The following is an 895,409-nucleotide window of genomic DNA, read 5'->3' as shown; positions in this document are numbered from 1 at the left end:
TGCAGGCCGAATACAAGGCGCTGGAAGATGCCCCCGGCGGACAGGCTGTTCCGTGGTCCGGCGCCACCGGCGTGAGCGGCACGGTCGTTGCCGCAACGCCCTATCAGGTCGGCACGCAGAACTGCCGCCAGTATACCCAGACCGTAAGTGTCGATGGCCGTTCGCTCGTTGCGCGCGGGGCCGCCTGCCGCAATCCCAACGGCACCTGGACGCCGCTCACCTGACTCTCACAAAAAATTGATGCCGGGCAACCATTTGAGCGAGGTCAAACGCCCGCGTCAAATTGCCGTGTATTGCCTTTTGTCAGTTGGAAACCAACGGGCATTCGGGTAATTGAGCGGCATGCTATTCTGGATCATTGTCTCCTGCGTCACCGCGCTTCTGGCGGTCGCCCTCCTCGCGCCGCTGCTGCGCCGCTCCGCAACGGCTGGCGGCGAGCACGCCCATGACGTGGAGGTCTATCGCGATCAGATGGCGGAGGTCCACCGCGACGCCGCCGCAGGCCTGATCTCTGCGGAAGAGGCCGAGAATGCGCGCGCCGAAATCGGTCGCCGGCTGCTGTCATCTGCCGACAAGGCCAGCAAGGAGACGGGCGTCGCTGCCAAGGCGAGCCGCCATCCGCTGGCGCAGGCCTTCATCATCCTCGTTCTTCCTGCCATCGGCATCGGCCTCTATCTCCATGCCGGCAGCCCCGGTGTGCCTGATGCGCCGCTGGCCGCGCGCCTTGCCAATCCCGGCAACGACGTCGCTCTTCTGCTCGCCAAGGCGGAAAATCATCTGATCCAGAACCCCGATGACGGGGCAGGCTGGGATCTCGTCGCTCCCATCTATCTGCGCAACCGCCGGCCCGCCGATGCGGCCAATGCCTATCGTCAGGCCATCCGCATTCGCGGCGAAAGCGCCGAGCGGCTTTCCGGTCTCGGCGAATCCATCGTCTCGTCCAATCAGGGGCTGATCAATTCCGAAGCGACCGACGCATTCCGCAAGGCCCTGAGCCTCGACAAGAACGACGCCCGCTCGGAATTCTATCTCGCCTTTGCACTGGAGCAGGAAGGGCGCGGCATGGAGGCGCTGGCGGCGTTCCAGTCTCTTGCCAAGACCTCGCCTCCGGATGCCCCGTGGCAGCCTATCGTTGCGCAGCACATCGCCACGCTTCAGAAGGGGCCGGCCGAGACGAAGCCCAATCCCGATGCGCCGGGTAATCCCACCGCTGCCGATGTTGCGGCTGCCCAGGACATGAACGCCGGCGACCGCCAGCAGATGATCGGGAACATGGTGGCGGGTCTCGACGAAAAGCTGAAAAGCAATCCGAACAATTTCGAAGGCTGGATGCGTCTGGTGCGCTCCTATGCCATGCTGAAGCAGGCCGACAAGGCGAGCGATGCGCTCGCCCGCGCGCTGAAGGCGTTCCCGGCTGAAGGGGAGCAGGGCAAGCAGCTTGTCGCGCTCGCCACCCAGCTAGGCATCAAGGCCCCGGAGGCAAAACCATGACCCGCAAACAGAAGCGCCTCGCGATCATTTCCGGCGGCGTCGGCTTCATCGTGATTGCCGTCCTGCTCATCATGTTCGCCTTCAGCCAGTCGGTGTCCTATTTCTACGTGCCCGGCGATCTGCAGAAGGCTGACGTCAAGCCCGGAACCCGCATCCGCCTCGGCGGGCTGGTGAAGACCGGATCCTGGGTGCGCGGCGAGGGGACGACATCGACGTTCGAGGTGACGGACACGATTTCGACCGTCAAGGTGACCTATACCGGCATTCTGCCCGATCTGTTCCGCGAGGGGCAGGGCGTGGTGGCGGAAGGATCTTTCGTTTCCGGCAATCCGGTCTTCGTGGCCGATACGGTGCTCGCCAAGCATGACGAGACCTACATGCCCAAGGATGTGGCGGACCGGCTGAAGGCGCAGGGCGTCCAGCTGAGCGGCAAGGAGAAGATCCAGTGATCATCGAATTCGGCCTTTATGCGCTCGTCCTGTCGCTGGCCACCGCCATTGTTCTCTCTGTCCTGCCGATCCTCGGCGCTCGGCGCGGTGACGCGAACCTGATGGCGGTCGCGCCTGTGGCGGCGCTGGCGCAGTTCGCTCTGGTGACAATCGCCTTCGGCATCCTGATGCATGCGCATCTCGTCTCGGATTTCTCCGTCGTCAATGTCTGGCAGAATTCGCATTCGCTGATCCCGACGCTCTACAAGGTCTCGGGCGTCTGGGGGAACCACGAAGGCTCGATGATGCTGTGGCTCTTCATCCTGTCGCTGTTCACCGCGCTCGTCGCCATCTTCGGCGGCAATCTGCCGGCGACGCTGAAGGCCAATGTCCTCGCCGTTCAGGGCTGGATTTCCTCGGCCTTCATCCTCTTCATCGTGCTCACCTCCAACCCGTTCCTGCGCATCTCCCCGCCGCCGCCGGAAGGCCGCGATCTGAACCCGGTTCTGCAGGATGTCGGCCTCGCCATCCATCCGCCGCTGCTCTATCTCGGCTATGTCGGCTTCTCTGTCTGCTTCTCCTTCGCGGTTGCCGCGCTGATGGAAGGCCGCATCGATGCCGCCTGGGCGCGCTGGGTGCGCCCCTGGGCGCTGGCCGCCTGGACCTTCCTCACCGCCGGCATCGCCATGGGCTCCTACTGGGCCTATTACGAACTCGGCTGGGGCGGCTGGTGGTTCTGGGATCCGGTCGAAAACGCCTCCTTCATGCCCTGGCTTGCCGGCACGGCGCTGCTGCATTCCGCCCTGGTCATGGAAAAGCGCGAGGCACTGAAAATCTGGACGGTGCTTCTGGCGATCCTGACCTTCTCGCTTTCGCTGCTCGGCACCTTCCTCGTCCGCTCGGGCGTTCTCACCTCCGTCCACGCCTTCGCCAGCGACCCCTCGCGTGGCGTGTTCATCCTCGCCATTCTGGTGATCTTCATCGGCGGTGCATTGACGCTCTTTGCTCTGCGCGCCGGGAGCCTGACAGCCGGCGGCCTGTTTGCACCTGTGTCGCGTGAAGGCGCGCTGGTGCTGAACAACCTGATCCTGACGGTCTCGACCGCCACCGTCCTCATCGGTACGCTCTATCCGATGGCGCTGGAATCGCTGACGGGCGAGAAAATTTCCGTCGGCGCGCCGTTCTTCAACCTGACCTTCGGCCTCTTGATGCTGCCGCTTCTCCTGGCTGTCCCCTTCGGTCCGCTGCTCGCGTGGAAGCGCGCCGACCTGCTCGGTGCTGCCCAACGACTCTTCTTCGCCGTTGCAGCCGGTTTCATCATCGCGATCGCCATCTGGTATTTCGAAAACGGCGGCCCTGTTCTCGCCGTGCTCGGCATGGCGCTCGCCTTCTACCTCATGGTGGGCGCGCTGACCGATCTGTGGCTGCGCGGCGGTTTTGGCAAGGTTCCATTCTCGACCGCGCTGCGCCGCTTGACCGGCCTGCCGCGCTCGGCCATCGGCACGGGTTTTGCCCATTTCGGCCTCGGCGTCAGCGTGCTTGGCATCATCGCCGTCAGTTCCTTCCAGACCGAGAACGTTCTGGAAATGAAGCCTGGCCAGACGGTCGAGGCGGGCGGCTATGTGCTCAAGTTCGAGGGCATGCAGCGCGGGCAGGGGCCGAACTTCACGGAAGATCGCGGCAGCTTCAGCCTCTCGAAGGCCGATTCATCGCTCGGCACGATTTCCTCGTCCAAGCGTGTCTACATGGCCCGCCAGATGCCGACGACCGAGGCCGGCATCCGCACCTTCGGCGTCAGCCAGTTCTATGTCGCGCTGGGCGATGTGATGCCGGACGGCGGGATTGTCGTGCGCGTTTGGTGGAAGCCCTTCATCGTCTGCATCTGGTTCGGTGCGCTGATCATGATGTTCGGCGGCTTCATCTCGCTCTCCGACCGGCGCCTGCGTGTCGGCGCGCCGGCGCGGCGGGCCAGGAAGGTTGCAGCGCCCGCCTTGGAGGCAGCGGAATGATCCGCCGGCTCGTCCTCGCGCTGTTTCTTCTGTTTTCTGCGATGCCCGCCCATGCGGTCAATCCGGACGAGGTTCTGGCCGATCCTCAGCTCGAGGCCCGCGCGCGCGAAATCTCCTCTCATTTGCGCTGCCTCGTCTGCCAGAATCAGTCCATCGACGATTCCAACGCCGAACTGGCGCGCGATCTCCGTCTCCTCGTGCGCGAGCGGCTGAAGGCCGGTGCCTCCGATCAGCAGGTCTATGACTATCTGGTCTCGCGCTACGGCGAGTTCGTGCTGCTGAAGCCGCGCCTGTCCGAACATACGCTGCTTCTGTGGGGCGCGCCGGCTGTGCTCGCCCTGATCGGCATCATGGCCCTTGGCCTCGTTGCCGTATCCCGCAATACGAAGCGAAAAGCGGTTGCTTTGACCGATGAAGAAAAGGCGCGCGTTGAAGCACTTCTCAAAGAATAACTATGCTTCACTTATGATTTTTCTGAAACATTACGAAAAATTCATTCCTTAGCCACTTCACAGTAAGGTCTTCTGGTCTATCTCTTTGTCATCAACTGATCAGGTTCGCGATAGATGAACCTGACAACTGAAAAAGGGTGGTAGATCCAATGTCTTCTTCGAATTCCAATCGTGGCCTGTCCTACAAGACGATCCTCAAGTCGACGGCGGTTGCCGGCGTTGCGGTCGTCCTTCTCTCCTCGGGTCTGCCGGCGCGCGTGACTGGCGCATTTGCCGAGCCCGTCCGCATCGAAGCCCCCCAGATGACGGGTTTCGCGCCCATCGTGAAAGCCGTTTCTCCCGCCGTCGTCTCGGTCCGTGTCGAGTCCCGCGTCCAGCAGGTTTCTGATGACGCCAGCGGCTTCAACTTCGATTTCGGCCCCGGCTTCGACCAGCTTCCCGACAACAGCCCGCTGAAGCGCTTCTTCAAGCAGTTCGGCGGCCCGGATGGCCAGGGTCCCGGCAAGCAGCAGGGTCAGAAGAAGCCCGGCGACAAGGGCCCGCTGCGCCCGGTTGCTCAGGGCTCCGGCTTCTTCATTTCTGAAGACGGCTATATCGTCACCAACAACCACGTCGTCAATGACGGTAGCGCCTACGTCGTTGTCATGAACGACGGCACGGAACTGCCTGCCAAGCTCGTCGGCACTGACCCGCGCACCGACCTCGCTGTCCTGAAGGTCGAGGCCAAGGACCGCAAGTTCACCTACGTCAAGTGGGCCGACGACGCCAAGGCGAATGTCGGCGACTGGGTCGTAGCTGTCGGTAACCCGTTCGGCCTCGGTGGCACCGTCACCGCCGGCATCATTTCGGCCATGGGCCGCGACATCAACTCAGGCCCCTATGACGACTTCATCCAGATCGATGCAGCCGTCAACCGTGGTAACTCGGGCGGCCCGACCTTCAACCTGAATGGCGAAGTCGTCGGCATCAACACCGCGATCTTCTCTCCCTCGGGCGGCAGCATCGGTATTGCATTCGATATCCCGGCCTCCACGGCGCAGACGGTCGTCTCCGAACTGATCAAGTCCGGCAAGATTGATCGCGGCTGGCTTGGCGTGCAGATCCAGCCTGTCTCCAAGGACATCGCTGAATCGCTCGGCCTGGCACAGGCCCAGGGTGCGCTGGTCATCCAGCCGCAGGAAGACAGCCCGGGTCTCAAGGCGGGCATCAAGAAGGGTGACGTCGTCACCGCCGTCAACGGCGAGCCGGTCAAGGATGCCCGCGATCTCGCCAAGCGCATCGGCGGCATGCGTCCGGGCACCAAGGCCGACATCACGATCTGGCGCGACGGCAAGTCCCAGACGCTGCAGCTGACGGTGGGCACGCTGCCGCCGGAACAGAAGATGGCGGCCAAGGACGACAAGAGCCAGCAGGATCAGGGCGAGCAGAAGCAGACCTCGCTGGAATCCCTCGGCATCACCGTCGGTCCGAGCGATGACGGCAAGGGTGTGCAGATCCTCTCCGTCGATCCGAACTCGGCAGCCGCCGACGCCGGCATCAAGCAGGGCGACCGCATCGCGGCCGTCAACAACAAGGACGTCAGCTCCGGCAAGGACATCGCCAGCCAGCTCGACGCTGCCAAGAAGGAAGGCCGCTCGAAGGCGCTCTTCCAGGTCGAGACCGACAACGGCAGCCGCTTCGTGGCCCTGCCGACCGACAAGGGTTGATCCCCCTTTAGGTGCTCATGAACGGGCGGCGCTGGAGAAATCCGGCGCCGCGCGCCTCATGTCGCCATTTTCCGCTGGAGAGGCTATCATCATGCGTATGAAGATTCTGATTGTTGAAGATGACCTGGAGGCCGCGGCCTACCTTTCGAAAGCCTTTCGCGAGACGGGCATCGTGGCCGATCATGCAAGCGACGGCGAAAGCGGTCTCTTCATGGCTTCGGAAAATTCCTATGACGTTCTGGTGGTCGATCGCATGCTGCCGCGCCGCGACGGCATTTCATTGATCACGGAACTGCGCGCACGCGGCAAGGACATGCCGGTGCTGATCCTTTCGGCCCTCGGCCAGGTCGATGACCGCGTCGAAGGCCTGCGGGCCGGCGGCGACGACTATCTGCCGAAGCCTTACGCCTTCTCCGAGCTTCTCGCCCGTGTTGAAGTGCTGGGCCGCCGCAAGGGTGCGCCCGACAAGGACATGGTCTACCGCGTCGGCGATCTCGAACTTGACCGGCTTGCCCATGAGGTGAAGCGCGGCGGCAAGGAAATCCTGCTGCAGCCTCGCGAGTTTCGCTTGCTGGAATATCTCATGAAGAATGCCGGGCAGGTCGTCACTCGCACCATGCTGCTTGAAAACGTCTGGGACTATCACTTCGATCCGCAGACCAACGTCATCGACGTTCACGTTTCCCGCCTTCGCTCGAAGATCGAGCGCGACACCGAGCGGCCGCTTCTGAAGACGGTGCGCGGCGCGGGCTACATGATCAAGGATGAAGCGTAAGCCCCATGCTTCATCAGCTTCGAATCCTGATGAAGAGCACGGCTGTCAGGCTTTCGGCTCTTTACATCCTCCTTTTCGCCTTTTGCGCCGCCTTCCTCGTGATCTATGTCGCGGGCATGTCGGCGAACTTTCTGCGTGAGCAGACGCAGAATGCGATTGCGGCGGAAGTAGAGGAAATCAGCCACATCTATGAAGTGGGCGGATTGAATGGTCTGGTGAAGACGCTGGAGCGCCGCTCTCGGCAGCCCGGCGCAAACCTTTATGTCATTGCAGGCCCCTCGGGCGACTTCCTCGCCGGCAACGTTGCCGCGATCCAGCCGGGCATCATGGGTGATCCGGGCTGGACGGACACGCCCTTCCGCTATGAACGCTTCGGGGATGAAAACAAGGACAAGTCCAAACTCCAGCCGCATATGGCGCTCGCAAATGTCTTCGTGCTGCCCAATGGCCTTCGTGTCCTCGTTGGACGCGACCTCGGCGAGCCGGAGCATTTCAAGGTGCTCGTCCGTCAGGCGCTGGTGGTGGCGCTGGGTGTCATGGGCATCGGCGCGCTCGTCATCTGGTTCTTCATCGGCCGCAACGCGCTGAACCGCATTGCCCGCATGTCGGATGCCAGCGCCAAGATCATGGCCGGTGATCTCTCGCAACGCCTGCCCGTCGTCGGCTCGGGCGACGAGTTCGATCGCATGTCGACCTCGCTCAACAGCATGCTCGGCCGCATCGAGAAGCTGAACGAGGGGTTGAAGCAGGTCTCCGACAATATCGCGCATGACCTGAAAACGCCGCTCACCCGCATCCGCAACAAGGCGACCGACGGTCTGGCGCATTCGACGAACGAAGACGAATATCGCCAGTCGCTGGAAGGCATCATTGCCGAATCGGATCAGCTGATCCGCACGTTCAACGCACTCCTGATGATTTCGCGCGTCGAGGCTGGCTCCTCGACCGCGGAGATGAACGACATCGACCTGAGCGCGATTGCCGCCGACAGTGCAGAGCTCTACGAGCCGGTGCTTGAGGAGGCGGGGCTGACGCTCAAGATGGAGATCGCCTCCGGAATTCATATACACGGTAACCGCGAACTGGTCGGTCAGGCGCTCTTCAATCTTTTGGACAACGCGGTCAAGTATGCCGGCGATGTCACGGGAAGCGCGATCACGGTTTCGCTTGCCAGACAGGGCGACAAGGCGCTGCTGACGGTCGCTGACGAAGGGCCGGGCATTCCGGCGCATCGTTACGAGGACGCCGTTCAGCGCTTCGTCCGCATCGACGAAAGCCGCACTAAGCCGGGCACGGGTCTGGGTCTCTCGATGGTGGAGGCCGTTGCCGCGCTCCACGGCGGCTCGCTTGAACTTGCATCCACAAAAGACGAGACTGCGGAAAACAAGGGACTCACCGTCAGGATGCTGTTCCCGCTGAATGCCGCCTGATCCGCTATCTCCGGCCTTCGGGCGCGGGAGGATGCGCAATGTCGAGGCCTGCAACGCTTGCCGAATTCCTGTTGGCGAGCCCGATCGAACCGCCTAACAAGACAGCCGCCAGGGAGGCGCTGCAGGCGCTGCGCGAGGCGGGGCGCGAATGCGAGCGCCTGAAGGTGCTCGCCGCTTCCGAGGGCGCGCTGCACGATTTCACCGTGGCCGTTCTGTCACTTTCCCCCTATCTCGCCGAGATAGCCCGCATCGCGCCGCCGCTTCTGGATGTGGCCCTGTTCGGCGATATCGCGGTGGAAATCCAGGCCGAAATCCGCGCCGCCCGCGATTGCTGGTCTGCCGCGGAAGAGGGTGGTACGAGCGCCGAAACGGCTTTGATGAACCGCCTGCGTCTCGCCAAGCGCAAGGTGTCCTTCCTTCTCGCCTTCGCCGATCTCGCCCGCTATTTCGAAGCGCCCGAGACCACTCGCTGGCTCAGCCGTCTGGCGGACGCCTGCCTCTCCTCGGCAGTCGACTTCCTGCTCCTTTCCCTCGACGAGCAGGGCAAGCTCAAGCTTGCCCATCCCGAAAATCCGTCGCAGGGCTCCGGCCTCATCGTGCTCGGCATGGGCAAGCTCGGCGCGTCGGAGCTGAACTACTCCTCCGACATCGATGTCGTCGTTTTCTTTGAGCCCGACCGTGGCATCGTCACCGATCCCGACGAGGCGTCCGAGGCGTTCGCCCGGCTCTGCCGCCGGCTGGTGCGGATCATGCAGGAGCGGACTGCCTACGGCTATGTTTTCCGCATCGACTTGCGGCTGCGCCCCGATCCAGGCTCCACGCCGCTTGCGATCCCGGTCGAAGCCGCCCTGATCTATTACGAGGGCAGGGGACAGAACTGGGAGCGCGCCGCCTTCATCAAGGCGCGACCCGTCGCCGGCGATGTTCCGGCGGGCGAGGGCTTTCTGAAGGAACTGATACCCTTCATTTTCCGCAAATATCTCGACTATGCGGCGATCGCCGACATCCATTCAATCAAGCGGCAGATCCATCTGCACAAGGGCTTCGACGAGATCGCGGTCAAGGGTCACAACGTCAAGCTCGGGCGCGGTGGCATCCGCGAAATCGAATTCTTCGCCCAGACGCAGCAATTGATCGCAGGCGGCCGCATGCCGGAGCTGCGGTCTCGTCGCACGGACGATGCGCTCGCCGGCCTTGCCCGCGCCAACTGGATCGGCGTGGAGACGGCAGAGACGCTGACCTCGGCCTACTGGTTCCTGCGCGATGTCGAGCACCGCATCCAGATGGTGCATGACGAGCAGACCCACATCCTGCCCGACAAGGAAGCCGAACTGAAACGCATCGCGCTGATGATGGGGTTCAGGGACGTGAAGTCCTTCTCGACCCGTCTCGTCTCGGTGCTCCGCACGGTCGAGGATCGTTACGCCAAGCTCTTCGAACAGGCGGCGGAACTCTCGGGCAGCTCGGGCAATCTCGTCTTCACCGGCACGAAAGATGATCCCGACACGCTGAAGACACTGGAAGGCCTCGGCTTCCAGCGCCCCGCGGATATCTCCCGCGTCATTCGCACCTGGCATTCGGGCCGCTACCGCGCCACGCATTCCGTGGAAGCGCGCGAGCGGCTGACGGAGATGATGCCGAAGCTTCTGGCCGCCTTCGGAGCAAGCTCGCGCGCCGATGATGCGCTGATGCATTTCGACCGTTTCATGGCCGGTCTGCCTGCCGGCATCCAGCTTTTCTCCCTCCTTGGCAACAATCCCCCGCTTCTCGACCTGCTCGTCATGATCATGGCCGCCGCACCCCGGCTGGCTGGCATCATCGCGGCGCGCCCGCATGTCTTCGACGGTATGCTCGATCCGACGCTGCTGACCCGCGTTCCCGAGCGCGCCTATCTCGCCGAGCGGCTGGGGCAGGCGCTGGCCACAGCGCGCAATTTCGAAGACGTGCTGGACGGCTTGCGCATCTTTGCGGCCGAACAGCGCTTCCTCATCGGCATTCGCCTTTTGACTGGTGCCATCACAGGCCCGCGTGCCGCCGCTGCATTCTCCGATCTGGCCGAACTCACGCTGGAGCGTGCGCTTGTTGCTGTCGAGACGGAGATTGCGGCCTCGCATGGTCGCTTCCCCGGCGGTCGCACCGCCATCATCGGCATGGGCAAACTGGGCAGCCGCGAACTCACGGCCGGCTCCGATGTCGATCTCATCCTCCTCTATGACTACGATGGTGAAGCGGCCGAATCCGATGGGCCGAAGCCGCTGGACGCCAATCGCTATTTTGGACGCCTGACACAGCGGCTGATCGCGGCACTCTCGGCACCTACCGCCGAAGGCGTGCTCTACGAAGTGGATATGCGCCTGCGCCCATCCGGCAACAAGGGGCCGGTCGCCACGCGCATCAACGCGTTTGCCCGTTATCAGCGCGAGGAGGCCTGGACCTGGGAGCATATGGCGCTGACGCGCGCCCGACCGATCGCGGGCGACGAGAGCCTGATGCAGGAGGCACAGGCTATTATCGGCGAGATTGTCGCGATGAAACGCGATCGTGCCAAGATCGCCAAGGACGTGGCCGAAATGCGTGCCCTGATCGATCAGGAAAAGCCGCCATCCGGCGCCTTCGATTTCAAGCTGATCCCCGGCGGCCTGATCGACATGGAATTCATCGCACAGTTTCTGACGATGATGGCGGAGGGTGGCATCGAAGCCGGAACGCCAACGGGCGAGGTGCTGCAGCGGCTTGGTCCGCAGGCGCTGTCTCAGGACGATATGGAGACTGTCGCGACGACCTTCGCGCTTTTAAGCAATCTCTCTCAGGTCATCCGTCTTTGCATCGACGGCGGGTTCGAGCCGAAGGATGCGCCGGGCGGTCTGGTGGACCTCGTTTGCCGGGTCGCGAATGCGCCCGACATCAAGTTTCTGGAAGCGGATATGAAGGCCAGGACCCGTGCGGTGCGCAAGGCCTTCCAGATGTTGATGAAGGCCTCAAGCTGAGATCTTCACCGGCTCCAGTGCCGGTTCCACGACAGGCTCGGCAGCGGGCGTCGGGATGCGCAGCGAAATCGTCGTGCCACGGCCTTCGCGCGAGAACACGCGAATGCGGCCGCCATGGAGCGTGATGAGGGACTTGGAAATCGCAAGCCCCAGACCCGAGCCGCCCTGGCTCTTGGCATACTGGCTCTGCACCTGCTCGAAGGGCTGGCCGATCTTCTTGAGCGCATCGCGCGGAATGCCGATCCCGGTGTCGCTGATCGATACCGTGACCGCTCCATCATGCATGCGGGCGCGAAGGGATACCGTGCCGCCATGCCCGGTGAACTTGACGGCATTGGAAAGAAGGTTGAGCAGGACCTGCTTGATCGCCCGGCGGTCTGCAGGAAGGACGAGACCGGCGCTCACTTCGCGATCGATATGGATCGCCTTGCATTCGGCGGTGACCGCCATGCAGCGCACGGCTTCTTCTATCAGGGGGGCGAGATCGACCGGCTCGCGCTCGATCTTGATATGCCCGGCCTCGATCTTCGACATGTCGAGAATGTCGTTGATGACGTTCAGCAGATGCTTGCCGCTGTCGAAGATGTCCTGCGCATATTCATCGTATTTCTCCGAGCCGAGCGGACCGAACATGTGGTTCAGCAGCATTTCGGAAAAGCCGAGGATGGCGTTGAGCGGCGTGCGCAGCTCATGCGACATGTTGGCGAGGAATTCGGACTTTGCCCGGTTGGCGGCCTCGGCGCGTTCCTTTTCCGAGACATAATTCTCGTTGGCGAGCGAGAGCTCCGCCTTCTGTTTCTCGAGAATTTTGCGCGAGGCGTAGAGGTCGCCGATCGTGACCATCTGCCGGCGTTCGGATTCGCGCAGGCGCTCCTGATGGCGCTTGAGCACCGTGATGTCGGTGCCGACCGAAACGAGGCCGCCGTCGCGGGTGCGGCGTTCGTTGATCTGCAGCCATCGGCCATCGGCAAGCTGCACTTCCGAGGTCTGCGAGCAGACGCCGGCCTGGTCCGGGTCCGCGATGCGGCGCACGATGACGGGGCGGGCGGCGGCGGCATTGACGGTGGCGCGTTCGGTGCCCGGCACGAGCACCTTTTCCGGCAGGCCATAAGCCTGCTGGTAATGGCTGTTGCACATCACGAGACGATCGTTCTTGTCCCAGAGCACGAAGGCCTCGGAAGTCGACTCGATGGCGTCTGCGAGACGCTGATCTGCTTCCGCATAGCGCTCGGCCAGGCGATGCTGCTCGCTTACGTCCATGGCGATGCCGATCAGGCGATCGCGGCCCGAAGCGGTGCGGATCATCTGGGCGCGGGCGCGCATCCAGACGTAATGGCCATCGGCATGGCGCATGCGGAAGACGCGGTCGACCTGCTTGGACTCACCGCGAATGATCGAGCGGGCGAGCGAATAGACGCTGCCATCGTCCGGATGCATGAGGCGTGCGGCATCGCCAAAGCTTAGTACCGCTGCTGCCGGCGGCAGGCCCAGCATCTCATACATGGAGCGGGACCAGAACAGCGTGCGGTTCTGCATGTCGAAATCCCAGAGCCCGCAGCGGCCGCGCGATAGCGCGGTCTCGACGCGCATATTCGATTCGACGAAGACCTGATCTGCGTCGCGGGTGCGCTTCACCTGCGAATAATAGGCAATCAGGATGACCAGGAGGATCGAGGTAATGCCGGCAAACAGGGTGACATTCAGCGAAACCTCGTCGCGCCAGCGCTCGTCCACATCGGCCATGGAGTTGGCCACGAGAATATAGCCGGCATCCTCTGGCAGGGCGGCGATCGCCATGTAGTGATCCTGTCCGCCGACTGCCGTGTGGAAGGTGCCCGCCCGATCGCCAAAGGCGCTCGTCATGCGCGCGTCCGGCGCGATTGAGGAGAGCGAGCGGCCGACAAACGCAGCACCGGCCGGCGATGCCGCAAAGACCTGGCCGGAACGCTGCACCAGCAGAACGAAGCCGGCATCGGGCAGCCGTTCCTGCGGAAGGTAGCGCTTCAGGAGTGCCTCGGCCTCCGGCCGCCTTGCGGAAACGAAGTAATCGGCATGTTCTGCAAGCGCGGCAGAGGCTGCAGCAACGGACAGAATGGTGGCCTGGCGCACGGCGCCTTCCAGCCGGTCACGCTCAAGATAGATGCCCATGACTCGGGAAGCCGCAACGACGATCAGGAAAGCCACGATGAGAACCGGGATGGACCGCTTCAGGATCGGCTCCAGCCGGCCGCTTGTCCGCCCGGCCGAAAACGGGCTGCGGCCCGGCGCGCGGTCGGAAGTACGTCCGGGAATGTAACCCGGAGCATGACCCGGCATATCACCGCGAACATGGCTCCGAACATGGAAAGAGTGCCGCATTGCACCCACCCCCGGAAACTTCAAACGCAGCCGACCATCGGCTACGCTTCCCCGTTGCGCGTCCGCCATAATTTCCCCGTTCCTGTGCTTGAACATCCACCTCATGCCCGCATCGCATGAGACCGCCGGATGTCACTCGTCCCTGCCTATGCCGGAGCCAATTTCCGGTCTTCAATTGCAGGTGATTCGGGCCGCCGTGCCCGAAGTGATTCTAGTGAATCAAAGCTGATTCCCCTTGTCCAGCAGAAATCGTAACTCTTTTTTAACCATATGAAATTGCGCGTAATTTCTTGTTGAGTTCGTGGACTTTTTCAGCCCGGAGCTTGCGTGAATGTTGCGTTGCACGCGCAGGATTCAAAACGCCCGCAAATCACTTTTTGCGGGCGTCTGGATTATGCACCGGTTTTTGCGGGACTTAGGCGTCCTGCAGCATGCGCTCTGCGATATCGCGTACATCGACGGAAAGGCTGGCTGAGGAATCGATCTTCGCCAGCGCGCGCTTTGCGTATTCGGCGCGCTGCGGTTCCAGCATGCGCCAGGAGCGCATGGAGGTCAGAAGTCGCGACGCAAGCTGCGGGTTGCGCGTGTCGATGTCGAGAACCTGATCGGCGAGGAAGGCGAAGCCCGCGCCATCCGCACGGGCAAAGCCCGAGAGATTGGAAAACGCAAACGTGCCGATCAGCGCGCGCACGCGGTTCGGGTTACCGGCATTGAAGCGCGGACTTTCCATCAGAGACTTGACACGGTCCAGCGCATCCGGCCCCGGCGTCGTCGCCTGGATGGCGAACCACTTGTCCAGCACCAGCGGATTGCCTTCGAAGCGCTTGGCGAATGCCTCCAGAGCCTCCGCCGTTTCCGCGCTATCCGGATAGTGATGCGCCAGCACCGTCAGCGCATGGCTGAGGTCTGTCATGTTGTCGGCCTTGTCAAAGGTCTCGCGCGCAAGCGTGGGATCGTTGTCGGCGAAGGAGAGATAGGTCAGTGCCGTGTTGCGCAGCGCACGCTTGCCGGCACTCGCCGCATCGGGCTTGAACGGTGCCGACGACGACATCGTCTCGAACAGGTTCGCGAAGATCTTCCGCCCTGTCAGTCCTATGGCGTTGAGCAGGCTGAGGCGTGCAACGAGATTGGCATCTGGATCGTTATTCGCGCCGATCTCGCGGGCGAGGTCGCTTTCGCTCGGCAGTGCTAGCGCCTGCGCCCGGAAGGCGGGTTCAAGATCTTCGTCTGCCGCTGCAGCAAGCAGCGCGGCAATGAAGGCGGGATTGAAGGTCGGAGCGTCGCCCTTGCGCAGCGCTTTGACCGCACCCGTCAGCTCCGGCAGCGCCAGACTGTTCAGTGCTTGCCATCGGGCGAAGAGATCGCGATCGTGTACGGCGATCTGCGTGAGATCTTCCGTCGTCAGCGTGTAATCCACGTTGATCGGCGCGGAGAAGCCGCGGTTGAGCGACAGAACCGGACGCGCCGGAATATTCGTGAAGGTGAAGGTCTGGCTGCGCTCGGTCAGATGCAGCACGTCTTCCGTGACATCCCCCCCGGTGACACCGTCCAGTTCCGCCTCGTTTCCGTTCGGCAGAATGAGGCCGAATTTCAGCGGAATATGCATCGGCTCCTTGCGCGCCTGACCCGGCGTCGGCGGCACGATCTGTTCCAGCGAGACACTGAACTCCTGCTGGTCTGCGTCATACTCGGTCGAAACGCTGACAAGCGGCGTTCCGGCCTGATGATACCAGCGCGAAAACTGGCCCAGATCGCGCTCGGAAACGTCCTCGAAGCATTTGACGAAATCTTCGATCGTCGCGGCCTTGCCGTCGTGCCGCTCGAAATAGAGGTCCATGCCCTGCTTGAACGTCTCGCGGCCGAGAATGGTCGCGATCATGCGGGTGACTTCCGAGCCCTTCTCGTAGACGGTCGAGGTGTAGAAGTTGTTGATTTCCTTGTAGCGCGTCGGCCGCACCGGATGGGCAAGCGGCCCGGCATCTTCCGGGAACTGCTCGGACTTCAGATGCCGAACTTCGGTAATGCGCTTGACAGCGCGCGAGCGCTGGTCGGCGGAGAACTCGTGGTCGCGATAGACGGTGAGGCCTTCCTTGAGGCAGAGCTGGAACCAGTCGCGGCAGGTGATGCGGTTGCCGGTCCAGTTGTGGAAATATTCATGCGCAATGATCGCTTCGATATTGGCGAAGTCGGCATCGGTGGCCGTTTCCGGATCGGCGAGAACATACTTGTCGTTGAAGATGTTGAGGCCCTTGTTCTCCATGGCCCCCATGTTGAAATCGGAGACCGCGACAATCATGAAGATATCCAGATCGTATTCACGACCGAACACCTCTTCATCCCAGTGCATCGAGCGCTTCAACGCATCCATCGCATAGGCCGCGCGCGGCTCCTTGCCATGCTCGACATAGATTTTCAGCGCGACTTCGCGGCCGGACATGGTCGTGAACGTATCCTCGACGACGCCGAGATCGCCGGCGACCAACGCGAAGAGATAGGACGGCTTGGGGTGCGGATCGAACCAGGAGGCAAAGTGCTTGCCTTCGCCATAGCCGGCCTTGCCGATGCAATTGCCGTTGGACAGCATGACAGGGCAGGTCGCCTTGTCGGCGATGATATGGACCGTGTAGACGCCCAGCGCATCGGGCCGGTCATAGGCATAGGTGATGCGGCGGAAGCCTTCGGCCTCGCACTGCGTGCAATAGACGCCATTGGAGCGATAGAGCCCCATCAGCTGTGTATTGTTGGCCGGCGCCAGCATCGTCTCCACCGTGATCTCGAAGGCGATTTCTTCGGGGAGGCCGTCGATGACCAGATGCCTGCCTGTCTCTTCGTAGCGGTCTCGCGCCAATTCGATCCCATCGAGCAGTAGCGATGTCATGACCAGCTCGTCGCCGTCCAGGATCAGCGGCGCATCCGTGGCCGCGCCAGGGCGGCGATGGAAGAGGGACCGCGCGGTGACCTTGGTCTCCAGCGGATGTAACTCGAATGTCAGGTCGATGCGCTCGAGGATGAAGTCTGTGGGCTTGTAGTCCGCCAGAGTGAAAACCTGGCCCGTTTCAGTGCGCATGAAATGTCCCGAGTGCGGCGGATACTTGCCGTGTCCCCATACCGGCCTGGAAATCCGCAAATCCACGCCCGCAGTTTGTCTTTCCTGCAGGCGGGAAAGACATTCCTCAGTGCAATTTTGACAGCCAATTCTGAAGGATTGCTAAAGTTTGTTGCGAATTGACGATGCTGAAGTGCGTTTCTTGCGGCACAACTGACGTCTCGCCGACTTTGTTGAATGTCTTGATGGCTTGCTCGAGCTTCGCAGCGTCAATCACTTCATCGTCGCTCCCGACGATTGCAAGATAGGGAGCGCGCACGTTTCCGAGGTCAGAACCGTCGGGTGAGGGGAGTTGCAGGGATTTTACAAAGCGCCATGTGTAGTCGCTGGTGACCGAAAACCCGAGCGGACCCTCCCAGACAGCCTGCGGGACAGCGTATTGCACGGCGACTTCCCGATCCGACCAGTGAATACCAATGGCGTTTTGCAACTTCAAAGCCGCGACCCGCCACTTCAGCGGTAAGGCCCATCCGCCAAAGTCTGCTTTGTTTGCCTCAAAATCCTGTGAAAGAACTGGCGCCAGCAGCAGCAGGCCTGCCAGCTTGATCTGGCCGGGCGCTGCCGCAAACCGCGCCGCCACGGCCGCGCCGGCTGAATGACCGCCAATGACAACCACATCGCCCTGCGCGGAGGTTGCCCGGACAAGATCGGCCAGATCATCCGTCGGCTGGCCCACATAGGCGACATCGCCACGATGCAAAGGATTTTGTCCATGGCCCCGCATGTCGAAGGTGAACACATCGGCAAGACCCAGACGTGTGGCAAGCGTGGTGGCCAGCGCAGTGAACTGCAGATCGTCCCAGGTCTCTGCATGGACGAGATAAAGCTTGATCCGAGTAGGCTGTTTGCTGTGATAGTGCCGGTAACCGATGAGGGAGCGGTCTCTCGCCTCGAAATTCTCGACACGGGGAATAGAGGCGTTCTCGCCGGCGGTTGGCACAGGCATCTCGATGACCGCAGTCTTACGCAGCTCCTCGGGCTCGCGGGGCCTGTTCATCGCAACTAGGCTCTGGATCGCAAACAGAGCAAAGAAGGCGACCGCCAGCAGTGCCAGACTGAACCAACCGAGCGCCTTCATCGGCATTTCCTCCCGAAATTTTAGGTGGGCGCTTATTTTCGGTGTTCAGAATACAAGCATATTCTTTCGATTTCTCTCGCGATTTCGGCATGACCGACGCCTAAAACCTGCTACATTTGGGCGGTCATCATCGCGTTTGTGCCAAATCGGCACGGTCCGCCCTTCGGCTGCCAATTCCCGGAAATGAAATGCAAAGCTCAGCTGCCAACCCCATTAGGGGGATTGTGCTCAAAATCCTCTCCGTGCTCGTCTTTCTGGTGATGTCGACCTGCATCAAGATGGCAGGCGACGGCATGGCGACCGGCGAAATCACCTTCTACCGATCCTTCTTCGCGATCTTTCCGATTCTCGGCTATCTGGCATGGAGAGGGGAGTTGAAGACCGCCTTCCAGACGAAGAGCATCTGGGGACAGATCACGCGAGGTTTTGTCGGCGTGGTCTCGATGACCTTCAGCTTCTACGGGCTGGTGCGCCTGCCGCTACCGGACGCCATCGCCATCAACTATGCCATGCCACTCTTCTCGGTGATCTTCGCGGCCATTTTCCTGAAAGAGGTGCTGCGCATCTATCGCATCACCGCGGTCATCATCGGCCTGACGGGTGTGCTCATCATTTCGTGGCCAAAGCTCACGCTTATCGAGCATGCGGGTTCGTCGGAAGCGGCTTTCGGTGCGATGGCACTGATCGCTTCGGCCACTCTGGGTGCTGTCGCAATGCTGCTGGTGCGTCGTCTCGTGCAGACAGAGAAGAGCTCGACGATCGTGCTCTATTTCTCGCTGACGGCGTCCGTCTTTTCGCTTTTCTCGATCCCGCTGGGCTGGCCACCGATGACGATGGAGCAGCAGCTGTTGCTCATGATCGCGGGGTTCTGCGGCGGGCTTGCGCAGATCCTGATGACGGAAAGCTATCGCTATGCCGAGGTCTCGACGATCGCTCCCTTCGAATACACGTCGATCGTGTTCGGGCTGATCGTATCCTATTTTCTGTTTGGAGATGTGCCTGAGCCGATGATGCTTGTCGGAACCGCCATCGTCATCTGCGCTGGCATCTTCATCATCTATCGCGAAAGTCGCCTCGGACTCGAGCGCAAGGCGATGCGAAAGCTCGTCACGCCACAGGGGTGACGAGCTTCAGGATCAGACGCGACCGGATACGCGTGCGCGTCGGCGCTCGGTGCGCTCGCGGTAGTCGCTGGCGGCCGAAACGGCGAGCTTGACCGACTTGATCGTGCCGGCAAGGTTCTGAAGGGGGTTATAGCGCATCGCGGGCTCCTTACTTCTGGATGAAATCGCTGAACAGCGCCATCGGCTTGGCAGGGTTTGCGTAGCCGCGTGCGGTCAACTGTTCGTTCGTGGCGATCTGAAAACGGCGATAGGCAGACTGGCCCGGGGTGCGGGACATCTTGCGTAGCGTTTCAAACCCCGAATGGGTAGAGCGGAAGGTAGCGTGCATGGCCTTGGTTCCTTAAAAATCGATTCCTCCCAAGACACGAAGGCAATATCGCAATGCAGCATGATTTTTGCAATGCGGTAGAGCGGGCAACTGCCATGCACAATGCGCATGGCTTCCGACACATTGCTGTCAAATAAGGCGGGAGTCGCCCTAATTCTTAAGGTCGATCAGGCATTTGCCTGTTTCATACGCTGCTCGAAGGCGAGCAGGTCAGCCCAGGCCAAGCGCTTGCTGAGAGGCGCGGTCATCAGATCCTGTGGATGCAGCATGGCCACGGCCTGCGTTGGTGGTGTGCCGATCTCGAACCATTGGCCGCGCAGAGCGTGGATCGCCTCGGTCGATCCGGTAAAGAATCGCGTGGTGAAGTTGCCCAGCATGACAACGAAGCGGGGCTTGGCGAGCGCGATGAGTCGCATGGCAAACGGCCGGCAGATTTCGGCTTCGGCCGGTGTCGGGGGCCGTCCGCCTGGCGGGCGCCACGGAACGGTATGCGCCAGCGTCGTCTGGGCAACATCGATGCCGATCGCGCCGAACATCTTTGCCAGCAGCTCGCCATGCGCACTCGAGAAGGGAATACCCTCACGGTCGTCCTCCGCCGAAGGCGTTGCGCCAAAGACGAGGATCGGCAAGGCGCCGGCCTCGCTCGGGAAGACGCTGTTGCGTGCGCTGGCCCTGAGATTGCAGCCCTCGAAGGAATCGATGGCCTGTTTCAGTTCGGCAAGATTGGTAGCAGCCTCTGCCGCACGACGAGCCATCTCGATGGCTTCCTCACCGGGGATGGCAACCGCGGTCGCAGAGACGGGGCGTGGCGCGGGCTTTGCTGCGGCGGCGCTCTGTCGCTCACTTGGTCGCTGGGCGCGCTCCTGTGGAGCCGCAGTTTGTGCCGGCACCCGTATGGCAGCGGATGCCGCAAACTCGGCAAAGCGATCGATCCCCTCATCTTCCAGCAGGAACTCCACCCCCGCATCCGCATGAAAATGCAGAAGCGCGGCCAGTTCTCCGGCATTGAGCTGTGAGACTTCGATCATGTCTCCTCTTTAAAGGATGGCGAGGGAACCGGCAAACGCTGATCCACAGGGGCGGCGGTCACGAGACCCAGTCGACGATATCGTCGCGCTCGCCAATCAGCGCCAGGCCATGGGCGATCGACAGCAACTCGCCGCCCCCCTGAATCCGCTCCACACCAAAGCGGCGGCTGAACAGATTACGCACGGCGGGCACGAAGGACGTGCCGCCGGTGAGAAACACCGCGCCGACTTCGCTTTCCGGCATGTTCGCTTCCGCCAGCGTTTCGTCCAGCGCCTTTTCCATGAGCGCGATATCCGGTGCGATCCAGGTCTCGAAATCCGAACGCTTGACCACGCGGTCGCCCGAGCGCCCCAGCGGCTCGAAATGGAACTCGGCCTCTTCCTGCGAGGACAGCGCAAATTTCGTCTTCGAAATTGCCTGATAAAGCGGATAGCCCTCGTCATGCTCGATGAGATCGACGAAGAGTTCCAGTTGATCAGGGTCTTCCGCCTGCCGCACCAGCGACTTGAGGTCCTGGAAATCGCGCAGGGTCTTGAAGATGGACAACTGGTTCCAGCGCCCGAAATTCGCATAATAGTTCGACGGGATTTCCAGCCGCTTGCCGAAGTTGCGGAAATAGCCGCCCTTGCCGATCTGCGGGCTCACGACGTTATCGATGATGCGGAAGTCGAACATGTCGCCGGCAATGCCGACGCCGCCATGGGCGATCGGCTGCGCCTTCACCTTGCCGGCAATCTTCTCGAAGCGGATGATCGAATAGTCGGTCGTGCCGCCGCCGAAATCGGCAACGAGGACATTCGTATCCTGCGCGAGATTCTGGGCGAAGTAGAAGGCCGCCGCCACCGGCTCCATAACGAACTGCACATCCGGGAAACCGAAACGGGCCAGTGCCGTGCGGTAACGCTCCATGGCGAGTTCCGCATCCGCATTCATGCCCGCAAAGCGCACCGGACGGCCGGCGACGATCCGCGTCACATCGGACGGCCAGCCTTCTCCCGAATAGGCCATCATGCGGCGGGTGAAGATTTCCAGCAGGTCTTCGAACGAGTGCCGGCGCGCATGCACGATGGTCGACTGGAAAAGCGGGCTCGCCGCAAATGTCTTGATCGATTGCAGGAAGCGGCATTCGCCCGGATTCTCGATGAAGCTGCTGATGGCAGCGGCGCCAGCTTCCACTTTCAGCGCAAGCCCGCCCAGGTCCTTGTCCTTCATGAAGGAGAGGCAGGTGCGCAGGCTTTCCGTCACCTCCGCGTTGCTGGTGAAGCTCAGCGACCGGGTCGTATCGCCAGCCTTGGCGGCCAGCACGGTGTTGGTCGTGCCGAAATCGAAGCCGAGGGCGGTCATGGCAAATCCTTGTCCGGCCGCGGGGAGGGCGCAGCCTGTGTTTAGGGATGGAAGGCAAATGGCAGGGCGCGCCTGATCGCATGGCGACCGAGCGAAATCAAGGCGTGCTCAATGAAGTTTTTGAGAAATTACATCCGTCGCCCGGCGACGATCGCGCCAATGCCCAGAAGCGCGAGGATTGCGCCATAGAGCATCCATTGCGGCTGCGCGATCATGAAGCTGGAGGCCGGGTAGGGGAAATAGCCGCTTCCCTGACCGATCCAGACCACACCAAACAGGACGGCGAGAATGCCGATGCCGACGAGTACGATACGTTTCATGGCGGTGGTCTCCACTTGGGCTTTAAAGGATCAAATCGACTTCGCCGCGCCGCCATCGCAGCGCACCAGCGTGCCGGTGACATAGCTGGCTGGTACGGAGCAGAGGAACGCCCCGACGCTTGCAAACTCTTCCACCGTCCCAAGCCGCCCTGCCGGGATCGACTTGACCGAAGCCTCACGCACCTCTTCCAGCGTCTTGCCGCTCCGCTTGGCGTTCGCACCGTCGAGTTCGTCAATCCGGTCGGTATGGATCCGGCCCGGCAGCAGCAGGTTCGCCGTCACGCCGGCGCCGGCAATCTCCGCCGAGAGCGTCTTGTTCCAGCCGACGAGTGCGGAGCGCAGCGTGTTGGAAAGCGCGAGATTGGCAATCGGCTCGAATACGCCGGAAGACGCAACAGTCAGCACACGGCCCCAACCGCGCGCCTTCATCTGCGGTACGATGAGATTGGTGAGCGTAATCACGCTGACCACCATCGACTGGAAATAGGTGTTGAGGTTGTCCGCCGTCAGCACGTCCTGCGCCGTGCCAGGCACAGGGCCGCCAGTGTTGTTAACGAGGATATCGACGCCGCCGAGCAGACGTTCTGCTTCGGCGGCGATAAAGGCCGGGAAGCCGCTGTCGGCGATATCGGCCTCAACGTACTGCGCCTTGCCCTTGCCTTCGGCATTGATAGCCGCGCAATTGGCCGCCAGCTTTTCGGCGCTGCGGCCGCACAGGAGAACATCCGCACCCTCCCGTGCCAGCGCCACGGCAATACCCAGCCCCAGGCCGCGCGACGACGCAAGCACCAGCGCGCGCTTGCCGGAAATACCCAGATCCATGATGTCTCTCCTTTTATTTCCCTCGACTTATAGTCTGATCGACTCGATCCGCAAAGCCGCGATCACGAGCCATTCGGGCTTCATCCTGCACGATTTTTCCTTGCCATTTAATTGACGTTAACGTAAACGTAAGTGGATAAATCGTTTGTAATTTCGCACATGCAAGAATTGCAAAGGATTTGACGCATCCACGCTCGACAAGGCCTAAAGCCTTTGTCAAAAAGCCTGACCATTTTTAATCGTCGGGCCGTGCGTGGGGCGAACTTAGACATCTGCGGCTTGCTAGAGGAGAGAGCGATGAGCGGAGAGACAGAACTTCCGGAACGCGAGTCGATGGAATTCGACGTCGTGATCGTTGGCGCAGGTCCGGCCGGTCTTTCCGCCGCGATCCGCCTGAAACAGGTCAATCCGGAGCTTTCCGTCGTCGTGCTCGAAAAGGGCGCTGAAGTCGGCGCGCATATCCTCTCGGGCGCGGTCGTCGATCCAATCGGCATCGACGCGCTGCTGCCCGGCTGGCGCGAGGAGGAGGGCCATCCCTTCAAGACCGAGGTCAAGGCCGACCATTTCCTGCTGCTCGGCCCTGCCGGGTCGCTCCGCCTGCCGAACATTCTGATGCCGCCGCTGATGAACAATCACGGCAACTACATCGTCTCGCTCGGCAATGTCTGCCGCTGGCTGGCCACGAAGGCCGAAGAACTCGGCGTTGAAATCTATCCCGGCTTTGCCGCCGCCGAAGTGCTCTATAACGAAGCCGGCGCCGTCATCGGGGTGGCCACCGGCGACATGGGGATCGAGAAGAATGGCGAGCCGGGCCCGAACTATGCGCGCGGCATGGCGCTGCTTGGCAAATATGTGCTGATTTCCGAAGGCGTGCGTGGCTCGATTGCCAAGCAGCTGATCGCGAAATTCGATCTCTCCAAGGATCGCGAGCCGCAGAAATTCGGCATCGGCATCAAGGAACTCTGGGAGGTCAAGCCCGAGAACCACAAGCAGGGTCTCGTGCAGCACTCCTTCGGTTGGCCGCTCGGCATGAAGACCGGCGGCGGCTCGTTCCTCTATCATCTCGAAGACAACCTCGTCGCGGTCGGCTTCGTGGTGCATCTGAACTACAAGAACCCCTATCTCTTCCCCTTCGAAGAGTTCCAGCGCTTCAAGACGCATCCGGCGATCCGTGGCACGTTCGAGGGCGGCAAGCGCATCTCCTATGGTGCGCGCGCCATCACCGAAGGCGGCTGGCAGTCCGTGCCGAAGCTCTCCTTCCCCGGCGGCGCGTTGATCGGCTGTTCGGCAGGCTTCGTCAACGTGCCGCGCATCAAGGGCAGCCACAATGCCGTGCTTTCGGGCATGCTCGCCGCCGACAAGGTCGCCGCCGCGATTGCCGCAGGCCGCGCCAATGACGAGCCGGTCGAGATCGAAAACGAATGGCGCGATACGGCCATCGGCAAGGATCTGAAGCGAGTGCGCAATGTCAAGCCGCTCTGGTCCAAGTTCGGCACCGCCATCGGCGTTGGGCTGGGCGGTCTCGACATGTGGACCAACCAGCTCTTCGGCTTCTCCTTCTTCGGCACGCTGAAGCACGGCAAGACGGACGCGGCCTCGCTCGAACCCGCCTCGCAGCACAAGCCGATCGACTATCCGAAGCCGGATGGCGTGCTCACCTTCGACCGCCTCTCATCGGTGTTCCTGTCCAACACCAACCATGAGGAAGACCAGCCGGTCCATCTCAAGGTCAAGGACATGGCGCTGCAGAAGGCTTCGGAACTCGGTGTCTATGCCGGCCCGTCCTCGCGCTACTGTCCTGCCGGCGTTTACGAATGGGTCGAGAAGGACGGCGAGCAGACCTATGTCATCAACGCCCAGAACTGCGTCCACTGCAAGACCTGCGACATCAAGGACCCCAACCAGAACATCAACTGGGTGCCGCCGCAGGGTGGTGAGGGCCCTGTTTATCCGAATATGTGAGACTTTTCCTCTCCCCTTGTGGGAGAGGAAGCAAAATCAGCATCTTAGCGGTAGCCAAGTGCTAGATTTTGCAGGTGAGGGGTCCCGATTTTGGCCGCAGCATTTGCCGCATGGACCCCTCACCAAGCCTGCCACGCCAATCGCTTGTCGCTCTTGGGGCAGGCTATCCTCTCCCACAGGGGCAGAGGACGGGGCGTTATCCCCTGGTCGTCATCATCCGCGCCGTCTTTTCCATCCGCCAAGAGACCGCGAAGATCGCCAGGCCGATCAGGCCCAGGAACATACCGACATAGCCGGTTGCGGGATAGCCTAAGCCGAGTGTGACGACGAGGCCGCCGAGCCAGGCGCCGAGCGCGTTGGCGACATTGAAGGCCGAGTGCATGGAGGCGGCGGCGAGCGCCTGACCTTCCGCCGCCACATCCATGAGGCGCGTCTGTACGGCCGGGCCGGGCGCAAACGTGCAGCCGGTGAAGAAGACGCAGAGGCAGAGCATGTAAGGGTTTGCGGCCGTGAGGCTGAAGAGCAACATGATGGCCATATTGAAGATCAGCATGCCGCCGATCGTCCCCATGATGGAGAGATCGGCAAGTCGGGAGCCGACAATATTACCGACATTCATGCCAAGCCCGAAAATGCCCATGATCACGGGAATCCAGGCTGGTGACATCATCGCAACTTCGAGTGCCGTCGGTGCCACATAACTGAACACCGCGAACATGCCTCCGAAGCCGGTGGCGGCTATCAGCAGCGTCAGCCAGACCTGCGGTCGCGTGAAGGCGACAAGCTCACGCTTCATGCTCGCACCTTCTGCCACGGTATCGCGCGGCAGGTAGATGGCGCAGAGTACCACGGTGACGAGCCCGATCATGCCGACACCGCCGAAGACAACGCGCCAGTTCAACAACTGGCCGAAGAAGGACATGATGGGCGTGCCGGCAAGTGTCGCGACCGTCAGGCCCAACATCATCCAGCCGACGGCACGCGCTCGCATGTTCAGTGGCACCAGCGAGGCGGAAACCAGCGAGGCAACACCGAAATAAGCACCGTGCGGTAAGCCGGTCAAAAAGCGCAGGAGGGTGAAGCTCTCGAAAGTCGGGGCAAATGCGCTCATGATATTGCCAGCCGCAAACACGCCCATCAGGCCCAGCAGCAGGTTCCGCCGCGAGAGCTTTGCCGCGAGCATGGCGATGATCGGCGCGCCGACGACAACGCCCAGCGCATAGGCGCTGATCACGTAACCGGCTTGCGGCGCTGTCACATGGAAGCTCGAGGCGATATCCGGCAACACGCCCATGACGGCGAATTCGCCCGTGCCGATGCCGAAGCCTCCGACGGCGAGCGCAAAAATGACAAGCGCGACTTCAAAGCGGGTGTAGGGGCGGGGCGCAGCCCCTTCGGCTGCAGGCATGCAATCAGCGCAGACGGAATCGCTCAAAACGCGGTCTCTCGAATCAATATCGACGCGACGCGCGAAATGCGCGGCATCGAACACGGGGGATGTGAGGTGTCACAATCGAACGCAATGGTTCGACTGCATTAGGCGTAACAGAAGAGCTGAGGCACGTAAAGCAAATATTGCATTGCAGCAATTTGCCTGGCGTTCAGATGGAGCGCATGATCCCGCCGTCAACCCGCAGGTTCTGCCCCGTGATATAGCCGCCACCCTCCGAAGCGAGGAAGGCGACGGTCGCAGCGATTTCGTCCATGGAGCCATAGCGGCCCATGGGGATCTTGTCGCGGCGCTCCTGCTTTTCCGGCAGGCTGTCGATATAGCCGGGCAGGATATTGTTCATGCGGATATTGTCGCTCGCATATTTGTCGGCAAAGAGCTTGGTGAAGGCTGCAAGCCCTGCGCGGAAAACGCCGGATGTTGGGAACTGCGCATCCGGCTCGAAGGCCCAGGCGGTCGAGATGTTGACGATCGCGCCGCCGCCCTGTGCCTGCATATGCGGTGTGACGAGCCGGGTCGGGCGGATAACGTTCAGCAGGTAATAATCCATCCCGAGATGCCAGTCCTCGTCCGAAATATCGAGGACCGGCCCTTTCGGACCGTGACCGGCGCTGTTGACGAGCACATCGATGCGGCCGAAGCGCTCCAGCGACAGGTCGACAAACCGCTTGATGTCGTCGTTTGAGAGATTGGAGCCGGTGACGCCCAATCCGCCAAGCTCGGCGGCCAGCGCCTCGCCCTTGCCGGAGGAGGAGAGGATCGCGACCTTGTAGCCATCGGCCGCCAGTTTCCGGGCCGCCGCTGCGCCCATGCCGCTGCCGCCCGCAGTAATCAGGGCCACTTTCGAACCGGTCATCGCAATCCTCCATCAAGACGCGCAGGATATGTCCGGCGCGTCTCGTTGTATACGCGGCTTCAGGCTGGTTTAGAACCCCGCCAGCACCAGCTTTCCCTTGGTTCTGTTCGTCTCGACAAGCGCATGCGCCTTTTTGAGATTGGCAGCATTGATCGTCCCCAGCACGTCCGTCAGCGTCGTGCGGATGGAGCCGGCTTCGATCAGGCCCGCCACCTCGTTGAGCAATTGATGCTGCCGTTGGATGTCTTCGGTCTGGTAGAGCGGGCGCGTGAACATCATTTCCCAATGGACGGAGATAGCCTTGGACTTGAAGGGCATGATGTTGAAGCTCGCCGGATCGTCGATCAGCGCATAGCGTCCCTGCGGCGCCATCAGCGCAGCAACATCGGCGACATAGCTGTCAGACTGGTTGGTCGAGAAGACGAAGCCCGGCTGGCCGGTCTTCAGGGCTCCGACTTGCGCCGCCAGAGGCTGGGTGTGATCCACGACGTGATGCGCGCCCAGCGTCTTCACCCAGTCCATCGTTTCCGGTCGCGACGCTGTGGCGATCACCGTGAGATCTGTGAGCGCGCGGGCCAGCTGGATTGTCATGGACCCCACACCGCCGGCGCCGCCGATGACGAGCAGGGCGTTCGCGGCACCCGGCACGGCATCACGAACCTTCAGCCGATCAAACAGCGCCTCATAGGCGGTGATTGTCGTGAGGGGCAGGGCCGCCGCTTCCTCGAAACTCAGATTGCCGGGCATCCTGCCGACAATGCGTTCATCCACCAACTGGAATTCCGCGTTCGAGCCAGACCGGTTAATCGCGCCGGCGTAGTAGACCCGGTCGCCAGGCTTGAAGAGCTTGGCCTCCGGCCCCGCCTTCACGACAACGCCGGCCGCATCCCAGCCGAGCACGAAGGGTTGCCCATTTTGCGGCGTGCGATGAGCCCGGACCTTGACGTCAACGGGATTGACCGAGACGGCTTTGACTTCGACCAGTATGTCGCGTCCTACGGGCTCCGGCACTGGCAGTTCGAGATCAATCAGCGAGTTTTCATGCGAAATCGGCAAAGGTTGTGAGTAGGCAACGGCACGCATAGGTCTTCTCCTGTATTTGAAAGACAGGAGCTATTAAGGTACTAAAGAACAAACCTGCAAGAATGCACATTTTTGGCCAGTAGTACCAAAAAGGATACTGTGAATGTCCCGCCCCAGAGCCAAGCTCGTCAAGGATTTCCCTGGCTGCGCCGTCGAGGCGGCGCTGAGTTTCATCGACGGAAAGTGGAAAGGCGTGCTGCTTTTCCATCTTCTGTCGGGCACACAGCGCTTCAATGAGCTGCGCCGCAAGCTGCCCTCGGTGACGCAGCGCATGCTGACCCGGCAGTTGCGCGAGCTTGAGGAGGCAGGCCTGGTTCGCCGAACAGTTCATCCCGTCGTACCACCGCATGTCGATTACGATCTGACGCCGCTGGGCCGTAGTATGGAGCCGGTGATCCGGGCACTGGCCATCTGGGGCCAGACCTATGTTTTCTGCGGACGGGACGGCGCGCATGTCGTGCCGCCGGAAGACCAGACGGAACTTCAGGGGGCTGCTCTGCGTTACTTCGCCAATACGGCATGAAAAACCGGCTCCTTTCGGAGCCGGACGTTAGCATATGGAAATGGAAGGTCTCTCAGCCGCCAAAAAGGGAGGCGAGGAAGGACTTCTTGCCGCCTGTCGGAGCGTCGCTGCCGAGGCTTTCGACGACGACAATCGTGTGCACATCACCGCGCTTGTAGTACTTCAGGAAGCTGTAATAGTCCTTGAAAGCGATACATCCGGCGGAGTCACCCGGGCGGCGGCGGAGATAGGTATGCGTCAGGATACCGTCGCGCCCGAACATGCGGCTGCGGTCCTGCGGCGTCATGCGAAGGGCCGGCACACCATGGAAGGGGCTTTCGCGCATGGAAAGCTTGTAGGTGTTCGGCGGCGTCGGACCCTTGGTCTTGACGTTCTTGTACTTCGGATTGTCGCGATACTGGCCTAGACCGGAATGCGCCTCGAACTTGGTGCCGTCCGGCATGTAGACTGTTTTTGCGGTGATGTCGTAGATGGCAACGCCGGCCTGCATCTTCGGCGCGGTCGCCTTGCGCGGCAGGCCAATGTCTTCGTTATCCGTCTTCGTGTTTGCATAAGCGAGCACCTGCTTGGGTGCTTCGGTCTTCGCCGTAGCTGGCGGCGCCGGCGGCTTCGGCCAGCCTTCGGGGCGGGCCATTGGCAGCGGCGCGTCGAAATCGGGCTCCTGCATCACGACCTTGAAGCGGCTTTCGGCGCTATCGGGCGTCACAAGGCTGGCAACCTGCTGGTCGGCCTGCGGCTTCTGCGGGATGGACGCGGTGGCAACAGCCGGCTCGGCCTCGGTCTGCGGTGCTGCGGTGGGCGTCGGAACGCTTGCGAGACGCAGCATGTTCTGCATGTCCGCTTGCGCAAAGACCTCTGCCTTCTTCGGCAGAACCGGAACATCTACGGAGGCGACTGCCTCGCGCGGCGGCACGGTGAAGGACTTGGCGGCGTGGGTCACGACGGCGTCGGCCACGAAAGGATAGAGACGCGACGACTTCTCTGTGCGAATATTGCGGGCTTCGATCTGAGCCTGCGTGGGCGGCAGCGGATCCGTCAGCGTGAGGCGGATCTTGCTTGTTTCTGCAGGCGCATTGTGCGTGGATGTAACGGTGGCGAATGCAATCAACAGCGCTGTCGCGCCCGTTGCCGCAATAGCCGCTCCCTGGGACATGCTCAATCCGGTAGCCTTCGTCGCTTTCGCCTGTCGCGGACGAGCGTGAGCCCCGAACCTGCCGGCGATATCTGCCACATTTGCCATTAAACTCGGCTCCACTCGTTACGCAGACCCGCATTGAGGCAACGGAAGCCTCGCGGGGAACTGATGAGCCCAGTGTGACAAACTATGGTAACCAAATGGTTTACGAGGCCTTCTGAATTGTAACTACGCCTAAAAGAAACGCCTAAAGATAGGACGTTATTGGCCTTTTTACGGCGCGAGTCAACAGAAGTGGCTGTTCGCGTTCCTGTGTGGTTACCGGCTCCGGGTCGAAATACCAAAATGCAAAAACCGCGCCAGGGTGTCCGACGCGGTTATGAATATGCGAGAGCTTGCTTGCGCGAAGCATTCTGTCCCTGGTCGGGCTTCTTGTTCTTGTCATAAACTGTGGTGGCGATCACGTCGCGATCCGATCTACTTCGGATCAGTGCATGGTCATCCATTCGCGGGCTTCGCGGAGTGCCTGAGCGAGCTGCATCTTGGTCATCGCGGTGGAGAGATCGGCGCGCAGCGAGGCGGCGCGGTCGGAGCCCTTGATGGCGGCAATGTTCAGCCATTTGTGAGCGGCCACCAGATCGACATCGCAACCACGACCGGCGGCATACATCAGACCCATTTCGCAAAACACGTCCGCGCGGGTTTCGCAGCCCATCGTCGACGTCTCGTTCATTTCAAATCGTGCCATTGTATTAATCCCTGTGCCTGTTTCTTTGTTGTTTTTGTTTGTTTCTTTAATCCCTGTTTTCCCTTGCGGGTCACCCTGCTGGCCCCGCCCGTCTTGTTGCGGACTGGGGCCTGCCTGGTGCATCTGGCCGGGTTGTTTCCCGTGCTCGTCTTGTGGCTTCACTATCCCACGAGCCCTTCAACACCCGCTTAAAAGGCATCCTTAATTGGACGAAAACAAAGTTCAAATGATTGGTAAACTTGGCTTTTTGTTAAACATCAGAAGCCTTGCGATGCCGGGCTTTTGCGATAAATTTTACGGATTATTCAATCTGCGATTTCAACCAAACGCTAACCAAGCAAAACGAAGACCTTTTTCTTCGCCGCCGGCCTGCCGCCGAAACGACATGAAAATCCGGTTTACCTTTACGTGCGCGTAAAGTAATGTGTGTCTGTCTGCGGGCCTTGATAGGGGCTTGGCAGACGCTGGTTTTCATAGGAGCATGGCAAATGCCTGCCCGGCAGAGGATGCGGGCACGGCCGCGACGCCTTGGAGGAGGTCTCTGAATGATGAAATTGATTTCGGCAGCAATCGTGATTTCGGCTTTTGCCGCACCGGCTTTCGCAGCCGAGCCTATTGAGGGCACATGGAAGCGTTCGAACGGCACGCTCATCCAGTATTCCGGCTCGGGCGACAAATTCTGCGGCACCGTGCTGAACAACGAATACAAGGGCAAGTCCATCGGCTGCATGTCCGGTAAGGGCGCCGACTACAAGGGCACCGTCAATAAGCTTGACGAAGGCAAGACCTATTCCGGCAAGGCCCATGTCGAGGGCAAGACGATGACGCTTTCGGGTTGCGCGCTCGGCGGCCTCATCTGCAAGAGCGAGAGCCTGGCTCGGCAATAACCGGTAAACGCCCGGTGAAAGGTTTGCGAAGGGCCCGGCGGCGACGTCGGGCTTTTTTGCATGTTGAGTTCGCTGTTTCGTGTTCACCAATCTGAATGGTGGCTGAATAGCCGTCTCAGCCCGCGTTCAGTCCGAGCTTGCTACAACCGGATCACACAATGAGAGTGGATCGGGAGTGGCAGATATGGACGGGCAGGTCAGACGCATGGTGATCATCGCTTTGGTCGGGATGGTCTTTGGCCTGTCGACATCGGCGGTCATCACGTCGGCCTCCGGCAGCAATGTCCGCTTCTATCACGGTCCTGAAGTCGCCTGCGTGCTGAACGCCGATCCACTCTGCGGCGGCGTGAAGTAGTCGTCCTTGAGGCGCGCCGCGGCTGTCGATTGCTTGTTACACTGTTCAGTCTATAATGGGACATGGACAAGCGAATCTTCCCCACCCGACCCCTTCCTTTCATTTCTCCCGATCCGTACGAGCCGCAGGTTTTTGATGACCCTGCAGCAGCCGTCGATGCGCTGAAGGCGCTTTATGAGCGCAACACCGCTTTTCTTAGCGACGCCTTCAAGGCGATTGCCAGTGGCGTGACGCCCGGCGCGCGCTTCCGGGCATTTTACCCGCAGGTCTCCATTGAGACGTCGAGCTTTGGCCATGTGGACTCGCGTCTCTCCTACGGCCATGTGACGGCGCCCGGCGTCTATACGACGACGATCACCCGTCCTGAACTCTTCCGCCACTATCTGAAAGTCCAGCTAGAACTGCTGATGAAGAACCACGGCGTGCCCGTCGTGGTTTCGGAATCGACGACGCCGATTCCCCTGCATTTCGCCTTCGGCGAGGGCGCCCATGTCGAGGCGAATTTCGTTGAGGGTGCGGAAGTCCAGTTGCGCGACCTCTTCGATACGCCCGATCTCAACACGACCGACGACGAGATCGCCAACGGCGAGTATGAACCGGCACCCGGCGAGCCAAGCCCGCTTGCTCCTTTTACCGCCCAGCGCATCGACTATTCGCTGGCGCGGCTGAGCCACTACACCGCGACCGGGGCCACGCATTTCCAGAATTTCGTCCTCTTCACGAACTACCAGTTCTATATCGACGAATTCTGCAAATGGGCGCGCGAGCAGATGGCCGGCGGCGGCAACGGCTACAGCGCTTTTGTCGAGCCCGGCAACATGATCACCTATCCGGGTGAGACTGAGCCCAGCGAAGGTGGCGCTCCCCGCCTGCCGCAGATGCCGGCCTATCACCTGAAGAAGAAGGGCCATGCCGGCATCACCATGGTCAATATCGGCGTCGGCCCGTCCAACGCCAAGACGATTACAGACCATATCGCCGTGCTGCGCCCGCATGCCTGGCTGATGCTCGGCCACTGCGCCGGCTTGCGCAACTCCCAGCGTCTCGGCGACTACGTTCTGGCGCATGCCTATATGCGCGAAGACCATGTGCTCGACGACGACCTGCCGGTCTGGGTGCCGATCCCGGCGCTGTCGGAAGTGCAGGTGGCGCTCGAAGAGGCCGTCGAGGAAGTCACCGGCTACAGTGGTTACGAGCTGAAGCGCATCATGCGCACCGGCACGGTCGCCACCATCGACAACCGCAACTGGGAACTGCGCGACCAGCGCGGCCCGGTGAAGCGCCTGAGCCAGGCGCGCGCCATTGCGCTCGACATGGAATCGGCGACCATCGCCGCCAATGGCTTCCGCTTCCGCGTGCCGTACGGAACGCTGCTCTGCATTTCCGACAAGCCGCTCCACGGCGAGTTGAAACTACCCGGCATGGCGACTGCCTTCTACCGAACGCAGGTCAACCAGCATCTCCAGATCGGCATCCGCGCCGTCCAGAAAATGGCCGAAATGCCCTCGGAAAAGCTCCACTCGCGCAAGCTCAGAAGCTTCTTCGAGACGGCGTTCCAGTAAGCCTTCTGGCGGGGCGAGGGGCTGCGTCGATGGAGCTTGCTGAGCTTGGCGACCGCATCTGCATCCTCGGCCCGTCCAATAGCGGCAAGTCGACGCTGGCCAATGCCATAGCCCGCAAGCGCGATCTGCCGGCTGTTCATCTCGACCAGCTTTATCATATGCCCGGCACCGACTGGGTGCCGCGCCCGCGCGAGGAATTCTTCGCGTTGCATGACGAGGCGATTGCCGGCGAGCGCTGGGTGATGGACGGGAACTACTCCGCCTGCATGCCGCAACGCTTCGCCCGCGCCACCGGCGTCATCCTCCTCGAAATCTCGACCGCGCTCAGCCTCGCTCGCTATTTTCGCCGAACGCTCTTTCAGAGTGACCGGATCGGAAGTCTGTCTGGCGGTCGGGACAGCATCAAATGGATGATGATCCGACACATTGCGGTCGTGACACCGAGGAACCGGGAACGGAATCGCAGGACATTCGCCGATGTCGGCCTGCCCAAGATCCATCTACCCTCGGCCGCGGCAATCGAAGCGGTGTATAAAGAATGGAACCTTCAGCGATAGATCTGTTTGATTTCGGCGGGAGCCGAATATTCAGGCCCGTTCATCCGTAGTACAATCGGATGTCAGGCCCTACAGATCGCGTTCGGGCGCAAAAGGCATCCGCCCAGCAGAGGTTGCAGTGTCAGACGTATATTCTATCGCCTGTACCTAAACCGTTGTCGGTCATTTGCGACCTTGCTTTCGAAACAGCAAGCCTGCGCCGTGCCCTGCTCTGACAGAAAGAGGCGCCGGCTTGCGAACTCAGGATTGGAACCCCGGATGTACCGCTTCATCGTGACCAGCAGATACTCTTCCATGCTTCTCGCCCTTGGCGTCCTCTGGGCCGCCAGTTCCGCCGCCCAGGCGGCCGCAGACTGCCAGCCTGTCTTCGACGCCTATGAAGCGCAGATGAAGGTGCCCGCGATGAAGAAGACAGTGAAGACGCCAGGCATGAAGGACCCGGCTGAACTGATCTTGACGCAGGATGCGCTTTACGGCCGTGTCGGTGCCGCGGATACTTGGGACAAGACTCCCTTGAGCCCTGCAGTTCGTGCGATGATGAAGGAGAAGACAGCCTCGCCCAAGACCATCACCGATTGCAGCAAGCTCGGGGCCCAGCAGATGGACGGTGTCGCGGTAACGGCTTACGAAATTTCGCCCACTGCGGCGACCGGCAACCTGCCCGGCGAGAAGCTGACGGTTCTCATCGATGACAAGAGCGGCCTGCCGGTCTCCGAAACAGCGCTCAAGGCCGGTACGGAGGCGAAGATCGTCTACGAAGGCGTCACCGCGCCCATGCCGTGAGCGACGCGGCCCGGACGTCCGGCCAACAGGATTTGCCGACATCGCCAGTCTTGATGAGGTTTCATGCTCTCACGCTGGCCTTGGTTGCGCCGCCAGTGGCTGGCGCGCATCCGATATCGCGCGCTTCTGACGGATCAATAGATGACTGGGCCGGCGGTGCTGTCCTTCAGCCGTCGCCCGATGCGAGGCCGCCGAGAAAACTCGACAGAAGCGCATTCAGCGCCATCCGCTCGTCCGACGATAGCGGGCCGACAATCCGGTGCTGGTTCTCCACATGCGCCGTCACGGCCTCATCGATCAACCTCAACCCCTCCGGCGTCAGCGCCACGATCATGCTGCGGCGGTCTTCGGGGTTGGGTTCTCGGGAGACAAGACCTGCCTTTTCCAACTGGTCGATACGGTTCGTCACCGTTCCGGACGTGATCATCATGCTGTCCATCAGCGCGCCGGGTGAGAGTGCATAAGGCGCGCCGTGCCGCCGAAGGGTCGCGAGAACATCGAAGCCGGCGCTGTTTAGACCGAAGCGGCCGAAGACCTTTTCCTGCTCCCGCACGATCTTTTCGCGCAGCCGCCCCAGCCGACCGATGAGGGCCATGGGCGCGACATCCAGATCCGGCCGCTCCCGGTTCCATTGCGCCACGATCCTGTCGATGTCATCCGGGGTCTTTTCACTCATGCAGAAAACGTCACCACGAATTTATCTTGACGTCAAGATTTATCCATTTATCTTGAGGTCAAGATAAATGGAGGCTTTCATGCCCGCCGTCGCCCTCTCCGACATTCTGTTGACTGCGCTTGCACCGCTGATTTGGGGCAGCACCTATATCGTCACGACCACCTTTTTGCCCGGTCTCGATCCGCTCTTCGTTTCGGCGCTCCGAGCCTTGCCGGCCGGCATTCTGTTGCTGGTGCTGACACGGCAATTGCCAACCGGCATCTGGTGGCTACGCGCTTTCGTCCTCGGCGCGCTCAATTTCTCGATCTTCTGGTGGATGCTCTTCATCACGGCCTATCGTCTGCCGGGCGGGGTGGCCGCGACCGTTGGCGCGGTCCAGCCTTTCATCATCGTCTTCCTCGCCCGCGCGCTCGTCGGCACGCCGATCCGCGCTGTCTCCGTTCTTGCTGCTCTCGGTGGGGCGCTGGGCGTCGCGATCCTGATCCTGAAACCAGGCGCGGCCCTCGACCCGCTCGGCGTGGTGGCCGGGCTGTTCGGCGCGCTTTCCATGGCGTTTGGCACGGTGCTCACCCGTCGCTGGCAGCCGCCAGTGCCGCTCTTGACCTTCACCGCATGGCAGTTGAGCGCCGGCGGCATTCTCCTGCTGCCGGTCGTCTTTCTGCATATCCATGATCTGTTGACACTGACCGCCGCCAATCTCGGGGCCGTCGCTTATCTAAGCTTCATCGGCGCGGGTCTCACCTATGCGCTCTGGTTCCGCGGCATCGCGAAGCTCGACCCCAACCGCGTTTCGCAACTGGCCTTCCTCAGCCCCGTCGCCGCCGTCACCCTCGGCCTGATCTTCCGCCATGAAATGCTGACGCCCTTCCAGTGGGCCGGCATGGCGCTGATCTTTTGCAGCATCATGCTCGGCCAACGGGGAGGGCGCGCAGCAAAAGCGAGGCCGGGAATTTAGCCGACCTGATTTTCCTGGATCACGATGACCTTCGTGCCGGTCGGCACGCGGTCGTAAAGATCAATGACGTCATAGTTCAGCATGCGAATGCAGCCGGACGACATGGCGTAGCCGATGGATTCCGGCTGGTTGGTGCCGTGGATGCGGAAATGCAGGTCGTTGCCGCCGCGATAGAGGTAGAGGGCGCGCGCGCCAAGCGGATTGTTAGGGCCGCCCGACATGCCGCCGGCGAGCTTGGCGTATTTGCCGGGGTCGCGCTTGATCATGTTGGCGGTCGGTGTCCAGGTCGGCCATTCGGCCTTGCGGCCGACATAGGCATTGCCGCGCAGCTGCAGGCCTTCGCGGCCGACGCTGACGGCGTAGCGGATCGCCTTGTTGTTGCCGAGGATGAAGTAGAGCCGCCGTGCCGGCGTGTCGACGATCACCGTGCCGGGCTTCTCGCTTGAAGGATAGTCGATTTCCGCACGGCGCAGTTCCGGCTTGATCTTGTCGAGCGGCATGCCCGGCAGCGGATGCTCTTCCTGCGGCTTCGGGCCATAATTCGCGGCCTGCTGGGCGTTCTGCGTGGTGCAGCCGGCAAGGGCTGCGGAAAAGCCGAGAAGAAGGCTGCGACGGGTGATCGGCATGGATTTTCCTTCGGGGGAGGGAGAGGATTCGGTGCCGCAGAATTACCTTAATTATGGTAAACCGAAGGTTAACGGCGGCGTTTAACCGAGCCGCCGGAGAACCCTCGGCAGCGCATCTTCAAACAGGGAGAGATCGGCTTCAGGCCCGACGCTGACACGGATGCAGCGATTGAGCGGCGCAACGCCCGGCAGCCGGATGAACACCCCTTCCTCCATCAAACCATCCACGATGGCGCGCGAATAGGGGCCGTCGCGGCCGGTATCGATGGCAACGAAATTCGTGGCCGAAGGCAGCGGCGAGAGCTGGTTTGCGCGGGCGATATCGGCTATCCGATCGCGCGCCGACTTGACGCGGGTGAGCGTTGCTTCGAGATAATCCCTATCGGCAAGCGCAGCCATGGCAGCTGCAATCGCAATCCGGTTCATGCCGAAATGGTTGCGGATCTTGTCGAAGGCGTTGGCATTCTCCGGCGTCGAGATCGCATAGCCGACCCGCGAACCCGCCATGCCATAGGCCTTGGAGAAGGTGCGCGTGCGGATGACATTCGGCAGGTCGATCAGGCTCTCGATGGACGGAATGGAGCCGGCAGGTGCTGTCTCGCCATAGGCCTCGTCGAGGATCAGCAGCGCCGTTTCCGGCAGCGCCTTCGCGAACGCGACGATCTTCTCCGCGCTGTGCCAGCTGCCCATCGGGTTGTCCGGGTTGGCTACATAGACCAGCGGCGCGTTCTCGCGCTTCACGGCATCGAGTAACCCTTCCAGATCCTCGTGGTCGTTCTTGTAGGGCACGGCGACCAGACGGCCGCCAAAGCCTGCGACCTGGAAATTGAAGGTCGGATAGCCACCGAGCGAGGTGACCACCGGGGTTCCTGGCAGCACGATCATGCGCACGATGAGACCGAGCAACCCGTCGATACCACCGCCGACATTGAGGTGATTGGGAGTGACGCCGAGATGGGCTGCAAGTGCCACTCGCAGATCATAATTCTCCGGGTCGGCATATTGCCACGTCTCGCGCGCGGCCTGTTCCATTGCAGCGATCGCCTTCGGCGAGGGGCCAAAGCCGTTCTCGTTCGCGCCGATGCGCGCCTTCACCTTCAGGCCGCGGCTTCGTTCGATGGCCTCGGGACCGATAAAAGGGATGGTGGTGGGCAGCGAATTGATGAGCGGCGTGAAACGGCTGAAACTGGACATGCGACGAAAATGCTCCCTGAAGGCGTTGCGCTAGAATAGGGAGAAACGCATCGTCGGCAAGGGCTACTTGGTTTTGAAATAGTCCGAGCGGATCATCTTGTGGATGAGGTGTTCGTCGATCTGCGCGATGAACTTCACGCCCACCTTCCGGTCCTTGCGATAGATCTCGGCACAGCCGATGCGGTTGGGAAAACCCTCGATCATCAGATAGTAATGCTTGGGCAGACCGATGCAGTGGCTGAGTTCCAGACCGGCGCCTGCAACCGATATGTCCACCACTTTCGCCTGGCGCTCGTAAAGCCCGGTCAGGCCGCGCCCGATGGTCACGATTCGTGCGTTCTGCCGCACCTTGTAATGCTCGAATTTCCGGTCGTAGACGCCGGATTGAACGTCGGACATGTAGGTGGATTTGTCGAGCATCGGAGGGACCTGTCTTTCGGTTCCCCCACTCTGGCGCAGATCCCTTCCATCGGACTGAAGGAAATCGTTAAGACTTGATCGATCGCCAAATCATTTCAGGGTTCAGTTGCTGAGTTCGAACGCCGCGTTGCGGCGCAGGATCATTTCTAGAAAATCATCTGCCAGCAGCATGTTGAACTTCAAAGACACAGATTCCAGCGTCCGCTTGACCAGCGTGCAGCCCATCTCGTCGTGAAGGCCGTTGATGATGATGAAGAAATGGCTCGGCACCATCAGGTCGGGTTCGACCTTCAGCTTGGCGCCGCTCACCGATACATCCTTCATCATGCACAGCGCTTCGCTGGACTTGAAGTGATGGCCGATCATAATGAGCCGCGTCGGCAGGTTGACCGGAAATCGTTCGTAGTCGAACTCGGCTCCCGGCCGGTGCGGTTCAGTCCCGTTAAAATGCAGGCCCATGCTTGGCCCCCATATCGACTGTTAAACCTGATTGCAGAATAACGTAGACCTCTCGCCGGAAGCTTAATGCGTTCCGTCAAGTTTTAGGCTTTTCCAGATTTGGGAGCGTCCTGCGGTCGCAATGTCACGCAAATTGCCGCCTGTAGGCTGCAGGGCTGATGCCAAGCCGGGTGCGGAAGTGATGGCGCAGGTTTGCTGCGCTCCCATAGCCCGCGACTCTGGCGACCTCTTCGAGGTCGCCCCGCGCGTCCGCCTCCAGCAGCCGTTGCGCTTCACGTAGCCTTGTCATGGCGATCCACTCGCCCGGCGATACGCCGGCGGCCTCTTCGAACCGGCGCTGGAAACTACGCAGGCTCATGCCGGCGCGCTTGGCCAGCATTGTGAGCGGCAGGTCGCTCCCAATATTCTCCCGCATCCAGTCGAAGAGCGGGCTCAGCCGCTCTTTCTGGTGATCGCGGGCAACCGGGCCGGGAATGAACTGCGCCTGTCCGCCCTCGCGATGCGGTGGCACGACAAGCCGCCGCGCGACACTGTTGGCCGCCTCCGTCCCGAAATCCCGCCGCACGACATGCAGGCAGAGATCGATCCCCGCGGCGCTGCCGGCGGCGGTGAGGACCGAGCCGTTGTCGACATAGAGCACCGACGGATCGAGGTCGATGTCCGGAAAGCGTGCAGTGATCGAGGCAGCATAGCGCCAATGAGTCGTCGCTTTCAGTCCCGACAGAAGGCCGGCCTGCGCCAGCACCGTGATACCCGAACAGAGCGACATGACGCGCGCGCCACGCTGGTTCGCATCACGCAAGGCCTGAAGAAGTTCTTCCGGCGCTAAGGCATCGATCGCGCGCCAGCCGGGAACCACGATGAGATCTGCTTCGCCAAGATGATCAAGCCCGCCACTGGCCATGACGGTCAACCCGCCGGCTGCCCGCAATGGGCCGTCTTCGACAGCCACGACCTGATAGCGATACCAGCCGGGACCCATTTCCGGACGCGGCAGGCCGAAAACCTCATAGGCCACGCCGAATTCAAAGGTACAGAGCCCGTCATAGGCGAGCACGGCGACACGCGGGCCATGGGTGGGCGAAATGTGGTCTGGCATGATTTCGACGATAGTTGTCATTCACGCCAATTTCAAGCGGAGCGAACCTTTTGTATCAATCGTTCGCAACGGAAGCAGAACAAGAGGAGCCAACATATGCCAAGCCCGGTCGCCGAGATTCCCGCAGCCGCTAGTTCAGATGCAGAACGCCACTTTGCCGCCAAGTTCACCTTTGAGACGGATTGCTGGGATGTTCATGCCTCGCAGCAGGCTGGGCTAAGCGACTTCGTTCTTCTCGATGTCCGGTCCCCAGATCTTTACCGCAAGGGGCATCTGCCGGGTGCCTTGAACCTGCCGCACGGCAAGATGACCGCCAACCGCATGGCTGAATGGTCGCAGGACACGCTCTTTGTCGTCTACTGCGCCGGCCCTCATTGCAACGGTGCGGACCGGGCCGCTCTTCGCCTCGCACGCCTTGGCCGCCCGGTAAAGATCATGATCGGCGGCATAACCGGCTGGGCCGACGAGGGTTTTGAATTCAGAACGGAATTGGACTGAAACGGCTTTCCAATGCCACACACTCCGGCTAGTTTCGCGCGCGACAGGGTGAAGCGTGGAGATTATGACGTGTCCGAACGGCTGGTGATCATCGGGGGAGGGCAGGCGGCATTCGCCTGCGCGGCAAAGCTGAGGGCGCTGAACGACATGCGTCCGATCACCATCGTTTCCCGCGAAGACGCCTATCCTTATCAGCGGCCACCGCTGTCGAAGAAGTATCTGTTGGGTGAGATGTCGCTTGATCGGTTGATGTTCCGCACCACGGAATGGTTTGCCGAAAACGCCGTCGATGTTGTGACAGGCGTCAGCGCCGTGTCGCTCGACCGCGCGGGCAAACAGGTCACTCTCTCAAATGGCGAAAGCCTTGACTATGGTCAGGCGGTGTTTGCCACGGGCTCAACCCCGCGCAGCCTGCCCGAATCCATGACGCAAGGGCTCGGCGGCATCTTCACAATCCGCAGCTTCGCCGATGCCGACCGATTGCGCCCCCATATGGTGGCCGGAAAGCGGCTGCTCGTCGTCGGCGGCGGTTATATTGGCCTGGAGGCAGCCTCCGTTGCGCGGCATCTCGGACTCGAGGTGACCGTCATCGAGGCGGCGGAGCGCATTCTTGCACGCGTGGCATCTCCGGCAACCGCTGACATCTTTCGGGCGATCCACCGCCATCATGGCGTCGAGATTATCGAAAGCGTTGGACTTGCCGCATTAGTGGGCGAGGCGGGCCATGTAACCGGCGCCGAACTCTCGGATGGCCGCCGCCTGGAGATCGATCTGGTCATTGCCGGAATAGGTGCCTTTGCCGAGGATGGCGTGGCACGCGCTGCTGGAATCGCCTGCGGCAACGGTATTTCGGTGGACGAATTCGGCCGCACCTCCGACCCGAACGTCTACGCGATGGGCGATTGCGCCGAACAGGACTGGAAAGGCCGGCCAATCCGCCTGGAATCGGTCCAGAACGCCGTTGACCAGGCAGAAAATATCGCGCTCAACCTGACCGGAGCAAATGAACCCTATCGCCCGAAGCCATGGTTCTGGTCCGATCAATACGATGTCAAGCTGCAGATTGCCGGCTTTAATGCCGGTTATGACGAAACGATCGCCCGTCCCGGCGCGCGCGAGGGCGCGTCTTCCGTCTGGTATTTCGCTTCCGGCGATCTCATCGCCGTGGATGCCGTCAATGATGCCAAGGCTTACGTGGTGGCCAAGAAGCTGCTGGACAGCGGCAGGCCTGCACGCGTGCGAGACGCGGTCTCCGACCTCGGGGTTGATATCAAGTCATTGATTTAGCGGACTTCTACCAACGCAGTTCATGGGAATAACTGTTCCAGAGCTCCAGCAGGCTGGACGCGTGGGATCTCGAAACATTCGGCCTTCCTGGACAGCGAAGTTGATGGTGCGTTCCTGGCGTTGTTTAATTCAAAATTGATTGCGTATCGCCCGGTCAAATAGGCTTTTGCAATTCATTTCATATAAATATTCATATATATTACGCAAGCAAAAGGGGGCGATAGTTTCGCCCCCTGGTGTTTTTTTCAACCTATGCACCCCAAAATTATCAGGGATTTTGGTGAGTTGCTTAGAACGAACGTTCGAAGCGGAGGAAGCCCGAGGAGGTTTTCGTGCTGGTATACTTGCCTTCGGCGAGGACTGCGAAGCCGTTGGCGACGTTCCAGCCCAGATCGCCGACAACGTTCCAGGTCTTCGGCGTGAAGGAGTAGGAGTAGTCAACTGCAGCAAAGATCTGCGAGGTCAGGTTGACCTTGCCACCAGCTACCATGCTGAAGCCCTGAGCCGGAGCGTACTGGCTGTTCGCGCTAGCCGAGTATACACCGATCAAGCGAAGCGTAACCGGGTTGAAGATCGCCTGAACATAGCCCTTCGCGCCAAAAGCCTTGGCTGCAATGTCGTAGTTAACAGCGATCGCGCCCGAGAAGGGATCCTTGTCGATGTTACCATAGCGTACGCCAGCGTTCAGACCGGCGGTCTTGCCAGCAACGTTCGACCAGTCATCAACGCCAGCAGAATATGTAAGGGCACCCGACTTGCCGTAGACGGCAGCGTAGGACGTCGTGATACCCTTGTGGTTGCCGCCGTCATCGGTCAGACCACCGGCAACGATGTTACGGTGCAGGTAGGTATCGAAGTTACCGACTTCGAAACCGAACGCGCCAGCGTCAACACCAGCGTAGAATGCGGTGGTGAACCCGTTGTAAGTCGTACCCGTGCTGACGCCGCTACCCGCAACCGAGCCGCTATTGCCCGTGATGCGAATGAACGAATAAACAGTACCGACTTCAGTCGAGTTCTTCGCATTGACTTCGATACGACCATAAGAGCCCGTATTCGACGACCAGTGATAGCCCGCATTTGTCGGCGTGCCGGCGGCCTGCGTTGTCAGAAGGGCGGGGTTGTTGGAGTAGTTCAACTGCCAGCGAACGCTGCCGTTGATCTTGAGGCATGTTTCGGTGCCGGGAATGTAGAAGTAGCCGGTACCGAATGCGTCACAAACTTTTACGTATTCCATCGGCTCCGGAGCGGCAGCAACGATAGCATCAGCAGCCTGGGCACCGGAAACAACTGCGAACGCAGCCGCCGTCCCAAGGAGGAGACCCTTGATATTCATCTGAATGACCCCATTCAAAGAGTGTTAGGTAACGTCAACTAGCCCGTCCCCGAAGAGAGGCGGCCTTCATCGACATTCTGGAGAAAAGCGTCGCACGCATACAAAGTGCTGCGATCATCTTTTTGCCGGCCAGCCTTCGGGCTATCCCGGATATGAAATGGAGGCCCGGCGAACCGGACCTCCACAGAAAAACCCTTGCGGATTAGAAGCTGCGCTGTACGCGCAGGAAGCCAGACGAAACCTTGGCGCTGGTGTACTTGCCTTCCACGAGGAGGTCGAAGCCCTTGGCAACGTTCCAACCCAGGTCGCCGGCAACCTGCCAGGTCTTCGGCGTGAAGGAGTAGGAGTAGTCAACAGCTGCAAAGAACTGCGGGGTAAGCTGAACCTTGCCGCCAGCTACGATGCTGAAGCCCTGAGCCGGAGCGTACTGGCTGTTTGCCTTAGCCGAGTAGACGCCGATCAAGCGCAGCGTAACCGGGTTGAAGATCGCCTGAACATAGCCCTTCGCGCCAAAAGCCTTGGCTGCGATATCGTAGTTTACATCGATAGCGCCCGAGAAGGGATCCTTGGCGATGTCGCCATAGCGAACGCCAGCGATCAGACCAGCGGTCTTGCCAGCAACGTTCGACCAGTCGTCAACGCCAACTGCCCAGGTGATCGCACCCGACTTGCCGTAGACGGCAGCGTAGGACGTCGTCATGCCCTTGTGGTTGCCGCCGTCATCCGTCAAGCCGCCAGCAACGATGTTGCGGTGCACGTAGGTGTCGTGCGAACCGACTTCAAAGCCGAATGCGCCAGCGTCAACACCAGCGTAGAAGGCTGCGTTGAAGCCGTTATACGTGTTGCCGGTGCTTACGCCCGAGCCGGAAACGAAACCGTTGTTGCCCTGAATGCGGAGCCAGGAGTAAACGGTGCCAACTTCGGTCGAGTTCTTGGCGTCGATTTCAACCTTGCCGTAGCCGCTGTTGAACGAAGACCACTTGTAGCCGGGGTTCGTCTGCGTAGCGCCGAAGAGCGGTGCGTTGGAGTAGTTCAGCTGCCAACGAACCTGACCCGAGATCTTCAGGCAGGTTTCGGTGCCGGGGATGTAGAAATAGCCCGTGCCGAAAGCGTCGCAAACCTTGACGTATTCCATGGGTTCCGGAGCTGCAGCGACGATTGCGTCAGCGGCCTGTGCGCCGGATACAACTGCGAAGGCAGTTGCGGAGCCGAGAAGAAGGCTCTTGATGTTCATTTTTGACCTCCAGTCAATTGTTCAAATTGGGAGCGAGTTAACTGCAAGGCAGTTTCCCTGCCCGTTCCCAAACCAAAAGAAGAGCGGCGACTTCCGCCTCGCTTCCGGATTTGAAAATACAAAACCGTTTCGATGGCGCAATCATCAACTGCGTCCCGAGGCATCGTTTCCCCTCGCTTCATGAAACGTTGTTGCGCAAAAGACACGAATTGGACCGACGCAGCGGCAATTCGTTACCGATGAATTAACAAAAGTTCTTTTGGATCAAAAGCTTGTGGTGCGGAATTTAAGATTTTATCAATCTTTTGGATGCGTTCGGAAGGCATGGAGATCCCGTTTTGAAACGGGTTTGGCGCACCCAGCCTGGGTCTTGTGACGAGTTGCAGGGTTGCAGAAAACGGTCCCTGAGCAACTTTTGGGAGCTATCCGGCGCGAGATGCGCAGTGAGTCCCTCCGGCGATTCTCTTAACGCCTGGAATCGTTTTCGCCCGATCTCCTGTGCACAGCAGATCATCGCAATATGTTTTTGATGAAGTTTGCTGTTGATTCAACGCAGCCTTTTCTTTATCAGCCGCTTCGTGGTTGGAGAGGTGGCCGAGTGGTCGAAGGCGCTCCCCTGCTAAGGGAGTATACCTCATAAGGGTATCGAGGGTTCGAATCCCTTCCTCTCCGCCACTGAAACTCTTGTACATACCGAAGAGATAGGTAACAGATTGTCCCCAAGACTTGGGTGACAACCTCTTGCCGAGCGGGTTGTCGATTGTTCGCAGCGGTCAAGACGCCCGGAATGTTCATATTTGACTGGAGGTCAAAAATGAACATCAAGAGCGTTCTTCTCGGCTCCTCAACCGCCTTCGCAGTTGTTTCCGGCGCACAGGCCTCTGATGCAATGATTGCTGCAGCTCCGGAACCCATGGAATACGTCAATGTTTGCGACGCTTTCGGCACCGGCTACTTTATATTTCCGGCACCGAAGCATGCCTGCGTATCGGCGGTCTCGTTCGCTGGCAGGTCGGTTGCGGCAATAACCCGCTGATGCTGGGTTCCACGAGTCCTGGCTACAAGTGGTCTTCCTGCAACGGCTCGCTCTACCGCCTCAGCATCGCCGCCAAGAACTCGACTGAGGTCGGCACATTCTACTCCTTCGTCCAGATCCGCGGTTGCAACGGTTCCGTCGCTGATAACGGCATCAACACCGGAACCAATGACAACGGAAAAATCGCCTGCTTCCAATGCGGGCATCGATTCTGGCGCTTATGGAATGGAAGTCGGTTCATACGACCGCTGCTGGACCCGCTTCTTCGGCTACGGCGGCTTCCTCCGCTTCGAGCGCACATTCTAATCAATGCTCCTTGGTATAAGTCGGACGGCTTTTTGTTCGGAACAAGACTGCCTGGGGGGGCGTGCGAGCGGCTCCTAGTTGCAAAAATGTTGCACCTGCTTCGTTTATTCTGTGTCTGTTTTGTGTCACGAGTTTGCAGAGGTTGCCACGCTTGGTCGAATAAGTTACCTCATTTGGTCATTAACCAACCTTATGAGGGGATATCATGAAGATTAAGGGCCTGCTTTTCGGCTCCGCCGCAGCTCTCGCCGCGGTTTCTGGTGTAAACGCTGCTGACGCCATCGTTGCCGCGGCTCCGGAACCTATGGAATACGTAAAGGTTTGCGACGCATTCGGCACCGGCTACTTCTACATCCCCGGCACGGAAACCTGCCTCAAGATCAGCGGCATGGTTCGCTATGACGTGGGCTATAGCAGCAACTCCGGTCTGTTCGGCGCTGGTCCGATTAACCAGAACTACAAGTGGACCACCTATTCCAACGGTGTGAACGCGAACAGCTCGACGCAGGCTCGTCTGACCGTTGAAGCCAAGAACAGCACCGACGTCGGCACTGTTTACTCCTGGCTGCAGTATCGTGGCATTGCAGGTTCTGTAGCGGGCACGGGCGTCAGCACCGGCAACACCTACAACGCAACCGCTGCCTGGTTCCATGCAGGCATCGACGCTGGCGCGACCGGCTTTGAAGTCGGTTACAATGAAACCGCATGGGTTCGCTTCTTCAACTATGGCGGCTTCACCGATTGGGGTGGTCTGTACCTCTATGCAGTTCGCTCCTATGCCGTTGCTCAGGGTAAGGTTGGCGCCTTCTCCTACATTGCAGGCGCCGAAGACCTGACCAACACGGGCGGCAAGACCGCTGGCATTCTGGCAGCCGGCAAGGGCACTTTCGGCAATTACGAAGCAGCTCTGGGCTTCAACTACGATGTTGCTGACCGTTCGTGGGCTGGGCAGGGTTACGTCAGTGCGACGATTGACCCGGTTATGCTGAAGTTGATGGGTACGTATTCGCAGACGTCGACCAGCGCTTATGCTCTTTCAACGGTTCGTGGCGTAAGCTATAGCGGCTTCACGCTGCTTGCTGGCGCACGCGTCAACATCTCTCCGAAGCTGTTCGCGGCCGTCGATTACTCCTATGCCTTCACTCCGCGCTATCAGTTGGTTGTCGGCAACATTGGCTATAACGTTGCCAAGGGCTTCGATGTCCTGGTCGAAGGCCGTTATGACAGCGACCGCGTAGCCGGTGGCTTCCTGCGCTTCGAGCGTAACTTCTAATCATCAAGACATGCGCGGAACCTCAACGGTTCCGCGCTCATTTCACGGGGCCGGGCGCACAGCGTTCCGGCCCTTTGTCGTTTGCGGCTGCCTCGGTCGGTAGCGCCAAGGCACCGGCCGGCTGAATCGCATTCGGCCAACATGCTTGCCTTTGCTTCCCGCCGCCATTATCTCCTGAAACAGGCACAGGCGGGATCGGATCATGAACAGCGGCTTCTTCAATATTCACCGTCACGGTTTCGTCCGCGTGGCCGTCGCCACGCCTGCGGTTGTTCTGGCGGACCCGATGGCCAATGCGAAAGCCACGATCTCGATGGCCCGCGACGCTGACGCGCAGGGCGCATCGCTCGTGCTCTTTCCGGAACTTGGCATTTCAGCCTATTCCATCGACGATCTGCTCCAGCAATCAGTGCTCCAGAAGGCGGTGCACGATTCGCTTGCCTTCATCGCCGAGGCGAGCCGTAATATGGCATGCGTGCTTTTTGTCGGCGCGCCGCTCGCTGCAGGCGGACGCCTCTACAATACGGCCATCGCCATCCATGGCGGCCGGTTCCTTGCTGCATATCCCAAGACCTACCTGCCGAATTACCGCGAATTTTATGAGAAGCGGCACTTCGCTTCCGGCGGCGGCGCCGTTCCGGCGGAGATTCGAATCGCGGGAGAGCTGGTTCCCTTTGGTACGGATATCGTGATCGCGGCGGAAGATATGGCAGGTCTCGTCCTGCATGCCGAGATTTGCGAGGATGTGTGGACTCCTGTACCGCCGAGCACCTATGCGGCGATGGCCGGCGCGACGGTGCTGGTGAACCTTTCCGCCAGCAACATCACGATCGGCAAGGCAGAGGAACGTCACGCGCTCTGCCGCGTGCAATCCTCGCGCTGCCTTGCGGCCTATCTCTATTCGGCGGCAGGTGCCGGCGAATCGACGACGGATCTGGCCTGGGACGGGCAGGGCGCCATCTATGAATGCGGCCGCCTGCTCGCGGAAGCCGAACGCTTCGCACCAACCCCGCAGACAATTTTCGCCGATATCGATCTCGGGCTCATCGAGACCGAACGGCAGCGTCAGGTGACCTTCGGCGATTGCGCCGACCAGTCGGTGCGGGGCCGGACCTTCCGCAGGGTGTCCTTCCGTCTGCAGCCCGACATGAAGAGCGATCTGGGCCTCATGCGCGCCGTGCCGCGCTTTCCTTACGTGCCCGATGATGCCGCGCGTCTCGCGGAACTCTGCTACGAAGCCTATAACATCCAGTCGCATGGCCTCGTGCAGCGCCTCAAGGCCTCCGGTGTCCGCAAGGTCGTCATCGGTGTTTCTGGCGGGCTCGATTCGACCCAGGCGCTCCTCGTCGCCGCCCATGCCTTCGACCGTCTCGGTTTCCCGCGCACCGACATCCTTGCCTACACGCTGCCGTCGTTTGCCACGAGCGCGAAGACCAAGGAGAGCGCCTGGGCGCTGATGCGGGCGCTGGGTGTGACGGCACAGGAAATCGACCTCACCGATGCGAGCATGGCCATGCTGCTCGACATCGGCCATCCTTACGCCAAGGGCGAGAAGGTCTATGACATCACCTTCGAGAACGTGCAGGCCGGCGCGCGCACCTCGGTGCTTTTCCGCCTGGCCAACATGCATGGCGGAATCGTGCTCGGAACGGGTGACCTTTCCGAGCTGGGGCTTGGCTGGTGCACCTATGGCGTCGGCGATCAGATGTCGCACTACAATGTGAATGCGTCGGTGTCGAAGACCCTCATCCAGCATCTCATCCGGTGGGTCGCCGATACCGGCACCTTCGGCGAGGAGGCGAAGGCCGTGCTTCATGCGATTCTGGCGACCGAAATCTCGCCCGAACTGGTTCCTGGTGACGACAACAAGGGCGAGCCGGCGCAGAAAACGGAAGATTTCGTCGGTCCCTACGCCTTGCAGGACTTCAACCTGTACTTCACCACGCGCTACGGCTTCGCGCCTTCCAAGATCGCCTTCCTCGCCCACCATGCTTGGCGGGAGGCTGCCATGGGCATGTGGCCGCCGATGACGCCGGACAACAAACGTGTGAGCTACGATCTGGAGACGATTGCGAAATGGTTGCGCGTCTTCGTGCGTCGCTTCTTCGCCACCAGCCAGTTCAAGCGCTCAGCCGCGCCGAATGGTCCGAAAGTGTCTTCCGGCGGTTCGCTCTCGCCGCGTGGCGACTGGCGCGCGCCCTCGGATGGGAACGCCAACGTCTGGCTGCAGGAACTCGAGGCAAATTTGCCGCCAGACCTATCCACGAAGCGCTGACTCGGTCCGGCGGAGAATGACCCCGTTAAAGGGCGTACACGACCTGCTTAGACGCGGGCGTAAATGTCTTCGATCCGCTGGATGTCGTCCTCGGCGATATAGCTGCCGGTCCTGACCTCGATGAGTTCCAGCGGCACCTTGCCTTCGTTGGCAATGCGGTGGACCACGCCGACCGGCACGTAAACCGACTCATTTTCCGTCACCAGCCGCGTGTGATCGCCGATGGTGATCGTCGCCGTGCCACTAACCACGACCCAATGTTCCGCCCGGTGCATGTGTTTCTGAAGCGACAGCATGCCGCCGCAATCGACCGTGATGTGCTTGACCGCGTATCGCGCACCGTCGACGACGCTGTCGACCGTGCCCCAGGGCCGATGGCTGCGGCGGTGGCCGTCGGCCTGCGGGATCGCTCGGGCTTTCATTTCGTCCACCAGCTTCTTGACGTCCTGCACCTTGTTTTTGGGCACGACCATGACGGCATCGCGTGTCGACACCGCGATCAGGTCTTCAACGCCCACCAGCGTTGTGTAGATGCCCTCCGAGTGGATCAGGCAGCCTGACGAATTCAGGGCCATGCCCTCGCCATAGATGACATTGTCCTTGTCGTCACGGTCGAGCACTTCCCAGATCGCATCCCAGGAGCCGACATCCGACCAGCGGAAATGTCCGGTCACAACCGCCATCTCCTTCGTCTTCTCGATGACGGCATAATCGATGGAGTTCTTCGGCGAGCGCTCGAAGCTCTCCTGATCCAGCCGTACGAAGCCCAGATCGTGCGTGGCCTTCGCAACCGATTCTTCCGCAGCCTCGAGAATGGCCGGCGCATGCTTGCGAAACTCCGCAATCATCACATCCGAGCGGAAGAGGAAGTTGCCGGAGTTCCAGAGATAGCCCTTGCGCAGATAGTCCAATGCGGTTTCGGCATTCGGCTTCTCCACAAATGCGTCGACGAGGGCCAGATCCGGATTGCCCCCTATGGGCGTTCCGGGGCGGATGTAGCCATAGCTGGTGCGCGGTTCGGTCGGCTTCAGGCCAAAGACGACGATCTTGCCGTCACGTGCGGCTGTCGCACCAAGCTCTACGGATTTTGTGAACAGGTCGTCGTCCAGAACCATGTGATCTGCCGCGAGCGCCAGCACCAGCGATCCGGCGGCTCTTCGCTCGGCCATCACCGCAGCCACAGCCACGGCTGCCGCGCTGTCGCGGCGTGCCGGTTCCAGCACCACGGTTGCCGGGTGCCCGGCTGCTTCTGCCTGACGGCGAGAAAAGAAGCGGAATGCGTCATTGGTGATGACGATCGGCGCGTCGTAGACTTTTGGGTCACCCACTCGGCGCAACGTTTCCTGATAGCTGGAAAATTCACCAGTCAGCGGCTGGAACTGCTTGGGCAGATCATCGCGGGATACCGGCCAGAGCCGCGCGCCTGCGCCGCCTGCAAGAAGGATGGGGATGATCTTCTGGGAATTCGTCAAAACATCTCTCCGATAACCGACCGCAGAAGGCGATCAACTGTCTTCCGGCGGCGCCGGGTATGCGCAAAAACCGCCCTCGAACGGCGGCAACCTACAGGAGATGCCTCGGCGGGAAAACCCGGACAGGCTGGAAAACCTTGAAGCGTGGTTTACGCTGCCCGGTTGAGAAACGTTGCGATGGCGTCCGCTGTTCCATCGAGGTGAAGCAAGGGCGCGTGGCCTTGATCAGGAACAACAAGCACCTCCATGTCGGGGTTCCTGTCTCGCATCCGCTGAAGAATGTCCCCCGTGAGCAGAACGGAGTTCTCGCCCCGGATCGTCATCAGCGGATTGGCCCGAAACAGGTCGAACTGTTCCCATAGTTCGGGCAGCGGCTGGCTGAGATCAAGGGCGGCCATGCCCGCCGCTATCGCCGGATCGTGGTCGGGCTCGAAACGGCCGTCCGTTTCCCGCATGTTCGCTTGAGCAAATTCCAGCCAGTCCTGATCCGTGAGCTTGGGAAACGCCGGTGCGTGAACGTACTTCAGCGCTGCGGCGGCCTCGGCAAGCGTCGCAAAGCTGCTGCGGTGTCCAAGATAGGACTGAATATGCCTCAAGCCCTCCATGCCGATTGCCGGCCCGACATCGTTCAGGACGACCGGCCCCAGCAATTGCGGCTGAACCGCCGCGAGCACATGAAGGATCAGCCCGCCGCGCGAGGTGCCGATGAAGGCGGCGCGATCAATACCCAGCGCCGAAAGCACCGTCATCACGTCACCGGCCTCATGCGGAACGGTGTAGCGCGAGGGATCGCTGTCTCGCTCAGAACCGCCGCGGCCGCGCGTGTCGATCGTCACCACACGGCGCGGCGTCTGCGCATCGGTCGAAAGCATGAGCGCCAGCTGATGAAAATCGCGGCCATTGCGCGTGAGCCCGGCAAGGCAGACCACCGGCAGCCGGTCCAACGCGCCATTTGCATCCCGTCCGTATTCCCGCGCGTAGAGCGTCAATCCATCCGGCGAGGGGATGTGATGTTCGAGATAGTGTGTTGTCATGTCATGGCTCCTCCCGACCGCGGTAACTCAGCTGAGCTTCGCTGACACGAGACGATTGATGCTGACACCCTGTTCTGCCGCCTGGATCGCAAGGTTTCGATGCTGCTCCGGCGGAATTCGGACCTGAAACTTGCCGCTATATTCCTTTTCAGCCAGCGGAGTAGGGACGTGCTCACCGCTGGCAAGCATATCCTCCACGACCCCCTTGACCAGCTTGGTCAGGCCTTTCAGCGCCGCAGCCTGATCGGATGCCACATAAGACATGCTCGGGAACTCTGCGCAAAGCGCCACGTATTCCCGGTCCTCTTCTGACCATGTAATGCGGTATGTGTAATGCAGGTGATTAACCACGGTCGCCTCCGTCCAATTTCCTGATAGCCGCCAGCACTTGTCTGACCTGATAGGCTTTCGCCTTGCCATTCTTCCCCTTCTGAATATTCACGCGGGGATCGCCCATCCAAGGCGTTTTATAGACATTGTGGCTCGTGCCTTTCTGCCGGGGCGGCCCGAAAAAGTGCTCGCAGACTGAAGATAGCACGGAGAACCTTACGTCCCGCGGTGCCTGCTCCATCTCCTGAACGATCTTGTCGATCTGCTTCATGAAGGAACACTAGTATCATTAGTGATACTGCGGCAAGCGGTTTCGTTTATCCACCCGCCGTCAAATCCGCCTTGATATTCGCCCCCAGCCCGAGCTGAAGCTGATAGGCCTCGAAATTCTCCATGACGCGCATCACATAGTCGCGCGTTTCCGGGTAGGGGATCGATTCGATCCAGTTGAGGACGAATTCGAGGTCTTTGCCGCGCGGATCGCCGAAGCGGGCGAGCCATTCGCGCACCTTGCCCGGCCCGGCATTGTAGGCGGCGAAGGTAAGCACATAGGAGCCCGCCTGTCGCTTGATCTGGTTGTCCAGATATTGCGTGCCGAGAATGGCGTTATAGGCGGAATCCGCGGTGAGCTTTTCCGGCGCATAGGCGAGGCCGAGCTGTGAGGCCATGTCTTTCGCAGTGCCCGGCAGGATCTGCATGAGGCCAACCGCGCGGGCCGCCGAGACTGCCTTGGCGTTGAAGCCGCTCTCCTGCCGTGCAATCGCATAGGCCAGCGCAAGCTGTCGCCCGGTGAGACCGGCCGTATCCGGGATTGCGCCAAGCGGATAGGCCAGCGCCGCGTCATCGCCACCCTTCGCATAGGCCTTCTTGCCGATATCGAGCGCCAATGCGCTGTCCTGATCGCGCTTTGCTTTCTCCGCCAGGATTGTCAGAACGTCCGGATCATCGATCTGGTCGGCAAGACCGCGATAGAGACGCTTGGCGGCGGTGGGATAGTTCTCCTTCTGCAGCAGGTCGATCGCTCGCACGCTCTCCTGGCCGGCAAAGAGTAGCCTTTCAGAGGGTGTCGGCTGGCTCTTCTCGCTGTCAGCCTCCGGCAGGCGCACGGAAATCTCCGTCGCTGCGATCAGCCCATAGAAGGAGTGGTCATACTCGGCCGCATCGGCAAAATAGGTTTTCCCGTCACCACCTGCGGCTCTGTCGGCGCGGCCGAGCCAGTAGAGGGCGCGCGAGGCCGTCTGCGGCGTGGTCGCTCCCTCAAGCAGCTTCTCGAAATGCGCTTTGGCGAGTTTGCCATCCTTCAGCCCGACCAGCGCATACCAGCCGGCATGAAATTCGGCATCCGCCATGGCGGCAGGCGAAGCCGCAACATGGGCAGCGGCGAGATCATAGGCCGCCTTGAACTTGCTTTCCTCGAAAAGGCCGCGGCTGACGATCCGCTGCTCGTGCCACCATTCGTCCGAATTGACGCGATCGGAAGCGGCCGGCGGCAGCCTTTGCAGGAGCGCGGCAGCCCCGTCGAAATCGTTTGCCTGCTCCTTTTGCAGGACGTTGGCAAAGAGCAGCGCACTGTCGCCCTTGAAGCCGGTCTCTGCCGCTTTCAGGAGTTGAGGTGCCTTCGGGCTCTGTTTGATCGCCGCAACCCATGCATCGTAAAGCGGCTGCGCATTGCCGAGCTTGGCAAAGCGCGCTGCCTGTTTCATCCGGTCGCGGTAAAGCAGATAGGCCATCCGCGCCTTGTGGTCGGCAGGGGTGAGCATGTCGGGGAAACGTGTAAGGACCTCGCCTTCCAGCCAGGTGTTGAGTGCATTCGTTGCCCAGAGATTGGCGATGATTCCCCTGGCCCGATCAGCCTCCCCAACATTCTTCAGCGCGCGGGCGAAGAGCAGGCTCCCTTCCGGCGTCTGCGGCTGACGCAGGCGGAAGGCGGCAAAGATCGCGTCGTCGCTGGGGCGCTCACGGTAGAGCGCGCGTTCAAACTGGCGATCCAGGTCGGCGAGGCCTGGCCAGCCGGATAGTTCTTCGCGCGCCGAGAGATATTCCGCGCTGGAAACGCCGGACAGCCCCGACGTGACGATGGCATAGGTCAGCGCCTTGCGCTCGATGCCGTCGCGCGGCACAAGGTCGTCGCGCGCGTTGAGAGCCGCCTGTGTGTCATTGCGCTTAAGCGCTTCCACACCCAGCGCAAAGGCACCCTGCGAGGCGGCGATAATGGCCTTTTGCGGCGTCTTGTCGGAGGAGGAGGTCGCATCCTTGTCTGCGCCCATCAGCGTCGGCGTTGCCACGCTGTAAAGCAGCACCGGGCCCATCGCCTCCCACCCGGCAATGGGTGCGAGGACGGCCAGAGCTATGGCGATGGGTGCGGTCACTTTCGTCATGCGTCTCGATGGGTCTTCCGTCACAATATACGGTTCGCGCGTTGCATAAAGCTTGTCCCGGTTACGATTTTCGTTCTTCCAAGGCGTCACAAACTCCTCTAAGAAACGCGATCGGGAACAAGGTCTGAAGCTCGAAGCAGAAAGCGCCTGACCAAGAACAATAATCAGGATTGCGGCTAAAGCTTGTGGGCCGCCTAGTGAGGTAATACCGCATGTTCAAGGGATCAATGCCCGCGCTCGTCACACCCTTCACGCCCGAGGGGAAGATCGACGAAAAAGCCTTTGCTGAACATGTGGACTGGCAGATCAAGGAAGGTTCGAGCGGCCTCGTGCCGGTCGGCACGACCGGTGAGTCTCCGACGCTGTCCCATGCCGAACACAAGCGTGTCGTCGAACTCTGCATCGAGGTTGCGGCCAAGCGCGTGCCGATCATTGCCGGCGCGGGCTCCAACAACACGGTCGAGGCGATCGATCTCGCGCGCCATGCCGAAAAGGCAGGGGCCGATGCCGTGCTCGTCGTCACGCCCTATTACAACAAGCCGACGCAGAAGGGCCTGATCGCGCATTATTCGGCGATTGCCGAGGCGATCACGCTGCCGATCATCATCTACAACATTCCAGGCCGTTCCGTCATCGACATGAGCGTGGACACGATGGCAGCACTCGCCAAGGCCCACAAGAACATCGTCGGCGTCAAGGACGCCACCGGCAAGATCGAGCGCGTCTCCGAACAGCGCATGGCCTGCGGCAAGGATTTCATCCAGTTGTCTGGCGAAGACGCAACGGCGCTCGGCTTCAACGCCCATGGCGGCGTCGGCTGCATTTCGGTCACGGCCAATGTGGCGCCGCGCCTCTGCGCCGAGTTCCAGGCCCTCACGCTGAAGGGCGATTATGCCGCAGCGCTCGAATATCAGGACCGCCTGATGCCGCTTCATAAGGCCATCTTCCTTGAACCGGGCGTCGCAGGCTCTAAATATGCATTGTCGCGTCTCGGCCGCATGGGTGAAACGGTTCGCTCTCCGCTGGTCGGGATCGAGGCATCCACCAAGGCTGCCCTTGATGCGGCGCTGAAACATGCAGGATTGTTGAACTGATGGCACCCAAGGGTAGCGAACGCGTAGTGAAGAAGGTCGTTGCGGAAAACCGCAAGGCCCGCTTCAACTATGAGATTCTCGATACCTATGAAGCCGGCCTCGTGCTGACGGGCACGGAGGTCAAGTCGTTGCGTGACGGCAAGGCCAACATTGCGGAATCCTACGCTTCCGACGAGGACGGGGAAATCTGGCTGATCAATTCCTATCTGCCGGAATATCTGCAGGGCAATCGCTTCAATCACGACACCCGTCGTCGCCGGAAACTGCTTCTGTCAAGGCGCGAGATTCATCGCCTGCGTATTGGCGTCAACCGCGAGGGCATGACGCTCGTGCCGTTGAAAATCTACTTCAACGAGAAGGGCAGGGCCAAGATGGAATTGGCGCTTGCCAAGGGCAAGAAGCTGCACGACAAGCGCGAGACCGAGAAAGAGCGCGACTGGAACCGCCAGAAGGGGCGGCTCCTCAAGGATCGCGGTTGAGCTTCAGGCTTCGCCGATTTGGAACCTGTTTGGCCGCAAAGCAACTCCAGCGAAATTGGAAACCGGTTTCGCATCCGGAATTTCGTAGAGCAAAGAGACGGTTCGATTCAGCGTTTCGATGAAACTCCGAAACGATCTAGAACTGCCTGTAAAACTGCGAATGCACCGGCGCATTTTCATTTTCAAGCGCCTGATCCGCAAGCGCCATCTCAGATTTCATCGCATCGCGGAGCGCGCGCAGGCGCCGGATTTCGGCGGCCTCGATATCGTCCTTGCGGCGGTTGCGCGGCTCGGGGAAATGCCGAGAGGCTTCGCCTGCCAGCAACACGTCCGGGTTTGTGACGACAGTAGAAACGTCGAACTGTTCAACGGTCTGCTTGAGCAGGTCCGGGAGAGGCGTGCGGTGGGATGGCGTGTCTGACATGAGTTAACCGGAACGATCTTGATCGTCGGAGCTTGGCAGATCGACCTTGCGAAACTGCCAAGTCTCAAGGTTAAGCATCCCTTACTTCAGTCTTCCACCTCTTCGGCCACAGGCTCGTGGACGCGCGCCTGACGCTCCGACGGGTCGCGTCCGACCTCTGCCTTCAGCGAATTCAGATCGATGAAGTGATCGGCCTGACGGCGAAGGTCATCGGCAATCATCGGCGGCTGTGTTGCCATGGTGGAGACAACTGAGACCTTGCGGCCGCGGCGCTGCAGCGCTTCGACAAGGGTCGTGAAATCGCCGTCACCCGAGAAAATAACCAGGTGGTCCACCGTTTCGCACTGTTCCATCGCATCGATGGCCAGTTCGATATCCATGTTGCCCTTGATCTTACGGCGACCAAGGGAATCGGTAAACTCCTTCGCCGGCTTGGTGACGACACGGTAGCCGTTGTAATCCAGCCAGTCGATCAGCGGACGGATGGAGGAATATTCCTGGTCCTCGATCAGAGCCGTGTAATAATAGGCGCGCAGCAGATAGCCGCGTTTCTGGAAGGCCTTGAGGAGCTTACGATAATCGACATCGAAACCCAGTGACTTTGACGCCGCATACAAATTCGCGCCATCGATGAAAAGTGCAATTTTTTCTCTGGGGTCGAACATCGATCCATCCCTGCTCTCTACCGTCTTTTTAAGAAACGGCTAATATTATAAACCGAAACCGTCAACAGGCGAGTTCGGTTTCGCACCCTTATTATCTGGTGGTGTGCGGGGCTTCAAGCAACCGCATATCCGTAGATTTACCAATGAATTGCAACCAAATTAGGCTACATTTGATGCAATAACTTGTGTAATACCAAGGATCATTGATTAGAACCCATTTGATGGCATGGAAACGGACATCCGGGTAGGAGAAACCGGAGAGCGATGCAAAAGCATCGGTCGAGGATTTCGACGCCCTCCGGTGGCCGATTTCCATGCCACCCGCCCGCAGGATTGCGATTGCAATCCTGCAAACGGATAAAGCTGCTCGCCAGTGCAATCGCTTTGCTTTCAGCAAAGCGGCCTGGCGAGTGGGGCCGGTCGATTTTGGCTTCCGGACGTTGTCGCAAATCCTCGCCGGACCTTGTGGTCCGACTGCGGTTTTCTCCTAGCCGGAAGTCAAAATCGATCCGGTCAAATGGGTTCTAATCAATGATCCTTGGTATAAGCGCTGAGCCAGGCAAAAAGTTCCATGCTGAGGAAAAACTTGAACTAGCGACGCTTTGGCTGTATCGAGACCGCAATCCCTTAAGGAAACGAATTCACGAAGGACAGGCAATGGCCCGCGTCACAGTAGAAGATTGCATTGATAAAGTCGACAACCGCTTTGAGCTTGTTCTGCTCGCCAGCCATCGCGCTCGCCAGATCTCGCAGGGTGCCGGCATCACGATTGATCGCGACAACGACAAGAACCCGGTCGTGGCGCTGCGCGAAATCGCTGACGAGACGCTTTCTCCGGAAGATCTGAAGGAAGACCTCATCCATTCGCTTCAGAAGCATGTCGAAGTGGATGAGCCCGAGCCCGACGCGGCTTCGCTCGCTGAGGCTGCTGCAACCGGTAGCGTTCTGGAAGAAGACGATCTTCCCGACGCGCTCACCTTTGACCGCATGACGGAAGAAGAACTGCTCGCCGGCATCGAAGGTCTTGTGCCGCCGGAAAAAAGCGACGATTATTGATTTTGCCACATTTTAGTCGCTGACAAGCCTATGACTTCGATGCGACATTTGGATGCGCCGGTCCTTGTCTGGAGCGGCGCATTTGCGATTCCGGGGAGACGGGCTTCATGATGCGACAATACGAGCTTGTTGAGCGGGTTCAGCAATACAAGCCGGATGTCAACGAAGCCCTTCTCAACAAGGCCTATGTCTATGCCATGCAGAAACATGGCATGCAGAAGCGTGCCAGCGGCGATCCCTATTTCTCTCATCCGCTCGAAGTCGCCGCCATCCTCACCGACATGCATCTGGACGAATCGACCATTGCGGTCGCGCTCCTGCATGACACGATCGAGGACACGACGGCGACACGTGCCGAGATCGACGAAATCTTCGGCAAGGATATCGGCCGCCTCGTCGAGGGCCTGACCAAGATCAAGAAGCTGGAACTCGTCTCGCAGAAGGCCAAGCAGGCGGAAAACCTGCGCAAGCTGCTGCTGGCGATATCGGATGACCTGCGCGTTCTTCTCGTCAAGCTCGCCGACCGGCTGCACAATATGCGCACGCTCGACGTCATGCGCGACGAGAAGCGCCGCCGCATTTCCGAAGAGACTATGGAAATTTATGCGCCGCTTGCCGGTCGCATGGGGATGCAGGGCGTTCGCGACGAGCTGGAAGAACTCTCCTTCCGCCATCTCAATCCGGAAGCCTGGGATACGGTCACGAAGCGGCTTGCGGGCCTGTCTGCCAGCAATGAAGGCCTGATCGAGAACATCGAACGGGAACTGATGGAGCTTCTCTCCCAGAACGGCCTGACCAAGGCCGTGGTCAAGGGACGGCAGAAGAAGCCGTACTCTGTCTTTCGCAAGATGCAGTCGAAGTCGCTCTCCTTCGAGCAGCTCTCCGACGTCTACGGCTTTCGCATCCTCGTCGAGGACATTCCCTCCTGCTACCGCGCGCTCGGCATCGTCCACACCCGCTGGCGCGTCGTGCCCGGCCGGTTCAAGGACTATATCTCAACGCCGAAGCAGAACGATTACCGCTCGATCCACACGACCATTGTCGGGCCGTCTCGCCAGCGAATCGAACTGCAGATCCGCACGCTGCGCATGAACGAAATCGCCGAATACGGCATCGCAGCGCATTCCATTTACAAGGACGGCCAGAGCGGGCAGGCCGAGGACACGCTGGCGCGCGAATCGAACGCCTATTCCTGGCTGCGTCAGACCATCGAGGCGCTGTCCGAAGGCGACAACCCGGAAGAATTCCTTGAGCACACCAAGCTCGAACTCTTCCAGGACCAGGTCTTCTGTTTCACCCCCAAGGGCAAGCTCATCGCATTGCCGCGCGGCGCCACGCCCATCGACTTCGCCTATGCCGTTCACACCAATGTCGGCGACACCTGCGTCGGCGCCAAGATCAACGGCCGTATCATGCCTGTGGTGACGCGGCTCGCCAATGGTGATGAAGTCGAGATCATCCGCTCCGGTGTCCAAGTGCCGCCGGCAGCGTGGGAAGAGATCGTCGTGACCGGCAAGGCGCGCTCGGCTATCCGTCGCGCCACGCGGCTCGCCATCCGCAAGCAATATGCCGGCCTGGGCTATCGCATCCTGGAGCGCACCTTCGACCGCGCCGGCAAGGTCTTCTCCCGCGATGTATTGAAGGCCTCGCTCTTCCGCCTCGGCCACAAGGAGGCGGAAGACGCGATTGCCGCCGTCGGGCGAGGGGAGCTGTCGTCGCTCGACGTACTTCGCGCCGTCTACCCGGACTATCAGGACGAGCGCGTCACGGTGAAGCAGAATTCCGATGACGGCTGGTTCGCCATGAACTCCGCCTCCGGCATGATCTTCAAGGTGCCCGGCCAGCAGAAGACGCCATCGGGCGAGCCTATGCCCTTCCGTGGCCTCTCGAACGACATCCAGGTGCATTTCGCCACCGGCGGCGCAGTTCCCGGCGACCGCATTGTCGGCATTCTCGACGGTGAGAAGAGTCTTGCCATCTACCCGATCCAGTCGCCCGGCCTGCAGCAGTTCGAGGACGAGCCTGAGCGCTGGATCGACGTGCGCTGGGATCTCGACCTCGCCAACAAGTCGCGCTTCAACGCCCGCATCATGATCAGCGCCATCAACGAGCCTGGAACGCTGGCCACGATTGCCCAGAATGTCGCCACGACTGACGTGAATATCGCCACGCTCACCATGACGCGTGTTGCAGCCGACTTCACGGAAATGCAGCTCGAACTCGAGGTGTGGGATCTGCGCCAGCTCAACCAGCTGATTACCCAGCTGAAAGAGCTTCAGTGCGTTGCAACAGTGAAGCGATTGTTCGAGTAATCGCCTCCAAGAAATTGAAAATAAAAGGTTAAAATTTCGGCATGCGTCTCGCGCATGGCTGCCAAGGCAAGCTTGCGCTTGTTGATGTTGCGATGCAGCATTATCTTCATGTTCGTAAACAGATGTTGATCAAGAAGGACTTGAAAAGATGTTCGGCTCGCTGAAAAAAGTGGCTCGTGCGCTCCGCATTCCCACGGAGCAGGAGCGTGAAATGGCTTATCTCAATGGCGCGAAGGATCGTTATGATCTCGAGTTTCGCATGCGCCAGATCGATCGTGGCGAATTCCGCCGTGGTCAGTTCTGAGGTCTGAAAAGCCTCGAAGGTCGTCTCCCTTGCGCCGGGTGCGCTTGGGACGTGCCCCCAAATCGGGAAAGATGAAGAAGCAGGGTGCGGGTTCCGCGCCCTTTTTTGTTTCTGCCGTCCAGCGAGATCGCGACGGGCCGCTGCTTGTAACCGAGGCAGATTGTCTTCCCCATTGTGCTGGAAAACGCCAGGTCTTATATCGTTGCCATGAAACACAAGACCGCCGATCTCGCATTTGAGTCGTCCGAAAGCCCGCCGCGCAAGCGAATGAGCTTCGGCCGGGCGATGCGCTACCAGATGCTGAAATTCATGCGCATCCGCGCCACGCCGCAGGCGATCGGCATTGGTGTCGGAACGGGAATCTTCTCGGCCTTTCTGCCACTGGTTGGTGTGCACATGGCGCTCGCGGCGGCACTCGCCTGGATTTTCGGCGGCAACATGATTGCGGCCGTGGCCTGCACCGTGCTGGTTGGCAATCCCTTTACCTATCCCTTCATCTGGGCCGCAACCTGGGAGACCGGGCAGATGATTCTCGGCGCCAAGGCGAAGTCGATGGGCACTATCCACCTCCATGAACTCGTGCACAGGCTGTCGCTCAGCGAGCTTTGGGCGCCGATCCTCAAGCCGCTGCTGATCGGATCTATTCCCCTTGGCCTCGCCGGCGGCCTCATCGGCTATTTCATCATGGTGCAGGCGGTGACCATCTTCCGCGCCAGACGGCAGGCGCGGCTCAACGCACGTTGACGGACATGGCTGGAGGCAGAGACGCATGATCATCGGCATTGGCAGCGATCTCATCGACATCCGCCGCGTCGAAAAGTCCATCGAACGCTTCGGGGACCGTTTCACACATCGCTGCTTCACCGAGGTCGAGCGGGCCAAGTCCGACCGCCGCAAGGAGCGTGCCGCCTCCTATGCCAAACGGTTCGCCGCCAAGGAGGCATGCTCCAAGGCATTGGGTACGGGGCTCGCCCAGGGCGTCTTCTGGCGCGACATGGGCGTCGTCAACCTTCCGAGCGGCAAGCCCACTATGGCGCTCACCAATGGTGCTGCCGAACGGCTCGCGGCCATCACGCCGGCAGGCCATTATGCGGTCGTTCACCTGACCATCACGGACGATTTTCCGTTAGCTCAAGCATTTGTAATCCTGGAAGCCCTTCCTTTGCCGCAATCCTGATGCGACTGAGCCTGCAGAACTTGCGCAAACGCTTGGTTTCAAGACGCTTGCCGCCCGGTTCAGAAGTGGTTAGACAATCCCGACGCGCTGTCACGCAACGTTTAACGTGCGGGACGGCCGCACTGCATCGCCGGAGAAAGGCGCTACAAGGAAATGAGCAACGTGTCTGAGAAAGTCAAACCCGAGAATTCCTTCTGGGAAACGGTCAAGGTCGTCATCCAGGCGCTGATTCTGGCCGGCCTCATCCGCACCGTGCTTGTCCAGCCCTTCACCATTCCGTCTGGCTCCATGATGCCGACCCTGCTCGTGGGCGACTATATCTTCGTCAACAAGTTCGCCTACGGCTATTCGAAATACTCGCTGCCCTTCTCGCCGGATCTGTTCAACGGCCGCATCTTCGGGTCCGATCCGAAGCGCGGCGACATCGTCGTCTTCCGCTTCCCGCCGAACCCCTCAATCGATTACATCAAGCGCTGCGTCGGCCTGCCGGGCGACCGCATCCAGATGAAGAGCGGCGTTCTCTACGTCAACGGTCAGGCCGTGCCGAAGGTGGCCGACGGTTCGTTCAATTCCGATTATGCCAAGGATCCGGGCCAGAACATTCCCGTCTTCCGTGAGACGCTCCCCAATGGCGTGACCTATGACACGCTGGACGAGAGCCCCGATACGCTGGGTGACAACACGCGCGAATTCATCGTCCCGCCGGGCCACTATTTCATGATGGGCGACAACCGCGACAACTCCGCCGACAGCCGCTTCGACGTCGGCTATGTGCCGGCCGAGAACCTCGTGGGCAAGGCGTCGATGATCTTCTTCTCGCTTGGCAATGACACAGCCTTCTCCGAAATCTGGAAGTGGCCCACCAACATGCGCTGGAACCGTCTGTTCAAGGGCGTCGATTGATGACGCTGAGGCCGGAGGAGCGCGCCGCGCTGGAGAAGGTGATCGGGCATGAGTTCCGGGCCAAGGACAGGCTCGAACGCGCCGTGACCCATTCGAGCGCCCGTACATCCAAGGGCACGAACTATGAACGGCTGGAATTCCTCGGCGATCGCGTTCTTGGCCTTTGCGTCGCCGAACTCCTTTTCACGAGCTTCACCGACGCGGATGAGGGCGAGCTTTCCGTCCGTCTCAATCAGCTCGTCTCGGCCGCCACCTGCGCCGAAGTGGCAGACAGTCTTGAACTGCACAAATATATCCGCACCGGCGCCGACGTGAAGAAGGTGACCGGCAGCCGCATGCTGAACGTGCGCGCCGATGTCGTTGAAAGCCTGATTGCCGCGCTCTATCTTGACGGCGGCCTGGAAGTGGCGCGCCGTTTCGTGCTCGCCAACTGGACCGAGCGCGCCACCAAGGCGGGCGCCGCCAAGCGCGACGCCAAGACCGAGCTGCAGGAATGGGCGCATGCCCGCTTCCAGGTCACGCCGGTCTACAAGATCGTCGATCGCTCCGGCCCCGACCATGAACCGCGCTTCACCGTCGTGGTTGAAGTCAAGGGCGTGGCGCCCGAGACCGGCATCGAACGCTCCAAGCGCACGGCCGAACAGGTCGCCGCGACGAAACTTCTGGAACGCGAAGGCGTCTGGAAGTAAGAAGCTTTATATTCTCAAAAACTGGATACTCGTGATGACTGACCTTGAGGCGGGCCAACCCGCTGAAACCCATTCCGGCTTCGTGGCGCTGATCGGCGCGACCAATGCGGGGAAGTCGACGCTGGTCAACCGCCTCGTCGGTGCCAAGGTGTCGATCGTCAGCCATAAGGTGCAGACGACGCGCGCCATCGTGCGCGGCATCGCCATTCATGACAATGCCCAGATCGTCTTCATGGACACGCCCGGCATCTTCAAACCGCGCCGCCGGCTCGACCGTGCCATGGTCACGACCGCCTGGGGCGGGGCGAAGGACGCCGACTATATCCTGCTGATCGTGGACAGCGAACGCGGTCTCAAGGGCGATGTCGAGACCATTCTGGAAGGCCTCAAGGAGGTCAAGCAGCCGAAGCTGCTGGCGCTCAACAAGATCGACCGCGTCAAACACGAAGACCTGTTGAAGCTTGCCGCCGACGCCAACGAGAAGATCGCCTTCGAGCGAACCTTCATGATCTCGGCCACGACCGGCTCAGGCTGCGACGACCTGCTCGACTATCTCGCCAAGGAACTGCCGGCGGGTCCATGGTATTATCCGGAAGACCAGATATCGGATCTCCCGATGCGCCAGCTCGCCGCCGAAATCACCCGCGAGAAACTGTTCCTGCGCCTCCATCAGGAACTTCCCTATTCCTCGCATGTCGAGACCGAAAAGTGGGAAGAGCGCAAGGACGGTTCGGTGCGCATCGAACAGGTCATCTATGTCGAGCGCGACAGCCAGAAGAAGATCACGCTGGGCAAGGGCGGTGAGGCCATCAAGTCCATCTCGACCGCCGCCCGCAAGGAAATCTCCGCCATCCTGGAACAGCCGGTGCATCTTTTCCTGTTCGTCAAGGTCCGCGAGAACTGGTCGGACGACCCGGAACGCTATCGCGAGATGGGGCTGGATTTTTCGAAGTAGGAACTACGGGGCTTCACGCCCCGTGACACGCCTTGAACTTCTTCCCCGAGCCGCAGGGACAGGGATCGTTTCGGCCGACCCGTCCCGGCTTACCCCTGTCTTCCCGATCCCAATAGAACCAGCGCCCGTCGATTTTCCGGAAGATCGAGACCTCGCTGGCGGCGGCTTCTTGCCCATTCTGGCGCACACGGAAGGTGAAGCCCACCTTGCCGATCTCGTCGCCCTCAAGCCCCGCTTCGCGGCCGGTGATGGTCAGTCCCAGCCACTCCGTATCCGCGCCTGAACGTTCCGCCTCTCGGCGATCGAACGCCTTGGCGGCTGGCCCGGCGCAGGTTTCTTCGATGTAGGCGAACTTCCGTGTCGCATAGGCCGTATAGCGCGAGCGCATCAGCGCCTCTGCTGTCGGTGCAGGCTTGCCGGCAAGGATGGGGCCGCAGCAGGCGAGGATGAGTTTGCCGGAACCGCACGGGCAGGGTTGCATCGGAATGGCCTTTCTGAAGAGCAGGCCACTCTCATAGATCAGGAGATCGGCCTCTCCAAGTCCGCCGCCTCAGTTCATCAGAAAAGCCAGCCGCGCATCGGTGCGCGCCGGGGTGATCTCCAGAATTTCGACGCTGACGACGCCTTCGGCCACGAACGGGTCTTCTTCCAGGCGCGCCTCCAGCGCCGCGCGCTCGACCCCATCGGCAACCACCGCGCCGCCCAGCCCCGGCTGCAGGCTGCCGACGGTCAGGAATACCCCGTCTTCAAAGCCGCGTCTGATCCAGTCGTTATGCGCCTGCATGAGGCTGGCTGCTGCGGCGCGGTTCTCCGCGAATTTCAGCGTGACAACGAACATCAATGAACTCCGTTTTCAGGGATGGAAAGCGTATCGAGCCAGTCGCGCATGCGGTCGGCTTCGTCTCGAATATAGATCTCGTCGCGAAAAGCAGTGGCGAGCGCCGCCACGCCCTGGCTCATCGCCAACAAGTGCATGGCGTGGCAGTCGGCATCCTGCGTCAAGCCAAGCGCGGTGAACTGCCCGGCCAGCCATTCTCGGAAGAGCGTAAAGAGCTTCGCCGCGTCGGCCTTCGCGGCGTGGTCAAGCTTGGACAACTCTGCGCAGAGCGTGCCGACGGGGCAGCCATGGGCCATGATGTCCGTTCGGTTGCGGATGAGGATTTCGATGAAGCTGACAATCCGCGCCTTGGGATCCGCGCCATCTTTTTCCCAGGCATCAAGCATCGCCCTGGTCTTGTCGAGGCGGCGCTGAATCACCGCGTCGAGAATCTCGTCCTTCGTCTTGAAATGATAATAGAAATTGCCCCGCGAGATGGAAACGGCTTCCGCAATATCTGCAAAGGACGTCGCATCGAAGCCGCGCCGGTAAAAGAGATCGTCGGCGGCTGCAACGATGTGGTCATGGGTGGATGGTTGAGGCATGAAGGCGGTTTCCGGAAGGGCCTTTAAATTAGGACAAATGACCTAATTCAACAATTAGGGCAATTGTCCTAAATCGTCAAGCGGGCCACGTCAGAGGGGCGCTGGCTGCTTGACTCGCCGCCGCCAACGCGAGACGATTCTACGCAAGACGGAGGACAGGGCATGGCGACCGACAAGGACTTCGAACGCATCGCACTGTCGTTGCCCGGAACCGAAGCGCGGCCGCATGTGGATCGGACGGCCTACCGGGTCCGCCGCATCTACGCCACGCTGGCGCCAGATCGACAGTCCGCGAACCTCATGTATGGCCCAAGCGACCAGAAGCGCTTTTGCGCGGCGCGGCCGGATGCATTCTTTCCTTTGCCGAACAAGTGGGGAGAGAAGGGCGCGACGACAATCATTCTGAGCGCCGTTTCAGAGGACGAGCTGCGCGAAGCGCTCGATCGCGCCTGGGAGCTGCATCAATAGGCGAATTACTTGATTATCGGATATTCATGCAATCAAATTAAAGGGCGACGGCGGCACTCCTCTGCCGCCGTCGCTGGGTCGTCCAGGGGCATCAGTGTACGACGCCGACGACCACATAGGTCTGCGGATCCACGATGACGCGTTCCTTGTTCACGATCGCATAGGAATATGCCGGGCTCTCCGGAACCGGGGACAGGACGACTTCGCGGGGCAGTCTCGTGCCGACGCGGACCTCGTCGCGGATGATCACCGGCTCGGCCGTCGGAACGGGACGGTCGCGCACATAGGTGACAACTTCGCGCGGCGGCGGGTTGAGCGCCGTGCCCGCAATCGCGCCCACGACGCCGCCGACGGCTGCGCCCACCGGTCCGCCGACCACTGCGCCAGTCACAGCACCACCGGCCGCGCCGGTCACCGTGCCGTCATTGGCCAGAACAGGCGTGGCTGCAAGAGGAGCCACGATCGTACAAAGGATCAACAGGGACTTTTTCATCGGTCTATCCTTTCGGGTTGTTTCCGATACGGCTAATGAACGTCCCCCACAGGCTCTTGTTCCGCATTTTGTTGATGCTCGCCTGTGAATAGGGGCAATTCGGATTGGCTTTTCGGCGCCCCCATCCCTAAATCGTGCCTCGTATACGCCCATGCCCGCATGCCTCTAGGAGACCTTCATGTCGCAAGCCGAAGCTCAGGTTGCTGCCCGTATTTCCCTTGTCATTGCCGCCGAGATCAACGCCCGGCCGGACCAGGTGAAGGCCGCTGTCGGCCTGCTGGACGAGGGTGCAACGGTCCCCTTCATCGCCCGCTACCGCAAGGAAGTGACCGGCGGGCTCGACGACACCCAGCTTCGAACGCTCGCCGAACGGCTCACCTATCTGCGCGAGATGGAAGCCCGCCGCGCGGCGATTGCCGATTCGATCACGTCGCAGGGCAAGATGACCGATGCGCTCGCCACATCTCTCGCCAAGGCGATGACGAAGGCCGAGCTTGAGGACATCTATCTCCCCTATAAGCCCAAGCGCCGCACCAAGGCCGAGATCGCCCGCGAACGCGGCCTGCAGCCGCTCGCCGACGCCATCTGGGCGGACCGCCGTGCAGATCCGCAGGCGCTTGCAGCCAGCTACATCAAGGACGATGTGCCGGATGTGAAGGCAGCGCTCGAAGGTGCGCGCGATATCGTCGCGGAAACGATGAGCGAGAATGCAGCGCTTGTCGGCCGGCTCCGCAATCACATGAGAGAAAAGTCCTTCCTCCGCGCCCGTGTCGTCACCGGCAAGGAAGAGGCGGGCGCCAAGTTCTCCGACTATTTCACCCACGATGAGCGCTGGGCCAATGTTCCGTCGCACCGTGCACTGGCCATGCTGCGCGGCTGGAACGAGGAAGTGCTGACACTCTCCATCGATGTTGATGCTGACGACACATCGCCCGTGAAGCCCGCCCACCGGATGATCGCCGCCGAGTTCGGCATCGGGTCTGGGGGTCCGGCTGATCAATGGCTGATGGAGGTCGCGGGCTGGTGCTGGCGCGTCAAGCTCTCCTCGTCGCTTTCGCTCGACCTGATGCGCGACTTGCGCGAACGCGCCGAAGAAGAGGCGATCCGCGTCTTCGCCCGCAATCTGAAGGACCTGCTGCTCGCAGCCCCCGCCGGCGGCAAGGCCACGCTCGGCCTCGACCCCGGCATCCGCACCGGCGTCAAGGTTGCCGCCGTGGATGCGACCGGCAAGCTCTTGGAGACCGCGACCGTCTATCCCTTCCAGCCGCGCAACGACATATCCGGTGCGATGGCGACGCTGGCCGGTCTCATCCGCAAGCACAAGATCGAGCTGATCGCCATCGGCAACGGTACGGCGAGCCGCGAGACGGAGAAGCTGGCGGCGGAAGTCATCGCCAGCCTGCAGGGCGTGAAGCCGCCGCAGAAGGTTGTCGTGTCCGAAGCCGGTGCATCGGTCTATTCGGCCTCCGAGACCGCGGCGAAGGAATTTCCAGGCCTCGACGTGTCGCTACGTGGTGCCGTCTCCATCGCCCGCCGTCTTCAGGACCCGCTGGCGGAACTGGTGAAGATCGAGCCCAAGTCCATCGGCGTCGGACAGTATCAGCACGATGTCGACCAGTCACGGCTCGCCCGCTCGCTGGACGCCGTGGTGGAAGACGCGGTGAACGCCGTCGGCGTCGATCTCAACACCGCCTCCGTGCCGTTGCTCGCCCGCGTCTCCGGCCTCGGCCCCTCGATTGCCGAAGCCATCGTGGTCCACCGCAATGAGGTCGGCGCGTTCAGAAGCCGCAAGGAATTGCTCAAGGTCTCGCGCCTCGGCCAGCGCACCTTCGAACAATGCGCCGGCTTCCTGCGCATTCCGGGTGGCGACGAGCCGCTGGATGCGTCCTCCGTTCACCCGGAAGCCTATGGCGTCGCCAAGAAGATCGTCGCCGCCTGCGGCCGGGATGTCCGCGCGCTGATGGGCGATAGCGCCGCGCTCCAGAAGCTTGATCCAAAGCTCTTCGTCGACGATCGCTTCGGCCTGCCCACCGTCAAGGACATCCTAGCCGAGCTGGAGAAGCCCGGCCGCGACCCGCGCCCCGAGTTCAAGACCGCCACCTTTGCCGACGGTGTCGAGGAAATGACAGACCTGAAGGTCGGCATGTTGCTGGAAGGCACGGTGACGAATGTCGCTGCCTTCGGGGCATTCGTCGATATCGGGGTCCACCAGGATGGCCTTGTGCACGTCTCGCAACTGGCGGACCGTTTCGTGAAGGACCCCAACGAGGTCGTGAAGGTCGGCGATGTCGTGAAGGTGCGGGTGACGGAAGTGGACGTGAAGCGCAAGCGCATCGGACTGACCATGCGCAAGGATGGAGGCGGCGAGCGCGATGCAAGGCCGACGCAGCGTGACGACCGCATTGCACGCCCCGGCAATCGCCCGATGAGTGCAGGCCCGAAGCCTGATAATGCGGCGCAAGGGCAGGGCGCGCTGGCCGCCAAGCTGGCCGAGGCCATGCGCCGCAAATGAGCCCCAAACAGAAACCGCGTCGCAATCCCCGACACCTTGCGACGCGTGGGCAAGCTCGGATTCAAATGCCGCCGCCTGTTTGTCCCGTGGCGTCTGCGTGCTGAAAAGTCTTTTTGCGCAATCGGTCGAGGTTGTCAGGAAAAGGCGGAAAGCGCGTTTGCAGAAAAGGCAAACGAAAACAAATTTTGCGATCAGTCCCAGCTGAACCCCTTGTTCTGCATGTAGACGTTGCGCGGGTGCTTGCACCAGTCGAGCCCGAAATCGTCGGCGCCGTAGTCGTCCCAGCTCACGCGGAACGGCACCATGCAGGCGCCTTCGTTGCTGAACCAGTCCATATCGATACCTTCGCCCGGACCAACCCGGAGGCCGTTCTTCAGCCAGTTATCGCTCCACTGGCCGTTCTGATAGGTGTAGAAGCCATTGATCGAATAGCCCGTCGCCCGGTTGTGGAGACGGAATGCATAATCGCTGGCATGCGCAATCGACACGGAAGCCGCCAGAGCGGCCGCCGCCAGGAGTACGGCAGACTTCATGTTTCAAGCTCCGTAAGCGGTTTCAGTTGTCCAGACCCCAACCGCGACAGGTCCTGTATCTGCCACAGAAACCGCTGAGTGTGGGCGACCATTTTTGGGACTATGGGCGAAAACGTTCAGGCAGAAACCATTGCCATCGTTTCGGCATAGGCCTCGTCGATGCGCCACAGCTTGTCCGCTTGATAGGCTACGTACTCGGCGAGGAAACCCGGCGACACCCAAAGGGGCGAAGCGCCGCGCCGCCCGAGCCAGCCAACGCTTCCGCTATCTTCTGCCACGGCCATTTTCCGCGACAGATGCGTTTTGGTGACGCGCAGCGCAGCGGCGATTTCGTCCAGCGACGTGAGACCGGTCACGATCCGGTCGTCCTTCGGCGCGAAATCCGAAATCGTCGAGATCATCTTGTCCATCACCAGTCCGCCGTCGTTCATCCAGGTGAACAGCGAGAATGTCCCGTCCGGATTGGTTGAGCGCTTCGACTCGAGGATACGATCGGTGATCCGCGGATGCAATTTTGCGATCAGGCGAGGCGAGTGGGCAAACGTCGCCGACCGGGTTCCGCCATCCAGAGCATCCAGCGTTTTCATATGGATAGACACCCAAATGCCGAGCAGACCGATCGTCTCCTCTGTTAGCTTCAACGGGCGCAACCGTTTGTCCTCGGCTGCGGCGAAGGTGTGGATGAGCCCGTACTTGTCCATCTCCCTGATAAAGTCATGTGCCGTATTCCGGCTGGCCACTCGGTGGCTCTGCACCGCCTGGAGAAATCTCGAGAGGTTCATTGTCCCATCCGGGCTCCGAAACATCATCGATGCGCCCAGCTGAGCCAGAAGATAACGCTGGTGCGTGCCGAATATGCTGGCCCCGCGCGGCGAAACACGACCAAGCGCGAGGAAGGAGCCAGCCTGCTGCCGAAGAACCGGAAGGATATGCGGGTGGGCCGAAATGGTTTGAGTGGTCAGCATCAATGCCAACCTGAGCAGGGTGTAGCGAGAAAAATGCAACTCATAATGATATAGTCGCCTGATAGATGGAGCTGGACATATATATTCTCTGCCTCATCGCAAGCTTTTGATCAAGTGGAGAGAAATTTGTCATTTCCCGCTGGCACACTGTTGAAACTTCGGCCGTCTTCATATTGCATTGCAACATGGGTCGCGAATCCGGGGCGAATGCGGTTTTCAGGGGTAGTGGATGTTTCAATATGATCTCGTCGTTGTCGGCAGCGGGCCCGCCGGCCGTCGCGCCGCCATTCAGGCTGCCAAGCTCGAGAAGAAGGTTCTCGTCATTGAGAAGGGAACCCGCGTCGGCGGCGTCTCGGTCCACACCGGCACGATCCCGTCCAAGACGATGCGCGAGACGGCGCTCAATCTGAGCGGCTGGCGCGAGCGCGGGTTTTATGGCCGCTCCTACCGGGTCAAGCAGGAGATCAGCGCGGACGACCTGCGCCGCCGGCTGCTCATCACGCTCGACCACGAAGTCGATGTGCTGGAACACCAGTTTGCTCGAAACCGCGTCCAGCAGATGCGCGGCAGGGCAAGTTTCGTCGATCGCAATACGCTGGAAATCGTCAAGGAAGACGGTGAGCAGCTGCGTGTGACGACCGCCTCGGTCCTTCTCGCCGTCGGCACGCGCCCTTTCCGCCCGGATTACATTCCCTTTGACCATGACCGCATCATCGACAGCGACGAGATCCTGGAGATCAAGCAGGTTCCCCGCTCCATGATCGTCATCGGTGCCGGCGTTATCGGCGTCGAATATGCGACGATCTTCTCGGCGCTTGACACCAACGTCACGCTGATCGAACCGCGCGATACGATGCTCGATTTCATCGACAAGGAAATCCTGCAGGACTTTACCTATCAGCTCCGCGATCGCAACATGAAGCTCCTGTTCGGCCAGCCGGTCGACAAGATCGAGAAGGATGAAGGTGGCAAGTGTCGTGTGACGCTCAAGACCGGCCGCACGCTGACCGCCGACATGGTCCTCTTCGCCGCCGGCCGCATGGGCGCGACCGATACGCTCAATCTTCCCGCGATCGGAATCGAGCCGGACAGTCGCGGCCGCATCAAGGTCGATCCAGAGACCTTCCAGACTTCCGTTCCCGGCATCTACGCCGCCGGCGACGTCGTCGGCTTCCCCTCGCTCGCCTCGACTTCGATGGAACAGGGTCGCATCGCCGCCCGCCACGCGGTCGGCGCACCCGCCAACGAGCCGCCGCATTTCTTCCCCTATGGCATCTATGCCGTGCCGGAAATCTCCACCTGCGGGCTGACGGAAGAAGAAGTCCAGCAGCGCAACATCCCCTACGAATGCGGCATCGCCCATTTCCGCGAGACCTCCCGCGGCCACATCATGGGCCTCGATACGGGCATGCTGAAGATGATCTTCTCGCTCAAGACCCGCCGCCTGCTCGGCGCCCATATCGTCGGCGAGGGCGCAACGGAGCTGATCCATATCGGCCAGGCCGTGCTGAACCTGAAGGGCACGGTGGAATATTTCGTCGAGAACACGTTCAACTATCCAACCCTCGCCGAAGCCTACAAGATCGCCGGGCTGGACGCCTGGAACCGGATGGGCGAGGCGAAGAAGGACACTGAGGTGGTGCCGCAGCCGGTGGGGTGACTTCCCCCCCGCCGCCCACCCCGCTATAACCGCCCCATGCAATGGACCGACGAAGCCGTTATCCTGGGAACCCGCAAGCATGGAGAGAACTCCGTGATTGCGGAGGTGATGACGCGGGCGCGGGGGCGGCATATGGGGATCGTGCGCTCCGGGCGGTCGAAAGCCATGCAGCCGGTGCTCCAACCGGGTAATCTGGTCGAGGTCACGTGGCGGGCCCGCCTGGAGGAACATCTGGGCGAGTTCAGGCTGGAACCCGTCAGGAGCCGCGCGGCGGCGCTGATGGAAAGTGCGGTTTCGATTTATGGCGTACAGGCGATGGCAGCTCTCTTGCGCCTCCTGCCCGAGCGCGATCCGCATCCGCATCTCTTCGACGCGCTGAACGTCATTCTCGATCACTTCGACGATCCGCTCGACGCCTGCGAACTCTATATCCGTTTCGAACTGGCGGTGCTGAACGATCTCGGCTTCGGCCTTGATCTCGCCGAATGCGCAGCAACCGGCACGCGGACCGATCTGGCCTATGTTTCGCCGAAATCCGGCCGGGCAGTCAGCCGCGCAGCCGGCGAGCCCTATGCCGGGCGCATGCTGCGTCTGCCCGCCTTTCTCGGCGAGGAGAGCCGCAAGGCAGCGAATGCCGACAGTCTTGTCGACGCTTTTGGCCTGACCGCCTACTTCCTCGAACGCCATGTCTACGAACCGCGCGGCCTGAAAATGACCGAGGCCCGTGATGGTCTTCGCGAGGCCGCGCTGAAGGTTCTGCGCCACGCCCAAGAAAAGGAAATTTCCGCATGACCGAGACTGAACGCGCCTTCGCGCCCGTGCCGCTTGCCGAGGCTGCGAAGCTGAGCGGGCTTGAGACCCTGCAGAAGATACTCTCAGGCGAATTTCCGGCTGCACCGATTGCCCGGACACTGAACTTTGCGATGTCTTCTGCCGAAGAGGGCCGCGTCGAATTCCGGGGCGTGCCAACGGCTGATCACCTGAACCCGATGGGGGCCGTGCATGGCGGCTGGACGGCCACGATCCTCGATTCGGCGCTCGGCTGCGTCGTCATGTCCATGCTGAAGCCGGGTGAGGGCTACACGACCGCCGAGTTCAAGGTGAATATCGTGCGCCCCCTGACCGCCGGCATGGGCGAAGTCGTCTGCGAGGCGCGCATTCTCCATCGCGGGCGCACGCTTGCCACGGCGGAGGGCTATCTCCGCGACACGAACGGCAAATTGCTTGCGCATGGGACGGAGACCTGCGCCATCTTTCCAATCGAGAACATGATGCGATAAGAAGAGGGTACGCCACCCGCACCGGCTGGCCGCAACGGGCATGATGTCCGGAGGAATTCGATGTACGAAGTGATTGCCCTGGTTCTTGCCCTGGTTGCTGTCATCCTGCTGAGACGGGCGGAAACCCGCATATCGAAGCTCGAAAACAGGGTGAAGGATCTGGAAGCGCGGCCAATCGGTATCGCTGCGGCGGCGGTCGCAACAGAAGCGCCGGGACTGGTGGAAACGCACGAGACGGCAAGCGCGCCGCCGGTCGTGGATGTCGAACCGACGGAGATGCTGGAGCCCACCGAACCGGTCGAGATGGCCGTGCATGTGTCGAAGGACATGTTGCCGGAACCAGCCGTCTCCGAGCCCTCGCCGCAAAAGCCGCAGCAGAGCCTTGAAAGCATGATTGGCGCGCGCTGGCCCGTTTGGGTCGGTGGCCTGGCGCTGGCGCTCGGCGGCATTTTCATGGTCAAGTATTCGATCGAGCAGGGTCTTGTAAGCCCCGCCGTGCGCCTGACCATGGCCAGCCTTTTCGGTCTCGTACTGCTGGCGCTCGGCGAATGGGTGCGCCGCCGCCAGAGCCCTCTCGATCTCCCTGCGCTCAAGCACGCGCTTGTGCCCGGCGCGCTGACGGCGGCCGGTTCCGTAACACTCTTCGGCGCGATCTATGCGGCCTATGGATTTTACGACTATCTCGGCCCGACGCCCGCCTTCGCACTGCTTGCGATCGTTGCGCTGGTGACTGTCGGACTTTCGCTCCTGCATGGGCAGGCGTTGGCGGGCCTCGGCCTGCTTGCGGCCATGATCACGCCGGCCCTCGTCGGCAGCGACGATCCCAGTGCCTGGGGCCTCTTCACCTATCTGACGATCGCCTGGTTCGCGACCATGGCTGCCGCGCGCATCCGTCGCTGGAATGCCGTACCGGCGCTCGCCAACACCATGATGATGCTCTGGTATCTCGTCTTCATGGCGCATGTGCCGCCCTTCGGCGTATGGGCCATGGTGCTCTCCGTGGCTGCCATGATGGCGGGTCTCGCACTGCTCTGGCCGGCGGGCGATGGCGAGGCGGAGGAGATCGAAGTACCGGTCGAAGTGTCGGACGAAGCCGATGGCACCCAGAAGCCGAGGCCCTCCGCGTTCCGTATCTGGCGCAGCGAAGCGCTGCCGCACGTGCCGCATCGCTGGGTGCGGGTCACGGGCGTGCTGGCCGCGCTCGCTGCCGGTGCCGGGCTCGTGGTGTTCGGCGGCCTCGATGGCATTTCGACCATGGAAATGATCGAGTTCGGCGTGCTCTGCACCGCCATCGCGGCCGTCGGCGCATGGCGCTCCTCCGGCTTCCTCTTTGCGCTTGGCGGTCTTGTCGCGGCGCTCCTCGGCAGCCTCAACGCAGCCACCGGCGATGCCTTCAGCGGGATGGGCCTGCTGGCAAGCGGCGAGATGCCGCCGGTCGCGGTTCTGGGTGACAGCCTCGTCGGTCCGCTGCTCGGTATCGGCCTCGGCTTTGCCGCGCTCGGTGTTCTTGCGCTCCATCGTCACGCCCGCTCCGCGCCCGCCTATGCGGTCCTGTGGTCCTGGCTGATGTTGATCGTGCCGCTGACACTCGCCATGCTGAGTTTCCTCGAATTCGGCAACTTCACGCTTGACCTGAAACATGGCGGCGTCGGCATCGGTTACGCGGTACTTTTCCTCGCGATTGCCCAATGGATCGAAAAGCGCATGGACGCGCCGCGCTGGCGCGATGCCGTCATCGGCGCTCTCGTCACCGGCTCTTATCTGAGCGTCGTGCTTGCGCTTCACGCGCTGGCACATACGGTCGTCACGACCATCCTCGTCGCTGTCGCCGGCTTTGCCTATCTCTACGCCTCGCGCATCAAGCCCTGGCCCGCGCTCACCTGGATGATGGGCCTTGCCGGCGTCGTGGTGCTGGCTCGCATCGCCTGGCAGCCGAGCCTTGTTGGCGACATGACGCTGTCGAAGACGCCGTTCTTCAACCAGCTGCTGCCGGGCTATGGCATTCCGGCAATTCTGGCAGGCCTCGGCGCCTACATGATCAAGGACGGCCCCTCGATCCGCGCTCGCAATTTCCTGCAGGCGCTGGCGAGCTTGCTCGGCCTGATGACGGTGGCGATCCTGACGCGCCATGCGCTGAACGGCGGGTCGCTCGCCGGCAACGAACCGACGCTCAGCGAACAGGCCATCTACACGCTGATCGCGGTGGGCGGCTCCGCCGTGCTGATGACGCTCGACATGAAGAGCCCGTCGCCGGTCTTCCGCTGGGGCTCGATGATCGTCGGCACGATCTCGCTACTCTCTGCGCTCTTCGCGCATCTGATCACGCTGAATCCGTATTTCACCGGCGAACTCACAGGCGAATGGCCCTTCTTCAACCTGTTGCTGCTCGGCTACCTCCTGCCGGCGCTCGGCTATTTCGGATTGGCCTATTATGCGCGCGGCAAGCGCCCCGAGCCCTATGTCTACGGGCTCGCGACAGGCGGCGCCGTCATGGCTTTTGCTTGGGTCACGCTCTCGGTCCGCCGCTTCTGGCAGGGACCGGGGCTGGCTGACTGGAAGGGTTTCGACCAGGCCGAAATGTATACCTATTCCGTCGTCTGGTTGATTCTCGGCGTCGGGCTTCTGGTCGCCGGCTCGCGCTTCCAGGCAAAGAGCCTGCGGCTCGCCTCCGCCGTTCTGGTCTTCGCCTCGGTGCTCAAGGTCTTCCTCATCGACATGTCGAACCTCGAAGGCATCTTCCGCGCGGCCTCCTTCATCGGCCTCGGCGCAGTGCTGATCGGCATCGGGCTTTTCTATCAGAAAGTGCTCAGGACGATCGAGAAGCCGGCGGCAGGAAACGGGTTGTCAGACGAAGCACCGGGCGATACCTCTTCCTGACACCCATCAGGAGAGACCATGTCCAGCCTTGCCGATGCCTTCAAGCCGCATGAGAAGCTTGCGGCCCAACTGATTCCCCACGCTTGCGGTACCGACGACGGCTCGCATGACATCGCTCATATCCTGCGCGTCTTCCGCAACGCCTTGCGCATCCACGCGGAAGAAGGCGGCAATGGTGCGGTTCTGGCGGCGGCCGTGCTGCTGCATGATTGCGTGTCGGTGGAGAAGAACTCGCCACTGCGCGCCCAGGCTTCGCGTTTGGCTGCTGAAAAGGCATCAGGCATTCTCGCAGGTCTTGGCTGGCAGGCCGACGATGTCGCCGCGGTCGCGCATGCCATCACCACGCATTCCTTCTCCGCCGGCATCACCCCGGAGACGATAGAGGCGAAGATATTGCAGGATGCCGACCGGCTGGATGCCATCGGCGCCATAGGTGTGGCGCGATGCTTCTATATCGGCGGACGGATGAATTCCGGCCTCCACGATGTCGCCGATCCGCGCGCCGAAACGCGCGAGCTTGATGACAAGCGCTTTGCCATCGACCATTTCCCGATCAAGCTCTTCAAGCTGGCCGAAGGCTTCCAGACCCTTACCGGCCGCCGCATGGCCGCCGAGCGGCACGATCGGCTTGTCGCCTTCTACAACGACTTCCTCGAGGAGATCGCCTGATGCGTATCGAAAGCATGCATGTCTATCCGGTGAAGAGCATGCGCGGCATTCCGGTCGAGCGCACCATCCTGACCGCATCCGGGCTGCTGGGCGACCGCCGCTTCATGGTGGTGGACCCGGACGGACAGTTCATCACGCAGCGAGAATGCGCAGCACTGGCGCAGATCCAGGCGCTGCCGCAGGCGGGCTATCTGATGCTGCGCAAGGGAGACGAGGAAGCGATTGTCGCCATCCCGACCGGCCCGCGCATGAAGGTCGCCGTCTGGCGCTCCATCGTCGATGCCGCCGTGGCCGCCGACAGCGTCAATGCGACGCTTTCGCGCTGGATCGGCCGCGACGCCAAACTCGTCTTTGCCGATGCCCAGGCCGAGCGCATCGCCAATCCTGAATGGGCAGGCGACGACGTGCCCATGGGTTTTGCCGATGGCTATCCGGTCCTCGTCACGACGACCGGCTCACTTGCCGCCTTGAATCGTTATCTCAGCGAACAAGGCCAAACGACTGTCGGCATGGAGCGTTTTCGTCCCAACATCGTCATCGATTGCGATGAGGCATGGGCGGAGGACGGCTGGGCGGCGATCGAGATCGGCGGCGTCCGGCTCGATATCGTCAAGCCCTGCGAGCGCTGCGTCATCACCACGCAGGATCAGATGACGGGCGAACAGGGCAGGGGCGACCCGCTGCCGGCGGTGCGGCATCTGCATTTCTCCACCGATCGCCGGGCGCCGGGCCCGATCTTCGGCTGGAACGCCGTTCCACGCGGTCAGGTTGAACTGCATGCGGGCGATCCAGTCAAGGTCGTCGAAAGCCGTAAGGAAATATGGCCGTTCAAGGTGCGGTGAATCGTTTCATCTTTTGCGGGCCACGCAACAAGGCCCGCAAACCGCTCGCGACTGCGAAAGAAGACGCAAATCCGGTGTGCGTCGCAATAAACCAGTATGGCATTTTGGAGATTCAGATTTCTTCAATTATGGCATCCGGAACGAATTTTGTCTTGAAACCGCAATATCCGCAGATGGAAAAAATTTAATTCTAAATTTGTCGAGGGACCCGTTGACGAATGCGGGGCTCGCTCCTACCTTCTGCCCACGCAAATCGGAGTGGTTCGGATGAACCCGTAAACGACTTGCGGGCTGTGCCTCAAGAGGCCAGCAGAGCCGTTCGGAGGAATGTATGGTGTTTGACAACAACGTTCGTGAAGTTCTCTCCTGGCGTGTATCCCGCGTGACGATGATCTCTGGCGCCAAATGTCGCCAGCTTTGCCGAATGTGACCCGGGCCGCCCCGGATCGTCAGCAATTCAGTTCGCAAATGAAGACTTGAGATCAAGCAGCTTTCTGCTGCGGGAGAATACCTATGAACAAGCAGGTTATTGAACACGCCGGTATTCCGGTGGGGATCGTGATTCCCGATGGTGACGCGATGAAGTTCATCGCCGTCAAATTCCCTGTCATCGATCTGGATGGCGCCCGCTATCGCGACGCCGAAGAGGCGCGCCGGGCCATCCGTCGCCATATCGAGAAGAGCCCCGCGACCTATATGTAAGCGGAAGGCAATTCCGATCGTGTCACGCACGAATGCTGAAAAAGGCCGGTCGCCCGAAAGGACGGTCGGCCTTTTGATTTGGATGCCGGGGTCCTGATTGGCAATTTTTGACAATGGATGTAGAATGCTCTTGCAGCAACCATGCGAGGTCTTGCCATGCCCACGATGAACGTATCGCTCACCCCGGAATTCGTCCGCTTCATCGAAGGCGAGGTGGAAAGCGGCGCCTATGCATCCGCCAGCGAAGTCGTGCGGGATGCGCTGCGGCTGTTGCAGACCGGGCGGGAGGAGAGGGCGGCGCGCCTTGAGCGGCTTCGCCAGGAGATCGCGCGTGGAGAGGATGATTTCGCCCATGGCCGCGTTTCGGTCGGTTCCGCACAGGAGATACTTTCCCAGCTTCTTGATCGGACTTGAAGCATGCCTCTCCTGCTGACCGATACGGCCAAGCAAGATATCCGAACGATCCTGAACAGTACGCTTGACGATTTCGGCCAAGTTCAAGCGCAAAGATATGCTGCCCTCATGGACCGATTGTTCGCCCTGATCGAGGAGGCTCCCGAGAGACCCGGCTCGCGGGCTCGTAACAATGTACGGACGGGTTTGCGTTCGATTAACATGTCGGCCCTCTCGGAGAGGCGCCATGGCGCTTCGCACGTCGTCTACTATAGAACCGAATATGGAGACGGAGCCCCAAGGGTAATTGTCATCCGCATCCTCCACGAGCGCATGGACCCGGACCTCCATCTCGGCAGCACGCCGTAGGTTCTATTCCCCGAAAGCAAACACGAACGGCTTCTCTCCGACAAACTCCGCCCCGCGCCCAATCCCCCGCACGGCCTCGATCAGCCGCCCCTCGCGCTGCAGAAGTGCATCGGCGATTTCGATCAGCCGCGTGTTCGGGCTTGCCTGCGGCGACGCCGCCCGCAGGTCGCGGGCAAGCTCCGCGTCATCCAGATCGGGCCGCACGGCAAGTGCCGCAATCAGCGCCGCCGCCGGCGAACGCGACACGCCATACCAGCAATGGATAAGTAGCGGCGCAGACTTGTCCCAGCCGCGCGCGAAGTCGATGATCGCCGCGACATGCTCCTCCTGCGGATGCACCAGCCCCCGCGCCGGGTTCGCGACGTCGTTGACGCCGAGCTTCAGGTGTCGCGCCGCATCAATCACACCGGGGCGGTGGAAGTGCTGGTTTTCGGCGAGCAGCGAGATCATCTCCCGCGCCTTCATCTTCACCGCGATCTCGGCGATGCGCGAGAGGGGAGAGACGGCGATCACTGGCATGAAAGGTCGCTCCTCACTTGCCCCTCATCGCGCAGATCGCCTCGAAGCGCGCGGCAAACAGCGCCTGCGCCTCCATGGCGGGAAGGGGGTCGAGGATCAGCATGTCGGCAGTGATGTCGCGCGGCTGCCCGAAGAACTTGCGCGCTTCCTCCGAGGTGAAGCCGGCGAGAACCGTTGCCTCGAAAAAGGCCGAGACCGTGTCCGCCTTCTTGATTGCGGTTTTCAGCGATCGCGGGGTCTCCGCTGGCAGGCCGAATGCGATATGGATCGCGCTCTCCAGTCGCTTCTCCACCACCTTGTAGCCGCCACCGACCACCGCCTTGAAGGGCGAAATCATGTCGCCGATCACATATTCCGGTGCGTCGTGCAAAAGCGCTGTCAGCAGCTCGTCGGCGCTGGCATTCCTGTTCTGCCGGTGAAAGATCGCCTCGACACAGAGAGAGTGCTGCGCCACCGAAAAGGCATGCGCGCCACGCGTTTGACCGTTCCAGCGTGCCACGCGGGCCAGCCCATGGGCAATATCGATGAGCTCAACGTCAAGCGGAGACGGATCAAGCAGATCGAGCCTGCGGCCAGAAAGCATGCGCTGCCAGGCGCGAACATCCTTCTCCGTGGCCAAGGCTCAATCCTCGCTCTCGGCCGTGATGAATTCGAGACCAGACCATGCGGGAAGCGCAACTGTCACCGGCGTTTCGCCGGCAAGGATCGACACGCCTGCGGCCATGGCGGCGCCGGCGCGGTCGATGCGGATGATGGCAAGACCTTGATCGCCTGCGACCGTGCCGAGAGCCCCGATCGTCTTGCCGCCCGTGCGAATTTCCGTGCCCGTCTCGGGAAGTGCTGCACCGGCCGAAACCGTCACCAGCCGCCGCCGCGCCGTCGAGCGATGCTGCATGCGCGACACGACTTCCTGGCCGACATAACAGCCCTTTTTGAAGGATACGCCGCCGGACTTGTCGAGGAGTATATCGTGCGGGAAGGCATCCTGCAGCGCGAAGTCAGAACCCGCTTCGGGAACCCCGGCCTGCGCCCGCAACGCGTCATAGCCACCGGCAGAGCCCTGGCCGCCGGGCAGGCGATAAAGGTCTATACCGGCCTTGGCGAAGCGGATGTCCTTTGCAGACCCTTCCGGCCGCGGCTCACCCCAGGCGACCGTCGCACCTGTCTCTTCGCGTTTGGCGATCTCGACCTTGGCGCGCAGCTTGTACATGGTGAGACGCTTGTTCAGCGCATCGATCGCGTCGGCGTCCGTCTCGATGAGAAACCCGGTCTCCGACTTCGAGATCATGAAGAAGAACATGATCTTGCCCTGCGGCGTCAGCAGGGCGCCGGGCGCTGCGGCCCCCGGCTCCAGTGTGTCGAGATCGGTGGTGATCAGTCCCTGCAGGAAGTCTGAGGCATCCGGTCCGGAGACCACAAGCCAGCCTCGGGTCGCAAGGAATGCGTGGGCCATGATCAGTTGCCTGACGTGAACTGCTTCAGCTTGCCGTCAGCGGCAATGCCGACGCGGTAGAAATTATAGCTGCCATATTCCTGCATGTCGGCGAAGTCGCCGGCGGTCACCAGACGCATCAGATCGACCTTCTCGGCCTGCGTCAGCGTCTTGATGTCCTTCTGGGTAAAATAGGGCCAGAGATACATATCGTTCGCCGTTCCGGCGCCGACATGGGCATAGCCCGTAGACAGCACGTCGAGCATGATGGAAAGCACTTCCAGCCCGTCGCCGTCGCCAGACATGTCCTTCAGCGCGGACTCAGGATCGGCATTGGCATTGTCGGGGCCAAGATCGGCCTGGTTTGCCTTGAGAAGTGCTGCGACCTTCTTCACATCGCCTGCGGTTGCCGCGTCGATAATCTCCTGGCGGGTCTTCTGCACGGCGGCAGGCGCCTTGGTGATATCGAAGGAGATTTCAACTGGCGCCTTCGCCTTCGCCGCATCCGAAGGGGCATTCGTCGTGGCTGCAGGCTTGTTGTCGGTGGCAGCAGGCGCAGTCGGGGCAGGGGCCGTTGCAGCCGGAGCAGACGCTGCCGGCGGCGTCGCTTGTGCGGCCGGCAGATCGCTCAGCGCATAGGCCGGTGCGCCGATCGCAAGCCAGGCCGGCACGAGTGCGACCGAGAGAGAAGACTTGAGAAAACGGGAATAACGTGTGCGACCGGATGCGATCTGCATGGGGAATGTCCTATCTGAGCTTGGCCATCTGGGAGAGGAAGGCCCTAACGTTTACCGCCGGATTGTTTCTGCTCTATTGCAGGATGCGCTCGGGCGAAAACTCGCCGGCAAGCATCCGCTCGCGCAAGTTCTCCAGCATGGCTTCGGCCCCGGCTTCGCCATGGATGCGCACCGTTTCGCGCATCGCTAGCGCAATGGCTGCATCGGCGATGATTTCCGGCTCGATGCCGTCTGCCATGCCATCAGCCCAGGCTTCGTTCTGATACTCGAGCGCTGCCTGCATTTTTTCATGGACGATCATGTCGTCAAGTTCGGAAAGGCTTTGTTCCATTTCGCAGTCCCTGGCGGAAGGGGTTATTCCTTACCGCTCTCTTAACAACATTAGCAGCCTTTTTCCAATACGACACGGCTTGCCACGAAAAGGGGTGAATAATTCGTTAATTTCCGTAACGCGTCGCTATTTCCGTCGCGAGTGTTGCTCCTTCGTTACGGTAGCGCTCGGCCGTTGTTCGCAATTGCGCACTGCAGGTTGTCTGAATGGCGGAAAAAGTACGATATCCGCGATTGAAGGCTGCGGTGAGCTTTTCCCGCCGCGCGGCCTCGTCCTTCGCGTCGCTGTCGAGCAATTGTCCCATCATCGCCTTCCATTGCGGCTCGCCGTCGCGTTCGCAGAGGTTGCGGATGAAATCGAGGCTACCGAGGATTTCCGCAAGCTGCACGAGCTTGTCGTCATAGGGCGCCTGCTTGAAGGCGGGAGCCGGTTCCTGCTTTTCGGTCTTTATCTGCTGCACCGAGCCCGCCGCAAGAAGGCAGACTGGCTGAAACACAGCAACAAGGGCGATGGCGAAAGAAAAGAACCGCTTCATGAGGCCATCTACAACGCCGAATCATCGATTATTGCAAGTTAATTCTCGAATGTTGCGGCAGTCGAACGCCACACTTCCAGCCGTTGAATACAATCGGCGACACTCTCCGGCACCGCGATGGATGCGATCTCCGCTGCAGAGTACCAGCCTGCCTCCAGCGCGTCGTCCAGCGCCCTGACGCTGCCGCGCTCCGGGCAGTCCACCAGAAAGACCGAGAGGAAATAGCCGCCGCCGCTTTTGCCGGGAAGGTCATATGTTGCAAACAGGCGCGGGTTCTCACCCTTCAAACCAGTTTCCTCTTCCAGTTCCCGCAGCGCCGTTTCATCCGGGCTTTCGCCAGGCTCGGCGCGTCCGCCCGGAAAGGCAAACAGGTCTTGCGCCGGAGGATGGGCGCGGCGGATCAGGAGATAGCGATTGCCATCGATGACGATTGCGGAGGCGGCGGGTTTCAATTGCGTGGTCATGGCTCCTATATTGGAGGTTACGAAGGCAGGGATGCAAGAGCATGTGTGGACGCTATGCGCTGTTGGCAACGGCAGATGAGGTGCTGGAGTTTTTCTCCATCGCGCTAATCGAGGATTTCCCGGCCCGCTTCAACATAGCCCCCACCCAGCCGATTCTCATCGTCATCGAAGGGGAGACCGGTGCGCCCGGCTCCAACATGCCCAGGCGCAAGGCCATGCTCGCCCGCTGGGGCTTCATGCCCGGCTGGGTCAAGGACCCGCGCGAATTTCCGCTTCTGGTCAACGCGCGGTCCGAAACGGCCATCGACAAGGCCTCCTTTCGCGCCGCCATGCGTCATCGCCGCATCCTGATCCCGGCCTCCGGCTTCTATGAATGGCATCGCCCGGACAAGGGATCGAAACAGAAGTCACAGGCCTATTGGGTGCGCCCCAAAAACGGAAAGATCGTCGCCTTCGCCGGCCTGATGGAGACATGGGCCTCCGCCGATGGCTCCGAGGTTGACACCGCCTGCATCCTGACCGCCCCTGCTAACCCGTCCTTCGCGCCGATCCACGACCGCATGCCGGTTGTCATTCCGCCGGAGGAATTTGCGCGCTGGCTCGACTGCAAGACCCAGGAGCCTCGCGATGTCGCTGGCCTCATGGTCAGTCCCCCTGAAGAGCTGTTCGAGGCGATACCCGTCTCCGATCGGGTCAACAAGGTGGCCAATACCGGTCCGGAGATACAGGACAGGGTCGAACCCGGCGCAGATGTGGCGCAACCAAAGCCTCCAAAAGCGAAGGCCGCCAGACGCGAAAGCGACGGCGGCCAGATGGATTTGTTCTAAAATTCAGACGTCCCCCGGCGACAGCCGCGAGGCGAAAGTCAGGCGACCTTGCCGGCCGTCTTGGCGGGCTCTACGCCCTTCTTCTTCGGGTCGTTGGCGCACATCAATGCGGCGGCCAGAACGGCCTTGAGGCCGACCGGCTTGTATTGATCGACCAGATTGATGTTGACGTTGCTCGCGGCCTTGTCAGCCATGGTTGTTTCCTTTGCCCCATTTGGACGTGTTGTTATTGTGAACGTGTCGATATGTTGCGCGCCCTGTCGCCGCAAATTGCGGCGGAAAGACGGCATGTATTCTACGTCAGTTTTCACTTAAGTAAACTGATCGAAATCAAAGCTACATTTCGATCCCGGCGGCAGCTTGACGGAATGAAGGCAAGCGGCAATAAAAGGCGCCATGAAAACGGTTCGCTGCATCATCTGCGGAAAGATTATCGACTAGCGCCTCGCTGGTCCGGCCGTTTTCGTCTCTCGAAAGAAAAGAGCTCAAAACGCCCGGCCAGCCGGGTCGCTCATCTTATTTTTGCCTTTCGGGAGAAGGACATGGCGGATACGCCGACTTTGAAATTCTACAACACGCTCGCCCGCGAAAAGCAGGTTTTCGAGCCCATCGATGCTCAAAACGTGCGGCTCTATGTCTGCGGCCCGACCGTTTACGATTATGCCCATATCGGCAATGCGCGTCCGGCCATCGTCTTCGACGTGCTCTTCCGGCTGCTGCGCCATGTCTATGGGGAAAACCATGTGACTTACGTCCGCAACATCACGGACGTGGACGACAAGATCAACGCGCGGGCGCTCCGCGACTTCCCCGATCTCTCCCTGAACGAGGCGATTCGCCGCGTCACCGAGAAGACCGAGACGCAATATGTTGCCGATGTCGCGACCCTCGGCTGCATCAATCCGACGGTTCAGCCGCGCGCGACAGAGAATATCGGCGGCATGATCGCAATCGCCCAGTCGCTTATCGACCGCGGCCATGCCTATGTCGCAACGGGCGCGGAGGGCAGGGAAGTGCTCTTTTCGGTTCCCTCGATGGAAGCCTATGGCGAGCTGTCCAAACGCAAGCTTGAAGACCAGCAGGCGGGCGCGCGCATTGCGGTGGAAGCGCACAAGAAGAGCCCGGCCGACTTCGTGCTCTGGAAGGAGAGCGCCGCCGACCAGCCCGGCTGGGACGCGACATACACCGTCGATGGCGAAACCGTCTCGATCTACGGCCGCCCCGGCTGGCATATCGAATGCTCCGCCATGTCCGACCGCTTTCTGTGGGAGGAGATCAAGGACGGCCTGTCGCCCAAGGCCAAGGCGCGCCCGCACCAGTTCGACATCCACGGCGGCGGCCTCGACCTCATCTTCCCCCACCACGAAAACGAAATCGCCCAATCCTGCTGCGCCTTCGACACCGGCGTGATGGCCAATATATGGATGCATAACGGCTTCCTGCAGGTCGAGGGCAGGAAGATGTCCAAGTCCGAGGGCAATTTCGTCACCATCAACGAATTGCTGGAAACGGAAAAGTTCGCCGGCCGGAAATGGCCGGGCGAGGTGCTGCGTCTGGCGATGCTGATGACGCATTATCGCGAGCCGATCGATTTCAGTGTGAAGCGGCTGGAGGAGGCGGAAGCCCTGCTCCGGAAGTGGCCCACCGGGCAGGAGCCGCAAGGCGACGCTCATCCCTCCGTTCTCGACGCGCTGTCCGATGACCTGAACACCGTCGCGGCCGTGCAGGCGCTCCACGCCTTGGCGAGTGCCAACGCGCCGGAATTTGGCGCAAGTGCTGCCCTTCTGGGCGTCCTGCCGAAGAAGGTGAGCGTGTCGGACGCGCTTGCCGAAAGCGTCGAAGCCCTCGTCCAGCTTCGGCTGGAAATGCTGAAGGCGAAGAACTTCACTGAGGCCGACCGCCTGCGCGATCAACTGGCGTCTCAAGGCATTCAGCTAAAGGATTCGAAAGATTCAGCAACCGGGGAGCGGGTGACGACATGGGAAGTGAAGCGCTGATTTGCTAAGGTGGCACATTTGGCATATGCTTGGCATATGCCAAATGCTTCGAAGGAGCCGGACATGGGAATGGTCAAGCACGCGAAAGTCTTCAAGAACGGCCGCAACCGGGCGATCCGCATTCCGGTCGAATTCGAGTTTCCCGGTGACGATGTGACGATAACCAAGCAGGGCCGGAGGATCATCATTGAGCCGGTTGAGCCCAGGATGGATTTGCTGGAGTGGTTGAAGACAATCGAGCCCTGGGACGAGGAGTTTCCCGATATCGATGAAGGGCTGCCTCCACCAGATGATGTCGAGCTATGAGCAATGCAGTTTTCATGCTCGATACAAACATGATTTCCGATTTGATCCGCAACCCCGAAGGGGCCGTTCAGCGGAAAGTGGAAAAGTTGGGCGTATATGCCGTTTGCGTCAGCTCTATTGTCGCGTCGGAACTGCGGTTTGGATATTACAAGCGCGGGTCAGATCGTCTGGAGCGGCTCGTGGAAGGAGTGCTTCGCCTGGTCGCTGTTTTGCCCTACGACGATAAGGCGTCGGTTCATTACGCTGATATCCGGCAGGCCCTGCAGGCGCGAGGCAGTGTGATCGGGCCAAATGATCTCTTTATCGCTGCTCATGCCCGCGCTCTCGGCCTGACATTGGTGACCGACAACCTCCGCGAATTCTCCCGCGTCGAAGGCTTGAAAATCGAAAACTGGCTGGAAAGGACCGACAATGACTGAGACCACCCATTCCGGCGGCTGCCAATGCGGGGCGGTGCGGTTCAGCGCCGGCCATCTCGGGCGGCCGTCGATCTGCCATTGCCGCATGTGCCAGAAGGCCTTCGGCTCGTTCTTCGGGGCCTTCGTGACCGCCGATCAGGCGCATCTGACCTGGACGCGCGGCCAGCCGACCTGGTTCCGTTCGTCGAAACAGGTGCATCGCGGCTTCTGCGAGAAATGCGGCACGCCGCTCGTCTATCGCCACCCGGAAGGGATCGAGCTTGCGATCGGGGCGTTCGACCATCCGGAACTTTTCGAGCCGCAGATCCAGGTCAATCATTCAAAGCGCCTGCCGTGGATCGACCGCCTCTTCGACAAGCCGCCGTTCGAAAGCCCCGGCATGACCGAATTCTTCGCCAGCATCGAAAACTGGCAGCATCCCGATCACGACACGGAAAAATGGCCCGAGGACTGACCGATGGCCCCTCCCCAACCCTCCCCACAAGGGGGAGGGGGAGTGACTGCTGTGCCCACCTGCCTTGCGTGGCGCGAGGCGGTGCCACAGATCGTCTCCCCCCTTGTGGGGGAGATGGCCGGCAGGCCAGAGGGGGTTTTCGCCCGAACAACGGAGGAAGTCATGCCTGACACGATCCATACCGGCGGCTGCCAGTGCGGCGCGATCCGCTTTCGCGTCGAGGGCGACCTGAAGGACGCCTCGATCTGCCATTGCCGCATGTGCCAGAAGGCCTTCGGCGGCTTCTATGCGCCGCTCGCCTCCGTGCGCGGCCTGAATTTCCGCTGGACGCGCGGTCAGCCTAAACATTTCCAGTCGTCGAGCGTGGTCCAGCGCGGCTTCTGCGAGGCCTGCGGCACGCCGCTGACCTATGAGGCCCCGGACGGCATGGCCATAGCCATCGGCGCTTTCGATGAGCCCGAACGCATCGTGCCCACCTTGCAATACGGCACGGAGGCGAAGATTTCCTATGTCGATCACCTGCCCGAACTGCCCGGCCATCCGACGGACGACGACCTGTCGAACGCCCCCTTCCTCGCCGATCTGAAATCGTTCCAGCATCCCGATCATGATACGGATGCGTGGCCGGAGGGGCGGTCATGAGCCTTTCCGGCGGCTGTCAGTGTGGCGCGGTGCGCTACCATGTCCGGGGCGTTCTTGAGGGCGCGCATCTCTGCCATTGCCGCATGTGCCAGAAGGCCGCCGGAAACTATTTCATGCCGCTGGCCAGTTCTGCCGAAACGGAATTTGCCGTCACGCGCGGCGAACCGGCGTGGTTTCAATCATCCGGGCCGGTGAAACGCGGCTTCTGCCAGCGCTGCGGCACGCCGCTCTTCTTCAAGACCATCGGCTCCGACACGATTGCGGTCACATTGGGCTCGCTCGACGACCCGTCCGCGGTAGAACCTGAAAGCAACGACGGTGTTGAATCCCGCGTTCGCTTCTTTTCTGCCCTCACGCAAAAGCCGGAGCGGTTAAGCGACCGGTCGGATCTCGAATGCGGACTGGAAACGATCCGCCTCAGCAACCATCAGCATCCCGATCACGATACCGACCAATGGCCTTCAAAGGATACGGCATGACCACCTTCCGCACCCTCTACCCCGAAATCACCCCCTTCGAGACCGGCTTTCTCGACACTGGCGATGGCCACAAGGTCTATTGGGAACGCGTCGGCACCAAGGGCGGCAAGCCAGCCGTGTTTCTTCATGGCGGGCCGGGCGGCGGCTGTGGGCCGAGCCATCGGCGGCTCTTTGACCCGGCGCTCTACGATGTGATCCTCTTCGACCAACGCGGCTGCGGGCGTTCCGCCCCGCATGCCAGCATCGACAACAACACGACCTGGCATCTCGTCGCCGATATCGAGCGGCTGCGGAGCGATATCATGGGCGTTGATCAATGGCTCGTCTTCGGCGGTTCCTGGGGCTCGACGCTGGCGCTGGCCTATGCGGAAACGCATCCGGCCCATGTCAGCGAACTGGTTGTGCGCGGCATCTACACGCTGACCAAGGCCGAGCTCGACTGGTATTACCAGTTCGGCGTCTCGGAAATGTTTCCCGACAAGTGGGAGCGCTTCCTCGCCCCGATCCCGGAAGACGAGCGCCACGAGATGATGGCCGCCTATCGCCGCCGGCTGACCGGGACCAACCGCGAGGAGCAAGTCAAGGCAGCACTCGCCTGGAGCACCTGGGAAGGCCAGACGATCACGCTTCTGCCCGAACCCTCGACATCCGATGCCTTCGCCGACCCGGATTTCGCGCTCGCCTTCGCCCGCATCGAAAACCACTATTTCGTCCATGCCGGCTGGCTCACAGAGGGGCAGCTGCTCAACGATGCGCATAAGCTTCAAGACATTCCCGGCACCATCGTCCACGGCCGCTACGACATGCCGTGCCCGGCGAAATATGCCTGGGCGCTGCACAAGGGCTGGCCGAAGGCGGAGTTCTACCTGATCGAGGGGGCAGGGCACGCCTATTCCGAACCTGGCATTCTCGACCGCCTGATCCGCGCTACTGACAAATATGCAGGAAAAGAGTAAGGAGCCCCGAAATTCGGGAAATGACCATGGCAAAAGAACGCATCTATCTCTTCGACACGACCCTTCGCGACGGGCAGCAGACGCCCGGCGTCGATTTTTCCGTCGAGGACAAGATTGCGATTGCCAACATGCTGGACGCCTTCGGGATGGATTATGTCGAGGGCGGTTATCCGGGCGCGAACCCGACCGACACGGCCTTCTTTTCGAAGAAGCGCACCGGCCGCGCCGGCTTCGTCGCTTTCGGCATGACCAAGCGCGCCGGCGTCTCCGTCTCCAACGATCCGGGCCTCAACGAACTCCTGCGCGCCAAGTCGGACCACATCTGTTTTGTGGGGAAAAGCTGGGACTATCACGTCAAGGTCGCGCTCGGCTGCACGAATGAGGAGAACCTTGAGAGCATCGACCTGTCGGTCAAGGCGGCCATCGACGCCGGCAAGGGCGCGATGATCGATTGCGAGCACTTCTTCGACGGCTACAAGGCGAACCCGGCCTACGCGCTGGCCTGCGCCAAGACCGCTTACGAGGCCGGCGCGCGCTGGATCGTGCTCTGCGACACCAATGGCGGGACGCAGCCTTCGGAAATCCGCGAGATCGTTGCGGCGGTGATCGCGGCCGGCGTGCCCGGCGACAGGCTCGGTATCCATGCGCATAACGACACCGGGCAGGCGGTGGCCAATTCGCTCGCGGCGGTCGAGGCAGGCGTGCGTCAGATCCAGGGCACGCTGAACGGCATCGGCGAGCGCTGCGGCAATGCCAATCTCGTGACCATTATCCCGACGCTGGTGCTGAAGCCCGCCTATAACGAGTGCTTCGAGACCGGCATCGACCGCGAGGCGCTGCAGGGCCTGACCAAGCTCAGCCACGATTTCGATGAACTGCTGAACCGCTCGCCCGAAACGCAGGCGCCCTACGTCGGCTCCTCCGCCTTCGCCACCAAGGCCGGCATCCATGCCTCGGCGCTTCTGAAGGACCCGCGCACCTACGAACATGTCGAGCCCGAAACCGTCGGCAATCTGCGCAAGGTCATGGTCTCCGACCAGGGCGGCAAGTCGAACTTCATCAATGCGCTGAAGCGCCGCGGCATCGACGTCGGCAAGGACGATCCGCGCCTCGACACGCTGATCACCATCGTCAAGGAGCGAGAGGCGACCGGCTATGCCTATGAGGGCGCGGATGCGAGCTTCGAACTGCTGGCGCGGCGCACGCTCGGCTCCGTGCCGGATTTCTTCCGCGTTGAAAGCTTCCGCGTCATGGTCGAACGCCGCTTCGACGCCAATGGCCAGCTGAAGACCGTGTCGGAAGCCGTGGTGAAGACGGTGATCGACGGCGAAACGGTCATGTCGGTCGCCGAAGGCCACGGCCCCGTCAATGCGCTCGACATTGCTATCCGCAAGGATCTCGGCCGCTACCAGCCCGAAATCGCCGATCTCGAACTCGTGGACTACAAGGTCCGCATCCTCAACGGCGGCACCGAAGCCATCACCCGCGTCCTCATCGAATCCTCAGACGACACCGGCGCGCGCTGGTGGACCGTCGGCGTGTCTGACAACATCATCGACGCCTCGTTCCAGGCGCTGATGGATAGTATTGTCTACAAGCTGATGAAGAACCGGGAACTGGCGGGGAAGGTGGCGGCGGAGTGATGCCTTTTCCCCTTGGGGAGAAGGTGTCCCGAAGGGCAGGGTGAGGGAGCGGTGCAACGCTACTGGCCCGGCGTGGAAGGATAGCTCAAGCCCCAGGGAAGGTTGATGCCGTTCGCCTTCAGGCCCTTCACATATTCCCCGACCTGCTCAGGCGCAAACCATTGCACACTCGCCAGATAGCGACCCGAATCCAAGGGTATTTGGAGTTTGAACGGTTGTTTTGGCCAATAGATATCGAGAACGGGATAATTGCCCTTTCCGACAAACTGGACCGTCGAGTGCGTCGCCGAAACGGGCGAACGTTCCTGTTCCGCCTTGCCCGCGCGACAGGTGTCTTGAACGATCTCGGTCCCTTCGAGATAGACGTCTGTCGTTGTGCGTCCAGCCGCCGCCACGCCTCCTATAAGCAGTCCTCCCGCCAGAGGAAGGAGGAGAACATAGGGGCTGGTCCCCTTTGGGGCTCGGAGAAGCACGGCAAGCAGTAGCATGAGCCCGAACAGCGGACCGATCCAGAAATTGGCAAGCGCTATCGTTAAACAGGAATCGCCAGCGCGCTCGCTAGCATAAAGGATGGTATGCATTGTGATTCCGCTCGATGCGAGATTTTGAGCTTAACTCTATACGCTTGATCCGGCGTAACAAATCCCTCTTCTCTACCATTACGGGAATTTAATTATATTCGGTCCGGAAACCCGCATAGCGTTGCGACATGGTAGCCGCGGAGGGCCGGAACCTTGGATAAGATCAGTGACGATCAATCGATCATTTGGGTTCCCGGTAGGCGGACACTCACCAAGACAACGGATATTCCACCCGTCGCGGTCAATCTACCTGCAGTTTACGGAGTGTCGGGTTCCGGCAGGGCGCGATGGATGATGACGCTACCGGCCAACATCATGCTCATTTTAATTTTCGTTTTGGGTGTGCCGACTTGGCCCTCATTGCTGACGTCCGAGAAACTGGGGCCTATTGGCGGTCCATTCCTGTTCATTGGGTTTATTGTCTTCCTTTGCGCCACGATCCTGTCTGCCTATTCCCTTTTGTGGAATATGCATTGTGCCAGCACTCATCCCTCTGACGTGCTGACGATTACTCGACAGGGCATTCTCGATATGCGGGTCTCCGACAGCGTTATCGAATGGCGCGATATTACGCGCACGCCCGTGATCCAGGTAAACCGTGGGGTCACTTCGGTCGCACTTTACATGCGTCCTGAATTCGAGGGCGTTTTGAAGGGACCGCAGGCACTCCGTCGACTGATCATTCCGCGGGCAAAAGTAACCCTCATCACGATTGAAATCACCTCGCTTTCCGGTGACAGAGAGGCCCTGGTTGAGGTGATCCTGCTGTTAGCAAAACAAGCCAACCAGCAACTTAAGACCGCTTAAAGTTTCACCTCACTTCGGCACCGCCCGATAAAGCCCGCCCGGCTCGTCATCCGCGATCATCCAGAGCGACCCGTCCGGCGCCTCTTCGATATCGCGCAGCCTGAACCCGACATCCCAGCGCTCTTTCGGCGTAGCTCCACCTTTGCCGTCAAACGCGATGCGCGACAGCGTCATGCTGCCGAGCCCGCCGGCAAGCGCCGAGCCGGTCCAGTCCTTGAACAAGGTTCCGCGATAGAAGACGAGGTCGCTGGGGGCGATGACGGGGGTCCAGTAAATGACGGGTTTCTGCAGATCCGGGCGCGTGTCTGGGCTGGGGATCGGCACGCCGTTGTAGTTCGTCGAATAGGAGACCAACGGCCAGCCATAGTTTTTCCCCGGCTCGATCAGATTCAATTCATCGCCGCCGCGGGGGCCATGCTCCAGACCCCAGAGCCGGCCATCGGGCGAGAAGGCAAGCCCGTAGGGGTTGCGGTGACCCAGTGTCCAGATTTCGGCGGGGTAGGGGTTCTTGTCCGGGAAGGTATAGCGCCAGACGACGGGCGCTTTCTTCGCGGCTTCCGTGTCTCGCGGCGGCGCGATCACCGGCACGGTTTTCGCGCCCTCTTTGTCCGCAAACGGATTGCCGGGCGCGGCCTTGCCATCCAGCGTCAGACGCAGCACCTTGCCGAGCGCCAGATCCATATCCTGCGCCGGCGTCATGCGCTGCCGATCGCCGACCGCCAGAAACAGGTATTTCCCGTCCGGCGAGAAGGCGACCGCGCCGCCAAACTGTCCGCCATGTCCCTTCGGCATTTCGCGCCAGATGACATTCAGGTCCTTCAACGCCGGCGTGTCGCCCTCAGCGAGCGTGGCGCGGGCCAGCGCCAGACTGGAGCCACCATCGCCCGGCTCGGAATAGGTGAGATAAACGCCGCGATCCTTCTCGAAGGTCGGCGAGATATAAACGCCAAGCAGACCGCCCTGACCCTCATAGACCACCTTCGGCACGCCGGCGACCGCGACCTTCTGCCCCTTCTGCGTCGCGATCCAGAGCTTGCCCGGCTTTTCCGTCACCAGCATGCGCCCATCCTGCAGGAAGGCGATCTTCCATGGATAGTCGAATTGCGCGATCTTTGAGAGCGTGAAGGGGGCTTCGGCGGTTTCCTTGACGGTCGCTGCGTTGACCTGTGCCATGGCAGGGGAGAGTGCGGCTGAGGCGGCAAGCGCCGTCAGGGTGAGCGCTGCGGCGGTCCTTGTCGTCTTCATGGCATCCTCCGGTGATTCCTCGTCCGCATATGGGACCGAACGCCGCCGGTTTCCACCCCTGCACCACATCCGGAGGCATGACACTTCACAAGAATGAATTGGTCGATTGCGATCCATCCGAATAGAAAAAGTAAACCCCCACTTATATTCGAGCGCTTCGCATGTCTTCCTCCCCCGCCTCCGGTGTCCAGTCCGGCGACAGCCCACGCGGCTTTGCCTTTGCCCTTGCCGCCTATTTCCTCTGGGGCTTCCTGCCGCTCTTCATGAAGGCGATTGCCCATATTCCGGCGCCGGAAATCATTGCGCATCGCATCATCTGGTCCATCCCGGTGGCGGGTGCCGTGCTGATCGCGACGGGCCGAACGTCCGATCTGAAGGTGGCGCTGAAGTCGCCGCGGACGCTGGCCATGGCGGCCCTGACTGCCTCCATCATCACGATCAACTGGGGCATCTACGTCTGGTCGATTGCGGCGGGCAGGGCGCTGGAATCGGCGCTAGGTTATTACATCAACCCGCTTTTCTCGGTCTTCCTCGGCGCGGTGCTCCTGCGCGAGAAGCTTTCGACGTCGCAATGGGTGGCCATTGGCCTCGCTGTCTGCGCCGTTGCGATCCTGACGGTCGAGGCCGGTGGTCTGCCCTGGGTGTCGCTCGGGCTTGCCATCTCGTGGGGCTTTTACGCCTTCTTCCGCAAGACGCTGCCAGTCGGCCCCAATCAGGGCTTCCTGCTGGAGGTCATGCTGCTCTCGGTCCCAGCCATTGCCTATATCGGCTATGTCGAGACAAGCGGGAGCGGCCATTTCGGCGATACCGGCTATGTTGACGTGCTCTGGCTGCTCGCCTGCGGCCTGATCACTGCCGTGCCGCTGATCCTTTACGCCAACGGTGCGAAGCTCTTGCGCCTGTCGACCATCGGCATCATGCAATATATCGCGCCGACCATGATCTTCATCATCGCCGTCTTCGTCTTCAAGGAACCGTTCGGCCTGTCCCAGCTCGTCGCCTTTGCCTTCATCTGGGCAGCACTTCTCGTCTTCACCTGGCCGATGCTGCGGGCGCTTCTTGTTGGGCGCAAGCCCGCAAAACAGGCCTGATTCCATGCCTGTTCAGGAATTGCCCATCCATGAAGTCGCGGCTCTCGTCGGCGCATTGCTCTGGGCGGTCACCGGCATTCTCGCCACTGTCCCGGTCAATCATCTCGGCGCCTATACCTTTTCGCGTTACCGCATGACGGCCGTGCTGGTCATGCTGGCCATCTATCTGTCGGCGACCGGCAAATGGCACTGGCTGGAGGGCTGGCAGCTCGCGCCCGTCCTGCTGTCCGGCCTCGCCGGGATTTTCATCGGCGATGTCGTGCTCTTTGCCACACTCGCCCGAATGGGCCCGCGCCGCACCTCCATCCTCTTCGCCATGCATGCCCCGCTCTCGATCCTGCTTGGCTGGCTCTTCCTCGGCGAGGCACTGACCCCGCTGGCGCTCACGGGTGCCTGCGTCGCCTTCGCCGGTGTGCTTCTGGCCATCGTCTTCGGCAAGCGCCGCGCGCAACTGCATCATTGGGAAAGCATCAAGGGGCCGCTCTGGCAGGGCGTGGCGCTCGGTCTTCTCGCCGCGGTCGGGCAGGCGGCGGGCTCCATCATGGCACGTCCGGTCATGGAAACAGGCATCGACCCGTTCCTCGTTTCATTTTATCGCGTCGGCATCTCCATCATCGCCTTCAACCTGTTCCGCCTCGCGCCGTTGGAGATGATCGTGCCGAAGGGCCCGCTGACGCCGAAGATCGCCGCCTACACCGCGCTTGTCGGCTTCGTCGGCATGATGCTGGGCATGACGCTCATCCTCTATGCACTGGCCGGCGGCAAGGTCGGCATTGTCTCGACGCTCGCCGCCACCGCACCCGCGCTGCAGCTTCCGCTCATCTGGCTGAAGACGAGGGAAGCGCCCGCACCCGGCGCGTGGGTGGGCGCCTTCCTGGTGGTCATCGGCAGCGCACTGATCTTCAGCCGGTGACGCCCGGCACATCCTTCAGGTCGAACCAGACTGGAATGCCGCGTTCGCGTGCAATTCGGACATCATTGTCCGCACCCTTGGAGTCACCCGGAAGCCGCAGCACGCCGTCGCAAAGCTGTAACAGGCGATGTGCCGTCGGATGGAAGATTTCCTCGTAGAGCGCATCGCCGATCGCTGCTCCGCCGGCAGCGCGCCAGACGGGAAGGGCAACCCATTCTCCAATCATCGGAATGTGCCCGGCCTTGAACAGCGCATAAGATGGCGCTTCCAGCCGCTTCAGGTTTTCCGCCATTTTCTGCGGGTCGTCTCCGGTTCCGGAACGGTAGGGGCCGGCAATCAGGATCAACATGTCTTACTCCTCAAACTCGCTTCACGATAATTCCTGAAATAAATTGAAATTTCGTCTTTTCAGGAATAAAGACGATAAATCGTGATAATTCGTGAAGAGTCAAGAGCGATGCTGACGAGTGAAAGAAAACACCTCATCCTCGAAACGATCCGCCGTGATGGTCGCCTCATCGCCAAGAGCTTCGCGTCGGACCTGTCGCTGTCGGAAGATACGATCCGCAAGGACCTGCGGGAAATGGCGGCGGAGGGGCTTCTGGCACGCGTTCACGGCGGCGCATTGCCGCTTTCCGGCCCGCTGCCGGATTTTGCGGCGCGTTCGGGGCTCGCACATGCCGAAAAGCGCGGGTTGGGACGCGCCGCCGCCGGCCTCGTGCAACCCGGTAGCACTGTCTTTTTCGATGGCGGTACAACGAATGCCGAACTGATCCGGGCGCTGCCGGAGACGATCGCCTTCACGGCCATCACTCACAGCCCGACCATTGCCGCCGAGTTCGAACGGCTGAAGAATGTCGAAGTCAACCTGATTGGCGGCCGGCTCTACCGCCATTCCATGGTGGCGGTTGGCACGGAGGCAGCCTTGGCCATCGGCCTCATCCGGCCTGATCTCTTCTTCCTCGGCGCAACAGCAGCGAATGCCGCCGCCGGATTTTCCACCGGCGATGCGGAGGAGGCGGCCATCAAGCGCCTGATTGCACGGCAGTCCCGCGAAGTTTGGGTTCTTTTGACCGCCGGCAAGTTGGGCCAGCAATCCCCTGTTACCATTATGCCGCTGGGGGATGCGACGGGCGTGATTGTCGTCGATTCAACACCTGCCGTCGATCTGGAAATGTTTCATGCGATGGGTGTTTCCGTGAGGATCGCAAACCCTCTCTGAACCACACTGACAGGCAACAGGAGAGCCATACGGACGGTCACGCCGACCCAAGGGATGTCGCGGCAATATGCCCGGATGCTAGCGAGCATAGCACAATGATGCGCGGCAAAGCTGTTGACAAAGGGCCGTAGTATGATGAAGGTTGCCAGAAGATTTTATGCATTTCGATTGACGAGTTTCGGATATTCTAAAGGCATTCGTTATGAATCATGCCGTGGTGGAGAAATTCTTCCCCGAGAGCCGGGCTGGGGGATATACAAGAGTTGATGGATCCGTCGAGTTTTACCAGCGCATAAATTCGATCGTTTCGGAAGACTCAGTTGTACTTGACATTGGTGCCGGGCGCGGCGTGGCGCATGTGGATGGCCCAGGCTCTTACATAAGGAGACTGATGAGTTTCCGTGGCCGATGCAAGAAAGTCATCGGGATCGACGTGGATGATGCCGTACTCGGCAACCCGTCTCTGGATGAAGCCCATGTCATCGAGAAGAATGCCTTTCCTTTGCCAGACAGCAGCGTCGATCTCGCCTTCGCGGATTGGGTCCTTGAGCATATAGGGGATGTCTCGGCTTTCAGCGCCGAAGTGGAGCGCGTCATCAGGCCCGGCGGCTGGTTTTGCGCGCGGACACCCAACAAATGGGGCTACATCAGCATCGCTTCGCGATTGATACCTGAAGCTTTGCATGCCCGGGTTTTGAAACGGGCGCAGCCGAACCGCAAGACGGAAGATGTGTTTCCGACATTCTACAGACTGAATACGCGAAACGACATCGGCAACGCCTTCACCGCGGACCGCTGGGACGTGGTGACCTATACATACGATTCCGAGCCGGCCTATTTCGGAAACAATACTCTGCTATGGCGCCTGGCTCTCTTCATGTTTCGCCTGACGCCTCCGGGAATGGGCTCCGTCGTCATGCTCTTCGCGCGAAAACGCGAAGCCGCATCATGATCTTATAACCGGCAAGGTGAGGCAGGGGCAGCTATCTCACATCTTCCCTATAATCGCCTGATCAGCCCCGTTCCCCGTGCCCGCCGCCAGAATGGCAGGCACGATATCTTCGGCCTTGTCGATCACCAGCGGCTGCACGAGATGGCTCGTGTGGATGAACCCCTGGCCGCGCATGTGGTTGATGAGCGAAAGCATCGGGTCCCAGAAGCCGTTGATGTTGGCGAAGACCATCGGCTTGCGGTGGCGGCCGAGCTGCGCCCAGGTCATGATCTCCACGATCTCTTCCAGCGTGCCGATGCCGCCGGGCAGCGTGACGAATGCGTCGGCCTCCTCGAACATGCGGTGCTTACGCTGGTGCATGTCGTTTGTCACAATCACCTCGGTGAGTGAGGTGAGTTCGTGCTTGGAGGCTTCCTTGTCCATCAGGAATTCGGGAATGATTCCAAGCACTTTGCCGCCATTCGACATGACGCCGGAAGCAACCGCCCCCATGATGCCGCGCATGCCGCCGCCATAGACGAGCCGCAGGCCGTTTTCGGCAATCGCCCCGCCGAGCTTGCGCCCTGCTTCCATGTGGGAGGGATCGCGTCCCGGCTGCGAGCCGCAATAAACGCAGATGTTTCGAATCTGATGCCCGTTTTGTGTCATGCCCGGACCATGGCCTTTTGGCCTTGCGCCCGTCAAGAACGCACCGTGCCGTTAACCGGATTTCGTTGAAATACCTTGTGAAACTGAGGAGAAGAGTTTAGCTCTTCTGTGATGGGGATATGCTGCCCGCAACGTCGGCGCAGGCGCTCGTTTGGAGACAGAAATGCAGAACAATCGCGCCATCTGGCTCGCGGTCCTGGTGCTCGCGATCGCATCGGCGGTCATGATCTTTTTCATCCTGCCTCAGCTGAACGGCGGCAAGAACGTGGTGAGCGACGCGGCGAAGACTGCGACCGATACCGCCAAGTCTGCGGCAGGCAGCGCGACCGAAACGGCCACCAAGCCCACGGGAAACGCTTCGGGCGCGGAACTTCTTCAGAAGATGAACCGGCTGAAGGCCGATGCGAGCGCGGCATCCGAAAGCCTGCGCGCCCTCTACGCCAATGGCAAGGTGCCGACGGACGCGGAACTTGCGGACGCCAAGGCGAAGCTGCAGGCGGCACTTCAGGCGATTGCCGATTTCAAGGCGCCGGAAGGGGCCGACGCGACCGTTGGCGGTCTTGTCACCGGGCTGTCTGCCAGCGCAACCAAGGCGCTCTCCGCGCTGAAGACCATGCCCGAAGATGCGGGCAAGGCCGCAGACGCGGCCGCCCAGATTGCCGCCTTGTTCAGCGACAAGACGGCTCGGAACGGCGCAGCGCCTGCCGCACCCGCGGCTAGTGCACCGGCAAAGCCGGATGCCATTGAAGCGACGCTTCCGAATTTCGACGTGCTGCGCGTCGAGAAGGACGGTTCGACCGTGATTGCCGGCGGCGCATCGCCCAAGGCCAGGGTGGAGGTCCTTGATGGCGACAAGGTCATCGGTTCGGCCGTTGCCGGCCCGAGCGGCGATTTCGCCATTGCCCTCGACAAACCGCTGGAGCCCGGCGACCACTCTCTGGTCCTGAAGGCAACCGGTGCCGACGGCAAGGCCGTCGTTTCAGCAGAAATCGCGACCGTTGCGGTTCCGAACGGCAAGGACGGCAAGTTGCTCGCCATGGTCACCAAGCCGGGCGAGGCTAGCCGTATTCTGACCAAGCCGGACGGAGCAACGCAAGTTGCTCAAGCGTCAGCCCCTGCGGCTCCGGCCGCCGCGACGCAAGATGTGGCCACCAATGCAGCGGCCACGACACTTCCGCCTCTGCCCGATGCATCCAAGACACTGGCAAACAGCGCGCCGACCGTGCCCGCCGGACAGCAGCCTGCGCCGACCGCTGCCGACGCATCGCAGAAGCCCGCCGAAGCCGCCGCCATCCGCATCGACGCGGTCGAGATCGAGGGCGACAAGATTTTTGTCGCCGGCACGACGCGCCCGAACACGACGGTTCAGGTCTTTGCCGACGACAAGCTGATCGAGACGACGAAGTCCTCCGACAGCGGTCATTTCGAAGCCGAGAACACGATGCCGCTTTCCACCGGCAACCACATCATCCGCGCCGATCTCATGGATCAGACGGGTTCGAAGGTCGTGGTCCGTGCCTCCGTGCCGTTCAACCGTCCGGCCGGCGATCAGGTCTCTGTTGTTGCCGACACCACCAAGCCCGCCGCAGCCGGCAATGCGACGGCGGCGTCACAGCCCGTGGTCGCCCAGCTGGAACAGCTGCGCGAGGAGGCGGCCAAGGCGATCGTGCTGCTGAAGGGACTGTTTGCCGATGGCAAGACGCCGGCCAAGGATCAGCTGGCCGCTGCCCGTTCCGCCACCCAGTTTGCGCTGAAGGCGCTGGCTGATTTCAAACCTGCGGCTGACGCCGGCGCCGACGTTGCAGCCCTTGCCGCCAAGGTCGGGAAGTCGGCAGCCGATGCGCTGAAGCTGCTGCAGGCCGCCGGCGACGACCCCAAGGCTGTCGGTTCTGCCATCGCCTCGATCGAGGCGGCCGCGCGCGATGCCATGCCCGATGTCGCAAAGCCTGCCGCGCCCGCTGCCGCACCGCCGGCTCCCGCCCCGCCGACCGCCGCAGCGCCCGCACCAGCCGGGCAGACGCAGCAGGCCGCCAATGCGCCCGCCGCAGCTGCGCCCTCGGCAGAGGCACCGAAATCGATCGAGCAGGCCCCGCTCAAGGAGAGCAAGGACAGCGTCATCATCCGAAAGGGTGACACGCTCTGGCAGATTTCCCGCCGTGTCTACGGTCGCGGCGTGCGCTACACGACGATCTATCTCGCCAATCAGGAAATGATCGACAACCCCAACCGCATTGCCCCTGGTCAGGTCTTCGGCGTGCCGGGCAAGGTCACGCAGTCCGACGAGGAGGCTGAGAAGGCCAACCGCGAGCTTCGCAAGAAGCACTAATTGTAGGGCGGCCTGATTTATCTCGCCCTGCGGGATTGCGGGCAGCAATGGTTAATCTTATTTGAGAGGCGCGGCTTCCGGGGATGGAAGCCGCGCCTTTCGCATCTTGAAACACAAAAATCTTCTACAGGGCAGGGCGCTGCATGGCAGGCGAACAGAAAACCGTTTCGGCGGATGACAGCAATCCGCTGGGGACACTTCGCAATCTCTGGCCCTACATGTGGCCGTCCGAGCGGCCTGACCTGAAGATGCGCGTCGTCTGGGCAACCGTCTTCCTCATCGTCTCCAAGGCGGTGCTGATCATGGTGCCCTACCTGTTCAAATGGACGACGGATGCGCTGAACGGCAAGAATTCGGCACCGAACATTCTGCCCGAGATCCTGCTCGGCGCGGTCATGCTGGTTCTGGCCTACAATTTGTTCCGTCTTGTGCAGGCCGGCCTCAACCAGCTGCGCGATGCTCTCTTTGCCAGCGTCGGCCAATATGCCGTGCGTCAGCTTGCCTACCGCACCTTCGTCCACATGCACCAGCTATCGCTGCGCTTCCATCTGGAGCGTCGCACGGGTGGTCTCTCGCGCATCATCGAGCGCGGCACGAAGGGCATCGAGACGATCGTCCGCTTCACCATCCTCAACTCGATCCCGACGCTGATCGAGTTCCTGCTGACGGCGATCATCTTCTGGTGGGGCTACGGCTTCTCTTACCTCTTCGTGACCGCGATGACGGTCTGGTGCTATATCTGGTTCACCGTGCGGGCGAGCGACTGGCGCATCGCCATCCGTCGCACGATGAACAATTCCGATACCGAGGCGAATACGAAGGCGATCGACTCGCTCCTGAACTTCGAAACCGTCAAGTATTTCGGCAATGAAGAGATGGAGGCCAAGCGTTTCGACGCCTCCATGGAACGCTACGAGAAGGCGGCGACGGAAGTCTGGACCTCCCTCGGCTGGCTGAACTTCGGCCAGGCCGTCATCTTCGGCGTGGGCACGGCGGTCATGATGGTGATGTCGGCGATTTCGGTGAAGAACGGCACGCATACGCTCGGCGATTTCGTCTTCATCAATGCCATGCTGATGCAGCTCTCCGTGCCGCTCAACTTCATTGGCTTCGTCTACCGCGAAATCCGTCAGGGCCTGACGGATATCGAGCAGATGTTCGAACTGCTCGACGTGAAGGCCGAAGTGGTGGACAAGCCGGGCGCGGTAGACCTGAAAATCCAGAATGGCGAGATCGAGTTCGATAACGTCCACTTTGCCTACGATCCGCAGCGCCCGATCCTGAAGGGCATTTCCTTCAAGGTGCCGGCGGGCAAAACAATCGCCGTCGTCGGACCTTCGGGAGCAGGCAAGTCCACGATCTCGCGGCTTCTCTATCGCTTCTATGACGTCCAGGGCGGTTCGGTGAAGATCGATGGGCAGGATGTGCGCGATGTCACCCAAACCTCGCTGCGCGCCGTCATTGGCATGGTGCCGCAGGACACCGTGCTCTTCAATGACACGATCGCCTATAACATCCGCTATGGCCGCCCTTCCGCCACCGAGGCAGAGGTCGAGCAGGCTGCGGAAATCGCCCAGGTAGGCAATTTCATCCGCTCGCTGCCGGAAGGCTTCAAGACGATGGTCGGCGAGCGCGGCCTGAAGCTCTCGGGTGGCGAGAAACAGCGCGTGGCGATCGCCCGCACGATCCTGAAGAGCCCGCCAATCCTGATGCTGGACGAGGCGACGTCCGCACTCGATACCGGCACCGAGCAGGAAATCCAGGCGGCCCTTGACGAGGTGGCCAAGAACCGCACGACGCTCATCATCGCGCATCGTCTCTCGACCGTCATCAACGCCGACGAGATCATCGTCTTGAAGGATGGAGAGATTGCCGAGCGCGGAACGCATGCGGAGCTTCTGGAACAGAAGGGCCTCTACGAACGCATGTGGAACCGTCAGCGCGAGGCGGTTCAGGCCGAAGCAAAGCTCAAGGAAGTGCGGGAAAGCGACGATCTGGGCATCGTCATCCGCAAGGAACCGGCGCGCTGAATGGGGGCCGGTCCTTAGAGCAATTCCGAGCCGAAAGTGGAAACCGGTTTCGCGTCCGGAATTGCGGAAAACAAGGAGATAGAGCATTTCAGCGTTTCTGTGAAACGCTGAAATGCTCTAACGTCAGAGGGTCGTAAACGCAACTGCGAGACCTGCAACGACCAAGGCGCAAAGAAGCGCGACCATTATAATTGTTCCGGTCGTTGATGACGTCGGCGGGACCATGGATTCCATATCCTGGTCGAGATGGGCATCCTGTGCCATCCGGCGGATTTCCAGATTTTCCTCCTGGCGGTTCATGGGAGCCTCCTTGCTTGAAGTCTGAGATTTGGCATGCTGTCGCGAACGGCTGTACCTGTTGCTTGCAACGCCTATATCCGCTCGAAGGTTCCGAAAGCGGGGCATAGCAAGGCCGTTGGACGCGCTGGCAGTTGCCCTTTTGGGCCGATAGGGCTAATCAAAACCGCGACATACTCGAGAAGGTGAGACCCATGAACTTGTTCGACACGATCCGCAGAACGATCGTCCCGGTGCATAAGGAAGGCTATCCCTTCGTCATCGCCTTCTTCGTGGTTTCGCTGATCCTTGGCTGGATCTGGGAGCCGCTTTTCTGGGTCGGTCTCGTGCTCACGCTCTGGTGCGCCTATTTCTTCCGCGATCCGGAACGCGTCACGCCGCAGGACGAGGATCTGGTGATCTCGCCGGCTGATGGCCGCGTCTCCTCCATCGGCATGTATTCCCCGCCGGCGGAACTCGGCCTCGGCGCCGAACCGCGCCTGCGCATCACGGTTTTCATGAACGTCTTCAACTGCCATGTGAACCGCGCACCGATGCGCGGCCGCATCCGCGAGATCGTCTATCGCGAGGGCGAGTTTCTCAATGCCGAACTCGACAAGGCAAGCGATGACAACGAGCGCAACAGCCTGATCATCGAAACAAAACATGGCGATCTCGGCGTGGTGCAGATCGCCGGTCTCGTCGCGCGCCGCATTCTCTGCTGGTCGACACCGGGCGAAAATCTTGAGGCTGGCGAACGCTTCGGCCTTATCCGCTTTGGTTCGCGTCTTGATGTCTTCCTGCCGGAAGGGGCTGTTGCCCGCGTCTCGCTCGGTCAGACGGCGATTGCGGGTGAAACGGTTCTTGCCGAATTCGGCTCGGGCCGTGGCCCCGTCGTCAGCCGCCGGACGTAAGGACCAAGCGATGGCCGAGCAAGCGCCGGACGTGAACACGCCCAAGAAGTCGGACGCCGCCCGCGGCCCGCGGCTGAAGGAAATCCCGCTGCGCCTGATGGTGCCGAACCTGATCACGGTTCTCGCCATCTGCGCGGGCCTCACCGGCATTCGCTATGCCATCGAATTCCGCTACGAACTCGCTGTGCAGATGGTGCTGGTGGCGGCCTTCCTCGACGGCATCGATGGCCGCATCGCGCGCATGATGAAGGCGACATCGAAATTCGGTGCGCAAATGGATTCGCTTGCCGACATCATCAATTTCGGCGTGGCGCCCGCAATGGTGCTCTACATCTTCGTGCTCGATCAGGCCCGCTCGCTCGGCTGGATCGCCGCGCTGATCTACACCATCGCAGCAGGCCTGCGCCTCGCGCGCTTCAACGTCATGACCGACAACGACGTCAAGGCGCCCTGGCAGTCGTCCTATTTCGTCGGCGTGCCGGCGCCTGCCGGCGCCTTCCTCGTGCTTTTGCCGGTCTATCTCAGCTTCCTCGGCGTTGCGCCGAACAACACCATGGCGCTGTTTTCCGCTGCCTATACGCTGCTGATCGCCGCACTGCTGATCAGCCGTGTTCCGGTCTGGTCCGGCAAGTCCGGCAGCCGGGTGCCGCGCAACTACATGATGCCCATCATCCTCGGCGTCGTGCTGCTGGTGGCGACGCTGAGCGTCTACCCCTGGCAGACGCTATCTGCGGCTGTTGTCGCCTACCTCCTGAGCCTGCCCTTCGGTGCCCGCGCCTGGCAGAGAAAATATGGCGACGGCGCATTTTCCGCGCCGGAAGAAGGCGACATTCACGCCTATTATCCGCAGGATGATCACAAGGAGTGAGGGGGTAACCTCACTTTACCAACATCGACCCCGTCTCCACATACCGCTGATGCCACGACAGCGCCTCCGACAGGATGTTCGGCGCATGCAGCCCATAGGCGGTCTTCAACGCCCGCGCATAATAATCCTCCAGCATCGGCCGATAGGCCGGATGTGCGCAATTTGCGATGATGACCTTGGCGCGCTGCTTGGGGCTTAAGCCCCGCAAATCCGCAAGCCCCTGTTCGGTCACGATGACATGAACGTCCTGCGTGATATGGTCCACATGCGAGGCCTGCGGCACGATGGCCGAGATCGCGCCTTTCTTGGCGGTCGAATGTGTCATGAAGATCGAGAGATAGGCGTTGCGGGCGAAGTCGCCGGAGCCGCCGATGCCGTTCTGGATGCGCGAGCCCATGACATGGGTCGAGTTCACGTTTCCATAGATATCGGCCTCGATCAGCCCATTCATTGCGATGCAGCCGAGCCGGCGCACGAGTTCCGGATGATTGGAGATTTCCTGCGGGCGCAGGATCAGCTTGTGACGGTAGCGCTCCGCCTCGTTATTCAGCCGCTCGGCAGCCTCCGGGCTCAGCGAAAAGGCGGTGGCCGAGGCCATGCGCAGCTTGCCGGCGTCGAGCATGTCGAGCATGCCGTCCTGGATCACTTCGGTGAACGACGTGAGGTTCTCGTAAGGGGCATCGATCAGGCCGGCGAGCACGGCATTGGTGACGTTGCCGACACCGGATTGCAGCGGCAGCAGGTTCTTCGTAAGCCGCCCCATCTTCACTTCATGGGCGAAGAATTCGAGGAGATGACCGGCAATTGCCTTTGCCACGTCGTCCGGGGGCGAGAAGGGCGCGTTGCGGTCGGGCGCGTCCGTTTCGACAATGCCGATGATCTTCTCGCGATCGACGCGGAAATGCGGCTGGCCGATGCGGTCGTCGGGACGCACCAACGGGATCGGCACCCGATGCGGCGGCAGCGCCGTGCCGTAATAGATGTCGTGCATCCCGTTCAGCGCCTCGCTCTGCCAGCGATTGACTTCCAGGATGATCTTGTCGGCACGGTCGAGCCAGGTCTTGTTGTTGCCGATGGAGGAGGAGGGGATGAGCGCGCCTTCCGCTGTGATGCCCGAGACTTCGATCAGCGCGATATCGAGATTGCCGAGAAAGCCTTCCCAGACGAGCGGTGCAACCTGGCTGAGATGGATGTCGAAATAATCCATCTGGCCCTTGTTGATCTTATCGCGGGCCACCGGATCGGAATTGTAGGGCAGGCGGAACTCGATGGCGTCGGCCTTGGCAAGCGCCCCGTCCAGCTCCGGACCCGTGGAGGCCCCGCTCCAGACCTTGATCTTGAAGGGATTGCCAGCGGCGTGCGCAGCCTCGATGCGCTTGGCGAGCGCCAGCGGCACGCTCTTCGGATAGCCCGAGCCGGTGAACCCGCTCATGCCCACCGTTGCCCCAGATGGAATGAGGGCAGCCGCATCATCTGCGCTCATGATGAGGTTGGAGAGGGTCGTATCCTGAATTCGGCCTTTGGATGACATGCATGCTCCTTGTCAAGCGCGCCGCGGCGCATGAGGAATCGCTAGTTCGCTGCGCCTGCTAAGAGCGCGTCAGGACAAGGAAAAATCGATTTTGGCGCTTTATGTCTTTGACTTAACGCAAGTGCGAAAGGAAAACGGCGGGCTCCATGCCTTCGATGGGATGACGGCCGGGGATTGGGCGGCCGCCTGCTTGTGTCATGGCCGGGTGGGCTTTGACGAAACGACGAGCCGCTACGGCCGCGCCCATCAATCCGGCATGTGATATGTCAGGAAGCGCTGCTCTCGCACCGAAAAGAGCCGGCCCGTTTCGGTCATGGCGGGGTCCACTAGCGGCAGGATCGCCTTGGCGACCTCGGATGGATGCGGCAGCGTATCCGGATCTTCGCCCGGCATGGCCTGCGCCCGCATGGCCGTGCGGGTGGCACCCGGATCGACGGCGTTGACGCGCAGCGTGAAGTTCTCCTGCTCGCCGGCCCATGTGCGAGCCAGCGCTTCCACGGCCGCCTTGGAGGCAGAGTAGGGACCCCAGAACGGGCGGCACTTGTGAGCAGCGCCCGAGGAGAGGATAACAGCGCGGCCGGCATCCGACTTCGTCAGCAGCGGCTCGACAGAGCGGATGAGCCGCCACGTTGCCGTGACGTTCAGCAGCATGACCTTCTCGAACACCTTCGCCTCGACATGGCCGATGGGCGAGATGACGCCTAGGATACCGGCATTGGCGACCAGCACGTCAAGCTTGCCCCAGCGGTCATGGATCGCCTGGCCGAGTGCATCGATGGCACCCATGTCGGCGAGATCGAAGGGAACGAGCGTAGCGCTCTCGCCCGTTTCCCGCTTGATGGCATCGTCCAGCTCTTCGAGCCCGCCGGTGGTGCGGGCGCAGGCGATCACATGCGCGCCGGCTTTTGCCAGCTCGATGGCCGTGAAATAGCCGATCCCGCGCGATGCGCCGGTGACGAGCGCCACGCGGCCTTGCAGAATTCCCCCCATGGTCCCCGTCCTCAACCGTTGCTGGCCAGCAGCGAGAGGCTGCGGATCTTGGAATCGACTTCCTGGTCCATCAGGCGTGTCGGATATTCGCCGGTGAAGCAGGCGTCGCAGAACTGCGGACATTCGCCATTGCGCTGCGGCTCGCGCACCGCGCGGTAAAGCCCGTCAATGGTGAGGAAGCCCAGCGAATCCACCTTGATGAAATCCGCCATGTCCTCGATCGACATGCGCGAGGCGAGCAGCTTTGCCTTTTCCGGCGTATCGACGCCGTAGAAGCAGGGCGACATGGTCGGCGGTGAGGCAATGCGCATATGCACTTCCTTGGCGCCGGCATCGCGAACGAGCTGCACGATCTTCTGCGAGGTCGTGCCGCGCACGATACTGTCGTCGACCAGCACGACGCGCTTGCCTTCAATCATCTTGCGGTTCGGATTGTGCTTCAGCTTGACGCCCATGTGGCGGATCGACTGCGACGGCTGGATGAAGGTCCGGCCGACATAGTGATTGCGGATGATGCCAAGCTCGAAAGGAATGCCGGACGCCTGCGCAAAGCCGATGGCCGCCGGCACGCCGGAATCCGGCACAGGGACCACGATATCGGCGTCGCAGGGGCTTTCCAGCGCCAGTTCCTCGCCGATCCTCTTGCGCACATCATAGACGTTGCGGCCTTCGAGATTCGAATCCGGACGGGCGAAGTAGACATATTCGAAGATGCAGAAGCGGGTCGGCACCGGCGCGAAGGGGAAGTGGCTTTCAATGCCCTTGCCGGTAATGACAACAACTTCGCCAGCCTTGATGTCCCGCACATAGCGCGCGCCGATAATGTCGAGCGCGCAGGTCTCGGAGGCGAGGATATAGGAGCCGTCGAGATCGCCGAGCACGAGCGGGCGGATGCCGAGCGGATCGCGCGCGCCGATGAGCTTCTTTTCAGAGAGGCCAACAAGCGAATAGGCGCCTTCCACCTGCTTCAGCGCATCGATGAAGCGATCGAGGAAGTCCTTGCCTTCGCTCATGGCGATGAGATGCAGGAAAGTCTCGGTGTCCGAAGTCGAGGAGAAGATCGCGCCGCGCTTCTGCAGCGCCTTCTGCACGGTGAGCGCATTTGTCAGATTGCCGTTATGGGCAATGGCAAAGCCGCCGCCTTCGTATTCGGCATAAAAGGGCTGGACGTTGCGCATGCCGCCGCCACCGGTCGTGGCGTAGCGTGTGTGGCCAATGGCGCGCGAACCGGGGAGGCGCTCGAGCACGGACGTCTTGGTGAACGTGTCGCCGATCAGGCCGGCATGGCGTTCCACATAGAACTGCTTGCCGTCATAGGAGACGATGCCTGCTGCTTCCTGGCCGCGATGCTGGAGGGCATGCAGGCCGAGTGTGCAGAGCGAGGCGGCCTCCGACTTGCCGAAAATGCCGAATACACCGCATTCGTCACGGAAAGCATCGGCTTCCGGGCTGTCGTCGTCTGCCATGGCCTCATGTTCAAGATGGTTCATTCTCTTTGCTCCTCGGCAAAATCATTTGCGGCCCCGTTCGGGGGCCGCAGGCAGATTTATCCGTTCGTGCCGTTTGTTCGCGGCGCCTTTGTTGTGTCAGGCGCCTTTTTTGCATCGGGCGTCTTGGTCGTTTCGGGCGACTTGGTCGCATCCGGCGCCTTCGGGTTGGCCGGCGCTGCGTTGTCCGGTGCGGTGCCATCGTCCGCCGCGTCGTCCGGCGCTTCTTCCGTACCCTTCTGGGGCATCACACCCTTCAGGCGCTCAAGCAGCGTCGCATCGATATTGTCGGGCAGCATGGCGATCAGCCGGTTGCCCAGATTGTCGATCAGAGGCTTCGACTTGGCATTCGAGATCCAGTCTGGCCGCTTGGTCGGCTCGACGAGCCAATTGAAGAACATCATCGCGACAACGACGATCAGCACGCCGCGGGCCGCCCCGAAGAGGAAGCCTAGCGTGCGGTCCAGCGCGCCGATGCGGCTGTCGATGATGAAGTCTGCAATCTTCATCGTGATATAGGAAAGCAGGATGAGCGCGACAAGGAAGACCACACCAGCAGAACCAGCGAATGCCACGGTCTTGGAGCTGGTATATTGCTGCGCATAGGGCAGCACGAAGGGATAGAGCTTGTAGGCGGCATAGGCCGAACCCGCCCAGCTGGCGACCGAAAGCACCTCGCGGGAGAAGCCGCGCACCATGGCAAGGACAGCCGAGAAAAGCGCCACGCCAAGCACGATGCCGTCGAGAAGCGTAATGGGCATTGAGTGTCACTCCAACTTTCAAGAACCACGGACCTTCGCCATGCCGTGGCCCGTTTCCCCATGAGACCGCTTCCGGCGGCCTTATTCTTCGTCCTGGTTCTGCCTGGCCTTCAGCTTCGAGCCCGCGATGCGCGCCACGAGATCCGGCAGGCTTTCGATTTCCGTCCACTGGCCGCCCGCACCCTTGAGTGCGTCGCCAGAGACCGGCAGGACGGCCTTCGTAAATCCCAACTTCTCGGCTTCTTTGAGGCGCTGCGCGGCCTGCGCAACGGGTCTCACGGCACCGGAGAGGCTGACTTCGCCGAAATAGACGCAATCGGGCGGAAGGGCAATACCGGCAAGCGAGGAAACCAGTGCGGAAGCCACAGCTAGATCGGCTGCGGGCTCCGAAATCCGATATCCGCCTGCGACATTGAGGTAGACGTCGTGCTGCCCGAGCCGCACGCCGCAATGCGCCTCCAGCACCGCGAGTATCATCGAGAGCCGCGCCGAGTCCCAGCCGACCACAGCACGTCGTGCAGTGCCGAGCGACGTCGGCGCAACCAGCGCCTGAATTTCCACCAGAACGGGACGGGTGCCTTCCATGCCGGCAAAGACCGCCGCGCCCGGCGATTTGGAGTTTCGCTCGCTCAGGAAAAGCGCCGACGGATTGGAAACCTCGCGCAAACCCTTGTCGGACATTTCGAAGACGCCGATCTCGTCGGTCGGCCCGAAGCGGTTCTTCACCGTGCGCAGAATGCGGTAGTCATGCCCGCGATCGCCCTCGAAATAGAGAACCGCATCGACCATGTGTTCGACCACACGGGGGCCGGCGATCTGGCCGTCCTTCGTGACATGGCCGACGAGAACGACGGCAGCACCCGTCTGCTTGGCAAAGCGAATCATCGCCTGCGCGCCGACCCGCACCTGCGTCACCGTGCCGGGGGCCGAATCGGCGGTGTCCGACCAGAGCGTCTGGATCGAATCGATGATGGCAAGATCCGGCCGCTTGCCGCTGTCGGCGAGCGTCGCCAGAATGTCCTCGACATTGGTTTCGGCGGCGAGCAGCACGTCGGTGGTCTCCGCCCCGAGCCGCTGTGCGCGCAGCCGGATCTGCGCCACCGCCTCTTCGCCCGAGACATAGATGACCTTCTGGCCCTTGCGTGACAGGGCCGCCGCAGCCTGCATCAGCACGGTCGACTTGCCGATCCCAGGATCTCCGCCGACGAGCACCGCAGAGCCGCGTACGAAGCCGCCGCCGGTCACGCGGTCAAGCTCGGAAATACCGGTCTGGATGCGCGGTGCTTCCTCGATCTCGCCGGAGAGCGCGGTCAGCGCCACGGCGCGGCCCTTCTTCGGTACCTTGCCGGGGCCACCACCGATGCCGCCCGTCGGGTCGTCCTCGATGATCGTATTCCACTCGCCACAGCCATCGCATTTGCCGGCCCAGCGCGAGTGAACCGTGCCGCAATTCTGGCAGACGAATTGTGCGCGTGCTTTAGCCATTTGCTGGACTCACCCCGGAACAAAAAGAGAATCAAGGGCTCTATCTAGCGATCCTGCACCGCCGCCGCAATCGCCGCGCGGTTTTTTCGCCATGACCGATCCTGAGCAAGACTGGTACTCACTGCCGCGTGCGACCCGCGTTCAGTCGGTGCCGGGTTGAACGGTGCGGCGATTTCTCGGAAGCGGTAGCGTTGCAGATTGCCGAGGCGGGCGGATTTACTTGAATTTGCCGAAGACGGGTTTCTTGGCCGACCGACCAAAAGATGGGGTGGGGGCCGGCGTTGTTTCGGCTTCTTCCACGACATTACGGGCGTCGTAGAGATCGACGCGCTGCTTGCGCACAAGGTCGGTCGGTATCCGGGGCCCAGTAAAGCGAACGCCATAAAGGTCGCCCCTGTGCCAGACCTTTTCGCATTCGACCTTGAAGCCGTCCAGCTCGACGAACAGCGTGAAATTTGTGGGGACGATCCAGCCAAGGCTGAACTCGACCTTCGCCCCGGATTCGCTCAGGTCGCGAACAATGCAGGGAACCGCGCTGTGCTCCTGGTTGAATGCCGCATGGGCACCCTTGAACACACGCGTCCGGCGGGCGCGTTCTACGGCCTCCTCCGATTGCGGATCGTGTGTGTTCTCGTCAGGTGTCATCGTCAAACCATTTCGCGCAACGGTTCGTCTTCGAAATCGCGTGACCATTTAGATATCACGAACATATTGAAAAACGGTTTCGACGCGCTCGTTGGCCGGAATATCGCTAATGTTAATCGGAGCTTACATGATGGCAGCGAGATTTTTTAGCCGACCTGAAATGTTTGCGGAGCTTGCTTTCAACCACCGATATAGGCGCGCTGATAGCGATTGCCGAGACTCGTCAGCAGTTCATAGCCGATGGTTCCGGCTGCACGGGCTGCATCGTCCAGCGGAATATGGGCGCCGAAAAGCTCGATATAGTCGCCGGCGCGGATTTCGGTTTCCGGCACATCGGTGACGTCGAAGATGGTGAGGTCCATGGTGACGCGCCCGGCAACCGGAACGCGGCGGCCGGCAACGAAGCCGAAGCCGCCTTCCTGAATCGTCTGGCGCAGCGGTACGCCGGAGCCGGAGAGCGCCCGATGATAGCCGTCGGCATAGCCGGTCGAAACGATGGCGAGACGGCTGTCGCGGGTCAGCACATGCGACGCGCCATAGGAGACAGGCTCGCCCGCCTTTGCATGGCGGATCTGCAGGATGCGCGTTTCAGCCGTCACAACAGGTAGCGATGGGTTCTTCACGCCATCCACCGCCTCGCCGCCATAGATGGCGATGCCCGGACGCGTGACATCGAAGTGATATTCCGGCCCAAGATGGATACCGGGCGAATTGGCGAGGCTTGAATCAACGCCTTCATAGGCTTTCGCAAGCGCTTGAAATGACTGGAGCTGCTTGCGGTTCAACGGATGTGACGGATCGCTGGCACAGGCCAGATGGCTCATCAGTAGAACCGGCGAGAAGCTGGCCGGCCGGGTGGGATCGTCTGCCAGCGCCAAAGCTTCTTCCACCGACAGGCCCAGCCTGTTCATGCCGGTATCGACCATCAGCGCGCAGGGCCGCTCCTCATCGAAGGCAACGGCATTCGACCAGCAGGCGATCTGCTCTTCCGAAACGAGGACGGGCACGAGATCATGACTGAAGAATTGCGCTTCGACCCCTGGCCATACGCCTGCGAGCACGAAGATGCGAGCTTCCGGCGCAAACTGCCGCGCCAGCATGCCCTCGTCGGGCGTGGCGACAAACATGTCGCGGCAGCCCGCATCGTAAAGGGCAGGGACCACCGCTTCTATGCCAAGCCCGTATCCATCGCCCTTCACGGCAGCGCCCGTGCGTGCCTTGCCGGAGGCTTTCTGCAGCATCCGCCAATTCTCGGTCAACGCGCCGAGATCGATCGTCAGGCGCGAAGGGGCGGCCTCGAAAGGCGTGAAAATCAGGTCGTCGTCAAGTTCGTCATCCATGCCGCATGGTCTACCCCCTCGCATGTGCGAAGGCAATCACGCCGGGGTGTACGTGGCGGTATAAAATTCCGCGATGGCCTTGCAATTCGGCAATCTCTACCAAGCCGCCCGCCCATGCGCATTTTCTTCAAGACGCGGCCGCAGCGCGTCGCTATCGTCGGGCCATGAACGATGCCCATGAGATAGAAGGTTCATCCGGACCGCTGGAAAGCCGTGACCGCGCGCGCTTCTGGCGTGCCGAGGCTTTGGATGGGCTCGAATGCCTCTCCGCCACCTTCCGGACGCTCCAGTTCGCGCCGCACACGCATGAAACCTTCTGCATCGGCGTCATCGAGGCGGGCGTCCAGAAGTCGCGCATTCGCGGCTCCTCCATCAGCGCGGGGGCCGGCACGATCTATCTGATCAACCCGGACGTCATTCACGAGGGCCGGCCGGATGAGGACGGCTATCGCTACCGCATGATGTATCCGAGCGTGGAGGCGCTGCGCGCCGTGGCCGAGGATGCAGCCGAACGCCATTTGCCGAAGAGCTTCACCTTTCCGGATGAAACGGTTGTGGCGCCCCAGCTGGCTGCCGCCTTCCTGTCGCTTCATCGGCAGATCGAGGCGGGCTGGGCACGGTTGGAACTCGAATCGCATTTCCAGAGCCTGATGCTGAACCTCATGAATGTTTTTGCAGGCGAAGCGATCGAAGTCTCCTCTTTGCGGGCGGGAAATGCGGTCCGGCAGGCGCGTGATCTTCTCGATGCCTGCTATCGCGACGACGTCGGCCTGACAGAGGTGGCCAATGCGGTGGGTCTTTCGCGCGCCCATCTCATCCGCGCCTTCAAGAAGGAGTTCGGCATGCCGCCGCATGGCTGGCTGACGGACCGCCGCATTCGCGCGGCGCGAACACTGCTCGAAAAGGGCGCGCCGATTGCCGATACCGCGTTTGATTGCGGCTTTGCCGATCAGGCGCATCTGACGCGTCAGTTCAAGGCCCGCACCGGTGTCACGCCCGCCGTTTACCGCAACGCGCATCTGGATCAGTGATCGGCGGCCCGGTTTTCTCTCCGAGCACTTTCCTTCAAGAGCGCCGGGTGCCGAGACGCTAAAGCTTCTGTCGCAATGACGGAGGCATGATGAGACAGACGTGGTTTGATGATTTTCGCGGCGGGGCACTTGCCACGCTCCCCTTGACGATCGCGGTCGCGCCCATCGGCATGATCTTTGGCGTGGGCGCTGCAGCCAAAGGGCTCTCGGTGGCCGAAGCCGGGCTGATGAGCGCGCTGGTCTTTGCCGGCGGTTCGCAATTCGTGGCGCTTGATCTCTGGCGGCAACCGGCCCCCTGGCTGGCCCTTGGTCTCGCGGCGCTTCTCGTCAACATCCGCCATGTACTCCTTTCCATGTCGCTCGGCGGCAAGCTTCAGGCTTTTCCGGTCTGGCTTCGCTATCTCGCCATGCTGATGCTCGCCGACGAAGTCTGGGCCATGGCCGAAAAGCGCGCCATGGCGGCAACGCTGACGCCCGCCTGGTATGCCGGCATTGCCGTTCCCTTCTACCTCACCTGGCTGTTATCGACGTTTGTCGGTGTCCTTGCGGGTTCGGCCATCGGAGACCCGCGTGCGCTGGGTCTCGATTTCGCCTTCACCGCCGTCTTCATCGCCCTCGTCACCGGCTTCTGGAAGGGGCGCGAGACGGGATTGATCCTTGCCGCAAGCGGGCTTGCGGCCATTCTCGTTCACCGTTTGGTACCCGGCGCCTGGTACATCGCCGCCGGTGCCGCTGCCGGGATTGCTGCGGCCGCCGTGCAGGAATTCCTGTGGCCGGAGGAGCTGCCGGCATGACGCTCGATCCTTCAGCATTCGCCGCCATTCTGGCCATGGCCTGCGCCACCGTCTTCACGCGGCTGTCGGGCCTTTATCTGATGGGCCGCCTGCGGCTCGGCCCGCGCGGAAGCAAGCTTCTGGGGGCTGTCCCGCCCGCCGTTCTCATGGCGCTTGTCGCGCCGGTCGCGCTTGCGACAGGCCTCCCGGAGACTGCCGCCGCCGCCGTGACCGCGCTCGCCGCCCTTCGACTGCCGCTTCTGGCCGCAACCGCGCTCGGCGTTGCCACGGCGGCCCTTATGCGGTTTTTCCTATGAAGGGTCACACCGGCAACCGCCCCTGCAGGGCGGGTGCGGTTACAGCATGCCGAGGAACTGTTTGAGTTCCGCCGTCTGTGGATTGGAAAAAACATCTTCCGGCGGGCCGATTTCGTGAACGCGGCCCTGATGCATGAAGACCACGCGGGAGCAGACATCGCGGGCGAATTTCATCTCATGCGTCACCATGACCAGCGTCATACCTTCGGCGGCAAGTTCGCGCACCACGGCCAGCACTTCCTGCACAAGTTCCGGGTCGAGCGCCGAGGTGATCTCGTCGCAGAGCAGCGCTATCGGCTCCATGGCCAGCGCACGGGCAATGGCTACGCGCTGCTGCTGTCCGCCCGACAGCTCGTCAGGATAGGCATCGAACTTGTGTCCAAGGCCGACACGGTCGAGCATCTTGCGGGCCATCGCCTCCGCCTGATCCTTCGCGGTCTTCTTCACCACGGTCTGCGAAACCATGACATTGCCGCCGACGGTCAGATGAGGAAACAGGTTGAACTGCTGGAAGATCATGCCGACCTTTAAGCGAAGCGCCCGCAGGTGCAGCTCGTCCGGCAGCAATTGCGCGCCGGCAACCGCAATCGAACCGGCATTGATCGTTTCAAGCCCGTTGATGCAGCGGAGCAGGGTGGATTTGCCAGAGCCGCTCTTGCCGATGATGGCGATGACTTCGCCCGGCTCGATATTCAGGTTGATGCCCTTCAGGACCTCGTTGTCGCCGAAGGCTTTTCGGACTTCAGTGATTTCGATGAGCGACATTCAGTTTCCTTTCGAGCACCTGGGCGCTCTTCGACAGCGGCCAGCACAGGGCGAAATAGATGAGCGCCACGAAGCCATAGACCGTGAAAGGCTGGAAGGTGGCATTTGTGACGATGGTTCCGGCCTTGGAGAGTTCGACAAAGCCGATGATGGAGGTGAGCGCGGTTCCCTTGACGACCTGCACCGAGAAGCCGACGGTCGGCGGCACGGCGATGCGGATCGCCTGCGGCAGGATGATGTAGCGCATCTGCTGGAAGTAGCCCATGCCGAGGCTCGACGAGGCTTCCCATTGGCCCTTGGCAATGGCATCGACGCAGCCACGCCAGATTTCCATGAGGAAGGCGGCACTCCAGAAGATCAGCGCGAGACCCGCCGCGAGCCACGCCGGCACATTGATGCCGAAGAGGCCAAGGCCGAAAAAGGCGAGGAAGAGCTGCATCAGCAGCGGCGTGCCCTGAAAGAGCTCCACGTAATAGCGCGCGAAGACGCGGGCCGCCGAGACCTTGCCGATCCGCATGAAGAGCAGGATGACGCCGAGCAAGCCGCCGCCGATGAAGGAGACGAGCGAAAGCACGACCGTCCAGCGCGCGGCCAGAAGCAGGTTGCGGACGATGTCCCAGGTGGAAAAGTCGCTCATGCGCGCCTCCGTCTCGGGAAGATGATCGTGCCGATGCCGCGCATGGCGGCGCGCAGCAGGATCGCGAGCGTCAGATAGATGAGCGTCGTCAGGAAATAGGCCTCAAACGCGCGGAAGGTGCGCGACTGGATGAAGTTCGACGCGAAGGTCAGGTCTTCCGCCGCAATCTGCGAGACGACCGCCGAGCCGAGCATCACGATGATGACCTGCGAGGAAAGGGCCGGCCAGATGCGCTGCAGCGACGGAACGAGGATGACGTGCCGGAAGGTCTGGATGGGTGACATGGCAAGGCTGGCGCCTGCCTCGAACTGCCCGCGCGGCGTCGCCTGAATGCCGGCGCGGATGATCTCGGCGCTATAGGCCCCGAGATTGATCACCATGGCGATATTGGCCGCCACCAGCTCGTTCATGTGAACGCCGATGGAGGGCAGGCCGAAAAAGATGAAGAAGAGCTGGATCATGAATGGCGTGTTGCGGATCAGCTCCACATAGCCGCCGATTACGGGCTTCAGCCAGTTTGGCCCGAGCGCCCGCGCCCAGGCGCAGAACGTGCCGAGCGTCACGCCCACAAGCCCGCCGACAACCGTCAGTTCGACCGTGATCGCCAGCCCCTTGAGGATCACGCCCGCATAGTCGGGGATCCATGAAAAATCGAAATGGTAGGCCAAGCCTCACCTCGCGCCAGCTCAAGGCCGGGTATCAGAATGGAATAGAAGAGATGCGGGCCGGCCCGGGAGGAAATCAGGAGGAGGCCGGCCCGCAGCACCGATCAGAGATCGGCAGGAAGGGGTGCGTTCAGCCACTTCTCGGAAATCTTGCCGAGCGAACCGTCTTTTTTGGCCTCTGCGATGATCGCATTGAGCTTTTCGAGAAGCGCCGGCTCGTCCTTGTTGAGACCGACGAAGCAGGGTGAGTTCTTGATCAGGAACTTCATTTCCGGCTTCTTCGGCGGGTTCTTCGCGATGATGGCGGCGGCGACCACGTTGCCGGTGGCAACCGCATCGACCTGACCGGACAGGAAGGCCGAGATCGTGCCGTTGTTGTCCTCGTAGCGCTTGATCGTCGCATCGGCCGGGGCGACCTTGGTCAGTTCCAGATCTTCGACGGCGCCGCGCGTGACGGCAATCGTCTTGCCCGAGAGATCAGCGGCCGACTTGATGGCGGCATCGGCCGGCGCAAACACGCCGTTGAAGAACGGTGCGTAGGCCGAAGTGAAGTCGATGACCTTCTCGCGGTCCGGGTTCTTGCCGAGGCTCGAAATGACCAGATCGACCTTCTTCGTCTGCAGGTAGGGAATGCGGTTGGCGCTGGTCACCGGTACGAGTTCGACCTTGACCCCGAGCTTGTCGGCAATCAGCTTCGCCATGTCGATGTCATAGCCCTGCGGCGTCATGTCTGCACCGACGCTGCCGAAAGGCGGGAAATCCTGCGGGACAGCCACCTTGATCGTACCGCTCTTGGTGATGTCGGCCAGTGCGTCGGCCTGCGCTGCGCCCGCAAATGCCGCGGTTGCAGCCATAGCGGCAGTTGCGATGGCGATGAATTGTCTTCTGAGCATGGTCACGTCCTTTTTGTGATATGACCATTGTCAAGCAAACCTCGTGCCACGATCGATGAAGGCGATAGGAGAGGGACTGCGAAAGCGAAGGCTGACAATTGAATGGATTTTGCCGAAATATGAAGCAAATGCTGCATGGCGCTTGTGCAGACAAGGCAACAAAGGGGCGACGCGCCGAGGGGACGGAAACGCCAAATCCCAATCTCCCAAAGAGGAGTGTTGCCTGCTCGGCGCGACACAATCGCTTCAGCAGAAGATACCTGGCCAATCGAGGAGTGCGGGCAGATGGCTGTCCTGAGCGCATCGTCCACGGGCTATCGACCCCATTGCACAGGATCGGCGTTCTCCCCCTTATGTTCAAAGGGTCATCTGATCGATCCTCGTTTCATTCCGGTGGGATCAAGCATCTGGAATGGTTCCAGAGTTCATCTCAATCAAAGGCGCAACATGGCCATGCATCCCAGGCGAAATCGCGTAACGCCCTTCGGCAGGATCGAGGCCGTTCCCGCTCGCGGTCAACTCATGGGCAATCGCGGCGATCTGCATGACGGTCACGGCGCAATCGCCCGCGACTGGAAGGTGAAGCGCTGGATTGCCTGCCGTCTCACCCATCCGCGCGGCATTCTCGCGACCTTCGATACGCCGGGACGCTACACACCACTCTTCTTTGCCGACGAGCCGACCGCGCTCGCCGCCGGCCATCGCCCCTGCGCCGAATGCCGGCGCGAGGATTACGAGGCCTATCGGGAGGGATGGACGCTTGCCTTCGCAGAGCGGCCGTCTGCCGACGCGATGGATAACGCGCTTCATGCCGCCCGGCTTTCGGCAAACGGTGGCAAGATCACCTTCGAGGCCCGGTTGGGAGACCTGCCCGATGGGGTTATGGTGACGCTGCCGGATGCACCCAAGGCGCCGTCTCTACTTTGGCAGGGACGCCTGCATCCATGGACCCACGAAGCCTATGATGCGCCCATGCCGGCGGCCGCGGGCGCGGCCTGCCGCGTCCTGACGCCGATGCCGTCCGTCGCGGTTCTTCAGGTTCTACGCGCGTCCAAGACCTTGCCCTGGCCGGGCTTTGCCGGGCCGCGCTTTTGAGCGGTCGGGGTATCGCGGTGCTCATTCGTAAAAACGTCACAGGCTAAGCCTAGGACCGGCTCAACTGCGCGGCGAGGGTGGATTCGTCGGCGCTTGTCAAATGCTCCCGGCGGAAAGGATCGTCTCTATGGAGAAGACTGCGGCAACGGTGATCGAAGGCGCAACACTGGTCCTCGGCGACCGCCTCGAAAGGGCAAGCCTGCGCTTCGAAGACGGCCTCATCACTGCCATTGACGGTCCGCGCGACGGGGCCACGGTCTTTGACGGTCGCGGCCATCTCCTCGGTCCCGCCTTCATCGATATCCATGGCGACGCCTTCGAACGCCAGTTGATGCCGCGTCCGGGCACGATGTTTCCAGTCGATGCGGCGCTGCTCGAAACCGACCGGCAGCTTGCGTCCAACGGCATCGCCACGACCTATCATGCGCTGACACTCAGCTGGGAGCCTGGCCTGCGCTCGATCGAAATGGGCCGCGCGGTCTTCGAAGCGCTGACGAGGCTGCAGCCGCGCCTGCTGGTCGAAAACCGGCTGCAATTGCGCTGGGAGAGCTTCTGTTTCGAGGCGGTGGACTTTATCCGCGACGCGTTGCAGGGCGAACTCACACCGGCCATCGCCTTCAACGATCACACCTCCATGGCCATGCTGCATCCGTCCGTCACCATGCAGGAGCGGCCGTTCGAGTTCTCGCCGGACTTTCCGGTGGTGGATATGCAGAACCCGGCCTTTGTCGAGAAGATGGGCGAGCGGGCCAAGCGCGCCAAGATGTCGAGCGAGGCCATGGTCGCGATGATCGCCTCCATCTGGGAGCGCCGCCCAGAGGTTCCGGCCGTCATTGAGAAGGTTGCCGCGCTCGGCCGCGCTGTCAACGCACCCATGCTCTCCCACGACGACAGCCAGATCGAAACGCGCGACCATTTCCGCGGGCAGGGCGCCCGCATCAGCGAATTCCCGATGAACCACCGTGTCGCCCGCGCCGCACGCGAAGCGGGTGACTTCATTGTCTTCGGGGCACCGAATGCGGCCCGCGGCGGCAGTCATCTGGGCAGTTCGCCGCGCGTGGCCGAGATGGTGCGCGAAGGTCTCTGCGACATACTGGCCTCGGACTATTATTACCCCGCCATGCTGATCGGCCTAGCAAGGCTGGTCGCCGATGGCGTCGGCGCGGTGGAAACACTCTGGCCGCTCGTCTCGGGAAATCCTTCAAAGGCACTCGGCCTCAAGGATCGCGGCGAAATCGCGGTGGGCAAGCGCGCTGATCTCGTACTCGTCGACTGGCCGGAGGAGGGGACGCCCGTTGTGCGCCGGACCTGGGTCGCCGGACGCACGGCTTACGCTGCAACGCCGGCTGGTTGACCGACTTTCATGAGAAAGGCGGAGTCCTTCCGGACTCCGCCTTGAATTTCCGTTCGGCTCAATGCTCTTCGTATTGCAGGAAGCTCGAGTCCGCGAGGTCGGTGAAGCGGGTATATTCGGCCTGGAAGGCGAGCTTCACCGTGCCGGTCGGTCCGTGACGCTGCTTGGCGATAATGACATCGGCCGTGCCCTTGACCTTGTCCATCAGTGCTTCCCATTCCGGGTACTTGGGGTCGCCGATATCGCGCGGCTCCTGGTTCTTCACGTAATATTCCTCGCGGAACACGAAGAGCACCACGTCAGCGTCCTGCTCGATCGAGCCTGACTCGCGAAGGTCGGAGAGCTGGGGGCGCTTGTCGTCGCGGCTTTCGACCTGACGGGAGAGCTGGGAGAGCGCGATAATCGGAACGTTGAGTTCCTTGCCGAGCGCCTTGAGGCCCGTCGTGATCTCGGTGATTTCCTGCACGCGGTTCTCGCCCGACTTCTTCGCCCCCGTCATGAGCTGAATATAGTCGACCACCAGAACGTCGAGCCCGCGCTGGCGCTTGAGGCGGCGCGCGCGCGCGGCAAGCTGCGCAATGGAGATACCACCGGTCTGGTCGATGAAGAGCGGCACTTTCTGCATCATCTGGGAGCAGGCGACCAGCTTTTCGAAATCGGCTTCGGTGATGTCGCCGCGGCGGATCTTCGAGGACGAGACTTCCGTCTGCTCGGAGATGATACGGGTGGCGAGCTGCTCGGCCGACATTTCGAGCGAGTAGAAGCCGACGACGCCTCCATTCTTCGCCTTGAACGAACCGTCCGGCATCACTTCAGGCTCATAGGATGCGGCAATGTTATAGGCGATGTTGGTGGCAAGCGAGGTCTTGCCCATGCCCGGACGTCCGGCAAGCACGATCAAGTCCGAGCGCTGCAACCCGCCCATCTTGCTATCGAGAGAGACGATGCCGGTCGAAATGCCCGACAGATGCCCATCGCGCTCGAAGGCGGCCCCGGCCATGTCGATCGCCAGAGCAACGGCATCATTGAATGACTGGAACCCGCCATCGTAGCGGCCATTTTCGGCGAGTTCGAACAGGCGGCGTTCGGTGTCCTCGATCTGCTTTTGCGGCGGCATGTCGAGCGGTGCGTCATAGGCGATATTGACGACTTCCTCGCCGATACCGATCAGCGCTCGGCGCAGCGCCAGGTCGTAGATCGCCCGGCCATAGTCTTCCGCGTTGATGATCGACACGGCCTCGACGGCGAGACGCGCCACATATTGCGCAACCGTCATGTCGCCGACGCGGTCGTCGGCGGAAAGGAAGGTCTTGATGGTGACGGGATTGGCCGTCTTGCCCATGCGGATGATATCGCCGGCGACCTCGAAGATCTTGCGGTGCAGCCCTTCGTAGAAATGGGCGGGCTTCAGGAAATCCGAGACGCGATAGAACGCGTCGTTGTTCATGAGGATGGCGCCCAGCAGCGCCTGCTCGGCCTCAACGTTATTCGGGGCCTCGCGGTACTGCGGCTCGCCCGGTTTCACCATTTCCAGCTTGCGCGCGGCTTCGTTCATCGTCTGCATCCAATGTCTGTCATGCGGAATCTTTATCTCTTACGCCGTCTTCGCGGCCGAGTCGCGACTATAGTTGATTCCCACAGCGCCCGCGAAGATGGGTGGAAAAGCCGCAAATTCGCATTGACTGTGTTCAAGGAGGCGCGCGCTGGCGGATCGCAGGGTGGAAACCTGGCAATTCGGCAGATACATCTATCGGCGTGGGGCGACGGAGTGTTAATCAGTTGTCCCTACAATGAGCTTCAAGTTTGATCGCGAACATCCCATTTTCCGCCGAGAGGTTTGACGTGCCGTCGAGAGAGCCGGATGATGTTTTCAAGATCCTGGTGTCGGAACTTGCCTACACCATCATGCCTTCGGTGGTGATGTGCCTGACCGTCACCGTCCTTGGCCTGTTTGCCTATAGCAGTATCGGAAACCTCCAGATTCTGCTGGCCGTGGGCCTGGGGACCGCCGTGTCGATCTCCAAGATTTTCGTCATGCGTGCCCACAAGCGCTTCAATGCGAAGCAGCAGGCTTCGATGATCGAAGCAGTCAGATGGGAGCGCATTCACGCGCTTCACACGTTCATCCTCGCCGGATCCGTTTGCTGGCTCGGTTCGCTGATGTTCTTCTATCGCGACCTTTCTGTGCAGATTCTGGCGACCGCGCTACTTTACGGGTATTGCGCAGGCGTTGCCAGCCGCGTCTCGGTTCGACCCTATATAGCCGCCTCAGCGATCGTCATCGCGGCCGTTCCGCCTACAATCCTGGCGGCGCTCCAGGGCGACATTGCGCATCTGATCCTGGCGACGATTTTTACGGTTTTCATCGGTGCGGCCATGCAAAGCGTCTGGCATGTCTATCGTGTGGCCAAGCGGGAAATCTCGCTGCGACTTGAAATCGAACTTCAGGCGCGCCGTGACCCGCTGACCGGGCTTGGGAACCGTCTCGCATTGGCCGAGGCGTTTCAGGCTTTGAGGCGCGAAGACCATGTGCTGATCTGTGTCCATTGCTTCGACCTCGACGGCTTCAAGACTGTCAATGATCGCTTCGGCCACGCCATTGGCGATGAACTGCTGTCCGCGATCGGGACACGACTGCTGGACCTTGCTGGTCAGGGCAAGATTCCGGTTCGCATCGGCGGGGATGAGTTTGTCATGCTTCAGTCGGTGCCCAATCACCCGGAAGATGCGGAATTGCTTGCCGCACGAATACTCGACGCCCTCAACATGCCCTATGTGATCTCCGGCAAGCCGATCACGATCGGCGTCAGCCTGGGCTACACGGTCGAACGCTCCGAGACCGCTGATCTCGGCACCATGATGCGCCTCGCAGACGCTGCCTCCTACCGCGTCAAGCGGCAGGGAGGCGGATTTGACCGGGAGGTTCCGCAGATGCACAACCTGAGCGCCTCGTCGTCTGCGGCTTAAGCAGCCGAGACTTCGACACGGCTGCTGCGGCCGAACACATAAACCGCCATCGCGACTCCAAGGACCTGCAGCAATGCGCCAGCGGCCTCGGTCAACGTTGGCAGACGCTGCTCGTAGATCAGCCCGAAGGCCACCCCGAAGACGGTTTCCGCGATGATCAGTTGTGATGTGAGCGCGAGGGGCACGTGTCTGGACGCATAGACCCAGCACCAGGTCGCAATCCAGGACGCCGCAAGTCCCATCGAAATCGACCAGGCTGCGAAGTTGACGATCTCTCCGGTGGAGGCGGTCGCGAACAGGCCATAGGAGATGGTCGGAAGCAGAAGCAGCGCCGACAGCGCCGACCCCACCCCTTGAATGCCCGTCCAGTGCAGCCCGTCGGGCGCATCCGGCCGGCGCATGATCGCCGCGTTGCCGATGCCGTAGCCGATCCAGACGACGAGCGCGACGGTCGCCCAGAGCACGCCGTTGATCACGGAGGGGCCGGCGGTATCGACATTTGCAAGCGTCGAAGCATTGGCAACGACGAGACCCACGACGATGAGCCCGAGCGGAAGAGCCAGCGCCCGCCAGGGCAGGGTGTTCTCGCGCGCATTCGCGATGATCGGCAGCAATACCGGCATCAATCCGGTGATCAGCGGTGGAATGACCGCGCCTGCATCTTTCACCGCAAACGAGACCAGCAGGAAATAGCCGGCATAGCCGAAGCTGCCGAGCAGGATGCCGTAGATCCAAAGACGCACCGGCAGGCCTGTCGGCCTGAACCTCCGATTGAGCATCAACAGAATGCAGGTCACACCAAACACCCCGTAGCGCGTGGCGGCGAGATCGAAGGCGGAAAAGGGCATGACCGCGCGCGGGGCGACAAAGGTAAGACCCCAGAGCGCACAGGTCGTCAGGCCCGCGAGAATGCCGAGATACATGATGGCTCCGGAAAATGGAAAATGGCGCGAACGCCGGATTGACAGGGGTTCTATAGGGCGGTTCGCCGAATATTGCTATTCCATTTGCGTCGCCGGAACAAAATCAGTGCTTTGCCCCTTTTCTTGCGCGGCAACGCTCATATAGACGGGACAGGCCGGATCAGTGCAGAGGGGGCAGGCTCATGACACCGAAGATCAGACGCGTTGTCTATGTCGCCTCCTATGAGTTCTTCGCCGTCCTCTCGGTCGGCTTCGCGCTTTCCGTTCTGCTGGGCAAGCCGTTTCTCGACACGGGCAGCTTCGCTATCATGACGTCGCTCATCGCTGTCGGCTGGAATTATGCCTACACGACCGGTTTCGAATGGTGGGAAGCACACCAGACAGTCAAAGGCCGCTCGAAACGTCGCCGCGCCGCCCACGCGATCGGCTTTGAGGTCGGCCTGCTGGCACTCTTCATCCCCTTCATGAGCTGGTGGCTGGCAATCCCGCTCACGCAAGCGCTCGTCTACCAGATTTCCTTCGCGATTTATTTCCTCTGCTACACCTACGTTTTCAACCTCGCCTTCGACTCGATCTTCGGCCTGCCGCAATCCGCGCAGTGAGCAAGGAAAAAGCCCCGCCGGTAACCGGCGAGGCGGGAGGGTTGAAGAACAGCCGGCTCTATTCGGCCGCCAGCTTCATGTCGGTCTGTTCGGACGCGATCAGCGCGCGCTCGGTGTCCACCATATAGTCACGCGTCATCGGCAGTGCGTCGCGGCGCTTGACGAGCTGGAACTGGAAGACATTGAGATCGAGGAAGCGGAAGGCGGCCTCCGACGAGGCGAGGTAGAATTCCCACATGCGGCAGAACTCTTCATCATAGAGCCGGGTGGCATCGTCCCAGTGGGCGACGAAGCGGTTGCGCCAGTGCTTGAGCGTCTCGGCATAGTGATAGCGCAGGATCTCGATATCCGCGAGCATCAGGCCGGATCGTTCGATGGCCGGAAGCACTTCCGACATCGATGGAATGTAGCCGCCGGGGAAGATGTACTTCTCGATGAACGGATTGGTCGCCGAAGGCGGTGAAGCCTGGCCGATCGTATGCATCAGCATCACGCCGTCATCGTTGAGGAGGGCGGCCGCCTTCTCGAAATACTCGTTGAAGCCCTTCTTCCCGACATGCTCGAACATGCCGACCGAGACGATACGGTCGAATTTGCGGTCGAGATGGCGATAGTCCTTCAGCAGGAATTCCGCTCGGCCCGAAAGGCCGTTGGCCACCGCGCGCTTGTTGGCGATTGCCAGCTGTTCGTCGGACAGCGTCACGCCCGTCACCTTCGCGCCAAAGGTGCTTGCGAGATAAAGCCCCATGCCGCCCCAGCCGCAGCCGATATCGAGCGTCGAAAGGTCAGGCCGGTTGAAGTTGAGCTTGGAGGCGATATGCCGCTTCTTGGCGAACTGCGCCTCCTCCAGTGTCGTTTCCGGCGTGGAGAAATAGGCGCAGGAATATTGCCGGTCGTCATCGAGGAAGAGATCATAGAGCGCGCCGGAGAGATCATAGTGGTGCTGCACATTCTTCCGCGCCCGCATGAAATTGTTGCCGCGTCCGACAACGGCGCCGAAATTCCGCATCGAGAGTGCAAGCTTCGCGAACGAGTTCTTCGTCTCCACGCTGCCCGGCATGTTGGACAGCGTGACCTTCAGGAAGTCGTAAATCGTGCCTTCCAGCATCTGGAGCGAGCCCTGCATGTAGCATTCGCCCAGCCTCAGCGCCGGGTCGAGCAGCAGCAGGTTTTCGGTCGCTGCGTCCGTCAGGCGGGCATGGACCGGCGTGCCGGTTCCGTCGCCATAGCGGTAGGTCTTGCCGTCCGCCGCCGTGATGGAAAGATTGCCCTGAACTATGGATCGGGAAAGAAATCTGTCTAGAAATCGATACATGCTTGCCTCCGCGCGGATAGCGGGGCGGCGAAGGGTCGAACGGTCTCGCCAGAGTCCCGCTTTAGAAACCATGATCCTTGGCTGGACGGCCGCGTCGAACGACCGCAATACCGGTCCGCGCAGGTCCGTCCTTTTGCAACGGGGTCGACCGCTGTAGCGCTGGAGGGGAGTTGTCTGCCGGACGGCAGACGCCTGACCGAGGAGCGGGAACCGCTCTCACCAGCGCGGATCAGATTTACGCAATCCCAAACATGTTCACCGGTATTGATACTAAGGATTACAAACTTTCCGACGCGAATCAACCGAATTTCTTAACAGGTGATTAAATTCGCGCCTTTCCGTCCGAATGCCTGAAAGGCAGGCGGTCGGGCGGCCTCCAAACGCAGAAAGGCCCGGGTGGTTCCACCCGGGCCTCGCAAAACCTCGAAGGAGAAAACGATTATGCGTTTTCGTCTTCGTCTTCGTATTCAGCTTCCGGGTTGAAGAAGTCTTCCGGACGCAGCGCATCTTCGTCGACGCCGTAGATGGCTTCAGCCGAGGTGAGGTCTTCACCCTTGGACTGACGCTCGGCTTCTTCAGCCGAACGGGCAACGTTCAGCTCGATCGAAACGGTCACTTCCGCATGCAGATGCAGTTCGACCTTGTGCAGGCCGATGGCCTTGATCGGGTTGTTCAGTTCGACCTGGTTGCGGGCGATCGTGAAGCCTTCGTTGCCGAGGATTTCAACGATGTCGCGGGCAGCGACCGAGCCATACATCTGGCCGGTTTCGCCAGCCGAACGGACGACGATGAAGGACTTGCCGTCGAGCGATTCAGCAACCTTCTGGGCTTCCGACTTGCGCTCGAGGTTGCGGGCTTCGAGCGTTGCGCGCTCGGATTCGAAACGGGCCTTGTTGGCAGCGTTGGCGCGCAGCGCCTTGCCGAGCGGCAGCAGGTAGTTACGGGCGTAGCCGTCGCGAACCTTTACGGTTTCGCCCATCTGGCCGAGCTTGGTGACGCGCTCAAGAAGAATGACTTCCATGATGATGTTCCTTTCAGGTGTTCGAGGTGTCAGTTGAATTCTTGTCTGCGGGTTTGCCGGCCACGGGCGTCAGCGCGATGGCGCGGCGGGTATCAAGCATGCCGACGATCACGAAGATGATCGCGGTCAGCGAAATGGTCAGATAGGTCAGGATCAGCGCCGGCAACCGCCAGCTCTTCCCACGGCTCTTCAGATGGAAAGCGGCGAGGCCTGCCAGCAGAAAACCGCCCGCGAAGGCGCCGGAAATTGAGGCGCCTGAAACGATCAGAAAATTGCTATGCGCCGCCATGCCGGCAATCAGAATCGCCAAGCCAAGACCGAACGCGTAAATGCTTTCACGATTCATGCGCAGCGCGGACGGCATGTCCTCGCGCGGACGTAGCGCCTGCGTGGTGGTGCGCACGATGATTGCGGAGAAATAATAGGCGGCGAAGATTGTGATGACCGACATGACCGCCTGATTGAGCGGCAGCAGATAGTAATAGAAGGCCGTGACCTGCGCGAGGACAGCCGCATCCATATTGAAGGTTGGGTCCTGCGCGCTCAGCGCCTTTATCGCGGCACCCATAATGTCAGAGGCGGTACCGCGGCCGTAGCCGGTCGCGAGAAGCGTGAAGCTGACGGCAAAGGCCACGAGTGTGCACAGTCGCATCATCATGTCCGCCAGCGGATACCAGGCCATCACATTGGAAGGGCCACCAAGTTCTTCGGCAGGACGCGCAAAATTTGCCAGCCGTGACATGAAAGCGGCCGGGAACTGGGGAAGTACAAGGATGGAAAACGCAAACAGCGGAGAAACTGAGAAAGATAGGATCAGAAAGCTTGCGACCAGCGCTGAGAGTGCAGCAACAAAACCGAAACCCAGACCCGCAATGAAGACCGGCATGCCGGCGAGAATGAGGAAAACGATGGACGCGGACAGATGCGACGTCGCCGCCAGCACCAGCAGCGCTGACGTCAATCCGGCGAGTGCGCCGATCGCGATCGATTTCAAATCCAGGTTCATCTTCATCTCGCTGTCCTGCCGTTGGGGTTCCGCTGGCAGTTAGGGACCGGGCTTGCGCCATTCAATCCCAACATGGGTTTTCAGTCGTTCCGATCCGTGCCCATCACGGAAGGGATCGGCGGAGGCTCTTTCGAAGCCTCCGCCGGTATTCACTCTGGCTTAGGCCAGAACGTAGGGCAGCAGGCCGAGGAAGCGGGCGCGCTTAATGGCCTTGGCCAGCTCGCGCTGCTTCTTCTGCGAAACAGCCGTGATGCGGGACGGAACGATCTTGCCGCGCTCGGAAATGTAGCGCTGCAGGAGACGAACGTCCTTGTAGTCGATCTTCGGAGCGTTCGCGCCGGAGAAGGGGCACGTCTTGCGACGGCGGTGGAACGGGCGACGTGCCGGGGAAGATGCATCAGCCATGGTCATATCTCCTTATGCACGGTCTTCGCGCGGACGGCGCGGACGGTCGTCGCGGTCACCGCGATCGCGGTTGAAGCCGCCTTCGCGCGGGCCACGGTCCGGACGGTCGCCATCGCGGCGCGGACGGTCGTCACGGTCGCGCTTCTGCATCATGGCAGACGGGCCTTCTTCGTGTGCTTCGACCGAAACGGTCATGTAACGAAGAACGTCTTCCGAGATGCGCATCTGGCGTTCCATTTCCTGGATCGCTGCAGCCGGAGCCGTGATGTCCATCAGGACGTAGTGAGCCTTGCGGTTCTTCTTGATGCGGTAGGTGAGGGACTTGAGGCCCCAGTTCTCGACCCGGCCGACCTTGCCACCGTTTGCTTCGATCACGCCCTTGTAGTTTTCTACAAGGCCGTCGACCTGCTGCGGGGTAACGTCCTGGCGGGCAAGGAATACATGTTCGTAAAGTGCCATTGTATTTTGCCTTTCTTGCGTTTCGATCAAAACCCGGGCATGGCGCCAAGCCTCAACGACTGTTCAGTGGCCCTTTTGACAAGGGCGGCAAGAAAAGCGTTTTGTCTCATACGGTCGAGAGCGGAGACACGGGAGGCCGGAAAGCTTTTGCTTCCATGTCGGACGAAAACGTCCGGACCCTCCGTTCAGCCACCAGCCATAAGACCGGGTTAAACGATCAAGGGCGGCTTATACGCATTTCGCTGCGGATTGCAAGGGCCAACGGGATGTCGCCGGCGCCGTCGTCCAGCAAAACAACCCCGCGCGTAATGCCATACGGTGCAAAGCGTCCGATCCGAACTTGCAAGGTCGCCTCCAAAGTCGGACAATGTTGGGATTGTAACTTAAGTATATATGGAATGATTAATGTATTTTTCATGCCGCCGGTATAGAGCTTTAAATGGGCTGGCTCTCGTGGGGGGATGCCGGTCCGACTTATGAGGTTGCATCAGGGGGTAAGATTGCAGCTGACGCCTGGAAAATATGTCCGAGACTGGCGAAACTGGATCGCTCCCGCCGCCATTGCGGGAACTCTGGTCATTGCGCTTTTTCTGGCTTTTCTCGTACTCATGGTTCTGCGGGCCATGGGCGACAAGGCCAACGAGATCGACGATTCACGTGCGGCCAGTGCAGCGCAGACCGCCGTCCTCTCGTTTCGCCGTCGCCTTTCGGGCACGCTGGAAGACAATGCGGTCTGGCACGAGGCCTTTGTCGCGCTCCAATCGGACAAGCGCAAGGAATGGGCGTGGACCAACTGGGGCGCCATATCGGCCGATTACCAACTCTATGACGGCGTTGTGGTCACTGATCCGGATGGCCGGGTGATCGTGGCCTATTTTCGCGGCGCCGAATTCGATCCCGTCAAGACATTCGGCGAGGCGTTCGTCAGACAGGCGATTTTGGCGACCGTGCCGGATCGGCTCCCCGTGATGAACTTCTATCGCCTGAACGGCAGCATTGCGCTTGTGGGGTCGCGGGCGTTGCAGCCGGACCGCAACATGCCGCCAGGCGGACGCTTTGACGCGGTATCGATGTTCAAGGTTGTCACGCCGTCCATGATCGAGACGGTGGCTTCGGACTATTTCCTCCCCAATCTTCATCTGGTTAAAGATAAGCCCGCAGATCAACTGAGTTTGCCGCTAGCCGCAAGCGATGGCCAGCCACTGGCCTATCTGGCCTGGCCGGGGAGAAATCTGGGAACACGTCTTTTCGATGAGGTGCGGCCGACCTTGACGGGCGCAATGGTCGCGCTCGGCATATTGCTGGCGACGGCTGTTCTTGCAGGTTACGCGGAACTTTTGGCGCTGAGGCGCTTTGCGGCTGCCGCCGATCGCGAAGCGACGCGCGATCCGCTTAGCGGACTGCTCAATCGCAATGGCATGATCCGCGCCCTTCAGGCCCATCTGGACGGCGTGGAGGGAACGGCCGGCCTGACCTTGCACCTGATCGATCTGGACGGCTTCAAGGCGGTCAACGACACCTGGGGCCACCTGGTCGGAGACGAGTTGATTGCTGCCGTTGCGGCGCGACTGGTCGCCTGCAATGAGGGGCTCGTGTTTGCTGCGCGCTTTGGCGGTGACGAGTTTGCGCTCGCCAGCCGACCTGGAACGGATCCGGCAGAGGTGGCGGAAGCAGCCTTGGGCGTACTGAAAGATCCCTTTGTCGTCGCCGGACATACGACAGAAGTGGGAGCCAGCATCGGATACGCGACCCATGTTCGCGATATGGACGCCTTCGAATTGATCCGGCGTGCCGATATGGCGCTCTATGGGGCGAAAGAGGCAGGCCGGGGCCGCTGCATCGCCTATGGCGCAGACATGGACCGGGACCGCGAAGCTCTGGGCGAACTTGAAGAGCAATTGCGCCGGTCGCTCGACACGGATGCGCTTTCCGTTGCCTTCCAACCTGTCGTAGCGGCCGCAACTGGCGCAATTGTGGGTGTGGAGGCGCTGGCGCGCTGGAAAACCCCACAGGGACCTGTCTCGCCGGATGTCTTCATTCCTCTGGCGGAAAAATCGGGCTTGATCTTCAGGTTGGGACGGAAAGTCCTTGAGCGGTCGATCCGCTTCGCTGCCGACCGGCCGGGTGTCGACATCGCCGTCAATGTGTCGCCGACTCAGCTTTGTGCGCCTGACTTCGCCGATGGCATTGTCGAGGTTATTGAGCGGGAGAAATTCGATCCGCGCCGCCTAATCCTCGAGGTGACGGAAGGTGTGCTCTTCGACAGCCCGGTGCAGGCGCGCCGCTCCATCGATGCGCTTCGCGCAAAGGGCATCCGCTTCGCGCTGGATGATTTCGGTACCGGCTATGCCAGCATCGGCACCCTCAACCATTTCAGCTTCGATAGACTGAAGCTCGACCGCTCGCTGGTGCAGGCGCTTGACAGCGAGAGGGGCAGGGCGCTCCTCAATGCGACCGTATCGCTGGCTGATGCGCTGGGAATTCCGGTCATCGTGGAAGGTGTCGAGACAGCAGAACAGGCCGCCTATCTGCGTCAGCTTGGCTGCGGCTACCTGCAGGGCTACTATTTCGGCCGGCCGATGAGCGATGCCGACTTTGATAGCCTGCCCACGCGTTTGGCGCGGGCAGGCTGAAGCAAGACTTGACGGAGTGCTGCCCTTATTCCGCAGGAAGGGCCACCGTCTGGCGGGGCTTGCGGCGCGTGAACTTTCGCGAAATCCATTCGACCTGCGTGAAGATCACGGGCGTGATGAACAGCGTCAGCACCTGAGAGATCAGGAGCCCGCCGACCACGGCAACGCCGAGCGGCTGGCGCAGTTCCGAGCCGGGGCCGGAGCCCAGCGCAACCGGGACCGCGGCCAGAAGCGCGCAGAAGGTCGTCATCATGATCGGGCGGAAACGCCGGACGGCCGCGATATGCATCGCCTCGCCGGGGTCCATGCCATCGTCTCGCATCAATGTCAGCGCCACGTCGATCATCATGATCGCGTTCTTCTTCACGATGCCGATCAGCATCAGCAGGCCGATGAGGGCAACGATGGAGAAGTCCAGACCCCAGAGCTTCAGTGCCAGCAGCGCCCCCAGTGCAGCAGAGGGCAGGCCTGACAGGATCGTCAGCGGATGAATGAAGCTCTCGTAGAGCACACCCAGAACCACATAGATGGTCAGGATGGCCGTCACAATCAGAAGGCCGGTGTTGCCGGTGGACTGCGCGAAGATCTGAGCCGTGCCCGCGAGTTCCGTCGTGACCGTCTCCGGCATGCCGATTTCGCGGCGAAGTTCGTTGAGCCGGTTGGTCGAGGCGCCGAGAGAGACGCCCTGCGGCAGGTTGAACGACAGTGTGACGGCCGTGAGCTGTCCTGTCTGGTTGACGGTGACCGGGCCCGCGGTGCGGGTGATCGTGGCAATACTCGACAGCGGAACCTGGGTGCCCGTGTTCGTCGGGATCAGCAGCGCGCCGAGATCGGTTTCGTCCCACTGCCGGCTCTGGTCGAGTTCCAGGATGACGTTGTAGCTGTTGCCCGTCGTCTGGATCTGCGTGACGTCCAGTGTGCCGAAGGCCGCCTCGAGGATGTTGCGGATCGAGGCCGAGCTGATGCCGAGCGCATTGGCGCGGTCATTGTCGATCTTGATGTTGGCCTGCAGCGCGTTGTTCTGCAGGTCTGTTGCAACGTCGATATAGTGGGCGCTGTCTGCCGCCATGGCCGCCTGTAGCTTGGTAGACCATTGGCGCGTATCATCCGCGTTGAGCGACTTGAGCACGACCTGATACTGGCTCTGCGTGCTACGTCCGCCAAAGCGCAGGCTCTGCACAGGCACAATGAAGGTCTTGAGACCCGCAACCTGCGAAAGGGCGCGGCGCATTTGCGCAAGCGTCTCTTCGAGAGGCGGGCGCTGGTCGCGATCCTTGAGCTGAACGAACATGTTGCCGGAGTTGAAGGTAGAGCCGCCGGGACCGCCGCCGAGCGATGAGGTCACATGCAAAACGGCGGGATTTTCCGACATGACGGCTGCGGCCTGCTGCTGCAGTTTCACCATCGCATCATAGGAGATATCCTGACGCGCCTGGGTCGAGACTGTCAGAAGCCCGTTATCCTCGCTCGGGAAGAAGCTGCGCGGCAGCGTGGCGAATAGCCAGCCCGAACCGGCGAAGGAGAGAAGGAAGACGATCGTGATGATGCCCTTGTGGTTAAGGCACCAGCCGACCGATCGGCCATAGCCGTCATTGATCCGGTCAAACAGCGTCTTCTTGTCGCCATGGTGATGCCCGCTGTCGGGCAGACGCGCCGTCAGCATGGGCGTGACCGTCAGCGAGACCACGGCGGAAGCCAAGATGGACAGCGACACCACGACGCCGAATTCGTTGAGCACGCGTCCCACGACTCCGCCCATGAGCAGGATCGGCAGGAACACGGCGACGAGCGAGAGCGACATCGAGATGATCGTCGCCGTCACTTCGCTACTGCCCTTGATCGCCGCCTCGAACGGGCTCATGCCCTCTTCGACGTAACGCACGATATTCTCGAGCATGACGATCGCGTCGTCCACCACGAGACCCACGGCAAGCGTGAGGCCCAGCAGCGAAATGTTGTCGATCGAAAGATTCAGCCAGTACATGAAGCCGAAGGTCGCGACGATCGAAAGCGGCACGGCGAGCGCCGGGATCATCGTCGCCCAGAAGCGGCGCAGGAACAGGTAGATGACCAGAACGACGAGCCCGATGGTGATCGCCAGCGTCTTCTGGACGTCCCACACCGCTTCGCGGATCGAGTTGGAGGCGTCGTTGACGACCTTCAGATGCATGCCGGCCGGCAGGTTTGCCTCCAGCTGCGGGATCTGTGCATTCACGCGGTCCACGACATCGACAGTGTTGGCGTCCGGCTGGCGATAGACGGCGACCGCAATCGTCGGCTGGCCGTCAAGCCAGCTTCCCTGCTGCTTGTTTTCGATACTGTCCTGCACATCGGCCACATCTCCGAGCCGAACGAAGCGTCCGCCCGGTGTTGCAATGATCAGCGTGCGGAATTGATCGGCATTGGTGCGCTGCGTATCCGCGTTGACGGCGAGCGCCTGCGAGGAATTCTGCAGCGTGCCGAGCGGTGTCTGGTCGTTGGCTTGTTTAAGCGCAGTGGCAACCTGCGTCAGGCTCAGTCCGCGTGCGGCCAGCTTGTTCGGGTCGGCCTCGACGCGCACGGCATAGGTCTTGGAGCCGAAGACCTGTGCCTGCGCCACACCATCCACTGTGGAAAGGGCAGGTGAGAGCACGTTCTGCGCGATGTCATCCATCTGGGTCACAGGCGCGGTGTCTGAGGTCAGCGCCAGAAAGATGATCGGGCTGTCGGCCGGGTTGACCTTGCGGTAGCTCGGCGTGCTGGTCAGGTTGGAGGGCAGGGCGCGCTGCGAGCGCGCAATGGCTGCCTGCACGTCGGCCGCGGCGGCATCGATATTGCGCGTGAGGACGAATTGCAGCGTGATGCGGGTACTTCCGAGCGACGAGCTTGCCGTGATCGAATCGATACCGGCAATCGTCTGGAACTGTTTGATCAGCGGCGTGGCGACGGCCGCCGCCATCGTGTCGGGCGAGGCGCCGGCGAGCTGCGCCGAAACGCTGATCGTCGGGAAGTCGGCCTGCGGCAGGGCTGCAACGGGCAATTGCCGGAAGGCGCCGATGCCGGCCATCAGGACGCCAACGATCAGGAGGATCGTCGCGACGGGGCGGCGGATGAAGATCTCTGAAAGGTTCACGATCAGTCCGCCTTCTGGTTCTGGGCCAGATCGGCCGCCGAAGCACTCTTGTCGGCCGCGCTCGACTGCTTGTCCTTGTTCTTGCCGCCCGCGCCCTTGGGCTTCTCGCCAGCGGGCTTGGCAGTGCCGTCGTCGATCTTGACGGTCGCGCCCGCCGTCAGCGACTGCTGGCCTTCGATGACGACCTTGTCACCGGCTTTCAGGCCTTCCGAGACGCCAGCGGTACCATCCGAACGGAAAGCCACTTTGACGGGGCGGGTCTGCACCTTGCTGTCGTCGCCGATGACATAGGCGACCATGCCGGTCTGCTGCGGCGCAATCGCGACATTGGGAACCAGCACAAGATCGTGCACAATGCCGACCGTGGCCCGTGCGCTCACGGATTCACCCGGCCAGAACACCTTGGATGAGTTGTCGATCATCGCCCAGAGCCGGAACGTGCCGGAGGTCTGGTCGACGGCGTTGTCGATGAAGGAAACCGGAACCGAGACAGATTGCGTCCCGTCGCTGGCATTGGTCGGACGAACGGAAACCGACAGTTCGTTCTTGGACAGCGCCTCGCGGGCGACACGCAGGTCTGCTTCGGAGAGCGTGAACACCGCATAGACATTCTTGTTGTCGACGATGGTCCCGACAGCGGTGCCGGCGGCGACATAGGCCCCCTTGGAGACCGAGATCACGCCGAGCTTGCCATCGTAAGGCGCAACGATCTGCGCGTTCGAAAGCGCCACCTTGTCTGCCTGTATCTGGGCACTGTCGAGCGCCATGGCGGCCTGGGCCTGCTGAACGGCGGCTGTGGCGTTATCGGTTGTCTGCTGCGTCGAGGCACCCTTCTCGCCGAGGCTCATGGCGCGATCGAGCGTGATCTTGGCGTTGTCGTAGATCGACTTGTCCTTGGCAAGCGACGCCTGGTCCTTGGCCAGCGTCGCCTCCAGTGAGCGCGTATCGTAGGTGACAAGAACGTCGCCTGTCTTCACTTCGGCGCCGTTCTGAACCTTCACATCCGTCACGACGCCCGCGATCGGGCTTGCAAGCGACGTCGTATCGCGCGCAACGATGAACCCGAAACTGTTACGCAGTACGGGAAGGTCGCCGCTCTTCGCCTCCACGACCTTGACCGTGACCGGACCGCCACCGCCGCCGCGTTTGCCGGATTGGCCCTTGCCCTTGCCGGCATCGCCGGATTTTGCCGCCGCATCACCGGGCTTGCCAGCCGCATCGGCCGACTTGTCCGTCTCCGTCGACTTCGGTTGCGGAATATAGGCCGCAACTTGAGGAGGCAGATACGGAACAAGCTCGGCGCGATAGTAGTAACCCGCGCCTCCCAAGCAACAAAGAATGATCAGGATGGTCCAAAATATGCGCATCGGAAAACCGCCTCGTGGGAAAATCGTTTGACTTTGTCATATAATTGCGTGAGCGCGCACTGTCACCTAACAATGCTGTAATAATGATGACAGGACTGATGAAAGACTGGCCTTAAAGTCCCATGATCGTGAGCATCACGAATGTCGCGAAGAGTACGAAATGCGTCATTCCTTCGATGGCGTTGGTCTCGCCATCCGAAAAGTTGATGGCAGCCACGACAATCGTGATCGCGACCATCACGGTTTGCGGCATCGTCATCGCCATTTCGAAGGGTTGGCCCGTGTAGAGCGCCAGTGCTTCCATCACCGGCACGGTCAGGATCACGGTGGAGAGCGACGCACCCATGGCGATGTTGACGACGACCTGCATCCGGTTGCCGAGAGCGGCGCGCAGCGCAGTCAGGATTTCCGGCGCTGCCGAGATCGCGGCCACCGTGACGGCGACCAGGCCGACCGGTGCGCCGGAATTCTTCAGGCCAGCGCTCATGAAAGGGTTCATCACTTCGGCGAGCAGGCCAATCAGCACGACGCCGCCAGCCACGATGAGCCCGGAGACCATGACGGAGCCGCCTTCGTCCTCACGCTCGGCTGCCTTCGCGCGTTCGCCGCGGGGATATGTATAGGAGAAGAAGTAGCTGTGGCGGCCGACCTGCATGCGCAGAAACAGCGTGTAGAGCACGGCCATGACGCCGATTGTGAAGAAGGAATAGACCATACGCCTGTCGTGCGGAATGAATTCCGGAACGATCATCGAAATCCCCATGGCCGTCAGGATCATCACGGCATAGGTGCGCCCGGAATCGTCATTATAGGATTGCTCGCCGTGCCGGAGCCCGCCCAGCAATGCCGCAAGACCGATCAGGCCGTTGATATCAAGCATGACGGCGGAATAGATTGTGTCGCGCACCAGCGTGGGCGAGGCATCTTCCGCCTGCATGACGATGCCGAGGATGACCACCTCGACCAGCACGGCCGACAGCGTCAGCACCATGGAACCGTAAGGGTCCTTGACCTTGCCGGCGATCACTTCCGCATGATGGGCGACGCGCGTCGAAACCATGACGATCAGGAGGACGACTCCGCCTGTCAGGGCCAGCGCAAGCGCCTGTCCCCCGGCCAGCAATTCGTGCTCGCCGAAGAGCAGCGCGATCAGCCCTATCAATGCCAGCCCGATTCGCCATTCGTCCCTGAGCATGTCTGCCATCTGATTCCCCGTCCGTCGTCCCCGGCCGCTAGATAGCATGCCGTCCATGTGGCGGCAAAAACGGGCCGGGGGATGCGAACCCTTGCAACGGGCGAAACGGTTAACAGTTCCTGATGACAATGAAACTGCAAGCTGTTATTCATTTTTCAGAATGTGCCGGTGAGCTCACGGGGGAGAGTTGCTGATGGGTCTTTTCGATGGTCTCGGTTCGGTCCTGGGCGATGTCCTGAGCGGCAAGCCTGTCAACCTGATGTCGATTGCCGAGCAGGTTTTCGCCAATGCCGGCGGGGTTAACGGCATTCTGTCCCAATTGCAGGCGGCGGGCCTGGGCGACCAGGTCTCCTCCTGGATCGGCACCGGCTCCAACCTTCCCGTATCAGCCGATCAGATCAAATCCGCGCTCTCGTCGGAACAGATGGCTTCTCTTGCCAATGCGCTCGGTATCGACATCGGAAATCTGCCGCAATTGCTTGCTGAACATCTTCCCAAGGCGGTCGATCAGGCAAGCCCGAACGGAGTTCTGCCGTCCTGATATTGGAAAATACCGGACGGTGGGTGGAAGACCTCTCAATCAACCAGTGGAACAGGCGATCATGTCTTACAAACTTATAATCACTGCAGCAGGCGTTCTTCTCGCAGGTGTTGCGTTCTCCTCGTCGGCGAACGCCATGAGCATGAAAGAATGCGGCGCCAAGTATCAGGCTGCCAAGGCAGACGGATCTGCCAAGGACATGAAGTGGAACGACTACCGCGCGAAGTTCTGCGGCGCCGACGCGGCCGCCGAAGACAAGAAGGACGACGATGCGGTCGCCAAGACCACGGCCGACAAGGAGCCGCCGGCTCCGACGACCGCCGCTCCGAAGGGCGTCAAGTTCCCGGCCGCCGTCGACAAGAAGTATGCCTCCGAAACCCCCGGCAAGCAGCGCCTCCACACCTGCGCCGACAGCTACCACGCCAACAAGGATGCCGGCACGCTCGGCGACCTGAAGTGGATCCAGAAGGGCGGCGGTTTCTGGAGCCTCTGCAACACGGCCCTGAAGGGCAAAGGCTGATTTTCAGTCAATCTTAAAAACGAAGAAAAGGCGGCCGTTGGTCGCCTTTTCGCGTTTTGGGACCACATTCGGGATTGGCGCGGTTCTCGCGGATCGCCAGCATGAAAATAGACGCAATCTTCTTCGTCGACAGGGCCGCATCCGGCGGTATCGTCCTTGACGAAAGTCAGCCGGCCATTGTGCGTCATTCACGCACGGTCGGCTCTCATGCAACGAATTTGACCATCGATTCCACGCAGCAGGACAGGTGCCTGTGTCGTCGGAAATCTCTTGAGCGAGACGGGCGCGATCTCACATGCATCTCTTGCTGAAGCTTCAGCGATTGGCGGCGGCAGTGCGGGGCAACGGTCTGCGGGCCGAATGGTTGGACATGTTGGCAGAGGTGACATCTGCCGACGGATGGCAACGGGAGCCCGTTTCTCCGGGTGTGGTTCAGCCGGGCAACCATCCCGATGGCGTGGCGGTCGTGCCGCCGAAGGACAAGCTGCCGCGGTTGGTCGAAGATCGACTCAAGGCCATCCGGTGACGAGCGAGTGAGCCAACGCCTTTTGGGCTTCTGCCCCCAGTCAGGGAGAACGAGGACATGAATCAGATTGCAACCTTTGTCGGCACCGTGCCGGACTTTTACGAGCGGGGCCTCGGCCCCGTCATGTTTGAGCCCTATGCTCGGAGAATGGCGCAGAGGGTCGCCGACCTGAACCCGGGTAGGGTGCTGGAAACGGCGGCTGGAACGGGGATGGTCACGCGCGCTATGCTGCGGCTCCTGCCGCACGATGTCCGCATGACGGCCACGGATATCAGTCAGGACATGCTCGACTGCGCCGCGCGCCAGATCGGCAACCATGAACGGGTGACGTTTCAGCAAGCCGATGCGCAGGCGCTGGCCGCACCCGATGGAGCATTCGACTGCGCGGTCTGCCAGTTCGGCGTGATGTTCTACCCCGACAAGGATCTCAGCTACCGCGAAATCTTCCGGGTGCTCAGGCCCGGCGGCCGCTACATGTTCAGCTTCTGGGATGGTCTGGAGTTCAACCCCTTCGCGCGCGTCCGCACGGACTATATGAAGTCGGTGCTCGGCGAGGCGATGCCGCCCCATATGATGGCGCCATTCAGCTATTCCTTCGATGCGGCCAAAACCTCTCTGCTGGCAGCCGGTTTCGAGGAGATCGAGGCGTCCGTGGTGTGCCTGGAGACGCAGATTGCCGATCCGGACCAGTTTGCCCGCGGCCATGTCGAGGGCTCGTCCGCCGCTCGTGTTTTCGAAGAAACCGGCAATGACAAGGCCAACGCCGTGCGCGAGTTGGCCGACCGCTTTCGCCGGGAACTCGGAGACGCACCCTGCCGCACGACGCTTCAGGCGATCTTCATATCGGCGCGCAAGCCGGACGCGGCGCGTTGATCGCCGAAGTTGCGGGCCAATGATTGAAGAGACTGCCGGCCTCTAACAATGCCGGCAGCCGCTGTCGTCGGAGGCTATCATATCGGCAGCGTCCAGGTCCGGTGAATGTGCTGGATGTCTTTCAGCGCCGCGTCGGAAAGCGTCACATCCTTCGCGCCGATATCCGTCTTCAGCTGCTCCATCGTCGTCGCGCCGATGATGACAGAGGCCATGAACGGACGCGTTAGGCAGAAGGCCAGCGCCATCTGCGCCGGGTCGAGGCCGTGCTTGCGGGCAAGCTCGACATAGGCGCGCACGGCTGCGTCTTCAAAACCGCCGAAACGGCCGCCGAGATCGGCGTTGATCGTGGCGCGCGAACCGGCCGGACGTTTGCCTTCGAGATACTTGCCAGTCAGCAGTCCGGCCGCCAGCGGCGAATAGGCCATCAGGCCGACCTGCTCGTGATGGCTCACTTCGGCGAGATCGGTGTCGAACTTGCGGTCGAGCAGATTATATTCGTTCTGGATCGAGACCATGCGCGGCAGGCCGTGCTGGTCAGCAAGATGCTGATACTTCATGACGCCCCAGGAGGTCTCGTTCGAGACGCCCCAATAGCGGATCTTCCCGGCCTTCTTCGCCTTGTCGAGTGCTTCCAGCGCCTCCAGCAATTCCGCAGTCGCCTGCGCCGTATCCTGCTTCGAAGGTGTGAAGGACCAGTTGGCGCGGAAACCGTAGGTGCCGCGGTTCGGCCAGTGCAGCTGGTAGAGATCGATATGATCGGTGCCAAGGCGCGTCAGGCTGAGGTCCAGGGCCTTTTCGATTTCGCCCGCACTGATCGGCACGCCGCCACGGATGTAGGTGCGTCCACGGCCGGAAATCTTGGTGGCGAGGATCACCTTGTCGCGCTTGCCGCTCTTTTTGAACCACGAGCCGATGAACTTCTCCGTGTCGCCCTGCGTTTCCGCGCCAACCGGCGTCGTGGGATAAAGCTCGGCCGTGTCGAAGAAGTTCACGCCCTGCTCGAAGGCATAATCCATCTGCTCATGGGCTTCGGCTTCCGTGTTCTGCGTGCCCCAGGTCATGGTGCCGAGGCAGATTTCGGAAACGTTGAGGTCGCTTGCGCCGAGTTGATTGTATTTCATGGGGGAGGGCCTTCTTGGAAATGATGCGGCGCAATGTACGGCGCTTTGCAAAATCGGCAAGATGTGCGGCGCACAAAAAGTCGGAGGGCCATAACGCCATCTTCACGCTTTGATCTTAGCCTCCCGCAACCGGAAGCTTTGAGACACTGCGGGATCGGACATGCTCATCCTCATACGCCTGGTCTTTTCGGCGGGCCTCGCTTTGGTGGCAGCCTCGCTGGCACTCTATTATTCAGACCGGGAAGCACAGCTTGCCAACGACCTGTTGGCGCATGGCGTTTTTGTGAAGGCTGCGGTCAAGGAACTGCGCGAGGACGATTGCCGCAGCAGGCACAGAAGGCAGCAGCTTTGCGGCGCAAGGGTTGACTACAGCTTCATGGACAGGATGGGCGCCGCGCATGATGGCGCGGGGCATATCGGCGGAGCCGAGCTTGCGCCGCTGGTCGCGGGATCCACCGAATATCACCCAACGCCGTCGCTTCAAATGATCGTCAAATTCGATCGCACGCCGGTGCCCGGTGCAGCGGTGGACATCCTCTACCGCGAGAATGACCCTTCGACCAACTATCTCAGGAGCACCGTCATCAACTGGACTCGACAGGACCCGTTGGTGCTGACTTTCGTCGCGGCATTGTTCTTTTTCTTCATCTATTACTGGACCGGTTTCCTGGCGTCTGTGTTTCTCGGCGTGCCGCGCGAACGTTGGCTCGTCTGGCTCGAAAAAGACCTCGGGTCGCGCAAACGGAACATCGAATTCCTGGACTGAAAACCCGCGAGACTTGACTTGAGACCCAAGAATGTGAATGGAGAAGCCAGAAAACACAAGAATTCAGGGAAACATCCATGGCACTCGCATTCACCTTTCCGGGGCAGGGCAGCCAGGCCGTCGGCATGGGCAAGGATCTCGCCGACACCTTTCCCGAGGCCCGTGCAGTCTTTCAGGAAGTCGACGATGCGCTCGGCGAGAAGCTCTCCGACATCATGTGGAACGGTCCGGAAGAAACGCTGACGCTCACCGCCAACGCCCAGCCGGCGCTGATGGCCGTGTCCATGGCCGCCGTCCGCGTCATGGAAGCGCGCGGCCTCGTGCTGAAGGACAAGGTTGCTTTCGTCGCTGGCCATTCGCTCGGCGAATATTCCGCACTTTGCGCCGCCGGCATGTTCTCGATTGCCGACACCGCGCGCCTCCTGCGTATTCGCGGCAATGCGATGCAGGCCGCCGTGCCCGCAGGCAAGGGCGCCATGGCCGCCATTATCGGCCTCGAACATGCCGATGTCGAAGCCACCTGCGCGGAAGCCTCGGCGCTCGGCCCGGTCCAGATCGCCAATGACAATGGCGGCGGCCAGCTGGTCATTTCCGGCGAAAAAGCCGCTGTTGAAAAGGCCGCCGAGATCGCGACCGCCAAGGGAGCCAAGCGCGCGCTGATGCTCTCCGTCTCCGCCCCCTTCCACTCCGCGCTGATGGCGCCGGCGGCGGACGCCATGCGCGAGGCGCTGGCAAAGGTCGAGAAGCACAATCCGAACATTCCGCTGATCGCCAATGTCCGTGCTGCCCCGGTCGCTGACGCGACGATCATCGCCGACCTTCTGGTCGAGCAGGTGACGGGTCAGGTCCGCTGGCGCGAGACGGTCGAGTGGTTCGGCAAGAACGACGTGATGACGCTTTATGAAATCGGCTCCGGCAAGGTGCTCACGGGTCTTGCCCGCCGCATCGACAAGGCCGTGACCGGCATTGCCGTCAACTCGGCTGAAGATATTGAAAAGACGCTGGAAGCGCTGCTGGCATAATCACCGGCTCTAATGGGGTTTGAAAACATGTTCGATCTGTCTGGCCGCAAGGCTCTCGTCACCGGCGCATCCGGCGGCATCGGCGAGGAAATCGCCCGCATCCTGCACAGCCAGGGCGCTATCGTCGGCCTCCACGGCACGCGCGCCGAAAAGCTCGAAGAACTCGCCAACGAGCTTGGCGAACGTACCTTCGTCTTCCCGGCCAATCTCTCCGACCGTGCCGCCGTCAAGGCGCTGGGCGAGAAGGCCGAAGCCGATCTCGGCGGCGTCGACATCCTTGTCAACAATGCCGGCATCACCAAGGACGGCCTCTTCGTACGCATGAGCGACGACGATTGGGATGCGGTTCTGGAAGTGAACCTGACGGCCGTCTTCCGCCTGACGCGCGAGCTGACGCATCCGATGATGCGCCGCCGCTTCGGCCGGATCGTCAACATCACCTCCGTGGTTGGTGTCACCGGCAATCCGGGCCAGGCAAACTATTGCGCCTCGAAGGCCGGCATGATTGGCTTCTCCAAGTCTCTGGCGCAGGAAATCGCGACCCGCAACGTCACGGTCAACTGCGTGGCGCCCGGCTTCATCGAAAGCGCCATGACCCACAAGCTCAATGACAAGCAGAAGGACGCCATCATGGGCGCGATCCCGATGCGCCGCATGGGCACAGGCGCCGAAGTTGCGTCTGCCGTCGCTTACCTTGCCTCCAACGAGGCCGGTTACGTCACGGGCCAGACGATCCACGTCAACGGCGGCATGGCGATGATCTGAGGCGCAAGCCTCATCTTTGGGCTCAACCGCTCCGGCATTTGATTGTTGAGAGCATTGAACCAGAACTTTTATGGCTTTGCGGCGGACTTAAACCGTGTTAAGCGGGCCATGACTGAACGCAATTGCCCGGTTGCAGGCGGCTTGAACGCTTGGACGGGCAGTCATCAAATGCCTTTCGTGGCAAACGCTGCGGATGGTTCAACAGGGTAGGAGTGCCGAAAGGCATTCTTGTAGTAGACAATAGGGTCGAGGTACCGACATGAGCGATATCGCAGAACGCGTGAAGAAAATTGTTGTTGATCATCTTGGCGTTGACGCCGACAAGGTTGTTGAAGGCGCAAGCTTCATCGACGATCTGGGCGCGGACTCCCTCGACACGGTCGAGCTGGTCATGGCTTTCGAAGAAGAATTCGGCATTGAAATCCCGGACGACGCTGCTGACTCGATCCTGACGGTCGGCGACGCTGTCAAGTTCATCGAAAAGGCTCAGGGCTGATTTCAGCCTGACGTCACAGGGTGACATGGGGCGGGCTTTCCGGCCCGCTTCAGGTCCGGTTTTTCCGGACCTTTTTTAATGTAAAAACAGTGATCCCGGTCATTGCAAGGAGCTGAAGCCGCAAGGCAGAGCCGGTAATGCGACCGGGTGTTGGGCGTGGTAAGCCGGACAAGGCAACCGCTGCCGATCATGGGGAGCATGCGGGCGATGAGACGAGTTGTAATCACCGGTCTTGGCATGGTGACGCCGCTGGGTTGCGGCGTTGACGAGACCTGGAAGAACCTTCTGGCTGGCAAGAGCGGCGCTCGCAAGGTGACCGAATTCGAGGTCGAGGACCTGCCGGCGAAGATCGCATGCCGCATTCCCTTTGGCGACGGCACCAACGGCACCTACAATGCCGACGACTGGATGGAGCCGAAGGAACAGCGCAAGGTCGATCCCTTTATCGTCTACGCGGTGGCTGCCGCCGACATGGCGCTTGCCGACGCCGACTGGCATCCCAAGACCGATGACGATCAATGCGCCACCGGCGTTCTCATCGGCTCGGGCATTGGCGGCATCGAGGGCATCGTGGAAGCGGGCCTGACGCTCCGCGACAAGGGCCCCCGCCGCATATCGCCCTTCTTCATTCCTGGCCGCCTGATCAACCTGGCTTCCGGTCATGTTTCCATCAAGCACAAGCTGCGCGGCCCGAACCACGCCGTCGTCACCGCCTGCTCGACCGGCGCGCACGCCATCGGCGATGCTTCGCGCCTCATCGCTCTGGGTGACGCCGACGTCATGGTTGCCGGCGGCACGGAAAGCCCGGTCAGCCGCATTTCGCTTGCCGGCTTTGCTGCTTGCAAGGCGCTCTCCACCCAGCACAACGACAATCCCGAAAAGGCTTCCCGACCTTACGACCGCGACCGCGACGGTTTCGTCATGGGCGAGGGCGCCGGCGTCGTCGTTCTGGAGGAGCTGGAACATGCCAAGGCGCGCGGCGCCAAGATCTATGCCGAAGTCGTCGGCTATGGACTTTCCGGCGATGCCTTCCACATCACGGCACCGTCGGAAGACGGCGACGGCGCATTCCGCTGCATGACCATGGCGCTGAAGCGCGCTGGTCTGACGCCCGCCGATATCGACTATATCAACGCGCATGGCACCTCGACCATGGCCGACACGATCGAGCTTGGCGCGGTCGAGCGCCTGCTGGGCAACAATGCCTCGAAGGTTTCCATGTCCTCGACCAAGTCCGCCACCGGCCACCTTCTGGGTGCCGCAGGCGCGATCGAGGCGATCTTCGCGACGCTGTCGATCCGCGACAATATCGTGCCACCGACGCTGAACCTGGACAATCCGGATGTGGAAACGCCGGTAGACCTCGTGCCGCACAAGGCCCGCGCCCGCAAGGTTGATGTTGCACTGTCGAACTCCTTCGGCTTTGGTGGCACCAATGCCTCGCTCGTGCTGAAGCGCTACGCAGACTGAGGCTCCGCATACGGCCCGCGCCCCCGCGCCGGTCGCCCATCTTCGATAGCGAGAGCTGGGGGACGGTACCGTCCATACCCAGCTTTCGCCGCATTGAACGGCCATGAGGACATGATGGTGCTCATGAACATATTCGAGGAATGCCCGTGAACGATATCGACCCGAGAAGCGAGCGCCCGGTAAGCGAGCGCCCGGAAATCGAGCGCCCGGAAACCGAGCGAAAGCCCGGCGACGAGCAGCGCCCAACCCATCCGGTCGATCCCCATCCGGACGCGGACACGGCCGCTGCAGAGGCCGCAACGCCCGCGACCCCGGAGCCGGTCAAGGCAGAGCCCGTCGAGCCCGCACTCCACGTCCCGGAAACGCCGGCGGCCATCCCGAGCCCCGTGTCGATCAACCCCGCTGAACTTGGTCCGATCGCTCCCACACCGGTCGCGCAGGCGGCGGTTGCCAGCGAAGTGCCCGGACACACGGCGTCTTCGGGACATGCCGAAGAACCGGCCGTCCCGCCCGTTGAAAGCGTTTCGCCCGTGCAACGCGACGTCATGGAGGTTGCCGGCCAGGTTCCCGCGCAAGGGGCCGCAGAGCCTCTTTCTCAGCCCGAGCTGGAAGCATCGACACAACGCGCACCGCTACACGCCGCGCCACATCCCGCTCCCCCGCCAAGCCAGGGTCCAATCATCATCCCCGTCTCTGCCAAGGAGGCGCTGCGACCGACCCCCGTTCCCGCGCCGCCGCCGAAGCTGAAGAAGTCGCGCGGGTCGCGCAGTCAGGTCGTCGTCTTCCTCAACTTCCTGATGACCGTCCTCGTTTTTCTGACGATCGCTCTGGCGGGCGCGATCTACTACGGTCTGTCGACCTTCTCCGAACAGGGGCCCTCCACCGTCAACTCCAATTTCATCGTCAAGCCGGGCTGGGGTCTTGGCGACATCTCGCGCGGTCTCGAGGCATCCAACCTCATTTCCGACGCCCGTGTCTTCCAGTATGTAACGAAGAGCTTCCTGCGCGATCGCACGCTGAAGGCCGGCGAATACGAGATCAAGGCCGGTGCCTCGATGAAGGAAATCGTCGAGCTGATGGAATCGGGCAAGTCGATCCTCTACTCCGTCACCCTGCCGGAAGGCCTGACGGTGCAGCAGATATTCGATCGCCTGCGCGCCGACACGGTTCTCGAAGGCGACCTGCCGGCGAAGATGCCGGACGAAGGGACGCTTCGCCCCGACACCTACAAGTTTACCCGTGGCGCCAAGCGCGCCGAGATCGTCGCGCAGATGAAGGCGGCACAGTCGAAGCTGGTCGACGACATCTGGGCCCGCCGCTCGCCCGAGCTTTTCCTGAAAACGAAGGAACAATTCGTGACGCTGGCCTCCATCGTCGAGAAGGAAACGGGCAAGGCGGACGAGCGCACGCTGGTCGCCTCCGTTTTCCTCAACCGGCTTGAAAAGAAGATGCGCCTGCAATCCGACCCGACCATCATCTACGGCATCTTTGGCGGGGCTGGTAAACCGTCGGATCGTCCGATCTACCAGTCGGACCTGAAGAAGATGACGCCCTATAATACCTATGTCATCGACGGCCTGCCGCCGGGTCCGATCTGCAATCCCGGCCGTGCGGCGCTGGAAGCGGTCGCAAACCCGTCCAAGACCAGCAACCTCTACTTCGTCGCCGATGGCACGGGCGGCCATGTCTTTGCCGCGACGCTGGAAGAGCATAACGCCAATGTCAAGAAGTGGCGGCAGGTCGAGGACCAGCAGACGAGTCCCACGGGCACGGATGCAGGCGCAACGGCCCCTGCAGCGGCCCCGCAACAGTAGACATGCCGCGCAGGCCTCGATCTGGCCCTTCCGCACGGCATGCATCCGAACAAACACTTGAAGCTGATGGCGCGAATCTGAAAGATTGTGCCACGACTTCGCACGGACTTGGGGGCAGGGGCCTGATGGCATTGCAATCGATGACGGGATTTGCCCGTTCGGAAGGCGAGAGCGGCCGCTTTCGCTGGGTCTGGGAACTGCGCTCCGTCAACGGTAAGGGGCTCGACCTGCGCTTTCGTCTGCCGCAGGGCCTCGAGGCGCCGGAGGCCGACTGCCGCGCCACCGCAGGCGCCGTCTTCACCCGCGGCAACGTCCAGATCGCCCTGAACCTTTCCACACTCGACGAGCGGCTGGAAGCCGTCATCAATGAGGAGGCGCTTGCCGCACTTCTGGCGCTCAAGACGCGCCTGGGCGACGCCATCGATCCCGCACCGCTGACACTCTCGGCCCTGCTCGGCATGCGCGGCATCATCGATTTCCGCGAACCTGCCGAAGCGCCGGAAGCGGTGGAGGCACGCGCCGCAGCCCTGCTCGCCAGCTTCCGCGACGCCGTGGAAGCCTTGCGTATGATGCGCGAGCACGAGGGCGCTGCCCTTGCCGACGTGCTGCTCGGCCATGTGGCGAAGATCGAGGACCTGGCGCTGAAGGTCGAGGCCGACCCGTCACGCCAGCCCACTGAAATTGCCAGGCGATTGCAGGCACAGGTCGAGGCGCTGCTCTCCACCACGCAATCGCTCGACCGCGACCGGCTGCATGCCGAAGCCGCGCTGATCGCCACCAAGGCGGACCTGCGCGAAGAGATCGACCGGCTGAAGGCGCATGTCATCGCTGCCCGTGAACTGATTACCGAGGGCGGGCCGATAGGCCGCAAGCTCGACTTCCTGGCGCAGGAATTCAATCGTGAATCCAACACCATCTGCTCGAAATCCAATGCCGCGAGCGTGACGGCGCACGGACTGGAACTGAAGGTCGTGATCGACCAGTTCCGCGAGCAGGTCCAGAATCTGGAGTAGACCATGGCCGGCAACGCCAATCAGAAGACCATCGAACGGCGCGGCCTCATGGTGGTGATTTCCTCGCCGTCGGGCGCCGGCAAATCCACGATCTCGCGCAATCTGCTCGAGACGGACCGTAACCTCTCGCTTTCCGTCTCCGTGACGACGCGCGCCAAGCGCGGCAGCGAGATCGAGGGCATCCACTATCACTTCAAGAGCCAGCGCGATTTCGAACTGATGCGCGACGGCGAAGCCCTCCTCGAATGGGCCGCCGTCCACGGCAACTATTACGGCACGCCCCGCGCCGAGGTCGAAAAGGCCATGGCGGAGGGCCGCGACATGCTCTTCGACATCGACTGGCAGGGCGCCCAGCAGCTCCAGGACAAGATGCGCGGCGACGTCGTCTCCATCTTCATCCTCCCACCCTCCATCGCCGAACTCCGCGCCCGCCTTCACCGCCGCGCGGAGGACAGCGAAGACGTCATTGCGACACGGCTCGCCAACGCCAAGGCGGAGATCGAGCACTGGCACGAGTATGACTATGTGGTGGTCAACGACGATCTGGAGCGCGCGTTTGGTGCGGTGAAGGCGATTGTCGAGGCGGAGCGGCTGCGGCGCGATCGTCGGCCGGGGTTGTTCGGGTTTGTGTCGGGGTTGTTGGGGGAGTGAGGGGCTAATTTATGTTTACAACATAAAACCCAAGGTTGACATTGTTGAGCCGGTTTTGGATATCCAAAATTGGATACGTAGGCAAGCTACAGCACGGCCTCATGAAAATTCGAGATTACAATGGCAGATAATTCACAGCAGATACTTGATGATGTATTGCATCAACAGCGTCAGGAGCTGATCCCCGAGGTTTCGGAGCAGGATTATTTTGAAGTATTTTGCGCGGAGCAAATACTAAAAGATTTTGATTTGTCCTACGATGAAATAGAAAATGGTATCGTCGACGGAGAGCACGATGGCGGGGTTGATTCGATTTATGCTTTTGTAAATGGAGAGCTTATCTACGAAGATTTTGACACATCTCCATTTAAAAAGGATGTCCAGATTGAGCTGCATATCATTCAGTCAAAGACGTCTGGCGGGTTTAGTGAAGTTCCGGTAAACAAGCTGATTTCCCTTTCGAGGCATTTACTGCGACTAGACGCCGATTACGCTCAATTTAGTCAATACAACGACGCGGTTAAGGCAGCTATCGATAACTTTAGGATTGCCTATCGTAGTTTGGCGTCTCGATTTCCGGGTCTCAAGATTTGTTACTATTATGCTTCGAAAAAAGCCGACGCTCACGTTCATGACAATCTAAAACTGAAAGCGGACGAGTTGAAGAAGGTTGCTGAGGAACTGTTTCAGGGTTCCGATGTTTTGGTCGAATTTCTCGGCGCGCGGAGGCTGCTTGAATTGGCTCGGCGACGGCCAAAGACGACCTACGAGCTTAGGGTTAGCAAGAGCCTTAGTGCTGTAAATGGTCACGTAGTGCTGACTACACTCAGCGAGTATAATAAATTCCTGCGTGCTGGGGGAGACAAGGTCAAGGCTGAGCTATTTGAGTCTAACGTCCGCGACTTTCAGGGGGATACCGAAGTCAACGCGGAAATCGGCAATACTCTTAGGAATGAGAAAGCCGTCGAATTTTGGTGGATGAATAACGGTGTGACTATTTTGGCCAGCAGAGCAACACTGAATGGAGATACTGTTACTATAGAAAATCCTCAGATTGTGAACGGTCTTCAGACATCTACACAGATTGCTCGCCATTTTGACACGCATTTCGGTGATGATCATCGGAACGTGATGGTGAAGATCGTCTCGGCAGACGACGAAGAAACCAGAGATAAAATTATTAAGGCGACAAACAGCCAAAATGCTGTCCAGCCCGCAACATTGCGCGCGACCGATAAAGTACAAAGAGATATCGAGGAGACGCTGAAATCGGCGGGCTTATACTATGATAGGCGCAAGAATTTTTACAAGAACGAAGGAAAACCTGCTGATAAAATAATCAGTATACCTCTTATGGCTCAGGCTGTTATGTCTATAGTACTCGGTCGGCCGGATACAGCTCGGGCTAGACCTTCGTCCCTCATTAAGGATAACACAGTCTATTCTCAGGTGTTTTCGGAAAATCATCCGATATCAATGTACACGCATGCAGCGGCCTTAATCCGAAATGTTGATAAGGTTCTCAAAGTTCGTTCTGAAATGACCGCGCGCGATCGTTCCAATCTGCGTTTCTACATACTCCATTGGTTGAGCTGTATGGCAGTGGGAAAGGTTCCCGTAAGTACAAACGATCTTTCAAATCTCGACATTAAATCGGTAAGTGACTCCGACGTTGAAGCCGCGTCCGACGAGGTTTGGAAAATTTACGATATCTTGGGCAAGAGTGATCAGATTGCAAAAGGTCCGGAGTTACGGCGATTAGCACTGGAAGGACTTAAAGAAAGACTCCACGGACAGATCAGATAGTCAGTTACACGAAAATTTCGGCTCATGGGAAATCTGATGCGAGGCAGGGGGTAGTATTGAGGCCGCTGTAGCGCAAGCGTGTTGCCGCTCAAAAAACCTTCACCCAGCCACCGCCTTCCTTGGCCTCCCGCCCTTCGCTCCATTCGCTCGCGCCGATACCGTCTTCGCTTCCGACTTGACCTGTCCCGCTCGCCGCGCGAGCTCCTTCTTCATCCACTCCCGCGTTCCGAAAATCCCGGCGACCAAGGCAGGTACATAGAGGTCCACTTCGAGCGCGGGCCAATAGAGGTCCAGGCCCAAACCTTCGACTTCAATAGGGGCTAGGTCCCCAGCGCTTGCACCTTGCAGGTCCTGCACGAGATGAATGGGGAAGGCGTAGGTGCAGCCGTTGACAAGGTCGATGACGACCCGTCCGCTTTCGCGATCATAGCGGGCGGCTTGCGCGCGCATTTCCGTCTCCAGCACCGCGCGTCCGCGCGCCTCCGCGGCGTCAAATTCGGTGTCAGTCGGTTTGCCCATGAACACGCTCCCATTCCTGCAAAAAGTGACTACGGCATGTGCTCACTTCATCGACCAGCCGCCGAAGGTCCGAGCGCTTGATGCCGATGGTCCAGACGACCTCTGGTTCGCCATCCGAGCCCAAAAGGTTGATCTTGGCTTGCCCCGGTCCGGTTATATGCACATGCGCCGGTTCATGATCGGCGGTGTAGATGACGAACCGGAAGCCATGCGCGCGATGAACAACAATCATAAATAACCCATCCGTTGGGTTTTGCAAGAACGCGGCGGATATAATGAATTTCAGCTTAGAGTAGAAAATTCTACTCCGCAACGATACACGCGAACCCTCAGATGCGAGCTGCTGTTGGGAAGCCGCGATCCCGCCCGCTCCAACCAAAGTCCTGTTGCACAACCGTCATCTGCGGCTCATATGGTTGGACTGATATTCTTTTGGAGCAGGGCGGACCCATGAGCAGATTGCATTCTGAAAACCATCTCGTCTCACGCATCGGCTGGCTCCGCGCCGCTGTGCTTGGGGCCAATGATGGGATCGTGTCGACGGCGAGCCTGATCATGGGGGTGGCATCCGCTTCCGGGGCACGTTCGGAAATTCTGGTGGCCGGCGTGGCCGGGCTTGTGGCGGGTGCGATGTCGATGGCCGCCGGGGAATATGTTTCGGTCAGCTCGCAGTCCGATACCGAAAGCGCCGATCTCGCGCGTGAGCGCAAGGAGCTGGAGACCCAGCCGGCGGCGGAGCTTGACGAACTGGCGCAGATTTATGTCGATCGCGGGCTGACGCCTGATCTGGCAAAGCAGGTCGCGCAGCAGCTGACCGCGCATGATGCTCTGGGCTCCCATGCGCGCGATGAACTCGGCATTGTCGAGCATCTTGCTGCGAAGCCGGTCGAGGCGGCGCTGACCTCGGCGGCCACCTTTGCCGTCGGTGCTGCCCTGCCGCTCCTGATGGTTTTCATCGCGCCGCAGGCAAGCCTTGTCTATGTCGTCGCCATCGCCTCGCTTCTCTTCCTCGCTCTTCTGGGTGCCGTCGGGGCGAAGGCGGGGGGCGCCGGTATCGTCAAGGCGACCGCGCGCGTGACCTTCTGGGGTGCGCTCGCGATGGCGCTGACGGCGGGTATCGGCAAACTGGTAGGCGTCGCCGTCTGACCGGCTGAGCGAGGCTTCCTCCCGATCCTGGGGCCGGCAATCTCTCTGGCCTGCGTTTGATCCAGAACAAGGCCGCCCGCTGCCCGATCTCCAGAGTGAGTGACTGGCCCTTGTTTTGGGCGATGCCTCTGGAGGGGCCGTCATGAACCACACGAACGAAGATCGCGTGAAGATCGCGTTGCTGGCGATCGCGGCCACCGGGCTCGTGCTCGGCCTTATCCTCCTTCTTTCGGGACAGGAGAACGTCGCGCGGCTCATCTGGGCCGCGGCGACCGCGCCCATCCTCGTTGCGCTTCTGGTGCAGATCGTCCGCAGCCTGCTTCGGAGAGAACTCGGGCTGGATATCGTCGCAGCGCTGTCGATGAGCGCGGCTCTCGCCTTTGGCGAGGCGCTGGCGGCCGTCATCGTTGCGCTCATGTATACGGGCGGCTCGTTTCTGGAGAGCTTTGCCGAAGGGCGAGCCCGGCGCGAGATGCATGCGCTGCTGGCGAGAGTGCCCAGAATGGCGACGCGCTACGTCGACGGCGGGCTGAAAGAGGTTTCCGTTGACGATGTCCTGCCGGGCGATCTGCTCTTGATCCGGCAGGGCGATGTCGTGCCGGTCGATGGCACGGTGGCCTCGCCGCATGCGGTTCTGAACATGTCGGCGCTGACGGGCGAGTCGCTGCCGGTGCCTGCATCGCGGGATGATGCGGTCCTCAGCGGCGCGACGAATGCGGGTGACGCGTTCGACCTCGTGGCGACGCGCGAGGCGCGCGACAGCACCTATGCCGGCATCGTCCGGCTGGTGGAGAATGCACAGGCCTCCAAGGCGCCGATGTCGCGTCTCGCCGACCAATGGTCAGTCGGCTTCCTGGTACTGACGCTCTTGATTGCAGGAGCCGCCTGGTGGCTTACCGGCGATCCCATCCGTGCGGTGGCGGTGTTGGTCGTCGCAACACCCTGTCCCTTGATTCTGGCGGTGCCTGTGGCGCTGGTCGCGGGCCTTTCGCGGGCAGCGCATTTCGGCGTACTCATCAAGGGCGCCCGCCCGCTCGAAAACATGGCGCGCATCCAGACGATCATTCTCGACAAGACCGGCACGTTGACCGATGGCCGGCCGCAGATTGCCTCGGTGCTTTGCGCGGAAGGCGAGACGGAGGACGAGATCGTGCGGCTCGCGGCCTCGCTGGATCAGGCCTCGAAACATCCGATCGCGCAGGCCATCGTGACGGCAGCGCGTCAGCGCGGTCTTGAGCTGGCGCTTCCCTCCGACACGCGGGAGTTTCCGGGAGACGGCGTGAGCGGCAATGTTGGCGGCACTCCGGCTGTGGTGGGCGGCTACAGCTTCGTCGCAAGGCATGCGGAGGCCGCGCGCCTGCCGCTTCCAGAGGCGGAAGCTGGCTCCGTCATCGTTGCCGTCGCCGTGGCGGGCCGGATCGCCGGCTACATCGTCATGGCTGATCCCGTGCGCGAGGAGGTGGTCGAGATGTTGGCCGGGCTGCGGCGCGAAGGCGTGCAGCGTATTCTCCTGGCGACCGGAGACCGTGCGGCGGTGGCCGAACGCATTGCCGGGGGCCTGGGGCTCGATGGCATCCATTCCGGCCTGACGCCGGACCAGAAGGTGCTGGTCGTGCTCACGGAGCGCAAGAACGGCGCCGTGATGATGGTCGGCGATGGCGTCAACGACGCGCCGGCGCTCGCTGCCGCCGATGTCGGCGTGGCCATGGGGGCGCGGGGGGCTGCGGCTTCTGCGGAAACCGCCGATGTGGTCCTTCTGGTCGACCGGATCGAGCGGCTGCGCTCCGGCATCGAGATTGCCCGGCATTCGCGGCGCATTGCCATGGAAAGCGTGGTGGTGGGGATCGGCCTGTCCGTGCTGGCCATGATCGCGGCAGCCTTCGGCTATCTTCAGCCGGTCGAAGGCGCGCTACTGCAAGAGGCCATCGACGTCGCAGTGATCCTGAACGCACTGCGTGCGCTGCGCATCACCCCCTCCGTCGTCTGACGGATCAGACCAGATTGGCCAGCCGGCAGAATTCTTCCACAGAAAGCGTTTCCGCCCGCCGCTGCGGGTCAATGCCGGCCTGCAACAGCAGCGCCTCGCCGCCAAGGCTCTTCAGACTCTGGCGCAGCATCTTGCGCCGCTGGCCGAAAGCGGCCTCGGTGACGCGGCCGAGTTTCTTCGCATCGCAGTCGATGGGGTTTTCGCGCGGCGTCAGGTGGACCACGGTCGAGGTGACTTTCGGCGGCGGTGAGAAGGCCTGCGGGGGGACATCGAATTCCATATGCGCCTTCGTGCGCCAACCGGCAAGCACGGCAAGCCGTCCGTAATGGTCGTCATCGGGTCCGGCAGTAATGCGTTCGCCCACTTCCTTCTGGAACATCAGCGTCAACGACTGCCAGAAGGGCGGCCAGACGGGCGGCAACAGCCAGTTGAGAAGCAGTTGCGTTCCGACATTGTAGGGGAGGTTGGCGATGATCGCGACCGGGCCATCATTGGGCGCGAGGCTCGCAAAATCCGTTTTCAACGCATCGCCGCTAATGACCTCCAGTTTCCCGGGGTAATGCGCGGAAATCTCGGCCAATGCCGGCAGGCAGCGCTCGTCACGCTCCACGGCAATGACCTTCTTCGCATTCAGCGAGAGAATTGCGCGCGTCAGGCCTCCCGGACCGGGACCGACCTCGAAGACGGTCAGGTCATCCAGCTTGCCTGCGGTGCGGGCGATCTTCTGCGTCAGGTTCAGATCGAAGAGAAAGTTCTGGCCGAGCGACTTCTTCGCATCCAGCCCATGCGCTGCAATCACATCGGAGAGTTTTGGCAGGCCGTCTATCGTCGCCATGTCAGGCAGCCCTCTCAGCCATGTCTGCGGCCATCTTCAGAGCCGCGATCAGGCTGTCCGGCTTCGCCTTGCCAGTCCCGGCAATGGAAAAGGCCGTCCCGTGGTCCGGCGAGGTGCGAATGAAGGGCAGGCCCAGCGTCACGTTCACGCCGTCGTCGAAGGCGAGCGTCTTGGCGGGAATCAGCGCCTGGTCGTGATACATGCAGATCGCCACGTCATAAGTCGCGCGGGCCGCCGCGTGGAACATCGTGTCCGCCGGCAGGGGTCCAAAGGCGTCGATGCCCTCGGCGCGAAGCCTTTCAATCGCCGGGCGGACGATGGCGTCGTCTTCCCTGCCCAGCGCTCCACCTTCACCGGCATGGGGATTGAGGCCGGAGACGGCCAGACGCGGTGATGCGATGCCGAAGCGGACGGTGAGGTCGCGCGCGGTAATCCGCGCCGTCTCAACGATCAGGTCCTCGGTGAGTTCCTCGGCAATTTTGATCAGCGGAATGTGGATGGTCACCGGCACGGTACGGAGCGCGGGGCTGGCGATCATCATCACCGGGCGAGGGGCTCTGCCCCCCGGCTCCGCGGCGAGATCGGCAAGATATTCCGTATGTCCGGGAAAACGAAAGCCGGCCGAGTATAGGACCGACTTGGCAATCGGGCAGGTGACGACCGCGCTCGTCCGGCCTGCGCGCGTCTCCTCGACAGCGCGCCGGATCGCCTCAATGGTCGAGGCGGCGTTGGCGCCGTCAGGGGAACCAGGAGTGACTGCCGCATCGCCGGGGATGGACAATACGGGAAGCGCGGCGTCGAAGGCTGAGTTGACCGTTTCCGCTGTCGCTTCCGCGATCGGGATATCAAGGCCGAGCGAGCGCGCGCGCGCCGAAAGCGCGTCACGATCGCCCAGATAGAGGAAGGGTGTAAGACCATGCTCGCCACGCTTCGTCCACGCCATCAGCGCGATATCGGGGCCAATGCCAGCCGGATCGCCCTGGCTGAGCGCAAGCGGTTTCCGTGGCATCGGCTGGTCCTTGCCCGTCACTTCATGACGACATTGGCTTTGGCGCGGAGCTCTTCCAGAAACTTCTTGGCGTTTGGATCGACTTCGTTCTGCTTGCCGGGCTTCTTGAGGTCCTCTTCACGGAACACGGCCGCTGCTGCGGCGTCGTCGCTCACCTCACGCTTCGAGCAGATGGCGATGAATTCCGCGCCGCGCGGTGTGACCTGCGCCGCCGTGGTGCCACCCATGGGAGCCTTCTTGATCAGCTCCTTCCAGTTGTCGGGAAGCTCGGGCTCCAGGAAGCGTCCGAGATCCTTGACGGAAACGTCGTGCATGGTTGCAGCAAAAGCCAGTGCCTGATCACAACCTGGAAATTTCTTGCGCGAGGCCTCTGCCTCGGCTTTGCGCTTGCCGGCAATATTCTTCTTGGCTTCCGGAACGACGAAGATGATCTGCTTGAGAATATATTCATTCACCTTCGGGCGGTTGGCGCCGCTTTTTGCAATGCGCGCGCCGATGTCGCCGGCGGTCATCTTGTTGCTGTCGCCGAAGCGGGCCTGCACCGCGCGCGGCCAGCTCATCGAAATGGCGATGAAGGATTTGAAGTGATCGACGGTCACGCCGGCCTGCTTCATGATGGTGTTGAGCTGTTCGAGCGATAGCTTGTTGTTGGCGGCGAAACGCGCATAAGCGGCATCGACCTCCTCGTTGCTCACAGATGTGCCTGTCGAAAGAACACCAATCCGTTCAACGGCTTCGTCGATGAGCTGCTGCTTGGCCAGACTGTTCAGGTTTCCCTTGGCGCGCTGCAGGCGCAGAAAGCTCACACGCTTTGCAACATCACCGCTGCTGATCGGGGTGCCATTGACAACGGCGACGACCGTTGTGCTTGCGGCTTGCGCAGTCATCATCTGCGGCGCAACTGCCGGTGCGACGATGGTCATTCCAAAGGAGATCGAAAGCGCGGCGACGGCCGCCTTGAAGCTCAACATTTCAAAATTCCTTCCAGGGCAAGTCATAACTCACCGATGACTTGCCGCTGCATAACATGATGCTGCAAGTCATTCAAACTGCCGCAGTGGATAGATTGGATTTTGGGCGAAGTCGCGGCGCGCCAGGGCCCAAATCAGAAGGACGAACTGGTAGCATCGCCCACACGAACGTCGCCAAGCGTCCGGAAGGTCAGTCGGGCGCCGACTGCCCAGTCGCTGCCGGAGTTGTTCGAGGTATCGCGGGTCGAGGTGAAGCCGATCGCGAAAATGGTGCATTCATCTTCGTAGCTGAGGCCAACCGTGCTCGAGTTCAGATAACGCTTGCGCAGATCGTAGCTGACCGTTCCATAAAGCTTCCAGTAGTCCTTGAACTTGACGCTGTTGGTCAGAATGATCTGCTCTCGATTTTCCGCTGCGCCGTATTCAGGTTGCGCGCCAATCCGCGAATAGGTTGCCGCGACATTGTAGAACTTGGACGAATAGCTCAGCGTGGAATCAAGCCGTGCGACCTGGAAGTTTTCCTTCTTCAGGCGCAGGCTCTCAGTCAGGCCCAGGCCAAAAGGCGTCTGCACGTTGATCATGCCGACATAGTCGGAGGCCTTCTTGTCGAGACCCGAATTCCACCCGGCGTAGACAAGGTCGGTCTGCGCGAAGGAATTGCGCCCGGCCACCTGGAAAGACTCGCCGGCAATCGCGTTGACAGAATAGCCGCTGTCGAACGTGCCTTTATAGCGAATGCCAAGATTGGCGCGCGTTCCGCCCTCGATCCGGTCGTAGCCGGCAAACTTGTCGCGATCGAAGAGGTTCGTCGCATCGAACACGAAACTTTGCGAATCCTCGTTTGGCAGGCGGCCGGCCATCTGCTCGTCGGGTCGGATGAAAATCTGTCCAACCGGCTCGATGATGTGCTGGCTGCCTGGCATGGTAATCAGGAACGGATAGCTGACTTCTGTTCCCGCCGTGATCATGGAGCGTGTTGCCGCGACGCCCGAGTAGAAGCTGCCAGCATAGGTATAGGTCGCGCTTGATGGCGCTTTCATGCCGATCTGGAACGCATCCGCGCGGGCTGCCAGAACGGGCGTCACCACAAGGCCGCCGTCGCTCACGAACCGGCGACGCCATTGTGCGTCGGCGCTGAGCCGGCTGGTTTCGCCGCGTACGCCCGGAAAACGGGTCGTCGTACCGGCTGTATAGGCTGCGAGACCGCGATGCGTCAGATTGGTGAAGTTGAGGTTGTAGCTCAGCTCCCCTCCGGCGACAGGCTTGTCCAGGACCGCATTGTAATCGAGAACCGGATGGACAAAGGCCTGCTGATACTCCGCCGTATTCTTCGGGTCAGCATCCTGCACATCGAAATAATAGGAGCGGACGTCAAAATAGTTCCGCTTGCCCAAACCGGTGAGGTAGATCTGGTTTGTAAATGTCGAACTGTTGAGACCCTTCAGGCTATAGGTTCGCGAGAAGTTGTTGTCGGTCTGCGCCATCACATCCCAGCCGAATGTCCAGCGGGGGTTGATCTGGAAGTTGCCGGTGCTGCGGACCATGCCGCGCTGTGTTCGCAACGAGTCGCTCGTTCCCGCGGCAAAGACTTTCGCCTTCATCTGGCTGATGCCCGCCATCTGCAAGGTATGCGTTCCGTTGTCGAAACGCTGCCGCAGTTCACCGGTGAGCAGCAGGCCCTGAGTAGAGTATACGGTCGGACTGAAGGTGAAATCGGTGCTCGGATTGATCACATAGTAATAGGGGACCGTCGCGCCGAAGCCGAGATTCTGTGCCGAGCTGAAGGTCGGGAAGAGGAAGCCCGACTTGCGCTTCACGGTATGGTCCGGCACTTCGATGAACGGCAGATAGGCGATCGGCATGCCGAAGAGTTCAAGCCGCGTGCCTTCCAGACGAACAGTATGTGTTTCGCCGTTCTCGATGACCTTGCGGGCCTTCACCTGCCAGAGCGGCGCCTTTTCCGGCTGGTCGGCGCAGGGCTTGCAGGCCGTATAGACACCATTCTGCAGCACGAACACGGTCGAGTTGACGCGCTGGCCGCTTTCCGCAGCGATATGGGTGTCGTCCGTCGTCTCGATACGCAGGGAGTTGATGAAGCCCTGGCCGAAATCGTCCGTGACGTCCATCTTGTCGGCGTAGATCTTGTTGCCGTCCGGCTCGACCACTTCGATCTTGCCGTCGGCGATCAGGCGCCCGGAAGCCTGGTCGTAGGTGACATTGTCGGCCACCAGCTTGTGGCCCTTGTAATTGATCTTCACAGCGCCGGATGCCGTGACCTTCTTGTGGTCGCGGTCATAGACGAGCTGGTTGGAGGACAGGTAGAGCCTTGTTGCGTCGTCGCTCTGCTGATCCGGCAGCGGCAGGACTTCCTGCGCCACCGAGGAATCAAAGGCAGCAAAAAACGCGCATGCTGCCACGCCTGCAAGCAAGGCAGTTCTCACGGTCGAAACGATCGCGCCATTCATTACAGCCACTAGCCATCCTCTTGATGGAGCAGGATGGTTGCACCGATAGCCAAAGCCACAATGGCCGGTATCCAGGCCGCAACGAACGGAGGTACTACACCGCTGCTACCAAATGCCTTTGCAAGCATCGTCACCACATAAAGCATGAAGCCGGAAAGGATTCCACCCAGAATCAATCCCGGCGATTGCGAAAGCCGGCTGAATTTTAACGAAACGGTGCCGGCAATCATCACCATGGCGATCAGGAAGAGCGGCATGGAGAGAAGTGAGTGATACTGCGTCTTGAGCGCGTTCGTGGAAATGCCAAGGGCCGTGTTCGCCGCGATCTTGCGCGGAAGATCAAAGAAACCAACGGTTTCCGGCTGGGAAAGCTGCTCCTGAACGAACTCGCGTTTCAAATTGGTTTCCAATTGTACTGTCGTGATACGCTTCGGCGGTTCGCCCGGCCGAGTCTCCAAAACGTTGTTAAGCTGCCAGTAACCACGTTCCAAGATCGCTTTGTCGGCATCCTGCCTCAAAACGATATTTCCCTGTGGATCGAAGTGGAAAATCACCACCCCGGCCAACGCCGTTCCATTCTCGCCGACACTTCGGGCTCCGATAATCGCGTCGTCGTTCCTGGTGATCTGCCGTAGCCACGGAACGCTCGCAGATTGAGACGAGGATGAGACACCTGCGCGCGCCTCCACGCTCGATGCAGTCAGCATACCGTAAGCAGCCAGCGGGTTGAGCACCGTCGTGACAAGGAGCCCCGCGATCATCGCGCCGAAGATAAAGGGTGCCATGAACTGCCATACCGAAATACCCGCGGCGCGGGTAACCACCAGCTCGTATTTCCTGTTCAGCGCAACAAGTGTGATGATGGATGAGAACAGCACGACGAAGGGTGCCGTCTGCTGCAGGAGCAGCGGCAGCCGAAGAAGCGTGATCCAGAAGGCGTCAGTCAGATGTGACTGCGACGAATCGGGGATCTTGCTGGAGTTCTCGCTGAAGTCGACGAGAAAGATGATGGCCGCCACGCCGAGGAAAAACCATCCCAGCGTCTTCATGTAGCGCCCGAAGAAATAGCGACCGAGTGTCCAGGGGATCGACATGGATCAACGGCCTCCACCGGCTCTTGCGCCGCCAAAACGCATCCTGCCCAATCCGCCAGTAATCCACGCAGGCAGCCGGAGGGCGCGGGCGCTGAGAACAAGCGCCATCGTACCGGCGATGATTGCCAATGGAACCGCGTATAGAAGCGGAATGAAGATTGGCGCCTCGGCGATCTGGTTCGACATATAATAGGAAAGCCAGCGCAGAACGAAAGCAATCGCGAGTGAGGAAATTACGGGGTGCAATCGAATTTCGCGCTGCGTACGTGCTCGGCCCGCGATCGCAAAGGCGATCAAGCCGTAGACCAGCGGGAAACTCCATTCCGTCAGTCGCCGATGCAGTTCAGCCGTGTATTCGCCCCGGTAGGCTTTCACATCGGGGTCCTTCTCGTCCGGATGGAAAAGGAAGGGCAGGTCGCGGTCGATGGAGCGCAACGTCATGCCGCCGCGCGATTTTGTCAGCTGTGACAGGTCAAAGGCATAGGAAAGGAATTTCACGACAGAGATGTCGCCGTTTGCGGTGCGCCTGTCCACTTCGCCGTCATGCATGACGAGGGTGGTTCCCGTGTCGTCGATCGCGCCTTCCTTGGCATAGTAGACGAGTTCCGAATCGGGGTCTCTGTAGTCGGCAACGAAGATGCCGCTCAGCGTGCGTCCATGCAGACGCTTCGAGATCTGCAGATACAGTCCGTCATCGATCTTGCGGAACGTCTTTTCTTCGATGACGGAGGAAAGAAGGTCGGCATAGACCGCGGCAATCATCTTGCGCGCCTGAACGCGCACGATCGGCTCGACCAGATTGTCGACAGCAAAGGAAACGGCACAGGCGCCGAGCGCGACAATGAAAACCGGCCGCAACAGGCGACGGCGCGGCATCCCGGCCGCGTCGATGACCGCGAATTCCGAATCGGCGTTCATCGCCGAAAATGTCTGCGCCACTCCGATCACGAGGCCGAAAGGAATGACCATGGGGATGATTGTGGGAAGGATCAGGCCCGCCAGCTGAAAGAAGGACGAGATCGACTGCCCGCTATCGGTGACCAGATTGACGCGTGCCAGAACCTGAACGATCCATATCACGGCGAGCACCGGCAGGATCGAGGCGACCGCCATCTTCACCACACGCAGGGCTATATAACGTTCAATGAGCGTCATGCATTCTCTAGGCTCTGGGCTGTCCAGATCCGTTTTATGGACCCGGTGCAGCGGTTATCGTCAAATAGGTCCCCAAAGCCCTGATGTACACCCTCGTCGACCTCCTTGTGCCTGATCGCGAATGTGACAGACTCGCTTTAGCATGACGAGTGTGGCGAAAATAGAGGCAAACAGATTGCCTTACCATAGCGAGAAGCCCTATGCGGCACTCCTTTTGTCCGACGCGTTCCGCTCGTTCCAGCCGAAAAACGCTGCAAGCAACTCGAACACGATGATCGCGGAAAGCCAGGCAAGGACGGCGTCCGAAAGAAAATGGCGGCCGAAGAATACGCGCAGCAGAGCCGTGACGATCGAAAGTGTCAGGACCGGCCAGAACACGAAGCGGCGTGCATGCGGCGGGATGAGCGCAAGCAGGCAGAATAGCCAGCCTGCGCTGGCCGCCTCTCCGGAAATGAACGAGCAGTTCGACGTGCATGCGCCGGAAAAATCGCCAGCCGGAACGAAGGGAAGCGAACCGGAAAAGATGGAGGTGTCTGCGGGCCTCGGCCGGCCGGAATAGGCCTTGAGAATCAGATTGACGACAAGGCCGGTATCGATGATCCAGGCGCCAAGCGCCAAAAGCCGGTTCCTTCGGCTGATTTCCGGCCAGTCGAGCCTCCTGTCAATTGCCGGGACGAGAAGAGAGGCGGCAAGCGCAATTGCTGCAACGACCGGCAGATAAAGAAGTACGGTGCGGATAAACGCGAAGAGTGGAATTTCTCCCAGCGCAAAAATGCCGCACTGGCCCGCCACGCCGCCCGGCGCGCAAGCCGTCGTCGAATAGAAAAGCCGGGAGAAGCCGATATCGGCTGCCGGAAAAAGACAGAAGAACAAGAGAAGGGCAACCCAGCAGCCGGCAAGGATCCAGAAGCTTCTGAAGGGGCGATCCTGTTGCATGGTGCAGCATTCCTTTCGAGACGGTGGCTGTCTATCAACGCGCCTCTGATCGATCAAGCACCATCGTCTCTTGCAATTGTCCGCCGAACCGTGATGAAACGAACCATCATGAGAATTAGGCTTCCAGGAGGCGCATGTGGCCGGCGAAATCGACATCAAGGTGAAAAGGTCTGCGGACGTGAAGGGCGGTACGGTCATCGTCCTCAAGGCGAAGGACGCCGCCGCAACAGCGGGAACGCCCGAAATCGTGCCGATTGATATACTGGAGCGTGCCGAAAAGGCTTCGGATTTCAAGGCCGCGCGACTGTCCACCTGCGTCATACTTGCTCCGCATGGCTCGACTGCCGACAAGCTGATCGTGCTCGGTATGGGCGATCCGGAGAGCCTGTCGGAAAACGAGTGGCTCAATGCCGGCGGCGCTGCCGCTGCCGCATTCGGCAAGGCTGCCGATGTCACGATCTTTCTCGATATGCCGGACGCATCACCCGATGCGCAGATGCTTGCGCAATTCGTTCTGGGCATCCGTCTTCGCGCCTATAAATTCGACCGCTACAAGGTCGCGACGAAGAAGTCGGAAGACGAGGGCGCGGATCCGGCCAAGGTGAAGGTGACGGTGGTGGCCGCCTCGGCAGCCGATGCGAAGAAGGCGCTTGCGGCTTCGGAGGCCATCGCCGGCGGCGTGGTGTTGGCGCGCGATCTCGTCAACGAGCCCGCAAATATTCTCGGTCCGCTGGAATTCACGGAACATGCAGTCGCGCTCGGCAAGCTTGGCGTCAGCGTGGAGGTGCTGAACGAGAAGGATATGAAAAAGCTCGGTATGGGCGCGCTTCTTGCAGTAGGGCAGGGGTCTGTGCGACCGCCGCGTCTCGTCGTCATGCAGTGGCAGGGCGGCAAAGCCGGCGAACAGCCCGTCGCTTTCGTCGGCAAGGGCGTCGTCTTCGACACCGGCGGCATCTCGATCAAGCCGGCCGGCGGCATGGAAGAGATGAAGGGCGACATGGGCGGTGCGGCTGCCGTGACCGGACTCATGCATGTGCTGGCGGCACGCAAGGCGAAGGTCAATGCCGTCGGCATTATCGGGCTCGTTGAAAACATGCCGGATGGAAATGCCTATCGCCCGGGCGACGTCGTTACCTCCATGTCGGGCCAGACGATCGAAGTTTTGAACACCGACGCAGAAGGCCGTCTCGTCCTTTCAGATGCGCTGCACTACTGCAACGATCGCTTCAAGCCCAGGCTGATGATCAATCTGGCGACGCTGACGGGCGCGATCGGCGTGGCGCTGGGGCCGCATCACGCGGGCCTTTTCTGCAACGACGATGCATTGGCGACAGCCTTGACGGATGCCGGGCTGAAGACGGCGGAAAAGCTGTGGCGCATGCCGCTGGGCAAGGACTACGACAAGATGATCGACAGCAAGATCGCCGACATGAAGAACACCGGTGGCCGGCAGGCTGGCGCCATAACGGCCGCACAGTTCCTCAAGCGATTCGTCGGGGCCACGCCCTGGGCGCATCTCGATATCGCCTCCACGGCGATGGGTGCGCCGTCCACCGAGGTCAACGCCTCGTGGGGTTCGGGCTTCGGTGTCAGGCTTCTGAACGCCTTCGTTGCCGACAATCACGAGGGCTGACCGCTGGCGGAGATCCTCTTCTATCACCTGACCGAATCGAAGCTGGAGGAGGCGCTGCCGCCTCTGGTCGAGAAGTCGGTCGCGCGCGGCTGGAGGGTAGTTCTCCAGTTCGCCGCGGAGCAGGTGCGTGACCAGATCGACGGACATCTCTGGACATGGCGGGAACACAGTTTCCTGCCCCACGGCGTCGACGGCGGCGAATTCGACGCGCGCCAGCCGATCCTGCTGACGACGGGTGAGGAGAATGCCAATGGCGCCAACATCCGGTTTCTTTGTGCCGGAGCAGAGCTTCAGGATGTGAACGGCTACGATCGCGTTGTCGTGATGTTCGACGGGCACGACAACGCGCAGCTGGATCGCGCACGCGGCCAGTGGCGCCTCTTCTCTGGGCACGACCATCAACTGACCTACTGGCAGCAGAACGGCACCGGCGGGTGGGAGCGCAAGGCCTGAAGGCCGGGCCGACCTTGCCTAGCTACCCGTTAGCGTGATCGTATTCGACACCCGCGGTCTGTTGATGCCGGTACGCGAATACGTATAGCTGCTCAGTCCCGTGACAGGCTTGAGGAGGGATGCGAAGGGCGTGGTGAGGCTGTAGGTTGCCTGCGCCACGATCATCTGCACGCCACTCTGGAGAATGGTCTTGGAAACGGTGATCGGCGGCTTGCTGCCGACGGCCCAGGACGAAGCGTTGTAGCCGCGCGACCAGGCGACTGTGGTATTCAGGGATGCATCCACGTTAAGAGCCGCAACGACGATCGTCAGCGACCCGTTCGGAAATGGCTGGATGATGGTCGACGTGCCCGAGAGGATCGCGTCGAGATTGCTGGTGGTCCAGCTTCCCTGCTGGGCGGTCAGGTCGGTCGTCGTTGAAGAGATCTGGCTCATCCGGCGATCGACCATCAAGGCTTGGCCGAAGTCTTCGGATGCGGCGATAAGAACGATGATGATCGGCAGGATGAGCGCGAATTCGACGGCCGAGATGCCGCTTCGGTCGGCTTGAAGTCTGCGCAGGCGGGTCTTGCAGCGGAGGGTGAAGTAACGAAGCCCGCGCATCAGGTCGGCTCGTTCTTGAAGAGGGCGGCGGCTCCCAGAATGTAGGTGCCGTCCTTCAGCGTCGAGCCCGCGAAGTTATAGAGCGGCAGGATAGGCATCCAGGGCAAGTACACGTGAATGAGGACGTAATTGCCGCTTGTGCCGGTATTGTACTGTTCCGTAACGGTCAGCACGCCATTCGTCGTCGGCGGTGTGTTGTGAATGGACGCCATGTCCGTGACAACGCTGGCGACGACAAGCACTTTCGACGAGCAACCGAAAGAAAGCGCCAGATTGGCGCAGAGATCGTTCTTGAAGCTGGTAATCGTCCAGGCATTGGTCGTGGAGTAGCCCGTTCGAACCTTGCGCGCCGTTTTGGTCAGTGCGCCATCCAGGCCGGTCTCGATGAAGAACATCAGTGAAATCTGGATGATCACGAAGATCAGCGTGAAGAATGGCAGCACCAGCAGCGCGAACTCGACGGCGGCAGCACCCTCTCGGTCGCCCCGGAAGGCGGGCCACAACGCGCTCAGGCGACCCATCATTGCGTCAGTCTCACCGAGCTGAGATAGCTGTTGAAAATGGTCGATAGTCCGCTCGCGATGTCCGTCTTGTCACTTGCCGAGATGAAGAGTTGGCTGGAACTGGCGCAATCGGTGAGCGCATATTGCAGATAGTCTCGTCGCGGTGTGCTACCGGAGACACCGGACCTGATAACGCCGCCCCAGTTGGAATACCAGTTGGCGCTGTTCATGCTCATGCCAAGCGTCGCGTTGTAACCCCAGTCGTATGTGATCGCGAGATATTCCGTATCCAGCACCCCGATCGTCACCCCGTTCGCCTTGAGCGGGCTGCACCAGGCCGGGTTCATCGGCGCGACATAGGTCTGAGTCGTCGAACTTGTCAGAACCCACGGGCGGCTCGATTGCGCGCCGTCGGTCAGAATCAGAACCAGCTTGAGCGGCTTGGCCGCAGACGACCCGTCGCCCGCCGTGCCGACGAGTTTCGTCAGCGTGGTGAGCATATTGTTGAAATAGGTCACTGGCTGCGAGGTGGCGCTTGTCAGCCCGTAGCTGTCGTCGGTCAGCGCCTTCTTCAGGGTGGTCGTCGAGGACGTCTGCGGAACCGCCGTATAGAGATTGTCGCCGAAATAGTAGAGGCCGGCGGTGATGTGCGGCGTCGTCGCATTGGACGCCGCAATCATGTCGACGACCTGTCCCGTCGCCGTGAGGGCGACGTCGGTCCGCAGCGTGATGGGCGTGCTGCTCGTCGCGTTATAGGCCTTCACCAGGTCGAAGATATTGTAGAATATCTGATAGTTATACCGAAAATAGTTGCCGTCGAAATCGTGGCACGCGAATTCGCACTTGGTGTAACTCCTGAAGAACGTTGCGGGGTCCGAATAGGAGTTGTTGTAAAGCAGGTTGAGGAATGTCGTTCGGTCAGCCTGCGATGCGGGTAGCAGCATCGATGCGGACTTGTCCAGAACGATATAGACCTGCAGATAGGAACTCGACGGGCCCTTCGCCACGGATTTGGCGGCCACCGCCACGGTCTTCAGCCCCGTCAACCGCATGAACACGGTCGGGACCGTTGCATTCAGTGTGGCAGAAACGACGTGGTTCGTGGTGTCCACGCTGATGTTGTTGATCGTATAGGCGGTAGATGTCAGGTTGGCGTCAGCGGAAATCCAGTCGGTGATCTTCTGCTGCAGCTGCTGGTTCGTGACAACGCTGGAGTCCTTGACGGCCGCAATCAGCGCGGCGTCCAGGTCGGCCTGCATTTTTGTCTGGGTATTGTAGGTGCGCGCGAGGTCTATCCCTGTTCCTACGGCCAGGATGACAGGCGTTACGACCAGCGCAAAGGTAAGACCGATATTGCCGGCGCGGGCTTTCGCCAGTTGCCGGAAAGCTCTCCGGAAATAATTCCTGCGGGGGCGTTTGGGTCCGATCATCCGGTCATGCACTCAAGAACAAGGTTTATCAGTCTCTTCTGTAGTCTATTGAGGTTTCGGCTTGATTAAGCTCCTGGCCCGGCATTTCGCGCCAGCGCCTGCGGAATCCTCAGAGAGTACGGGGTGCGTCATATTGTCGATTGCCGCATTCCTGGCCCCTGCAACCGTGCAGTTGTCATGTTGCATCCCCATATGAGCTTAAAGACACCCTGACCAGAAAAGGATGCGGATCATGTCTGAGCTCATCGTTATTGGCTACAATACCCAGGAACAGGCCGAAACCGCGCGCGAGGCGCTGTATAAGCTCGCGAAGGAATATCTCATCGAAGTCGAAGACGCCGTGGTCGCGACGGCGGAACAGGATGGCCAGATCAAGCTGCACCAGATGGTGAACCTCTGGGCCATGGGCGCTTCCGGCGGTGCCTTCTGGGGTCTGCTGGCCGGCCTCGTCTTTCTCAATCCGCTGGTGGGTGTTGCGGCTGGCGCCGGTGCCGGGGCTCTTGCGGGCGCGCTTTCCGACTATGGCATCAACGACGGCTTTATGAAGGACGTCTCTGCCATTCTGCAGCCGGGGCAGGCGGCACTGTTCGTCTCGGCCAAGCGCGCAACATCGGACCGCGTGGTTGAAGAAATGAGCAAACATGGCGGTCGCATTCTGCGCACCAATCTCGATCGCACTCAGGAGCAGGCGCTGCGCGACGCATTCGCCAATGCCCGCCAGGAGGTCTTGTCCAAGGATGCGCCCGTTGCCGCAACGGAAAAGGCCGGCGATCAGCCGGCCTGAGACAGACAGTCGAATGAAGTTTGCGGGCGGGCCACGATGGTCCGCCTTGCCAGCTTTTAGGGCCGCGCCGAAGCGACGAGCCCACCCTGCGGAACCCGGCTGCGGCTGTAGCGCAGCGTCACCACGCTGTAGCCTTCATCTTCCAGCCGCGCCAGCAGCAGCGGCAGCATCGCGACCGTGCGAGCATGAATGTCGTGCATCAGGATGATGCCCTTGCGCTGGTGGTGGATGACCGCCATCGTCCTCTCGAGAACCGCATTCGGGCTGCTCTTGAAATAGTCCTTGGAGTCGATGTTCACGTCCATGACCACGGTGCCGCGGCTGGCGAGCGCCGAGCGGATCTTTCGTGTGTCGGCAAGGTAGGGGAATCGGAAGAAGCCGACCGGTGCGTCCACTGCGTCGCTGACCGCATGCTCGCCCTTGTCGATCTCGGCCATGGCCGTCTCGAAATTGAGCGCGGCAAGATTCCTGTGGCTAAACGTGTGGCTGCCGATGGAGTGACCGCGGCGGATGACGTCGCGGGCGATTTCCGGGTGGCTGCGGGCCATCTGCCCGATCATCATGAAACTTGCCTTCACGCTGAACCGGTCCAGCACGTCGAGGATCTGTTCCGTCTTGCCGGGCATCGGACCGTCGTCGAAGGTCAGGATCAGTTCCTTGTCCTGCAGCCGAATGTCTGAGATCGATCCGACCGAGAGGGTGCGCCCGGCCAGGCCTCCGCCGGAAAAGATGCTTCTCGATCGGGTGGGCGATTCAGGCTTCATCCAGGCCGTTGGCTCCATCTTCACAGGGTCGTTCGCGCCGAGATGCCGTTGTTCCTTTGCCGCCGGGGCATAGGAGGATTTGAGCGTCGGCGCGCCCTCCGTCCCCGGCTTCGTCGTGTTGCAGCCGGCCAGCATGAGGCAGGACAGGGCGGCGGCAAGTAAGGACTTAATCTGCATGAAAGAATCGCTCGGGAGAAATCGGAGAAACTATGCGCAATCTTTCTGCGATGATGGTTAATCATTCGTTGCGGGCAGGTCGGGAATACGGAATATTGCGCGAAATTCGATATGTACGGAGGGGCCATGATCGCGCGCATTTTCATCCTGATGCTGGGGCTGCTGATGGCGCCCGCCTGTTTTGCAGCGAGCTTCGACTGTGCGAAGGCGCAAAGCGAGGATGAGGTTGCCATTTGCGGCAATCCCGAGCTTTCCCATCGGGACATGATTGCCGATGAAATGTATCGGAAGGCCGTAGACCTGGCGGGCGCGAAGGCGGCGAAGCCCGTTGCGCGGGACGGACTTCAGGAACGTGCGACCTGCGGCGGCGACACCGCCTGTATCGCCAGGGCGCAGCAGGGCCTGGTCGACGCTCTCGCCGAACTGATCGACAGCAATAGCGGCGCAACGGAAGCGGGTTCCAAAATAACCTATGGCAGCCGCCTCGGCATGCAGGTGACCGTGACCAGCGTGAGGGGTATCGGAACCAGCCGCGCGGTCATCGAGGTTGAGCACACGCGCGAAGATGCAACAACCTTCTGCCGCGAATATGTCCAGAAGGTCACCCCGAAATGCATCGAGGATGAGCTTGCCGTAGAGATCGGCGGCGAGCTTTCGGCAAACTGCCAGTCCGGTGAATTTGAGACGCTGACGGGTGACGAACTCATCTTCAAGGGCGTCAACAAGACGGAAGACATGGCCGATTACGTCATTGCCGTGAAGGACACCGGCGAGGTCCTCGATGGCTCATCCGCCAGCGGCTATCCGGTCGTTCTCGAACAGTTCCTGGCGCTCTGCCCGAACAGGCGCTGATCACGCCCCGCCGATCTCTTCCAGCTCGGTCGAGAGCGCCAGCCATTCCTCTTCGCTGGCCTCCAGCTTCTTCTGCGCATTCGCCCGCGCGGTCGTCAGGTCTGCCGCTCGCGCCGAGTTCTTCACATAGATGTCCGGGTCCGAAAGCTCGGTGTCGATGCCTTGAATCAATCTCTCAATGCGGTCGATCAAGCTCTGGATTTCATCGATCTTTTTCTTCAGCGCAATGGGGTTCGAGCGCTTTTGCATGGCCGGCTTTTCGGCCTGCGCGGCAGAGGCACTCCCGCTGTCCTTCTTCTGCGAGGCCTTGCCGGCAGACACGACGAGATCGCGATACTCTTCCAGGTCGCCCTCGAAGACCTTCACCGTGCCGTCGCGCACCAGCCACAGCCGGTCCACCGTCGCCTCGATCAGGTGACGGTCATGCGAGATCAGGATGACGGCGCCGGTGTAATCGTTCAGCGCCTCGATGAGCGCGCGGCGGCTGTCGATGTCGAGATGGTTCGTCGGCTCGTCGAGGATGAGCAGGTTCGGCGCATGAAAGGCCGATAGACCCATGAGGAGCCGCGCCTTCTCGCCACCGGAAAGGTCCTTGGCGGACGTATCCATCTTCTCCGTCGGCAGTCCCATCTGCGCGACGCGCGAGCGCACCTTGGCTTCCGGCTCGAGTGGCATCAGCTTGCGCACGTGATCGACCGCGCTCTGTTCCGGAACGAGATCATCGAGTTGGTGCTGGGCAAAGAAACCGATCTTCAGGTTCGGTGCGAGCGTTACCCGCCCGGCCTCGGCCTTCAACCGGCCGGAGATGAACTTGGCGAAGGTGGATTTGCCGTTGCCGTTCGAGCCGAGCAGCGCGATGCGGTCGTCGGTGTCGATGCGCAGGTTCAGGTTCTTCAGGATCGGTTTGCCCGGCTCGTAACCCACCGCACCCTTCTCGATATGCACAATGGGCGAGGCGGCTTCCTTTTCCGGATCGGGAAACCTGAAGCCCGCCACATGCTCATGCACGACGGCGGCGACCGTGCCCATGCGCTCCAGCGCCTTGACGCGGCTCTGCGCCTGCTTGGCCTTGGTCGCCTTTGCCTTGAAACGGTCTATGAAGCTCTGCAGATGCTTGCGCGCCGCCTCGTTCTTGGCCCGCGCCTTCATCTGCAATTCTTCGGCCTCGGCCTTCTGCCGTTCAAACTGGTCGTAGGGGCCGCGATAGAAGGTTAGCTTCTTCTGGTCGAGATGCACGATGGAGTTGACCGCCGAGTTCAGAAGATCGCGGTCGTGGCTGATGATGATGACGGTGTGCGGATAGCGCTTGATATAGTCCTCAAGCCAGAGCGTGCCTTCAAGGTCGAGATAGTTGGTCGGTTCATCGAGCAGCAGCAGGTCGGGTTCAGAGAAAAGCACAGCCGCCAGCGCCACGCGCATGCGCCAGCCGCCCGAAAAGCTCTTGGCCGGCCGCTTCTGTGCCTCGTCGTCAAAGCCGAGACCGGCGAGAATGGAGGCCGCGCGCGCTTCCGCCGAATAGGCGTCAATATCGGCAAGCCGCACCTGGATCTCGGCGATGCGATGGGGGTCGGTCGCCGTCTCCGCCTCTTTCAGAAGCGCCGCGCGCTCCTTGTCCGCCGCCATGACGATTTCGATCAGCGCGTCATCCGTCCCCGGCGCTTCCTGCGCCACCTGTCCGATCCGCGCGCCCTTCGGATAATTGACGGTGCCGGCCTCGGGCGACATGTCGCCCGTGATGATCTTGAACAGCGTCGATTTCCCCGCACCGTTGCGCCCGACAAGCCCCGCCTTGAAACCGGAAGGCAGGGTGAGCGACGCATCGTCAATGAGAAGACGCCCGGCAATGCGGGCCGTGAGACCGGAAATCGTAATCATGATGGCGGGTTTAATGGCCGAGCTTGGCGGGGATGGCAAGGGGGAAGGCCGTTGAAGAGTGGACAAAAGCGGGTAACGTCATGAGTTGGAAGCACGAGTCGGTGCTGGATCGCGAGCGGGGAGATTCATGGACATTTACGCACTCGGCGCCGCCCTCATCGCAGGCTTCGTCTACGGCATCACGCCAGGGCCCGGCGTGCTCGCCGTCTTCGGTATCGGCGCGGATCAGGGCCGGCGCTCGGCGGCGTCGTTTCTCACCGGCCATCTGGTCGGCGATATCCTCTGGCTGACGCTCGCGCTGATCTCCATCGTCGGGGCTACAGTCATCGGATCGACCGTCTTCGATATCCTCGGTCTGATCAGCGGTGCCTATCTCTTCTGGCTCGGCTGGCGCGCTGTCACGGTCAAGCGCCGGTCGGAGGAGGAGATGAGCGCCGCGCGCATCCGCCGACCCCTGTTGCACGGGCTGACTTTCGGACTCACCAATCCGAAATCCTATCCGGTCGCGGTGGCAACGCTGACAGCGCTACTCTCCGCCAAGGCAGGCCTCCTGACCTTCGCGATGCTGCCCGCGCTGGTCGTGGCCATTTCGGTGGGCGGTCTGCTCGCCTATGTCGTGCTGACCGGCATTGTCGGCATCTCGACCATACGCCGGCTCTATCGCCGCCACGAAGTGTGGGTCACGCGGCTGAGCGGCATCATGTTCATCGGCTTCGCCGTTCATGCCGTGATGCATGCCGTGCCGGGGCTGATGGGCGGGCGGAAGGCGTGAGCCGAAGACGCTCCTCTGAATTTGCGGTGAGCATTCCGGGAAGGTACAAGGTCTGGGCGAACCGTCAGCCTTCGAATTTCGTGACCAGCAAATCCTGCGCGCCATGCAACACTCGCAAGACCACGATACGGTCCGGCAGCGAGCGATAGTAGATGCAGCGTTGCCGGTGCGGCAGGCCACGCAAGCCGGGAAGAATATAGTCGCGCGGGGACCCGGTAAAATCGACCTCGGCAATCCACGCTATCTTTCGGGTCATATCTGCCAGAAATGCATTGGCTTCTCGTGGGCTCGATTGCGCAATGAATTCCTTGATCTCCGAGAGATCCCGGAGTGCCAGCGGTGCAAGGATCAGCCGTTTCTTAGCTGTCATGCCGGTGTTGCATCACGGTCCTGAGCAGGTCGTCCGCTCCTGTGAATTCTATACCCTTTCCGTCCGCAATCTCGCCGTCTGCAGCGCCAATCTGTTCGCGGAGCTTTCGCATCTCGGCCTCATAATCCGCCAGCATCCTGATCCCCGCGCGGACCACCTCGGTCTCGGTGGAAAATCGCCCGCTCTTCACCAGATCGGCGATCATGCCATCATAGGTGTCGCCGAGCGAGAAAGTCTTTGCACGCGCCATGTCGATCCTCGTCTCCGTGAACGATATTGGGATATCCAATACTTTTACAATATTCGCCTCGCTATTTCCAGCGCCGCCCTTCCTCCGTGCGGTGATAATAGATGAGGTCAAGAGCAAGAGACGGCTTGCCGAGCGTCGTCAGTATCATGTGTGCCTGACCGCGATGATGGGTCTGATGGTTGAAGATATGCGCCAGTGCCGGACCGAGCTTCTGCGTCACCGATTGCGGTGAGGTCATGGGCGTATAGGTGAAGTCGCCGTTGATGGCGTCCTCACTCAGGGTGCCCACCCAGCGGATGATCCGGTCGTCTTCATCCTTTCGGGCTGCATCCAAGGGTCCGAATTCGGCGAAGAGGTTTTCGTTCAGAAGGGTGGGCACAGACCCTTCGCCGCTGAACCGATGCAGCCAGATGAGGTCTGCGACCAGCAGATGATTGAGCGTCGCCATCAGCGATCCGAAGAATGCGCCGGTCGGCCGGTTGAATTCTTCGCGGGTCAGCTTTGCAGCCTCTGCATAGAGAGCTGCATTTGCCCATCGATTGTAATGCGCGAACATATTGAAATGTTGAAGCATTCCCATTCCTCCCAAGAAACTCGGATCATGATCCGAAGTGGTGCCGCTGTCACCCTTCGCTGCCATGACAATTGATGATTGGACCATCATCGCTTCTTATTGTGAAAACAGAACAATATCCCCCTGGAGTGAAACATGCCCATGATCCTTTACGGCCTTTGTGGCGAAGATCCGTCCGTACATTTCTCGCCTCATGTCTGGAAGGCGATCATGGCGCTTCGCCACAAGGGACTGGACTATGAATTCCATCCCGTTCCGTTCACCGAGATCCCGAAGCTGGAAGGCGGGTTTTCTCCGACTGTGCCGCTCCTGCGCGACGGCGATACGCTGGTGCGCGACAGCTTCGACATCGCGCTGTACCTTGAGAAGTCCTATCCGGAAGCCCCGAGCCTCTTCGGCGGCGAGGGCGGTCAGGCCATGGCGCGTTTCGTCGAGGGTTTCAGCCAGACAGTCATCCATCCGGCCATCACCAGGATCGCCGTGGCCGATATCCACAATCTGCTGGCTCCGACCGATCGGGTCTACTTTCGCAAGACACGCGAGGCCCGGCTGAGCCAGACGCTTGAGGAGCTTGCCTCCAACCGCTTCACCGAGGCAGCCGAGTTTCCCCGCAAGCTGGAACCCATTCGCCACACCCTGAAATTCCAGCCGTGGCTTGGCGGCGACGGTCCGCTCTTTGTCGACTATATCCTCTTCGGTGCCTTCCAGTGGGCGCGTGTGACGGCCTCGGTCGATATTCTGAAAGCCGACGATCCGGTCCGCACCTGGTTCGAGCGCTGCCTTGATCTCCACGGTGGGATCGGCCGGAGCGTGAGAGCGGCCGCCTGACAACCATCCGGAAGGCGTTCCTTGCGTCCCCCCTTGTTTTGAGGCCGGAAGGCGGGTATTGAGCGGCCCAAATTCCCTAAAAAACCCAAGGAATAAAAGATATGGCAATTGAACGTACCTTCTCGATGATCAAGCCGGACGCCACCAAGCGCAATCTGACCGGCGCCATCACCAAGATGCTCGAAGATGCCGGCCTGCGCGTCGTTGCTTCCAAGCGCGTCTGGATGAGCAAGCGTCAGGCTGAAGGCTTTTATGCCGTTCACAAGGAACGTCCCTTTTTCGGCGAACTGGTTGAAGGCATGACCTCCGGCCCGACCGTCGTTCAGGTTCTGGAAGGCGAGAACGCCATCCTGAAGAACCGCGAAGTCATGGGCGCCACCAACCCGGCCAACGCTGCCGAAGGCACGATCCGCAAGGTTCATGCGCTCTCGATCGGCGAAAACTCGGTTCACGGTTCGGATGCTCCGGAAACCGCTGCCGAAGAAATCGCCTACTGGTTCTCGGGCACCGAAATCGTCGGCTGATTGCCGGATTTCGAAGCATGTTTTTTCAAACGCCGCGGCCAGTCCGCGGCGTTTTCGCGTTCATGCCTTCGGGCAGTCCGTATCCGGGCTGAAATCCGCCTCGCCACCCTTCACGAACACTTTCGGGTTCATGTCATAGGCAGGCCCGACGACAATCGAGTTCTTCGGCAGAATCGTTTCGTCGAGCGATGAAATGACGGTTGTCTCCACCGTCTGGATCTGCTTCGCGTCGGGTCCGAACAAGCTGACCGCCACCTTGTAGGGCCGGTCCTTCACCACACAACGCAGCGGCGGGCTTTCCAGCGCCAGCTTTTCCCAGAAGGGGAATATTTTCTGCGTAATCTTCAGGGGCTCGCCGCCTGCCGGATTTTCGAAACTCGCCTCCACATAGCTGCCATCCGGGATCTTGCCCTGGAAATCGAAGGCGAGGTTATAGGTCGCCTTCGAGACCCGGTAGTTGAAGATGAAGAGCTTGCCGGAGAGCTTCAGCGGCTGGGTTTCATCGCCTCGCTGGCAGCCGGCAAGACACAGAGCCGCCAGTAGCGGCACGATCAGACGTGTCTTCATGATGCGTCCTTCTCCTGTCTTTTCCTGTAATAATGCAGGCGCGCCTTCACACGGTTGCCGCACACGGCCATGTCGCACCATGCGCGGCTCTTGTTCTTGCTGCGGTCGAGAAACAGCCATTCGCAATTCGGGCAGATTTTCAGCGCGCCAGCGCGTGTCGGCGAGATGAGCCTGAGCGCCGACTGCGCGGTTTCGAAATCGAGCTCTCCCGGTCCGCCCAGTCTAAGTGCGCGCGCGATCTCTTCCAGCAGGTCTGCAAGCATGAGCGGCGAGGGCGCGTCTTGCGCCTCTGCACGGAAATGCCGATCGATGGCTTCGCGCAATCGGATAAGGCCTTGGGTCCGTCCGACCGGCAGCGGCCTCAGCGCCGCGTCCCGCCGCTCCGCGCAAAGCCTGCTCGCAGCCTCTGGAAACGCATCCAGATTTTCCGGATTTGCGAAGCGGTCGATGGAGCGTGCGGGATCGAAGCGCAGGATCACGCTGTTGGCGACATCGAGTGCCAGCGCGCCGCCCGAAAAGCGGTGAGGGGTCCAGGAAAAGGTCATGGAACGTATTATAACTGGTAAAACGGTTTTTACCAGTTATAATATCGAGAGAAGGGAGACGCCGTGGCCTACATCCTGCAGCAAGCCGTCAATGGCGTTCCGCTGGCCGCGCTCTATGCGGTCCTCGCCTTCGCCTATGCCATCGCCTTTGCCGTGACCCGCCGCGCCGATATCACAATCGGCGCGCTCTTCGCCTTTTCGGGGCAGATCTTCGCATTGTTCTTCTTTATCGCCTGGCAGCGCTATTGGCTGATCCTGGAACTGTGCCTTGCGATCGGCGCGGTCGCCGCCTTTCTTTACACGTGGGGCGCGGCAACGGTCATCGGCCGCCATGTCCTGCAGCCGCTGACACGCTCCGAGCCGCATGCGGTCATTGTCGGCGGGTTCGCCGTGATGATCGTGCTCATGGAAATCGCGCGCCTCGCCTCGGAAACCCGCTCGATCTGGCTGCCACCGCTTCTTCAAAATGCGGTCACGTTTCTCGTCGTTGACGGCCTTGCAGTCACCCTGACGCAGATGCAAGTGCTGAATATTGCACTGATGCTGGGCTCGCTGGCACTGCTGGCCCTCTGGCTTTCACGGGCCGCCTGGGGGCGACGCTGGAAAGCCGTGCGCGACGACCCACTCGCTGCGGAGCTTCTGGGCGTCGACAGCCAGTCCGTCTTTGTTCAGGCCTATGTCGGCGCGGCGCTGATTGCCACTTTCGCGGGGCTCCTGATGACGGCCTATTACGGCACGATGGATTTCGGGGCAGGGCTGATGTTCGGGCTGAAAGTGGTGATGCTCGGGGCGCTGGGCGGCTATGCCTCGCCTCTGAAATCGGCTGCCGGCGGTGCGATCCTGGGCTTTGCCGAAACAATGTGGACCGCGTTTGGCCCGCTGGCGCTGCGCGACATCGTAATGTTTTCAGCTCTGATCTATATTTTGGTCATGACGCGGCGCGAGCAACTTGCGCCGTAGCGCTTCAGACCGTCTCCGGCAGCCGCCAGTCGATTTCCTTCATGCCATGATCGCGCAGAAACGTATTCGCCTTGGAAAACGGCTTGCTGCCGAAGAAGCCGTTATGGGCGGAGAGCGGCGAGGGGTGCGGGGACTTGATGACCAGATGGCGCTTGGCGTCCACGAAGGCCGCCTTCTTCTGGGCATAGGAGCCCCAGAGAATGAAGACGACCGGATGCGGCAACTCGTTGACCTGCCGGATGACGGCATCGGTGAACTTCTCCCAACCCTGTCCCTGATGCGAGGCGGCTTGGCCGCGTTCCACGGTCAACACGCTGTTGAGCAGTAGCACGCCCTGCTTTGCCCAGCTTTCCAGAAAGCCATGGCGGGGCGGCACGGTGCCGAGATCGCTTTCCATTTCCTTGTAGATGTTCACAAGGGAGGGAGGGATTCGAACCCCCGGCAGAACGGAAAAGCAGAGCCCATGCGCCTGCCCGTCGCCATGATAGGGGTCTTGGCCCAGAATGACGACCTTGACCTTGTCGAGCGGCGTGAGATCGAGCGCCCGGAAATATTCCGAACCCTTCGGGAAGATCCATTTCCCCGCCTCTTTCTCGGCCTTCAGGAAATCCTTCAGCTGCGCCATGTAGGAACTGGCGAATTCACCGGCGAGGGCTGCCTTCCAGCTTTCCTCCAGCCGTACACCTTCGCTCATTCCTTCACCCATTTGTCGCGCGCCGAATCGTCCTCGTCCTTGGCGGCGACCCATTCCCCGCGCGAGCCGTCGGCATTGTGCTCCTTCTTCCAGAAGGGCGCGGCGGTTTTCAGGAAATCCATGACATAATTTGCGCCGTCGAACGCGGCCTGCCGGTGCGAGGCGGTGGCGCTGACCAGCACGATCCGCTCGCCCGGCATGATCTTGCCGTAGCGATGGATGACGGACAGCCCGATGAGCGAGAAGCGCCCGACAGCATCCTCGGCAATCCGCTGAAGCTCAGCCTCGGCCATACCGGGATAATGTTCGAGTTCGAGAGCCGACAGCCTGCCGCCCTCATCGCGGCAGAAGCCGGTGAACTGTACGAGAGCGCCAACGCCCGTCCGACCGTCGGTCAGGCGCGAGGCTTCGACAGCGGGATCGAAATCCTCATACTGGACGGCGATATGCAGCGTCAGCGACATCAGGCTCAGCCCCCGGTCATGGGCGGGAAAATGCCGATCTCGCGCACACCCGCGATCTTCTCGGAATGATGCGCATGTTCCTGATTGAGCGCCACCCGGATCGCTTCCGGAAACTTCAGCGCCTCGTCATACTCTTCGCCCAGCGTCTTCAGATAGGCAAGAAGTTCGGCAACAGTCGTAACATCTCCGGGAAGGTCGAGTTCTTCCTCGCCCTTGCCGATCTTTTCCCGCACCCAGGCGAAATAGACGAGTTTCACGCTCATTCGTCATCCACGATATGTTTAGCTCCGGCACGGAAATAATCGTAGCCGGTATAGATGGTGATAAGTGCGGCAGCCCAGAGAAGCACGATGCCGATCAGCGTTGTATGCGGCACATAGAAATCACCGGCAGGCCCCACGATCAGGAAGCCGATCGCGACCATCTGGATCGTCGTCTTCCACTTGGCGATGCGGGTCACCGGAACAGAGACCTTCAGCGCAGCCAGATATTCGCGGAGGCCCGAGACGAGAATCTCGCGGCACAGAATGATGATGGCAGCCCAGAGAGACCAGCCGGCAATCGTCCCGTCGGCGGCCATCAAAAGCAGGACAGAGGAGACGAGCAGCTTGTCGGCGATGGGGTCCAGCATGCGGCCGATATTGGATGTCTGCTTCCAGATGCGCGCCAGATAGCCGTCGAAGAAGTCCGTGATCGACGCTGCCGCAAACAGCCAGAACGCAACCCAGCGCGCGAGGTTGGTCGCATGTAGATGCCCCTCGATAAAGAAGCACAGCACGATCAGCGGTACCGTGACGATCCGGGCATAGGTGAGCAGATTGGGAATGTTATAGGCGCGGGATGCCATTTTTGCGGATTCGCCTGTTCGGTTAATGGGCATAAGAGAAGCCCTGGCGTTACAAAGGTCAACGCCGGGCACGGCTTATCTCGTGAAATATTGGTGAAATCCGCGGGTTCAATGGCAGGCGCGACAAAAATGCAAAAAGCCGCGCCACTATTCGTCGCACCCTCAGCCCGGCCCCTCGTGAAAGTGATTGTAGACGAGCCGCGCAACCGATTCTGAAATGCCTTCCACGGTCATGAGATCGGAAATGCCGGCACGAGAAACGGCCTTGGCAGTGCCGAAATGCTGCAGCAGCGCGCGCTTGCGCTGTGGCCCGATCCCGGCAATCTCGTCCAGTGGGTTCTTCACCATCTCCTTCTTGCGCCGGGCGCGATGCGAGCCGATGGCAAACCGGTGCGCTTCGTCGCGAAGCCGCTGGATGAAATAGAGAACCGGGTCGCGCGGCGGCAATGAAAAGTCCGGCCGACCGAGTGCAAAGAATCGCTCGCGCCCGGCATCGCGGTCGACGCCCTTGGCGACACCGATGGCCGTGACGGCATCGGTGATGCCGAGTTCTTCCAGAATGGCGCGCACGGCCGTCATCTGCCCCTGGCCACCATCGATCAGAATCACATCCGGCCATGCCGGAAAACCGCGATCCTCCGGGTCCGCGCTCGTCGGTTGCGTCCGGTCGGGAATGCCTTCCTCCTTGATCAGCCGCGAGAAGCGCCGCGTCATCACCTCGCGCATCATGCCGAAGTCGTCGCCGGGCGTGATCTCTTCCGACTTGATGTTGAACTTGCGGTACTGGTTCTTCACGAAGCCTTCAGGCCCTGCCACGACCATGCCGCCGACCGCATTCGTCCCCATGATATGCGAGTTGTCGTAAATCTCGATCCGGGTCGGCACGTAAGGCAGCTGGAACGTCTCGGCGAAACCCTTGAGCAGCCGCGCCTGCGACGAGGTCTCGGCGAGCTTGCGCCCGTGCGCCTCGCGGGCATTGGCCAGAACATGGTCGATCAGGTCGCGCTTCTCGCCGCGTTTCGGTGCGAGGATTTCCACCCTGCGACCCGTCTTTTCGCTCAAGGCTTCGGAAAGGAGCTCGACTTCCTCGACATCTTCCGAAAGCAGGATCTGCCGGGGGCAGGGTTTGTCGTCATAGAACTGCGCCAGGAAGGCGTTCAGCACTTCCGCGCTCGTGAGTGCCGCATCGGCGCGCGGGAAATAGGCGCGGTTGCCCCAGTTCTGCCCGGTGCGGAAGAAGAAGAGCTGGATGCAGGTCAGACCGCCCTCGTGATGGATGGCGAAGGCATCCGCATCCTCGACACTGGCAGGATTGATCCCCTGATGGCTCTGCACATGCGAAAGACCGGAAAGACGGTCGCGCAGCACGGCCGCGCGCTCGAAATCAAGGTCTTCCGCCGCCTGCGCCATCGAGTGCGCGATTTGCTCCTTCACTGCCTTGCTCTTGCCGGAGAGAAAGTCGCGCGCTTCCGAGACAAGCTCCGCATAGTCGGCCGTGCTGATCTCGCCCGTGCAGGGGCCGGAACAGCGCTTGATCTGATAAAGCAGACACGGCCGCGTGCGGCCCTCGTAGGCGCTGTCGGTACAGGTGCGCAAAAGAAAGGCGCGCTGCAGCGAATTGATCGTGCTGGACACGGCCACCGCCGAGGCGAAGGGGCCGAAATAGTCGCCCTTGCGGGCGCGGGCGCCGCGATGCTTGTAGATTGCGGGGGCAGCATGGTCGCCCGTCAGCAGGATGTAGGGAAACGACTTGTCGTCCCGCAGCAGCACGTTAAAGCGCGGCCGCAAGCGTTTGATCAGATTCGCTTCCAGCAGAAGCGCCTCGGTCTCCGTCCGGGTGGTGACGAATTCCATGGCGGTCGTGGCGGCGACCATATGGGCGATGCGATTCGAATGAACGCGCCCCTGCGCATAGTTTGTCACGCGCTTCTTCAGCGACCGCGCCTTGCCGACATAAAGGACATCGCCCTTCGCGTCGAACATGCGATAGACGCCGGGGCTGTTCGGCAATTGCTTGACATATTCGGCAATCAGATCGGCACCGGTCAGGCCTGTCGCGGTCGTCAGGTTCTCCGACCACTCGATGGCCGGGCCGGGCGCGGTTTCAACCGCATCCGCCAGATCGTCCTCATCCTCCGCCGGGGTCTCCCCGTAGAGGATGCCGCCTTCTTCCTGCTTGCCGCTCGTCATTCTGCCTTACCGAATCATCATTGCCTGGGAGCCCGGCCATTCTATCGCCGGGTTGACCCATTTGCGGCATTATATAGGGATTACTCCGCCAGTCCTGCCACATCCGGCGTTTCCCACGCCAGATGTTGACCGCCGTCGAGCGCGATCATCTGTCCCGTGACGGAAGGCGCGCCATGGAAATAGGCAATGGTGCGGGCGAATTCTTCGAGGTCCGGTCCCTTGCCGAGAAGAAGGGCGCCGGTCTGTTTTTCGAAATCCGACTGGGTCTGGCGAACATTGGGCAGGGTAGGGCCGGGCCCGATCGCATTGACCCGAATGCGTGGGGCAAGCGCCATGGCCATGGTCTTCGTCGCCATCAGCATGGCGGCCTTGGACAGCATGTAGGAATAATAATTGGGCGTGGGAGCCCAGACGCGCTGATCGATGATATTCACGATCAGGCCTTTTTCGTCCGGGTCAAGCAGACGCGCATATTCGCCGGCGAGTATCGATGGCGCGCGAACATGAACATCGAAATGGCCGTCCCAGGTCTCCCTGTCGAAATCCGTCACCCAGTCCGGCTGGAATACGGACGCGTTATTGACGATGACGCCGACGCCGCCCAGCGCCTTGTGTGCTTCGCGAATGAGGCCAAGTGTTTCTGCCTCATTCCTGAGATCAGCCTGCAGGGCGACCGCTTCCACGCCCGACTCGCGCAAGGAACGCGCGAATTCCTCGGCCTCTTCCATGGACGAATTGGCATGGACGGCGACAGAAAAGCCCAAATTCGCCAGCCCGCCACAAATGGCACGGCCGATGCGCTTGGCTCCGCCTGTCACCAGCGCGGACTTCTTTGGCAATACATGGTCAGGCACGCTTGACAGCTCCATTTGCGGGTTTGCGCAAGTTACAGATCAAAAGAGACCGTGTAAAATCGGGAATGCATATTAAGGATTTATTAAATAATTTGACGCCGCTTTCGACATAAGCGTAAACATAGTTATAATAGACGGTCATTATTGTATCAATATATGGCTGGTTTTTAGGTTATGGTAAACGAATTGCCTGTTGTAAATCGACAACATCACCTTTCAGACTTCTTTTTGACACAACAATTTCACAATCTGGCTCTTGGAATTCCTCATTCTCATATCAATTTGAGACTCAACCGGAGAGGGATCAAACCGGATTTTCGGACTGCCCAAATGAATGATCACGGGCAGGCCGTAGTGAAAAGGAGAATGTTATGCGTAAAATGATCATCGCTCTTGTGGCTTCGGCTGCTTCCATCGCTTCGGTATCGGCTGCTTATGCTGCTGACGCCATCGACTCGGTACCGCAGGCTCCGTCTGCTCCGGTATCGGCTCCGGCCGTTGGCAACTGGGCTGGTGGTTACGTTGGTGCAACCGGTTCGTGGAACTGGGGTCAGATCAAGAACTCTGGCTACGCCAACGCTTTCGGTCTCGGCGGCTATGCTGGCTATAACTTCCAGGACGGCCAGCTGGTATACGGCGTTGAAGGCAACGTGGATTACAACGGCGCACAGCGCACGACTGCCGGCATCAAGACTGAAACGGGCGTCAACGGTGCACTCCGCGCACGTCTCGGCGTCGACATGAACCCCTTCATGCTCTACGGCGCAGCCGGTGTAGCTGCAGGCAGCGTCAAGGTATCTGACGCGGCTGGCAACAACGACACCCGTGGCGTCATCGGCTGGACCGCCGGCGTCGGCGCAGAAACGAAGGTTACGGACAACGTAACGGCTCGCGTCGAATACGACTTCACGTCCTTCGGCAACCGCACCTACGTTCTCGGCGGCACCAACGTTTCGCGTGGCTACGACCAGAACGCTGTCAAGGTCGGTATCGGCTACAAGTTCTGATCCGCTTACCAAAGCGTATCAAAGGAAAGGCCCGGCTCGCGCCGGGCCTTTTTCGTTTGTGCAGATGATTGCGGCGTTTCGTTTGCTGCGGAGAGGAAAGGTCAGCCCTTTGGCTTGAAATCCGCATAGGCCGGAAACTGCGCCTCGAATTCGACAATGAAGGCGCTGTGCGATGGCCAGAGCGTTTCCCACTGTCCGGCGAAACGCAGGTCGAGATAGCCTGCAAGGGCAGCAAGAGCGATATGGCCCCCGGTCAATCCGTGCTGGAACGACACGGGATTGGCCTCAAGCCAGCCAAGCCCCCGCGTGACCTTCGACCATTGCTTGTCGAGCCAGGCCTGGTGGATTTTTTCTTCCGGCCGGTAGCGGCGTTCATAGACATGTGCGATCAGGCAATCTGTGATGCCATCTGCGAGCGCCTCCAGAACCTCGGCCTGCGTGCGCGCCTCCCGGTCGTTCGGGTAGAGCTTCCCGCCGCTCGCACGATCAAGAAACTGCATGATGGCTCTGCTGTCGAAAACGGATGAACCATCCTCCCTGAGCAGAACCGGAATTTTCCCCAGTGGATTGTTCTCGACCAGCAAGGCAGGCTGGTCATCCGTCTTGACCAGTTCGCTCTCGATGGGCAGGCCCGTGTAATGCGCGGCCATACGGACCTTGGCGGAATAGGGAGAGGCGGGGGAATAGAGAATTTTCATCAGCGCACCGGGGGAATGTTGATCGATTTCAGGGGGCAGGCGTCCGCATCGACTTCCGTGCAGTCACGGAACTGCAGATCCTTGGTCATGCAGATGCGAATTTCTTCCAGCATCTTGGACGAGCAGGAGACGGCAATGCCTTTCGGACTCATGCCGGGATTGGCGGCAAGAAAGGCCTTTTCGATATCGCCGGGATTGGCGCTCTTGCCCTGGTCGAGCTTGGCAAGCGCCGGCGGGATCGTGACCTTGTTGAAGGCATTGCGAACTGTCTGGAGATAATCAGCTTGCTTCAGCCCGGAGCAGGTGCCGTGCTTGCGCCATTCATGGCCGATGAGGCCCATGGACGGGATGATGTCGAGATAACGCCGGCCGACATTATCAGGCACGCGATCCGATTCGCGAGTCGGGCAGAATTCCGGATAGCCGCTTTCATTCTGCGGCCAAAGCCCGTGTACGATGAAGCCGAAATCCTTGGACGGATCGCATTGCATGGTCTTCTGACCCTGCGGATGCGTGGCACACCATGAAGGCGACCAGGACAGAGACAGGACGTAGAAATCGAAGTCCTGTTTCGGTCGTTCCTGGGCAATGGCGGACGGGCCCGGCGCCATGGCGGCCAGGGAGAGCAGGGTGGCGAGCGCGGCTGAAATGGTCTTCCGCATGGTCATTACCTTACCGAACGGCACTGGCGGCCATCAACATACCAGGGGTCGAGGCCCGAGATGCAGAATCGGACACGCTCGCCGAGGCCCGCATAGCCCATGCCGCTCTCGATCATGTACCAGAGATCGCGCCGCCGCCCGTCGTTCATCTCGACCTTGGCGTGGCAATAGACGCGTTCGATCGGATGGGTCTCGTCCCGATAATCGATACGCGTATTCGAAACCCGGTCGATACCGACAATATCGAGATTGGCCTGAAGATAACGGCTCGCCTTGTAGTCGAAGCGTTGGTCGATGAAGGAGAGGACGCTGCCGTCGGAGCAATCGGTCGTTCCGGCATAGGCCGTGCCGCCGGAAAGCAACACGGCGCCAAGCGCAAGCGTTGCAAAGGCCGTCGAAAGTCTCGTCATAGGCTTTCCCCCCCAGAGGATATGAAACATTGGAAGGGGAGAATGGGGAGTTTGAGGAAAGTTTGCAAGTGACGATCCCGCGACACAGTCGGGCGGGATCGGACAGCAAAAGATCGACGGTGCTACTCCTCGCCCCGCAACCAAATATTGCGCGTGGAGGCGAAGCGATCCTGTGCCAGAAACTGTTTCAGCACCGGCAAAATCGTCTTCAGCTCGTCGTGCAGCGTATAGGGCGGATTGACGATGATGAGGCCCGAGCCGCTCAGGCCCGTCGTTTCCCGGTCGCTGCGGACGGAAAGTTCGGCGCAGAGCATCTTCGGGATTTCAGTTTCCTTCAGCGCCTCATGGAACTCCTTGATCGGCGCGCCCTTCTTCAGCGGATACCACAGGCAATAGGTGCCGCCCGGAAACCGCCGATAGGCCTTAACCAACCCATCCACCAGTCGTTCATATTCGCCTTCGATCTCGAAGGGCGGATCGATCAGCACGATCCCGCGCTTCTCCTTCGGCGGCATATGCGCGCCGAGCGAAAGCCAGCCGTCCAGTTCGGTGACGCGGACGTGATAATCGCCCTCGAAAAGCGCGCGCAGCGTTTCGCAGTCTTCGGGATGCAGCTCCATCGCCGACAGCCGGTCCTGCTCGCGCATCAGCATGCGGGTCAGTTTTGGCGAGCCGGGATAAAGCCTTACGCCGCCTTCCGGATTCAACGCGCGAACGGCATCGAGATAGGGTGCGAGCAGGGGAGCCACATCGGCCGGCAGTTCAGCGGATATCAGCCGTCCGATCCCGTCCAGCCATTCGCCGGTCTTCTGCGCTTCCGTCGAGGAAAGTTCATAGAGGCCAATGCCGGCATGCGTGTCGATGACGCGGAAAGCCTTGTCCTTCTGCTGCAGGTAGACGATCAATCGCGCCAATACGGCATGCTTCAGGACATCGGCGAAATTGCCCGCGTGATAGATGTGCCGGTAATTCATTCCGCGCCCCGATCGGTCTCATGAAATCATGTCATGGCCGGCTTTTTCGTCTTCCGGCGCATTTTCGCTTCGCATATACCTGTGAGCCATGAACATTGCGACCCCCGATCTGACCCGCCCGCGCAAAGGCTTCTCGGCCTGCCCGCACGACTGTCCCTCTACATGCGCGCTGGAAGTTGACATCGGCGCGGATGGCCGCATCGGCCGCGTCCATGGCGCCAAGGCCAATGATTACACTGATGGCGTCATCTGCGCCAAGGTCGCCCGCTATGCCGAACGGCTCTATCACCCCGACCGGCTGCTCAAGCCGATGAAGCGCAAAGGCGCCAAGGGAGCCGGAAGCTGGTCGGATATCTCGTGGGATGATGCGCTCGACGAGATCGCGGAAGCCTTCGTCAAGGCGGAAGCGGCCCATGGCGCGGAGGCTGTGTGGCCCTATTTCTACGCCGGCACGATGGGGCTCGTGCAGCGCGATTCCATCGAACGCCTGCGCCACGCCAAGCGCTATTCCGGCTTCTTCGGCACGATCTGCGTCAACCCGGCCTGGACCGGCGTCATGATGGGTCTCGGACGGCTGACCGGCGTCGATCCGCGCGAAATGGCGAAGTCCGATTGCATCGTCATCTGGGGCACGAATGCCGTCTCGACGCAGGTCAACGTCATGACCCATGCGATCAAGGCCCGCAAGGAGCGCGGCGCCAAGATCGTGGCCATCGACGTCTATGACACGCCGACGATGAAACAGGCCGACGTCAAGCTGATCCTGAAACCCGGCACGGATGCCGCACTCGCTTGCGCCGCCATGCATGTTGCTTTCCGTGACGGTTATGCCGACCGTGCTTATCTCGCGAAATACACCGATGATCCGGCCGGCCTTGAGATGCATCTGGCCACCCGGACGCCGGAATGGGCAGCGGCAATCACCGGCCTGACGGTCGACGACATCGAGGACTTCGCGCGCCTCGTGGGCACGACGACGCGGACGTTCTTCCGCCTTGGCTATGGCTTCACCCGGAGCCGCAACGGCACCGTCTCGATGCACGCGGCCCTCTCGCTGCCCACCGTGTTGGGCAGCTGGCAGCATGAGGGCGGCGGCGCATTCCATACGAATTCCGATATTTTCGGCATGACGACCGGGCTGATCAAGGGCGCCGGCTATGCCGATCCGTCGGTGCGCTCGCTCGACCAGTCGCAGATCGGCCGCGTTCTGACGGGGGATCCGGAAGCCTTGCGCAACGGCCCGCCGGTGACGGCGATGCTGATCCAGAACACCAATCCGGTGAATATCGCTCCCGAACAGCGCCTCGTCCGCAAGGGATTTGCCCGCCAAGACCTCTTTGTCGCGGTTCACGAGCAGTTCCTGACCGAAACGGCCGAGATGGCCGATATCGTGCTGCCCGCGACCATGTTCGTCGAGCATGACGACATCTATCGCGGCGGCGGCCAGAGCCATATTCTGCTCGGGCCGAAACTGGTGGAGCCGCCGGAGACGGTGCGCACCAATCTCTTCGTCATTGAGGAACTCGCCAAACGCCTCGGCGTCGCCTACAAGGCGGGCTTCGGCATGAGCGAGCGCGATCTGATCGCAACGGTGCTCCGCCCCGGTGAGCTGGAACAGCTGGACGGTGAGAAGTGGATCGACCGCAAGATCCCCTTCGAGGAGGCGCATTTCCTTAACGGCTTCGGTCATGCCGACGGCAAGTTTCATTTCCGCCCCGACTGGACAGGGCAGAAGGCAAGCACCCGTCCGCCGGAGACTGTCGGCATTCTCGGGCCCGCCGCGCGACTTCCGGAGTTCCCCGACTACTGCGCCGTGATCGAGGAGACTGACGAGGCGCATCCATTCCGTCTGGTGACCTCGCCGGCGCGCAACTTCCTCAACTCCTCCTTCGCCGAGACGAAGACGTCACGGGAAAAGGAGGGCAGGCCGGAGGTTATGATTAATCCGCAGGATGCCGACCGTCTTGGTGTTGCGAGCGGCGATATCGTCCGTCTCGGCAACACACGCGGCGATCTGCGTCTTCACGCCCGTGTCACGGCGGAAGCCCGGATTGGCGTGCTGATTGCCGAGGGCCTTTGGCCCAACAAGGCGCATCTGGACGGCGAGGGGGTCAATGTGTTGACGGGGGCCGACTGCGTAGCACCCTATGGCGGTGCTGGCCTGCATGACAACAAGGTATGGCTGGTCAAGGCATGACATTTTTCCAGAAGGCCGGCGCGAAAATCGTCGAGAAGATCCATGCCTATAAGGGCTGGAACGACCTATACCGTCTCGTCATCGACTACACGGGTTCCAACGGGAAAACGGTTCGGGTAACCCGTGAGGTCGCCGATCACGGCAACGCTGCGTCGATCCTGCTTTACGATCCCGTGCGCGATCGCGTGGTTCTCGTCCGGCAGTTTCGCACGGCGACCTTCTACCTCGGCCGCGAGGCCTTCCTGCTGGAGGCGGCCGCCGGTCTGCTCGATGGCGATGATCCGGAAGAGGGCGTGCGCCGCGAGGCATTGGAGGAAACCGGCTATCGCGTCGGAAAGGTTTTCCCGCTGTTCCCGATGTTCGGCTCTCCCGGCATGCTGGCCGAAGAAGTTCACCTCTTTGCCGGCCTTGTCGATACGTCTGTCCGGGAAACCGCAGGCGGTGGACTGGCGGATGAGCATGAAGATATCGAAGTGGTCGAGATGCCGCTCGACGAGGCTTTCGGCCTCATCGGTGAGGGAAAGATACCCGATGCCAAGACGGTCATTCTGCTGCAATGGGCCGTGATGAACAGGGCCTTGCTGCAGGCGGGCTGATCAGTGCCGGCCCATCCGGCCGACGGCCAGCCTCGACACGACGCGCTCTACGCCATCGACGGATTGCGCCACTTCCCGCGCCTTGTCGATTTGCCGTTGGTCCGGCGCCGAGCCGCTCAAGTGAATAACGCCGCTCTGGGCAGCGACCGAAATATCGAGCGAATGCACATCCGGGGTGGTCGCAAGCGCGCCGGCAACCTTGGTCTCCAGCAGTGCATCCTTCGTCTTCTGGATATGCGTGTGTTCCGGCAGACCGCCGTGGGTAATCGGAGGTTCGTGTGACATGGCCGTCTCCTTCCGTTTTCGAACGGAACGTGAAGGGGAGACGATTGTTCCGGAGTTTTCCGCAGGGGATCAGCCGAGCGACAGGACGCTTTGGGAACTGTCGGTCGTTGGCGCTTCGCCTGCGGCAACGGCCCGGAGCACATCGCGATAGATGCGATGCTCCTGCCTCAACACCCGCGCCGCCAACGAGTCCGCGGTGTCGCCGGAAAGTACAGGCACGACCGCCTGCGCCAGGATCGGCCCTTCATCCATGCCTTCGGTGACCAGATGTACGGTGCAGCCCGCCACCTTCATCCCCGCCTCGATCGCGCGCTGATGCGTGTGGAGCCCGGCAAAGAGTGGCAGCAGGGAAGGGTGGATGTTGAGAATGCGTCCCTCATAGGGACGAATGAACTCCGCTGAGAGCAGGCGCATATAGCCGGCGAGACAGATGATGTCCGGCGCGATCTCGGCGAGCTTCGCGAGGATCGCCGCCTCATGCGCGGTCTTGTTCTCATAGTCTCGGCGCTGGAAAGCGTGGGTCGCAATCCCCATGGCGGCAGCCTTGGCAAGCCCACCGGCATCAGCCTTGTCGGAAATCACGGCCACGATCTCGGCCGGAAAGTCAGTCGCGTGCGATGCTTCCGCCAGCGCAACCATATTCGACCCGCTGCCGGAGATGAAGACGACAACGCGCTTGCGCGGACCCGTCATAGCGCCCTCATAGAGTAAGCGAGCCCTTGTAGACCGTGCCATGCGCGCCCTCCGCGCGGGCAACCATAAGGCCGAGGCGGAACACGGTTTCGCCTTCGGCCTCCAGTACTGCGGCAACCTGATCAGCCTTCTCCGGTGAGACGACGGCAATCATGCCGACGCCGCAGTTGAAGGTGCGCAGCATTTCGTTCGGCGCAACGCCGCCAGTCTTGGCGAGCCATGAGAACACCGCCGGCGCCTTTACCGCATCCAGATCGATCTCGGCTGCCAGATGCTTCGGCAGCACGCGCGGAATGTTTTCCGGGAAGCCGCCGCCGGTGATGTGGGCGAGCGCCTTGATAGCACCCGTCTCGCGGATCGCCTTGAGAAGCGGCTTCACATAGATGCGCGTCGGCGTCAGCAGCGCTTCGCCCAGCTTCTTCTCAGGCGCAAAGGGAGCCGGTGCGTCATAGGAGAGGCCCGAAATCTCGACGATCTTGCGCACCAGGGAGAAACCGTTGGAATGCACGCCCGAGGAGGAGAGGCCGAGAATGACATCGCCTTCGGAGACTTCCTCCGACGGCAGCAGCTGGCCGCGTTCGGCAGCACCCACTGCAAAGCCGGCAAGGTCGTAGTCACCCTTGGAATACATGCCCGGCATTTCCGCCGTCTCGCCGCCAATCAGCGCACAGCCGGACATAACACAGCCCTCTGCAATGCCCTTGACGATGGCAGCACCCTGATCGGGATCGAGCTTGCCGGTCGCGAAATAGTCGAGGAAGAAGAGCGGCTCGGCGCCCTGCACGACGAGGTCGTTGACGCACATGGCCACGAGGTCGATGCCGACCGTGTCATGGAAGTCCGCATCGATGGCGATCTTGAGCTTGGTGCCGACGCCATCGTTGGCAGCGACGAGAACCGGATCCTTGAAGCCGGCGGCCTTGAGGTCGAAAAGGCCGCCGAAGCCGCCGATCTCCCCATCTGCACCCGGCCGGCGTGTCGAGCGCACCGCAGGCTTGATCTTCTCGACCATGAGGTTGCCGGCATCGATATCGACGCCCGCATCGCTATAGGTCAGTCCGTTGCGTCCATCCGCGCTCATGAGCGATCTCCGCTGCGATTTCCGGTATGCGCCCGCCATTCGCATGACATCCCCCGATATGCAAGACGGAACGCGGGAAGTGGGCCGATTTTCACCAGATAACGCCCTCTCGTCCCGGGAATCCACGGTTCGGGACATGAAGGGGCGAGCGAAGCCGCCGATGTGCCGGCCCCGCTCTTGACCTTGGCTTCGGGTGCGTCCTATCTCGTCGTGTGGATGCGGCACATGGCCGGATCGAATTAATCACCATGGACGGATGTGATGACCGAGAGACTGAGCTCGAACGGCCTCAAACGCCAGCTTGCCTTCTGGCTTGTCGGGCTCGTATTTCTGATCATCTTTCTGATGGTGTTCAGTTCGATCCTGCTCCCCTTCGTGGCCGGAATGGCGCTCGCCTATTTCCTGGATCCGGTTGCCGACTGGTTCGAGCGCCGGGGGCTTTCGCGTCTGATGGCGACGGTGGTCATTCTGGTCCTCTTCGTGGTGTTGTTCGCGATCTCGATGATCATCCTCATCCCGATCCTCGCAGGCCAGGCCAGCCAGTTCCTGAAAGACCTGCCGGGTTATATCACGTCCCTGCAACAGCTGATCACCAAGGCGCGGCCGGACATGCTGCCCTCATGGGCGCGCGACCAGGTCGGCGCGCTGAAGGACAATTTTTCCTCCATCCTGGGTGAGGGGACCAAGTTCCTCGCCACGCTCTTTGAGCAGATCTGGAATTCCGGCAAGGCTATCGTCGATGTCGTCTCGCTGCTGGTCGTGACCCCCGTGGTGGCCTTCTATCTGTTGCTGGACTGGGACCGGATGGTCGCCTGGATCGACAATCTCGTCCCTCGCGATCACGTCATGACGGTGCGCGCCCTGGCGAGCGAGATGGATCAGACAATTGCCGGTTTCGTGCGCGGGCAGGGCACGCTCTGCCTCGTGCTCGGCCTCTACTATGGGACCGGCCTTGCGCTGACCGGCCTCAATTTCGGACTGCTGATCGGCCTCTTCTCCGGCGCGATCAGCTTCATTCCCTACATCGGCTCGACCGTGGGGCTGGTGCTCGCCGTTGGTCTCGCGATTGTTCAGTTCTGGCCGGACTATCTGTGGATCGGTCTCGTGGCCATGGTGTTCCTGTCCGGTCAATTCCTCGAAGGCAACATTCTGCAGCCCCGTCTTGTCGGTCATCGCGTCGGCCTGCATCCGGTCTGGCTCATGTTCGCCCTCTTCGCCTTCGGCATGCTGTTCGGCTTCGTCGGCCTCCTCGTCGCCGTGCCGGTCTCTGCCGCGATCGGTGTTCTGGTCCGGTTCGCCATTTCGCGTTATCTCAAAAGCGATCTCTATTATGGAGGCCAACACCAGCTGCGCGACCTGCATCACGCAGCGCAGATCAGCAAGGACAAGACGGTCGAGTGAGCTCGGTTGTCGGAGGTAAAGAGTGTCATGGCGCGTAATGCCGGCGATCATCAGCTCCCGCTCGAATTTCCGGTCGAGGAACAGACCTCGCGCGACGACCTGCGCGTGGCACCTCCGCTGAAGGCGGCCGTACGCATCGTCGATGGATGGCCGAACTGGCCCTCGCCGGTCGTGATTCTCGTCGGCCCGGTCGGCAGCGGCAAATCTCATCTCGCCAGCATCTGGCGGGAAAACGCCGGGGCCGTCAGCATCGATCCGGTCGCAGGCTCGGATGCGGCCGTGCAGGCGGCTGCACATCCCGTCCTGTTGGAAGACGCCGACCGCCGGAACTTCGACGACACCGAACTCTTCCACGTCATCAATTCCGTCCGTGAAAACGGCACGTCGCTGCTGATCACGGCCCGTACCTTGCCGTCCGTCTGGGACGTCAAGCTTCCCGATCTCAGGTCTCGCCTCAAGGCGGCAACGGTCGTCGAAATCGGTGAGCCGGACGAGGAGCTTCTGGCCGAAGTGCTGATCAAGCTCTTTTCCGATCGCCAACTGGCCGTCGAGGACAAGCTGATTACCTATATCGCCGCACGGATGGAGCGTTCCACCGAAGCCGCAAGACGCATTGTCGACACGCTCGACCGGCTGGCCCTGTCGCGACAGATGAAAATCAACCGTGCCATGGTCGCCGAAGTGCTGGCCGGCTTTGAGGAGGACGATGACAGGGATTCCGATTGACTGTCACGAATCCGTCGTCAAACTGTAATACGGCCGCTGGACAGTGGCTTTGAAATGCGAGGATTTCTGACCCCATGGACAATTCGGCGCCTGCAGCGAATATAAACGAACCGCATGAGGAAGAGGTCGCCGCCTCTCCGGGTGAGGAGTGGTTCGAAAAGCCGGAGCGCTTCGTCAACCGCGAGTTCTCATGGCTGCAGTTCAATCGCCGCGTTTTGGAAGAGACCCTGAACAATGCGCATCCGCTGCTGGAGCGCGTCCGCTTTCTTTCGATTTCGGCCACCAACCTTGACGAATTCTTCATGGTGCGCGTCGCCGGCCTCGAGGGCCAGGTCCGCCAGAACATCGCCATGCGCACGCCGGACGGCAAGACGCCGTCCGAACAGCTCGACGCCATCCTGCACGAGATCGACAATCTGCAGATGGAGCAGCAGGCGGCTCTCGCCGTCCTTCAGCAGAACCTCGCCCGCGAGGACATTCTCATCGTCCGCCCCTCGGCACTGGGGCCTGACGATATCGCCTGGCTGGGCGAAGAGTTCTACCAGTCGATCTTCCCGGTTCTGACACCGCTCTCGATCGACCCCGCGCATCCGTTCCCGTTCATTCCGAACCTCGGCTTCTCGATCGGCCTTCAGCTCGAAAGCAAGACCGGCCGCGAGCCGATGACGGCTTTGCTCAGGCTCCCCGTCGCGCTGCCGCGCTTCATCCGCCTGCCTGATGCCGGCAACACCATCCGCTACATCACGCTGGAAGATGTGGTGAGCCTGCACACCGGCAAGCTCTTCCCCGGCTATGAGGTGCGCGGCTACGGCACGTTCCGCATCATCCGCGACAGCGATATCGAAGTCGAGGAAGAGGCGGAAGACCTCGTGCGCTTCTTCGAAACAGCTCTGAAGCGTCGCCGCCGCGGTTCGGTGATCCGCATCGAGACGGATTCCGAAATGCCGGACAGCCTGCGCAAGTTCGTCGTGCAGGAACTCAATGTTCCCGACAATCGCGTCGCCGTTCTGCCGGGCTTGCTGGCGCTCAACACGATGTCGGAAATCTGCAAGACCCCGCGCGAGGATCTGCTGTTCGACCCCTATAACCCGCGCTTCCCCGAGCGCGTTCGCGATCATGGTGGCGACTGCCTTGCTGCCATCCGCGAGAAGGACATGATCGTCCATCACCCCTACGAAAGCTTCGACGTCGTCGTGCAGTTCCTGCTGCAGGCGGCCCGCGATCCCGACGTGCTGGCGATCAAGCAGACGCTCTACCGCACCTCCAATGACAGCCCGATCGTGCGCGCGCTGATCGATGCCGCCGAGGCCGGCAAGTCGGTGACGGCGCTGGTCGAATTGAAGGCGCGCTTCGACGAGGAGGCCAATATCCGCTGGGCACGCGACCTTGAACGCGCCGGCGTGCAGGTCGTCTTCGGCTTCATCGAATTGAAGACCCATGCCAAGATGTCGATGGTCGTGCGCCGCGAGGAGGGGAGGCTCCGCACCTACTGCCACCTCGGCACCGGCAACTATCACCCGGTCACGGCCAAGATCTATACAGACCTGTCCTTCTTCACCTGCAACCCGGTGATCGGGCACGATATGGCCAACATCTTCAACTTCATCACCGGCTATGGTGAGCCGGAAGAGGGGATGAAGATCGCCATGTCGCCGACGACGCTGCGCCCGCGCGTGCTGCAGCTGATCGCCGAAGAGACCGAACACGCCAAGGCCGGACGCCCGGCCGCGATCTGGATGAAGATGAACTCGCTGGTCGATCCGGAGATCATCGATGCGCTCTACCGTGCGAGCCAGGCCGGCGTGCCGGTCGAGCTTGTCATCCGCGGCATCTGCTGCCTGCGCCCGCAGGTGCCGGGCCTGTCGGACAATATCCGCGTCAAGTCGATCGTCGGCCGCTTCCTCGAACACAGCCGCATCTTCTGCTTCGGCAACGGTCACGGCCTGCCGTCTGACAAGGCGCGCGTCTATATCGGCTCGGCCGACATGATGCCGCGCAACCTCGACCGTCGCGTGGAAACCCTTGTTCCGCTTCACAATAAGACTGTGCATGAACAGGTTCTTTCCCAGATCATGCTGGCGAACCTCATGGACAACCAGCAGAGCTACGAGATACTGGAAGACGGAACCTCGAGGCGTGTTGATGTCGGGGAAGGCGAAGAGCCTTTCAATGCGCAACAATACTTCATGACCAACCCAAGCCTTTCGGGGCGCGGCGAGGCGCTGACCACGGGGGCTCCGAAACTGTTTGCCGGCTGGAAGCCGGTGCGAAAATGAACCTGGGACAGAATGGTAGAACCTGACGCACAGGGGCGGTTGCCCGGCATCGCCCCGGTCTCCGTCGTGGATATCGGCTCGAACTCGATCCGTATCGTCGTCTATGAGGGAATGAACCGATCGCCCGCTGTGCTCTTCAATGAGAAGATGCTGTGCGGGCTGGGGCGCGGCGTGGCCTCGACCGGCCGCATGGAGCCGGAAAGCATTGCCAAGGCGCTTAAAGCCCTGACGCGCTTCAAGGCGCTGTCCGATCAGGCGCGCGCCCGCAAGATGTATGTGCTGGCCACCGCTGCCGCGCGCGAGGCTTCAAACGGCTCGAAATTCATCCACGAGGCGGAAGCCATTCTCGGATGTGAAATCCGCGTGCTGACAGGCCCGGAAGAGGCGATGTTCTCCGCACTTGGCGTCATCAGCGGTTTCCACAATCCGGACGGCATCGTCGGCGATCTCGGCGGCGGCTCGCTGGAGCTGATCAACGTTCACGGCGGCAGCTACGATTCCGGCATCACGCTGCCGCTCGGCGGTCTGCGGCTTGCCGATCTCTCCGGTAATTCCATCGAGAAGGCCACGGCGCTGGCCCGCAAGATGCTGAAGGACGAGACCTGGCTGTCTGTCGGCGAGGGCCGAGCCTTCTATGCCGTCGGCGGCACATGGCGTGCGCTGGCCAAGCTCCACATGGAGCTGACGAATTATCCGCTGCACATGATGCACGGTTACGAGATCACGGTTGCCGAAGCCATGGATCTTCTGGCCCATATTGCCGAGACGCGCGACGTCAAGGAACTGGCCTGGCAGACGATCTCCAAGAACCGCCGCATGCTCCTGCCTTACGGCGCGGTTGCCATGGCGGAAACGCTGAAGATCATGAAACCGTCCAAGGTCATCTTCTCGGTGCTCGGCGTGCGCGAAGGCTTCCTCTATTCGATGCTCGACGAGGAAGAGCGCGCCAAGGACCCGCTTTTGGCGGCGACCGAGGAACTGGCGCTCCTCAATGCCCGCTCGCCCGAACATGCCCGTGAACTCGTCGCCTGGACCGACAAGGTCATGCCCGCCTTCGGCATCGAGGAGACGGAAGAGGAGGCCCGCTATCGGCAGGCTGCCTGCTTCCTCGCCGATGTCAGCTGGCGCTCGCATCCCGATTATCGCGGCATCCATTCGCTGAACGTGATCGCGCAAAGCTCGCTGGCCGGCGTCACCCATCCCGGCCGCGCCTATATCGCGCTTGCCAATTACTATCGCTACGAGGGCCTGCGCGACGACGGCTCCACGGCAGCGTTGCTGAGCATCGCCACGCCGCGCCTGCGCGAACTCGCCAAGCTGCTCGGCGGCTTGCTGCGCGTGGTCTATCCGTTCTCGGCGGCCATGCCCGGCGTCGTCAACGACCTGCGGTTTGAGAAGCCGGTCAACAATCCCGATCTCGATCTGGAACTGGTCGTGCCGGAACGCCTGCGCAATTTCAGCGGCGAGCGGGTCGATGGACGCTTACAGCAGTTAGGGAAGCTCACCGGCAAACGGTTGGGCTTCCGGATACAGTGAAATCAAGAAAAAGAATCGCCCGTCAAGGACTTGGCGGGCGATCCTGAATCGCTTTCGGAAGACGAATGGCCGCCCTCGCACCACTGCCTGACATGATCGCGGATTGCGGCAAATGCGCCGGGCTGTGCTGCGCGGCCTTTGCCTTCGAGAAATCCGATATGTTCGCCATCGACAAGCCGGTGGATGAGGGCTGCCCGAGCCTGAAGCCCGACTTCTCCTGCCGCATCCATGCCGAGCGGATCCAGCTTGGCTTCAGGGGCTGCACGCTGTTCGACTGTCATGGGGCAGGCCAGCGGGTCACGCAGGAGATTTTCGGCGGGCGCACATGGCGGGACGATCCAGCGATTGCCGCACCGATGTTCGAACTCTTCCGGAAGATGCTGAAGATCCACGACTATCTGCGGCTGATCATCGTTCTGGAGGCCCTCCCGCTGACCGAAGAGGAGGCAAGCTCCGTTGCCGCCTTCCGTGCCGAGCTTGTGCCGGAAAAGGGCTGGGACCGCCACTCCCTCGAGGCCTTCGAGGAAATGCGCGTGGTCACGGAATTCGAGCGCTTCGCTGCCAATCTCAAGGCAAGCCCGGCCGCGAAGGCCTTGCAGGCCCGCTTCTCAGGCCTCTGAGGACTCCGAGGCCTCTGGCTCGACGGCAGGCGCTTCCAGTTCGACGGCCTCGATCTTCCGGTTTACAAACTTGATGACAAGCTGGCCGTCGATGAGCTTCAGTGCGCGATCGCCGAAAAGCTCTTTCCGCCAGCCATGCATGGCCGCAACATCGGCCTTCTCGCCTTCGGAGGCGATCTTTTCCAGGTCGTCCGTGTTGGCGATGATCTTCGCGGCCACGCCCTCGCGCTCTGCGGTCAGCTTCAGCAGAACCTTGAGCAATTCCACGGCCGACTGCGTGCCCTCGTTGGGCTGGTAGGGCTTGGCGATCTTCGGCAGCTCTTCCTTCGGAATTGCCAGCGCCTCGTTGACGGCCGCGATGATCGCCGCTCCCGACGCGGAACGCTCCCACCCGCGCGGAACAGTGCGCAGCTTGCCCAGCGCCTCAGCGTCGCGCGGCTGCTGCTGTGCGATCTCGTAAATGGCGTCGTCTTTCAGGATGCGCCCGCGCGGCACGTCGCGATTGCGCGCCTCGCGCTCGCGCCAGGCGGTCACCTTCATCAACACGGCCAACTCGCTCGGCTTGCGCACGCGCATCTTCATGCGCGTCCAGGCATCGTCGGGATGTAGATCGTAGGTCTCCGGCGTTTCCAGAACCGCCATCTCGTCTTCCAGCCAGTGGGCGCGACCCTCGCGCTCCAGCTCGGCCTTCAGAGAAGCATAGATATCGCGCAGATGCGTGACGTCTGCCAGCGCATAGTCGAGCTGCTTCTGGCTGAGCGGGCGATGGCTCCAGTCGGTAAAGCGCGACGACTTGTCGATCTGCTTGCCGGTGATCTTCTGAACCAACTGGTCATAGGAGACCGAATCGCCAAAGCCGCAGACCATGGCCGCAACCTGCGTGTCGAACAGCGGATGCGGGATGATGCCGCCGAGATGGTGGATGATTTCGAGATCCTGCCGGGCCGCATGAAAGACCTTCACGACCGATGTATCAGACATGAGGTCGAAAAAGGGTTGAAGGTCGAGCCCCTTGGCGAGCGGATCGATCAAAGCCTCGTGGTCGGGGCTGGCGATCTGGATCAGGCAGAGTTGCGGCCAGAACGTGCTCTCACGCAGGAATTCAGTATCGACGGTAACGAAATCGCTCTTCGCAAAGATATCGCAGGCTGCTTTAAGTTCGGCGGTTGTTTCAATCATGAACTCAGTTTTATCGCTCAAGCAGGCCGTGGCAAGGGCGGATTATGCAAATGCACGTCTTCCGCTCCGTTGGCCCCCCGGGAGCGGTGTCGGCATCTTTCGATTGCGTAAGCCGGATATTCCTTTTTCTTCCGCACAGATGCGCCGCGTGTCAATATCCCGGACCGCCGGAAAAGCTAAACCACCCGAAGAAATGCAGTCATTCCAGTCTTTTGATGCTCGATGATGTGGCAATGGATCACCCAGTCCCCGAGATTGTCCGCCACCAGCCCCAGTTCCGCGATCTCGTCAGGCTGAATGAGATAGGTGTCGGTGAAGATCGGCCGCACCGCGCCTTGCGATGACGAGAGCACCTTGAAGCTCATGCCATGCAGGTGGATAGGATGCGCATGCGGTGTCCGGTTGGCGAGCCTGAGAATATAGCTCTTGCCATGTTTCAGCTCTGCCAGCGGCGCCATCGGGTCGGCAGTGTCGCCGCTCCACGGCGTCTTGTTGATCGCCCAGAAATTATAGCCGAGCGAGCCGCAGAAGCCTTCCTTCGGCGGGGCACCTTCCGCCGTTGCCGAAAGTTCAAGCGGGACGACCTCTGCATCCTTGAGCACCGGCTCGCTCACCGGATTGGCCGGCAGCGCCTTTACATCGCGCAGGTCCCTCTTCAGCGATGCGCCCACGGCTCGGAAGCGCGCCAGCGGGTAGGCGGGAGAGGTGCGGTAATTCGTCAGCGTGGCAATGGCGCCTTCCGTTTCCGGCATGCGCAACGCCAGTTCGATCCGTTGGCCGGGGCCCGCCTGATAGCGGTCGAGCGGGAAGGGCTCGGCGACAGGATTGCCGTCCAGCGCGATCACCACCGCCTCGGCCCCGTCTGCGCCAAATGAATAGATGCGCGTCACATCCGTAATCACCATCCGCACCCGGACGATCCCGCCGGCCGGCGCGTCGTAGATCGGGTTTTCCTGCCAGTTCGCGGTCTTGTAGGTCCCGTAGGTGCCGGATTTGGCCGCATCGCGCGGCTTGAAAGGATCGATGAACTGCCCGTCATTGCCCAGCCGCCAGTCGCGCAGGTTCAACACGACCTCGTGGTCGAAGGCCGGATCGTCGGGGTTCTCGACAATCAGCAGGCCGGTCATACCGCGTCCCATCTGCACCAGCGTATTGCAATGCGGATGATACCAGAAGGTGCCCGCATCCGGGGGCGTGAAGGCGTAGTCAAACGAGTCGCCGGTGTAGATATAGGGCTGGGTCAGGAAGGGCACGCCGTCCATCTTGTTGTCGATCCGAAGCCCATGCCAGTGAATTGTCGTTGGCTCCTTCAACTGGTTGACGAGTCGTGCGGCGAAGGGCTGGCCTTTCTCGAGGCGGAGCGTTGGGGGCTGAGGTCCCTCGTTCCACGTCATGATGCCTCTGGTGGGCTGATCGCCTTTCAGCGGCGCCTGCGTCTCGCCTGCCGTCAACGTAATCGGCGCAGCAGACGCCGCGCGGAGACCGCCCGCAATGGCCAGTCCCGCGCCATAGGCGCCGGCAACGGCTCCGGCTTTCAAAAGGGTGCGGCGGCTCAACAGGACCATGGGAGAACTCCGTGCGCGCATCGTCGCGAGATCGGTATCGATGCCGCAAAGCACGATGCGAAGGCTTGCAATGCCGGTTTTCTAGGCCGCATATAACTTGACTGCAACTGTCATTTTATGGCGCTGCAGTACCATTTTGCCGCAGCCGAAAAGGCCTCGGCCTTGACAAATCGGGTGGCCCGTGCGTTTGTCCGCGCAATTTCGAACTGCAGGCGGTCGAACCGTATCAAGCGATACATCAAGCGCTCCCGACCCGCCCCAATTCCAGGATCAGACGCATGACCATGCACCGTTACCGTAGCCACACCTGTGCAGCCCTCCGCAAGTCGGATGTCGGCTCCAATGTTCGCATCTCGGGCTGGGTGCATCGCGTGCGAGATCATGGCGGTGTTCTCTTCATCGACCTGCGCGACCATTACGGCATGACCCAGGTCGTGGCCGACCCGGACAGCCCGGCCTTCAAGATGGCCGAAACCGTGCGCGGCGAGTGGGTGATCCGCATCGACGGCAAGGTCAAGGCGCGTTCGGAAGACACCGTCAACAAGGGGATGGCTACCGGCGAGATCGAGCTTTACGCCACCGAAATCGAAGTGCTCTCGACCGCCAAGGAACTGCCGCTGCCGGTCTTCGGCGAGCCGGACTATCCGGAAGACGTCCGCCTCAAGTACCGCTTCCTTGATCTCCGCCGCGAGACGCTGCACAAGAACATCGTCAAGCGCACGCAGGTCATCACCGAGATGCGCAACCAGATGTCGGCTGCCGGCTTTGGCGAATACACGACGCCGATCCTGACGGCCTCGTCGCCGGAAGGCGCGCGCGACTTCCTCGTGCCGAGCCGCATCCATCCCGGCAAGTTCTTCGCCCTGCCGCAGGCCCCGCAGCAGTACAAGCAGCTCCTCATGGTGGCCGGCTTCGACCGCTACTTCCAGATCGCGCCCTGTTTCCGCGATGAAGACCCGCGCGCCGACCGTCTTCCGGGCGAGTTCTACCAGCTCGACGTCGAGATGAGCTTCGTGACCCAGGAAGACATCTGGTCGACGATGCAGCCGATCATGACGTCGGTGTTCGAGAAGTTTGCCGAAGGCAAGCCGGTCACCAAGGACTGGCCGCGCATTCCCTATGACGTGTCGATCCGCAAGTATGGCACCGACAAGCCGGACCTCAGAAACCCGATCGAGATGCAGGCTGTCACAGACCATTTCGCCGGTTCCGGTTTCAAGGTCTTTGCGAACATGATCGCCTCCAACCCGAAGGTTGAAGTCTGGGCGATTCCGGCCAAGACCGGCGGCTCGAGAGCCTTCTGCGACCGCATGAACGCCTGGGCGCAGTCGCTCGGCCAGCCGGGCCTCGGCTATATCTTCTGGCGCAAGGAAAACGACGTTCTGGAAGGCGCAGGTCCGCTTGCCAAGAACATCGGGCCCGAGCGCACCGCAGCCATCGCCGAACAGCTCGGCCTTGGCGATGGCGACGCCTGCTTCTTCGTCGCCGGCGAGCCGGAAAAGTTCTACAAGTTCGCAGGCGAAGCCCGCACCCGCGCCGGCGAGGAACTGAACCTCGTCGACCGCGACCGGTTTGAGCTCTGCTGGATCGTCGACTTCCCGTTCTACGAATATAACGAGGAAGACAAGAAGGTCGACTTCTCGCACAACCCCTTCTCAATGCCGCAGGGTGGTCTGGACGCGCTTGAGAACCAGGATCCGCTGACCATCAAGGCCTACCAGTACGATGCCGTCTGCAACGGCTTCGAAATCGCTTCCGGCTCGATCCGTAACCAGTCGCCGGAGACGATGGTCAAGGCCTTCGAAATCGCCGGTCTGTCGAAGGAAGACGTGGAAGAACGCTTCGGTGGCATGTATCGCGCCTTCCAGTACGGCGCGCCTCCGCATGGCGGCTGCGCATTCGGCATCGACCGTGTGATCATGCTGCTCGTCGGCGCGAAGAACCTGCGCGAAATCACGCTCTTCCCGATGAACCAGCAGGCACAGGACCTGTTGATGAACGCGCCGGCTCCGGCCTCGCCGAAGCAACTCATGGAGCTGGAACTTCGCGTCATGCCGAAGAAGAAGGAAGCGTAAGGGCCAACCCTGCGTTTTCTCACGGATAAAAGGAAACCGCCCGGAAATCGCTTTCCGGGCGGCTTTCGTTTGGTCTGCCGTCACGTCAGGCAGCGCGTCTAGCCGTTGGTCGCGCGATCCCCCCGTCCGAGATGATGAACTGGTTGACCACGCCTTCCAGTGTCTGGACCTCTTCGCTGAGCCCCCGGCAGGCAACGCTGGTTTCCTCGGCCATGGCCGCGTTCTTCTGGGTCACGTGGTCCATCTCGCTGATCGAGGCGTTGATGCCTCCGATCGCGCTCGCCTGCTCGGTCGATGCTGTTACGATCTCGTCGATGATCTGGTTGACCTTGCGGATCTGGCTTTCGATTTCGGTCAGCGCGTGCCCGGTCTTGTTGACGAGATCCACACCGCTGTTCACCTGCGTGGCCGATGCGTCGATCAGCGCCTTGATCTCTTTCGCCGCGGAGGCAGAACGGCCGGCCAGCTCGCGCACCTCCTGTGCGACGACGGCAAAGCCCTTGCCGGCTTCTCCTGCACGAGCTGCTTCGACGCCCGCATTCAGCGCCAGGAGGTTGGTCTGGAAGGCGATCTCGTCGATCACGCTAATGATCTTGCCGATCTCACCCGAGGATGAGGTGATGCGTTGCATGGCTGCAATTGCGTCATTGACGACCGTCGCCGATTTCTCTGCTCCGACGCGGGTGATTTCCATGACGCGCGCGGCCTCGCGGGCGCGTTCGGAGGAATTGCGCACGGTGGTGGTGATTTCCTCGATCGCAGCGGCTGCTTCCTCGATTGTGGCTGCCTGCTGCTCGGTCCGGCGGGCGAGGTCGAGCGTGGCTGCGGTGATCTCATGCGAGCCGCTGCGCACGATCGTCGCGCCATGCTGCACGGTGGCAAACGACTTGGCCAGGTGGCTCACGCTGCCATTGAAACGCTCGCGCAGCGCCTCATAGGCCGGGTCGAAAGGTTGGTCGATCGTCGCGGCGAGATTGCCGGCGGAAAGCTTGTCGAGGCCTTCGCTGAGGCGGGCAATGACCTCCCGGCGGCGCGCGTCCTCTGCCGCAGTTGCAGCAAGCCGCTGGCGTTCGTCTTCGTTCTCCCGGGCGCGCCGGGCTTCGTCCGCCTTGCGAGCGGCCTGGCGATCCAGAACCGCGTGACGGAAGACATCGACGGCACGGGACATATTACCAATCTCGTCCTTTCGGCCGGCATAAGGTACGTCCTTGGAGTAGTCTCCGCTGGCGAGGCTTTCCATATAGGCCGCCATGCCGGAAAGCGGCACGATGGCCCTGCGGCGGAAGATGGAGAGCCCGGCCCAGAAGAGCAGCATGGAAATGGTCGCCGCCGCAAGCGCGACCCATGTCAGGAGCGCCGAGAGGGCATTCGCCTCTTCCGTTGCGCTCTTCAAATAGTCGTTGGCGTTGGCGATCAGCGCATTCGCCGCCTTGTCATGAACCCAGAATGCCTCCTTGAGGGCATCCATGGCGGCCATCTGGACTTCCGGGTCCTTGCTGGCATAGGCGGGAACGACCTTTTCATCGACGGCTTTCCAGAAAGCCTCCGCAGTCGGGATGACCTCGCTCGCCAGCTCCTTCTTGAGACTTTCCTTCAGGTCCGAAGCTGCCCAATAGTCTTTCCGGTCAAGGAAGTCCTTCTCCAGCTTCTTGAGCCGCGCCGGCGCCTGAACACGCAATTCATCATGATACATCGCTTCCGTTGCAATGGCGTAGGCGTTGATCTCGTAAAGCGGTGGCGGCAGCACATCGGCAACAAGATTGTTGCCGTTTTCCAGCTGGTGGAACTCCGGACCGCCGATCTTCAGTTCATAGATCGTGTAGGTCTGGATGGCGGTTGCTGCAACCAGCCCGACCGCAACGGTTGCACCGAAAATATTCAAGAGACGTGATATTGTAACCCGCATGACCGCTTTGCCTCCCAACCGGAAAAGTGGATATTTCACTGCCGGTACATACGGCCGCGAAGATAAATCACGCGAGTTTATGTAAGAGCCGGTTTAAATTTGGGTAAACAAAACCTCAATTTTTCCGGGTAATTTCTTGTAAGCCGTCACGAAGTTCGAAAATTATAAAATTGATATATATCAAAAGTGGAAAGTGCCGGCGCGGCAATTTTCGACTGTGGGCGGAAGGCGTCCGCCCACAGTCGGCGCAAGTCTATTCCGATGCCTTCAGCCGCCCAAAATGCTGCGCCTGCTGGCGCTCCAGCATCCAGCCGGGATATTCCGGGGGAAGGGCGCTGACCGCATCGAGCGTTGTCATTTCTTCCTCCGTGAGTTGAATACCCGTCGCGGCGAGGTTGTCGTCCAGTTGCTCGACCGTTTTTGCACCGATGATGACCGACATGACAAATCGCTTGTTGAGCACATAGGCAAGAGCGATGCGGGCCACCGAAACGCCCCGTGCATCCGCAATCGCGCGCATCGCGTCAATGCTGTCGAAGGCGCGATCCTTGTTGATCGGCGGAAAGTCGAAGGTCACGCGGCGCCCATCGTTAGGGCCGGCGCCTTCGCGGCTGTACTTGCCGGACAGGAAGCCGCCCGCAAGCGGGCTCCAGACCATCAGCCCCATCTTCTCCTCTGCCAGCAGCGGCGCAATTTCGCGCTCCAGATCGCGGCCTGCAATCGTGTAATAGGCCTGCAGCGTCACCGGCTTGTCGAAGCCTCGGGCGTCGGCAATGCCACGCGCCTTGGCGATGCGCCAGGCCTGCCAGTTGGAAACGCCCCAGTAGCGGATATGGCCCTGCCGGACGAGGTCTTCCATGGCGCGCACGGTTTCCTCAAGCGGCGTGACCGGGTCGGTGCCGTGAATCTGGTACAGGTCGATATAGTCGGTGCCGAGCCGTTTCAGGCTTGCCTTTACGCCGTCCATGATATGGCCGCGCGACGTACCGATATCGTTGCGACCGGGACCCACGGAGCCGTAGACCTTCGTTGCAAGAACGATGTCCGAGCGCGCGCGGCCGGAATTCTTCATGGCCTGTCCGGTAATCTCCTCCGAAAGCCCTTCGGAATAGACGTCTGCCGTGTCGATGAAATTAACGCCGGCGTCGAGCGAGCGGGCGACGAGACGGTCGGCGACCGACTGGTCAAGCGTGCCTATGGCCGTCCAGTATCCCTTGCCGCCGAAAGTCATGGTGCCGAGGCAGATTTCGGAGACGACGAGGCCGGTATTTCCCAATGTCTTGTAGCGCATGGAAAAGGTCCTTGAATCTTTGTCTGAGGAGTTCATCCGCGTCGGGATGAGAGAGGCCGGTAGAGGGCATGCATGGCCGACCACATTCGACTTGGGTATTGCTTCTACACGTTTCAATATCGGATCGTCAGTACGCCAAACAAAAAGGGCCGGCGATCGCTCGCCAGCCCCGTATTCAGGATCGCCAGGCCGCTGCTTACTGGTTGGCGTTGACCGAAACGCCGAGAACCTGCGGAAGCGTCTGCGGTGCGCCCATGGCAGCGCCCATGATCATCGGCGCAGCAACCGGAGCTGCCGGGGCGGCCTTGATCTCGATGTTCTTCGGGTTGTCGAGGAACTTCGTGACGGCTGCGGACACCTGGTTCTGCAATTCAGGCACGTTCAGCTGCGCCATCATGAGCGGCGCCATGCCCTTGAGCGACTGGGCGAACTGGTCGCCGGTCATGTTCTGCTCCTTGCCGAAATAGTCGAGCAGGCGCTTGGTGATCGAGGCATCGTCGAAACGGATCGAGGCGCCGTTGAAGCTCAACTGTTGCAGCAGGCCCATCATGGTCATGCCGAGGGCCGCATCGCCAGCCTTCTTGTCCGGATTGGCAGCCGCCGCCACTGTCGCATCCTGCATCGCCTTGATCAGCTGCGGCGTATAGCCCGACATGCTCAGCGTCAGGTTGAGCTTGCCGAGATCGCGTGCGTCGATCGAGAATTCGGTCAGATCGATCTTGCCGGTGGCCGATGCCCACGAGCCCTTCGTTGCGATATTGCCGTTGAAATTGGTCAGGCCAAGCTTGTTGATCGTTTCCTGGGCCTTGGGGTCCTTGACGTCGGACAGATCGGCCCAGATGCCAGAAATCGACGTGTCGGAGGTCAGCGAGGAGCTGTCATCGGCGACTTCGACATTGCTTTCGATCTTTTCGACCTGGAAGACACGCTTGCCGTCCTGTTCGAAGGTGATGTTGCCGGTATGGGCGCTCTGGAACAGGATCATCCCGTCGAGGCTCGCCGTCGATGGCGTTCCGGGAATGCTCAGGCCGTCGATCTGCAGGTCCTTGGCCGTCAGGTGGCCGCCGTCCTTGCTCATGTCGACATTCTGGAAGCTGACATTGCCGGCATAATAGCCGCCGTCATCCGCTTCCTCGACATCGCTGAAGGTCACGTCGCCGAGCGGCAGGTCGGGCGACTTGTCAGCCGTCTCGACCTTGAGCTTCACACCCTTCGCGGTCACGGTCGTGTCCGAGGTCGTGACGGAATCGTAGGTGATTTTGGTGCCGTAGGAGGCATAGGCAGCGCTGAGCTTTTTCAGCATGTCGTCGCCGTCGAGCGCGTGGGCCTGGCTGGCGAGGAGGGCTGCCGCAGTGCCCGCCAAAAATACTTGAGTAAGCTTGTAGTGTTTCATGGAAATCCTGTCCCCAGGTTTGGCGATCTGCCGCGGGTGAAATTGACGCACGGACGACAGCTTATATTCGCTCGTCCGCGCACCTCCAACAAAAATCAGCGTTAACGTTCAGGACATCTCTGGGTCTACTTAACGGCAGTTTCCGTCCGCAAATGCAAAGTGCCCGACGGCAATGGTGCGCGGCCCGGAAAACACCATGCTGAAAGAAAGTCATCAGTCGGTTCGAGCTGGTCTTCAACCGGCACGTTGGCATTGCCCGCTCCCGGACGTGTGCCTTCATCCATGATTGGAGTGTGCGGCCCGAGCCTTCATCCACAGGCGTTTCAGCCGCTTTTGTTGCCGGGAATCGCCTGAACCGCTAAGTCAAGCCCATGGGACAAAGCATTCTTCCGCCCGATGGCGGCGACGACAAGATTCAACCGGTCGACCTCAAGGCAGCGCTTGAAGAGCGCTACCTGGCTTACGCACTGTCGACCATCATGCACCGAGCGCTGCCGGATGTGCGCGACGGCCTGAAACCTGTGCATCGGCGCATCGTGCATGCCATGCGCGTGCTGCGCCTCGATCCCGGCCAGGGCTACAAGAAATGCGCCCGCATCGTCGGCGATGTGATGGGTAAGTTCCACCCGCATGGCGACGCTTCGATCTACGATGCGCTGGTGCGCCTCAGCCAGGACTTCGCCATCCGCTATCCGCTGGTCGACGGGCAGGGCAATTTCGGCAATATCGACGGCGATAGCCCGGCGGCCATGCGCTACACCGAAGCGCGCATGACGGATGTGGCGACGTTGCTGCTCGAAGGCATCGATCAGGATGCAGTCGACTTCCGCCCGACCTATAACGAGGAAGACGAGGAACCGATTGTCCTGCCGGGCGCGTTTCCGAACCTGCTCGCGAATGGCTCTTCGGGCATCGCCGTCGGTATGGCGACTTCGATCCCGCCGCATAACGCTCACGAGCTTTGCGATGCGGCGCTGCATCTGATCAAGCATCCTGACGCGCCGGTCGAAAAGCTCGTTGAATTCGTCATCGGCCCCGATTTCCCGACCGGCGGCATCATCATCGACGATCGAGCCACCATCCTGGAGGCCTACAAGACCGGCCGCGGCGGCTTCCGTGTCCGCGCCAAGTGGGAGCAGGAAGATCTCGGCCGCGGCGGCTACCAGATCGTCATCACCGAGATACCCTATCTCGTGCAGAAGTCGCGCCTCGTCGAAAAGATCGCCGAGCTGCTGATTGCCCGCAAGCTGCCGCTTCTGGAAGATGTACGCGACGAGTCGGCCGAAGACATCCGCCTCGTCCTCGTACCGAAGAGCCGCACGGTTGATCCCACAATCCTGATGGAATCGCTCTTCAAGCTGACCGAGCTTGAAAGCCGCATCTCGCTCAACATGAACGTCTTGAGCATGGGCAAGGTGCCGCGCGTCATGGCGCTGAACGAGGTGCTGCGCGAATGGCTCGACCATCGCCGCGAAGTCCTTCTGCGCCGCTCGCGCTTCCGCCTTGCCGCCATCGACCGCCGCCTCGAAATTCTCGGCGGCTATCTCATCGCCTATCTGAATATCGATGAGGTCATCCGCATCATCCGCGAGGAGGATGAGCCGAAGCAGGTCATGATGGCGCGCTTCAGCCTCACCGACCTGCAGGCCGAATCGATCCTCAACATGCGCCTCCGCTCGCTGCGCAAGCTCGAGGAATTCGAGATCAAGACCGAGTATGACGGTCTGACGGCGGAGAAGGCCTCCATTGAAGCGCTGCTCGCCTCTGACGAAAAGCAGTGGCAGACGGTTTCCTGGGAAATCGGCGAGGTCAAGAAGACCTTCGCCAAGGCAACCGAGATTGGCCGTCGCCGCACGCAGTTCGCCGAAGCGCCGGAAACCGACGATCAGGCGATCCAGCATGCCATGATCGAAAAGGAACCGGTCACCGTCGTCATCTCCGAAAAGGGCTGGATCCGCGCGCTCAAGGGGCACATGTCCGACGTGTCGGGCCTGACCTTCAAGGAAGGTGATGCGCTGAAGATCGCTTTCCCGGCGCAAACGACCGATCGTCTCCTGTTGCTGACGACCGGCGGCAAGGCCTATACGCTCGGCGCCGACAAGCTGCCGGGCGGACGCGGCCATGGCGAGCCGTTGCGCATCATCATCGACATGGAAAACGATCAGGACGTGCTCACCGCCTTCGTCCATGATCCGTCGCGTAAGCTGCTTCTCTCGTCGCAGGCCGGCAACGGCTTTGTGATCGCGGAGACGGAGCTGGTTGCCAATACCCGCAAGGGCAAGCAGATCATGAACGTGTCGATGCCGGACGAGGCCAAGCTCGTCGTGCCGGTGGAGGGCGACCATGTGGCCATCGTCGGCGACAATCGCAAGCTGCTCGTCTTCCCGCTCAACCAGATCCCGGAAATGACGCGCGGCAAGGGTGTGCGCCTGCAGCGCTACAAGGACGGCGGCGTCTCCGACATCCGCTGCTTCGCGCTGGAAACGGGGCTGACCTGGGACGATAGCGCCGGCCGCAACTTCACCCGGACGAAGGAAGAGTTGGTCGAATGGCTCGGTGAGCGCGCTTCCGCCGGCCGCCCGGTCCCGCGCGGCTTCCCGCGCTCGGGCAAGTTCTCGGGCTAAGTCGGAAGGGGCAGGGCGCTATTTCAACGGGACGCAGAAGTCCCTGAAAAACCGCGTGGCCCCTTCCTCGTCGATCTCGCCGGCGGCGACGGAGAGGACGAATTCTATGACAACTGACTGTTCAGCTTCGAGGGCGTACCCGCTAATCCATAGGAACGTGTAAGCTGCGAGGAAACCGGTGCGCTTGTTGCCATCGGAAAACGGATGGTTTCGCGTCAGTCCATAGAGATAGGCGGCGGCGAGTACGAAGACATCGTCCTCCCCGTAGGCCGCCTTGTTCAGCGGCCTGGCGAGTGCGGCTTCCAGTGCATTTTCGTCCTTGAGCCCCGGCAGGCCACCATGCTCCAGAAGCTGCTCTTGGTGCATGATTTCAATGGCCTCGCGGGAGAGCCATTTGAACTTGGTCACTTGGCAAGCTCACGCAGTGCGACGCGATACTTGTCCATCCCGATGCGGGCAGCCTTCAGCTGCTCGGCAAGGTCTGCCTGTTCGGGGCGCAGCTCGATCCCGCCATTCGACTCTGCAATCTCCAGCGTATCCCCGGCCTTCAGCCCAAGTCGAGTCAACACTTCTTTCGGAATGATGATGCCTTCGGAATTGCCGATCTTGCGGATGGTGACGTTCATGACGCAGGCCTTTGTTGATGTTGCAACGGAGTTATAACATCAAAGCGCCCGTGTTTCAATCACACGTCTTCCTCGTAGAGCGAGGGGTCGAAACGGGTCCAGCCCGCAGGCAACAGGTGTTCCTGCGGCTGGAAGCGGACCTTGTAGGTCATCTTTTTGGAGCCGCGCACCCAATAGCCGAGATAGACATGCGGCAGGCCGCGCTGCTTGGCGGTGCGGATATGATCGAGGATCATGTAGGTGCCGAAGGAGCGTTTCTCGAGTTCGGGATCGTAGAAGGAGTAGACCATCGACGTCCCGTCGGTCATCACATCCGTCAGCGCCACGCCGAGAAGCTGTCCCTGCTTCCCGATCCCCGACCCCTCGACCCGCTCGCGATATTCGATGACGCGCGTGTTCACATGCGTATCCTCGACCATCATCGCATAATCGAGAACCGTCATTTCCGACATGCCGCCCTGCTGATGGCGATGGTCGAGATAGCGGCGGAAGAGGGTGAATTGTTCCGAAGAGGGTTCCGCCTCAAGCTCGGTCGCAATCACGTCGTCATTTGTTGCCAGCACCCGGCGCATCGACTTCGTCGGCTCGAACTCGTTCACGAGAATGCGGACGGAGATACAGGCCTGACAACGTTCGCACGCGGGCCGATACGCGATGTTCTGCGAGCGGCGGAATCCGCCCTGGGTCAGAAGATCGTTAATTTCCGGCGCCTTGGGACCGATCAGGTGGGTGAACACCTTTCGCTCCATATGCCCCGGCAGATAGGGACACCTGGCGGGAGCCGTCAGATAGAATTGCGGAGATATCCCGACCTGCGTGTTCATTCTGCCGCTTCGTCAACCTTTCCGGCCTGAGCCGACGCACAATCACAATAGCATGGCGCAAGATTGGAAAAGGTCAACCCTGAAGGCGATAGACCGGCTTGCCCGATACCCAGGTTTCAACAACCCGGCCGGAGAAACGGGCGTTCTCGAAGGGCGTGTTCTTCGAGCGCGACAGCAGACCTTCCGCCTTGGCAATCCACGGCATGTCGAGATCGGCAACGGCGATATCCGCAGCGCTGCCGGGCTTCAGGGAGCCTGCAGGCAGGCCGAAAATGGATGCCGGCCGCGTCGAAAGCGCATCGACAAGGCGCGACAGCGTAACGCGCTCCGCATGAAGGAGCCTGAGCGCCGCTGCAAACAGCGTCTCCAGTCCCACCGCCCCATCGGCGGCGTCGGCAAAGGGAACGCGCTTCGTGTCCACATCCTGCGGATCGTGCGAGGAGACGATGACGTCGATATCGCCGGCGGCCAGCGCTTCGACCATGGCCATGCGGTCGTCTTCCGTGCGCAGCGGCGGCGAGAGCTTGAAGAAGGTGCGGTACTCGCCGATGTCGTTCTCGTTCAGCGTCAGATGGTTGATCGACACGGCTGAAGTCACCTTGACGCCCCGCTTGCGCGCCAGCTTGATCGCCTCGACCGATTCCGGCACAGAGATCTTCGCGGCGTGATAATTCGCGCCCGTCAGGCCGGCGATGCGCAGATCTCGTTCCAGCGGAATGATCTCCGCCTCGCGCGGGCTGCCGGACAGGCCGAGCCAGCTCGCGAACAGGCCCTCGTTCATCACGCCATTGACGCCGAGATACGGATCGCGCGGCTCCAGCGCGACGACCGCGCCGAAATGCTTCGCATAGGTCATGGCGCGGCGCAGAACCTGGCTGTCCGGGATCGCGTGGCCGCCCTGTGTCAGAGCAACCGCACCGGCTTTCTTGAGCAGGCCAAATTCCGTCATCTCCTCGCCGGCGAGGCCCTTGGTGAGCGCCGCTGCCGGATAGACATGGATGGAAGACTTGTCGCGCGCCGTCTTCTTGACGAATTCGACAAGCGCTATGTCGTCGATCACCGGATCGGTATCCGGCATGGTGACGATGGATGTGATGCCGCCAGCCGCCGCCGCACGGCTAGCCGACTTGATCGTTTCGCGATGCTCGCCGCCCGGTTCGCCGATGAAGACGCGCGTGTCGACAAGGCCCGGCATGGCGGTAAGCCCGCCCATGTCGCGAACCTCCGCGCCGGCGGGCAGGGACTTCGCAGCGGCTGCGCCGATCGCGGCAATCTTGCCATCCTCAATGACGATCGCGCCAGTCTCGTCCATGTCCTGCGACGGATCGACGATGCGGAGATTGGTGAGGACTGTGATGGTCATGTGCGCGGCCCCTGGTTCTGCGAAACGAGAAGGGCTTCCATCACCGCCATGCGCACGGCGACTCCCATTTCCACCTGCTGACCGATCACGCTCTGTGGCCCGTCGGCAATGTCGGAGGCAATCTCGACGCCCCGGTTCATCGGTCCCGGATGCATCACAAGCGCGTCTTCCTTCGCCGCCTTCAGCTTTTCGGCATCCAGCCCGTAGAAGCGGTAGTATTCGCGCACCGACGGCACGAAGGAGCCGGACATGCGCTCGCGTTGAAGCCTCAGCATCATCACGACATCGGCACCCTTCAGCCCTTCCTCCATGTCGTGGAAGACCTCGACGCTCATGTCGGCAATGCCGGAAGGCAGGAGCGTCGGCGGCGCGACGACCCGCACCCGCGCGCCCATGGCGTTCAGCAGGATGATGTTCGAGCGCGCCACGCGCGAATGCAGCACGTCGCCGCAGATCGCGACCGTGATGCCCGAGAGCCTGCCCTTGGCGCGGCGGATCGTCAGGGCGTCGAGCAGCGCCTGGGTGGGATGCTCATGCTGCCCGTCGCCGGCATTGATGACCGAGCAGGAGACTTTCTGCGAGAGGAGGGCGGCAGCGCCGGCCGAGGAGTGGCGGATGACCAGCACGTCGGGATGCATCGCATTCAGCGTCATCGCCGTGTCGATCAGCGTTTCGCCCTTCTTCACGGACGAATTGGCGACCGACATGTTCATCACATCTGCGCCGAGCCGCTTGCCGGCCAGTTCAAACGAGGATTGCGTGCGCGTCGAGGCCTCGAAGAAGAGGTTGATCTGGGTGAGCCCGCGTAGTGTGGATGTCTTCTTCTCCCGCTGCCGGCTGATCTTGACGGCCTCGTCCGCCTTATCGAGCAGAAACTCGATATCCGGTGGCTGAAGCCCCTTGATCCCGAGGAGATGGCGATGCGGAAAGAAGTCCATGGGGCCGCCCCTTATGCTCAACTTGGGGGCTCTATACTGAGTGTGGCTTTACCCGGCAAGCGGCCTGTGAGAAGGATGGTCACAAGGGGCCTCTCATCCCCATGCTTTTTTGAACGAATCCGGATAGAACGCGGCCATGACCGACAAGACAGAAGACGAAATCTTCGCGAGCCTGAACCAGCCGCCGCTCTGGTCCGGCATCAATGCCTATCGCTCCGACCCGCTTCTGGTGGATCTGACCTCCGCCTTGCCGCGTTCGGTGCGCGATGAACTCGACAGTATCGGCCGCTACGCGACACTGGCCGAAAGCCAGGAATTTGCCCGCATGGCCAATGAAGGCGCGCCGAAGCTGCGCACCCATGGCCCCCGTGGCGAACGCCTCGATGTGGTCGATTTTCACCCTGCCTATCACGCGCTGATGCGCCGCTCCATGGCAAGCGGCTTGCACAGCTCGGTTTGGGATCAGACCCTGGAGGAGAAAGGCAAGGCGCATTCCGCCCGCGCCGTGCGCTTCTTCCTGACGGCACAGCTCGAAAGCGGCCATCTTTGCCCCCTGACCATGACCAATGCCTCGCTTGCCGCCATTTCGGCCTCGCCGATCCTGCAGAAGGATTGGGCGCCGCGCATCCTGTCGCGCAAATACGATAGCTCCAACCGCCCCGCCGGTCAGAAGACCGCCGTGACGCTCGGCATGGGCATGACGGAAAAGCAGGGCGGCACGGATGTCCGATCCAACCGCTCGGCCGCCGAAAAGGTCTCCGACGGCATCTACCGCCTGACCGGCCACAAGTTCTTCATGTCCGCCCCGATGAGCGATGCCTTCATCATGCTGGCGAACACGGAAGAGGGCATGGGCTGCTTCCTGGTGCCGCGTCTTCTGGAAGACGGCGCCGCCAACGGCCTGCGCTTCCAGCGCCTGAAGGACAAGATCGGCAACCGCTCAAACGCCTCCTCCGAGGTCGAATTCTCCGGCACCTACGGCTATCTGCTCGGCGACCCCGATGCCGGCATCCGCACCATTCTGGACATGGTGACGCTGACGCGTCTGGATTGCGCCGTGGGCTCCGCCGGGATGATGCGCGCCAGCCTCGCCGAGGCAGTACATCATACCCGTGGCCGTTACGCCTTCGGCAAGACGCTGATCGACCAGCCGCTGATGACCCGCGTTCTCGCCGATATGGCGCTCGATGTCGCCGCCGCCACCGGCCTCGTATTCCGGCTTGCCTCCTCCTTCGACAAGGCGGGTGAGAGCCCCGAAGAGGCAGCCTTCGCCCGCGTCATGACCCCGGTCGTCAAATACTGGGTCTGCAAGATCGCGCCGTCGCTGATCTATGAGGCGATGGAATGCATCGGCGGCAGCGGCTACATCGAAGAACGCCCCATCGCTCGCCACTACCGCGAGGCCCCGGTTAACGCGATCTGGGAAGGCTCCGGCAATGTCATGGCGCTCGACGTTCTGCGCGTGTTGCGCAAGGGCAAGGACCTGTTCGAAGCCGTCTTCGCCATGATCGCCCGCGATCTCGGCCCCTCGGGCCCGAAGACCGTTGACGTTCTGCGCGCCGCCGCCTCGCTCTGCGAACGCGACGAAAGTGCCGCCCGCCTCTTTGTCGAGCAACTCGCCATGGCCGCCGCCGCCGCCGAGCTTCGCCGCATCGGGGCAGGGCGCATTGCCGACGCCTATGCCGAAAGCCGCCTCGCCACCGGCTGGCGCTACACCTACGGCATGCTCGACATGCGGTTCGATGCGCGGTTTATCGTGGAACTGCTTTATCCGGCAGCTGAGTGAGAAGCGCGCGACATTCCTGTGCAAACCCACCCGCCTCCATTGCGGGCGACAGCCTGCAGGCCTAATCACCATCGGGTGACTTTGCCGAAAGACTGCCAAAAGACTGGTTGCACCCATGAACGCCATGACAGCCGAAGCCGTTGAAACGCCTGCCGCACCTGAAAAGGAATTGCCGGTGCGCGATCGCGTGCAGACACAAGGCCGCATCTTTCAGGCGGGCAGGGCGCTTCTGGCCGAGGGCGGGTTTCAGGCCTTTGGGGTCAATGCGGTCGCCCGCAAGGCCGGCTGCGACAAGCAGCTGATCTACCGCTATTTCGGCGGGCTGGATGGTCTGGTCGATGCGATCGGCGAAGATCTCGCCGGCTGGGTCATGAAGCATGTGCCGGAAGATCAGGGCGGGCGCTTTCTGCTCACCTATGGCGATCTCATGGAGCGGCTGGCCGAACTTTATGCGGATGCGCTGCGCGCCGATCCTCTGATACGGCGCATTCTCGTCTGGGAGCTTTCCGAAAGCTCGCCGCATATCGCCCGCATGGCAGACGCCCGCGCCAAGGGTATCGCGCAATGGATCGAGCGTATGCGGGGATCGCTGACGCCGCCCAAGGGCGCCGATACGGTGGCGCTGAATGCGGTCGTCATCGCCGCCGTCCAGCAGCTCGTTCTGGCGGCTGAAACCTCCGGCAGCTTTGCCGGTCTGCCGCTGAAGTCGCAGAAGGATTGGGCGAGAGCCGTGTCCGCCGTCGCCCGCATGGCCCGCGCAGCCTACGCTTGAACCGGTTTTCCGCCGGTCTCCCTGAAAATCAAAGACTGCAGCGCACTATCCACACACCATCCACAGCCCGCCGCCGCGCCATTAACCTTAACAACTGGTTTACGTTGCGCCATTGCGCGTTAACTGGAATGGTTGCCCAATGGTTAATTTCAGCCGGGCTCGGAGCATGATGCTGCGAGGGCTGTTGCGTGAACCCGTTCTGTTCTGTGGGGCAGGCGGGAGGGTGTGTGATGCGTATGAACACCGGGCGGAGCAGGGTGGTGGCGATGGCGTGCCTTTCGGCGTTCTTTGCCGTGCTGGCAGTCAGCCTCGTCGTTCCCTTCGTGGTGGTCGCCGTCATGGGGCTGGTGGATCGGCTTCTGATGCACGTCTGGTACGGTGTCGTGCCCGATCTGCTGCCGAAACTGTTAGCCCGATGGATGCCGCAGCCGATTTCGGCTGAGGAGACAGCCGTATGAAATGGTTCCTTGTCTTCTGGCTCGGACCGATTGTCTTTCTCGGCGGCTGGTATGGCCTGTCCTACTACGACATGAATTTCGGCTTCTTCATGCTCACGCGTCAGGCGCATGAACTCGTGCTGAAGATGTATGCCGAAACGCTGGGCATCGATCCGCAATCGGTCGCGCCTCTGGTCGCGAAGGCGATCGGCACGGACAGTCTCTTCGTGATAGCCATTCTTCTGTTCCGCCGCCGCAAGAAGATTGCGGCTCGCTGGAAGGCGCGCCGCGCTCAGTCTTCGCCGGAGGCAGCCCTTCGCAGCGACGACAATCTGTCCAACGCGCCCTGGAGAATGAAGGACGCGGCGGCCGAATCGATCCGCTCCGCCCGCTTGGCTCTCGACACATCCATTTCCAGCAATGCCCGTTCGGCCGCGACCGTCGAAAGCCGCTCGTCCCAGTAAATAAAGGGCAGGGCTGTCTTTGCTTCCATGTTGCGTACGAAGGCGCGTGTCGCCTGAACGCGCGGGCCCGCACTGCCATCCATGTTCATCGGCAGGCCGATGACGAAGGCCGCCACCTTTTCCTTTTCCGCGAAAGTCAGCAGCGCCTCCGCATCCGGCCCGAATTTGACGCGCTTGATCACCGGACGCGGCGTCGCAAAGCGCAGGCCGATATCAGACAGCGAAAGCCCGATCGTCTTCGTGCCGAGATCGAGCCCTGCAATGGGCTGACCTGCGGGCAGGGCTCCGGCGAAATCTTCAAGTGTGAGGATCGTCATGGAATGCGGCGGCTCTTGGCGTTCGAGTGCAAATCATTCACTCTCCATAACAGAGGGAACCGTTCTTGCCAAAACCAGCCTGTCGCGAAGGGGTGACTTGGCTTATAAAGCCCCGCACATCCTCCGGAATTCAGCATGCTCGCCATCTTCTCCATCACGCTGCCGATCTTCGTTCTGATTGGAACGGGCGTCATTGCCGGCCGGTTCCTGAGCCTTGAGCGCAAGGATCTGCGCGGGCTTTCGCACTTCGTCTGGTATTTTGCGCTTCCCGCGCTTATCCTGCGCGCCTTCGTGCTGCACCCGATCAGCGACTTCCTGCATCTCGATTATCTGCTGCTCTATCTGACCGCCTCGTTGCTGACCTTCGGCATGACGCTCTCCGTGGCGCGTTTTACGCGCGGCAAGTCGCTGACCGAGAGCGCCTTGATGGCGCTCGGCTCGGCGAGCGGCAACAGTGGCTTCGTAGGGTTTCCCGTCGCCTCGCTAGTGGTCGGCCCGCTGGCCCCGATCGGCCTGGCGCTCAATATGATCGTGGAGAATCTTGTCATCCTGCCAACGGGCATGGTGCTTGCTGAGGATGGCCAACGCGGCGGTGCGGGCGCGCTGAAAGCGCTCCGCGGATCGCTGATGTCCCTCGTCCGCAATCCGCTGATCATCTCGCTCGTCATCGGCGCGGCGATCTCGGCATCCGGGATCGATTTCAAGAGCATGGCGCTTTTCCATGCCATCGACATGCTGGCCAATGCTTCCGGCGCGGTGGCGCTCTTCATTGTCGGTGCCACGCTGGTCTCGACGAAGGCGGGCGGCAGCCTCCTGCCGGATGCGACGCAGGTATCGGTGGGGAAGCTGGTCCTGCATCCCTTGAGCGTCCTTGCGGTCTCCTTCCTGATGCCGGGTCTCGATCCCGAAATGCGCAAGATGGCAATCGTCTATGCGGCGTCGCCGATGCTGACGGTCTATCCGATCATCGGCCAGCGCTTCGGCTACCAGGAAATGAGTTCGGCGGCGCTGCTTATGGCCACGACCGCCAGCTTCTTCACGATTTCAATCATGCTGGCGCTGGTCTGAGCTTACCAGTGGGCGATGCGGTCGCCGCCGGTAAACTGCGCGCTCTTCGGCGTGTATTCGAAAAGCTCGATGCGCACGCCATTTGGATCGGTGATCCAGCTCTGCCAGGTGTCGTCGCAGCCGTTGGACTTGGCTGAGGCCTCCACCCCGCAATCGCGGATATGGGCGATCGCCTCATCCATGTTCACGAGCTCAAAGCAGATATGGTTGATCTGGTTGCGTTTGGAATACTCAGCCTCCGCATTCTCGAAGACCTCGATATGCGTGTCGCCGCCGGCATCGAGATAGTAGCCGAAGACACGGCTGTCGCGGGTAAAGTTGAACACTTTTTCGAAGCCGAGAACCCGGCTGTACCATTCCGCCGTCGCGTCGATATCTCTCGCGAAAATGCAGACATGGGCGATCTTGCGGATGATTTTCTGTTTCATGGATATGAACTCCTCCTGCTCCCTGATCCGAGTATAGGCCAAACCGCGTAACGCGAAAGTGTGAGACTGGGGGTTGATCCTGCTGTTGCAGTCCCTAATCTGCATCTGCCTCCGTGGCCGGACGCTCCCCTGCGGCGACCGGCCCATATCCCAAAGACATCTAGGGAGACTTCCCATGAAAATCACCTGGCTCGGCCATTCCGCGTTCCGCCTCGATACGGCCAAGGCGAAGATCCTCATCGACCCGTTTTTCACCGGCAATCCGGGCTTTCAGGGCCTCGACGCCAAGGACGCCACAAAAGATATCACCCACATCCTCCTGACCCACGGCCATGGCGACCATGTCGGCGATACGCTGCAGATCGCCGCTGAGACCGGCGCGACTGTGGTGGCCAATTTCGACCTCTGCATGTGGCTGGCCCACAAGGGTCTGAAGAACTTCTCGCCGGGCAATACCGGCGGCACCATTGGCATGGAAGGCTTCACCGTCACCTTCACCAACGCGCTGCATTCCTCCGCCTCGATCACCGAGGACGGCATTTCGCACGCGCTCGGGAATCCGAACGGCCTGATGCTGCATTTCGACGACGAGCCGTCGCTCTTCCACATGGGCGACACGGATATCTTCTCCGACATGGGCCTGATCAACGAACTGCACCAGCCCGATATCGGTATCGTGCCGATCGGCGACCGCTTCACCATGGGTGGGGCAGTCGCAGCGCTCGCCGCACAACGCTTCTTCAACTTCAAGACGGCGATCCCCTGCCACTACGGATCGTTCCCGATCATCGACCAGACGGCAGACAAGTTCATTGCCGGTCTCGATGGCACGAAGACCAAGGTGGAAGCGCCGAAGGCCGGCGGCAGCGTTGAGGTTTGAGGCCCTGAATAGGGCAATCGGCGGCGTTTGAGCCGCCGGCTGCCTTCAAAAACCGTTGCATAGCGCCCGCCTGCCAATTATAGCCGGTCCCATATGCGGCTGCTCGATGCGCGGCCGGACCTCTGTTGCATGCTGAACGTTCTGGAGACGCCGAATGTCTGTCGATCTCGCCACCGTCAAGCGCGTTGCGCGCCTTGCCCGTCTCGCCGTTTCCGAAGAGGAAGCGCAAAAGATGGTGGGCGAACTGAACGGTATTCTCGGCTTCGTCGAGCAACTGTCGGAAGTCGACGTCAAGGGTGTCGAGCCGATGACCTCGGTCACGCCCATGGTCATGCGCAAGCGCGCCGATGTCGTCAATGACGGCGACAAGGCCGCGGACATCATCGCCAACGCGCCGGCCACGACCGAGAATTTCTTCATGGTGCCGAAAGTGGTCGAATAAGACCGCTGCCGACCCGCATATCGCCAAACGCCACGATTTCAAGACGAAACGATCGCACCATGACCGAACTGACAAAGCTCACGATTGCTGAAGCCCGCGCCAAGCTCACCGCCAAGGAAATCTCCGCCGTCGAGTTGACCGACGCCTATCTCTCGGCAATCGAAGCCGTGAACCCGGCGATCAACGCCTATGTCACTGTCACGCCGGACAAGGCGCGCGAGATGGCCAAGGCCTCCGACGCACGCATCGCAGCAGGCAAGGCGGGCGCACTGGAAGGCATCCCGCTCGGCATCAAGGACCTCTTCGCCACGCGCGACGTCCACACCCAGGCCTGCTCGCACATTCTCGACGGCTTCAAGCCCAAATACGAATCGACCGTCAGCCAGAATCTCTGGGACGATGGCGCTGTCATGCTCGGCAAGCTGAACATGGACGAATTCGCCATGGGCTCGTCCAACGAAAGCTCCTATTACGGCCCGGTCATCAACCCGTGGAAGGCCGAAGGCTCCAATCAGCAGCTCGTTCCCGGCGGCTCCTCGGGCGGTTCGGCCGCAGCCGTCGCCGCCCGGCTCTGCGCCGGCGCGACAGCCACCGACACGGGCGGCTCGATCCGCCAGCCGGCCGCCTTCACCGGCACGGTCGGCATCAAGCCGACCTATGGCCGCTGCTCGCGCTGGGGTATCGTCGCGTTTGCCTCCTCGTTGGATCAGGCCGGCCCGATTGCCCGCGATGTGCGCGATGCCGCGATCCTCTTGAAGTCTATGGCGAGCGTTGATGCCAAAGACACGACCTCCGTCGATCTGCCGGTTCCGGACTATGAAGCCGCCATCGGCAAATCGCTGAAGGGCATGAAGATCGGCATTCCGAACGAATACCGCGTCGAAGGCATGCCGGAAGAGATCGAGAAGGTCTGGCAGAAGGGCATGGACTGGCTGAAGGATGCCGGCGCCGAGATCGTCAACATCTCGCTGCCGCATACGAAATATGCGCTCCCGGCTTATTACATCGTCGCACCTGCCGAAGCCTCGTCCAACCTTGCCCGATATGACGGCGTCCGCTACGGCCTGCGCGTCGACGGCAAGGACATTGTCGACATGTACGAAAAGACGCGCGCCGCCGGCTTCGGCAAGGAAGTCAAGCGCCGCATTATGATCGGCACCTATGTTCTCTCCGCCGGCTATTACGACGCCTATTACCTGCAGGCGCAGAAGGTCCGCACCCTGATCAAGCGCGACTTCGAGATCGCTTTCGCGAACGGCGTCGACGCCATCCTGACCCCCGCCACCCCGTCCTCCGCCTTCGGCATCGCGGACGAGGATCTGGCCTCCGATCCGGTCAAGATGTACCTCAACGACATCTTCACGGTGACGGTCAACATGGCCGGTCTCCCCGGCATGTCCGTCCCCGCCGGCCTAGACCACAAGGGCCTTCCGCTTGGCCTCCAGCTCATCGGCAAGCCGTTTGAGGAAGAGACGCTGTTCAAGACGGCTTATGTGATCGAACAGGCCGCAGGCACGTTCTCGCCGAAGAAGTGGTGGTAAGAGGTTTAAGGCCCTCTACCTCGACTGTGCCAGAACATAGGCTTTCAGAACCGCGTTCATTCGCGTCTGATAGCCTTTGCCTCGTGCCTTGAACCATTCAAGCACATCGGCATCGATGCGCATGGTGATCTGTTCCTTCGGGGACGGCTCGACGAGCTTTGCATTCTTGAAGAATGCCTCGTCCAGTTCAGGAATATCGCTGTAGTCGATATCCTGATCCGAATCCGCGCGTTTTTTCAGTTCCTCAACTCTTGCTGGCGATAAAGGCATCGTAAAGCATCCTTTCCTTGCGGTTGGCGAGGCGGGCGGAAATCAGTCTCGTCCGTGCCGTGCCGTATGGACAACCACGACGGTGACAACCCCGTCGATCTCACCGATGCTGATCTCGCGGTTCTCGCCATAGTCGATGCGGTCGTCTGTTGACGTCAGAACAGGCCGCTCGAAAATCATCCGCGCTTCGTTGAAGCCTATGCCGTGCTTCGCGAAATTGCGTTCGTCCTTGGCTGGGTCCCATTCGAATTCCATAACTACAAATGTAGTTACAAGCGAGCGACTTCGCAACAGTTTTGCGAAGCGAGAGGTGATGGCTGACGTAATTGCGGTGGGTCTTACTTTAGCGGTATGGAAATGTCTGACTTTGCGGGCATAATGCGAGCCGACGGGGATGCCGGGGATGGCAATATGGCGGCGATACGCAATGCGCGTTCAGACGAGGCGGAGGTTCTGGCGGCCATTGGCTTCCGGGCCTGGGATTCGACGTCAGACGGCTGGGGCGATGCGGAGGATATCCGCGAGAACGCCTATCGTGCCTTTGAGATATTCACGCGCAACAACTGGCTCTCGATCGACGTTGCCGAACGGGCAGGGCAGATCGTTGGGTGGGGTGCGCGGGAAAAGCTGGACAACAGCATCACCGATCTCTGGATCGAGCCGGTCTTTCAGCGCCAGGGCGTCGGTGCGGCTCTGCTCGCCCATCTTGAGGACGAGATCGCAGCCCACGGCCACGAGACTGCGCTGACGCAGGTCCATTCCGAGAACTCGGCAGCGCTCGCCTTCTTCCGCAAGGCCGGCTATGGCGTGTCATGGATGACGACAGCCTGGTCGCCCAAGCTTGATCGCGACGTCGACACGGTCGGCCTCGTCAAGCGTCTGGTCGAGGAAAAGACCGGCAGCGGTTACAGCGAGTTCTGAGCCGGATCTTCGGTGAGCATCTGATCGCGCATCCGGCTGAAGAGGTCGCGGTTGCGGCAGAAGCGGGGCGCCTGCTGCGGCTCGTGATTGTCTTCCAGCCAGTCGGCGCAGTCGTGCGGACGGCTGCAGGCGAGGCAGCGCTGGCCGGCGCGCTTCATGACGTTGCGATGATCGGGCAGGTCTTCGAGATGCGCGGTCAGGCCCAGCTTGGCGGTCATGGCTTCGAGCAGCATGGCGTGCTCGTTGACCCGGATAAAATAGTTCAGGATACTCATGCGTCTTCTCCATCGATGCCATGACGATCGATGAAAGATGCGCGGTCCGCCTTGATCCTGCTCAAGTGCATCGGCTAGCCTTGAGAGCCGCAAATCCCTTGCGCCCTCCGGTCATTTGTTTTACCGGAAGGCTTCGAAATCCGATTGATGCCGAGAGCTTTTCCATGACCCTTGTCGATGTCCGCACGCCCGATCCGAAACGCTTCATCCCCGGCGCCACTGGCGACTGGGAAGTCGTGATCGGCATGGAAGTCCATGCGCAGGTTCTGTCGAATTCCAAGCTCTTCTCCGGCTCGTCGACCGAGTTCGGCCGTCCCGAGAATACCAATGTGTCGCTGGTCGATGCCGCCATGCCGGGCATGCTGCCGGTGATCAACGAGGAATGCGTCAGGCAGGCCGTGCGCACCGGCCTTGGCCTGAAGGCACAGATCAACCATCGCTCGCTGTTCGACCGCAAGAACTATTTCTATCCGGATCTGCCGCAGGGCTACCAGATCTCGCAGTTCAAGGATCCGATTGTCGGCGAGGGCAAGATCGTCATCTCGCTCGGGCCGGACCGCCAGGGCAATTTCGAGGATATCGAGATCGGGATCGAGCGCCTGCATCTGGAGCAGGACGCCGGCAAGCTGATGCATGACCAGCATCCGACCATGACCTATGTCGACCTCAACCGCACCGGCGTCGCGCTGATGGAAATCGTCTCCAAGCCCGATATGCGCTCGGCCGACGAAGCCAAGGCCTATATGACGAAGCTGCGCACCATCGTGCGCTATCTCGGTACCTGCGACGGCAACATGGACGAAGGCTCGATGCGCGCCGACGTCAACGTGTCTGTCCGCAAGCCGGGCGGCGAATTCGGCACGCGCTGCGAAATCAAGAACGTCAACTCCATCCGCTTCATCGGCCAGGCCATCGAATACGAAGCCCGCCGCCAGATCGCCATTCTGGAAGACGGCGGGTCGATCGACCAGGAAACCCGTCTCTTTGATGCGGGCAAGGGCGAGACGCGTTCGATGCGCTCCAAGGAAGACGCGCATGATTATCGCTATTTCCCCGATCCGGACCTGCTGCCGCTCGAATTCGACAACGCCTTCGTCGCAGACCTGCTGAAGGACCTGCCGGAACTGCCCGACGACAAGAAGGAGCGTTTCGTCAAGGATCTCGGCCTGACCGTCTATGACGCCTCCGTGCTCGTTTCGGAAAAGGCGATTGCCGCCTATTTCGAGGCCGTTGCAGAAGGACGCGACGCCAAGACCGCCGCCAACTGGGTCATCAACGACTTGCTGGGTGCCTTGAACAAAGCCGGCAAAGACATTGAAGAGACTCCGGTTTCTCCCGCCCAGCTTGGCGGCATTCTCGACCTCATCAAGGATGGAACGATCTCGGGCAAGCTCGCCAAGGACCTCTTCGAAATCGTCTTCAACGAAGGCGGCGATCCGGCCAGGATCGTCGAAGAGCGCGGCATGAAGCAGGTCACCGACACCGGCGCCATCGAAAAGGCGGTCGATGAAATCATCGCGGCCAACCCGGATCAGGTCGAAAAGGCCAGGGCCAAGCCGACGCTGGCCGGCTGGTTTGTCGGTCAGGTCATGAAGTCGACCGGCGGCAAGGCAAACCCGCAGGCAGTTCAGGCCCTCGTCAAGGCCAAGCTGGGGATCGAGGAATAATGTTCTTCATCCGCTCCGCCGGCGAACAGGACCTGAAGAAGGTGCAGACGCTGCTGGCGGAGACGTGGCGCGATACCTATACGCCGTTCCATGGCGATCACGTTGTTGAGGCGATGATCGCACACTGGCATTCGCCCGGTTCGCTGAAACAGCGGCTCGGACGCCCGGACTCGGAATTTCTGGTGGCCGACGACGGCCGCCAGCTGGCCGGCATGGCCTATGCCGCCATGTCGCGCAAGACGCCGAAGCTCGCCAACCTGCATCAGCTTTATGTCCATCCGCTCTGGCAGGGGCAGGGAATCGGCACCGATCTCTTTGCCGAGATCGAAACCTGCTTCCCGGATGCTGACCGCATGCATCTGGAAGTGACGGTGGAGAACGGGCGGGCCTTCGACTTCTACACCAAGGTCGGCTTCCGCGAGATCGGCCGCGTGGACAATGTCGGCCCGCCGGGCGCAAATCTGCCCGCCATCCTGATGGAAAAGGCGCTGGCCTTCTAACTTCCGGAGATACTCCCTTGAAAGCCGTCTATTTCGAACGCTTCTGCGAGCCGCCGCGCATCGCCACTCTCCCCGATCCGGAGCCGGGAGCAGACGGCGTGGTCGTCAAGATCGAGGCGACGGGGCTTTGCCGGTCCGACTGGCACGGCTGGATGGGCCATGACAGCGATATCGTATTGCCACATGTGCCGGGCCACGAACTGGCCGGTACGGTCGTGGCGACCGGCCGCAATGTTCTGCGCTGGAAGAAGGGTGATCGCGTCACAGTACCCTTTGTGTCCGGCTGCGGCCGCTGCGCCGAATGCGCCTCCGGAAACCAGCAGGTCTGCGAAACGCAGTTCCAGCCGGGTTTCACGGCCTGGGGTTCCTTTGCCGAATATTGCGCCATCGACTATGCCGACGCCAATCTCGTGCGTCTGCCGGAGAGCATGGATTTCGCCACCGCCGCCGGCCTCGGCTGCCGCTTCGTGACATCGTTCCGCGCGGTCGTCGATCAGGCCCGCGTTCAGCCCGGCGAATGGGTCGCAGTCCACGGCTGCGGTGGCGTTGGGCTCTCGGCCATCATGATCGCGAACGCCATGGGCGCGAATGTCGCCGCCGTCGATCTCTCAGATGACAAGCTGGAGTTCGCGAAGAAGCTCGGCGCCGCTGTTACGGTCAATGCCCGCAACGTCAGTGATGTCCCAGCCACGATCCGCGAAATCACATCTGGCGGCGCGCATGTCTCGGTCGATGCGCTGGGCCACCCGACGACGCTTTCCAACTCCATCCTCTGCCTGCGCCGACGCGGCCGCCATGTGCAGGTCGGCCTGCTGCTCGCCGACCAGTCACGCCCGCCGGTTCCGATGGACCGCGTCATCGGCTGGGAGCTGGAAATCAAGGGCAGCCACGGCATGCAGGCGCATCGCTACGGCGCCATGTTCTCGATGATCGAGACGGGCAAGCTGAAGCCGGAGCTGATGATCGGGCGCAGGCTCAGCCTCCATGAAGCGCCCGAGGCTCTCATGGCGATGGACCGCTTCGACGGTGTCGGCATCGGCGTGATAACACGCTTCTGACCATCGTCATCAGTTGAGTCGCTTGCGCAAACCGTCGAGAATGATCTCGCTCACCTTGTCGTAGTCATTGTTGAAATGGTGGTCGCCGGGCAGTTCGACCACCGCGACGCCCTTGTCCTTCAAGTCTTTGCAGACGGCCTCGCCATCGCCGGTTCCGTAGATGCACTGCACCAGTTTCGGGTCAATTTTGGCAACGGCATCGAGCGTCGTTCCGCCCTGAAAGCTTCCTGCAGCGCCGAACCAGCCGGTCACCGAAATTTCGTAATCGACCGATTTCGTCAACGCGAGTAGCGACATGAACTTGACGGCCGCCTGCTGACGCGGCGGCAGCGCGTCGTAGGCCGAAGGGATGACATCCGCGCCGAAGGAATAGCCGAGCAGGAGGACATTCTTCACCTTCCACTTCTTGCGATAAGCGTCGATGATCCGAGTGAGATCCTTCGCAGTCGTTGCCTGATCCTTCTTCTTCCAGAAATAGCGCAGCGCATCGACGCCGACGACCGGAACGCCCTGGGTCTGGAGATTTGCGCCGATCTGGGTGTCGATGTCGCGCCAGCCGCCGTCGCCGGAATAGAAGATCGCCATCGTGTCGAATTTCGGCGTTGCCGAGAGTTCGGTCAGCGGCAGGCCGAGAGCGTTGGCGGCCGCGTCTCCATCGGCGATATTGTCTTTCAGGGCCTCAAGAAGCAGGTCGTCGGTGGACGCGTCTTCCTTGACGACCTTGACGTCCGGGTGTGCCGCCACGATGGCCGCGACATTGGCCTTGCCGTCGGCGGGCGCATTCGGTGTCTCGATCACGGTCACAGGGGCAGGCAGGGGATCGTCGGTCAGCGCGTAGATATAGCCGCGTGGTGTCGGCTGTTTGGTCGCGGGCGTGCAGAGCTGCGTCGTCAGCGGGATTTCCGCCGTCGGATCGACCACAATCGCTTCATCGATCGTGGCGGGCGGAGACTGCGCGATCATGGCCAGGGCCAGCGCACCACCCGGTCCATCGCCGGCCAGAACCGGTGCATGATAGGCATTGTCTCCCGCACGGCGCTGCACCTGCTGCGAGAGCGACTCGATATCGGAGATCATATAGATGCAGTCGCCATCGCTCTCCTGAGCCATCGAGGCGACATAGGCCTTGTAGTCGATGCCGACCACGGCAGCCCCGGCGGCGACAAGGGCGTTGAGCCGGTCGTCGTCCTTCTTCGCCCAGCCTTCGGGACCGGAGAGAAGAAACACCATCGATTTCAGACTGCCTTTGGGAAAGGCGATGTGAGGAGACGGGATGAAGCCGGTATCGTATCCGTCTTCGGCGGTGTCTTCGGCCATTGACACATGCGCAGACGCAGCCAGCGCCGAGACGAGCCCGGCCAGCAGCCAATTTCGAAATCTCATTTCCCGACGACTCCCCTCAGCCCCCCACCGATCAGGACCGTCACATCCATGATCGCCATAACGGGCGACGCATTGCCCGACACGGCAATATAGCGTGCTTCCCAACGCGGCGCGAACTTCGATTTGTAGGCCTTGAGGCCTTTGAAATTGTAGAACCGCTCTGCGTGTTCGAAGATCACGCCGCCAATGCGGTCCCACACAGGTGCGGAGTCCCGCTTCGACATGCCCGACAGCGGGGCCATGCCCAGGTTGAACGTCTGGAAGCCCTGGTCGCGAAGATATTCAATGATCCGCACGAACAGGAAGTCCATGCACCCATTGGGCGCCTCGGGGAGAAAGCGCATGAGATCCACAGAGGCTTCCTGTTTGACATCGGTGACGAGCAAGGTGGCAAATGCGACGATCCGGCCGTGCTGTCTGAGCAGCGCGACCGGCTGCGAACGAATATAGTCCGGTTCGAAGGAGCCAAGAGAGAAGGTCTTCTCCCGCGTATCATGCTGTTCGAGCCAGGAACTGGAAACCGCCTGCAACTCGTCCATTTCCGCATCGACTTCGGCGCCCGCGTTCGCGACCTGGAATTCGAGCTCCTCTCGTTGCCCCTTGCTGATGGCCGAGCGCAGGTTCTGCATGCGCGTGCCTTTCAGCTGGAAATCCGGCAAGGAGACCTTGGCCGCTTCTCCGAGCTTGTAGGCTCTCAATCCCGCATCCGCGCAGAAACCGAGCAGGGCCGGCGAAATCTGGTAGAAGACCGCGCGCGCCCCCGCCGCATGCGCCATTTCGACGAAGCGCCAGAGCAGCTCCGTCGCTTCCTCTTCGTCACCGACGGGATCGAAGAGCGCCACCCAGGAGCGCCCCTGGATCCCGTACATGATAAAGCAATTGCCGCTCTCAGAGAGCAGGATCTGCTTGTCACCCATCCGAACCAGATTGGCCTCGGCCTTGCCGTTGCTCATGACGAGCGGCAAGGCCTTTTCCAGCGCATCGCCTGTCGGGAGTTGCGGGCGGAATTTCGCCGGGCGCAGCAGGCTGTAGAGGGCGACCGCCGAGGCTGCGACGGCAAGGCCCGCTGCGGCACGAAGCCCGCGCGGCACTTCATCCGCGATCTCGAATTCCCACCAGAGACTGTCGGAATAATCGACGTCGCGATAGACGAAGAAAAGCAGCGTCACGGCAGAAGCAACGATCACGGCCATGGCCGCCACCCACGAGGGAGCAAGCGCCTGATGGATCAATGATGCTGGCCTCTTGAACCGGCGGTGCGTCATCGACAAGGCCAGAATGAGAACAACAAGAAGCGAGGCTTCGAGCGGGGACACACCGCGCAGGTTTGCGAAGAACAATGCGGCCACACTTGTGGCGAGCGCGAACCACCACGCTGCATCCAGCCTGTTGGAAAGTCCGCGTGCGGCGATGAATATCCCGAGGCCGAGCAGACTCGTTACGAAATGCGCACTCTCCACGATGGAAACCGGCATGTAGTTCTCAAGCCGCACCAGCTTGTCGTCGTTGGTCGGCGTGACGCTCGAGAAGATCAGGATGGCGCCGGTCACGACCGAAAGGGCGGCAATCAACGCCGGGGCGAGACGCGGCTCAAGCTGGCGGAAGGCCGCTGCTACCGGAACAAACGCGAAGCGGCGCGTCTCGACGAGGATCAAGGCCACCGCCGCGATCAGAAGAGGAAGGACATTGTAGATCAGGCGATAGAGAAGGAGACTGCCGAGAAGGCGATCGACCGGAACATGCGCGCCGAGCGCCGAAACCATGACCGCCTCGAAAATCCCGATCCCGGCGGGGACGTGACTGATGAGACCGAGACCGATGGCGGTGGAGTAGATGGCAAAAAATGAAGGCCAGCCGACGGCGTCCTGCGGGATGAGGACATAGAGCGCAGTGGCGGAGGCCGCCATGTCGAGCGCGCTGACCAGGAATTGCTGGGACGAGGTCTTGCTGTCGGGAAGCCGCAGGGTGATGGCCCCGATGCTGACGCGCCGACCGCCGCGACCGAGGACGAGAAGGGCCGACAGCACAAGAAGGATCAGAATTGAAATACCCCTGATGAGGGTCGAATCGAGTCCCGACAGGGCGGAAAGCCGTGGCGCAGTCACCAGCACGGCAATGGCCGTCACGCCCAGAATGCCAAGTCCGAAGGCCAGCGTCACGAAGGCGACGATCTTGCCGACTTCCTCGGGTGTCAGACCGAGACGCAAATAGGCCCTAAGCCGGATGGCGCCGCCCGAAAGCGCACCAAACCCGGCCGTATTGCCGATCGCATAGGCGCTGAACGAGGTGATGGCGACCGAGACGAGCGGCAGTTTCTCTTTGCGCACATAGTCTATCGCATTGATATCGTAGCAGATAAGCGCCACGAAACTGAGCGCCGTGAAGAGCAGGGACAGAAGCATCGCCGACAAGGGCGTGGCCCCGATGGCATCCCGCACATCTTCGATGCGAATCTCGATTGTGAGCTTGTAAATCGCGAAGGCGGTGAGGCCGCTGACAATCAGGATTGCAGCAAGCAACAGATATTCCCGGTACCGTTCGAAAAGGTAGAGCAGGCGGAATACCACGCCCTTTCTCCCTTCTTGGACCGGATTTTCTGTTTCCGCGGCAGGTGTCATGAATGAGGCAAGGCCCTTTAATAATTGAGTGGAGCGGTGTTCTTTTATCGTGACGAATTTGCGGCGGGGCAATTGGCGTTCCCAAAAATATTCTTGCGCTTTCCCACTATCATACATTCCGAATGTGAATTTGATTCTGTTTGTTCGCACGGCCGAAGCGACCGTCACAATCCAGCGGGACGAATATTCCGCAGGCGCGAAATGCTCTGGACATTCCATGGCTCAGGCTGCATAAGCGGACAAGAGCCGGGCTTAGAAAAGAGTCCCGCCGTCGAACGTCATATCAAGGCTTTGCGATGAAGAACTTCCTCCTTCAACTTTTCACCTGGTGGAATGGGCAGACCATGGGCACGCGCTTCTTCACGTGGCGCAAGGGCAAGCGGGTCGGCGAGGATCAGTTCGGCAACGTCTATTACGAAGGCCCGATGTCGACCTACGGCCTGCAGAAGCGCTGGGTGATCTACAAGGGTTACGCTGAAGCCTCGGCTATTCCGCCGGGCTGGCACGGCTGGATGCATCACCGCACCGACGTTCCGCCGACCAAGCAGGACTACAAGGCGCATGAGTGGCAGAAGCCGCACCATGCCAACCTGACCGGCACGGCTGCTGCCTACCGTCCGCAGGGCTCGCTCGCCGAAGGCGGCCAGCGTCCGCGCGTTACGGGCGACTACGACGCCTGGACCCCCGGCAACTGACGCCTTGTGGCCACAATCCACATTTACGGGTCGTGGCCATCACGGTTGAATGAGGCGAATCTTGCGAGCAACGGCTAAGCTATTCTACGGCAGAGGGCTGCTCACAGGCCTTGTTGCGATCGTTGCGCTCGGCTTTACTGCCGAGGCACAGGCGGCTCGGATTTCCAATGCCGTTGCTGTCTTCGCTGGCCTGGACAAGATCACCGGCCGCGTCACCACCTTCGATGTCTATATCAACGAGACCGTCCAGTTCGGCGCGCTGCAGGTGACGCCGAAGGTCTGCTATTCGCGTGACGACACTGAAGCGCAGAAGGTTGACGGCTTCGTTGAGGTCGATGAAATCACCCTTGATCGCAAGATTCGCCGCATTTTCACCGGCTGGATGTTTGCCGACAGCCCCGGCCTCAACGCCGTCGAGCACCCGATCTATGACGTCTGGCTGACCGGCTGCAAGCAGAAGTCCGACGTGCCTCCGCCGGATTCGGCCTCGAAGGCGAACTGACTTTTCTCAATTGTTCCCGAAAGGAATGTCTGGCCGCGACACCGCATCGGCCAGCAGGATTTCATACTGCGCCTTCGGGACGTCGATCGCGCCGAATGTCTTCAGGTGCTCGGTGGTGAATTGCGTGTCGAGCAGGCGGAAGCGCCGCTCGCGCAGCCGCTCTACCAGATGTACGAGGCAGATTTTCGAGGCATTGGTCCTTCGCGAAAACATGCTCTCGCCGAAGAAAGCCGCCCCCAGCGACACGCCATAAAGCCCGCCGACCAGTTCGCCATCTTCGAAAGCTTCCACCGAATGGGCGTGGTCCATTTCGTGCAACTGGCCATAAAGATCGAGGATCGTCTCGTTGATCCAGGTCGTCGGGCGATCTTCCGCCGGCTCGCCGCATTTCAGCATGACGTCACGAAACGCCGTGTTGATGCGGATTTCGAAGGGGGATTTGCGCATCATCTTGGCGAGGCTGTGCGAAACGTGGAAACCGTCGAGCGGGATAATGCCACGAAGATCCGGCTGCACCCAGAAGAGTTCCGGATCGTCAGCAGATTCGGCCATGGGGAAGAGGCCTATGGAATAAGCGCGCAGCAGGATTTCCGGTGTCAGCTCCGGGTCCTGTCGCTGCGCGCTCATGATGCTCGTCTTTACTCCGCCGGCTTTTCCGCCAGGTACTTTTCCAGCCAGTGGATATCGTAATCGCCATTGGCGATATCCTGGTTGGAGATCAGATCCTGGAAGAGCGGCAGGGTCGTCTTGATGCCGTCTATGACAAACTCGTCGAGCACGCGGCGGAGCCGCATCATGCATTCGACGCGGGTGCGCCCATGCACGATCAGCTTGCCAATGAGGCTGTCGTAGTAAGGCGGGATCTTATAGCCCTGATAGGCGCCCGAATCGACGCGCACGCCCAGGCCGCCCGGCGCATGGAAATGCGTGATCGTGCCCGGAGACGGCGTAAACGTGCGCGGGTCTTCGGCATTGATGCGGCACTCGATGGCGTGGCCCGAGAACTTGATCTCATCCTGGGTGACCGAGATGCCGCCGCCGGAGGCGATGCGGATCTGCTCATGCACGAGGTCGATACCGGTGATCGCTTCGGTGATCGGATGCTCGACCTGCAGACGGGTGTTCATTTCGATGAAATAGAACTCGCCGTTTTCGTAGAGGAATTCGACCGTACCCGCACCGCGATACTTCATCTTCTTCATGGCGTCGGCGCAGATCTGGCCGATGCGCATGCGCTGTTCGACGTTCAGGGCAGGAGAGTTGGCCTCTTCCCAGACCTTCTGGTGGCGGCGCTGCAACGAGCAGTCGCGTTCGCCTAGGTGCACAGCATTGCCTTCACCGTCGCCCAGAACCTGGACCTCGATGTGGCGCGGCTTGCCGAGATATTTTTCCATGTAGACGGCGTCGTTGCCGAAGGCGGCAAGAGCTTCCGAGCGGGCCGTCGAAACGGCTTCTTCCAGCTCGTCTTCGGTCTTGGCGACCTTCATGCCGCGTCCGCCGCCACCGGCAGTCGCCTTGATAAGAACCGGGAAGCCGATCTCACGGGCGATTTCCAGTGCGTTTTCAGGCTTCACTTCGCCGGCAGAGCCCGGAACGACCGGGATGCCGAGTTCAACGGCAGTCTTCTTGGCGGTGATCTTGTCGCCCATCAGGCGGATATGTTCCGCCGTCGGTCCGATGAAGGTGATGCCATGGGCGTCGAGAATATCGGCGAACTTGGCATTTTCCGACAGGAAGCCGTAGCCCGGATGCACGGCGTCAGCGCCGGTGATCTCGCAGGCGGCGACGATCTGGTGAATGTTGAGATAGCTGTCGCGCGACGGCGGCGGGCCGATGCAGACGCTCTCGTCGGCGAGGCGCACATGCATGGCGTCCGCGTCAGCGGTCGAATGCACGGCGACGGTCGCGATCCCGAGTTCCTTGCACGCCCGGAGGATGCGAAGCGCGATCTCGCCCCGGTTGGCAATGAGGACTTTGGAAATCATGGCAAGCGCCCCTTATTCGATGACGATCAAGGCTTCGCCGAATTCCACCGGTTGGGCATCCGTGACGAGGATTTCGGTGACCTTGCCCGAGCGCGGCGCCGGAATCTGGTTCATGGTCTTCATCGCCTCGATGATGAGGATGGTCTGACCTTCCTTCACCATCTGACCGACTTCCACGAAGGCGCGTGCGCCGGGAGCGGGCGACAGATAGGTCGTGCCGACCATCGGCGAGGTCACGGTGTTCTTCGGGTCGCGGGCTGCAACGGCCGGAACCGCGGCTTCAGCCGGAGCGGCGGCAACGGTTGCGACCGGAGCGGGTGCTGCAACGCTGTAAGCCGGCATGTGCATGGCTGCGGGGGCAGCGCGCGAAACGCGGATGCGCAGAGCATCCTGTTCGACTTCGATTTCGGTGAGGTCGGTCTCTTTCAGGATGTTCGCGAGATCGCGGATGAGGGCCTGATCGATGCCGGTCTTCTTCTCTGCCATGAAAATCGTCCTGTTCTTATTCTTCTCTGGAGCAATTCCGGCGAAACGGGGACCCGGTTTCGCGTCCGGAATTGCGTAAACACTCTGAGCGCCCTTCATGGCCGCGCGCGACATCGTCGCTGCGCCAGCCGGGCGGCGTCGGGGTTCTTCTATAGTCTGGACTTCAGGCAAATGGAAGCCATTGCTTTCCGTGGCCGCCGTCACGGTGAATAACCGTTCCCGCCGGCCACAAAGCAGTGGATAACGTCTCGTTTTAGCAGGCAGCCTTGCCGCAGGCGCGCATGTTGGCGACCTTCTGGGTCAACACGTCGAGGCCCGCAGCACCGGGGGTGAGATCGTTGCCGATGATGTAGGCAGGCGTGCCGTTGATGCCCAGCGCATCTGCTAGCTGGTAGGACGACTTGACGCTCTGCTCGCCCGCATTGGCCGCGACCTGCTTTTCGATTTGAGCCTTGGTCACTCCGAGGCTCTCGGCAACCTTGAGTGCCGTCTCCTTGTTGGCGTGGTTGGTGCCACCGAGCAGGGCCATGTGATACTGGCCGTATTTCTCCGGCGCGATGGCACGGAAGGCGAGCGCTATCTTGTGCGCCTCGATGGAATCCTGACCGAGGATCGGGAATTCCTTGAGCACGAAACGGACATTCGGGTCGGACTTGATGAGCGCCGACATATCCTTGATTGCGTGCTTGCAATAGGTGCAGTTGTAATCGAAGAACTCGACAATGGTGACATCGCCCTTGGGATTACCCATCACGAGGTCGGAGGCGTCGGAGAAAAGCGCCTGCTTGTTCTTTTCGATCCCTGTAGAAGCCTTGGCAGCCGTTGCCTGCTCGCGCTTGGCCTGCAGCGCTTCCTGCGCTTCCAGCAGGACTTCCGGATTGTCGACCAGATACTGGCGCACGATGTCGCCGATTTCCTTCTTCTGCGCATCGTCGAAGGCGCCGGCAGGCGCCGTGGTCGCCAGAATGGATGCGACAACGAAGGCGCCCGATGCCAGCAAGTTCATGATCTTCGATGCCATTTCCGTCTCCTGAGCGCGCGTCGTGATGCTTCGCAAAGCGGCATATCAGACGGCAAATATGGTTGGCCTGTGGCAAAGCGCCCGGCACAAAATTTATCTCTTCGCTCTTTACAATCGGGCGGCCCTGAATACAAACCGCAAAACCCGACAAAACGACCTGCTCGCGCGAATGTGAAGACATCGAAACAGCGGGTAAGAGAAGGAGACTGCCTTGGCCGACCTTTCGAAACGTGGAAACGTCGAACCTTTCCACGCCATGGATGTGCTGGCCGAAGCAATCAGGCGCCGTGCCGCCGGCCATCCGGTCATTTCCATGGCGGTTGGGCAGCCATCGCATCCGGCACCGAAGGCAGCGCTCGCCGCCTCGCGTGCTGCTTTGGAGCACGGTCGGCTCGGCTATACCGACGCCCTGGGCATGCTTTCGCTGAGACAAGCCCTGTCTGCGCATTATCAAAGCCGCTACGGCGTCTCTGTCGATCCGCAGCGCATCGCGGTGACGACGGGCTCGTCCGCCGGTTTCAATCTCGCCTTTCTGGCACTCTTCGATCAGGGCGACTGGGTGGCCATCGCGCGACCCGGCTATCCGGCCTATCGCAACATCCTCAAGGCGCTCGGTCTCAATGTGCTGGAAGTCGCGGCCGATGCGGCAAGCGGCTACACGCTGACACCGGACAATCTGGAGGCGGCCGCCCGCGATGCAGGCATTCGGCTCAACGGCGTGCTGCTCGCCAGCCCGGCCAACCCGACGGGCACGGTGACCGGCGCAGCTGCGCTGAAGGCGCTGGCCGACTATTGCAGCGCCAACGCCATCCACTTTATCTCCGACGAGATCTATCATGGGCTCACCTATGCCGGGGAAGAGACGACGGCGCTTTCGGTCACGGGCGACGCGATCATCATCAACTCGTTCTCGAAATATTACTGCATGACCGGCTGGCGCGTCGGCTGGATGGTACTGCCGGAGACGATGGTCCGCAGCTTCGAACGTATCGCGCAGAGCCTCTACATCTCTGCGCCCGAACTCTCGCAGATCGCCGCCGAAGCGGCACTGGGTGAAACGGAAGAACTGGAGCAGGTCAAGGCGAGCTATCGCCGCAACCGCGAAATCCTGCTCGAAGCGCTGCCGCGCATCGGGCTCAACCTGGCATCGCCGATGGATGGCGCCTTCTACGCCTATGCCGATGTCAGCCGCTTCACCAATGACTCGATGGCATTTGCACGCCGCATGCTGAGCGAAACCAATGTTGCCGCAACGCCCGGCATCGATTTCGATCCCATCGACGGGCATCATACCATGCGCTTCTCCTATGCAGGTGCGACCGCCGATATGGTCGAGGCGATGGCGCGGGTGGAAAACTGGCTGAAGGTCCTCTGACGATCTTTTCCGGGCGGAAGACTGTTTCCGTTCCGGCTACGCCTTGGAATTCGATCCCGGACGCCTATATTGGGTTCACCTGTCCCCTGACCCAATATTGCTTCAGAGGTTACTGATGAAATCCCTGGAACTGCTTGTAGAACGCATCATCCTGTCCAGCCGCTGGATATTGGTGGTGTTCTACCTGGGCCTTGCCGCAGCACTGGCGCTTTACGGCTTCTCGTTCCTGCTGAAGTTCATCAAGATCGCTTCCAATGTCATGGTCGCGACCGAAGGTGACATGATCCTCGCGATGCTGGGGCTCATTGACGCCGCGCTGGTGGGCAGTCTCATCGTGATGGTGATGATTTCCGGTTACGAAAACTTCGTCAGCCGCTTCGACGAGGCTGAGGCGGACGCTGAAAACAAGGACGTGTCCTTCCTTGGGAAGCTCGATTCGGGCAGCCTGAAGATCAAGGTTGCCTCATCCATCGTGGCGATCTCGTCGATCCACCTTTTGCAGGTCTTCCTCAACATCAACGAATATACCGACACGAAGATCGTGCTTCTGACCGGCATCCACATTGCCTTCGTCGTATCGGCGCTCATGCTCGGCTATCTGGAAAACATGATGTCGAAGACGAAAAAGGGTGTGGGGAAGAGCTAAACGCTCACCTCAGTCCCATCTTACATATTCCTCCAGACGTCTGCCGTTAATGCCGCATAAACCGCGTTCTGCAAATTGGCGCCGGTCTCTCAAAAATTGGGAACAATTTTAATCGTGCTCGCGCGAGGATACGGCCCATTCTTAGGGGACGGGTTTCGAGGGTTCGATGCAGCAGCAACAGGCAACAATCAGCGTGAGGTTGACATCGGGAAGGCGCGCGCTCCGCCATGGGCGGCTCTCGCGTCTGGTCTTCGTCCTTGCGTTCATAATGATTTTGCTCTCGGCGGTGTCGCTCGCCTATGTCGGCAATATCGCCTCGCGCGAAGCAGACGCTCAGGCCACGGAGAAGCAGCGCCAGCTCCTCGACAACGTGCTGGTCGGCCGCATGCAGCTCATGTCGCGCGACCTCTACAGCATCGTGCATTGGGACGACGCCGTAACCGGTCTCGTCAAGAAGTTCGACCATGACTTCGTCACTGATCAGCTGATCTACTGGCTGGACCTGAACCTGCAGGCGCAGAAGACGTATATCATTTCCGCCAACGGGCGCGTTTTTGCGGATATCATCAATTCGCAGGCCCAGTTCTCGCGTCGTTCGCTTCCGGACCAAGATCCCCTGATGCATCTATCTCGTCAGGCGGTAGACCGGTTCATGGCGTTGCGGGTGCCCGTCGAGGAGGGCTTCGGTCTGAAGACCATCTCACTCTCTCAAGTCAACGAGCTGGCGGCAACGGCAGTGATGAGCGTCGATGGCCAGCCGTCCCTTGTCACCGCAATGGTCGTAACACCCGACGATCAGGAAAGCCTGCCTTCCAGATTTGATCCGATCATCGTGGTTGCCGCCAAGACGCTCGACAGCGCGTTGCTGGCCGAACTGAACCAGACCCTGTCTTTCCAGAACTTCACCTTCGAGCAGCCGGGTGAAAAGGACCCGACGCGCACCATGCAAATGGTTGCGGGTCCCGACGGGAAGCCGATTGGCCAGTTTGTCTGGCGCGGCTCGCAGCCTGGAACCGCCGTCTGGTCGGTGGTCATGCCGGTCATTCTGGCGGTTTGCGGCCTGATGACGGTCATTACCGCCTTCGCGGCCCATCGCATCGGCAATCTGTCCTCCAAGCTCGAGGAAAGCGAAGAGCACAACCGCTTCCTGGCGCTGCACGACAACCTCACGGGCCTGTCTAACCGCTTCCATTTCCACGAGGCGCTTGACCGCCACATCTCAAGCCTCCCGCAGAACCAGTTCGCGGTGCTCGCATGCGATCTCGATCGGTTCAAGGCCGTCAACGATACCTATGGCCATGCCGCGGGCGACGCCGTCATCCGTGCGGTCGCCAACCGGATCGCCGCAACGGTGGGAACCGCGGGCATGGTGGGTCGCGTCGGCGGCGACGAATTCGTCATCCTGCTCAACGGATTTACCGACATCCCGCGCCTTCAGATCCTCTGCCGCCAGATCATTGCCAGCGTCTGCGAGCCGATCATGCTGGACAATGGAGTGATGACGAGCGTTGGTGTCAGCCTTGGCGTGGCGCTCGCACCGGCATCGGGCTCCACGAATACGCATCTGATGGCAAGTGCCGACGCAGCGCTCTACGCGGCCAAGGAGCAGGGCCGGGGCCGCGCCGTGTTTGCCCACGAACTTGCCAGCGCGAAGAATGAGACCGCGACACCTGAAAAGGACGATAGCGCGCATCGCGCCGCCTGAGCGGAGATCGCGGAAAGGAAAGCCTCGCAATCGTGAAGGATTGCGAGGCTTTTGTTTTGTGAGACTTCCGGAGTGCTATCGGCGCGAGAGCACGGATGTCCGCTTCTCAGTCGATATCAGCGACAGCGACATCGGCCCCACCCGTGACGCGGTGGGCCAGTGCTGCTTCCATGAACTCGGTGATGTCGCCATCGAGAACATCGCCCGGAGCCGAGCTTTCCACGCCCGTTCGCAGGTCCTTGACCATCTGGTAGGGCTGCAGGACGTAGGAACGGATCTGGTGACCCCAGCCGATATCGCTCTTGGACGCGGCCTCCGCGTTCGCGGCGGCTTCGCGGCGTTCCAGCTCGGCCTCATAGAGGCGCGAGCGCAGCATTTCCCAAGCCTTGGCGCGGTTCTTATGCTGCGAGCGTTCCTGCTGGCAGGCCACCACGATGCCGGAGGGCATGTGCGTGATGCGCACGGCCGAGTCGGTCGTGTTGACGTGCTGACCACCGGCGCCCGACGAGCGATAGGTGTCGATGCGGCAATCGCTCTCGTTGATGTCGATCTGGATCGAGTCGTCGACCACCGGATAGACCCAGATGGACGAGAAGGACGTGTGCCGGCGCGCGTTGCTGTCATAGGGCGAGATGCGCACGAGACGATGCACGCCCGATTCGGTCTTCAGCCAGCCATAGGCATTCTCGCCCTTGACAAGGATCGTCGCAGACTTGATGCCGGCTTCTTCGCCGTCATGCATTTCCAGGATTTCGACCTTGAAGCCCTGGCGTTCCGCCCAGCGGGTATACATGCGGAGCAGGATGTTCGCCCAGTCCTGGCTCTCGGTGCCACCGGCGCCCGAATGCACTTCGAGATAGGCGTCGTTGCCATCGGCTTCGCCGGACAACATCGCTTCGACCTGAAGGCGCGCAAACTCGGTCCTCAGCGACTTGATCGAGTCCTCGGCATCCTTGACGATGCTGGCATCATCCTCGGCCTCGCCGAGTTCGATGAGCTCGATATTGTCATTCAGCTCGGCCTCGAGCTTCTTCAGACCGTTGATGCTCTTGTCCAGGTTCTGGCGCTCGCGCATCAGCTTCTGGGCTTCGGTCGGGTTATTCCAGAGAGTGGGATCTTCTGACTTGTTGTTGAGCCAGTCGAGACGTCTTATCGCCTGATCCCAGTCAAAGATGCCTCCTCAGCAGGCTTATGGCCTGCTTGATTTCATCGACAATATTCTCGATTTCGATACGCATGGGTCCGTTTCTGATCCGTTGGTATAAGCTGGCGATGACATAATTTCTCGGGAGCCCGATGTAAACCCGGCAAACGAAAAAGCGCGGGCGACGGGGCTTTTCAATCGCCGCTGTCGCTGGACATCCTTGTGGGTGTCGCCAGCCCGAGAAATACGATGATCGACTGGTTCATCCTGAGAAGATCGCGTTCTTCCAGATGGCCGATCCGTTTTCCGAGTTTGGTCTTGTTCACTGTCGTGAGCTTGTCGATCATCAGGCAACTGCCGAGCTTGAGACCGTTCATCTCCGAGGGTTCAATTCGAACCCTGAACAGGGGCGCATCGGTGGGGTCGGATGTGAGCCCGCAGACTGTGATCGAATCCGTTTCCGCGAAGCTGTCATCCTGCACGATGACGACAGGGCGGGGTTTGCCCGCGTAGTCATTGCCTCCGGAAACGGTCCAGATATCACCCCGTTTCATTCCTCTGCAAACTCCGAAATGGCTTCTATGAAGGCCTGATCGTCGTTCGCATAGGCGCTTGTCGCAACGGCGCGTGACTGCCGCAGGGCTTCGGCGCGGAACACTTCGGAGCGGGTATCCGGCACCCAAATCTGCACCGGCCTCAAGCCTTGGGCACGCAACCGCGCCCTGTACTCGGAAACCTTTTCCCGTGATGACTTTCGCGCAGGTCCGGAGGCCATGACACATCTCCCGCTTGGTTACATGTAACCTAGCACGGTTCGCGAATGATGGCCAGATAATCAGAACAGGCCCGGTTGGCCCTGCTTCACCGCATCATTGGCCTGCGGCGACTGGTTCATGATCTGCTCCGGCGTCGCATAGTCCTCGCCGCCGATGACGGAGAAGACGTCGGCCGGGCCGGTGCCGGGCTTGAAGGCTTCCACGATCGTGTTCGGATCGCCGGGTCCTGCCTGCATGCCGGTCTTGCGGTCCACTGCGATCAGCTTCATGCCTTCGGGGACAATGAACTTCGAAGGCATGATGTCCTTGTCGGCATCCTGCATGAACTCGTTGAAGATCGGTGCGGAAAGGTGACCGCCGGTGCCGCCGCGGCCCATCGGCTGCGGGTTGTCATAGCCGATATAGACGCCGGCCACGAGGTCGGGCGTGAAGCCGACGAACCAGGCGTCCTTTTCGTCATTGGTCGTCCCGGTCTTGCCGGCGACGTCGCGGTCGAGCTTGACCTGGCCGGCGGCCGTGCCGCGCTGGATAACGCCCTGCATCATCGAGGTGATCTGATAGGCGGTCATAGGGTCGAGAACCTGCTCGCGCTTGTCATCGACAACCGGCTCTTCCTGGTTCTTCCAGTCGGCCGCGTTGCAGTTCGCGCAAACGCGGTCCTCATGCTTGTAGATCGTCTTGCCGGTCCGGTCCTGGATGCGGTCGATCAGCGTCGGCTTGATCTGCTTGCCACCGTTCGCGATCACCGAATAGCCGGAGACCATGCGCATGACCGTCGTTTCGCCGGAGCCGAGCGACATTGCCAGAACCGGCTGCATCTTGTCATAGATGCCGAAGCGTTCGGCATATTCGGCCACCGTGTCCATGCCCATGTCGTTGGCGAGGCGCACCGTCATCAGGTTGCGCGACTGTTCAATACCACGGCGAAGCGTCGAGGGGCCCGAGAAGTCGCCGCCATAGTTCTTCGGTGCCCAGACCTGACCGCCCGGCAGTTGCAGCTCGAAGGGCGCGTCCATGACCACCGAGGCAGGCGTATAGCCGTTGTCGAGCGCGGCGGCGTAAACGAAGGGTTTGAATGACGAGCCGGGCTGGCGCATGGCCTGCGTGGCGCGGTTGAATTCAGACTGCGCATAGGAGAAGCCGCCGACCATGGCCAGCACGCGACCCGTTTTAGGATCCATGGCAATCATGCCGCCCTGGATTTTCGGGGGCTGACGCAGCTTGTACTGGCCGGGCTTGCCGGCGAGCGCCTCGACATAGATCACATCGCCCGGCTGGAAGATGTCGATCGGGGACTTCGCCTTCGTCATCAGCGATTTGGAGGAACGGTAAGCCCATTTCATGTTGGCGTCGTCGATGCGCCCGCGCACGCGTTCCGCGTCAACCTTTCCGGCAGGATCATGCTCCGGCCGGATGCCGATATCGACGCCCTTGCCGTCCGTCGCAAGAACGACTGCAAGCTTCCATTCCGGCACGTCGCGCATCTCGTCGAGCTTGGAAAGGGCAGGGCCCCAGTCGCCGCCAATGTCGATATGGTTGATCGGGCCGTGATAGCCGCGCTTGATGTCAAAGTCGATCAGCGCGTCCTGCAGCGCCTTGCGCGCAAACACCTGCAGCTTCGGGTTCAGTGACGTACGAACGGAAAGCCCGCCTTCGTAAAGCGCCTTTTCGCCATATTGAGCGATGATCTGCCGACGTGCCTCTTCTGCGAAATAGTCGGAGGCGAAGAGATAGGTGCCGTTCTTGCGGCCGGTGACGCCCAGCGGTTCCTTCTTGGCGGCTTCGCCATCGTCCTTGGCCACATAGCCGTTCTCGACCATGCGGTCGATGACCCAGTTGCGGCGCTCTAGTGCTGCGTCCGCATGGCGGAAAGGATTGTAATTCGCCGGCCCCTTCGGCAGCGAGGCGAGATAGGCACATTCGGCGATCGAAAGCTCGGTCACCGGCTTGTCGAAATAGGTGAGCGCCGCAGACGCAATGCCGTAGGAGTTCAGGCCGAAGAAGATTTCGTTGAGATAGAGCTCAAGAATGCGGTCCTTCGAATAGGTCTGCTCGATGCGCAGCGACAGGATCGCTTCCTTGGCCTTGCGCGACAGGGTCTGGTCGGAGGAGAGCAGGAAGTTCTTCGCCACCTGCTGCGTGATTGTCGATGCGCCAACCGGGCGGCGGCCACTGCCGACATTCTGCAGATTGACGAGGATGGCGCGTCCGAGCCCCATGATGTCAAGTCCCGGATGGCTATAGAAGTTCTTGTCTTCAGCCGATATGAAGGCGGCCTTGACGCGATCCGGAATGGCCTGGATCGGGACATAGAGCCGCCGCTCATGCGCATATTCGGCAATGAGCTGGCCATCGCCCGCATGGATACGCGTCGTCACCGGCGGCGCGTAACTCGCCAGCACCTCGTAATCGGGCAAATCCTTCATGACCATATTGAGATAGATCGCGGCGGCACCGGCAGCGCCGAAGAACAGGATCGCGCTCAACCCGAAGAAATATCCGATCAGTCTAATCATTTGCCTTTACCGGTTTGCATGTTCCGGAGATCTTGTCAGCCGAAACCGCGTCCACCTCATAAATGTGACAGGGACCATCGCGCCAATTTGGCTGTGCGCGGTCTCAATCCCGGACGCAGGCTATTCGTCGCGCATGCGTCGTTACCTCGTCTGTAAGGTCCCGAATGTGCGGAAAATAGGGCCTGAAGCCCAATCCCGGAAAATCACGACTGCAATCCGGTATGCCTGTTACTTATCCGACACAGGGGGATTCGTCAAAACCCCCGTCCTGTCAAGACAATGCGGCCACTTTCCAGGCTCAACCCCCGAGCTTCTCGCGATAGCGCTTCACGGCGTCGGCAATCAGTGTCACCAGCTTGTCGCGAAAATCGGGCTTTTGCAGCTGTTTCACATCCTCGGTATTCGACAGGAAGCCGAGTTCCAGCAGGACCGACGGCACGTCGGGCGCGGTGAGCACGCGAAAGCCTGCCGAGCGATGCGGATTGTTGATCAAACCGATCTGGCCCTCAAACGACTTCACGATGGAATTGGCCAGACTGATCGAGAACGCCCGCGTCTCGCGCCGCGTCAGGTCGATCAGGATGTCGTTGACTTCGGACGGCTCCTTTTTCACTTCGACACCGGCCACTTCGTCCGATGTGTTTTCCCGCTTGGCAAGCTCGTCGGCGAGCTTGTCCGAAGCGCGGTCGGAGATCGTGTAGACGGTCGCGCCGCGCGTGGACTTTTCCCGCAGCGTATCGGCATGCAGCGAAATGAAGAGGTTTGCGCCGCGGGAGCGGGCGACCTGGACACGCTCGCCGAGCGACAGGAAAATGTCCGTATCCCGCGTCAGGAAGGCCTTGATGCCCGGTCGCGCATTCAACTCTCGAGCGAGCGCCGTCGCGAAATCGAGGGTAATATTCTTCTCATAAACGGGGTTCTTGCCTGGCGTCACCGCTCCGGTATCGATGCCGCCATGGCCGGCATCGATGGCCACCGTGAAGACGCTGTCGGGCGAGCGGAGCTGCTGCGGCGCAAGGGGCGTGAGCGGTGCGCTGCTCTCGGTGTTGCCCCAGTTGCCCTGCTTTTTCATCGCGGCATATTGTTCGGGCGTGACTATTGCGCCGTCCAGCACCAGCCTCCAGCCGTCGCCCTCCTCGTTCTTGCGGGCCTCTGCCACCTCAAGCCCTGCCGGAAGCTTCGACGTGAGGACCAGGCGGGTGCGCCCGGCGCTCATCGCGCCGAAGCGGACGCGCTCATAGATGCCGCGGGCCTCCATCTGCTCGGTCGCGAAGGCGAAGTTGACCGTGCCGGCAATGTCCACAACGATACGGTTGGGATTGGTGAGGTAATGGACGGTGAAATCCGGCTTGATGTCGAAGTCAATGACAATGCGCGTGCGCGCCTCGTCGCCGGCAATGCGGGCGGCCTTGGCATTGAGTTCGGTTGCGGCGGCTGGCAAACTGACGAGTGAAAGGAAAATATGTGCCAGAACGAGACAGAACACAGCCGTCCTTCGGTTTGACCTCAGCAGGCGACCGGCATTGCTCAGCATCCGATGCGTTCCCTTTCAAGTGAAGGCTTGTGCGACTGCCCGTTCCCCTCAAACGCCTGCGACAACGGGAAAGCGTCGCGTTCATGACCTGTTTCGAGGCAGCGGGCAATCCCGGCTGCCGGAGAAATCGTTCAACATTATGACGGGGTTTTACGGGGGCGAGGCTTTTTCCTTGCTATTGTGACGGTTTGAACATAAAAGCGTGACCTAGGATAGAAGTATCGACGGGATAGATTCCTCCCATCTGGCTGCCACCTTCAAAATCGTGGCGCCCGTGACGAATCATCAGCCGTCGGTGATGCTTTTGTTCGCAGTGTGTTCAGGTATTTCCGGCAGTTGCCGGACAGAAACGGTGGTCTCCACCAAGCTCTTTGGAAGAGCAATTCATCGGGCCCGCAGGGGTCTTAGGCTTTGGCGTTCTCGACTGGTATTCGACGTTGTCGCACCTTGTTCCGTCCCTCATCCCGACAAGTGGGAGCCCGGTTTGCCCGGTTGACGGAACCTCGTTGCGCATGAATGCCCCCGGATCGGGAACATATTATTCCGGCGCGCCGGCTGGCTTCATTCACGAGATTTCTGCAATGAACTTACGAATGGCCTCCTTGCTGCCGCGCCGAGGAGTGCAGCATAAATGGCAGACAGAATGCTTATCGATGCGTCTCACGAGGAAGAGACGCGCGTCGTAGTCGTACGCGGCAACCGTATCGAGGAATTCGATTTCGAATCGCAGCATAAGAAGCAGCTGCGCGGAAACATCTACCTCGCGAAGGTGACCCGTGTTGAGCCCTCGCTTCAGGCCGCCTTCGTCGATTACGGCGGCAACAGGCACGGCTTCCTGGCCTTCGCCGAAATCCACCCGGATTACTATCAGATCCCGCTGGCCGACCGTCAGGCGCTTCTCGCTGAGGAAGCCGAACAGGTTCGCCGTGAGGACAAGGACGACCACGACGATCACGAGGCCGTTCCGGTCGCCGCCGATCCTGCTGTCGCAGATCAGCCCGAGGCAGACCTTTCGGCCCTGGTGACCGAGACCCCGGTTGCAACCGAGGAAGAGCCCGCCGAAAAGCCGAAGCCGCGCCGCAAGAGCCGCCGCAAGCCGAAGGCCGGCGAAGAGGCAGAAGCCGCAGCCGCAGCAGTCGAACCTGCCGCAGAGACGGCGGAAGCCGGCGAGGGCGCTTCCGAAGAAGCATCTTCCGAAGACGACGACAAGACGCCGGACGTCATGGCCGCTGAAGTCGACGCCGATACGATCTCCGAAGAATTTGCGCCGCAGCGCAGCCGTCGTAGCCGTCGCCGCGATGACGACGACGATGATGATGAAAACGCCGAAAAGGAAGTCATCGATAGCATCGGCGCCGAAGATGCGATGGAAGAAGTTCCGGATCGCGTCGTGCGCAAGCCGCGCAAGCAGTATCGCATCCAGGAAGTCATCAAGCGCCGCCAGATCCTGCTGGTGCAGGTCGCCAAGGAAGAGCGCGGCAACAAGGGTGCTGCTCTGACCACCTATCTGTCGCTCGCAGGCCGTTACTCGGTCCTGATGCCGAACACGGCGCGTGGCGGCGGCATTTCCCGCAAGATCACTCAGCCGACGGACCGCAAGCGCCTTAAGGAAATCGCCCGCGGTCTCGAAGTGCCGCAGGGCATGGGCGTGATCCTGCGCACGGCCGGTGCCAACCGTACCAAGGTCGAGATCAAGCGAGACTTCGAATATCTCATGCGCCTGTGGGAAAACGTCCGCACGCTGACGCTGAATTCCACCGCGCCCTGCCTCGTCTACGAGGAAGGCTCGCTGATCAAGCGCTCGATCCGCGACCTATACAACAAGGACATTTCCGAGATCATCGTCGCCGGCGAAGAAGGCTATCGTGAAGCGAAAGACTTCATGAAGATGCTGATGCCGAGCCACGCCAAGGTTGTCCAGCCCTATCGCGACGTGCATCCGATCTTCTCGCGCTCCGGCATCGAGGCGCAGCTCGACCGCATGCTGCAGCCGCAGGTCACGCTGAAGTCCGGCGGCTATCTCATCATCAACCAGACCGAAGCGCTCGTCTCCATCGACGTAAACTCCGGCCGCTCGACCCGCGAACATTCCATTGAGGAAACAGCGCTTGCGACCAACCTCGAAGCGGCGGAAGAAGTCGCCCGTCAGCTTCGCCTGCGCGACCTTGCCGGCCTCGTCGTGATCGACTTCATCGACATGGAGGAGAAGCGCAACAACCGGTCCGTCGAAAAGCGTCTGAAGGACCACCTGAAGAACGACCGTGCCCGTATCCAGGTCGGCCGCATCTCGCATTTCGGCCTTCTCGAAATGTCGCGCCAGCGTATCCGTGCCTCGGTGCTGGAATCGACGACGCAGGTCTGCTCGCATTGCGGCGGCACCGGCCACGTCCGTTCGCAGTCCTCCGTTGCGCTGCACGTGCTGCGCGGCGTCGAGGAATATCTGCTCAAGAATACCACGCACGATATCACGGTTCGCACGACCCCCGACATCGCGCTCTACCTGCTCAACCAGAAGCGCGGCACGATCGTCGATTACGAAGCCCGTTTCGGTCTCTCGATTTTCATCGAGGCTGACGCTGCCGTGGGTGCGCAGCACTTCGCGATCGATCGCGGCGAGCCTGTTGCCAACCCGGTCAAGGTCGAATCGCTGATGCTGATGCTGCCCGAGCCGGAAGAAGAGGATGATATCCCGGTCGAGGAAATCGACGAAGAGGATGAAGACGACGTCGTTGTCGCCAAGGCTCCGGCCGAGGCGAAGTCCGACGACCAGAACGGCCGCAAGCGCAAGCGCCGTCGTCGCCGTCGTGGCGGTCGGCGTGAAGATCAGGACGGTCAGAACCCGCAGGCCAATGCCGGGCAGGGCGATGATGGCGATGAAGGCGACGACGAAGGCGATGAAGGTGACGACGAGGGTGATGGCGAAGGCGCGCCCGCATCGGCTGAGGCCTCCGACGACCAGCCCAACAAGCGCAAGCGCCGCCGTCGCGGCAAGCGCGGTGGTCGCCGCACACGCGAGGAAGATGGTCTCGAAGCCGGAAACGCCGACGAAGCGAATGGCGAAGGCGACGAGGGTGACGAGGGTGATGAAGGCGAAGAAGCCGCAGAGGTCGTGGCCGCTGAGGCCGTCGCCGTTGCCGAAGTGGTCGCCGCGCCTGTTCCCGAAGCCGCTCCTGTGATCGAAGCCGAGCCAGTCGCCGAAGCGCCTGCTCCTGCCGTGGAGACCGCCGCAGAGCCGGCTCCTGCCGCTGAAGCAGCACCGGAAGAGGCTGAAGCCGAAGACAAGCCGGCAGCCCGCACGGCGCGCACCAGTGCATCGTCCGGCCCGATTGCGACCGAACCGGTCCTCACCTCCGGCAGCACGACCGAAAGCGGCGAACCGAAGCCGAAGAAGGTTGGCTGGTGGAAGCAGCGCGGCGGCTTCTTCTAAGCTGGCGCTGATAGGCTAAAACAATAAACCCGCCGGGCTCGCGCCGCGGCGGGTTTTTCATATCAAGAATTGGGAAGAGTTCACGGCGAGAACTGCTCGCTCAGGATTCGCTCGGACCAGGAATAATCGGAATCCGACAGGATGCTGACGCTCATGTCGCGCGCCTGACGGATACGGACATGATTGATCGACTTGACCTCCTGGTGGTCCGCCACGGCGTTGACCGGCCGCTTCTCGCCTTCGAGCACAGTGATATCCACGACCACCTTTTCCGGCAGCAGCGCGCCGCGCCAGTGACGTGGGCGAAACGCGCTGACGGGCGTGAGCGCCATCAGCGGCGTATCAAGCGGCAGGATCGGTCCGTGGGCGGATAGGTTATAGGCGGTGGAGCCGGCAGGTGTGGCCAGCAGCAGGCCGTCGCAGGTGAGTTCCGCAAGGCGCGTCTTCCCGTCGATATCGACACGCAGCTTGGCCGCCTGATAGGATTGCCGCAGCAGCGAGACTTCGTTGATGGCAAGCGCCGTATGCTTGTTGCCATAGGCGTCCTCGGTCTTCATCTCCAGCGGATGAATGACGTTCTCTGTCGCCGCCGCAATACGCTCGTGCAGCTTATCGGTGCTGTAGCGGTTCATCAGGAACCCGACCGAGCCCTTGTTCATCCCGTAGATGTGCTTGGCCGAATTCATCGCCTTGTGCAGCGTCTGCAGCATGAAGCCATCGCCGCCCAGCGCGACGATCACATCCGCTTCTTCGAGCGGCGTATCGCCATAAAGCGCCACAAGCTCCTCCCGCGCGGCCTCGGCGTCAGGCGCGGACGAGGCGGTGAAGGAAATGGTCTTGAAATCGATTGTCATGCAAATGCCCCGCGACGCGTTGCGCCGGAACCTACATGATACACAATGTCATCCGCAAGACAGGGTGGACCCTTGCTGTCGGCGAAGCAGACGGAATCTGACGAAGAAAAAATGGTGCCCCCAGAGAGACTCGAACTCCCGACCTACTGATTACAAATCAGCCGCTCTACCAACTGAGCTATAGGGGCAACGGGCGGGGAACTAGCATATTCCCCGTTTATGTAAAGTAAAAATTGCCGCCTGACCGCAAAGCACTCAGGCGCGCGCCAGGAATTGCCGGCTGGCGTAAAGCGCAATCGCAGCCGCATTCGAGACGTTGAGCGACTTGATCGCACCCGGCATGTCGAGCCGCGCCAGCGCGCTCACCGTTTCGCGCGTCTTCTGCCGCAGCCCCTTGCCTTCGTTACCCATCACAAGCGCGATCTTGCCGCCGGAGAAGCTTTTCTCCAGTTCCGCCGGTCCTTCCGAATCAAGTCCGATCGAGAAGAAGCCGAGCTTGTGCAGTTCTGCCAGCGCATCGGCCAGATTGGTGATCTGGATATAGGGGATCAGCTCCAGCGCGCCGGAGGCCGACTTGGCGAGTACGCCTGATTCCGTCGGGCTGTGCCGCTGCGTCGTGATGACCGCGCCGGCACCGAAGGCAACGGCGGAGCGCATGATCGCGCCGACATTGTGCGGGTCCGTGACCTGATCGAGGACGAGAACCAGCGGGCTGTCTTTCAGGGCCTCAAGACGGCGAACCGGCAGCGGTCGCGTTTCCAGCATGACGCCCTGATGGATCGCTTCGGGGCCGACAATCTTCTCGATGTCATGCGGCGCGACGATCTCGAGCGGGCAGGGCGGGTTCGCCTCGCCGATCTCCAGCCGCTGCAGCGCGTTCAGCGTGGCTGAAAGACGGATGAGCTGGCGCTGCTTGTTGTCCAGCGCGGCGCGAACGGTGTGGAGCCCGTAGAGGAAAACCTGTTCAGGCGCGAGCTGCGGCGCCTTCCAGTCTTCGGCCCGCGTCTTGCGGCGGTCCTTGGGCGAAGGCGTGGGTATTTCGCCCCTCTCGCGCTTTTGGTCACGATGGGCGCGGCGCAGGGTCGCATAATGCTTGTCGCGGTCGGAGCCGCCAGCCTTGTCGTTTTTGTTCTTTTCATCTTTGCTCATGCGCTTCCTATAGTCGTTTCGAGCGGCTAGGTCATCGCAGAGCTTTGGACTTTGACAAAAAAAATACAAAGCCGTGTTGACAGAGACGAGAAGGCCAGACTATTACGCCGCCCATGCCGTCGGGCGGTTCTGCCGTTCGAAGGCTCGAAGCGACGGATGGCGCAAGCCGAACGAACGCTGGATGGAAGGGTGCCCGAGTGGCTAAAGGGGACGGACTGTAAATCCGTTGGCTAAGCCTACGTTGGTTCGAATCCAACCCCTTCCACCAATTCGCTTCCCGCGGGTATAGCTCAATGGTAGAGCAGCAGCCTTCCAAGCTGAATACGCGGGTTCGATTCCCGCTACCCGCTCCAAATTTTCTCCCCCATATGAAATCGTTATCTCGATATCCTGAAGTTGTGTGATGTGGAGGCTTGCCTAACGTCAGTTCGACTTGCGCAAGTGTCCTCCAGAAGAGCCCAAATCTCCCGGACGGCCAGCAATTAAAGTCTTGCGCAACGGCGCGGAAAGCCTTAAACGCCACGTCCAAACCGGCATTGCCGGTCCGCCCAGATTATCACATGAGGACATGTTCACATGGCAAAAGGTAAATTCGAGCGCAATAAGCCGCACGTCAACATTGGCACGATCGGTCACGTTGACCATGGCAAGACGTCTCTGACGGCTGCGATCACGAAGTATTTCGGCGAGTTCAAGGCGTATGACCAGATCGACGCTGCTCCGGAAGAAAAGGCACGCGGCATCACGATCTCGACGGCACATGTCGAGTACGAAACGGCTGCTCGCCACTACGCTCACGTTGACTGCCCCGGCCACGCCGACTACGTCAAGAACATGATCACCGGTGCTGCCCAGATGGACGGCGCGATCCTGGTTTGCTCGGCTGCCGACGGCCCGATGCCGCAGACGCGCGAACACATCCTGCTCGCTCGCCAGGTTGGCGTTCCGGCCATCGTTGTCTTCCTCAACAAGGTTGACCAGGTTGACGACGCCGAACTTCTGGAACTCGTCGAACTCGAAGTTCGCGAACTGCTTTCGTCCTACGACTTCCCGGGCGACGATATCCCGATCGTCAAGGGCTCGGCTCTTGCAGCTCTGGAAGACTCGAACAAGACGATCGGCGAGGACGCGATCCGCGAGCTGATGGCTCAGGTTGACGCCTACATCCCGACGCCGGAACGTCCGATCGACCAGCCCTTCCTGATGCCGATCGAAGACGTGTTCTCGATCTCGGGCCGTGGTACGGTTGTGACGGGTCGCGTTGAGCGCGGTATCGTCAAGGTCGGCGAAGAAGTCGAAATCGTCGGCATCCGCGCCACGTCGAAGACGACGGTGACGGGCGTTGAAATGTTCCGCAAGCTTCTCGACCAGGGCCAGGCCGGCGACAACATCGGCGCCCTGATCCGCGGTGTGAACCGTGACGGCGTTGAGCGTGGCCAGATCCTTTGCAAGCCGGGTTCGGTCAAGCCGCACAAGAAGTTCAAGGCAGAAGCCTACATCCTGACGAAGGAAGAAGGCGGCCGTCATACGCCGTTCTTCACGAACTACCGTCCGCAGTTCTACTTCCGCACGACGGACGTGACGGGCATCGTGACGCTTCCGGAAGGCACGGAAATGGTTATGCCTGGCGACAACGTGACCGTTGACGTCGAGCTGATCGTTCCGATCGCTATGGAAGAAAAGCTGCGCTTCGCGATCCGCGAAGGCGGCCGCACCGTCGGCGCCGGCATCGTCGCTTCGATCGTCGAGTAATCGACGAGCGACGATGGTGGCGAAAGCTGCCGACGGCAAGCAGGGATGTGCAAATGGCGCGCAAGCGCGATTTGCACGCGGCGCCGGCATCGTCGCTTCGATCGTCGAGTAATCGATTTTTCCGCAAGGGAAACAGGAAAGCCCCGCTGGCGACAGCGGGGCTTTTTGTATTAGAGATTGCGTATTTACAGCGGTTCGCTTAGATGCAGCTTTAAGATGATCTTCGCTGTCCGAACCTTCCTTTTGTTGTCATGCCTGCTGTCGCTTTCCGCGATGGTGATCACACCCGCAGTCGCCCGGTGCCCCGATCGCCCGGCGTGCAAGGGATGCGGCTGCAAGGGCGGGCCCGGCTATCGTGGTCCGGATGGGCGCTGTGTGGGCTTCAAGCAACTGTCCAAGGTCTGCGGCAATCCGCCGGAGACATTCTGCACCTTCGAGAACGCGCCGGGCACGGGGCTGAACCGGGACTGCGCGCTCGGGCGTGACAGGCCCGAGCCGCCTTCCGCGGATGAGTAAATCTCAATCCACCGTGATTTCGAGATAGTCGCCATCACGGTCGTGATAGACCTTCACGTTGATCATGCAGTCGCCCTGCAGGAGCAGGCGCCGCGCTTCGCGGGTGATCGTCCCATCACGGATCATGCGTTCCGCCTTGGCACGGTTATCGACCGAGGCGAAGAACTCATCCGGCTCGTCACCGCGCTGGCGGATGCCGAACTTGTAATAGTTCGCGCGGTCCTGGCGGATGATTTGCCAGGGCTCGCGCAGGCGCTCGCCGTTGGAATTATAGAGATCGTCGCGCCCGATATAGGCATTGTATTCGTCGACCAGCTCGTCCGCGCTCGCGGGCGTCACGCCGATCAGCAACGGCAGCAGCAGGGCTGCGGCCAAGGTGCGTTTTCCAAACATATAAGTCCCCTTCAGAAAGATCTTCCCGGTGATACGCTACAGCAAATCCGGTTGGCGCGGGAGAGGGTGTTGCGATTTCGCCTGTGTGGCGCTTGAGAACATTTTTGTGATGGTTAGTCTGCGCGCCACGAGTCAGCGTTCCTGACTTGAATTCCATCTGTATCGAGGAGGTAACACGATGAAGAAGCGTATTCTTTTCACGGGCGGGTCGGGCAAGGCCGGACGTCACGTCATTCCGTGGCTGCTGGCCAAAGGCTATGAAGTCCACAATATCGACCTCGTGCCGCTCAACGTCCCCGGCGTGACCAACCTGACGGTCGATATCACCGACCTCGGCGAAGTCTTCAACGCGCTTACCATGCATCGCGACTTTCCCGATCTCGAATCGGGCAAGGGTGTCCAGCCTTTCGATGCCGTCGTGCATTTCGCCGCCGTGCCGCGCATTCTCATCCGTCCCGACAACGAGACCTATCGCGTCAATGTCATGGGCACCTATAATGTCATCGAAGCCTCGGTGAAGCTGGGTATCCGCAAGGTCATCATCGCGTCCAGCGAGACGACCTATGGCATCTGCTTCGCCGAGGGCGAACGCGATCCGCATTACCTGCCCTTCGACGAGGACTATGACGTCAACCCGATGGACAGCTACGGTCTTTCCAAGGTGATCAACGAAAAGACCGCACGCGCCTTCTCCGAACGCACGGGTGCCGACATCTACGCGCTACGCATCGGCAATGTCATAGAGCCGCACGAGTACAGCCGTTTTCCCGACTTCGTCGCCCATCCCGAAACGCGCCTGCGCAACGCATGGTGCTATATCGATGCCCGCGACCTTGGTCAGATCGTGCACCTGTGCATCGAGAAGGATGGGCTCGGCTATCAGGTCTTCAACGCCACAAACGACACGGTGACGGCCGACTTGTCCACAGCTGAGCTGGCGCAGCACTTCTTCCCCAAGGTGCCGCTGAAATGGCAGCCGCAGGGCGACGAAGCGATGATTTCCAACCGGAAAATCCGCGAAGTTCTGGGCTTCAGGGAAGAGCATAACTGGCGCAAATATGTTTAGTCCTGAGCGTGGCACGCCTGCCACCTGCGGACAGATTATGCCGCATTGCAGCAAATTTGCTGTTTGTTAACCGCTCCCCTGACTAAACTCCTGCCGAACCGGGAGGACAAATCGCGGTCTCCCTTGCCGGAGACCGCAGAAACCTGAAGGCAGGAAACCGGCTCCATGCGGAACAAATATCATTTGGCAGCACTGGCGATTGTGTTCTGCTGCGCGCATCAGGCTCATGCCGACAATCGCCCACTGATCTGGGACGTTGCGCGTATCGGCGACAATGGCCTCAAGCTGCGGACGGGCCTGCAAAGCTCCGACTCGCTTCAACCCAGTGCCGGCGTGACGACCGAAGTGCTGGCCGACGGCACCGGAACTGTGTCGTCAATTCCTGTCTCTATTTGGGGCTCGATCCTCCTCCATAGCTCCCGAACGCCCGCTTCACTCCGCACAGCGCACGCAGCCGTCGAGATCGATGCGAATGAGGGCAGGGCGCAGTTTCTGGTGTCTGAGAAACGCAGCTGGATGCAGACACCGTCTGTGGATATCGTCAGCCGCCGCACATTGGCGCTGACAGCCGGGGCCGAAGGCAAGGCTGGCGTGTCTGCCTCGCAGACGTTCCGTCTCGAGTTTCCCGATCTCGGCGCAGCCTTTGCCACGACCGGAACCGCAGACAGCGGCGCGCGAAGCGTCACCAAGTCGCTGTCGATCGAAAAGCGGCTGACCCGCCGTGCAACGCTGACCGCAAGCCTCGACGAAACCGATCAGCATCCGACTGCCAGCCTGCGCTTCGACTACTCAATCAGGTGGTGACTTTCGATGCTTCGGTAATACGCTCGTTGAGTTCGATCAGATCGCTCACGAGGTGACCATTGATCCGCAAGCCTTCGATCTTGGCGGAGCGGATATCGACGTTGGAGAGGTTTACATTTTCCAGCCGTGACGCTGAGAGATCGACATCGCGCAGCGTCGCCGCCGTCAGACAGACATGGCCGAATGTGGCGTTCGACATCATGACATCGGTGAAAGCCGCGTCACAGGCGCTGGCATTGACCACCGACGCCTTGTCGAGATTGACATTGTAAAACTCGGAACTTTCCAGATCGACATCGTCGAAACGCGATTGCGCGATCATCTGGTCGCGAAACTGAACCATGGTCTTCCTCCCCCGGTCTCAACTCGACTGCACCGACGCAAATCATGAAAGGCTACTGTATCACCGTCCGGCGGAGTTTGGCAAAGTCGCAACGGAGCGGTGAGAATGAGAAGAAAATCTGCGCAAGCGCTGAAAGGCGCTTGTCATTCGCAACCAACTTGAATATGAACGCGCTCGTTCGGGGAGCGGCTCGCCGGTCCTTGCAGCCTTTGAAGGGGTATAGCTCAGTTGGTAGAGCGGCGGTCTCCAAAACCGCAGGTCGTAGGTTCGAGCCCTACTGCCCCTGCCATTGGCAAAGCAGACTAAATTCAGCCTCCCGTGCAAAACCGCAAAACAAATGTCGCATCACTCTTGTATTTGAGAGATTCGCCGTTTATGTAGCGGCGAACAGACACGCGGCGCGTCGGGCTGAACGAACAGCTTTACGCGCCTTAATGGCGTAGGCATCAATGGCATCGAAGATGAATCCTTTCACGTTTCTGCAGCAGGTTCGCGCCGAAACGCTAAAAGTAACGTGGCCCAGCCAGCGCGAGACGGTGATCTCGACGTTGATGGTGTTTGCCATGGCATTCTTCGCGGCTGCGTTCTTTTTTGGCGCAGACCAGCTTTTCGGCCTTCTCATCGGCCTCGTGCTGAATGTCGGCAAGTAAACAGGCGGAGATGAAGATGGCTGCACGCTGGTATATTGTCCACGCCTATTCGAATTTCGAAAAGAAGGTTGCCGAGGATATCGAGAACAAGGCTCGTCAGAAGGGTCTTGATCACCTGTTCGAAAAGATCCTCGTGCCGACCGAAAAGGTTGTTGAAGTCCGGCGCGGCCGCAAGGTCGACAGTGAGCGCAAGTTCTTTCCGGGCTATGTCCTGGTGCGCGCCAACCTGACGGACGAAGCCTTCCATCTGATCAAGAACACGCCGAAGGTGACAGGCTTCCTCGGTTCCGACTCGAAGCCGATCCCGATCCCGGACAGCGAAGCTGATCGCATCCTCAATCAGGTGCAGGATGGCGTCGAGCGTCCGAAGCCTTCGGTCTCCTTCGAGATCGGCGAGCAGGTTCGCGTTTCCGATGGTCCGTTCGCCTCGTTCAACGGCACGGTTCAGGATGTCGATGAAGAGCGTTCGCGCCTTAAGGTCGAGGTATCGATCTTCGGCCGCGCAACGCCGGTCGAGCTGGAATACGGCCAGGTCGAGAAGCTTTAAAGTTTGTCTGGGAAAAGTGGAAACCGGTTTTCCCGAAAAGACAAACGGAAACAAGGTTTGGGTGGACGTTTTTGTCCGTCTCAAGAGCGCGTGGAAGGCGAGGGGCTTTAGCCGGCTCCGTCAAAATCGCCGCACCACGCAACCGCAGCCGCCGGCGATGGCCGGCATAGCGCGCCCCTCAAGGGCGCATTTGGAAAGGCAGAGAAATGGCTAAGAAAGTTGCAGGCCAGATCAAGCTGCAGGTCCCGGCAGGTTCGGCAAATCCGTCCCCGCCGATCGGTCCCGCACTCGGTCAGCGTGGCGTGAACATCATGGAATTCTGCAAGGCGTTCAATGCCGCTACGCAGGAAATGGAAAAGGGCATGCCGATCCCGGTCGTCATCACCTATTACCAGGACAAGTCCTTCACCTTCGCGATGAAGAAGCCCCCGGTCTCCTACTTCCTCAAGAAGGAAGCGAAGATCAAGTCGGGTTCCAAGACGCCGGGCAAGGCTTTCGCAGGTTCGATCTCGCGTGATCAGATCCGCACGATCGCTGAAGCCAAGATGAAGGATCTCAACGCCGCCGATATCGACGGCGCAATGGCCATGGTCGAGGGCTCTGCCCGTTCGATGGGCCTCCAGGTAGAGGGTTGATCGTTATGGCTAAGCTCGCAAAGCGCGTTCAGAAGACCCGCGAAGGCGTCGATCCGAATAAGATGTACGGCCTCACTGAAGCCATCTCCATGGTCAAGGAGCGCGCCGTCGCCAAGTTCGACGAAACCGTTGAAATCGCCATGAACCTCGGCGTTGACCCGCGTCACGCAGACCAGATGGTCCGTGGTGTCGTCAATCTGCCGAACGGCACGGGCCGTACGGTTCGCGTTGCCGTCTTCGCACGTGGTGCCAAGGCTGACGAAGCCAAGGCTGCCGGTGCAGACATCGTCGGCGCTGAAGACCTCGTTGAAATCGTCCAGGGCGGCAAGATCGATTTCGATCGCTGCATCGCGACCCCGGACATGATGCCGCTCGTCGGCCGTCTCGGTAAGGTGCTCGGCCCGCGCGGCATGATGCCGAACCCGAAGGTTGGCACCGTGACCATGGACGTGAAGTCGGCAGTTGAAGCCTCCAAGGGCGGCGCTGTTGAATTCCGCGTCGAAAAGGCCGGTATCATCCATGGCGCCGTTGGCAAGGCTTCCTTCGACGCGAAGAAGCTCGAAGAAAACATCAAGGCATTTGCCGACGCCGTCATCAAGGCGAAGCCGGCTGGCGCCAAGGGCAACTACGTCAAGAAGGTTGCGATCTCCTCGACGATGGGTCCGGGCGTGAAGGTCGAAATCTCGTCGGTCACAGCCTGATTTAAAGTTTGAGCCTTCTCATGAAGAAGGCTTTGAAAAGTTTCCGGCCTCACTGAGGGGCCGGAATTTCCGGGGTCAAACCCGGAATTCCTGTCCGAGATTGCAGGTGGGCAACCTTAATCAAGTAGGCCTGCATGAGACGGGTAAGAACGGATTTTCCCGCAGGACTGCGGCATTGTCCGGTTCGAACCTCGGTTGCCTTGTGTTCCGGTTTTCCGGGCGCGAGGGGACAGGATCCTCGAGCGTTGCTCAAGGGTCGATGTGATCCTTGAGCGGCAAAAGGTAACCGGCCGTAAACCCGAGTTCTCGGGAACGGCCAACTGGAGATAGGCAGTGGAAAGAGCGGAAAAGCGCGAATTCGTCACGGAACTGAGCGAAGTCTTCAAGGCTTCGGGCTCTGTTGTCGTGGCCCACTACGCCGGCGTCACCGTTGCGCAAATGAACGATTTTCGTTCGAAGATGCGCGCAGCTGGCGGCACCGTCAAAGTCGCGAAAAACCGCCTGGCCAAGATCGCTCTTCAGGGTACGCAGTCGGAAACGATGTCGGATCTTTTCAAGGGGCAGACGCTGATCGCGTATGCCGCTGATCCGATTACGGCTCCGAAGGTAGTCATGGACTACGCCAAGACCAACGACAAGCTCGTTATCCTTGGTGGTTCCATGGGCTCGACCGCGCTCAATGCGGACGGTGTGAAGTCGCTTGCGACACTCCCGTCTCTCGACGAGCTGCGCGCAAAGCTCCTGGGCATGATCCAGACACCCGCAACGCGCATCGCAGGCGTGGTTCAGGCTCCGGCCGGCCAGCTCGCTCGTGTGCTTGCTGCGTATGCCAAGAAGGACGAAGCCGCATAAGGCGGTTTTTTGCTGCATTTAACCAAACAGTTCGAACCGAACACAAGGAAGTAAGAAAATGGCTGATCTCGCAAAGATCGTAGAAGACCTCTCGGCCCTCACCGTCCTGGAAGCTGCTGAGCTTTCCAAGATGCTCGAAGAAAAGTGGGGCGTTTCCGCCGCTGCTCCGGTAGCTGTTGCTGCCGTTGCCGGTGGTGGCGCTGCTGCTCCGGTCGAAGAAGAAAAGACTGAATTCGATGTCATCCTCGTCGACGCTGGTGCAAACAAGATCAACGTCATCAAGGAAGTCCGCGCCATCACCGGTCTCGGCCTCAAGGAAGCCAAGGACCTCGTTGAAGGCGCTCCGAAGGCTGTCAAGGAAGCCGTCTCCAAGGGCGAAGCTGCTGACCTCAAGAAGAAGCTTGAAGAAGCCGGCGCCAAGGTCGACGTCAAGTAATATGCGCTTCGGGGAAGGGCGGTTTTCCGCCTTTCCCCGAACGTTTCCGATCTGGAACTTTTTACCCAAAAGCCCCGCCGGGCTTTTGGGTAATGGGTTCTTCAAGAGGATGGTTCGAAAGCTAAGCATCAGGCAATCCGGCCGGATGGCTTTTTTCTTCGAACGAGTTTGATTGAACCTATATCGACGGAGCCACCTGGCCAGTGTTTTCCGTCCGTTGCAGGCCCGGATGCAAAATTTTGAAGGAGCGACGATGGCTCAGACCCTTTCGTTCAACGGTCGTAGGCGCGTACGCAAGTTTTTTGGTAAAATTCCCGAAGTCGCAGAAATGCCGAACCTCATCGAGGTTCAGAAGGCGTCCTACGACCAGTTTCTGATGGTTGAAGAGCCCGCGGGCGGCCGCCCGGACGAAGGTCTTCAGTCCGTATTCAAGTCCGTATTCCCGATCACCGACTTCTCCGGCGCTTCCATGCTGGAATTCGTCTCGTACGAATTCGAGCCGCCGAAGTTCGACGTAGACGAGTGCCGTCAGCGCGACCTGACCTATGCAGCGCCGCTCAAGGTGACGCTGCGCCTCATCGTGTTCGATATTGACGAGGACACGGGCGCGAAGTCCATCAAGGACATCAAGGAACAGAACGTCTACATGGGCGACATGCCGCTCATGACCGACAACGCGACCTTCATCGTCAACGGCACCGAGCGCGTCATCGTTTCGCAGATGCATCGTTCGCCGGGCGTGTTCTTCGACCACGACAAGGGCAAGTCGCACTCGTCCGGCAAGCTGCTGTTTGCCGCCCGCGTCATCCCGTATCGCGGTTCCTGGCTCGACATCGAGTTCGACGCCAAGGACATCGTCCATGCGCGTATCGACCGCCGCCGCAAGCTGCCCGTTTCCTCGCTCCTCATGGCGCTGGGCATGGACGGCGAAGAGATCCTGTCGACCTTCTACAACAAGGTCCAGTATCAGCGTGACGGCCAGGGCTGGCGCATCCCGTTCCAGCCGGAAGCGCTGAAAGGTGCGAAGGTCACGTCCGACATGATCGACGCCGACACCGGCGAAGTCGTTGTCGAAGCCGGCAAGAAGCTGACCCCGCGTCTGCTCCGCCAGCTTTCCGACAAGGGCCTCAAGGCCCTCAAGGCTGCCGACGAAGACCTCTACGGCGCATATCTCGCCGAAGACCTGGTCAACATGCAGACGGGTGAAATCTTCCTCGAAGCCGGCGACGAGCTGGACGAGAAGACGCTGCGCGTCGTGCTGGAAGCCGGGTTCGACGAACTGCCGATCCTCGACATCGACCACATCAACGTCGGCGCCTACATCCGCAACACGCTGGCCGTCGACAAGAACGAGTCGCGCCAGGATGCGCTGTTCGACATCTACCGCGTCATGCGTCCCGGCGAGCCGCCGACCATGGAATCGGCCGAGGCCATGTTCCAGTCGCTGTTCTTCGATAGCGAGCGTTACGACCTTTCGGCCGTTGGTCGCGTGAAGATGAACATGCGTCTCGACCTCGACGTCGCCGACACGGTTCGCGTTTTGCGCAAGGAAGACATCGTCGCCGTCGTCAAGATGCTCGTCGAACTCCGCGACGGTCGCGGCGAAATCGACGACATCGACAACCTCGGCAACCGTCGCGTTCGCTCCGTCGGCGAACTGATGGAAAACCAGTACCGTCTCGGCCTGCTCCGCATGGAGCGCGCGATCAAGGAACGCATGTCCTCGATCGAGATCGACACGGTCATGCCGCAGGACCTCATCAACGCCAAGCCGGCAGCCGCAGCAGTCCGCGAATTCTTCGGCTCCTCGCAGCTGTCGCAGTTCATGGACCAGGTGAACCCGCTCTCGGAAATCACGCACAAGCGCCGTCTTTCGGCACTTGGCCCGGGCGGTCTGACCCGCGAGCGCGCCGGCTTCGAAGTCCGCGACGTTCATCCGACGCATTATGGCCGTATCTGCCCGATCGAAACGCCGGAAGGCCCGAACATCGGTCTGATCAACTCGCTGGCCACCTTTGCCCGCGTCAACAAGTACGGTTTCATCGAAAGCCCGTACCGTAAGATCGTTGACGGCAAGGTGACGAACGACGTGATCTACCTCTCCGCCATGGAAGAGGCCAAGTATTACGTTGCTCAGGCCAACGCGATCATGGATGCGGACGGTGCGTTTGCGGAAGAGTTCGTGGTCTGCCGTCACGCCGGCGACGTTATGCTGGCTCCGCGCGACACCATCAACCTGATGGACGTTTCGCCGAAGCAGCTCGTCTCTGTCGCAGCGGCACTGATCCCGTTCCTCGAAAACGACGACGCCAACCGCGCTCTCATGGGCTCGAACATGCAGCGTCAGGCCGTGCCGCTTCTGCGCGCCGAAGCCCCGTTCGTCGGCACCGGCATGGAGCCGATCGTGGCTCGCGACTCCGGTGCTGCCATTGCCGCCCGTCGTGGCGGTGTGGTCGACCAGGTGGACGCGACGCGTATCGTTATCCGCGCAACCGAAGACCTCGATCCGTCGAAGTCCGGCGTCGATATCTATCGCCTGCAGAAGTTCCAGCGCTCCAACCAGAACACCTGCGTCAACCAGCGCCCGCTGGTCACCGTCGGCGACGTTCTGAACAAGGGTGACATCATTGCCGACGGTCCGTCCACGGACCTGGGCGATCTGGCGCTCGGCCGCAACGCGCTTGTCGCGTTCATGCCCTGGAACGGCTACAACTACGAAGATTCGATCCTGATGTCTGAACGCATCGTCGCCGACGACGTGTTCACGTCCATCCATATCGAAGAATTCGAAGTCATGGCCCGTGACACGAAGCTCGGTCCGGAAGAAATCACGCGTGATATCCCGAACGTCTCCGAAGAGGCTCTGAAGAACCTCGACGAAGCCGGTATCGTCTATATCGGCGCTGACGTTCAGCCGGGCGACATTCTGGTCGGCAAGATCACCCCGAAGGGCGAAAGCCCGATGACGCCGGAAGAAAAGCTCCTGCGCGCCATCTTCGGTGAAAAGGCTTCCGACGTTCGCGACACCTCCATGCGCATGCCTCCGGGCACGTTTGGTACCATCGTTGAAGTTCGCGTTTTCAACCGCCACGGCGTTGAAAAGGACGAGCGTGCGATGGCCATCGAGCGCGAGGAAATCGAACGCCTCGCCAAGGACCGTGACGACGAACAGGCGATCCTCGACCGTAACGTCTACGGCCGTCTGATCGACATGCTGCGCGGTCACACCGCCGTTGCCGGTCCGAAGGGCTTCAAGAAGGGCACCGAGCTTTCCAACCAGACGATCTCGGAATATCCGCGTTCGCAGTGGTGGATGTTCGCTGTCGAAGACGAGAAGGTTCAGGGCGAGATCGAAGCGCTCCGCGGCCAGTATGATGAGTCCAAGTCGCGCCTTGAACAGCGCTTCATGGACAAGGTCGAAAAGGTTCAGCGCGGCGACGAAATGCCTCCGGGCGTCATGAAGATGGTCAAGGTCTTCGTCGCTGTGAAGCGCAAGATCCAGCCGGGCGACAAGATGGCTGGCCGTCACGGCAACAAGGGCGTGGTTTCGCGCATCCTGCCGATCGAGGACATGCCGTTCCTCGAAGACGGTACGCATGTCGATATCTGCCTGAACCCGCTGGGCGTGCCGTCGCGCATGAACGTCGGTCAGATTCTGGAAACGCACTTGGCATGGGCTTGCGCCGGTATGGGCAAGAAGATCGGCCAGCTGCTGGATGACTATCGCAAGACGATGGACATCACCAATCTGAAGAACGAGCTGACGACGGTTTACGCCAGTGACGCCAAGGACGAAGTCTCGAACTTCGACGACGACGCCCTGGTCAAGCTTGCCGAACAGTCCCGCAGGGGCGTCTCGATCGCAACGCCGGTCTTCGACGGTGCGCATGAGCCGGATATCGCCAGCATGCTGGAACGCGCAGGTCTCGATGCATCGGGCCAGTCGGTTCTCTATGACGGTCGTACGGGTGAGCCCTTCGACCGCAAGGTAACCGTGGGCTACATGTACATGATCAAGCTGAACCACCTTGTCGACGACAAGATCCACGCTCGCTCGATCGGTCCTTACTCGCTCGTGACCCAGCAGCCGCTGGGTGGCAAGGCGCAGTTCGGCGGTCAGCGCTTCGGGGAAATGGAAGTCTGGGCGCTCGAAGCTTACGGCGCAGCCTACACGCTGCAGGAAATGCTTACCGTCAAGTCGGACGACGTGGCGGGCCGCACCAAGGTCTACGAAGCCATCGTCCGTGGCGACGACACGTTCGAAGCCGGTATTCCGGAATCGTTCAACGTTCTCGTCAAGGAAATGCGCTCTCTGGGTCTTTCGGTCGAACTGGAAAACACCAAGATCGATCCGAACGCGCCCGACCAGCTTCCCGACGCTGCGGAATAAAATGTGGGTTGCGCGCCGGCAACGGCGCGCAGCTTCTCCAAACCAGGCCGGCAAGGCGGGCGAGGGGATTGTTGCCGCATTTCGCGGCTATCACGTTTTACAGAGCAACCCGCCGGTTCCCGGGTATTTGACCGGTCGCGGTTGCGAATGGGCCCACAGTGGTCCGACAAGGAGACAGGCATGAACCAAGAGGTCATGAATCTTTTCAATCCGCAGGCGCCTGCGCAGGTGTTCGATTCCATCCGGATTTCGATCGCGTCGCCTGAAAAAATTCTTTCCTGGTCCTACGGCGAGATCAAGAAGCCGGAAACGATCAACTACCGCACGTTCAAGCCGGAACGCGACGGTCTCTTCTGCGCGCGCATCTTCGGGCCCATCAAGGACTACGAATGCCTGTGCGGCAAGTACAAGCGCATGAAGTACAAGGGCATCATCTGCGAAAAGTGCGGCGTTGAAGTCACGCTGTCGCGCGTTCGCCGTGAGCGCATGGGCCATATCGAACTCGCCGCTCCCGTTGCTCACATCTGGTTCCTGAAGTCGCTGCCGAGCCGCATCTCCACGCTGCTCGACATGACGCTGAAGGATATCGAGCGCGTTCTCTACTTCGAAAACTACATCGTCACCGAGCCGGGCCTCACCTCGCTGAAGGAGCACCAGCTCCTCTCCGAAGAAGAGTACATGATCGCTGTCGACGAGTTCGGCGAAGACCAGTTCACGGCCATGATCGGTGCTGAAGCCATCTATGACCTGCTGGCGACGATGGACCTTGAGAAGATCGCCGGTGACCTGCGCTCCGATCTGGCTGAGACCACCTCGGATCTCAAGCAGAAGAAGCTGATGAAGCGCCTGAAGATCGTCGAGAACTTCATGGAATCCGGCAACCGTCCGGAATGGATGATCATGAAGGTCGTTCCGGTCATCCCGCCGGACCTGCGCCCGCTCGTTCCGCTCGATGGCGGCCGTTTCGCGACTTCGGACCTCAACGATCTGTACCGCCGCGTCATCAACCGTAACAACCGTCTGAAGCGCCTGATCGAACTGCGCGCTCCGGGCATCATCATCCGCAACGAAAAGCGCATGCTGCAGGAATCTGTGGACGCGCTCTTCGACAACGGCCGCCGTGGCCGCGTCATCACCGGCGCCAACAAGCGCCCGCTGAAGTCGCTGTCCGACATGCTCAAGGGCAAGCAGGGCCGCTTCCGCCAGAACCTGCTCGGCAAGCGCGTCGACTATTCCGGCCGTTCGGTCATCGTGACGGGTCCGGAACTGAAGCTGCACCAGTGCGGTCTTCCTAAGAAGATGGCGCTCGAACTGTTCAAGCCGTTCATCTACGCCCGCCTCGACGCCAAGGGTTACTCCTCGACCGTCAAGCAGGCCAAGAAGCTGGTTGAAAAGGAAAAGCCGGAAGTCTGGGATATCCTGGACGAGGTCATCCGCGAGCACCCGGTTCTCCTGAACCGCGCACCGACGCTGCACCGTCTGGGCATCCAGGCGTTCGAACCTATGCTGGTCGAAGGCAAGGCCATCCAGCTGCATCCGCTCGTCTGCACGGCCTTCAACGCCGACTTCGACGGCGACCAGATGGCTGTTCACGTGCCGCTGTCGCTTGAAGCCCAGCTTGAAGCCCGCGTGCTGATGATGTCGACCAACAACATCCTGCACCCGGCAAACGGCGCGCCGATCATCGTTCCGTCGCAGGACATGGTTCTCGGCCTGTACTACTTGTCGATCATGAACCAGAACGAGCCGGGCGAAGGCATGGCCTTCTCCGACCTCGGCGAGCTGCATCACGCCCTTGAAAACAAGGTCGTCACGCTGCACGCCAAGATCAAGGGCCGGTTCAAGACGGTTGACGCCGAAGGCAAGCCGGTTTCGAAGATCTATGATACGACCCCCGGTCGTCTCATCATCGGCGAACTGCTGCCGAAGAACGTCAACGTGCCGTTCGATATCTGCAACCAGGAAATGACCAAGAAGAACATCTCCAAGATGATCGACACGGTCTACCGTCACTGCGGCCAGAAGGACACGGTCATTTTCTGCGATCGCATCATGCAGCTCGGCTTCTCGCATGCCTGCCGCGCCGGCATCTCCTTCGGCAAGGACGACATGGTGATCCCGGCCTCCAAGGCCAAGATCGTCGACGAGACCGAAAGCCTGGTGAAGGAATACGAACAGCAGTACAATGACGGCCTGATCACGCAGGGCGAAAAGTACAACAAGGTCGTCGACGCCTGGGGCAAGGCGACCGAAAAGGTTGCCGAAGAGATGATGGCCCGCATTAAGGCCGTCGAATTCGACCCGAAGACGAACCGCCAGAAGCCGATGAACTCCATCTACATGATGAGCCACTCGGGTGCCCGCGGTTCACCGAACCAGATGCGTCAGCTCGGCGGCATGCGCGGCCTGATGGCACGTCCGGACGGTTCGATCATCGAAACGCCGATCATTTCGAACTTCAAGGAAGGCCTGACCGTGAACGAGTACTTCAACTCGACTCACGGTGCCCGTAAGGGTCTCGCAGACACCGCCCTGAAGACGGCCAACTCCGGTTACCTGACGCGTCGTCTCGTCGACGTGGCCCAGGACTGCATCGTCACGCATGTCGATTGCGGCACCACGACTGGTCTCACCATGACGGCCATCGTTGACGCCGGTCAGGTCGTCGCCTCCATTGGCGCACGTATCCTTGGCCGTACGGCACTCGATGACATCGACAACCCGATCACTGGCGAGAACATCGTCAAGGCGGGCACGATGATCCTCGAGCCGGATGTCATCGAGATCGAAAAGTGCGGCATCCAGTCGGTTCGCATTCGCTCGGCCCTGACCTGCGAAATCCAGACCGGCGTTTGCGGCGTCTGCTACGGTCGCGACCTTGCACGCGGTACCCCCGTCAACATGGGCGAGGCAGTAGGCGTTATCGCTGCTCAGTCGATCGGTGAACCGGGCACCCAGCTCACCATGCGTACCTTCCACCTTGGTGGTACTGCAACGGTGGTCGACAGCTCGTATCTCGAAGCGTCGTACGAAGGTACGGTCCAGCTCAAGAACCGCAACCTGCTGCGCAACTCCGATGGCAACCTCGTTGCCATGGGCCGCAACATGGCGGTCACGATCCTCGACGAACGTGGTGTCGAGCGCTCCTCGCAGCGCGTCGCCTACGGTTCGAAGCTGCTCGTGGACGATGGCGACAAGGTCAAGCGTGGCCAGCGTCTGGCAGAATGGGACGCCTATACGCGTCCGATGCTGACGGAAGTCGAAGGTACGGTCGAGTTCGAGGACGTCGTGGACGGTATCTCGGTTCTCGAAAGCGCCGACGAATCCACCGGCATCACCAAGCGTCAGGTTATCGACTGGCGTTCGACCCCGCGTGGTATCGACCTCAAGCCGGCCATCGTCATCAAGGACAAGAACGGCGCGATTGCCAAGCTGTCGCGTGGCGGTGAAGCCCGCTTCCTCCTCTCGGTGGATGCGATCCTCTCCGTTGAGCCGGGCTCCAAGGTGAGCCAGGGTGACGTTCTCGCCCGTATCCCGATGGAAAGCGCCAAGACCAAGGACATCACCGGTGGTCTGCCGCGCGTTGCCGAACTGTTCGAAGCCCGTCGTCCGAAGGACCATGCCGTCATCGCCGAGATCGATGGCACGATCCGCTTCGGTCGCGACTACAAGAACAAGCGTCGCATCATCATCGAACCGTCGGAAGACGGTGTCGAGCCGGTCGAGTACCTGATCCCGAAGGGCAAGCCCTTCCATCTTCAGGACGGCGACTACATCGAAAAGGGTGACTACATCCTCGACGGTAACCCAGCACCGCATGACATTCTGGCGATCAAGGGCGTGGAGGCACTCGCTTCCTACCTCGTGAACGAAATCCAGGAAGTCTATCGTCTGCAGGGCGTTGTCATCAACGACAAGCACATCGAAGTGATTGTCCGTCAGATGCTCCAGAAGGTTGAAATCACCGACGCTGGTGATAGCACCTACATCGTCGGCGACAATGTTGACCGGATCGAACTCGAAAACGTCAACGATGCGCTTATCGAAGAAGGCAAGAAGCCTGCTTATGGCGATCCGGTTCTGCTCGGTATCACCAAGGCATCGCTGCAGACGCCGTCCTTCATCTCGGCTGCATCCTTCCAGGAAACGACGAAGGTGCTCACCGAAGCTGCTGTCGCCGGCAAGACCGACGGGCTGCAGGGCCTGAAGGAAAACGTCATCGTCGGTCGCCTCATCCCGGCCGGTACGGGCGGCACCATGACGCAGATCCGCCGCATCGCCACCTCGCGCGACGAGCTCATCCTCGAAGAGCGCAAGAAGGGCTCGGGCGCGGACGAAGCGACCCCGATGCTGCAGAAGATCGCAGCCGACGTGGTTCCGGCAGGCGAATAAGCAGGTCGAACTGGGTTGAATTTGAAAGGCCGCCGGAGCAATCCGGCGGCCTTTTGCAATTTGCGCGATAGGCCACTGGCAGCCGCAAGGCCGATTGCCCGCGAGCGTACCGCGATCCCGAGACACCCGGCCTGGGGAATAATCGGGTTTCTGCTATTAATCCCGACGTTGTCTCTCGACAGGGCGGGATTTTCATTTCAGGGTGAAATGATTGCGAGATGATGGCCTGGGGGGGCCTGATGAATACTGAATGCCAACTTTGCGGCTCTGCCGAAAAAAATATCGTTTCGAAATTTGATCGTCACGGAAAAGCGCTCGTCACCGTCCATTGCGTGGGCTGCGGCATCGTGACCAACGATCCGATTCCGGACGAGGAAACGCTGACGCAATTCTATGCGAAGCATTACCGGAAGGAGTACAAGGGCGCGGCAAAGCCCCGAAAGCGGCAGGTCTGGCGCAATTTCGGCCGCACACTTCGTCATTTTCGGAAATTTTCCGATGTCTACCGGGATGTCCGGTCCTGCATCGATATCGGCGCAGGCAGCGGAGAATTTCTCTATCTCGCGCAGGCTTCCGGGATCAAGGCGCGAGGTGTCGAGCCGAGCGTCGATTATTCGGAATACTGCCGGGACGATCTGGGCCTGGAAGTCAGAACCGGCAGGTTGGAAGATTTCGACTTCTCTGCCGAGAGGTTCGATCTCATTCGCCTCAGTCACGTGCTCGAACATCTGCCGCAGCCGGTCGAGACGCTCAAGCGCCTGCGCGACATGCTCGCCGAAGATGGTGTTCTCTATGTTGAGGTGCCCGATATCGCGGACGATGCCGCCCGGAAGCTCAAAGGCAAGCTTTTCCATTTCGGCCATATCTTCAACTTCAATCCTTTCACGCTGCGATTGGCGGCTGGCCTTGCCGGTCTTGTGGAGGTTCCGGCTACGGCCGGCCGTTGCGCCGGAACAACGGGCGTCTTCTTCATGCGTTCGCTCGGGACCGTGATATTCGATGCAGCGGTCATGAAGCGCGAGGCCGATGCCATGCGCGAGGTCATGACGCGCCACTACGCCAACGCCGTGCCGCAGGGCAGGGGAGGCCGCTCGTTGTTGCGTTTCTTCAGGCGTATGTTTGAGAGAAGTTCGGAGGTCGTGACCGGGGCGATGTTCCGGGATAACGCAGCAATCGCCCGTCATTTCGCCGGCAAGCTGGCTGAAGGCAATGCGCGTGAATGTGCGACGAAGCTGCTCGCCGAACAGGCCGCTTCAGGTCGCTCCGGGGCACCCGTAGCCCCCGCTGCCTGAACAGTGTGTCGTTCGAGGGCGAGCCGTCAATTAGGACGCTTTATTTTGTGAAGGCCGCCGGAGCGATCCGGCGGCCTTTGTGCATCTGAAGAGACCAAACGGTTCGGCACTTAAAGCCCGAGAGCCGCGCGCAGCTCAGCCTTGGCGGCTTCAAATTCCGTCTTGTAGTCGTCATGGGTCATGATCGTGCTGGCGATGGTGATGCCGGCGATGCGGCCAGCTTCGATATCGCTCGGATAATGAATACCGCCGATGACGCGGTTCCAGCCAAACTCCCAGGCGCGGTGCATGATCACGTCGCGCTTTTCAGGCAGCATGTTGGAGAGCACGACGCCCATCAGCGTGCCGACCGTCGTATGACCGGACGGATAGGAGCCGGACTTGGTCAGCTTGACGACGGGCTTGACCAGTTCCGGGTAGAGCAGATGCGGGCGAGGGCGCTTCCAGACATCCTTGGCGGGATCGACAACCGCACCCTCGGTCTCGACGACGCGGTCAAAGAAGGCGGAGAACTTCGGGAGATTGTCCTTGCTGAATTTCGGATTGTCGATGACATCGGAGAAGCGCCAGACGTTCTCTTCCTGGTCCGCCACGGCGCGGGCTTCCATGTCCGGAGTCCGGGTGACCTGGATTGTCAGGACCTGTCCGATCTCCGCTTTTGTCTGAACGGAGTCGTTGGCCGGCGGCGGCGGCAGGAGGTTCAGAAGATTGATCTCTTTGGCATCGGAGAAGGGCTTTGCCTTCTCTTCGGCGAAGAGCGGGCTTGAAAAGGAAAGTGCGAGGGCAAGGCCCATCGCGGCAAGGCGGGAATACTTGTGCATGGAAACTCCATTTGTCCAATAAGCAAAGCAGAGCTAACCGCAAAGTTTTGCGCAGCGATGACAGAGGGAACATCCTCCGCTGAAAACGCACGCAAAAAAAATGCAGCCGACATGGGCCGGCTGCCTCTGCAATCGCTGGCGGATCCCATCGGGGAGATCACGCAAACCGGATGATCGCCACTTCTCCCTCAAGCGCACCCTGAAACGCGGAGGCATGCGGCTCGTCCTCGGGAATCTCGGTCAGCGTGCCGATCTGATCCAGGTCTGCCTCGATGAAGCCCTCGTCGGCCAGCGCGTTCAGCGTCGTGCGGACGGCGGTATCGTCGTCCGGAGCTGTCAGCATCACATGGATGTCGACGCCTTCGCCTTCCTTGATATACGCCTTGCCGATGATGATAAAGACGAGCGGCAGGTCGGCGATATTGTCGTTGTCCGGATTGGTATTCATGAAGGGCCTCGAGATTGGGCGTCGTAGCGACCGCCTTTGGGATGAAGAATCGGCGGGGTGAGACCGCGCCAAGGAGTTAAGCGATTCTTAAACGGAAGCGGTTCGGAAACATAAGGATTTTTGTCGAACAGCAACCAGATTTGCAGTTTTGAACCCTCAAGTGCCCGTGTTACAGGGGTTTCGGCGATGCGGCCTCCAAGAAAATCGCTCGGAAGGTCTTGACTGTGACCCCTTAAGACAGTAAACGCCACGCCATCAGAGCCGATGTGAGGTTGGCTGTTTCGGAATGACTCGTTCTGGATGACACCTCAAACAAGGCCCTTATATCGCACGCGAAGCATTGACTGCAGCATGCAAGACGTCGCAAGGCGTCCTCTGCTTTATCGAGGGCTTTCTCCTTTTTTTGAGGGGAAATAGCCCTGATTTTGCGCATTGATGGGACCCGTGTAAACGCCCGAGAGGGTAACGAGACAAGACTTAAAGGGATGGGTATATGCCTACCGTAAACCAGCTGATCCGCAAGCCCCGTCAGGCACAGGTAAAGCGCAACAAGGTTCCCGCTCTTCAGCAGAACCCGCAGAAGCGCGGCGTTTGCACCCGCGTTTACACGACGACCCCGAAGAAGCCGAACTCGGCTCTGCGTAAGGTTGCCAAGATTCGCCTGACGAACGGCTTCGAAGTCATCGGCTACATCCCCGGTGAAGGCCACAACCTTCAGGAACACTCCGTCGTGATGATCCGCGGCGGCCGCGTAAAGGACTTGCCGGGTGTGCGTTACCACATCATCCGCGGCGTTCTCGATACGCAGGGTGTCAAGAACCGCAAGCAGCGCCGTTCGAAGTACGGCGCGAAGCGTCCGAAGTAAGAATTCCATGGGTCGGCGGGCTAGTCCCGCCATCGGCCGTTAAAACAGTTGAGAGACGAATAATATGTCCCGTCGCCACAGAGCAGAAAAGCGTGAGATCAACCCCGACCCGAAGTTCGGTGATCTCGTCGTCACGAAGTTCATGAATGCCATCATGCTTGACGGCAAGAAGTCTGTTGCCGAAACCATCGTCTATGGCGCTTTCGATGCCGTTGAAGGCAAGTCGAAGCAGGAGCCGCTGACGGTTTTCCATCAGGCGCTCGACAACATCGCTCCGCACGTCGAAGTTCGTTCGCGTCGCGTCGGTGGTGCAACCTACCAGGTTCCGGTCGACGTCCGTCCCGAGCGTCGTCAGGCTCTCGCTATCCGTTGGCTGATCACTGCTGCCCGCAAGCGCAATGAAACGACGATGGTTGACCGCCTCTGCGGCGAACTTCTCGATGCTTCCAACAACCGTGGTTCGGCTGTCAAGAAGCGCGAAGACACGCACAAGATGGCGGACGCAAACCGCGCATTCTCGCACTACCGCTGGTAATCTCGACAAGGAAGGCAGACCACCATGGCCCGCGAATATAAAATCGAAGACTACCGCAATTTCGGTATCATGGCGCATATCGACGCCGGCAAGACCACGACGACCGAGCGCATCCTGTACTACACCGGTAAGTCCCACAAGATCGGCGAAGTCCATGACGGCGCTGCTACCATGGACTGGATGGAGCAGGAGCAGGAACGCGGTATCACGATCACGTCTGCTGCCACCACGACCTACTGGAAGGGCCGTGACGGCAAGACCCGTCGTTTCAACATCATCGACACCCCCGGCCACGTTGACTTCACCATCGAAGTCGAGCGTTCGCTGCGCGTTCTCGACGGTGCGATTGCCCTTCTCGATGCCAACGCCGGCGTAGAGCCGCAGACGGAAACCGTCTGGCGTCAGGCTGAGAAGTACAACGTTCCGCGCATGATCTTCTGCAACAAGATGGACAAGACCGGCGCTGACTTCTACCGCTCGGTAGAAATGATCAAGACGCGTCTTGGTGCCACCGCCGTTGTCATGCAGCTGCCGATCGGCGCTGAAAACGACTTCGTCGGCGTTGTCGACCTCATCGAGATGAACGCTCTCGTCTGGCGCGATGAATCGCTCGGCGCACAGTGGGATGTCGTTGAGATCCCGGCTGACCTGAAGGCCAAGGCTGAAGAATATCGCGAAAAGCTGATCGAGACGGTTGTCGAGATCGATGAAGAAGCGATGGAAGCCTATCTCGAAGGCGTCATGCCTGACAACGACAAGATCCGTGCGCTGGTTCGCCGCGGCACGATCGACGTCAAGTTCCACCCGATGTTCTGCGGCACTGCCTTCAAGAACAAGGGTGTTCAGCCGCTGCTCGACGCCGTTGTCGATTACCTGCCGTCGCCGCTCGACATTCCGGCGATCAAGGGCATCGACTTCAAGACCGAAGCCGAAATCGAACGTCATGCCGACGATGCCGAGCCGCTTTCCATGCTCGCATTCAAGATCATGAACGACCCCTTCGTCGGTTCGCTCACCTTCGCGCGCATCTATTCGGGCAAGCTCGAAAAGGGCGTCTCGGTCATGAACACGGTCAAGGACAAGCGCGAGCGCGTCGGCCGCATGCTGCAGATGCACTCGAACTCGCGTGAAGACATCGACGAAGCCTTCGCGGGCGACATCGTTGCTCTGGCTGGCCTGAAGGAAACGACGACGGGCGACACGCTCTGCGATCCGCTGAAGCCGGTTATCCTTGAGCGCATGGAATTCCCGGAGCCGGTTATCCAGATCGCGATCGAGCCGAAGTCCAAGGGCGACCAGGAAAAGATGGGCCTCGCGCTCAACCGTCTTGCTGCCGAAGACCCGTCCTTCCGCGTCAAGACCGACCAGGAATCCGGCCAGACGATCATCGCCGGCATGGGCGAACTTCACCTCGACATCATCGTTGACCGTATGCGTCGCGAGTTCAAGGTTGAAGCCAACGTCGGTGCTCCGCAGGTTGCCTACCGCGAAACCATCACGCGTCAGCACGAAGAAGACTACACGCACAAGAAGCAGTCCGGTGGTACCGGCCAGTTCGCGCGCGTCAAGATCGTCTTCGAACCGAACCCGGATGGCGACGATTTCAAGTTCGAATCCAAGATCGTCGGCGGTGCTGTTCCGAAGGAATACATTCCGGGCGTTCAGAAGGGTATCGAAAGCGTTCTGTCTTCGGGTCCGCTCGCAGGCTTCCCGATGCTCGGCGTGAAGGCCACCCTCATCGACGGTGCCTTCCACGACGTCGACTCCTCGGTTCTGGCGTTCGAAATCGCTTCCCGTGCCTGCTTCCGTGAAGCAGCGAAGAAGGCCGGCGCTCAGCTCCTCGAGCCGATGATGAAGGTCGAAGTTGTCACGCCGGAAGACTATGTCGGCGACGTGATCGGCGACCTGAACTCCCGTCGTGGCCAGATCCAGGGCCAGGAACAGCGCGGCATCGCGATCGTCATTCAGGCCCACGTGCCGCTGGCGAACATGTTCAAGTACGTCGACAACCTGCGCTCCATGTCGCAGGGCCGCGCTCAGTACTCGATGGTCTTCGATCACTACGCGCCGGTTCCGTCGAACGTCGCACAGGAAATCCAGGCAAAGTATTCCGGTCAGAAGTGACCGGAATACAACCGAACCTTTTTTGAATTGATGTCCCCGGACGGGGACCAGGAATGGAGAGCCGGAAATGGCAAAAGGTAAATTCGAGCGCAATAAGCCGCACGTCAACATTGGCACGATCGGTCACGTTGACCATGGCAAGACGTCTCTGACGGCTGCGATCACGAAGTATTTCGGCGAGTTCAAGGCGTATGACCAGATCGACGCTGCTCCGGAAGAAAAGGCACGCGGCATCACGATCTCGACGGCACACGTCGAGTACGAAACGGCTGCTCGCCACTACGCTCACGTTGACTGCCCCGGCCACGCCGACTACGTCAAGAACATGATCACCGGTGCTGCCCAGATGGACGGCGCGATCCTGGTTTGCTCGGCTGCTGACGGCCCGATGCCGCAGACGCGCGAACACATCCTGCTCGCTCGCCAGGTTGGCGTTCCGGCCATCGTTGTCTTCCTCAACAAGGTTGACCAGGTTGACGACGCAGAACTTCTGGAACTCGTTGAACTCGAAGTTCGCGAACTGCTGTCGTCCTACGACTTCCCCGGCGACGATATCCCGATCGTCAAGGGCTCGGCTCTGGCCGCTCTTGAAGACAGCAACAAGACGATCGGCGAAGACGCGATCCGCGAGCTGATGGCTCAGGTTGACGCCTACATCCCGACGCCGGAACGTCCGATCGATCAGCCCTTCCTGATGCCGATCGAAGACGTGTTCTCGATCTCGGGCCGTGGTACGGTTGTGACGGGTCGCGTTGAGCGCGGTATCGTCAAGGTCGGCGAAGAAGTCGAAATCGTCGGCATCCGCGCCACGTCGAAGACGACGGTGACGGGCGTTGAAATGTTCCGCAAGCTTCTCGACCAGGGCCAGGCCGGCGACAACATCGGCGCCCTGATCCGCGGTGTGAACCGTGACGGCGTTGAGCGTGGCCAGATCCTGTGCAAGCCGGGTTCGGTCAAGCCGCACAAGAAGTTCAAGGCAGAAGCCTACATCCTGACGAAGGAAGAAGGCGGCCGTCATACGCCGTTCTTCACGAACTACCGTCCGCAGTTCTACTTCCGCACGACGGACGTGACGGGCATCGTGACGCTTCCGGAAGGCACGGAAATGGTTATGCCTGGCGACAACGTGACCGTTGACGTCGAGCTGATCGTTCCGATCGCGATGGAAGAAAAGCTGCGCTTCGCAATCCGCGAAGGCGGCCGCACCGTCGGCGCCGGCATCGTCGCTTCGATCGTCGAGTAATCGATCATCGGCTGAATGGGTTGGGGCAGGGGCTCTGAAGGGTCCCTGTCTCGCTTTAGGTAAGAACAAACGATTCAAAACAGTCCTGCCATGCGGGACATGTTGAACAAGGACGAAACGAATGAACGGCCAGAATATCCGCATCCGCCTGAAGGCGTTTGATCACCGGATCCTCGATGCCTCCACGCGCGAGATCGTGTCGACCGCCAAGCGCACCGGCGCTTCCGTACGCGGTCCGGTTCCGCTGCCGACCCGCATCGAAAAGTTCACTGTCAACCGGTCGCCCCACGTTGACAAGAAGAGCCGCGAGCAGTTCGAGATGCGCACGCACAAGCGCCTCCTCGACATCGTGGACCCGACCCCGCAGACGGTTGACGCGCTGATGAAGCTCGATCTCGCCGCCGGCGTGGACGTAGAGATCAAGCTGTAAAAAGCTGAAAGTCCGGCGCAAGCCGAAACAACAAGGAAGGTACGTGGCAGCAATGCCAACGTCTTCTAGAAACGGGAAACCAAAGGACATCATGTCCGGATGGAATCCTTAAACAAGAGGCAAGAAGGGGCTTTTAGCTCCTAAAGGACTCTCAAAAGGAATGAACCTATGCGTTCAGGTGTGATTGCACAGAAAGTGGGAATGACACGCGTCTACAACGATGCGGGTGAGCATATCCCGGTAACAGTATTGCGGCTGGAGAACTGCCAGGTGGTAGCCCAGCGCACGGAAGACAAGAACGGCTACACGGCTGTTCAGCTCGGCGCCGGCACCTCGAAGGTGAAGAACACCTCGAAGGCCATGCGCGGCAACTTTGCAGCCGCAAGCGTTGAGCCGAAGGCGAAGCTCGCCGAGTTCCGCGTCTCCGCCGACAACCTCATCGAAGTCGGTAGCGAGATCGTTGCTTCGCACTTCGTTGCTGGCCAGCTCGTCGACGTCACAGGCACGACCCAGGGTAAGGGTTTCGCCGGTGCCATCAAGCGCCACAACTTCGGCGGTCTGCGTGCAACGCACGGCGTTTCCGTTTCTCACCGTTCGCACGGTTCGACGGGTAACAACCAGGACCCGGGCAAGGTCTGGAAGGGCAAGCGCATGGCTGGTCACATGGGCCAGACGCGCGTTACCACCCAGAACCTCGAAGTCGTCTCCACCGATGAAGCGCGTGGCCTCATCCTCGTGAAGGGTGCAGTTCCCGGTTCGAAGGGCGCATGGATCCTCGTTCGCGATGCAGTGAAGTCCGGCGCGCCGGAAACCGCTCCGCGTCCGGCTGGCGTCCGCGCCGCAGAAGCTAAGTAAGGGAGCATTGATTATGGATCTGACCGTCAAGACCCTCGAGGGCAAGGACGCAGGGAAGGTCTCCCTTTCCGACGCAATCTTCGGCCTCGAAGTCCGTGAGGACATCATTGCCCGCATGGTGCGCTACCAGCTCGCTGCCAAGCGCCAGGGCACCCATCAGTCTCTGACCCGCGGCGAAGTTTCCCGCACGGGTGCAAAGATGTTCAAGCAGAAGGGTACGGGCCGCGCCCGCCATCACTCTGCACGCGCTCCGCAGTTCCGCGGCGGTGGTAAGGCTCATGGTCCGGTGTCCCGCGACCATTCCTACGACCTGCCGAAGAAGGTCCGCGCTCTGGCACTTCGCCACGCGCTGTCCGCCAAGGCTAAGGCTGAAGAGCTGATCATCGTTGACAACCTGGTTGCCAACGAAGCCAAGACCAAGGCTCTTGCCGGTGCATTCGCCGGCCTCGGCCTCACCAACGCTCTCATCATCGGTGGCGCCGAGCTTGACGCAAACTTCAAGCTCGCTGCTCAGAACATCCCGAATATCGATGTTCTTCCGGTTCAGGGCATCAACGTTTATGACATCTTGCGCCGCGGCAAGCTCGTGCTTTCCAAGGCTGCGGTTGAAGCTCTGGAGGAGCGGTTCAAATGACTGATCTTCGCCACTACGATGTGATCCGTACTCCCGTGATCACGGAAAAGTCGACGCTGGTTTCCGAACAGAACCAGGTTGTATTCAACGTCGCCAAGGACGCTTCGAAGCCTGAAATCAAGGCTGCCGTAGAAGCGCTCTTCGGTGTGAAGGTCAAGGCTGTGAACACGCTGGTCCGCAAGGGCAAGACGAAGCGTTTCCGCGGCTTTGCCGGCAAGCAGTCGGACGTCAAGAAGGCCGTTGTCACGCTCGTTGACGGTCAGTCCATCGACGTCTCCACCGGACTGTGAGGGTAAACGACAATGGCATTGAAGAATTACAACCCCACGACCCCGAGCCAGCGTCAGCTGGTCATCGTGGACCGTTCCGGCCTCTATAAGGGCAAGCCGGTCAAGTCGCTGACGGAAGGTCTGTCCTCCAAGGGCGGCCGCAACAACATGGGTCGCATCACGGTGCGCTTCCAGGGCGGCGGTCACAAGCGGACCTATCGTCTCGTCGATTTCAAGCGTCGCAAGTTTGACGTTGAAGGCACCGTTGCGCGTCTCGAGTATGACCCGAACCGCACCGCCTTCATCGCTCTGATCAACTACGCTGATGGCGAACAGGCTTACATCCTCGCTCCGCAGCGTATCGCTGAAGGCGACAAGGTCATCGCTTCCGACAAGGCAGTGGACGTGAAGCCCGGCAACACCATGCCGCTTCAGTACATCCCGGTCGGCACGATCATCCACAACGTCGAACTGAAGCCCGGCAAGGGCGGTCAGGTCGCCCGTTCGGCTGGCGCTTACGCCCAGCTCGTCGGCCGCGACCAGGGCATGGCGATCCTTCGTCTGAACTCGGGCGAACAGCGCCTCGTTCATGCGACCTGCCTCGCCACGATCGGCGCGGTCTCGAACCCCGACCACGGCAACATCAACGACGGCAAGGCTGGTCGTTCGCGTTGGCGCGGCAAGCGTCCGCACGTTCGCGGCGTCGTCATGAACCCGGTCGACCACCCGCACGGTGGTGGTGAAGGCCGCACGTCCGGTGGTCGCCACCCGGTGACCCCGTGGGGCAAGCCCACCAAGGGCAAGCGCACCCGTTCGAACAAGTCGACCGACAAGTTCATCATGCGCTCGCGCCACCAGAAGAAGAAGTAAGAGAGGTAGTCATAATGGCTCGTTCAGTTTGGAAAGGCCCGTTTGTTGACGGCTATCTTCTCAAGAAGGCTGAGAAGGTCCGCGAAGGCGGTCGTGCGGAAGTGATCAAGATCTGGAGCCGTCGCTCCACGATCCTGCCGCAGTTCGTTGGTCTGACGTTTGGCGTCTACAACGGCAGCAAGCATATCCCGGTTGCTGTCAATGAAGACATGGTCGGCCACAAGTTCGGTGAATTCGCTCCGACCCGTACCTACTACGGTCACGGCGCGGACAAGAAGGCGAAGAGGAAGTAATCATGGGTAAGGCTAAGACCGAACGCCGGCTTGCCGACAACGAAGCGCAGGCAATTGCCCGCACGCTTCGCGTAAGCCCCCAGAAGCTCAACCTTGTTGCCGCGACCATTCGCGGCAAGAAGGTCGACAAGGCTCTCGCCGAGCTTGAATTCTCGCGCAAGCGCATTGCCGCCCAGGTCAAGAAGACCCTGGAATCGGCGATCGCAAACGCTGAAAACAACCACGATCTCGACGTCGACTCGCTCGTTGTCGCAGAGGCTTATGTTGGCAAGTCGATCGTCATGAAGCGTTTCCACGCTCGTGGCCGCGGCCGTGCATCGCGTATCGAAAAGCCCTTCGCGCACCTGACGATCATTGTTCGGGAAGTTGAACAAGGGGAGGCCGCATAATGGGCCAGAAGATTAATCCGATCGGCTTCCGCCTCGGCATCAACCGTACCTGGGACAGCCGTTGGTTCGCCGACAACGCCGAATACGGCCAGCTGCTTCATGAAGATCTGGCCATCCGCGCCTACCTCATGGAAGAGCTCAAGGCTGCTGGCATTGCCAAGGTGGTCATCGAGCGTCCGCACAAGAAGTGCCGCGTCACGATCCACTCGGCGCGTCCGGGCCTGATCATCGGCAAGAAGGGCGCAGACATCGAGAAGCTTCGCAAGAAGATCTCGACGATGACGAATTCCGAAACGCACCTCAACATCGTTGAAGTCCGCAAGCCGGAAATCGACTCGACGCTCGTCGCCCAGTCGATCGCCCAGCAGCTCGAGCGTCGCGTGGCTTTCCGCCGTGCGATGAAGCGCGCCGTTCAGTCGGCTATGCGTCTTGGCGCCGAAGGCATCAAGATCACCTGCGCCGGCCGTCTCGGCGGTGCAGAAATCGCCCGCACCGAGTGGTATCGCGAAGGTCGCGTTCCGCTTCACACGCTCCGCGCCGACATCGACTACGGTGTAGCCGAAGCTGAAACCGCGTTTGGCATCTGCGGCATCAAGGTCTGGATCTTCAAGGGCGAAATCCTTGAACACGACCCGATGGCCTCTGAACGCCGCGCAACCGAAAGCGACGCGCAAGGGTCGAACAACCGTGAACGTGGTGAGCGTAACGAGCGCCGCCGCGAGAACGCTTGATCTACGCTGGCGAAAGATAAGCTCGGAGAAGTAAGAAAATGTTGCAGCCAAAGCGTACAAAATACCGCAAGCAGTTCAAGGGCCGCATCCATGGCGTTGCCAAGGGCGGTTTTGACCTGGCTTTCGGTGAATTCGGTCTGAAGTCCCAGGAGCCCAACCGCGTGAATGCACGCGAGATCGAAGCGGCCCGCCGCGCGATCACGCGTTACATGAAGCGCGCCGGCCGCGTGTGGATCCGCGTATTCCCCGACGTTCCGGTCACCAAGAAGCCGACCGAAGTTCGCATGGGTAAGGGTAAGGGTTCGGTTGAATATTGGGCAGCCAAGGTTAAGCCTGGCCGTATCATGTTCGAAATCGATGGTGTCAGCGAAGAAATCGCCCGCGAGGCGCTTCGTCTCGGCGCCGCCAAGCTCTCTGTCAAGACGCGCTTCGTGCAGCGTATTGCAGAGTAAGGAGTGACTGAGATGAAAGCTTCCGACGTCCGCGCCATGAGCGCCGATCAGTTGAATGATGAGCTTGCCAAGCTGAAGAAGGAGCAGTTCAACCTGCGCTTCCAGAAGGCAACCGGCCAGCTCGAGAAAGCAGCCCGCGTCAACGAAGTCCGCAAGGACATCGCACGCATCAAGACCATTGCGGCCCAAAAGGCAGCAGAAGCCAAGGCTTGAAGGATACAATAATATGCCGAAACGCATTCTGCAGGGCACCGTAGTCAGCGACAAGAACGACAAGACCGTTGTCGTTCGCGTCGAACGCCGTTTTGCCCATCCCCTGCTTCAGAAGACCGTTCGCCGGTCCAAGAAGTACAAGGCGCATGACGAAACCAACCAGTACAAGGTCGGCGACGTCGTTTCCATCGAGGAATGCGCACCGATCTCCAAGGATAAGCGCTGGACGGTTGTTGCCGCCCAGTGAATTATGAAGATTTCGGGTCTAGGCCTTGCCTTTGTCCCAGAAATCTGTATGAAGCAGCCATTGGCGTGAAGGACGCTGGAATCAGCGTCCTTTTGCTTTACGCGCTCGGCAGGTCCTTGATTGGATACCACCTTGCAAAAGATCCTTCCGCGCGAAAAACATCCAGGCGTGTTCCCGATAGCTGGTTTCGGTTGTCGGTCTAAGAACATGCCGCTTTGAATGTGTCCATAAGCTGGAATAGGGGCCTCCCCGGAGGCCAACCGTTCCGGTCAATAATAGAAGGCGACCTGACATGATTCAGATGCAGACTAACCTCGACGTTGCCGACAATTCCGGCGCACGTCGTGTCATGTGCATCAAGGTGCTGGGCGGCTCCAAGCGCAAGTACGCTTCCATCGGCGACATCATTGTCGTTTCGATCAAGGAAGCCATCCCGCGCGGCCGCGTCAAGAAGGGCGATGTTATGAAGGCGGTTGTCGTTCGCACCGCCAAGGACATCCGTCGTCCGGACGGCAGCGTCATCCGCTTCGATAACAACGCAGCCGTTCTTATCGACAACAAGAAAGAGCCGATCGGCACCCGTATCTTCGGACCGGTTCCGCGCGAACTTCGCGCCAAGAACCACATGAAGATCATCTCGCTGGCTCCGGAAGTGCTGTAAGGAGCTGACCGATGCAAAAGATTCGTAAAGGCGACAAGGTTGTCGTTCTGACCGGCAAGGACAAGGGCAAGTCTGGCGAAGTCGTCAGCGTCAGCCCGAAGGAAAACCGCGCGGTCGTCCGTGGCGTCAACGTTGTTGTTCGTCACCAGAAGCAGACGCAGACCCAGGAAGCTGGTCTCGTCCGTAAGGAGGCCTCCATCGACCTCTCCAACCTCGCGATCGCCGACCCCAAGGACGGCAAGCCGACCCGCGTCGGTTTCAAGATCGAAGGCGACAAGAAGGTTCGCGTGGCCAAGCGTTCGGGAGTTGTGATCGATGGCTGAGACCAAGTACGAGCCCCGGCTCAAGAAGGACTACGTTGAGCGTATCCGCAAGGCGATGCAGGAGCAGTTCTCCTACGCCAACGAGATGCAGATTCCGAAGCTCGACAAGATCGTCATCAACATGGGTGTGGGTGAGGCAACTGCCGACTCCAAGAAGCCCACGGTTGCTGCCGCTGACCTCACGGCGATCGCCGGCCAGAAGGCCGTCATCACCCGCGCCCGCAACTCGATTGCAGGCTTCAAGGTACGTGAAAATATGCCGATCGGCGCAAAGGTCACCCTGCGCGGCGCTCGCATGTATGAATTCCTTGACCGTCTCGTGAACATCGCTCTCCCGCGCGTTCGCGACTTCCGGGGCTTGAACCCGAAGAGCTTTGACGGCCGTGGCAACTTCGCCATGGGCATCAAGGAGCACATTGTGTTCCCTGAAATCAACTACGACAAGGTTGATCAGATGTGGGGCATGGACATCATCGTTTGTACGACGGCTACCAAGGACGACGAAGCACGGGCTCTTCTGAAAGAGTTCAACTTCCCGTTCCGCGCGTAATCGTTACGGCAAGCGTTTAGAAGGAAGCACAAAATGGCGAAAGTCAGCGCAGTCGAAAAGAACAAGCGCCGCCGCAAGCTGGTCGCCGGTCAGGCTACCAAGCGCGCCGCGCTCAAGGCTGTGATCATGAACCAGGAACTGCCCATCGAGGAGCGGTTCAAGGCAACACTGAAGCTTGCGGCTCTGCCGCGTAACGGCTCCAAGACCCGCATCCGTAACCGTTGCGAAGTCACCGGCCGTCCGCGCGCTTACTACCGTAAGCTCAAGATGTCGCGTATCGCGCTCCGTGAACTTGGCAACTTCGGCTCCGTGCCGGGCCTTGTTAAGTCGAGCTGGTAAGAGGGAGACAGGCAAATGACGATGACTGATCCTCTGGGCGATATGCTCACACGTATCCGCAACGGCGTATCCCGCCGCAAGTCCTCCGTAACGACGCCAGCTTCCAAGCTGCGCGCTCGCGTACTGGATGTCCTGCAGGCTGAAGGCTACATCCGCGGCTATTCCGAAGTAACGTTCGACAACGGCAAGACCGAACTGTCGATCGAACTGAAGTACTACGAAGGCGCGTCCGTGATCCGTGAGATCGCCCGCGTTTCCAAGCCGGGCCGCCGGGTTTATGTCTCGGTCAAGTCCATTCCGCAGGTCGCGAACGGTCTCGGCATCACCATCCTTTCGACTCCGAAGGGTGTGATGGCCGATCACCAGGCTCGCGAACAGAATGTTGGTGGCGAGGTTCTCTGCTCGGTCTTCTAAGGCCCGAGCAGGATCTCCATAACGAACAGACAGGTTTGAAAAAATGTCTCGTATCGGTAAAAAGCCCGTTCCGGTCCCTGCAGGTGTGACGGCTTCTGTCGAAGGACAGAAGGTTTCCGCAAAGGGCCCGAAGGGCGAGCTGCACTTCGTCGTCAATGACGAAGTTCTCGTAAAGTTGGAAGACAACGCTGTCGTGGTTACGCCCGCGACGCAGACGAAGGACGCTCGGTCCAAGTGGGGCATGTCCCGCACGATGATCGAGAACATCTTCAAGGGCGTCAAGGACGGCTACGAGCGCAAGCTCGAAATCAACGGCGTCGGTTATCGTGCGGCTCTGCAGGGCAAGAACCTGCAGCTCGCGCTCGGTTTCTCGCACGACGTAGTTTATGAGCCGCCGCAGGGCATCACCATTGCCGTTCCGAAGCCGACGGAAATCGTCGTCTCTGGCATCGACAAGCAGATTGTCGGCCAGGTCGCTGCAGAAATCCGCGAATATCGTGGCCCCGAACCCTATAAGGGCAAGGGCGTCAAGTACGCAGGTGAACGCATCGTCCGCAAGGAAGGCAAGAAGAAGTAAGGATAACGCGATATGGCTAGCAGGAAAGAAACTCTTGTGCGTCGCGCCAGCCGCGTTCGCCGACAGCTTAAGAAGGTGGCCAATGGCCGCGCGCGGCTCTCCGTTCACCGCACTTCGAAGAACATCTACGCGCAGATCATCGATGACGTTGCCGGCCGCACGCTGGCAGCTGCTTCGACCCTCGACACCGGCCTCAAGTCTTCGCTGAAGACCGGCGCTGACGTCGCTGCCGCGGCCGCCGTTGGCAAGCTCGTCGCCGAGCGTGCCGCTGCTGCAGGCGTCAAGACGGTCGTCTTCGATCGTGGCGCGTTCCTCTACCACGGCCGCGTCAAGGCGCTCGCCGAGGCAGCCCGCGAAGGCGGTCTGGAGTTCTAAGTTCGGATCCGGGGCTTTCTAGCCCCGGTTTCCATTCTCAGGTTTCATACCTGATTTCGCCGGATCGGCTTGCACCTCAAAAGAGGGCAGGGCGGTCCATCATTGTTTGCCGATTGCACCCGGAAAAGAAAAAGGAAAAGGACAATGGCACAAAAGGAACGTGCACCGCGCGAAGAGCGTCAGGGCCGTGAAGAGCGCGACAGCGAATTTGTCGACAAGCTCGTAGCAATTAACCGCGTCGCGAAAGTGGTCAAGGGTGGCCGTCGTTTCGGTTTCGCAGCACTCGTCGTTGTCGGCGACCAGAAGGGCCGCGTCGGCTTCGGTCACGGCAAGGCGCGTGAAGTGCCGGAAGCGATCCGCAAGGCTACCGAATCCGCCAAGCGCGACCTGATCTTCGTTCCGCTGCGCGATGGCCGCACGCTGCACCACGACGTGCACGGTCGCCACGGCGCCGGCAAGGTTCTGCTCCGTTCGGCCAAGGCCGGTACGGGCATCATCGCAGGCGGCCCGATGCGCGCCGTTTTCGAAACGCTCGGCATGCATGACGTCGTCGCCAAGTCGACCGGTTCGTCGAACCCCTACAACATGGTTCGCGCAACGTTCGACGCCCTCAAGCATCAGGTTCACCCGAAGGACATCGCAGCTCAGCGCGGCATCAAGTATGCAACGCTTCAGGCTCGCCGTGCTGCCTCCGGTTCTGCCTCTGAAGAATAAGGGGATTTGAACAATGGCTAAGAAAGCAACCGCTGTCGCCAAGAAGACCCTCGTCGTCGAACAGATCGGCTCGCCGATCCGTCGCCCCGACGTTCAGCAGAGAACGCTGATCGGTCTCGGCCTCAACAAGATGCACCGTCGTCGTGAACTGGAAGACACCCCTTCCGTTCGTGGCATGATCCGTGCCGTCAGCCACCTCGTTCGCATCGTCGAAGAGAAGTAAGACGGGGAGACCAAGATGAAACTCAACGAAATCAAGGACAACGAAGGCGCTCTGCCTTCGAAGAAGCGCCTGGGCCGCGGTATCGGCTCCGGCAAGGGCAAGACCGGTGGTCGCGGCGTCAAGGGTCAGAAGGCTCGTTCGGGCGTTGCCATCAACGGTTTCGAAGGCGGCCAGATGCCCATCTACCGCCGTCTGCCGAAGCGCGGCTTCAACAACATCTTCGCGGCTGAATACGTCACCGTTTCGGTTGGCCGTATCCAGGCTGCGATCGATGCCAAGAAGCTCGACGCCAAGAAGACGATCGATGCCGCAGCTCTCGTTGCTGCCGGCGTTCTCCGTCGCGCCAAGGACGGCGTCCGCGTTCTGTCGGACGGCGAACTGAAGGCCAAGGTCGAACTCGAAGTCAGCGGCATCTCCAAGGCTGCTGCTGAAAAGATCGAGAAGGCTGGCGGTTCGGTCAAGATCCTCGGCGAAGCAGCTGCAGAGTAATCATTGAAAATTGATCGCCCGGTGTCTTCACACCGGGCGATTTTGCTTCCATATGAAAGCCTCGCGGTCTCGGCGTCGTTTCTTCGGCGTGCGGGGCAGACCAGAGCGCGGGTGAGGCATCGGGCGGCGGCATCGTCGCATGGAGGCCTGCGTTTCGACCGGGCCGTTTGATAAAGCGCTTTTTCGTTTGACATCTGCCCGAAACAATTGAATTCAAAGCGTGCCTGTGGCTTTGCGCCGCGGCGTGTGGGAACTAGGTCGTCGCCGACCGGCCGCTGGATGCGGGGAGGGGGCGAGGGCCGCGCGGAGAAATAGATGGCTTCTGCAGCGGAACAATTGGCTTCAAACCTGAACTTTGCGACCTTCGCAAAGGCTGAGGATCTCAAAAAGCGGCTCTGGTTTACCCTTGGCGCGCTTCTGGTCTACCGCTTCGGTACCTACATTCCGCTTCCGGGCCTGAATCCCGATGCCTTCGCCAACGCCTTCAAGGGCCAGTCCGGCGGCATTCTCGGTCTCTTCAACATGTTCTCCGGCGGCGCCGTCTCGCGCATGGCGATCTTCGCGCTCGGCATCATGCCCTACATTTCCGCCTCGATCATCGTGCAGCTCATGACATCGGTCGTCCCTGCGCTCGAAAACCTGAAGAAGGAAGGCGAGCAGGGCCGCAAGGTCATCAACCAGTATACCCGTTACGGCACGGTTCTGCTCGGTACGCTGCAGGCCTATGGCATTGCAGTCGGCCTTGAGCATTCCAATGGTGTTGTCGCCGATCCGGGCTGGTTCTTCCGCCTTTCGACCGCCGTCACGCTACTTGGCGGCACCATGTTCCTGATGTGGCTGGGTGAGCAGATCACTTCGCGCGGCATCGGCAACGGCATTTCGCTGATCATCTTCTCAGGGATTGTCGCCAATCTGCCGCATGCACTCGCCGGCACCCTCGAGCTCGGCCGCACCGGTGCGCTGTCGACTGGCGTGATTCTCGCCGTCCTCGTCGTTGCCGTGCTGGTCATTGCCTGCATCGTCTTCATGGAGCGCGCCCAGCGCCGCCTGCTGATCCAGTATCCGAAGCGTCAAGTGGGCAACCGCATGTTCCAGGGCGATACCTCGCATCTGCCGCTGAAGCTCAACACGGCAGGCGTTATCCCGGCCATCTTCGCCTCGTCGCTCCTGCTGCTGCCTGCGACGCTCGCAGGCTTCTCCAACGCCTCCAATATGCCGACCTGGGCCACGACCGTGATTGCGGCGCTGGGCCACGGTCAGCCGCTCTACATGGTCGCCTATGCGGGCCTCATTGCCTTCTTCTCGTTCTTCTATACGGCCATCGTCTTCAACCCGACGGACACGGCCGACAACCTCAAGAAGCATGGCGGCTTCATTCCGGGTTACCGTCCTGGTGAACGCACCGCACAGTATATCGACTACGTCCTGACGCGCATCACGGTTCTCGGTGCGATCTACATGGTGCTGGTCTGCATTCTGCCGGAAATTCTCATCGCTGAGACAGGCGTACCATTCTACCTTGGTGGTACATCGCTTTTGATTGTTGTCAGCGTCACCCTCGATACGGTAGCACAGATTCAAGGCCATCTTATTGCCCAGCAGTATGAGGGCCTGATCAAGAAGTCGAAGCTCCGTGGAGGAAAGAGGGGAAAATGAGACTGATTCTTTTAGGCCCGCCGGGCGCAGGGAAGGGAACCCAGGCCCAGCGGATCGTGGAGAAGCATGGCATTCCGCAGCTCTCCACCGGGGACATGCTGCGCGCCGCCGTCAAGGCCGGCACGGAAGTAGGCAAGCGCGCCAAGGCGCTCATGGATGCCGGTTCGCTGGTTAATGATGACGTGGTGATCGGGATCGTCTCCGAGCGCATCGATCAGCCGGACTGCGCCAAGGGTTTCATTCTCGACGGCTTCCCGCGCACGCTCGTTCAGGCTGATGCTACGGAAAAGATGCTGTCTTCGAAGGGCATGAAGCTGGACGTGGTCATCGAGATGCAGGTGGACGACAGCGTGCTCGTCGATCGAGTCTCCGGTCGCTATACCTGTGCCAGCTGCGGAACGGGATACCACGACCGCCTGCAGAAGCCGAAGGTGGAAGGCGTCTGCGACAAGTGCGGCTCGACCGAATTCAAGCGCCGTCCGGACGACAACGCCGAAACGATGACGACGCGCTTGCGGGCCTATTACAAGGAAACGTCGCCGCTGATCGGTTACTACCACGCCAAGGGTCTCCTCAAGAGCATCGACGGCATGGCCGAAATCGACGAGGTGACCGCCTCGATCGAAACAATTCTCGGGAAGCTCTGAGCTTCCCGAAAATTTCTAGGCGGAACGGTTGCTTTTTTGCAGCGATTCCGTTAATGACCGCGCAACTCGCGACAGACAAGTCGATCGGCGCGGACTCTGGAAGACAGGAGCCCGGGCGCGGTCGTATTGACATGTCCCGGTCAATATATTGGAACCACGGCCTTTCGGGGTCGAAAAAACAGGAACTCCCCGCCTGGGAAGGCCGGGATATGAAGGAGAATACGCGTGGCACGTATCGCTGGCGTTAACATCCCGACTGCAAAGCGCGTAGTCATCGCGCTTCAGTACATTCACGGGATCGGCCCGAAGTTTGCTCAGGAGATCATCGAGAAGGTCGGTATTCCGGCCGAGCGTCGTGTGCATCAGCTCACCGACGCGGAAGTTCTCCAGATCCGCGAAACCATCGACCGCGACTACGCAGTCGAAGGCGACCTGCGTCGCGAGACCTCGATGAACATCAAGCGTCTGATGGATCTCGGCTGCTACCGCGGCCTGCGTCATCGCCGCTCGCTGCCTGTTCGCGGCCAGCGCACGCACACGAACGCCCGCACCCGCAAGGGTCCGGCCAAGGCGATCGCCGGTAAGAAGAAGTAATTCTTGATGAATTGCGACAGGCGGGTAGCGAGTGGGGAGGCCCCGTTCGCTACCCGCTTTCCGCTATTTGTCATGAAGGTGTAGCCGCTGGGACTACGGCGGCGTAGAGATCAACGAAGGGAATACCATGGCCAAGGAAGCCACACGCGTTCGCCGTCGCGAACGTAAAAACATCACGTCGGGCGTTGCACACGTCAACTCGACTTTCAACAACACGATGATCACCATCACCGACGCACAGGGCAATGCGATTGCCTGGTCGTCTGCTGGCGCCAAGGGCTTCAAGGGCTCGCGCAAGTCGACCCCGTTCGCTGCCCAGATCGCTGCCGAAGACTGCGCCAAGAAGGCTCAGGAACACGGCATGAAGTCGCTCGAAGTCGAAGTTTGCGGCCCCGGTTCCGGTCGCGAATCGGCTCTGCGCGCTCTGCAGGCTGCCGGCTTCATGATCACCTCGATCCGTGACGTGACCCCGATCCCGCACAACGGCTGCCGCCCGCGCAAGAAGCGCCGCGTCTGATCATCGGAATTCACCGAGCCGGCGGCGTCTGCTGTCGGCGCTTCAATGCTCGGCCGTCACGATTGGATGGTGACGGCGAACGGAAGGTAAAGACACATGATTCAGAAAAACTGGCAGGAATTGATCAAGCCGAGCAAGGTCGAGTTCACCTCTTCGGGTGCGACCAAGGCGACGCTGGTCGCCGAGCCGCTTGAGCGCGGCTTCGGCCTGACGCTCGGCAACGCGCTGCGCCGCGTTCTTCTGTCCTCGCTGCGCGGCGCTGCCGTCACGGCGGTTCAGATCGACGGCGTTCTGCACGAATTCTCGTCCATCCCGGGCGTTCGCGAAGATGTCACCGACATCGTCCTGAACATCAAGGAAATCGCCATCAAGATGGAAGGCGACGATGCCAAGCGCATGGTCGTCCGCAAGCAGGGTCCGGGCACGGTCACCGCTGGCGACATCCAGACGGTCGGCGACATCGAGATCCTGAACCCGGATCACGTCATCTGCACGCTCGACGAAGGCGCTGAAATCCGCATGGAATTCACCGTCAACAACGGCAAGGGCTATGTGCCTGCAGAGCGCAACCGCGCTGAAGACGCGCCGATCGGCCTCATCCCGGTCGACAGCCTGTATTCGCCGATCAAGAAAGTGTCCTACAAGGTGGAAAACACCCGTGAAGGCCAGGTTCTTGACTACGACAAGCTGACGATGACGATCGAGACCAACGGCTCCGTCACCGGCGAAGATGCCATCGCTTTCGCAGCCCGCATCCTCCAGGACCAGCTCTCGGTCTTCGTCAACTTCGACGAACCGCAGAAGGAAGCCGAAGAAGACACGGTTACCGAACTCGCCTTCAACCCGGCCCTCCTCAAGAAGGTCGACGAGCTGGAGCTTTCGGTCCGTTCTGCGAACTGCCTCAAGAACGACAACATCGTCTACATCGGCGACCTCATTCAGAAGACGGAAGCAGAAATGCTCCGCACTCCGAACTTCGGTCGCAAGTCGCTGAACGAAATCAAGGAAGTTCTCGCTTCCATGGGCCTGCATCTCGGCATGGAAGTGCCCGCATGGCCGCCGGAGAACATCGAAGATCTCGCCAAGCGCTACGAAGACCAGTATTAACCCGGAGCCGGTGAGACCGGCTCCTTGTTTCAATTGATGCAGATCCGAACGGAAAACCGGTTTCCACTTTTCCTGGATTTGCCTGATCAAACTACGGGTCTTCCGGCCCGCAAGTGAAGGAGAATAGCAATGCGCCATCGCAATTCAGGCCGCAAGCTGAACAGAACCGCCAGCCACCGCAAGGCAATGTTCGCAAACATGGCTGCCTCGCTCATCACGCATGAGCAGATCGTCACCACCCTGCCGAAGGCGAAGGACCTGCGTCCGATCGTCGAGAAGCTGGTTACCCTTGGCAAGCGGGGCGATCTTCATGCTCGTCGCCAGGCCATTTCGCAGGTCAAGGACATCGACGCCGTTCAGAAGCTGTTCGACGCGATTGCCACCCGCTACGCATCGCGCAACGGCGGCTACCTGCGCATCATGAAGGCCGGCTACCGTCAGGGCGACAACGCTCCGCTCGCCGTCATCGAATTCGTTGACCGCGACGTTTCCGCCAAGGGCGCAGCCGACAAGGCCCGCGTCGAAGCAGAAGCTGCGGCTGAAGCTCAGGCTGCCTGATTGGCTGATCGATCTTGAGATGAATAAGGGCCGGGTGCTGCAAAGCGCCCGGCCTTTTTCTATCGTTAAAAATTGGTTATTGAATCACTTGCAAAGGGTAGAGTTCGTCACCATTTCACCATAGTTACGCCATGTTTCGCGAAAGGGAACACTATGAGTGTCGATGTGAACGGGTTGGTAGTGGACGGTGCCCAGAAGTACGCAACGGAATATTTAACCTATCAAATCAAAAAATCCTTTCCGTTTGTCGACGATGTATTATCAAGGGCGGTAACATCCTTCGGGAAAAAAGCAGTAAATTTGGGGCCGCGCAAAAGTATTTTTGGTACAGGCCTTATCGTGACATCTCTATTGTTCAGTGCTTCAGATCTTGGACAGGGCAAACGAGATGATGTGCAACGTTTCGTTCCACAAGGAAATTTTGGTCAGCTTCCGGCAAGACCTGTCATGCCGCCAGATCCAAAGAACTTCTCGAGGCCGGCGCATCCTGCTGCTCCGTCTAGTGCAGCCGCTGGGACGCCTAAAGGAAAGCCGAAGCAGGTCTCAAAGCGCGGGCAAATATCGCGTCCCAATCTTTTGGAAAACTTGGATAAGCTGCTTCCTCGAACCAGCTTTGGTAGCTCTGTGAACTCTGAGGGCGGTGACTGCTGATGAGCGTTGGGTTAGCCGGATTTAAGTTTATGCATTAGGATCTGTCGCGTCCTCACGGCAGGAGATGCAGCCAGAACGGAATCGGGAGGATCGACAGGGCGGTCGAAGCAATCACGACCGCCGCGTTCGCGCGCTTGGCGACGCCATAATAGTGCGCGAAGAGATAAGCGTTGACCCCAGGTGCCATCGCCGCCGTCATGACCTATGAGCGCAGATCTGAAACGCTGGCGGAAAAGACCAGGTGGCCGAACAGATAGGTGAGGCCGGGATGGGTGATCAGTGAACAGCTGCAGATCATCGCAACGGTTGCCTTGTCGCCATCCAGCCTGTAGCGTCGCAGCACCGCGCCCGGGCCGAAAAGGGCGGTCGGAATGGCGGTCGATGCCAGCATTCCGATGGCTGACTGGATGGAGGAAGGGGACGGTCAGGCCGGAAAGATTGACCGCAAAGCCCGAAAGAACGCCGAAGATCAACGGCTGCAGGGCCACGGTGCGGATAATGTGTGTCGTCAGCTTTGCGGGCCGACAGACTGTGCCCATGCGCGCGGGCAAGCTCCATGCAGAGAATGCCGAGCGGATGGAAGAAGGGCGAGTGCATCGAGATGATCGCGAAATTGCCAGCCAGTGCTGCCGCTCCATAGGCGCACTCGGTGATCGGCAGGCCCAGCAGCAGCGAATTCGAAAAGAGGCAGGCAAAGCCGATGGCCACCGTATCCGGCATGGCATGCTTGAAAATGAAATCCGCGCCCGCAAGCCCGATGCAGAAACTGATCAGCGCGCCGACCTAGGAGAGTTTCAGCCAAGCTGGCAACGATAGTTTATCGCCGCAACAGCGGAACGAGACCATGTCGAGCAGCAAACACCCTTCATTGAGACGCGCAAGTCTCCACGCGGCCTATGTGAGTGGAACGATTGCCCTGACTTCGATCCTCCTGCTGCGCTTCCATTTCATCTACGGCTACCCGGTCGGCGATAGTACCCAATACAACGTACCGTGGTCCGTTGCCTTTTCCCAACAGTTCTGGTCCGGCGACTGGTATCCGCGATGGCTCTTTGCCTTTCCTGCGAATATCGGCGGCCCGGTCTTCTATTTTTACGGCCCGCTACCCTTCTACGCTCTGGCCTTCATCTCGGCCCTCGCGCCCGGCCTGTCGCCAACGGAAACGCTGACTGTCTTTCATGGACTGCTCTACGGGTTTTCGGGGCTCGCCTTTTACGTCTGGGCGAGGCGCCATGCATCCTCCGGTGCGAGCCTCCTTGGTGCATGCCTCTACATGGGCGCACCGTATCATTTCATCGATATCGAGCACCGGAACGCCATAGGCGAGGCCATGGCTTTCATCCTCGTGCCGCTGATCTTCCGTTACCTGCTGGATGTCGAAATGCAGGGTCGACGGTGGTTGCGGGCAAGTCTGCTCTACGCAGCACTGATTATCTCGCATCTTCCCAGCGCGCTGCTGACGACGCCGTTCATGATCCTGTCGACCGCCATCGTCTACCGCGACGCGCCCGTCCGCGGTCTGATCCGTCTGGGCGTGACCGGCTGCTGCGGCTTGCTGCTGGCGGGCATCTATCTCGCACCGGCATTGGCTTTGCGGGACTGGCTGCCATCGGATGCGTGGCTGACGGACGCCAATAGCTGGCCGGAGACCTGGTTGCTGCCGGGCGGTTTCTTCTTCCGTGCTGGCGGGCTCTTTTTCGGGGCGATTCTGTCTCTGGTCGCTCTTGCGGGTTGCCTGCAACTCGGCCTCTGGATGGCTCATAGGCATAGGAAGAGAGAGGACCGCGCCCGCCCCGTTGTGGTCGCCGCCTGGGTCGGGCTCGCGGTCTCAATCGTCATGTTCAGCGAAGCGAGTGTTTGGCTCTGGACGCATGTCGGACCGCTCCGAAACGTGCAGTTTCCGTTTCGCCTGGGCGTGATCACGGATTTTCTGTCCGTAACGATCATCGTATGCGCTCTGCAGCGGTTGCTTGAGATGGCGCATAGGGCGGTCTCCGCTGTCTGGGTCGGCGCAACGGTCGCCGTCGTGTTCATGGCGACCACCGGCCTGATGTCCGTTCCGGATTTCGCCGCCGTCTATCTCGGCAGGTTGCCACAGGTGGATGAGAAGCCGCTGGAATGTTGCGTCCAGGCCTCCGAATACTGGATGGGGTCGGTATTGCACAGCCCGCTTTTTGCGAGCCTCAAGACAAGGAAGGCCTATCAGGCCGCCGTCGGCGCATTTCCTGCGCTTGATCCGAGGCGGGCGCTCACGCAGGACGAGGCGCTTGAGGGCAGGCAAGTGGCAGGTCGGCTTGTGATCGAAGCCAGGCTGTCCGCGCCGGCCGAGGTCCGCATCGGCCAGGCCTATCTTCCGGAATGGCGGTTGGCGGCAAACGGGTCGGCAGAAGCGGTGCCCCTGCGGAGCGACCCGGATACCGGCCTGACGCTTGCGGAACTGCCTGCCGGCAGCCACCAGTTCGCGCTTTTCATCCCGGAGACTGAGGCCGAGTGGTGGGGTAAATGGGCAAGTGTCGCGGGATTGCTCCTGACGTTCGCGGCTGCGCTGATGTTCAGGGAAGAGCCGATTACGGCAACAAGTGAAGCCAGAGCGGGATCGTGAGGATGGAGAGGGCCGTGGCCGCGATGACGGCTGCAGCATTCACGCGCTTCGCCACGCCATAATAGTGCGCGAACAGATAGGCATTCACCCCCGGCGCCATCGCCGCCGTGATGACGGCCGAACGCTGGTCGGATACGCTGCCGGCGAAAACGGAATGGCTAAGCAGATAGGTGATCGCCGGATGCAGTAGGAGCGAGCAGACGCAGATCATCGCCACCGTCGCCTTGTCGCCATCCAGCCGATAGCGCCTGAGCACGGCGCCCAGTCCGAAGAGGGCGGTCGGAATGGCTGTCGCGGCGATCATTCCGGCAGCTGACTGGACCGAGGAGGGAAGGGCAAGCCCTGTCAGGTTGACGGCAAAGCCTGCCGTGATCCCGAAAATCAGCGGCTGCACGGCAACGGCTCGCACGATGCGAGCGGCGATGTGGCGCTTGGCGAGCCCGTGGCCGTGAGACTTGGCGATTTCCATGCACAGAATGCCGAGCCCATAGAAGATCGGCGCATGAAGCGAGATAATGGCGAAATTGCCCGCCAGCGCTTCGGTTCCATAGGCACGTTCGGTAATGGGGACACCGAGAAGTAGCGTGTTGGAGAACAGGCAGGCAAACCCAATGGCCACGGCATCGGGAAGCGCGCGCTTGAAGACGAGGATCGCTCCTGCAAGCCCCACCCCAAAGCTGATCAAAGCGCCGAGATAGAAGCTCAGAAGCAGCCCCGCATCATAGGCGTGCGACAGATCGAGCGCGGAGATGGATTTGAACAACAGGATCGGCGCGCCAATGTTCTGCGCATAGCGCATCAACCCGTCGATGGCCTCCTCGGAGAGGATTTTCGTCCAGGCGGCCAGATAGCCAAGGCCGAGAACAAGAAAGACGGGAAGGATGACATCGATGGTGGAGTTCAAAGGTGCCCTCCGGCGGAGACCTGATTTCCGCGTGGCGCATCGTCCGCCGGGAATGGACATCTATTCCGGGACATGAATGGTCGCCTTGATATGCTTGAGATGCGCGATGATGGTGAAGGTCATGATGATGACCAGCGACCATGAACTCCATTTCCCGACATGGACCAGCGACCAGGCGCCAATCTGGTTGGGATATCGCCAAACGCCGAAAAAGGTCGAAAAGTTCTCCGATAGCCAGATGAAAAAGCCGATGAGAGCGAAGGCGAGCGACAGCGGCATCTGCCGGTCGCGGTCATGAGGCCGGAAGATGACGGTGGAGCGGGCGTAGAGCCCGAGCGCGCAGGCGGCCAGATACCAGCGGTAGTCGCCGATGAAATGATGGGTGAAGAAGTTCAGATAGATGCAGAGCGCCAGCGCCGAGGCCATCCAGTAACTCGGATAGTGGCGGATGCGCAGATCGAAGAGCCGCCAGGCCTGGATGATGTAGCTGCCGACGGCCGCGTACATGAAACCCGCAAACAGCGGCACGCCGAAGAGCTTCGTATAGGCAAAATCGGGATAGGACCAGGACTGGATCGCACCGGATGTCTTGAAGGCCTCGAGAATGAAGCCGACGACATGGAAGAGAAAGATCGCCTTGGCCTCATCGAGCGTTTCCAGCCGCGCCCAGAGCAGAAATCCCTGGATCGCAAGCGCGATGATCAGCAAGACATCGTAGCGGGGGATGCCGAAAAGCCCCTGGTGAGGGATGACCATTATTGCCAGAAAGAACAGCCCGGCAAACAGGCACGCGCGCCCCTCCTTGACGCCGAAATAGACGAACTCGACCAGAAACCTCGCAAAGCCCGACAGTTCCGGCCACGGCCGCGCGTTGACCAGGAATTCATCGAAGTGCGCGAGGCCGGGGAGTTTTGCGGCAGTGGGAAAATTCATCTGTTGCCTTAAGACGCTGCAATGAAATACGCAGACATGAAACAGACATAACCACGTCGCTGCAATCTGGAAAACGCATGTCGCACGATCGATTTCGGGTTTTTTCACTGGTTGCCGCAGCGCTGACGATGGTCGCAGGGCTGGCGCTGCGGGGATATGGCTACAGCATCGGGCTCACCTTCCCGGTCGTCAAATACGGCGGCTCGGTGCTCTGGGGCAGCATGGTCTATTTCCTGACACTGGCTCTTCTCCCACACGCGCGCCGTTCCACCACGCTTCTGGCGGCAAGCATGTTCTCCGTCGCGGTCGAGCTTTTTCGCCTCGTTCATGTCGATGCGCTGGATGCGTTCCGGTTGACGACGGCAGGAGCATTGCTGCTCGGGCGGGTCTTTTCCGCCTGGAATATCGTCGCCTATCTGGTCGGCATTGCGCTGGCTTGTGCCGTTAGTGCGCTGTTCCCCGCTCGATCCTGCCGCAAATCGGTTTCGTCCTGATCAGGCCTTCGCCAGCCGCTTCGCTTTCATCCGCTCCTTGCGCCAGTTCATGATCGGCTTCTTGAAGACGCGGAAGCCGAGGAGCAGGGCGGTGAGCACGATATAGATCGTCTGCTCGACGATCAGCACCTTGGTCGACATGACGAAATGCACGACGCCTGCGATGATGACGAGATAGGAGAGCTTGTGAAGCTTGTTCCAGCGCGGGCCCAGCCTGCGGATCGAGAAGCGGTTCGAGGTGAGCGCCAGCGGGATCAGCATGATGAAGCCGAGCATGCCAATGGTGATATAGGGACGCTTCACGATGTCCGGGATGATGGCAGAGAAATCGAGCGCCCGGTCAAGCGTTAGATAGACGGTGAAGTGGAAGAGCACATACCAAAAGCCGAGAAGTCCCAGCGCCCGGCGATAGGCGATCAGGTTCGGCCCGCCGAGAATGAAGATCGGCGTCACGGCAAGCGTCGCCAGAAGGAAACGGATCGCCCAGAAGCCGAGATTGTGCTCGAAGGTGACGACCGGATCGGCCCCGAGATTCCCTGTGGCCCCGAGATAGAAGTACCAGACCGCCGGGATGAGCCCGACGATGTAAAGCGCCCAGATTTTCACCGGCAGCCAGTTGAACGGCCGGGCACGGGCTGCGGGACGGGTGGAGGTGGCGGTCATCGTGGAAAGTCCTCATGCGCGGGGCGCGGCCTGATGGCTGCCGCCCGGCGCATAGCTGTCAGTAATAGGTCTTGATGAGATCCATGCCGGAATAGAGGCTTGCGACCTCCTCATAACCGTTGAACATCAGCGTATCGCGCCGCTCGCCGCCACCGCTGAAGAAGCCGCTCTTCCCACCGATGCGCCGTTCGGTCGCCTGGCTCCAGCGCGGATGGTCCCGCTTCGGGTTGACGTTGGAATAGAAGCCATATTCGTTCGCAGCGGCCTTGTTCCAGGAGCACGGCGGCTCCTTGTCCGTGAGCGTGATGCGCACAATGGATTTGATGCTCTTGAAACCATACTTCCACGGCACGATGAGCCGGATCGGCGCGCCCGACTGGTTCGGCAGCGCCTCGCCATACATGCCGACCGCCATGAGGGTCAGCGGCTGCATGGCCTCGTCAAGCCGAAGCCCATCGACATAGGGCCATGGTAACGGCTGGAAATAGCCTTTCTGGCCGGGCATTTCTTCCGGGCGCACGACGGTCTCGAAGGCGACATATTTGGCCGAGCCCAGCGGCTCCACCTTCTTCAGAAGTTCGGACAGCTGGAAACCGTCCCACGGAATGACCATCGACCAGGCTTCGACGCAGCGGAAGCGATAGATGCGCTCTTCGATGGGCATGGTCGCCAGCAGGTCCTCGTAGCCGAAGGTCTGCGGCTTGGCGACCATCCCGTCGACCTTGATCGCCCAGGGTAGAGGCTTGAACTTGCCGGCGTTCTTGGCCGGATCGGACTTGTCCGTGCCGAATTCGTAGAAGTTGTTGTAGGTGGTGGCGGACTCCTTCGGCGTGACGGTCTCGCCCTTGGCGTCGTCCACCTTGTTGCCGATGCGGATCGGCGTTGCGGCAAAGGCGGAGCCGCCGGTGAGCGCGAGACCGCCTGCGGCAGCAGCGCCTGCGATCAACTGGCGGCGGTTCAGGTAGACGCTCTTCGGCGTGATCTCCGAGGAGGGGATGCGGGGCGGACGATAGGTCATGGCTCTCTTCCATCGCTTCATTCGGCTTGGTACCTGCCTATACGGGCAAATAAGCCGGAAGGTTTCATGGAGAGAAGGAAAACAGGTTCCGCTATCACATGGAAGAGGGGGAGCAGCCACGTTTTCGTGAGTGCGCGTGCCTACGTGGTCAGCCGCCGGTGAAAGTCCGCGTGAGAATGTTGAGATAGCCCGCCGGCATGGCCAGCCACAGGATGAGCAGAACGAAGACAGCCAGCACGACCTTGACCGCCAGCGCCGGGGTCGGCCCGCCGCCGGGCTTGCGCGGCTTCTGCCGTTCAGCCTCGCGCGCCTGCTCGGCTTTCTTCTTCTGCCAGTCTTTCAGGCTCACGAGGTTTTCCTCGTCATTCTTGCCGGCCATGTCTGCCTCGCATTCCCTTGCAAATCAGCGACAGGATAGTCTCCTCCGTCGCCGATGTCATTCGATTGGTTGGTTTAGTCGCACCAGCCGCGGCGACGGCCTTCCCAGGTGCGTGCCAGTCCCTCGGTCACCAGCACGTTACCCAGCGACTTTCCACCGCGCATGACGACGCGCAGCTTGCGGCCATATCTGTCGGTGTCGCGGTCGATGGGCTTCAGGTCGAAGGGGCCGGCATTCAGCAGTTCCAGCAGGCGTTGTTTGGCGGCTTCGCCCAGCGCCTGCTCATAGGGGCAGCGGGCGGGATGAAGCTCGGGAGTGTCGATATCCGCAATCCGGATCTTGTCGCCCGAAAGCCGAAACGTATCGCCATCGACAACGCAATTGACCATGCTGCCGCCGCCACAAAAGGTGAAACGGGTCGGGCGGGCGATGGAACCCGTCGTCTCGGACGAAGGGACATCCTCCGGCGCTGTTCTTGCAGACGCCTGCTCCTCGACACGGGACAGGAAACCTTGCGGCAAAATGATCCAGATGGCCGCCAATACGGCTGCTGAAACCATCGTCCTGAATATATGCCGCAGCATGGTCCCGCCTCGCGAATCTCGACGCGAAGCGTAACGGGCGAACCGTTTCGAATTGCTTAGCGAGTCAGATTGTCAGGGGCGTACCGGAGCGTACCGGATCGGGCCGAACCGATAGTGACAGCCAAGGTTGCGTGCTGTAGGACGAAGACATAAATTTGAAATGCGTTTTGCCACATTGGTGAACTAAAACGCCAAAAAATAGCTCAGCCCGAGGAAAAGCCCATGCCTGTCTATCGTTCGAGAACCACGACCCATGGCCGCAACATGGCTGGTGCGCGCGGCCTTTGGCGCGCCACGGGCATGAAGGACGGCGACTTCGGCAAGCCGATCATTGCCGTGGTCAATTCCTTCACCCAGTTCGTGCCGGGTCACGTCCACCTGAAGGATCTCGGCCAGCTCGTCGCCCGCGAAATCGAAGCCGCCGGCGGCATCGCCAAGGAATTCAACACGATCGCCGTCGACGACGGCATCGCCATGGGCCATGACGGCATGCTCTATTCGCTGCCGAGCCGCGAGCTCATCGCCGACAGCGTCGAATACATGGTCAACGCCCACTGCGCCGACGCCATGGTCTGCATCTCCAACTGCGATAAGATCACCCCCGGCATGCTGATGGCGTCTCTGCGCCTCAACATCCCGTCGATCTTCGTCTCGGGCGGCCCGATGGAAGCCGGCAAGGTCGTGCTCAAGGGCAAGAAGCAGGCTCTCGACCTCGTCGACGCGATGGTTGCTGCCGCTGACGAAAGCTTCACGGACGAGGAAGTCAACGCCATCGAGCGTTCGGCCTGCCCGACCTGCGGATCGTGCTCCGGCATGTTCACGGCCAACTCGATGAACTGTCTGACGGAAGCCCTCGGCCTCTCGTTGCCCGGCAACGGCTCGACGCTCGCAACCCATGCCGACCGCCGCCGCCTCTTCGTCGAGGCCGGCCACCAGATCGTCGATATTACGCGCCGCTATTACGAGCAGGACGATGTCAACGTCCTGCCGCGCAACGTCGCCAACAAGCAGGCCTTCGAGAACGCCATGGCGCTCGACATCGCCATGGGCGGCTCGACCAACACGGTTCTGCACATTCTCGCGGCCGCCCACGAAGCCGAGATCGACTTCACCATGGACGATATCGACCGCCTGTCACGCAAGGTGCCGTGCCTCTCCAAGGTCGCACCGGCCAAGAACGACGTGCACATGGAAGACGTGCACCGCGCCGGCGGTATCATGGCGATCCTCGGCGAACTCGACCGCGGCGGCCTGATCAACCGCGACAGCCCGACGGTTCATGCCGCGACGCTCGGCGATGCGCTCGACCGCTGGGACATCATGCGCACGAACTCCGAGACGGTCCGCAACTTCTTCCTCGCAGCCCCCGGCGGCGTGCCGACGCAGGTTGCGTTCAGCCAGGAAGAGCGCTGGGAAGAACTCGACATGGACCGCAAGGGCGGCGTCATCCGCTCGGTCGAACATCCCTTCTCCAAGGATGGCGGTCTCGCTGTCCTCAAGGGCAATATCGCGCTCGACGGCTGCATCGTGAAGACAGCCGGCGTTGACGAAAGCATCCTCAAATTCACCGGCCCGGCCGTCGTTTACGAAAGCCAGGACGCCGCCGTGAAGGGCATCCTGAGCAACGAGGTCAAGGCCGGCGACGTTGTCGTCATCCGTTACGAAGGCCCGAAGGGTGGTCCTGGCATGCAGGAAATGCTGTATCCGACGAGCTATCTGAAGTCCAAGGGCCTCGGCAAGGTTTGCGCGCTGCTCACCGACGGTCGCTTCTCCGGCGGCACCTCCGGCCTCTCCATCGGCCACGTCTCGCCGGAAGCGGCAAACGGCGGCCTCATCGGGATCGTGAAGAACGGCGATATCATCGAGATCGACATCCCGAACCGCACGATCAACCTGATCGTCGGCAAGGAAGAACTCGAAAAGCGCCATGCCGAACAGGCTGCCAAGGGCTGGAAGCCGGAACATCCGCGCAAGCGCAATGTCAGCCAGGCGCTGAAGGCCTATGCCGCCTTCGCAACCTCGGCCGACAAGGGCGCCGTGCGCATCCTGCCGGACGAGTATAGCTGAGACGTCTAGACTGACGATTGACGGTAGAAGATTGCGCCGAACTCATTGCTGAGTTCGGCGTATTTCGTTGGCGAATAGCCGGTATAGTCGCGGAAGCTGCGGATGAAATGCGGCTGGTCGTAGAAGTGATCCAGCGCCTCGGCATTGAGCCGCGATACGTCGCCGTCGCGCGCAAATGCCCGGTAGAGCCCTTCGAAGGCCAGAATGCCCTGAAGCCGCTTCGGGCCGATGCCGATACGCTGGTTGAAGACCGTCTGCAGATGCCTTCTTGAGCAGCCGAGCAGGTCGGCAATGTCTTCGATACGCAATCCGGATCGGCTTTGCCGCATCATCGAGATTGCCGCATCCACCAGAAAATCCGCCCGGTCCTTCTCGAACCGAAAGCTCTCCAGCAGGAATGCTTGCGTTAGCCCGACGGCCTCCCCAATCGTTGTTGCCGAGGAAAGCCGCTGCTGCAATGCGTGGCCTGTCCGGCCCAGAAGCGCGTCCGCAGGCGCAATCGCCGAGAAGATGTCGCTCATGTCGCCACGGAGAAAACGTGCCAGCCCCGACGGATGGAATTCGATGCCGATGGTCGTAGTGGGAGAAGGAGAGGAGGAAAGGGTGGTGGGCTCGTCCCAGACACCGATGAAAACGATCTCGCTTTCGCGCGTCATGCGGCCGTGCCGTTCGTTTCCCGCGTCCAGTCCGTTGCGCCACGGCACGATCAGCTTCGGCCTGCCATTGGGAACGACAATGCGCGCGTCGGACGCCGGAATGCCTGCCGGCGCCTCAAACACCCAGAAATGATGGATGAAGGGCGCAATGACCGGATGCGGCGTAATGCTCGTCAGCTTCATCGCGTCTCCCGCGTCTGGAATGGTCTGACTTCCCAAATATACAATCATACTGCGTAAGGCCGCGCTAGACCTGCAGCAATGGATGGAAGCATCACGCTTACGCCCTGACCCGTAACTCAATCAGGACCACACAATCATGTTCATCGCCCATCTTCTGTTCTCGGCAATCCTTTTCATAGGCGCCTTGCTGCACGGCTATGGCTCTTTTCTGGCCTTCCCCGACAACCGCCCGGCACTCGTCTGGTCGCTGGGCTCAAGCGTCTTCGCCATTTTCCTCTCGGCAATTTGCGTGCTCTGCGCCTACCGCACTGTCGACAGGGCGCTTGCGGCGATCTGCGTTGCAGGCTGCCTTGCCTGGGTCGCGGTCGTTCTCGCCTTTGGGCTGTCAATTGGCAATGCTGCGGACCCCCGCGTGCTCTACCACGTGGTCACAGGACTGGTTTTGGCGGGACTTGCGCTTGCGGACATGTTTGGCAGCGCGGGCGTCACAAAATGATGCCGCCTTATTTCGAAGGCGCTGGCCGTTCGAACCTGTTGTAGTCGTTCTCGAACACCTTCAGGCGATCCTCATAGGCCTTGCGAATGCAGGCAAGATCGGATTGGCAGGCTTGGCGCGTCTTAAGCCAGGCCGTCTGCTGGTCCTGCAACTCGCCGCGTACACCCATCGCATACATGCCCGAGAGCCATTTGAACTCGGTGGCCATGCGTACATCCAGGTCATTGAGATCGCGATTGGCGCAGATGGCGGTCTCGTCCGGTTGGAGCGTCTTGGCGTCGCAGTCGAAGCTTGCCGCGTGGGCGGCATAACCGGCAAGCCCGCTCAAGGTGAGGGCGGCAAGGGCGAGAGTGGAGCGGACGATCGTCTTCATGGAAGTTCCTTCTTCAGACACCGGGCGGCTCACGCAAAAGATCACGCGTACCCCCTGGCTCAGCCTTGATGGCTGAAATGCGCCGATCGCCACGATGGTTCCGTCGCGCCCCAAACACAAAAGGCGCCCTGCGGACGCCTCACATGCTTCTCAGGACGTCTTCAGGCTCACTTGCGATAAAGCAGCCAGCTCTTTGCCGCGTCCTTCTTCATGCCGTCCTCAAACAGCATGGCGCGGTTGCGTCCCGAATTCTTGGCGCAGTAGAGAGCGATATCCGACTTCGAGTAGATCTCGTTCGGGTCTTCGCTGTCGCAGGCCATTGAAACACCGAGCGAAAGCGTCACGGGCCCGTAGTCGACGCCGGTCTTGGAGTTCTTGAAGGGCGTCGCTTCCAGCGCCTTGCGGATACGTTCGGCGATCTGCAGGGCTTCCGTCTCGGTATTGCCTTCGATGATGATGGCAAATTCCTCGCCGCCGGTGCGGGCAACGAACACGTCCTTGCGGACATTCGCCTTGATGACATTACCCACGGTGGCCAGGATCTTGTCGCCAACCGGATGGCCGAAGCTGTCGTTGATCTTCTTGAAATGGTCGATGTCGCAGAGAACGAGCGCCGTCAGCGACATGTGCTTCTTCTCGCTGTAGATCTGCGCAAGTTTGTCGTCGAAGGCGCGGCGGTTGGCCAGACGCGTCAGCGAGTCCGTGTTGGCGATGCGCTTGTACTCGTCGAGTTCCTTGCGCACGAGGTCCATTTCAGCCGACTTCTCAACGACGTTCTGCACCATGACGGCGCCCTGCGCCATCGTGTCGCCGGTCGCGTCGGAGAGGATGCTGATCGCATTGCGCAGCAGATCCGCGGAGGAGGCGTTCTTCGTGTTGATGCGGGTAAAGGTCTCGCCAAGCAGCTTGTTGTAGCTTTCGAGCGAAGTCTGTTCCTGCTTCAGGAGGCGCAGCAGGCCTTCCAGCTCCGACAGGATCTTGGTGTGTGCGCCCTCGACCAGGTTGGCGCGGTGCTGTTCGCCGAAATACTGTTCGCCGATCGCATCCAGCTCGCGCTGCGTCGCCTTGTTGCCGAGCGCTGCCAGTTCACGGGTCAGCTTGGGGTTGGAGCCGATATACGCTTCGTAGAAAAGTTCATAATTGCGCGGGATCGGCGGAACGCCCATGCTACGCATGGCATAGGTGACTTGTGCAGCTATGTCCGGTACCTGAACCTTTGGTTGCACAGGCGTCGACGACATAAATTACCCCCAAATACTCAAAAATGCATATTGAAAGTTCTAGGGGTAATTTCTTTGAAAAGCATTAATTATAGATAGCGGCGACCCAATTTGTTGAATGGTCGCTAAAATAAAGACCGCGGACTTCAGTGACGACTGCGTCTGAAATCTGCGGCCTTCGGGATGTATCAGTCCGGATCAACCGAGATTGAGTTCCTTGAAGAAATCATTCCCCTTGTCGTCGATCACGATGAAGGCCGGGAAGTTCTCGACCTCGATCTTCCAGACGGCCTCCATGCCGAGTTCCGGGAATTCCAGAACTTCGACCTTCCGGATGCAATCCTGTGCCAGACGCGCGGCCGGGCCGCCGATGGAACCGAGGTAGAAGCCACCATGGCGTGCACAGGCGTCACGCACGGCTTTCGAGCGGTTGCCCTTGGCGAGCATCACCATCGAACCGCCGAAAGACTGGAACTGGTCGACATAACTGTCCATGCGGCCGGCCGTCGTCGGACCGAAGGAACCCGACGGCATGCCTTCCGGCGTCTTTGCGGGACCCGCATAATAGACCGGATGATCCTTCATATATTGCGGCATCTCGCCGCCAGCTTCCAGGATCGAGCGGATCTTGGCATGCGCCAGATCGCGCGCCACGATGATCGTGCCGGTCAGCGAAAGCTGCGTCTTGACCGGATGCTTCGTCAGCTCTGCCAGAACATCCTTCATCGGCCGGTTGAGGTCGATCTTGATCACATGTTCGGAAAGCTTCGCCTCGTCGATCTCGGGCATATACTTCGCCGGTTCGGTCTCGAGCTGCTCGATGAAGATTCCGTCCCTGGTGATCTTACCCTTGGCTTGCCGGTCTGCCGAGCAGGACACGCCAAGCCCGATGGGCAACGAGGCGCCGTGTCGGGGCAGGCGGATGACGCGAACGTCATGACAGAAATACTTGCCGCCGAACTGCGCGCCGACGCCGAGCGACTGCGTCAGCTTGTGGATTTCCGCTTCCATATCGAGATCGCGGAAGGCATGGCCCGTTTCCGAACCCTCGGTCGGCAGCTCGTCGAGATAGCGTGCCGAGGCGAGCTTGACGGTTTTCAGGTTCATCTCCGCCGACGTGCCGCCGATGACGATGGCCAGATGGTAGGGAGGACAGGCAGACGTGCCGAGCGTCAGGATCTTTTCCTTCAGAAACTCGACCATGCGGTCATGCGTGAGCAGCGACGGTGTTGCCTGATAGAGATAGGTTTTGTTGGCCGAGCCACCGCCCTTGGCCATGAACAGGAACTTGTACTCGTCCGTGCCTTCCTCGTAGATGTCGATCTGCGCTGGCAGGTTGTTGCGCGTGTTCTTTTCCTCGAACATCTTCAGAGGCGCGAGCTGCGAATAGCGCAGGTTCTTCTTCTGGTAGGCGTCCAGAATGCCTTGTGCCATCGCTTCATAGTCGCCGCCTTCGGTCCACACCCGACGGCCCTTCTTGGCCATGACAATGGCGGTGCCCGTATCCTGACACATCGGCAGGATGCCGCCGGCGGCGATATTGGCGTTCTTCAGCAGGTCATAGGCGACGAAGCGGTCATTCTCGGTCGCTTCGGGATCTTCGAGGATGGTCGCCAGCTGCTTCAGATGGCCGGGGCGCAGAAGATGGTTGATATCGGCCAGCGCCGTTTCCGCCAGAAGCCGGATCCCTTCCGGCTCCACCGTCAGGATATCCTGACCGCGAAACGTCTCGACCGAAACGTAATCGCTCGAAATTTTCCGGTAGGGCGTGGTGTCGGAACCGAGGGGAAAAAGATCGTCTGCCATCTGGACAGTCTCCGCTGGGAAAAAGAGGTCGGAGACTGTCTAATCATCTGATTTTTAAAAAGCAATTACCGGCAAAGGGGTAGAAGCAGCATTCAAACGGTTTAGGTTTGAACTTCACCCAATCATCAACTCCGGCCGAACGATCGCGTCATACTCCTCTCCACTCACCAGCCCGCTCTTCAGCGCCTCCTCGCGCAAGGTCGTACCGTTCTTGTGGGCGGTCTTGGCGATCTTGGCGGCGTTGTCGTAGCCGATCTTCGGGGCGAGCGCGGTGACCAGCATCAGCGAGCGTTCCAGCGCCGCCTTGATATTGTCTTCGCGCGCCTCGATACCGCGTACGCAATGTTCGGTGAAGGAGCGGGCGGCGTCGCCGAGCAGCTGGACGGACTGCAGGAAATTATAGGCCATGACCGGGTTATAGACATTCAGCTCGAAATGGCCCTGGCTGCCGGCGAAGGTGAGCGTCGCATGGTTGCCGAAGACCTGCGCGCAGACCTGCGTCAGCGCCTCCGACTGTGTCGGGTTGACCTTGCCCGGCATGATCGATGAGCCCGGCTCATTTTCCGGTAGCGCCAGTTCGCCGAGACCGGAGCGGGGGCCCGAGCCGAGGAAACGGATATCGTTGGCGATCTTGAAGAGAGCGACAGCTGCGGCATTGATCGCACCATGGACGAAGACCATGGCATCATGCGCGGCCATGACCTCGAACTTGTTGGGTGCGGTGATAAAGGGCAGGCCGGTCAGTTCCGCGATGTTATGCGCGACCTGCTCTGCAAAGCCCTCCGGCGCATTCAACCCTGTGCCGACGGCGGTGCCGCCCTGGGCGAGCTCGTAGAGACCGGGCAGGCTGGCCCTGATGTTGCGGATAGCTGTGCCGACCTGCGCCGCGTAGCCGGAAAACTCCTGACCGAGCGTCAGCGGGGTGGCATCCTGCGTATGCGTGCGGCCGATCTTGATAATGTGGCCGAAAGCCTTGCGCTTCGCATCAAGCGCCAGGTGCAACTCTTCGAGCGCCGGGATCAGGTGCCCGGTCACCTCGATGGCCGCCGATACATGCATGGCCGTCGGAAACGTGTCGTTAGACGATTGGCTCATGTTGACGTGATCGTTGGGATGGATCGGCTTCTTCGAACCAAGCTCTCCGCCGAGCATTTCGATCGCCCGGTTGGAGATGACCTCGTTGACATTCATGTTCGTCTGTGTGCCCGACCCTGTCTGCCAGACGGAGAGCGGAAAATGCGCGTCGAGCTTACCGGAGGAAACCTCCCGCGCTGCCGTCACAATCACATCGCCGATTTCCGGCGAAAGCTTGCCGAGCTTCATGTTGGCCTTGGCGGATGCCTCCTTGATCAGCCCCAGCGCCCGGATGATCGCCGCAGGCTGTTTCTCCCAGCCGATCTTGAAATTGCTAAGCGACCGCTCGGCTTGCGCACCCCAATATTTGTCGCTTTCGACTTCGATCGGGCCGAATGTATCGGTTTCAGTGCGGGTGATGGACATGGTGGGTCTCCGGAAACGCGGGCGGGAAGAAGGTTTCGAACCAATATAGGCACGGCTCGCCCACATAAAATAAGCAGCGCGCAAAAATCATAAGGCGCTTGTATATTTCTATAATTCGTGATTTCTGGAAATATGGAAAAGAAAAACGCCCTTTCTGCACTCTCGGCCCTCGGTCACGAGCAGCGGCTCGACATTTTCAGGCATCTCGTCAAGGTAGGGCCGGATGGCGCGGTCGCGGGCGACATTGCCACTGCCTTGTCTTCCTTGCCGAACACGCTGTCGGCCAATCTTTCGGTCCTCTCTCAGGCCGGGCTGGTGGTGAGCGAGCGGGAAGGGCGCCACATCCGTTATCGCGTCGAGATGAAGACCATGCAGTCGCTCCTTGAATTTCTCATGGCAGACTGTTGCGGTGGCGATCTGTCCGTCTGCGTGCCGGCCTTCGATTCATTGAAACGCTGCTGCTGAGGTTCGCATGCTCAACATTCTCATTCTTTGCACTGCCAATTCCGCCCGCTCCATTCTGGGCGAGGCGCTCATCAATCGTCTTGGTGAAGGCCGGTTCAAGGCCTATTCCGCAGGCTCGCACCCGCGTGGCGAGCCCAATCCCGATGGTCTGGCAATGCTGAAGGATAAGGGCTACGACATTTCCACCTTCGCTTCGAAAAGCTGGGATGTCTTTGCGGGCCCCGACGCACCGAAGATGGATATCGTCATCACCGTCTGCGACAGCGCTGCCGGCGAGGCATGTCCGCTCTGGCCCGGTTCCCCGGTCAAGGCCCATTGGGGCATTCCGGATCCGGCGCACCAGGGGAGCACGTCCGACGAGCGCCGTGCGGCCTTCGAAGCCGCCTACCGGCTGCTGGAACTGAGGGTGAGGGCGCTGCTGGCCCTTCCTGTCGAAACCATGGAGGTCGCGCAATTGCGGCTGGCGCTTGCGGAAATCGGCAAGCTGGATGGGGCGACACGGATGGCGCTGGAGGGCTGAATGGACGGCTTTTCGCTCACCCGGCGACTTGCAGCCGAGTTCATCGGTACAGGCCTGCTTCTGGCGACCGTCGTCGGCTCGGGAATCATGGCCGAGACGCTCTCAGCCGGAAACGTTGCGTTGGCGCTGCTTGCCAATGCGATTGCGACCGGGGCCATCCTCTTCGTGCTGATCACCATCTTCGGTCCCATTTCGGGAGCGCATTTCAATCCTGCGGTGACGATCGCTTTTTCACTTTGCGGTGACATCGGCCGTCGCGATGCCGGTCTCTATGTCTTCGTGCAGATCGCTGGCGCAGTTGCAGGCGTTTGGCTTGCCCATCTGATGTTCGATCAGCAGCTCCTGCAGATTTCCACGAAGGTCCGGTTTGGCGGCGGGCAATGGCTTTCCGAGGCGGTGGCGACGGGTGGATTGTTGCTCACCATTTTCGGCTCACTACAGTTCAATGCCAGGGCCGTATCCCAGGCGGTCTCGCTCTACATCGTGGCGGCCTATTGGTTCACCGCTTCGACATCCTTTGCCAATCCCGCCGTCACGATTGCCCGATCGCTCAGCAACACCTTCGCCGGAATTCGGCCGCAGGATGTTCCGGCATTCCTGATTGCGCAGTGCGTGGCATGCGTTCTGGCGGTGCTTTTGAAGACATGGTTCTTCGCGCCGCAACGCCCGGCCTGATGTGGCCCGTGCCCAATCTGCCACAGCGCGGAAAAAAACGAATCGGCGCCACGGAGAGGCGGGCCGCCACAATTTCTTAAACAAAAATTAAGCCTATAATTTTAACAAGTATTTAGGCACTTCAGGCGGCCGAAAAACCGAAGTAATCCCTTAGCGGAACGGGCAAGGGAATATCTGGGCGCCTATGGCCGTATTCCATTTGTTCGGCTAGCAGTTGGAGCGACCCCAACGCTTAACCGAATAAGAAATTTCAGCCGGCCCGAAGGGCCGAGGGATAAAGTCTGACATGAAAACGACCTCCAAAGCCGCCCTGCTTGCCGCTGTCACGGGAATGGTTTTTGCGGCACAGACCTCGGGTGCCTTCGCGCAGCGTTCGCTTTTCGACATACTATTCGGCGAGCAGCCCCGCGTCGATCGTCGGGGCGCCACGCTGGAAGGACCGGTCGGCGCTGCACCGGTAACGAACGGCGCGCGGGCAAGTTCATCCAGAGCGCCTGCCGATTTCGATGGGTCGGACCCTGATCCGCTGCCGACGGTCAAAAAGTCGCAATACTTCACCTACAAGCCGGAAGCCCAGCGCCCGGTCAAGGTTCCCGCGTCTGCCGGTCCGGTCGTGACCGGCTCCGTCTCGTCGGATGGCACAGCCGCGCCGCTTGCCCCTGTGTCTGTCTCGTTGCGCGCAGAGGACTCGATCGCCTCGGCCATGGAGTCCTTCTATGCCAAGGGCGACACCTATCTGTGGATTACCAACGAAGCTGTGACCGATCGCGCCCGCGCAGCCGCTGCCGTTTTGCAGAAGGCCGCCGAGGTTGGCTTGAATCCGGCCGATTACAAGGTCGATGAGCCGATCCTTTCGGGTGATCCCGCTGCGGACCGGCAGAAGCTGATGACCTTCGAGCTGGAAATGACCAAAGCGGTCCTGACCTATGTACAGGACGACGTTCGCGGTCGCATCGACCCGAACCGCATTTCCGACTATTACGAATTCAAGCGCAAGGACGTGAACCTCAAGGGCGCGCTCGCCATCATGCAGCGCAGCCCGGATGTGGCCGCCTATCTGTCGAGCCGCGATCCTTCGAGCCCGCAATTCCAGGCGCTGAAGGCCGAGCTGGCGCGCGAGAGCGGCGCTGCCAATAACGACCAGAAGCCGCGTATCGAGGTTTCCCTGACTTCGCTTTTGCGTCCGGGTCAGAGCAATCCGGAACTGCCGAAGATCATCGAGCTGATCAAGCAGCATGGCTCCGATGGCCTGAAGGCCGAGAATGCGATGACATTGGAGTCCTATACGGGCTCCCCGGACTACGCCCCTGAACTGGTCGATGTCGTGAAGGCGTTCCAGAAGGAAAAGGGCATGAAGCCCGACGGCGTAATCGGCAAGAGCACGGTCCGCGCGCTGCAGGGTGGCGACAGCCAGGGCAATAAGGTCAACAAGCTCATCTACGCCATGGAGCAGGCCCGCTGGCTGCCGAACGACCTCGGTTCGCGTCGCGTCTTCATCAACCAGCCGGCCTTCATGGTCTACTACTTCAACGACAACAAGCAGCAGCTGGCGATGAAGGTTGTCGTCGGTGGCGTCAACCACCAGACCAACTTCTTCCAGGACCAGATCGAGACTGTCGAGTTCAACCCCTACTGGGGCGTGCCGCGTTCGATCATCGTCAACGAGATGCTGCCGAAGCTGCGCCAGGACCCGTCCTATCTCGACCGCATGGGCTATGAAGTCAGCGTCCGCGGCAAGGTCGTTTCATCCTCGGCCCTGGACTGGGGCCGCAATCCCGATGTCGACGTTCGCCAGCCGCCGGGCAATGCCAACGCGCTGGGTCAGTTGAAGATCCTGTTCCCGAACAAGTTCTCCATCTACATGCATGACACGCCGCAGAAGTCCTTCTTTGCGCGCGACATGCGCGCGCTCAGCCACGGCTGCGTCCGTCTGTCCGACCCCCGCGCGATGGCGGCGGCTGTGCTCGGCGTCGACAAGGACAAGGTCGCTGCCGACATCGCGACCGGCAAGAACATGTCCGTTCCGGTTCCCTCGAAGATCCCGGTCTATGTTGCCTATTTCACCGCCTGGCCGAACGCCGAGGGCAAGGTGGAATTCTTCGACGACGTCTACGGTCGCGACACCTATCTGCAGCGCGCGATGGATGCGACCACCAAGGCCCGCGCACAGGGCTGAACACGGACCTCAAAGAAAAGACTTTCGAAAACGGCCTTCGGGCCGTTTTTTAATGCGCGAGAAGGCTGCGCACGAGGTGCGGCGTCAATTCGTCGAAATGGCCGATAATGCGCGTTGGGTTCAACCTTTCGACCGGAACGTCCGAATAGCCGAAAGGAACCGCGATCGCCGGAATGCCGGCATTCTGCGCCGCCAGGATATCATTGACACTATCGCCCACCATCACGCTCGCCGCGGCCTCGCCGCCGGCACGTTCGATCGTCTTTAGGACATGCGCAGCGTCGGGTTTGCGAACGGGAAACGTGTCGCCACCGGCAATCGCATCGAAATAGGTGTCCAGCTTCAGGCCCTTCAGAAGAGGCAGCGCCAGCTTCTCGAGCTTGTTGGTGCAGACAGCAAGACGAAAGCCTTCCGCCTTCAATGTCTCAAGCGACCGCACGACGCCGGCATAGGGCTGGCTCTTGCCGGGCATATCGTCGAGATAGTGCCTGATGAAGATGTCGAGAAGTGCACCCAGACGCTCTTCGGCCAGGGGCCGGCCGCGCAGGGCGAAGCCGCGCTCGATCATTGCGCGCGCCCCCTGGCCGACGAGAAAGGTCATGTCGTCATAATGGACCGGCTCGATCCCGTCGATGGCGAGCACATGGTTCAGCCCGGCCATCAGGTCGGGCGCGGTATCGACAAGAGTTCCATCAAGATCGAAAACGACGGTAGGCATGGAAGGCATGAGGCAGGGCTCCGACATTCGTTGAACCTCGATAGTGCGCCATGGCTCGACCTGCAAGCCTCCCGCATCGTCCTGGTTTGTTGAAACGTGCGGGACTCGTCTTAACGATGTTTGGATTTGGACTTCCGTTTGCCCGCCCGCCCGTGTAAAAGCGCCTCCATCCGGGGAATTCAGGAGTTTTCGGCGCATGGACGCCCGCCAGATGAAGATCAAGGCTGCCGAAGCAGCGCTCGCCCATGTTGAAGACGGGATGCGGCTCGGCATCGGAACAGGCTCGACGGCAGAAGAATTCGTTCGTCTTCTGGCCGAAAAGGTCGCCGATGGCCTTCGCATCCAGGGCGTGCCGACCTCGGAGCGCACCGCGCGCCTTTGCCTCGAGCTCGGCGTCCCGCTGAAGTCGCTCGAAGAGCTGCCGGAACTCGATCTGACGATCGACGGCGCGGACGAACTCGATGCACGGCTCCGCCTGATCAAGGGCGGCGGCGGTGCGCTTCTGCGCGAGAAGATCGTCGCTGCAGCCTCACGCAAGATGATCGTCATTGCCGACGAGACCAAGGTGGTGGAGACGCTGGGCAGGTTTCCACTGCCCATCGAAGTCAATACGTTCGGGCTGGCAGCCACGCGCATAGCGATCGAAAAGGTCGCATCGGCGCTCGGACTGACGGGCGACATCGTCCTGCGCGGCGCGGCGAAGGAAACCTTCATGACCGACGGTGGACATTACATTTTCGACGCATCATTTGGCCGTATTCCTGATGCAGAGGCCCTTTCCAACAGGCTGCATGCGATTCCGGGTGTGGTCGAACACGGACTGTTCATCAATCTGGCATCGGCTGCCGTCATCGCCGGACCGGCGGGTGCCCGCATGCTGACACCAAAAGAATAACGGGAGTTACCAGCTATATGTTGAAGTTTGCAGCTTTTGGCCGCGTCGCGGCCGCCGCACTCATTGCCTCGAGCTTCGGGTTCGCAACAGTTTCCAGAGCCGCGGAAGTGACCGACGAGCAGCTCAAGGCCGCATATGCCGCCATCAAGGCAACCGGCGCGACTGTTCCGTTCGACTCGATCCTGCCGAATATCGCCGAGCAGATGAAGGCGGGCTTCATCCAGGCCTCGCCGAACTATCAGGACATCATCTCGTCCACGGTTGACGCCGAAGCTCTCGCACTTGCCGCCCGTCGCGGCGACCTCGAGAAGGAATCGGCGACCATCTACGCCAAGTCCTTCACGACCGATGAACTCAACGCCATTGCCAACTTCTTCAATTCCGACGTCGGCAAGAAGTTCCTGAAGGACGTCCCGCTCGCCAACCGCGAACTCTTCAAGGCTGCCGACATCTGGAGCGCCGGCATCCAGCGCGACCTGTCGAAGAGCGCCGGCGACAAGCTGGAAAAGATCATCGGCGACAAGATCAAGGCCGGCCAGGCCCCGGCTCCGCTTGCTGACGATGCCGTCGAGCCGCAGACCGACACGGCGCCGGCTGCTGCAGCCGACGCACCTGCGGCCAAGGCTCCGGCCGAAAAGGCCCCTGCAAAGGAAAAGGCTCCGGCGCAGAAGGCCCCTGCAAAGGAAAAGGCACCTGCCCAGAAGGCGCCCGCCCAGCCGCAGCAGTAAGCAGCCAGTCAAGCATTCGAAGAGCCCGGCCAGTCCGGGCTCTTTTCGTTTGAACGCTGTGTTACCCGCACCGCTTTCGGGACGGCTTGCAATGGCATTCAAATCGTCCCAAATGACAGGGAACATTTTCCTCTCGCATCGGCCCGGCTCGCGGCCTCTCCAGGAGACATCACGTGTCCACTTACGATTACGACCTCTTCGTCATTGGCGGCGGCTCGGGCGGCGTTCGCTCGGCCCGCGTTGCGGCAAGTCTCGGCAAGAAGGTCGCAATCGCCGAGGAATACCGCTTTGGCGGAACCTGCGTGATCCGCGGCTGCGTGCCGAAGAAGCTGTTTGTCTACGCCTCACAGTTCCCCGAACATTTCGAGGATGCCGCTGGCTTCGGCTGGACGGTGGGTGAAAGCTCGTTCGACTGGAAGGCGCTGGTCGCCGCCAAGGACAAGGAAATCTCGCGCCTCGAAGGTCTTTATCGGAAGGGCCTCGAAAATGCGAAGGCCGAGCAGATCGACAGCCGCGCCGAACTCGTAGACGCGCACACGGTGAAGATCGTCAAGACCGGCAAGACCGTGACCGCCGAACGCATCGTCATTGCGGTGGGCGGAACCCCGAATCCGCATGCCGCCTTGAAGGGTCACGAATTCTGCATCTCCTCCAACGAGGCCTTCCATCTGGAGGAGCTGCCGAAGTCGATCCTGATCGCTGGCGGCGGCTATATCGCGGTCGAATTCGCCAACATCTTCCACGGGCTCGGCGTTGACGTGACGCTGATCTATCGCGGTGCCGAAATCCTCTCCCGCTTCGATCACGACCTGCGCCGTGGCGTTCATGCTGCCATGGAGGCCAAGGGCATCAAGGTCCTCTGCCACGATGTCATCCAGGAAGTGACGAAGACCGCCGAAGGCTTTGCCGCCCAGACCAAGAACCACGGTACGCTCGATGTCGGCCTTGTGATGCTGGCGTTGGGCCGCGACCCAAATACCGAAGGTCTTGGCCTGGAGAAGGCCGGTGTCTCGACCGATCACAAGGGCGCGATCATTGTCGACAAATATTCCCGCACGAATGTCCCCTCGATCTTCGCGCTGGGCGACGTCACCGACCGGGTACAACTGACGCCGGTGGCCATCCACGAGGCCATGTGCTTCATCGAGACGGAATACAAGAACAACCCGACATCGCCGGACCATGACCTGATCGCCACCGCCGTCTTCTCCCAGCCGGAGATCGGGACGGTGGGCTTGTCGGAAGAGGATGCGGGCAAGAAGTACCCGGACCTCGAAGTCTATCGCGCCGAGTTCCGCCCGATGAAGGCGACGCTCTCCGGCCGCTCGGAAAAGATGCTGATGAAGCTCATCGTCAACGCCGCCGACCGCAAGGTCGTGGGCGCGCATATACTCGGCCACGAGGCCGGCGAAATGGCGCAGCTCCTGGGCATCACGCTCAAGGCTGGCTGCACGAAGGACGATTTCGACCGCACCATGGCCGTTCATCCGACGGCTGCCGAAGAGCTCGTGACGATGTACACGCCGAGCTACCGGCTGAAGAACGGCGAGCGGGTTTGAAGAGGGCGTGGCGCAAACGCGCCACAGCCGTCACAATTCGCGTGCCGTGATCCTTTGCAAAACCTTAATCTGCGGGTATAAGCCGCCGAAAATCGTAATTGGCGGCAGTCTGCGCAAGCAGACTTAAAGCCGCGAGGGAAGGGTGAGTGAAATGACCAGGAACTGGAGCCCGTCGAGCTGGAGGCAGAAGCCTATTCAGCAGGTCCCGGATTATCCGGATGCAGCAGCGCTTGCATCGACTGAAGAGCGCCTTGCCACCTATCCGCCGCTGGTCTTTGCCGGTGAGGCACGTCGCCTCAAGACGGCGCTGGCGAGCGTCGCCAATGGCGACAGCTTCCTGCTGCAGGGCGGCGACTGCGCCGAGAGCTTCGCCGAACATGGCGCGGACAATATCCGCGACTTCTTCCGCGCCTTCCTGCAGATGGCCGTTGTCCTGACCTTCGGTGCGCAGATGCCCGTCGTCAAGGTCGGCCGTATTGCCGGCCAGTTCGCCAAGCCGCGTTCGTCCAACATCGAACGCCAGGGCGATGTCGAGCTGCCGAGCTATCGCGGCGACATCATCAACGGCATCGAGTTCACCGAGGAAGCCCGCATCCCGAACCCGGAACGCCAGATTATGGCATACCGTCAGTCGGCCGCGACGCTGAACCTTCTGCGCGCCTTCGCCATGGGTGGCTATGCCAACCTGGATAACGTGCATCAGTGGATGCTCGGCTTCGTCAAGGAATCGCCGCAGGGCGAACGCTACCGCAAGCTCGCCGAGCGCATTTCCGAAACGATGGACTTCATGCGCGCCATCGGCATCGACGCGGACAACAATCGCTCGCTGCGCGAAACCGATTTCTTCACCAGCCATGAAGCCCTGCTTCTCGGCTATGAGCAGGCGCTGACACGCGTCGACTCCACCTCGGGCGACTGGTACGCCACGTCAGGCCACATGATCTGGATCGGCGATCGCACGCGTCAGCCCGACCACGCTCATGTCGAATATTGCCGCGGCATCAAGAACCCGATCGGTCTGAAGTGTGGCCCGTCGCTGACGGCCGAAGGCCTGATCGAGCTGATCGATCTGCTCAACCCGGCCAACGAAGCCGGCCGCCTGACGCTGATCTGCCGCTTCGGCCATGACAAGATTGCCGAGCACCTGCCGCGCCTCATCCGCGCGGTCGAGAAGGAAGGCAAGAAGGTCGTCTGGTCTTGCGATCCGATGCATGGCAACACGATCACGCTCAACAACTACAAGACGCGCCCCTTCGAGCGCATCCTGTCGGAAGTCGAGAGCTTCTTCCAGATCCATCGCTCCGAAGGCTCGCATCCGGGCGGCATCCATATCGAGATGACCGGCAAGGACGTGACGGAATGCACGGGCGGCGCCCGCGCGCTCACCGGCACGGATCTCGGCGACCGCTACCACACGCATTGCGACCCGCGCCTCAACGCCGACCAGGCACTGGAACTGGCCTTCCTGCTCGCCGAACGGATGAAGCAGAGCCACGATGAGAAGCGTGCGCTGGCGGCCAATGGCTGATTTAGCCTGAAGCTTAGCTTGAGCGTTTTGAATTTGATGATCCGGGAGCAATGCGAGAAGCTTGCTCCCGGATTTTCTTTTTGGAGGAACGGGTGGTGAGCGAGATACATGAAGGCGGATGCCTCTGCGGCGCGGTGCGCTTCAAGACGAGGGGGACCTTACGCGCCGTCGTCGCCTGCCACTGCACGCAATGCCGCAAGCAGTCCGGTCACTATTGGGCCGCCACCAATGTGCCGGACGTGGATCTGACCATCGAGGGAGAGGACAACGTTGCCTGGTATAGCGCCACACCCGGCATCCGCCGCGGCTTCTGCAAGACCTGTGGCTCTTTCCTGTTCTGGAAGATGGAAAGCCGCGACTACACCTCCATTGGGGCAGGGGCATTCGACGGCGACACAGGCCTCGTCATCGACCAGCATATCTATTGCGCCGACAAGGGCGACTATTATGATATCCCCAAAGGCGTCCCGGCCTATCCCGGTAGAAGTCCCGTCATCCAGACCGCCGGCTGATGCATCCGATACGAGAGCAAACCGCAATGATCCTGAACACGGAAAGGCGCTACGGCCTCATTTCCATTCTCTTCCACTGGATCATGGCGGCTCTCTTCTTCCTCCAGTTCTGGATCGGCCTGACGATGGAGAGCGAGCCGGACCTTGCCGCAAAACAGGCGCTGATCTCGCGCCATGTCTCCATCGGCATGCTCATCCTGTGCCTATGGGTGGTGAGGATCATCTGGAGCGTCCTCAATCGACGCCCGGCGCTGCCGCAGCGCATGGAGCAGGCTGAACGCAGGCTGGCCCCTGCGAGCCACGTTCTGCTTCTGGCGCTCCTCGGCATCATTCCGTTGACCGGATGGCTGGTCGTTTCCACAATGGGCGGGCTGCTGCCCTTCCGCGTCTTCGACCTGTTTACACTGCCGCGCCTGGGGCTTGGCGCTTCGGTCCATGCGGCCGGTCTCTGGACGGTTTTCCACGCCTTCCTCGCCTATTTCATGCTGATCCTGACGGCGGTTCATGCTCTTGCCGCTCTGCGTCATCAGTTTACATTGAAGGATGGATTGATGATGCGCATGCTCGTGCCGGGACGTACGCTGATCGACGAATAGGCGGCATGGAGTGGCCGCCAGTCACATTGCTTCATGGGAGGAAAACATGGACGCTGCACGCAAATTGGAGCCGCAAAGCCGTCGCTATGGTTTGACGCCGGACGATTGCCGGCTCGACGACTTCCGCCGGCTGGTGGAGCGCAAGGCCAACCTTGCCGACTATCCGCACGCCAGCTCCATCGAGAAGAACGTCGTCATCTACGAGAGCGCCAACCTCGCAAAGGCCGCCGCTGTCGATGAAGAAGCCGTGCTCGCCGAGCTTTGCGATCTACTGGCACATGGCCCTGGCGTTACCGTCTTCAAGCACGCCTATGCCGATCTCGCGGTGATCGATCGCGCCAGCCAGGTTTTCGCTGACATCATTGAAGAACAGCACCGCACCAAGACCGGCGGCGGCGACCATTTCGCCAAGCCGGGCGCCAATGACCGCATCTGGAATTCGCTGGAAAAGCACTGCCTTGCCGATCCGGAAAACTTCGCGCTCTACTATGCCAACCCGATCATCGAAACGGTGAGCCGCGCCTGGCTCGGCCCCGCCTACCAGATGACGGCGCAGGTCAACCGCGTGAACCCCGGCGGCGCGTCACAGACGCCCCATCGCGACTACCATCTCGGCTTCATGACCGCCGCGCAGATCGGGCGCTATCCGGCCCATGTCCATCGGCTTTCGCCCGTGCTGACGCTGCAGGGCGCGGTTGCCCATTGCGACATGCCGCTCGAAAGCGGCCCGACGCTCTTCCTGCCGTTTAGTCAGGCCTACGAGCCGGGCTATGTCGCGCTGGAAAAGCAGGAGTTCAGGGACTACTTCGCCGCCAACCATGTGCAATTGCCGCTGGAGAAGGGCGATGTCGTCTTCTTCAATCCCGCGCTCTTCCATGCGGCAGGCTCCAATGTCTCCAAGGACATCCTGCGGGTCGCGAACCTGTTGCAAGTCTCCTCCGCCTTCGGTCGCGCCATGGAGACGGTCAACCGCACGCGCATGTGCGCGGAGCTCTACACGGCGCTCGTCAAGCTCAAGGGCGAGGGGAGGCTGGACGCGGCGGGCATCGCCAATGCTATTGCTTCTTGCGCGGAGGGCTATTCCTTCCCCACAAATCTCGACCGCGACCCGCCCATCGGCGGCATTGCGCCGAAGCCGCAATCGGCGCTGATGGCAGAAGCGCTTGCCGAGGGCTGGACAGCGGAACGTTTCGAAGCGGCCCTTGCCGCCTATGACGAGAAGCGTCAAAGCTGAGCGGGTTGAGGGAGGAGAAGATATGAGCGAGAATTATGCACGCCTCGACGGCCGCGTGGCCGTCGTCACCGGCGGGACGCAAGGGCTGGGAGCGGCAGTCGCACGCCTCTTTGCCGAGCGCGGAGCTGCCGGCATCATCACCTGCGGACGCTCCAGAGCGAAGGGCGAGGCTGTTGCCGCCGAGATTTCGGCAGCCACCGGCGTGCCCGTTCATTTTGTGGAAGCCGATCTCGGCTCGATCGATGCACCCGCTGCCGTCATGAAGGCCTGCGACACCCGCTTCGGTCGCGTCGACGCCCTCGTCAATGTCGCGGCTATCACCGATCGCGGCACCATCGTTGACACCTCGCCCGAACTCTTCGACCGCATGTTCGCGATCAATGTCCGCGCCCCCTTCTTCCTCATGCAGGAGGCGGTGAAGATGATGATCCGCGATAAGGTCGAAGGCACGATCGTCAATATCGGCTCGATGTCGGCCATGGCCGGCCAGCCGTTTCTCTCCGCCTACTGCGCCTCCAAGGGCGCGCTCGAGACGCTGACGAAGAACACGGCCTTCTCGCTTCTCAGGAACCGCATCCGCGTCAACCAGCTGAACATCGGCTGGATGGCCTCCGATGGCGAAGATCGCATCCAGCGCGACTATCACGGCGCGTCGGAAGACTGGTTGGCAAAGGCCGCGTCAGGCCAGCCCTTTGGCCGCCTCGTCGATCCGCAGGAAGTCGCGCGCGCCTGCGCCTGGCTGTCCTCGCCCGAATCCGGCCTCATGACCGGTTCGGCAATCTGCTTCGATCAGGTTATCTGGGGTGGTTATGAATCCGGTCCTACCCCGTCAGCGCCGATGGCGCTGTAAAGGGGCGGGGAAGCGATCAGGTCGGGCAACCGGAATTGCCGCGCGCCCAATGGTTCACACCGGCGGTGATCTTGTCGTGCAGGGCGCCTTGCATGATCGGGCCGAAGGCCTGCAGCCGCGCCGGATCACCCTCGGCCATGATGACGAGCAGCGGACGCGCTTCCGGGCTGTGCTTGGCGACCAGCAGCAGGCGCGGCTTGCCGCTGAAGGAGTTCAACTCGGGGGCCATCCGGTAAGCGGCAAAGGCCGGATCCTTGGTGCGGAACCAGCAGGCGTTCGCACCGGTGGTGATGCGCTCCATGACGGGCAGTGCTGCCGAACGCGGGCTTACCGGCGCTTGCGCAGCCTTCTGCGACTGGCAGGAGGAGAGGGCCGCAGCAGAGAGCACGACGGCTGCGGAAACTTTCAGAAAAGCGCGCATGGAAAACCTTGTCGGCTGGAGAAATCAGGCAGCGATGACGTCGAGCGCCGAAGCGAACAGGCCACGGCCGTCCGAGCCGCCATGGGCGGCCTCGATCAGGTTTTCCGGATGCGGCATCATGCCGAGAACATTGCCCTTGGCGTTGATCACGCCGGCAATGTCGTTCATCGAGCCGTTCGGGTTCGTGCCCTCGGCATAGCGGAACACGACCTGACCGTTGTCCTCTATCGCCTTCAGCGTCTCGGCATCGGCGAAATAGTTGCCGTCGTGATGTGCGACCGGGCAGCGCAGGATCTGGCCCTTGGCATAGGCGCGAGAGAAGGCAGTCTCGGCATTGGCGACTTCGAGCTTCACTTCGCGGCAGACGAATTTCAGCGAGGCATTGCGCATCAGCGCGCCGGGCAGCATGCCGGCTTCGAGCAGGATCTGGAAACCGTTACAGACACCGAGAACCTTCACGCCCTGTTCCGCCTTTTCGCGGATCGCCTGCATGACCGGCATGCGTGCCGCAATCGCGCCGCAGCGCAGATAATCGCCATAGGAAAAGCCGCCGGGGATGACGATGAGATCGACATCCGGAAGCTCCGTTTCCGTCTGCCAGACCGTGACAGGGGCCTTGCCCGAAATCTTGGTCAGCGCCGCGATCATGTCGCGATCGCGATTAAGTCCGGGAAGCTGAACGACGGCGGATTTCATGGCTTTCAAAGCTCCAGTGTTCTCGAAAGCTGGTCTCTTTCGAATAGAGGTGGCAATAGGTCCATGAGGCCGGATCGTCAATTGGATTTTCCCGCCAGTCCCCAAAACTTCGCCGGCGCCTAATCCGTCAAGTAGTCGGCTTGGGCGGCTTCGGAGAACTCACGCAAATCCAACCGTCTTTCCGTCCGCGACAAGCGCTCTTCGAGATTATGGATCAGTTCATGCAGGTTGCTAATGTCGACCTGTTGCGCTGCGACAAGGCGCCTGAGCGCAATATTGTCCGTGCGTAGGTCTCGTATCGACCTATCTGCCTCATCGTTTCGTGCGTGTAGTCGCCGCAGCAATTCTTGAAGAAGTTCTTGGCGAATTTCGCTCATGAGTTTTCCGGCGACGCTCCGATCCGATCGCCGAACAGGCGCGCCCTTTGGGCATCGTTCCGCGCCTGTCCCTCGGCAAGGATCCTCAATGTCTCGCGAGACGTTTCACGAAGCTCTTTCAAGTCTTCGTTAAACCGGCGCGATCTCTCATCAAGCTTCAAAAGCTCTTCGTAGATCATCTCGGTCGTGATCGTCGACACGGGCCTGTCGCTCCACCTTTAATTGAGAGCGATAGTATAATTCTCAATTACCGTGTTCGCCAGAAGTTTCTCGCACATGGCCTTTAGGTCAGCCTCGGCCTTGGCCTTGTCGGCGCTGTCGATCTCGATGTCGAAGACCTTGCCCTGGCGGACATGGCCGACGCCGTCGAAGCCCAGCGCGCCGAGCGCGCCTTCGATTGCCTTGCCCTGCGGGTCGAGAACGCCATTTTTCAGCGTGACGGTTACGCGTGCCTTGATCACGTCTAATCCCCTGACGGTTTTACTTGACCAGAACCGGACCCGTGCCGCGCACAGGCTCGTTTTCGTTGATGATGCCGAGACGACGGGCGACTTCCTGATAGGCCTCGATCAGCCCGCCGAGATCCTTGCGGAAGATGTCCTTGTCCATGCGCTTCTTGGTCTCGATGTCCCAGAGACGGCAGCTGTCCGGCGAGATCTCGTCGGCCAGAACAATGCGCATCATGTCGCCTTCGAAAAGGCGGCCGCATTCGATCTTGAAATCGACAAGCTGGATGCCGGCGCCGAGGAAGAGACCAGAGAGAAAGTCGTTGCAGCGGATGGCGAGCGCCATGATGTCGTCAAGCTCTTGCGGGCTTGCCCAGCCGAAGGCCGTGATGTGCTCTTCGGAGACCATCGGGTCACTCAGCTGGTCCGACTTGAAGTAGAACTCGATGATCGAGCGCGGCAGAACCACGCCTTCCTCGATGCCGAGGCGGGTCGACAGCGACCCGGCGGCGACATTGCGCACGACGATCTCGAGCGGAATGATCTCCACTTCCTTGATCAGCTGCTCGCGCATGTTCAGCCGACGGATGAAATGCGTCGGAATGCCCATGCGGTTCAGGTGCGAAAAGATGAACTCGCAGATGCGGTTGTTCAGGACGCCCTTGCCGTCGATGACGGCATGCTTCTTGGCGTTGAAGGCGGTGGCATCATCCTTGAAGAACTGGATCAGTGTGCCCGGCTCCGGTCCTTCGTAAAGGATCTTGGCCTTGCCTTCGTAGATACGGCGGCGACGGTTCATGAAAAATTCGACCTGTTCGGCGCATGTCGCTGGAATGGACTCGACATGCTTGTTTTAAGTTTTGCGGCTCCTTAGCCGATCTTGCGGCATTTAACAACGCTTGGCACGAAGCGATCCCCGCTTTCGTCCCTGGCGCTGTCAGTTCGGCGGCCTGAGATTGCTCAGGAACTGCGCGAAGATCATCGTTCCCTCGGGCCATGGACCATGACCCGAATCCGCGTTGATATGGCCGGACTCGCCCGCATCAAGCAGAAGCGAACCCCAGCTCGCTGCGATATCGTCGGCATGTTCATAGGTGCCGAACGGATCATTGCGGCTGGCGACCGTCATCGACGGAAAGGGCAGCGGATCGCGCGGATAGGGTCCGAACGTCATGAGATGCTTCGGCCGGATGGACGGATTGGCGACATCCGGCGGTGCAACAAAGAAGGCTCCAGCAATGGGCTTCTTGAATAGAGGCACGGCATGAATGACGGCGGGTACGCCCAGCGAATGCGCGACCAGCACGACCGGCTTCTCGGCGGCATTGACCTCTTCCACAACACGCGACACCCAGTCCTCGCGCACCGGCTTCGACCATTCGGTCTGCTCGACGCGGCGGGCGGTGGAGAGCTTGTTTTCCCAGCGTGTCTGCCAATGATCCGGACCGGAATTGGTATAGCCGGGCACTATGAGAATTTCGACGTCTGCTACTTTCATGGTCCTTATGTCTGCTTTCCTCACGCAATCGTCAAGAACCCTGAAACGCGTTATGTTGCAATGCAAAAAATGAGAGCGATTTCAAGGCTTAAGACGAAAGTTTAGACTTGCGCGCATCTCCCTTCCGGGTACTCTGTTCTCCACAAACACTTTGGGAGGAGTGAATATGCTCGGTTTGATGCAGGATTGGCCGCTGCTTTGCCACAAGGTTATCGACCATGCAGGCCTGTTTCATGGCAAGCGCGAAGTTATATCCCGGTCTGTCGAAGGGCCTATTCACCGCACAGATTATGCCACCGTTCGCCGCCGTTCCCTACAGCTGGCCAAGCGCCTGGAAAAGGACGGCATCAAGGTCGGCGACCGCATCGGCACGCTCGCCTGGAACACCTGGCGGCATCTCGAAGCCTGGTATGGCATCATGGGCTGTGGCGCGGTCTATCACACGCTGAACCCGCGCCTTTTCCCGCAGCAGATCGCCTGGATCATGAACGATGCGGAAGACCGGTTCATCTTCGTCGATCTCACCTTCATGCCGATCATCGAGAAGATTGCGCCCATGGTGCCGTCCCTCGAAAAGGTGATCGTGCTGACGGATGCCGCCCACATGCCGCAGACGAGCCTTCCGAACGTCGTGCCCTATGAAGATTGGCTGGCTGAAGTCGATGACGACTATGTCTGGAAAGACCTCGACGAGCGCGCCGCTGCCGGCATGTGCTACACGTCCGGCACCACGGGCGACCCGAAGGGCGTCGTCTATTCACACCGTTCCAACGTGCTCCATTCGCTCTTCTGCATCCAGCCGGACGCCATGCAGCTCTCGTCCCGTGACCGGCTGATGCCGGTCGTTCCGCTCTTCCACGCCAATGGCTGGGGCATCGCCTTGTCGGCCCCCATGGTCGGCGCGACGCTGGTCATGCCGGGTTCGGGCATGGACGGAAAGTCGATCTACAGTCTCCTGACCGAGGAGCGCGTGACAGTGACGGCGGCAGTGCCGACCGTCTGGCTTGGCCTCTTGCAGCACATGGAAAAGGAAGGCGGCAAGCTTCCCGATCTCCGCTCCGTCGTCATCGGCGGCTCGGCCGCACCCCGCTCGATGATCAAGACCTTCAAGGAAAACTACGACGTCGATGTCGTCCATGCCTGGGGCATGACGGAAATGAGCCCGGTTGGGACGCTCGGCAGCTTGAAGCCTGAATATGACAAGCTGGAAGGCGAAGCGCGCTACGATGTCCAGATGAAGCAGGGCCATGCCCCCTTCGGCGTCGAGATGAAGATCACCGACGACGAGGATGTCGATCGCCCGTGGGACGGAAAGACATTCGGTCGCCTCAAGGTGCGCGGCCCGGCTGTCGCCAGCTCTTACTACAAGGGCAGGGGCGCCGAACAGTTCGACGAGGGCGGCTGGTTCGACACGGGCGACGTCGCTCATATGGATCCGGAAGGCTATATGCAGATCACCGACCGCTCCAAGGACGTCATCAAATCCGGCGGCGAATGGATTTCCTCCATCGACCTCGAAAATCTTGCGGTCGGCCACCCCGATGTGGCCGAAGCTGCGGTGATCGGTGTCGCGCATCCGAAATGGGACGAGCGCCCGCTGCTGATCGTCGTCAAGAAAGAAGGCCGCAATCCTTCCAAGTCCGACATTCTCGGCTTCATGGAGGGCAAGATCGCCAAATGGTGGATGCCGGACGATGTCGTCTTCGTCGACGCCATCCCGCACACGGCCACCGGCAAGATCCTGAAGACGGAACTGCGCGAGCAGATGAAGGAATACAGGCTGCCGATGGCGTCGTAAGCTCGGGATCGCGGGCCGGTGACAATTGAACCAGCTCGTGAGAACCCCTCATCCGGCCCGTCGGGCCACCTTCTCCCCTAGGGGAGAAGAGGGAATGTGCCGCAGCGTCGCTGGCCTCCTCGCCCCTTGGGGAGAGGTGCGCCGAGCGCAGCGGAGGCGCGGTGAGGGGGCGTCACGGCAGGACCGCCCAGGAATTGACGGGACAAAAAAATCCCCGCCCGACAGACAGTTGGGCGGGGATTTTGATTCAATCTATGATCCTTTGTCTCACGTCCTCAGAACCCGATAGATCGCCGGGATGACCAGAACCGTCAGCGCGGTCGAAGACGCCAGCCCGAAGAGCAGCGAGATCGCCAGTCCCTGGAAGATCGGGTCGGTCAGGATCACCGCCGCGCCGATGATGGCGGCGAGTGCCGTCAGCAGGATCGGCTTGAAGCGGATCGCGCCGGCCTCGATCAGCACGTCCGTCATCGTCCGTCCTGCCATGTTGCTGTTGCGGATGAAATCCACCAGCAGGATCGAGTTGCGGACGATGATGCCGGCCAGCGCGATGAAGCCGATCATTGACGTGGCCGAGAAGGGTGCGCCGAACATCCAGTGACCGGCGAGAATGCCGATGAAGGTCAGCGGCACCGGCGTCAGGATGACGAGCGGCAGCTTGAACGAGCCGAACTGCGCGACGACGAGGATATAGATCCCGACAAGCGCCACCATGAAGGCCGCCCCCATGTCGCGGAACGTGACCCAGGTCACCTCCCATTCGCCGTCCCAGAGCAGCGTCGGATGACACTCATCCTCCGGCTGGCCATGCAGCGCGATGACGGGCTTCGGCAGGTTCTTCCAGTCTTGTCTGTCGAGGGCGTCCTGCACGGCGAGCATGCCGTAGAGCGGGGCCTCGAACTGGCCTGCAAGCTCCGCCGTGACCATTTCCGCGCTCCGGCCATTGTGCCGGAAGACGGGGAAGGAGGAGAGCTCGTTGGTGACCTTGACGACATCGCCCAGTTCCACGACACCATTGCCGCCGGGCAGAACATTGGCCGGGATGGGCGTCGTCAGGAACGCCTCGTTCAGCTGCTGGTCGCCCTTCGCCCGCTCGACCCGGATCGGGATCGGCGCGCGGCCGTTGCCGCGATGCGAATAGCCAACCGTCTGCCCGCCATTGAGGATGGAGATCGTGTTGAACACATCGCCTTCCTCGACATGGAAGAACTCGGCCTTGTCGGTATCCACCGTCATACGCATGCGCTGAGCCTGCGTGCCATAGGAATTGTCGATATCGACAATATAGGGAACGCTGCGGAACGCCTCCTCGACACGGGCTGCCACCTTGCGGCGCGTTTCCGGGTCGGGACCGTAGATTTCGGCAAGCAGCGTCGCCATGACCGGCGGCCCTGGCGGCGGCTCGACAACCTTCAGGCTGGTGCCGGCAGGGACGGTGAGCTTGGTGATGCGTTCGCGGATATCGAGCGCGATCTGGTGCGAGGAACGATCCCGCTCGCCCTTGCCCGTCAGGTTGACGGCGACGTCGCCCATGTAAGGCTGCGAGCGCATATAGCTGTGCCGGACGAGACCATTGAAGTTGAAGGGCGCGGCCGTGCCGGCATGCGTCTGCACCGAAACGACCTCCGGCAGGCCGACGACGATGCGGGCAATGTCCTGCGCCACCCGGTCGGTCGCCTCGACGGACGCGCCTTCCGGCAGATCGATCACGACGGAGAGCTCCGACTTGTTGTCGAAGGGCAGGAGCTTCACGGTCACATGCTTCGTGTAGAAGAGGCTGAGCGAGCCGAGCGTCAGGACGCCGACGGCGAGCAGGAAGATCCAGCTGCGCGCCTTCGTCTTCAGGATCGGCCGCGCCACGCGGGCATAAAGCTGTCCCAGCTTGCCGCCATGCGCTTCGTCGTGATGAACGACAGGCGCCTTGCCGCTGACCTTCAGCATCAGATAGGGCGTGACGATGACCGCGACGAAGAAGGAGAAGATCATCGCAGCCGAAGCATTGGCCGGGATGGGGCTCATATAGGGACCCATCATGCCCGAAACGAAGAGCATGGGCAGAAGAGCGGCAACGACCGTCAGCGTCGCGACAATCGTCGGATTGCCGACTTCCGCAACCGCCTCGATGGCCGCACGGCGGCGCGAACGCCCGTCATGCATGCCCCAGTGCCGCGCCGTGTTCTCGATGACGACGATGGCGTCATCGACCAGAATGCCGATGGAGAAGATCAGCGCGAAGAGCGAAACGCGGTTCAGCGTATAGCCCATGACATTGGAGGCAAAGAGGGTGAGCAGGATCGTCACCGGAATGACGATGGCGACCACAATCGCCTCGCGCCGCCCGATGGCAAGCCAGACGAGGAGAATGATCGAAACGGTCGCAAGCCCAAGATGATAGAGCAGCTCGTTCGCCTTCTCATTGGCGGTTTCGCCATAGTTGCGGGTGACTTCGAGATGCATGTCGCCGGGGATCAGATCGCCCTTCAGGAGCTCGACGCGCTTGAGCACCGCTTCGGCCACCGTCACGGCGTTCGAGCCCGCCCGCTTGGCGACGGCCAGCGTGACGGACGGAACACGCTCGACACCCTTCTCGGTCTTCGTGACGGTCGAGACGCGCAGGTCCGCCGTGTCGGTCGCAAGGCTGATATCGGCGACATCGCGAACATAGACCGGCCGGCCATCGCGTGATGTCAGCAGCAGATTGCCGATCTCGGCGGGTGTGGAAAGCGTTTCGCCGGCAATCAGGCCAAGTTCCTGATTGTCTTTCCTGACGGTGCCGGCAGGGAAGGCACTGTTGGCGCTCTGCACCTTGGCCGAAAGCTGCTGCAACGTCACGCCATAGAGCGCAAGCTTGGCCGGGTCGGGCGCAATGCGGATCTGCTCGCCGGTCTCGCCAACGAGATAAGTCAGGCCGACATTGTCGATCTTCGAGACTTCGGTGCGCAGCTCGCGCATGATGCGGGTGAGGTCATTGGCGGTAACGCGATCGGCCGCTTCCGGCTTCGGTGACAGTGTCAGCGAGACGATGGCGACATCGTCGATGCCGCGCCCGACGATCATCGGCTGCGGAATGCCGAGCGGGATCTTGTCCATGTTGGCCATGACCTTGTCATGGACGCGCAGCACCGCAGCGTCGGATGAGGTGCCGACCTTGAAGCGCGCCGTGACCATGACATTGTCATCGCCGGACTGCGAATAGACATGCTCGACGCCATCGATGCTCTTGACCACCGTTTCCAGCGGCTCGGTGACGAGCTTCACGGCATCCTCGGCCTTGAGGCCCGGAGCCTGCACGATGATATCGACCATCGGCACCGAAATCTGCGGTTCTTCCTCGCGCGGCAGACTGATCAGCGCGACCAGTCCGAAGGCGAAGGCGGCCAGCAGGAAGAGGGGGGTGAGCGGCGACTTGATGAAAGCCTTGGTCAGACGCCCGGCAATGCCGAGGTCGCGCATGCCCGCGTCTTCTGCTTCCTCATGATGATGCTCGACCGGCCAGGCGCTGAGCTCTTCATGGCCCGCGCCCGCCTGGTTCTTGTTATTGTCGTCGGTCATTTCGGTGTCACCACGCTATCGCCCGCGGCAAGCCCGGTCAGAACTTCGACCATGGGCGGATTGCTGTCTTCCATCTTCTCGCCGAGGATCACGGCGCGCTCGACCGCCTTGCCGTTCTCCTCGACGCTGACGAAATCGATACCGGAGCGGGTGATGACGGAGGCTTGCGGCACGAGAAGCGCCTTGCGCGTCGCCACGGGAATTTCCACCAGCACGCGGGCATTGACGAAATCGGAATTGAGCTTTGCCACCTCGACGTCGGCGGCCACACGGCCGTTGGTGATCTCGGGATATATCTTGACGAGTTTGCCCGTCTCTTGTGTACCCCCGGACGAGATGTGGATGCTCGCCCCCTGTTTCAGGGCGCTCGCATGACGCTCGGGAATGGCCAGCCGCAGGAAGAAGCCGCCGCCGCCGATTGTCGCCACCGGCTCGCCGCCCATGATGACGGCCCCTTTGGTGACGGGAACCTGCAGCACGCGGCCATTCGCGGGTGCGAGCACATCGCCCTCCTTCTGCTGCTCGACCGAGACGGAGCGCTGCGCGGTCAGCGCCACGATCTGGCTGCCTAGAACATCGACGCTGGTCTTCAGCTGGTCGAGCTGCTGCTGGGTCGTGATGCCCTTGCCGACCAGCGCCGTGCCGCGGGCCAGTTCCGACTGCGCATTGGCAAGCTGCGTTTCCAGCGCCTTCAGCTGCGCATCATAGGCGGCGAGCTGGAAGTCGATCTTGTCGTCGCGGACGACGGCGATCTTCTGCCCGGCCTTCACGACATCGCCTTCGGTGACGGAAAGCTCCGTGATCACGCCGCCGATGCGGGCACGCGCCGGAACCGTATCCTTCGCCTCGACCTGACCGTAAACGGCCTTCCACTCGGTCATCTCGGTCGGTTGCAGCGTGAGCGAGCCGGCCAGCGCCGGGCTCGCGAGCGCCAAAAGGCCGGCGACCATCCATGTCTTGTGCATCGGAGCAGTCCTTCAGAATGCGCAGCCGGCCTTGATGCCGAACCGCTTGAAGATCATCGCGGCCGGGCAGAAGCCGGTGAATGCGGATTGCAGGAGGTTCGCGCCGATGAAGACGCTGAACCAGATGAAATAGGGAGAGACAAACACGGTCAGCACGACCGAAAGCAGGGTCATGATGCCGGCAAAGGCGAAAACGGCGCGGTCGAGAGTCATGGTGGGGCTCCAGTCTGATTGAATTCAGGCTATCATATATATTGCTTTATATATGTTTCAAGTCCGCAATTCATCAACTGTCATGTTCAGCTAGCCGAATACTCACCCGGTTCGGCCTGTCGCGCCTTGTCCATGATCAAAGCGCGGTAAATCCGTTGTCCACGAAGAGATGCGCCCCGTTGACGAAACTCGCGTCGTCGGAGGCGAGGAAGAGGGCGGCCTTGGCCACTTCCTCCGGCTCGCAGATGCGCCCCTGCTGCGCGGCAAGGGCTTCTTCCGAGACATCGACGCCCAGCGCCTGCAGGTCCTTCACTTCACGCAGACCATGCGGCGTGCGCACGAAACCGGGGCAGACGGCATTGCAGCGGATGTTGCGGTCGCGGAATTCGACGGCGATGGCACGGGCGAACATATGCACCGCGCCCTTGGTCGTGTCGTAAAGCACCTCCATCGGTGTGGCCGCGACGGCCGAGATGGAGGAGGTGCAGACGATCGACCCGCCGCCCGCCGCGATCATGCCCGGCAGCACCGCCTTCGTCATGAGATACATGGACTTCACGTTGACGTCGTGCAGCCAGTCCCATTCCTCCTCGGTCGTCTCCAGGAACGGCTTGATGACAATCGTGCCCGCGTGATTGAACAGCACCGTCACCGGCCCGAATGCCGCCTCAATGGCCTTGACGGCGGCGTTGACCTCATCGGCCTTCGAGACATCGGCCTGCTGGAACAGCGCGACGCCACCGGCCGCTTCGATCTCGGCAACCTTGGCAGCGCCGGCCTCCGCATTGCGGTCGATGATCGCGACCTTCGCGCCTTCCGCCGCAAACAGGCTGGACGATGCCCCGCCCATGCCCGTAGCTCCGCCCGAAACGATTGCGACCTTGCCTGCGAGACGTCCAGCCATGTCAGTAACTCCTGATGAACATGGAGGCACGATAGGAACTTCGCCCGAGTCGTCAAACAAAACACGCGCCGTCAAACGAAAGAAGCCGGCAGCGTGGGCTACCGGCTTCGAAATCCATCGCGGATGAGAGACTTACGCCTCGCCGAAAACCCGGCGGAAGATCGTGTCGACATGCTTGGTGTGATAGCCGAGGTCGAACTTCTCGCGGATGTCTTCTTCCGACAAAGCCTTCCGAACCTCTTCGTCGCCAAGCAGTTCTTCGAGGAAGTCCGCGCCGTTTTCCCAGACCTTCATGGCGTTGCGCTGGACGAGACGATAGCTGTCCTCGCGCGAAACGCCGGCCTGCGTCAGCGCCAGCAGCACGCGCTGGCTCATGACCAGGCCCTTGAACTTGTTCATGTTCTTCAGCATGTTTTCCGGATAGATCACCAGCTTGTCGATGACGCCGGCGAGGCGGTTCAGGGCAAAGTCCAGCGTGATCGTTGTGTCCGGGCCGATGCCGCGTTCGACGGAGGAATGCGAGATGTCGCGCTCATGCCAGAGCGCCACGTTTTCGAGCGCCGGCACGACCGACATGCGCACGAGGCGGGCGAGACCCGTCAGGTTCTCCGTCAGCACCGGATTGCGCTTGTGCGGCATGGCGGACGAACCCTTCTGGCCCGGCGAGAAGAACTCTTCCGCTTCCAGAACTTCCGTGCGCTGCATATGGCGGATTTCGATGGCGACGTTTTCGATGGACGAAGCAATGACGCCCAGCGTCGCGAAGAACATCGCATGGCGGTCGCGCGGGATGACCTGCGTCGAGATCGGCTCGGGCTTCAGGCCCAGCTTTTCGCAGACATGTTCCTCGACGCTCGGATCGATATTGGCAAACGTGCCGACAGCACCCGAAATCGCGCCGGTGGCGATTTCGGCGCGCGCGGCAACGAGACGGTCGCGGTTGCGGCTCATCTCGGCATAGAAGCGGGCAAACGTCAGGCCCATCGTCGTCGGCTCGGCATGAATGCCATGCGAGCGGCCGATGCGCACGCTGTCCTTGTGCTCGAAGGCGCGCTTCTTCAGCGCCGCCAGCAGCTTGTCCATGTCGGCAATCAGGATATCGGCAGCGCGTACGAGCTGGATGTTGAAGGTCGTGTCCAGCACGTCCGAGGACGTCATGCCCTGATGCACGAAGCGCGAGTCCGGGCCGATGAATTCGGCCAGATGCGTGAGAAACGCGATCACGTCATGCTTGGTGACGGCCTCGATCTCGTCGATCTTGGCGACGTCGAATTCGGCAGCCGAACCCTTGTCCCAGATGTTCTGCGCGGCTTCCTTCGGGATCACGCCGAGGTCGGCCAGCGCGAAACAGGCATGCGCCTCGATCTCGAACCAGATGCGGAACTTGGTCTCCTGCGACCAGATGGACACCATTTCGGGGCGGGAATAGCGCGGGATCATCAGCTTTCGCCTTTGTCAGTTGGAATATCGTTGCCCGCGCCATAGCAAACATGGCCGGCAATCTCAACGCATGCCGGACGCAAGGTGCAAACTATCGGCGCAGCGGGTTAGGCGCGGCCCTTTTCGGCGGCGGCGCGGATCGCCGAAATGTTCGCCCGATAGCTCTCGACGCTGCCGCCCTTGAAGACGGCGGAGCCGGCGACGAAGGCGTTGATGCCGGCTGCCGCCGCTGCGGGCGCCGTCTCCGGCGTGATGCCGCCATCGATTTCAAGTTCGATGGGCCGGTCGCCGATCATGGCGTGGACACGCTTTGCCTTCTCTGTGACGGAGTGAATGTATTTCTGGCCGCCAAAGCCGGGGTTCACGCTCATCAGAAGGACAAGATCGACATCGCCGAGAATGTAGTCGAGCACGCTTTCATGCGTTGCTGGGTTGATCGCCACGCCGGCCTTCTTGCCCAGCGCCCGGATCGCCTGCAGCGAACGATGGAGATGCGGGCCGGCTTCCGCATGGACCGTGATGTAATCGCAACCGGCCTTTGCGAAGGCCTCGAGATAGGCGTCGGTGGGCGAGATCATCAGGTGGCAGTCGAAGACCGCATCGGTATGCGGGCGCAGCGCCTTGATGACATCCGGCCCGTAGCTGATGTTCTGCACGAAATGCCCATCCATGACATCGAGATGAATCCAGTCGGCCCCCGCCGCCACAACATCCCTGACCTCCTGTCCCAGCTTGGAAAAGTCCGATGCAAGGATCGAGGGCGCGATGCGGATGGGTTTCATGGGGCTGCCTCCAGTAATTCGTTGCCGCGCCCCTAACACCGCTTGGCGGGCTTGGGCAATGGCGGGCAGGGGGTGCCGCTTCCTTTAAAACGATATTATTGGGTCTGGCCGGGTTTGCCGGCTGCCGGGGCAGGCGGCTGGAAGCCACCATTGCGCCATTCCAGCAACCGATAGACATCGTCGGCACGAAAATGGTCCTTGGCGAATGTCACCTTTCCAACTGCGGTGTCGAAGGTCCCGCTGGAGATCGAGGCCGCTAGGTCCTGCTTGTCGCTGACTGTCGTCTGGGCTCTGTCGACGATCTGCGCCGCCGCATGGGCCGGGAGCACGTAACCTTCCGCATAGATCTGGCGTTCGCCGAGCGCGTGCACGATGGCCGACGCTGCCGGCTGTTCGCGCCAGCGCTCCGGAATAACGGCCAGAACGCCATCGGGAAGCGCAACGGTCTCGTCGGCCGCAATCAGCTGATCCCCGCCCATGATGGCCATGCCGGTCCCGGCCGCATCACGGGCAATCGTTGCCACATCGCTGCGCGCGCCCGCCACATAGACGGCTGTGACGCCTGCCTTCTGCAGTCGCCGGATCAGAATTTTCTGATTGTCGATACTGGGCCTGAAAGCCTCCGCCAGCACCGGCTTGATGCCCTTGTCCTCCAGTTCCAACCGGATATTGGCCGCCAGTTCGTGCGAGTTCAGCGTGCCGTCATCCAGGAGGGCGATGGCGGAGTTTGGCCAGAGGCCGGCCATGATGCCGGCTGTCACGCTCGCCTCCTCACCGGGACGGGGGCTCAGCGAATAGATCGGCCAGTCATTCTTTACGGCGTCTTCGAAAAGCACCTTCGACCGGGCCGATAGCGTGATGACCGGGATAGCGGCCTCTTTGAGCGCCTGCGCGCTGCCGATCAGCGAATCGGCGCACAGGAAGCCGACGGCAGCCGTGGCACCCCCGGCGATCAGCCGGCTCGCGACATCGACGCCTGAATCGGGCGCGCAGCTTTCGGGAACGGGCAGAATGCGATTGCCGCTGGCCTCGGCCTGCGCCTTCGCGCCGTCGAGAATCTGCTGGCCGAGGATCGCGAACGGGCCGTCCAGCGGCGCGACAACGCCAATCGTCAGACCCTGGGCTTCCGCCAAGCCGGCGGAAACGAGGCTCAGAAGGGCGGCGGTCGTAAAGGCAAGTTTCGTCATCCAGTGCGGCATCCGTTTCGTATCGTGTTGAAAACAATAGTGGGGCACTGGCTCCGCTTCAAACGGAATTACGACATGTCGGTCGAAAACGGCAATTTGTCGGTGCTGGGGCGGTGAATTTTAACATTCCCGGTCTATCTTTATCATCAATGGAACAGACTGGAGAATGAAGTGTTGAGCGCACCCGGTATCGATCCGAAGCTCTATCGCGACGCCATGGCGCGCTATGCCGGCCATGTGCAGATCGTCACGACCGCTCACGAAGGCGTGCGGCGCGGCGTGACCATCACGGCCGCCTGCTCGGTCTCCGACAGCCCCGCCATGGTTCTCGTCTGCCTTAACCGGCACAATGCCAGCAACGACATCTTTGCCGAAAGCGGCGTCTTCGCGCTCAATACGCTCGCTGCGCATCATAAGGGTTTGGCCGACGCCTTTGCCGGCTTCGCCAAGCTTCCGGTCGAAGAGCGCTTCGCCATGGGCGAGTGGGACGAACTTGTGACGGGCGCGCCGACGCTGAAGGACGCCATCGCGGCCTACGACTGCCGCATAGTCGATACGAAGTCGGTCTCGACCCACAACATCTTCTTCGGCGAGGTCGTGGGCCTGCGTCTCGGCTCCAAAGATCAGTCTCTTGTTTATATGGACCGGAGCTATCACGCGATATAGACTTCTCCTTATAAGAGGAGATCGCATCCCACATGACCGGCATGACTGCGCGGCCGCTGCCGCAATCGATCGACGAAACCGCCAGCCTTCTCGAAAGCCAAGATTACCTCGCCTCGCGTTCGCTGGCGACAGTTCTCTTCCTTGCGCTGAAGATGAAGCGTCCGCTTTTCCTTGAGGGCGATGCCGGCGTGGGCAAGACGGAAGTGGCAAAGGTTCTCGCCAAGGCGCTCGACCGGCCGCTGATCCGTCTGCAATGCTATGAGGGCCTGGACATCTCGTCTGCCGTCTACGAGTGGAACTATCCCGCCCAGATGCTGGAAATCCGCCTCTCGGAAGCCTCCGGCGCCACGGATCGCGGCGAGATGGAATCAGGCATCTTTTCCGAAAAGCACCTGATCCGCCGTCCGGTGCTTCAGGCGATTTCCGCGCCCGCCGGCCGCGCGCCGGTCTTCCTGATCGACGAACTGGACCGCACGGACGAGGCCTTCGAAGCCTTCCTCCTCGAAGTGCTCTCCGATTTCCAGGTGACGATCCCCGAATACGGCACGATCCGTGCCGAAGAGCCGCCCATCGTCATCATCACGACCAACCGCACCCGCGAGGTGCATGACGCGCTGAAGCGCCGTTGTCTCTACCATTGGGTCGGCTATCCCGACTCGAAGCAGGAGCTGGAAATCGTCTCCCGCAAGGTGCCGGGCTGCAACGAGATGCTGGCGCGCCAGGTGGTGGCCTATGTGCAGAAGCTGCGCGAGGTCGATCTGTTCAAGAACCCCGGCGTTGCCGAAACCATCGACTGGGCGACGGCGTTGACCGAACTCGACCGCGTGGCCCTCGATCCGGAAACGATTGCCGATACGCTGGGCACGCTCCTCAAATATCAGGACGACATCTCGCGCATTCAGGGCGGCGAGGGCACGAAGATCCTCTCTGAAGTGAAGGCCGAACTTCTGGCCGCAGGCTGACACGATGGATGTCTCGAGCGAAATCGCGAGTGGAAAGGGAGGTGACGGCAGGCTTGCCGACAACATCACCCATTTCGCCCGCGCGCTGCGCAAGGCGGGCCTGAAGATCGGCCCCGGCGCGGTGATCGATGCGGTGGAGGCCGTTGAGGCCATCGGCATCGGCTCGCGCGAGGAATTCTACACCGCGCTCTTCGCCGTTTTCGTCAAGCGCCATGAGGACAAGGCCGTGTTCGACGAGGCCTTCCGGCTGTTCTGGCGCTCGCGCGAACTGATCGCCAAGATGATGCAGATGATGCTGCCCGGCACGCCGAATATCGGCCAGAAGGAAAAAAGCCGCGCCGGCCAGTCGCGCGCCGCCGATGCGCTGGTGGCCGAAAAGGACCGCCGCAGCGCCAAGCCCGAAGAACCGGAAATCGAATTCGACGCCCGCTTCACGATGTCGGGATCGGAAGTGCTGCGCAAGATGGATTTCGCCCAGATGTCGGCGAAGGAACTCGCCATCGCCAAGGCCGAAATCGCTCGCATCCAACTGCCCTTCGATGAAGTCCGCACCCGCCGCTTTCGCCCCTCAAACCGCCCGAAGATCTTCGATGCCCGCCAGACCATGCGCGCCAGCATGAAGACTGGCGGCGATCTGCTTCTGCCGAAGTTCAAGCAGCACCGGACGATTCACCCGCCGCTGGTGATCCTGGCCGACATTTCCGGCTCGATGAGCCAATACACCCGCATCTTCCTGCATTTCCTCCACGCCATGACCGAAAAGCGCCGACGGGTGCACACCTTCCTCTTCGGCACGCGGCTCACCAACGTCACCCGCCAGATGCGCCACAAGGACCCGGACGAAGCGCTCGACGCCTGTTCGGCCGCCGTTACCGACTGGTCGGGCGGCACCCGCATCGGCGAAACGCTGCGCGAGTTCAACCGGCTCTGGGCGCGCCGGGTTCTGGGGCAGGGCGCGAGCGTGCTTCTGATCACTGACGGGCTGGAGCGCGACAGTATCGAGGAGCTGGAAACCGAGATGGATCGGCTGCACCGCTCCTGCCGCCGCTTGATCTGGCTCAATCCGCTCCTACGTTTCGATGGGTTCGAAGCAAGAGCCCGCGGCGTGCGCGCCATGCTGCCCCATGTTGACGAGTTCCGCCCGGTGCATAATCTGGAGGCGATCGGCGATCTGGTGGCAGCGCTGTCGGGCGAGGGCGGCGGGCGGAAGGCGGACCCGAGGCGGTATCTCGGTCGACTCTGAGCGGCGATTTACAAGAACGCGGTCAGCGCTTCCTTGAGATCTCGCCCCCGCTCCATCGGAGCCATATGGGTCTCGCCGGACAGAATGACGACCTTGGCCTCGCCGAACGTAACCGGCGCTGCGCGCAGATGCTCGCCGAAAAACTGGTCTCGATCGCCGCCAAAAATGAGCAAGTCATGCTTCGACGTGTCGAGCGAAGGCTCTTTCGGACTGTAAGCGAGCATCGCCTCCAAGTAGGCAATGATGGCCTCTGGCGGCGAAAGACGCTCCAGGATGCGTTTAGGCCAGAGCTTCAGTCGCAATCTCAGAAGCAGGTTCAGCCACGGCCGCCGGAACACGGCGATAAACTCACGCGTCAGGGCCAGAAGTTGACCATCGCGGGCAAGGTCGACCTGCCGCCGCAACCGCTCCCGTCCTTCTGTGTCGAAGTCAGGCGCTCCTGCGACGAGCGCGAGCTTTTCCACGAGTTCCGGCGAACGGGCCGCAACATGGGAGGCGATGACGGCGCCATAGGAGATTCCCATCAGGACGCACCGCCCGCCGAGTTCGCTCCGGATCACCGAAGCAACGTCATCGGCGATGGAAGCGACGGAAATATCGCCCGGCTCGGGATCATAGTTGAGGATGATGAAGCTGCAGCCATCCGGCATCAGGCGCGCCATCCGGTTACCATCCTTCGCCGCGCGCGCTGCATCCGACCGCATCATGAAGCCTTGCCCTCCATTGATCAGAAGGACGGGATCTGGACCGATGCCCACGCGCGTGTACGGTAGGCGTCCGAAGAATTTCCCGGTCTTTATCTCATTCATGACGAGCCTGCTATTTGTCCGGCAACCCTGAGGTTGCCGCGTTCATTTGCAAAGTGGCGGAAGCGCTCCTATCTCTGAAAAACGCGTTCACGCGGCTTCAGGGCGATGGTTCGAGAAATCCTCCAAGTAGTTCCCCTCGGGAGATACAGCTTCGTTGATACGCTGTCGAGTTGGGCCACGCTTGGAGAACACGAGTTCAGCCCTCATGCCGCCGTCGATTTCCTTGTCGATGGCTGACGGGTACGTTACTCCTCAGTTGACGGCGGAGGAGGCAGTTTCAGGATCCTGACGACGGCAAGGCGTCCCGTATCGGACGCTAAGCCTCTTCCGGAGCCCACAAAACGGAGGCACCTATGAACGACATGGCAGGGTTTGACGATCCGCTTCTGATTGCAGAAGGCTGGAAGGCGGAGGGGCGCGATGTGGCGCTGGCGACGGTCATCGAGACATGGGGTTCCGCGCCGCGTCCGGTCGGCAGCCATCTGGTGATCGACGGCGAAGGCAATTTCCATGGCTCCGTCTCCGGCGGCTGCGTCGAAGGCGCGGTGATCACGGAAGCGATGGATGTCATCGGCTCGGGCAGTGCACGCATGCTGGAATTCGGGGTGGCGGACGAGACGGCATGGCGCGTCGGTCTCTCTTGCGGCGGCCGTATCCGCGTCTATGTCGAGAAGGTTGCCTGATGCGCATCGAGATCCTGAAACAACTGAACGAAGCCAAGCGCGCCCGCCGCGCCGCCATTCTCGTGACCGATCTGGCAACGGCTGAGGACCGGCTGGCGCTGGAAGGCGAGGCGCTGCCGGGGATTCCCGCAGAGGCGCTGAACAAGGCCTTCCTTTCCGGCAAGTCCGGTCTTGTCGAGGAAGACGGCAAGAGCTTCTTCCTCAACGTCCATGTTCCGCCGCCGCGGATCGTCGTCATCGGCGCGGTCCATATCAGCCAGGCGCTTGCCGCGATGGCCCCGGTCGCCGGCTTCGATCTCGAAATCATCGACCCGCGCACGGCCTTTGCGACGCCTGAACGCTTTGCCGGCGTGAAGCTCACCGCCGACTGGCCGGAGGACGTGCTGAAGGACGCGCCGCTCGATGCCTTCACGGCCCTTGTCGCGGTGACTCACGATCCGAAGATCGACGACTATCCGCTTGTTTCTTCGCTCAAAGCCGGCTGCTTCTATGTCGGCGCGCTCGGCAGCCGCAAGACGCATGCGAAGCGCGTGGAGCGGCTGAAGGAAGCCGGTTGCACGGACGCCCAGATTGCCCGCATCTCCGCCCCTATCGGGCTCGATATCGGCGCATCAACCCCCGGAGAAATTGCGGTTGCCATCCTCGGCGACATCATCCAGGCGCTGCGCAAACGCGTCATCGGAGCCAGAGCATGATCTTCGGCGCGGTGCCGGTTGTCGAGGCGAAGGCCTGCGTGCTCGCCCATTCGGTGATGTTCGAGGGCGGACGGCTGCCGAAGGGACATATCGTAACGGAAGAAGATATCGTAACGTTAGGCGCCGCCGGTGTGGCTTCGGTCATCGCCGCACGTCTGGAGCCGGGCGATATCGGCGAGGACGAAGCCGCGTCAAGGATTGCGGATGCGCTCAAGGCAGATGGCTTCAGTGCCTCGCCCGCGGCGACCGGCCGCGTCAACTTCCATGCCGAAGCAAACGGCCTCTTCCGCGCCGACCGTGCGCTGATCGATGCCTTCAATGCCATACATCCCGCCCTCACGCTCGCCACGCTCGCCGACCGCGCGCCCGTCCGCAAGGGCGATCTGGTGGCGACGGTCAAGATCATTCCGCTCGCTGTTTCAGCCGAACTGGCGGACAAGGGCAGGGTGCTGCTTGCGTCGGGCTCTGCCTTCGCGGTCAAGCCCTTCGCCAGCCTCACGGCAGGCCTGATCGCAACGGCGCTGCCCTCGCTGAAATCTTCCGTCATGGACAAGACGAAGCGCCTCACCGAGGACCGGCTTCGCCCGAGCGGCAGCCGCATTGCGGAGGAAGCCCGCTGTCCGCACGATGCGCAGGCGGTCGCCGAACACATAGCCGATTTTACAAAGCGCTTCGGCCTCGTCATCGTTTTCGGCGCATCCGCGATGACCGATGAAGGCGACGTCATCCCTGCTGCGATCCGCCTTGCCGGCGGTGAGCTGGCCATTGCCGGAATGCCGGTCGATCCGGGCAATCTCCTCGTGCTCGGCTATGTCGGCGGCGTTCCGGTGATCGGCGCGCCGGGCTGTGCCCGAAGCCCGAAGGAAAACGGCTTCGACTGGATCTTGAACCGCATTCTCGCCGGCGAGCGGCCCACGCAAAAGGATGCCGCGAGCTTGGGCGTCGGAGGCCTTCTCATGGAAATTCCGCTGCGTCCGCTGCCGCGCGAAAAGGCGACCGAAGAACCGCATCGCCCCACGGTCGGCATCGCTGTTCTCGCCGCCGGCCGCGCCAGCCGCATGGGGGGCGAGAAGCACAAGCTGCTCGCCGAATTTTCAGGCGAGCCCTTGGTGCGCCGTAGCGTCGCGGCGGCAGTGTCAGCGGGTGCTGAAAAGGTCGCGGTCATCACCGGCCACCGTGCCGAGGAGATCGGCCAGGCGCTTGCCGGGCTGGACGTGCAAACCATCCGCAACGCCGATTTCGCAACCGGCATGGCCTCTTCGATCCGCGTTGGCGTCGAAGCGTTTCGCGAGACGGACGGCGTCGTCATCGCGCTTGCCGACATGCCGGGCGTGACCTCAGACGATTATGCCAAACTGATCGGGGCTTTCCGCGCCGAAGCCGGCAATGCCATCGTGCGCGCCGTTTCAGCCGGCAAGCGCGGCAACCCCGTCATCCTGCCGAAGACGCTTTATCCGGCGCTCCTGCGGCTTGAGGGCGATGTCGGCGCGCGGCATATTATCGAGAAGAGCGGTCTGCCGGTCATCGATGTCGAGATCGGCGAGGCGGCGCATCTCGACGTGGACACGATCGAGGCGATCGAGGCAGCGGGCGGCGTGCTGAAAGGGTAAGGCGATGGACAACGATCAGCTGGAGGAGATGTTTCAGGCGGTGGGCCCCATCTCCATCCGCCGCATGTTCGGCGGCAAGGGGATTTACAGTGATGGCGAGATCATCGCGATCTGGCTGCGCGACCGCATGCTCCTGAAGGGCGATGCCGAATGCGCTCAGCAATATGAGGCCGCCGGCGGCATGCGCTGGACTTATCAGCACAACAAGACAGGCAAGACTGTCTCCATGCCCTATTGGTCCATGCCGGAGGTCGGCTGGGACGACCCGGACGAGATGGCGACGCTTGCGCGAACAGCCCTCGGCGCTGCCCTCAGAAGTCGATAAAAAAGTCACACCCGAAACAGTGTTTTCACGGAATTGATCTGGCCATGAAAAAGGCTGATTGGCGTACCTCATAAGGGCGTGTTAGCAATTGACTCGTCCCGGCATTTTCCGCGGACACACGCCTCCAGGTACCACATGACCACTGTTCTTTCGGATGCCCAGTTCGGGCAAGCGCCGTTCTATTACAGAACGCGGGCCGCGATGACATTCTGCGCGCCCATGATTACAAATGCGCTGCTCATGCCCTATTTTCCGGTCTGGCTCCAGTCGCTGCATCTGGCCGACTGGCAGATCGGGCTCATCACCGGCGTCCCGCTGATCGTGCGTGTGATCATCGCCCCGGTCGTGGCGGCGCTCTCCGACCGGATCGGCGAGCGCGCGACGGTGCTTTTCTGGTCTGGCCTGACATCGCTGATCACCTGCTGCGCGATGTTCTATTCGGTCGCCTTCTGGCCGGTCCTGCTGATCTATGGCCTGCTCGGTGCGTTCTATTCGCCATATTCTCCGGTTGCCGAATCGCTGCTGATGACCGGCGCGCGTCGCTGGGGTTACCAGTATGGCCACATGCGCATGTGGGGCTCGATTCTCTTCATCGTCGCGACGCTTGCCGGCGGCTATCTGGTCGGAGCCCATGGCGCAAGCTCGGTCTTGCCGGCCATCACCTTCGGCTTTTTCCTGACCGTTGTCGGCGGCTTAATTGCGCCCAAGACGGGCGGCACCCGACTGAAGCCGATTACGGAGCCAACGATGGTTCCCGAAGAGCGCGTCTTCCGAAAGCCCGACTTCCTGTTGGTGCTGATCGGCGTGACGGTGTCGGGGTCAAGCCACGCCATGCTCTACACGTTCTCGTCTCTCTATTGGGAGCAGATCGGGATCGCAGGATCGCAAATCGGTCTTCTCTGGGGTGCCGGCGTCGCGGCGGAAGTCTGTGTCTTCCTGTGGTCGAGCTGGCTCCTGCGCCGCTTCTCGATCTGGCAGCTCATCTTTGCCGGCACGTTGATGTCGACGGTGCGCTGGGCGGCATTCCCGCTGGCCACGGATTTCTACAGCTTCATCCCGCTGCAATGCATGCACGCCTTCACCTTCGCCACGGCCCATCTCGGGCTTCAAAGGTTGATCACCCAGCGTGTGCCGGGGCATCAGGAGGCGACCGCTCAGGGGCTGTATTTCTTCTATAGCAACATTTTCATGGCGGTTTCGACCTTCTTCTGCGGCCTCGTCTTCAACCGCTTCGGCGGGGTGAGCTTCCTGTTCATGTGCGTGCTCTCCGTTGCCGGCACACTCTTCGTGCTCGCCGGATGGCTCGCTCAGCCCCAGAGGGCAGGGGCAGGCGGCAGGACGAACGAGGCGTCGTAGACGAGCCCCGGCGTCCGGTCGCGCGCCAGCAGGAGCGGGCCGTCCAGATCGACGAAATCGGCGTCCTGCGCCAGCAGCACGGCCGGCGCCATGGCCAGCGACGTACCCACCATGCAGCCGACCATTACCTCGTAGCCGAGCTCGCGGGCGCGGTTCTTCATCTTCAGCGCTTCGGTCAGCCCGCCGGCCTTGTCGAGCTTGATGTTGATCGCGTCATAGCGGTCGCGCAACAGTTCCAGACCTTCGGTCTCATGCGCGCTTTCGTCGGCGCAGATCGGCACGGGATGCGGGATGCGTGCCAGCAATTCGTCCTGTCCGGCCGGCAGCGGCTGCTCGATAAGGCCGATGCCGCATTCTGCCGAGACATTGAGGTGGTGCGTCAGATTGTCGACCGTCCAGCCCTCGTTGGCATCGATCACGATGGCGCTGTCGGGGGCGGCGGCGCGAACCGCGCGGATGCGTGATTCGTCGTCTTCCGTGCCGACCTTGACCTTCAGGAGCTTGCGATGCGCCCATTTCGCCGTTTGCGCTGCCATTTCCTCCGGCGAACCCAAAGAAATCGTGTAGGCCGTCACCAGGGGGCGCGCGATGCTGAGGCCCATCGCCTCCATGACTGTGAGGCCATTCTTCTTGGCTTCGAGATCCCAGAGCGCGCAGTCGACCGCATTGCGGGCTGCCCCCGGCTTCATCAGCGATTGCAACACGCTGCGTTCCATGCCTTCGACGACCATTGGCAGGATGGCGTTGATCTCGGCCATGACGCTCTCGATCGTTTCTCCGTACCGGCGGTATGGAACACATTCGCCTCTCCCCGCGTTACCTCCCTCGCGAATGGTGCAGACGACCACGTCGGCCGATGTTTTTGAACCGCGGGAAATAGTAAAGCTGCCGGCAATCGGGAAGCTCTCGATTGTGGCTTCGGCGTAACGGATCATGATTTTGCCTTGTACGAAAGTCGTTAATGGTGAGGTCAGGCTGTCGCCGGCGGGAGCTTGGTCTATATAAGAGTAAAGCATATGACGCCAGAACCGTGGCGTCGGGTCAGCGCTCCCGTCAGGGCGGCGCCAATAAGGGTGAAGGTCTTGCCGGCAGAAAAGGCCGCATTCGAGGTCGAGCACAATGATTCTGGCGCCGGGCGGGTTGTAACCCTTTCGGGTGACTGGCGTCAGGCGTCCCTGCGTCAGGCAGGGGAAGCTTTGATGGCGCTTGAATCCAAGGATTTTTCGGGTCGGACCACAATCGACATGAGCGCCGTCGCGCATCTCGACACGTCCGGCGCGTGGCTGATCCGCCGTCTGATCGCATCTGCCGCAGGCGACACGGAAGTCGTGAATGCACCAAAATCGCAACTCGATCTGATCGCCTCGCTGCCCGAGGCCCTCAAGCAGGACACCACGCCCAAGCCGGCGCGTCCCGGCCTTTTCGTCAGGCTGTTTGCGCCGGTCGGCGTGATCGCGATGCAGCTATGGGAGGACATCCTTCTCTCCATGCACATTCTCGGCTCTGCCGTGAGCGGCGCGCAGTTGAAGCTTGGTCGCGGATCGGGCGTATCGGCTGCGTCCATCGTCAACCAGATCGACCGCATGGGCGTCGGAGCGGTCCCGATCATCCTGCTCATGAGTTTCCTGATCGGCGCGATCATCGCACAGCAGGGCGCATTCCAGCTGCGCTATTTCGGCGCGGAAATCTTCGTGGTCGACCTCGTCGGCATTCTGCAATTGCGTGAAATCGGCGTCCTGCTCACAGCGATCATGATCGCCGGCCGTTCCGGCAGTGCGATTACGGCGGAGGTGGGCTCCATGAAAATGCGCGAGGAAATTGACGCGCTGACCGTCATGGGGCTCAACCCGGTCGGCGTGCTGATTTTCCCGCGGCTCGTGGCGCTGGTCATTTCGTTGCCGCTCCTGACGATCATCGCCAATTTCGCAGCGCTCTCTGGCGCGGCCGTGGTGACCTGGGCCTATTCGGATATCACGTTCGAGGTGTTTCTATCCCGGCTGCGGCATGCCGTCGATTATTCGACGATCATCGCGGGCCTCTTGAAAGCGCCGTTCATGGCCCTCATCATCGGTGTCGTCGCCGCTGTGGAAGGTCTTAAGGTCGGCGGCAGCGCCGAATCGCTCGGCAAGCATGTGACGTCTTCCGTCGTGCGCGCCATCTTCGTTGTCATCCTGATGGACGGGCTCTTCGCCATGTTCTACGCAGCGATCAAGTTCTGAGGCGGTGATGGCGGACGAAACGAAAAACGACGACATCATCCTTTCCGTGAAGGGTGTGACCGTGGCCTTCGGCGAGAAGGTCGTGCTCGACAACCTCGATCTTGATGTCCGGCGCGGCGAAATCCTTGGCTTTGTCGGCGCATCCGGCACGGGCAAGTCGGTGCTGATGCGGACCATCCTCAAGCTTGTGCCGCGTAGATCCGGCAGCATTTCCATCCTCGGCCACGACTACGATTCGCTCGATGCGAAGGCGCGCATTGAAATGGATACGCGCCTCGGGGTGCTTTTCCAGCACGGGGCACTGTTTTCGGCGTTGACCGTGAAGGAGAATATCCAGCTGCCGATGCGCGAATATCTCGATCTGCCCCAGTCGATGATGGAGGAGTTCGCCAGGCTCAAGATCGAGCTGGTGGGGCTGGAGCCGGACGCGGCCGACAAGTTCCCCTCGGAGCTCTCGGGCGGGATGATCAAGCGTGCGGCGCTCGCGCGCGCTCTGGCGCTGGATCCGGATCTTGTGTTTCTGGATGAGCCCACCTCGGGCCTCGATCCCATTGGCGCGGCTGAATTCGATGAGCTGATCGCGCGTCTTCGCGATACTCTTGGCCTCACCGTCTATATGGTGACGCACGATCTCGACAGTCTGTTTTCGGTTTGCGACCGTATAGCGGTGCTTGGGCAGAAGCGCGTGCTCGTGACGGGGACGATCGAGGATATGCTGGCCTTCGATGACGAGTGGGTGCAGGCCTATTTCCGGGGAAAAAGGGCAAGAACGATTGTGAAGCCTGCGTCAAGCGGGCATGGATCAACTTTGGAACGGGCGGAAGCCTGATTGGCCGGGTAATGGAAACCAAAGCGAATTACGCAATAGTCGGGTTCTTCACGGTGGCAGTCGTCGCCGCGGCGTTCGCCTTCGTCTTCTGGATGTCCCAGTATGGACGGCAGGGGCCGATGTCGGATCTGGTGATCCGCATTCCCGGTTCGGCAAACGGCCTTTCCGTGGGCTCGGCCGTCCGCTTCAACGGCATCCAGATCGGCTCGGTGAAGTCGCTGGCCATCGACGCGACAGACCCCAACTATTCCGTCGCTTTCACGCAGGTGAATTCGGACGCCCCGATCTACGAATCGACCAAGGCCGTTCTGGGCATTCAGGGTCTGACGGGTGCTGCCTATATCGAACTTTCGGGCGGCAAGCCCGGCGGCGTGAACCTTCTCGAAGAGGCACGCAAGACCGGCCGGGCGCCGATGTTGCTCGCCGATCAGTCGAGCGTGACGAACCTTCTGGCAACCGCCGACAAGATCATGAAGCGGGCTGATGAGGCGGTCGCCCAGATCCAGACTTTTGCAAACGACTCGCGCGAGCCGTTGACGAATACGGTCAAGAATGCCGAGACCTTCAGCAAGGCGCTCGCCGACAATGCTGATGGCGTGAACAAATTCCTGGCGAGCGTCGGCAAGCTCTCCGATACGATCAACGGCCTCTCGGGTCGTCTGGACGGCACGCTGGCCTCCGTTGATGCGCTGATCAAGGCCGTCGATCCGAAGAAGATCGACAGCATTCTGGCAAATGCCGATACGGTCTCGGCGAACCTCGCCACGAGTTCCGGCGAGATCAAGGTTTCGCTCGAAAAGTTCAACAAGGCCGCAGACAATATCGCGACGCTTGCCGCCTCTGCCAACAGCACAATCGAGAAGGCCGACAAGCTGATCGCCGCCATCGACCCCGACAAGATCAAGGGATCGGTCGAAGATGTTTCACAGGCTGTGGCCAACGCCCGTTCGGCCGTGCAGGACATCAAGTCCATCACCAACGACATCAACAACCGCCGCCAGGAGATCGATCAGGCCATCAACGATGCCACGGAACTCGCCTCGAAGCTCAACAAGGCTTCGAACCGCGTCGATGGCATCCTGGCCAAGGTCGACAACATGCTCGGCTCGGGTGATGGCTCTTCGCTGATGGTGCAGGCCAAGGAAACGCTGGCGGCCTACAAGGACGTTGCGGTGACGCTGAACGCCAAGATCGGCCCGATCGCTGACAATCTTTCGCGCTTCTCGTCGCAGGGGCTGGGCGGCATTCAGGCGCTCGTAGGCGACATGCGGGGGGCGGTCGACAACTTGAACCGAACAATCACCAATTTCGACAGCGATCCCCAGCGATTGCTTTTCGGCGGCGATCAGGTGAAGACGTTTGACGGTCGCAACCGTCGTTGAAGGCCCGTTTGAGGCTCGGTAACAGGCAAGAGTGAGGGTAGTGTTGTGCAGGCTTTGACGACGACAAACCGGTTGACCCGTTTCTCCGCAGCCTTTTTGCTGGCCGCAGCCATGGGCCTTTCGTCATGCGCCACGTCCGCGCCGAAGGATACGTTCGGCCTGACAGCCACGCCGTCCGCCGCAGGCCCGACGCGCAAAGGGCGGCAGGTGCTGATCGCCAATCCGGTCGCCACCCAGATGCTCGATAGCCAGAATGTCGTGGTCCATGTCTCGGGCCAGGAATATCAGTTCCTGGGCGACAGCCAGTGGTCCGATCGCTTGCCGAAGCTCGTGCAGTTGAAGCTCGCCCAGGCCTTCCAGAATTCCGGCAAGGTGGGCGGCGCCGGTCTGCCGGGCGAAGGGCTGGCCATCGACGAGCAGATCCAGACCACGATCAACACATTCGAGATTTCGGTGTCGGAAGGTGTTGCGGTTGTGGATATCACGGCGCGCCTGCTCAACGACCGCAACGGTCAGGTCCGCGCCTCGAAGAATTTCCGCGCCACAGTTCCTGTTTCCGGCTCCGGCAACAAGGCCTATATTGCCGCCATGAATTCGGCCTTTGGTCAGGTGTCCGCAGCGCTCGTCGCCTGGGCGCTCGCCACCATGTGACGGTCGGCTTTCATCAGATAGCGCTCGAAGATCGCGACGGTCTCATAGACCGCGCGGTTCTCAGGAACATTGCTGCGGATATTGTCGCGATAGTGCTTGAGGTTGACCAGCACCTGCCGCGCGGCAGCGCCTGTGTCCTTGCGGAAGCTTGAGATTACGACCCCGACGCCCTTGTCAGCCACCCAGTCCGGATTGGGCCGTTCCTGCGGCATCGTGTTCGTGTTCTTCTCCACAATGACCGGCAGTCCCATGTGGAGCGCCTCTGCGACGCTTCCGGGGCCGGGCTTGCCGATGAAGAAATCCGCGAGCCGCATATAGTCCGCAACATTGTTGACGAAGCCGACCGGCTTACAGCCCGGTCGACCTTCCAGCGACTTCTGAAGTGCTGCATTGCGCCCGCACATCACGATCGATTCGATACCGAGACCAGTCTTGTCCAGTTGGGCGAGAATGTTGTTGGTCGCGCTGGATGCGCCATTCCCGCCGAACATGATGAGCGCCACCGGCCCGTCTCTGGAAAGCCCGAGCTGATCACGCGTCGGTGCATCGGCCGGAGCCGGCGCATAGAAATTATCCTTCAGGATCATGCCGGAAACGAGATGAATGTCCTGCGGCTTGTAAAAGCCTGATGTGATCGCCTGCCGATAGGCAAGGTCAGTGCCGCAGATCATGATCTGGTCCTGATCTTCCATCCAGAAATGCGGCGGGCAGTCGGCAAAGTCGGTGATGACGGTGGCGTAAGGGACATTCGGCAACGCACGACGGAGCGCGCCGTAAAGAACCCAATTGAAATTCGGTATGACCGAAACGACGAGATCGGGGCGAGGGGTCGCCGGATCCTTCCAGCGCTTTGCCAGCAGAGGCTCGATCTCGGTGGCATAGCGTGCGATGAAGCGTTGCAGGACCGGCAGGATCGCACCCATGCCCGTCGTCACGCCACGCTTGAGCGCGCTGTTATAGATGTCCTGCGCCTGCCACGGCTCGATTGCGCTGAGGCTCGGCGCGACAGGCCGAAGCAAACGTTTCAGAGACCCTGTGACGCGCCGCGTCAGCTTGTAGACGGGATCAATCGGCTCAAGCAGTGCCTGCAGATCGACAGGCGTCACCTGCCAGCCCGGCTTCTCCTTCTCGATCAGCCGCGTCAGCGCCGTCATGGCATTGCGATGTCCGCCGCCGGCATCGAAGTAGAAGATTTCCAGTCGGGCGTCGGGCATTCCGGGGAGAGGGGGCAAGGCTTCACCTGTTTCAGCGCGATCTGGCGACGCGAGCTTCACCGCAATAGCGGCCATAGCGTTCGGATATTACGATTGGAAGAAAGTTTTGTGACAATCGTGGGGCTTGGCGCGACCTTGACAGGCGGTGGCGCAATCCCGACTTGCCCTTGGGGCCTGACCGCTTTAAGAGACTGGCCTTCAACGATTTCCGCTGCTTTACCCGAGAGGCTGCTCATGAGCGCGACTGCTGGCTTTTTCACCAAGACCCTTGCTGAAACCGATCCGGATATTTTCGGCGCCATCGAGAAGGAGCTCGGTCGCCAGCGTCACGAGATCGAGCTGATCGCATCCGAAAACATCGTCTCCCGCGCCGTTCTGGAAGCGCAGGGTTCGATCATGACGAACAAGTATGCCGAAGGCTATCCGGGCAAGCGCTATTATGGCGGCTGCCAGTTCGTCGATATCGCCGAAGAACTCGCGATCGAACGCGCCAAGAAGCTCTTCGGCGTCAACTTCGCCAACGTTCAGCCGAATTCCGGTTCGCAGATGAACCAGGCCGTGTTCCTCGCGCTCCTGCAGCCGGGCGACACGTTCATGGGTCTCGACCTCAACTCGGGCGGCCATCTCACGCACGGTTCGCCGGTCAACATGTCCGGCAAGTGGTTCAACGTCGTTTCCTACGGCGTGCGCGAAGGCGACAACCTGCTCGACATGGACGCGGTTGCCGAATCGGCCCGCAAACACAAGCCCAAGCTGATCATCGCCGGCGGCACGGCCTATTCCCGCATCTGGGACTGGAAGCGCTTCCGCGAGATCGCCGATGAGGTTGGCGCCTGGCTGATGGTCGACATGGCCCACATCGCCGGTCTTGTTGCCGGTCATCAGCATCCGTCGCCATTCCCGCATTGCCATGTTGCCACCACGACGACGCACAAGTCGTTGCGCGGCCCGCGTGGCGGCATGATCCTCACCAATGACGAGGATCTGGCGAAGAAGTTCAATTCGGCCGTCTTCCCCGGCCTCCAGGGCGGCCCGCTGATGCATGTCATCGCCGCCAAGGCCGTTGCCCTTGGCGAAGCGCTGCAGCCCGAGTTCCAGGACTATGCGGCCCAGATCGTCAAGAACGCCAAGGCGCTGTCGGAAACGCTGGTAGCTGGCGGCCTCGATATCGTCTCCGGCGGCACCGACAACCATCTGATGCTCGTTGACCTGCGCAAGAAGAATGCGACCGGCAAGCGCGCGGAAGCCGGCCTCGGCCGAGCCTACATCACCTGCAACAAGAACGGCATCCCGTTCGACCCCGAAAAGCCCTTCGTCACCTCCGGCGTCCGCCTCGGCACGCCGGCCGGCACGACCCGCGGCTTCAAGGAAGCCGAGTTCAAGGAAATCGGCAACCTGATCGTCGAAGTTCTCGACGGCCTCAAGGTCGCCAATTCCGACGAAGGCAATGCCACGGTTGAAGCCGGTGTGCGTTCGAAGGTGGTTGAACTGACGAACCGCTTCCCCATGTATCCCTACATGGCGTAATAGAGTGGCTCCGCCTCTGATTCTGCGCGGAGCCATTGTTTTGTTTCAAGGAGCCGCCCTATGCGATGCCCCTATTGCGGATCGCTGGACAGCCAGGTGAAGGACTCGCGGCCGGCGGAGGATTCCTCCGCCATTCGCCGTCGTCGTATCTGTCCCGATTGCGGCGGTCGTTTCACGACCTTTGAGCGCGTCCAGCTTCGCGAACTCATGGTCATCAAGAAGACCGGCCGCAAGGTTCCCTTCGACCGTGAGAAGCTTGTCCGCTCCTTCGAGATCGCGTTGCGCAAGCGTCCCGTTGACCGCGACCGCATCGAGCGCGCCGTGTCCGGCATCGTTCGTCGTCTGGAAAGCTCCGGCGACACGGAAATCCCATCGGAAGAAATCGGCTTGCAGGTGCTGGAAGCACTGAAGTCGCTCGATGACGTGGGCTTCATTCGCTACGCCTCCGTCTATCGGGACTTCACCCACATCGAGGATTTCACGCAAGTCCTGTCCGAGGTGAACGCCAAGATCGGGCGCGATCCAGGGGACCATTGACGTGCCTGCTGCGTGCCATTCCGCTGATGATGCTTTCATGGCGGAGGCAATCGCGCTCGCCGCAACCCATCTTGGCCAGACCGGTACCAATCCTTCCGTCGGTTGCGTCATCGTCCGTGATGGCGAGATCGTCGGGCGCGGCGTGACTGCCAAGTCCGGGCGCCCCCATGCCGAGCCCCAGGCGCTTGCCGATGCAGGGGAACTGGCCCGCGGCGCCACCGCCTATGTGACGCTTGAGCCCTGTTCCCATTTCGGCAAGACGCCACCTTGTGCCGATGCGCTGGTCGCCGCAGGCGTCTCGCGTGTCGTCGTTGCCGTGACCGACCCGGACCCGCGCGTCAGCGGCAATGGCATCCGCAGGCTGCGCGAGGCGGGCATCACGGTCGAGACCGGCCTGATGGAAGAGGCGGCACGACGCGGGCTGGCCGGCTATCTCATACGCCAGACCGAAGGCAGGGCCCATGTCACGCTGAAGCTCGCTGTCTCCAAGGACGGGATGCTCGGCCGGCGTGGCGAGGGGCAGGTCCGCATTACCGGTCCGCAATCGCGCGAAGCCGTGCAGCACCTTCGCGCCGAAAGCGACGCCATACTCGTCGGCATCGGCACGGCATTGGCCGACGATCCCGACCTCACATGCCGGTTGCCAGGGCTTGAAGGGCGATCGCCTGTGCGGCTGGTCCTCGACCGGCTCCTGCTTTTGCCACCAGGCTCAAAATTGGCGCGGACGGCGCACAGGGTTCCCGTCATTGCCGTTGTCTCCACTGACACGATGGTGCGTGACGAAGCGTGGCTCGCGCGTCGGGGTGCTTTGGAGCAGTCGGGTGTCGAGATCCTTGAAGCCGCCTCACTCATCGATCTGCTGCAGAGCCTCGCCAGCCGCGGCATGAGTTCGCTCATGGTGGAAGGCGGCGCACGCGTAGCTGAAAATTTCCTCGCGGAGGGGCTAGTCGATCGGATCTGGCTTTTCGAAGGGCCGGATGCCATCGGCGAGGCCGGCGTCCCGTCGCCGGTCACGGCAGATCATCAGCCGGACGGCTTTGACCTTGTGTCCAGCGAAACGATCGGCGAGGATCGTCTGGAAATTCTTGAAAGGAAGCAGTGAGATGTTCACGGGTATCGTCACGGATGTCGGCAAGGTCGACAAGATCACGCCGCTCGCGGAAGGACTGCGTCTGCGCGTCGCCACGGCCTACGATCCCAAGACCATCGACATCGGCGCCTCCATTTCGCATTCCGGTGTCTGTCTTACTGTGGTGACACTGCCGGAAGAGGGGTCAAACGACCAGTGGTATGAGGTCGAGGCCTGGGAGGAGGCGCTTCGCCTGACCACGATCAGCACGTGGAAAGAAGGCTCCCGCGTCAACCTCGAACGTGCGCTGAAGATCGGCGACGAACTCGGTGGCCACATCGTCTCCGGCCATGTCGACGGTATGGCGGAGATCGTGGCGATCGAACCGGAAGGCGATGCGACCCGTTTCCGCTTGCGCGTGCCGGAAGAGTTTGCCCGTTTCGTGGCGCCCAAGGGCTCCGTGGCACTGGATGGAACATCGCTGACCGTCAACGCCGTTTCCGGCTGCGACTTCGACATTCTTCTGATCCGCCACACGCTGGAGGTTACGACCTGGGGCGCGCGCAAGGTCGGGGACAGGGTCAATTTCGAGATCGACACGATGGCCCGCTACGCGGCGCGCCTCGCCGAGTTCAAGTAAAGTCTTGAAATGCGAAACCCTCCGCGCTGGAGGTCGCGGAGGGTTCTCGCACCCGGTGCAGGCTGGCGGGCCTTGGCGGGTAATGACATCGTAGAGAGCATGACGCTGCCTTCTGCGGCTCTGAAGGAAATCCCGACGAGCCGCACATTTGAAACTCGGTCTCGCGGAAGATCCTTTGCTCTGCGGTTCAGCACGTTTCCATGGCCAGATGCTAAGACGGCGACAACATCCGGGCAACTTAAATAATTGTAATAAGTTCATGATTTTGTTAAACTAAGTTCATTATATCCGCCCAATTTCCGCCATGATCAGCGCGACTGGCGGTCGATTTCCTGCCGTGGCGGGAGTGTGTGCTCTTGGGTCGCGGTGCACCTCCCGCGCGAGCCGGTGGGCGCGAAGCGGCGAAAATGCCGAATTTGCTTGCCAAGAGGGGCGCGGCGTGGTTTGACCGGCCTCAATTCATAAGATTTTCAAGGATTGGACCGTCCCATGACCGAGGACCTGACGCCTCATCTGCTTATTGTCGAGGCTCGCTTTTACGATGACCTTTCCGACGCGCTGCTCGACGGTGCGACCTCTGCGCTCAAGGAAGCCGGTGCGACATTCGACGTCGTGACCGTTCCCGGTGCGCTCGAAATCCCGGCTGCGATCGCCATGGCGCTCGACGGCGGGGATACGGGCGGCGTCGTCTACGACGGCTTCGTGGCACTCGGCATGGTCATCCGTGGCGAGACCTATCACTTCGACATCGTCTCGAACGAATCGTCTCGCGCGCTGATGGATCTTGCCGTCAGTGAATCGCTGCCGATCGGCAACGGTATCCTGACTGTGGAAAACGAAGCGCAGGCCTGGGCCCGTGCCCGCAAGACAGAACTCGACAAGGGCGGCTTCGCTGCCCGTGCGGCGCTGACGATGATCGCGCTGAAGGAAAAATTCGGCGGCTGACATGACGAACGACAATTCTGCAAAAACCGTGAAGCCGGCCAACCAGCGCGGCGCTGCACGCCTTGCTGCGGTCCAGGCCCTCTACCAGATGGATGTCGGCGGTTCCGGCGTGCTCGAGGTCGTCTCGGAATACGAGACCTACCGCCTCGGGCAGGAGATCGATGGCGACCAGTATCTCAAGGCAGATCCGTCCTGGTTCCGCTCCATCGTGTCCGGTGTGGTTCGCGATCAGCTGAAGCTCGATCCGATGATCACCAAGGCGCTGCAGGAAGGCTGGACCCTGTCCCGTCTCGACAGCACGGTCCGCGCGATCCTTCGCTCCGGCACCTTCGAATTGATCGAGCGCAAGGACGTACCCATCGCGGTTATTGTCAATGAGTATGTCGAGATCGCGCAGGCGTTCTTCGAAGAAGAAGAGCCGCGCCTCGTCAACGCCGTCCTCGACCGGATTGCCAAGCAGGTGCGGCCGAACTGACGGGAGTCGGGGAGGGACTTGATGGACGCAGCGGTTGGAAGCATTGAAACTGCGCTGGCGAAAGCCAAGCGCAACGTTGCGATCCTCACGGCGGCGCAAGCGGTTCAGGGTGCCGTTGCCCCCATCTCTATCTCACTGGCGGCCCTAGCAGGCTACCAGCTTCTTGCGGCGGACAAGTCGCTTGCGACCGCGCCAGCCACAGGCTTCAATGTCGGTACGGCCATTGGCGCGGCGCTCATTGCGCTCGTCACGCGCTATGCCGGCCGCAAGCAGGCCTTCATTCTTGGCGGGCTGATTGCCTGCGGCGGTGCACTGCTGGCGGCCACGGCGCTGATCAAGGGCAGCTTCTGGCTGTTTGCGGTGGCGCTGCTGCTTCTCGGTGCCTCCTCCGGCTTTGTCCAGAAATTCCGTTTTGCTGCCGCTGATGCGTCGCCTTCGTTCTTCAAGCCGAAGGCAATTTCGTGGATCCTCATCGGCGGCGTCGTTTCCGCAGTCATCGGTCCGCAGATTGCCATCTGGCTGCGAGAAAGCTTGCCGGGCATTCCTTTTGCGGGAGCCTTTCTGGCAATCATCCCTCTCGCGCTGATCAGCATCGCCATCCTCTCCAGGCTGAAGCTGCCAAATGTCGGCGAGAAACATCCCGACAGCAAGCCGGCACGTCCGCTCACGGAAATCATCGGCACCCAGCGCTTCATCACCGGCATGCTCTGCGGCATCGGCTCCTATGCGCTCATGACCTTCATGATGACGGGTGCGCCGCTCGCCATGGTTGTCGGCTGCGGCTACTCCCCGGAAATGTCGACGCTCGGCATCCAGTGGCACGTGCTGGCCATGTTCGGGCCGAGCTTCTTCACCGGCCACCTGATCACCCGCCTCGGCGTCGAAAGGATCGTGGCAACCGGTCTCATCATTTTGATGGGCTGTGCGGTCGTGGCTGTGCTTGGAACCGCGATCTGGAACTTCTGGGGCGCCCTGATCCTTCTCGGTATCGGCTGGAATTTCGGCTTCATCGGCTCGACTGCCATCGTCGCCTCCAGCTACCGCCCGGAAGAGGCCGATAAGGTGCAGGGCTTCCACGACATCTTCCTCTTCACCGTCGTGGCGCTGGCCTCGCTGTCCTCCGGCAAGGTCTTCAACAGCCAGGGCTGGAATGTCATGGCCTACACGATCTGGCCCGTATGCATCGTCTGCCTCGTGGCGCTCGTGATGCTGATCCGCAAGATGCCGCCAAAGGCGCAGCCTGCGCAACCTTCCATCTATCAAGATTAGAGGTTGATCGACCTCAAGGCGCATTTTCTCCGGCCTGCAAAATTAAGAGCGCGCTCATTCGGGCGGGCCTTGACGCGCCCCGATCCACCACGCACTCTCACCCTGCAACGATGCAGGGCGCTACGTTGGGAGGCGGAGCGCTGAAGGAGGAACTTGCGAATGACGATACTATTCGGCGTGATTGCATGTGGTTTGTTGTCTGTGGCCTACGCGATATGGGCCACGCAGTCTGTTTTGGCTGCCGACCAGGGTAATGAAAGAATGCGCGAGATCGCGGGCTATATCCGCGAAGGGGCGCAAGCCTATCTGACACGGCAGTACAAGACGATCGCCATTGTAGGCGTCATCGTGTTCATTGCAGCGTGGTTGCTTCTGTCCGGAGCTGCCGCAATTGGTTTTCTGATCGGCGCGGTGCTTTCGGGTGCTGCCGGGTTCATCGGCATGCATGTCTCGGTGCGCGCCAACGTGCGCACCGCGCAGGCCTCGTCCAAAAGTCTTGCGGGCGGCCTCGACATCGCCTTCAAGTCCGGTGCCATCACCGGCATGCTGGTGGCCGGTCTCGCGCTTCTCGGCGTGTCGGTCTACTATTACATCCTGACGGGCCCGATGCACTATGAGCCCGGCTCGCGCAACGTCATCGACTCGCTCGTCGCGCTGGGCTTCGGCGCATCGCTCATCTCCATCTTCGCTCGCCTCGGCGGCGGTATCTTCACCAAGGGCGCCGACGTCGGCGGTGACCTCGTCGGCAAGGTCGAGGCCGGAATTCCCGAAGACGACCCGCGCAACCCGGCAACGATTGCCGACAACGTGGGCGACAATGTCGGCGACTGCGCCGGCATGGCGGCTGACCTGTTCGAGACCTATGCAGTCTCGGTCGTCGCGACGATGGTGCTGGCGGCGATCTTCTTTGCCGGCAGCCAGATGCTCGCAAGCGCGATGATCTATCCGCTCGCCATTTGCGGCGGCTCTATCATCACCTCGATCATCGGGACCTTCTTTGTGAAGCTCGGCTCCAACAATTCGATCATGGGTGCACTTTACAAGGGCCTCATCGTAACGGGTCTTCTTTCGGTCGTCAGCCTCGGTGGCGCCACGTCGCTCACCGTCGGCTGGGGCGAAGTGGGCACCGTCAACGGGCTGGTGGTGACGGGCAAGAACCTGTTCATCTCAGGCCTCGTCGGTCTCGTCGTCACGGCGCTGATCGTGGTGATCACCGAATACTACACCGGGACCAACAAGCGCCCGGTCAACTCGATCTCTCAGGCCTCCGTGACGGGTCACGGCACCAACGTGATCCAGGGTCTGGCCGTATCGCTGGAGTCCACCGCGCTGCCGGCGATCGTGATCGTGGGCGGCATCATTACGACCTACCAGCTTGCCGGTCTCTTCGGCACCGGCATCGCAGTGACGGCGATGCTCGGCATCGCCGGCATGATCGTTGCCCTTGATGCCTTCGGTCCTGTGACCGACAACGCGGGTGGTATCGCTGAAATGTCGGAACTGCCACCGGAAGTCCGTAAGGTGACCGATGCACTTGACGCCGTCGGCAACACGACCAAAGCCGTGACAAAGGGCTATGCCATCGGCTCGGCCGGCCTCGGCGCGCTGGTCCTCTTTGCGGCCTACTCGAACGACCTGCAATATTTCGCAAGTCATGCGGACAAATATCCGTATTTTGCTGATGTCGGGAAGATCTCCTTCGATCTCTCCAATCCTTATGTCGTTGCCGGCCTCATCTTCGGAGGTCTCATCCCCTACCTCTTCGGTGGTATCGCGATGACGGCGGTGGGACGTGCTGCAGGCTCCATCGTCGAAGAGGTGCGCCGCCAGTTCAAGGCGAAGCCCGGCATCATGGCGGGCACGGAAAAGCCCGACTATGGCCGTGCCGTCGACATCCTGACCAAGGCGGCGATCCGTGAGATGATCGTGCCCTCGCTGCTGCCGGTTCTGGCGCCGCTCGTCGTCTATTTCGGCGTGCTGCTGATCTCCGGCTCGAAGGCTTCGGCCTTTGCGGCACTTGGCGCCTCGCTCCTCGGCGTGATCGTGAACGGCCTCTTCGTCGCCATCTCGATGACCTCTGGGGGCGGTGCCTGGGACAACGCCAAGAAATCTTTTGAAGACGGCTTCGTCGACAAGGATGGCGTTCGTCACCTGAAGGGTTCGGATGCGCACAAGGCCTCGGTGACCGGCGATACAGTCGGTGATCCTTACAAGGACACGGCAGGTCCCGCCGTCAACCCAGCCATCAAGATCACCAATATCGTGGCGCTGCTGCTCCTCGCTGTGTTGGCCTGATCTGAAAAAGAAAAGGGCCCGCGATGGTGACATCGCGGGCCTTTTGCGTTTCGGGTATCGGGCGGTTGCCGCCCGATCCGCCTCAATACTTGTTGCCGCCGCCGAGCAGGCTTTTTGCAGCCTGAGCGCCCGATGCAGCACCGCCGGACAGGATACGCTGCAGGAAGGTGAGTTCCGTACCGCCTGTCGGGGTTGTCCGCGAGATCATGTCGAAGACCTTGCCGTCCTGCATCTGATAGTTCGAGAGCTTTTCGACGGTACCCTTCTTGTCGAAATAGACGGCCAGAACGCTCTGCGACACGAGCGTCGGCTTCATGAACTCGAACCGGCGCTCGCGCTTCTGCGAAATGTAATAGAACACCTCGCGGTCGAACGTCGCTGTTGCGGAAGGGGTACCGAGCGACAGCAGCACCTGTTCACGGCTCGATCCGACGGGAACCAGTTTCAATGTCTGCTCGTCTGCAATGAAGCCGTTGTTGATGACGTCCCGCGATGTGCCCATGCAACCGGAAGTTCCGATGGCCGTAGCAGCAAGAGCGATGAGCAGTGACGACCGCGCGATATTGAGTTTTGACACGATAGCCAAAGTAATTCCTTTCCCGTGACGCGGGGGCAAATACGCGTTGCAATTCGTGCCTGCTTGGGTAAACCAGCTTTAACGATGATGCAACATCGGTCCTTGGCGGACCGCGCTTTCAAGCGTGCACAAATAATCAATACCGGGCTTTTTCATGATATTCGGGCTGTTCAGGAAAAAAAATAACAATCAGGCCATCGTCACCCGGCAGTACGAGCACCTGACCCAGGCAGCCAGGCGCCCGCTTTTCTATTCAGACATGGGTGTTCCCGACACGGTGCTTGGCCGGTTCGAGATGCTGACCATTGTCCTGATTCTCTATTTCCGCCGCACCGCCACGTCCGAGCGAAGCGGGCAGGAGATTGCCCAGGAGATCATCGACTACTTTTTCGAAGATATCGATCACTCCATCCGGGAGCTTGGCGTCGGCGACACAGGTGTGCCGAAACGGGTGAAGAAATTCGCCCGCATGTATTATGGCCGGCTGGAATCCTACGCCGCTGCGCTGGATATCCCCGATGTTGAGGAGCTGAAGGCGGCTCTTCGCCGCAATATCCGGCCCGACGAACCGGATGCACCTGACATGGCGGCGCTGGCAAACTACATGATCGAGGCGGAAGCCGCTCTCAAGGACGTTTCCGAAGACCAGATTGCGACGGGCGCGGCCTTCCTGATCGAGCCGCAGCCTGTGGAAAGGACATGAACATGCAGCCGGTGAAAGAGATGGGCAATGCCCCGTTTTCCTATAGGGTCAAGGTTGGCCACATCTCGGCAAACCCTGTGACCGTGAAGCTTTCGGCAGACGCGCGGGAACTCGAAGGCCTGGCAGAGCTCTGGCGCGTCGAGGCTGTCAAGCGGCTGGACAGTGAATTGCAGATCGCCCGCTGGAAGAAGGACGGCGTGCGCATCCGTGGTCATGTCAACGCAGAGATCGTCCAGTCCTGTGTCGTGACCCTCGAGCCGGTGGAAACCGCGATCTCTGAAGACATCGACCGCATCTATGTTCCCGAGGGTTCGCGGCTCGCGCGGCTTGTGCTCGATGAGCGCGGCGAGATGGTGCTCGACCCCGAAGGCGAGGACATTCCGGAGCAGTTCAGCGGCGACACGATCGACGCCGGCGATGCCGTTTGCGAGGCTGTGGCACTTGCCATCGATCCCTATCCGCGGAAGCCGGGTGTTGATTTTGCCGACCACGTCGAGTCCACCGAAGCGGATGATCGCAAGCCGTCGCCCTTCGCGGTTTTGAAGGACTGGAAGAAACCGGAGTGAGGGCGCAGCGGCTGCTAAAATTGCCTTGTTTCTGTGCGCCTTGAGCCTCGCCTAAAGGCAAATCCGTTTGAAAATCCGCATGGGCAGTTGTACGCGGATCGAAAACGGGTATTTTGACCCCAATTTCGCAAGGGGCAGAAATGCACATGCGAACAGCAGGACAGGGTAGCGCGTGATAACAATTTCACTTGATGCGATGGGCGGCGACTTCGGCCCCACCGTGGCCATTCCCGGAGCAGCGCGCGCGCTTGAGCGGCACCCCGACATTCGTTTCGCCATCTATGGCATCGAAGCTGAGTGCCTGCCGATTCTCAACAAATATCCGGCACTGAAGGCGAAGTCCGACTTCCACCCCGCCGAAGTCGCCATCAGCATGGAAGAAAAGCCGAGCCAGGCGCTGCGCCGCGGCCGCTACAAATCCTCCATGTGGAAGGCCATCGAGGCGGTGAAGCTGAAAGAGGCCGATGTGGCCGTCTCTGCTGGCAACACGGGCGCGCTGATGGCGATGGCGCTCTTCTGCCTGCGCACCATGGCCAATATTGAAAGGCCTGCGCTCGCCGGCATCTGGCCGACTCTCAAGGGTGAGAGCATCGTGCTCGACGTCGGCGCGACGATCGGCGCCGATGCCCAGCAGCTCGTCGATTTCGCCCTCATGGGCGGGGCTATGGCCCGCGCGCTCTTTGAACTCAAGCGCCCGACCGTCGGCCTGCTGAATGTCGGCACGGAAGAGGTGAAGGGCCAGGAAGAGGTCAAGGAAGCGGGCCGAATTCTGCGCGAATCCAACTTCGAATCGATCCAGTATTTAGGCTTTGTCGAAGGCGACGACCTCGGCAAGGGAACGGTGGATGTCGTTGTCAGCGAAGGCTTCACCGGCAATATCGCACTGAAGGCGGCCGAAGGCACGGCGCGGCAGCTGGCAACCTATCTGCGCATGGCCATGTCGCGGACTTTGCTGGCAAAGATCGGCTATCTCTTCGCCAAGAGCGCCTTTGACATGCTGCGCGACAAGATGGACCCGCGCAAGGTCAATGGGGCCGTGTTTCTTGGCCTCAACGGGATTGTCATCAAGAGCCATGGCGGCACCGACGCGGAGGGTTTCGCAGCGGCTGTCGAAGTGGGCTATGACATGGCCCGCAACAAACTGAACGAGAAGATCGAGCACGATCTGAAGAATTTTCATTCCAGGCGTCTTCCGGCAAAGGTCGACGCGGATGACGACGGGGTTTGAAATTTATGATCCGTTCCGTGGTGAGAGGCTTTGGCGCCTCGCTGCCTGCTCGCGTGGTGACCAACCGCGAGCTCGAAGGCCAGGTTGAAACCTCTGACGAGTGGATCGTTCAGCGGACCGGCATCCGCCAGCGCTATATTGCCGGCGAGGGGGAGACGACCGCCTCTCTGGGTACCGCAGCTGCACAGTCCGCGCTCGACCGGGCAGGCCTGACACCGGCCGATATCGATCTCATCATTCTGGCGACCTCGACGCCGAATAATACCTTTCCCGCAACCGCTGTCGAAATCCAGAACCGTCTCGGCATGAGCCATGGCGCGGCCTTCGACATGCAGGCCGTCTGCACCGGCTTCGTCTATGCCATGGCAACGGCCGATGCATATATACGCGGTGGGCTCGCCAAACGCGCCATCGTGATCGGTGCCGAAACCTTCTCGCGCCTTCTCGACTGGGAAGATCGCACGACCTGTGTTCTCTTCGGCGACGGCGCGGGCGCAGTTGTCCTGGAAGGCGTCGAAGGCAAGGGTGACACATCCGACCGCGGCGTTCTGACCGCGCATCTCCGCTCCGATGGCGCCCACAAGGAAAAGCTTTACGTCGATGGCGGCCCGTCAACAACTGGCACGGTCGGGCATCTGCGCATGCAGGGCAGGGAAGTCTTCAAGCACGCTGTCGGGAATATCACCGATGTGATCGTTGCCGCCTTCGACGCCACCGGTCTGTCGATAGAAGAGTTGGATTGGCTCGTGCCGCATCAGGCGAACATCCGTATCATCGAGGGCTCGGCCAAGAAGCTTGCGATTCCGATGGAGAAGGTCGTCGTCACGGTCGACCAGCACGGCAACACGTCGGCTGCCTCCATTCCGCTCGCTCTCGCGCAAGCCGCGGGTGACGGTCGAATCAAGCAGGGCGATCTCGTCCTTCTGGAAGCCATGGGTGGTGGATTCACCTGGGGCTCCGTGCTCCTGCGCTGGTAGGTCCGCGTCCTTTTGAAATCTAATTTTCTTTGCTTTTCAACGCTTGACCGTTAACGGCAAGGGAAATAGTCTCGCTTGGCTTGAGGAGCGCGACGCAAGATGTGAGGAGCATCAACCGGCGCATGTCTGCTTAAGGCCAGTATGAGCGAGGCGCCCGGTCCGTGGAGCCCGGATCAACAACAAGCTTTGATAAGAGCGGGGAAAATGACAGGTAAAACCGTGACACGCGCCGATCTTGCTGAATCGGTCTTCCGCAAAGTGGGGCTTTCGCGCGCTGAGTCCGCCGAGCTTGTCGAAACCATTATCGACGAAATCTGCAATGCCATCGTTCGAGGCGAAAGCGTGAAGCTGTCGTCCTTCGCGACCTTTCAGGTCCGCGACAAGAACGAGCGTATCGGCCGCAACCCGAAGACCGGTGAGGAAGTGCCAATTTCGCCGCGCCGCGTGATGACGTTCAAGGCTTCGAACGTGCTCAAGCAGCGTATCCTGAAGTCGCATCAGCAGCGCAAGGCCAAGCAGAAGCCTGCCGCTCCCGCATCCTGACCAGAAACGCCGGCAGCATGGGCGTTCTGCGTCCATAGCATAGGCCTGCAGGTAGACAGACGATGGAAAAGAGCCCTGACGCATTCCGGACGATCAGTGAGGTCGCAGACGATCTTGATCTTCCGCAACATGTGCTCAGGTTCTGGGAAACGCGTTTCCCGCAGATCAAGCCGATGAAGCGCGGCGGCGGGCGTCGCTACTATCGCCCGGAGGATGTCGATCTTCTCAAGGGCATCCGTCATCTTCTCTACGACCACGGCTACACGATCAAGGGCGTTCAGAAGCTCCTGAAGTCGAATGGCAACAAGTTTGTCATTGCGATCGGCAATGGCGACATGGACGCCGTAGAGGCCCTGTCGCAGGCCGCAGCTGCCGAACAGGCAGCCGCCAAGATCCAGCCACCGTCTCTCGAAGAAGATCAGATCGTCGGTAAGGCCAAGGCTCCGTCCACGCGCCGCTTCTTCGGCTTCGGCGCGTCGAATCAGGAGCCCGAAATGGGTTCCACAGGTGTGGGTAAGGAAGACCGCGCGCTCCTGCAGGAGGCGCTTTACGACCTCCTGGAATGCAAGCGCCTGCTCGATCAGGTCCGCTAACAGCCAGGCGGCCCTTATGCCGTGATTCAATCCGTCGATTTATTCCGCCTGCCTCTTGCGCTTGCCATGCGACGCGGTTATGGAGTGCGTGCTTTCCATGAAGGCAGGTCGGAGCGTAGCGCAGCCCGGTAGCGCACTTGACTGGGGGTCAAGGGGTCGTGGGTTCGAATCCCGCCGCTCCGACCATTAATTCCCCCAAGCTTATCAATGATTTCTGAGTGATTGCTGAACGGCATGACGTGGCGTGACGTCTGTGCGCCTGTGATGAGGCGTTCGAACCTCAGTACTTGGCCAGAGCCTTCTGACGCTGGTAGTTCATCTCCAGCGCGCGACAGCCCCAGATGATTCCGAGCACCATGTAAAAATGGCGCCAGTGATCCGTATCGATCACGTTGCCGATACCGACATGGCCGACAAGGACGATCCATGCAATCATGAGATAGGGCTGCCAAGGGCGGTTGCGCAACAGGATGCGGAAGCCGGTAACCACGGTCCAGGCGATCAGCGTTATGTAGCTGACGAATCCCAGCCACCCGTAGCTCGTCAGCATCTTCAGCCAGATATTGTGCTCATCCTCGGGGAAGATGGTGCTGAACACCAGCGGTCCGATCCCGAGAGGCTTTTCCATCGACATCATGAAGCCGAGACGGTGGCGCTCGAAACGCCCGAGGTGGCCGCCGTCATAGGATTGCACCAGTTCCGTGCGCGTTGAAAAGAGATCGGCGACTTTCTGGAATTGCAGGGCGATCACCACCGCTGCGACCATGAGCGCCACGCCGGCGAGAGCCAGAAGCAGGATCTTCAGCCGGAAGGCCGATGTCCGCTCCTTGAGCAGCATGATGAAGACGAGCATGGCCACCGCGAAGACATAGAGGCCCCAGGCCGCGCGCGAGAAGGCCAGGAAGACGCCGAGCGTGATGATCAACAGCGACACGATTCGGATCGGCAGGTGATAGGTCTTGCCCGTCAGAATGCCGTGGATGAGGTACAGGGCAGGGGCCACGAGGTACGGTCCGAACACGTTCGGGTCCTTGAAGGCACCCATCGCGCGGTCGTAGCGTGTGAAGATTTCCGAGCCAGGGAAGGCATGGAAGTAGCCCAGGATGCCAAGCATGGAAGTGATGACGGCTGCGGCGGTCCAAGCCTTGAACATCAGCTCCATGCGTTCATAGCGATCCTCGAAGATCGCCGCATAGAAGATTGCGGTCAGCGCCAGGAACGCACTCACGCCGAAATAGACGAAGCCGCCGGCAACATCCGTCATCTGCGTTAGGGACAGGAGGCAGCCGGTCTCGACCGCGATTAGCAGCATGGCGAGCGGCCCGGTGCCCCGCGTCAGCTTCAATCCGAGAATGAACCAGAGGCCCAGAAGAATCCCGATGACCGCATCCGTCGGCGCGGGTTCGCGGATGACGAAGCCTGTCAGGAAGACGCCAAGCGCCAGCAGCACCGATCCGAGGAGGCGCAGCGTTGCAATTTGCGGGCGGAAGGTTCCGCCGCCCATGGCGTCAAGCGTGGTCAATAGGCGTTGTCCGTCTTGAGGAGCCGGATCGGCGTCAGGATGAGAATCTTGAAATCGAGCCAGAGCGACCAGTTTTCGATGTAGTATAGATCAGCCGCGATGCGACCGCGGATTTTCTCGTCGCTGTCTATTTCGCCGCGCCAGCCATTGATCTGCGCCCAGCCTGTCACACCGGGCTTGACCCGGTGCCGGGCAAAATAGGTGTCGACGACTTCTGCATAGATACGGTCCTGTGTCTGCGCCGCCACGGCGTGCGGGCGCGGCCCGACCAGCGACAGCCTGCCCTGCAGGACGTTGAAGAACTGCGGCAATTCGTCGATGGACGCCTTTCGGATGAAGCGTCCAACAGGGGTGACCCGCGGATCGTTCTTGGTCACAGCCAGCTTGGCGGTCGGATCGCTCATCTCGGTATACATCGAGCGGAACTTGTAAATCTCCACGACCTCATTGTTAAAGCCGTGACGCTTCTGCTTGAAGATGATCGGGCCGCGCGAGGTGAACTTCACGGCAAGTGCAGCACCCAGCATGATCGGCCAGAGCAGCACGATGGCGACCAGCGAAAAGATGATGTCGAAGGCACGTTTGGCAACCGAGTCCCAATCGGCGATCGGCTTGTCGAAGACGTCCAGCATCGACACTTTGCCGATGCGCGAATAGGCGCGCGGGCGGAAACGCAGTTTGCTGGAATGAGCGGCAATGCGAATGTCGACCGGCAGCACCCAGAGCTTGCGAAGCAGCTCCAGGAGACGTGCTTCGGCGGACAGCGGCAGGGCGATGATCAGGATGTCGATCCGCGCCGTGCGGGCAAATTCGACGAGTTCGTCAAAGGTCCCGAGCTTGGGGTAACCGGCGACCATATCGGGAGAACGGCGGTCGGCTCGGTCGTCAAAGATGCCGCAGATCCGGATATCGTTGTCGCTGATGCTTTCCATCTCGCGGATCAGCTCTCGGGCAGGCGCTCCGCCGCCGACGATAATGGCGCGCCGCTCCATGAAGCCATTGCGGCTCCAGCGACGGATGGCATAGGCCACGAAGACCCGCTCGAGCGAAAGCAGACAGATACCGACCGTCACGCCGATGGCCGCGCTGGAGAACAGTGCCGCAGCGCTTCCTCCGCGATAGAGGACAATCAGGCAGAACAGCAGGGCGGAGATTGCAAGGCCACCCGCAACGCGCGGAACGCCGCGACGGGGCGCGCGGAGAACGGGAAAAAGGTAGCCGTCGAACACCTGTGTAAGAAATGTCGCGAACAGGCCTGCAACAAGCGCGAAGAGGCCCATTGTCGGGATGCTCAGGACATGCGCTTCCGGCGCGGCCAGGTAAAGGCTTGCGCAGGTGACGGCGACCAGAAGCCCTTCACCGATACGGATGAAACCCGCCACGATCGACGGCTTCTTGCTCTCCAGCGCAAACTGTGTGGCAATGCGCGCCGCGTAAGGATTGAGCGGCTTCGAAGGCGCGGCAGGCTTGCCCTCGGATACCCCGGTGGCATCCGAAATCTGCTTGCGGATCCTGTCGATGTCGAATTGATCGGGGCGTTCGATCTGATTCATGGGTGGCGTCCATCTCTCATGCTTGCCGCGTTCAAATGAACGCGCCGCGCTCCAAGGATAGGCAAGGCATAGCAGGCACCCTTGAAAATAATGCTTAAGTCCGGATGCAACCGGCCAATTCTAAGAAATATGGTCAACAGACACTTAATGCCTGGCGTCGATCTCGCTCAGCAGGGACTGATAAAGCTCGATCATGCGCTGTCCCATCGCCCGGCTGGAAAAAGTCTTTTCAAACATATCAATATCGGGGCGTATCATTTCGAGCCACGCGGGATCGGTCACCGCACGGGCCATAGCCTGTGCCATGGCCTGCCAGTCGCCGGCGGGCGACAGGGCCGGATTGTCCGCTCCGAGCGCTTCCGGTATCCCGCCCACACGCGAGGCGATGACCGGCTTTCCGGCAGCAACGGCTTCCAGAACGATATAGGGCATGGCCTCTGCGCGAGATGGCACGACGAGCGTCCGGGCGAGCCGGAAGGCATCGCGCTGCTTCATGGCCGGCAGCATGGTGATGCGCTGGCCGAGGCCAAGCTGTATCATCATCTCGGTATATTTTTCCTGATCGGGTCCGTCGCCGATCATCAGGGCCGACATAGGGCGACCAACCAGCCGCTCCGCTTCCGCAAAGGCGCGGATGAAGAGATCGCCGCCCTTCAGGTCCCGCATCATGCCGATATACTGAAAATCGCGCGGTTCTTCGACGAGGCCGGGCGATATGAACTCGGTGCTGTCGATGCCGTTGTAATTCACCACGGACTTTCTGGTCAGCCGGCCGATCTTGTCCGTGTAGGCACGCTGTTCGAACTCGCAGACGAACACGGTGGCGTCGCCCATACGCTGGAGAATGCGCTCCAGCATGAACACCGCGGACCCCGGCACGCCTGGACGAAAATGCAGGCTGCCGCCGTGGGGAGAATAAAGGCGGGCTACGCTATACCTGTTGACCCGCAGCAGTGAGCCGATGACCCGGGCAATCGCGCCGCCTTTGGCGCCATGCCCATGCAGTACATCCGGCTGCAAACTCTTGATTTGTTGATAACTCTTCATAAAGGCGCCGAAGTCCGACGGACTGATGGCGCGATTGATGGGAATACGGGTGAGACCGAGAGCCAGATAGGGGCGGATCTGATCGAAGAGCTTGTCTTCGAAGGCGCCGCCCGTCGTGCTGTCGCAGACGATGCCAACCTCATGACCCGCCTTGCTGTGCTCGATGGCAAGATCGCGAACATGCCTGAATATCCCGCCGACCGGCGAGCGAAAGCAGTGGATGATGCGCAACTTGCCAGTCCTGGCCATATCGATCAGAACAGACGTTCGCGTACGTAGATCGTATCGCCCGCCAGGATCGCGTCGGTGATGGCGACACGACCGGTCAGGACACGTCCGTTCAGTTTGCGCGTAATATCTGCGCTCGAGTGCAGCGCGCGAGGCGAGAAGCCACCTGCCGCAGCAATGGCATTCTGCACCGTCATTCCGGGTGCATAGGCGTATTGCCCAGGCTGACCGACTTCGCCCATCACATAGATCGGGCGGTAACGGTCGACCTCGACGGTGACGTCCGGATCACGAAGATAGCCCTTGCGCAACTGCGCGGCTATGGCAACCTCCAGATCCTGCATCGTCTTGCCGCGCGCAACGATCGAGCCGATGAGCGGGAAGGCGACATAACCCGACTGATCGACGCTATAGGTATTCGTCAGGCTTGGCTGATCGAAGACCGTGATGCGCAGGCGGTCGCCTGAATCAAGTCTGTAGGGCGCCGCCAGGGACTGGCTGAATTCGCCGGAGGCGGGTGCAGTCGTATTGCACGCAGCGAGCGGCGCCGTCAGGGCGAGTGAGGCGAAGATGAACTTGCGTCTGCTGAGGTCGAGAGGCATCCCGTGGATAACTCCGATTGAATTGAAGTTGCGGATGTTATCGGTCGATTAGGGTTAATACCCGGTAAATCGCGAAGGCCCGCGCTACCTTTTTTCGCAATCTTTGATGGCGCGCCCTCCTCTTGGCATTTGCCCTCGAAAATCGCAGAATTAACGAAAGAGTTACCATACGTGTTTACGCTTCGCGGCAATTGTTACATCTATGGAGTGCGATATGTCGGGCGCAAAGCCGGGTCAGGATGTGGATATTGATCTCGGTCAATTGTTCCGGGCTCTTTGGGAGCGGCGGGGACGGCTGGTAGCCGTGACCGCTGGCGTTGCTGTTCTGGCATTTGTCGGCACGCGCATGGTCTCTCCGGAATACAAGGGCGAGGCGCAGGTCCTCATCGAGTTGCGGACGCCCGATTTTGCCGAACGCGTCAAGCCGTCGAGCAGCAATGCCGATCCTATCCTTGATGATCTCGGCATTTCCAGCCAGGTTCAGGTTCTGCAGTCGACCGACCTGATCAAGCAGGTTGCGCGCGATCTCAAGCTTTCCGAGCGCGTCGAGTTCGATCCTGCCGCCAATACGTCCTTCCTCAAGCGGCTGCTGATTTCCTTCGGTGTCGTCAAGAATCCGCTGGATGTCCCGCCGGAAGAGCGCGTTCTGAAGACCTTCCGCGAAAAGCTTCAGGTCTATCAGGTGGAAAAATCCCGCGTGATCGGCCTCAACTTCACGTCCGAGGACCCCAAGCTCGCTGCCGCCGTTCCGAACAAGATGGCACAGGTCTATCTGGCCATGCAGAGCGGTGCAAAGCTGGACACCGATTCGGAAGCGGCGCGGTGGCTGGAGCCTGAAATCGCATCGCTGCGCGAAAAGGTGCGCGAAGCCGAGAAAAAGGTCGCTGATTATCGTGCGACCACCGATCTTCAGCGCACCGGCCAGGATCAGACCTTCGCCGGCCAGCAGCTGACCAATGTTTCTGCGGAGCTGACGCGCGTTCAGGCGGAACTGGCCAATGCCAATGCCCGCGCCGAGGCCGTGCGTCAGGCACTCAAATCCGGCGGCCCGGTCGATACGATCGCGGACGTCATTTCCTCGCCGACAATCCAGCAGCTGAAGGCGCAGGAAGCCCAGATTCAGAATCAGATTTCCGATCTCTCGATGTCGCTCCTCGAGGGCCATCCGCGCCTGAAGGGACTTCGTGCCCAGCTCGCCGGCATCCGCGAGCAGATCAACATAGAAACGCGAAAGATTCTCAAGAGCCTCGAAAACGAGGCGGAGGTCGCCAAGCTCCGCCAGAGCCAGCTCGGCGCACAGCTCAACAAGGCGAAGACTGCTTCTGCTCGCGCCGACGACCAGCAGGTCGGTCTCAATGCGCTTGAGCGCGAGGCGGCAGCGCAGCGCGACCTGCTGCAGACCTATCTCGCTCGCTACCGCGAAGCTTCGTCGCGCGCCGGCAAGGATGCCGCACCCGCAGATGCACGCGTGATTTCGACTGCCGTCGTTCCGACCGAAATATATTTCCCCAAGGTCGTGCCGATCGTCACCGTGGCAGCGCTCGCCGCCTTCCTGCTGAGCGCAGTTTTCATCATGCTCGCCGAACTTTTCAGCGGTCGTGCCTGGAAGACGGTCACGCCCGAGGGCGAAGTTGCGGTGGTCCCGGTTCCGGCAGCAACGCCGGCGGTTCGCGCGCGGCCATCACGTCTGCTCAGGGCGATTCGCTCCCGGAGGGATAGCGCCAAACCCGTGCCGACACCCGACGAGACGGCTGCAATCGAAGCGGCTTCAATGGCCGAACCTGTTGCGGCCGCGCCGGCCGCCAGCAATCCGGCCCACGTTGCGCATATAGAAGACACGCCCGCGAAGGCCGAGCCCGAGCAGCTGGCAGGTGAGGTTCCTTCTGCCGAGCCTGAACAGGAAGTCATTCCGCCCTTCACCAGCCGCGTGATGGCTCGCCTAAATCCGGCGCAGGAGACTGCTGAGCCCAGCGAGCCGGCGGCAGCCGAGCCCGTCGAAGTGCCCGTTTCGTCCGAAGCTGCGGCAATCGCCTCCTCTGAAAACGTGCTTGAGGGCGACGACGTCGTGGCGGTGTCTCCGCTCGACGAAGAGGCTGATGGCAACGACTTTTCGGTCGCATCTGTTGCGCGCTATCTCGCCACCTCCGACAAGCGAATCGTCGCCTGCATCTCTCCGACGGGTGACGACGGCTCCACCGCATCGGTGGAACTGGTACGCCGTATCTCGGGCCTCGGTTTCCGCGCGATCATCATCGACATGACCGGCTCGGCGCTTCCGTCCCGTCTGATGGGCGACAGTATCAATCTGCAGGGGATTACCGACATTCTGGCCGGCAAGTCGTCGATTGCAAGCTGCATCCATGGCGACAAATATTCCGAAGCGCATTTCATCCCGCACGGCACGGCAGACCCTGCGCGCGCCATGCGTGGCGCCGATCGCCTGACGATGATCGTCGGCGCGCTGAGCGAGGCTTATGAAAAGGTCCTGATCGAATGCGGTCCGATCGACGGCCGTAGCGCCGAGCGCTTGACGCGCAACGACAATGCGGAAATCGTGCTGTCGATGCCGGGTGCGAGCGAAGAGAAGATCGCGCGCATTCTGGCTTCGTTCGAAGCGACAGGCCGCGATGAAGTGATCCTCATGAGCAACAGTCCGTTGCCCCCGTCTGAAAGCGGCGACAGCCAGGTGGCTTGATGCCCTCTGGCTCAGTCTGCGTGTTCCGGTTCGATCGCGCCCTGCGTATCGGCCCGGAACCGCTGGATGAGAGCGTATAGCGTTCGATTGCGTTTCACAGCCGCCTTCATCCGCGTGCCGGCAGAGATCGCGAACGCACCCGCCTTGCCCCGAAGGCTGATAGGGACAAGCGCGTCGAGGTGTCGAGTTTCGACCGGACACCAGTTCTTCTTGTAAAGCTGATAGCCGATGCCGAAGTCGAATATGGCGGCGCGATCGGCGCAGGCCTGCTCGATCATCAGATAGAACAGGAATTCACCTGGGCTTGCGGCGGGCACAACATCGTTGTCCACCGAACCGAACTGGCAAAGAACATGTCCGCCCTTTCGCGACAGTCCGGCGACCGCGACGATTGTGCGATTGGCATCTTTCAGCCTGAGTGCTTGAACCGTGAGTGCGGCGTTCGCCATGTCCTGCGAGGAAAGTGCCGCATCCCTGAAGAAGGCCTGAATATTGTCGTCCCGAAACGGGTTCGGCAGATGCATCTCCTGCAGCCGCTCCGCCTTCTGGCGGAAGAAGACGGTCAGCAGCGCGTTCTTCTCCTCCGCGGTCTCAGCGATAACATGTTCGAAGCCGCCAACCTTTTCGAATTGCCGGATCGACTTGCGGTAGAGCTTTCTCTTGCGCTTGGCGTGAATCTGCTCAAGCGTCTCCTCCATGCTAGCGCGAAGGGGAAGCTGATAGGCTCTGTTGTGGTTCTCTATCGAACCGGCACAAAGCCACGGAACCGGGACACCACGCCATGTTTCGGGCATGTTGCTGAGCTGGATGAGATCAGCGCGCCCCGCCATCTGCCGCCGGATGGACGCAAGAATGGTCTTCACATCTGCTTTGCTCAATCCAAGCGCAAAGCTTTCGTTGAACAGGCCGGTGTTGAGATTGGAAAAGCGTGCACCAATGAAGCGGGCGATCCGGCCAAATTCTGTCTGAAGAATTTCGAGCGGGAGAATGAACACCGTACGCCCGCGCATGCGGCCGACGACAATCGCCAGTTCCGGGTTCATGTTCAGGGCCCATGCCTTGCACCAGGTCAACGACTGGTGCACAGAAACATGGCGGCCGCCTTCCAGCATGCGCCATTCCTGCTCCACAGGTTCAAAGCTGTGATAGACGCAGATATCCGGCGTCGGGCGCGCCTTTGATGCCGCAACTTCCATCGTGATGGCGTTCATGCGCGTCAGGACATCCTTGTTCGCGGGGCTGACCATGAAGTCCGAAATTGCGACTGGCACGCGTCTCTCCCGGCTCTCCGTGACCGTTTGAACCGATCATGCCGGGCCTTCCGCCAAGGTTTGGTTTATTTTGGGACTTTTGATCGCGGTTTTTCCGCTTTCGGTTAGCGCCTGCTTAACGGCGTCCGTCGTCGACGGGCCTTTCCATCCATTTGATGATGGCCATGGCGGGTGGAACCCAGAGCAGGCCTCCGACGGCAAAGAAGATCAGATGCGACCACCATGGCGCATCGGCAAAGCGCGCGGAGGCAACCGAAAGCACGATCAGCACGTAGACGCCGATGAAGACGATAAGAGCGACCATGCCGATCAGTTTTCTCAAGCGAAGGGGCATCTCAACTCGTCTCCCGCAGTCCTCCCGCACGGCTTCGCCGGAGGCTCTTGCAAAAGCCGGGGCGGGCAGGGCCGTGCGACCCTTTGGCGCTTGTAATGCACCGGCTTTGAGGGCAAATCAACAGTGGTTTCATAAAGGTGATGATCGATGGCGCATGTCACGACAATAAGACAGGAACAGACGTTCACGACGACTGATAATCGGCGGCCGTTGCGGATATGGCTCGGTCTGGTCGTGCTGGCTCTTTTCGCACTTGTGCTGGTTGGCGGCGCGACGCGGCTCACGCAGTCGGGCCTCTCCATCACAGAATGGAAGCCGATCCACGGTGTCGTTCCGCCGCTGAACGAACAGCAGTGGCAGGAGGAGTTCGACCTCTACAAGCGCATTCCGCAGTATCAGAAAATGAACACGGACATGACGCTGGAGGGCTTCAAGAGCATCTACTGGTGGGAATGGGCGCACAGATTGCTTGCCCGATCCATCGGCATTCTGTTTCTCCTGCCGTTCCTCTATTTCCTGGCCAAGGGCCGGATCGAAAAGCGCCTGCGTCTTCCGCTCCTCGGAATATTCCTCCTCGGCGGTCTTCAGGGCGCCATCGGCTGGTGGATGGTGGCCTCCGGGCTCACGGAGCTAACCAGCGTGAGCCAATACCGGCTCGCCGTACATCTGGTCATGGCCTGTCTGATCTTCTCGGCAACCATCTGGATCATGCGCGGCCTGACCCCGCATTCCTCAGACGAAGCACCAAGGCGAGGGGCGCTGTTTGCCGGCATCATTGCCTTCCTGGCGCTCTTCCAGATCTATCTCGGCGCGCTCGTCGCGGGCCTTCACGCGGGTCTGAGTTACAACACTTGGCCGCTGATGGACGGCGCGCTCGTTCCCGGTGACCTTTTCATCCAGAAGCCGTGGTGGATCAATCTGTTCGAAAACCCGAAGATGGTGCAATTCATCCATCGCTGTGGAGCCTATCTCCTGTTTGCCGCCGCACTCGCCCAGGCCATCTGGCTCTTCCGCGTTGCCCGCGGCACAACCCATTGCCGGCGCGGCATTGTTCTCCTCCTGCTGGTAACGATCCAGGCGGGGCTCGGAATCGCCACCCTGCTCACCCAGGTCGATATGCATGCTGCGCTGACGCACCAGATCGGCGCGCTCATCGTCCTAGGCTTCGCCATCGCCCATTGGCGAGGCATTGTCGGGGAATATCCGAGGGACGTTGCAAGCAGCGTCGGCAACGCGTATCGCGCTTGACGAAACATTGATCGCGTGACGGTTGTATCGGGCTGTGCTATGAAGAGCTCATGAGCCTGATCCGCAACGAACGCACCAAGCTTCTCGCCAACGCGCTGGATCGCGCGTTCACGGCCTGTGTCGTTGCAGGGTTGATAGCGCCGGCCTCAGCCATTTCCGCTCGTTCCAACGCTGCCCCGGATTTCTCCTTTGGGTCGAGCCTTGGCATTGTGATTTGGCTTTCCGCCGCGCTTATACTACATATGTTGGCAAGACGAACCCTTGGAGCACTGACATGACAACGATGGAAATCGTCTATTACGTGGTCTTGCCCATAGCCTTCGTGCTGGTGGGCTGGGTTGCCGTTCGCCTCAACGAGCGAGACAACCGCACCCATCCAGGCGAATAGGCGGCTTTGCTCAGCCCCAGCGGTAGCCCGAATAGGGCTTTTCCAGCACAATCCCCTGGAACACCTGGTGTCCAGCTTCGTCACCACCAGCCCCGGCGGCGACCATGACGGGCAGGAAATGTTCCGGGGTCGGGAAATGGCAGGCACGGGCATCCGGGTTGTCCCACCAGCGGGCAAGGCGAGTGTCGCGCTCCGCTGTGTCTGCGGTTTCCAGCGTTTCCTTCAGCCAACCATCGAAAGCTTTCGCCTGTGCGACGTGGCCGGGCTCGGTGGAACCGAACATGCGCATGTTGTGGTAGGAAAGCCCGCTGCCGACAATCAGGATGCCTTCGTCCCGAAGCGGTGCCAGTGCACGCCCGAGCGCGATATGGAAAGCGGGGTCGAGATCCTGCCGGATCGACATCTGGATGACGGGAATCTCGGCGTCTGGGAAGGCAACCATCAGCGGCACGAAGGTGCCGTGGTCATATCCTCGCTCCGAATCCGTCTCCGTGGGAATACCTGCATCCGCCAGCACCTTGCGTACGTGCTCTGCAATCGCCGGTGCACCGGGCGCGGGATACTTGATCTGGTAGGTATGCGGCGGGAAGCCGTAATAGTCGTAAAACATGCCGGGCTTTTCGGCCGTCGATACGGTCACGGTGCCGACATCGTCCCAATGGGCCGTGATGACAAGAATCGCCTTCGGCTTTTCCGGTAGTTCGCCCTGCACCGATTCAAGAAACGCGCGGAGGTCGGCCCAATTGCCGAAGCGCGTGTTTCCTTCCATCACGTGCCAGGGGCCACCGCCATGAGGAATGAAATATACCGGCTGCTTCTGAGACATCGTAGCACCTCTCAAGCAATTCCAGCGAAAGTGGAAACCGGTTTCGCGTCAGGAATTGCGTTAAAAATCAGCGGTCAGGCGTAATCGGTCACTGCCGAATACGCCTGACCCCTCTGTTGAGATCAATATAGGGATTTCGATTGTCTTCGCTACGGAGATTTATTGGATGGATCGTTCGAAGATTGCGTACAATCTTCACTCGGGGCGATGGCAGACCGCCTCGATGTTATGGCCGTCCGGATCAAGCACGAAGGCGCCATAATAGTTCGGGTGATAATGTGCACGAATGCCCGGCGGTCCATTGTCCGTTGCACCCGCTTTCATGGCGGCTGCGTAAAAGGCATCGACAGACGCGCGATCGGGCGCGACAAAGGCAACATGCAGGCGGCCCTGCAGCGCGCCGCCAATGCCGATCCAGAAGGACGGTTTGCCACCGACGCCGTAGCCGGCGCCCTCATAGGTCCCGCCGGTTTCTTCGGCCGTCACCTCCATGCAGCGCTCCGCACCGATCGCTGGCATGATCGCGTCATAAAACGCCTTCGACTTTGCATAGTCGGAAACGGATATGCCCATATGATCGATCATCGGCTTTCCCTCCCAGGCATACCCGCCGCAATCAGGCGGCGAGCATCAGATCCATGTTCTGCACGGCAGCGCCAGACGCGCCCTTGCCGAGATTGTCGAGCAGCGCCACGAGATTGACATGCGGCTGGCCCGGCGTCCCGAAGACGAAGAGCTTCATCGTGTCCTTGCCGGCAAGTTCGACCGCATCGACGCGCGGCAGCCTGGCCGAAACATCCAGCGGCACGACGTCTACGATCGACTGCCCGGCATAGTGTTCGACCAGAACCTTGTGGATCGTCTCGACGGTCTGCCCACCCTTCAGGTCTTCCAGGAAAAGCGGAACCTGAACGATCATCCCTTGCGGAAAACGACCAACCGACGGCGAGAACAGGGGCGCGCGGTCGAGCAACCCGTGAACCTTCATCTCCGGCACATGCTTGTGCTTCAGCGTCAGGCCATAGACGAAGTTCGGGGAGGCAATGTGATCCTCGCGCGAGGCATCCTCCATCTGCGCGATCATCGCCTTGCCGCCGCCGGTGTAACCGGAAACCGCATTCACGCTGACGGGATAGCCATCGGGAATGATGCCGGCAGCGCGCAGAGGCCGGATCAGGCCAATCGCGCCCGTCGGATAGCAACCGGGGTTGGAGACGTGCCGCGCCGCCTTGATCCTGTCGGCCTGCGCCTTGTCCATTTCCGCAAAGCCATAGGCCCAGTCGGGATCAACGCGAAAGGCGGTCGAGGCGTCAAGCAGGCGAACGCTGTTATTGCCCTCGGTCATCTTCGCCGCCTCGATGGAGGCATCGTCCGGCAGGCAGAGGATGGCGATGTCGGCCGAGTTCAGCATGTCCTCGCGCATGGCGGCGTTGCGCCGCTCGGCTTCCGGGATCGACAGCATCTGAAGATCGCGGCGCTCGGCCAGACGCTGCCGGATCTGCAAGCCCGTCGTGCCGTGTTCGCCATCAATGAAGATCTTCGGAGCCATCTTATTCGTCCTGCGCTGGAATAAACAGTCTGCGGCGCACCGCGTCGCGTGACGCCTGATATATAGCGGCTTCTACAGGGCGACAATGGCGCTCGTGTGAATGGAGGCATGCGAAATTGGAATGGAAATGCGCTAAAAGCAATTCCAGGAAAAGTGGCAGCCGGTTTTCCGTCCGGATTTGCGTGAGAACAAAGAGACAGAACATTTTCGCGTTTCCAAGAAACGGGGAAATATTCTATCGGCCTTGGCCGTTCCCGTTTTCGTCCTTCTCGCGCAGAACCGTGGAAAGCGCTTCCCACATATCGGCGCCGGCTTCGAAGACGGAGACATTGGCCTTGTAGGCCATGGTCGTTTCGATCATGTCCACCGCTTCCTGCGCCATATCGACATTGGAACTTTCAGGCGAGGTCGCCGCTCCGGACCGTGTCGTGGTGGCCGAAACACCCCCGCCGGCGTTTGGCTTCGTGCTCGTGACTAGACGGTCATAGCTAGGTGTCAGCGCGTTCGCCACGTTGTTCGCGGTTGAAGCGGCGCGCTGCTGCTGCGCCAGCATGCCGGAAAGCGCGGTATTCATGGCTGTGGAGATGGAACTCATGGCAGACGTCCGGAACTTCGATCCAGATCATCCTAGCCGCGCGGCGTAATCAAAACCTGAAGCCGATCCCGCGCATTTGAGCAAAAGCGGCGGTTCAGTCCGTCCGGACGAACCCATAGGCGCGTTCGACACGGGCGATCCGCATTTCGTAGGTTCGATACCAGTCTTGACGCCCAAGCTTCTGGGCGACGAGGTGATCGACGTTCCGCTTCCACGCCCGGATGGCGTCTTCGTCCTGCCAATAGGAGTTGGTGATGCCGAAACCGTCGCCCCCGCGCGCGCTTTCGACACCGAGAAAACCCGGCTGCTCATGCGCCAGACGCTCCATGGCGTCGGCCATTTCGCCATAGCCGTTGTCACCTTCGGTTCTCTGTGAGGAGAAGCAGACGACATAATAGGGCGGCTCTGGCAGTTTGGCCTGTTGGCTCATCGCTTGTCGTCTCTCACTTCAGGAATGCATCGGCCTCGGCGCGCTGCTGCGGCGAGGGGGCGAGGCCGAGATAGGTCAGCATCTCATCGCGCAGATGCGCCTCGTTGCGAAGGCGCTCGTAGGGTACGACCAGATAGCCGCAATTGTTTTCGTGCAGCCATGTGTAGGTCGCGCCGTAAACTTTGCGCGCGCCCCATTCGCCATAGGAGAGTGCCCAGTTTCGCCGCGCCCGCGTCGCCTCGATTTTCTCGAATGGGCGACTGGCGACGACGATCCGGCAATCCGGCTCGATCTTCAAGATGGCCGCCAGCATGAAGGATTGCAGGGCGTGCTTCAGCACGATGAACCTGTGGCCACCTTCGGCCGCCTTCTGCCGCTGGCGTGCGATCCAGTTGGCGAAAAAGGGCTCGAAGGCGTTGAAGCGCGGTGTCGGCTCCAGCGTGTTCTCATCGATGCAGAGGCCCAGCACCTGCTTGTATTCGGCCGGTTCATAGGCATTCGGGGTGCGCTCATCGACGGTGTGGACGTGGGGAGGACAGGAATAAGCCCCGCATTTGTCGAGATAGCCGGCCACCGACGTGGAACCGGAACTCCAGGAAGCCAGAACGAGGATGATCTTGACGTCTTCCGCCTGCACGCGCGCGAATCTCCATGAACAATGGCGGAAATTTCGCAGCCGAAGCTTTCGTCAGGCCATTCCCGTAAATGGCACCCGAAACGCAAAAGGGCCGCCCGAAGGCAGCCCTTTCGAAAGTCGAATGTCGGGAAGCGACTAGCGCTTCGAGAACTTGGCCAGAAGTGCGATTAGCGCTTCGAGAACTGGAAGGACCGGCGGGCCTTGGCCTTGCCGTACTTCTTACGTTCAACAACGCGGCTGTCGCGCGTCAGGAAGCCGCCCTTCTTCAGAACCGCGCGCAGGCCCGGTTCGAAGTAGGTGAGGGCCTTGGAGATGCCGTGACGAACGGCACCGGCCTGACCGGAAAGACCACCGCCGGCAACCGTGGCGACGATGTCGATCTGGCCGCCGCGGGCTGCAGCAACGAGCGGCTGCTGCAGGATCATCTGCAGAACCGGACGTGCGAAATAGGCGCTGTAGTCCTTGCCGTTGACGATGATCTTGCCGGAGCCGGCCTTGACCCACACGCGGGCAACAGCGTCCTTACGCTTGCCGGTGGCATAGGAGCGGCCCTGGGCATCGACCTTGCGGACGTATGCCGGAGCAGCGGCAGTCTCGGAAGAGCCTGCGAGGGACTTGAGAGCAGAAAGGTCAGCCATAATCAGGCGCTCCTGGTGTTCTTGGAATTCAGCGCGGCAACGTCAAGCGTGACGGGCTGCTGTGCTTCGTGCGGATGGTTCGTTCCGGCGTAAACGCGCAGGTTCTTCATCTGGCGACGGCCGAGCGGGCCGCGCGGGATCATGCGCTCAACAGCCTTCTCGATGACACGTTCCGGGAACTTGCCTTCGATGATCTGGCGAGCCGTACGCTCCTTGATGCCGCCCGGATAGCCGGTGTGCCAGTAGTACTTCTTGTCGGTGTACTTCTTGCCGGTCAGAACAGCCTTTTCGGCATTGATGACGATGACGTTGTCGCCGTCGTCAACATGGGGGGTGTAGGTAGCCTTGGTCTTGCCACGGAGGTGCATGGCAATGATGGTGGCGAGGCGGCCGACGACAAGCCCTTCGGCGTCGATCAGGATCCACTTCTTCTCCACCTCGGCAGTCTTCTGCATGAAGGTAGACATGTCGGGTCTCTTTCGTTCGATCTCCGGAAACCGGAGCGTTTCTTGTTGCTTGAATTGGCGTAAGCTCGAACACTTTCCGCCAATAATGAAAGCGGCCCCATTCGGGACCGCGTTTCTGTGCCGGCTTATACGTGTGGTTGAGAATGACGTCAAGCGAGCCAATTTCGACGCTTGAAAAAATAGACTAGCAAAAACAGATACTTGAGAATGTGGTAATTTTTTACCACATAAATTCGCTATCTGGCCGGCTGCGAATAGGTCGCCGTGGCGTGTGCGATGAGTTCGCGGGTATCGACGCGCTCGATGGCGATCTCGATCACCGACAGCCGCTTGCCGATTTTGAGCACGCGCCCAACGCCATCGAGCGGCACCGGATCGGGACGGCTGAGGAAGTTGATGTTCATATTGGCCGTCACCGCCATGGCAACGGGACCGATATGGGCTAGCAGCGTCACATAGGCGCCCACATCGGCGAGCGCGAACATGGCGGGACCGCTGACGGTGCCGCCCGGTCGCAAGTGCATCTCGTTAGGCGTGAAGCGCAGCGTTGCCGTCCCGGAGGCCACATTGATCACCTCGAAAATGCGGCCCTGGCTGTGAACCTGCGGGAATTCCCGCTCCAGAAATTCGTTGATCTGTTCAGCCGTCAGCACGGGTGTCATTGCAGTCTCCTCCGGTTTATAACGGATATCGATAACGCCTTTTTGTTCAACTATAAACAGTTTTGTCCGGAGGAACCCATGGCAGACGTCGTATCCCTGAAGGCCGATGGCGCACCGAGCCCATTGATCGTCGAGGCGGCAGACGGGATATTGCGGCTGACACTCAATTCGCCGCCCGCCAATGCGCTGTCGATTGCCATGATGGAGACGCTGAAGGCCGAAATCTTGCGGGCAGGGGCAGACAAGGCGGTCCGCGTGATCATCCTCGCCGCACGCGGCAAGGTTTTCTGCGCCGGCCATGATCTCAAGGAAATGACAGCCCACCGCGCCGACGCTGATCGGGGCAAGGCCTTCTTCGAAAAGACCTTCGCCCTCTGCGCCGAGCTGATGCTGACCATCACCCATTGCCCCAAGCCGGTGATTGCAGAAATCGAAGGTCTGGCGACCGCCGCAGGCTGCCAGCTTGTCGCGACCTGCGATCTCGCGATCTGCACCGATGCGGCGACCTTCTGCACGCCGGGCGTCAATATCGGTCTCTTCTGCTCGACGCCCATGGTGGCCGTTTCGCGTGCGGCGCATCGCAAGCAGGCGATGGAAATGCTGCTGACGGGCGAGACGATCGATGCCAGCAACGCCAAGGATTTCGGCCTCGTCAACCGCATCGTGCCGAAGGAATATCTGCGTCAGGTTGTCGACAAATATGCCGCCGTCATCGCCTCGAAATCGCCGCTCACGCTGAAGATCGGCAAGGAAGCCTTCTATCGCCAGATCGATATGCCGCTCGAAGAGGCCTATGCCTATTCCGGCCGCGTCATGACCGAAAACATGCTGGCAAGAGATGCAGAGGAGGGCATCGCCGCCTTCCTCGGCAAGCGTCACCCGGAATGGACAGGCGAGTAAATCGCCACCATTTTCGCGGCCATATCCGCCATCATGTCGCGAAGCTCTTGCGGTTCGAGGACCTCGATTTCGGGACCAAGCCGCAGGAACTCGGTTGCTGCCTGTCGCGTTGACCCGATGGGCAGCGTCGCCTCGCACCAGCCGTCCGGTTCTGGCCCGCCCAAGACCATTCGCTTGTTCGCATAGCCGCTGTTGAAATAGGGCAGCATCTGCGCGCCCCATTTCGAGAGCCGCACACGGGCGACATTCGGATGCATCTCGGCATCCAGCCGTTCGGTGCTCTCGCGCCAATGGGCCGCAAGATCGAATTCGCGCGGCGGCACGAAGGTTTCGTCGGTCACGATGAGATCGAGGATACGGGCGATGCGATAGGTCAGCGGCGCATCACCTGTGCGTGCGACGAGATACCAGGCGCCGCCCTTGAGTACGAGGCCGAGCGGTTGCGTCTCGATCGTCTTCTCCTTGCGCCATGTCTGGTAGCGCATGCGGATGACCTTGTGGTTCCACACCGCATCCGTGATCGCCTCCAGATGCGCCGGCTGCTCGCCTTCGCCGAACCACGCGACTGTGTCGAGATGAAACCGGCTGCGCATGGCCGCGGCACTCTTGCGCAGGTCTTCGGGCAGGGCGACGGCGAGCTTCTTTTCAGCGCTCGCCATCACCGCGCCAAGCCCGAGATCGGCAGCAGGGCCCGGTAACCCGCTCAGGAACAGTGCCTCCGCTTCCTTCGCCGAAAGCCCGTTCAGCCGCACGCGATAGCCATCGAGCAGCCGGTAGCCGCCATCCGGCCCGCGCTCGCTATAGACCGGAATGCCGGCGAGCGAGAGCTGGTCGATATCGCGATAGATGGTGCGCAGCGATACACCGTTCTCTTCGCTGAGCTCGGTGGCGGTCACAAGGCCACGCGCCTGCAGGGTCGTCAGGATGTTGATGAGGCGGCTCGCCCGCATTGTCAGATACTCCCGCATTTTTCCTGATCATGCCGGAATGAATATGACATATTCTGACAGGTATGGGGCGCTAACCTGACATCATCACCCATCAAACGAGGAGAGAGACACCATGAACGGCAACGACAGCATCACCCTGCACTACATGCCGCAGACCCGCGCGGCCGGCACACGCATCATTCTGGAAGAGCTTGACGCGCCCTATGACCTGCATGTCATGAACATGAAGGCGGGCGAGAACCGTGAGGCCGGCTACCTGGCGATCAATCCGCTCGGCAAGGTGCCGGCGATCGAACATCGCGGCAGGCTGGTGACGGAGCAGATCGCGATTGCCATCTATCTGGGCGATCTCTTTCCGGAGGCAGGGCTGACGCCGGCGGTCGACGATCCGGATCGTGGCACCTATCTGCGCTGGCTTGTCTACTACGCCGCGTGCTTCGAGCCGGCGCTGATGGACAAGTTCCGCAATGTCGATCCCGGTCCCGTGACGCAGTCCGTTTACGGAACCTACGACCAGATGCTCGATGTGCTTGAAGGCGCGTTGTCGAATGGCCCTTACATTCTCGGAGATCGCATGAGCCTTGCCGATATACAGTGGGGCGTCGCGCTCAACTGGACCATGATGTTCGGCATGGTGCCGCAGCGCCCGCGCTTTGTCGAATATCGCGACCGGATCGCCTCGCGCCCGTCCTTTGCGAAGGTCTGGACGGAGGATGCCGCCATGGCCGAGAAGCACGCGGCACTCGCTGCCGCCAAGGCCTAAGCCAGCTTCAATGCCAAAGCGCCGGCGGTGATGACGCCGCCGGCGAGATAGCGCCAGATGCTCCCGTTTTCCCGGAACACGAAGACGGAGATCAGCAACGCGAAGACGATGGACGTCTCGCGCAGCGCCGCCACCAGCGCGACCGGGGCTTTCGTCATCGCCCACAATGCCACGCCATAGGATCCGATTGAGCCTGCGCCACCCACCGCTGCCCGCCACCAGTTGAGCTTGAGATGTTCGCGGACTCGGACGTTGCCGCGCGAATAAAGCGCATAGCCGAAAAGCACGAAGGGCGGCAGGATCGAGATCCACAGCACATAGGAAATCGGGTCATTCGCTGTGCGCGCGCCCCAGGCGTCGAAGAGCGTATAGAGGCCTATCATCACCGCATTGAGAAGCGCGAGCGCCGCCGCCTTGGCGCTATTGGCGCGGACCCCTAGCGCCATGATGAAAATGCCGCCGGAGATGCAGCCGATACCGATCAGCGCGTGGGTCGAGATGCGTTCTCCGAACACCGTAAAACTCAGCGCCGTCACCACGAGCGGCGCAGCCCCCCGCATCAGCGGATAGACCAGAGCGATATCACCCAGCCTGTAGCTGGCGGCAATCAGCAGGAAATAGATCGTCTGCAGGACGACCGAGGCCATCAGGAAGGGCAGGATCTGCCAGCCCGGCAACGGAAAGAAAGGCAGGGCGAGAAGCGAAATCACGCCTGCTCCGAGCGAGATCATCGCGGTATTGAGAACCTTGTCGTCGCCGCCCTTGATGATGGCATTCCAGCTGGCGTGAAAAAGTGCGCCAAGGAGAACAAGAAGCGCGATATCGAAAGGCAAGGGAACACCGGCGGGATCAAATATGACAGATGTGTGACAGTGCGCTCCTCATGTTCCGGCGTCAAGCGGTCGCGGTTCTGCCGTCTTGTCAGGCGAGAAAACCCGCTGTAAGGTCGCCGAAAGTGAACATAAGGAGAACAGTTTGTCTATCGATCCGCGTATTTCCATCATTACCCTGGGGGTAGAGGATGTCCGGCGTTCAACCGAGTTCTATGAGCGGCTGGGATGGACGAAGAGTTCGGCATCGCAGGACGCTATCACCTTCATTCAGTTGAAGGGGACCGTGCTTGCCCTGTTCTTGCGTGCCTCGCTAGCCGAGGATGCGCATGTGGAGAACACGCCGAAAGGCTTCTCGGGCGTCACGCTCGCCCACAATGTATCCAGTGAAACCGGTGTGGATGCCGTCTACAAGTTCGCGCTGTCCTGCGGCGCGACGCCGGTCAAGCCGCCGGAGAAAGTCTTCTGGGGTGGCTATTCCGGCTATTTCGCCGATCCTGACGGCCACCTCTGGGAGGTCGCGTATAACCCGTTCGTGCAGCAGGACGCCTCGGGCCATCTGGTTCTGCCGGAATAGGCTCTTGTCACCTGCAAAAAGCCGAGAACAGGTCGTCACAGCGGTCCGGCTCCTGAATGCAATGGAGGACGGGACACTGACCGTTGGCCGAGGGAATAGTAACTTCCTCCGCCACCTGATGCGGCCCGCAATAAGCCCCGCTGCGAACATAGCGGTCGTAGAGCGGCAGATTTGCGACGCGCTTGGAAGGATAGCGGAAGATGGCGGCCCCCTGGCTGGCGAGTAAGCCCTGGATGCGCTCGCAGCTCATTCCGGTCGAGTTGTAACGCGAGATGGCGCCAGCATTGCCCGCGACCAGCATGACGGCAAGGGCAACAGCGCCAGGAATCATAAACTTTATCATCAGACTGCCCTTTCAATTCGGGTCGGGGAATTCGATATGAACGGTTTGAGGGGCGTATCTGTTCCCCGACAAGACGGCTGACTTATGGCGGAGGACGGCATGAACCACGATCAGTATCCCGATACGCTCATTCGCGAGATTTTGACATCCACAAAAACGATCGCGCTGGTGGGAGCCTCGCCCAAGCCGGAACGGCCGAGCTATGGCGTCATGGCCATGCTGCTGAAGCGCGGCTACACCGTGATCCCCGTCAATCCGGGGCAGGCCGGAAAGGCCATTCACGGCCAGACCGTCGTCGCGAATCTTACCGATATCGATGTGCCGGTGGACATGATCGACGTCTTCCGCGCGCCGGAGCAGATGGGCGATGTGGTCGATGATGTGTTCAAGATGAAGACGCTTCCCCGATACATCTGGGGCCAGCTTGGCGTGCGCAACGATCTGGCTGCAGCGCGTGCCGAGGAGAAGGGTATCACGGTCGTCATGAACCGCTGCCCGGCCATAGAAATCCCGCGCCTCGGTCTCTGACCCTATTCTTAGCCGGCCTGAAATTCGGGATGCGCGCGAAGTTCGCTCATCGTTTCATGGTTTGGGCAGAAATGGGTGTAATTTTCGGAGGCCGTCCCGGCGTCGAGTTCGTGGCGGCAGCGGCCCTTGTCCTCGCAAAGCGCGCAAGCGGTTTGCAGGCCGCGATAAAGGCCGGGCTCGTCATAGTGAACGGCATCCGGATCGATGTTGAGTGCCCGCATCAGGCGTTCCATGTCGTCGGCAGCGGAGGCGCCGTGGCGGACGATGGCCGCCAGCATCTGCGGATTCACGCCGACATCGGTCGCCAGCATCGCCAGCCCCTGATCGCCGAGCGCTGAAAGCTCATCGAGTTCGCGCGCGATCTCCCGTCGTTCCTGCCACCAGGACTGAACCCGGCCACGAAGGCTCTGGAAGACATTGTGCTCGATCTTGGCCATGGCGTGCGGCATTGGGGGGCTCTCCTCAACTTGCTTTCGGCCATTTTTGATCCGGAACCGAAACGCCGCCTTGATCCTGATCAAGTCCTGTTGGTGCATTCCTCTGCATCGGCGGATCGATACTGCAGCTTTCCAATTTTGGCTGCGGAATTAGACAATAAATCCTCGCACGGCCCGAAATGACCTGTTACCCGTACCATCCTCGGTTCCAGAAACGTCTCTTCGGGAGGAATAAAGATGACCGCCACCACTCCGGGTTTTTCCACGCTTGCCGTTCATGCCGGTGCCAAACCGGACCCGACGACCGGCGCGCGCGCCACGCCGATCTACCAGACGACCAGCTTCGTCTTTAACGATGCCGATCACGCCGCAGCGCTCTTCGGCCTGCAGCAGTTCGGCAATATCTACACCCGCATCATGAACCCGACGCAGGCGGTTCTGGAAGAAAAGGTGGCGGCCCTCGAAGGCGGCACGGCAGCGCTGGCAACTGCTTCCGGCCATGCCGCGCAGCTCCTGATCTTCCACACGATCATGCAGCCGGGCAAGAATTTCGTTGCGGCCAAGCGCCTCTATGGCGGTTCGATCAACCAGTTCGGCCATGCCTTCAAGAGCTTCGGCTGGCAGGTGCGTTGGGCCGATCCCTTCGATCTCGCCGAACTTGAGCGCCAGATCGATGCCGACACCCGCGCCGTCTTTATCGAAAGCCTCGCCAATCCGGGCGGCACCTTTGTCGACATCGCAGCGATCGCCGAAGTCGCCCACAAGCACGGCCTGCCGCTTATCGTCGACAACACGATGGCCACGCCCTACCTTATTCGCCCGCTGGAACACGGTGCGGACATCGTCGTGCACTCGCTGACCAAGTTCATGGGCGGCCATGGCAACTCCATGGGCGGTATCCTCGTCGATGGCGGGACCTTCGACTGGTCGAAGTCCGGCAACTATCCGATGCTCTCCGAGCCGCGCCCGGAATATAACGGCATCGTCCTGCACCAGATCTTCGGCAATTTCGCCTTCGCGATCGCCGCCCGCGTGCTCGGCCTGCGCGATTTCGGCCCGTCGATCTCGCCCTTCAACGCCTTCCAGCTCCTGACCGGCATCGAAACGCTGCCGCTGCGCATGCAGCGCCATTGCGAAAACGCCCTGCAGGTCGCAAGCTGGCTGAAGGCGCATGAAAAGGTCAGCTGGGTTTCCTATTCCGGCCTGCCGGATGACCCGAACAATGCGCTGCAAAAGCGCTATTCGCCGCGTGGAGCAGGCGCGGTCTTCACCTTCGGTCTCAAGGGTGGCTATGCCGCCGGCAAGACCTTCGTGGAAGGCCTGAAGCTCTTCTCGCATCTCGCCAATATCGGCGACACGCGCTCGCTCGTCATCCACCCGGCATCGACCACGCACAAGCAGCTGACCGAAGCACAGCAGATTGCCGCTGGCGCCGGTCCGGATGTCGTTCGCCTGTCGATCGGCATCGAGGATGCTGCCGACATCGTCGCGGACCTCGAACAGTCGCTCGCGGCTGTCTAACAGAAGTGCGTCGCCGGAGAGTGACATGACGAAGGCCTACAAGTTCGACCTGTCCACTGTTGAGACGGAGGAGGGCGCTCCTGCGCCCGACCGTCTCATTTCCGGCGATCCGCGCTTCACGACATGGAATTTCGAAGAGGCAGACGGCGGCATTTATGCCGGCGTCTGGCAGGCAACGCCCGGCAAATGGCGCGTCGTCTATGACGAATGGGAATATTTCCACATTCTCGAAGGCCATTCGATCCTGACCGAAGAGGGTGGCGATCCCGTTCATCTTAAGGCTGGCGACAGCATGATCGTCCGCCCCGGCTTTACCGGCACATGGGAAGTCATCGAGACGACCCGCAAGGACTATGTTATCCGTCTCTGAGTTACCGGCAAGCCAGGCCATGTCACCCGGCTTGCTTTTGTCAATTTGTAGGTATATACCCGCATCATGACACATCCGTGCTACTGCATTGCGCTGCGCAAGGTATCCCGTCGTCTGACTGCGGTCTACGACGAGGCATTCGCGCCGTTGGGAGTTACGGTTTCGCAGTTCAGCCAGTTGCGCAACATCAAGCATAAGCAGCCGGTGTCTTTGACGGAATTGGCGGACATTCTGGAACTCGACCGTTCGACGGTCGGGCGCAACACCAAAGTTCTGCATCGCATGGGCCTTGTCGCAATGACGCCATCGCCGGACGACCAGCGCGAAACCATGCTGACGCTCACGGGCGAGGCGAGGGCGCTCCTGAAGCAGGCGATGCCGATCTGGAATGACGTTCAGCAGCGCATCGAAGCCAAGCTTGAAGCCGCAGAATTCGATCGGCTGATCGGGGCGCTTGGGGACTTGTAATTTTTGCATAAATGCGGGCATATGCCCGTAAATAGGAGAGACGTGATGTCAAAGCGTGCGGCAGCCTTTCTGGCGGCAAGAGGCATACACTATGGTTGGCTGGTCATCGGCATCACCTTCCTGACCATGCTGGCGACAGCCGGCGCGATGGGCTCCGCAGGCGTTTTGATCCGCCCGCTGAGCGCCGAATTCGGCTGGACCACGGAGCAAATCTCCACAGCCATGGCGATCCGCCTCGTGCTTTTCGGTCTGCTCGGGCCGTTTGCAGCCGTGTTGATGAACCAATTCGGCATCCGCGCGGTGGTCGCCACGGCCGCTGGGCTGATCTCTCTGGGCATTCTCTGCTCGCTCTTCATGACGCAGCTCTGGCAGCTCATGCTGTTCTGGGGTCTGTTCATCGGCATTGGCACTGGCCTCACGGCGCTGGTTCTGGGAGCCACGGTCGCCACACGCTGGTTTGAGGCGCGCCGTGGCCTCGTCGTCGGCCTGATGACGGTCAGCAATGCGACCGGCCAGCTGATCTTCCTGCCGATTCTGGCAAGCCTCACGGAGCATTACGGCTGGCGCACCGCGCTCTCAGTCATGGTCGTAATCCTGAGCGCAGCCCTCGTTCTGATGCTCACATTCATGCGCAATTATCCCGCCGATGTCGGTCTGGCGCCCTTCGGCGGCAAGGCAATCGAACCGCCGCCGGCGCGCGCAGCCTCTTTTGGCGAAATGCTGATGACACCGTTGGTCGTGCTTCGCGGCGCCATCGGCAAGCCGGTTTTCTGGGCCCTGTTCTTCTCCTTCTTCGTCTGCGGCCTCAGCACCAATGGGCTTGTTCAGACGCACTGGATCTCGATCTGCGGTGATTTCGGCATCCTGCCCGTCGCTGCCGCCGGGCTTCTGGCGACGATCGGCATTTTCGACTTCATCGGTACGCTCGGCGCCGGTTGGCTCTCCGACCGATTCGACAATCGCTGGCTGCTCTTCTGGTTCTACGGCCTGCGCGGGTTGTCGCTGATCGCGCTGTCCATGTCCGGTTTCGACTATGTAACGCTGTCGCTCTTCGCGGTGTTCTACGGCCTCGATTGGGTGGCGACTGTGCCGCCGACCGTCAAACTGACTGTGGCCAACTTTGGCCGGGACAAGGCCAACATCGTCTTCGGCTGGGTCTTCGCAGCCCACCAGCTCGGCGCGGCCACCGCCACATTTGGGGCGGGCTATATCCGCACCGACTATGAGACCTTCATGCCGGCCGTCTATATCGCGGGCTTCGCTTGCCTCATCGCGGCCGTCGTGGTTCTCGGCATCAACCGCGGCCGCAAGCCGGGAGCGCTGTCCCAGCAACCGGCCTGACACGCACGTCCATCGGAACAAGCTAATAAATACGGCGTTTCTCCCTGGGTCCATTCCGGGGAGAGACACATGGCCGACGTCACCAAACTGTTTTCCAAGTTCGCAACCAGAACATCCAAGCTTGCCGGCAAGCCTGCGACCTTTGTACTCGCAGTGACGCTGGTCGTTGCATGGGCGGCGACGGGACCGCTATTCGGGTTCTCCGATGTGTGGCAGCTCGTCATCAACACCTCGACGACGATCATCACCTTCCTGATGATCTTCGTTCTGCAGAATTCCCAAAACCGCGATAGCGAAGCCATCCAGGCGAAACTGGATGAGTTGATATTGGTCGGCGCCGCGCATAATCGGCTGGTTGGGGTGGAAAAGCTGGATGAGCGGGAACTCGACAAGCTCAAGAGGGAGCTGGAACAGCAGGCCGAGGAGATTGGCGAGGAGCAGGAGGAGCGGGCGGCGGAGATGGCCTCAAATACATAAGCCGACTCACCAGATCAGTTCGAGCCGCTCCAGCCCATGGAAGTGATAGACATCCTTGACCTGCGGCTCTTGAGCGAGGCGAATGCCGGGCAGACGATCGAAGAGGATCGGCAGGACTGTGTTCATCTCCAGCCGCGCCAGCGGCGCGCCGATGCAGAAGTGAATGCCCGCCCCGAAGGAAAGGTTCTGGCCCTCGTCGCGCTCCGGCTTGAAGGCCAGAGGTTCGGGAAATTTCGCCGGGTCCAGATTGGCGGCCGCAAGGATCAGCCCGACCTTGTCGCCCTTCCTGAAGCTCTGCTCCTGAACCTCGACATCCTCCAGCGCCCAGCGCTCGAAGATGTGAACAGGCGCGGAAATGCGGAAACATTCCTCGACCAATCGCTCGGTCCTGGTCTCATCACTTGTCAGTGACTTCGGATCAAGCCCGCTCTGGAGAATGATGTTCACCGCGTTGCCGATCTGATGAACGGTCGCCTCATGCCCCGCATTGAGGAGCACGATGGTTGTCGAGACAAGCTCCTCTTCGGTCAGATACTGCCCATCGCGCGCCGGCTGAACCATGAGGCTCAGGAGATCGTCCTGCGGGTTGGCCCGCTTCTCGGCGGCGAGCCTCACGACATAGTCGGCAAAGTCTTTTGCGGCCCTGTTGGCGCGCGCCTCGTCCTCTGCCGTTCGGCCGAACTGGTACATGCGGACATAGTCGTGCGACCAGTCGAGCAATTGCCGGCACATGTCGTCCGGCACGCCGATCATGCGGGCAATCACCGTCACCGGCACGATTTCGGCAAAGGCGGAAAGCAGCTCGACTTCGCCTTTCGGCCCGAAACCGTCGATCAGTTGATGGGCAAGTGCTCCGATCTCCGGCCGCAGCTTCTCGATATGGCGGGACACGAAGGCACGGTTGACCAGCGTGCGCAGCCGCGTGTGCTCCGGCGGCTCCAGCTCCAGAAGCGACTTCGATTCGGCCCGGTCGAAATCCGCAAGCCGAGGATCGGCCGGTCCAAGCCCAGCTTCGTCGCGGCTCATCACATGCGTGATCTGCCGGCCGAAGCGCCGGTCGCGCAGGAGCGCGTTGACGGCATCGTAGCGCGTGAAATACCATTGTTTCTGTTCGCGCCAGTAGAAGGCGGGGCCGATCTCGATCAGCGCTGCATAGGTCGGATTGGGGTTGCGGTAGAAGCCGGGGTGGCGGGCATCGAGCGAGACTTCGGCGCTTGCCGTATCGATTTTCAGAAACTCTTGCACGGCTCTCACTCACGCTTCCGGCGGAACGGGCGTCGGCTTCCCGTCCTTGTCCAGCGCCACCATGATGAAGATGGCATTGGTGACCTTCTCCATCCGGTCGCTGAGATAGCGCTGCGCCCAGACCTCGATATTGAGCGTGATCGAGGTGCGGCCGACCGCCTGGATGTCGGAATAGATGCAGAGCGTGTCACCGATCTTCACCGGCATGGCGAAGGCCATTTCCTTGACGGCGGCGGTCACCACGCGACCCTTGGCGCGTTCAGCGGCGCGGATGCCGCAGGCAAGGTCCATCTGCGCCATGACCCAGCCGCCGAAAATGTCGCCTGCGGCATTGGCGTCGCCCGGCATGGCCAGCGTTCTCAGCGTCAATTCGCCTTTCGGTCGGATGGTCTCCGGCATCTCATTCTCCACGATTCTTCAAGGGTTTGAGCATTGCTTGACACGGCGTCCAAGTCAATTTCGAGGCGGCGATAGCCGCCACAAGATTGAAATGGCGGGTCGATACGGTTAAAGAGAGCGTCCCTGAAACGTTTTAGCTCATAACTGAAACTGCATGCTGCGTAAGTGGCAGGAGGTAGCATTGGCCGTTGATAACCTGCTGGCGAAGATGACACTCGAAGAGCAGGTGGCCCTGCTGTCCGGTGCCGATTTCTGGACGACAGTGCCGGTTCCGCGGCTGAAAATACCCAAGATCAAGGTCACAGATGGCCCGAACGGCGCACGCGGCGCGGGCTCGCTGGTCGGCGGTGTGAAGTCTGCCTGCTTCCCTTGCGCCATCTCCATCGGTTCCAGCTTCGATCCCGCGCTGGCCCGCGCCATCGGCAAGGCCCTGGCCGAAGAAGCGAAGTCAAAGTCCGCCCGCGTTCTGCTTGCACCGACAGTCAACATACACCGCTCCGGCCTCAATGGCCGCAATTTCGAATGCTATTCTGAAGATCCGCACCTGACCTCCGAGATGGCCGTCGGCTATATCGAGGGTGTGCAGGGCGAGGGCATTGCCGCGACGATCAAGCATTTCGTGGGCAATGAATCGGAAATCGAGCGTTTCACCATGTCGTCCGACATTGGCGAGCGGGCCCTGCGCGAACTCTATCTTCCTCCTTTTGAAGCTGCTGTGAAGCGCGCCGGTGCGCGCGCCATCATGTCCTCATACAATCGCCTCAACGGCACCTTCACCAGCGAACACCAATGGCTGCTGACGCAGGTTCTGCGCGTCGAATGGGGCTTTGATGGCATTGTCATGTCCGATTGGTTCGGCTCGCATTCGACGGTTGCCTCGGTCGCTGCAGGCCTCGATCTTGAAATGCCGGGCCCTACGCGCGATCGCGGCGAAAAGCTTGTGGCAGCCGTGAAGAACGGCGAGATCGATGCCGCCAGGATCGCGGAATCGGCCCATCGCATCCTCGACCTCATTCGCTGGACCGGTGCATTTACCGATGTGGAAATGCGTGCAGAGGTCGCCGAAGACCGTCCGGAACATCGGGCACTCATCCGCCGTGCAGGCGCAGAAGGCACGGTGCTCCTCAAGAACAACGGTATCCTCCCGCTCAACAAGAACGATACAGGTACGATCGCTGTTCTGGGTCCCAATGCTGCCGAAGCGCGCATCATGGGCGGCGGCTCGGCGCAGATCAATGCGCATTACTCCGTGGCTCCGCTTGAAGGCATCAGGAAGGCACTTGCCGGCTCCAACGCAATCTTCCATGTGAAGGGTGTCGCCAACAACCGTCTGGTCAAGCTGTATCGCGGGCCGGTCCATATCGAGTATTTCAATTCGACCGACCTTTCGGGCGCTGCCGTTCACGCCGAAGACATCGACCTGTCCGAGCGCTTCTGGATGGACCCGATCAGCAAGACGTTCAACATCAACGCCTTCTCCGCACGCGTAGTCTTCACCTATACGCCGGAGGCTGATGGCGTGCATGTCTTCGGTCTCGTCTCCGCCGGCCGCTCACGCCTGAAAGTCGGCAGCCAGCAAGTGATCGAGAACTGGGACAACTGGAAGCGCGGCGCGAACTACTTCACCGCGGGCAATGACGAAGTCCGCAAGGGTGTGACCCTTGAAGCCGGTGTGCCCGTGCAGATTGTCGCCGAGTTTCGCTCGCCGATTGCCGGCGACGGTGGTCTCCACCTCAATGCCATTCGCATCGGCGTCGAGCTGCCGCTCGGCGAGGCGGAGTTCGAGGAGGCGCTGAAGAAGGCGCAGACTTGCGATGTTGCCATCGTCTTCGCCGGTCGCGAAGGCGAATGGGATACGGAAGGCAATGATCTGCCGGACCTGCGCCTGCCTGGGCGTCAGGACGAATTCATTGCGCGCGTCGCTGCGGTCAACCCGAAGACCATCGTCGTCCTGCAGACAGGAGGCCCGGTGGAGATGCCGTGGATCGATAACGTCGCAGCCGTCCTTCAGAGCTGGTATCCGGGCCAGGAGGCTGGCAACGCGATAGCCGACGTGCTCTTCGGCTTTGCCGAGCCGGGCGGTCGCCTGCCTCAGACCTTCCCGCTGACGCTGGAGGACAATTCGGCCATCACGGGTGATCCCGCAGTCTATCCGGGCAAGGATGGCCATGTCGAATATCGCGAAGGTGTCTTCGTCGGCTATCGTCATCACGATACCCGCAAGATCAAGACGCTTTTCCCCTTCGGCCACGGCCTGTCCTACACGACCTTTTCCTGGGGGCGTCCCAAGATCAGCGCCGAAGCGATCGGCAAGGACGGTCTCAAGGTCACGCTCAACATCACGAATACGGGCAAGCGGGCAGGGGCCGATGTCGTCCAGCTTTATGTGCGTCCGCTTGCGCCCAAGGTCGAGCGTCCCGACAAGGAACTGCGCGCGTTCCGCAAGATCCGGCTGGCAGCGGGCGAAGCGAAGCAGATCGATCTCTGCATCACGCTCCGCGACCTCTGCCGCTTCGACGAGGAGGCCCGCTGCTTCATTGCGGACGCCGGCGAATACGAGGCCGTGATTGCGGCAAGCGCCGAGGATATCCGCCATACCTGCCGCTTCCGCCTCGATGAAGACTGGAAACTCTCCGTCGGCGGTTGATCCGCAATCCGCTCAGCCCTTCCGGCAGCTGGCCTTGAGCTTTTTCAAGGCCGCTGCCGCGCCGTTGAGCGCGAAACTGGATTCGGCAATCCTGGCCTTGGATGAGGCGAAGGAAATAGCGCCGCTATCCGCCTTGCCGAGAGCGTCTGCCAGCTTGTCTTTGAATTGAACTTCCGACTCCATGAGGCCGTCCATGGCCCCATAAGTCATGCCGCGGTCGAAGCGTTCATTTCCGATCTTGATCGAGAATGGTCCCACGAAGTCGGGATTGTCACCGGGCGGTGCGAAGTCGCCTGTCGGCGCAAAGGCCATCAGCAATGTGCCCGGCGCGCCGCACTCGATGGTCAGTTCGCCGCCTGCCACATTACACATCCGCGCTACCATGCGGCTGCCGCCTTCGCCTTCCTCCATCGAGGCTTTCCATTTGCTGCAATCCGCGGCCTGCGCGCCCGCGGCGGTAATGAGGAGCATGCTTGCCAAGATCAGTCTCATCGCTATCTCCATCCGGTGACCGAAAGGTATCATTTACCATTCGTTGCTAGCCTTCTTCTGATGGCTGCAGCACATGCGCGTGAGCTTATGCGCCGCACTTAATGCTCGCAATAACCTCGGTAACAGACATCGGCGGTGTGTTGCGATCCCGCGTCTGAAGAGAGATGAGTATGGTGTTCTCGACTTCTATCGCGCGGAGCGCGTCTTCGGTGGCGCTTGCCTGCCTGATCCTTTCCGGATGCTATGATTCCGACCCCATGTCGGTTTCCGATATCGGCGCGCGCGGGAAGACCCATGCCGTCCCGCTGGCGCCGGTCAAGTCGAGTTCGCGCAACGTCGCCTATCCCATTCTTGAAGGTCCGGTCGGCCGGATCGAGCGTAGCCAGCAGGCTGCAAGCCCAAATAGGGACGTTATCGAAGCGCCCGATGCGATGGCCTCCCAGGCGCCGCAGGCGGAAGAGGCGAACCAGTCACTCCAGGTTGCCAGCGCCGCACCGCCCGCCGAGGCGAAATCCGGTGAAGTCGACATGGACAAGCTCTTCGGCTTTTCCGGTCAGCGTGCGCAGCAGGCACAGGCAAAGCAGGGCCAGACGCCGCAGATAGCCGAAGGCGATGTCGATGCGCCCGTTGTGGATGGCATCGGTACCGACAATCTCCGCGATGTCTCCACGGCTCGTAGCCTCCCGGTCGACGATGCCGTCGCGAAACCCGCACCGGTCCAGGAACAGAAGGTCGCCTATATCCCGCGTTTCAACAATCCGATGTCCGTGCCCGAGAGCCAGGGCGGCATGCCGGCTTCCGAAAAGAGCTGCCGCGTGCTGCTGCAGAAGCTCGGCGTTTCCTATACCGATATCCCTTCCATCCATGACGGCCCGAGCTGCGGCATCGACTATCCCGTGCAGGTTCAGGCGATCAACGGCGTGCGCATCCTTCCCGCCGCAAAGCTGAACTGCGGCATGGCCGTGACCTTTGCGCGCTGGGTCAAGGACGACCTGGTTCCAACCGCTCGCATCCGCTACTTCTCCGGCGTTAACACGATCCGTCAGATGTCGTCCTACTCATGCCGCCCGATGAATTCGAAGCGCGGCAATCCATGGTCTGAACATGCCAAAGGCAACGCTATCGATGTCGGCCAGATCATCCTGAACAACGGCGAGGGGATTGATGTGCGCAAGCCGGGCTTCTTCTCGTTCCGGCAGAAGGGGCTGCTGAACTCGGTCCGAGCCGACTCCTGCAAATATTTCAACACGGTTCTTGGCCCCGGCGATCCGTATCACGGCGACCATTTCCACTTCGACCTGCGCAGCCGCAAATCCGGCCGCCGTTATTGCAGTCTCGATTGATCTGGAGCAATTCCGAGCCGAAAGTGGAAACCGGTTTCGCGTCCGGAATTGCGTAAAAGCAAACAGACAGAGAGCGCAAAAAAAGAGGCCGGAAAACCGGCCTCGAAAAGGGTGCCGTGACGATGGGGGCGTCAAAGCTTGCAAGCGCCATTCCGGAGCGGGGGCCGGAAGCAAAATCGAGAGCGCCTGCAACGCTTTGATACTGGTCCAATGCTTCAGTTGGATGACATGCGCCGCCGTGGATCGGGCCACCGGCCGATTTGCCTGTTCTGGCTGCGCGAGCCTGTGGAAAACTTGCAGATCAGTCCATCAGCCGCATTTCATTGGGCTGAATGCGGACTGCCGACAGCGAAGACAGGAAGTTCATTCCGAGAAGGCTCGTATCAAGACGGCCTTCCTGCGCAACCGCAGCCGAGACATTCTTGCGCACGATAGGCCCGATCGAAAGCTCCGGGATCGTCACCGGGGCTGCCTGAGCCATGCCGTTGGCGGTCGTTACCGGCATGGAGAACTTCAACGTCTCCGGCTTGAGGCCAGCCTTCTTTGCATCCTCATAGGTCAGCGTGACCTGACTTGCCCCGGTGTCGATCAGCATGCCGACGCGCTGTTCGTTGACTTGCGCATTCACCGCAAAGTGACCGCCCTGCGTTCTGCGGATCACGACTTCATTTTCCCCGTTCAGGCCGGTCAGCACGACCGAATGGCCTGGCATCAATTCGGCGAGCACTCGTCGCCCGACCTGTTTGGCTTCATCCTGATAGACAAACGCGACCATGAAGATCAGGGCGATCACGGCCCAGATGGCCAGATAGGTGAGATTGCGGCCCAGCCGAACGCGCGAACCGATCACGCCCGCGCTGAGCATGAGCGCGATCGGCAGCAGATAGATGAAATGCCCGAAATCGTCGTTCGACATTCCAAGGGTCTGGCCGCTGTCATGATTGTAGAGAAGCAGCGCAAGACCTATTCCCAGAATACCAAGAACGACGGCGAGCGATCTCATGAGGCAGACCCGCCCTCTGCAAGCGCTCTGCGGCGCGTGATGCGTCGAGGCTTGCGCTCCACCGTCTCAAGCCTCGCGGGCAGGAGGTTCATCACGTCGCGCCGCTCGGCATCCGTCATCTCGATCCAGCCGGCGATCTCGTCGCGCGTGCGGCCGCAGCCGAAGCAATAGCCGGTCTTGTCATCGATCGAACAGACGAGAATGCAGGGGGATTCCATGATGGACTTCTTGAAATTGCTCTTTGTCTAATATCGGCAGCTCAGGCGAAGATCGCAAGAGCGACATAAAGCGCAATCTCGCAGACCTGCTCGCAGGCGCCCAATGTATCTCCCGTATGCCCCTGAATCTTGCCGCGAACAAGGCGGGTGAAGAGGGCAACGGCGAACGCCGCGACGAGCGCAGCGGCAATCGCATCTGCAAGGCCGAAGCCCCAGATCAGGCCGACAGCATAGATCACGCCACCGCTGATGACGGCCGTCTTGAGGGCAGCGTCGTCCGGCTGGCCAACCGCCGCCGCGACGCCATCCGCCCGCGCCGGTGGCAAGGACGTCCAGTGCCAGACGAGGGCTGCTCGCGAGGCCGCATTCACGGCGATCATCACCAGACCTGCCGCTAACGGCCCGGCATCGGCAATGCCTGCCAGCGCCTCCGTGCGCAGCCCCAGTGACAGGATCAGCGCAAGCCCGCCATAGGCGCCGAGCCGGCTGTCCTTCATGATCTCCAGCATGCGCTCGCGCGAGCGCCCGCCACCGAGCCCATCGGCGCAATCGGCAAGTCCGTCCTCATGCAGCCCGCCTGTCAGCAGGATCTGCAGGGCGAGCGCCAGGAGTGCTGCCAGCTCCGGCTTGACGTCGAAATGCAGCAGGACGCCAAGAAGAAGCGCCGGGGGCAGGGCAATGACTGCTCCGGCAATGGCAAACGCGCCGCTTGTCCGCCGCATCGAACCGTCGTGATACGCGAAGAACCGGGCAGGGATCGGCACGCGGCTGAGGAAGCCGAGCGCGCGTGCAATCTCCCTCAGAAACTCTTGCGCATCCACCATGGCCGTCTGCTCCCCAAAAACCCTTAGATCAGCGACGGCTCACGTCGCATTTGCCGTTGCCTCGCGGCATGCGGACCAATAAGAAAGCGGCATCAATGCCTGCCTCCAACTGAAATGACAAGGATACTGGGTCCATGAGCGTGAGTGGATTGCCGTTCGACGATTTTCGCGAACTTCTCAACAGCCTTCCCGGCCCCGATGTCCGCGCATTGGAAGCGGCGCGCAAGCGCGATGCGCAGCTGACCAAGCCGCCGGGCGCGCTCGGTAGGCTCGAGGAAATCGCCTTCTGGCTTGCCGCCTGGTCCGGCCGTTCGCCGCAGGTGACACGTCCGTTGGTCGCCATATTTGCTGGCAACCATGGTGTCACCCGGCAGGGTGTGTCGCCCTATCCGCCGGAGGTGACCGAGCAGATGGTTGCAAATTTCACCGCTGGCGGTGCTGCAATCAACCAGATCTGCGTAACGCATGATCTTGGTCTGAAAGTCTTCGATCTCGCGCTGCAGATCCCGACGGGTGACATCACGCAGGAAGCAGCGCTTTCCGAGCGTGACTGCGCCGCCACCATGGCCTTTGGCATGGAGGCGATTGCCGGTGGCACGGACCTGCTCTGCATCGGCGAAATGGGCATCGGCAATACGACGATCGCGGCTGCCATCTTCTACGCGCTTTATGGTGGCAAGGCGGAAGACTGGGTTGGTCCGGGCACCGGTGCCACAGGCGAAGGCCTGCAACGCAAGATCGATGCTGTCGAACGGGCGATTGCGTTCCACAAGGATCACCTGAGCGATCCGCTCGAAGTCCTGCGCCGTGTCGGCGGCCGCGAGATTGCCGCCATGGCCGGCGCGATCCTCGCCTGCCGCGTCCAGAAGATCCCCGTGCTGATCGATGGCTATGTCGCGACGTCTGCCGCTGCCATCCTGAAAGCCGCCAATCCGACCGCGCTCGACCACTGCCTCATCGGCCATGTCTCGGCTGAGCCGGGACATCTGCGCGCCATCGAGCGCCTCGGCAAGACGCCACTTCTGGCGCTCGGCATGCGGCTTGGCGAGGGCACGGGTGCGGCGCTTGCGGCGGGTATTGTCAAGGCCGCGGCAGCCTGCCACTCTGGCATGGCGACCTTCGACGGCGCAGGCGTTTCCAACAAGGCTTGATACATGCACGGACCCGGCAAGCCGCCATTTGTGAAAGAGACTGGCTTTCGCCATTTTCTCTCGGCGGCGCGCTATTCCTGGCAGGGTTTTCTGCGCCTGCTGCACGAAGCGGCCTTTCGCCAGCAGCTGGGCGGTTTCGTGCTCGGGATCGCTCTGCTGATTGTGATCGGTGCGGAATTTCAGCGCATTTTCATCTTCGCGGGCCTGATGGTCGTGCTCTTCGCCTTCGAGGCGGTCAACACGGCCATCGAGGAACTGGTCGATCACCTGTCGCCCGAATTCTCCATGTTCGGCCGGCATGCCAAGGACCTTGGCTCGCTTGCCTGCGCCTGCCTCATCGGCCTGAATGCTGCCTATCTCGCTTACGCGGTGGCGGAGATTTATTGGCGCTGACGTCGTCTCTGATCAGGCGAAAGTACGTCTGCGCTTGTCGTTCGAGTGAGCTTCCTTGATGGCGGGAACCGTCTGCAGCACGCGCCGCGGTGGCAGGATCGCGATCACCTCGGTGCCCTCGCGAAGTTTCGAGCGCAGGACGAATTCACCGTCGTGCTTGGAGAGGATCGCCTGAACGATCGGAAGACCGAGACCCGTTCCCTGTTCTGCGCTCTTGATGGCGATCGATCCCTGTCCGAAAGCCGAAAGCACGACCGGGATCTCGTCTTCCGGGATGCCCGGCCCGTTGTCGCGGATCGCCACATATTGTCCGCCCCCGGCGGTCCAGCCGAGTTTGATGGCGATCTCGCCGCCCTGCGGCGTAAACTTCACGGCATTGGACAGGAGATTGAGGATCACCTGCCGCATCGATTTCTCGTCGGCCCAGACGGGCGGCAGGCCGGGTTCGAATTGCTCGGTGATGCGAATGTTTTTCGATCGCGCGCGAAGCTGGACCATGCCGACGCAGTCTTCGGTGATCTCGTCGAGTTTCACCGATTCCTCGTGAAGCTCGTAACGGCCTGCTTCGATGCGCGAGAGGTCGAGAATTTCGTTGATGAGGTTCAGAAGATGCTGGCCGGACTGGTGGATGTCGCCGACATATTCCTTGTAGGTCGCATTCGACATGGGACCCAGAACCTCATTCTCCATGACCTCCGAAAAGCCCAGGATCGCGTTCAGCGGCGTTCTGAGTTCGTGTGACATGGAAGCCAGGAATCGCGACTTTGCCAGGTTGGCCTCTTCGGCCCGTCGTCGAGCTTCATCCGATATGGACTTGGCAACCTCTAGCTCGGCAATCAGGTGGTCCTTCTCCGACTGGTAGGAGAGAAGCTGAACGCTGGTTCTCCTGAGCCGTCCGGCAAAGAAGATGAAGAACACCATGGCCGCCGTGAACATGGCGATCAGTCCGATCTCCATCGGCTGCCGGTCGCGCCAATAGAGATAGACGATGGCCGCGACGGTCGGCAGGAAGGTGACTAGCACCGCGCCATTTAGCATCGACGTCGTCAGCGCTGTAGCGCTGAGGACGATGAGCAGAGCGGCGCCCTTGAAGGTCAGATAGGAGCCCAGATCGCAGGTAGAACAGCTCTGGCTCGCAAAGAATGCCCAGCAGAAGCCGATGGCGAGCTGCAGGCCGAGCAACCGGCGCGTCCAGCTGACCGTATTCTCCTCCTTGATGGGTTGGCGCTGCCTGATCTGCTGGAGCGCAAAGACATGAAGGGCATGAACGATCAATGTCGTCAGCGTCCACAGGAGCGTGTATTGGCCCATGTTGAAGGTAAGGCTGAAAGCACCAATCCCGCAGGCGAGAATGGGAACGGCGGCCGCGCTGTCGAGGCTCGCGTCGATAAAGAGCGTCAGCGTCTCCCGCTGGAACTGCGTGACGCCAGCCTGGCCGTTCTGGAGCCTGGCGCGCGTTTCGCGGATTGTCCGGGTCAGCCCGGCATTGCGGCTGGCCTTGGACAGGTCCACCACATTTTTGTCCGGAGATGTGCTGACGCGCTCGGGCATGGACTGATACAACTTCAGACGCGGAAACTATGACCAATTTCTAACGGGAAAGAGTTAAAGAGTTGCTTCTGGAAAGGATTCATTTGCCATCTTTGGCGGCCCGCGAAGCCGGCCTGAATGGTGCCGCATTCTGCGGGATGACAGAAGTATGATTGGACTTGCGCTAATGCATGTCGCGCTCAATCGAATTCGATTGAGCGGAACGAACATGCATCAATTCAAGGTGCTACAGCGTCGTTCGCGCGTTCCATGGAACGCGCCGCGCTGTAGGGGGAGGGCGATATCGTGAGATTGTTTGACGGGGGAAAGGCCCCCAATCCGCGCCGGGTCAGGATGTATCTGGCGGAAAAGGGGATTTCGGTCGAACTTGTGCCGGTCGACATGGCCGCGCTCGGCCACAGGTCGGATGAGATCGCTGCCCGAAATCCGCTTCGGCGATTGCCGGTCCTGGAGCTTGACGATGGCTCCAACCTGTCGGAATCCATCGCCATCTGCCGCTACTTTGAGGAGCTTTACCCGGACCCGCCACTCTTCGGTCGCGACGCGCGGGAGAAGGCCTTTGTCGAGATGTGGAACCGCCGGATCGAACTCGGCTACCTCATGTCGGTTGCCGCAGCCTTCCGCCATATTCATCCCGCGATGAAAGATTGGGAAATACCGCAACTGCCCGAATGGGGGGAGATCAACAAGCCGAAGGCCATAGACTTTCTGCGTTTCATGGATCGGGAACTTGAGGGCCGTCCCTTTGTTGTGGGCGATGCATTCTCCGTCGCAGACATCACGATGTTCATTGCCTTCCAGTTCATGAAGCCCGCCCGCATCCCATGCCCGCCTGAATTCGCCAACGTTCTGCGCTGGTATGACAGTGTGGCTGCACGACCGTCCGCGCAGGCATGAGGCATATCGTTGAGCGAAACTGAAATCCGAAAGCTTCTCGACCGGATCGCGCTCTGCCGGCTCTGTCGGGACGCGCCGGCGCGAGGTGAGGCGCACCGGTTGCCGCATGAGCCAAGGCCGGTGGCAGTCTTGTCGTCAAAGGCAAAAATTCTGATTGCCGGGCAGGCTCCGGGACTGCGGGTCCATGAAACGGGCCTGACCTTCAACGACGCGTCAGGCAATCGGTTGCGCGATTGGCTGGGGGTGACGCGGGAGGAGTTTTACGACACCGACAAATTCTCTATCGTGCCGATGGGCTTCTGCTTTCCGGGATATGACGCCAATGGCGGCGATCTGCCGCCGCGCAAGGAGTGCGCGCCGCATTGGCGCGCGACCGTCATGGCAGCCATGCCGCAGATCGAGCTGATCCTGGCCGTCGGCCACCACGCCCAGAGCTGGCATCTCGGCGCGCATATTCGGGAAAACATGACCGAAACAGTTCGGCACTGGCGCGACTATCTCGACCCTACAGAGAGCGTCCCCGTTCTGCCGTTGCCGCATCCGAGCTGGCGCAACACAGGCTGGATCAAAAAGAACCCATGGTTCGAGAAAGAGTTGTTACCTGTCCTGAAAGAGCTTGTGCACCGCAAGATAGACTGAAACAATCGCAGCTTCATTGCCGGATTCGCTCATTGAGGTGAATTTGGCCCAAAAATGCAGCGCGGCATACCGCGCTCGAAGCATAATCCTTTTTTCAGTCGCTCGTGCTAGCGTTGAAAGGATCGTGCATGTTGAAAGGAAAAACCATTGGACCGTCTCGACCGCAAAATCCTGCGTCTCCTGCAGGAAGACTCCACCCTTGCCGTCGCGGATATCGCCAAGAAGGTAGGCCTCTCGACCACGCCCTGCTGGCGGCGCATCCAGAAGATGGAAGAAGACGGCGTCATCAAGCGCCAAGTGGCTGTTCTTGATCCGGTCAAGGTCAATGCCAAGGTCAACGTCTTCGTTTCGATCCGCACCAATGCCCATTCGATCGAATGGCTGAAGCGCTTTTCCGAAGTGATTGCCGAGTTTCCGGAAGTGGTCGAATTTTACCGCATGAGCGGTGACGTCGACTATCTCCTGCGCGTGGTCGTGCCCGACATTGCCGCCTACGATGCTTTCTACAAGCGTATGATCGCCAGAATCGAAATCCGCGACGTATCGTCTGCCTTCGCGATGGAGCAGATCAAGTACACGACAGAGCTGCCGCTCGATTACATGTCGCTGGAATCGTCGAAGTCCAACGAGGACTGAGATCGCCTGGAAAGGACGCGGGAGGCTTGACCCGCGTCGTTCTCATCTTCGATCATCAGCGGGCATACCAGTCCGCGAACGGGTCCGGCAACGTCTTCCAGCGCTCCGGCTGGTAGGCTCGGTCTGGAACGAGGCAGGCATCGAGCATGTCGGTAATTTCCTCTTCGTCCATCGGGTTGGTGCCGATGAAGACGATCTCCTGCCGGCGGTCGCCCCAGATCGGATCCATGTAGGGCGCCATGCGTTCCTTGAAACGCGGGTCTTGCGGCCATTGATCCTTCGGGACGGCGGACCACCAGAGCCCCATCTTGCCCGTCCGCACCAGAGCGCCCGCCTGGCTCAACTCGCCGACATAATGCGGCTTGGTCGCGAGCCAGAAGAAGCCCTTGGCGCGAACCACGCCCGGCCAAGACCGGTCGAGGAAGGCCATGAACTTCTCCGGATGGAAGGGACGGCGCGCGCGATAGACAAATGAGCGCACGCCATATTCCTCAGTTTCGGGAATATGATCCTTGAAGCCATGCATCTCCTTGAACCAGAGCGGGTTCTGCTCGGCGCGCGCCAGATCAAAGCGGCCGGTTCCCATGACCTCTGCGAGGTCGACCTGAGCGAAATCGGTCTCGATGATCCGCGCGTCCGCATTCAGGGATCGGATGATGGCGCGAGCCGCTGAACGTTCCTCGGGTGAAGCCGCGCTCACCTTGTTGAGGATGATGACATCGGCAAACTCGATCTGCTCCACCAGCAGGCTGACCAGCGTGCGGTCGTCGCCTTCGCCGGCAGTCTCGCCCCGGTCGGCGAGAAAATCGGCGGAGCCGTAGTCCTTGAGAAGGTTAGCTGCATCGACAACCGTGACCATCGTGTCGATCTGCGCGACATCGGCGAGGCTGACGCCTTCCTCGTCACGGAACTCGAACGTCGTGGCAACGGGCAGGGGCTCCGAAATTCCGGAGGATTCGATCAGCAGATAGTCAAAGCGGCCCTGTTCGGCGAGGCCCCGCACCTCCTTCAGAAGGTCGTCCCTCAGCGTGCAACAGATGCAGCCATTGCTCATTTCGACCAGTTGTTCGTCCGTGCGCGACAGGTTCGCCCCGCCATCGCGCACGAGTTCCGCATCAATGTTGACTTCGCTCATATCGTTGACGATCACCGCCACCTTGCGGCCTTCGCGGTTGTGCAGAATGTGGTTGAGCAAAGTCGTCTTGCCGGCACCGAGAAAGCCGGAAAGGACGGTTACGGGCAACTTGGGGGACATGTGAACCTCGATCGACAGATAATATGTTATAACGTTACATATCGTCTGTCGGTTTTGTCGTCAACAGAATCGACATCGGAAGACAAGGCATAAACCGTTTTGTTAACTGTGCACCTATAGCGTGCGGCAATCGCAATTGCAGGGGATGACGCCTTGGTCGCAATACAACCATCACGTATCCCCCGCCTCGATAAAGCGTTCGGTTCCGGCAGCGCGAAGCCCGATGCCTTCCTCATTCTGTCGCTCGTGTTCCTGGCGGCTGCGGCCTATGACCTATCCGACAGTATTCCGTTCTTGGGGGATATCGATGATCGCCTGCGGGCCGTGCAGATCCGGCAACTCCTTTCGGGAAACGGCTGGTACGATCTGACATTGACCGGCATCGCCATGCCCGGCCCCTATGTCTCTCCCTGGTCCCGGCTGGTCGATGCGCCCTATGCGGCGATTGCATGGGGTCTGTCGCACCTGACGGATACCGAGCAGGCTCTCACCATCGCGTTCAATGTCTGGCCTCCTGTGCTGATGCTTGCCTTTGCAGGGTTCAGCGCAGGCTGCATGAAAAGGCTCGTGCCCGCAGGCCAGGGCGTGCCGCCCTTGCATGCGCTCGTTGCGGCGCTGGCAATGATCTCGCCGGCGCTGGAATTCGCGCCCGGCCGGATCGATCATCATAACCTTCAGCTGGTGATGCTTGCGGCCGCGAGCTACGGCGTTCTGTGCTGGTCGGCTGCCGGAGGTATCCTGACAGGCATGGCGCTTGCGTTATCCGTGACCATCGGGCTGGAAACCTTGCCTCTGATCGCGGCGCTTTGGTCTGCGCTCGCGCTTGCCTGGATCGCCGGACGCCCCGGCGTGCACGGCGTGTTCAGATCGTTCTCGGCCACCATGTGCGTCGCTGCGCCGCTGGCGACGTTGGTCTTCGCCGGGCCGCACGTACTTCTCAGCGTTCAGAACGACATCTTTTCGGAACCCTATGTCGCTGCCTTTTCAGGCTTCGGCTTGATCTCGCTTCTGGTGGGGACCGTCCTGCAGCGGAATGTCTCCATAGCCCTGCGCTTTGCGGCGCTCGCGCTCCCCGGCGCTGCGCTCGCGGTGCTCATTGTCCTGGCGCAGCCGGGTATCCTTGCCGGACCCTATGCGCTGATCGATCCGCTCACGCGGGAACTCTGGCTCGATCGCATCGACCAGGAGCACAGTGTTCTCCTGCTGCTACGGACGGGCTTTCTCCCGGCAGCCCTGGATCTGGCGCTTCAGACAACCATTATTCTTTGCGCAGGCGTTTTGACATGGAGGCGCTTCAGGGCGGGGCAGACCGCTCCGGCGATCGTGCTCGCTCTGGGCGTCGCGGCCTTCCTGGCCAATCTGGAAGCCTTCCGGTTCATGCGGTTTCCGGCCGCAATCCTGCCGCTGTTCATTCCCCAAATGCTGGCGCATCTCGGCTCGCGTTCCCTCGCGGAACAGAGAAAACTGGTCTTGAGTTCCTTGGGTGTCGCGCTCGTCGCAGGCGGGCTTTTTCAGGCCGCTGCTCTCGCGATGCCGGTGAGCCGTGAACCGGATGTGCTCGATGCAGCGGATTTCCTCATGAATGACACGTGTTCCGCAGCCGACCGCAAGGCCATGAAGACCCTGCCGGCGGGCCATTACATGGTTGCGCCGGCAACGGGGCTGACATTCCTGGAACAGGCCGCCAACGGCGTCAATGTCGAGGCCATCCGCTTTCATCGTGCCGCACCCGGCATGCGCCGGATGTTCGACGCGCTCTATCTTTCAGATGCGGAAGCCAGAAAGGCCGCATTGACGCCGTTCGACTATCTTGCCTTCTGCACCTATCCCGAGACGGCCAAGGCGCTTTTCGCACCGCCCGCAGGTTCCTTTTTCGAGGCCCTGCTGAACGACAAGACTCCGAACGGACTTCTTCCGATCCCGGTGACAGGAAGCCGTCATCTCAGGCTTTTCCGGATTGATCACGCCCGTCTTTGACTCGAGGACCGAACTTCTTCTCGAATTCGCGGATCGCATCCTTTCCGATCCACCGCGCGGTGCGATCACCGCTATCTGCCAGCGTTTCGGCGAGGGTCCAGGCGGGCCCCCGGCAAGCCGGACCTCGCTTTCCGATCTGGCGCAGAGCCCAGTTGACCGCCTTCCTGACGAAATTTCGGGGGTCGGTCGCGTAACGTTCGATGAGGGGCAGGAAGGCAAGGATATGCTCGTCCGGCTCCTTTTTAAGATGCACGGCGGCCCAGGCCATCATCGAAAACGCGGTGCGCCGGACGAACTCGCGTTCGTCGGCCGCGAATTCAGGGATAAGAACCGGCCAATGCCCGCTCTCAACGAAGAGGTCGGCAACGCTGTCGACGATCTCCCACGAATTGAAGTCGGCGGCCCAGTCGCGTGCTTCCTGCAAAGACAGCTTTCGAGGCTCTGCCGTAAACGCCGCGAGCAGGCGCGCATCACGAAGCCCGGTCTGCCAGAGAGCAAGCGCGCGGACATGGTCCTTCTTGATCGCACGCGCGATCTTGCGCATGTCATCCGTGGTAATGCCCAGCGCCGTGTCGGTCACAATCCCGAAGCGCGCCATGCCGGCAATATTCGCTTCGTTGCGAAGCGATCGAAGATGCGTCAAAATCTGAGCCGTATCGGCACCGGGGTGAAGACTGCTCATCTCAAGGCTCTCCCGGTCTAATAATCAGTCTGAGCGACGCCCAGTCCGAATAGGTATCGCGGAAGCGTGCGGCATTATCTATTCGCGCGCATTCACTTGCGGCCGCGAGAACTGCCGCAGTCGTTGCGGAATGTCTCGCGTCTCCGCCGGGTGGATCGCCGAGCTGCGGCGGTCCGTCGAGATTGCCGTCGGGGCGGAAATTCAGAACGAGTGTCACGGCCGGGTAGGGCGGCGAGAGACCTGAAGGCCCCTTGAAGCATCGCGCAATGGCTGCCGATACGTCCTGGCCGATCCTCAACTTGACGTCATGCTGCCCTGCGGCCTGCATCGCAGTGACTGTCTGAAGCACCGCGATGAAAGCGGCCAGCCCGGCGGCAGACCTCCAGGTCATTTCTCAAGCCGTGCAAGCAGCGAAGACGTATCCCAGCGATTGCCGCCCATGGCCTGAACGTCGCCGTAGAACTGATCGACGAGCGCCGTCACCGGCAGCTTTGCGCCGTTCTTGCGCGCCTCCGAAAGCACGATGCCGAGATCCTTGCGCATCCAGTCGATCGCGAAACCGAAGTCGTAGCGCCCCTCGTTCATCGTCTTGTAGCGGTTCTCCATCTGCCACGAGCCGGCCGCGCCCTTGGAAATCACCTCGATCACCTTCTCGATATCCAGCCCCGCCCGCTTGCCGAAATGAATGCCTTCGGCAAGCCCCTGAACCAGCCCGGCGATGCAGATCTGGTTGATCATCTTGGTAAGCTGTCCGGCGCCCGCCGGGCCCATGAGGCCCACCATGCGGGCATAGGCAGAAATGACCGGCTTTGCTTTTTCGAACGTCGCCTCGTCGCCGCCACACATAACGGTCAGCACGCCGTTTTCCGCACCCGCCTGACCACCGGAAACCGGCGCGTCGATGAAGCCGAGACCTTTGGCCGCGCAGGCAGCTTCAAGCTCGCGGGCAACCTCGGCAGAGGCCGTCGTGTTGTCGATGAGGATCGAACCGGCTTTCATGCCGGCGATGCAACCCGCATCACCCAAAGTCACCGACCGGAGATCGTCGTCATTACCGACGCAGGTAAAGACGAAATCCGCACCCGCGGCGGCCTCAGCCGGCGTACGGAACGCCTGACCGCCGAATTGTGCGGCCCATTTTTCCGCCTTGGAAAACGTCCGGTTATAGACGGCCACGTCTTGCCCGCCCTTCACCTTGAGATGCCCGGCCATGGGATAACCCATGACGCCGAGACCGATAAACGCGACTTTGGCCATACGATGCGACTCCGATGCTCAATTTGTCGAGAGCGTTTTAGAGCATCGGATACAGAAAACAAATCGGCTTTGCGCGTCTGTCACATTGCCAGTTTCTACGGTTCCTCTCTGCGCCGAGAGTCACTCAGAAAAGCGGAATCAGGGCCAAGGGCAAACTCGATATCAATCCAGAGCCGTCTCAGCCTTCTGACGTGCAGATCGTCGCTGATCCAGCGCATCATATGTTCTACCGCCTCCGACATCGGCGCCCGCGGCGGCGGCGCAGCAGCATTGCCAGGTTGAGCGTTAGCGGGAACAGGCGCGCCACCGCCTTGCGAAATCTTCCCGTAGGCCCAGGTGGTAAACTCTTCGAGCGAGACATGCTTGGCGCCCGTACTATCCCCGATCAGGAACTTGATCTTCGTTGTCTCAGCAGCGGACTTCATCGCGTCTGTGGGAGAAAGAAGGATTGATCCATAAACGACGTCGAAAGAATCCGGCGCATTCCTGCTGTCTATTGCGCGTTCGAGATCGAAAATCGTCCTGACGTTATATTCTCGAAGGAAGATGTAGCGCTCCGAGCCGACAAGGTGGCAGAGTTGCGCCTGGCCGATCCAGTCGATCAGTTCGTTCAGATTAAAGGGGCTCTCGACTGCCAGCATCACCGGGTTCGCGCATGCCAGGTTCTGGACATCGCGCAGTCCGCACTCTTCAAGCCTGTAGCGGGTTTCGAAATCGATCCCGTCCAGGATATCGACTGGTGTTACCCGCGTGATCTTCGCAAACCGCTCGTCCGTCGTCTTGGCCCAGTTGAAGAAGTCCTGCACCTTGTTCAGAAGATAGCGGCTCGAACTTGTCGGAACCAGGCCGAAGACAACAGCGAGTACGAACCAGTACCAAGGGATTTTCTTGTTCTCGGTTGCATCAAGATCGGCGAAAAGGCGCTGACATTCCGCGGCGGATGCCGGGGTTGGAAGCTTCGCCGTGCCGCTCCCGCTCTCCTGCTGCGGCGGGCACTTCTGTCTGTAATTCGCGACGGCGGCATCCCGTTTCTCCTTTTCGGCCACCGCAAGCGTCTGCACGGTATCGTCAGCGAGCATGATTTTACCGAAGGTCTGCATGGGATAGGGAAAGGCTGTGAAGATGATCATGCCGAGCAACACGGAAAACAGGACCTCCGCGCCCTGCCTTACGAAGGTGTAACCGGTCAGGTCGAACGACGTAACGGCCTGAATGATCAGCCGCATGGCGGCAATGTATCCGCCCACGAACACGATAGAGCCAATCACCAGAACACTATTGCTATGTCCGGCGTTGCAGATGCCGACGAAGCAGGTCGGAAATATCGTGGTAAAATTGGAGAGGAGGGCGTTCAGGAACGCGTAGAAGGCCACGGAAGACGAAACCCCAAAAACAAGAGCGCCGGCTAACAGATTCCGATTGCTGACAGCGGAGACTTTTCTTGCGTTCTTGATGTGAAGGGGCAGTTCCTTGGTCGCGTCCTTCAAGGCTTCTTCATCCTCAATGGCCGGAAGGTCCGCCGTATATTTTGTCTTCACTAATTCGACAAGCGGGTTGAGGGAGAGACGTGGTCTCGAAGAGAATTCGAGATTGTTTCTTTCCTCTTCCTCTCGGGTCAAAGCTGCCTGGTCCGCAGCTGGCCTCGCCCCCTGGTCCGCAGCGGCGACCGCAGCGTTTGCGACGTCTATTTCGGGTGCAGGTGGGCGATTTGCGTCTTGCTGTGCCCCGGGCTGCCCGATCTTCAAATCGGTCTCACGACGCCGTGGCCGCCCAAACTGTCGATAAACTTCAAGCAGGCTTTTGAGTCGGCGGATCCGCAATTCGTATCTCGCCATCAGGGCAACGAGCGATGGCAAGAGGCCCAGACATCCAGCGGCGACAATGACGGCGTAATCCCATTTGCCCATGACGGTTCCCCCAAATCTTACATGAAGCGCGCATAAGATGTTGTCAGGATGTTACAAAAACCGTCGATTGTAAATCAAAAGTTGTATTAGTTATATAGGCACCTTTTGCGTGTTTCGTTCGCGCCGCTGGGGAAGCCTCTATTCCTGCACCAGTGCCAGCCCGCCGCCGTCTCGACACTCCAGCCTTACCCCGCCATCTTCCAGGGCCTTGCGCAAGAGCGCCGGCGTTGAGCGATGGACGGCGTGCGCACTCGCTTCATAGTCACGCACCGTCCCGCGCGAAACGGCGGCTTTTTCCGCGAGATCGGCCTGTGTCCAATCCAGAAATGCACGCGCGGCGCGGCACATCTCCGGTGTCAGAACTGTTTGTTTTTCTTCATCATGCATGCGGTTGAACTTGGCCTCAGAAATTCCCATATTGGTCGATATCGATCATTTTTATCATTTTAAGACCCGCGCGCCAAGAGGAGACGCCCATGCCGCACGCTACGCCCCTTATTTCAACCTTGGTCGGGGGTTTCGTGCTGGCATTTATCCTTGGTGCAATCGCGCATCGCTTCCGCCTGCCGCCGCTCGTCGGTTACCTGGTCGCCGGCATCCTCGTCGGCCCCTATACTCCTGGCTTCGTTGCCGACCAGAACCTCGCGCCGGAACTCGCCGAAATCGGCGTCATCCTGCTGATGTTCGGCGTCGGTCTGCATTTCTCTTTGAAAGACCTGCTTTCCGTTCGTGTGATCGCCGTACCCGGCGCCATCGTGCAGATCGCATTTGCGACTTTGCTGGGCTGGGGTATGGGGCATCTCATGGGCTGGTCGACGGGGGGCAGTCTCGTCTTCGGTCTCGCGCTCTCCGTCGCCTCGACGGTCGTGCTTCTCAAGGCGCTGCAGGAGCGGCGCATGGTGGAAACGGCCAAGGGGCGTATCGCGGTCGGCTGGCTGATCGTGGAAGATCTGGCGATGGTTCTCGCGCTCGTCCTCATTCCCGCCGTCGCCTCTGTGGGCAATGGAGAGCGGCTTGTCGATCCGCTGGCCGTGGCGTTGGTTCAGATGAGCGGCTGGGATATAGGCATTGGAGGCCTCATTGCGCTGACGCTGCTGAAGGTCGCGCTCTTCGTTGCCGTCATGCTGGTCTTCGGCCGCAAGGTCATTCCGGCGATCCTGCACCGGATTGCCCATACCGGTTCACGTGAACTCTTCCGCCTCGGCGTTCTCGCGATTGCGCTGGGCGTCGCCTTCGGCGCGTCGCAACTCTTCGGCGTGTCACTGGCGCTGGGCGCCTTCTTCGCCGGGATGGTTCTGTCCGAAAGTGAGCTCTCGCACAGTGCCGCCCGCGAAAGCCTGCCGCTGCGAGATGCGTTTTCGGTCCTCTTCTTTGTTTCGGTCGGCATGCTGTTCGATCCGACGATCCTGTTGCGCGAGCCGCTGGCAATCCTCGCCACCGTGTTTATCATCGTCATCGGCAAGTCCGCAGCCGCCTTCCTGATCGTCATTCTCTTTCGAAAGGGGGTCTCGACCGCGCTCACGATTTCGGCGAGCCTGGCGCAGATCGGCGAATTCTCCTTCATTCTCGCCGAGCTTGGCGTTGGCCTGAAGCTGTTGCCGGAGGAGGGGCGAGACTTCATCCTCGCCGGCGCGATCATCTCAATCGTCCTCAACCCGTTGATGTTCTATCTGACGGATAGGCTTCGGCCGCGTTTTGAAGACGTCGCCGCGCGGCGCATGGCGCGCAAGACGCCTCAAACCGAGTCCGTCAAGCCGACGGATGCGGCGGAACAGACCGCGGATGAAGAAGAAGATACGAGGACGCCCGTCCCGCACGACGGCCACTGCGTTCTGGTCGGCTATGGCCGGGTGGGACGCATCGTCGCCGCCAACCTGAAGACGGCGAAAATTCCGTTTGTGGTGATCGAGGAGTCGGACCGGCTTGTCAGCGATCTTCATGCCGAGGGCATCGACGCCATAGCCGGTCATGCAGCGTCCGCTGGACTGCTTTCACTGGCCAATATCGGCCGCGCGCGAAGCCTCGTCGTTGCGATCCCCGATGCCTTCGAGGCCGGCAATATCGTCGAAAGCGCCAAGAAGATGAACGGCCGCCTGCTGGTCATTGCCCGCGCCCATTCGGATGCCGAGGTCGAGCATCTGACCAATCTGGGTGCCGACACGGTGATCATGGGCGAGCGCGAGGTCGCCAACGGCATGCTCAAGCGTCTCGACCAGATCCTTCACTCGGAAATGGCGGAGCCCGGCCCGGTCGCGGCCTGAAACTGCGGAAGTGCTGCGTCCAGCCAGCGGACGAAAGATCGTTCGCTGGCATTGAGACGAGAAAAGCTGCGCACCACAAGCCAGTATTGACCGCATGTCGTGGTCAGATCGAACGGTCTGACAAGGCGGCCCGACGCAATTTCATCGGCAGTCAGCACAACATCGGCAAGCGCGACACCGCGGCCGGCCAGCGCGCCCTGAAGGACAATGCCGTAGTCGGAAAAGACCGGACCGCGCAGCGCTGCTTGCGATGCGACGCCGGCATCTTTGAACCAGCGGTCCCAATCGTCGCGGTGGTCTTCATGCAGCAGCGGATAGTGCAGCAGATCCTCCGGTTTCGCTAAAGCCGGGCCGCTTGCCAGCAGTTGCGGGGCAATGACCGGGGTCAGGGAGGCGGTATAGAGCAATTTCGACTGCACGCCTGGCCACACACCCTCTCCGGAGGAATTGCGGATGGCAATCCCGGCCTTGCTGGTGCGCAAATCGACGACATGCGGGTCGGAATCCAGCGTGACTTCGATCTCAGGGTAGGTTTGCTGAAAGTCGGACAGACGCGCGCCAAGCCAGCAGGTGGCAAAGGCTGGCTCCGCGCTGATGACGACGGCAGGGCGCGAAGGACGTGCCGTGATCTCTTCCAGAGCCATGTCCATACTGTCGAAAGCAGGCGTAAGGGCCTCGATCAGGCTGCGGCCTCTTTTCGTGAGCGTGACCGATCGGTGATGCCTCTCGAAAAGGGCCGTTCCGATCAGTTCCTCAAGGTCGCGGATCTGCCGGCTGATCGCGGCCTGCGAAACGCGAAGCTCGTCTGCCGCGGCGGTAAAACTGGAGAGCCGTCCCGCTGCTTCAAAGCTGCGGAGCGCCGTCAAAGGCAACCGTCCACGCTTCATCCCAGGCTCCCATAACTTCAAGTCATTCGAACGAACCATAAACTCGTTTGAAGGATGCACGCAAGCGGGGTGACATGCCAAGGAAAGGAGCATTCCATGTTCAATTCCCTGGTTGAGATTTTACGCGCAACCGTCGCACATCTGACGTTCCAGACACCGGCAGCTCCGGACCGCGAGTTTTCGGACCATACTCAGAAAAAAGGGCATGCCTTGCCGGCGCGCCCGTCGAGTGGTCGCAGAAGCTTTGCTTTGTCTCGATTTGTCCGAAGGGTTACTCGCCCTGCAGACGCGCCACCACAAGATGACCCGGCGAGGGCTCGCCGTTTTCCATGCGGACATTGATGTCTGTCATCGAAATGACCTCGAAACCGGTCGCCGCAAGGCGGTCGGTGACATAGGCTTGCGAATGCACGAAGCGCTGGCTCGGGCCGACCTTGTAGCCGAGAGGGCCAACCTCGGCATCCGGCCGGGTCTCCGACGAGAAGACGAACAGCCCGCCGTTTTCGAGGTTTTCGGCCACGCCGAAGAAAAGCGGCTCCAGCGCACCGATATAGGGGAGAACGTCGGCAGCCGTGACGATCGCGAAAGGCCCGTCCTCATTGTCGTCGAGATAGTCGACGCACTCGGCCACATAGAGCGTTTCGTAGAGGTCTTTCTCGTGAGCGATCTCGACCATGTTTTCGGAAAGGTCGAGCCCGACGGCTTCGCCGGTCACCATGTCGCGCAATGCGCCACCGGTGAGCCCCGTGCCGCAGCCAAGATCGAGCAGGCTTTCGAAGGGGCCGAGCTTCAGCTCCTGTAGTTTCTGCCGGATCATCACGGGAACGCAATAGCCGAGCTGCTCGACGAGGATCTCTTCGAAATCCTCGGCATGCTGATCGAACAGCGTCTCGACATAGGCATCGGGCGCCTTGATCGGCGTCTCGCCGCGCCCAAGCGCAGCCAGACGAACGGCCGCGCCGCCGTGGTCTTCCGGGTCCAGCGCGAGAACCTGCGCGTAAGCCTTTTCGGCCGCGTCGATGTCGCCGGCCTTTTCGAGCGCGAGCGCGCGGTTATAGGCCTCTGCGAGGGCCTCTTCGTCGATTTTCGCGGGTGCTTTTGCCATGGCGCGCTTTTAGGGCGCGACTGGCTTTCTCGCAACTCCTATTTTGGCGGTCAGTGAATGAAGAATTCGCCGGACAGCGCCCTCCACTCCGTCGCAGAGATGAGCTTGCGGTGGACATAACGGACGGAATGCAGCGGTCCGTCCAGTTTCTCCCGCCAGAAATTCAGGAAGCTCTTCATTTCCGGAAAGTCCGGAGCGAGATCATAGTGCTGCCAGAGATAGCTCTGCAGCACGCTCGGGTGGTCGGGCATCCGGTAGAGGATTTCCGCGGTGGTCAGTCCATAGCCTTTCAGTTGCAGCTTCATTTCTTCGTTCATGACAACCCCATTTGCCGTTATGACGAAACGATGACAAATCCAGTCTGCGCCTGGATGGTTAACTGCTCCTTAAATGCTTTCTCCCTGTCAATATTTTATCGTTGGAAATCAGGAGGCTAGCAGCCTCGCGTGGAGACTGCTGCCAATGCCTTACCGCTTCAGATGCCGCGTCAGCCGCGCTTCGAGCCCGTTCCAGAGATTGCGCAGGATTTCGACGATGACGAGATAGAAGATCGCCGCCCACAGATAGGTCTGATAGTCCAAGGTGCGTGAGAAGGCATATTTCGTTTCGCCCATCAGGTCGAAGACGGTGACGATGGCGACGATGGCCGAGGCCTTCACCATCAGGATGATTTCGTTGCCATAGGGGCGCAGCGCCACGATCAGCGCCTGCGGCATGATGATCTTCCAGAACGAAATCCGCGTGTTGATGCCAAGCGAAATGGCCGCCTCGCGCTGGCCGCGCGGCACGCTCTCGATGGCGCCACGCAGGATCTCGGCCTGATAGGCGGCGGTATTCAGTGCGAAGGCGAAGACGGCGCAGTTCCAGGCATCCTTGAAGAAGGACCAGAGCCCGACGGCTTCAAGTTGCGGCCTGAAACTTCCAAGTCCGTAATAGATCAGGAATAGCTGCGCCAGGAGGGGTGTGCCACGAAAGAGATAGACATAGACATAGGCAATGCCCGACAGGATGCGGTTCTTTGACATGCGCGCGAAGGCGAGCGGAAACGAAATGATCGCCCCGCCAATAATCGACACGGCAACAAGACCCAGTGTCACTTGCAGGCCGCTGATATAGCGCGGCCCATATTTTGCAAATTTCTCCCAGTCCCAGTTGTGGATCATCATGAAGGCCATGCCGCCGAGCAGCAGGAGCCAGAGGATCATAAAGAAAATGCCGGCTATCCGAGCACCCGTGATCGGCTTTGCGACTGCAGGCGGTGCGGGCTGCGGCGGAATAAACACCTCGATGTGGCTCATCGTGCGGCCTCCGACCGGCGCGCCCAGATTTCGATGCGCGAGAAGAATACCGATGAGATGATCGCCAGGATCAGGAAGAGCAGGCAGGCGATGCCATAGAACAGGAACGGTTCCTTCGTAAATTTCGTCGCTTGACCGGTTTCGCGAAGGATATCGTTGAGGCCGACCACGGAGACGAGGGCGGTGTCCTTGAGCAGTGACATCCAGAGATTCCCGAGACCGGGCAGGGCGATGCGTATGAGTTGCGGGATGATGACAAGCACCATGGTCTTGCCGGGACGAATGCCAAGTGCTGCACCCGCCTCATACTGGCCGCGCGGAATCGCCTGAAAGGCCGACAGCAGCACTTCCGAGCAATAGGCTGAAAAGACGACGCTGAGCGCGATCATACCGGAGAAGAAGGCGTTAATCTCGATGTGTTCATCGAATCCTAAAGCCGCCAGAATGGCCTGGATCAGGATTTGCAGGCCGTAATAAATCATGAAAAGCGTGAGAATTTCCGGCAGACCACGAAAGATTGTCGTGTAGATATTTGCAGCGAGCCGCGCATAGGCGTCTTCCGACCGCTTGCCCAGCGCCACGAGAAAACCCAACAGAAGGCCGACCGGCAAGGTGACGACGGCAAGGCTCGCGGTGACAAACACGCCGGAGGCGATTTCGTCGCCCCACCCGGTGTCGCCGCAAGAAAGCAGGCCTTTTCCGGCAAAGAGAGTGAAGACCCCGACAGGTCCGCAAAATGGATCAATCAAATGCCCGAGCGCGGACAACAGTTCGCTCATCCGGAATTTTCCCCTGCCGCTGCTTTGCAGCGATCTTCTTTTGTATCGTCAGCATCAAACAAAACGGGCGGAAGGACAAGCCTTCCGCCCGCTGAATTTTCAGGTGTCAACGATCACTTGCCGTAAACGTCGAAGTCGAAATACTTGTCCTGGATCTTCTTGTAAGTGCCGTCGGCGCGGATGGCGGCAATCGCCTTGTTGATCTTCTCGCGCAGCGCGTCATCACCCTTGCGCACGGCAATGCCGGCGCCTTCGCCATTGATCACCTTGTCCGTAGGCAGAACGGTGAGGATTTTGCAGCAATCGCCGTCCTTGCTCTTCACCCACTGGGTCAAAACGACCACGTCGTCAATGACGGCATCAACGCGACCTGCGGCAACGTCGAGCTTGTATTCATCCGATGTTGGATAAAGCTTCAGCTTCGTGTCCGGCAGGTGCTTTTCGGCATAATTGGCATGCGTCGTGGAGGTCTGCGCACCGATCGTCATGCCCTTCAGATCGTCCGGCGTCTTGGCTTTGCTATCCTTCGGCACGGCGATGGCAGGCGGCGTGTTGTAGACCTTGTCGGTGAAATCGACCTGCTTCTTGCGTTCGTCGGTAATCGACATCGAAGACAGGATCATGTCGAACTTCTTGGCCTGCAGGGCAGGGATAATGCCGTCCCATTCCTGGCTGACGAAGGTGCATTCAACCTTCATCTGCGCGCAGAGCGCACGACCGATATCCATGTCGAAGCCGAGGAACTGGCCGCTCGCATCGAGATATTCGAAGGGCGGGTAGGTCGAATCCGTACCGATGACAAGCTTGTCGGCGGCCTGCGATGCGCCGGCGAAAAGCGTGAGCGCCAGTGCTGCTGCGGTTGCGATCTTGCGGGAAAGAGCCATGTTGTCCTCTCTGTTGGTGGGCGTCGTTTGTTGTTTTTGGGACGCCGATATCTGCGACGCCGGCATGTCGATGCGTGCCGGGGAACTGTTCCGCCCCGGCAATGGCACAACCGGCCAGATGAAAACTTCATTTCACCTTGAACGGGATATTCGGACTTTTTCTGAAAAAAATGCAACAGGAATATGCGCCCTGGCTGCAAATTGGCGATGCATTCCGAGCCGCCTGGTGCGGTTTCCATGCGCGGAAAGATGAACGTCGCGTTCAGCGCGGGTTCATGGCGCGCGCCTAGCCTTCAACATGATCTGGAACGAAAAACGCCCCATTGACGTTCCAGTTTGCGATTCCAACGACCGGCGAACAAAGGAACACCGATGAAAGCCAGGAAACACCTACTCACCCATGTCTTCGTGTCACTCGCGGCCTTTCCTGTCGCGCTGCCGCCGGCTCTTGCAGCCCCTGCGGCCGTTCTGGGCCAGCCGGGCCAGCTTCAGGCGCATGCGGGGCTGATGCTCCCCGCGGTGATGAAGCAGGCGGCCTCCGGCGTGCTTGTCGCGCAGGCCGAAGAGCCGGCACCGGAACTCGGCGAGGACGGCAAGCCGAAGAAGAAGAAGCCGGAAGCCCCGGCGGAAAAGGCACCGGCAGAGCCGCCGAAGGCTGAGCCACCCAAGGCCGAGCCCCCGAAACCCGAGCCGCCCAAGCCTGAACCTCCGAAGCCGGCCCCTGAACCCAAGGCTGAGGCGCCTAAGCCTGCTCCGGAACCGCCGAAGCCAGAACCGAAGGCCCCCGAACCGAAGGCCGAAGCCCCCAAGCCAGAAGCTCCGAAGCCGGCTGCCCCCAAGGCTGAACCGCCGGCAGCAGAAGCCCCGAAGCCCGAGAAGAAGCGCCCGCCGGAACCTGACGCTGGCGCCAAGCCGCCGGCAGAAAAGGCCGCACCTCCGGCTCCCAAGCCTGCCGCAGAAGCACCGAAACCGGCCGCAGAGCCGAAGCCCGCGGAAAAGCCTGCCGCAGAATCGAAGCCCGCGGAAAAGCCCGCTGCAGAGGCCCCGAAACCCGCTCCGGAACCGAAGCCTGAAGCTCCAGCGACAGCTGCGCCCAAGCCTGATGCCCCGAAGGCACCGGCTGGCGCTGCACCGGAAGCCAAACCGGCTCCGGGTGCCGAACAGCCCGCGAAGACCGGCGAGCCTGCAAAGCCAGCCCCGGCTGGCGAAGCGCCGGCTCCGGCCGGAGCCATCAAGCCTGCGCCGGCTGATGGTGCTCCTGCGGCTGTCGCTCCGGCTGGCCAGCAGGCACCCGTACTCGATAGCGCAAAACCCGCTCCGGTTCTCGACAGCGCCAAGCCGGCACCGGGTGCAGCGCCCGCAGCGCAGCCCAATGCCGCAAAGCCTGTAGCCCCCGGCCAGCCCCCGGCACCTCCGGCACCCGGCCAGCCGCCGGCAGCCGCAGCACCTGGAGCAGCCCCTGCCGCTGTAGCGCCCGCTGCCCCGCCGGCGCCTCCGCCGAAGACCGACGCCGATGCGCAGGCCCCGATGCGCAATGCGCCACCCCCACCGCCTGCGCCGCCGCTTGCGCCCAACGCAGCCGGCTGGGACCGTGGCCAGCGCATGCAGGCACCGCCGCGCTATGACGCGCCGGCCGATGCCCGCGTTGAAGGTCGCGTCGATGGTCGTGATGTCCTCAATATCCTCGGTCAGATCATCGTACGTGGTGGCGACAGCGATCGATTTAACCGTGGGGCCGAAGACAGCTACTTCGATCAGCTTCCGGGTGGCCGGACCCGTGAGACGATCGAGCGTCCGAACGGCGTGATGATCGTCACGATCCGCAACCGCTATGGCGACGTCATCCAGCGTTCGCGCATCGGCCGTGACGGTCGTGAGACGGTGCTGTTCTACGATCCGGGCCTGCAGCAGCGGCCGGACCGCGAACGGGTCTTCCGCGATCCGTCTCTCGATCTGCCGCCCATGCAGCTCGACATTCCGGTGGATGAGTACATCATCGATACGTCGAATGCCCGCAACCCGGACTATTACGACTTCCTGCGCGAGCCGCCGGTCGAACGGGTTGAGCGCGTCTACTCGCTCGATGAGGTCAAATACTCGGCCCGTATCCGCGACAAGATGCGCCGCATCGATCTCGACACGATCCACTTTGCCACCGGCAGCGCGGATATCTCGATGAACGAGGCCGGAGCAATGAAGCGGGTCGCCCAGGCGATGAAGAAGATCATCGACAAGAATCCCGGTGAAACCTTCCTCATCGAAGGCCATACAGATGCCGTCGGCTCGGATCAGTCCAACCTGGTCCTCTCCGACAAGCGTGCCGAGTCGGTCGCCGTGACCCTTTCGGAACTCTACGACATTCCACCGGAAAACCTGGTGACCCAGGGTTATGGCGAGCGGTTCCTCAAGGTCCAGACCAGCGGTCCTTCCGAAGAAAACCGCCGCGTAACGATCAGGCGAATCACGCCGCTCGTCCGTCCGGTCGCGGGCAAGTAAGCGATCAATATGTCACCCGACTTAGAGCCCCGGCAGCCCAGCGCTGCCGGGGCTTTTCGTGTCCTGCTTCAGGAGAGTTGGAACGGCAAATGACGGAGCGATCGGGAATAGGCCCAAATTTCGGCGGGGTCTGATTGAAAGCGAACTGGCAATTTGCTTTCGATGATCCCTGCGGCTGCAGTTCAGCTCTGCGCCGAACCGCCGCCGGAAAACAGCTTCTTTGATCCTCTTGCCGGGGAGCGCTAGAAGGAGCGTGTCTCGATGCATCAGGCTGCTCACTGTAAGCCATCGCTGGAAGCATCAGCAGGCGGACGGCAAAGTCTGATGGATAAATGCCACCTTCACCAACATCCCCAAAAAGGAAACCCCGGCAGCGAGGCGCTGCCGGGGATCCAGGTTTTCTGCAAAGGAAGGCGTTGCTTACCGCAGGCGTCCTGCGGCGTGGGCGAGCATCGTGTAGACCTTGCCGGTGTCGGAGGTCAGGTAGGACTGCGTGATCGTCTTGTCGGGATCGTTGCGGGCGACGTCGGACAGCAGGTTTTCGAAGTCGGCGATGTAGCGATCCACGGCGGCGCGGAACTCGCTTTCGCGCTCGTACTTGTGCTTGATCTCGTCGAACGTTTCCTGGCCCTTCAGCGTGTAGAGGCGACGCGTGAAGATGTCGCGCTCGCCGCGCTGGTAGCGGCGCCACAGATCGACCGACGCATCGTGATCGATGGCGCGGGCGATATCGACCGAAAGCGAGTTCAGGCTCTCTACGACATGGCGCGGGTTGCGCGCCGCGGGTGCCGGCTGGGCGGCACGACGCTCGAACTGTGCTTCCTCACGCGCTGCACCCTTCAGGAGATCGCTGATCCAGCCACCCTGCTGAGCCGCCGGCTGGGCTTGGGGCTGCGCGGCGCGCGGAGCGGGCGCATCCATGACAGCTGCGGCCTGACGGGCAACGGGGGCTTCCTGACGGACCGGCTGAACCGGGGCGGGCGCCGGCTGGTAGGCCGGCTGCGGCTGGTAGGCAGGGGCGGCTGCCGAGGCGGCAACAGCCACAGGACGCGAAACGGTCGACAGTTCCTGGCCGCGCGAGATAATGCGCGAGAGGTCCTGCAGGGCCTTGATCTGCTCGGACACGGCCTTGCGCATGTTGGCTGCGCTTTCCTTGGCCTCTTCCGGCAGGTCGAAGGCGCCGCGCTTGACTTCGGCACGGGTCATGTCGAGCTCGCGGCGAATGTCGGTCGCGGCCTTGCGGACTTCTTCCGTCGCACCCGAGAAGCGGCCGACGGCTTCTTCAACGGCAGACTTCATGGCGTCGCGCATGCGCTGGCTGGTCGCTTCCGACTTCATGCCGGTTTCGGCCAGCAGGCGATCGATATCCGATACCGTGCCGGTGATGCCGCCGCGCAGGCTTGCGGCAATCTCGTTGGCGCGGCGCTCGGCCTGGCTGAGCGCACCGTTGAGCGCGCGGCCTGCTTCTTCCGTGGCTTCCGTGAGCGACTGGCGAAGCGTCTGGGCTGCTTCCTGCGAGCGCAGTTCGGCGGCTGAGAGAACGCGATCCGCGTCCGCATAGGAGCTGGCGAGGCTGGAGCGCAGGTTGCTGGCAATATGGCCGGTCCGCTCTTCGACTTCCGCCATCGCATCGCCGACAAGTGCGCCAAGCGAACGCATGGTGCGCTCGATTTCTTCCGAGCGGCCGATGAGACCGATGGAGAGATCGCGCAGCGCCTGCTGACGCTCTTCGAGCGTCGAGGCGAGGTTCGACTGGGCCGCCGACACCAGTTCCGAAGCCTGGCTGAGCACGCGGGCGTGGTCGTCGAAGCGGCCGGAAATGCCGGCGATCTGGCCGAGGGTGTTGTTGGAGAGATCGACGAGCTTCTCGGACTTGCCCTCCAGAAGGCGGGTCGCCGCGGTCATGACGTCTGCTGCCTTGGCGGCTTCGGTGCCAATACGGCTTGCCGTCTGGTCGAGACGGCTGTCGGCGGCCGAAAGCGTCGTTGCCGACACGTCCAGAACTTCCGCCAGATTGCGGTTCGAGGCCTGCAACTGGTTGATGAGCGTCGAGACATTGTCGCGCAGGCTCGTTTCGGTGGCGTTGAGGGCCTCCGTCGTTTCCGTTGCACGCTGGCTGATGGCATCCATCGCTTCGCCGGTGCGCGAGGTCAGCGCAGCGATCAGCGCGTCGTTCTCCTTGCGGATCTGCGCGGCACTGTTTTCGGCAGCGCTAGAGATGCGGGCTGCCGCCGTTGCGCTGGCATTGGCCAGAAGATCGGCCGCCGGCTGGGCGCGGGTTTCGATCAGCTTGGACATTTCTTCGGCGCGGCCGGCGAGCATCGAATTGAGCTCGCGGGTGCGCTCGTCCAGCGTCGTGCGGATCGTCTCGTGACGGGCAGCCAGCGCGCGCTCTGCATCGCTGAGGCCGCGCACCATGGCTTCGCCGCGCTGTGCAAGTTCCTGATCGGCCTGTGCGACACGGCCGGTCAGCTCCTCGGCACGCTGGGCAGCAAGCTGGGCAAGCTCTTCCGCGCGTGCTGCCGTTTCGTTTGCGAAGCGGTTGGTCGACTCGGCGAGGTTTGAGGTCACCTTGTAAGCTTCCTGGCCGATGATGTTCGTCACTTCGCTCGCGGCGGCAGTCAGCGATGATACGAGACCGGAAGTCTTCTGGTCGATGGTCGAAGCAAGGCGTTCGCCCGCTTCGCTGGCAAGGTTGGCGACGTTCTCGCTGGTGGCGCGGACACGGCCCTCAAGCGCGGTGAGCGACGTCTCGATCTTGCTTCCGGACTCTTCCAGATGCGACGAGATGTTGCCGAGTGCGGCGTCCATGCGGCCGCTGACCGTGGAGGCCAGCTGGTCGATTTCGCGGGCTGCATCCGAGAAGCGGCCGGCAACAGCGCCGGTCGTGCCGGTGACGCTGTCGGTGAGGCGGGCAGCGCTCCGCTCCACAGTGTCGCGCAACGCGGCTTCGCGCTCTTCGAGAGACATTTCCAGCATGCCGGTTGCCGCGGCAATCGATGCACCGATGGCGGTTGCCTGTTCGTTGAGCGTGTCGCCGAGCTGGCCGATGCCGTTCGAAATCGTGTCTGCGATATTGCCGTGGCTCGCGGAGAGCATGCGGCTCATTTCGTTGAGGCCGGAGTTCACCGTAACATCGAACTGCGCATGACCACCCTGGAGCATGGCCGCGAAACGGTCCTGACCCTGGTTGATCGTGCCGGACATGGCATCTTCGTGGCTGCGCAGGACACCTTCGAGATTCTCGATATTGGCCGACATGGTCTGCGCCGAGACGACAACCGTCTGCGACAGCAGGTCTTCGGCCTTTTCGTGGCCGGCCGTGAAGATTGTCGCGGTCTTTTCCAGATTGTCGGTGAACATCGCCTCTGCGCGGTCGATGCTGCTCTGGATCGCGCCGGCGGTCTGGTCGAGACCGGAGGTGAAAAGCGTTTCTGTGCGCTTCATCGTCGCTTCGAAGCGGGTCACGGCCTCGCTCGAACCTTCCGCGAAGGCCGAGTTGACGCGCTCCAGGCCTGCCTCGATCGCACCAGCCGCGCGGCCGGTGCTTTCGGCGAAGGTCGTTTCCATGCTGGCGATACGGTCGTCGAGCGTGCTGCGCAGCGTGTCGGAAGCAATGCCGATCGAGAGCTGCAGGCTGGCTTCGCCTTCGTCGAGCGCGCCGGCAATGCTGTCGGCACCGCGGGTGATGACGGTCTCGATGGAATTGCGGCGCTCTTCAAAGGCGCGGTCGAAGGCTTCCTCATGGGCGATCAGCGAGTTGGAGAGCTGCGCCGTACCTTCGGTCATGATGGTGGAGATGCGTTCCTCGCCGCCGACGAGGGCTTCTTCCAGCGTTGCGGCGCGCGTGTTGAACTCGGAGCTGAAATTGTTGCGCGCCTGATCGAGGCCGCTGAAAATGCGCTCCTGGCCTTCGGAAAGCGCAGTCTCCAGGTTTGCGGCCCGCGTGCTGAACTCTGAAGTGAACTGGTCGCGTGCCTGCTCAAGCCCGCCGAAGAGGGCGGTTGAGCGTTCGGCCAGAACATTGTCGATGCGGATATGGACGTCGTTGACCGACTGGCTGAGCGACTGGCTGTGCTGGCTGATCGTGCTGTCGATCATTTCCTGGCCGGTGCTGAGCGTGGTCGCAATTGCGAAGGTCTGGTCGGACAGGGCCGAGCTCAGACGCTCGATGCTGGTGCCGAGCAGCCCCTGCATCGCTTCCTGATGCGTGCCGACGGTGGTTTCGACGCGGCTGAGGCTGTCGTTGAGCTTCGAGCCGAGTTCGCCTGCGCGGCGGTCGAAGGCTTCGCTGAATGCCGAGAAACGATCGTCGAAGGCGGCGCTCACGCTGCCGATCGTCGATTCGAGCTTCTCTTCGAAGAACCCGGTGCGCAGATCCATGTCCATGACCGCTTCGTCTGCGGCGGACTTGAGGTTCTGGCGGAAGGACGCACCCTTTTCGTCAAGCGCCGTGTTGAGCGAAGAGATGAGGTCGTCGAGACCTGTGACGATGGCGCTCTGGCCAACGGCGAGGCTGTCGTTGATTTCCTGCGTGCGGGCAATCAGCGTTTCGTTAAGCTGGCGGGTGCGCTCGGCAAGGGCAGCATTCAGCTTGGAGGTGTTCTGATCGAGCGTGGAAGCGCGCGTTTCGAACTGCGACAGCAGCTCGTTGCCACGGTTCGTCAGCGCGAAGCTCAGTTCTTCCAGACGCGTGTCGAACTCGTTGGCGAGCGCGAAGCCCGCAGAATTCAGCGTCGAAAGAAGCGTGTCGGACTGTGTGGCAAGCATCGTGCCGATGGTGCTGGCCGCCGTTTCCGACTTTTCCATCAGAAGCGCAGAGCGCGTGTCGATCATCGAGGCGAAGGCTTCGCCGGTGATCGCCATCTGCGCGGTCAGCGATTCGGCGGCGCCGCGCATGTCGGAGGCAAGGCTGTCATGCGCGCCGGAAATGGAGGAGCGCAGGCGCTCGGAGTGATTGATGATCGCTTCGCGTTCGGCGCTCAGTTCGTTGACGAGCGTGCGCACGCGCACTTCGTTTTCCGAGTAGCTGCGCTCCAGCGCGTTGACTTCCGAATGGACCAGCGTTTCGAGCTCGGTGGCGCGCGCAATGGTGCGCTCGATGCCTTCGCTCATCGCGGAGACCTCGCGCCGAACGGCTTGACCGATCGTCATGATGCGCTGAGACGCCATCGTCTCCGGCTCGCTGAGACGCAGTGCGACTTCCGCCATGGAGCGGGCCGCCGAGCGCATCTCTTGTGCGCGGGCCAGAATGAGGCCGAAACCGATGATGAGGAGAACCGGAACGATGACGATGCCGGCAAGCGTCAGGAAGCCGGGGCTTGTCAGCGTGCTGGCGACATTCTCGGTGCCGCCCTTCGGGGTGGAAAGCGCAAGATAGCCAAGCGCGATCGAAATCACGATCCAGATGAAGGCGAAGAGAATGGCGCTGCGGATCACCGTGCGACCCGCACGCGTGTCGAGAGAGCGCAGCAGCGACGAGGATGTCCGCCCCGATGGGTCGTTAGCCGGTGCCAGATAAGGTGACTTGGGAGCGGGCTCGGGACCGAGTTCGCGGGCGAAATCGGGTCGTGATTCAGAGGCGGACTCGGCATTCATGGCTCTTGCAGGTCTCCCATCACCCGGACGCGCATAATTGCTCGCCGGCTGCGAAGCGGCCTTCGGCTTGGCGGTGTCGTCAAAGTCGATCTGGAGGGCTTTCTCCAAAGCGTCAAACGCAGCCTGTTCAACAGGTTCGTTGCCCTTTTTTGTCGCCATGCTTTTACGCCTCGTTACGCACTCTACTCAATGACGGCGCGGGGGACTGTCCTATCCCGCATCGTCAAGCCTTGCACAAGCCAGGATCAATAGACGTTTCTTGTCTTCGGTTTAACCCGCCAGACCATCTATCCACCGTAACCTGACCTCGCAGTCAGGCCCTTCGCGCATACTAACATGCGCGCCTTGCGCTTGGCCACCTGTCATCATTCGGGACAGGGCTGCAAGAGCCTCATCCACGTCCTGCCGACCCTGTCTTCATGCGGGACGCAACCCTCGCATGGTTTCCGACCGTATCGTTCCGGCACAATAGCTTAAATGCGCCTGAAGAGAGGAGTCCTTATTAATGCTGGGCTTTCGCTTCAGCTGTCCGATCAGCATGGACGACGCGCAATTCCTTACCAATTACGGACGTTTAGGCGATGTTAACCATGAATTAAGTTTTCCGTCCAGTTTCCGCCCATTTTTAATCGGATGGCCATTTTCCGCTGCTTTGATGCGCTTGTTCCCGCGCTGCCCTTGCGTGCCGGGTTCAAACTATAACGAAAAAAAGGAAAACAGGTTATGGCATCCTACAATATCGCATTCGCCGCACCCGAAGCGCCGAAGGGTTATGGCCCGTCCGCATCGAAGCCGATCGATCTCGTTCACCTCGCGCGCCAGACCATGGGCGACCGGATGGTTGAGCTGGAGGTCCTGAAGATTTTCGCACGACAGGCCCGTCAGTGCCTCGCCGAACTTTCCGTTGCCGATCAGGATGGCAAGATCGCCACGGCGCATCGCCTGAAGGGCGCCGCCCAGGCCGTCGGTGCCTTCCCGCTTTCCAAGTTCGCGGAAGAAATGGAATCCGGAGCGCTGGATGCCGCGCACATGGCCAAGATGACCGCGGCCATTGCCGAAACCGAGAACTTCATCAACCGTCTCTGCCGCTGAACATCAGCGCTGAAAAGCTTGCAAACGACAAAGGGCGCGTTGCAACGGCAACGCGCCCTTTGTCGTTTGATGTGTCTGGACCCGCTTACGGGTTCTGCTTCTGCTTGCGTCGCGTCTGCAGTTCTTCCAGGATTCTGGCGACTTCCATCTCCAGTGCCACTTCGCTGCGCGGCTTTTCAGGCGCGATTTCTCGCGCGAGCGGCAGCTGCTGGGCCGCGGCGGCAGAGGCGCGAGCTGTCGCGGGGCCCACGCCCGGCATGGCAGGGGCGGCAGTCCGCTGAGCGGCGCGCGGCGTTGTGACCGGCTGACGATCGTTCGCCTGCATTCTTTCGTTCAGAAGCCGTTCGAAGGTCGAAACCTGACGACGCGAAGCATCCGCCTGGCGCGCGGCCTGCAGGGAGGCTGTTGCGGCGGCATCGTTCAGGATGCGCGAACGAAGCATTTCGATGATGGATTCGGCATTGGCTTCGGCAACGGCCGCTGCCGACGGCTTCGCGGGTTCCGGAGCAGGAGTTGCAGGTTCGGGCCGGTAGGCCTGCTGCGGCGGCTGCGGCGCGTGATAATCCTTCGCGTCGAACGCTGCGTTCGGGCCGTAGTTGTATGTATCCTCTTCCGCTTCAGCGGCCGCCTGCTCGGCTTCCCAGGTATTCGCCGGCGGCGGAACCGGCTGCTGCGGGCGAGGGGCGGAAGCCTGGCGCTGCTGTGCCGCACGGCGCGGCGCTTCGGCAATGGCGTCCTGCACCTCTGTACGGCGCTGCAGGGCTGCGGCTGCGGCAATCGCGGCCGATGCCGCAGACGGCTCTTCAAGCCCGATGCGGCTTTCAATCACGACATCGGTCGGGCCACCGATGAGGACGAGGTGTTCCACATTGTCACGTCGGATCAGCACGACACGTCGGCGGCTATCCACCACCGCCGCGTCGATGACGGAAAGGCGCTTGGCGCGTTCCCGCCCGGACATCGCCAGGAGAGGAGACACGGGGCGCTCGCGCAAATATCTGAGGACGCCGGCATAGGCGATCAGCGCCAGGCCAACGACTGCGACCGCTATGACGAAATTCGTCGCCGTCTGCCCGTTCAAGAAGTCCATTTGTCCCCAACCCCTAACCGCACGCCAATGGGACTCGTGTCGATTGCGGCGCAATTGGCCTTCAAGGCGACACGATACTATATACCCCGTAATAACCGGCATGACCTGCCAGCCGACCCCGCAGATCGAGCAACCGTGTCGCCACCCATTTCAAGCTGAAATGTAACGATGCGTGCCGCCGCTGCACCAGACTACACAGAACCGCCATTTTCGTCGAATCCTGCGCTAAAACAATTTGAAAAGCTTTTGTTTTAAAAGCAAGCGCCCTTCCCAAAAAGAGCGGTGGAGAACTGGCGGTCGTCACCCAAAAGCGCCACCCTGTTTTCGCAGGCGTCTTGAACTTGGGCCGTAATCCTAGTGAATTGGAGCAGCTACGCGATGATTCCTTCTGATGTTGGCCTGAGACTGGTCAAAGCGTTGCAGACAAAGAGGCATTGATGACGCAATACAAGCAGGCGGACAATTATGATCCGCCGATCGTGAACAGACCCGCAGGCGCGGGGACCTGGCTGCGCATCGTTGTGCTTGCGGCGGCGTTGACGCTGTCTGCGCTGGCTTTCGTTGTCTTCAAGGACCAGCTTGAAAACGAGCTCGTGCTGGGCGTTCTTGGCGTTCTGGCCATGAGCGGGATATTCTTCCTGGTCTCTGCATTGATCGGCTTCATCGAGGTGATGCCTGCGCCGCGTACCGAGGCCTATGCAAATGCGTTTCTGGATTCGCACCCCGACGGCGCGATCGTCACGGACCGCAAGGGCCGCGTGATTTACGCCAACCGCGCCTACGGCGAACTGACGGGCTCGCGCTCGGTCGCAGCCACGCAAACGCTTGAGGCGCTTCTGTCGCGCGATCCGGATTCCAACCAGGCGCTGTTTCGGCTCGCCAACTCTCTGCGTGAAGGCAAGGCAGGCTTCGAAGAGTTTCGTCTGCGCAAGCCGCTGGGCCCGATCTCGTCCGCGAAGACCGAAGCGCATTGGTATCGCCTGAAGGCGCGCGTGCTGCCGGTCGTGGATGGAGACAAGCATCCGCTTTACATCTGGCAGATCAGCGACATTACCGCCGAGCGCGAGAAGCAGGAGCGCTTCTTCCGCGAGCTTCAGAACGCGATTGATTATCTGGATCATGCGCCGGCGGGCTTCCTCTCTGCCGGCAAGCGCGGCGAGATCTTCTACATCAATGCGACGCTCGCAGGTTGGCTTGGCGTCGATCTCACGAGCTTCCAGCCCGGCAGCCTCAGCCTGTCGCAATTGCTGGCCGGGCAGGGGCTTGCCATTCTTCAGTCCGTCCAGGCGGAACCCGGCCGCGAGCGCACCGAGACCATCGATCTCGATATGCGCAAGACGAACGGTCAGGGCCTGCCTGTGCGCCTCGTCCACCGCGTTTCCGCGACCATAGACGGCGCGCCGGGCGACAGCCGGACCATCGTGCTGGAGCGCACAGGGCTCGGCGACACCCAGCAATCTGGTTCCATTGCCTCCGCGCGCTTCAACCGCTTCTTCAACAACACGCCGATGGCCATCGCCTCGGTGGATGGCGCCGGCAAGATCCTGCGCACCAATGCGCCGTTCATGACGCTCTTCTCAGATATCGTGTCGCGCGACGAAGTGGAGAAGGGCGCACCGCTGGAGCGGATCGTGCATGAGGGCGACCGGCAGATGCTTGCCGATGCGCTCGCCGCCGCCCGCGACCGGCAGGGCAATATCGCCCCCTTCGATTCGCGCCACCCGGCACAGGAAGGCCGTCATTTCCGCTTCTATGTGAACGCCGTCATCGACCAGAGCGATGAGGCGCCGGAAGAGGCCGCTATCGTCTACGCCGTGGAAATCACGGCGCAGAAGGAACTCGAACAGCAGATGGCCCAGACGCAGAAGATGAATGCGGTGGGCACGCTGGCCGGCGGCATCGCGCATGACTTCAACAACGTTCTGACCGCCATTCTGCTTTCGTCCGACCATCTGCTTCTGCAGGCCCGTCAGTCGGATGCCAGCTTCGCCGACCTGATGGAAATCAAGCGCAATGCCAACCGCGCCGCCGTTCTCGTCCGCCAGCTGCTCGCCTTCTCCCGCAAGCAGACCATGCGTCCGACGGTCCTGAACCTGACGGACGTTGTCGGCGACCTTCGCATGCTGGTCGACCGCTTGACCTCTTCCAACGTCAAGCTGGAGATCGACTATGGCCGCGATCTCTGGCCGGTGAAGACCGACCTGTCGCAATTCGAGCAGGTGCTGATCAATCTCTGTGTCAACGCCCGAGACGCCATGCCGAATGGCGGCACGATCACCATCCGCACCCGCAACGTCACTGGCGCAGACGTGCCGGCGATGAACCTTTTGGGCATGCCGGCGGAAGATTTCGTCATGGTCGAGGTCGAGGATACCGGCACCGGCATCGCGCCGGAGATCATGGACAAGATCTTCGAACCCTTCTTCACCACCAAGGAAGTGGGTAAGGGCACGGGTCTCGGCCTGGCCATGGTCTATGGCATCGTGCGTCAGTCGGGCGGCTATATCTATCCCGAATCGGAAGTCGGCAAGGGGACGAAGTTCAAGCTCTTCCTGCCACGCCATATTCAGGAGATATCGGCGCAGCCCGCAGGCTCCGCCAATGCCACGCAGGCCGATGGCAACTCGACAACACCCGAGCACAAGGTGCTTGGCGCCTCCGCCAATGAGCAGGAGATGGACCTGACCGGCAATTCGGCGGTCGTTCTCCTCGTCGAGGATGAAGAGGCCGTCCGCCGTGGTGGCAAGCGCATGCTGGAAACGCGCGGCTACACCGTCCACGAGGCGGGTTCCGGCGTGGAGGCGCTGGACATCATGGAAGAGCTGGACGGCAAGGTGGATATCGTCGTCTCCGACGTCGTCATGCCGGAAATGGACGGGCCATCGCTGCTGCGCGAGCTTCGCAAGAAATATCCGGACATGAAGTTCATCTTCGTCTCCGGCTATGCCGAAGACGCCTTCGCCCGCAACCTGCCGCAGGACGCCAAGTTCGGCTTCCTGCCCAAGCCCTTCTCGCTGAAACAACTGGCTCAGGCCGTGCGCGAAATGTTGGATGGTTGAGACGCGGTTCGCCTATCAGGTCAGACCCGTCTCAGAAATCGAAATAGCCCGCGACAGGCACATGGTCCGAGGGCTTTTCCCAGGCGCGGACATGCTTTTCCACCGCAACGGATTTCAGGCGGTTGGCAGCCTCGGGCGAGAGCATCAGATGATCGATGCGGATACCGTTGTTCTTTTGCCAGGCGCCGGCCTGATAATCCCAGAAGGTATAGACCGGCACGCCATCGCTTGAGGCGCGCAGCGCGTCGGTAAAGCCGAGGTTCTCGATGCGGCGGAAGGCCTGCCGCGTCTTCGGCAGGAAAAGCGCATCGCCCGCCCAGGCGGCGGGTTCGTAGCAGTCATGCGGCTCGGGGATGACGTTGTAATCGCCGGCGAGCACCAGCGGCTCCTCCAGTGCAAGGCGCGATTTCGCGAAGGCTTCCAGCCGTGCCATCCATGCAAGCTTGTAAGGGTATTTCACCGGATCGTCCGGCGGGTTGCCGTTGGGCAGATAGATAGAGCAGACGCGGATCGCGCCCTTCCCGGTTGAGAAAACCGCTTCCATGAAACGCGATTGCTCGTCCGCATCGTCGCCGGGCAGACCGCGCGTCACCTCATCGGGCGAGACCTTGGAGAGGATCGCAACGCCGTTGAAGCCCTTCTGCCCGTGCGTCTCGACATGATAGCCCAGCGCCTCGATCTCAAGGCGGGGGAAGTTCTCGTCCACCGACTTGATTTCCTGAAGGCAGACGATGTCGGGATCGCTTTCCTTCAGCCAGGCGCAGAGGTTTTCGATGCGGGCGCGGACGCCGTTGATGTTCCAGGTGACAATCTTCATTTGCTCACATATCTTACGGCTATCTTTTCCAGGAAGCTGCCTAGTTTGTACCTTCCGTAAAATTCTTCTATGAAAATCTGAAGCGCAGACTGCACTTCAGATGATTTTCTTTCAGATTTTCCCCGAATAGCAGCTGCATAGTACCCTAAGTATGGCACCAGGTCGTCGATTCTTATTATTCCCGTATCCGTCCAATGCTGTAGCAGGACTAATTCCGAAAAAAAGGAGTCGAAACAGTCTCGTATGTATATTAGTTCAGGATCGTGGCCTTCAAATTCGACAACGAGTGCTGCTCTTATTTTATCATTGTTGAACGACATCCTCTCGATTCCGGTCGCAACTTTTTGATACGCCGAAGTGACAATGAATTTATCATCCCAATCTAACATATACAGCGCGTTGCGAATTTCATTATCGGTATAAAAATCATCGATGCGTTCTATGATTTTGATCCGTCGGTTCCAAGCTTGCTCCTGAAAGTACTTTTTGACAGTAAGAAATAATCCCACAAGTGCCAAAGTCGCAGAAAAAGCGCCGACAAGATCGCCTAACTTTATATTCGGATCCCATTGCATGGAATTATATGGCGAAGCTGGTGCCGCAGCCGCAGCTCGCCACCGCATTGGGGTTCTTGATCTGGAAGGACTGGCCGAGCAGGTTGTCGACAAAGTCGATCTCCGAGCCTTCCATGTAGACCAGCGACATCTGGTCGATCAGGACGCGCGCACTGTCGCGCTCGATGACGATATCGTCATCCTGCCGGTCGCCGGTCAGGTCGAACTTGTAGGAAAATCCGGAACAGCCGCCGCCCTCGACGGAGATGCGCAGCGCGTTCTTGTCGGTCTCGGATGCGATGATCTTGGCGATTCGCTTCGCCGCGCTTTCGGTCATGGTTACGTTGACTTCGGTCATGTCTTCATCCTCCGGCCGGGTTCAAGGTCCGGCGGTTGGTTGGAATCCCGCATAAAATGGGGGCAATTTCGATCCCGATCAATCTCTTCCTGTGCGTTCGGTCAAGTTTTTCGCAGGGCCCCTCGCAAATTCGGCGCGAACTTCTTTCATGCCGGGCTTCAGAAGGCTATGTAGGCCGAAGATTGAACAGTTGCAGAGCGAAAATGACTTTCGACAGGAACAGGCTTGGTTTCGGCTATGGCGAGCGCGCCATCTATGCGGCGGACCCGTGGACCACGCGCGGGCGGCTTTATCCCGAAACGGCGAGCCCGACCCGCAGCGATTTCCAGCGTGACCGCGACCGCATCGTTCACACGACCGCCTTTCGGCGTCTGAAGCACAAGACGCAGGTCTTCATCGCCAATGACGGCGATCACTACCGCACGCGCCTGACCCATACGATCGAAGTCGCGCAGATTGCGCGTGCGCTCGCCCGTGCCATGAAGCTCGATGAGGATCTGGCGGAAGGCGTGGCGCTCGTCCACGATTTCGGCCATACGCCCTTTGGCCACACGGGCGAGGATGCGCTGGACGAGTGCCTCAAGCCCTATGGCGGCTTCGACCATAACGCCCAGTCGCTCCGCCTCGTCACCAAGCTGGAGCGGCGTTATGCCGAGTTCGACGGGATCAACCTCACCTGGGAAAGCCTCGAAGGCCTCGTCAAGCACAACGGCCCACTGATGGACAGAGAGGGGAAGGGCACGCGCGGCCCGGTCCCGCAGCCGATCCTCGACTATTGCGCGCTGCATGATCTGGAGATCTCCAGCTTTGCCAGCCTCGAAGCACAGGCTGCCGCCATCGCCGACGACATTGCCTATAACACGCATGACATCGACGACGGTCTGCGCTCGGGTTACCTGACCTTCGAAATGCTGGAGGAAATCCCGTTCCTTGCCGGCTTGATGGCTGAGGTGAGGGGCCTTTATCCGTCGCTCGATCCGTCGCGCTTTACGCATGAGATCATGCGCCGGCAGATCACGCGGATGATCGAGGACGTGATTTCCGTAGCGCAGCAGCGTCTTGAAGCGCTCAAGCCCCAATCCGCGCAGGATATACGCAACGCCGACCGCATGGTCATCGAGTTTTCCGACGCGATGCGTGAAACGGACAAGGCGATCAAGGGCATGCTCTTCACGCGCATCTATCGCCATCCGGAAATCATGCGCATCCGAAAAGGGGCTGCCGATATCGTCACGGACCTCTACAAGGCCTTCATGGACGACCCGAAGCTGATGCGGAAACACCATTGGTACGACCATATTTCTGAACTGCCGGAAGCCGCCAAGGCCCGCCAGGTCGGCGATTATCTGGCTGGCATGACGGACACCTATGCCATTGCCACGCACCGGCAATTGTTTGACCACACCCCCGATTTGCGATAGGCAGCGGCGAATTCAGGCAAGCCGCGCAAGCATTTGCAGCCGGTTTGGCGACGACATCCGCGAAATAGCAATGAACTGAAGCGGACATGCGGTCTTGAAGGATCGCGACAAGGCTTCAGGTCGCAGGAAACGAGACCTATGAATATCTTTCATGACTTTGCCGGCAAGATCAAATCTGTCCTGAACGACATCGACATCTTCAGGGAAAACGGCGCCGGCGCCGATCTCTCCCGCATCACGGTCGAGGCGCCGCGCGATCCCGCGCATGGCGATGTATCGACAAATGTGGCCATGCTGTTGGGCAAGCCGCTGGGGATGAACCCGCGCGATTTTGCCAACCTAGTCGTGGAAAAGCTGCAGGCCGATCCAGATATCGCGGATGTCAGCGTGGCCGGGCCGGGCTTCATCAATATCCGTCTTGCCCCGATCTACTGGCAGAAGCTGTTGAACGCCATGGTCTCGGCCGGCGAGAGCTTCGGCCGCTCCGATCTCGGCAAGGGCCGCAAGGTCAATGTCGAATATGTCTCGGCCAACCCCACCGGCCCGATGCATGTCGGCCATTGCCGTGGCGCCGTTGTGGGCGACACCTTGGCCAACCTGCTCGCCTTCACCGGACATGACGTCACCAAGGAATATTACATCAATGATGCCGGCTCGCAGATCGATGTGCTCGCGCGCTCGGTCTACCTGCGCTACCGCGAGGCATTGGGCGACAAGATCGGTGAAATCCCGTCAGGCCTTTATCCGGGCGATTATCTCGTTCCGGTCGGCAAGGCGCTTGCCGACGAATATGGCTCGAAGCTCCGCGCCATGCCGGAAGATCAGTGGATGCCCATCGTCAAGGAGAAGGCGATTGCGGCGATGATGGCGATGATCCGCGAGGATTTGGCTGCCCTCAACGTCCATCACGATGTCTTCTTCTCGGAGCGCACGCTCCATGACGGCAATGGCGACCTGATCCTGTCGGCGATCAACGACCTGACCTACAAGGGCCACGTCTATAAGGGCAAGCTGCCGCCGCCGAAGGGGCAGGTTCCGGAAGACTGGGAAGATCGCGAGCAGACGCTGTTCCGCTCCACCGACGTGGGGGACGACATCGATCGCCCGCTCATGAAGTCTGACGGCAGCTTCACCTACTTCGCCGCAGACGTCGCTTACTTCAAGAACAAGTACGATCGTGGCTTCAACGACATGATCTACGTTCTGGGTCAGGACCATGGTGGTTACGTCAAGCGTCTTGAGGCTGTCGCCAAGGCGGTGTCCGGCGGGGCAGTCCATCTGACGGTGCTGCTCTGCCAGCTCGTCAAGCTCTATCGTGATGGCGAGCCGGTGAAGATGTCGAAGCGCTCCGGCGATTTCGTCACGCTGCGCGACGTGGTCGATGAGGTCGGTCGCGACCCGGTCCGCTTCATGATGATTTATCGCAAGAACTCCGAACCGCTCGATTTCGACTTTGCGAAAGTCACCGAGCACTCCAAGGACAATCCCGTCTTTTACGTGCAGTATGCGCATGCGCGCTGCGAATCAATTTATCGACAAGCGCATGAAGTCTATCCCGAGCTCGACCTTGCAAATCTTCCGTTTGATGACAGAATTGCGTCATTGATCGATGATCCGGCAGAGTTGCAGCTTGTGGCAAAACTTGCGGAATACCCCCGGATTATCGAGGCTGCAGCGGTTTCGCAGGAGCCTCATAGGGTCGCATACTATCTTTATGACCTTGCGGGCGTGTTCCACGGACACTGGAATAAGGGCAAGGAAAATACCGGCTTACGGTTTGTTAACGATAAAAACCGAGAATTGACCGTGGCCAGGCTGGGATTGGTGAGGGCAGTGGCATCCGTTTTGAAGTCGGGACTCGGGATTACCGGGACGGCTGCGCCAGACGAGATGCGGTGACCGTCGCCATTTGCCCATAATGTCCTGGCAGGTAACGCAAGCTTTTGCGAGTGGACAATATGGCAGATAACAGACGCGCCGGTGAACGGACAATCCTCCGCGGGGACGTAGAAGGAAACGATACGCTCGCGGAGATTTCCAGGGCGCTGGAGACCGAACGGCGCGCGCCCGTGGCAGTCGGCGCCGGATTCGTTCCCCCAACCGGTGGACAGGTGTCGAATATTCCGGCCATGGCTGATCTGGAAGATGAGCTCCTGCGCGAGTTTGCTCTCTATGAAGGGCCGCGCGAGCCTTTGGCACGAGACATGACTGGGCGCGAACCGGCTCGAAAGGTTGAGCCGAGCTTTGCCCCGGCTGCGCGCCCGGCAGTTGCTGACCGGAAGGCAATTGCACCATCTGTTGCCATCGATGATGACGATGACACGATGCCGCCCATGGATGGGAGCATTCCGTTCCGTGCTGCGCGTGCAGCGCCGATTGTCCGCGCACCTGTTGCTGCGGCAGAGCCTGCCCGGATAGAGCCCGAGCCGCCGGTCGTGTTCGACGCTGAACCCGAAACGGAGATGAGGATTGCTCCTTCGGATCTGGAACAGGAATTTGCTCTTCAAGCTGCCGAAGAGACGGTCCAGTTTTCCGGCCCGGTTCCCGATCTGGCCGATTGGGACCTTGAGGACGAAAATCAGTCTGTCGAAGCGTTCGTCGAGCCGATGGTTGACGTCGCAGAACATGTCGCCGCCGAACCTGCCGTTGATGTCGATGCCGTCAACGATGATGCTGAGCCGGTCTTTGCTGGTCCCGTGCCGGATTTCGATTTTGAGGATGAGCCGCAGTTTGCCGGTCCTGTCCCCGAGGTCGAACTGGATGATTCAGATCTCGCGATCGATGAGCCGGCTTTTGCCGGACCCGTTCCTGATTTTGATTTCGACGAGGTCGAACCGGGCGCCACTGCCGAAACGGCAGAACCGGAAGCAAATCTTCAACTGGACTCCGAGCCGGAACTGTCGCTTGGTGCCCTTGATCTGAGGCGGGATGACGTGGTCGAGCCGACTTCGCCCTTCGCAGCCTGGAAGAATGATCGCCTCGCTGCAGTCGAAACGACGACGCCCGCCTGGTTGTCCGCTGCTGCCGTGACGCCGAAACGGTCTGAGTCTGTCGAGGAAAATGCCGAGTTTGCCGCACCTGCCGTCGCGGAAAACGCCGTTGGACACTCTGCCGTCCTGGCGTTGCAGGAGGAGTCCGAAGAGGAAAAGGAAGCTCCTGCCTCTTCGGAGTTTGAGGACTCTCTGCTCGAGGACTTCGAATTCGAACTTGATGCCGATGATCTTGTCGGCCTCGAAGTTGCGCCTGAAAAGGAAACTGTCGAAGCCTTCGGCTCAAAGGTCGAGCCTGCATCTGACGTTCCCGTCATCGATGTGTCCAGGGATAAGCCGTCTGCGGTTGCGCCCTATCTGTCGGTTGAGCCCGAATTCCCGTCCTTTGCAGCTCTGACTGCCACGGCGGCCGCAGGTGCTGCGGTCGATCCGGTTCTGGGCGTTGCCGACTGGCTCAAGCCCATGTCGGCTGCTCCAGTCGCGGAGGCAAAGGACGAACTCGATTTCAAGGAATTCGAGTTCGATTTCGACGAGGACGCGATCGAGGCGGAAGTCTCGCGCGCAGTGATGTCGGAACTCCAGGTCGGTGCGACGGCTCTGCCGCCGGTTGACGAAATGCCTTTCGATCCCACTGCGATTACGGAAATTGAGGACCGTATGCCGGCATCGTTCGGCAATATGGACGTCCCGCAGGTTCCCGAAACAGAGGGTGAGACGGTTCCGAAGCCTGTGTCCGACTTCGATTACGATATTGAAGCGGAAATGGCGGAGCTATTCGCCATGGGGAGCAAGACAAAAACGCAAGGCCTGAATGCGCCAATGCTGGACGAGCAGAATACGGCGCAAGAAGGAGACAGTGACGGTCTCGCAAACGAGATTATCCGCTCGATCCACGAAGCTCCGGCGATCCCGGCTGGGCGTGCTTTCGACATGGCAGATGTCAATGCCGCATCCACGGGCTTCGTCGCGCGCTACGCCCGGCTTGCCGCCTTTGCCGCCATTGTCGCCTTTGCCGGCCTCGGTGCGGTGATGCTGTGGCGCTCGGGCGATGTGCGTGGGGTGACCAGCGATGGCACGCCGCGCGTGATCATGGCCGACAAGTCGCCGATCAAGGAAGTTCCCGATGAGCCTGGCGGAAAGCAGGTCCCGAACCAGGACAAGGCGGTTTACGATCGGGTTGCGGGCAAGTCTGCCGAAGTCGTGAAGCAGGGCAGTCTGATAGCGAATGCGGAAGAGCCCGTGAATGTTGCCGAGAAGACTCTTGGCGACGAAGCGGCAGTGCCGCAGGGCGCTCAGGCTCCCGGAGTGTCCGATGCGTCCGCGGCGAACGATACGGACGCACGCCTGCCGGCGACGCCTTCGCAGCCGGCTGCCGACGGTCAGGCCCCGAACGAATCGGTCTCGCCTCGCAAGGTGAAGACCATGATCGTCTTGCCGAACGGCACGCTTGTCGCGCGGGAAACGAATGCGCCGGCCACACCGACCCCTCAAGCGAAGCCGACCGCCGCTGATGCGGCTATGACGGCGCCGGCCGCGACCGCCAAGGTCGAAGCCTCGCAACCGGCGGCGACGATCACGCCTGCCGCAGGCAACACAGCACCGGCATCGCAGCCGACCGCCGACAAGGCGCCGGCAACAAAGCCTGTCGCGACGCCTGTTCCCAAGGCGCGCCCTGCCGACCAGCCGGTGAATGTCGTCGGAACGGTCACGCAGCGCGGCAACACGATCACGCAGCCGAACCTACCTGCTGAAAAGCCTGCCGCGCAGCAGGCGGCAGCGACGAAGCCCGTTCAGCAACAACCGACTGCCGTACCAGCAGCATCGAATGCGCCTGCCGGATCATACGTGATCCAGATCGCGTCGCTTCCCTCCGAGGCCGAGGCGCAGAAGTCCTACTCGAACCTGTCGGCCAAGTTCTCCTCGGTCATCGGCGGCAAGAGCCCGGACATCAAGCCGGCGGAGATCCCCGGCAAGGGCACCTATTATCGTCTGCGCGTCGTTGCAGGCAGCAAGGATGAGGCCATCGCCCTTTGCGCCCGCTACAAGGCAGCGGGCGGAAGCTGCCTCGTTTCCCGCTGAGACCAGAGCTTGAACAGTTTACGGTCGCCGCCTGTCATGGCGGCGATCCAATTTTCATGGATGGATCATGACAGACACACGCGCACTTATCCTCGGTTGCTCAGGCCCGGTCCTCACGGAAGAGGAAAAGGCCTTCTATCGCGATGTTCAGCCCTGGGGCTTCATCCTCTTCGGTCGCAACATCGAAAGCCTGGACCAGGTCAAACGGCTGACGAATGATCTGCGCGAGACCGTTGCGGGCCGCCATGCGCCGGTGCTGATCGACCAGGAGGGCGGCCGCGTGCAGCGAATCAAGCCGCCGCTGACCGACAAGTACCCCTCCGGCTCCGACCTTGGCGCGATCTATGCTTCGGACAAGGAGAAAGGTTTGCGTGCCGCCTGGCTGATGTCGCGCCTGCACGCCTTTGACCTCCTGAAGCTTGGGATCGATGTCGATTGCCTTCCTGTTCTGGATGTCCCGATCGTGGGCTCCAGTGACGTCATTGGCAGCCGCGCCTATGGTCGTGATCCGGAAACTGTGACAGCCATGGGGCGTGCTGCGGCACAGGGGCTGAAAGACGGAGGCATGCTGCCGGTGATGAAGCACATGCCGGGCCACGGCCGCGCCTTCGCCGATTCGCATCACAATTTGCCCATTGTCGACGTGCCGCGCGAAACGTTGGAGGCGCATGATTTCGCGCCCTTCAAGGCCATGCACAACGAACTCATGGGCATGAGCGCCCATGTCGTTTTCACGGCGATCGATCCGGAACGGCCGGGTACGACATCGAAGATTGTGATCGACGAGATCGTGCGCGGCTATATCGGCTTCGACGGACTTCTGATGTCGGATGACACCTCGATGAACGCGCTTGCCGGAACAATTGGGGAGCGTGCGCGGGACATTGTTGCGGCGGGCTGCGATATCGTGCTTCACTGCAATGGCGTGATGGCGGAAATGCAGGCCGTCGTGGCCGAAGCACCGGTCCTGAGTGGCATATCCAAGGCGCGCGCCGATGCGGCACTTGCAGGTTTTGCCAAGCCGGATGCTTCCGACGAAGCCGCCTTGCGCGCCGAGTTCTTCGCGATGGTCCCCTCTGCCTGAGAGGGGCAGGGGGTAAGACGTCAGATGGCCGAAGGGCAGAAGCAGGCCGCTGCGCCGCTTGAGAAACTGTGGGACGCGGATGCGGAGCGCGGGGTTAGCGAACCCGCGCTGCTGATCGACGTCGCCGGTTTCGAAGGCCCGCTCGACCTGCTCCTCCATCTGGCCCGCACCCAGAAAGTCGATCTGTCGCGCATCTCCGTGCTGGCGCTGGCCGAGCAATATCTGGTCTTCGTCGAGCAGGCCCGCGCCATTCGCATCGAACTGGCCGCCGATTACCTCGTGATGGCCGCCTGGCTTGCCTATCTCAAATCGCGTCTCCTCATTCCGCAGCAGCCCAAGGATGGCGAGCCGACGGGTGAGGAAATGGCGGCGAGCCTCGCCTTCCGCCTCAAGCGGCTGGAAGCGATGCGCAACGCCGCCGAAAAGCTCGTCAATCGCGACCGGCTGGGCCGCGATGTGTTCCCGCGTGGCGCGCCGGAACTGATCCCGGTCGAGCGCCGCTCTGCCTTCGAGGCAAGCCTCTATGATCTTCTGACGGCCTATGCGGCGCTGCGCCAGCGGCAGGCGGTCACCAATGTTGTGATTGCCCGGCGCAAGGTCTGGTCGCTGGTCGAGGCACGAACTCTGCTCTCGCGTATGGTTGGCGAGATTTCGGATTGGGTGTCGCTGGATATTTATCTCGCCCGCTATGCGGCCGACCCGCAGGAACGTAGAACCATGATCGCCAGCGCCTTCGCCGCTTCGCTCGAAATGGCCCGCGAGCGCAAGATCGAGCTTCGCCAGGATGGCGCCTTCAAGCCGCTCTTCATGCGGCCGGGTGAAAAAGCCGGGGAGTTGGGCGAGGGGAGTGCTGGCGCATGACCATGGCCGAAACGTCAGACTTGATCGATGTGACCGATACGAGTGCCGACGATCCGCGTTTCGTTGAAGCCTGCCGCATGGCCGAGGCGCTTGTCTTTGCCTCGGCGCAGCCGGTGTCCGAGGGCTTCCTGACCGAGCGCCTTCCGCGTGGTGTCGATGTAGCCCTCGTCATGGCGACGCTGAAGAACGATTATGTCGCCCGCGGAATCCACCTCGTGCGGATCGAAGGGCACTGGGCCTTCCGAACCGCACCTGATCTCTCTTTTGCCCTTCGCTCGGACGAGCGCGAGCCGAAGAAACTCTCACGCGCCGCCCTCGAAGTTCTCGCTATCATCGCCTATCACCAGCCGGTGACGCGGGCCGAAATTGAAGATATTCGTGGGGTCCAGACCTCGCGCGGCACGCTGGACGTGCTGATGGAAGCCGGTTGGGTGCGCTTCCGCGGCCGCCGCCGCACGCCGGGCCGCCCTGTGACCTTTGGGACGACCCGAGACTTCCTCGACCATTTCGGTCTTGAGGAGGTCCGCGACCTGCCGGGCCTGGAAGAGTTGCGCGGGGCAGGGCTGCTGACGGGCCGCATGCCGCCGAACTTCAACATTCCATCCCCCCTGTCCGATGACGAGCTGACAGAGGATGAAGACCCGTTGACGCAACTCGACCTTGAAGAACTTGGCCTCTTGACACCGGGCGGTAAAGAAGAGGAATAAGTTCCGCTTTTGTCGGCCTGCTCAGAGGCTATGAATCCGGACGAACAATTGTCGAAGTCAGTTCAACAGCAACCTCTGGCACCAGAAGGCCGCAGCCGTCGAACGGCCGGTGTGACCTTTGCCGCGCGTCTCGCATTCGACGATGTTCGTCACAGCTTTCACGGCAAGGAGACGATCCGCGGCATTTCGCTGGTCGCAGAGCCCAGCGAAGTCCTCTGCCTTCTGGGACCTTCCGGTTCCGGCAAGACCACGCTGCTGCGGATCGCCGCCGGCATTGAGGTCCAGTCGAGCGGGCGCATTCTTCTCAACGACCGCGAGATCGCCGGGCCGTCAAACTTCCTGCCGCCGGAGCGGCGCGGCATCGGCCTGATGTTCCAGGATTTTGCGCTCTTCCCGCACCTGACGATCCTCGACAATGTCCGATTTGGCCTGACCGCGCTACCGAAGCAGGCGGCCATAGAAGAGGCTATGGCGGCCCTTGCCCGCGTCGGGCTTGACCATGCGGCGGAGAAATATCCGCATGCGCTTTCCGGCGGCGAGCAGCAGCGCGTGGCGCTGGCCCGCGCGCTGGCACCGCGTCCCGCGGTTTTCCTTATGGACGAGCCCTTCTCGGGCCTCGATTCCCGGCTGAAGGACAGCGTTCGCTCCGAAACGCTTGCGATCCTGCGCGAGACCCGCGCCACGGCAATCGTCGTCACCCATGATGCCGAGGAAGCCATGCTGATGGCAGACCGGATCGCGCTTCTGCGCGATGGCCGTCTGGTCCAGTCCGGCCCCTCCGAGGAGCTTTACCGCCGTCCGGCAAGCCTGTTTGCCGCTGGTTTCTTCTCCGACATCAACATCTTTGCCTCGGTTGTCCGGGGCGGCGTTGTGGAAACGCCGCTGGGGCGCACGACCGCCACGGGTTTCGCGGAAGGCACGCCGGTCAAGGCTGCTGTCCGGCTGTCGGATGTCAAGGCGAGCGGCGAGGGCGGGCGCATCCCCGCAAGAATTTTGTCGCGGCGTTTTCTGGGCGTGGTCGAAGTGCTGCGATTGGCCGTACCCGGCGTCGAAGAACCGGTACGCGCCCGAATTCGTGCCGACCAGTTGCCGCAGGGCTTGCGCGACATATCGCTAGACGTTAACGAACGCGACATAATGGTGTTTGAAAAAGACGCTTGAACGTCTTACATCGTTTGGGGAACAAATAAGCCTCCGGTGTTCGGAGGCGTCAGGAAGGAGATTCCGATGGGTTCTTTTAGCATGGTGCATTGGCTGATCGTTCTGGTCGTCGTGCTTCTGTTCTTCGGTCGCGGCAAGATCCCGGAATTGATGGGTGACCTGGCAAAGGGCATTCAGAACTTCAAGAAGGGCATGTCCGAGGAAGATCCGGCGGACAAGGCAAAAACTGTCGATCACAAAGCCGACGAAGCCAAGTAATATCAGCGCTGAACGCGCAGTCTGAGGTACTTCAATGCTGGATATCGGCTGGACCGAGCTCTTGGTCATCGCCATCGTTTTGATCGTGGTGGTCGGGCCGAAGGACCTGCCGCCCATGCTGCGCGCTTTCGGCAAGATGACGAAACGCCTCCGCGTCATGGCTGGCGAGTTTCGCCAGCAGTTTGACGAGGCACTTCGCGAGGCCGAACTGGACGATGTCCGGCAGACCTTCTCGGACGCGCAGAAGCTTAATCCGGTCAATTCGCTCAAGGATGCGCTGAACCCGCTGCGCCAGATGGGTAACGAAATCCGCAGCGACATCCAGAACGCGGCGAAATCCGAGCCTGCCAAGATCGGTGAGCCCTGGAGACCGGAAGTTGAGGTCAAGGCGCCCGGTGAGCCGCCGACTTTCCCGGTTGCCGAGGCACCGACGGTGACCACACCCACCTCCGCCGAAACGCCGGCCTCGCGCGATCCTGGAAACGAAGGCAATAAACCCGTCCGCAAGCCTCGCACGCCGAAGGCTTCCGCAGTTTCAGAAGCCGCCCCGGCAGACGTGGCTCCGGTCGCCGCGCCGGTAGAGGCTCCTTCTTTGCCAAAGACGAAGCCTGCGTCGCGCAAGAAGGCGGCTGTTGCCGCCGAGCCTTCGGTTGCTCCCTTGGAAACTGTTTCCGTGCCGGTCAAAAAAACCGGCGTTCGCAAGGCAACCGCAAAGACTGCCGAGCCCGCCGCACCGGCCGCGACAAAAACCATGACACCGAAAAAGCCTGCCACCAGAGCCAAAAAGACGGGTGATGCATGACCGCTGAGGATATCGACGACAAGCCGCAGCCACTCATCGAGCATCTGGTCGAGCTCCGCGCCCGCCTGATCAAGTCTCTGGCAGCGTTCTTCGTTGCTTTTTTGGTATGCTTCTTTTTCGCACGCGACCTCTTCAACCTGCTGGTCATCCCCTACAAGTGGGCGGTCCTGTGGGCGCACATGGATGTGAAGAAGGCGGAGTTCATCTATACCGCCCCGCAGGAATTCTTCTTTACGCAGCTGAAGGTGGCGATGTTTGGCGCCATGGTTCTGGCATTTCCGATCATTGCCTCGCAGCTTTACCGCTTCGTGGCGCCCGGTCTTTACAAGAACGAACGCGCGGCCTTCCTGCCGTTCCTGATTGCCTCGCCCGTGCTCTTCCTGCTGGGCGCTGCACTCGTCTATTTCTTCTTCACGCCCATGGTCATGTGGTTCTTCCTGCGCATGGAAGTGTCCGGTTCGGAAAGCCAGGTCGCCGTTCAGCTCATGCCGAAGGTCTCGGAATATCTGAGCCTGATCATGACGCTGGTTTTCTCCTTCGGTCTGGTCTTCCAGTTGCCGGTCGTGACATCGCTGCTCATCCGCGCCGACATCCTGCGCACGCAGACGCTGGTCGAGAAGCGCAAATATGCCATCGTGCTCGCCTTCGTTGTCGCCGCCGTCCTGACGCCGCCGGATCCGATGTCCCAGATCGGTCTTGCACTGCCGACGATCCTTCTCTACGAAATCGCAATCTATGCCGGACGACTCATCGAAAAGGGTCGCGGCAAGGAGAAGGCTGCGGAAGAAGAGCAGGCGACCGGACAAGAGGTCGCATCCTCCTCCGAGTCTGAGAACGGCGGGGCGTGACGACCGGCCCTGCCACGATATCGGGGCGGGGCTTTCTGAAGACGAAGCTGCCACCCTTCGAAAACTGACTTGTCTTCGAAGGCTAAGAAGCAATGCTCGACATCAAATGGATCAGGGACAATCCGGCAGCGCTTGACGCTGCTCTGGCGAAACGTGGCGCTGAGGCTCTTTCGGCTTCCGTCATCGCGCTCGATGAGAAGCGCCGCTCCCTCGTCCAGTCCGTTCAGGACATGCAGTCGCGCCGCAATTCAGCCTCCAAGGAAATCGGCGCCGCCATGGCGCAAAAAAACACCGAGCTTGCCGATAAGCTGAAGGCCGAGATGGCCACGCTCAAAGAAACGCTTCCCGGTGCCGAAGAGGAAGAGCGCAAGGTTAGCGCCGAACTCACCGACATGCTCTCGCGCATTCCCAACATTCCGTTGGACGATGTGCCTGTCGGCAAAGACGAGCATGACAACGAGGTCAAGCGCGTCGTCGGCGAGAAGCCCGGCTGGAACCATGCGCCGCAGGAGCATTACGAAATCGGTGAAGGCCTCGGCTACATGGATTTCGAACGTGCCGCCAAGCTTTCCGGCGCCCGCTTCACGGTTCTGACGTCGCAGCTTGCCCGCATGGAACGCGCGCTCGGCCAGTTCATGCTCGACCTCCACACGCGTGAACACGGCTACACGGAAGTCTCCTCGCCGCTGATGGTGCGCGACGAGGCCATGTATGGCACCGGCCAGTTGCCAAAGTTCGCCGAAGACCTCTTCCGCACCACCGACGGTCGCTGGCTGATCCCCACGGCGGAAGTGACGCTGACCAACCTCGTCGCCGGCGAAATCCTCGACCAGGACAAGCTGCCGCTGCGCTTCACTGCGCTCACCCCGTCCTTCCGCTCTGAGGCAGGTTCGGCCGGTCGCGACACGCGCGGCATGCTGCGTCAGCATCAGTTCTGGAAATGCGAACTCGTCTCGATCACCGATGCCGAAAGCTCGATTGCCGAACATGAGCGCATGACGGCCTGCGCCGAAGAAGTTCTGAAGCGTCTCGGCCTGCATTTCCGCACCATGACCCTCTGCTCCGGCGACATGGGTTTCGGCGCGCGCAAGACCTACGATATCGAGGTCTGGCTGCCCGGCCAGAACACCTACCGCGAAATCTCGTCCTGCTCGGTTTGTGGCGATTTTCAGGGACGCCGCATGAATGCGCGTTACCGCAACGCGTCCGACAAGACGCTGAACTTCGTTCACACCCTCAACGGGTCGGGAACGGCTGTCGGCCGCTGCCTCATCGCCGTGATGGAGAACTATCTCAACGAAGACGGCTCGATCACCGTCCCGGACGTACTGCTCCCTTATATGGGCGGCATCACCCGTATCGAGAAGGCCGCCTGATCGGATGCGCATCCTGCTCACCAACGATGACGGCATTCACGCTCCGGGGCTCGCCGCCCTGGAGCGCATTGCCCGCACACTGACCGACGATGTCTGGATCGTTGCGCCGGAGAGCGACCAGAGCGGTCTGGCTCATTCGCTGACGCTCAACGATCCGCTGCGCCTTCGCAAGGTTTCGGATCGGCATTTCGCGCTGCGCGGCACGCCGACCGATTGCGTCATCATGGGCATCCAGGAAGTCCTGAAGGGCAAGCCGGATCTGGTTCTGTCCGGCGTGAATTCCGGTGCGAACATGGCCGATGACGTGACCTATTCGGGCACGGTCGCCGGCGCCATGGAGGGCGCGTTGCAGGGCGTTCGCTCCATTGCCCTTTCGCAGGCCTACATTTTCGACGGAGAGCGCAAGGTTCCGTGGGAAGTCGCCGAAGCCCACGCGCCGGGGCTTGTCGAGAAGCTGATCGGTGTCGAACTACCGGCCTTCAGCTTCCTCAATGTCAACTTCCCGAACTGCCGGCCGGAAGAGGTCAGGGGCGTCGAAGTGACGAACCAGGGTAAGGTCACTTTCGGCGTGCTCGCCGAACAGCGCCGCGATGGTCGAGGCTTCCCCTATTACTGGCTTAAATTCGACGGCCGGAAGTCTGACTTGAAAGCGGGCACCGACGTGAACGCGCTGGCCGAAGGGCGCATTTCCGTCACCCCGCTCAAGTTGGACCTCACGGATTATGCGGCACAACAAGCGCTGAAATCAGCGCTTTCCGTGGAGTAAAGCTTTGGAATCCGGGCTCGGCGACAAGGAAGAATTTGCGGCTCTGGTCATGCGCCTCCGCTCGGAGGGCGTTTCCAATGCCAGCCTCTTCAACGCGATCGAGCAGGTCCCGCGTGGCCTCTTCGTTCCGCCGACCTATGCCCGCGAGGCCTGGTCGCGCCACTCGATCCCGATTGAATGCGGCGCCTTTGCAGAAGGCGTGGATCTCGCGGCGAAGGTGGTGCATCTCCTCAATCTCCATCCCGATCACCGCGTGCTCGAGATCGGGACCGGCAGTGGCTACACCGCAAGCCTCATGGGAAAGCTCTGCCAGCGGGTTCTGACGGTCGATCGCTACCGGACTCTGGTCGAGAACGCCCACGGCCGATTCGGCAAGATCGGCGGCGGCAACATCTTTTCGCGTCAGGCCGATGGCATGAATGGACTTCCGGGCGAGGGAACTTTCGACCGGATTCTTGTCACTGCCGCGTTTACGACGATGCCACGAATCTTCGCCGAACAGGTCGTGCCCGGCGGCGAGATGCTGGCTCCGATGAACCTGGAAGACGGCCGCTGCATGATGATCCGCTTCACCAAAGTAGGTGTTCGGTTCGAACGAACGGAACTCTTCGAAGTGCCTTATCTGCCTCTTGAACCGCATATGGCCAACGCCCTCTGAGGCGTTCAGCTTCAGCCGGTCAACCGGCGGCCGGAATTAGCGAATCCCGAAAAATAATGACTGCTCGCAGCGTTGCCTTAACCCGTCGGTAACCCTAACGCGCTTTAATGGCTTCACGAGAGTTTCTTGTAGAGACGGGGCCAGTAATGCGTAACAGAATTGCGTCAGCGTACAAAAATCCGGCAGTTCGGTTCCTTGCGATTGCGCTTTTGGCCGGCACTGCGGCCGGTTGCAGTTCCGATGCGACGCGCTTTGATAGTTTCTATCACTCTGCCGACAATATCAGCACGGGGTCCATCCAGGGCGGTGGCACGGGTCGGGTCCCGACCCCGAGCGCCGATGTGGCCTCCGCGGGCAATCTGCCGCCGCGATCTGATCTTTCTGACCCGATGAGTCAGCCGCTTCCGCCGGCTCAAGCCAACACCCAATACGGTTCGCCGCTGCCGGTCGCTTCCAACGCACGCGCCGTGACCAGTTCGCCGGTTCAGTCTGCAGCGTTGGGCGCCCCCCTGCCGCCGGCTGCGCCTGCGGCGTCTGCTCCCGTCCGGCAGGCTGCAAATGCACCTGTACCTGCGCCGTCAAAGGGGCACACCAACATCCGCATGATCAAGGGTCCGGATCCGATCTCGACCGGTACTGTCCCTGTATCCCAGCAGGCTTCCACCAATCCGGCCAAGCAGGTTGCTGCTGTCGAGCCGAAGGTGGCGGATCAGGCCAAGCCAGCGCAGGCGCCGACGAAGATCCCGGTTCCCACCAAGGGTCCTCATCAGCAGGAAGCCGTTCTGCCGTCTGCGCCGCAGGCCGAGAAGAAGAAGGTTGCTGTTGCTGAAGCCAAGGATGGCGCAAAGGGCGCGACCCACAAGGTTGTTTCCGGCGAGAGCCTTGTTGCCATCGCCAAGAAGAATGGCGTGACGGTTGAAGCCCTTCGTGCCGCAAATGGATTGACCAGCAATGCCGTTCGCGCCGGTCAGGAGTTGAAAATCCCTGCTGCCGCATCGACCAAGGTTGCCGAGAAGCCTGCGACTGAAAAGGTCACGGCAGACGAGATCACTACTTCTTCGGTCTCGGGCAAGCCCGATGCGCCGTTGAAGCCCAAGGCTACACAGCCGGCCGCTGCAGCCGCCGCTGCTCCAGCCGAATCGAAGGATAGCGTATCGTCGGCAGCGGGCACGCAGGTTGCCTCTACGGCGCCCGCAGAAACCGGAATCGGCAAGTATCGCTGGCCGGCAACCGGCGCTGTCATCGCCGCTTATGGCGCCAATGTCGATGGTCAGCGCAACGATGGTATCGACATCTCGGTTCCGGAAGGTACGCCGGTCAAGGCTTCTGAAAACGGTGTTGTGATCTATGCCGGCAACGGTCTGGAAAAGCTCGGTAACACCGTTCTCGTCCGCCACTCCGACGGCAAGGTCACGGTCTACGCTCATCTGAAGAGCATCGACGTCAATCGTGGCGACAAGGTCAACCGTGGCCAGGTCCTGGCCGCTTCCGGGATGTCCGGCAACGCTTCGCGGCCGAAGCTGCACTTCGAAGTGCGCAAGAACTCGGCCCCGATCAACCCGATGTCCTTCCTCGAATAGTTAAGACTTCCCCCGAATTGTATTGCGTCTCGGGGAGTGCGTGAAGGGTCCGGCGGCAACGCCGGACCCTTTGCCGTTTTGGCACAGGACGCAAATTTTACAACGATTCCGGAATTCCGAGCAGCGCCCGACAGGCACGTGCGTCTTTGAACCCGCCACGCTTGAGTGTCACGAAAACCGGAAAATTTCTTGAGGTTCTGCAAGCCCTTAGACGAATGAAGCCGCCAGGTGGGGGACCCGGCGGCTTGTCAATCGGGGCGCTGTTGGGGGCTGCGCCCGAGGCTTTCGCCTCATATGTCAGCGGCTTCGGTTGGGGGGCATCCGCTGATGAAGAGGATAATGGCGACAAATCCATGCATTTGGGTAAACCGTTTTTGCGAATTTTCGCACATCGGCAAAAACTTGTGTCCGCGACGCACGGCAATTCCTGGCGGTGGGCAGCTTCCCTCTGGGCCGTTGTTGTTCTATGAGAAGCGCGGATCAAACTCCTCAGCCATAGGGAAAAGAACATGACCGCCATTGTTGACATTATCGGCCGCGAGATCCTCGACAGCCGTGGCAACCCGACTGTCGAAGTCGATGTCATCCTCGAGGATGGCAGCATGGGCCGCGCAGCCGTTCCGTCGGGTGCTTCCACGGGCGCGCACGAAGCCGTCGAGCTGCGCGATGGTGGCAAGCGCTACCTCGGCAAGGGTGTGGAAAAGGCTGTCGCTGCCGTCAACGGCGAAATCTTCGATGCCGTCGGCGGCATGGACGCCGAAGACCAGATCGCGCTCGACCAAGCCATGATCGAACTGGACGGCACCCCGAACAAGAGCCGCATCGGTGCAAACGCCATTCTGGGCGTTTCGCTGGCTGCTGCCAAGGCTGCTGCGGATGCTGCCGGCCTTCCGCTCTATCGTTACGTGGGTGGCGCTGGTTCGCGCTTGCTCCCGGTCCCGATGATGAACATCATCAACGGCGGCGCGCATGCCGACAACCCGATCGACTTTCAGGAATTCATGATCCTGCCGGTCGGCGCTGAAAACCTCCGCGAAGCAGTGCGTATCGGCTCGGAAGTTTTTCACACGCTCAAGAAGGAACTGAGCGCTGGCGGCTACAACACCAATGTCGGCGACGAAGGTGGCTTTGCGCCGAACCTGAAGAGCGCGCCGGAAGCGCTCGACTTCATCGTCAAGTCGATTGAAAAGGCTGGCTTCCGTCCGGGCGAAGACGTCTATCTCGGCCTCGACTGCGCCTCGACCGAATTCTTCAAGGACGGCAAGTACGTCATGGAAGGCGAAGGCCGCACGCTCGAATCCGGTGCCATGGCGGAATACCTCGCCGAACTCGCGGCTCGATATCCGATCATCACCATCGAAGACGGCATGGCCGAAGACGACTGGGAAGGCTGGAAGCTGCTGACAGAAAAGATCGGCGCCACATGCCAGCTCGTCGGCGACGATCTGTTCGTCACCAACTCGTCGCGCCTGCGCGACGGCATCAAGATGGGTGTCGCCAACTCGATCCTCGTCAAGGTCAACCAGATCGGTTCGCTCTCCGAAACGCTCGACGCTGTCGAGACCGCGCACAAGGCAGGCTACACCGCCGTCATGTCGCATCGTTCGGGCGAAACGGAAGACTCGACCATTGCCGATCTCGCGGTTGCCACCAACTGCGGCCAGATCAAGACCGGTTCGCTCTCGCGTTCCGACCGCATGGCAAAGTACAACCAGCTGATCCGCATCGAGGAAGGCCTCGGCAGTCAGGCAAAATATGCCGGCCGCTCGATCCTCAAGGCGTAAGTGGGCTCCATCGCCTGTTACACGAAGAGGTCGCGGCCAACCAGCCGCGGCCTTTTTTGTATCCTCGGCGACGTGGTCAACAGAGCGTTAATCTCTGGATTCTAATGTGAGTCCAAAGAGTATCGCGTCACGGGTAATTCGATGTTGACCAAGCAGTACAGGAAGCGGCGGTTCGGCCGTTTCGTTTTGCCGGCGATTACGGCTGCATTCCTGGCCTATTTCGGCTATCATTCCGTCCATGGCGAGTTTGGCCTGAAGGCGACCGAGAAGTTTCTGCAGCAAAAGGCCGAGCGCCAGCAGAAGCTTGCGGACCTTCAGCACCGGCGCAAGGCGCTTGAGCGTCAGGTATCGGCGCTCAGTGACGGATCGATACAGAAGGATATGCTGGACGAGGAGGCGCGTGCGCAGCTCAATATGTCCCGCCCGGATGAAATCGTTATATTTCACTGATTTCGGCGATATAACCGAAATCGGATTAATTTAATTTTTCCTTTTATTTTCAAGCATTTATGCCAGATGCTAGCTATGCGTTTAGGGCATTGCTGTTTTCCCCGACTTTGCCTATGGTATCCCTCAAGGAAAAACATCAAACCTGGGGAGGTTACTGCATGGCTCCGCGTAAACCCGCGTCTGCTGCTGCCCGCAAGTCCGCTAAAGCCGACGTTGCGGAAAAGATTTCCGAATTCACCAAAGAACAGGAACTGGACGCGTATCGCGAGATGCTGCTGATCCGCCGTTTCGAAGAAAAGGCCGGCCAGCTTTATGGCATGGGCTTCATCGGCGGGTTCTGTCACCTCTATATCGGTCAGGAAGCTGTCGTTGTCGGCATGCAGGCCGCGCTGAAGGAAGGCGACCAGGTCATCACCGGTTACCGCGATCACGGCCACATGCTGGCCTGTGGCATGAGCGCCCGTGGCGTCATGGCCGAGTTGACCGGTCGCGAAGGCGGTCTTTCCAAGGGGAAGGGCGGCTCGATGCACATGTTCTCCAAGGAAAAGAACTTCTATGGCGGTCATGGCATCGTCGGCGCGCAGGTGTCGCTTGGCACCGGCCTCGGCTTCGCCAACCACTACCGTGGCAACGACAACGTCTCGCTCGCCTATTTCGGCGACGGCGCTGCCAACCAGGGCCAGGTTTACGAGAGCTTCAATATGGCCGCTCTCTGGAAGCTTCCGGTGATCTACATCATCGAGAACAACCGCTACGCCATGGGCACCGCGGTATCCCGCGCCTCGTCGCAGACCGACTTTTCGCAGCGCGGCGCCTCGATCGGCATCCCCGGCATGAAGGTCGATGGCATGGACGTTCGTGCCGTCAAGGCCGCTGCCGACTATGCAGTGGAGCATTGCCGCTCCGGCAACGGCCCGATCATCCTGGAAATGCAGACCTATCGTTACCGTGGTCACTCCATGTCTGACCCGGCTAAATATCGTTCGAAGGACGAAGTGCAGAAGATGCGCTCCGAGCACGATCCGATCGAACAGGTCAAGGCGCGCCTGATTGAAAAGGGCTGGGCCACGGAAGATTCGCTCAAGGACATCGACAAGGAAGTCCGCGAGATCGTCGCCGACGCTGCCGATTTCGCCCAGGCCAATCCGGAGCCTGCCGTATCGGAACTCTACACCGATATCCTGCTTTGACAGCGCTTCCCGCCTTCGGGAGTGAGGGCGGGACTATCGCATGCCGCGCGCCGCGATCACGCTGGCGCTGATCGAGATTTTTAAGGCCGAGCGCCTGAAACGAATTGGGTGAGGACCATGCCGATTGACATCCTGATGCCTGCACTGTCTCCGACGATGGAGGAAGGCACGCTCTCCAAGTGGCTGAAGAAGGAAGGCGACAAGGTCGTCTCCGGCGACGTGATCGCCGAAATCGAAACCGACAAGGCCACCATGGAAGTGGAAGCCGTCGATGAAGGCGTGATCGGCAAGCTGCTGGTCGCCGCCGGTACCGAGAACGTCAAGGTCAATGCGCCGATCGCAGTTCTGCTGCAGGACGGCGAAAGCGCCTCGGATATCGGTTCATCGGCTGCGCCGAAGGCTGATGCGCCGGCTCAGGCTGCTGCACCGGCCGAAGCGCCGGCTCCTGCTGCATCCGCTCCCGTTCCGGCAGCACCGAAGACGGAAGCCGCAGCCGACCCGGCCATCCCGGCCGGTACCGAAATGGTGACGATCACGGTCCGCGAAGCGCTCCGCGACGCGATGGCCGAAGAAATGCGCGCCAACCCGGACGTCTTCGTCATGGGCGAGGAAGTCGCCGAATACCAGGGCGCCTACAAGGTCACGCAGGGCCTCCTCCAGGAATTCGGGCCGAAGCGCGTCATCGATACTCCGATCACCGAGCATGGCTTTGCCGGTATCGGCGTCGGCGCGGCCATGGCCGGCCTTCGCCCGATCGTCGAATTCATGACCTTCAACTTCGCCATGCAGGCGATCGACCAGATCGTCAACTCCGCTGCCAAGACGCTTTATATGTCCGGCGGCCAGATGGGTGCTCCCATCGTGTTCCGTGGCCCGAACGGTGCTGCTGCCCGCGTGGCTGCCCAGCACAGCCAGGATTACGCAGCCTGGTATAGCCACATTCCGGGTCTCAAGGTCATCCAGCCCTACACGGCGGCCGACTTCAAGGGCCTGCTCAAGGCCGCGATCCGCGATCCGAATCCGGTCATCTTCCTGGAAAACGAAATCCTCTACGGCCAGACGTTTGAAGTGCCGAAGATGGACGATTTCGTCCTGCCCATCGGCAAGGCCCGCATTCACCGCGCCGGCAAGGATGTCACGCTCGTCTCCTGGGGCATCGGCATGACCTATGCCGTCAAGGCCGTGGACGAACTGACCAAGCTTGGCATCGACGTCGAACTGATCGACCTGCGCACCATCCGCCCGATGGATCTTCCGGCCATCATTGAATCGGTCAAGAAGACCGGCCGCCTCGTCACCGTCGAGGAAGGCTACCCGCAGTCATCGGTTGGTGACTTCATTGCCAACCGCGTCAGCCGCGAAGCGTTCGACTATCTCGACGCCCCGGTCATCACGATTGCCGGCAAGGACGTTCCGATGCCGTATGCGGCCAACCTTGAAAAGCTCGCCCTGCCGAATGTCGGCGAGGTTATCGATGCCGTGAAGGCCGTTTGCTACAAATAAGGGGAGGGCGAGGACATGCCGATCAATATCACGATGCCGGCCCTTTCGCCGACCATGGAAGAGGGCAACCTCTCCAAGTGGCTGGTCAAGGAAGGCGACACGATCAAGTCTGGCGACGTTATCGCCGAAATCGAAACCGACAAGGCGACGATGGAAGTCGAAGCCGTCGATGAAGGCACGATCGCCAAGATCGTCGTCCTCGCCGGCACCGAAGGCGTGAAGGTCAACAGCCTGATCGCCATTCTCGCCGCAGAGGGTGAAGACGTGAAGGCTGCGGTCGCTGGTGGCGTTTCCGCTGCACCGGCTCCGAAGGCTGAAGCGGCGCCCGCCGCTGCTGCCCCTGCCGCCGCACCGACGCCGGCTGCTGCGCCCGCTGCAGCACCTGCCGTTGCCGTGTCCTCAGCCCCCGCCGGCAACCGTCCATTCTCGTCGCCGCTTGCCCGTCGTCTCGCAAAGGATGCCGGTCTCGACATTTCGGCGATCTCAGGCACCGGCCCGCATGGCCGCGTCGTCAAGTCTGACGTCGAGAAGGCTGTCGCGTCCGGCACCGGCAAGGCAGCACCTGCCTCCGCCGCTGCTCCGGCCGCTGCCGCCGCGGCACCTGCTGCTGCCGCGTCCGCCGCACCGCTTGCCAAGCAGGCCTCGGAAGAGGCAGTCCTCAAGCTGTTCGAGCCGGGTTCCTACGAACTCGTGCCGCATGACGGCATGCGCAAGACGATTGCCAAGCGCCTCGTTGAATCCAAGCAGACGATCCCGCATTTCTATGTGACGGTCGATTGCGAACTCGACGCGCTTCTGGAACTGCGCGCCCAGCTCAATCATGCCGCACCCCGCAAGGACGACCGCGCGGCCTACAAGCTTTCGGTCAACGACATGATCATCAAGGCGCTGGCTCTGGCCCTGCGTGACGTTCCGGACGCCAACGTGTCCTGGACCGACACCAACATGGTCAAGCACAAGCACGCCGATGTCGGCGTCGCCGTCTCGATCCCCGGCGGCCTGATCACGCCGATCATCCGCCGTGCCGAAGAGAAGAGTCTGTCCACCATCTCGAACGAGATGAAGGACTATGGCAAGCGCGCCAAGGAACGGAAGCTGAAGCCCGAGGAATATCAGGGCGGCACGACTGCCGTGTCCAACATGGGCATGCTCGGCGTCAAGAACTTCGCCGCCGTCGTCAACCCGCCGCATGCCACCATCCTTGCAGTCGGCGCGGGCGAACAGCGCGTCGTCGTCAAGAACGGCGAGATGGCGATTGCCCAGGTCATGACGGTCACGCTCTCCACTGACCATCGCTGCGTCGACGGTGCGCTGGGCGCCGAACTGCTGGCAGCTTTCAAGTCCTACATCGAAAACCCGATGTCGATGCTGGTTTGATCTCGGCAGGTCTGCTTTTGAGGCAGACGTGACTTTGCGTCGGATTGGCCCCATTTATAGAGGGGCCAATCATTTGACAGCGAGGGTGTGGCGATGACGAAAGAACCGAGTGACATGATCCTGCCGATGCTGCGCGAAATGCGCAAGGAGACGCAGGAGGGGTTTGCGAGCGTTAATCAGCGTCTCGACAAGCTTGACGAGGGCCAGAAGAGCTTCCGCAACGCGCTTTCGGCCGACAGTCTGATGTCCAAGTTCGTCATTGGCGATTTCGAGGAGCGGCTTGCCGCTCTGGAGCGCAAGTTCGACGATCTCATGAAGGCGAAGTGACCAGGACATGAAAACCATCCTCGCCTACGGAGACAGCCTGACCTGGGGCCATGATGCGGAAAGACTGGGCCGTCATGCCCATGAAGACCGCTGGCCCTCGGTCCTGCAAAAGGCGCTCGGACATGGCGTTCGCGTGATCCCGGAAGGGTTGGGCGGACGCACCACGGCCTATGAAGATCAGCTGGCGGATTGCGACCGCAATGGCGCGCGCATCCTGCCGACGCTGCTTCATACGCATGCGCCGATCGATCTGGTGATCCTGATGCTCGGCACCAATGATCTGAAGCCTTCGGTCGTCGGCACCGCGCATGGCGCAGCGAAGGGGATGGCACGCCTTGTGCAGCTCATTCGCTTTCATGCATGGCCGTTTGACTACGAGGCACCGGAAATCCTCATCGTCTCGCCGCCCCTCGTGCGTGAAACGGCGAATAGCGACTATGCCGCGGGCTTTGCAGGCGCGGTCGAGCAGTCGAAGATGATGGCGACCTTCTATCGCGATATGGCCGACGAGATGGGTTGCGGCTTCTTTGATGCCGCCTCGGTTGCGGTGGCAACGCCCATCGATGGCGTCCATCTGGATGCGGAGAACACACGAGCCATCGGACGGGCATTGGAGCCGATCGTCCGCATGCAGCTTGGCCTCTGAATGAGGGGAATGTGAACAAGGGAGTTGATCAGGGTCAAGGGTGAGGATCGTCGTTGCGGGTAGCCTGACAGTGTCAAAAGTTTTCCTGAAGGGGACCGGACATGTCGAACACACCGCACGAACTGCACGAGGAATTCCCGGAATATGCCGCCAAGATCCGCCATCTGCGGGAAATTGACGGCCACTTCTATCGCATCTCGAATGAGTATCACGATGTGAACCGGTCTATTCATCGCGCTGAGACCGATATCGAACCCGCCGACGACTTCCATGTGGCTGAGATGCGCAAGAAGCGTATGCAGCTGAAAGATGAAATCTACGCGATGCTGGTGGGCCACGAACAGGTCGAACCCATCGTATGAGGCGGGCGGGTTCTCCGCTGCCTCGACAAAAGAGGAGTGGAGACGCCCATGTCGAATGCATATGATCTGATCGTGATCGGTTCCGGCCCCGGCGGCTACATTGCCGCCATCCGGGCCTCCCAGTTGGGCATGAAGGTGGCCGTGGTCGAGCGCGAGCATCTGGCCGGCATCTGCTCCAACTGGGGCTGCATCCCGACCAAGGCGCTGCTGCGCACCGCCGATGTCATGCACACGGCTACGCATGCCAAGGATTACGGTCTCGTGCTCGAAGGCGCGATGAAGCCGGACATCAAGGCCATCGTTGCCCGCTCGCGCGGCATTGCCGCCCGTATGAACAACGGCGTTGGCTTCCTGTTCAAGAAGAACAAGGTCGATATCATCTGGGGCGAGGCGAAGATCACCAAGCCCGGTGAGATCGTCGTTGGCAAGAGCACCAAGCCGGTCGTTCAGCCGCAGGGTCCGGTGCCGAAGAACACGCTGGGCGAGGGCACCTACACCGCCAAGCACATCATCGTCGCCACCGGCGCCCGCCCGCGCGCGCTGCCCGGCATCGAGCCCGATGGCAAGCTGATCTGGACCTATTTCGAGGCGATGAAGCCGGAGGAGATGCCGAAGTCGCTGCTCGTCATGGGCTCGGGCGCCATCGGCATCGAATTCGCCAGCTTCTACCGCACCATGGGCGTCGATGTGACCGTGGTCGAAATCATGAAGCAGGTCATGCCGGTCGAGGACGAGGAAATCTCCGCCTTCGCCAAGAAGCAGTTCGACAAGCAGGGCATGAAGATCCTTCTTGAAGCGAAGGTTGCCAAGGTCGAGAAGGGCGCAAATTCCGTCACTGCAACGATCGAGAAGAAGGACGGCTCGGTCGAGAAGATCACCGCCGACCGCATGATCTCCGCCGTTGGCGTTCAGGCCAATATCGAAGGCATCGGCCTTGAAGCTGTCGGCGTGAAGACCGATCGCGGCTTCATCGTCATCGACGGCTATGGCAAGACGAACGTGCCCGGCATCTACGCCATCGGTGACGTTGCCGGCCCGCCGATGCTCGCCCACAAGGCCGAGCATGAGGCCGTCATCTGCGTCGAGAAGATCGCAGGCCTGCCGGGCGTGCACCCGACCGACAAGAACAAGATCCCCGGCTGCACCTATTGCAATCCGCAGGTCGCCTCGGTTGGCCTGACGGAAGCCAAGGCCAAGGCCGAAGGCCGCGACATCCGCGTCGGCCGCTTCTCCTTCGCCGCCAACGGCAAGGCCGTGGCGCTCGGCGAAGACCAGGGCTTGGTCAAGACCATCTTCGACAAGAAGACGGGCGAGCTGATCGGCGCGCATATGGTGGGTGCCGAAGTCACCGAACTGATCCAGGGCTTCGTCGTTGCCATGAACCTCGAGACGACCGAGGAAGACCTGATGCACACGATCTTCCCGCATCCGACCATTTCGGAAACGATGAAGGAAAGCGTGCTGGACGCCTATGGCAAGGTGCTGAACGCCTGATAATGCAGGTCCCTCCTCGGTGACATGGGCGAGGGGCTTGGCAAGGCCCGGTTTTACAACAATAAATGGCTGGGCTGGCCGCGGGTTCTTGAAAGAGCGCTGTCAGCTCATATGTCAGGTTGGAACAAACTCGGAGAGAGACAATGCATGATGCATTTCAGGTCGGCTGGTTGATGGCCATCATCATCGGCGGTTTTGCAGGCTGGCTCGCCGGCAATTTCATGAACATGCCCCATGGCATCATCATGAACATCATTCTCGGCGTCGTCGGCGCGGTCGTCGCCAATGCCGTGCTCGGCGTTTTCGGCATCGTCATCTTCGGCGGCTGGCTCGCCTATCTGATTGCCGGCTTCATCGGCGCCTGCATTCTGCTCTTCGTGGTCAAGCTCATTCGAGGTTGACGCCCGCGGGGCTGAGTTCCGGAAAGGACTGAAATTCACATGGTCACCATTCTCGACAACGTTGCTGGCGACGCCAAGCGCGTCCGCCACCCGGAAAAGGCCCACAAGCCGGATACCGAGATCCTGCGCAAGCCGGACTGGATTCGTGTGAAGGCACCTGTGTCGAAGGGCTATCAGGAAACGCGCGACCTCGTGCGTTCCCACAAGCTGGTGACCGTGTGCGAAGAGGCCGGTTGTCCCAACATCGGCGAATGCTGGGACAAGAAGCACGCGACCTTCATGATCATGGGCGAGATCTGCACCCGCGCCTGCGCCTTCTGCAACGTCGCGACCGGCCGGCCGCTGGCGCTGGACATGGAAGAACCCGCCAATGTCGCCAAGGCCGTCAAGCAGATGGGCCTCAGCCACGTCGTCATCACGTCGGTGGACCGTGACGATCTGGAAGACGGCGGCGCCGAGCATTTCGAAAAGGTGATCTGGGCGATCCGCGAAGCCTCGCCGGAAACAACCATCGAAATCCTGACGCCCGACTTCCTGCGCAAGCCCGGCGCACTGGAGCGCGTTGTGGCCGCCAAGCCAGATGTCTTCAATCACAATCTCGAAACCGTGCCGTCGAACTACCTGACGGTTCGCCCCGGCGCACGCTATTTCCATTCGATCCGCCTGCTGCAGCGGGTCAAGGAACTCGATCCGACGATGTTCACCAAGTCCGGCATCATGGTTGGCCTTGGCGAAAACCGCAACGAAGTCCAGCAGCTCATGGACGACCTGCGCACCGCCGACGTCGATTTCATCACCATCGGCCAGTACCTCCAGCCGACCCGCAAGCACCACCGCGTCGTCGAATTCGTCACCCCGGAAGATTTCAAGACCTACGAGACAATCGCCTATGCCAAGGGCTTCCTGATGGTGGCGTCGTCGCCGCTGACGCGCTCGTCGCACCACGCGGGCGATGATTTTGCACGGCTGAGAGCAGCGCGGGAGCGGAAGCTTCAGGCGGCGGAGTAACGGTCTATCGAGGCTGCCAGTTTTCGCGCCCGTGGTGGACGCGAACGATGAGGATGCTCCGATCCGATTGCTCCAGATACACGATTAGATGGGCGCCGTGCGGATGGACCCGGACCGGCGGGCTGATTTCAGTGCGGAGACGAGCCAAACGGGGATTTTCGGCGATAAGCGCGAAAGTTGCTTCCAGACTTTGATGGTACAGCTCCGCCTGACGCGACCCGAAAAGCTCGGTTCCCTGGCGGTAAACGGCTCTGATATCCTGGACAGCTTTGCGGGTGAGGCGATACCGAGGCACGGTCACAAGCCTCGTCTTATCTGCTCATGCTTTTGAGAATGTCATCCATGCTCTCATCGCTGATCCCGCTGGCAAGCCCCTCGTCGACCAGTGCCTGCAACATCTCGGTTTCAGACCTGCTCTCCTTGTCGCGCCGGATCAGATCCCGCAGATAATCGCCCGCATCCGTATATCTGCCGGTTCTGGTCTGTTCACTGACCCATTGATCGAGCACGGTCGGCAATTGGATATCAATCTTCGTCATGCAATGCTCCGTCTTCCGGATCAATCATAGCGCATCAGGCGAAATAAAACACCCGCAACTTGGCACCCACCTCGCTTGATCTCCGCCCACGCACTGTCTAATTGAACACCATGCCCCAATTCGAAACCCGCCGCCCCGTTCCGCAATCGCCCGACCAGATGTTCGCGCTGGTCGCGGATGTCGAGAAATACCCGGAATTCCTGCCGCTCTGCGAAGGGCTGGTCGTGCGCAGCCGCAAGGAGCGCGACGGCAAGGCGCTGCTGGTGGCCGACATGACGGTGGGCTACAAGGCGATCCGCGAGACCTTTACCACACAGGTTTTGCTGAACCCGGCCGAACGTGCGATCGACGTCAAATATCTCGACGGACCGTTCCGCTATCTCGACAACCGCTGGCGCTTCAACGATCTGCCGGACGGCGGCTGCGAAGTGCATTTCTTCATCGACTACGAATTCAAAAGCCGTATCCTTGGGGCCGTGATGGGCTCCATGTTCGACCGGGCCTTCCGGATGTTTTCCGAAGCCTTCGAGGCGCGGGCTACAAAGATTTACGCGACGCCTGCCTGACGGGATCGCACAAGACAAGGGAACGTCTATGAGCTTCTTCTCCAAAATCGCCTCGATCTTCGGCGGCAGCCCGTCTTCGAATGAGAGCAAGGGCGCGGCCAAGGAGCATATGCGTGAGATCGCCGGGCTCCGTGTCTTCGCAACCCCGCAGCGCGAAGGCGCGCAGTTCCGTCTGGCCGGCCGCATCGAGAAGGATCAGGACGGCGCGACGCTGACCCGCGAGTTTGTCCGCGCAGATCTCTTCTCGACGGAAGACGATGTGGTCGAGGTGACGTTCCGCAAGGCGGAACAGATCATCAGCCAGAACGGCAAGGCGCTGTTCGCCGACGGCGCACCAACCGGTCGCGCCTGAGAGAGTATCACCGTGAGGTGACGACGCTTCACCTTCTGATCGCATAACGAAAAACGGCGCCCGAAAGCGCCGTTTTCCTGTTTATGTCTCGTTTGCCGATCAGAGCACGAGGCGATACTTGGCAAAGCCGTTTTCGCCGGCGCCCGCATCCTCGATCTTCGCGCCCTTCACATCGCCGGCAAACTGCTTGCCCTTCGGACCCGTCTCGAAGACAGCCGTCGTGCCGGGCATCGCCTTGAAGCGCCAGTTGCCATCGGCAGAGGGGTTGATCGTGCCTTCCTGGACGATATAGCGAACGATGACGTCGCGGTTCGTGTCCGGAGCCACGAAGACGATCTTGTCGCCGGTGATTTCCGGGAAGTTGCCGCCGCCGCCGGCGCGGTAGTTGTTGGTGGCGACCACGAATTTCTGCGCCGGATCGATTGGCTTGCCCTGGAACTGCAGATTGACGATGCGGCCTGCGCTGTCGCCAACCTTCTTGCCGTCCTTGTCATACATGGCCGGCTGCGAGAGGTCGATCTCGTAGGTCACGCCGTCGATGACGTCGTAGTTGTAGGACGGGAAATCGTTGTTCAGCAGCGGCGCGTCCTTCGAACCTTCCTTGACCTGGTTGAACATGCCGGCTGACATTTCCAGCCAGCCCTTGACCTGCGCGCCGGTGATGACGACGGCGCGAACGGTGTTCGGGTAGAGGTAGAGGTCGGAGACGTTCTTGATGGCGATGTCACCGGCGGGGACATCGGTGTAGTAGTCGGCGCCGTTGCGGCCGCCGGCCTTGAAGGGCGCTGCAGCGGAAAGAACCGGCAGATCCTTGTACGGCGTCTCCTTCAGCATGTCCTTGATATACCAGGTCTGAGCATTCGAAACGATCTGCACGGACGGATCGTCGGCCACGAGCGCAAAGTAGGAATAGAGCGGTGCCGACGTCTTGCCGACCGGCGTGCGGACATAAGCCAGCGTCGCTTCGTGCTCTTCCTTCACGGCGGCGACGATTTCCGGCTTGTCGGTCACGTCGGCGACGATCTTCTTGTTCTCGTCGCGGTGAGAGATCGGGCGGGCCTCGGTGGTGAAGTCGACGACCTTCCAGCTCTTGCCGTCCTTTTCGATCAGCAGGTCGATGAGACCCATATGCGAGCCCCAGAAGCCGCCCATGACGGCCGGCTTGCCGAACAGCGTGCCCTTGACGGCGTCGACATTCTGCATGCCGTCCCAGGTCTTCGGACCGGGGAAGACGAGGTGCTGGTGGCCGGTGAAGACGGCATCGATGCCCTCGACGGAGGCGACGTAGAGCGAGGCGTTCTCCATGCCGTCAGTCGGCTTGGCTGCGTCAATGCCGGAGTGGGACAGCGCAATTACGATGTCCGCGCCGGCTTCCTTCATCGCCGGAACCCAGGCCTTGGCGGCGCTGACGATGTCGCGCGTCATGGCCTTGCCTTCGAGGTTTTTGGCATCCCAGACCATGATCTGCGGCGGCACGAAGCCGATGAAGCCCACCTTGACAGTGCTTTCGTTGCCGGCGCCGTCCTTGATCTTCTTGTCGAGGATCACGTAGGGCTTGAAGAAGAGCTCGTCCTGCTTGGGATCGGAAGCGAGCTTGCCCTTGGTGAGGTTGGCGCAGACGATCGGGAAGTTTGCGCCGCCGAGCACGTTGAACATGAAGTCGAGGCCGTAGTTGAACTCGTGGTTCCCGAGCGTGCCGACATCATAGTTCAGTACGTTCATGGCCTTCATCACCGGATGCATGTCGCCGGCCTTCATGCCCTTCTTGTAGGCCATGTAATCGCCCATCGGGTTGCCCTGCAGCAGGTCGCCGTTGTCGATCAGCATGGAGTTGCCGGCTTCGGCGCGGATCTTGTCGATGATCGAGGCCGTCCGCGTCAGGCCCATCGTGTCGTTGGGCTTATCCGCATAATAGTCATACGGCATGATGTTCACATGGATATCGGTCGTTTCCATGATGCGCAGATGCGCCTGGTTCGCGGCCGCGCGCGCTGCGAAGGGATGCAGCATGATCATCGCAGCGCCGGCGGCAGCACCACCGAGCAGCGAGCGGCGCGTCAGGGTAAGTTTCGGGTGTTCGAGCGTCATGGAAGTTCTCCGGTAATTGCGCGGGAGCGGGGTCGTTAGCCCCCGATAGGCGCGCCCCTTCGGAGCGCGCCGCATCTTGGCGACAGTTGACGACAGCAAGATGTCAGCATTCCAAAAGTTTGACCAGATGGAAAATATGACAGCCTTACCACGCACGTTTGCCGGACCTAAAGTCCGGCGTTCGGACGGTCAATGATTTCCCGAAGCGCAAAGGACGAGTTGATTTTCACCACATGGGGCAGGGCGGAGAGCCAGTCGCGGTGGATGCGCTCATAATCCTCGAGGTCCTTCGCCGCGACGCGAAGAATGTAATCGTACTCGCCCGACATGAGATAGCAGACGACCACATTGGGACAGCGCCGCACGGCGGCCTCGAACTCTGTCAGCGTCTTGGCGAACTGTCCGGATAGCGAGATGTGGACGATGACCATCATCTTGTAGCCGATCGCCTTGTTCGACAGGCGGGCGTGATAGCCGGAAATCACGCCGGATTTCTCCAGGATGTCGAGCCGGCGCGAGCAGGCGGAGGCCGAAAGCCCCACGCGCTGAGCGAGGTCGGCGTTCGACATCCGTCCGTCTTTCTGCAGCTCCCGTAGAATCGCAGTATCGATTGTATCTAGATCCATAGGCGCAATTCTCTTCGAAGTTTTTCGCAATAGCGCAAGATTATTCGAAAAATGTGTTTGCGGCAAAGCCTCTTTGCACGGACCTTCGAGCGGCTTTCCCCTCTAATCGATGTATCACCGACCCGCGTTCAGCGGGCATGAAAAAAGTCGAGAGGAACAAGCATGATCGTCGGTTGCCCCAAGGAAATCAAAAATCACGAGTACCGCGTGGGTCTTACACCCGGTGCGGCGCGCGAGTATGTCGCTCATGGTCACCAGGTGTTGATTGAGACCGGCGCGGGTGCCGGCATCGGCGCGGATGACGCGGCCTATGAAGCCGTTGGAGCCAAGGTCGTTGCCACGGCTGCCGAGATTTTCGCGAAGGCCGACATGGTCGTGAAGGTCAAGGAGCCGCAGCCGTCGGAATGGGCGCAGCTCCGCGAAGGCCAGATCCTCTATACCTATCTCCATCTTGCGCCCGATCCGGAACAGACGAAGGGCCTGCTGGCATCCGGCGTGACCGGCGTCGCCTATGAGACCGTGACGGACGCCGCCGGCGCGCTGCCATTGCTGGCTCCGATGTCGGAAGTGGCCGGGCGTCTCTCGATCCAGGCCGGCGCAACAGCGCTCCAGAAAGCCCATGGCGGGCGAGGGGTTCTGCTTGGCGGCGTGCCGGGCGTGCGTCCGGGCAAGGTTGTCGTGATCGGCGGCGGCGTCGTCGGACTTCATGCGGCCAAGATGGCCGTCGGCCTCGGCGCTGATGTGACTGTGCTCGACCGCTCGCTGCCGCGTCTGCGCCAGCTCGACGACATCTTCCACGGCTCGATCCACACGCTCTATTCCTCCATCGACAATCTCGAGCGTGAAGTCTTCTCCGCCGATCTCGTGATCGGTGCCGTGCTGATCCCTGGCGCTGCTGCCCCGAAGCTCGTCACGAAGGCTATGCTTTCCTCCATGAAGCCGGGTTCGGTGATCGTCGATGTCGCCATCGACCAAGGCGGCTGTTTCGAGACGTCGCATGCAACGACGCATTCCGATCCGACCTATGTGGTCGATGGCGTGGTCCACTATTGCGTGGCCAACATGCCTGGCGCGGTGCCTTATACTTCGACTCACGCGCTGAACAACGCGACGCTCGTCCACGGTCTGGCGCTGGCCGATAAGGGACTGAAGGCGGTTGCGGAAGATCCGCACCTGCGCAATGGCCTGAATGTCCACAGGGGCAAGATCACGAACAAGGCGGTAGCAGAAAGCCTCAGCCTCGATCTCGTTTCGCCCGTCGATGCGCTGAAGGCAGCGTAATGACGGGACTTTGATTGACATCATCTATGAAATTGAACCGGCGTCCCCACCTCCCTCTGGAAGTGGGCGGCGCCGGTTCCTATATCCGGCTCATCCGACAACGCATTGAACTCCCCAAGAGATTTGGCGGTTCGCTCCGGCTTCGAAACCGGAGATCGATCCCTTGATGCCGGGTTGCCGATGTCGGTTGCAGTTGAAGGGGTCGACTTCACGAAGTTTTTATCGTGTTTCAATTGGCCTGTGGGCAGTTTGCTTTCGTAACGCCGTATTAAGGAGCAAGCGTCCATGAAATTCCACATTCTCCATGTGTGTCTTGAAGTTCGCCCTCCTGACACTCTATGTAGGGAATGAGAAATTTCGATGATTCCCGGATCAGCTGCGAAATCCGGACCCAACGTTTGAAGGTAGAAGATGAGCAATCCTGTTGATACCGCAATGGCCCTGATCCCGATGGTCGTCGAACAGACCAATCGTGGCGAGCGGTCCTATGACATCTATTCGCGGCTTCTGAAGGAACGTATCATCTTCCTGACGGGTCCGGTCGAGGATCACATGGCAACGCTCGTTTCGGCGCAGCTCCTGTTCCTCGAAGCAGAGAACCCGAAGAAGGAAATCGCGATCTACATCAATTCGCCGGGTGGTGTCGTCACCGCCGGCATGGCGATCTACGACACGATGCAGTTCATCAAGCCGGCCGTGTCGACGCTTTGCATCGGTCAGGCTGCTTCCATGGGCTCGCTGCTTCTCGCTGCAGGCCACAAGGACATGCGCATCGCGATGCCGAACGCCCGCATCATGGTTCACCAGCCGTCGGGCGGCTTCCAGGGGCAGGCTTCTGACATCGAACGCCATGCGCGTGACATCCTGAAGATGAAGCGTCGCCTGAACGAGATCTATGTCAAGCACACCGGCCGCACCTATGAGGAAGTCGAAACGGCACTCGACCGCGACAACTTCATGGACGCACAGGAAGCGAAGAACTGGGGCCTCGTAGATCAGGTCTTCACGTCGCGCGAAGAGATCGAAGGCCCGGCAGGGGCCTGATTGTACCGGGATTGGCGCCATTCTTGACAAGGATCAAGGCCGGCGCCAGCCTGAAATGCAGGATATGGAATTAATGCTATGTTGATTTTTTGTGACATAGCATCCAGTGAGACTGGGGGAAACGTTGCAAGCTGCCGGATAAAGTGATTTGTTCGGGTCAGCGAGTACCCCCAAAAACCCTTTCCGATGCGACACGAGGCGCAGATCCAAAGGGTGGATAGAGTTCCGTGTATTCCCTGAGCGGGTAACGCCGGTATGCTTGGAAGGAAAGTGACATGAGCAAGGTCAGCGGTAGCAGCGGCGGTGACTCGAAGAATACCCTTTATTGCTCTTTCTGCGGCAAGAGCCAGCATGAAGTGCGCAAGCTGATCGCCGGACCGACGGTCTTCATCTGCGACGAATGCGTCGAACTCTGCATGGATATCATCCGTGAAGAGAACAAGACCTCCATGGTCAAGTCGCGCGATGGCGTGCCGACCCCGCAGGAAATCATCAAGGTCCTGGACGAATACGTCATCGGCCAGCAGCAGGCGAAGCGCATCCTCTCGGTGGCTGTTCACAACCACTACAAGCGGCTCGCGCATGCCTCGAAGAATGGCGATGTCGAGCTGGCAAAGTCCAACATCCTGCTCGTCGGCCCGACCGGCTGCGGCAAGACCTATCTGGCCCAGACGCTCGCCCGCATCATTGACGTGCCCTTCACCATGGCGGACGCCACGACGCTGACGGAAGCCGGCTATGTCGGTGAAGATGTCGAAAACATCATTCTGAAGCTGCTTCAGTCTGCGGATTACAACGTCGAGCGCGCCCAGCGCGGCATCGTCTATATCGACGAAGTCGACAAGATTTCCCGCAAGTCGGACAACCCGTCCATCACGCGCGACGTGTCGGGCGAGGGCGTTCAGCAGGCGCTTCTCAAGATCATGGAAGGCACGGTTGCTTCCGTTCCGCCGCAGGGTGGCCGCAAGCATCCGCAGCAGGAATTCCTGCAGGTCGACACGACGAACATCCTGTTCATCTGCGGCGGCGCCTTTGCCGGTCTCGACAAGCTGATTTCGGCTCGTGGCGAAAAGACGTCGATCGGCTTCTCGGCCAGCGTCAAGTCGCCGGAAGATCGCCGCGTCGGCGAGGTTCTGCGCGAACTCGAGCCGGAAGATCTGGTCAAGTTCGGCCTCATCCCTGAATTCATCGGTCGTCTGCCGGTCCTGGCAACGCTTGAAGATCTGGATGAAGACGCACTGATCCAGATCCTGTCGGAGCCGAAGAACGCTCTGATCAAGCAGTATCAGCGCCTGTTCGAGATGGAAGACGTCGAACTGACCTTCCACGAAGACGCACTGCGCGCCATCGCGAAGCGGGCCATCGTCCGCAAGACCGGCGCCCGCGGTCTTCGTTCGATCATGGAAAAGATCCTGCTCGACACGATGTTCGAGCTTCCGGCGCTGGAAGGTGTTCGCGAAGTGGTCATCTCCGACGATGTCGTCGAAGGCAAGGCGCGTCCGCTCTACATCTATTCGGAGCGGAGCGAAGAAAAGGCCAACGTATCGGCGTAATCGCTGAAATAGATCGCATACAATCGAAAAGCTCGGGGGTCTGTCCCGGGCTTTTTTCATGGGCTTAACGTCGTTAAATCGTCGTAATCCGGGCCTTTTTAAGTTGCGTAGTAGATAAAGGACCGCGATAGTAAGGGTCGAATCCGCATTGGAATATTGCGTATCGCGGGACCTAATTCAGAGTCGGCAAGCCTCGCGACAGCAGAACGCGGCAAGCTTTGTTCTTGAAACGGGAAACAGTGTGGCGAGGCGTCGATTGTCTTGAAAAGACGTCCGTCAGACTCCACTTAGAGAGCGGTAATGATAAGCATCGGGGCTCCCCGCCCGATGCAAAGGGTGGCCCAGTCGGGAACCCTATGGAAAGGAACTCACATGACCAAGAAGACGTTGCCTGCAGACAGCATTGCCTACCCGGTCTTGCCTCTGCGTGACATTGTCGTCTTTCCGCACATGATCGTGCCGCTCTTTGTCGGCCGTGAGAAGTCCATTCGCGCTCTGGAAGAGGTGATGGGCTCTGATCGTCAGATCATGCTGGTGACCCAGATCAATGCGAGCGACGACGATCCGAAGCCCTCCGCGATTTATACCGTTGGTACGGTCGCCAATGTTCTCCAGCTCTTGAAGCTGCCCGACGGCACCGTCAAGGTACTGGTCGAAGGCCGCGCGCGTGCCGAGATCGATGGCTATACCGAACGGGACGAATTCTACGAAGCGATGGCCCATGTTCTGTCCGAACCGGCTGAAGACGCTGTCGAGATCGAGGCTCTGTCCCGCTCGGTCGTCTCCGAGTTCGAGAACTATGTAAAGCTCAACAAGAAGATTTCCCCGGAAGTGGTCGGCGCTGCCAGCCAGATTGAGGATTATTCGAAGCTTGCTGACACCGTTGCCTCGCACCTCTCCATCAAGATCACCGAAAAGCAGGAAATGCTGGAAACGGTGAGCGTCAAGACGCGTCTGGAAAAGGCGCTCGGCTTCATGGAAGGCGAAATCTCCGTCCTCCAGGTCGAGAAGCGCATCCGCTCGCGCGTCAAACGCCAGATGGAAAAGACGCAGCGCGAATATTACCTCAACGAACAGATGAAGGCGATCCAGAAGGAACTCGGCGACGGCGAAGATGGCCGTGATGAGATGGCCGAACTGGAAGAGCGCATCAAGAAGACGAAGCTTTCCAAGGAGGCCCGCGAAAAGGCGGATGCCGAACTGAAGAAGCTGCGCCAGATGAGTCCGATGTCGGCAGAAGCCACCGTCGTGCGCAACTATCTCGACTGGTTGACCGGTCTGCCCTGGGGCAAGCGCTCCAAGATCAAGACCGACCTCAACTTCGCTGAGGAAGTGCTCGCAGGCGATCACTTCGGTCTCGACAAGGTCAAGGAACGCATCGTCGAATATCTGGCCGTTCAGGCCCGCGCGAAGAAGATAAAGGGTCCGATCCTTTGCCTCGTCGGCCCGCCTGGCGTCGGCAAGACGTCGCTTGCCCGCTCGATCGCAAAGGCAACCGGCCGCGAATATGTCCGCATGGCGCTGGGTGGCGTGCGCGACGAGGCTGAGATCCGCGGTCACCGTCGCACCTATATCGGCTCGATGCCCGGCAAGGTGATCCAGTCGCTGAAAAAGGCGAAGAAGGCCAATCCGCTCTTCCTGCTCGATGAAATCGACAAGATGGGCCAGGACTTCCGTGGCGATCCGTCGTCGGCGCTTCTCGAGGTGCTCGATCCGGAACAGAACGCGACGTTCATGGACCACTATCTGGAAGTCGAATACGACCTTTCGGATGTGATGTTCATCACCACGGCGAACACGCTGAATATTCCGGCGCCGCTGATGGACCGCATGGAAATCATTCGGATCGCCGGTTACACGGAAGATGAAAAGCGGGAAATCGCTCGCCGTCACCTTCTGCCGAAGGCGATACGCGACCATGCGTTGCAGCCGAGCGAGTTTTCGGTCTCCGACGAGGCGCTTATGGCGGTCATCCGTCAGTATACGCGCGAAGCCGGTGTCCGTTCGCTGGAACGCGAACTGATGAAGCTCGCCCGCAAGGCGGTAACCGTGATCCTCAAGGGCAAGGCGACCTCGATCGAGGTTACGCCCGAGAACGTGTCCGACTATCTCGGCGTTCCGCGCTTCCGCCACGGCGAGGCAGAACGCGAAGATCAGGTAGGTGTTGTCACCGGTCTCGCATGGACGGAAGTCGGCGGCGAGCTGCTGACGATCGAAGGTGTGATGATGCCGGGTGGCAAGGGCCGCATGACGGTGACCGGCAACCTGAAGGACGTGATGAAGGAATCGATTTCTGCGGCTGCGTCTTACGTGCGCTCGCGGTCCATCGATTTCGGCATCGAGCCTCCGCGCTTCGACAAGGCTGACATCCACGTCCACGTGCCGGAAGGCGCGACCCCGAAGGATGGCCCGTCTGCCGGTGTTGCCATGGCAACGGCCATCGTTTCGATCATGACCGGGATTCCGGTTTCGAAGGATGTCGCCATGACCGGCGAAATCACCCTTCGCGGACGTGTCCTTCCGATCGGTGGCCTTAAGGAAAAGCTGCTCGCGGCACTCCGCGGCGGCATCAAGAAGGTGCTGATCCCGGAAGAAAACGCCAAGGATCTGGCCGACATTCCGGACAATGTGAAGAACGAGATGGAAATCATTCCGGTCTCGCGCATGGGCGAAGTCCTGCAGCACGCGCTTGTCCGTCAGCCCCAGCCGATCGTCTGGGAGCCCGAAGCGGCTGCCGCTGTCGTGCCCGCCGATTCGGCCGAAGAAAGTGGTGTAGGCGTCGCGCATTGACGCCATCCGGCCTCAATTGCGCCGGAATGAACCTGATAAGAACCCGAGGCCGGCAGAAATGCCGGCCTTTTTTAACGAAAAGAGCGCGCAAAGCCCTGCAAAACAAGGGATTGAGTGCATTTTCGGTTGCGGCGGACGCGCTCCTGCGTATTCTGCCCGCGATGACCAATCGAATCGTTTCATACCAGTAAGAAAGGGGTGGAAACATGAACAAGAACGAGCTCGTATCCGCAGTTGCGGAAAAGGCTGGCCTGTCCAAGACCGATGCTGCATCGGCTGTTGACGCTGTGTTCGAAGCAATCCAGGGCGAACTGAAGAACGGCGGCGACGTCCGTCTCGTCGGCTTCGGCAACTTCTCGGTCTCGCGCCGCGAAGCTTCCACCGGCCGTAACCCGTCCACGGGTGCTGAAGTTGCCATTCCGGCCCGTAACGTGCCGAAGTTCTCGGCCGGCAAAGGCCTCAAGGACGCCGTCAACTAAGATCGGCTTCGTGCCTGCCACCCGCCAGTTTAGACTGGGCCCGGCAAGCAATGGTTTGAAGACCCGGTGCGAAACTCGCGCCGGGTCTTTCCGTTTTGGGCACTGTTACAGTGCGGAATATGTCAGCAATCTTGCCGCAATTGTGAAATCGTCGTATTGATGCCGTGTCGGTTTGTCCGGCATTCGTTCTCAGGGCGGGGTGAAATTCCCCACCGGCGGTAACGGGGCAACCCGAAGCCCGCGAGCGCTTCGTCTTCATAATGGGCGAAGGTCAGCAGATCTGGTGTAAATCCGGAGCCGACGGTCATAGTCCGGATGAAAGAGAATGAGGCTCGTGTCTGTTTTGATCCCGCTCAGAGGCGGGCGGGAAAGACGTTGATTCTCATGCCCTGATTTGTGTTGGTCCTGTTCGGGAAGTTGAACATGAATCAGATTCTAAATCTCAGACTGAAATATCCGGCCGTGGCCGCCGCCGCCATCATGGTTCTGGCAGGCGTGGCCTTTGCTGCCATCAACGTTCTCACCCAATGGGTGACGATGAAGCTGGGTTTTGGCTCGGTTTCGACCGCCTTCTGGCAATATGCAATCGCGCTCCTGTTTTCGCTGCCCTATCTCTGGCGTGTCGGCATCCGCGCCATGCGCACGAACTATCCGACGAGCCATATTGTCCGGGTTGCCTTTTCCGTCTTCGGCGTTCAGGCTTGGGTGATGGGGCTGGCGCATGTGCCGATCTGGCAAGCAATTGCGCTCGTCATGACATCACCGTTTTTCATCATCCTCGGTGCACGCATCTTTCTGGGCGAACGGGTAGGGCCGGCGCGTTGGGCCGCGACCGCGACCGGCTTTGCCGGCGCGATGATCATTCTGCAGCCCTGGTCGGATACGTTTACCTGGGCGGCACTCCTTCCGGTATTGGCAGCACTTCTCTGGGGCGCCACCTCTCTTTACACGAAGAGCCTCACACACGACGAATCGCCGGAAGCCATCACGGTCTGGCTGCTTCTTCTGCTAACCCCGGTGAATGGCGCCTTCGCGCTCGCCTCGGGCTTCGAAGTTCCTACCGGCCCCGCTCTTGGCATCTTCATCGCTCTGGGCCTTCTGACCGCTGTGGCGCAATATCTTCTGACCCTTGCCTATGCGACCGCGGACGCCGCCTATGTCCAGCCCTTTGATGATCTGAAACTGCCGCTTAACGTTCTCGCCGGCTGGATCGTCTTCGGTTACGCCCCTGCCGGAACGCTCTGGCTTGGCGCGGTCCTGATTCTCGGCGCTTCGCTTTTCATCATGACTTACGAATCGCGACGGGAGAGGGCGGTTGCCGCAGAGTAACTGAAACGGAAACGGGGGCCGAAGCCCCCGTTTGCTGTCGATTGTGTTGCGCGTCAGAACGCGTGAAATGTGATCGTCGTCAGCGTCCGCTCGACATCGGGAATGTCGACGAAGATATCGTTGACGTAGCGGCCGATGTCCTGGCCGTCCGGCACGTAGATTTTTGCGATGAGATCGTAGTCGCCGCTTGTCGAATAGAGTTCGGAGACGACTTCCTTCTCATAGATCTTGTCGGCAACTTCGTAAGTCTGGCCCGGCCTGCAGCGGACCTGGGTGAAAATGCAGCGCATGTCGCCTCCATAGGTGTTGATTCTTCCTGTCTGCAGCGACATTAGCCAAAGCCTGGCGGCATTTGAAGTGTGACGGCCTTGCCACCGGGCTTGCAGATACGTCAAACATAGTCGGGCGCGCCAGATGCCCCCATGATCCAGGATTAAAACATGTCGATGCCGCCCGAAGAGTTTTATGGCAAAAGCGAACCTCAAAAGGCGGAACGGGATCACACCGGGTCGTACATGGTCGCGCGGATGACCTCGGCGCTGGTTTTTCTCCGCACCGGTCTCGTCGGCGCCTTCCTGGCCATTGCGGTGATTCACCTCCTGGGGCCGAGCGTCGGCTATGCCGGTAACGCCTATGATCTGGGTGGTCTCTTCTTCGGATTCGCCCTCGGGACGGTGATCGAGTTTGTTCGCCGCAATCGAGGTCGCAAATCTACATGAAGAGCCGGCCGTCGGTCACCGAGTTGATGAAGGTCAAGGTGGCGCGATCGACTTCGGCCTATCACGACAAGTGTAAAAGCGTTGCGGAAAGATCGGGGAATCGCACGACATGACCCTTCTGGCCTTCATCACTGCAGTTCTGGCGCTTCTGCTGGCTCCCGGGCCGACCAACACCTTGATCGGCGTTGCGGGAAGCCAGAGCGGGATCGTCAGGGCAGCACGGCTGATTCCCGCCGAACTTGCCGGCTATCTCACCACAATTATGCCGCTGACGCTCCTCGGTTCCCGATTCTTTTCGGACTTTCCCATTGCTGCGCTGTTGCTGAAATCCGCCGCCGCCATCTGGGTCATGTATCTCGCCATCAAGCTCTGGGGCAGGGCACAGGAAACGGAAGGCATGAGCGCTGTCACTGTGGGGAAGGTCTACATGACAACCGCGCTGAACCCGAAGGCGCTCGTCGTCAGCTTCATTCTGCTGCCGCCCATCGGCGATTCCGCATTCATGATGCGATTGGCTGTTTTCTGCGCTCTGGTCATCGGCGTCGCCTCGATCTGGGCGAGCACCGGCAATCTTTTGAGCGGTGGAAAGCCCGGCAACAGGACCCGCATCGTCGAACGCGTCGCCTCCGTCTGGCTGGCGGCCGTATCCGTCATGCTGATCGTGACAGTTCTAAAAAGCTGATTTTCAACGACAACGAATATAAACACGCCAGCACCAGCAGCATGTTACGAGGCATTCTTCATGTTATCTGGAGAAAATGGTGGGCGATGAGAGACTCGAACTCCCGACATCCTCGGTGTAAACGAGGCGCTCTACCAACTGAGCTAATCGCCCGCCGCGTTGGTGGGGGTGATCTATTCGCAAAGACTGTGATCCGCAAGAGGGCGGAGGTCATTTTTCGCATTTTTTTTGGCGAAGCTCGGTCATTCAAAGCCTCTGTCAAAAAATTGTCGTCGCCGCGTTTTTTTGTTTTCAAATCCGCTTGACACTCACCCCTCTACCCCTTAGACACCCGCTCACCGAACGAAGCGGCGACGCGGTTCGGGAAATGCGCGGGTGTAGCTCAGTCGGTTAGAGTGCCGGCCTGTCACGCCGGAGGTCGCGGGTTCGAGCCCCGTCACTCGCGCCATTCTCTTCTTAAACAGATGTTTGCAGGATTTAGCTCAACTTCATTGTGAGCAGTCTTGCTTGCGTTTGAGGGCCTTGGCCTTCATGGCTTGAAGCCGCGACTCAGTCGGCTACTGTTCGGCCGCTAGCGACGAGGCCGGCGCAGAATTTCCTCAGCATGATCTCATGAAATGTATCGCTGCCGCCGCACCGATCGAACATTTCTTTCGAATTGATCCTCGTCATATTGCGCTGCGATACCGTGCCGCGGCATCTGTGTCGTGAATTGGTAAAGTTCATGATGTTAATCGTTGTTTTGCGGTTCAAATCGCTTGCGCCGCAAGTCGGGCTGCGCTAGTCACGATGACGTTGCAACGAAGACCTACGCCCTGTCGGCAACTGCCCGGCGCGCCCGACGCGACCGCACCTGACGGACAGGCTAAGGACGGACAGAATGACAGATCTCCTCAGCTCCTATCTACCGATCGCGATCTTTATCGGCGTGTCGCTGATCATCGGCATCTCGCTGCTGATCGCGCCCTTCGCACTTGCGTTCAAGGCGCCCGACGCGGAAAAGCTTTCCTCGTTCGAGTGTGGCTTCAACGCTTTCGACGATGCCCGCATGAAGTTCGACATCCGCTTCTATCTCGTGTCGATCCTGTTCATCATCTTCGACCTGGAAGTCGCGTTCCTGTTCCCGTGGGCCGTGTCGTTCAGCAGTATCGGCTGGGTCGGCTTCTGGTCCATGATGGTCTTCCTCGGCGTCCTGACGATCGGCTTCATTTATGAATGGAAGAAGGGAGCACTCGAATGGGAGTGACATCCGGCAACACCACGCTCGTCGCACCGCAGCCGAAGGGGATCATTGATCCCTCGACCGGCAAGGCTGTTGGCGCAAACGACAAGTTTTTCGGCGAGATCAACAACGAGCTGGCCGATAAGGGCTTTATCGTTACCGCGACGGATGAGCTGATCACCTGGGCCCGTACGGGCTCGCTGATGTGGATGCAGTTCGGTCTGGCCTGCTGCGCCGTTGAAGGCCTGATGCAGGCTTCCGGCCCGCGCTATGACATGGAACGCTTCGGTGTTGCTCCCCGCGCCTCACCGCGCCAGTCGGACGTCATGATCGTCGCCGGCACGCTCACCAACAAGATGGCGCCTGCCTTGCGCAAGGTCTATGACCAGATGCCTGAGCCGCGTTACGTCATCTCGATGGGCTCCTGCGCCAATGGCGGCGGCTACTATCACTATTCCTACTCGGTCGTTCGCGGTTGTGACCGCGTCGTGCCGGTCGATGTCTATGTTCCGGGCTGTCCCCCCACAGCCGAGGCTCTGCTCTACGGCGTGCTGCTTCTTCAGAAGAAGATCCGGCGCACCGGAACGATCGAGCGCTAAGGCTGAAGGGTTAAGCAATGAGCGAAGCATTGAACGAACTTTCGATCCGGATCGGCGAACAGAAAGGTTCGTTGGTTCTGGCGTCGGAAGTTGCCTATGGCGAGCTGAGCATCACGGTGGCGCCGGAGAGCCTCATCGAGGTTCTGCGCTTTCTGCATGACGATTCTGCCTGTCGTTTCATCAACGTGACGGATATTTGCGGCGTCGATTATCCGGGCCGGGAGGAACGTTTCGAGGTCGTCTATCACCTCCTGTCTCCGTCGAAGAACCTGCGCATCCGAATCAAGGTTCCGACCAGCGAAGACAAGCCGGTTCCGTCCGCCTGTGATATCTACCCTGGTGCGAACTGGTTTGAACGCGAAACCTACGACATGTACGGCATCTTGTTCTCGGGCCATCCGGACCTGCGCCGCATTCTGACCGACTATGGTTTTGAGGGCTATCCGCTGCGCAAGGACTTCCCGATGACCGGCTATGTCGAAGTGCGCTATGACGACGAGGCAAAGCGGGTCGTTTACGAGCCCGTGCAACTGCGCCAGGAGTTCCGCAATTTCGACTTCCTCTCGCCCTGGGAAGGCACGGACTACGTGCTGCCGGGCGATGAGAAGGCAGCGAAGTAAGGGGCGGAAGACATGACCATGACGAAAGAACATTCCGTCCGCAACTTCACGATCAACTTCGGCCCCGAGCATCCGTCGGCCCACGGCGTTCTGCGTCTGGTTCTCGAGCTTGACGGCGAAATCGTCGAGCGCGCCGACCCGCATATCGGCCTGCTGCATCGTGGCACCGAAAAGCTGATCGAAGCCAAGACCTATCTGCAGGCCGTTCCTTATTTCGACCGTCTCGACTATGTCGCGCCGATGAATCAGGAACATGCCTACTGCCTCGCGATCGAGAAGCTTCTCGGCCTCGAAGTCCCGAAGCGCGGTCAGTTGATCCGTGTTCTCTTCTCGGAAATCGGGCGCATCCTGTCGCACATCATGAACGTCACGACGCAGGCCATGGACGTCGGCGCCATGACGCCGCCGGTCTGGGGCTTCGAAGAGCGCGAAAAGCTCATGGTGTTCTATGAGCGTGCCTGCGGCGCGCGCATGCATGCCGCCTATTTCCGTCCGGGCGGGGTCCATCAGGACATTCCGCAGAAGCTTGTCGAAGATATCGCGGCCTGGTGCGACCCCTTCCTCAAGGTTCTCGACGATATCGAAGGCCTTCTGACAGGAAACCGCATCTTCAAGCAGCGTAACGTCGATATCGGCGTCGTCTCGCTGGAAGATGCCTGGAAGTGGGGCTTCTCGGGCGTGATGGTTCGCGGTTCGGGCGCTGCCTGGGACCTGCGCCGTTCGCAGCCTTATGAGTGCTATTCGGAACTCGATTTCGATATCCCGATCGGTAAAAACGGCGATTGCTACGATCGTTACCTGATCCGCATGATCGAAATGCGCGAAGCCGTGAAGATCATGAAGCAGTGCTGCGCACGTCTGCTGGGAGCTGAGAAGGTGGGTCCGGTCTCGGCCTTGGACGGCAAGGTGGTTCCGCCGAAGCGTGGCGAGATGAAGCGTTCGATGGAAGCGCTGATCCACCACTTCAAGCTCTACACCGAAGGCTTCCACGTTCCGGCCGGCGAAGTTTACGCAGCGGTTGAAGCTCCGAAGGGAGAATTCGGCGTCTATCTCGTTTCGGACGGTTCCAACAAGCCGTATCGCTGCAAGATCCGTGCTCCGGGCTTCGTACACCTTCAGTCTATGGATTTCCTGAGTTCCGGTCATATGCTGGCCGACGTGACGGCAATCCTCGGATCGCTCGACATCGTGTTCGGTGAGGTTGATAGATGATCACTCGGCTGGCCCTGGCGACTTTCATTTCTGTAGTGGCGTCTTCGGCCCTTGCCGAGACGTTGGGCGGCAACACGGGCAAGAACGCGCCTCTGCCGCCATCGACGATGAAAGACCTGCTGAAGCAGGGCTACGAGATCAAGTCCGCCATCCCGAACGGCGAAAAGTTCGTGATATTTATGCAAAAAGAACAGTCGGCCTACGCTTGCGAATTCGTGTCCGTCACGAATACCAAATGCGGTGCCATCAACTGACAAGGCGTGAAAGAGAATGTCCGTTCGACGACTAGCCGATGACAATGTCCAGCCGCAGAGCTTCGCCTTCAACGAAGACAACAGCGCGTGGGCGGCTGAAACCATCAAGAAATATCCTGCTGGCCGCCAGCAGTCTGCGGTTATACCGCTGCTGATGCGCGCCCAGGAACAGGATGGCTGGGTCACGCGTGCGGCGATCGAAAAGATCGCGGACATGCTGGAAATGCCCTATATACGCGTTCTCGAAGTCGCCACCTTCTACACCCAGTTTCAGATCAAGCCGGTTGGCACGCGCGCTCACGTTCAGGTTTGCGGAACGACGCCCTGCATGTTGCGCGGCGCCGAAGACCTGATTGCGGTCTGCAAGAAGAAGATCCACCACGATCCCCTTCACACCAACGAGAGCGGCACGCTGTCCTGGGAAGAAGTCGAATGTCAGGGCGCCTGCGTCAACGCGCCGATGGTTGTCATCTTCAAGGACACCTATGAAGACCTGACGCCGACCCAGCTCGAATACATTATCGACCGTTTCGAAGCAGGCAAGGGCGGTGACGTCACGCCCGGTCCGCAGATCGACCGTGTCTATTCGGCCCCCGCCGGTGCACCCGTCACCCTGACGACCGACACGCCTGCGCCGAAGTTTGCTGATCGTGCTGAGGCTCCGGTTGCTGCCGCTCCGGCCCCTGCACCCGTTGCGGCTCCGGCTGCGCCTGTTGCTGTTGCCCCGGCCGCCAAGGCCGAAGCAAAGCCGTCGCTGGATGATCCGAACCGCCCGGCTGCCGTCGAAAAGCCTGCCACACCGGACGATCTCAAGATGATCTCGGGCGTTGGCCCGGTCATGGAAGCGAAGCTTCATGACCTCGGCATCTACACGTTTGCCCAGATCGCCAAGTGGACCGAGAAGGAAGTGACCTGGGTCGATGGCTACCTGGCATTCCGCGGCCGCATCGTTCGCGATGACTGGATCAAGCAGGCCGATGCGCTGGCGCGCGGAGGCGAAGAAGAATATGTGCGCGTTTTCGGCAAGAAGCCGCGTTGAGAGGGTGAGACATGCTTAAAGACGAAGATCGCATTTTCTCCAATCTCTACGGTCTCAAGGACAAGTCCCTGAAGGGCGCGATGTCGCGCGGCCATTGGGACGGCACCAAGCAGATCATCGAAAAGGGCCGCGACTGGATCATCGACGAAATGAAGGCTTCCGGTCTTCGTGGACGCGGCGGTGCCGGCTTCCCGACGGGTCTCAAGTGGTCGTTCATGCCCAAGCAGAGCGACGGCCGCCCGCATTATCTCGTCGTCAACGCCGACGAATCCGAACCCGGTACCTGCAAGGACCGCGATATCATGCGTCACGATCCGCATACGCTGATCGAAGGCTGCGTGATCGCCGGCTTCGCCATGGGCGCGAACACCGCCTATATCTATCTGCGCGGCGAATATATGCGCGAGCGTGAAGCCCTGCAGGCTGCCGTGGACGAGTGCTACGACGCCGGCCTTCTCGGCAAGAACAACAAGAACGGCTGGGACTTCGACGTCTACCTGCACCACGGTGCGGGCGCTTATATCTGCGGCGAAGAAACCGCTCTGCTCGAAAGCCTCGAAGGCAAGAAGGGTCAGCCGCGCCTGAAGCCGCCGTTCCCGGCGAACATGGGCCTCTATGGCTGCCCGACTACGGTCAACAACGTCGAATCCATCGCCGTTGCCCCGACCATCCTGCGTCGCGGCGCTTCCTGGTTCTCATCGATCGGCCGTCCGAACAATGTCGGCACCAAGCTGTTCATGGTCTCCGGCCATGTCAACAAGCCCTGCACCTTCGAAGAAGCGATGGGTCTGTCGTTCCGCGAGATCATCGAGACGCATTGCGGCGGTATCCGTGGCGGCTGGGACAACCTGCTCGCCGTCATTCCGGGGGGCGCATCGTGCCCCGTCGTCAGGGGCGAGGACATGAAGGACGCGATCATGGACTTCGACGGGATGCGCGAAGTGAAATCCTCCTTCGGCACCGGCGGCATGATCGTCATGGACAAGTCCACCGACATCATCAAGGCCATCTGGCGCATCGCTGCCTTCTTCAAGCATGAGAGCTGCGGTCAGTGCACGCCGTGCCGCGAAGGTACGGGCTGGATGTCCCGCATTCTCGATCGCATGGTGAAGGGCAACGCGCAGAAGCGCGAAATCGACATGCTGTTCGAAGTCTCGAAGCAGATTGAAGGTCACACGATCTGCGCATTGGGTGATGCAGCCGCCTGGCCGGTCCAGGGTTTGATCCGCAATTTCCGTCCGGAAATCGAAAAGCGGATCGACCAGTACACGGCCAACGCCATGGCACACGGCGCTGTTCTGGAGGCCGCCGAGTAACCATGAACGCCCAGCGCAACGATCATCGTGACGACATGTCCGCACCGCATGATGCGGTCGCGAATCTTGTTCGTGCGACGAACGAGGCGATGGAGGCGTTCATGAAGACTGACTGGACCAAAGACAGTGAAGGGCAGGAGGGCGTTGCCCTCAACCCGCTGATGGCCAATCCGGCCATCATGATGGCGGCGGCAACAGCTTACGGGATCCGGATGACCGGCCAGTGGGCGAGCCTCTTCCTCAATGCGATGCAGGATCAGGCGGACCGCGCAAAGGAGCAGCCCGCCGAGGCGGACGTTGCTGAAACGCCGGTGGCGGCCGAGGCTGAAGTGGTAGAGCCCGAGCAGGTGGTCGAGCCAGTCGCAGCCGAAGCCCAGGCTGCGGTGGAGCCTGCGACGGCGAAGGCAGTGGAACTCGAGGCCGCCAAGCCCCTGGTCATGGAACTGCCTCAGAGCGAACCTTTGCCGGCAAAGGTTTCGGCGGATGAGACGATAGGAAAGCGGGCACGCAAGGCGGCGAAGGTCGCCAAGGTGCGGAAGTCCGTGGAGAAAGCCACCGTGGCGAAGGCGCCGGTATCGGCTGGCGACGACTTGAAGCGGATTTCGGGCATTGGCCCGAAGCTGGCCAATGTGCTGACGGGTCACGGTGTGGTGACATTCGCGCAGCTGGCTGACATGGACGAAGCGGCCCTTGCCGCGCTCGACGCGGAACTTGGCCTGGAAGGCCGAATTTTGCGGGACGACTGGGCGGGGCAGGCGCGGAAGATACTGGCGACCGGACACTGAGCCGCAAGGCAGTGGTACAGGGCGTGAAATGAAATAGGCGAGGGCGGTCCGTCAGGACCTCCCGGACCACGACAGAAACTCTGGCTTGATGCGCGATTGAGCGCGGAAGCGGGAAGGCGAATATGGCGAAGCTGAAAGTCGACGGTAAGGAAATCGAGGTTCCGGATCATTTCACGCTGTTGCAGGCGTGTGAGGAAGCCGGCGCTGAGGTGCCGCGCTTCTGTTTTCACGAACGGCTGTCGGTTGCCGGCAACTGCCGCATGTGTCTGATCGAAGTAAAGGGCGGACCGCCGAAGCCGGCTGCGTCCTGCGCCATGGGTGTGCGCGACGTCCGCGGCGGCCCGAACGGCGAATTGCCAGAAATCTTCACCAACACGCCGATGGTCAAGAAGGCCCGCGAAGGCGTGATGGAATTTCTGCTGATCAACCATCCGCTCGATTGCCCGATCTGTGACCAGGGCGGCGAATGCGACCTGCAGGACCAGGCCATGGCCTTCGGCATGGACGGCACGCGCTACAATGAAAACAAGCGCGCCGTCGAAGACAAGTATATCGGCCCGCTCGTCAAGACGGTGATGAACCGCTGCATTCACTGCACGCGCTGCGTCCGCTTCACGACGGAAGTCGCCGGCATTTCTGAACTCGGCCTCATCGGCCGTGGCGAAGACGCCGAAATCACTACCTATCTCGAGCAGGCGATGACCTCCGAGCTGCAGGGCAATGTGGTTGACCTCTGCCCGGTCGGTGCTCTGACCTCCAAGCCGTTCGCCTTCACGGCCCGCCCGTGGGAACTGAACAAGACCGAGACGATCGACGTCATGGACGCGCTCGGCTCTGCGATCCGCGTCGATACGCGTGGCCGCGAAGTCATGCGCATCATGCCGCGCGTCAACGAAGAGGTGAACGAGGAGTGGATCTCCGACAAGTCGCGCTTCGTCTGGGACGGCCTGCGCACGCAGCGCCTCGACAAGCCTTACGTCCGCAAGGACGGCCGTCTCGTTCCCGCGACCTGGGGTGAGGCTTTTGCCGCAATCAAGGACGCCGTATCCAAGACCTCCGGTTCGAAGATCGGCGCCATCGCCGGCGATCTTGCCTCCGTCGAGGAAATCTATGCGCTCGGCGAACTGATGTCCGCGCTCGGCTCCAAGAATGTTGACGCCCGTCAGGACGGCGCATTTGCCGATCCGTCGCTTGGTCGCGCCTCCTACATCTTCAACCCGACCATTGCCGGTATCGAAAAGGCTGACGCCTTCCTTCTCGTCGGCTCCAATCCGCGCTTCGAGGCGGCCGTTCTCAACGCCCGCATCCGCAAGCGCTGGCGCCAGGGCGGCGTTGCCGTCGGCCTCATCGGTCAGGATGGCGAGTTCCGCTATGGCCACGAATATCTCGGCGCCGGCGCGGACACGCTCGCCGCTGTGGCAGACGGTTCGAATGCCTTTGCCGAAAAGCTGAAGGCCGCCAAGAACCCGATGATCATCGTCGGCCAGGGCGCGCTCAAGGGCGCAAACGGTGTGGCTGTTCTCGCAACCGCAGCAAAGATCGCAGCCGATTGCGGCGCTGTCACCGAGGAGTGGAATGGCTTCGCCGTTCTGCAGACGGCAGCCTCGCGCGTCGGCGCACTCGACCTCGGCTTCGTGCCGGGCGAGGGCGGTTCTGATGCCGCAACCCAGCTCGCCTCGATGGACGTTCTCTTCCTGCTCGGCGCCGACGAACTCGACTTCTCGGCCAAGAAAGCTGGCTTCACGGTCTATATCGGCAGCCATGGCGACGCCGGCGCTTCCGCTGCAGACGTCATCCTGCCGGGTGCTGCCTATACGGAAAAGTCCGGCACCTGGGTCAACACGGAAGGCCGCGTCCAGATGAGCACGCGCGCCGGCTTCGCACCGGGCGACGCCCGCGAAGACTGGGCGATCATCCGCGCGCTTTCGGACGTGCTCGGCAAGAAGCTGCCGTTTGATTCGCTGGGTGCATTGCGCGCCAAGCTCTATGCAAGCCATCCGCATTTCGCGGAACTCGACGCCATCAAGCCCGGCTCGGCTGCTGAAATTGCTGCACTGGCGAAAAAAACCGGTGCTCTGGAGAAATCCGCATTTGCAAGCGCCGTCAAAGACTTCTATTTGACGAACCCGATAGCGAGGGCCTCTGCCGTCATGGCTGAGTGCTCCGCGCTGGCGGCCAACAACTTCAAGGTTGCCGCGGAGTAAGGGCAGGGATCATGGACCAGTTTTTCTTCACTTATGTCTGGCCGGCGCTGATCATTGTAGGGCAGTCCCTGCTGCTGCTCGTCGCGCTGCTGCTCTTCATCGCCTATATCCTGCTCGCAGACCGCAAGATCTGGGCAGCCGTTCAGATGCGCCGCGGTCCTAACGTGGTGGGTCCGTGGGGACTTTTCCAGTCCTTCGCCGACCTTTTGAAGTTCGTGCTCAAGGAGCCGGTCATTCCGGCCGGTGCCAACAAGGGCGTCTTCCTTCTCGCGCCGCTCGTTGCCGTGACGCTGGCGCTCGCCACCTGGGCCGTGATCCCGCTGAATGCCGGCTGGGTGATCGCCAACATCAACGTCGGCATCCTCTATGTCTTTGCGATCTCGTCGCTTGAAGTCTACGGCATCATCATGGGCGGCTGGGCTTCGAACTCGAAATATCCGTTCCTCGGCGCGCTTCGTTCGGCCGCGCAGATGGTGTCCTACGAAGTCTCGATCGGTTTCGTGATCGTGACGGTTCTGCTGACGGTCGGTTCGCTGAACCTTTCGGATATCGTCATGTCGCAGGCCGACGGCCTTGGAACCAAGCTCGGTCTGCCGCCGTCGCTGCTCGACTGGAACTGGCTGGCGCTCTTCCCGGTCTTCATCATCTTCTTCATCTCGGCGCTTGCTGAAACGAACCGTCCGCCCTTCGACCTTCCGGAAGCGGAGTCGGAACTCGTGGCCGGCTTCATGGTCGAGTATGGCTCCACGCCCTACATGATGTTCATGCTCGGCGAATATGCCGCCATCGTTCTCATGTGCGCGCTGACGACGATCCTCTTCCTGGGCGGCTGGCTGCCTCCGGTGAATGTGTGGTTCCTCAATTGGGTTCCCGGCATCATCTGGTTCCTCCTCAAGGCGTCCATGGTCTTCTTCATGTTCGGCCTGGTGAAGGCATTCGTGCCACGCTACCGTTACGACCAGTTGATGCGCCTCGGCTGGAAGGTCTTCCTTCCGCTGTCGCTCTTCTTCCTGATCGTGACCGCATTCGTACTCAAGCTGACGGGATGGGCGTGACCATGGCCTCTGCTACCCAATTCGTTAAGTCGCTTTTCCTGCGCGAGTTCATTGGCGCCATCGGTCTGACGATGCGCTATTTCTTCCGGCCGAAGGCAACGGTGAACTATCCCTTTGAAAAGGGCCCGGTCTCGCCGCGCTTCCGCGGCGAGCATGCGTTGCGCCGCTATCCGAACGGTGAAGAGCGCTGCATCGCCTGCAAGCTCTGCGAAGCGATCTGTCCCGCTCAGGCCATCACCATCGAGGCCGGTCCGCGCCGCAATGACGGCACGCGCCGCACGGTGCGCTACGACATCGACATGGTGAAGTGCATCTATTGCGGCTTCTGCCAGGAAGCCTGCCCGGTCGACGCCATCGTCGAAGGCCCGAATTTCGAATTCGCGACCGAAACGCGCGAAGAACTTTACTACGACAAGGCCCGTCTTCTCGACAACGGCGACCGCTGGGAGCGGGAAATCGCGGCCAATATCGCAATGGACGCACCGTACCGGTGATCCGCATCTGACATGAAACGCGCTTCGCCGATTTCGGGGGACGCGCAAAAGGGGCATGGCGCATCGGCAACCGGTGCGTCTCACCGGATGGGTCGGCGACGGACCGTCACCCTCCGGAAAGCTGAAAAAGGCATCGACATGGGTCTTCAGGCTCTATTCTTTTATCTGTTCGCCTTCATCGCCATCGCATCGGCGTTCATGGTGATTTCGGCGCGGAACCCGGTTCACTCCGTCCTGTTCCTGATCCTGACCTTCTTCAACGCGGCCGGGCTCTTCCTGCTGACCGGCGCCGAATTCCTGGCGATGATCCTTCTCGTCGTCTATGTCGGCGCAGTGGCGGTTCTCTTCCTCTTCGTCGTGATGATGCTGGATGTCGATTTCGCCGCCCTTCGGACCAAGGCACTGGAATATGCTCCGATCGGTGGCCTGATCGGCATCATCCTGGCGCTCGAACTAATCTTCGTGATCGGCGGCTCGACCATCTCGCCGGAAATCGCCAAGAAGGCCGCCATTCCGATCCCGGCACTGACCGAGCGCTCGAATACGCAGGCGCTCGGCGACGTGCTCTACACGCACTACGTCTACTTCTTCCAGATCGCCGGACTTGTTCTTCTCGTTGCGATGATTGGCGCGATCGTGCTGACACTGAAGCATCGCACGAACGTCAAGCGGCAGAACATTTCGGCCCAGGTGGCCCGCACACCCGAGACGGCGGTTTCGATCGTCAAGGTGAAGCCGGGGCAGGGTCTGTAAAATGTTCGCCGCGCTGAAGAATAAATTCTACGGGAAAATGCTTTTCTCTGTAGATCTTGAAGTTAGGAAACCGACATCGGTGTTCCTCTGGGAACGCGATGGGAAAAGAACATTGAATATCAAGTCGAAGAATTTCTTCTACGTGCAGAGTTCATTCGGAAGTCACGCTACTGTTTGGGTTGATTGCGATGAAATTGGGCAGCTATCGGCGGCTCTTGCATCCGTCTCAGCATTCAACGAGCGTCTAGAGGTGCAGGACAAATAAAATGGAAATCGGTATTTCCCATTATCTCACGGTCAGCGCCATTCTCTTCGTGCTGGGCATCTTCGGGATTTTCCTGAACCGCAAGAACATTATCGTCATCCTGATGTCGGTCGAGCTCATCCTGCTCGCCGTCAACATCAACATGGTGGCCTTCTCGACCTTCCTGCATGACATTGCAGGCCAGGTCTTCGCTCTGTTCATTCTGACCGTCGCGGCTGCGGAAGCTGCCATCGGTCTTGCAATTCTCGTCGTCTTCTACCGCAACCGCGGCTCCATCGCGGTCGATGACGTCAACGTCATGAAGGGCTGATCGAACCATGGACATGCTCTACAAAGCCATCGTCTTCCTTCCGCTGATCGGCTTCCTCATTGCCGGCCTTGGTGGCAACACCATTGGCGCAAAAGCCTCCGAATTCGTCACGACGAGCCTTATGATCGTCGTTGCCGTCCTGTCCTGGGTGGTCTTCTTCAACGTGGCGCTCGGCCATCACGAGGAAGTCATCAAGGTTCAGGTCCTGCACTGGATCCAGTCCGGTGGTCTCGACGTGTCCTGGGCGTTCCGCATCGATACGCTGACCGCCGTCATGTTCGTCGTCGTCAACACCGTGTCGTCGCTCGTGCACCTCTATTCGATCGGCTATATGCACCACGATCCGCATCGGCCGCGCTTCTTTGCCTACCTCTCGCTCTTCACCTTCGCGATGCTCATGCTCATCACGTCGGACAACCTGCTGCAGATGTTCTTCGGCTGGGAAGGCGTGGGTCTCGCGTCCTACCTGCTCATCGGCTTCTGGTTCAAGAAGCCCTCGGCAAGTGCTGCCGCCATGAAAGCCTTCATCGTCAACCGCGTAGGCGACTTCGGCTTCGTTCTCGGCATCTTCAGCGTCTTCGTGCTGTTTGGTTCGATCAACTTCGACACGATCTTCGCCGCCGCTCCGACCTATATTCCGGCTGAAGGGCAGGGCAAGGTTGTCATAAACCTCTTCGGCATGCAGCTCGATCAGGCCCATGCGATCACCGCGACCTGCCTGCTGCTTTTCCTGGGCGCTATGGGCAAGTCGGCGCAGTTCCTGCTGCACACCTGGCTTCCGGACGCCATGGAAGGCCCGACACCGGTTTCGGCCCTTATCCACGCTGCAACCATGGTCACCGCCGGCGTCTTCCTCGTCGCCCGCATGTCGCCGCTCTTCGAATTGTCGCATGATGCGCTGACCGTCGTGACGATCATCGGCGCGATCACGGCCTTCTTCGCCGCGACTGTCGGTCTCGTCCAGAACGACATCAAGCGCGTGATTGCCTATTCGACCTGCTCGCAGCTCGGCTACATGTTCGCAGCGCTCGGCGTTGGTGCCTATGGCGCGGCCGTGTTCCACCTCTTCACGCACGCCTTCTTCAAGGCGCTTCTGTTCCTTGGTGCCGGCTCGGTCATCCACGCCGTCGATGGTGAGCAGGACATGCGCTACATGGGTGGCTTGCGCAAGCACATCCAGATGACATACTGGGCCATGATGATCGGCACGCTGGCCCTGACGGGTGTCGGTGTTCCCTTCACGGTGATCGGTACGGCAGGCTTCTTCTCCAAGGACGCCATCATCGAAGCGACCTATGCCGCGCACAGCGCTTCCGGTCAGTTCGCCTTCTGGCTCCTGGTCATCGCCGCCTTCTTCACGAGCTTCTACTCGTGGCGTCTGGTGCATATGACCTTCCACGGCAAGCCGCGCGCCTCGCATGAGGTCATGCACCATGTACATGAATCGCCGATGGTCATGCTTCTGCCGCTCCTGATCCTGTCGATCGGCGCACTTCTGGCCGGCGTCGTGTTCCACGAGCATTTCTTCGGCGAAGAGTACAAGGAATTCTGGAAGGGCGCGCTCTTCACGCTCCCGGCCAACGAGATCCTCCATCACGTTCATGAAGTGCCGGCTCTGGTTTCGCTCAGCCCCTTCATTGCGATGGTGCTCGGCTTCCTGCTGTCCTATTGGATGTATATCGTCTCGCCGCACATCCCGAAGGTTCTGGCTGAACAGCATCGGGTTCTCTACCAGTTCCTCTTGAACAAGTGGTACTTCGACGAACTCTACGACTTCCTGTTCGTCCGCTCTGCCAAGTGGCTCGGCAACTTCCTCTGGAAGGAGGGTGACGGCCGCGTGATCGATGGCTTCGGCCCGAACGGTGTTGCTGCCCGCGTCATGGATGTGACCGGTCGCGTTATCCGGCTCCAGTCCGGCTATCTTTACCACTACGCGTTCGCGATGCTGATCGGTATTGCCGCGCTCGTTACCTGGATGATGTTCTGGAGTGTCCTCTGATGACCGATTGGCCAATTCTGACCGTCGTCACCTTCCTGCCGCTCGTCGGCGTGCTGCTGCTGCTTTTGACCCGCGACGACTCCCCTTCGGGCCGCCGGAATGTTCTGACCATTTCGCTGCTGACGACTGTTGTGACCTTTGTGGTTTCGCTCTTCGTCTGGATCGGCTTTGACAATGCCAATCCCGGCTTCCAGATGGTCGAGAAGCATGCCTGGCTGAACACGGGCATTTCCTATGCTGTCGGCGTTGACGGCATCTCCATGCTCTTCGTCATCCTCACGACCTTCCTCATGCCCTTCTGCGTGCTGGCCAGCTGGTTCGCCGTCGAGAAGCGCATCAAGGAATACATGATCGCCTTCCTGATCCTGGAAGTCCTGATGCTCGGTGTCTTTGTATCGCTCGACATCGTGCTCTTCTATGTGTTCTTCGAAGCAGGCCTGATCCCGATGTTCATTATCATCGGTGTCTGGGGCGGCAAGGATCGCGTATACGCATCGTACAAGTTCTTCCTCTATACGCTGCTCGGTTCCGTTCTGATGCTGCTTGCCATCATGGCCATGTATTGGGACGCCGGCACGACCAGCATTCCGGAACTGTTGGCCCACAAGTTCCCGGCCGGGATGCAGACTTGGCTCTGGCTCGCCTTCTTCGCCTCGTTTGCGGTCAAGATGCCGATGTGGCCGGTCCACACCTGGCTTCCAGACGCGCACGTTCAGGCCCCGACGGCGGGTTCGGTCATCCTGGCCGGTATCCTCCTGAAGCTCGGTGGCTATGGTTTCATCCGCTTCTCGCTGGCGATGTTCCCGGTCGCGTCCGAACACTTCGCACCCTTGGTCTTCACGCTATCGGTTCTGGCGATCATCTATACGTCGCTGGTCGCGCTGATGCAGACCGATATCAAGAAGCTGATCGCCTATTCGTCGATCGCTCACATGGGCTATGTCACCATGGGCATCTTCGCGGCCAACGTTCAGGGTCTGCAGGGCGCGATCTACCAGATGCTCTCGCACGGGATTGTCTCCGGCGCGCTCTTCCTCTGCGTCGGCGTCGTATATGACCGCATGCATACCCGTGAGATCTCGGCCTATGGCGGTCTGGTCAACAACATGCCGAAATACGCCGTCGCCTTCATGATCTTCACGATGGCCAACGTCGGTCTTCCGGGTACGTCCGGCTTCGTCGGCGAATTCCTGACGCTGATGGGCGCATTCCGCGCGAACACCTTCGTGGCTCTCTTTGCCGCGACGGGTGTCATTCTTTCGGCCGCTTATGCGCTCTGGCTCTATCGCCGGGTCATCTTCGGTGCGTTGGACAAGGATACTCTGAAGAGCCTGCTGGATCTGTCGGCACGCGAAAAGCTCATCCTTTATCCGCTGGCCATCCTCACCATTTTCTTCGGCGTCTATCCGGCTCCGGTCTTCAATGCGACCGCTGCCTCCGTGGACCTGCTGCTCAAGAACTATACTGCTGCAATCGAAGCCGCGCATTCTGTCGCGGTCACGATGAACTGACGACGGGATTAAAGAGATCATGACCGCAGAAACGCTCATTGCCAGCCTGCAGCTTTCGCTTCCGGAGCTGGTTCTCGCTGTCGGCGCGCTGATCCTTCTGATGATCGGCGTCTTTTCCGGCGACAAGTCGGTTGGCACCGTCACGGGGCTTTCGGTGCTGCTGCTGATCGCTGTCGGCGCGCTCATCGTGTTGAAGGGCGTAGACGGCACGGCGTATGCCGGTGCCTACCGCTCGGATGCCTTCGTTCGCTTCATGAAGGTGCTGGCGCTTGCCGGTGCCGGCGTTGCGCTCATCCTGTCGATCGGCAATCGCCGGTCGGAACCGGACCAGCGCTTCGAATATCCGGTACTGATGGTGCTGGCGACGCTCGGCATGATGCTGATGATTTCGGCCAACGACATCATCTCGCTCTACCTGTCGCTCGAGCTGCAGTCGCTGGCGCTCTACGTCGTTGCAGCGATCAACCGCGACAGCCTGAAGTCGACCGAAGCCGGCCTCAAGTACTTTGTGCTTGGTGCGCTCTCCTCGGGCATGCTGCTCTATGGCATGTCGCTGGTCTATGGCTTCACCGGCCAGACGGGCTTCTCGGAAATCGCTGCAGCACTGACTGCCGAACATCGTTCGCTGGGCCTCGTATTCGGTCTGGTCTTCGTGCTTGCCGGCATTGCCTTCAAGATCTCGGCCGTTCCGTTCCACATGTGGACGCCGGACGTGTATGAAGGCGCGCCGACCCCGGTCACGGCCTTTTTCTCGGCCGCGCCGAAGGTTGCGGCCATGGCGATCCTGATCCATCTCGTTGCCGTTGCCTTCAAGCCGATCGTGCATGACTGGCAGCAGATTATTGTCTTCATCTCGATTGCCTCGATGGCCCTTGGCGCCTTCGCCGCAATCGGCCAGACGAACATCAAGCGCCTGATGGCCTATTCGTCGATCGGTCACATGGGCTTTGCGCTGGTCGGCATCGCCGCCGGCAATCAGGAAGGCATCTCTGGCGTCATGCTTTACCTCGCGATCTACTCGGTCATGTCGCTTGGCGCATTCGCCTGCATTCTCGCGATGCGCGTCAAGGATGGTACGGCGGTGGAAGGCATCGACGATTTGTCAGGTCTTTCCAAGACCAACCCGATGATGGCGCTGGTTCTGACGCTTCTCATGTTCTCGCTGGCAGGCATACCGCCGCTCGCCGGGTTCTTCGCGAAGTATTTCGTCTTCATGGCCGCCATCAAGGCGAACCTTCTGACGCTCGCTATCCTTGGTGTTCTGTCCTCGGTCGTCGGTTGCTACTACTACCTGCGTATCGTCAAGGTCATGTGGTTCGATGATGCCAAGCAGGAGTTTGCCCGTCCGGCCGGCGAACTGAAGCTGATCTACGGCCTCTCCGGCCTGTTCGTGATCGGCTACCTGCTGATCGGCGGCCCGCTGGGTGCTGCGGCTGAAGCAGCTGCCCGTTCCTTCTACTGATGGACGGGATTGAAATCAGCCGAAAGCCGGTCACCGGCTTTCGGCACATCGAACTGAACGAGACGCAGTCGACCAATCTCGAATGTCTCGAACGTGCGCGCGCTGGCGATCCGGGCCATCTCTGGATCACCGCCCGCAGGCAGAGCGGAGGCCGTGCGCGCCGCGGTCGCTCCTGGGTCTCCGAGCCCGGTAATCTTTACGCCTCACTGCTGCTGATCGACCCTGCGCCGCTCGACCGCCTGGCGAGCCTGCCACTCGCCGTATCGCTCGCCGTCTATGATGCCATCCGTCGCGAGCTTCCCGCGGATATCGATGTCCGCATCAAGTGGCCCAACGATGTTCTTGTCGAGGGCTGCAAGGTGAGCGGTATCCTGCTTGAGGGGGAAACTCTTCCGCAAGGCCACCACGCGCTGGTCATCGGCTGCGGCATTAATATTGTGCACAAGCCGACGGAGACGCTGTATCCGGTGACATGTCTCGCGGAACGCGGCGCAACCTGCACCCCTGACATTCTGTTCGCGCGCCTTTACGAGGCGATGGAGCACATGCTGTCGGTCTGGAACGGGGGCGAGGGTACCTCCAAACTGGTGGACCAGTGGCGGCAGGTTGCCAAGGGCATTGGCGAGCCGGTGACGGTCAATCTTCCGGATCGCTCGTTGCAGGGCGTTTTTTCGGGGATTGATGCGCAGGGCATGCTATTGCTCGATCTGCCCGACGGAACGCGTCAGGCAATCGCTGCAGGCGATGTATTTTTCTTGGGAAGAAGTTGAGAATGGCGAAGTCTGACGAACTGGTATTTCTGCCGCTCGGGGGCGTGGGCGAGATCGGGATGAACCTCGCACTCTACGGTTATGGTCCGTCGACAAAGCGTCAATGGATCATGGTCGATTGCGGCGTCACCTTCGCCGGCCCCGATCTTCCGGGAGCAGATCTCGTGCTGCCCGACATCGCCTTCATCAAGGAACGTCGTAACGATCTCAAGGGCATCATTATTACGCATGCCCATGAAGACCATTATGGCGCTCTGTCCGATCTTTGGCGCGAGCTGAATGTCCCCGTCTATGCCTCGCCCTTCACAGCTGGCATGCTGGAAGCGAAGCGCGAATACGAGGCGAGCCGCGGCGAAGTCCCGGTCACCGTCTTCAAGGCCGGCGACAGGATCAATGTCGGCCCGTTCGAGATCGAGGCCGTCGCCGTGACGCACTCTATCCCAGAACCGATGTCGCTCTTCATCCGCACCCCGCTCGGCAATCTCATTCACACCGGCGACTGGAAGATCGACCTGCATCCGTCCGGTGGCCCGCTGACCGACGAGGCCCGCTTTCGCGCGCTCGGCGACGAGGGCGTGCTGGCACTGATGTGCGACAGCACCAATGCCATGCGCGAAGGCATTTCGCCGTCCGAGAAGGATGTTGCGGATAGCCTGACCAAGATAATTGGCGAGGCCGAGGGTCGCGTTGCGATCACCACCTTCTCGTCGAATGTCGGTCGCATCCGCTCCATCGCCGAAGCCGCTGAACGCGCCGGTCGCGAAGTGCTTCTGCTGGGAAGCTCGATGAAACGCGTCACCGATGTCGCGCGCGACTGCGGTCTCATGGAAGGCGTCAAGCCTTTCATCAACGAGGACCAGTATGGCTACATTCCGCGCGACAAGGTCGTCGTGATCCTGACCGGCAGCCAGGGCGAGGCGAGGGCGGCTCTGGCCAAGCTCTCCCGCGATGAGATGCGTAATGTGGCGCTCGCGCCCGGCGATCTCGTGGTCTTTTCATCGCGCACGATTCCAGGCAACGAAAAGCCGATCCTCGACATCTGCAACGGCCTGATCGACCAGGGCATCAAGATCATGGGCGACGCCGATGCGCTCGTTCATGTCTCCGGCCATCCGCGCCGGGCTGAACTGCGCCAGATGTATGAATGGGTTCGCCCGAAGATACTCGTTCCGGTTCACGGCGAGGCCGCGCATCTGAATGCGCAGGCCGAGCTCGGCACCAGCGCCGGTATTGAGACGGTCCAGCAGGTGCGTAACGGCGACATGCTGCGCCTTGCGCCCGGACCGGCTGTTATCCTTGAGAAGGTCCACTACGGCCGCATCTACAAGGACGGCAATCTGATCGGCGACTTCGACGAAGTGGGAATTGGCGAACGCCGCAAACTCGCCTATGTCGGTCATGTTGCGGTCAACGTTCTTCTCGACGCGCGTTACGACTTCGTGGACGATCCGGACGTCGTCAGTTTCGGCCTGCCTGCCTTCGACGAGGAGGGGGACGCGATGGATGACGCCATTTATGACGCAGTCCTGGGCGCGGTAGAAAGCATTCCGCGCGCCCGCCGGAAAGACCTTGAGGCCGTCAAGGAATCGGTGCGCCGTGCCGTGCGGGCGACGGTCAACCAGAGCTGGGGCAAGAAGCCGGTGGTCACCGTGTTTCTCAACCGGGTGACCTGAACCGGGCTACCATAACCGGACTGAGGAGAAGCAATGCTGGGCAGGGTCAATCATATCGCCATCGCCGTTCCTGATCTGGCCGCCGCAACGGCTGTATACAGGGATACGCTGGGCGCGAAAGTCTCCCAGGCGCAGGCGCTACCCGAGCACGGTGTGACGGTCGTCTTTGTAGAACTGCCAAACACCAAGGTGGAGCTTCTCGAACCGCTCGGCGAAGCGTCTCCGATCGCGGCTTTTCTGGCAAAGAACGCTTCCGGCGGCATGCACCACATCTGCTACGAAGTGGCCGACATCATCGCTGCACGGGACCAGCTCGCCGCGGGCGGTGCCCGCGTTCTGGGCGACGGAACGCCGAAGATCGGTGCACATGGAAAGCCGGTTCTCTTCCTGCACCCCAAGGATTTTCAGGGCACGCTGGTCGAGCTCGAACAGGTGTGACGCTTTGGCGCAGCGCCTCTTGGTTTCCCGGATCCCTTAAGTGATTGATATCTGTCAAGGGCTGACACGGTGTAGCCCCTCGCATGCTCTTTGCAGGCGGGACGGTTCGGCGTAAAGGAAGTTGCAGCAGAGTTGCGTGACGGCTTCGGGAGGATAGAGCGTGAACTGGTTCTTTGGCTTTGCCGTCTATTTCATCATCTGGTGGCTGTCGCTGTTTCTCATCCTGCCCTTCGGCTTCCGCAGCCAGCAGGATGAAGGTGAGCGCGTGCTCGGAACCATTGCCAGTGCGCCTGCAAATCACAGAGCGTGGCGCACCTTCCTGTTGACGACGATCGTGGCGGCCGTGATCTTTGCCGGCTGGTTCGTCGTCTCGATGTATTTCGGCTTTACCTTCGACTCCATTCCGCAGTTTTATCCCGACTATCGGTCGCTGTGAGTGCTGCCCGCTGCGCGCACGCGGATGTCGCCATCTCGACAACGGGGAAAAAATGTGAAGCGCGTAAATTTCACGCGATTCATTTGATGAAAACGATTAAATGAAAGCAAAAAAAAACAAGGCCTTTTGAGCCTTGTTTCCAAATTTTTCGCGTGACCCTTAGCCGTTTCCGGCGGCAGCGACTGAGCGCGCCTACGATCTGATCCTCCCAAGACTTGACCGCGAAATTAGCAGAGTTTGTTGATCTCTGCCTGTTTTGTAGGCTGAACCTAGCGAATAGATTCCCCCTTGTCATCAGGTTTTTTTGCATTTTTGACACAGTTGCCAGAATTTTTCCTATTGACAAAGATATTTCACATTCTCGTCATGCGGGTTATGCCGTTACGTAAGATGCCAGCAAGGCTGCATCTCAATTGTGCTGTTCCGGGACAGGTGGCATGGCGGGTTTTCTTCCGGGCAGGAAGCGTTTAAGAACGCTTCGAATTCGATAACCGCAAGCCCGATTCTCCAGCCTCTGGAGACGGCTTTTCGTCTGGAAACCGTCATGCGTCTCTCCCGCTTCTTTCTGCCTATCCTCAAGGAAAACCCCAAGGAGGCGGAAATCGTCTCTCACCGCCTGATGTTGCGCTCGGCCATGGTCCGCCAGCAGTCCGCCGGCATCTATTCCTGGCTGCCGCTCGGCAAGCGTGTGCTCGACAAGGTCTGCAAGATCGTGCGCGAGGAGCAGAACCGCGCCGGTGCCATCGAACTGTTGATGCCTACTTTACAGTCAGCGGAACTCTGGCAGGAAAGCGGCCGCTATGACGACTACGGCAAGGAAATGCTGCGCATCAAGGACCGTCAGGACCGCGCCATGCTCTATGGTCCGACGAACGAGGAAATGATTACGGACATCTTCCGCTCCTACATCAAGTCCTACAAGCACCTGCCGCTGAACCTCTACCACATCCAGCTGAAGTTCCGTGACGAGATCCGTCCCCGATTCGGTACGATGCGTTCGCGCGAATTCCTGATGAAGGATGCCTATTCCTTCGACCTGACGAAGGAAGGCGCCATCCACTCATACAACAAGATGTTTGCCGCTTATTTGCGCACGTTCTCGCGCCTTGGCCTGCGCGCCATCCCGATGCGCGCCGATACCGGCCCCATCGGCGGCAACCATAGCCATGAATTCATCATTCTGGCCGAGACCGGCGAGTCGGAGGTTTTCTGCCACAAGGATTTCGTCAATTTCGACATCCCCGGCGACAATACCGATTTCGACGACGTGCCTGCATTGCAGGCGATCTTCGACAAGTGGACCTCGGCCTATGCCGCCACGTCCGAAATGCACGACGCTGCCGAATTCGACGCGATCCCCGAAGGTGATCGTCTGTCCGCCCGCGGCATCGAAGTCGGCCACATCTTCTATTTCGGCACCAAATATTCCGAGCCGATGGGCGCGAAGGTGCTGGGCCCCGACGGCAAGGAACACACTGTCCACATGGGTTCGTACGGCATCGGCCCGACGCGCCTCGTTCCCGCCATCATCGAAGCCTCCCATGATGAGAACGGAATCATCTGGCCTCGGTCCGTGGCACCCTTCGACGCGATGATCATCAACATGAAAAGTGGTGATGCCGCCTGCGACGAAGCCTCTTTGCGCATTTACGAAAGCCTCGCGAATGCCGGCAAGGACATACTGCTGGATGATACGGACGAACGCGCCGGCTCCAAGTTCGCAACCGCGGACCTGATCGGCGTTCCGGACCAGATCATTGTCGGCCCTCGTTCGGTCGCCAGTGGTGAGGTGGAATTGAAGGACCGCAAGACCGGCGAACGTCAGACCCTGACGATCGAGGCGGCGATCAACAAGCTCATCGGCTGACCGCCGATCAGGGAGACGACATGGCGAAAGGCGATAGCGGCGCAAGCGCAACGGCAAACCGGATCACGAAAACGGGGCCGTTTTCCGCCTTCGAACGCATGGTGGCCTGGCGCTATCTCCGCGCCCGGCGCAAGGAAGCGTTCATATCGGTCATTGCCGGCTTTTCCTTCGTAGGGATCATGCTCGGCGTCGCCACGCTCATCATCGTGATGGCGGTGATGAACGGCTTTCGCACAGAGCTCATCTCCCGCATTCTTGGCGTCAACGGACACATGATCATTCAGCCCGTCGATACGCCGCTCAATAATTACAACGACCTGGCGCAGAAATTTGCTGCTGTGCCGGGTGTGAAAATGGCGATCCCGCTTGTCGAAGGCCAGACTTTGGCCTCCGGCAAGAATGGTGCGGGCTCCGGCGCGCTGGTGCGTGGTATCCGTGCAGAAGACATCACCAAGCTCAAATATGTGGCCGACAACATCAAGTCCGGAGACCTCGTCGGCTTTGCCGCCGGAGATGGCATCGCCATCGGTTCGCGGCTCGCCGCCTCTCTCGGGGTAGGTGTCGGCGACACGGTGACGCTGATATCACCGGAAGGTGATGTGACGCCGATGGGTGTCAATCCCCGCGTCAAATCCTACAAGGTCTCGGCCATCTTCGAGATCGGCATGTCGGAATACGATTCCAGCATCATCTTCATGCCGCTGGAACAGGCGCAGCTCTATTTCAACGCGGATGGTATCGTTCAGTCGATCGAGCTCTTCGTCAACAACCCGGACAAGATCGACGAACTGCGCGAGCCGATCGAAAAGGCTGCCGGCCGGCAGATCTTTATCACCGACTGGAGACAGCGCAATTCGACCTTCTTCTCCGCCCTGCAGGTCGAACGCAACGTCATGTTCATGATCCTCACGCTGATCGTGCTGGTGGCCGCGCTGAACATCATCTCCGGCCTGATCATGCTGGTGAAGGACAAGGGGCACGACATCGCGATCCTGCGCACGATGGGGGCCACATCCGGTGCGGTGATGCGGATCTTCTTCATGACGGGTGCTGCAATCGGCACGGCCGGTACCTTTGCCGGCGTCATCCTCGGTGTCATCGTCTGCCTGAATGTGGAGCGCATCCGACAGTTCTTCTCCTGGTTGTCCGGGACGACGCTCTTCAATCCCGAGCTCTACTTCCTGAGCCAGCTGCCGGCTGAAATGAATGTTGGCGAGACGACGTCGGTCGTTGTCATGGCGCTGGCGCTGTCCTTCCTCGCCACGATTTTCCCGGCCTGGCGCGCCGCCAAGCTGGATCCCGTCCAGGCGCTGAGATACGAATAAGAAGGTTCCAAACCCGATGAAGCAACAGGCAGTCCTGGAACTGAAGAACATCCGGCGCAGCTACGGGCAGGGCGATCAGGAGCTTGCGATCCTGAAGGGCGCGAATTTCACGCTGAGAAGCGGCGAAACCGTGGCCCTCGTGGCACCGTCTGGAACCGGCAAATCGACGCTTCTGCACATCGCGGGCCTGCTGGAGCGGCCGAGCGAGGGCGACGTCATAGTCAGCGGCCATTCCTGTGCCGACATGTCTGACGACGAGCGCACCGCCGTACGCCGTGCCGAGATTGGCTTCGTTTACCAGTTCCATCATCTCCTGCCTGAATTCAGCGCGCTGGAGAACATCATGATGCCGCAGCTGATTGCCGGGCTCTCGCGCAAGGACGCCGCCGAGCGCGCCGAACAGCTCTTGGCCTATATGCGCATCGGCCATCGCGGCACGCACCGCCCGGCTGAGCTTTCCGGCGGCGAGCAGCAGCGTGTGGCCATTGCCCGCGCCGTCGCCAATGCACCGCAGGTTCTGCTGGCCGACGAACCGACCGGCAATCTCGATCCGGAAACCGCCGGCTATGTCTTCGATGCGCTCACTGCGCTCGTTCGCCAGTCCGGCCTTGCTGCAATGATTGCCACGCACAACCACGAGCTTGCCTCGCGGATGGATCGTCGCATCACGCTCGATGAGGGCAGGATTCTCGAATTCTGAGAACCTGACCGGCAGCTCAGCGACACCCGGTTTCACGACAATCATTTCCACCGAGCCAGCCTGCCGCCGGGCGGAGTGGCAGAGTTTTGCTGTGATTTCAGACGCTTCCAAGAATCTTGCGAAGAGTGCTTGACTCTCTGAACGTAAGGAGAACATAGTGTGAACATAAGTGGAAAGGAGCCCGCCATGACTGACATCCTTCGTGATATCGCCGCATTCGCATCCATGACCATGTTCGTCGCCACCATGTCTCTCATCCTGATGGCGATGTGATTTTCGGGGACGCTGCCGCCCGATCCTGCATTACGGCTGGACAGGGCGCCCTCTGATTTCCCACAATGCGACCTTGATTCAGAAAGTGGAGAATGGGCGATGGGCGATCTGGCAACGGGTAAGCCGACAGCGGAAGTTCAAGGGGTGAAGGCCGGCCCCGGCTTCGTGCATCTTCGCGTCCACTCCGCCTATTCGCTTCTCGAAGGCGCGTTGCCGCTGAAGAAAATCCTGTCGATCGCCTCCGCCGACGAGCAGCCGGCGATCGCAATTACAGACACCAACAATCTCTTCGTCGCGCTGGAGTTCGCCCAGAAGGCAATCTCTGACGGTATCCAGCCGATCATAGGCTGCCAGATGTCGATCGACATGCAGGACGCCACCGAAAATGACCGTCGCGGCGGCGTTCAGGCGTCGCTGGCCAAGCTGCCGTCGTTGGTCTTGCTCGCCTCAACCGAGGCAGGTTACGACCGATTGATGGAACTGGTCAGTCGCGCCTATCTCGATGGCGAAGGCAATCAGTCCGCGCGGATCCTGCTGTCCTGGTTGGAGGAGGGGACGGAGGGTCTTGTTGCGCTCACAGGGGCACTGACAGGTCCTGTAGACATGGCGCTGAAGGAAGGGCACGCGCCCTTGGCCGAGCAGCGGCTTGTCGCACTTTCGCGACTGTTTCCGGGCCGCCTCTACCTCGAACTGCAGCGGCAGGAGGGGTTCAGTCGCCGCCACGAGCAGAAGGTGGTTGATCTCGCCTACAAGCACGACCTGCCGCTGGTCGCCACGAACGAAGCCTTCTTCCCTGCGCGCAAGGATTTCGATGCGCACGACGCTCTTATGGCGGTGGCGCATAACGCCATGGTTTCGGACGACAATCGTTTCCGGCTGACGCAGGACCACTATCTGAAAAGCCGCGCCGAAATGTGCGCGCTGTTCGCCGATTTGCCGGAAGCCTTGCAGAACTCGGTCGAGATTGCCCGGCGCTGTTCTTTCATCCTCAACACCCGCAAGCCCATCCTGCCGCGCTTCACCGGCGCGACCGATGATCCAGAAGAAGCCGAGCGCGCCGAATCGGAGGAGTTGAAACGCCAGGCCATCGAAGGGCTTGCTCTGCGCATCGAGACGCTCGGGATCGCGCCGGGCTACACGCGCGAAGAATACGAGGAGCGGCTGGCCTTCGAGCTGAGCATCATCGAGCGGATGAAGTTCCCGGGTTACTTCCTCATCGTTGCCGACTTCATCAAATGGGCGAAGCAGCATGACATCCCGGTCGGCCCAGGCCGCGGTTCGGGTGCCGGCTCGCTGGTCGCGTACGCGCTGACCATTACCGACGTTGATCCACTACGGTTCTCGCTTCTCTTCGAACGCTTCCTCAATCCGGAACGCGTGTCGATGCCCGACTTCGATATCGACTTCTGCCAGGACCGGCGTGAAGAGGTCATCCGCTATGTTCAGCAAAAATACGGCCGCGAGCAGGTAGCCCAGATCATTACCTTCGGATCGCTGCAGGCGCGTGCGGCGCTCCGCGACGTCGGTCGTGTCCTCGAAATGTCCTACGGCCAGGTCGATAGAATCTGCAAGCTGGTGCCGAACAATCCGGCCAATCCGACACCGCTTTCCAAGGCGATCGAGGAGGAACCCAAGTTTCAGGAAGAGGCCGAGCGCGAGCCGGTCGTCGCACGACTGCTCGATATCGCGCAGAAGATCGAAGGTCTCTATCGGCACGCCTCGACACACGCCGCAGGCATCGTGATCGGCGACCGACCGCTCTCCCGCCTCGTGCCGATGTATCGCGATCCGCGCTCCGACATGCCGGTCACCCAGTTCAATATGAAGTGGGTCGAGCAAGCCGGCCTCGTGAAATTCGACTTCCTGGGCCTGAAGACGTTGACGGTTCTGAAGACCGCAGTGGATTTCGTCGCCAAGCGCGGCATATCCGTCGATCTCGCAGCACTTCCGCTGGATGACAAGCCTACCTACGACATGCTCTCGCGCGGCGAGACGGTCGGCGTGTTCCAGGTGGAAAGTGCCGGCATGCGCAAGGCGCTGATCGGCATGCGGCCCGACTGCATCGAGGACATCATCGCGCTCGTGGCGCTCTACCGTCCCGGCCCGATGGAAAACATCCCGGTCTATAACGCCCGCAAGCATGGCGAGGAGGAGATCGAGTCGATCCATCCCAAGATCGACTATCTTCTCAAGGAGACGCAGGGCGTTATCGTCTACCAGGAACAGGTGATGCAGATCGCCCAGGTTCTCTCAGGCTATTCGCTCGGCGAAGCCGATCTTCTGCGCCGCGCCATGGGCAAGAAGATCAAGGAGGAGATGGACAAGCAGCGTGCCCGCTTCGTTGACGGCGCGATGAAGAATGGCGTTTCGAAGGCGCAGGCCGACATCATCTTCGACCTGCTGGCAAAGTTCGCCAACTACGGCTTCAACAAGTCGCACGCTGCGGCCTACGCCATCGTCTCCTACCAGACAGCCTACATGAAGGCGCATTACCCGGTCGAGTTCCTGGCCGCGTCCATGACGCTGGACATGCAGAACACCGACAAGGTCAACGACTTTCGTCAGGATGCCCGCCGTCTCGGCATCGAGGTTGTACCGCCATCGGTCCAGACCTCGTTCCGCCATTTCGAGACAGGCGAGAACCGTATCTACTATTCGCTTGCTGCGCTGAAGGGCGTCGGCGAAGCCGTGGTCGATCACATCGTCGCCGTGCGCGGCGACAAACCCTTCGCCTCGCTCGAGGACTTCTGCCTGCGCATTGATGCAAAGCTGGTCAACCGACGCGTGCTGGAAAGTCTGATCCACGGCGGCGCCTTCGACTGCTTCGGTCTCGACCGTGCCGTTCTGGCCGCCGGGATCGACCGCATCATCGGTTACGCCCAGCGCGAGAGTGAAAACCGCGCCAGCGGCCAGAGTGACATGTTTGGCGGCGGCGCAGCCGGTGAGGAAAAGCTGTCCTTCCCGACCGTGACACCCTGGCTTCCTTCCGAACGGCTGCTGCGCGAGTTCCAGGTTCTCGGCTTCTACCTCTCAGCACACCCGCTCGATTCCTACAGCGAGGTGCTTGCCAAGATGCGCGTGCAAAACTTCGCCGACTTCGCATCGGCCGTGAAGCAGGGCGCGAGCGCAGGACGCCTGGCTGGTACTGTGACGTCGAAGCAAGAGCGCAAGACCCGAACGGGTAACAAGATGGGTATCGTGAACTTCTCGGATGCGTCCGGTCAGTTTGAGGCCGTCCTCTTCTCCGAAACGCTGAGCCAGTATCGCGACGTGCTCGAAGCCGGAAAATCTTTCGTCATGACGGTTGCGGCCGATGAGCGCCCCGAGGGTATCGGTCTGCGGATTCAGACCTTGAATTCGCTGGAGGAAAAATCAGTCCAGATGCAGAAGGCCTTGCGCGTCTATGTCCGCGACAGCGGCCCCCTCAAGGCCGTTGCGCCGCATCTCAACGCCAAGGGCGACGGCCTGGTGTCCTTCATCGTGATCAAGGATTCGGGTCGTCGAGAAATCGAGGTGGAACTGCCCGGCCGTTATCGAATTTCGCCGGAGATTGCCGCGGCGCTCAGGGCCGCGCCGGGCATTCTCGACGTCGAGCTTGTATGATCGTAGTTGAGCCGGTTTTCCGGCTCAACGCATCTGAAATCAGCTCTTGTGAAGTGCCTTGTCGGCCAGCTTGTTAGCCGGCTTATCCATCGGGTCGGTGAGCGTAATGAAGTTCGTGCCGAGGCCGGTTTCGCTGAGGCTTTCGACATCTGTCAATGTGATGGCTGAGCCTTCGCCGAGCAATTCGCCGAGCCTCTGCCTGGCTTCATCGCTCATGTGGACGCGATCAAGCGCCGTGGAAGCACTTTCCGCCGTTGCCGGGTCGGCGTCCTCGGTAATTCCGAGACGCTTCTTCGCCGCATCCGCAATGCGGTTCGACAAGCTGAAGCCATACCATTCGGCAAAGCCCGTGCGGGGATCGACATTGCGGGCTTCGATGAAATGCGTGCCGAGGGCCTTTGGTTCGTTGTCAAGCGTCACCGGCGCGCGGTAGATTTCCGCAAAATTGCGCCGGATGACCATGATGCCGTTCTGCGGCAGCGGCCGACCGGCCTTGGCATAGAGAGCTGCGACCAGAGCGTCGTCGGCCATCGTGCCGTCGGGCAGACCGTTATCCTTGCGGAATTTCGCAATGGCTGCATTGGTCTGCGCGCCTGCTGCGCCATCGACAGTGCCCGCATCGTAGCCGAACTGGTTCAGCAGCGTCTGCACATCAGGCATGACGCTGCGGTGGTCGGCGCGGGTGATGAGCACATAGACGGGCTCACGCGGCTTTTCAGGGCGCAGGCTCGGCTTCGACTGCGTGGCCGCATCGTTCATGGCCAGTTCCGTGCCGGGGACCGCGGTTGCTGATACGGGTGCCATGGCGACATCGGTCATGAATGTCGGGCCGGCCGGCGAGTTGGCCGGACGCGGAAGCGTGGCGCTGCGGATGCGCTGCGGTTCGACAGGTGCGTCGGTGATGATGACATGCACCCCGCGTTCGGTCATCTTGTAAAGCTCTTGCGCGAAGGCAGCGGGCAGTCGAACACATCCATGGGAGGCCGGATGGTTGGGCACGCTGTTAGATTCATGGAGCGCAACGCCCGACCACGTTATCCGCTGCATCCACGGCATCGGCGCGTCGGAATACTTGTTCGACCGATGAAACTTCTGTTTTTCGAGAACTGAGAAGATGCCGGTCGGCGTTTCGTGGCCCGCCTTGCCCGTCGAGACGTTCGAACTCGCCACGACCTTGTCGCCATCATAGACTTTCAGCGACTGCAGGTCGCGCGACACGAGGATCTGGAGGACCTGACCGTCGCCTGCGAGCGCCTGGCCTGCTCCGAATGCCGCGATGAAGACACCGATAGTAAGAATGCGCCCTTTGAGCATGATTCGCCGTCCAAAGCCTTGAGTGATTGTCGAATGTTAATCCAGTAGTCCTTAAAGAATGCTGTCGTCGAGGTGGCTGCTCGTCAGCGCGAGCGGCTGTCCGTCGGACGAAATGTATATCCGGTCTCGACGCTGCGATTGCCGAACTTGTCGCGCAGCGTATCGATGGCGGCTTCCGCCTTGGCGCGTCTGGCCGCCTGCTGGTCGATCAGGTCCTGCGGGTCCGCCAGGCTTGTCTCTCCGAGAGAAGTGACCCCGATACCGATCAGGCGGAACTTCGCGCTTCCCACTTCCTTTTCGAGCATCGAGACTCCGGTTCGGAATATGCGATCCGCCAGTTGCGTGGGGCTTTCGAGGCTGACATTGCGTGATCGGGTCTTGAAGTCATGCGTCTTCATTTTCAGGACAACCGTCTGGCCGGCGATCCCGCCGCGCTTGAGCCGGCGTGACACCTTTTCCGAAAGCGCACGCAAATGGGCGGCAAGCGCATCGAAGTCGGAAATGTCGTCAAAGAAGGTTGTTTCCGCCGAAACGCTCTTGGCTTCGCCGTCACTGTGGACCTGCCGTTCATCCTGGCCGCGCGCCAGCCTGAACAGCCTCTGTCCCATCGTGCCATAGCGCCGCATCAGGCCTGCTTCGTCCATCTGCTGAAGCTGGCCAATCTCGCGAATACCGTCTTCAGCCAGTTTGTCGGCAAAGGCGCGGCCAACGCCCCAGATCAGCGTGACAGGCTTCGGAGCCAGAAAGGACAAGGCTTCCTCGCGCCCGATCACGCTCATGCCACGCGGCTTGCGCATGTCGGAGGCAACCTTGGCCAGGAACTTGCAGTAGGAAAGCCCGACCGAAACCGTAACTCCCACTTCATCCTCGACCCGCCGTGCAAACCGCGCCAGAAGCCGGGCAGGGGGCTCGTGATGATGGATCAGTTCGGTCCCCTTGAGGTCGAGAAACGCTTCGTCGATCGACAGGGGCTCAACGAGAGGCGTCAGTTCCTGCATCATCTGGCGGATCTGTCGGCCGACGCGGCTGTATTTTTCCATGTCCGGCTTGATGACAATCGCCTCCGGACAGGCCTCCAGCGCCTTGAACATCGGCATGGCCGAGCGCACCCCGCGAATGCGTGCGATGTAACAGCAGGTCGAGACAACCCCGCGTTTGCCACCGCCCACGATCACCGGCTTGTCCGCAAGCTCGGGATTGTCGCGCTTCTCCACCGAGGCATAAAACGCATCGCAGTCGATATGGGCGAGATGAAGATCGTTCAGTTCGCTATGCCGCATCAGGCGTGGGCTGCCACAGGCCTTGCAACGCCCGGCGCGGCCCGTGACCGGCTCGAAACAGTCACGGCAAAAGCCCGGCAATGTTGTTTCGCCCGTCATGAATCGCTGGAACAAAGGTTGAACATAAGAACACTAGAGCATGTCGCGCCGATGAGTCCAGCGCTTTTATGAAAGGGCTTCGGGCTGTACGCGGGCGCGGCGGCACGGCCTCGGCAGCGCAGGATGCGTCTGATCAGGCGGCAGAAAAATGCGACCGGATGATGGGCGCGGCTTCTGCCCAGTCGCGGACGACACGCGCAGTTTCGGGTGGCTTCGGCGCCATTGCATGGACTTCCGAGGGCGGAGCAAGGCTCAGCAACAGGCAATCCGGCAGATGTTCGGCCACGGAGGTCAGGTTGTGCGACATGTCGTCCACGAACACCACGGGCACCGTGTGGCGATCGAGGATCCTGGAGGCGATCGGTCCCTTGGCCGTTTCAACGGCGACCATGGGAAAATGCAACCCCAGTTCATCGAGAAGCATTCTCCGTCGTCCTGCAAATTTCGGCGGCATGGCCGTCAGGAAGACGATGTCAGCCTCCTCCGCAAGCGCGGGCAAGGCCGTCATGACATGTTCGAAAGGTGTCTGCCAGGCGTGTTGTTCTTCGAAGAAGTCGTGCAGCGATTGCTGTACCACCTCTTCCGTTACCGGGGTCTCGTCGTCGACGCGAACGACATTTCCTGTCAGGCGGAAAGAGCGCGGCAGGAACTTCAGGTCGCGGGCCTTGAGAAAGCGCTGGTAGGGGGCGATGAACTCGAGAATGACATCGTCCACGTCACTGATGATCAGTGGGCGACCCGTCAGGCGGATATGGCTGAGGTCGGTCACGTCAGGCTCCCGTGCCGCCATAGGCGGGGCCGCTGAGCCGTTGCCAGGCCGCGGCGACCATGGCCGGCGCGATGCCCGAATGCGCGCTGAAGGCTATCAGGCTTGGCTCATGCGCCATCACGAATTCCATGAGCGCTTCGGCAAAACCGGGCGAGCGCGAGAATTGCCGCAGAGAGGACGCATCGAGGCCGCTGAGCGACAGAAACCGTGTCAGCATGTCTGGCTCTTCGCCCAGCCACGCGAGGATGGCCACGGCGATTTCCTGCGCATCCGGCGCGGCCTCGGTTTTCTTCTCGGGCTTCAGGCGCATTTCCAACCTCGGGTTACGAATTATTCAAACAAATCTGACTAGTGTTTTCGGGAACAACTTCAGGAATCGTGACGTTCGCGATGGACGATCTGATTCTATCGCAGTCTGCCTGCGACGGAAACAGGTTCCTCCCGATTATGCAGGGGTCATGCCTCTGGTCAGCCGGTTCAGGTGCCGCAGTCTGGCGTCTTGGGGTTTGGATGAAAGGCGACGGATAGAAGCATGGTCAAGCGCGTGATGATCGTCGAGGATAACGAGCTCAACATGAAGCTCTTCCGAGACCTGATAGAGGCATCGGGATATCAGACGATCCAGACCCGCAACGGCATGGAGGCGCTCGACCTTGCCCGCCAGCACAAGCCGGACCTGATCCTGATGGACATTCAGCTTCCGGAGGTCTCCGGTCTCGATGTGACCCGCTGGCTCAAGGAAGATCCGGAACTGCACCCGATCCCGGTCATTGCCGTGACCGCCTTTGCGATGAAGGGGGACGAGGAGCGCATCAGGCAGGGGGGCTGCGAAGCCTATGTCTCGAAGCCGATCTCGGTGCCGAAATTCATCGAGACCATCAAGACCTATCTGGGCGACGCGTAAGGAGTGCGGACATGACAGCGCGCATTCTGGTCGTTGACGACATCCCGGCCAACGTGAAGATGCTCGAAGCGCGGCTTCTTGCCGAATATTTCGACGTCATCACAGCCGAGAACGGCTTTGCGGCGCTGGAACTCTGCGAAAAGACGCAGGTCGATCTCATTCTTCTCGATATCATGATGCCCGGTATCGACGGTTTCACCGTATGCGAACGCCTGAAGGCCAACCCGCGCACGGCGCATATTCCCGTGGTCATGGTTACGGCGCTCGATCAGCAGTCGGACCGGGTGCGCGGTCTGAAAGCCGGCGCGGACGACTTTCTCACCAAGCCGGTCAATGACCTGCAGCTTATGTCACGCGTCAAGAGCCTGTTGCGTCTCAAGGCCTTGTCGGACGAACTGCGGGTCAGGGCCGAGACGGCGCGCAAATTCGGCATGGCGGTCGATGACATGGCGGTGGACAACGAGGCTGACGAGCCGGGTCAGATCCTTCTGGTCGATGCCCGCGCATCCTCGCAGGACCGCGTCGTCAAGGCATTGCGACCGATCGCGGATGTAACAGCCATTTCGGATCCCCAGGCGGCCCTGTTTCACGCTGCCGAGAACCCGACGGAACTGGTTATCGTCAATTCAAACTTGGAAGACTACGACCCGCTGCGGCTCTGCTCGCAGATGCGCTCGCTTGAGCGGACACGCTTCATCCCTGTCCTGCTGATGGCGGACCAAGACGCGGACAGTCTCATCATCCGCGCGCTCGAGCTGGGCGTCAGCGATTACATCATGCGGCCAGTCGATCCGAATGAACTGATTGCCCGCTGCCTGACGCAAATCAGGCGCAAGCGTTACAACGACAGGCTTCGCTCCAGTGTCGAACATACAATCGAACTCGCGGTGACGGACGGTCTGACGGGCCTCAACAACAGGCGCTATCTCGACAATCATCTCAAACTGCTCTTCGACCGTGCCAATGCGCGGGGCCGGGCGCTCTCCGTCTGTCTGACGGATATCGATCGCTTCAAGTCGATCAATGACACCTATGGTCATGATGCAGGCGACGAAGTGCTGAAGGAACTTGCCGCGCGGATCCGATCAACCGTGCGCGGTGCGGACCTCGCGTGCCGATATGGCGGCGAGGAATTCGTCGTTGTGATGCCGGATACGTCTCTGGACATGGCGACAACGATTGCGGAGCGTCTGCGCGGTGCCATTGAAGGCAAGCCGTTCCATCTTTCGGCTTCGGGCATAGATCTGAATGTGACTGCATCTCTGGGTATAGCCGCCCTGTCGGCAACCGTTCAGACGCCCACGCAGCTCATGAAATCAGCAGATCAGGCACTCTATGAGGCAAAGAATGCCGGCCGTAATCGCGTGGTTGCGGCAGCGGCCTGAGATTTCCACAACTTTCGATTCCAGAGGTTGCGCACCTTCCCTAACGTAAGGTCTGCGTGTGTGTATTGGGTGACCGTTGAGGCCCGCCCTCCTGGATCATAACGGATCATATAGATAAATATCTGTTTTAGCAGATGAAATTTCGCGCCGACCAAGATTGGACAATCAGGCCCGGCGATTGTCATCCAATATAAATATCCTTATCGTGACAGATATTGTTTGCATTGAAGAGGTTATTTCGACGGGAATCTGTAACTAATTCGCCTAAAAATTAACCTTCAAATGACGAAGGACAGGGCGCTGGTTAATAAATCGTTGATTTTTTTTAAAAACCGGGTGATCTTTTAGTCACAGACGGATGTCAAACGACATTCAGTTACCCCATGATGTCAGGTCCGCCGCATCTCCTGGGTCGTGGGGTTGGCTGACCAGCGCACGGTTAGAGTGGTTTCCTCGTGCCGCCTCCGTGAGCTGGTCAGCCGCCGATTTTCCCCGAAATCGTTGTTCCGAAACATTGCAGTGCTATGCCGCGACAGTCGGCTGGCGCGGACGCTCTGCGCGGTCTTGCTACCGCCGCGAAAGCGGGATGCACAAAAAGAAACGGGGCCTTGCGGCCCCGATCTGAAACGAAATGGATCAAGCCAATTACTTGATCTTCGTTTCCTTGAATTCGACATGCTTTCTGGCGACCGGGTCGTACTTCGTCTTCGTCATCTTGTCCGTCATGGTACGGCTGTTCTTCGTGGTGACGTAGAAGAAGCCCGTGTCTGCCGTCGACAGAAGCTTGATCTTGATGGTGGTTGCTTTCGCCATTTTTCAGTGCCTCAATAAAAGCGTCGCCGGAGCGGTCAATCCGGCTCGGCGAAATCTGGCGCGAAACTACAAATCGCGCCCGAAAAGTCAAGTCTTTTTGGGTCGGAAAATCATTCGCACCCCGGAAAGCACGAAATAGAGGCCGAAGAAGAAGGCGATTGCCCAGGCAAAACCCTGCTGACCGTAGCCATATTTCGCGCTCGCATCCATCGCAGCGCCAATCGCCTGCGGGCCTGCGACAGTGCCCACGGCATAGCAGAAGATGAACGCGGCATTGGCTGCCACGAGGTCAGCACCGGTCAGGCGCGAGCCAAGGTGGCTGAGGCCAACCGTGTAAAGCCCGGCGACGGACCCGCCCCAGAAGAGCAGCACGACGGCCAGAAACTCCCAGCTGTCGGAAAGCAGCGGTAGCGTAAATGCGCCGACAAGCCCGCAAAAAGCCATGATGAACAGGAGGATGCGGCGATCCTTCAACCTGTCCGAAATCAGCCCCAGCGGGATCTGGAACAGCATGTTGCCCAGGCCCATGATGGTGAGCAACAGGGCTGCCTGCGATTCGGAGAAGCCGCTTCGGGTCGCATAGATGGGGAAGAGCGAAAGGCCGCCGGCCTCAACCGCACCGAAAACGAAGACTGCAGCCGTTGCCGTGGGAACCAGGAATATATAGCGCATGAAATGCAGCTGCGGCTTTTCATCGATCACCGGGCATTCGCCACGGGCAATGAACACGGGAACTGCCGCAATCAGCAAAACGACTGCGCCCAGCAGGAACGGCAGCAACCCGTCGCTGCCGATTCGCGCAAAGATCAGCGGCCCGAGCGCAAAGCCGACCGATAGAACGGTGGCATAGACGCCGAGTGCCAATCCTCGCTTCTTTGGAGGCGCAGACGCGTTAATCCAGAATTCGGAGAGAATGAAGAGCGTGGTGGTGGCACCGTGGAAAACGATTCGCAGCGGGAACCACAGCCAGAAATTCTCCGCGAAATAGAAGCCGGGAGCGCTGAGCGCCGCCAGCAGCACCGCTCCGATCATCGTGGCGGGCACGCTGAAGCGATGGGCGAGTTTGGTCGTGATCGGGGCGGCTGCCATGGCGGCGATGCCGGCCATGGCGGAGTTCAGCCCGATGAGAGTGGAAGGAACGCCGCGCTTCTCCAGGATCATGGAGAGAAGCGGCAGTCCAAGACCGATGGCAACACCCACCGCCGTCACCGATGCGGTCGCGGCGATGAAGGACGGCCACTGGATGTTCTCGTGGTCCTGCGAACTTTTCTGCACGGGCAATTCCATAAAAGTCTCAAATCTCTTCGCGGATGAACTTGCCGCTGCGCATGTAATAGAAAGGAACCGGCAGGTCGACAGTCAATTCCGGCGAAATTTTCAGCATGGCGCCGATATCGGCGAGGATGGCGAGCGTGATCCCTGGCATCTTGAGGTCGCCGATCTCGTCGACATTGACCCATTCCAGCGCGTCGAGCTCGGCGCTGGGGCGCAGGCCGGTCAGGTCAACATTCACCTCGTCGGCAAAGAGCGCGAAGAAGCGCGTGTCGAAACGACGCGAGCGGCCGGGTGGCGTAATCGCGCGCCCGACAAGCCGCAGCGGGCTGAGATTGGGCGTGAATGGCAGGGCAGCCTCCAGCTTACCATGTGGCAAGCCGATCGCAATCCCCGCTTCCTCATAGGTCTCCCGGATCGCGGCAACGGCCAGCGCCCGCATGCGCGCCTGCGTCATCCGCGGACCGGACTTGTAGGCGAGTTTGCGTGCAATGGCTTCGGCAAGCGTGCCGGACACGACAATGCGCGAATCGGTCGGGTCGCGCCGCCCGCCGGGGAAGACATAGACGCCCGGCATGAACTTGTGACTGCCGCTGCGCCGACCCGACAGAACCTGAACCTTGCCCTGATCGCGCCGAAGCAGCAGCAGCGTTGCGGCATCACGCGGGCGCAACGCCGGGTAGCCGCCTTGGGCGGCCAGCATTGCAGCATTGGGAAGATAGGCCTGGCCGGGCGCTTCGCTCATGTCCGGTCCTCCGGCTCCTCTTTCGGATCATTGGGGTCAACGCCGCCGAAACCGTGCATACGCAGAGCCCATTGCAGTCCGATGACGCCACCCTTGATCGGCTGGATGATGGCGACGGCGAACAAAACGGTAAGCGGCACCCAGATCAGGAACTGCACCCAGAGCGCCTTGGGCAGCATGTCGTCCGTGAGCATATATGCTGTCAGCAGGACATGGCCGACGACAACGATGACCAGATAGGGTGGCAGATCGTCCGCCCGCTGCGCCGTGAAATCGGTTCCGCATGACGCACATACATCCACCGGCTTCAGGAACGACTTGAACAGTCGGCTCGAGCCGCAGGCGGGGCATGCGTTGAGAAGGCCACGGCGGATCGAACGCCAGAGCGGGCGATGCTCCTCCTCGATCGCGATCTCGCTGGTGTCGGTGTTTGCACTCATCGTGCTGCCTCCCTTTTTCGCTGAGGCATGGTCCGCTTAGCGGCGGCCACGCGGCGGCCGTGTTCCCGGCCGTTTGACGGGCTTGCCGCCCGACTTCTTGGTCGACTTGTGAAATGAGCGTGCCCCCGTCGGCATCCGCCGACCCTCGCTCAGCATTTCAAATCTTAGCGAACCGGCAAGCGGGATCGCCTCCGCCAGCCGGACTTCCACATTATCGCCCAGACGATAGCCGAGCCCGGTCTTTTCGCCCGTCAGTGCCTGATGCGCCTCGTCATATATGAAATAGTCCATGCCGAGTGTCGAGACCGGCACGAAGCCATCCGCGCCAAATTGCGGCAGCGAGATGAACAAGCCCGACTTGGTGACGCCCGAAACGCGACCGTCGAAGCTCTCGCCGATACGTCCGGCCAGATGATGCGCGATCAGCCGGTCCACCGTATCCCGCTCGGCCTTCATGGCGCGGCGCTCGAAGGTAGAGATTTCGGCGGCGATGTCGTCGAGGACTTCTTCTTCCTCCATCGTCAGCCCGCCTTCGCCAAGGTTCAGCGCCTTGACGAGACCGCGATGCACGATGAGGTCGGAATAGCGGCGGATCGGCGAGGTGAAATGCGCGTATTTCATCAGGTTCAGGCCGAAATGCCCGAGATTCTCCGGGCTGTAGATGGCCTGGCTCTGCGAGCGCAGCACCATCTCCGAAACCATGGTCTCGACCGGAGTCCCGCGCGCCTTGTCGAGGATCTGGTTGAAATGGCTGGAGCGCAGATTGCCCCTCGCCAGCGACATTTCGAGCGTGCCGAGGAACTCGCGGAGCACTTCCTGTTTGGCCATCGAGGGCGTGTCATGGACGCGATAGAGCAGGGGCTGGCGCGTCTTTTCCAGCGTCTCGGCGGCGGCAACGTTTGCCTGGATCATCATCTCTTCGATCAACCGGTGCGCGTCCAGCCGCGGCGGCACGAAGACGCGGTCCACCGTCCCGTCGCTCTTCAACAGGATCTTCCGTTCCGGCAGATCGAGTTCCAGCGGCTGGCGGCGGTCACGGCCCATACACATGATGCGATAGGCATGCCACAGCGGCTTCAGGATCGGATCGAGCAGCGGCCCGGTCTTCTCGTCCGGCGCGCCATCAATGGCCGCCTGAGCCTGCTGGTAGGACAGCTTGGCGGCACTCTTCATTATGATCCGATGGAACGTGTGACCCGCCTTGCGCCCATTGTGGGAGAAGGTCATGCGCACGGCAAGCGCCGGGCGGTCTTCACTTTCGCGCAGCGAACACAGATCGTTCGAAATCCGTTCGGGAAGCATCGGCACGACGCGATCCGGGAAATAGACAGAGTTGCCGCGCTTCAGCGCCTCGCGGTCCAGCGCCGAGTTCGGCCGCACATACCAGGACACGTCGGCAATCGCAACTGTGACGATCACGCCACCCGGATTGTCGGGCGAAGGGTCGTTCTCGGCATAGACCGCATCGTCATGGTCCTTGGCGTCGGCCGGGTCGATGGTGATCAGCGGCAGCTTCCGCCAGTCCTCGCGCTTCGACATGGAGGCGGGCTTGGCGGCCTCCGCCTCGGCCATCACCTTGTCGGGGAAGATGTAAGGGATGCCGTGGGCGTGAATGGCGATCATCGAGATCGCCTTTTCCGACGCCACCGAGCCGATGACCGAGAGAACCTTGGCGCGCGCCAGACCGTAACGGCCGATACGCAACGTCTCGATCTCGACCAGATCGCCGTCCTGCGCGTCGCCCGTGTAATCCGGATCGACCACCAGCTCCTCGCCGCGTCGCTCGATGGGCAGCACGCGACCGCCGCCGCCGGGTGTCGTCTTGAAGACGCCCATGCCGGCATTCTTGCGCTTGTCGAGAACCTTGATCACCCGCGCCGTATAGGCCGGCCCGCCACGATCGCTCGCGGGGAAAATCTTGGCCAGAACGCGATCACCGAGACCGGCTACCGGGGCCTTGTCGCGGCCCGACCGCCCGGCATTCGAGGACTGGCGGATCGCCACGGCGGGCGCGACGCCCATTTCGTCCAGCCATTCCGCCGGACGCGCGATCAGCTCACCATCCTTGCCTCGCACGGTAATGTCGAGAACCGTCACAGGCGGCAGGGCGCCGGGGCGCACCAGCGACTTGCGGTTCTTCTCGACCATGCCCTCGTCTTCGAGATCGCGCAGCATGTTTTTCAGCGCAATCCGGTCGTCGCCCTTTATGCCGAAGGCCTTGTAAAGCTCGCGCTTCGAGGCCTTTTGCGGATGATCGGCGATGAAGCGCAGCACGACTTCGCGGGAAGGCAATTCTCCATAGACGAAATCCGGAGCCGGCGCTGCGGACTTGCCGCCACGCTTGCGGGCGCGGTTTGCGTTACCGCTTTCCGCTGCGCCGCGCGTCTCGGCACCATCGATGTCATCGTGCCGCTTGCGTGTCACGGATCAGCCCTTCTTGGCCTTGGGGGCGGCCTTTGCCTTCGTGGGTGCCTTGGCTTTCGTCGACTTCGCCGCTGCCGGCTTGTCGGATGCCGCCGCCTTGGTGGTCTTCGCAGTCTTGGCCTTCGCACCCTTGGCCTTGGGCGCGGGTGCCTTTCCGGCCTTCTCCGTGATCAGTGCCAGGGCCTCTTCGACGGTGACCGATTGCGGATCCTTGCCGCGCGGCAGCGTCGCATTCACCTTGCCCCAGTTGACGTAGGGGCCGTAGCGGCCTTCACGCACGGTCATCGCACCGCCGCTCGGATGGTCGCCCAGTTCCTTCAGCGCCGTGGCGCCGGCACGGGCCGGCTTGCCGCCGCGCGCCTGCTTTTCGGCAATCAGCGTGACCGCACGATTGAGGCCGACCGTGAAGACATCTTCGACAGATTCAAGGTTCGCATAGGCGCCGTCGTGCAGCAGGAACGGCCCATAACGGCCGATGCTCGCTGAAATCACCTTGCCGGTTTCCGGATGCACGCCCACCTCGCGGGGCAGCGAGAGCAGCGTGATCGCCCGCTCCAGCGTCGTCGTGTCCGGCTTCCAGCCCTTCGGCAGGCTCGCACGCTTGGCATCCTTGCCATCGCCGCGCTGGACGTAAGGCCCGAAGCGACCGGAGCGCAGCGACACTTCTTCGCCAGTTTCCTGATCGGTGCCAAGCACCGTCGGACCATCGGAGGCCGCACCATCTTCGGCATTGGCGTCGGCGGAGAGCTGACGCGTGAAGTTGCATTCCGGATAGTTCGAGCAGCCGACGAAAGCGCCGTACTTGCCAAGCTTCAGCGACAGGTTCCCCGTGCCGCATACCTGGCAGATGCGCGGATCGGACCCGTCCTCGCGCTTCGGGAACACGAGCGGCGCCAGCGCCTCGTTGAGCGCATCGAGCACGTTGGTCACGCGCAGTTCCTTCGTGTCCTCGATCTGGGCGAAGAAGTCATTCCAGAATTCGCGAAGAACCTTTTTCCAGTCGAGTTCGCCGGCCGAAATCTTGTCGAGCTTTTCTTCAAGATCGGCCGTGAAATCGTACTCGACATACTTGGCGAAGAAGTTCTCGAGGAAGGCCGTGACAAGACGGCCCTTGGCGTCCGGGATCAGCTTGCGCTTGTCGATGGTCACATATTCACGGTCGCGCAACGTCGCAATCGTCGCGGCATAGGTGGAGGGCCGGCCGATGCCGAGCTCTTCCATCTTCTTGATCAGCGAAGCTTCCGAATAGCGCGGCGGCGGCTCGGTGAAGTGTTGCGAGGCATTCACCTTCTGCTTGGCGAGCGTTTCGCGCGCATTGATCTCCGGCAGCCGTCCATCGTCTTCACCGTCTTCCGCCGGCTCGTTTTCCTCGCGCTGATCCGTATAGGCAGCGATGAAACCGTCGAAGCGGATCACCGAGCCGACTGCACGCAGGCCCGCCTTTTTGCCGGCGTTGTCGGCGAGGATTTCAACCGTGGTGCGCTCGATTTCGGCACCGGCCATCTGGCTCGCGATGCCGCGCTTCCAGATCAGCTCGTAGAGGCGCAGCTGGTCGCTGTCGAGGAAGCGGCGCACCTTGTCGGGGGAACGCGAGAAATCCGTCGGGCGGATCGCTTCGTGGGCTTCCTGCGCATTCTTGGCCTTGGTGGAGTAGAAGCGCGGCTTCTCCGGGCAGTAGCGCGCGCCGAACTGATCGACGATGGCGGCACGCGCCGCGTCGATCGCTTCCGGGGCCATCTGCACGCCGTCGGTACGCATATAGGTAATGAGACCGACCGTCTCGCCGCCAATGTCCATGCCTTCATAGAGCTTCTGCGCGACCTGCATGGTGCGCGATGCCGAGAAGCCCAGACGCGAGGACGCAGCCTGCTGAAGCGTGGAAGTGGTGAAGGGCGGGCCGGGATTGCGCTTGACGGGCTTTGCCTCGACCGACTCGACTGCGTAAGCCGCGCCTTCAAGCAGCGCCTTCAGGTTGTTGGCCTGTTCACCATTGGCAATCGACTTGCTCTGCAGCCGCTTCCCGTCCGCCGACACCAGACGCGCCTCGAACTCGTCACCACGCGGTGTCTTGAGGATCGCCGAGAGGTTCCAGTATTCTTCGGAAACGAAACGCTCGATTTCAGACTCACGGTCGCATACGAGGCGCAACGCCACCGACTGTACGCGGCCGGCAGAGCGAGCGCCCGGCAGCTTGCGCCAGAGAACCGGCGAAAGGTTGAAGCCGACGAGATAGTCGAGTGCACGGCGGGCGAGATACGCATCCACCAGCGGAATATCGATGTCGCGCGGCTGCGCCATGGCATCAAGCACGGCCTTCTTGGTGATGGCGTTGAAGACAACGCGCTTCACCGGCTTAGAACCAAGTACTTTCCGCTTTTTCAGAAGATCAAGCACATGCCAGGAAATCGCTTCCCCTTCGCGATCCGGGTCGGTCGCCAGAATGAGGCCGTCGGCATCCTTCAGGGCATCGGCGATGTCCTTGACGCGCTTGGCGGACGCTGCGTCGACCTCCCAGGACATCTCGAAATCCTGATCGGGCAGAACCGAACCATCCTTGGCCGGAAGATCGCGCACATGGCCGAACGAGGCGAGAACCTTGTAGCCGGAGCCGAGATATTTATTGATCGTCTTGGCCTTCGCAGGCGATTCCACCACGACTACATTCATCATACTATCCAGATCCGCTCGGGCCGCTTTCAGCGAGAGAACACGCAAAGGCGGGGCGGATGCACTTGAGGTCGCAATTTTCTACCCCGACATGGACAGGGAAATCGCTTCGGTCAAGGGGGCGCGGGTAATTTTCGACCCCGCTAAACCGGATACAACCATAAATAGCTGTAGTGGTTGTTGCAATTATAGATAAATTCACTATGCTCAGGTATCGTTAGCAATAGCGGCAATGCCAATATATTTTAATGGGAAAAGAGAGCGTAGGGCATGAATTCGATTCATCGAAATATTGGAGCCGACGCCGGGAAGACAAAGGAAAACATCGCCTATCTGCGGCAAATGCTCGGAGAGCTCCGTTTGGTTGCCAAGGGCGAGGGGGCCGACTTGCTCTGCTACCTGATCGAAATGGCTTACGTGGAGGCTGGCGATATCCAGTCCGGCCGAAGCCGACTCAGCCCGCGCCCCGCGTCGGCGCTCAATAGTCGAGGCTGACGAGGCCGCCCTTGTGACGGACAAGACGACCCGCCAGATCGAGTTCCAGCAGGACAAGATAGACCGCCTGCGGTGACAGGCCGGTGTGTCGCACGATATCGTCGATGTCGGCGGGCGTCGGTCCAAGTGCACTGATGATGCGAAAGCGGTCGTCGTCGTCGGGGGGCTCGTAGCTGTCCGAGGGACGTTCGGCATCCGGTTCGCGCGCGTCCGCTGCCGAAAAGAGATCCGTCTCGACCAGCGGCCGCAGCGCCTCGATCACATCCTCCGGTGTCGTGACGATGGTTGCGCCGTCTTTCAAAAGCTGGTTCGTTCCGTGGCAGCGCGGATCGAGCGGCGAGCCGGGCACCGCAAAGACCAGCCGTCCGAAATCGGCGGCGCGTGCTGCCGTGATCAGCGAGCCCGAGCGAGACGCCGCTTCGATGACGACAGTTCCGAGCGATATCCCGGCAATCAGCCGATTGCGTCGCGGGAAGTCCCGCGCCCGCGCCTCCCAGCCAAAGGGCATTTCGCTGACGACAAGCCCGCCGCCATCGCAGATCGCCTCGTAAAGCGCCAGGTTTTCCGGCGGGTAGGGCTTCACGTAACAGACAGTCTACTAAAAGTGGACCGCTGGAGGCTGCTGCGGATTTCCTGCGGTGTTCTCTTGGATGGTATAGGTGGAAAAATGTGGGAGAGGAGACGTGCGCAGTTTAAGCCGCGTCTTGCCCTGCCTCGCTCTTGAGGCGCTTTGCCAGTCGGGCGAGTGTGGAACTTGAGGCCCCGGTGGTCGCGGTGATGTCCTTCCATGACACCCCGGAGGCCAGCAGCTTCAACAGGCGAGCATTGCGCTCTCCATTCTCCGGCCTTCCCTTCATCCTGCCGTCTTCCTTCGCCTTGACGATACCCTCCGCTTGTCTCCGGCGGCGGTCTTCGTAGTCCTTACGGGCAATGGCCGCGAGCATGTCCAGCATCATCCCGTTGACGGCCTCCAGCATCCGCCCCGTGAACTCGTCTGTAGCGTTTGCCAGTTGATGCGAGGTGGGCAAGTCCAGCGCCACGACACGGACGCCTTTGGCTGCAATCTCTGCCCTCAAGCGTTTCCAGTCGGTGTCGTTGAGGCGAGACAGGCGGTCCACTTGCTCCACCAACAGGATGTCCCCCGGATGACAGTCGGATAGCAGCCGGAACAACTCAGGGCGCTGGAGCTTGGCCCCGCTTTCGTTCTCTGTGTAGTAGGCCGCGATCTTCAGGCCGTGCTCTGTGGCGAACTGGTCAAGGCTGCCCTTGGCCCGTGTTGCGTCTTGTTCCTTTGTGGATGCCCGGAGATAGGCCCTAACGAAACTCATGATGCACTCCTTCACTGCGATTTGAGTGCTTCGATAATAGCGCTTCGCTTTACCTAGTCAAGAGGCATTTATCGCAGTGGAATTTAGGCGGTTTCAAGCGCTCTCCTTGGTCCATACCTTATGACAGCGGCTCGATTGGTGGCGACAACCATTCGAGAGGTAAAGGTTCCTCGGCTATTCGGGTCAAGGAGTTGAGAATGAGAGAGAAGAGAGAACGTTTGAAGATTAAGGTGTTTGGCGTTGTATCTGGGGAAGCGGAAGGGATACGTGCTGTCCTGCTACTAGTTGGGGTTACCGTCGTGCTCGCGCTCCTAGCTACCGGACTGCCGTTCAAACTGTTGCAAGTGCCTCTCCTGTTTGCTGCACCATGGCCCCCTGCACTGGGGGGATTTTCGGCAAAGGGTGTAAGCGGATATGGAAACAGAGGTTTTCCCAAAAAGGTCGCGGGGGTCTCCTACCGTTTCCCTTGTGGTTCTCTCGGTTGCCACTTGCCGACATTCCGGGCGGTCCTCTCATAGAGCAACGGCACGGCCTGCTTCCTTCCGCAGCTAGCGCACACCGCACGACGTGCAAGCATCTTCAGCGGGGTATCCGGGCTGCATCTCCACGCCGCATCTAGGATGTCCACCGGAGAAAGCCGGAGGCACCAACCGCATTCAAGGAAGATGAGTAGATGGCTCTCGGCTATTTCCCGAAGAGATCGTTCGGAGATCGGGCGGGTATCAGGTTGACGTGGGTTCGGCATGTGAACAGAATAGGAACATTCTCCTACTCAGTCCATCCCCTATATATAATGTGTTCCTTGCGGTCGTCGGCAGACGGCAGAGCGCTGTTTTCCGGTATGCGGTCAACGCCAAAGACTGCGTTTGTCCTGCCGAATGCCCCATCAGGGCCGGGAAGGTAAACCCGTGAAACTTAGGTTCACCGCGTAACGAACTGATAGATGGAGATCACAATCCCGGCGACGGTCGAGAGCATGAGAAAGGCAATGAGCACATATGTCAGGAAGTCGATAAGCCGCTCTTTCATGCCGGTGTCCCTGCCGTGGTCCTGCCGTCGCCACAATGCACCGTAGGAAAGCCGTGGGCAACGCCTGAACTTGAAGATGGATGCGAGGGAGGAGGAGCCGGACGCGGCTGGAGGTCACCCGTAGGCGCTCAATCCAAGCTGGTCTCTAAACTCCTCACTCCCCCGACTTGGCCTCCCCATCTCTTGCCAGTGCGAGGAAGGCCATTCTTTGCTATGCGGTCAAAGTTGATTTCGAGCGTTGGGGCGGCGAACACCCACTAGTTCAACTAGTACCCCCTCCGGTGGAGGCGTCTGCACCGCCTCTAACGGTTCACCCACGAAAATCTTTGGGCCGGTAACTCCGCGAACGAAGGAACTCCGGTGCGCTCAAACCCCGTCAACCCTTGGGGTTCCTGCGGAGATCGCTGCGCTATCGGAGTTATCTCATTGAAATACCTTCGTTATCGGAGGTTTTTTCTTGTAGACAGGGCAGGTTTGTCGTGAATATTGCGTGGTCCCGACACCGCAATCGTGCGGTTACACGGAAGAGGGACACATGACACCGAAGATCAATATCGATGCCTACATCAAGAAGAGCCGGAGGACGAAGAAGTACCTGAAGCCGGAGACGGTCAACCTGGCTGAACCGCCGGAGGGGATGGAATTGTATGGGGTGGTCTATTTCAACGACGACGGAGGCGTGAATTCCGCGTCACACCTGTTTGCCCCGGACTATTGGGGCGCTTGCGAACGGGCCTTCAAACAGTCTCGGGATAAGGAGTTCCAGATTGTCGTGCAGGACGATTGCGCCACGCCGCTTCACGCTGCGGATACCCTCATTCTCGTTGCTGCGGCCAAACACCATTGCGCCGTTACAACGCTGGCGAGGCCGCTCTATGCCTAGAGGACACCGTTCGAATTCACGGCTTCGACCGTTCACCGTGGATTACTATGACAAGTCCGGGCGCTTCATCATGAGCGAAGAGATTGTCGGAAGGCACGAGGAACAGGCCCTTCTAACCGGACGTGACAGGTTCGAAGCCTATGGCGCTTCCTCCTGCCGCATCTTCCATGAGGAGTTGGCAGCACGGGAAGTCACCGATGACATCCACCGGGCAATCCGGGAGATTTCCGATAGGCGAACCCGGCGATAACCGGGGCCGCTCTTGGCAAACTTGAAGGGAAACGCCGGGGAGCCGAAGACCTCCCCGGAGTTCCACGCTGGCCTCACTTGATGGCGAATGCCGTATCAAGAGGCGAGCCTTGCGTCTGCTGTGTCCGCTGGGCCATGCCCACGGATGCCCTCACGACATCCCCAAGGGATGACGGTTGAGCGATGGGCGAGCCGTAGCGGCTGCCTTCGAAGGTGGACGGGACCACCACAAGCTCATTCTGGAGCTGTGACTTCGCGTGTTCCTTGAAGAACCCGAACATCGCGTTCCATGCCTTGACGCGAGCGTCTGCCGTCAGGTTGTGGTAGGACTGAGAGGAGATCATTCCCGTGAGGGCTTCCTTGAACGTCTGCCCCTGTCGGATCAACACGGACCCCACGTTCACCCCGTCGCCGCCTGAAACAGGCACGTATGTGTCTTCCGTCGCCCTGCCATGATAGACAAGTTCCCGGTAGGCATCCCATCCGTTCTTCCCGGCTATGGTCTGCATTTCCACCAAGGAAGGGGCCTTGAAACGAGATAGTAAGCCCCCGGTGTCCACGCCCATCTTCTGCCAAAAGCTCTTATCGAACACCCGATCCGGCTGCGGAATGAGCATGGCGAGGCCTTCGGCGCGGTTAAGCTGGATGAACTCACGGTGCAACGGGTCGTCCGTTTCCAGTTCCTTCGCGTTCAACGGGTCAAGGCCCCGGCCCATCTTGTAGGTGATCGGGTCACCCACGAAATCGAGCTTGGGACGCCCTACCGGCAGACCAGCGGAGGCAGCGAAGCGGGAGAAGAAGTCGTAACCCTCGTAAGGGTTCTCGTTCGCGTTCTTGGCGACCATCTTCACGATGCCCGGAGTGAACTGCTGGGCGTACTTCTCCGCATACTGCTGGAGGCCATCGGTGTTCCCTTCGGAGAATGCCCGGTTGACGGCATCGTACAGCCCGAACACGCCCTGCATGGCCGAACTGTCCTGAAACAGGGTCATCGTCGTCAGCAGCAGCGCCGGGGCGTAGTCCGCGAGGTCCTGCGATGCTCCACCATCGGCGCTGTAATTGCCACCCTTGATCTGAAGCGCCGCCTCCTTCTTCATATCCCGGAGGATGCCGACAAGCATCAACGGGGCAGAGAAGGGCAACATGCGGGATAGGTCGTAAGACGTGTTCCCGATGACAAGGGAGTTCGGCGGGTATTCCTCAAAGGCTCGCTTCTTCGCGTCCCACTTCTTCAGGCCCGACGATCCGGTGATGTCCACCGAGTCGGACATCTCTGCGGTGGCGTAAGCCGACATGGTGAGGGCGAGGCCTAGCCGCTGTCTGCCGACTGCCCGGTTCATGGCAGCCGTGCCATTCTTTCCGGTGAAGTCGTCCAGCGCCTTGAACGTTGCCGGAACCTCCTTCAGCCAAGAGAAGCGGCTGTCGTTTGCCATGTAGCGCAGCGCCGTGGGCAACCCCGGAGGGACCACCATTTGCACTGCATCGGACCCGATGTTGACCAGCGTTCGGAAGAACGGCATCGTCAGGGTGCTGAGAAGCCCCAAGACATCATCGCGATTGCGAACATTGTCCACGGCCATCCCGAGCTTGCCGAGCATGTAACGGGTGTCCCATGGGCTTTTCCAGCCGTTGACGTTGACCGTGTGGGTGTAGTTGGCATTGACGATCCTGCCCGACTCCGCAAGCTGCCTCGCGGTGTACTCACGAGCGAACGCCTTGGCATCCACGCGGCCCATGCCGGAGTTCAGCGCCATTTCTATGCCGTCCGCATAGGCGAGGCCCTGCACCCGTGCCGCTTTCCAGAACTCATTGACCGCTAGGGAAGCGTCGGTAGCGAGGCGGAACAGCCGAAGCATGAGGTGCTTGAAAGGGTTCTCATGGAAGCTGTTGGCGGCATAGCTCAAGACCTCCGACATGTTCCCTTCGGTGATGTCCTGCCCGTCCACGATCCCGGTCCCCAAAGTCCACGCCCTTGCGGCAAGCTCGCGAGCCTTCTTAAAGCCCACGACGTAACCGGAGTATTCCCGTGCTGCTCTGGTCCAGTCGCCCTTGCCAATGCCGTTCTCCAGCGCCGGGAGGAGCATGGTGTTCAGGCTGTCGGTGATGACGTTGAGGCCGGTGGTGGAAAGCTGCCCCAAGAGCGCAGTTGTCTGGATATCCTTCAACATCCTGAAGTACGATCCGGCTGCAAGGGCCTTTTCTTCGGGAGACATCCGGGCAACGGCGTGATCCTTGATGCTCTGGGCAGCGCCACGACGGGCGGCGTCAAACTCCTGGAACAAGTCGTCTAGCGTCGTAAGGGACTTGGCGAAGTCGATGCCGAGACCGTCTAGCTGCTTCGTCATGCCGTCGATGAACTCAAGGCGATCCGCGAACAGCGTAATCCCGCCTTGTTCTGTGATGTCCTTCAGGTGGTTCATGGCTTGCTCCAGTTGCTCCCCAGACCCCTGAAGGAGACCCCTGCGGAAATTCAGGGTGTAGCTTCCGGCGGAACCGAGATGCCTGTCGAGTTCGGCAAGCCGCATGATGCCCTCAGTGCGTTCCTTCAGTGCGAGGTTGGCGGCGGGACGTGACGCCAGCGACGGGTCTTCCCGAAGCATCTTCACCATCTCGTCAAAGCCAATGCCCTTCTCATAGAGGGCCTGTCGGATCGCCACGCCGGTCACGGCTTGGGCATAGGAGCCATCAACTGTGCCGCTGGCCTTGATACCAGCTTTGGCGACATCGAAGATACGCCCGTCGTCACCGGATGACACCGCGTCAAAGACCTTATGCAGGAAGCCGAGAGTGTCGGCGGACATCGTGGCGGACGGTTTCAGGCCACCCGAAACTTGATCGCTTCGGGCGGCGATCCTGTCGGCAATGGCTGTGACATCCGAGACGAACTTGTCGCGCATCTGGATATCCACGGGGGACATCGAGGGGACCGCTTGTTCGGCACTGAGGCGGGAGGCGAGCAACTGCCGTTCGCGTTGTCGGCTTCGGGTCGCCGCTTCTCCGGTGCTGAGAATGGCGTCTGCCTTCAGGCCCCGTGCTTCAGTGTAGGCGTCCGCGAGTTCCTTCGCGGCTGCCCGTACGGATGAACCGTCAACGGCCTCTCCGGTGGCCCCGGCGGCGCTGCTGACGGCTGCGGGGGCGACGGTGGGAACTTCGGCTGCTGCCGTTCGTCCCGCGACTGCTGAAGCATCTTCAAAGGCCGTGGCGGCAATGTCATCGGCGGCGGGTCGGATGGCACCCTTGAGGCCCTTGAGGGCTTTCCCTGCTACGGCGAAGGCCCCAACGGTAAGGGCATCCATGACCGCGTTACCTGCAAGCGCCTTCACGGCCTTCACGTCTTCGCTGTCGGTGGCGTGAGGAACGAGGATGTCGGGAGTGATCCCCGGCGCAACCTCTTCCATGGTCTTCGCGAAGGTGTCCGACGTGCTGAAGGTGAGCGTTGAGACACCCAGACCGGCAAGCCATGCGACCCACCCGGTTCCCCCGGTGGCGAGACCCGCGCCGATTGCCGGGGCCAATTGCCCGACGCCTTCGGTGATGTTCTCGACAATGCCCTTTTGGCTGTCAAACTTCGGGTCTAGGCTGTTGCCATAAGCCCGGATGTCCTTTGCGCCATCACCGAGATAATCGGCGGGAACGAGGTGTTCGGCGGCGGTTGCCGTGGCTTCCACTACGCCTTGGGCAAGGTCCGTGGCGCGGTTGCCGATGGCCCCGAAGGAGGAGCCTTGGTTATCGAAGATGGCTTGCACTTCCTCTTCCGTCTTGCCGGTGATCCGGGAGAAATCGGGGACGGCGTTGGGATAGAGGGAGAGGTTGGAACGGACGTGATCGATGAGTTCGGCGGACGGCAGTAGTGTGCCGTCAGGCTGTTGCGTCCAATCGGACATAGGGATTTCCTTTGGTGAAACTTTTGCTTTGGCAGGAGATTGGAAGGGAGGACAATCAAGCCCTCCCGTGTTGGCCGTCTGGAGCCGGGGCGTTAGCCTAGCTTCAACGTGCCGTAGTTCTGGAGACCGCTGGTCGCCACGTTCATGAACGCACTGAAGGGGTTCATGGTGTTCTTGTTGATGCCGTTGACGGCCTCGATCTGCGTCCCTTGGGTGGACGCGGTGTAGTTCGCGTTGGCCGCATCCTTGGCGTCCTTGGCGTTCGCGATGGACAACGCGCCTTGACGCTGCTGTTCCGCGATCCGCTGTCCTGCGGTCGCCCCGCCCATGCCCTCGCCAGCCGCCTTGAGGGCTGAGGAGTTCCGGTCGGCCTGAAGCTGGGCCTGATAGCTCTGCTTGTTGGCCTCGTTGTCCTTGACGAGACGTTCGCGTTCGGCGGCGGCGTATTCCAGCTTGGATTGCTGGTTGATCATCTTGCGGTTCTGGTCCATCGCAGCGCCCTGAGCGGCAACGCTTGCCACGCCGGAGGCGATACCAAGGAGCAATCCGGGATCACACATGGCTGCCCCTCCGAATGATGAAGGGGCGGAACAGTGCGCCGGAGTGTCCCAAGGGTTGAACCGCGAACAACTCCGCACCAAGGCTCTCAAGCCAGCGGTGATAGAGGACGTTCTTGGCGTAGGTGACGTTCACCAACTGTTGCACTGCCGGGTTCCCGTCGAACCACTCGCGGATGATCCGGCGGGACCGCTCCACGAGATCACGGGTGAACCGCTGGACGCGCTTGGTCCCCACGCACCACACGGCCTTCGTGTCGGGGCCGAATGGCGCATAGCCGAAGATTAGGACGGGAACGCCTTCTGCTTCCACCACCTTCACGGCTTCGGAGAGATCGACGCTGTAGCTGAGGCGGGATAGGAAGTCGTTGTGGCCGCTGGCGGCGGCAAGTTCGGCCCTGTCGGATGCCCGAAGGTTCTCCGCGAGGTAGTCGAGATCACCGGCCTTGATGTCCCGAATGAGGAAGCCGGGGCCGTCCCGGCGCTTGCTGGCCTGTCTGGTCATGCTGCCACCTGCGTTCTTTCCGATGCGGTCAACGCGATTTTCTCGCGGCAATTTTCGGGGTCATCGTTGGTCGTCCCGATCACGGAACGCGCCTTCTTGGTCATCACCGCATCCGGGAGTGGCCTGTGCTTGCCGAACCGTGGACCGTGCCTGTCGCTTTCGATGCAATCGAGACCTGCCCACGTACTGAGGGCGCGGTTGCGGACGAAGACCGGAATGAAGCCGTCGCGGTCCAGCGCCTTGCGGATGACGTGAACGCGGGTCTCCGGGTCGTGGCCGTGGTTGAGGAGTTCTCGGCAGAGCGGTGGGATTGCGCTTTTAGTGGTCCTGCGGTTCTTCCGGCTGGACATGTCAACGGTCGTGCCGCTTTCGACGTGGCGAGCGACGAAGGAGCCGACGAGTTCGATGGTGATGGTGTTGGAGGTTTGCATTCTGCTGGATACCTTTTCCAGACGTGGGCTGGTCCACTGGCGAGAACAGCCGTTCATGAGCGAGGCCCCGGAGGGACACGCTGGGTGTCGTCAGGCGACGACGAGACACCACACGGCAGCGATCGGCTGGAGGTGGTGTAACTGGGAATGGGGTGGAGCGAGTACAGGGACCCGGCGGTGATCACCGAGGGGGGGCAACGGCGGTCGCTCTGGGTTGGCTTGGGACTGCAAGGAGGAGGGCACCGGCAGGGAGACTGCGGGAGATCATCGGGTGATCTCCAAGGGAAACCTTAAGATTAACTCCTACTAGTCCCTTTACTAAGAGCCTTAGAGGATATCTCTAGGTTATATCTTATAGATAACCTAACTAACGGGCGTACGCTCGCGTTGCATAGGACTGCTGGCCTCGTCAACTACCCTTCAAAAATTTCTTCGGTGACCCGATTTTTGTCTTTGTGAAAGCGGCACTAGCGGGCTTTGTTGGGGTGAAGTGAGTGCATCAAGCTCGTCCTCTCCGTATGGCAACATAAATCCCGAAAGGCGGTTTTGGTGTTGTTCTCTCTGTATGGGGGGGCAATTCCGGGACCCGCCATTGTCGCTGCGGATTTCGGTCAAAGCTGCGGACCTCTCTGTATGAGAACCTAACTCGTTCGCGGGATAGGAACGGAACGTCATCTCTGTATGAGTGGGTAACGCTGTAGGGGCCAGTGAAGAAAGGCGAGGGGAAGCGAGGGCTTCTCTGCATGGTCACCTTATGGTGAAACCTTGGGGGCAGCTCCGGTTCCTCTGTATGCAGCTGTAAACCAGCAGCGCGGCGTGAAGCGCGTCAGCTCTCTGTATGGAGGGGTAACCATCCCGATTTTACCGTGAGGCACGGAATATTCCCGTAAAGTGTTCCTCGCTTTCCTGAATTTGGATTAATCGCACCCAAATTCCCGTAGCGCCCTAGTTCCTTGCGGACATCTGGCCTTCTCGGTGCGCGAGAAGATGGACACGAGGTTCGCCTGTTCGCGGTTCAGGTAGTACCGGAGGGACGGCCTTCCAGGCTTTCCGGGGTTTGAGGGAACCGCCCTCAAATCACCGTACCGCTTCAGTTCCTCCATGTTGGGGACAATCAATTCCTTACGGATGAACCGGGGCATCTTCATCCCCAGCGCCTCCGCGAGGTCCGTGTCGAGTACCCGGGGTTCGTTGTTCGTGTCATTGCATCTTCCGTGACAAATCGCTTAAGTTGCTCCACCTTCTGCAATGAAAATAGGTGCTGCTTTGGTCGATGCTTCTGGTTCAATGGTGTCGGAAGAGGTCCTGTCGGACGAAGATGTTGATGATCTTCGGGAGTATAGGAAGGAACTCCGCAGTCAAATGGATGACCAATATACAACGTTTGACAAAGCAATACCCGTGATGAGTGGTGGAGCTATAGCAATCACAGTTGCAAACGTCGATAAGCTACATCCATTTAGCGAGGGTGTTGGGTTATTACTTCTGCTTAGCTGGGTTGTTTTTGGTGTATCAGCCGGTTTCAATCTTTTGTCTAACTGGACAGGTGCAAAGGATGCCGAGGCAGAGATAGTGAAACTCGACGAATGTATCAGAACGCGTCGCCTTTATTCACATGGAAATCAATATAGACATGCAACCAACGCTTTAAACTTCTTGGCCATTCTGCTATTCATGGTCGGCGTGTGCATGTTAAGCGCCCACGCCTACTACAACATGCGGAGAACCACCGATGAAACCGCCTGCAAAGCCGCCACAGAGTCCACAGCAAATCCAGAAGGGAAAGCTGACAAGCGCCCCTGCGCCGAAGCCGTTGGGCGGAAAGCTGACAACCAGCCCCCCGCCGCGTCCCCCGAAGCCGTGAAGAAATGACAGTGAAAGACGCGAAGACACCGCCGAAGACTTCGAAGGTGATCACACAGGACGGTAAGCTGACGATGGGGCCAGCGCCGTCCGCACGTCCGCCTAAGCCGGTTGGGAAGTCCACACCTAACAAGGGTGGGTTGATTAATTAGCCGCCGTTCGTCCGCCACGGATACCCGCAGAATTCCTGATGGTAATCCTCGCGCTGCGATGTGCGCTTTCGGAGATGATGCAAGCTTGCGGCCCACCAACCCCTAAATCCGTTTTAGCCCGTTCGTCCTGATCGCAGTGCCGTAGGGGTTTGTACAAAGTTTAAACCCCTCTCACCTTCCGCGAGACCGCGACGAACCACGGGTTCCCATCAGGTTTCACCACGCTGATCTACTTGACCCGATCCAATCCGGCCTTGATAACCTCGGTGAAGTCCGGCGGCTCAATGCCATCAGGCCCATGCCCCGGAGTTTGCCGGAAGAGCGCCCATAGGATCAGGGGCCTATCTCGTTCGTCGGCGCGGCCTTGCTCCGTCAAAAGGAAATACGTGTCCAGCATCGTCTGACGTTGCCGCGCGTCGTCCATCAATAGCATTGATCTCATGAAGTATCGCATGAGAGCCCGGAGCATCCACAATGCCACCGCTATTGGCACAGATACCACGATCAAACGGCCTATCTGGTGGATCAGCGCTATCGTGACATCTTGTTTGTCAGCGGTTGCGCTAGCGTCCAAGGCAGCCAAAGCCTTAATCAACGGGATGCCGCCGAAGTAGGCGGTCAGGATTGTACAGACGAGTGAAGAGGCCAAGAGCAAGACAGCTAACTTAAATGCTCCTCGCGCTTCATTGTATCTCGCTTCCCAACTTTTCCGTGCGCTTTGCAGCCCACGCTCTTCTCGAATGGTTTTCTCGAAATTGGTCAAGCGATCTTTCGACTGATCTATTTGCAGATCAATCTCCTGTGCTTTTGCTCGTATATCCTCTGTTGAGTGCGAAAGCACGTCCAACTGGTTCCGCTGGTTGTCTCGTAAACTCTCAAACTCACCTCGGTAGTTTTCTATCTGCGCAAGTAATCTCGAAAGCTGCTCAGAAGCCTCGTGTTCAAACGTGCTCTTTAAGTTGCGTGCGGATTTCGCAGCCGAATATGCGGCCATCTGCCCCTGAAACGCATATGCGAACGGTCCATTGAATATCTGGGCAAGCGCCTCATTGTTTCTCTGCCTCTTTCCTGCCTCAACAAGAACGGCGCTTGCGGCCCCAACGGAGAACATTTGCGCAACCAATATGGGACGAAGTTTGTCTGATGAGGGGCCGTGAACGAATTTTATAATCTTTTCCGTCTCAAATTCGTCAAGTATTGGCATCGGACTTGCGATGTGAAGGATATCGCCGTTCTGCTTTACTTCGGGGGGTTCATCTTGAAAAAGTCTCTCAATCCATTGAAATATTTGATTCGCTTCACTATCCGGCCCAACACTTCCGACAGTATCGAGCTCCCGGTAAGCGACGCCTGAAAGGGATGAGAAGAGCCTTCTGTAAAGCTCCACTTGCTGTGCCGCCAGTCCCCTAACGATAACTTTCTCGGAAGAAGGATATGTTATGTTCTTACTTTGAAACAATTCAGCAAGAAGATTAAGAAATTCATCCATCTATGCACCATTTAAAACGAGCAGAAGTCTGTGCGACGATATAACCGCGCAAAGCTGTGCTTGGTGGGAATATTGCTCTGCGGCGTGACCATCGTCAATCTTCTCCGAATATTACGAAGAAACATATCTTAAGCATTGCGCTTTAACCAGTCACCTTAAAGTAACAACTGTGCGCAAAAGTTGGAGGGGGATAGCGCGTTGGGTATAGGAAGCGCAGGGTCAAACCACCCGCTTCCTCCTGTTGGGGCGCTTCGGGACTCCGGCTTTTCTCCCACGGATGCTATCGGGTTCCAGAAAGACGTTGTGCGGTTCCCGCATCGTCTTTAACTTCACTTGGGCAACGTTGAAGTCGTCGGTATCGAAGGGCATCAACCGAACTTCGTCAACAACGGCGGCGATCATGGCGCGGAGGCGAGGGCGGTCGGATGTCCTCAAGGCCTGCACTTCCTCCCACGCCTGTTGCATGTCCTCGATCATTTCCCCCGCGACAACCCTTGATGCGCCGTTCTCCTCAAGACGCGCTAGACGCCCCTTTGCCGCTTCGATCTGCCTTGCCAGCCCATCGGCAGCGGAACGGTATAGGCTTGATGTCTCAGTCGTTTCCGCCTCAATGGAAAGGGCGATGGTCCGATCAAGCCGCGCCTTAAGGCTCTGGATTTCCTCCACCAAGGCGGCATCCTCCGGGGACTCTTGCAGGGGATCGGGCGGGAGACTTAGCAGTGCCCCCATTCGTGACACGATCAACTCTTCAAGCTTGTTGTAGGGCCATGAACCCATCTTACAGTCGTTCCGGCGGTGAACCTGATTATCACACCGGGCATAGCGGTAGCGGCCATAGGCTGTTGAGACGCAAATGGGACCGCCGCACCCGCCGCACTTCAAGAGCCGTGAGAAGAGGTTGGCGTCGGTGGATGCTTGCGGGTTTCGCCTTTGCTGCGCCGCCCGGTTCTGAAGGGCCAACCAGTTGTCCTTAGAGACTATCGGCGGGAAGTAGTCGGGCTGTTCGTGCTCACGGACCACCAGCGTCCCGAAGGCTGCCTTGGATTTCAAGACATCCTGCACAACGCTCTTTCCCCAGCTTCCGCCGCGAGGGCTGGGGATGCCCTCAGAGTTCAACATGCGGGTGATGTTGCTTGCGCCGTTGCCAGCCAATGCCAGTTCAAAGACACGCTTGGCATCGTCGGCGCGGTGATTGAGTTGAGCCGTTCCCCTGTCAATCCAGAAGGGAACCTTGCTCATAGACAGGCGTTGCCCCCCGCTTATCCGCAAGAGCCTGTTGTCCCACGTCTCACGGGCGCGGACGCTCTTCTTCTTACTCTCCTCATAGGCGAGTTGCATTGATAGCAGGGACCGCATGATGGCCGTGGGATCGCCGCTGTAGGCGTCGTGGGTGTGTATCAGTTCGTCTTGAAGGGTCACGACGGTGAGGCCAAGGGCCAGCACCTCAAGGAACTTCGGCAGGGCATCTACAGGGTTCCGCCGGGAGAAGCGGTCCATGTTCTCGATTAGAAGCACGGTGTCTCTGGGTATCCGTCCTGCTTCTACGCCTTCTAGGAACCTGCCCAAACCGGCTTGCAGGTTGTCGCCTGTGAATGCGCTGATACCGTCGTCAACGATCTGGTCATCAAGGATCAAGCCATGCTGTTGCGCGTAGTCATGCGCAAGCTTCTGCTGGCGAGCCGATGAGCTACCCCGCGATTGCCTCCCGGAGGACCAACGGGCGTAGGAGATGGCACGACGGCCTTTAAGTTCGGATGCTCTCAAAAGGAAATCCCCCTGTGTTACCAGAGGGATACTCATTTAGTAGACTGTTCGTCAAGGCTTGTCGATCCCCCCGGCCAGCGCCGCAATCGTTCCCGTAGACAGGCTGGCGCGATGGGCTGCCGTGTCAATGCCGCGCGCCAGTCCGGAAATCACGTTGAAGCCGGCGCGGCCTGCCTCTGTGGCGATCATCGCCGCAAATTTCGCCCCGGCGACGGAGGCGTTGCGCGAGCCGACAATGCCGAGCGCCGGCGCGTGAAAGGCTGCGAGGTCGCCCCTGACGGCCAGAAGCGGCGGCGCGCCGTCGATTTGCCGGAGTGCCGATGGATAATCCGGCTCACCGATACCGATAAACTGCGCGCCGTGCCGGCGGGCGGCCTCCAGTTCGGCAAGTGCTTCCTGTTCGCTGGCCACGCGAATGGCGCGAGAGGAACCGCCGCGCGCCGAAAGCTCGGGCAGCATGGCCAGCGCGGTTTCCGCCGTGCCAAAGTGGTTGATCAGATCGCGGAAGGTGACGGGGCCGACATTGTCGGAGCGGATGAGCCGAAGCCAGGCGATGCGCTGCTTTTCGGTCAGTCTGATGCCCTTCGCAGCGCGTTCCGCCATGGAGTGTCCCCGGTTCTACCCCTTCTGACCGATCCTGCTTTCTGTGCCGGCCAGAAGTCGTTCGATATTCTGCTTGTGCTTGATCCAGGTAATGACCGTCATGACGGCAAGTGCTGCGGCAACCCTGTGATCCCCCGCAAACCACTCTACAACCGGAACGACGAGTGTTGCAACCAGGGCGGAAAGCGACGAGTAGCGTGTGATCTTGGCACAGCCGAGCCAGATCACCGCAAAGACCAGAACCATGAGTGGAGCCAGCCCCAGAAGAACGCCGATATAGGTGGCCACACCCTTGCCGCCCTTGAACTTCAGCCACACCGGATAAAGGTGGCCGATAAAGGCTGCAAAGCCAGCGGCGATGCCAGCTTCCAGCGAAAACACATGCGCCGCCACAACGGCCGCGACCGTTGCCTTCAAGGCGTCCAGCAGCAGCGTCGCCGCCGCCAGCTTCTTGTTGCCGGTGCGCAGCACGTTGGTCGCGCCGATATTGCCCGAACCGATCTTTCGCACGTCGCCGAGCCCTGCCGCACGGGTGAGGATCAGGCCGAAGGGGATCGAGCCGAGCAGATAGCCAAAGACGACCGAAAGCAGGATGTGAGGAGTGAGCATGTCCACGGGGCGGCACCATATACAATGAGTGTTATGCTCGGGTCATACCGCCATCCGGCAAAGACTTAAAGCGGGTGGCGGCGTGCCCAACAAAAAAGCGGAGGATTGCTCCCCCGCTTCCTTTGGTTTTCACTGATCGAACGATCAGATCGAATAGTACATGTCGAACTCGACCGGATGCGGCGTCATTTCGAAACGCATCACTTCGACCATCTTCAGTTCGATGAAGGCATCGATCTGGTCGTCGTCGAACACGCCGCCGGCGGTCAGGAACTTGCGGTCCTTGTCCAGACTGTCGAGCGCTTCGCGCAAGCTGCCGCAAACCGTCGGGATCTTCTTCAGCTCCTTCGGCGGCAGGTCGTAGAGATCCTTGTCCATGGCCTTGCCGGGATGGATCTTGTTCTTGATGCCGTCGAGGCCGGCCATCAGCATGGCGGCGAAGCCAAGATAGGGGTTCTGTGCCGGGTCGGGGAAGCGGACTTCCACGCGCTTGGCCTTCGGCGACGAGCCGAACGGAATGCGGCACGAGGCCGAACGGTTGCGAGCCGAATAGGCGAGCAGAACCGGCGCTTCATAACCCGGGACGAGACGCTTGTAGGAGTTCGTCGTCGGGTTGGTGAAGGCGTTGATCGCCTTGGCATGCTTGATGATGCCGCCGATGTAATAGAGGCACGATTCAGACAGGCCGGCATATTCGTCGCCCGCGAAGGTCGGCTTGCCGTCCTTCCAGATCGACTGGTGCACGTGCATGCCCGAGCCGTTGTCGCCGAAGATCGGCTTCGGCATGAAGGTTGCCGTCTTGCCATAGGCATTGGCGACCTGATGCACGACATACTTGTAGATCTGCATCTTGTCGGCGTTGCGCACCAGCGTGTCGAACTTGACGCCGAGCTCATGCTGGGCGGCAGCCACTTCGTGGTGATGCTTTTCGACGACCACACCCATTTCGGTGAGGATCGTCAGCATTTCCGAGCGCATGTCCTGAAGGCTATCGACCGGCGGAACCGGGAAATAGCCGCCCTTGACGCGCGGACGGTGGCCGAGGTTGCCGGTCTCGTAGTCCGTGTCGTCATTCGACGGCAGTTCCGACGAGTCGAGCTTGAAGCCCGTGTTGTACGGGTCGGCCTTGTACTTCACATCGTCGAAGACGAAGAATTCGGGCTCCGGGCCGACAAAGATCGTGTCGCCGATGCCGGATGCCTTGAGATAGGCTTCGGCCTTCTTGGCCGTGCCGCGCGGGTCGCGATTGTAGGGCTCGCCGGAGACCGGGTCGAGAATGTCGCAGACGATGGCCATCGTCGACTGCGCGAAGAACGGGTCCATGTGGGCCGTTTCCGCGTCGGGCATCAGCACCATGTCGGACTCGTTGATGGCCTTCCAGCCGCCGATCGACGAACCGTCGAACATGACGCCGTCAGCAAACATGTCCTCATCGACGCAAGTCACGTCCATGGTCACATGCTGCAGCTTGCCCTTGGGATCCGTGAAGCGGAGGTCAACGAACTTCACGTCGTTGTCCTTGATCTGCTTCAGAATATCTTTCGATTTCGCCATTTGAGTTTATCCCTTTTTGATGACGACAGGTGTTTCCAGTCCCTTATGCGCTCGACCCGTTGCCGGGCCGAGATCAGATGGCGTCGAGACCCGTTTCGCCGGTACGGATACGGATGACTTCCTCGATATTGGACACGAAGATCTTTCCGTCGCCGATACGGCCGGTCTGCGCCGCCTTGCGGATCGTCTCGATGACGGTTTCCGCATTCTCGTCTGCCAGCACCACTTCGACCTTCACCTTGGGGAGAAAATCGACGACATATTCGGCGCCGCGATAGAGTTCAGTATGGCCCTTCTGACGGCCAAAGCCTTTGGCTTCGGTCACAGTGATCCCCTGCAGACCCACTTCCTGCAGTGCTTCCTTCACTTCGTCGAGCTTGAAGGGCTTGATGATCGCTTCGATCTTTTTCATGAGAAAATACTTCTCCGCTTCTCCCGTTGACGTGAGGCGAATATTCGCCCCGCGCCCAACTCAATGCAGATATCATGCCAATTGCCTGATGTTGCGGCAAAATTCGGTTGATATCTCACTGCTCTCAAAGAGTTTTCACCCAAATCGGCTTAAAAGGCCAGTGGCATTCGATGAATTCTCAGCGAAAATACGACGCAGGGGAGCAAGGACTTGATGCAAGGATCAATCGGTCGAGCAATGACCGGTGAATATATGCGTATATATTCATCAAATGCACAAAAATAGTCCAATTGCTGGTCGCGTGAGCGCCTTTTCGGGAAGCGGGAATGAGGATGCTGCACGAATTTGAACGAATTCTGATCGGTCCGCGCGAGATGGGTCTCGTTGATGCTGATGCCGCCGGCTCAGGCATCGACTCGTTTCGCCTGATGCAGAACGCCGGCGAAGCCGTCGCCGCCTTGGCTCTTGCCCGTTATCCGGATTCGGGGCGTTTCGTTGTACTGTGCGGACCGGGCAACAATGGCGGCGACGGTTATGTCGCGGCAGCAGCATTCGCTCGCGCAGGCGCCAGTCTCTGCATTTACGGAATTGGGAGCGAGGACCTTAAGGGTGACGCCGCACGCGCGCGCGCCAGAGTCGAAGCAGAAGTCGCGCCCTTGTCCGCCTATGCCTGCCGCCCCGGCGACGTGATCATCGATGCGATATTCGGCGCCGGCCTCAGCCGCGATGTGCCGCAGGATGTGGCACGCATCATTGCCGATGCGACGAAGCTGAGGCTTCCTATCGTAGCGGCCGATATACCCTCCGGGCTCGACGGAGAAACCGGCGAGATCCGTGGTGCGGCTTTTTCTGCGACCGACACTGTCACCTTCATGGCGCGGAAGCCGGGGCACCTCCTGTTGCCTGGCCGCGAACTCTGCGGCGCGCTGCATGTCTTCGATATCGGCATCCCGAAGCGGCTGGTGATGGCGCGGGCCGGCAAGCTTTGGGAAAACGGTCCCGGCCTCTTCTCCGACGCCCTTGCCGGCCCGACGGCGGAGAGCCACAAATATGCCCGCGGCCACGTTGCCGTCTTCTCAGGCGGTCCAACGAGTTCGGGCGCCGCCCGTCTGTCGGCAACTGCTGCCCTGAAGGCCGGCGCCGGCGCGGTCACTCTGGTCTCGCCGTCGGAAGCGTTGGCGGTCAATGCGGCCCATCTGAATGCCGTCATGCTGCGCGAGGCAGACAGCCGCGCCATCCGCGCGATGCTGGGCGATCATCGCGTCAGCGCCTTCGTGGTTGGTCCCGGATACGGCGTCAGCGCGGCTTTGCGGGAACTCGCGCTCTCGCTTCTCACCAAACCGACCGTGCTGGATGCCGACGCGCTGACCGCCTTTGCCAGCGAGCCGAAATCCCTGTTCGAAGCGATCCACGCGGAAGGGGCGACGGTCGTCATGACACCGCACGAAGGCGAGTTCGGCAGGCTTTTCCCCGATCTTGCCTCGGCCAGCGGCTCGAAGGTCGAGCGCGCACGCAAGGCCGCAGCCCGCTCGGGCGCGGTGATCGTCTATAAGGGTTCGGATACCGTCATCGCGGCGCCGGATGGTCGGGCCGCGATCAACACCAATGCGCCTGCCGATCTGGCGACAGCGGGGTCAGGGGATGTTCTGGCGGGGATCACCGCCGCCATGCTCGCCCATGCCGCACCCGCCTTCGAGGCGGCTTGCGCTGCCGTCTGGATCCATGGGCGGTCAGGTCAGGTGGCGGGCGGGGGGCTGACGGCCGAGACGCTGGTCGATGTCATCCCGCAGGCGTTTCCAGAGATGGTCTGAGCGCTATTCCTCAGGGCGTTTCGGGATCACGAAGGAGGATCGCGCGCGCCGTTTCGCCAGCGGCCATGGGCAGCGCGAAAGGCTCGCGGATGACCAGGCAGCCAGCCTGCGCCAGCACGTTCATCATCGAAGAATCCTGCTTCTCGAACGGTTCGGCGACAAGGCGACCCTGCGGGTCGCGCGACAGCCGCGCGCGCAGATGGTCGCGCCGCTTGTCGTTTTCGCCGAGTGCTTTGGCCACAATGACCTCTGCCTCGCGCTTCGGTGCGGGCTGCCCTGCGAGCCTTGCCAGCAGGGGCTCGAGAAAGAGAAGGCTGCAGACCATGCTGGAGACCGGATTCCCCGGCAGGCCGATAACGATCATGTCGCCAAGCGATCCAACCATCAGCGGCTTGCCCGGACGCATGGCAATCTGCCAGAAATCGAGCTGCATGCCCGCGTTCTTCAGCGCTCTTTGCACCAGGTCGTGATCCCCCACGGAGGCGCCACCAAGTGTGACCAGCACATCGAGCCCGGTTGCGCGTGCCGCCGCGATCTTGCCGGTCAGATCGTCCATCGTGTCGCGCGCAATCCCGAAATCGGTCACGTCTGCGCTGCAATCGCGGGCAAGAGTGGCCACCGCAAAGGTGTTGGAGGCGATGATCTGGCTTGCCGCGCGGGGCTCGCCGGGCCTGACAAGTTCGTCGCCTGTGGCGAGCAAGCCGACTCGCGCGCGCCGGCGGACGGAAAGGCTCGAATGATCCATCGCCGCTGCCACCATCAGGCGGGTGGGCGTCATCACGCTTCCTGCTTTCAGAACCGTCTCGCCCTCGCGGAAATCCTGTCCCCGTGGACGGATATGCCGGCGCGGTTCGGGGAAGAAGGTCATACCGATCGTGCCGTCGTTGTGGCGCACGGCATCTTCCTGCAGCAGGACGGCATCGGCACCCTTCGGCACGGGCGCGCCCGTGAAGATGCGAACCGTCTCTCCGGGGCTGATGGTCCCATCGAAGGCATGACCGGCAGCAGATTCGCCAATCAGCTTGAGGCGGGCATCCGCATGCGCATCGGCTGTCCGGATCGCGTAGCCATCCATGGCGGACGAATCGAAGGGTGGTTGCGTGAGTTTGGCGGCGAGGTCGGATGCGAGAACGCGGCCGGCGCAGCCATCAAGCGGCAGCGTTTCGCTCTCGGTGACGGGTTTGGCCAGCGCCAGAAGCCGGATGAGCGCTGCATCAACCGGCAACAATGTCATCGCCAATCCCGCCTTCGTAAACATAATCGCCGGACTTGCCGCCGGACTTTGTCAGCAGGCGGATGGGGCCGATTTCCATGCCCTTGTCGGCGGCCTTGGCCATGTCGTAGATCGTCAGGCACGCGACAGAACAGGCCGTGAGCGCCTCCATCTCGATGCCCGTCTTGCCGGTCAGCTTTGCCGTCGTCACGACGCGGTAGCCGGGAAGCGTCGGCGCTTCCTCGATCTCGACGGTAACCTTGGTCAGCATCAGCGGGTGGCACAGCGGGATGAGGTTGGATGTCTGCTTGGCGGCCATGATGCCGGCGATGCGAGCGGTCGCCAGCACGTCACCCTTCTTGGCGGAGCCGGAGCGGATCAACGCCAGCGTTTCCGGCTTCATGCGGATGTAGCCTTCGGCACTGGCCGTGCGTTCGGTATCGTCCTTCGCGCCCACATCGACCATGTGGGCGTCGCCCTTTTCGTTGATATGGGTGAGTGCGCCCGTCATTCGGCTGCGACGCTCGCAGCTTGCCCGGTGAGAAGCAGGCGCGTTGCAGCGGTCACATCCGCCTGCCGCATCAGGCTTTCGCCGACGAGGAAGGTCGAAATGCCGCTCGCTTTCAGGCGCTGGCAGTCCTCATGCGTGAAGATTCCGCTTTCACCGACGAGTAGCTTGTCTTCCGGCACCATCTTCGCCAGCCGTTCGCTGACCGCGAGGCTGACTTCGAAGGTCCGGAGGTTCCGGTTGTTGATGCCCAGGAGCGGGGAGGCGAGCTTGAGGGCGCGCTCCGTCTCTTCCTCGTCGTGAACTTCGACCAGGACATCCATCCCGAGCGAGAATGCTTCATCCTCGAGCCGGCGCGCCTCATCATCCGTGAGGCTTGCCATGATCAGCAGGATCGCGTCCGCGCCCCAGGCGCGCGCTTCGTGAACCTGATAGGTCTCGAACATGAAATCCTTGCGCAGCGCCGGCAGCGAACAGGCCTTGCGGGCTTCCGTCAGAAATTCCGGTGCGCCCTGAAAGCTTGGCGTGTCGGTCAGCACGGAGAGGCAGGCAGCGCCACCCGCCTCATAGGCCGCGGCCAGTGCCGGCGGATTGAAATCCGGGCGGATGAGCCCTTTGGACGGGCTCGCCTTCTTGATCTCCGCGATGAGGCCGAACGCGCCCGCTTCCTGCTTCGCCATCAAGGCTTTCGCAAAGCCGCGGGGTGGTGCCTGATCGGCGGCGCGTGCCTTTAGCTCTGCGAGCGGAACAGCAACCTTTGCAGCCGCAATTTCCTCACGCTTGTAGGCTTCGATCTTCTTCAGGATGTCGGTCATCGGAGGTTCCTGATTACCCGCTCACTCTACGGAATTGGAAACGGCGATCAGCTTGTCGAGAGCGCTAGCGGTAGCGCCGCTTTCGAGCGATTCGATGGCGAGCGTCATGCCGGTCTTGATGTCCTGTGCAACGCCGGCAACAACCAGCGATGCAGCAGCATTCGCCAGCGCGATGTCGCGATAGGCGTTCTTTTCGCCATCCAGGACGGCGCGTAGCGCCCGCGCATTCTCTTCGCCATCGCCGCCGCGAAGATCGTCAATCGTTGCCGTCTCGACACCAAAGTCGGAAGGCGTCAGCTTGAAGGCGCGGATCTTGCCGTCTTCCAGCGCCACGACATCGGTTGTTCCCGTCGTCGTAATTTCATCGAGCCCGCCGCCGTGAACGACCCAGACACTTTCGGAGCCAAGTTCGCGCAACGTCTCGGCAATCGGATGCAGCCAGTGCGGCGAGAAGACGCCAACCAGTTGTCGCTTGACGCTGCCGGGATTGGCGAGTGGTCCCAGAATGTTGAAGATCGTGCGCGTACCGAGTTCGACTCGGGCCGGTCCGACATGTCGCATTGCCGAATGATGAAGCTGGGCGAACATGAAGCCGATGCCCGCCTCGCGGATACACGCCGAGATGACCTGCGGTCCGATGTCGAGCTTGACACCCAGCGCGCTCAGGGCATCGGCCGTTCCGGCCTTCGAAGACAGCGCCCGGTTGCCATGCTTTGCAACCGGCACGCCGGTTCCCGCAACGATCAGCGAAGCGAGCGTCGAGATATTGTAGGTCTTCATGCCGTCGCCGCCAGTGCCGACGATATCGACCGCATGCGCCGGGACGTCGACGCGCAGCATCTTTTCACGCATTACGCCGACGGCGCCGACAATTTCCGGGACGGTCTCGCCACGCACACGCAGTGCCATCAGGAAGCCACCGATCTGAGCCAGCGTGGCTTCGCCGCTCATGATGATCGAGAAGGCGTCGCGCGCCTCTTGCGTATCCAGGCTTTCGCCATTGGCGACCTTTGCAAGATGTTGCTTCAAGTCGGGCATGAAAACTCCCCCGGCGCCTGCCGCCTTACCGTGTGATCGCCTGCTGTGCCAGCGACTGATTGATCGCAACGCCGTACTGGCCCTGCAGCTTGGTCACCATTTCATCGAGCATGTCGTCGCCGGCGGAATTGGCGAGCTGTTCGATCTGGCGGTTGTCATTGGCGAGCGGATCGACATTCGTATCGGTACCGGTGGCCGTGACCTGCAGAACGATCTTTTCGCTCTTGTCCGCAGTCCAGGCAGAGGCCGCATGACCCTCCGCGCCGCCGAAGGCAGCAGCAACGGCCTGCGGGCTCAGGACCGCGTCCTCAGTGTTGCGCTTGAGGCCGGTCTTCTCCTCGACATTCACGCCAAGGCCTGAAGCAATCTCGGTGAGTGCCTTGCCGCCCTTCAGGTCCTTCACGATGGCATCCGCCTTGGCGTCCAATTCCTTCTGCGTCTGCTCTGTCGTCCAGTCCACGACCGCGCGATCGCGAACCTCTTCAAGCTTGCGGTCGCGCGCGGCGATGACGTCCTTGACCTCGAACCACACATAGCCGTCCTGGCCTATGCTGATCGGCAGGGCATCGACACCCTGTTCGGCCTTGAAGACTTCGCCCAGAAGCTTCTGCTGTGCCGGCAGTTCCTTGACCGGCTCGCCCTTCATGTCCTTGCCGGTAGCATCGACCGCGTCCACCGTGATCGAACCGAGCTTGAGCTGCTTGGCAGCCTCTTCGAGTGAGGCGCCGGAGGCTCGCAGATCCTCGTAACGGTCACGCACGTTCAGGATGTCCTGGGCAGCCTGCGACAGGGCGATGTCGCGGCGGATCTTGTCTTTCACCTGGTCCAGCGAGCTCTGGCTATCCGGCTTGATATTCGTGACACGCACGATAACGGGGCCGAAAGCTCCATCGACAACGTCGCTCACGCCACCGTCGGCCGGGATCGCGAAGGCGGCTTCCGCAATCTTCGGATCGGGAACCTTGGCCTTTTCGAAATTGCCGAGCATGACATCGGCCGGCTTGCGGCCCGTCTCTTCGACGAACTTGTCGAAGGTGATCTCGCCAGATTTCAGACGCTGGTCCGCCTTCTCGGCGGCTGCCTTGTCGGGGAAGGGGAGCAGCTCGATCGAGCGCGAGCCGGGCGTCAGATAGCGGCTCTTGTTTTTTTCGTAGTCGGCCTTGATTGCGGCGTCCGAAATCGTCGCCGGATCCATGATGTCTGCCGCCTCAAGCTTCATATAGGTGAACTTGCGATATTCGGGCGCGCGATAGGCGGCCTTGTGTTCGTCGTACCATTTGGACAGCACATCGTCGGCCGGCGGCTTGACTGCTTCGACGTTCGAAGAGGACAGAAGGATGTACTTGATATCCCGCGTCTGCGCACGATACTGCGCCATTGCGTCCGTCAGCGTCTTCGGCGCCTTGAAGCCATCGGCGATCGCATCGACGAGCTGGCTGCGGATGGCAACCTTGGTCTGGCTCTGGATGTAGTCCGCCTCGGTAAAACCGGCATTGCGGAGCGCTGCGGCGAAGACCTGACGGTCGAACTTGCCGTTTGCGGCGCGGAAAGCCGGCTCCTTGGCAATTTCCTCAGCCAGGCGCGCCTCCGAAAGTCCGAGTTTCATCTTGGTGGACAGCTGGTCGAGAGCCGCACCTGCCGCAAGCTGCCCATAGACCTGCTGCTCGATCCCGAACGCGCGGGCCTGCTCCGGGGTTATACGCTGGCCGATCTGGCGAGAAATGCCGGCAATCTGGCGCTCGTAAGCCATACGGAATTCGCGCATTCCGACCCTCTGGTCGCCTACGGTGATGACGGCGTCCGGCGTATCGGGGACGAGTGAACGGGAAATGCCCCATACGCCAAAAGAGCCAACCAGCAGCACGAAGAAAATTTTGGCGACCCAAGTTTGCGCGCCGCGCCTTAAGAGATCGAGCATTGACGAAGGTGTCCTCGCATTGATCCGGGGCCGATTGGCCCGAGATGAACCGTTTTTTGCGTGTTCCATAAAAGAAAAGCAAGGCAACGGGAAGCCTTTAGGCGGCAATCTTGCCGCGGAAGATCGAATTTGAGTGAGTGACAGGCCGTCAGGCGATGCGCTTGGCAGCGCCCAGCTTGATGACATCCTTGCCGAGCAGTTCACGCTGGGCAAGCCACAGCGCCGCATCGGCAGGGGTCAGCGCCTTCGAGAACAGGAAGCCTTGAGCCTGATCGCAGCCGAGTTCGATCAGTTTTTCCGCTTCCTCGCGCGTTTCCACACCCTCGACCAGAATTGCGAGATCAAGCGCCTTGCCGAGCGTCAGCAGGGCGGTCACCAGAGCCTGGTTGTGCGGATTGTGCGCGATGCCGGTGATGAAGTTGCGGTCGATCTTGAGCCTGTCGATCCGCATGTCGATCAGGTAGGAAAGGGACGAGTGTCCCATACCGAAGTCATCGACGGCGATCTTGAAGCCTGCCTTCTTGAGGCGCACCAGCTGATGATTCGAGCTCTTGGTGTCGAACAGCGTCTCTTCCGTAATCTCGATCTCGATACGGTCTGGATCGATATTGTACTCTGCGGCAACCTCGATGAACATGTCGGCGGGCGAGACGTTTGCGAACTCACGCGGCGATATGTTGACGGCAACGGGAATATCGAGGCGACCGGCGTCTTCAATAGCGCGGAGGAACTCGCAGGCCTTAATCAGCATGAAGCGGGTAACGTGATGACCCATATGGGCATTGGCCGCGACTTCCCCGATTTCCTGCGGATTGACGTGCCCCAGCACTGGGTCATACCAGCGCATGAGCGTTTCAAAGCCGATGACGTCGCCGTTGATCAGCGACACCTGCGGCTGGAACACCGCGCGCACGTCGCCGTTCGCAATCGCGGCGGGCAGGGTGGCCTCGATGAGGCGCTGGCGGTTCAACCGTTCGCGCAGCGTGCTGTTGAATACGGAAACAAGGCGACGGCCACGTTCCTTGGCGTCGTAAAGCGCCATGTCCGCTGCGGCGAAGAGCCCGTCCGGCTCGCGTGCATGCTCCGGCGCGAAGGAAACCCCTGCGCTGGCGCCGCTGCGCGTCTGCAGGCCGCCGTCGATCACCGGATCGCGAAAGCCTTCCACCACCTTGGTGGCGAAATGCCGTGAACGCTCCGTGGCTCCCTTGCCGCAGATGACGGCTGCGAACTCGTCGCCGCCGAGGCGTGCCAGCAGGTCTTCCGGTTCTGACAGTGTCCTGAGTTTACGGGTGAAGGCGAGCAGAAGCTTGTCGCCGGCACGGTGTCCGTAGGTGTCGTTGACCGCCTTGAAGCGATCGAGGTCGAACAGGACAAGGGCCAGTTCCGTATCACCGCTCAAATCGGAAAGGCGGGCATTGAGCGCTTCGTTGAAGGAGGCGCGGTTTGCAAGGCCTGTCAGCGCATCCTGACGGGCCAGCACTTCGAGCTGCTTGTTGGAATCAACGATATGCGCATTCGCATTGAACAGCGACTTGGCGAGCGCCCGTGCTTCAAGCGCGCTGCGGGTGCGCGCCAGAAACTGGCGCTCGGCCTCGAACGTGTTGCGCACGATGATTACCGTCAGCACGACCGCGTTCGCACCGATCAGGAACCCGGTGGACGTGCCGGAGAACAGCATGATCGTGTCGAGCGCGAAAAGCGGCGGCGTGAGGAAGGCCAGTGCGGCAATCGCGTAGGCCGCATCCTGGATCAGCGTTCCGGCGGTGATCCCGGTGATGATGAAGATGACATAGCTGTCATGGCTTTCGGCAATATTGGAAAGCGCAAGCGGAACAATGGACCAGCAGATGCCGCTCATCAGGGCGCCAAGGGCCAGAAAATTCAGGACCAGTTGAGGGTTTCTTTTCAGCGTTTCCCGCCGCCGGATACCGATCACATAGGCAAAGCGCACGGCGTTGATCACAAGCACGCCAATAAGCCAATAAAGAACGGGTCGGCTCGGCCGGTCCAGAACGAGGAGGGCGGCAAGAGAAATGGCGATGAAACTGTTCATCGCAAGCGACAGGAACAAGCCGGACAAAGCCGACTTCGCCTGCGCAACCTTCATTGCCTTTTCAAATCTGCTTGCGTCCGACAAAAACCTGCCCGCCATTCGTCAATGGATTTCAAACATAGTGAGTCACATATAAAAATGGATTAATAAATGCTCAGCTAGGATTGTGCAAAGCCTCATTGTTCGCGCGGCGACAGATGATGCGCAATCCGCCGGGGTTTACAGCCTCATGCCGGGTATGCCAAAAGCCGGGCCGTTCCCAATCCCTGCAGACTATAAGGAAGATATCGTGAAACCGGAAGAAATTCGCAAGCTCGAGGCTTATCTGAAGCGCAATCTCAATCCGGCCATGGTGGTCAAGGCGCGCCCGCGGAAGGACGATTCCGCTGAAGTCTATCTCGAAGACGAGTTTCTCGGCGTCATCTACAAGGATGAGGAAGAGGGCGAGCTGTCTTACAATTTCTCGATGGCGATCCTCGACATAGACCTCTGAGTGCCTTTGTCAGCGTGCTGCGGCGCTATCTCGTTGTTTGCGTCGCAGCATTTATCAAAGCCGAATAAATTCATAAATTTGATATATTTATAGACTTTCGGCCTTGTGTGCTCTGCACGATCTTGAGTTGACTTTTTTGTGCGCTGCATATAAAGATGCGGCCTCTTCTCGAACTCAAGGGTGAAGCAATGTTCAATTTTGATGAAGCCAGCCACAAGAGCAAGGAAGCCATGGAAACGATGCTGAAGAACTATTCGGCCGTGACCCAGGGTTTTCAGGCGATTGCGACTGAAGCGGCGGATTTCTCCAAGAAGTCCTTCGAAGAAAGCGTAGCTCACGTTGAAAAGCTTGCGGGCGTGAAGAGCATCGAAGCTGCTGTCGAGCTGCAGACGTCCTTCGTGAAGTCTTCCTTCGAGAAGATGGTTGCCGAAGCGACGAAGATCAGCGAACTTTACGCCGATGTTGCCAAGACCGCCTACGCGCCGTTCCAGACGGCCATGAACAAGGCGAACGTTTCGGCTGCTCCGCAGTTCAACGAAGCTGCCTGATAGACTCAGTCTTTCCGACTGTATCGACGATTTTTGCGAACCGGCTCCATTGTGGGCCGGTTTTTATTTGTCCTGACCATGCTGGCGGGATGCCGCGCATTGCTTACGTCGCGACCGACCTCACGAAGAAATGTAGGGGCTTGCCTGCCTTGGCCATCATTTCCCGTTGCGGACAGCCGGGAAGGCCTTAAAATAGCAGAACGATGCACTTAGATAGGAGCTTCGCCTCCCGGGTCGATGCGTATCTCTTGTCGATCCAATGAATGGAAATACCGAAGGAGTTTAACCGGAAATGATCGTCATGCCGGTCCATATGCAGGCTGAAAATGATGATGATAACAGGACGGGCGGCAATCGCGGCACCGCCGTGATCACGCGAACCAAGCCCAAGACAAAGCGCCCAAGCCTTTACCGGGTCCTGCTTCTCAACGACGATTATACCCCGATGGAATTTGTGATCCACATTCTGGAGCGTTTCTTCCAGAAGGATCGGGAGGCCGCGACCCGCATCATGCTGCATGTTCATAACCATGGCGTCGGCGAATGCGGAATTTTCACCTACGAGGTGGCGGAGACAAAGGTGACGCAGGTGATGGATTTCGCCCGGCAACACCAGCATCCGCTGCAATGTGTCATGGAAAAGAAGTGAGGGAAAATCGTGCCGACATTTTCGCCAAGTCTGGAAAAAGCGCTCCATCAGGCCCTCACGTTTGCCAATGAGCGCCATCATGAATACGCAACGCTGGAGCATCTGCTTCTCGCGCTGATCGAGGACACCGACGCCGCCGCCGTCATGGGCGCCTGCAATGTCGATCTCCCCGCGCTGCGCAAGACCGTCATCGACTATATCGATACCGAACTCGGCAGCCTGGTCACCGGCTACGAGGAGGATTCCAAGCCGACCTCGGGTTTCCAGCGTGTTATTCAACGCGCCGTCATCCACGTTCAGTCCTCCGGCCGCGAGGAAGTGACGGGAGCAAACGTGCTTGTGGCCATTTTCGCCGAACGCGAAAGCCACGCCGCATTCTTCCTGCAGGAACAGGAAATGACCCGCTACGACGCGGTCAATTATATCTCGCATGGGATCGGCAAACGGCCGGGCGCCAGCGAAGTCCGCTCGCCACGCGGTGTCACCGAGGAAAACGAGAGCGGTCCGACCGCCCAGCGTGGCAGCAATGAGCATGAGGAAGGCGAGGGCAAGAAGAAGCAGGATGCTCTGAAGGCCTATTGCGTCAACCTCAACGAGAAGGCCAAGGTCGGCAAGATCGACCCGCTGATCGGCCGCCACGACGAGGTCAACCGCACGATCCAGATTCTCTGCCGCCGCTCCAAGAACAACCCGCTTTACGTAGGCGATCCGGGCGTCGGCAAGACGGCGATTGCGGAAGGTCTTGCCAAGCGCATCGTCGAGAAGAAGGTTCCGGAAGCGCTTGAAAACGCAACGATCTTCTCGCTCGACATGGGAACTCTCCTTGCGGGAACCCGCTATCGCGGCGATTTCGAAGAGCGCCTGAAGCAGGTCGTCAAGGAACTGGAAGATTATCCCGGCGCGATCCTGTTCATTGACGAGATCCACACGGTGATCGGGGCTGGCGCTACGTCGGGCGGTGCGATGGATGCATCGAACCTCCTGAAGCCGGCTCTGTCGTCCGGCGCGATCCGCTGCATCGGCTCGACCACCTACAAGGAATATCGCCAGTTCTTCGAAAAGGACCGCGCGCTGGTTCGTCGTTTCCAGAAGATCGACGTCAACGAGCCGTCCATTGACGATGCCATCGACATCATGAAGGGCCTGAAGCCCTATTTCGAAGATTACCACAAGCTGAAATACACGAACGACGCCATCAAGGCGGCTGTCGAGCTTTCGGCGCGCTATATCTCTGACCGCAAGCTGCCGGACAAGGCGATCGACGTGATCGACGAAGCCGGTGCCGCTCAGATGCTGCTGCCGGCCTCGCGTCGCCGCAAGACGATCACCGACAAGGAGATCGAGGCCACGATTGCGACCATGGCCCGTATTCCGCCGAAGACCGTGTCGAAGGACGACGAGATGGTTCTGGCCAATCTCGACAAGGAACTGCGCTCGGTCGTCTACGGCCAGGACAATGCCATCGACGCGCTGTCGTCCGCGATCAAGCTGGCGCGTGCCGGTCTGCGCGAGCCGAACAAGCCGATCGGCTGCTACGTCTTTGCAGGTCCAACCGGTGTGGGCAAGACGGAAGTCGCCAAGCAACTGGCCTCGTCGCTCGGCGTGGAACTGCTGCGCTTCGACATGTCGGAATATATGGAGCGGCACACTGTGTCGCGCCTGCTCGGTGCGCCTCCCGGCTATGTCGGCTTCGACCAGGGCGGTCTGCTCACCGATGGCGTCGACCAGCATCCGCATTGCGTGCTGCTGCTCGATGAAATCGAGAAGGCGCATCCGGATATATTCAACATCCTGTTGCAGGTCATGGACCATGGGTCTCTGACCGACCACAACGGCAAGAAGATCGATTTCCGTAACGTCATCCTGATCATGACGACCAATGCGGGCGCTGCCGAAATGGCAAAGTCGGCCATCGGCTTCGGCTCGTCGAAGCGGACGGATGAGGATGTCGAGGCGATGAACCGCCTGTTCACGCCGGAATTCCGCAACCGACTCGATGCGACGATCCAGTTCGCGCCGCTGCCGCCGCAGGTTATCCACCAGGTGGTGCAGAAGTTCGTGATGCAGCTCGAGGCCCAGCTTTCGGAACGCAACGTGACCTTCGAACTCACCGACGAAGCGACCGACTGGCTGGCCAGGAAGGGTTACGACGACAAGATGGGCGCCCGCCCGCTGTCGCGCGTCATCCAGGAAAACATCAAGAAGAAGCTTGCCGACGAAATCCTCTTCGGCAGGCTCAAGAAGGGCGGCGTGGTCCGCGTCTCCGTCGATGGGGACGAGCTGAAGCTCGACTTCATCCCGGAAGGCGCCAAGGTCGAGCCGAAGCCGGAAGCCGAGGAAGAGGCGGCTGCAAAAGCAGCCATCAAATCCCCGGCAAAGCCCAAGGCCTCGCGCGCGAAGAAAAGCGCACCGTCTGACATCAACGTCTGATCGTCATCAGGACGCGGCTCGAAAGCGCCGCGTCCCTCCCACCTCTTCATCCCCGGATTTCCTGACATGAGTGAACGATGACGGACATGCGCGCCGAGCGGTCGCGCCGCGCCTGGTTTGTCGAGGGAATGAAGGGGCTCTTTTCGCTTCCCGGCTTTATTCTCATGTCGGCCTTTGTCGGCTTCACCGCGCTGGCCTTTCAGTCCGGCCTGACGCGCGAGGAGGCGGCGTTTCTCACCTTCTTCGTCTGGGCGCTGCCCTCGCAGATGATTGTGGTCGGCGCGATTTCGTCCGGCATGGGCGTACTTGCCGCCTTTCTAGCCGTCAGCCTTGCTTCGATCCGCATGACGCCAATGGTGGCGGCGCTGGTTCCAGAAATCCGTGAGAAGAAGACCTCATCGGCATTGCTGATCTTCCTGTCGCACTTCGTCGCAATCACCGCCTGGGTCTATACGCTGAAAAAGGTGCAGGACATCCCGCGCGAAGGGCGGATTGCCTTCTTTGCCGGGCTCGGCATCACGCTGACGCTGGTCAATACCGCGATCGTGTTCAGCCTTTATGGGGTCGTCTCGCAACTCCCGCCGATTGCGGCCGGCACGCTCTATTTCCTGACGCCGATGTATTTCGTCATGTCGATCTGGGAATCAGCCCGCCAGCCGGTAATCTACTGGGCGCTGGCGCTCGGCATGATCGTTGCGCCCGCCTCACACTATGTCGCGCCGCAGATCGACATGCTGGTCACCGGCCTCGTCGCCGGAACCTTTGCCTATGTGATCGACCGCTCCAGACGGAGACGCGCGCCATGACCGCACAGGAAATCGGCGTCTTCGTTTTCATTCTGATTGCCGGGACGCTCGGCACCGATATCTGGCGCTGGCTCGGTGTCTTCGGTGGCAAGCAATTGTCGGAAGAGAGCGAGGCGCTGATTTGGGTGCGGTCTGTTGCAACAGCACTGGTCGCGGGGGTCATCGCCAGCCAGATCCTCTACCCCGGCGGTGTGCTCGCCGGAACGCCAGTGACACTGCGCATAGGCGCGGCTGCTGCCGGCTTCGCCGTCTTCCTGTTGCTGAAGAAGAATATGCTCGCCGGCATTGCCGTATCGCTGGCTCTAGTGGCCTTGGGCCTTCATCTTCTGGGGATCTGAACGCGACTCAGAGCGCTGCCTTCAGCGTCTCGGCATTGGCCTTGAGAACCTCCATGTCCTCCATCTTGCCCGTATGCGGCTTCAGCGCCACACCTTCGAAGCGCGGGATGATATGGAAATGCAGGTGATATACGGTCTGGCCCGAGGCCGGCTCGTTGAACTGGACAAGCTGGATGCCATCGGCCGCGAATGCCTTCTTGGCGGCAACGGCAATCTTCTGCACGACCGGGATCGTCTTCGAAAGCACGGCCGGATCGGCATCGAGCAGATTGCGCGACGGAGCCTTTGGGATCACCAGCGTGTGGCCCGGCGATTGCGGCATCACGTCCATGAAGGCCAGCGTGTCGTCATCCTCATAGACCTTGAAGGCCGGGATTTCGCCGCGCAGGATTTTGGCGAAGATGTTGTTGTCGTCATAGGTCGCGGACATCTCGTGTCTCCCTGTCTTGATTAGCCGTTACGGCTGTTCCTCGCCCTTGCGGAAAGGGCTGTGTTCGGAAAGATATTCACCGGTCTCGGCGATCGCCTCGCGCTCGCGCTCCAGATAGTCGGCCACCGCGTTGCGCAGGCCCTGGTGGGCGATGTAATGCGCCGAATGCGTCGTCACCGGCAGATAGCCGCGCGCCAGCTTGTGCTCGCCTTGCGCACCCGCCTCGACACGGTCGAGCTTGCGGGCGATGGCGAAATCGATCGCCTGATGATAACAGACCTCGAAATGCAGGAAGGGATGATCCTCGATACAGCCCCAGTGCCGGCCGTAAAGCGCATCCTCGCCGATGAAGTTGATCGCGCCCGCGACATATCGCCCCTCGCGCTTGGCCATAACGAGCAGAATGTCATCCGGCATGCGCTCACCGATCAGCGAATAGAATTCGCGGGTCAGATAGGGTCGGCCCCACTTGCGGCTGCCGGTGTCCATATAGAAGGCGAAAAACTGATCCCAGATATCCTCGGTCAGATCGCGCCCGGTCAGCCAGTCGATGCTGAGGCCGTTCTCCAGCGCCGAACGCCGCTCCTTGCGCAGGTTCTTGCGCTTGGACGAGGAGAGTTCAGCGAGAAAGTCTTCATGGCTCGCATAGCCCTTGTTGAGAAAATGAAACTGCTGGTCGGTCCGATGCAGATAGCCGTCGCCCTCCAGAACCGCCAGATCGTCCTCCTGCAGGAAGGTCACATGCGCGGAAGAAATCCCCAGCCGGTCCGTCTCCTCGCGCAGCGCCCTTGAGAGCTGTCCCTTCAGGTCGGTACGCCCGTCCGCGACCAGCAGGCGAGGGCCGCTTGCGGGGGTAAACGGAACAGTACACTGGAATTTCGGATAATAGCGCCCGCCGGCCCGCTCATACGCGTCCGCCCAGGCATGGTCGAAGACATATTCACCCTGGCTGTGCGACTTGCCATAACAGGGCACGACTGCTGCAATCCGCCCGTTCTCATCCTCCAGCGCGATATGGCGCGGCTGCCAGCCGGCGCGGGACACGGCCGAGCCGGAATCCTCCAGCGCCGAAAGATAGGCATGCGACACGAAAGGATTGTAGGGAATGTGCCCGCCGCGTTCCGCACCGTTCAGCCGATCCCATTCCGTCTTGGGAACGGAGGAAATCTTTTCAACGATGCGGCGTTTGAACTCTGTCATCAGGCGGCTTTAGTCTCGCGGGGATCGAACCCTTCGAAGGTCATCTGGTCGGCGTTTTCGAAGGTCTGCCTGATGGCAGCCTCGTCACGCACCGTCCAGGTGATGACCGGGATGCCCTTGCTACGAAGCCCGTCCGTGAACGGATTGGGCAGGTGAGCGTAGTGGTAGGATGTGAAGTCGAGGCCGATAGCCATCTCCTGAACCTGCCGATCCCAGATTTCCGGCTTGTCGCCATAGGCTGTCAGCCCGACGGGGTAGGGCACGCCGATTTCCTTGAGCTCCCGCAACAGCCAATGGTCGAAACTCATCAGCGCAACCGGCCCATGATAGCCTTCCAGAGTGTCGAGAACCGATTCGACAAAGCCATCGTCGTCGCCGGCGCGGCCTTTGAGTTCGATGACGAGCGGCACCTTGCCTTTCACGAGGTTCAGCATGTCCCGGAGCTTCGGCACGCGGTCCTTCGTCCCGCCAATCGTCATCAGCGAGAGTTCGGCTGACGTCTTCGCGCGCACGTCGCCCGGAATATTGCAGAGCCGTTCCAGGTCGTCGTCATGGAACACAACCGGCACACCATCCGAGGCATATTGCAGGTCGCACTCGATGGCAAAGCCCGCGTCGACGGCGCGCGAGAAGGCCGAGAGCGTGTTTTCCCAGACCGCCTTGTTCATGTCGTGATAGCCGCGGTGCGCAATCGGGCGTTCGGTCAACCAGGCAATGTCGGACATCATGCGATTTCCAGGATGGCGTCGATCTCGACAGCGGCATTGAGCGGCAGGCACGCCATGCCGACGGCCGCGCGCGCATGCTTGCCCGCTTCGCCCAGTACGTTGACGAGTAGGTCCGACGCTCCGTTGATGACAAGGTGCTGGTTCGTGAAATCCTGAGCCGAGGCGACAAAACCGTTGATCTTGATCAGCCGCTTGACCCGCGTCAGATCACCGCCGAGCGCTGCGGAGGCCTGGGCCAGAATGTTGATGGCGCAGAGTTCAGCCGCACGCTTTGCGTCTTCAAGCGCCACATCCTTTCCGACGATTCCGGTCACCGCGACCTTACCACCTTCGATGGGAAGCTGGCCGGAAAGATAGAGCGTGTTGCCCGAAATCACATAAGGAACATAGTTCGCAGCCGGGGCCGCTGCGACAGGGAGCGTAATCCCCAGGTCTTCGAGTCGCTTGGAAATTTCGTTGGTCATCACTCACTCCAAATCTTGACGGTCATCGTTGCCGCAGCAATCCGTCTATCCTGTGTCCCGGCAATCACCATTGCCTGATTCCGACGCTCCGACTTCATCATGAAGGTAATTTGACGCTCGCCTTTTTAAAGGCCAATCTCTATAGCATCGGAGAAAATCATGCGGCTCTGGTCCGGAGGAATAGAATGTTTCGGCGACACCTTGCAAAGGCTTTTTGGGCAAAGGCTTTTTGCGCAAGTGCGACGATCGCGGCTTTGGTGCCGCTTCCGGCCACTGCGGGAGCTGCCGACGGACTTGCCGCGCACCGCGCCATCTACGATCTGGTGCTGAAGCATTCGTCGGAAAATTCCGGCATCGACGACATGTATGGCCGCATGGTCTATGAATTCACGGGCTCGGCCTGCAAGGGGTTCAACGTCAAGTTCCGCTTTGTCACCGCCGTAGACATGGGCGGCGAAAAGCGCCTGACGGACCAGCAGACGACCACCTTCGAGGACCTGCCGAAGGGCCAGTTCCAGTTCGAAACCAAATCCTTTTCTGACGAGAAGCTCAGTCAGAACGTTCGTGGCGAAGCGCAGGCCGGCAAGACGGGTCTCGAAGTCAGCCTCAACCAGCCCGACCGGCGCAAGCTGGAACTTGCCAAGAGCAGCTTTCCGACCGAGCAGATGATCGAGGTCATCGACAAGGCGCGCGCCGGCGTCCATTTCTTCGAAACCCGCGTCTTCGATGGCTCGGACACCGGCGACAAGTCGCTCTACACCACCACGATCGTCGGCGATCTGGTGAAGCCGGATGCCGCCAAGCCGGATATGGACGGCGAGAACCCCGGCGTCCTTGCCAAGGAAGCCTATTGGCCGGTCACGGTTGCCTATTTCGACGATAAGACAGGCAAGGATCAGCTGCCGACCTATCGCGTCTCGTTCAAGCTCTACGAAAACGGAATCACGCGCGATCTCGTCATGGACTACGGCGACTTCATCCTCTCCGGCAAACTGGCGGAACTGGACCTACTGAAGACCGACGCAAGCTGCAAGTGATGCAATTGGCCTGAAAAATCGGCCTTTCGCGCCCACAGGGCTTGTCTTTTTCGCGACTCCATTATAAAGGCCGCCCATTCCACACGTGGGGCTAGGGACTTTTCGGGAGAAATCCGGATGTTCCGCCGGTGGCGCGAGAGCGTCGTTGTCCCACGGAGGTTCAACCGGAAAAGGACACGATAAGCATGGCATTGCCTGATTTTTCCATGCGTCAGCTGCTTGAAGCTGGCGTACACTTCGGCCACCAGACCCACCGCTGGAACCCGAAGATGAAGCCGTATATTTTCGGCGACCGCAACAACGTTCACATCATCGACCTCGGCCAGACCGTTCCGATGCTGCACACGGCCCTCAAGGCTGTCAGCGACACGGTTGCCGGCGGCGGCCGCGTTCTCTTCGTCGGTACGAAGCGCCAGGCCTCTGAAATCATCGCTGACGCTGCAAAGCGTTCGGCCCAGTACTACGTCAACTCCCGCTGGCTCGGCGGCATGATGACGAACTGGAAGACGATCTCGAACTCGATCCAGCGCCTGCGCAAGCTCGACGAGATCCTGAACGGCGAAGCCCAGGGCTTCACCAAGAAGGAACGCCTCAACCTCGAGCGCGAACGCGAAAAGCTTGACAAGGCTCTCGGCGGTATCCGCGACATGGGCGGCACGCCGGACCTGATGTTCATCATCGACACCAACAAGGAAAAGATCGCCATCGACGAAGCAAAGCGTCTTGGCATTCCGGTTGTTGCGATCATCGATAGTAACTGCGATCCGGACCAGATCGACTATCCGATCCCCGGTAACGACGACGCCTCGCGCGCCATCGCTCTCTATTGCGACCTGATCGCACGCGCTGCCATCGACGGCATCGCTCGCCAGCAGGGCGCTTCGGGCCGCGACCTCGGCGCTTCGGCCGAAGCTCCGATCGAGCCGGCACTTGCAGAGGCAGAAGGCGACGCCTGATAGGCCTATATTGACGGCGCGGGCCTGTCCCGCGCCCGACGGGGCTTTTGAAGTCCGGGGCCGCCAGCATCGTATGTCTGGCGGCTTTCGTTTTATCACGACGCGGTTCTTCATCACCCTGTAACAATTCGCGGGCGATTTAAGCCCAAAATGAAATGGTGCGCATAACCGCACCGCTGGAAATAAAAGAGGCGAGACATGGAAATTACCGCTGCAATGGTCAAGGAACTGCGCGAAAAGAGCGGCGCAGGCATGATGGACTGCAAGAAGGCGCTGGCCGAAACTGCCGGCGACATGGAAGCCGCAATCGACTGGCTGCGCGCCAAGGGCATCGCCAAGGCCGACAAGAAGTCGGGCCGCACCGCTGCTGAAGGCCTCATCGCCATCGCATCGGCCGGCCACAAGGCTGTCGTCGTTGAAGTGAACTCCGAAACCGACTTCGTTGCCCGTAACGACGCCTTCCAGGACCTCGTTCGCGGCATTGCTCAGGTTGCTCTCTCCACCGACGGCACCGTTGAGGCTGTTGGCGAGGCGACCTACCCGGCAACCGGCAAGTCCGTCACCGACTCGATCAAGGATGCGATCGCCACGATCGGCGAAAACATGGCGCTCCGCCGCTCCGCTGCTCTCGAAGTCGAGCACGGCGTTGTCGCGACCTACATCCACAACGCTGCCGGCGACGGCATCGGCAAGCTCGGCGTTCTCGTCGCCCTGAAGTCGGTCGGCGACAAGGCTGTCCTGACCTCGATCGGTCGTCAGGTCGCCATGCACATTGCTGCAACGAACCCGCTCGCCATCCGCGCCGAAGAAGTCGATCAGGCTGCTGCCGACCGCGAACGCGCCATCTTCATCGAACAGGCCCGTGCGTCCGGCAAGCCGGACTCGATCATCGAAAAGATGGTCGATGGCCGCATGCGCAAGTTCTTCGAAGAAGTTGCGCTTCTGTCGCAGGCTTTCGTCGTCAACCCCGACCTGACCGTCGGCGCTGCCGTCAAGGAAGCTGAAAAGGAAGCCGGCGCTGCCATCGAAGTTGTCGGCATGGCCCGCCTTCTGCTCGGCGAAGGCGTTGAGAAGGAAGCCTCGGACTTCGCGGCCGAAGTGGCTGCTGTCGCCAAGGGCTGATCGAATTCCATTAAGGAAAACTGAGGGGCATCGCGTGACAACGCGGTGCCCTTCGTGTATGCGGCGATAGGTTATATCTATGCTGCGGCCTCGCCGCGCCGATGCCAGCAGACCTCGCGGCATCTGTTCAATCACGGAGCGTCCATGTCGTCCTCACCCCTCTACAAGCGCGTTCTCCTCAAGGCCTCCGGCGAAGCTCTGATGGGTGATCAGGGCTTCGGGATCGACGTCGCCGTTGCCGACCGGATTGCTGCCGACATCGCCGATGCGCGCAAGATGGGTGTCGAAGTCGGCGTTGTCGTCGGCGGCGGAAACATCTTCCGTGGCGTCGCTGTCGCCTCCAAGGGCGGGGACCGTGTGACCGGAGATCACATGGGCATGCTGAGCACGGTGATCAATTCGCTGGCGCTCGCGACCTCGCTGCGCAAGCTCGACATCGACACGGTCGTGCTCTCGGCCATCGCCATGCCGGAAATCTGCGAAAGTTTCTCCCAGCGTGCCGCCGTCTATCACCTGTCGCTCGGCCGCGTGGTGATCTTCGCCGGCGGCACGGGCAATCCCTATTTCACCACCGATTCGGCCGCAGCGCTTCGCGCGGCGGAGATTGGTGCACAGGCCCTTTTCAAGGGAACCCAGGTCGACGGCATCTATTCCGCCGATCCGAAGAAGGTTCCCGATGCAACCCGCTTCGACCGATTGACGCACAAGGAAGTCCTCGATAGGGGACTGGCCGTCATGGACGTCGCAGCCGTTGCACTGGCGCGGGAAAACGCAATTCCGATCGTCGTTTTTTCGATCCACGAGCGCGGAGGCTTCCCGGCAATCTTGACCGGCGGCGGCCGTGCGACCATCGTAACGGACAACTGACGGACGCAGGGCTCGATTCCTTTCGAGCCACGGTGTCATACCAAGAATGGAGTAAAGACCATGGCAGGCGGTGCCGATCTCAACGATATCAAGCGCAGGATGGATGGCGCCGTGACGGCGTTCAAGAGCGATATCGCGTCGCTCCGGACCGGCCGCGCATCCGCAAACCTCCTCGATACGGTCATGGTGGAAGCCTATGGCTCGCGCGTGCCGCTGAACCAGGTTGCCAACATCACGGTTCCCGAGCCGCGCATGCTCGGCGTTTCGATCTGGGACAAGCAGATGGTGAGCGCTGTCGATCGTGGCATTCGCGAATCCAACCTCGGCCTCAACCCGATCGTGGACGGCCAGAACCTGCGCATTCCGCTTCCCGAGCTGAACGAAGAACGCCGCAAGTCGCTAGTCAAGCTGGCGCATGAATATGCCGAAAAGGGCAAGGTTGCCGCGCGCCATGTGCGCCGCGACGGCATGGAGGCAGCGAAGAAGGCTGAGAAGGATGGCGATATCGGCCAGGACGAAAGCCGCGTTCTTTCCGACAAGATCCAGAAGATGACCGACGAGACCATTGTCGAAATCGACAAGGCTTTGGCCGAGAAGGAAAAGGAAATCATGCAGGTCTAAGGGATTCCTTGGATCTTTGGGGCGCTCGAATTTGGACGGGGCGATGGATAACGCGGGGCAGGCAGGGGTTCCCAGGCATGTCGCCATCATCATGGATGGCAACGGCCGCTGGGCCAAGGCACGAGGCATGCCTCGCGGTTTCGGACACCGCAAGGGTGTTGAGGCCGTGCGCGAGGCTGTGAAGTCCGCCCGTCACTTCGGCATTTCCTACATGACGCTCTATGCCTTCTCGTCGGAGAACTGGCGCCGCCCCGCCGATGAGGTCAGCGATCTCATGGGGCTGCTCAAGCTCTTCATCAAGCGCGACCTCGCCGAACTTCACGCTGCCGATGTGCGCATCCGCATCATCGGCGAACGCGAGAGGCTTTCGAGCGATATCCTTCAGTTGTTGCTGGAAGCCGAGGAGACGACGAAAGCCAACAAGGGCCTCGTCCTCGTGATCGCCTTCAACTATGGCGCACGCGACGAGATCGCCCGCGCCTGCCGCCGCATCGCCCAGGACGTCGCGGCTGGAAAGATCAATCCGGAAGACATTTCGGCTGAGATGGTCAATGACCGCCTCGATACGGCCGGCATTCCGGATCCCGATCTGATTATACGGACGAGCGGTGAGGAACGTCTCTCAAACTTCCTGCTTTGGCAGGCAGCTTATAGCGAGCTTGTCTTCGTTCCCGAACTCTGGCCGGATTTCGACAGGAATGTCTTCCGCAAGGCGCTCGACACGTTTGCGGCGCGAGACCGCCGCTTCGGAGCTGTAGAAGGCACCGAGAAAGCCGTCGGTTCTCCATGAGCGAGGAACTGCGGCTCCGCATCCTTTCCGCGATCGTACTTGGTATTCTCGTCCTGGCCGCGACGTGGTTCGGTGGCGTATATTTTGCATTGCTCGCCGCCGTCATCGCTTTGCTGGTCCATTACGAGTGGACCAGGATTACCGGTGCCCGCACGCTCGATCCGGAAGCCTTCTGGTCCGGCTGGGCCGCGATGGCGCTCATTGCCTTCGATATTCTGGCAGAACAGGGCATGGACGCCTGGAACGAATATCTCTGGATGGCGGTGGCTTTTCTCGTTCTCTATTCGCTGATACGTGCGAAGAATCGCTGGAACCCGGCTGGCGTTGTCTATGCCGGCCTCACCGGTGTTTCGCTCGCCGAGATCCGGGGCGACGGCTTCACCGGCTTCATTGCCATGATCTTCATCTTCGCCGTCGTCTGGGGGACGGATATTGCTGCCTATTTCACCGGCCGCGCCATTGGTGGAAAGAAGCTCGCGCCGTCGATCTCGCCTGGAAAGACCTGGTCAGGCGCAATCGGCGGCGCCATTGCGGCCGTCATTTGCGGCTCGATCGTCGTCCTGAGCTACATGAAGAATGTCTCGCTTTGGATCATCCTCCTCGCCCTCGTTCTCTCCGTTCTCAGCCAGGTCGGCGACCTGTTCGAATCGTTCATGAAGCGTCGCTACAAGGTGAAGGATTCCAGTCATCTCATTCCCGGTCACGGTGGTGTGATGGATCGCATTGACGGCCTTGTTTTTGCCTGTTCCGGCGCCTTCATTCTCAAAATGCTTCTCTCGTCTTGGAATCACGGCGCGGGAACCTTTATATTGGGAGCGGTTTCGCAATGATGCGAGGAAGCCGCGCGTCCGCGGACCTTTCGATCTGGAGGATTTCCGATGAACGCGGTTGAAACAGTGGCCGGATTTATGGGCGGATACATCGTCCCCTTCATCCTCGTCCTCTCGCTTCTCGTCTTCGTGCACGAGATGGGTCACTATTTGGCTGGCCGGTGGTCGGGCATCCGCATTTTGGCCTTCTCCATCGGCTTCGGACCGGAACTTGTCGGCTGGACCGATAAACATGGAACGCGCTGGAAGCTTTCGATCATTCCGCTCGGTGGCTATGTGCGTTTTTATGGCGACGACGATGCTTCGAGCCGTCCCGATTTCGAAACGCTGGAGACGTTGAGCGACGCGGAGCGCGCACGAACCTTCAACGGTGCAAAGCTGTGGAAACGTGCGGTCACCGTGGCTGCCGGTCCCATCGCCAACTTCATCCTTGCGATTGCGATCTTCGCCGTCATCTTCTCGATCTACGGCAAGCCGGTCAGCGACCCGGTTGTTTCTGAAGTGAAGGCAGGGAGCGCTGCGGAGCAGGCCGGCTTCAAGCCCGGTGACCGCATTATCTCCGTCGACGGCAATTCTGTTGCGACCTTCACAGACCTTCAGCGTTATGTGAGCATGCGCCCTGGCATCCGTATCGATGCGAGGGTCGAGCGTGCCGGCCAGAAGATCGATCTCTTCGTGACGCCGGTTTCCACCGAGATTCCCGACAATTTCGGCAACAAGATCGAAGTCGGCATTATCGGCATCATGAGCAACGCGCAGTCCGGCAATTTCCGGGTGGAGAAACTGAACCCGGTCCAGGCATTGGGTGAGGGCGCGTTGCAAAGCTGGCACGTCGTAACCGGCACATATGATTATATTTCCAACATGATCGCAGGCCGCATGAAGGCCGACCAGCTTGGCGGGCCGATCCGGATTGCGCAGGCATCCGGCGAGATGGCATCGCTGGGAATTGCCGCTCTCCTCCAGCTTGCAGCCGTGCTGTCCGTTTCAATCGGGCTTTTGAACCTTATGCCGGTTCCGGTGCTTGATGGCGGCCATCTTCTGTTCTATGCAATTGAAGCCGTGAGGGGACGGCCGGTGGGACCCGCCGCGCAAGAGATTGCGTTCCGGATCGGTCTTGCCATGGTTCTTTCGCTCATGGTCTTCGCCACCTGGAATGACATTGCCCGTCTTGTAAGCTGAATTTGTTTTGGAAATGCTTTGTTTACCCTGTTTGAAGCGATGCGTGTCGATTGAGCCACGCTTCGAATTGAAGTAAACAGAATTTAACCTCCGGCCTTGCTTGTATGGGAAAAGCCGCTAAAACGGCAAGCATGACCGGAGTCGTTCTTTGGGCTGTCTACGGCCAAGGTAAAAAGGTAAAGTTGGAAATGAAGGCTGGTTCAAGATTTTTGAACGCTGTATCGGCAGTTGCGTTGTCTGCCGGCGTTGCGGGTGCGGGTGTAGTGGTTTCTCTGCCCGATGATGCAGCAGCAGCGGTCATCCGCCGCGTCGAGGTTAAGGGTGCAAACCGCGTCGGTGCGCAGACTGTCAAAGACAATTTGACGATCCAGCCAGGCAAGGATTTCAGCCCGTCCGATATCGACGCGTCCGTGAAGCGTCTTTATTCGACCGGCTTCTTCTCGGATGTCCGCATCAATGTGTCCGGTGGGACGCTTGTTGTGAGCGTCAACGAGAACCAGCTCCTGAATGCCGTGGTTTTCAATGGCAACAAGAAGCTCAAGGATGAGAAGCTTGCTGGCGTCGTGCAGTCGCGTCCCCTCGGCCCGTATAGCCAGGCAATGATCGACTCCGACATTCAGGCGATCAAGAAGGCCTATGCGGCAATCGGTCGCTCGGACGTCACGATCACCACGCAGACCTACAATGTCGGCAGCGGCCGCGTGAACCTTGCCTTCGAAATCAATGAAGGCGAACGCACCAAGATCACGCACATCAATTTCGTTGGTAACCGCGCTTTTGGCGACACGCGCCTGCACAGCGTACTGGCGACCAAGGAATCCGGCATTCTGTCCTTCATCACACGCCAGGATATCTATGATCCGCAGAAGATGAAGGCGGACGAAGACGCTCTGCGTCAGTTCTACTACAACCACGGTTATGCCGACTTCCGCATCGTTTCGGATGACGTTCAGCTGAACGAAAAGACGAATGAATATACGATCACGATCACGGTCGAGGAAGGTGAGCAGTACAAGATCGGCAACGTGAACGTTCAGTCGACCGTACCGGGCGTCAATGGTGATGATCTGAAGTCACTTATCGTCAGCCGTCCGGGCGATACGTATAAAGCTCGCGATATCGAAAAATCCGTTTCGGCAATCTCGAAGCGCGTCTCTTCTGCCGGCTATCCTTTTGCCCGTGTTACCCCGCGCGGCAACCGCGAAGTGGGTGGAAACACGATTTCTGTGGATTATCTTGTTGACCAGGGCGAGCGCGCCTATGTCGAACGTATCGAAATCCGCGGCAACACGATCACGCGCGATTACGTGATCCGTCGCGAATTCGATCTGGCGGAAGGCGATGCATTCAATCAGGAAGCGATCCTGGAAGCCAAGCGCCGTCTTGAAAAGCTCGGCTATTTCGCTGCAGTCAACGTCTCGACCGCTCCTGGCAGCTCGCCGGACCGAGTCGTCATTATTGTCGACGTTCAGGATCAGCCGTCCGCTTCGTTCGGTATTGGCGCTGGTTACGTCACCGGCGGCGAAGGCTTCGTTCTCGAAGCCTCGATCGAAGACAAGAACTTCCTCGGCCGCGGACAGTATATCCGCGTGGCAGCGAGCGGCGGTCTCAAGACGCGCAACTACTCGCTGTCCTTCACGGAGCCTTACTTCCTGGGCTATCGCCTTGCTGCCGGCTTCGACATTTACAAGACGACGGACTCCAGCCAGTCGAACTACACGTTCGACACCGAAGGCTTCAACCTCCGTATGTCTGCGCCTATCACGGACGAGCTGACCGCATCGGCGACCTACGCGTTCGCGAAGATCAACTACAAGAGCAGCAACACGGCAGCTCTTTCTGCGCCGTATCAGAACGTTGTTGCCAACAGCCCGTGGTATCGTTCGTCGATCGCCACAACGTTGTCCTACAACTCGCTGGATGACCAGAAGCTTCCGCATGACGGCTTTGTCGGCAACATCACGCAGGAAGTCGCCGGTCTTGGTGGCGACTCGCGTTACTACAAGCTGACTGGCAAGGTGCGCTATTACCACACGCTTTCGGATGAAGCCGATATCATCGGTTCGCTGAGTGTTGGCGGTGGTGTCATGCGTTCGCTCAAGGGTGGCACGCTCGTGTTCGACCAGTTCAAGATCGGTTCGAACGAAATCCGTGGCTTCTCGTCGACCGGTATCGGTCCGCGCATGGCCAACGGTGACGTTCTCGGCGGCTTGAACTACTTCACCGCTTCTGCTGAAGCCACGTTCCCGATGCCGGGTATTCCTGAAGATTACGGTCTGCGTGGTGCCGTCTTTGCTGACGCGGCGACGCTGTTCGGTAACTCGGTCAATCTCGGCGGTCAGGCTGCCAATGGCATCAACCAGTCGTGGCGTGCATCAGTCGGCGCCAGCGTGATCTGGGCGTCGCCCTTTGGTCCGCTGCGCGTAGACTATGCCTTCCCGGTCAAGAAGCAGTCTTTCGATCAGGTCGAAAGAATCAAGTTCGGCATCCAGACGAATTTCTGATAAAGCCTGTCCGGAACACGAAACACGGTTATCCGTTCTGGGGCTTGGCCTATGGAAAGAGATGCGTTTTTCCCGCGCCACGAGGGTGTGGCGCTGGGGAAGCTTGCGGAGCGCATTGGCGCTTCGCTTCATAAATCCGAAGATGCAGATGTTATGATCCGCTCCGTCGCGCCGGTTTACCGTGCGGTGGAAGGTGACATCTGCTATATGCTCTCGCGAAAGAACAGGGCCGAACTGGAGACCTGCAGGGCGTCCGCAATCATTTGCGATGAGGCACTCCTGTCTCTGGTGCCCGGACATATCCCGGCTCTGGTGGCAAAGAGCGCACATGCGGCGTTTGCGCTTGCAGGGCTGATCCTCCATCCATCGGCAGCGCGTCCCGAGACAATTGCTCAGTCCGAAGGCATTTCGCCGCTCGCCGTCGTTCATCCGACTTCGGTGCTTGAGCCTGGCGTGATCGTTGAGCCGCATGCTGTTATCGGCGCTCATGTCGCAATAGGGGCCGGGAGCCGCATTGGACCGGGTGCGATGATCGGCAACGCGGTCAAGATCGGTCGCGACTGCACGATTGCAGGCGGTGCGAGTGTGCTGTGCTCTCTTATCGGCAACAATGTCATCATTCACAACGGCGCGCGCATCGGTCAGGACGGTTTCGGCTATGCGCCGGGTCCGACGGGCATGATCAAGATCGTCCAGATCGGCCGTGTGATCATTCAGGACAACGTCGAGATTGGCGCAGAAACCACGATCGACCGCGGCACGATGGACGACACCGTGATCGGCGAGGGAACCAAGATCGACAACCAGGTACAGATCGGCCATAACGTACAGATCGGTCGTCATTGCGCGCTGGTCAGCAAAGTCGGCGTGGCAGGCAGCGCGAAGATCGGAAATGGCGTGCAGATTGGCGGTGCGGCAGGCATCAACGGTCACATCTCGATCGGCGACGGTGCCCAGGTCGCAGCCATGAGCGGCGTCATGAACGATGTGCCTCCGGGCGAGAAAGTCGCGGGACAGCCCGCACGTCCCATCAAGGAGTTCTTCCGCGAAATCGCCGAGCGCGCGGCGAGATCCGGGGCGCGGAAGGCAAAAGGCGGAGAGAGCGCATGAGCGAAGACGTGAAATCGCAACTGGCAACCGCGGAAATTCAAGAGCTTATGGCTCTGCTTCCGCATCGCTATCCATTCCTGCTTGTCGACAAGATCCTCGAGATCGATGGCGACAATTCCGCGATTGGCATCAAGAACGTCACCGCCAACGAGCCGCAGTTCATGGGGCATTTCCCCGGCGAACCGATCATGCCGGGCGTTCTGTTGATCGAGGGCATGGCGCAGACAGCCGGCGCGATCTGCGCGCGCATGCAAGGCGGCGGCGCGAAGCTGGTCTACTTCATGACCATCGATAATGCGCGCTTCCGCAAGCCGGTCCGCCCGGGGGATCGCGTGGAATACCACGTGACCAAGCAGAAGCAGCGCGGCAATATCTGGAAATTCCATTGCGACGCAAAGGTCGATGGCCAGCTCGTGGCCGAGGCCGATATCGGCGCCATGCTGCATAACAAGGCATGATCATGAGCAAGATTGCAGGCAGCGCGCGGATTCACCCGATGTCGGTCGTCGATGACGGCGCTGAGATCGGTGAAGGCGTTGTCATCGGGCCATTCTGTCACGTCGGTCCGAAGGTTGTTCTGGGCGCCAACGTTGAACTGGTGAGCCATGCTGTCGTTGTCGGACGCACGACGGTGGGAGAGGGCACGCGAATATTTCAGTCCGCCGTTGTCGGTGGCGATTCCCAAAGTGCCAAGCATAGCGCCGTGGATACGACGCTGGAGATCGGGCGCAATTGCACGATCCGCGAAGGCGTGACGATGAACACCGGCACGGTGGAGCATGGCGGTCGGACAGTCGTGGGCGACAGTTGCCTGTTTCTCGCCTATTCGCATGTGGCGCACGATTGTCAGGTCGGCAACCATGTCATCATGTCCAACAACGTGCTTTTGGCCGGCCATGTGATCGTCGGCGATCACGCAATCATCGGCGGTGGTGCGGCTGTGCACCAGTTCACGCGTATCGGCCGCAACGCCTTTATCGGCGGTCTGTCTGCTGTCTCCTATGACGTCATTCCCTACGGCATTCTCAACGGTAACCCCGGCCTGCTGGAAGGGCTGAACGTGGTTGGAATGAGCCGGGCTGGCATCGATCGGGCGGTCATTCACCGCGTGCGTCATGCCTACAAGGCAATTTTCGAAGGTGAGGGTTCCGTGCGCGACAAGGCTGCTGCCATTCGCCACGAATACGAGGATTGCCCGCAGGTGATTGACATCCTCGACTTTATCGCGGCAGAAGCCGACCGCGCACTGTCGACGCCAGCGCGCCGCCGCAAGGGCTGACGCGCCATGCAGGCCGGCGATCAGTCAGCGTCCGGCAGGTTGGCGATCATCGCCGGCGGTGGTCTCCTTCCGCATTATCTGGCTGAGGCGGCTCGCCGAAACGGAGAGAACCCGCTGATCATCCAGTTGCTTGGTGAAGCCGGGCCTGAATGGAACGGTTACGATCTGGAGCATGCTTCGGTTGGCAATTTCGCCGGCATCAAGGAACTCTTCCGGCGCTTTTCCATTACGCGGGTCGTTCTGTCCGGCTCGGTTCGCCGCCGCCCCGAATGGCGGCAGATTCGCCCCACGCTGGGCTTTCTGGCTACGGTTCCCTTCGTTCTGAAGACCCTGCGCCGTGGCGGTGACAACGCCGTATTGGAGATGGTGATCGCACTTCTCGAAGCGCTGGGATGCAGGGTGATCGGCGCACACGAGATCGCCCCCGACCTGCTCGCGTCCGCGGGGCCCGTGGGTAGGTGGACGCCGGACTCTGAGGCGGAGGAGGACATCCGCGTCGGGATCGAAGCCGCGCTGCAGCTTGGGCGGCTTGACATCGGGCAGGGCGCGGTTGCCGTGGGCGGTCGCGTCGTCGCGCTTGAAGGGCCCGAAGGCACAGATGCGATGCTGAAGCGGGTCGCCGAAATGAGAGCCAGCGGCCGGATCTCCAGCCGCCGCAAGGGCGTTCTCGTGAAGCTCGCGAAGCCACAACAGGATGAGCGCGCGGACCTGCCGGCGATCGGATTGACCACGTTGAAGAATGCGTCCCTTGCAGGTCTCGCCGGGATTGTCGGGGAAGCAGGGCGCTCTCTTCTCCTGGACAGGTCGGAACTCACCGAGGCCGCAAACGCTGCAGGGATGTTCGTGCTTGGCGTCGAGATATCGCGCCCTGAAGCTGCGGAGGCGACATGAACAGGCCCTTGAAACTGGCAGTCATTGCAGGGGAGGTTTCCGGCGACATTCTTGGCGGCGACCTCGTGGCTGCCATTCGGCGTAGCGGACGCGACGTTGAACTCTTCGGCGTTGGCGGCGACCGGCTTCAGCGCGAGGGCCTGAAGTCGCTCTTCGACTTTTCCGAACTCTCGGTGATGGGCATTGCCGACGTGCTGGCCAAGCTGCCATCACTTGTCGGCCGCATTCGCCAGACGGCGGCGGCCATCATCGCAGAGCGTCCGGATGCACTGCTGATCATTGACAGTCCCGATTTCACACACCGGGTGGCCAAACGGGTCCGGAAGCTATTGCCGGACCTTCCTGTCATCCAATATGTCTGCCCGAGCGTCTGGGCCTGGAAAGAGTATCGCGCGCAGGCCATGTTGGATTACGTCGATCTGGTCCTTGCGGTCCTGCCTTTCGAGCCGGCTGTCATGCATCGGCTTGGCGGGCCAAAAACCCTCTATGTGGGGCATCGGCTGTCTGCGGATCCCGATATCCTTCGCGTTCGTGCCGCGCGCGAAAGTCGCGAACCGGGCTCCGCTCCCACCATTCTGCTGCTGCCTGGGTCCCGCAGTTCCGAAATCAAGCGCCTCGGCGACGTTATGGGACAGGCCGCGGCTGAAATCGCGGCGCGACACCCGGGGACGAAATTCCTGCTGCCGGCGGTGGCGAGACAGAAAGAACTTATCCGGCAAACGATATCGACCTGGAGCGTAGCGCCGGCATGCGAAACGGGCGACGCCTTCAAATGGGATGCCTTCGCCCGAGCCGATGCAGCCATCGCTGCGTCCGGGACTGTCATTCTGGAACTGGCGATGGCCGGCGTCCCCACCGTTTCAATCTATCGCACCGATCCGATTGTCAAATTCCTGGCAAGCCGCATCAAGATCTGGAGCGCCGCGCTGCCGAACCTGATTGCCGACTACCCGGTGATCCCGGAATATATCAACGATCTGCTACGACCCGCAGCGCCGGTCCGCTGGGTCGAACGCTTGATAGCGGATACGCCGCAACGCGCCGCGATGCTGGCAGGTTATCGCGACGTTTGGAACCGCATGTCGGTTTCACGCCCCTCCGGTGAGCTGGCAGCCAGCGCCATACTCGACCTTCTGGACACGAAAAAGCCGGCGTAAGAGCCGGCTTCTTTTATTGTATAATTGAACGCCGGCCAGCGATTAGCGCTTGTCGACCTTCACATAGTCGCGCTTGGCTGCGCCAGTATAGAGCTGGCGCGGACGACCGATGCGTTGCTGCGGGTCTTCGATCATTTCGTTCCACTGCGCAACCCAGCCGACGGTGCGAGCAAGTGCGAAGAGAACTGTGAACATGGTCGTGGGGAAGCCGAGCGCGCGCAGCGTGATGCCCGAATAGAAGTCCACGTTCGGATAGAGCTTCTTCTCGACGAAGTAAGGATCGTTGAGGGCGATCTTTTCGAGTTCGAGCGCCACCTTCATCAGCGGGTCGTCGCCGTGACCGGTTGCTTCCAGCACTTCATACATCGTCTTCTGCATGATGCGGGCACGCGGGTCGTAGTTCTTGTAGACGCGGTGACCGAAGCCCATCAGGCGGAACGGATCGTTCTTGTCCTTGGCCTTGGCGATATATTCTGGGATGCGATCAACCGTGCCGATTTCCATCAGCATGTTGAGCGCTGCTTCGTTAGCGCCACCATGGGCCGGGCCCCAGAGGCAGGCAATGCCAGCCGCGATGCAGGCGAACGGGTTTGCGCCCGACGAACCGGCGAGGCGAACGGTTGATGTCGAAGCGTTCTGCTCGTGGTCGGCATGCAGGATGAAGATACGGTCCATGGCACGGGCCAGGACGGGGTTCACCTTGTACTCTTCGCACGGCACGGCGAAGCACATGTGCAGGAAGTTGGCCGCGTAATCGAGATCGTTCTTCGGGTAAACGAAGGGCTGGCCGATATGGTACTTGTAGGCCATGGCAGCAATCGTCGGCATCTTGGCGATCATGCGCAGCGAGGCGACCATGCGCTGATGCGGATCGGTGATGTCGGTCGAGTCGTGATAGAAGGCGGACAGCGCGCCGACCGTGCCGACCATGACGGCCATCGGGTGGGCGTCACGGCGATAACCGGTGAAGAAGCGGCTCATCTGCTCATGGACCATCGTGTGGCGCGTCACGCGCGTGTCGAAGTCCTTCTTCTGGGCAGCCGTGGGAAGTTCGCCGTAGAGAAGCAGATAGCAGGTCTCGAGGAAATCGCCCTGTTCGGCCAGCTGCTCGATCGGATAGCCGCGATGCAGGAGAACGCCTTCGTCGCCGTCGATATACGTGATCTTGGACTCGCACGAAGCCGTCGACGTGAAACCGGGGTCATAGGTGAACATCCCGGTATTCTTGTAAAGAGCGCCGATGTCGACGACGTCCGGCCCGATCGTGCCCTTTCGGACCGTCATGTCTGCCTTTTTGTCGTCGAGAGAAAAAACCGCATTATCGGCCATGTTTGCCTCCGGGAGTTCGATGATAGCCGCGGCTGCTGTCGCGGGCATTGAATGAGACTATGGCGAATTTGCTATCCGATTTATTCGCCCCTGCCAAGCACTCGTTGTGCCGAATTGTGCATGCGCGAAATCAACTTTTGGAAGTTTTTATTCCTGCTGTCGCATTTTTCAAAAGGCTGTCTCCTTTCAAATCGATTGAAAACAAGCTGCTGAAATCTAGACGCTTTTTTCGCTCGCCGAAGCGGGACTTGCATCCACCCATTTTAGGTTGCAATCTGTCTGTCATGCGGGGCCGGGGGCGGCGGCGTGGGGACGGATGAGGAAATTCTGGAACTGAATGACGCGCCGCAGCGTCGGCGTGTTGCGCCCCCTGCTGCGGTATCATCCCCGCCTGGCCGCAGCAGAGGAACCGGCCTGTCTCGCCGCCGCGATATACTGCGCTTATGGGGCAAATGGCGTGTCGCGATCATGGACGCAGCCGAGACGGAAGTCGCGCATGGCCACGTCTTTCTCCTCTATCCCGTCTTCATGATTATCGGCGCGGTCTGGTGGTTCAATCTCGCCGTAGATCCGCCGAAGATCCGGCTCATTGCGTGGGGCATTGTCCTGCTTCCGCTCCTGTTCCTGACCCGTTACTCGGCGCCGGCAAAACAGATACCCGTGCGTCTCGCGGCTTTCATTCTCGCGGGAGCCCTGGCTGCCTGGTATCAGACGGCGCACAGCGAAACGGTCATTATCGACAGTCCCATCTCCACCACCCTGACGGCGCGCGTCATCGATGTCGAAATGCGGGAAGCAGGACGCTGGCGCTATACCGTGCAAATCCTCAAGACCGAGCGGCCGCGCCTGAAAAGGCCGCCCACCGCGGCGCTGCTGGGTGTGCGGGGGCAGGGCACGTCCTTTCCGCCCGGAACCGTGATCAAGGGGCTGGCCCGGCTTCAGCCGCCCTCGGGCCCGGTTCTGCCGGGCATGAACGATTTTGCCTTCAGCAGCTATTTCAACGGCGTTGGAGCCATCGGCGGTTTCATGGGTGCTCCACATGCCGTGTCGGAAGAACCGGCCGCGTCCGACACCTTCTCAAAGACGTTTCAGGACTGGCTTGCCGACCTGCGGGGCGCCATCAACCGGCGCATTCTGTCGGTCCTGCCGGGAGACATCGGCGCCTTCGCGAGCGCTCTGGTGACGAACGATACCGCAGCCTTTTCGAAGGAGGGGCTCGAAGCCCTGCGCATCTCCGGTCTTGCGCACGTCTATTCGATCTCCGGCCTCCATATGGTGCTTGCGGCCGGTATCTCCTTTGTGGGCCTGCGCATGATTTTCAGCCTGTTTCCCGGCTTCATCCAGTCGCGCCCGGCCAAAACCTATGCGGCTTTGGGCGCGATCACGGCAAGCGGGCTCTATCTGCTGATTTCGGGAATGCCCGTGCCGGCGGTCCGCTCCTACATCATGCTGGCTGTCGGGATGGGAGGGGTCATCGTCGCGCGAAGTGTGTTGACTTTGAGAAGCGTGGCTCTCGCCGCGCTGGCGATCCTCATAGTCTCTCCTTCGAGTGCGCTCGGGCCGAGCTTCCAGATGTCGTTCGCTGCCGCGACCGCCCTCATTTCAGGTTACTCGCTGTGGCAACTGCGGCCCATGGAGTTCCGCAGGTTCAGCGGGATTCCGCTCTATGCCAACGTCCTTCCCGCCATTCGCGCAGTCGGTGGCGTCATGCTGACCTCGGAAATCGCCGGTGTTGCGACCGCCATCTTCTCTGTCACGCATTTTCAGCGGCTGACCCTGCTTGGCACGCTTGGCAATGTCGCTGCAATGCCTTTCATATCCTTCATCGTCATGCCAGCCGGCTTCCTCGCGGTGATCCTGATGCCGTTCGGGCTGGACTACTATCCGCTCCGCATCATGGGACTGGGGCTGGAATGCACCATGGCGGTGGCACGATTCGTTTCATCGCTCGGTGGCGACGTCGTCACGGGTCAGATGGCTGGCTGGGTTCTGCCATCAACGAGCCTGGCCCTCGTTCTCACGATCCTGCCACGCAGCAGGCTCTTCAGAGTGGCCGGCGCCTGCCTTTTCACGGCAACACTGGTTCTCACCGTGTCCTTTGGCGCTGCCAGGCGACCGGATGTGGTCGTGTCGGAAACAGCAGATCTCGTCGGCCTGCTCATGCTGGACAAACTCACGACAAACACCGCCCGTCCATCCACCTTCGTGATGGATCAGTGGACGAGAGCATTGGCATCGCGGGAGACAGTCAAGCCGGGCAACGTGCCCAAACTTGCGCTTGAGCGCGAAGGCGCTCGAAAGCCGCTTACTGAGGCGGACGAATGGAAGGTGGAGGATGCCATGGAGGCTGCTGGCAAGACTGTCGAACCCGGACGCTTTCTATGTTCCGGACGCGACTGGTGCATCGGCAAGCCTGCAGACAGTCTCCTGATCGCAACCTTCAGCGATTTCGCGTTTCAAGGTCCCGCCTGCCGGCAGGCGCAAATCGTGATCGCGGCTTCGTTCCTGCGCGAGCCCACATGCGGGCCGGGGGAGGGACAGCTTTTCGACCGAAACGCCCTCCGCCGGCGCGGTGCCCTTGCCATCTACCTCGAAGAAACCGCCGATAAGCCGCAGGACACCCGGAGTTCATCGAAATCTTCTGATCAACCATCGCCACCGGCCTACCGGATCATCGGCGCGCTGGACGGGCAAGATCGCCCCTGGCTCCGCCATCGATATTACAACTGGCGAAGCAATTCTTATGGCGAGGCATATCAGCCTGAATAGCGCCCGTGCATTCTCTAGCGTAATTCCGCGCAAAAAGTGGAAACCGGTTTCGCGTCCGGGATTGCGTAAAAACACATAGATAGAGCGTTTCATGTTTCCATCAAATGCTGAAACGCTCTGCTCGCACGAGGCACTCGGCGCATCAATGATAGCGCCGAATCAACCCGACGAGCTTGCCCTGAATCTTCACCCGGTCAGGCCCGAAAATGCGGGTCTCGTAAGCGGGATTGGCAGCCTCCAGTGCGATTGACGCGCCCTTGCGGCGGAACCGCTTCAAGGTCGCTTCCTCGTCGTCGATCAGCGCCACAACGATCTCGCCGGGGCTGGCATTGGACGTGTTGCGGATGATGACCGTATCGCCATCCAGAATGCCGGCGTCGATCATCGAATCGCCCTTGACCTCCAGCGCGTAATGTTCTCCGCCCCCAAGCATCTGCGCGGGAACCGCAATCTCATGCGTGTTGTTCTGGATGGCGGAAATCGGAACACCTGCTGCGATCCGCCCCATGACCGGAACGGAAACACTGGCATCATCATTGGCCGGCGTCGGCGCTTTCGGTGGCTCCGGCACCTTCCCGAGACTTCCCTCGATCACGCTGGGCGAGAAGCCTCGCCGCGGCTGAAGGCTCGGTGTATAGGCCTCCGGCAGCTTGATGACCTCCAGCGCGCGAGCCCTGTTCGGCAGCCGCCGGATAAAGCCGCGTTCCTCAAGCGCCGTGATCAGCCGGTGGATACCGGACTTCGAAGCAAGATCGAGCGCATCCTTCATCTCATCGAAAGACGGCGGGATGCCGGACTCCTTCATCCGCTCGTGGATGAAGAGAAGCAGTTCCTGTTGTTTGCGCGTCAGCATGGGATCACCCCGAAGAATCAAATGAAACAAATCCAGAACGGACACTATATGTTCCATATGTGTTCCGCAAGGTGCTAAGGTTCGATTAACGGTAATGCGTGCGGAACAAAAAAGTGCAGACGGCCCTCCAGTTGACGGAGCCGTGTCTTGCGGAGTGGGTTGTCTTCAACGGCATGGACAAAACGTTACGTGGTGAGCGCGCAGGGATTCGAACCCTGGACCTACTGATTAAAAGTCAGTTGCTCTACCGGCTGAGCTACGCGCTCCCGCGTCTGTCCGGTGCGCAATAGCGAACCGGGCCGGAAAGTTCGCGGAACATATGCAGGAGGCCTTGCCGGGTCAACCCGCAAAATCGCCATTTCTGCGACCATTTGGCGCTTTTTCCGGCGATGCCGAAAAGATGATTGGCGGGTGAGGAGCGTGGGGTCTATATGGGCGTCGTTTTTGGCCTCCCGCGGCGACGGCGGCGGGCAAGGAGTGTTCATGCTGACGGTTGCCGGTATTTCGCTATTCAGCGCGCTTCTCGCAGGCGCCCTGTCCTTCCTCTCTCCTTGCGTGCTGCCGCTGGTCCCTCCGTATCTTTGCTACATGGCCGGCGTGTCGGTCGAGGACTTCCGCAATGGCGGGCAGGGTGCTGCGAACGCCCGGTCACGCAATGCCGTGATCCTCTCCTCCGTCTTCTTCACCCTTGGCTTTGCAACCGTTTTCGTCGCGCTGGGCGCTGGCGCATCGGCGGTCGGGCTGCTGCTTCGCCAGTATATCGACGTGCTCGCCAAGATCGGTGGCGTGATCATCATCATCATGGGTCTGAATTTTCTCGGCCTCTTCCGCATCGGACTGCTCGCGCGCGAGGCGCGGTTCCAGTCATCGGCCAAGCCGGCGACGCTGTCGGGCGCCTATGTCATGGGTCTCGCCTTCGCCTTCGGCTGGACCCCTTGCATCGGACCGGTTCTCGGTGCGATTCTCGGCATCGCTGCGACATCCGACACCGCTGGCTCGGGCGCATTCCTCCTGGCGGTCTATTCGCTCGGTCTGGCCGTCCCTTTCTGGATCGCGGCCTTTTTCTCGGGCGCCTTCATGCGTTTTCTGTCGCGTTTCCGCCGCCATCTGGGCGCTGTGGAAAAGATCATGGGCGGGCTGCTGGTGCTGACCGGGATCGCATTTCTGACCGGATTTGTCGCCAATGTCGCAATCTGGTTCCAGCAGACCTTTCCAATCCTCGGGCAAATCGGCTAACTCGCTCAAATTGCAACCGAACGAGGCGTCGACATGGCGGACATTACGGGACTTGTACTGCCATTCTTCGGGCTGATCCTGATCGGCTATGTGGTGGCCCGATGGAAGCAAATGCCCGCTGATGCGCTTGGCTGGCTGAATATCTTCATCGTCTACGTCGCACTGCCTGCGCTGTTCTTCAAGCTGATTTCCAGAACGCCCGTCGAGCAATTGACCCGGTTCGATTTCATCGTCACCGACGTCGGCACGACCTACGCGATCTTCGGCGTCATCTTCGTCATTGGATGGCTCGGCCGCGATGCCAGCATTCCGGAGGCGACGCTGCAGGGGCTGGCCGCAGCCTATGGCAATATCGGCTATATGGGGCCCGGTCTGGCGCTCCTGGCATTCGGCGAGCGTGCCGCCGTTCCTGTTGCGCTGATTTTCTGCTTCGAGAACATGCTGCATTTCATCGTCGCACCGGCTCTGATCGCGCTTGGCGGCAAGCAGAGCCAATCGCCGGGGCAGGTGGCGCGCGACATCCTGCTTCGCATCGTGCTTCATCCCTTCATCATCGCGACGGCGCTCGGTTTCGTTGCCGCAGCCATGCATCTGGAACCACCCGTTCCGTTGCAGCGCCTCATAGACTATCTGGCGCAGGCAGCAGCTCCGTGCGCACTGTTTGCAATGGGGGTAACACTGGCGTTGCGCCCATTGAAGCGGATTCCGGCCGAAATCGTCTATATCGTCCCTGCGAAACTCATCCTGCTACCGACCCTCATGTATCTGAGCCTCAGCGCGGCAGGAAATTTCGATCATGTATGGATTCAGACGGCGGTGCTGCTGGCAGCCTTGCCCACGGCGACCAACGTTTTCGTCATCGGCCAGCAATATGACGTCTGGCAGGAGCGAGCATCGGCAACGGTTCTGATCACGACGCTCTTTTCAGTACTGACGGTATCGGCCCTGCTTTATCTGATGCGCTCAGGCACGCTTCCGGGCGATCTTTTCCCGTAAGCTGGACGATATCCCGCGAAAGCCGCGCCCCGGCGCCACGCCTTCCTGCATGACCAGGCCGCGAAGCGGCGGCAGAAGTTCAAGCAGATGAAGTCCCGCAGCGCGAACAAGCTGAACCGGCAGGAAATTGGAGAGCAGCGACCGGTTGAGAAGATCGACGCTCGCGGTGCGGCTCAGAATGTCGGTGCGGCGCTTCCGGTCAAAGGCTTCGCCGACGGCCAGCGGCCCATCGTGATCGCGTTTCAGGCCTAACAGATCGCAAAGCGCCATGATGTCGCGCAGGCTGAGATTGAGCCCCTGCGCGCCAATGGGCGGGAAGGCATGGGAGGCTTCCCCGATCAGCGCCATGCGCCCCTTGCCGAACCGATGTGCCGTCATGCCTGAGAGCGGCCAGGCCTGCGGCATTCCCTCCAGTGTTACCTTGCCGAGCATCGACTGCATGCGCGTCTCGATACGGCGGCTGACGTCCTCCGGAGAGAGTGCCAGGAAAGCTTCGGCTTCGGCCGGCGCCTGCACCCAGACAAGACTGGAGCGGCGACCGGGCAGGGGCACCTGCGTAAACGGTCCGGTCGGCGTATGAAACTCGGTGGACACATTGCCATGCGGGATCGTGTGGGCAAAGTTCAGCACCACGGCGGTCTGCGGATAGGACCAGCGACGCACTGCAATACCCGCAGTCTCGCGCAAGACGGACTTGCGTCCATCGGCTGCGACGACAAAGCCGGCTTCTATCTCGCGGCTGTCTTCCAGACGGATGAGCACTGCATCGTCGTGCAAATCTGCGCCGGCAATCCTGCCTTCGATCGGATGTATATTGCTGTCCTGAACTATGATGTCGGCGAGGACGTCAAGCGCGGCCGAATTGGGGAAATTGTAGCCGAACGCTTCGAGTCCGATTTCGGAGGCTCGGAAGGGGACGGTTGGCGCGCGAAACAGTCGGTCCGTGCCGTCGATGATCTGCATGGTCTTGAGCGCCGCGGATTTCGGGCCAAGCTTCTCCCATACGCCGAGACCTTCCAGAAAGGCTATGGACTGGTCCATCAATGCCGTCGTGCGCCCGTCCTGGTTCTCCGGTGGCGGGCCTACAAGTGCCACGGAGTAACCCAGTCTTGAAAGTGCGATGGCCGCGATGCGACCGGCAAGACCATTGCCGGCAACGGCGATGTCGAAGCGTTCCATGATCGAAAACCTTCAGAATTCTCAAGTTTCAGGAAACATATAGAGGGGCGCTCCCGTTGCTTCCATGCTTTTTGCAAGCAGATGAAACTTATTTTCCGCGACATCTTGTATCGCCCCCCTGAATTGGGACAATGCGAACGTTGTTCGAGGTGGAAACGGCGAATCGATGAAGATCTTCAATTACCGGCGCGTTCCTTACGCTGAGATTCGCGCATTCTCCGTTCATATTTTGACGGCGTCGGGCTCCTTTCTCGCCTTTCTGGGCGTTGTTGCGGCCGCAGAGACGCGTTTCGTCGACATGTTCTGGTGGCTTGGTCTGGCGCTTGCCGTGGATGGCATTGACGGCCCGATCGCCCGCAAGGTCCGGGTGAAGGAAGTGCTGCCCAACTGGTCGGGCGATACGCTGGACAACGTGATCGACTACGTGACCTATGTTCTGCTGCCGGCTTTCGCGCTCTATCAGAGCCACATGATCGGCGAGCCCTGGTCCTTTGTTGCCGCCGGGCTGATCGTGGTGTCGAGCGCCATTTACTATGCCGACATGGGCATGAAGACGGACGAGAATTTCTTCTCTGGTTTTCCCGTCGTGTGGAACATGGTCGTCTTCACGCTCTTCGTCATTAAGGCGAGCGAAGCGACCGCCTTTGCCGTCGTCGTCGTGTCCGTCTTCCTCACTTTCCTGCCGATCAATTTTCTTCACCCTGTCCGGGTGAAGCGGCTTCGCCCTCTGAACCTTTCCGTATTCGCGATCTGGTCCGTGCTCAGCGTGGTGGCGCTTCTCAAGCACTTCGAGTCTCCGCAATGGCTGGTCTGGGGCGTGGTCATCAGCGGACTGTATCTCTATGTCATCGGGGCAGTGCTGCAGGCATTTCCGTCGCTCGGACGAAGCGACGACTGATCGGGAGGCGTGCCATGGGCGTGATGAAGATCACCGGCGCTCTGACAGGGCTTATCCTCTTTGCGAGTTTCGCGGAGGCGGCTGACAAGCCGAAGATTTGCTTCGTCTATCCGGGGTTGAAAGGCGATGGCGGCTGGTCTGAGTCACAGGAGCGTGGGCGTCAGGAAGTCGAGCGGCAGTTCGGTGGCCAGATCGAGACGAGCTTCACGGAAAGCGTAGCTGAAGGTGCGGCTGCCATTCCTGTTTTCGACAGGCTGGCCGCTTCCGGCTGCAACATGATCTTTGCCACTGCCTTCGGTTATATGGATGCCGTGCTGGCCGCCGCCGCCAAGTATCCGGCGGTTCGCTTCGAACATCTCGCCGGCTTCAAGACCACGCGAAACGTTGCGGTCTATAATGCCCGCTTCTACGAAGCCCGCTTCCTGACCGGACGTATTGCCGCCAGGATGTCGAAGTCGGGGCAGGCAGCCTATATCGCGCCCTTCCCGATCCCGGAGGTGATGCAGGGGATCAATGCCTTCGAGCTCGGTGCCCAATCGGTTGATCCGCGCTTCAAGACAAAGGTATACTGGACCGGAAGCTGGTTCGATCCGGACAAGGAGGCGAAGGCGGCACGGGCGGCCGCGGCGGACGGCATGGATATCGTCACGCAGCAAACCGACTCGACCGCGCCCATGCAGGTCGCCGAGACCGGCAATCTGCGTGCCTTTGGATACGGTGCCGATCTGAGCCGCATCGGACAGTTGGCGCAACTGACCGCCATAGTTTACAACTGGGGCGCCTACGATGTCGCCCGCGTGAAGGCGTATCTTGAGGGAAGCTGGGCAGGCGAGGTCAACTGGGACGGCCTTTCCACTGGTATCATCACCATGGCGCCCTATCGGAACATGCCGGCCGATGTCGCGAAATTCGCCCAATCCAGCGAGCAGAAGATTGCGAACGGTTCCCTCCAGCCTTTCCACGGACCTGTCCGCACGCAGGCCAGCAAGACATGGTTGAAGAAGAATGAAACGGCGGCCGACAGTGTTCTCCTTTCGATGGATTTCTTCGTCCTCGGCGTGATCGGCGACATTCCGAAGACCGCGCAATAGACGCCTGCCTCCGTCAGATTTTGCAATCGCGCCCGAGTCTGCTAGATGGGCCGCACCAAAATTGACCGGAGCCCCATGACGCCCATGACGCCCATGACCCGCACCTGCCTTGCCGTTGTCCTCGCCGCTGGCGAAAGCACCCGCATGAAATCGTCGCTCAGTAAAGTCCTTCACCCGATCGGCGGCCTGCCGATGATCGGGCATGTCGCCTCCAGGCTGAAGGCGGCGGGTATTGTCGATGTGGGCCTTGTGGTGGGGCGGGATGCCGACAAGGTTGAGGCGGCTGCAAGGCAAGCCGGCATTGCAGTCGAAAGCCACGTCCAGACGGAGCGTCTGGGCACGGCGCACGCGGTTCTGGCGGCCAGGGAGGCCATAGCCCGCGGCTATGACGATGTTGTCGTTGTGTTTGGCGACAGCCCGCTGGTGGAGCCGGAAACGTTGAACCGGGCAAGAGCGGGACTGGCTGAAGGATACGACGTCGTCGTGATCGGGTTCGAGGCGGCTGATCCGACAGGTTACGGGAGACTTCTGACGCGCGACGGCGATCTGCTGGCGATCCGGGAACACAAGGATGCCAGCGAGGAGGAGCGTCGGGTCACGCTCTGCAACGGCGGCATGATGGCGATCAACGGTCGTCGCGCGCTCGAACTGCTCCTCAAGATCGGCAATTCCAACGTGAAGGGCGAGTATTATCTGACCGATATCGTCGAAGTTGCTCGGGCCAATGGCGGCAAGGCCAAGGCGATCGTGGCGCCTGAAGACGAACTCGCCGGCTGCAACACGCGCGCCGAACTGGCCGAACTGGAAGCACTCTGGCAGAAGCGCCGCCGCCTTGAGATCATGCTTTCAGGCGTGACCATGGTGGCTCCCGAAACCGTTTTCCTGTCGCATGACACCGTCATCGGTCAGGATGCGCTGATCGAACCCAACGTCGTTTTCGGTCCCGGTGTCACCGTCGAGAGCGGTGCCGTCATCCATGCCTTCAGCCATCTTGAAGGAGCGCATGTTTCGAGTGGTGCGACGGTCGGTCCGTTTGCAAGATTGCGGCCGGGGGCCAACCTCGGTCCGGACTCCAAGGTTGGCAATTTCTGCGAGGTCAAGAAGGGCGATATCGGGAAGGGCGCGAAGGTCAATCATCTGACCTATATCGGCGATGCGACGATCGGTGCCGGGGCCAATATCGGCGCCGGCACGATCACCTGCAACTATGACGGCGTGAACAAGCATCTGACCGAGATCGGCGAGAACGCCTTCATCGGGTCGAACTCGTCGCTCGTGGCACCTGTCAAGGTCGGGAACGGCGCTTACGTCGCTTCCGGGAGCGTGATCACGTCGGATGTTCCTGACGATGCTCTGGCGCTTGGCCGCGCGCGGCAGGAGACGAAGCCGGGCAGGGCGAAGCTGATCCGCGAGCGGATTGCCGCCATCCGTGCAGCACTGAAGGCTGCAAGGAACTGATTTCATATTAACAAGAGTTGCGGAATGTGACTGGCGCGCCGATTGCACAATCGGCGAAATCCGCTAGGAAATCGCTTCATTATCATTTGCTGGAGTATGCCCCGCATGTGCGGAATTGTTGGAATTGTCGGTCGTGAGCCCGTTGCAGGTCGTCTGGTTGATGCGCTCAAGCGCCTCGAATATCGTGGCTATGACTCAGCAGGCGTTGCGACGATCGACCATGGCAAACTCGATCGCCGGCGTGCCGAAGGCAAGCTCTTCAATCTCGAAAAGGTGCTGGACCAGAACCCGCTCTCCGGCAAGATCGGCATCGCGCATACGCGTTGGGCCACGCACGGCGCGCCGACCGAAAGCAATGCGCATCCGCATTTCGTCGGAAATGTCGCCATTGTGCATAACGGCATCATCGAAAACTTTGCCGAGCTGAAGGAAGAACTGATTGCCGGTGGCGCGGTGTTCTCCTCTCAGACTGATACTGAAGTGGTCGCCCAGTTGGTTGCCCGCGAAATCGCTTCCGGCAAGCCTAAGCGCGATGCGGTCCAGTCGGTGCTGAAGCGGCTGACGGGTGCTTACGCTCTCGCGCTGATCTTCGCCGATGAGCCGGACACCATCATGGCCGCCCGTTCGGGCCCGCCGCTCGCTGTCGGCTATGGCAAAGGCGAAATGTACATGGGCTCGGATGCCATCGCGCTCTCGCCCTTCACGAACGAGATTTCCTATCTGCACGACGGCGATTGGGCGATCCTCACGGCTGGCAAAGTGGAGATCATGGATTTCGACGGTAATCCGGTCGAACGTCCGAAGCAGATTTCTGCCGCGACCGCTTATGTCGTCGACAAGGGCAATCATCGCCACTTCATGGAAAAGGAAATCTACGAACAGCCGGAGGTGATTTCTCACGCGCTCGGCCACTATGTCGATTTTGGCAGCACGAAAGTCCGAGACCTGCCGGGCTCCATCGATTTCGCTGCCATAGACCGTTTGGCGATTTCCGCCTGCGGCACGGCCTATCTCGCCGGCCTCGTATCGAAATACTGGTTCGAGCGTCTCGCGCGGCTGCCGGTCGAGATCGATGTGGCATCGGAGTTTCGTTACCGCGAAATGCCGCTGTCCAAGAACGGTGCTGCACTCTTCATCTCCCAGTCCGGGGAGACCGCCGACACACTCGCCTCGCTGCGCTACTGCAAGCAGGAAGGCCTCAAGATCGGTGCTGTCGTCAACGTGAAGGAATCGACGATTGCCCGCGAATCCGATGCTGTTTTCCCGATTCTGGCCGGTCCGGAAATCGGAGTTGCCTCGACAAAGGCCTTCACTTGCCAGTTGACTGCGCTCGCAGCGCTTGCCATCGGTGCCGCGCGACAGCGCGGCACGATGAGCGAAGCGGACGAAATCGCCGCCGTCAAACACCTGATCGAAATGCCGCGCATCATGAGCGCCGTGTTGAACTCCATCCAGCCGCAGGTTGAGACGCTCGCGCGCGAACTGTCCAAGTGCAAGGATGTGCTCTATCTCGGCCGTGGCACCAGCTACCCGCTGGCCATGGAAGGCGCGCTGAAGCTCAAGGAAATCTCCTATATCCATGCCGAGGGCTACGCCGCCGGCGAACTGAAGCACGGTCCGATCGCGCTGATCGACGAGGAAATGCCGGTCATCGTCATTGCCCCGCATGACCGCTTCTTCGAAAAGACGGTCTCGAATATGCAGGAAGTTGCCGCGCGCGGCGGCCGCATCGTCTTCATCACCGATGCCAAGGGCGCTGCCGCCTCTACGCTCGAGACGATGGCGACCATCGTGCTTCCGGAAGTCGATGAGATTATCTCGCCGATGATCTATTCGCTTCCTGTTCAGCTCATTGCCTACCACACGGCCGTGATCATGGGCACCGACGTGGATCAGCCGCGCAATCTGGCAAAGTCTGTCACGGTGGAATGAGGGTTCAGCGGCATGGAGGTTCACCCTCCATGCCGCTGCGCAACAAGTTCTGATAACAGATTGAAAATCGTCAGTCTCGCGCTTGCCATGCCGTCCCAGGCTGGGGCATTGTTTGTGCGGCGCGGCATGATTTGCCGTGTCGCTTCCGCATTCTGAAAGGCTCCCGACGCGCAATGTCCGAGGCACCCAAACGCGAATTCCTCGCGACCCGCATCAGAAACAACTTCCTGACCGGGCTTATCATCTGCGCACCGCTTGCCATCACCATCTGGCTCACCTGGTCGTTCATTCAGTGGGCCGACAGCTGGGTCAACCCATACATTCCGGCGCGCTACAATCCCGAACAGTTCCTGCCCTTCGCCATTCCGGGTTTTGGGCTGCTGGTTGCCGTCATCTTCATCACGATGGTCGGCTTCCTCGCCAAGAACCTGATCGGCCGCTCCATCGTCCGTTTCGGCGAATCCATCCTGCATCGTATGCCGCTGGTGCGCACTCTCTACAAGAGCCTGAAGCAGATCTTCGAGACTGTGTTGAATGAACAGTCGACCTCCTTTCGCAAGGTTGGTCTCGTGGAGTTTCCATCGCCCGGCATGTGGACCATGGGTTTCATATCGTCGGACGTGACCGGCGAGATCGCGTTTCGCCTCTCTGATACGGGGGAGGAGATTGTCACTGTCTTCATTCCTCCGACGCCTGTACCGACCGCGGGCTTTCTTCTCTTCGTTCCGAAATCGAAGATCCGCATGCTGGATATGAGCGTCGAAGACGCCACAAAGTTCCTCATTTCGGGCGGTCTGGTGACGCCGGAATACGGTCTGGTGCCGAGCGATTCGAAGTAGTCGGTGTTGTTTTCGACAGTCTGATAGGCGTAAAATCGACGCCAGAATTGACTTGTCTCAAGTGTGAGACAGTTCTGAAGATGTTCGGTTCCTAAATTTATAGTTCCTTAAATGATTGGCGCGAATTCTCGCAACTGCTGTCGGCAAGCTGCGGGGGAAACATGTTCGGGCTCATCAGGAAAAACGAAAAAGTCGCACGAGTGCCGGAGACTGTGCGCGAACAGATAGACGCACCGCCTTTGGCCTACGAGCCGGAGGTCGAAGCCTTCGACGAGCTCCCCGAAGAAGCCGGTTTCGATCCCATGCATGTCGCGCGGACGAATTCGCGCTTCGACGGAATTGAACCCGAATTCTGGGAATTCGCCGGACGACCCGCCAGCCTCGTCTTGGCTTACATCTCGCCCCATGTCGACTTCCAGGCCGTCTGCAGGTTAATCTCTGGGCAGTGTGGCACCCGCAACGTCATCGCCGTCACGACGGCCGGGGAGCTCTGTGCCGATGGCCAGAGCGGCTCGCCGCTTTACTGCTCCGCTGATGGAAGCTGGGACAATGTTGTCATCCAGGCTTTCAGCCCGGATATTATCGAGCGCGTCTCCGTCCATTCGGTTCCGCTGGCCAATGAGGACATTCTCAAGGGCGCGCCCATCAAGTCGCAGCAGGTGCGTGTCGCCGAGATCGTCCGCAACATTGCCAATGTGCGCCCGCAATTCTCCATCCACCCCGAAGACACGATTGCGCTCACCCTGATCGACGGTCTCTCCGCGTCGGAAAACTACTTCATGGAAGCTGTCTACGAGGCGGGACGCTTTCCATGCCTCTTCGTCGGTGGCTCCTCCGGCGGCAAGCTGGACTTCCAGACGACTGGAATCTTCGACGGCGAGCGCCTTCTGCAAGGCCATGCGCTGATCATCTTCGCCAAGATGGCCAAAGGCATCCGCTTCGGCATCTTCAAGAGCCAGAACTTCACGCCGACCGGCCAGAGCCTCGCCATCATGGAGGCCAGCCCGGAGACGCGACAGGTTCGCTCGTCCATCGATACCCGCACGACAGAGATCAAGCCGATCACCGAAGCGATGGCCGCCATGATGCGCTGCCGCCCGGAAGAGCTTCAGTCACGACTCGACGGCTACACCTTCGCAATCCGCATGGGCGACGAATATTTCGTCCGTTCCGTCTCCGGCATCGACCCGCAGGCAGGGACTGTCAACTTTTACTGTGACGTGAATCCCGGCGACGAATTGCATCTGCTGAAGGCCACGGATTTCGCCGAGCAGACGCGGCGCGACTATGCGGAATTCGCCAAGGGCAAGCCGGTCCCGGTGGCCGCCGTTCTCAATGACTGCATCCTGCGCCGCCTGAACAATGCGCGCTCGCTGCGCGGCCTGGATGGCTTCTGGAATGTGCCGGCCGCCGGCTTCTCGACCTTCGGCGAGTTGCTGGGCATCAACGTCAACCAGACCCTGACCGCGGTTGTCTTTTACCGGGTCGAAGAAGGGCAGCCCTTCCACGATCCCTTTGTCAGCAACTTCGCCATCCAGTATGCCCGCTTCGCCCGCTATTTCGTCCAGTGCCGTCTGAACCAGCAGATGATGATCGACGGCGTGCGCCGCAAGGTCATCGGGCGTCTCACCGATTTCATCGGTCAATCCTCGCATCTCACGGACCAGATCGACACCGTGATCGGCGAGACCAACCATGTGCGCGAGAGCGTATCCGGCATGCGCGACGGGATTGCTGGGCGCATAGCCGAAGTGGCGACCGGCGACGATCGCGGCCAGCTCGAAGAGGAATTCGGCAAGGTCAACGACATGATGCGGCAGCTGAACGACATCGTCGGCGTCATCGACAAGATCACGATGCAGACCAATCTTCTGTCTCTCAATGCCACCATCGAGGCAGCGCGTGCCGGGGAGGCGGGCAAGGCCTTCGCCATCGTGGCCAACGAGGTCCGCAATCTGGCGACCGACACCAAGACGACTCTCGACAAAAGCCGCACCTCGCTCGATCAGGTCGAAGCTTCGATGAAACTACTCGGCCAACGCATCCAGACGTCGGAAGACAAGTTGTTGCGCGCGCAGGACGGCTATTCAGGGATTGCCGGCGAGTTGACGGGCCTCTTCAAAGGCTTCGAGTCCATCAATGCCATCATGGGGCAGGCGGAATCCATCGCCAGCCGCCAGAAGCAGATGATGGCCCAGGTGGATCAGGACCTGAACAGGCTTCGACGCATCGAGGGATGAGTGGGGAAAATCACCCCGCGCGCAGGAACCGGATCGCTTCATCGCGGCGATGGAAATAGAGCAGTTCACGAATGCGGTTCCCGCGTTCGCCTTCAAGGTTCGGGTCCTTGGTCAGGATATAGGCCGCATCCTTGCGCGCCATCTCCAGCAGGTCGCCATGCGCCTCGAGGCTTGCCAGATGAAAGCCCGGCGTGCCCGACTGGCGGGTGCCGAGAAGCTCACCTTCACCGCGAAGCTTGAGGTCCTCCTCGGCGATCAGGAACCCGTCCTCGGTCTCCCGCATGATGTTGAGCCGGGCGCGGCCGTTTTCACTCAGCGGCCCCTTGTAGAGCAGAAGACAGGTCGAGGCCTCATCGCCGCGTCCGACACGCCCGCGCAACTGGTGGAGCTGGGCGAGACCGAAACGTTCGGCATGTTCGATCACCATGATCGTCGCGTCCGGCACATCGACGCCAACCTCGATGACGGTGGTGGCGACGAGGAGGCGGGTCTGGCCGCTCTTGAAGAGCGCCATGGCCTCGTCCTTCTCCGCAGCGCTCATCCGGCCATGGACGAGGCCGATGCGCTGCCCGAGCGCCTTGGTAAGAACGGCGTGCCGCTCCTCCGCCGACATGAGATCGGACACATCGGATTCCTCGACCAGCGGACAGATCCAATAGGCCTTCTTGCCCTCGGACGTGGCCGCCCGCAACCGCTCCACGATGTCGCTTAGGCGTTCCATGGGAATGACCGCCGTCTGGATCGGCTTGCGGCCGGCCGGCTTCTCGGTGAGCTTGGAAACATCCATGTCGCCGAAGGCCGCGAGCACGAGCGTGCGGGGAATCGGTGTCGCGGTCATGACCAGCATATGCGGCGAGAGGCCTTTGGCCGTCAGCCGCAGGCGTTGATGCACCCCGAAGCGATGCTGTTCGTCCACGACGGCGAGCAGGAGATTGGCGTAGTTCACGTTGTCCTGAAACAGCGCGTGCGTGCCAATGACGATATTGGCGTCACCGCTTTCGATTCGCTCAAGCGCTTCGCGCCGCTCCGCCGCTTTCATCTTGCCTGTCAGCAGAAGAACTGAAATATTTGTATTTGCGGTATATTTTTGAATTGTCTCAAGATGCTGCCTTGCCAGGATTTCCGTCGGCGCCATCAACACGGCCTGACCGCCGGCCTCGACCGCTGCCGCCATGGCCATCAGTGCCACGGCCGTCTTGCCGGAGCCGACGTCGCCCTGCAAAAGCCTGAGCATCCGCTGATCGCCCGCCATGTCGTCCAGCACGGCTTGAACGGCGGCCTCCTGGCTTCCGGTCAACGAAAACGGCATGGCCTTGCGGATGCGTGCGGAGAGCTCACCGGTTGCATGAACCGGAATGCCCGCCGCCTTGCGCAGCCTTTGCCGAACCAGCGCGAGCGAAATCTGTCCGGCGAGAAATTCGTCATAGGCGAGCCTGCGCCGGGCAGGCGCCTGCAGGTCGAGATCGGCGGCGTCGCGGGGATGGTGCAGCCGCTCGAAGCTCTCCTTGACTGAAGGGAAGCTGTGCTTGGCAGTCACCGATGCATCCAGCCATTCGGGCAGATCGGGAAGGCGCTCGACGGCCGCCTCGATGGTCTTACGCAACGCCTTCGGCGAAAGCCCCGCCGTCATCGGATATACCGGCTCGACCAGCGGCAGCTTTTCCATGTCTTCCACCGTCGCCGCATAGTCGGGATGGACCATGGAGGGCCGGCCGTTGAACCAGTTGACCTTGCCGGAGACGATGACATCCGCGCTAACGGGCAGTGCCTTCTCTAGCCAGTTGCCCTTGACGCGGAAATAGGTCAGCGCCAGTTCGCCGGTCTCGTCGTGGATGAAAACCCGGTACGGCGCGGAAGCATTGCCGCGCGGCGGTGGCTGGTGGCGGTCGACGAAACCCTTGATCGTGACGATGGCGCCTTCCGGCGCCAGCGCGATGCCCGGCTGGTTGCGGCGATCAATCAGCGAAGACGGGACATGAAGAACAAGGTCCAAGACCCTGCAATCGTCTATATTTTCGCGATCAAATAGCTTTGCATAAAGCTCGCCCATGCGCGGCCCGATACCGGGAAGCGTGGACAGCGGCGCAAAAAGCGGATCGAGGATCGCGGGTCTCATGACCCGAACCATGCCCCGCAAATTCGCGTAAATGCAAGGCTGACAAGGCGATTTCCAAGGACTATAGAGACCCTCATTGTTGAGGAACGAAGCATGACCGGAACGACACGTTCGAGCGCCGACATCTCGCCGCGCCGCAAGCGCATTCTCTTTCGCGCCTGGCATCGCGGCATCCGCGAGATGGACCTTATCCTCGGCCAGTTCGCCGACGACGAGATCGCGACGCTCTCGGACGAGGAACTCGACGAGCTGGAACGCATCATGGCCGAAGAGGATGCGGATCTCGTGAAATATATCACGGGCGAAAAGCCGGTGCCGGAGGTCTATCAAACACCGCTCTTCGAACGCATCGCCTCCTACCGCCCGGACTTCGACCCGATCCTGAAGCCGCAATCCTGATCCCTCAGATCCTCTGTTTCCATTGAACGAGCAAGCCCGATGACATCTCCGCTGGACGTGAAGAAGCTTCTGGCCGCAGACGGCCCGGCTGCCGTGGCGGCGGTTCCGCCCGGTATGGAAGCGATGATCCTCGCCGACATGGCGCGTTCGGGTGCCGCCATTGCCTATCTCGTCTCGGACGGGCAGCGGCTGGCCGATCTCACGCAATTGCTCTCCTTCTTCGCGCCCGACATTCCGGTGCTGACTCTGCCCGGCTGGGACTGCCTGCCCTATGACCGTGTGTCGCCCGGTGCCGATGTCGCGGCCGAGCGGCTCTCGACGCTCGCCGCGCTGACGCGTCACGCAAAGCAGCCGCATGCGACAATCCTGCTGGCAACCGCCAACGCGGTCCTGCAGAAAGTACCGCCGCGCGACATCATCGAGGCGCTGGCGTTCTCGGCCCGGCCCGGTCAGGTCATCCGCATGGAGGACATCGCGGCACGGCTGGAGCGGAACGGCTTCGAGCGCGTGCCGACTGTTCGCGAGGTCGGCGAATTTGCCGTGCGCGGCGGCATTCTCGATGTCTATGTGCCGGGCGAGGCGGAGCCGGTGCGGCTGGACTTCTTCGGCGACACGCTGGAAACGATCCGCCATTTCGACCCGGCGAGCCAGCGCACGACCGGGCAGGCGCGGTCGCTTGATCTCAACCCGATGAGCGAGGTGTCGCTGACGCCGGAAACGATCAGCCGCTTCCGCAAGAACTATCTCTCGATGTTCGGCGCGGCCACCCGTGACGATGCGCTCTATCAGGCTGTCTCCGAAGGCCGCCGCTTTGCCGGCATGGAGCACTGGCTGCCGCTCTATTACGAAGAGCTGGACACCGTTCTCGACCAGATCGAAAACTTCCGCATCGTCACCGACCATACGCTGGAAGAGGCCGCGCGCGAGCGCGCCAGCCTGATCGAAGACTATTACGAGGCGCGCAAGGCTGCCGGCGAACCGGGCAGGGGCAAGACGGCGCAATCGGCACCCTACAAGCCCGTGCCGCCGGAGCTGCTTTATCTGAACGCGGAAGGGCTGTCGCAGATGCTAGCCGCGCGCGGCGCGATCCGCATGACGCCCTTTGCCGAGGATGAGCTTGCCGGCCGCAAGGTGATGACGCCGGATGCGCGTCCCGGTCCACGCTGGGCGAAGGCGCAAGGCACAGAGGAGACGGGCGAGCGCGTCAATGTCTTCGAACTCGCCGTCAAGCATATCTCTGACAAGCGCGCGAGCGGCGGCAAGGTTGTCATCGCCGGTTGGTCGGAAGGTTCGCTCGATCGCCTGCTTCAGGTCTTGAGTGAACACGGCCTCGCGCGCATCAAGCCGATAAAGGCTTTCTCGGAACTGAAGTCGCTCGACAAAGGCGAGGCCGCCGCCGCGGTGCTGTCGCTGGAAAGCGGCTTCGAGGCGGGCGATGTCGTCATTGTCGGCGAACAGGACATTCTCGGCGACCGCATGGTGCGCCGGGCCAAGCGCCGCAAGCGCGGTGCGGACTATATCTCGGAAGTGGCGGGCCTCGACGAAGGCGCGATCGTCGTTCACGCCGAACACGGCATTGGCCGCTTTGTGGGGCTCCGCACCATCGAGGCAGCCGGCGCGCCGCATGCCTGCCTGGAGCTTCAATATGCCGAAGGCGCGAAGCTCTTCCTGCCGGTCGAAAACATCGATCTGCTCTCGCGCTTCGGCGGCGAGGGAACGGAAGTGCCGCTCGACAAGCTTGGCGGTGTGGCCTGGCAGGCGCGCAAGGCCAAGCTGAAGAAGCGCCTGCTCGACATGGCTGGCCATCTCATCCGCATCGCCGCCGAGCGGCTGACGCGCCATGCGACGGTGCTGGCGGCACCCGATGGCATCTATGATGAATTCGCCGCCCGATTCCCCTATGACGAGACGGACGACCAGCTGACGGCCATCGAGGCGGTGCGCGAAGATCTGGGCGCGGGCAAGCCGATGGATCGTCTGGTCTGCGGTGACGTCGGCTTCGGCAAGACGGAAGTCGCACTGCGCGCCGCCTTCATCGCGGCCATGAACGGCGTTCAGGTCGCCGTGGTCGTGCCGACCACGCTGCTCGCGCGCCAGCATTACAAGACATTCGTCGAGCGCTTCCGCGGGCTGCCGATCCGCATCAATCAGGCCTCGCGTCTGGTGACGTCAAAGGAATTGGCGCTCACGAAGGAAGAACTGGCAAGCGGCAAGACCGACATTGTCGTTGGCACGCATGCACTGCTCGGCAGCGGTATCAAGTTCGCCAATCTCGGTCTCTTGATCATCGATGAGGAGCAGCATTTCGGCGTGAAGCACAAGGAGCGGCTGAAGGAGCTGAAGTCGGACATCCACGTCCTGACGCTCTCCGCGACACCGATCCCGCGCACCATGCAGCTCGCCATGACCGGCGTGCGCGAACTCTCGCTCATCACCACGCCACCGGTGGACCGTATGGCGGTCCGCACCTTCATCTCGCCCTTTGACGGTCTGGTGATCCGCGAGACGCTGATGCGTGAGCATTATCGCGGCGGTCAGAGCTTCTATGTCTGCCCGCGTCTCACTGACCTGTCGGAAATTCATGAATTCCTGACGGAGAACGTACCGGAGCTGAAGGTCGCCGTGGCCCACGGCCAGATGGCGGCAGGCGAATTGGAAGACGTGATGAACGCTTTCTATGACGGCCAGTATGACGTGCTGCTCTCGACCACCATCGTCGAATCCGGCCTCGACGTGCCGACCGCCAACACGATGATCGTGCATCGCGCCGACATGTTCGGTCTCGCCCAGCTTTACCAGTTGCGCGGCCGCGTTGGCCGTTCCAAGGTGCGCGCCTTCGCGCTCTTCACGCTGCCGGTCAACAAGGTGCTGACGCAGACGGCCGAACGCCGGCTGAAGGTGCTGCAATCGCTCGATACGCTGGGCGCCGGCTTCCAGCTTGCGAGCCACGACCTCGACATTCGGGGTGCCGGCAATCTGCTCGGCGAAGAACAGTCCGGCCATATCAAGGAAGTCGGCTTCGAGCTTTACCAGCAGATGCTGGAAGAGGCAGTGGCCGAGGTGAAGGGCATTGACGAGATCGCCGACACCGGCTGGTCGCCACAGATCTCGGTCGGGGCTTCGGTGATGATCCCCGAAGACTATGTGCCGGACCTGCATCTGCGCCTTGGCCTTTATCGTCGTCTCGGCGAAATCTCCGAACCGTCCGAGATCGACGCCTTCGGCGCGGAACTGATCGACCGCTTCGGCCCGCTGCCGATGGAAGTCCAGCATCTCCTGAAAGTGGTCTATATCAAGGGCCTGTGCCGTATCTCCAATGTCGAGAAGCTCGATGCCGGGCCGAAGGGCGTGGTCATCCAGTTCCGCAACAAGGAATTCCCCAACCCGGCAGCGCTTGTCGGCTATATCGCCAAGCAGGGCTCGATGGCGAAGATCAGGCCCGACCAGAGCGTCTTCCTGATGCGCGACCTGCCCCAGCCGGAGCGGCGCCTGGTCGCCGCAGCCCAGATCATGACCCAGCTTGCGGGCTTTGCGAAGGGCTGAGTTCGGCCAATCGCCAGACGCCACACGCAGAAAAAAACCGGATGGTCAGGGAAGCCATCCGGTTCAAAGACTGGGGTCAGTCGTTCTTCAGATTACTTCGCAACGCCAGCAGCGAACTTCATGTTGCGCGCGCTGATGCGGCGGACATTGCGCTGTTCGCCGATAATGGCGATCGTCGCGATCAGTCCTACGGGAACGATTACGGAAAGGATCATGTGAACTGCAAACATTTCATCACCTCATGTCTTGTGCGCCGAATGGGAGATTTCAGCGCCATTGATGACGGTTTTATTGCACTGCAACTGAAACCAGCTTGAACGGTGCGTTCATCTCGCGTTCAGAATTCGTCAGGAACGGACCGGTGAAATTGACAAAAGAAAAGCCGGATGGGGCAGGGAACCCATCCGGCTTCGTCTTTAAGGCTGGAGGCCTTCAATAATTTCAGAACACGGGTCGATTATACCCGTTTTGCGCGTCTTGGCTGCTCACATCTTCGTTACGCATTGCAACAAAGGTTGCAGCGAAGGAAGCGGTGAACATGGCGGCGATCAATCCGGCAAGCGCTGACATGATGAGCATTTCAGTTCTCCTTCAGGTTCCGTGTCCGGTTTATCGTACGGTTCGCCGGGTTGACGCAGTTACAAAGGTGACAACGCGTTCTTTCAATTCTGTCCCGAACTGGCTTTCGAGAAGCAGTTCAAGTCCAAGAGCGGCTGTTGCTGCACCAATCATCAACACGGCAAGCATTTCCAAATCCTCAACGCCGGAACTCTAATTTGGTTCCATCCGGCTTCCTTCGTCCGGCATGGTTGACAGAGTATGAGGGCGAGGCTGAAGCATCCTTGAATGGTGCATTCATAGGGCGTTCAGCTTTTCTGCCGCCCCGGTTCGGGCCATTTTGCTTGCAGCCGAAGAGCATCCGTGACAAAAGGCGCCGAACATTCTTGGGGCTCGCATGACCGTCGCTTTCTATCCAGGTTCATTCGATCCGATGACCAACGGTCATCTCGATGTGCTTCTGCAATCATTGAACCTGTGCGAGCGGGTGATTGTCGGCATCGGCATCCATCCCGGCAAGGCGCCGCTCTTCACCTTCGAGGAACGGTCGGAGCTTATCCGCAGTTCAGTCATGGCCGTGCTGCCCAATGCGGAAGGCCGGATCGAGGTGATCTCTTTCGCCAATCTTGCGGTTGATGCGGCACGCCAGGCGGGCGCCTCAGTGCTGATCCGCGGCCTGCGTGATGGCACCGATCTCGACTACGAAATGCAGATGGCCGGCATGAACAGCCAGATGGCACCCGACATTCAGACAGTGTTTGTGCCCGCGGGTGCCACTTCGCGGCCCATTACCGCCACATTGGTGCGGCAGATCGCCCTCATGGGCGGCAATGTTAGCGCCTTCGTTCCTGCCGCCGTCCTCAAGGCGCTCACCGCCAAGACGGCGCGCCCCTGAATTCACCTACGGAGCTTCCATGAAACTGTCTTACATCCTCGCCGCCGGCCTCGTCTCGATCGCTGCCTTCTCGGCTTCCGTTGCGCGCGCTGCCGACGAATTTCTGACCATTCAGCTGAAGGACGGCCCGGTCGTCATCAAGCTTGCCAATGATGTTGCGCCCAACCACGTCAAGCGACTGGAAGAATTGGCCAAGAAGGGCGAGTATGACGGCGTCGTCTTCCACCGCGTGATCGAAGGCTTCATGGCCCAGACCGGCGACGTAAAGTTCGGCAATTCCGCAAAATCCTACCAGCCGAAGATGGCAGGCATGGGCGGTTCCAGCCTGCCGGACCTGAAGGCCGAATTCTCCAAGGTTCCCTTCGAACGCGGCACGGTCGGCATGGCCCGGTCGCAGAGCCCGGATTCTGCCAATTCGCAGTTCTTCATCATGTTTGCCCCCGGCTCCTTCCTGAACGGCCAGTACACGGTCGTCGGCAAGGTCGTATCGGGCATGGAATTCGTCGACAAGATCAAGCGCGGCGAAGGCAGCAATGGCGAAGTTTCGAACCCCGACAAGATGATCAAGGTAACGGTGGGCAAGCCCTGATCGGCAGCCAGCCACACGAAAACGTTAGACTGAAGGAGAGACCCCATGGCCGAGATCAAGGATCCGGAAAACACTATCATCATGGAAACGACCAAGGGTAAGGTCGTCATCCAGCTTCTGCCGGATCTGGCCCCCGGCCACGTCGCGCGCATCAAGGAACTGGCCCGCGAAGGCGCTTACGACGGCGTCGTCTTCCACCGCGTCATCGAAGACTTCATGGCCCAGACGGGCGACGTGAAGTTCGGCAAGACGGGCGGCAAGGACTTCAACCCGGCCCGCGCCGGCATGGGCGGTTCGGAAAAGCCGGACCTGAAGGCCGAGTTCTCCAACATGAGCCACGTGCGCGGCACCTGCTCGATGGCCCGTTCGCAGAACCCGAACTCCGCCAACTCGCAGTTCTTCATCTGCTTCACCGACGCCCCCTGGCTGAACCGCCAGTACTCCGTCTGGGGCCAGGTCATCGAAGGCATGGACAACGTTGACAAGATCGAACGCGGCGAGCCCGTTCGCAATCCCGATACCATTGTGTCCATGAAGGTCGCCGCAGACGCCTGATCGAATGATTGGCGAAGACAAAGCTTTGGCTGAAAAAATTGGCGCCGTGCTTATAGAAGCACGGCGTTATTCGTCGTTCGTGAATGATGCCGAAGACGAATTCCACAAAAAGGTTCGGCTGCACTGCCGCAAAGCAGGATTGCAATGCCACGAAGATACCACCACCGACAGGGTGGCCGCGATCTTCGAGCAAACACAATCAGCTTTTCGGTCTGCTGCATTTGAAGCTCGCTGCTACGAGAGCTTCCGGAGAATTTGGATAGATAATACAGCAGGAGCCTTGCCCGATGAGATTTCCCATCTGACGCACCATTTTGGCCATCGCTTCCCTCTGAGCTTGTACATATTCTCCGAGTACCTCGGCACGCCAGAATTTAGATGTGCCTTTCCGAACAGCGAATTTGCTGAGCGGCTGTTTGAGGAGTTTTTTCCGAGGGCGGAGCATGCACGCCATGCGGTCGCGCACGAAAGTGATCGGAATTTGGGAAAGAGCGTCAAGTACGTATCCGGAAAGAAAATTCCGACTCTGTTCGAGATAAGTTTCAATCAAGCTTCAATATCAGATGCCGGGTACAAATATGTGGATCGCGATGGTCAGCGATTTGAGCTTAAATTCAGCACTGAAGATCTCGAATTGTTTTGGCAGGCTTTTTGTAATTATGTGAGATCGGAATGCGTGTAAACCTGTTCGACTTCGACCTGCCTGATGAAAACATTGCGTTGCGGCCCGCCAATCCGCGCGACAGCGCCCGCATGCTCGTCGTCAACGCAAATGCCGATCCGGTTCTATCCGACAATGGTGTTCTCGACTTGCCGGACTTGCTCCAGCCGGGCGATGCGTTGGTGTTCAATGATACCAAGGTGATCCCGGCGCAGCTGGAGGGCTTGCGCACACGCGAAGGCGGCGTGGGCGCAAGCGTGTCGGTCACGCTCCATATGCGTGTCGATGCCTCCCGATGGAAGGCCTTTGCCCGTCCGGCCAAGCGGCTGAAGCCCGGCGACCGCATCCAGTTCGGCCACACGGGCGAAACCTGCATGCTCGGGACGCTGGATGCCACGGTCGAGGCCCGCGACGAGGCGGAAGTGACCCTGCTTTTCGATCTCTCCGGCCCGGCGCTGGATGAGGCGATCTTCTCTGCTGGCCATATTCCGCTGCCGCCCTATATCGCGGCCAAGCGCGCCGAGGACGAAAAGGACAAGGCGGACTACCAGACCATCTATGCCCGCGAGAATGGCGCTGTTGCAGCCCCTACGGCGGGTCTGCATTTCACGCCGCGCCTCTTCGAAGCGCTCGACAAACGCGGCATCGAGCGCCATTTCGTGACGCTGCATGTGGGGGCGGGCACCTTCCTGCCGGTCAAGGCCGACGATACGGCAGACCACAAGATGCATGAGGAGCGCGGCTATGTCAGCGCCGAAACGGCCGCGGCGCTGAACGCCGTTCGTGCCCGCGGCGGTCGCATCGTCTCGGTTGGTACGACTTCGCTGCGCCTCCTCGAAAGTGCCGCCCGCGAGGATGGGGTGATCGAACCATGGTCGGGCGCCACTGATATCTTCATCACACCCGGCTACCGATTCCGCGCGATTGATGTGCTGATGACCAATTTCCACCTGCCGAAATCGACGCTTTTCATGCTCGTCTCCGCCTTTGCCGGCTTCGAGACAATGCACGCGGCCTATGAACACGCGATCGAAAACGGCTATCGCTTCTATTCCTACGGGGATTCGAGCCTTCTCTTCAGGACCAACCGATGAGCCAAGCCTTTCAATTCCAGCTCAAGAACACGGACGGCAAGGCGCGCCTTGGTCAGATCTCCATGCCACGCGGCGAAATCCGCACGCCGGCCTTCATGCCGGTGGGCACGGTTGGCACCGTCAAGGCCATGTATCTGGATCAGGTTCGCGATCTCGGCGCCGATATCATCCTGGGCAACACCTATCACCTGATGCTGCGCCCCGGTGCCGAACGCGTCGCGCGTCTCGGCGGCCTGCACAATCTCATCCGCTGGGAAAAGCCGATCCTGACGGATAGCGGCGGCTTCCAGGTCATGTCGCTCTCTGGGCTCCGCAAGCTCGACGAGCAGGGCGTGACCTTCAAGAGCCATGTCGACGGCTCGCTGCACCACATGTCGCCGGAACGCTCGATCGAAATTCAAGGCCTGCTCGACAGCGACATCCAGATGCAGCTCGATGAATGCGTGGCGCTGCCCGCCGAACGCAAGGAAATCGAGCGTGCCATGGAAATGTCGGTCCGATGGGCCGAGCGCTGCAAAGTTGCCTTCGGCAACCAGCCCGGCAAGGCCATGTTCGGCATTGTCCAGGGCGGCGACCAGCCAGACCTGCGCATCCGCTCGGCGGAAGCCCTGAAGGCACTCGACCTCAAGGGCTATGCCATCGGTGGGCTGGCCGTCGGCGAGCCGCAGGCGGTCATGCTGCAGATGCTGGAAACGACGCTGCCGGTGCTCCCCAACGAAAAGCCGCGCTACCTTATGGGCGTCGGCACGCCCGAAGACATTCTGAAATCGGTCGCCGTCGGCGTCGACATGTTCGACTGCGTCATGCCGACCCGCTCCGGCCGCCACGGCCTGGCCTTTACCCGCCGCGGCAAGGTCAACATCCGCAACGCCCGCCACGCGGAAGACATGCGCCCGCTGGACGAAGCCTCGTCCTGCCCGGCCTCGCGCGACTATTCCCGCGCCTATCTCCACCATCTCGTCCGCTCCAACGAGGCGCTGGGTGGCATGCTGCTCTCCTGGCACAATCTCGCCTATTACCAGGAGCTGATGCAGGGCATCCGTGCAGCGATTGCGGAGAACCGCTTCGCCGATTTCTATGCGGAAACGATGGAGAACTGGGCGAGGGGGGATATCGAGCCGGTCTGAATTAACCGTATTTGCAATCTTCCGAGGGGCGTGTTTGACAAGTCACGCCCCCGAAAGAATACTCGATCCGTCCTTCTTAACTCTTCACTAACCATAGCAAGAAAGAAGCAGCGTCTGTTGCCCCTTTACTCCGGCAATCTGCCTCTTTCCCGTCATGATTAAGGAACAGTTAGATTAAAAGGCGGCATAAGCCGGCGGCGCGGGGAAGTCAGCGTCGTCGTGGAATCCGCGAACGTTTTTGTATTGAGTAGCGTTGCAAGGGGACAATCGGGTATGGTGGATCGCCGCGTCAAAACGGGACTGCGTCTGCTGACACTTTCTTTGGCCATGGGTTCGCTTGCTGCGTGTGGCACGACAACCGCCACCAAGACATCTTCCAAGCGCAGCAAGGAATATTTCGCAGAGTCGAAATATGGCGTGAAGGCAAGCCCGCGCGTCGTCTTCAACGGCCCTGTGCCGAAGGGCGGCGGGCGCGACATGGTCGGCAAGCCCTATGTGGTCAAAGGACAGGTCTACTATCCGAAGGAAGATCGGAATTACGATCGCGTCGGTTTTGCATCCTGGTACGGCTCCGCTTTCCACGGCCGCTATACGGCCAACGGTGAGATCTACGATACCAGCGCGCTTACCGCTGCCCATCCGACATTCCCGCTGCCGAGCTACGCTCGCGTGACCAATACGACCAACGGCGCGTCCATCATCGTCCGCGTGAACGATCGCGGCCCCTATGAGCGCGGCCGCATCATCGACCTTTCGAGCAAAACCGCCGAAATGCTGGACATGAAGGGTCATGGGACCGCCAAGGTTCGGGTCCAGTACGTCGGGCGTGCGCGCATGGACGGGCAGGATCAGGCCTTCCTCATGGCGTCCTACGTTCCCAAGGGCAGCCGTGTGATCCCGAGCCAGGTTGCGCCTGGCGTGATGGTTGCCTCGAATGACACCCGGTTGCCCGCAAGCGCCATGCCTCAGCGGATACAGATGCCGGTCGCGGCGCCGATGCCTGTCGTGACGCCATTGCAGAAGCGTCCCGCACCGCTTGCACTCAACGAGCAGGCCAACGAACCCGTCCCGTTCCAGGTCCAGTCACCCGCCTTCGTGCTTCTGCCGGAAGTGGGGCCCATTCCGCGCGTTCGTCCGGGTACAATGCAGCTTGCCTCGGGTCGCACCGGCAACCTGGCCTCCGGCTATGTTGAAGCAGAAGATCGCTCTGGCGCAACGGCGCCTTTCCGGGCATTGGTCGCGGAAACATATGAATTGAATGCCGACAAGATTCGCGCATCCTATGTGGACGATAACGGCGGCTGAGGCGACGGTACTTCCTGTCTGGCCTCTATGGGAATGAGACTGGGCTGAGACGATGAAATCCTGGGCAAAGGCTGCTGGCATCCTGACGGTCATGGCGCTGTTTTGTCTGACCGCATGTGCGAATGCCTTCGCCGGTGAGCCCATTCCCACAAAGGCCAAACAGGTCTTCATGATCGAGGCCGAGACCGGCACGATTCTGCTGAACAAGAAGGCCGATGAACTCGTCCAGTCCGCATCGCTGATGAAGCTGATGACGGCAGAATATGTCTTTCACCTTCTCAAGTCCGGATCGCTGAAGCTCGATACCGAATTTCCTGTCTCCGAACATGCCTGGCGCACCGGTGGCGCGCTGTCGCGCACGTCGACAATGTTTGCGGCACTGAAGTCGCGGATCCGGGTAGAGGATCTGCTGAAAGGCGTCATCGTTCAGCAGGCCAACGACGCCTGTATCATTCTTGCCGAAGGCATTTCAGGCAGCGACGCCGCCTTTACGGAAAAGCTCAACGAGCGGGCCAAAGAAATCGGGTTCAAGAAATCCACTTTTGCCAATTCTTCCGGCCTGCCCGACGATGGCAACAAGATGACGATGCGCGAACTGGTCATGCTGTCCCGCCAGCTGCACGACAATTATCCCGACTACTTTCCCTATTTCGCCATTCGTGATTTCGAGTGGAACAAGATCAGGCAGCGCAATCGCTTTCCGCTCTTTGCCGGCGTCGAGGGGACTGACGGGTTTGCAACCGGCTATTCTGAAGACACTGGTTACGGCATAGTCGCCACGGTCGAACGCAACGGTGTGCGCCTCTATCTCGCGATGAGCGGGCTTGCGAGCCCGAAGGAGCGCGAGGATGAAGCGCGCAATATTCTCGAATGGGGCTTGAGCGCCTTCGAGAAGCGGCAGATTTTCGCGGCCGGCGAAGTGATCGGGGATGTGCCTGTTTACGGCGGTGCTGATTCGCGCGTTTCGGTCGCCGCAAAAACCCCGGTTTCCATCTTTCAGGACAAAAGGCTACCCGATCGGGTGACCGCGCGCATCGCTTACGACTGGCCTTTCAAGGCTCCAGTGGAAAAAGGTGCGCAGGTTGGCGCGCTCAGGCTGTACAACGGTGAGGAAGTCCTTCAGGAAGTACCTGTTTATGCGCAGAATGAAGTGCGTGGCGGGTCGCTGACCGGGCGCGCTCTTGACGCGGTCTGGGAGCTACTGTTCTTCTGGATGTAAAGCGCCGGACGAAGAAATGGGAATAGTTAATTCGTAAAGCCGGCGCGACAAACAAAAGTCGGGTGATCCGGTATCATGCATGGCGGGCACGGAATGCCCGGTCGGGAAAAGGCTTTGGCGGCAAACAACGGATTGTTCGTGACCTTTGAGGGCGGCGAGGGCGCCGGCAAGTCGACACAGATTCGGCTGCTGGCGGAACGTTTGCGCGCGAATGGCTACGAAGTGACCGTGACGCGGGAGCCGGGGGGATCGTCCGGCGCCGAGGCCGTGCGCCACGTCATCCTTTCCGGTGCTGCCGAAGAGTTCGGTGTTCGCATGGAGGCAATCCTCTTTGCCGCCGCGCGCAACGATCACGTCGAAGAGCTCATAAAACCGGCATTGGCCGCAGGCACTGTGGTCCTGTGCGACCGCTTCATGGATTCCTCGCGCGTCTATCAGGGTGTGACCGGCAACCTGCCGCACGATTTCGTCGCCAATCTCGAACGCGTCGCCATCAACGGCACCATTCCCGACTGTACGATCATCTTCGATCTTCCCGCCGAAATGGGGCTCGCGCGCGCTCGCAAGCGCCTCGATGCGATCGATAGCGAGGCCGCGCCTGACCGTTTCGAAAAGGAAGAACTCGAAACGCACAAGACGCGGCGCGAAGCCTTTCTCGATATCGCGGCTGCCGAGCCGTTCCGCTGCCGTGTGGTGGATGCCTCCGGCGAAGTCGAGGCCATTGCCGATGCTGTTTTTCGGATCGTCGAACCCATGCTCCCCATCAGGAGCCGGCCTGCCACAAGCCGGGCGAGTGCTGCGCGATGAGCGGTCCGGAAGACGCCATCCTGGATGGCGCGCGTCCACCGGCCGAAACGCTCTCGCTGTTCGGTCATGACGCCGCGCTCGACTTTCTCGGGCGCGCCTACCAGTCCGGCAAGAGCCACCACGCAATCCTTATCGAAGGCCCGGAAGGGATCGGCAAGGCGACGCTTGCCTTTCGGTTCGCCAATCATGTGCTGGCGCATCCCGACGCCCAGTCGGCGCCTGACGTCATTGCACCACCAGATCCGGATTCAACGCATTTCAGGCAGGTCGCCTCGGGTGCTTCGCACAATCTCATTCATCTGACACGGCCATTCGACGAAAAGGCGGGACGTTTCAAGAGCGCGATCACGGTTGACGAAGTGCGCCGGGTGGGGCGCTTCTTCGGGCAGACATCGGGATCCGACAACTGGCGCATCGTCATTGTCGATACGGCTGACGACCTGAACCGGAATGCCGCAAACGCCATCCTGAAAATGCTGGAGGAGCCGCCCAAACGCGCGATGTTCCTTGTCCTGTCGCACGCACCCGGAAAACTATTGCCCACGATCCGTTCGCGTTGCCTTCCTCTGCCCCTGCGCCCACTGAGCGACCCCGATCTCGAAAAGGCGTTGAAGGCGTTGGGTTTCGAGGTTTCTCCCGAAAGCCGCTCTGCCCTTTTTGCCCAGGCCGGCGGCAGCGTCTCGGAGGCATTGAAGCTGGTCAACTACGGCGGGCTCGAAATCCTGAATGCATTTGAGAGCGTTCTGTCTCAGGCACCGGGTGGACAGCAGCGGCAGGATCTCATCAAGCTCGCCGAGGCGCTTTCCGCCAAGGGCAGCGACACGATTTTCGCCTTCTTTGCCGACAATTTCATCCGTCGCATTGAAGCCGATGCACGTGCTGCCGCACTCAACGGCGACCTTCCCGCCGGGGCGCGGATGTCGGAACTGTCATCGGCTCTCAAGGAGCGGATCGATACATCAGTTGCGTATAATCTTGATCGCAAGCAGATCGTGATGAATGCAGTCGAGTCTTATCTTTTCGGCTAGGGCAATTTCAGCGAAAGTGGAAAACCGGTTTCGCGTCCGCAATTACCGAAACAAACAACGAGCGTCAGAACAGCATTTTTAAGCCAGCAGCAGCGAGAACCGCAGCGAGTGCCGGCCTCAGATAATGGTCCGGCAGGCGAGGCGCGAGAAGGCTGCCCGCAATGACGCCTGGGATGGACCCGAGGAGCAATGCTCCCAGCATCAGCGGCTTCACTTCGCCGAGATACCAGTAGCCGGCACCCGCGATGAGCGTCAGCGGTACGGCATGGACGATGTCGGAGCCGACGAGATCGCTGAGTTTGAGGAACGGGTAGAGGATCAACAGGATCGTCACGCCCATCGCGCCCGCGCCCACGGAAGAGGCGGTCACCATCACGCCGAGCGTAAGTCCGAGAACGGCGGTCGCAACCGCCCGCTGCGCGGCGGTCAGCGGCGCGCGTTCGCGCTGGATATTGAGTGACAGCCGCACGATCAGCGGTCGGAAAATCAGGACTATGGCCACGATGACAAGCACGACACCGAGGATAAGCGTCAGCATCTTCGATTGCGCCGTGTGATCGACCCCTGAGATGAAATAGAGAGTCAGAGCAGATGCGGGTACACTGCCGATTGCGAGGTTTCGAACGATCTTCCAGTCGATCGTGCCCTTCCAGCCGTGAATGCCGGTCCCGACGATCTTGGTTGCCGCCGCAAATAGCAGGTCCGTGCCAACTGCAGACGCCGGATGGACGCCGAAGACCAGAACGAGGATCGGCGTCATCAGCGATCCGCCGCCGACGCCCGTGAGGCCGATTAGAAAGCCGACGACAAGTCCGGACAATGTATAGAGAAGATCGAAACTGTCGGTCGGGCCCAGCGGCTCACCCTCCGGAGAGTTCGCCGGCGGGAGCCGGCATCTGCGTATCTTGAAGCACTGGATAGCGTCAGCGGGCGATCCCTGTCAACGGATGGTGCCGCATAGACAAAAACGGTAGTTTCGTTTGTGCACAAACTGGTTTAGAAGCCAAACCAACGTTTCAAGGCAGACAAAAGACATGACAGAAAAAGAGCGCTTCTACATCACAACCCCGATCTTCTATCCCAATGGCGCGCCGCATATCGGCCACGCCTATACGGCGATTGCGACCGACGTGATGGCGCGTTTCCAGCGGCTTGAGGGCCGCGAGGTTCATTTCCTGTCGGGCACCGACGAGCATGGCCAGAAGATGCAGCAGACGGCAGAGAAGGAGGGGATTACCGCGCTCGCGCTTGCCGACCGAAACTCGGCCGTCTTCCGCGATCTCCTGAAGCGCCTCAACTGCTCCAACGACGATTTCATCCGCACGACGGAAGAGCGCCACCGCATTGCCGTGCAGGCGCTGTGGAAAAAGATGGAAGAGCGCGGCGACATCTACCTCGCCACCTATGGCGGCTGGTATTCCGTGCGTCAGGAAGCCTATTTCGACGAGAGCGAAACGACGGTCGGAAGCGATGGCGTGCGCCGTGAGCCGCTCGGTTCGCCTGTCGAATGGGTCGAGGAAGAAAGCTATTTCTTCAAGCTCTCCGCCTATGGCGAAAAGCTGCTCGCCTATTATGAGGCGCATCCCGAGTTTATCGGCCCTTCCGAGCGCCGCAACGAAGTCATCTCCTTCGTCAAATCCGGCCTCAAGGATCTCTCGATTTCGCGCACCACCTTCAACTGGGGCATCCCGGTTCCCGGCAATCCGGCCCATGTCATGTATGTCTGGGTCGACGCTTTGACCAACTATATCACCGCCGCCGGCTATCCGGACGAGAATGCGCCGCTGTGGAAATTCTGGCCGGCCGTGCACATCATCGGCAAGGACATCATCCGCTTCCACGCCGTCTATTGGCCCGCCTTCCTGATGTCGGCGGGCGTCGAACTGCCGAAGCGCGTCTACGCCCACGGCTTCCTCCTCAACAAGGGGGAGAAGATGTCGAAGTCCGTCGGCAACGTCGTCGATCCGTTCAACCTGATCGACCATTTCGGCCTCGACCAGATCCGCTATTTCTTCATGCGCGAAGTCTCCTTCGGCCAGGACGGCAGCTATAGCGACGAGGCGATCGCCACCCGCATCAATTCCGATCTCGCCAACGGCATCGGCAATCTTGCCAGCCGCTCGCTCTCGATGATCTTCAAGAACTGCGACGGCAAGATTCCGGAATGCGGCCCGCTGTCTGATGAAGACAAGGCGATGCTGGCGCACATCGACGGCGTGATCGATGTCGCGCGCACCGAGATGGGCAATTTCGCCATCCACAAGGCCGTCACCGCGATCATCGCCGCTGTGGCCGAAGGCGACCGTTACTTTGCCGGTCAGGAGCCCTGGGCGCTGAAGAAGACCGATCCGAAGCGCATGGAAACCGTGCTTTACGTGACGGCCGAGACCGTGCGCCAGATCGCGATCCTGCTGCAGCCCTTCATGCCGACCTCGTCGGCCAAGCTGCTCGATCTCGTCGCGGTTCCGGCCGACAAGCGCGGCTTCGATGCGCTGGGCGCTGCCGGCCGTCTCGTCTCCGGCACGGCCATCGATCAGCCGACACCTGTCTTCCCGCGCTATGTCGCGCCGGAAGCAACCGCTTGAGCCGGGACGCTGAAAGCATGCTGATCGACACGCATTGCCATCTCGACTTTCCCGATTTTGCCGATGAGCGCGACGCGCTCGTCGCGCGGGCGGGCGAAGTCGGCGTGAAGCAGATGGTGACGATCTCGACGCGGATTGGGAAGTTCGATCAGGTGAAGGCGATTGCCGAAACCTATGCGAATGTCTTCTGCTCGGCGGGCACCCATCCCAACAACGCCGCCGACGAACCGGACCTGCCGGTCGAGGCCTATGTCGAGGCGGCGCGTTACGAGAAATGTGTCGCCATTGGCGAAGCGGGGCTCGACTATCACTACGACTACGCGACGCCCGAGGTGCAGAAGCCCGTTTTCCGCCGCCAGATTGAGGCGGCGCGCCGGACCGGCCTGCCGTTGGTCATCCACGCCCGCAGCGCTGATGATGACATGGCCGCGATCCTGAAGGAGGAAATGGGGAAGGGTGCCTTCGGCTTCATTCTGCATTGCTTCTCGTCGGGCCCCGAGCTCGCCCGCGTCGGCGTCGAACTCGGCGGCTACGTGTCCTTCTCCGGCATCCTGACCTTCCCCAAGTCCCAGGACCTCCGCGACATTGCAGCGACCGTGCCGCATGACCGGCTTCTCGTCGAAACCGATGCGCCCTATCTCGCGCCGAAGCCTTTTCGCGGCAAGCGCAACGAACCGGCCTATGTCGCCCATACGGCGGCCGTACTTGCCGAGACGATCGGCCTCAGTGTCGAGGAGACTGCGCGGCTGACGACCGAAAACGCCTTCCGCTGCTTCTCCCGCATGACGAGGGTCTGAAAGCGTGGCGATCAGGCGGCGGTTCACCATTCTCGGCTGCGCCTCGTCCCCCGGGGTTCCGCGCATCAACGGGGACTGGGGCGCTTGCGACCCGGCAAACCCGAAAAACCGCAGAACCCGTGCCGCGCTCCTTGTCGAGCAGATCGGTCATGACGGTGGGATCACCACTGTGGTCCTCGACACCGGACCGGATTTCCGCGAGCAGATGATCGCCGCCGGCGTTCAACGCTTGGACGCCGTCATCTACACCCACGCCCACGCCGACCATCTGCATGGCATCGATGATGTGCGCGGCTATTTTCACGCCCAACGCGAGCGTATTCCGATCCACGCGGATGCATTCACGATGGAGCGCATCCGCATGGGCTTCGGCTATTGCCTGGAAACCCCCGTCGGGAGCAACTATCCGCCAATCGTGGCCCCGCATCTCATCGAAACGCCCGACACGCCGGTGACGATTTCCGGGGCAGGTGGGTCGATCACTTTCAATCCGATCCTGCAGGTTCATGGGGATATCAAGTCGCTCGGCTTCCGGGTCGGAGACTTTGCCTATTGCAGCGATGTCAGCGATTTCCCTGAAGCTTCGCATGCGAAACTGAAGGGCCTCGACACGCTCGTCATCGACTGCCTGCAATATCGCTTCCACCCGAGCCATCTCTCGCTGGAGCAGGCGCTTTCGTGGATCGAGCGCTTTGCGCCACGCCACGCAATACTGACCCACATGCATATCCCGCTCGACTACGAGACAGTGATGGCGGAAACGCCGGCGCATGTGGAACCCGCCTATGACGGGCTCCGGGTGGAATACGATGTGACCGGAACGGTCAGCGGGTGAAATAGGGCGCGAGGTTCTTGCGCACGCGCTCCAGAACCGGCGCGTCGACCGTCGCTGGATCGAAGGCCTTGCCGGTGATCGCTTCGAAGGCCTTCATGTAGACAGCCGACGTTTCTCGGATCAGTTCCGCCGGAATTTCCGGAATGTCGTCCTTGTAGGGGTCGCAGCGCTCGTTGACCCAGGCGCGTACGAAATCCTTGTCGAAGCTCTCCGGACGCTCGCCTGACTCGAAGCGAGCCGGATAGCTTTCGGCGATCCAGTAGCGGCTCGAATCCGGCGTATGGATCTCGTCGGCGAGAATGATCTTGCCGGTCTCATCCGTTCCGAATTCGTACTTCGTATCGACGAGGATCAACCCTCGCTCGGCCGCAATCTGCTGACCACGCGCGAAGAGCTTCAGCGCGTAATCCTTCAGCATAGACCATTGTTCAGCGGTCAGCAAACCGCGGCTGACGATCTCGTCCGGCGTCAGCGGCTCGTCATGACCGCCATCGAACGCCTTGCTGGTCGGCGTGATGATGGCTTCCGGAAGCTTCTGATTTGGCTTCAGGCCGTCTGGGAGTGCGATGCCGTACATCTCCCGCTGACCGGCTTTGTAGAGTGTCAGGATCGACGTGCTGGTTGTTCCGGCGAGATAGCCGCGCACGACGATTTCGACGGGCAGGATATCGAGGCGCTTGCCGATGACGACATTCGGATCGGGGTAGTCGATCACATGGTTCGGGCAGATGTCTTTCGTCTTGTCAAACCAGTAGCGCGCGATCTGCGTGAGGATCTGGCCCTTGTAGGGAATGCAGGTCAGGATACGGTCGAAGGCGCTCAGCCGGTCCGTCGCGATGATGACTCGGCGGTCGCCGGGAAGATCGTAATTCTCCCGCACCTTGCCCTTGTAGTGGTTCGGCAGTTCGGGGATCGTGGCGTCGGCGAGGACGGGCATGTCGGCCATGGGAAATCTTCCGGATTGTCGCCGGCATGCCGGCAGATATTGACATGCGGGTAGCCGATGAAGCACCCGCGCTTCTTCTCCGCTCTAATGTTGCGGCAGCGTGAGCGCAAGCCTGATCGTGTAAGTCCTGATGCTCAATGTCACTTCAACAGCGTCCTACCGAATGCGGACCTCGCGCGCTTCCAACCATCAGCCCACACGCGTCTGCAGTTCCATCGCCCCCATCGGCGCGTTTACTTTTCCCCCCGTGATAAAATAGGCAAACACATCGCGCGGCCCAGGCGAAGGCGCATCACCAGGCGCAAGCTCGGGCAGATCCTTCGGCAATAGACCAGCAGCGTAGGATTTCAGTTTGGTTGCCCATGACCCCAAAGCGTCATCGGTATAGCAGTGCGGATTGTCGTCCTCGCCCTTTTGCAGACGCAGATAGACGAACGCGCCCGTGATGTCGGCGATCATCGGATACTCCGCATGATCGGCGACCACGCAGGCCGTCCTGTGTTTCCTCAAGAGAGCGACAAATTCCGGCACCACGAAAGACGGATGCCGGACTTCTACAACATGCTGCAATCGGACACCGTCCTGTTCCTGCGGAAGCAGCGACAGAAATGCGCCGAAGTCCTCCGGATCGAACTGCTTGGTCGGCATGAACTGCCAGAGAATGGGCCCGAGCTTCGGTCCGAGCTCCGTGATCCCGGAGGTCACGAACTTCATAACCGACTCTCCGCCCTCGGCGAGCACCCGCCGGTTCGTGCAGAAACGGCTTGCCTTCAGCGAGAACACGAAACCTTCCGGCGTGTCCGCAGCCCACTTGGCGAAGGTCGCCGGCTTCTGGCTTGAATAATAGGTGCCGTTGACTTCGATAGCGCGCAGCTTGCTGCTGGCGTAAGACAGTTCATCCTTCGCCTTCAGCTTCTCTGGATAGAAATGGTTCTTCCACGCATCGAAGGTCCAGCCGCCAATGCCCGTGCGGATCGTTCCGGTCTCAGTCATTGGCAGATGCTCCTTCGCCTACTCGGCCGCCTGGTTACGCCGAACCGGCCGGCGCGCCAGCAGTTCCTTGAGGAAGTGGCCGGTATGAGAGGCCTCGACCTTCACGATATCCTCCGGCGTGCCTTCCGCAACGATGCGCCCGCCGCCATCGCCGCCTTCAGGACCGAAATCCAGAATCCAGTCGGCCGTTTTGATGACCTCCAGATTGTGCTCGATGACGATGACCGAATTGCCTTGGTTGACCAGTTCGTGCAGCATTTCCAGAAGCTTGGCGACATCGTGGAAATGCAGGCCCGTCGTCGGCTCGTCAAGAATGTAAAGCGTGCGGCCCGTCGAGCGCTTCGACAATTCCTTGGCAAGCTTGACGCGCTGCGCCTCGCCGCCCGAGAGCGTATTCGCCTGCTGGCCGACCTTGATGTAGCCGAGGCCGACATCGAACAGCGCCTGCAGCTTGTCGCGCACCGACGGTACGGCGCTGAAGAATTCGACGCCTTCCTCGACCGTCATGTCCAGCACGTCGGCAATCGATTTGCCCTTGAAATGGACATCCAGAGTCTCGCGATTATAGCGCTTGCCGTGGCAGACATCGCAGGTGACATAGACGTCCGGCAGGAAGTGCATCTCGATCTTGATCACGCCGTCGCCCTGACAGGCCTCGCAACGGCCGCCCTTGACGTTGAAGGAGAAGCGGCCCGGCTGATAGCCGCGCGCCTTCGCCTCCGGCAGACCGGCAAACCAGTCGCGGATCGGTGTGAAGGCGCCCGTATAGGTCGCCGGGTTGGAGCGCGGCGTGCGGCCGATCGGCGACTGGTCGATATCGATCACCTTGTCGATATGCTCGAAGCCGTCGATGCGGTCATGCTCGGCGGGATGTTCGCGCGCCCCCATGATGCGCCGCGCCGCTGCCTTGTAGAGCGTCTCGATCAGGAAGGTGGACTTGCCACCGCCAGATACGCCTGACACCGCCGTGAAGACGCCAAGCGGGATCGATGCGGTGATGTCCTTCAGATTGTTGCCACGCGCGCCGTGAACCTTGATTTCCTTGCCCTTCTTCGGCTTGCGCCGCGTTTCGGGCACGGCAACTCCCAGTTCGCCTGTCAGGTATTTGCCGGTCAATGACTTCGGGCTGGCCATGATGTCGGCCGGCGTCCCTTGCGCAATAACCTGTCCGCCATGAATACCGGCCGCCGGTCCGATATCGACGACATAATCGGCCGTCAGGATCGCATCCTCGTCATGCTCCACGACGATGACGGTATTCCCGATATCGCGCAGGTGCTTCAGCGTATCGAGGAGACGCGCATTATCGCGCTGGTGCAGACCGATCGACGGCTCGTCGAGCACATAGAGCACGCCCGTCAGCCCGGACCCGATCTGCGAGGCAAGCCGGATGCGCTGGCTTTCGCCGCCCGAGAGAGTGCCCGAACTGCGCGACATGCTCAGATATTCAAGGCCGACGTCATTGAGAAAGCGCAGGCGCTCGCGGATCTCCTTCAAAATCCGCACCGCAATTTCGTTCTGCTTCGCCGTCAGATGTGCCGGGAGATCCTCGAACCAGTTGCGGGCATTGCGGATGGACATCTGGGTGACGTCACCGATATGCAAACCGGCAATCTTCACGGCCAGCGCCTCGGGCTTGAGGCGGAAGCCGCCGCAGGCCGGGCAGGGGCTGTCGGCCATGAAGCGCTCGATTTCTTCACGCGCCCAGGCGCTGTCGGTTTCCTTCCAGCGACGTTCCAGATTGGTCACCACGCCCTCGAAGGTCTTCTCGGTCGTATAGGCGCGCGAGCCGTCCTTGTACTCGAACTTGATCTTGTCCTTCGTGCCGAAGAGTATCGCCTTCTGCGCCTCCTCCGGCAGGTCCGACCATTTCTGCCCGAGCTTGAAGCCGTAATGCTTGCCAAGCGCGTCGAGCGTCTGCCCGTAATAGGGCGAGGAAGACTTCGCCCAGGGCGCAATCGCGCCGTCGCGCAGCGTACGGTGCGGCTCCGGCACGATCAGCATAGGATCGATCTTCTGCTGGAAACCGAGTCCGTCACAGGTTGGGCAGGCACCGAATGGATTGTTGAATGAGAACAGACGCGGCTCGATTTCCGGGATCGTGAAACCGGAAACGGGGCAGGCGAATTTCTCTGAGAAAAGAACACGTTCGTGCGTTTCGTTGAGAGATTTGTTTGCCGAACCACCGGCCGATGTTTCCTCCGGCGGCAGGGGTTTGTCGGCAAACTCCGCAATCGCCAGACCATCCGCGAGCTTCAGGCAGGTCTCGAGGCTGTCGGCCAGACGCGAAGCCATGTCCGCGCGCACGACGGCGCGGTCAACGACGACGTCGATATCGTGCTTGTACTTCTTGTCGAGCGCCGGCGCGTCGGCGATTTCGTAGAACTGTCCGTCGATCTTGACGCGCTGGAAGCCCTTTTTCATAAGCTCCGCCAGTTCCTTCTTGTACTCGCCCTTGCGCCCGCGCACCATCGGCGCAAGGATGTAAAGGCGGGTGCCTTCGGGAAATGCCAGAATGCGGTCGACCATCTGGCTGACCGTCTGGCTCTCGATGGGCAGACCGGTGGCCGGCGAATAGGGCACGCCGGCGCGCGCGAAGAGCAGGCGCATGTAGTCGTAGATTTCCGTGACCGTGCCGACCGTCGAGCGCGGGTTGCGCGACGTCGTCTTCTGCTCAATGGAGATGGCCGGCGAGAGACCGTCGATCTGGTCGACATCCGGCTTCTGCATCATTTCGAGGAACTGGCGCGCATAGGCCGACAGGCTTTCTACATAGCGTCGCTGGCCCTCCGCATAGATCGTGTCGAAGGCAAGCGACGACTTGCCGGAGCCGGACAGCCCTGTCATCACGATCAGCTTGTTGCGCGGCAGATCGAGGTCGATCCCCTTCAGATTGTGCTCGCGCGCGCCGCGAATGGAAATCGTCTTCAGTTCACTCATGGGATCCACCGGCTAGAAGGGGAGATGATGCCTTATGCCGAATTTACGGCGGGCCTGTCGAGGCAGATCAGACGCCCTCGCGCCGCCTTGCCCCAAACTCATGTCCCAAATCTGTTGACAATCATTAACAACTTCAATAGAACAAATAAAGAACATTTTCGTTGGGAGGCGATTTATTCGGCCAGGATGATAAAGGGCAACACCCTGACAGTTCGTGGCATCATGTGTGCGCGAGAGGGAAATGAGTTGTGGATTGGCTTTGTCGGCGCAGGCAAAGCCAGTCGGCAGGGTTTAAGGTGACAAATCTTTCGGGCAGACGGCCCGACATCGATCTTTAAAACAGGGTTTGGTAGCATGGCTGGCAGCGTGAACAAGGTTATTCTCATCGGCAATGTAGGAGCCGATCCCGAAATTCGTCGCACGCAGGACGGCCGTCCGATCGCCAACTTGCGGATTGCGACGTCGGAACAGTGGCGCGACCGCACCTCCGGCGAACGCAAGGAAAAGACGGAATGGCACAGCGTCGTCGTCTTTAATGAAGGCCTCTGCAAGGTGGTCGAGCAATATGTGAAGAAGGGCGCCAAGCTCTACATCGAGGGCGCGCTCCAGACCCGCAAGTGGCAGGACCAGAACGGCAACGACCGCTATTCGACGGAAGTTGTGCTCCAGGGCTTCAACTCGACGCTGACCATGCTGGACGGACGTGGCGAAGGTGGCGGGCGCAGCCAGGGTGGCGATTTCGGCGGTGATTACGGCGGTGGCAACGACTACCCTTCGTCCGCACCCGCGCCGCGCAGCAGCAGCGGCGGTCGCGGCTCTTCGCAGCCAGCCGGTAACTTCTCGCGCGATATGGATGACGACATTCCGTTCTGATTGCGTCTGAACGGAATTTTTTTGGAAAGGAAGGCAATTGGCGCAGCGCATTTCCAATGTCGCGTTGATCGTTCGTGATTACGACGAAGCGATTGCCTTTTATTGCGGTGTCCTCGGCTTCGAGTTGCAGGAGGACACCGATCAGCCGGAGCAGGACAAGCGCTGGGTGGTGGTACGGCCGCGCGATGTCGCCGGCAACAGCGGCACCGGGATCGTGCTGGCGAAGCCGTCGAATGCCGGGCAGGAGCCCTTCATCGGCCAGCAGGGCGGCGGCCGGGTCTTCATGTTTCTGGCGACCGACGACTTCGACCGCGACTTCGCGGACTACCGTTCCAAGGGTGTTGCCTTCGTGCGGGAGCCGCAGGTCATGCCCTATGGCAAAGTGGCGGTCTTTTCAGACCTCTACGGCAATCTCTGGGATCTTGTGCAGTTTGCGGACGGTCATCCGCTGGCTGTGGTTGGCCGCTGAAGCCGGTTACAGGACCGACTTCAGGCCGTCGATGACGAACTGCACGGAAAGTGCCGCCAGCAGCACGCCGAGAAGGCGCGTCAGAATCGCCCGGCCTGAACGTCCGAGGAATCGGTCGATGCGGCTTGCCACGGTGAGCGAGACCAGTACGAGAAATATGCAGATGCCGATCACGCCGATCAGTTCGACCCGATCGACGGCTGTGTGAAACGACCCGGCGAGCAGGATCGTCGCCGAGATCGCGCCGGGACCGGCAATCAGGGGCAGGGCGAGTGGGAATACCGAGAGATTGTGCACATGATCCTCGACCACGGCCGTCTCCGAGGTCTTCTGCTTGCGCGCCTCCCGCCGGTCGAAGATCATCTCGAAGGAAATCGCGAAGAGCAGCAGGCCGCCTGCGATGCGGAACGCGCCGATCGATATTCCCATCGTGCTGAGGATGGCCTCTCCGGCGATGGCGAAAACGGCGAGGATGCCGAAGGCGATGAGCGTGCCGCGAAGGGCCGTGCGGCGGCGTTCCAGATCGGTCATGCCGTGCGTGAGACCGAGGAAGATGGGCGCAAGTCCAGGGGGATCGATGGTGACGACCAGCGTCGTGAACGCGTTGACCAGTTGCTCATATCCCGCCATCTCATCCCCCTTTTGGCCATTTCGCCCGGCGCGGCGCAGCCTTTGCGCCGACAGTGATCTGAGTTTGTCGAAAGTTTCAAGCTTTTCCGCAAAATCGGCGCAAAACCTGTTGAGAACGGCCCCGAAAATTGGCGGTTGGCGGCGCTTTCCGCTATAAAAAACCACTGATTCCGAACAGAGATTGTGACCGAATTGACAGCGCAAATGACACCCGGCGGCAGGGGCCCGAGCGAGATCGAGCCCATTTCCATCATCGAAGAAATGCAGCGTTCCTATCTCGATTACGCGATGAGCGTGATCGTGAGCCGCGCGCTGCCCGACGTGCGCGATGGCATGAAGCCCGTGCATCGACGCATCCTTTACGGCATGTCCGAGCTGGGCGTTGACTGGAACAAGAAATACGTCAAATGCGCCCGCGTCACCGGCGACGTCATGGGTAAATATCACCCGCATGGTGACGCCGCGATCTACGATGCGCTCGCCCGCATGGCGCAGGACTGGTCGCTCCGCCTGCCGCTCATCGACGGTCAGGGCAATTTCGGCTCGGTTGATGGCGATCCGCCGGCGGCCCAGCGCTACACCGAGTGCCGCCTGGAAAAGGTGGCGCATTCGCTGCTCGACGATCTCGACAAGGACACGGTCGATTTCCGCGACAACTATGACGGCACGCTTTCCGAGCCGGTCGTCATTCCGGCCAAGTTCCCGAACCTGCTGGTCAACGGTGCCGGTGGCATCGCGGTCGGCATGGCGACGAACATCCCGCCGCATAACCTGTCCGAAGTCATCAACGGCTGCATCGCCGTGATGGACAATCCGGCCATCGAGCTTCTCCAACTCATGGAACATATCCCGGGTCCCGACTTCCCGACGGGTGCCCTTATCCTCGGTCGTGCCGGCATCCGCTCGGCCTACGAGACGGGCAGGGGTTCAGTCATCATGCGCGGCCGCGCCCGTATCGAACCGATGCGCGGCGACCGTGAGCAGATCATCATCACCGAGATCCCGTATCAGGTGAACAAGTCGACGATGATCGAGAAGATGGCCGAACTCGTACGCGAAAAGCGCGTCGAGGGCGTTTCCGACATCCGCGACGAGTCCGACCGCGAGGGCTATCGCGTCGTCATCGAGCTGAAGCGCGATGCCAATGCCGAGGTCATTCTCAACCAGTTCTACCGTTACACGCCGCTGCAGACCTCATTCGGCTGCAACATGGTGGCGCTGAATGGCGGCAAGCCGGAGCAGATGATCCTCATCGACATGCTGAAGGCCTTCGTGTCCTTCCGCGAAGAGGTCGTCAGCCGCCGCACCAAGTTCCTGCTGCGCAAGGCGCGCGACCGTGCCCACGTCTTGGTCGGTCTTGCGATTGCGGTTGCCAATATCGACGAGATCATCAACCTCATCCGCCGCGCACCCGACCCGCAGACGGCGCGCGAACAGTTGATGGAACGCCGCTGGCCGGCCCATGACGTCGAGTCGCTCATCCGGCTGATCGACGACCCGCGCCACAAGATCAACGAGGACCTGACCTATAATCTCTCCGAAGAGCAGGCCCGCGCGATCCTCGAACTGCGTCTGGCCCGCCTGACGGCCCTTGGTCGCGATGAAATCGGCGACGAACTGAACAAGATCGGCGACGAAATCACCGATTATCTCGACATCCTGTCGTCGCGCCTGCGCATCCAGACCATCGTCAAGGACGAGCTGATCGCCATCCGTGACGAATTCGGCACGCCGCGCCGCTCCGAGATCGTCGAAGGCGGTCCGGACATGGAAGACGAGGACCTGATTGCCCGCGAGGACATGGTCGTCACTGTCAGCCATAGCGGTTATATCAAGCGTGTGCCGCTGACCACCTATCGCGCCCAGCGACGCGGCGGCAAGGGCCGCTCCGGCATGGCAACGCGCGACGAGGATTTCGTTACTCGGCTCTTTGTGGCGAACACGCATACGCCGGTTCTGTTCTTCTCCTCGCGTGGCATCGTCTACAAGGAAAAGGTCTGGCGCCTGCCCATCGGCACGCCGCAATCGCGCGGCAAGGCCATGATCAATATGCTGCCGCTGGAACCCGGCGAACGCATCACGACGATCATGCCGCTGCCCGAGGACGAGACGACCTGGGAAAACCTCGACGTCATGTTCGCCACGACCCGTGGCACGGTTCGCCGCAACAAGCTCGGCGATTTCGTTCAGGTCAACCGCAACGGCAAGATTGCCATGAAGTTTGACGAAGAGGGTGATGAAATCCTCTCGGTCGAAACCTGCACCGAGCACGACGACGTGCTGCTGACCACGGCGCTCGGCCAGGCGATCCGCTTCCCCGTCGATGACGTGCGCGTCTTTGCGGGCCGCAACTCCATCGGCGTGCGCGGCATGACGATGGCCGAGGGCGACAGCCTGATCTCGATGACGATCCTCAGCCATGTCGACGCCGATCCGGCGGAACGCGCGGCCTATCTCAAGCGCTCGGCCGCCGAACGGCGCGCCATGGGTGTTGACGAAGAGGAGATCGCGCTGGTCGGCGAGGAAGCAGGCGAGATCACCGAACTGCCGGAAGAGCGTTATCAGGAACTGAAGGCGCGCGAACAGTTCGTGCTGACAGTCTCTGAACGTGGCTTCGGCAAGCGCTCCTCGTCCTACGACTTCCGCATTTCGGGCCGCGGGGGCAAGGGCATCCGCGCCACCGACACGTCCAAGACCGGCGAAATCGGCGTTCTCGTCGCTGCCTTCCCCGTCGAGGAAGCGGACCAGATCATGCTCGTCTCCGATGGCGGCCAGCTGATCCGCGTGCCGGTCAACGGCATCCGCATTGCCAGCCGCGCCACCAAGGGCGTCACAATCTTCTCGACCGCAGCCGACGAAAAGGTCGTTTCGGTCGAGCGCATCAGCGAGCCGGAAGGCGACGATGAAGTGGAAGCTTTGGCTGATGGTGGAGCTGAGGCAGGCGAGGGCGGTGAAGCGCCCTTGGGAAGCGCCGAATGATAAAAACGGGTTGTTCGCGGTGGGCGAGCAACCCAAACAACGACAGTGGGATCGCTTGCAAGTTTGTCAAACGGTCTCACGATCGCAATGAAGGCCGGCTAGCGTCACGCGCTACCGGCCTTTTTCGTTCAAACTTTGCGACGAGGCGTATCGCTCTTGCCAAGGCGAGCCTTGCTCACCAAATGAGCTTCATCGTTCAACAGGGAGAACAGACATGCGCCTGCTGATTGCCCTGATCCTGCCCTGGCTTACCTTCTTCACCATCGGCAGACCCATTGCCGGGATCATTTGTCTGATCCTCCAGATCACGCTGATCGGCTGGCTGCCGGCTGCGATCTGGGCTGTTTATGCGCTGGGGCAGTACAATACGGACAAGAAGATCGAGAAGGCGCTGGGGCAGCGGGGCTGATTCTCTCGACCCAACGCGGTGCTCAGACATGCCGAAATGACAAAGGCCGGCGGGAAGCTGGCCTTCGAACTTTTGGAGGCAAGGGCTCGGATCAGCCTTCCTCGCCACCTTCGTCGTTCGCTAATTGCAGGATCGCGCCTGCCAGCGTTTCCGGCATTTGCGCGCCCGAAACGCCATATTTGCCGTCGAGGATGAAGAACGGCACACCGGATACACCCATTTTCTGTGCGGCTTCAATTTCGCCCAGAACATCGTCCTTGTCTGCGTCGCTTTCCAGTAGCTTGGCAATCACGTCGCCATCCATGCCGGCTTCGCGGGCGATTTCGACGAGCACCTTGTGGTCGCCGACATTGCGGCCTTCCTTGAAATTGGCCTTGAAGAGCATGTCCGCGACCTTGTTCTGGATGTCGCGGCCGTGCTGAAGCGCCCAGTGAAGGAGGCGGTGTGCGTTGAGCGTATTCGGACCGACCTTGATCGCGTCGAAATCATATTCGATGCCGGCTTCCTTGCCGTACTGGGCGATCTGCGCATGCGCGCTGTCGACCTTGTCCTTGCCGCCGAACTTGGAAGCGAGCCACGCCTGATGGTCGATGCCTTCGGCCGGGATGTCGGGGTTAAGCCGATAGGGCCGCCATGTGATGGCGACATCGGCCTGGCCTGCGGTCATGGCCAGCGCCTGTTCGAGCCGCGCCTTGCCGAGATAGCACCACGGGCAAACGACGTCGGAGACGATATCGATGGAAACTGTTCTCAAAGTGGGTTCCTTTCGCAGGACAAAGCAAATTGGGCTGAGCCTATAGCGGCTTTTCATCCCGAATGGCACAAAAACGAGGAAACAGTGTGTTTCCGGTTTGGCCGCCTATTTCGCTCTGGCTGTTTCGTCCCACCACGCCGGTAGTGAATAGCCGTAAAGCGGCGTCAATTGCGGGTGCGACAGGTTCTTTCTGTGCGCCACCCATTGCTGGGCGACGTGGTAGAGCGGAATGACGTAGTACCGTGACAGCAGGACACGGTCGAGCGCTCTCACGGCGGCCACGAAGCCCTCCTGATCGCGTGCGCTCACAATCGCAGTCAGGATGCGATCGATGCCGGGATCGGCAACGCCGGCAAAACTGTCGGTGCCAGTCACATCGCGGCTTTGGGATCCCCAGCGGTTGACCTGCTCCAGTCCCGGCGACAGCGAGGACGAGAAGGATTTGATGATGATGTCAAAGTCGAAGGATTGGCTGCGCTGCTGATAGGAACTGTCATCAACGCTCCGCACCGATGCTGCAACGCCGATTGCCGAGAGGAATCGCTGATAGGCCAGAGCGATTTTTTCCTGATCGGGGTTCTGCGTCATGATCTCGAAGGAAAGCTGATGGCCGCTCGTGTCCAGCATTTTGCCGTCACGGATCGTGTAGCCTGCGTCCTTCAGCAGCCCGACCGCACGCTGCAGAACTTTGCGGTCGCGTCCGGACCCGTCCGTGACGGGCAGCTTGTAGGTGCCGTCGAGGAATTCAGGCGCGATGTCTTTTTTCATGTCGCCGATCAGGGCGAGTTCTTCGGGGCTCGCTGGTTTTCCGAAACTCGACAATTCGGAGTTCTGCCAGAAGCTTTGTGTTCGTTGATAGACCTCGCCAAAGAGATTGCGATCAATCCACTCGAAATCGAAGGCAAGCGTGAGAGCCTCGCGGACGCGAATATCCTGAAACAAAGGTCGGCGCGTATTGAAGACGAAGCCGAACATGCCCGATGGCAGCTTGGGCTTGAACTCCTCCCGCACGACATCGCCGTTGCGCACGGCCGGAAAATCGTAGGAATCGCGCCAGTGTGTGGGGCTTGCGTCCGGATATATATCGACATCGCCCTTCTTGAACGCTTCGAAAAGCGTCTGATCCTGTAGATAGTAGTTGATCGTGATACGGTCATAATTTGCAAGGCCGCGCATGCTGGGGAGATCGTTGCCCCAATATTTGGGATTGCGTTTGTAGACGATCTTCTCGCCGGGGCTCACGCGATCGAACAGATACGGCCCGGAGCCGATCATTTGCGTCAGGCCCGATTGCTCAAATTTTTCTGGGTCGATCGCGTGCTTGGGCAGGACTGGTGAAAGGGCGAGCAGGAGCGGAAACTCACGGTCGGCATCCTTGGTGAAGGTGAAACGGACGCTGTTGTCAACGACCTTCTCCATCTTCGCGACCTTCTTCAGCCGGTTGGAGAAAGGTGGACGGCCATGATCGCGCAGGAGCTCGAATGTGAAGATAACATCGTCCGCCGTGACGGGCATGCCATCCGACCAGCGCGCCCGCGAATCGAGGTTGAACTGGATATACGTCCGGTCGTCGTCCATCTCGACCGACTTGGCGAGAAGTCCGTAAAGCGTGAAAGGTTCGTCTGCAGAACGCAACATCAGCGGTTCGAAGACCAGGCTCCCGTATTGAGGATCCCAAAGCCCCCTGGCCGTGGTGCGCATGCCTTTCAGGACAAAGGGGTTGAGACTGTCAAACGTGCCGACGACGCCATAGGTCACCGAGCCGCCCTCTGGTGCCTTTGGGTCCGCATAGGGAAAATGGTCGAAATCCGCGGGGAGGGCCGGCTGCCCGTGCATGGCGATGGCGTGTACGGGCTCTGCGTGTACCGGGGTTCCCGCAAGACCAAAAGTAGCCGCAAGTATCAAGGCAGCAATTGCGAGCAGTGATTTCAAAGGCTGGCCCTCCCGCAGGTCATCGATTCGCGGGCAAGGTTACCACGCAATAGGCCAAAAACGCGGCCCGCCCCGTATCAAAGCCCCAAAATTCCGATTGCGGGGCTGGAAAAACGACAATCACTTCTGTAACAGGAAGTGGAATTGCGCGGGCCATTCAAATGCCTTATTTGGCCCACAGACACCGCGACGAGATTGGAACGAGCCGGGCGCAGGACGCCGGAGCTTGTGGAACGATGACACCGGGAGACCAAAACCGAATGAATATCTCACTGAAGAAGTTCGCCGCTGCTGCTGTCGGCAGCCTGTCGCTGCTGGTAGCCGGCACTGCCGTCAACGCACAGGATGCAGCACCGGAAGGCGCACCGCAGGCTCTTCCGCAGGGCTGGTTCAAGGTCTGCACCAAGCAGGAAGACAATGACGTCTGCATCGTGCAGAACCTTCAGCAGGCTGCAAACGGCCAGCTTCTGACAGCTGTTGGCCTCATCACGGTTTCCGGCAAGGTCAACCGCAAGCTCATCCAGGTTTCGGTTCCGTCTGCTCGCGCTATCGCACCGGGCATCCTGATGCAGATCGACGGCGGCAAGGGCCAGAAGCTCGACTACGCAGTTTGCATGCCCGACAAGTGCATCGCAGAAGCCCCGCTGACCGACGGCCTGATCGCCGCTCTCAAGAAGGGCAACGAAGTGGTCTTCACCTCGATCAACTTCCAGCGCGCCCCAAACCCGATCAAGATCGCTCTTGAAGGCTTCGGCACGTCCTTCGACGGCGCCCCGGTCGAGCAGTCCAAGCTCGAAGAAACCCAGCGCGCCCTGCAGGAAAAGACCCTGAAGGAAGCCGAAGCACGCCGAAAGAAGCTGGAAGACGCCCAGAAGGCTGCCACGCAGAATCCGAAGTAAGATTCAGCCGTTTCATGCGAATAAGCCCGGAACACGTTCCGGGCTTTTTTGTTTGTGTGAGGAACAGAGCGCCGGTGGGTGCTCATGGTTCACGTCAATGTGCGACGATGGCCTTCGGCTTGTAATGCCCCGGATCGGCTGCCTCGAAGATCTGTGTGATCTGCGGGTGCCTCAGCGGCATGCCGCTTTCGTCCGCCACGAGGTTCTGCTCGGAGACATAGGCGACATATTCCGTCTCGTCATTCTCCGCCAGGAGATGATAGAACGGCTGTTCGCGCGTGGGACGCACTTCCGCAGGAATGGAATTCCACCATTCCTCGGTATTGGCATATTCGGGATCGACATCAAAGATCACGCCGCGGAACGGAAAGATCCGATGACGCACAACCTGACCGATCTGATACTTCGCGATACCTTGTTTCATTGTCATATTCCTTTCACAGGAATATTTGGTGCAAATTTCCCAAAGCGCAAGAGGGGAGGCGTTGCCGCAGCGCAACACCCGGTTTGCATGCCATATTTTAACCCGGACTGTGGATACTGCCCCGGTTTTGAATCGGAGCGCGATGATGAAGACGGCCAATCTGGCACCGCGTTCGGCGGTGATACCCCCACGGGCCGACATGCTACAACTTGCCGAAGTCGTCAATGCGCTGAGTGCCGCGCTCGACATGACGGATGGTCAGCCCGTCGGCCACAGCGCGCGCTGCTGCTGGATCGGCATGCATATCGGAGAACGAATTGGCCTCGATGCCGCCGAGCTGCACGATCTCTACTACATGCTCTTTCTGAAGGACCTGGGTTGCAGCAGCAACGCCGCACGCATCTGCCAGCTCTATGTGACGAACGATCACGACTTCAAGCGCAATTCCAAGCTGATGGATCACAGCCTCGGCCAGGTCCTGCATTTCGTGGCAACCAACACCGCGGTCAAATCCGGACTTGCAACCAAGCTTAAGACGATCCTGAACATTGCGAGAAGCGCCGGCAACATCACGCGCGACCTGATCGAGACACGCTGCGAGCGCGGAGCCGAAATTGCCCGCACCATGCGCTTTCCTGAAAGCATCGCCCGCGGCATTCTCGACCTTGACGAACACTGGGACGGCCGCGGCCATCCGCTGGGGCGCAAGGAAACCGACATTTCCCAGCTGGCGCGCATCGCGCTTCTGGCGCAGGTCATTGATGTCTTTCATATCACCAGCGGTCGAGAGGCTGCGGTGAACGAGATCCGCAGGCGGGCAGGGACGTGGTTCGACCCTCAGCTCGTCGCTCTTTTCGAAATTCTGGCGAGCGACCTGACCTTCTGGGCGGTTCTGGAAGGCCCCGACATCGAGGCGCAGGTCTTCGCGCTCGAGCCCGCAGCCAATCGCACCCCGCTGGATGACGATCTGCTGGATGACATAGCCGATGGCTTTGCGCAGGTGGTGGATGCCAAGAGCCCGTTTACGAGTGGCCACAGCAAACGCGTAGCGCTCTATAGCGACATGATCGCAGGAGAACTCGGCATGGAGGCGACCCGCAAGCGCTGGCTGGTGCGCGGCGCGCTTCTGCATGACATCGGAAAGCTCGGCATTTCCAACGAGATCCTCGACAAGGCCGGCAAGCTGGATGAAGAGGAATGGCGCGCCATGAAGAACCATCCGGTGCTTGGCGAGCATATCCTGTCGAAGATCGACGCATTCTCCGGAATCGCATCGATCGCCATGAACCATCATGAGAAACTGAACGGCAAAGGCTATCCGCACGGCATCGGTGCCGACGAACTCGACCTCGAAACCCGCATCGTCACCGTGGCGGACATATTCGACGCACTGAGCGCGGATCGCCCGTACCGCGCCGCCATGCCTACGTCCAGGGCTCTGTCGATCATGAAGGAAGAAGTCGGGACAGCACTGGACATCGACTGCTTCGATGCATTGGCATCGGCCATTGGGCGGCTCGAAAGCGCCAAGGAATCTGCGCAGGATACGGGATCTGAGGAACAGACCGAGACGTCCGCACAGCGATCAGCGGCTCTATGAAGTGGAGTGACTGCATGGGGTCTGGAGTGACCGCATAGGCTTATGAGGATGCCGTGCCGTACATCGCTCAGATCGTCTTTCAATGCACGATTGTTCCATAATCTATCTTATCCAATCAAAATGGAGAATTTGGGTGGGTTCCAGGATGAACCGCAACAGTCAGGGCGAAATCTCGCCTGGCGTCCGATGACCGCCGCCGGAACTTACCGTGTCGGCGGTCCCTTTCGCATCAGATCGGCATAAGCCTCATCTGCCTGACGCTGTGCCACATAGAGTGCATCCTGCGCGTCCTGCATGCGCATGCGGACCTCGTCACGGCGATGCCAGAGGTCGGCGCGTCGGGCGCGATCTTTTTCGATCTTGATGTCATTGCTGATCTGATCGAGTTCGGAGCGCGCACTGTCGAGCTGCGACTGTGCCGAATAAACCCTGCCGCCGATCTGCGCATAATAGGAAAATTGTTGCATCTGGTCTGCCGGGCACATGCTGCCATCTGTGCGCCCCCTCTGCCCCGCCGCCAGGCCGTTCTGCGGCGTGCAATAGTTGCGGATGCCCTTCTGCCAGCCGGCATCCCACTTTACCTGATCGACAGGGATCTTGTATTGCGAGCAGGCTTTCTGATGCTCCGCGATGTAGGTCTGGGGTTCTCCGCTCTGACCGTTCTGCAGCCCGAGCTGCTCCCAGTCGACCGTCTGACATTCATTCTTGTTGAGCGTGGCGCAGCCGGCAAGAAACAGCGACGTGACCATCGCGGCGCAAAACCCGAAGGTGACCCAAACTCTGGTATTCATCTTGCCCAACCCCTGAAATCCCCAGGCCATACTATGCAATCATCTTCTGAAGTAAAGGCCGCTTCGCGCCCTGCCCGCGTTCGAGCCGTGGGACAAGCCGGCAGAAGCATCAACACGACTTCCCGGTGCGCTTCGGAACAGGTTGACGCGGCGGCGGAAGAAGCTATAAGCGCACATCTGAAGCGAAGTGGTTGCGACGAATGCAGCAATCAGCGTTTCCTTGACTGAGCAAGAGAAGCATTTCCCTTTGTTTTCAGTCGTATGGATGGGTGTCCGAGTGGTTTAAGGAACCGGTCTTGAAAACCGGCGTGCGGGAGACCGTACCGTGGGTTCGAATCCCACCCCATCCGCCATTCCCCGCCTCATTCTGATGCCTTGGCTCCAAAAGCAAGCCGTCTATTTCGCCTGACGGTGGTGGGTGAGCGCCATCGCGAGGCAGATTGCAAGAGCGGTTTCGGGTAATGGAACGGACGCCGGAATCAAGATCGCCCTGTTGCCCTCATAGGCGAAGACATCGGCAAAATGGCCGCGAAAGGTCTCCACCAGCGTGGTTCGGCAATTGAACAGGATCGCAACCGTGTTGTCCTGTGATTTCGCAACACCAAGCCTGATCGTGCTGCCACTGCGGGAGGCCTCTGTCAAATAGGCCGGCTCTCCCCATTTGAGCGTCTCCGTCAACGCCCCGACGCCGGGTGTCGTTTCGGCCACCTCGAAGATCATCTGGCGAATGCGCAGGATCTGGCTGCGGGTTGGCTGCGGAAACGCCGCGAAGGCTTCGGCCATCGTGTCAGGAATCGGAGGGGCCGCTTCCAGAGTTAGCATCCCGGCACCTTCAAAGGCAGATGGATATCGGTGAGAAGATCCCGGGGCGGCGTGTCGCGCGGATCGTTGAGATAGGCCTCGACTGCGGGCGCATCGTCTAGTTCGTAGCCGGAGGCCGGAAGCCAGACGCCGAAGAGCCAGCGATAGGCGTCCTTCATGTCGGCATAGGGCCCTTGGTAGCGCAGCCGCGCGTAGCACCCGCCGCGCAGGACGGTATTGAGGAGCGGCGGCGCAACAGCATCCCCCTGGCCGATCGGCACGCAGGCCTGCGACCGCAATTGATCCTTGGACACAAGATCGGGGTCGTCGAAGAACACGGCCATCATCAGCGGCTCCGCCGGCATGACGCCCTGCGCCGACAGTTGGGAGAACAATTGCCCCATCGCGCGATCGATCTGGATATAGGGCCCCTGATGCGCTATCGCGGCGCAGCGGGTCGGTGGAAGCGCCTCGACGAAGATCGGGAAGCCGTTCGAATCGCGGGCGCGGTTCGCGGCTTTGAAGGCCGCATGGGAGCCACTGGCGCGATAGGTGGCTGGTGTCATGCCATAGGCATCCTTGAACGCATGCGCGAGTGCATCGGCTGAGCCATAGCGTGCTCGAAGCGCGATGGCCGCGAGCGGCATGTCGGAGTTTGCCAATCGATCCGCCGCCCGCAGCAGCCGCAACCGCCGGATTGTCGCCGTAATCGTTTCACCGCGCATCGAAACGTAGATCCGATGCCAGTGATACGCGGAGAGACAGGCGACTTCCGCCAATGTTTCGAAACGGATATCCTCTTCGAGATGTTCATGGATATAGTCGATGACGCGATCGAGCCGCGCTTCATAACTTGATTGAGCCATCTCGGTTTTCCTGTTTCGCTGAGCTGTCTGCACGTCAACGAAAATACACAGACGAGACCGATAAATCCTGCGGAACTGCCGTCACACATTGAGAACGAGCATCGCATATGACCTGAAACAAGAAGGGCGCCCGTTGCGGCGCCCTCTTTGGTCATTCAGATTTTGGTTCGATCACCCGACAAACGCCCGCTCAATAACGAATTCCGCCGGCTTGTTGTTGGCCCCTTCGGTGAGTCCTGCCCGCTCCAGCAGTTCCTTCGTATCTTTGAGCATGGCGGCCGAGCCGCAGATCATGCCGCGATCAATCGCCGGATCGAGAGGCGGAACGCCGAGATCAGCGTAAAGCTTGCCGTTTCCCATCAAGTCCGTGATGCGGCCCTGGAACGGATAGTCCTCGCGCGTCACAGTTGCGTAATGCTTCAGCTTGTCACCGACGATCTCGGAGAGGATTTCATCGTTCTTGATCTCATCCACGAGGTCGAAGCCGTATTTCAGTTCCGCCACTTCGCGGCAGGTATGGGTGAGGATGACTTCCTCGAATTTCTCGTAGGTTTCCGGCTCGCGGATCAGCGACGCGAAAGGCGCAATGCCGGTCCCGGTCGAGAACATGTAAAGACGCTTGCCCGGCGTCAGCGCGTCGAGAACCAGGGTTCCCGTCGGCTTCTTGCGCATGAAGACTTTGTCGCCTGGCTGTATCTTCTGCAGTTCGGTCGTCAGCGGACCGTTCGGCGCCTTGATCGAGAAGAATTCGAGTTCTTCCGCCCAGGCGGGGCTGGCGATCGAATAGGCGCGGTAAAGCGGCTTGCCGTCCACCATCAGGCCAATCATCACGAACTCGCCAGAGCGGAAGCGGAAGCTCTCCGGGCGGGTCATCCTGAATCGGAACAGCCGGTCCGTGTAGTGCTGGACGAAGGTCACGGTTTCGGCAAAGACGCCGGCCGGGACTTCCGCCGCGACATCCTGTTTCAATACGGGTGCGTTCATTCTTGATCCAATCCGGGTGGGCGTGCCGCAGACAAACTTGAGTTTGAGAGGCAGATATTACATTTCCGGCCGCCGGTGAAGCGTTCCTGTTCCATTTGTCGCGTCCGACGGAGAATGCTTTGCCGCCATTCTCGCAAACCATATATCGCAAATATACATTTGATATTTGATATGCATCAACGGATGGCGGCAGGCATGACGTCTTACGATGCCTTGCGCCGCCAGCTGAAGCCCTGCCCGGCTTCAGCCGCCTTGACGGCCGGCTGGCTGTGCAGGCTGATGCCCGGCAGACGCCCTTCGGCGAGGCGTTTCAACGCAGTCGCATTGGTCACCGCGAAGCTGTCGATACCACAGCGGATCATCAGCGGGATCTGGTCGATCAGCACATCGCCGACCGCCCTCACCTCGCCCTCATAGCCGAGGCGCGACCGAAGCAGCGAGGCATGGCTGAAGGCGCGACCATCGTTGAAGGCGGGAAACGCGAGCGCCACGAGTGCAAGTCGCTCCAGATGTGGAGCGAGCTTGGTCACGTCGTCTGCGGGCGCGATCAGCACGCCGAAGCCACCCTCGTTGCTGGCTTCCATCTGCTCGAGGAACTCGCCGAGCGCCAGGATCGGCCGCGTGCCGGCCGGCAGCGCCTCGCCTTCGACCGGCAATACCCAGGCATCGTTCTCGACAAAGCCGGTTTCTTTCCAGATTTTCGTCATGTCAGGTCTTTCTGAACCGGTCTTCTTTAGGCGGCCTTGGAGGACGGACCGTAGAGCGCGTCCTTGAACGGCTGCGGGCCAACCCGGCGATAGGTGTCGATGAAGCGCTCGGAGGCGTCGGTGCGGATGGCGAGATAGGTGTCGACCACGGTTTCCACCGCATCCGTCACCTTCTCCGGCTCGAAGCCGCGACCGATGATTTCGCCGATGGAGGAATTCTCGTCCGCCGAGCCGCCGAGCGTAATCTGGTAGAGTTCCGCGCCCTTCTTTTCCACGCCCAGCAGCCCGATATGACCGACATGGTGATGGCCGCAGGCATTGATGCAGCCGGAAATCTTGATCTTCAGCTCGCCGATCTCCGCCTGACGCTCGGCCGAGCCGAAGCGCGTCGAAAGCTCCTGCGCCACCGGGATCGAGCGGGCATTGGCCAGCGCGCAATAATCCAGCCCCGGACAGGCAATGATGTCGGTGATCAGCCCGGCATTCGCCGTGCCGAGACCCGCCGGCTGCAGGGCGCGGTAAAGCGGCTCCAGATCGGCAATCGCCACATGCGGGAAGATGATATTCTGCTCGTGGCTGATGCGGATTTCGTCGAATGCATATTCCTCGGCGAGATCGGCCACGAGGTCCATCTGGCTGTCCGTCGCATCGCCCGGAATACCACCGATGGGCTTCAGCGAGATCGTCACGGAGGCATAATCGGGGTTCTTGTGCGGATGGACGTTCTGCTGCACCCAGCGCGCAAAGCCTTCGTCCGCCTTCTTCCAGGCGGCCAGATTCGCCCAGCCTTCCGCACGTTCGGGCAGAGCCGGCGGTGCGAAATAGTCGGTGATGGCTGCAATGTCCTGATCGGGCAGCTTCAGCTCGCCATCCTTCAGATGTACGAATTCGGCCTCGATCTGCCGCGTCAGTTCCTCGACGCCCGTCTCATGCACGAGGATCTTGATGCGCGCCTTGTACTTGTTGTCGCGGCGGCCATGCAGATTATACACGCGCACGATGGCGGTCGTGTAGGAGAGCAGGTCTTCCTCAGGCAGGAAGTCGCGGATCTTCTTGGCCAGCAACGGCGTACGCCCCTGCCCGCCGCCGACCCAGACGGCAAAGCCGAGCTCGCCCTTGTCGTTCTTCTTCAGCTGCAGGCCGATATCGTGAACCTGGATCGCCGCGCGGTCATGCTCGGAGCCGGTGACGGCGATCTTGAACTTGCGCGGCAGGAAGGAGAATTCCGGATGGACCGACGACCATTGGCGCAGGATTTCCGCGTAAGGACGCGGATCGGCAGCCTCGTCTGCGGCAGCGCCGGCAAAATGATCGGCCGTGACGTTGCGAATGCAATTGCCCGAGGTCTGGATCGCATGCATCTCGACGGAAGCAAGGTCGGTCAGGATATCCGGCGTGTCGGAGAGCTTCGGCCAATTGTACTGGATGTTCTGGCGCGTGGTGAAATGGCCGTAGCCGCGGTCATACTTGCGCGCGATATGGGCCAGCATCCGCATCTGTTTCGCATTCAGCGTCCCATAAGGGATGGCGACGCGCAGCATATAGGCGTGAAGCTGGAGGTAGACGCCGTTCATCAGGCGAAGCGGGCGAAACGCATCTTCGGCAATCTCGCCGGAAAGACGCCGCTGCACCTGGTCGCGAAACTGCGCGACGCGCGCGGACACGAAAGCGTGGTCGAATTCATCGTAACGGTACATGGTGTCTCCGTATCAACTTAAGCAATTCCAGGAAAAGTGTCAGGCGGTTTTCCGTTCGGAATTGCGTATTCAAGAATTCAATTCCAGGAAAAGCGTCAGGCGGTTTTCCGTTTGGAATTGCATATAAAATCAGGCGGCGCGCGGGGCGTCGAAGGCGTTTTCGCCATAACCGACCGTCGGGCCTTCAGCACGGATGCGCTCGCGCAGGCGAATGGGGCGGATAGTTTCGCCGACCTCTTCCACGTCCACGAGGTTCACGTCAAGAACCTTGTTGGCGGCAAAATCGCGCTTGCCGATGGCTTCCAGCGAGGCTTCCGCCTCGGCATGACGGGCCACGAGCGCGCCCTGAAGCGAGGTCGTCCACTCGCCATTGGCATTCAGCCAGACGGCAATTCCGTCGCCGAGGCGGTTGGCGGTGAGAACCTTGTAGATCATCTTCAAACTCCCATGGAGACAGGTTGCCGCTGAGCTGCGAAAGCGAGCGGCGTGGATTTCTCGAAATTGGCTCCGGCGACGGCCTCGCCGATGACGACCATGACCGGGCCGGTCAACTCGTCGAAATGCTGCAGGCTCGGCAGATCGGCAAGCGTGCCGTGGAAGAGCCGCGCCTCGCGCCGGCTCGCATTCTCTATGACGGCAACCGTCGTCTCGCGCGGCATGCCGCCGGCAATCAGCCGCTCGGCAACAGACGCCGCGACCGTGCGGCCCATATAGACGGCAATGGTCGCGCCAGACACGGCCAGCCGCGCCCAGTCGGGCAGGACATCGCCGGTCATGTCGTGGCCGGTGGTGAAGACGAGCGACGAGGCAACGCCGCGCAGCGTCAGCGGCAGCTCAAAATCGGCGGCCGCGGCGAAGGCCGAGGTGATGCCGGGCACGATCTCATAGGTCACGCCTGCCTCGCGCAGCGCCGCCATTTCTTCAGCAGCCCGGCCGAAGATCAGCGGATCGCCGGATTTGAGGCGCACAACGCGCTTACCTGCTTTGCCAAGTTCGACCAGCAGATCGTTGATTTCGTTCTGGGACTTTGAATGGCAGCCCTTGCGCTTGCCGACCGGAATGCGCTCCGCATCGCGCCGGCCCATGTCGACCACGGCCTGCGGAACCAGTGCATCGTAAACGATGGCGTCCGCTTCCATCATGACGCGCTGGGCGCGCAGTGTCAGAAGATCTTCGGCACCGGGACCCGCGCCAACCAGCCAGACATGGCCGGGCAAACCGGCCGAGGCGCTCAGGAGACGATCCGCCTCGGCCGTGGCGAGTGTTGCGTTGCCGTTCGCGACGGCATCAGCAACCGCGCCGGAAAAGAACCGGCGCCAAAACACGCGTCGAGAAACGCCTTTGGGGATCTTTTGTTCCACGCGGTCGCGATAGTCGATCGCAAGCCGTGCCAGCCGCCCGAGCGATGGCGACAACATCTGATCGACCGCCGCGCGGACCATCTGCGCCAGGACCGGCCCTGCCCCCTCGGTGCCTATGGCAACCGCCAGCGGCGCGCGATTGACGAGTGCAGGCGTGAAGAAGTCGCAATAATCGGGCTGATCGACGGCATTCGCCGGAATTTTCAAGGCGCGCGCCCGGTCGACGATGGCGCGGTCTTCGGCCTCATTTCCGGTCGCCGCAAAAACCAGCACAGCCTGATGCATCATCGCGTCGGCTTCATCGGGCGACACACGCCGCAGACCACGGGACGCGATGAAACCGGCGAACGCCTTTTCAGGCGCGTCAGCGGCCACGACGATCTCGACCTGGGTATTGGCAAGCAGTCGCGCCTTGGCATGGGCCTCATCGGCCTCGCCATAGACGAGCGCCACCTTCCCCGCCACGCGGAAGAAGGCCGGAAACACCGAAAGCTGGTCTTCTCTTGCAATCATGAATACGCCTGTCTCGACTTTGGCATAATTTTCTCTTCTCAGGGCGAAAACCGGAAGGAACAGAAATGCATATGCGGCTTGCAGAGGATATTTCTTTGCCCTCAATAAAAGCTTTCTGAGCAAATCCGCCCGGGTCTGTCCAGAGCATGATTTACAGCGCGGCTACGGCTCAATAACGTCGAGCCACGTTTGGATCGTGAAAGGATTGCTTGATGGACTACGCGCCCGAGGTCATTGCCGCCCGTTTGCTCGACGTGATGGAGAAGGATGTCCTGCCGCTGACGCACCAGGGCGTCAACAGCGGAGCCAAGGTTTTCGGCGCCGCGATCCTCAAGAAATCCGATCTCTCGCTGGTGATTGCCGGCACCAACAACGAGATCGAAAATCCGCTCTGGCATGGCGAAGTCCATACGTTGAAACAGTTCTATGAGCGCCCCGGCGAGAAGAACACCAAGGACCTCATCTTCTTTTCCACCCATGAACCATGCACCATGTGCATGTCGGCCATCACCTGGGCCGGCTTCGACAACTATTATTATTTCTACAGCCACGAAGACAGCCGCGACGCCTTCGCCATCCCGCATGACCTGAAGATCATGAAGGAACTCTACGGCCTCGACGCCGGCGGCTACCATCGCCAGAACGCCTTCTGGAAGAGCTTCTATCTCGGCGACCTCGTTGCCGCATCGCCGGAGGCCAGGCGCGCAGCGCTTCAGGACCAGACGGCCCGCATCAAGACGGAATATGACCGGCTGTCCAACGTCTACCAGTCGAGCAAGTCCGCCAACGCCATTCCCCTGAACTAAATAGAGAACTAGACTGCATGACCATGGAACCCTCGCGCGACATCACCCGCCTGCTCGAAATCATGGCGGCGCTCCGCACGCCCGTGACCGGTTGCCCCTGGGACCTCGAACAGAATTTCGAGACCATCAAGCCCTATACGATCGAAGAGGCCTATGAAGTCGCCGACGCCATCGAGCGGAAGGACATGGGCGATCTCTGTGAGGAACTCGGCGACCTCCTCCTGCAGGTCGTCTTCCACGCGCAAATGGCTGAAGAAAAAGGCCAATTCTCCTTCGGAGACGTTGTGGAGGCCATAACTCGCAAGATGATCCGCCGCCACCCCCATGTCTTCGCCGTCTCCGATGCCGACACACCCGGCGCGGTGAAGGCACAGTGGGACGAGATCAAGGCGGAAGAAAAGCGCGAACGCGCCGAGCGCCGGGGCAAAGCCGGCTATGTCGAGCAGGACAACGGCCTCCTCGGCTCCGTCCAGCGCTCCTTCCCGGCGCTGACCGAGGCGCTAAAGATCCAGGAAAAAGCCGCCAAGGTCGGCTTCGACTGGAAGGAGGCCGCCCCCATCCTCGACAAAATCGAAGAGGAAATCGGCGAACTCCGCGAGGCGCTCGCAGATGGCAACCAACAAGCTGTCGCCGACGAACTCGGCGACCTCATCTTCGCCACCGTCAATATCGGCCGGCATGTGGGCGCCGATCCGGAGATGGCCCTGCGCGGGACGAACACCAAATTCAGAAAGCGTTTCAGATATATAGAGACGTCTCTTGAAGCGTCAGGCGAGGATATCGGGGGGGCCTCGCTGGAGCGGATGGAAGAGTTATGGGTGGAGGCGAAGGGGCTGAGGAATTCCCCATAGACTGCGGCGGTCTCCTCGCAGGCGGAGCTTGCTATAGCTTCTTTTGCTCCAACGCCGTAAAGCGCAGTGCTCTACCGTCAGCCGCCACGAGGCTCTCTATCTGGCTTTCGAGCGCATCGCGGTCGTCAACACCACACAGCAGGCGCCCCGCCAGCGCGTCGAACCGGCCGGCCGCAATGTCTGCAATGAGAAGCGCCGCGCGCGTGGGCTCCACGTTGATGCCGTCTTCAAAGAGTTGCTGAATGCCGGGAAGAAAGCGCTTGCCGGCCTCCGTTGTGAGCTGCATCTCCGTCATCGCAGTCCGCACGAGCCCCGGGTCCACGGCGAATGCACGCACGCTACCGCCGACGGTTGTGTCATTGAGGCATTCCGTCAGACGCATGATGGCGGCCTTGCTCGATGCATAACCGGAGCCATGGGGAAAGCTGTTTCCAGTTCCGCCGCCGACAAGGTTGACGATCCGCCCCTTGCCACGCTCCAGCATGATCGGCGATGCCGCGCGGCATGTATGGAAGCTGCCGCGCAGATTGATCTCCACATCCTGCCACCAGGTCTCCGGATCACATTCCCAGATCGGGCCGAAAGCTTGGAATGAGCCGTGATTGTTGACGAGGAGATCGACCGGCCCCAGTTGCTCAGCGATCTTGGCAAAGACGTTTTCGACAGCGGTGTAATCTGAAACATCGGCCGTGAGCGCTATAGCTCGACCGCCATTGGCCTCGATCATCGAAACGGTTTCGTCAATCTCCTTGGCCGTCCGCGAGATAACGGCAACCCTTGCACCCTCCCGCGCCTGCTGGAAGGCGATCTCTCGGCCAATTCCTCTGCCGCCACCCGTGACAACCGCTACAGTGTCCGTAAGCCGGGCCATTTTGATCTCCTCAAACCAAAAACGATTCCATCCTTGCCCCGAAGAACTGTAGATGGCCGCGCCGGAAGATCAACCCGGTGGCGTTGCCGCAACGGTGGTCTACCACTCTTCCTTCTTCGACTTCACCGTCCCAAGCTTGCGCTCAAGCTCACCCGAGGCAGTGGACGAGATCCGGATGTCGAGGCTGACGGAGCCATCTTCCTGGTCGCGGCGCTCGTCCACCATGGCGTTGGCGTAGAGCCACGGCAGAAGTGAAAGATTAGCCGGCAGGATATCGATGGTCACTTCGGTCATCACGCCGGAAATGCGCTGGCTGATCTCTTCCATCAGCGCATCGACGCCCTCGCCTGTTACGGCGGAAATGGCGCGGACATTGGCGGTGGCTGCGGCCTTGTCGGCAATTGCCTCGTGGGCCTCCGGCTCCAGCCGGTCGATCTTGTTCCAGACTTCGAGAATGCGGTCGTCGACTTCCTGCCCCTCGATGCCGAGATCGGCCAGGATGCGCATGACGTCGCCGGCCTGCGCTGCATTGTCCGGATCGGACATGTCGCGCACATGCAGGATGAGGTCGGCTTCCAGCACCTCTTCCAGCGTCGCGCGGAAGGCGGCGACCAGATGGGTTGGAAGATCCGAGATGAAGCCCACGGTGTCGGAAAGAATGACCGTGCGGCCTTGCGGCAGCTTCATCCGGCGCAGCGTCGGATCAAGCGTGGCAAACAGCATGTCCTCGGCGAGAACGCCTGCCCCGGTAATCCGGTTGAATAGCGTCGACTTCCCGGCGTTAGTATAGCCGACGAGCGCCACAATCGGATGCGGCACCTTCTTGCGCTTGGCGCGGTGCAGCTGTCGGGTGCGGCGCACCTGTTCGAGTTCCCGCTCCAGCTTGACGATCTTGTCCTGCAGGATGCGGCGGTCGGCTTCGATCTGCGTTTCGCCGGGGCCGCCCATGAAGCCCGCGCCACCGCGCTGGCGTTCAAGGTGGGTCCAGCTGCGAACGAGGCGGCCCTTCTGATAGTTGAGATGCGCCAACTCGACCTGCAGCGTGCCTTCCTTGGTGGAGGCGCGGCGGCCGAAGATTTCGAGGATGAGGCCCGTGCGGTCGATGACCTTGGCCTTCCACTCGCGCTCAAGATTGCGCTGCTGCACCGGCGTCAGCGGATGATCGACAATGATCAGCCCGGCGTTCTCGGCTTTCGCCAACTCGCCGATCTCCTCCACCTTGCCCGTCCCCATCAGGGTTGCCGGGCGCGGCTGCGAGACGCTGACGATCACGCCGCCTGCAATCTCGAGATCGATGGCGCGGGCAAGGCCCGTCGCCTCTTCCAGCTTGGCTTCGTTGCTGCGGGGAGCCACAGTCGCCGTCTCGCCCTTCGGGTGCGGGTGCTTCAGCACCGGCACGACGACGAGCGCGCGCATGTCGTCACGCGGAACGTCGTGTTCCGCGCCCGATGCGTCGGTCGTTTCAATTTCTTCTGTAATGGCCTTGATCCGTCAGCCCGCGTCTTCGCCTTCGAACATCTGCACGGGCTGCCCCGGCATGATAGTCGATATCGCGTGCTTGTAAACCAGCTGCGAATGTCCGTCCCTGCGCAACAGGACGCAGAAATTGTCGAAGGAGGTCACCACGCCGGTGAGTTTTACGCCGTTGATCAGGAAGATCGTCAGCGAAATCTTCTGCTTTCTGACGGTATTGAGAAACAGGTCCTGGAGGTTCTGAGAACGTTCCGCCATATGCGCCGCTACTTTCTTATGTGCCGGCGTTCGGGACGCCGCTCGGAATGAAATGATGTCCCCGCAAACCCTCACTTTTGCGGCAATAGGAGACTCGTATCAAATGAATGTCTTTTCCGCAATGTCGAAAAAGGCTTCTCTGATCTGCTTTGAAACAAGACCGGGATGACCGTTCCCGATCGTCTTTCCGTCAATGGAAACGACAGGAAAACAGATACTTGTCGCAGCGGTGATGAAAACCTCGCGCGCGTTCAGCATGTCCTCCACCGTGAAGCGCTCTTCGCGGATTTCGATCCCTTCCTTCGCCGCGACATCGAGAAGCGTCGTGCGTGTGATCCCGCGGAGAATGCCGTGCTCGGCCGGCCGCGTGCGGACAATTCCGTCTGCCCCAACCATCCAGACATTGGTCGCCGCGCCCTCTGTCACGAAGCCTTCTGCATCGACATAGATGGCTTCCTGGGCGCCCTGCTCCCTGGCCGCCTGACGTGCCATGGCATTGGGAAGAAGGCCAACCGTCTTGATATCCACCCGGTCCCAGCGGTTGTCCGGCAGGGTGATGGCGCGGATACCATCGGCATTCTTCTTGTCGATTGCTTTGCGGTCAGTGTTCTTCGCGGTGATGACGATAGAGGGCTTGACCGAGTGCGCGGGATAGGCGTGGTCACGCCTCGCGACGCCGCGCGTCACCTGCATGTAGAACATACCGTTGGTCACGCCGTTCTTTCGCAGCACCTGCCGGATGACGAGGATGAGTGCTCGCCGGTCCATCGGCCACCCGATAGACAATTCCGAGAGCGAACGTCCCAGACGGTCCAGGTGACGCGTCATGTCCACGATCATTCCTTGGCGCACTTCGCACACCTCATAGACGCCATCGGCAAACTGATAGCCGCGATCCTCGATATGAACGGCGGCATCGGCGTGCTGGACATAGCGACCGTTGACATAGGCAATTCTGGACATTCGAATTTTCCGGACAAAAGAAAGGATGCGGGTGCTTTTGCTTAAACGCCCAGAGACTTCAGTTTCCGATGCAGCGCCGACCGTTCCATGCCGACAAACTCCGCCGTGCGCGAGATATTGCCGCCGAAGCGGTTGATCTGCGCCATCAGGTAGTCGCGCTCGAACAGTTCGCGCGCTTCCCTAAGCGGAAGCGTCATGATGTGCTGGTCGCCCTGCGCCGAAATCTTTGGCATCATATCGACGACGTCCGGCGGGAGGTGGTCGGCCGTGATCGTTGTTTCGCCGCTCTCCGGTCTCGCCAGGATCAGCACGCGCTCGATGACGTTGCGCAGCTGACGGATATTTCCCGGCCAGTCGTGGGCCTGAAGTACCGCGAGGGCATCGTCCGCCACGCGCCGAGCCTTCATGCCCGCCTGCTCGCTGATCTGGCGCATGAAAAGATCGACGAGGAAGGGAATGTCCTCGCGTCGCTCTGCGAGCGCCGGCACCTTGATCGGCACGACCGCTAGGCGATGGTATAGGTCCTCGCGGAAACGCCCCTCGCCGATCTGGCTTTCCAGATTGTAGGCGGTCGAGGAGATGATGCGCACATCCACCTTCACACGCCTCGAACCGCCGACGCGCTCGAACTGCTGGTCGACCAGTACGCGCAGGATCTTGTTCTGCGTCTCGCGCGGCATCTCGCCGACTTCATCGAGATAGAGCGTGCCGCGATGTGCCTCTTCCAGCGCGCCCGTGCGGCGTGCCTGCCCCGGCTGGCCTTCGGTGCCGAACAGCGCCATTTCCATGCGCTCGGGCGTGATGGTCGCGGCGTTCAGCGCCACGAAAGGACCGTCGGCACGTGCGGACTTCTTGTGGATCATTCGCGCCACCAGTTCCTTGCCGGAGCCGGAGGGGCCAAGGATCATGATGCGGCTGTTGGTCGGGGAGATCTTCTCGATCGTCTGGCGCAATTGCGAAACGGCAACCGAGGTGCCGATCAGTTCCACCGGATCGCCGGAGCGCTTCTTCAGCTCGCTCACTTCCTTGCGAAGCTGCGAGTTCTCAAGCGCCCGCTCTGCTACCAGGATCAGCCGGTCAGCCTTGAAGGGCTTTTCGATGAAGTCATAGGCGCCACGATGGATGGCCGAGACAGCCGTCTCGATATTGCCATGGCCGGAAATCATGACGACGGGAATGTCCGGGTGGCGCGCCTTGATTTCGTCGAGCAGCGCAAGACCGTCGAGCTTGCTGCCCTGCATCCAGATATCGAGGAAGATCAGCCGCGGCACACGGTCGCTGATGGCGGCGAGCGCACTGTCGCTGTCATGCGCGGTGCGAGTCTCGTGCCCCTCGTCGGATAGTATACCGGACACCACTTCGCGGATGTCCTGTTCGTCGTCCACGATAAGAATATCAGACGCCATTGACTGCTTCCTTCATTTCCATGTCGACCTGCGGCTGGGCTTCGGTCCGGGGCAGATACACCCGGATCATCGCGCCGCGCCCGTGGTCGAATTCGTCCGGCGCGTCGTGCAATTCAAGCTCGCCGCCGTGTTCTTCTATGATCTTCTTGACGATGGCGAGGCCAAGCCCGGTCCCCTTCTCCCGCATCGTGATATAGGGCTCGAGAATGCTGTTGCGGTTTTCGGTCGGCAGCCCCTTGCCGTTGTCGATGATATCCACGACGAAACGTTCGCCCGAAGCATCCGCGCGCGCCCGCACCATGATCCGGTTTTCCTCGCGCGCAGCCTCCGCCGGCACCGCTTCGATCGCCTCCACGGCGTTCTTCACCAGATTGCCGAAGGCCTGGCCGAGCATGCGCGAGTCGAAAACGCCGTCAAGCGCCTGATCGCCGAGATCCTTTTCGAAGCGGACATGCGTGTTGCCCATTTCGCGCAGGAAGACGGCATCTTTCAGGATATCGCGCAGATCGCAGGCTGCCTTGGTCGGTTTCGGCATACGCGCAAAGGAGGAGAACTCGTCCACCATGCGGCCAATGTCGCCGACCTGCCGGACAATCGTATCCGTGCACTGGTCGAAGACCTCGCGGTCGTCCTGGTTGATCTGCTTGCCATAGCGGCGGCGGATACGCTCCGCGGAAAGCTGGATCGGCGTCAGCGGGTTCTTTATTTCGTGGGCGATACGGCGCGCCACGTCTGCCCATGCCGTCGAACGCTGCGCGATGACAAGATCTGTAATGTCGTCGATCGTCAGTACCCAGGAGCTCTTGGCATCGTCGGACTCTTCGCGCGTCATCTGAACATTGAGCGTCCGCTCACGACCATTGATCCTGAGATTGATCTGCCTGCGATAGCTCGCCCGCCCGCGTGCCACGGCCTCGGTAAAGACCTCGTCCACCTCCGGCGAAAGCTCGCCCAGCGTGTGCCCGACGATGTCATCAGCCTGGCGCCCCACGAAAACCTCGGTCGAAGGATTGGCCACAGTGATGCGGCCATCCTCCTCGACGCCAATCACCGCAGCGTTGACACCAGAAAGCACAGCTTCGATGAAACGACGGCGGTCATCCACTTCGTCCTTGGCCGCCAGAACCTCGTCGCGCTGCGATCGGATTTCGGCGATCATCTTGTTGAAGGTCCGCGAAAGGCTGCCGACGTCTCCATCGGCTGCGCGCACGGGCACGATCACATTCATGTTGCCGGTTGCCACACTGTCCGCGGCACTGATTAGAAGCCGGATTGGCCGTACAAGACGGTCGGCGATCGCAATGGCGGTCCAGATGGCGGCGAGCAGCACGATCAGGGCGAAGCCGAGATAGAGGATACCGAAAGCGACCTGCAGCGACATGCGCCCTGCCTCCATCGCACGGTATTCCTGCGTATTTTCCTCCATCAGCCGCAGCGCCGACATGACGTTCGGATCAACCGCGCGGATCGTATAAAGAAATGAACCGGGAATTTCATCCAGTTTGATGACGGCGCCCACGAGGTTGGTTACCCCAGGAGGGATCAGCGTCGGCTGCCCGGCGACAGAACTGTCCAGCGCATCTTTCGGAATCGCGGGTAGCGGCTTTTCGGTCTCAACTTCCGCCTGCACGATAACGCTGCCATCTGAGCGAACCAGAAACGCGCCGAGCATCCCGCGACCCCGTGCCTGTCTCGTCATGAGGTCGATAAAGCCTGTCCGGTCGAGGCTGTAGAGCGCGCGGTTCCTATCGAGATCGTTCGCCATCGAGGCCGTCTGGCCCTGAAGATAGCTGGCGTTTTCAAGAACATAAGCTTGCGCCACATTGATCGATGAATTGACGATCGACTGCGTCCTGATCGAGAACCAACGATCAAGGCCCGCCTGCAGGGTGAACGAGGCAAAGATCGCAACCAGTACTGCAGGCAGGATGGCAACAATCGAAAACAGCGACACAATGCGGACATGGAGACGCGCGGCAGCTCGCCCACGGCGCCGCGCCTTGATCAGACGCAGCACCTCGCGACCGATGAGATACATGAGCCCGAAAACGAACAGGCCATTGATGACGGCTGATGCAATGACGACATCGGTTTCCGGCGCAATCGGCGTCAAGCCGAGGAGCACAAAGAGCGTGATGGTCGACGACGTCAGTGCGCCGCCCGCCAGGATCAGTCCCGGCAATGCAAAATAGGCACGCCTGTCCTGAGCACCCAAACCGATCGCGCCGTCGTCATCCGTTGCAGCGATGCTGCCTGCCATGAATACAATCTCCCAGTCTCCCGGTGGAAACCAACGGAAGACGCGCCGCAGCCTGCACGGATTCGTAGACATGAACCTCGCGAGTCACGCAGCAAGTCGTGACTTTCAAGCAACATATTGTGGCGAAATTGCAACGCCTGGCAAGGGGTAATCAGTTCGTACGGGCGCTTCTATACACGGAAACGCCAAGCTCCCTGATCTTCTTTCTGAGCGTATTGCGATTGAGGCCAAGCACTTCGGCTGCCTTGATCTGGTTTCCACGCGTGGCGGTCAGGACGGCCAGAATGAGCGGATATTCAAGCTCGGCCAGAACCCGGTTGTACAGACCGGGCGGAGGCAGGTCCTCCCCGAAGCCCGAGAAGTAGGTTCGCATGTTTTCCTCGACCGCCTGCGAGATGGTCACCGGGCCTGAACGTCCTGCCACCTTGTCCAGGGGGCTGTCCGGAATATCGGGCCTGAGTTCGGTATCGATGATTTCGCGGGTAATCACGTCCTGCGGATAAAGCGCTGTCAGGCGGCGAATGAGGTTCTCGAGTTCGCGCACATTGCCGGGCCAGGGGTAGGACTTCATGGCCTCGATCGCCTCGGCATCGAAGCGCTTGACGTCCAGCCCTTCCTTCTCTGCGCGCGTCACGAAGTGGCGCACGAGATCCGGAATATCTTCCGAACGGTCACGCAGCGGCGGCAGCCGCAGCGGTACGACGTTCAGGCGGTAATAAAGGTCTTCGCGGAACAGGCCCTGATTGATCAGGTTCTTCAGATCCTTGTTGGTGGCCGCCACGATCCGCACGTCGGTGCGGATCGGCGTCCGCCCGCCAACGGTTGTATATTCTCCTTGCTGCAGAACGCGCAGGAGGCGCGTCTGTGCATCCATCGGCATATCGCCGATTTCGTCGAGGAAGAGCGTGCCGCCCTCGGCCTGCTCGAAGCGGCCGGTTGAACGGTTCTGCGCGCCGGTGAATGCGCCCTTCTCGTGACCGAAGAGTTCCGACTCGATCAGATCTCGCGGAATGGCTGCCATGTTGATGGCAACGAAGGGCCCGTTGCGGCGCTTGCCATAATCATGAAGCGCGCGGGCAACCAGTTCCTTGCCGGTGCCGCTTTCGCCGGTGATCATCAGCGTCAGATCCGTCTGCATGAGGCGGGCGAGCACCCGGTAAATTTCCTGCATGGCGGCGGAACGGCCGACCAACGGCATGCCGTCCTGCTGATCGTCCTCCAGCTCCGGCGCCTTCTGCTTCGGCTCGGAGAGCGCGCGTTTGACGATGGCGAGCAGCTCGGTGAGATCGAAGGGCTTCGGCAGGTAATCGTAGGCACCCTTTTCGGAGGCCTTGATCGCCGTCATGAATGTGTTCTGCGCGCTCATGACGAGGACGGGCAGTTCCGGCCGCGCCTTCTTGATGCGCGGCAGCAGGTCGAAAGCGTTTTCGTCCGGCATGATGACATCGGTGATGACGATATCGCCCTCGCCGCCTGCCACCCAGCGCCAGAGCGTCGCTGCGTTGGAGGTGATGCGGACATCGTAACCGGCGCGCGAGAGCGCCTGGTTGAGCACGGTGCGGATGGCGGCGTCGTCGTCGGCTACAAGAACCGTGGCGCTGGTCATGGGCTTATCCTGCCTGTTCGTCATTGCGCGAATTGTCAGCCGTGTCGGTAGAGACGGGCATGAGAACGCGGAACGTGGTGCGGTTGGTCTGGCTGTCGCATTCGACAATACCCCCATGCGCGCCGATGATCTTGGCGACAAGGGCAAGGCCGAGACCGGAACCGTTGGTCTTGGTGGTGATGAAGGGGTCGAAGAGATGCGGCACGAGGTCCTGCGGAACGCCGGGACCATTGTCATGCACGCAGAATTCCAGCGGAAGCGAGATCTTCTCGCGTGTCCCGGCAACCGACAGGCGGATGCCCGGCCGGTAGGCGGTCGACAGCACGATCTCGCCGTCCGGCTTGTTGCCGATCGCCTCGGCCGCGTTCTTCACGAGGTTCAGGAACACTTGAACCAGCTGGTCGCGATTGGCATAGACTGGCGGCAGCGAGGGGTCGTAATTCTCGACGAACTTGATGTCGCGGGCAAAGCCGGCCTGCGCGATCGCCTTTACGCGATCGAGCACGACGTGGATATTGATCGGCATGCGATCGACCGGCCGCTCGTCGGAGAAGACCTCCATGCGATCGACCAGCGACACGATCCGGTCAGTCTCGTCGCAGATCAGCTGTGTCAGCGAACGGTCCTCCTCGCCGACGGAGGTTTCAAGTAGCTGCGCAGCACCACGAATGCCCGACAGCGGGTTCTTGATTTCATGCGCCAACATCGACGCCAGACCGCTGACCGAGCGGGCAGCCGCGCGGTGCGTCAACTGCCGGTCGATCTTGTCGGCCATGGAGCGCTCCTGGAACACGACGACGACCGAACCCGGCGTCGTCAGGACCGGAGCGACATAGATGTCCACCAGCTTGTCAGAGCCAAGACGCGGCGAGGACAGATCGACGCGGTATTCGTTGACCGGCGCACGACGCTCGCGCACCTGTTCGATCAGCGCCAGAAGCGGGCTGCCGAAGGGGATGAGCGCCTCGATGACATAGCGCGACAGATGCGCGGCGCTGGCGCCGAAAAAGGCCTCCGCCTCCCAGTTGGCGAAGACGACATAGCCATCGGCATTCAGCATGATCACGGGGTTCTGTATGGCGTTCAGAACCGGCAGCGCGAGCGCTTCCATTGATTCCGGCGACATGGCGGGTGGCTTGGCGGTCATGCGGCCTCTCCGAGTTCCGTGCTCGTGGTTTCGGCGGCAAGGAGAGCTTCGCGAAGCCCCTTCACGACCATTTCGGGATCATGCGAGGTCATGATCGACGCGCGCATGGACGGGTCCATGCCTTTGGCATGCCGGTCGAGATACCAGCCCACATGCTTGCGCGCATGGCGCAGCCCGCCTTCGACACCATAGAAGGACAGCATGTCTCGATAGTTCTCTTCGGCAATATCTGCGATCTCTGAAATGGCGGGGATTTCGCAGGCGCCGGCTATTCGTCCGCAGAGCCATGGCTGCCCCTGGCTCGCACGCCCGACCATCACCGCATCCGCGCCCGATCGGCGCAGGATTTCCTCCGCGTCGGCAGCTGTGGCGACATCACCGTTGGCGACCAGCGGCAGACTGATTGCCTCGCGCACGGCGCGAATCGCATCCCAGTCCGCCTTGCCTTCATAGAACTGCATGCGGGTGCGGCCATGCACCGTAATCATCTTGACGCCGGCATCTTCGCAACGCTTCGCAATTTCCGGCGCATTCATGGACGTCTCGTCCCAGCCGAGCCGCATCTTCACTGTGACCGGCACAGAAATCGCCGCGACGGTGGCCTCCACCAGAGAAAGCGCCAGATCCGGGTCGCGCATCAGGGCCGAGCCGGAATAGCCGCCAATGACCTTCTTGGCCGGGCAGCCCATGTTGATGTCGATGATATCCGCGCCCTCACCCTCGGCGATCCTCGCTGCTTCTGCCATCCAGCGCGCCTCGCGCCCGGCCAGCTGCACCATGTGCGGACGCGCGCCCGTGCCTTTCAGCCGCTGGCGCGATTCGCGCATGTCTCGCACCAGTTCGCCGCTCGCCACCATCTCAGTTACGGTCAGTCCCGCGCCATAGCGCCATGCCAATTTACGGAAAGGCAGATCGGTCACGCCCGACATGGGCCCGAGGATCACGCGGTTGCGAATTTCGGCCGATCCGACAGAAAACGCAGATGAGAGACTTACGCGATGCAAATGATTATCTTTCGTGCATCAATTTAATTTGCACCTTTTTTAGACACTTGGGTGGCTCTTGCCAAGGGGGCTGGGGCAAAGGTCTCAAAAAAGCTTTGGACTGGAAAAAATACTCTTACACTTGTATGGCCTTGGCACCTGCAGGGCCCCGGCACCGTTAATGCCTCGGCACCCGCAAGACCTGATGCCGTCGCGGCGTGCCATACGGGACGTTTTTGACGGATACAAGACAACAGCTTGGATTTTGAGACATGAATGACATGGCGGAACAGGCCGGAGACTGCGCTTTCGTTGTCGTCGCAGCAGGTCGGGGCGAGCGCGCCGGCGCGCCGCATGAGGGCCCGAAGCAATACCGCCCCATCGGCGGTAAAGCCGTGATCCGCCATGCGCTCGAAGCTATCCTGGCCTGGCCGCGAAGTGGGACCGTCGTCGTGGTCATTCATCCGGACGATGAGGCCCTGCTGGTGAGTGCGGTAGCCGGCATGCCGGGCGCCGAGCGGCTGACCGTCGTCCATGGCGGCCCCACCCGCCAGCATTCAGTTCTCTATGGGCTGGAAGCGTTAATCGCCGCGGCGCCGCGCTATGCCTTCATTCACGATGCCGTGCGTCCCTTCGTGACATCGGTCTTCATGGATGGAATCGCGGCCCTTCTCGACGGCGGCGCAAAGGCCGCCCTGCCCGCGCTCGCCGTTCCGGATACATTGAAGCGCGCAGAAGCCGGACGGATCACGGCCACCGTCGACCGTGCTGGCCTCTATGCAGCCCAGACACCCCAAGCCTTTGATTATGCGTCAATCCTCGACGCGCATCAGCAGGCAGCCTCCGCTGGCGACTTCTCCTTTACCGACGATGCGGCCATCGCCGAATGGGCGGGTCATGACGTCAGCCTCGCGGAAGGTTTGGCGGGCAATGTCAAGCTGACGGTGAAGCGCGATATCGACCTCGCCGATGAAAGGCTCAGACGCACCATGATTGCCGATGTCCGTTGCGGAAACGGCTATGATGTCCATCAACTTGTCCCCGGCGACGGGGTCACGCTTTGCGGCGTCTTCATTCCCCACGAAAAGGCGCTCTCCGGCCATTCGGATGCCGACGTGGCGCTGCACGCCCTGACTGATGCCCTGCTCGCCACCTGCGGCGCTGGCGACATCGGCGACCACTTCCCGCCATCTGATCCGCAGTGGAAGGGCGCAGCCTCGCGCATTTTCCTGGAAAAGGCCGCGTCGATCGTGCGCGAGCGCGGTGGCGTAATCACGAATGCCGACGTCTCGATCATCGCCGAACGCCCGAAGGTGGGGCCGCATCGCGAGACGATGCGCGCGAACATGGCCGCGATCCTCGGCGTCACGATCGACCGCTGCTCGGTCAAGGCAACGACTAACGAAAAGATCGGCTTTGTCGGCCGCGAGGAAGGCATAGCGGCCATAGCGACCGCGACAGTTATCTATGAAGGAGGCCGGTCATGACCGCCCATGCAGAAAACGTCGAACTGGCCCGTCAGGTGATCGATGCCTGCCGCGTGCGCAACATCATGATCGCGGCTGCAGAATCCTGCACCGGCGGCCTGATCGCGACGACGCTCACCGAAATCCCCGGCTCGTCCGCCGTATTCGACCGCGGCTTCGTGACCTATTCGAATACGTCGAAGATCGAGATGCTCGGCATTTTCCCAATCACGATCAAGCAATATGGCGCTGTCTCCAAGGAAACCGCCATGGAGATGGCCCATGGCGCACTCGCACGTTCGGAGGCAGGCCTTTCCATCGCCTGCACCGGTATTGCCGGCCCGGATGGCGGGACGCCCGACAAACCCGTCGGCCTCGTCCACATCGCAGCCAAGCATTATAACGGCACGCTTCTTCACCGGGACATGCACTATGGCGATATTGGCCGCGCAGCAGTTCGCTTCGCAACGGTCAAGACGGCGCTGGAAATGATGCTGAAGCTCGCGGTCATCGATCCGAACTACAAGGGATAGCATCGGCGCGCCCGCCAAATACGAGAGCGCAATCCACTCAATGCTCCGGCCGCGAAACGCCCCAGAGCCGCCACGGCGCCCACCAGGCAAAACGCTTCTCCAGTACCTCCGGCACGGGATCATAACCCCACGTGCCGCCCGGTCCGCAGCGCATGAAGCGAAAGAGTGCCATGAACGCCCCCTTCCAGAGCCCATACCGCGCCACCGCCTCGTAGCCATATTCCGAACAGGTCGGAGAATGGCGGCAGGACTGGCCGATGAGAGAGGACAGCGTGAGTTGGTAGGCGCGGATGAGGGCAAGGCCCATAAGCCGGCCCGGCGTCTTCGGGAATTGGCCCTGCCAGTTGCGAGAACGGGGATGGTGGTGGTCAGCGCACAAGGTGCCCCCTCACCCCGCCGCAACCTTCGCGCCCGCTTCGATCTGATCGAGACAGTCGCAGACAGCGTCGAAGGTAAGCATGGTGGAGGCGTGGCGGGCCTTGTAGTCCTTGACGGGCTTGAGGAACCGCATGTCCTCGAAGCGTCCTGACGGCCCCTCGCCGTCAGCCTTCAGCATGGCGAGCATGTCACTCTTCGCCTGGCGCACCTCGTCCGGCGTCGCGCCGATCACATGGCGGGCCATGATGGACGACGAGGCCTGACCGAGCGCACAGGCCTTCACGTCATGGGCAAAATCGGCAACCTTGCCGTCCTCGACCTTGAGGAAAACCCGCACCTTAGAGCCGCAGAGCTTGGAATGCGCGTTTGCCGTCGCATCCGCATCGTCAAGGCTGCCGAGGCGCGGAATATTGCCGGCGAATTCGAGAATGCGGGCATTATAGATATCGTCGATCATGGCCTTGAACCGGGTGAGATGTCAGCGGCGGCAGATGCTGCCGAAAGCTGACAATGCGTTCGCCAATTGCCTCTTTCCTTGAGGAGCAAACTTACTATATCTTATGTCGTGGATAGAGGCGCGTTTTGCAAGCAGCAAAACAGCGCCTTTTGTCTCCGAAATTTCCAAATGGATACATCCGTTTGAAAGTTTCGTGCGTAATTGGATCAGAGTTTGGCGGATGCGTTCTCTTTTTCCGGGAACAAAACCGCTACAATGGGAAACCGTGCAGGAGACCGCGCCTTGAACGCGGATCGAAAGCCCCGGAGCCCGCCATGGCGTATTAGGACCTTCTCTCGGAAGGCCCTGCGTGCCGGTCTGGCGGTCCGAACCAAAACGATCTCGCCTCGCGTCGAGGCAGGTCAGGAGGCCAGAATGGACGCAGTTGTAACACGTATCGGCTCCGCCAACACCGAAGCCAATCGCCCGAGCCAGAAGGACGCCGAAGACGCCGTCCGTACGCTCCTTGCATGGGCCGGCGAAGACCCGACCCGCGAGGGACTGCTCGACACGCCGAAGCGCGTCGCCAAGGCCTACAAGGAGCTCTTCGGCGGTTACGACGAGGACCCGGTCGAGGTTCTGGGCCGCACCTTCGAGGAAGTGGCCGGCTATGACGACATGGTGCTTGTCGCCGACATTCCGTTCTTCTCGCATTGCGAACACCACATGGTGCCGATTATCGGCAAGGCGCATGTCGCCTATATGCCGGATGGTCGTGTGCTTGGCCTGTCCAAGGTTGCCCGCGTGGTCGATATCTTCGCCCGCCGCCTGCAGACGCAGGAATCGATGACCGCGCAGATCGCCTCCGCGATCGATACGACGCTGGCGCCGAAGGGTGTGGCCGTGATGATCGATGCGGAGCACATGTGCATGTCCATGCGCGGCATCAAGAAGCAGGGCTCGACGACGCTGACGACGACGTTCACCGGCGACTTCAAGACGGATGCGGCCCTCCAGGCTCGCTTCATGACCATGCTGTACGGCCGGAAGTAAGTTTCATGTCCCTTACATTTGCTCCGCCCCCTTCTGACAAGGCGGAACTGGAAGGCGATGGCGCCTTTACCCCCAAGTTCGACCGCGACGGCCTCGTCACGGCCGTCGTGACCGATGCGCGCGACGGCGAACTCCTCATGGTCGCGCACATGAACGATGAGGCGCTGGCGCTCACCCTCGAAACCGGGATCGCGCATTATTACAGCCGCTCTCGAAACATGATTTGGAAGAAGGGTGAGACCTCTGGCAATCTCCAGACGGTCAAGGAATTGCGCACCGACTGCGATCAGGACGCTGTCTGGCTGAAGGTGGAAGTCGCTGGCCATGATGCGACCTGCCACACTGGCAGGCGCTCGTGTTTCTATCGTGTCGCAAGGACCGAGGATGGCCGTGCAGTGGTTGAAATCACGGATCACCATCGCCACTTTGATCCCGCAGACATATATAACAAAAATTAGGCATATGCCCTGAAACGATACAGCGGCTCCGGGCGTTTACGGTTTTGAAAGGCTCAAGCGCGCCTAATGTGTTTGAACGGTGAACGTTCAGCGCTGTATGGGGAGTATCATGCTGAACTGGAGTTTGAAACGCGACAACGCCAATCAGTTGCAGGCCGACAAGGCCCTGACTCCTGACATCCCCTCCACTCCTCTCATACCCGAACCCAAGCGACCCGAACCGCGCATTGCGCTCGCCCTTGGCGGCGGTGCTGCCCGCGGCTGGGCCCATATCGGCGTGCTGCGCGCACTCGACGAAGAAGGCATCAAGATCGGCATGGTCGCCGGCACATCGATCGGCGCGCTGGTCGGCGGCTGCTATCTGGCCGGCAAGCTCGATGAGCTTGAGAGCTTCGCCCGATCGCTCACCATGCGCCGCATCGCCGCCTTCCTCGACTTCACCATCGGCGGCGGCGGGCTGCTCGGCGGCCTGCGGCTGACCAAGCGCATGCAGGAACATCTCGAAGGCCTGTCGATCGACGATCTCGACCGTCCCTTTGTAGCTGTGGCCACGGAACTCAAGACAGGTCACGAAGTCTGGATGCATTCCGGCTCGCTGATCACCGGCATCCGCGCGTCTTATGCGCTTCCCGGCATTTTCGAACCGATCATCTGCAACGGCCGGGCGCTGGTCGATGGCGCGCTGGTCAATCCCGTGCCTGTCTCCGTCTGTCGCGCATACGAACAACAGCTCGTGGTGGCCGTGAACCTGCATTACGATCTCTACGGCCGCTCCGCTGTCATCAAGCACACGGCTGCGCACCAGCCGGTGACCTATCGCGACACGCAAACACCCGCCGACAAGGAACAACGCCACGGCGTCACCTCGGTGATGGTCGAAGCGTTCAACATCATCCAGGACCGCATATCGCGGGCACGGCTTGCTGGCGATCCGCCGGACCTGTCGCTGCAGCCGCGCCTTGCCGATATTGGGTTGTCGGAATTCCACCGCGCCGGCGAAGCTATCGACCGTGGCTATCAGGAAGCCAAGGCCAAGATCGGCGAAATCAAGCGCATGCAGGACGTCCTGCTGCGCTGATCTCTCTCACTTCTGACTTGGAAATCAGCGGCGCGGGCCGCGGGCCACGCGCTCGATTTCTTCGCGCACCAGCCGCTCGACCAGGGTCGGCAGATTGTCGTCGAGCCATTCCTGAAGCATCGGCTTCAGCATTTCTTCGGCAATCTCGTCCAGCGAACGCGTCGAACCGCCCAACGCATCGGCCAGTTCCTCGAACGAGCGCGACACCTTCTCTTCCGTCACCGGAGAGAGCAATTGCGCCGGCACGGCGGCCGCAATCTCGTTGCCGATCTGAACAGCAAAACGCTCGATCGGGTCGAGGTCGACGGAATCTGTATCCTCGGAAACGTCAACAGAAGGTTCCGATGCGTGGTCGACAAATTCGAATTGGTCCACGACTGCGTCCTGCTCGTGATAAGCCTGTTCCTGATAGACTTGAACGGGTTCGAAAGCTGCCGGCGTAGCGTCCTGCCAGACGACAGATGACGGAACGGGAGCGTCAGCGACAAATGTTTCGACCGCCTGCGGCGGCACTTCTGTCACAACGGCAACGGGACCGGACTGAACCAGACGTTCTGTGTCATTGGCGGGCGCTGCGGGTGCACGGCGCTCGGAGGCGGCCTTCACGCGCGCGGCCACATCGGCAAGCGACATCGGCCTTGCGGCCGGCTGTTCGAGGCGTTCGGGCGCGCGGGGGGCTGCAACTGATTCGGCGGACTGAACGACAGGCGTCGCCGCAACGGAATCTGCCACCATCATGGCGATATCCTCGTCAATGGTCAGCTCGATCGTCTCCGGCGCGTTCTGCTGCGGTGAAGAATAAGAAGCATTATCAATGCTTTCGACCGGATCGTTGTTTTCGATGATCCGGCGGATCGACGCCAGGATTTCTTCCATAGACGGTTCACGCGCTACATTTGGCTGAGCCATTTTCATCCCCGTTCAACACATCTGCCAGACACGATAATTATTAGCAGACAGTTTACCCTAAATGGGGCGAAAGGGAAAAAGAACAGGACGCGGAGGTTATCCACCGCGCCATCCACAGTTTCGGTCTCTCGTCAGAGAACCCGGAACAAGCCGCACGCTGCGTCGAGATCGATCTTCCGCGCGGCGCGGCGGCGGATGGCTTCCTCATCGTCGCCCCACTGACTGATCTGCCAGTCCTCGTCGACATGGGCGAGCCGCCAGACTTCGTCGGCATCGGCAATCTGTTCAGCGAAGGCGAGCGCCAGGAGCGCCGAGCCAGTCAGCGTCGTCACCGTATGGAGACAGGCGAGACGAAAGGCGTCGTCGTGGCGCTTGAGGCCTGCGCCAAAGGCGGCAATCGCCTCGCGGGGCTGTTCCTGATGCATGACGCCTTCGGCCAGGATGAAGCGGGCGCCGAGGCGGTCCGAGGCCCAGCCCAGGATCGGGTCCCAACTCTCGGCCTGCAACTCTGCAAGCTTCTGCGGTGCATCGGCACGGTAGCAAAGGAGATCGCTGGAGGAGTAGCGCAGGATGTCCTCGAACACCGGCTGCGGGTCGAGCGCTACGCCATCGACAACCGTGTTGACCAGGCGCGTGACCGGCATCGTCAGCGGATTGATGATATCCTTCTGGGCCGCCCATTCGCCTGCCACCATCTCGGCCGCCGTTGGCGTCGGCACAGCGAGCTTGGCCTTGGAGGGCGTGCGCACCGTCTTGCCGTCCAGGAGAACGGAGAAACCGCCCTCGCCGTCTTCACCGACGCTGACGGCATCATAGAAGCGCTTCGGCAGCGGCGTCTTCATCTGGATCTGGGCACGGCGCACCGGGTCCGGATCGGACAGGAAGGCGTCATTGAGGTCGGTCAGGATATCTCGCATGGTTTCTTACCCGAATTGACGGATGAGGTGTGGAATGTCGGTTGTGGCGTCGGCAATCCGGTCAGCGCCGGCACGCTTCAGATCCGCGGCCGCACCATAGCCCCAGGATACGCCGAGCGCATAAGCGCCCGCCGCCTTCGCCATCTCCATATCGTAAATGCTGTCGCCGATGACAATGGTGTCGGCAGGCGAAATTCCCGTTGTGCCGCAGCATTCCAGCACCATGGCCGGATGCGGCTTGGACGGGCAATCGTCGGCGGTGCGGGCGACGACGAAGGTCTCCGTCCAGCCATGCGTTTCGCAGACGAGCTTCAAACCGCGACGTGACTTGCCGGTGACGGCCCCGAGGATCAGGTCGTCCTGCTGCGATAGCGCGGCGATCACACGGTCGATGCCCGGATAAAGCGGCTCTTGAAAACCAGCCTCCAGCCGCGTTGCCGCGAAGATCGACTTGTAATGAGCCATCATGGCAGTAGCCTGCGCGTCCACTGTGTCAAGGCCTCGCATGCGGGCAATGGCGCTATCGAGCGTGAGGCCGATGATCGAATGCGTGGCAGCGGCCTGCGGCTCATCCAGATCGAAATGCCGGAAGGTGCGCACCATGACCTCATGGATCAGATGCGCGCTGTCGACCAGCGTCCCGTCGCAATCGAAGAGAACGAGCTTCATTCGCCGTAGTCCGGCCCGTTCTGGTCAAAGCCCAGCAGGTTCCAGGTCTGCACCATATGCGGCGACAGCGGCGCGGTCACCTTCAGGCGTCCACCCGACGGATGCGGAATGTCGATGTGGCGCGCATGAAGATGCAGCCGGTTCTGGACGCCACCCGGGAAGGTCCAGTTGAGATCGGCCTGGAAATATTTCGGATCGCCGATGATCGGATGGCCGATATGGGCGGCATGGACGCGCAACTGGTGCGTGCGACCGGTATAGGGCTCCATCTCCAGCCAGGCGAGATTCTGCGCCGCCTGTTCAAGCACACGGTAATAGGAGACGGCGTGGTCGGCGCCGTCCTCACCATGCTTGCTGACACGCATGCGGTCACCGTCCGGCGTCTCTTCCTTGACGAGCCATGTCGAGATGCGGCCTTCGCGCTGGCGCGGCACGCCGCTCACCAGCGCCCAATAGGTCTTCTTGGTATCGCGTTCGCGAAACGCGGCCGTCAGCTTCTGGGCAGCGCCACGGGTCCGCGCAACAACCAGGACGCCGGATGTGTCACGGTCGAGGCGGTGAACGAGGCGCGGCTTCTCGCCCTTCTTGCTGGTCCAGGCTTCCAGCATCTTGTCGATATGGCGTGTCAGGCCCGAACCGCCCTGCACGGCGAGGCCGGCCGGTTTGTTCAGCACGAAAACCTTGTCGTCCTCATGCAGGAGCATGCGGGACAGAAGCTCGGCGTCGCCGGAATGCTTGAGTTCCTTGCCGGAAGGCGCGCCGGTGCGCTCCTCGCCCTTGGCGTCGATATCCATGGGCGGAATGCGCACCTTCTGGCCGGCCTGCACGCGCGTGTCCGACTTCACCCGTCCTCCGTCGACGCGGATCTGCCCGGAGCGGAGCAGCTTCTGCAGCGCACCAAACCCGAGCCCCGGATAATGGACCTTGAACCACCGGTCGAGCCGCATCCCGGCCTCGTCCTCGCTCACGTCCCTATGTTCAATGCCAGCCATTCTTGTTCTTCCTTCAACTTGCGCCCGCTTTAGCTGAAATGCGGCAGGAAGGCCAGAGTAAGGGTTATGGGAGCACATTTCCCATGATTGAGGTTGCCACGAGCGAGATAAACGGCACTTCACCCCCAAAATAGATCAATGCAAAAACGCATGACGAAAATCCGTAATCGCAATTTTCAAGGCGCTGGAAATTTCAGATCGCGAACCGCCGTCTCACTTTTGCATACCTCATCGACTCAAATTGGGTCTAAGCTCCGTCTGCAAGGCGCGGCGGCTCGCCGCCACGCCCGTCTTTCCATTGAAAAGGCAGGCGGTAGATCATGACAGACAGGCTAGAACCCAAATTCGTCAGCGTCTTGAAGGAAGGCTACACGCTTTCGCGGCTGAAGGCGGATGCGCTGGCCGGCCTCACGGTCGCGATCGTGGCACTGCCGCTGTCCATGGCGATTGCCATTTCTTCCGGCGTTACGCCGGAGCGCGGGCTCTATACGGCCATCTTCGGCGGGTTTGTCGTGTCGCTCCTGGGCGGCAGTCGCTTTCAGATCGGCGGGCCGGCAGGCGCGTTCATCGTCCTTGTGGCCGCCTGCGTCGCGCGCAACGGCGTCGAGGGGCTGATCCTCGCCACCATGATATCGGGTCTCTTCCTCATTGCCGCGGGCTTCCTGCGGCTTGGCAAATATATCAAATACATTCCCTATCCCGTCACCGTCGGCTTCACCGCCGGCATCGGCGTCATCATCTTCTCCGGCGAAATCCATGATCTCTTCGGGCTGACGACGCAGGGAAAGGAGCCGGGTCCGCTCATCGACAAGCTGATCTATCTTTATGGCTACATGGGCACTGTCAGCGCACAGGCGACTGCCGTTGCGGTGTTCACAATCGCGGTCATTCTGCTCATGAAGCGGTTCATGCCCAACTGGCCGGGTCTGCTGATCGCCGTTGGGCTTTCATCGGTGCTGGCCACCGTTCTCGGGCTGCATGTCGAGACGATCGGTACCCGCTTCGGCGGCATACCGGATGCCATTCCGGTTCCGAATCTCCCACAGATGAGCCTCGACCTTGCTCTCAAGGTGCTGCCCGACGCCATTGCCTTTGCACTGCTCGGCTCGATCGAATCGCTGCTGTCTGCCGTCGTCGCGGACGGCATGTCCGGCCGTCGCCACCGCTCGTCGATGGAACTGATCGGGCAGGGAGTCGCCAACATGACGTCCGCCCTCTTCGGCGGCATCTGCGTCACCGGCACGATTGCCCGCACGGCCACCAATGTCCGCGCCGGCGCAACGAGCCCGGTCTCGGGCATGCTGCACGCGGTCTTCGTGCTGACCTTCCTGCTGGTGGCAGCTCCGCTTGCCAAATACATTCCGCTCGCCGCCCTTGCCGGCGTGCTGGCCTTCGTCTGCTACAACATGATCGAGAAGCAAGCGATCGCCGCCCTCTTCCGCTCGTCCTGGGGCGATGCCATCGTACTTTCGGCCACCTTTCTCGTTGTCATCTTCCGCGACCTGACGGAAGGCATTCTCGTCGGCTTCGTGCTCGGCGCCTTCCTGTTCATCGAGCGCATGGCGAAACATGTTCAGGTCAGCGAGCAGCCGGGCGATCTCTTCGCCGACGATTCGGAAGGTCCGGAGAAGCCCTTCCGCACGACGGACCCCGACACCGCCGTTTATCGAATCTCCGGCGTCTTCTTCTTCGGCGCGGCGGCCACTGTCGCTTCCGTTCTCGACCGCATCGCCGATCGCCACAAGAATTTCATTCTCGACTGCTCCTCTGTGCCCTTCATGGACTCCTCCGCCGCCAACGTTATCGAAGGCGCGGTCCGGAAGGCGCACAGAAATGGCATCCGCGTGCTCATCGCCGGTGCCTCGCCCGATGCGCGCTCAATTCTGGAAGCAAACCACGTGAAGGCGCCGGAGGTCGAGTATTTCGCGACCTTCAAGGAAGCCGCCGCAGCCGTCCATCTGCAACCGCCGCGTTTCGACGGAGCGAACGTCAAGGCATAAGCTGCACGCGCAATAGGCGCTTCCCCCGGCTCCGCTGCCGCGCTATGGAGCGGACCATGTCAGAAGAATCCGCTGCACCCATCATCTATGTCGATGCCGATGCCTGCCCGGTGAAGCCGGAAGTGCTGAAGGTTGCGGAGCGGCACGGCCTGAAAACGGTGTTCGTTGCCAATTCGGGCCTGCGCCCCTCACGCGACCCGATGGTGGTGAACGTCATCGTCAGCGCCGGCTTCGACGCCGCCGACAACTGGATCGCCGAGAATGCCGGCGACCACGACATCGTCATCACCGCCGATGTCCCGCTTGCCGTGCGCTGCGTCGACAAGGGTGCATTGGTGACCGGACCGCAGGGACGCATCTTCGACCGCAGCAACATTGGCATGGCCTCCGCCATGCGCGACCTTGGCCAGCACCTGCGCGAGACCGGCGAAAGCAAGGGCTATAACGCCGCTTTCAGCCCGCGCGACCGCTCGGCCTTCCTTGAAACGCTCGACCGGCTTTGCCGTCGGGCCAAAACCTCACGGGAATCGAAGCCATGAAGATCATTTCCGAGAACGTCTCCTTCGACGGAGTCCAGGGCGTCTACAGCCAAACCTCGAAGATCACCGGCACAGACATGACCTTCGCCGTCTATGTTCCGCCGCAGGCGGCGCATGCACCCTGCCCGGTCGTCTGGTATCTCTCCGGCCTTACCTGCTCCCATGCCAACGTGATGGAAAAGGGCGAATACCGCCGCGCCGCCTCCGAACTCGGCCTCATTGTCGTCTGCCCGGATACCAGCCCGCGTGGAGACGACGTCGCCGACGAGGTTGGCAACTGGCAGATGGGCAAGGGGGCCGGCTTCTATCTCGATGCAACAGAGGCGCCCTGGGCGCAGCACTACCAGATGTATTCCTACATCACGCAGGAACTGCCCATGGTAATTGCCGCCAATTTCCGCGCCGACATGGGCCGTCAGGGCATCTTCGGCCATTCCATGGGCGGCCACGGCGCGCTGACCATCGCTCTGAAAAACCCCGAGCGCTACAAGAGCTGCTCGGCCTTTGCCCCCATCGTCAATCCGATGGAGGCTGACTGGTCCGTGCCGGCCTTCGAGAAATATCTCGGCAACGACCGTGCCGCCTGGCGTCCATACGACGCCTGTGCGCTCATCGAAGATGGCGCGCACTTTCCGGAATTCCTGATAGATCAGGGCGTCGCCGACAGCTTCCTGCATAAGGGCCTGATGCCGTGGAAACTGGAAGAGGCGGTGAAGGGCACGGGGATCGGCCTCGTGCTCAACATGCGCGAACGCTACGACCATTCCTACTACTTCATCTCGACCTTCATGGCCGATCACCTGAAATGGCACGCGGAGCGGCTGGCCTGACGGTCAACCTCTCACCTTCATTTGCGCAGGCTGAAATCTCCGGAAATCAGCGAACCCTGCGGACACGATGCCAGCGATTCTCCAGCACAGGTCGCATCCGGAACCGGAACGTTTTGAGCCGGCACACTGCCGGTCTTTGTCTGATCTTGCGAGGTTTCCGTGCCCGCCGCGGCTCGCATCAGCGTCTCCAGCGCATTGCTTGACAGCTCAGGATCGCTGGAAGCTTTCTCCTTGCCCGTAACGGAGGGTTTTGCCGCGACGGTCTTTTTCGTCTGGGCTCCGGAGGGCTTCGAATTGGAAGCCGTTTCTGCAGGAGACGCCGGCAGATTGAAATTCCGCCGAACGCGCGCAGAGATGCCCGCTGCAAGCTGGGTCGAGGCGCGGGCCTCGTCCCCCGATGCGGCATCTTCATGGAACGTCGCCGTCTGTACAACTTTCCCGCCAGCAACCTGCTTCAGCGTCACGGTAACATCCGCCCCGGCCTTGTAACCGGTGGCCACGCGTGCGCCGGAAAAGCCGGAAATGGTGACAGACATCTGCACCGGCGTTGCGCCGGACTTCGGCGAGGCAGAACGGATGGCAGACACGAGATCGTCGCTGACAGCTTCTGACACTGCCTGCGGTGCGACACCTGACATGGATACCGACTTGATCGCATAGGACTGGAGGTCGGCCGAGGTCGGGGCAAAGGCCGTCGTCATGCACCCAGACAGAACAGCGGCGGCAAAAGCCCCCAAGACCGTCGTGAGAAAAAATCGAACCATTGCGAATCCCGTACTGCAAACCAAACGTTCGCGTACGAAGTTACGCCAATTGGCTGACGAAACAACGAAAAGCGAGAACGCCTCAGTTGCCGTCCACAGTCCTGAGACCAATCCAGGCATCCTTGACTGCCTGGTAATGCTCTTCCGGCTTGTATTCAGCGACCTGAAGCCCCTGGGTCTGCACAGTCAGCTGCCCGGAGGCTGCCAGAACGCCATAGCTGGCAACCACGAGATCGTGCTGGGCCTGTGCAAGGTTGAGCTTTGCAGTGAGCACCGTCTGCTGGGAGTTCAGCACATCAAGCGTCGTCGCCTGGCCGACATTGCGCTCTTCAATCACGCCCGAAAGTGCAAGGTTCGAGGCGGATACGGCCTGTTTGTTGGCCGTGATGGAAGCGCTGGCGGCCTGCATCTGAGCGTAAGCCGACACGACCGACTGACGGACCGAAAGACGGGCTGAATCGACCTTGATCTGGTTCGCGCCCATGGTCTCCTTGGCCTGCCGCACTGCGCCATACTCCGCACCACCCTTGTAGAGCGGAATGGTCAGCTGAGCGGTAACGCTCGCCGAGTTGTAGATACGCGGGCTCGAAAGCGACGAAGGATTGCCGTAGTTGCGGCCTACCGAACCCTGGATCGCAACGCCCGGAAGCAGGGCCCCCTCGGCGGTCTTCACCTGATAACCCGAGGCATCAGCGACATGCTGTGCAGCGAGGATGGACGGGTGCTCCTGCAGCCCGAGCGCAACGGCCTTGTCGAGCGTCGCCGGCATGCCCCGCTTGGCAGCACCAGGCAACGAAATGCCCTTCGGTTCTTCACCAACGATCTGCATATAGGTGGCTTCCGCAATCTTCAGCTGCGCCACGGCAGCGGCAAGCTGTGCCTGAGCTGCGGCAAGCTGCGCCTGCGCCTGGCTGACATCGGTCTTGGTGCCCTCACCCACCTGCAGACGCGCGTTGGCCGCCTTCACCTGCTCGTTGAGGAAGCCGAGGTTCTGCTTGCGGATCGAAACAAAGTCTTTGTACATCGCGACGTTCGCATAGGCCTGAACGGCGGCGTAAAGAATCTGCATCTCGGTGCCGCGAACCTGCTCGCGCGTCGCGTAAACGCCGGATTCAGCGGCATTGATACGGTTCAGACCCTGAAAGCCGTCAAAAATCTGCTGGGTCACCGTCAGGGCGATGGTGTCCGTCGTCGTTGTCGCATTGGCACCGGCAATGTTATTGACGCCATAGGCACCCGCATTCGTGTGCGAGGCGGTCACGCCAATCTGCGGACGATAGCCGGCCTTGGCGATCGTGACGTTCTCGTCTGTGGCGCGCAGACTTGCACGCGCTGCATTGATATCCGGGTTGTTGGCATAGGCTTTGGCCATCGCCCCCTGAAGGCTATCGGCCTGAGCCGTTGCCGCCAAACCCAGCAATGCCGGAACTGCGACCGCTGCAAGAAGCGTCCTACGGAAATTAATCACGAACATTCTCCCGAGTGAACGCCGAGCATCTCGGCACGACGATTTGAACACATATGAAAATCGACATCCCTGGACTTCTCTTCAACCCTTGAAGCCAACGAAGCCCCGCAATCCGGATGAATGTGACACGAGTGCAACAGGTCCGAAGAGCGGCATGTCATTTTCAGAACACGAATTCCACAACCTTGCGGAAGCCGGGTAGCGGCTTCACGGACGTATTGAAGAGAAAGCGCTTGGAGACGGACGCACCTTCCCGAACATAGAGCTGGGCTGCCGAGGAATTGCCATAGCCGACCACAGCGACCAGCCGACCGCCGTCGCGCAACTGATCGAACAGGGCGTCGGGAACGACTTCCACAGCGCCATTGAGGAAGATGACGTCGAACGGGGCCTCTGCGGCATAACCCTTTTCCAGGTTGCCCTTCACCACGGTGACGTTGGCGAAGCCCTGTTCGGTCAGCACGGTCTTCGCGCTGGCAGCCAGCGTCTCGTCCGACTCGAGCGCAACCACTGACTTGGCGAGCCGAGACATGATCGCTGAAGCATAACCGGTGCCGGCTCCGACATCGAGGATCGCATCGCCTGAGCCGATTTCTGCGGCCTGCAGCAGCTTGGCAAGTGGCGAAGGTTCCATGACATAACGCGGTGCAAAACCGTCAGCCGCCGGCGCTATTTCCAGATCGCTGTCGATATAGGCCAGCGCCGCAAGCTTTTCGGGAACAAAAGCGTCGCGCGGCACATTCAGAAAGGCCGAAAGAAGAGAGTGCGAGGTCACATCGGTCGTGCGCAGCTGGTTGTCCACCATACGGGCGCGCGCAGATTCAAAGTCGATCATAAGCTATGTCCCTGTTCCGTCTGACAATCCGCTGACAGGAGGGAGGCGGATTTTCCGGCGTTTCTTAACGGTCTTTAACCGTGGGCGATGATGCTTTCAAGCGAACTCTGGGCAAATGAGGGAAAAATCGGGCATGCGTTGCAGCCATGCACAGGCACACGGGAAAACCGTGAACGCAACGGCGGTGCCGAGTGCGGCGCTGCCCCTATCAACGCAAGAAAAACCCCGGCCGTCAGAGACGCACCGGGGTATCGCGAAGTTGTGCAGCAACCTGTGCCAGCACCAAATATGGCTCCCCGGGCCGGATTCGAACCGGCGACCTGTCGATTAACAGTCGAATGCTCTACCGCTGAGCTACCAGGGATCATCGCCTTGCGGCGGTTGGCGGCGTAATACAAACGCTTTGCCGATTTGCCAAGCGGTTTTTTGAAAAATCGTCATGAAAATCTTGAAAGCTCTGAAAATCAGCCGATTTAAGGGAAAGACAAGAACATTACTCCCTGTGGATAGAGCGACCCTTCCTGCCTTGAGTGCATGGGTTCCGGGTCCCGAGAGATGAGATGGCATATTTCCGGATCGCCCATGGCCAGATCGAGGTCGCCAACCGCAAGTTCAGGCTGCCGAGAGCGCGAGGAGCGCGTATCGGCTTGGGACTCGCGTTCATTGCCGGTGGCGTTCTCGGCTTTCTGCCGGTGCTCGGCTTCTGGATGCTTCCCTTGGGCTTCGTGATTCTTTCGCACGACATTCCCCTGGCGCGCCGATGGCGGCGGCGCATGTCTGTGAGATGGGCGCGCCAGCGCAGAGAAAAAGCCGGTAGCAGCCGATAAAACCTCTTGCAGTTCATCTATATTCATTCTAAATCGCCCCTCGTCGCGGGACGAACCTTCCCCGACAGGCACCAACAGAGCTTTCTTCTGACAGGAAGAAGTGGTGCAGTGAGGCCTCGTGGCGGAGTGGTGACGCAGAGGACTGCAAATCCTTGTACCCCGGTTCAATTCCGGGCGAGGCCTCCAAAAAATTTCCACCTTCGAAACTCCCGGCGGAACAGAATGCGGCAATGCCGCAGCTCTCGACAGGACTGGTGTGCTTATCTCGCCTATCGACCAGAACTGCAAACGGCACTACCTTCTCGTTGGCTGATCACGGAGAGCTGTGAGATGGGACGCGAATCTGTTGCATACGCTGACTGGAAGGGGCAGTCGGCAGAGGTAAAGGCCATTGCCGAGGCAAGCGAAGTCATCCTGCGCGGAGCGATCAAGGCACGGGTTCCACGCGCCGCTATCACCGCCCTGCGCCTCGACGACGGCCTTCTGACAATCGATCTGGGAACAGAGCAGCTCAGGCTCAACCTCGGCATAGCGGAAGCCGCGAAGTGGCACGTTCTATTGCAGACTCCGCCCCCAAGCCTCGCGGCAAAGCTCGGCATATCAACGGAGAAGCCCGCGTTTGTCCTGGGTGATTTCGACGACCTCGCGCTCACTGAAGCCTTGTTGGGCGCGCGTGTGAGCAATCTGGCGGCAGCGACGGTCCTGATTTCCGTTATCGTCACGGACCAAGACATGGCGCGCACGCTCGATATGGCACACGAGAATTCGCCCAAACCGGTCTGGTGCGTCTATCCCAAGGGTAAAGCCGCCAGTCCTGGGGATTCGTCAATTCGCCTGGTGATGAGAAATGCCGGGTTTCGTGACAACAAGAGCTGCGCTGTATCGGAAAGGTTGACCGCAACGCGCTACGCGTTGGCGGTCAAGCCGATTGGACCGGCATAGCCGTCACACATCAAACGAGCCGGCTCTGCTCCAGAGCCGCTTCCACGAAGCTCTTGAAGAGCGGATGTGGGTCGAGCGGACGGCTTTTCAGTTCCGGGTGATACTGCACGCCGATGAACCACGGGTGATCCGGGTACTCGACCGTTTCCGGAAGAACGCCGTCCGGCGACATGCCCGAGAACACAAGGCCGCAATGTTCCAGGCGGTCCTTGTAGTCGACGTTCACTTCGTAACGGTGGCGATGGCGCTCGGAAATGTCCGTCGAGCCGTAGATCGAGGCGATCAGTGTATCCTTCTTGAGCGCGGCCTTGTACGCGCCCAGCCGCATCGTGCCGCCGAGATCGCCGGCCGCGGAGCGCTTCTCGAGTTCGTTACCCTTGACCCACTCGGTCATCAGGCCGACGACCGGCTCCTTGGTCGGTCCGAATTCGGTGGAGGAAGCCTTTTCGATGCCGGCGAGATTGCGGGCCGCTTCCACGACGGCCATCTGCATGCCGAAGCAGATGCCGAAATACGGCACCTTGCGTTCACGCGCAAAACGGGCCGCGTTGATCTTGCCTTCCGAGCCGCGCTCGCCGAAGCCGCCGGGCACCAGGATGGCATTGACCTTCTCCAGATACGGCGCCGGATCCTCCTTCTCGAAGATTTCCGACTCGATCCATTCGAGCTTGACCTTGACGTGGTTCGCCACCCCGCCGTGATAGAGCGCCTCGATCAGCGATTTGTAGGCATCCTTGAGGCCCGTATACTTGCCGACGATGGCAATCGTCACCTCGCCCTGTGGCGTGTGGATGCGGTTGGACACCTCTTCCCACGGCTCCAGCTTCGGCTGCGGAGCAGGCTCTATGCCGAAGGCGGCCAGGACCTCGTTGTCGAGGCCTTCCTTGTGGTAGGCCAGCGGGACGTCGTAGATCGACGCCACGTCGAGCGCCTGAATGACGGCGGAGGGACGCACGTTGCAGAACAGCGACAGCTTCTTGCGCTCGGCTTCCGGAATTTCGCGGTCGGCGCGCACGAGCAGGATGTCGGGATGGATGCCGAGCGCCTGCAGCTCCTTCACGGAGTGCTGAGTCGGCTTCGTCTTAAGCTCGCCAGCGGCGGGAATATAGGGCATCAGCGTCAGGTGGACATAAACGGCCGTGCCGCGCGGCAGGTCGTTGCCGAGCTGTCGGATCGCTTCCATGAAGGGCATGGCCTCGATGTCGCCCACCGTGCCGCCGATTTCGCAGATCACGAAATCATAGTCCTCATTGCCATCGATGACGAAATTCTTGATCTCGTTCGTGACATGGGGAATGACCTGAACGGTAGCGCCGAGATAGTCGCCGCGGCGTTCCTTGTCGATGATGTTCTTGTAGATCCGGCCCGTGGTGATGTTGTCGGTCTTGGTCGCCGAACGCCCGGTAAAGCGCTCATAGTGACCGAGGTCAAGGTCGGTCTCCGCGCCGTCGTCGGTGACGAACACCTCGCCGTGCTGCGTCGGGCTCATCGTGCCCGGATCGACATTGAGATAGGGGTCCAGTTTGCGCAGGCGAACACGGTAACCCCGTGCCTGCAACAATGCTCCGAGAGCTGCGGCCGCAATGCCCTTTCCAAGAGAAGAGACCACGCCGCCAGTGATGAATACGTATCGCGCCATGGGAGTCACCGGATACCTTTAATCAAACGATTCCGCTACCCGCAAAATTCAGGTTGCCCCGAAAATTCGGTGGATGAAGAACCGATTCTAGCCAAAAGAAAACCGGCAGCCAGTGGGCTGGCTGCCGGAGGATTGTTTCAACCTGTCGGCCTTACTGGCCGGAAGGAACCTTGGTCGGGTCTGCGGCCGGAGCGGCTGGGGCCGTTGTGGCCGGCGCCTGCGCGGCAGGTGCCTGACCTGCAGGTGCCTGCGCTGCCGGGGCCGCAGCCGGAGCAGCCGGTGCACCTGTAGACGGAACGCCAGTGTCCGGAACGGAAGGCTTGGCCGGGGCCGGCTGTGTGCCGCCGAGCTGGTCGAGAATGCCGTTCTGCTGGCCCTGCTGGGTGATCGGGATCCGGTCGAGAATGTCGGTCGGCTTTGCCTGATACCGGGCCAGAATGCCAAGCGCCAGCGAGGTGATGAAGAAAAGCGTCGCCAGGATCGCTGTCGTGCGGGTCAGCGCATTAGCCGTACCGCGGGCGGACATGAAGCCCGAGCCGCCGCCGATGCCGAGACCGCCGCCTTCCGAGCGCTGGATCAACACGAGGCCGACAAGCGCCAGTACGATCATGAGATGAATGACGATGAGAACAGTTTGCATAGTGGCATGTCCCATGCCGCGCAAAAAACGCGGCAAAATAATAGAAGTTGGCGGCTCTTTACACGAGCCGTCCCGTTATTCCAAGTCCCGACCGATCAATTTGCGTCGCGGCAAATAAAGTCAGGCCTGAAGCGTCTCGTAGGCCTTGCAGATGGCGAGGAAATCGGCGGATTTCAAGGAGGCCCCGCCAACCAGCGCACCATCGACATTGGCAACGCCCAGCAGTTCCACCGCATTGTTCGGCTTGACCGAGCCACCGTAGAGAATGCGCATCTTCGCGCCCTCTCCCGCAAAGCGGCTCTTCAACTCAGCGCGCATGAAGGCGTGCGCCTCTTCGACATCGGCTGTCGAAGGCGTCAGCCCCGTACCGATCGCCCATACCGGCTCATACGCGATAACGGTGTTTTCCGCCGTTGCGCCATCCGGCAACGAGCCGACGAGCTGCGTCCGCAAAACGTCCAGTGTCTTCCCCCCCTTGCGCTCGGCTTCCGTCTCGCCGATGCACACAATGGCAACCAGACCGGCGCGCCAGGCGGCCTCGGTCTTGGCGCGCACATCCGCATCCGTTTCCTTGTGATCCGTCCGGCGCTCGGAATGACCGACAATCACATGCGTTCCGAAGCAGTCTGCGATCATTTCCGCCGATATGTCGCCGGTGTGCGCGCCGGAAGCCCTGGCATGGCAGTCCTGCGCGCCGATTTCCAGTGCGCTGTCGGTCGCAAGCGCGGTTGCCACGTAGAGCAGCGAGACTGGCGGGCAGATCAGCGTCGAGATGTTGCAGTTGAGCAAGTCAACGCCTGCCGCCATCGCCTTGATCTCGTCCAGCGAAGACCGCGTACCGTTCATTTTCCAGTTGCCGGCAACCAGCGGGCGGACATCGGGCGTCATCTCGAAAACTTCTCCTCATCGACTTCAGGTCGGACATGCCAATAACGTTGAAGCGTCCGCGATGCAATGTTTTCGGGGGCTGTATGCCGACGAATAAAAGATTGCCATTGACCGTTGATATCTTGCGATCTTCTATAGCCATCGGGGCGGGATTATAAGCATGTCTGCAGTTGGGATGATCAGTCGGGCGATCTGGGGCGTCTTTTTCGTCCTCACCCTGTCTTTTGGAGTCTCCGCTGAGGCCGCCGGCCGTGTGGCGCTCGTGATCGGCATGTCGGCCTATCGCAATGTCGTACCGCTCGAAAATGCCGGCAATGATGCCAAGGGCGTTGCGACGACCCTGAAAGCCATCGGATTTGACGTCACCGAGGCGATCGACCAGCCCCTCTCAGGGCTCGTCAAGACAATCAACGACTTCTCCTTCCGCTCGGAGACCGCCGATATTTCGGTCGTATACTATGCCGGCCACGGCGTTGAGGTGGGCGGTGAAAACTTCCTGATACCGGTCGATGTCACCTTGCGGAGACTTGAAGAGATCGGCCAGCAGGCGCTTCCCCTCAACAGCCTGCTGTCGGCCGTCGGCGGCGCACGCAAGCTCCGTGTCGTCATTCTCGATTCCTGCCGCAACAATCCCTTTGCCGAACAGGCGAAGTTCAACGAAAAGCCGGCGACACCGGGTATCGTCATGACGGCGGCCGACGAGGTGCGTGAGGGGCGGTTGGCCGCGCCGACGCCGGAACAGGGAACGCTGGTCGTCTATGCAGCCAAGGCCGGCGATGTCGCACTCGATGGCGAAGGCGGCCACAGTCCGTTTGCCCGCGCCCTGATCGACCGCTTGCCTGATCGGGATACCGAGATCGGCATGATGTTCCGTAAGGTGCGTGATGAGGTCATGTCCGAGACGCAGAACCGTCAGGAACCGCATTTTTATGGCTCCCTGCCCGGTATTCCCTATTTCCTTGCCGGCGGCGATGCAGCCGTCGCTTCGCTGGCCGATCGACGCACGGCCTGGGGCTCGCTGGGCGACAGCCAACGGTTGCAGTTGGCCTCCCTAGCAGAGGGCGGAAACGTGCGCGCCCTGATCGGCCTCGGCTACATGTCGCTGGCACCGGGCAAGGACCATTTCGACCCGGAAAAGGCCTTCCGCTATTTCTCCGATGCTGCCGCCAAGGCCGATCCGGAAGCCATATTCGAGCTCGGCAAGCTTTATGAGAAAGGTATCGGCACGACACAGGATTTCGGCAAAGCGCTTGCGCTTTATCAGAAATCCGCCGACCTCGGCTTTGCCGACGCGATCAATGATCTAGGCTTCTTGTACTATCAGGGCGCGCAAGGGCTGAAGCGCGATCCGGAAAAGGCCATCACGCTTTTCATCAAGGCCGCTGATCTGAAACACCCGCAGGCCATGTACAACGTAGCCTCGCTGATCGATGACGGCGTCATCAAGGGCAAGACGTCGCAGGATGCCGCGCGCTACCTTTATGCGGCTCTGCGCTCCGGCGTTAAGGACGTCCTGGCGCAATTGACGGATCGCCCTGAACAGTTCAAGCTTCCAACACGAAAGGCGCTGCAGAAACTGCTCTCCGAGAACGGTTTCTACAAGGGAACCGTTGACGGAGGCTTTGGCAAGGGGACGGTCCGGGGCCTGCAACTGGCATATGGGGAATAGGGACAGGAGCCCGTTTAGTCCTGTCTGTACTGGCTGATATGGGGCAATCGGCATGCGTGGCAGAGTCAATACGACATTCGCGGTCATGGTTTCACTCGGGCTTGTCATGCCCGATCTCGCCTTTCCGCAAGCTGCAGGTCCCGGAGTAGGACAGGGAAATCAGGCAGCCCCGGCCGCCGCGCCCCAGGCCGCGCCAGCAGCTCCATCGGCAGCGCCAAGTGCAGCGCCCTCGGATTCGGGGACTCAGACTTCGGAAACAAGCGGTGGCGGTTCCACCGCGATCATCGAAACCGAACTCAACTGGCTGATCACCAACAGGATCTCGAAAGATTTCAACGCGGCCGTGAACGAGTGCAGGCGTTATGACGATGTCTACCGCATCGACTGTCTCCGCCAGAATATGCAGCATGTTGCAGATTCTCTGCCCGATTCTAGCGATTACCTGAAGGCGAAGCGCATCCTTGCGAATGCGGCCGGCAAGTTGGGCGGGATCGTCGATAAGTATTCCGATCCCAGGGTGCCGCGCCTCACGCCACCTGCCGGTGCCAATCCACGCTTTCGCTTGAACCGCAGCTATAGGGCCGTGCGTCGCGACAAGGTTCGCCAGGCCCTTGCCGAGGCGACCAAGGTCGTCCAGGAAGCGGCAACGCAGCTACTTCGCTCGTCGGAAAATTCGACGGCTCGGCTTGCCCACTACCAGTCGATCTCGATCGCGGTCGGGTCCACCAAGGTTCTCTTGCGGTCGCTTTGAACTCAGGACCTGCGGAAGAACCAGTTCAGCGTGTCGCGCCAATCGAGCATCCTCAGCGGTATGCCGTGAGAGCCGGTGTTGAAGAGCACGAAGCGGGTCGGATACCCCTTGTCATGCAGCTTGCGATAAAGCCCGTCCTGATCCTGCCATTTGTAAACAATGTCGTCGGTCCCATGGGCGAAAAAGAGCGGCAGATGCGCAGTATAAAACGGCGTCGTGTCGAATTGGCTGTCCACAATGCCGCTCATCAGGATCATGCCGGAGAGCACTGAAACGGCCTGCGGATCGCGCGCAATCTCGCGGCAAATCAGTGTTCCCATCGACGCGCAGGCGACGATCACCGGGTTGCCGCCGGAGGTCTTCGAAAGGCCCTGGATTAGCTTCGAAACATCGGCGGCGCCTGCCGCATCGAAACTCTTGACGGATGGCGCGACATAGACGCCGCCATTCTCCACCGCGAGGTTCTTCAGGCGGTTGAAGTTGCCGCCAAAACGCTCGTCGCTCGCCCCCAATTTGCGATCAACGCCCCGGCCGTGGATGAAGACCACGCTGAATTTCTGCTTCCCGACCTTGCCGGCAGTGAAGATTTCGAGCTTGCGCCCTCCTCCCATGTCGACCGCATCAAAAGATTGATTCCAGGTGACGCCCAGCGAAACATATTGCCATTTGACCTTCCGCTCGGGCTCGTCGTCACGCTGGTAGATGTCCCGCTCCTTGCGGTAATCGACCTTGATCCAGTCGCCGTTGTCCTTGCTTTCGAGGATGCCGGGATAGGAAAACAGATCGTCCTTGAACGGCTTCAGCTCCAAGGCGCAGGCGAGAGATGGCGCAATCAAAGCTGCAACTGAGCAAGCCACCATCCTGAAAATCAAATGAACTGTGGACATACGTCCCATCGGAGAACTCCCTGACCCGCCTCATCTTGCCAACATGGCGGGTGATACGCAATTTCGGGGCCAGCTTTCACGGTTTCCCGGTGCCATTGCCTGCGCTACAAGACAGGAGAACATTTGGGAAACGATTCGCGCCGCCTTCTATGTGAACTCATGCGGCCCCCGAAAACCAGACTTGAGCACCAGATACCGCACGATGGATAATTCGAACGATCTTTTTGCGAGCATGGCCCCCAAGGCCGCTGAGAGCGCAGAGCGCAAGACGGACGTCGCTGCAGCAGCCCCTGCGCGTGCCGCAGCAGCCCCGGTTCTGGCGGCCATCCCCGCCCCGCCGTCGCCTCCAAAGTCGACAGGCGACGAATACGGCGCATCCTCCATCCGCGTTCTGGAAGGTCTTGAGCCTGTCCGTATGCGTCCCGGAATGTATATCGGCGGCACCGACGAGAAGGCGCTGCACCACCTCTTCGCCGAAGTCATCGACAACTCGATGGACGAAGCCGTGGCCGGCCATGCTAACTTCATCGAAGTCAGCCTCGACGCCGAAGGCTTCCTCACCGTGACGGATAACGGCCGCGGCATCCCGGTCGAGGAGCATCCGCAGGCCCCCGGCAAGTCGACGCTCGAAGTCATCATGACCAAGCTCCATGCCGGCGGCAAGTTCGACGGCAAGGCCTATGAGACCTCCGGCGGTCTGCACGGCGTCGGCATCTCGGTTGTCAACGCGCTCTCCGACGTTCTCGAAGTCGAGGTCGCGCGCAACAAGAAGCTCTACCGCCAGCGCTTCTCGCGCGGCATTCCGCAAGGCCCACTTGAAGAACTGGGCGACGTCCACAATCGCCGTGGCACGCGCACGCGCTTCCACCCCGATCCGCAAATCTTCGGGGCGGCTGCGAAATTTGTGCCCGCCCGCCTCTTCCGCATGGCGCGCTCCAAGGCCTATCTCTTCGGCGGCGTCGAAATCCGATGGAACTGCGACCCATCGATCCTGCCCGAAAGCGGCGAAATCCCGGAAAAGGCCGTCTTCCACTTCCCCGGCGGCCTGAAGGACTATCTGCAGGCCTCGCTCGGCAAGGACTTCACCGTCACCCGCGAAATCTTTGCGGGCAAGACGGAGAAGACCGGCGGCCATGGCGCGCTCGAATGGGCTGTTACCTGGTACGGCGGCGACGCGATCCTCAATTCCTATTGCAACACGATCCCGACACCCGAAGGGGGCACACACGAAGCGGGTCTCCGCATCGCGCTCACCAAGGGCCTGAAGAATTACGCGGAACTCACGCAGAACAAGCGCGCCGCCAATATCACCACCGATGACGTGATGATCTCGGCCTATGGTATGCTCTCGGTCTTCATCCGCGAGCCGGAATTCGTCGGCCAGACCAAGGACAGGCTCGCCACCGTCGAGGCCCAGCGCATCGTCGAAAACGCGCTGCGCGATCCCTTCGACCACTTCCTCACCGGAAACCCGCAGGAGGCCGACAAGCTTCTCGAATGGGTGATCGAGCGCTCTGAAGAGCGCATGCGCCGCCGCAAGGAAAAGGAAGTCAACCGCAAGACGGCAGTCCGCAAACTGCGCCTGCCCGGCAAGCTCGCCGACTGCGCCCAGAACACCGCCGATGGCGCCGAACTCTTCATCGTCGAGGGCGATTCGGCCGGCGGCTCGGCCAAGCAGGCGCGCAACCGCGCCAACCAGGCGATCCTTCCCTTGCGAGGCAAGATCCTCAACGTTGCCAGCGCAGGCCGCGAAAAGCTCGGCGCCAACCAGCAGATCTCGGACCTTATCCAAGCGCTTGGTTGCGGCACCCGGACGAAGTATCGCGAGGAAGACCTCCGCTACGACCGCATCATCATCATGACCGACGCCGACGTCGATGGCGCGCATATCGCCTCGCTGCTCATCACCTTCTTCTACCAGGAAATGCCTGAGCTGATCCGCGAAGGCCACCTCTTCCTCGCCGTGCCGCCGCTCTACAAGCTCACGCAGGGCGGCAAGACGCTCTATGCCCGCGACGACGGGCACCGCGCCGAACTGATGGCCAAGGAATTCACAGGACGCGGCAAGGTCGAAGTGAGCCGCTTCAAAGGTCTCGGCGAAATGTCGTCCGACCAGTTGAAGGAAACGACGATGAACCCGAAGACGCGCACGCTGCTGCGTGTCGATGTCGATCGCGAGGATCCGGAGGGCACGCGCGATTCGGTCGATGCGCTGATGGGCACCAAGCCGGAGGCCCGCTTCCGCTTCATCCAGGACCGCGCCGCCTTCGCCGAAAACCTCGACATCTGACGCGTTGCACCCGCCCGGCAGAAGACCTGTTGAACGCCTGCCACAGTTCGGTGATATTCCGGCTTATAACGCTTCGGGCGGGCGTATCAGCGTTGCCTATGCGATGCGACAGAGGATGGACGGGAAGAGATGCAGGTCAAGACTGCGATGATCGTCATGGCGATCATGGGCTGCGACGACAGCGCAACGAAATGCACACAGCTTTCGCTGAGCGAACCCAAATGGGAGACCGTCGCCGCCTGTGACAAGGATAGCGAACAGGAACTGGCGCGCTATTCCAACGTCAAATATCCCATGGTGATCGCCATCTGCCAGTCGCCGGAGGTCACCAAGGCCGAAGCGATGCAGGACAATACGGCGCATCAACAACAGCAACAGGGTGCGGCGGCCTTACCCCCGACTGCCGAGACGGCGACAAAAGAACCAGAGAAGCCCAATCTTCTGCAAAGAACCTTCGGCGTTATCAAGCAAGCCATCCCCACGACCGAAGGCGTGAAGACGGCAGTCACAACGCCGGTGCACGTCATTGCGGATGGCTATAGCTGGGTTGTGCGCAAGATCAAGCCGGACTGATGTCCGGCCTGATCGTTGATCGAAACGCTTACTTGGACATGAGCACGAGCCGCCGATTGAGCGGCAGAACCGGACGGGCATTGTTCGGATAAAGGTTGGTGAATGCCTGGATCGAAACAGCCTCGACGCTGATCGGCTGGCGCGCCACCATCCATGTCACCACCTCGCTGCAGGGCGGCGTAGTCAGCGAACCCTCATAGGTCCAGTATTCCAGCCCCTTCGGCAGGAAGTCGCTCGCGCTGAACGCGTCAAGCTGAACTTCAGCCCCTTCCTTCTGCGGAAAATTCTTCGCCAGCATCGAGAAGACATCGTGCTTCTGTTCGGGCGCGATGAAAATGCCGAGAACAGCGAGATCGCCATCCTTCTTGTTCTTGTGAACAAAGTGCACTTCCATCGGATAGGCCTTGCCATCGACCTGGTGCTCGCTCGGCGCGTGGAAGTGGAACTGCAACAGATCATAGACCTTGCCGTCACGGGTGATCGACGAGCCTTCCGGCATATTGACCTGAATGGTGTGACCGTTGTTCACCATCTTGCCGGCGGATTTCTTCCAGGACACAGTGATCGGATCAACTTCTGCCTTGATGGCGGACGTGATGTTGATCGGCGACTGCTGGCCACCGACGGAGCAGGCCGCGTTGGCCTTGTCCAGATCGGCCCAGTGATCCGGGCCGTGTTCACCCTTATATTCCCAATGCGCACCCTCCGAGGCACGCGCCAAGCCTGCGCAAACTGCACACCCACCCAGCGCGATGAAACCGCGCATCAAATCACGTCTCTTCATAATATCCCCCTGCCCGGGACACGAGCTAAAATAAGAAAATCCAAAACAGGATCGATTGGTCCCAGGGCACAAATGTTAAAACAACAAAATATTGATAAGTGGTTGCACAACTCGCCGTCAAGTGCGCCGATCGAGTGCTTCAGGCGGCCTCGGTCAATAGCTCCTGAACATAGGCTCGCGCCATCTGGCGCATCTCGGAAATCGCCAGCCGCTCCACAGCGTCAATAAGCGCATGACCCGCATCGGACAGATCGCCCTGCCCCCGGCACCGCTCGGCCAGCCGGAGGAAAATTCCGGCGTCGCCTGGTATGTCGCCACCCTCTTCCCGCCAGATCGTGACGGCCTCGCAGAAGACGGCGGACAGGTCGCGATGGATCCCGCCTGCCTCAATCAGGGCGCGGACGGCGCGAGGACGACCGGACGCGAGAATGGACCGGGCGCGAGCGCGTGCCACACCGGACAGGTTGGAAATCACCTCCGCAAAGAATGCCGTGCGACCGGCACAAAGCGCATGTATAAGGAACATCGTCGAAAGCCGGCCTTCTGCCCGCAAGTGTTCCGTCATTTCCGCAAGCTCCGCCTCGCCGGCACCGGCAAGCACCCTCACCAGCGCCGATTCGCAAGCCTCCCGGCGAATGCGCTCACGTTTGCGCGGCGGGATAAGAGCAGCGACAAGACCGGAATCCGAGAGCGTATCGCCAATCTTCTCGATCAGAATATGCCGCGCTGTCGCCGGCAACTCCTGGCGCTCCAGAAGCAATTCACGGATCGTCGCGTCTTTCCCACAGCGCGAAGCGAGCCGCACCATGACATTGGGGGTGAGGCGCGCGCCGGGATTGCGCAACAGCAACGCAATATCGAGCCGACCGCCCACTTCCGCAAGCGCAGCAGCAACCGGCGCAGAAACGACGGCGCGAACCGCAACGGCAGAGCGGATCTCGTGACTGCCACGCCCGACAAGATCGATCAGGTCATTATCGGAGAGAACGGGAGAGCGGGCAACGATTGTGGCCGCAATGTCGATTCGGTCTTCCGTCAGCGCGAGGATCACAGGTCGCGGCGCGTTTTCATCGTCGGCAAGCGCTTCCGCAAGTGTCACGCGCACCTTGGGAGAAACATCGTCCAGCAAAAAGGTTGCAGCCATGTCAAGTCTGCGACGATCCTCTCCGACCAGCGCAGGCAGCTTTGCTTCCGCAACGGGAGCAACAACCGGCTCAATCCGATTTTGGGTCTTGGTTCCGTCCGACCGACGCAGGAAAGTTCCGAAAATCAACCGCTTGCCCCTGAAAACAGACTCGTATTCAACTGTGGTGAGCTTAGGCCTGAATTGGTTTAAGATTCCTTTACCATGCTGTTTTGTGAAGACTTAACCACGATGGGCGTCGATGACGATCATTCTCCGTAAACTTCCGGATTGTATCGAGGTCGTCAGCGCACAATCTCCTGAAAGCACCCTTGACCCCAGAATGCGGTTCTGGCCGGCTGCCATGCCGCGAAGTCTTGCGGAAGACCGTCGCCTGATCGCGGCTTTGTCCGATCACCATTGGAAGGGCGTTTATCTGGATGGAATAGAAGCGCCATCAGACGTCGAAAAGGCCAGCGCGCTGCTTCGCGTTGCTGCGGCAAATCGAAATTGGACCACCGCGCCACTGCCGCTCCTCGCGGTCCTCGACACGGCAGCCGCGGCACTCGCGCTCGCCAGCTTCAACCGCGCAATTCCCGGCCTCGCTGCCCTTCTGTTCGATGGCGATGCGCTCGCCCTTGCCTCGGGCGCGTCCAGAAAAAGCGACCTCATTGCCGACCTGCGCCGCCGCCTGCCCCTTGCCGCCCGCGCCTCCGGCGCGATCGCAATACTGGTCACAGATGATGCCGGTACCGAACAGGTGGCGCAAGCTGCGCGGGATGGTTATGCGGGACTATGCGTGAGAGACAGAATTGAACCAGACTAGGCTCAGAACAACCGCGCGGCATCGACAATGCGCAACTGCACCCGTCGCGAACTCTGCCACATATCGGCGGAAAGCGTTCCCGCCAGATGCAGCGACGCACCGCGCGAGCCAAGGAGCAGATCGCCAAGTGGCGTGCCGATGGCCCGGAAAGCTATGGCCTCAAGCCGCGAGCGATCCAGCCCCTCGAGGCTGACCTTGATGTGATTGACGCCCACCTGCCTGGCGTCCGTGACCTTATGAGATGGCAGAACAAAGACCGGCTGTGGATGACCCGATCCATAGGGACCCGCCTGCTCGACCAGATCGATCAGCTCCAGCGTGGCGCCCGATGCAGAAAGCGCCCCATCGATCTTCAGCGAAGCACCGGCAGCAATATCAAGCACGCTGCTCCCCGCATGTTCCTCGAAAAACGCGCGCATGGCACCCAGCTTTGACCGCTCCACCGTCAGCCCGGCCGCCATGGCGTGACCGCCGCCTTTGATCAGCAATCCTTCATCGACCGCGGCCCGCACCATGCGCCCCAGATCGAAGCCCGCGATGGACCGGCCGGAACCGGAGCCCTTGCCGGACGGATCGAAAGCGATAGCAAAGGCGGGGCGCTGGAACTTCTCCTTCAGACGCGCCGCAAGCAGGCCTACGATGCCGGGATGCCACTGTGTGCTGGCGGTGACCAGAATGGACGCTTTTTCGGCCGTGCCGTATTCTGCCAGAACCTCCGCTTCGGCCTGTTCCAGCATGGCCGCTTCCATGGCCTGCCGCTCGCGGTTGAGCCCATCAAGCCGCTCGGCGATTTCGCCAGCCTCCACAGGATCATCGAGCGTGAGCAGCCGGCTGCCGAGCGCAGCGTCGCTGATCCGCCCGCCGGCATTGATGCGCGGGCCGATGAGAAAGCCGAGATGGTAGGGTGTCACCGGACCGGACAGACCGGCCACCTTGAGCAGCGCCGCAAGCCCTGCATTCTTCTGATGCCGTGCGGCTATCAGGCCCTTGACGACATAGGCCCGGTTCAGTCCCTTGAGCGGCACCACATCGCAGACCGTTGCAAGTGCCACCAGGTCGAGGAAGGAGAGAAGATCGATCGAGCCTGCCGCCGGGTGGCCAGCCTCCTTCAGAACCCGAAGTGTCGCCACCAGAACCAGGAAGACGACACCCGCCGCGCAGAGATGTCCCTGCCCGGACAAATCGTCCTCGCGGTTGGGATTGACCAGCGCATGTGCAACCGGCAGCTCGTGGGTCACCTGATGGTGATCGATAACAACGACATCAATGCCGCGCTCGGCGGCGGCAGCAAGCGACTCGTGGCTCGTCGAGCCGCAGTCAACAGTCACGATCAGTTGCGCGCCGTTGTCGATCAGCTGCCCGATGGCCGACGGGTTCGGCCCATAGCCTTCGAAAATGCGGTCTGGAATATAGATCGTCGCCTCGACGCCGAAATGGACGAGGAAGCGATAGAGCAGTGCGGATGATGACGCCCCGTCGACGTCGTAGTCACCAAAGATTGCCACCCGCTCACCGCGCAGGGCCGCTTGCGCAATCCGCGTAGCGGCCTTGTCGCAATCTGTCAGCGTCGAGGGATCGGGCATCAGATTGCGGATGGTGGGATCGAGAAAGGCTGGTGCATCTTCAACCGACACGCCGCGTCCTGCCAGCACGCGGGCGATCAGCTCGGGAATGCCATGCAGCTGCGCCATGGCAAGCGCACGGTTCTCCCCGGCCTGCCCCAGCCGCGATACCCAGCGCTGTCCGCTCACCGATTTTTCAACATTCAGGAATGTCTGCGGCGCGGGATCGATCGGTTGTGCCATTGACTGCCTTTCATCTCGGACGTCTTGTCCATCGCGAGGCACGGCGGGTCAAGGCTTTCAGGCGATATCCACACGGCCGTTGGAAAATGGGCTCACCGCGCCAGCGCCGCCACAGGATCGAGCTGCGAAGCATTGCGCGCCGGCAAAAACCCAAAGACGACTCCGATCAGGAAGGAGCAGATGAAGGCCACAGTGATGGATTCGCTCGAAAACACCAGCGTGAACCCAAGTCCTGCCGCGTTGAAGGCCCAGCCAAAACCGAGCGCCAGCGCTATGCCCAGTCCCCCGCCGATCAGGCAGACGAGCACAGCCTCAATGAGAAACTGCTGCAGGATATCTGCCCGCCTCGCGCCGACGGCCATGCGCACGCCGATCTCGCCGATGCGCTCCGACACCGAGACCAGCATGATATTCATCACCCCTATCCCGCCGACGATCAGCGAGATGACGGCAATTGCCGCGACGAGCAGCGTCAGCGTCTGCGTGGTCTCGGTGATGGTCTGGCGGATGTCGTCCGTATTGAGGATGTAGAAGTCCTTCTTGCCATGCCGGTCGGTGAGGAATTCCGTGACGCCGGCCTCCGCGATGTCGGTCGCCGCGTCGTCGGCAACCCGAACCGTAATCGAGCGCAGCGCGCGCCGACCATCGAAGCGCGCCTGCACACTCGTATAGGGCATGTAGACATTGAGATTGTTGCGCGCGCCGAAACCGCCTTGCTGCGGTGCGATCACCCCGATGATGCGGACGGGGACGTCGCCCAGAAATACGGTCTCCCCAATCGGATCGACACCCGCGTCGTCAAACAACGCCTTGGCCGTATCGGTATCGATCACGGCGTTCTGCGTCAGATTGACCACGTCCTCTTCGCTGAAGAGCTTGCCTGCCGTGAGCTTGGAGCCGCGGACATCGAAATATTGCGCACCGACCCCGTTGACCAGTGCGCTCGCCGCTGTCGCGCCGAAACGGGCCGTGGCATTCTTCGAGACCGTTGGCGTCACGGCGCTGACATAGGAGAGGCCGGACAGCGCATTGGCATCCGCAACGACCAGCGTGGTGATGCGGCTTGACCGCAAATCCCCGAAGCCCTTGCCGGGAAAGATTTCCAGCGTGTTCGTGCCAAGGCTCGAGATATTCTCCAGAACCTTGCGCTGCGAGCCCTGCCCCAGCGCCACGACGCAGACGACGGAGGCGATGCCGATAATGATACCGAGCATAGTGAGAAAGGTGCGGAGCCGGTGCGCCTTGAGCGCAAGCAGCGCCATGGCAAAGGCCTCGCGGAAGCGATCCGCCATGCCGAACAGCGCGAAACCTCGTCTGACATCCTTGCTGCCGGCGGCAGGCACGGCCAGGTTGACCTCCGTCTTCTCCTCATTGATCCGGTCCGCAATGATCACCCCATCGGCAATCTCGATGATGCGACCGGCGCGGCGCGCGACATTCATGTCATGTGTGACGATGATAACCGTCTTGCCCTCGGCATTCAGCTCGTCGAGGATTTTCAGCACTTCCTCACCACTTGCCTGATCCAGCGCGCCTGTCGGCTCATCGGCCAGGATCACATCGCCGGCATTCATCAGCGCGCGGGCAATCGAGACGCGCTGCTGCTGGCCGCCGGAAAGCTGGCCGGGCCGATGATCAAGGCGGTCCGGTATGCCAAGACGCGTGAGCAGTTCGCCTGCTCGAGCCTGCCGGCGCTTTCGATCCGCCCCGGCATAGATCGCAGGGACCTCTACATTGCCGAGCGCCGTCAGCTCCGGCAAAAGATGATAGCGCTGAAAAATGAAGCCGAAATGCTCGCGCCGAAGCGCCGAGCGCTCGTCACCGTCAAGCTTGCTGGTCTCCCGGCCGGAAACGATGTAGCTGCCCGACGTCGGGCTGTCGAGCAGGCCGATGAGGTTCATCAGCGTCGACTTGCCGGAACCGGAAGGCCCCACGATGGCCACCATCTCGCCGCGCATGATCGTCAGATCAACGTCCTTCAATACCGTCAGCACACCATCACCCGAGGGATAGTCGCGACGCAGGCGCTTCAGCTCGATGATCGGCTCGCTCATCCGATCGCCCCTTAAAACAGCGAGGGGCCGCGGCGCGCGGACGACGACGAGGATTGGCGTTGGGCAGCGCCTTCTCCAACAACAACGCGCTCGCCCTTCTCAAGTCCGGACTGGATTTCGGCAGTCGTCTTGTTGTCGAGGCCCACCTCGACCTTGCGCTTCTCGATACGTCCGGCAGGTCCCTGGACCCGCACGAAACTGGTATCCCCATCCTCGGTCACGGCGGAAGACGGCACGGTCAGCACATCCTTCGCCTCGTCGATGAATATCTTCACCTCCGCCGTCATATAGGTGCGGAAATTGCGGCCCTTGTTGTCGATGTTGAACGTTCCGACATAGTAGACAGCCGTTGTTGATGATGCCGACCCGGACCCTGAACTGGAAGCGGTCGAGGAAACGGCCGTGTCATCGGTTATTGATTCCGGCGCCGGCTCGATGGCCGCAAGCGTGGTGTCATAGGAGCGCTCGGCGTCGCCCACCACGTTGAAGCGCAGCTTCTGTCCGGCCTTGACCCGCACAATATCGGCTTCCGAAATGGCCGCGCGCACGGTCATCGTGTCGAGATCGCCAAGGATCACGATCGTCGGCACGGATTGGTTGGCATTGACGGTGCGGCCTTCCTGGTTGACGACGGCAAGCACGGTGCCGGTCATCGGCGCCTTGATCTTCGTATAGCCGAGATTGGCTTCGGCGGTGGAAACCGTCACCTGCGCCTGAATGATCTGTGCCTCCAATGCGGCGATCTGGGCTTCAATGACCTTCACATTGGCCGCAGCCGTCTGCAGGTCGGCGCGGGAGCCTGCCCTGCTCTCAAAAATCTGTTGCTGACGGTCCAGCACGACTTTCGCATTTTCGAGATTGGCCTGCTTTTCTGCGAGCTGCGCTTGCACGACGGCAAGTGCCGCCTTGGATTTGCGAACATCATTGCTCTGCGAGACGGAATCGATCTCGGCGACCAGATCGCCTTCCTTCAGTTCATCGCCAGGCTTCACATGCAGCGCAATGATGCGCCCCGACACCTGCGCGCCAACGGCCACGATCTTGCGCGGCTTGAGAATGCCCGTCGCCAGCACCGTTTCCGATACGGTCCCGACCGTCACCGGCGCCGTGATATAGCGCGGCGCTTCCGTGGTGTAATAGCGTTTCCAGATGAAATATCCGCCGCCCGCGACCAGGGCGAGGACAACAAGAGACAATAACAGGCGGGCTTTCATGTCCTCTTTCCGGCTGGCGCCACGCTGAAAAACAGCCTGACGAATTACGCATGCGACCGCCGACTGGATAGTCATGATATGGTGCCGTCAGACGGCAGATACCAGCCTTGATCCAGCGCAACACGCCACGCTCATATGCCCCATCCGGATAAGGTGCCCGCCTCACATCCGGATGAACAAATACCATCTATATCTGGAACGCGGCAGAAAGATGCTCGCAATGAAAAGCGCGAGCATTCAGCCTGAACTCCAGCCTTAAGGCCGCTCGATACGGATGACCTGCGGTTCGCCGACAAGATAACCCTCGCCTTTGATCGAAGCGACCGCCTTGCGCACCGCGTCTTCCATCGTCTCGTGCGTGACGAGTATGATCGTCTTCGGCCCGTCGGGATCGTCCTGGTTGGGACGCTGGACGATGGACTCCAGCGAAATCTTGTTCTCTGCCATGCGGGTCGCGATGCTCGCGAACACGCCGGCGCGGTCCTCGACGGTCAGACGGATGAAATAGCCGCCCTCGTGCGAGCGCATGCCAGCGCGCGTGTAGGGTGCCAGCGACTTCGCCGGGCGGCCGAGTGCCGGAGCGACCTGCGCACCGGGTCGGGCCTTCGCGATATCGGCAATGTCACCCATGACGGCGGACGCTGTCGCATTGCCGCCCGCGCCGGGACCAACCATCAGAAGCTCGCCCAGAACGTCGCTTTCGATGGCAACGGCATTCGTCACACTGTCGACCTGCGCAATCACGCTGTCGCGCGGCACCATGGTCGGGTGAACGCGTTGTTCGATGCCGCTGTCGGTCTTCTGGGCAACACCCAGCAGCTTGATCTTGTAACGAAGATCGGCAGCCGCCCGGATATCCTCGATCGAAATATTGCTGATGCCTTCGAGATAGATGTCGTCAGCTGCTATCTCGGTGCCAAAGGCAAGGCTCGTCAGGATCGAAAGCTTGTGCGCCGTGTCGTTGCCCTCGATATCGAAGGTCGGATCGGCCTCGGCATAGCCCAGCCGCTGCGCGTCCTTCAGGCAGTCAGCAAAGGACAGGCCCTCTTTCTCCATCCGGGTCAGGATGTAATTGCAGGTCCCGTTCATGATCCCGTAGACGCGGGAAACAGTATTGCCCGTCAGCGACTCGCGAAGCGCCTTGATGACCGGGATACCGCCGGCAACGGCGGCCTCGAAGTTGAGGATAGAACCCTTTTCTTCGGCCAGCGCCGCAAGCTTCACGCCATGGGCTGCGAGCAGTGCCTTGTTGGCTGTCACCACATGGAGACCGCGCGTCAGCGCCGCCTCAACCGCTGCATGGGCCGGATCGCCTGCCCCGCCCATCAGCTCGACGAAGACGTCGATATCGGCAGACTTGGCCATCTCGATCGGGTTGTCGAACCATTGTGCATTCGAAAGATCGACGCCACGGTCGCGTGTCTTGTCGCGGGCGGTCACCGCCGTCACCCTGATGGCGCGGCCGCAGGCAATTGCCAGCATGTTGTCGCGTTCGGCAAGAATCTTGGCGAGCGAAGCGCCCACAGTTCCCAAACCTGCAATGCCGATCTTCAGGGCATCAGTCATGCGTCATTCCCGAATTTGATTGATGGGCCTGCGGCATCTGCCGCAGGCAGGAGATGAAGAAACTCAGCGGCGCGCCTCGAGCGAGATCACGTTGTGCAGCGTGTCGTCCGCCGTACCGAGGAACTTCTTGATGTTGCGCGCGGCCTGGCGGAGACGATGTTCGTTCTCGACAAGCGCGATGCGAACGTAATCGTCGCCATGCTCGCCGAAGCCGATGCCGGGAGCAACGGCCACTTCCGCCTTCTCGATGAGAAGCTTGGAGAACTCAAGCGAGCCCAGGTGGCGGAACTTTTCCGGCACCGGAACCCAGGCAAACATTGAGGCCGCCGGCGCCGGAACATCCCAGCCGGCGCGGCCGAAGCTTTCGACCATGACGTCGCGGCGGCGCTTGTAGGTCTGACGCACTTCCTCGATATGCTCTTCGATATCCGGATCGTTGAGCGCGGCCGCCGCTGCCACCTGGATCGGCGTGAAGGCGCCGTAATCGAGATAGGACTTCACGCGCGTCAGCGCCGAAATGAGCCGGTCGTTGCCGACGGCAAAGCCCATGCGCCAGCCGGCCATGGAGAAGGTTTTAGACATCGAGGTGAATTCGACGGCAATATCCATCGCGCCCGGCACCTGCAGGATCGACGGCGTCGGCTTGCCGTCGAAATAGATTTCCGAATAGGCGAGATCCGACAGCACGAAGATTTCATGCTTCTTCGCGAAGGCCACGACGTCCTTGTAGAAGTCGAGTTCGACCACCGTCGCCGTTGGGTTGGACGGATAGCAGAGGATCATGGCGATCGGCTTCGGGATCGAATGGGCAACCGCGCGCTCCAGGGCGCGGAAGAATTCCGCGTCCGGCTCGACCGGGATCGAACGAATCACGCCGCCGACCATCAGGAAGCCGAAGGCATGGATCGGATAGGACGGGTTCGGGCAAAGCACCACGTCGCCCGGCGCCGTGATCGCCTGCGCCATGTTGGCGAAGCCTTCCTTGGAGCCGAGTGTCGCCACGACCTGCGTGTCGGGGTTCAGCTTCACACCGAAGCGGCGGGCATAGTAGGCGGCTTGCGCGCGACGCAAACCGGGGATGCCCTTGGACGACGAATAGCCATGCGTGTCGGGCCGCTGCACGGTCTCGACAAGCTTGTCGACGATGAACTTGTTGGTCGGAAGGTCGGGATTGCCCATGCCAAGGTCGATGATATCCGCGCCACCGGCTCGCGCGCTCGCCTTCAAACGGTTGACCTGTTCGAAAACGTAAGGTGGCAGGCGTCTGACCTTGTGAAACTCTTCCATCATCGGCTCCAGGACGGCTGCCTCGAGACAGGCCCGCCGTCGCAGTTGGCAAGGTTCGTCTTGGTTTTCGTGAAGCTCCGCCCGGCGCGAACCTCTCTCAAGCCGGACAAGCGAAGGCTTATCGCCCAAAATCGAAGAAACGCAAGGACAAAGTGTCGCCCGCAAGCGTTCTCAGTTCGAGGCGGGCGCGTCGGACTTTCCGGCCGCCTGCGTCTCGGCATTCAGCTTGCGCATTTCCTCGACCTTGCGATTGTACTCGGCTTCGGAAACCTTGCCAGCCTTGCGCTGATCGGCGAGCGCCTGCAGTTTGGCGCCCTGCGATGCCGCCTCTGCGTCGCTCATCTGCGTTGTCGCGACTTCCTTCTTCTCCCCGACATAGGGATAGATGCCGGAATTGTTCATTCCTGCAGGCGTCGGCGTATTATTGGCAACATCGCTCGACATACAGCCGGAAAGCATCGCTGATGACAAGAGCGCCGCCGCAGCGACAGACACATGACGTTTCGCTAGAAAAAACAAATGTGCCGCCTCTCGAATCTGCAATCTGACGTATAGAACTTCGGAGCCTTTTACGGCACAATGCAGCAAATCAAAACGACAAAATTCCGGGAGGACACGAATTGGCGGAGGAGATGCGGGGGGAGAACGGCCAGAATCCGCCGTTTGGCGCAATCGATCCGGCCGTGTTCGAGCCTTATATCCTGAAAGACCCGGAGACGATGACCGTCAATCTGGCCCGCGCGGTGCAGAATGCCGGCAAGGCCGCCTCGCTCTGGCTGGAACCGCGCGAGAGGGGTGAAGTGGTCGATCACGTCATCGAGCCGGTCGGCGACATGGTGCGCACGCTTTCCAAGGTCGTCGAGTACTGGATGACAGATCCCGCGCGCACGTTGGAGGCGCAGACACGGCTCATGGGCTCCATGATGACGGTCTGGATGCATTCCATGCAGAAGCTCAACGGTGAGAAGACGCAGGAGCCCGCCGCCAAGCCGGACAAGCGTTTCGCCGACAAGGATTGGGAAAAGAACCCCTTCTTCGATTTCCTGAAACAGGTCTTTCTCGTGACCTCCGACTGGGCTTCACGCCTCGTCACGGAAACGGAAGGTCTGGACGCGCACACCCGCCACAAGGCCGAATTCTACATGCGCCAGATCATCGCGGCGCTGTCGCCCTCCAATTTCGCGCTGACCAACCCGCAGGTCTATCGCGAGACGATTGCCAGCAATGGCGAGAACCTCGTCAAGGGCATGAAAATGCTGGCCGAGGACATCGCGGCCGGCCATGGCGACCTGCGCATCCGCCAGACCGACATGTCGAAATTCGAAGTCGGCGTGAACATGGCCGTCACGCCGGGCAAGGTCGTTGCCGAAAATGATGTCTGCCAGATCATCCAGTACGATCCGACGACGGAAGAGGTGCTGAAGCGCCCTCTCCTCATCTGCCCGCCATGGATCAACAAGTTCTACGTCCTCGACCTCAACCCGGAAAAATCGTTCATCAAGTGGTGCGTGGATCAGGGCCATACGGTCTTCGTCATCTCATGGGTCAATCCGGACGAACACCACGCAACCAAGGATTGGGAGGCTTACGCACGCGAGGGCATCGATTTCGCCCTGGAGGTGATCGAAAAGGCGACCGGCGAGCACAAGGTCAACGCCATTGGCTATTGCGTCGGCGGCACGCTGCTCGCCGCAACGCTCGCGTTGCATGCCAAGGAAGGAAACGACCGCATCCGGTCTGCGACCTTTTTCACCACGCAGGTCGATTTCACCTATGCCGGCGACCTGCAGGTGTTCGTCGACGAGGAACAGCTAAAGACCATCGAATCGACCATGAAGGAACATGGCTATCTCGATGGCTCGAAGATGGCGCTGGCCTTCAACATGCTGCGCGCCTCCGAACTGATCTGGCCCTATGTGGTCAACAACTACCTACGTGGCGTTGAGCCGATGGCCTTCGACCTGCTCTACTGGAATTCCGATTCCACCCGCATGCCAGCTGCCAATCACGCCTTCTATCTGCGCAATTGTTATCTGGAGAACAATCTCTCGAAGGGCCGCATGAAGATGGGCGGACACACGCTCGACATGCGTGACGTGAAGGTCCCGGTCTATAATCTCGCCGCCCGCGAGGACCATATTGCACCGGCCAAGTCCGTTTTCGTCGGCAGCCAGGTTTTTGGCGGTGATGTCACCTATGTCATGTCCGGATCGGGCCATATCGCCGGCGTCGTCAACCCGCCCTACAAGCCGAAATATCAGTACTGGACCGGCCCGAAGCCGGAGGGCGATTTCGAGACCTGGGTCAGCCACGCCGTCGAAACACCGGGCTCCTGGTGGCCGCACTGGCATAAGTGGATCGAGCAGCAGAACGACAAGCGCGTGCCTGCCCGCAGCGCCGGTGGCGACCAGATCAATCCGATCGAAGACGCGCCGGGCTCCTATGTCCGCGTCCGGGTCTGACCTTGCAGTTTGACCCGCCGCTGGTCGAGGGCCGGCTGATTGCCCGTTACAAGCGCTTTCTCTTCGATGCCAAATTGGAAGACGGCGCGATCATTACCGGCAATTGTCCCAACACCGGCTCCATGCTGGGGCTGACCACGCCCGGCAGCCGCATCTTCATGTCGGTCCACGATAAGCCGACCCGGAAGTACCCATATCAGTTCGAGATGATCGAGGCCGACAGCACACTGGTCGGCGTCAATACCGGCATGCCCAACAGGATTGCCGAGGAGGCGATCCTCGCGGGCATGATTCCAACGCTTGCGCCCTACCCGACACTCGCCCGCGAAAAACGCTATGGCGTCAATTCCCGCATCGATATCCTGCTCTCAGGCGAAGGCCTGCCCACCGCCTATGTCGAGGTGAAGAACGTTCATTTCAGCCGGACGCAGGGGCTTGCCGAATTTCCCGACACGAAAACCGAGCGTGGCGCCAAGCATCTCGCGGAACTCGGCGACATGGCGCAAGCCGGTCACCGCGCGGTCATGCTCTATGTGGTCCAGCGCGGCGATTGTTCCGCATTTCGCATCTGCGCCGATCTCGATCCGGCCTATGCCGCCGCCTTCGAACGTGCCAGAGCCCGCGGCGTCGAAGCCTACGCGCTTGATTGCACAGTTTCGCAATCCCAAATTACGGCGAAAAGCTTGATCGACGTTGCCTAACCCGGCATAGAGTAGAGACGAGTATCTGAGAACAACCGAATCGACATGGTCAACTATATCGACGCAGCTACGGCTCCGATGAAGAACACAGGCGCGATCCGTCTCTACGGACCTGACGCCTTCGAGGGCATGCGACGCGCCTGCCAATTGACGGCGCGCTGCCTCGATGCGCTCGCCCCCATGGTCAAGCCGGGTGTGACGACCAACGCGATCGATCGCTTCGTCTTCGAATTCGGCTTGGACAATGGCGCGCTGCCGGCAACGCTGAACTATCGCGGCTACACCAAGTCCAGCTGCACCTCGATCAACCACGTCGTCTGCCATGGCATCCCCGACGACAAGCCGCTGCGCGACGGCGACATCGTCAATATCGACGTGACCTATATTCTCGACGGCTGGCATGGCGATGCGAGCCGTATGTATCCGGTCGGCGAGGTCAAGCGGGCCGGTATCCGGCTTCTCGAAGTGACCTATGAGAGCCTCATGCGCGGCATCGCCGCCGTGCGGCCCGGCGCCCGCACAGGCGCCATCGGCGAGGCGATCCAGACTTATGCGGAGGCAGAGCGCTGCTCGGTCGTGCGCGACTTCTGTGGCCATGGCGTTGGCCGCCTGTTCCACGACACGCCGAACATCCTGCATTACGGCCGCGCCCATGAAGGACCGGAAATCCGCGAAGGCATGATCTTCACCATCGAGCCGATGATCAATCTCGGCCGTCCGCATGTGAAGGTTCTGGGCGATGGCTGGACAGCCGTCACGCGCGATCGCTCCCTGACCGCTCAGTACGAGCACACGGTGGGTGTGACCGCCACGGGCTGCGAAATCTTCACCCTTTCGCCCGCCGGGCTCGACAGGCCGGGGCTCACCTGATGATGGCAAACGGCGGCAATGATCGTCTGGACGAACCGGCAGAGACCGAGGAACCCGACGATTTTTCCGCCGAATTGGAAGCCGACGAGCGCGGTTTCTTTGCCGAACCGCGCCAGCGCCCCAAGGCTGCCGCCAAGGCAACGCAGGACGGCAAGGAAAGTCCCGCCCCGGAGCAGCACTATCACGGCCATCGCGAACGCTTGCGCGCCCGCTTCCGCGACCATGGCGACACGGCGCTGGCCGATTACGAAATCCTCGAACTCCTGTTGTTTCGCCTGATCCCCCGCCGCGACACCAAGCCGATCGCCAAGGCGCTGCTCGACCGCTTCGGAACACTGGCCGGCGTCTTCGGCGCGGAGGCCGCGCGGCTGACCGAGGTGAAGGGTGTCGGCGAGGCCGTTGCCACCGATCTCAAGCTCATTGCCGCCACCGCCCACCGCATGCTGAAGAGCGAGCTGAAGGGCAAGAAGGTCCTCGCCTCATGGTCGTCGGTGGTGGAGTACTGTCACGCCGCCATGGCCTACGAGACGCGCGAACAGTTCCGCATTCTCTTCCTCGACAAGCGCAATGCGCTGATTGCTGACGAGGTGCAGCAGAAGGGCACGGTCGACCATACCCCGGTCTATCCGCGCGAGGTCGTCAAGCGTGCGCTCGATCTTTCCGCGACCGCCATCATCCTCGTTCACAACCACCCGTCAGGCGACCCGACCCCCTCCCGTGCCGATATCGATATGACCAAGACGATCATCGAGACGGCAAAGCCGCTCGGCATCACGGTGCACGATCACATCATCATCGGAAAGGAAGGTCACGTCAGCCTCAAGGGGCTGAGGCTGATCTGAGGCCGGGCGCAGCGATCGGACGCGGCCAACCAGGTCAAAGCACAAGCGAAGGCTTCGAGCAGGATGCGCCGGTGACGCTCACATCGGCCTCGCCGATCTTGTAGCCATAGACGAACATGTAAGTCGCGAGAACCCGGTCGGCTGGAAGCGTGACCGACGAGATCGCCGAGACGATGGCATTGCGATACGCGACCTGCTGTGTGCCGAAGCTGAAGCCTGCGACCGTGACGTCGAGGTTCAGGTGCTTGACGATACTGGTCCAATAGGAGGTGATCGGCGTTGTCACACTCGCATTCTTGACCTTGTTCGCGTCGATTTCCAGCCGGGTGAAATCCATCAACGAGCCGACGATGTTGTTGACATCGACCTGCGCCGATCCCTTCACGGTCACACCCGGTGCTGCCGCAAGCGTTGCCGGCGTCACCCTTGGCTTGCTGCCGAAGTTGATAAACGCGCTTTCATCGACATCGCCCACGATCAACTCTGCCACTCCGGGGAATGTCTGGAGCTTGACACCCGTCACGGTGTTGCCCTTGCATTGGATGTCGGTCAGCCGCGCTTCACTGTTGGCAGCTTCCAGATAGAGCGGAACCCGCAGCGTGATGCCTGCCATGGAGGGAATATTACCGAGCGTGAAGGTCACGAGGCTGCGTATCTGCGCCGTACGCACCAGAGAACCAGGTGTGTTGATCCCGACCGACTGAGCCCCAACCGGCGGCTCCCCGATCATCAGCCTGAAATTAACATCGCCGAGACCCGGCACATCGTAATCGACATTCAGTTCGACCTGATGCTGTCCGTTCGACACAGCGGCGGCTGCCCTGATGAGACCAAGGGCGTCGGCAGTCGATGTCCCGCCATATCCGGACCCGACCTTCTGCTTGCCGATGGTGGCCAGATTGAGGATCTGCGACAGCTTGATCGTGCGGTTGCTATGCGAGACGGCAATCTCGAAGGCCCGCACGGAGGCCTGGGCGGACGCACTCAGATTGCCGCCGACCCGAATCGCTCTGAAGAACTGCGCAAGGGTCACATCAGCGTCCAGCAAGTCGTCATAGGTGACCGCCGACATGTTGATGCTCGAAGCGAGTTCCTTCACGGTCGAGAGAATATCGACATTGGCGCTCACCAGTGCATTGTAGTCTGCCACTTTCAGCGAAACCGTTGTTCCGAACAGAGCGCCGAACACCGCATTGGCAAGGCCGCCGTCCAGACTGGCCAGCCGGCTGCCAATCCAGTAGGACGCAAGCTTTTTCGAGGCAGCGGTCGCCGACACGTCGATATCGGGCTCCGGCGCGATCGCGGATGCAAAATAGAGGTGGCCGCGGCAGCGCTGCTTCACCCGCACCGCATCCGGCATGGCGGAATTCGGCTGGAACCGCTGGGAAACAGGGAGCGACGGATCTGCCTCGTAATTGCCAAGCTCGACGGTCGCCACGCATTCCGGCGCGCCGGCAGAATCGAAAGACTGCTGCGCGGGTAAAGTCTTGCCGCCCGGAAGATAGGTCGTACCACCTTCCTGGACGGCATAGTTGCGCCCGTTGTCCGCATAATATTGCTGGAGCAGAGCGCGCGCATTTGAAGGATCGGCCGCCGCGGCAATCGCGGCCAGATCGACGGTTGCCTGCTCCGAACGCCTTTGCTTGACGAGAGCAGCATAGTCGACACTGATCGCAAGACCGCTGATGAGAAGCGGCGCGGAAAGTGCTGCAGTCACGGCAATATTGCCCTGTTTGGACCTCAAAAAACGGGAGAAGTATGTCGCCACGATCAGGCTCCCCCAATACGCATCACGGATGTTCTGGAAATGAATTTATTGTCCGGCATCGCATAGGCAAACAGCGACCAGATCGGCAATTGCGCCGCATCATAAGAGACCTGGATCGTGTACCGATCCGTGTCCTGTCCGCTGATAGTGACCTTCACCTTCTTCGGATCGATAAAGGCGCGGTCCTTCATGGACAAAGCAACGGCATTCTCCGCAAGCATCTGCCGTTCCTGGGCCGAGAGACCCGCCACCGCAGCACGCGCGGCCTCCTCCGTCATCTGCTGTACACTGGCAGAGGCAGACAGATAGATCGAATAGCCGATCATCGTGAGAACGCCGGCGATAAAGATGGGCGCAATGATGGCGAACTCGACAGCGGAGGCGCCGTCGCGGCGCCGAAACAGCATTATCAATCTGGACACACACAATCTCCTGAATTGTGCATCCAAAGTACAGAACCTATATTTAGACCAAATTAAAACCTCAATTAAAATTGCCGCTTTATGCCGAATTAGGGCAGTTTGGCCCAGATTTAGCGTTGTGTAAGACAATACAATTTGACGCTGTCAGCCTATATCCGGTTCAGTACATAAATTCAGAATAGTCTAAAAAAGAATTGCGCGAAATACATTCAGAGCGCCCGCAGATTGGGCCACGCTTGGCGCGGAAGAGGTGGGCGACGGGATTCACCAACGAAAAAAGGCGACCTAAGCCGCCTCTCCCGTTTCCTTGGTCCGACCCGATCCGGGGGCGGAGGTTGTGCGTCGCGATCAGGCGGCGCTTTCGACGCCCTTGACGAACCAGTCCATCACGGCGAGGTCGGCAAGCTTCATCGTCTCGCCTTCCTTGACCTTCAGCGTACCGGCCTGATCGTAGATCGGGCCCTTGAAGATGTCGTAGGAGCCGTTCTTGTAGCCCGTCTGGATATCATCGGCGAGCTTGACGACATCGGCAGGAACCGCCTTGTTGTAGGGCGAGATCACGACCGTGCCTTCCTTCATGCCATCCCAGGTGTCGGTGGACTTCCAGGAGCCGTCGACGATCGCCTTGACGCGCTCGACATAGTACGGACCCCAGATGTCTTCGATGGCCGTCAGGTGAGCCGACGGAGCGAAGCGCGACATGTCGGCGCCCTGACCGAAGCCGTAGAGCTTCTTCTGCTCGAGGATCTGCAGCGGGCCGGGGCTGTCGGTGTGGGTCGTGACGATATCGCAACCGAGGTTGATCAGCGTTTCCGTTGCAGCAGCTTCCTTCGGCGGGTCGAACCAGCTGTCGATGAGGACGAGCTTGACCTTGGCATTCGGGTTCTGCTTCTGGGCGGCAAGCGCGAACGAGTTCACGCCAAGAACGACTTCCGGAACCTTGTAGGAGCCGAGGTAGCCGAGCGTGCCCGACTTCGACATCTTGCCGGCGATCGTGCCGAGAACGGCGCGGCCTTCATGGAACTTCGAGTTATAGGTCGCGACGTTGTCGGCGCGCTTGTAGCCCGTGCAATGCTCGAACTTGACGTTCGGGAATTCCTTGGCGACCGCAATCGTCTGGTCCATGTAGCCATAGGACGTCGTGAAGATCAGCTTGCAGCCCTGCTGTGCGAGGTCGCGGATGACCGGGATGGCCGAGGCGTCTTCCTGCACGTTTTCGACATAGACGGTCTCGACCTTGTCGCCGAGTTCCTTCTCGACCTGCATGCGGCCCTTGTTATGCGCCCAGGTCCAGCCATAGTCGCCCACCGGGCCAAGGAAGATGAAGCCGATCTTGATCTTTTCGGCCGCAAAGGCCTTGTTGCCGAGCACGGGCAGCGTCGCGGCAGCGCCGGCTGCCTGCATGAATGTACGGCGGGTAATGATAGCCATGGTGAACTCCTATCGTCAGGGCGTTTCAGGTTGATGGAAGGAACGGCTTGCCGAGGCAGGCCGGGGCGTTGCCGCCCGAACGGTCGCGCATGGAAATGACGGACAGCGCGACAACGGTCATGAGGTAGGGCATCGCAGCCCAGAATTGCGACGGCAGGAATGAGAAGCCCGCTGCCTTGGCGTAAAGTTCGAGAGCCATCAGGATGCCGAAGAAATAGGCCCCGACGAGCAGGCGCCCTGCCCGCCAGCCGGCGAACACGACGAGAGCCAGAGCGATCCAGCCACGGCCCGCCGTCATCTTCTCGGCCCACATGGGCGTGATGACCATGGAGAAATAGGCCCCGCCAATGCCCGCCATCGCACCACCGAAGGCGATAGCGGCATAGCGCACGCCCTTGACCGAATAGCCGATGGAATGGGCCGACAGGTCGTTCTCGCCGACGGCCCGCAGGATCATGCCGGCCCGCGTGGATTTCAGGAACCAAGCGACGACCGGAACCATGATCAGGGCAAAATACACGATGGGAGAATAGCCGAAGATGACCTTAAGGTAAGGATCGCTCGCCAGCGATGACGGGAAGACCGAGCCGAAGACCGGGGCGATGAAACCGGTATAGGAGAGGCCAATCAGCGACGAGAGGCCGGTGCCGAAAATCGTCAGCGCCAGACCCGTTGCCACCTGGTTGGAATTGAGCTCCAGAACCAGGACCGCGAAGAGCATCGAGGACAATGCCCCGCCCGCAGCCGCGCCCAGAATGCCCAGCCAGGGATTGAAGGTCGAAACGGTGACGCCGAAGCCGCAGATCGCGCCCATCAGCATCATGCCCTCGACGCCCAGGTTCAGAACGCCGGCCTTCTCGACGACGAGTTCGCCCAGCGCCGCAAGCAGGATAGGCGTGGTCAACCCGACAATGGTGACGATGGCGGCAATGATGAATTCAGTGCTCATGGGTATCACTCTCCTGCCGCCGGCATCGGGCTCAACTTCGGACTACCGACAAAGCGCACCCGATAACGGATGAGAATGTCGCTCGCCAGAATGAAGAACAGCATCATGGCCTGGAAAATGCCGGCCGTGGAATTGGGAATATGCACCGTTGTCTGCGCGACCTGCCCGCCGACATAGGTCACGGCAAGAACGACGCCAGCGATGAGACACCCGATCGGGTTGAGACGCCCGAGGAAGGACACGATGATGGCCGTGAAACCATAACCCGACGGGAAGCCGAGATTGATCGCCTTCAGCGACCCGGCAAATTCCAGCGCGCCCGCAAGCCCCGCCATGCCGCCGCCGATCAGCAGCGACAGCCAGATCGTCTGCTTGGCGTCGAACCCGCCATGGCGGGCCGCATCCGGCGCACTGCCGACAACGCGGATCTGGAAGCCGAAGACCGAGCGCGACATGATCAGCCAGAAGACGAAAGGCAGGACGAGCGCGATGGCGACGCCCAGATGCACCGTCGTGCCGGGGAACAGGATCGGCAGAGTCTGATCCGCATGAAGCGGCGCGGTGGCCGGGAAGTTGCGCCCGTTCGGGTCCTTCCAGGGGCCGCCGACGAGATAGCCGAGCACCTGCAGCGCCACATAGGTCAGCATCAGCGAGGTCAGGATTTCATTCACGTTGAGCCGCGTCTTGAGGAAAGCGGGAAAGATCGCCCAGAATGTGCCGCCGAGAATACCGGCCAGGATCATGAGCGTGATGATGATACCCCCGCCTGCCCCGCCGGCCGCAATGCCGACGCCGGCCGCAGCGAGCGCGCCGATGACATATTGCCCCTCCGCGCCGATATTCCATACCTGCGCGCGGTTACCGATCGACAGGCCGAGCGCGATAATGATGAGCGGAGCGGCCTTCACCGCCACGTCCTGCCACTTGTAGGATGACAGAAGCGGCGTCAGGAAGATGTCGATAACGGCCTTCTCGCCCTTGATTCCGAGAGCGTCGAACACGATCACGCCAATGGCCATGGTGAGCAGCACGGAGGCGATTGGCGTCGCAAATGCCATGAGCGTCGAGGGTTCGGGGCGTTTTTCCAGTTTAATGCGCATGGGCCGGCTCCGGATGCAGGTTTGCGGTTGCGGCCGGGTCGCCATGGACACCGCCCATGAGCAGACCGATTTCTTCGATATCGGCATCCGCCACCTTCATCGCGGGTGAAAGCCGCCCCTCGTTGATGACGGCGAGCGTGTCGCAGAGCGAGAGAAGTTCGTCGAGGTCCTGGCTGATGACGACGATGGCAGAGCCGGCGGCCGCCAGATCGACCAGCGCCTGATGGATCGCAGCCGCCGCGCCCGCGTCCACCCCCCAGGTCGGCTGCGAGACGACCAGAACAGCAGGATTTTGCATGATCTCGCGGCCCATGATGTATTTCTGCAGATTGCCGCCCGACAGCGACCCCGCCGTCGAGCCCGGCCCCAGCGCCTTGACCGCAAAGGTCGAGATCACCTCGCCCGCATAGGTCCGCGCCGCCTTCTGGTCGATGAGCCCGACCTTGACCATGCCGAGCCGGTCGCGTGCGGTGAGAACCGAATTGTCGGCGAGCGTGAATTCCGGCACCGCTGCATGGCCGTTGCGCTCTTCCGGCACCGAGGAAACACCGACCAGCCGCCGCTGCTTCGCTGTCAGCCGACCGAGCCTTGCGCCATCCACAGTGATCGCTCCCTCGTCTTCCGATAGTGTCTCGCCCGACAGGGCCAGCAGCAGCGCGTTCTGCCCGTTGCCCGCGACGCCGGCGATGCCGAAAATCTCGCCCTCGCGGACCGTAAAGGTAATGTCCTTGAGCGACACGCCGAAATGCGACCGCGCCGGCATGTTCAGCCGGTTGACGATCAGCTTCTCGCGCCCGATTGCCCGGCCTTCCGCCTTGACGATGGTCTTGAGGTTTCCGCCGATCATCTTCTCCGCCATCGAGCGCGATGTCTCGACCGACGGATTGCAGGTATCGACCAGCTTGCCGCCGCGGAGAATCGTCGCGGTGTGGCAGAGCGCCTTGATCTCGTGCAGCTTGTGCGAAATGTAGAGGATGGAACAGCCTTCGCTGGCGAGCTTCCGCAGAACGATGAAGAGCTGCTCCACCTCCTGCGGCGTGAGCACCGAGGTCGGCTCGTCCATGATCAGAAGCTTGGGGTTCAAAAGCAGCGCACGAACGATCTCTATGCGCTGGCGCTCGCCGACCGACAGGGTCGAAACGATGCGATGCGGCTCCAGCTTGAGGCCATATTGCGTCATGACCTCCTTGATGCGGGCTTCGAGTTCCCGCGCCGGGATTTTCGCATCCATGCCGAGCGCAATGTTTTCCAGAACCGTCATCGCCTCGAAGAGCGAGAAATGCTGGAACACCATGCCGATGCCGAGCTTACGCGCGGCCTTGGGGTTGGCAACGACGATACGCTCGCCGTTCCAGCGGATTTCGCCGCCATCCGGCTGCATGATTCCGTAAATCATCTTCACGAGCGTGGACTTGCCCGCACCGTTTTCGCCGAGCAGCGCATGGATTTCACCGGGCTGCACGGAAAAGCTCACCTGGTCATTCGCCAGTACGCCCGGAAAGCGCTTCGTGATGCTCTTCAACTCGAGCCGCGGGGTCGCTTCATTTCCCATCGATAGTCTCCATGGCGGACGCGGCAAAGAGGACGCCGCTTCGCCCGCCGGCATTCAGACCGTAAGGCAAGATCGACGATGCGTGAAGATGATGTAACCCAGCCCCCCGACCGGAGAAGAAAACATGAAAGAAAGCGACGGTCGATCCGGCAAGACGCCGAATTTCGGCCCGGGAACCAGACGGACTCCCACCCCAAGACTGCTGCAACGACACCAAGTTCCCCTGCTTTAATTTTATGCATTAGTTGGTCTGGCTTTCGCACCGCACACAAGCACATTGTTTCGCTCGTTGCGTTGCAAAAATTGCAACACTGAGATTAAGCGCTTTTCGGCGCGATTGGCAAGCTGTCCATTTGCGCCTTGATGAGATCGACAACCGCGGAGGTTGCGGAACTCAAGCCCTGGCTGGACCGCGTGATCAGCGACAGTTCCTCCGGCGCAAGAAGCCGCCCGGCCAGTGGAATGAACTCAAGGCCAGCGTCCCTTTGCTGATCCATGAGATTGCCGGCATTGAGGAATGCAATGTGCCGGTTGTCTGCGATCAGACGCTTCATCAAACCTGTGGAATTCGTGACCAGACTTGGCACGGTCTGAACTCCGGATGCGCCCAGCGCACTGTCGATCAGCCGCCGCGCCGCGATCGAGAAATCGGGAAGGATGAAGGGATAGTTGATGCACTCGGAGAGTGGCACATTTGACCGCCCCGCCAGAGGATGCTCCTTCGACACGATGACGCCGGAAGGCGCCTCCACCACCTTGAGTTTGTGGATGTTATGCCGATCGGGAACATTAAAACAAACCGCCAGATCGAGTTCGCTGTTGAGGATTTTCTCGGTGATCAGCGCAGTCCCCCCGACAAAGATGTCGAGCGTGAACTGGCGGAACCGCGCCTGGATGTCATTAAATAGCGTGCGGGCGAAATCACCGGCCAGACACTCCATCAGCCCGACAGAGACATGGCCGCGTCGAAGGCCTTGCAACTGTTGCAGCCGCACCTTGGAGCGCTCCTGATCCGCCTTCCATTTCCGGATATCGGCGATCAGCACCTCGCCTGCCGCCGTCAGCCGTACGCCGCGCGGCAACCGTTCGAACAGCTTCAGCCCGTAATCCTCTTCAAGGTTGAGGATGCGACGGTTGAGCGCGGACGGCGACACGTTCAGATGCTCGGCCGCCTTGCGGATAGAACCGAGCCGGGCAACCTCGTCGAAGAGCAGTGCGGCTGGCGAAATGAGGGACATGCGCTTTCCATTGTGCGAACAATTCGTACGGAACCGGCTCTACAATGACTTGAATTTCGCACCGATCAAGGCAAGTCTTCCGCACCGCATGAATTAGCGACGACCGACGAAGCGATATTGCACCGTTTCGTCAGGCTTCGCGCCAGACATAAAGGGGACAGCACATGGCCATGGTTTGCGAGGAACTGGATCACGAGGCGCTTTTGAGGATCGCGATCGCCGAATCGCAGAAGGCGCGCGACGCCGGCAACCACCCCTTCGCCTCAATCCTCGTCGGCCCCGACGGTAAGGTGCTGATGACGCAGCACAATGCCTATATGCCCGACCATGACATGACCGGCCATGCCGAACGCGTTCTCATGACCCGCGCCTCGACGACGCTACCTCATGATCTCCTCAAGGAATGCACGATCTATACTTCGGCCGAGCCCTGTGCCATGTGCGCCGGCGCGATCTACTGGACGGGGCTCAAGCGCTGCGTCTACGGCATGACGGAAAAGCAGCTCAAGGAAATCACCGGCAACCATCCGGAAAACCCGACGCTCGATCTTCCCTGCGAAGTGGTCTTTGCCGCCGGCCAGCGCAAGGTCGAGGTGATCGGCCCGATCTTGGTGGAAGAATCCGCAAAGGTGCACGAAGGTTTCTGGGGCTGATCGCAAGCCCCATTCACTTTGGAGAGATCTGCGGCGCGCCGTTGTTCTCCATATAGGCTTTGGCGGCTGCGCGCATGTCGTGCACGGTCGCAGCCAGACGCGCCGCCTCGTTGGCGTGTGAACTGCCCTGCGCATAGAGCGAACTGATCATGCTTTCAAAGGCCTGGCGCGTGTCGGGATGCGAATCCACGAAAGCCCGCTGTGCCGCGCTCCGGCCCTGGATGATGTCCTGCATGATCCCCATCTGCTGAACCGCAAAACGGTCCGCCGGGGCATTGTGGAGTTCTCGCGCCATCGCGGGCTGTGTGACTGAAACAGGTCCGATCGCCATTACGAATATGAAACCCTATATGTAACAACAATATACGTCACCAGTCCCTTAGCATCCAGGGATGAAAACCAGGTCAAGACAGGCGCTTGCATTTGAATCGAATTGTCGCTGTCATGCGGCTGCATGCTGTCTCCGGACTTACGCGAATTGCCGATTGTCATAACGGAAATAGATTGATATCAACATAAATGGAGTGCCGCGGTCGGATCAGGGAGGGTATCATGCAGGAATCGCCATATCGTTGGGTTGTCGTTGCCGCGGGCGGCTTCATGGGATGCGTGGCCATGGGCGCGCTCTTCTCACTTCCCGTTCTCCTGACGCCCATGGTGGAGCAGACCGGCTGGAGCCGCACAGGCATTTCCGCCGCCATGACCATCGGCTTCCTCTCCATGGCCGCAACAGCAATGGTCTGGGGCGCCCTCTCCGATCGCTTCGGTGCCCGGCCGGTCGTGGCATCGGGCGCAGTTCTCTTTGCGGTGAGCCTCTGGGCTGCCGCGCATGCGCCCTCGCTTCTCGTGTTCCAGCTTGCCTTCGGTCTCGTCGCCGGCGGGGCGGTCTCGGCCTTCTTCGCGCCGATGATGGCAACAGTGACCGGCTGGTTCGAGACGCAGCGCGCGCTGGCCGTCTCGCTCGTCTCCGCCGGCATGGGCCTTGCTCCTGTCACCATGTCACCACTGACGGCGCGGCTTGCTGAAAGCTACGACTGGCGCATGGTGCTGACGATCATGGCAGCGCTTGTCGCCATCCTGACGATCCCGGCATCCATGCTGCTCGCCCGCCCCCCGGCAATCCAGCCCGCAGCGACGTCACCCACCGGTGATCTTGCGCCCGATGCCGGCATGACGGTCAGGCAGGCGATCGCCTCGCCGCAGTTCATCGTGCTCGTTGTCACGAATTTCTTCTGCTGCGCCACGCATTCCGGCCCGATCTTCCACACCGTGAGCTATGCCCAGATCTGTGGTATCTCGGCGATTGCGGCCGTCTCCATCTATTCGGTCGAAGGCATTGCCGGCATGGCGGGCCGCATCGGCTTCGGTGTTCTGGGCGACAGGCTGGGGGCAAAGCGCGTGCTGGTCGGCGGTCTTCTCGCGCAGGCCTTCGGTGCGCTCGCCTATGCCTTTGTCAGTCAGTTGGCGGGATTCTATGCCGTCGCAGTGCTCTTCGGCTTCATCTATGCCGGGATCATGCCGCTTTATGCCGTGTTGATCCGCGAGAACTTCCCCATGAAGATGATGGGCACGATCATCGGCGGTACCTCCATGGCCGGCAGCCTCGGTATGGCAACCGGCCCCGTGCTGGGCGGCTATATCTATGACGCCACGGGCGGCTATGCGACCATGTATATCACCTGCTGGATCCTCGGTCTCATGGCCTTCCTCGTCGCGATGACATTCCGGCCTTTCCCCAGGACCTTTGTGTCCAGCCCGTCTGCCGCCTGACGCGTCTCCACCTGAAAATCGAAAGGATCGTTAAACTTGTAACGATCCTTTTCAGCGCCTCTTTGCGCCTCACGCGTAAAACCTGTCTCAGGAGACGGGCGAGAGCAGAAGAAGAAACGCCAGACATCGCCGTTCTCCCGGGAGAATTCAGCGATGCATGTTTCAGGCTCCATGCCCCCTTATTTTTCGGAGGGTCGCAAGATACAGGCCAATAATGGGGCCTTGAACTTGCAGGCCGCCACCGCCAATCGCGCCGCCCAGCACCGCGAGACGCCGTATTACCACGGCGATTACAGCCTCCTGACACAGATGCTCGAGATGGCTGCCAATCCGAAAGCACCAGGCAGCGGCGTTCCTTTCCAGGTCGCTCACACCGCATATCAGGAACATCTCAAGCTTGGCCCATCGACGGTTGGAAAGTAACCGCCGGCGCATCGCGGCACGACGAAGAAGCGCCGCATAAGAAAAAACGGCAGAAGGATAAAATTCTAACTTTTGAATTGAACGAAAATTCCGGTTTTAAATATAAAACCACAGTCGAAATTCAAAAGAGATTTCAGTTTTCCTCATCGCCGGGTAGATGAGGTTCACTTCAGCGGAACAAGACTTGCCCGATCTCAAGAAGGCAACCAATTCACTGTCTCAGCCAAGAAGAAGACAGATCAAACATGGTAAAAAGGAAGGTCTGAAATGCAAATTTCTCAGAACAACGCTAGCGCCGCCGCCTACACTTCCGCTCCCGCCGCTGCTCACAAGGGTCGCGAACAGAGCGAGACCCAGAAGGCCGTGCAGGCACAGCTTGCTCATAACAAGCAGCAGGCCAAGGTTGATGCCGACAAGCTCGCCAAGGTTTCCGGCAAGCCCGCCGCACAGGACGCCGACAAGGGTGGTGCAGCAGCCGCGAACGCAGCTGGTGCAGCAACCGGCGCTGCCGCCTCTGCCGCAACGACCTCGACAAAATCTGCGGCCAACGCCAAGAGTGCAGACGCCACCGCCGCAACACAGACCGCAGCCAAGAAGCCGGGCCACAAGGAAACGGTCTTCGAGAAGCAGCACGCCTACAACCAGTCCATGGCCAAGCTTCACGCCTCCATGCTGGACAAGGTCGCCAAGCCGGCAGCTCCCAAGACTGACGACGCCCAGCCGTCGGCTGCCGCCGCCCAGGCCGCGACTGCGAAATACATGGAAAACAGCGGACAGAGCACGGGCACGACCACGACGCACTTCCGCGCCTGATCTTTCGGAAGGGGGCATCCGAATTGAGAGCGGTGGCCGCAAGGTCGCCGCTCTTTTGCCTTGAGAACCCGTCGATCTTTCGGCGGTTTTTTTGTTTTCGCCGTGATTTGGCGATGAAAACCAAGAACGCCGGCAAGCGCCGCCTCGCCCAGGCCGCAGCCACAAAATTAAACGAGAACACTATATCCCCGCACCTCGCGGGCAGTGCGGGGATTATGCAGAAAAAGAAACGGATTCAGATATTTAGAAATCGAATGGCGATCCCTGCAGGGCTCGAACCTGCGACCTAGTGCTTAGAAGGCACTTGCTCTATCCAGCTGAGCTAAGGGACCGCTCCTTCGGGAGGGACTGTACCCTGCCCGTATTCAAGGCGCAAAACAGCAAACGTCGCTTCTGGCGCTATTGAGGTGCCAGAGCTCAGTGCGTCCAGGGCTGCGTGCGGGAGTAGCGGAAATTGTCGGAATACGAGACCGCCTTGCGGGTGGCTTCCTTCGGCTCGATGACGCGATAGGCAATGCCATTCGCCTTTGCATACGCTTGGGCAGCCTCGCATGTTTCGAAGCTCAGCTTGACCTGCTGCTGCATGTCACCGGAACCCGTGTAACCCATCAGCGGATCAATCACGCGCGGCGCCTGCTGGTCGAACTCGAGAACCCAGAGATGGGTCTTGGCTTTGCCAGACTGCATGGCTGTCTTTGCGGGTCGATAGATCTTTGCCGACATCTTCAAACTCTTAAGCTCTGGACCCGATCATTACACCGGGCGATGGGAAGTGAATTTCCGAGATCCGAACAACGCAGCCCGATTCCGATCTCACGTCATTCCTGCCACAAAATTGGAGCCCGCGAAATAGGCTCGAAATGGTCGGAGTGGAGAGATTCGAACTCCCGACCCTCTGGTCCCAAACCAGATGCGCTACCAGACTGCGCTACACTCCGTCACATTCGAGACCCGCTGATACACGCTTGAAAACGCTACGGCAACAGCAAAGTTGAGCTTTGCAAGCCTCGATTTAGATCGCTCAGTTCTTGGCCTTGAACGCAAGCGACGCGCCGCTGACCTTGTCGCCGGGGGATAGTTTCAGCCGCTGTGCCTCTCCGCCCGCAAGCTCCAGCACATAGGCAGCGAGACCGCGAGACGGAATGATTGTCTCATCCATGGGCTTGGCATTCTCGGCAATATTGAAAATCTTCCCTTCACTATCGATGAAAAACATGTCGAGTGGAATGAGGGTATCCTTCATCCACATCATGACAGTCTTCGGCTGCGGAAAGATGAAGATCATGCCCTTGCCTTCAGCAAGAGACGTGCGGTTCATCAGACCGGTCGCGCGCGTCTGTGCGGAAGCAGCGACCTCTACCTTGAAATCATGCAACTTGCCGTCATGCCCGGTGATCTTTAGCACGCTGACAGGGAGATCTTCCGCGACTGCAGGGAGCGAAACGAGCACAACAATCATCAGCGTGCAGAGTGCGCCAGCGAGCCGATGAAAGATGGAGAGGAAACGCATCAGTGCGATCGCGCCGGCGGCGCAGGGACATCCGGATGTATCTCGGCGGCCATCAGCCCCTTCTCTCCGTCACCAAAGCGGATCAGGACAGTCTGGCCGGGCCGCAGTTCGGTCATGCCGAAGCGGCGCAGGGTCTCCATATGGATGAAGATATCCTCGGTGCCCTCGCCACGCGTCAGGAAGCCAAAGCCCTTGGTGCGGTTGAACCACTTGACCAGAACACGCTCCAGACCGCTCGTCGGGGTTACCTGCACATGTGTCTTGACCGGCGGCAGTTGCGACGGATGCACCGCTGTCGACTGGTCCATGGAGAGAATGCGGAAAGCCTGATAGCCGCGGTCGCGCTTCTGCACGAGTGCCACGATGCGCGTGCCTTCAAGGATGGTCTGATATCCGTCACGGCGCAGGCAGGTCACATGCAGAAGCACGTCCTGCATCCCGTTATCGGGTACGATGAAGCCAAACCCCTTGGCAACGTCGAACCACTTCACGACACCGGTGATTTCAATGAGATCGACGGATTCACCGGAAACATCGTCAACAGTAGAAATATCTTTCGTCGATATTCTGTCCGCCATTTCCCGTTGCCCCTCGTCTACGCGTCACATGCATTCACGGTTAACTGATTCTCGCCACAAAGATTAACAATGTGTTCGGGTTTCAGTGCAAGTGCCAGTTTGCAATAAACCCCAGCGACTCGCGTCTTCCACAGCTCGATTCGTGACACCGCGGGCTTGCCCCAGGCTTTATACGACCGCATATGAGTTCGGAACTCAACAAAGGGACATAGACATGCGCTATCTGCACACCATGGTCCGCGTGACCGATCTTGACGCATCGCTGGCATTCTACCGCGATGTGATGGGTTTTGAAGAAACGAGGCGCATCGAAAACGAGGCCGGTCGCTTCACGCTCGTGTTCCTCGCCGCAAGCGAAGACAAGACGAGTGCCGCCGGGACCGGGGCGCCCTGCCTCGAACTCACCTACAACTGGGATCCGGAAGCCTATACCGGCGGTCGCAACTTCGGCCACCTCGCCTATGAGGTCGATGATATCTATGCCTTCTGCGCGAATGCTGAGAAGCATGGGGTCACCGTCAACCGCCCGCCGCGCGACGGTCACATGGCCTTCATCCGCTCGCCCGACAACATCTCCTTCGAGATTCTGCAAAAAGGCAAAAGTTTGGCACCGCAGGAGCCCTGGGCCTCGATGAAGAACACCGGATCGTGGTGATCTGAGATTTTTTTGAAAGCGCATATCCCTGAAATCCTTGGGGGTTTGATCAGCGGCTTCTCAAATTGACGCAACGGCAGGCCCGGGCAGTTTACATCGCCCGGGCCTTTCCTTAGAAATTTGCGCCAGATTAAGAATTGGGAGCCGCGTTTGAAAACCAAGCAGCACAAAGGATCGGCGGAAAGAGGGCTCTATGCCTTGTCTGCCGGACTGCTGACAGCGATTGCGCTGTCGGGCTGCATGTCTTCTTCGCTGGAAACATCCTTCGACCCCAAGTTGCTCAGCGATGCGCGCGCCCAGCAGCCGAAAGCGCAGGGTGTGCAGAACGCTCACAGCGCGCAGAGTGCCAAGACTCAACGGCTTGCGCTCAACCCGGAAACAACCCAGGAAGTCGAGATACAAAACGGCGTGCCGGTCACGGCGGACCAGCAGGCAGTCATCGCCGCCGCGACGCAGGCGCGCATGGGTGTAATTCCGATCCCGAAAAACGCGGCCGCCTTCCGCCCTACCGCGTCCGACAAGCAGATACAGGTCGCGCTGAATGCCGCCCGCGGAAGCATCTTTTCCACGGCCCCGCCGAAGCCGGAGGAACAGGCCGCGGCGCAAAAGAGCGGGGTCACGGTGCCGACATCCGTGCCTGCCCCGAGTTTCAATCCTTCGGTCATCAATATCTATACGCCGGCGGAAGCCGAGAGCACCAATTCCGATGCATCGCTTGCCGCGCCTGGCACGACCGCAGATGCTGCACCTGCTGAAGATCAGACAGCCACCCCGAAAGGTGGCCGCGTTCTGAGCCCGTCTGAGATACAGCAGCCCGCAAAGGTCGCGAGTCTCTTCACCATGCAGCCGCAAAATCCTATCGCGGTGCCACTCCCGGCGGAACCGCCGGTGCAGGATTTCAACGCCGGGCGCTTCAGTCAGCCCTCGGCCCAGCCTGAAGATAGAACCGCCAAGCTCGAACCGGCAAATCCGCTTCGGCTCCAGACGCCGCAGCCATCCAATCCGCTGAGCGCGACACCCGATGACGGTAGCCGTCCCGTCGCCAAACTCAATGCCTTCTTCCCGCCGAAGCCCGCGCCTGCCGCTGTGGAAGGTGAAGGCGACGATGGCGACAATGGAGACGACAGCGCCGACGATAGCGAACCCGCAGGTCTGATGCGCCTGATCTCGGCGCCGGGCCTGGCCCGCGTCGCGCCGAATGGTATCTGGATCCAGACGCCCTATGTGGAGACAGACTGCTTCAAGCCGGAACTGATGAAGATGCTCCACGTCGTGGAGAAGCATTACGGCAAGCCGCCGATCGTGACCTCCGGCTATCGTCCGCCGGTCTGGAACGCCAAATCGGGCGGCGCAGAACACTCTCTGCACACGACATGCAGTGCGGCTGATATCCAGGTGAATGGCGTTTCCAAGTGGGAACTCGCCAACTATCTGCGCTCGCTGCCTGAACGCGGCGGCGTGGGAACCTATTGCTATACGAACTCCGTGCATATCGATACGGGCGACCAGCGGGACTGGGACTGGCGCTGCCACCGCAAGAAAAAGAAGCGCAGATAAGCTCAGCTAAGCGGCTGAATTTATTTCTGAATGCGACACGGATCGCAACGCGCCCGGACTTCATGAATTTTTTTTGAAAAACCCGAATTTCCCGCTTGCGGGATGAAATTCCGCTGACTATAAGGTCGCCACACCGCGAGGCGCTTCGACAGAAACTTCCCGCGGTTCGGCATGCGCCCTTCGTCTATCGGTTAGGACGTCAGATTTTCATTCTGAAAAGAGGGGTTCGACTCCCCTAGGGCGTGCCATTTCCCCCTCCCAAAATTGAAACCACAGACGTCGGAATGCGTTCTTGTTTTGCGTGAAGAATTTCATTTAGCGCGCTGACTTGGCTTGTTTTTCCACCGGCCGGATTTTCCCGAAAATTTGGGCCGTTGCTGATAGAAAATCAAGAATCCGTCTTGCGGGAATCCGGAACGCTGACTATAAGGACGCCACATCGCAAGACGGTTCGCAGAGAGCCTCAAGCGATGCGGCATGCGCCCTTCGTCTATCGGTTAGGACGTCAGATTTTCATTCTGAAAAGAGGGGTTCGACTCCCCTAGGGCGTGCCACACCCTCTCCAGATTTTGATCGGCTCATGCGAGCGGCCAACTTGGCCTGAAGAGTTCGAATACGTCTCCCGCGTCGCAATAATCCATGTATCCGAGACGTCCCAGCGGACGAACCAGCGCCATATCAAGCCGGCCATCCCTGATCCCCTCATCCCGGATGTGGACGCCGGCCACCTGTCCTATGATCATGGTGTTGTCCGATTCGACGCCATCGAGCCCCTTGAGCGGCTTCACCTCGACCACGCGGCATTCCAGCGCCGCATAGGCTTCAGCAACGACGGGCGCCTCGACAAGCCTTCCCATGACGGGCGTCAGCCCAGCCAACGAGAATTCGTCTATCTCGGCGGGCGCTGCGGTCGAGCTGAGGTTCATCGCGTTCAGCAACGCGCGGCCGGCGAGGTTCGTCGTGAAGACACCAGTCTCCTCGGCGTTGCGCTGACTGTCCTTGCGCCCGCTCGAGGAAAACATGATGAGTGGCGGGCGATCCGCAATCGCGGCAAAAAAGGAATACGGCGCGAGATTAAGCACTCCGTCTTTGGATTTCGTCCCGATCCAGCCGATTGGTCTCGGCGACACGATCGCCTTGAAGGGATCATGTTTCAGAACCGCAGGACGATGACCCGTTTCATAGAACACGTTCAGCCCTCCATCCAGGTGACTTTGTCCGCGAGGTCCGGACGCGGACGCTCGACTGCCGGAAAATCCGTCGAGCCGATATGGATGAAGCCGGCGACCTTTTCGCCGGGCTGGACGCCCAGCAGCGGAAACGCCTTTTCATCGAAGGCGAACCACTCGGAAAGCCAGTTCGCGACATAGCCCTGCGCGTTCGCCGCCAGGATGACATTGAGGCAGACGGCACCAGCGGACATGATCTGCTCCCATTCCGGAATTTTCGCATGCGGACCTGCCGTGCTGATGACGCCGATTACGACGGGTGCACGCGTGAAGCGGCTGCGTTCCACCTGGATCATCTCGCCGGAAAGATTCGGATCACGCTCCAGCGCCATCTCCAGCAGCTTCTCACCAATCTGTACGCGAATGTCACCCGTGTAGACGATGAAGCGCCACGGCGCGATCTTGCCGTGATCAGGCACCCTGACGGCGAGCCGCAGGATCTCCTCGATACCCGCCCGGTCAGGACCTGGTGCACGCATCTGAAAGGCCGGGATGGAACGGCGAACCTTGAGATAGTCGATCAGTGCGGGATTGGGTTCCATGGGCATATCCTCTTTGACATCTTTTCTGACACGCTTATTGCCGACCACCCTCGCCCGCGCAAGCCGGCGAAACCTGTACAATGTGTCATCGCCATCAAATTGCCGGAGGCAGGCGCTTTATGCTCGCATCCGCAGATTTGCCTATGATATGGACAGAGACGGTTCGGGCTATGCCCGAATGCGGCCAAGGGTCAAACAGGACGACATGAAGCGCTTCAAATCCACGGTCTGTCTGGCGACTGCCACAGCACTGCTTGTTGCTCTGGCGCCGGCACTGGCCGGTGCGGTGGATCCGTTTGCCGCCTCACCGAATGGTGCACCCAAGCTCAAGCTTCCCGGCATCAACAGCTTCTCGCCCAACGTGGAGCCTCCTGCCTCGAAGGATGCACGCATAGTCCGCTGCGATGCTCGGCTGACCGCAGACGGACCAGCACTTCAGAACGGCATTTCCTGGCATGTATTCTCGGCCATTCCGGGACAGGACGGCAAATTGCAGCTGATCGCGGCGTCAGATGGCGGGTCGCACAGTTTCAAGCTGGCGCCGGGCGACTACTTCCTCAATGCCGCCTTTGGCCGCGCTACGGCGACGAAGCGTGTCAGCGTGCCGGCGTCCGGAGACGTACCCAATCAGGAACTCGTGCTCGATGCCGGCGGCATCGTTCTGCATGCCGTCTCCGGCAACGACACGAAGATCCCCGACAAGGATCTCAAATTTTCGATTTACACGAATGATGTTCAGGACGACGGAGAGCGAGGCCTGGTGATGCAGGACGTCGCGCCGAACAGCATTGTCCGGCTGAATTCCGGGACCTATCATGTCGTTTCCACATATGGCAGCCTGAACGCAGTTATTCGCGCCGATATTCAGGTCGCCGCAGGCAAGCTCACGCAAGCCACCATTCAGCACCGTGCCGCGCGCATTACCTTCAAGCTGGTCTCCACGGCCGGCGGCGAAGCCATTGCCGATACGGCCTGGTCCATCCTCACCGGCTCCGGCGATATCATAGCGGAAAATGTCGGGGCCTTTGCAACGATGGTCCTCGCGGAGGGAAATTACACCGCCGTCGCCCGCAACAAGGAAAAGATCTATCAGCGCGACTTTGTCGTCAAGGCCGGCAGCAACGCCGACGTGGAGCTTCTGCTGGGCCGCGACGACGCCAACCAGAACCAGATCCCGCAAGGCGCAAACGGCGCGGCGGCCGACATGACCTCACCGGACTGATCAGCGCCGGTCATCCCGCGCGGTCAAATATGAAGCGCATGACTGGAAATGAAAAAGGCGGCCCGCAAGGACCGCCTTTCGAATTTTGAGCAAAGTTTGCCAACGATTATTCGTCGGCAGCCTTCTTCTTGGCCGGAGCCTTCTTCTTCGCAGCAGGCTTTTCCTCAGCAGCAGCCTCATCGGCAACTGCCTCTTCAGCAGCGGCTTCCTTCTTGGCGGCAGCCTTCTTCTTCGGAGCAGCCTTCTTGGCTTCAGACTTGCCTTCGGCTTCGTCGTCAGCAAGCAGCTCTTCCTTGGAGACCTTCTTGTCCGTCACAGAGATCTCGTTCAGCAGATGGTCGATGACCTTCTCTTCGAAGATCGGCGCGCGCAGCGAAGCGGCAGCACCGGGCGTGTTCCGGAAATAGTCGAGGATTTCCTTCTCCTGGCCGGGGAACTGGCGCAGCTGGGCGAAGAGCGACTGCTGCATTTCCTCATCCGAAACTTCGATCTTGGCCTTCTCGCCGATTTCGGAGAGAACTAGGCCGAGGCGTACGCGACGCTGTGCGAGCTTGTTATACTCTTCGCGTGCGGCTTCTTCCGTCGTGTCTTCGTCGGCGAAGGTCTTGCCCGACTGGGCGAGATCGGTGTTGATCTGACGCCAGATGTTGTCGAACTCGGCCGAGACCAGCTTTTCAGGCGTTGCGAAGTCATACATTTCGTCGAGCTGGTCGAGGATCTGGCGCTTCAGCTTCTGGCGGGCAACCGAGCTATACTGACCTTCGATCTGGCTGCGAACGATTTCGCGGAGCTTTTCAGCGGATTCCAGGCCGAGCTGCGTTGCAAGTTCGTCGTTGATCTCGACATCCTTGGCGCCAGCCACATCCTTGACCTTGATGTCGAAGGTGGCTTCCTTGCCGGCGAGGTTTGCAGCCGGGTAGTCAGCCGGGAACGTGACGGTGATGACCTTCTCGTCGCCGGCCTTGACGCCGACGAGCTGGTCTTCAAAGCCCGGGATAAAGCGGTTGGAACCGATCACGAGTTCAGCGTCTTCATCCTTGCCGCCGTCGAAGGCAACGCCGTCAACCCTGCCGAGGTAGTCCATGGTGACGCGGTCGCCGTTGGCAGCCTTGCCCTTCTTGGTCTCGTAGGTCTTGGCGCTTTCGGCGATCTGCAGGACCTGCGTATCGACTTCCTCGTCGGCGATGTCGACGACTTCGCGCGTAACCTTGATCTTCGAAACGTCCTTGAGTTCGAACTTCGGGATCACTTCATAAGCGATCGTGAATTCGAAATCGGCCTCAGCTGCGAGGATCTTGTCTGCTTCAGCCTCGTCCTCGGTCATCGCGATATCCGGCTGCGTCGCGGACTTTTCGCCGCGCTCGGTCAGGATTTCGTTCGGACGAACGCGGACGATCTCGTTGACGAGTTCGGCCATGACCGACTTGCCGTACATCTTCTTGAGCTGTGCAAACGGCACCTTACCCGGACGGAAACCGTTGATCCGGACGCGGTCCTTCACACCCTCAAGGCGCTCATTCATCTGAGCTTCCATGTCCTTGGCCGGGATGACGACCTTGATTTCGCGCTTCAGCCCTTCAGCGAGCGTTTCGATTACCTGCATGTTAAAACCTTCATTTCCAAGCGGCGGCGCGTATCTTTTGCCTCATTGATCGCGAGGCGCGCTGCCGGAACCTCGATTTGCCGGAGTGGCTTCTATGCAAATTCCGGGCACTTTGGCAAGCAAAATGGCGCGTTCGCGCGCAAAAGCCTCTCGTTCGCCTGCCAATCTGCCTCTTTATATATGGTGCGGGTAGAGGGACTCGAACCCCCACGCCTTTCAGCGGTGGAACCTAAATCCACTGCGTCTACCAATTCCGCCATACCCGCTCTCACAGCAGGCCCACCCTCTCCTCAAGAAACCGGCCCGCACGGAAGCCGCCTCTATATCACCCGGCATGAAGATCGCAACAGAAATTAGCGCATATTCCCGCCCTCATCCCTATATGTACAGGGAGAAGCAGCGGGCGCTTTAGCACGATCTTAAGAGACGCCTGCTATCGTCCCCAAAGACGATAGACAAAAGCCATGCGATGAGCGCATGCCACATATGACTATTTTGCAGTGCACAAAACGGAATAGATGATCTATATTTGAACCATCAGACGGGCGCAGCGAACTGCAGAACCGGCTGAGACGCGAAATTTGAATTCGAGATTGCCTACTCCTCCTCCCAGGGCGTCTCGTTTATGACTGGCAACACTCCTCCTCCCAGTTGTCAGTCTCTTATATGACGCCCGCCGCACCTCCTCCCGCGGCGGGCGTTATAATTTCTGGGCATAACCTTCCAACATCCTCCGATCATCGTCGCAAGCGTCGTTTCAAAACGGAATATCCGTTCCGCCATAAACGTCTTCGCCCCTGCAGTTTACGTGCTCGACCGACCGGCGCCGATGCAACTGCGAAGATCCTTCCTTCAGGCACAGACGTGCCTCTACAACGTCGCGTTAAAAAACTCTTAACAAAATCGGACCTTTGCAAGGCGTCATGCATCTGGCGCATGGGTGACCTGCCGGAATTGCGCTTTATCATTGCTGCGATGCAACATATAAAGGGTCTCAGAGAAGAAGAGGCAGCCAGACGCGTTGCCAAACCCTAGAGAAGGAAAAGGCCATGAACATTGCTCGCTCTTTTAACAACTGGCGCAAGTACCGTCAGACCGTTGTCGAACTCGACCGCATGTCGAACCGCGAACTGACCGACCTCGGCATTGCCCGTTCGGAAATCCAGCGCGTTGCCCGCGCCGCCGTTCGCTGATCGGCACATACACCTCCCATTTGAAAAGCCCCGCCGGCTCTGCCCGCGGGGCTTTTTGCTGCCCGTTTTTCGAGCTCGGCACTCATAAATCATTAACATTTTGGTTTCTAAGGCGAATTTTCACTGCAAGCGACGCGCCATATCTTAAAAGCGACGCGCTGACCTGCCTATTTTTGGAGCAACGATTGCGGCTTGGGCAAGCGTTTGCACAAATGCATGGCAGATGATGAAATTCCGCACTGCACATTGCTGCTGCGACGCGGTATAACAAACTCATAGAAAGACCACAGCGATGACGGGGCGGTTATGCAACGCATACCGGCGCATGTGGATCTAGAAAACGTTTGAGGAAACCATCATGAACCCGATCCGTCTTGCCAAGAGCTGGCTGTCCTACCGCCGCACGCTGTCCGAACTGAGCAATCTGCCTTCGCACACGCTCAGCGACATCGGCCTGACGCGTTACGACATCCGTATGGTCGCTGCCCGCCAGGCACGCTGAACCGTCCGTAAGATTGTTGAATGTCTGCAACGGCGCCATCTCGGCGCCGTTTCGATTCTGTCGATAAGACTCTCAATCGGATCGTGAATTTTTTGTCGTGCTTGCCCCTTCGCTCATGATATGGAGCCGCCCATGACAAACATCTTCGCGACTTCCATCTCCCCCGTTCACGTTGTCGGCGGCGGTCTCGCCGGCTCCGAAGCCGCCTGGCAGCTCGCGCGCGCCGGCGTTCCGGTCATCCTGCACGAAATGCGCGGCGTCAAAGGCACGGACGCCCACAAGACCGACGGTCTTGCCGAGCTCGTCTGCTCCAATTCTTTCCGCTCCGACGATGCCGAAGCGAACGCCGTTGGCGTTATCCACGCCGAAATGCGCATGGCCGGCTCGCTCATCATGTCATGTGCCGACAGGCACCAGGTTCCCGCCGGCGGTGCCCTCGCCGTTGACCGCGACGGCTTTTCCGACGCGGTAACCCGTGCACTGGAAGCCGAACCGCTGATCACCATCGTGCGGGAGGAAATCGACGACCTGCCGCCGGAAGAGTGGGATCTCGCCATCGTGGCAACCGGCCCGCTGACATCTTCAGGTCTCGCCAAGGCGATCCAGAAGGCGACCGGCGAAGACCAGCTCGCCTTTTTCGATGCGATCGCTCCCATCGTGCACCGCGATTCCATCGACATGGACATCTGCTGGTATCAGTCACGTTACGACAAGGTCGGCCCCGGCGGCACGGGCAAGGACTATATCAACTGCCCGATGGACGAAGAGCAGTACAATGCCTTTGTCGATGCACTGATCGCCGGCGACAAGACCGGTTTCCACGAATGGGAAGGTACGCCCTATTTCGACGGCTGCCTTCCCATCGAGATCATGGCCGAGCGCGGCCGCGAGACGCTGCGCCACGGCCCTATGAAGCCCATGGGCCTCACCAACGCGCACAACCCGACGGTCAAGGCCTATGCCGTCGTGCAGCTGCGCCAGGACAATGCGCTCGGCACGCTCTACAACATGGTGGGCTTCCAGACGAAGCTGAAATATGGAGCGCAGGCGGAAATCTTCCGCATGATTCCCGGCCTGCAGAATGCAGAATTCGCCCGTCTCGGCGGCCTGCATCGCAACACCTATATCAACTCGCCCGTCCTGCTCGACCGCTCGCTGACACTGAAGTCGCGACCCGGTCTGCGTTTTGCCGGCCAGATCACCGGCTGCGAAGGCTATGTCGAAAGCGCCAGCATCGGCCTGCTCGCCGGCCGTTTCGCCGCCGCAGAACGGCTCGGCCGCGACATCGTGCCGCCACCGCCGGAAACTGCGCTTGGCGCCCTCCTCGGCCATATCACCGGCGGGCATCTGACGACCGATGAAGAACCGGGCAAGCGCTCCTTCCAACCGATGAATGTCAATTTCGGCCTGTTCCCGGAGCTGGAAGCGGGCGCGATCGTGAGACCGGAAGGCCTCAAGCGCTTCCGCGGCAAGGACAAGGCAATCGCCAAGAAGAAGGCGATGAGCGCCCGCGCGCTGAGTGCCTGCAAAGCCTGGCTGGAAACGGCGTAACGAAAGCCAGACAAACGAAAAATTTCAGCGACACGATGCGCTGAATTTGGTGATATCCGGGCCACTCAGGCCGGGCTCAGTGCCGTCGAATCATCGCCGCCGCCACTGGCGGCGAAGCTACCGAGCAGCCAGAGCGACACCTCCGCCGCCTGCCTTTCGGAGGCAAATATGAACTCGCCGCTTTCGGACGTGTTTTTCTTGAAATCAAGCCGAACGGTGTATTCATTCTCGCCCGGCAACACAGTGACAGTTCCCGGATGCAGCAGCCGGCAGGCCAATGTTCGACCGCGATAATGCACGCAGCCCACCTTGTTGTCGAAGAGCCTGAGAAACACCGTCTGCCGGTCGGCGGTCGCCACCACGTCGCGCACGGCTTCCTTGGGAAACGCGCGGCCGAACTCGATCAGTGCAGGCCCGGCATCCTCGTCCTCTTCCCGATGACGCGCGGCAAGCTGCATCGAATAGATGGAAAACATGGTGATCAGGAAGATCGCCAGCAGCCAGACATAGGTGGCGGGCACGGGTTATCTCCACCGTTGCGACGAGAAAACAAGCCCTCTCTTTAAAAGCCGGAGCTTGTCCGAATTTTGCCTATGCGTTCAGAGCGTCCGCCTGCGCGATGCCCGCCAGAGGCGCCACTGAGCGCCGAGCGGACCGGGCGCAATATTTGTCGCGAAAACGCCTGCCTTTTCTTTCAGTGCGCGTTTCAGCACGCCTCGGGTCAGCGCGGCCGGCAGGAACGGCCCGAAAGCTTCGCCCGAGGCCGGCAGATGCGCCCGTGCCTTGTCCAGATGCTCCAAACCGAAGGTCGCAAAGATCTCGATGGCCGCATTAAGGCGCGGCTTGTCCTCGCGTGCCAGAAATGCCTCACGGTCGAGCCCGACGGCGGAGAGCATGTCGAGCGGCAGATAGACCTGCCCGCGCACGGCATGACGCGGCATCAGGAGAAGCGCGCCGGCGACCGCCTGCGCGACGCCGGCATGGCCAGCGGCCCCCGCATGCGCCTGTGCCTGCGCCGATGCTGCAATCATCAGCCCGAGCTGGATCAGCGCGGAGGCCGTTTCGCCGGCATAGCCCTCGAAATCGTTCCGTGACGGCATCGCATCATCATAGAGATCGAAAATACGAGCCTCGCACATGCTCATCAGCACCCTGCGCGGCAGATTATGACGATCGATCACATCGAAAAGCGCTGCGGCCAACGGCCCGGCATCCTCGCCCTTATTTGATTTCTCGAAGAGATCCCGCCACCATTGCAGGCGGATTTCGCCGGGTAAGGGCTCGCGCACCAGATCGCGCACCCGCGCAATTTCAGCGTTGAACAGATAGAGCGCGGCCATGTCGCGCTGCATCGCCTCCGGCATCAGCAGGCAGGCGAGATAACGGTCACGGTCGAGATCGCGCAGTGTCGAAAGACAATAGGCGAAGGCGTCGTCGAGGGCAGACTTGGCGGCAGGGTCAGACATCGGCATGCGGTTTCCTCAAGCCTCAAACGGCGATGAAGGCCGCTGCGACCGGCCGCTTCTCCGACAGCATGATATTATAGGTGCGCACGGCAGCCCCCGTGCTCATCGGATCGGAATTCATCCCATGCGACCGGAAAAGCGCTTTCAGTTCCGCCGAGAGTGGCTTGATATCGAGGCCTGTTCCAACCAGCAGGAATTCGATCCGTTCCGCTTCGGCAATCACCTTGTCAAAATCGTCAGGTTTGAGCGGCTGCCCCTCCACTGCCGTCCAGGCATGAATGCCGGACGGCAGGCAGAGGATGGAGCCGCGATGCGACATGTCCGCGAAGCGGAAGCCGCCATTGCCATAGACGTCGATCTGCGCCTGCTCGGGCAGATAGCCGGGGCCTTCACCCCTGCTCACTTGGCGCCCCTGCTCATTTCGCGCCAGCCGGCAATGCCGCGTCTTCCTCGTCATCCTTGGAATTCGCGCCATCGTCGGAACGCAGCTTGAAGAGGATGAGGATCGGCGCTGCGATATAGATCGACGAATAGGTACCGACGATCACGCCGAAGAGCATGGCGATCGTGAAAGACCGGATGACTTCGCCGCCGAAGATAACCAGCGCGAGGATGGCCAGCGACGTGGTAATGGAGGTCATGATCGTTCGCGACATCGTCTGGTTGGTCGACGTGTCGATGATCAGCGACATCGGCATCTTCTTGTATCGTCGCATCGTCTCCCGGACACGGTCGTAAATGACGACAGTATCGTTCAGCGAATAACCCACGATGGTCAGCACCGCCGCGATACTCGATACGTTGAATTCGGTCCCGGTTATCACGAACATGCCGATGGTTAGGAGCACGTCGTGGACCGTGGCGATGATCGCCCCCACCGCGAACTGCCACTCGAACCGCAGCCAGACATAGAGCAGGATGCCGATAAGCGCGACGGTCACCCCGATGGTACCCGTCTTGGCAAGCTCGCCCGAAACGGTCGGACCGACGACCTCGACGCGCGAGAAGCTGTAGTCCTTCTCGAGCTCGCCGCGCACCAGCGAATCCACCGACTGCTCGGCATTCTCACCCCGGTTCTGCGCCTGCACGCGGATGAGTGCTTCGGAGGGCGAACCAAAACCCTGCACCATGACTTCACCGAGGTTCAGCCCGGATAGCCGCGTTCGCAGGTTCTCCAGATTGGCCTCGCCCTGGATCGACTTCACCTGGAAGATCGAGCCACCGGTGAAGTCGATGCCGAGATTCATCCCGAGCGTCATGAAGCCCACGACGGAAGCGACCGAAAGCATGGCCGACAGGCCGAAGTTGAAGTTCCGCAGCCGCATGAAGCGGATGTTCGAACCGTCGAAGAAGCCGGTGCGAACGCCCTTCGGCACGGCCTTCGGACGCGCACGGCGCACCCAGATGGCCACCAGCCAGCGGGTCAGCGTGTAGGCGGTGAAGACGGTCGTGACGATACCGATCATCAGCGTGATGGCAAAGCCACGGATGGGGCCGGACCCGAGGAAGAAGAGCACGGCAGCGGCGATGAAGTGGGTGACGTTGGCATCGACGATCGTTGCGAAGGCGCGGGTGAACCCGCTCTCCACCGCCGGCAGGAACGACTTGCCGTTCTTGAAGTCTTCGCGAATACGCTCGTAGACAAGAACGTTCGCGTCCACGGCAACACCGATGGTCAGAACGATACCCGCGATACCCGGCAGCGTCAGCGTCGCGCCCAGCATTGTCAGGATCGCGAGGATCATGATGACGTTGAGCGTCACCGCCACATTGGCGATGAAGCCGAGCAGACCGTAGAAGACCATCATGAAGACGATAACGAGTACGGAGCCGAGGGCACCGGCGATCACGCCGCTCTTGATCGAATCGGCACCGAGACCCGGACCGACCGTACGCTCTTCAACCACCGTGAGCTTCGCCGGCAACGCGCCGGCGCGCAGCAGAACGGCAAGGTCGTTCGCCGACTGCACCGAGAAGCTGCCTGAAATCTGGCCCGACCCGCCAAGAATTGGCTCGCGGATGACCGGAGCGGAGAGAACGTCATTGTCGAGCACGATGGCGAAGGGCTTGCCGACATTCTCGCTGGTCGCCTGCGCAAAGCGCGTAGCGCCCTTGGAATCGAAGCGGAAGGTCACGACCGGCTCGTTGGTCTGCGAATTGAAGCTCGCCTGCGCATCGACGAGGTCTTCACCCGAGACGAGCGAGCGCTTTTCGATGAGATACGGAACCGGCGGGTCGTCATTGGAATACATCACTTCCGACGTGGCTGGCGCGCGGCCGTTCAGCGCATCCTGCGCCGACATCGTCTGATCCACCATGTGGAAAGAGAGTTTTGCGGTCTGGTTCAAAATGTTCTTCAGGCGCTGCGGATCCTGCAGGCCGGGAACTTGAACGATGATGCGGTCTGCACCCTCGCGCTGAATGGTCGGCTCCGTTGTGCCAAGTTCGTCAACGCGGCGGCGGATGACTTCGGTTGACTGCGTCACGGCCGAGGTCATGCGATATTCGATGCCCTGATCGGTGATCGTAAGCTTCAGAAGACCATCGCCGGCATCCGTCAGGGTCGCCTCGACCACCGAACCACCCGTGATCGTGCCGGCAGAAATCGGTTGCGTCAGCGTCGAAAGCGCCTTCTTGGCGGCGTCAAGCTGGCCGACGTCACGAATGCGAACCTGAACGGTCTGTCCCGTGCCGGCAAGACCCGTGTAGCCGACATTGGCTTCGCGCAGCTTGGTGCGAACGTCATCGACGGTCGACTGAAGCCGTTCCTTGACGATGTCGTTACGGTCCACCTGCAGCATGACGTGCGAGCCGCCCTGCAGGTCGAGACCCAGCGTGATCTTGTGTTTCGGGAACCATGACGGAAGGCCCGAGAGCGTCTTGTCACTGATCGCATTGGGCAGCGCGATGATGACGCTGACGGCGATGACAAGCCAGATGAAGATGGACTTCCAACGGGAATAATAGAGCATGGGACTCTCGGACTTTCAGAAGAAGAAGCCCGCCCGGTGATGCCGGACGGGCGCAATGTCACTGCTTGGCGACGGGCTCACCCTTGACGCGGACCTCGGTAATCAGCGAACGCACGACGCGGATCTTCACGCCGTCGGCAATCTCGACTTCCACTTCCTTCTCGTCTTCGAACACCTTGGTCACCTTGCCGACGATGCCGCCGCCGGTCACGACCTGGTCGCCACGGCGCACGTTGGTCAGCATTTCTTCGCGGCGCTTCATCTGGGTCCGCTGCGGGCGAATGATGAGGAAATACATCACGACGAAGATCAGGAGGAAGGGCGCGATCGAAAGCAGGATCTCGGCCGGGCCGCCACCTGCTGCAGGCGCGGCAGCGCTCTGGGCGAATGCTTCGGTGAAGAACATGAAAACTCCTTGCAATTCATGTGTGGAGCGCGATTGCCGCCCCTGGTCTCAAGCCGCCGGAATATAGTGTCCGCGGTCATGAATGCAACAAATAGCTACCGCTTGCGAACGTTTTCCGGACTTATCGGCCTTTCGACGAAATTTGCAGCATGTTAGGCCCGGTAAAACTCAAGAATACCCAGGAGGAAACGGCATGTCTGATGAAACGACACGCGAACTTCTCATCGAGATCAGGCAGCTGCGCGAGGCTCTGGAAAGAATCGCCGGGCCCAAGCCTGCCGAAAACGACTGGTCGGCCGCAGACTGCTTCGTTTGGTCTCCGGCCCGCAGCTTCCTGCAGCCCGTCAGCCGCCCGAACCGCGTCAAGCTGGAACTGATCCACGGTGTCGATCATGTCCGCGACATTCTGTTCGAAAACACCAAGCGTTTTGCCGACGGTTTCCCGGCCAACAACGTGCTCCTCTGGGGCGCGCGCGGCATGGGCAAGTCGTCGCTCGTCAAGGCTGTCCATGCGCGGCTCTGCGAAAACCCGGCGCTCGCCATCAAGCTCGTTGAAATCCACCGCGAGGACATCAACAGCCTGCCGGCGCTCATGGAGATCCTTCGGACAAGCCCGGTCCGTATCATCCTTTATTGCGACGACCTCTCCTTCGACAATGACGACACGTCTTACAAGTCGCTGAAGGCCGCGCTCGACGGCGGTATTGAAGGGCGACCGGACAATGTGATCTTCTACGCGACGTCGAACCGCCGCCACCTGCTTCCGCGCAACATGATCGAAAACGAGCAGTCGACCGCGATCAATCCGTCGGAAGCGGTCGAAGAAAAAGTCTCGCTCTCCGACCGTTTCGGCCTCTGGCTCGGCTTCCACAAATGCAGCCAGGACGACTATCTCGGCATGATCGACGGCTATGCCGCCCATTTCGCGCTGGAAGGAAGCCGCGAGGACCTGCATCACCGGGCGCTCGAATGGGCAACGACGCGCGGCGCGCGCTCTGGCCGTGTCGCCTGGCAGTTCGTCCAGGACGAGGCGGGCCGTCAGGGCAAGGCGCTGGGCTGATCAGGGAAGGCTGTCGGTGACGGCGATGATCGGCCCCAGCGGCTCGCTCTCGTCGCGCCGGCCCCAGGCGGGGACCATCATGCTGGAGATGGACCCGTCGAGAAAGAGCGCGTTCCGGCAGTTCAGCACATCGCGATAGAACAGCGCGAAATCGTAAAACCGCACAGGCCCCCTGGTGACAACGAACACCACCCTGCCCTTGTCATCGACGCCGACGCCGTTGCGCAGTTTCAGGCTGTCGCTCTGGGGGAGAAAGGCGGGATGGATCTTCCCGTCGACGACGAGCATGGGACCGGATTGCGTTGCAAGCCTCGGCTGGATGCCGGTGGCCGCATAGGCCTCTGTCTCCATGACGCCCGCCTTGCCATCCTTGCCGATATAGAAGACGCCGTTGGGCCGCAGGAAGAAATTGCCCCATCCGCCGCCCCGCACCAGACCGTGTTTCTCGACGCCTTCCTCGACATGCAGTCCGACAGGGCTCAAGTCCGAATGATACATGCCGGCATTCATGGCGAAGCGGATGACATGCTTGCCGGAAAACCAGATATCGCGCCCGAGCGCCCGGAACCCGCCATAGGCCTTGCCGGTCGCATCCGCGTTAAAAAGCCGGATATTGTCCCTGGCGGGATCGAAGGTGCAGACGGCATAGTCGTTGCCGAGATAGCCGGTCCATTCGCAATTGGCTGTCGCATGGGCCGCGACGGGAACAGCGGCCAACAGGCCTGCGGCGAATCCCAGAACGCGGCGCCAGCGCAACAGATCAGCCCTTGGCGACGGCGTCAAAGGCAAGCAACTTTTCCAAAAGCCGCGGCATATCCTTCAGATGCACCATGTTTGGCCCGTCGGAAGGTGCATGATCGGGATCCTCATGCGTCTCAATAAAGACGCCCGCGACGCCCACCGCAACAGCGGCGCGCGCCAGCGTTTCGACAAACTCACGCTGTCCGCCCGTCGAGCCACCCTGCCCGCCCGGTTGCTGAACAGAATGCGTGGCATCGAAGATCACCGGCGCGCCCATTGCCGCCATGATCGGCAGCGAGCGCATGTCGGATACGAGCGTATTGTAGCCGAAGGAGGCGCCGCGTTCGCAGAGCAGCACATTCGGGTTACCGCTGGCGTTCAGCTTGTTGAGCACGTTCTTCATGTCCCAGGGTGCCAGAAACTGGCCCTTCTTGACGTTGATTGCCTTGCCGGTCTTGGCTGCAGCAACCAGAAGATCGGTCTGACGGCACAGGAAGGCCGGGATCTGCAGAACATCGACGGTCTCGGCGACGATGGCGCATTGTTCCTCTGTGTGAATGTCGGTGATGACCGGGAAACCGAAGGTCTTCTTCAGATCGGCAAAGACCTCCATCGCCTTCTCAAGCCCGATCCCGCGTCCGGCCGAAAGCGACGTGCGGTTCGCCTTGTCGAAGGATGACTTGTAGACAAAGCCGATATTCAGCTTGGCGCAGATGTCCTTCAGCGCACCGGCCATCTCGAAGGCATGGTCGCGGCTTTCCATCTGGCAGGGGCCGGCGATCAGCGACAGACGGCCCGTGTTGGAAAATGTCACGGCACCCGCGCCCGAACCGATCGTCACGCTCGCACTGGTCTTCACGTCAGTCATGCCTGTTCCTCAAAGCTATAGAGCACGCCCTGCCCGGACGCCTCGGGGACGACCAGCCTGTTGCCGATCATCTCGTGAACCACGCCATTGCGGCGCAAAAGTGTTGCCGTCTCTGCAAGCGAGCCGACATGAAACGAAACTGCACGGCCTCTCAAGCCGCGGGCATGACCGCAATATTTCCGGCCGAACCGTGATTCGAATTCGGAATGCGTCACCACGGAGAGACCCGCGCCACCCGCCGGCATTTCCAACCTGTCTCCGATCGGCTCGGGCCGACCGCCGCGCGAGACAACACCCAGGAAATCTGCGAAATCCTGCGGATGCGGCTCACACAGGGTCACGCCGGCCAATCCGGTCACGCCATTCTCATGCGCCATCAGCGCCGAACGATCCGCAGCCGGCGTGTTGATGCGCTGGCAGGTGAATGCGTAGAAATCCGGCGATCGGAGATCGGCGGCAAAGGCAAGCCGGAACGAGGCAACACTTTCCGCGCCGTCCGGCGTGCGGAAGGGTCGCGAAAAATCCAGCATCCGGCCGGCCGAAAAGCCGGCTTCCTCATAGGCATGATGATCGGCCTGCGCATCGGTGGTTTGGAAGACCACAGCCTCGAGCCCTTCAGGTCCATGACGGAACCGAAATGCGCGATCGCGGGCAGTAAAGACATTGCCAGCGCGTGCTGTCGCGAGACTATCTGCACCAGAGCCAATTGCCAGCGGCTCCAGATAGGTTCCGTCCTTGAGGAAAACACAAGCATTTTCAGTGCCGAACGGATGGCGAGCATCCGGCGCGACGGTAAATCCCAGCGAGGTCAGCCGCGCCCGCCCGGTCGCGAGATCCGTCACTGCCAGGACAAGATGATCGATTGCTCTCGAACCGGACATCGCTGAACCTCTCCTTCGTCGCGCCTGATGTGCAACGTTCCCGCACGGAATTCAAGACCGCAGTCGAACCTTAGTTTTCCTTCGCCACACAGGTAAACAACGGGAATATAACCAATTTAGGATTCTATAAACTTTTACCAAGTTGTTTTACGGCAGATAATAGAAGTTGCGCTATTCTGCACCTGTCAATGAAACAGAGGGTCCTTGAGCAACAGGACAATCGAACATGGCACAGGTAATCACCGTGTCGGCTCCTACCGCTGCAGCTGTTAGTGACAACTACAAGGCAGCGGTTCGGACCGCGACATACAATCCGATGGTCGCAGCCATCGAAGACTGGCATGCAAAGGCAATCGCCGATGGAGACATCGCCGATCGATCGCTTCTGCAATTGGTGCATCCGCCATCACTGGCTCTGACATTCCTGACGGCGAGCCACCACAAGGTGCCGCAGTCGACGCCTCAGCACGCGACAGCCGCGTATCTGGCAAATGGTCACGGCAAGTAACGGCAAGTAAAACCGGACGTACCCGTTCGGCGTTTTGGATCAAGCGTGGCAGCGATGCCGCGCTCGTTGGCGTTTATGCGAATCTCTGTTGCGACATTTTTTTGTGTCACAACGTCATTTCCCTCTTGTCAAATGCCATGCCGACCAAATAATTGGACCACCCCGTTGGGAGAATCCAGTCGTTGATCACGACTGGTGCCGAAGGAGCAACCGCCCCGGAAACTCTCAGGCCAAAGGACCAACGGATCGGAACTGCACTCTGGAGAATGGCGGGTCAGACCCGCATGCCGAAGGGATAACAATCTCAGGCAAAAGGGACAGAGGGGGCTCAAGGAGAAACCGGCGCATCCGCGCCCAATCGAATGAGCCGGCGTAATCACGCCCTTGCCCGGAGACCCGCTCTTGAGCGCCGAGACAGATCTGAAAAAGACCCCGCTTCACGCGCTCCATCTGGAGCTTGGCGCCCGCATGGTGCCCTTTGCCGGCTATGACATGCCCGTGCAATATCCCGCCGGTGTGCTGAAAGAGCATTTGCATACGCGTACCAATGCCGGCCTGTTCGACGTGTCCCACATGGGTCAGGTTATCGTGAAGGCAAAATCCGGCGACAATGCCGATGCGGCCAAGGCGCTCGAAACGCTCGTCCCCGTCGATGTGCTCGGCCTTACCCCAGGCCGCCAGCGTTATGCACTCTTCACCAACGAGACCGGTGGCATTCTTGACGACTTGATGATCGTCAATCGCGGCGACCATTTCTTCTTCGTCGTCAACGCCGCCTGCAAGGACGCGGATTTCGCGCATCTGGAAAAGCATATCGGGAACAACTGCACCGTCACGCCGTTGCCCGAGCGCGCGCTGATCGCGCTTCAAGGCCCGAAGGCGGAAACAGCGCTTGCCAGCCTCGCCCCTGAAACCGCCGCCATGAAGTTCATGGATGTCGCGTCCGTGACCCTCGTCGGCGCCGACTGTATCGTCTCCCGCTCCGGCTATTCCGGCGAAGACGGTTATGAAATCTCCGTGCCGAACGAGAAGGCCGAGGAACTGGCCCGCGCGTTGCTCTCCATCGACAGTGTCATGCCGATCGGTCTTGGCGCGCGTGACTCGCTTCGTCTCGAAGCCGGCCTCTGCCTCTATGGCAACGACATCGACACGACCACGACGCCTCCGGAAGCAGCCCTCAACTGGGCCATCCAGAAGGTCCGTCGCACAGGCGGCGCGCGCGCCGGCGGTTTTCCGGGTGCCGATGCCGTTCTGAAAGGTCTGGATGAGAGCGTCACCCGCCTCCGTGTCGGCCTGAAGCCCGAAGGCAAGGCCCCGGTCCGTGGCCATACCGCGCTCTTTGCCGATGAGGCAGGCGCGAGACAAGTTGGCGAAGTCACCTCCGGCGGCTTCGGCCCGACGGTCGAGGGCCCGGTCGCCATGGGCTATGTCGGCTCCGAGTTTGCCGCACCCGGCACAACGCTCTACGCAGAAGTCCGTGGCAAATACCTGCCCGTCAGCGTCTGCGCCCTTCCTTTCATCACACCCGGCTACAAACGCTGATTTCAAACTCCCAGACATCAACACATAAGGGGAAATCCATGCTGAAATTCACCGAAGAACACGAATGGCTACTCGTTGAAGGCGATGTCGCGACTGTCGGCATCACCACCCACGCCTCCGAACAGCTCGGCGATCTCGTCTTCGTCGAATTGCCGGAGGAAGGTGCAGCCTTCGCCAAGGGTGCCGCCGCCGCAACCGTCGAGTCCGTCAAGGCAGCCTCGGAAGTCTACTGCCCGCTCGACGGCGAGATCGTCGAAGTCAATCAGGCCATCGTCAACGACCCGTCGCTCGTCGGCTCCGACCCGGAAGGTGCTGCCTGGTTCTTCAAGCTGAAGCTCGCCAACCCGGCCGATGCCGCAGCACTGCTGGACAAGGCGGCTTATGAGGCGCTGATCGCCTGAGCCAGAGGCCACCCCTCACCCCTCCTCCGCTCCGCTCGGCGGACCTCTCCCCAAGGGGCGAGGAGATCCGACAGGCTGCGGCTCCAGCACGCTTCTCCCCATAGGGGAGAAGATGCCGGCAGGCAGATGAGGGGGCGGCCCGAAAGGGCCGAACGAAGCGCAAAGACGAGGGACCAGATAGGCCCCTCGCACAAGACAACCCATTCCAAGAACCGGAACCAACCCCGATGACCCGTTACGCCGATTTCACCTTCACGGACTACCAGCCCTATGACTTCGCCAACCGGCGTCATATCGGCCCCTCGCCCGACGAAATGGCCGCGATGCTGAAAGTCATCGGCTATCCGTCGCTCGACGCGATGATCGACGATACGGTTCCGGCCTCCATTCGCGTCAAGGCGCCGCTCGCCTGGGGCGCAGCACTCACCGAACGCGAAGCGCTCGACCTGATGCGCGAGACGGCCAACCGCAACAAGCGCCTCACTTCGCTGATCGGGCAAGGCTACCACGGCACGATCACGCCGCCGGTCATCCAGCGCAACATTCTCGAAAACCCCGCCTGGTACACGGCCTATACCCCATACCAGCCGGAAATCAGCCAAGGCCGCCTCGAGGCGCTCCTCAACTACCAGACCATGGTCTGCGACCTGACCGGGCTCGACATTTCCAACGCCTCGCTGCTCGATGAAGCCACGGCCGCTGCAGAGGCCATGGCGATGGCGCAGCGCTCGGCCAAGTCCAAGGCGCTCACCTTCTTCGTCGACCAGAACTGCCACCCGCAGACCATTGCGCTCCTGAAGACCCGCGCCGAACCCTTCGGCTGGGCGATCAAGGTCGGCGATCCGCTGAAGGATCTGATGCCTGGCGCAGTCTTCGGCGCGATCTTCCAATATCCCGGCACCCACGGCCATGTGCATGACTTCACGCCGCAGATCGAAGCATTGCATCAGGCGCAGGCGCTGGCCGTCGTCGCCGCCGATCCGCTGGCGCTGGCGCTGCTGAAATCGCCCGGCGAAATGGGCGCGGATATCGCCATCGGCTCGACCCAGCGCTTCGGCGTGCCCATGGGCTTCGGCGGCCCGCATGCGGCCTATATGGCGGCGAAGGACGCGCTGAAGCGCTCCATGCCCGGCCGCATTGTCGGCGTCTCGGTCGATGCGCGCGGCAACCGCGCCTATCGGCTGTCGCTGCAGACCCGCGAACAGCATATCCGCCGCGAAAAGGCGACGTCGAACATCTGCACCGCGCAGGTTCTGCTCGCCGTCATGGCCTCGATGTATGCCGTCTTCCATGGACCGAAAGGCCTCAAGGCGATTGCCCAGTCGGTGCACCAGAAGACAGTACGCCTCGCAGAGGGTCTCGAAAAGCTCGGCCTCAAGGTCGAGCCGGAAACCTTCTTCGACACGATCACTGTCGATGTCGGCGGGTTGCAGAAGGTCATCCTGAAGGCGGCCGTCGCCGAAGGCGTCAACCTGCGCGCCATCGGCGACACCAAGATCGGCATCACGCTGGACGAGCGCACCCGCCCCTGGGCGCTGGAAGCCGTCTGGCGCGCCTTTGGCGGCGACATGACCGTCGATGAGGCGAAGACCCCGGAATGGCGTCTGCCGGAAAAGAACATGCGCAAGACCGAGTATCTGACGCATCCGATCTTCCATATGAACCGTGCCGAAAGCGAAATGACACGCTATATCCGCCGGCTTGCTGACCGCGACCTCGCGCTCGACCGCGCCATGATCCCGCTCGGCTCCTGCACGATGAAGCTCAATGCGACAGCCGAAATGCTGCCGATCACCTGGCCGGAATTCTCCGAAATCCATCCCTTCGCGCCCGATGACCAGACGGAAGGCTATCGCGCGCTGATCGCCGATCTTGAAGACAAGCTCTGCCAGATCACCGGATACGACGCCTTCTCCATGCAGCCGAATTCCGGCGCGCAGGGCGAATATGCGGGGCTTCTGACGATCCGCGCCTATCACAAAGCGTCCGGCGGCGCGCACCGCCATATCTGCCTCATCCCGACCTCCGCGCATGGCACCAACCCGGCCTCGGCCCAGATGGCCGGCATGACGGTGGTGCCGGTTTCGGTGCTCGAAAACGGCGATATCGACATTGCCGATTTCCGTGCCAAGGCGGAAGAGCACGCCGAAAACCTCTCCTGCACCATGATCACCTACCCGTCCACGCATGGCGTGTTCGAGGAGACGGTGCGCGAGATTTGCGACATCACCCACAAGCAAGGCGGCCAGGTCTATCTCGACGGCGCGAACATGAATGCCATGGTCGGCCTGTCACGCCCCGGCGATATCGGCTCCGACGTCAGCCACCTGAACCTCCACAAGACCTTCGCCATCCCACATGGCGGCGGCGGTCCGGGCATGGGCCCGATCGGTGTGAAGAGCCATCTCATTCCCTTCCTGCCGACCGATCCGCGCACGGGCGAAGCCGGTGCAGTTTCGGCAGCACCTTACGCTTCCGGCTCTATCCTGCCGATCTCCTGGAGCTATTGCCTCATGATGGGCGGCGAAGGCCTGACGCAGGCAACCAAGGTTGCGATCCTCAACGCCAACTACATCGCCGCCCGCCTGAAGGGCGCTTACGATGTGCTCTACAAGTCGGCCAAGGGCCGCGTCGCACATGAATGCATCCTCGACACCCGTCCGCTCGCCGCCAGCGCCGGCGTCACGGTGGATGACGTCGCGAAGCGCCTGATCGACTGCGGCTTCCATGCCCCGACGATGAGCTGGCCGGTCGCTGGCACGCTGATGGTGGAACCGACGGAATCGGAAACCAAGGCCGAGATCGACCGATTCTGCGACGCGATGCTCGCCATCCGCGCCGAGGCGCAGGCCATCGAAGACGGCACGATGGACAAGCTGAACAACCCGCTGAAGAACGCACCGCATACGGTGGAAGATCTCGTCGGCGAATGGGATCGTCCCTATAGCCGCGAACAGGGCTGCTTCCCGCCCGGCGCCTTCCGCGTCGACAAGTACTGGCCGCCCGTCAACCGCATCGACAATGTCTATGGCGACCGCAACCTCTTCTGCATCTGCCCGCCGGTGGAGGACTATAAGGAAGCGGCGGAGTAAGCTCTGCCATTAATTCCGAAACTGCTGTTGTGCCCGCTTGAATTGCATTCCATCAAGATTCAAGCTGGCATAACATTAGAAATTTGATATTTTTCCCTCGGCATAACAGGGGGAAATCTTATGTCGATTGAAACGTCCGGGCTGAAGCCCGTTTGTGTCGGTCCCGATGGCGGCGAGACCGTCTTTCTGGTCGGCGATACCTACACGATCCTATTGAGCGGTGCCCAGACGGGCGGGGCCTTCACTTTGCTGGAGGCCATCGTGCCTCCGGAGACCGGGCCGCCGCCGCACCACCACAATGCCGAGGATGAGACCTTCATCCTTCTGGAGGGCAAGGTGACGTTCAGCGTGGGTGACGAGGTCATCGACGCTCTGCCCGGCACGACGGTCTTCGTTCCTCGCGGCATGGTTCACAGCTTCAAGAATGTCGACAAGAACAATGCCAAGATGCTCTTCATGTACAACCCGCCGGGCATGGAAGGCATGTTCACCGAGATCGGCCATCCGGGCATCCGCAACGTCCAGGCACCACCGCTCTCGATGGCGGACGTGGAAGCCATGATCGCCATTTCGGGCAAGTACAAGTTCACCATCGTCCCACCGAAATAGCGATATGGGCGGGTGATTGGCCATTCAGGTCATCACGGCGACATCGACCCAGAAAGCGCAGAAGGCGCGCGCAAATCGCCTATAGAGTTCCATCGTCAGGGGCTTCTCGACATAGGCATTTGCGCCCGCCGCATAGCCCTCTGACACGTCGCGATGATTGGACGAGGAGGAAAGCACGATCACGGGAAGCGCGGCAAACCTCTCGTCGGCGCGGATCATGCGCAGAACATCCATGCCGGTGTCACGACCGAGGCTGAGATCGAGCAGCACAATCTTGCAGGCTCTAGCCTCCAGCATTTCCTTCACCCGGTTGGCCGAGGGACAGTGGAATAGTTCCACAGGCGCATCGACGCCTTCAAATCCCTTCTTGACCAGCGAGAAGTCGATCGGATCATCCTCAATCACCAGAATACGCATGGGTTCCAGGCTCAAGGGCTGCTCCTATTGATTCACATGCTGCGGCAGACGAACGACGAAGCGGGCGCCGCCGCGGTAGGTCGTGTCGAGTTCGATAACGCCGCGATGGCTTTCCGCGATCTGCTTGCAGAGCGCGAGCCCGACGCCAAACCCTTCATAGGTCTTGTCATCGCTGTGGAGGCGCTGGAACGCCGTGAATATGCGGTCGGCAAATTTCGGATCGACGCCGATGCCGTTATCCTCGACTACAAGATTCACCATGGCCCCCTTGTCGGTTGCATAGATCCGCACCCGCGGCGCAACCCCCTTGCGACGATATTTGACCGCGTTAGCGATCAGGTTTTGCAACAGATGACGCATCAAATCGGGGTCGCCATTGATCGAAGGCAATTTTGACAGCAAAAGTTCGGCTTTTGCTTCGTCGATCTGGCTTTCGAGGTTCTGGATAGCCTGGATGGCGATATCGGCCAGATTGACCCGGCTGAAAGCGGCTATCTTGTAGGCGATCTGCGAATATTCGAGCAACCTGCGAATCACCCGGTCCATACGCTGCGCGGAGTTGCGCACCTGTTGTGCGTAGACCTGCACATCGGCCAGATTGCCCTGGGCCGCCTCCTCCACGATCATGTCAGAAAACACCGAAATATGACGAAGCGGCGCCTTGAGATCGTGGGATACGACAGCGGCAAACTGCTCCAGCGACTTGTTCTTCTTGGCAAGCTCGTCGCTCTGGTGCTTCAGCTCCTGCTGCTGCGAATATTCGAGCGTGATATTGCGCCCGGTCGCAACGATCCCCAAGGGCTTGTCGCCGTGAAACAGCCCGTGCGCGCTCCAGCGCAGCCACATGAACGTATTGTCGGCCTTGCGCAGGCGCTGGTCGAAAGAGATCGGCGGACCATTCACGGTGAGCTCCTGAACCCTATCCCGCAGCGAGGTCCCGAATGTATCGGCAAAAAATTCCTCGGAAAGAGCCTGCGCGGCCTCCCATCCATCGAGCCCAAGCGCCTCGGCGAAGGGGGCGTTGATGAATTCCGGCTTTCCATTCATGTCCATATGAACGACAAAATCGGGAAGATACCGCAACAGCGTCAGAAGATACTCCGCCGTCTCCGCTGGCTTGATCTGGTTTTCGTGCGGCTCTTCGATTGTCTCGTAAAAGCTGACGATGAGATCGCTATCGCAGACATGGGACGTGACCTTGATCCACTCGTCTGCGGAAACCCGTTCGATGGTCGAGGTCCCGGAAATGAAGGGCCGGTTAAATCCGCGCTGTCTCGAAAGCTCCTGCGCGGAGATGGTCATGCCGCGATATCGGTCACCCAATACGCCGGATTTCAAGGCTGCCCGGATCGTCTCTACGCGATCCACGCCCGGCAGCAGAGCGATACCGAACCGTGCGTAGCGCTCCACGACCTGCCTACTGGCGACAAGAAGCCGATCGCCGGCGTCCCAGACCGTAACCCCAGAGGCGAGACCATCGATGGCCCGCTGAACAAAACTGCCTATATCCTCAAGGGCCAGTTCGTTACCGGCAGCCTCGTCAAGGCGGACGCAATAGCCGACCGCCACATTTCGCACCAGAAACGGCTGAACGATGACGTTCACCTCCTCCGCGATGGGCGGCAGCGAGAGTCGCATACGAGTGAATGCGCTGAAGCCCAGCACCCTCACACTGATATCTGAAATGCGCTTGCCGCTCAGCTCTCCTTCCGCAAGACCGAAACGGGCGCGGAACTGCTTGTTGTCGGTCATGTATCTGCCATCGAGAAGCACGATGAAAGCCGGCTCCGGAATGACTGCGGCGACAGCATGCGAAATGACAGAGAGAGATAACACGCGTTCAGGCCTTTCGATCCCGTTCGCGGGCGGCTTCGTACACACGGCTCGTGTGGTTTGGAAGAAGCTGTGAGCGCCCCCGGCTTTGCGGGCTTACCGAACCGCAAGAAACGTTGAAGGCTTGCAATTGTCAATGCGCGGAACCGGCAATCGGCAAAGAATATGCCGATCTGCATATGATCAGACGCGCGCCTCAAGACCGGCAAGCTTGGCGAGGTCCGCCGGCTTCAGCTCGACCGATTCGCCGCAACCGCAGGCCGATGTCTGGTTCGGGTTGTTAAAGACGAAACCGGAGCGCAGCTTGGTCGTCTCGAAGTCCATCTGCGTGCCGAGGAGATAGAGGATGGCAGCCGGATCGACCCAGACCTTCGCGCCATCGCGCTCGATGAAATCATCCTTGGCATTGGGCTCGGAGACGAGATCGACGGCATATTCCATGCCGGCGCAGCCGCCCTTGCGGATCGACACGCGAATGCCTTGCGCATCCGGACCGCTGTTTTCAACGATTGCCTTGACCCGGTCGGCCGCAGCATCGCTCAATGTCATGACCTGAAAAGCCATTTGTCTCTCCTTCCGCAACGGGTTCAAGGCCCGCGCTTCGTGGTCTGAATGTAGTCCTGCCCGGTTAAGCCTTCAATACGCAGCCACCGAAAAGGCATCAGTACCAGCCAAGCGCCACCTGCGCCTCTTCCGACATGCGGGCAGGAGACCACGGCGGCTCGAACACCATCTTGACCTCGACGCCCGACACGCCCTCGACCGCACCCACAGCATTCTCCACCCAACCTGGCATCTCTCCGGCAACCGGGCAACCCGGCGCCGTCAGCGTCATGTCGATCTTGACCATGCGGTCATCCTCGACATCGATCTTGTAGATCAGCCCGAGTTCAAAGATGTCCGAGGGGATTTCCGGATCGTAGACCGTCTTCAACGCGGCAATGATGTCGTCCGACAGGCGGGCGAGTTCATCCGCCGGGATGGAGGATTGCATGATGCCTTCGCGAATCTCGGCCTGAGCCTCGTCGGTGACGGCATCATTCGCGGTGGTTGCTTCATTTGCGCTCATGGCACTCTCACTTTCAGGCAAAGAACTTGCGCGCCTGTTCCAGCGCCTCGGCCAGTTTGTCGACCTCGGCACGCGTGTTGTACATGGCGAACGACGCCCTGCATGTGGACGTGACGCCGAACCGTTTCAAGAGCGGCTGGGCGCAATGCGTGCCCGCCCGAACCGCAACACCCTGCCGGTCGATGACCATCGACACGTCATGGGCATGGATGCCTTCAAGCTCGAAGGAGAAAATGCCGCCCTTGCCCGGCGCATTGCCGAAGACTTTCAGCGAATTCACCGCCCGGAGACGCTCCGTCGCATAGGCCGTCAGATCCGCCTCATGGGCAGCAATCGCCGCCCGGCCAACCTTCTCCATATAGTCCAGCGCATAACCGAGCCCGATCGCCTGCACGATGGGCGGCGTTCCTGCCTCGAAACGATGCGGCGGGTCGTTATAGGTCACGACATCTTCGCTGACATCGACGATCATCTCGCCGCCGCCCATGAAGGGCCGCATGGCCTTCATCCGGTCCATCTTACCATAAAGCACGCCGATGCCCGACGGGCCGTAAAGCTTGTGGCCAGTCATGACATACCAGTCGCAATCGATATCGCGCACGTCTACCGGCATATGCACGGCACCCTGCGAGCCATCGACCAGAACCGGAATGCCGCGCTCGTGCGCAATGCGGCAGATTTCCTTGACCGGAACAATCGTGCCGAGCGCATTCGACATATGGGTAATCGCGACAAGCTTCGTCTTTTCCGTCAGCGACTTCTCGAAATCCTCGATATGGAAGGCCCCGTCGTCATCGACCGGAACCCAGACGAGTTTCGCACCCTGCCGCTCGCGGATGAAATGCCACGGCACGATATTGGAGTGATGCTCCATGATGGTGAGCACGATCTCGTCGCCCTCGCCGATATGCGGCATGCCCCAGCCGTAAGCGACTGTGTTGATCGCCTCGGTCGACGACTTGGTGAAGACAATCTCGTCCACCGAACCGGCGTTCAGAAAGCGGCGCACCTTTTCGCGCGACGCCTCGTAAGCTTCCGTCGCGGCATTGGACAGGAAATGCAGGCCGCGATGAACGTTGGCATATTCATGACTATAGGTGTGCGAGACCGCATCGATCACGGCCTGCGGCTTCTGGGCCGAAGCGCCGTTGTCGAGATAGACGAGCGGCTTGCCATAGACTTCCCGCGACAGGATCGGGAAGTCCCGGCGAATGGCCTCGACGTCGTAAGCGGTCACGTCCATCTCAGTTCCCATGCCTTTCGAGCCAGCCTTCGATCACCGCCTCCAGCGCTTCGACCAGCGGCTCGTCGTCGAGTTCCTCGACCACTTCCGCCACGAAGGCCTGCACCAGAAGCGCGCGTGCCTTCTTTTCCGGAATGCCGCGCGCCATCAGGTAATAGAGATGGTTGCGGTCGATGTCGGCGACCGTCGCGCCATGAGCGCATTGCACGTCGTCGGCAAAGATTTCCAGCTCCGGCTTGGTCGAGAAATCAGCCTCTTCGGAAAGCAGCAACGTGTTGCAAGCCATGCGCGCGTCGGTTTTCTGCGCATCAGGGGCAACCCGGATCTGGCCCTGGAAGACGCCGCTCGCCTTGTCGAACACGACATTGCGGACGATTTCCGTGGACGTCGTCTCCGGCACGTCATGGCCGAGCGTCATGGTGACATCTGTGTGGCTTTCGCCACCGAGCAGGTTGATCACCCGGAAGGTGAAATCCGCACCCTCGCCCACCGTCACGCCATGCACTTCCTGGCGCACCAGCTTGCCGCCGGCGTTCACAATGAAGAGACGAAGCTTGGCGTCCTTTTCCAGCCGGAAATTGATCTGGCCGAGATGGGTATCGGAAACGCCCCGCTCCTGAACGATCACCCAGCTCACATCTGCGCCGGCCTTCAGCGTCAGGTCCGAAACGCTCGAAACGAGCGCCGCCGACGAGCCGTTGCCCTGCTGCCGCTCGATCAACCGCGCCGACGCACCGGCACCCACCGTCACGACGAAGCGCGCATGCGACTGACCGCCCGAATGCAGAACCTGCAATTCGATCGGCTCGGCCAGAGCCGCGCCATCGGCCACCGCAATCTCCAAGCCGTCGCGCAGGAAGCCGCCATTGATACGGCCAATGGCATCATCGTCACCGCGCGGCGACATCAGAAACGCCCCAGTGCCGTCTTCCAGCATGGCCTCGATGCCACGAACGGAAACGCCTTCGGCCTTCGCCTTGCGCTCAACCTTGCCGTTCGACAGCGAGAACACCGCACTGCCGGAGATCAGCGGCTCAATGGCCGCCACGTCGCCGTCGTTGTTCGCAGGAACCTGCCGCAGCAGGTTGCGCATATCGGTATAATGCCAGGCCTCGACGCGGCGCGTCGGCAGGCCCCTGGTCTTGATATCGGTGATCAGGCGGTCGCGGGCAATCAGCACATCGCCATTGCCCGGCAGGTCGCCGACCTGTTCGGTATAAGCAAGCAGAAGCGCGTTCTCGGCTTCCGTCAGCTTGATCTGGGGTTGAGCACTCATCGCCTTGTCCTCAAGCCGCCGCTTCGATCACGTCGGCATAGCCGTTGGCTTCGAGTTCGAGTGCCAGAGACTTGTCGCCCGACTTGATGATCTGGCCCTTGTAGAGAACGTGAACCGTATCCGGCACGATGTGTTCCAGCAGGCGCTGGTAGTGCGTGATGACGATCACGGCGCGGTCCGGCGAACGCAGCGCGTTCACGCCATCCGACACGATCTTCAGCGCGTCGATATCGAGGCCAGAGTCCGTTTCATCGAGCACGCAAAGCTTCGGCTCCAAAAGCGCCATCTGCAGGATTTCGGCGCGCTTCTTCTCACCGCCCGAAAAGCCGACATTCAGCGGACGACGCAGCATTTCCGGCGCGATCTTCAGATGCGCCGCCGCATCCTTGACCCGCTTCATGAAGTCCGGCGTTGTCAGTTCGGCTTCGCCACGCTGCTTGCGCTGCTCGTTGAGCGCCACCTTCAGGAACTGCATAGTCGCAACGCCCGGAATTTCGACCGGATACTGGAACGCGAGGAAAATGCCTCGTGCCGCGCGCTCGGCCGGATCAAGCTCCAGAATGCTCTCGCCGTTATAAAGAATATCGCCCTCGGTGACTTCATAGTCCTCACGGCCCGACAGGATATAGGACAGCGTCGACTTCCCCGACCCGTTCGGCCCCATGATGGCCGCCACTTCGCCGGCCTTCACCGTCAGGTTCAAGCCACGAATGATCTCGGTGCCATCCTCGGCGATCCGCGCATGAAGGTTTCTGATCTCAAGCATTTTGTTCACTTTCTATCTTCGAAAAGCCTACGCGACACGCATTTGGAGCGTTAGTCAGTGCGCTAGCGCTTTCTTCTGGTTAAGGGTGGCGTCGAAATAGCCTTTTGCAACGAATCTACACCATAATCAGCGTGAGCTGTGACTACTCCTTGGCAGGCCCAAAATAGATCAAAGGCATATTTTGTAACCTGAAACCAAATTACAACGACTGAGCCAACCGGAATCTCTACGTTGCTCTTCTTTATTTCAATCAAACCCAGATGCTCAAGATTTGACACAGCGTGCTCGTACTTCCTATAGTATTCAGTCGACAGCAGGGTGCTTCCATTTATCGCAAAAAAAATAACTTGAGCCATCTTCTGGATAAGGAGATTCTCAAATTTCGCGCGAATTTCACCTAATTCGACTCCGTCACGTCTTTCATTGATGTACTTTTGGATTTCTACGAAGTAGCCGCTTTCCAGTGTATCTTCACCACCAAGCTTAGCAGCATAGAATTTCACACCGAAAGAAGGCGAGGTATCCGTCACAAAGAAGGCAAGTTGTTCTGCTTCCTCCGCGCCCAGCTTCTTCAATGTCTCAATGTATGATACGTTAGCCGCGTCCGACGACTTCGCTGCTCTAGCTAATAGTCCCGCCCAGGCATCTACTAGCGTGTCTTCTTTCCCCGGATCAACAAGCGATGCCCCTTCAAGCCAAGGCAGCAGAACCCGAGGCGGAATGTCAGCGGAAATAATTCCTTCTTTTTCCAGCTTCTCTTTCGCTCGCTTTGCCGCAATGAGAGCTCCCATTTCGCGCTTCACTGCTAGTAAATCGCCAACATATCCAAGACTATTCGTAAATGGCGACAGCACGTCCGCCAGGGAGTGGCCAAGCCGAGATGCCGCAGCCCCCTTTACCGACACAATCGCCTTGTCTGAGGCAATTTCAACAGATATCTCGTCCTCGTTTTCCGGACTGGACATGCCTCACCCCACCGAACCCTCAAGCGAAATCCCGATCAGCTTCTGCGCTTCAACCGCAAATTCCATCGGCAGTTCCTGAATGACATCCTTCACGAACCCGTTGACGATCAGCGCGATCGCCGCCTCTTCCGGGATGCCGCGGGCGAGGCAGTAGAAGAGCTGGTCTTCGGAGATCTTCGAGGTGGTTGCCTCGTGCTCCAGCTGCGCCGATGCGTTTTTCGCCTCGATATAGGGCACGGTATGCGCGCCGCACTTGTCGCCGATGAGGAGCGAGTCGCACTGGGTGAAGTTGCGCGCGTTGTCCGCCCGGCGGTTGATCGCCACCTGGCCGCGATAGGTGTTCTGCGAGAAGCCGGCCGAGATGCCCTTGGAGATGATGCGGCTCGACGTGTTCTTGCCGAGATGGATCATCTTCGTGCCGCTATCGACCTGCTGATGGCCGTTCGACACGGCAATCGAATAGAACTCGCCGCGCGAGCCGTCGCCGCGCAGGATGCAGGACGGGTATTTCCAGGTGATCGCCGAACCAGTCTCGACCTGCGTCCAGGAGATCTTGGAATTCTTGCCCCGGCAATCGCCGCGCTTGGTGACGAAATTGTAGATGCCGCCCTTGCCGTCCTTGTCGCCCGGATACCAGTTCTGGACGGTGGAATACTTGATTTCGGCGTCATCCATGGCGATCAGCTCGACGACAGCCGCATGCAGCTGGTTCTCGTCGCGCTGCGGCGCGGTGCAGCCTTCCAGATAGGAAACGTAAGCGCCTTCTTCCGCGATGATCAGCGTCCGCTCGAACTGGCCCGTATTCTTCTCGTTGATACGGAAATAGGTCGACAGTTCCATCGGGCAACGCACGCCCTTCGGCACATAGACGAAGGACCCGTCGGTGAAGACGGCGCAATTGAGCGTCGCATAATAGTTGTCGGTGACCGGCACGACGGTGGCCAGATACGTCTTGATGAGATCCGGATGCTCGCGGATCGCTTCCGAGATCGACATGAAGATGACGCCGGCCTTGGCCAGCTCTTCCTTGAAGGTCGTGACGACGGACACGCTGTCGAACACGGCGTCGACGGCAATCCGCGACGGCTTCACACCGGCCAGGATTTCCTGTTCCTTCAGCGGAATGCCGAGCTTTTCATAGGTCTTGAGCAGCTCCGGATCGACCTCGTCCAGCGACTTCGGACCGGAAGCGGACTTCGGCGCGGAATAGTAATAGATGTCGTTGAAGTCGATCTTCGGATAGTTGACGCGCGCCCAGGTCGGCTCTTCCATCGTCAGCCAGCGGCGATAGGCCTCCAGACGCCATTCCAGCATCCAGTCCGGCTCCTGCTTCTTGGCGGAGATGAAACGGACGATATCCTCCGAAAGGCCCTTCGGCGCGCGGTCGGATTCAATCGTCGTCTCGAAGCCGTATTTATACTGGTCCACGTCGATCTTGCGGACCTGATCGATGGTTTCCTGAACGGCGACCATGGTGTGCTCCAATCTCGCCGGCTCAAGAACCGGCAGCTTGTCATCTTCATCTGTTGGCCGGAGCTTTTGCAGCGATTGCAGCGGCTCCGCAAGGAAAATTGCTTTTCCTCAAGTCTTAATCGTCACGCATTCCTCAAGCGGCAGCACCCTGCCGGTTGAGCCGCGCCAGAAGCCGTTCAAAGGCGGCAATGGCGTGGTCTATTTCCTCGTCCGACGTCTCCGGCCCGATGGAGGCACGAAGCGCGCCCAGCTTCGGGTCGAAGCCCATCGCGGCCAGCACATGGCTCTCGCCAACCTTGCCAGACGAACAGGCGGAGCCGGCCGAGAGTGCTACCCCTTCGAGATCAAACGCAATCTGCCCGGTCTCGGATTTCAGCCCCGGCACGGAAAAGAAGGATGTATTGGGCAGTCTCGGGCCATCCGCACCATGGACGATAACATCCGGGCAGATGCGCCGCATGGCGCTTTCCAGCCGGTCCCTCCTGAATTGGAGGCTTGCGACCCGCGCTTCAAGGTTTTGAAGCTGATATTCCGCCGCCGCACCAAAGCCGGCAATCGCCGCGATATTCTCGGTACCCGCCCGGTGCCCCTTCTCGTGTCCGCCACCGCGCAACAATGGAGCCGGCATCATCGCTTCGCCACGCGAGACAAGCGCACCCGCACCCTTGGGCCCGCCGATCTTGTGGGCCGACAAGATCAGGAAATCCGCGCCGATGGCCTCAATCGACACCGGCACACGCCCGGCGGCCTGGACCGCGTCGCAAACGAAAACGCCGCCTGCCTTGCGCGTGAGCGCCGCAACCTCGGCCACCGGCTGGACAATGCCCGACTCGTTGTTGGCGAACATGACAGCGACCAGCGGCAAACCGGCCGTCATATCATGCGCAGCCAGAAGCGCTGCCAGCGCATCGAGATCGACAACACCCGCCGCCGTCACCGGAATTTCAACGACATCGTCCTTGGCAAACCGGCCACCTTCGCGTAGGGCAGGATGCTCGATAGACGAAACATACGATTTTGAAACCTTCAGCGCCGACCGACCCATGCGGAAATCCGGGGTCAGCACCAGATTGGCAGCCTCCGTCGCTCCCGACGTGAAGACAACATTCGCGGGCTTTGCACCCACCAGTGCGGCCACCTTGTCGCGCGCCCGGTCGATCGCCGCGCGGGCAGCCCGACCCTCAACATGAACGGAGGAAGCATTGCCCGGCAGCGACAGAGCGGACAGCATCGCCTCGCGCGCTTCGGCAAGAAGCGGCGCGGTCGCATTCCAGTCCAGATATGTGCGCTTTGCAGCCATCACTTGCCGTGTCTTTCGCCAAGCTCACCGCATGGCGCATTTTTCTTGAATTTTCAGCATCGCATGCCGTAAGAGACATGCCCATCAGGAAAGCGGGCCCGCGCCCGGCTTTTTCGAATGGTTCTAAACTAGGTTTAGAAAAGCTGACTTGTTTCGTCAAGTACTAACACGTCCTTTTCCCGGTTAGAACCGGCAACAGACCGGAGAAAAAATGCCCGAAATTATTTTCAATGGCCCGGCCGGCCGTCTTGAAGGTCGCTACCAGCCGTCCAAGGAAAAGAACGCCCCGATCGCCATCATCCTCCATCCGCATCCGCAATTCGGTGGCACGATGAACAACCAGATCGTCTACCAGCTCTTCTATATGTTCCAGAAGCGCGGTTTCACGACGCTCCGCTTCAATTTCCGCGGCATCGGGCGCAGTCAGGGCGAATTCGACCATGGCGCCGGTGAGCTTTCCGATGCGGCCTCGGCGCTCGACTGGGTGCAGTCCATGCACACCGATTCGAAGAACTGCTGGGTTGCCGGCTATTCCTTCGGCTCCTGGATCGGCATGCAGCTTCTGATGCGCCGCCCGGAAATCGAAGGCTTCATTTCTGTCGCCCCGCAGCCGAACATCTACGACTTCTCCTTCCTCGCCCCCTGCCCGTCCTCGGGCCTGATCATTTCGGGCGACGCCGACCGCGTTGCGCCTGAAAAGGACGTGAACGGCTTGGTCGAAAAGCTGAAGGCGCAGAAGGGTATTCTCATCACCCACAAGACCATCCCCGGCGCCAACCACTTCTTCTCCAACCAGATGGAACCGCTGATGGCCGAATGCGAGGACTACCTCGACCGCCGCCTGGCCGGCGACCTGGTCCCGGAACCGGCTGCCAAGCGTATCCGGTGATGTGACATGCGGATCGTGGTCGATACAAACGTCTTCATCGGCGCTTGCATCGGCCGCGGCCCCGCCTCGCAGGTCATCGAGGCGTGCCTTGGTGGCAAATTGACTCCACTGATGAGCAATGCGCTCTATCTGGAGTATGAAGATGTTCTCGACCGTAGCGGCATCTTCACCGATGCCAGACTAGGTTATGACGAGAGGCAAGCCCTTTTCGACATCTTCCTTGGCAAATGCGTCATCTGTGACATATATTTCCTCTGGAGGCCCAATCTCCGCGACGAAGCGGACAACCACCTGATGGAACTCGCGGTCGCGGGAAGTGGCAGATGCATAGCCACATTCAACAAGCGTGACTTTCTCGGATCAGAACTGAAGTTCAGAAACATCGAAATTCTGACGCCTATCGAGATCATGAACAGGATAGCGCAATGAACAAGATCGTATTGAATCTGCCCGGCGATCTGCACGACAAGGTCGAAGCCCTTGCGCGCGCGAATGGAGTCCAGCTCGAAGAATTCTACCTGAACGTCACGCAAGCTGTGGTTCGTGACTCGGAAGCGCGCAAGCGGATGATGGATCGCGCCGAACGCGGAAAAGGCCGCGAAGAAGAAGGCTTGGCACTTCTTCGCAAATAGAACGGTCGGCCCTCAAGAAACCAGCTACCTCACCCCACATTGACAAACCCCACCCCACTTGCTCTGAATGATCTTCCCTTTACGTCTTCGTCAATCCATCGCCTGACACCATGTCTGCACCCATACGCTTCGATGCCATAGGCTTTGCCGGTGGCGGCAATCGCTGTTACTGGCAATCCGGATTCTGGGAAGCCTTTGCAGGGCTGCATCCACAACGTCCCGACTATTATGTCACGGTCTCGGCGGGCGCCTATCATTGCGCGATCAACCTTGCGGGCAAGGCCCGGCAGGTGCGGGAGGCGGCGATTGCGTTTGCGGAAGAGGGTAGCCAGGATATCGAATGGAAGAACCTCATCTACGGCCGCTCGCCCTTCGTTGTCGGCGGACTGTTCGACCAGTTTCTCACGACCATGTTCGACGATGGCGACCTTGAAACTCTGAAAGCCCAGCCGCCAATCTTCATGCAGGTCTCGCGCCCGCCGCCGCTCATGCCCTCGTCGCTTGCCGCGCTCGGATCGATTGCCGCTTATCAGCTTGAAAAGCGCATCACCGGCGGCGCCTATTCCAAGGCCGGGCGCTATCTCGGCCTTTCGCCAGCGTGGGTCTCGACGCATGAGATGCAGACGGCGCGCGACCTCATAGACGGAATTCTCGCCACCGCCTCCGTGCCGCCCTTCATGCGCGTCGGCCGCATTCATGGCAGGCCCTGCCTCGATGGCGGACTGGTCGACAACCCTCCGCTCCTGATGCTGGAAGAGACGGAAGCGGAAGGCGGGCGTACCCTGCTGCTGACCACCCGCCACGGCCGTGTGCCACCCGCCACGCCAAACCGCTCGATCGTCAGCCCTTCCGAGCCAGTCACCGTCAACAACTTCACCATCCGCGATCCCAACGGCCTGCGCCGCGCCTACGAGATCGGGCTGAAGGATGGCGAGCGGTTTGCAAAAACGCTTCAGGTCTGAAACCGCTAAAATAGCAGATAGGGCCAGCCCACTGCATCAAGGCTGAAAAACCACCGGACAACAACAGCCGGAGTCCGATTTCTCCTTTTGATATCAAAAGGATATCCGAATTAATGTAGCACCCCATTTAAACCTATGAGCGAATCTACCAAGTATGAAATGTCAAAATTTTTCAAGGACACATCGCATGTAACCGCTGTTTGCAGCACGCCTTCTGGCCCGTCCGGGTCATGAGGCAAACTCCGGCCGCCCGGCCGGAAACGCATGTAGAAAATTTCAAGACGTCACGCCCGCCAGCACCCTTCCTTCAACCTCCGCCCGCGTTCCGCGGCGGCGAAAGCGTGCCCGCGCGCCTTCATTCGAGAGGAACTCGATGGACTACAATCTCAACTGGACAGCCGCCGACTGGCGCATTGCCGTGATCATCCTGGCTGTCGTCGCCGCACTGGTGCTTCTCAGGCTCAGCGGCGCCGTCCGCTATATGCCCAACGACCGCATCGGCATTCCCGAAAAGCTCTGGAGCTTCGGCGGCTCCATCGATGGCGGCTTTATCGCGCTGAACGGCGAAGCCGGCTACCAGCCCGACATCATCCGCGGCGGCCTGCATTTCTTCGTGCCGTTCCAGTATAGCCTGCACACCGCCAATCTGGTGACGATCCCGCAGGGCCAGATCGGCTATGTCTTTGCCCGCGACGGCAAGGCACTGCCGCCGACCCAGACGCTCGCATGCAACACGGAGGCCGACGATTTCCAGGATACGCGCGCCTTTCTCCTGAAAGGCGGCCAGAAGGGCCCGCAGCGCAAGATCCTGCGTGAAGGCACCTATGCGATCAACCTCGCGCAATTCGTCGTGCTCACCGAACAGCGGACCTACGCCATCAACCTCTCGACCTCGGAAGCCACGCTTTTCGACGAGATGAAGCATCTGATTGCCGAGCGCAGCGGCTTCCAGCCAGTCGTCATCAAGGATTCCGAAGACCTGATCGGCATCGTCACCATCCATGACGGCCCGGCGCTGGCGGATGGCGAAATCATCGCGCCGACGGTCGCCAACGAACCCCAGAACCCGCTGTTTCACAACAATTTCCAGGACCCGGAGAAGTTTCTTCAGGCCGGCGGCTATCGCGGCCGCCAGCTCCAGGTTCTGGCCGATGGCTCCTATTATCTGAACCGCCTCTTTGCCACGGTCGAGCTGGTGGAAAAGACGATCATCGAAGTCGGCACGGTCGGCGTCGTCGTCTCCTATACCGGCCGCCTCGGCGACGACCTTTCCGGCTCGGCCTATCGCCACGGCGAACTCGTGGAAAAGGGCGCGCGCGGTGTCTGGTCGACCCCGCTTCTGCCCGGCAAATATGCCTTCAACACCTATGCAGGCAGCATCGTGATCGTGCCGACCACGAACTTCGTGCTGAAATGGACGAAGGAGCAATCCGGCGAACACAAGCTCGACGAAAACCTGTCCGAAGTCAGCCTGATCACCCGCGATGCCTTCGAACCCGTCCTGCCGCTCTCCGTCGTCGTCCATATCGACTACATGAAGGCGCCGATGGTGGTGCAGCGTTTCGGCGACATCAAGAAGCTGGTCGAACAGACGCTCGATCCGATGGTCTCGGCCTATTTCAAGAACATCGCCCAGACCAAGACGCTGATCCAGCTCTTGCAGGAGCGCAACGAGATCCAGCGCACCTCCGGCGAGGAGATGCGGGAGAAGTTCGCGGCCTATTCGCTGGAGCTTCAAGAGGTGCTGATCGGCACACCACGCGCCGAACAGGGCCAGGGCGCCATCGAGACGATCCTCGCCCAGTTGCGCGACCGTCAGGTGGCGGTCGAAAAGGTTGAGACCTACAAGCTGCAGGAGATCGCTGCCGTGCAGGAACGAACCTTGCGCGAAAAGCAGGCGCTCGCCGAACAGCAGGCCCGCATCACCTCCTCCATGCTCGCCATCGAGGTCAGTGAAAACGAGGGCAAGGCGAAACTGGCGCTCACTCGTCAGGAGGCCGAAACCATCCAGGTCCAGGCCAAGGCCGAAGCCGAGCGGCAAAAGCTTTCCGGCCAGGGCGAGGCCGACCGCATCAAGTTCGTCGCGCAGGCCGAAGCCGAACGCATCAAGGTGACGGGTCTGGCCGATGCCGAAAAGGTTCGCGCTATCGGTCTCGCGGAAGCAGAAGCGACGGAGAAAAAGGTCTCGGCCTTCGGCGGCCCGGACTACCAGCTCAACTCGCAGGTGCTGATGCGCTTTGCCGAAGCGATCGAAAACGGCAAGCTGCCGCTGGTCCCGCAAATCCAGGTCGGCACGTCCGGCGGCAACGGCAGCGCGAACGGTCTCGTCGAAATGCTGCTCAGCATGCTGGTGGCCGACAAGGCACGCAAGGAGCTTGCGGCACCCTCTGCAAAAGCCGAGGATTGACGCAGCCAACCAAACGTGAGGGCCGGACACATCCGGCCTTCACGCCTGTCAGCCCTCTGGATGCACCAGCACGCCGCCTGTGACGGGAACCTTAACTCCCGTCGTCCCCGGATAAGTCAGCGGCAGCTCTTTCAGCGATCGCACGGCGAGATAGGCCCAGGCCTCCGCCTCCATGCCCGCACCGTTGAAGCCCAGATCCTCGGCGATCACCACCTTCGCGCCCTCCTCACCCGCCATCCGGTCGAGATCGGCAACGATGGAGCGGTTCAGCCGGCCACCGCCGCAGATGATATAGGTACGCGGTTTCACCGGCAGGTGACGCGCCGATTTCAGGATCGCGGCGGCGCTGACATGGGCGAGTGTACGCGCGCCGTCATGCAGGCCGATCTCGTGGCTTTCCGGCGGCCGGAAATCGCTACGGTCCAGCGAGCGGCGCTTTTCATCGGTAAAGAAGGCGTGCGACAGATAGCGCTCGGCAAGCGATGCGATCACCGCGCCTTCCGAGGCAATCGCCCCGCCCGCATCAAAGGGAATGCCGGCTTCCGCCTCCACCCACTGGTCGATCAGCGTATTGCCCGGCCCGCTGTCGAAGGCGACGATCTCGCCATCGGCACCGATATAGGTGAGGTTTGATATCCCGCCGATATTGACGAAGACGACCGGAAACTGGTCCCAGTAAAGCCCGCGCGCGAGTGCCGCATGATAGGCCGGCACCAGCGGCGCGCCCTGCCCTCCATGCACCATGTCGTTGGCACGCATGTCAAAGACGACCGGAATGCCGATTTGTTTAGCCAGCGAAATACCATCGCCGATCTGCACCGTGTAGCCCTGATCCGGACGGTGGATCACGGTCTGGCCATGAAAACCGACGACCCCGATATCCTCCGCTTTCAGCCAGTTGGCGGAAAGAAACCGTGTCACCGCATCCGCATGCAGATCGGTAATCTCGCGCTCGATCGCGCCAAGGCTCCCTGGACGCTCGCTGCGTTCCTTGATCGCCTTGGCGTCCTCCAGCGAGGCCGCCAGCCGCCGGCGGAAATCCGGCGCATAGGGAAATTCCATCGCCGCCCCGCGCTTGACGTAAATCTCGCCATCGGTCTCGATCAGCGCCACATCGACGCCGTCCATCGACGTCCCGCTCATCAGGCCGATCGCCGTCATGGTCTCCAGCATGCATAAAACTCCCATCCCAAAGATCGCATTCGATGCGGAATCGGGTGCAATCGCCTGAAAACAGTGCTAAAGGCCCGCCCGTTACACGTCCAGTGCAGAGAGATTAGCCATGTCCGGTTTCAAGTCCGATTTCCTTCGCACGCTCTCCGAGCGCGGCTTCATTCATCAGGTCTCCGACGAGAGCGGCCTTGATGACCTGCTCGCCAAGGAAACCGTGACGGCCTATATCGGTTATGACCCGACGGCCTCGAGCCTTCATGTCGGCCACCTGATGCAGATCATGATGCTGCACTGGTTCCAGGAAACCGGCCACCGTCCGATTTCGCTCATGGGCGGCGGCACAGGCATGGTCGGCGATCCCTCCTTCAAGGAGGAAGCCCGTCAACTGATGACGATCGAGACGATCGAAAACAACATCGCCTCCATCAAGCGCGTCTTTGCAAACTACCTGAATTACGGCGAAGGCCCCAAGGGCGCGTTGATGATCAACAACGCCGAATGGCTGCGTTCGCTCAATTACCTCGAATTCCTGCGCGATGTCGGCAAGCATTTCTCGGTCAACCGCATGCTGTCCTTCGACAGCGTGAAGACGCGTCTCGACCGCGAACAGTCGCTGTCCTTCCTCGAATTCAACTACATGATCCTGCAGGCCTACGATTTCGTTGAGCTTTCCCAGCGCTACGGCTGCCGCCTGCAGATGGGCGGCTCTGACCAGTGGGGCAATATCGTCAACGGCATCGACCTCGGTCACCGCATGGGGACGCCGCAGCTTTATGCGCTGACAGCACCGCTTCTGACCACGTCGTCGGGCGCCAAGATGGGCAAGTCTGCTTCAGGCGCCGTCTGGCTAAACGCCGACCTGCTGCCGGTCTACGATTTCTGGCAGTACTGGCGGAATACCGAAGATGCCGACGTCATCAAGTTCATGAAGCTCTTCACCAAGCTTCCGATGGCTGAAATAGAACGCATGTCGAAGCTCGCTGGCTCGGAAATCAACGAGGTCAAGAAGATCCTCGCGACCGAAGTCACCACCATGCTCCACGGCCGCGCAGCGGCTGAAGAAGCCGCCGAAACCGCACGCAAGACCTTCGAGGAAGGCGCGCTTGCCGAAAACCTGCCTTCCGTCGATGTCGCCAAATCTGAACTCGACGCCGGCATCGGTCTGCTCGCGCTTCTGGTCAAGGCTGGCTTTGCCGCCTCCAACGGCGAGGCCCGTCGTCACGTCCAGGGCGGCGCAATCCGCATCAACGACAAGGCCGTTTCGGACGAGCGCATGACGATCGGTTCACGCGACGTCACCGCCGACGGCGTCATCAAGGTCTCGATGGGCAAGAAGAAGCACGTTCTGGTGCGCCCGGCCTGACGCGAGACCATCGAAAGCGACAACGGCTTTCACGTCCCGACTTTGGAAAACAGATAGACCGTTTCAGTGTTTCCATGAAACGCAGAAGCGGTCTAAGCCGGGTATCGTTAGCTGTTCATCAAGCCGCAGGATTCTCCTGGCTCATCGTTTGCAAACGCCCGTCGCCAACACTTTCGGCAGAAGGTATTGTGCGAAAAGCGTATGGCCAGCGGCTGAAAAGTGCTGACCATCGGGAAGGCGGTTGCCGCCGGCAATTTTGCCTGGATGGTCAAGCATGACCACTTTCACGCCCTTGGAAGCCGCGAGCGCTTTGATTTTTGCAATATTGGCTGAATTGTCGCCCTGCCCCTTGCGCTCGTCGTTACCGCCGGGCTGCAAGATGAGAACCTTCGTGTCGGACTGCAGAAGCGCGGCTTCCCGCGCAAGCATTCCACCCGTCGTATCGCCGGGAACACCGGCATTGACGACGGTCGCCTTACAATTTCGCGCGGCCAACATGGCCTGCAATTGCGCGGGAAAGGCTTGCCCTTTGTCCACTCCGTCATGATGCGAACCTTGGCCCCGCCCGTAAGTGTTGCTGGCACCAAGAGCCACGATCTCGGCGGCCTCGGCTGCCGCGCCTGCCAGAGAACCCGCGACTACACCTGCGAGCCCAATGCAACGAACTAACTTCATCCAACGCATGTGATCCTCCACATTTTGACACAAGACCTGTCCGCGACCCCGCCAACGCCCCGAAAGCGCTCCGCCAATCAATACGCGAGACGCGGCAGCCAAGACAACCGAGGAAATACTGCACCCTTACTAACAACTGTCAAGTTGCTTGTCTGGCAGCGCGTTCTTCACTGAAACTGGAAAATGCTCCGAAACACACCCGGCGCGATCAGAGACAGCGGATTGATTTGCAGGCCGGGCTGCTCCGCCGGGCCGGAGAGCCTGAATGTGATGCCGATCAGGCCGCGATCCTTGCCGTTACCGAGAAAGAGCCCGATGATCGGCAGTTCGGCAAACAGGCGGTTGAGACCATAGGCCGGCATGAACGTGCCGGTCATGTTCATCTGGCCATTCCCATCGCGCAGGATCCCCTGGAAGGTCGCGCCGACCTGCTCTCCGCGCACCACACCGTTTTCGATCCGCACCGTCTCGCCGTCAATGAGAACGCGGCCATAGCCACGCGAGAACTTCTGGCTGCTGACGTCGATATTCTTCTTCACAGCATCATTCAGGCTCTTGCCGTCCTTGCCGGAGCGAGTCGAGACGATTTCCTGAAGGCGCTGTTCGTTGACGAGCTGGAAGTCGCGCACATCAATCACCCCCCGCCACACGCCGTCCGCCACATAGCGCATGCCAACGTTCAAAAGCCCGCCGCGCATGTTGTTGTAGAGTCCGGTGAAGCGGGATAGCGCGCCGGCATCCGTGGCGGTCAGGTCGATGGAGCGCGCGATACCCGTGTCCTGCGCAAGCTTCGCCACCACGGCCTGATCATTGCCCGTCACCGCCGTCAGCTTGACCGCGACCGGCTTCCCATTCTTCACCGAATAGGCCGCATCCACATTCTTCAGCGTCTCGTTGTTGAAGCCGATGATGGAGGAGATCTTCGCATTGACTGAAAAATCGATACTACTGCCTTCGGTCGCGCCCGGCGACTTCAGTCGCGTGAGCAGGCCGCGCGCGTCGGCGGATTTGCCGGAAGCAGTGATGGCATAGCGTCCGCCCGTGCGTTGAATCTTGACAGCAATGTCGTCGCTGGGCGCCAGCCTCACCTTGGAGAACTCTGCCATGGCCACACCCTGATTGTCTGTCTGCAACGTTCCCTTCGCGCCGAAACCGTCCCCGGAGAAGTCGAAGTCCGAAATGAGGAAACGATCGCCATCCTTCTTGGTCACGAAGTCCACCGTCGCCGGGACGCCCGCACCTTTCTCCCAACCGGCCCAGGGTATCACGATCTTCGCCTTGGCAAGGCCCGCCGAGACGGCTTGCGAGCCATCGTCGCGCAACTCGGTCCTGAGTGTCAGAGGCCCGGTCGCCAGATCGGACACGCCCGGCACCAGCTTCTCAAGCTGCTTTGCCTCAAGATTGGCCGTCACCACGCGTTGACGTTTCTGCCGGCTTGCCTTGCTCAGCGGCTCCACGAGGCTGAAATGGAGAGGCACGCCTTCAACCTTCGCATCCGCTTCCATCTTGGCCGAGAGCGGATTGATCTTCATCTCGCCATTGATATTGCTGATCTTGTGGCCTCCAAGCGGCTTGCTCACCGCCACGTCGGACAGTTTGAGCAGCGCGAGCCATTCCGGCGGACGCGCGTTGGGAGCGTTCTTCAGCGCAAAGCGAGCCTTGAGGGCAACGTGAGCCTGTCCCGAAAAATCCTCGGGCTTGAAGCCGGTGTCCTGAAGCGACGAGATGGGCCGATAGGTTGTGAGTTCGAGAAGTGCCGATGCATCGCCGGCAAGCTTGAATTCGGTTCTGGCCACCGCAGGCTTCTCGCTCACGCTGTCGATGATGAAGCTGCCCTCGGCTACGTCAATGCTGCGCCCCGACGGAAAATAGGCCGTGCCCTTCTTGATCGCCGTCTGAATCCGGTCGCCCATCATTTCGAAATGGGCAACGGTATCGCGCATCGGCGGGATGTCGCCGGCGATGCTCACGCGCGCGCCATCGATATCGAAGCGGATCTTCAGCTCGCTTTCGTCAAGCGTGACATGATCTTCGGGATAGAAGGGAAGCCGTCCTGCCGGCAGGAAAACCGCAAGCGACCCGTTGGTGATCGTCCCGCCAAAGAGATTGGTGTAGACCCAGTTGCGCCCGTCGGGCGCCATCCAGAATGGCCAGAGTGCCCGGATCGTATTGGCGGCAACATTCTGCGTGAACAGCCCGAGGCTGATCTCAGGCGAGTCGCTGATCATGTTTCCGGTTTTGGGAATACCAAATTTCACGGTCACCGATCCACCGATGAAGCCGGACTGCGAGGAAATCACGATGTCCTGCGCAACAAGCTCCTTGGTGTCGGGATGAAAAATACCGAAAGCCTTGCCGACGAAATCGACTGGCTGATCGCCAAGATTGCCAGGGGCCGCATGGCCGCGGTCGATCATCAGGTCGATGGCGATACCCTGCTTTTCCGGTCGGTCCAGGCGGTCGATATCGATAAAGCCGCCGGTAAAGGGCAGCCGCGTCTCACCGAACTCGAACACCGAAGGCTCGACCTCGATCTTCTGCGCAGAAAAGTCGTAATGCGCGAGAAGCTCGCCCCTTGTGATCGGCGAGGCCTTTGCCTCTCCGTAAAACGTGCCGTTCTCAAGTCGCGCGGCAATTTTCAGCGCGGCAGGCTGGTCCGCGGTTTTCCGCTTTGCTTCCAGCTTGAGCCACAGATCGCCGGCAAGTCCGATCACCGGCTCGCCGGCGCGGCTATGCTCCATCAGCAAGGACCCGAGCGTGAAGCGCTCCAGATCGAAAGACAGGCCGTCGATGCCCTTGTCACCGCGCTGCGTCACCGCGTGCAGCGTGCCTTGTGATCCATCCACCGCATAGTCGCCTGAGATGGAAATATTGCCATCGTCGCCACGCTCCAGCAACACCTGACGGACGGCGACCTTGGAGCGACGCAATTGCTGCGCCCGGAGTTCGAAGTTGATCCCCGTCAGCTTCAGCCTGCGAATATCTGTCTTCCCGCTGGCGTTATCGAACGCATCCAGCGCGGTAAAAACTCGATCCAGAATATGGGGAAGGCTGTCGATCCGGAATGCCTCGGCTCCCCCATGCTGTTGCGGCAGGGCGTCGAAGTTGATGCCGGTTCCGTCGACAGAAACGGATGCCACGCTCAATCGGCCGCTGAGCAACGAGACGGTTTCGAGCGCAATCTTCACATGACCCGTGCGGAACGTCGCTCCCTGGGATTCGGCAGGACGAATGGACACATCCCTGGCGTCAATCACCAGCTGCCATTGAGAGTTGAAGCGCAACGTGGCGGACCCCACGTCGGCCGCATAATTCTCGGCGCCGGCGGCGCGTGCCAGAATAGAGACTGCCTCGCGTTTCAGGATGTCGTCGAAAAGGCCGCGCTCGACCGCGTAATAGACACCGCCAAGAATAAGCGCGACCAGCAGCGCCAGTTCCATGACGGCCACGAAGACGCGCCGGAACGCGCTCTTTCGCCGACGCACAGGCTTCGCGGCCGGCACGGCAGGCGCCGGAACCGGTTCATGTGGCGCAGTGTCGCCCTGATCTCCGGCGTTTCCGCCGTTGACGTCAGTCATCCGATCAGGGTCTCCTCCCGTATGAGTTTGTGGGCGATTCACGTCCAGATTATATAGCCCGAACCGTTAAGACTGTCTCCCGAAGGGAAAGGAAATCCAATGTCCGAACTGCAGCCCGGCGAACTTGCACCCGACTTCGAAATACCGGCGGACGGTGGAACGACGCTGTCGTTAAAGGACTATTCTGGCAAGAAAGTGGTGCTGTATTTCTATCCCAAGGATGATACACCCGCCTGCACGACCGAGGCGGTCGATTTCAGTGCGCTGAAGGCCGATTTCGAAAACGCCGGCGCGGTCGTCATCGGCGTGTCGCCGGACCCGGTCAAGAAGCACGGGAAGTTCGCCGCCAAGCATAACCTCTCCGTCGCACTCGGCTCGGACGAATCGACGGAAATGCTGCAGCGTTACGGCGTCTGGCAGGAAAAGAGCATGTACGGGAAGAAATACATGGGCGTCGCCCGCACCACCTATCTGATCGGCCCGGACGGCAATATCCTGAAGACATGGGCCGGCGTGAAGGTGAAGGGCCATGCCGAAGAGGTGCTTGCCGCCGTCAAGGCAGCCTCCTGACGTGACAGAGAAGCCGGCCATCCCGCATTTCAAGTCTCTCCGCGACGGCGCCGTTCAGGCAATCCGCGCAGCCGATCTCGACCTGAAGACAGCGCTCGCCTCGAAGGTCGCTGAAACGTGGTATGGCCGCACGCTCTCTCTCCGTCATCCAGGCGACGCTGTAGTACCCGATCGCCCCGGCCGGCCGGATCGCCCTCTGCTCGTGCCGCCAACGCAAGTGAAGCGCCGCAGCCTTGGCTCGGTGAAAGGGCGGATAGCGATGTTGCATGCGCTCGCCCATATCGAGCTGAACGCCGTCGATCTCGCCCTCGACATCGTCGCCCGATTCGCCTCCGAACCGGTTCCGCGCTCCTTCTTCGATGGCTGGATGCAGGTCGCCTTCGAGGAAGCCAAGCATTTCAACCTCGTGCGCGGACGCCTGAAGGCATTGGGTGCCGACTATGGCGACCTGCCCGCTCACGATGGCCTGTGGCAGGCGGCCCACGACACCCGCAACGACCTGACTGCACGGCTTGCCGTGGTGCCGCTGATTCTCGAGGCCCGTGGCCTCGACGTTACGCCCTCGCTGCAGGAAAAGATGCGCGAAACCGGTGACATGGAAAGCGCAGAAGTGCTTGATATCATTTACAATGACGAGAAAGGCCATGTGGCGATCGGCGCCAAGTGGTTCCGTTTTCTCTGCGCCCGCGAGAAGAAGGATCCGGCCGCCACCTTCCAGTCGCTCGTGCGCATCAACTTCCGCGGACCGTTGAAGGCGCCCTTTAACGATGTGGCTCGCGCGGAAGCCGGTTTGACGCCCTCCTTCTACCGCGCACTCACCTCGACAAGCTCGGCCTGACAGAGGCTTGCAGGAGCTTTTCGCGGCTGTCGGGAACCACCTGGAACGATTTATTAACCTTAACGGTGTGTAATTCCTCCATGAAAACGTGTGGTTTTTTGGTTTGGGGGTAGCCTCTTGGGCAGTGAAGCCGGAAAAAGCGTCTTTGCCAAACGTCGTAAAGCACCAGTGCTGATCCTGGCATCGGGCGACAAGGTTCGGCATCTGACGGTCAAGCCGTGGATGACGGCGCTCGGCGTTGCGGTGGCCGCAACATTGACGATGGGATATTTCGGCGCGACGACCTATCTCGTCCTGCGCGACGACCTGCTGGGTGCATCGATCGCCCGACAGGCCCGTATCCAGCACGAATATGAAGACCGTATCTCGGCGCTCAGAGCGCAGGTAGACCGGGTCACTTCGCGCCAGCTTCTTGACCAGCAGGTGGTCGAGAAGAAGGTCGAGAAGCTGATGGAGCGCCAGTCGGCGCTCACCGACCGCCACGGCAAGATCGACGAACTGATCGAGCGTGCCGAAAGCGTAGGTGCAGCGCAGCCCGAAGTCCCGGTCCCCGCCACCAAGCCGACGACAGATGACCGCCGCGCCAGTGCCGGCTCTCCCTTCGACGCCATTCTCGGCACAGACCAGAAAACCGCAGCGATCGATCCGATCACGACGCGTGCCCTCGGCTTCGCGCCGGCGGCCGCCGAATCGCCCGCCAACCGCGCCGACCGCATCTTCAGCAATGTCTCTCTGTCGCTCAAATCCATAGAGCAGCAGCAGATCGCCAAGATCGAAAACCTGCGCCTTGGTGCCTCCGAAAAGGCAGACGCGATTGCAACGATCCTCCGCCGCACCGGCATCCAGCCCAAGGACGAAGACAGCACGGCAGACACCGGCGGCCCCTATATTCCAGTCAATAATCCGACGGGTGACAAATTCGACCTGAAGCTCACCCAGCTCGACCTGGCACTGCAGCGTCTTGAAGAAATCCGCACACAGGCCATGCGTTATCCCTTCGGCAACCCGATCCCCGGCGCCATGGAAACCAGCGGCTTCGGCTATCGCAAGGACCCCTTCCTTGGCACGCTGGCACTGCATCCCGGCATCGACTTCCGAGGCAGCATCGGCGATCCTGCACGCGCTTCCGGCGCCGGCACCGTGGTCACCGCAGGCCAGGCTTCCGGCTATGGCAACATGATCGAGATTGACCACGGCAACGGAATCACCACGCGTTACGGCCACCTCTCTGAAATCCTCGTACGCGTCGGACAGCATGTAGACACCGGCGATACGATCGGCCGCGTCGGCAACACGGGTCGCTCCACCGGCCCTCACCTGCATTACGAAGTCCGCCGCAACGGCGTCGCCATCGACCCCTCGGGCTTCCTCAATGCCGGCCTGAAGATCACGTCGCTGCTCTGAAACAGATGACTGCCGCCTTTGACAGGCGGCATTTTTGCGTCCAGCATGCAAGTCCGACTGCAACCGGAGACTTCCAGATGACATTCTCGACGCTTGTCGCTTTCGCGCTGACCTTTTTTGTCTTCGCCGCGAGTCCGGGTCCGGACAATTTCACGATCTTTACCCGCACCATGTCCGGCGGTCTCAAGGCCGGTGTCGCCTATGGTCTCGGCACAGTCACCGGCATTCTCGTCTTTTTGACACTCGGCCTCGCCGGGCTCAGCTATGCCGCAGAGACCTTGGCGCCCTACATGGTGTTCATCCGCATGGCGGGCGCCGTCTATCTGATCTGGATGGGCATCTCGCTCTGGTTCTCGACGCCCTCAGACTCCCCCGCAGCCGATAACGTCAGCCTATCGCGCGGCTCGCTGCTGAAAACCTATGTGACAGGCGTGGCATTGAATATCGGCAACCCGAAAATGCCGCTCTTCTATCTCGCTATCCTGCCCAATGTCGCCATTTCGGGCGTCACCTTTGGCAGCTATGCCGAATTGGTCTTCGTCATTCTCGCAGTGGAGGTTCTGGTCATCGGTAGCTATGCCGGGCTCGCGCTGAAAGCGCGCGCACTTGCCGCCAGTACAACCGTCATTCGCCGCATGAACCGGGCTGCCGGTGCCATCATGGCCGCAACGGGTGTGGCAATCTTGTCAAACAGATGAAATTTCATCGAGATTAACCTTGGAAGGCCCGGAAAACTTGACTTTCCAAGGCAAGAGGACTAATCCGCAGTCGCAACATCGCATGCACACGCTGTCGATTAACCAGTCGTTCCTCTGAACGCGAATGGATTATACCCCTCATTGACCACCTTTTCTGATCTCGGCCTGAGCGCCAAAGTCATTTCCGCTGTAACCGATGCAGGTTACACAATCCCGACGCCGATCCAGGCGGGTGCTATCCCCAAGGCCTTGGAACGACGCGATATTCTGGGAATTGCACAGACCGGCACCGGCAAGACGGCGAGCTTCGTGCTGCCCATGCTGACGCTTCTGGAAAAGGGCCGCGCACGAGCGCGCATGCCGCGCACGCTGATCCTCGAACCGACGCGCGAACTTGCAGCCCAGGTCGCCGAGAACTTCGAAAAGTACGGCAAGAATCACAAGCTGAACGTGGCGCTGCTGATCGGTGGCGTTTCGTTTGACGACCAGGAAAAGAAGCTGGAACGCGGCGCCGACGTGCTGATCGCGACGCCCGGCCGTCTGCTCGACCATTTCGAGCGCGGCAAGCTTTTGATGAGCGCCGTAGAAATCCTTGTCATCGACGAAGCCGACCGCATGCTCGACATGGGCTTCATCCCTGATATCGAGCGTATCGCCAAGCTCATCCCCTTCACGCGCCAGACGCTGTTCTTCTCGGCCACAATGCCGAAGGAGATCCAGGTTCTCGCCGACCAGTTCCTTCAGAACCCCGAGCGTATCGAAGTCTCGACGCGCTCCTCGACGGCCTTGACCGTCACGCAGCGCCTCGTTGCCGTGCAGTCCAAGGATTACGAGAAGCGCGCGGCACTGCGCGATCTCATCAAGGCACAGGAAGAATTGAAGAACGCCATCATCTTCTGCAATCGCAAGAAGGATGTCGCCGACCTCTTCCGTTCGCTCGAGCGCCACGGCTTCTCGGTCGGCGCGCTGCACGGCGACATGGACCAGCGCTCGCGCATGGCCATGCTGCAAGGTTTCAAGGACAACCAGATCACGCTTCTGGTTGCCTCCGACGTCGCGGCCCGCGGCCTCGACATTCCTGACGTAAGCCACGTCTTCAACTTCGACGTCCCGATCCATGCGGAAGACTATGTCCACCGCATCGGCCGCACCGGTCGTGCCGGCCGTTCGGGCGCCGCCTTCACCCTCGTTGCCAATCGCGACCGCAAGGCGCTCGATGCGATCGAAAAGCTGATCGACAAGAAGATCGAGTGGCTGAATGGCGATCTCTCGGCGCTGCCGCCGAGCGTGGCCGGCGAAGAGGATGAACGTCGCGGCGGTCGCGATCGCAATGATCGCAGCCGTGGCGGCAAGGGCCGCAGGGACCGCTCCGAAAGCCGGTCGGAAGGCCGTCCTGACCGGAGCGAGAACCGCGCCGAGACGAGAAAACCGGAACGCGACGCTGAGGTCGTGGCCGAGAAGCGCCAGGAAACAATCGAGGAAGCACCTGTGGCAAGACCCGCACGCAATGAAGCCGAAAAGAGCAATCGTCAGCCGCGCGACTATCGCGTCAACCCGGCCAACGACGATCATCGCGAGCGGCGTCAGCGCAACCACCGCCGCAACGACGACGACGGTCCGACGCCGGTCGGCTTCGGCGACGACATTCCGGCATTCATGCTGATTGTTGCCAACAGCAAGTAATATGGGTCTTCCGGGAACAGACTTTCCGGGACTGGGTGTCGGCCTCATCATCAGACGGGGCCGTTCCATTTTGCTCTACCGGCGCACCCGCTTTCCCGAGGCCGGTTCATGGAACATCGTGGGCGGCAAGGTCGACCACATGGAAGCCTGTATCGATGCGGTGCGCCGCGAGGCGGAGGAGGAAAGCGGCCTGACGATCGGCGAGATCCGCTTCCTCTGCGTGTCGGAAAACCGCTTCCCCGAAGACGGTCACCACTGGGTGTCACTGATCTACGTGACGGACGACTTCACCGGCGAACCGCGCGTCATGGAGCCCGAAAAGCTCCCCGAATTCGGCTGGTTCGATATCGATGCTTTGCCGGATAAGGTTTCGAAGTTCACGATACATGCGGCTGCGCATTTGTGAACGAACGTCTCGAGGCCTCTGCTGACATTTGCAAGTTGGCGGATCACAGGACTATCTGTTAGAATGAGCGCCATGAGCACGAAAGAAAAAATGCATCTTGATGTGATGCCGAGTGCCACGCCGAGCCCGGCGGAGATCGCCGCATGGGACGCGCTCTCGCGCGACGAGCAATTGCAGCGGCTGCGTGCAAGTTTTGAGGATCCAGACTGCTCGCGTGTAGGCACCATGACGATGGCAGAGATTTTGGAAAGCGCGCTCGCCAAAAGCAAACATGAGTGAACGCTACAAGATCTCCCGGAAAGCGCAAATCCAGATATCTGGAATTGTCTCATATACCGCGGAGATGTTTGGTCCCTATCAAGCCAAGGCTTATCATTCCGGCCTCGCCCGCACATTCGAACTTCTCAGCGATTTCCCTCTGATGGGTCCAATGGCTCAAGATTTGTTCCCGGGCCTTCGCCAGTTCACATTTCAGGCTCACATCATCTTTTATACAACTTCGGAAGCCGGTGTTTTCATAAGACAGGTCTTGAACCATCGGGTGAATTTGCGGCCGGAACTGTTTCGCTAGGTGAGGCGAAGACCAAATCAACTGCGCTCATGAACTAGCAGCATGTTGAATTGGACGGATAAATTCAGCCGCAATAGCCTCTCTCATCCATTTGAGGAGAACGCACTTGTCCGCCGAAGTCACCATCCGTCCCATCACCCGAGAAGATCACGACATCTGGATGCCGCTCTGGAAGGGCTATCAGCGCTTCTACAAGACCGATATTCCCGACGAGACCAGCGCCATCACCTGGCGCCGCTTCCTCGATCCGGATGAACCGATGTTTGCCGCCCTCGCCTTCATCGACGGGCGCGCAGTCGGCATCGTGCATTACATCTTCCACCGCTCGTGCTGGACGCCCGGTGACTATGTCTATCTGCAGGATCTCTATGTCGGCGAAGCCTCACGCGGCGGCGGCATCGGCCGCAAGCTCATCGAATTCGTCTACGAAGACGCCATAGCCAAGGGAGCCTCGCGCGTCCACTGGCTGACGCATGAAACGAATACGGACGCGATGAAGCTGTATGACCGCATCGCATCGAAATCCGGCTTCATCCAGTATCGGCAGATGTTCGCCTGACCGATTAAGCTGCTTCAGCTTCCGCTGCCTGGGCCTTTTCGCCGCGCACTGCGAGCTGAAGAACCTTGGGCTTCGGAACGATCTCCGATGCCGGCGTCCAGTGGATGAGTTCCATCGTCCCGTCGAAATGCTCGACCACCGCCGTGCAGCTTTCCACCCAGTCGCCCGTGTTGATGTAGCGGATACCCTCGATATCCTCCATCACCGCGTGGTGAATGTGGCCGCAGACGACGCCATCCACCTTGTGGCGACGGGCTTCTTCGGCGACAAAGTGCTGGAATTCGCCGATAAAGTTGACGGCATGCTTGACCTGCAGCTTCGCCCAGGCCGAGAACGACCAGTAAGGCAGGCCGAGGCGGCGGCGCACGGCGGCCAGACCGCGATTGACGAGGATGGCCGCGTCATAGGCCCAGTCGCCGAGATAGGCGAGCAGGCGGTAGTTGCGCACGACGATGTCGAATTCGTCGCCATGGATGACGAGATATTTCTTGCCGTCGGCGGCTTCGTGAATCCAGTTCAGCGCCACTTCGATGCCGCCGAAATGCATACCCGGAAAATCGCGCAGGAATTCGTCGTGATTGCCCGGCACATAGATGATGCGGGCGCCCTTGCGCGCCTTGCGCAGGAGCTTCTGCACGACGTCGTTGCAGCTCTGCGGCCAGTGCCAGCTGCGCTTCAGCCGCCAGCCGTCGATGATGTCACCGACCAGAATATAGGTTTCCGCCTCGTGATAGCGCATGAAGTCGATGAGAAAGTCCGCCTTGGCCGCCTTCGAGCCCAGATGGACGTCGGAAATGAAGATGGTGCGGAATGTCCTTGCTTCGGGTTCGACGCTCATCGTCTCAGCCTTTCATCGCTGCGCGTGTCATAGTTCTCAAAACCAGACTCGTGTTTCAGGATGATGACAGAGCGGGCCGCGCCCGCCGGGTGTCATAAAATTGCGACAGTTGCCACAAAGGACTCCCGCCGACGAACAATTGGTGTATGGAAGATTCCGACACCAAAAAGACCACCGGAGGCTGGCAGAGCATGGATTCGCTTGATGACAACAAGGCGCAGGGCGCGCCGCAAACGGCAGACCTCGACGCGCAGGCGCTGTTTTATCATCGCTATCCCCGCCCCGGTAAAATGGAAATCACGGCGACCAAGCCGCTTGGCAACCAGCGCGACCTTGCGCTCGCCTATTCGCCGGGCGTCGCTGCTCCCTGCCTCGCCATCAAGGACGATCCGGCCACGGCCGCCTTCTATACGGCGCGCTCCAACCTCGTCGCCGTGGTCTCGAACGGCACAGCCGTTCTGGGTCTCGGCAATATCGGCGCGCTGGCCTCCAAGCCCGTGATGGAAGGCAAGGCCGTCCTCTTCAAGAAATTCGCCGGCATCGACGTCTTCGACATCGAAATCAACGCGCCCGCCGTGGAAGACATGGTCAAGGTTGTCTCCGCGCTCGAACCCACCTTCGGCGGCATCAACCTCGAGGATATCAAGGCGCCGGAATGTTTCGAGGTCGAGCGTCAGCTGCGCGAGATCATGGACATCCCGGTCTTCCACGACGACCAGCACGGCACCGCCATCATCGTCGCCGCTGCCGTCCTTAATGGTCTGGAACTCGCCGGCAAGGACATCGCCACCGTCAAGATCGTCGCCTCCGGCGCCGGTGCCGCAGCGCTCGCCTGTCTCAACCTGCTGGTCGCGCTCGGCGCACGACGCGAGAACATCTGGGTCCACGACCTCGAAGGTCTCGTCTACAAGGGCCGCGAAGTCCTGATGGACGAGTGGAAGTCGGTCTACGCTCAAGACAGCGACAAGCGCACGCTGGCCGATTCCATCGGCGGTGCCGACATCTTCCTCGGCCTGTCCGCCGCCGGCGTCCTGAAGCCCGAACTGCTGGCACAGATGGCCGAAAAGCCGCTGATCATGGCGCTCGCCAACCCGAACCCGGAAATCATGCCGAACCTCGCCCGCGAGGCGCGCCCGGATGCCATGATCTGCACCGGCCGCTCGGACTTCCCCAACCAGGTCAACAACGTCCTCTGCTTCCCCTATATCTTCCGCGGCGCGCTCGATTGCGGCGCCCGGACGATCAACGAGGAAATGAAGCTGGCGGCTGTGCGCGCCATCGCGTCGCTTGCCCGCGAGGAGCCCTCGGATGTCGCCGCCCGCGCCTATTCCGGCGAGACTCCGGTCTTCGGGCCCGAATATCTCATCCCCTCGCCCTTCGACCAGCGTCTCATCCTGCGCATTGCCCCCTGCGTCGCCAAGGCTGCCGCCGAGACCGGCGTCGCAACGCGCCCGATCCAGGATTTCGACGCCTATATGGACGAGCTGAACCGCTTCGTCTTCCGCTCGGGCTTCATCATGAAGCCGCTCTTCACCGCCGCGAAGACGGCAGCCAAGAAGCGCGTCATCTTCGCAGAAGGTGAAGACGAACGCGTGCTGCGCGCCGCCCAGGTCCTGCTGGAAGAAGGCATTGCCAAGCCGATCCTCATCGGCCGTCCCTCGATCCTGCAGACGCGCCTCGAACGCTTCGGCCTGAAGATCCGACCTGATGTCGATTTCGAGGTCGTGAACCCCGAATCCGACCGCCGCTATCGCGACTATGTCGATGAGTATTTCGCCCATGTCGGCCGCAGCGGCGTCACCCCGGAAGCCGCCCGCACGATCGTGCGTACGAATTCGACCGTCATCTCCGCGCTCGCCGTCAAGCGGGGCGATGCGGATGCGCTGATCTGTGGGCTCGAAGGCCGCTATGACCGGCATCTCCGCGACGTCAAACAGATCATCGGCAAGAAGCCGGGCGTCATCGACTTCTCAGGCCTCAGCCTCCTGATCTCGCAGCGCGGCGCGACCTTCTTCACCGACACATACGTGACCTACAATCCAAGCGCCGAAGAGATTGCAGAAATGACGATCATGGCGGCGCGCGAAATCCGCCGCTTCGGCATCAAGCCGCGTGCAGCTCTCGTCTCGCATTCGAATTTCGGTTCGCGCGATTCCGAATCCGCCCGCAAGATGCGCCGCGCCACCCAGCTCGTGCGCGAACAGGCACCCGATCTGGAGGCCGACGGCGAAATGCATGGCGATTCCGCGATCTCGGAAATCCTGCGCAAGCGTGTCATGCCCGATACGACGCTCTCGGGCGAAGCAAACCTCATTGTCTTCCCGACGCTGGACGCCGCCAACATCACGCTCGGCATCGTCAAGACCATGACCGACAGCCTGCATGTAGGCCCGATCCTGCTGGGCGCAGCCATGCCCGCCCACATCCTCACACCGTCCGTCACCTCGCGCGGCGTGGTCAACATGGCGACGCTCGCCGTCGTCGAGGCATCGCATCCGGAAGGCGGTCTCTGAGAGCTGAGAACAGCGCGCAGTTGCCAAGGGCCCGGCCTTTGTTTATCCCGTAGATTTTTAGGGATAGATCATGCCGGGCCTGTCAGGCTACCTTACGCTCCTGGACACGCTTGCGGTGACACCGGTATCGGACCCGCAACCCTTTCTGACGGCGCTTCTGGAAGCCTACGATCTCACGCATATTCTCTACGCCGATCTCGAGCGGCAGGGTGAGATGCTTCGTCCACTCAAGCTCATTCATGATGCAAATCCCCAACTGGAACGCCTGATCGGGACGAAGGGGACGGCTGCACTCGAACCTGTTTTTACGGGCCTTGCGACCATTCTCGGCCCATCGGAAATCGACCGGCGGCACCTCTTCGAAACCGTACCCGGCAGCCGTGACGGCTTCGCTGCCGCCGGTCTCGACCAAAGAATGCTTGTCTTTCCGCTTGCGCCGTCACGGCCGGGTCTGGCCTTTTTCGCCTGCACAATCAATGAGAAGCTGTCGAACGAAAGGGCGACGACCGTCTTGTTGCGCGATCTTGCCGCGCTCGCCGGTCTCTTCCACGCAAAGCAACTGGCAACATCCGGCATTGCGCCCCCGCCTTCGCCGACAAACCACTCGAAGCCCCACCTGACGAACCGGGAACGGGAGGTGTTGCAATGGGTCGCGGACGGAAAAACCTACTGGGAGATCGCACGCATTCTCGACATTTCGGAGCGCACGGTGCGGCACTTCATGGCGCGGTCTCGGGAAAAACTGGAGGCGGTTTCCAACAAGCAGGCCGTCGCCAAAGCGGTGGTCGGCGGGCTGATCGCCGTCCGGCAGGTTCGATCTTCAGCACCATCTTAATTGCGCCGCCCGAAACACATACAACCAAAGTTTCAATATTTAAAGTTGTCTATACAGACAATATGCACGCCTTGAGGGTTGTGATGAATTTCTCCGGTCGATGACCTTCCGGAGAACTCCCTTGATCGAAATTTTTTCAGGCCTCGAGCGCCATTTCCGACCCCAGGCACTCGCGCCGATGTTCCAGTTGCGCAAGCGGGTCTTTCACGACCTGCTAGGATGGGACGTTACGGTGCGTGGCGACGTGGAAATTGACCAATATGACGACGTCAATCCGATTTATGTCCTGTCCTACACGCCGGGCACCCGCCACCTGCGCGGCGCACTCCGGCTCCTGCCGACGCTGGGGCCGAACATGCTCGACGACACCTTTCCATCGCTCCTTGGCGGGCGGGCCGCCATCCGGCGGACTGATATCTGGGAATCGAGCCGCTTCTGCATCGATCCCGAGATTTCGCAGGACCGCGCTTCCAATCAGGTGACGGTGGCAGCCGCCGAACTCATGTGTGCGGTGGGGGAACTCGGCCTTGCCTCCGGCATCCGCCAGATCGTCACCGTTACGGATGTCTTCCTGGAGCGCATGTTCCGCCGCATGGGCTGCCCCGGCACACGCATCGGCGAACCGCAGAAGATCGGCAGCGTGCACGCCGTCGCCGTCAGCTGGGATGTGGACGACCGGCTGCTTGCCGACATGAAGGCAATCGCCGGAATTTCGGGCGCGCTCTTGGCCACGCCGCCCGAAATGCGCATAGCAGCGGCGGCCTGAAACAAAGAGCGGCTCCCGGCATTGTTAAGCACAAAAGCACGTGGCGATTGCGACCTCGGGCCGATTGGCCCACAATATGGGTTCTCATCACATGCATTGTCTGACCCACGGGAGCCGCCAACTTGGTTTGGTCCACAAGACTTAGTCAACGAATTTGCGCGGGCGCGATGACCCTCCTGGCGGGTCTTGCCGTGGCCGGACATGCCGGCGCGACCTCCATATGCGGTTCGATCCGCATGGAGCTGAACACGGATGTGGAAACGATCGGCAACACGCGGGAAACCCGCGTCTACCAGCAGGCCATCTCGCGCCAGCAAAACGAGATAGACCGTGTGCAGCGCGACCTCCGGCGCTTCGGATGCACCTCGGGCAGCTTTCTGGTCTTCGGCGGCCAGAATGCCCAGACCTGCGACATGCTGAGCGGGACGCTGGACCGCATGTATGACAACCTCGCGGAACTTCAGAACCACGATATCCCCATTGTCACCCGGTCGATGAGCCCGGCTCGCCGCGCGAAACTCCTGGACGCACTGGAGCGCAATGGCTGCAACGACGTGCCCGATACGCCGCATGCATCCCGTGACACGTCCCCACCAGAGCCGGCAAGCTACGATCCGCAGCGGCGTCAGGAGCAACGTCCGCCGGGCATCCGCAATCTCGGTGGCGGCGACCGCGGAGGCAATCTGCAGACGGTGTGCGTGCGCACCTGCGACGGTGGCTTCTTTCCAGTCTCCACCAACACCAGCCCCGCAAGTTTCGAGCGCGACGCACAGGTCTGCTCGATGATGTGTCCGGGCGTGGAAACGGAACTCTTCTATCACGGCCTCGGCACCCAGGAGATGTCGGAGATGGTCTCGGCCAGCGGCGGCATGCCCTACCGGGAAGAGCCCTATGCCTTCCAGTTCCGCAGTTCTGCCCGCAAGCCGGACAAGTCCTGCAGCTGCAATTTCTCCGCCTATTACCGCGAGATGATGAAACGGGAAGCCGCAAAGGCGAGCGGCGCGGAGATCGCCCCGCAGGGAAATTCCCTGGCTGAACCTGTTCCAAAGCCCGAAGAGCCGTATTCCTCGATCCTGAAACTCGATACGAAGAGGCCCGACGCCGAAACCCCGCCCAAACCGGCGCCAAAGCCCGCGGCTAAGACAGAAGCCGCGCCCGAGCCGGGACCGGCCCTGCCCTACGATCCCTCGAAGGCAAACGTCCGCAAGGTCGGCCCGCAATTCTTGCCCGGCAAGGATACGACAATGGACCTCCGGCACCCGAAGGATGCGACGGCAAACTGACCTGCTCAGGCTGACGACGCATCGATGCGGCCCCGGAGCTTTGCATGCAGGCTCGGAATGGAGAGTGCCAGCATAAGAAGCAGGGCTGCGGCAGCCGACAGCCAAGTCAGCCTGTCTCCAAACAGAAGTCCACCAAGAACTGCCGCAAACACGAGAGAAATATAGTTTGCGAATGCAACAGTCGTGGCGCCGAAATCCCGGATAATCTTCAGATAGATCAGCAGGGCCACGCCCTCGCCCAGCGAAATCGACATGACCGCGGGTATGTTGCGACCGACCTCCGCCAGCTCCCCGAGAGAACCCGACACCGCAAATCCGAGCAGTGCCGCTACCGATAGGACCAAAGCCTGCGCCTGCCCCACATGGATCGCATCCGCCGACTTGGGCCAGCGCGACGCCACGAACACGGTGTTGGCCGCATAAAACACGGGCACGCCAAAAGCAGGCAGGAGGAAGACCCAATCGAAATGCGGCACCGATCCGGAAAAACCCGTGTCGAAGGCCACGAGAAGCGCGACACAGAAACCGAGTCCGATGGTCAGCAGCTTAATCGCCGTCACGCGCTCCGTACCGGTGGCCGCCGCAAGCGCAAGGGTGATCACCGGCATGGTGGAAATGATGACGACAAACACGAAAACCGGCAGTCTGGGCGCAACGACGCCTTCCAGGATAAAGGGCATCACGAACCCCAGAATGCCGTCGATGATGTAAAATGTGATGGTCGCTCGATCGAGTGGCGGCCATGAGGCGCGGATAAGCGCGATCGTCGAGAAGACAATGGCCATCCCAATGATTGAAGCGGAAACTGTTACTTGCGTCGAAATTCCGGCGAGGCTTGCCTCCTTGATCGCGACGATCCGGAAGCTCCATAGAAAGCCCAGCAGAATGAGAAGGCCGACCTTCAGGCCGGATCGCGATGAAGCGGGCGGCTCGCCGCTGTGATCGCAGGGTTGCGGCGTGTCTAAACCTGACTTTTCTGCTGGCGTCATGCCTGTCTCCCGGAGTTGACAGCCTGCTTCTACAACCTCAACATTGGTTGAGATCAAGGAGAATCTCATGCCGAAGACACGATTGAGCATCGGCGAAGTAGCAAGGCGCAGCGGATTGCCGATTTCGACGCTGCATTTCTACGAGCGGAAGGGATTGATCGCGGCCGAGCGCACGGCCGGGAAACAAAGGATCTATCCCCGCGCCGTCCTGCGGCGAATTGCTGTCATCAAGGTGGCTCAGAGCGTAGGCATTCCGCTTTCGGAGATCGCTGCTGCCCTTGCGATCCTTCCGTCCGGCGAAATGCCGTCTACACAGGACTGGGCGCGTCTGGCGGAACGGTGGCATGACAGCCTCAGCAGACGCATCGCGCTTCTGACGGCGCTCCGGGACAAGATGTCCTTGTGCATCGGCTGCGGATGTCTCAGCGTGGAGAGGTGTCCCTTGCTGAACAAGGACGACCACCTTGCAGAATCGGGCTCCGGTGCCCTTCTTCTGAAGCCATAAGCCTAATGAAATGGGAAATCACCTGCCCCCTTCGCCCTGCCAGCCCTCCTCGAACACCAGCTCCTCAAGCGGCAGCCGTTGCCGCCAGCCCTTGAGGGCCAGTTCCGGCTCCGTATAGAGCCTGTCGACAAAGCCGACGCAAAGCCAGGCGATGATCTGGACATGCGTCGGAATCCCAAGGCAGGCCTTGACCTCGTCTTCATGGAAGATGCTGACCCAACCGACGCCCACGCCCTCCGCGCGGGCCGCGAGCCAGAGATTCTGCACCGCACAGACGGTGGAATAGGCATCCATTCTGAGATTATGCGTGCGCCCCAGGATCACCCTGCCGCCCCGCGTCGGATCGCAGGTGACGCAGATAGACAGCGGCGCCTGTTCAATACCTTCGAGCTTCAGCCGCAGATAGGCCGCCTGCCGCTCGTCCTCGAACATCGCCGCAGCTTCCGCATTGGCGCGGGCAAAGGCCTGCGCGACACGCGCCCTGGTCTCGGGCTTCCGCACAAGAATGAAATTCCAGGGCTGCATGAAGCCGACGGAAGGCGCGCTATGGGCCGCGTTCAAAAGGCGTTGGACAAGGTCATCCGGCAAGGGTGTCGGCAGAAACTGGCTGCGGACATCGCGGCGCGTCTGGATAGCGCGGTAAACGGCCGCCCGCTCATCGGATGAAAAGGCTCCCGCCTCGGCGAGCGCATCGCACTCTGCCGCAAGATCAAGCTTCGCCATCGCAAATCCCCGCAATGCGAAACCCGCCCGCCGTCCGCGCAGGCTGAGGCTATCTCGCCAGGCCGGTCTTCTGGCTTGAGGATCAACCGCCAGAGTCGCTTGGGCCTTCCCGGATCACTCCAGTGGCCTGTAGCCCGCCCAAAAAGAGCGATGGCTCCAACATGCGACCAGCGTCCCCTCTCACAGCGTTGGGCACGCGCCGGATTTTGACCGGCTTCCCGATTCTCCCGCTTGCGCGGGCACCTGACACGGAAGGAGATTGCATAGGGAGAGTGGGAAGGCAAGGGAGGACGCCCTCCTCTCCCTTTGTGGAAGAGGATAGCATGCCCCAATAAGCCGAAGGCGATTGGCCCGGCAGGCCGAAGGCGATTGGCCCGGCAGGCTTGGTGAGGTGTGATTGCGTCAGATGCTTGGGGGCCCAATCGGGACCCCTCACCTGGAAAATCTGGCACTTAGCTAAAGCTAAGGTGCTGATTTTCCGTCCTCTCCCACACGGGGAGAGGCGCGACTCAAAACAGCCCCACCTTGCGGCACTCGCGCTCGGCCTCATACCGGCTGACCCCGATATCCGCGAGCTGCTCGTCGGTCAGTTCCGAAAGCGCAATGCGCGAGCGATTGAGAACGAAGGCCCAGCGGAGTGCGGCAAGGACTTTCGCAACGCGGGTACCAAATGTCACGGTCGTGACCGGGGCCCGTTCGAGCGATACACCGTCCATCATTGTCTCCATCGTTTCCATCATTGTCACCCTTCTTGCGGACCTTTCTTGCCTACCGCTGAAACCTAGCTATAATGCCTTATCAATTGACTCGCAGATTGCTGCAATACGGATAATTGTCACCATGACAAATTGGCTACCATCACTGCAGGAAGGTTCGGGACCGCTCTATGTGCGGCTGGCCGATCAGATCGAGGCCGACATCGCCGCCGGCATTCTGCCGCCCGGCGCAAAGCTTCCGCCCCAGCGCGACTTGGCCTATGACATCAAGGTGACAATCGGTACAATTGGCCGGGCCTATGCCCTGGTGCGCGAACGTGGCCTTGTCTCGGGCGAGGTTGGGCGCGGCACGTATGTCCTGCAGCAACAGGAGGAGCCGGCCAATGACGGACGCGACCGCATCGTCAGCGCCTTCTCAGGCACCCGCCTGCCCGTCCCGCCTGCGGGCAAGCTGCGGTTTGATACGACCGCAGCGCCCGATGTGGGACAATCAGGCCCGATCGAGACATTCCTGACGCGCACCGTGCGCGACTATCGCGACGAGATTTCGAGCTACACCCGCATCATACCGGAACGCTGGAAGGAAGCGGGGCGCAAGTGGCTTTCCAACGCCTCTTGGCAGCCCACGGTCGACTGCATTGTTCCCGTTCTTGGCGCGCATGCCGGTATCATGTCGGTCATCCACGCGATTTCGCAGCCGGGCGACTATATCGCCTTCGAGGAACTGACTTATGCCCAGGTGTCGCGCGCAGCAGCCATGACCGGCCGGCGCATTGTCACCGTAGCCTCCGATGCGGTCGGCATTCTGCCGGACGATCTGGAGCGCGTTTGTGCCCAGAAGCATCCCAAGGCCATCTTCCTCATGCCGTCTGCCCAGAACCCGACCGCCGTCACGCTGTCGGTCGAGCGGCGCAAGGCGATTGCGGAGATCGCGCGGACCCATAATGTCTGGCTGATAGAGGACAATCTCTATGGCGCCATGGCCGAGGACGGCCTGCCCTTCCTCGCCGAACTCGCGCCCGACAAGACCTTCCATATCGGCGGGCTTTCGAAGTCCGTGGCCGCCGGCGTGCGCGGCGGCTGGGTCGCCTGCCCGCCGCATTTCGCCGCACGCGTCAACATCACCCACAAGCTCTCGACCGGCGGCATTCCCTTCCTGCTTTTCGAACTCTGCGCGTCACTCGTCTTGTCCGGCACCGCAAGCACGATCCGCCGGCAGGTTCTGGCCGAATGCCGGGCGCGCGAGGAAATGGTGGAGGCGATCTTCGGCGATCTTGACATCAGCCACCAGCGCGGCGCGCCCTTCTTCTGGCTGCGGCTGCCCGAGCCCTGGCACGCCGGCACCTACAAGCAGGCTGCCTTTGACCGTGGCATCCTCATCGACGACGAGGACGAATTCAAGCCGGCGCGCTCCGACAAGGTTCACCACGCCGTGCGTATCAGCTATTCCTCGCCCCAGGACCGGAAAGATGTTGAAAACGGGCTGAAAACGCTGAAAGCGCTCATCGACGCCGGCCAGACCGGGTATGACACGGATGCCTGACGGACGCGTCGGGCATCGGCAACGCATGACCCGGAACGCATCTTGAACATCACCATCCTGCATAATCCCCGCTGCTCAACCTCCCGTGCCGTGCTGGAGATGATCCGTGAAGCGGGTCACGATCCCGCGATCGTTGAATATCTGAAGCACCCGCCGGAGCGCGCCGAGCTTGTCCGCATGCTTGTGGCGCTCGAGATGAATCCGCGGCAGATCATGCGCCGCAAGGAGCCGCTCTACAAAGAACTGGGCCTCGACGATCCGTCGCTGACGGACAACGATCTTCTGGACGCAATGCTGTCCAACCCGATCCTCATCGAGCGCCCCATCGTGATCTCCGAAAAAGGCATCCGCCTGGGCCGTCCGAAGGAGCAGGTGGCAGAAATTCTATAATCTGATATTTCGATTATAGAATATTCAGATAATAAGACTAGATAGGATTTCGTTCTCGGTAATGTCTTGATATCCAAGGCCTGCAGCCTCGAAGGCTTCAGTGAGACGTCCGAAATTCTCAGGCTTGGCCGTCTCTATCCCGATCAGGATCGAGCCGAAATTGCGGGCGGATTTCTTTAGATATTCGAAACGAGCGATGTCATCCTCTGGACCGAGCAGGTTCAGGAAATCCTTCAACGCGCCGGGACGCTGGGCAAGCCGCAGAATGAAATACTTCTTGAGACCGGAGTGGCGCATGGCGCGCTCTTTCACATCCGGCAGCCGCTCGAAATCGAAATTGCCACCCGATACGATGGCGACGACGCGCTTACCCTTCAATCGCTCCGCCGGCATCTGCGCGAGCGCGGCTATCGACAGCGCCCCGGCAGGCTCCAGCACCACGCCCTCGATATTCAGCATTTCGATCATCGAGACGCAGATGGCGTTTTCGGGAATAGTCATGACTTGATCGGGCGAGAAGGTCGAAAGCGCCGCGAAATTCAGATCGCCAATCCGGGCGACCGCCGCTCCGTCGACAAAATTGTCGACCTTGGAGAGCGTCACAGGCCCGCCCGCCTCCAGCGCCCGCTTCAGACTCGGCGCGCCCTCCGGCTCGCAGAAGGTAAAGCCCTCCCTCACTACGGTTCCCGCCAGATATCCGGTGACGCCGGAGGACAATCCACCACCGCCGACGGGGATAATGACCAGATCCGGCACGCTGCCATCTGGCAGTTGTGCGAGAATTTCTGCCGCGACAGTCGCCTGTCCCTCGATGATATCGGGATGATCGAAGGGCGGCACCATCATCGCGCCGGTTGCTTCGGCATGGTCGCGGGCGGCCTTGTAGCACTGGTCGAAGAAGTCGCCGAATAGCTTGATCTCGATGAAGCCGGCGCCGAAGATGCGCGTCTTCTCGATCTTCTGCTGCGGCGTCGTCACCGGCATGAAGACGGTGCCGCGCACGCCGAAATGGCGGCAGACATAGGCAAAACCCTGCGCGTGGTTGCCGGCGGAAGCACAGACGAAGGTCTGCCCTGTCCCGCCCTTACCGATCGCCTTTCGAAGAAAGTTGAACGCGCCCCGGATCTTGTAGGAGCGCACCGGCGACAGGTCCTCGCGCTTCAGCCAGATCTCGGCGCCATACCTTGCACTCAAGTGATCATTGAGCTGCAGCGGCGTTTCGGGAAACAGCCCCCGCATCGCGGCAAGCGCGTCATCGATAGTCTGCCTGTTCAAAATCGGCCCTCGTCTGCCTGCCGCCCTTGGCCTGAGAGACAAGGGGAAATTCGACTGGTGCGGGCGACGGGGGTCGAACCCGTACAGCCAAGGCCGAGGGATTTTAAGTCCCTTGCGTCTACCAGTTTCGCCACGCCCGCGCGACCTTTCGCGTATCCGAGCATGCGGTTCCGATCAAGCCCGTTTCCACATCTGAGCGTACACCCGCAACGAAAAACGCGCGACCCTTCGGCCGCGCGCTCTTCAAATTCATGACGTTGAAACTCAAGCGGTCTGCTTGGCCGCGATCTTGGCGACATGGGCGCCCTGGAAGCGAGCGGCTTCGAGTTCGATTTCCGAAGGCTGGCGCGAGCCGTCGCCGTCGGTGATCGTGGAAGCGCCGTAGGGGGACGAACCCTTGACGGCTTCAACACCCATCTGGCCCTGGAAGGCATAAGGCAGGCCGACATACATCATGCCGTGGTGCAGGAAGGTCGGGATAAAGCCCATGATGGTGGTTTCCTGGCCGCCATGCTGCGTGGCGGTCGAGGTGAACATCGAGCCGACCTTGCCGACGAGCTTGCCGTTGAACCAAAGGCCGCCCGTCTGGTCCCAGAAATTGCGCATCTGCGAGGCAACGGTGCCGTAACGCGTACCAGCGCCGACGATGATGGCGTCGTATTCGGCCAGTTCGTCAACGGTTGCGATCGGAGCAGCCTGGTCCAACTTGTAGTAGGATGCCTTGGCAACTTCCTCGGACACCAGTTCCGGAACGCGCTTCACCGTGACTTCGGCGCCGGCAGACTTTGCGCCTTCGGCGACGGCATAAGCCATGGTTTCGATATGGCCATAGGCAGAATAGTAGAGAACGAGAACTTTTGCCATTGTGGGGTCCTTTCGTGGAACAACCGGTCAAGACGAATGACGGGACAATAGCCCGTTGCGTTGTTCATTAATACTGGCCCGATTGAAACGCAGTGTTCACAAGAACGCGGAAAAATTTCACCCATCGTTCATATATTGCGCTGCAAAATTCCCTTGCATATCGCCGGTCGGGACATCATTTTCGGGCTTCACCCGCACGCCCGGAGAGAGACCTTGACCCAGCATAAGATTGTCACCGCCGCCATTCTCGCCATCGGCGACGAACTCCTCTCCGGCCGCACCAAGGACAAGAATATCGGCTATCTTGCCGAAAACCTGACGATCTACGGCATTGATCTCAAGGAAGTGCGCATCGTCGCCGATGATCAGGACGCGATCGTCGCGGCCGTCAATGCGCTCAGGATGAAATACGATCTCGTCTTCACCTCCGGCGGCATCGGGCCGACTCATGATGATATTACGGCAGATGCCATATCGGCGGCCTTTGGCCTGCCCTGCGTACACGACGCGGAGGCCATGCGGCTGCTGGGCGCAATGTACGAGCGTCGCGGGATCGAGTTCAACGAGGCCCGCCAGCGTATGGCGCGCATGCCGCAAGGCGCGCGGCACATCGAAAACGCGGTGTCCACCGCGCCGGGTTTCATTGTCGGGAATGTCCATGTCATGGCCGGCGTTCCGTCGGTCTTTCAGGCCATGGTCGGATGGCTGCTTCCACAATTGCCGACAGGCGTCCCCGTGATGAGCCGCACCGTCGTGTCTCCCTTCGGCGAAGGCGAAATTGGCAAGCCGCTCACCGAGGTCCAGAAGAACCATGCCGACACCTCGATCGGCTCCTACCCCAAATTCGACGGAAACGGCTTCTACACCGAGATTGTCGTGAGAGCCCGCGATGAGGCCGTGCTCCAGGCGGCCGTTGCGGATGTTGAAGCCATGCTCGATGCCATTCGCCAGACACGCGACTCGGCCAGAGCCTGACGAACGGCCACCTGCTCCGCTCCCCACTTGACCAAGGTCAAAGCGCGCCTCACCCCGAAGCGCGAAGGTGTACCCATGGAACCGGCAAGGCGTCTCGCGCGCTTATAGAAAACACCTATCGCCGGATCGCAGATCGCTAAAAGATCAGGAGGCACACCATGTCCATCAAAACCATACTTGCCGTTCTCAACTCCCCCGAAGCTGCCGACAGCGTCATCGAGACAGGCGTGGCGCTTGCCAACAAGCACGACGCGCATCTGATCGCCGTCTATGCAGAAGCGCCGGAACAGGTCTTCATCTACGCGCCGATGGAAATCCCGGACCCCGCCGCCATCATGGCTCTGCAGGAAGCCGCCGAACAACGCGCGACCACCATCCAGGCGAAGTTCCTGGCGATCACCGAGCGCGAAGGCGTTTCGCATGAATGGCGCAAGTTCCGCGGGGCCGGTGGCTATTCGTCTGCCGGCGTGGTCGATAGCGCCCGCAGCACCGATCTGGTGCTCTGCGCCCAGTTTGATGAGAAGACCTCGTCCGCGCAGCGCGCCGACATTGAAGTGCTGATCTTCGAATGCGGCCGCCCGGTCATCATGGTGCCCTATATCCAGACCACGCCGAAGCCGATCGAGCGTGTGCTGATTGCCTGGAACGGTTCGCGGGAAGCCGCCCGCGCCGTCTTCGACGCCATGCCGTTCCTGCTCGGCGCCAAGGAAGTCGAAATCTTCTCCGTCGATGCCCGCAACGACATGAACCAGTCGGCCGATTTCGCCGGCTCCGAGCTTGGTGTGACGCTTGCCCGCCACGGCATCAAGGTCAACGCCAACAATGTCGAATCCGGCGGCAAGCCCGTCGGCGCAGTCATCGAGAACCGCGCCTCGGATTTCTCTGCAGACCTGCTCGTCATGGGTGCCTATACCCACTCGCGCATTCGCGAACGCATTTTCGGCGGCGCCACCAAGACGCTGCTGGGCTCGATGACCACGCTGACGCTCATGTCGCGATAGAGTTTGTCGGGGAAAAGTGGGCACCGGTTTTCCCGACAGACAAACGAAAATCAAAGAATCCTGAGTCTGCCGGGTTCAACCTGAACCCGGCAGACTTTCACATTTGCCCACAGGCCGGGTGGTCGCACCCGTTGCAAAGCCGCGAATTTTCCGGTTAGAGAAAGTGCCACGCCCTGTTTTCCGGGGCGTGGCATTTTATTTTGGCCCCACCATTGCCCAGCCCAGCCGATTGGAGATTGCTGATGTCCCTGCCCGAAAAAGCCTTTCCCGTCTCCTGGGACCAGTTTCACCGCGACGCCCGCGCGCTCGCCTGGCGGCTGGCAGGTCTAGGCCAGGAGTTCCGCGCCATCGTCTGCATCACCCGCGGCGGCCTCGTGCCGGCGGCCATCATCTCGCGCGAATTGAACATCCGCCTCATCGATACGGTCTGCATCGCCTCCTACCATGACTATGTGAACCAGGGCGACATGAACCTCCTGAAGGGCATTGCCAGCGACCTGCTGACGGAAGACGGCGCCGGCGTGCTCGTGGTCGACGACCTGACGGATACCGGCAAGACCGCGCTGGAAGTCCGCGCCATGCTGCCGAAGGCGCATTTCGCCTGCGTCTACGCCAAGCCGAAGGGCGTGCCGACCATCGACACGTTTGTGACCGAAGTCAGCCAGGACACATGGATCTACTTCCCCTGGGACATGGGCTTCACCTATCAGGAGCCAATCGCCAAGGGCAGCAAGGGGTAAATTCGTTTCTCAATGAGGGCGCTGGCCAGGGAGTGACTGATGCCCGAGAACGACTACGACGCGTTTGCTGCGGCCTATGACGCCGACAACGAAAACAATGCGTGGAATGCTCTTTACGAGCGTCCGGCCATTCTTTCGATGGTTGGGGATGTGGCTGACCTGAGAGTGTTGGATGCAGGCTGTGGCAGCGGCGTTCATGCCGCAGCGCTCGTGGAGCGCGGAGCAATCCTGACAGGCATCGACGCCAGCGCCGAACTGCTGAAACTCGCGCGACACCGCCTCCAGGATCGCGCACGGTTTGCAGTGGCGGATCTGAATGAGCCGCTTCCTTTCGACAACGGCGCCTTCGATCTGATCATGGCGTCGCTGGTCATGCATTATTTTCCCGACTGGTCGCACACCCTTTCCGAATTCGCCCGTCTTTTGGCTAAGGGTGGCCGGCTGGTCTTTTCAACCCATCATCCCTTCATGGATCACAAACTGTCCGGCCACCACAATTATTTCGAGACATACAGTTTCAACGAAACCTGGCGGCGCGGAGCGAAGACTGTCACGATGCGCTTCTGGCATCGCCCACTTCATGCCATGTTCGATGCCCTGATATCCGCTGGATTTCAACTTGAAGCACTGAGCGAACCTCAACCCGATGAAGAGGCACGCTCCCGCTTTCCGGAGGCGCATGGTCTGCTCTCAACCGAGCCGCGATTTCTCTTTCTGTCGGTGCGGAAAGCCTGAGCGCGGCGACTGCGGCCGGCAGAACCGCTCCTGCTGCGCTGCCCGGCCAGTATACGCAATTTATAATATTTCCGGGACGATGCCGTTTGGCGTGGCGCTGCTGTTGCGTCCTGCAAATTTACGAAATATGTTTTGCATTAGATAACAAGCTATTGAATTATAAGGAATTTTATTCATGACAAAGGCTACCCAATTTTACCTCAGCCTTTTCGCTGCCTCCGTCGCTCTGGCCGTTTCCTATGCGGCTCCGGCGCTTGCAGACGAAGTCGATAGCTGCGGTGCCATGATGGAAGATCTCTCCATCGTTCCCTACCAGTCCTGGGGTTCGGCCAGCGCCGACGACAAGAAGGCCTGGGAAGACAAGAACTGCAACCGCAACGTCTGCCTCTACATGGAGCAGAAATACGATGTCGAAGCGGGTAAATCCTGGGGGAGCCTGCCGGCCAATCTGCAAAAGATTTGGGACGACCCCAAGATGAACTGCAACATGGCCGTGCAGTAAGCAGCTGATATCACGAGCCTATCCTTCGCGACCCTATCCTTCGCGATATTGCAAAGCCGACGGCGGCAGGTTCCTGCATCGTCGCCGGCTTCAGAATAGATGAGCGCTTTCGGCGGTTGTGGCTAACCGAAAGCGCTCTTTCATTTGCATGGCCACCCAGAAGGCCATCGAACCCGCGAAACCATCTGACGGGGTCGCCTGCCGAAGCGGATCATTGACCCGCCTCGGCCGTCTGGCGTCGCCGGCAATCAGGCCTTCCGGCGTTGCGCGGCAGCGAGAAGCACCGGAGCGACCTCCATGACGTTGCCCGGCATGAGGATGCCATTGGTGTCGAGCAGATCGTCCCAATGCTCAAGGATCGATTCTGCCGAAGGCTCGTCGGAAAGATAGCCTGCCGGCTCGCCGATGACGACGCGGGCATAGCGTCCCGAGAACGACTGGAAGATCTGCCCCGTGGTCGTGCAGGAACGGTGGGCGATGACGGCCACCACCGGCGCCACGAGATCGGTCCGCATGGTCTTGGCCGAGTAGGCACGGAAGGCCTCGTCGGTGATGACGTCTTCATGCTGGCGGGTAAAGGCGCCGGGGCTGACAGCGTTCACCATGATGCCGAGCGGCGCACCTTCAACGGCCAGCGCCTTGGTGAGGCCGATGATCCCGCCCTTGGCAGAGGCATAGGGTGCCTGGCCGCTCATGCCGTAAAGCGCGGCGCTCGACGTGGTGTTGACGATATGGCCGCGGCCCTGAGCCTGAAAATGCTGCCATGCAGCCTGGATGGTGAGCACCGAACCCATGACGTTGATGCGCCAGAACCGGTCGAAGTCCGCCTCGCTGGCGTCCAGCAGGGGGATATCGGCGGCGATCCCGGCATTGTTGACCAGAGCGTCAATCCGTCCATAGGTGGAGATCGCCATATCAATGAGGCCTGAGGCCCCGGCCCGTGTCGAGATATCGCCGAAATGCGCGACAGCCTGCCCACCCGCTTCCTGAATGAGCGCGACAGTTTCACGGGCAGGCTTCTCCGAAGCCCCGCCGCCACCGCGCGCAGCACCAAGGTCGTTGACCACGACGCGCGCGCCGCGGCGGCCAAATTCCAGGGCGTAGGCACGCCCGATCCCGCCACCGGCACCGGTGATTGCGACGACGTCACCGTCAAAAGCCAATTTTTTCATGGATTTAACTCCTCCGAGTTGGTTTGAATGCTCATGCCCCCTCACGCAAATATATTATCCGGTGGAAACTAATTTCAAGGCCACTTGAAAATTAAATTCGGAGCGCTCATTTTCGGCGAATGACAAAAAAGACTGGCGGACAATTCGGTTACGAGCGGGAACTTACGGGTCACCTCGCTGATCTCATGCGGATGTGGATGTCGCCGCGCTTTCGCGATGCGCTTCTAGGACTGTCGCGCACCGGCTGCAACGAGACTGATGCACGGGTCATCTGGGAGCTCGGCTACACCTCGCCCCGCCGTCCTGGCTCGCTCGCAGACGATCTTTCGCTGGGCGCGGCAGCACTCACCAAGTCCGTGAACCGTCTAACGGCACTGGGTCTGGTCGAGGCCGTGTCCGACCCTTCCGACCAGCGCGCCCGTCTGGTCAACCTCACGGACGAGGGCCGCAAGGTCGCCGCCCAACTGTTCCGGATCGGCGACTACATGACCGAAACCATCACGGATGGGTGGTCGGAGGAAGAACTGGCGCTGCTGACCGACCTCCTGGCCCGCTTCAGCGAGCAATCGAGCCGCTTCGGCCGGCAGCTTTCCGAGCGGTAAGCAGAACCGTTGCGGGAGGCTGACGCAGTGGCTGCAAAACAACGCAAGCCATCGCGTTCAATGGACAAAATCCCATCTCGATATCAGCGGGCATGACCGCGGCATGCGGTGGCGTGAAGCATGCGGAGACATCATCCAAAGACTTCAATATCTATCTGATAGAATTGAGGATTTCGAAAGCTTGACAGTTTCGCTGGAGGCTTATCCGCATAAGGCAAGGCCTTATTTTCGTTATCCGCATTTTAATATCCGGATTCGGTAAAATGCGCTGTTTTTGTGCCACGCAGCACAAGTTTACACCCTCGAAATCTCGTAGGTTGCCTTCACGCGCTCAGAGCCGCCTCTCGCAAATCCCTGTTTTTGCTGGGCTGTTTCGTTCATCCACAGTTTCCACAGCAATACCCACAACATCTAGGGGCCATGACACTATGGTGAACAAGGTCTTGACCGAATCGGGCGAAACAAAGTCTATTGGTCCTCACGTTGCGGCGGCGGCGGAATCGAAGAGTTCACGAGGTCGGTTCAATCACAAAAAGATGGGCTTTCGAAGAGGCCCGAATGCGGATGATCCGCATCCGGCCGAGGGGGAAAGCCATGTCTTGCGCCCGCCCGTAACGAACGGAATGGGGTCTAGATTTAAAAAGCTGTTAACACTATATTTAGCGTTTGCAGCCAACCTCACCACAAGATAGAGGGTTCGGGACCAACGAGTCTCACCCGTTTGACAGGGACTGAGCGACTGGCTGCGCGCTGAACAAGCGCGAAGCCGGAACAGAAAAACTTTGCCTGCGGTCAGGATGGCAGGCAGCGGAAAAAAGGACTGGACAGATGCGCATCGAACGTCGTTTCACCAAGGAAGGCCAGTCGGCTTACGCGGAAATCCCCTTCCGCAAGGCGGTGAGCGAAATCCGCAATCCCGATGGCTCGATCGTGTTCCGCGCCGCCGATATCGACGTGCCCACCCAGTTCTCCCAGGTCGCGACCGACGTTCTGGCCCAGAAGTATTTCCGCAAGGCCGGCGTTCCCGCACGTCTCAAGAAGGTCGAGGAAAACAATGTTCCCTCGTGGCTGTGGCGCTCCGTCGCCGACGAAAAGGCGCTGAAGGCGCTTCCCGAAGGTGAGCGCTACGGCGCGGAGACCGATGCGCGTCAGGTCTTCGATCGTCTCGCTGGCACCTGGACCTATTGGGGCTGGAAGGGCAAGTATTTCACCTCCGAGGAAGATGCACTCGCCTTCCGCGACGAGCTGGCCTACATGCTGGCCACGCAGCGCGTTGCGCCGAATTCCCCGCAGTGGTTCAACACCGGCCTGCACTGGGCCTATGGCATCGACGGCCCCGGCCAGGGCCATTTCTATGTCGACCCCTTCACCGGCAAGCTGACGCAGTCCAAGTCCGCTTACGAACATCCGCAGCCGCATGCCTGCTTCATCCAGTCCGTCGAGGACGATCTGGTCAACGAAGGCGGCATCATGGACCTGTGGGTGCGTGAAGCCCGCCTCTTCAAGTATGGCTCCGGCACCGGCTCCAACTTCTCGAACCTGCGCGGTTCGGGCGAAAAGCTTTCGGGCGGCGGCCGCTCCTCCGGCCTCATGTCCTTCCTCAAGATCGGCGACCGCGCCGCCGGCGCGATCAAGTCGGGCGGCACGACGCGCCGCGCCGCCAAGATGGTCGTGGTCGATATCGATCACCCCGATATCGAGGAATATATCAACTGGAAGGTCAAGGAAGAGCAGAAGGTCGCTGCCCTCGTCACCGGCTCGAAGATTGTCGCCAAGCATCTGAAGGCGATCATGAAGGCCTGCATCAATTGCGAGGCCGAGAACGGCGCCTGCTTCGACCCCAACGAGAACCCGGCCCTGAAGCGCGAAATCCGCGCCGCCAAGAAGGCTTCCGTTCCGGAAAACTACGTCAAGCGCGTCATCCAGTTCGCCGAACAGGGCTACAAGGATCTCGAATTTAAGACCTATGACACGGACTGGGATTCGGAAGCCTATCTGACCGTTTCCGGCCAGAACTCCAACAACTCGATCTCGGTCCGCGACGACTTCCTGCGCGCCGTCGAGAACGATGGCACCTGGAACCTCACCGCCCGCAAGGACGGCAAGGTCGTCAAGACGCTGAAGGCCCGCGAACTCTGGGAACAGGTCTCCTACGCCGCCTGGGCGTCCGCCGATCCGGGCATCCACTTCAACACGACGATGAACGACTGGCACACCTCGCCGGCTGCGGGCTCGATCCGCGCCTCGAACCCGTGCTCGGAATACATGTTCCTCGACGACACGGCCTGCAACCTGGCTTCGCTGAACCTCATGCAGTTCAAGGACGCCGCCACCAAGAAGATCGACATTGCCGCTTACGAGCATGCCGTTCGGCTGTGGACGCTGGTTCTCGAAATCTCGGTGATGATGGCGCAGTTCCCGTCGCGTCGCATTGCCGAACTCTCCTACGAATACCGCACGCTCGGCCTCGGCTATGCCAATATCGGCGGCCTGCTGATGTCGTCCGGCATTCCCTATGACAGCGCCGAAGGCCGCGCCATCGCAGGCAGCCTCACCGCCATCATGACCGGCGTCTCCTATGCGACATCCGCCGAAATCGCCTCGGAACTCGGCCCCTTCCCGGGCTATGCGCCGAACCGCGACAACATGCTGCGCGTCATCCGCAACCACCGCCGCGCTGCGCACGGCCAGACCTCGGGCTATGAAGCGCTGTCGGTCAACCCGGTCGCGCTCATCCACAGCGAATGCCCGGATGCCGACCTCGTGGCCCACGCCACGGCCGCCTGGGACAAGGCGCTGGAGCTCGGCGAAAAGCATGGCTACCGCAACGCGCAGGTCTCGGTGATTGCGCCCACCGGCACGATCGGCCTCGTCATGGATTGCGACACGACCGGCATCGAGCCCGACTTCGCACTCGTCAAGTTCAAGAAGCTCGCCGGCGGCGGCTACTTCAAGATCATCAACGCGGCCGTTCCCGAAGCGCTGCGCACGCTCGGCTATTCGGAAAGCCAGATCGCCGAAATCGACGCCTATGCCGTCGGCCACGGCAACCTGAACCAGGCGCCGGGCGTCAACCCCTCGACGCTGCGCGCCAAGGGCTTCACCGATGAGAAGATCGAAGCGCTGAACGCCGCGACCAAGGCTGCCTTCGACATCAAGTTCATCTTCAACCAGTGGACGCTCGGCGCCGACTTCCTGAAGACGACGCTTAAAGTGACCGACGACCAGCTCGCCGACATGAGCTTCAACCTGCTCGAACATATCGGCTTCTCCAAGAAGGAGATCGAAGCGGCCAACGTGCACGTTTGCGGCGCGATGACGCTGGAAGGCGCCCCCTTCCTGAAGGCCGAGCACCTGCCGGTCTTCGATTGCGCCAACCCCTGCGGCAAGATCGGCAAGCGCTATCTGTCGGTTGAAAGCCACATCCGCATGATGGCGGCGGCCCAGCCCTTTATCTCGGGTGCGATCTCCAAGACGATCAACATGCCCAACGAGGCAACCGTTGAGGATTGCGGCTCGGCCTACATGCTGTCCTGGAAGCTCGGCCTCAAGGCCAACGCGCTTTACCGCGACGGTTCCAAGCTCTCCCAGCCGCTCAACGCCTCGCTGATCGAGGACGAGGACGACGAGGATGCACTGGAAGACCTGATCCAGCAGCCGCAGGCCGCCCAGGCCGTCACGATCACCGAAAAGATCGTCGAGCGCGTCATCGAAAAGGTCATCCGCGACCGCGAAAAGCTGCCGAACCGCCGCCAGGGCTACACCCAGAAGGCCGTCGTCGGCGGTCACAAGGTTTATCTCCGCACCGGCGAATTCGGCGATGGTCGGCTGGGCGAAATCTTCATCGACATGCACAAGGAAGGCGCTGCCTTCCGCGCCATGATGAACAACTTCGCCATCGCGATCTCGCTCGGCCTGCAATATGGCGTGCCGCTGGAAGAATATGTGGAGGCCTTCACCTTCACCAAGTTCGAGCCGGCCGGCATGGTGCAGGGCAATGACGCGATCAAGTCGGCGACGTCGATCCTCGACTACGTCTTCCGCGAACTCGCCGTCTCCTATCTCGACCGCAACGACCTTGCCCATGTCGACACGTCCGACTTCGGCAACACGGCGCTCGGCAAGGGCATCCAGGAAGGCAAGACCAACCTGATCTCCACGGGCTGGACCCGCGGCCACAAGCCGGTCCTCGTCGCCGGCGGCCACGCGCCGCTGTCCGAGCCGAAGGGTGCGGCAACCGCTGCCCCGGCGACTGCCTCGGTTCGAGCCTCCAACGTCATGGCCTTCTCAGGCTCTGCCGCCCGCAAGATCGAAGCCGTGGCCCAGGAAGACGCCGCGACCAGCTTCAAGCGTGACTACGAGGAACGCGCCGCCGAACTGGCCGAGGAGATCGCCGTCGAAGCCCCGACGGTAGAAATCACCGCCCTCTTCTCCGACAAGGCCGCAGCCGATGCCGCCGCTGCCAAGTCGGACGCCAAGAAGATCGAAGCCGACCGCCGCATGAAGTCGATGATGCAGGGCTACACGGGCAACATGTGCTCCGAATGCCAGAACTTCACGATGGTGCGGAATGGGACTTGCGAGAAGTGCGATACGTGTGGTGCGACGAGCGGGTGCTCTTGAGCCTTCGTGGATAAGTCGTAAGCCGGCTGCGAGTAGCACGACCTACCCACTAGACGTTCGTATTCTTCTAAATTACTAATATAAAGCCGAGTGATGAAGTCACTCGGCTTTCTACGTTTAAAAATGTTTTCAACTGATGTCAAAAAAAACCATAAATATATCACAGCTACAGCCCGAAATAAATCTTCCCGCGTTAAAGGCCCTTTCAACGCTACGGGAAGGGGCTTGCTTCGACAGAGAAAGGGACTGTCGTCATCCACTCGGAATATACAATTTATCAATTGGAAAGATCTGCGCGAAGATAGAGAAATGCGCGGAGAAATTAGAGCTTTACTGGAAGGAAAATCGTTCAGAGAAGGAAACGAAACCCGGAAAAACAAATGACGATATCATCGATTATATTGAATTGTGTCTCTATTCAGCGGCGGAGCACGTTGATGACATCGAAGAAATAGCAAAGACATTTTTTAGATATGACAGAGTTTACGCATCATCAAAAAATGTAGTTTTATTAAAAAAATCTATAAAACCTTTACGGGACGAGATTTCTAATTTTGCAAACACAATAAAACATACTCATGGACGCATAAGACTCTATGAAACAACATTCTTCCATTCCGGAAATTCTATAAATCTTCTAGGATTCTTCGTGGAAGGATGGGCCAACGGTGGCGTAGGCCCGCATCCAGTTCTTCATAGCAACGGGAAAAAAGTTCTCTCTATAACGTCCTTTCTTTGGAACATACTGACGTATTTGGCGGATATGTCGGACGTGCTCGCTAATTTTCTTGAGAAGATTGGCGTATGCGAAGAAGAGATAAATCAAAAAACAGAAGAGAGAATATTCGCAAGCGCCGCCACCAAGTTAGCAAGGTTACCAATTTACTCATTTGACGACGATCACCCATTTAATCGAGTCAAATGGGTGTTCGAATTCAGCAGCGAAGTGCATGATGAATTTGACTCAGGCATATATGGTTCCTTGCTCAATCGGTGGTCAAAAAGCGTTCATGGCCACTTTACTGGTTATCGACTCTTTTACGCAGGAGACGGGACCACGAAGACCTTCAATTTGGCGAACCCTACACAACTCCAACTGCAACATTGGACGTAAATTGCAAGATATTCCGCCAGAATTACGTCCGCAAAAGCGACGCCAACCGAACGGCGGGAATATGAACATGCACGATGGTGAACTCGCTGAGACCGACTGGACTGCCCTCGACGCCATCACGGACGCCGAAGCGGTCGCGAATGCGCACGCCGATCCCGACAATCCGCCCACCAGCGCTGCGCAACTGGCGCCGTCACTGCGTATGCCACAAGTCCGGGTCATTCGCCGCGCGCTGGGCCTGACGCAGGAAGACTTCGCCGCCCGCTACCATATCCCACTCGGCACCTTGCGCGACTGGGAACAGGGCCGCTCCGCACCCGACCAGCCTGCCCGCGCCTATCTCAAGGTCATCGCCACCGATCCGGCTGGCACTGCCCGCGCTCTGGCCAAGGGCGCGGCTTGACATCCCGATTGAATGCCATCTCTTCCGTCATCCTCGTGCATGTCACGAGGATCTACTGACGAACCCGAGCAACGGACGGTGCGGCAGGAAGCGGTCGTAGCAGATCCTCTGGATAAGCCAGAAGATGAGGACCACAAGGGTTTTGCCGAAGGTGCTCAACGTGAGTGGCGCAAGAAGAATTTCGCCCCTCAGAGGAAACCTCAGAACTCTTCCCAGCCCTCGGCCGCAGCCGGCGCAGCCGAAGAACCGGCGCGGGCAACGCGAACCGGAGCCGCAGCGGCGCGGGGCGCAGCAGAGCGAACCGGCGCCGCCATCGCAGCCACCGTCTGGCGCAGCATGGCGGACGGGGTGGCGCTGACGGGCATGTCGCCGAAGGAGAATTTGGAGATCAGCGAGCGGAGCGTCTGGGCCTCGTGGGCAAGTGCTGCAGAGGCGGCGGTGGATTCTTCCACCATGGCGGCATTCTGCTGCGTCGTCTGGTCCATCTGGTTGACCGCGCCGTTGACTTCCGCCAAGCCCGTCGACTGTTCCTTCGACGACATGGCAATGGCTTCCATATGGCCGTTGATCTCGACGATGTAGCCACCGATCTCGTTGAGCGCCAAGCCGGTGTCGCGCACCAGCTTGACGCCGGCATTGACCTCCGTTGCGGAGTTCTTGATCAGCGTCTTGATTTCCTTCGCCGCATTGGCAGAGCGCCCGGCAAGCTCGCGCACTTCCATCGCAACGACCGCGAAGCCCTTGCCCGCCTCGCCCGCGCGCGCGGCTTCAACGCCGGCGTTCAGCGCCAGAAGGTTCGTCTGGAAGGCGATCTCGTCGATGACGCCGATGATGTTGGAAATCTGCTTAGAGGATTCCTCGATGCGGCGCATCGCGTCCTCGGCGTCCGCCACGACCTTGCTGGAGGTCAGCGCCGACTGGTTGGCGCGCCCGGCAATGGTGCGCGCCTCCTCGGTGCGACGGGCCGAATTGCTGACATTGACGGTGATCTCGTCGAGCGCTGCGGCGGTCTCTTCCAGCGAAGCGGCCTGCTGCTCGGTGCGGCGGGACAGATCGTTGGCGCCGGAGGCAATCTCATGGCTGCCGCTTTCGACAGCGCTGACCGCGTTGGAAATCTCGGCCAGCGTCTCGGAGAGCTGACGAACGGACTTGTTGAAGTCATGGCGCAGCTGCTCGAAATCGGGTGCGAAGGCCTCCTCGATCTGGAAGCCGAGATCGCCATGGGCAAGCCGATCAAGCGCCGAGGCAAGACCGGAAGTCGCAATACGCAGGCGCTCGGCAGCATTCGCCTCCGCCTGGCGCTCTGCCTCAAGCCGTTCCGCTTCGGCGCGTTTGCGGGCCTCCTCGGCTTCGCGTTCCAGTTCCTTGTTGGTGATTGCCGCCTGGCGGAAGACCTCGACGGCACCGGCCATCGCGCCGATCTCGTCGCCACGCCCGGCAAAGGGAATGGTAGAGGCCGTATCGCCCGCTGCCAGATCGCGCATCGATTTCGTAATACGGCCAATCGGCAGCGCTATACCGCGCACCACGAAGATGCCGGCAGCAAGCGCAACGAGAGCCGCAAAGCCGGCCAGCAGCTCGGCAATGAGGATCATCTGCGCTGTTGCGGCCCGCGCTTCCGCGCCGCTCTTCTCGGCAGCCTTCTGGCCAGAGGCAACGATATCGCCCGTAATCTTGGACAGCGTGTTGCCGATGCCGCTCATCGAGCCGAGATAGGCGCGGGCGTTCTGGTCCTTGCCCTGCGTCGAATAGAAAAGGAGCGTCTTGCCCATCTTGTTATAGGCGGTCAGCTGCTTGTCGAGTTCGGCAAGTGCTGCCTTATCGCCGCCCTCACCCAGGAGATCCGCATAGGCCTTCAGCGTTGCCGTCAGCTTGTCATTGATCGCGGCAATGGTCTTTTCAACCTCGGCCTTGGCCGGCTTGTCGGCCGCAAGCAGATGCTGGCCATAGGCCTCGCGCAGCCTGACGGCGGCCAGATCGATATCCTTCGACATGGAGATACCCGACATGGCAGTCGAGGCCAGCAGCTCGAAGCGCTGATCCATGCTCTTCATGGACATCACGGCGCCCGTAGCGATGACGCCCGAAACCACCGCAAGGCTTCCGATCGCGGCAATGAGGCCGGTCCGGATGCTTGGACGATGGACGGACAATTTCAGGCGGGTCATGGAGCCTCCGAATGAACATCAGACGAAATTCGGTAAAATTCGTCTCAAATGGTTACAGTGGAGGCGTTAAGACTGTCTTTCACTGCCGACTAAACTATTCGTAAGCAGCAAACAACAAAGCAGTCACCACATGGTCGACTTCGCGCGCGCCGGCCATTCCTTGTCATAGGCAGCGCCATCGAAACCGGCCTTGATCGTCTGCATCATCTCGCCGATCGTCGGCAGGGTCTTCGGATCGACATGCTTTTCGGGGTTCCAGAGCGCGGCCCGCATCAGCGCCCTTGCGCATTGCGGATAGACCTCCTCGATCGAAATCACCACCACCGAGCGCGGATGGCGCCCGTCCACGGTGAAGCGCGCTGTGACGTCCGCATCGACGGTAACGATCGCCTTGCCGTTGACCCGCATCGCATTGTTGGAGCCCGGAATGAGGAACATCAGCGCTATGCGCGGATCACGCACAATATTGGCGAGCGAATCTATGCGATTGTTGCCGCGCCAGTCCGGCAGCATCAGCGTCCGCTCATCCTCGATATGGATGACCGTGCCGGCATCGCCACGCGGCGAGCAATCGAGCCCCTCGGGCCCGACGGTCGACAGCGCCATAAATGGCGAGACCTCAAGCATCCGCCGATATTCGGGTGTCAGAAACGGCATGACCTTGATCAGCGACGCCTCGCCCGGCTCGCCATAGAGCGCCTGAAGTTCCTGAACCGATGTCACCGCCCGCATGCCATGCCTCCATCTGAAAAAGAAGCAGAGGCTAACATAGTCCCCACCGCTCAATATGAATTATGCATGACAATGGCGCTGCTCACCCGAGAAATTTCGTGATGGCATCGATCGCTTCCGGTGAATTGACGATGCGGCGATGGCCAAGGCCGTCAAGCCAGGTGAGCGTGACATTGGGCCCGGCCTCCGCATAGGCGCGCGCCGCGTCAGCGCCCACTTCCTTGTCTTCCGCCGCATGCAGCACCAGTGTCGGCGCGCCGCTCGCAGCGAGATATCCTGGTCCGAATGAGGCCTCGACAGGGCGCCCGGTGGCCCGCTCCAGCTCCGCGGTCAACGCCGAAGAAACGTGATCCCGCAGGCCCAACCCCTTGGAGAAATACCGCAAGACCCGCCGGACATCCGCCGGCGAAGCAATGAGAACGATCCGTGGCGGCGAGAGCGGCTTGCCATCCAGCGCACCATGCGCGGCCAGCACGGTCATATATCCGCCGAACGAGTGACCGATCATGGCATCGAAGGGGCCGAAACGTTGAAAGACGGTGGCCAGCGTCGCGATGGCGATCCCGGCATGCAACGCCCGGCCCGGACTGTCGCCATGGCCAGGCAGGTCGACGGCATAGACGGCAAAGCCCGCCTCGCGAAGCCCCGTCACCAGCCCCTGGGTCAGTGCAATGCGAGAACCCCAGCCATGGGTGAACATGACGCGTCGGCCGTTGCCGGGCCCGATCGGCGGAAAGACATGGACGGACACCTGCCGACCCTCGACACCAACCGTCTCGCGCCGCGCCTCGGCCATCCGGGGCGCCGACTCCGCAAACAAGGCGCGCTCCTTGTCTGTCTGCGGCTCGGGCTTGCGGGTGCGGGTAAACAGCGTGAAAGCCAGCCGTCCTGCGAGCCTCGGCGACACACGCCCGACGAGGTTGATCCCCCGCCCCATCATCTTTAGCTTCCCGGCATCCATCAGGCTCTCCATCGCATATTTGTTCAACCTTGTACATTATGACGTGCCACTGCACAAGATTGAACAATTTGCGTGCGGGAGGGTGACGAAAACCGCGAGGAATGCGATGATAAGCCCTTCGTTAAACACAAGGACTTTCATGACCGCGACGCGCCAATTTCCCTGGGATCATCCCCGCTTCAAAAGCTGGATTTCTGTGGCCCGCGCCTGCCAGGTGATGAACCAGATTCTGGCACGCGAAATCGCCAGTCTCGACATCAAGCCGCCGCATCTCGATATCCTGGTGAACCTGTATCGTTTTGAGGGACTGACACAGCAGGATCTGGCTCGCAAGCTGCTCGTCGGCCGCTCCAATATGTCGATGCTGCTGCCGCAGATGGAAAAGCGCGGCCTCATCACCCGGCGCGGCGATGAAAACGACCGCCGTGTGCTCAGGCTCTACCTGACGGACGATGGCCGGGCGCTGGCGGAGAAGGCCATGGACATCCAGACAAAGGTTATCGACCGGATGATGGAAACCTCCACGCTGGAAGAATGCATGTCGGTCGCGAATGTCATGGACCGGCTGACCGCCGCACTGCTTTTGCGCGACGGTCGCTGATGACTAAGCTCACTTAGTCAAAGGCGAAAACAGCGCATTTGCGCCATGCGGCTTACTCATCAGATATTGTGGGGGCGCATCGACGGTTTCGCCAAAATGCGCGGCCGCATGCCACGGCCACCGGGGATCGTAGAGAATGCCGCGGGCCAGCGCGATCAGATCGGCGTCACCGGCCTTCAGAATTTCCTCGGCCTGCTCGAATTCCGTGATCATCCCGACAGCCACGACCGGAATATTCACCGCCTGCTTGACGGCACGTGCGAACGGCAACTGGTAGCCGGGACCAATGCTCATCCTGGCATCGGAGGCCAGACCGCCGCTGGAAACGTGGATGGCGTCGGCGCCACGCGCCTCCAGCGCCCTGGCGAATGCCACGGTCGATTCGGCGTCCCAGCCACCTTCCCTCCAGTCCGTGCCGGATACGCGCACCGTCAACGGCTTTGTCTTCGGCCAGACGGCACGCACGGCATCGAACACCTCCAGCGGGAAGCGCATGCGGTTCTCAAGACTGCCGCCATACGCATCCGTCCGCTGGTTCGAGAGCGGCGACAGGAACTCGTGCAACAGATAACCATGCGCGGCGTGGATCTGCACCGCATCAATGCCAAGCCGATCGGCGCGCTTCGCTGCATCGGCGAAGGCGTCCCGAATGCGGTTCATGCCCGCTTTGTCCAAAGCCAGGGGTGCATCGTAAGCTTCGCGAAACGGGACTGCGCTAGGAGCGACTGTCATCCAGCCATTTGCTGAATCGGGCGCGATCTGATGGCCGCCCTTCCATGGTACTTCGGAAGACGCCTTGCGCCCGGCATGGGCAAGCTGGATGGCAATTGGCATCGAAGACCACGTGCGAATGCCATTCAGCACCCGTTTCATGGCCTTTTCGCAGTCGTCGGTATAGAGACCGACATCGCCATAGGTTATCCGCCCATCACGCGTGACGGCAGTGGCTTCGATTGTGAGAACCGCAGCGCCCGAAAGCGCGAGATGGCCGAGATGGATCAGGTGCCAGTCGGTCATTTGGCCGTCTTTAGCCGAATATTGGCACATTGGCGCGATGACAATACGATTCTTCAGCTCAAGCGGTCCGACCTTGAGCGGCGAAAACAGCGTCGTGGAAGCCATGGAAAACTCCAGAATTGCGGGAGAAAATCATAAGGAAGGCACGGTCTATGTGTGCGCGCGACAGGGGCATCGCAAGATCACCCGATCGGAATTGGACGCGTCAGAGCAGACCGAGTTCCGAAAGCTCGCGCTTCATGTGTTCGGGCATCTCATCAAGGCCCGTACCGGCACTGCCGAGATCCTTGGGCGCGTCCTTGGCATCCAGATAGCGCCAGCCCTGGAACGGGCGCTTCGGCTGCATCACCGTCTCGATGACTTCAGGCCCGAGAACGAGTTCAGCCCGCGTGATCCCGTCACCGCCGACGATCTCTCGGATATCGAGGATGGGTTGGCGCGCCTTCAACTGACCCTTGATCACCCAATAGAGCGATCCGCCATCAATGATCTCCTCGCGGCGTTTGGGAAACATGCGGGTGACATGGCTTGAATGCGGCTCCATGCCCGCGGCGATCGCCAGCAGCGATCGCTCGGTCACCCATTCACGCAGATCGTCAATCGAATCCGCGCCGACGCAAAGCTTGATGATATGAAGTGTCATGGCGCCTTTGAACGCCTTTCACCCGGTCGCGTCAAGACGCGAAATCACGCCGGGAATCAGCACTCAACGACATTGACTGCAAGACCGCCGGTCGAGGTTTCCTTGTACTTCTCGCTCATGTCGTTGCCGGTCTGGCGCATCGTCTCGATGCAGGCGTCCAACGGGACGAAGTGCTGTCCGTCACCCTTGACCGCCAGCGAAGCTGCTGTGACCGCCTTGACCGCGCCGAGCGCATTCCGCTCGATGCAGGGCACCTGCACGAGACCGGCCACCGGGTCGCAGGTCATCCCAAGGTGGTGCTCCAATGCGATTTCGGCCGCGTTCTCGATCTGCTCCGGTGAACCGCCCATAACGGCAGCCATGCCGGCGGCGGCCATGGCAGCCGCCGAGCCGACTTCGCCCTGACAGCCGACTTCCGCTCCGGAAATGGATGCATTGTGCTTGATGATGCCGCCGACAGCCGCGGCCGTCAGCAGGAAGTCGTGAATGCCATCGCGATCGGCATCGGCATGAAATTGCTTGTAATAGCGGATCGTGGCAGGAATCACGCCGGCAGCGCCGTTTGTGGGCGCCGTGACCACTCGCCCGCCAGCCGCATTCTCCTCATTGACCGCCATGGCATAGACGCTCAGCCAGTCATTGGCGAAGAGCGGGTTCGGCCGGTTGGAACGCCATTCTTCCTGCAGCTTGTCGTGAATTCCGCGCGCCCGGCGACGCACCTTCAGGCCTCCCGGCATGATGCCTTCGCCCCGCAAACCGCGCTCAACGCAGGAATCCATGGCCTGCCAGATGGCATCAAGTCCTTCGTCAAGCGCCGAACGGCCCATTACGGCTTCTTCGTTCGCACGTTTCATCTGCGCGATCGTCATGCCGGAACGCGCTGCCATATCAAGCATTTGCTTGGCAGACGCAAAGGGAAAGGGGACGTTGGCTGCCGGTTTCTTGTCCTTCTCCCGTCGCAGGGTCTCCAGTTCCGTATCGGTGACAACAAAGCCGCCACCGATCGAATAATAGACCTGAGTCAGCAGAAGCCGTCCGTCATGATCAAATGCCGAAAGGCGCATGCCGTTGGCATGACCCGGGAGTGGCTGCTTCTTGTCGAAGACCAGGTCTTCGGCTGGATTGAAATGATAGGCCGGATGGCCGGGAGGCGTCACGCTGCGGCTCTTCTCGACCGTCTCGATGATCGCATCCATGCGGTCCGGATCGACCTTGTTCGGCAATTCGCCGGCGAGACCGAGAATGACCGCCCTGCCCGTGCCGTGACCGATCCCGGTATGGGCAAGCGACCCGTGCAGGCTGACCTTGAGCGACGCTACATGCGCGCCCTGCGGACGGGGCCAGTCGTCGGAAAGGATGAGTTCCAGGAAGCGCGCAGCCGCTGACATGGGACCCATCGTATGCGAACTGGACGGACCGATGCCGATCTTGAAGACGTCGAAGACGGAAAGAAACATGAGATACGTCCGGCTGCTTGAGATTCAGTTATCGCATCTTATCCGGCAAAACGGCGTTGGTAAGCCATCCATCGGCATACGGTGACGATTTCGCGACACCTGCACTCGCGCCAAACAACAATGTGGGAGCGACAATGAGAACCCACCTTTGTCCACAGGCCACAAGCTTCCGCCGCGACCGAATCCATGGCAGAAAATGCCATGACCTCACTTGATTATTTCGCCCTCAGCATCTTCCTGATCCTCTGGTGGGGCTTTTCCTGGCTCACCAGCGGGCGGCCGAAGATTGCGCGCCCGGCGCTGACCCATCTGGTCAACAATTATCGCCGCGCGTGGCTGCGCAATTCGCTGACCCGCGATCTGAAGATGATCGACACGCAGATTATGGCCGGACTGCAGAACGGCACCGCCTTTTTCGCGTCGGCCTCGATGTTCGCGCTCGGCAGCTGCTTTCCGCTGCTAGGCGCCTCCAACAGCGTGGGCGCGATTTACGCAACGCTTCCGACCTTCTTCCAGACCGGACAGGAAGGTTTCGAGTTCAAGGTTGTGGGGCTCGCCGCGATCTTCGCCTATTCCTTCTTCAAGTTTGGCTGGGCATACCGTCTGTTCAACTATTGCACGATCCTCTTCGGCTCGCTGCCAATGCCGAAGCATACGCATGACGAAGGGGCCGTGACGGACCGCACAGTCGAACGCGTCATCGAGCTCAACATTCTGGCCGGCAAGCATTTCAATGCGGGGCTTCGCGGCATTTTCCTGTCGATCGGCTATATCGGCTGGTTCTTAAGCCCCCTTCTCCTGATCGCACTCACGGTCTTCGTCATAGGCGTGCTGGTGCGTCGGCAATTTTTCTCCGAGGCTCGCGCCGCTTTGTTGTGAACCTGCCGCAAAAAAGGCGCGTCTGCGGGCAAAGCGGAACGCATAGCCGTTTTTCCGAATTGCAATGAAAGTGATGGTCGATGAGCCAGGACAACACCGCCGAGCAGCCGATAGGCCGGTTGCATTGGATGGACGCTCTGCGTGGCGTGGCGCTCATCACCATGGCGACCTATCACCTGACCTGGGATCTGGAGTTCTTCCACTATCTGGAGCCCGGAACGGCAAGCAGCCTGCCGTTGAAGATCTATGCGCGTTCTATTGCCTCAAGCTTCCTGTTCCTCGCGGGCTTCAGCCTCTATCTGGCCCATGGCAGGGGCATCCGCTGGCAACCATTCTGGATGCGGTTTGCTAAGATCGTGGCAGCCGCGCTGGTCGTGACCGTGGCGACCTTTTATGCGATGTATGACGAATTCATCTATTTCGGCATCCTGCATAACATCGCCGCTGCAAGCCTCATCGGTCTCCTCTTCCTGCGGGCCCCGCCGCTGCTGACCCTCGCGGTAGCCGCCGCATCCATCGCCGCGCCGATCTGGCTGCACAGCAGCGTCTTCAACACCCCGCCGCTCTATTGGCTGGGCCTGTCGGAAAGTGTACGGCGCTCGAACGACTACGTACCGATTCTGCCCTGGCTAGGTCCATTTCTGATCGGCATTGCCGCCGCACAACTTCTAATAAAGTATCGACTCATAAGAATTCTGGCTGGCGACGGCGCCCGAAATTTCCATGTCTTTTCCGGGTTATCCACAGTTGGTCGCCACAGTCTTGCCTTCTACCTGCTGCACCAACCGATCTTGATCGCTATAGTCTGGTGCATCGCACAAGTGTTCCCGGCAGCCAGCCCCGATCCAGCTTTGTCCTATATGCAAAGTTGTAAGGCGGCCTGTGCAGCAAATCAGTCCGAGTCCTTTTGTAGTTCGTTCTGCGGCTGCACTCTGACTGAGCTGAAAAGCCAGAACCTGTTCGACGTACTGGAACGAGGCGAACTCGACGTCAACAACGACGCGCGTGTACTTGGCATAAGCCGCCAGTGCACAAGGACTGCGCAGGGACAGGAATAGGCAACAGGATCATGAACCAGTTTCAGTCGCGCCCCTTGAATTTTCCATGGCCTCCGCTTTTCTACATCGCGGCCTGCGTGGTCGGCTTTGCAATCGAGGCGCGAGTGCCCTCGCCGCCCGGCTTCCACCTCACGATCCTGGCGCCAATCTCCGGCTGGGCCTTTATCACCATGGCGGTGAGCCTGGATATCTGGGCCGTGAAGACTCTCGCTGACCGAGATACTGCCGTCATGCCGATGAAATGCGCGAGCTATCTCGTGACCTGCGGCCCCTATCGCTTCACCCGCAATCCGACTTATCTGGCCTATACGCTGCTGCTGATCGGTGTCGGTCTGGTGGCAGGCAGCGCCTGGGTGATGATCGGCGCCATCGTCGCGGCCGCATTGACCACTTACCTCGCCATCCGGCCGGAAGAGTTCCATCTTCTGTCGCGCTTCGGCTTTGAATTCGAACGGTATTGCCACGGCACGCGACGCTGGCTCTGAAGGCATTTTATTTAGATAATCAAAACAAAGGCCGCCTGATAAACCATCCGGCGGCCTTTTTGTAATGCGATTTATCGAGGAGGCGGATCAGCTACCCACGCCGATTTCCGCCAGACGGGTCAGCGCAAGTTCCTCAATGATTTCCAATTCCGCAATCGTGTCGTCTATGTCCTTGCGCTTCTGATTGAGTTCGGCGCGCTTTTCGGTCACGCGCTTCAGCATAAGGTTCAGCTGTCCCAGCTCCCCCGGTGGCTCGCGATAGGCCAAAATGATTTCGCGGATTTCCGCAATCGTAAAGCCGATCCTTCGCCCGCGCAGAATGTTCTGGATGATGTGACGGTCGGAGTGTCGAAACAGACGCGTGCGACCGCGGCGCTCGGGATGAACCAGCCCCTCGTCTTCGTAAAAGCGCAACGTCCGGGTCGATATCCCGAACTCCCGCGTCAATTCGGTAATGGTATAGAGCTTTTCCACGTCAGTCTTTCCAATCAGTGATCGCGCCATTCTATTGACCTTAACGTAAAAGTCAATGAACGGTTCGATTTCGTTGGTAAGGCTCGCATAACATGATTCATGGTGTCAGAGCACACCATACCACCACGACGCCAGGCCCAGAAACGAGAAAAATCCGGTCACATCCGTCACCGTCGTGACGAAAACGGCGGAGGCGACGGCGGGGTCGATGCCGAGACGGTCGAGCAGAAGCGGAATGAGAATGCCACCCAGCGCCGCCGCCAGCATGTTGATCAGCATGGCCGTGGCAATGATACCTCCGATGCTGAGGTCGTGAAACCAGAGCCCCGCCACGACGCCGATGAGCACACCGAAGATCACGCCGTTGAGAATCCCTACACCCGCTTCGCGGCCGATGATGCGGGCGGCGTTGTAGATATCGAGGTCCTTGGTGGCGAGCGCGCGTACGGTGACCGTCATCGTCTGCGAGGCGGCATTGCCGCCCATGCCGGCCACGATCGGCATGAGCACGGCCAGCGCCACCACCTTCTCGATCACCCCGTCGAACAGTGCAATCACGGATGCTGCGAGGATTGCGGTCAGCAGATTGACAAGCAGCCACGGAACGCGCGAACGCGAGGTGCTGAGCACGGTGTCGGACAGCTCTTCGTCGCCGACGCCGCCGAGGCGCATCAGGTCTTCCTCAGCCTCTTCCTGGATCACGTCGACCACGTCGTCGATGGTGAGCACACCCACGAGGCGACCGTTCTCGTCCACGACCGCTGCGGAAAGAAGGTCGTATTGCTCGAAGACCTGGGCGGCCTCTTCCTGGTCCATTTCCGCCGGCACCGGATGGTTGGTCTCGCGCATGACGTCGTCAATCTTCAGGTCCCGCGTCGAGCGCAGGATGCGGTCGAGATCGACGGCGCCCAGCAGCTTGAAGGTCGGGTCGATGACGAAGATCTGCGAAAAGCTCTCCGGCAGGTCGCGTTCGTCGCGCAGATAGTCGATCGTCTGGCCCACGGTCCAGAAGGGCGGCACTGCGACGAATTCCGTCTGCATGCGGCGACCGGCCGAGCTTTCCGGATAATCGAGCGCACGGCGCAGGCGCACCCGTTCGGTAAACGGCAGTTGCGCCAGAATGTCTTCGCGGTCTTCCTTGTCGAGGTCTTCGAGAATGTAGACGGCGTCGTCCGAATCCATCTCACCGATGGCCGCCGCCACCTGATCGTTCGGCATCTGCTCAACGATTTCGAGGCGGATCGCCTCGTCGACCTCGGTCAGCGCGGTGAAGTCGAAGGCATCGCCCGCCAGGCGCACCAGCGCATGGCGCTCGCCCGGCTCCAGCGCCTCGATGAGATCACCCAGTTCGGTTTCGTGCAGACGCGCGACGTTGTGACGAAGGAATTCGACATCTTCCGACTCCAGCGCCTCGCCGATCAGGGCAAGATAATCCTGCCGCACAAGACCGTCTTCGTCATAGATGTCGACGGCATCCTGCGCCTCGTTGACGTGAGACAGGCGTTCGCGTTCCAGTTCGCCGGTTTCAGCCATCGGCGTCTCCTGTACAAAGAGATGAATTGTTCGGGTTCGCGCCGCCATCGAGCGAGCCTCACCGTGCTACCGGAAAATGCCTTCCGCGTCCACCGACGTAACGGCAGGCAGGCTTGGAAAACCATGCAAAGCTCTGTTTTTCCGGCAAGATCGGCGATCCGCATCGGGGCAAAGCGAACTTTACCTTTCTTTACAAACACCAAGAACAGCCGAAACGTTCGTGATCCATGATGACATTCATCGAAAAGCCAGCCGAACAGGCGATGGAGACAGACATGGAACCGAATGAGACCACGCGAGAAACGCCAAAAACCGTTATGAGCTGGAAGCGCCGATCGGGCATTGCAGGTCTTGCGATCGTTGCCGTCACCGCAGCCGGCGTCGGCGCCTTCGCCATCGCCAAGGACGGCCCGGACGGTTTCGGTCCGCCCCGTATGGGAATGCCCGGCATGGAAATGGCCGACATGGGAATGGGCGGCCATCACGGCGGCATGATGGACAAGATCAAGGGCGGCGGCATGGAACACCGCCTGAACAAGGCGCTCGACAGCGTGGACGCGACCGACGAGCAGAAGCAGAAGATCAAGGCGATCTTCGACAAGGCCCGCGAAAGCGTCGGCGATATGCGGGGCGAGCCCGGCCAGATGCGCGACCAGATGAAGGCACTGTTCGAAAAGCCGACCATCGACCGCGACGCAGTCGAAGCCATGCGCAAGGCCCGCGTCCAGAAGATGGACGATGCCTCCAAGATCATGACCACCGCCATGATCGACGCGGCGGAAGTTCTGACGCCGGACCAGCGCGCCAAGCTGGCAAAGGAATTCGCCGAGAAATCACAGGGTCATCGCCCGCGCTGGTGATGCTATAACCGGCTTGGGGATTCCCCCCGGCCACAGAAGGAACTTTACAGCATGACGGCGGACATACTCATCATCGATGATGATACGAGGCTCACCGCCATGCTGGAAGATTACCTGAAGAAACAAGGATTTGCCACGCGCGCCAGCGCGACCGGCAAAGACGGCCTGGCGGAAATCGCCCGCACTCCGCCGGCCGTCGTCATTCTCGACCTCATGCTGCCTGACCTCGACGGCTTTGAGGTCTGCCGGAAGGTCCGCGCCACCTCGGACCTTCCGATCCTCATGCTCACCGCCAAGGGCGAGGAAACCGACCGCATCGTCGGCCTGGAGCTCGGCGCCGACGACTATCTCCCCAAGCCCTTTTCTCCGCGCGAACTTCTCGCACGACTCCGCGCCATTCTCCGCCGCAGCCAGGGCACGATGACCAGCGCCCGCGATGCCGACATCCTCACCTTTGGCGACCTCGAGATCGACCGCGGCGCGCGCCAGATCCGCGTCAGCGGCGAGGAGCGCCAGATCACCGGCTATCAGTACGATCTCCTGCTGGCGCTGGCCGAAAATGCCGGCCGGGTGCTGTCCCGCGACCAGCTGATGGACATGGTCAAGGGCGAGGAACTTGAAGCCTTCGACCGTTCGATCGACGTCCATATCTCGCGCATCCGCGCGGCCATCGAAACCGACCCCAAACATCCCCGCCGCATCATCACAGTGCGCGGCGCCGGCTATCTCTTCGCCCGCCACCAGACGCCGGCAGGTGGCATATGAACTTCATCCGCCGCTCGCTGTTCCTGCAATTCTACGCCACGGTGCTGATGGGTCTGGCACTTGTGGCGCTCGTACTCGTCGCCTTCGCAGCTATCGGCAAGTTCGACCAGCGCGATCCGCTTGCCGCCCGCCTCGGCCCCTTCATCGATTCCGTGCTGCCGCCGCCCGGCGAGAATTTCAATCTCGAGCGCGCTGTGCATCGCATGTCGGATACGGTCAATGCCGATATCAGCGTCTATGACAAGCAGGGCACGCTGATTGCCAATGCCGGCCGCCCGGTGCCCCCGGATGTCACCGATGATGACCCCAAGGGCTTCCGCCCGCCGGGCCGCACGTTTGCGTTCGAGACGCCGGATGGCCTGAAGGTCGTCGCCCGCAGCCGCCGCCCCCCTGGGCCCCACAGGCAGAACGTCGCCTTTGTCATCCTGCTGATTGCCGCAGCCCTCGGCCTCGCCGCCCTGCCCGTCACCCGCCGCCTGACGCGCCGTCTGGAAACACTGAAAACCGGCATGGACACATGGAGCGCCGGCGCGCTGGAAACACGCCTCACCGTCGAAGGCAATGACGAGATCGCCGATGTCGCCCGCACCTTCAACATGGCCGCCGGCCGCATCGAGGACCTGGTAAACGCGCAGAAGAACCTGCTGGCCAATGCCAGCCACGAACTGCGCTCGCCGCTCGCCCGCCTGCGCATGGCGATCGAAATGTTCGAAGCCGATCCGGCCGAAAACCTGAAGACAGAGATCGTCCGCAACATGGCAGAACTCGACGAACTGGTCGACGAGATCCTCATCTCCAGCCGCCTGCAGGCCGGCCGCACGGAGAGCTTCGAGGACATGGTCGACCTCGTGGCGATCGCGGCGGAAGAAAGCACCCATTTCGACGCCGCCGATGCCGTCACCGTCACCGGCCCCTCCACCCTGCTACGCGCCAACGGCCGCCTCATCCGCCGCCTGATCCGCAACCTCCTCCAGAACGCCGCCCGCCACGGCAAGCCCCCCATCGAAGTTTCCGTTACGGAAACCACCGATGCGCTTCACCTGGCGGTAACCGACCACGGCAACGGCATCCCGAAGAGCGAACGCGAACGGATTTTCGAGCCGTTCTACAGGCCGGCGGGTCGCGCAGAGGCAGCGGGCGGTTGGGGGATCGGGCTGGCGCTGGTCCGGCAGATTGCCGAGCTGCATGGGGGGAGCGTGGCGTGTGAAGAGGCTGAAGGTGGCGGAGCGGCGTTTGTTATGCAGTTTCCTCGACGCCCTACATGAAGCGAATAAAACGCCAAATACCCGCATAAGTCTAAATTCCTCGATGACACATCATTTTGATCTTGACAACGTACCTTAGATAGCAATGCATTGCCGTAGTAAGCAAATTTTGATGCCTATAATCTCGATCAAACAAATGGACGCTCATGCAGACCGATCAAAATGTAGGAAGCAATCAATCAAGAACATCGTTTCAAAAAGCCAAGAAAATCGTTACGCAAGCCTCGCACGCATGCAACGTGATAGCCAGTTTCGGTGTAATATTTGCGGTTATCTTTTTTATCACCGGCCAAAAGGATAGAGAAACTCAAGAAGAGGCATCTGCCTGGGCAGCTCTCTCTAATCCCAAGCCAGGGATATCAGTCGCACGACAGCTGGAGTATCTTAGCAAAGACGGCTGGTTCCGATCGGCGAGTAAGTTCGAAAATGTTCATCTTACGCCGGAAGTTGGTGCAAAAGGCATTTCGCTGGCCGGCTTGAAGATTTCGAATACAAGTTTTGAGAGCGCAAAAATAGAAAATTCTACAATATCAAATGCAGAAATAAAAAACTCAGAACTAAATCTAGTTTCTTTTAAAAACTCAGATATCATTGATTCTAAAATAGAAAAAATTCAGATAATAAATTCAGATTTTAGAAATTCTAGAATTATTAAATCTAATATAACCGGAATATACACTGGAGCAAATTTTGATAAAATAATTTCACTTGATTCAAGATTTGAATTAAGCATTCCGAGAGTTTCAATTTACAATCGGGAAAAGATAGATTTTGATCGATTCGACAATGTAAGTTTTGAAAACTCTCTGATTAGAGATTCTCAGTTTTTTATTCCAGAACCTGAGGAAATGGACGAATGCGGCACTTTCAATTTCAGGAGTTTAGAACTTTATTACTCCAAGATAGAGGTGGCGGAAGATAAGAATCTCAACCGTCAAATGTGCAGATTCTACATGGACAATTCCTGGATTATCGGTAGCGAAATAAAAGGAAATGCTGGAGTCAGATGCTCAGGCTGCACTATCGCTTTTTCTAAAATAGAGATCGAATCTTCTCTACTTGTTGAGCAGGATTCACCTTTATATGGATCGATTGCTTTACACTTATCCGCACCATCTGTTAAAAATTCTACAATTTATCAAACAAAAATAATTGGAAAATCTCCCGAGTTGAACTTTGAGAACGCAAAACTGAAAAAGGTGGATATATCCCAGTTAAACCTTCACGGTTCTAATGTCAGTGGGGCGGAGTTCGATCTGTATGACTTTTCGGAGAATAGCGGCTCACCTAAATCAGATAAACCGGACAGTTTTCGTATGATATTCTTGAAGGGGGACGGAAGGTATCGCGGACTCAAGGATATGGATATACATTCATTTGATTCCGGGCTTGCGGCACCTGAAACACCAGAGCAGGTGCGGGCGAGATATCCAGCGGAAGGCTTGAAGTCGGCTTGGGCTTGGAGGGATAGACCTCCAAAAGGGCTTCCCACAAATGTTCCCGGTCCGATACTATGTGATGAAAAACTCAGAAAAGAGAAACCGGAATCGGAGTTCGACCTAGGCAAAATTCCTGACGAGTGCAAGCCAAGCGACTGGCAGGACGTCTTTGGTGACTCAACAATCTCATTGAGCCCGGAAACTGACGAATAATTGCCTATCGATCTGAAAGCTCGCACCGAAAAGGCTTGCTTTCCAGTAACACACGCAAAAGCGCGCCCTTTCAGGCGCGCTCCGGCAATAACGTTGCTGCTCTCTCAGAACTTCATCCCCAAACCGACCTTGAAGGTCTGGTTTGACAGGTCGACAGCATGCGTCGCGCCGGCCAGGGTAACGTTCTGCTTGACATACTGCGCATAGCGATACTCGCCGCGCAGAAACAGGTTGTCTGCAATCGCGTAATCAACGCCGGCGCCGATGGTCCAGCCGTTCAGCCAGGGCGTCGTTGATGTGGCGCCTCTTTCGAGCTTCAACGCGGTGCCGGCATAACCGCCGGCGACGTAGAGAAGCGCGCGGTCATAGGCGATGCCGATACGGCCGCGGAGCGTCGTATCGAGGCCGCCAGTGGCCTTGGTGCCGGATGTCGTCGTGACCTTGTTCCAGTCATAACCCAGCTCGCCTTCCAGACCGGCGATGATGGCCGGGGAGATTTCGTAATTGTAGCCGACGAAGCCGCTGATCGTGCCGGCGTTCGCTGCCAGATTGTCAGTGACCGCACCGAACTTGTCCGTGCCCTTGTTCCAGACATAACCGCCCGAAGCACCGACATAGGCGCCGCCCCAGGAGAAACCGGGACGAAGTTCGCTCGGCGCCAGATCGGCGGCAAAGCTTGCGGTGCAAGACAGGAATGCAACTGCAGTTGCCAGAATGCAGGATCGAATCATGATGAAGCCCCTCGATTTCAAGATGGGACCAGAGATAGAGGGTTATGGTAAATGAAGTGTTCCCAAGCCTGCCACGGAGCGCGCGAAAGGGAAAACTCAAGGCTGGCGCAGAACATGAGAAAGCGCCGGCAAGCCAAAGAAAGACAACAAAAAACCCGGCTTTCGCCGGGCTGTTTTATTCCAACCATAAGGTTGAATGGTGCGGTCGAGAAGACTCGAACTTCCACGTCTTGCGACACAGCGACCTCAACGCTGCGCGTCTACCAATTCCGCCACGACCGCATCGTGGTAGAGCCGAATTGCTCCGGCGCGGCTGCATGTAGCAAAAGCATCTGGGGTGCACAAGTGGACGATGACGTTTTTTTGATGCTGTGGATGGATTTTCAAGCCAGCCCCTCAAGCGGGGCAGCGCAACCCCTTGCGCGACAGGGGTTCGACGCCCTAAATGCAGGTAAAACAAGGAAATGCCTCCCATGCTTCGCCAGGATATCGCCCCCTCCATGCATCCCGCGGAAGACTGTCCGCCCGTGCGCTGGTGGATTTCAGACGGCTTGATTCCCTATGAGGAAGCCGTCGCCGAGATGGAGCGGCAGGTGGCTCTCATCGCGGATGGCAAGGCCGACGAACTTGTCTGGCTGCTCGAACATCCGCCGCTCTACACGGCCGGCACCAGCGCGGACGCGAAGGACCTCGTGCAGCCGGATCGTTTCCCCGTGTTCCAGACCGGGCGCGGCGGCGAATATACCTATCACGGCCCCGGCCAGCGCGTGGCCTATGTCATGCTAGACCTCAAGCGCCGGCGCCAGGACGTGCGCGCCTATGTGGCCGCGCTCGAAGAGGTTATCATCCGCACGCTCGATGCCATGAACGTCAAGGGCGAGCGGCGCGAGGACCGCGTCGGCGTGTGGGTGCGCCGGCCGGAAAAGCCGACGCTTCCCGATGGCTCCATGTCGGAGGATAAGATCGCGGCGCTCGGCATTCGTTTGCGCAAATGGGTGAGCTTCCACGGTCTGTCGCTGAATGTCGATCCGGATCTCGACCACTTCGGCGGCATCGTCCCGTGCGGGATCTCTGCCTATGGCGTCACGAGCCTCGTGAATCTCGGCCTGCCGGTCATGATGGCCGATGTCGATATTCGCCTGCGCGAAGCCTTCGAGGAGGTCTTCGGGCAAACGGTCAGCGTTACGTCAGCTTGACGAGAACAGCAGCCCTGCGGAAAAGACGATCGCATAGCTGTGGATGATCACCGCAGCATAGAGGCCGAGCCCCACCAGCAGGCTTTCGGCCGGACGCATGGGAGCAAGTTCGTCCCGCATCTTCACAGTCCCAGCGCTGATCATGCTGAGCAGCGCGAAGATGGCGAGCGAGACGACCAGAATGTCCTGCGGCACCCCGACTTCCCAGCCGGTGACGGCAATAACGGCCGAAATGCCGAAACTGCCCAGCATCTGCATGCCAAGGCCCGGAAAGATGCGCCGGAGAACCTGCCCGCCATCGAAGCGCGCCATGGGCAGCAGATTGAGAAGATTGAAACCGCCGAGGACGAGGATCATCACCAGGAGCGGCCGGTCAAGCACATCGGCCGCATGGCTCTTCATGGCCGCCTCATGACCGACAATGGCGATCGGCACGACAAAAGCGGACATGCCCGCCCCCATGAGGGCGCAGGTCGCCGCCTCGAAATTGGAATTATAGGGCCGGCCACCAATTGCTATCCCGCCCAGGAGCGGCACGAAGATCATCCGCGCAGTGCGGTGCCCAAAGGCGCGATAGGCCGCCATATGGCCAAGTTCGTGGAAGACGATCACCAGCGTCAGGATCGACGAGAGCACCAGTCCATTCATCGTCAGGCCGAAGAAGGGCCAGAACAGGAGCGTGGAGACGACGGCGAGAAACACCTGCATCGGCGGGCGTTCGAAAACGCCCACCTTCTTCGCCTCGCCCGTCTTCAGCCAGCCTTCCAGCGAGCGCATCTCGCGGCGAAGCGCGAAATAGCGGAAGACGAGGAAGGCAATGCCACGATAGCGGTCGGTCTGCTCAACGACGAGTTCGGTCGCGCCGTTCTCCTCGCGCAGTGCACGCCGCTCGCGATAGGCCGCCCAGAAGGTCGGGTCCAGCGCCGTGTCATCCACCACACGGGCTGAATAGGCAAAGCGGTCCTCGCGCGAGATTTCCAGCACGCGTTCGATCGGCGCACCCTTGCGGTCGAGATGATCCAGGGCCTGACGGGCAAAGCGGCCGGACGGGCCTTCTGCGCGTGAGGAAATGACCGACGGGTTCCAGTCGGCATGTTCGCCCAGCGGATCAATGGCCGACCAGATGCGCTCCGGCCGCGCCTCGAAACGTCGCGTGAGCCGCAGCGTGCGAACCCCGACCGGGGCCGCCATGATCAGCCACAGGAGGAACAGGTTGATCGCCAGAAGGATCAGCCCTGGATTGATCGTCGCCACGCCAAAACCTCGATACAATGCACAGGAAAGATGCCACTGTAGCGCACGAAAGTTAACACGCGCCTTACCTTTCCCGAGGCGCCGCGCCGTTACCGCGACTTCGCCCAACCCGCGAAACAGCGCCGAAATGCCGCGCGTGCGGGCTTCCGGCAGGCCTGGAAGCGCGTTGACAATCACCGAATTCCTTGCATCTTCTTGGAGCTGGGAGCGGAGGATATTTCATGGATTTCGATTATGTGATTGTTGGCGGGGGCTCCGCCGGCTCGGTACTGGCTGCACGCCTCACCGAGGATCCACGCGCAACGGTGTGCCTTCTTGAGGCGGGTGGCGAAGGACGCGGGCTCGTCACCCGAATGCCTTTCGGCACCATCGCCACCTTGCCCGGCAAGCCGAAAATCACCAACTGGGCCTTCGAGACCGTGCCGCAGAAGGGTCTGAACGGGCGGCGCGGATACCAACCGCGCGGCAAGGCGCTCGGCGGCTCCAGCGCCATCAACGCCATGCTCTATGTGCGCGGCCAGCCGGAAGATTACGATGGCTGGGCGCTCGACGGCTGCCCCGGCTGGGGCTGGCACGACATGCTGCCCTGGTTCCTGAAATCGGAAGGCAACCAGCGCGGCGCCTCCGCTCTCCATTCCGCCGACGGCCCGTTGCGGGTTTCCGATCAGCAGACCCCGCGTTCTCTCGCGGAAGATTTCATTCGCGCGGCCGAAGAATGCCAGATCCGCCGCAACGACGATTTCAACGGTCCGGAGCAGGAAGGCGTCGGTCTCTACCAGGTGACACAGTTCCACGGCGGCGCGAAGAATGGCGAACGCTGCTCGGCTGCCGCCGCCTATCTGCATCCGGTCATGGGGCGACGTAATCTCAAGGTCATGACCGGCGTCCAGGCGCAGCGGATCATCTTCGAAGGCAATCGCGCGGTTGGCGTGCGCTACAAGGAGAACGGCACGGAACGCAATCTCAGGGCGCGCCGTGAGGTCATCATCTCCTCCGGCGCCTTCGGCTCGCCGCAACTTCTCATGCTGTCCGGCATCGGCCCGGCCGCGCATCTGAAGTCGCTGGGCATCGACGTGTTGAACGACCTGCCCGGCGTCGGCCAGAACCTGCAGGACCATCTGGACTATGTCCTGCCCGTCTTCACCACGATCAAGGACACGGTGGGCATTGGTGCCGCCGGCACGGCGAAGATCATCGCAGAAGCCCTGCGCTGGCGGCGCGACGGCACCGGCATGCTGGCGACCCCCTTTGCCGAAGGCGGCGCCTTCATCAAATCCTCGCCCGATGTCGACCGGCCGGACCTGCAGCTTCACTTCGTGCTTGGCATTCTCGACGACCATGCCCGCAAGCTGCATCCGGGCTATGGCTATTCGATCCATGTCTGCGTGCTCCGCCCCAAGAGCCGTGGCGAAGTGAAGCTCGCAAGCCGCGATGCCGCCGCAGCGCCGCTGATCGACCCGAACTATCTTGCCGACCCACAGGACGCGGAACTCATGCTGAAGGGCGTGAAGCGCGTCCGCGCCATCGCCGCCGCCCCCTCGCTCGCCCGCCATTTCAAGCGCGAACTCTTCCCGCTGAAAGACAGGAGCGACGCCGAGCTGATGGAACACATCCGCGCCCGCGCTGACACGATCTATCACCCGGTCGGCACCTGCCGCATGGGCAACGGGCCGATGGCCGTGGTAGATCCGAGCCTGAAGGTTCGCGGGATCGATGGCCTTCGTGTCATCGATGCTTCGATCATGCCGAACCTCATCAGCGGCAACACCAACGCACCGACGATTGCGATCGCCGAACGCATGGCAGTGGAAATCGCCGCGGCGGCGCGGGGATGATTTTTGCCGCGGCAGGGCTTGAGCCAGTGCCGCGCGCCATGCCACAACGTGGCATCGACAATTGATTTATCAGAAGAATCGGAAGGAAGCCCCATGGATGTCCGCGCCGCCGTTGCCATTCAGGCAGGAAAACCGCTCGAGATCATGACCGTCCAGCTGGAAGGCCCGAAGGCCGGCGAAGTGCTCGTGGAAATCAAGGCGACAGGTATCTGCCACACGGATGATTTCACCCTGTCGGGCGCCGACCCCGAAGGTCTGTTTCCGGCCATTCTGGGCCATGAAGGCGCCGGCATCGTTGTGGATGTCGGCCCCGGTGTGACCTCGCTGAAGAGGGGCGACCACGTCATTCCGCTCTACACGCCGGAATGCCGCGAGTGCTATTCGTGCACCTCGCGCAAGACCAATCTCTGCACCTCGATCCGCGCGACCCAGGGCCAGGGCGTCATGCCGGATGGCACGAGCCGCTTTTCGATCGGCAAGGACAAGATCCACCATTACATGGGCTGCTCGACCTTTGCGAACTTCACGGTTCTTCCGGAAATTGCGCTGGCCAAGATCAACCCCGACGCGCCCTTCGACAAGGTCTGCTACATCGGCTGTGGCGTGACGACCGGCATCGGCGCCGTCATCAACACGGCCAAGGTCGAGATCGGCTCGACCGCGATCGTCTTCGGCCTCGGGGGCATCGGCCTGAACGTGCTGCAGGGCCTGCGGCTTGCGGGTGCTGACATGATCATCGGCGTCGACATCAACCCGGACCGCAAGGCCTGGGGCGAAAAGTTCGGCATGACGCATTTCGTCAACCCGAAGGAGGTGGGCGACGACATCGTGCCCTACCTCGTCAACATGACCAAGCGCCATGGCGACCTCATCGGCGGTGCGGATTATACGTTCGACTGCACGGGCAACACCAAGGTCATGCGCCAGGCGCTGGAAGCCTCGCATCGCGGCTGGGGCAAGTCGGTCATCATCGGTGTTGCCGGCGCCGGCCAGGAAATTTCCACGCGTCCGTTCCAGCTGGTCACCGGCCGCAACTGGATGGGTACTGCCTTCGGCGGTGCGCGCGGCCGCACGGACGTGCCGAAGATCGTCGACTGGTACATGGACGGCAAGATCCAGATCGACCCGATGATCACCCACACCATGCCGCTGGAAGACATCAACAAGGGATTCGACCTGATGCACAAGGGCGAGAGCATTCGCGGCGTCGTGCTCTACTGATGAGCGACGCACGCTACACCGTCGAAATCAAGGACATGGGCGGATTTTCCGCCCATGAGCTTTATGCGCTCCTGAAACTGCGCGTCGATGTCTTTGTGGTCGAACAGAACTGCGCCTACCCCGAACTCGACGGTAAGGACGATCAGGCGCTGCACCTGACGCTGAAACGCGGTGAGGATATCATCGCCGCCGCCCGCATCTTTCCGCCGCATGACGGCAAGCCCGCCAAGATCGGCCGCGTCGCCGTCTCGCCCGCCCATCGCGGCGAGCGGCTGGGCGGGGCTCTGATGGAAGAGGCGCTGAACGCCTGCGCCAGCCGCTTTCCAGGCGCGCCGGTCTTCCTCTCTGCGCAAAGCCATCTGCAACGCTTCTATGGCAGCTTCGGCTTCAAACCCGTCTCGAAGGAATATCTCGAAGACGGCATTCCACATGTGGATATGCTGAAGGACGGCTGATTGCCCGAGGGCTGATAGACGCCTGACTCTTCAAGCGCAGAAACAAAAAAAGCCCGCGAAACCAGATCGTCGCGCGGGCTTCTTCATTTCGTTCCGTTACGTCAGCCGGCCAGCGCCTGGGCAACCGCTTCGACGGCTTCGGCAGCCTTGGAGCCATCCGGGCCACCGGCCTGCGCCATGTCAGGACGGCCGCCGCCGCCCTTGCCGCCCAGCGCTGCCGAGGCGATGCGGACGAGATCGACGGCGCTGAAGCGGCCGGTCACATCTTCGGTTACGGCAACCACGGCGCTGGCCTTGCCATCGGCAGACACGCCGACAAAGCAAACGACGCCGCTTTCGACGCTCTTCTTGCCTTCGTCCGCCAGACCCTTCAGGTCCTTGGGCTCGACGCCCGTCACGACCTTGCCGAGATACTTGACGCCATTGACCTCACGTACATCCTGACCGGAACCGCCGGCAGAACTGCCAAGCGCGAGCTGACGGCGAGCCTCTGCAAGCTCGCGCTCCAGCTTGCGGCGCTCATCCATCAGAGACTCGACGCGGGCAACAATATCGCCCTGCCCGACCTTGAGCAGACCGGCGAGCGTCCTGACGCGCTCGTCCTGGGCGGCGAGGTAATCGCGGGCGGCAGAGCCGGTCAGCGCTTCAACGCGGCGGACGCCAGCGCCCACGGCGCTTTCGCCGAGCACATGGACAAGACCGATATCGCCGGTGGCGCGAACATGCGTGCCGCCGCAGAGTTCAACGGAATACGGCTTGCCGGCCTTTGAGCCGCGCACGCCCGTGCCCATGCCGACCACACGAACCTCATCGCCATACTTCTCGCCGAACAGCGCCATCGCGCCTTCAGCAATAGCGTCGTCCACGCTCATGAGGCGCGTTGTCACCGGCGCATTCTGCAGCACGATTTCGTTCGCCATTTCCTCGACGATCTTCAGTTCCTCGTCGGACATCGGCTTCGGATGCGACACGTCGAAGCGCAGGCGCTCGGGCGCGACCAGCGAGCCCTTCTGTGCGACATGGGTGCCGAGCACCTCGCGCAGCGCTTCATGCAGCAGGTGGGTGGCAGAATGGTTGGCGCGCAGCTGTCCGCGGCGGCCGTGATCGACGGTCAGTACGGCGGCATCGCCGACCTTGAGCGTGCCCGAGACAACGCGACCGTAATGGACGAAGAGGCCCTCGCCCTTTTTCTGCACGTCGCTGATCTCGACCTTGGCCACACCGGCAACGATGACGCCGGCATCGCCCATCTGGCCACCGGATTCGCCGTAGAACGGCGTCTGGTTGACGACGATCTGCACGGTCTCACCTTCCGAGGCGCTGTCGACCGACTTGCCGTCCTTCACGATCGCCTGAATAGCACCCTCGGCCTCTTCCGTGTCGTAGCCGAGGAATTCGGTCGCGCCGAACTTTTCCTTCAGCTCGAACCAGATCGTTTCGGTCTGCGCCTCGCCGGAACCGGCCCAACTCTTGCGCGCCTCCGCCTTCTGGCGCTCCATCGCATCGGTGAAGCCGGAGAGATCCACATTGATTTCGCGGGCACGCAACGCATCCTGCGTCAGGTCGAGCGGGAAGCCGTAGGTGTCGTAGAGCTTGAAGGCCGTTTCGCCATCCAGCATGTCGCCCTTGGAGAGCGTCGAGGTGGCATCGGAGAGCAGGCCGAGACCGCGCTCCAGCGTCTTGCGGAAGCGGGTTTCTTCGAGCTTCAGCGTTTCGGAAATCAGCGCTTCGGCGCGCACCAGTTCCGGATAGGCCTGGCCCATCTCGCGCACCAGCGTCGGCAAGAGCTTGAACATCAGCGGATCGCGCGCGCCGAGCAACTGCGCATGGCGCATGGCGCGGCGCATGATGCGGCGAAGCACGTAGCCACGGCCTTCATTTGACGGCAGAACGCCATCGGCAATCAGGAAGGCGGACGAGCGCAGGTGATCGGCAATGACGCGATGCGAGGCGCGCTGATCGCCTTCGGCAGCAACCCCGGTCGCCTCGACCGAGGCGGCGATCAGGTTGCGGAACAGGTCGATATCGTAATTGTCATGCTTGCCCTGCAGAAGCGCAGCGACGCGCTCAAGGCCCATGCCCGTATCGATTGACGGGCGCGGAAGACCGACGCGCTCTTCCTTCGAAATCTGCTCGTACTGCATGAAGACGAGGTTCCAGATTTCGATGAAGCGGTCGCCATCCTCTTCCGGAGAACCGGGCGGGCCGCCCCAGATGTGTTCGCCGTGATCGTAGAAGATTTCCGAACACGGACCGCAGGGGCCGGTGTCACCCATGGCCCAGAAATTGTCACTCGTCGGGATGCGGATGATGCGACGGTCAGACAGACCGGCGATCTTCTGCCAGAGGCCATGTGCCTCGTCGTCCGTGTGATAGACCGTAACGAGCAGCCGGCTCTTGTCGATGCCGAATTCCTTGGTGATCAGGTTCCAGGCAAGCTCGATAGCGCGTTCCTTGAAATAGTCGCCGAACGAAAAATTGCCGAGCATTTCGAAGAACGTGTGATGGCGCGCGGTGTAACCTACATTGTCGAGGTCGTTGTGCTTGCCGCCGGCGCGCACGCATTTCTGTGCGGTCGCTGCCGTCGAATAGCCCCGACTTTCAAGGCCGGTGAAGACGTTCTTGAACTGTACCATGCCGGCATTGGTGAACATCAGCGTCGGGTCGTTGCGCGGAACAAGCGGGCTCGAGGCCACGACTTCATGTCCGTTCTTCTTGAAGTAATTCAGAAACGACGACCGGATTTCATTCACGCCACTCATGGGAGCCCTTCAACATCTTGCACTTCGACCGCAGCCGGTCCACCCCGCAACAGCCGGGGAAACAAGCGCTTTTATAACCCGACCGAGCAACTGTCCAGACGTGAGCAGTCAAGGAAGGGTCAAAAGAAAACCGGCCGCATCGAGAGACGATACGGCCGGTTTCAAAACAACATCCCGAAGGTGTTCGCGAATTACATCTCCGCAGCCGCGTCGCCGTCGTCACCGTCCGGGCCACCCTTGTCGAGCAACTGGTCGGCCAGGAGGCCGGCATTCTGGCGCAGCGCCAGTTCGATCTCATTGGCAAGCGCCGGATTGTCTCGCAGGCACTGCTTGGCGTTTTCACGACCCTGGCCGAGACGCTGGCTGTTATAGGAGAACCAGGCACCCGACTTTTCGACAATACCAGCCTTGACGCCAAGATCGACCAGTTCACCGGTCTTCGAGACCCCTTCGCCATACATGATGTCGAACTCGACCTGCTTGAAGGGCGGCGCCATCTTGTTCTTGACGACCTTGACACGCGTCTGGTTGCCGACAACCTCTTCGCGATCCTTGACCGCGCCGATGCGGCGGATATCGAGACGCACCGAGGCGTAGAACTTCAGCGCGTTACCACCCGTCGTCGTTTCCGGCGAACCGAACATGACGCCGATCTTCATGCGGATCTGGTTGATGAAGATGACCATGCAGTTCGAACGCGAGATCGAAGCGGTGAGCTTGCGCAGCGCCTGGCTCATCAGGCGGGCCTGCAGGCCGGGCAGACTGTCGCCCATCTCGCCTTCGATTTCGGCGCGCGGCGTGAGCGCTGCAACCGAGTCGACGACGAGAACGTCGATCGCGCCGGAGCGAACCAGCGTGTCTGTGATTTCCAGCGCCTGCTCGCCCGTATCCGGCTGCGAGATCAGGAGATTCTGCAGATCAACGCCCAGCTTGCGGGCATAGACCGGATCAAGCGCGTGCTCTGCATCCACGAAGGCGCAGATGCCACCCTTCTTCTGGGCTTCCGCAATCGTCTGCAGCGCCAGCGTCGTCTTGCCCGAGCTTTCCGGACCATAGATTTCAACGATACGCCCCTTCGGCAGACCGCCGACGCCGAGCGCGATGTCGAGCCCGAGCGAGCCCGTCGAAACAGTTTCGATCTCGACGATGTTCTCGTTCGAACCGAGCTTCATGATGGAGCCCTTGCCGAACGAGCGCTCGATCTGTGAAAGTGCGGCTTCGAGAGCCTTGCTTTTATCCACCGATTTGTCCTCTACCAGCCGCAAAGAATTCTGTGCCATGGGTCCACCTTTAGGTTATTGAGGCAGCCTGGGCAACAGCGCCGCCGATGCCGATTTTGTACATGATATGTTCTCATTTCGCAAGAGCCATTCAAGCAATTGAGAAAAATGAGGAAATTGACGCATGTTCACATTATGTTTCACCTGTGAATTCAAGAACTTCGAATGGGGAACGCTCGCCGCATCTTCCGCGGTGTCGGGCTTCGACTCACAAGGGGCGCGGCGATGACGGCCAAGCGAATCGTCGTGGTCGGCGGCGCACATGTCGATCGCCGTGGCCGGATTTTCGGCGACACGCGTCCGGGCGCTTCCAATCCTGGCGCCTGGTTCGAGGAAGCCGGCGGGGGCGGGTTCAATGCGGCGCGGGCGCTTTCGTTGCTCGGTCATAATGTCACGATGGTGAGCGTCGCGGGTGGCGATCCGGGTGCTGCCCTCGTGGAAGCGGCGGCAGCGCGCACGGGCGTGACGCTGAATGGCTTCACCTTCCTCGACCGCCAGACGCCGAGCTACACCGCGGTCCTGGAAGCCGATGGCAATCTCGTCATCGCGCTGGCCGACATGGCGCTCTACGACCTGATGACGGCGCGGCGGCTGAAGGTGAACTGGCTGCGCGACACGCTGGCCAATGCCGATTTCATTCTCAGCGACGCCAATCTCCCGGCGGAAACGATCGCGACGCTGGCGGCGGATGCCCGAGCGCACGCGATCCCCATGGCCGCCATCGGAATTTCGCCGGCCAAGATCGTGCGCCTCATCCCGTCGCTCCCTGCCCTCGATTTCGTCTTCATGAACGAGGCAGAGGCCCGGACGCTGGCCGGCGCGGATTGCGAGGCGCGTGACTGGCCGAAGCGGTTCGGCGAACGCGGCCTCAAGGGGGGCGCGATCACGCGCGGCATGAAGCCCGCCCTTCTGTGGCGCGACGGAAAGACCGTCACCCTCGCCCCGCCCCCGGTCGATACAATCGGCGACGTCACGGGGGCCGGCGATGCCTTCGCTGCAGGCGCCATCGACGCCTTTTTGGCGGGTGGCCGGATTTCCGTTATGATACAGCAGGCAACGGCGCTCGCGCGGATCACGGTGCAGTCGCCGCTGGCCGTGGCGGAAAATGTAAACCGTCAATTGCTTTCCGAAATGCTGGCTCTTGTGCCGCAGGCGGAAATGCTGGATTGAAACGGCTCGAACCAAGGAAGAAGCCCATGAATACGAACATCAATCCGGCCGCGAACGTCGTTTTCAGCCAGGAGGTCGCGGACGCCAAGGCGCGAGGCGCGGCCATCGTCGCGCTGGAATCGACAATCATCACACATGGCATGCCCTATCCCGGTAACCTGGAGATGGCAAAGAGCGTGGAGGCGATCATCCGTGAGGCCGGCGCTGTCCCGGCAACCATCGCCGTGATCGATGGCACACTCCACATCGGTCTTGAGGCCGAGCAGCTGGAAACGCTGGCGCAGACGAAAGGCGCGATGAAGCTGTCGCGCGCCGACTTCGCCTTCGCCATTGCCGAGCGCCGCACGGGCGCGACGACAGTGGCCGCGACCATGATTGCCGCCGCCCGCGCCGGCATCGCCGTGTTCGCCACGGGCGGCATCGGCGGCGTGCATCGCGGTGCCGAACAGAGCTTCGACATCTCCGCCGACCTGGAAGAACTTTCCCGCACGTCCGTCATCGTCGTCTCCGCCGGCGCCAAGGCGATCCTTGACGTGCCGAAGACGCTGGAAGTACTGGAAACCAAGGGCGTTCCGGTTGTCACTTATGGGCAGGAAGAATTCCCGGCCTTCTGGTCTCGCGCCTCGGGTCTCAAGAGCCCGCTTTCGCTCGACAGCGCTGCAGCCATTGCCAATTTCCAGAAGACCCGCACGGAATTCGGCATCCATGGCGGCATGCTGATTGCCAATCCGGTGCCGGAAACCGACGAGATCCCGCGCGACGAGATGGAGATCTATATCGGCCGCGCGCTGGCGGACGCGGAGTCGGACGAAATCCAGGGCAAGGCGGTCACGCCCTATCTTCTGGACGCCATATTCCGCATCACCGAAGGCCGCAGCCTCAAGACGAATATCGCACTCGTCGAGAACAACGCACGCCTCGCGGCAGAAATCGCCGTCGCGCTCACGGTTGCCTGACGGATTGACGGATCAGGTTTGAGAACATCAGAAATAACGCAAAAGGCCCGGTTTTGCCGGGCCTTTGTCTTTCAAGATTCGTCCGCATGCCCCTCAAGGCTTCGGCGCATACGCCGCCCCATCCACCGTTTCAGGCCGGCCATCCAGAAACAGAGCGCTGACCCGCGGTGCAGTCTTCGCAATCGTCTTGCCGCCCTTAATGACGAAGAGCCGGTTCGCCTTGAGCCGCAGTGCCTCGGCCGCATCGCGCGCCTGCAGGATGACGAAATCGGCCTTGGTGCCCTTCTCGATCCCGTAGCCTTCGATGCCCATGGTCTTGGCCGAATTGACGGTCAGGCATTCGAAGATCTTCTTCTTGTCCTCGATGCCCGCCATCTGCGCCACATGGATCGCCATATGGCCGACTTCCAGCATGTCGCCTGAGCCCATGTTGTACCAGGGGTCCATCACGCAGTCGTGCCCGAAGGAAACGTTGAGGCCGGCCTCCAACAGCTCCTTCACCCGCGTCATGCCGCGCCGTTTCGGATAGATGTCGTGGCGGCCCTGCAGCATGATGTTGATCAGCGGGTTGGGGATCACATTGATCTTCGCCTCCGCCATCAGCGGAATGAGTTTCGAGACATAGTAATTGTCCATCGAATGCATCGAGGTCAGATGCGAGCCGGCCACGCGCCCCTGCAGGCCGAAGCGCACCGTTTCCGCCGCCAGCCGTTCGATATGCCGCGACATCGGATCGTCCGTCTCGTCGCAATGGATATCGACGGGCAGACCCCGCTCGGCGGCAATCCGGCACAACGCCGCCAGCGATTGCCCGCCCTCTTCCATCGTCCGCTCGAAATGCGGGATGCCACCGACGATATCGAGCCCCATGTCGAGCGATCGCTCCAGCGAGTTGACGCCATCGGCCGCGCGGTAGTAACCGTCCTGCGGAAAGGCGACGAGCTGCAGGTCGATGTAAGGCTTCACCCGCTCGCGCACCTCGATCATCGCTTCCGCTGTCACCAGCCGGGGATCGGAGGTGTCGACATGGCTGCGGATATAGAGAAGCCCCTGGCTCACCGCGAGATCGCAATAGCGCAACGCCCGCTCGACCAACGCCTCTTTCGTCAGCATGGGCCGAAGCTCGCCCCACAGCTGGATGCCCTCGAGCAATGTGCCCGAGACATTCATGCGCGGCAGGCCGAGCGACAGCGTCGCATCCATGTGAAAATGCGGATCGACGAAGGGCGGCGACACCAGCCGCCCCGTTGCATCGATCACCTCGCCCGCCTCCGCCGCAATCCCGGCCTCGACCGCTGCGATCTTGCCGCCGCTGACGGCAATGTCGATGCCGGAGCGGCCATCGGGGAGGTTGGCGTTCTTGATGAGGAGATCGAACATGGGCTGGATACTCGAATGGTGGAAGGGAGACATCGAATGTTTGCGATGCACGCGCCCGCGTCAAGCCTCGCCATGGGCTTGCCCCGCCTCGTCCCAAGTCTTAAACCCGCCCCATGCTGATCCTCGACAACATCATCTCCGATCGCGGCTCAAAATACGCCGTTTCGGGCGGCCCGTGCCGCTCGGCGGCGGAAGCGCGGGCCTTCATCGATGAGCTGAAGCAAACGAAGAAATTCGCCAAGGCGACGCATAACAGCTGGGGCCTCGTCTGCGCCGACGGCCCGCTCAAGAACGACGATGGCGAAAGCGGCGCGGGCGCGATCATTCTCCGGATGCTGGAGCGCGAAACCTTGAGCGACCACATCGTCGTAGTCACCCGCTGGTATGGCGGCAAACATCTCGGCGGCGACCGCTTCCGCCATGTCACCGATGCCGTGCGCACCTATCTCGATGCGCTGAAACCCTGAAAGCAACATAAGAAAAAGGGCGGAACCGAAGTCCCGCCCTCTTGTTCAATCAAGCCACCTTCGCAGCCCGTGCAGCCTTTTCGGCCGCCTTGCGCTTGACATCCGGCGGCGTGGCCTCATCGGCGAGCGACGACAGCGCCTCGGCCAGCGTCATCGGCGTCTGGTTCTGCGAGCCGAGGCGGCGGATGTTGACCGTCCGCTCTTCCGCCTCGCGCTTGCCGCAGACGACGATCACCGGAACCTTGCCGACGGAATGTTCGCGGACCTTGTAGTTGATCTTCTCGTTGCGGAAGTCGGTCTCGACATGGAGACCCGCGTCGCGCAGAAGCTCGGCCACCTCGCGACCATAGTCGTCGGCCTCCGACGTGATCGTCGCGACGACCACCTGCACCGGCGCGAACCACAGCGGCATATGGCCGGCGAAGTTCTCGATGAGGATCCCCAGGAACCGCTCCATCGACCCGCAGATGGCGCGGTGGATCATCACCGGCTGCTGCTTTTCCGAATTGTGGTCGATATAGAAGGCGCCGAACCGTTCCGGCAGGTTGAAGTCGACCTGCGTCGTGCCGCATTGCCATTCGCGGCCGATGGCGTCGCGCAGCGTATATTCGAATTTCGGCCCGTAGAACGCGCCCTCGCCCGGCAGAATGCCGGTCTTGATGCGCCCGCCAGACTGCGCCTCGATGGTCTTCAGAACCTCCATCATGACGCTTTCGGCGCGATCCCACAGCGCATCCGACCCGACGCGCTTTTCCGGCCGCGTCGAGAGCTTCACGACAACCTCGTGAAAGCCGAAATCCTCATAGACCGAGAGGATGAGCTGGTTGATGCGCAGGCATTCCGCCGCCATCTGCTCGTCCGTGCAGAACACATGCGCGTCGTCCTGCGTAAACCCGCGCACGCGCATCAGCCCGTGCAGCGCGCCGGACGCCTCATAGCGATGCACGATGCCGAATTCGGCCAGACGAATGGGCAGTTCGCGATAGGACTTCAGTCCATGCTTGAAGATCTGCACATGGCCGGGGCAGTTCATGGGCTTCAGCGCAAAGACGCGGTTATCCGCTTCCTTGTCTTCCGGATGCGTGAACGCATAGGCCGATTTCACCGCGAACATGTTTTCCTGATACCAGCCCCAGTGACCGGAGGTCTCCCAGAGCGAGGCGTCGAGCACCTGCGGCGCATTGACCTCCTCATAGGTGCCGGAAAGCCGGCGGCGCATATAGGCCGTCAGAGTCTGGAACATGCGCCAGCCCTTGGAATGCCAGAACACTACGCCCGGCCCCTCTTCCTGGAAATGGTAGAGATCCATTTCGCGGCCGAGCTTGCGGTGGTCGCGCTTTTCCGCCTCTTCCAGAATGTGGAGATAGCGGTCGAGGTCTTCCTGCTCGGCCCAGGCCGTGCCGTAGATGCGCGTCAGCATCGGATTGTTGCTGTCGCCGCGCCAATAGGCACCGGCCACCTTCATCAGCTTGAAGGCCGTGCCGATCTGCCCCGTGGAGGCCATATGCGGCCCACGGCAAAGGTCGAACCAGTCGCCCTGATAATAGATCTTGAGGTCCTGACCTTCCGGGATCGCATCCACCAGCTCGACCTTGTAGCCCTCGCCCTTGTCGGTGAAAACCTGTTTCGCCTTCTCGCGCGACCAGATTTCCTTGGTGAACGGCTTGTTGCGGGCAATGATCTCCTTCATCTTCTTCTCGATCTTCGGCAGATCGTCGGTCGTGAAGGGCTCGTTTTTCGCAAAGTCGTAGTAGAACCCGTTCTCGATCACCGGCCCGATGGTGACCTGCGTGCCAGGCCAAAGCTCCTGCACGGCCTCGGCCATGACGTGGGCGGCATCGTGGCGAATGAGCTCCAGCGCGCGGGGATCGGTCCGCGTCACGATCTCAATCTTGCCGTCGGTCACGGGATCGGACAGATCGCGCACCACGCCATCGATAGCGACCGCAATCGCCTTCTTGGCCAGCGATTTGGAAATCGATTCAGCGACGTCCTTGCCGGTCGCGCCGGCATCATAGGAACGTACGGAACCATCGGGAAATGTCAGGGAAACAGCCATATCAGGTCTCCTTTATCCAGTCCCGCCTACGAGCGCGGGTGGAGGTGGTTAGGGGCGACGCGGGGCGCATGGCCGAGGGCGTCGCGGGACGTGGGCGGTATAAGGGGATTTGGGGGGATTGGGAAGGGGGAAGAGAACGAAGCCGCCTCCAAGCCAGGCAGCAGCTCCGTCTCTAGATGTGATTATCGCCGTTCTTCCACCCGAAGCATCTCCCGCTCGCTCTCCATTGCAAGGCGGGCGACCTTCGCGACCAACCATAGCGAGGGAATTCCTACGATTGCGCCGAGTATGTAAGACGCAACGTCGTTAAGGTTGAAGAGGCCTGATAGCGCCCAGGCAAACGCGCCGACGGCGGCGAGGAGTTCGATGGCGATCAGTGTTGTCACCGAGACGATGCCAAAGAGGCTGCCGATGGCGAGACGTGTCCGTTTCATGAGAAAATCCATTCCTTCGCGGCGCGCAAGCGCGCCTGCCACCGCGAATGCGCGAGGCAATATGTCTTTGGAGCGCCTTTCGGCACCCGAGGAAAAAGGGATGCTCAGGAAAGCGGAGGTGAACGGGCGCGCCTGTGTGCAGGCTCGGTGGAGGAGACAGCCCCGGTGGCCTTGACTGAAGAAATGGCGCCAATCTGGAAATATTCGAGCCCGGCGTGAGACGGCAGAACGGCGGCAATCGCTCCGCCGGCGAAGGGCGGGTGCGGGTCCCTGGCAGACGCCAGAATCTGAACGGCATTGCGATGAAATGGCAGCGCAAATTGCGCCTCGTGCTTTTCCCCTGCGAGGCTCGGGGTTCCCGGCCCGACAATGCCTAATGAGGAGACCGGAAAAGGTGCAAGCCCAAGGCACAGAAGCACCAGGATAGAGACGGCCAGCTTGCGTATGTTAAAAGGCTGCATTCGCGTTTCCATAACAGAACCTGTGCGCTGCGGCTATACTCGTCCGGCAATCGACCGGCGCAAACCCACATGAAGACGTGCAGCACAAAAAGAAAGGAGCCGGCCCAATGCCAGCTCCCGTCGCGTGATGGGTGGTAAAGCTGATCAAGGCACCAAGGCAAGCTCTTCGCGCGACATGCGTGTCGTACCGGTAAGGCCGCCGAGCCAGGCTGCGAGCGCACCGATGACAAGGGCCGCAAAGGCAATGATGGCGCCGGCAGAGAAGGCCTTTGCTGCGGTCTGAGCGGCTTCGGTCGCGCTCTGCTTGGCTTTGGCTGCGGCATCCTTGTACTGCTGCTCATACTGGGCAACCTGTTGGCGAGCCTGATCGACCGGAATGTTCTGCGCCTTGGCAATGGCATCGGCTGCACGGTTGCGGGCCTCTTCGGCCTTGACCTCTTCGCCCGTCAGTGCCGCCTTGACGGAAGCGACGGCAGCATCGCGGAGTGCGGCTGGATCGTTTCCGCCCGTCGCATTACGAATGCTCTGTTCGATACCGGCCATCGGGTCCGGTGCCTTGGCGATCGAGGGTGCTGCAGCTGTGGCAACGGTCGCGACAGTCGCGCCACTGCCCTGCACGATGCTGCCGAGACCCGAAAACGCACCGCCGATCAAACCGCCGATGGAGGTCGTCAGAAGGTAGACAACGACGAGCGTCGTGGTCGCCCAAGAAACGATCCCATGCAGACCGCCGGTCGAGCGCACAGGACGACCGGAAAGCCGGCTTGCGACATACCCGCCGATGAAGGCCGCGATGATGCCGCTGCCGATCAACCACGCGGCCGTCGTCATCGAGGCAGTTGCGGCAGACGGATTATCGGTCGAGGCGGGGTTGACGATGCCCGCGCCAATCCCACCGCCGAGAAGGTTGAGAAGTATCTGAACCACCAGCATCACGGCGACGCCGGCAAACACCGCGCCCCACGACACCCGGTGGAATGCAACATTGACAAGCGGATTTGCTTCGCGACCGTAGACGCCTGCAACTGAATAATGTTCTGTCATGGGAAAACCTCCTTATAGCTCAAGCAATTGAGCGCCCGGAGAACGTCGGCAACGGAAAGAAGTTCCAGCAATATCTTTATATAAGTATCTGCGCATAGAAAGATCTGCGGCTGCCTAACGACAATCCTCATGCATCCAGGGACTTAGATAGGTCCGCAGAAACCGCGGTTTAATCAGCAGGTGCTAGGGTATTTGACTGAAAGATGGCGATAACGCCCCAGCATGGCAGAGCCGGGGTGGTTGAAAACCCCGGCTCGTTCCAGAAGGACCCCGGGTTTTCGCCCTACTTCCGGAAGACAAAGCCGGCGCCCGACTGGAGGTTAAGGCGCCGGCCTGTATTGACCCGGGAACTCACGTTCCCGACATGTCTTATCTTATAATAAGTCTGCCATAGCAAATTAAAATTATGTAATTTTCATGACATTCTAAAATAAACATCACGCAACCATGCGCGGCGCCTTGGCCCGCATCAGCATGCCAAAGAGGTCGCGCGGTTCATCGGGATCGGCCAGCAGGTCCAGCTCTTCGAAAAGTCCGGTCTCGAGCAGCTTCGAACGCACATATCGAAGCGCCGAAAAATCCTCCACTGCAAAACCGACGGAGTCGAAAAGCGTGATTTCGTCGCGTCCCTGACGCCCCGGCGCCCTGCCCGACATCACGCTCCACAATTCCGTCACGGCGTGATCCGCCGGCAATTGCTGGATCTCGCCCTCGATGCGCGTCTGCGGCGGATATTCGACGAAGATGGACGAGCGCAGGAGAATGTCGGGATGAAGTTCGGTCTTGCCGGGACTGTCGCCGCCCACCGCATTGATGTGGATGCCGGGGCCGATCATGTTGTCGGTCAGGATCGTCGCATTCAGCTTGTCGGCCGTCACGGTTGTCACAATGTCGGCACCCATGACTGCCTCTTCGGCCGTCTCGCAGATGACGCAGTCTATGCCAGCCCCTGCGAGATTGCGGGCGCATTTCACACTCGCAGAACGCTCGATGTCATAAAGCCGAACCTTGTCGACGCCGAGCAACGCCTTGAAGGCGAGAGCCTGAAACTCGGACTGCGCGCCGTTGCCAATGATCGCCATCGTCCGGGCATCATCCCGTGCCAGATATTTCGCAGCAAGCGCCGACATGGCTGCGGTGCGCAGCGCCGTCAGCATGGTCATTTCAGACAGCATCAGCGGATAGCCGGTCGCCATGTCGGCGAGAAGGCCAAAGGCGGTCACCGTCTGGCGACCGGCCCGCGTGTTCTTCGGATGTCCGTTCACATACTTGAACCCATAGACCTCCCCATCGGTCGTCGGCATCAGCTCGATCACGCCTTCCTGGCTATGGGCGGGAATGCGCGCCACCTTGTCGAAGCTCTCCCAGCGGCGGAAATCCGTCTCGATCTCACCTGCGAGTTCGATCAGGAATGTCTCGACGCCAACGCGATGAACGAGCTTCATCATGTGATCGACGCTGACGAAGGGGACGATATTGAGCTTCTGCTGCATGGTTCACCTCTGGTTCTTGTTGTGAATTCAATAGGTCTGCGTTGGCCGGTCCATCACGCGCTTGCCCATCAGGCTTGCGGCCAGATCGGTCATCAGGATCGCGGTGCGTCCGCGCTCGTCGAGGAACGGGTTGAGTTCGACCAGGTCGAGACTGGTGACGAGACCGCTGTCGGACACGATCTCCATGATCAGATGCGCCTCGCGGAAGGTCGCGCCGCCGGGAACGGTTGTACCCACGCCCGGCGCGATCGTCGGATCGAGGAAGTCGACATCGAGGCTGACATGCAGGTCGCCGCCGGCAGCCTTCACCTTGTCCAGAAAGCGCCGGAGAAGCGGCACGACGCCCTCTTCATCGATCATGCGCATGTCGCAAACCGTGACGCCATGGGCGGCGAGCGCGATCTTCTCGGCAGGATCGACGCTGCGAATACCCATCATGCAGATGTTCTTGGGATCGACCGGGAATGCGGGCTTCTGCAGCGCGCCATCGAAGCCGCCAAGCCCGCAGGCATAGGCCATGGGCACGCCATGCAGATTGCCGCTCGTCGTTGTCTCCAGCGTGTGAAAATCCGGATGCGCGTCGAGCCAGAGCACGAAGAACGGACGACCGCGCTGCCCGGCATAGGCCGCATTGCCGGTGAGCGAACCCGCGGCAAGGCTATGGTCGCCACCGATAACGACCGGGATGCCCTCGCTGCGTGCAGCGATCACGGCCTCGCGAATGGCCTCGGTCCAGCCGACAAACTCAGGAAGAAACTTCAGCACCGGATTGTCATGATGCGCGCCCTCGCCGCCGTGCCGAACGAGATTGCCGCGATCCTCGACCTTGTGGCCAAGCTCGGAAAACGCCTGGATAAGCCCCGCGGCGCGAAACGCGTCCGGTCCCATATTGCATCCGGGGCGCCCCGTCCCCTCCTGCACGGGCGTTCCGATGACGATGAGTTTCTGCTGGTCCATGTGGCGCTCCTGATCCTTGTCAAGGTTTACTGTGAAAGTCCGGCGATCTGAACAAACCAATTTGGCAATTTCGCCAATCCGGCTTATCATAATGAACAGGATATATGACATTTTGGACAAGACGATGGACGAGCACGATTACAGGCTGATCACCCTGCTGCGCCACAACGGCCGCCGCGCCATCTCCGATCTCGCACACGAAACGGGCCTTTCGCGCGCCACCGTTCGCGCCCGGATCGAAAAGCTCGAGAAGTCCGGCGATATCGTCGGCTACACCGTGGTGCTGCGCGCCGATGCGTTCCACGCCCCGGTCCGCGGCATCATGCTGATCGAGGTCGAAGGCCGCGCCGCCGAACGGGTGGCCTCGGCGCTGGGCGGCTATCCGGAAGTCACGGCGCTGCACAACACCAACGGGAAGTGGGACTTCATCGCAGAAGTCGCCGGCAACAGCCTTACCGAATTCGACGCCATCCTCCACCGCATCCGCCGCATCCCCGGCATTGCCTCGTCGGAGACGAATATCCTGCTGTCGACACCGAAAAGTACGAGCGCGCGGCTTTGAGGGTGAGACGCGTGGACACCAGCCTGATCCGTCAGCCCATCATTTCCGTACCAATGCTCTGTATATCTTAGTCAGCTTGTATTGGCCGCCGCATGCCCAGTTCCAACGCACCCTCCATTGTCCTCATTCGCCGCGACCTGCGCCTCGGCGACAATCCGGCCCTAACGGAAGCCATCAAGCGCGGCGGACCGGTCATCCTTCTTTACATCCGCGAGACCGACGATCCGGATGCCGGCGCGCTGGGAGCGGCGCAGCGCTGGTGGCTGCATCATTCGCTGACGCGGCACATGAAAGCCTGCGAAAGCCGCGGCAATCTGATCATTCTGCGAACGGGCAGCCAGAACGAGATCGTCCAGAAGATCGCCAAGGAGACCGGAGCAACCGCGATCTTCTGGAACCGCCGTTATCATCTGAAGGGCCGCGAGACCGATGCCGACCTGAAAAGATGGGCGAAGGACCATGGCCTAGAGGCAAAGAGCTTCGCCGCCAATCTGCTGCATGAACCTTCCAAGCTGCTAACAGGTGCGGGCGGTCCCTACCGGGTCTACACGCCCTTCTGGAAGGCTTTCTCGGCAACCGAGAGCTTCGGCGAGCCCCTGCCCCCGCCTTCGAAAATCCGTGCGCCTGAGCGACTCCCGGAAAGCGAAATCCTGGACGACTGGAAGCTCCTGCCGACAAAGCCGAACTGGGCCGGATCCTTCATGGACGCCTGGATCCCCGGCGAACAGGGAGCCAAGGTCGCTCTGATCTTCTTCCTGGAAGAAGCCATGCGCGGCTACCGGACGCAGCGCGACTTTCCGGGCAGCAAGACCACATCGCGTCTGTCGCCCCATCTGGCGCTGGGCGAGATCTCGCCGCTGCAGATTTGGCATGCGGTTGAGGAAGCCGAAAAAGGCTATCCGACCGAAGACACGATCCATTTCCGCAAGGAACTTGTCTGGCGAGAATTCTCCTGGCACCTGCTCTTTCACTACCCCGATCTGGCGAACAAGGAATTCAATCCACGCTTTGCCGATTTCGGCTGGAGCCACGACGAACGCGCTTTCCGCGCCTGGACACGCGGCATCACCGGCTATCCGATCGTCGATGCCGGCATGCGCGAACTCTGGCAGACCGGCTGGATGCACAACCGCGTCCGCATGATCGCCGCCTCATTCCTCATCAAGGACCTGATGATCGACTGGCGCTACGGCGAACAATGGTTCCGCGATACACTGGTGGATGCCGACCCGGCCTCCAATGCCGCAAGCTGGCAATGGGTGGCAGGCTCTGGCGCGGATGCCGCACCCTATTTCCGCATCTTCAATCCCGTCCTTCAGGGGGAAAAATTCGACCCCAAGGGCGATTATATCCGCCGCTACGTGCCGGAAATCGAAGGTCTCGGCAACGAGGCGATCCACAAGCCGTTCGAGGCGAGCAAGGCCTTGCTCGACAAGGCCGAAATCAGGCTCGGCTTCACCTATCCCAAACCGATGGTGGATCACGGTGTCGCAAGGGATCGGGCTTTGCGGGCTTATGACGCCGTGAAGGGCAACACGCCGGAGCAGTGACAATAAGGGGCCCTGTGTCTTGACATTGTCGGACGTCTTGATAGCTTTGCTTCATGGCTCCACGTACAACCCGCACCGAGAAACTCGATCTTCGACTGACAGCAGAGGCGAAGAAGACGCTTGCCGCTGCCGCTCAGGCGCAGCGCCGCTCGTTGAGCGAATTCGTGCTGGAGAGTGCGATCGACAGGGCGGAAGAAGCGCTTGCCGACCGTCGCGTCTTTCAGGTTTCACCTGAGAATTGGGATGCCTTTGCGGCGGCCTTGGATGCCCCTCCTCGCGACTTGCCGCGACTGCGCAAACTGCTGACTGAGCCGGGCGTCTTTTCGAAAAAGATCACTGGTGAGTAACCTGCGGGTTGAAAAGCTTAATCGCGGACATGCGGTCGAGACTTTCGACTGTGGCGACCTGGCACTCAACAGGTTCCTCCTGCGCATCGCCCTGCCGAACCAGATGGCGAATGCCTCTCAGACCTATCTGGGGATCGCGGATAACGACACAATCGTCGGCTTCTACACGCTCGCCGTCGGAGAGGTTCGTCACGAGGAAGCACCGGAACGCCTGGTAAAAGGCCTCGCTCGCCACCCTGTTCCGATCATGTTGCTGGCAAGGCTGGGCGTCGATCTGGCCTGGCAGGGAAAGGGCGTCGGCGCCGGGTTGTTGCGTGACGCCGTTCTTCGCACACTACAGGCGGCCGACATTGCGGGTATCAGGGCGCTTGTGGTTCACGCCAAGCATGATGCCGCCCGGTCCTTCTATGAAAGGTTCGATTTCCAGCCTTCGCCAACCGACCCTCTTCACCTGTTCGCGCTGCTCAAGGATTTAAGAAACCTCTGAAGCTTTATGATCCGGCGAATTCGATGTGGCGCTGCTGGCGCAGAAGCCCCAGACGCGACACAATAGTAAACTTCCCCGGAACAACCCTCCCGCCTGCGCCGTTGAGGAGGCAGGACGCTGCGATCGCGGCGCCTGTCTCATCCAATCGCTCAATCAAAAATCGGAGGAAGCCATGCCTTCTATCGATCAATCCAGGATTCTCATCATCTCGGCCAACGGCTTCGAACAATCGGAACTCATGGTTCCGCTGGAAAAGCTGAAACAGGCGGGCGCAACCGTGCACGTCGCAACGCCCGATGGCCAGCCGGTGAAGGGCTGGAAAGACAAGAACTGGGGCGAGAGCGTGAACGCCGATCTCAAGATTTCGGACGCCCGCGTCGATCAGTACGACGCCCTCGTCATTCCGGGCGGCCAGATGAACCCGGATATTCTGCGCACGGAGCAGGACGCCGTGTCTCTGGTCCGCAAATTCGCTGATAGCGGCAAGGTCATCGCGGCGATCTGCCACGGTCCGTGGATGCTGGTTGAAGCCGGCGTCATCAAGGGTCGCGAGGCGACCTCTTACGGTTCGATCAAGACCGACATGGTCAATGCCGGCGCACGCTGGCGCGATGTCGAGGTGGCGACCGACGAAGGCATCATCACCAGCCGGTCTCCGAAGGACCTCGAAGCCTTTGTCGCCAAGATCATCGAGGAAATCGGCGAGGGCCGCCACGACCGCCGCGCGGCGTGAAAACCCGCGAACAAGCCGATCTTCGCTCAAAACAGCTTTTCTCCCCGCGCGAGCCAGTCTCGCGCGCGGTTTCTGTCGCAAAGGGTTCATGGGATTCCAGTCGCGACGAACTTGACAATCTCTGGCTGACAGACTTCTTTGGCAAAGTTGTATTGCGTGTCTTTCCGATTGCAAAGGACGTCATAGATGCCAAGCGTACAGAACGCTCGCGACACGCTGAAATCCTACGATCCCATCATCGCCGGTTCCATCGTGACCCCCGTCTCGCTGACGGGCACGACACAGCGCGTCATCGTGGGGACGATTACTGTCGACAAGGCGCTTCTGACCCCCGGTCGAAAACTGCGTGCCAGCATGATTGTCGAAGGTAACCTCTCTTCGGCGACCAAGATTTATGCCGTACATTCCAACGTTGCGGGCGCCGGACTTTCGGGAGCCGGTTACGTCATCAATGCGGCATTCTCGGGTTCCGCGAACAAATATGCCACGATCGGAGAATTGATATTGCGCGATACCGGCCAGATGGGCGGCATCGTCAACACCTATTCGGGCCTCGGGGCAGTCGGCGACAGCCTTTCGCTTTATCAGACCGAATTCGACCTGGCCGCCAACGACCTTGAACTGATGGCAGCCTTCGAGCTGACCGATCCGGCAGATATGCTCATCCTGCACTCCTTCGTCGTTGAGGTGATCTGATGTATAGCGGCAACCGTTCCGGCGAGAATATCGGCATCTCGCCCGCCAGGTATCTCCAGGTCGCCATCGACGGAACAACCGTCCTCGGGCTCGAGCCGGGCGATCTTTTCACCGGCGCCGACAGTCGCCTCACCCTGCTGCAGACGCTGACGACCACGCCCTACCAGCTTCCCTCCAATTATATCGGCATGCATTTCAAGGATCAGAACGCGCCGACCAATGTCGTCTTCGGCACGCTGCGCCTCCACGATTGCGATTGCTCGTGGCAGGATATCGACCCGAACGCGCAGGGCCCATCCGGTTACGACGCGGGCGCGGTGGCGCGCCTCGACGCCCTGGTCAGCCTCGCCCATTCAAAAAGCGCCGACATCATCTACTGTTTCAACGGCACGCCTGCCGGCTTTGCCGTGGACGGAAATATCCGCCAGCGCAGCGTCTACGAGTTGCCCTTGCAGAATTTCCTGGCCTGGCTGTGGGACCGTTACGGGACCAAGATCACGGCGATCGAGCCCTGGAACGAGCCAAACACTCCCGGCTATTTCGCCGGAACCTACTCGGGCGCCGGCAATGATCTCTGGCTCCATTCGAGCCGGATTTACGACTGGGTGAAATATTTCAGCCGGCCATGGACTGTCCTCACGCCCTCGTTCACCGATGCATCGGGCGCGGTATCGATGAATACCTACATGCAGGATGGCGGCAATGACAAATGCGACGCCTTTGCTTTCCACGCCTATCAGGGCTCGGAGTTCCTGAAATTCGATCGAAAGAACACCGATGCCTTCCTCGCCGTTGCCGCGTCGCGATCGCCTGGCAAGGACATCTGGTGCACCGAAGTCGGGAACAGCAATCCGACCCGTCGCAGCATTGTCGAGCCGGTACTTTACATGTCGGCCAAGGGGGTCAAACGTGTCTGCCTCTACGCCTGGGATCATGAGGGCAAGATCGACATGCGCATTTCCCGCCTTGGCGCCGGCACCTGGAATTCAATCGTCGCGGAACTCCGAAGCGGCAGCATTTCGCGGGTCTCCACCATCGGAATGATGATCGGCGCCGTTATCGGCGGAGTAAATGTTTCGGCTTGAAATGCTCAAGACGGACCTGATCGACGGCGGAAGCCGGGGCTGAGGTCCGTCGCCCACGGAACAAACCTTCGCCTTTCGCCCCCAAATAAGAAAACGATTGCCTTGCGAAATGCCCTTTTCGCAGACAAAACTCGCGGCAAATTCAAAGACTGCGAGAATGAAAAGGTTTGTCGCCCATGTCCCAGTTCCCCTCCGTCATCGAAGCCATCGGCAATACGCCGCTGATCAGGCTGAAAAAGGCCTCGGAGCTGACCGGCTGCACCATTCTCGGCAAGGCCGAGTTCCTGAACCCCGGTCAGTCGGTCAAGGACCGCGCAGCTCTCTTCATCATCCGCGATGCGGAGAAGAAGGGCCTGCTGAAGCCCGGCGGAGTGATCGTCGAAGGCACGGCCGGCAATACCGGCATTGGCCTCACCATGGTCGCCAAGGCGCTCGGCTATCGCACCGTCATCGTCATCCCGGAAACCCAGAGCCAGGAGAAGAAGGACGCGCTGCGTCTTCTCGGCGCCGAACTCGTGGAAGTTCCGGCCGTGCCGTACAAGAACCCCAACAACTACGTGAAAGTTTCTGGCCGCCTCGCAGAGGAACTCACCAAGACCGAACCGAACGGCGCAATCTGGGCCAACCAGTTCGACAATGTCGCCAATCGCGACGCACATATTGCGACCACGGCCCCGGAAATCTGGGAAGCGACGAATGGCAAGGTCGATGGCTTCATTTGCGCCGTCGGCTCGGGCGGCACGCTCGCCGGCACGGCGATGGGTCTCCACGCCTTCAACAAGGACATCAAGATCGGTCTCGCCGACCCGGAAGGTGCCGCGCTCTACCAGTATTACACGACCGGCGAATTCGCCTCACCCGGCTCGTCCATCACCGAAGGCATCGGCCAGGGCCGCATCACCGCCAACCTCGAAGGTTTCACGCCGGACTTCTCCTATCGCATCCCGGATAGCGAGGCGCTGCCGATCGTCTTCGATCTGGTGGAAGAAGAAGGCCTCTGCCTCGGCGGCTCCTCGGGCATCAATATTGCCGGCGCGATCCGCCTCGCCAAGGACCTCGGCCCCGGTCACACCGTGGTGACAATCCTCTGCGACTACGGCAACCGCTACCAGTCGAAACTTTTCAATCCGTCTTTCCTTGAAGCAAAGGGCCTGCCCGTGCCACAGTGGCTGACGACGAATCCGAATATCCGGGTTCCGTTCCAGCCCGTGGACTGAAGGTTCAATGCCGACAAGACTGTTGTTTCGCGACGATTTCTATCTTTCGACCTGCGAAGCGACGGTGACCGCGGTGCATGGCGATGGTGCGATCGAACTCGACCAGACCTGCTTCTATGCGACATCCGGCGGCCAGCCGGGCGATACCGGCTTTCTCGAACGCGCCGACGGCAGCCGCATAGCGCTCGATGTGACGGTAACAGGCGAGACCAAGGACATCATCCTTCATCGCCCTTTGGAAGGCGAACCACTACCCGACGTCGGCGAAAAGCTGGTGCTTCATATCGACTGGCCGCGCCGCTACAGGCTGATGCGCATGCACACGGCCTGCCACCTTCTTTCCGTCGTCTGTCCCTATCCGATCACCGGTGCCGCCGTCAGCGAGGACGATTCCCGCGTCGATTTCGACATGAGCGAGACGATCGACAAGGACGACGTGACGGCGAAGCTGATGGAACTCGTCAACGCCAACCATCCCGTCTTCCTGCAATGGATCACGGACGAGGAGCTGGCGGCCAATCCCGGCATCGTGAAATCCAAGAATGTCCGCCCGCCGATGGGGTTGGGCCGCGTCAGCCTTGTGTGCATCGGAGAGAATTCTTCCGTGGACAGCCAGCCCTGCGGCGGCACACATGTCTCCGAAACGCAGGAAGTCGGCGCAATCCATATCGCCAAGATCGAGAAAAAGGGTAAGGAAAACCGCAGGTTCCGAATCCGATTCGGCTCGCCAGACGATGCCTCTTAAAGCATTTCCAGCCAAAGCGGCCCCGCTTTGGCGTCGGACAATGCGACAACAGGAAACGAGAGCCTCAGAGGTGAAAGCATTTCACCGAACAGGCTCGGAGGAATAAGAAAATGACTGCTGACAAGAGCCGCTTCGTGGTCGAGCCAGATTGGGTCGAAAAACAGCTCGGCGCGCCCGAATTCAAGATCGTCGACGCCGCCTGGTATCTGCCGGCGCAGAACCGCAATGGCGCGGAAGAATATGCCGCAGGCCACATTCCGGGCGCCGTCTTCTTCGATCAGGACGTCATTGCCGACCATGCGACCGGCCTGCCGCATTCCGTCCCCTCGCCCGAATTCTTCGCTGCCGAAGTCGGCAAGCTCGGCATTTCAGAGACTGACACGATCGTCGTCTATGACGGCCCCGGCATTTTCACCGCGCCCCGCGTCTGGTGGCTGTTCCGCCTTATGGGCGCCGAGAAGGTTTATGTCATGAATGGCGGCCTCGACGGTTGGAAGCGCGATGGCCGTCCGCTGGAAACCGACCTGCCGGAACCTGCACCGGCCATCTTCACGCCGAATTTCGACGCCTCGAAGATCACGACCTTCGAGGCCATGAAGGACATCGTCGCCTCCGGCTCAAAACAGATTGCCGATGCGCGCGGTGCAGGCCGCTTCACGGCGGAAGAACCGGAACCCCGGGCCGGCATGCGCGGCGGTCATATGCCGGGTGCGAAAAACCTGCCGATGGGCGTCTTCTCTGAAAATGGCCGCTTCAAGTCGCTGCCGGAGATCAAGGAAACAATCGAAATGGCCGGGATCGACCTTTCGAAGCCCGTGGTCACCAGCTGCGGCTCCGGCGTCACCGCCGCCGTCATCACGCTCGCACTGACCTCGCTCGGCCACACCGACAACACGCTCTACGATGGCTCCTGGTCGGAATGGGGCTCCAAACCCGATACGCCCATCGTCACGGGCCGGGAATGAGCAAGATGGCAGCCACGAAGAAGCCGAAGGCCATCAAGGCTCATATCACCTATCTCGAAATGACCGCGCCGCCGAAGGCGCAAATGCCGGTGCCGGCCAACCTGCACACAGCGATCATGCGCGCGGAAAACATACCGCTCGCCTATTACCGCTATCTCTATCGTCAGGTCGGCGCGCGCTGGCACTGGGTCGACCGACTGCGTCTCTCAGACAAGCGCCTGGCCGCCCTTCTGCATAGCGCTGCCAGCTATATCGGCATTCTCTATGTCAACGGCGCGCCCGCGGGCTTCTATGAGCTGCGCCATGAGAGCGAAGAGGTCGTCGAACTCTGTCACTTCGGCCTGATGGAACATGCGCTCGGCCTCGGCGTCGGCAAATGGTTCCTGCTCCAGGCACTCCGCGCCGCCTGGAACCTCAACCCGCAAAAGCTGACGGTCACGACGAACAATCTCGACCACCCGCGTGCGCTCCAGCTCTACCAGATGTTCGGCTTCTCGCCGGTCTCGACCTCGGACGCACTGGTGCGGCCGCTGAGCGATGACGAATTGCTGGAACTGGCAAAACGGGATAGCGGGATGGTGACGGTGACGGAAGGTTCGGGGAAGTAAGGCGTCAGCCGCTGTCACCACGGGGCGACAAGGTTTGCGGACGTCATCATCGCTCACTCCCCGCCGTCATCCTCCGGCCTGTCATTGGCCGTCATCCTCGGGCCTGTCCCGAGGATCTGCCACGAGAGCCAAAACCGGTCGGTGAATGGCTCTCGGGATGACGGTATCCTCACCCGCAACATTCTCCTGCACCGTCGAGCCCGCAGTTTCTTCAGTAGATCCTCGCCACAAGGGCGAGGATGACGGCGAAGGGGTGCAGCCTGTCCTCTCCCCTTGTGGGAGAGGAAGCGATTTCAACATCTTAGCTTCAGCTAAGTGTTAGAAATCGCCGGTGAGGGGTTTCAACGCACACACAGCGTCTGAAATCACCCCTCACCCCAGCTCCTCAGCCATGGCAAGCAGCTTCCGCACGATCTCCGTCGCGGCAGCATCGTCCTTGCCGAGCTTGCGCGCGATAGCCTCGCGCAGATTGAGGAACGCCGCATCGACGCCGCGCGGAAGCTCCGGGCCATCCTTGCGGCCGGGGCCGTGACGCTCCTCCCGTTCCTTCATATGCGCGCACAGCGCCTGGAGCCGCTCGACGATCATTGCCGCCTGCGGGCGGTTTTCATCGAGATGTGCCTTGCCTTCGACAGTGATGGAATAGAGCTTCTTGTTGCCATCCGTCGTCGTCGCGGCATAGCCGGCCTCTTCGAGCAGCGTGAGCGTGGGATAGATGACGCCGGGGCTCGGCGCATAGGCGCCACCGCTCATCTCCTCGATCTGCTTGATGAGATCGTAGCCATGACGCGGCTCGGCCTCGATCAGAGACAGGACGAGAAGCCGGATATGGCCCTGACCGAGCGAGCGCCCGCGCGGGCCGAACCCGTCATCGCCGCCGCCGAACCCGCCGCGACCGGGGCCGCGCCCACCGCCTTCCCCCATGAAACCACGACCAAACGGACCGCGGCCCATCAGCATCATGGCGAGAAACTTTTCGCGCTTGCCGAAATGGCTTCCCTCGCCGTGCTCACGGCAGTGGCGACCGGGACGGCCTTCCCCGTGATGACCATATCGCTCATGGCGCTCATGGCGCTCATGGCGCTCATGGCGCTCATCAAAATGTTCTTGCATGAAAATCTCCTTCAGATGTGTTTTCGATATATCGGAATATAGACCGATTCTTCCCGAGCGCAAGAGTTAGATATAACGAAAATGTATCTTTATATAAAGAAAAGGGCCGGGAGATAGCTCCCGGCCCCGCAAATCAATAACTTAGATATATCGAAAGACTGTCGGTTAGTCGTAGCTTTCGACAAGCTGGTTCATGCTGCGCGAAGGCTCGGTGCAGCCAGCCTCGCCAACAACCCGTGCCGGGACGCCTGCCACCGTCGTGCATTTCGGCACCGGCTTCAGCACGACAGACCCCGCGGCAACGCGCGAGCAGGAGCCGACCGTGATATTGCCAAGCACCTTCGCGCCCGCGCCGATCATCACGCCATCGCCGATCTTCGGGTGGCGGTCGCCGGTTTCCTTGCCGGTGCCACCAAGCGTGACGCCCTGCAGGATGGAGACATTGTCGCCGATGACGGCCGTCGCGCCGACGACGAGGCCGGTCGCATGGTCGAGGAAGAAACCGCGACCGATCGGTGCGGAAGGAGCAATATCCGTCTGGAAGACGCTGGACGAGCGGCTTTGCAGATAGAGCGCGAAATCCTTGCGGCCCTTGCTCCAGAGCCAATGCGCCAGACGATGCGTCTGAATGGCATGGAAGCCCTTGAAATAGAGCACGGGTTCGATGAAACGCGTGCAGGCCGGGTCGCGGTCGTAGACGGCCTGGATATCGACGCGCAGGATCGTTGCCCATTCCGGCCAGTCGGCCAGCATTTCCTCGAATGTCTGGCGCAGCAGAACAGCCTGCATGTCGGGATGATCGAGGCGTTCGCAGATGCGGTAGATCACACAATCTTCCAGCGAACGCGCATTGATGACGGTCGAATACATGAAGGCGGCGAGCACCGGATCGTGCTTCGCGGCGGTCTCGGCCTCGAGTTTCATCGCATCCCAGATGGGATCGACGCTCTTGATGTGGACCGGCTTCAGTTCGCTGTGCGCGGACATGCGCATCTCCTTGCTGGCTTCCTCGGACAGCCAATATATTCCATCCCGATGAGAACTTAAATGGGGTGGGCTCAAATGAACTTAACACAGGCTTTCGCCGGGGGCGGCATCGTGGCGACGCTGGAGAACCATGTCGGCCTGCTCACCATCTCCAACGCACGTCGCAAGAACGCGCTGAACCTTGCCATGTGGCAGGGCGTGACGGAAGCGACCGATTGGCTCGTTGCGCACGACGCCCGCGCCATGATCCTGCAGGGCGATGGCGGCGTGGACTTTTCCGCAGGCGCCGATATTTCCGAATTCGACGAGGTCCGCAAGGATACGCAAAGTGCACTCGCCTACGAAGCCGCCAACAGTGCCGCCTTTGCCGCGATCCGCGAGGCGCCGGTGCCTGTCATCGCCAAACTCCGCGGCATCTGCTTCGGCGGCGGCCTGGGGCTCGCAGCGGCGGCCGACATCCGCATCGGCGACGAGACGGGCCGGTTCGCGGTGCCCGCCGGCAAGCTCGGCCTCGCCTATCCGGCAGATGCCATGGCGGATATCGTCGCGGCGCTGGGTCAGGCGACGGCAAGGCTCGCGGTGTTCACGGCGCGGCAGTTTTCGGCGAGCGATCTTGGCGGGAGCGGCCTCCTGACGATGCGGGTGGAGAGCGCAGCGCTGGACGGAACCGTGGAGAAGATCGCGGCAGACATCGCCGCCAATGCACCCCTTTCCATCCGCGCCTCGAAGGTCGCGATCCGCGCTGTCGTGGCGGGCGATGCAGCGCTTCAGGCCGAGGCGGCGCGGCAGGGTGCGGCTACGTTTGACAGCGCGGATTATCGCGAAGGACGTACAGCCTTTGCGGAGAAGCGGAAGGCGGTTTTCACCGGTAGGTGACAGCACATCCTCTTCCCTTGTGGGAGAGGATAGCCTGCCCCAAGAGCCGCAGGCGATTGGCTTGGCAGGCTTGGTGAGGGGTGTCGGAAGGTCGCAGCAAGAATGCGCCCCCTCACCTGGAAAATCTAGCACTTAGCTGAAGCTAAGATGCTGATTTTCTTGTCCCTCCCACAAGGGGAGAGGCAAAACCTCACGAATGTTTGTGCAGAAACTCCAGCGCCGCCTTCTTGAACACCCTGTCCCCCACGGCCAGCATGTGGTCCCGGTTCGGGATGTCCAGCGCCTCCGCATGCGGCATCAGCATGGCAAGCTCCTGGGGCGAACCCGCAATGTCGTCCCTGGTGCCGACCCCGATCAATACCGGCATGTCGATCTTGGCCATCTGCTCGGCGCTCAGCAGGTCGCGCGAGGTGCGGATGCAGGCGGCGAGCGCCAGGCGGTCGCTCTTGGTCTGGTCGGCAAAGGCGCGGAACATGCGGCCGCGCTCGTGGGTCACGTCATCCAGCGAGGGCGCAAGCAGCGCATCGGCAATCGGGTCCCAGTCGCCTACCCCGGTCACCATCCCGATACCGAGCCCGCCGAGGATGACGGTGCGGATGCGATGCGGGAAGGCCAGCGCTGCAAAGGCGGTGATGCGCGCGCCCATCGAATATCCCATGACATGGGCTTGCCGAATGCCGAGATGATCGAGCAGCGCGATCGCATCGGCGGCCATCAGCGGCACATGGTAGCGCGACGGCTCATGCGGCTTGTCGCTGCGGCCATGGCCGCGATTGTCGATCGCAATCACGCGGTAGCCGGCATCGCCCAGTGTCTTCAGCCAGCCGGGATGCACCCAGTTGACCAAGGCAGACGAGGCAAAGCCGTGGATGAGCAGGATCGGATCACCCGCCGGATCGCCCTCGTCGAAAAAGGCAAGCTTCAGCCTGTCATGCTGGAAGGAAGAAAATGCGGGGGCGTTGAGATGCAAGTCAGGGCTCCACAGGCAAACGAACGGGGCTTTGAGAATGCTCCTTACCTATTGCAGTTTCTCGAATTCGCAAGCCTCTTTCGACAACCTTTGCCTGAAGATCGATCTTGCAAATTTGATCAAGTCATACGTAGATGCCAGCTGAAAACTGTCATCCGGAGCCTTCCCTTGTCTTCATCAGACCACAAGCAATCACCCGCCAGCCCCTCCCATGTCTATGCCGCCATCACGGATATGAACGGCATCTTCCGGGGCAAGCGCGTGTCGGCAGAAAAGCTCGACAAGCTGAAGAAAGACGGCATCCGCATGCCGATGTCCTCCATCGGCGTCGACATCTGGGGCACGGATACGGCCGGCACGCAGCTCACCATGGAACGTGGCGATCTGGACGGCATCTGCGAGGCAACCGGACGCGGCGCGCTCGATCTCGGCATGGATGGCCCGGTCCTGCCGCTCTGGATGTGCAAGGAAACCGGCGAACCCTATTACGCCGATGGTCGGCATCTCCTGCAGCTCGTGCTCGACCGCTACAAGGCGGCGGGGCTGACCCCTGTCGTGGCCTCCGAAGTCGAGTTCTACCTTCTCGATGCGTCCAGTGATGGCATCGCCCCTGCCCGTCCGCAGGTCGGCGGCCCGCCGCGAGAGTTCGACAATATCTATTCGCTCGAAGAATTGAGCGATGCCGGCCCCTTCATCGATGATCTCTACAGGACCGCCGCCGCTGCCGGCATTGAAGTCGATGCGACCATCGCCGAAGGTGCGCAGCGCCAGTTCGAGTTCAACCTGATGCACCAGCCCGACGCGCTGAAGGCGGCTGAGAATACGCTCTTCCTCAAGCAGATCATCCGCAATGTCGCACGCCGGCACGGTTATCTGGCAACCTTCATGGCGAAGCCCTACCCGGACAAGGCCGGCAGCGGCTTGCATATCCACTTCTCCATGCTGGACGAAAGCGGCCACAACGTCTTCGACGACGGCACGGAAAAGGGCTCCGACATCATGCGCGCCGCCGTCGCCGGGCTCATGGACAGCATGGCCGATGCTACGCTGATCTTCGCGCCGCATCTCAATTCCTATCGCCGCCTGTCACCCGGCGGCCTTGCGCCAACGACGGTGGGCTGGGGCTACGAGAACCGCACGGCCGCGATCCGCATTCCCGGCGGCCCCCATGCGGCGCGGCGCATCGAGCACCGCGTTGCCGGCATCGACACCAATCCCTTCCTCGTGCTCGCGACCATTCTCGGCGGCGCGCTGGATGGCATTGCCCGCATGCTGACGCCGCCGGAGCCCGTCACCAGCAACTCGCACGAACTCGACCTGCCGAAGCTCGCCAGGGACTGGCGGCAGGCGCTGGAGCGCTTCGAGACGGCGGAAAGCATGAAGCGCATCCTGCATCCGGAATTCGTCACCTGTTTCGCCGCCGCCAAGCAGCAGGAACAGGATGTCTTTGCTGCGCAGGTGACCGATCTTGAGATCGCCACCTATCGCCTGAGCGTCTGACCCGGAGCCCGCAAAGCCATGGCCGAGACCTATTGCGACTCCTATTACGCCGCGACCCGTAGCCCGATTGCCCCATTTCCCAGGCTCGATAAACGGATCGAGGTCGATGTCGCCATCATCGGCGGCGGCTTCACGGGTGTTGCAACGGCGGTCGAACTCGCCGAACGCGGCGTCTCCGTCGCACTGCTGGAAGCCAATGTCATCGGCTGGGGCGCATCGAGCCGGAATGGCGGGCAGATCACGGGATCACTCTCCGGTGACAAGGCGATGCTGAAACAGTTCGCCCGCAAGCTCGGCCCCAAGGCCGAGGATTTCGTCTGGGATCTGCGCTGGCGCGGGCAACGCATCATTCGGAACCGCGTGGAGAAATACGGCATTCAGTGCGATCTGAAATTCGGCCATATGCAGGCCGCCTGGCAGCCGTCGCATATCCCCGAGCTGGAAGCCATCTATAAAATGGCGGTGGCGCGCGGCATGGGCGGTGAGGTCGAGATGGTCTATGGCAAGGCCGTCCGCGACGTCATCGGCACCGACCTTTACGCCGCTGGCCTCATCAACCGGCGCAACATGCACGTCCACTCGCTGAACCTCTGCCTTGGCGAGGCCGATACGGCGCGCCGTCTCGGCGTTCAGATTTTTGAGGACACGAAGGTCCTCGATATCCGCCATGGCAAGCGCGTCGAGCTGGTGACGGCGGGCGGTTCAGTCGTCGCCGACAAGGTCCTGCTCGCCGGCAATGCCTCGCATCATCTGGAACGTTTCAAACTTGCCGGCATGCTCTTTCCCGCCTCGCTCGGCATCGTGACGACGGAGCCGCTGGCGGAAGACCTCGCCCGCGCCATCAACCCGCAGGACATCGCGGTCTACGACACTCGCTTCGTCCTCGACTATTATCGCCTCACCGCCGACCGCCGGCTCCTCTTCGGCAGCGGGACGAACTACACCGGCCGCGAGACGCCCAATCTCGCCGACCAGCTCCGCCCGGCGATCGAGAAGACCTTCCCGCAGCTGAAGGGCGTGCGCATCGATTTCGCCTGGCAGGGACAGGATGGAATCACCATCAACCGCATCCCCCAGCTTGGCCGCATCCGCGACAATGTCTTCTATGCGCAGGGCTATTCCGGCCACGGTGTCGCCACCTCGCATATCGTCGGCGAGATCATGGGGCAAGCGCTCACCGGAAACCCGCGCGACTTTGACATCTTCGCCAGCGCCTGGCATTGGCGGCTTCCGGTCGGGCGGACGCTCGGCAACACCGCCCTCGCCATCGGCATGTGGTATTTCCAGCAGATGGAAAAACGGCGCTAAGTTTCCGCCCCAAACTTGGCACAGCCCCCTACACTTTTGTGCAGTGCCGTTATAATGTCCGGCCAAATCCTGATTTGACATCACAGCAGAGCGCATTCGGAGGCATTCATGGCCGGTCACACCATTCCCCACTTCCAGAACGACGGCGGCCATCGCGTCATCGAGGTCGGCGTGAAGGAATTCATGTGCACGGGCGCATCCGTCCCCTTCGACCACCCGCATATCTATATCGACATGGGCGCCGACGCTGAGAAGGTCTGCTCCTATTGCTCGACGCTCTTCCGGTACAATCCGTCGCTGAAGGAAAATCAGACCAACCCGCCCGGCTGCGTCTTCCTCGTCAAGGCTGCCTGACACTGTTGCCGCGAAAATCTGCAACGGATTTCGCGTCGGCAAGCGCGTTGTAAAATGTGAGCCCTCGCGGCAGCGCGGGTCTTTCCTATCGGACAGGCAGGTGGCGTTATGGCCGTCCAGTCAGCAATCGTCGTGGGAGCAGGCGTAGCGGGATTGACCGCAGCGCTCTCGCTCGCAGAGATTGGCATGCGCATCACGATCATCGAGCAGTCGGCTCAGATGAGCGAGGTGGGCGCAGGCCTGCAGATTTCCGCCAACGGGGCACGCGTCCTTGACCGGCTCGGTGTTCTTCCGCTCATTTCCTCGCAATGGCTGCAGCCGGACTGCGTGACACTGGCCTCGGGCGCGACGCTTGCCGATCTCGCCTCGGTCCCGCTTGGCCGCTTTGGCGTGGCACGATGGGGAGGTCCCTATGGCGTGCTTCATCGGGCAACGCTCCAGCAGGCGCTTCTCAAGAAAGTCGAAGACAATCCTTCCATCTCGCTGATGCTGGGAACGCGGATCGACAAGCCTTCCAAGGAAGCGCTTGAGGCGGAGGCCGGCATGAAGGCCGACCTCTTTGTCGGCGCCGACGGTGTCTGGTCGAAAATGCGCACGCTGGTCGAAGGTGCAGGACAGGCCAAATTTTCCGGTTTTGTCGCCTGGCGCTTCGTCATTCCGGAGCAGGATGCGCCCGCTTTCATTCTCCGCAATCGCGTCACCGCCTTTACGGGCCCCGACGCGCACATGGTCTGTTATCCACTCAAGGATGTCGGCGCGATCAATCTGGTCGCCATCTCGTCAGGCGAAGACCCCGGACACGCGTGGTCGATCAGCCCGACAGACGAACAGCGCCGCGAATTCGTAAGCCGCGCACTTGCCGGCTGGAACCATACGCTGTGCGAAACCCTGCTGGCTGCGCCAAAGCCGACATGGTGGCCGCTCTTCGGGGTCAGCGACGGGCACTGGACCGACAACAGCGATCTGGTGCTGATCGGCGACGCTGCCCATGCGATGCTCCCCTTCGCCGCCCAGGGCGCCGTGATGGCCATCGAGGATGCTTACGATCTTGCGGCTATGGTCAGGACCATGCCGATCGGGGCCGCAGTCCTGCGCTATGAAGCGGTGCGGCGGGCGCGTGTCGCAAAGGTTCGCGCACGCGGCGACTTCAACCGCTTCGCCTATCACGCCCGCGGACCGATCAGGCTCGCTCGCGACGCCGTCTTCGCGCTCAGCCCGCCGACGCGGCTCGCCGCCAAGCTCGACTGGATCTACGGATACAAGGCCGGCGAGCAGCCGGCCTGATGGAACTCAGCGTTCAGCGTCCAACGGCGGCTGCGGCGGCAAAGCCGCGCTCAAGATCGGCAATGATATCCTCGACATTCTCGAGCCCGACCTGCAGGCGGATGACCGGCCCCTCCTTCGGAGCCTTGCAGACCCGTCGGTCGCCGAGCTTGACCGGCACCGCGAGGCTCTCATAGCCGCCCCAGGAATAGCCGAGGCCAAAGAGCTTCAGCGCATTGAGAAAGGCGGATGACCTGGCCTCGAACTCACCTGCATCGTCGACCTTCAGCACGAAGGAGAAGAGCCCGCTTGCGCCCTTGAAATCGCGTTTCCACAGCGCATGGCCGGGGAAGCTCGGCAGAGCGGGGTGCAGAACGGCCGCCACGTCGGCCCTGCCCTCCAGCCATTGCGCAACCGCGAGTGCCGAGCGCTGATGATGCTCCAGGCGGACACCCATCGTGCGCAGGCCGCGCAGGATCTGATAGGCATCGTCCGGGCCGACGCAAAGACCGAGCGTGGTATAGGCTTCCTTCAGCGCGGGCCAATGCTTGGCATTTGCCGACACCGTGCCGAGAAGCACATCCGAATGGCCGGACGGATACTTGGTCGACGCGTGAATGGAGACATCGACGCCGAAGTCGAGCGGCCTGAAATAGATCGGGGTCGCCCAGGTATTATCGATGGTGACGATGCAGTCGTGCCGATGCGCGACCTCGACAATGGCAGGCACATCCTGCATTTCAAGCGTATTGGAGCCCGGAGCCTCCAGATGGACAAGCCGCGTATTCGGCTTGACCAGAGCCTCGATGCCGGCCCCGATGTCCGGATCGAAATAATCCACGCTCACCCCGAGCTTCTTCAGCATCCCGTCGCAGAAGCGGCGCGTCGGGAAATAGACCGAATCGACAATCAGCGCGTGGTCCCCGGCAGACAGATAGGCCAGAAGCGGCAATGTCACCGCGGCAAGCCCCGAAGGCACGAGAACCGTTCCGGCCGAGCCCTCCAGCGCGTCGATCGCCTCGCAAAGCGCATCGGTCGTCGGCGTCCCATGTGTTCCGTAGGTGTATTTCTGTTGACGCTCCGGCGGCGCATTCAGCTCTTCGGCGCTTGGGAAAAGCACGGTCGATGCATGCACGACGGGCGGATTGACGAAGCCGTGATACGCATGCGGATCGTTGCCCAGATGGCCGAGCCGCGTGTTGATGCCTGCCGTGTCGAGAAATTCTTTCTTGCCTGCGCTCATTCTGTACAAACTATCCAATTCCGGCGGACCGGCCACCCTGCCATCGCGCCTCAATTTCACTCGTGCCACAGCGGGCCGGAAAATCCTGTTGCAGCGTGTGACAGTTTTGGAGAGGCATGACGGGATGGTCAACCCCCGCAAGTCACGGCGATGTGTGCAAGGCCGCAAACATAGATAGGTTTCTATATTGAGCAGATGAAAAGAATTTCTGCGGCAATTCGCATCAAAGCGCTGTGGCGCTGCCTCCAGATTAGGCATCGGCCGAAATTTGACCCGATTTTGGAAAAAATGTGGCGACCCGACTTGACCATCGGATCGAAACCGCATGGAATAATCCGGCTCACTCCGGGAGGTTTGTGGGCACCGCGCCGGTGGCTGGGGAAATTCGCCTCGCGTGGTCAAGGGTTTCACCGACAAAGAAAAAAAGGTTGAAAAACAAATGAGCAAGAAGCTTCTGTCCGCCGTCATCGGCACGGCCCTTCTGGGTCTGACCGCCCACACGGCTTCTGCCGGCACGCTCGACACCGTCAAGAGCAAGGGGTTCCTTCAGTGCGGCGTCAACTCCGGTCTTGCCGGCTTCGGCTTCCCTGATGCAGCCGGCAACTGGTCCGGTTTCGACGTCGACTACTGCCGCGCCGTTGCTGCCGCCGTCTTCGGCGACCCGACCAAGGTCAAGTTCACGCCGACAACCGCCAAGGAACGCTTCCCGGCGCTGCAGTCCGGCGAAATCGACATGCTCGCCCGTAACACGACCTGGACGATCGGCCGCGACACCGCGCTGGGCTTCCTCTTCCGCGCCGTCAACTATTACGACGGTCAGGGCTTCATGGTCCGCAAGAGCCTCAACGTGAAGTCGGCTCTGGAGCTTTCGGGCGCTGCCGTCTGCGTCCAGTCCGGCACCACGACCGAACTGAACCTTGCCGACTATTTCAAGTCGCATAACCTGCAGTACAACCCGGTCGTCTTCGAAAAGATCGAGGAAGTGAACTCCGCCTACGACTCCGGTCGTTGCGACGTCTACACGACCGACCAGTCGGGTCTTTACGGCGTTCGCCTGACGCTCTCGAAGCCGGACGATCATATCATCCTGCCGGAAATCATCTCCAAGGAGCCGCTTGGCCCGGCCGTTCGCCAGGGCGACGACCAGTGGTTCAACATCGTTTCCTGGACGCATTACGCCCTGGTCACTGCTGAAGACTTCGGCATCACCAAGGCCAATGTCGACGAAATGCTGAAGTCGCCGAACCCGGACATCAAGCGCTTCCTCGGCGAGGAAAAGGACCAGCATGTTGGCAAGGATCTCGGCCTTGACGAAAAGTGGGCCTATAACGTCATCAAGGCTGTCGGCAATTACGGCGAAGTCTTCGAGCGCAACCTCGGCGGCAGCTCGCAACTCAAGATCGCTCGTGGCCTGAACGCCCTGTGGTCGAAGGGCGGCCTGCAATACGCTCCGCCGATCCGCTGATACGCACACTGCCAAGTCGGAAGGCGGGTCTATCCCCGCCCTCCGCATCTCAGAGCCTAGACAAGATTGCCCATAAAAACAGGGCAACGGGGGAAAAAGGCAATGGCCGCAAATATCACGGAACCGGTCGGCGATGACCGTCCGCGTTCATCACTCCTTTACGATCCGATGGTGCGCAGCATCCTTTATCAGGTGCTGACGGCGATCATCTTCGTTGCGCTGTTCTGGTGGTTCTGGAGCAATACGCTCGAAAACCTCCGCCGCGCCAACATCGCCTCGGGCTTCGGCTTTCTCAATGGCCGTGCGGGATTCGACGTCGGTCAGTCGCTGATCGCCTATACAAGCGACGCCACCTATCTGCGCGCGCTCTATGTCGGCTTCCTTAACACGCTTCTGGTCGCGTTCACCGGGATTATCACGGCGACAACCATCGGCTTCATCGTGGGTATCGGCCGGCTTTCGCACAACTGGCTCATTGCCAAGGTGTCGCAGGTCTATGTCGAAGTATTTCGCAACATTCCGCCGCTGCTGGTGATCTTCTTCTGGTACAAGGGCGTTCTGGCGGTCCTGCCGCAGCCGCGTGACTCCGTCCACCTGCCCTTTTCCATTTTCCTGAACAACCGTGGCCTCGCATTTCCGAGACCGATCTGGGGCGACGGCACATGGGCGATCCCGATCGCTTTTCTGGTCGGCATCGTCGCGGCGGTCGTCGTGTCAAAGTGGGCGTCGGCCCGTCAGGCGCGCACAGGCCAGCCCTTTCCGAGTGGCTGGACCGGCTTCGGGCTCATCATCGGCTTGCCGGTCCTGACCTTCCTGGCGCTCGGCGCTCCGCTCAGCTTCGACTATCCCGTCGCAGGCAAGTTTAACCTGAGCGGCGGCTCGGTCGTCGGTCCCGAATTCGTCTCGCTCTATCTCGCGCTGTCCTTCTACACGGCAGCCTTCATCGCCGAAATCGTCCGCTCTGGCATCCGCTCTGTTGCCAAGGGGCAAACGGAAGCGGCCTTCGCACTCGGCCTGCAGCCCGGCGTGACCACCCGAAAGGTGATCGTTCCGCAGGCGCTCCGGATCATCATCCCGCCGCTGACGAGCCAGTATCTCAACCTGACGAAGAACTCGTCGCTGGCCATTGCCATCGGCTTCTCCGATCTGGTGGCGGTCGGCGGAACGATCCTCAACCAGTCTGGCCGCGCGGTAGAAATCGTTGCGATCTGGATGGCCATCTATCTGTCGATCAGCCTCGCCACGTCGCTGTTCATGAACTGGTTCAACGCCAAGATGGCACTGGTGGAGAGATAAGATGGTCGATATGTCTTCCCACTATGTCCGCAGCCAGATGCTGGCTCAGGAAGCTCCGCCGTCGAACACGACGGGGCTTGGAGCCTGGTTGCGGCAGAACCTCTTCGCCACGCCCAAAGACGCGGTTCTGACGATCCTCGCCCTGCTTGTTCTCGCATGGCTCATACCGGATGCGGTGAACTGGCTCTTCATCAAGGCCGTCTGGTCGGGCGCCGACCGAACGGTCTGCGCCACGACCGAGCAGGTCGGCGGCATCCAGCCAGCCGGCTGGTCGGGTGCCTGCTGGGCTTTCGTCCAGTCGCGCTTCAGCATGTTCATCTTCGGCCGATATCCGCTCGAAGAACGCTGGCGGCCGATTCTCGTCGGGGTAATGCTGGTGGCGCTGCTCGTGCCGATGCTGATCCCGAAGGTTCCGCGCAAGGGGCTCAATGCCGCCCTGCTCTTCGTCATCTTCCCCATCGTCGCCTTCTATCTGCTGCTGGGCGGCGTGTTTGGGCTCAGCCATGTGGAGACAGCGAACTGGGGCGGGCTGATGGTGACGCTCATCCTGTCCTTCGTCGGCATCGCCGTGTCGCTGCCGGCGGGCATTCTGCTGGCGCTCGGCCGACGCTCGAAGATGCCGGTGATCAAGACGCTTTGCATCATCTTCATCGAGGTGATCCGTGGCGTACCGCTGATCACGGTCCTCTTCATGGCCTCGGTCATGCTGCCGCTCTTCCTGCCCGCAGGCGTTAACTTCGACAAGTTCCTGCGCGCACTGGTCGGCGTGTCGATCTTCGCGGCCGCCTATATGGCGGAAGTCATCCGCGGCGGCTTGCAGGCCATCCCGAAGGGACAGTATGAAGGCGCAGACTCGCTGGGTCTGGGCTACTGGCAGAAAATCCGCCTGATCATCCTGCCGCAGGCGATCAAGCTGGTCATTCCGGGCATCGTGAACACCTTCATCGGCATGTTCAAGGATACCTCGCTCGTCATGATCATCGGCATGTTCGACCTGCTCGGCATAATCAACCAGAGCTTCTCTGATGCGTCCTGGGCGACGCCGGTGACGCCCGTCACCGGTCTGATCTTCGCAGGATTCATGTACTGGCTCTTCTGCTTCGGCATGTCGCGCTACTCCGCCTTCATGGAGCGGCACCTCGACACCGGACACAAACGATAAGAAAGGGAACCCAAATGGCCCAGGCACAGAAAATGACGGTCTCCGCAACGGACGTGGCCGTCGAAATCACCAACATGAACAAGTGGTACGGCGACTTCCACGTACTGCGCGACGTCAATCTCAAGGTCATGAAGGGCGAGCGCATCGTCATCGCCGGCCCGTCCGGCTCCGGCAAGTCCACGATGATCCGCTGCATCAACCGTCTGGAAGAACACCAGAAGGGCAAGATCGTCGTCGACGGCATCGAACTCACCAACGACCTGAAGAAGATCGACGAGATCCGCCGCGAAGTCGGCATGGTGTTCCAGCACTTCAATCTCTTCCCGCATCTGACCATTCTCGAGAACTGCACGCTCGCGCCCATCTGGGTCCGCAAGATGCCGAAAAAGGAAGCCGAAGAGATCGCGATGCACTACCTGAAGCGCGTCAAGATCCCGGAACAGGCCAACAAATATCCCGGCCAGCTCTCCGGCGGCCAGCAGCAGCGCGTGGCAATCGCCCGTTCGCTCTGCATGAAGCCGAAGATCATGCTATTTGACGAGCCGACCTCGGCGCTCGACCCGGAAATGGTCAAGGAAGTGCTCGACACCATGGTGGGCCTGGCCGAAGAAGGCATGACCATGCTCTGCGTCACCCACGAAATGGGCTTTGCGCGTCAGGTCGCCAATCGTGTGATCTTCATGGACCAGGGCCAGATCGTGGAGCAGAACTCTCCGAACGAGTTCTTCGACAATCCGCAGCATGAGCGCACCAAGCTCTTCCTCAGCCAGATCCTTCATTGAACGATCGCGGTGGAAGACCGTGGCCGAAGGCCTGGGATTGCGAACTCTTTGACGACATGGAAGGCTCCCCCTGCGGGAGCCTTTCTTTTGCTGGCTACCTGTGGTCGACATTACGCGGAACGGCCGAAATGCACGCCGCACGATATTTGCCTTGAAGACCTGGAAATCCATGTCTGCCAGCTGAACGAATCCTGCTATCAACGGTAGCATCGACCATGGATACTTTCAGAGTTTGCGAGGCCGCCTTGTTCTCGATCATCATGCCGAGCCATCGCCCGCTGGATGGCGCGCTGCGCTCGCTGGAGAGCGCGCTGCAATTTGTCGAGAAACGAAACGGGCTCCTGATCGTATCCGACAATTCCGGTGACGCGCGCAAGACAAAGGCCCTTGTCGGCTGCTCGCCAAACCTTCTTTATTCGATCCCGTCAGACATGAGCGCGCAAGGCAATCATGTGAATGCTTTGCAGATGGCGACGACCGATTTCGTCATGATGATGGGCGACGACGACGAGATTTACGAGGCCCCCGATCAGTCGCCCTTCGACCTGTCGGCGCTGCCGGAGGATTACATCGGCGTGAAGCCCCTGATTGCGGTCACCAATGCAGAGGGGCAGATCAAGCGGGTCAAGGATTTTGCGCTGGAGCAGAATACACCCAGCGAAAGAATGTTCGGCTACAACGAGAAGTCTGGTGGAGACAATTCCGCCTTCTACAGCATCTATCGGCGGGTGCCCTTCTCGAACCTCATGAACCATTTCTACGCCCGACACCCGACGAAGGCCGGAAACGGGGACTGGGCATTGGCCTACACGCTGTTTTCCTACGGCAAGCTGGCCTACGATCCCAGCACGATCCTGAAATACAATTTTCACAAATGGGATTCCGAACAACAGGTGCAGGCACAGGTCGACGCAATTTTCGCTGCCGCTAAGCTCGATGAAAGAGCAAGGCATTACCGGCAATTGCTCATTTATCTCGACATCATGATCATGTCGCACAGTCATGTGTCACCGCTTGGGAAGGTCGACAAGGCCGATATCGCTGCCAATGCGGGACGGTCGTTCCTGCGAGGCTTCCAGAATCGCGTTCTTCAAGACCAGGAGACATACGGTCCCGAAGTCGTGGCAACCGTCGCCAGCTGGATGGCAAATGCTGCGCAGAATGCAGACGACGACCTCAAGCGCGCGATCGAACTGACCGGGTTCATCCAGCCTTCGCTGCCGGACGCCTACAGGGCGTTTCTCGACGCCTCGCAACCGGCTTGATACCTCAAAGATCGCAGCGTTCACGCAGCGCCACCTGCCGGAGTCAAAAAAGGCCCGGACATGCCGGGCCTCGTCATGCACACAGATGAGGCCGTTCAGTTTGCCGAGGCAAAGGCGATGGACTGCGCCATTTGCGTGGCGCTGCGGCGCTGGTCTTCGGTCGCGACAGAGAAAGCCTGCTCCTGCAGATCCTGAACCCAGGTCCTGTCGTCAGGCTCACAGTGATCAAGCGCAGCAGTCAAATAGGCAAGGCCACGTACCGTCTGGCCCTGCTGGAAGAGCAGGCTGCCGAAGAGCGCCGTTGCACCGACATGGCCCTTCTTGCGCGCATGGTTCAGCCACTTCATCGCTTCCAGCGGATCGGGCTTGCCGCCCTGCCCGGAGAGGATCATCTTGGCGAGCTGGAACTGCGCTTCCGAAACCCCGAATGTGGAGGCAACCTGGAAATAGAGCTGACGCGCTTCGGACGGATCCGCCTTCACGGGGCTGCCCGGAATGCCGTTCAGATAATAGTGCGCCAACGCCATCAACGCATTGATGAAATAGCCGGTATCGGCCGAGCCGGGCTCGATGCCCTTGCCCGCGATGTCGCTATACATCTTGAAGGCTTCGAAATCGTCGCGCGTCACGCCGTCGCCGTCGGCATACATGTTGGCCAGCGCCCAGCGCGAGCCTGTATGACCCTTCTGTGCAGCATAACGGTAGGCTTCCACGGCCTCGGATTTCTGGCCGGCCTTGTAAGCCTTGAAGCCGAACTTGAAGAGGTCGAACGGTCCGGAATCCTTGCTGACGCCCGAATTCGGATCGAACGCGTAGCATTGATTGAGGGGCATGATAGACAAGGCGGCAAACAGCCCGGCGACCGCCGGCGTTGCAAACCTCAACGCTGTCTTTACCATGATGTCACGCATCTCCCGTCACGCACATGCGCCCGTCGCCAGTCATCAGCAAATCCCCGTTCACAGGGACGCGAAAAACCAACCCAGGCAAGCGTCCGGAACAAACCTCTTCGGTCCTCCATCGCGCGCCTGTCGGCATCGAACTCAAAAATGCGGCCTGGTTCATATTGTCCTTGAGGTGCGCCCTCCGCATCGTCCTTCCCGCTGACCCTGCGGGAGTGAGGCCAATGCGCCTGAATCTCAGAGCGCCCTTTGCTATGTATAAGCTGCTCCTGCTTTGTGGCGGGAAATGGACAAATTGTAACGGGGGACCTGCAGCGGCGCGCGATCTCGCGAAAACTGTTGCTGAATCGTCACATTTTCTGACAGACGAATGAGCAAAAAGAAACCCGGCGGGAGAAATTCACGCCGGGTTAAGCCTTTATTAACCTTACCGAAATCTCAACCGGCTTCGGCAATGCGCGAAAGTGCCACGAGCAGGCTCGCCTTCTGGCCTTCCAGCTCGGCGAGTTTCTCGCGCTCTGCTTCGACAAGCTCCGGCTTGGCATTCTCGACGAACTTTTCGTTCGAAAGCTTTGACGAAATCTTGGCAATATCGGCCTCGACTTTCGCCAGCGCCTTCTCGAGCCGCGCCTTCTCGGCCACGAGATCGATCAGGCTGCCGAGCGGCAGGCACACCGTCGCCTCGCGCACCACGATCTGGGCAGCCCCCTTCGGCGCATGATCGGCGAACGAGATCGCCTCGACGCGCGCCAGACGCTGCACGGCCGCCTCATGACGGTCAAACCGCCCCTCGGTGAGCGAATGCGCGCCCACGACGACGAGCGGAGCTGTCGCTGCCGGCGGAACGTTCATTTCCGAGCGCGCGGAGCGGATGCCGGAGACCAGATCGATCAGCCAGTTGATTTCATCAGCAGCCGCATCATCCTCGAAGTCCGGTGTCGGCCATTCGGCATGGCAGAGAAGCTGGTTGCGCGGTGCGCCTTCGGGAGCCGTCACCGCCCAGAGCTCTTCCGTCATGAAGGGCATGAACGGATGCATGAGCTTGTAAGTCTCTTCGAGAACATAGGCAGCCGTCGCCTGCGCTTCCGCCTTCGCGCCCTCGTCCTCGCCGTTGAAGATCGGCTTCAGCAGCTCGAGATACCAGTCGCAGAACTGGTTCCAGACGAACTTGTAGATCGCGCCGGCCGCATCGTTGAAGCGGTAGGACGTGATTGCCGCCGTCACGTCGCGCGCTGCACGCGAGAATTCGGTGAGGATCCAGCGGTTGACGGTAAGCGCCACAGCTTCCGGCACGAAATGCGGATCGGCCGCGCCAACGCCGTTCATCTCGGCAAAGCGCGTGGCATTCCAGAGCTTGGTGCCGAAATTGCGGTAGCCGGCGATACGGGCCGGGTCGAGCTTCACGTCACGCCCCTGCGCCGCCATGATGGCGAGCGTGAAGCGCAGCGCGTCCGCACCGTATTCGTCGATCAGTTCAAGCGGATCGATGACGTTGCCCTTGGACTTCGACATCTTCTGCCCGTTCTTGTCGCGCACCAGTGCATGGACATAAACGGTGTGGAAGGGCTCGACCGGATTGCCGTCCTCGTCCTTCATGAAATGCAGGCCCATCATCATCATGCGGGCGACCCAGAAGAAGATGATGTCGAAACCGGTGACGAGAACGTCGGTCTGGTAATACTTGTCGAGTTCCGGCGTCTGTTCCGGCCAGCCGAGCGTCGAGAATGGCCAGAGCGCGGAAGAGAACCAGGTATCGAGCACGTCCTCGTCGCGGGTGAGAATTTCGCCCGGCTGGAAGTTCTCAAGCTTCTCTTCGACCCAGGCCTTCCACGGGCCTTCATGCGAGATGTAATGCTGGATGGCGGCGTGCAGCGCCTCTTCCTCGGTCTTCTCGACAAAGACCTGCCCATCCGGACCATACCAGGCCGGGATTTGGTGACCCCACCAGAGCTGGCGCGAAATGCACCATGGCTGGATGTTTTCCATCCACTCGTAATAGGTCTTTTCCCAGTTCTTCGGCACGAACTTGGTGCGGCCTTCGCGGACGGAGGCAATCGCCGGCTCGGCCAGCGTCTTGGCGTCGACATACCACTGTTCGGTCAGACGCGGCTCGATCGGAACGCCGCCGCGGTCGCCATGCGGAACCATGTGCTTGTGCGGCTCGATCCTGTCGACAAGCTCCAGCGCCTCCAGCATCTCGACGATCAGCTTGCGCGCGGCAAAACGGTCGAGCCCCTGCAGCGAGGCGATCGTGTTCTTCAGTTCCGCCGTGTCGGCGAGGCCTTCCAGAAACTCCTCGTTGCCGTCGATATCGATCTTTCCGTCAATGGAGAGCACATTGATCATCTTGAGGCCCTGGCGCTTGCCGACCTCGAAGTCGTTGAAGTCATGCGCCGGCGTCATCTTGACGGCACCCGTGCCGGCTTCCGGATCCGGATATTCGTCCGCAACGATCGGGATCAGGCGGCCGGTCAGCGGCAGAACGACATGCTTGCCGATCAGCGACTGATAGCGCGTGTCGTCTGGATGAACGGCAACGCCGGTGTCGCCCAGCATGGTTTCCGGACGGGTCGTTGCGACGACCAGATAGTCGCGCGTTTCGGTAACAAGCGTCTCCGTGTCCTCGTCATAGCGGACGGGATGTTCGTAGGTGACGCCCGGCTCCAGCGGATAGCGCAGATGCCAGAGATTGCCGTTCACCTCGACCTGCTCGACCTCAAGGTCAGAGATCGCGGTCAAGAGCTTCGGGTCCCAGTTCACAAGGCGCTTGTCCTTGTAGATCAGACCTTCTTTGTAGAGCGTGACGAAGACTTCGAGAACGGCGGCAGACAGCCCCTCGTCCATGGTGAAGCGCTCGCGCGACCAGTCGCAGGAGGCGCCGAGACGCTTTAGCTGGTTAAAGATCAGCCCGCCCGATTCGGCCTTCCACTCCCAGACCTTCTCGATAAAGGCCTCACGGCCCATGTCGCGGCGGCTCGGCTGCTTTTCGGCGGCCAGCTTGCGTTCGACAACCATCTGGGTCGCGATGCCTGCGTGGTCCATGCCCGGCTGCCAGAGCACGTCCTTGCCGCGCATGCGCTCGAAGCGCACCATGATGTCCTGCAAGGTATTGTTGAGCGCATGGCCCATATGCAGTGAGCCGGTGACATTCGGCGGTGGGATCACAATGGTAAAGCTGTCCGCATCCTGCCTTGCATTCGCGCCCGCGCGAAACGCGTCTGCAGCGTCCCACTTCTTGGCGATTTCCGGCTCTACGCTCTTGGAATCATAGGTTTTGTCAAGCATGGCGGGTCAGCTTCTTCATGAGTTATGCGTGGGGCTTGTAAACCGGATGCACATCATGAAGTCAACAAAAAAGCCATTCCGTGACAAAGCACGGAATGGCTATCCGACAAGCGTTATCCCACCCCTCCAGAAGGCGTCTTTTCGTCCGGGGTCAACAGGACGACGACACGGACAACGGACCGTCGGTAATCGATCTTTTTGTCGCATAGGACTATACTCATGTTTAGTCCTTGTCGCCAAGTCCAATTTTTAGTTCGGCATATGAAGTATTTCTGTCAGCCGGCGATATACGCCTTGATATGCTCTGCCTCATTTTCGATAGCACGAATATGAGCCTTCACCACATCGCCAATCGAAATGATGCCGATCAGCCGGCCGTCCCGCTCGACAGGGATGTGGCGCGCGCGCCGGGCGCTCATGAGTTGCATGAGATTGTCGACGGTCATATCCTCGGTGCAGCGATAGACATTTGACCACATGACATCGGCAATCTGCCGATCGAGGCAACCTGCACCGTGATCGGCAATGGCGCCGACGATATCACGCTCCGCAATGATGCCGACGATACGCCGGCTGTCATCCACCACCACAACCGCACCGATATGTCGCTTGTGCAGCACGTTTGCGACTTCGGCAACTGTTGCCGAAGGGCTCAGCGTGACGACTTCGTTACCCTTTTCACTCAGTATAGCTTTGACGTTCATTGGCTTCTCCCAAATCCAATGCCACATTCGCTCTCGCGATTGAAAGACGAGCACTCCTCCTGCCGGTCTTTCAATGAGACGATGGTGCTACGGACCGGCTCGCATTGCAAGTTTTTCCGCCCGATATGCTTTATCGGGCGGTGCCACGCACGGGATCGAACAGCGGAAACAGTAGAAATCCGGCAAGGAACCCGCCGAGATGCGCCTGCCAGGCGATGGCCTGTGTCTGCCCCGGCGCGCCGACCCCCAGGCCCGCCAGCACGACATTGGCGATCAGCCAGAAAGCGATGAAGAGCAGGACCTCCCGGCTGCGCAGCGTCTCGATGATGGAAAGTCGCCGCTGCAGCGCCGAAAGGGCAGGATCGCGCATGCCGCCACTGCCTGACCACACGAACCGGCAGGCAGCGCCGGTGAGACCGGATATGGCACCGGATGCCCCGACGAGCAGAGTTTCGGCACCGAAATTGGCAAGATCGAAGGCGAAGGCAGCTGCGACAGACGTCAGCACCCAGAAGATCGCAAACCTCCAGGCACCGATTCGCAACACGACGGGCGTTCCGAAGATCGCAAGCCAGATGTCGTTGAAGATCAGATGCTCCCAGCCGCCATGCAGAAAGGCATAGGTCACCGGAGATGTCAGCGCCGGCAGCCATTCACCGGAGAGCGAACCGCCAAAACGGGCCGGAATGAAACCGCCATAGTAATAAAGCGTCTGCACTGCAGCATCATCGAGAATCCAGCTGACGAGAACTTCGATCAGAACCGTCACTGCGACGACGGCAACGATGGCGGGTGGCACGTTGAACAGCGGTTCGCGTTGCGGCGGCGCGGGCTCGCCTCCCCACGGACCGACCGGGCCCTGCTCACCAGTCGGGTCTGCCGAGGCAGCTTCGCGCTCATCGTTCATGTCGTACCTCTGCTTCGCTCCGTCACTATGGCATCAATTACGGATCGCGGCGGCAAAAGAAAGTCGGTTTCCCAGAAATTCCAAGCGAGAAAAACGGCCGGCCAGAGAACCAAGTATTAACCGAACCGAGGCTATTGCTAAATAAGCAGAAATTTGGGTTTGCAGGGGAAAGATGGACACGACGCCGATCGCGCACAGCCGGGTGCCCATGGCCAACGACCAGCGCATGTTCCAGCGCGTGTCGGTGAGCCTGCATGGTCGCATGCTTTCCGCATCCCGTGAAGAATACGATTGCGTCGTCGTCGACATGTCTCCGGGCGACGCCCATATCGAGTCCGAGGCCCGCGTCAACGTCGGCGACCGCATCATTGCCTATATCGACCACATCGGCCGCATCGAAGGCGAAGTGCTCAGCCTCGGCGCCAAGGGGCATTTCGTCATTTCCGTGAATGCGACGGAACGCAAGCGCGAAAAGCTCGCCGCCCAGCTCACCTGGATCGCCAACAAGCACGAACTCGGCCTGCCCGAGGATCGCCGCCACGAGCGTCTCGCACCGCGCAACAACCGCTCCGAGATCGTCCTTGATGATGGCCGCGCCTATCCCTGCCGCATCATCGATCTTTCGCTTTCGGGCGCTGCCATCGAGATTTCCGTCCGCCCCGCAATCGGCACCGCCGTCCAGCTCGGCAACATGCGTGGCCGTGTCGTACGCCACTTCCAGGAAGGCGTGGCGATTGAATTCTCGGCGCTTCAGACGAAGGAATCGCTCTCCGCGCTGCTCTGACAAGCAATCCCATTTCGACACATCTCGAAGCCGGCTTGAGACATCTCAGCCGGCTTTTTGCTGTCCGCTGTCCTTTCCTGGGTCAACAATGTCCCGGAACAGATCGTTCAAATTTTAGTCAAATTCGCCTCAAGCTTTATTCATATTATATTCGAATTTTATTCTTATTTTCCGAAGTATTGATCCGAATTAGACTGAAAAGTTTCGCGTGATATAAAAAACTACCTGCTATTGCTCTTCTCACAACGGGAGAATAGCAATGCAAAAAACAATAAGAACAGCGCTTGCCGCACTCGCCTTCACCGCAGCCGGCACCGTCAGCGCCTTCGCCCTGCCCGCCAACATGCAGAGCCTCGGCGCGACCAATCCGCCGGTCGGACATTACGACTATTGCAAGCGCAATCCGTCGGACTGCCAGCCGAATACGGACGGCCAGCAGGCCTACCATCTCGATGAAGCCAACTGGAAAACGATTCTCCGGATCAACTACAACGTCAACACGACGATCAAGCCGATGACGGACCAGGAGCTTTACGGCGTCGAGGAATACTGGGCGATCCCGACAACGGCCGGCGACTGCGAAGATTATGCGCTCCTGAAGCGCAAGCTCCTGCATGATGCAGGCGTTCCCTATTCCGACCTGCTGATGACCGTCGTCCTGCAGCCGAACGGCGAAGGTCACGCGGTACTGACCGTCCGCACAGATCGCGGCGATTTCGTTCTCGACAACATGCGCACGAAGGTTCTGCTCTGGTCGGAAACCGAATATCGCTTCCTCAAGCGTCAGGCCACGGACAATTCCGCCCGGTGGGTCAAGCTCGACGACGGTCGCGCCACATCCACTTCGGTCGGCACGCTTCGCTGATACCGTTCCCGGCGAGCATCGGAACGCGGCCCGGGGAAACCCCGTCAGGGCCGCGTTTCTCTTTTCATGGCAGGTGAAATACGCGTCGCACCAGCGTCAGAACGACATAGCCGTAAAGGAGCGCCCAGCCGGCTGCGGCAGACCATCCCGTGATCTGTTCGCCCGCCGTTTCCTCGCCCGAGCGGAAACCTTCGACCAGACGCGTGGCAAACAGCCCCGGCCCGCAGACCAGTGCGGAAGACCAGAAAACAACAAACCGGCCCGCCGGGCCCACATGCCCACGCCCGGCGTGAAGCTCCGCGCGCTCGGCAACAAAGCCGGAAAGTGCCAGCGGAATGGCAAAGCCGGTCAACAAACACAACACAAGATCGGCAAAATTCATCATTTGTTAACCCTATTCCAACAGGGTTGAGCGAGCAAGAAACGTGCCGCGATTTTCTGTTTCTTTCCGGAACGAATTCGCCACGAAACAGGCTGGAAGCCGGCGCGTTGGACAGGGGGCGTGCAGAAATGGCACAGGACATGATCGATTCTGCTCCAATCCTTTCGGCAGGCCTCGTCCGCAAGGCAGTCATTGGCGCCATCGTTCTCGGCTCCCTGACGGTCGGCGTCAGCTATGCAGGCAAGTGGTACGGCAAGCGCATTGCCGTCGGCGAATATTCGGCCAGCACGACCGCCATCGACATCACGATCGGCCCGGACCGCCTGAAGCTTCCGGAAAACGCGATCCGCTTCCCCGAGCAGCGTTTCTCCGGCAAGCAGGAACAGGTCAATCTCGCGCTGCAATGGCCCGAGATGAAGGGCTACGATTCGTCCAGCGCCAAGCGCTTCTTCGATATCTCCAACGCCAGTTCGTTGATTTTCCTGCAGATGTCGCAGTCGATCATGACGCGCGACATGTCGGGCCGCGTCGCGCCGATCTATTCGCGCCTTTTCGATGGCGCGGCGGAACAGGGTCCGGGCGGCCTCTCTCTGCACCGCTTTCGTCAAGGCTCCGGCTATGGCGACGAAGTCCTGCTGACCGATCCGAACGGCGGCGCCGAACCCTATGCCGTGCGCTGCGTCCTCCCGGCCACCCCCACCCAGTCCACCGGCGCGGATTGCCAGCGCGACTTTCTCGCCGGCTCCGATCTCAGTGTCCAGTACCGATTCTCGGCCAGCCTCCTGAAGGACTGGAAGACACTGGATGCAGCGGTTCGCACTTACGCCACCGCCCATCTGGCAAACTGATTTCACTCTTCGAACTGCCCTGAGAAATCCGTGTTTCCGCGCCTTTCAGGCATGCGCAATGCTGCCCGCTCGGCAGCATCGGCGCAGCCAAAATCCTCAACAAATTGAGCGAACTCGTAAACGCGCCATTCATCATAAACCGATTGGTAACGCTATCCGACTAGTGTCTCCCAATGGCGCTGAGGAGGGATGGCGCCGCCAAACAGGTGAGCAATTCTTGTAAGAGTAAAAAGTGGCAATGCTGAAAAACTCCCAGAAAAAACGTTCGACGACCGGCGGTTTCGCAGGTCTGTTCCGGAAGATCGCTCTGACGATCGTTGCAGGCACGTTTTTTGCCGCCAGCACCGCCTATGCAGCCAAGCAGGCTGGCATCGTCATCGATGCCAATACGGGCAAGGTTCTCTACAATCAGGATTCGGGCGGTCTGCGTTACCCCGCATCACTGACGAAGATGATGACGCTTTATCTCGTCTTCGAAGCACTGAATTCCGGCAAGCTGACCAAGTCGACGCCGATCACCATGTCGGCAGCAGCCGCAGGTCAGGCTCCGACGAAGCTCGGCGTGCGCGCCGGCGGCACGTTTACCGTCGAACAGGGCATTCTGGCGCTCGTCACCCGCTCCGCCAATGACGTCGCTTGGGCCTTTGCCGAAACGCTCGGCGGCTCGGTTCCGAACTTCGGCAAGATGATGACGGCCAAGGCGCGTTCGCTTGGCATGCGCAACACGATCTACGTCAACCCGAACGGTCTGCCGGACGATCGCCAGCTGACGACGGCCCGCGATCAGGCGATGCTCGGAGTCGCGCTGCGCCAGCATTTTCCGCAATATTACAGCTATTTCTCGGTCCGCTCCTTCCGCTTCGGCAAGCAGGTGATCGGCAATCACAACCATCTTCTCGGCCGTGTCGCCGGCGTGGACGGGATCAAGACGGGTTACACACGCGCAGCCGGCTCGAATCTCGCAACGTCCGCACGCGCAGATGGTCACTCGATCGTCGTCGTCGTGCTTGGCGAGCGCTCCGCCGGCGCCCGCGACGCCCGCGTGACGGAACTGGTCAAGCGTTATCTCCCGCAGTCCTCGAACGGGCGTGGCAACTTCGTCATCGCCCGCTCCTCGCCCGCCGCTCCGCAGCCGCTTGCCATCCCGGCCCCGGTTCAGTCGGCTGCAGCCATGGCCTCGAAGCCGGTGGAAGTCGCTTCCGCAAGTGCCGACCTGCCGCCTGCCGCCGTGCCGGCACCGCCCGCCGAGATCAACCGCATCGATCAGGCCTTCGGCGATGCTCCGCGAAAGCAGGCTGTGGCGGAAGCGTCGAACGATGACGATGAAGACGCCTCCCCGGTCAAGACCGCCTTTGCGGCGCCGCAGGCCAAAAGCCCGGCCAAGGCCGTGAGCGAGACCGAAGAGAAGGAAGAAAAGGAAGTGGCCAAGTCGGTCTCCAAATCTGGGGACGACAGCGAGGACGAGGACGGCGTGGACAATGTCACCACCGCCTCCACCTCGCGCTCCAAGGACAAGGGCTGGACCATTCAGGTTGGCGCAGCGCCGAGCAAGGAACTCGCAGAGGGTCTTCTCGACAAGGCAAAGGCCAAAGGCGGCAAGGTATTGCGTTCCGCCGATCCCTATACGGTCGCCGCGGTTTCCGACGGCGCCAAAATCTACCGCGCCCGCTTCAGCGGTTTCCGCGGCCAGGACTCGGCAGTGAATGCCTGCAAGGCGTTGAAGCGCCGCGGCATCAGCTGCTGGGCAAGCCTGGAGTAGAACTCATGAGTTTCGTGCGGCCCATCAACGTCGTTCCCACTGATCTGGCTGCCGCACAGCCGATATCCCGCGTCGCGACACGTGTTCGCCGCGCCGCTGGACCATCAACGACCCGGAAGCCCGCGACCCCGCGGCCTACCCTCGATTTTTACCGTGTACGAGGCCTGTCATGTCGATGAACGAAAATTTCCAGGGCACCGAGACCAGCGGTCTTCGCCCCTTCCGCAACATGCTGCATCCGCTGCACGAAGCGGCGATGCGTCTGGCCAGCGCCGGCGGCAAGGCGCGCACCCGCGATCTCGTCGCGATGCTGCTGAGCCATGGCGCACGCGCCTGGCGCAGCGCCCAGCCGAAGACGCAGATCCACCTCTACACGACCGCCCCGAACGGCCGTCGTCCGGTTCGCATCCGCCTCGGCTGAGATTTTCAGGCGCGAACCTGCCACCAATTGCCGTCTTCCGAGACCGGCTCGATGCCGCCCGCGTCAACCTTTGTGAGAAGGTCGCGGGCGCTTTGCGTTCCGATCACAGTCTCCGGCGCGTAATCGCAAAGCGGGATCAGCACGAAGGCGCGTTCTGCAATGCGCGGATGCGGCAAAAGCAACCGCTCCGCATCGCTGGTGACCCCTTCATAGGTCAGAATGTCGATATCCAGCGTGCGCGGCCCCCAACGCTCGATGCGCACGCGGTTCATCTCCTTCTCGAGAGCAAGACAAAGGTCAAGCAGCGCGTCCGGCTCAAGTGTAGTCTCAATGAGCGCGCAGGCATTGAAGAACCAGTCCTGGTCCGTCTTGCCCCAGGGCGGCGTCCGATAGAGCCGCGACACGGTCGCGACGCGACAGTCCGGTCGCGCTTCGATCAACTTCAACGCGGCAGCCATATTGGCGGCCGGATCGCCAATATTGCCTCCGAGCCCGAGATTGGCTCTCCGGAAGCGTGGCTCAGGGGACATGCGTCACCGTGACTTCGACATAGTCGAGCACGCCCGGAACCGGCGCGTTCGGCTTGCGCACGGTGATTTCGGCACGCCTGATATGCGGGAATTTCGCGCAGAGCCCGGTCGCGATATCGGCCGCCAGCGCCTCGATCAGATAGCGCCGCTGACCCAGCACAACCGATTCAATCACCTTGAAGGCGACGCCGTAGTCCACCGTGCCGTCCAGTTTATCGTCCTGCAGCGGCGCTTCCGCCTCCACATCCAGCCGCGCGTCGACAAAGAAACGCTGACCGAGAAACGCTTCCTCATCGAAAAAGCCGTGGCGGGCGAAGAACGCACAGTTCTTCATGTAGATCGTATATTGCTTCACCGGATCATCCTTCTGAGGCGCCAAGCCCGGATGCAATCATAGCATCCGTGACCGCCAGCGCATCCCTGCTGCTTGCGACATCGTGCACCCTGAACACGCTAGCCCCCGCAAGCCGTAATATCGCACTCGTCGCTGCCGTTGCGACATCGCGTTCCGCGGCCGGACGGCCCGTGACATCGCCGAGGAACCGCTTGCGCGATGTGCCAGCCAGCAAGGGCAGACCAAGTCCGTGCAGCTCTTCAAACCGCCGCATCAATTCAAGATTGATTGCCGCCGTCTCCTTGGCGAAGCCGAAGCCGGGATCGAGCACGATGCGCGAACGTTCGATCCCCGCCTCATCAGCAATTTTCAGGGAGCGGGCAAAAAAGGCTCGCTGGTCTTCAATGACATCGGGCAGAACCACCCGCTCGCGACCCGTATGCATGATGCAGACCCCGGCGCCCGCCTTTGCGGCAACATCGGCAATCTCCGGCTCGCGTGTCAGGCCCCATACGTCGTTGACGATATGCACGCCGGCAGAGAGCGCCGCCGCAGCCGTTCCGGCGCGATACGTGTCGACGGAAATGACCGGACCCTCGCGGCCAAACCGATCCGCCAGCGCCGAGATGACCGGCAGGATGCGCCGCCGCTCCTCCTCGGCATCAACGACGGCAGCGCCGGGCCGCGTGGATTCCCCGCCGATATCGAGAATATGCGCGCCCGCCTCCGCCAATCGGAGCGCCTGGTCGATTGCATCTCGGGTGGTCGAGAACTGTCCGCCATCGGAAAAGGAGTCCGGCGTCACATTGACAATCGCCATGATCAGGCCACGGGGGCCCAGCGTCAGCGAACGGCCATGCGCCAGGGGCCATAGGCGCGGCTCGAAACGGGCTCCATTCAGCATCCAACACCCCGGAATTAAGGCTTTTGCAACACCTGCGGCAGAATCGCGGCATCTTTAGCTTTTTTTATTGCTCTCCGCCCCGCTATGCAGCAAGCTCGGCTCAAAGACAATAAACGGGGACTGTGCTGATGAATTTTGTTTCGGTATGGGCGTCTTGGCGCGTAATTGCCTTTCTGGGAACCGTGCTATGCGGCTTTGTCGCATTGGCCTCTCTGGCCAAGGCAGACACAAGCGTTCGCAAGTCCACCGTCTACTTCACCGTGAGGGGCAAAACGGCCTCCGAACTCGACAGTGCGCTATTGCGCAACGGTCCCCAGGCCGGAGGCATGGCGCGTCACCCCGGTGCCGCTCAGATCAAATTCTCCGGCGATATCAAGTATAGCGAAGCGAAGGGCCGTTGCTCAGTCGCTGCTGCCCGCGTCAACCTGAACCTCAAGCTCATCCTGCCGAACTGGAAGGATCGCAACGGCGCCCCGCGCGGCCTCGCCGTTCTGTGGGATTCACTGGCCGGTGACATCACGCGCCACGAAGAGCGTCACGCCGAAATCGCAACCCAGCATGCCCGCCAGATGGAACAGGCACTGAAATCTCTTCCACCGCAAAAGACCTGCGAGGCCATGCAGGCGCTGGTTTCCACCACCACCGACAAGCAGATCGCCCTGCACGACGAAGACCAGCAGCGCTTCGACGCCATCGAGATGGCCAATTTCGAAGCCCGCATCATGCGGCTCGTGAAAGAACGTCAGGCGCAGATGCAGCAGGCAAGTGCCGCGCAGTGATGGAAGCCGGCGCGTGGCTGAGACAAAGAAAAAGAAAATCAAGATTCACGAAATTGATTCCCTCGGCGCGCATCGGGGATGGGAATGCGTCAATTACAGTCGCCTGCAGCCGGATAAATTTGGAATAACACCCAAGATTTCTTGGCCGGATGGGAAGTTTTCAGTCACTGCAGGCCCTTGGACCCTTCCTGTATTTGTCGAACCTCCGCACATCGTCATAGATAGGAAAATCCGCCGCCCGGATTGGGATGTGCAATATAAAGACGGGTGTCTCTTTATTTCGGGGAAGTTCAGAAACCTGATCAAAGAAGTTGCGCCCGATACATGTGAATTCCGTCCATGTGTCACGGAATTCCGCAATGGCGAACAGGGACCGGAAATATGGCTTTGCTCACCGATAAAAGCGTTTGCTCAAACCATCGATCTAGTCAAATCACACGTGCAGGTGAGTGGTTACGGTTTTTATATGAATCCGGGCATTTTCGACAGGATGAGGCTTTCTTTTGTTGAAACTGAAATGGTCGAAGTTCATCTTTTCCGCATCGCCGAGATGTCAAACGGAATATTCTGCGACGACTTCTTCAAGATGAAATGCAGAGAGGCGGGAATAAAATCGATTTCCTTCAAGGAAATCGGCGAGCTTCCCGCTAGCTGAAATTACACCGCATCTAAAAACACCGGCGGCCTGGCGCCTGTTCATTCCTAGCAGCGTCGGGCACGACTGCAATGTCGTCGTTCACACGATTGACGTACTCGTTGCCCCAACCTTGCGCGAGGCTGATGGCGTCAACAGGCAATCACCTGACAAAAGTTGCAGTGGCAATGCCGTAACTCTTGAGTTACATTAACTGCAATGAGCGTCCGAGGCAGGCCCCACGCAATGCGTTGAGAGCCTTAGCCACAGAAGACGGACCGGCGCCGTTGGCACCCATTTTGACGGAAAAGCCGTCGCGTTTCAGTCTTGTCGATGCCGCGCGTTGAACTGGCGGCGAAGTTGCCGGAGCCTGATCACGAGCCTGATCACTCTGGGCAAGCGGTTGCGATTGTGCGCAACGAAAACGAAATTCGATCCGATGGCCGCGCGGGGGAACATGCGGTTTCGGATCCGGGGATATTCCACCTTCTCCTGGCGCGCGTCCTTTGACGACAGGGCGCATCCTCCCTCGCCCCTGGCGCGCCCGCCTGGCCTCGCTTGACGGTTTCCGCAAGCGAGGCTTTTTTTGTCCGCAAATGAGGCGAACGCCGCCTGAAACGCTGATCGTATCAGGCCTGCTTTTCCGGCACGCGCACGACGAGACCGTCAAACGCATCCGACATCTTGATCTGACAGGAAAGCCGCGAGGTGGGGCGCACGTCGAAGGCGAAGTCGAGCATGTCTTCTTCCATCGGCTCCGGCGAACCGACCTTTTCAGACCACGCCTCGTCGACATAGACATGACAGGTGGCACAGGCGCAGGCGCCGCCGCATTCAGCCTCGATGCCCGGCACGGAATTGCGCACGGCATTTTCCATGACCGTCGAACCGGACTGCGCATCAATTTCGAACGGCGTTCCGTCGAACGCGATGATTGTCAGCTTTGGCATGGGAAACCTGTATCCTTCAAAAATTCGCCCCGCTCCGGATCGAAATCCGCGCGAGGCGATGTCCTGCCGCAGGGCGGACCATACGGCAATCTCGTCTGCGTCATAACAGAACGATCACTCGTCCCGATAGACCTTCTCGCGACGCTCGTGACGCTCCTGCGCCTCGATCGACAGCGTGGCGATCGGCCGCGCGTCGAGGCGCTTCAGTCCGATCGGCTCGCCCGTCTCTTCGCAATAACCGTAAGTGCCGTCTTCGATCCGCTGAAGCGCCGCGTCGATCTTGGAGATCAGCTTGCGCTGGCGGTCGCGGGCACGAAGCTCGATGGCACGGTCGGTTTCGGAGGAGGCACGGTCGGCGAGGTCGGGATGGTTGGCGCTTTCTTCGGCGAGGTGGTCGAGTGTCTCGCGCGCTTCCCGGAGAATTTCATTCTTCCAGTTGATCAGCTTGGCCCTGAAATAGGCCTGCTGATTGGGATTCATGAACTCCTCGTCTTCAGAAAGGACATACTTGCTAAGTTCGATAGTCTCACTCAACGCGATTCTCCTGGAGAACATCACTTTCAGCGGGTGTATAGCCACATTGGAGTCACAGTTCAAGCAAGGAATGCCGGCTTTTACACCTTGATGAGGATAAAACCGAAACGCCTAAAATTTCGTCAAGCTTTTGAATAGGTGTGACAATTTCATGACCAGAATCGCACCCCTCCCCGAGCCGCGGCGCCTGGACGGGCATGAGGCCGCACCATCTTGACACCCCGCACGCACTTTGCACCTTTCGACCAGCTTGACCCGCTTCGAGCCGCAACCTAAATTTCGGCCTCCCGCAGTCTGATCGGCGCTGGCCTGTCTTCAAGCAGACGGACGGCGGATAATCGGGCGGTTCCGCTCTCCATTCGGTCCGTTCGACATTGGCGGGCCCAAGCGAAGGTCCATGCAGTCACATTCTCCTGCCGCCAGCCGGCTCTTCCTGCTCAGACACGCACAAAGCGCCTGGCCGAGGCCCGGCGAGCGCGATTTCGAGCGGCAACTGGACCAGACCGGCCGCGAAGAGGCCGAGCGCATCGGCCGAGCCGCTGCTGGAATGGATATCAGCCCGACCATGCTGTTCTGTTCGCCTGCGGAGCGCTGCCGGCAGACCGCCGCCGCCTTCATCTCGGCCATGGAGCATGCACCGCATGTGACGCTCGACCCTGACCTCTATAGCGAGGGGCCCGAACACTACCTGACCCTCTGCAATGACGTGGAACCGGGCAAGAGCCTGATGATCATCGGGCATAACCCGATGATCGAGGAGACCTTCCACCGTCTCGCCGGCATAAAGGCGGCAAACGCACACATCCCGGCAGGCTTCCCGACCGCAGGCCTTGCTGCCTTTGCCCGCACAGACAACGAGCCCTGGCGGCTGGAAACACTGCTCACGCCCTGAACCACGTGAGGCAGTTCAGGCCGGCGCCGGTCCGATATAGCGCGATTGCGGACGGATCAGCCGTCCCACCTTGTCCTGCTCCAGAACATGCGCCGTCCAGCCCGCCATGCGGCCGGCCGCAAAGACATTGGTGAAGCTGTCACGCGGAAAACCCACCGCCTCCAGGAGCAGCGCCGTGTAAAACTCGACATTCGTCTGCAGGGAACGCAATGGCTTACGCTCGGCCAGCAACGCTAGCGCCTCGACCTCGACCTTTTCCGCAAAAGCAATGCGTCCGCCCGTTTCGCGCAGGGCCGCCACGGCCCGCTTCAGTGCATCGGCCCTAGGATCACGAACCCGATAGATCCGATGCCCGAACCCCATCAACCGCTCGCCGCGATTGAGCGCATCGGTAAGCCAGGGAACGATATTCTCCTCCCGGCCAATAGCATCCAGCATGTCGAGAACCGGCCCCGGCGCGCCGCCATGCAGCGGGCCCTTGAGCGCACAGAGACCGCCGATCACCGAAGAGAACAGACCGGCCTGTGTTGAGGCAATGACGCGGGTCGCGAAGGTCGAGGCGTTGAGCCCGTGATCAGCCACCGTCACCAGATACGTCTCCAGCGCGCGCACCCTTTCCGGCCCCTGCTCCACACCATGCAGCATGCGCAGGAAATCGGCCGCATGCCCTAATCCGGGTTCCGGCTGGACGGGTGCGAGCCCGCGACCACACCGGGCAATTGCTGCGGCAAAGACGGGCACGGAAGCGACAGCCACCAGATGGTGACACTGCGGTTCAGCATCCGGCAGGCGCGAAAGAAGCAGCCGCAGCGCCTCGACCTGCGACAGCCCTTCCAGTGCCGGCAGCGCCGCCGTCATGCGCTCGAAAGCGGCCATGCGCGCAGTACCGAGCCGTTCGCGGATCTGCGTCTCATCGAGGCTTTCCGGCCCCAGATCGCGCCAAAGAAGCGCAAGAACCGCCTCAAAAGACCAGTCCGCCAGTTGCCCAAGTTCATGACCTCGCAGGACCAGCCGGCCGGCAGCGCCGTCGACATGCGACAGGACGGTCTCGGCGACGAGCACGCCTTCAAGGCCGGGCGTAAAAACATCCCCGGCCGGAGACTCAAGGGATTTCAAGGGGATATTCATGTGTTAACCTCGCGACAGGACCCGTGTTGACGAACACGATCCTGTCAGCGAAGATTATATAGTCAATCTTGATTCAACCAATCAATGTGTATTCAATGGCCGCTCACGATCAATATATCGATGCAGAAACCGCTGCCGAGCTGCTCGGCGTCAGCCGCGCCACGCTCTATGCCTACGTGAGTCGCGGCCAGATCCATACATCCGGCTCGGATGGCGATCCACGGCGCAGGCTTTATAGCGCCCATGACATTGACGAACTCAACAAACGCAAGTCCGTCGGCCGCCGTCCCCGAGCGATTGCCGAAACGACGCTCGACTGGGGCCTTCCGGTTCTCCCCTCGTCGATTTCGCTGATCGACGAAGGCCGGCTCTATTACAAAGGCCGCGACGCGACCCGCCTTGCGGACACCGCCACGCTAGAGGAGACGGCTTGCCTTCTCTGGGATTGCGGCAGGATCGATCCCTTCGCCGACCCGGCCAACATACCCGAACGCCTCGACCCATACCTGACAAATCTCGTTCGCACGCTCCCGCTCACCGAACGCTGTCAGTCTCTCCTGCCACTGGTCGCGGCTGGCCGCACGACGGCGTGGCAGCGGAGCGCACGCGCGCTATGGCCGGGTGCGGCTTCTCTTACCCGAGCGATGGCGGCGGCGGCAAGCTGCACATCGGTCGATGGCATGCCCGTCCACAAGCATCTGGCGCGCGAATGGGATTGCGGAGAATTCGGCGGCGAACTCATCCGCCGCGCCCTTGTGCTGCTGGCCGATCACGAGTTGAATGCCTCTGCCTTTGCAGTGCGCGTCGTCGCCTCTACCGGCGCGTCGCTCGGCGCATGCTTGAATGCCGGCCTCTCGGCGCTGAGTGGCCCCATGCACGGCGGAACGACCAGCCTCGTCGAGCTGCTCTTCGATGACGTCCGCCAGGCCGGCGGCGCGGCAGCCGCAATCGAGACACGGTTGAGGCGCGGCGATGGCGTCCCCGGCTTCTCGCATCCGCTTTACCCCGAAGGCGATCCGCGCGCCGAAGCAATCCTGCCGCTCCTGCCGCGCGAGGCCAATCGCGATGACCTCATCGCCGTCATGGAAGACACCGCCGGCAAACGCCCCAATATCGACTTCGCGCTTGTGTCGCTGCGCCGCGCGCTCGGACTGCCACGCGGCAGCGCCCTTGCGATGTTCGCGGTCGGCCGCTCCGTCGGCTGGATTGCACATGCGCTCGAACAGAATTCGGAAGGCGGCCTCATCCGCCCCCGTGCGCGCTACATCGGACCCGCGCCGGAAGACTGATCGCAGATAGGCAGCCGTTCAGAGACAGCAGGTGCCAGCGCAACCCGTTGAGCCAGGGGATATCGCGGCACAACCATACACAATCTATAATTTAAAGTTGCATATAGATATAATCTTTAGTTGAAAACAAGGATGCAATTCTGAATAGCTATGCGGAATTCCTCAACCAAAAGGAGTCCGCATGCGCCTCGCCACCCTCTCCGCGTTCATTCTGATGACCATCGGCCTTGCCGCCTGCGACGAGCCCGGCCTCGCGGTTCACGGCGATAGCACTGCGCTCGCCTCCCGCAGCGGCCTGGCCAAAATCTGGAATTTTCATCCCTCCTGGGACACGCGCCGCTGGTGGGTCATTGTCGGAAAGTCTTTCACGCCGCAGCGCACGCCGTACAATGACGGCGTCGGTGGCCAGACGATGCAAACGATGCGGGACAAGATGCTGGCCGATAGCGATCACCGCGCGCTCCCGACGGTGATTTACGATCGCCGCAATGACAATGAAGACCCCGCCCAATATGTCGCCACGCTGAAAGAAGCCGTTGCCACGCTGTCGACGCGCGATTTTCTCATCCTGCCGCAGGTGCCGCGCTCCGCGGGCTCTCCCGAGACGCCCGAACAGATCGCCGCCATGGCGGAAATCGATCGGCAGGTTTTGTCACTCTGGCCGGACAACACGTTTTCTCCATCTGACCGTAAGGCATTCCTCGCTGAACTAGCGCCGGACGACACCCGCATCGACGGGCTGCACCGCAACGAAAAGGGTCAGGAGATAGAAGCCAGATGGATCGGCGGCTGGCTGCATGCGCGACTGGATAGACCATCGTCTGACAGCGCAGAATCAGGCACGGTCTCGAGGATGCCAGCGTCCAGCCCGCACTCATGAGCGCGCCGCGGGCCGCTCATCGATTGAACACCCGGCGCGCGTCACCTATATCAGCACAATGACCCCGCTGATATGCGAGCCCGCATGGCCCCTTCCCTGACATCGCTGACAGACGACATGCTGATTGCAGCGGAGAACCTCGCCGATCTCGGCAAGGGCATCATCAATCCCTCGTTGCGCCTTGGCGTCACCGGCCTCTCACGCTCCGGAAAGACGGTTTTCATCACGGCGCTCGTGCACAATCTTGTCCATGGTGGCCGTTTGCCGCTCGTGCGTGCACTGCATCAGGGGCGCGTTTCCTCCGTCCACCTTGATCCGCAGCCGGACGATGCCGTGCCGCGCTTTCAATATGAGGACCATGTCCGCGACATGGTGGAGAAACGCATCTGGCCGGACTCGACGCGTTCGATCTCCGAACTGCGCCTCACGGTCCACTATGAAAGCGCCAGCGGCTGGAACCGTTTCTTCCGCCCTGGCACACTGAATATCGATATCGTGGACTATCCCGGAGAATGGCTGCTCGACCTTCCGCTGCTGGGACAGGATTATTCCGAATTTTCGAAGAACGCGCTCGCGCTGTCCCGCTCCGACATTCGCGGACCGCTGGCGCGCGAATGGCTGGGACTGGCCGAGCGTATCGATCCCGCCTCACCGGCAGACGAACTCGTCGTGCGCGACATGGCGCAGGCTTACGCGGCCTATCTCAGGGCCTGCAAATCCGACGAACGCTCGCTTTCCATGCTGCCGCCCGGCCGCTTCCTCATGCCCGGCGACCTCGAAGGCTCGCCGGCGCTGACCTTCGCGCCGCTCATCATGCTCACCGACGGCTCCGCGCCGAAGGGCTCCTATCAGGCGATGATGGAGCGCCGCTTCGAGGCCTACAAGGCGATCGTCGTGCGCCCCTTCTTCCGGGATCATTTCGCAAGGCTCGACCGCCAGATCGTGCTGGTCGACACGCTTCAGGCCGTCAATCGCGGCCCCGAGGCGTTGAAGGATCTCGAACATGCACTGGGTGACGTGCTCTCCTGCTTCCGCGCAGGCAAGGGCAATCTTCTCTCCTCGATCCTGACGCGCCGCATCGACAAGGTGCTGATCGCCGCCACCAAGGCCGATCACCTGCATCACGAAAGCCACGACCGGCTGGAATTGTTGACCCGCCGTCTCGTCTCCGGCGCACTCACCCGAATCGGCATGTCGGGTGCTGGCATCGAAACCGTCGCGCTCGCCTCCGTCCGCGCCACACGCGAGGCAACCGTCAAGCATGGCGGCGAAGACCTGCCCGTCATCAGCGGCACGCCCATCGAGGGTGAAATTATTGATGGCGAACGCTTCGACGGCAAGCGCCGCACCGCCGTCTTCCCCGGCGACCTGCCGAGGGACCCGGAAACGCTCTTCGACAGCGCCGGCCACGCGAGCCTGCTGAAACCCGGCGATTTCACCGCCGTCCGCTTCCGCCCGCCGGAGCTGGGCTCCAGCGCCGGCCTTGAACTGACGCTGCCGCATATCCGGCTCGACCGCGCCATCGAATTCTTGATCGGAGACCGGCTGGCATGAGCGACGACGCGCCCCGCAAACCCATGAAATTCTCCGAAACTTCAGAAACAACCGTCGAGACGGCCCCGCGCCGCCCGGCGTGGTTCGACAATGGGGTGATCGAGACGCCGCCGGAAGAGGACATCTTCGAGGCCGAAGGCATCGAGGCGGAACGGCGCATCGCCGAGACCGGCTCGCTGAAACCTGCCCGCCGCTTTCCCTTCTTCAAGATATTCTCCGCAGCGCTCGGCGTGCTCGTCTCCATGGGCATCGGCCTCTGGATCGATCGCCTCGTCAACGATCTCTTCGGCCGCGAGGACTGGCTGGGCTATGTCGCGCTGGCCACCGTTGCCGTACTTATCCTCTCGGCCATAGGCTTCGTTGCCAGAGAACTCTACGGCCTTAAAAGCCTCACCAATATCCAGACCCTGAAACAGGAAGCGCGCGACGCCGCACGTTCCAGGAGCCGCGACGACGCCGCCAAGACCGTCAAGGCGCTCTCCGCCCATCTCGCTCACCGCCCGGAAACCGCGCGTGGCCGCAAGGCGCTGGAGGATCACGCTCGTGAGATCATCGACAATCCCGGCATGATGGCGCTCGCCGAAAGCGAACTGCTCGCCCCGCTGGACGAGGAAGCGCGCCGAATGATTGCCAATGCCGCGCGCCGCGTTTCCGTGGTCACGGCGGTTAGTCCACGAGCCCTAGTCGATATCGGATACGTGCTTTTCGAAGCCGCGCGCCTCATCCGCATGCTTGCTTTCCTTTATGGAGGCCGTCCCGGCTTCTTCGGGCTGATCCGCCTGCTGCGCGAAACAGTCGCGCATCTCGCGGTCACGGGGGCGATTGCGGTCGGAGATGACGCCATCCAGCAGGTGCTGGGCCATGGTCTGGCCTCCAAGGTTTCCGCCCGTCTCGGCGAAGGCGTGGCCAACGGATTGATGACCGCACGCATCGGAATTGCGGCCATGGATCTGTGCCGTCCGATGGATTTTGCCGAAATCCGTCGCCCAAAGGTCACAGACTTTCTGAATGTCCTGAAGGATACTTCGAAAACGCCAAGGTGACGTTGGACAAGCGCGGATTTTTCAGTTACCGCCTCAAATCAGGAAGTGTTTCGAGTGCTTCGCCCGTTGTCTGCAAAACTGCAGATAACCTTGGGGAAACGGTCCCTGGACATCGGTTTTTCATAGTCCATTAACCAATCCGAGCGAGACTTGAAGTCAATTTCGGTGCCAGTATCAGCGCTTGCCCCCGTTCAAGGAAGTCCGATGTCCGTCAAGCTTTCCATTGCCGCAGCCGCTCTCGCGCTTGCCGCCGTTTCGCCGCTCGCAGCGCATGCCGGCGATCGTGAATTCTTCGACAGCACTGCGGGTGTCTGGCAGGGTCCGGGCGAAATCGTCGCCGGAAAGTACAAGGGCACGAAATTCACCTGCGATCTCAAGGGTGAATCCAAATCCACCGGAGCGGGCCTCAAGCTTGACGGCTCCTGCCGCGTCGGCGTCTTCGCACAGCCCATGTCCGCCACGATCGAGCGCAACGGTGAAAGCTACAAGGGCTCCTTCCTCGACGGTTCTGACGGCAAGGGCCTCGACATCGTTTCCGGCGCCGTCGTCGGCAACCGCGTGATCGTCGGCATCAACCGCAAGAACCTGAACGGCGCGATGATTGCCCGCCTGAAGGACAAGAACACGCTGAACGTCACCATCTCCGTGCGCGTCAATGACAGCCTCGTGCCCGTCATCGGCATGACTCTGGACCGCAAGATGGATCAGGCCTCGGTCGGTTCGATCAAACAGGCTGATTGAAATCCGGCGATTGCTTTTCAGCCGACTCCCCGGAGCAATCCGTTTAACGCAAAGCTGTGCTTTGCCTTGCCCTCAATCCGCGAGAACCCTGACAAACCTGGCTGCCATCCAGCCTGATTTGCACGGTCCCTTGTAGGCTCCGCTGGAATAGGGCGGCGCTTCGGGAATGGCGCATCGCTCGAGCATGGAGCGATCGGAGTTGACGTCGCGATCGTAAACGACGCCCACAAACTTCGTCCCAGCCTCTGCGCCTTCCGCAAATGTGCGGATGAGGAATGTCCCCTCCGTCAGCCGGTCAGTCTCCCTGCCCTTTGTGGAAGGCGCATCGCGCACCGAGACGAATCCGTCACCGCCCTTCTTCAAACCCTGGATTTGCGCCACCGCTCCACCCGGAGCAATGGCAGCACCATCGACAATGATCGGATTGATCGTGACGGCGACGGGGCGAACCTCATCTGCAAGGCAACCCGAAGATAAAAGAAGAAGGAAAGGCATGAACGTCAGGCGAGACATGCGCATTCCTCTCCCTCAACGCTTCACCAGCTCAACGCGGCGGTTCTTCGCCCGTCCGGCATCGTCGTCATTCGAGGCGATGGGCGACGACATGCCGGCCCCGAAGGGCGTCAGCCTTGCCGCTGAAATCCCGTAATGCTGGGCAAGATCGGCAGCAACAGCCTGTGCGCGGCGCTTCGACAGATCGACATTGTAGTCAAACCCGCCCTTGCCATCCGTGTGACCGGTCACGACCAGCGCAACCTCATTATTGGCCTTCAGGAACTTGGCGATCTCGTCCAGCGTCGGCCGCGATTCAGGCTTGATGTCGGCCTTGTCGAAATCGAACTGGATACCGTAGAGCGTGACATGGCCGCTTGCCGTGATCGATTTCGCCATGGCGCCTGCATCGACAAAGGCAATCTGCCCGCTTTGCATCGGCTTCACATCGGCAACGATGACGTGCACCAGGGGTCCGGTCTTGTTGTCGCCGAGGAAAATGGCCGCATAGGTGTCGCCCTCGGGCTTCGATGCCTTTGCCAGCAGATAGCGGACACCGTCGCCATAGCGATAGTTGATCTGTCCGTCGCCGGCGGCGAAGCTCATCCGGTAGGAGCTGCCCTTCTCCTTCAGGCAGGTTTCGTTGGCGCAGGAGAAGACGACCTCGAAGCCTTTGGACTTCAGCGATTCCTCGTAATTGCGGATGATTTCCAGCGACGACCGGTCCTTCGGAGCGTTGTAGCGGATGTCTGTGATCTTGCCTTCCACCTTGATGCTGTTCGCCTCGGTAAAGGCCTCGCCCTCGGTCTTGAGGTTGATGGGTGAAGTAATGAACCGCTGCTCGTTGAAGGCCTCGCTTTTGTAGTCCATGATTTCAGAGCCCGCATACCGCCCGACGAGCGGATGGTCCTTGGCGCCGGCTGGTTCCTTGGCAAGGGTGGGACCTGCCAGCAGAACAGTGGACAACAGTGCTGCTGCGATGGGGCGAACAAAAGTGCCGGACATGATCGGGGCTCCCTGAAATGGCTTTGAGGGTGAATGATGTGCGTTCACTGCAATGACGTTCGAGCCCTCTTGAAAATTCACCTGACAGGCCAAAATCGTCAACCTGTCCTCACTGCAGATAAAGACGCAGCGAGACAGCAGCGCAAAATATACGCGGAGTAGAAACGTCCATTATTCCCCGTGAGAGACTATGGCACGGTCTCAAGAACCTGTCACGACACTGTTGACTTCTGGTCCTAGCCGCGCGCCATTCCCTTGGCAGTCAGCTCGGCCAGATAATCGGCAAACAGAGCTTCTCCCTCCTCGCCCAGTTGGCGAAGGTAGGTCCATGTGTAAATGCCGCTGTCATGCATGTCGTCGAAGCCGATGCGAACCGCGTAGTTGCCGGATGGCTGGACGCTGATGATTTCGACATGGCGCTTGCCCGGCACCGTGACCTTCTGCCCCGGCCCATGGCCCTGCACTTCCGCCGAGGGAGACAGGACGCGCAGCATTTCCGCCGCCAGCGCAAACACGGCGCCGTCATCGAATGTCACCGTCATCGTGCGGCGATCCTTGGAGACCTTGATGGCGGTGGGACGGCTTGTGTTTGCTGACATTGTGGGGCGATGCTTTCGAAAATTTGATTGGCGCGTGGTCAGCCCCATATAATAGACAGAGGGAGCGGCGCAAAGCACCGTTTCACGCCCATCGGAGCGACTTGACCCGAAGCATTCCCGTCGTCACATTGAGGACGGAGGAGTAAGACGTTGAACCAGCACAATCCGGTTTCTGCCGATACCGCCGCGCGCCCGCCCATGATCGACCCCTTCGGTCGGATGGTCTCCTATTTGCGCGTCTCCGTGACCGACCGCTGCGACTTCCGCTGCACCTATTGCATGGCCGAGCACATGACCTTCCTGCCGAAGCGGGATCTCCTGACGCTGGAGGAACTCGACCGCCTCTGCTCGGCCTTCATCGCCAAGGGCGTGAAAAAGCTGCGGCTCACCGGTGGCGAGCCGCTGGTGCGCAAGAACATCATGTATCTCATCCGTGAACTTGGAAAGAAGGTTCATTCCGGCGAGCTGGAAGAACTGACACTGACGACAAATGGCTCCAATCTGGAGCGCTTCGCGCCGGAATTGGCAGAGGCCGGTATCCGCCGCATCAATGTCTCCGTCGATACGCTCGGTCCGGCGAAGTTCCGCGAAATCACCCGTCTCGGCGATCTCGGCAAGGTTCTCGCCGGCATCGAGGCGGCGCAAAAGGCGGGCATCAAGGTCAAGCTGAACGCGGTGGCACTCAAGGATTTCAACGAGCAGGAAATCCCCGAAATGATCGCCTGGGCGCATGGCCGCGGCATGGACATGACGCTGATCGAGACCATGCCCATGGGCGAGATCGAGGAAGACCGCACGGATCAGTATCTGCCGCTCTCCAAGGTCCGCGCCGATTTATCCGAACGCTTCACGCTGAGTGACATTCCATTCCGCACGGGCGGCCCGGCGCGCTATGTCGAAGTGAAGGAAACCGGCGGAAAGCTGGGCTTCATCACGCCTATGACGCATAATTTCTGCGAGAGCTGCAACCGCGTGCGCCTGACCTGTACGGGCACGCTTTACATGTGCCTCGGCCAGAACGACGCGGCCGACCTGCGTGCCGTGCTGCGCGAAAGCGACGATCCGCAGGTTCTGTCCGCCGCGATCGACGAAGCCATCCGCCGCAAGCCCAAGGGCCACGATTTCATTATCGACCGCGACCACAAGCGGCCAGCCGTCGCGCGCCACATGAGCGTCACCGGGGGGTGATCGTTCGGTACGATGGCGAGGGGGAGAATATCTTGAAACGACTTATGCCGTTCACAACCGTCGCAGTCTTGCTTGCAGCAGTGTCAGGCGCCTTCGCAGAAGACAAGCCGGCCGAACCCGCCAAGCCGGAGGACCCGGCCATCGCCGCCGCCCGAACATTTGCCTTCGCTGCCGTTCCCAGCGAGTGCGATGAGCGCACGGCTGACAACGCCGAGATGGCAAAAGACAGCGTGTATACGCTTGCCTGGAAAGACAAGTTTGGCGACCCGCCGACCGGACACAAGGCAACGCTCTACGAGATCTATTGTTATTCCGGCGCCTATAACACCTCGAACCTCTATGTCCTGAAGGACGGGGAAGGCAAGCTTTCGCTCGTCTCCTTTGCCTCGCCTACCTTCGATGTAGCCTATGTCGATGGCGACGACACGGAGACGAAGCTGAAGCACGACCCGGCGGTCACCGGTTATTCGACGAGCTTCTTTCTGACCAACCCGTCCTTCGACGAAAAAACGCAGACGCTATCGGAATATGCCAAATGGCGCGGCATTGGCGATGCATGGTCCGCCGGCGACTGGCAGTTCCGCGACGGGCAGTTCGTGCTGACCCGCTTCGAGATCGACCCGATCTATGACGGCAACCTCGACAATCCGCCGCAAAAGCTGCAGGACAAGAGTTTCAAGCTTTTCCCGCCGGCGAAAAGGAAATAAGCCGGGCCGACACATCCCCACGCAGTGCATCGGAAGCAAGCCGCATGGCCTTATCGGACAATATCAAGGGCGCGATCTACATGTCGGCCGCCATGGCCGGTTTCGGCTTCAACGACATGCTGGTCAAGGCGGCAACGAAGACGCTGGCGACGGGTGAGATCATCCTGATCCGTGGGGCGATCTCGACCTTGCTGATCTTCCTGCTGGCATTGCACATGGGCGCGCTGCGGCCTCTGAAGACGGTCATGCATCCGATGCTGGCGCTGCGCGTTCTGGCGGAAGTCACGGCAACCTTCACCTATATCTACGCGCTCGGGCAGCTGCCCCTGGCGAATGCCGGTGCGATCCTGCAATTCCTGCCGCTGGCGGTCACCTTGGGCGCTGCCCTCTTTCTGCGCGAGCCGGTCGGCTGGCGGCGCTGGGGCGCGATCATTGCCGGCTTCGTCGGCGTACTTCTCATCATCAAGCCGGGCCCGGACGGCTTTTCAATTGCCTCGTTCCTCGCTCTCGCCTGCGTCTTCGCTGCCGCCGCGCGCGACATCGCAACCAAGCAGCTCCCTCAAGGCATCCCGACGGTTTTCGTCACGCTCATGACGTCACTGGCCGTGACGGTGGGCGCCGGTATCTTCATCCAGCCGTTGGGAGGTTGGCATTCGCCCTCAATCACGGATGTCACCCTTCTGGGACTTGCCGCCGTCTGCCTGATGATCGGCTATCTGGCGCTGATTTCCTCCATGCGCACCGGCGAAATTTCCTTCATAGCGCCCTTCCGCTACACCTACATGATCTGGGCACTGGCGCTCAGCTTCCTGGTCTTCGGAGACCTGCCCGACATCTTCATGCTGGCCGGCTGCGCCATTGTCGTGGCCTCCGGCATCTATACGTTCTATCGCGAAAATCGCCGCCGCACGGGCCTGCCCGCCCAGTCGCTGCCGCACGCACCGCATTGACGAGCCCTAAATGAGGAACGAAACCATCTTGTCTTTCCCTGCCATGGTCCTCGCCGGCGGCCGCTCGACCCGCATGGGTGAGGACAAGGCGGCAAAACGTTTAGCCGGCAAACCATTGGCGCAAATCGTCGCCGCACGTATCGCCGTGCAGGCCTCGCCTGTCTTCATGAATACCGGCAATCCATCGCTGGCGGCCCTCGGTTATGAGCTCCTGCCGGACACGATCGACGGTCAGGAAGGCCCGCTTGCCGGCATCCTCGCCGGACTTGAGCACGTTTCAGCGAACCTGCCCGAAGCCAGCCACCTCGCGGTCGTGCCGGCAGACGCGCCCTTCGTTCCCGAAACGCTCGTCTCCCGTCTCGCCGCCGCCATCGAAGACCCCGAGACGATCGCCATGGCCGCCTATTGTGGCGACCCCGAACCCGCCTTCGCGCTCTGGCCAATCGCATCGGCTCCGCGCCTTCGTCGCTGGCTGGAGAGCGGGCAGAGCCGCGCAATCCGTGCCTTCGCCGGAAGCTGCGACGTCCGCCTCGTCGATTTCGTGGATCAGCCCTCGCACAGCTTCTTCAATGTCAACCGCCCGCGCGACTTCGAACGAGCAAGGGATCTGATGGGCCTCGGCAAGGCTCCGAAAATCCTCGGCATTTCCGGCTGGAAGAATTCCGGCAAGACCGGCCTGACCGTGCGACTCGTCGAGGAGCTGACAGCGCGCGGCTATCGCGTCTCCACCATCAAGCACGCCCACCACGATTTCGACATCGACAAGGTCGGTGCCGACAGCTTCCGCCACCGGCAGGCAGGCGCGCATGAAGTGACCATTGTATCGGGAACCCGCTACGCCATCATGCACGAACTGCGCGGCAACCCGGAACCCGCATTCGAAGAGGTGCTGTCCCGCCTCGCCCCGTGTGACATCGTTGTCATCGAGGGGTACAAGCGAGAGCCGGTCCCGAAGATCGAAGCCCGCAGGCTGGAAGCCAAGAGCCGCGTGCCACTCGCGCCGGAAGACCCGCATATCGTGGCGATCGCTGCGGATCATGCGGTCGAGGATGCGACGCTCCCGGTATTCGATCTGGACGACACGCAGGCGCTTGCGGATTTTGCGGAGAGTCTATTGGGGTTCACGCCTATTGAGATCAAAGTCCAAGTTTCTTGGCAATCTTAGAAGGCGCGAGGACGGAGATATCAACCAAACTCTGGGAGAATGAACGCCTGGGCAAGCGAAAATCCTCGGCAACCGAACTCGGCACAAATTCCCCGCGCAACAGTCTCTCAAAAGCTCGATTGAAGCCCGTGCGTTTTTCAGACGGCAGATGCAGAATAGCCAGGCTGGAACTCAGCACATCGTGGGGAACGTTGTTAAACCTGAAATTTGTCCAAAGCCTCTCGACCCAGGCATTGGCGGTTCCCGAGGGAAATCCCAAATGGTCATAAAGAATGCTCAGCGCGTGCGCTTCTTCGCCACCGCCTATTTCAGCGAACTTCGACATCATCCTGGCAAGCATTGGACGCTCGGCAGCAATGGCGCGCACGACATCCATTGTGGCGAGAAACACCTCGCCGCCCGCGTATCTGACGGGTTCTTCTCGGCTCTCGCCAAAGACATCATTGGCAATTCGACGCATATCCTGGCCAGATAGGCCGTTCATCTTTTTGGACGCGGTCAGGCGCAGGTCGTAAGTAAGGCATCCGTATCGCTGGATCGCAGCGAAGGCTTCAAGGATGCCAGGCAAAATAATGCAATCACTATCAACAATCATGATTTGGCCCGGAGCATCCAGGCCGCTCAAATAATCAATGATATCAAAAATGTAGAACTGGTTGCCCCAGGCCTTTTGGCCACGCGTCACACAGGGCAGAGTTATCAGTTCCACCTTCAGCCGCGACAGGATACCGGAATATGGCTCCGGCAAGGTTTTCAAGTTCGTGAAGAACTGAAGCTTCTCCACCCCGGCTCTGCGGGCGCTAGCCAAACTCACGCACGCGCATTTCAAATATGTGTTTTCAACGAATGCGCTACCGCTTCGGCTTTCCAGCTGGGGAAATTCCCAGCTCTCCGAGGGATCGTCGTGTACATACCACGTCGCGAGTGTATTAAATTCCACGAAATAAAACCCTTGAAAGAAAAATGGCTGAATACAATCATTCGAAACTAGGAAAAAATTCAAAAAAATCAACAGAAAACATCGACAGGAAAACTCGCATGATCAGAACCATGCGAGTCCGTAAAGACACGCTGCGGTCGCAAGCACCTGGTGAGGCAGCGTTCCAAAAAAAGATTGGACCTTATGACCGAAACGGAAGCCGGTCCGTGTCCTCACCCCACCTTCAACAACCCATCCATCGGCTTCACTGCGCCGCTATCGGGGAACACATCCTTCCCCAGCGCCGCTTCCTCAATACCGAGATGATCTCTCAGCGCACCCTTCAGCACCGCCCGCAGGTCCGTCGTCGGGGCGAGGTCGCGCGCCTGGAACAGCGCCTTGTCGGAAAGACCGGGCCAGTCGGCGAGCACGCGGCCGCCCTTCACTGCCCCGCCCACGAGGAAGGCGACGGTGGCAGTGCCATGGTCGGTGCCTTCCGTGCCGTTCATGCGGACGGTGCGGCCAAACTCGGTGGCGACGACAACGACGGTTTCATCCCAGGCCGGCCCGAGCGATGCTTTCAGCGCAGCCAGCCCGGCATCAAGTTCCACCAGCGCCTTGCCGAGATTCTCGCCCTCGGGCTGCTCGGTCGCATGCGTATCCCAGCCGTCGAGATCAATGGCGCCGATGCGGGGGCCGTTGGGATCGGTGAAGAGCTTGCCAACCATCTGCATGCCCTTGACGAAATTGGAGTTCTGGTCGGCATAGGCGCCGCCCCCCTGACCCATGACCGCATTCATTTCGGCCTTGGCGGCAGCGATCCTCTCCAGATCAAGCCCGCGCCCGAAGGCGCCGGCAAGCACCGGATCGGCGGACTTGTAGAAGTTGAGAAGGCGCGCGCGCGCATCATCGGCCGCCGGCTTGACGCCGCCGGCAGCCCAGGTCAGCGTTGCGGCCTGCCCGCGCATGATCAGCGGCACGGTCGGGCCGATAGCCAGCCCGCCGGCCTTGACGCTGCCCGCCTTGCCGAGTTGCGACATGGCGCGGTTGAGCCAGCCGGAGCTGACCGGACCCGTGCCCGGCAGCCCGCTTTCCAGCACATCCTGCCCGTCGAAATGCGAGCGGTCGCGATAGGGCGTTGAGACCGCATGAATGGCGAGCGCCTGCCCCTGATTGAAGAGGTCATGCAGGGTCGCAAGCTTCGGGTTCATCAGAAAGCCGCCTGCGATGGGCAAGCCTGCCGGCGTCCCGTCGGCCCCGAGGATCAGGCCGGCCCGGGCACGCTCGAAATCCGGATCGAAAGCGGGCTCGACGACGGCAAGACCATCCATGCCGCCACGCAGGATCACGGTGAGAAAGCGCGGATCGCGGCCGGGTGCGGCACTCGCAAATTGCGGCGCGAAGGACCAGGCGGTGAAAGCACCGGCGGTGAGAAGGAAGCCGCGACGTGTCGGATGCAGGAATTCGAACATGGACCTTACCTCACCTGAATTTCGGGAGACATGACGATGGTCGCCAGCGCCTCGCGGCGGCTGGCGGCCCGCTTGATGGCCGTCTGCATGTCGGGCTTCAGCGCCGGACCGAAGAGCGCAGCGGCAAGCTCCATCGGTTCGGGCGGGTTCTTCGGCTGGCCGGAAAGCTGCAGCGCATAGTCGAAGCGCTTGACGAGCGCGTTGGGTGCTGCCCAGGCCATATCATTGTCAGGAAAACCGTTGGGTGAGCGCGGCGTCCAGAGTGGCTGACCGAGCACACGGGCGAAATTGACGACCTTTTTCGGGTCCGTGTTCAGCGCCAGAACGCGCTCGCAACAGATTGCCATGTCATAGGGCGGGATGACCTTGGCAGGCGCAGCATTCCACGCCTCCGGCGCCTTGACGAGCGCCATCATCGTTTCGCGGAGATCGCCATGTGTGTCCTGGAAACGCCTGGCCACCGTCTGAACCAACGCCGGCGAAGCCTTGTCTCCGACGAAATGGCGTACCAGCTTGTCGGCAACATGCTGCGCGGTGGCCGGATGCTCCGCCAGCATGTCGAGCAGCGCCTCGCCCTGCGCCTCACCCCCGTCGGCAAAGGGCGTATTCATGACGGTAAATGCCCCCGGCTCATGCCGGTTCGGCTCGAACTTGAACATGCCCGGCTGAGGGTCCTTGTCGCCGGCAATGCCCCAGCCGGTGATGACTCGGGCGGCATTCGTGACATCAGCCTGATTGTAGCCCGCCTTGACGCCGACCGTATGCAGCTCCAGCAGCTCGCGGCCGAGATTTTCGTTCAGCCCCTTCTTTTGCTTGAGCCCGGCCTTCGAGTTCGGCCCGAACGAGACGTGGTTGTCGAGATAGGCAAGCATCGCGGGATGATGCATGACCGCGCCCAGCATGTCGCGGAACCTGCCGGTGACGAAGGGGCGGATCGCCTCTCGCTCATAAGCACCTGCCAGCACGCGAACCTCCTCCCCCTTCGAGCAGGAAATGCAGAAATGCCCGGCCCAGAAATCCGCCAGCCGCTCGATCAGCGGCCGCTCGGAGGTCACCGCCATCTGCTGGCGGTAGGCCGCTTCGTTCTCGAATTGCGTGCGAACGAACTCGTTCTTCTGCTTGAAAATTTCCTTGTTGTCGGCGGTGATCGCCGCGGCTGCGGCGGCATCCGGGCCTTTTGTCGCGGCGGGCGTGGCCGAGGCTGCCGCCCCCGCAACATTCGTAGCAGGCGCAGCGGGGCTCGCCATCGCCGCCCGCGCGTCACGCACCTGCCTCTGCCGCTCGCGCAAGTCGCGGATGATATCGGAAGAGGCTGGCAGGCCGGACGTGTCGGAATATTTCGCGCCGTCAAGCTGCGACACAACCGTCTCCCGTGCGTCCGTCCCCAGCTTGCGCCAGCCCTCGGGAACCGGCCCATAACCGAAGCGCCTCTGCGCGGTCACTGCCATCTCATCTGCAAGCGCCATGTGGGACACATCCTTCTGCTGGCAAGAAACGAACTGAAACGCACCGCTGTCCCGGTGACCAAAAGCCCGCCTGGGGAGAAGCGCATCGAACCCGTTTTTAGCCTGATTTGCTGACACGAATGCGGCAGGAACGGGATGTTACAGAGATTTAATATGCAGATGGATTGCAACCTTGAACTCGACATGCACCATCACACGCATAAATCGAGCTGGAACCTTCCCATGACCATTGCCGAGCACCAAACCGTTCAGCCTCCCCGGTATTTCTGGCGGCGGGTTGCCGCTTTTCTCATCGACAGGTTCATCATAGCACTGGGCTTCATGTTCCTGATGATCGTGATTGCCGAAATATGGCCCGCCAGCGTGCCCTACATGCCCCAGTCATTCTTTCGCACAACGGCTTGCGAAGACGGAACAGACAACCCCAACAGCGCCGACATGCTGGCGCAACTGGCGCCGCAACCCGACGAAACCACATTCGTAAGACTGTGCAAAACCAACGCCTTCCTGATGCCGACCCGCAAGTGGGGTTTCGTGATGGCGGAAAAGACGGAGACCGAAGGCGCCTTCAAGAAGACGACACGGCGAACGATCAATTTCTCGGTCGACAAGGCCGGCAATTTCTACACGCCCGATTCTGTGACCATTTCGATTTTCGATAGCCTCCAGAAGCTTTTCAGTATCGCGGGCTTCGCCTTCCTGCTCGCGGAATGGGCGTCTCCGGGGAAACTGGCGGTGCATCTGCGCGTCGTTCCGGCCGAAGGATATGACGAGAAGAACTATTCGCCACCCGATTTCAAGCGCAGCCTCAAGCGCGAAATTCTCAAGCAACTGCCGATCGTCACCATCATCCTTGTCTCCGGTGTCACCGACATCATTTCGAAAGCCGAAGGATGGCCGACCGACAATGTCGTGGGACAGATGCGCTTCCTGACGACACACTCCACAGTGCTGATCGGGGTGGCTCTGCTGTCCCTGGCCTTCATCTTCTATTGGCTGATCCAGCCGATGATCTGGTGGAATGGCACCATGCGATACGACAGAATGCTCGGCCTCCGCGTCGTCAAAGCCCCGATGGAGGCGCACCCGCCGGCAGCCGCTCAATCGACCTGAACCAAAGGCCGCAATGATCACGCCAGCTATCGCCCCCCTGGTAGATGGAGCTCCGTCCGAAACTGGAAACCATGGCAGACCGCCTTACCCGAACAAGGCTCGCGCCGCCGTCATGCTCCGCCCCACGATCACGATCCCGTCGCCGCTCGCGACCACGAGCGCAGGATCAGGCGAGGCAATCGTATCGCCGCTCTGCCGGTTGACCTGCACGATGAAGAAGCCGCCATGCGCCCGCGCCTCAATCTCGCCGATGGAAAGCCCGGTAAGAGGCCCTTCCGCTGGCACGATGACGACATCCATCTCCAGCCCGAGCCCGCGAAGCGAATGCTCCAGCTCCTGCATCTGCGAACTGGTCCGCAAGCGCCGCGCCGCTTCCGGATAGAGGATCAGCTCGGCGATACGCTCCGCTCCGATATGCGCAGGCAGAACGACCTTGTCGGCGCCGGCCTGCTTCAGCTTGTTCTCGGTGGAGGGCACCTCGCCGCGCGCGATGATCTCGATCTTCGGATTGAGCGCACGGGCCGACAAAGTGATGAACACATTGGCCGCATCGTTGGGCAACACGCAGGCCAGCGTATGCGCCCGGTCGATGCCCGCGTGCTTCAAAACCTCCTCATGCGTGCCGTCACCGACGAGACAGAGATAACCGTTCTCGCGGATCTCGGTGGCGCGCGCCTCGCTCATTTCCAGAATGACGAATTTCCGCCCCGCCGCCTTCAGCTCCCGCGCCAGCATATAGCCGATGCGCCCGAAGCCGACGACGATGACATGGTCCTTCAGCTTGTCGATTTCGGATTGCATGCGATTGCTCCCCAGGATTTGCCGGATCTGCGTGATGGTGAGAAACTGGATAAGGGCACCGGTGAGCAGGATCATCCCCGTGCAGCCGAAGATCATCAGGAACACGGTCACCAGATGGAGGTAGGTCGTGTCGATCGGACGCACTTCGCCATAGCCGACCGTATAGACGGTGAGCAGCACCATGTAGAACGCATCGCCAAAGTCCCACCCCGCCCACATATAGGCGATGGTCGCGATCACCACGACCGTGAGATTGAACAGCACGATATTCGCCAGGGTACGCCCCGGCGAGCGGAAGAGATTCATGGAATGTGTCCCCGGAGCCGGGAATCACGAAGGGTTCCGGGCATGAGGAGGAGTATTCAAGGGAGGTAGGGAGATTGGCAAGGGTTGCTGCATTTCTGGGATAGCGAACCCTTAATTCTCGGGAGCGATGACCTGCGGCTCGCCCACTTCAACCGCGTGGCGATCCGGATCGTAGAAGCGAAAGACCCGTTGGCCCCAGGCCTGTCGCTCAACCGGATGGATCAGCTCGACATGTGGCGCGATGCGCTCAAACGCGGCATCGACATCGTCGTCTTCGAAATAGAGCAGAAGGTCACTCTTCCGCTCCATCATCGCTCATGGCTGAAACGCATTGCCCCAATACCGGCCATGTGCCAAGGTCGATACCAGCATCAAATTATCGATTTTGCGTCCAATCATGAAAACCAGAATTCCAAGATATTTCAAAGTCTACGAGGATTTTCACGCCCAGTTCGGCAATGAATTTACATTCGAGAATATCGACGCTCTGAAAGATGACCGCGACGAATTCTACAGGGTAGAAAAATGGTTTGAGCCCGGTGTGAGCATCACCCCTCGAATTTCGACGGTCATCAAGCCCGGTCGAAAAATGCGCGATATCGGGATGACACAGTCGCCGATCTGGATTGTGACGAACGAGTTAAAACAGTTCATCGACATGGTTGCGCCGGGAAAATTGAAAGCCAAGACGTGCCACACGATCTTGAAAGACGGCTCGGTGGGGCCGGAATTATGGGTATGTTGTTTTGATTTGACGATGTATCAAAGTTTCGATCAGGGAAAAGCGTCCGGCGAGCATATCTTCAGAGTCAGGAATTTCGGCGGATATCTGATTTGTGACGACGTGTTCCACCGCGCCTTCAAGGAACGCAAATTCAAGGGCTTCAGATTTAAAAAAATTCTCACTCCGGAGGAGGAAGCAGCTCACGAAAGGAAACTGCAGAAAGCGTTCGCCGCCTTTAAGCCCCCGGAAACGGAAACCGACAGAAGATGGGATCGACTACTAAAAGCCATACAACTGATCGACCAAACGCATTCCTTTCCAGTCCAAGCGATTGCAACCAGAACATTGCTAAGGGGCATCCCGCTCCTCGCAAAAATCGATTGGCAAACAGAAATTCCGAAAAAGAAAAAGAACGGCGAGCGGCCCATCAATGCCGCACAGACGCTGCTGGCGGTTTTGCGCGGTGGAGCATTTCTGTGGTGGTTCTCTCATGGAAAAAACAATGACACATCCAGGGAGTTCATTTACATAATACACGAGATACGCACAGGCCCTTACAACTCTATTAGCAAGAATACGATCACACACACACTCGAGCGGCCGATCTCAACCGCGCTCGACTACCTGGAAGGACCTAAAGTTCATAGGGATCTGAACGGTTCCATTTGTCATTCTGCGAGAGGAAGCTGCATAGGCGTGCATGTAGCCACAGAAGAAGCGCTCGGTATCCTTGGTAAACTGGACGGAGAAGAAGTCCGTCTTAAAGATCGGGAACGCTGGTACGCATATATGAACCGAAAGCTCACCCCGACCGAGGAATGTGTCTGGCTAGCTTCGCATGCGGATGTTGATTTTCTGGTAAAGCACCCCGGAAAGACGAAGGAGTTGCTGGCTACCCCACTCTGGCCTGATGGCATACCAGCCTTTTTTGCGGAATGCTGGGAGGAACTTTCTCAGCGGCTATTGGATCGCCAGAACGAGAAGTGGGAAATCTGGATTGATTGGTACATTCAGCGCCTCAACGGCGGCACGGTGTGGCGCAGCGGCTGGGAACAGGAAAGCGTCATGATGGAGACCGCGTTATGGAGATCGGATGTCGCTCTGGTCAATTCTTCGCTCCAGCAGGCTAAAGAACTTCAAGGCAAAAACTTCTTCGCAAGCCTTGGCCGAATACTTAGACTTTCATCCTGATCGAACGCCAACCGCTCCTGCCACTTCCTGTCAGCATCCCCACCCTTCCACCCCCTCTCCCCCTTCCCTTTTCCCCTGACTCGCCCCATATTCCGGCCATGGCCAGATCACCGAAAAATTCTTCCCGCTCCCTTCCGGGTGAAACCCGGCAAGGGCGTCAGCCCGTCGTGGACTTTTCCGCGCGCCCCGCGCAGGCCAGCCAGAAGGGCGGTGCGGCCGCGAGCGGATATGATGGTTTCGAGGAGGCGCCGCAGGCTCCTTTTGAGGGGGCGCCTCTGGAAGGTGGCGTGTCCGACTGGATCAGGCAGCTGGAGGCTGAAGCGGAAGCCGATAGTCGGCGCAGCGAGATGCGGGAAATCCGGTCGAAGGCCGGGACGCATCGGGTTACGGTGGAGAACAAGGCGCTGAAGGCGGCTGCCGAGCCTGCGCCGACCGGCAAGGTTTCCCGGCGTGGCTCACCCCCCTCCGTCCCTGCAGGGACATCTCCCCCTCAAGGGGGGAGATCGAACCTGCGCGAGGTTCAGGGCGTCGGCGACAAGCGCACTTCGCGCGGCACCTCCATCGGCGCGTCCTCCGATCCCAAGACCCGCGCCGCCGCCGGGCTCAATCCGGTCGCGGGCATGGAACTGTCTTTGGAAGAGGCCGACGCGCTGGCCTCGACGGGCGGCGTGACGGCCACCGTGGATGCGCTGTCGAAGCTGATCGAGAGCGGCAATCCGCTGTTCAAGGACGGCAAGATCTGGACGCCGCATCGGCCCGAGCGCCCGGAAAAGTCGGAAGGCGGCATCGCCATCCGCATGGTCAGCGAATACGAGCCCGCCGGCGACCAGCCCACCGCGATTGCCGATCTGGTGTCCGGTCTCGAATCCGGCGAACGGTCGCAGGTGCTTCTCGGTGTCACTGGCTCTGGCAAGACATTCACCATGGCCAAGGTGATCGAGGCGACGCAGCGCCCGGCGGTCATTCTCGCGCCCAACAAGACGCTGGCGGCGCAGCTCTATTCGGAGTTCAAGAACTTCTTCCCGCATAATGCGGTCGAATATTTCGTTTCCTACTACGACTACTACCAGCCGGAAGCCTATGTGCCGCGCTCGGACACCTATATCGAGAAGGAATCGTCGATCAACGAGCAGATCGACCGCATGCGCCACGCCGCGACCCGCGCCATTCTTGAGCGCGACGACTGCATCATCGTAGCGTCTGTTTCGTGCATCTACGGTATCGGTTCGGTCGAAACCTATACGGCCATGACCTTCCAGATGAAGGTGGGCGACAAGCTCGACCAGCGCCAGCTTCTCGCCGACCTCGTGGCCCAGCAATACAAGCGCCGCGACATGGATTTCGTGCGCGGCTCCTTCCGCGTCCGTGGCGACACGATTGAAATCTTCCCCGCCCACCTGGAGGATGCCGCCTGGCGCATCGCCATGTGGGGCGACGAGATCGAGAGCATTTCCGAATTCGACCCGCTGACCGGCCACAAGACCGGCGATCTGGAAAGCGTCAAGATCTACGCCAACTCGCACTATGTAACGCCGCGCCCGACGCTCAATCAGGCGATCAAATCGATCAAGGAAGAGCTGAAGGGCCGCCTTGTCGAGCTGGAAAAGGCCGGTCGCCTCCTGGAGGCGCAGCGCCTCGAACAGCGCACGAAATACGATCTCGAAATGCTGGAAGCCACCGGCTCCTGCGCCGGGATCGAGAACTATTCGCGCTACCTCACCGGACGTAACCCCGGCGAGCCACCGCCGACGCTGTTCGAATATATCCCGGATAACGCCCTGATTTTCATCGATGAAAGCCATGTGACGATCCCGCAGATCGGCGGCATGTATCGCGGCGACTTCCGGCGCAAGGCGACGCTGGCCGAATATGGCTTCCGCCTACCCTCCTGCATGGACAACCGCCCGCTGCGCTTCGAGGAATGGGACGCCATGCGCCCGGACACCGTCGCCGTGTCGGCGACGCCCGGCAATTGGGAAATGGAACAGGCCGGCGGCGTCTTCGCCGAACAGGTCATCCGCCCGACCGGCCTCATCGACCCGCCGGTGGAAATCCGCCCGGCCAAGAGCCAGGTGGACGACGTTCTCGGCGAAATCCGCGATACGGCCGCCAAGGGCTATCGCACGCTGGTCACGGTGCTGACCAAGCGCATGGCCGAAGACCTGACGGAATATCTGCACGAACAGGGCGTGCGCGTCCGCTACATGCATTCCGACATCGACACGCTGGAGCGCATCGAGATCATCCGCGACCTGCGCCTCGGCGCCTTCGACGTGCTGGTCGGCATCAACCTGCTGCGCGAAGGTCTCGACATTCCCGAATGCGGCTTCGTGGCGATCCTCGATGCCGACAAGGAAGGCTTCCTGCGCTCCGAAACCTCGCTGGTGCAGACCATCGGCCGCGCCGCGCGTAACGTCGATGGGAAGGTCATTCTTTATGCCGACCGCGTCACCGGCTCGATGCAGCGCGCCATGGACGAAACCGCCCGCCGCCGCGAAAAGCAGGTGGCCTATAACGAGGCCAACGGCATCACGCCGGAATCGGTCAAGGCCCGCATTTCCGACATTCTGGATAGCGTTTACGAGCGCGACCATGTCCGCGCCGACATCCAGGTCAAGGGCGTCAAGGGCGGCACCGCAAACGACCTCGTCGGCAACAATCTGGCAGCCCATCTCAACGCGCTGGAAAAGCAGATGCGCGACGCCGCCGCCGATCTCGACTTCGAGACCGCCGCACGCCTGCGCGACGAGATCAAGCGGCTCAAGGCAGCCGAACTCGCCGTCATGGACGATCCGCTCGCCCGCGAGGAATCGCGAAGCCAGGAGAAGTCCGGCAAGCCGCAAGGCCCCGCCCTCTTCGCCAAGCCGTCGTTGGACGACATGGGCCCCGGCACGGACACGGCCAAGCCCTTGTTCCGCAAGAACTCGCTTGACGAGATGACCGTCGGCCGCACGGAAAAGCCCGTGCGCAGTGCTATCCCGGACAAGCCGATCGACGACCCGCGTCCGCTGGTACGCGGAAAGGCGGGCGTCGGGTCTTACGAGGATCCGGTGGACGAGAAGCGCAAGGGTCGCACGAAGGGCAAGACCGGCCGTCCGGGGCGCTAACGGCCGGTGTTTACCCTCTCCGATCGTACATAGACAACATTTCTGGGATGAATGTTCTCATGCGCATGAATGCATGTATGGTCCTCGCGCATTTATGCAAAAAGGACCCACTGCTCATGAAAAATTTCGTAATGGCCGCTGCTGCCGCGCTTCTCCTCTCCACCGCCGCGCAGGCCAAGGATTTCAATATTCCGTCTGAAAAGCCGGTTGCCTCGATCTCCATGCCGGACGGCTGGACCGCAAACGAAACCGACTCCGGTCTTGAAGGCACCTCTGCCGACAGCGCCGTCTACTTCGCCGTTGATATCTCCGAAACCGGCGCGCTCGACAAGACGATCCCGGAAGCTGCCAAGTTCCTGGAACAGCAGGGCGTGAAGATCGACCCGAAGACGGAAAAGCAGAAGCAGGACAAGCTGAACGGCAAGGACGCCGTGTTCGTCAGCTATGCCGGCACCGACAAAGACGGCCCGGCCACCATCGGCCTCGCGATCGTCGTCCTCGACGAAAAGAGCTCCCTCATCCTGACCTACTGGGGCACGAAGGGCGAAGAAGACAAGCACGGCGCCGAGATCAACTCGATCGTGGGTTCTATCAAGGCCGCCAAGTAAGATCTGACTGCATTCCAGAGGGGCGGTGGGAGCAATTCTGCCGCCCCTTAACTATTGTAACAAAACGACAATCCTTCCCCTACCGCATTTCGAGAATCTCCAGTAGATTGAAATGGCATCTTTTCCCAGGGGGTCCATTTCATGAAAATGCTGATCATCGCGGCTTCGGCTGCGCTTCTCTTCGCGTCCACAGCCTATGCCAAGCAGTGGGACATCCCATCCAACCGCCCGGTCGCGTCGATCGAGATGCCCGGCTCGTGGAAAACCAACGAAACCGCCACCGGCCTCGAAGGCACGTCGGATGACGGCGCGGTCTATTTCTCGGTCGATCTCGCCTCGCCGAAGAAGATGGACGGCATCATCGACGACGCTGCGAAGTTCCTCGATGATCAGGGCATCAAAATCGACACAAACACGCAGAAATATTCGGAAGACAAGCTGAACGGCAAGGACATCATCTATATCAGCTGGTCAGGCACCGATAAGGACGGCCCGGCCTCCGTCGGCCTCGCTGTTCTGATCCTCGATGAGAAGACGGTTCTGGTCCTCACTTATTGGGGTACGCAGGGCGATGAAGACAAGCACACATCCGAAATCGGCAAAATCCTGAACTCCATCAAGCTCGCTCAATAAAGCGAAGTCATACCGTTGTGCTGAATTGCACAAGACCGTCCTGCGGCTTATGAAGGGCCGTATTCCAACCCCTTTTCATCCCCGCTGGACGGTCTTTTCATGTTGAAGCTTTATCTCGCCGGACCCGAGGTTTTTCTCCCCAACGCGCGTGCCGTGCTCGATGCCAAGGCGGCCCTCACCCGCACCTATGGATTCGAGCCGATCTGCCCTGGCGATCTGGCGATTGAACCCGCGCCGACGCGCCATCAGTTCGGCCTCAACATCAGCGCCGTCGACGAAGGCTTCATGAATCAGGCCGATGGCGTAATCGCCAACCTCACGCCTTTTCGTGGTATCGCCGCAGATCCCGGCACTGTCTTCGAACTCGGCTACATGTGCGCCAGCGGCAAGCTCGTGGCAGCCTATACGAACATGATCGAAACGCACTATGCCCGCACTGTGGATTTCTACAGCGGCAAGGTCGCAGTTGCGGCCGATGGCCACAAGCGCGGCCCGGATGGGCTGTCGCTGGAGGATTTCGACATGATCGAGAACCTGATGCTGCATGGCGGCGTCGAGCGGCGCGGTGGCCCGGTCGTCGCACACAAGGCCGCTGCCGAGGCGCTCTACACGGACCTGACGGGTTTCGAAGCCTGCCTTCGCGCGCTGTCGGAACGACAGGGGAAGGCCGCCTGACACAGGAGGCTGCCGGTACCGTCTCACGATATTTTGGGGATTGTGAACTCGCCCACATCACATGTCACGATGGACTGTATATACTGATGTGCCCGGCGGTAGAAGCGGCGCGCGGGCAGGCATGGCCAACGCCTTTTAGAGCTTCTCTTATCGTGCAAGGCCGCTCGGCCGCCAGTCCGCAACGAACGGGCGCGGCGACGGCGTAAAGGGGATACTTCATGAAGAAACTACTCGTCGCGACTGCCGCCCTCCTCCTCTCGACCGTCGCCTATGCCGGCGAAGTCCAGATCCCGTCGAACCGCCCGATCATCTCGGCAAGTGTTCCGGACGACTGGTCCACGAACGAGACCGGCACAGGGATCGAAATCAATTCGGCCGATAATTCGGTCTATCTTGCCATCGACGTTGCCTCGCCGAAGAAGACCGGCGACATGATCGATGAGGCCGCCAAGTTCCTCGACAAGCAGGGCGTCACCATCGACGAGAAGACGCAGAAATACACGGAAGACAAGCTGAACGGCAAGGATATCATCTATATCGAATGGGCCGGCAAGGATAAGGACGGCCCCGCCTCCGTCGGCCTCGCCGCCCTCGTGCTCAACGAAAAGACGGTGGCCGTTCTGACCTATTGGGGCACGCCCGGCCAGGAAGAGAAGAATTCCGCGGCTGTGGGGAAAATCCTGGCGTCGATCAAGTCGGCGGAGTGAGGCGGTTCTTTAGGCGATTTCTTCGATCCCGAGCCAAGCACTCCTTGGCTTCGCACTCGGAAAGACCGCGCTTCGAAAAAGTCGAGGGATGCGCGTCGCGCACCCTCGGTTTCTGTTCGACCACATCCGGAACATTTTGATACTTACCAAGGACCATTGATGAGAACGCCCTGTTCCTGCCTTTCCATCGATCGCGCTTCCTGCTCCGTCGCGACATAGATGAGGTCGTGCAGATACATCCCGGTAGCCATGCCCCGGTCGTAACTCGCCCACTGGCGCGGCAGCACCTGAACACTTCCGTTACCGCGTGCTGACAGACGGACGAGGCCCGCATTCTCTGCTGCGACCAGCAACTGTCGGACATGCGTGCGCGAGACACCGAACCGTTCGCCGATGCCCGCGCCGGGTATCAGGCCATCAGGGTAGCCCGGCGCCGACATTGCGCTCCTCAGCAATTCTGCCTGAACGACCGCTCCCGCCGCATGATTGAAGAACAACATGGAATCCGGCAGCGACAGCAGGAGCGAGGCGCCCAGTGGAAGGAACAGGATGCTGATGCGCCGATAGCGCGCGTGAAAGAGCCTGTCCTGCTCCATGACGGCGCTATAGTCATGCTCCGGGAACAACACCTCGAGCGGCGCGATATGGGCTGCAAGCCAGTCACGGTCATGCGACTTCAGTTTCTCCGTCGGCTTCAGAATCCGAACCCTCCGGTCCTGTTCGGCAGGCTTGAGGTCCATGAAACCGGCCGAACACAGTCGCGCGATCAGACCGTCGATGTGGCGGTCGCTGGCCAGACCGAACCGGCTCATTTCCTGCTTGAGGCGTGTAATCGTCAGCCATGTTTCGCGCCGCGCGGGATCGACCCCGGCATCAAGCACACCCGCTATATGATAGACGAGAAACCGACCGGATTCGATCAGCAACCGGATGGTGTAGGGATCACCGCTGTAAAGAGCCAGGAACCGGTCGAGAAAGACTTTCCGGGCCTCGGCGATACGCGGATGATGGCATATTTCCTCAACGGAAAGACGTGGCGGCCCGCCGGCAAGGCGTTCGACTTCTGCTTGATCCAAAGCCGCCCCTCCGAGGACACATCCAATTTATGCCAGCTTATGAGACACATCCATTAGACGCAATGTTTTTCAACTTCGGTTTGAATCGACCTGCTATTGACAAAGCGCCAGTATGAAATCGCTCAAGGAGAGCATCCCATGGCCCTTCGCAGTCGTCTCGCATTCTGCACGTTTACCGCAATGCTTCTTTCACAAAGCTCCCCGTCGATCGGCGCCGAGGATACGGACGTCAAGACCGCGATCGAGGCAAATCACGCCGCCATTCACTCCCTCAACATCGCCGAAATCGCCAATGTGTGGTTGCATGGCGCCGACGTGACGCTGGTCAATCCGAACGATACGTCGGTGTCGGTCGGTTGGGATGCGGTCAGCGACCGCTGGGAAGACATGATCGAGCATGTCGATGGCCTGGACATCAAGCAGACGGAAGGTCCGTTCGTTTCGGTGACCGGCGATTTCGCAAGGGCGGTCGGCATCGCCCACGCCACCCTGCGCATCAAGTCCCAGCCTCCGATAGAGGTCAATTTTGCCGAGACCGATGTGTTGGTGAAGAAGAACGGTAAATGGCTCATCGTCGCGCATTCCGCAAAGCCCATGTGAAGCCTCAACATGCCTCCGGCGTCCGCCGACGCCCCTTTTAAGCTTTCAACCAAATGGCCGATATCGACTGCGAACGGGGCACGGGTCCCTGTTCGGCAGCGCATTACGCCAGCTTGAATTTCCCCACGGTGCCTAGGAGGGCAAAACAATGAAAATGCTGCTGCGAACTTACATCGATGCACACGACGGAAGCGAAGCTCTCAAATCCGGAGCCTTGCAGAAGGCCATCAAGGGGTTCATCGAAACTTTCAAGCCGGAAGCAACCTACTTCACGGTCGAAAACGGCACCCGGTCGGGACTGTACGTCTTCGACATGAAAGACTCCTCACAGATGCCGGCGATCGGAGAGCCATTCTTTGCGCTCGGCTGCAGGGTCACGCTGATCCCCTGCATGGCACCTGAAGATCTGAGCGTCGGTCTGGCCGCAGCTGAGCTATAAGGTTTCCATCTGCGTCGCACGCCTACGCCGGCGATGCAGATCAATGGAACGAGGCGCACCCTGCTCGCCACGGATCGCCCAGGCCAGTTCCTGCACTCAAGAACGAAATGGGCGGCCTCTCGGCCGCCCTCTTCAAACTCAAACACGATATTTCGGATCAGTTCGCCGCTGCCGGCGCCGCACCATCCACGGTTTCCTGGTTCAACCCCGTCTGCAGCGCGAGCTGCTGGGCGCCGTCCATCGAGTAAATGTCGTCGCGGAACTGGACGATGCCGTCCTTTGCCGACCAGGCGGTGAAATACTTGAAATAGACCGGCACTTCCTGTGCGAGCTTGATCGGCGTGTTGACGCGGGTCTGGATGACCTGCTCGATATGCTGGCGGTCCCACGGCGCGGTGTCGCGCAGCAGCCAGGTGGCAAGGTCGCGCACGTTCTGGACGCGCACGCAGCCGGAGGATTCGAAGCGGACGAGCTTGTTGAACAGGCCCTGCTGCGGCGTGTCGTGCATGTACTCGTTGTTCGGGTTGTGGAAGTTGATCTTGGTCGAGGCCATGGCGTTGATCTTGCCGGGGTCCTGACGGAATGTCAGGTTCGGGGCCTTGGCAGCGTTCCAGTCAACCGTCTTCGGGTCGACTTCCATGCCCTTGCCGTCGAGCAGGCGGATGTTGTTGCGGGCCAGATAGGTCGGGTCCTTCTGCATCAGCGGCATGATGTCCTTCTGGACGATCGAGCGCGGCGCAGTCCAGTAAGGATTGAGGATGACCTCGTAGATCTTCGAGTCGATGATATGCGTCGGACGGGACTCGCGGCCGACAACGGCCGTGTGACGCTGCACGACGCGGCCGTTTTCGACAGCTTCAATGTACGCAGCCGGAATATTGACCATGACATAGCGCTGGCCGAGATCACCCTTGACCTCCTGCAGACGCTTCAGGTTCGTCTGCAGCTGCATGAGGCGGATATCGGCCGGGACATTCATCGCCTTGAGCGTGAAATCGCCGATAACACCGTCCAGCGGCAGGCCATGACGGGCCTGGAAGCGCTTGACCGCTGCGGCAACATAAGAGTCGAAAGCGTTGGAGATGCCGGTCGCCTGCGGCAGGTCGCCGGACACCATCAGACGCTTGCGCAGAACCTGCACGGACGGATCGGCAACGCCGAGCTGCAGCTTCTGGCCCGGATTGACCTGCGGCCAGCCACCTTGTGCTACAATTTCCTGATACTTGACGATCGCCTGCTGAATGTTCGGGATCGCTTCGGGTCCGAAGATCGGATTGTTCGAGGCAACGGCAGCGGCCGAGCTCATCGCCTTGGCATCAAACTGGTCATCCCAGTCACCACGGCGCGGTGCATCGATCACGCTCTGCAGGTCCATATCGTCTGCAAACGCGCTGCCTGCTACGGCAACAAGGCCACCTGCGGCCGCGCTGCGGAGAAAGGCGCGGCGGGAAAGATCAAGTATTTTCGTGTCCGACATTCTCAAACCAATCCATCGAAATCGCTGCATAAACGGGTCGGGGGGCACCCGTCGGGACGCAACTTGCGCGCAACGCGAGCGCGCGACCATGTTGCCGAACTGACATAGCAATATGGCCGATTCGTGTCTCGCCGTCTCGCATTTGCTGCGTTGCGCAATACGAAAGGCCGGACGGAAACCGCCCGGCCCTTTCGAGAGATCAGCGTGGTGCCGCGTCGCTTACAGACGGTAAAGGATCGAGTCGTTCCAGAAGCGGTCGAGGCGCTGCAGGAGCTTGTTCATCTGCGTGAACTCGTCTTCGCCGATGCCGCCGACCTTCTGGATCGAGCCGATATGGCGCTCATAGAGACGGGCAACCGTTTCTGCGATGTCCTGGCCGTCCTTGGTCAGACTGATGCGGACGGCGCGGCGATCGACACGCGAGCGGCTGTGGTTGATGAGGCCGAGATCGACCAGCTTTTTGACATTGTAGGACACGTTCGAGCCGAGGTAGTAACCCCGCGAGCGCAGCTCGCCGGCGGTCAGCTCCGAATTGCCGATGTTGAAAAGAAGGAGTGCCTGGACGGCGTTGACATCCGAACGGCCCTGACGGTCGAACTCGTCCTTGATGACATCCAGCAGGCGGCGGTGCAGCCGCTCCACCAGGTGCAGCGATTCCATATAGAGATCGCGGATCGGGTCTTCATGCGTCTGGACGGTGGCAACTGCCTGCTTCTGGTTCTTGATCATGACTGCCTCTCTGTTTTTGTGGCGGTTCTTTTGTTTTCTTCCGCCTATGACCAGAGACTATCGAATGCGTCTAAAATTCTACTTAAACCGCAGCATTAACAGGGCGTTACTATTGGCCCACCGAGAATTACAGTGAATCAGTCCTTACACGGTGACGTCCGCGACGTTCCAGAAAGAGACCGATCCGGAAGGCGAGATAGAGACAGGCCACGCTGACATCCATGACGATCAGCAGGTCGTCCGGCCCGTAGATATGGACCCAGAGCGTATGCGCCAGCACCTCGCCAATGGCCACCGCAGCCCACAGAACCGCCCCCCAGGCCGACCCCATCCAGAGCCCCAGTGCCACGATCGGATAGCAGACGGCCAGCACGGTCGCGAGCGTGCGCCATGGCACCGTCATCACATCGAAACGAATGAGGCTGCCGGTCGAAACGCCGAGCACGAGATCCCAGTAGCGCAGGCCGAAATAGAAACAGGCCATCGCCGTCATGCGCATGAAGACGGTGAAAAGCGTCTCGATCAGGGTGCGCCGGACGGCCGGTCTTGAATCGCCACTCATGGGGCGGACGATATGCGAGCGAAGGGCCGACCGCCAGCCCGGCCCGTGTCAATTCGGCACGCCATCAACGGTTCATTCGACGTTCCGTTTCGAGACCTCGCGTGATAACACGCATTCATCGTTTCGAAGGACCACGCCTATGACCGACAAGACCCACGCCGTCGACCACATCACCGGCCATCGCCGCATGCGCCGCAACCGCAAGGCGGACTGGACGCGCCGTCTCGTGCGCGAAAATGCGCTGACGGTGGACGACCTGATCTGGCCGGTCTTCGTCGTGCCGGGAACGAATATCGTCGATCCCATCGCCGCCATGCCGGGTGTCAACCGCATGAGCGTCGACAAGCTGGTGGAAGCCGCGAAGGAAGCCGCAGCCCTCGGCATCCCGGCGATTGCCACCTTCCCGAATATCGAGATGGACCTGCGCGACGTGACGGGCTCGCAAATCCTCGAACGCGAGAACCTGATCAACAAAGCCACCGCCGCAATCAAGAAGGCTGTCCCGGAGATTGGCGTCATCACCGATGTCGCGCTCGACCCCTTCACCAGCCACGGCCATGACGGCATCCTGCGGGACGGCATCATCGTCAATGACGAGACGGTGGAACTCGTCGCCCGCGCCGCGGTCATTCAGGCGGACGCCGGCTCCGACATCATCGCCCCGTCGGAAATGATGGACGGCCGCATCGGCGCGATCCGCGAGGCGCTGGACGCCGCCGGCCACCAGAATGTCGGCATCATGTCCTACGCGACGAAATTCTCCTCCGGCCATTACGGTCCCTATCGCGAGGCGATCTCGACCGGCGGGCTGCTGAAGGGCGACAAGAACTCCTATTACATCGACCCCGCCAACGGCACCGAGGCAATCCGCGACGCCGCTCTCGATGTCGAGGAAGGCGCGGACATGCTGATGGTCAAGCCCGGCCTGCCTTATCTCGACATCGTCTGGCGCATGAAGCAGGAATTCGGCCTGCCGGTCTTCGCCTATCAGGTCTCCGGTGAATATTCGATGGTCAAGGCCGCGGCAGCCAACGGCTGGATCGACGGTCAGCGCGTGATGATGGAGCAGCTTCTCTGTTTCAAGCGCGCCGGCTGCGACGGCATCCTGACCTATTTCGCGCCCGAGGTCGCAAAAATCCTGAGCAAGGCTTGAGCGCGTTGAAGAAGGCCCGGCGCCACACCATATGAGACGTGTGGCCGGCGCCCTACCCGGCATTGGAGACGAACGACGATGAGCATGACCCGTGACGACAATTACGAGCTTGATTGGCGCGCCTATCAGGGTGTGCTGTCGCGGCGCATCTTCGGCTTCATCATCGACTATGTGATCGTGGCGCTGCTGATGCTGCCCGCGATCGTTGTGGTCTTCTTCCTCGGCATCCTGACGCTTGGCCTCGGCTTCTATCTCTACCCGGTACTGTTCTTCATCGTCGCGGGCCTCTATTTCGGCCTCTCGATCGGCGGTCCGGCACAGGCAACGCCCGGCATGCGCGCTGTGGGCCTGAGAATGCGCCGTCTGGACAACCAGCCAATCGACTTCATGGTCGCGCTGGTCCATCTCGTGCTGTTCTGGATCCTGAATGCCGTGCTGACGCCGCTTATCCTGCTGGCCGGTCTTTTCACCAACCACGGCCGTCTGGTTCACGACCTGCTGCTTGGCACGGAAATGATCCGCGCCGACTAACAAGTCATTCGACGATTTGAGATTTCAGCCGGCGAGCGCCGCCGGCTGCATGGCGTCGAACGCGCGCGCCAAAACCTCGACACCCGCGCCCGGCTTCGGCGCATCCGCCGACAGAACCTGCCGATAGCGCCGCGCGCCCGGCATGCCCTGAAACAACCCAAGCATATGCCGCGTCACGGTGGAAAGCTTGCCGCCCGAGGCAATATAAGCGGCGCAATAGGCGCTCATCGCGTCCAGAAGCGCCTCGCGCGATAGCGTTTCGCGCTCATCGCCAAAAAGCATAGCATCGACGTCACCGAGGATGGAGGTGTTGTGATAGGCAGCCCGCCCCATCATGACACCATCGACATGGGTCAGATGCCCCCTCGCCTCGTCCAGCGTCAGAATACCTCCATTGATCCCGATGAAGACATTCGGGAAGCTCTGCTTGAGACGATAGACGATGTCATAATCGAGCGGCGGGATATCCCGGTTTTCCTTGGGGCTAAGCCCCTGCAGCCAGGCCTTGCGCGCATGAACCCAGATCGCATCTGCGCCCGCTTCCAATACGGGAACGACCAGCCCCGGCAGTGAAGCTTCCGGGTCCTGCTCGTCCACACCGATCCGGCACTTCACGGTGACGGGAACGCTAGTGACAGTCTTCATCGCAGCAACCGCGCGCGCCACCACATCCGGCGTCTGCATGAGACAGGCCCCGAACGTGCCGGACTGGACGCGATCCGACGGACATCCGACGTTCAGATTGATCTCGTCATAGCCGAAGTCGCTGGCAATTCGCACCGCCTCCGTCAGCTTCTCCGGATCTGAGCCGCCGAGCTGCAGGGCAACCGGATGTTCGGACGGATCAAAGCCCAGCAACCGATCGCGGTCGCCATGGATGATTGCGTCCGCCACGACCATCTCGGTATAGAGCAGCGCGCGCTTGGAGAGCAGGCGCGCCAGATATCGATAATGCCTGTCAGTCCAGTCGAGCATGGGGGCAATGGAGAAGATCTTCTCACCCGATGCGACCGCGTCTGCGTAGAAATTGTCCATGCCTCACCCCTTCAGGAAAGGCACATAAGGCAGGCCGCCATGGGTGATATCGTCCGTGCCGTCGAAGATCATGTTGATCGCGACATAGACGATGACCAGCAGGCCGAGCCAGGCAATCCAGCGATGCTTGTTGAGCAATTTCGCGATAAAGGACGAGGCGACGCCCATAAGGACGACCGACAGCGACAACCCGAAGACCATCGCGCCGAGATGATCATGCGCGGCACCGGCCACGGCCAGCACATTGTCCAGCGACATGGAGACGTCCGCAATGATGATCTGCGTGACGGCCTGCCGCAGCGTCTTGCGCGGGCCCGCATCGACACTCGGGTTGGCGGCATCGGGAACGCCGTCCGTCGCCATGTCCAGCGCCTCGCTGCTGTGCTCGCGCTCTGCATCGCTGGTACGCAGTTCCTGCCACATCTTCCAGCAGACCCAGAGCAGCAATATGCCACCAGCCAGCAGAAGACCGGTCAGCTGAAGAAGCTGCGTGGCGACGATGGCAAACAGGATGCGCAGCACGGTCGCAGCGAGAATGCCGATCAGGATGGCCTTGCTGCGGAGGCTCCTGTCGAGCCCGGCCGCCGCCATGCCGATGACGATCGCATTGTCGCCCGCCAGCACGAGGTCGATCATGGCCACCTGAAAAAGCGCATAGATGGCGGACATCTCAAGGCCGAACATGCCGATCACATCTCCTGTTCTTGTTATCGCAAAGGGCTCTGTCGAGCGTGCCCGTCAATATATGGCAGGAGACCTGCCGGGAACTCGACTTCATGTCAACCGGATATGGGTTCAGGGGCCTTGAATCGCCAGTCTTTCCATCCAATAAATGGATTTATACTGGCTCAGGAGGACAACATGCCGCTATATGAACTAGACGGGATCAGCCCGAAGACACCGGAAAACGGTGAATACTGGGTCGCACCGGGCGCGCACGTAATCGGCAAGGTGGAACTGGGCGAGGATGTGGGCATCTGGTTCAACGCGACGCTGCGCGGCGACAATGAACTGATCGCCATCGGCGCGGGATCGAATATCCAGGAAAACACGATGATCCATACGGATCCGGGCTTCCCGGTCCGCATCGGCAGAAATTGCACCATCGGCCACAGCGCCATCATCCATGGCTGCACGATCGGCGACAACTCGCTGATCGGGATGGGGGCAACGGTCCTCAACGGCGCAAAGATCGGCAATAACTGTCTGGTCGGTGCCAACGCGCTGGTCACCGAAGGCAAGGAGTTTCCGGACAATTCGCTGATCGTAGGCTCCCCCGCCCGCGCCATCCGCACGCTGGAGGCTGGCGACGCGGCAAGGCTCGGCCTCTCCGCACAGAACTATGTGCGCAACTGGAAACGCTTCAAGAAGGGGCTGAAGGAAATCCCCGGGAGCTGAGAGATTTCGCGCGCCATCCTCCGTTGACCGAAATCGGCAATTGGTTCATGGTTGAACAAAGATCGGAATCTGCAGCGGCGCGATGGATTCGGACCGCTGCTACCCAGGGAGGAAACCGGACATGACCATCCCGAAGACGATGCACGCCCTTCTGCAGAAGCATGACGGCTATTCCGGCACCCAGACCGGCATCGTCTTCGAGACGATGGAGCCATTTATCGAGGATGCCCAGATCGCAGTGCCGGAGCCGCAGGAGGGACAGGTGCTGATCAGGACGCGGCTTGCCAACATCAACCCCTCCGATCTGCATTTCATCAAGGGCGAATATGGCCAGCCGCGCCGCAAGGGCCTGCCCGCAGGCTTCGAGGGCGTTGGCGATGTCGTGGCGGCGAAGGGCAGCTATGCCGAGAAGCTGGTCGGCAAGCGCGTCGCCTTCTCCGTCTCCATGGATGGTTCGGGAAGCTGGGCAGATTACGCGCTGACCGCCGCGCATAATTGCATCCCCGTGCGCCCCGACATGCAGGATGTCGACGCCGCCGGCCATATCGTCAATCCGCTGACGGCCTATGCCATGTTCCAGATCGTGCGAAAGGCGGACAGCAAGAGCTTCATCCTGACGGCCGGCGCCAGCCAGGTCTCCAAGCTCGTCACGTCGCTCGCCCGTGACGAAGGCTATCGCCCCATCGTCTTCGTCCGTAGACGGGAGATGATCGAGCCACTGAAGGCGCTGGGTGCCGCCCATGTCCTCGTTGAAACCGATCCGGATGTGCTGGACCAGTTCCGCGCCATCGCCCGGCAGGAAAAGCCGCGTGTCATGCTGGATGCCGTCGCCCACCAGCTCTCCGCAGACATTTTCTTCGCCATGCCCAACCGCGCCAACTGGGTGATCTACGGCAAGCTGGACGCCAGCGCCATCAGCGCCCGCGAACTCGGCCAGTTCATCTTCATGAGCAAGTCGATCACCGGCTTCTGGCTGACCGAATGGTTCCGCGATACCCCACCGGAGGAACAGATCCGCGTCATCGGAGAAGTCCAGCAACGCTTTGTCGACCGCCGCTGGACGACGGACGTGGCCGAAATCATTCCGCTGAAGAATGCGATCGAGAAACTGCCGACGGCGCTGGCCGCGCGGAACGGGAAGATCCTGCTCTCGCCTTGAGACTTGCTTTTACGCAATTCCGGAGGCGAAACCGGTTTCCACTTTCGGTGGAATTGCTTTAGGCGCAGTTCGCGCACTTCCCGCGAATTTCCACCACCGTCTTTTCCGGCTTGAAACCCTTCGCACCGAGGAAGTGCTCGAGGTCGTGCTCGAGTCCGTGATGATGGAATTCGAAGACGTTGCCGCAGGAATTGCAGATGGCGAAGGCAGTGAGCCCATGGCTGCCGCATTTCTCTTCCGGGTGGGCACAGGCGACGAAAGCATTGAGGCTTTCGAGCTTGTGGACAAGACCATCCGCCACCAGCTTGTCGAGCGCGCGATAGACCTGCAGCGGGGCGCGGAAGCCGTCGTCGCGGAGATTGTCGAGAATCTGGTAGGCACTCATCGGACCGCCGGCAGTCGTCAGCTTGTCGAAGACCAAAGCCTGGTTCTTGGTAAGACCCGCCGCACTCATGATATACCTCCGCGCCGGCTGTCGCCCCGGATGTCGGGGCCCGGCTGATCGTTGGTCTGCCGCTGTCGGAACGGCAGAAGACTGACAAGAAAGATGGCAAGCGCCGCCACGACGATCGACGGCCCGGACGGGGTGTCGAAGCGCAGAGAGCCGAAAAGGCCCCCGACGACGGCCACCATACCCAGCACGGACGCGATGACGGCCATGACCTCAGGCGAACCGGAAAAGCGCCGCGCGGCGGCGGCCGGAATGATCAGCATCGCTGTCACCAGCAGAATGCCGACCACCTTGATGGCAATCGCGATCACCAGCGCCAGCAGCAGCATGAAGAAGAGCCGCGTCCGCTCCGGCTGCATGCCTTCGGCTTCCGCCAGTTCCGGATTGACCGTTGCCGCGATCAGCGGCCGCCAGATTTTCGCAAGCGCCAGCAGCACCAGAAGCCCGCCGCCCCAGATCATATAAATATCCGTCTGGCCGACCGCCAGGATATCGCCGAAGAGATAGGTCATCAGATCGAAGCGCACCCAGGCGAGAAACGCCGCCAGCACGAGACCGATGGCCAGCGTCGAATGCGAAAGAATGCCGAGCAGCGCATCGGTCGACAGCGCGCCCCGCCGCTGCAGCGCCAGAAGCGCCAGCGACACGACGGCCGCGACACCAAAGACCGCCACCGTCAGGTTGACATGCAGAAGCAGCGACAGCGCCACGCCCAACAGCGCCGAATGCGCCATCGTGTCGCCGAAATAGGCCATGCGCCGCCAGATGACAAAGCAGCCGAGCGGACCTGCAACCAAGGCCAGCCCAAGGCCGGCGAGAAGCGCGCGGATGAAGAAGTCGTCAAGCATGGCGATGCCCGCCCTTCGGCCCGTGGTCGTGGCGCGCATGATCATGCTCGTAATGGGCATGATCATGGCCCGCGTGACCATGGCCATCATGGTCGCGATGATGCCCATCGTCGGGATGGCAATGATCCGTCACCGATCCGTCCGCATGCAGCACGCGTCCATCCGGCAGATGCTCGTGGTCATGATGGTGGTCGTAAAAGGCAATCGCGGCAGAGCCACGCATCCCGAAGAGATTGCGATATTCGCTGCTTTCGCTCACCGCCTTCGGCGTCCCGCGGCAGCAGACGTGACCGTTGAGGCAGATGATCGTGTCGGCCTCGGCCATGACGATATGCAGATCGTGCGAAATCAGCAGAATGCCGCAGCCGATCTCGCGGCGGATGCGCCCGATCAACTCGTAAAGCAGCGCCTCGCCGGCATAGTCGACACCCTGCACGGGTTCGTCCAGCACCAGCAGGTCAGGCTTGCGGGCAATGGCGCGGGCCAGCAGCGCGCGCTGGAATTCGCCGCCCGAGAGGTGATGCACTTCGGCTTTCTTCATGTGCGCGATGCCGGTCGCCTCAAGCGCGGCATCGATCTCGCTTGCAGGCAGCGCGCCAGTCAGCGTCATCAGCCGCTCGATCGTTAGCGGCATCGTCCAGTCGATGGCAAGCTTCTGCGGCACATAGCCGACCTTCAGGCCGGCGCGGCGAACCACCTCGCCTTCGGACGGCTTGAGCACACCCGTCGCCATCTTGGCGGTGGTGGATTTACCCGAGCCGTTCGGCCCGATCAGCGTGACGATCTCACCGGGAGAAACAGAAAATTCAACACCGCGCACGAGCCAACGGCCGCCACGCGAGACCCCTGCCCCGCGAAGCGTCACAAGCGCCTCCGCGCTTTTCGCCTTGTGCACCATTCGATCCGTCATCCCGCCTTGTCAGGCCTTATCGCACACGTTATATCGTAACTCAATATTGTAACAATATAACATATCTGAGGTACTCCATGCGCATTTACAAGAGCTTGCCCGGTCTTTCAGCAGTATTCGCATTGGGCATGGCAAGTCTTGCAACGATGCCGGCAAGGGCGGACGACCTGAATGTCGTGGTCTCGATCAAACCGATCCATTCCCTGGTCGCCGCCGTTATGAAGGGGGTTGGAGAACCCACGCTGATCGTCAAGGGCGCGGCCTCGCCGCACACCTATACGATGAAGCCCTCGGATGCCGCAGCGCTCGCCAAGGCCAACGTCGTCTTCTGGACCGGCCACGACATGGAAAAGTTCATGGAAAAGCCGCTCGCCTCGCTGTCTGGGAAAGCCACGGCCGTGGCCCTTCTGGAAACGCCGGCCATTGCGACGCTGAAGCCCCGCGAGGGCGGAACCTTCGAACCGCACGAGCACGAGGGCGAAGCCCATGCCGGCCAGGGTCACGACGAGGAGGAGACCGATCCGCATTTCTGGCTCGACCCGGAAAACGCCCGCGCCGCAGTCAAGGTGATTGCCGCCACGCTTTCGGCCGCCGACCCGGCCCATGCGACGGTCTATTCCGAGAATGCCGCGCGCACGGATGCCGACCTCTCAACACTCGAAGCGAACATCGCCGCCGAGCTTACCCCCTACAAGAGCAAGCCCTTCATCGTCTTCCACGATGCCTATCAGTATTTCGAGAAGCGCTTCGGGTTGAGTGCCACCGGTTCGGTGACCGTCAGCCCCGAGGTGCAGCCCGGTGCCGCCCGCATCGCCGAGATCGAGAAGAAGATCAAGACGCTCGGTGCGGTCTGCATTTTTTCCGAACCACAATTCGAGCCGAAGCTGATGGACACCATCGCGGCAGGTACGAAGACATTCCGCGGCGAGCTCGATCCCGAGGGCGCCAGCCTCACTGAAGGGCCAGCACTTTACCCGCAGCTTCTCCAGACGCTGGCAGACAATTTGAAGGATTGCCTGAGCAAGGAAAGCTAAACAGCCAGCAAGTGGTGCACGGCCTTTCGCACCACTTGCCCGCGCCATTTTAGTCTTGCAAGAATTGCGGAACGATTCGCAGACCGGAGTCCGCAATTTTGACTGAGCCCACGCTGCAGGAAGCCATGGCCGCCTTCGAGGCAGGCGACCTCGACAGGACCTTCATCATCCTGAACTCACTGATGACCGCAGGCGGTGCCGGCGACATCAATGTCCTGTCGCTGCTCGCCCGGACCTTTCAGAAGGCCGGAATGCTGACGGAAGCGGCGGAGGTGCTGGAGCGCGCAGCACAGCGGGAAACCCCGCATGCGTCAGCCTTCCTGTTGAACGCCATGCAGTTCTACGAGGAAGCCGGACAGCGCGAGAAGGCCTTCCTGCTCTCGCTGCAGCTCAACAAGGTCATCCCCGAACATCAGGACGTCGTCTACATCCTGATCAAGGGCTTCCTTGAGCGCGGCGAAAAGGAGCTGGTCGAGGCGCACAAGGGCCGGCTGATCAACTCGACCAATCCCGAGCACCTGGCCCTCGCATCACGCCTCGTCGGCAGCGCCGAGCTGACGGAAGACCATCTGACTCTCTACAAGAAGCTCTATGCGATTGCGCCCGACCAGGGGCCGATCCTCTTCTCGCTGATGGAGCTGGCCGCGACTTTCCACGATTTCGATACGCTCAATGCGCTGGAAACCCGCCTCAAGGGCGATTTCGCCGCCGGCAGCATTGCTATCTTCAAGGGCGACATGCCGCGCCACAGCCTGCTCTGGAGCGAGAACGAAGCGATCAACCGGCTGGCTGAAAACGCGAGCGACATGCCCAACAAGCCCGAGGGGCTGGACATGATCCGCCGCATACAGGGACATGACTGGTCCGACCGTATCAAGGTGGGTTACGTGTCGGATGACTTCACCGACCACAGCCCCGCCATGAACCTGATCCGCGGCGTGCTGACGGCCCATGACACGGATCGCTTCGACGTCTACCTGGTCGACGCGACACCGCCTGAAAAGGTTGGCTTCAACAATCGCGCCCGCTATGGCACGATCATTCCGATCCACGACCTCGACAACACCGCCGCCGCGCGCGCGGTCTCGAACGCCGGCATCGATATTCTGGTCGATTTGAAGGGTTACACGGGCGGCGCAAGGCCCGGCATCTTCAACCAGCTGGCAGCCCCAGTGCAGGTCTCCTGGCTCGGCTTTCCAGGAACCTTGGTCAATCTCGACATCGACTATCTGATCGGCGATTCGATCGTGCTGCCCGACAGTTCGAAACCCCATTATACGGAGAAGTTCTGCCGCCTGCCGGAAAGCTTCATGCCGAACGATCCTGTTCGCCGGCCGCTGCCCGAGCCGCGCCCGCGCCGCGATCTGGCTCTGCCGGAAAGCAAGTTCGTCTTCTCCGCCTTCACGCCGCCCGACAAGATCTCATCCGAGGTTTTCGGCCTCTGGATTTCGATCATGAAGAAAGTGCCGGACAGCGTGCTCTGGATGGCGGAAACCTCGACGCTGGCGCGCCAGAACCTGACGCGCTTCGCACTGCTGCAGGGCGTCATGCCCAACCGCCTGATCTTCGCGCCGAATGCGTCCTACGAGGATCACCTCGCCCGGATCCAGGCCGCCGATCTCGCGCTCGACACATTCCCCTATAACGGCCAGCTGGAAAGCTCCGACCTCATCTGGGCAGGTGTGCCCGTGGTGACGCGCAAGGGGCAGCACTTCGCCTCCCGCATCACCGAAAGTCTGCTGAACGCGGTCGGCGTGCCGGAGCTCGTGGCTGCCGACAACGCCGGCTATGCGGAGCTTGCCATCGCGCTCGCCACCGACCGTCACCGCCTGGGGACGATCCGCGAAAAGCTCGCCACCAACCGCTTCCGCGCCCCCCTCTTCGACGCCGACCGCTTCTGCCGCCATCTCGAGGCGGGCTTCACAGCGATGGCGGAACGGGCAAAATCGGGTCAGGACCCGGATCACATCGACGTGCCGGCGCTGCCCGCGCGAGACGGAAGCTTCATGCCGGCAACGCCGTAAAGTGGGTTTTCCGTCATGCTCGGGCCTGTCCCGAGCATCTACTGACGTTGCGTCAGTTGCAACGGAGCAGATGGTCGGGACAAGCCCGACCATGACGACAGCGTTATGCCTTCGGGCCCCTTCTCCCCGAGGGGAGAAGGAGAAACCTCAAAGCACCCGATACGTGAATCCATCGAAATCTGCCGGCTTGCCGTGTCCGGTGATGTCGAAGGCAAACATCGCCGCAAACGCCCCGGTAAATGACCCGTGCTCATTGAGCCCGCCGCCCTCGTCCGAAATGACGCTGGCATCGAGCACCGGCCCGACCGCCTGCCACGCGCCCTCGCCCGACTTGCGCCAGAAGAATTGCAGGTCATTGTCCCGCACTTCCATCGCCAGATCGAGCACGCCTTCGGGCACGGATACACCCATGCCAATCGGGTATTCGAGCTTGCCGGTCGGATAGGCGCCGGGGCACGACAGGATGATCAGCGACGCGCCCAGCTCCTCGTCCCAGGAAAGACCCAGAGCATGGAACTTGAAGCGGCCGTAGTAATGCGTCAGCCCTGCCACATGCTGGTAGGTCTCCGCCTTGAAATCGAGGGTGGTTTCGGCGCGGAAGGAATGATGCTCCTGCCGGCGGCCGACCAGCCCCTGCTCGAACCAATTGCCGATGCTCTGCCGGCCGAAGATGCGAAGGTATCCCGGCCGCTCGGTGAGCGAAAAGATACGCTCCGGATAAGGCGTGCGCAGCCACTGGAATTCAATCGGCAGCTTGGCTTCATCGAAGGTCCGGACGATCTCGGTCGGCTCGGGGTTCTTCTTCGCGCCGGTCGGTGACGGCACCGCGACGGAAGGCACCTGCCCGCCCTCGGCCAGATAAAGCCAGCCATCGCGCCACTCGACCTTCTGGATCGACGTCTCGCGGCCGAGCGTGCAGCGGCGGTTCGGAGCGAGCGGCCGGCCGCACAGATGCGTGTGGTAGAACTGCCCGTCCGGCATCTCGACATATTGACCATGACCGGCGCGCTGGAGAGGCGCATTTGGGCTGTCCTTCGAGGTGATCACATAGAGGTTCGGGTGATCCTCATACGGCCCCTCGATAGTGCGCGAGCGCGCCATGGTCACGGCATGCATGTATCCCGTCCCGCCTTCCGCGCAGGTGAGATAGTACCAGCCGTCGCGCTTGAAGAGATGCGGCCCCTCGACAAGCCCGAGCGGCGTGCCGGAATAGATGTTGCGCACCGGCCCGACAAGCTTGCCGGCCTTGGCGTCATATTCCTGCAGCACGATCCCGTCGAAGGCGACATGGCCCTTGGAGTTGCGCGCTACCGGGCGATGGTTCCATTGCTGGTTCACGAACCACTTGCGCCCGTCGTCGTCATGGAAGAGAGACGGATCGAAGCCCGAGGAGTTGACGAAGACCGGGTCGGACCATTCCCCCTCGATGGTCGGAGACGTCACGATATAATTGGGCGCATCCTTGAACGAGCCCTCGAAACGCTTCACATCCGTATAGACCAGCCAAAAGAGCCCGTCCGCGTAGGACAGGCACGGCGCCCAGATGCCGCAACTGTCGGGATTGCCGAGCATGTTAAGCTGGCTTGGACGTTCCAGTGGACGGCGGATGAGCGTCCAGTTCACGAGATCGCGCGAATGGTGGATCTGGACGCCAGGGAACCACTCGAAGGTCGAGGTCGCGATATAATAGTCGTCGCCGACGCGGCAGATGGACGGGTCAGGGTTGAAGCCGGGAAGGATCGGGTTCTGGATCATGTCGGTCACTTCTTCTTGCGCGGCGGGCCCTTGCGCTCGGCAGAGGCGGCCCAGAGGTTGATATCGGCTTCGCGGGCGTGAGCGTCGATTTCCACCAGTTCCGCGTCCGTGAAGTCCGGATTGTCGAGCGCGGCAACGCAATCGACCACCTGAGAGGCGCGGCTCGCCCCGATCAGTGCCGAGGTGATGCGGCCCTTGCGCAGCACCCAGGCAATGGCCATCTGCGCCAGCGTCTGGCCGCGCTTTTCAGCTATGCGGTTCAACGCGCGGATATTCTCAATATTCTTCTCGTTGAGGAAATCCGGGTTCAGCGACTTATCTTGCGCCGCGCGGCTCGCATCCGGAATGCCGTTCAGATATTTCGACGTCAGCATGCCCTGCGCCAGCGGCGAGAAGACGATCGAGCCGACGCCCAGCTCTTCCAGCGTGTCGACCAGCCCGTCTTCCTCGATCCAGCGATTGATCATCGAATAGCTCGGCTGGTGGATGAGGCATGGCGTGCCGAGATCCTTCAGGATCGCCACCGCCTCGCGGGTGCGCTTCGAATTGTAGGACGAAATGCCCACATACTGCGCCCGGCCCGATCGAACGATGTAATCGAGCGCGCCGCAGGTTTCTTCGAGCGGCGTATCGGGGTCGAAACGATGCGAATAGAA

At 60.6% G+C, this 895,409-nt stretch carries 877 protein-coding genes, 19 tRNA genes, 7 pseudogenes and 3 riboswitches (2 of these 906 cut by a window edge); of the genes and pseudogenes, 502 read left to right on the top strand and 401 right to left on the bottom strand.

Features of this window, described 5'->3' with window-relative positions; all coding sequences use genetic code 11:
- The 9 genes from ABID16_RS07870 to ABID16_RS07830 form a co-directional block, all read left to right on the top strand.
- Positions 1-224, top strand: the 3' end of a protein-coding gene (locus tag ABID16_RS07870; protein ID WP_354555734.1) for an RT0821/Lpp0805 family surface protein. 235 nt of this gene lie to the left of the window's left edge; only the last 224 of its 459 coding nucleotides appear in the window; its start codon lies off the left edge, out of view; it ends in the stop codon at positions 222-224.
- Between the two features lie 118 nt (positions 225-342).
- On the top strand, positions 343-1,491 hold the full coding sequence (gene ccmI / locus ABID16_RS07865) for a c-type cytochrome biogenesis protein CcmI (protein ID WP_354555733.1): 1,149 nt from the start codon (positions 343-345) through the stop codon (positions 1,489-1,491).
- On the top strand, positions 1,488-1,940 hold the full coding sequence (ccmE, locus tag ABID16_RS07860; RefSeq protein WP_354555732.1) for a cytochrome c maturation protein CcmE: 453 nt from the start codon (positions 1,488-1,490) through the stop codon (positions 1,938-1,940). Before ccmI ends, ccmE begins: the two co-directional genes overlap by 4 nt.
- On the top strand, positions 1,937-3,928 hold the full coding sequence (locus ABID16_RS07855; protein WP_354555731.1) for a heme lyase CcmF/NrfE family subunit: 1,992 nt from the start codon (positions 1,937-1,939) through the stop codon (positions 3,926-3,928). Before ccmE ends, ABID16_RS07855 begins: the two co-directional genes overlap by 4 nt.
- Entirely contained in the window at positions 3,925-4,380 is a 456-nt protein-coding gene (locus ABID16_RS07850; RefSeq protein ID WP_354555730.1) for a cytochrome c-type biogenesis protein, read from the top strand. Before ABID16_RS07855 ends, ABID16_RS07850 begins: the two co-directional genes overlap by 4 nt.
- Before the next feature lie 149 nt (positions 4,381-4,529).
- Entirely contained in the window at positions 4,530-6,086 is a 1,557-nt protein-coding gene (locus tag ABID16_RS07845; protein WP_354555729.1) for a Do family serine endopeptidase, read from the top strand.
- 58 nt (positions 6,087-6,144) lie between these two features.
- Positions 6,145-6,861, top strand: coding sequence for a response regulator transcription factor (locus ABID16_RS07840; RefSeq protein ID WP_354555728.1), 717 nt, complete (start codon positions 6,145-6,147; stop codon positions 6,859-6,861).
- Between the two features lie 5 nt (positions 6,862-6,866).
- Positions 6,867-8,291: a sensor histidine kinase gene (locus tag ABID16_RS07835; RefSeq protein WP_354555727.1), complete on the top strand. Its 1,425-nt coding sequence runs from the start codon at positions 6,867-6,869 to the stop codon at positions 8,289-8,291.
- A gap of 38 nt (positions 8,292-8,329) precedes the next feature.
- Positions 8,330-11,278, top strand: coding sequence for a bifunctional [glutamine synthetase] adenylyltransferase/[glutamine synthetase]-adenylyl-L-tyrosine phosphorylase (locus ABID16_RS07830; RefSeq protein ID WP_354555726.1), 2,949 nt, complete (start codon positions 8,330-8,332; stop codon positions 11,276-11,278).
- Here the strand turns inward: ABID16_RS07830 and ABID16_RS07825 are convergent.
- The 3 genes from ABID16_RS07825 to ABID16_RS07815 all read right to left on the bottom strand — a co-directional run bounded on the left by ABID16_RS07825 (position 11,270) and on the right by ABID16_RS07815 (position 17,820).
- Complete coding sequence (locus tag ABID16_RS07825; RefSeq protein ID WP_354555725.1) at positions 11,270-13,705, bottom strand: PAS domain-containing sensor histidine kinase; 2,436 nt, start codon at positions 13,703-13,705, stop codon at positions 11,270-11,272. The two genes, ABID16_RS07830 and ABID16_RS07825, sit on opposite strands and share 9 nt — an antisense overlap.
- 346 nt (positions 13,706-14,051) lie before the next feature.
- Positions 14,052-16,703, bottom strand: coding sequence for an aminopeptidase N (gene pepN, locus ABID16_RS07820; RefSeq protein ID WP_354555724.1), 2,652 nt, complete (start codon positions 16,701-16,703; stop codon positions 14,052-14,054).
- A 106-nt stretch (positions 16,704-16,809) separates the two neighbouring features.
- Positions 16,810-17,820 (bottom strand): alpha/beta hydrolase, encoded by a 1,011-nt coding sequence (locus ABID16_RS07815; RefSeq protein WP_354555723.1) that lies wholly within the window; start codon positions 17,818-17,820, stop codon positions 16,810-16,812.
- A 188-nt stretch (positions 17,821-18,008) separates the two neighbouring features.
- On the opposite strand from ABID16_RS07815, the gene ABID16_RS07810 reads away from it, so the two are divergent.
- Positions 18,009-18,944, top strand: coding sequence for a DMT family transporter (locus ABID16_RS07810; RefSeq protein WP_354555722.1), 936 nt, complete (start codon positions 18,009-18,011; stop codon positions 18,942-18,944).
- 12 nt (positions 18,945-18,956) lie between these two features.
- Here ABID16_RS07810 and ABID16_RS07805 read toward each other — a convergent pair whose 3' ends face one another.
- From ABID16_RS07805 to ABID16_RS07780, 6 genes are all read right to left on the bottom strand, one after another.
- Positions 18,957-19,082, bottom strand: coding sequence for a hypothetical protein (locus ABID16_RS07805; protein WP_354555721.1), 126 nt, complete (start codon positions 19,080-19,082; stop codon positions 18,957-18,959).
- Between the two features lie 10 nt (positions 19,083-19,092).
- Entirely contained in the window at positions 19,093-19,272 is a 180-nt protein-coding gene (locus ABID16_RS07800) for a hypothetical protein (protein ID WP_230836591.1), read from the bottom strand.
- A 167-nt stretch (positions 19,273-19,439) separates the two neighbouring features.
- Positions 19,440-20,300 (bottom strand): uracil-DNA glycosylase, encoded by an 861-nt coding sequence (locus ABID16_RS07795; protein ID WP_354555720.1) that lies wholly within the window; start codon positions 20,298-20,300, stop codon positions 19,440-19,442.
- Between the two features lie 58 nt (positions 20,301-20,358).
- Positions 20,359-21,645, bottom strand: coding sequence for an Hsp70 family protein (locus tag ABID16_RS07790; protein ID WP_354555719.1), 1,287 nt, complete (start codon positions 21,643-21,645; stop codon positions 20,359-20,361).
- Positions 21,646-21,773: 128 nt separating this feature from the next.
- On the bottom strand, positions 21,774-21,965 hold the full coding sequence (locus tag ABID16_RS07785; RefSeq protein ID WP_354555718.1) for a hypothetical protein: 192 nt from the start codon (positions 21,963-21,965) through the stop codon (positions 21,774-21,776).
- 30 nt (positions 21,966-21,995) lie between these two features.
- Complete coding sequence (locus tag ABID16_RS07780; RefSeq protein ID WP_354555717.1) at positions 21,996-22,787, bottom strand: SDR family oxidoreductase; 792 nt, start codon at positions 22,785-22,787, stop codon at positions 21,996-21,998.
- 297 nt (positions 22,788-23,084) lie between these two features.
- Here ABID16_RS07780 and ABID16_RS07775 point away from each other — a divergent pair, with 297 nt between their 5' ends.
- Positions 23,085-24,749 (top strand): electron transfer flavoprotein-ubiquinone oxidoreductase, encoded by a 1,665-nt coding sequence (locus tag ABID16_RS07775; RefSeq protein ID WP_354555716.1) that lies wholly within the window; start codon positions 23,085-23,087, stop codon positions 24,747-24,749.
- A 196-nt stretch (positions 24,750-24,945) separates the two neighbouring features.
- Here the strand turns inward: ABID16_RS07775 and ABID16_RS07770 are convergent, their stop codons facing one another.
- From ABID16_RS07770 to ABID16_RS07760, 3 genes are all read right to left on the bottom strand, one after another.
- Positions 24,946-26,157, bottom strand: coding sequence for an MFS transporter (locus ABID16_RS07770; protein WP_354555715.1), 1,212 nt, complete (start codon positions 26,155-26,157; stop codon positions 24,946-24,948).
- Positions 26,158-26,350: 193 nt separating this feature from the next.
- Positions 26,351-27,055, bottom strand: a complete 705-nt coding sequence (locus ABID16_RS07765; protein ID WP_354555714.1) for an SDR family oxidoreductase — start codon at positions 27,053-27,055, stop codon at positions 26,351-26,353.
- Between the two features lie 69 nt (positions 27,056-27,124).
- Entirely contained in the window at positions 27,125-28,138 is a 1,014-nt protein-coding gene (locus ABID16_RS07760) for a zinc-binding alcohol dehydrogenase family protein (RefSeq protein ID WP_354555713.1), read from the bottom strand.
- Between the two features lie 103 nt (positions 28,139-28,241).
- Between ABID16_RS07760 and ABID16_RS07755 the strand changes: the two genes are divergently transcribed.
- On the top strand, positions 28,242-28,661 hold the full coding sequence (locus ABID16_RS07755) for a winged helix-turn-helix transcriptional regulator (protein WP_354555712.1): 420 nt from the start codon (positions 28,242-28,244) through the stop codon (positions 28,659-28,661).
- A gap of 52 nt (positions 28,662-28,713) precedes the next feature.
- On the opposite strand, the gene ABID16_RS07750 is transcribed toward ABID16_RS07755, so the two are convergent.
- A complete protein-coding gene (locus tag ABID16_RS07750; RefSeq protein WP_354555711.1) occupies positions 28,714-29,814 on the bottom strand; it encodes a DUF2778 domain-containing protein in 1,101 nt (366 codons plus the stop codon).
- Between the two features lie 469 nt (positions 29,815-30,283).
- The gene (locus ABID16_RS07745) at positions 30,284-30,544 is read right to left on the bottom strand and encodes an SEL1-like repeat protein (protein ID WP_354555710.1); all 261 of its coding nucleotides are present in this window, start codon (positions 30,542-30,544) and stop codon (positions 30,284-30,286) included.
- Between the two features lie 545 nt (positions 30,545-31,089).
- On the opposite strand from ABID16_RS07745, the gene ABID16_RS07740 reads away from it, so the two are divergent.
- The 5 genes from ABID16_RS07740 to ABID16_RS07720 all read left to right on the top strand — a co-directional run bounded on the left by ABID16_RS07740 (position 31,090) and on the right by ABID16_RS07720 (position 34,688).
- On the top strand, positions 31,090-31,431 hold the full coding sequence (locus tag ABID16_RS07740) for a DUF2147 domain-containing protein (RefSeq protein ID WP_354555709.1): 342 nt from the start codon (positions 31,090-31,092) through the stop codon (positions 31,429-31,431).
- A 184-nt stretch (positions 31,432-31,615) separates the two neighbouring features.
- Entirely contained in the window at positions 31,616-31,786 is a 171-nt protein-coding gene (locus tag ABID16_RS07735; protein ID WP_354555708.1) for a hypothetical protein, read from the top strand.
- Between the two features lie 62 nt (positions 31,787-31,848).
- Positions 31,849-33,348 (top strand): AMP nucleosidase, encoded by a 1,500-nt coding sequence (locus ABID16_RS07730; protein WP_354555707.1) that lies wholly within the window; start codon positions 31,849-31,851, stop codon positions 33,346-33,348.
- A 29-nt stretch (positions 33,349-33,377) separates the two neighbouring features.
- Positions 33,378-33,905, top strand: a complete 528-nt coding sequence (locus tag ABID16_RS07725) for a P-loop NTPase family protein (protein WP_354555706.1) — start codon at positions 33,378-33,380, stop codon at positions 33,903-33,905.
- 258 nt (positions 33,906-34,163) lie between these two features.
- Entirely contained in the window at positions 34,164-34,688 is a 525-nt protein-coding gene (locus tag ABID16_RS07720; RefSeq protein ID WP_354555705.1) for a hypothetical protein, read from the top strand.
- A gap of 166 nt (positions 34,689-34,854) precedes the next feature.
- On the opposite strand, the gene ABID16_RS07715 is transcribed toward ABID16_RS07720, so the two are convergent.
- Positions 34,855-35,364, bottom strand: a complete 510-nt coding sequence (locus ABID16_RS07715; protein WP_354555704.1) for a MarR family winged helix-turn-helix transcriptional regulator — start codon at positions 35,362-35,364, stop codon at positions 34,855-34,857.
- A 79-nt stretch (positions 35,365-35,443) separates the two neighbouring features.
- Between ABID16_RS07715 and ABID16_RS07710 the strand changes: the two genes are divergently transcribed.
- Entirely contained in the window at positions 35,444-36,319 is an 876-nt protein-coding gene (locus ABID16_RS07710; protein WP_354555703.1) for an EamA family transporter, read from the top strand.
- Here ABID16_RS07710 and ABID16_RS07705 read toward each other — a convergent pair.
- The 5 genes from ABID16_RS07705 to ftrA all read right to left on the bottom strand — a co-directional run bounded on the left by ABID16_RS07705 (position 36,316) and on the right by ftrA (position 40,138).
- The gene (locus ABID16_RS07705) at positions 36,316-36,945 is read right to left on the bottom strand and encodes a L,D-transpeptidase (RefSeq protein WP_354555702.1); all 630 of its coding nucleotides are present in this window, start codon (positions 36,943-36,945) and stop codon (positions 36,316-36,318) included. The genes ABID16_RS07710 and ABID16_RS07705 overlap by 4 nt on opposite strands.
- An 81-nt stretch (positions 36,946-37,026) precedes the next feature.
- Positions 37,027-38,139 carry a pyridoxal phosphate-dependent aminotransferase gene (locus ABID16_RS07700; protein ID WP_354555701.1) on the bottom strand — a complete coding sequence of 371 codons (1,113 nt, stop codon included), beginning with the start codon at positions 38,137-38,139 and terminating at the stop codon, positions 37,027-37,029.
- A 63-nt stretch (positions 38,140-38,202) separates the two neighbouring features.
- Positions 38,203-38,559: a PilZ domain-containing protein gene (locus ABID16_RS07695; protein WP_354555700.1), complete on the bottom strand. Its 357-nt coding sequence runs from the start codon at positions 38,557-38,559 to the stop codon at positions 38,203-38,205.
- A 102-nt stretch (positions 38,560-38,661) separates the two neighbouring features.
- Positions 38,662-39,018, bottom strand: coding sequence for a PilZ domain-containing protein (locus tag ABID16_RS07690; RefSeq protein ID WP_354555699.1), 357 nt, complete (start codon positions 39,016-39,018; stop codon positions 38,662-38,664).
- A gap of 124 nt (positions 39,019-39,142) precedes the next feature.
- Positions 39,143-40,138, bottom strand: a complete 996-nt coding sequence (ftrA, locus tag ABID16_RS07685; RefSeq protein ID WP_354555698.1) for a transcriptional regulator FtrA — start codon at positions 40,136-40,138, stop codon at positions 39,143-39,145.
- 75 nt (positions 40,139-40,213) lie between these two features.
- Between ftrA and ABID16_RS07680 the strand changes: the two genes are divergently transcribed.
- A complete protein-coding gene (locus tag ABID16_RS07680) occupies positions 40,214-40,615 on the top strand; it encodes a rhodanese-like domain-containing protein (protein ID WP_354555697.1) in 402 nt (133 codons plus the stop codon).
- 69 nt (positions 40,616-40,684) lie between these two features.
- Positions 40,685-41,902, top strand: a complete 1,218-nt coding sequence (locus ABID16_RS07675; protein ID WP_354555696.1) for an NAD(P)/FAD-dependent oxidoreductase — start codon at positions 40,685-40,687, stop codon at positions 41,900-41,902.
- A gap of 289 nt (positions 41,903-42,191) precedes the next feature.
- On the opposite strand, the gene ABID16_RS07670 is transcribed toward ABID16_RS07675, so the two are convergent.
- Both ABID16_RS07670 and ABID16_RS07665 read right to left on the bottom strand, forming a co-directional pair.
- The gene (locus tag ABID16_RS07670; protein WP_354555695.1) at positions 42,192-43,238 is read right to left on the bottom strand and encodes a porin; all 1,047 of its coding nucleotides are present in this window, start codon (positions 43,236-43,238) and stop codon (positions 42,192-42,194) included.
- Positions 43,239-43,440: 202 nt separating this feature from the next.
- Complete coding sequence (locus ABID16_RS07665) at positions 43,441-44,472, bottom strand: porin (protein WP_354555694.1); 1,032 nt, start codon at positions 44,470-44,472, stop codon at positions 43,441-43,443.
- Between ABID16_RS07665 and ABID16_RS07660 the strand changes: the two genes are divergently transcribed.
- From ABID16_RS07660 to ABID16_RS07640, 5 genes and pseudogenes are all read left to right on the top strand, one after another.
- Positions 44,465-44,656: a hypothetical protein gene (locus tag ABID16_RS07660; RefSeq protein ID WP_354555693.1), complete on the top strand. Its 192-nt coding sequence runs from the start codon at positions 44,465-44,467 to the stop codon at positions 44,654-44,656. The two genes, ABID16_RS07665 and ABID16_RS07660, sit on opposite strands and share 8 nt — an antisense overlap.
- Before the next feature lie 400 nt (positions 44,657-45,056).
- Positions 45,057-45,147, top strand: a tRNA-Ser gene (locus ABID16_RS07655).
- A 139-nt stretch (positions 45,148-45,286) separates the two neighbouring features.
- Positions 45,287-45,687 (top strand): annotated as a pseudogene (locus tag ABID16_RS23620) (porin); the annotation flags it as partial.
- 332 nt (positions 45,688-46,019) lie between these two features.
- Positions 46,020-47,087, top strand: coding sequence for a porin (locus tag ABID16_RS07645; protein ID WP_354555692.1), 1,068 nt, complete (start codon positions 46,020-46,022; stop codon positions 47,085-47,087).
- A gap of 202 nt (positions 47,088-47,289) precedes the next feature.
- Positions 47,290-49,362, top strand: a complete 2,073-nt coding sequence (locus ABID16_RS07640; protein ID WP_354555691.1) for an NAD(+) synthase — start codon at positions 47,290-47,292, stop codon at positions 49,360-49,362.
- 47 nt (positions 49,363-49,409) lie between these two features.
- On the opposite strand, the gene ABID16_RS07635 is transcribed toward ABID16_RS07640, so the two are convergent.
- The 5 genes from ABID16_RS07635 to ABID16_RS07615 all read right to left on the bottom strand — a co-directional run bounded on the left by ABID16_RS07635 (position 49,410) and on the right by ABID16_RS07615 (position 54,576).
- Positions 49,410-50,834 (bottom strand): mannose-1-phosphate guanylyltransferase/mannose-6-phosphate isomerase, encoded by a 1,425-nt coding sequence (locus ABID16_RS07635; RefSeq protein ID WP_354555690.1) that lies wholly within the window; start codon positions 50,832-50,834, stop codon positions 49,410-49,412.
- 149 nt (positions 50,835-50,983) lie between these two features.
- On the bottom strand, positions 50,984-51,868 hold the full coding sequence (locus tag ABID16_RS07630) for an alpha/beta fold hydrolase (RefSeq protein ID WP_354555689.1): 885 nt from the start codon (positions 51,866-51,868) through the stop codon (positions 50,984-50,986).
- A 27-nt stretch (positions 51,869-51,895) separates the two neighbouring features.
- Complete coding sequence (locus ABID16_RS07625) at positions 51,896-52,219, bottom strand: type II toxin-antitoxin system HicB family antitoxin (protein WP_354555688.1); 324 nt, start codon at positions 52,217-52,219, stop codon at positions 51,896-51,898.
- Positions 52,212-52,469 (bottom strand): toxin HicA, encoded by a 258-nt coding sequence (locus ABID16_RS07620; protein WP_354555687.1) that lies wholly within the window; start codon positions 52,467-52,469, stop codon positions 52,212-52,214. The genes ABID16_RS07625 and ABID16_RS07620 overlap by 8 nt, the downstream gene beginning before the upstream one ends.
- A 46-nt stretch (positions 52,470-52,515) precedes the next feature.
- Positions 52,516-54,576, bottom strand: coding sequence for a lytic transglycosylase domain-containing protein (locus ABID16_RS07615; protein WP_354555686.1), 2,061 nt, complete (start codon positions 54,574-54,576; stop codon positions 52,516-52,518).
- Between the two features lie 212 nt (positions 54,577-54,788).
- On the opposite strand from ABID16_RS07615, the gene dapA reads away from it, so the two are divergent.
- Together dapA and smpB are read left to right on the top strand one after the other, a co-directional pair.
- On the top strand, positions 54,789-55,670 hold the full coding sequence (dapA, locus tag ABID16_RS07610; RefSeq protein ID WP_354555685.1) for a 4-hydroxy-tetrahydrodipicolinate synthase: 882 nt from the start codon (positions 54,789-54,791) through the stop codon (positions 55,668-55,670).
- Positions 55,670-56,149 carry an SsrA-binding protein SmpB gene (gene smpB, locus ABID16_RS07605; RefSeq protein WP_354555684.1) on the top strand — a complete coding sequence of 160 codons (480 nt, stop codon included), beginning with the start codon at positions 55,670-55,672 and terminating at the stop codon, positions 56,147-56,149. The genes dapA and smpB overlap by 1 nt, the downstream gene beginning before the upstream one ends.
- Positions 56,150-56,285: 136 nt before the next feature.
- Here the strand turns inward: smpB and ABID16_RS07600 are convergent, their stop codons facing one another.
- On the bottom strand, positions 56,286-56,573 hold the full coding sequence (locus tag ABID16_RS07600; RefSeq protein ID WP_354555683.1) for a hypothetical protein: 288 nt from the start codon (positions 56,571-56,573) through the stop codon (positions 56,286-56,288).
- Between the two features lie 86 nt (positions 56,574-56,659).
- Positions 56,660-57,238, bottom strand: coding sequence for a LabA-like NYN domain-containing protein (locus ABID16_RS07595; protein WP_354555682.1), 579 nt, complete (start codon positions 57,236-57,238; stop codon positions 56,660-56,662).
- A 657-nt stretch (positions 57,239-57,895) separates the two neighbouring features.
- On the opposite strand from ABID16_RS07595, the gene rpoZ reads away from it, so the two are divergent.
- The 8 genes from rpoZ to era all read left to right on the top strand — a co-directional run bounded on the left by rpoZ (position 57,896) and on the right by era (position 64,634).
- Positions 57,896-58,294 (top strand): DNA-directed RNA polymerase subunit omega, encoded by a 399-nt coding sequence (gene rpoZ / locus ABID16_RS07590; RefSeq protein ID WP_112694152.1) that lies wholly within the window; start codon positions 57,896-57,898, stop codon positions 58,292-58,294.
- A gap of 107 nt (positions 58,295-58,401) precedes the next feature.
- Positions 58,402-60,606, top strand: a complete 2,205-nt coding sequence (locus ABID16_RS07585) for a RelA/SpoT family protein (RefSeq protein WP_354555681.1) — start codon at positions 58,402-58,404, stop codon at positions 60,604-60,606.
- A 148-nt stretch (positions 60,607-60,754) separates the two neighbouring features.
- Positions 60,755-60,910 carry a DUF3563 family protein gene (locus ABID16_RS07580; RefSeq protein WP_112626795.1) on the top strand — a complete coding sequence of 52 codons (156 nt, stop codon included), beginning with the start codon at positions 60,755-60,757 and terminating at the stop codon, positions 60,908-60,910.
- A 207-nt stretch (positions 60,911-61,117) separates the two neighbouring features.
- Positions 61,118-61,654 carry a DUF2062 domain-containing protein gene (locus ABID16_RS07575; RefSeq protein ID WP_354555680.1) on the top strand — a complete coding sequence of 179 codons (537 nt, stop codon included), beginning with the start codon at positions 61,118-61,120 and terminating at the stop codon, positions 61,652-61,654.
- 25 nt (positions 61,655-61,679) lie between these two features.
- Complete coding sequence (acpS, locus tag ABID16_RS07570) at positions 61,680-62,087, top strand: holo-ACP synthase (protein ID WP_354555679.1); 408 nt, start codon at positions 61,680-61,682, stop codon at positions 62,085-62,087.
- A gap of 162 nt (positions 62,088-62,249) precedes the next feature.
- Positions 62,250-62,990, top strand: a complete 741-nt coding sequence (gene lepB, locus ABID16_RS07565) for a signal peptidase I (protein ID WP_354555678.1) — start codon at positions 62,250-62,252, stop codon at positions 62,988-62,990.
- Positions 62,990-63,679, top strand: a complete 690-nt coding sequence (gene rnc, locus ABID16_RS07560) for a ribonuclease III (RefSeq protein ID WP_354555677.1) — start codon at positions 62,990-62,992, stop codon at positions 63,677-63,679. Before lepB ends, rnc begins: the two co-directional genes overlap by 1 nt.
- 34 nt (positions 63,680-63,713) lie before the next feature.
- Complete coding sequence (gene era / locus ABID16_RS07555) at positions 63,714-64,634, top strand: GTPase Era (protein WP_354555676.1); 921 nt, start codon at positions 63,714-63,716, stop codon at positions 64,632-64,634.
- Between the two features lie 13 nt (positions 64,635-64,647).
- On the opposite strand, the gene ABID16_RS07550 is transcribed toward era, so the two are convergent.
- The 3 genes from ABID16_RS07550 to ABID16_RS07540 all read right to left on the bottom strand — a co-directional run bounded on the left by ABID16_RS07550 (position 64,648) and on the right by ABID16_RS07540 (position 66,056).
- Positions 64,648-65,115 (bottom strand): YchJ family protein, encoded by a 468-nt coding sequence (locus tag ABID16_RS07550; RefSeq protein WP_354555675.1) that lies wholly within the window; start codon positions 65,113-65,115, stop codon positions 64,648-64,650.
- Between the two features lie 69 nt (positions 65,116-65,184).
- Positions 65,185-65,472, bottom strand: coding sequence for a YciI family protein (locus ABID16_RS07545; RefSeq protein WP_354555674.1), 288 nt, complete (start codon positions 65,470-65,472; stop codon positions 65,185-65,187).
- Positions 65,472-66,056: a TetR/AcrR family transcriptional regulator gene (locus tag ABID16_RS07540; RefSeq protein WP_354555673.1), complete on the bottom strand. Its 585-nt coding sequence runs from the start codon at positions 66,054-66,056 to the stop codon at positions 65,472-65,474. The genes ABID16_RS07545 and ABID16_RS07540 overlap by 1 nt, the downstream gene beginning before the upstream one ends.
- A gap of 162 nt (positions 66,057-66,218) precedes the next feature.
- Between ABID16_RS07540 and ABID16_RS07535 the strand changes: the two genes are divergently transcribed.
- A complete protein-coding gene (locus tag ABID16_RS07535; protein WP_354555672.1) occupies positions 66,219-66,524 on the top strand; it encodes an MmcQ/YjbR family DNA-binding protein in 306 nt (101 codons plus the stop codon).
- A 91-nt stretch (positions 66,525-66,615) separates the two neighbouring features.
- Here ABID16_RS07535 and ABID16_RS07530 read toward each other — a convergent pair whose 3' ends face one another.
- Entirely contained in the window at positions 66,616-67,017 is a 402-nt protein-coding gene (locus tag ABID16_RS07530) for a DUF1236 domain-containing protein (protein WP_354555671.1), read from the bottom strand.
- Between the two features lie 178 nt (positions 67,018-67,195).
- Here ABID16_RS07530 and ABID16_RS07525 point away from each other — a divergent pair, with 178 nt between their 5' ends.
- Positions 67,196-69,529 carry a Tex family protein gene (locus ABID16_RS07525; protein ID WP_354555670.1) on the top strand — a complete coding sequence of 778 codons (2,334 nt, stop codon included), beginning with the start codon at positions 67,196-67,198 and terminating at the stop codon, positions 69,527-69,529.
- A gap of 191 nt (positions 69,530-69,720) precedes the next feature.
- Here ABID16_RS07525 and ABID16_RS07520 read toward each other — a convergent pair whose 3' ends face one another.
- Positions 69,721-70,062: a hypothetical protein gene (locus ABID16_RS07520; RefSeq protein WP_354555669.1), complete on the bottom strand. Its 342-nt coding sequence runs from the start codon at positions 70,060-70,062 to the stop codon at positions 69,721-69,723.
- A 116-nt stretch (positions 70,063-70,178) separates the two neighbouring features.
- Positions 70,179-71,027, bottom strand: a complete 849-nt coding sequence (locus tag ABID16_RS07515; RefSeq protein WP_354555668.1) for a hypothetical protein — start codon at positions 71,025-71,027, stop codon at positions 70,179-70,181.
- A 229-nt stretch (positions 71,028-71,256) separates the two neighbouring features.
- Here ABID16_RS07515 and sthA point away from each other — a divergent pair, with 229 nt between their 5' ends.
- The 9 genes from sthA to ABID16_RS07470 all read left to right on the top strand — a co-directional run bounded on the left by sthA (position 71,257) and on the right by ABID16_RS07470 (position 79,819).
- Complete coding sequence (gene sthA, locus ABID16_RS07510) at positions 71,257-72,687, top strand: Si-specific NAD(P)(+) transhydrogenase (protein WP_354555667.1); 1,431 nt, start codon at positions 71,257-71,259, stop codon at positions 72,685-72,687.
- Positions 72,688-72,723: 36 nt separating this feature from the next.
- The gene (gene recO, locus ABID16_RS07505; RefSeq protein WP_354555666.1) at positions 72,724-73,479 is read left to right on the top strand and encodes a DNA repair protein RecO; all 756 of its coding nucleotides are present in this window, start codon (positions 72,724-72,726) and stop codon (positions 73,477-73,479) included.
- Positions 73,476-73,967, top strand: a complete 492-nt coding sequence (locus ABID16_RS07500) for a PaaI family thioesterase (protein ID WP_354555665.1) — start codon at positions 73,476-73,478, stop codon at positions 73,965-73,967. The genes recO and ABID16_RS07500 overlap by 4 nt, the downstream gene beginning before the upstream one ends.
- 60 nt (positions 73,968-74,027) lie before the next feature.
- Positions 74,028-76,844: a DUF2339 domain-containing protein gene (locus ABID16_RS07495; protein ID WP_354555664.1), complete on the top strand. Its 2,817-nt coding sequence runs from the start codon at positions 74,028-74,030 to the stop codon at positions 76,842-76,844.
- 18 nt (positions 76,845-76,862) lie between these two features.
- A complete protein-coding gene (locus ABID16_RS07490) occupies positions 76,863-77,513 on the top strand; it encodes an HD domain-containing protein (RefSeq protein WP_354555663.1) in 651 nt (216 codons plus the stop codon).
- Positions 77,513-78,355: an MOSC domain-containing protein gene (locus ABID16_RS07485; protein WP_354555662.1), complete on the top strand. Its 843-nt coding sequence runs from the start codon at positions 77,513-77,515 to the stop codon at positions 78,353-78,355. Before ABID16_RS07490 ends, ABID16_RS07485 begins: the two co-directional genes overlap by 1 nt.
- Before the next feature lie 513 nt (positions 78,356-78,868).
- The gene (locus tag ABID16_RS07480) at positions 78,869-79,057 is read left to right on the top strand and encodes a hypothetical protein (protein ID WP_112694171.1); all 189 of its coding nucleotides are present in this window, start codon (positions 78,869-78,871) and stop codon (positions 79,055-79,057) included.
- Positions 79,058-79,213: 156 nt separating this feature from the next.
- Positions 79,214-79,471 (top strand): type II toxin-antitoxin system ParD family antitoxin, encoded by a 258-nt coding sequence (locus ABID16_RS07475; protein WP_354555661.1) that lies wholly within the window; start codon positions 79,214-79,216, stop codon positions 79,469-79,471.
- 3 nt (positions 79,472-79,474) lie between these two features.
- Complete coding sequence (locus ABID16_RS07470) at positions 79,475-79,819, top strand: type II toxin-antitoxin system RelE/ParE family toxin (protein ID WP_354555660.1); 345 nt, start codon at positions 79,475-79,477, stop codon at positions 79,817-79,819.
- A gap of 3 nt (positions 79,820-79,822) precedes the next feature.
- Here the strand turns inward: ABID16_RS07470 and ABID16_RS07465 are convergent, their stop codons facing one another.
- From ABID16_RS07465 to ABID16_RS07435, 7 genes are all read right to left on the bottom strand, one after another.
- Positions 79,823-80,338, bottom strand: coding sequence for a tyrosine phosphatase family protein (locus ABID16_RS07465; protein ID WP_354555659.1), 516 nt, complete (start codon positions 80,336-80,338; stop codon positions 79,823-79,825).
- Between the two features lie 13 nt (positions 80,339-80,351).
- A complete protein-coding gene (locus ABID16_RS07460) occupies positions 80,352-80,921 on the bottom strand; it encodes a YfbR-like 5'-deoxynucleotidase (protein WP_354555927.1) in 570 nt (189 codons plus the stop codon).
- 39 nt (positions 80,922-80,960) lie between these two features.
- Positions 80,961-81,791, bottom strand: a complete 831-nt coding sequence (ygfZ, locus tag ABID16_RS07455; RefSeq protein WP_354555658.1) for a CAF17-like 4Fe-4S cluster assembly/insertion protein YgfZ — start codon at positions 81,789-81,791, stop codon at positions 80,961-80,963.
- Between the two features lie 2 nt (positions 81,792-81,793).
- The gene (locus tag ABID16_RS07450) at positions 81,794-82,507 is read right to left on the bottom strand and encodes a hypothetical protein (RefSeq protein ID WP_354555657.1); all 714 of its coding nucleotides are present in this window, start codon (positions 82,505-82,507) and stop codon (positions 81,794-81,796) included.
- 73 nt (positions 82,508-82,580) lie between these two features.
- The gene (locus ABID16_RS07445) at positions 82,581-82,838 is read right to left on the bottom strand and encodes a hypothetical protein (RefSeq protein ID WP_354555656.1); all 258 of its coding nucleotides are present in this window, start codon (positions 82,836-82,838) and stop codon (positions 82,581-82,583) included.
- A gap of 106 nt (positions 82,839-82,944) precedes the next feature.
- The gene (locus tag ABID16_RS07440; RefSeq protein WP_354555655.1) at positions 82,945-83,373 is read right to left on the bottom strand and encodes a TIGR02301 family protein; all 429 of its coding nucleotides are present in this window, start codon (positions 83,371-83,373) and stop codon (positions 82,945-82,947) included.
- A gap of 38 nt (positions 83,374-83,411) precedes the next feature.
- Complete coding sequence (locus tag ABID16_RS07435) at positions 83,412-83,837, bottom strand: NUDIX hydrolase (protein WP_354555654.1); 426 nt, start codon at positions 83,835-83,837, stop codon at positions 83,412-83,414.
- Between the two features lie 41 nt (positions 83,838-83,878).
- Here ABID16_RS07435 and ABID16_RS07430 point away from each other — a divergent pair, with 41 nt between their 5' ends.
- Positions 83,879-84,664 carry an SOS response-associated peptidase gene (locus ABID16_RS07430; RefSeq protein ID WP_354555653.1) on the top strand — a complete coding sequence of 262 codons (786 nt, stop codon included), beginning with the start codon at positions 83,879-83,881 and terminating at the stop codon, positions 84,662-84,664.
- 38 nt (positions 84,665-84,702) lie between these two features.
- Here the strand turns inward: ABID16_RS07430 and ABID16_RS07425 are convergent, their stop codons facing one another.
- Positions 84,703-84,858 (bottom strand): hypothetical protein, encoded by a 156-nt coding sequence (locus tag ABID16_RS07425; protein ID WP_354555652.1) that lies wholly within the window; start codon positions 84,856-84,858, stop codon positions 84,703-84,705.
- A gap of 348 nt (positions 84,859-85,206) precedes the next feature.
- Between ABID16_RS07425 and cysS the strand changes: the two genes are divergently transcribed.
- The 8 genes from cysS to cimA all read left to right on the top strand — a co-directional run bounded on the left by cysS (position 85,207) and on the right by cimA (position 91,560).
- Complete coding sequence (gene cysS / locus ABID16_RS07420; protein ID WP_354555651.1) at positions 85,207-86,661, top strand: cysteine--tRNA ligase; 1,455 nt, start codon at positions 85,207-85,209, stop codon at positions 86,659-86,661.
- Between the two features lie 63 nt (positions 86,662-86,724).
- Positions 86,725-86,967 (top strand): antitoxin, encoded by a 243-nt coding sequence (locus tag ABID16_RS07415; protein WP_354555650.1) that lies wholly within the window; start codon positions 86,725-86,727, stop codon positions 86,965-86,967.
- A complete protein-coding gene (locus ABID16_RS07410; RefSeq protein ID WP_354555649.1) occupies positions 86,964-87,386 on the top strand; it encodes a type II toxin-antitoxin system VapC family toxin in 423 nt (140 codons plus the stop codon). The genes ABID16_RS07415 and ABID16_RS07410 overlap by 4 nt, the downstream gene beginning before the upstream one ends.
- On the top strand, positions 87,379-87,840 hold the full coding sequence (locus tag ABID16_RS07405; RefSeq protein WP_354555648.1) for a GFA family protein: 462 nt from the start codon (positions 87,379-87,381) through the stop codon (positions 87,838-87,840). Before ABID16_RS07410 ends, ABID16_RS07405 begins: the two co-directional genes overlap by 8 nt.
- Before the next feature lie 162 nt (positions 87,841-88,002).
- The gene (locus ABID16_RS07400; RefSeq protein ID WP_354555647.1) at positions 88,003-88,482 is read left to right on the top strand and encodes a GFA family protein; all 480 of its coding nucleotides are present in this window, start codon (positions 88,003-88,005) and stop codon (positions 88,480-88,482) included.
- Positions 88,479-88,961 (top strand): GFA family protein, encoded by a 483-nt coding sequence (locus ABID16_RS07395; protein WP_354555646.1) that lies wholly within the window; start codon positions 88,479-88,481, stop codon positions 88,959-88,961. The genes ABID16_RS07400 and ABID16_RS07395 overlap by 4 nt, the downstream gene beginning before the upstream one ends.
- Positions 88,958-89,917 (top strand): prolyl aminopeptidase, encoded by a 960-nt coding sequence (gene pip / locus ABID16_RS07390; protein WP_354555645.1) that lies wholly within the window; start codon positions 88,958-88,960, stop codon positions 89,915-89,917. The genes ABID16_RS07395 and pip overlap by 4 nt, the downstream gene beginning before the upstream one ends.
- A 26-nt stretch (positions 89,918-89,943) precedes the next feature.
- Positions 89,944-91,560, top strand: a complete 1,617-nt coding sequence (cimA, locus tag ABID16_RS07385) for a citramalate synthase (protein ID WP_354555644.1) — start codon at positions 89,944-89,946, stop codon at positions 91,558-91,560.
- A gap of 59 nt (positions 91,561-91,619) precedes the next feature.
- Here cimA and ABID16_RS07380 read toward each other — a convergent pair whose 3' ends face one another.
- Positions 91,620-92,141: a hypothetical protein gene (locus ABID16_RS07380; protein WP_354555643.1), complete on the bottom strand. Its 522-nt coding sequence runs from the start codon at positions 92,139-92,141 to the stop codon at positions 91,620-91,622.
- A gap of 153 nt (positions 92,142-92,294) precedes the next feature.
- Here ABID16_RS07380 and ABID16_RS07375 point away from each other — a divergent pair, with 153 nt between their 5' ends.
- Entirely contained in the window at positions 92,295-92,948 is a 654-nt protein-coding gene (locus tag ABID16_RS07375) for a hypothetical protein (RefSeq protein WP_354555642.1), read from the top strand.
- A gap of 9 nt (positions 92,949-92,957) precedes the next feature.
- Here the strand turns inward: ABID16_RS07375 and ABID16_RS07370 are convergent, their stop codons facing one another.
- Complete coding sequence (locus ABID16_RS07370; protein WP_354555641.1) at positions 92,958-94,193, bottom strand: PQQ-dependent sugar dehydrogenase; 1,236 nt, start codon at positions 94,191-94,193, stop codon at positions 92,958-92,960.
- Between the two features lie 161 nt (positions 94,194-94,354).
- Between ABID16_RS07370 and rarD the strand changes: the two genes are divergently transcribed.
- Complete coding sequence (rarD, locus tag ABID16_RS07365) at positions 94,355-95,284, top strand: EamA family transporter RarD (RefSeq protein ID WP_354555640.1); 930 nt, start codon at positions 94,355-94,357, stop codon at positions 95,282-95,284.
- A gap of 19 nt (positions 95,285-95,303) precedes the next feature.
- Complete coding sequence (locus ABID16_RS07360) at positions 95,304-96,197, top strand: DMT family transporter (protein ID WP_354555926.1); 894 nt, start codon at positions 95,304-95,306, stop codon at positions 96,195-96,197.
- Here the strand turns inward: ABID16_RS07360 and ABID16_RS07355 are convergent.
- Complete coding sequence (locus ABID16_RS07355) at positions 96,187-96,546, bottom strand: DUF4406 domain-containing protein (RefSeq protein WP_354555639.1); 360 nt, start codon at positions 96,544-96,546, stop codon at positions 96,187-96,189. The genes ABID16_RS07360 and ABID16_RS07355 overlap by 11 nt on opposite strands.
- 108 nt (positions 96,547-96,654) lie before the next feature.
- Between ABID16_RS07355 and ABID16_RS07350 the strand changes: the two genes are divergently transcribed.
- Both ABID16_RS07350 and ABID16_RS07345 read left to right on the top strand, forming a co-directional pair.
- Complete coding sequence (locus ABID16_RS07350) at positions 96,655-97,419, top strand: DeoR/GlpR family DNA-binding transcription regulator (RefSeq protein WP_354555638.1); 765 nt, start codon at positions 96,655-96,657, stop codon at positions 97,417-97,419.
- 202 nt (positions 97,420-97,621) lie between these two features.
- On the top strand, positions 97,622-98,371 hold the full coding sequence (locus tag ABID16_RS07345) for a class I SAM-dependent methyltransferase (protein WP_354555637.1): 750 nt from the start codon (positions 97,622-97,624) through the stop codon (positions 98,369-98,371).
- Between the two features lie 36 nt (positions 98,372-98,407).
- Here the strand turns inward: ABID16_RS07345 and ABID16_RS07340 are convergent, their stop codons facing one another.
- Positions 98,408-99,019, bottom strand: coding sequence for an LOG family protein (locus ABID16_RS07340; protein ID WP_354555636.1), 612 nt, complete (start codon positions 99,017-99,019; stop codon positions 98,408-98,410).
- A 163-nt stretch (positions 99,020-99,182) separates the two neighbouring features.
- Between ABID16_RS07340 and ABID16_RS07335 the strand changes: the two genes are divergently transcribed.
- Both ABID16_RS07335 and ABID16_RS07330 read left to right on the top strand, forming a co-directional pair.
- The gene (locus ABID16_RS07335) at positions 99,183-101,345 is read left to right on the top strand and encodes a LysM peptidoglycan-binding domain-containing protein (protein ID WP_354555635.1); all 2,163 of its coding nucleotides are present in this window, start codon (positions 99,183-99,185) and stop codon (positions 101,343-101,345) included.
- A 143-nt stretch (positions 101,346-101,488) separates the two neighbouring features.
- Positions 101,489-103,375 (top strand): ABCB family ABC transporter ATP-binding protein/permease, encoded by a 1,887-nt coding sequence (locus ABID16_RS07330; RefSeq protein WP_354555634.1) that lies wholly within the window; start codon positions 101,489-101,491, stop codon positions 103,373-103,375.
- A 123-nt stretch (positions 103,376-103,498) separates the two neighbouring features.
- On the opposite strand, the gene ABID16_RS07325 is transcribed toward ABID16_RS07330, so the two are convergent.
- Complete coding sequence (locus ABID16_RS07325; RefSeq protein ID WP_354555633.1) at positions 103,499-103,675, bottom strand: hypothetical protein; 177 nt, start codon at positions 103,673-103,675, stop codon at positions 103,499-103,501.
- A 182-nt stretch (positions 103,676-103,857) separates the two neighbouring features.
- Between ABID16_RS07325 and ABID16_RS07320 the strand changes: the two genes are divergently transcribed.
- A complete protein-coding gene (locus tag ABID16_RS07320) occupies positions 103,858-104,565 on the top strand; it encodes a phosphatidylserine decarboxylase (RefSeq protein WP_354555632.1) in 708 nt (235 codons plus the stop codon).
- 10 nt (positions 104,566-104,575) lie between these two features.
- Positions 104,576-105,433 (top strand): CDP-diacylglycerol--serine O-phosphatidyltransferase, encoded by an 858-nt coding sequence (gene pssA / locus ABID16_RS07315; RefSeq protein WP_354555631.1) that lies wholly within the window; start codon positions 104,576-104,578, stop codon positions 105,431-105,433.
- 10 nt (positions 105,434-105,443) lie between these two features.
- On the opposite strand, the gene scpC is transcribed toward pssA, so the two are convergent.
- From scpC to alr, 7 genes are all read right to left on the bottom strand, one after another.
- On the bottom strand, positions 105,444-106,964 hold the full coding sequence (gene scpC / locus ABID16_RS07310) for a succinyl-CoA:acetate CoA-transferase ScpC (protein WP_354555630.1): 1,521 nt from the start codon (positions 106,962-106,964) through the stop codon (positions 105,444-105,446).
- A gap of 246 nt (positions 106,965-107,210) precedes the next feature.
- Positions 107,211-107,954 carry an SDR family NAD(P)-dependent oxidoreductase gene (locus ABID16_RS07305; protein ID WP_354555629.1) on the bottom strand — a complete coding sequence of 248 codons (744 nt, stop codon included), beginning with the start codon at positions 107,952-107,954 and terminating at the stop codon, positions 107,211-107,213.
- A gap of 11 nt (positions 107,955-107,965) precedes the next feature.
- A complete protein-coding gene (gene purF / locus ABID16_RS07300) occupies positions 107,966-109,420 on the bottom strand; it encodes an amidophosphoribosyltransferase (RefSeq protein ID WP_354555925.1) in 1,455 nt (484 codons plus the stop codon).
- 80 nt (positions 109,421-109,500) lie between these two features.
- Positions 109,501-110,202: a CvpA family protein gene (locus ABID16_RS07295; RefSeq protein WP_354555628.1), complete on the bottom strand. Its 702-nt coding sequence runs from the start codon at positions 110,200-110,202 to the stop codon at positions 109,501-109,503.
- A gap of 81 nt (positions 110,203-110,283) precedes the next feature.
- Positions 110,284-111,687, bottom strand: a complete 1,404-nt coding sequence (radA, locus tag ABID16_RS07290; RefSeq protein ID WP_354555627.1) for a DNA repair protein RadA — start codon at positions 111,685-111,687, stop codon at positions 110,284-110,286.
- A gap of 216 nt (positions 111,688-111,903) precedes the next feature.
- Positions 111,904-112,332, bottom strand: a complete 429-nt coding sequence (locus ABID16_RS07285; RefSeq protein WP_354555626.1) for a PilZ domain-containing protein — start codon at positions 112,330-112,332, stop codon at positions 111,904-111,906.
- A gap of 179 nt (positions 112,333-112,511) precedes the next feature.
- Positions 112,512-113,672 (bottom strand): alanine racemase, encoded by a 1,161-nt coding sequence (gene alr / locus ABID16_RS07280; protein WP_354555625.1) that lies wholly within the window; start codon positions 113,670-113,672, stop codon positions 112,512-112,514.
- 164 nt (positions 113,673-113,836) lie between these two features.
- Here alr and ABID16_RS07275 point away from each other — a divergent pair, with 164 nt between their 5' ends.
- From ABID16_RS07275 to ABID16_RS07265, 3 genes are all read left to right on the top strand, one after another.
- A complete protein-coding gene (locus ABID16_RS07275) occupies positions 113,837-114,703 on the top strand; it encodes a helix-turn-helix transcriptional regulator (protein WP_354555624.1) in 867 nt (288 codons plus the stop codon).
- Positions 114,704-114,789: 86 nt separating this feature from the next.
- Positions 114,790-115,497, top strand: coding sequence for an AzlC family ABC transporter permease (locus tag ABID16_RS07270; RefSeq protein WP_354555623.1), 708 nt, complete (start codon positions 114,790-114,792; stop codon positions 115,495-115,497).
- Positions 115,494-115,793 carry an AzlD family protein gene (locus ABID16_RS07265; protein WP_354555622.1) on the top strand — a complete coding sequence of 100 codons (300 nt, stop codon included), beginning with the start codon at positions 115,494-115,496 and terminating at the stop codon, positions 115,791-115,793. Before ABID16_RS07270 ends, ABID16_RS07265 begins: the two co-directional genes overlap by 4 nt.
- A 39-nt stretch (positions 115,794-115,832) precedes the next feature.
- Here ABID16_RS07265 and ABID16_RS07260 read toward each other — a convergent pair whose 3' ends face one another.
- From ABID16_RS07260 to ABID16_RS07245, 4 genes are all read right to left on the bottom strand, one after another.
- Positions 115,833-116,558 (bottom strand): amino acid ABC transporter ATP-binding protein, encoded by a 726-nt coding sequence (locus ABID16_RS07260; protein ID WP_354555621.1) that lies wholly within the window; start codon positions 116,556-116,558, stop codon positions 115,833-115,835.
- Positions 116,536-117,195, bottom strand: coding sequence for an amino acid ABC transporter permease (locus ABID16_RS07255; protein WP_354555620.1), 660 nt, complete (start codon positions 117,193-117,195; stop codon positions 116,536-116,538). The genes ABID16_RS07260 and ABID16_RS07255 overlap by 23 nt, the downstream gene beginning before the upstream one ends.
- A complete protein-coding gene (locus tag ABID16_RS07250) occupies positions 117,192-117,863 on the bottom strand; it encodes an amino acid ABC transporter permease (RefSeq protein WP_354555619.1) in 672 nt (223 codons plus the stop codon). Before ABID16_RS07250 ends, ABID16_RS07255 begins: the two co-directional genes overlap by 4 nt.
- Before the next feature lie 101 nt (positions 117,864-117,964).
- Positions 117,965-118,753 carry a transporter substrate-binding domain-containing protein gene (locus ABID16_RS07245; protein WP_354555618.1) on the bottom strand — a complete coding sequence of 263 codons (789 nt, stop codon included), beginning with the start codon at positions 118,751-118,753 and terminating at the stop codon, positions 117,965-117,967.
- 447 nt (positions 118,754-119,200) lie between these two features.
- Here ABID16_RS07245 and ABID16_RS07240 point away from each other — a divergent pair, with 447 nt between their 5' ends.
- Complete coding sequence (locus tag ABID16_RS07240; protein ID WP_354555617.1) at positions 119,201-119,848, top strand: hypothetical protein; 648 nt, start codon at positions 119,201-119,203, stop codon at positions 119,846-119,848.
- Positions 119,849-119,975: 127 nt separating this feature from the next.
- On the top strand, positions 119,976-121,202 hold the full coding sequence (locus tag ABID16_RS07235) for an alpha-D-ribose 1-methylphosphonate 5-triphosphate diphosphatase (protein ID WP_354555616.1): 1,227 nt from the start codon (positions 119,976-119,978) through the stop codon (positions 121,200-121,202).
- Between the two features lie 58 nt (positions 121,203-121,260).
- Here ABID16_RS07235 and ABID16_RS07230 read toward each other — a convergent pair whose 3' ends face one another.
- Positions 121,261-122,757 (bottom strand): replicative DNA helicase, encoded by a 1,497-nt coding sequence (locus ABID16_RS07230; RefSeq protein ID WP_354555615.1) that lies wholly within the window; start codon positions 122,755-122,757, stop codon positions 121,261-121,263.
- Between the two features lie 287 nt (positions 122,758-123,044).
- Between ABID16_RS07230 and ABID16_RS07225 the strand changes: the two genes are divergently transcribed.
- Positions 123,045-124,169, top strand: coding sequence for a diguanylate cyclase domain-containing protein (locus ABID16_RS07225; protein WP_354555614.1), 1,125 nt, complete (start codon positions 123,045-123,047; stop codon positions 124,167-124,169).
- Here ABID16_RS07225 and ABID16_RS07220 read toward each other — a convergent pair.
- On the bottom strand, positions 124,166-125,092 hold the full coding sequence (locus ABID16_RS07220; protein ID WP_354555613.1) for a DMT family transporter: 927 nt from the start codon (positions 125,090-125,092) through the stop codon (positions 124,166-124,168). The genes ABID16_RS07225 and ABID16_RS07220 overlap by 4 nt on opposite strands.
- Positions 125,093-125,274: 182 nt before the next feature.
- Between ABID16_RS07220 and ABID16_RS07215 the strand changes: the two genes are divergently transcribed.
- Positions 125,275-125,694, top strand: coding sequence for a PACE efflux transporter (locus ABID16_RS07215; protein ID WP_354555612.1), 420 nt, complete (start codon positions 125,275-125,277; stop codon positions 125,692-125,694).
- A gap of 58 nt (positions 125,695-125,752) precedes the next feature.
- On the opposite strand, the gene ABID16_RS07210 is transcribed toward ABID16_RS07215, so the two are convergent.
- From ABID16_RS07210 to rpsF, 5 genes are all read right to left on the bottom strand, one after another.
- The gene (locus ABID16_RS07210; protein ID WP_354555611.1) at positions 125,753-127,009 is read right to left on the bottom strand and encodes a cyclopropane fatty acid synthase; all 1,257 of its coding nucleotides are present in this window, start codon (positions 127,007-127,009) and stop codon (positions 125,753-125,755) included.
- Positions 127,010-127,448: 439 nt separating this feature from the next.
- Positions 127,449-128,030, bottom strand: coding sequence for a 50S ribosomal protein L9 (rplI, locus tag ABID16_RS07205; protein WP_354555610.1), 582 nt, complete (start codon positions 128,028-128,030; stop codon positions 127,449-127,451).
- A 13-nt stretch (positions 128,031-128,043) separates the two neighbouring features.
- Positions 128,044-129,042: a YybS family protein gene (locus ABID16_RS07200; RefSeq protein ID WP_354555609.1), complete on the bottom strand. Its 999-nt coding sequence runs from the start codon at positions 129,040-129,042 to the stop codon at positions 128,044-128,046.
- A gap of 153 nt (positions 129,043-129,195) precedes the next feature.
- Positions 129,196-129,441, bottom strand: a complete 246-nt coding sequence (gene rpsR, locus ABID16_RS07195; protein WP_109858096.1) for a 30S ribosomal protein S18 — start codon at positions 129,439-129,441, stop codon at positions 129,196-129,198.
- A gap of 12 nt (positions 129,442-129,453) precedes the next feature.
- Complete coding sequence (gene rpsF, locus ABID16_RS07190; protein WP_354555608.1) at positions 129,454-129,900, bottom strand: 30S ribosomal protein S6; 447 nt, start codon at positions 129,898-129,900, stop codon at positions 129,454-129,456.
- Between the two features lie 500 nt (positions 129,901-130,400).
- Here rpsF and ABID16_RS07185 point away from each other — a divergent pair, with 500 nt between their 5' ends.
- Complete coding sequence (locus tag ABID16_RS07185) at positions 130,401-132,533, top strand: putative bifunctional diguanylate cyclase/phosphodiesterase (RefSeq protein ID WP_354555607.1); 2,133 nt, start codon at positions 130,401-130,403, stop codon at positions 132,531-132,533.
- A 25-nt stretch (positions 132,534-132,558) separates the two neighbouring features.
- Here ABID16_RS07185 and ABID16_RS07180 read toward each other — a convergent pair whose 3' ends face one another.
- From ABID16_RS07180 to ABID16_RS07170, 3 genes are all read right to left on the bottom strand, one after another.
- A complete protein-coding gene (locus tag ABID16_RS07180; RefSeq protein WP_354555606.1) occupies positions 132,559-135,645 on the bottom strand; it encodes an efflux RND transporter permease subunit in 3,087 nt (1,028 codons plus the stop codon).
- Between the two features lie 2 nt (positions 135,646-135,647).
- Complete coding sequence (locus ABID16_RS07175; RefSeq protein ID WP_354555605.1) at positions 135,648-137,012, bottom strand: efflux RND transporter periplasmic adaptor subunit; 1,365 nt, start codon at positions 137,010-137,012, stop codon at positions 135,648-135,650.
- Positions 137,013-137,124: 112 nt separating this feature from the next.
- On the bottom strand, positions 137,125-138,216 hold the full coding sequence (locus ABID16_RS07170; protein ID WP_435532368.1) for a calcium:cation antiporter: 1,092 nt from the start codon (positions 138,214-138,216) through the stop codon (positions 137,125-137,127).
- 184 nt (positions 138,217-138,400) lie between these two features.
- Here ABID16_RS07170 and ABID16_RS07165 point away from each other — a divergent pair, with 184 nt between their 5' ends.
- The 4 genes from ABID16_RS07165 to ABID16_RS07150 all read left to right on the top strand — a co-directional run bounded on the left by ABID16_RS07165 (position 138,401) and on the right by ABID16_RS07150 (position 140,667).
- Positions 138,401-138,748 (top strand): YidB family protein, encoded by a 348-nt coding sequence (locus tag ABID16_RS07165; RefSeq protein ID WP_354555604.1) that lies wholly within the window; start codon positions 138,401-138,403, stop codon positions 138,746-138,748.
- A gap of 61 nt (positions 138,749-138,809) precedes the next feature.
- Positions 138,810-139,268 carry a hypothetical protein gene (locus tag ABID16_RS07160; protein WP_354555603.1) on the top strand — a complete coding sequence of 153 codons (459 nt, stop codon included), beginning with the start codon at positions 138,810-138,812 and terminating at the stop codon, positions 139,266-139,268.
- 295 nt (positions 139,269-139,563) lie between these two features.
- Positions 139,564-139,794: a hypothetical protein gene (locus tag ABID16_RS07155; RefSeq protein ID WP_354555602.1), complete on the top strand. Its 231-nt coding sequence runs from the start codon at positions 139,564-139,566 to the stop codon at positions 139,792-139,794.
- Positions 139,795-139,851: 57 nt separating this feature from the next.
- The gene (locus ABID16_RS07150; protein ID WP_354555601.1) at positions 139,852-140,667 is read left to right on the top strand and encodes a class I SAM-dependent methyltransferase; all 816 of its coding nucleotides are present in this window, start codon (positions 139,852-139,854) and stop codon (positions 140,665-140,667) included.
- A 77-nt stretch (positions 140,668-140,744) separates the two neighbouring features.
- Here the strand turns inward: ABID16_RS07150 and ABID16_RS07145 are convergent, their stop codons facing one another.
- On the bottom strand, positions 140,745-141,788 hold the full coding sequence (locus ABID16_RS07145; protein ID WP_354555600.1) for an aldo/keto reductase: 1,044 nt from the start codon (positions 141,786-141,788) through the stop codon (positions 140,745-140,747).
- Positions 141,789-141,948: 160 nt separating this feature from the next.
- Between ABID16_RS07145 and ABID16_RS07140 the strand changes: the two genes are divergently transcribed.
- The 9 genes from ABID16_RS07140 (at position 141,949) to ABID16_RS07100 (ending at position 151,591) form a co-directional block, all read left to right on the top strand.
- Positions 141,949-142,554: a hypothetical protein gene (locus ABID16_RS07140; RefSeq protein WP_354555599.1), complete on the top strand. Its 606-nt coding sequence runs from the start codon at positions 141,949-141,951 to the stop codon at positions 142,552-142,554.
- 77 nt (positions 142,555-142,631) lie between these two features.
- Positions 142,632-143,576, top strand: coding sequence for an ACP S-malonyltransferase (fabD, locus tag ABID16_RS07135; RefSeq protein WP_354555598.1), 945 nt, complete (start codon positions 142,632-142,634; stop codon positions 143,574-143,576).
- 27 nt (positions 143,577-143,603) lie between these two features.
- The gene (gene fabG / locus ABID16_RS07130) at positions 143,604-144,341 is read left to right on the top strand and encodes a 3-oxoacyl-[acyl-carrier-protein] reductase (RefSeq protein ID WP_354555597.1); all 738 of its coding nucleotides are present in this window, start codon (positions 143,604-143,606) and stop codon (positions 144,339-144,341) included.
- Between the two features lie 259 nt (positions 144,342-144,600).
- Entirely contained in the window at positions 144,601-144,837 is a 237-nt protein-coding gene (locus tag ABID16_RS07125) for an acyl carrier protein (protein ID WP_109858086.1), read from the top strand.
- Between the two features lie 207 nt (positions 144,838-145,044).
- Positions 145,045-146,307, top strand: a complete 1,263-nt coding sequence (gene fabF / locus ABID16_RS07120) for a beta-ketoacyl-ACP synthase II (protein WP_354555596.1) — start codon at positions 145,045-145,047, stop codon at positions 146,305-146,307.
- Between the two features lie 545 nt (positions 146,308-146,852).
- A complete protein-coding gene (gene mltG / locus ABID16_RS07115; RefSeq protein WP_354555923.1) occupies positions 146,853-148,121 on the top strand; it encodes an endolytic transglycosylase MltG in 1,269 nt (422 codons plus the stop codon).
- Between the two features lie 125 nt (positions 148,122-148,246).
- Positions 148,247-149,134, top strand: a complete 888-nt coding sequence (locus ABID16_RS07110) for a YicC/YloC family endoribonuclease (protein WP_354555595.1) — start codon at positions 148,247-148,249, stop codon at positions 149,132-149,134.
- 3 nt (positions 149,135-149,137) lie between these two features.
- Positions 149,138-149,785: a guanylate kinase gene (gene gmk, locus ABID16_RS07105; protein ID WP_354555594.1), complete on the top strand. Its 648-nt coding sequence runs from the start codon at positions 149,138-149,140 to the stop codon at positions 149,783-149,785.
- A gap of 120 nt (positions 149,786-149,905) precedes the next feature.
- The gene (locus tag ABID16_RS07100; protein WP_354555593.1) at positions 149,906-151,591 is read left to right on the top strand and encodes an AIPR family protein; all 1,686 of its coding nucleotides are present in this window, start codon (positions 149,906-149,908) and stop codon (positions 151,589-151,591) included.
- 99 nt (positions 151,592-151,690) lie between these two features.
- Here ABID16_RS07100 and ABID16_RS07095 read toward each other — a convergent pair whose 3' ends face one another.
- Positions 151,691-152,110, bottom strand: a complete 420-nt coding sequence (locus ABID16_RS07095; protein ID WP_354555592.1) for a DUF2442 domain-containing protein — start codon at positions 152,108-152,110, stop codon at positions 151,691-151,693.
- Positions 152,094-152,342 (bottom strand): DUF4160 domain-containing protein, encoded by a 249-nt coding sequence (locus ABID16_RS07090; protein ID WP_354555591.1) that lies wholly within the window; start codon positions 152,340-152,342, stop codon positions 152,094-152,096. The genes ABID16_RS07095 and ABID16_RS07090 overlap by 17 nt, the downstream gene beginning before the upstream one ends.
- A gap of 218 nt (positions 152,343-152,560) precedes the next feature.
- Between ABID16_RS07090 and ABID16_RS07085 the strand changes: the two genes are divergently transcribed.
- Entirely contained in the window at positions 152,561-153,256 is a 696-nt protein-coding gene (locus ABID16_RS07085) for a VIT1/CCC1 transporter family protein (protein ID WP_354555590.1), read from the top strand.
- Between the two features lie 142 nt (positions 153,257-153,398).
- Positions 153,399-155,243 (top strand): heavy metal translocating P-type ATPase, encoded by a 1,845-nt coding sequence (locus ABID16_RS07080; RefSeq protein WP_354555589.1) that lies wholly within the window; start codon positions 153,399-153,401, stop codon positions 155,241-155,243.
- Between the two features lie 4 nt (positions 155,244-155,247).
- Here ABID16_RS07080 and rsmA read toward each other — a convergent pair whose 3' ends face one another.
- From rsmA to ABID16_RS07045, 7 genes are all read right to left on the bottom strand, one after another.
- Positions 155,248-156,078 carry a 16S rRNA (adenine(1518)-N(6)/adenine(1519)-N(6))-dimethyltransferase RsmA gene (gene rsmA / locus ABID16_RS07075; RefSeq protein ID WP_354555588.1) on the bottom strand — a complete coding sequence of 277 codons (831 nt, stop codon included), beginning with the start codon at positions 156,076-156,078 and terminating at the stop codon, positions 155,248-155,250.
- A 1-nt stretch (position 156,079) separates the two neighbouring features.
- Positions 156,080-157,087, bottom strand: a complete 1,008-nt coding sequence (gene pdxA, locus ABID16_RS07070) for a 4-hydroxythreonine-4-phosphate dehydrogenase PdxA (RefSeq protein WP_354555587.1) — start codon at positions 157,085-157,087, stop codon at positions 156,080-156,082.
- Positions 157,088-157,104: 17 nt separating this feature from the next.
- A complete protein-coding gene (locus ABID16_RS07065) occupies positions 157,105-158,058 on the bottom strand; it encodes a SurA N-terminal domain-containing protein (protein WP_354555586.1) in 954 nt (317 codons plus the stop codon).
- 134 nt (positions 158,059-158,192) lie between these two features.
- The gene (locus ABID16_RS07060; protein ID WP_354555922.1) at positions 158,193-160,523 is read right to left on the bottom strand and encodes an LPS-assembly protein LptD; all 2,331 of its coding nucleotides are present in this window, start codon (positions 160,521-160,523) and stop codon (positions 158,193-158,195) included.
- A gap of 8 nt (positions 160,524-160,531) precedes the next feature.
- The gene (gene lptG, locus ABID16_RS07055) at positions 160,532-161,617 is read right to left on the bottom strand and encodes an LPS export ABC transporter permease LptG (protein WP_354555585.1); all 1,086 of its coding nucleotides are present in this window, start codon (positions 161,615-161,617) and stop codon (positions 160,532-160,534) included.
- A 3-nt stretch (positions 161,618-161,620) separates the two neighbouring features.
- Positions 161,621-162,772, bottom strand: a complete 1,152-nt coding sequence (locus tag ABID16_RS07050) for an LptF/LptG family permease (protein ID WP_354555584.1) — start codon at positions 162,770-162,772, stop codon at positions 161,621-161,623.
- Between the two features lie 198 nt (positions 162,773-162,970).
- Complete coding sequence (locus ABID16_RS07045) at positions 162,971-163,708, bottom strand: phosphatase PAP2 family protein (RefSeq protein WP_354555583.1); 738 nt, start codon at positions 163,706-163,708, stop codon at positions 162,971-162,973.
- A 136-nt stretch (positions 163,709-163,844) separates the two neighbouring features.
- Here ABID16_RS07045 and ABID16_RS07040 point away from each other — a divergent pair, with 136 nt between their 5' ends.
- Entirely contained in the window at positions 163,845-165,341 is a 1,497-nt protein-coding gene (locus ABID16_RS07040) for a leucyl aminopeptidase (protein WP_354555582.1), read from the top strand.
- Between the two features lie 3 nt (positions 165,342-165,344).
- A complete protein-coding gene (locus tag ABID16_RS07035) occupies positions 165,345-165,794 on the top strand; it encodes a DNA polymerase III subunit chi (protein WP_354555921.1) in 450 nt (149 codons plus the stop codon).
- An 18-nt stretch (positions 165,795-165,812) separates the two neighbouring features.
- On the opposite strand, the gene ABID16_RS07030 is transcribed toward ABID16_RS07035, so the two are convergent.
- The 3 genes from ABID16_RS07030 to ABID16_RS07020 are packed head-to-tail and all read right to left on the bottom strand — an operon-like array spanning position 165,813 to position 168,330.
- Positions 165,813-166,397: a TadE/TadG family type IV pilus assembly protein gene (locus ABID16_RS07030; protein ID WP_354555581.1), complete on the bottom strand. Its 585-nt coding sequence runs from the start codon at positions 166,395-166,397 to the stop codon at positions 165,813-165,815.
- Positions 166,397-166,921 (bottom strand): TadE/TadG family type IV pilus assembly protein, encoded by a 525-nt coding sequence (locus ABID16_RS07025; protein WP_354555580.1) that lies wholly within the window; start codon positions 166,919-166,921, stop codon positions 166,397-166,399. Before ABID16_RS07025 ends, ABID16_RS07030 begins: the two co-directional genes overlap by 1 nt.
- Positions 166,918-168,330: a TadE/TadG family type IV pilus assembly protein gene (locus tag ABID16_RS07020; protein WP_354555579.1), complete on the bottom strand. Its 1,413-nt coding sequence runs from the start codon at positions 168,328-168,330 to the stop codon at positions 166,918-166,920. The genes ABID16_RS07025 and ABID16_RS07020 overlap by 4 nt, the downstream gene beginning before the upstream one ends.
- A gap of 232 nt (positions 168,331-168,562) precedes the next feature.
- Here ABID16_RS07020 and ABID16_RS07015 point away from each other — a divergent pair, with 232 nt between their 5' ends.
- Positions 168,563-169,114: a DUF1269 domain-containing protein gene (locus ABID16_RS07015; RefSeq protein WP_354555578.1), complete on the top strand. Its 552-nt coding sequence runs from the start codon at positions 168,563-168,565 to the stop codon at positions 169,112-169,114.
- A gap of 56 nt (positions 169,115-169,170) precedes the next feature.
- Here ABID16_RS07015 and ABID16_RS07010 read toward each other — a convergent pair whose 3' ends face one another.
- Positions 169,171-170,055 (bottom strand): polysaccharide deacetylase family protein, encoded by an 885-nt coding sequence (locus ABID16_RS07010; RefSeq protein WP_354555577.1) that lies wholly within the window; start codon positions 170,053-170,055, stop codon positions 169,171-169,173.
- Positions 170,056-170,181: 126 nt separating this feature from the next.
- Between ABID16_RS07010 and ABID16_RS07005 the strand changes: the two genes are divergently transcribed.
- Positions 170,182-170,907 (top strand): lysozyme inhibitor LprI family protein, encoded by a 726-nt coding sequence (locus ABID16_RS07005; RefSeq protein WP_354555576.1) that lies wholly within the window; start codon positions 170,182-170,184, stop codon positions 170,905-170,907.
- On the opposite strand, the gene ABID16_RS07000 is transcribed toward ABID16_RS07005, so the two are convergent.
- Positions 170,908-172,782, bottom strand: a complete 1,875-nt coding sequence (locus ABID16_RS07000; RefSeq protein WP_354555575.1) for an ABC-F family ATP-binding cassette domain-containing protein — start codon at positions 172,780-172,782, stop codon at positions 170,908-170,910.
- Positions 172,783-172,909: 127 nt separating this feature from the next.
- On the opposite strand from ABID16_RS07000, the gene ABID16_RS06995 reads away from it, so the two are divergent.
- Positions 172,910-173,554, top strand: coding sequence for a LysE family translocator (locus ABID16_RS06995; RefSeq protein ID WP_354555574.1), 645 nt, complete (start codon positions 172,910-172,912; stop codon positions 173,552-173,554).
- 64 nt (positions 173,555-173,618) lie between these two features.
- On the opposite strand, the gene ABID16_RS06990 is transcribed toward ABID16_RS06995, so the two are convergent.
- From ABID16_RS06990 to ABID16_RS06980, 3 genes are all read right to left on the bottom strand, one after another.
- Positions 173,619-173,924, bottom strand: a complete 306-nt coding sequence (locus ABID16_RS06990) for a type II toxin-antitoxin system RelE/ParE family toxin (RefSeq protein WP_354555573.1) — start codon at positions 173,922-173,924, stop codon at positions 173,619-173,621.
- The gene (locus ABID16_RS06985; protein ID WP_354555572.1) at positions 173,914-174,174 is read right to left on the bottom strand and encodes a type II toxin-antitoxin system ParD family antitoxin; all 261 of its coding nucleotides are present in this window, start codon (positions 174,172-174,174) and stop codon (positions 173,914-173,916) included. The genes ABID16_RS06990 and ABID16_RS06985 overlap by 11 nt, the downstream gene beginning before the upstream one ends.
- A 61-nt stretch (positions 174,175-174,235) precedes the next feature.
- Complete coding sequence (locus ABID16_RS06980) at positions 174,236-174,748, bottom strand: DinB family protein (protein ID WP_354555571.1); 513 nt, start codon at positions 174,746-174,748, stop codon at positions 174,236-174,238.
- A gap of 135 nt (positions 174,749-174,883) precedes the next feature.
- Here ABID16_RS06980 and ABID16_RS06975 point away from each other — a divergent pair, with 135 nt between their 5' ends.
- Positions 174,884-175,576, top strand: coding sequence for a glutathione S-transferase family protein (locus ABID16_RS06975; protein ID WP_354555570.1), 693 nt, complete (start codon positions 174,884-174,886; stop codon positions 175,574-175,576).
- Positions 175,577-175,677: 101 nt separating this feature from the next.
- Positions 175,678-176,100, top strand: a complete 423-nt coding sequence (ndk, locus tag ABID16_RS06970; RefSeq protein ID WP_354555569.1) for a nucleoside-diphosphate kinase — start codon at positions 175,678-175,680, stop codon at positions 176,098-176,100.
- A gap of 60 nt (positions 176,101-176,160) precedes the next feature.
- Here the strand turns inward: ndk and ABID16_RS06965 are convergent, their stop codons facing one another.
- Both ABID16_RS06965 and ABID16_RS06960 read right to left on the bottom strand, forming a co-directional pair.
- A complete protein-coding gene (locus ABID16_RS06965) occupies positions 176,161-176,667 on the bottom strand; it encodes a hypothetical protein (protein WP_354555568.1) in 507 nt (168 codons plus the stop codon).
- Positions 176,664-177,212 (bottom strand): CGNR zinc finger domain-containing protein, encoded by a 549-nt coding sequence (locus ABID16_RS06960; RefSeq protein ID WP_354555567.1) that lies wholly within the window; start codon positions 177,210-177,212, stop codon positions 176,664-176,666. Before ABID16_RS06960 ends, ABID16_RS06965 begins: the two co-directional genes overlap by 4 nt.
- A gap of 63 nt (positions 177,213-177,275) precedes the next feature.
- Between ABID16_RS06960 and ABID16_RS06955 the strand changes: the two genes are divergently transcribed.
- On the top strand, positions 177,276-178,172 hold the full coding sequence (locus tag ABID16_RS06955; protein ID WP_354555566.1) for a branched-chain amino acid ABC transporter permease: 897 nt from the start codon (positions 177,276-177,278) through the stop codon (positions 178,170-178,172).
- A 4-nt stretch (positions 178,173-178,176) separates the two neighbouring features.
- On the opposite strand, the gene ung is transcribed toward ABID16_RS06955, so the two are convergent.
- The 6 genes from ung to ABID16_RS06925 all read right to left on the bottom strand — a co-directional run bounded on the left by ung (position 178,177) and on the right by ABID16_RS06925 (position 183,221).
- Positions 178,177-178,866, bottom strand: coding sequence for a uracil-DNA glycosylase (gene ung / locus ABID16_RS06950; RefSeq protein ID WP_354555565.1), 690 nt, complete (start codon positions 178,864-178,866; stop codon positions 178,177-178,179).
- On the bottom strand, positions 178,863-179,330 hold the full coding sequence (locus ABID16_RS06945) for a molybdenum cofactor biosynthesis protein MoaE (RefSeq protein WP_354555564.1): 468 nt from the start codon (positions 179,328-179,330) through the stop codon (positions 178,863-178,865). Before ABID16_RS06945 ends, ung begins: the two co-directional genes overlap by 4 nt.
- 5 nt (positions 179,331-179,335) lie before the next feature.
- Positions 179,336-179,593, bottom strand: coding sequence for a molybdopterin converting factor subunit 1 (moaD, locus tag ABID16_RS06940; protein WP_354555563.1), 258 nt, complete (start codon positions 179,591-179,593; stop codon positions 179,336-179,338).
- A complete protein-coding gene (gene pgsA / locus ABID16_RS06935; RefSeq protein WP_354555562.1) occupies positions 179,590-180,177 on the bottom strand; it encodes a CDP-diacylglycerol--glycerol-3-phosphate 3-phosphatidyltransferase in 588 nt (195 codons plus the stop codon). The genes moaD and pgsA overlap by 4 nt, the downstream gene beginning before the upstream one ends.
- Positions 180,178-180,339: 162 nt before the next feature.
- Positions 180,340-182,367, bottom strand: coding sequence for an excinuclease ABC subunit UvrC (gene uvrC / locus ABID16_RS06930; RefSeq protein WP_354555561.1), 2,028 nt, complete (start codon positions 182,365-182,367; stop codon positions 180,340-180,342).
- An 80-nt stretch (positions 182,368-182,447) separates the two neighbouring features.
- On the bottom strand, positions 182,448-183,221 hold the full coding sequence (locus ABID16_RS06925) for an SDR family oxidoreductase (RefSeq protein ID WP_354555560.1): 774 nt from the start codon (positions 183,219-183,221) through the stop codon (positions 182,448-182,450).
- Positions 183,222-183,592: 371 nt separating this feature from the next.
- Here ABID16_RS06925 and ABID16_RS06920 point away from each other — a divergent pair, with 371 nt between their 5' ends.
- Positions 183,593-184,228 (top strand): outer membrane protein, encoded by a 636-nt coding sequence (locus ABID16_RS06920; RefSeq protein ID WP_354555559.1) that lies wholly within the window; start codon positions 183,593-183,595, stop codon positions 184,226-184,228.
- A 101-nt stretch (positions 184,229-184,329) separates the two neighbouring features.
- Here ABID16_RS06920 and ABID16_RS06915 read toward each other — a convergent pair whose 3' ends face one another.
- The 4 genes from ABID16_RS06915 to ABID16_RS06900 form a co-directional block, all read right to left on the bottom strand.
- The gene (locus ABID16_RS06915; protein ID WP_354555558.1) at positions 184,330-184,926 is read right to left on the bottom strand and encodes a glutathione S-transferase; all 597 of its coding nucleotides are present in this window, start codon (positions 184,924-184,926) and stop codon (positions 184,330-184,332) included.
- Complete coding sequence (locus tag ABID16_RS06910) at positions 184,926-185,588, bottom strand: ribonuclease T2 family protein (RefSeq protein WP_354555557.1); 663 nt, start codon at positions 185,586-185,588, stop codon at positions 184,926-184,928. Before ABID16_RS06910 ends, ABID16_RS06915 begins: the two co-directional genes overlap by 1 nt.
- 5 nt (positions 185,589-185,593) lie before the next feature.
- On the bottom strand, positions 185,594-185,998 hold the full coding sequence (locus ABID16_RS06905; RefSeq protein ID WP_354555556.1) for a hypothetical protein: 405 nt from the start codon (positions 185,996-185,998) through the stop codon (positions 185,594-185,596).
- A gap of 122 nt (positions 185,999-186,120) precedes the next feature.
- Positions 186,121-186,972 carry a 23S rRNA (adenine(2030)-N(6))-methyltransferase RlmJ gene (locus ABID16_RS06900; protein WP_354555555.1) on the bottom strand — a complete coding sequence of 284 codons (852 nt, stop codon included), beginning with the start codon at positions 186,970-186,972 and terminating at the stop codon, positions 186,121-186,123.
- An 88-nt stretch (positions 186,973-187,060) separates the two neighbouring features.
- Between ABID16_RS06900 and ABID16_RS06895 the strand changes: the two genes are divergently transcribed.
- On the top strand, positions 187,061-189,169 hold the full coding sequence (locus ABID16_RS06895; protein WP_354555554.1) for a molybdopterin-containing oxidoreductase family protein: 2,109 nt from the start codon (positions 187,061-187,063) through the stop codon (positions 189,167-189,169).
- The gene (locus tag ABID16_RS06890) at positions 189,166-189,765 is read left to right on the top strand and encodes an NUDIX domain-containing protein (protein WP_354555553.1); all 600 of its coding nucleotides are present in this window, start codon (positions 189,166-189,168) and stop codon (positions 189,763-189,765) included. Before ABID16_RS06895 ends, ABID16_RS06890 begins: the two co-directional genes overlap by 4 nt.
- Here the strand turns inward: ABID16_RS06890 and ABID16_RS06885 are convergent, their stop codons facing one another.
- From ABID16_RS06885 to purM, 3 genes are all read right to left on the bottom strand, one after another.
- Positions 189,766-190,050, bottom strand: a complete 285-nt coding sequence (locus ABID16_RS06885) for a BON domain-containing protein (protein ID WP_354555552.1) — start codon at positions 190,048-190,050, stop codon at positions 189,766-189,768.
- 69 nt (positions 190,051-190,119) lie between these two features.
- Complete coding sequence (gene purN / locus ABID16_RS06880; protein WP_354555551.1) at positions 190,120-190,743, bottom strand: phosphoribosylglycinamide formyltransferase; 624 nt, start codon at positions 190,741-190,743, stop codon at positions 190,120-190,122.
- A 7-nt stretch (positions 190,744-190,750) separates the two neighbouring features.
- Positions 190,751-191,824, bottom strand: coding sequence for a phosphoribosylformylglycinamidine cyclo-ligase (purM, locus tag ABID16_RS06875; RefSeq protein ID WP_354555550.1), 1,074 nt, complete (start codon positions 191,822-191,824; stop codon positions 190,751-190,753).
- A 261-nt stretch (positions 191,825-192,085) separates the two neighbouring features.
- On the opposite strand from purM, the gene ABID16_RS06870 reads away from it, so the two are divergent.
- From ABID16_RS06870 to ABID16_RS06850, 5 genes are all read left to right on the top strand, one after another.
- Positions 192,086-193,225, top strand: a complete 1,140-nt coding sequence (locus tag ABID16_RS06870; RefSeq protein ID WP_354555549.1) for an AI-2E family transporter — start codon at positions 192,086-192,088, stop codon at positions 193,223-193,225.
- A gap of 6 nt (positions 193,226-193,231) precedes the next feature.
- Positions 193,232-193,951 carry a DnaA regulatory inactivator HdaA gene (hdaA, locus tag ABID16_RS06865; RefSeq protein WP_435532367.1) on the top strand — a complete coding sequence of 240 codons (720 nt, stop codon included), beginning with the start codon at positions 193,232-193,234 and terminating at the stop codon, positions 193,949-193,951.
- Between the two features lie 74 nt (positions 193,952-194,025).
- The gene (locus tag ABID16_RS06860; protein WP_354555547.1) at positions 194,026-196,227 is read left to right on the top strand and encodes an RNA degradosome polyphosphate kinase; all 2,202 of its coding nucleotides are present in this window, start codon (positions 194,026-194,028) and stop codon (positions 196,225-196,227) included.
- Between the two features lie 12 nt (positions 196,228-196,239).
- On the top strand, positions 196,240-197,763 hold the full coding sequence (gene ppx / locus ABID16_RS06855; RefSeq protein WP_354555546.1) for an exopolyphosphatase: 1,524 nt from the start codon (positions 196,240-196,242) through the stop codon (positions 197,761-197,763).
- A gap of 65 nt (positions 197,764-197,828) precedes the next feature.
- Complete coding sequence (locus ABID16_RS06850; RefSeq protein ID WP_354555545.1) at positions 197,829-198,383, top strand: hypothetical protein; 555 nt, start codon at positions 197,829-197,831, stop codon at positions 198,381-198,383.
- On the opposite strand, the gene rnd is transcribed toward ABID16_RS06850, so the two are convergent.
- Complete coding sequence (gene rnd, locus ABID16_RS06845; RefSeq protein WP_354555544.1) at positions 198,372-199,562, bottom strand: ribonuclease D; 1,191 nt, start codon at positions 199,560-199,562, stop codon at positions 198,372-198,374. The two genes, ABID16_RS06850 and rnd, sit on opposite strands and share 12 nt — an antisense overlap.
- A gap of 176 nt (positions 199,563-199,738) precedes the next feature.
- Positions 199,739-201,127, bottom strand: a complete 1,389-nt coding sequence (locus ABID16_RS06840) for a multicopper oxidase family protein (RefSeq protein WP_354555543.1) — start codon at positions 201,125-201,127, stop codon at positions 199,739-199,741.
- A 284-nt stretch (positions 201,128-201,411) separates the two neighbouring features.
- Between ABID16_RS06840 and aspS the strand changes: the two genes are divergently transcribed.
- Complete coding sequence (aspS, locus tag ABID16_RS06835; RefSeq protein ID WP_354555920.1) at positions 201,412-203,202, top strand: aspartate--tRNA ligase; 1,791 nt, start codon at positions 201,412-201,414, stop codon at positions 203,200-203,202.
- A gap of 85 nt (positions 203,203-203,287) precedes the next feature.
- Here the strand turns inward: aspS and ABID16_RS06830 are convergent, their stop codons facing one another.
- From ABID16_RS06830 to ABID16_RS06820, 3 genes are all read right to left on the bottom strand, one after another.
- Positions 203,288-205,108 (bottom strand): methyl-accepting chemotaxis protein, encoded by a 1,821-nt coding sequence (locus ABID16_RS06830; RefSeq protein WP_354555542.1) that lies wholly within the window; start codon positions 205,106-205,108, stop codon positions 203,288-203,290.
- Positions 205,109-205,361: 253 nt separating this feature from the next.
- Entirely contained in the window at positions 205,362-206,399 is a 1,038-nt protein-coding gene (locus ABID16_RS06825) for an aldo/keto reductase (RefSeq protein WP_354555541.1), read from the bottom strand.
- Positions 206,400-206,595: 196 nt separating this feature from the next.
- A complete protein-coding gene (locus ABID16_RS06820; protein WP_354555540.1) occupies positions 206,596-207,792 on the bottom strand; it encodes a DUF945 family protein in 1,197 nt (398 codons plus the stop codon).
- Positions 207,793-208,163: 371 nt separating this feature from the next.
- On the opposite strand from ABID16_RS06820, the gene parC reads away from it, so the two are divergent.
- Complete coding sequence (gene parC / locus ABID16_RS06815) at positions 208,164-210,416, top strand: DNA topoisomerase IV subunit A (protein WP_354555539.1); 2,253 nt, start codon at positions 208,164-208,166, stop codon at positions 210,414-210,416.
- A gap of 18 nt (positions 210,417-210,434) precedes the next feature.
- Here the strand turns inward: parC and ABID16_RS06810 are convergent, their stop codons facing one another.
- The 5 genes from ABID16_RS06810 to ABID16_RS06790 all read right to left on the bottom strand — a co-directional run bounded on the left by ABID16_RS06810 (position 210,435) and on the right by ABID16_RS06790 (position 214,167).
- Positions 210,435-210,824, bottom strand: coding sequence for a type II toxin-antitoxin system death-on-curing family toxin (locus tag ABID16_RS06810; protein WP_354555538.1), 390 nt, complete (start codon positions 210,822-210,824; stop codon positions 210,435-210,437).
- Positions 210,821-211,042: an AbrB/MazE/SpoVT family DNA-binding domain-containing protein gene (locus ABID16_RS06805; RefSeq protein WP_354555537.1), complete on the bottom strand. Its 222-nt coding sequence runs from the start codon at positions 211,040-211,042 to the stop codon at positions 210,821-210,823. Before ABID16_RS06805 ends, ABID16_RS06810 begins: the two co-directional genes overlap by 4 nt.
- A 59-nt stretch (positions 211,043-211,101) precedes the next feature.
- Entirely contained in the window at positions 211,102-211,866 is a 765-nt protein-coding gene (locus tag ABID16_RS06800; RefSeq protein WP_354555536.1) for an arginyltransferase, read from the bottom strand.
- A gap of 73 nt (positions 211,867-211,939) precedes the next feature.
- On the bottom strand, positions 211,940-213,229 hold the full coding sequence (locus tag ABID16_RS06795) for a dihydroorotase (RefSeq protein WP_354555535.1): 1,290 nt from the start codon (positions 213,227-213,229) through the stop codon (positions 211,940-211,942).
- Positions 213,226-214,167: an aspartate carbamoyltransferase catalytic subunit gene (locus tag ABID16_RS06790; RefSeq protein ID WP_354555534.1), complete on the bottom strand. Its 942-nt coding sequence runs from the start codon at positions 214,165-214,167 to the stop codon at positions 213,226-213,228. Before ABID16_RS06790 ends, ABID16_RS06795 begins: the two co-directional genes overlap by 4 nt.
- Positions 214,168-214,303: 136 nt before the next feature.
- Here ABID16_RS06790 and ABID16_RS06785 point away from each other — a divergent pair, with 136 nt between their 5' ends.
- The 4 genes and pseudogenes from ABID16_RS06785 to ABID16_RS06770 form a co-directional block, all read left to right on the top strand.
- The gene (locus ABID16_RS06785) at positions 214,304-215,953 is read left to right on the top strand and encodes an acyl-CoA dehydrogenase family protein (protein WP_354555533.1); all 1,650 of its coding nucleotides are present in this window, start codon (positions 214,304-214,306) and stop codon (positions 215,951-215,953) included.
- A 124-nt stretch (positions 215,954-216,077) separates the two neighbouring features.
- Complete coding sequence (locus ABID16_RS06780) at positions 216,078-216,725, top strand: TetR/AcrR family transcriptional regulator (protein WP_354555919.1); 648 nt, start codon at positions 216,078-216,080, stop codon at positions 216,723-216,725.
- Positions 216,726-216,955: 230 nt separating this feature from the next.
- Positions 216,956-217,183, top strand: a complete 228-nt coding sequence (locus ABID16_RS06775; RefSeq protein WP_354555532.1) for a hypothetical protein — start codon at positions 216,956-216,958, stop codon at positions 217,181-217,183.
- A pseudogene (locus ABID16_RS06770) lies at positions 217,180-217,509 on the top strand (DUF6105 family protein); the annotation flags it as partial. The gene ABID16_RS06775 and the pseudogene ABID16_RS06770, both read left to right, overlap by 4 nt.
- On the opposite strand, the gene ruvX reads toward ABID16_RS06770, so the two are convergent.
- The gene (gene ruvX, locus ABID16_RS06765) at positions 217,455-217,943 is read right to left on the bottom strand and encodes a Holliday junction resolvase RuvX (protein ID WP_354555531.1); all 489 of its coding nucleotides are present in this window, start codon (positions 217,941-217,943) and stop codon (positions 217,455-217,457) included. The pseudogene ABID16_RS06770 and the gene ruvX overlap by 55 nt on opposite strands.
- A 135-nt stretch (positions 217,944-218,078) precedes the next feature.
- Here ruvX and ABID16_RS06760 point away from each other — a divergent pair, with 135 nt between their 5' ends.
- A complete protein-coding gene (locus ABID16_RS06760) occupies positions 218,079-219,011 on the top strand; it encodes an AEC family transporter (RefSeq protein WP_354555530.1) in 933 nt (310 codons plus the stop codon).
- 2 nt (positions 219,012-219,013) lie between these two features.
- Here ABID16_RS06760 and ABID16_RS06755 read toward each other — a convergent pair whose 3' ends face one another.
- Positions 219,014-219,439, bottom strand: coding sequence for a VOC family protein (locus ABID16_RS06755; RefSeq protein ID WP_354555529.1), 426 nt, complete (start codon positions 219,437-219,439; stop codon positions 219,014-219,016).
- A gap of 175 nt (positions 219,440-219,614) precedes the next feature.
- On the opposite strand from ABID16_RS06755, the gene ABID16_RS06750 reads away from it, so the two are divergent.
- The 3 genes from ABID16_RS06750 to gatA all read left to right on the top strand — a co-directional run bounded on the left by ABID16_RS06750 (position 219,615) and on the right by gatA (position 222,302).
- Entirely contained in the window at positions 219,615-220,319 is a 705-nt protein-coding gene (locus ABID16_RS06750) for a metal-dependent hydrolase (protein WP_354555528.1), read from the top strand.
- A gap of 154 nt (positions 220,320-220,473) precedes the next feature.
- On the top strand, positions 220,474-220,761 hold the full coding sequence (gene gatC / locus ABID16_RS06745; RefSeq protein WP_354555527.1) for an Asp-tRNA(Asn)/Glu-tRNA(Gln) amidotransferase subunit GatC: 288 nt from the start codon (positions 220,474-220,476) through the stop codon (positions 220,759-220,761).
- Positions 220,762-220,820: 59 nt separating this feature from the next.
- Complete coding sequence (gatA, locus tag ABID16_RS06740; RefSeq protein ID WP_354555526.1) at positions 220,821-222,302, top strand: Asp-tRNA(Asn)/Glu-tRNA(Gln) amidotransferase subunit GatA; 1,482 nt, start codon at positions 220,821-220,823, stop codon at positions 222,300-222,302.
- A gap of 15 nt (positions 222,303-222,317) precedes the next feature.
- Here the strand turns inward: gatA and ABID16_RS06735 are convergent, their stop codons facing one another.
- Positions 222,318-222,572 (bottom strand): BrnA antitoxin family protein, encoded by a 255-nt coding sequence (locus ABID16_RS06735; protein WP_354555525.1) that lies wholly within the window; start codon positions 222,570-222,572, stop codon positions 222,318-222,320.
- A 42-nt stretch (positions 222,573-222,614) separates the two neighbouring features.
- Positions 222,615-222,827, bottom strand: coding sequence for a BrnT family toxin (locus tag ABID16_RS06730; protein ID WP_354555524.1), 213 nt, complete (start codon positions 222,825-222,827; stop codon positions 222,615-222,617).
- A gap of 156 nt (positions 222,828-222,983) precedes the next feature.
- On the opposite strand from ABID16_RS06730, the gene ABID16_RS06725 reads away from it, so the two are divergent.
- Entirely contained in the window at positions 222,984-223,493 is a 510-nt protein-coding gene (locus ABID16_RS06725) for a GNAT family N-acetyltransferase (RefSeq protein ID WP_354555523.1), read from the top strand.
- Here ABID16_RS06725 and ABID16_RS06720 read toward each other — a convergent pair.
- On the bottom strand, positions 223,478-223,768 hold the full coding sequence (locus tag ABID16_RS06720; protein WP_354555522.1) for a DUF6455 family protein: 291 nt from the start codon (positions 223,766-223,768) through the stop codon (positions 223,478-223,480). The two genes, ABID16_RS06725 and ABID16_RS06720, sit on opposite strands and share 16 nt — an antisense overlap.
- Before the next feature lie 164 nt (positions 223,769-223,932).
- On the opposite strand from ABID16_RS06720, the gene gatB reads away from it, so the two are divergent.
- From gatB to ABID16_RS06705, 3 genes are read left to right on the top strand one after another with little or no spacing between them, the layout of a single operon-like run.
- A complete protein-coding gene (gene gatB, locus ABID16_RS06715) occupies positions 223,933-225,435 on the top strand; it encodes an Asp-tRNA(Asn)/Glu-tRNA(Gln) amidotransferase subunit GatB (protein WP_354555521.1) in 1,503 nt (500 codons plus the stop codon).
- Positions 225,435-225,935 (top strand): GNAT family N-acetyltransferase, encoded by a 501-nt coding sequence (locus ABID16_RS06710; RefSeq protein ID WP_354555520.1) that lies wholly within the window; start codon positions 225,435-225,437, stop codon positions 225,933-225,935. The genes gatB and ABID16_RS06710 overlap by 1 nt, the downstream gene beginning before the upstream one ends.
- A 17-nt stretch (positions 225,936-225,952) precedes the next feature.
- Positions 225,953-226,993, top strand: coding sequence for a zinc-dependent alcohol dehydrogenase family protein (locus tag ABID16_RS06705; RefSeq protein WP_354555519.1), 1,041 nt, complete (start codon positions 225,953-225,955; stop codon positions 226,991-226,993).
- A gap of 9 nt (positions 226,994-227,002) precedes the next feature.
- Here the strand turns inward: ABID16_RS06705 and ABID16_RS06700 are convergent, their stop codons facing one another.
- The gene (locus ABID16_RS06700) at positions 227,003-228,376 is read right to left on the bottom strand and encodes an AcvB/VirJ family lysyl-phosphatidylglycerol hydrolase (protein ID WP_354555518.1); all 1,374 of its coding nucleotides are present in this window, start codon (positions 228,374-228,376) and stop codon (positions 227,003-227,005) included.
- Positions 228,373-230,994: a bifunctional lysylphosphatidylglycerol flippase/synthetase MprF gene (gene mprF, locus ABID16_RS06695; protein WP_435532366.1), complete on the bottom strand. Its 2,622-nt coding sequence runs from the start codon at positions 230,992-230,994 to the stop codon at positions 228,373-228,375. Before mprF ends, ABID16_RS06700 begins: the two co-directional genes overlap by 4 nt.
- A 296-nt stretch (positions 230,995-231,290) precedes the next feature.
- Between mprF and ABID16_RS06690 the strand changes: the two genes are divergently transcribed.
- Positions 231,291-231,689 (top strand): NADH:ubiquinone oxidoreductase subunit NDUFA12, encoded by a 399-nt coding sequence (locus ABID16_RS06690; RefSeq protein ID WP_354555516.1) that lies wholly within the window; start codon positions 231,291-231,293, stop codon positions 231,687-231,689.
- A gap of 49 nt (positions 231,690-231,738) precedes the next feature.
- Positions 231,739-232,191, top strand: coding sequence for a DUF2155 domain-containing protein (locus tag ABID16_RS06685; RefSeq protein WP_435532365.1), 453 nt, complete (start codon positions 231,739-231,741; stop codon positions 232,189-232,191).
- 6 nt (positions 232,192-232,197) lie between these two features.
- Here the strand turns inward: ABID16_RS06685 and aat are convergent, their stop codons facing one another.
- The 4 genes from aat to ABID16_RS06665 form a co-directional block, all read right to left on the bottom strand.
- Entirely contained in the window at positions 232,198-232,818 is a 621-nt protein-coding gene (gene aat / locus ABID16_RS06680; protein ID WP_354555515.1) for a leucyl/phenylalanyl-tRNA--protein transferase, read from the bottom strand.
- 11 nt (positions 232,819-232,829) lie between these two features.
- Entirely contained in the window at positions 232,830-234,176 is a 1,347-nt protein-coding gene (gene accC, locus ABID16_RS06675; protein ID WP_354555514.1) for an acetyl-CoA carboxylase biotin carboxylase subunit, read from the bottom strand.
- Positions 234,177-234,188: 12 nt separating this feature from the next.
- On the bottom strand, positions 234,189-234,662 hold the full coding sequence (gene accB, locus ABID16_RS06670; protein ID WP_354555513.1) for an acetyl-CoA carboxylase biotin carboxyl carrier protein: 474 nt from the start codon (positions 234,660-234,662) through the stop codon (positions 234,189-234,191).
- Positions 234,663-234,915: 253 nt separating this feature from the next.
- Entirely contained in the window at positions 234,916-235,683 is a 768-nt protein-coding gene (locus ABID16_RS06665) for a DsbA family protein (RefSeq protein ID WP_354555512.1), read from the bottom strand.
- Between the two features lie 211 nt (positions 235,684-235,894).
- Here ABID16_RS06665 and ABID16_RS06660 point away from each other — a divergent pair, with 211 nt between their 5' ends.
- From ABID16_RS06660 to ABID16_RS06650, 3 genes are all read left to right on the top strand, one after another.
- The gene (locus ABID16_RS06660) at positions 235,895-237,058 is read left to right on the top strand and encodes a pyridoxal phosphate-dependent aminotransferase (RefSeq protein ID WP_354555511.1); all 1,164 of its coding nucleotides are present in this window, start codon (positions 235,895-235,897) and stop codon (positions 237,056-237,058) included.
- Between the two features lie 115 nt (positions 237,059-237,173).
- Positions 237,174-237,704 (top strand): TIGR00645 family protein, encoded by a 531-nt coding sequence (locus tag ABID16_RS06655; protein ID WP_354555510.1) that lies wholly within the window; start codon positions 237,174-237,176, stop codon positions 237,702-237,704.
- Between the two features lie 166 nt (positions 237,705-237,870).
- Positions 237,871-239,409, top strand: coding sequence for a diguanylate cyclase domain-containing protein (locus ABID16_RS06650; RefSeq protein WP_354555509.1), 1,539 nt, complete (start codon positions 237,871-237,873; stop codon positions 239,407-239,409).
- A gap of 106 nt (positions 239,410-239,515) precedes the next feature.
- Here the strand turns inward: ABID16_RS06650 and prfB are convergent.
- The 5 genes from prfB to ABID16_RS06625 all read right to left on the bottom strand — a co-directional run bounded on the left by prfB (position 239,516) and on the right by ABID16_RS06625 (position 245,379).
- Positions 239,516-240,647, bottom strand: a protein-coding gene (prfB, locus tag ABID16_RS06645; RefSeq protein WP_354555508.1) for a peptide chain release factor 2 whose coding sequence is annotated in 2 segments (ribosomal slippage) — positions 239,516-240,577 and positions 240,579-240,647 — 1,131 coding nt in all. Because the reading frame shifts where the segments join, the coding sequence is not laid out codon by codon here.
- A gap of 100 nt (positions 240,648-240,747) precedes the next feature.
- Positions 240,748-241,107, bottom strand: a complete 360-nt coding sequence (locus ABID16_RS06640; protein WP_354555507.1) for a type II toxin-antitoxin system PemK/MazF family toxin — start codon at positions 241,105-241,107, stop codon at positions 240,748-240,750.
- On the bottom strand, positions 241,104-241,328 hold the full coding sequence (locus tag ABID16_RS06635; protein WP_354555506.1) for an antitoxin MazE family protein: 225 nt from the start codon (positions 241,326-241,328) through the stop codon (positions 241,104-241,106). The genes ABID16_RS06640 and ABID16_RS06635 overlap by 4 nt, the downstream gene beginning before the upstream one ends.
- A 60-nt stretch (positions 241,329-241,388) precedes the next feature.
- Positions 241,389-243,845 carry a penicillin-binding protein 1A gene (locus ABID16_RS06630; protein ID WP_354555505.1) on the bottom strand — a complete coding sequence of 819 codons (2,457 nt, stop codon included), beginning with the start codon at positions 243,843-243,845 and terminating at the stop codon, positions 241,389-241,391.
- A 298-nt stretch (positions 243,846-244,143) separates the two neighbouring features.
- On the bottom strand, positions 244,144-245,379 hold the full coding sequence (locus ABID16_RS06625) for an N-acetylmuramoyl-L-alanine amidase (RefSeq protein WP_354555504.1): 1,236 nt from the start codon (positions 245,377-245,379) through the stop codon (positions 244,144-244,146).
- Between the two features lie 631 nt (positions 245,380-246,010).
- Here ABID16_RS06625 and ABID16_RS06620 point away from each other — a divergent pair.
- Complete coding sequence (locus ABID16_RS06620; protein WP_354555503.1) at positions 246,011-248,806, top strand: Rne/Rng family ribonuclease; 2,796 nt, start codon at positions 246,011-246,013, stop codon at positions 248,804-248,806.
- 80 nt (positions 248,807-248,886) lie between these two features.
- Here ABID16_RS06620 and ABID16_RS06615 read toward each other — a convergent pair whose 3' ends face one another.
- From ABID16_RS06615 to ABID16_RS06605, 3 genes are all read right to left on the bottom strand, one after another.
- Positions 248,887-249,660 (bottom strand): NAD kinase, encoded by a 774-nt coding sequence (locus ABID16_RS06615; protein ID WP_354555502.1) that lies wholly within the window; start codon positions 249,658-249,660, stop codon positions 248,887-248,889.
- Between the two features lie 112 nt (positions 249,661-249,772).
- Positions 249,773-249,848 (bottom strand) — tRNA-Thr (locus ABID16_RS06610).
- A gap of 67 nt (positions 249,849-249,915) precedes the next feature.
- The gene (locus tag ABID16_RS06605; RefSeq protein WP_354555501.1) at positions 249,916-250,809 is read right to left on the bottom strand and encodes a TrmH family RNA methyltransferase; all 894 of its coding nucleotides are present in this window, start codon (positions 250,807-250,809) and stop codon (positions 249,916-249,918) included.
- 183 nt (positions 250,810-250,992) lie between these two features.
- Here ABID16_RS06605 and ABID16_RS06600 point away from each other — a divergent pair.
- From ABID16_RS06600 to ABID16_RS06585, 4 genes are all read left to right on the top strand, one after another.
- Positions 250,993-251,077, top strand: a tRNA-Tyr gene (locus ABID16_RS06600).
- Positions 251,078-251,088: 11 nt separating this feature from the next.
- Positions 251,089-251,162 (top strand) — tRNA-Gly (locus ABID16_RS06595).
- Positions 251,163-251,385: 223 nt separating this feature from the next.
- Positions 251,386-252,561: an elongation factor Tu gene (tuf, locus tag ABID16_RS06590; protein ID WP_230826922.1), complete on the top strand. Its 1,176-nt coding sequence runs from the start codon at positions 251,386-251,388 to the stop codon at positions 252,559-252,561.
- 216 nt (positions 252,562-252,777) lie between these two features.
- Positions 252,778-253,077: a hypothetical protein gene (locus ABID16_RS06585; RefSeq protein ID WP_354555500.1), complete on the top strand. Its 300-nt coding sequence runs from the start codon at positions 252,778-252,780 to the stop codon at positions 253,075-253,077.
- Between the two features lie 3 nt (positions 253,078-253,080).
- On the opposite strand, the gene ABID16_RS06580 is transcribed toward ABID16_RS06585, so the two are convergent.
- The gene (locus tag ABID16_RS06580; protein WP_354555499.1) at positions 253,081-253,470 is read right to left on the bottom strand and encodes a hypothetical protein; all 390 of its coding nucleotides are present in this window, start codon (positions 253,468-253,470) and stop codon (positions 253,081-253,083) included.
- Positions 253,471-253,648: 178 nt separating this feature from the next.
- Between ABID16_RS06580 and ABID16_RS06575 the strand changes: the two genes are divergently transcribed.
- The gene (locus ABID16_RS06575; protein WP_354555498.1) at positions 253,649-254,536 is read left to right on the top strand and encodes an NAD-dependent epimerase/dehydratase family protein; all 888 of its coding nucleotides are present in this window, start codon (positions 253,649-253,651) and stop codon (positions 254,534-254,536) included.
- 165 nt (positions 254,537-254,701) lie between these two features.
- Positions 254,702-255,340 carry a hypothetical protein gene (locus ABID16_RS06570; RefSeq protein WP_354555497.1) on the top strand — a complete coding sequence of 213 codons (639 nt, stop codon included), beginning with the start codon at positions 254,702-254,704 and terminating at the stop codon, positions 255,338-255,340.
- On the opposite strand, the gene ABID16_RS06565 is transcribed toward ABID16_RS06570, so the two are convergent.
- Positions 255,330-255,683 carry a pentapeptide repeat-containing protein gene (locus ABID16_RS06565; RefSeq protein ID WP_354555496.1) on the bottom strand — a complete coding sequence of 118 codons (354 nt, stop codon included), beginning with the start codon at positions 255,681-255,683 and terminating at the stop codon, positions 255,330-255,332. The two genes, ABID16_RS06570 and ABID16_RS06565, sit on opposite strands and share 11 nt — an antisense overlap.
- Before the next feature lie 213 nt (positions 255,684-255,896).
- Here ABID16_RS06565 and ABID16_RS06560 point away from each other — a divergent pair.
- The 10 genes from ABID16_RS06560 (at position 255,897) to ABID16_RS06515 (ending at position 269,578) form a co-directional block, all read left to right on the top strand.
- Positions 255,897-255,972: transfer RNA gene (locus ABID16_RS06560), tRNA-Trp, on the top strand.
- Positions 255,973-256,132: 160 nt separating this feature from the next.
- Positions 256,133-256,333: a preprotein translocase subunit SecE gene (gene secE, locus ABID16_RS06555; RefSeq protein WP_112631422.1), complete on the top strand. Its 201-nt coding sequence runs from the start codon at positions 256,133-256,135 to the stop codon at positions 256,331-256,333.
- Positions 256,334-256,349: 16 nt separating this feature from the next.
- Positions 256,350-256,880, top strand: a complete 531-nt coding sequence (gene nusG / locus ABID16_RS06550; protein WP_354555495.1) for a transcription termination/antitermination protein NusG — start codon at positions 256,350-256,352, stop codon at positions 256,878-256,880.
- Between the two features lie 206 nt (positions 256,881-257,086).
- Complete coding sequence (gene rplK, locus ABID16_RS06545) at positions 257,087-257,515, top strand: 50S ribosomal protein L11 (RefSeq protein ID WP_354555494.1); 429 nt, start codon at positions 257,087-257,089, stop codon at positions 257,513-257,515.
- 5 nt (positions 257,516-257,520) lie between these two features.
- Positions 257,521-258,216 (top strand): 50S ribosomal protein L1, encoded by a 696-nt coding sequence (gene rplA, locus ABID16_RS06540; RefSeq protein ID WP_354555493.1) that lies wholly within the window; start codon positions 257,521-257,523, stop codon positions 258,214-258,216.
- A gap of 333 nt (positions 258,217-258,549) precedes the next feature.
- Positions 258,550-259,068, top strand: coding sequence for a 50S ribosomal protein L10 (gene rplJ / locus ABID16_RS06535; protein WP_354555492.1), 519 nt, complete (start codon positions 258,550-258,552; stop codon positions 259,066-259,068).
- Between the two features lie 58 nt (positions 259,069-259,126).
- Positions 259,127-259,504 (top strand): 50S ribosomal protein L7/L12, encoded by a 378-nt coding sequence (gene rplL / locus ABID16_RS06530; RefSeq protein WP_354555491.1) that lies wholly within the window; start codon positions 259,127-259,129, stop codon positions 259,502-259,504.
- A 253-nt stretch (positions 259,505-259,757) separates the two neighbouring features.
- On the top strand, positions 259,758-263,894 hold the full coding sequence (gene rpoB, locus ABID16_RS06525) for a DNA-directed RNA polymerase subunit beta (RefSeq protein WP_354555490.1): 4,137 nt from the start codon (positions 259,758-259,760) through the stop codon (positions 263,892-263,894).
- A 180-nt stretch (positions 263,895-264,074) separates the two neighbouring features.
- Positions 264,075-268,286 (top strand): DNA-directed RNA polymerase subunit beta', encoded by a 4,212-nt coding sequence (rpoC, locus tag ABID16_RS06520; RefSeq protein WP_354555489.1) that lies wholly within the window; start codon positions 264,075-264,077, stop codon positions 268,284-268,286.
- Between the two features lie 239 nt (positions 268,287-268,525).
- A complete protein-coding gene (locus ABID16_RS06515) occupies positions 268,526-269,578 on the top strand; it encodes a class I SAM-dependent methyltransferase (RefSeq protein WP_354555488.1) in 1,053 nt (350 codons plus the stop codon).
- A 110-nt stretch (positions 269,579-269,688) separates the two neighbouring features.
- Here the strand turns inward: ABID16_RS06515 and ABID16_RS06510 are convergent, their stop codons facing one another.
- Positions 269,689-270,399 carry an acid phosphatase gene (locus ABID16_RS06510; RefSeq protein WP_354555487.1) on the bottom strand — a complete coding sequence of 237 codons (711 nt, stop codon included), beginning with the start codon at positions 270,397-270,399 and terminating at the stop codon, positions 269,689-269,691.
- Positions 270,400-270,556: 157 nt separating this feature from the next.
- Entirely contained in the window at positions 270,557-270,847 is a 291-nt protein-coding gene (locus ABID16_RS06505; protein ID WP_354555486.1) for a transcriptional regulator, read from the bottom strand.
- 493 nt (positions 270,848-271,340) lie between these two features.
- On the opposite strand from ABID16_RS06505, the gene rpsL reads away from it, so the two are divergent.
- From rpsL to ABID16_RS06345, 32 genes are all read left to right on the top strand, one after another.
- A complete protein-coding gene (rpsL, locus tag ABID16_RS06500) occupies positions 271,341-271,712 on the top strand; it encodes a 30S ribosomal protein S12 (RefSeq protein ID WP_075628830.1) in 372 nt (123 codons plus the stop codon).
- A gap of 64 nt (positions 271,713-271,776) precedes the next feature.
- The gene (rpsG, locus tag ABID16_RS06495) at positions 271,777-272,247 is read left to right on the top strand and encodes a 30S ribosomal protein S7 (protein WP_109857972.1); all 471 of its coding nucleotides are present in this window, start codon (positions 271,777-271,779) and stop codon (positions 272,245-272,247) included.
- Between the two features lie 24 nt (positions 272,248-272,271).
- A complete protein-coding gene (gene fusA, locus ABID16_RS06490) occupies positions 272,272-274,371 on the top strand; it encodes an elongation factor G (RefSeq protein WP_354555485.1) in 2,100 nt (699 codons plus the stop codon).
- 67 nt (positions 274,372-274,438) lie between these two features.
- Entirely contained in the window at positions 274,439-275,614 is a 1,176-nt protein-coding gene (tuf, locus tag ABID16_RS06485; protein ID WP_230826922.1) for an elongation factor Tu, read from the top strand.
- Between the two features lie 121 nt (positions 275,615-275,735).
- The gene (gene rpsJ / locus ABID16_RS06480; RefSeq protein ID WP_003507767.1) at positions 275,736-276,044 is read left to right on the top strand and encodes a 30S ribosomal protein S10; all 309 of its coding nucleotides are present in this window, start codon (positions 275,736-275,738) and stop codon (positions 276,042-276,044) included.
- A 168-nt stretch (positions 276,045-276,212) separates the two neighbouring features.
- The gene (rplC, locus tag ABID16_RS06475; RefSeq protein WP_112627630.1) at positions 276,213-276,899 is read left to right on the top strand and encodes a 50S ribosomal protein L3; all 687 of its coding nucleotides are present in this window, start codon (positions 276,213-276,215) and stop codon (positions 276,897-276,899) included.
- A 13-nt stretch (positions 276,900-276,912) separates the two neighbouring features.
- Positions 276,913-277,533, top strand: coding sequence for a 50S ribosomal protein L4 (gene rplD / locus ABID16_RS06470; protein ID WP_109857968.1), 621 nt, complete (start codon positions 276,913-276,915; stop codon positions 277,531-277,533).
- Positions 277,530-277,823 carry a 50S ribosomal protein L23 gene (locus tag ABID16_RS06465; RefSeq protein WP_109857967.1) on the top strand — a complete coding sequence of 98 codons (294 nt, stop codon included), beginning with the start codon at positions 277,530-277,532 and terminating at the stop codon, positions 277,821-277,823. The genes rplD and ABID16_RS06465 overlap by 4 nt, the downstream gene beginning before the upstream one ends.
- A gap of 12 nt (positions 277,824-277,835) precedes the next feature.
- Positions 277,836-278,672 carry a 50S ribosomal protein L2 gene (gene rplB, locus ABID16_RS06460; RefSeq protein ID WP_354555484.1) on the top strand — a complete coding sequence of 279 codons (837 nt, stop codon included), beginning with the start codon at positions 277,836-277,838 and terminating at the stop codon, positions 278,670-278,672.
- Positions 278,673-278,686: 14 nt separating this feature from the next.
- Positions 278,687-278,965, top strand: a complete 279-nt coding sequence (gene rpsS, locus ABID16_RS06455) for a 30S ribosomal protein S19 (protein WP_109857965.1) — start codon at positions 278,687-278,689, stop codon at positions 278,963-278,965.
- A 2-nt stretch (positions 278,966-278,967) separates the two neighbouring features.
- A complete protein-coding gene (rplV, locus tag ABID16_RS06450; RefSeq protein ID WP_109857964.1) occupies positions 278,968-279,354 on the top strand; it encodes a 50S ribosomal protein L22 in 387 nt (128 codons plus the stop codon).
- Complete coding sequence (rpsC, locus tag ABID16_RS06445) at positions 279,354-280,085, top strand: 30S ribosomal protein S3 (protein WP_112627628.1); 732 nt, start codon at positions 279,354-279,356, stop codon at positions 280,083-280,085. Before rplV ends, rpsC begins: the two co-directional genes overlap by 1 nt.
- A gap of 38 nt (positions 280,086-280,123) precedes the next feature.
- A complete protein-coding gene (gene rplP, locus ABID16_RS06440; RefSeq protein WP_109857962.1) occupies positions 280,124-280,537 on the top strand; it encodes a 50S ribosomal protein L16 in 414 nt (137 codons plus the stop codon).
- A 12-nt stretch (positions 280,538-280,549) separates the two neighbouring features.
- Positions 280,550-280,750 carry a 50S ribosomal protein L29 gene (gene rpmC / locus ABID16_RS06435; protein WP_354555483.1) on the top strand — a complete coding sequence of 67 codons (201 nt, stop codon included), beginning with the start codon at positions 280,550-280,552 and terminating at the stop codon, positions 280,748-280,750.
- A 13-nt stretch (positions 280,751-280,763) separates the two neighbouring features.
- The gene (gene rpsQ, locus ABID16_RS06430; RefSeq protein ID WP_109857960.1) at positions 280,764-280,997 is read left to right on the top strand and encodes a 30S ribosomal protein S17; all 234 of its coding nucleotides are present in this window, start codon (positions 280,764-280,766) and stop codon (positions 280,995-280,997) included.
- Between the two features lie 292 nt (positions 280,998-281,289).
- A complete protein-coding gene (gene rplN, locus ABID16_RS06425; protein WP_007770138.1) occupies positions 281,290-281,658 on the top strand; it encodes a 50S ribosomal protein L14 in 369 nt (122 codons plus the stop codon).
- An 11-nt stretch (positions 281,659-281,669) separates the two neighbouring features.
- Positions 281,670-281,981: a 50S ribosomal protein L24 gene (gene rplX, locus ABID16_RS06420; protein ID WP_109857959.1), complete on the top strand. Its 312-nt coding sequence runs from the start codon at positions 281,670-281,672 to the stop codon at positions 281,979-281,981.
- On the top strand, positions 281,974-282,531 hold the full coding sequence (gene rplE / locus ABID16_RS06415) for a 50S ribosomal protein L5 (protein WP_112627626.1): 558 nt from the start codon (positions 281,974-281,976) through the stop codon (positions 282,529-282,531). The genes rplX and rplE overlap by 8 nt, the downstream gene beginning before the upstream one ends.
- Positions 282,532-282,564: 33 nt before the next feature.
- Complete coding sequence (gene rpsN, locus ABID16_RS06410; protein ID WP_112697861.1) at positions 282,565-282,870, top strand: 30S ribosomal protein S14; 306 nt, start codon at positions 282,565-282,567, stop codon at positions 282,868-282,870.
- A gap of 15 nt (positions 282,871-282,885) precedes the next feature.
- Entirely contained in the window at positions 282,886-283,284 is a 399-nt protein-coding gene (gene rpsH, locus ABID16_RS06405; RefSeq protein ID WP_109857956.1) for a 30S ribosomal protein S8, read from the top strand.
- Between the two features lie 43 nt (positions 283,285-283,327).
- A complete protein-coding gene (rplF, locus tag ABID16_RS06400; RefSeq protein WP_354555482.1) occupies positions 283,328-283,861 on the top strand; it encodes a 50S ribosomal protein L6 in 534 nt (177 codons plus the stop codon).
- Positions 283,862-283,873: 12 nt separating this feature from the next.
- Positions 283,874-284,236 (top strand): 50S ribosomal protein L18, encoded by a 363-nt coding sequence (gene rplR, locus ABID16_RS06395; RefSeq protein ID WP_112697857.1) that lies wholly within the window; start codon positions 283,874-283,876, stop codon positions 284,234-284,236.
- Positions 284,237-284,380: 144 nt separating this feature from the next.
- Positions 284,381-284,950 (top strand): 30S ribosomal protein S5, encoded by a 570-nt coding sequence (rpsE, locus tag ABID16_RS06390; RefSeq protein ID WP_230826911.1) that lies wholly within the window; start codon positions 284,381-284,383, stop codon positions 284,948-284,950.
- Between the two features lie 13 nt (positions 284,951-284,963).
- Complete coding sequence (rpmD, locus tag ABID16_RS06385; protein ID WP_354555481.1) at positions 284,964-285,173, top strand: 50S ribosomal protein L30; 210 nt, start codon at positions 284,964-284,966, stop codon at positions 285,171-285,173.
- Positions 285,174-285,188: 15 nt separating this feature from the next.
- Positions 285,189-285,662: a 50S ribosomal protein L15 gene (gene rplO / locus ABID16_RS06380; protein WP_354555480.1), complete on the top strand. Its 474-nt coding sequence runs from the start codon at positions 285,189-285,191 to the stop codon at positions 285,660-285,662.
- A gap of 315 nt (positions 285,663-285,977) precedes the next feature.
- Positions 285,978-287,318, top strand: coding sequence for a preprotein translocase subunit SecY (gene secY, locus ABID16_RS06375; RefSeq protein ID WP_354555479.1), 1,341 nt, complete (start codon positions 285,978-285,980; stop codon positions 287,316-287,318).
- A complete protein-coding gene (locus ABID16_RS06370; protein WP_354555478.1) occupies positions 287,315-287,965 on the top strand; it encodes an adenylate kinase in 651 nt (216 codons plus the stop codon). The genes secY and ABID16_RS06370 overlap by 4 nt, the downstream gene beginning before the upstream one ends.
- Before the next feature lie 225 nt (positions 287,966-288,190).
- Positions 288,191-288,559, top strand: coding sequence for a 30S ribosomal protein S13 (gene rpsM, locus ABID16_RS06365; RefSeq protein ID WP_230826906.1), 369 nt, complete (start codon positions 288,191-288,193; stop codon positions 288,557-288,559).
- A gap of 127 nt (positions 288,560-288,686) precedes the next feature.
- Positions 288,687-289,076: a 30S ribosomal protein S11 gene (rpsK, locus tag ABID16_RS06360; RefSeq protein WP_007766864.1), complete on the top strand. Its 390-nt coding sequence runs from the start codon at positions 288,687-288,689 to the stop codon at positions 289,074-289,076.
- Between the two features lie 96 nt (positions 289,077-289,172).
- Complete coding sequence (locus tag ABID16_RS06355) at positions 289,173-290,183, top strand: DNA-directed RNA polymerase subunit alpha (RefSeq protein ID WP_354555477.1); 1,011 nt, start codon at positions 289,173-289,175, stop codon at positions 290,181-290,183.
- Between the two features lie 129 nt (positions 290,184-290,312).
- Positions 290,313-290,741: a 50S ribosomal protein L17 gene (gene rplQ, locus ABID16_RS06350; RefSeq protein ID WP_354555476.1), complete on the top strand. Its 429-nt coding sequence runs from the start codon at positions 290,313-290,315 to the stop codon at positions 290,739-290,741.
- Positions 290,742-290,894: 153 nt separating this feature from the next.
- Positions 290,895-291,392 carry a hypothetical protein gene (locus ABID16_RS06345; protein ID WP_354555475.1) on the top strand — a complete coding sequence of 166 codons (498 nt, stop codon included), beginning with the start codon at positions 290,895-290,897 and terminating at the stop codon, positions 291,390-291,392.
- Between the two features lie 52 nt (positions 291,393-291,444).
- Here the strand turns inward: ABID16_RS06345 and ABID16_RS06340 are convergent, their stop codons facing one another.
- Positions 291,445-291,591, bottom strand: a complete 147-nt coding sequence (locus ABID16_RS06340) for an AEC family transporter (protein ID WP_354555474.1) — start codon at positions 291,589-291,591, stop codon at positions 291,445-291,447.
- A gap of 3 nt (positions 291,592-291,594) precedes the next feature.
- On the bottom strand, positions 291,595-291,783 hold the full coding sequence (locus ABID16_RS06335; RefSeq protein ID WP_354555473.1) for a hypothetical protein: 189 nt from the start codon (positions 291,781-291,783) through the stop codon (positions 291,595-291,597).
- Between the two features lie 146 nt (positions 291,784-291,929).
- Here ABID16_RS06335 and ABID16_RS06330 point away from each other — a divergent pair, with 146 nt between their 5' ends.
- Both ABID16_RS06330 and ABID16_RS06325 read left to right on the top strand, forming a co-directional pair.
- Positions 291,930-292,208, top strand: a complete 279-nt coding sequence (locus ABID16_RS06330; RefSeq protein ID WP_354555472.1) for a hypothetical protein — start codon at positions 291,930-291,932, stop codon at positions 292,206-292,208.
- 28 nt (positions 292,209-292,236) lie between these two features.
- On the top strand, positions 292,237-293,994 hold the full coding sequence (locus tag ABID16_RS06325) for a 6-pyruvoyl-tetrahydropterin synthase-related protein (RefSeq protein WP_354555471.1): 1,758 nt from the start codon (positions 292,237-292,239) through the stop codon (positions 293,992-293,994).
- On the opposite strand, the gene ABID16_RS06320 is transcribed toward ABID16_RS06325, so the two are convergent.
- Positions 293,960-294,898, bottom strand: coding sequence for an AEC family transporter (locus ABID16_RS06320; RefSeq protein ID WP_354555470.1), 939 nt, complete (start codon positions 294,896-294,898; stop codon positions 293,960-293,962). The two genes, ABID16_RS06325 and ABID16_RS06320, sit on opposite strands and share 35 nt — an antisense overlap.
- A gap of 60 nt (positions 294,899-294,958) precedes the next feature.
- Entirely contained in the window at positions 294,959-295,831 is an 873-nt protein-coding gene (locus ABID16_RS06315) for a DUF817 domain-containing protein (protein WP_354555469.1), read from the bottom strand.
- A gap of 77 nt (positions 295,832-295,908) precedes the next feature.
- Here ABID16_RS06315 and ABID16_RS06310 point away from each other — a divergent pair, with 77 nt between their 5' ends.
- Positions 295,909-296,325, top strand: coding sequence for a ribosomal maturation YjgA family protein (locus ABID16_RS06310; RefSeq protein ID WP_354555468.1), 417 nt, complete (start codon positions 295,909-295,911; stop codon positions 296,323-296,325).
- On the opposite strand, the gene msrQ is transcribed toward ABID16_RS06310, so the two are convergent.
- The 4 genes from msrQ to ABID16_RS06290 all read right to left on the bottom strand — a co-directional run bounded on the left by msrQ (position 296,326) and on the right by ABID16_RS06290 (position 298,969).
- A complete protein-coding gene (gene msrQ / locus ABID16_RS06305; protein ID WP_354555467.1) occupies positions 296,326-296,988 on the bottom strand; it encodes a protein-methionine-sulfoxide reductase heme-binding subunit MsrQ in 663 nt (220 codons plus the stop codon).
- A 58-nt stretch (positions 296,989-297,046) separates the two neighbouring features.
- Positions 297,047-298,006, bottom strand: coding sequence for a protein-methionine-sulfoxide reductase catalytic subunit MsrP (gene msrP / locus ABID16_RS06300; protein WP_354555466.1), 960 nt, complete (start codon positions 298,004-298,006; stop codon positions 297,047-297,049).
- A 148-nt stretch (positions 298,007-298,154) separates the two neighbouring features.
- Positions 298,155-298,385, bottom strand: coding sequence for a hypothetical protein (locus ABID16_RS06295; protein ID WP_354555465.1), 231 nt, complete (start codon positions 298,383-298,385; stop codon positions 298,155-298,157).
- 74 nt (positions 298,386-298,459) lie between these two features.
- A complete protein-coding gene (locus tag ABID16_RS06290; RefSeq protein ID WP_354555464.1) occupies positions 298,460-298,969 on the bottom strand; it encodes a thermonuclease family protein in 510 nt (169 codons plus the stop codon).
- Positions 298,970-299,191: 222 nt separating this feature from the next.
- On the opposite strand from ABID16_RS06290, the gene ilvD reads away from it, so the two are divergent.
- Complete coding sequence (gene ilvD, locus ABID16_RS06285) at positions 299,192-301,036, top strand: dihydroxy-acid dehydratase (RefSeq protein WP_354555463.1); 1,845 nt, start codon at positions 299,192-299,194, stop codon at positions 301,034-301,036.
- A 5-nt stretch (positions 301,037-301,041) separates the two neighbouring features.
- On the opposite strand, the gene ABID16_RS06280 is transcribed toward ilvD, so the two are convergent.
- Entirely contained in the window at positions 301,042-301,875 is an 834-nt protein-coding gene (locus ABID16_RS06280) for an AraC family transcriptional regulator (RefSeq protein ID WP_354555462.1), read from the bottom strand.
- A 136-nt stretch (positions 301,876-302,011) separates the two neighbouring features.
- Here ABID16_RS06280 and ABID16_RS06275 point away from each other — a divergent pair, with 136 nt between their 5' ends.
- Positions 302,012-302,371, top strand: a complete 360-nt coding sequence (locus tag ABID16_RS06275; protein WP_354555461.1) for a hypothetical protein — start codon at positions 302,012-302,014, stop codon at positions 302,369-302,371.
- Positions 302,372-302,378: 7 nt separating this feature from the next.
- Here ABID16_RS06275 and ABID16_RS06270 read toward each other — a convergent pair whose 3' ends face one another.
- The 4 genes from ABID16_RS06270 to fumC all read right to left on the bottom strand — a co-directional run bounded on the left by ABID16_RS06270 (position 302,379) and on the right by fumC (position 307,270).
- Complete coding sequence (locus tag ABID16_RS06270; RefSeq protein ID WP_354555460.1) at positions 302,379-302,744, bottom strand: lysozyme inhibitor LprI family protein; 366 nt, start codon at positions 302,742-302,744, stop codon at positions 302,379-302,381.
- Between the two features lie 167 nt (positions 302,745-302,911).
- Positions 302,912-303,985, bottom strand: a complete 1,074-nt coding sequence (locus ABID16_RS06265; RefSeq protein WP_354555459.1) for a GGDEF domain-containing protein — start codon at positions 303,983-303,985, stop codon at positions 302,912-302,914.
- Between the two features lie 177 nt (positions 303,986-304,162).
- Entirely contained in the window at positions 304,163-305,770 is a 1,608-nt protein-coding gene (locus tag ABID16_RS06260; RefSeq protein WP_354555458.1) for a fumarate hydratase, read from the bottom strand.
- A 114-nt stretch (positions 305,771-305,884) separates the two neighbouring features.
- Positions 305,885-307,270: a class II fumarate hydratase gene (gene fumC, locus ABID16_RS06255; protein WP_354555457.1), complete on the bottom strand. Its 1,386-nt coding sequence runs from the start codon at positions 307,268-307,270 to the stop codon at positions 305,885-305,887.
- A 132-nt stretch (positions 307,271-307,402) separates the two neighbouring features.
- Here fumC and ABID16_RS06250 point away from each other — a divergent pair, with 132 nt between their 5' ends.
- The 4 genes from ABID16_RS06250 (at position 307,403) to ABID16_RS06235 (ending at position 311,106) form a co-directional block, all read left to right on the top strand.
- A complete protein-coding gene (locus ABID16_RS06250) occupies positions 307,403-307,735 on the top strand; it encodes an ArsR/SmtB family transcription factor (RefSeq protein WP_354555456.1) in 333 nt (110 codons plus the stop codon).
- Between the two features lie 7 nt (positions 307,736-307,742).
- Positions 307,743-308,255: an arsenate reductase ArsC gene (locus ABID16_RS06245; RefSeq protein WP_354555455.1), complete on the top strand. Its 513-nt coding sequence runs from the start codon at positions 307,743-307,745 to the stop codon at positions 308,253-308,255.
- On the top strand, positions 308,256-308,930 hold the full coding sequence (locus ABID16_RS06240; RefSeq protein WP_354555454.1) for an aquaporin: 675 nt from the start codon (positions 308,256-308,258) through the stop codon (positions 308,928-308,930).
- A gap of 286 nt (positions 308,931-309,216) precedes the next feature.
- Positions 309,217-311,106 carry a L,D-transpeptidase family protein gene (locus ABID16_RS06235; protein ID WP_354555453.1) on the top strand — a complete coding sequence of 630 codons (1,890 nt, stop codon included), beginning with the start codon at positions 309,217-309,219 and terminating at the stop codon, positions 311,104-311,106.
- Between the two features lie 49 nt (positions 311,107-311,155).
- Here ABID16_RS06235 and ABID16_RS06230 read toward each other — a convergent pair whose 3' ends face one another.
- A complete protein-coding gene (locus tag ABID16_RS06230) occupies positions 311,156-311,833 on the bottom strand; it encodes an HAD family hydrolase (RefSeq protein WP_354555452.1) in 678 nt (225 codons plus the stop codon).
- Positions 311,834-312,020: 187 nt separating this feature from the next.
- Between ABID16_RS06230 and rpiA the strand changes: the two genes are divergently transcribed.
- The 8 genes from rpiA to ABID16_RS06190 all read left to right on the top strand — a co-directional run bounded on the left by rpiA (position 312,021) and on the right by ABID16_RS06190 (position 319,726).
- Complete coding sequence (gene rpiA / locus ABID16_RS06225) at positions 312,021-312,719, top strand: ribose-5-phosphate isomerase RpiA (protein WP_354555451.1); 699 nt, start codon at positions 312,021-312,023, stop codon at positions 312,717-312,719.
- Positions 312,720-312,736: 17 nt separating this feature from the next.
- Entirely contained in the window at positions 312,737-313,447 is a 711-nt protein-coding gene (locus tag ABID16_RS06220) for a DUF2059 domain-containing protein (protein ID WP_354555450.1), read from the top strand.
- A 173-nt stretch (positions 313,448-313,620) separates the two neighbouring features.
- A complete protein-coding gene (gene gor, locus ABID16_RS06215; RefSeq protein ID WP_354555449.1) occupies positions 313,621-315,006 on the top strand; it encodes a glutathione-disulfide reductase in 1,386 nt (461 codons plus the stop codon).
- Between the two features lie 151 nt (positions 315,007-315,157).
- The gene (locus tag ABID16_RS06210; protein WP_354555448.1) at positions 315,158-316,534 is read left to right on the top strand and encodes a class II 3-deoxy-7-phosphoheptulonate synthase; all 1,377 of its coding nucleotides are present in this window, start codon (positions 315,158-315,160) and stop codon (positions 316,532-316,534) included.
- Between the two features lie 50 nt (positions 316,535-316,584).
- Positions 316,585-317,046, top strand: a complete 462-nt coding sequence (locus ABID16_RS06205) for a GFA family protein (protein ID WP_354555447.1) — start codon at positions 316,585-316,587, stop codon at positions 317,044-317,046.
- A gap of 26 nt (positions 317,047-317,072) precedes the next feature.
- Positions 317,073-317,642 carry a cytochrome b gene (locus tag ABID16_RS06200; RefSeq protein WP_354555446.1) on the top strand — a complete coding sequence of 190 codons (570 nt, stop codon included), beginning with the start codon at positions 317,073-317,075 and terminating at the stop codon, positions 317,640-317,642.
- A 46-nt stretch (positions 317,643-317,688) separates the two neighbouring features.
- Entirely contained in the window at positions 317,689-318,876 is a 1,188-nt protein-coding gene (locus ABID16_RS06195; protein ID WP_354555445.1) for a phytanoyl-CoA dioxygenase family protein, read from the top strand.
- Between the two features lie 22 nt (positions 318,877-318,898).
- Positions 318,899-319,726: an SDR family oxidoreductase gene (locus ABID16_RS06190; protein ID WP_354555444.1), complete on the top strand. Its 828-nt coding sequence runs from the start codon at positions 318,899-318,901 to the stop codon at positions 319,724-319,726.
- Positions 319,727-319,742: 16 nt separating this feature from the next.
- Here ABID16_RS06190 and ABID16_RS06185 read toward each other — a convergent pair whose 3' ends face one another.
- The 7 genes from ABID16_RS06185 to ABID16_RS06155 form a co-directional block, all read right to left on the bottom strand.
- Entirely contained in the window at positions 319,743-320,147 is a 405-nt protein-coding gene (locus ABID16_RS06185; protein WP_354555443.1) for a hypothetical protein, read from the bottom strand.
- Between the two features lie 24 nt (positions 320,148-320,171).
- Positions 320,172-320,843, bottom strand: a complete 672-nt coding sequence (gene purQ, locus ABID16_RS06180; protein WP_354555442.1) for a phosphoribosylformylglycinamidine synthase subunit PurQ — start codon at positions 320,841-320,843, stop codon at positions 320,172-320,174.
- A 119-nt stretch (positions 320,844-320,962) separates the two neighbouring features.
- Positions 320,963-321,220: a hypothetical protein gene (locus ABID16_RS06175; RefSeq protein WP_354555441.1), complete on the bottom strand. Its 258-nt coding sequence runs from the start codon at positions 321,218-321,220 to the stop codon at positions 320,963-320,965.
- Complete coding sequence (locus ABID16_RS06170) at positions 321,217-321,420, bottom strand: hypothetical protein (RefSeq protein WP_354555440.1); 204 nt, start codon at positions 321,418-321,420, stop codon at positions 321,217-321,219. Before ABID16_RS06170 ends, ABID16_RS06175 begins: the two co-directional genes overlap by 4 nt.
- A gap of 18 nt (positions 321,421-321,438) precedes the next feature.
- Positions 321,439-321,681 (bottom strand): phosphoribosylformylglycinamidine synthase subunit PurS, encoded by a 243-nt coding sequence (gene purS, locus ABID16_RS06165; RefSeq protein ID WP_230826871.1) that lies wholly within the window; start codon positions 321,679-321,681, stop codon positions 321,439-321,441.
- Between the two features lie 19 nt (positions 321,682-321,700).
- On the bottom strand, positions 321,701-322,465 hold the full coding sequence (gene purC, locus ABID16_RS06160) for a phosphoribosylaminoimidazolesuccinocarboxamide synthase (RefSeq protein ID WP_112695358.1): 765 nt from the start codon (positions 322,463-322,465) through the stop codon (positions 321,701-321,703).
- Between the two features lie 138 nt (positions 322,466-322,603).
- Positions 322,604-323,164 (bottom strand): RBBP9/YdeN family alpha/beta hydrolase, encoded by a 561-nt coding sequence (locus ABID16_RS06155; RefSeq protein ID WP_354555439.1) that lies wholly within the window; start codon positions 323,162-323,164, stop codon positions 322,604-322,606.
- Positions 323,165-323,330: 166 nt separating this feature from the next.
- On the opposite strand from ABID16_RS06155, the gene ABID16_RS06150 reads away from it, so the two are divergent.
- On the top strand, positions 323,331-324,962 hold the full coding sequence (locus tag ABID16_RS06150) for a long-chain-fatty-acid--CoA ligase (protein WP_354555438.1): 1,632 nt from the start codon (positions 323,331-323,333) through the stop codon (positions 324,960-324,962).
- 267 nt (positions 324,963-325,229) lie between these two features.
- On the opposite strand, the gene ABID16_RS06145 is transcribed toward ABID16_RS06150, so the two are convergent.
- From ABID16_RS06145 to ABID16_RS06115, 7 genes are all read right to left on the bottom strand, one after another.
- A complete protein-coding gene (locus ABID16_RS06145) occupies positions 325,230-328,415 on the bottom strand; it encodes an efflux RND transporter permease subunit (protein WP_354555917.1) in 3,186 nt (1,061 codons plus the stop codon).
- A gap of 95 nt (positions 328,416-328,510) precedes the next feature.
- Positions 328,511-329,479, bottom strand: a complete 969-nt coding sequence (locus ABID16_RS06140; protein WP_354555437.1) for an efflux RND transporter periplasmic adaptor subunit — start codon at positions 329,477-329,479, stop codon at positions 328,511-328,513.
- A gap of 12 nt (positions 329,480-329,491) precedes the next feature.
- Positions 329,492-329,692 carry a YgaP family membrane protein gene (locus ABID16_RS06135; RefSeq protein ID WP_354555436.1) on the bottom strand — a complete coding sequence of 67 codons (201 nt, stop codon included), beginning with the start codon at positions 329,690-329,692 and terminating at the stop codon, positions 329,492-329,494.
- 136 nt (positions 329,693-329,828) lie between these two features.
- Positions 329,829-330,596, bottom strand: coding sequence for an SDR family NAD(P)-dependent oxidoreductase (locus ABID16_RS06130; RefSeq protein WP_354555435.1), 768 nt, complete (start codon positions 330,594-330,596; stop codon positions 329,829-329,831).
- 132 nt (positions 330,597-330,728) lie between these two features.
- Positions 330,729-332,036 (bottom strand): adenylosuccinate lyase, encoded by a 1,308-nt coding sequence (gene purB, locus ABID16_RS06125; RefSeq protein WP_354555434.1) that lies wholly within the window; start codon positions 332,034-332,036, stop codon positions 330,729-330,731.
- Positions 332,037-332,143: 107 nt separating this feature from the next.
- Positions 332,144-332,818: a ribulose-phosphate 3-epimerase gene (rpe, locus tag ABID16_RS06120; RefSeq protein ID WP_354555433.1), complete on the bottom strand. Its 675-nt coding sequence runs from the start codon at positions 332,816-332,818 to the stop codon at positions 332,144-332,146.
- 95 nt (positions 332,819-332,913) lie between these two features.
- Positions 332,914-334,005 (bottom strand): ABC transporter substrate-binding protein, encoded by a 1,092-nt coding sequence (locus ABID16_RS06115; protein ID WP_354555432.1) that lies wholly within the window; start codon positions 334,003-334,005, stop codon positions 332,914-332,916.
- Between the two features lie 171 nt (positions 334,006-334,176).
- On the opposite strand from ABID16_RS06115, the gene ABID16_RS06110 reads away from it, so the two are divergent.
- From ABID16_RS06110 to ABID16_RS06100, 3 genes are read left to right on the top strand one after another with little or no spacing between them, the layout of a single operon-like run.
- Complete coding sequence (locus ABID16_RS06110) at positions 334,177-334,671, top strand: flavin reductase (RefSeq protein WP_354555431.1); 495 nt, start codon at positions 334,177-334,179, stop codon at positions 334,669-334,671.
- Positions 334,672-334,703: 32 nt separating this feature from the next.
- Positions 334,704-335,633 carry an AAA family ATPase gene (locus ABID16_RS06105; protein WP_354555430.1) on the top strand — a complete coding sequence of 310 codons (930 nt, stop codon included), beginning with the start codon at positions 334,704-334,706 and terminating at the stop codon, positions 335,631-335,633.
- A gap of 4 nt (positions 335,634-335,637) precedes the next feature.
- Positions 335,638-336,876, top strand: a complete 1,239-nt coding sequence (locus ABID16_RS06100) for a vWA domain-containing protein (protein WP_354555429.1) — start codon at positions 335,638-335,640, stop codon at positions 336,874-336,876.
- An 8-nt stretch (positions 336,877-336,884) separates the two neighbouring features.
- Here ABID16_RS06100 and ABID16_RS06095 read toward each other — a convergent pair whose 3' ends face one another.
- Positions 336,885-337,685 (bottom strand): alpha/beta fold hydrolase, encoded by an 801-nt coding sequence (locus tag ABID16_RS06095; RefSeq protein ID WP_354555428.1) that lies wholly within the window; start codon positions 337,683-337,685, stop codon positions 336,885-336,887.
- Between the two features lie 353 nt (positions 337,686-338,038).
- On the opposite strand from ABID16_RS06095, the gene ABID16_RS06090 reads away from it, so the two are divergent.
- The 5 genes from ABID16_RS06090 to ABID16_RS06070 all read left to right on the top strand — a co-directional run bounded on the left by ABID16_RS06090 (position 338,039) and on the right by ABID16_RS06070 (position 342,354).
- Complete coding sequence (locus ABID16_RS06090) at positions 338,039-338,368, top strand: XdhC family protein (RefSeq protein WP_354555427.1); 330 nt, start codon at positions 338,039-338,041, stop codon at positions 338,366-338,368.
- A complete protein-coding gene (locus ABID16_RS06085; protein WP_354555426.1) occupies positions 338,368-339,063 on the top strand; it encodes an XdhC family protein in 696 nt (231 codons plus the stop codon). The genes ABID16_RS06090 and ABID16_RS06085 overlap by 1 nt, the downstream gene beginning before the upstream one ends.
- On the top strand, positions 339,060-340,673 hold the full coding sequence (locus tag ABID16_RS06080) for an NTP transferase domain-containing protein (protein ID WP_354555425.1): 1,614 nt from the start codon (positions 339,060-339,062) through the stop codon (positions 340,671-340,673). Before ABID16_RS06085 ends, ABID16_RS06080 begins: the two co-directional genes overlap by 4 nt.
- Before the next feature lie 4 nt (positions 340,674-340,677).
- The gene (locus ABID16_RS06075) at positions 340,678-340,998 is read left to right on the top strand and encodes a TfoX/Sxy family protein (RefSeq protein ID WP_354555424.1); all 321 of its coding nucleotides are present in this window, start codon (positions 340,678-340,680) and stop codon (positions 340,996-340,998) included.
- A gap of 135 nt (positions 340,999-341,133) precedes the next feature.
- On the top strand, positions 341,134-342,354 hold the full coding sequence (locus tag ABID16_RS06070) for an MFS transporter (RefSeq protein ID WP_354555423.1): 1,221 nt from the start codon (positions 341,134-341,136) through the stop codon (positions 342,352-342,354).
- Here the strand turns inward: ABID16_RS06070 and dgcA are convergent.
- Positions 342,306-343,289 carry an N-acetyl-D-Glu racemase DgcA gene (gene dgcA / locus ABID16_RS06065; RefSeq protein WP_354555422.1) on the bottom strand — a complete coding sequence of 328 codons (984 nt, stop codon included), beginning with the start codon at positions 343,287-343,289 and terminating at the stop codon, positions 342,306-342,308. The genes ABID16_RS06070 and dgcA overlap by 49 nt on opposite strands.
- 138 nt (positions 343,290-343,427) lie before the next feature.
- On the opposite strand from dgcA, the gene ABID16_RS06060 reads away from it, so the two are divergent.
- The 4 genes from ABID16_RS06060 (at position 343,428) to ABID16_RS06045 (ending at position 347,435) form a co-directional block, all read left to right on the top strand.
- Complete coding sequence (locus ABID16_RS06060) at positions 343,428-344,573, top strand: ABC transporter permease (protein ID WP_435532390.1); 1,146 nt, start codon at positions 343,428-343,430, stop codon at positions 344,571-344,573.
- Between the two features lie 7 nt (positions 344,574-344,580).
- Positions 344,581-345,402 (top strand): ABC transporter ATP-binding protein, encoded by an 822-nt coding sequence (locus ABID16_RS06055; RefSeq protein WP_354555420.1) that lies wholly within the window; start codon positions 344,581-344,583, stop codon positions 345,400-345,402.
- Between the two features lie 11 nt (positions 345,403-345,413).
- Positions 345,414-346,784, top strand: a complete 1,371-nt coding sequence (locus ABID16_RS06050; protein ID WP_354555419.1) for an MlaD family protein — start codon at positions 345,414-345,416, stop codon at positions 346,782-346,784.
- 72 nt (positions 346,785-346,856) lie between these two features.
- Positions 346,857-347,435, top strand: coding sequence for an ABC-type transport auxiliary lipoprotein family protein (locus tag ABID16_RS06045; protein ID WP_354555418.1), 579 nt, complete (start codon positions 346,857-346,859; stop codon positions 347,433-347,435).
- Here the strand turns inward: ABID16_RS06045 and ABID16_RS06040 are convergent.
- Complete coding sequence (locus ABID16_RS06040) at positions 347,390-348,667, bottom strand: glycosyltransferase (RefSeq protein WP_354555417.1); 1,278 nt, start codon at positions 348,665-348,667, stop codon at positions 347,390-347,392. The genes ABID16_RS06045 and ABID16_RS06040 overlap by 46 nt on opposite strands.
- A gap of 216 nt (positions 348,668-348,883) precedes the next feature.
- Here ABID16_RS06040 and glyA point away from each other — a divergent pair, with 216 nt between their 5' ends.
- From glyA to ABID16_RS06000, 8 genes are all read left to right on the top strand, one after another.
- Complete coding sequence (gene glyA / locus ABID16_RS06035; protein ID WP_435532364.1) at positions 348,884-350,176, top strand: serine hydroxymethyltransferase; 1,293 nt, start codon at positions 348,884-348,886, stop codon at positions 350,174-350,176.
- A 60-nt stretch (positions 350,177-350,236) separates the two neighbouring features.
- Positions 350,237-350,713 (top strand): transcriptional regulator NrdR, encoded by a 477-nt coding sequence (gene nrdR, locus ABID16_RS06030; protein WP_354555416.1) that lies wholly within the window; start codon positions 350,237-350,239, stop codon positions 350,711-350,713.
- 1 nt (position 350,714) lies between these two features.
- A complete protein-coding gene (gene ribD, locus ABID16_RS06025) occupies positions 350,715-351,815 on the top strand; it encodes a bifunctional diaminohydroxyphosphoribosylaminopyrimidine deaminase/5-amino-6-(5-phosphoribosylamino)uracil reductase RibD (RefSeq protein ID WP_354555415.1) in 1,101 nt (366 codons plus the stop codon).
- Between the two features lies 1 nt (position 351,816).
- Positions 351,817-352,422, top strand: a complete 606-nt coding sequence (locus ABID16_RS06020; protein ID WP_354555414.1) for a riboflavin synthase — start codon at positions 351,817-351,819, stop codon at positions 352,420-352,422.
- A 489-nt stretch (positions 352,423-352,911) separates the two neighbouring features.
- Positions 352,912-353,367: a 6,7-dimethyl-8-ribityllumazine synthase gene (ribH, locus tag ABID16_RS06015; protein WP_354555413.1), complete on the top strand. Its 456-nt coding sequence runs from the start codon at positions 352,912-352,914 to the stop codon at positions 353,365-353,367.
- A gap of 1 nt (position 353,368) precedes the next feature.
- The gene (gene nusB / locus ABID16_RS06010) at positions 353,369-353,842 is read left to right on the top strand and encodes a transcription antitermination factor NusB (RefSeq protein ID WP_354555412.1); all 474 of its coding nucleotides are present in this window, start codon (positions 353,369-353,371) and stop codon (positions 353,840-353,842) included.
- A 21-nt stretch (positions 353,843-353,863) separates the two neighbouring features.
- Positions 353,864-355,111, top strand: coding sequence for an MFS transporter (locus ABID16_RS06005; protein WP_435532363.1), 1,248 nt, complete (start codon positions 353,864-353,866; stop codon positions 355,109-355,111).
- A gap of 159 nt (positions 355,112-355,270) precedes the next feature.
- Positions 355,271-357,406: a sodium-translocating pyrophosphatase gene (locus ABID16_RS06000; protein WP_354555410.1), complete on the top strand. Its 2,136-nt coding sequence runs from the start codon at positions 355,271-355,273 to the stop codon at positions 357,404-357,406.
- A gap of 82 nt (positions 357,407-357,488) precedes the next feature.
- Here the strand turns inward: ABID16_RS06000 and ABID16_RS05995 are convergent, their stop codons facing one another.
- Positions 357,489-357,992, bottom strand: coding sequence for an outer membrane protein assembly factor BamE (locus tag ABID16_RS05995; protein WP_435532362.1), 504 nt, complete (start codon positions 357,990-357,992; stop codon positions 357,489-357,491).
- Positions 357,993-358,137: 145 nt separating this feature from the next.
- Between ABID16_RS05995 and ABID16_RS05990 the strand changes: the two genes are divergently transcribed.
- The 7 genes from ABID16_RS05990 (at position 358,138) to ABID16_RS05960 (ending at position 362,779) form a co-directional block, all read left to right on the top strand.
- Entirely contained in the window at positions 358,138-358,686 is a 549-nt protein-coding gene (locus ABID16_RS05990; RefSeq protein WP_354555409.1) for a ubiquinol-cytochrome C chaperone family protein, read from the top strand.
- A 2-nt stretch (positions 358,687-358,688) separates the two neighbouring features.
- On the top strand, positions 358,689-359,252 hold the full coding sequence (locus ABID16_RS05985) for a YceD family protein (RefSeq protein ID WP_354555914.1): 564 nt from the start codon (positions 358,689-358,691) through the stop codon (positions 359,250-359,252).
- A gap of 172 nt (positions 359,253-359,424) precedes the next feature.
- Positions 359,425-360,480 carry a phosphate acyltransferase PlsX gene (gene plsX, locus ABID16_RS05980; protein WP_354555408.1) on the top strand — a complete coding sequence of 352 codons (1,056 nt, stop codon included), beginning with the start codon at positions 359,425-359,427 and terminating at the stop codon, positions 360,478-360,480.
- 5 nt (positions 360,481-360,485) lie between these two features.
- Positions 360,486-361,457 carry a beta-ketoacyl-ACP synthase III gene (locus ABID16_RS05975; protein WP_354555913.1) on the top strand — a complete coding sequence of 324 codons (972 nt, stop codon included), beginning with the start codon at positions 360,486-360,488 and terminating at the stop codon, positions 361,455-361,457.
- 204 nt (positions 361,458-361,661) lie between these two features.
- Positions 361,662-362,000 carry an integration host factor subunit alpha gene (locus ABID16_RS05970; RefSeq protein WP_109857889.1) on the top strand — a complete coding sequence of 113 codons (339 nt, stop codon included), beginning with the start codon at positions 361,662-361,664 and terminating at the stop codon, positions 361,998-362,000.
- A 62-nt stretch (positions 362,001-362,062) separates the two neighbouring features.
- Positions 362,063-362,593, top strand: a complete 531-nt coding sequence (locus ABID16_RS05965) for a MerR family transcriptional regulator (protein ID WP_354555407.1) — start codon at positions 362,063-362,065, stop codon at positions 362,591-362,593.
- A 109-nt stretch (positions 362,594-362,702) separates the two neighbouring features.
- Positions 362,703-362,779: transfer RNA gene (locus tag ABID16_RS05960), tRNA-Pro, on the top strand.
- A 94-nt stretch (positions 362,780-362,873) separates the two neighbouring features.
- Here the strand turns inward: ABID16_RS05960 and ABID16_RS05955 are convergent.
- From ABID16_RS05955 to ABID16_RS05940, 4 genes are all read right to left on the bottom strand, one after another.
- On the bottom strand, positions 362,874-364,115 hold the full coding sequence (locus tag ABID16_RS05955) for an O-antigen ligase family protein (RefSeq protein WP_435532361.1): 1,242 nt from the start codon (positions 364,113-364,115) through the stop codon (positions 362,874-362,876).
- Entirely contained in the window at positions 364,112-365,668 is a 1,557-nt protein-coding gene (locus ABID16_RS05950; protein WP_354555406.1) for an undecaprenyl-phosphate glucose phosphotransferase, read from the bottom strand. Before ABID16_RS05950 ends, ABID16_RS05955 begins: the two co-directional genes overlap by 4 nt.
- 144 nt (positions 365,669-365,812) lie before the next feature.
- Entirely contained in the window at positions 365,813-366,964 is a 1,152-nt protein-coding gene (locus tag ABID16_RS05945) for a glycosyltransferase family 4 protein (protein WP_354555405.1), read from the bottom strand.
- A 5-nt stretch (positions 366,965-366,969) separates the two neighbouring features.
- Positions 366,970-367,545, bottom strand: a complete 576-nt coding sequence (locus tag ABID16_RS05940; RefSeq protein WP_354555404.1) for a polysaccharide biosynthesis/export family protein — start codon at positions 367,543-367,545, stop codon at positions 366,970-366,972.
- Between the two features lie 214 nt (positions 367,546-367,759).
- Between ABID16_RS05940 and ABID16_RS05935 the strand changes: the two genes are divergently transcribed.
- Complete coding sequence (locus ABID16_RS05935; protein ID WP_354555403.1) at positions 367,760-370,240, top strand: exopolysaccharide transport family protein; 2,481 nt, start codon at positions 367,760-367,762, stop codon at positions 370,238-370,240.
- Between the two features lie 11 nt (positions 370,241-370,251).
- Here ABID16_RS05935 and ABID16_RS05930 read toward each other — a convergent pair whose 3' ends face one another.
- Complete coding sequence (locus ABID16_RS05930; protein WP_354555402.1) at positions 370,252-371,511, bottom strand: GNAT family N-acetyltransferase; 1,260 nt, start codon at positions 371,509-371,511, stop codon at positions 370,252-370,254.
- A gap of 115 nt (positions 371,512-371,626) precedes the next feature.
- A complete protein-coding gene (locus ABID16_RS05925) occupies positions 371,627-371,845 on the bottom strand; it encodes a DUF2842 domain-containing protein (RefSeq protein WP_354555401.1) in 219 nt (72 codons plus the stop codon).
- A 147-nt stretch (positions 371,846-371,992) separates the two neighbouring features.
- Here ABID16_RS05925 and ABID16_RS05920 point away from each other — a divergent pair, with 147 nt between their 5' ends.
- Positions 371,993-373,093 carry a COX15/CtaA family protein gene (locus ABID16_RS05920; protein WP_354555400.1) on the top strand — a complete coding sequence of 367 codons (1,101 nt, stop codon included), beginning with the start codon at positions 371,993-371,995 and terminating at the stop codon, positions 373,091-373,093.
- 50 nt (positions 373,094-373,143) lie between these two features.
- Positions 373,144-373,371, top strand: a complete 228-nt coding sequence (locus tag ABID16_RS05915) for a hypothetical protein (RefSeq protein ID WP_354555399.1) — start codon at positions 373,144-373,146, stop codon at positions 373,369-373,371.
- Between the two features lie 120 nt (positions 373,372-373,491).
- Here ABID16_RS05915 and ABID16_RS05910 read toward each other — a convergent pair whose 3' ends face one another.
- From ABID16_RS05910 to ABID16_RS05870, 9 genes are all read right to left on the bottom strand, one after another.
- A complete protein-coding gene (locus tag ABID16_RS05910) occupies positions 373,492-374,307 on the bottom strand; it encodes a DODA-type extradiol aromatic ring-opening family dioxygenase (RefSeq protein WP_354555398.1) in 816 nt (271 codons plus the stop codon).
- A gap of 195 nt (positions 374,308-374,502) precedes the next feature.
- Complete coding sequence (locus ABID16_RS05905; RefSeq protein WP_354555397.1) at positions 374,503-374,892, bottom strand: VOC family protein; 390 nt, start codon at positions 374,890-374,892, stop codon at positions 374,503-374,505.
- Positions 374,893-374,923: 31 nt separating this feature from the next.
- Positions 374,924-375,856, bottom strand: a complete 933-nt coding sequence (argC, locus tag ABID16_RS05900; protein WP_354555396.1) for an N-acetyl-gamma-glutamyl-phosphate reductase — start codon at positions 375,854-375,856, stop codon at positions 374,924-374,926.
- A gap of 235 nt (positions 375,857-376,091) precedes the next feature.
- Complete coding sequence (locus tag ABID16_RS05895; protein WP_354555395.1) at positions 376,092-376,451, bottom strand: flagellar basal body rod C-terminal domain-containing protein; 360 nt, start codon at positions 376,449-376,451, stop codon at positions 376,092-376,094.
- 94 nt (positions 376,452-376,545) lie between these two features.
- Complete coding sequence (locus ABID16_RS05890) at positions 376,546-376,881, bottom strand: antibiotic biosynthesis monooxygenase family protein (protein WP_354555394.1); 336 nt, start codon at positions 376,879-376,881, stop codon at positions 376,546-376,548.
- 13 nt (positions 376,882-376,894) lie between these two features.
- Complete coding sequence (locus ABID16_RS05885; RefSeq protein ID WP_354555393.1) at positions 376,895-377,518, bottom strand: hypothetical protein; 624 nt, start codon at positions 377,516-377,518, stop codon at positions 376,895-376,897.
- 167 nt (positions 377,519-377,685) lie between these two features.
- Complete coding sequence (gene rpsI, locus ABID16_RS05880) at positions 377,686-378,156, bottom strand: 30S ribosomal protein S9 (protein ID WP_354555392.1); 471 nt, start codon at positions 378,154-378,156, stop codon at positions 377,686-377,688.
- A 2-nt stretch (positions 378,157-378,158) separates the two neighbouring features.
- Complete coding sequence (gene rplM, locus ABID16_RS05875; RefSeq protein ID WP_354555391.1) at positions 378,159-378,623, bottom strand: 50S ribosomal protein L13; 465 nt, start codon at positions 378,621-378,623, stop codon at positions 378,159-378,161.
- Positions 378,624-378,859: 236 nt separating this feature from the next.
- On the bottom strand, positions 378,860-379,285 hold the full coding sequence (locus tag ABID16_RS05870; RefSeq protein WP_354555390.1) for a PaaI family thioesterase: 426 nt from the start codon (positions 379,283-379,285) through the stop codon (positions 378,860-378,862).
- A 78-nt stretch (positions 379,286-379,363) separates the two neighbouring features.
- Between ABID16_RS05870 and ABID16_RS05865 the strand changes: the two genes are divergently transcribed.
- Positions 379,364-380,185 carry an enoyl-CoA hydratase gene (locus ABID16_RS05865; protein ID WP_354555389.1) on the top strand — a complete coding sequence of 274 codons (822 nt, stop codon included), beginning with the start codon at positions 379,364-379,366 and terminating at the stop codon, positions 380,183-380,185.
- On the opposite strand, the gene ABID16_RS05860 is transcribed toward ABID16_RS05865, so the two are convergent.
- Entirely contained in the window at positions 380,161-381,135 is a 975-nt protein-coding gene (locus ABID16_RS05860; protein WP_354555388.1) for a helix-turn-helix transcriptional regulator, read from the bottom strand. The genes ABID16_RS05865 and ABID16_RS05860 overlap by 25 nt on opposite strands.
- Before the next feature lie 112 nt (positions 381,136-381,247).
- Here ABID16_RS05860 and ABID16_RS05855 point away from each other — a divergent pair, with 112 nt between their 5' ends.
- Positions 381,248-381,898 (top strand): glutathione S-transferase family protein, encoded by a 651-nt coding sequence (locus ABID16_RS05855; RefSeq protein ID WP_354555387.1) that lies wholly within the window; start codon positions 381,248-381,250, stop codon positions 381,896-381,898.
- Here ABID16_RS05855 and ABID16_RS05850 read toward each other — a convergent pair.
- Complete coding sequence (locus ABID16_RS05850) at positions 381,895-382,731, bottom strand: EamA family transporter (RefSeq protein ID WP_354555386.1); 837 nt, start codon at positions 382,729-382,731, stop codon at positions 381,895-381,897. The two genes, ABID16_RS05855 and ABID16_RS05850, sit on opposite strands and share 4 nt — an antisense overlap.
- A gap of 142 nt (positions 382,732-382,873) precedes the next feature.
- Here ABID16_RS05850 and ABID16_RS05845 point away from each other — a divergent pair, with 142 nt between their 5' ends.
- Positions 382,874-383,305 carry a VOC family protein gene (locus ABID16_RS05845; RefSeq protein WP_354555385.1) on the top strand — a complete coding sequence of 144 codons (432 nt, stop codon included), beginning with the start codon at positions 382,874-382,876 and terminating at the stop codon, positions 383,303-383,305.
- A 7-nt stretch (positions 383,306-383,312) separates the two neighbouring features.
- On the opposite strand, the gene ABID16_RS05840 is transcribed toward ABID16_RS05845, so the two are convergent.
- The gene (locus tag ABID16_RS05840; protein ID WP_354555384.1) at positions 383,313-383,648 is read right to left on the bottom strand and encodes a hypothetical protein; all 336 of its coding nucleotides are present in this window, start codon (positions 383,646-383,648) and stop codon (positions 383,313-383,315) included.
- 99 nt (positions 383,649-383,747) lie between these two features.
- Between ABID16_RS05840 and ABID16_RS05835 the strand changes: the two genes are divergently transcribed.
- Entirely contained in the window at positions 383,748-384,176 is a 429-nt protein-coding gene (locus ABID16_RS05835) for a CoA-binding protein (RefSeq protein WP_354555383.1), read from the top strand.
- An 8-nt stretch (positions 384,177-384,184) separates the two neighbouring features.
- Here the strand turns inward: ABID16_RS05835 and ABID16_RS05830 are convergent, their stop codons facing one another.
- Positions 384,185-384,625 carry a DUF6455 family protein gene (locus ABID16_RS05830; protein WP_354555382.1) on the bottom strand — a complete coding sequence of 147 codons (441 nt, stop codon included), beginning with the start codon at positions 384,623-384,625 and terminating at the stop codon, positions 384,185-384,187.
- A 225-nt stretch (positions 384,626-384,850) separates the two neighbouring features.
- Here ABID16_RS05830 and ABID16_RS05825 point away from each other — a divergent pair, with 225 nt between their 5' ends.
- The 5 genes from ABID16_RS05825 (at position 384,851) to ABID16_RS05805 (ending at position 388,790) form a co-directional block, all read left to right on the top strand.
- Positions 384,851-386,134, top strand: a complete 1,284-nt coding sequence (locus tag ABID16_RS05825; RefSeq protein WP_354555381.1) for an O-acetylhomoserine aminocarboxypropyltransferase — start codon at positions 384,851-384,853, stop codon at positions 386,132-386,134.
- Between the two features lie 25 nt (positions 386,135-386,159).
- Complete coding sequence (locus ABID16_RS05820) at positions 386,160-386,504, top strand: cupin domain-containing protein (RefSeq protein WP_354555380.1); 345 nt, start codon at positions 386,160-386,162, stop codon at positions 386,502-386,504.
- A 66-nt stretch (positions 386,505-386,570) separates the two neighbouring features.
- Complete coding sequence (locus ABID16_RS05815) at positions 386,571-386,972, top strand: MarR family winged helix-turn-helix transcriptional regulator (protein WP_354555379.1); 402 nt, start codon at positions 386,571-386,573, stop codon at positions 386,970-386,972.
- Positions 386,973-387,014: 42 nt separating this feature from the next.
- Entirely contained in the window at positions 387,015-388,313 is a 1,299-nt protein-coding gene (locus ABID16_RS05810; RefSeq protein WP_354555378.1) for an MFS transporter, read from the top strand.
- 69 nt (positions 388,314-388,382) lie between these two features.
- A complete protein-coding gene (locus ABID16_RS05805) occupies positions 388,383-388,790 on the top strand; it encodes a low affinity iron permease family protein (RefSeq protein ID WP_354555377.1) in 408 nt (135 codons plus the stop codon).
- Between the two features lie 6 nt (positions 388,791-388,796).
- Here ABID16_RS05805 and ABID16_RS05800 read toward each other — a convergent pair whose 3' ends face one another.
- Positions 388,797-390,044, bottom strand: coding sequence for a cytochrome P450 (locus ABID16_RS05800; RefSeq protein WP_354555376.1), 1,248 nt, complete (start codon positions 390,042-390,044; stop codon positions 388,797-388,799).
- On the bottom strand, positions 390,045-390,434 hold the full coding sequence (locus ABID16_RS05795) for an acyl-CoA thioesterase (RefSeq protein WP_354555375.1): 390 nt from the start codon (positions 390,432-390,434) through the stop codon (positions 390,045-390,047). It lies immediately after the preceding gene.
- A gap of 208 nt (positions 390,435-390,642) precedes the next feature.
- Between ABID16_RS05795 and ABID16_RS05790 the strand changes: the two genes are divergently transcribed.
- Complete coding sequence (locus tag ABID16_RS05790; RefSeq protein WP_354555911.1) at positions 390,643-393,081, top strand: beta-glucosidase; 2,439 nt, start codon at positions 390,643-390,645, stop codon at positions 393,079-393,081.
- Positions 393,082-393,093: 12 nt separating this feature from the next.
- Here ABID16_RS05790 and ABID16_RS05785 read toward each other — a convergent pair whose 3' ends face one another.
- Positions 393,094-393,573: a hypothetical protein gene (locus ABID16_RS05785; protein WP_354555374.1), complete on the bottom strand. Its 480-nt coding sequence runs from the start codon at positions 393,571-393,573 to the stop codon at positions 393,094-393,096.
- A 170-nt stretch (positions 393,574-393,743) separates the two neighbouring features.
- Between ABID16_RS05785 and ABID16_RS05780 the strand changes: the two genes are divergently transcribed.
- Entirely contained in the window at positions 393,744-394,916 is a 1,173-nt protein-coding gene (locus tag ABID16_RS05780) for an extensin-like domain-containing protein (protein WP_354555373.1), read from the top strand.
- A 301-nt stretch (positions 394,917-395,217) separates the two neighbouring features.
- Here ABID16_RS05780 and ABID16_RS05775 read toward each other — a convergent pair whose 3' ends face one another.
- Genes ABID16_RS05775 through cobS form a run of 3 tightly spaced genes read right to left on the bottom strand, consistent with a single transcriptional unit; the run spans position 395,218 to position 396,961 of the window.
- Entirely contained in the window at positions 395,218-395,919 is a 702-nt protein-coding gene (locus ABID16_RS05775; RefSeq protein ID WP_354555372.1) for a retropepsin-like aspartic protease family protein, read from the bottom strand.
- On the bottom strand, positions 395,916-396,137 hold the full coding sequence (locus ABID16_RS05770; RefSeq protein WP_354555371.1) for a DUF1289 domain-containing protein: 222 nt from the start codon (positions 396,135-396,137) through the stop codon (positions 395,916-395,918). The genes ABID16_RS05775 and ABID16_RS05770 overlap by 4 nt, the downstream gene beginning before the upstream one ends.
- A 41-nt stretch (positions 396,138-396,178) precedes the next feature.
- Complete coding sequence (cobS, locus tag ABID16_RS05765; protein ID WP_354555370.1) at positions 396,179-396,961, bottom strand: adenosylcobinamide-GDP ribazoletransferase; 783 nt, start codon at positions 396,959-396,961, stop codon at positions 396,179-396,181.
- A gap of 134 nt (positions 396,962-397,095) precedes the next feature.
- On the opposite strand from cobS, the gene cobT reads away from it, so the two are divergent.
- Positions 397,096-398,112, top strand: a complete 1,017-nt coding sequence (cobT, locus tag ABID16_RS05760; RefSeq protein ID WP_354555369.1) for a nicotinate-nucleotide--dimethylbenzimidazole phosphoribosyltransferase — start codon at positions 397,096-397,098, stop codon at positions 398,110-398,112.
- Positions 398,113-398,115: 3 nt separating this feature from the next.
- Positions 398,116-398,505 (top strand): diacylglycerol kinase, encoded by a 390-nt coding sequence (locus ABID16_RS05755; RefSeq protein ID WP_354555368.1) that lies wholly within the window; start codon positions 398,116-398,118, stop codon positions 398,503-398,505.
- A gap of 12 nt (positions 398,506-398,517) precedes the next feature.
- Here ABID16_RS05755 and ABID16_RS05750 read toward each other — a convergent pair whose 3' ends face one another.
- Positions 398,518-400,056 (bottom strand): sensor histidine kinase, encoded by a 1,539-nt coding sequence (locus ABID16_RS05750; protein ID WP_354555367.1) that lies wholly within the window; start codon positions 400,054-400,056, stop codon positions 398,518-398,520.
- 285 nt (positions 400,057-400,341) lie between these two features.
- Here ABID16_RS05750 and ABID16_RS05745 point away from each other — a divergent pair, with 285 nt between their 5' ends.
- From ABID16_RS05745 to ABID16_RS05735, 3 genes are all read left to right on the top strand, one after another.
- Positions 400,342-400,953, top strand: coding sequence for a glutathione S-transferase (locus tag ABID16_RS05745; protein WP_354555366.1), 612 nt, complete (start codon positions 400,342-400,344; stop codon positions 400,951-400,953).
- Between the two features lie 3 nt (positions 400,954-400,956).
- Complete coding sequence (locus ABID16_RS05740) at positions 400,957-401,592, top strand: uracil-DNA glycosylase family protein (RefSeq protein WP_354555910.1); 636 nt, start codon at positions 400,957-400,959, stop codon at positions 401,590-401,592.
- A gap of 147 nt (positions 401,593-401,739) precedes the next feature.
- Positions 401,740-402,228, top strand: coding sequence for an Lrp/AsnC family transcriptional regulator (locus ABID16_RS05735; RefSeq protein WP_354555365.1), 489 nt, complete (start codon positions 401,740-401,742; stop codon positions 402,226-402,228).
- A 55-nt stretch (positions 402,229-402,283) separates the two neighbouring features.
- On the opposite strand, the gene zigA is transcribed toward ABID16_RS05735, so the two are convergent.
- On the bottom strand, positions 402,284-403,483 hold the full coding sequence (zigA, locus tag ABID16_RS05730) for a zinc metallochaperone GTPase ZigA (RefSeq protein WP_354555364.1): 1,200 nt from the start codon (positions 403,481-403,483) through the stop codon (positions 402,284-402,286).
- Positions 403,484-403,636: 153 nt separating this feature from the next.
- Between zigA and ABID16_RS05725 the strand changes: the two genes are divergently transcribed.
- The gene (locus ABID16_RS05725) at positions 403,637-405,460 is read left to right on the top strand and encodes a hypothetical protein (protein WP_354555363.1); all 1,824 of its coding nucleotides are present in this window, start codon (positions 403,637-403,639) and stop codon (positions 405,458-405,460) included.
- Here the strand turns inward: ABID16_RS05725 and ABID16_RS05720 are convergent.
- From ABID16_RS05720 to ABID16_RS05700, 5 genes are all read right to left on the bottom strand, one after another.
- Positions 405,426-406,142 (bottom strand): DNA alkylation repair protein, encoded by a 717-nt coding sequence (locus tag ABID16_RS05720; RefSeq protein WP_354555362.1) that lies wholly within the window; start codon positions 406,140-406,142, stop codon positions 405,426-405,428. The two genes, ABID16_RS05725 and ABID16_RS05720, sit on opposite strands and share 35 nt — an antisense overlap.
- A gap of 1 nt (position 406,143) precedes the next feature.
- Positions 406,144-406,533 (bottom strand): UCP034077 family protein, encoded by a 390-nt coding sequence (locus ABID16_RS05715; RefSeq protein ID WP_354555361.1) that lies wholly within the window; start codon positions 406,531-406,533, stop codon positions 406,144-406,146.
- Positions 406,530-407,399: an NAD(P)-dependent oxidoreductase gene (locus tag ABID16_RS05710; RefSeq protein WP_354555360.1), complete on the bottom strand. Its 870-nt coding sequence runs from the start codon at positions 407,397-407,399 to the stop codon at positions 406,530-406,532. Before ABID16_RS05710 ends, ABID16_RS05715 begins: the two co-directional genes overlap by 4 nt.
- A 95-nt stretch (positions 407,400-407,494) precedes the next feature.
- The gene (locus ABID16_RS05705) at positions 407,495-409,306 is read right to left on the bottom strand and encodes a hypothetical protein (RefSeq protein ID WP_354555359.1); all 1,812 of its coding nucleotides are present in this window, start codon (positions 409,304-409,306) and stop codon (positions 407,495-407,497) included.
- A gap of 138 nt (positions 409,307-409,444) precedes the next feature.
- Positions 409,445-409,693 (bottom strand): transcriptional regulator, encoded by a 249-nt coding sequence (locus ABID16_RS05700; RefSeq protein WP_354555358.1) that lies wholly within the window; start codon positions 409,691-409,693, stop codon positions 409,445-409,447.
- A gap of 89 nt (positions 409,694-409,782) precedes the next feature.
- On the opposite strand from ABID16_RS05700, the gene ABID16_RS05695 reads away from it, so the two are divergent.
- Positions 409,783-411,567, top strand: a complete 1,785-nt coding sequence (locus ABID16_RS05695) for a cation:proton antiporter domain-containing protein (RefSeq protein WP_354555357.1) — start codon at positions 409,783-409,785, stop codon at positions 411,565-411,567.
- Here ABID16_RS05695 and ABID16_RS05690 read toward each other — a convergent pair.
- From ABID16_RS05690 to ABID16_RS05665, 6 genes are all read right to left on the bottom strand, one after another.
- A complete protein-coding gene (locus ABID16_RS05690) occupies positions 411,528-412,454 on the bottom strand; it encodes a LysR substrate-binding domain-containing protein (RefSeq protein ID WP_354555356.1) in 927 nt (308 codons plus the stop codon). The genes ABID16_RS05695 and ABID16_RS05690 overlap by 40 nt on opposite strands.
- Before the next feature lie 271 nt (positions 412,455-412,725).
- Positions 412,726-413,559 (bottom strand): class I SAM-dependent DNA methyltransferase, encoded by an 834-nt coding sequence (locus ABID16_RS05685; protein ID WP_354555355.1) that lies wholly within the window; start codon positions 413,557-413,559, stop codon positions 412,726-412,728.
- Between the two features lie 50 nt (positions 413,560-413,609).
- Positions 413,610-413,876 (bottom strand): usg protein, encoded by a 267-nt coding sequence (locus ABID16_RS05680; RefSeq protein ID WP_354555354.1) that lies wholly within the window; start codon positions 413,874-413,876, stop codon positions 413,610-413,612.
- Positions 413,877-414,026: 150 nt separating this feature from the next.
- Entirely contained in the window at positions 414,027-414,857 is an 831-nt protein-coding gene (locus tag ABID16_RS05675; RefSeq protein WP_354555353.1) for an ABC transporter permease, read from the bottom strand.
- On the bottom strand, positions 414,854-415,636 hold the full coding sequence (locus tag ABID16_RS05670) for an ABC transporter permease (RefSeq protein ID WP_354555352.1): 783 nt from the start codon (positions 415,634-415,636) through the stop codon (positions 414,854-414,856). Before ABID16_RS05670 ends, ABID16_RS05675 begins: the two co-directional genes overlap by 4 nt.
- Positions 415,637-415,749: 113 nt before the next feature.
- Positions 415,750-416,520 carry a lysine/arginine/ornithine ABC transporter substrate-binding protein gene (locus ABID16_RS05665; protein ID WP_354555350.1) on the bottom strand — a complete coding sequence of 257 codons (771 nt, stop codon included), beginning with the start codon at positions 416,518-416,520 and terminating at the stop codon, positions 415,750-415,752.
- Here ABID16_RS05665 and ABID16_RS05660 point away from each other — a divergent pair.
- Together ABID16_RS05660 and ABID16_RS05655 are read left to right on the top strand one after the other, a co-directional pair.
- Positions 416,519-416,773, top strand: coding sequence for a hypothetical protein (locus ABID16_RS05660; protein ID WP_354555349.1), 255 nt, complete (start codon positions 416,519-416,521; stop codon positions 416,771-416,773). The two genes, ABID16_RS05665 and ABID16_RS05660, sit on opposite strands and share 2 nt — an antisense overlap.
- Positions 416,774-416,892: 119 nt before the next feature.
- Positions 416,893-419,016, top strand: a complete 2,124-nt coding sequence (locus ABID16_RS05655) for an OmpA family protein (RefSeq protein ID WP_354555348.1) — start codon at positions 416,893-416,895, stop codon at positions 419,014-419,016.
- Between the two features lie 420 nt (positions 419,017-419,436).
- Here ABID16_RS05655 and ABID16_RS05650 read toward each other — a convergent pair whose 3' ends face one another.
- On the bottom strand, positions 419,437-424,773 hold the full coding sequence (locus ABID16_RS05650) for an apolipoprotein A-IV repeat region-like domain-containing protein (RefSeq protein ID WP_354555347.1): 5,337 nt from the start codon (positions 424,771-424,773) through the stop codon (positions 419,437-419,439).
- A gap of 564 nt (positions 424,774-425,337) precedes the next feature.
- Between ABID16_RS05650 and ABID16_RS05645 the strand changes: the two genes are divergently transcribed.
- Positions 425,338-425,706 carry an Hpt domain-containing protein gene (locus ABID16_RS05645; RefSeq protein WP_354555346.1) on the top strand — a complete coding sequence of 123 codons (369 nt, stop codon included), beginning with the start codon at positions 425,338-425,340 and terminating at the stop codon, positions 425,704-425,706.
- A gap of 85 nt (positions 425,707-425,791) precedes the next feature.
- Here the strand turns inward: ABID16_RS05645 and ABID16_RS05640 are convergent, their stop codons facing one another.
- Entirely contained in the window at positions 425,792-426,796 is a 1,005-nt protein-coding gene (locus tag ABID16_RS05640; RefSeq protein WP_354555345.1) for a flagellar biosynthetic protein FliO, read from the bottom strand.
- Between the two features lie 437 nt (positions 426,797-427,233).
- Here ABID16_RS05640 and cckA point away from each other — a divergent pair, with 437 nt between their 5' ends.
- Entirely contained in the window at positions 427,234-429,855 is a 2,622-nt protein-coding gene (gene cckA / locus ABID16_RS05635; protein WP_354555344.1) for a cell cycle histidine kinase CckA, read from the top strand.
- A gap of 31 nt (positions 429,856-429,886) precedes the next feature.
- Here the strand turns inward: cckA and xth are convergent, their stop codons facing one another.
- From xth to erpA, 3 genes are read right to left on the bottom strand one after another with little or no spacing between them, the layout of a single operon-like run.
- Positions 429,887-430,672, bottom strand: coding sequence for an exodeoxyribonuclease III (xth, locus tag ABID16_RS05630; protein ID WP_354555343.1), 786 nt, complete (start codon positions 430,670-430,672; stop codon positions 429,887-429,889).
- Positions 430,669-431,295 (bottom strand): hypothetical protein, encoded by a 627-nt coding sequence (locus tag ABID16_RS05625; protein WP_354555342.1) that lies wholly within the window; start codon positions 431,293-431,295, stop codon positions 430,669-430,671. The genes xth and ABID16_RS05625 overlap by 4 nt, the downstream gene beginning before the upstream one ends.
- Positions 431,252-431,584, bottom strand: a complete 333-nt coding sequence (gene erpA / locus ABID16_RS05620; protein ID WP_354555341.1) for an iron-sulfur cluster insertion protein ErpA — start codon at positions 431,582-431,584, stop codon at positions 431,252-431,254. Before erpA ends, ABID16_RS05625 begins: the two co-directional genes overlap by 44 nt.
- 203 nt (positions 431,585-431,787) lie before the next feature.
- On the opposite strand from erpA, the gene ABID16_RS05615 reads away from it, so the two are divergent.
- The 25 genes from ABID16_RS05615 to lipA all read left to right on the top strand — a co-directional run bounded on the left by ABID16_RS05615 (position 431,788) and on the right by lipA (position 458,717).
- Entirely contained in the window at positions 431,788-433,005 is a 1,218-nt protein-coding gene (locus ABID16_RS05615; RefSeq protein WP_354555339.1) for a deoxyguanosinetriphosphate triphosphohydrolase, read from the top strand.
- 138 nt (positions 433,006-433,143) lie between these two features.
- Positions 433,144-434,904 (top strand): arginine--tRNA ligase, encoded by a 1,761-nt coding sequence (gene argS / locus ABID16_RS05610; protein WP_354555338.1) that lies wholly within the window; start codon positions 433,144-433,146, stop codon positions 434,902-434,904.
- Positions 434,905-434,963: 59 nt separating this feature from the next.
- Positions 434,964-438,074 (top strand): SPOR domain-containing protein, encoded by a 3,111-nt coding sequence (locus ABID16_RS05605; RefSeq protein ID WP_354555337.1) that lies wholly within the window; start codon positions 434,964-434,966, stop codon positions 438,072-438,074.
- A gap of 67 nt (positions 438,075-438,141) precedes the next feature.
- Complete coding sequence (gene nagZ / locus ABID16_RS05600; protein WP_354555336.1) at positions 438,142-439,158, top strand: beta-N-acetylhexosaminidase; 1,017 nt, start codon at positions 438,142-438,144, stop codon at positions 439,156-439,158.
- A 24-nt stretch (positions 439,159-439,182) separates the two neighbouring features.
- Positions 439,183-440,019: a segregation and condensation protein A gene (locus ABID16_RS05595; protein ID WP_354555335.1), complete on the top strand. Its 837-nt coding sequence runs from the start codon at positions 439,183-439,185 to the stop codon at positions 440,017-440,019.
- Positions 440,020-440,021: 2 nt separating this feature from the next.
- Entirely contained in the window at positions 440,022-440,726 is a 705-nt protein-coding gene (gene scpB, locus ABID16_RS05590) for an SMC-Scp complex subunit ScpB (protein WP_354555909.1), read from the top strand.
- A 30-nt stretch (positions 440,727-440,756) separates the two neighbouring features.
- Positions 440,757-441,887, top strand: a complete 1,131-nt coding sequence (locus ABID16_RS05585; protein WP_435532360.1) for an ABC transporter ATP-binding protein — start codon at positions 440,757-440,759, stop codon at positions 441,885-441,887.
- A gap of 66 nt (positions 441,888-441,953) precedes the next feature.
- Positions 441,954-442,145 (top strand): twin-arginine translocase TatA/TatE family subunit, encoded by a 192-nt coding sequence (locus tag ABID16_RS05580; RefSeq protein ID WP_112627486.1) that lies wholly within the window; start codon positions 441,954-441,956, stop codon positions 442,143-442,145.
- A 34-nt stretch (positions 442,146-442,179) separates the two neighbouring features.
- Positions 442,180-442,947: a Sec-independent protein translocase protein TatB gene (gene tatB / locus ABID16_RS05575; RefSeq protein WP_354555333.1), complete on the top strand. Its 768-nt coding sequence runs from the start codon at positions 442,180-442,182 to the stop codon at positions 442,945-442,947.
- Positions 442,944-443,795, top strand: a complete 852-nt coding sequence (gene tatC, locus ABID16_RS05570) for a twin-arginine translocase subunit TatC (RefSeq protein ID WP_354555332.1) — start codon at positions 442,944-442,946, stop codon at positions 443,793-443,795. Before tatB ends, tatC begins: the two co-directional genes overlap by 4 nt.
- 92 nt (positions 443,796-443,887) lie before the next feature.
- Entirely contained in the window at positions 443,888-445,171 is a 1,284-nt protein-coding gene (serS, locus tag ABID16_RS05565) for a serine--tRNA ligase (RefSeq protein WP_354555331.1), read from the top strand.
- 4 nt (positions 445,172-445,175) lie between these two features.
- A complete protein-coding gene (surE, locus tag ABID16_RS05560; protein WP_354555330.1) occupies positions 445,176-445,937 on the top strand; it encodes a 5'/3'-nucleotidase SurE in 762 nt (253 codons plus the stop codon).
- A gap of 4 nt (positions 445,938-445,941) precedes the next feature.
- Complete coding sequence (locus ABID16_RS05555) at positions 445,942-446,595, top strand: protein-L-isoaspartate(D-aspartate) O-methyltransferase (RefSeq protein WP_354555329.1); 654 nt, start codon at positions 445,942-445,944, stop codon at positions 446,593-446,595.
- Positions 446,596-446,984: 389 nt separating this feature from the next.
- Positions 446,985-448,175: a peptidoglycan DD-metalloendopeptidase family protein gene (locus tag ABID16_RS05550; protein WP_354555328.1), complete on the top strand. Its 1,191-nt coding sequence runs from the start codon at positions 446,985-446,987 to the stop codon at positions 448,173-448,175.
- Between the two features lie 509 nt (positions 448,176-448,684).
- Entirely contained in the window at positions 448,685-449,959 is a 1,275-nt protein-coding gene (gene eno / locus ABID16_RS05545; RefSeq protein ID WP_354555327.1) for a phosphopyruvate hydratase, read from the top strand.
- A gap of 141 nt (positions 449,960-450,100) precedes the next feature.
- Complete coding sequence (locus ABID16_RS05540; protein WP_354555326.1) at positions 450,101-450,409, top strand: FtsB family cell division protein; 309 nt, start codon at positions 450,101-450,103, stop codon at positions 450,407-450,409.
- 158 nt (positions 450,410-450,567) lie between these two features.
- Complete coding sequence (gene pdhA, locus ABID16_RS05535; RefSeq protein ID WP_354555325.1) at positions 450,568-451,599, top strand: pyruvate dehydrogenase (acetyl-transferring) E1 component subunit alpha; 1,032 nt, start codon at positions 450,568-450,570, stop codon at positions 451,597-451,599.
- Positions 451,600-451,716: 117 nt separating this feature from the next.
- A complete protein-coding gene (locus ABID16_RS05530) occupies positions 451,717-453,102 on the top strand; it encodes a pyruvate dehydrogenase complex E1 component subunit beta (RefSeq protein WP_354555324.1) in 1,386 nt (461 codons plus the stop codon).
- A 15-nt stretch (positions 453,103-453,117) separates the two neighbouring features.
- Positions 453,118-454,479, top strand: coding sequence for a pyruvate dehydrogenase complex dihydrolipoamide acetyltransferase (locus tag ABID16_RS05525; RefSeq protein ID WP_354555323.1), 1,362 nt, complete (start codon positions 453,118-453,120; stop codon positions 454,477-454,479).
- 93 nt (positions 454,480-454,572) lie between these two features.
- A complete protein-coding gene (locus ABID16_RS05520) occupies positions 454,573-454,806 on the top strand; it encodes a hypothetical protein (RefSeq protein ID WP_354555322.1) in 234 nt (77 codons plus the stop codon).
- A 7-nt stretch (positions 454,807-454,813) separates the two neighbouring features.
- Positions 454,814-455,452: an SGNH/GDSL hydrolase family protein gene (locus tag ABID16_RS05515; protein ID WP_354555321.1), complete on the top strand. Its 639-nt coding sequence runs from the start codon at positions 454,814-454,816 to the stop codon at positions 455,450-455,452.
- Positions 455,453-455,553: 101 nt separating this feature from the next.
- Entirely contained in the window at positions 455,554-455,814 is a 261-nt protein-coding gene (locus tag ABID16_RS05510) for an HP1242/YdcH family protein (protein ID WP_354555320.1), read from the top strand.
- A 48-nt stretch (positions 455,815-455,862) separates the two neighbouring features.
- Positions 455,863-457,308, top strand: coding sequence for a dihydrolipoyl dehydrogenase (lpdA, locus tag ABID16_RS05505; protein WP_354555319.1), 1,446 nt, complete (start codon positions 455,863-455,865; stop codon positions 457,306-457,308).
- Positions 457,309-457,451: 143 nt separating this feature from the next.
- Positions 457,452-457,709 (top strand): GlsB/YeaQ/YmgE family stress response membrane protein, encoded by a 258-nt coding sequence (locus ABID16_RS05500; protein ID WP_354555318.1) that lies wholly within the window; start codon positions 457,452-457,454, stop codon positions 457,707-457,709.
- Positions 457,710-457,748: 39 nt separating this feature from the next.
- Positions 457,749-458,717: a lipoyl synthase gene (lipA, locus tag ABID16_RS05495; RefSeq protein WP_354555317.1), complete on the top strand. Its 969-nt coding sequence runs from the start codon at positions 457,749-457,751 to the stop codon at positions 458,715-458,717.
- A 4-nt stretch (positions 458,718-458,721) separates the two neighbouring features.
- On the opposite strand, the gene ABID16_RS05490 is transcribed toward lipA, so the two are convergent.
- Positions 458,722-459,012 (bottom strand): type II toxin-antitoxin system RelE/ParE family toxin, encoded by a 291-nt coding sequence (locus ABID16_RS05490; RefSeq protein WP_354555316.1) that lies wholly within the window; start codon positions 459,010-459,012, stop codon positions 458,722-458,724.
- 16 nt (positions 459,013-459,028) lie between these two features.
- Positions 459,029-459,256: a type II toxin-antitoxin system ParD family antitoxin gene (locus tag ABID16_RS05485; RefSeq protein WP_354555315.1), complete on the bottom strand. Its 228-nt coding sequence runs from the start codon at positions 459,254-459,256 to the stop codon at positions 459,029-459,031.
- Between the two features lie 110 nt (positions 459,257-459,366).
- On the opposite strand from ABID16_RS05485, the gene ABID16_RS05480 reads away from it, so the two are divergent.
- A complete protein-coding gene (locus ABID16_RS05480; protein ID WP_354555314.1) occupies positions 459,367-459,822 on the top strand; it encodes a type II toxin-antitoxin system RatA family toxin in 456 nt (151 codons plus the stop codon).
- 28 nt (positions 459,823-459,850) lie between these two features.
- On the top strand, positions 459,851-460,174 hold the full coding sequence (locus tag ABID16_RS05475) for an HlyU family transcriptional regulator (protein WP_354555313.1): 324 nt from the start codon (positions 459,851-459,853) through the stop codon (positions 460,172-460,174).
- Positions 460,175-460,273: 99 nt separating this feature from the next.
- Here ABID16_RS05475 and ABID16_RS05470 read toward each other — a convergent pair whose 3' ends face one another.
- On the bottom strand, positions 460,274-462,262 hold the full coding sequence (locus ABID16_RS05470) for a bifunctional 2',3'-cyclic-nucleotide 2'-phosphodiesterase/3'-nucleotidase (protein WP_354555312.1): 1,989 nt from the start codon (positions 462,260-462,262) through the stop codon (positions 460,274-460,276).
- 167 nt (positions 462,263-462,429) lie between these two features.
- Positions 462,430-462,888 (bottom strand): Lrp/AsnC family transcriptional regulator, encoded by a 459-nt coding sequence (locus tag ABID16_RS05465; RefSeq protein ID WP_354555311.1) that lies wholly within the window; start codon positions 462,886-462,888, stop codon positions 462,430-462,432.
- A gap of 162 nt (positions 462,889-463,050) precedes the next feature.
- On the opposite strand from ABID16_RS05465, the gene ald reads away from it, so the two are divergent.
- The 6 genes and pseudogenes from ald (at position 463,051) to ABID16_RS05435 (ending at position 471,364) form a co-directional block, all read left to right on the top strand.
- The gene (gene ald, locus ABID16_RS05460; protein WP_354555310.1) at positions 463,051-464,169 is read left to right on the top strand and encodes an alanine dehydrogenase; all 1,119 of its coding nucleotides are present in this window, start codon (positions 463,051-463,053) and stop codon (positions 464,167-464,169) included.
- 411 nt (positions 464,170-464,580) lie between these two features.
- Positions 464,581-465,213, top strand: coding sequence for an ATP-dependent Clp endopeptidase proteolytic subunit ClpP (clpP, locus tag ABID16_RS05455; RefSeq protein ID WP_354555309.1), 633 nt, complete (start codon positions 464,581-464,583; stop codon positions 465,211-465,213).
- 275 nt (positions 465,214-465,488) lie between these two features.
- Positions 465,489-466,766: an ATP-dependent Clp protease ATP-binding subunit ClpX gene (gene clpX, locus ABID16_RS05450; RefSeq protein WP_354555308.1), complete on the top strand. Its 1,278-nt coding sequence runs from the start codon at positions 465,489-465,491 to the stop codon at positions 466,764-466,766.
- 372 nt (positions 466,767-467,138) lie between these two features.
- A pseudogene (gene lon / locus ABID16_RS05445) lies at positions 467,139-469,485 on the top strand (endopeptidase La); the annotation flags it as partial.
- 277 nt (positions 469,486-469,762) lie between these two features.
- A complete protein-coding gene (gene hupB, locus ABID16_RS05440) occupies positions 469,763-470,035 on the top strand; it encodes a DNA-binding protein HupB (RefSeq protein WP_109857791.1) in 273 nt (90 codons plus the stop codon).
- Between the two features lie 181 nt (positions 470,036-470,216).
- Positions 470,217-470,366, top strand: a riboswitch (FMN riboswitch).
- 92 nt (positions 470,367-470,458) lie between these two features.
- Entirely contained in the window at positions 470,459-471,364 is a 906-nt protein-coding gene (locus tag ABID16_RS05435; protein WP_354555307.1) for a DMT family transporter, read from the top strand.
- A 53-nt stretch (positions 471,365-471,417) separates the two neighbouring features.
- Here the strand turns inward: ABID16_RS05435 and ABID16_RS05430 are convergent, their stop codons facing one another.
- A complete protein-coding gene (locus ABID16_RS05430; protein WP_354555908.1) occupies positions 471,418-471,654 on the bottom strand; it encodes an Lrp/AsnC ligand binding domain-containing protein in 237 nt (78 codons plus the stop codon).
- Between the two features lie 150 nt (positions 471,655-471,804).
- On the opposite strand from ABID16_RS05430, the gene ABID16_RS05425 reads away from it, so the two are divergent.
- Both ABID16_RS05425 and ABID16_RS05420 read left to right on the top strand, forming a co-directional pair.
- Positions 471,805-472,083 carry a hypothetical protein gene (locus tag ABID16_RS05425; RefSeq protein WP_354555305.1) on the top strand — a complete coding sequence of 93 codons (279 nt, stop codon included), beginning with the start codon at positions 471,805-471,807 and terminating at the stop codon, positions 472,081-472,083.
- A 109-nt stretch (positions 472,084-472,192) separates the two neighbouring features.
- Positions 472,193-472,765 carry a hypothetical protein gene (locus ABID16_RS05420; protein ID WP_354555304.1) on the top strand — a complete coding sequence of 191 codons (573 nt, stop codon included), beginning with the start codon at positions 472,193-472,195 and terminating at the stop codon, positions 472,763-472,765.
- Positions 472,766-472,842: 77 nt separating this feature from the next.
- Here ABID16_RS05420 and ABID16_RS05415 read toward each other — a convergent pair.
- Positions 472,843-472,918 (bottom strand) — tRNA-Val (locus tag ABID16_RS05415).
- A 218-nt stretch (positions 472,919-473,136) separates the two neighbouring features.
- Here ABID16_RS05415 and ABID16_RS05410 point away from each other — a divergent pair.
- The 26 genes from ABID16_RS05410 (at position 473,137) to dnaE (ending at position 500,950) form a co-directional block, all read left to right on the top strand.
- Positions 473,137-473,213 (top strand) — tRNA-Asp (locus tag ABID16_RS05410).
- Positions 473,214-473,645: 432 nt separating this feature from the next.
- A complete protein-coding gene (locus ABID16_RS05405; RefSeq protein ID WP_354555303.1) occupies positions 473,646-474,011 on the top strand; it encodes an NADH-quinone oxidoreductase subunit A in 366 nt (121 codons plus the stop codon).
- Complete coding sequence (locus ABID16_RS05400) at positions 474,002-474,586, top strand: NuoB/complex I 20 kDa subunit family protein (RefSeq protein ID WP_354555302.1); 585 nt, start codon at positions 474,002-474,004, stop codon at positions 474,584-474,586. The genes ABID16_RS05405 and ABID16_RS05400 overlap by 10 nt, the downstream gene beginning before the upstream one ends.
- A 17-nt stretch (positions 474,587-474,603) precedes the next feature.
- Positions 474,604-475,206 carry an NADH-quinone oxidoreductase subunit C gene (locus ABID16_RS05395; protein ID WP_354555301.1) on the top strand — a complete coding sequence of 201 codons (603 nt, stop codon included), beginning with the start codon at positions 474,604-474,606 and terminating at the stop codon, positions 475,204-475,206.
- Between the two features lie 18 nt (positions 475,207-475,224).
- Positions 475,225-476,418: an NADH-quinone oxidoreductase subunit D gene (locus ABID16_RS05390; RefSeq protein ID WP_354555907.1), complete on the top strand. Its 1,194-nt coding sequence runs from the start codon at positions 475,225-475,227 to the stop codon at positions 476,416-476,418.
- Positions 476,418-476,672 (top strand): hypothetical protein, encoded by a 255-nt coding sequence (locus ABID16_RS05385; RefSeq protein WP_435532389.1) that lies wholly within the window; start codon positions 476,418-476,420, stop codon positions 476,670-476,672. The genes ABID16_RS05390 and ABID16_RS05385 overlap by 1 nt, the downstream gene beginning before the upstream one ends.
- 16 nt (positions 476,673-476,688) lie before the next feature.
- Positions 476,689-477,711 carry an NADH-quinone oxidoreductase subunit NuoE gene (nuoE, locus tag ABID16_RS05380; protein ID WP_354555299.1) on the top strand — a complete coding sequence of 341 codons (1,023 nt, stop codon included), beginning with the start codon at positions 476,689-476,691 and terminating at the stop codon, positions 477,709-477,711.
- Between the two features lie 11 nt (positions 477,712-477,722).
- Positions 477,723-479,027 carry an NADH-quinone oxidoreductase subunit NuoF gene (gene nuoF, locus ABID16_RS05375; protein WP_354555298.1) on the top strand — a complete coding sequence of 435 codons (1,305 nt, stop codon included), beginning with the start codon at positions 477,723-477,725 and terminating at the stop codon, positions 479,025-479,027.
- A gap of 2 nt (positions 479,028-479,029) precedes the next feature.
- Complete coding sequence (locus ABID16_RS05370; RefSeq protein WP_354555297.1) at positions 479,030-479,812, top strand: helix-hairpin-helix domain-containing protein; 783 nt, start codon at positions 479,030-479,032, stop codon at positions 479,810-479,812.
- 122 nt (positions 479,813-479,934) lie between these two features.
- Positions 479,935-482,016 (top strand): NADH-quinone oxidoreductase subunit NuoG, encoded by a 2,082-nt coding sequence (gene nuoG / locus ABID16_RS05365; RefSeq protein WP_354555296.1) that lies wholly within the window; start codon positions 479,935-479,937, stop codon positions 482,014-482,016.
- 11 nt (positions 482,017-482,027) lie between these two features.
- Positions 482,028-483,071, top strand: a complete 1,044-nt coding sequence (gene nuoH, locus ABID16_RS05360; protein WP_354555295.1) for an NADH-quinone oxidoreductase subunit NuoH — start codon at positions 482,028-482,030, stop codon at positions 483,069-483,071.
- Between the two features lie 2 nt (positions 483,072-483,073).
- On the top strand, positions 483,074-483,565 hold the full coding sequence (gene nuoI, locus ABID16_RS05355; protein WP_354555294.1) for an NADH-quinone oxidoreductase subunit NuoI: 492 nt from the start codon (positions 483,074-483,076) through the stop codon (positions 483,563-483,565).
- Between the two features lie 138 nt (positions 483,566-483,703).
- Positions 483,704-484,318, top strand: a complete 615-nt coding sequence (locus tag ABID16_RS05350) for an NADH-quinone oxidoreductase subunit J (RefSeq protein ID WP_354555293.1) — start codon at positions 483,704-483,706, stop codon at positions 484,316-484,318.
- Position 484,319: 1 nt separating this feature from the next.
- Entirely contained in the window at positions 484,320-484,583 is a 264-nt protein-coding gene (locus ABID16_RS05345) for a hypothetical protein (RefSeq protein ID WP_354555292.1), read from the top strand.
- Position 484,584: 1 nt separating this feature from the next.
- On the top strand, positions 484,585-484,893 hold the full coding sequence (gene nuoK, locus ABID16_RS05340) for an NADH-quinone oxidoreductase subunit NuoK (RefSeq protein WP_109857779.1): 309 nt from the start codon (positions 484,585-484,587) through the stop codon (positions 484,891-484,893).
- Between the two features lie 7 nt (positions 484,894-484,900).
- On the top strand, positions 484,901-486,892 hold the full coding sequence (gene nuoL, locus ABID16_RS05335) for an NADH-quinone oxidoreductase subunit L (RefSeq protein ID WP_354555291.1): 1,992 nt from the start codon (positions 484,901-484,903) through the stop codon (positions 486,890-486,892).
- The gene (locus tag ABID16_RS05330) at positions 486,892-488,403 is read left to right on the top strand and encodes an NADH-quinone oxidoreductase subunit M (RefSeq protein ID WP_354555290.1); all 1,512 of its coding nucleotides are present in this window, start codon (positions 486,892-486,894) and stop codon (positions 488,401-488,403) included. Before nuoL ends, ABID16_RS05330 begins: the two co-directional genes overlap by 1 nt.
- A gap of 19 nt (positions 488,404-488,422) precedes the next feature.
- Complete coding sequence (nuoN, locus tag ABID16_RS05325) at positions 488,423-489,865, top strand: NADH-quinone oxidoreductase subunit NuoN (RefSeq protein ID WP_354555289.1); 1,443 nt, start codon at positions 488,423-488,425, stop codon at positions 489,863-489,865.
- Positions 489,865-490,635 (top strand): biotin--[acetyl-CoA-carboxylase] ligase, encoded by a 771-nt coding sequence (locus ABID16_RS05320; RefSeq protein WP_354555288.1) that lies wholly within the window; start codon positions 489,865-489,867, stop codon positions 490,633-490,635. Before nuoN ends, ABID16_RS05320 begins: the two co-directional genes overlap by 1 nt.
- Positions 490,636-490,637: 2 nt before the next feature.
- The gene (locus tag ABID16_RS05315; RefSeq protein WP_354555287.1) at positions 490,638-492,308 is read left to right on the top strand and encodes a ribonuclease J; all 1,671 of its coding nucleotides are present in this window, start codon (positions 490,638-490,640) and stop codon (positions 492,306-492,308) included.
- Positions 492,309-492,341: 33 nt separating this feature from the next.
- The gene (gene mce, locus ABID16_RS05310; protein ID WP_354555286.1) at positions 492,342-492,746 is read left to right on the top strand and encodes a methylmalonyl-CoA epimerase; all 405 of its coding nucleotides are present in this window, start codon (positions 492,342-492,344) and stop codon (positions 492,744-492,746) included.
- Positions 492,747-492,906: 160 nt separating this feature from the next.
- Positions 492,907-493,182, top strand: coding sequence for a DUF1467 family protein (locus ABID16_RS05305; RefSeq protein ID WP_354555285.1), 276 nt, complete (start codon positions 492,907-492,909; stop codon positions 493,180-493,182).
- A gap of 544 nt (positions 493,183-493,726) precedes the next feature.
- On the top strand, positions 493,727-495,049 hold the full coding sequence (gene proS, locus ABID16_RS05300) for a proline--tRNA ligase (protein WP_354555284.1): 1,323 nt from the start codon (positions 493,727-493,729) through the stop codon (positions 495,047-495,049).
- A 20-nt stretch (positions 495,050-495,069) separates the two neighbouring features.
- On the top strand, positions 495,070-496,374 hold the full coding sequence (locus ABID16_RS05295; RefSeq protein ID WP_354555283.1) for a lipoprotein-releasing ABC transporter permease subunit: 1,305 nt from the start codon (positions 495,070-495,072) through the stop codon (positions 496,372-496,374).
- A gap of 16 nt (positions 496,375-496,390) precedes the next feature.
- Positions 496,391-497,074, top strand: a complete 684-nt coding sequence (locus ABID16_RS05290) for an ABC transporter ATP-binding protein (protein ID WP_354555282.1) — start codon at positions 496,391-496,393, stop codon at positions 497,072-497,074.
- A 372-nt stretch (positions 497,075-497,446) separates the two neighbouring features.
- Positions 497,447-500,950: a DNA polymerase III subunit alpha gene (gene dnaE, locus ABID16_RS05285; RefSeq protein WP_354555281.1), complete on the top strand. Its 3,504-nt coding sequence runs from the start codon at positions 497,447-497,449 to the stop codon at positions 500,948-500,950.
- Positions 500,951-500,989: 39 nt separating this feature from the next.
- Here the strand turns inward: dnaE and ABID16_RS05280 are convergent, their stop codons facing one another.
- From ABID16_RS05280 to ABID16_RS05265, 4 genes are all read right to left on the bottom strand, one after another.
- Positions 500,990-502,264 (bottom strand): L,D-transpeptidase family protein, encoded by a 1,275-nt coding sequence (locus tag ABID16_RS05280; protein ID WP_354555280.1) that lies wholly within the window; start codon positions 502,262-502,264, stop codon positions 500,990-500,992.
- 83 nt (positions 502,265-502,347) lie between these two features.
- Positions 502,348-503,643 (bottom strand): DNA polymerase IV, encoded by a 1,296-nt coding sequence (locus ABID16_RS05275; RefSeq protein ID WP_354555279.1) that lies wholly within the window; start codon positions 503,641-503,643, stop codon positions 502,348-502,350.
- Positions 503,644-503,776: 133 nt separating this feature from the next.
- On the bottom strand, positions 503,777-504,412 hold the full coding sequence (locus ABID16_RS05270) for a hypothetical protein (protein ID WP_354555278.1): 636 nt from the start codon (positions 504,410-504,412) through the stop codon (positions 503,777-503,779).
- Between the two features lies 1 nt (position 504,413).
- Positions 504,414-504,722 carry a DUF3572 domain-containing protein gene (locus ABID16_RS05265; RefSeq protein ID WP_354555277.1) on the bottom strand — a complete coding sequence of 103 codons (309 nt, stop codon included), beginning with the start codon at positions 504,720-504,722 and terminating at the stop codon, positions 504,414-504,416.
- A gap of 222 nt (positions 504,723-504,944) precedes the next feature.
- On the opposite strand from ABID16_RS05265, the gene ABID16_RS05260 reads away from it, so the two are divergent.
- Both ABID16_RS05260 and ABID16_RS05255 read left to right on the top strand, forming a co-directional pair.
- Positions 504,945-505,316 (top strand): response regulator, encoded by a 372-nt coding sequence (locus ABID16_RS05260; RefSeq protein ID WP_112627436.1) that lies wholly within the window; start codon positions 504,945-504,947, stop codon positions 505,314-505,316.
- Between the two features lie 11 nt (positions 505,317-505,327).
- On the top strand, positions 505,328-506,701 hold the full coding sequence (locus tag ABID16_RS05255) for a PleD family two-component system response regulator (protein ID WP_354555276.1): 1,374 nt from the start codon (positions 505,328-505,330) through the stop codon (positions 506,699-506,701).
- Positions 506,702-507,346: 645 nt separating this feature from the next.
- Here the strand turns inward: ABID16_RS05255 and rpmG are convergent.
- The 6 genes from rpmG to topA form a co-directional block, all read right to left on the bottom strand.
- Positions 507,347-507,514 carry a 50S ribosomal protein L33 gene (gene rpmG / locus ABID16_RS05250; RefSeq protein WP_007626161.1) on the bottom strand — a complete coding sequence of 56 codons (168 nt, stop codon included), beginning with the start codon at positions 507,512-507,514 and terminating at the stop codon, positions 507,347-507,349.
- An 87-nt stretch (positions 507,515-507,601) separates the two neighbouring features.
- Complete coding sequence (locus ABID16_RS05245) at positions 507,602-508,801, bottom strand: MFS transporter (protein WP_435532359.1); 1,200 nt, start codon at positions 508,799-508,801, stop codon at positions 507,602-507,604.
- Between the two features lie 7 nt (positions 508,802-508,808).
- The gene (locus ABID16_RS05240; RefSeq protein WP_354555274.1) at positions 508,809-509,531 is read right to left on the bottom strand and encodes an NUDIX hydrolase; all 723 of its coding nucleotides are present in this window, start codon (positions 509,529-509,531) and stop codon (positions 508,809-508,811) included.
- Positions 509,528-509,971, bottom strand: coding sequence for a DUF983 domain-containing protein (locus ABID16_RS05235; protein WP_354555273.1), 444 nt, complete (start codon positions 509,969-509,971; stop codon positions 509,528-509,530). Before ABID16_RS05235 ends, ABID16_RS05240 begins: the two co-directional genes overlap by 4 nt.
- Positions 509,972-510,007: 36 nt before the next feature.
- Positions 510,008-512,371 carry a ribonuclease R gene (rnr, locus tag ABID16_RS05230; protein ID WP_435532388.1) on the bottom strand — a complete coding sequence of 788 codons (2,364 nt, stop codon included), beginning with the start codon at positions 512,369-512,371 and terminating at the stop codon, positions 510,008-510,010.
- A 27-nt stretch (positions 512,372-512,398) separates the two neighbouring features.
- The gene (gene topA / locus ABID16_RS05225; protein WP_354555906.1) at positions 512,399-515,062 is read right to left on the bottom strand and encodes a type I DNA topoisomerase; all 2,664 of its coding nucleotides are present in this window, start codon (positions 515,060-515,062) and stop codon (positions 512,399-512,401) included.
- 270 nt (positions 515,063-515,332) lie between these two features.
- On the opposite strand from topA, the gene ABID16_RS05220 reads away from it, so the two are divergent.
- Entirely contained in the window at positions 515,333-515,557 is a 225-nt protein-coding gene (locus tag ABID16_RS05220; RefSeq protein WP_354555271.1) for a hypothetical protein, read from the top strand.
- On the opposite strand, the pseudogene ABID16_RS05215 reads toward ABID16_RS05220, so the two are convergent.
- Both ABID16_RS05215 and ABID16_RS05210 read right to left on the bottom strand, forming a co-directional pair.
- Positions 515,541-516,137, bottom strand: a pseudogene (locus ABID16_RS05215) (DNA-processing protein DprA); the annotation flags it as partial. The gene ABID16_RS05220 and the pseudogene ABID16_RS05215 overlap by 17 nt on opposite strands.
- A 112-nt stretch (positions 516,138-516,249) precedes the next feature.
- The gene (locus ABID16_RS05210) at positions 516,250-516,885 is read right to left on the bottom strand and encodes a recombinase family protein (RefSeq protein WP_354555270.1); all 636 of its coding nucleotides are present in this window, start codon (positions 516,883-516,885) and stop codon (positions 516,250-516,252) included.
- 1,564 nt (positions 516,886-518,449) lie between these two features.
- Here ABID16_RS05210 and ABID16_RS05205 point away from each other — a divergent pair.
- Both ABID16_RS05205 and ABID16_RS05200 read left to right on the top strand, forming a co-directional pair.
- Entirely contained in the window at positions 518,450-518,797 is a 348-nt protein-coding gene (locus tag ABID16_RS05205; protein WP_354555269.1) for a hypothetical protein, read from the top strand.
- A 70-nt stretch (positions 518,798-518,867) separates the two neighbouring features.
- Positions 518,868-519,047, top strand: a complete 180-nt coding sequence (locus ABID16_RS05200; protein ID WP_354555268.1) for a hypothetical protein — start codon at positions 518,868-518,870, stop codon at positions 519,045-519,047.
- Between the two features lie 73 nt (positions 519,048-519,120).
- Here ABID16_RS05200 and ABID16_RS05195 read toward each other — a convergent pair whose 3' ends face one another.
- The 4 genes from ABID16_RS05195 to ABID16_RS05180 all read right to left on the bottom strand — a co-directional run bounded on the left by ABID16_RS05195 (position 519,121) and on the right by ABID16_RS05180 (position 524,423).
- On the bottom strand, positions 519,121-522,930 hold the full coding sequence (locus tag ABID16_RS05195; protein WP_354555267.1) for a hypothetical protein: 3,810 nt from the start codon (positions 522,928-522,930) through the stop codon (positions 519,121-519,123).
- Between the two features lie 92 nt (positions 522,931-523,022).
- Positions 523,023-523,490: a hypothetical protein gene (locus tag ABID16_RS05190; RefSeq protein ID WP_354555266.1), complete on the bottom strand. Its 468-nt coding sequence runs from the start codon at positions 523,488-523,490 to the stop codon at positions 523,023-523,025.
- On the bottom strand, positions 523,483-523,992 hold the full coding sequence (locus ABID16_RS05185) for a hypothetical protein (RefSeq protein ID WP_354555265.1): 510 nt from the start codon (positions 523,990-523,992) through the stop codon (positions 523,483-523,485). The genes ABID16_RS05190 and ABID16_RS05185 overlap by 8 nt, the downstream gene beginning before the upstream one ends.
- Positions 523,989-524,423, bottom strand: a complete 435-nt coding sequence (locus ABID16_RS05180; protein WP_354555264.1) for a hypothetical protein — start codon at positions 524,421-524,423, stop codon at positions 523,989-523,991. The genes ABID16_RS05185 and ABID16_RS05180 overlap by 4 nt, the downstream gene beginning before the upstream one ends.
- 1,266 nt (positions 524,424-525,689) lie before the next feature.
- Between ABID16_RS05180 and ABID16_RS05175 the strand changes: the two genes are divergently transcribed.
- Entirely contained in the window at positions 525,690-526,295 is a 606-nt protein-coding gene (locus ABID16_RS05175; RefSeq protein WP_354555263.1) for a hypothetical protein, read from the top strand.
- Positions 526,296-526,667: 372 nt separating this feature from the next.
- Here ABID16_RS05175 and ABID16_RS05170 read toward each other — a convergent pair whose 3' ends face one another.
- The 6 genes and pseudogenes from ABID16_RS05170 to ABID16_RS05145 all read right to left on the bottom strand — a co-directional run bounded on the left by ABID16_RS05170 (position 526,668) and on the right by ABID16_RS05145 (position 532,869).
- Entirely contained in the window at positions 526,668-527,927 is a 1,260-nt protein-coding gene (locus tag ABID16_RS05170) for a DUF6161 domain-containing protein (protein ID WP_354555262.1), read from the bottom strand.
- A 219-nt stretch (positions 527,928-528,146) separates the two neighbouring features.
- Entirely contained in the window at positions 528,147-529,727 is a 1,581-nt protein-coding gene (locus ABID16_RS05165) for a recombinase family protein (protein ID WP_354555261.1), read from the bottom strand.
- Positions 529,728-529,745: 18 nt separating this feature from the next.
- A pseudogene (locus ABID16_RS05160) lies at positions 529,746-530,294 on the bottom strand (DNA-processing protein DprA); the annotation flags it as partial.
- A 15-nt stretch (positions 530,295-530,309) separates the two neighbouring features.
- The gene (plsY, locus tag ABID16_RS05155) at positions 530,310-530,903 is read right to left on the bottom strand and encodes a glycerol-3-phosphate 1-O-acyltransferase PlsY (protein WP_354555905.1); all 594 of its coding nucleotides are present in this window, start codon (positions 530,901-530,903) and stop codon (positions 530,310-530,312) included.
- Between the two features lie 144 nt (positions 530,904-531,047).
- Positions 531,048-532,457: a type I glutamate--ammonia ligase gene (gene glnA, locus ABID16_RS05150; protein ID WP_354555260.1), complete on the bottom strand. Its 1,410-nt coding sequence runs from the start codon at positions 532,455-532,457 to the stop codon at positions 531,048-531,050.
- A gap of 73 nt (positions 532,458-532,530) precedes the next feature.
- Positions 532,531-532,869: a P-II family nitrogen regulator gene (locus ABID16_RS05145; RefSeq protein WP_112627428.1), complete on the bottom strand. Its 339-nt coding sequence runs from the start codon at positions 532,867-532,869 to the stop codon at positions 532,531-532,533.
- Positions 532,870-533,201: 332 nt separating this feature from the next.
- Here ABID16_RS05145 and ABID16_RS05140 point away from each other — a divergent pair, with 332 nt between their 5' ends.
- Positions 533,202-534,680, top strand: coding sequence for an NAD(P)H-hydrate dehydratase (locus ABID16_RS05140; protein WP_354555259.1), 1,479 nt, complete (start codon positions 533,202-533,204; stop codon positions 534,678-534,680).
- Positions 534,681-534,690: 10 nt separating this feature from the next.
- Here the strand turns inward: ABID16_RS05140 and ABID16_RS05135 are convergent, their stop codons facing one another.
- The 6 genes from ABID16_RS05135 to ABID16_RS05110 form a co-directional block, all read right to left on the bottom strand.
- The gene (locus tag ABID16_RS05135; protein WP_354555258.1) at positions 534,691-535,914 is read right to left on the bottom strand and encodes a molybdopterin molybdotransferase MoeA; all 1,224 of its coding nucleotides are present in this window, start codon (positions 535,912-535,914) and stop codon (positions 534,691-534,693) included.
- Positions 535,895-536,404: a cyclic pyranopterin monophosphate synthase MoaC gene (moaC, locus tag ABID16_RS05130; protein ID WP_354555257.1), complete on the bottom strand. Its 510-nt coding sequence runs from the start codon at positions 536,402-536,404 to the stop codon at positions 535,895-535,897. The genes ABID16_RS05135 and moaC overlap by 20 nt, the downstream gene beginning before the upstream one ends.
- On the bottom strand, positions 536,401-537,216 hold the full coding sequence (trpC, locus tag ABID16_RS05125) for an indole-3-glycerol phosphate synthase TrpC (protein WP_354555256.1): 816 nt from the start codon (positions 537,214-537,216) through the stop codon (positions 536,401-536,403). Before trpC ends, moaC begins: the two co-directional genes overlap by 4 nt.
- Positions 537,217-537,237: 21 nt before the next feature.
- Positions 537,238-538,254 (bottom strand): anthranilate phosphoribosyltransferase, encoded by a 1,017-nt coding sequence (gene trpD / locus ABID16_RS05120; protein WP_354555255.1) that lies wholly within the window; start codon positions 538,252-538,254, stop codon positions 537,238-537,240.
- Positions 538,255-538,279: 25 nt separating this feature from the next.
- Positions 538,280-540,172: a SurA N-terminal domain-containing protein gene (locus ABID16_RS05115; RefSeq protein WP_354555254.1), complete on the bottom strand. Its 1,893-nt coding sequence runs from the start codon at positions 540,170-540,172 to the stop codon at positions 538,280-538,282.
- A gap of 148 nt (positions 540,173-540,320) precedes the next feature.
- On the bottom strand, positions 540,321-542,279 hold the full coding sequence (locus tag ABID16_RS05110) for a putative bifunctional diguanylate cyclase/phosphodiesterase (protein ID WP_354555253.1): 1,959 nt from the start codon (positions 542,277-542,279) through the stop codon (positions 540,321-540,323).
- A 235-nt stretch (positions 542,280-542,514) separates the two neighbouring features.
- Here ABID16_RS05110 and ABID16_RS05105 point away from each other — a divergent pair, with 235 nt between their 5' ends.
- The 6 genes from ABID16_RS05105 to ABID16_RS05080 all read left to right on the top strand — a co-directional run bounded on the left by ABID16_RS05105 (position 542,515) and on the right by ABID16_RS05080 (position 547,489).
- Positions 542,515-542,718, top strand: coding sequence for a DUF3126 family protein (locus ABID16_RS05105; protein WP_354555252.1), 204 nt, complete (start codon positions 542,515-542,517; stop codon positions 542,716-542,718).
- Positions 542,719-542,906: 188 nt separating this feature from the next.
- Positions 542,907-543,266 (top strand): phasin family protein, encoded by a 360-nt coding sequence (locus ABID16_RS05100; protein WP_354555251.1) that lies wholly within the window; start codon positions 542,907-542,909, stop codon positions 543,264-543,266.
- 292 nt (positions 543,267-543,558) lie between these two features.
- Positions 543,559-543,915 (top strand): ATP-dependent Clp protease adapter ClpS, encoded by a 357-nt coding sequence (gene clpS, locus ABID16_RS05095; RefSeq protein WP_109857745.1) that lies wholly within the window; start codon positions 543,559-543,561, stop codon positions 543,913-543,915.
- 9 nt (positions 543,916-543,924) lie between these two features.
- The gene (gene clpA / locus ABID16_RS05090; protein WP_354555250.1) at positions 543,925-546,345 is read left to right on the top strand and encodes an ATP-dependent Clp protease ATP-binding subunit ClpA; all 2,421 of its coding nucleotides are present in this window, start codon (positions 543,925-543,927) and stop codon (positions 546,343-546,345) included.
- A gap of 77 nt (positions 546,346-546,422) precedes the next feature.
- Positions 546,423-547,151 carry an AzlC family ABC transporter permease gene (locus ABID16_RS05085; RefSeq protein WP_354555249.1) on the top strand — a complete coding sequence of 243 codons (729 nt, stop codon included), beginning with the start codon at positions 546,423-546,425 and terminating at the stop codon, positions 547,149-547,151.
- Positions 547,148-547,489, top strand: a complete 342-nt coding sequence (locus ABID16_RS05080) for an AzlD domain-containing protein (RefSeq protein ID WP_354555248.1) — start codon at positions 547,148-547,150, stop codon at positions 547,487-547,489. The genes ABID16_RS05085 and ABID16_RS05080 overlap by 4 nt, the downstream gene beginning before the upstream one ends.
- 7 nt (positions 547,490-547,496) lie before the next feature.
- Here the strand turns inward: ABID16_RS05080 and ABID16_RS05075 are convergent, their stop codons facing one another.
- Genes ABID16_RS05075 through ABID16_RS05060 form a run of 4 tightly spaced genes read right to left on the bottom strand, consistent with a single transcriptional unit; the run spans position 547,497 to position 550,311 of the window.
- The gene (locus tag ABID16_RS05075) at positions 547,497-547,919 is read right to left on the bottom strand and encodes an HIT family protein (RefSeq protein WP_354555247.1); all 423 of its coding nucleotides are present in this window, start codon (positions 547,917-547,919) and stop codon (positions 547,497-547,499) included.
- 27 nt (positions 547,920-547,946) lie between these two features.
- A complete protein-coding gene (locus ABID16_RS05070; protein WP_435532387.1) occupies positions 547,947-549,122 on the bottom strand; it encodes a GNAT family N-acetyltransferase in 1,176 nt (391 codons plus the stop codon).
- Positions 549,119-549,844 (bottom strand): glycerophosphodiester phosphodiesterase, encoded by a 726-nt coding sequence (locus ABID16_RS05065; RefSeq protein ID WP_354555904.1) that lies wholly within the window; start codon positions 549,842-549,844, stop codon positions 549,119-549,121. The genes ABID16_RS05070 and ABID16_RS05065 overlap by 4 nt, the downstream gene beginning before the upstream one ends.
- Positions 549,844-550,311 (bottom strand): RidA family protein, encoded by a 468-nt coding sequence (locus ABID16_RS05060; protein WP_354555245.1) that lies wholly within the window; start codon positions 550,309-550,311, stop codon positions 549,844-549,846. Before ABID16_RS05060 ends, ABID16_RS05065 begins: the two co-directional genes overlap by 1 nt.
- Positions 550,312-550,496: 185 nt before the next feature.
- Between ABID16_RS05060 and ABID16_RS05055 the strand changes: the two genes are divergently transcribed.
- From ABID16_RS05055 to lpxB, 14 genes are all read left to right on the top strand, one after another.
- Positions 550,497-551,348, top strand: coding sequence for a cell envelope integrity EipB family protein (locus ABID16_RS05055; RefSeq protein WP_354555244.1), 852 nt, complete (start codon positions 550,497-550,499; stop codon positions 551,346-551,348).
- A gap of 185 nt (positions 551,349-551,533) precedes the next feature.
- A complete protein-coding gene (gene rpsB / locus ABID16_RS05050) occupies positions 551,534-552,304 on the top strand; it encodes a 30S ribosomal protein S2 (protein WP_354555243.1) in 771 nt (256 codons plus the stop codon).
- Positions 552,305-552,502: 198 nt separating this feature from the next.
- Positions 552,503-553,426, top strand: coding sequence for a translation elongation factor Ts (tsf, locus tag ABID16_RS05045; protein ID WP_354555242.1), 924 nt, complete (start codon positions 552,503-552,505; stop codon positions 553,424-553,426).
- 144 nt (positions 553,427-553,570) lie between these two features.
- The gene (pyrH, locus tag ABID16_RS05040; protein WP_354555241.1) at positions 553,571-554,293 is read left to right on the top strand and encodes a UMP kinase; all 723 of its coding nucleotides are present in this window, start codon (positions 553,571-553,573) and stop codon (positions 554,291-554,293) included.
- A gap of 60 nt (positions 554,294-554,353) precedes the next feature.
- On the top strand, positions 554,354-554,914 hold the full coding sequence (gene frr / locus ABID16_RS05035) for a ribosome recycling factor (RefSeq protein ID WP_112695543.1): 561 nt from the start codon (positions 554,354-554,356) through the stop codon (positions 554,912-554,914).
- Positions 554,915-554,957: 43 nt separating this feature from the next.
- The gene (locus ABID16_RS05030; protein WP_354555240.1) at positions 554,958-555,704 is read left to right on the top strand and encodes an isoprenyl transferase; all 747 of its coding nucleotides are present in this window, start codon (positions 554,958-554,960) and stop codon (positions 555,702-555,704) included.
- Positions 555,701-556,534, top strand: a complete 834-nt coding sequence (locus tag ABID16_RS05025; protein WP_354555239.1) for a phosphatidate cytidylyltransferase — start codon at positions 555,701-555,703, stop codon at positions 556,532-556,534. The genes ABID16_RS05030 and ABID16_RS05025 overlap by 4 nt, the downstream gene beginning before the upstream one ends.
- A 48-nt stretch (positions 556,535-556,582) precedes the next feature.
- Positions 556,583-557,716 carry an RIP metalloprotease RseP gene (gene rseP, locus ABID16_RS05020; protein WP_354555238.1) on the top strand — a complete coding sequence of 378 codons (1,134 nt, stop codon included), beginning with the start codon at positions 556,583-556,585 and terminating at the stop codon, positions 557,714-557,716.
- Positions 557,717-557,904: 188 nt separating this feature from the next.
- On the top strand, positions 557,905-560,220 hold the full coding sequence (bamA, locus tag ABID16_RS05015) for an outer membrane protein assembly factor BamA (protein WP_354555237.1): 2,316 nt from the start codon (positions 557,905-557,907) through the stop codon (positions 560,218-560,220).
- Positions 560,221-560,271: 51 nt separating this feature from the next.
- Positions 560,272-561,330 (top strand): UDP-3-O-(3-hydroxymyristoyl)glucosamine N-acyltransferase, encoded by a 1,059-nt coding sequence (lpxD, locus tag ABID16_RS05010; protein ID WP_354555236.1) that lies wholly within the window; start codon positions 560,272-560,274, stop codon positions 561,328-561,330.
- Entirely contained in the window at positions 561,327-561,788 is a 462-nt protein-coding gene (gene fabZ, locus ABID16_RS05005) for a 3-hydroxyacyl-ACP dehydratase FabZ (protein WP_354555234.1), read from the top strand. Before lpxD ends, fabZ begins: the two co-directional genes overlap by 4 nt.
- Positions 561,789-561,790: 2 nt before the next feature.
- Positions 561,791-562,609, top strand: a complete 819-nt coding sequence (gene lpxA, locus ABID16_RS05000) for an acyl-ACP--UDP-N-acetylglucosamine O-acyltransferase (protein WP_354555233.1) — start codon at positions 561,791-561,793, stop codon at positions 562,607-562,609.
- 6 nt (positions 562,610-562,615) lie between these two features.
- The gene (locus ABID16_RS04995) at positions 562,616-563,500 is read left to right on the top strand and encodes an LpxI family protein (protein ID WP_354555232.1); all 885 of its coding nucleotides are present in this window, start codon (positions 562,616-562,618) and stop codon (positions 563,498-563,500) included.
- Entirely contained in the window at positions 563,497-564,657 is a 1,161-nt protein-coding gene (lpxB, locus tag ABID16_RS04990; protein WP_354555231.1) for a lipid-A-disaccharide synthase, read from the top strand. Before ABID16_RS04995 ends, lpxB begins: the two co-directional genes overlap by 4 nt.
- Positions 564,658-564,699: 42 nt before the next feature.
- Here the strand turns inward: lpxB and gltA are convergent, their stop codons facing one another.
- Complete coding sequence (gltA, locus tag ABID16_RS04985) at positions 564,700-565,986, bottom strand: citrate synthase (RefSeq protein WP_354555230.1); 1,287 nt, start codon at positions 565,984-565,986, stop codon at positions 564,700-564,702.
- Positions 565,987-566,454: 468 nt separating this feature from the next.
- On the opposite strand from gltA, the gene ABID16_RS04980 reads away from it, so the two are divergent.
- Positions 566,455-568,755 carry a ComEC/Rec2 family competence protein gene (locus ABID16_RS04980; protein ID WP_354555229.1) on the top strand — a complete coding sequence of 767 codons (2,301 nt, stop codon included), beginning with the start codon at positions 566,455-566,457 and terminating at the stop codon, positions 568,753-568,755.
- A 142-nt stretch (positions 568,756-568,897) separates the two neighbouring features.
- Here ABID16_RS04980 and lexA read toward each other — a convergent pair whose 3' ends face one another.
- Both lexA and ABID16_RS04970 read right to left on the bottom strand, forming a co-directional pair.
- A complete protein-coding gene (lexA, locus tag ABID16_RS04975) occupies positions 568,898-569,608 on the bottom strand; it encodes a transcriptional repressor LexA (protein ID WP_354555228.1) in 711 nt (236 codons plus the stop codon).
- Positions 569,609-569,798: 190 nt separating this feature from the next.
- Positions 569,799-569,874 (bottom strand) — tRNA-Lys (locus ABID16_RS04970).
- 220 nt (positions 569,875-570,094) lie between these two features.
- Here ABID16_RS04970 and ABID16_RS04965 point away from each other — a divergent pair.
- Positions 570,095-570,844 (top strand): cytochrome c biogenesis CcdA family protein, encoded by a 750-nt coding sequence (locus ABID16_RS04965; RefSeq protein ID WP_354555903.1) that lies wholly within the window; start codon positions 570,095-570,097, stop codon positions 570,842-570,844.
- A gap of 33 nt (positions 570,845-570,877) precedes the next feature.
- Positions 570,878-571,840: an AEC family transporter gene (locus tag ABID16_RS04960; protein ID WP_354555227.1), complete on the top strand. Its 963-nt coding sequence runs from the start codon at positions 570,878-570,880 to the stop codon at positions 571,838-571,840.
- Here ABID16_RS04960 and ABID16_RS04955 read toward each other — a convergent pair.
- Positions 571,808-573,019: a UbiH/UbiF family hydroxylase gene (locus tag ABID16_RS04955; protein WP_354555226.1), complete on the bottom strand. Its 1,212-nt coding sequence runs from the start codon at positions 573,017-573,019 to the stop codon at positions 571,808-571,810. The genes ABID16_RS04960 and ABID16_RS04955 overlap by 33 nt on opposite strands.
- A gap of 166 nt (positions 573,020-573,185) precedes the next feature.
- Here ABID16_RS04955 and pcsA point away from each other — a divergent pair, with 166 nt between their 5' ends.
- The 6 genes from pcsA to ABID16_RS04925 all read left to right on the top strand — a co-directional run bounded on the left by pcsA (position 573,186) and on the right by ABID16_RS04925 (position 581,477).
- On the top strand, positions 573,186-573,917 hold the full coding sequence (gene pcsA / locus ABID16_RS04950; RefSeq protein ID WP_354555225.1) for a phosphatidylcholine synthase: 732 nt from the start codon (positions 573,186-573,188) through the stop codon (positions 573,915-573,917).
- A 14-nt stretch (positions 573,918-573,931) separates the two neighbouring features.
- The gene (locus ABID16_RS04945) at positions 573,932-575,008 is read left to right on the top strand and encodes a BMP family ABC transporter substrate-binding protein (protein WP_354555224.1); all 1,077 of its coding nucleotides are present in this window, start codon (positions 573,932-573,934) and stop codon (positions 575,006-575,008) included.
- Between the two features lie 93 nt (positions 575,009-575,101).
- Positions 575,102-576,466: a bifunctional UDP-N-acetylglucosamine diphosphorylase/glucosamine-1-phosphate N-acetyltransferase GlmU gene (gene glmU, locus ABID16_RS04940; protein ID WP_354555902.1), complete on the top strand. Its 1,365-nt coding sequence runs from the start codon at positions 575,102-575,104 to the stop codon at positions 576,464-576,466.
- 105 nt (positions 576,467-576,571) lie between these two features.
- On the top strand, positions 576,572-578,398 hold the full coding sequence (gene glmS / locus ABID16_RS04935; protein ID WP_354555223.1) for a glutamine--fructose-6-phosphate transaminase (isomerizing): 1,827 nt from the start codon (positions 576,572-576,574) through the stop codon (positions 578,396-578,398).
- A gap of 173 nt (positions 578,399-578,571) precedes the next feature.
- The gene (locus tag ABID16_RS04930; protein WP_354555222.1) at positions 578,572-579,237 is read left to right on the top strand and encodes a DUF502 domain-containing protein; all 666 of its coding nucleotides are present in this window, start codon (positions 578,572-578,574) and stop codon (positions 579,235-579,237) included.
- Between the two features lie 161 nt (positions 579,238-579,398).
- The gene (locus tag ABID16_RS04925) at positions 579,399-581,477 is read left to right on the top strand and encodes a methyl-accepting chemotaxis protein (protein WP_354555221.1); all 2,079 of its coding nucleotides are present in this window, start codon (positions 579,399-579,401) and stop codon (positions 581,475-581,477) included.
- Between the two features lie 10 nt (positions 581,478-581,487).
- Here ABID16_RS04925 and recG read toward each other — a convergent pair whose 3' ends face one another.
- Positions 581,488-583,593: an ATP-dependent DNA helicase RecG gene (gene recG, locus ABID16_RS04920; RefSeq protein WP_354555220.1), complete on the bottom strand. Its 2,106-nt coding sequence runs from the start codon at positions 583,591-583,593 to the stop codon at positions 581,488-581,490.
- A 93-nt stretch (positions 583,594-583,686) separates the two neighbouring features.
- On the opposite strand from recG, the gene ABID16_RS04915 reads away from it, so the two are divergent.
- The 3 genes from ABID16_RS04915 to ABID16_RS04905 are packed head-to-tail and all read left to right on the top strand — an operon-like array spanning position 583,687 to position 587,852.
- Positions 583,687-583,992 carry an FAD assembly factor SdhE gene (locus ABID16_RS04915; RefSeq protein WP_354555219.1) on the top strand — a complete coding sequence of 102 codons (306 nt, stop codon included), beginning with the start codon at positions 583,687-583,689 and terminating at the stop codon, positions 583,990-583,992.
- Positions 583,993-584,031: 39 nt separating this feature from the next.
- Positions 584,032-587,535 (top strand): transcription-repair coupling factor, encoded by a 3,504-nt coding sequence (gene mfd / locus ABID16_RS04910; protein ID WP_354555218.1) that lies wholly within the window; start codon positions 584,032-584,034, stop codon positions 587,533-587,535.
- Between the two features lie 41 nt (positions 587,536-587,576).
- Complete coding sequence (locus tag ABID16_RS04905; RefSeq protein ID WP_354555217.1) at positions 587,577-587,852, top strand: hypothetical protein; 276 nt, start codon at positions 587,577-587,579, stop codon at positions 587,850-587,852.
- A 124-nt stretch (positions 587,853-587,976) separates the two neighbouring features.
- On the opposite strand, the gene ABID16_RS04900 is transcribed toward ABID16_RS04905, so the two are convergent.
- Positions 587,977-588,114 carry a hypothetical protein gene (locus ABID16_RS04900; protein WP_354555216.1) on the bottom strand — a complete coding sequence of 46 codons (138 nt, stop codon included), beginning with the start codon at positions 588,112-588,114 and terminating at the stop codon, positions 587,977-587,979.
- 376 nt (positions 588,115-588,490) lie between these two features.
- On the opposite strand from ABID16_RS04900, the gene coaD reads away from it, so the two are divergent.
- The 10 genes from coaD (at position 588,491) to ABID16_RS04850 (ending at position 597,373) form a co-directional block, all read left to right on the top strand.
- Positions 588,491-588,988 (top strand): pantetheine-phosphate adenylyltransferase, encoded by a 498-nt coding sequence (gene coaD, locus ABID16_RS04895; RefSeq protein ID WP_354555215.1) that lies wholly within the window; start codon positions 588,491-588,493, stop codon positions 588,986-588,988.
- A 19-nt stretch (positions 588,989-589,007) separates the two neighbouring features.
- A complete protein-coding gene (locus ABID16_RS04890) occupies positions 589,008-589,577 on the top strand; it encodes a peptidylprolyl isomerase (protein WP_354555214.1) in 570 nt (189 codons plus the stop codon).
- Positions 589,578-589,622: 45 nt separating this feature from the next.
- Positions 589,623-590,132, top strand: a complete 510-nt coding sequence (locus ABID16_RS04885; protein WP_354555213.1) for a peptidylprolyl isomerase — start codon at positions 589,623-589,625, stop codon at positions 590,130-590,132.
- A 4-nt stretch (positions 590,133-590,136) separates the two neighbouring features.
- The gene (locus ABID16_RS04880; RefSeq protein WP_354555212.1) at positions 590,137-590,814 is read left to right on the top strand and encodes a hypothetical protein; all 678 of its coding nucleotides are present in this window, start codon (positions 590,137-590,139) and stop codon (positions 590,812-590,814) included.
- Entirely contained in the window at positions 590,805-591,887 is a 1,083-nt protein-coding gene (gene queA / locus ABID16_RS04875; protein ID WP_354555211.1) for a tRNA preQ1(34) S-adenosylmethionine ribosyltransferase-isomerase QueA, read from the top strand. The genes ABID16_RS04880 and queA overlap by 10 nt, the downstream gene beginning before the upstream one ends.
- Complete coding sequence (gene tgt, locus ABID16_RS04870) at positions 591,884-593,014, top strand: tRNA guanosine(34) transglycosylase Tgt (protein WP_354555210.1); 1,131 nt, start codon at positions 591,884-591,886, stop codon at positions 593,012-593,014. The genes queA and tgt overlap by 4 nt, the downstream gene beginning before the upstream one ends.
- Before the next feature lie 273 nt (positions 593,015-593,287).
- The gene (locus ABID16_RS04865; RefSeq protein WP_354555209.1) at positions 593,288-594,319 is read left to right on the top strand and encodes a septal ring lytic transglycosylase RlpA family protein; all 1,032 of its coding nucleotides are present in this window, start codon (positions 593,288-593,290) and stop codon (positions 594,317-594,319) included.
- Positions 594,320-594,371: 52 nt separating this feature from the next.
- Complete coding sequence (locus ABID16_RS04860) at positions 594,372-595,538, top strand: D-alanyl-D-alanine carboxypeptidase family protein (protein ID WP_354555208.1); 1,167 nt, start codon at positions 594,372-594,374, stop codon at positions 595,536-595,538.
- 75 nt (positions 595,539-595,613) lie between these two features.
- Positions 595,614-596,345 carry a dTMP kinase gene (gene tmk / locus ABID16_RS04855; RefSeq protein WP_435532357.1) on the top strand — a complete coding sequence of 244 codons (732 nt, stop codon included), beginning with the start codon at positions 595,614-595,616 and terminating at the stop codon, positions 596,343-596,345.
- Positions 596,342-597,373, top strand: a complete 1,032-nt coding sequence (locus tag ABID16_RS04850; protein ID WP_354555206.1) for a DNA polymerase III subunit delta' — start codon at positions 596,342-596,344, stop codon at positions 597,371-597,373. The genes tmk and ABID16_RS04850 overlap by 4 nt, the downstream gene beginning before the upstream one ends.
- A 64-nt stretch (positions 597,374-597,437) precedes the next feature.
- Here the strand turns inward: ABID16_RS04850 and ABID16_RS04845 are convergent, their stop codons facing one another.
- Complete coding sequence (locus tag ABID16_RS04845; RefSeq protein ID WP_354555205.1) at positions 597,438-598,193, bottom strand: sulfite exporter TauE/SafE family protein; 756 nt, start codon at positions 598,191-598,193, stop codon at positions 597,438-597,440.
- Positions 598,194-598,353: 160 nt separating this feature from the next.
- Between ABID16_RS04845 and metG the strand changes: the two genes are divergently transcribed.
- Genes metG through ABID16_RS04830 form a run of 3 tightly spaced genes read left to right on the top strand, consistent with a single transcriptional unit; the run spans position 598,354 to position 601,590 of the window.
- Complete coding sequence (metG, locus tag ABID16_RS04840) at positions 598,354-599,958, top strand: methionine--tRNA ligase (protein WP_354555204.1); 1,605 nt, start codon at positions 598,354-598,356, stop codon at positions 599,956-599,958.
- A 17-nt stretch (positions 599,959-599,975) separates the two neighbouring features.
- The gene (locus tag ABID16_RS04835) at positions 599,976-600,755 is read left to right on the top strand and encodes a TatD family hydrolase (protein ID WP_354555901.1); all 780 of its coding nucleotides are present in this window, start codon (positions 599,976-599,978) and stop codon (positions 600,753-600,755) included.
- A gap of 4 nt (positions 600,756-600,759) precedes the next feature.
- A complete protein-coding gene (locus ABID16_RS04830; RefSeq protein ID WP_354555203.1) occupies positions 600,760-601,590 on the top strand; it encodes an MBL fold metallo-hydrolase in 831 nt (276 codons plus the stop codon).
- Here the strand turns inward: ABID16_RS04830 and ABID16_RS04825 are convergent.
- The 3 genes from ABID16_RS04825 to uvrA all read right to left on the bottom strand — a co-directional run bounded on the left by ABID16_RS04825 (position 601,580) and on the right by uvrA (position 606,469).
- The gene (locus tag ABID16_RS04825; protein ID WP_354555900.1) at positions 601,580-602,527 is read right to left on the bottom strand and encodes a phosphoribosylaminoimidazolesuccinocarboxamide synthase; all 948 of its coding nucleotides are present in this window, start codon (positions 602,525-602,527) and stop codon (positions 601,580-601,582) included. The genes ABID16_RS04830 and ABID16_RS04825 overlap by 11 nt on opposite strands.
- Positions 602,528-602,725: 198 nt before the next feature.
- Entirely contained in the window at positions 602,726-603,529 is an 804-nt protein-coding gene (locus tag ABID16_RS04820) for a DUF72 domain-containing protein (RefSeq protein ID WP_354555202.1), read from the bottom strand.
- Positions 603,530-603,547: 18 nt separating this feature from the next.
- Complete coding sequence (uvrA, locus tag ABID16_RS04815; protein ID WP_354555201.1) at positions 603,548-606,469, bottom strand: excinuclease ABC subunit UvrA; 2,922 nt, start codon at positions 606,467-606,469, stop codon at positions 603,548-603,550.
- A gap of 24 nt (positions 606,470-606,493) precedes the next feature.
- Between uvrA and ABID16_RS04810 the strand changes: the two genes are divergently transcribed.
- The 3 genes from ABID16_RS04810 to ABID16_RS04800 are packed head-to-tail and all read left to right on the top strand — an operon-like array spanning position 606,494 to position 607,811.
- Entirely contained in the window at positions 606,494-606,769 is a 276-nt protein-coding gene (locus ABID16_RS04810; RefSeq protein ID WP_354555200.1) for a hypothetical protein, read from the top strand.
- Positions 606,770-606,823: 54 nt separating this feature from the next.
- Positions 606,824-607,342 (top strand): single-stranded DNA-binding protein, encoded by a 519-nt coding sequence (locus tag ABID16_RS04805; RefSeq protein ID WP_354555199.1) that lies wholly within the window; start codon positions 606,824-606,826, stop codon positions 607,340-607,342.
- Positions 607,343-607,379: 37 nt separating this feature from the next.
- Positions 607,380-607,811 (top strand): VOC family protein, encoded by a 432-nt coding sequence (locus tag ABID16_RS04800; RefSeq protein WP_354555198.1) that lies wholly within the window; start codon positions 607,380-607,382, stop codon positions 607,809-607,811.
- 6 nt (positions 607,812-607,817) lie between these two features.
- On the opposite strand, the gene ABID16_RS04795 is transcribed toward ABID16_RS04800, so the two are convergent.
- The gene (locus ABID16_RS04795; RefSeq protein WP_354555197.1) at positions 607,818-608,441 is read right to left on the bottom strand and encodes a MarC family protein; all 624 of its coding nucleotides are present in this window, start codon (positions 608,439-608,441) and stop codon (positions 607,818-607,820) included.
- Between the two features lie 192 nt (positions 608,442-608,633).
- On the opposite strand from ABID16_RS04795, the gene gyrA reads away from it, so the two are divergent.
- Together gyrA and ABID16_RS04785 are read left to right on the top strand one after the other, a co-directional pair.
- Positions 608,634-611,420, top strand: a complete 2,787-nt coding sequence (gyrA, locus tag ABID16_RS04790; RefSeq protein WP_435532386.1) for a DNA gyrase subunit A — start codon at positions 608,634-608,636, stop codon at positions 611,418-611,420.
- A 214-nt stretch (positions 611,421-611,634) separates the two neighbouring features.
- The gene (locus ABID16_RS04785) at positions 611,635-611,829 is read left to right on the top strand and encodes a YqaE/Pmp3 family membrane protein (RefSeq protein WP_112627362.1); all 195 of its coding nucleotides are present in this window, start codon (positions 611,635-611,637) and stop codon (positions 611,827-611,829) included.
- A 91-nt stretch (positions 611,830-611,920) separates the two neighbouring features.
- On the opposite strand, the gene ABID16_RS04780 is transcribed toward ABID16_RS04785, so the two are convergent.
- The gene (locus ABID16_RS04780) at positions 611,921-612,583 is read right to left on the bottom strand and encodes a DsbA family oxidoreductase (protein WP_354555196.1); all 663 of its coding nucleotides are present in this window, start codon (positions 612,581-612,583) and stop codon (positions 611,921-611,923) included.
- A gap of 105 nt (positions 612,584-612,688) precedes the next feature.
- Entirely contained in the window at positions 612,689-614,497 is a 1,809-nt protein-coding gene (locus ABID16_RS04775) for an extracellular solute-binding protein (RefSeq protein ID WP_435532385.1), read from the bottom strand.
- A gap of 278 nt (positions 614,498-614,775) precedes the next feature.
- Here ABID16_RS04775 and ABID16_RS04770 point away from each other — a divergent pair, with 278 nt between their 5' ends.
- Positions 614,776-615,414 (top strand): invasion associated locus B family protein, encoded by a 639-nt coding sequence (locus ABID16_RS04770; RefSeq protein ID WP_230826624.1) that lies wholly within the window; start codon positions 614,776-614,778, stop codon positions 615,412-615,414.
- Between the two features lie 94 nt (positions 615,415-615,508).
- Here the strand turns inward: ABID16_RS04770 and hspQ are convergent, their stop codons facing one another.
- Positions 615,509-615,838, bottom strand: coding sequence for a heat shock protein HspQ (hspQ, locus tag ABID16_RS04765; RefSeq protein ID WP_112627632.1), 330 nt, complete (start codon positions 615,836-615,838; stop codon positions 615,509-615,511).
- Between the two features lie 145 nt (positions 615,839-615,983).
- Between hspQ and ABID16_RS04760 the strand changes: the two genes are divergently transcribed.
- Positions 615,984-617,438: an HD-GYP domain-containing protein gene (locus tag ABID16_RS04760; RefSeq protein WP_354555194.1), complete on the top strand. Its 1,455-nt coding sequence runs from the start codon at positions 615,984-615,986 to the stop codon at positions 617,436-617,438.
- 203 nt (positions 617,439-617,641) lie between these two features.
- On the opposite strand, the gene ABID16_RS04755 is transcribed toward ABID16_RS04760, so the two are convergent.
- Positions 617,642-618,229 (bottom strand): DUF2799 domain-containing protein, encoded by a 588-nt coding sequence (locus ABID16_RS04755; RefSeq protein WP_354555193.1) that lies wholly within the window; start codon positions 618,227-618,229, stop codon positions 617,642-617,644.
- A 263-nt stretch (positions 618,230-618,492) separates the two neighbouring features.
- On the opposite strand from ABID16_RS04755, the gene ABID16_RS04750 reads away from it, so the two are divergent.
- Positions 618,493-618,582 (top strand) — tRNA-Ser (locus tag ABID16_RS04750).
- A 43-nt stretch (positions 618,583-618,625) separates the two neighbouring features.
- Here the strand turns inward: ABID16_RS04750 and ABID16_RS04745 are convergent.
- The 7 genes from ABID16_RS04745 to cysG form a co-directional block, all read right to left on the bottom strand.
- A complete protein-coding gene (locus ABID16_RS04745) occupies positions 618,626-619,051 on the bottom strand; it encodes a DUF1801 domain-containing protein (RefSeq protein WP_354555192.1) in 426 nt (141 codons plus the stop codon).
- Positions 619,045-619,896 (bottom strand): AraC family transcriptional regulator, encoded by an 852-nt coding sequence (locus ABID16_RS04740; protein ID WP_354555191.1) that lies wholly within the window; start codon positions 619,894-619,896, stop codon positions 619,045-619,047. Before ABID16_RS04740 ends, ABID16_RS04745 begins: the two co-directional genes overlap by 7 nt.
- A gap of 171 nt (positions 619,897-620,067) precedes the next feature.
- Positions 620,068-620,880 carry a ferredoxin--NADP reductase gene (locus ABID16_RS04735; protein WP_354555190.1) on the bottom strand — a complete coding sequence of 271 codons (813 nt, stop codon included), beginning with the start codon at positions 620,878-620,880 and terminating at the stop codon, positions 620,068-620,070.
- A 203-nt stretch (positions 620,881-621,083) separates the two neighbouring features.
- The gene (locus ABID16_RS04730) at positions 621,084-621,587 is read right to left on the bottom strand and encodes a DUF934 domain-containing protein (protein WP_354555189.1); all 504 of its coding nucleotides are present in this window, start codon (positions 621,585-621,587) and stop codon (positions 621,084-621,086) included.
- Between the two features lie 26 nt (positions 621,588-621,613).
- Positions 621,614-623,284, bottom strand: a complete 1,671-nt coding sequence (locus ABID16_RS04725; RefSeq protein ID WP_354555188.1) for a nitrite/sulfite reductase — start codon at positions 623,282-623,284, stop codon at positions 621,614-621,616.
- Between the two features lie 129 nt (positions 623,285-623,413).
- A complete protein-coding gene (locus ABID16_RS04720) occupies positions 623,414-623,719 on the bottom strand; it encodes a DUF2849 domain-containing protein (RefSeq protein ID WP_354555187.1) in 306 nt (101 codons plus the stop codon).
- A 2-nt stretch (positions 623,720-623,721) separates the two neighbouring features.
- The gene (cysG, locus tag ABID16_RS04715) at positions 623,722-625,158 is read right to left on the bottom strand and encodes a siroheme synthase CysG (protein WP_354555185.1); all 1,437 of its coding nucleotides are present in this window, start codon (positions 625,156-625,158) and stop codon (positions 623,722-623,724) included.
- 212 nt (positions 625,159-625,370) lie between these two features.
- Between cysG and ABID16_RS04710 the strand changes: the two genes are divergently transcribed.
- Complete coding sequence (locus ABID16_RS04710; protein WP_354555184.1) at positions 625,371-625,964, top strand: deaminase; 594 nt, start codon at positions 625,371-625,373, stop codon at positions 625,962-625,964.
- Between the two features lie 23 nt (positions 625,965-625,987).
- Complete coding sequence (mazG, locus tag ABID16_RS04705; protein ID WP_354555898.1) at positions 625,988-626,815, top strand: nucleoside triphosphate pyrophosphohydrolase; 828 nt, start codon at positions 625,988-625,990, stop codon at positions 626,813-626,815.
- 31 nt (positions 626,816-626,846) lie between these two features.
- Here mazG and ABID16_RS04700 read toward each other — a convergent pair whose 3' ends face one another.
- The 9 genes from ABID16_RS04700 to dusB form a co-directional block, all read right to left on the bottom strand.
- Positions 626,847-627,686, bottom strand: a complete 840-nt coding sequence (locus ABID16_RS04700; RefSeq protein WP_354555183.1) for an SDR family NAD(P)-dependent oxidoreductase — start codon at positions 627,684-627,686, stop codon at positions 626,847-626,849.
- Positions 627,687-627,785: 99 nt separating this feature from the next.
- Positions 627,786-629,102 carry a GTPase HflX gene (gene hflX, locus ABID16_RS04695; protein WP_354555182.1) on the bottom strand — a complete coding sequence of 439 codons (1,317 nt, stop codon included), beginning with the start codon at positions 629,100-629,102 and terminating at the stop codon, positions 627,786-627,788.
- A gap of 75 nt (positions 629,103-629,177) precedes the next feature.
- Complete coding sequence (hfq, locus tag ABID16_RS04690) at positions 629,178-629,417, bottom strand: RNA chaperone Hfq (RefSeq protein ID WP_109857631.1); 240 nt, start codon at positions 629,415-629,417, stop codon at positions 629,178-629,180.
- A gap of 99 nt (positions 629,418-629,516) precedes the next feature.
- On the bottom strand, positions 629,517-630,380 hold the full coding sequence (locus ABID16_RS04685) for a D-amino-acid transaminase (protein ID WP_354555181.1): 864 nt from the start codon (positions 630,378-630,380) through the stop codon (positions 629,517-629,519).
- Positions 630,381-630,421: 41 nt separating this feature from the next.
- Positions 630,422-631,786 (bottom strand): nitrogen assimilation response regulator NtrX, encoded by a 1,365-nt coding sequence (gene ntrX / locus ABID16_RS04680; protein WP_354555180.1) that lies wholly within the window; start codon positions 631,784-631,786, stop codon positions 630,422-630,424.
- Positions 631,776-634,046 (bottom strand): sensor histidine kinase NtrY-like, encoded by a 2,271-nt coding sequence (locus ABID16_RS04675; RefSeq protein ID WP_354555179.1) that lies wholly within the window; start codon positions 634,044-634,046, stop codon positions 631,776-631,778. Before ABID16_RS04675 ends, ntrX begins: the two co-directional genes overlap by 11 nt.
- 151 nt (positions 634,047-634,197) lie before the next feature.
- Positions 634,198-635,652 carry a nitrogen regulation protein NR(I) gene (ntrC, locus tag ABID16_RS04670; RefSeq protein ID WP_354555178.1) on the bottom strand — a complete coding sequence of 485 codons (1,455 nt, stop codon included), beginning with the start codon at positions 635,650-635,652 and terminating at the stop codon, positions 634,198-634,200.
- A 4-nt stretch (positions 635,653-635,656) separates the two neighbouring features.
- A complete protein-coding gene (locus ABID16_RS04665) occupies positions 635,657-636,799 on the bottom strand; it encodes a two-component system sensor histidine kinase NtrB (RefSeq protein ID WP_354555177.1) in 1,143 nt (380 codons plus the stop codon).
- Entirely contained in the window at positions 636,796-637,803 is a 1,008-nt protein-coding gene (gene dusB / locus ABID16_RS04660) for a tRNA dihydrouridine synthase DusB (RefSeq protein WP_354555176.1), read from the bottom strand. Before dusB ends, ABID16_RS04665 begins: the two co-directional genes overlap by 4 nt.
- Before the next feature lie 251 nt (positions 637,804-638,054).
- Between dusB and ABID16_RS04655 the strand changes: the two genes are divergently transcribed.
- Both ABID16_RS04655 and ABID16_RS04650 read left to right on the top strand, forming a co-directional pair.
- Positions 638,055-639,269, top strand: coding sequence for a bifunctional 2-C-methyl-D-erythritol 4-phosphate cytidylyltransferase/2-C-methyl-D-erythritol 2,4-cyclodiphosphate synthase (locus tag ABID16_RS04655; protein WP_354555174.1), 1,215 nt, complete (start codon positions 638,055-638,057; stop codon positions 639,267-639,269).
- Entirely contained in the window at positions 639,266-639,781 is a 516-nt protein-coding gene (locus ABID16_RS04650) for a CinA family protein (RefSeq protein WP_354555173.1), read from the top strand. Before ABID16_RS04655 ends, ABID16_RS04650 begins: the two co-directional genes overlap by 4 nt.
- Before the next feature lie 37 nt (positions 639,782-639,818).
- Here the strand turns inward: ABID16_RS04650 and yidD are convergent, their stop codons facing one another.
- Positions 639,819-640,160 carry a membrane protein insertion efficiency factor YidD gene (gene yidD, locus ABID16_RS04645; RefSeq protein ID WP_354555172.1) on the bottom strand — a complete coding sequence of 114 codons (342 nt, stop codon included), beginning with the start codon at positions 640,158-640,160 and terminating at the stop codon, positions 639,819-639,821.
- Between the two features lie 9 nt (positions 640,161-640,169).
- On the bottom strand, positions 640,170-640,616 hold the full coding sequence (locus tag ABID16_RS04640; protein WP_354555171.1) for an iron-sulfur cluster assembly scaffold protein: 447 nt from the start codon (positions 640,614-640,616) through the stop codon (positions 640,170-640,172).
- Positions 640,617-641,030: 414 nt separating this feature from the next.
- Here ABID16_RS04640 and folE point away from each other — a divergent pair, with 414 nt between their 5' ends.
- The 3 genes from folE to ABID16_RS04625 all read left to right on the top strand — a co-directional run bounded on the left by folE (position 641,031) and on the right by ABID16_RS04625 (position 643,184).
- Complete coding sequence (gene folE, locus ABID16_RS04635) at positions 641,031-641,648, top strand: GTP cyclohydrolase I FolE (protein WP_354555170.1); 618 nt, start codon at positions 641,031-641,033, stop codon at positions 641,646-641,648.
- A 5-nt stretch (positions 641,649-641,653) separates the two neighbouring features.
- On the top strand, positions 641,654-642,106 hold the full coding sequence (gene hisI / locus ABID16_RS04630) for a phosphoribosyl-AMP cyclohydrolase (RefSeq protein ID WP_354555169.1): 453 nt from the start codon (positions 641,654-641,656) through the stop codon (positions 642,104-642,106).
- A 109-nt stretch (positions 642,107-642,215) separates the two neighbouring features.
- Entirely contained in the window at positions 642,216-643,184 is a 969-nt protein-coding gene (locus tag ABID16_RS04625; protein ID WP_354555168.1) for a patatin-like phospholipase family protein, read from the top strand.
- Between the two features lie 24 nt (positions 643,185-643,208).
- Here the strand turns inward: ABID16_RS04625 and ABID16_RS04620 are convergent, their stop codons facing one another.
- The 4 genes from ABID16_RS04620 to ABID16_RS04605 form a co-directional block, all read right to left on the bottom strand.
- Positions 643,209-644,093 carry a DUF2497 domain-containing protein gene (locus tag ABID16_RS04620; RefSeq protein ID WP_354555167.1) on the bottom strand — a complete coding sequence of 295 codons (885 nt, stop codon included), beginning with the start codon at positions 644,091-644,093 and terminating at the stop codon, positions 643,209-643,211.
- Between the two features lie 131 nt (positions 644,094-644,224).
- Positions 644,225-645,010 (bottom strand): ATP12 family chaperone protein, encoded by a 786-nt coding sequence (locus tag ABID16_RS04615; protein ID WP_354555166.1) that lies wholly within the window; start codon positions 645,008-645,010, stop codon positions 644,225-644,227.
- Positions 645,011-645,016: 6 nt separating this feature from the next.
- Complete coding sequence (locus ABID16_RS04610; protein ID WP_354555165.1) at positions 645,017-645,679, bottom strand: HAD-IA family hydrolase; 663 nt, start codon at positions 645,677-645,679, stop codon at positions 645,017-645,019.
- Positions 645,676-646,671 (bottom strand): RluA family pseudouridine synthase, encoded by a 996-nt coding sequence (locus tag ABID16_RS04605; RefSeq protein ID WP_354555164.1) that lies wholly within the window; start codon positions 646,669-646,671, stop codon positions 645,676-645,678. The genes ABID16_RS04610 and ABID16_RS04605 overlap by 4 nt, the downstream gene beginning before the upstream one ends.
- Before the next feature lie 320 nt (positions 646,672-646,991).
- Between ABID16_RS04605 and ABID16_RS04600 the strand changes: the two genes are divergently transcribed.
- Genes ABID16_RS04600 through fghA form a run of 3 tightly spaced genes read left to right on the top strand, consistent with a single transcriptional unit; the run spans position 646,992 to position 650,040 of the window.
- Entirely contained in the window at positions 646,992-648,671 is a 1,680-nt protein-coding gene (locus tag ABID16_RS04600) for a SulP family inorganic anion transporter (protein ID WP_354555163.1), read from the top strand.
- Positions 648,672-648,727: 56 nt separating this feature from the next.
- A complete protein-coding gene (locus ABID16_RS04595; protein ID WP_354555162.1) occupies positions 648,728-649,210 on the top strand; it encodes a YaiI/YqxD family protein in 483 nt (160 codons plus the stop codon).
- Entirely contained in the window at positions 649,207-650,040 is an 834-nt protein-coding gene (gene fghA / locus ABID16_RS04590) for an S-formylglutathione hydrolase (RefSeq protein ID WP_354555161.1), read from the top strand. The genes ABID16_RS04595 and fghA overlap by 4 nt, the downstream gene beginning before the upstream one ends.
- A 17-nt stretch (positions 650,041-650,057) precedes the next feature.
- Here fghA and ABID16_RS04585 read toward each other — a convergent pair whose 3' ends face one another.
- The 4 genes from ABID16_RS04585 to ABID16_RS04570 all read right to left on the bottom strand — a co-directional run bounded on the left by ABID16_RS04585 (position 650,058) and on the right by ABID16_RS04570 (position 653,471).
- Entirely contained in the window at positions 650,058-650,804 is a 747-nt protein-coding gene (locus ABID16_RS04585) for a hypothetical protein (RefSeq protein WP_354555160.1), read from the bottom strand.
- Positions 650,805-650,886: 82 nt separating this feature from the next.
- Positions 650,887-652,278 (bottom strand): TolC family outer membrane protein, encoded by a 1,392-nt coding sequence (locus tag ABID16_RS04580; RefSeq protein ID WP_354555159.1) that lies wholly within the window; start codon positions 652,276-652,278, stop codon positions 650,887-650,889.
- A gap of 157 nt (positions 652,279-652,435) precedes the next feature.
- Positions 652,436-653,107: a protein-L-isoaspartate O-methyltransferase family protein gene (locus ABID16_RS04575; RefSeq protein WP_354555158.1), complete on the bottom strand. Its 672-nt coding sequence runs from the start codon at positions 653,105-653,107 to the stop codon at positions 652,436-652,438.
- Positions 653,108-653,396: 289 nt separating this feature from the next.
- Positions 653,397-653,471 (bottom strand) — tRNA-Asn (locus ABID16_RS04570).
- A 196-nt stretch (positions 653,472-653,667) separates the two neighbouring features.
- Between ABID16_RS04570 and ABID16_RS04565 the strand changes: the two genes are divergently transcribed.
- From ABID16_RS04565 to ABID16_RS04555, 3 genes are all read left to right on the top strand, one after another.
- A complete protein-coding gene (locus ABID16_RS04565; protein ID WP_435532356.1) occupies positions 653,668-653,934 on the top strand; it encodes a hypothetical protein in 267 nt (88 codons plus the stop codon).
- A gap of 112 nt (positions 653,935-654,046) precedes the next feature.
- Positions 654,047-654,120, top strand: a tRNA-Cys gene (locus ABID16_RS04560).
- Between the two features lie 144 nt (positions 654,121-654,264).
- Positions 654,265-654,876: a hypothetical protein gene (locus ABID16_RS04555; protein WP_354555157.1), complete on the top strand. Its 612-nt coding sequence runs from the start codon at positions 654,265-654,267 to the stop codon at positions 654,874-654,876.
- 10 nt (positions 654,877-654,886) lie between these two features.
- On the opposite strand, the gene pyrG is transcribed toward ABID16_RS04555, so the two are convergent.
- The 3 genes from pyrG to tpiA all read right to left on the bottom strand — a co-directional run bounded on the left by pyrG (position 654,887) and on the right by tpiA (position 658,043).
- Positions 654,887-656,515, bottom strand: a complete 1,629-nt coding sequence (gene pyrG / locus ABID16_RS04550; protein ID WP_354555156.1) for a CTP synthase — start codon at positions 656,513-656,515, stop codon at positions 654,887-654,889.
- Positions 656,516-656,666: 151 nt separating this feature from the next.
- The gene (secG, locus tag ABID16_RS04545; protein WP_354555155.1) at positions 656,667-657,155 is read right to left on the bottom strand and encodes a preprotein translocase subunit SecG; all 489 of its coding nucleotides are present in this window, start codon (positions 657,153-657,155) and stop codon (positions 656,667-656,669) included.
- Between the two features lie 120 nt (positions 657,156-657,275).
- Positions 657,276-658,043: a triose-phosphate isomerase gene (gene tpiA / locus ABID16_RS04540; RefSeq protein ID WP_354555154.1), complete on the bottom strand. Its 768-nt coding sequence runs from the start codon at positions 658,041-658,043 to the stop codon at positions 657,276-657,278.
- Between the two features lie 160 nt (positions 658,044-658,203).
- On the opposite strand from tpiA, the gene ABID16_RS04535 reads away from it, so the two are divergent.
- Together ABID16_RS04535 and ABID16_RS04530 are read left to right on the top strand one after the other, a co-directional pair.
- Positions 658,204-659,712, top strand: a complete 1,509-nt coding sequence (locus ABID16_RS04535; RefSeq protein ID WP_354555153.1) for a caspase family protein — start codon at positions 658,204-658,206, stop codon at positions 659,710-659,712.
- Between the two features lie 52 nt (positions 659,713-659,764).
- Complete coding sequence (locus ABID16_RS04530; RefSeq protein ID WP_354555152.1) at positions 659,765-660,463, top strand: hypothetical protein; 699 nt, start codon at positions 659,765-659,767, stop codon at positions 660,461-660,463.
- A 2-nt stretch (positions 660,464-660,465) separates the two neighbouring features.
- On the opposite strand, the gene ABID16_RS04525 is transcribed toward ABID16_RS04530, so the two are convergent.
- Positions 660,466-661,350, bottom strand: a complete 885-nt coding sequence (locus ABID16_RS04525) for an alpha/beta hydrolase family protein (RefSeq protein WP_354555151.1) — start codon at positions 661,348-661,350, stop codon at positions 660,466-660,468.
- 202 nt (positions 661,351-661,552) lie between these two features.
- Here ABID16_RS04525 and parE point away from each other — a divergent pair, with 202 nt between their 5' ends.
- Positions 661,553-663,640, top strand: coding sequence for a DNA topoisomerase IV subunit B (parE, locus tag ABID16_RS04520; protein WP_354555897.1), 2,088 nt, complete (start codon positions 661,553-661,555; stop codon positions 663,638-663,640).
- A gap of 129 nt (positions 663,641-663,769) precedes the next feature.
- Positions 663,770-664,213 carry a hypothetical protein gene (locus ABID16_RS04515; protein ID WP_354555150.1) on the top strand — a complete coding sequence of 148 codons (444 nt, stop codon included), beginning with the start codon at positions 663,770-663,772 and terminating at the stop codon, positions 664,211-664,213.
- A 28-nt stretch (positions 664,214-664,241) separates the two neighbouring features.
- On the opposite strand, the gene ABID16_RS04510 is transcribed toward ABID16_RS04515, so the two are convergent.
- A complete protein-coding gene (locus tag ABID16_RS04510) occupies positions 664,242-664,997 on the bottom strand; it encodes a carbonic anhydrase (RefSeq protein WP_354555149.1) in 756 nt (251 codons plus the stop codon).
- Between the two features lie 139 nt (positions 664,998-665,136).
- Positions 665,137-666,141 carry a DUF2336 domain-containing protein gene (locus ABID16_RS04505; RefSeq protein WP_354555148.1) on the bottom strand — a complete coding sequence of 335 codons (1,005 nt, stop codon included), beginning with the start codon at positions 666,139-666,141 and terminating at the stop codon, positions 665,137-665,139.
- Positions 666,142-666,484: 343 nt separating this feature from the next.
- On the opposite strand from ABID16_RS04505, the gene ABID16_RS04500 reads away from it, so the two are divergent.
- Positions 666,485-666,946: a hypothetical protein gene (locus ABID16_RS04500; RefSeq protein ID WP_354555147.1), complete on the top strand. Its 462-nt coding sequence runs from the start codon at positions 666,485-666,487 to the stop codon at positions 666,944-666,946.
- A gap of 2 nt (positions 666,947-666,948) precedes the next feature.
- Here ABID16_RS04500 and recJ read toward each other — a convergent pair whose 3' ends face one another.
- The 6 genes from recJ to ABID16_RS04470 all read right to left on the bottom strand — a co-directional run bounded on the left by recJ (position 666,949) and on the right by ABID16_RS04470 (position 675,343).
- Positions 666,949-668,751 carry a single-stranded-DNA-specific exonuclease RecJ gene (recJ, locus tag ABID16_RS04495; RefSeq protein ID WP_354555146.1) on the bottom strand — a complete coding sequence of 601 codons (1,803 nt, stop codon included), beginning with the start codon at positions 668,749-668,751 and terminating at the stop codon, positions 666,949-666,951.
- A 92-nt stretch (positions 668,752-668,843) separates the two neighbouring features.
- Positions 668,844-670,805, bottom strand: coding sequence for a MacB family efflux pump subunit (locus tag ABID16_RS04490; protein ID WP_354555145.1), 1,962 nt, complete (start codon positions 670,803-670,805; stop codon positions 668,844-668,846).
- A gap of 11 nt (positions 670,806-670,816) precedes the next feature.
- Positions 670,817-672,019: an efflux RND transporter periplasmic adaptor subunit gene (locus ABID16_RS04485; protein ID WP_354555144.1), complete on the bottom strand. Its 1,203-nt coding sequence runs from the start codon at positions 672,017-672,019 to the stop codon at positions 670,817-670,819.
- A gap of 255 nt (positions 672,020-672,274) precedes the next feature.
- On the bottom strand, positions 672,275-673,585 hold the full coding sequence (locus tag ABID16_RS04480; RefSeq protein WP_354555143.1) for a homoserine dehydrogenase: 1,311 nt from the start codon (positions 673,583-673,585) through the stop codon (positions 672,275-672,277).
- A gap of 63 nt (positions 673,586-673,648) precedes the next feature.
- Positions 673,649-674,872 (bottom strand): LL-diaminopimelate aminotransferase, encoded by a 1,224-nt coding sequence (locus ABID16_RS04475; protein ID WP_112693099.1) that lies wholly within the window; start codon positions 674,870-674,872, stop codon positions 673,649-673,651.
- 171 nt (positions 674,873-675,043) lie between these two features.
- Positions 675,044-675,343, bottom strand: a complete 300-nt coding sequence (locus ABID16_RS04470) for a hypothetical protein (protein ID WP_354555142.1) — start codon at positions 675,341-675,343, stop codon at positions 675,044-675,046.
- Positions 675,344-675,504: 161 nt separating this feature from the next.
- On the opposite strand from ABID16_RS04470, the gene ABID16_RS04465 reads away from it, so the two are divergent.
- From ABID16_RS04465 to radC, 4 genes are read left to right on the top strand one after another with little or no spacing between them, the layout of a single operon-like run.
- Positions 675,505-677,334, top strand: coding sequence for a PHA/PHB synthase family protein (locus tag ABID16_RS04465; protein ID WP_354555141.1), 1,830 nt, complete (start codon positions 675,505-675,507; stop codon positions 677,332-677,334).
- A 2-nt stretch (positions 677,335-677,336) separates the two neighbouring features.
- The gene (gene sfsA / locus ABID16_RS04460) at positions 677,337-678,035 is read left to right on the top strand and encodes a DNA/RNA nuclease SfsA (protein WP_354555140.1); all 699 of its coding nucleotides are present in this window, start codon (positions 677,337-677,339) and stop codon (positions 678,033-678,035) included.
- Positions 678,036-678,080: 45 nt separating this feature from the next.
- Positions 678,081-678,905, top strand: coding sequence for a type I methionyl aminopeptidase (gene map / locus ABID16_RS04455; protein ID WP_354555139.1), 825 nt, complete (start codon positions 678,081-678,083; stop codon positions 678,903-678,905).
- A 2-nt stretch (positions 678,906-678,907) separates the two neighbouring features.
- A complete protein-coding gene (gene radC / locus ABID16_RS04450) occupies positions 678,908-679,747 on the top strand; it encodes a RadC family protein (protein WP_435532384.1) in 840 nt (279 codons plus the stop codon).
- A 34-nt stretch (positions 679,748-679,781) separates the two neighbouring features.
- On the opposite strand, the gene ABID16_RS04445 is transcribed toward radC, so the two are convergent.
- From ABID16_RS04445 to ABID16_RS04415, 7 genes are all read right to left on the bottom strand, one after another.
- Complete coding sequence (locus ABID16_RS04445) at positions 679,782-681,515, bottom strand: pilus assembly protein TadG-related protein (protein ID WP_354555137.1); 1,734 nt, start codon at positions 681,513-681,515, stop codon at positions 679,782-679,784.
- Positions 681,516-681,517: 2 nt separating this feature from the next.
- Complete coding sequence (locus ABID16_RS04440) at positions 681,518-681,937, bottom strand: TadE/TadG family type IV pilus assembly protein (RefSeq protein WP_354555136.1); 420 nt, start codon at positions 681,935-681,937, stop codon at positions 681,518-681,520.
- Positions 681,938-682,285: 348 nt separating this feature from the next.
- Positions 682,286-683,368: a BMP family ABC transporter substrate-binding protein gene (locus ABID16_RS04435; RefSeq protein ID WP_354555135.1), complete on the bottom strand. Its 1,083-nt coding sequence runs from the start codon at positions 683,366-683,368 to the stop codon at positions 682,286-682,288.
- 25 nt (positions 683,369-683,393) lie between these two features.
- Positions 683,394-684,317, bottom strand: a complete 924-nt coding sequence (locus ABID16_RS04430; protein WP_354555134.1) for an ABC transporter permease — start codon at positions 684,315-684,317, stop codon at positions 683,394-683,396.
- Between the two features lie 5 nt (positions 684,318-684,322).
- A complete protein-coding gene (locus tag ABID16_RS04425) occupies positions 684,323-685,417 on the bottom strand; it encodes an ABC transporter permease (RefSeq protein ID WP_354555133.1) in 1,095 nt (364 codons plus the stop codon).
- Complete coding sequence (locus tag ABID16_RS04420) at positions 685,407-686,969, bottom strand: ABC transporter ATP-binding protein (RefSeq protein ID WP_354555132.1); 1,563 nt, start codon at positions 686,967-686,969, stop codon at positions 685,407-685,409. The genes ABID16_RS04425 and ABID16_RS04420 overlap by 11 nt, the downstream gene beginning before the upstream one ends.
- A 317-nt stretch (positions 686,970-687,286) precedes the next feature.
- On the bottom strand, positions 687,287-688,207 hold the full coding sequence (locus ABID16_RS04415; protein ID WP_354555131.1) for a LysR family transcriptional regulator: 921 nt from the start codon (positions 688,205-688,207) through the stop codon (positions 687,287-687,289).
- A 164-nt stretch (positions 688,208-688,371) separates the two neighbouring features.
- On the opposite strand from ABID16_RS04415, the gene ABID16_RS04410 reads away from it, so the two are divergent.
- Positions 688,372-688,860 (top strand): nucleoside deaminase, encoded by a 489-nt coding sequence (locus tag ABID16_RS04410; protein ID WP_354555130.1) that lies wholly within the window; start codon positions 688,372-688,374, stop codon positions 688,858-688,860.
- 13 nt (positions 688,861-688,873) lie between these two features.
- Here the strand turns inward: ABID16_RS04410 and ABID16_RS04405 are convergent, their stop codons facing one another.
- Positions 688,874-689,095: a hypothetical protein gene (locus ABID16_RS04405; RefSeq protein WP_354555129.1), complete on the bottom strand. Its 222-nt coding sequence runs from the start codon at positions 689,093-689,095 to the stop codon at positions 688,874-688,876.
- A 317-nt stretch (positions 689,096-689,412) separates the two neighbouring features.
- Between ABID16_RS04405 and ABID16_RS04400 the strand changes: the two genes are divergently transcribed.
- The 3 genes from ABID16_RS04400 (at position 689,413) to ABID16_RS04390 (ending at position 691,866) form a co-directional block, all read left to right on the top strand.
- On the top strand, positions 689,413-690,630 hold the full coding sequence (locus ABID16_RS04400) for an MFS transporter (protein ID WP_354555128.1): 1,218 nt from the start codon (positions 689,413-689,415) through the stop codon (positions 690,628-690,630).
- 153 nt (positions 690,631-690,783) lie between these two features.
- The gene (locus ABID16_RS04395) at positions 690,784-691,053 is read left to right on the top strand and encodes a hypothetical protein (protein ID WP_354555127.1); all 270 of its coding nucleotides are present in this window, start codon (positions 690,784-690,786) and stop codon (positions 691,051-691,053) included.
- Between the two features lie 267 nt (positions 691,054-691,320).
- Complete coding sequence (locus tag ABID16_RS04390) at positions 691,321-691,866, top strand: hypothetical protein (protein WP_354555126.1); 546 nt, start codon at positions 691,321-691,323, stop codon at positions 691,864-691,866.
- A 255-nt stretch (positions 691,867-692,121) separates the two neighbouring features.
- Here the strand turns inward: ABID16_RS04390 and ABID16_RS04385 are convergent.
- The 5 genes from ABID16_RS04385 to ABID16_RS04365 form a co-directional block, all read right to left on the bottom strand.
- Positions 692,122-692,198, bottom strand: a tRNA-Arg gene (locus ABID16_RS04385).
- A gap of 85 nt (positions 692,199-692,283) precedes the next feature.
- Positions 692,284-692,589, bottom strand: coding sequence for an ETC complex I subunit (locus tag ABID16_RS04380; RefSeq protein WP_354555125.1), 306 nt, complete (start codon positions 692,587-692,589; stop codon positions 692,284-692,286).
- Positions 692,590-692,727: 138 nt separating this feature from the next.
- Positions 692,728-692,804: transfer RNA gene (locus ABID16_RS04375), tRNA-Pro, on the bottom strand.
- Positions 692,805-692,887: 83 nt separating this feature from the next.
- The gene (locus ABID16_RS04370) at positions 692,888-693,376 is read right to left on the bottom strand and encodes a DUF192 domain-containing protein (protein WP_354555124.1); all 489 of its coding nucleotides are present in this window, start codon (positions 693,374-693,376) and stop codon (positions 692,888-692,890) included.
- On the bottom strand, positions 693,376-693,954 hold the full coding sequence (locus tag ABID16_RS04365; RefSeq protein ID WP_354555123.1) for a cold-shock protein: 579 nt from the start codon (positions 693,952-693,954) through the stop codon (positions 693,376-693,378). The genes ABID16_RS04370 and ABID16_RS04365 overlap by 1 nt, the downstream gene beginning before the upstream one ends.
- A 214-nt stretch (positions 693,955-694,168) precedes the next feature.
- Here ABID16_RS04365 and ABID16_RS04360 point away from each other — a divergent pair, with 214 nt between their 5' ends.
- The 4 genes from ABID16_RS04360 (at position 694,169) to ABID16_RS04345 (ending at position 696,720) form a co-directional block, all read left to right on the top strand.
- Entirely contained in the window at positions 694,169-694,609 is a 441-nt protein-coding gene (locus tag ABID16_RS04360; protein ID WP_354555122.1) for a VOC family protein, read from the top strand.
- A gap of 150 nt (positions 694,610-694,759) precedes the next feature.
- Positions 694,760-696,166 carry a YcbK family protein gene (locus ABID16_RS04355; RefSeq protein ID WP_354555121.1) on the top strand — a complete coding sequence of 469 codons (1,407 nt, stop codon included), beginning with the start codon at positions 694,760-694,762 and terminating at the stop codon, positions 696,164-696,166.
- Positions 696,167-696,339: 173 nt separating this feature from the next.
- A tRNA-Glu gene (locus ABID16_RS04350) sits at positions 696,340-696,414 on the top strand.
- Positions 696,415-696,645: 231 nt separating this feature from the next.
- Positions 696,646-696,720, top strand: a tRNA-Glu gene (locus ABID16_RS04345).
- Between the two features lie 24 nt (positions 696,721-696,744).
- Here ABID16_RS04345 and ABID16_RS04340 read toward each other — a convergent pair.
- Both ABID16_RS04340 and ABID16_RS04335 read right to left on the bottom strand, forming a co-directional pair.
- Entirely contained in the window at positions 696,745-697,356 is a 612-nt protein-coding gene (locus tag ABID16_RS04340) for a flavin reductase family protein (RefSeq protein ID WP_354555120.1), read from the bottom strand.
- 2 nt (positions 697,357-697,358) lie between these two features.
- Positions 697,359-697,937, bottom strand: coding sequence for a nitroreductase family protein (locus tag ABID16_RS04335; RefSeq protein ID WP_354555119.1), 579 nt, complete (start codon positions 697,935-697,937; stop codon positions 697,359-697,361).
- A 205-nt stretch (positions 697,938-698,142) separates the two neighbouring features.
- On the opposite strand from ABID16_RS04335, the gene ABID16_RS04330 reads away from it, so the two are divergent.
- The gene (locus tag ABID16_RS04330) at positions 698,143-699,159 is read left to right on the top strand and encodes an RgsD C-terminal domain-containing protein (protein WP_354555118.1); all 1,017 of its coding nucleotides are present in this window, start codon (positions 698,143-698,145) and stop codon (positions 699,157-699,159) included.
- Positions 699,160-699,265: 106 nt separating this feature from the next.
- Here ABID16_RS04330 and tig read toward each other — a convergent pair whose 3' ends face one another.
- A complete protein-coding gene (tig, locus tag ABID16_RS04325; RefSeq protein WP_354555117.1) occupies positions 699,266-700,762 on the bottom strand; it encodes a trigger factor in 1,497 nt (498 codons plus the stop codon).
- 181 nt (positions 700,763-700,943) lie between these two features.
- Positions 700,944-701,028 (bottom strand) — tRNA-Leu (locus ABID16_RS04320).
- 783 nt (positions 701,029-701,811) lie between these two features.
- Between ABID16_RS04320 and ABID16_RS04315 the strand changes: the two genes are divergently transcribed.
- From ABID16_RS04315 to trmFO, 3 genes are all read left to right on the top strand, one after another.
- On the top strand, positions 701,812-701,955 hold the full coding sequence (locus ABID16_RS04315) for a DUF1127 domain-containing protein (protein ID WP_354555116.1): 144 nt from the start codon (positions 701,812-701,814) through the stop codon (positions 701,953-701,955).
- A gap of 358 nt (positions 701,956-702,313) precedes the next feature.
- Positions 702,314-702,457, top strand: a complete 144-nt coding sequence (locus ABID16_RS04310; RefSeq protein WP_354555115.1) for a DUF1127 domain-containing protein — start codon at positions 702,314-702,316, stop codon at positions 702,455-702,457.
- A gap of 132 nt (positions 702,458-702,589) precedes the next feature.
- Positions 702,590-704,008 carry a methylenetetrahydrofolate--tRNA-(uracil(54)-C(5))-methyltransferase (FADH(2)-oxidizing) TrmFO gene (gene trmFO, locus ABID16_RS04305; protein WP_354555114.1) on the top strand — a complete coding sequence of 473 codons (1,419 nt, stop codon included), beginning with the start codon at positions 702,590-702,592 and terminating at the stop codon, positions 704,006-704,008.
- 65 nt (positions 704,009-704,073) lie between these two features.
- Here the strand turns inward: trmFO and ABID16_RS04300 are convergent, their stop codons facing one another.
- The 5 genes from ABID16_RS04300 to yajC form a co-directional block, all read right to left on the bottom strand.
- A complete protein-coding gene (locus ABID16_RS04300) occupies positions 704,074-704,529 on the bottom strand; it encodes a hypothetical protein (RefSeq protein ID WP_354555113.1) in 456 nt (151 codons plus the stop codon).
- Positions 704,530-704,607: 78 nt separating this feature from the next.
- Positions 704,608-705,474, bottom strand: a complete 867-nt coding sequence (locus ABID16_RS04295) for a phytoene/squalene synthase family protein (RefSeq protein WP_354555896.1) — start codon at positions 705,472-705,474, stop codon at positions 704,608-704,610.
- A 22-nt stretch (positions 705,475-705,496) separates the two neighbouring features.
- Positions 705,497-705,877 (bottom strand): Mth938-like domain-containing protein, encoded by a 381-nt coding sequence (locus ABID16_RS04290; RefSeq protein ID WP_354555112.1) that lies wholly within the window; start codon positions 705,875-705,877, stop codon positions 705,497-705,499.
- Between the two features lie 13 nt (positions 705,878-705,890).
- Positions 705,891-708,446: a protein translocase subunit SecDF gene (gene secDF / locus ABID16_RS04285; protein WP_354555111.1), complete on the bottom strand. Its 2,556-nt coding sequence runs from the start codon at positions 708,444-708,446 to the stop codon at positions 705,891-705,893.
- 58 nt (positions 708,447-708,504) lie between these two features.
- Entirely contained in the window at positions 708,505-708,852 is a 348-nt protein-coding gene (gene yajC, locus ABID16_RS04280; RefSeq protein ID WP_354555110.1) for a preprotein translocase subunit YajC, read from the bottom strand.
- A 193-nt stretch (positions 708,853-709,045) separates the two neighbouring features.
- Between yajC and ABID16_RS04275 the strand changes: the two genes are divergently transcribed.
- Complete coding sequence (locus ABID16_RS04275; protein WP_354555109.1) at positions 709,046-709,912, top strand: ATP-binding protein; 867 nt, start codon at positions 709,046-709,048, stop codon at positions 709,910-709,912.
- On the opposite strand, the gene ABID16_RS04270 is transcribed toward ABID16_RS04275, so the two are convergent.
- Genes ABID16_RS04270 through ABID16_RS04260 form a run of 3 tightly spaced genes read right to left on the bottom strand, consistent with a single transcriptional unit; the run spans position 709,913 to position 712,402 of the window.
- Positions 709,913-710,629 carry a phosphodiester glycosidase family protein gene (locus ABID16_RS04270; RefSeq protein ID WP_354555108.1) on the bottom strand — a complete coding sequence of 239 codons (717 nt, stop codon included), beginning with the start codon at positions 710,627-710,629 and terminating at the stop codon, positions 709,913-709,915. It abuts the gene before it with no gap.
- A gap of 43 nt (positions 710,630-710,672) precedes the next feature.
- Positions 710,673-711,521, bottom strand: a complete 849-nt coding sequence (gene kdsA / locus ABID16_RS04265; RefSeq protein ID WP_354555107.1) for a 3-deoxy-8-phosphooctulonate synthase — start codon at positions 711,519-711,521, stop codon at positions 710,673-710,675.
- Positions 711,518-712,402, bottom strand: a complete 885-nt coding sequence (locus ABID16_RS04260; protein ID WP_354555106.1) for a VOC family protein — start codon at positions 712,400-712,402, stop codon at positions 711,518-711,520. The genes kdsA and ABID16_RS04260 overlap by 4 nt, the downstream gene beginning before the upstream one ends.
- 226 nt (positions 712,403-712,628) lie before the next feature.
- On the opposite strand from ABID16_RS04260, the gene ABID16_RS04255 reads away from it, so the two are divergent.
- The 5 genes from ABID16_RS04255 (at position 712,629) to ABID16_RS04235 (ending at position 718,554) form a co-directional block, all read left to right on the top strand.
- A complete protein-coding gene (locus tag ABID16_RS04255) occupies positions 712,629-712,910 on the top strand; it encodes a hypothetical protein (RefSeq protein ID WP_354555105.1) in 282 nt (93 codons plus the stop codon).
- Positions 712,911-713,066: 156 nt separating this feature from the next.
- Positions 713,067-713,161, top strand: a riboswitch (glycine riboswitch).
- A gap of 151 nt (positions 713,162-713,312) precedes the next feature.
- A complete protein-coding gene (gene gcvT / locus ABID16_RS04250; RefSeq protein WP_354555104.1) occupies positions 713,313-714,452 on the top strand; it encodes a glycine cleavage system aminomethyltransferase GcvT in 1,140 nt (379 codons plus the stop codon).
- Between the two features lie 38 nt (positions 714,453-714,490).
- Entirely contained in the window at positions 714,491-714,853 is a 363-nt protein-coding gene (gcvH, locus tag ABID16_RS04245) for a glycine cleavage system protein GcvH (protein ID WP_354555103.1), read from the top strand.
- Between the two features lie 227 nt (positions 714,854-715,080).
- Positions 715,081-717,945 (top strand): aminomethyl-transferring glycine dehydrogenase, encoded by a 2,865-nt coding sequence (gcvP, locus tag ABID16_RS04240; protein WP_354555102.1) that lies wholly within the window; start codon positions 715,081-715,083, stop codon positions 717,943-717,945.
- Positions 717,946-718,065: 120 nt separating this feature from the next.
- On the top strand, positions 718,066-718,554 hold the full coding sequence (locus ABID16_RS04235) for a cupin domain-containing protein (protein ID WP_354555101.1): 489 nt from the start codon (positions 718,066-718,068) through the stop codon (positions 718,552-718,554).
- A 24-nt stretch (positions 718,555-718,578) separates the two neighbouring features.
- Here ABID16_RS04235 and ABID16_RS04230 read toward each other — a convergent pair whose 3' ends face one another.
- The 10 genes from ABID16_RS04230 to ABID16_RS04185 all read right to left on the bottom strand — a co-directional run bounded on the left by ABID16_RS04230 (position 718,579) and on the right by ABID16_RS04185 (position 728,896).
- The gene (locus ABID16_RS04230; RefSeq protein WP_354555100.1) at positions 718,579-718,986 is read right to left on the bottom strand and encodes a response regulator; all 408 of its coding nucleotides are present in this window, start codon (positions 718,984-718,986) and stop codon (positions 718,579-718,581) included.
- A gap of 9 nt (positions 718,987-718,995) precedes the next feature.
- Complete coding sequence (locus tag ABID16_RS04225) at positions 718,996-720,807, bottom strand: sensor histidine kinase (protein ID WP_354555098.1); 1,812 nt, start codon at positions 720,805-720,807, stop codon at positions 718,996-718,998.
- 180 nt (positions 720,808-720,987) lie between these two features.
- Positions 720,988-721,368: a Fe-S cluster assembly scaffold SufA gene (gene sufA / locus ABID16_RS04220; protein WP_354555097.1), complete on the bottom strand. Its 381-nt coding sequence runs from the start codon at positions 721,366-721,368 to the stop codon at positions 720,988-720,990.
- 97 nt (positions 721,369-721,465) lie between these two features.
- Positions 721,466-721,873: an SUF system Fe-S cluster assembly protein gene (locus tag ABID16_RS04215; RefSeq protein WP_354555096.1), complete on the bottom strand. Its 408-nt coding sequence runs from the start codon at positions 721,871-721,873 to the stop codon at positions 721,466-721,468.
- A gap of 13 nt (positions 721,874-721,886) precedes the next feature.
- A complete protein-coding gene (locus tag ABID16_RS04210) occupies positions 721,887-723,116 on the bottom strand; it encodes a cysteine desulfurase (RefSeq protein ID WP_354555095.1) in 1,230 nt (409 codons plus the stop codon).
- A gap of 1 nt (position 723,117) precedes the next feature.
- Positions 723,118-724,392, bottom strand: a complete 1,275-nt coding sequence (gene sufD, locus ABID16_RS04205) for a Fe-S cluster assembly protein SufD (protein ID WP_354555094.1) — start codon at positions 724,390-724,392, stop codon at positions 723,118-723,120.
- Between the two features lie 10 nt (positions 724,393-724,402).
- Entirely contained in the window at positions 724,403-725,158 is a 756-nt protein-coding gene (sufC, locus tag ABID16_RS04200) for a Fe-S cluster assembly ATPase SufC (RefSeq protein WP_354555093.1), read from the bottom strand.
- Between the two features lie 62 nt (positions 725,159-725,220).
- Positions 725,221-726,123 (bottom strand): Abi-alpha family protein, encoded by a 903-nt coding sequence (locus ABID16_RS04195; protein ID WP_354555092.1) that lies wholly within the window; start codon positions 726,121-726,123, stop codon positions 725,221-725,223.
- 3 nt (positions 726,124-726,126) lie between these two features.
- Positions 726,127-727,596, bottom strand: coding sequence for a Fe-S cluster assembly protein SufB (gene sufB / locus ABID16_RS04190; protein WP_354555091.1), 1,470 nt, complete (start codon positions 727,594-727,596; stop codon positions 726,127-726,129).
- 133 nt (positions 727,597-727,729) lie between these two features.
- Positions 727,730-728,896 (bottom strand): cysteine desulfurase family protein, encoded by a 1,167-nt coding sequence (locus tag ABID16_RS04185; RefSeq protein WP_354555090.1) that lies wholly within the window; start codon positions 728,894-728,896, stop codon positions 727,730-727,732.
- A 211-nt stretch (positions 728,897-729,107) separates the two neighbouring features.
- Between ABID16_RS04185 and ABID16_RS04180 the strand changes: the two genes are divergently transcribed.
- From ABID16_RS04180 to ABID16_RS04160, 5 genes are all read left to right on the top strand, one after another.
- Positions 729,108-729,785, top strand: coding sequence for an alpha/beta hydrolase (locus ABID16_RS04180; protein WP_354555089.1), 678 nt, complete (start codon positions 729,108-729,110; stop codon positions 729,783-729,785).
- A gap of 6 nt (positions 729,786-729,791) precedes the next feature.
- On the top strand, positions 729,792-730,214 hold the full coding sequence (locus ABID16_RS04175) for a putative toxin-antitoxin system toxin component, PIN family (protein ID WP_354555088.1): 423 nt from the start codon (positions 729,792-729,794) through the stop codon (positions 730,212-730,214).
- Entirely contained in the window at positions 730,211-730,417 is a 207-nt protein-coding gene (locus tag ABID16_RS04170) for a hypothetical protein (RefSeq protein ID WP_354555087.1), read from the top strand. The genes ABID16_RS04175 and ABID16_RS04170 overlap by 4 nt, the downstream gene beginning before the upstream one ends.
- 110 nt (positions 730,418-730,527) lie before the next feature.
- A complete protein-coding gene (locus ABID16_RS04165; RefSeq protein WP_354555086.1) occupies positions 730,528-731,379 on the top strand; it encodes a patatin-like phospholipase family protein in 852 nt (283 codons plus the stop codon).
- Positions 731,380-731,752: 373 nt separating this feature from the next.
- Positions 731,753-733,786, top strand: a complete 2,034-nt coding sequence (locus ABID16_RS04160) for an SPFH domain-containing protein (RefSeq protein ID WP_354555084.1) — start codon at positions 731,753-731,755, stop codon at positions 733,784-733,786.
- A 48-nt stretch (positions 733,787-733,834) separates the two neighbouring features.
- Here ABID16_RS04160 and ABID16_RS04155 read toward each other — a convergent pair whose 3' ends face one another.
- Positions 733,835-734,959 carry an anhydro-N-acetylmuramic acid kinase gene (locus ABID16_RS04155; protein WP_354555083.1) on the bottom strand — a complete coding sequence of 375 codons (1,125 nt, stop codon included), beginning with the start codon at positions 734,957-734,959 and terminating at the stop codon, positions 733,835-733,837.
- A gap of 109 nt (positions 734,960-735,068) precedes the next feature.
- On the opposite strand from ABID16_RS04155, the gene tyrS reads away from it, so the two are divergent.
- Positions 735,069-736,322, top strand: a complete 1,254-nt coding sequence (gene tyrS / locus ABID16_RS04150; protein ID WP_354555081.1) for a tyrosine--tRNA ligase — start codon at positions 735,069-735,071, stop codon at positions 736,320-736,322.
- Between the two features lie 141 nt (positions 736,323-736,463).
- On the opposite strand, the gene ABID16_RS04145 is transcribed toward tyrS, so the two are convergent.
- Together ABID16_RS04145 and ABID16_RS04140 are read right to left on the bottom strand one after the other, a co-directional pair.
- Positions 736,464-737,006: a GDSL-type esterase/lipase family protein gene (locus ABID16_RS04145; RefSeq protein ID WP_354555080.1), complete on the bottom strand. Its 543-nt coding sequence runs from the start codon at positions 737,004-737,006 to the stop codon at positions 736,464-736,466.
- Between the two features lie 158 nt (positions 737,007-737,164).
- Positions 737,165-740,575: a YhdP family protein gene (locus tag ABID16_RS04140; RefSeq protein WP_354555079.1), complete on the bottom strand. Its 3,411-nt coding sequence runs from the start codon at positions 740,573-740,575 to the stop codon at positions 737,165-737,167.
- 99 nt (positions 740,576-740,674) lie between these two features.
- Here ABID16_RS04140 and ABID16_RS04135 point away from each other — a divergent pair, with 99 nt between their 5' ends.
- The 9 genes from ABID16_RS04135 to ABID16_RS04095 all read left to right on the top strand — a co-directional run bounded on the left by ABID16_RS04135 (position 740,675) and on the right by ABID16_RS04095 (position 747,304).
- Positions 740,675-741,145 (top strand): peroxiredoxin, encoded by a 471-nt coding sequence (locus tag ABID16_RS04135; protein ID WP_354555078.1) that lies wholly within the window; start codon positions 740,675-740,677, stop codon positions 741,143-741,145.
- A 1-nt stretch (position 741,146) separates the two neighbouring features.
- Positions 741,147-741,983: a ferritin-like domain-containing protein gene (locus tag ABID16_RS04130; protein ID WP_354555077.1), complete on the top strand. Its 837-nt coding sequence runs from the start codon at positions 741,147-741,149 to the stop codon at positions 741,981-741,983.
- A gap of 117 nt (positions 741,984-742,100) precedes the next feature.
- Entirely contained in the window at positions 742,101-743,387 is a 1,287-nt protein-coding gene (locus ABID16_RS04125) for a peptidoglycan DD-metalloendopeptidase family protein (protein WP_354555076.1), read from the top strand.
- 77 nt (positions 743,388-743,464) lie between these two features.
- Complete coding sequence (locus ABID16_RS04120; protein ID WP_354555075.1) at positions 743,465-744,085, top strand: LysE family translocator; 621 nt, start codon at positions 743,465-743,467, stop codon at positions 744,083-744,085.
- 141 nt (positions 744,086-744,226) lie between these two features.
- The gene (locus ABID16_RS04115) at positions 744,227-745,768 is read left to right on the top strand and encodes a DEAD/DEAH box helicase (protein ID WP_354555074.1); all 1,542 of its coding nucleotides are present in this window, start codon (positions 744,227-744,229) and stop codon (positions 745,766-745,768) included.
- A gap of 1 nt (position 745,769) precedes the next feature.
- Positions 745,770-746,174 carry an NUDIX domain-containing protein gene (locus tag ABID16_RS04110; RefSeq protein ID WP_354555073.1) on the top strand — a complete coding sequence of 135 codons (405 nt, stop codon included), beginning with the start codon at positions 745,770-745,772 and terminating at the stop codon, positions 746,172-746,174.
- 72 nt (positions 746,175-746,246) lie between these two features.
- Positions 746,247-746,453 (top strand): hypothetical protein, encoded by a 207-nt coding sequence (locus ABID16_RS04105; RefSeq protein WP_354555072.1) that lies wholly within the window; start codon positions 746,247-746,249, stop codon positions 746,451-746,453.
- Complete coding sequence (locus ABID16_RS04100) at positions 746,446-746,745, top strand: type II toxin-antitoxin system RelE/ParE family toxin (RefSeq protein WP_354555071.1); 300 nt, start codon at positions 746,446-746,448, stop codon at positions 746,743-746,745. Before ABID16_RS04105 ends, ABID16_RS04100 begins: the two co-directional genes overlap by 8 nt.
- A gap of 106 nt (positions 746,746-746,851) precedes the next feature.
- Entirely contained in the window at positions 746,852-747,304 is a 453-nt protein-coding gene (locus tag ABID16_RS04095; protein WP_354555070.1) for a GNAT family N-acetyltransferase, read from the top strand.
- 4 nt (positions 747,305-747,308) lie between these two features.
- Here ABID16_RS04095 and ABID16_RS04090 read toward each other — a convergent pair whose 3' ends face one another.
- Complete coding sequence (locus ABID16_RS04090; protein WP_354555069.1) at positions 747,309-748,142, bottom strand: UDP-2,3-diacylglucosamine diphosphatase; 834 nt, start codon at positions 748,140-748,142, stop codon at positions 747,309-747,311.
- A gap of 191 nt (positions 748,143-748,333) precedes the next feature.
- Between ABID16_RS04090 and ABID16_RS04085 the strand changes: the two genes are divergently transcribed.
- The 4 genes from ABID16_RS04085 to ABID16_RS04070 all read left to right on the top strand — a co-directional run bounded on the left by ABID16_RS04085 (position 748,334) and on the right by ABID16_RS04070 (position 753,539).
- Positions 748,334-750,655 carry an NADP-dependent malic enzyme gene (locus ABID16_RS04085; RefSeq protein WP_354555068.1) on the top strand — a complete coding sequence of 774 codons (2,322 nt, stop codon included), beginning with the start codon at positions 748,334-748,336 and terminating at the stop codon, positions 750,653-750,655.
- 70 nt (positions 750,656-750,725) lie between these two features.
- Positions 750,726-751,490, top strand: a complete 765-nt coding sequence (locus ABID16_RS04080; protein WP_354555067.1) for a helix-turn-helix transcriptional regulator — start codon at positions 750,726-750,728, stop codon at positions 751,488-751,490.
- Between the two features lie 121 nt (positions 751,491-751,611).
- The gene (locus tag ABID16_RS04075; protein WP_435532355.1) at positions 751,612-752,256 is read left to right on the top strand and encodes an acyl-homoserine-lactone synthase; all 645 of its coding nucleotides are present in this window, start codon (positions 751,612-751,614) and stop codon (positions 752,254-752,256) included.
- A gap of 167 nt (positions 752,257-752,423) precedes the next feature.
- A complete protein-coding gene (locus ABID16_RS04070; protein WP_354555066.1) occupies positions 752,424-753,539 on the top strand; it encodes a DUF2865 domain-containing protein in 1,116 nt (371 codons plus the stop codon).
- Positions 753,540-753,544: 5 nt separating this feature from the next.
- On the opposite strand, the gene ABID16_RS04065 is transcribed toward ABID16_RS04070, so the two are convergent.
- Complete coding sequence (locus ABID16_RS04065; protein ID WP_354555065.1) at positions 753,545-754,618, bottom strand: DMT family transporter; 1,074 nt, start codon at positions 754,616-754,618, stop codon at positions 753,545-753,547.
- Between ABID16_RS04065 and soxR the strand changes: the two genes are divergently transcribed.
- The gene (gene soxR / locus ABID16_RS04060) at positions 754,596-755,033 is read left to right on the top strand and encodes a redox-sensitive transcriptional activator SoxR (protein ID WP_354555064.1); all 438 of its coding nucleotides are present in this window, start codon (positions 754,596-754,598) and stop codon (positions 755,031-755,033) included. The two genes, ABID16_RS04065 and soxR, sit on opposite strands and share 23 nt — an antisense overlap.
- 18 nt (positions 755,034-755,051) lie before the next feature.
- Here soxR and bluB read toward each other — a convergent pair whose 3' ends face one another.
- Together bluB and ABID16_RS04050 are read right to left on the bottom strand one after the other, a co-directional pair.
- Positions 755,052-755,756, bottom strand: a complete 705-nt coding sequence (bluB, locus tag ABID16_RS04055) for a 5,6-dimethylbenzimidazole synthase (protein ID WP_354555063.1) — start codon at positions 755,754-755,756, stop codon at positions 755,052-755,054.
- Between the two features lie 43 nt (positions 755,757-755,799).
- Positions 755,800-756,018, bottom strand: a riboswitch (cobalamin riboswitch).
- Between the two features lie 247 nt (positions 756,019-756,265).
- Complete coding sequence (locus ABID16_RS04050; RefSeq protein ID WP_354555062.1) at positions 756,266-756,496, bottom strand: DUF1127 domain-containing protein; 231 nt, start codon at positions 756,494-756,496, stop codon at positions 756,266-756,268.
- A gap of 100 nt (positions 756,497-756,596) precedes the next feature.
- Here ABID16_RS04050 and ABID16_RS04045 point away from each other — a divergent pair, with 100 nt between their 5' ends.
- Positions 756,597-758,015 carry an aminotransferase-like domain-containing protein gene (locus ABID16_RS04045; protein WP_354555061.1) on the top strand — a complete coding sequence of 473 codons (1,419 nt, stop codon included), beginning with the start codon at positions 756,597-756,599 and terminating at the stop codon, positions 758,013-758,015.
- A 42-nt stretch (positions 758,016-758,057) separates the two neighbouring features.
- Positions 758,058-758,405, top strand: coding sequence for an arsenate reductase (glutaredoxin) (gene arsC / locus ABID16_RS04040; protein WP_354555060.1), 348 nt, complete (start codon positions 758,058-758,060; stop codon positions 758,403-758,405).
- 24 nt (positions 758,406-758,429) lie between these two features.
- On the opposite strand, the gene ilvA is transcribed toward arsC, so the two are convergent.
- The 3 genes from ilvA to wrbA all read right to left on the bottom strand — a co-directional run bounded on the left by ilvA (position 758,430) and on the right by wrbA (position 760,544).
- Positions 758,430-759,680: a threonine ammonia-lyase gene (gene ilvA / locus ABID16_RS04035; protein ID WP_354555059.1), complete on the bottom strand. Its 1,251-nt coding sequence runs from the start codon at positions 759,678-759,680 to the stop codon at positions 758,430-758,432.
- Positions 759,681-759,735: 55 nt separating this feature from the next.
- A tRNA-Leu gene (locus tag ABID16_RS04030) sits at positions 759,736-759,820 on the bottom strand.
- Between the two features lie 124 nt (positions 759,821-759,944).
- Entirely contained in the window at positions 759,945-760,544 is a 600-nt protein-coding gene (gene wrbA, locus ABID16_RS04025; protein WP_354555058.1) for an NAD(P)H:quinone oxidoreductase type IV, read from the bottom strand.
- A 213-nt stretch (positions 760,545-760,757) separates the two neighbouring features.
- Here wrbA and ABID16_RS04020 point away from each other — a divergent pair, with 213 nt between their 5' ends.
- The 5 genes from ABID16_RS04020 to ABID16_RS04000 all read left to right on the top strand — a co-directional run bounded on the left by ABID16_RS04020 (position 760,758) and on the right by ABID16_RS04000 (position 764,497).
- Positions 760,758-761,519 carry a competence/damage-inducible protein A gene (locus ABID16_RS04020; protein ID WP_354555057.1) on the top strand — a complete coding sequence of 254 codons (762 nt, stop codon included), beginning with the start codon at positions 760,758-760,760 and terminating at the stop codon, positions 761,517-761,519.
- Positions 761,520-761,677: 158 nt separating this feature from the next.
- Positions 761,678-762,520 carry a universal stress protein gene (locus ABID16_RS04015; RefSeq protein ID WP_354555056.1) on the top strand — a complete coding sequence of 281 codons (843 nt, stop codon included), beginning with the start codon at positions 761,678-761,680 and terminating at the stop codon, positions 762,518-762,520.
- A 242-nt stretch (positions 762,521-762,762) separates the two neighbouring features.
- Complete coding sequence (gene gpt, locus ABID16_RS04010) at positions 762,763-763,260, top strand: xanthine phosphoribosyltransferase (protein ID WP_354555054.1); 498 nt, start codon at positions 762,763-762,765, stop codon at positions 763,258-763,260.
- 39 nt (positions 763,261-763,299) lie between these two features.
- Complete coding sequence (locus ABID16_RS04005; RefSeq protein WP_354555053.1) at positions 763,300-763,995, top strand: class I SAM-dependent methyltransferase; 696 nt, start codon at positions 763,300-763,302, stop codon at positions 763,993-763,995.
- A 175-nt stretch (positions 763,996-764,170) separates the two neighbouring features.
- Positions 764,171-764,497 carry a hypothetical protein gene (locus tag ABID16_RS04000; protein WP_354555052.1) on the top strand — a complete coding sequence of 109 codons (327 nt, stop codon included), beginning with the start codon at positions 764,171-764,173 and terminating at the stop codon, positions 764,495-764,497.
- A gap of 248 nt (positions 764,498-764,745) precedes the next feature.
- Here ABID16_RS04000 and ABID16_RS03995 read toward each other — a convergent pair whose 3' ends face one another.
- Positions 764,746-765,669 (bottom strand): SDR family NAD(P)-dependent oxidoreductase, encoded by a 924-nt coding sequence (locus ABID16_RS03995; RefSeq protein WP_354555051.1) that lies wholly within the window; start codon positions 765,667-765,669, stop codon positions 764,746-764,748.
- A 119-nt stretch (positions 765,670-765,788) separates the two neighbouring features.
- Between ABID16_RS03995 and ABID16_RS03990 the strand changes: the two genes are divergently transcribed.
- The 4 genes from ABID16_RS03990 (at position 765,789) to ABID16_RS03975 (ending at position 772,411) form a co-directional block, all read left to right on the top strand.
- Complete coding sequence (locus ABID16_RS03990) at positions 765,789-766,271, top strand: MarR family winged helix-turn-helix transcriptional regulator (protein WP_354555050.1); 483 nt, start codon at positions 765,789-765,791, stop codon at positions 766,269-766,271.
- 828 nt (positions 766,272-767,099) lie between these two features.
- Positions 767,100-770,894 carry a vitamin B12-dependent ribonucleotide reductase gene (locus ABID16_RS03985; protein WP_354555049.1) on the top strand — a complete coding sequence of 1,265 codons (3,795 nt, stop codon included), beginning with the start codon at positions 767,100-767,102 and terminating at the stop codon, positions 770,892-770,894.
- 136 nt (positions 770,895-771,030) lie between these two features.
- Positions 771,031-772,008, top strand: a complete 978-nt coding sequence (locus ABID16_RS03980; RefSeq protein ID WP_354555048.1) for a hypothetical protein — start codon at positions 771,031-771,033, stop codon at positions 772,006-772,008.
- Between the two features lie 67 nt (positions 772,009-772,075).
- Entirely contained in the window at positions 772,076-772,411 is a 336-nt protein-coding gene (locus tag ABID16_RS03975) for a helix-turn-helix domain-containing protein (protein WP_435532383.1), read from the top strand.
- A gap of 200 nt (positions 772,412-772,611) precedes the next feature.
- Here ABID16_RS03975 and ABID16_RS03970 read toward each other — a convergent pair whose 3' ends face one another.
- The 3 genes from ABID16_RS03970 to ABID16_RS03960 form a co-directional block, all read right to left on the bottom strand.
- Complete coding sequence (locus tag ABID16_RS03970; RefSeq protein WP_354555046.1) at positions 772,612-774,579, bottom strand: methyl-accepting chemotaxis protein; 1,968 nt, start codon at positions 774,577-774,579, stop codon at positions 772,612-772,614.
- A 123-nt stretch (positions 774,580-774,702) separates the two neighbouring features.
- On the bottom strand, positions 774,703-775,311 hold the full coding sequence (locus ABID16_RS03965; protein ID WP_354555045.1) for a pyridoxamine 5'-phosphate oxidase family protein: 609 nt from the start codon (positions 775,309-775,311) through the stop codon (positions 774,703-774,705).
- 82 nt (positions 775,312-775,393) lie between these two features.
- Entirely contained in the window at positions 775,394-776,272 is an 879-nt protein-coding gene (locus tag ABID16_RS03960) for an alpha/beta hydrolase (RefSeq protein WP_354555043.1), read from the bottom strand.
- A 139-nt stretch (positions 776,273-776,411) separates the two neighbouring features.
- On the opposite strand from ABID16_RS03960, the gene ABID16_RS03955 reads away from it, so the two are divergent.
- The gene (locus ABID16_RS03955) at positions 776,412-776,873 is read left to right on the top strand and encodes a MarR family winged helix-turn-helix transcriptional regulator (protein WP_354555041.1); all 462 of its coding nucleotides are present in this window, start codon (positions 776,412-776,414) and stop codon (positions 776,871-776,873) included.
- Positions 776,874-776,882: 9 nt separating this feature from the next.
- Here the strand turns inward: ABID16_RS03955 and ABID16_RS03950 are convergent, their stop codons facing one another.
- From ABID16_RS03950 to ABID16_RS03940, 3 genes are all read right to left on the bottom strand, one after another.
- Positions 776,883-777,995, bottom strand: a complete 1,113-nt coding sequence (locus tag ABID16_RS03950) for an NADH:flavin oxidoreductase/NADH oxidase (protein ID WP_354555040.1) — start codon at positions 777,993-777,995, stop codon at positions 776,883-776,885.
- Positions 777,996-778,095: 100 nt separating this feature from the next.
- Positions 778,096-778,533 carry a DUF1489 family protein gene (locus ABID16_RS03945; protein WP_354555039.1) on the bottom strand — a complete coding sequence of 146 codons (438 nt, stop codon included), beginning with the start codon at positions 778,531-778,533 and terminating at the stop codon, positions 778,096-778,098.
- 56 nt (positions 778,534-778,589) lie between these two features.
- A complete protein-coding gene (locus ABID16_RS03940) occupies positions 778,590-779,990 on the bottom strand; it encodes an L-serine ammonia-lyase (RefSeq protein WP_354555038.1) in 1,401 nt (466 codons plus the stop codon).
- Between the two features lie 201 nt (positions 779,991-780,191).
- Between ABID16_RS03940 and ABID16_RS03935 the strand changes: the two genes are divergently transcribed.
- The 3 genes from ABID16_RS03935 (at position 780,192) to ABID16_RS03925 (ending at position 782,412) form a co-directional block, all read left to right on the top strand.
- Positions 780,192-780,869, top strand: coding sequence for a DUF599 domain-containing protein (locus tag ABID16_RS03935; RefSeq protein ID WP_354555037.1), 678 nt, complete (start codon positions 780,192-780,194; stop codon positions 780,867-780,869).
- 80 nt (positions 780,870-780,949) lie between these two features.
- Positions 780,950-781,927: a heparan-alpha-glucosaminide N-acetyltransferase gene (locus ABID16_RS03930; protein WP_354555036.1), complete on the top strand. Its 978-nt coding sequence runs from the start codon at positions 780,950-780,952 to the stop codon at positions 781,925-781,927.
- An 11-nt stretch (positions 781,928-781,938) separates the two neighbouring features.
- Positions 781,939-782,412, top strand: a complete 474-nt coding sequence (locus ABID16_RS03925) for a methyltransferase family protein (RefSeq protein ID WP_354555035.1) — start codon at positions 781,939-781,941, stop codon at positions 782,410-782,412.
- An 87-nt stretch (positions 782,413-782,499) separates the two neighbouring features.
- Here ABID16_RS03925 and ABID16_RS03920 read toward each other — a convergent pair whose 3' ends face one another.
- Both ABID16_RS03920 and mgtE read right to left on the bottom strand, forming a co-directional pair.
- Complete coding sequence (locus tag ABID16_RS03920; protein ID WP_109857487.1) at positions 782,500-782,886, bottom strand: MerR family transcriptional regulator; 387 nt, start codon at positions 782,884-782,886, stop codon at positions 782,500-782,502.
- A 105-nt stretch (positions 782,887-782,991) separates the two neighbouring features.
- Entirely contained in the window at positions 782,992-784,419 is a 1,428-nt protein-coding gene (gene mgtE, locus ABID16_RS03915; RefSeq protein ID WP_354555034.1) for a magnesium transporter, read from the bottom strand.
- A gap of 275 nt (positions 784,420-784,694) precedes the next feature.
- On the opposite strand from mgtE, the gene ABID16_RS03910 reads away from it, so the two are divergent.
- The 4 genes from ABID16_RS03910 to ABID16_RS03895 all read left to right on the top strand — a co-directional run bounded on the left by ABID16_RS03910 (position 784,695) and on the right by ABID16_RS03895 (position 788,961).
- The gene (locus ABID16_RS03910; RefSeq protein WP_354555033.1) at positions 784,695-785,279 is read left to right on the top strand and encodes a Spy/CpxP family protein refolding chaperone; all 585 of its coding nucleotides are present in this window, start codon (positions 784,695-784,697) and stop codon (positions 785,277-785,279) included.
- A 51-nt stretch (positions 785,280-785,330) separates the two neighbouring features.
- The gene (locus tag ABID16_RS03905) at positions 785,331-786,044 is read left to right on the top strand and encodes a response regulator (RefSeq protein ID WP_354555032.1); all 714 of its coding nucleotides are present in this window, start codon (positions 785,331-785,333) and stop codon (positions 786,042-786,044) included.
- Positions 786,041-787,309, top strand: coding sequence for a sensor histidine kinase (locus tag ABID16_RS03900; protein ID WP_354555031.1), 1,269 nt, complete (start codon positions 786,041-786,043; stop codon positions 787,307-787,309). The genes ABID16_RS03905 and ABID16_RS03900 overlap by 4 nt, the downstream gene beginning before the upstream one ends.
- Before the next feature lie 146 nt (positions 787,310-787,455).
- Entirely contained in the window at positions 787,456-788,961 is a 1,506-nt protein-coding gene (locus ABID16_RS03895) for a hypothetical protein (protein WP_354555030.1), read from the top strand.
- A 104-nt stretch (positions 788,962-789,065) separates the two neighbouring features.
- Here the strand turns inward: ABID16_RS03895 and ABID16_RS03890 are convergent, their stop codons facing one another.
- Positions 789,066-789,692, bottom strand: a complete 627-nt coding sequence (locus ABID16_RS03890) for an outer membrane protein (protein WP_354555029.1) — start codon at positions 789,690-789,692, stop codon at positions 789,066-789,068.
- A gap of 197 nt (positions 789,693-789,889) precedes the next feature.
- A tRNA-Leu gene (locus ABID16_RS03885) sits at positions 789,890-789,974 on the bottom strand.
- Between the two features lie 191 nt (positions 789,975-790,165).
- Between ABID16_RS03885 and lipB the strand changes: the two genes are divergently transcribed.
- Complete coding sequence (gene lipB, locus ABID16_RS03880; protein WP_354555028.1) at positions 790,166-790,888, top strand: lipoyl(octanoyl) transferase LipB; 723 nt, start codon at positions 790,166-790,168, stop codon at positions 790,886-790,888.
- Here lipB and ABID16_RS03875 read toward each other — a convergent pair.
- Positions 790,880-792,142: a hypothetical protein gene (locus ABID16_RS03875; protein WP_354555027.1), complete on the bottom strand. Its 1,263-nt coding sequence runs from the start codon at positions 792,140-792,142 to the stop codon at positions 790,880-790,882. The genes lipB and ABID16_RS03875 overlap by 9 nt on opposite strands.
- Positions 792,143-792,363: 221 nt before the next feature.
- On the opposite strand from ABID16_RS03875, the gene ABID16_RS03870 reads away from it, so the two are divergent.
- The 3 genes from ABID16_RS03870 (at position 792,364) to ABID16_RS03860 (ending at position 795,653) form a co-directional block, all read left to right on the top strand.
- Positions 792,364-793,977: a GMC family oxidoreductase gene (locus tag ABID16_RS03870; protein WP_354555026.1), complete on the top strand. Its 1,614-nt coding sequence runs from the start codon at positions 792,364-792,366 to the stop codon at positions 793,975-793,977.
- Positions 793,978-794,070: 93 nt separating this feature from the next.
- Entirely contained in the window at positions 794,071-795,198 is a 1,128-nt protein-coding gene (locus tag ABID16_RS03865; protein ID WP_354555025.1) for an S-(hydroxymethyl)glutathione dehydrogenase/class III alcohol dehydrogenase, read from the top strand.
- Positions 795,198-795,653, top strand: a complete 456-nt coding sequence (locus ABID16_RS03860; RefSeq protein WP_354555024.1) for a GNAT family N-acetyltransferase — start codon at positions 795,198-795,200, stop codon at positions 795,651-795,653. Before ABID16_RS03865 ends, ABID16_RS03860 begins: the two co-directional genes overlap by 1 nt.
- Before the next feature lie 101 nt (positions 795,654-795,754).
- Here ABID16_RS03860 and alaS read toward each other — a convergent pair whose 3' ends face one another.
- Both alaS and recA read right to left on the bottom strand, forming a co-directional pair.
- The gene (alaS, locus tag ABID16_RS03855; RefSeq protein ID WP_354555023.1) at positions 795,755-798,415 is read right to left on the bottom strand and encodes an alanine--tRNA ligase; all 2,661 of its coding nucleotides are present in this window, start codon (positions 798,413-798,415) and stop codon (positions 795,755-795,757) included.
- Between the two features lie 191 nt (positions 798,416-798,606).
- Positions 798,607-799,695 (bottom strand): recombinase RecA, encoded by a 1,089-nt coding sequence (gene recA, locus ABID16_RS03850; RefSeq protein WP_354555022.1) that lies wholly within the window; start codon positions 799,693-799,695, stop codon positions 798,607-798,609.
- A 225-nt stretch (positions 799,696-799,920) separates the two neighbouring features.
- On the opposite strand from recA, the gene ABID16_RS03845 reads away from it, so the two are divergent.
- Positions 799,921-800,865 carry a carbohydrate kinase family protein gene (locus tag ABID16_RS03845; protein WP_354555021.1) on the top strand — a complete coding sequence of 315 codons (945 nt, stop codon included), beginning with the start codon at positions 799,921-799,923 and terminating at the stop codon, positions 800,863-800,865.
- Between the two features lie 26 nt (positions 800,866-800,891).
- Entirely contained in the window at positions 800,892-801,821 is a 930-nt protein-coding gene (locus tag ABID16_RS03840; RefSeq protein ID WP_354555020.1) for a pseudouridine-5'-phosphate glycosidase, read from the top strand.
- A 93-nt stretch (positions 801,822-801,914) separates the two neighbouring features.
- Here ABID16_RS03840 and ABID16_RS03835 read toward each other — a convergent pair whose 3' ends face one another.
- Positions 801,915-803,201 (bottom strand): amidohydrolase family protein, encoded by a 1,287-nt coding sequence (locus tag ABID16_RS03835; protein WP_354555019.1) that lies wholly within the window; start codon positions 803,199-803,201, stop codon positions 801,915-801,917.
- 113 nt (positions 803,202-803,314) lie between these two features.
- Here ABID16_RS03835 and ABID16_RS03830 point away from each other — a divergent pair, with 113 nt between their 5' ends.
- The gene (locus tag ABID16_RS03830) at positions 803,315-803,668 is read left to right on the top strand and encodes a YigZ family protein (protein WP_354555018.1); all 354 of its coding nucleotides are present in this window, start codon (positions 803,315-803,317) and stop codon (positions 803,666-803,668) included.
- Between the two features lie 49 nt (positions 803,669-803,717).
- Here ABID16_RS03830 and thrS read toward each other — a convergent pair whose 3' ends face one another.
- The 6 genes from thrS to rocF all read right to left on the bottom strand — a co-directional run bounded on the left by thrS (position 803,718) and on the right by rocF (position 810,116).
- The gene (thrS, locus tag ABID16_RS03825) at positions 803,718-805,727 is read right to left on the bottom strand and encodes a threonine--tRNA ligase (RefSeq protein WP_354555017.1); all 2,010 of its coding nucleotides are present in this window, start codon (positions 805,725-805,727) and stop codon (positions 803,718-803,720) included.
- A gap of 182 nt (positions 805,728-805,909) precedes the next feature.
- Positions 805,910-806,161, bottom strand: a complete 252-nt coding sequence (locus ABID16_RS03820; protein ID WP_354555016.1) for a hypothetical protein — start codon at positions 806,159-806,161, stop codon at positions 805,910-805,912.
- Between the two features lie 104 nt (positions 806,162-806,265).
- Complete coding sequence (locus tag ABID16_RS03815) at positions 806,266-806,622, bottom strand: hypothetical protein (RefSeq protein ID WP_354555015.1); 357 nt, start codon at positions 806,620-806,622, stop codon at positions 806,266-806,268.
- A gap of 144 nt (positions 806,623-806,766) precedes the next feature.
- Positions 806,767-807,666, bottom strand: a complete 900-nt coding sequence (locus tag ABID16_RS03810) for a PspA/IM30 family protein (protein WP_354555014.1) — start codon at positions 807,664-807,666, stop codon at positions 806,767-806,769.
- A gap of 437 nt (positions 807,667-808,103) precedes the next feature.
- Complete coding sequence (ocd, locus tag ABID16_RS03805; protein WP_354555013.1) at positions 808,104-809,159, bottom strand: ornithine cyclodeaminase; 1,056 nt, start codon at positions 809,157-809,159, stop codon at positions 808,104-808,106.
- A 27-nt stretch (positions 809,160-809,186) separates the two neighbouring features.
- On the bottom strand, positions 809,187-810,116 hold the full coding sequence (gene rocF, locus ABID16_RS03800) for an arginase (protein WP_354555012.1): 930 nt from the start codon (positions 810,114-810,116) through the stop codon (positions 809,187-809,189).
- A 124-nt stretch (positions 810,117-810,240) separates the two neighbouring features.
- Here rocF and ABID16_RS03795 point away from each other — a divergent pair, with 124 nt between their 5' ends.
- From ABID16_RS03795 to ABID16_RS03745, 11 genes are all read left to right on the top strand, one after another.
- Complete coding sequence (locus ABID16_RS03795; protein WP_354555011.1) at positions 810,241-810,678, top strand: Lrp/AsnC family transcriptional regulator; 438 nt, start codon at positions 810,241-810,243, stop codon at positions 810,676-810,678.
- Positions 810,679-810,770: 92 nt separating this feature from the next.
- Positions 810,771-812,228, top strand: coding sequence for a cryptochrome/photolyase family protein (locus ABID16_RS03790; RefSeq protein ID WP_354555010.1), 1,458 nt, complete (start codon positions 810,771-810,773; stop codon positions 812,226-812,228).
- A gap of 53 nt (positions 812,229-812,281) precedes the next feature.
- A complete protein-coding gene (locus ABID16_RS03785) occupies positions 812,282-812,575 on the top strand; it encodes a type II toxin-antitoxin system TacA family antitoxin (RefSeq protein ID WP_354555009.1) in 294 nt (97 codons plus the stop codon).
- The gene (locus ABID16_RS03780) at positions 812,568-813,062 is read left to right on the top strand and encodes a GNAT family N-acetyltransferase (RefSeq protein WP_354555008.1); all 495 of its coding nucleotides are present in this window, start codon (positions 812,568-812,570) and stop codon (positions 813,060-813,062) included. The genes ABID16_RS03785 and ABID16_RS03780 overlap by 8 nt, the downstream gene beginning before the upstream one ends.
- 172 nt (positions 813,063-813,234) lie before the next feature.
- A complete protein-coding gene (locus ABID16_RS03775) occupies positions 813,235-813,795 on the top strand; it encodes a type 1 glutamine amidotransferase domain-containing protein (RefSeq protein WP_354555007.1) in 561 nt (186 codons plus the stop codon).
- 186 nt (positions 813,796-813,981) lie between these two features.
- Entirely contained in the window at positions 813,982-814,491 is a 510-nt protein-coding gene (locus ABID16_RS03770; protein ID WP_354555006.1) for a hypothetical protein, read from the top strand.
- Complete coding sequence (locus ABID16_RS03765; protein ID WP_354555005.1) at positions 814,491-815,576, top strand: hypothetical protein; 1,086 nt, start codon at positions 814,491-814,493, stop codon at positions 815,574-815,576. Before ABID16_RS03770 ends, ABID16_RS03765 begins: the two co-directional genes overlap by 1 nt.
- A 176-nt stretch (positions 815,577-815,752) precedes the next feature.
- A complete protein-coding gene (locus tag ABID16_RS03760; protein ID WP_354555004.1) occupies positions 815,753-816,793 on the top strand; it encodes a cysteine synthase A in 1,041 nt (346 codons plus the stop codon).
- Positions 816,794-816,800: 7 nt separating this feature from the next.
- Entirely contained in the window at positions 816,801-817,538 is a 738-nt protein-coding gene (locus ABID16_RS03755; RefSeq protein ID WP_354555003.1) for an alanyl-tRNA editing protein, read from the top strand.
- A gap of 110 nt (positions 817,539-817,648) precedes the next feature.
- Positions 817,649-818,503 (top strand): 3-mercaptopyruvate sulfurtransferase, encoded by an 855-nt coding sequence (gene sseA / locus ABID16_RS03750; RefSeq protein ID WP_354555002.1) that lies wholly within the window; start codon positions 817,649-817,651, stop codon positions 818,501-818,503.
- Positions 818,504-818,508: 5 nt separating this feature from the next.
- Positions 818,509-819,111, top strand: a complete 603-nt coding sequence (locus ABID16_RS03745) for a GNAT family N-acetyltransferase (RefSeq protein ID WP_354555001.1) — start codon at positions 818,509-818,511, stop codon at positions 819,109-819,111.
- A 372-nt stretch (positions 819,112-819,483) separates the two neighbouring features.
- Here ABID16_RS03745 and ABID16_RS03740 read toward each other — a convergent pair whose 3' ends face one another.
- Positions 819,484-820,224, bottom strand: coding sequence for a PadR family transcriptional regulator (locus tag ABID16_RS03740; RefSeq protein WP_354555000.1), 741 nt, complete (start codon positions 820,222-820,224; stop codon positions 819,484-819,486).
- 165 nt (positions 820,225-820,389) lie between these two features.
- Positions 820,390-821,211 (bottom strand): serine O-acetyltransferase, encoded by an 822-nt coding sequence (gene cysE / locus ABID16_RS03735; RefSeq protein WP_354554999.1) that lies wholly within the window; start codon positions 821,209-821,211, stop codon positions 820,390-820,392.
- Positions 821,212-821,286: 75 nt separating this feature from the next.
- On the opposite strand from cysE, the gene ABID16_RS03730 reads away from it, so the two are divergent.
- On the top strand, positions 821,287-822,087 hold the full coding sequence (locus ABID16_RS03730) for an enoyl-CoA hydratase-related protein (RefSeq protein ID WP_354554998.1): 801 nt from the start codon (positions 821,287-821,289) through the stop codon (positions 822,085-822,087).
- Between the two features lie 190 nt (positions 822,088-822,277).
- Here the strand turns inward: ABID16_RS03730 and ABID16_RS03725 are convergent, their stop codons facing one another.
- The gene (locus ABID16_RS03725; RefSeq protein ID WP_354554997.1) at positions 822,278-823,057 is read right to left on the bottom strand and encodes an alpha/beta fold hydrolase; all 780 of its coding nucleotides are present in this window, start codon (positions 823,055-823,057) and stop codon (positions 822,278-822,280) included.
- A gap of 168 nt (positions 823,058-823,225) precedes the next feature.
- Here ABID16_RS03725 and ABID16_RS03720 point away from each other — a divergent pair, with 168 nt between their 5' ends.
- From ABID16_RS03720 to ABID16_RS03705, 4 genes are all read left to right on the top strand, one after another.
- Positions 823,226-824,557 (top strand): glutamine synthetase family protein, encoded by a 1,332-nt coding sequence (locus ABID16_RS03720; protein WP_354554996.1) that lies wholly within the window; start codon positions 823,226-823,228, stop codon positions 824,555-824,557.
- A gap of 18 nt (positions 824,558-824,575) precedes the next feature.
- Positions 824,576-825,865 carry an NAD(P)/FAD-dependent oxidoreductase gene (locus tag ABID16_RS03715; RefSeq protein WP_354554995.1) on the top strand — a complete coding sequence of 430 codons (1,290 nt, stop codon included), beginning with the start codon at positions 824,576-824,578 and terminating at the stop codon, positions 825,863-825,865.
- A 108-nt stretch (positions 825,866-825,973) separates the two neighbouring features.
- Positions 825,974-826,219 (top strand): zinc-finger domain-containing protein, encoded by a 246-nt coding sequence (locus ABID16_RS03710; RefSeq protein WP_354554994.1) that lies wholly within the window; start codon positions 825,974-825,976, stop codon positions 826,217-826,219.
- 108 nt (positions 826,220-826,327) lie between these two features.
- Entirely contained in the window at positions 826,328-827,503 is a 1,176-nt protein-coding gene (locus tag ABID16_RS03705; RefSeq protein ID WP_354554993.1) for an FAD-dependent monooxygenase, read from the top strand.
- 13 nt (positions 827,504-827,516) lie between these two features.
- Here the strand turns inward: ABID16_RS03705 and ABID16_RS03700 are convergent, their stop codons facing one another.
- Complete coding sequence (locus ABID16_RS03700) at positions 827,517-828,725, bottom strand: cystathionine beta-lyase (protein WP_354554992.1); 1,209 nt, start codon at positions 828,723-828,725, stop codon at positions 827,517-827,519.
- A 439-nt stretch (positions 828,726-829,164) separates the two neighbouring features.
- Between ABID16_RS03700 and ABID16_RS03695 the strand changes: the two genes are divergently transcribed.
- From ABID16_RS03695 to ABID16_RS03675, 5 genes are all read left to right on the top strand, one after another.
- Entirely contained in the window at positions 829,165-830,190 is a 1,026-nt protein-coding gene (locus tag ABID16_RS03695) for an amino acid ABC transporter substrate-binding protein (protein WP_354554991.1), read from the top strand.
- A 102-nt stretch (positions 830,191-830,292) separates the two neighbouring features.
- Positions 830,293-831,486, top strand: coding sequence for an amino acid ABC transporter permease (locus ABID16_RS03690; RefSeq protein WP_354554990.1), 1,194 nt, complete (start codon positions 830,293-830,295; stop codon positions 831,484-831,486).
- Between the two features lie 10 nt (positions 831,487-831,496).
- Complete coding sequence (locus ABID16_RS03685) at positions 831,497-832,648, top strand: amino acid ABC transporter permease (RefSeq protein WP_435532382.1); 1,152 nt, start codon at positions 831,497-831,499, stop codon at positions 832,646-832,648.
- Positions 832,649-832,662: 14 nt separating this feature from the next.
- A complete protein-coding gene (locus tag ABID16_RS03680; RefSeq protein WP_354554988.1) occupies positions 832,663-833,430 on the top strand; it encodes an amino acid ABC transporter ATP-binding protein in 768 nt (255 codons plus the stop codon).
- 215 nt (positions 833,431-833,645) lie between these two features.
- Entirely contained in the window at positions 833,646-834,695 is a 1,050-nt protein-coding gene (locus ABID16_RS03675; protein WP_354554987.1) for a glycosyltransferase family protein, read from the top strand.
- Positions 834,696-834,790: 95 nt separating this feature from the next.
- Here ABID16_RS03675 and ABID16_RS03670 read toward each other — a convergent pair whose 3' ends face one another.
- The 4 genes from ABID16_RS03670 to ABID16_RS03655 all read right to left on the bottom strand — a co-directional run bounded on the left by ABID16_RS03670 (position 834,791) and on the right by ABID16_RS03655 (position 840,493).
- Positions 834,791-835,594, bottom strand: a complete 804-nt coding sequence (locus ABID16_RS03670) for a tetratricopeptide repeat protein (protein WP_435532354.1) — start codon at positions 835,592-835,594, stop codon at positions 834,791-834,793.
- Between the two features lie 441 nt (positions 835,595-836,035).
- On the bottom strand, positions 836,036-838,882 hold the full coding sequence (locus ABID16_RS03665) for a valine--tRNA ligase (RefSeq protein WP_354554986.1): 2,847 nt from the start codon (positions 838,880-838,882) through the stop codon (positions 836,036-836,038).
- 275 nt (positions 838,883-839,157) lie between these two features.
- Positions 839,158-839,586, bottom strand: a complete 429-nt coding sequence (locus ABID16_RS03660; RefSeq protein ID WP_354554985.1) for a CBS domain-containing protein — start codon at positions 839,584-839,586, stop codon at positions 839,158-839,160.
- A 130-nt stretch (positions 839,587-839,716) separates the two neighbouring features.
- A complete protein-coding gene (locus tag ABID16_RS03655; RefSeq protein ID WP_354554984.1) occupies positions 839,717-840,493 on the bottom strand; it encodes a rhomboid family intramembrane serine protease in 777 nt (258 codons plus the stop codon).
- Between the two features lie 172 nt (positions 840,494-840,665).
- Here ABID16_RS03655 and ABID16_RS03650 point away from each other — a divergent pair, with 172 nt between their 5' ends.
- On the top strand, positions 840,666-841,277 hold the full coding sequence (locus ABID16_RS03650) for a PilZ domain-containing protein (RefSeq protein ID WP_354554983.1): 612 nt from the start codon (positions 840,666-840,668) through the stop codon (positions 841,275-841,277).
- Between the two features lie 259 nt (positions 841,278-841,536).
- Positions 841,537-842,142 (top strand): transglutaminase-like cysteine peptidase, encoded by a 606-nt coding sequence (locus ABID16_RS03645; protein ID WP_354554982.1) that lies wholly within the window; start codon positions 841,537-841,539, stop codon positions 842,140-842,142.
- A 64-nt stretch (positions 842,143-842,206) separates the two neighbouring features.
- Here ABID16_RS03645 and ABID16_RS03640 read toward each other — a convergent pair whose 3' ends face one another.
- Complete coding sequence (locus tag ABID16_RS03640) at positions 842,207-842,527, bottom strand: hypothetical protein (protein ID WP_354554981.1); 321 nt, start codon at positions 842,525-842,527, stop codon at positions 842,207-842,209.
- Between the two features lie 137 nt (positions 842,528-842,664).
- On the opposite strand from ABID16_RS03640, the gene ABID16_RS03635 reads away from it, so the two are divergent.
- The 3 genes from ABID16_RS03635 (at position 842,665) to ABID16_RS03625 (ending at position 845,552) form a co-directional block, all read left to right on the top strand.
- On the top strand, positions 842,665-843,372 hold the full coding sequence (locus ABID16_RS03635) for a hypothetical protein (protein ID WP_354554980.1): 708 nt from the start codon (positions 842,665-842,667) through the stop codon (positions 843,370-843,372).
- A 238-nt stretch (positions 843,373-843,610) separates the two neighbouring features.
- Positions 843,611-845,131: a D-alanyl-D-alanine carboxypeptidase gene (locus ABID16_RS03630; RefSeq protein WP_354555893.1), complete on the top strand. Its 1,521-nt coding sequence runs from the start codon at positions 843,611-843,613 to the stop codon at positions 845,129-845,131.
- Between the two features lie 169 nt (positions 845,132-845,300).
- Entirely contained in the window at positions 845,301-845,552 is a 252-nt protein-coding gene (locus ABID16_RS03625) for a hypothetical protein (RefSeq protein WP_354554979.1), read from the top strand.
- 5 nt (positions 845,553-845,557) lie between these two features.
- On the opposite strand, the gene folK is transcribed toward ABID16_RS03625, so the two are convergent.
- The 3 genes from folK to folP are packed head-to-tail and all read right to left on the bottom strand — an operon-like array spanning position 845,558 to position 847,320.
- The gene (gene folK, locus ABID16_RS03620) at positions 845,558-846,082 is read right to left on the bottom strand and encodes a 2-amino-4-hydroxy-6-hydroxymethyldihydropteridine diphosphokinase (RefSeq protein ID WP_354554978.1); all 525 of its coding nucleotides are present in this window, start codon (positions 846,080-846,082) and stop codon (positions 845,558-845,560) included.
- Entirely contained in the window at positions 846,072-846,437 is a 366-nt protein-coding gene (folB, locus tag ABID16_RS03615) for a dihydroneopterin aldolase (protein ID WP_354554977.1), read from the bottom strand. The genes folK and folB overlap by 11 nt, the downstream gene beginning before the upstream one ends.
- A gap of 4 nt (positions 846,438-846,441) precedes the next feature.
- Positions 846,442-847,320: a dihydropteroate synthase gene (gene folP / locus ABID16_RS03610; protein ID WP_354554976.1), complete on the bottom strand. Its 879-nt coding sequence runs from the start codon at positions 847,318-847,320 to the stop codon at positions 846,442-846,444.
- 128 nt (positions 847,321-847,448) lie between these two features.
- Here folP and ABID16_RS03605 point away from each other — a divergent pair, with 128 nt between their 5' ends.
- On the top strand, positions 847,449-848,099 hold the full coding sequence (locus ABID16_RS03605) for a DUF922 domain-containing Zn-dependent protease (protein WP_354554975.1): 651 nt from the start codon (positions 847,449-847,451) through the stop codon (positions 848,097-848,099).
- 13 nt (positions 848,100-848,112) lie between these two features.
- Complete coding sequence (locus tag ABID16_RS03600) at positions 848,113-848,754, top strand: imm11 family protein (RefSeq protein WP_354554974.1); 642 nt, start codon at positions 848,113-848,115, stop codon at positions 848,752-848,754.
- A 608-nt stretch (positions 848,755-849,362) separates the two neighbouring features.
- Here ABID16_RS03600 and ABID16_RS03595 read toward each other — a convergent pair.
- Together ABID16_RS03595 and dksA are read right to left on the bottom strand one after the other, a co-directional pair.
- Entirely contained in the window at positions 849,363-849,683 is a 321-nt protein-coding gene (locus ABID16_RS03595) for a 2Fe-2S iron-sulfur cluster-binding protein (RefSeq protein WP_109857464.1), read from the bottom strand.
- Between the two features lie 114 nt (positions 849,684-849,797).
- Entirely contained in the window at positions 849,798-850,217 is a 420-nt protein-coding gene (dksA, locus tag ABID16_RS03590) for an RNA polymerase-binding protein DksA (protein ID WP_109857463.1), read from the bottom strand.
- A gap of 397 nt (positions 850,218-850,614) precedes the next feature.
- Here dksA and ABID16_RS03585 point away from each other — a divergent pair, with 397 nt between their 5' ends.
- Positions 850,615-851,109, top strand: a complete 495-nt coding sequence (locus ABID16_RS03585) for a SixA phosphatase family protein (RefSeq protein ID WP_354554973.1) — start codon at positions 850,615-850,617, stop codon at positions 851,107-851,109.
- 15 nt (positions 851,110-851,124) lie between these two features.
- Here the strand turns inward: ABID16_RS03585 and ABID16_RS03580 are convergent, their stop codons facing one another.
- The gene (locus ABID16_RS03580) at positions 851,125-852,237 is read right to left on the bottom strand and encodes a citrate synthase/methylcitrate synthase (protein WP_354554972.1); all 1,113 of its coding nucleotides are present in this window, start codon (positions 852,235-852,237) and stop codon (positions 851,125-851,127) included.
- Between the two features lie 95 nt (positions 852,238-852,332).
- Between ABID16_RS03580 and ABID16_RS03575 the strand changes: the two genes are divergently transcribed.
- From ABID16_RS03575 to ABID16_RS03555, 5 genes are all read left to right on the top strand, one after another.
- Positions 852,333-853,526, top strand: coding sequence for a citrate/2-methylcitrate synthase (locus ABID16_RS03575; protein WP_354554971.1), 1,194 nt, complete (start codon positions 852,333-852,335; stop codon positions 853,524-853,526).
- 181 nt (positions 853,527-853,707) lie between these two features.
- Positions 853,708-854,406 (top strand): SGNH/GDSL hydrolase family protein, encoded by a 699-nt coding sequence (locus ABID16_RS03570; protein ID WP_354554970.1) that lies wholly within the window; start codon positions 853,708-853,710, stop codon positions 854,404-854,406.
- Between the two features lie 84 nt (positions 854,407-854,490).
- Complete coding sequence (locus tag ABID16_RS03565; RefSeq protein WP_354554969.1) at positions 854,491-855,960, top strand: YcjX family GTP-binding protein; 1,470 nt, start codon at positions 854,491-854,493, stop codon at positions 855,958-855,960.
- On the top strand, positions 855,957-857,003 hold the full coding sequence (locus ABID16_RS03560) for a YcjF family protein (protein WP_354554968.1): 1,047 nt from the start codon (positions 855,957-855,959) through the stop codon (positions 857,001-857,003). Before ABID16_RS03565 ends, ABID16_RS03560 begins: the two co-directional genes overlap by 4 nt.
- A 204-nt stretch (positions 857,004-857,207) precedes the next feature.
- Positions 857,208-857,744, top strand: coding sequence for a hypothetical protein (locus ABID16_RS03555; RefSeq protein WP_354554967.1), 537 nt, complete (start codon positions 857,208-857,210; stop codon positions 857,742-857,744).
- Between the two features lie 72 nt (positions 857,745-857,816).
- On the opposite strand, the gene ABID16_RS03550 is transcribed toward ABID16_RS03555, so the two are convergent.
- The 3 genes from ABID16_RS03550 to ABID16_RS03540 form a co-directional block, all read right to left on the bottom strand.
- Positions 857,817-858,257: a hypothetical protein gene (locus ABID16_RS03550; RefSeq protein WP_354554966.1), complete on the bottom strand. Its 441-nt coding sequence runs from the start codon at positions 858,255-858,257 to the stop codon at positions 857,817-857,819.
- A gap of 15 nt (positions 858,258-858,272) precedes the next feature.
- Complete coding sequence (locus ABID16_RS03545; RefSeq protein ID WP_354554965.1) at positions 858,273-859,241, bottom strand: OmpA family protein; 969 nt, start codon at positions 859,239-859,241, stop codon at positions 858,273-858,275.
- A gap of 236 nt (positions 859,242-859,477) precedes the next feature.
- Complete coding sequence (locus ABID16_RS03540) at positions 859,478-859,840, bottom strand: gamma-butyrobetaine hydroxylase family protein (protein WP_354554964.1); 363 nt, start codon at positions 859,838-859,840, stop codon at positions 859,478-859,480.
- A 198-nt stretch (positions 859,841-860,038) separates the two neighbouring features.
- Between ABID16_RS03540 and moaA the strand changes: the two genes are divergently transcribed.
- From moaA to mobB, 5 genes and pseudogenes are all read left to right on the top strand, one after another.
- Entirely contained in the window at positions 860,039-861,028 is a 990-nt protein-coding gene (moaA, locus tag ABID16_RS03535) for a GTP 3',8-cyclase MoaA (RefSeq protein ID WP_354555892.1), read from the top strand.
- Positions 861,029-861,060: 32 nt separating this feature from the next.
- On the top strand, positions 861,061-861,735 hold the full coding sequence (locus ABID16_RS03530; RefSeq protein ID WP_354554963.1) for a DUF1176 domain-containing protein: 675 nt from the start codon (positions 861,061-861,063) through the stop codon (positions 861,733-861,735).
- A 44-nt stretch (positions 861,736-861,779) separates the two neighbouring features.
- On the top strand, positions 861,780-862,685 hold the full coding sequence (locus ABID16_RS03525; protein WP_354554961.1) for a DMT family transporter: 906 nt from the start codon (positions 861,780-861,782) through the stop codon (positions 862,683-862,685).
- Positions 862,686-862,695: 10 nt separating this feature from the next.
- A pseudogene (gene mobA / locus ABID16_RS03520) lies at positions 862,696-863,265 on the top strand (molybdenum cofactor guanylyltransferase); the annotation flags it as partial.
- Between the two features lie 30 nt (positions 863,266-863,295).
- Entirely contained in the window at positions 863,296-863,850 is a 555-nt protein-coding gene (gene mobB / locus ABID16_RS03515; protein WP_354555891.1) for a molybdopterin-guanine dinucleotide biosynthesis protein B, read from the top strand.
- Here mobB and ABID16_RS03510 read toward each other — a convergent pair.
- The 3 genes from ABID16_RS03510 to ABID16_RS03500 all read right to left on the bottom strand — a co-directional run bounded on the left by ABID16_RS03510 (position 863,822) and on the right by ABID16_RS03500 (position 867,707).
- The gene (locus ABID16_RS03510; RefSeq protein WP_354554960.1) at positions 863,822-864,862 is read right to left on the bottom strand and encodes a hypothetical protein; all 1,041 of its coding nucleotides are present in this window, start codon (positions 864,860-864,862) and stop codon (positions 863,822-863,824) included. The two genes, mobB and ABID16_RS03510, sit on opposite strands and share 29 nt — an antisense overlap.
- Before the next feature lie 140 nt (positions 864,863-865,002).
- Positions 865,003-866,241: a DUF1501 domain-containing protein gene (locus ABID16_RS03505; protein ID WP_354554959.1), complete on the bottom strand. Its 1,239-nt coding sequence runs from the start codon at positions 866,239-866,241 to the stop codon at positions 865,003-865,005.
- A gap of 5 nt (positions 866,242-866,246) precedes the next feature.
- Positions 866,247-867,707 carry a DUF1800 domain-containing protein gene (locus ABID16_RS03500; RefSeq protein WP_354554958.1) on the bottom strand — a complete coding sequence of 487 codons (1,461 nt, stop codon included), beginning with the start codon at positions 867,705-867,707 and terminating at the stop codon, positions 866,247-866,249.
- Positions 867,708-867,860: 153 nt separating this feature from the next.
- On the opposite strand from ABID16_RS03500, the gene ABID16_RS03495 reads away from it, so the two are divergent.
- Positions 867,861-868,820, top strand: a complete 960-nt coding sequence (locus tag ABID16_RS03495) for an RDD family protein (RefSeq protein ID WP_354554957.1) — start codon at positions 867,861-867,863, stop codon at positions 868,818-868,820.
- Positions 868,821-868,904: 84 nt separating this feature from the next.
- Here ABID16_RS03495 and ABID16_RS03490 read toward each other — a convergent pair whose 3' ends face one another.
- Positions 868,905-869,927, bottom strand: a complete 1,023-nt coding sequence (locus ABID16_RS03490; protein WP_354554955.1) for a potassium channel family protein — start codon at positions 869,925-869,927, stop codon at positions 868,905-868,907.
- Between the two features lie 111 nt (positions 869,928-870,038).
- Positions 870,039-870,227: pseudogene (locus ABID16_RS03485) on the bottom strand (VOC family protein); the annotation flags it as partial.
- 97 nt (positions 870,228-870,324) lie between these two features.
- Here ABID16_RS03485 and ABID16_RS03480 point away from each other — a divergent pair.
- From ABID16_RS03480 to ABID16_RS03455, 6 genes are all read left to right on the top strand, one after another.
- Positions 870,325-871,842 carry an imm11 family protein gene (locus ABID16_RS03480; protein WP_354554954.1) on the top strand — a complete coding sequence of 506 codons (1,518 nt, stop codon included), beginning with the start codon at positions 870,325-870,327 and terminating at the stop codon, positions 871,840-871,842.
- Positions 871,843-871,940: 98 nt separating this feature from the next.
- A complete protein-coding gene (uvrB, locus tag ABID16_RS03475; protein WP_354554953.1) occupies positions 871,941-874,949 on the top strand; it encodes an excinuclease ABC subunit UvrB in 3,009 nt (1,002 codons plus the stop codon).
- A 116-nt stretch (positions 874,950-875,065) separates the two neighbouring features.
- Positions 875,066-875,557, top strand: a complete 492-nt coding sequence (locus tag ABID16_RS03470) for a histidine kinase (protein ID WP_354554952.1) — start codon at positions 875,066-875,068, stop codon at positions 875,555-875,557.
- Positions 875,558-875,698: 141 nt separating this feature from the next.
- Positions 875,699-876,190, top strand: a complete 492-nt coding sequence (locus tag ABID16_RS03465) for a histidine kinase (RefSeq protein ID WP_354554951.1) — start codon at positions 875,699-875,701, stop codon at positions 876,188-876,190.
- A gap of 99 nt (positions 876,191-876,289) precedes the next feature.
- Positions 876,290-876,865, top strand: coding sequence for a nucleoside 2-deoxyribosyltransferase (locus tag ABID16_RS03460; RefSeq protein WP_354554950.1), 576 nt, complete (start codon positions 876,290-876,292; stop codon positions 876,863-876,865).
- Between the two features lie 218 nt (positions 876,866-877,083).
- Positions 877,084-877,572 carry a histidine kinase gene (locus ABID16_RS03455; RefSeq protein ID WP_354554949.1) on the top strand — a complete coding sequence of 163 codons (489 nt, stop codon included), beginning with the start codon at positions 877,084-877,086 and terminating at the stop codon, positions 877,570-877,572.
- Positions 877,573-877,715: 143 nt separating this feature from the next.
- Here the strand turns inward: ABID16_RS03455 and ABID16_RS03450 are convergent, their stop codons facing one another.
- On the bottom strand, positions 877,716-878,648 hold the full coding sequence (locus tag ABID16_RS03450; protein WP_354554948.1) for a hypothetical protein: 933 nt from the start codon (positions 878,646-878,648) through the stop codon (positions 877,716-877,718).
- Between the two features lie 138 nt (positions 878,649-878,786).
- Here ABID16_RS03450 and ABID16_RS03445 point away from each other — a divergent pair, with 138 nt between their 5' ends.
- The gene (locus ABID16_RS03445; protein WP_354554947.1) at positions 878,787-879,248 is read left to right on the top strand and encodes a YybH family protein; all 462 of its coding nucleotides are present in this window, start codon (positions 878,787-878,789) and stop codon (positions 879,246-879,248) included.
- 148 nt (positions 879,249-879,396) lie between these two features.
- The gene (locus ABID16_RS03440) at positions 879,397-879,687 is read left to right on the top strand and encodes a hypothetical protein (protein WP_354554946.1); all 291 of its coding nucleotides are present in this window, start codon (positions 879,397-879,399) and stop codon (positions 879,685-879,687) included.
- A gap of 157 nt (positions 879,688-879,844) precedes the next feature.
- Here ABID16_RS03440 and ABID16_RS03435 read toward each other — a convergent pair whose 3' ends face one another.
- The 3 genes from ABID16_RS03435 to ABID16_RS03425 form a co-directional block, all read right to left on the bottom strand.
- Positions 879,845-881,164 carry a L,D-transpeptidase family protein gene (locus ABID16_RS03435; RefSeq protein WP_354554945.1) on the bottom strand — a complete coding sequence of 440 codons (1,320 nt, stop codon included), beginning with the start codon at positions 881,162-881,164 and terminating at the stop codon, positions 879,845-879,847.
- A gap of 219 nt (positions 881,165-881,383) precedes the next feature.
- Positions 881,384-881,893: a transcriptional regulator LdtR gene (gene ldtR / locus ABID16_RS03430; RefSeq protein WP_354554944.1), complete on the bottom strand. Its 510-nt coding sequence runs from the start codon at positions 881,891-881,893 to the stop codon at positions 881,384-881,386.
- Positions 881,894-882,020: 127 nt separating this feature from the next.
- Entirely contained in the window at positions 882,021-882,455 is a 435-nt protein-coding gene (locus ABID16_RS03425; protein ID WP_354554943.1) for a DUF6163 family protein, read from the bottom strand.
- A gap of 139 nt (positions 882,456-882,594) precedes the next feature.
- Here ABID16_RS03425 and hemB point away from each other — a divergent pair, with 139 nt between their 5' ends.
- Together hemB and ABID16_RS03415 are read left to right on the top strand one after the other, a co-directional pair.
- Entirely contained in the window at positions 882,595-883,608 is a 1,014-nt protein-coding gene (hemB, locus tag ABID16_RS03420; protein WP_354554942.1) for a porphobilinogen synthase, read from the top strand.
- Positions 883,609-883,686: 78 nt separating this feature from the next.
- The gene (locus ABID16_RS03415) at positions 883,687-884,139 is read left to right on the top strand and encodes an RDD family protein (protein ID WP_354554941.1); all 453 of its coding nucleotides are present in this window, start codon (positions 883,687-883,689) and stop codon (positions 884,137-884,139) included.
- Positions 884,140-884,163: 24 nt separating this feature from the next.
- On the opposite strand, the gene dusA is transcribed toward ABID16_RS03415, so the two are convergent.
- Complete coding sequence (gene dusA / locus ABID16_RS03410; RefSeq protein WP_354554940.1) at positions 884,164-885,174, bottom strand: tRNA dihydrouridine(20/20a) synthase DusA; 1,011 nt, start codon at positions 885,172-885,174, stop codon at positions 884,164-884,166.
- 3 nt (positions 885,175-885,177) lie between these two features.
- Positions 885,178-885,858 (bottom strand): TerC family protein, encoded by a 681-nt coding sequence (locus ABID16_RS03405; protein ID WP_354554939.1) that lies wholly within the window; start codon positions 885,856-885,858, stop codon positions 885,178-885,180.
- Between the two features lie 177 nt (positions 885,859-886,035).
- Between ABID16_RS03405 and ABID16_RS03400 the strand changes: the two genes are divergently transcribed.
- Together ABID16_RS03400 and ABID16_RS03395 are read left to right on the top strand one after the other, a co-directional pair.
- Positions 886,036-886,572 (top strand): gamma carbonic anhydrase family protein, encoded by a 537-nt coding sequence (locus ABID16_RS03400; protein WP_354554938.1) that lies wholly within the window; start codon positions 886,036-886,038, stop codon positions 886,570-886,572.
- 121 nt (positions 886,573-886,693) lie between these two features.
- Positions 886,694-887,731 (top strand): alcohol dehydrogenase catalytic domain-containing protein, encoded by a 1,038-nt coding sequence (locus tag ABID16_RS03395; protein ID WP_354554937.1) that lies wholly within the window; start codon positions 886,694-886,696, stop codon positions 887,729-887,731.
- A gap of 58 nt (positions 887,732-887,789) precedes the next feature.
- On the opposite strand, the gene ABID16_RS03390 is transcribed toward ABID16_RS03395, so the two are convergent.
- From ABID16_RS03390 to ABID16_RS03380, 3 genes are read right to left on the bottom strand one after another with little or no spacing between them, the layout of a single operon-like run.
- Positions 887,790-888,185 (bottom strand): Fur family transcriptional regulator, encoded by a 396-nt coding sequence (locus ABID16_RS03390; RefSeq protein ID WP_354554935.1) that lies wholly within the window; start codon positions 888,183-888,185, stop codon positions 887,790-887,792.
- Entirely contained in the window at positions 888,182-889,030 is an 849-nt protein-coding gene (locus ABID16_RS03385; protein WP_354555890.1) for an iron chelate uptake ABC transporter family permease subunit, read from the bottom strand. Before ABID16_RS03385 ends, ABID16_RS03390 begins: the two co-directional genes overlap by 4 nt.
- Positions 889,023-889,928 (bottom strand): ATP-binding cassette domain-containing protein, encoded by a 906-nt coding sequence (locus ABID16_RS03380; RefSeq protein ID WP_354555889.1) that lies wholly within the window; start codon positions 889,926-889,928, stop codon positions 889,023-889,025. The genes ABID16_RS03385 and ABID16_RS03380 overlap by 8 nt, the downstream gene beginning before the upstream one ends.
- 89 nt (positions 889,929-890,017) lie before the next feature.
- On the opposite strand from ABID16_RS03380, the gene ABID16_RS03375 reads away from it, so the two are divergent.
- Positions 890,018-890,974: a zinc ABC transporter substrate-binding protein gene (locus ABID16_RS03375; protein ID WP_435532353.1), complete on the top strand. Its 957-nt coding sequence runs from the start codon at positions 890,018-890,020 to the stop codon at positions 890,972-890,974.
- A gap of 98 nt (positions 890,975-891,072) precedes the next feature.
- Entirely contained in the window at positions 891,073-892,998 is a 1,926-nt protein-coding gene (locus ABID16_RS03370) for an O-linked N-acetylglucosamine transferase, SPINDLY family protein (protein WP_354554933.1), read from the top strand.
- Positions 892,999-893,145: 147 nt separating this feature from the next.
- Here the strand turns inward: ABID16_RS03370 and ABID16_RS03365 are convergent, their stop codons facing one another.
- Both ABID16_RS03365 and mgrA read right to left on the bottom strand, forming a co-directional pair.
- On the bottom strand, positions 893,146-894,753 hold the full coding sequence (locus tag ABID16_RS03365) for a glycoside hydrolase family 43 protein (RefSeq protein WP_435532381.1): 1,608 nt from the start codon (positions 894,751-894,753) through the stop codon (positions 893,146-893,148).
- A gap of 5 nt (positions 894,754-894,758) precedes the next feature.
- Positions 894,759-895,409, bottom strand: partial view of an L-glyceraldehyde 3-phosphate reductase gene (gene mgrA / locus ABID16_RS03360; protein WP_354554931.1) — the 3' portion only. The gene runs 402 nt beyond the window's last position; 651 of the gene's 1,053 nt are visible here — the last part of the coding sequence; its start codon lies beyond the right edge, outside the window; the stop codon is at positions 894,759-894,761.

Source organism: Limnomicrobium aquaticum (assembly GCF_040545545.1).
Classification (GTDB): Bacteria; Pseudomonadota; Alphaproteobacteria; order Rhizobiales; family Rhizobiaceae; genus Ensifer_A; species Ensifer_A aquaticum.
Note: the sequence above shows the minus strand (reverse complement) of the source record. Positions and strands in the feature narration are given on the sequence as shown.

What these genes read in the sequence shown, in the direction of transcription:
- ccmI (WP_354555733.1), top strand. Translation starts at nt 343, where the DNA reads ATGCTATTCTGGATCATTGTCTCCTGCGTCACCGCGCTTCTGGCGGTC.
- ccmE (WP_354555732.1), top strand. Translation starts at nt 1,488, where the DNA reads ATGACCCGCAAACAGAAGCGCCTCGCGATCATTTCCGGCGGCGTCGGC.
- ABID16_RS07850 (WP_354555730.1), top strand. Translation starts at nt 3,925, where the DNA reads ATGATCCGCCGGCTCGTCCTCGCGCTGTTTCTTCTGTTTTCTGCGATG.
- ABID16_RS07845 (WP_354555729.1), top strand. Translation starts at nt 4,530, where the DNA reads ATGTCTTCTTCGAATTCCAATCGTGGCCTGTCCTACAAGACGATCCTC.
- ABID16_RS07840 (WP_354555728.1), top strand. Translation starts at nt 6,145, where the DNA reads ATGTCGCCATTTTCCGCTGGAGAGGCTATCATCATGCGTATGAAGATT.
- ABID16_RS07835 (WP_354555727.1), top strand. Translation starts at nt 6,867, where the DNA reads ATGCTTCATCAGCTTCGAATCCTGATGAAGAGCACGGCTGTCAGGCTT.
- ABID16_RS07830 (WP_354555726.1), top strand. Translation starts at nt 8,330, where the DNA reads ATGTCGAGGCCTGCAACGCTTGCCGAATTCCTGTTGGCGAGCCCGATC.
- ABID16_RS07825 (WP_354555725.1), bottom strand. Translation starts at nt 13,705, where the DNA reads ATGGCGGACGCGCAACGGGGAAGCGTAGCCGATGGTCGGCTGCGTTTG.
- pepN (WP_354555724.1), bottom strand. Translation starts at nt 16,703, where the DNA reads ATGCGCACTGAAACGGGCCAGGTTTTCACTCTGGCGGACTACAAGCCC.
- ABID16_RS07815 (WP_354555723.1), bottom strand. Translation starts at nt 17,820, where the DNA reads ATGAAGGCGCTCGGTTGGTTCAGTCTGGCACTGCTGGCGGTCGCCTTC.
- ABID16_RS07810 (WP_354555722.1), top strand. Translation starts at nt 18,009, where the DNA reads ATGCAAAGCTCAGCTGCCAACCCCATTAGGGGGATTGTGCTCAAAATC.
- ABID16_RS07805 (WP_354555721.1), bottom strand. Translation starts at nt 19,082, where the DNA reads ATGCGCTATAACCCCCTTCAGAACCTTGCCGGCACGATCAAGTCGGTC.
- ABID16_RS07800 (WP_230836591.1), bottom strand. Translation starts at nt 19,272, where the DNA reads ATGCACGCTACCTTCCGCTCTACCCATTCGGGGTTTGAAACGCTACGC.
- ABID16_RS07795 (WP_354555720.1), bottom strand. Translation starts at nt 20,300, where the DNA reads ATGATCGAAGTCTCACAGCTCAATGCCGGAGAACTGGCCGCGCTTCTG.
- ABID16_RS07790 (WP_354555719.1), bottom strand. Translation starts at nt 21,645, where the DNA reads ATGACCGCCCTCGGCTTCGATTTCGGCACGACCAACACCGTGCTGGCC.
- ABID16_RS07785 (WP_354555718.1), bottom strand. Translation starts at nt 21,965, where the DNA reads ATGAAACGTATCGTACTCGTCGGCATCGGCATTCTCGCCGTCCTGTTT.
- ABID16_RS07780 (WP_354555717.1), bottom strand. Translation starts at nt 22,787, where the DNA reads ATGGATCTGGGTATTTCCGGCAAGCGCGCGCTGGTGCTTGCGTCGTCG.
- ABID16_RS07775 (WP_354555716.1), top strand. Translation starts at nt 23,085, where the DNA reads ATGAGCGGAGAGACAGAACTTCCGGAACGCGAGTCGATGGAATTCGAC.
- ABID16_RS07770 (WP_354555715.1), bottom strand. Translation starts at nt 26,157, where the DNA reads ATGCCTGCAGCCGAAGGGGCTGCGCCCCGCCCCTACACCCGCTTTGAA.
- ABID16_RS07765 (WP_354555714.1), bottom strand. Translation starts at nt 27,055, where the DNA reads ATGACCGGTTCGAAAGTGGCCCTGATTACTGCGGGCGGCAGCGGCATG.
- ABID16_RS07760 (WP_354555713.1), bottom strand. Translation starts at nt 28,138, where the DNA reads ATGCGTGCCGTTGCCTACTCACAACCTTTGCCGATTTCGCATGAAAAC.
- ABID16_RS07755 (WP_354555712.1), top strand. Translation starts at nt 28,242, where the DNA reads ATGTCCCGCCCCAGAGCCAAGCTCGTCAAGGATTTCCCTGGCTGCGCC.
- ABID16_RS07750 (WP_354555711.1), bottom strand. Translation starts at nt 29,814, where the DNA reads ATGTCCCAGGGAGCGGCTATTGCGGCAACGGGCGCGACAGCGCTGTTG.
- ABID16_RS07745 (WP_354555710.1), bottom strand. Translation starts at nt 30,544, where the DNA reads ATGGCACGATTTGAAATGAACGAGACGTCGACGATGGGCTGCGAAACC.
- ABID16_RS07740 (WP_354555709.1), top strand. Translation starts at nt 31,090, where the DNA reads ATGATGAAATTGATTTCGGCAGCAATCGTGATTTCGGCTTTTGCCGCA.
- ABID16_RS07735 (WP_354555708.1), top strand. Translation starts at nt 31,616, where the DNA reads ATGGACGGGCAGGTCAGACGCATGGTGATCATCGCTTTGGTCGGGATG.
- ABID16_RS07730 (WP_354555707.1), top strand. Translation starts at nt 31,849, where the DNA reads ATGGACAAGCGAATCTTCCCCACCCGACCCCTTCCTTTCATTTCTCCC.
- ABID16_RS07725 (WP_354555706.1), top strand. Translation starts at nt 33,378, where the DNA reads ATGGAGCTTGCTGAGCTTGGCGACCGCATCTGCATCCTCGGCCCGTCC.
- ABID16_RS07720 (WP_354555705.1), top strand. Translation starts at nt 34,164, where the DNA reads ATGTACCGCTTCATCGTGACCAGCAGATACTCTTCCATGCTTCTCGCC.
- ABID16_RS07715 (WP_354555704.1), bottom strand. Translation starts at nt 35,364, where the DNA reads ATGAGTGAAAAGACCCCGGATGACATCGACAGGATCGTGGCGCAATGG.
- ABID16_RS07710 (WP_354555703.1), top strand. Translation starts at nt 35,444, where the DNA reads ATGCCCGCCGTCGCCCTCTCCGACATTCTGTTGACTGCGCTTGCACCG.
- ABID16_RS07705 (WP_354555702.1), bottom strand. Translation starts at nt 36,945, where the DNA reads ATGCCGATCACCCGTCGCAGCCTTCTTCTCGGCTTTTCCGCAGCCCTT.
- ABID16_RS07700 (WP_354555701.1), bottom strand. Translation starts at nt 38,139, where the DNA reads ATGTCCAGTTTCAGCCGTTTCACGCCGCTCATCAATTCGCTGCCCACC.
- ABID16_RS07695 (WP_354555700.1), bottom strand. Translation starts at nt 38,559, where the DNA reads ATGCTCGACAAATCCACCTACATGTCCGACGTTCAATCCGGCGTCTAC.
- ABID16_RS07690 (WP_354555699.1), bottom strand. Translation starts at nt 39,018, where the DNA reads ATGGGCCTGCATTTTAACGGGACTGAACCGCACCGGCCGGGAGCCGAG.
- ftrA (WP_354555698.1), bottom strand. Translation starts at nt 40,138, where the DNA reads ATGACAACTATCGTCGAAATCATGCCAGACCACATTTCGCCCACCCAT.
- ABID16_RS07680 (WP_354555697.1), top strand. Translation starts at nt 40,214, where the DNA reads ATGCCAAGCCCGGTCGCCGAGATTCCCGCAGCCGCTAGTTCAGATGCA.
- ABID16_RS07670 (WP_354555695.1), bottom strand. Translation starts at nt 43,238, where the DNA reads ATGAATATCAAGGGTCTCCTCCTTGGGACGGCGGCTGCGTTCGCAGTT.
- ABID16_RS07660 (WP_354555693.1), top strand. Translation starts at nt 44,465, where the DNA reads ATGTTCATTTTTGACCTCCAGTCAATTGTTCAAATTGGGAGCGAGTTA.
- ABID16_RS07665 (WP_354555694.1), bottom strand. Translation starts at nt 44,472, where the DNA reads ATGAACATCAAGAGCCTTCTTCTCGGCTCCGCAACTGCCTTCGCAGTT.
- ABID16_RS07645 (WP_354555692.1), top strand. Translation starts at nt 46,020, where the DNA reads ATGAAGATTAAGGGCCTGCTTTTCGGCTCCGCCGCAGCTCTCGCCGCG.
- ABID16_RS07640 (WP_354555691.1), top strand. Translation starts at nt 47,290, where the DNA reads ATGAACAGCGGCTTCTTCAATATTCACCGTCACGGTTTCGTCCGCGTG.
- ABID16_RS07630 (WP_354555689.1), bottom strand. Translation starts at nt 51,868, where the DNA reads ATGACAACACACTATCTCGAACATCACATCCCCTCGCCGGATGGATTG.
- ABID16_RS07620 (WP_354555687.1), bottom strand. Translation starts at nt 52,469, where the DNA reads ATGAAGCAGATCGACAAGATCGTTCAGGAGATGGAGCAGGCACCGCGG.
- ABID16_RS07615 (WP_354555686.1), bottom strand. Translation starts at nt 54,576, where the DNA reads ATGACGAAAGTGACCGCACCCATCGCCATAGCTCTGGCCGTCCTCGCA.
- dapA (WP_354555685.1), top strand. Translation starts at nt 54,789, where the DNA reads ATGTTCAAGGGATCAATGCCCGCGCTCGTCACACCCTTCACGCCCGAG.
- smpB (WP_354555684.1), top strand. Translation starts at nt 55,670, where the DNA reads ATGGCACCCAAGGGTAGCGAACGCGTAGTGAAGAAGGTCGTTGCGGAA.
- ABID16_RS07600 (WP_354555683.1), bottom strand. Translation starts at nt 56,573, where the DNA reads ATGTCAGACACGCCATCCCACCGCACGCCTCTCCCGGACCTGCTCAAG.
- ABID16_RS07595 (WP_354555682.1), bottom strand. Translation starts at nt 57,238, where the DNA reads ATGTTCGACCCCAGAGAAAAAATTGCACTTTTCATCGATGGCGCGAAT.
- rpoZ (WP_112694152.1), top strand. Translation starts at nt 57,896, where the DNA reads ATGGCCCGCGTCACAGTAGAAGATTGCATTGATAAAGTCGACAACCGC.
- ABID16_RS07585 (WP_354555681.1), top strand. Translation starts at nt 58,402, where the DNA reads ATGATGCGACAATACGAGCTTGTTGAGCGGGTTCAGCAATACAAGCCG.
- ABID16_RS07580 (WP_112626795.1), top strand. Translation starts at nt 60,755, where the DNA reads ATGTTCGGCTCGCTGAAAAAAGTGGCTCGTGCGCTCCGCATTCCCACG.
- ABID16_RS07575 (WP_354555680.1), top strand. Translation starts at nt 61,118, where the DNA reads ATGAAACACAAGACCGCCGATCTCGCATTTGAGTCGTCCGAAAGCCCG.
- acpS (WP_354555679.1), top strand. Translation starts at nt 61,680, where the DNA reads ATGATCATCGGCATTGGCAGCGATCTCATCGACATCCGCCGCGTCGAA.
- rnc (WP_354555677.1), top strand. Translation starts at nt 62,990, where the DNA reads ATGACGCTGAGGCCGGAGGAGCGCGCCGCGCTGGAGAAGGTGATCGGG.
- era (WP_354555676.1), top strand. Translation starts at nt 63,714, where the DNA reads ATGACTGACCTTGAGGCGGGCCAACCCGCTGAAACCCATTCCGGCTTC.
- ABID16_RS07550 (WP_354555675.1), bottom strand. Translation starts at nt 65,115, where the DNA reads ATGCAACCCTGCCCGTGCGGTTCCGGCAAACTCATCCTCGCCTGCTGC.
- ABID16_RS07545 (WP_354555674.1), bottom strand. Translation starts at nt 65,472, where the DNA reads ATGTTCGTTGTCACGCTGAAATTCGCGGAGAACCGCGCCGCAGCAGCC.
- ABID16_RS07540 (WP_354555673.1), bottom strand. Translation starts at nt 66,056, where the DNA reads ATGCCTCAACCATCCACCCATGACCACATCGTTGCAGCCGCCGACGAT.
- ABID16_RS07535 (WP_354555672.1), top strand. Translation starts at nt 66,219, where the DNA reads ATGGCGACCGACAAGGACTTCGAACGCATCGCACTGTCGTTGCCCGGA.
- ABID16_RS07530 (WP_354555671.1), bottom strand. Translation starts at nt 67,017, where the DNA reads ATGAAAAAGTCCCTGTTGATCCTTTGTACGATCGTGGCTCCTCTTGCA.
- ABID16_RS07525 (WP_354555670.1), top strand. Translation starts at nt 67,196, where the DNA reads ATGTCGCAAGCCGAAGCTCAGGTTGCTGCCCGTATTTCCCTTGTCATT.
- ABID16_RS07520 (WP_354555669.1), bottom strand. Translation starts at nt 70,062, where the DNA reads ATGAAGTCTGCCGTACTCCTGGCGGCGGCCGCTCTGGCGGCTTCCGTG.
- ABID16_RS07515 (WP_354555668.1), bottom strand. Translation starts at nt 71,027, where the DNA reads ATGCTGACCACTCAAACCATTTCGGCCCACCCGCATATCCTTCCGGTT.
- sthA (WP_354555667.1), top strand. Translation starts at nt 71,257, where the DNA reads ATGTTTCAATATGATCTCGTCGTTGTCGGCAGCGGGCCCGCCGGCCGT.
- recO (WP_354555666.1), top strand. Translation starts at nt 72,724, where the DNA reads ATGCAATGGACCGACGAAGCCGTTATCCTGGGAACCCGCAAGCATGGA.
- ABID16_RS07500 (WP_354555665.1), top strand. Translation starts at nt 73,476, where the DNA reads ATGACCGAGACTGAACGCGCCTTCGCGCCCGTGCCGCTTGCCGAGGCT.
- ABID16_RS07495 (WP_354555664.1), top strand. Translation starts at nt 74,028, where the DNA reads ATGTACGAAGTGATTGCCCTGGTTCTTGCCCTGGTTGCTGTCATCCTG.
- ABID16_RS07490 (WP_354555663.1), top strand. Translation starts at nt 76,863, where the DNA reads ATGTCCAGCCTTGCCGATGCCTTCAAGCCGCATGAGAAGCTTGCGGCC.
- ABID16_RS07485 (WP_354555662.1), top strand. Translation starts at nt 77,513, where the DNA reads ATGCGTATCGAAAGCATGCATGTCTATCCGGTGAAGAGCATGCGCGGC.
- ABID16_RS07480 (WP_112694171.1), top strand. Translation starts at nt 78,869, where the DNA reads ATGAACAAGCAGGTTATTGAACACGCCGGTATTCCGGTGGGGATCGTG.
- ABID16_RS07475 (WP_354555661.1), top strand. Translation starts at nt 79,214, where the DNA reads ATGCCCACGATGAACGTATCGCTCACCCCGGAATTCGTCCGCTTCATC.
- ABID16_RS07470 (WP_354555660.1), top strand. Translation starts at nt 79,475, where the DNA reads ATGCCTCTCCTGCTGACCGATACGGCCAAGCAAGATATCCGAACGATC.
- ABID16_RS07465 (WP_354555659.1), bottom strand. Translation starts at nt 80,338, where the DNA reads ATGCCAGTGATCGCCGTCTCTCCCCTCTCGCGCATCGCCGAGATCGCG.
- ABID16_RS07460 (WP_354555927.1), bottom strand. Translation starts at nt 80,921, where the DNA reads ATGCTTTCTGGCCGCAGGCTCGATCTGCTTGATCCGTCTCCGCTTGAC.
- ygfZ (WP_354555658.1), bottom strand. Translation starts at nt 81,791, where the DNA reads ATGGCCCACGCATTCCTTGCGACCCGAGGCTGGCTTGTGGTCTCCGGA.
- ABID16_RS07450 (WP_354555657.1), bottom strand. Translation starts at nt 82,507, where the DNA reads ATGCAGATCGCATCCGGTCGCACACGTTATTCCCGTTTTCTCAAGTCT.
- ABID16_RS07445 (WP_354555656.1), bottom strand. Translation starts at nt 82,838, where the DNA reads ATGGAACAAAGCCTTTCCGAACTTGACGACATGATCGTCCATGAAAAA.
- ABID16_RS07440 (WP_354555655.1), bottom strand. Translation starts at nt 83,373, where the DNA reads ATGAAGCGGTTCTTTTCTTTCGCCATCGCCCTTGTTGCTGTGTTTCAG.
- ABID16_RS07435 (WP_354555654.1), bottom strand. Translation starts at nt 83,837, where the DNA reads ATGACCACGCAATTGAAACCCGCCGCCTCCGCAATCGTCATCGATGGC.
- ABID16_RS07430 (WP_354555653.1), top strand. Translation starts at nt 83,879, where the DNA reads ATGTGTGGACGCTATGCGCTGTTGGCAACGGCAGATGAGGTGCTGGAG.
- ABID16_RS07425 (WP_354555652.1), bottom strand. Translation starts at nt 84,858, where the DNA reads ATGGCTGACAAGGCCGCGAGCAACGTCAACATCAATCTGGTCGATCAA.
- cysS (WP_354555651.1), top strand. Translation starts at nt 85,207, where the DNA reads ATGGCGGATACGCCGACTTTGAAATTCTACAACACGCTCGCCCGCGAA.
- ABID16_RS07415 (WP_354555650.1), top strand. Translation starts at nt 86,725, where the DNA reads ATGGGAATGGTCAAGCACGCGAAAGTCTTCAAGAACGGCCGCAACCGG.
- ABID16_RS07410 (WP_354555649.1), top strand. Translation starts at nt 86,964, where the DNA reads ATGAGCAATGCAGTTTTCATGCTCGATACAAACATGATTTCCGATTTG.
- ABID16_RS07405 (WP_354555648.1), top strand. Translation starts at nt 87,379, where the DNA reads ATGACTGAGACCACCCATTCCGGCGGCTGCCAATGCGGGGCGGTGCGG.
- ABID16_RS07400 (WP_354555647.1), top strand. Translation starts at nt 88,003, where the DNA reads ATGCCTGACACGATCCATACCGGCGGCTGCCAGTGCGGCGCGATCCGC.
- ABID16_RS07395 (WP_354555646.1), top strand. Translation starts at nt 88,479, where the DNA reads ATGAGCCTTTCCGGCGGCTGTCAGTGTGGCGCGGTGCGCTACCATGTC.
- pip (WP_354555645.1), top strand. Translation starts at nt 88,958, where the DNA reads ATGACCACCTTCCGCACCCTCTACCCCGAAATCACCCCCTTCGAGACC.
- cimA (WP_354555644.1), top strand. Translation starts at nt 89,944, where the DNA reads ATGGCAAAAGAACGCATCTATCTCTTCGACACGACCCTTCGCGACGGG.
- ABID16_RS07380 (WP_354555643.1), bottom strand. Translation starts at nt 92,141, where the DNA reads ATGCATACCATCCTTTATGCTAGCGAGCGCGCTGGCGATTCCTGTTTA.
- ABID16_RS07370 (WP_354555641.1), bottom strand. Translation starts at nt 94,193, where the DNA reads ATGAAGACGACAAGGACCGCCGCAGCGCTCACCCTGACGGCGCTTGCC.
- rarD (WP_354555640.1), top strand. Translation starts at nt 94,355, where the DNA reads ATGTCTTCCTCCCCCGCCTCCGGTGTCCAGTCCGGCGACAGCCCACGC.
- ABID16_RS07355 (WP_354555639.1), bottom strand. Translation starts at nt 96,546, where the DNA reads ATGTTGATCCTGATTGCCGGCCCCTACCGTTCCGGAACCGGAGACGAC.
- ABID16_RS07350 (WP_354555638.1), top strand. Translation starts at nt 96,655, where the DNA reads ATGCTGACGAGTGAAAGAAAACACCTCATCCTCGAAACGATCCGCCGT.
- ABID16_RS07345 (WP_354555637.1), top strand. Translation starts at nt 97,622, where the DNA reads ATGAATCATGCCGTGGTGGAGAAATTCTTCCCCGAGAGCCGGGCTGGG.
- ABID16_RS07340 (WP_354555636.1), bottom strand. Translation starts at nt 99,019, where the DNA reads ATGACACAAAACGGGCATCAGATTCGAAACATCTGCGTTTATTGCGGC.
- ABID16_RS07335 (WP_354555635.1), top strand. Translation starts at nt 99,183, where the DNA reads ATGCAGAACAATCGCGCCATCTGGCTCGCGGTCCTGGTGCTCGCGATC.
- ABID16_RS07330 (WP_354555634.1), top strand. Translation starts at nt 101,489, where the DNA reads ATGGCAGGCGAACAGAAAACCGTTTCGGCGGATGACAGCAATCCGCTG.
- ABID16_RS07325 (WP_354555633.1), bottom strand. Translation starts at nt 103,675, where the DNA reads ATGAACCGCCAGGAGGAAAATCTGGAAATCCGCCGGATGGCACAGGAT.
- pssA (WP_354555631.1), top strand. Translation starts at nt 104,576, where the DNA reads ATGGCCGAGCAAGCGCCGGACGTGAACACGCCCAAGAAGTCGGACGCC.
- scpC (WP_354555630.1), bottom strand. Translation starts at nt 106,964, where the DNA reads ATGTCATCCAAAGGCCGAATTCAGGATACGACCCTCTCCAACCTCATC.
- ABID16_RS07305 (WP_354555629.1), bottom strand. Translation starts at nt 107,954, where the DNA reads ATGGGGGGAATTCTGCAAGGCCGCGTGGCGCTCGTCACCGGCGCATCG.
- purF (WP_354555925.1), bottom strand. Translation starts at nt 109,420, where the DNA reads ATGGCAGACGACGACAGCCCGGAAGCCGATGCTTTCCGTGACGAATGC.
- ABID16_RS07295 (WP_354555628.1), bottom strand. Translation starts at nt 110,202, where the DNA reads ATGCCCATTACGCTTCTCGACGGCATCGTGCTTGGCGTGGCGCTTTTC.
- radA (WP_354555627.1), bottom strand. Translation starts at nt 111,687, where the DNA reads ATGGCTAAAGCACGCGCACAATTCGTCTGCCAGAATTGCGGCACGGTT.
- ABID16_RS07285 (WP_354555626.1), bottom strand. Translation starts at nt 112,332, where the DNA reads ATGACACCTGACGAGAACACACACGATCCGCAATCGGAGGAGGCCGTA.
- alr (WP_354555625.1), bottom strand. Translation starts at nt 113,672, where the DNA reads ATGGATGACGAACTTGACGACGACCTGATTTTCACGCCTTTCGAGGCC.
- ABID16_RS07275 (WP_354555624.1), top strand. Translation starts at nt 113,837, where the DNA reads ATGAACGATGCCCATGAGATAGAAGGTTCATCCGGACCGCTGGAAAGC.
- ABID16_RS07270 (WP_354555623.1), top strand. Translation starts at nt 114,790, where the DNA reads ATGATGAGACAGACGTGGTTTGATGATTTTCGCGGCGGGGCACTTGCC.
- ABID16_RS07265 (WP_354555622.1), top strand. Translation starts at nt 115,494, where the DNA reads ATGACGCTCGATCCTTCAGCATTCGCCGCCATTCTGGCCATGGCCTGC.
- ABID16_RS07260 (WP_354555621.1), bottom strand. Translation starts at nt 116,558, where the DNA reads ATGTCGCTCATCGAAATCACTGAAGTCCGAAAAGCCTTCGGCGACAAC.
- ABID16_RS07255 (WP_354555620.1), bottom strand. Translation starts at nt 117,195, where the DNA reads ATGAGCGACTTTTCCACCTGGGACATCGTCCGCAACCTGCTTCTGGCC.
- ABID16_RS07245 (WP_354555618.1), bottom strand. Translation starts at nt 118,753, where the DNA reads ATGCTCAGAAGACAATTCATCGCCATCGCAACTGCCGCTATGGCTGCA.
- ABID16_RS07240 (WP_354555617.1), top strand. Translation starts at nt 119,201, where the DNA reads ATGGCCATGCATCCCAGGCGAAATCGCGTAACGCCCTTCGGCAGGATC.
- ABID16_RS07235 (WP_354555616.1), top strand. Translation starts at nt 119,976, where the DNA reads ATGGAGAAGACTGCGGCAACGGTGATCGAAGGCGCAACACTGGTCCTC.
- ABID16_RS07230 (WP_354555615.1), bottom strand. Translation starts at nt 122,757, where the DNA reads ATGAACGAAGCCGCGCGCAAGCTGGAAATGGTGAAACCGGGCGAGCCG.
- ABID16_RS07220 (WP_354555613.1), bottom strand. Translation starts at nt 125,092, where the DNA reads ATGTATCTCGGCATTCTCGCGGGCCTGACGACCTGTGCGCTCTGGGGT.
- ABID16_RS07215 (WP_354555612.1), top strand. Translation starts at nt 125,275, where the DNA reads ATGACACCGAAGATCAGACGCGTTGTCTATGTCGCCTCCTATGAGTTC.
- ABID16_RS07210 (WP_354555611.1), bottom strand. Translation starts at nt 127,009, where the DNA reads ATGTATCGATTTCTAGACAGATTTCTTTCCCGATCCATAGTTCAGGGC.
- rplI (WP_354555610.1), bottom strand. Translation starts at nt 128,030, where the DNA reads ATGGAAGTCATTCTTCTTGAGCGCGTCACCAAGCTCGGCCAGATGGGC.
- ABID16_RS07200 (WP_354555609.1), bottom strand. Translation starts at nt 129,042, where the DNA reads ATGAAGATGAACCTGGATTTGAAATCGATCGCGATCGGCGCACTCGCC.
- rpsR (WP_109858096.1), bottom strand. Translation starts at nt 129,441, where the DNA reads ATGGCTGATGCATCTTCCCCGGCACGTCGCCCGTTCCACCGCCGTCGC.
- rpsF (WP_354555608.1), bottom strand. Translation starts at nt 129,900, where the DNA reads ATGGCACTTTACGAACATGTATTCCTTGCCCGCCAGGACGTTACCCCG.
- ABID16_RS07175 (WP_354555605.1), bottom strand. Translation starts at nt 137,012, where the DNA reads ATGCGCATATTTTGGACCATCCTGATCATTCTTTGTTGCTTGGGAGGC.
- ABID16_RS07170 (WP_435532368.1), bottom strand. Translation starts at nt 138,216, where the DNA reads ATGGCAGACATGCTCAGGGACGAATGGCGAATCGGGCTGGCATTGATA.
- ABID16_RS07165 (WP_354555604.1), top strand. Translation starts at nt 138,401, where the DNA reads ATGGGTCTTTTCGATGGTCTCGGTTCGGTCCTGGGCGATGTCCTGAGC.
- ABID16_RS07160 (WP_354555603.1), top strand. Translation starts at nt 138,810, where the DNA reads ATGTCTTACAAACTTATAATCACTGCAGCAGGCGTTCTTCTCGCAGGT.
- ABID16_RS07155 (WP_354555602.1), top strand. Translation starts at nt 139,564, where the DNA reads ATGCATCTCTTGCTGAAGCTTCAGCGATTGGCGGCGGCAGTGCGGGGC.
- ABID16_RS07150 (WP_354555601.1), top strand. Translation starts at nt 139,852, where the DNA reads ATGAATCAGATTGCAACCTTTGTCGGCACCGTGCCGGACTTTTACGAG.
- ABID16_RS07145 (WP_354555600.1), bottom strand. Translation starts at nt 141,788, where the DNA reads ATGAAATACAATCAACTCGGCGCAAGCGACCTCAACGTTTCCGAAATC.
- ABID16_RS07140 (WP_354555599.1), top strand. Translation starts at nt 141,949, where the DNA reads ATGCTCATCCTCATACGCCTGGTCTTTTCGGCGGGCCTCGCTTTGGTG.
- fabD (WP_354555598.1), top strand. Translation starts at nt 142,632, where the DNA reads ATGGCACTCGCATTCACCTTTCCGGGGCAGGGCAGCCAGGCCGTCGGC.
- fabG (WP_354555597.1), top strand. Translation starts at nt 143,604, where the DNA reads ATGTTCGATCTGTCTGGCCGCAAGGCTCTCGTCACCGGCGCATCCGGC.
- ABID16_RS07125 (WP_109858086.1), top strand. Translation starts at nt 144,601, where the DNA reads ATGAGCGATATCGCAGAACGCGTGAAGAAAATTGTTGTTGATCATCTT.
- fabF (WP_354555596.1), top strand. Translation starts at nt 145,045, where the DNA reads ATGAGACGAGTTGTAATCACCGGTCTTGGCATGGTGACGCCGCTGGGT.
- mltG (WP_354555923.1), top strand. Translation starts at nt 146,853, where the DNA reads ATGGAGGTTGCCGGCCAGGTTCCCGCGCAAGGGGCCGCAGAGCCTCTT.
- ABID16_RS07110 (WP_354555595.1), top strand. Translation starts at nt 148,247, where the DNA reads ATGGCATTGCAATCGATGACGGGATTTGCCCGTTCGGAAGGCGAGAGC.
- gmk (WP_354555594.1), top strand. Translation starts at nt 149,138, where the DNA reads ATGGCCGGCAACGCCAATCAGAAGACCATCGAACGGCGCGGCCTCATG.
- ABID16_RS07100 (WP_354555593.1), top strand. Translation starts at nt 149,906, where the DNA reads ATGGCAGATAATTCACAGCAGATACTTGATGATGTATTGCATCAACAG.
- ABID16_RS07095 (WP_354555592.1), bottom strand. Translation starts at nt 152,110, where the DNA reads ATGGGCAAACCGACTGACACCGAATTTGACGCCGCGGAGGCGCGCGGA.
- ABID16_RS07090 (WP_354555591.1), bottom strand. Translation starts at nt 152,342, where the DNA reads ATGATTGTTGTTCATCGCGCGCATGGCTTCCGGTTCGTCATCTACACC.
- ABID16_RS07085 (WP_354555590.1), top strand. Translation starts at nt 152,561, where the DNA reads ATGAGCAGATTGCATTCTGAAAACCATCTCGTCTCACGCATCGGCTGG.
- ABID16_RS07080 (WP_354555589.1), top strand. Translation starts at nt 153,399, where the DNA reads ATGAACCACACGAACGAAGATCGCGTGAAGATCGCGTTGCTGGCGATC.
- rsmA (WP_354555588.1), bottom strand. Translation starts at nt 156,078, where the DNA reads ATGGCGACGATAGACGGCCTGCCAAAACTCTCCGATGTGATTGCAGCG.
- pdxA (WP_354555587.1), bottom strand. Translation starts at nt 157,087, where the DNA reads ATGCCACGGAAACCGCTTGCGCTCAGCCAGGGCGATCCGGCTGGCATT.
- ABID16_RS07065 (WP_354555586.1), bottom strand. Translation starts at nt 158,058, where the DNA reads ATGTTGAGCTTCAAGGCGGCCGTCGCCGCGCTTTCGATCTCCTTTGGA.
- ABID16_RS07060 (WP_354555922.1), bottom strand. Translation starts at nt 160,523, where the DNA reads ATGAATGGCGCGATCGTTTCGACCGTGAGAACTGCCTTGCTTGCAGGC.
- lptG (WP_354555585.1), bottom strand. Translation starts at nt 161,617, where the DNA reads ATGTCGATCCCCTGGACACTCGGTCGCTATTTCTTCGGGCGCTACATG.
- ABID16_RS07050 (WP_354555584.1), bottom strand. Translation starts at nt 162,772, where the DNA reads ATGACGCTCATTGAACGTTATATAGCCCTGCGTGTGGTGAAGATGGCG.
- ABID16_RS07045 (WP_354555583.1), bottom strand. Translation starts at nt 163,708, where the DNA reads ATGCAACAGGATCGCCCCTTCAGAAGCTTCTGGATCCTTGCCGGCTGC.
- ABID16_RS07030 (WP_354555581.1), bottom strand. Translation starts at nt 166,397, where the DNA reads ATGCGCGGGCTTCGTTACTTCACCCTCCGCTGCAAGACCCGCCTGCGC.
- ABID16_RS07025 (WP_354555580.1), bottom strand. Translation starts at nt 166,921, where the DNA reads ATGATGGGTCGCCTGAGCGCGTTGTGGCCCGCCTTCCGGGGCGACCGA.
- ABID16_RS07020 (WP_354555579.1), bottom strand. Translation starts at nt 168,330, where the DNA reads ATGATCGGACCCAAACGCCCCCGCAGGAATTATTTCCGGAGAGCTTTC.
- ABID16_RS07015 (WP_354555578.1), top strand. Translation starts at nt 168,563, where the DNA reads ATGTCTGAGCTCATCGTTATTGGCTACAATACCCAGGAACAGGCCGAA.
- ABID16_RS07010 (WP_354555577.1), bottom strand. Translation starts at nt 170,055, where the DNA reads ATGCAGATTAAGTCCTTACTTGCCGCCGCCCTGTCCTGCCTCATGCTG.
- ABID16_RS07005 (WP_354555576.1), top strand. Translation starts at nt 170,182, where the DNA reads ATGATCGCGCGCATTTTCATCCTGATGCTGGGGCTGCTGATGGCGCCC.
- ABID16_RS07000 (WP_354555575.1), bottom strand. Translation starts at nt 172,782, where the DNA reads ATGATTACGATTTCCGGTCTCACGGCCCGCATTGCCGGGCGTCTTCTC.
- ABID16_RS06995 (WP_354555574.1), top strand. Translation starts at nt 172,910, where the DNA reads ATGGACATTTACGCACTCGGCGCCGCCCTCATCGCAGGCTTCGTCTAC.
- ABID16_RS06990 (WP_354555573.1), bottom strand. Translation starts at nt 173,924, where the DNA reads ATGACAGCTAAGAAACGGCTGATCCTTGCACCGCTGGCACTCCGGGAT.
- ABID16_RS06985 (WP_354555572.1), bottom strand. Translation starts at nt 174,174, where the DNA reads ATGGCGCGTGCAAAGACTTTCTCGCTCGGCGACACCTATGATGGCATG.
- ABID16_RS06980 (WP_354555571.1), bottom strand. Translation starts at nt 174,748, where the DNA reads ATGCTTCAACATTTCAATATGTTCGCGCATTACAATCGATGGGCAAAT.
- ABID16_RS06975 (WP_354555570.1), top strand. Translation starts at nt 174,884, where the DNA reads ATGCCCATGATCCTTTACGGCCTTTGTGGCGAAGATCCGTCCGTACAT.
- ndk (WP_354555569.1), top strand. Translation starts at nt 175,678, where the DNA reads ATGGCAATTGAACGTACCTTCTCGATGATCAAGCCGGACGCCACCAAG.
- ABID16_RS06965 (WP_354555568.1), bottom strand. Translation starts at nt 176,667, where the DNA reads ATGAAGACACGTCTGATCGTGCCGCTACTGGCGGCTCTGTGTCTTGCC.
- ABID16_RS06960 (WP_354555567.1), bottom strand. Translation starts at nt 177,212, where the DNA reads ATGACCTTTTCCTGGACCCCTCACCGCTTTTCGGGCGGCGCGCTGGCA.
- ung (WP_354555565.1), bottom strand. Translation starts at nt 178,866, where the DNA reads ATGAGCGAAGGTGTACGGCTGGAGGAAAGCTGGAAGGCAGCCCTCGCC.
- ABID16_RS06945 (WP_354555564.1), bottom strand. Translation starts at nt 179,330, where the DNA reads ATGTCGCTGACGCTGCATATCGCCGTCCAGTATGAGGATTTCGATCCC.
- moaD (WP_354555563.1), bottom strand. Translation starts at nt 179,593, where the DNA reads ATGAGCGTGAAACTCGTCTATTTCGCCTGGGTGCGGGAAAAGATCGGC.
- pgsA (WP_354555562.1), bottom strand. Translation starts at nt 180,177, where the DNA reads ATGGCATCCCGCGCCTATAACATTCCCAATCTGCTCACCTATGCCCGG.
- uvrC (WP_354555561.1), bottom strand. Translation starts at nt 182,367, where the DNA reads ATGACGAGCGGCAAGCAGGAAGAAGGCGGCATCCTCTACGGGGAGACC.
- ABID16_RS06920 (WP_354555559.1), top strand. Translation starts at nt 183,593, where the DNA reads ATGCGTAAAATGATCATCGCTCTTGTGGCTTCGGCTGCTTCCATCGCT.
- ABID16_RS06915 (WP_354555558.1), bottom strand. Translation starts at nt 184,926, where the DNA reads ATGAAAATTCTCTATTCCCCCGCCTCTCCCTATTCCGCCAAGGTCCGT.
- ABID16_RS06910 (WP_354555557.1), bottom strand. Translation starts at nt 185,588, where the DNA reads ATGCGGAAGACCATTTCAGCCGCGCTCGCCACCCTGCTCTCCCTGGCC.
- ABID16_RS06905 (WP_354555556.1), bottom strand. Translation starts at nt 185,998, where the DNA reads ATGACGAGACTTTCGACGGCCTTTGCAACGCTTGCGCTTGGCGCCGTG.
- ABID16_RS06900 (WP_354555555.1), bottom strand. Translation starts at nt 186,972, where the DNA reads ATGAATTACCGGCACATCTATCACGCGGGCAATTTCGCCGATGTCCTG.
- ABID16_RS06895 (WP_354555554.1), top strand. Translation starts at nt 187,061, where the DNA reads ATGAACATTGCGACCCCCGATCTGACCCGCCCGCGCAAAGGCTTCTCG.
- ABID16_RS06890 (WP_354555553.1), top strand. Translation starts at nt 189,166, where the DNA reads ATGACATTTTTCCAGAAGGCCGGCGCGAAAATCGTCGAGAAGATCCAT.
- ABID16_RS06885 (WP_354555552.1), bottom strand. Translation starts at nt 190,050, where the DNA reads ATGTCACACGAACCTCCGATTACCCACGGCGGTCTGCCGGAACACACG.
- purN (WP_354555551.1), bottom strand. Translation starts at nt 190,743, where the DNA reads ATGACGGGTCCGCGCAAGCGCGTTGTCGTCTTCATCTCCGGCAGCGGG.
- purM (WP_354555550.1), bottom strand. Translation starts at nt 191,824, where the DNA reads ATGAGCGCGGATGGACGCAACGGACTGACCTATAGCGATGCGGGCGTC.
- ABID16_RS06870 (WP_354555549.1), top strand. Translation starts at nt 192,086, where the DNA reads ATGACCGAGAGACTGAGCTCGAACGGCCTCAAACGCCAGCTTGCCTTC.
- ABID16_RS06860 (WP_354555547.1), top strand. Translation starts at nt 194,026, where the DNA reads ATGGACAATTCGGCGCCTGCAGCGAATATAAACGAACCGCATGAGGAA.
- ppx (WP_354555546.1), top strand. Translation starts at nt 196,240, where the DNA reads ATGGTAGAACCTGACGCACAGGGGCGGTTGCCCGGCATCGCCCCGGTC.
- ABID16_RS06850 (WP_354555545.1), top strand. Translation starts at nt 197,829, where the DNA reads ATGGCCGCCCTCGCACCACTGCCTGACATGATCGCGGATTGCGGCAAA.
- rnd (WP_354555544.1), bottom strand. Translation starts at nt 199,562, where the DNA reads ATGATTGAAACAACCGCCGAACTTAAAGCAGCCTGCGATATCTTTGCG.
- ABID16_RS06840 (WP_354555543.1), bottom strand. Translation starts at nt 201,127, where the DNA reads ATGGTCCTGTTGAGCCGCCGCACCCTTTTGAAAGCCGGAGCCGTTGCC.
- aspS (WP_354555920.1), top strand. Translation starts at nt 201,412, where the DNA reads ATGCACCGTTACCGTAGCCACACCTGTGCAGCCCTCCGCAAGTCGGAT.
- ABID16_RS06830 (WP_354555542.1), bottom strand. Translation starts at nt 205,108, where the DNA reads ATGCGGGTTACAATATCACGTCTCTTGAATATTTTCGGTGCAACCGTT.
- ABID16_RS06825 (WP_354555541.1), bottom strand. Translation starts at nt 206,399, where the DNA reads ATGCGCTACAAGACATTGGGAAATACCGGCCTCGTCGTCTCCGAAATC.
- ABID16_RS06820 (WP_354555540.1), bottom strand. Translation starts at nt 207,792, where the DNA reads ATGAAACACTACAAGCTTACTCAAGTATTTTTGGCGGGCACTGCGGCA.
- parC (WP_354555539.1), top strand. Translation starts at nt 208,164, where the DNA reads ATGGGACAAAGCATTCTTCCGCCCGATGGCGGCGACGACAAGATTCAA.
- ABID16_RS06805 (WP_354555537.1), bottom strand. Translation starts at nt 211,042, where the DNA reads ATGAACGTCACCATCCGCAAGATCGGCAATTCCGAAGGCATCATCATT.
- ABID16_RS06800 (WP_354555536.1), bottom strand. Translation starts at nt 211,866, where the DNA reads ATGAACACGCAGGTCGGGATATCTCCGCAATTCTATCTGACGGCTCCC.
- ABID16_RS06795 (WP_354555535.1), bottom strand. Translation starts at nt 213,229, where the DNA reads ATGACCATCACAGTCCTCACCAATCTCCGCATCGTCGATCCGTCGCAG.
- ABID16_RS06790 (WP_354555534.1), bottom strand. Translation starts at nt 214,167, where the DNA reads ATGGACTTCTTTCCGCATCGCCATCTCCTCGGGATCAAGGGGCTTCAG.
- ABID16_RS06785 (WP_354555533.1), top strand. Translation starts at nt 214,304, where the DNA reads ATGACCGACAAGACAGAAGACGAAATCTTCGCGAGCCTGAACCAGCCG.
- ABID16_RS06780 (WP_354555919.1), top strand. Translation starts at nt 216,078, where the DNA reads ATGACAGCCGAAGCCGTTGAAACGCCTGCCGCACCTGAAAAGGAATTG.
- ABID16_RS06775 (WP_354555532.1), top strand. Translation starts at nt 216,956, where the DNA reads ATGCGTATGAACACCGGGCGGAGCAGGGTGGTGGCGATGGCGTGCCTT.
- ruvX (WP_354555531.1), bottom strand. Translation starts at nt 217,943, where the DNA reads ATGACGATCCTCACACTTGAAGATTTCGCCGGAGCCCTGCCCGCAGGT.
- ABID16_RS06760 (WP_354555530.1), top strand. Translation starts at nt 218,079, where the DNA reads ATGCTCGCCATCTTCTCCATCACGCTGCCGATCTTCGTTCTGATTGGA.
- ABID16_RS06755 (WP_354555529.1), bottom strand. Translation starts at nt 219,439, where the DNA reads ATGAAACAGAAAATCATCCGCAAGATCGCCCATGTCTGCATTTTCGCG.
- ABID16_RS06750 (WP_354555528.1), top strand. Translation starts at nt 219,615, where the DNA reads ATGAAAATCACCTGGCTCGGCCATTCCGCGTTCCGCCTCGATACGGCC.
- gatC (WP_354555527.1), top strand. Translation starts at nt 220,474, where the DNA reads ATGTCTGTCGATCTCGCCACCGTCAAGCGCGTTGCGCGCCTTGCCCGT.
- gatA (WP_354555526.1), top strand. Translation starts at nt 220,821, where the DNA reads ATGACCGAACTGACAAAGCTCACGATTGCTGAAGCCCGCGCCAAGCTC.
- ABID16_RS06735 (WP_354555525.1), bottom strand. Translation starts at nt 222,572, where the DNA reads ATGCCTTTATCGCCAGCAAGAGTTGAGGAACTGAAAAAACGCGCGGAT.
- ABID16_RS06730 (WP_354555524.1), bottom strand. Translation starts at nt 222,827, where the DNA reads ATGGAATTCGAATGGGACCCAGCCAAGGACGAACGCAATTTCGCGAAG.
- ABID16_RS06725 (WP_354555523.1), top strand. Translation starts at nt 222,984, where the DNA reads ATGGCGGCGATACGCAATGCGCGTTCAGACGAGGCGGAGGTTCTGGCG.
- ABID16_RS06720 (WP_354555522.1), bottom strand. Translation starts at nt 223,768, where the DNA reads ATGAGTATCCTGAACTATTTTATCCGGGTCAACGAGCACGCCATGCTG.
- gatB (WP_354555521.1), top strand. Translation starts at nt 223,933, where the DNA reads ATGACCCTTGTCGATGTCCGCACGCCCGATCCGAAACGCTTCATCCCC.
- ABID16_RS06710 (WP_354555520.1), top strand. Translation starts at nt 225,435, where the DNA reads ATGTTCTTCATCCGCTCCGCCGGCGAACAGGACCTGAAGAAGGTGCAG.
- ABID16_RS06700 (WP_354555518.1), bottom strand. Translation starts at nt 228,376, where the DNA reads ATGAGATTTCGAAATTGGCTGCTGGCCGGGCTCGTCTCGGCGCTGGCT.
- mprF (WP_435532366.1), bottom strand. Translation starts at nt 230,994, where the DNA reads ATGACACCTGCCGCGGAAACAGAAAATCCGGTCCAAGAAGGGAGAAAG.
- ABID16_RS06690 (WP_354555516.1), top strand. Translation starts at nt 231,291, where the DNA reads ATGAAGAACTTCCTCCTTCAACTTTTCACCTGGTGGAATGGGCAGACC.
- ABID16_RS06685 (WP_435532365.1), top strand. Translation starts at nt 231,739, where the DNA reads ATGAGGCGAATCTTGCGAGCAACGGCTAAGCTATTCTACGGCAGAGGG.
- aat (WP_354555515.1), bottom strand. Translation starts at nt 232,818, where the DNA reads ATGAGCGCGCAGCGACAGGACCCGGAGCTGACACCGGAAATCCTGCTG.
- accC (WP_354555514.1), bottom strand. Translation starts at nt 234,176, where the DNA reads ATGATTTCCAAAGTCCTCATTGCCAACCGGGGCGAGATCGCGCTTCGC.
- accB (WP_354555513.1), bottom strand. Translation starts at nt 234,662, where the DNA reads ATGGCAGAGAAGAAGACCGGCATCGATCAGGCCCTCATCCGCGATCTC.
- ABID16_RS06665 (WP_354555512.1), bottom strand. Translation starts at nt 235,683, where the DNA reads ATGGCATCGAAGATCATGAACTTGCTGGCATCGGGCGCCTTCGTTGTC.
- ABID16_RS06655 (WP_354555510.1), top strand. Translation starts at nt 237,174, where the DNA reads ATGAAATCCCTGGAACTGCTTGTAGAACGCATCATCCTGTCCAGCCGC.
- ABID16_RS06650 (WP_354555509.1), top strand. Translation starts at nt 237,871, where the DNA reads ATGCAGCAGCAACAGGCAACAATCAGCGTGAGGTTGACATCGGGAAGG.
- ABID16_RS06640 (WP_354555507.1), bottom strand. Translation starts at nt 241,107, where the DNA reads ATGAAACGGGGTGATATCTGGACCGTTTCCGGAGGCAATGACTACGCG.
- ABID16_RS06635 (WP_354555506.1), bottom strand. Translation starts at nt 241,328, where the DNA reads ATGGCCTCCGGACCTGCGCGAAAGTCATCACGGGAAAAGGTTTCCGAG.
- ABID16_RS06630 (WP_354555505.1), bottom strand. Translation starts at nt 243,845, where the DNA reads ATGATTAGACTGATCGGATATTTCTTCGGGTTGAGCGCGATCCTGTTC.
- ABID16_RS06625 (WP_354555504.1), bottom strand. Translation starts at nt 245,379, where the DNA reads ATGCTGAGCAATGCCGGTCGCCTGCTGAGGTCAAACCGAAGGACGGCT.
- ABID16_RS06620 (WP_354555503.1), top strand. Translation starts at nt 246,011, where the DNA reads ATGGCAGACAGAATGCTTATCGATGCGTCTCACGAGGAAGAGACGCGC.
- ABID16_RS06615 (WP_354555502.1), bottom strand. Translation starts at nt 249,660, where the DNA reads ATGACAATCGATTTCAAGACCATTTCCTTCACCGCCTCGTCCGCGCCT.
- ABID16_RS06605 (WP_354555501.1), bottom strand. Translation starts at nt 250,809, where the DNA reads ATGAGCAAAGATGAAAAGAACAAAAACGACAAGGCTGGCGGCTCCGAC.
- tuf (WP_230826922.1), top strand. Translation starts at nt 251,386, where the DNA reads ATGGCAAAAGGTAAATTCGAGCGCAATAAGCCGCACGTCAACATTGGC.
- ABID16_RS06585 (WP_354555500.1), top strand. Translation starts at nt 252,778, where the DNA reads ATGATCTTCGCTGTCCGAACCTTCCTTTTGTTGTCATGCCTGCTGTCG.
- ABID16_RS06580 (WP_354555499.1), bottom strand. Translation starts at nt 253,470, where the DNA reads ATGTTTGGAAAACGCACCTTGGCCGCAGCCCTGCTGCTGCCGTTGCTG.
- ABID16_RS06575 (WP_354555498.1), top strand. Translation starts at nt 253,649, where the DNA reads ATGAAGAAGCGTATTCTTTTCACGGGCGGGTCGGGCAAGGCCGGACGT.
- ABID16_RS06570 (WP_354555497.1), top strand. Translation starts at nt 254,702, where the DNA reads ATGCGGAACAAATATCATTTGGCAGCACTGGCGATTGTGTTCTGCTGC.
- ABID16_RS06565 (WP_354555496.1), bottom strand. Translation starts at nt 255,683, where the DNA reads ATGGTTCAGTTTCGCGACCAGATGATCGCGCAATCGCGTTTCGACGAT.
- secE (WP_112631422.1), top strand. Translation starts at nt 256,133, where the DNA reads ATGGCATCGAAGATGAATCCTTTCACGTTTCTGCAGCAGGTTCGCGCC.
- nusG (WP_354555495.1), top strand. Translation starts at nt 256,350, where the DNA reads ATGGCTGCACGCTGGTATATTGTCCACGCCTATTCGAATTTCGAAAAG.
- rplK (WP_354555494.1), top strand. Translation starts at nt 257,087, where the DNA reads ATGGCTAAGAAAGTTGCAGGCCAGATCAAGCTGCAGGTCCCGGCAGGT.
- rplA (WP_354555493.1), top strand. Translation starts at nt 257,521, where the DNA reads ATGGCTAAGCTCGCAAAGCGCGTTCAGAAGACCCGCGAAGGCGTCGAT.
- rplL (WP_354555491.1), top strand. Translation starts at nt 259,127, where the DNA reads ATGGCTGATCTCGCAAAGATCGTAGAAGACCTCTCGGCCCTCACCGTC.
- rpoB (WP_354555490.1), top strand. Translation starts at nt 259,758, where the DNA reads ATGGCTCAGACCCTTTCGTTCAACGGTCGTAGGCGCGTACGCAAGTTT.
- rpoC (WP_354555489.1), top strand. Translation starts at nt 264,075, where the DNA reads ATGAACCAAGAGGTCATGAATCTTTTCAATCCGCAGGCGCCTGCGCAG.
- ABID16_RS06515 (WP_354555488.1), top strand. Translation starts at nt 268,526, where the DNA reads ATGAATACTGAATGCCAACTTTGCGGCTCTGCCGAAAAAAATATCGTT.
- ABID16_RS06510 (WP_354555487.1), bottom strand. Translation starts at nt 270,399, where the DNA reads ATGCACAAGTATTCCCGCCTTGCCGCGATGGGCCTTGCCCTCGCACTT.
- ABID16_RS06505 (WP_354555486.1), bottom strand. Translation starts at nt 270,847, where the DNA reads ATGAATACCAATCCGGACAACGACAATATCGCCGACCTGCCGCTCGTC.
- rpsL (WP_075628830.1), top strand. Translation starts at nt 271,341, where the DNA reads ATGCCTACCGTAAACCAGCTGATCCGCAAGCCCCGTCAGGCACAGGTA.
- rpsG (WP_109857972.1), top strand. Translation starts at nt 271,777, where the DNA reads ATGTCCCGTCGCCACAGAGCAGAAAAGCGTGAGATCAACCCCGACCCG.
- fusA (WP_354555485.1), top strand. Translation starts at nt 272,272, where the DNA reads ATGGCCCGCGAATATAAAATCGAAGACTACCGCAATTTCGGTATCATG.
- tuf (WP_230826922.1), top strand. Translation starts at nt 274,439, where the DNA reads ATGGCAAAAGGTAAATTCGAGCGCAATAAGCCGCACGTCAACATTGGC.
- rpsJ (WP_003507767.1), top strand. Translation starts at nt 275,736, where the DNA reads ATGAACGGCCAGAATATCCGCATCCGCCTGAAGGCGTTTGATCACCGG.
- rplC (WP_112627630.1), top strand. Translation starts at nt 276,213, where the DNA reads ATGCGTTCAGGTGTGATTGCACAGAAAGTGGGAATGACACGCGTCTAC.
- rplD (WP_109857968.1), top strand. Translation starts at nt 276,913, where the DNA reads ATGGATCTGACCGTCAAGACCCTCGAGGGCAAGGACGCAGGGAAGGTC.
- ABID16_RS06465 (WP_109857967.1), top strand. Translation starts at nt 277,530, where the DNA reads ATGACTGATCTTCGCCACTACGATGTGATCCGTACTCCCGTGATCACG.
- rplB (WP_354555484.1), top strand. Translation starts at nt 277,836, where the DNA reads ATGGCATTGAAGAATTACAACCCCACGACCCCGAGCCAGCGTCAGCTG.
- rpsS (WP_109857965.1), top strand. Translation starts at nt 278,687, where the DNA reads ATGGCTCGTTCAGTTTGGAAAGGCCCGTTTGTTGACGGCTATCTTCTC.
- rplV (WP_109857964.1), top strand. Translation starts at nt 278,968, where the DNA reads ATGGGTAAGGCTAAGACCGAACGCCGGCTTGCCGACAACGAAGCGCAG.
- rpsC (WP_112627628.1), top strand. Translation starts at nt 279,354, where the DNA reads ATGGGCCAGAAGATTAATCCGATCGGCTTCCGCCTCGGCATCAACCGT.
- rplP (WP_109857962.1), top strand. Translation starts at nt 280,124, where the DNA reads ATGTTGCAGCCAAAGCGTACAAAATACCGCAAGCAGTTCAAGGGCCGC.
- rpmC (WP_354555483.1), top strand. Translation starts at nt 280,550, where the DNA reads ATGAAAGCTTCCGACGTCCGCGCCATGAGCGCCGATCAGTTGAATGAT.
- rpsQ (WP_109857960.1), top strand. Translation starts at nt 280,764, where the DNA reads ATGCCGAAACGCATTCTGCAGGGCACCGTAGTCAGCGACAAGAACGAC.
- rplN (WP_007770138.1), top strand. Translation starts at nt 281,290, where the DNA reads ATGATTCAGATGCAGACTAACCTCGACGTTGCCGACAATTCCGGCGCA.
- rplX (WP_109857959.1), top strand. Translation starts at nt 281,670, where the DNA reads ATGCAAAAGATTCGTAAAGGCGACAAGGTTGTCGTTCTGACCGGCAAG.
- rplE (WP_112627626.1), top strand. Translation starts at nt 281,974, where the DNA reads ATGGCTGAGACCAAGTACGAGCCCCGGCTCAAGAAGGACTACGTTGAG.
- rpsN (WP_112697861.1), top strand. Translation starts at nt 282,565, where the DNA reads ATGGCGAAAGTCAGCGCAGTCGAAAAGAACAAGCGCCGCCGCAAGCTG.
- rpsH (WP_109857956.1), top strand. Translation starts at nt 282,886, where the DNA reads ATGACGATGACTGATCCTCTGGGCGATATGCTCACACGTATCCGCAAC.
- rplF (WP_354555482.1), top strand. Translation starts at nt 283,328, where the DNA reads ATGTCTCGTATCGGTAAAAAGCCCGTTCCGGTCCCTGCAGGTGTGACG.
- rplR (WP_112697857.1), top strand. Translation starts at nt 283,874, where the DNA reads ATGGCTAGCAGGAAAGAAACTCTTGTGCGTCGCGCCAGCCGCGTTCGC.
- rpsE (WP_230826911.1), top strand. Translation starts at nt 284,381, where the DNA reads ATGGCACAAAAGGAACGTGCACCGCGCGAAGAGCGTCAGGGCCGTGAA.
- rpmD (WP_354555481.1), top strand. Translation starts at nt 284,964, where the DNA reads ATGGCTAAGAAAGCAACCGCTGTCGCCAAGAAGACCCTCGTCGTCGAA.
- rplO (WP_354555480.1), top strand. Translation starts at nt 285,189, where the DNA reads ATGAAACTCAACGAAATCAAGGACAACGAAGGCGCTCTGCCTTCGAAG.
- secY (WP_354555479.1), top strand. Translation starts at nt 285,978, where the DNA reads ATGGCTTCTGCAGCGGAACAATTGGCTTCAAACCTGAACTTTGCGACC.
- ABID16_RS06370 (WP_354555478.1), top strand. Translation starts at nt 287,315, where the DNA reads ATGAGACTGATTCTTTTAGGCCCGCCGGGCGCAGGGAAGGGAACCCAG.
- rpsK (WP_007766864.1), top strand. Translation starts at nt 288,687, where the DNA reads ATGGCCAAGGAAGCCACACGCGTTCGCCGTCGCGAACGTAAAAACATC.
- ABID16_RS06355 (WP_354555477.1), top strand. Translation starts at nt 289,173, where the DNA reads ATGATTCAGAAAAACTGGCAGGAATTGATCAAGCCGAGCAAGGTCGAG.
- rplQ (WP_354555476.1), top strand. Translation starts at nt 290,313, where the DNA reads ATGCGCCATCGCAATTCAGGCCGCAAGCTGAACAGAACCGCCAGCCAC.
- ABID16_RS06345 (WP_354555475.1), top strand. Translation starts at nt 290,895, where the DNA reads ATGAGTGTCGATGTGAACGGGTTGGTAGTGGACGGTGCCCAGAAGTAC.
- ABID16_RS06340 (WP_354555474.1), bottom strand. Translation starts at nt 291,591, where the DNA reads ATGACGGCGGCGATGGCACCTGGGGTCAACGCTTATCTCTTCGCGCAC.
- ABID16_RS06335 (WP_354555473.1), bottom strand. Translation starts at nt 291,783, where the DNA reads ATGCTGGCATCGACCGCCATTCCGACCGCCCTTTTCGGCCCGGGCGCG.
- ABID16_RS06330 (WP_354555472.1), top strand. Translation starts at nt 291,930, where the DNA reads ATGCGCGCGGGCAAGCTCCATGCAGAGAATGCCGAGCGGATGGAAGAA.
- ABID16_RS06325 (WP_354555471.1), top strand. Translation starts at nt 292,237, where the DNA reads ATGTCGAGCAGCAAACACCCTTCATTGAGACGCGCAAGTCTCCACGCG.
- ABID16_RS06315 (WP_354555469.1), bottom strand. Translation starts at nt 295,831, where the DNA reads ATGAATTTTCCCACTGCCGCAAAACTCCCCGGCCTCGCGCACTTCGAT.
- ABID16_RS06310 (WP_354555468.1), top strand. Translation starts at nt 295,909, where the DNA reads ATGTCGCACGATCGATTTCGGGTTTTTTCACTGGTTGCCGCAGCGCTG.
- msrQ (WP_354555467.1), bottom strand. Translation starts at nt 296,988, where the DNA reads ATGACCGCCACCTCCACCCGTCCCGCAGCCCGTGCCCGGCCGTTCAAC.
- msrP (WP_354555466.1), bottom strand. Translation starts at nt 298,006, where the DNA reads ATGACCTATCGTCCGCCCCGCATCCCCTCCTCGGAGATCACGCCGAAG.
- ABID16_RS06295 (WP_354555465.1), bottom strand. Translation starts at nt 298,385, where the DNA reads ATGGCCGGCAAGAATGACGAGGAAAACCTCGTGAGCCTGAAAGACTGG.
- ABID16_RS06290 (WP_354555464.1), bottom strand. Translation starts at nt 298,969, where the DNA reads ATGCTGCGGCATATATTCAGGACGATGGTTTCAGCAGCCGTATTGGCG.
- ilvD (WP_354555463.1), top strand. Translation starts at nt 299,192, where the DNA reads ATGCCTGTCTATCGTTCGAGAACCACGACCCATGGCCGCAACATGGCT.
- ABID16_RS06280 (WP_354555462.1), bottom strand. Translation starts at nt 301,875, where the DNA reads ATGAAGCTGACGAGCATTACGCCGCATCCGGTCATTGCGCCCTTCATC.
- ABID16_RS06275 (WP_354555461.1), top strand. Translation starts at nt 302,012, where the DNA reads ATGTTCATCGCCCATCTTCTGTTCTCGGCAATCCTTTTCATAGGCGCC.
- ABID16_RS06270 (WP_354555460.1), bottom strand. Translation starts at nt 302,744, where the DNA reads ATGAAGACGATCGTCCGCTCCACTCTCGCCCTTGCCGCCCTCACCTTG.
- ABID16_RS06265 (WP_354555459.1), bottom strand. Translation starts at nt 303,985, where the DNA reads ATGTCGTCGACGCCTGTGCAACCAAAGGTTCAGGTACCGGACATAGCT.
- ABID16_RS06260 (WP_354555458.1), bottom strand. Translation starts at nt 305,770, where the DNA reads ATGGCAGACGATCTTTTTCCCCTCGGTTCCGACACCACGCCCTACCGG.
- fumC (WP_354555457.1), bottom strand. Translation starts at nt 307,270, where the DNA reads ATGTCCATCACCCGCACTGAAACCGATACATTCGGCCCGATCGAAGTC.
- ABID16_RS06250 (WP_354555456.1), top strand. Translation starts at nt 307,403, where the DNA reads ATGGAAAAGAAAAACGCCCTTTCTGCACTCTCGGCCCTCGGTCACGAG.
- ABID16_RS06245 (WP_354555455.1), top strand. Translation starts at nt 307,743, where the DNA reads ATGCTCAACATTCTCATTCTTTGCACTGCCAATTCCGCCCGCTCCATT.
- ABID16_RS06240 (WP_354555454.1), top strand. Translation starts at nt 308,256, where the DNA reads ATGGACGGCTTTTCGCTCACCCGGCGACTTGCAGCCGAGTTCATCGGT.
- ABID16_RS06235 (WP_354555453.1), top strand. Translation starts at nt 309,217, where the DNA reads ATGAAAACGACCTCCAAAGCCGCCCTGCTTGCCGCTGTCACGGGAATG.
- ABID16_RS06230 (WP_354555452.1), bottom strand. Translation starts at nt 311,833, where the DNA reads ATGCCTTCCATGCCTACCGTCGTTTTCGATCTTGATGGAACTCTTGTC.
- rpiA (WP_354555451.1), top strand. Translation starts at nt 312,021, where the DNA reads ATGGACGCCCGCCAGATGAAGATCAAGGCTGCCGAAGCAGCGCTCGCC.
- ABID16_RS06220 (WP_354555450.1), top strand. Translation starts at nt 312,737, where the DNA reads ATGTTGAAGTTTGCAGCTTTTGGCCGCGTCGCGGCCGCCGCACTCATT.
- ABID16_RS06210 (WP_354555448.1), top strand. Translation starts at nt 315,158, where the DNA reads ATGACCAGGAACTGGAGCCCGTCGAGCTGGAGGCAGAAGCCTATTCAG.
- ABID16_RS06205 (WP_354555447.1), top strand. Translation starts at nt 316,585, where the DNA reads ATGCGAGAAGCTTGCTCCCGGATTTTCTTTTTGGAGGAACGGGTGGTG.
- ABID16_RS06200 (WP_354555446.1), top strand. Translation starts at nt 317,073, where the DNA reads ATGATCCTGAACACGGAAAGGCGCTACGGCCTCATTTCCATTCTCTTC.
- ABID16_RS06195 (WP_354555445.1), top strand. Translation starts at nt 317,689, where the DNA reads ATGGACGCTGCACGCAAATTGGAGCCGCAAAGCCGTCGCTATGGTTTG.
- ABID16_RS06190 (WP_354555444.1), top strand. Translation starts at nt 318,899, where the DNA reads ATGAGCGAGAATTATGCACGCCTCGACGGCCGCGTGGCCGTCGTCACC.
- ABID16_RS06185 (WP_354555443.1), bottom strand. Translation starts at nt 320,147, where the DNA reads ATGCGCGCTTTTCTGAAAGTTTCCGCAGCCGTCGTGCTCTCTGCTGCG.
- purQ (WP_354555442.1), bottom strand. Translation starts at nt 320,843, where the DNA reads ATGAAATCCGCCGTCGTTCAGCTTCCCGGACTTAATCGCGATCGCGAC.
- ABID16_RS06175 (WP_354555441.1), bottom strand. Translation starts at nt 321,220, where the DNA reads ATGAGCGAAATTCGCCAAGAACTTCTTCAAGAATTGCTGCGGCGACTA.
- purC (WP_112695358.1), bottom strand. Translation starts at nt 322,465, where the DNA reads ATGAACCGTCGCCGCCGTATCTACGAAGGCAAGGCCAAGATCCTTTAC.
- ABID16_RS06155 (WP_354555439.1), bottom strand. Translation starts at nt 323,164, where the DNA reads ATGAAAGTAGCAGACGTCGAAATTCTCATAGTGCCCGGCTATACCAAT.
- ABID16_RS06150 (WP_354555438.1), top strand. Translation starts at nt 323,331, where the DNA reads ATGCTCGGTTTGATGCAGGATTGGCCGCTGCTTTGCCACAAGGTTATC.
- ABID16_RS06145 (WP_354555917.1), bottom strand. Translation starts at nt 328,415, where the DNA reads ATGCGCGACCTCGGCATTGCCGGGCGTCTGACCAAGGCTTTCATCAAG.
- ABID16_RS06140 (WP_354555437.1), bottom strand. Translation starts at nt 329,479, where the DNA reads ATGCACAAGACATGGATGGTCGCCGGCCTTTTGGCGCTCGCGAGCCCG.
- ABID16_RS06135 (WP_354555436.1), bottom strand. Translation starts at nt 329,692, where the DNA reads ATGACTCTCGACCGCGCCGTTTTCGCCTTTGCCGGCATCATGACCCTG.
- ABID16_RS06130 (WP_354555435.1), bottom strand. Translation starts at nt 330,596, where the DNA reads ATGGCTGGACGTCTCGCAGGCAAGGTCGCAATCGTTTCGGGCGGAGCT.
- purB (WP_354555434.1), bottom strand. Translation starts at nt 332,036, where the DNA reads ATGATCCCGCGCTATTCCCGCCCCGAAATGGTGTCCATCTGGTCGCAG.
- rpe (WP_354555433.1), bottom strand. Translation starts at nt 332,818, where the DNA reads ATGAAACCCATCCGCATCGCGCCCTCGATCCTTGCATCGGACTTTTCC.
- ABID16_RS06115 (WP_354555432.1), bottom strand. Translation starts at nt 334,005, where the DNA reads ATGACGAAACTTGCCTTTACGACCGCCGCCCTTCTGAGCCTCGTTTCC.
- ABID16_RS06105 (WP_354555430.1), top strand. Translation starts at nt 334,704, where the DNA reads ATGACCGGCATGACTGCGCGGCCGCTGCCGCAATCGATCGACGAAACC.
- ABID16_RS06100 (WP_354555429.1), top strand. Translation starts at nt 335,638, where the DNA reads ATGGATGTCTCGAGCGAAATCGCGAGTGGAAAGGGAGGTGACGGCAGG.
- ABID16_RS06095 (WP_354555428.1), bottom strand. Translation starts at nt 337,685, where the DNA reads ATGAATGAGATAAAGACCGGGAAATTCTTCGGACGCCTACCGTACACG.
- ABID16_RS06090 (WP_354555427.1), top strand. Translation starts at nt 338,039, where the DNA reads ATGAACGACATGGCAGGGTTTGACGATCCGCTTCTGATTGCAGAAGGC.
- ABID16_RS06085 (WP_354555426.1), top strand. Translation starts at nt 338,368, where the DNA reads ATGCGCATCGAGATCCTGAAACAACTGAACGAAGCCAAGCGCGCCCGC.
- ABID16_RS06080 (WP_354555425.1), top strand. Translation starts at nt 339,060, where the DNA reads ATGATCTTCGGCGCGGTGCCGGTTGTCGAGGCGAAGGCCTGCGTGCTC.
- ABID16_RS06075 (WP_354555424.1), top strand. Translation starts at nt 340,678, where the DNA reads ATGGACAACGATCAGCTGGAGGAGATGTTTCAGGCGGTGGGCCCCATC.
- ABID16_RS06070 (WP_354555423.1), top strand. Translation starts at nt 341,134, where the DNA reads ATGACCACTGTTCTTTCGGATGCCCAGTTCGGGCAAGCGCCGTTCTAT.
- dgcA (WP_354555422.1), bottom strand. Translation starts at nt 343,289, where the DNA reads ATGATCCGTTACGCCGAAGCCACAATCGAGAGCTTCCCGATTGCCGGC.
- ABID16_RS06055 (WP_354555420.1), top strand. Translation starts at nt 344,581, where the DNA reads ATGGCGGACGAAACGAAAAACGACGACATCATCCTTTCCGTGAAGGGT.
- ABID16_RS06050 (WP_354555419.1), top strand. Translation starts at nt 345,414, where the DNA reads ATGGAAACCAAAGCGAATTACGCAATAGTCGGGTTCTTCACGGTGGCA.
- glyA (WP_435532364.1), top strand. Translation starts at nt 348,884, where the DNA reads ATGAGCGCGACTGCTGGCTTTTTCACCAAGACCCTTGCTGAAACCGAT.
- nrdR (WP_354555416.1), top strand. Translation starts at nt 350,237, where the DNA reads ATGCGATGCCCCTATTGCGGATCGCTGGACAGCCAGGTGAAGGACTCG.
- ABID16_RS06020 (WP_354555414.1), top strand. Translation starts at nt 351,817, where the DNA reads ATGTTCACGGGTATCGTCACGGATGTCGGCAAGGTCGACAAGATCACG.
- ribH (WP_354555413.1), top strand. Translation starts at nt 352,912, where the DNA reads ATGACCGAGGACCTGACGCCTCATCTGCTTATTGTCGAGGCTCGCTTT.
- nusB (WP_354555412.1), top strand. Translation starts at nt 353,369, where the DNA reads ATGACGAACGACAATTCTGCAAAAACCGTGAAGCCGGCCAACCAGCGC.
- ABID16_RS06005 (WP_435532363.1), top strand. Translation starts at nt 353,864, where the DNA reads ATGGACGCAGCGGTTGGAAGCATTGAAACTGCGCTGGCGAAAGCCAAG.
- ABID16_RS06000 (WP_354555410.1), top strand. Translation starts at nt 355,271, where the DNA reads ATGACGATACTATTCGGCGTGATTGCATGTGGTTTGTTGTCTGTGGCC.
- ABID16_RS05990 (WP_354555409.1), top strand. Translation starts at nt 358,138, where the DNA reads ATGATATTCGGGCTGTTCAGGAAAAAAAATAACAATCAGGCCATCGTC.
- ABID16_RS05985 (WP_354555914.1), top strand. Translation starts at nt 358,689, where the DNA reads ATGCAGCCGGTGAAAGAGATGGGCAATGCCCCGTTTTCCTATAGGGTC.
- ABID16_RS05975 (WP_354555913.1), top strand. Translation starts at nt 360,486, where the DNA reads ATGATCCGTTCCGTGGTGAGAGGCTTTGGCGCCTCGCTGCCTGCTCGC.
- ABID16_RS05970 (WP_109857889.1), top strand. Translation starts at nt 361,662, where the DNA reads ATGACAGGTAAAACCGTGACACGCGCCGATCTTGCTGAATCGGTCTTC.
- ABID16_RS05965 (WP_354555407.1), top strand. Translation starts at nt 362,063, where the DNA reads ATGGAAAAGAGCCCTGACGCATTCCGGACGATCAGTGAGGTCGCAGAC.
- ABID16_RS05950 (WP_354555406.1), bottom strand. Translation starts at nt 365,668, where the DNA reads ATGAATCAGATCGAACGCCCCGATCAATTCGACATCGACAGGATCCGC.
- ABID16_RS05945 (WP_354555405.1), bottom strand. Translation starts at nt 366,964, where the DNA reads ATGGCCAGGACTGGCAAGTTGCGCATCATCCACTGCTTTCGCTCGCCG.
- ABID16_RS05940 (WP_354555404.1), bottom strand. Translation starts at nt 367,545, where the DNA reads ATGCCTCTCGACCTCAGCAGACGCAAGTTCATCTTCGCCTCACTCGCC.
- ABID16_RS05935 (WP_354555403.1), top strand. Translation starts at nt 367,760, where the DNA reads ATGTCGGGCGCAAAGCCGGGTCAGGATGTGGATATTGATCTCGGTCAA.
- ABID16_RS05925 (WP_354555401.1), bottom strand. Translation starts at nt 371,845, where the DNA reads ATGCCCCTTCGCTTGAGAAAACTGATCGGCATGGTCGCTCTTATCGTC.
- ABID16_RS05920 (WP_354555400.1), top strand. Translation starts at nt 371,993, where the DNA reads ATGGCGCATGTCACGACAATAAGACAGGAACAGACGTTCACGACGACT.
- ABID16_RS05915 (WP_354555399.1), top strand. Translation starts at nt 373,144, where the DNA reads ATGAGCCTGATCCGCAACGAACGCACCAAGCTTCTCGCCAACGCGCTG.
- ABID16_RS05910 (WP_354555398.1), bottom strand. Translation starts at nt 374,307, where the DNA reads ATGTCTCAGAAGCAGCCGGTATATTTCATTCCTCATGGCGGTGGCCCC.
- ABID16_RS05905 (WP_354555397.1), bottom strand. Translation starts at nt 374,892, where the DNA reads ATGATCGATCATATGGGCATATCCGTTTCCGACTATGCAAAGTCGAAG.
- argC (WP_354555396.1), bottom strand. Translation starts at nt 375,856, where the DNA reads ATGGCTCCGAAGATCTTCATTGATGGCGAACACGGCACGACGGGCTTG.
- ABID16_RS05895 (WP_354555395.1), bottom strand. Translation starts at nt 376,451, where the DNA reads ATGAGTTCCATCTCCACAGCCATGAATACCGCGCTTTCCGGCATGCTG.
- ABID16_RS05890 (WP_354555394.1), bottom strand. Translation starts at nt 376,881, where the DNA reads ATGAGCCAACAGGCCAAACTGCCAGAGCCGCCCTATTATGTCGTCTGC.
- rpsI (WP_354555392.1), bottom strand. Translation starts at nt 378,156, where the DNA reads ATGGCTGACCTTTCTGCTCTCAAGTCCCTCGCAGGCTCTTCCGAGACT.
- rplM (WP_354555391.1), bottom strand. Translation starts at nt 378,623, where the DNA reads ATGTCTACCTTCATGCAGAAGACTGCCGAGGTGGAGAAGAAGTGGATC.
- ABID16_RS05870 (WP_354555390.1), bottom strand. Translation starts at nt 379,285, where the DNA reads ATGACACCCGTGCTGACGGCTGAACAGATCAACGAATTTCTGGAGCGG.
- ABID16_RS05865 (WP_354555389.1), top strand. Translation starts at nt 379,364, where the DNA reads ATGGCAGACGTCGTATCCCTGAAGGCCGATGGCGCACCGAGCCCATTG.
- ABID16_RS05860 (WP_354555388.1), bottom strand. Translation starts at nt 381,135, where the DNA reads ATGCGGGCGAGCCGCCTCATCAACATCCTGACGACCCTGCAGGCGCGT.
- ABID16_RS05855 (WP_354555387.1), top strand. Translation starts at nt 381,248, where the DNA reads ATGAACGGCAACGACAGCATCACCCTGCACTACATGCCGCAGACCCGC.
- ABID16_RS05840 (WP_354555384.1), bottom strand. Translation starts at nt 383,648, where the DNA reads ATGATAAAGTTTATGATTCCTGGCGCTGTTGCCCTTGCCGTCATGCTG.
- ABID16_RS05835 (WP_354555383.1), top strand. Translation starts at nt 383,748, where the DNA reads ATGAACCACGATCAGTATCCCGATACGCTCATTCGCGAGATTTTGACA.
- ABID16_RS05830 (WP_354555382.1), bottom strand. Translation starts at nt 384,625, where the DNA reads ATGCCGCACGCCATGGCCAAGATCGAGCACAATGTCTTCCAGAGCCTT.
- ABID16_RS05825 (WP_354555381.1), top strand. Translation starts at nt 384,851, where the DNA reads ATGACCGCCACCACTCCGGGTTTTTCCACGCTTGCCGTTCATGCCGGT.
- ABID16_RS05820 (WP_354555380.1), top strand. Translation starts at nt 386,160, where the DNA reads ATGACGAAGGCCTACAAGTTCGACCTGTCCACTGTTGAGACGGAGGAG.
- ABID16_RS05815 (WP_354555379.1), top strand. Translation starts at nt 386,571, where the DNA reads ATGACACATCCGTGCTACTGCATTGCGCTGCGCAAGGTATCCCGTCGT.
- ABID16_RS05805 (WP_354555377.1), top strand. Translation starts at nt 388,383, where the DNA reads ATGGCCGACGTCACCAAACTGTTTTCCAAGTTCGCAACCAGAACATCC.
- ABID16_RS05795 (WP_354555375.1), bottom strand. Translation starts at nt 390,434, where the DNA reads ATGCCGGAGACCATCCGACCGAAAGGCGAATTGACGCTGAGAACGCTG.
- ABID16_RS05790 (WP_354555911.1), top strand. Translation starts at nt 390,643, where the DNA reads ATGACACTCGAAGAGCAGGTGGCCCTGCTGTCCGGTGCCGATTTCTGG.
- ABID16_RS05785 (WP_354555374.1), bottom strand. Translation starts at nt 393,573, where the DNA reads ATGAGACTGATCTTGGCAAGCATGCTCCTCATTACCGCCGCGGGCGCG.
- ABID16_RS05780 (WP_354555373.1), top strand. Translation starts at nt 393,744, where the DNA reads ATGGTGTTCTCGACTTCTATCGCGCGGAGCGCGTCTTCGGTGGCGCTT.
- ABID16_RS05775 (WP_354555372.1), bottom strand. Translation starts at nt 395,919, where the DNA reads ATGAGATCGCTCGCCGTCGTTCTTGGTATTCTGGGAATAGGTCTTGCG.
- ABID16_RS05770 (WP_354555371.1), bottom strand. Translation starts at nt 396,137, where the DNA reads ATGGAATCCCCCTGCATTCTCGTCTGTTCGATCGATGACAAGACCGGC.
- cobS (WP_354555370.1), bottom strand. Translation starts at nt 396,961, where the DNA reads ATGGTGGATGCGCAAGAGTTTCTGAGGGAGATTGCACGCGCGCTCGGC.
- cobT (WP_354555369.1), top strand. Translation starts at nt 397,096, where the DNA reads ATGAGCGTGAGTGGATTGCCGTTCGACGATTTTCGCGAACTTCTCAAC.
- ABID16_RS05755 (WP_354555368.1), top strand. Translation starts at nt 398,116, where the DNA reads ATGCACGGACCCGGCAAGCCGCCATTTGTGAAAGAGACTGGCTTTCGC.
- ABID16_RS05750 (WP_354555367.1), bottom strand. Translation starts at nt 400,056, where the DNA reads ATGCCCGAGCGCGTCAGCACATCTCCGGACAAAAATGTGGTGGACCTG.
- zigA (WP_354555364.1), bottom strand. Translation starts at nt 403,483, where the DNA reads ATGTCCCCCAAGTTGCCCGTAACCGTCCTTTCCGGCTTTCTCGGTGCC.
- ABID16_RS05720 (WP_354555362.1), bottom strand. Translation starts at nt 406,142, where the DNA reads ATGAGCAGTCTTCACCCCGGTGCCGATACGGCTCAGATTTTGACGCAT.
- ABID16_RS05715 (WP_354555361.1), bottom strand. Translation starts at nt 406,533, where the DNA reads ATGACCTGGAGGTCTGCCGCCGGGCTGGCCGCTTTCATCGCGGTGCTT.
- ABID16_RS05710 (WP_354555360.1), bottom strand. Translation starts at nt 407,399, where the DNA reads ATGGCCAAAGTCGCGTTTATCGGTCTCGGCGTCATGGGTTATCCCATG.
- ABID16_RS05705 (WP_354555359.1), bottom strand. Translation starts at nt 409,306, where the DNA reads ATGGGCAAATGGGATTACGCCGTCATTGTCGCCGCTGGATGTCTGGGC.
- ABID16_RS05700 (WP_354555358.1), bottom strand. Translation starts at nt 409,693, where the DNA reads ATGCATGATGAAGAAAAACAAACAGTTCTGACACCGGAGATGTGCCGC.
- ABID16_RS05695 (WP_354555357.1), top strand. Translation starts at nt 409,783, where the DNA reads ATGCCGCACGCTACGCCCCTTATTTCAACCTTGGTCGGGGGTTTCGTG.
- ABID16_RS05690 (WP_354555356.1), bottom strand. Translation starts at nt 412,454, where the DNA reads ATGAAGCGTGGACGGTTGCCTTTGACGGCGCTCCGCAGCTTTGAAGCA.
- ABID16_RS05685 (WP_354555355.1), bottom strand. Translation starts at nt 413,559, where the DNA reads ATGGCAAAAGCACCCGCGAAAATCGACGAAGAGGCCCTCGCAGAGGCC.
- ABID16_RS05680 (WP_354555354.1), bottom strand. Translation starts at nt 413,876, where the DNA reads ATGAACGAAGAAATGAAGCTGCAACTGAAAGGCTATGGACTGACCACC.
- ABID16_RS05675 (WP_354555353.1), bottom strand. Translation starts at nt 414,857, where the DNA reads ATGAGCCACATCGAGGTGTTTATTCCGCCGCAGCCCGCACCGCCTGCA.
- ABID16_RS05670 (WP_354555352.1), bottom strand. Translation starts at nt 415,636, where the DNA reads ATGAGCGAACTGTTGTCCGCGCTCGGGCATTTGATTGATCCATTTTGC.
- ABID16_RS05660 (WP_354555349.1), top strand. Translation starts at nt 416,519, where the DNA reads ATGTTGTCCTCTCTGTTGGTGGGCGTCGTTTGTTGTTTTTGGGACGCC.
- ABID16_RS05665 (WP_354555350.1), bottom strand. Translation starts at nt 416,520, where the DNA reads ATGGCTCTTTCCCGCAAGATCGCAACCGCAGCAGCACTGGCGCTCACG.
- ABID16_RS05655 (WP_354555348.1), top strand. Translation starts at nt 416,893, where the DNA reads ATGAAAGCCAGGAAACACCTACTCACCCATGTCTTCGTGTCACTCGCG.
- ABID16_RS05650 (WP_354555347.1), bottom strand. Translation starts at nt 424,773, where the DNA reads ATGGCGACAAAAAAGGGCAACGAACCTGTTGAACAGGCTGCGTTTGAC.
- ABID16_RS05645 (WP_354555346.1), top strand. Translation starts at nt 425,338, where the DNA reads ATGGCATCCTACAATATCGCATTCGCCGCACCCGAAGCGCCGAAGGGT.
- ABID16_RS05640 (WP_354555345.1), bottom strand. Translation starts at nt 426,796, where the DNA reads ATGGACTTCTTGAACGGGCAGACGGCGACGAATTTCGTCATAGCGGTC.
- cckA (WP_354555344.1), top strand. Translation starts at nt 427,234, where the DNA reads ATGACGCAATACAAGCAGGCGGACAATTATGATCCGCCGATCGTGAAC.
- xth (WP_354555343.1), bottom strand. Translation starts at nt 430,672, where the DNA reads ATGAAGATTGTCACCTGGAACATCAACGGCGTCCGCGCCCGCATCGAA.
- ABID16_RS05625 (WP_354555342.1), bottom strand. Translation starts at nt 431,295, where the DNA reads ATGCGGTGGCGAGCTGCGGCTGCGGCACCAGCTTCGCCATATAATTCC.
- erpA (WP_354555341.1), bottom strand. Translation starts at nt 431,584, where the DNA reads ATGACCGAAGTCAACGTAACCATGACCGAAAGCGCGGCGAAGCGAATC.
- ABID16_RS05615 (WP_354555339.1), top strand. Translation starts at nt 431,788, where the DNA reads ATGACTTTCGACAGGAACAGGCTTGGTTTCGGCTATGGCGAGCGCGCC.
- argS (WP_354555338.1), top strand. Translation starts at nt 433,144, where the DNA reads ATGAATATCTTTCATGACTTTGCCGGCAAGATCAAATCTGTCCTGAAC.
- ABID16_RS05605 (WP_354555337.1), top strand. Translation starts at nt 434,964, where the DNA reads ATGGCAGATAACAGACGCGCCGGTGAACGGACAATCCTCCGCGGGGAC.
- nagZ (WP_354555336.1), top strand. Translation starts at nt 438,142, where the DNA reads ATGACAGACACACGCGCACTTATCCTCGGTTGCTCAGGCCCGGTCCTC.
- ABID16_RS05595 (WP_354555335.1), top strand. Translation starts at nt 439,183, where the DNA reads ATGGCCGAAGGGCAGAAGCAGGCCGCTGCGCCGCTTGAGAAACTGTGG.
- scpB (WP_354555909.1), top strand. Translation starts at nt 440,022, where the DNA reads ATGGCCGAAACGTCAGACTTGATCGATGTGACCGATACGAGTGCCGAC.
- ABID16_RS05585 (WP_435532360.1), top strand. Translation starts at nt 440,757, where the DNA reads ATGAATCCGGACGAACAATTGTCGAAGTCAGTTCAACAGCAACCTCTG.
- ABID16_RS05580 (WP_112627486.1), top strand. Translation starts at nt 441,954, where the DNA reads ATGGGTTCTTTTAGCATGGTGCATTGGCTGATCGTTCTGGTCGTCGTG.
- tatB (WP_354555333.1), top strand. Translation starts at nt 442,180, where the DNA reads ATGCTGGATATCGGCTGGACCGAGCTCTTGGTCATCGCCATCGTTTTG.
- tatC (WP_354555332.1), top strand. Translation starts at nt 442,944, where the DNA reads ATGACCGCTGAGGATATCGACGACAAGCCGCAGCCACTCATCGAGCAT.
- serS (WP_354555331.1), top strand. Translation starts at nt 443,888, where the DNA reads ATGCTCGACATCAAATGGATCAGGGACAATCCGGCAGCGCTTGACGCT.
- surE (WP_354555330.1), top strand. Translation starts at nt 445,176, where the DNA reads ATGCGCATCCTGCTCACCAACGATGACGGCATTCACGCTCCGGGGCTC.
- ABID16_RS05550 (WP_354555328.1), top strand. Translation starts at nt 446,985, where the DNA reads ATGAGTCAGCCGCTTCCGCCGGCTCAAGCCAACACCCAATACGGTTCG.
- eno (WP_354555327.1), top strand. Translation starts at nt 448,685, where the DNA reads ATGACCGCCATTGTTGACATTATCGGCCGCGAGATCCTCGACAGCCGT.
- ABID16_RS05540 (WP_354555326.1), top strand. Translation starts at nt 450,101, where the DNA reads ATGTTGACCAAGCAGTACAGGAAGCGGCGGTTCGGCCGTTTCGTTTTG.
- pdhA (WP_354555325.1), top strand. Translation starts at nt 450,568, where the DNA reads ATGGCTCCGCGTAAACCCGCGTCTGCTGCTGCCCGCAAGTCCGCTAAA.
- ABID16_RS05530 (WP_354555324.1), top strand. Translation starts at nt 451,717, where the DNA reads ATGCCGATTGACATCCTGATGCCTGCACTGTCTCCGACGATGGAGGAA.
- ABID16_RS05525 (WP_354555323.1), top strand. Translation starts at nt 453,118, where the DNA reads ATGCCGATCAATATCACGATGCCGGCCCTTTCGCCGACCATGGAAGAG.
- ABID16_RS05520 (WP_354555322.1), top strand. Translation starts at nt 454,573, where the DNA reads ATGACGAAAGAACCGAGTGACATGATCCTGCCGATGCTGCGCGAAATG.
- ABID16_RS05515 (WP_354555321.1), top strand. Translation starts at nt 454,814, where the DNA reads ATGAAAACCATCCTCGCCTACGGAGACAGCCTGACCTGGGGCCATGAT.
- ABID16_RS05510 (WP_354555320.1), top strand. Translation starts at nt 455,554, where the DNA reads ATGTCGAACACACCGCACGAACTGCACGAGGAATTCCCGGAATATGCC.
- lpdA (WP_354555319.1), top strand. Translation starts at nt 455,863, where the DNA reads ATGTCGAATGCATATGATCTGATCGTGATCGGTTCCGGCCCCGGCGGC.
- ABID16_RS05500 (WP_354555318.1), top strand. Translation starts at nt 457,452, where the DNA reads ATGCATGATGCATTTCAGGTCGGCTGGTTGATGGCCATCATCATCGGC.
- lipA (WP_354555317.1), top strand. Translation starts at nt 457,749, where the DNA reads ATGGTCACCATTCTCGACAACGTTGCTGGCGACGCCAAGCGCGTCCGC.
- ABID16_RS05485 (WP_354555315.1), bottom strand. Translation starts at nt 459,256, where the DNA reads ATGACGAAGATTGATATCCAATTGCCGACCGTGCTCGATCAATGGGTC.
- ABID16_RS05480 (WP_354555314.1), top strand. Translation starts at nt 459,367, where the DNA reads ATGCCCCAATTCGAAACCCGCCGCCCCGTTCCGCAATCGCCCGACCAG.
- ABID16_RS05475 (WP_354555313.1), top strand. Translation starts at nt 459,851, where the DNA reads ATGAGCTTCTTCTCCAAAATCGCCTCGATCTTCGGCGGCAGCCCGTCT.
- ABID16_RS05470 (WP_354555312.1), bottom strand. Translation starts at nt 462,262, where the DNA reads ATGACGCTCGAACACCCGAAACTTACCCTGACGCGCCGCTCGCTGCTC.
- ABID16_RS05465 (WP_354555311.1), bottom strand. Translation starts at nt 462,888, where the DNA reads ATGGATCTAGATACAATCGATACTGCGATTCTACGGGAGCTGCAGAAA.
- ald (WP_354555310.1), top strand. Translation starts at nt 463,051, where the DNA reads ATGATCGTCGGTTGCCCCAAGGAAATCAAAAATCACGAGTACCGCGTG.
- clpP (WP_354555309.1), top strand. Translation starts at nt 464,581, where the DNA reads ATGAGCAATCCTGTTGATACCGCAATGGCCCTGATCCCGATGGTCGTC.
- clpX (WP_354555308.1), top strand. Translation starts at nt 465,489, where the DNA reads ATGAGCAAGGTCAGCGGTAGCAGCGGCGGTGACTCGAAGAATACCCTT.
- hupB (WP_109857791.1), top strand. Translation starts at nt 469,763, where the DNA reads ATGAACAAGAACGAGCTCGTATCCGCAGTTGCGGAAAAGGCTGGCCTG.
- ABID16_RS05435 (WP_354555307.1), top strand. Translation starts at nt 470,459, where the DNA reads ATGAATCAGATTCTAAATCTCAGACTGAAATATCCGGCCGTGGCCGCC.
- ABID16_RS05430 (WP_354555908.1), bottom strand. Translation starts at nt 471,654, where the DNA reads ATGCGCTGCATTTTCACCCAGGTCCGCTGCAGGCCGGGCCAGACTTAC.
- ABID16_RS05425 (WP_354555305.1), top strand. Translation starts at nt 471,805, where the DNA reads ATGTCGATGCCGCCCGAAGAGTTTTATGGCAAAAGCGAACCTCAAAAG.
- ABID16_RS05420 (WP_354555304.1), top strand. Translation starts at nt 472,193, where the DNA reads ATGACCCTTCTGGCCTTCATCACTGCAGTTCTGGCGCTTCTGCTGGCT.
- ABID16_RS05405 (WP_354555303.1), top strand. Translation starts at nt 473,646, where the DNA reads ATGACAGATCTCCTCAGCTCCTATCTACCGATCGCGATCTTTATCGGC.
- ABID16_RS05400 (WP_354555302.1), top strand. Translation starts at nt 474,002, where the DNA reads ATGGGAGTGACATCCGGCAACACCACGCTCGTCGCACCGCAGCCGAAG.
- ABID16_RS05395 (WP_354555301.1), top strand. Translation starts at nt 474,604, where the DNA reads ATGAGCGAAGCATTGAACGAACTTTCGATCCGGATCGGCGAACAGAAA.
- ABID16_RS05390 (WP_354555907.1), top strand. Translation starts at nt 475,225, where the DNA reads ATGACGAAAGAACATTCCGTCCGCAACTTCACGATCAACTTCGGCCCC.
- nuoE (WP_354555299.1), top strand. Translation starts at nt 476,689, where the DNA reads ATGTCCGTTCGACGACTAGCCGATGACAATGTCCAGCCGCAGAGCTTC.
- nuoF (WP_354555298.1), top strand. Translation starts at nt 477,723, where the DNA reads ATGCTTAAAGACGAAGATCGCATTTTCTCCAATCTCTACGGTCTCAAG.
- ABID16_RS05370 (WP_354555297.1), top strand. Translation starts at nt 479,030, where the DNA reads ATGAACGCCCAGCGCAACGATCATCGTGACGACATGTCCGCACCGCAT.
- nuoG (WP_354555296.1), top strand. Translation starts at nt 479,935, where the DNA reads ATGGCGAAGCTGAAAGTCGACGGTAAGGAAATCGAGGTTCCGGATCAT.
- nuoH (WP_354555295.1), top strand. Translation starts at nt 482,028, where the DNA reads ATGGACCAGTTTTTCTTCACTTATGTCTGGCCGGCGCTGATCATTGTA.
- nuoI (WP_354555294.1), top strand. Translation starts at nt 483,074, where the DNA reads ATGGCCTCTGCTACCCAATTCGTTAAGTCGCTTTTCCTGCGCGAGTTC.
- ABID16_RS05350 (WP_354555293.1), top strand. Translation starts at nt 483,704, where the DNA reads ATGGGTCTTCAGGCTCTATTCTTTTATCTGTTCGCCTTCATCGCCATC.
- ABID16_RS05345 (WP_354555292.1), top strand. Translation starts at nt 484,320, where the DNA reads ATGTTCGCCGCGCTGAAGAATAAATTCTACGGGAAAATGCTTTTCTCT.
- nuoK (WP_109857779.1), top strand. Translation starts at nt 484,585, where the DNA reads ATGGAAATCGGTATTTCCCATTATCTCACGGTCAGCGCCATTCTCTTC.
- nuoL (WP_354555291.1), top strand. Translation starts at nt 484,901, where the DNA reads ATGGACATGCTCTACAAAGCCATCGTCTTCCTTCCGCTGATCGGCTTC.
- ABID16_RS05330 (WP_354555290.1), top strand. Translation starts at nt 486,892, where the DNA reads ATGACCGATTGGCCAATTCTGACCGTCGTCACCTTCCTGCCGCTCGTC.
- nuoN (WP_354555289.1), top strand. Translation starts at nt 488,423, where the DNA reads ATGACCGCAGAAACGCTCATTGCCAGCCTGCAGCTTTCGCTTCCGGAG.
- ABID16_RS05320 (WP_354555288.1), top strand. Translation starts at nt 489,865, where the DNA reads ATGGACGGGATTGAAATCAGCCGAAAGCCGGTCACCGGCTTTCGGCAC.
- ABID16_RS05315 (WP_354555287.1), top strand. Translation starts at nt 490,638, where the DNA reads ATGGCGAAGTCTGACGAACTGGTATTTCTGCCGCTCGGGGGCGTGGGC.
- mce (WP_354555286.1), top strand. Translation starts at nt 492,342, where the DNA reads ATGCTGGGCAGGGTCAATCATATCGCCATCGCCGTTCCTGATCTGGCC.
- proS (WP_354555284.1), top strand. Translation starts at nt 493,727, where the DNA reads ATGCGTCTCTCCCGCTTCTTTCTGCCTATCCTCAAGGAAAACCCCAAG.
- ABID16_RS05295 (WP_354555283.1), top strand. Translation starts at nt 495,070, where the DNA reads ATGGCGAAAGGCGATAGCGGCGCAAGCGCAACGGCAAACCGGATCACG.
- ABID16_RS05290 (WP_354555282.1), top strand. Translation starts at nt 496,391, where the DNA reads ATGAAGCAACAGGCAGTCCTGGAACTGAAGAACATCCGGCGCAGCTAC.
- dnaE (WP_354555281.1), top strand. Translation starts at nt 497,447, where the DNA reads ATGGGCGATCTGGCAACGGGTAAGCCGACAGCGGAAGTTCAAGGGGTG.
- ABID16_RS05280 (WP_354555280.1), bottom strand. Translation starts at nt 502,264, where the DNA reads ATGCTCAAAGGGCGCATTCTTACTATCGGTGTCTTCATCGCGGCATTC.
- ABID16_RS05275 (WP_354555279.1), bottom strand. Translation starts at nt 503,643, where the DNA reads ATGACGGGCGAAACAACATTGCCGGGCTTTTGCCGTGACTGTTTCGAG.
- ABID16_RS05265 (WP_354555277.1), bottom strand. Translation starts at nt 504,722, where the DNA reads ATGCGCCTGAAGCCCGAGAAGAAAACCGAGGCCGCGCCGGATGCGCAG.
- ABID16_RS05260 (WP_112627436.1), top strand. Translation starts at nt 504,945, where the DNA reads ATGGTCAAGCGCGTGATGATCGTCGAGGATAACGAGCTCAACATGAAG.
- ABID16_RS05255 (WP_354555276.1), top strand. Translation starts at nt 505,328, where the DNA reads ATGACAGCGCGCATTCTGGTCGTTGACGACATCCCGGCCAACGTGAAG.
- rpmG (WP_007626161.1), bottom strand. Translation starts at nt 507,514, where the DNA reads ATGGCGAAAGCAACCACCATCAAGATCAAGCTTCTGTCGACGGCAGAC.
- ABID16_RS05245 (WP_435532359.1), bottom strand. Translation starts at nt 508,801, where the DNA reads ATGGAATTGCCCGTGCAGAAAAGTTCGCAGGACCACGAGAACATCCAG.
- ABID16_RS05240 (WP_354555274.1), bottom strand. Translation starts at nt 509,531, where the DNA reads ATGAGCGAAGCGCCCGGCCAGGCCTATCTTCCCAATGCTGCAATGCTG.
- ABID16_RS05235 (WP_354555273.1), bottom strand. Translation starts at nt 509,971, where the DNA reads ATGAGTGCAAACACCGACACCAGCGAGATCGCGATCGAGGAGGAGCAT.
- topA (WP_354555906.1), bottom strand. Translation starts at nt 515,062, where the DNA reads ATGAATGTAGTCGTGGTGGAATCGCCTGCGAAGGCCAAGACGATCAAT.
- ABID16_RS05220 (WP_354555271.1), top strand. Translation starts at nt 515,333, where the DNA reads ATGAATTCGATTCATCGAAATATTGGAGCCGACGCCGGGAAGACAAAG.
- ABID16_RS05210 (WP_354555270.1), bottom strand. Translation starts at nt 516,885, where the DNA reads ATGAGTTTCGTTAGGGCCTATCTCCGGGCATCCACAAAGGAACAAGAC.
- ABID16_RS05205 (WP_354555269.1), top strand. Translation starts at nt 518,450, where the DNA reads ATGACACCGAAGATCAATATCGATGCCTACATCAAGAAGAGCCGGAGG.
- ABID16_RS05200 (WP_354555268.1), top strand. Translation starts at nt 518,868, where the DNA reads ATGAGCGAAGAGATTGTCGGAAGGCACGAGGAACAGGCCCTTCTAACC.
- ABID16_RS05195 (WP_354555267.1), bottom strand. Translation starts at nt 522,930, where the DNA reads ATGTCCGATTGGACGCAACAGCCTGACGGCACACTACTGCCGTCCGCC.
- ABID16_RS05190 (WP_354555266.1), bottom strand. Translation starts at nt 523,490, where the DNA reads ATGTGTGATCCCGGATTGCTCCTTGGTATCGCCTCCGGCGTGGCAAGC.
- ABID16_RS05185 (WP_354555265.1), bottom strand. Translation starts at nt 523,992, where the DNA reads ATGACCAGACAGGCCAGCAAGCGCCGGGACGGCCCCGGCTTCCTCATT.
- ABID16_RS05180 (WP_354555264.1), bottom strand. Translation starts at nt 524,423, where the DNA reads ATGCAAACCTCCAACACCATCACCATCGAACTCGTCGGCTCCTTCGTC.
- ABID16_RS05170 (WP_354555262.1), bottom strand. Translation starts at nt 527,927, where the DNA reads ATGGATGAATTTCTTAATCTTCTTGCTGAATTGTTTCAAAGTAAGAAC.
- ABID16_RS05165 (WP_354555261.1), bottom strand. Translation starts at nt 529,727, where the DNA reads ATGAGTATCCCTCTGGTAACACAGGGGGATTTCCTTTTGAGAGCATCC.
- plsY (WP_354555905.1), bottom strand. Translation starts at nt 530,903, where the DNA reads ATGCTCACTCCTCACATCCTGCTTTCGGTCGTCTTTGGCTATCTGCTC.
- glnA (WP_354555260.1), bottom strand. Translation starts at nt 532,457, where the DNA reads ATGGCGAAATCGAAAGATATTCTGAAGCAGATCAAGGACAACGACGTG.
- ABID16_RS05145 (WP_112627428.1), bottom strand. Translation starts at nt 532,869, where the DNA reads ATGAAAAAGATCGAAGCGATCATCAAGCCCTTCAAGCTCGACGAAGTG.
- ABID16_RS05140 (WP_354555259.1), top strand. Translation starts at nt 533,202, where the DNA reads ATGCTGCACGAATTTGAACGAATTCTGATCGGTCCGCGCGAGATGGGT.
- ABID16_RS05135 (WP_354555258.1), bottom strand. Translation starts at nt 535,914, where the DNA reads ATGACATTGTTGCCGGTTGATGCAGCGCTCATCCGGCTTCTGGCGCTG.
- moaC (WP_354555257.1), bottom strand. Translation starts at nt 536,404, where the DNA reads ATGACGGGCGCACTCACCCATATCAACGAAAAGGGCGACGCCCACATG.
- trpC (WP_354555256.1), bottom strand. Translation starts at nt 537,216, where the DNA reads ATGACCGACATCCTGAAGAAGATCGAAGCCTACAAGCGTGAGGAAATT.
- trpD (WP_354555255.1), bottom strand. Translation starts at nt 538,254, where the DNA reads ATGCCCGACTTGAAGCAACATCTTGCAAAGGTCGCCAATGGCGAAAGC.
- ABID16_RS05115 (WP_354555254.1), bottom strand. Translation starts at nt 540,172, where the DNA reads ATGCTCGATCTCTTAAGGCGCGGCGCGCAAACTTGGGTCGCCAAAATT.
- ABID16_RS05110 (WP_354555253.1), bottom strand. Translation starts at nt 542,279, where the DNA reads ATGAAGGTTGCGCAGGCGAAGTCGGCTTTGTCCGGCTTGTTCCTGTCG.
- ABID16_RS05100 (WP_354555251.1), top strand. Translation starts at nt 542,907, where the DNA reads ATGTTCAATTTTGATGAAGCCAGCCACAAGAGCAAGGAAGCCATGGAA.
- clpS (WP_109857745.1), top strand. Translation starts at nt 543,559, where the DNA reads ATGATCGTCATGCCGGTCCATATGCAGGCTGAAAATGATGATGATAAC.
- ABID16_RS05085 (WP_354555249.1), top strand. Translation starts at nt 546,423, where the DNA reads ATGACGGACATGCGCGCCGAGCGGTCGCGCCGCGCCTGGTTTGTCGAG.
- ABID16_RS05080 (WP_354555248.1), top strand. Translation starts at nt 547,148, where the DNA reads ATGACCGCACAGGAAATCGGCGTCTTCGTTTTCATTCTGATTGCCGGG.
- ABID16_RS05075 (WP_354555247.1), bottom strand. Translation starts at nt 547,919, where the DNA reads ATGTCCGCGACCTATGACGACAACAACATCTTCGCCAAAATCCTGCGC.
- ABID16_RS05065 (WP_354555904.1), bottom strand. Translation starts at nt 549,844, where the DNA reads ATGTCCGACATTGCCTGGTTGACCGAACGCCCGATTGCGCACCGCGGC.
- ABID16_RS05060 (WP_354555245.1), bottom strand. Translation starts at nt 550,311, where the DNA reads ATGACCAACGAAATTTCCAAGCGACTCGAAGACCTGGGGATTACGCTC.
- ABID16_RS05055 (WP_354555244.1), top strand. Translation starts at nt 550,497, where the DNA reads ATGTTTCGGCGACACCTTGCAAAGGCTTTTTGGGCAAAGGCTTTTTGC.
- rpsB (WP_354555243.1), top strand. Translation starts at nt 551,534, where the DNA reads ATGGCATTGCCTGATTTTTCCATGCGTCAGCTGCTTGAAGCTGGCGTA.
- tsf (WP_354555242.1), top strand. Translation starts at nt 552,503, where the DNA reads ATGGAAATTACCGCTGCAATGGTCAAGGAACTGCGCGAAAAGAGCGGC.
- pyrH (WP_354555241.1), top strand. Translation starts at nt 553,571, where the DNA reads ATGTCGTCCTCACCCCTCTACAAGCGCGTTCTCCTCAAGGCCTCCGGC.
- frr (WP_112695543.1), top strand. Translation starts at nt 554,354, where the DNA reads ATGGCAGGCGGTGCCGATCTCAACGATATCAAGCGCAGGATGGATGGC.
- ABID16_RS05030 (WP_354555240.1), top strand. Translation starts at nt 554,958, where the DNA reads ATGGATAACGCGGGGCAGGCAGGGGTTCCCAGGCATGTCGCCATCATC.
- ABID16_RS05025 (WP_354555239.1), top strand. Translation starts at nt 555,701, where the DNA reads ATGAGCGAGGAACTGCGGCTCCGCATCCTTTCCGCGATCGTACTTGGT.
- rseP (WP_354555238.1), top strand. Translation starts at nt 556,583, where the DNA reads ATGAACGCGGTTGAAACAGTGGCCGGATTTATGGGCGGATACATCGTC.
- bamA (WP_354555237.1), top strand. Translation starts at nt 557,905, where the DNA reads ATGAAGGCTGGTTCAAGATTTTTGAACGCTGTATCGGCAGTTGCGTTG.
- lpxD (WP_354555236.1), top strand. Translation starts at nt 560,272, where the DNA reads ATGGAAAGAGATGCGTTTTTCCCGCGCCACGAGGGTGTGGCGCTGGGG.
- fabZ (WP_354555234.1), top strand. Translation starts at nt 561,327, where the DNA reads ATGAGCGAAGACGTGAAATCGCAACTGGCAACCGCGGAAATTCAAGAG.
- lpxA (WP_354555233.1), top strand. Translation starts at nt 561,791, where the DNA reads ATGAGCAAGATTGCAGGCAGCGCGCGGATTCACCCGATGTCGGTCGTC.
- ABID16_RS04995 (WP_354555232.1), top strand. Translation starts at nt 562,616, where the DNA reads ATGCAGGCCGGCGATCAGTCAGCGTCCGGCAGGTTGGCGATCATCGCC.
- lpxB (WP_354555231.1), top strand. Translation starts at nt 563,497, where the DNA reads ATGAACAGGCCCTTGAAACTGGCAGTCATTGCAGGGGAGGTTTCCGGC.
- gltA (WP_354555230.1), bottom strand. Translation starts at nt 565,986, where the DNA reads ATGGCCGATAATGCGGTTTTTTCTCTCGACGACAAAAAGGCAGACATG.
- ABID16_RS04980 (WP_354555229.1), top strand. Translation starts at nt 566,455, where the DNA reads ATGGACGCAGCCGAGACGGAAGTCGCGCATGGCCACGTCTTTCTCCTC.
- lexA (WP_354555228.1), bottom strand. Translation starts at nt 569,608, where the DNA reads ATGCTGACGCGCAAACAACAGGAACTGCTTCTCTTCATCCACGAGCGG.
- ABID16_RS04960 (WP_354555227.1), top strand. Translation starts at nt 570,878, where the DNA reads ATGGCGGACATTACGGGACTTGTACTGCCATTCTTCGGGCTGATCCTG.
- ABID16_RS04955 (WP_354555226.1), bottom strand. Translation starts at nt 573,019, where the DNA reads ATGGAACGCTTCGACATCGCCGTTGCCGGCAATGGTCTTGCCGGTCGC.
- pcsA (WP_354555225.1), top strand. Translation starts at nt 573,186, where the DNA reads ATGAAGATCTTCAATTACCGGCGCGTTCCTTACGCTGAGATTCGCGCA.
- ABID16_RS04945 (WP_354555224.1), top strand. Translation starts at nt 573,932, where the DNA reads ATGGGCGTGATGAAGATCACCGGCGCTCTGACAGGGCTTATCCTCTTT.
- glmU (WP_354555902.1), top strand. Translation starts at nt 575,102, where the DNA reads ATGACCCGCACCTGCCTTGCCGTTGTCCTCGCCGCTGGCGAAAGCACC.
- glmS (WP_354555223.1), top strand. Translation starts at nt 576,572, where the DNA reads ATGTGCGGAATTGTTGGAATTGTCGGTCGTGAGCCCGTTGCAGGTCGT.
- ABID16_RS04930 (WP_354555222.1), top strand. Translation starts at nt 578,572, where the DNA reads ATGTCCGAGGCACCCAAACGCGAATTCCTCGCGACCCGCATCAGAAAC.
- ABID16_RS04925 (WP_354555221.1), top strand. Translation starts at nt 579,399, where the DNA reads ATGTTCGGGCTCATCAGGAAAAACGAAAAAGTCGCACGAGTGCCGGAG.
- recG (WP_354555220.1), bottom strand. Translation starts at nt 583,593, where the DNA reads ATGAGACCCGCGATCCTCGATCCGCTTTTTGCGCCGCTGTCCACGCTT.
- ABID16_RS04915 (WP_354555219.1), top strand. Translation starts at nt 583,687, where the DNA reads ATGACCGGAACGACACGTTCGAGCGCCGACATCTCGCCGCGCCGCAAG.
- mfd (WP_354555218.1), top strand. Translation starts at nt 584,032, where the DNA reads ATGACATCTCCGCTGGACGTGAAGAAGCTTCTGGCCGCAGACGGCCCG.
- ABID16_RS04905 (WP_354555217.1), top strand. Translation starts at nt 587,577, where the DNA reads ATGGTCAGGGAAGCCATCCGGTTCAAAGACTGGGGTCAGTCGTTCTTC.
- ABID16_RS04900 (WP_354555216.1), bottom strand. Translation starts at nt 588,114, where the DNA reads ATGCTCATCATGTCAGCGCTTGCCGGATTGATCGCCGCCATGTTCACC.
- coaD (WP_354555215.1), top strand. Translation starts at nt 588,491, where the DNA reads ATGACCGTCGCTTTCTATCCAGGTTCATTCGATCCGATGACCAACGGT.
- ABID16_RS04890 (WP_354555214.1), top strand. Translation starts at nt 589,008, where the DNA reads ATGAAACTGTCTTACATCCTCGCCGCCGGCCTCGTCTCGATCGCTGCC.
- ABID16_RS04885 (WP_354555213.1), top strand. Translation starts at nt 589,623, where the DNA reads ATGGCCGAGATCAAGGATCCGGAAAACACTATCATCATGGAAACGACC.
- ABID16_RS04880 (WP_354555212.1), top strand. Translation starts at nt 590,137, where the DNA reads ATGATTGGCGAAGACAAAGCTTTGGCTGAAAAAATTGGCGCCGTGCTT.
- queA (WP_354555211.1), top strand. Translation starts at nt 590,805, where the DNA reads ATGCGTGTAAACCTGTTCGACTTCGACCTGCCTGATGAAAACATTGCG.
- tgt (WP_354555210.1), top strand. Translation starts at nt 591,884, where the DNA reads ATGAGCCAAGCCTTTCAATTCCAGCTCAAGAACACGGACGGCAAGGCG.
- ABID16_RS04865 (WP_354555209.1), top strand. Translation starts at nt 593,288, where the DNA reads ATGGTGGATCGCCGCGTCAAAACGGGACTGCGTCTGCTGACACTTTCT.
- ABID16_RS04860 (WP_354555208.1), top strand. Translation starts at nt 594,372, where the DNA reads ATGAAATCCTGGGCAAAGGCTGCTGGCATCCTGACGGTCATGGCGCTG.
- tmk (WP_435532357.1), top strand. Translation starts at nt 595,614, where the DNA reads ATGCATGGCGGGCACGGAATGCCCGGTCGGGAAAAGGCTTTGGCGGCA.
- ABID16_RS04850 (WP_354555206.1), top strand. Translation starts at nt 596,342, where the DNA reads ATGAGCGGTCCGGAAGACGCCATCCTGGATGGCGCGCGTCCACCGGCC.
- ABID16_RS04835 (WP_354555901.1), top strand. Translation starts at nt 599,976, where the DNA reads ATGCTGATCGACACGCATTGCCATCTCGACTTTCCCGATTTTGCCGAT.
- ABID16_RS04825 (WP_354555900.1), bottom strand. Translation starts at nt 602,527, where the DNA reads ATGCCCGTCCTCGCCGACGCCACGATCCCCGAACTGCCGAACCACTAC.
- ABID16_RS04820 (WP_354555202.1), bottom strand. Translation starts at nt 603,529, where the DNA reads ATGACTGAGACCGGAACGATCCGCACGGGCATTGGCGGCTGGACCTTC.
- uvrA (WP_354555201.1), bottom strand. Translation starts at nt 606,469, where the DNA reads ATGAGTGAACTGAAGACGATTTCCATTCGCGGCGCGCGCGAGCACAAT.
- ABID16_RS04810 (WP_354555200.1), top strand. Translation starts at nt 606,494, where the DNA reads ATGATGCCTTATGCCGAATTTACGGCGGGCCTGTCGAGGCAGATCAGA.
- ABID16_RS04805 (WP_354555199.1), top strand. Translation starts at nt 606,824, where the DNA reads ATGGCTGGCAGCGTGAACAAGGTTATTCTCATCGGCAATGTAGGAGCC.
- ABID16_RS04795 (WP_354555197.1), bottom strand. Translation starts at nt 608,441, where the DNA reads ATGGCGGGATATGAGCAACTGGTCAACGCGTTCACGACGCTGGTCGTC.
- ABID16_RS04785 (WP_112627362.1), top strand. Translation starts at nt 611,635, where the DNA reads ATGCGCCTGCTGATTGCCCTGATCCTGCCCTGGCTTACCTTCTTCACC.
- ABID16_RS04770 (WP_230826624.1), top strand. Translation starts at nt 614,776, where the DNA reads ATGAATATCTCACTGAAGAAGTTCGCCGCTGCTGCTGTCGGCAGCCTG.
- hspQ (WP_112627632.1), bottom strand. Translation starts at nt 615,838, where the DNA reads ATGAAACAAGGTATCGCGAAGTATCAGATCGGTCAGGTTGTGCGTCAT.
- ABID16_RS04760 (WP_354555194.1), top strand. Translation starts at nt 615,984, where the DNA reads ATGAAGACGGCCAATCTGGCACCGCGTTCGGCGGTGATACCCCCACGG.
- ABID16_RS04755 (WP_354555193.1), bottom strand. Translation starts at nt 618,229, where the DNA reads ATGAATACCAGAGTTTGGGTCACCTTCGGGTTTTGCGCCGCGATGGTC.
- ABID16_RS04745 (WP_354555192.1), bottom strand. Translation starts at nt 619,051, where the DNA reads ATGCTAACTCTGGAAGCGGCCCCTCCGATTCCTGACACGATGGCCGAA.
- ABID16_RS04740 (WP_354555191.1), bottom strand. Translation starts at nt 619,896, where the DNA reads ATGGCTCAATCAAGTTATGAAGCGCGGCTCGATCGCGTCATCGACTAT.
- ABID16_RS04735 (WP_354555190.1), bottom strand. Translation starts at nt 620,880, where the DNA reads ATGAACGCACCCGTATTGAAACAGGATGTCGCGGCGGAAGTCCCGGCC.
- ABID16_RS04730 (WP_354555189.1), bottom strand. Translation starts at nt 621,587, where the DNA reads ATGACGAAAATCTGGAAAGAAACCGGCTTTGTCGAGAACGATGCCTGG.
- ABID16_RS04725 (WP_354555188.1), bottom strand. Translation starts at nt 623,284, where the DNA reads ATGTACCGTTACGATGAATTCGACCACGCTTTCGTGTCCGCGCGCGTC.
- ABID16_RS04720 (WP_354555187.1), bottom strand. Translation starts at nt 623,719, where the DNA reads ATGATCTACAAGGTTCTCACCGCCAACCGCCTCGGCGACGGAATTGCC.
- cysG (WP_354555185.1), bottom strand. Translation starts at nt 625,158, where the DNA reads ATGATTGCAAGAGAAGACCAGCTTTCGGTGTTTCCGGCCTTCTTCCGC.
- ABID16_RS04710 (WP_354555184.1), top strand. Translation starts at nt 625,371, where the DNA reads ATGGACTACGCGCCCGAGGTCATTGCCGCCCGTTTGCTCGACGTGATG.
- mazG (WP_354555898.1), top strand. Translation starts at nt 625,988, where the DNA reads ATGGAACCCTCGCGCGACATCACCCGCCTGCTCGAAATCATGGCGGCG.
- ABID16_RS04700 (WP_354555183.1), bottom strand. Translation starts at nt 627,686, where the DNA reads ATGGCCCGGCTTACGGACACTGTAGCGGTTGTCACGGGTGGCGGCAGA.
- hflX (WP_354555182.1), bottom strand. Translation starts at nt 629,102, where the DNA reads ATGCGCGCGCTCGTCGTCGTGCCGGTGCTGAAGCACCCGCACCCGAAG.
- hfq (WP_109857631.1), bottom strand. Translation starts at nt 629,417, where the DNA reads ATGGCGGAACGTTCTCAGAACCTCCAGGACCTGTTTCTCAATACCGTC.
- ABID16_RS04685 (WP_354555181.1), bottom strand. Translation starts at nt 630,380, where the DNA reads ATGTCCAGAATTGCCTATGTCAACGGTCGCTATGTCCAGCACGCCGAT.
- ntrX (WP_354555180.1), bottom strand. Translation starts at nt 631,786, where the DNA reads ATGGCGTCTGATATTCTTATCGTGGACGACGAACAGGACATCCGCGAA.
- ABID16_RS04675 (WP_354555179.1), bottom strand. Translation starts at nt 634,046, where the DNA reads ATGGCAGGCAGCATCGCTGCAACGGATGACGACGGCGCGATCGGTTTG.
- ntrC (WP_354555178.1), bottom strand. Translation starts at nt 635,652, where the DNA reads ATGACCAGCGCCACGGTTCTTGTAGCCGACGACGACGCCGCCATCCGC.
- ABID16_RS04665 (WP_354555177.1), bottom strand. Translation starts at nt 636,799, where the DNA reads ATGACCGCCAAGCCACCCGCCATGTCGCCGGAATCAATGGAAGCGCTC.
- ABID16_RS04655 (WP_354555174.1), top strand. Translation starts at nt 638,055, where the DNA reads ATGAATGACATGGCGGAACAGGCCGGAGACTGCGCTTTCGTTGTCGTC.
- ABID16_RS04650 (WP_354555173.1), top strand. Translation starts at nt 639,266, where the DNA reads ATGACCGCCCATGCAGAAAACGTCGAACTGGCCCGTCAGGTGATCGAT.
- ABID16_RS04640 (WP_354555171.1), bottom strand. Translation starts at nt 640,616, where the DNA reads ATGATCGACGATATCTATAATGCCCGCATTCTCGAATTCGCCGGCAAT.
- folE (WP_354555170.1), top strand. Translation starts at nt 641,031, where the DNA reads ATGGACGCAGTTGTAACACGTATCGGCTCCGCCAACACCGAAGCCAAT.
- hisI (WP_354555169.1), top strand. Translation starts at nt 641,654, where the DNA reads ATGTCCCTTACATTTGCTCCGCCCCCTTCTGACAAGGCGGAACTGGAA.
- ABID16_RS04625 (WP_354555168.1), top strand. Translation starts at nt 642,216, where the DNA reads ATGCTGAACTGGAGTTTGAAACGCGACAACGCCAATCAGTTGCAGGCC.
- ABID16_RS04620 (WP_354555167.1), bottom strand. Translation starts at nt 644,093, where the DNA reads ATGGCTCAGCCAAATGTAGCGCGTGAACCGTCTATGGAAGAAATCCTG.
- ABID16_RS04615 (WP_354555166.1), bottom strand. Translation starts at nt 645,010, where the DNA reads ATGCGAGATATCCTGACCGACCTCAATGACGCCTTCCTGTCCGATCCG.
- ABID16_RS04610 (WP_354555165.1), bottom strand. Translation starts at nt 645,679, where the DNA reads ATGAAGCTCGTTCTCTTCGATTGCGACGGGACGCTGGTCGACAGCGCG.
- ABID16_RS04605 (WP_354555164.1), bottom strand. Translation starts at nt 646,671, where the DNA reads ATGGCTGGCATTGAACATAGGGACGTGAGCGAGGACGAGGCCGGGATG.
- ABID16_RS04600 (WP_354555163.1), top strand. Translation starts at nt 646,992, where the DNA reads ATGACAGACAGGCTAGAACCCAAATTCGTCAGCGTCTTGAAGGAAGGC.
- ABID16_RS04595 (WP_354555162.1), top strand. Translation starts at nt 648,728, where the DNA reads ATGTCAGAAGAATCCGCTGCACCCATCATCTATGTCGATGCCGATGCC.
- fghA (WP_354555161.1), top strand. Translation starts at nt 649,207, where the DNA reads ATGAAGATCATTTCCGAGAACGTCTCCTTCGACGGAGTCCAGGGCGTC.
- ABID16_RS04585 (WP_354555160.1), bottom strand. Translation starts at nt 650,804, where the DNA reads ATGGTTCGATTTTTTCTCACGACGGTCTTGGGGGCTTTTGCCGCCGCT.
- ABID16_RS04580 (WP_354555159.1), bottom strand. Translation starts at nt 652,278, where the DNA reads ATGTTCGTGATTAATTTCCGTAGGACGCTTCTTGCAGCGGTCGCAGTT.
- ABID16_RS04575 (WP_354555158.1), bottom strand. Translation starts at nt 653,107, where the DNA reads ATGATCGACTTTGAATCTGCGCGCGCCCGTATGGTGGACAACCAGCTG.
- ABID16_RS04565 (WP_435532356.1), top strand. Translation starts at nt 653,668, where the DNA reads ATGGCATATTTCCGGATCGCCCATGGCCAGATCGAGGTCGCCAACCGC.
- ABID16_RS04555 (WP_354555157.1), top strand. Translation starts at nt 654,265, where the DNA reads ATGGGACGCGAATCTGTTGCATACGCTGACTGGAAGGGGCAGTCGGCA.
- pyrG (WP_354555156.1), bottom strand. Translation starts at nt 656,515, where the DNA reads ATGGCGCGATACGTATTCATCACTGGCGGCGTGGTCTCTTCTCTTGGA.
- secG (WP_354555155.1), bottom strand. Translation starts at nt 657,155, where the DNA reads ATGCAAACTGTTCTCATCGTCATTCATCTCATGATCGTACTGGCGCTT.
- tpiA (WP_354555154.1), bottom strand. Translation starts at nt 658,043, where the DNA reads ATGACGCCCGATGTCCGCCCGCTGGTTGCCGGCAACTGGAAAATGAAC.
- ABID16_RS04535 (WP_354555153.1), top strand. Translation starts at nt 658,204, where the DNA reads ATGTCTGCAGTTGGGATGATCAGTCGGGCGATCTGGGGCGTCTTTTTC.
- ABID16_RS04530 (WP_354555152.1), top strand. Translation starts at nt 659,765, where the DNA reads ATGCGTGGCAGAGTCAATACGACATTCGCGGTCATGGTTTCACTCGGG.
- ABID16_RS04525 (WP_354555151.1), bottom strand. Translation starts at nt 661,350, where the DNA reads ATGTCCACAGTTCATTTGATTTTCAGGATGGTGGCTTGCTCAGTTGCA.
- parE (WP_354555897.1), top strand. Translation starts at nt 661,553, where the DNA reads ATGGATAATTCGAACGATCTTTTTGCGAGCATGGCCCCCAAGGCCGCT.
- ABID16_RS04515 (WP_354555150.1), top strand. Translation starts at nt 663,770, where the DNA reads ATGCAGGTCAAGACTGCGATGATCGTCATGGCGATCATGGGCTGCGAC.
- ABID16_RS04510 (WP_354555149.1), bottom strand. Translation starts at nt 664,997, where the DNA reads ATGAAGAGACGTGATTTGATGCGCGGTTTCATCGCGCTGGGTGGGTGT.
- ABID16_RS04505 (WP_354555148.1), bottom strand. Translation starts at nt 666,141, where the DNA reads ATGGCTGCAACCTTTTTGCTGGACGATGTTTCTCCCAAGGTGCGCGTG.
- ABID16_RS04500 (WP_354555147.1), top strand. Translation starts at nt 666,485, where the DNA reads ATGCCGCGAAGTCTTGCGGAAGACCGTCGCCTGATCGCGGCTTTGTCC.
- recJ (WP_354555146.1), bottom strand. Translation starts at nt 668,751, where the DNA reads ATGGCACAACCGATCGATCCCGCGCCGCAGACATTCCTGAATGTTGAA.
- ABID16_RS04490 (WP_354555145.1), bottom strand. Translation starts at nt 670,805, where the DNA reads ATGAGCGAGCCGATCATCGAGCTGAAGCGCCTGCGTCGCGACTATCCC.
- ABID16_RS04485 (WP_354555144.1), bottom strand. Translation starts at nt 672,019, where the DNA reads ATGAAAGCCCGCCTGTTATTGTCTCTTGTTGTCCTCGCCCTGGTCGCG.
- ABID16_RS04480 (WP_354555143.1), bottom strand. Translation starts at nt 673,585, where the DNA reads ATGACTGATGCCCTGAAGATCGGCATTGCAGGTTTGGGAACTGTGGGC.
- ABID16_RS04475 (WP_112693099.1), bottom strand. Translation starts at nt 674,872, where the DNA reads ATGGAAGAGTTTCACAAGGTCAGACGCCTGCCACCTTACGTTTTCGAA.
- ABID16_RS04465 (WP_354555141.1), top strand. Translation starts at nt 675,505, where the DNA reads ATGCGGGGGGAGAACGGCCAGAATCCGCCGTTTGGCGCAATCGATCCG.
- map (WP_354555139.1), top strand. Translation starts at nt 678,081, where the DNA reads ATGGTCAACTATATCGACGCAGCTACGGCTCCGATGAAGAACACAGGC.
- radC (WP_435532384.1), top strand. Translation starts at nt 678,908, where the DNA reads ATGGCAAACGGCGGCAATGATCGTCTGGACGAACCGGCAGAGACCGAG.
- ABID16_RS04435 (WP_354555135.1), bottom strand. Translation starts at nt 683,368, where the DNA reads ATGGCTATCATTACCCGCCGTACATTCATGCAGGCAGCCGGCGCTGCC.
- ABID16_RS04430 (WP_354555134.1), bottom strand. Translation starts at nt 684,317, where the DNA reads ATGAGCACTGAATTCATCATTGCCGCCATCGTCACCATTGTCGGGTTG.
- ABID16_RS04425 (WP_354555133.1), bottom strand. Translation starts at nt 685,417, where the DNA reads ATGCGCATTAAACTGGAAAAACGCCCCGAACCCTCGACGCTCATGGCA.
- ABID16_RS04420 (WP_354555132.1), bottom strand. Translation starts at nt 686,969, where the DNA reads ATGGGAAATGAAGCGACCCCGCGGCTCGAGTTGAAGAGCATCACGAAG.
- ABID16_RS04415 (WP_354555131.1), bottom strand. Translation starts at nt 688,207, where the DNA reads ATGTCCCTCATTTCGCCAGCCGCACTGCTCTTCGACGAGGTTGCCCGG.
- ABID16_RS04410 (WP_354555130.1), top strand. Translation starts at nt 688,372, where the DNA reads ATGGCCATGGTTTGCGAGGAACTGGATCACGAGGCGCTTTTGAGGATC.
- ABID16_RS04405 (WP_354555129.1), bottom strand. Translation starts at nt 689,095, where the DNA reads ATGCAGGACATCATCCAGGGCCGGAGCGCGGCACAGCGGGCTTTCGTG.
- ABID16_RS04400 (WP_354555128.1), top strand. Translation starts at nt 689,413, where the DNA reads ATGCAGGAATCGCCATATCGTTGGGTTGTCGTTGCCGCGGGCGGCTTC.
- ABID16_RS04395 (WP_354555127.1), top strand. Translation starts at nt 690,784, where the DNA reads ATGCATGTTTCAGGCTCCATGCCCCCTTATTTTTCGGAGGGTCGCAAG.
- ABID16_RS04390 (WP_354555126.1), top strand. Translation starts at nt 691,321, where the DNA reads ATGCAAATTTCTCAGAACAACGCTAGCGCCGCCGCCTACACTTCCGCT.
- ABID16_RS04380 (WP_354555125.1), bottom strand. Translation starts at nt 692,589, where the DNA reads ATGTCGGCAAAGATCTATCGACCCGCAAAGACAGCCATGCAGTCTGGC.
- ABID16_RS04370 (WP_354555124.1), bottom strand. Translation starts at nt 693,376, where the DNA reads ATGCGTTTCCTCTCCATCTTTCATCGGCTCGCTGGCGCACTCTGCACG.
- ABID16_RS04365 (WP_354555123.1), bottom strand. Translation starts at nt 693,954, where the DNA reads ATGGCGGACAGAATATCGACGAAAGATATTTCTACTGTTGACGATGTT.
- ABID16_RS04360 (WP_354555122.1), top strand. Translation starts at nt 694,169, where the DNA reads ATGCGCTATCTGCACACCATGGTCCGCGTGACCGATCTTGACGCATCG.
- ABID16_RS04335 (WP_354555119.1), bottom strand. Translation starts at nt 697,937, where the DNA reads ATGGAACCCAATCCCGCACTGATCGACTATCTCAAGGTTCGCCGTTCC.
- ABID16_RS04330 (WP_354555118.1), top strand. Translation starts at nt 698,143, where the DNA reads ATGAAGCGCTTCAAATCCACGGTCTGTCTGGCGACTGCCACAGCACTG.
- tig (WP_354555117.1), bottom strand. Translation starts at nt 700,762, where the DNA reads ATGCAGGTAATCGAAACGCTCGCTGAAGGGCTGAAGCGCGAAATCAAG.
- ABID16_RS04315 (WP_354555116.1), top strand. Translation starts at nt 701,812, where the DNA reads ATGAACATTGCTCGCTCTTTTAACAACTGGCGCAAGTACCGTCAGACC.
- ABID16_RS04310 (WP_354555115.1), top strand. Translation starts at nt 702,314, where the DNA reads ATGAACCCGATCCGTCTTGCCAAGAGCTGGCTGTCCTACCGCCGCACG.
- trmFO (WP_354555114.1), top strand. Translation starts at nt 702,590, where the DNA reads ATGACAAACATCTTCGCGACTTCCATCTCCCCCGTTCACGTTGTCGGC.
- ABID16_RS04295 (WP_354555896.1), bottom strand. Translation starts at nt 705,474, where the DNA reads ATGTCTGACCCTGCCGCCAAGTCTGCCCTCGACGACGCCTTCGCCTAT.
- secDF (WP_354555111.1), bottom strand. Translation starts at nt 708,446, where the DNA reads ATGCTCTATTATTCCCGTTGGAAGTCCATCTTCATCTGGCTTGTCATC.
- yajC (WP_354555110.1), bottom strand. Translation starts at nt 708,852, where the DNA reads ATGTTCTTCACCGAAGCATTCGCCCAGAGCGCTGCCGCGCCTGCAGCA.
- ABID16_RS04275 (WP_354555109.1), top strand. Translation starts at nt 709,046, where the DNA reads ATGTCTGATGAAACGACACGCGAACTTCTCATCGAGATCAGGCAGCTG.
- kdsA (WP_354555107.1), bottom strand. Translation starts at nt 711,521, where the DNA reads ATGACTGACGTGAAGACCAGTGCGAGCGTGACGATCGGTTCGGGCGCG.
- ABID16_RS04260 (WP_354555106.1), bottom strand. Translation starts at nt 712,402, where the DNA reads ATGTCCGGTTCGAGAGCAATCGATCATCTTGTCCTGGCAGTGACGGAT.
- ABID16_RS04255 (WP_354555105.1), top strand. Translation starts at nt 712,629, where the DNA reads ATGGCACAGGTAATCACCGTGTCGGCTCCTACCGCTGCAGCTGTTAGT.
- gcvH (WP_354555103.1), top strand. Translation starts at nt 714,491, where the DNA reads ATGCTGAAATTCACCGAAGAACACGAATGGCTACTCGTTGAAGGCGAT.
- gcvP (WP_354555102.1), top strand. Translation starts at nt 715,081, where the DNA reads ATGACCCGTTACGCCGATTTCACCTTCACGGACTACCAGCCCTATGAC.
- ABID16_RS04235 (WP_354555101.1), top strand. Translation starts at nt 718,066, where the DNA reads ATGTCGATTGAAACGTCCGGGCTGAAGCCCGTTTGTGTCGGTCCCGAT.
- sufA (WP_354555097.1), bottom strand. Translation starts at nt 721,368, where the DNA reads ATGGCTTTTCAGGTCATGACATTGAGCGATGCTGCGGCCGACCGGGTC.
- ABID16_RS04215 (WP_354555096.1), bottom strand. Translation starts at nt 721,873, where the DNA reads ATGAGCGCAAATGAAGCAACCACCGCGAATGATGCCGTCACCGACGAG.
- ABID16_RS04210 (WP_354555095.1), bottom strand. Translation starts at nt 723,116, where the DNA reads ATGGACGTGACCGCTTACGACGTCGAGGCCATTCGCCGGGACTTCCCG.
- sufD (WP_354555094.1), bottom strand. Translation starts at nt 724,392, where the DNA reads ATGAGTGCTCAACCCCAGATCAAGCTGACGGAAGCCGAGAACGCGCTT.
- sufC (WP_354555093.1), bottom strand. Translation starts at nt 725,158, where the DNA reads ATGCTTGAGATCAGAAACCTTCATGCGCGGATCGCCGAGGATGGCACC.
- ABID16_RS04195 (WP_354555092.1), bottom strand. Translation starts at nt 726,123, where the DNA reads ATGTCCAGTCCGGAAAACGAGGACGAGATATCTGTTGAAATTGCCTCA.
- sufB (WP_354555091.1), bottom strand. Translation starts at nt 727,596, where the DNA reads ATGGTCGCCGTTCAGGAAACCATCGATCAGGTCCGCAAGATCGACGTG.
- ABID16_RS04185 (WP_354555090.1), bottom strand. Translation starts at nt 728,896, where the DNA reads ATGGCTGCAAAGCGCACATATCTGGACTGGAATGCGACCGCGCCGCTT.
- ABID16_RS04180 (WP_354555089.1), top strand. Translation starts at nt 729,108, where the DNA reads ATGCCCGAAATTATTTTCAATGGCCCGGCCGGCCGTCTTGAAGGTCGC.
- ABID16_RS04175 (WP_354555088.1), top strand. Translation starts at nt 729,792, where the DNA reads ATGCGGATCGTGGTCGATACAAACGTCTTCATCGGCGCTTGCATCGGC.
- ABID16_RS04170 (WP_354555087.1), top strand. Translation starts at nt 730,211, where the DNA reads ATGAACAAGATCGTATTGAATCTGCCCGGCGATCTGCACGACAAGGTC.
- ABID16_RS04165 (WP_354555086.1), top strand. Translation starts at nt 730,528, where the DNA reads ATGTCTGCACCCATACGCTTCGATGCCATAGGCTTTGCCGGTGGCGGC.
- ABID16_RS04160 (WP_354555084.1), top strand. Translation starts at nt 731,753, where the DNA reads ATGGACTACAATCTCAACTGGACAGCCGCCGACTGGCGCATTGCCGTG.
- ABID16_RS04155 (WP_354555083.1), bottom strand. Translation starts at nt 734,959, where the DNA reads ATGCTGGAGACCATGACGGCGATCGGCCTGATGAGCGGGACGTCGATG.
- tyrS (WP_354555081.1), top strand. Translation starts at nt 735,069, where the DNA reads ATGTCCGGTTTCAAGTCCGATTTCCTTCGCACGCTCTCCGAGCGCGGC.
- ABID16_RS04145 (WP_354555080.1), bottom strand. Translation starts at nt 737,006, where the DNA reads ATGCGTTGGATGAAGTTAGTTCGTTGCATTGGGCTCGCAGGTGTAGTC.
- ABID16_RS04140 (WP_354555079.1), bottom strand. Translation starts at nt 740,575, where the DNA reads ATGACTGACGTCAACGGCGGAAACGCCGGAGATCAGGGCGACACTGCG.
- ABID16_RS04135 (WP_354555078.1), top strand. Translation starts at nt 740,675, where the DNA reads ATGTCCGAACTGCAGCCCGGCGAACTTGCACCCGACTTCGAAATACCG.
- ABID16_RS04120 (WP_354555075.1), top strand. Translation starts at nt 743,465, where the DNA reads ATGACATTCTCGACGCTTGTCGCTTTCGCGCTGACCTTTTTTGTCTTC.
- ABID16_RS04110 (WP_354555073.1), top strand. Translation starts at nt 745,770, where the DNA reads ATGGGTCTTCCGGGAACAGACTTTCCGGGACTGGGTGTCGGCCTCATC.
- ABID16_RS04105 (WP_354555072.1), top strand. Translation starts at nt 746,247, where the DNA reads ATGAGCACGAAAGAAAAAATGCATCTTGATGTGATGCCGAGTGCCACG.
- ABID16_RS04100 (WP_354555071.1), top strand. Translation starts at nt 746,446, where the DNA reads ATGAGTGAACGCTACAAGATCTCCCGGAAAGCGCAAATCCAGATATCT.
- ABID16_RS04090 (WP_354555069.1), bottom strand. Translation starts at nt 748,142, where the DNA reads ATGAGCGTCGAACCCGAAGCAAGGACATTCCGCACCATCTTCATTTCC.
- ABID16_RS04085 (WP_354555068.1), top strand. Translation starts at nt 748,334, where the DNA reads ATGGATTCGCTTGATGACAACAAGGCGCAGGGCGCGCCGCAAACGGCA.
- ABID16_RS04080 (WP_354555067.1), top strand. Translation starts at nt 750,726, where the DNA reads ATGCCGGGCCTGTCAGGCTACCTTACGCTCCTGGACACGCTTGCGGTG.
- ABID16_RS04070 (WP_354555066.1), top strand. Translation starts at nt 752,424, where the DNA reads ATGACCCTCCTGGCGGGTCTTGCCGTGGCCGGACATGCCGGCGCGACC.
- soxR (WP_354555064.1), top strand. Translation starts at nt 754,596, where the DNA reads ATGCCGAAGACACGATTGAGCATCGGCGAAGTAGCAAGGCGCAGCGGA.
- ABID16_RS04065 (WP_354555065.1), bottom strand. Translation starts at nt 754,618, where the DNA reads ATGCTCAATCGTGTCTTCGGCATGAGATTCTCCTTGATCTCAACCAAT.
- bluB (WP_354555063.1), bottom strand. Translation starts at nt 755,756, where the DNA reads ATGGCGAAGCTTGATCTTGCGGCAGAGTGCGATGCGCTCGCCGAGGCG.
- ABID16_RS04050 (WP_354555062.1), bottom strand. Translation starts at nt 756,496, where the DNA reads ATGATGGAAACGATGGAGACAATGATGGACGGTGTATCGCTCGAACGG.
- ABID16_RS04045 (WP_354555061.1), top strand. Translation starts at nt 756,597, where the DNA reads ATGACAAATTGGCTACCATCACTGCAGGAAGGTTCGGGACCGCTCTAT.
- wrbA (WP_354555058.1), bottom strand. Translation starts at nt 760,544, where the DNA reads ATGGCAAAAGTTCTCGTTCTCTACTATTCTGCCTATGGCCATATCGAA.
- ABID16_RS04015 (WP_354555056.1), top strand. Translation starts at nt 761,678, where the DNA reads ATGTCCATCAAAACCATACTTGCCGTTCTCAACTCCCCCGAAGCTGCC.
- gpt (WP_354555054.1), top strand. Translation starts at nt 762,763, where the DNA reads ATGTCCCTGCCCGAAAAAGCCTTTCCCGTCTCCTGGGACCAGTTTCAC.
- ABID16_RS04005 (WP_354555053.1), top strand. Translation starts at nt 763,300, where the DNA reads ATGCCCGAGAACGACTACGACGCGTTTGCTGCGGCCTATGACGCCGAC.
- ABID16_RS04000 (WP_354555052.1), top strand. Translation starts at nt 764,171, where the DNA reads ATGACAAAGGCTACCCAATTTTACCTCAGCCTTTTCGCTGCCTCCGTC.
- ABID16_RS03995 (WP_354555051.1), bottom strand. Translation starts at nt 765,669, where the DNA reads ATGAAAAAATTGGCTTTTGACGGTGACGTCGTCGCAATCACCGGTGCC.
- ABID16_RS03990 (WP_354555050.1), top strand. Translation starts at nt 765,789, where the DNA reads ATGACAAAAAAGACTGGCGGACAATTCGGTTACGAGCGGGAACTTACG.
- ABID16_RS03985 (WP_354555049.1), top strand. Translation starts at nt 767,100, where the DNA reads ATGCGCATCGAACGTCGTTTCACCAAGGAAGGCCAGTCGGCTTACGCG.
- ABID16_RS03980 (WP_354555048.1), top strand. Translation starts at nt 771,031, where the DNA reads ATGTCAAAAAAAACCATAAATATATCACAGCTACAGCCCGAAATAAAT.
- ABID16_RS03975 (WP_435532383.1), top strand. Translation starts at nt 772,076, where the DNA reads ATGCACGATGGTGAACTCGCTGAGACCGACTGGACTGCCCTCGACGCC.
- ABID16_RS03970 (WP_354555046.1), bottom strand. Translation starts at nt 774,579, where the DNA reads ATGACCCGCCTGAAATTGTCCGTCCATCGTCCAAGCATCCGGACCGGC.
- ABID16_RS03965 (WP_354555045.1), bottom strand. Translation starts at nt 775,311, where the DNA reads ATGCGGGCGGTGACATCGGTTCAGGAACTTCAGGCGCTCTATGGCGAG.
- ABID16_RS03960 (WP_354555043.1), bottom strand. Translation starts at nt 776,272, where the DNA reads ATGGATGCCGGGAAGCTAAAGATGATGGGGCGGGGGATCAACCTCGTC.
- ABID16_RS03955 (WP_354555041.1), top strand. Translation starts at nt 776,412, where the DNA reads ATGACCGCGACGCGCCAATTTCCCTGGGATCATCCCCGCTTCAAAAGC.
- ABID16_RS03950 (WP_354555040.1), bottom strand. Translation starts at nt 777,995, where the DNA reads ATGGCTTCCACGACGCTGTTTTCGCCGCTCAAGGTCGGACCGCTTGAG.
- ABID16_RS03945 (WP_354555039.1), bottom strand. Translation starts at nt 778,533, where the DNA reads ATGACACTTCATATCATCAAGCTTTGCGTCGGCGCGGATTCGATTGAC.
- ABID16_RS03940 (WP_354555038.1), bottom strand. Translation starts at nt 779,990, where the DNA reads ATGTTTCTTTCCGTCTTCGACGTCTTCAAGATCGGCATCGGTCCGTCC.
- ABID16_RS03935 (WP_354555037.1), top strand. Translation starts at nt 780,192, where the DNA reads ATGACCTCACTTGATTATTTCGCCCTCAGCATCTTCCTGATCCTCTGG.
- ABID16_RS03930 (WP_354555036.1), top strand. Translation starts at nt 780,950, where the DNA reads ATGAGCCAGGACAACACCGCCGAGCAGCCGATAGGCCGGTTGCATTGG.
- ABID16_RS03925 (WP_354555035.1), top strand. Translation starts at nt 781,939, where the DNA reads ATGAACCAGTTTCAGTCGCGCCCCTTGAATTTTCCATGGCCTCCGCTT.
- mgtE (WP_354555034.1), bottom strand. Translation starts at nt 784,419, where the DNA reads ATGGCTGAAACCGGCGAACTGGAACGCGAACGCCTGTCTCACGTCAAC.
- ABID16_RS03910 (WP_354555033.1), top strand. Translation starts at nt 784,695, where the DNA reads ATGGAACCGAATGAGACCACGCGAGAAACGCCAAAAACCGTTATGAGC.
- ABID16_RS03905 (WP_354555032.1), top strand. Translation starts at nt 785,331, where the DNA reads ATGACGGCGGACATACTCATCATCGATGATGATACGAGGCTCACCGCC.
- ABID16_RS03900 (WP_354555031.1), top strand. Translation starts at nt 786,041, where the DNA reads ATGAACTTCATCCGCCGCTCGCTGTTCCTGCAATTCTACGCCACGGTG.
- ABID16_RS03895 (WP_354555030.1), top strand. Translation starts at nt 787,456, where the DNA reads ATGCAGACCGATCAAAATGTAGGAAGCAATCAATCAAGAACATCGTTT.
- ABID16_RS03890 (WP_354555029.1), bottom strand. Translation starts at nt 789,692, where the DNA reads ATGATTCGATCCTGCATTCTGGCAACTGCAGTTGCATTCCTGTCTTGC.
- lipB (WP_354555028.1), top strand. Translation starts at nt 790,166, where the DNA reads ATGCTTCGCCAGGATATCGCCCCCTCCATGCATCCCGCGGAAGACTGT.
- ABID16_RS03870 (WP_354555026.1), top strand. Translation starts at nt 792,364, where the DNA reads ATGGATTTCGATTATGTGATTGTTGGCGGGGGCTCCGCCGGCTCGGTA.
- ABID16_RS03865 (WP_354555025.1), top strand. Translation starts at nt 794,071, where the DNA reads ATGGATGTCCGCGCCGCCGTTGCCATTCAGGCAGGAAAACCGCTCGAG.
- ABID16_RS03860 (WP_354555024.1), top strand. Translation starts at nt 795,198, where the DNA reads ATGAGCGACGCACGCTACACCGTCGAAATCAAGGACATGGGCGGATTT.
- alaS (WP_354555023.1), bottom strand. Translation starts at nt 798,415, where the DNA reads ATGAGTGGCGTGAATGAAATCCGGTCGTCGTTTCTGAATTACTTCAAG.
- recA (WP_354555022.1), bottom strand. Translation starts at nt 799,695, where the DNA reads ATGGCACAGAATTCTTTGCGGCTGGTAGAGGACAAATCGGTGGATAAA.
- ABID16_RS03845 (WP_354555021.1), top strand. Translation starts at nt 799,921, where the DNA reads ATGACGGCCAAGCGAATCGTCGTGGTCGGCGGCGCACATGTCGATCGC.
- ABID16_RS03840 (WP_354555020.1), top strand. Translation starts at nt 800,892, where the DNA reads ATGAATACGAACATCAATCCGGCCGCGAACGTCGTTTTCAGCCAGGAG.
- ABID16_RS03835 (WP_354555019.1), bottom strand. Translation starts at nt 803,201, where the DNA reads ATGTTCGATCTCCTCATCAAGAACGCCAACCTCCCCGATGGCCGCTCC.
- ABID16_RS03830 (WP_354555018.1), top strand. Translation starts at nt 803,315, where the DNA reads ATGCTGATCCTCGACAACATCATCTCCGATCGCGGCTCAAAATACGCC.
- thrS (WP_354555017.1), bottom strand. Translation starts at nt 805,727, where the DNA reads ATGGCTGTTTCCCTGACATTTCCCGATGGTTCCGTACGTTCCTATGAT.
- ABID16_RS03820 (WP_354555016.1), bottom strand. Translation starts at nt 806,161, where the DNA reads ATGAAACGGACACGTCTCGCCATCGGCAGCCTCTTTGGCATCGTCTCG.
- ABID16_RS03815 (WP_354555015.1), bottom strand. Translation starts at nt 806,622, where the DNA reads ATGCAGCCTTTTAACATACGCAAGCTGGCCGTCTCTATCCTGGTGCTT.
- ABID16_RS03810 (WP_354555014.1), bottom strand. Translation starts at nt 807,666, where the DNA reads ATGACAGAACATTATTCAGTTGCAGGCGTCTACGGTCGCGAAGCAAAT.
- ocd (WP_354555013.1), bottom strand. Translation starts at nt 809,159, where the DNA reads ATGCAGCAGAAGCTCAATATCGTCCCCTTCGTCAGCGTCGATCACATG.
- rocF (WP_354555012.1), bottom strand. Translation starts at nt 810,116, where the DNA reads ATGGACCAGCAGAAACTCATCGTCATCGGAACGCCCGTGCAGGAGGGG.
- ABID16_RS03795 (WP_354555011.1), top strand. Translation starts at nt 810,241, where the DNA reads ATGGACGAGCACGATTACAGGCTGATCACCCTGCTGCGCCACAACGGC.
- ABID16_RS03790 (WP_354555010.1), top strand. Translation starts at nt 810,771, where the DNA reads ATGCCCAGTTCCAACGCACCCTCCATTGTCCTCATTCGCCGCGACCTG.
- ABID16_RS03785 (WP_354555009.1), top strand. Translation starts at nt 812,282, where the DNA reads ATGGCTCCACGTACAACCCGCACCGAGAAACTCGATCTTCGACTGACA.
- ABID16_RS03775 (WP_354555007.1), top strand. Translation starts at nt 813,235, where the DNA reads ATGCCTTCTATCGATCAATCCAGGATTCTCATCATCTCGGCCAACGGC.
- ABID16_RS03770 (WP_354555006.1), top strand. Translation starts at nt 813,982, where the DNA reads ATGCCAAGCGTACAGAACGCTCGCGACACGCTGAAATCCTACGATCCC.
- ABID16_RS03765 (WP_354555005.1), top strand. Translation starts at nt 814,491, where the DNA reads ATGTATAGCGGCAACCGTTCCGGCGAGAATATCGGCATCTCGCCCGCC.
- ABID16_RS03760 (WP_354555004.1), top strand. Translation starts at nt 815,753, where the DNA reads ATGTCCCAGTTCCCCTCCGTCATCGAAGCCATCGGCAATACGCCGCTG.
- ABID16_RS03755 (WP_354555003.1), top strand. Translation starts at nt 816,801, where the DNA reads ATGCCGACAAGACTGTTGTTTCGCGACGATTTCTATCTTTCGACCTGC.
- sseA (WP_354555002.1), top strand. Translation starts at nt 817,649, where the DNA reads ATGACTGCTGACAAGAGCCGCTTCGTGGTCGAGCCAGATTGGGTCGAA.
- ABID16_RS03745 (WP_354555001.1), top strand. Translation starts at nt 818,509, where the DNA reads ATGGCAGCCACGAAGAAGCCGAAGGCCATCAAGGCTCATATCACCTAT.
- ABID16_RS03740 (WP_354555000.1), bottom strand. Translation starts at nt 820,224, where the DNA reads ATGCAAGAACATTTTGATGAGCGCCATGAGCGCCATGAGCGCCATGAG.
- cysE (WP_354554999.1), bottom strand. Translation starts at nt 821,211, where the DNA reads ATGTCCGCGCACAGCGAACTGAAGCCGGTCCACATCAAGAGCGTCGAT.
- ABID16_RS03730 (WP_354554998.1), top strand. Translation starts at nt 821,287, where the DNA reads ATGAACTTAACACAGGCTTTCGCCGGGGGCGGCATCGTGGCGACGCTG.
- ABID16_RS03715 (WP_354554995.1), top strand. Translation starts at nt 824,576, where the DNA reads ATGGCCGAGACCTATTGCGACTCCTATTACGCCGCGACCCGTAGCCCG.
- ABID16_RS03710 (WP_354554994.1), top strand. Translation starts at nt 825,974, where the DNA reads ATGGCCGGTCACACCATTCCCCACTTCCAGAACGACGGCGGCCATCGC.
- ABID16_RS03705 (WP_354554993.1), top strand. Translation starts at nt 826,328, where the DNA reads ATGGCCGTCCAGTCAGCAATCGTCGTGGGAGCAGGCGTAGCGGGATTG.
- ABID16_RS03700 (WP_354554992.1), bottom strand. Translation starts at nt 828,725, where the DNA reads ATGAGCGCAGGCAAGAAAGAATTTCTCGACACGGCAGGCATCAACACG.
- ABID16_RS03695 (WP_354554991.1), top strand. Translation starts at nt 829,165, where the DNA reads ATGAGCAAGAAGCTTCTGTCCGCCGTCATCGGCACGGCCCTTCTGGGT.
- ABID16_RS03690 (WP_354554990.1), top strand. Translation starts at nt 830,293, where the DNA reads ATGGCCGCAAATATCACGGAACCGGTCGGCGATGACCGTCCGCGTTCA.
- ABID16_RS03685 (WP_435532382.1), top strand. Translation starts at nt 831,497, where the DNA reads ATGTCTTCCCACTATGTCCGCAGCCAGATGCTGGCTCAGGAAGCTCCG.
- ABID16_RS03680 (WP_354554988.1), top strand. Translation starts at nt 832,663, where the DNA reads ATGGCCCAGGCACAGAAAATGACGGTCTCCGCAACGGACGTGGCCGTC.
- ABID16_RS03675 (WP_354554987.1), top strand. Translation starts at nt 833,646, where the DNA reads ATGGATACTTTCAGAGTTTGCGAGGCCGCCTTGTTCTCGATCATCATG.
- ABID16_RS03670 (WP_435532354.1), bottom strand. Translation starts at nt 835,594, where the DNA reads ATGGTAAAGACAGCGTTGAGGTTTGCAACGCCGGCGGTCGCCGGGCTG.
- ABID16_RS03665 (WP_354554986.1), bottom strand. Translation starts at nt 838,882, where the DNA reads ATGCTTGACAAAACCTATGATTCCAAGAGCGTAGAGCCGGAAATCGCC.
- ABID16_RS03660 (WP_354554985.1), bottom strand. Translation starts at nt 839,586, where the DNA reads ATGAACGTCAAAGCTATACTGAGTGAAAAGGGTAACGAAGTCGTCACG.
- ABID16_RS03655 (WP_354554984.1), bottom strand. Translation starts at nt 840,493, where the DNA reads ATGAACGATGAGCGCGAAGCTGCCTCGGCAGACCCGACTGGTGAGCAG.
- ABID16_RS03650 (WP_354554983.1), top strand. Translation starts at nt 840,666, where the DNA reads ATGGACACGACGCCGATCGCGCACAGCCGGGTGCCCATGGCCAACGAC.
- ABID16_RS03645 (WP_354554982.1), top strand. Translation starts at nt 841,537, where the DNA reads ATGCAAAAAACAATAAGAACAGCGCTTGCCGCACTCGCCTTCACCGCA.
- ABID16_RS03640 (WP_354554981.1), bottom strand. Translation starts at nt 842,527, where the DNA reads ATGATGAATTTTGCCGATCTTGTGTTGTGTTTGTTGACCGGCTTTGCC.
- ABID16_RS03635 (WP_354554980.1), top strand. Translation starts at nt 842,665, where the DNA reads ATGATCGATTCTGCTCCAATCCTTTCGGCAGGCCTCGTCCGCAAGGCA.
- ABID16_RS03630 (WP_354555893.1), top strand. Translation starts at nt 843,611, where the DNA reads ATGCTGAAAAACTCCCAGAAAAAACGTTCGACGACCGGCGGTTTCGCA.
- ABID16_RS03625 (WP_354554979.1), top strand. Translation starts at nt 845,301, where the DNA reads ATGTCGATGAACGAAAATTTCCAGGGCACCGAGACCAGCGGTCTTCGC.
- folK (WP_354554978.1), bottom strand. Translation starts at nt 846,082, where the DNA reads ATGTCCCCTGAGCCACGCTTCCGGAGAGCCAATCTCGGGCTCGGAGGC.
- folP (WP_354554976.1), bottom strand. Translation starts at nt 847,320, where the DNA reads ATGCTGAATGGAGCCCGTTTCGAGCCGCGCCTATGGCCCCTGGCGCAT.
- ABID16_RS03605 (WP_354554975.1), top strand. Translation starts at nt 847,449, where the DNA reads ATGAATTTTGTTTCGGTATGGGCGTCTTGGCGCGTAATTGCCTTTCTG.
- ABID16_RS03595 (WP_109857464.1), bottom strand. Translation starts at nt 849,683, where the DNA reads ATGCCAAAGCTGACAATCATCGCGTTCGACGGAACGCCGTTCGAAATT.
- ABID16_RS03585 (WP_354554973.1), top strand. Translation starts at nt 850,615, where the DNA reads ATGCAGTCACATTCTCCTGCCGCCAGCCGGCTCTTCCTGCTCAGACAC.
- ABID16_RS03580 (WP_354554972.1), bottom strand. Translation starts at nt 852,237, where the DNA reads ATGAATATCCCCTTGAAATCCCTTGAGTCTCCGGCCGGGGATGTTTTT.
- ABID16_RS03575 (WP_354554971.1), top strand. Translation starts at nt 852,333, where the DNA reads ATGGCCGCTCACGATCAATATATCGATGCAGAAACCGCTGCCGAGCTG.
- ABID16_RS03570 (WP_354554970.1), top strand. Translation starts at nt 853,708, where the DNA reads ATGCGCCTCGCCACCCTCTCCGCGTTCATTCTGATGACCATCGGCCTT.
- ABID16_RS03565 (WP_354554969.1), top strand. Translation starts at nt 854,491, where the DNA reads ATGGCCCCTTCCCTGACATCGCTGACAGACGACATGCTGATTGCAGCG.
- ABID16_RS03560 (WP_354554968.1), top strand. Translation starts at nt 855,957, where the DNA reads ATGAGCGACGACGCGCCCCGCAAACCCATGAAATTCTCCGAAACTTCA.
- ABID16_RS03555 (WP_354554967.1), top strand. Translation starts at nt 857,208, where the DNA reads ATGTCCGTCAAGCTTTCCATTGCCGCAGCCGCTCTCGCGCTTGCCGCC.
- ABID16_RS03550 (WP_354554966.1), bottom strand. Translation starts at nt 858,257, where the DNA reads ATGTCTCGCCTGACGTTCATGCCTTTCCTTCTTCTTTTATCTTCGGGT.
- ABID16_RS03545 (WP_354554965.1), bottom strand. Translation starts at nt 859,241, where the DNA reads ATGTCCGGCACTTTTGTTCGCCCCATCGCAGCAGCACTGTTGTCCACT.
- ABID16_RS03540 (WP_354554964.1), bottom strand. Translation starts at nt 859,840, where the DNA reads ATGTCAGCAAACACAAGCCGTCCCACCGCCATCAAGGTCTCCAAGGAT.
- moaA (WP_354555892.1), top strand. Translation starts at nt 860,039, where the DNA reads ATGATCGACCCCTTCGGTCGGATGGTCTCCTATTTGCGCGTCTCCGTG.
- ABID16_RS03525 (WP_354554961.1), top strand. Translation starts at nt 861,780, where the DNA reads ATGGCCTTATCGGACAATATCAAGGGCGCGATCTACATGTCGGCCGCC.
- mobB (WP_354555891.1), top strand. Translation starts at nt 863,296, where the DNA reads ATGGGCCTCGGCAAGGCTCCGAAAATCCTCGGCATTTCCGGCTGGAAG.
- ABID16_RS03505 (WP_354554959.1), bottom strand. Translation starts at nt 866,241, where the DNA reads ATGTTCGAATTCCTGCATCCGACACGTCGCGGCTTCCTTCTCACCGCC.
- ABID16_RS03500 (WP_354554958.1), bottom strand. Translation starts at nt 867,707, where the DNA reads ATGGCGCTTGCAGATGAGATGGCAGTGACCGCGCAGAGGCGCTTCGGT.
- ABID16_RS03495 (WP_354554957.1), top strand. Translation starts at nt 867,861, where the DNA reads ATGCAGATGGATTGCAACCTTGAACTCGACATGCACCATCACACGCAT.
- ABID16_RS03490 (WP_354554955.1), bottom strand. Translation starts at nt 869,927, where the DNA reads ATGAATCTCTTCCGCTCGCCGGGGCGTACCCTGGCGAATATCGTGCTG.
- ABID16_RS03480 (WP_354554954.1), top strand. Translation starts at nt 870,325, where the DNA reads ATGAAAACCAGAATTCCAAGATATTTCAAAGTCTACGAGGATTTTCAC.
- uvrB (WP_354554953.1), top strand. Translation starts at nt 871,941, where the DNA reads ATGGCCAGATCACCGAAAAATTCTTCCCGCTCCCTTCCGGGTGAAACC.
- ABID16_RS03470 (WP_354554952.1), top strand. Translation starts at nt 875,066, where the DNA reads ATGAAAAATTTCGTAATGGCCGCTGCTGCCGCGCTTCTCCTCTCCACC.
- ABID16_RS03465 (WP_354554951.1), top strand. Translation starts at nt 875,699, where the DNA reads ATGAAAATGCTGATCATCGCGGCTTCGGCTGCGCTTCTCTTCGCGTCC.
- ABID16_RS03460 (WP_354554950.1), top strand. Translation starts at nt 876,290, where the DNA reads ATGTTGAAGCTTTATCTCGCCGGACCCGAGGTTTTTCTCCCCAACGCG.
- ABID16_RS03455 (WP_354554949.1), top strand. Translation starts at nt 877,084, where the DNA reads ATGAAGAAACTACTCGTCGCGACTGCCGCCCTCCTCCTCTCGACCGTC.
- ABID16_RS03445 (WP_354554947.1), top strand. Translation starts at nt 878,787, where the DNA reads ATGGCCCTTCGCAGTCGTCTCGCATTCTGCACGTTTACCGCAATGCTT.
- ABID16_RS03440 (WP_354554946.1), top strand. Translation starts at nt 879,397, where the DNA reads ATGAAAATGCTGCTGCGAACTTACATCGATGCACACGACGGAAGCGAA.
- ABID16_RS03435 (WP_354554945.1), bottom strand. Translation starts at nt 881,164, where the DNA reads ATGTCGGACACGAAAATACTTGATCTTTCCCGCCGCGCCTTTCTCCGC.
- ldtR (WP_354554944.1), bottom strand. Translation starts at nt 881,893, where the DNA reads ATGATCAAGAACCAGAAGCAGGCAGTTGCCACCGTCCAGACGCATGAA.
- ABID16_RS03425 (WP_354554943.1), bottom strand. Translation starts at nt 882,455, where the DNA reads ATGAGTGGCGATTCAAGACCGGCCGTCCGGCGCACCCTGATCGAGACG.
- hemB (WP_354554942.1), top strand. Translation starts at nt 882,595, where the DNA reads ATGACCGACAAGACCCACGCCGTCGACCACATCACCGGCCATCGCCGC.
- ABID16_RS03415 (WP_354554941.1), top strand. Translation starts at nt 883,687, where the DNA reads ATGAGCATGACCCGTGACGACAATTACGAGCTTGATTGGCGCGCCTAT.
- dusA (WP_354554940.1), bottom strand. Translation starts at nt 885,174, where the DNA reads ATGGACAATTTCTACGCAGACGCGGTCGCATCGGGTGAGAAGATCTTC.
- ABID16_RS03405 (WP_354554939.1), bottom strand. Translation starts at nt 885,858, where the DNA reads ATGTTCGGCCTTGAGATGTCCGCCATCTATGCGCTTTTTCAGGTGGCC.
- ABID16_RS03400 (WP_354554938.1), top strand. Translation starts at nt 886,036, where the DNA reads ATGCCGCTATATGAACTAGACGGGATCAGCCCGAAGACACCGGAAAAC.
- ABID16_RS03395 (WP_354554937.1), top strand. Translation starts at nt 886,694, where the DNA reads ATGACCATCCCGAAGACGATGCACGCCCTTCTGCAGAAGCATGACGGC.
- ABID16_RS03390 (WP_354554935.1), bottom strand. Translation starts at nt 888,185, where the DNA reads ATGAGTGCGGCGGGTCTTACCAAGAACCAGGCTTTGGTCTTCGACAAG.
- ABID16_RS03385 (WP_354555890.1), bottom strand. Translation starts at nt 889,030, where the DNA reads ATGCTTGACGACTTCTTCATCCGCGCGCTTCTCGCCGGCCTTGGGCTG.
- ABID16_RS03380 (WP_354555889.1), bottom strand. Translation starts at nt 889,928, where the DNA reads ATGGTGCACAAGGCGAAAAGCGCGGAGGCGCTTGTGACGCTTCGCGGG.
- ABID16_RS03375 (WP_435532353.1), top strand. Translation starts at nt 890,018, where the DNA reads ATGCGCATTTACAAGAGCTTGCCCGGTCTTTCAGCAGTATTCGCATTG.
- ABID16_RS03365 (WP_435532381.1), bottom strand. Translation starts at nt 894,753, where the DNA reads ATGATCCAGAACCCGATCCTTCCCGGCTTCAACCCTGACCCGTCCATC.